Raw genomic sequence first — 922,746 nt, 5'->3', positions numbered from 1 at the left:
ATGATGTTCATCAGGCTGGAATCCTGGCTCGAACAAAGCCGATACGAATGCGGCCGTATGCTCGGGGTCGTGCGCAGAAACGTAGGCTACGGCACTCGCCGTGCGCGTGGAATACTGTTTCGTCTCAGGGGTGTCGAGGAAATTGACCACATGGAATTCAAGGTTGATTTGTCGGGCTTTTTCCATGCGGTTCAGCGTGGGCTCTAGCTGGCGCGCAAGTTTGCCACAGTAGGGGCAAAGGAAGTCCTCATAGACTTCGACAGTCGGTGCTTTCGAATTGTATTGCGCTTTGGGATAAGCTCGTAGGCCACCTTTATCGGTGGCGTTCAGGGGTTTGCTTGACACCTGCTGCAGTTGCTCATACGATTCCTGCAAAGCTTGGGGAGAGCTTTCGTCGACTGCTTTCTTGTGGTTCTTCCACACCGTGACGCTGGTAATAGTGATAATCACCACCACAAGTACCGCAGTGACGGTCAGAATGATGTTGCGTAACCTGCGTTCTTTTTTGTGGTGAGAGTCTGTTGTCGCATCGTTTGATAAAGCCGTTTCGGTTTCTGCGCTCGGCTCGGCGTCGCTCGGTTCTGGATCCTTGACGCTTTCGTTATTCTTCACTGGAATTCTCCCCATTGATCTGAATGATGGAGATACGGATTACTACATAATCCATATATTCATCGAATTCGAAATACGACAAAAGTTTATGCTTACTTTTTTTGCACGTCAAGTAAATACGATTTACTCAAAAGACAAATAAAAGACAATTTATATATATAAAACAGCACTATTACTGGGATAAATAGGAATATATTGGTAGAATTCGTCTTCATAAAATTGTTATATTTATATAATTTTCTGAATTTAAATTTATCATTCTATGGCAAAAACAAGCAACTAAATAAGGCAGGCAGTGATGAAAATCACAAAGTAATGCAGAGCAGTAAGAATACCTTCTTGCCGGAATTTACATCTTGCATCGCACCAGTTATAGCTTCGCCATACTCAGGATTCGGCTGAGGTGTCTGCGCCGATTGTCGGCAACACGTCGGGGTTACCGACGTCAGCTAGTCTCAGCCCTAAGTTAGTGGTGAATCTCTGCACGATTTTGCCGTCGTTGTCACTAGTGTTGAGTGCTGATATCTTGCCGTTGATGAGGATGGTGGGAGGGAAGAAGCCCTTGGTGCCGTTCAATGTCGTAAAGAGCTCTTTCCGTTTTGTGTCATACACTGTCGCCTTGCTGATGAACGACGAATAGGGGGCTTTTACTGCTGCTTCGGCGACATCGTGGCTTACCCCCGCTTTCGTCGCCTGTGCCACGATCTGCTCATTGCTGATGTCTTTGTAGTGAATGGCGTCAGGCTGGAAGCCTTTTTCGTACAAGGCTCCAACGAATGCCGTTACGTGTTTCGGATCGTGTTCGGATACGTAGGCGACGGCGTTTGCGGCTCGCGTGGAATAACGGTTGGTCGAAGGAGTGTCATACAGATTGACGATATGGAACTCCAAATTGATTTGCTGCGCCGCCTGCAGCTTTTCCAAGGTTGGAGTCAGTGCACGGGTCAGGTCTCCACAGTAAGGGCAAAGGAAGTCCTCATAAACCTCTACGGTCGGGGCGTCGGGATTGCGTTCGCTCTGACGGTATGCGGGCAGTCCTCCTGCTTCGGTGGAGTTGGTCGGTTTATCGTCGACCCGTTGCAACTCATCGTAGGCCTGAGCTTCGGTTTCCGGGAGTCCTTGCTTTGATTCCTTGCCTTGATTGACGCCAATGGAAATGCCGATGACCAAAACCAGCACCATGACGATCAGTACCGCGATGCCTCCGATGATCAATTGATTGCGGCCGATGACGCCGCCATTGTGCTTTACGACAGGATTGTTTTCGTGGACGGTTTCGGGAGGTGTAGAAGTGAGGATCGACGGGACCTTTTTCTTTTTTGCCTTGAGCGACCGGGAATGCTTGCCAACAATAGTCATTTCCTGATCACCCAGTTCCTTTCCAAAGCCATTCCGGACGCTGCCCAATTGTCGGTTACATCACTATTCTGAATTTTATCGCCTTGTTCCGATAATCGTGTGTTTGCCCAAGATAAATATATTGCCAAACTCGAAAATATGACCGTTGTGAACGTGTACCAGGCGCAAAAGCGCGATAGATTGTTGCCGGGGATGTATCAAACTCGCATGAAGCCAGTTTGAATCCGGAACCAAGCTCATCCGACCGATAAAAGTATCGGTTCGAGTGTTCAGTCAGCACTTCGGGGCTAAAAATATAGAGGTCCTTAAGTTCTCTAAGCCTTTTTAGGCTCTTCGTTTGCGCCAATGGAAGGCAGAACTTTGTGGTTGCCCACATCCTTTGATTTGATGCCCAGGCTGTGCTCAAAGTCGGCAACCATCGTGTCGTACTTTCTGCCGCTCAAGGACCAGATGCTTCTGTTGACGCGAATCAGAGGGGTGCCGAAACCTCCTTCCGGATGCAGTGCGTAGTCGCACAATTCCGGACGATACAGAGTGGTGTAAGTGCTTGCTTTGTCCATGTACTCGGCGTAAGTGCCTTGCATGGCTTTTGTGGCTACGGTCTTGTCTACTCCGGCTTTGACGGCCTGGCAGATGATCTGGTCATCGCTCACCGGTTTGTAGGCAGTTTCGCTGGGCTGGAAGTCCTTGGCAAAAAGCTCGGAGACGAAGTCCATCAGATGGTCGGGGTCGTTGTCCGCGATATAGGCTGCGGCGCTCGCGGTGCGCAATGAATAATGATCGGTCGATTGGCCGTCGAGAAAAGTCACCGGATGCACCTCGATGTTGACCTGCCGTGCCTTGTTCATTTTCTGCAATGTGGAGTCCAAGGTGCGATTGAGCTCGCCGCAGGAGGGGCATAAGAAGTCCAAATAGATTTCCACGGTCGGCGCGTTGGCGTTGAGCTTGACCTTCTTGCAAGCGTAGAGGCCTGCTTTGTCTGTTGCGTTTTCAGGCTTTTGTGCGACCGCCTGCAGCTGCCTGTAAGCAGCGGAAGTGGTCTGGCTCTTAATTTGCACGGATTTGTTGTGTTCTTTGAAGCCGGTCACGCCGATTATCGCCACCAACGCAACCACGACGAACATCACGATGGCGCCGATCAGCGTCTGTTGTTGGCGTTCTTTCGCTGCTATTGCCGCGGCTTTGGCCTCCGCGGCCGCCTTGGCTTCGCATCTTTGCTCGGCCTGCTTCGAAACGGTCCGTTCCTGTGCCGCCCGTTTCGTTGCGGACTGTCCCTTGCCATGTTTGTGTGACATCGTGCCTAGCTTCCTATGTTGCTTCGTTGCGGATCTGAATCGCCGTAAATTGCGGCGAATATAATCGTAACCTGTCTAAATTATACAAGTGATATTGAAGTTTTCGACATTTCTGTCATACTTTAGGTCGAATGAAGATTTCTTGACAGTATTTGACTGAAATATTTAGACAGAAAGTATGAATATTTCATCCTGCAGAACGATGGCGCGAATGTTGTAAGCCTGTATTCTTAGATTCCAGCAAAGGCTATCAAATCGTGTGCCGCCAGCGTCCTTTGAGAATCGTGACGGTGCTCGTGACCTCTAAATTAAGACAAAAATTAATAAAATATATCGAGACAAAAGCCATTGGTATTTGCGACTGGCAGTCGTGAGGGGGAATGGCTGATTGAAAGAGAATTTCAACATGATGAACAAGAACATGAATGGCCTGGCCGCACTTGCGGCAAGCGTTCCGACCTTACCGTTGCGACCGGTGTCCGTGCCTCCTTCGCCTCCGGCCGAGGGCAAACGACATGTCTTCACTGGGCATGGCATATATGATGGGGAAGCGATGACAGAAAATACTGACGGAATGAACCACCATGCTGTTGCGTCGGCGCCTACGGCCAATGCCGCCGAGGTGACGGCAGGAACCGCTGATTCGGCGGCTGTAAACAGCACTGACCAATCAGTCCGACTGGCTGAATCGAAATCGGCCAAGCCGGCCTCTTCAGGTTTCTGGGGCAAGATTCGTTCCGGGCGCTTGGGGCTGACGACTTTCGACATCAAGATGATTGGTGTGGTGTTGATGGTGGTCGACCACGTCCACCAGATGTTCGCCTCACAAGGCGCACCAAGCTGGCTCGACTGGTTCGGCAGGCCCGTCGCCACCTTGTTCTTCTTCATTAGCGTCGTTGGCTTCTCTCACACGCATAGCAAGAAGGCCTATATGGTGCGGCTTTACGTGTGTATGGCACTCATGGCCGTCATGGATTACGTGCTGCAGCAGACGATTAACTACGACGGTGCCCAGCTGGTCAACAATATCTTCCGAGACCTCTTTATCGGCACGATTTTTATGGCCGCCGTCGACTGCTTCGAGGCCGCCTTTAAGAAGCGCGACAACAAGGCTTCGGCCGGATTCGGTGCCGGCGTGCGTGGCGGAGACGAGCGTACAGGTTCGGCGCATGGAGTCGTCAGTCGCAATTCTGCTGCTGTAGGAGTTGCAGCTAACGGTTCCGTAGCCAGCCAGAACGCAATGCCGGCGAACAGGCATGCCAGCAGCGTCACCCGTGGGTTCCGGGTCAAGAAGACCGTCGAAGGCTTGTTGTTGATGGCTCTGCCGTTCATCCTTTCATTGGCGCTTCTGCCGTTCATGAGCCACGTCAATGGCACCGAAAGCGGCGTGATGCTCTGGACGTTGCGCGCGCTGACCGCTTTGGATCCCGCGATTCTGCTGGCCGAAAACACCGTCATGGTGCTGCTTATCCCGGTCATGTACGCTTTGCGCAATGTCAAGCACAACCTGGTTTGGCAGAGTGTGGCTATCGCCGTGGTCGCGGTTTGCTATGCACTCGTTGGCCAGAGCCAGTGGATAATGATTTTCGCCATCATCCCGATTCTTCTCTACAACGGAGCCAAAGGTCGTGGCGACAAATACTTCTTCTATATCTTCTACCCCGCTCATATCGCCGTGCTCTATGTGCTGGCAAGTCTCATCTAGCGGGCAGAGGATCGAGATTGGTTATATCGTTTGAAGTAATCCAATAAGAGATATTTTTTCTCACCGCTTCTCTAGCAAAACCAGGCGCGTAATCGTGAATCTGCGATTACGCGCCTCGATGATTGAGCGGCCATTTTGATGTGTTCCGCTGACGGTTTGAGTCGTCATATTCGCGACTGAGATGTTACGGAGTGACGGTGTAGCGACATAATCGCGAAAGAAAACTATGGCCTCAATTCTGTAATTACACACCTATGTGATTACAGGACCGTGTGACAGGCTGCTGCTTTCGGTTACAGGTATTTCTGTTGTATCGGAATCGCGTCGCCGTCCGGTCCGATTGCCGGCAAGGTCTTTGGATCGCCGACCTGCTCCCGGTGCAAACCTATGGAATGAATGAATGTTGGCCTCACATCGTCGAGGGTATGAAGCTGACGATACTGCCACATCTTGCCGTTGATGCAGATGGTGGGAGTGGAGAAACGGAACTGGTCCTGCATGGTGACATACAGTTCCTTGCGTCTGGACGTGTACTTCGTGGCTTTGTCGACGTAATCGGTATAGGTGCCTTTCACGGAGTTTTTGGCGATGCTTTCCTTGACTCCGGCCTTGACGGCTTGGTCGATGATCTCCTGATTGCTGACGTCCCGGTTGTTGTCTTTGTTTGGCTGATAGGTTTTATCGAATAGTGCCGTGGAAAAGTCAAAGAGTTTTCCAGGTTGATTCGATGCGACATAGGCGACGGCGCTCGCAGCGCGCGTGGAGTAATGGTTCTTCGTTTTGGAGTCCAGGAAATTGATGGGGTGTAGGTAAAGGTTGATCTGTTTGGCCTCCATCATGTCTTTCATGGACCTGAAAAGGTCTTGTTCCACAATTGCGCAACCGGGGCAGAAGTAATCGACATACAGATCGATCTTGGGTGCTTTCGGGTTGTAGTCGCTGGCTTTGAACGCAGGGAGCCCACCGTCTTTGGTCATGCCTTTCGGTTTCTGCGCCAGTTCCTGCAACTGCTGGTAGTTGCGTTGCTCGCCGTATTTGCCGTTCCAGACGGCGTAACCACCGGCGACGATAATGACGACTGCCAGAAAAGCGGCGAGAATCGAGAAAATGACGGCTACGCGGCGTTGTTGCACCTTTTCATGAATCTCGAGGGCTTTTTCTTTCACCAGGATCGCTGAGGTTTTGAGGTTGCTGCTTACTTGGTTTGCGGACGCTTCGGTATCGTTGTTGTTGTCGTCGTCATCTGCGGAATTGTCGTTCGTCTCGTCAATCGGGAGATTGGACGCTTCGCCGTTTTCTAGAGGTTCTTGGTTCTTTGCAGGTTCGTGAAGGTTCTCATCGGAGTCTGTCAAATTCGTATCTGTCGCTTCAGGCTTTCGACTGTCGTTGACTTGACCATTGCCTGTTGCCATGGCGCACCTCTCTTTGACCTGCTGCATACTGTGATAAGAATCTCATTTAAATCCCTTTAATATTCTACTAGCTTCTCTGTCCAAACACCAATAATCTCAATGTCTGAGTCGCTATTTGGACGTGTTTACGATTAACTGAGTGCGATATTTCAATCGTTTAATATTTTGCGGAGTGTTAAACTTGCTTTATCTTCTGTTTTTTTGGTTGATGGTAATCAGATTCGTGCCCATATGAAAATCCAAGCGGAGTCATGATCTAAGCTTTTAATAGTAAGATGCTTGAAAGAGCCAAGAAAGAAATCTTGATTTTCCTGTCTTTTTGACCAGTAAACTAGTTATTGCATTTTTATAGTGGTACTCTCTGACGTACATAAGCCTAAAATATGACGATGAGGTGATTATATGGCGGCTTGGAATGTCCGATATTTAAAAGCGGCAAAAACAGACATTAAAAAGCTAGGGGAGCCGCGTGGAGAACATGTGCGTAAGGCGATTCGGAAGGTCTCTACCAATCCTCTACCATTTACTGAAGGTGGGTATGGAAAACCTTTAGGGAAGAAAAGGGACATCAATTTAACTGGATTGATGAAAGTGAAATTGAAAAATGACGGGATAAGGATTCTCTATTCTTTAGAAAGAACTGAGAAGTCCATGACCGTTGTCATTGTTGGAGTGCGAGACGATGAAGCGGTTTATCGAGAAGCGGCGAAGCGATTGTAAACCTATGTAATTCGATGTATGATTTAAATCCTTATATGATGTACAATATGGATTACAAATTTAGGAATGAGGATATGATGGGAACTGCAACTCTTTTAAATAATCTTGTTTCTGTCAGTGATTTTAATCATGGCAAGGCAAGTCAGACGTTCAAACGTGTACAAGACGATAATCCGGTCATTGTTTTAAAAAACAACAAGCCTGCGGCTGTTATCGTCAGTCCTGACGATTACCGGCGCTTAACCGAAGCGGAAGAAGATTTCGTACTCTATCAAGAAGCTATGGAAAGATTAAAGAATGATGACGGTACACGGCTGACTGAAGAGGAAGTGTTTGGCAAGGAGCCGGAAGTCGACGACGGCTATGAACCGGAATTTGAATAGAGAGGAGAGCGATTATTTGACTGTTTTAGTTTTAGAAATATATGAAAGTTGGATTTATTAAATTTTTCCAAGCTTTAATTTGACTAAAGTCGTGCTAGACAGATCTTTCAGGATAAAGCTGCTCTTTTAACTTGTTTTTTAGTCTCAAAATGTGTTAGATTTTTCATATGAAAGTCGGTAATGACAGTCTAGAGAAAAGAGAACCGAAACCTTTCCTTCGTTGGGCCGGGGGAAAGCGGTGGTTACTTGATTCTCTTGATGAAATGATGTCAGACTTTACTTTTAAGAAGTATTATGAGCCTTTTCTGGGTGGAGGATCAGTTTTTTTCCATTTAAAACCTAACAGCGCTTTTTTATCAGATCTTAATAATGATTTGATTACAACTTATGTAGCCGTTCGAGACCGCTGTGAGGAAGTAATTAACAAGCTTCTTCAATATAAGATAACTGAAGATGATTATTATGATATCCGTGCTTCTGTACCGAATAACAATATAGAACTTGCTGCCCGTTTTATCTATCTGAATCACACTTCTTATAATGGATTATATCGTGTAAATAAAAAGGGTCAATACAATGTTCCTTATGGAAAGAAAGATACGGTTCATTTTGATGTAGAAGGTATCAGAGCGGCAAATATTGCATTACAGGGAGTTTCATTAAAATCCTGTGATTATCAAGATACGATTAATGAAATCGACAAGGGCGATTTTGTTTTTCTTGATCCTCCTTACACCGTTTCACATAATCATAATGGCTTTATACAATACAATAAAAAGCTTTTTTCTATAGATAATCAGAAAGAGCTAAGAGGGTATATTGAAAAGCTCGATGAGAAAGGTGCTTATTTTCTTCTTACTAACGCCGACCATTATTCTATTCGGGAAATTTTTAATGATATTGGTAATAGAGGACCAATGGAAGTAAAAAGATTTTCTGGCTTAGGCGGGATAGGCTCAGTGCGAGAAACGAAAACTGAATTAGTATTTAGCAATTTGCCTTTATAAAGGAGTAATCAGATATGAGCAATCAGGAATTTTGGGATAACCTTGTAGCTGGTAAGGATCTAAATCGTGTTTGCAGACAACGCTCTAATGATTATCAACTTTTGAAGTATTCAGTTAACGATCGCTCGATGATGGAAACCCAAGGTTGGGATTGGGTTAAGGATTATGGGGATAAAAAGCATTGTCAAATGAAAAAAAGGAAATTAGATTCTGAGATCTTTGAAAATAGAGTCTGGATGATGCTTTATCGTATGGGCTTTCAAAGCTTGAACAGGGATCAAAGCTTTAATATTCAATATGATAAAGGTGAGGGTAATCAGCAGCAAATCGATGTTTTTGCTTTAGACGAGGAGACTGCGTTAGTTGTCGAATGCAAATCCACGACAGAAGAGGGAAAAAGAAGAAACTTCAAAGAAGAAATTCAAAGCTTTAATTCGGTGCAGCCTGGTATCCGAGAAAGCATAAAAGAGCGGTTCGGAACAGTAAAAGTTAAATTTATTTTTGCGACGAATAATTATTTATTAAATAAAGAGGATTTAGAGCGTTTAGATAAAGCGAATATTGCATACTTCGATGAAAAAACAATAGAGGATTATACTAAGTTAGCCAAGCAACTTGGTCCTGCTGCCAAGTATCAGCTTCTTGGAAAATTGTTTGCAGGACGCCGAATACAAAATATGGCATCAACTGTTCCTGCCATACGAGGTAGTATGGGTGGACATACATACTATTCATTTTCTATTGAGCCTGAACGATTATTGCAAATAGGTTATGTACTCCATAGGAATGATGCAAATTCTGAGGCAATGCCTACTTATCAAAGAATGATTAAGAAATCACGGCTCACTCAGTTGCGAAAATTCATTGAGAATAAAGGATACTTTGCAAATTCTATAATAATTAGTCTAGATTCTAAAAGAAGCTTACAGTTTGATTTGAAGGCAGCTGCGAAGGAAACTGATAGCCAAACGTCTTTGGGGATTCTTCACCTACCTCAGTGTTACCGTTCTGCCTATATTATTGATGGACAGCATCGTTTGTATGGATACTCCGGCACCAAGTATGCAAAAACGAATACCATTCCTGTTGTTGCTTTTGAAAATATGAATCAAGAAGAACAGGTAAAGCTTTTCATGGATATCAATGAGAACCAGAAAGCTGTACCGAAGCAACTGAGGAACACTCTTGACGCTGACTTGCTGTATGATTCTCCGAACTATCAAGAAAGGCGTAAAGCTCTTGCGCTACGGATTGCTCTAAAGTTAGGCGATGATAGTGATTCTCCATTGTATGGAAGAATTATTACTGGTGAAGAATCAAATGATTCAAAACGTTGTGTAACGATGGATATGATTCTCAAAGCAATAAAAGAGTCTGGTTTCCTCACAGAATTTAGGGACAATAAACCTAGAGGAAAAGTAGGTCTATTCGATAACGCTGATGGTGATAACTCAGTAGCTTATAATGCATTAACCCCATTCATAAAAGGAGTGCTGAACTTTTTTGCTGAACAACTGCCGGAAGAATGGGAAAGAGGCAAAAGCAATGAAGGGCTACTAGCGATGAATAGTGGCATTTTTGCTTTAATCAGGATTTCTTCTGATGTCTTGAAAATAATTTCTGATAGAGATGGTTCTATGCCGTTATATCAGAAGACTAGCGTTTTACTTGAACGGTGTTCTCCCTATTTCAAATATATAGTCGATTTTTATAACACAATGACACCGCAAAATCGTCAAGAAATAAAGCAGCAATATGGGGGGAATGGGCCAATAAAACATTGGCGCTACTTGCAAAAAGCAATATTTGACAAGTGTCCTCAATTAACGACGGTTGAATATCAGGAGTGGTGGGAGAAAAATTCGAAAGAGTACAATGCGAATTCTCAACAGTATATTTCTGAAATTTCAAAATCAATTACTGGATTAATGCATAAGCAATTAGTTGAGTTGAATGGAAGAGATGATGAATCTATTGTTCCTATTCACGTTAGAGAAAAATATCTTGTCAAAATCGCTAAAAAGAATGAAGCGAGTTCTACTGAAAATGTATCGATTTGGGATTATTTGAATTTGAAAGATTATGCGGAGATTGCCATAAGTGACGGGCATTGGCGTGATACTTATTCAAATTTATTGACTTTGCCTAAACGGGAAAATGAAACGAAGAAGGCAAAGAAAGAAAATGAGGTTCAATGGATGAAACTTTTACAATCAATTTCAGACAAATTGAAAAATCCGGGATACAGTGTTTCGAAAGTGGACTACGAATATATTCAACGTATTCATGAATGGTGTATGCAGAACTATGGTCAAAATAATGCTTAGCACAATCGATTAAAGAGATTTAGGGATATTAATAATTTCTGAATGCTTATGGAAGTAGACTTGAATAAAAGGCTAGATTGATTGAAAGGAAAACAAATGGCAGAAGAAAACAAGCCGGAACCGGAGAGCTTTAAGCTCGATCACACCAAGGTGAAGGCGCCGTATGTGCGCTTTATCGACACCGAGACGGGGGAGAAGGGTGACGTCATCTCCAACTATGACCTGCGCCTGGTGCAGCCCAACGAGAACGCCATCCCGACCGGCGGCCTGCATACCATCGAGCACACCATCGCGGTGCTGCTGCGCGAGCGCATCCCCGGCTACATCGACTGCTCGCCGTTCGGCTGCCGCACCGGCTTCCACCTGCTGACTTGGGGCGAGCACAGCACCGAGGACGTCGCCAAGGCGCTCAAGGAATCGCTCGAGTTCATCGCCTACAAGGCGACCTGGGACGACGTGCCAGCCACGGACATCAAGAGCTGCGGCAACTACCGCGACCACAGCCTGTTCACCGCCAAGGAATGGTGCAAGAAGATCCTCGATGAGGGCATCAGCTCCGACCCGTACGTGCGCAAGGTGGTCTGATTGCGGCGTCAGCTTTGCGAAAGCGGGCTGAAACATGATTGGAAGCGGCATCTGACGATTGGCGTCGATGCCGCTTTTGTATGCCATCGCGTTGTTGAGGTTATAGGCCAAATTTCAATCGCAGACAACGCTGTTGACTTGCGATTCCGTTGTCGATTTTGCATCTTGGCTCTCGGCATCGAATCTTCCATCGTGATAATTGCCTGTGGTGGTGTTAGTTTGGTACGGGAATAAAGTCGCTGGCAGGTAGGCGGCCGCGTGGTTTTTTAAAGCAGAGGTATGAGTATGGCTGAAGGAAAGACGATAGACAACGGGAACAAAACAGCTGCAGCGGAAGGCGTCTTGACCGGTTCCATGCGTGTGCGCCGAGCGAGTGAAGCCGATTTCGAAGCGATCATGGCTATCTTCGAACGGGCCCGTGAACTCATGCGACGCACCGGCAACCCTAACCAGTGGGGCAAGAGTTGGCCTCCCGCCGAACTGATACATGAGGATATTCACGGTGGTCATGGCATGCTGCTGGTCGATTCCGAAGGCGAGGGCGGCAACGAGCGTATACTCGCCTATTTCGCGATGTTCCTTGGGGCAGAGCCGACCTATGCGCACCTGACGGAGGGCGCTTGGCTGGACGATGACGAATACGCCACCATGCACAGGCTGGCCTCGTCCGGTCTCAAAGGACATACCGGGGATGTGTGCATGCGATGGGCGGCCGTGACGTATAAGAACGTGCGATGCGACACCCATCCTGACAATAAGGCGATGCAGCACGTCTTCGAAAAAGCCGGATTCCGGCGTTGCGGGATCATTACGGTCAGCGACATGGGCGATCGCGGCAACACGCGCATCGTCTATCAGCGCCACGACAAGTGATTTGGGCCGGCGGCCAGGTTTGTGCAGGTAATCAGTTGGTATTCCCGCGTGTCCATGTGATTGTTCCGTATCGTCTGTTTGCCTTCATCACTGTGGCGCGCGACAATATGAACTATGACTTTGAACGCACTGCCTGAATGGCCTTTTTCTTCCACACTTGGCAAATCGAACTACACCGCGGCGCTGCGGCGCTACCCGGGCCAGGCCATTGTCGATCTCAAGGCGATGCGAGACAATATGCGGCACCTGGTTGAGGTCGTTGGCGGGCCGAAGTCCGGCACCGCCGTGATGGGTGTAGTGAAGGCCGACGGATATGGGCACGGGCTTATTCCTTCCGCGTTGGCGGCGCTCGCGGGCGGCGCGACGTGGCTTGGAACAGCACAGCCGCGTGAAGCATTGTTGCTACGCATGGCCGGCATCGATTCGAGCCGCTGCCATATTCTCACGTGGATGTACAACGGGCACAACGCTCCGCTCATCGAGCTCATTGCCAGCGATATCGACATTTCAGTGGGTTCGCTCGACGGCATCGACGCCGTGGCAGCCGCCGCACGCAAACTTGGCATGCCGGCACGTGTGCATGTCAAAGTCGACACCGGTTTCGGACGCAACGGCTTCACCGCCGAAGGTTTTCCGGCAGCGCTCGACAAACTCGTACCGCTCGCCAAAGAAGGGGTGCTTGACATCGTGGGGCAGTGGAGCCATTTCTCCGTGGCCGACGCACCTGACGTTCCCGAGTTCGTGGAGGCGACCAACCAGCAGCTCGAGAGTTTCAAACAGTTCACCGCGCGTATGGAGAAGGCCGGCATTCCTCCGCGTATCCGCCATATCGCGAACACCGCCGCCACGCTTTCGCGCCCGGAAACACATTTTGAGCTGACCCGACCGGGCATTGGTCTTTATGGGTACGAAGCTGATCCGGCTATGGGAACGCCGTCAAATTACGATCTGAAGCCTGCGATGACCTTGCAGGCACAGCTGGCCACGGTCAAAGGCGTTGAGGCCGGGCATGGGATTTCGTACGGACGCACGTATATCACCGATGAAGTGACCAGCACCGCGATTGTGCCGTTGGGCTACGCAGACGGTATTCATCGTTCCGCCTCCGGATTCGACGAATCCGGCGCGAAGCATATGAAGAAGCCGGGTGGACCGGTGCGTGTGATGACTTCCGAAGGGCCCCAGCTAATGCGTGTTTCCGGTCGCGTGTGCATGGACCAGTTCATCCTTGATCTGCACGGAGACTCGGAGAAGTTGGATGTGCACGAAGGCGATACCGTAGAACTCTTTGGACCAGGACGCGGCGAGGATTACGCCGAACCGACCGCCGACGATTGGGCGCGTGCCGCCGACACCATTAGCTACGAGATCTTCACATGTCTGCGTACGCGTATTCCACGGCTCTATCTGCATGCTGCCGAAGTGCTTGAGCCTCAGGATATGAGCAAACTCAGCCCTAAGGCGTTGCTGTAAACGTGGTTGTAATGTCATTGCAGTGGCATTGTAGCGACACTGGTATGGTGAGATTGTAGACAATATTTACAGCATCTTATGTTGGGCGGTCGTCACGAATTGTGGCGGCCGCCTTTGTCTACGCTTGATATCCAGTCCGCATGAGGTCAATGGAGACAAGGCGGCATGTCGATTTGCATGAGAGTGCGGCTTGTTGTCGATTGAGCGGCAAAGTGGGTTTTGGATAGCGAAAGTCCAAAATAGCGAAACACCGTCAAACGGATTGAGATTGCGTTTCCGTATCATTAGTTATAGTCTTAATGACTATAAGTGAGAAACAAACGTTTCTATTATTTCCGAGTAATCGAAGAAAGCAGACGAAAAGTTGATGGATCTTCTGGAACGGGCTCGTGGCGCATTGACCGGTCTGGCAATAGGCGACGCGCTGGGAATGCCGACACAGAGCATGTCGCATGCCTCCATCGTCAAAGCTTATGGCGGACCGATACAAGACTTTCGTGATGCGGTTGACGACCAGCCGATTGCTCCTTCGATGAAGGCGGGGTCGGTAACCGATGACACCGATCAGGCTTTCATTCTGGCCCATAGACTGATTGAAGATGGCGGCGATCTCGACGTCATGGCGTATGCGCAGGATTTGCTGGCTTGGGAGCAACGGATGCGGGCGAAGGGATCGCTGGATCTGCTCGGGCCTTCCACCAAGGCCGCTCTGGAAAAGCTTTCGCAGGGCGTATCGCCTGAATTGACAGGTAAATATGGCACCACCAACGGCGGCGCCATGCGGTCAGCACCGGTCGGCATTGCGTTCGCGCCCGGTGAGGCTTTGTGTGCTGCGGCTCGCCGATCCTGCATTGTCACGCACAACACCACACAGGGGATTGAGTCCACCACGTTGATTGCTGCTGTGGTGAGTTTTGGGCTCGAAGGTGGAGATCTTAAAGACAACATGCGTAAAGCGGTTTCTTTGGTGCTTGGGTTGAACCATTTTGGCTCTTGGAGTGCCAAGGCTTCAGTGGTTGCGAGGGTGAAAGCTGTGCTCGGTTACCTTGATTCGGCCTCTGGAAAGGCTGCTTGCTGCGAAGACGATGACTTTGCTGCATTCCTTCGCGATATCGTCGGCACCAGCGTCGAGGCCAACGAATCGGTTCCCGCTGCGTTCGCCATAGCCTATAGATTTGCAGACAAGCCGTTTGAAGCCTTGTGCCTCGCGGCGTCACTGGGAGGGGACACGGACACGATGGCTGCGATGGCCGGGGCGATGCTTGGCGCTGCGTATGGGCCTGACGTGTTCGGCAAGGAACAGGTGCAGAAGGTCGAGAAGCAAAACTCGATCGATGTGGATGGGGTCGCTGCCGGATTGATTGCGCTGAGAAACCGCGGTGAGCAATGAACGTCGTCGACCATTCCACCGTTTTATCGTTTTCGGGTAATGGTTTGCCGACGGATAAGCATTCTTTGCAGGGCTCGGTGATTTCGCTCGGGCAGGCGATAGTGGACGTCTCGATGCAGATCGACGCCATCCCGAACCCCGGTGAGAATCTCTTCGCGGATCATAGCCAGACCGTGGCCGGAGGTTGCGGTTTCAATGTGCTCTACGCGGCTCGGGCGATGGGAGCAAGAGCTTCTCTCGGCTCTGCATTGGGCTCTGGCCCTTGGGCTGATGTCCTCAAAAATGCGCTCTCGCAAAACGACATCGAGCATACGGGTATGAACCTGAAAGGCGAGGACTCCGGTTTCTGTGTGGCGTTGACGGATAAATGCGCCGAACGCACATTCATTTCCACGCGTGGTGCCGAATGCCATGTGCCGAAAGCGGCTTTCGATAAGATTCATCCCAGTGGCAACGACGTGGTTCATCTCAGCGGTTTCACGCTGGTCTCTGATACGGCAGCAGCTTTGTTATCGTTTTTGGGCAGGACTCGGCAACAGCGTTTCACGGCGGTTTTCGACGTTTCGCCTGTCATCGGCGAAGTCGATTCGGCGACGTTGGAGCGGATGGTTGAATATCGGCCGATATGGACGTGCAACGAGAGCGAAGCCGATTTGCTGGCGTGCAGAATGGGAATGGTGAAAGACCATCCCGCGAAAGATTCTTTTGATAAGACGGCGAAAACGTCATCCTCTCAATATCGATTTTCAAGTATATTCGAACGCTACTCGCGACTTGCACAGGCGCTGAATGCACCTCTCGTCGTTCATTGCGGCTCTAAGGGAGCGTGGTTGTGTCTGCCTGGTTTTCCTCCCCAGCTGATTCCCGCTTTTCCGGCTCAGGCTGTGGACACCAACGGTGCCGGCGATTGCCATACGGGAGTGTTGTGCGTGTCGTTGCTGATGGGTGGGAGCTTGCGCGAGGCCGTATCGTTGGCCAATCTTGCGGCCTCAATTTCGGTCGAAAGTAGGGGCGCGGCTACCTGCCCGCCCCTGCTGCGCATTGTATCGGATGTTCACTTCAAAGAAGCGCTTTTGTGTGATGACACACGGTCTTTGCTCGATAGATTGTCCAGCAAAGAACAACAGGAAGGTAAATTATGAGTGATGAAGGGAAAAGTTCGTCGCTGAGCGTCGAGGAACAAGGCATCGACGTCATCGACGAATCCGAACGAAAAGGCAAGCCCTCGAGCCTGTTCTGGCCTTGGTTCGCGGCCAACATCTCGGTGCTTGCCATGTCGTACGGAGCGTGGGCTTTGGGCTTCGGAATTTCGTTCTGGCAGGCGGCGGTGACCACCATTATCGGCGTGGTGGCCTCGTTCCTGCTGGTCGGCATCGTCTCGATCGCGGGCAAACGCGGCAACGCGCCGACCATGGTGATCACCCGCGCCATCTTCGGCGTCAAAGGTGCAAAGGTACCTGCAGCGATGTCGTGGATTGCGACGCTGGGCTGGGAGATTTCTCTGACGGTGACGGCGGTGCTCGCGATGGCCTCCACACTGCAGAAGCTCGGCATGGGCTCTGGGCCTACGGCCAAGATCATCTCCGCTGTCGTGGTCGTGGGGCTTGTGGTGGTGGCCGGCATCTTCGGCTATGACCTCATCATGAAATGCCAGCAGGTCATCACCATCGTCACGGGAATCGTGACCATCGGCTTCTTCATTCTGGGCTGGGACAGCATCGATTTCTCGAAGATCGGCAGCGCTCCTTCCGGCGGTCTGCCGGCGATGCTCGGTTGCTGCCTGTTCGTAATGACTGGTTTCGGCCTGGGCTGGGTCAACGTGGCCGCAGATTATTCGCGCTACCTGCCGCGTAATTCCTCCAATACCGGCATCGTGGCGTGGACCACGTTCGGCGCTTCCATCGCCAACGTCTTGCTGATTATCTATGGGCTGTTGCTTGCCGTCTCAAACGGTTCGCTGTTGAAGCAGGTCGGTCTCGACCCGGTCGGCGCGATGGCCTCGATTCTGCCGACATGGTATCTGGTGCCGTTCACGCTGGTGGCCGTGCTGGGGCTGATGTCCGGGGCAATCATGGACAACTATTCCAACGGTCTTGCCCTGCTTTCCTTCGGTATCAAACTGCCGCGTACCGTGGCCGCCGCCCTTACCGCGGTGCTGACCGTCATCGGCGTCATTTACGTAACCTTCTTCTCCGAGACGTTCATCGGACCGTTCCAAGGATTTCTGATTACGCTTGGCGTGCCAATGGCCGTCTGGGCCGGCATGTTCGTGGCAGACGTGTTGATGCGCAAGCGCGATTACGACGGTGCAGATCTCTATGATCCTGCCGGTCGTTACGGATCATGGAACATCAAGGCACTGGTGATTCTGGTCGTCGGCACGGTGCTTGGCTGGGGTCTCGTCGTCAATTCGTCGGCGAGCTGGCTGAGTTGGCAGGGCTATCTGCTTTCTCTTTTCGGCGGAAAATCCGGTATCTGGGCCCAAGCCAACCTCGGCGTCATCGTGGCGCTGGTGGTCGGCCTACTCGGAACCTTGATTTTCCAACGTGGTGACATCAAGCGACAGGAAGGAATCGACTGATGATTGACGAGAATGAATGGCTGGTGGTTGTGGACCGTCAGAAGGTGTTCGCACAAAGTGATTGGTCGGATTGGGCGTGTGCTGATGGCACTTATTATGCCACCGACGAACCGTTCCAGCGTCTGGCCAAAGCATACGGCGACCGGGTGGCCTATACCCGCTATATCGCTCCCGACAAGCCGCAGGACGCATGGATTGACTATTTCAAAGACTGGCCGCAGTTCCTCGTGCCGTCGGATGACCCGATGTATGACTTCACCGACGAAACGGCGGAACTCGCCAAAGGCCATTCCGTAGTGAGCAAGACGACGTTCGGCAAGTGGGGAACTGAGCTCAAAAACGCGGTTCAGGGCGCCAAGAAGATTGCCGTGTGCGGGGTGGCGACCGACTGCTGTGTTCTCCAGACTGCGTTGGCCGCCGCCGATGACGGTGTCGCCGTCAGGCTGGTTGAGGACGCTTGTGCGGGCAGCACTCCTGAGAATCAGAAGCTGGCCATCGAGACGATGAAGCTGTTCACGCCGCTGATCACAGTGACCGATACCAAGGAATTGCTGGGCTGAGTGCCGGTGTCTGTATTGCTGCGTTTCACACGATCCGAATTTCTTTCATACAAGAATAGGAGATATCCCCTCGTGTCGTAACGATGCATTTCTTGAACAAGAAAAAGCCGCCTGTCATAACAAATGATAGGCGGCTTCCTGCGTTTCGATAATGATTCGTGATGTGTTCTCGCAATCGCTATTGGGCGCCCGTGTGATGTGGGCTATCATCGAATACATAGTGTGGAGTTCGATTGGCGATGTTCGCAGGCTGGCGGGATGGCTTGGTTTTAAGCGGGAGGTACAAGATGGAGACGGCTGATGGTGAGGAAGTGCTTACAGACGAGGGATACGATGCCTTTGACGAGGAGCGTTGGGCTCCCGAACCACCAAAATCCCAGTCCCGCACCGCCTTCCAGCGTGACCGTGCGCGTCTCATTCATTCTTCAGCCCTGCGCAGGCTCGGCGCGAAAAGCCAGATTCTTGTGGCCGGAACCGACGATTTCGCGCGAACCCGGCTGACGCATACGCTTGAGGTCGCCCAGATCGGCCGTCAGATCGGTTCGATGCTCGGCTGTGACCCGGACGTGGTCGATTGTGCCTGCTTGGCTCACGACCTCGGCCATCCGCCCTTTGGTCACAATGGGGAACGGGTGCTGGCCGACATCGCCTCGGGCATCGGCGGTTTCGAGGGCAACGCTCAGACCTTGCGGTTGCTCACGCGGCTGGAACCGAAAATCTTCCATGCGGACGGTCGTTCCGCAGGGGTCAACCTGACGCGTGCCTCGCTCGATGCGGCAGTGAAATATCCGTGGACTCTTGCCGAGGCCTCACAACACCCGAAAGGGGAGCGGAGCCTGAAATTCTGCGTCTATCCGGATGATGTCGACGTGTTCAATTGGCTCAAAATCGGCGCTCCGAAGGATGCCAAGCCGATGGAATGTCAGGTCATGGACCTCTCCGACGACATCGCCTACAGCGTCCACGACGTAGAAGATGCCATCGCCACCGGTGCCTTCAACCCGCTTGCCTTGGCCGATTCCCGCGTTCTTGATGGCATCGTGAAGGTCACCCGTGAATGGTACGGCAAGCAATGGGACGCCGACGAACTGCTCGAAGCATTGCACCGCTTGAAAAAGTGGCATATGTTCCCCTCGCACTTCAACGGGTCGAGAGAGGCGCTCGCGCAGCTGAAGAACATCACCAGCTCGCTGATTGGCCGGTTCGCCAGCTCCGTGGAACAGGCGACGCGTGAAAAGTACGGGCAGGGCCCGCTGACGCGCTACAGCGCCAATGTCGTCATTCCCGACGAGACCAATTATGAAATCGTTGCTCTGAAGGGCATTGCCGTGTACTTCGTTATGGCGCCGCGTGAACGCGAGCCGTTGCACGATCAGGAGCAACAGATCGTCACCGACCTGGTCGACGTGCTGATGGCCGATTCTCCGCGACCCTCCGACGCGTTGGAAACCGTGTTCATCGAGGACTGGAACGAATCCACCAACGACGACGAACGTCTGCGCGTGGCCATCGATCAGGTGGCCAGCCTTACCGACGGTTCCGCGATGACTCTGCATTCCTTGATTTGTTAGCATCGGAAGGCTGGTCTGTCGGGCTGAAAGTTACCGATAGTCAGTCGTTTACAAGCCTAAAATGGCTGAATCGTTTCTCGGTTCTGCCGGAATCAAGAAACCTTGATTTTTATTTCTGCAGGTTCATTTTGATTGTCCCCATGCATAGCGCGCGGTAAGGTGAATAGTTATGGCTGGAATGATTCTCAAAGCGGACGTAGAAAAGGTGCGTGCCACAGCGGACCTTTACGATATCGTGTCGTCGACGGTGACGCTCAAAGCGGCGGGCACCGGTACTTTCATGGGTTTGTGCCCCTTCCACGACGAGAAAACCCCCAGCTTCAGCGTTCGTCCCTCTCTTGGAGTCTGGCATTGCTTCGGTTGTGGACTTGGCGGGGACGTTTTCGCCTACGTCGAGCATCGCGAGAACATCGATTTCCGTGAGGCCGTGGAACTTCTTGCCGACAAATATCACATCGAACTGCATTACGAAAAAAGTGATGGCAGCAGGGAAGAACATCACGGCTCCAAGCGTGCCCGCTTGCTCGAGGCCAACGAGGAGGCGCAACGCTTTTTTGTCTCCCAGATCATGACACCGGAGGCGCTTGCAGCTCGAAAGCTCTTGGGTGGCCGCAACTTCAGCCAGGCCGATTGCCAGCGTTTTGGCTGTGGCTATGCTCCGCAAGGTTGGGATAATCTTGTCCGGCATCTGGCGAGCAAAGGATTCACCCAGCAGGAGATGCTGGACGCCGGCCTCGCACGTCAAGGGCAGCGCGGCATTTATGACTATTTCCGTGGTCGCGCCACATGGCCTATCCGCGATTCCACAGGGCGTACGCTCGGCTTCGGTGCCCGCAAGCTTTATGATGACGACAATATCAATGCCAAGTACATCAACACTCCCGATACACAGCTTTACCGCAAGACACAGGTGCTGTACGGCATCGACCTGGCCAAATCCAGCATCGTAAAGAAACGCCAGGCCGTCATCGTCGAAGGCTATACCGATGTGATGGCCTGCCATCTGGCCGGCATCGACACCGCCGTGGCCACCTGCGGCACGGCGTTCGGGGAGGATCACGCCAAAATCATCCGTCGTCTGATTTCCGACGATTCCTTGGGTGCCGTCCAGCTTGTCGGCCCGTTGAAGGTCGAAGGCCAATCCCTGAGCTCGCGTATCGTTTTCACCTTTGACGGTGATGCTGCAGGGCAGAAGGCTGCCATCCATGCGTTCGGCTTGGATTCCGCATTCCTTTCCCAGACCTTCGTGGCCGTTGCCGACAACAACCTTGATCCTTGCGACCTGCGCATCCAGCAAGGCAACGAGGCGGTTCGCTCGCTGATCGACCATGCCAAGCCACTGTATGATTTCGTCATCGACACCGCTATCAATCGCTTCGACACCTCCTATACCACTGGCCAGATGGGTGCGGTGAAGGCCGTGGCGCCTTTGATTGCCCAGATTCGTGACCGTTCCTTGCTCGACATTTACACGCGCAAGGCGACTCGTCGCATCGGCGTGGACCTCGACATCATGCGCCGTGAAGTCAACAATGCCAGAAGGCGATTGCATGTGCGCGAGGACGATGCATATGCGCCAAAACGCCGAAACGGCAACGGCCCTGATATGTATGGACGAAGCAATGAAAACAGCTATGCTAATCCGGCGGCGCGTAAGGCCTTGCAGCACCGCGATGCTGCCGATCAGGCCTATTTCCGTGTCGATGACGCCGTGTTCATCTGCGAGCAGCAGTTCATGGCTGTGCTCATTCAGGTGCCGCGCGCCATCAACGGCAACGCGTTCGCGCGTCTTACCCTTGCCGATTTCATGACCCCGGTTTTCCGCACGCTGTTCCAGGCGATCGCCGCAGCCGGCGGTCTGCCCGACAACACCACGCCGCAGGGGCTTTGGATGCACAACCTCACCAAGGCCGGCGGGCCGATGCTTGAGCAGGTCATCAACGAGCTGGCCGTCATGCCGCTGCCATTGCCGGGTGGCGACGATAAGAACGGCAATGCCAACGATGCGAATGTCGGAGAAGCAGCCATGAATGGTGCCGATGTGCCCAATCCGGCCGCCGCCCAGCTCCGCGCACCGACCCCGGAGGAGCAACGCTACGCCGCGGAACTGACCGCACGGCTGCTTGATGTAGGCTATATGCGCCGTATCGGTGCCGCCAAGCGCAAGATGGCGCAGATGCCTGACGGTGAAGAGAAAATCAGAATTTTAGGGGAGATCACCAATATGGAGACCGCTCGAAAGGATTTGCAGGCTCAGGTCTACGGCAATGCCGTCGCCTGAGTGCGCTGTCGTCCGCAACGTGACAAGCCGTAACAAATTTCTTCGATTTTTTTTAAAATTTTGGTCGCCTTTGTATCGCACAAAAGAGGCCAATGAAATCTAGGATTTTTTCTTCGTTTTTCCGTACTGTAAATTGGAATGGTCGCTAAAAGCCTGTTTTTTCGTACTTTTCTACTCTGAAATACCCATACAATAGAAGTTAAGAGAACGCATACACGTATTGCTGTGCAGGCTAGGTTCTTGCCGGCATGTGTCTTCGTCGGCCGTCATATCGGCTTTGTGATGGATGGGGAAACTGGATGATTGTGATGTTTGGGTGTGCCATGTGGCAATGGCGTTTTTCGATAGGACTGCATCGATGAGACGCGGTCATGATGTCAGATATTTCCGTCTCCCGATTCGGCTGGTGTATTGATGCGCAAGTGGATCGTCAAGGAACTGAAAAACGACACCATTTTGGTGGTGGCGACGATACTCGCCATCATTTCCTGTTTTATCGTTCCACCGGACCGTCAGTACCTTGGCTACATCCATATGAACACCATTTCACAGCTGGTTTGCCTGATGCTTGTGGTTTGCGGATTCCAGCGCATCGGCGTTTTCCACATCATCGGCACTAAGCTGCTCGAGCACGTGCATACCGAAAGCGCTTTGGTAATCGCGCTAGTTTCTCTAACGTTTTTCTCGGCGATTTTCATTACCAATGACGTCTCTTTGGTGACGTTCATCCCCTTTGCGATTTCCGTTTTGGTGATGGCGAAGATGGAAGACAAGGCCGTCCTGGTGGCCACGCTGATGACCATTGGTGCCAATACCGGCAGTATGTTGACACCTGTCGGCAACGCTCATAACCTTTATCTCAAATCCGTTTCCAAGATGCCGACTTCAGAGTTTCTGACTGTGATGGGGCCGTTCTCGTTGGCTTCCGCAATAATGCTTCTTGTTGTCATCCTCGTCATGTTCCGCCGTCGTAGCAGCCAGGCGGATTTTGCAGGGCTTGGGCACAAGGGCATTGAGCAATCGCTTTTCGCGCCGCAAAGCGACGGGAAGCCGGATGAGATCCGCGTGCTCAACTACGGCGCAGGCTATGGCGGCTGGCGTGCAATCGTTTATGTCGTCTTGTTCCTGATCTGCATTTTCACAGTCAGCGGTTCGATTCCGCTGTGGCTCATGTGCGTTTTGGTGTTCGGCGCGTTCCTGGTCTGCGATCGTCATGCGTTCCTCAAGGTCGACTGGACTTTGCCCCTCACTTTCGTGATGTTCTTCATCTTCATCGGAAATATGCGCCGTGTGCCGGAGTTCTCAAATTTTGTGGCCTCGATTGTCAACCAGCACCCGATGGAAGTCGCCGTCGCCTCCAGCCAGCTCATCAGCAACGTGCCTACTTCCATCCTGCTTTCCGGCTTCTGCAGCCAGTGGCGCGAGCTGATTATCGGCACGAACTTGGGTGGGCTGGGTACGTTGATTGCTTCGATGGCATCACTGATCTCCTACCAGCAGATCGCCCGCAAATATCCTGATAAGAAGAGTCATTATCTTCTTGTATATACTGTGGTCAATGTGCTGTTCTTGGCGGTTTTGCTTGGGTTGGCACTGATCATCAACTGATTCAATACAAATATATTAAGTGTACCGGTCTGGTGGGCTCATTGTCGATAAAATAATTGAGTGATTAATGCCAACGTCAAGGATTCGGAGTTAGGCGAGAGAGTATTTGGTGGCTCGTGAATGTCCGACTTGCTTCAATTTGCCCTCGTTCACGAGTTTTTTCAATACATAAGAAGTCTGACCTTCACTGGTACCAAGGCCGGTTTGGATTTGTTTTCGGCTTAAAGCCGTTCCGCGTTGCGCAATGAACGCCATGGTCATTTCGTCAACGGACTCAATCTTGAATTGCTGCGATTCCGTGCCGACCGGTTTCGATTTGTCATAACTCGGAGTGATTTGTGCGGTGTGGTTGATCGGTGATTCCTGAGAGGTGTTAGTGTATGACTGCCATGATTTTTCACTAGCAAAAATTAATGAAGGCAACGAAGTTGCGCTTAACACGCGGCTTCCGGTAAGAGCTTCGGCAGGAATAGTCGTGAAAAGATGGCCGCCTAACGGGAACGTATAGCGTTTCGCTTTGCCCGACCCATTGTCGGGATTGTTGTTACCATCATTGTGCGTTCTGCTTTCCGGGTCATCGGTACTGTCGTCGGCAAGATGGGGCTCTGGCAGCTCAGAATCCAGTACGGGCTTCGGCAGAATCATCGCCACCGATCCAGGGCCGACACGCAGCTGCGGACTGGCAAGGCTTTGCGAGTAGGCATCGAGGATGCGTTGCACGCCTGTGCCGTAGTTCTCGCTCAAGTGCAGGGCTTCGAACACGTCGGCAAGCCAATAGTTACGTGACTCGCTTACACCGTTGAGCAAATCGTTGACCTCGAAACCGTCGACCAGACCGCCGGGAGAAACGATTTCGATACTGGAGTCGAAAATGCTGATCAGAATAGGCCCGTTCTTGTCGTAATCGCGGTGCAAAACGGCGTTGACCAGCGATTCGCGCAGAGCTGTCTGTGGCCATGCATTTTCGAGGTTGTGCTGGTTCAGAAACATCATCGTGGCGTCAATCTGGTTCAAAACCGAGCCGGAAACGTTTTTTCGTTCTTCTAGATTCGTCTTGGTATCGCCTTCGAATACTGCACATTTGACGAGATAGGGGCATTGGTCGGAAAGCAGTAGTGCCGTATTCGTAGCTTGCTTCTCGACGTCGAAAAGATGTAGCAGCATCCGGTTTTCGTCGCACCATTTGATTCCTGCTGAAGCAAATGCAGGTTTCGCGTATTCAAAGGTCAGGTTCTGATTCGCGCTCACACGATGGTCGAAAGGAAGTGCCGCAGAAAATGGCCCGATGGTCTGTCGGGCTTCATCGTAGTCAGCTGTATGGGGCATTCCCTCGTCCGTATCCATGACTCGAGTTTATCGTCACTTTACGACACGAATAGCAGGTTTCCATTGCAATTCCGCCATATTTCCGCACTTGCGTAGTCGCTGTACCGCATTCTTCGGCCATTCTTCGTATCCCCCAATTGACATGCCGAACATCGGCCATTTCCGACTCGATATAGTCGCGGCCTAGGGGAAAACAATGACTTTCGGCACTGGGCACGACGCCGTGAGATGTGTGAGGATGAAACCATGAGCACACAACGTACTACAATATATCAATCTTCCGTTGATACAGGGTCTCAGCGGACGGACGGATCAGTACCCTCGGTCATGGCCGATGGTCTGTCGATGACGGTCTCGCCGCGCAAAGGCGATTCGGTCACGATTCTGAAGGATGTAGATTTTCGCGCCTATCCCGGCCAGATGACGGCCATCGTCGGTCCGTCCGGATCCGGCAAGTCGACGCTGCTCTATTGCCTGGCCGGTCTCGAGACGTTCACCAAAGGCACGGTCACGCTGCTCGGCACACCGATCAACGGTATGAAACCCACGAAGCTGACCAAGTTTCGTCGCAACCATATGGGGTTCGTTTTCCAGTCCTATAACCTGGTGGCCAGCATGAGCGTGGAGGAGAACCTTGCGTTGCCATTCACGCTGCGCGCCTCCCGTTTCCCTCGCAAGAAGGCGCAGAGCATATTGGACTATTTCGGCTTGGGGCGCCAGCGCAAGGCTAGCGTGACCGAGCTTTCTGGGGGCGAGCAGCAGCGTGTGGCGTTGGCCCGGGTACTCTTGACCAGCCCAGATATCATCTTTGCCGACGAGCCTACAGGTGCACTGGATCAAGTAAACGGACGAAAGGTGATCGAGGTGCTGCGCGATGTGGCGAGAGATCCCAAGAAGACGGTCGTAATGGTGACGCACAGCCCTGAGATCGCCAAGCAGTGCGACCGGATCGTCGAGGTGCGCGATGGCAGAATCGCGCAGGCTGCATGGTCCGATGACCCTCGTAGCGAGGTGAACGCATGAAAGGCATATTGAAGGACTTGAAAGCCGCGCCGCTGGTCTGGGGTGCGGTTGGCTTGGTGCTGGTCATGGGACAGTATACATTGTCGCTCTTCATGGCGTTGCAGGAATCGCTGAAACGAGCCTGCGATGCCGGCTGCACCGGTCCCCGCCGTGACATCGCCGACATGATCGACCTGCCGATGTTCTTTCTGATTGTGATGTTCGTCTTCGTGGTGCTCTGGGTGGTCTCCTCGGCCTTGAAACAGCGTCGACGTCAACTGGCGCTGTTGGTGCTTCAGGGCGCCACGCCGGTCCAGCTGCTGATACGTACGATTGTGGTAGTCGCGGTCTTGTTCGTGCTGGCGAACGTGGTGGCGTTCGTCTTGGTGCCGCCTGTTGCTCGGCGTTTCTATTGGTTCTACTTGCCGATTTTGCAGGACACGGGGAGTTTCCTGCCCTACGTCGGTACGGGCGTGTATTCGGCCTTGGTCAAGGGGGCGGAGTTCGGCGGGGTTACGGTGCTGGTCGGTACGGTGTTCACCATGCGTTCCATGGCGCGGATCAGCCCGATCGAGGCGTTGCGGCAGTCGCAGAATCCGCCGCGTCGCCTTGGTGCCCGCCGTTGGACGTTTGTCGTGCTGCTGCTGGCGGCGGCTGCGATGCTGCTCTCCCTGTCGAGTATGACGCTGAAGCGTGCGAGCCGCGCCGCGATCATGGCGGGCAAGGCCGTTTCCGATTCGACCGGGACCATGCTGCTGCTGACCGTCATTGGCGGCATGTTCCTCATGGTGTTCGCGCTGGCTTTGGCCGCGCCTGCCGTACTGGGACGGTTCACCTCATGGTGGACGTCCATTCCTGTGCCGTCTGCCACCTGGAGGCTGGCCGGGCAGCAGTCGAGTGGCCGTATCGACCGGCAAAGCGGCACGGTGATGCCCTTGGTGATCGGACTGGCCATGACGATGACGGTATCCAGCGCGATATCCACGTCCGCTTCGACCATGGACCATGTCGCGCCGGGAGTCAAAGGGTATGAGGCCGCAGGACTCGACAGGATCCTCGCCATCTTGGCGCCCGCGCTGGTGGTGGCTTTGGCAGGCGTCGTGGCCGGGCTCTGCATTTCGGCCGGCGAACGCAGGATCGACGCCGCGTTGACCTACGTGGCCGGTGCCGAGGTCGGCCAGCTGCGGGTTCTGTCGTTCCTGGACGGCGCGATCATGGCGGCAAGTGCGGTTTTCCTTGCCTTCATCATCACGAATGTGGCGTTGCTTTCCATTGATTCCGGCCTGTTGAAACTGGTGGGTGCTTGCGTGCCGAACCTGCAACTGGCCGGTTGGCTCGGCATCCTCGTCATCGCTGTTGTCGTAGGGGCCGTGGCCACGGGCGTTCAGGGAATGGCCACCCGGTATCAGGACTCCGTGCGCATCATCGCCTCCGCAATCGGGGAATGATGCATGGCTGATGTTCAGGGGATAATCGGAATGTCCCGATTATCCCGTCCGTATCGGGGTGCTAGTCCAGCGTTCCGTTGAGTAGTGCGGTCAGTTCGGTACGGTTGCGGACATTCAGAGCCGAGAAAATGCGGCTGACATGGTTCTTCACGGTTCCGGTCGAGAGGAACAGTTTTGAGGCGATTTCGGAATTGGTCATGCCTTGGGCCACGAACGAGGCGATTTGCTGGTCCCGTGGTGTCAAAATTGAGGTTGATGGATTCTCGGCGTTGCCGTTGTCGTCGGTGTTACCGTCATGATCGGAGTTGTCGGATTGTGCAAGAAGACGGATGACGTGTGCCGTGGCGCTGGCGCCGATGACCTTCCCTCCGGTAGCCGCGGTATGGATGGCGGCGTTCAGCTCGGAAGTGGAGACGTCTTTGAGCAGATAACCCACGGACCCGGCCTTCATTGAGGCGATGAGGTTGTCATCCTCGTCGAAGGCTGTCAAGAGGATGCATTTGATGCCGGGATAATCGGCGTGCAGCCGGGAGATGAGTTCCGTGCCGCTCATCTGCGGCATACGCGCGTCGATGAGCGCGACGTCGATGGAATCGAGCGTGGCTTTGTCCAACGAGAGCACTGCTTTGCCACTGAGTTTCTGTGCCGCGATTTCTACGTCGGGCATGAAGGAGATGAGTTCGGCAAGGCCGGTCAGGATGAGCTCCTGATCATCCACGATCAGCAGGCGAATGCGCTTGTTTGTCCCGGCCATTGATGAAGCGTCCGTCATTTGTGTGCCGTCCTTTCCGCTTCCGCATCGCCTGTCAGCGGAACCGTCAGGGTCACGCTGGCGCCGCCGAGTTCCTGTGATTCGCCGAGGGTGAGTGTTCCGCCCGCTTGCCGGGCGCGTTGACGGAGGGACGCGAGGCCGAAACCGTGCTCGATGTCTTCGGCATCGATGCCAGGTCCGTCATCCTCGACGCTCAGTGTTGTTTCTTCTCCGCCGACGATGATGGTCAGATTGACTTTGGTGGCGTGGGCGTGGCGGACAGCATTGGTCAGCGTCTCCTGCATGGCTCGGAATACCAGGGTTTGCATATCGGCATTGAGTAGGTTTACGCTGCCGATGATGTCGGTGTGCATCGTAAGACCGGCGTCGGCAAAGGAACGGGCCATCGCCTCGATGGAATCGTTGGTGAGTGTCTGGCCCAACGCCGAGGGGTCGAGCGCCCGTGCCATTTGCCGGACTTCGGACAAGGCGTCCTTGACGATGGCGTCGGCTCTGATGATTGGTTTGTTGATGACCGCCCGTTCGTCGTCGGTGAGGTTTTCGACGCTGGCTGAGGCGTTGAGCGCGGATTCATGGGCGTAATGCATGGCGGTGAGCTGTTGGCCGATGGAATCGTGCATCTCACTGGCCATGCTGGCGCGCTCGCGGGAAAGCGTCAGCGACTCGATGGTGTCAACGTCGTGCGCGAGCTGTGCATTGGCCCGTTGGAGCTTCGTTGATTGGGTGGTATAGACCATGAACAGAATGCCGGCGAGCAGTATATACAGTGCCATGACAAGAAAATACATGCTGTGATAGCTGGATAGGTTATTCAACCTAGGTGTCAGCACCCACATCAACGGTGCCGACACCACAATGGCGACGTAGCCGAAAATCGGACCGAAGAGCAGCGAGGCCTCCGCCTCGACGATGTAGGTCAGCAACTGCCCGCCGTGACGCATAAACGGCGACGCCCAGATGCACACGGCGATCAAAGCCAATGCGGCAACACGTTGCCAGACCAGTCTGGGAGCTTTGAGCATGGCAACATAGAGCAAGAGCGCGAGTGCCGGTTGCAGCCACAGCAGCAGGCGACGACCCATATACGCGGAATCGGGGAACTGACAGACGAATCCCAAAGCGAAGATCAGTACCGAATACCTGGGAAACTCGCGTGCCGGTGCGCTCAACATGGTGCGGAAACGAGATGATGCAGACTTGACCGGCAACGAGTGCTGGCTTTGTGTTGCGGCTGTCTTTGCCTTGGTATTGTTGCTCATCCTGGCTCCTGAAGTAATGATTCCAGTCTAACAAAGAGGCTGCCGGTATTCGTGTCTGTTATTCGATTGCAAATCGCAGGGCGAAAACGCTCATTCCGCGTTACTGCTACAATATTTACTTGGTGTTTGGCCCCGTAGCTCAGTTGGATAGAGCAACTGACTTCTAATCTGTAGGTCGCGAGTTCGAATCTCGCCGGGGTCACTTATGCAGGTGCGGCGGTGTCGTGGGTGGCAAAGCGGAAACAGTGAACTATCGGAATAAAGGATTTGGCAATGGCAACGAAACTCAACAAACGACAGATCAAACAGCTCAAGGCGCTGGCAAGCAAGATTTCGCCGATGCTGTGGATAGGCAAGAACGGGGTCACCGACGCCGCGGTCAAGCAAGCCTCGGAGACGCTCGAGTCTCACGAATTGCTCAAAGTCGTGGTACAGGATGGCTGCCCGGTCGATGAGCAGGAGGTTGGCGAGACCTTGGCCGGCCAGATCGGTGCGCAGCTGGTACAGGTCATCGGCCATCGTTTCGTGCTCTACCGGCCTTCGAAGAAGCCAGGAGCCGAGAAGATCGAGCTCGTTCGATAGTCATAAGCCATCAGACTCATGCCTTGTATGCCACCGGTAGTCGCCGGTGGCATTTTTTGAAAAGAATCGTACGTTTCACGTGTCGTTGGCAGTCCAGTTTTTTTCGCAGCTGCCGCGTAGAGTGGGAACCGGGTTTGTCCCCAAGGATACCGGAGGTATCATGGCAACTGAAACGCCACAAGTAGCAGTGATTATGGGTTCGGCAAGCGATTGGGAGACGATGCGTCACGCTTGCGAGACCCTCGACCAGTTCAATGTCTCCTATTCAAAACAAGTCATTTCCGCCCATCGCACGCCTGATCTGATGGCAGATTTTGCGCATAACGCTCGCAGTAACGGCATCAAGGTCATCATCGCAGGGGCCGGGGGAGCCGCGCATCTTCCGGGTATGGTCGCCGCGCAGACCACGTTGCCGGTTATCGGTGTGCCGGTGCAATCCCATGCGCTTTCCGGCATGGATTCCCTGCTCTCCATCGTCCAGATGCCCGGCGGCGTACCGGTGGCGACGATGGCCATCGGCAATTCTGGGGCTACGAACGCCGGTCTTTTGGCCGTGAGCATGCTGAGCGTCAACGACGATACGCTGGCCAAGGCGCTTGAAGAATATCGTGAGCAGTCGAAGAGGAAGGTGGCACAATCCAATGCCGAGCTTGTCTGAGGAAACTAACGGTAAAATCGAAACATTGATGCCAGGGGCGACCATCGGCATCATCGGAGGCGGGCAGCTCGGGCGCATGATGGCGCTTTCCGCGCGCTACCACGGCTTCCGTATCGGTGTGCTCGATCCGACACCGGATTGCCCGGTCGCCCAGGTCGCCGATTTTCAGGTCACCGCCGATTACGACGACAAAAAGACCATCCGCGAGTTGGCGGAACGCAGCGATGTGCTTACTTACGAATTCGAGAATGCAGATGCCGACGCCATCGATGAGGTGCGCGGCAGCGTCGCTGTTCCGCAGGGAACCGATCTGTTGCGTGTCACCCAGGATCGTGTCTTCGAAAAGCAGTTTATTAACGATCACGGTACCGCTACCGCTCCTTGGCGTCAGGTCGACGACCTTACGGGACTCGACAAGGCCATCGAGGAAATCGGATATCCCGCAGTGCTCAAGACCCGTCGCGGCGGCTATGACGGCCACGGGCAGGTGGTGCTGCACGGGCCCGAAGATCTGGCCAAGGTTCATGAGCGCGACGAAAAGCAGGGGACGTTCCCGCCGTCTGTCTTGGAAGGTTTCGTCGATTTCGCTTTCGAGGCCTCGATTCTGATTTCCGGCAACGGCAAGGAATTCGTCACGTTCCCCATCGTTCGCAACGAGCATCGCCACAATATCCTGCATCTGACCATCGCGCCGGCGCAGGTCAGCGACGAAATTGCAGAAGAGGCTAAGGCGCTCGCGCTGCGCTTGGCCAAAGGCTTCGAACTGGCAGGCACGCTTGCCATCGAACTGTTCATCACCAAAGACGGTCGTGTGGTGGTCAACGAGCTCGCCCCGCGCCCGCACAATTCCGGTCATTACACCATCGAGGCCTGCTCCATCGACCAGTTCGACGCCCATATCCGCGGCATCGCAGGCTGGCCCCTTCCGCAGCCAAAACTGTTGAGCCCGGCGGTGATGGCAAACGTGCTGGGCCAGCACGTAGCCCCGACGCGCAAGTTGATTGGCAAGCATCCGGAGTGGTATGTCCATGATTACGGCAAGGCGGAAGTTCGTCAGGACCGTAAGATGGGCCATATCACAGTGCTCACCGATGATACGAAGCGTACGGTCGAGGAGCTTGAGGCTACGGGTTGTTGGAACGATTTGCGGCAGTAAACCGGTATCGTTTCTCTCCCTTTGTCGTGTTATCCGCTTTTGTGCGAAGTACTGTTACGAACTGGTCGTGTTTGCGTTCTGAGAGGGCAAAGGCCTTTTCAAGTCGTACAAATATAGGTAAAATAGTTTTATCTGTGATAGGACTGTCTTGGATATTTCCGTATTCAGACAGTCAAGCGATAGACCTGAATGAAAGAGGCTTGAAACGGTGACGACCTACGATCAACCGGATAAGCGACGTTCCATGAAAAGGATGCTTGGACGCGGCGGCAGGCGCGGCAGCCAGCATACTTGGCAGAAAGACGCCGTGATGAAGGCGCTTGCAGGTTGCGACGATTTCGTTTCCGCGCAGGATCTTTACAGGATCTTAAGCGAGGACGGTCAGGGCATTGGGCTTTCCACCGTTTATCGGCAGCTCAACGCGCTGGCTGATGACGGCAGGGCCGACACCATCCACCTGAACGATCAGCAGATGTTTCGTATCTGTGAGGATGGTGAGCACCATCATCATTTGGTCTGCGAGAACTGTGGTAAGACCGTGGAAATCGAACCACCCGAGCAGTGGGTGCGCAAGGTCGCCGAAGAGCATGGTTTTACGGTCAGTTCGCACACGTTGGAGGTCTTCGGATTGTGTCCTGATTGCCAAAGGCTGGAAGGTGCGGACTGAGATCAAAGAATAGATTTGATTCTTGAGTTTTATATTGCGTTTTTCGATTTTTCAGGAATCGGTTATCGAATAAAAAAGGAGAGTAGCCAGTCGTACTGAGTTGGCTACTCTCCTTTTCGTTTCCTTTGCGGTTACTGGTGCTACTTACTTCTTGTCGTTTTTGTCCGTTGCGGTCATGGATTTTACAATCTCGACGACCTGTTTCGGCTTGAGCTCGGGCACGTAAGCGTTGACCACGGCAATGCCGATTTGTGCGAGCTTGGCAGAATCGGGATAGCAGATATAAATCGGGGCTGGGCTGGGCTGGAACTTCTTCTTGAAGAAGAACAGCGACTTGAAACCATAAGCCGGCTCAAGCACGTCGGCTGCAATCTGCAGGGCATGTTCGATGATTTCGGTGCCGCTGGGGGAGTCGGGTTTTGATTTAGTTTTGTTTGTAGGTTCGGAAGCTGAAGGGGTAGTGGACTTTTCGTTCTTGTCATCCTCAGGGGATGATGCATCTGCTTTGCTCTTTGCCGGTTCGTTGCCTACAACGTTGCCCGCAGTCTCGGATTGGGCCGTGGAAGCTGCCACACCATTGGCTGCGTTGGTGTCGCCGGCCTTAACAGTGTCTTGCTTCTTGTTCCTATCCTTATTCTCAGATTTGTCGGCCTTTGCGGTTTTGTCGTTTCTGCCGCTCTTGTCGCCTTCTACGGCTTTATCGGCAGCGGCAGGAGCTTTCTCCCCCATGCCGGCCAGCGGAGCCGCCGAAAGGCTCATGAACTCCACGGCATTTGCCGGGTCGTTCTCGCCTTGGTCGCGCAGCCGTTCGGCCATGCGGGCGATAAGGAATTCCATGATGCCATTGGGGCTGTCAGTGCGATGACGCATGAAGTCCAGCGTCCAGCCGATGACCCGGCCATCACGATAGGTCGGCAGCCAGCTCGTGACGCCCAAGACAGTGTCTTCGGAATCAACTGCATACAGCAGCGCAACGCGGTCGTCGCGCAGTTCCTCGATGCCACCGAGCGTGAATTTCATTTCAGGCAAGGCCTTGAGCTGTGCCCACTGCTCGGAGATGTCCACGATTTGCTGGTCGATGTTGAAACCTGCCTGGTCGTAAGTCGTGAGCACATCGGTGATGCCGTCGCGTTTGGCCTTGTTGATGGCGGTTCGGATGTCCTGCCATTTCTTGCCGCGTGTCTGCCATTGGCTGGGGTCAAGGACCATTTCGGTACCGACCTGAATGGAGGACCATCCCATGTTTTCGAGTTCCTTGCGTTGGTCGTCATGGACGGCATAGAAGGAAGGCGACCAGCCTTTTGCGGCGCAGAAGGTGCTAAATTCGCGCAGATCGTTCATATATTCGTTCGGATCACCGAAGGGGCCGGTGACGGTCAGAGCGATGCCGTGCAGCACGCGATAAGCAATGGCGGAACGGCCGGTGGAAGAGAACCAGTAGTGGTTGCCTTCCCAAGTGGTCATGAAACTCATGGATTCGCCGCCAAGGGCGATCAACGCTTCGGCCTTCTTGCGGTCGCGCTGATCGGGAGTGACGTTATCTCGGAACCAGAGGATGAAGACGATCAGTACGGTAAGCCAGAAGAGGACCGTCAGGCCTTCGCTGATCAATGTGGAGATTGTGGTCTGGGGGACAATCAGAGCTGTGGACTTGCGTCCGCCGAAACCGGTCGGCAGAAGCCTTCGCAGCATGTCCATGATCAGAAGCTTGACAGTGGGCCGGGGCTTGAAGTCCTGAGGCATGGCCACAGCGAAGCCGATATAGACGCCGCTGGTGATCAGCAGCATGCCGACCATGGCGATAATGCCATTGCGAACACGGGCTGTACCGGTGGAAACGCTGAAGTGAGGCAGTTCTCGAAGCATCAGAATAATCAGCACCAAAGGCGGAAGAGCGGTGGTGATGAAGGCCGGCATAAAGTTGTATTTAGCGGCCATGTTCGGGCTGATCGGTGTGACGGTAAGTGGGAAGACAACATAATAAATCACGGAAAATACGACGGCCGCGCCATTGAGCACGATGCTCACCCAAGCCGCCAATCGGCGTCCATGGTAGAGCCCCCAAGCCACCAAAGCGAGGGCGGCGATGGGCAATAGCATGTGCAACCAGAGACCAGCGATGGCCAGATGCTGACGAGTGGCGACCAAGCGCATGCAGCTGGTTACCGACTGGTTCACGCTGCAGGAGGTCAAAAGTGAGGAATCGCCCCAGATGGAAGAGGTGAAGAGGCCGAAGGTCGTCAATGGGCCGAGGTGTGAGGTGGAGGTCAGGGCCAGCAGGGGGCCAACGGCCAGCACCAGTTGGGCGAACGCAAAAAGTCGACGGATTTCATAATTGCTGCTGTTGGCCCACTGAATGTGGTCCTTGATCGGGCCGTGCATCAACAGGCCGGTGAGCTGGCCGACAATCGCGGCTCCGAGTGTGCAATAGTCGCCAGGGTTGCCGCTGAAAAGCAGGAGTGTTCCGATGACGGTATAGCCGAGAAGGAGGATGCGCCGCCGCCATAGTACGGATTCGTAAGCGCTTTCGGCCATCAATGCCCCGATGATGATGGTCAAGGGGGAGAGTAGTACGGGCAGGCGTTCCATGCTCTGCCAATCGTGCATGGCCATGTCCACCAGAACACAGACCAAAAGACCCAGTGTGGAACCGATAATGGCGCTGAACAGTGCTGCAAACGTTGTTTTCAAAGCCCCAAGCCGGGATTGTGCCACGGCCAGGATGACGACGATGAGCAAGGTGTAGATGATGAGCATCAGGGGGCTGCGAACAAAAACTGCAGAGCGAAGAATCTTCGTCAGCCAAGGGATGATGTCCTGGCTGTGAAGCTGTTGCTGGAATGGGCCGCCCGGTTTTCCGCCGTTGCGCATACGTCCCAAGAGAATTTCGGTGAGGCTTATGTTGCGTCCATAGGCCGGAGCGCGCAGATGACGTATAGCCGAAGAGACCATATCAAAGATGTTGACGACAAGGAACGCTGCGGCGACAAGGATGGCGAAAAGATGTCCACGCATCCAGCTCAGCAGGTCATGGCCGAGTACCGTCCAGCTTGAGGGGCCGCCCTTCCTGCTTTTCTTGTTTTTCGAGTCTTCGTGATTGTGCATGCTCAATGGCTTTCGTTCTTCGCTTCGTTTGACCATCATATATGATTTGATAACAAACCGTGATGGATTTTCTTTTTAAATAACGTTTAATCTTCGAATTGGTTGGTATTGCCTGTCACCACTTCCAGCAGCGGATAGGTATCGATTCCTTTGCCCGTGGCTCCCAGCCCGGTTTCGGTGCCGAAGAGGTCTATTTGTGCGGTCATTCCTGCGTTGACGGTGTGCCAGTCGTGTCCGGTGCCTTTGACGATTACGGTGGTGACCGACATTCCCGCTTTCATGGCCGCCTTGGAGATGGCTTTCTGGTTCTTTTGTGATTTCGAATCGACTTGGCCCGCGGCAGAGAACCATGTCTGCTTTGAAGGTGAGTTGCGTTCGATGATCTTGATCGGGATGTGCTTGTCGAAGGCTTTTTCATCACCGCCGAAATATTTCTTCACCGTGCTCTCGTGAGATCCGGTGGTCGGTTCAATCTCGCCACCCGCGGAGTAAATATGACCGTAAAGATCAGGATGCGCCGGCCCCAGTTGCGTGGCGCATGTACCACCCTGCGAGAATCCACCAATCAGCCATTTGTCAGGCGACTTCTCGACGGGAAGATTGGACTTGATCCAGTTGGTCACGTCGCGGGTCAGGTAGGTTTCCGCGTTGCCTTCAGACGTATCGGCGCACAGGGAATTGTGTGTCAATGAACCGTTCTGGTCCGGGGAAACCGCAATCGGTGCCATTCCATAGTGTTTGGCGGCGTAGGCATCGAGTTTTTGGCCAAGCCCCCCAGCCATGAAGAAGCGGTCCGGGGTGCCGGGCTGCCCTGCCATGACGATCATGACCGGTAATTTGGGCGGGTTCTTTGTCAGGGCTGCCGGTGGAAGATAGACGTTGGCTGTGCGGGCCTTGAAATGAGACTTCGTGGCGGGAATATCGATCGAATGGACTTGCCCTTGTTTGGGCATCGTCGGCAGCTTGCCGTCCTTGCCCAGCTTTTCCCATTTTCCGACGGTGTCGGTGGATTTGTCGGTTGCCTTGCCGACAATGCTGGGGTCCAGTTTGGAGAATTGGTTATGGCCGAACAACGATCCCAAGGTGGTGTATTCGCCGTAGGTGCCATCAACCTTTAGCGCGCAGGTAATCACCGTAAGAACAATGGTGATGATGGCAATGACACGACGGATTTTTCCCGAATCGATACATGCTGCGACGAGCGCTGAGATTACCGCAAGCCCGTAGGTTATGCTCGTCTCCACTATGCTTCCCAGGCTTACGCCGAAAACCATAAAGACATCGGAAAGAAGCCAAACTACGAAATAGCCGACCAAACCTCCGACAACACCCCACCCTAGCTGCCTTAAAAGAGGGTCAAGCCAGCCATCCTTGGATTTCAAGGCAGCGACGATGACCAGACCGATAATGGTTGCCACGAGCAGGGAAATGGGTAACCAGCCCTTGAGCAATTGAATATTGAAAAACCAGTCCATCGTTTCCTCTGTCGCGTAAAAATCTTCCGTCATGATTCTAGACTCATGGCAACGCCAGTAACAATCAGTCGCAGGAATGATTCCAGATTCGTTCGGACTTTCCCAAGAAAGATATAGTATCGTGTCGTTATGATTATTGAAAACGTTGCAAGAAATGATATGGATTTTTTCTGCGGGTTTTCCTTGTGAAAGCCGGAATATGAGGTTTTACGGCCATTCTCCGCCTGTTGCAGTCGAGATTGGCCAAGCATGCGGGAGACGAATACCGCAAGGGAATGTGATTGATTAAAGGAACAGCAGATGGACGAGTCTGAAAAAACGAAATTCGCTGAGAAAAAAAATTCACGTGATATGCACGATGGGTTATCGCCCGAGCAGGAAGTTTCCGAAAACAGGAACGACGGTCACCAAAGCAAGGTGAAGACAAAATCCGGAGGGCTGCATATTCCAGGCTGGGTCTATGTGCTCTTGTTTGTGGTGTTTGACATCATCATGACCCTCATCCTGCAGCAGGGCGTCTCCCAAAACGACACCCGTGTAAAGCTCGCCAGTCCGCTTACCGGCGTGTGGGGCATGATTTCCAAGATGTGGGAGAAAGGCAATTTCGTCCTTGTCCTGAACCTGCTTCTGCTGGGATTCATCTATCTCGCTGTAATCATGTTGTTCAATCGCTTCTGGATTGCGACACCGGTCATGTTCGTTTTGATTATGCTCATTTCGATCATCGAGCATTTCAAAGTGAGCGTTCGCTATGAGACGATTCTGCCTTCCGACCTGAGCTTTGTTTCCAATGGGGATGCCGGGTCGATCATGAGTTTCATTCCGTCTGGTTCCGGTGGGCTCATTACCGGCGTTGTCATTGCGATGGTATTGGTCGTTGCTTTATTTGTAATACTTAATCATCTCGATGTGCGGCATGGGAAAGTGTTCGGTTTCGAAAACCATAAAGCAGCCAACGATGTCAGTAATCATACCGGAAACCATGAAGACACAGATAAAAGCGGTGTCAACGAGAATAATGCTGATAATAGGGAACGTGCCAGCAGAGTAAAAAGCAAAAGTCTTGGTGCCGCCCTACGCATCCTTCTGATTGCCATTCCGTTGCTTTTGGTGACTGGGTTCAGCTATCAGGTCGGGCAGATCAATACTTTCACCAATTCCTTTGCGAAAACGATGGGCTATATTCCTTCGATGTGGGATTCCGTCTACGACGCGCAGCGCAACGGTCCGCTGGTTTCGTTCCTAGGTCAGGCTCATCCGAAAGTCATGGACCAGCCCAGCGACTACAGCGAAGCCACGATGAAACAGGTCGCGAAGCGCTACTCGGCTGAAGCCACCAAAATCAACAAGACACGCACCACTAAGATGAATGATAGCAGCGTGGTTTTCATTCTTTCCGAATCGTATTCGGATCCTTCGCGTGTACCGGGGCTCAAACTCAACCATGATGCTATTCCCAATACCCGCGAAATCAAGGAGCACACGACCGGCGGCTACATGCTTTCCTCCGGCTACGGCGGCGGCACCGCGAACCTCGAATACATGAGCCTCACCGGGATGTCGATGACTAATTTCGACCCGTCGCTCACCAGCCCGTATCAGCAGCTTATTCCCGGAGAAAAGTGGACGCCGACCGTCAACCAGCTGTGGGGGAGCAAGGAGCATTCCGTCGCATTCCACCCCTACGAGCCTTCGATGTACCTGCGAGCCAACAACTATAAGAAGTTCGGTTTCTCGCACTTTTATTCGCTGGAACCGCCCGAGGTCATCGCTCATCGCCAGAAGATCGATTCCTCGCCTTATGTTTCCGACGCTTCGGCTTACCAGAGCGTCTACGAAGCGATGAAAAAGAACTCTTCGAATGAATTCGTCCAGCTGGCCACGATGCAGAACCACATGCCATATCACAATTGGTACAAGGGCAACGATTTCAAGGCCGAATCCACCGATTCGTCGCAGCCACTCGGCGCCGACGAGAACGAGTCGATTAACACCTATGCCAAGGGTGCAAACATCACCGACAAGGCCACCGCCAAGTTCCTGGAGCAGATGGATTCGCTCAACAAGCCAGTCACCGTCGTCTTCTACGGTGACCATCTGCCTGGTATCTACAAGACTGCTTCGGCCGACCAGAAGAACTCGCTGGCGCTGCATACCACCGACTACTTCATCTGGTCGAACAAGGCCACTGGCCGGCAGGGTTACAAGAGCCCGGACGGAACCTATTCCTCACCTAACTTCTTCATCGCACAAGCTGCCGAACAGAACAATGCCAAGGTCACACCGTTCCTCGCCTTCCTCACCCGTCTGCATGGCAAGGTCTCCGCGATGGAACCGCCTGTGGTCAACCAGATTCAGGGTTGGTCGCGCATTCCCGAAGGCCAGCCGATCTACCTCGACCCCAACGGCCATCCGATGGTTGCCAGCGATTTCGACAAGGAGACCAAGCAACTCATGCACGATTACAAGCTCATCCAATATGATGTCACCGCCGGCAAAGGCTATCTCAAAGACGCCGGCTTCATGGGCTGAGCCGTTAAACGGATAGTCCAGTCGACTATCCGTAGGCGAAGTGAGCGCGGAATATCGTGCGAAGGCGAAATCTTTGATTTTGTTCGTTCAAGTCTACCGCTGAGAATATTTATCCCAACCTCCAATTCTCGAACGTCAAAATATGCCATCAATCAACTTTAAGTCGATCATTCCTGGTTCTTGATAGCGTCGAGGGCGGGGATGCGCACGGCCTTGTTCGCCGGGCCGAAACCGAAAATCAGGCCGATGACGGCGCAGAAGACGACGGCCGCCACGTAAAGCCACCAGGGGATGATGGAAAGGTTCGTGGACGCTTCCTGTCCGTCGCCGATCATCATTGGACCGGCAGCGTTTTTGGCGATGACATTGATACCCAGTGAAGCCAGACCGCTGAGCACGCAGCCAATCAACCCGCCGAGTATGCCCAGCGACGCCGCCTCTGCAAGGAACATCAGGCGTATGTCGCGCACGGAGCAGCCCAGCGCCTTCATGATGCCGATTTCTTTCGTGCGTTCGGTCACCGACATGATCATGGTGTTGGCGATGCCGATAGCCGCCACGAGGAACGCTACCGCGCCGATGCTGCCCAGTGCCAATTGCATCAGATTCGATTCCTTTTGCGCCGCCTTGCGTGAGTCTTCGCTGGAGTTGGTGCTGAATCCCTCGGCGTTGAGCGCATACTGCACTTGTTTGACGTTTTCGATGCTGTCGACCTTGACCAACGCGCTCGAAGAGGCGGGTATGGCTTCGCCGCCAGTTGAGTCAAGTGTCTTGCGAAGTTTCTCCAGGTCCTGCAGATCCATCAGGAAGCCAATGTCGGTGGAATTTCCGGCGGCGACGTTGCGTTTCAAAGAGCCTACCGCGTTGAATTTGTAGATTCGGCTTGTCGGTGCGCCGGCGTTGGAGCTCGATGCCGGGGCGGAATCTATGCCGGTTGGTTTTGTGTTTGCGCCGGAGTCCCCGCTGGATGATTTTGACGCCTCATAGCTCATTTTCAGCGGATCGAAGAACGGCTCGTCGTTGGAAGGCTCGCATTTGCCGGTGGCCTCGTTGTATTCGCAGCCCATTTCCGGTGACATGCGCCTTTCCTCGCCCGCCCCACGGAACTTGTCTTTGAACGCATACGCCGTGTACTTGCCCGCCAGCACCTCGCCGCTTCTCAATGGTTCTCGCCCCGCGGTCAGTTGAAAGCCCATGGCCTTGAGCTGCGCCATGTCGATGCCCTCGAAGACGACGTTGCTGTATTCATCGGTGGTGTAGCGGCCCGAGCCTGTGCTGACGTTGACGACTGGCTCCAACTGCACCTGTTGGGTCGCCGCCACGACATGGTCGATATCACGGAAATTACGGACGGTGCTTTTGGTGATTTTCGGCGCGCTGCCGGAGGCGTTGGAAGATGATGAAGACTCTGGATAAGAGTCCGGGTGGTCCTGTGAGCCGCTCGATACCGAGATGAGGGTCATGTCGCCCATGGCTTTGAGCATCTGCTCACTTTGGACGCTCATACCTTGCCCCAGTGAGATCATGATGAGAATGGAGCATGACCCTACGATCACACCGAGCACGGTGAGTACGGTTCGTGATTTGCGGCGTTTGAGATTCTGGCCCGCGAGTCGTACGATATCGCTGGCTTTCATCATTGGTCCTCATCGCGGCTTGAAAGGCTTTGTGCGGATGTTGAAGTCTGTGGCTCCTGCGTATCCGCGGGTTTTAAGATAACGCTATCCGCGTTGGACGATGCCGGAGACGTACCGTTCCCGGCGACAGGCTGTATCACCTGTGTTGGTGTGCCGTTGGTCCCTTGCGTATTTGCCGGTGGCAGAGCGGCGAAGGTGGTATCGGCGGATTCACCGTCCCAATCGTCGTCGTCATCATCGTCATCGGCGAGGGCGGCGAGCCTGGCTTTTTTCTTGCGATGGCGGTGCACCAATATGACGATCAGCGCGATGACGAGCACCAGTACGACGACGCCGATGATGAGGAAGGGCAGCGGGTTGGGTGCATGCTGCTCCTGGGAGGCCATGGCCTCTGGCGGCGGAGCTGGGGCCTCTACCTGCAGACTGACCGGAAACTCCTTGCTCTGCGGTTTGCCGTTGGAATCCTCGTAGGAGACCTTGAGCTTGGCGTCGAGCTTGCCCGTGCGCTCCGGGGTGAAAAGGTAGCCGATGCTGCCGTTGGCTCCGCTAGCCACGTTGCCGAGGTACTGCGTGGGCGTGGCGGCCTTGAACCCTTCGCCCTCCAAGGTGGCTTCGAGGTTCGAGACGTCGCCTTTGCCTTTGTTGACATAGGCCAAGGTGATGGTGGCCTCCTCGCCGCGGTGTGTGGTCTCGGGAATGGTCGGGGCGTTCAACTGCATGCGGTCGGGCTGGCTGAGCGGCACCGATACCTTGATGTCGGCGGAAGCCGAGGAACGCTGGTTGTTCTCGACATATTCATAGGTGAAGTGGATCGAGATCCCCTGAGCGCCGGTCTTGGCGTCGGCCAGCGCCTGCATCGGCACGGTTTCGGTCAGAGAATAGCCGGCCGCAAGGAAGTCGACGTAGAAGGTGTTGGTGCCTCCCGCGATGGTCAGCATGTCGCCTCCGTCGACGGTGACGACCATGTTCTGCACGGCCACCTGGCCCTTGTTCTGGAAGGTAAAGCCGAGATTGAAATTACCTCCGACCGGTATCGAGCCGTCGCCGTAGGTGAAGTTGGTTATGATGATGTTCGGCACGGGCCCGGCCATCGGCTCATTGACAGTGGCACCGCTGTTGTCGCTGCCGGATTTGACTGTGCTCGCTTCCGTCTCGTCGGCATATGCGTAGCGTTGCGGCGCCAGCAGCACCGAGCCAAAGATCAGGCAGATCGTGGTCACGATGGCGAGCAGCACGGAGGCGAGGCGACGGAAGGAACGTGCCGATAGGGGACAAAGGATGGCTTGGCTGCCTCGGTTGCCGCGGGATGGTTGATGCGCCGCGATGGTGGCGGCCGCACCTTGGATATCTGTTGCTGGTCGAGGAGAGGGGATGGTGCGCTTGTTCATGATGACTCCTTTGTCTGGTTGCGTTCTCGCTGAATCCTGTGGTGAATTGCTGTCTGCCTCGCTGTGTTTCCCTGTCGCCGCGCTACGCCGGGTGGCCGGAATTCGAAGTGACGAAGTCGGGGGTGGCGTTGGTGGTGTCGCTGACGATATGGCCGTCGAGCAACGTGACGATACGGTCCGCGTATGCCGCCATATGTTCGTCGTGTGTCACCAGCACCAGCGTCTGGCGATAGTGTCTGGCAAAGGTGCGCATCATCGTCATCACTTCGACCTTGGTTTTGGAATCGAGGTTGCCGGTCGGCTCGTCGGCGAAGACGACCTCGGGATGCGCGATGAAGGCGCGGGCGATGCCCACCCGCTGCTGCTGGCCTCCAGACATCTGCGAGGGGAAATGCTTGAGGCGCTTGCCCAGCCCAACGCGTTTGAGCATCTTGCTCGCCTTGGCTTCGCGTTCGGTCTTGCCGACCCCAGAGAACATCAGCGGCATCGCCACGTTTTCCACGGCGGTCAGATGCGGCAACAGATTGTAGGACTGGAAGACGAAACCGATGTGTTGTTGGCGGAACACAGCCAGTTCGCGCTCGCTCATCGTCGAGATATTGCTGTGCCCGATGCGCACCGAACCTTTCGTCGGTTTCTCCATGCCGGCCATCTGGTTGAGCAACGTCGATTTACCTGAACCGGATTCCCCGAAAATGCAGCAGATCTGCCCGCGCGGAATATTGAGGTTGATGCGTGCCAGGGCAACCACCTTGTCGTCGTCGACCGCGTAGACCTTGCGCAGGTTATGGATGCTGACGAACTCGGGAGGCCTGTGTGGCGGTGGTATGGGTTTGAGGTCGACGCCTGTTCTGTCGTTGCCTGAAGTCTCGAGATTTGTCGCCATTGTCCTGCCCATCTTCATCGACTGCCGATGCAAACATCCGGTATTTCAATAAACTACAGGAATTCCACCAATTTCGCAATCGTCTCTAAGGATGACTCGTTTTGGGAAGTATGGCCTCATCTAAGATGTCGGTACAACCCATGGGCATATAAGTTGCCAAAATAAATGAAATTGGCAAAGTGTTGAAGAGACAACATACTAATAGCTCAATTGGGCAGCGAGGCAAGATGTAAATGAACAGACTTATATCCGCCGCGTAAGTGCAAGAATATCGATGTTTTGCCTTGATGCACTGGTCTGTCAAGTAATTGTTTTCAACAAAATCGAATGATATTTGCTATTCAATGTGCTTTGTGTTGTCTGGAACGACGGCTTCCAAAGCTTTGGCACCGATGTCGTGGCGGTAGAAGAAGCCGGTGGTGTTTAGGACGTCTAGAGTGTCGTAAATCTTGGACTGGGCGGCTTTAAGAGTGGGAGCGACCGTTTCGTAGACCAAAACACGGCCGGAAGAGGAGACCAAACCGGTTGTAGAAGCTGAGTCGGTAGGCTTCTGATTTTTGGAGGGCTTCGGTGTTTTCACGCCGGCATAATAGATATGTGAATCCGGGTCGGTGGGAATAGCCGGAACTGGAGTACCCTTCTTCGGATTGTCTGGGTAGCCGTCGGCAGCGAGCACCACGCCCAGGGCTGTGGCATCCGTACGCCAAGTGAAGGTCGGTTGTTCGTCATTTAAGATCGCGTTGATGCCTTCGCCGAGGTCGCTGGTCAAGAGTGGCAGCACAGCTTCTGTTTCGGGGTCGCCGAAACGGGCGTTGAATTCGATGACCTTCGGGCCTTCCTCGGTGGCGATAAGGCCGGCATAAAGGATACCCGTGAACGGCGTGCCCTCGTCGGCCAAAGCCTGGACTGTGGGGCGAATGATGGTGTCGATAGCGGTTTTGACGGTTTCGTCGCCGATTTGGGGGACGGGGCTATAGGCTCCCATGCCGCCGGTGTTCGGGCCTTTGTCGTCGTCATAGGCGCGTTTGTGGTCCTGCGAAATGGGCATTGGCCAGAATTCGGTGCCGTTGACGAAGCTCATCAGCGAGAATTCCTGGCCTTCAAGGAAGTCTTCGACCACGACTTTGAGATCGTCGTTACCGAAACGACGTTCGATGAAGATGTCTTCTAGGGCACCAAGTGCCGTCTGTTCATCGAGTGCCACAGTCACGCCTTTTCCGGCGGCCAACCCGTCGGCTTTGATAACGATAGGCGCGCCGTGTTCGGCAACATATGCTGCGGCCGCTTCATAGTCGGTGAACGTGCGGTAGGTGGCGGTCGGGATGGCATGACGGGCCATAAGCTGCTTGGCGAAATCCTTGGAACCTTCGACCTGCGCAGCGGCACGGGTTGGCCCGAATGCCTTGAGCCCGACCTCGCGGAAATCATCGACGATGCCATGCATCAGCGGCACTTCGGGGCCGACCAGCGCCCAGTCATAGCTGCTTGATTGCATGAATTCGATCAGCGCCGCGTGATTGGACGGATCAATGTGGGTGGTGCGGATGCCATCGAGCTCCATACCAGGGTTGCCGGGTGCGACGGTGACTTCGTCGACGCACGCGCCCTTGAGCAGAGTGGCGGCGATGGCATGCTCGCGCGCACCCGATCCGATGACCAAAATCTTCATACCCATTTCGTGTCCTTTCCGCGGTTCTTACCTTATTCAATTATGTTGCAAAGTCGTGTTTTACGCTGAGCACTTAGTTGATTTTCGAGATTGACGGTGTCTCACAGATCTATCAATCTGTCTTGCAGATCATTTGAATCGTACGCGTTGCTCATTACTGGGTTCTGAGACAATTGAACCGATGACATGACCGGTTTCGCCGACCGATTCAAGGGCTTCGAGCGCCTGCTTCACGTTCGCGGAATCAACTGCCAAGACCATGCCGATGCCCATGTTGAAGATGTTGAACATTTCTTCGTGATCAATGCTTCCGGCCCGTTCGATGATGTCGAAAATCGGCGGAATGCTCCATGTGCCGATTTTTACGGAAGCGGCAAGGCCGGTAGGAATCATACGAGGAATGTTCTCGATGAACCCGCCGCCGGTGATGTGTGCGACGCCTTTGATAAGCCCCGCTGCGAAAAGCGGCTTGAGCGCCTTGACGTAGATTTTGGTCGGTGTGAGCAAGACGTCGCCCAGCGTAGCATCGCCGAGTTCGTCAAGTTTGGTATCCACGCTATAGCCGGCTTCGTTAAAGAGGGCTTCACGTACCAACGAGAATCCGTTGGAATGCACACCTGAGGATTCCAAGCCGATCAGTGAGTCGCCTTCGCAAATGCTTGAGCCGTCCACAATGGCAGACTTTTCCGCGACACCCACGGCGAATCCGGCCAAATCGTATTCGTCTTTGTCATACATACCAGGCATTTCCGCCGTCTCGCCGCCGATGAGGGCGGATTCCGCTTGAACGCAACCGTCTGCCACGCCGGAAACCACCTGCTCCAGAAGCGCAGGATCATTCTTGCCACACGCGATGTAATCGAGGAAGAAGAGCGGTTGGGCACCTTGAGCGGCGATGTCGTTGACGCACATCGCCACACAGTCGATACCGATGGTGTCGTGTTTATTAGCCATTTTGGCGACCATCAGCTTGGTGCCTACGCCGTCGGTGCCGGAGACCAGCATCGGCTCCTTGTAGCCGAGGCTTGCCAAGTCGAAAAGCCCGCCGAAACCGCCGATGCCGCCGACCACGCCAGGGCGGTTGGTGCGTGCGACATGCGATTTGATGCGTCGGACGACTTCATAGCCAGCCTCGACGCTAACTCCCGCTTGTTCGTATGCTTCAGGCATGTTATGCCCTCCTTGTGGTGGTGCTGGTGTTTTGCTCGTTTTGTTCCGATGCTTGTACGCTGCTGTATTCGTTGTCCACGTATTGACTTTCGTATTTTGCGAAACGTGGCAGACGCTCGCGTTCCTCCGGCTTCAACGAGGCGAGGAATTCGTCTTCGTAATCGTCCAACGCGGTGGGGTAGTCGCCGTTGAAATAGGCGACGCACAGCCCTCCGTAAGGTGCGTCGGCGTTGAGGCCAATGGACTCGATGAGGCCGTCAAGACTTAGGAATTGCAGTGAATCGGCACCGATGTATTTCCGGATTTCCTCGACGCTCATGCGTGCGGCGATCAGCTCGCGGGTGGTGGAGATGTCGATGCCGTAGAAACATGGGTATTTCAGTGGTGGCGAGCTGATGCGCATGTGTACTTCGGCCGCGCCCGCCTCACGCAAAAGCTGAACGATGCGTTTCGAAGTCGTGCCGCGCACGATGGAATCATCGATGACGATGATTCGCTTGCCTTTCACCACGCCGCGTACCGCAGAAAGTTTCATTCTTACGCCCTGCTCGCGTAATTCCTGAGTCGGCTGGATGAACGTACGGGCGATATATTGGTTCTTGATCAGTCCCATCTCGTTGGGCAGGCCGCTGGCTTCGGCGTAGCCGGAAGCTGCGGAAAGCGAGGAGTTCGGCACGCCGATGACCATATCCGCGTCGACCGGCGCTTCACGGGCAAGCCGCGCACCCATGCGTTTGCGTGCGGAATGGACGTTGACGCCGTAGATATTGGAATCCGGTCGAGCGAAATAGATGAATTCCATCGAGCAGATCGCCAGTTGGGTTTTGTCGGTGTATGACATGACGCGATAACCGTTGTCATCCACCACAACGATTTCGCCGGGCTTGATGTCTCGCACCAGTTCGGCGCCCACCGTGTCCAGCGCACAGGTCTCGCTGGCCAGTACATAGGCTCCGTTGCTCATCCGCCCAAGCGAAAGCGGACGGAAACCGTTCGGGTCGAGTGCCCCGATCATTGCGTTTTTGGTCATCAGCAGATAAGCGAATCCGCCGTGAACGATGTTGAGCGCTTCCTTCAACTGCTCGATGAACGTCGGCTTATCCGAGCGGCGAATCAGGTGCATCAGCACTTCGGTGTCCGAATTGGAGTGAAAGATGGCGCCTTCATTTTCCAATTCTGCGCGCAGTGCGATGCAGTTGGTGAGGTTGCCATTGTGGGCCAGCGCGATGTCGCCGTCATGGAACGAGAAAATGAACGGCTGGATGTTGTCGATACCGCTGGAGCCGCTGGTGGCGTAACGGACGTGGCCGATGGCGCGGTCGCCGGTGAGTCGTTCGATTTCGTGTTCGTCGTGGAAGACTTCGGTTAAAAGCCCCAGTCCGCGATGGCCGATCAGCCTGCCGTGGTCGTTGGAGACCATTCCGGCGCCTTCCTGCCCACGGTGCTGAAGGGCGTGCAGACCGAAGTAGGTCAGACGTGCGGCGTCGGGATGTCCCCAAACGCCGAACAGGCCACATTCTTCGTGGATATCTTCAAGTTCGAATGACATCTCAGTCCTTCCTTTCGCCTGTTTGGTCGTCGTTCAGGTTATTTGCGTTCATCGGGTCCTCGAATGTTGGCGCAGCTCCAGTGAAATATCGCACACCGGCTTCGAAAATCGGCTGGAATTCGCGACCAGAAACGTTCAAATAAAGTCCGTCGCCACGGCGTTCGGAATGACCCATCTTGCCGAGCACGCGACCGTCAGGGCTGGTCAGTGCCTCGACGGCAGCCATGGAACCGTTGGGATTATCGGCCAGATCCATGCTCGCGTTGCCGTTTTCATCCACATATTGCGCGGCGATTTGGCCGTCGGCTGCGAGCTGCTCGATTTGTTCCGGAGTAGCGACGAACCGACCTTCGCCGTGCGAAATCGGGATGGTGTAGATATCGCCGACCTTGCTGCCAGCCATCCACGGTGAAAGGTTGCTGGAAACCCGCGTGCGCACCAAGCGGCTTTGATGTCGTCCGATGGTGTTGAAGGTCAGCGTCGGCTGGTTGCCGCTGGGCTTGACGATGTCGCCGTATGGTACAAGGCCGAGCTTGATGAGTGCCTGGAAGCCGTTGCAGATGCCCAGCATCAGGCCGTCGCGGTTGTTTAGCAAATCGCGCACAGCATCGGCCACAGCCGGTGCACGGAAGAATGAGGTGATGAATTTTGCCGATCCGTCGGGTTCGTCGCCGCCGGAGAAACCGCCAGGAATCATGATGATCTGGCTGGCTTTGATTTCCTCGGCTAGTTGGCGTGAGGATTGTGCCACGGCCTCAGGGGAGAGGTTGTTGATAATCAGTGTGTGTGGGTCCGCATCTGCCGTCTCGAACGCTGCCGCAGCGTCGTATTCGCAGTTGTTGCCAGGGAACACCGGAATGAGTACGCGCGGCTTGGCCTTGAGCGGATTGCCCTCATAAAAAGCTTGCTGGCCTTTAGCGAAGCTGAAGGTTTCCGTTTTCGTGTCCTTGGTTTTATCGCTGCGGTAGGGGAATATTTCCTCCATCGTGGATTCCCAGACATCCTGCAATTCGCCAAGATCGACAGTCTCGCCGGCCGCTGCGAATTCGTAGTTGGCAGTGGTTGTACCGATAACTTCAATGCTGATCTGTTCGTTGCTTTCCGGCACGTTGGCACCTTCGGCGAGTTCCACGATAAATGTACCGTACGCAGGTTCGAACAGGGCATCGAGGTTGATGTCGTTGTTCAGTCTGATACCGATTTGATTGCCCAACGCCATCTTCAACAATGTCTCTGCAATGGCACCGTATCCCGGCGTCGAAATCGCGAGAGCCTGATTGGTGGCGGTCATTTCTTCGACCAGTGCCAATGTTGTGAGCAAATCGTCGGGATTGGGAATAAGTCGGTATGCGCTTTTGTCGTCATTCGCATTTTCGGAAGTTGCATTGTACCCATACCGTTGCGGTGCTATACGCACAATACGATGTCCGGAACCCTTGAATTCCGGCGATACCGTGCCGTCTATATTTCCGGTCGACACGGCGAAGGAAATCAGCGTGGGTGGCACATCCAGTTCCTGGCCGTCTTGTTCGAAGCTGCCGCTCATCGAGTCCTTGCCGCCGATGGCACCGACCTTGAGGTCTAGCTGTGCGCTCAGAGCGCCGAGCAATGCCGAGGTTGGCTTGCCCCAACGCTCAGGGTCTTGATGAAGCTTGCCGAAATACTCTTGGAAGCTTAGATAGGCGTTTTCTCTGGTGAAGCCTGTGGCAACGAGTTTGCAGATCGATTCCACCACGGCCAGATAGGCACCGGCGAACTGGTTGCGTTGTGTGATGAACGGGTTGAAGCCCCAAGCCATCGCGCTCGCCGTGTGGGTCAGCCCACCGGGAACGGGAAGTTTTGCGACCATAGCCTGGCTTGGCGTCAACTGTTTGCGTCCACCGAACGGCATCAGTACGGTACCTGCGCCAATGGTGGAATCAAAACGTTCGGCAAGACCCTTGTTGCCAGCGATGTTGATATCGCTTGCCAAAGAGGTCAGGCGTTCGTTCAGATTACCGGATTCCCAGGATTGCGGAACCGTATAATCTTCCGCAGGCAACACATGAACGTTTTGATGTTTCGCGGCTCCGTTCGAGGCAAGGAATTCACGGGACAGGTCGACGATGCGCTCGCCGCGCCAATCCATGACCATGCGAGGCTCCGAGGTGACGGTGGCGATGACCGTGGCTTCGAGGTTCTCCTCGCGTGCGTAACGCAGAAACTCGTCCACGTCTTCGTCTGACACATCAACGGCCATACGCTCCTGCGATTCGGAAATGGCCAGTTCCGTGCCGTCCAAGCCCTCGTATTTCTTCGGAACCTTGTCGAGGTCAATCCGCAAGCCATCGGCGATTTCGCCGGTTGCCACGGAAACGCCACCTGCACCGAAATCGTTACAGCGCTTGATGAGCACGCTCGCATCATGACGACGGAATAGCCGTTGCAGCTTGCGTTCGACGGTCGCGTTGCCTTTCTGCACCTCGGCTCCTGATTCGGTGAGGCTTTCGGTGTCTTGTGCTTTGGAAGCGCCGGTGGCGCCGCCGATGCCGTCGCGTCCGGTGCGTCCGCCCAAAAGGATGATCTTGTCGCCAGGAGTTGGTGTTTCACGGCGTACGTTTTCCGCCGGTGCTGCGCCGACCACGGCTCCGACTTCCATACGTTTGGAGACATATCCGGGATGATAGATTTCATCAACCTGCCCAGTAGCCAGCCCGATTTGGTTGCCGTAGGAGGAATACCCTTGCGCGGCGGTAGTGACGAGTTTGCGTTGCGGCAGCTTGCCTTCCAGCGTTTCTGATACCGGAACGCGTGGGTCACCGGCTCCGGTGACACGCATGGCCTGATAGACGTAGGCACGTCCGCTCAGCGGGTCGCGGATGCAGCCGCCGATGCAAGTGGCCGCTCCGCCGAACGGTTCGATTTCCGTGGGATGGTTGTGTGTTTCGTTCTTGAACAGGAACAGCCAGTTCTCGGACTTGCCATCGACGTCTACTTTGATTTTGACCGTGCAGGCGTTGATTTCCTCAGATTTGTCAAGCCCGGTCAGCTCGCCTTTGGCCTCGAGTTCCTTCGCGCCGATGGTGCCCATATCCATCAAAGTCACAGGCTTATTGGTGCGTCCCAGATCTTCTCGAACCTTGAGATAGCGCTCAAATGCGGCCTTGACCACGCTATCGTCGATATCGACCTGCGTCAGCTCGGTGCCGAAAGTGGTGTGGCGGCAATGGTCGGACCAATAGGTGTCGATGACCTTGATTTCGGTGATGGTCGGTTCGCGGTGTTCACCCCGGAAGTAGGTCTGGCAGCACTTGGCGTCACCGAGATCCATGGCCAGCCCACGTTCGGCGATGAAACGCTGCAATCCAGCATCGTCAAGCTCATTGAATCCGTCGATGATTTCGACTTCGGCCGGAACCTTGACCGCAGTTTCCAACGTTTCGCGCGTGCCCAGACCGGTTTCGTGCGCGTCGACAGGATTGATCACGTAACGTTTGATGGCTTCGACATCTTCGTCGCTAAGTTCGCCATAGAGCGCATAGATTTTTGCCGTCCGTACGTCGGGCCGCGTTCCTTGGCTCAACAGCTGGATGCACTGGCTGGCTGATTCCGCACGCTGGTCAAACTGGCCCGGTAGATACTCCATGGCGAAGACCTGTGCGCTGTCCAACTCCGGCAACTCCCGCGTCGCCGTATCTACAGCAGGTTCGCTGAAAACGGTCGGAATAGCGGCTTCGAAAAGCTCGGAATCCAAGCCCTGGGCATCGTAGCGGTTGATGATGCGAACGCGCTCGAGCCCGGTGAGTCCGAGAACGTCGTGAAGTTCCTTGGCAAGATTGGCGGCTTCGACGTCGAAACCGGATTTCTTTTCTACATATACGCGGAAAACTGTTGAAAGCACTGATGGTCCTTAGCACTGATGGTAAGAAGAGGAAAGTGAATAAATATATGAAAACGAGGAAAATGTGGAACAGTCAAAAACGCTCGTACACCAAGGATAATGGTGTACGAGCGATATGTCATTCGACCTTGACTCCACGGCGATCCGCGAGTTTCATCAAACGTCCGTATATCTCCTCATAGGCGGGGATGATGTCACCCAAGTCTCTGCGGAAGAGGTCCTTGTCGAGATGTTCGACTTGCCCGGACCCGTCCTTCAAATCCCAGAGTCTGCAGGTGTCGGGGGTGATTTCGTCAGCCAGGACGATTTCGCCGTCCTTGTTCTTGCCTTCTTCGATCTTGAAATCGACAAGCTTTACGTCGATGTCGTTGAAGATCTTCGTAAGTTTTTCGTTGATATCGCGGGCTTGACGCGAGACCTCAGCCATTTCCTCGTCGGTCGCCAGTCCTAGGGCCACGATGCCGTCAACGTTGATAAATGGGTCATGGAGGTCGTCGGATTTGAAGCAGAATTCAAGGATTGGGCGTTTGAGTTCAGTGCCTTCCTTGATGCCATAACGTTGGGCGAAGGAGCCGGCCGCGGTGTTGCGCATGATGATTTCTAGCGGGAACATCGTGATCTTCTCGTTCAGCTGCTCGGTATCAGAGACGCGACGAATGAAATCCGTCTTGACGCCCTCGGCCTGTAAAAGCCGGAAAAGCACCGTGGTAATACGGTTGTTAAGGCTTCCCTTTCCTTGAATCTGGGCCTTTTTCGCGCCGTCGCCGGCGGTTGCCTGATTCATATATTCGACCCAAAGAACATCTGGGTCATCCGTTGAATAGAGTTTCTTGGCTTTGCCCTTGTAGAGCATGTCCAGTTTCTCCATTAAATCGCCCTTCCCGTAGAGTAACGAGATTTGATTGAATAGGTGAACTTACAACCAAAATATAACAATCGGTGCTAACAAATTCGAAGTCGGTGAGTAAAAAAGTACGACAATCGGCGTTTCTTTTATCCGAGCAGATTTCAGAATTTCGGCTTTTTCTCAAGCAAAAACGACTTTGTAAACTTTCTGTTACATCTCTTTTTCTGATTGAATATCGTGTCTTCTTGCCGTTTTTAAAAAAATGTATGGCGATACTATTTTAAAGAAGCTGCCACAATTTCTCTTCTTGCCAATTTGTCGGGATGCCCATTGATCGTGCGACATCGACTTGCGGAATATCGGCAGGCACGGCAGAAATGCAGTCTTTCAGCTGCGCAATTGGAGTTGTTTCGTTTTCTTGCTTGAGGAGATACATCAATATGGCAATGCCTGCATACATCTTTTTGGACGATGGTCCGATATGCGTTAATTCCGAAAGTTCTGTATTGATACTCGGAGAGACGGTGAGTGCCCGGTTGTAGATGCGTCCATGATGTGCACAAAGATTTCTTATGAAGTTAAGACAACCAAGCCATGATTTCAACGTTGCTTGGTTAAGCTGGTACTTGGCGGCGATATCGGTTCGCATTGGGTAGGGGAGCAGTTCATATAGTTTTCTGAGTGTGCCGAATTCCATGATTTCTGTAGCGGCCCATATTGGGAGTTGCCCATCATATTCATGCTTAAAGTGTTTGATGAAATCTTCGCGTGAATGAGTGCGACGGTCATTGTATTTGTTGATGAAGCTTCCATATTCGATTGGATCCATGGCGGTGTCAAGCAGCGCCGGTTTTAGGTAAAGGAATGGATCTTTACTCCCCACGTCGTAGGCAAGACGTGCGCGCAGGGAAATTTCGAAACAGGCAATAGCGGAGAAAAGCGTCGTTCTCAGCTCCCTATCGAATTCATAGATTCTTAAAACGTCGTTGAAGCGAGAACCTGACATGAAAAAGCTTGACCGTGAATGATTGCCGGAGTCGATTTTCCGGAACATATACCAGAATCCGCTCAGGCGATAATAACCGATACGGGCAAGGCACTCTCTATTTGCATATGCACCCTGCATACCATGAGTCTCGAGTTTCTTGCATTGTTCATCGATAGATAACCACGGTTTATCGTAACGCGGATGCGTTTCTTGAGATTTTGTCGTCATCGTTGGCTCCAAAACTAAAAATGATGACCGCCCCTGAGCCGTATGCACGGCATCAGGACGGTCTTGTATCTTTGAGTATAATATGTTTGATCTAAGCACGCAAGATGGGAATGTCTTTGATTGAGACGGCAATGCCGTTGTCTGCTTGGGGTATAGAGAATCGGTCTCGTGGTGCAACAACCAGTAATTTCTTGTTATTTGTAAATTGTCGAGTTTCCCTGAACTGGGATGGGTTACATAGTCTTTTGTAAACGATACATTATAAAAGTCTGATGAAGTTGATAAGCGATGGGGCAGTTATGAGCGAGAGTGTCATGGAAGAAAATGAATCTGTATGGTATGGGCAAGATCCAGGCATCACTACTGAGCAATGGATGAAACTACTTCACGATTCTTCCCTCGTTACTGACAATAATCTCATTACTCTAAGATCTCTTTTCGAACACCCCGACGGTCTTTCTTGCGCGCAGCTTGCTGACGAGTACGGTCGCGATTGGCATTTCTATCTCAGCAATGTTTCTACACTAGGCGAAAAAGTAGCGAAAAACATTGGACTTGTGGAACCTAATCGGGCTAAGGGAACCTTCGAATACTGGACTGTACTTTGTCTAACTAAGCCGACGGATGAAGGACAGCATGGATATTATATCTATAAATTACGCCCCGAACTTCGTGCCGCGCTTGAGAAAATGGATCTATCGATGTATCCGTTGCGCGCTTCCGAAGATGACGCCTCGTCTTCGGTACCGACGACATCGGGATCATACAGCGATAAGGATTTTCTTCGTGAGGTGTTCCTTTCGGGTGATGCTCTCAAAGAGCTCAAAGGTCTGTTGCTGCGTAAACGTAATCTGATTCTGCAAGGGGCGCCGGGTACGGGTAAGACTTTTGCTGCCAAGCGTTTGGCTTACACCATTATGGGGCAGAAGGATGATATGCGCATCCAGTCGGTTCAGTTCCATCAAAGTACCAGTTACGATGAGTTCGTTTACGGCTACCGTCCCAATGATGACGGCGTGGGCTTTAGGGCTGTACCTGGGATTTTCACGCAGTTCGTGCAGAAAGCCAAGGTTGATCAGGATAGGCCGTATTTCTTTATCATCGACGAGATCAACCGTGCCAACATCTCGAAGGTGTTCGGCGAGCTGCTCTCTACCATCGAGTTCGACCACCGTAACTCGGATGATGCCGTCGTTCTTCCGATCACCGGGCAGCCGTTCTATGTTCCGAAAAATCTCTATATCATCGGCATGATGAACACGGCGGACCGTGGACTCGCATTGATCGATTATGCGCTGCGCCGTCGTTTCGCGTTCTTCACGATGAAACCGCAGCTCGACAACCCGAATTTCAAAAAGCAGGTTGGAAAACTTGGTGATGCAAGGTTATTGAATCTCATAGAGGCCGTGAGTGCCTTAAACAAGGTGATTGCTGAGGATGACGCTTTAGGCGATGGCTTCTGCATTGGGCATAGCTATTTCTGCGATAATGAAACTGAGGACGATGAAGATTTGGCCGCCTCCATTGTCAAGTTCGAGTTGGTCCCCATGATTGAGGAATATTGGTTTGACAATAAAAAGCAGATTAAGCAACAGTCTGATTTGCTATGGAAAGCTGTTCAATGACCGTGAGCGTCGAAGACAGAGCGGACGACCAAAAGCAGCTGACCGCAGAAAACAATGTGGTCATCAAAAACATCTATTACATGATGGCCTATGCGTTCAAGGCTTTACAACTCAACGATTATCGTCGTTTGACAACTGAAGATTTCGACCATATTGACGATCTATTGGCCGCTATCCTGGCTATTGCGATTGGCACTCAGCGGCGTCGCGGTTTCGAACGCGAATATTTACCGGTTCATGAAAATCTTCATACGGTTCGCGGGCGCATCGACGTGTCTTCGACAGCGCGGTTGCAAATGACCGGGTACAACGGATTGGCGTGCGTCTACGATGAGTTCTCGGAAGATACCTACAAGAACCGTGTGCTCAAGACTACAGCGTTGTTGTTGATAGGGCGTAAGGACGTTAATACGGCGAGGAAAGCCGATCTTAAACGATGCTTGATTGCCATGCGCGATGTAGGCGAGGTGGATATTCATCGCGTCGATTGGGCAAGGTTACGTTTTCACCGCAACAATGCGTCGTATCTGCTTCTGATGAATGTCTGCCAGATGGTCATTGAGCGAGAGCTGTTCAATCAAGATGAGGGTAACCGGTCGTTGCAATATCGGTCGAAGCGGAAACTGAGCCAACTCTACGAGAAATTCGTGCTCGAATACTATCGGGTGCACCATCCAGACATCTCCGCTAGTGCCAAAACCATCAATCGCCAGGCTCAAGGGAATACAGAATTGCTGCCGGGGCTATTGACTGATGTCACTTTGCGCAAAGGTAAGCGGGAACTCATCATCGATGCAAAATGCTACGGACATATTCTTGATGTCTATTACGACAAGCCTATTTACGCGCCAAAACATATCAATCAGATTCAAAGTTATGTGCTGCACGAGGCATTTGGCAACGACAAGTTGGTGGATGGGATGTTGCTCTATGCGAAGGTGGGTAATGAAGGCGACCATGACGAGACTTGGTCAGAGCTTGGGCACCGCTTCTCGGTTCGTACGCTGGATCTCGACCGTGATTTCGCTGCCATAGCTGCCGATCTTGACGACATTGCAGCTAGATGGCTTGAGGAATCTGAAGCAAAGTCTGAGGGTGCTATTCTACTGACGTCACGGTAATACCGAGTGTATCCATCACGATGGTGGCCTTGGAGAGTGCCTTGGCTTCGTCTCTGCCAATAGCCAGCGCGACGGCCATGCGACGGTGACCGTTGACAGCCGGCTTACCGAAGATGCGCAGGTCGGTATCGGGTTGCGACAAAGCCTGCGGAATATTGGAGAAAGTCACTGATCCGTTTCCGGTGACTACTATGGCATGACTGGCTGCTACCTCGCCGTGTTTGAGGACGAGCGCAACGCTTTCCTCGGTTACTGGAATACCGAGAACAGCGCGGGCGTGCAGTGCGAATTCGCTCAAACGCTGGGAGATCATCGTCACCATGCCGGTGTCGTGCGGGCGGGGAGAGACCTCGTTGAAGAGGACTTCGCCGTTTTTCAGAACGAACAGTTCCACACCGAACACGCCCCAGCCGTGTTCATGGTTTTCATGCGCGATATCGACCAGTCCGCCCACGGCTTTGCGGGCGATGGCCTGCGCTTTTTGAAGAATGTCTGAATCGACCTTTGCCGGCTGCCACGACTCACGGTAGTCACCGTCTTCCTGGCGCTGACCGATGGGAGAGCAGACAACGATACCGGCGCTGGAGGAGACGGTGAGCATGGTCAGTTCGTAATCAAGAGGGACGAATGCTTCGACGATAACCCTTGAGATTCCGCCGTCTTTGGCGTCTCTTCGTCCGCTCTGCGCTTCCTGCCAGGCCGATTCAAGGTCGTCATCCGAGCGAAGCACAGATTGCCCGTGTCCGGAAGAGCTCATCACAGGTTTGACCACACATGGATAACCAACGGCTTGCGCTCCTGTTTTGAATTCTTCAAACGAACCGGCGAAACGGTATGGGGTGGTCGGCAAGCCAAGTTTTTCGTGCATCAGGGTTCGTAGAGCTTCGCGGTCCATGCAGATTGCGGCGATTTGCGAGCTGGGCACAACCTGAATGCCGTTTGAGGCCGCTTTTGCCAATTCGGTGGTCGCAATGGCTTCGATCTCGGGGATGATGATGGAAGGTTTAGCCTCGGTAATCAATGCGTCGAAAACGGCAGGGTCAGTCATATCCAACACATGGCTTTCCTGTGCAATCTGCATGGCTGGCGCATGGCTGTAGCTATCAGCAGCGATGACGAAAGCTCCGAGCCTCGTCAATTCGATGGCGATTTCCCGTCCAAGCTCGCCGGAACCCAGCAACAATACGCGAGTTTGGTGAGATTCGGACGGATTGCCAAGTGGATAGTTGACGGATGATGATGCGGTTTCAACGGTCATGATTTCATTGTTGCATACGATGACCCCGAGCGAGGCTCCCATCTGATAAATATTGACGAATTATGGAATTGTCGATATTGGGGTCGTGAGCAATGCCAAAGTTTTTGGCGATTATCGGATAAGCTAAATAAGATAATCGCTATATTGAACGTGTGAAATGTCATAACAGTTTTGTCAACGTCCGTTTCTTGCATTTCGATAGCCGCGAACTACGCAACGGGGTTAGGATTGAACCATGCCAGATTCCTCAAACGCCGCAGGCGGTGCCGACAAGCCACTGACCATCGCTCTGGTGGTCGATTCGGTCGGTAACCGCGGCAACGGCACTTCGAATTCGGCATTGCAGTATGCTCGGGAACTTGAGAATCAGGGTCATCACGTTCGGTTGGTTGGCGTTGGCGCGCCGGATTATTCTGTCGAAGTCCACCATCTGCCGTTCATTTCGTGGCTTGCGGCCAAGCAGCAGATGCAATTCGCGGAACCTGATGACGCGGTGTTCCGACGTGCGTTCGCGGGAGCCGACGTGGTGCATATCTATATGCCGTTCAAATTCGGTAGACACGCTCTGGCCGTTGCACGTTCGATGGGCATTCCCGTCACTGCCGGCTTCCACCTGCAACCAGAAAACGTCACGTATTCCGCCGGTCCATTGCGATATATCCCGGGTATACCGTCGCTGATCTATTATCTCTTCGATTTCTGGCTTTATCGTCATATCGGCCATATCCATACTCCGAGCGAAATGATTGCTCGCCAGTTGCGATCTCACGGTTATCATGCAAGGCTGCATGTTATTTCCAACGGATATTCCGTCAGGTTCCGCCCCAAAGAAACTCAATCGGACAATAAGCAGAGGAACAATAATCACGTCAGTAATAAAGACGACGAACGTAGCGAAAATGTGTTTCACATCATTGCTTCCGGACGGCTTAGCCACGAGAAAGACCATGAAACATTGATCCGTGCGGTGGCGTTAAGCAAGCATGCCAAACAGATCGATCTGACCATCTGTGGCACAGGCCCATTGCAACGTCGTCTGCGTCGGCTGGCCAAACGATTGCTGCCGAAGCCGGCTCATATCGGTTTCCATCCCAACGAAGATATGCCGAATCTATTGCGTCAGGCCGATTTGCTCGTCCATCCCTCCATTGTCGACATCGAATCATTGAGCGTACTTGAAGGCATCGCCTCCGGTTTGGTGCCGGTCATCGCGGATTCCCCACTTTCAGCCGCCAGCCAGTTCGCGCTGACCGATTCCTCGGTTTTCCCGGCCCGCAACGTCAAGGCGCTCGCCCGTCGTATCGACTGGTGGATCGAGCATCCGCAGGAACGTGCCGAATGGGGGCCGAAATACGCGCAGGAGGCACGCGAAAAATACGCGTTGCCGCACTGCGTCCGCCAGTTTGTGGCAATGGAGCGTGAGGCCATCGCGGATGCGGCAACGACAAAGTCGCATCGGCACTAGTGAACGTTACTGCGACTAAAAGCACGTAGAATATTGCTTTTCGTCGCGCTGCTTCAGACAATCATGGAGAAAGATGCATGGTGAGCAGCAATGGCCACCACGCTGGTAGACGTTACAGCAGCGCGATGAGCTGGTCGGTGTGCTCCTGCGTGGTCGCCCAGCTGGTGCAGAAACGCATCACCGAATGCGTGTCGTCGTACTTCTCGAGGAAGTCCATGTTGACCTCGGCGCCCAGACGCTTGATTGTCGGTTGATCCATCACCACGAAGACCTGGTTGGTCGGGCTCTCGTAGGCGAGCTGATAGCCCTTGGCCTTGAGCGCCGTGCGGATCTGCGAGGCCTTCTCGTTGGCATTGCGCGCGATCTTCGTGTAGAGCCCATCGGTGAAGAGCGTGTCGAACTGCAAGCCAAGCAGCCAGCCCTTGGCCAGCAGCGCCCCGTGCTGCTTGATTTGGGTGAGGAAATGCTTTGGCGTGTTGTGCTTGGTGAAGACGACCGCTTCGCCGAACAGAGCTCCGACCTTCGTGCCGCCGATGTAGAAGACGTCAGTGATGCGGGCGATGTCCTCGAGTGTCAGATCGGTGCCCTCGGCGGTCAGTCCGTAGCCAAGGCGAGCGCCGTCGAGGAACAGCGGCATGTCGTATTTGTGGGCGACATCAGCGATGGCCGTAAGCTCCGCCTTGGTATACATCGTGCCGTATTCGCTTGGATGGGAGACGTAGACGCAGCCGGGAAAGACCATGTGCGTGTAGTTGCCGTCCGCGTAGAAGTCCTTGCAATACTGCTCGAGGTCGGCCGCGTCGATCTTGCCCTCGTGGCTCGGCAGTGTGAGCACCTTGTGCCCGGTCGATTCCACGGCACCTGCTTCGTGGACATTGACGTGTCCGTTGGTCGCTGCGACGACACCCGCGTAGGCCGGGGTGATGGTGTCAATAACGGTCTGATTGGTCTGCGTGCCGCCGACGAGGAACCATACGTCGGCGTCTGGGCAGCCGCAGGCCTCACGAATCTTCGCTTTAGCCGATTCGCAGTATTTGTCCGAACCGTAGCCGGGCAGCTGCTCCATATTCGTTTCTTCCATCCGCTTCAGGATTTTGGGATGGGCGCCTTCGCAGTAATCGTTGATGAAATTCAGCATGTTGCTCCTACTTCCGCAGTCAATGAGTATGATTCAACCATAATCCCACCAGTGGTTATGGTTAGGGCAAGGCGTAAGCGGATTCTGCTCTCTGTCTTACGGTTGATACCAAGCAAAAAGGGTATTCTCGCTTCTGCAAGAATACCCTTTTCCGAATGTTTCTGAGTCTCGCCCTCCGTTTGAAGAAGCCTGGGCTCTCGATACCGTCTTATTGTTTATCGGTGTTGGTTGCCGTGTCGATTTCGTTGCCGTTGGTGATGCCGCGCTCGTCGTTCATGGTCGCGAAGTTGAGACCGATGAGGATGCCGCCGCCCACTAGATTGCCGAGAATCGCGACGATAATGACGAGAACGGCCTTCCATGCGTTGATGGCTCCGTGCATGCCGAGGATGAGGAACATCGCCGAATCCGCAACGGAATGTTCGAAGCCGCAGAAGGTGAAGACGAGCACTGCCACCACCATGATGACGCACTTGGTGAAATCGTTGGAAAGCTTGCCGTTATAGACCATCAGCATGGCGATGTTGATGCAGAAGTTGCAGAAGATCGCGCGTACGAAGAGGTCGCCGACCCCGCCCCAGGAGTTGAGATAGGCGAGTTTGGCATTGGCCGCAGTGAGCATGACGTCATAACTCACACCCGAAATGATGGTGGAGAACCGCAAGATGATGGCTACGATAAGCGCGCCGAGGAGATTGCCGAGCAAGCACAGCCCCAACAATTTCAAGGATTGCAGCCAGCCGATGCGCTTGTGGTAGGCTCCGACACTGACCACCATCATGTTGGAGGTCAAAAGCTCGGAATTGGTGTAGTAGATGAGCACGAGCGCCCAGCCGAAGGTGGTGCCCGCCAATACTTTGCCGGCAAGCAGCAGTCCCGGCCCACCTTTTGAACTTGCGCCCATAATCACCCAGAAGGCGGTGAAGAAGACGCCGACCAGAATGCCTGCCATCATCGCGCGCTGGATGTAGCGGCCGGTCATCTTGCCGGTCATTGTCTCTTTGCTGTCAAGCGCATCGAGCACGGTTGAGATAAATGCGCGCCCGGGGAACAGCGGCTTGGTCTCGTCCTCGGTCCCTTCGACTTCGGAAATGGTTGTTTTCAATTCGGATAATTTGCCCATGGTTCTTTCTGTTATTCTCTGCTTGTTGATTCATTTCAGGATAAAAGTTCGTGGTTTTATTATGAGTCGGTTTTGTTGCGTATTTCGCTGGAATCCTACGTTTTGTAATGAAGAACACAATAATTTTGTGACGAAAGCCACAGAGTTCGCGAAAGACTCAGAGCCCCGTGTGTCCATATAGTGACAAGAATTCATAAAAAATAAAAATGATCATTCACTAATGAACGCTTTCTTACCTTCTGTCGCCTCGATTGATAAACGACTATCGATTCTGCGTATATCGTATGGCTTGCGAGTGCTGAATGTAGGTCGTTACACTCGATTGCTAACATCGCTGGATTTAATGCATGCGGCGGATTCGTGAGGTTGTTCCCTGTGTTGGTTGAGGACGAAAGTCTTGAGACCGCAGACGCACGAAAAAGGAAAGAGAGATAGGGCAGGTCATGGTTTTTACCTATTACACTCCCAACGAACTTGTGTTCGGCGTAGGCGCCGAGCAGCAGCTGACGCGTCTTTTGCGTCAATCCCATGCCACCTCCATCATGTTTGTATACAGCGGTGATTACGTCTTCGACCTGGGCATCCATGATCTGGTTACCGATGCTGCGCAGTCGATTGGCGCGCGTCTGGTAGAAAACGGGGACGTTGTGCCCAATCCGCGTATCGGACTTGTCCGCGACCTGATTGACGTCGCACGCAAGGAGAGAGTCGATTTCGTCCTCGCGGCCGGCGGTGCGAGTTCGTTCGATACGGCCAAGGCCGTGGGCGTGGGCGTGCCTTACGACGGCGATGTGTGGGATCTGTTTGACGGCACTGTCGAGCCGAGAGAGACTTTGCCGGTAGGTGTGATTTCAACGATTCCCGGCAGCGGTTCGGAGGTTTCCGATTGCGCCGTCCTCCAGCAAGGCGAGGACAAGGAGGCGTTGGAGACCAGGCTGATCATTCCGAAATTCTCCATCGTGAACCCCGAATATTCGCGCACGGCGCCTTATCGTTATCAGGCCGCGGCGGTGGCCGATCTGGCCGTGGGTTTTCTGGAGCCGTACTTCACGCTGCGCGACCATCTCGAATCGGCCGACAGGATTCTGGAAGGCGGATTCCGTGCCGCTCTGGTCCAGGGCAGGCGTTTCGCGGCCGATCCCGATGACTTGGCCACAAGAACCGAGCTGCACTGGCTTTCGACGCTGATGTTCAACCATTGCTACCTGGCCACAGGTTCAGAAAACGATTGGACGACCCACCGCATCGAGCACGAAATCGGTGGCGAATTCGATGTGATACACGGCGAGGGGATCGCCGCGATCCTGCCTTCGATCATCCGTTACGTAGCGCGCCGCAGTCCGCAGCGTTATGCACAGATGGCGGTTCGAGCACTTGACGCCGACCCCTACGACAACACGGAACAGGAGTGCGCTGGCATTCTGGCGGATACGCTTGAACGCCACTTTAAGATGTTGGGCCTGAAAACCAGCCTGCATGAACTTGGCATACCGAGGGATGCCATCAATACGGTTGCCGAGCGTTTGACGAAGTCCGATACGAAGCATGTCGGTAATTATGTTCCCCTGAGCGAGGCCGACGTGCGTGCCGTGCTCGAACTGGCTTACTGATCACAACGGTAATGCCTGTTTGGCATATTGCCGAACAACAGAGGGAGGAGGGGCCCAATGTCATCAATCATTACAATACGCAATCTGACAAAGAAATATCCCAGTGACGACGGTGAAAAAATCGCGCTCAGCGATGTCGACCTGGATGTCGGCAAAGGTGACATCTACGGCATTATAGGCTTGTCCGGTGCCGGCAAATCGACACTCGTGCGATGTATCAACGGGCTGGAACACTACGATGGTGGTTCGCTCGCAGTCAACGGCCAGGAAGTCGCCGAGTTGAAACCCAAGGACTTGCACGCCTTGAGAAGCGACATCGGCATGATCTTTCAATCTTTCAATCTGATGCCGTCGCGCAGCGTTGCAGCCAATGTCGAACTTGCTTTCCGTGGCAAGGTCGACAAGAAAACCCGTCAGGCTCGCGTTACCGAGCTTTTGGATCTGGTCGGCCTGAGCGAAAAGGCCGATGCCTATCCCAGCGAGCTCTCCGGCGGCCAGCAGCAGCGCGTCGCCATCGCGAGGGCTTTGGTCAATAAGCCCAGCATATTGCTGAGCGACGAGGCGACGAGTGCACTCGATCCGACCACGACCAAATCGATTCTCGCCCTGCTGCGTGCCCTGCACGATACGCTCGGACTGACCGTCGTCGTCATCACCCACCAGATGTCCGTGATCAAGCATATCTGCAACAAGGTCGCCGTCATCGACCATGGCACCATCGTCGAGAAAGGCGATGTGTTCGACATCTTCGCAGCCCCCAAAGCCGCACTGACCAAAGCGTTCGTCGCCACGACCTCGAACCTGGACAAGGTCCACGAGCTGCTTGACGACCATTCGCCGCTCGTCGAACCGCAGCCCGGTCAGGTGCTCCTGCGCATGAACTACATCGCCAAGGAGGTATCCGAGGCCCTGGTCTCCCATATTTCGCGTGAATTCTCAATCGATGTCAACATCATTTTCGCCGATATCGACTTTGTCGAGAACGCCCCGCTCGGCGGGTTGGTGGTCATGCTCAAAGGGGACTCCGACAAGATAACCGCAGCGCTCGCCTATCTCAACGAACGCAATATCGGCATCGAGGTGATCGATCGTGCTTGACATTCTGAATCTTTGGTTTCCGAACGTGATGAGCCGCCTACCCGAATTCTTCGATTCGTTTGTGCAGACGATCATCATGGTCGCAGTGGCGGGCCTGATCTCCTTCGTCCTGGCTATCTTGCTTGGCGTCGTCGTCACCGTGACGAAACCTGGCGGCCTTTATCCCAACCGAGGTGTTTTCAACGTCATCGACAAACTGATCAACCTCTTCCGCTCGATTCCATTCATCATTCTTGCGGCCTCGCTGGTACCGATCACGCGCTTCATCATGGGCACGGCCATCGGTACGAAAGGAGCGTTGTTCCCGCTTGTCGTTGGCATCACCCCGTTCTTCGCCCGGCAGATCCAGTCGGCTTTGGCCGGCATCGATTCGGGTCTGATCGAGGCGGCGCAGGCGATGGGCATGGGGTTGCCCGAGATCATCTGGCGCGTCTACCTGCGCGAGGCGATACCTTCGATCATCCGTGTCAGCGTGATCACCTTGGTCAGCCTGATCGATATGACCGCAGTGGTCGGCGTGGTCGGCGGTGGGGGACTTGGCGATTTCGCGATCCGCTACGGCTACCAGCGATACATGATGGATGTCACCATCGCCACGATCATCGTCCTGGTGCTTCTGGTCGGCCTGGTCGAGCTCATCGGCCGACTGCTCGTCGAGATCACCGAACATTGACGAACGTTTGAACCTGCTTCCAACGACTATTCCAACTTTTTCCCAACATATTGAAATATCGAATATCTGACGGCGACCTGTCCTGCAAAGCGCGGTCCGTCAGCATGAAAATATTCTGAAAGAGGCTTTTATGGCTACCAAGAAACAAACCAGAGCCAAGCATCAGCTTTTCGCACTGCTGGCAGTGATACTTGCGGTGGTGCTGGTGGTTGCCGGTATCAACATCTACCGCAACGCCAAGGCCGGCAAGGAGCAGACCGTCACTGTAGGGCTTGTCGGCAATTCCGACGACGCCGAATGGAAGGACGTACAGGCGCGGCTTGATGAGGAGCACGCCAACATCAAACTCAAATACAAGACCTTCCAGGACGGCATCTACGCCAACCAGGCGCTCGCCAACCACGAACTGGATATCACGGCTTTCCAGCATTATGCGTTCCTGCATCAGGAGGAGAAGGAGAAAGGCTACAAGTTCACCCCGATCGGTGAGACCTACATATCCCCGCTCAACCTCTATTCGCAGAAATACAAAAGCGTCAAGGACTTCAAATCCGGCGACAAAGTGGCCATTCCCAACAACACCACCAATCTTGGCCGCTCGCTCAAAGTCCTCGATTCCGCTGGGCTGATCAAGCTCAAAGACAACACCAAGGCCGATCCGACGACCGACGACATCGCCTCCAATCCCAGCGGCATCGACATCGAGCTGAACGATCCGGCCTCGATCATCAACCTACTGCCCGATTACGCCGGTGGCATCACCAATACGAACTTCATCGTCGACGCCGGAAAAAAGCCCGAAGATGCCATCTATGCGCCCAAACTCAAGCCCGGCGATGCCAGCTTCAAACCATACGTCAACATCATCGTGGCCAACACGAGCGACAAGGATAATAAGACATTCCGCAAGATTGTGGAGGCCTACCATACCCAGACCGTCGCCAAGCAGCTTGTCAAGGACCACAATATCCCGATGTTCAAATACTGAGGCTACACGGATTCCCCGGAGGATTCGTCGTCGGCGGCGAAGCTTCTGAGGGCGAGTCGCCTGAACAATCGATAAACCAACCCAACATGAAATCTGCAATGGAGATAATGAAATGAGTGAATCGAATAAAACCGACACGAATGACCAAGCAACGGGAAAAGCGAGCGTCTCAGGTTCGATAGACCGACTGTTTGCCAACTCAAAACAGGGTTTCGGTCTCTCGTCTGCGCAAGACACGCTTCCCAAGGGCGTTTCCACGCTCCCGGCACTTGCAGCCGATCCTTATGTCCAGCAGTGGGAGATGTGGCACGAGCAGCGGCTGGAGGAGCTCAAGGCGCCGCACGGCTATCTTGCGCCTGCATCCATCACATGGGTCGCCAACGGTTCGACGAAGACGATTGACGGCATCCCGGGCGCATGGCGTGCCGAAAACGATGTGTTGACCTATTATCCGCAATCCAAGGAAACACGATCGCAGGCTGTCGATGACAAAGACGAGGGTGGACCTCTTGCGGTAACCAATGGACGAACGGTGCTCGAAGCTCCGATTTCGTTTGCGCCCAGCGCATTCGGCGAACAGGCGCTCGGGTATCTCAACTACGGCGACAAGCGCATCGAAGTCAATTCCCAGACCGATCTGGTCGACCAGGCCACGCACCGTTTCTGGATTCGTGTCAAAGACCCGCGTACTTTGGCCCGACAGCATTTCGACGACATCGACACGTTCCCTCTCGACCCGAAATGGCGAATTCCGGCCGTTTTCCGCCGGGCCGAACCCGACGAGTTCGACATCCACGATTCAGTGGTGAAAACGGTGCTGCAGTCATACCCGCTGCTCGGTTTCGTTGAATTCCAATACGAAAGTGAGGACTACTCGTTGGTCGTCTCGAACGTTTTCGGCCATGCGAGCATCTTCTTCAAAGATTCGACCAACGGCAAAGAAACCTACGGAATCGGCCGTGTGCTGCGGCTTGACGAGCTGAGCCTCGACGAGCTGGACGTGCTCGATTTCAACTATGCCTACAACTATCCCTGCGCGTTCTCCGCCTACTGCACCTGCCCGATCCCCTCGAAGCGCAATACGCTCCCGTTTGCCGTGACGGCAGGGGAGAAGACCCCGGATGTGGATATCGACTTGTGACATGGCTCACAGAACTGAAGGGGTTGATATGATTTTGCGACGCGCCGGTGACTCAAGGTCTTGAGAATCATGTATAGTTCTTATCTGTTGTGCGGATGTTGATTCGGTTCGTTGAACCGGACGGTTTCCCACTTCGATGGTGGCCATAGCTCAGCAGGTAGAGCATCTGATTGTGGTTCAGAAGGTCGCGCGTTCGAACCGCGTTGGCCACCCCATCATGAAAGCCCCACTCCCGTAAAGGAGTGGGGCTTTCCCTTTCTTTAAGAAGGTCGTCGGTAGCTTCGCGTCTATTCCAAATGTATCCTTGTGTGCAAGTGTAGGGGTTATAGACCAAAACTTTGGTGCCGAGATTATTGCTATGCTGTGGACTCGGGCAAGGCCATGCGGATGTGATGCCGCCGTATCAGCCGAGGAGTCGAGTCCCAATCATCAGGGACCGCTTGATCAGGTCGTGGGGAAGTTGACCAATCGGAATGATGAGTTCTGGTTTTGCCGGAAGGGGCTGCAGGGACTTCTCCATCCAGAGTTTGTCATACCAACGGCCCAACTTGTAGCCGGAAGCGTAGTTGCGGCCTACCGGTTTGAAGCCGAGCGCCGCATGAAATCGCGGGCTGGTCAGCGGCAAATGGGGGTCGACGGTAGCAGTATCGGTGCCGCTGCGCTCGCCACCACCTAAAGTCGATGCACTGTCGGTGGGCAGGTCATGGAGTTGTGGCAGCATCCCGTTGATATCGTCCAGTGAATCGTCGCGGCGGACGGTGATACAAGAGAAGAGTTTGACCACATGCTGGGCACAGAGCAGCGGCTCCAAGGCGGCGTAGAGCGCCGACCCTATATGCCGTCCGCGCATATCGGGGTTCAGATAAATAGAGGTAGCGGCGGACCAGCTGTAGGCCGGACGTTCCCCGAGGGCGTGGGCAAAGATATAGCCAACCACTTTGGAATTGTCCAGTTCTGCCACGATAAAGGGATATTTTTGCGATATCTGCTCGATGCGCCGTGCAAAGTCCTCTTCCGTCGGTATGTCGTACTCGAAGTTGACCGTCGTTTGTTCCACGTAATAGGCATAGAAGCCCACGATGTCGTGCGCATCCTCTACACGTGCCAACCGCAGTGAAATTGAATGGGGTTGGCCGGTTTGTCTGTCTTGCCTTGCCATTTTGGCTTGATTATCGGTGGTGGCTTTGAGTGCCATGTGCTATGCCTCCCCTTGAAATTTGACCCCGGAAAGGAACTGGCGGGTTCGAGCTTGCCGAGGATTGCCGAATATTTGCTCAGCCGACCCCTCTTCGGCAACCACACCCTTATCCATGAAGACGACATGATCGCAGATGCGACGTAGGAAGGTCATTTCATGGGAGGCGATCAGCATGGATTGCCCGCCGTCGGCCAGATTCTTGATTACCTTGAGCACCTCTCCGATGTTTTCCGGGTCGAGCGCGGAGGTCGGCTCGTCGAGCAGCATGAGCTTAGGTCGGAGCACGGCAGCTCGTGCCAAAGCGACACGTTGTGCCTGCCCGCCTGAAAGCTGATCTGGGAAGCTGTTGCGTTTGTCATAGAGACCGACCTTATTGAGGAATTCCAGCGAGATTTCGTGCGCCTTCTGAGCGGTGTAGTGCTTGACATGTGTGAGGGCGAGCTCAATATTCTCTGTCGCGGTTTTGAGTTTGTAGAGGTTGAAGCTCTGAAACACCATGGCCGTCTGCCGGCGCAGCTGCTGAATTTGCTGCTTGCTGGCATGAGTGGTGTCTACGATGTCTCCGTCAAATTCAAGAGTGCCCGAATCAGGCGTCTCCAGGAAATTCGTGCAGCGCAGCAAAGTGGACTTGCCGGCGCCCGAAGATCCGATAAGCCCAATCACCTTACCGTCCGGCACTTCGATGCTCACGCCGCGCAGAACCTCGTTGCTCCCGAAATTTTTGTGTATATTGGAAATTCTGACAACCATGATTCCTATTCCCTAGACTCGTGCTTCTGATAGCGGTGCAATCTCTCGGTTCCTGCGTTTCGCCAGATTGCTCAAACGATTTCTGGCGAGATTGAGAGGAGCTAAGGCCAGACGCAAGAAGGCCGTCTCCCCGATCCGCAGGTCCTCCGTGAGGCCGTTGGAGTCCTGTGCCGGCTGCCACTCCGGTGCGTCGCTATCGGTGATGGTCCGTTCGTTGCGCTTGAGCCGGTGCTCAAGGAGCCGGAAGAGCTCGGAGAAGAAGCCCGAAAGGATCCAATAGCACACGGCCAAGGCGATGTACATCTCTAGGAACCGGTAGGTGCGTGAGGCGGCTAGCTGGCCGGCTGAGGTCATGTCGACCACTGAGACCACGAAAGCCAGTGAAGTGCCTTTGAGCATGCTCACGAATTGCGAGCCTAAGGAGGGTATGGCGACGACAAGAGCCTGCGGGATCACGATTTTGCGATAGGCGGTGAACTTGGAGAGTCCGGTCGACAGAGCCGCTTCCATCTGACCCTTGTCCACACCTTGCAGCGTTGCTCTGAAGGATTCTGCAGAATAGGCTGCAGTGATGTTGGTGAAGGTTACGAGGACGAACAGCATTTTGGGAATGCCGTTGATGTTCACGCCCGTGCCCCAGTAATAGTTCGTATACTGCAGGATGACGGGAATCCCGTAGAAGGAAAGGAAAAGCTGCACCAGTTCGGGCGTTCCACGTGTAAAGGATACGAAGATTCCACAGATCTGGTAAAGCACCGGTGGGCGGTACATCTTGACTAGGGCCAGAAGCAGACCCAGCACCCAGCCGAAGAAGGTGGAGACGACCACGATTTCCATGGTCACGGGCAATCCCGTCAGGATTGCCGGAATATCCGACCAGATGTAGGAAGCGTCAAAAATGTTGGGCATGGGTATGTCTCTTTCTGTCAGTATGGGGCTCCGGTCCATTAGCTAGGTTGTTGAGGCCTTGAACGTTGGCCTAGGCCCAGTCGGCGTTGGATCCGGTCATGTCAAAACCTAGGTAGTGCTTGGAGAGTTCCTGCATCTTGCCGTTCTTGTGCAGTTTGAGCAGGGCGTTGTCGACGGCTTCCGAGAGCTTCTTCCCCTCGTCGGTCTTCGGAAAGAGGAAATAGGTCTCCTGCTGAAGGGACTTGAGGAGCTTTTTCTGGGCGGTGTTCTGTGCGGCGCTGTCCGGAATAGGTATGTATTCGACATTGACGCCCAAATCCGTGGCATAGACCTTCTGGTGGAAGCGGCCGCCGTATCCGAAATCGAACTGCCCCTGACTGATTTGACGCAGACGTGTGGCATGGTCGGCTGGCGTATACTCGATTTTCATGGGGTTGCTCGGGAACATCTTATTGAAGTCCTCGACGAAAACTTGCCAGGCCGAACCGTTCGGGTCAACGGGGACGGTGTACCCGCCGAGGTCGGAGAGCTTGTTGAAGTGGTGGGTTGCGGAGAAGCCGGGCTTGGCAAGCACCGCAGCTTTGTCGCGATAATGCGGATACTTGGAGAAGATGAATTTCTCCGCGCGTTCCGGCGTGTAGTTGAAGAAGTTTGCGCCTATCTGGTACTTGCCGCTGTCGATACCAGCGGTGACACCCTCGAAGTCCATCTTTTCGTACTCGAACCGGTATTCGGGAATGAGTTTGTTGGCTTCCTTGAGCAGTTCGATCTCATATCCCGTCAGTTTGCCGTTCTTGTCGACGGTGATCATGGGGGCTGGCCTGCCGCTGGTGGCGACAATGACGGTCTTGACTGCGTCGCCGGACTGGGCCTGTCCACTGGCGTCGCCGCGCTGGCCGCAAGCCGAACTCAGGGCTACGATGGACGCGGCTACGGCGATAGACGCTGTTATCTTCCGGATCTTCAAGTGTGAAAACATGCTGTTTCCTTATGCTGTTAGTTGTTGTGTGGATGGTATTGCCGGCATTGGGCCCTGTGATGATGATGCAGTGATGGAATTCGGTGGTGCCGTATGCGTTAGGGTTCACTATAGGGGTGTGCGGTATCTTGCAAATCGGCGTGTCTATAGCCGTTAGCTATGAATGGTTATCAGGCCAGAAACCCTATAAATTGCCTGTTGTCTGGCGAGCGTACGCGACAGAACGTGCTGAGAACTCCGCATAAGCAATATCTATACCGTCGTACGCGATTATCGTCCTGATATGCGCTACCTTGGCAAATACTTCAGGGTGTACGACTGTGGTTAGCCGAGATCTGGCTTGTTCGGACGTGCACCATTAATCCATCATCAATCACCTGTAATCGGTCCGTACACGAAAGATATATCATGGAACTGTTTTCACGTCCCGCATCAGTCAGTTATGATGACATCAAAGCCCAGAGCCCCGAAGAATTCCGCAAGGAGTGGAACCAATGGCGTCGTCTGCGTCTTGACTATATGAAAGAGCCCTACGGCTGGCTCTCTTTGACAAGCATTGACTGGCTTGAAGATGGTGAGTCCAAGACGCTCGACGGTTTCCCAGGACAGTGGTTGCAGGAGGGTGACGCTGTGACTTACATTCCTCCTCGGGATACTGCCGTTACCGTCACCAATCGCGACGTGATCCTGAACGAGCCCTTGCGAGTCAATGTGCCGGCAACTGGCGACTTCAATTTGGAGGATTTCTACAGCGGCGGGGTACGCGCCCAGCTCATCAAGCGCATCGGCCTACAACATCAATTTGCTGTTCGTATCCGCGACCCGCATTCTCCCGGTATCGCCCGGCTGCAGAATATTCCCACCTTCGAACCCGATCAGCGCTGGGTCTTCCCGGCCTCCTTCGAACCCGCCGAGCAACATGAGGATTTGAAGGTGGGCGCAGTCGTCGGCGGATTGTCGCATGACGAGACCTCCATTGGGGTGTTGCACGTCGATTTCGACGGCACCAAACGCGACCTGATCGTTTTTGAAGCGCATAACGATGACTCCGGCGCACGTCGACTTGATGAGAAGACGGGCGAATTCGTCTATCTCAATAACCGTGCCAACATCACCGAGGAAGGACATGTGCTCTTCCGTGATGCCACCTCGGGCCATGAGACCTACGGCGGTGCCCGGGTGATTGGCTTCGACAATACCGATTCCGCGTCTGTGAGTTATGTGGACTTCAACCGCTCGATGAACCTGCCTTGCGCCTTCACAGTCTTCTGCACCTGCCCCTTTGCCCCGCTTCAGAATACCTTGCCCTTCCCGATTGAAGCGGGGGAAAAGAAGCCTTCGGTTTTCGGCTCGCTTTCCTAAATTATATTCAATCGGTTATCGGCGTACGGTCTTCTTGCTGATTTGAGTAGACCATGACGTCGTTCGTTCGTCCGCCATGACTTGTGACGTTGGCTGTTCTATGTGGGTGACCTACTGACAGGGCCGATTCCAAAGGCCTTCAGCGGCCCGTAGGATTTCGGAAATGCAAATGTCGTGTGGTGGGGTGGAAATCGCCGGCCAGCAGACTCACTCTGGCGGAATATGGAGGATAAGCCAGTCTCAAGGTATCCGGGAACGTGGGCTTGCTGGTTACCGTTTTTACGTGGCTGAATTCCAGGAATCCGGCTTTGCCATGATAAGAACCCATGCCGGACGCGCCGATTCCGCCGAAGGGAAGACGGCTGGAAAGCAAGTGGCCAAGTGGCAGATTAAAGCCCAGCGCGCCGGAGCAGGTATGCCGTTCGAAAAGCATGCGGGTCTCTTTCGAGCGTGTGAAGACATACAACGCCAAGGGTTTCGGACGTTTGTTGATGAACGTTACGGCTTCGCGAGTATTGTGTACGGCGAGAATCGGCAGAATCGGTCCGAAGATTTCCTCCTGCATCACCGGGTCGTCGGTCCGGACATCGGTGAGAATTGTCGGAGCGATATAGAGGTGCTCACGATCCGTTTCACCGCCGCTGAACGTTTTTCCGTTGGCTGGTAGCAGTTTGGCGAGCCTGTCGAATTGTTTGGTATTGACGATGCGTCCGTAACTTGCGGATTGTGCAGGATTGTCACCAAAGAACTTTCGTGTAAAAGCCGAGATTTTCTGTGCCAACGGTTCGACGAGTTCCGGAGTGGTCAAGACATAATCCGGTGCCACACAAGTCTGACCGGCGTTCGTAAAGCGGCCCCAGGCGATACGTCCGGCCGCGACGCCGAGATTGGCGCTCGCGTCCACAAACACCGGGGATTTGCCGCCAAGCTCGAGTGTGATCGGCGTGAGCTGCTTCGCTGCAGCTTCCATCACAATCGAGCCGACCCTGCCGTTGCCGGTATAGAAAATATGGTCGAAGGACTGTTTCAGCAGTTCGGTGGTTTCCGGCACGGCTCCCTGGACTACGGCAAACGCTCGAGGATCGAGGTATTCGCCTATTAACCGTTGCAGCAGTGCGCTGGTGTTGGGAGAGAGCTCTGAAGGCTTCAGGCACACGCAATTGCCTGCCGCAATGGCATCGACCATCGGCTCAAGGCTCAGCATCAGCGGGTAGTTCCACGGAGAAATCACCAGAACTACACCTTTGGGTTCGGCTATAGTCCAGCTTCTCGCCGGTTGCATCAAGAGTGGCATGGCTACATGGTGTCGTCCACTCCAGCGCTCGATACGCGGTTCGAGAAACTTTATCTCATCAAGTATGAGTTTGATCTCCATGAGCGCGGTTTCGGCCGCCGGTTTGCCCAAGTCGAGGTAGATCGCCTCTTCGAGATCCTTTCGATGGGACGTAATCATGCGTTTCATCCGTCCAAGCTGTTCCCGCCGCCAAGCCAAAGACAGGGTCACGCCGGTTTCAAATACTTTGTGGAGTCCGGCCACGGTGTCCTTCATTTCCATTATTCCTGCCTTTATTCTGCATCCGACGATATGGCTTAACTCTATATCTCCGCTTCGAATGACGCTTGCGACAGTAACCTCAAAAATATCGGTTTTCTGGCCCGGGCGGGTGATACATTCATCGTGTCAGTGCTGTTCAACTTAACTGGAAAGGCATGTTCAATGACCACTAAAGTGACACGCGAATTCATCGATGGGCTGCCCAAAGCCGAGCTTCATCTTCATATTGAGGGCACGCTGGAGCCGGAACTCAAGCTCAAGCTCGCCAAGCGCAATAACGTCGACATCGGACAGACCACCATCGAGGAAGTCCGCAAGACCTACCAATACGACGACTTGGCATCGTTCCTCGCTGTCTATTATCCGGCCATGGACGTTCTTCAGCACGAACAGGACTTCTACGACCTGGCCTTTGACTATCTTCGTCGTGCCGCAGCCAACAATATCCGTCACGTTGAGATTTTCTTCGACCCTCAGGCTCACACCAGCCGTGGCATCGCCTTCGCCACCGTCATCAACGGGCTGCACCGCGCCATCGTCGACGCCCGTGCGTTGAACGTCGACGCGGATCTGGTGATGTGCTTCCTGCGTGACTTCTCCAAGGAATCAGCCCGCAAGACGCTGCTTGAAGCCATGCCGTATAAGGACTGGATTCTTGGTATCGGCCTTGATTCCGACGAGCACAACAATCCGCCGCTCAAGTTTGCCCGCCAATATGAGGACGCCGCAGCCGCCGGACTACACTTGACGGCCCACTGCGACATCGACCAGGTCGGTTCCATCGACCACATCCGTCAGGCCCTCGAAATCATGGGCGTGGAGCGCATCGACCATGGCACCAACATCGTCGAGGACCCGGATCTCGTCGCGTTCGTGGTCAACCATGGCATCGGCATGACCACCTGCCCGCTCTCCAACTCCTTCGTCACCCCTGAAATGAAGGGCACGGAAATCAAGGAGCTACTGGGCAAGGGTGTCAAGGTCTGTGTCAACTCCGACGACCCGGCCTACTTCGGCGGCTACATCAACGACAACTACGCCGCTTTGGCTGATCAGTTCAACCTCACCCGCGACCAGGTCATCCAGATCGCTCGTAACTCCTTCGATATTTCATGGATCAGCGACGAAAAGAAGGCCCTCTATCAGGCCCAGATTGACGACTACATCGCCAACAACTGATTGACGGATTGCACTGGGCTCGCCTTAGTGTTCTAAGTAAACCGCCCGGTACTCCGCGAGATGTCGAAAACATCGCGGAATACCGGCCATTTCACTCGGCCCAGACTGTGTTGTCGCGCGCCGAGTGTTATAATATCAACTTGTGTGTGCCAGTGGCATGCCTTATGTAACAGGCGTGGGCATTGGGATATCCCTTTAGCTCGTTAGATTGCGCGCAGCAATGCGGCGGCAGGAGAGCGAAGGGCCATCGGGCCGGTGGACTGTGGCTGTCTCACTCGATTCGTCGATTGGGGCTGCAGCGAGGCGGCTCCGCAAGAAATAATGATTAACGAATCGGAGAACTGAAGTTGCCTACTATAGAACAACTTGTCCGCAAAGGACGTAAGGCAAAGTCAAAGAAATCCAAGACTTTGGCCTTGAAGGGCAGCCCGCTGCGTCGCGGCGTGTGCACCCGTGTGTATACCACTACACCGAAGAAGCCGAATTCCGCGTTGCGTAAGGTCGCCCGTGTGCGCCTGAGCTCCGGCATCGAAGTAACCGCCTACATTCCGGGCGAGGGCCACAACCTGCAGGAGCACTCCATCGTGCTCGTCCGCGGTGGCCGTGTGAAGGATCTTCCTGGTGTGCGTTACCACATCGTGCGCGGCGCGCTCGATACCCAGGGTGTCAAGGACCGCAAGCAGGGACGCTCCCTGTACGGCGCAAAGAAGGCGAAGTAAGAGATATGTCACGTAAAGGACCATCCAAGAAGCATCAGCTGCTCCCTGATCCGATCTACGGCTCCACCGTGGTCGCTCAGCTCATCAACAAGATCCTGCTCGACGGCAAGAAGTCGATCGCCGAAGACATCGTCTACTCCGCACTTGACATGGTCAAGGAGAAGACCGAACAGGAACCCGTCGCCGTTTTGAAGCGTGCGCTTGACAACATCCGTCCGTCCCTCGAGGTCCGTTCCCGCCGTGTCGGCGGCGCGACCTATCAGGTCCCAGTCGAGGTCAAGCCCAACCGTGCGAACGCCTTGAGCCTTCGCTGGCTGACCGATTTCTCCCGCAAGCGTCGTGAGAAGACCATGGCCGAGCGTCTCGCCAACGAGATTCTCGATGCCTCCAACGGTCTCGGTGCTTCGGTGAAGCGCCGCGAGGACACGCACAAGATGGCAGAGGCCAACAAGGCCTTCGCTCACTATCGCTGGTAATTTTCGACAGACGAGTTAGGGTAAGGAAACATTTATGGCACTTGATGTGCTCAGTGACCTCAATGAGGTCCGCAACATCGGCATCATGGCCCACATTGATGCCGGTAAGACAACGTGTACAGAACGTATTCTGTATTACACCGGTAAGAACTACAAGATCGGCGAGACGCACGAAGGCGCCTCGACCATGGACTTCATGGCCCAGGAAAAGGAACGCGGCATCACCATTCAGTCTGCTGCGACCACCTGCTTCTGGAACCGTCAGACCCATGATCCCGACAAGAAGTTCCAGATCAACATCATCGACACCCCCGGCCACGTGGACTTTACGGCCGAGGTGGAGCGTTCGCTTCGCGTGCTCGATGGCGCCGTTGCCGTCTTCGATGGCAAGGAAGGTGTGGAGCCCCAGAGCGAAACCGTGTGGCGTCAGGCCGACAAGTACGGCGTGCCGCGCATTTGCTTCATCAATAAGATGGATAAGCTCGGCGCTGACTTCTACTACTCCGTCGACACCATCAAGAAGAAGCTCGGAGCCACCCCGCTGGTCGTGCAGTTGCCCATCGGCGCTGAGAACGACTTCGTCGGCATGGTCGACCTGATTCGCATGAAGGCCTACGTCTGGAATGACGTCACCACCGATCTCGGTGCTCACTACGACACCGTCGACATCCCTGATGATCTCAAGGACAAGGCCGAGCAGTATCGTTCGGAGCTTCTCGACCAGGTGGCCGAGTCCGACGACGACTTGATGGAGAAGTACCTCGATTCCGGTGAGATGAGCGACGACGAGATTCGTGCTGGCATCCGCAAGCTCACTATCGAGCGCAAGGCCTATCCGGTTCTCTGCGGTTCCGCCTTCAAGGACAAGGGCATTCAGCCGCTGCTTGACGCAGTGGTCGATTACCTCCCGAGCCCTGAGGACGTTCCCGCCATCGTCGGCTTCAAGCCCGGTGACGAGTCCCAGGAAATCGATCGCAAGCCCACGATGGACGATCCGTTCGCCGCGCTGGTCTTCAAGATTTCGACCCACCCCTTCTATGGCAAACTCGTGTTCGTGCGTGTCTATTCCGGCTCCATCAAGCCTGGCGACACCGTGCTCGATTCCACGAAGGACAAGAAGGAACGCGTCGGAAAGATCTTCCAGATGCACGCCGACAAGGAGAACCCCGTCGACGCCGCAGAAGCCGGCAACATCTACACGCTCGTTGGTCTGAAGAACGTCTCCACCGGCGACACTCTGTGCGCCGATAACGCTCCTATTTCTCTCGAGTCCATGACCTTCCCGGACCCGGTGATCGAGGTCGCTGTGGAGCCGAAGACCAAGGCCGATCAGGAGAAGATGTCGATCGCTCTAGCGAAGCTCGCCGACGAGGATCCGACATTCCAGGTCAAGACCGATGAGGAAAGCGGCCAGACGCTGATTTCCGGCATGGGTGAGCTCCAGCTCGACATCATCGTCGACCGTATGCGCCGCGAGTTCAAGGTGGAGTGCAACGTGGGCAACCCGCAGGTCGCCTATCGCGAGACCATCCGCAAGGCTGTTATGAACCAGGAATACACCCACAAGAAGCAGACGGGTGGTTCCGGCCAGTTCGCAAAGGTCTTGATGAACTTCGAGCCGATTCCTCCGGAGGAGGGCAAGGACTACGAGTTCGTCAACGAGGTCACCGGCGGCCACATCACCAAGGAATTCATTCCTTCGATCGATGCTGGTGTGCAGGAAGCCATGGAGTCCGGCGTGCTCGCCGGGTTCCCGGTGGTCGGCGTCAAGGCGACCGTCACCGACGGCCAGATCCACGATGTCGATTCCTCAGAGCTCGCATTCAAGATCGCCGGTTCCATGGCGTTCAAGACCGCTGCTCCGAAGGCCAAGCCTGTCATCCTCGAGCCGATCATGGCCGTTGAGGTGCGTACGCCCGAGGAGTACATGGGCGACGTGATGGGCGACATCAATTCCCGTCGTGGCAACATCCAGGAGATGAAGGATGCTACCGGCGTCAAGGTCATCGAGGCGAAGGTCCCGCTTAGCGAGATGTTCGGCTACATCGGCGATCTACGTTCCAAGACGCAGGGCCGCGCGATGTTCACCATGCAAATGGATTCGTATGCAGAGGTGCCGAAGGCGGTCTCCGAGGAGATCATCAAGGCCCAGCGCGGCGAATAAAAAATACTTCGCCCAAGGCGTGTCTGTCTCCAGTCGGCGTTAGAATTTTCAAGCGCTGACTGGGTTCGGGCACTTTGTGGCAGGTAACCCAGAAACCCAGTAAACTGTAGCGAGTATCTCGATGCTGAAAAGCTCGGGAATAACTACGAAACGTCCAGGAGGACAAAGTAATGGCAGAAAAGGAAAAGTACGAGCGGACTAAGCCGCACGTTAATATTGGCACCATTGGCCACGTTGATCACGGTAAGACGACCCTGACCGCGGCCATCTCGAAGGTGCTGCACGAAGAGTACCCCGACCTCAACCCGGAGTATGACTTCGATCAGATCGATGCTGCTCCTGAAGAGAAGCAGCGTGGTATCACCATCAACATCGCCCACATCGAGTATCAGACGGCCAAGCGCCACTATGCTCACGTGGATTGCCCCGGCCACGCCGATTTCGTGAAGAACATGATCACCGGCGCCGCTCAGATGGATGGCGCGATCCTCGTGGTCGCCGCCACTGATGGCCCGATGGCTCAGACCCGCGAGCACGTTCTGCTCGCTCGCCAGGTAGGCGTGCCGAAGATTCTCGTTGCGCTCAACAAGTGCGATATGGTCGATGACGAAGAGCTCATCGAACTCGTCGAAGAAGAGGTCCGCGACCTCCTCGAAGAAAACGGCTTCGATCGTGACTGCCCGGTCATCCGCACCTCCGCCTATGGCGCTCTGCATGATGACGCTCCGGATCACGACAAGTGGGTCCAGACCATCAAGGAACTCATGGACGCCGTCGACGATTACATCCCGACCCCTGTCCACGACCTTGACAAGCCGTTCCTGATGCCTATCGAAGATGTCTTCACCATCTCCGGCCGTGGCACCGTGGTGACCGGCCGTGTTGAGCGTGGCCGTATCCCGGTCAACGCCCCGGCAGAGATCGTCGGCCTTCGTCCGACCCAGACCACCACTGTCACCTCCATTGAGACCTTCCACAAGCAGATGGATGAGGCCGAGGCTGGCGACAACACTGGTCTGCTGCTCCGTGGCATCAACCGTGACGACGTCGAGCGCGGCCAGGTTGTGGCCAAGCCCGGCACCGTGACCCCGCACCACAAGTTCGAGGGCGAAGTCTACGTCTTGACGAAGGATGAGGGCGGCCGTCATTCGCCGTTCTTCTCCAACTATCGTCCGCAGTTCTACTTCCGCACCACCGACGTCACCGGCGTCATCACGCTGCCGGAAGGCGTTGAGATGGTTCAGCCTGGCGATCACGCCACCTTCTCCGTCGAGCTGATTCAGCCCGTCGCGATGGAAGAGGGCCTGACCTTCGCAGTTCGTGAAGGCGGCCACACCGTCGGCTCAGGCCGTGTCACCAAGGTGATTGAGTAGTTCTAGAACATAAGTTGTAGATTTACTTACTTATTGTTGTGCCCTGCACCGAAAGGTGTGGGGCACAACTGTATCTATAAGTGAAATTCAGACAACATCCGACTTGTCTGCTGTACACACGCCGTGGCATAATTGCTGAGGCATTTTATGGAATGCAAATCGTTTGAAAAGTAAATGACTAAGGTGACGAGACGTGGCACAAACTAGTAATGACATCAAAAACGGGTCGGTATTGAACCTGGACGGACAGCTCTGGACCGTCACGAAATTCCAGCACGTCAAGCCCGGCAAGGGTCCGGCTTTCGTGCGTACCACCATCAAGAACGTGCTCTCGGGCAAGATCGTCGACAGGACGTTCAACGCCGGCATGAAGATGGACTTCGAAACCGTTGACAACCGTACGCTGCAGTATTCCTATGAAGAAGGCGACAGCTTCGTCTTCATGGACATGACCACCTACGATCAGGTTAACATTCCCAAGGAGCTCGTCGGCGATCAGGCGAAGTACCTGCTTGAGGGCACCGACTGCATCATCAGCTTCCACGACGGCACTCCGCTGAGCGTTGAGCTTCCTGCATCCGTCGTGCTCAAGGTCACGCAGACCGAGCCTGGCGTACAGGGCAACCGTTCAAACGCCGGTACGAAGCCTGCCACCGTCGAAACCGGTGCCGAGATCCAGGTGCCGCTTTTCGTGGGCGAAGGCGAAATGGTTAAGGTCGATACTCGCGACGGTTCCTACCTCGGACGCGAAAACAACTGATTTTCCTTTCCGGCTTGGCGCGACGACGTCACCCAAGTCGGAATACTATATTTGCTAGCGGTAATCCGCGAAGACTTGACTGGGAGGCAACTGGCTAGATGGCACGTTCGACAGCTCGCAAACGGGCGCTGAATACGCTCTACGAAGCGGATGAGAAGGGGCAGGACATTCCGTCGCTGCTCGCCGAACGCATTGCCGAACCAGGGGCCCAGACTCCGTTGCCTGATTACGCCATTCAGATTGTCCACGGTGTGGCCGATGAGCGAGCCGGTATCGACCGGGCGCTTGAAGATCATTCCACGAAGTGGCCTCTGCGCCGGATGGCTGTGGTCGACAGAAACATTCTGCGGATTGCCGCTTGGGAGATTCTCTTCAACGACGATGTGCCCGATCGGGTTGCCATCGACGAGGCATTGGGATTGGCGAAGACCCTTTCCGATGATGATTCGCCGGCGTTTATTCATGGTCTGCTGAGCGCCATTTGCGATGACAAGGACTCGGTTCTTGCCGGCATCAAGGCTGCGCACGAAGCCGAGGCCAAGGAGAAGGCGGAACGTGAAGCCGCGGAGCGTCGACTCAACTCGCCTACCGCTCCTGGTTTCCTCCAATCCCGCGGCATTTCCGGCAAAGGTGATGGTGTGCCGTTTGAGACTGCACCCGAAACCGAACCAGAAGCGGATGGTGCCGAATCTTCTGATGAAGAAAATATCGATTCAATGTCTGTAGACGAGCCGGATACTTCGGCTAATTCTGCCAACTTAACGAGCGAAGATGGAAGCTCAGGAGAAGTATCAACTTTTGGTGATGCAGATTCTGCAGAAACCAAAGTTTCAAGCGATGACCTCAGCGATTCGTCATCACCCAATGACGTACCGATCCAGCCTGATTCGGCTGGTGAGGGACAACCGTTGCCACCAGATGGCGACAATGATTCAACAATTGTGTAATTAGTTCTGACCGCGGTACGGTGGCCGGGCCGCGAATTTGTTTTTCCGGTCCAGTTATTTCCGAGTCCGCACACGGGCCCGGAGCAAGGGGGACTCGTGGTGAGTCAGCAAGCAGCAACAGCCGCACAGTATTCTAAGGATGATGCTGTGCTGTTGTTGGAAGACGGCCAGCTTTATGTAGGCAAGCCTTACGGCAAGCTTGGTTCGACGTTCGGTGAAATTGTTTTCGCGACGGCCATGACCGGTTATCAGGAGACGATAACCGACCCGAGCTACGATCAGCAGATTGTTGTGCAGACCTTCCCGCATATTGGCGACACAGGGGTCAACGACGAGGACCCCGAATCCAAGCGAGTCTGGGTGGCCGGTTACGTTGTGCGTCAACCCAGTCCGAACGTGAGCAATTGGCGGGCGAACGACAGCCTTGATGACGAGCTCCAAGGCGACAATATCGTTGGCATCAGCAATATCGACACCCGTAAACTGGTGCGTCATCTGCGCAGTGCAGGCGTGATGCGCGCCGGTATTTTCTCGGGTGATGCGTTGCTTGATGAAGCGACGGGTGCGTTGCGTCCTGTTGATGCGTTGCTGCAGGAAGTCCTAGCCTCGCCAAAGATGCAGGGAGCTAGGCTTTACGACCATGTGAGCACCAACGAGACCTATACTGTCGAGCCCAGCGGTGATTTCGAAGGCAAAGAACCCCTGTTCACTGTGGCCGCGGTTGATCTTGGTATCAAAGGGATGACACCACATCGCTTGTCCGAGCGCGGTTGTCGTGTGCACGTTGTGCCGTCCACCGTCACCTTCGACGAAATCAAAGCCTTAAATCCCGACGGAGTCTTCTTCTCGAACGGCCCGGGCGACCCGGAAGAAGCCGTCCCCGAAGTCGATCTGCTACGCCAGGTCCTCGATGCCGGATACCCCTTCTTCGGCATCTGCTTTGGCAATCAGCTTTTCGGACGTGCGCTCGGCTTTGACACCTACAAGCTCAAGTTCGGACATCACGGCGTCAACCAGCCGGTCAAGGATATGACCACCGGAAAGGTCGAGATCACCGCCCATAATCACGGGTTCGCGGTCGATGCCCCAATCGGCAAGATACTGGAATCGCCGTATGATAACGGTAAATTCGGCAAGGTCTTTGTTTCCCATATCGACCTGAACGACGATGTGGTTGAAGGCCTGCAATGCGTTGATATTCCTGCCTTCTCGGTGCAATATCACCCTGAAGCCGCCGCAGGTCCGCACGATGCCGCCTATCTCTTCGATCGCTTCGTGGAGCTGATGCGTGCCCACAAGGCTGGGGAGCCGGTCTCATCCGTACTCGCGACACCGACATCACTATCGCAGCCGAATAACAACACCACCGGTCAAACCGCCGCCGCTGACAAGGAGAACAAGTAATGCCGAAACGTCAGGACATCAAATCTGTCATGGTCATTGGCTCCGGCCCCATCGTCATCGGGCAGGCCGCGGAATTCGACTATTCCGGAACCCAGGCCTGCCGCGTGCTACGCGAGGAAGGCATCCGCGTCATCCTCGTCAACTCCAACCCGGCCACCATCATGACCGATCCGGAAATGGCCGATGCCACGTATATCGAGCCAATCGATGTGCCGATTCTCGAGCGAATCATCGCCAAGGAACGCCCAGATGCCCTGCTGCCGACACTCGGTGGCCAGACCGCGTTGAACGCTGCTGAAGCTTTGGGCAAAGCCGGCGTGCTCGACAAATACCACGTCGAACTCATCGGCGCCTCGCTCGCGGCCATCGATCGCGGCGAGGACCGCGAACAGTTCAAAAAGGTCGTGGAATCCGTCGGCGGCGAATCCGCCCGCAGCGACGTGGCCCATACCCTCGAAGAAGTCGATGCCATCGTCGCCAAGCTCGGTTTCCCGGTCGTCGTTCGCCCGAGTTTCACCATGGGCGGCTTGGGTTCCGGCATCGCGCATAACGAGGAGGAACTGCACCGCATTGCCGGTGCGGGCATCCACTATTCGCCTACCAACGAGGTCCTGATCGAAGAGGGCATCGAAGGCTGGAAGGAATACGAGCTCGAGCTCATGCGCGACCGTAACGACAACGTCGTGGTCGTCTGCCCGATCGAAAACGTCGACCCGGTCGGTGTGCACACAGGCGATTCCATAACGGTGGCCCCGACCTTTACTCTGACAGACCGTGAATACCAGCGTATGCGCGACATCGGCATCGCCATCATCCGTGGCGTTGGCGTCGACACCGGCGGCTGCAACATCCAGTTTGCCGTCAATCCGAAAAACGGCCGCATCATCGTCATCGAAATGAACCCGCGTGTCTCCCGTTCATCGGCTCTGGCTTCGAAGGCCACCGGTTTCCCGATTGCCAAAATCGCCACGAAGCTCGCGCTCGGCTATAGCTTGGACGAGATTCGCAACGACATCACCCAGTCCACACCGGCTTGCTTCGAGCCGACCATCGACTACGTGGTCACCAAAGTGCCGCGTTTTACGTTCGAAAAGTTCCCGGGCGCCGACCCGACGTTGACCACTTCGATGAAGTCGGTGGGCGAGGCGATGGCTCTCGGTGGCAACTTCCAGGAGTCGCTGGGCAAGGCCATGCGTTCCATCGATAAGCGCCACATGGGCTTCAGCTGGGACGGCACCAAGCCCGACCAGGCCGAGGTCGACCAGTTGCTTGAAGATATGCGCACGCCTACCGAAAACCGCTACCTTCAGGTGCAGCGCGCTCTGTGGGGCGGTGCCACTCTCGAACAGCTTTACGACGCCACCAAGATCGACCCGTGGTTCCTTAAGCAGTTCGCGTTGATCAACCAGACCGCGATGGAGGTCCGGTTCACGGAAATCCTGTCGCCGAAGCTGTTGAAGAAGGCCAAGCTGGCCGGACTCTCCGATCTGCAGATTGCGCATCTGCGTCACTTGGGCGACGAGGGCGAGAATACGATTCGCGAGCTGCGCCACAACTATGGCCTGCGTCCGGTCTACAAGACCGTCGACACTTGCGCCGCCGAATTTGATGCGGTCACACCGTATTACTATTCCTGCTACGCCGACGAATCCGAACTGAAGCCGCGCGATCGCGAGGCCGTCATCATCCTCGGCTCCGGCCCCAACCGTATCGGCCAAGGCATCGAGTTCGACTACACTTGTGTGCACGCGGTGCAGGAGCTTGGCAAGGACTATGACACCATCATGGTCAACTGCAACCCCGAGACGGTCTCCACCGATTACGACATGTCCGACCGGCTCTACTTCGAACCGCTCACCTTCGAAGATGTGATGGAGATTTACGAAGCCGAAAAGAAGCTCGGCCCCATCAAGGGCGTCATCGTCCAGCTCGGTGGTCAGACCCCGCTTTCGTTGGCCGCACGTCTCAAGGCCGCTGGCGTCCCGATTCTGGGCACTTCGCCTGAGTCCATTGATCTGGCCGAAAATCGCGAGCTGTTCGGCGAAGTACTGCGTCGCGAAAAGCTCAATGCTCCTCGCTACGGCACCGCGCTCAACATTGAAGAGGCACTGGAAGCTGCCCATTCCATCGGCTATCCGGTGCTGGTGCGCCCGAGCTACGTGCTTGGCGGGCGTGGTATGGAAATTGTTTACGACGATGCCCAGCTCGAGAAATATGTCGATCGCGCACTTGACCAGGCCAAGGCCGACTCAGTGGTTTCCGGCCGTCTGCCTTCGCCGCTGCTGATCGACAAGTTCCTTCAGGACGCCATCGAAATCGATGTGGACGCGCTCTACGACGGCAAGGAACTCTACATCGGCGGCATCATGGAGCACGTCGAGGAAGCCGGTGTCCATTCCGGCGACGCGGCCTGCACCCTGCCGCCTTCCACGCTTTCCGATGACCAGATTCAGCGTCTGCGCAAGGCAACACTTGCCATCGCCGAAGGTTGTGGCGTACGCGGCGTGATGAACGTACAGTTCGCCTACATGGCCAACACGCTCTATGTCATCGAGGCCAACCCGCGCGCTTCCCGCACCATTCCCTTCGCCTCCAAGGCGACCGGCGTGGCGCTGGCCAAGGCGGCGGCCCGCATCATGGTGGGGGAGACCATTGCCGATCAACGCAAACGTGGCTTGCTGCTGCCCAAGGGCGACGGCGGCACCATTCGTTCCGGCCAGCAGGTCGCTGTCAAGGAATCCGTCTTGCCGTTCAAGCGTTTCCGCACCGAGGCTGGCCGTTCTGTTGACACGCTGCTCGGGCCTGAGATGCACTCGACAGGTGAGGTCATGGGCTTCGACCGCGATTTCCCGCACGCGTTCGCCAAGTCCCAGCTTGCTGCCTACGAAGGTGGTCTGCCTACGCACGGTAACGTGTTCCTCTCGGTTTCTGACACCGACAAGCGTCAGCTGCCTTTGATTGCCACGCGCTTGCATGAGCTCGGCTTCACCCTGTGCGCCACCGACGGCACTGCTTCCGTGCTGCGCCGCTATGGCATCGAGTCCAAAGTGGTGAGCAAGCTTAATGCCACCGAGGATGAGAAGCGTAAGCTGCGCGAACGCTACGGCGATGACGTCATCGGCAAGAACCCGGTTGAGATGATTGAGGACGGCGAAATCGATATGGTCCTCAACACCCCGAGCACCCGCGGTTCCCGTTCCGACGGTTACGCCATCCGTGCCTCGGCTGTGATTGCCGACGTTCCGCAGTTCACCACCATCACCGAGTTCTCTGCTGTTTTGCTGGCCATCGAAGCGGTCAAGGCCAACGACTACCAGGTGATGAGCATACAGGAGCACGCGAAGCAGCTCTTCGCCTCCGATATGGAGTAATTTAAAAAGAATCCTGAAAGTAATATAATAATGTAATACGATAAAGTGCTCTCGCGCCAAAGGTATCGAGGCGTGAACGGTACCAGTGGACGTGATGTCGACAATTGACTTGGCAATCACATTGAAAACATAGTCAATTGTTGACATCGCTCCGACTGATATTCATTCGATACGGTATTGTAGAATCTGTCCAAAGTGTCGAGTTAAAGGCCTAGAATGCATTACACTATCAAAGATATTGCACGGCAAGCCGGAGTCTCAAAGTCGACTGTCTCTCGCTATATCAGAGGTGAACGGGATAAGATTTCACCATCCACGCAGCGGATTGTATCCAAGGTAATCCAAGAGCTCGATTACCGTCCGAACCAGGTGGCCGTGGGTTTGGCGCGTGGTCAGATGCCGACGGTCGGTGTCATCGTCTCCGACATCAGCAATCCTTTTTCGTCTGTGTTCATGAAAGGCATTTTTGACGCTTGCGAAGAACGCGGTCAGTCCACGGCGTTTGCGATTTCAGACGGCAGCATCAAGCGTGAACGTGACATCATCAAGAATTTCAGGTCATCCAGCGTCGACAGGCTAATCATCCAGACCTGCGGCGACAATGAAAAATTCCTTTCCAAGTTGGATCCGCGCAAAACCGTTTTCATTGACAGGCCGCTCAAAAAAGAAATGTTTTCCACCGTCACTTCCGACAATTACGACAGCACCTTGCACGCTATCCATTATTTACAGGATCAGGGATGCACGCCTATTGCTTTTATTACGCTCGACATCAAATCGGTGACCACTCGTTCCATCCGTTGCGACGCTTATCTCGATGCCGTCGAAGGCCAGCAGGAGCCGATTGTTGTTTCCTTTGACGCGATGGATGAGGCGGAAACAAGACTGACGCAACTTTTCTCTTCCTCCAACCGGCCAAAGGGAATTTTCACCTCCAACGGCGAGGCGCTGAAGATTTTCCTGAAATTCGCAAGGAAGCACGACATAGCCATCGGTCGTGATATCGGTGTGATTTCCTTCGAGGATTGGGATTGGATGGAGTTTCTGAATCCAGCAATCACCGCGGTACGGCAGGACTCGTACACGATGGGCTATGTCTCCGCCAAAACATTGCTGGAAGGCGGAACGCCGATTGGCGGCAAGCCCGAAACCAGGATCATCCAATCGAAGCTGGTGGTCAGGGATTCGACAGATCTTCGGTAGGTTCTTGCCCTCTCCCCAGGTTTTCATCCGAGCGTGTCCATAATGATTTACGCCGTTTTCCGTTATCGGCGTTTTTAGTTGTCGCTACCAAGAACGATGCTTTTCGTGATTCATTTAGGATGCAAAGGAGAATCATTATGGAAAACGGAAATGCGATGGATTATCGCACCGATCCCAAGGTCCGCGAGCGTATTGACAAGGCGATAGCCTACCTCAACACCCATGCTGCACAGCTTTCTGGCAAAGCCGACGAAACGTATTCTTTGGACGGCACCGACGATATTGTCGTGCATCTGCAGAGCTACGATTCCATGGATTACCAGTCGATCAGCTACGAGAGCCACCACGACCACATCGATCTGCACTATCTGCTTTCAGGCCGGGAATATGTGCGTTGGTGGGATACCGGCAGCGTTGAGCCCAACACCGAGTACAACGCGGAAAACGACATCGTTTTCTATCCGCACCCGCAACATCACAATCGAGTGCTGTTGACCCCCGGCCACTATGTTCTCGTTTATCCTGAAGACATGCATGCCCCGCGTGGCAGGGTGGGGGACAACGCCGAACCAGTGCACAAGGTCGTTGTCAAGATTTCGGTGCGCTAAGCGGTTTTTGTACCCGCTTGAATCTGAACCGATCCGTCGGTGGGTTCCAAAAACGAACATGGCGATCGTGGCGTGTTTCATTTGACAGTTCTAATTTTCCATTTACAATTAGTCTTATTAAGTGACTCGAAAAATGATACCGGTGTCATTAGGAGATGTTTCAGATGAACAAAAGAAGCAATATCTTTCTGTTTCCTATGAGACCGGTGTCATCCCTGCAATGACAGGGTTTGAATTCAAAACATATGAACGTAACGGCTATCCGCTAACGAGTATCAAGGAGAACAATAATGACCGAGAAAATTTTAGTGACGGGGATTGTGCCTCGCGAAGGGCTTGACAAGCTGTTTGATCGTTTCGACGTGACGTATTCCGCCGACAAGCCGTTTACCCGCGACTTCGTTCTGGAGCACGGCCACGAATACGACGGCATGATTCTTATGGCCCAGAAGGGCGACCGTGAGCTGATCGACGCTTGCAGCAACCTGAAAGTCATCTCGGTCAACGGCGTCGGCTACGACCACGTCGATGTCAACTACGCCAAGCAAAAAGGCATCGTGGTTTCCAACAGCCCGCGCGAGGTACGCATCCCGACGGCCGAGTTTACCATGACGCTGATGCTCGCTGCGGTAAAGCGCCTGCATTTCTATGACGGAATCGTCCGTCGTGGCGATTGGATTGATCCTTCCGAGCGGAAGTATCAGGGCCGTACTTTGAACGGCCTGACTTTGGGCGTCTTCGGCATGGGCCGCATCGGCAAGAGCGTTGCCAAGCTTGCCCAGGCTTTCGGCATGAAGGTCATCTACAACAACGACCGCCCGTTCGGAGAAGAGTTTGACCGCGAGAACAACTGTGAATATGTCGATTTCGATGAACTCTTGAGGCGCTCCGACGTGGTGACCATCCACGCTCCCGAGCTGCCAAGTACTCATGGTGTCTTCAACGCCGAGGCCTTCGCCAAGATGAAGAATGACGCTTACCTGATCAACGCTGCACGCGGCCCGATCGTGCAGGAGAAGGCGCTGGTCGACGCGCTGGAATCCGGCCAGATCGCCGGTGCTGGACTCGATGTCTTCGAGTTCGAGCCGAAGGTTTCCGAGAAACTGCGCTCGCTGCCCAACGTCGTGCTTTCACCTCACGCGGGCACCGGCACCATCGAGGCGCGCATCGGTCTGGCTGCCGAAGCCACCGACAACCTGATCAGCTTCTTCGACGGCAAGCCGATCAACGTCGTCAACAAGTAAGTTTTCTCAAAGCAAGGAGAGATCATGCGATTTTCCAAGGTTTTCAAAGACGAGCTCGATCATGGTTACGCGATTTTGCGGATGAACGAACTTGGACGCGATTTTGCGCTTATCGCTTCCGAGGAAAATCGCCCCTGCTATGCCTACGACCTCGACGACAATTACCGCCGCATCGTGGTCTGGCCGGATGTCGGTGGCACGATGACCATGGTCCAGCTGCCGGGGACGCTTGATTTCCTTGCCACTCAGCGTTTTTATCCTGGATTCAACTCCAAGACCTGCCGTATCGTGCATGCACATTTCAACGGCAAGGATTGGGACGTCAAGCCGATTGCCGACACGCCGTATATCCACCGTTTCGACATCATTAAGCATGACGGCGGCTTCTGGTTTGTCGGTTGCTCCATTGCCAATTCCAAGAAGTTCACCGATGATTGGTCGGATCCGGGCAAGGTTTTCGTCGGGGACTACGATCCGGTGGCTGACTGTCTGAAAGATGTCCGCGAACTCGACATCCGCATCACCAAGAATCACGGATATCGCCGCGAGACCCCCACGACTTCGCTGATTACCGGTCACGAAGGCATTTTCCGCCTGCATTATCCGCAGGACGACGAGGATTGGCGCATCGAGCGTCTGGCCGAAGAAGAAACCAGCGATATCGCGATGATTGACATCGACGGCGACGGTCATCAGGAATACCTGGCGATTCAAGGATTCCATGGCGATCATCTAAGGCTTTATGACGACCGATTCCGGACATTGGACGCAACCGAGGGCGGGTCGCCGTTCGGACACGCCATCGATAGTGAGATGCTCTTCGGTCGTCCTTACTTCCTCTTTGGCTACCGTGGGGGAGACCAGGAGCTGATGACCATAGAAGCTCCAGACCGCAAGATGCACAAAACCGTCATCGAATCCGGTGTCGGTCCCAGCAATGTTACGGTTTTCCGTAAGGATGGTGAGGATTACTTGCTGAGTGCCAACCGTGAAAGCAATTCCATAGCCATTTACCGCATTACCGATGAGGTGAACTGAAATGGCCGGACGTTATTTTCTTATTCTCGACAATGGCGGAACCAACACCCGTGCGTTGATTTTCGACGAAGAAGGAACCCAGGTAGGAGTTTCAGTTTTCGATACCCCTTGGATTCAAGACATGCCTGAAATGCGTGAGATCGACCTCAAGGGCATGCGTGATTCGTTGTTCGCTGCAATCCGACAGGTTCTTGAGCGGACCGAGGTCTCGCCGAAGGACATAGCCTGCATCACTTGTGTGGGGCATGGCAAGGGACTGTATCTTCTTGACAACAACGGTAAGATCTTCTGCAATGGCATCTTGTCGACCGACGAGCGGGCCAATGATTTGGCACGAAGCTTCGAGACTCGAGTGAAGGAAATCTATCCGATCAGCCACCAGCACGTGATGGCCAGCCAAGCACCGGTGCTGCTGCGCTGGATCAAAGATCACGAGCCGGAGCGCTATGCCAACATCGGCAGCATCCTTTCGGCAAAGGATTTTGTGCGTTACCTGCTGACCGGCGGCATTCATCAGGAGATCGGCGACGCTTCAGGCAACAATCTCATCAATCTCAAAACCCGCGACTACGACGATAGGTTGCTGACCTTCTTCGGTATCTCCGAGGCGGTGCAATGGCGGCCTGACTTGGTGGAATCCGCAGATATCGTGGATACGATAGATGTTCAAGCTGCCAATGAGACCGGTCTCATTGAGGGGACTCCGGTTACCGGAGGGCTCTTCGACATCGATGCCGGAACGTTGGGCTCAGGAGCGCTGGATCACAATCACTATTCCGTGATCGCCGGCACATGGAGCATCAACACCTATCTTTCGCATACCCCGACCGAACGGATGCCCGGCATCATGAACTCCCTGTTCCTCAAGGACAGGGTGCTGGTCGAGGCCTCGAGCCCCACCTCGTCAGGTAATCTGAGCCGGATTCTGCGGTTGCTTTCGCCTACCGGCAAGGATACCGACGAGGATTACGAACGTTTGGAGGCAAATCTCAGGCAAGAGGACGCCGATTTTACCCAGGTGCTTTACACCCCCTTCCTCTACGGCAGCAACAGCGACCCGGATGCCACGGCTTCTTTTGTGGGGTTGGAAAGTACGACCACACGTATGCAACTGGTTCGGGCCGTCTATGAAGGCGTCGTCTTCGCACATCGTCAGCATATCGATCAGCTGCTGTATTCCGACACCACGCGTCCGCAATCCCTGCGCGTCTGCGGGGGAGCGGCCAATTCCCCCTCGTGGATGCAGATGTTCGCCGACATCATCGGGCTGCCGGTTCAAACCGTCAAAGGCCATGAAATCACCGGACTTGGTGGCGCAGTGCTTTCGGCCTATGCCACAGGAGACTATTCCAATCTGCAGCAGGCTGCGAATCGCATGATTCATGTCGATTCATGCTTCGAACCCGATGCGGTACAGCATCGCAAATATGACGAGAAGTACCAGCGATATCAGATTTTGCTGGATGCCTTGAATGGCGTCTGGTCCAAATTACACGCAACCCAAAAGGAAGGAACACGATGAATTCACTGGGCATATACGAGAAGGCCTTGCCTGCCGTCGAGTCCTGGCATAAGACCCTGCAGCTGGTGCATGACCTCGGTTTTAATTTCATCGAGTTTTCGGTCGACGAAAGCGACGAACGCCTGGCCCGCCTGGACTGGACGCGCAAGCAGCGTGAGGATCTGCGAGACGCCGCGTGGGACACCGGTGTGCGTATCCATACGCTGATGCTCAGTGGGCACCGCCGTTTCCCGATGGGTTCTGCGGATCCCAAGGTGCGCGAACACAGCCTTGAGATGCTTTACAAGGCTATAGATTTGGCCTATGACCTCGGTATTCGCAACATTCAGATGGCCGGATACGACGTGTATTACGAACCTAAGACATTGGAGTCACGTGAGTGGTTCGTTGAGAACCTGAAGAAAGGCGTCGAATACGCGGCGACCCGTCAGGTCATGCTCGACATCGAGACCATGGACGACCCCTTCCTCAACTCGCTGCAGAAGATCATCTATCTCAAGACCCAGATTCACAGCCCGTGGCTGCAGGCCTATCCTGATCTAGGCAACCTTTCCGGCTGGCCCGAAAACGATGTTGGCAAGGAGCTCGAAATGGGCATCGATAACATTGTCTCCGTGCATCTGAAGGACAGCAAGCCCGTAAGTGCGACAAGCAAGGGCCAGTTCCGTGACGTGCCGTTTGGTGATGGCTCGGTCGATTTCGAGGGATGCCTGCGCACCCTGCATCGATTGGGATATACCGGTGCGATGACCATTGAAATGTGGACCAACAAGGCCCCAGACCCCATAGCAGAGGTCAAAAAGGCCAAAAGCTTCTTTGATGATATCTTCCGCAAGGTCGGTATCGAGCAGGAGCCAGTCGACTGACTTTTTGAGGAGAAATCCCAGACAGTTACGTTCGGGGAAATCTACGATGAGAAAGAGGAATCTGATGACAGAGCTTGATGATGTAGGGCCTGTCCCAGGGGTTGGAGCCAGACCACCCGATAGTGAGAACACGGCTTCAACCCCACGAAAGAGGGATATGTACAGGCACCGGGCCATCACTGGTTGATGGCGCGAGCCGCAAGGTACCAGTCCATGGGGTGGTAAAGCAACCGCAAGCAATCGATAAAAGCTGTGATGATTGCATAATTGAAGGCGATGAAGCCAACTCCTTCAATACCGAACAACGGTGCAGTGTGTGCACCGGAATGTTTCAAGGAATTCGTCGTACAAATGCCATTGGCTGGCATGAACTGTACCTTGAAAGAAAGTGTGAGCGAAATGCTCCAAACCGTAAATCAAGTCTTCCAGACCTTCGGGGCCAGCGTTGTCGTCCCGATTATGATCTTCATCGTCGCGCTGTGTCTGCGGGTCAAACCCAAAACAGCCATGATGAGCGCGTTCTACGCAGGTGTCGGCCTCACAGGCTTCACCTGGATCATTCAGGCATTTACACCTGTGGTGACCAAGGTCATCAAGCAGATGGTCGACAACACCGGCATCAAGCTGCCCGTGGTCGATATCGGCTGGCAGGCCGGTTCGTTGGCCTCCTTCGGTTCGCCCGTCGGCCTGACGTTCTTCGTGTTCGGCCTGATTGTCGAGCTGTTGCTTTTCGCACTTGGTGTCACCAAGATCTTCATGGCCTCCAATCTGTGGAACAACTTCGGCTTCATGATCTGGGGCACACTGTGCTACTACGTCACCCATAACTTCGCTCTTTCGCTGGGTCTCTCCTTCTTCATGCTCTTCTACGCCCTGCTGCTGGCCGAAGTTCAGGCCGACCGCTGGTCCGATTACTACGGTGTGAAGAACGCCTCGGTCGCCTCATTGCACAACATCGAGCAGGTCGTTCCGGCCATCCTTCTCGACCCGCTGTGGAACCTTCTCGGGTTCAACAAGGTCAAGATGACCCCGCAGTACTTCAAGAAGAAGCTGGGCGTCTTCGGCGAGCCGACCACGTTGGGCATCATCCTGGGTCTCATCATCGGCCTCATCGCCAACATCACCAATCTGGCAAGCCTTAAGGCCTGGGGGCAGATCCTGTCCTTCGCCATCGAGCTCTCTGCCGTGATGACCATCTTCCCGTTGGTCACCAACGTCTTCTCCAAGGCCTTCACTCCGTTGGCCGAAGAGATTGACCAGAATCACAAGAAGAAGGCTGGCGTTGAAGACGACGAGCCCATCGACGAGATCGATGACAAGAAGCGTTGGTTCCTCGGCGTGGACGACGGTGTCGGCTACGGCGAACCCGCGACCATTATCTCCGGCGTCATCCTCATCCCGATCATGGTGCTCATCGCCTTCTTGCTTCCCGGCAACAAGACCCTGCCCATCGTCGACCTCATCTCCCTGCCGTTCATGGTCGAGTCCATCGTGGCCATCACCCGCGGCAACATTCTGAAGGTTATCGCCAACGGCATCGTCTGGTTCAGCCTCGGCCTTTACGCCTCCAGCTGGCTCGGCGACATCTACACCGGTGCGGTCTCGCAGTATGGTGCGGCCATCCCGGCCGGCGTGGTACTGATCACCAGCTTCAACCTCATGGCACGCCCGTTGAACGCGCTTATCTTCGCGGCATTCATCTCGAAGAACCCGTTCATTATTGGCGGCTGCGTGGTTGTGTATCTGATTCTGCTGTTCCTGCTTCGCAAGTATCGTTCTCAGATTTGGCGTTACCTGCGCAAGATGTCCGACAAGAACGCCGGATACGCGGGCAGCGATGAAAAGATAACGTACTGATAATAATAAATAACAAAGGAGTATATCATGAAAAAAATTGACGGACATCTGCATTTGGTGCGTTCGGTCTCCGGTTACAACGGCAAGGGCCGCATGACCCCGCTGGGCGACGGCAAGGCCATCTGGGACAACGGCATGCCCCTGAAGCTCATTCCCGACGGCTGGGGCGACGACGACTTCCTCGCCGAATCGGCGCTGAAGGTCATGGACGAAAACGGCATCAACAAGGCCGTGCTCCTGCAGGGCAGCCTCTACGCCTTCCAGAACTACTACACCTATCAGACGGTCAAGAAGTATCCGGATCGTTTCATCGGCGCCTTCTCGTTCGACCCGTTCAGTGACGAGGCGATGACCTCGGTCAAGCGCCATATCGACGACCTCGGCTTCCGTGCGGTCAAGCTTGAGATCAGTCAAGGAGGTGGCCTGATGGGCTACCATCACGCGTTCCGTCTCGACAATGACCCACAGCTCGGTCTCTTCTTCCACTACATCTCGGATTACCCCGGCTTCGTGGTGACTGTGGACTATGGTGACTACACACAGCTGAGCCACCAGCCCGAAGCCATCGCCAATCTTGCGCAGCGTTACCCGCAGCTTGACTTTGTCGTCTGCCACCTGTCCTTCCCGAGCGCCGACCATCTCAATCGTCTGGAATGCGAGTTGCGTCAGTGGGAGCCGTATCCGAACATTTCTGTCGAGCTTTCCGCGATTCAGGATATCGAGGGCGAGACCGAGTTCCCGTTCCCGCGCTGCCAGAAGGATACCGCTCTGGCCAAGAAGGTGCTTGGCGCTAAGCGCATCTTCTGGGGCACTGATTCGCCGTGGTCCTCCACCTTCAACTCGTACCACAACTTGGCCACTTGGCTCGAGGCTACAGATATCTTCACCGAGTCCGAGCTTGAGGATGTGTTCTACAACAACCCCGAGCGCATCTACTTCAAGCCGCAGAACGTTAAGGCTGTGGCCGAAGCAGTCGACCCGGTCACCGGAGAGTGAACTCCCATGATGTGGTGATTGGATTGCGCGGTCGTGGATAAGTCCGTGAGTGTTGAGCTCAGGCTCCTATGTGCCGTGCAATTCGGTCGGATTTTTTCAAGTTTTGGCCCTGCCGGTTTTGTATGACCGGCAGGGCCAAAACTTATCCGATGCTTGTGCGTATGCAATCAGTCTAGATGTATCGTAATTGGTTGGCATAGACCGATTCGGTGGCTTGGTTAGAATAGAGCGTACATGAGCAAGGAGAAGGCTTTGAGCAGAAACAGCGAGGATAAAAAGATGACGCAGATACATAAAGGTCGGCTGATCGTCTTGACCGGACCTACCGCTGTCGGTAAGGGAACTGTTGAAGCGAATCTGCTGAGCAAACATCCCGAGGTCTGGGTTTCCGTTTCCGCCACCACGCGCGATCCTCGGCCGGGAGAAGTCAACGGAAAAAACTACTGGTTCATGAACGAGGACGAATTTGTCGCCAAAGAGAAGCAGAACTGGTTCCTTGAGACCGCCGTCGTGCATGGCATGGCCCATTACGGCACACCTCTGCAGCCGGTGCTCGACCATTTGGCCAAGAACATTCCCACGATTCTTGAAATCGATCTGCAGGGTGCCCGCCGCGTCAAGCAGCGTGCCGCCGAGCTCAACCTTGAAATCGTCTCGGTCTTCATTGCCCCGCCGAGCTACGACGAGCTGGTGAAACGTCTGATCGGCCGTGGCACGGAGAATGAGGAACAGCGCAAGAAACGTTTGGAGACCGCGAAGGTCGAGCTGGCCGCCGAACCGGAATTCGACGTCAAGATCGTCAACGACACCGTCGATCGCGCCGCCGACGAGCTCTGGGACGTCATCGCCAAGGAATACGGCATCAAAGGAAATTAAAGATTTGCGGTGTTCCGCAAAAGGTGATAACTACAACGATGAACTTGACTTTGGGGTAGTCTCTGTTGGTATCACACGAATTGGTTTCTCCTATTCGCTTGATACATTTGATGTATTCGTTTTAGCAGTGTTGCGGTGATTGAATTCGACATCGACGGTTGAAGGATACTCTTATGAAGGATATCTCTTGGAAAGAGAACGCGATAGTTTTTGTCATCACTCTTGTCACTTATTTTGTGCTGGGGATTTTCTGGTTTGACCATGGGCATTTTTTGGCGGCATTGACTGATCCGAAGCTTTGGTCTCAAGCTATAGGTCTCTCCGCGGTCTTGGTGGTCGTGCATGTTGTCGAAGACATGCACAAGGCGAAAAAGAAGCGTGAGGCAGAACATTCATCTAGCGCGAGCGAAAAATAGTTCTGTTTTTGTTAGTCATGCTAGTGCTTGATGATTTGTGTGTATGATTCCGTATCGGCATTTCCATAACAGTGGCCCTGCCTATGAACGAAGTCATATGCAGGGCCACTTGCGATTAATAAATTGCTAAACTACCAGCGCATCATGCTAGACCGCTGAGCTTGTTAATTAATTCAGGATCGCGGGCCAAGCCGTAAAGCGGGGAGTCCTGTGAACTCCCCGTAGGCGAGGTGAGCAATCGCTAGATTGCGAAGGCTACTTGAGGCCGGAAAGCTGATTTATCAGCTCGGGGTCTCTAGTAGCGCCTTTATCTGCAGAGCGGGCGAAGGCAGCGTAGGCCTTGAGGGCCAACGAGACCTTGCGGTCGCGGTGGGCCACGTAGCCGTCTCCGGCTTCGAGCTCCTTGCGACGCTCTTCGAACTGTTCGTCGGTGAGTTCCACGTCGATGGTGCGGTTCGGGATGTCGATGTCGATCATGTCGCCATCCTTGATCAGCGCGATCGGGCCCTTGTTGGCCGCCTCGGGAGCGACGTGGCCGATGGCCAGGCCTGACGAACCGCCGGAATAGCGGCCGTCGGTGATCAGCGCGACGTCCTTGCCGATGCCTTTTCCTTTGACGAACGAGGTGGGGTAGAGCATTTCCTGCATGCCCGGGCCTCCCTTGGGGCCTTCGTAGCGGATGACCAGCGCCTCGCCCTTCTTGAGCTTGTCGCCCAGGATGACCTCGACGGCCTGTTCCTGGGACTCGACGATGTGGGCCGGTCCGCGGAACTTCCAGATGTTCTCGGGCACGCCAGCGGTCTTGACCACGCAGCCGTCGGGGGCGAGGTTGCCGCGCAGAATCGCGAGACCGCCTTCCTTCACCGCCGGATGGTTGATGTCATGGATGGCACCGTTGACGCGATCGGTGTCGAGCGTGTCGGAGAGCGTCTCATGCGTGAACGGTTCGGGGGACTTGATATGTCCCGGAGCTGCACGATAAAGTTCCTTCGCCTTGGCAAGGCAGGTCGGGCGCATGATGTCCCAATCATCGAGCTTGGCTTCCAGCGTCGGATAATCGACGGAATGCACATCGCGATGCAGTTTGTCTGCTCGGTCGAGCTCTCCGAGGATGCCGCAGATGCCGCCGGCGCGGTGTACGTCGGAGATTTCCCAATCGCCGGAAGGGCTGGCCTTACAGATGCAGGGCACCGTGTGGCTGATGCGCTCGATGTCGTCAAGCGTGAAGTCGACGTCGGCACTCTGGGCTGCGGCGAGGATGTGCAGCACGGTGTTGGTGGAACCGCCCATGGCTACATCCATGGTCATGGCGTTCTCGAAAGCCTTTTTGGTGGCGATATTGCGTGGCAAAACGCTCTCGTCATCTTCGTCATAATAGCGATGCGCGAGGTCGACGATCTTCTTGCCGGCATCGACGAAAAGCTGCTTGCGATAGCCGTGCGAGGCAAGTGTGGTTCCGTTGCCGGGCAAGGCCAGGCCGAGCGCTTCCGTGAGGCAGTTCATGGAGTTGGCGGTGAACATGCCGGCGCAGGAACCGCAGGTGGGGCAGACGGTCTTTTCATAGGCGAGTAGGTCTTCGTCGGAGACGTTGTCATCGGCCGAGGCGTACATCACATCGATGAGGTCGGTGGTGTCGGTTTCGCCGTTGGACAGGGTTGTGGACCCTGCCTCCATGGGTCCACCGGAAACGAAAATCGTAGGGATATTGAGGCGTAGCGCAGCCATCAGCATGCCGGGAGTGATTTTATCGCAGTTGGAGATGCAGATCAGGGCGTCGGCGCAGTGGGCGTTGACGGAGTATTCTACGGCGTCGGCGATCAGGTCACGGCTCGGCAGTGAGTAGAGCATACCGGTGTGGCCCATGGCGATGCCGTCGTCGACAGCGATGGTGTTGAACTCGCGGGGGATGCCGCCGGCCTCTTCAACGGCCTTTGACACGAGACGTCCGACCTTGTTGAGGTGGACATGGCCAGGCACGAACTCGGAGAACGAGTTGGCGATGGCGACGATGGGTTTCTTGCCCAAGTCGTCTCCGGCCACGCCTGCGGCGCGATAGAGTGCTCGGGCACCGGCGAACATGCGGCCGGTCATGATATTATGTGAGCGCATTTGCATGATTCCATATAAGTTCATCTGTCTCATATTTGCCGAATATCGACCAAATGATGAACTTGTTTTAATGTTTTTCTTGCCTTGTTGCATAAAACCACAGTGAAATCGTCGTATCAGCGTATACTATATTAGTTGAGTAGCTTTATTCTTCTTTAGGGAGCAAACAATATGGCATTTGGCACCGAGCCTACACCGAGCGGTCTTGCCGACCCGACAATCGACGAGTTGATGGAGCATTCCGATTACAACAAGTATTCGTTGTCGATTTTCGCCGCGAAGCGTGCCCGTCAGATCAATTCTTATTTCACCCAGTTGAACGAAGGCCTTTTGCAGAACGTGGGTCCGCTGGTGGAATACCAGAACAATGAGAAGCCGCTTTCCATCGCCTTCCGCGAAATCAATGAGGGCCTGTTGGAAGAGACCCTCGGCGAGGACGATCTGAGCGAAGGCAGCCTCGACTAGTCCGTTTTCAACCCTTTTAGCCCGATTCCGTTTGCGGAGTCGGGCTTTTGCGTTCTAAGCTCGAGGTGTCAATCGGTGCATTGAAATAGAGACATAAGGGTAAGCTTACTTCCCGTATGTATACACGTCAGCCGCCTCAAACGGCTCTGGCATGGAAGAAAGAAGTTCACTGTGTCTACAGAAGTGACAAAAGAACGTCGCCTGATTTCCGCGGAATCGGTTACCGAAGGGCATCCCGACAAAGTCTGCGATCAGATTTCCGACGCCATCCTCGACGATATGCTTCGTCAGGATCCCCATTCCCATGTGGCCGTGGAAACATCGGCCGCCATCGGACAATTCCTTATTTTTGGCGAGGTGACTAGTTCCGGGTATTCCGACATCCAGCGCATCGTGCGTAATGTCGTCAAGAATATCGGCTACACCTCTTCCGAGGTCGGTCTTGACGCCGATTCGTGCGGCGTGCTGGTCTCGCTGACCGAGCAGAGCGCGGAAATCAACCAAGGTGTCGATCGTCTCAACCCCGAGCAGGAGACCGAAGTCTCGCGCGAGGAACGCTACGAGGCCCAGGGCGCCGGCGACCAGGGCATCATGTTCGGTTACGCCTGCGACGAGACTGACGTGCTGATGCCGTTGCCGATTTATCTTTCGCATCGTTTGGCCTATCGTCTGGCCCAGGTTCGCAAGGAGAGCATCGTCCCGCATCTGCGCCCGGACGGCAAGACCCAGGTCACCATCGAATACGACGATGACGACCGTCCGGTTCGTGTCGACACGGTGCTCATCTCCACGCAGCACGACCCCGACGTCGACCACGATTGGCTACTGCCGCAACTACGCGAGCATGTCATCGAACCGGTACTCGCCGAAGTCTGCGGTGACAAGATTAAGCATGACGATTACCGCATTCTGGTCAATCCGACCGGTTCGTTCATCTTGGGCGGTCCGGCGGCTGACGCAGGGCTGACCGGCCGTAAGATCATCGTTGACACCTACGGCGGAGCGGCCCACCACGGTGGCGGCGCGTTCTCCGGCAAGGACCCGAGCAAGGTCGACCGTTCCGCGGCCTACGCCACGCGCTGGGTGGCCAAGAACATCGTCGCGGCGGGGCTTGCGCACAAGGTCGAGGTGCAGGTGGCCTATGCCATCGGCGTCGCCGATCCGGTGAGCGTCAACGTCAACACCTTCGGCACCGAGATCGGGGGAGTCACCCGTGAGCAGATCCAGGCCGCGGTGCGCAAGGTCTTCGACCTGCGTCCGGCCGCGATCATCGACGAGCTCGATTTGCTTCGCCCGATCTACCTGAAGACCGCGGCATACGGCCACTTCGGCCGCACCGACCCGGACTTCACCTGGGAGGCCACCGACAAGGTAGACGAGCTCAAGGCGGCCATCGCCAAGCTCTGAGCTCCCGGTAGATTCCGAGACTTTAGCTGTGTCACATGGTTCGACATGTGGCACAGCTTTTTGTTTTCTCCCCAAGGATTCAGGTGTTGGGGTTGGTCGGTGACGTTGGCGTCAGAAAAGTGCGTTTTGGCGCTTGTCGCATGCACATTTTAGACACTGGCGTCAGAAATATGCATGATGCCGTTGCTAAAATGCACATTTCTGACGGTGACAGCGAAAAAGTGCATGGATGGGGTTGATCAGGCTGGCGTGCGGCAGTGCGCGCATTGGATTTCACAACCAGCAAAATCGTTACGGTGTCGTAAGTGAGCAATAGGCTGAATATGATTTTGCATGAAGAAAATGCAACGAAATGCACTTATTTTGGAGGTTGCGCATGGCCGCTATGACCGTAGCCGATATGGTCTCAATGTTCCTCAAGGACAATGGGAAAATCAACATCACCGCATTCGACGGTTCATCATTCGGGCCGCAGGACGCACCGCTCCATATTACGGTGAACAATTCGCGCGCTGTGTATTATATGGTCGACCATCCCAACGATCTTGGCCTCGCACGCGCCTACCTTCAGGGCGACATCGCTTCGCCGGAGCTCATTCCTGGCAATCCTTACGAAGTGTTCAAGGAGCTTATGGCTCTGAAGCCGGATATGAAGAAGCCGAATCCTGCCGACTTGGCGCGTATCGTCGCCGCCGTCTATTCACATGGCATCCGTCACCCCGAAGCGCCGTCCATCGAAGGCCCGAGCCGTTGGCGTCGCCGCACCGAAGGCCTGCTGCCGCACTCCAAGGCCGGCGATTCCGCTACGGTGAGCTATCACTATGACCAGTCCAACGAGTTCTACCGTCTCTTCCTCGGTTCCTCGATGACCTACACCTGCGGCGTGTTCACCTCGCCAGAGGATTCGCTCGAGGACGCCGAGTGGCGCAAGCTCGACCTCGTGCTCGACAAGCTCAACCTGAAGCCCGGCGACAGGCTTCTCGACATCGGCTGTGGCTGGGGCTCCATGGAAATCCGTGCCGCACAACGTGGCATCAAGGTTCTGGGCGTCACCCTGGCCGGCGAGCAGGTCAAGTGGGCACAGGAATGGATCAAGCGCGAAGGTCTCGAAGACCTTGCCGAAGTCCGCCAGATGGATTACCGCGATGTGCCGGAAGGCGACTTTGACGGCATCTGCTCGATCGGCATGATGGAGCACGTCGGTTTCAAACACTATCCCTCTTACTTCAAGGAGATCTTCGACAAGCTCAAGCCCAACGGCCGCCTGTTGAACCACCAGATCACTCGCGTCAACTCCATGACGGGCAAGGCCGCCGGCGAGTTCATCGACCGTTACATTTTCCCCGACGGCCAGCTGGCTTCCCCGGGCGAGATCGAGACCGTCATCCAGGACACCGGCTTCGAAGTCGTCAACCAGGAGAATCTGCGTCAACACTATGCGCTCACCCTGCACAATTGGAACAAGAACCTGGTTGCGGGCTGGGATCGCGCCGTCGAGCTGATGGGCGAGCCCAAGGCGCGCCTGTGGGGCCTCTACATGGCCGGCTGCGCCCTGAACTTCGAGCTCAACAATATCCAGATTCACCAGTTCCTCTGCGTGCGTCCGGACGACGAGAAAATGACCGACACCTATCCGCTGCGTCCGTGGTGGGTCGAGGATGCGACCGTCAAGCCGACCGAGATCTGACTCTGATAGGAATAGAAACGCCACGGTTTTCGCCGTGGCGTTTTGTATTTTCATTTGGCTTGCAAATTTTCAAGTGTCGAAAATTTGCAAGCAACGTTATCATTGAACCATGAGTGAACCGCAGGCCGAACAGCCGGCGCTCGCGGGGCTGGCCCCACGCAAGCGCCGCAAAACGGTCACCCATACCCCAGCCAAAGAAAATCCGATAGCGCAGGTGATATTGGATGTGCAAGCCACTCATTTGGGCCAGACATTCGACTATCTCATTGATGAGAAACTTTCTGAGGCTGCGCAGCCTGGCGTCATGGTACGGGTTCGTTTTGGCGGAAGACGTGTCAACGGCATCGTCTGGAATCGTGTCGAGAAAAGCCATACCGCAGCTTCGGCATTACGTTATATTGAACGAGTCATGACCCCTGACGTGCTGGTGTCGGCCTCGATGCGTCGCGATATCACTGCCATTGCTGAAGCGTACGGCGGCACTCCCGCGAATATTCTGCGTCTTGCCGTTCCGCCAAGGGTTGCAAAAGTCGATAAAGAACAACATCTTGCGATGTCAGGAACATGGGCAGGAAGCCGCGGGCGTGTAAAGCTCGATGAAGAAGAATTCGAGCAAAGCTCACAACGCTTGCGGGCAAGCTATGATGAAGCCGTCGCCTTGCACGATGCGTTGAGTGGCGGGGGATTCGCCTCGTTCGTGGTTGATGCCTTGCCTGGAGTGAATCAATGGGCCCAGGATTTGGCTTATATGGCGAGTTTGTCGCTCAAAAACGGGCGGACGGCCGTTCTGGTATTGCCGACCATGCGTGAGGTCAATGACGTTGCAGCTGCGTTGCGTCAATTCGGTCTCAAACCATTCCGGCAAACCAACGCCACCAACGGTGGCTTCGACGGAGATTTCGCACTGTTGGCGGCCGCTATGGCACCCTCCGAACGCTATCGTTCCTATCTTGCGGCCGCAAGCGGGCAAGTGCGTTGTGTCATTGGTACCAGAGCGGCTATGTATGCACCGGTCGAAGGGGCAGGGTTGTTTGCGATCCTCGAGGATTCTGCTTATCAGAACGCCGACGGCATGATGCCGTATGCGGCCGCCCGCGGGGTTTTGCGTTTGCGTGCCAAGCTTCACGGAGGCACGTTCATAGCCATGGCCAACGCCCGCAGCGCAACCAGCGAGTGGGAAGTGAGCGGGAATTTACGCAATGCTGCTGATAGGCACATCAATGCCGTGAATGCGAAGCCTGATGTCGCGGAAAACGAAAATACCGGTGATGATGCTCATCCAATATCTGAAACCGATACAAATCCGCCAGAACCGGTATTGGAAACGGGTGAGACCTATCCGCTTGACGATGCCAACCATTCTCAAGAAAACGTGAACAGCATAGAGTCTCAACAAATACAGACTCAGGCGCAAACTAATGACGCGATATTCTCCACGGAGCCTACCTGTCGCGTACAAGTCTGCGAGACTCCAGTCAGCGGGTTCAGTATGGCAGTGCATCCGTTGCCGGCTGTTCTCGAGGATCTCTCGCCGTGGGTTCGATGGCTCAACCGCGACGAATTGGCACGTCTGGCCGACCCGTCCATCGGCGCTCGTGTGCCGCATACCGCAGTCCGGGTTCTTTCACAAGCCTTGGAAAACGGCCCGATACTCTTTTCCATTCCGCACGACGGTATCGCCGAGGCCCTAAGTTGCGCGCGTTGCCATCGTCAGGCCCGCTGCCCACGTTGCACCGGCCCGTTGCAGCAAGTGCTTGGGGATGCGCCGCGATGCCGCTGGTGCGGGGCTCCGGCCAGCGATTGGACATGTCCTTATTGCCACGGCAAACGGATGAGTGTTGTGCGTGTCGGCGCTGCCGGAACCGCCTCACAACTGCAGCACTTGTTCCGCGATATCCCGATGGTGCTTTCGAGCCCAAGCCAGCGGGGCGGCATCGTCGAATGGGTGCCGGACCGCCCGCTGATCGTCATCGCCACGCCGGAAGCCGAACCGCGCGTACATACAGAAGATGGTGGCATCGGTCATTATCAGGCCGTGGCCATCCTTGACGCCTGGACCAGCCTCTATGCCCCGGGAGTGGATGCGCGAATCGATGCGCTCACCGCGTGGATGCGCGCCGCTGCGATGTGTGCCTGCCGCAAAGAAGGAGGGCAGGTTCTCCTGATTGGCGAAACCGACCCTGCAATCGCAGAATCGCTGAAGCAATGGGATTCGCGTATCCTCGCCGCCAGAGAGCTTGACGAACGTGCCGAAACCGGACTTACTCCCGTTTTCGCCATGGCTTGCGTATGGGGACGCAGGGACGCGGTGATGGAAACGCTGAATAACATAGGAGCGTTGACCGCAGACTTGAGCTCGGTCAGCACCGAGGAAGGAGATCTTCCGGCAGTGCTCGGACCTGTCCCTATCCCGCAGCCCAAAACGGTGGATGCCCGCGAATTGGAGGCGACGCAGGATCGTGTCAAGGCCGTTGTCCGCGTTTCACAGCGTCAGCGTGCGCTATTGGCCAAGCGTCTGCATGCCGAAGCGGCTCGTCATGTTGCTACGCGAACGCCGGGAGAATTGCGATTCCAGCTCGACCCGAAAGATCTTATCTAGCCTGCAGAGATCGTATTTTCGTTTCGTCGTTGTTCCATGAAAGCATGGGAATAGTCACGATATCAAGTGTTTTCCAAGGAGGAACCATGAAAGGCTGGCCGGGCGAACCGGAAATGGATTACAACGTAATCAAGTCGGAGGATGCGGCGAAAGGTGCCGACGGCAAGCCGATTGAAAACGTGATCTTTGATTTTGGCAATGTGCTGGTGAAATGGGACCCGCAGGCGGTCATGTTGCCGCGATATTCGCGGGAGCTGACCGACAGGTTCCTCGACAACAACGTTTCGGGTTTCTACGATGCCAGCGACGCAATGGATGTCGGCGACTCCTCGGCTGAGGCAGTGACTTGGGTTCGCGGGAAGTATGGCGAGCCATGGGCGACAATGATGGATTATTATTACCGCAACTTCGAAGACTCTCTGATTGGCCCTGTCGAAGGCATGCGCGTTTTGGTCAACGATCTAAAGGCCGCAGGTATCGGCGTGTGGGGGTTGTCGAATTGGGCGACCGAACTATTCCCAACGGCTAAGAAAATGTACCCGATTTTAAGCGATCTGGACGATGCCGTGGTCTCTGGCTATGTGAAGCTGCGCAAGCCGCATCGCGACATTTTCGAATACTCGTTGAAACGTTTCGGCATCCCCGCCGATACTGCCCTGTTCGTCGACGACAAGGCGATGAACATCGTTGGTGCCAACTCTGCGGGTGTGCGCGCTGTGAGATTCAATGACTCCTACAAACTGAGGACATTGCTGAGGCAAGAGGGTATCGATATTCCCGGTATCCAGGGCTGAGGCGCGCACGTTTTGGACTGATAGGATACGAGCAGCGCACTGACCTCATTTTGGCGGTTCTACTGGTTTATGGTATCTGATGATGCTTTTCTACCTTATTGGTTTATGCAGAATTTCGATTATCGATTCTCGATTGGAACAAAGGAACATCTATGTTGAAAGTGTTGTTTGCAGGAACTCCGGATGTGGCGGTTCCCGCGTTGCGCCAGTTGGCCGAAGACAAGGAGCATTTCGAGGTCGTCGCCGTGCTGACCAGGCCTGATGCGCCCCAAGGCCGCGGGCGGAAGCTGACGCCGAGCCCAGTCAAAGAGGCTGCCTTGAACCTTGACATTCCGGTTCTGGAATGTGATCCGAAAGAGCCGTCATTTATCAGCGAACTCAAGGCCACCGGTGCCGAGGCTGGGGCGGTGGTCGCCTACGGAAAAATCCTTAAGGAAGACGTGCTGGGTGCGTTGCCGATGGGCTGGTACAATCTGCATTTCTCATTGTTGCCGCAGTGGCGTGGCGCGGCCCCGGTGCAGCGTTCCGTTTGGCGGGGCGACACGATTACTGGCGCCACTGTCTTCAAACTGACCAAAGGGATGGACACCGGCCCGATTCTGGCGCAATCGACCTGTGAAATCGGCGCACACGACACTTCCGGAGACATCCTTTCCAGACTTGCCGAGGATGGTTCCCATCTCTTGGCCTCGGCACTGACAGCGATGGCCGAGGGACGAATCGTGCTTCAGGAGCAACCGCAAGGTGCTTATGAAGTCGCAAAAAAGATTACGCATGACGATGCGCGCATCCGTTTCGATGTGCCGGTTTTTGCCACCGACCGTCAAATACGGGCCTGCACCCCTGAACCGGGTGCATGGTGCATGCTGCATCCACAAGGTGTGGCAGACGCTTCGAATCCGTCTGCACAGCCCGATACAGGCAGGATTTCTTTGAACGCTGAACGTGATATGGGCGACGCCGAACCGTTCCACGTGTTGAAGGCGCGTCCAGCCGATACCGATGACCCGCAGGTTCCCGTCGACCTTGGACCGGGTATGCTGGCAAGTACCAAAAAGCATGTGTGGATAGGAACCGCCACCGCCCCCCTTGAACTTGAAGAAGTCAAGGCTCAGGGCAAGAAAGCCATGCGGGCCGCTGATTGGGCCCGTGGCGCTCGCCTCTCTGCTGATGCCTATGTAGACTAATACAAGGTACCCGAAAGGTATTGAAACATAATCGGGATGGCACTGAAATCGTGTCGGACGATATGAATTCCTTGCGGAAACAGATTGCTGATTTCATTGTATGTCATATTGTTTTCGTTCATCAAGGCTGCATCGTTTTTGCGAACCAAACACACTGGAATGCCTTTCTATGTGCTATCCCTGTTACTGAGTGCCGCTAAACTGGCAAGGCAGAAGCAAAACGGACACCATATTTAAGGTGGATATGCACAAGGGAGGCATGCTATGAGCAAACTGAACATTGCAGGACAAACTGTGCCGGCAGTCGGCATCGGCACGTGGCACATGGGCAATGATGCGGAAAAGCACGATGAAGAGGTCGCGGCGATTCGAACCGGCATCGAAGCCGGAGCGAGGGCTGTCGACACCGCAGAGGTGTACGGCGACGGAAAATCCGAAACACTGGTGGGCGAGGCGCTCAAGCCGTTCAACCGCGATGATATTTTCCTCATTTCAAAAATAAAACCGGACAATGCCTCCAAGACGGCGATGGAACAGCATCTTGATGCCAGCCTGAAACGGCTCCAGACCGACCATCTCGACCTGTATCTTTACCATTGGCGTGGCTCGATCCCCCTTGAAGAAACTGTCGCCGAACTTGACAGACTCCGCGAAACCGGCAAAATTCGTTCTTGGGGCGTTTCGAACTTCGATATTCCGGACATGCAGGAACTGGTGGCCCTTCCCGCCGGTGGCAATGTCGCTGCAAACGAAGACCTGTACAATATTGAGTCGCGCGGCGTGGAATACGATCTGCTGCCGTGGCAGCGAGAGCGCCATATCCCACTGATCGCCTACAGTCCGGTCGGCGGCCTCGCCAACGATTTGAAGACCAGTATGCTGCAGGATGCCACTGTTCGTCAGGTAGCTGAGCGTCACGGCGTTTCCACCTATGAACTCCTGATTGCCTGGGCAGTGCGGGACGGCAATACATTGGCTATTCCGCAGACCTCGAATCCCGAGCATATGCGTGCCAATATCGCTTCGGCCAGTATCGAACTGACCGACGATGACCTGGCGCAGCTTGACAAACGTTATCCGGCACCGACCCACCGCGTGCCGCTTGATGTGGATTGACTCTAAGCGGGATTGATAAGAAAAGTGGATTTGTGATGAGCAATGGCGAGCAGGACGGCAACGTCCAAGTGTCCGGCAAAAACGGAACAGGCAATTCATCCAAGGTCAACAATGCGGAGAATATCGAAAATGCTGCCGTGAAAGGTGGTTCCGATTCGGATACCGCCAATGGCCAGACCCTCGAAGATTTCGTTCGGGAAAACGACAACCTGCGGGCCAAGAACCATGCGCTGGCCGTAGCCCTGACGCGGGCCGGCAAGGAGTTGCAGAAAGCGAAGTCGCAGCTTGGTCTGATGGCCGCACCTCCACTGAACTTTGCGACCATGGTTCGGGTGGATTCTTGCAGCACCGATGAACAGGGTGTGCAGCATGCCTTGGCCGAAGTGCTTTCCGGCAACCGCCGCTTGATCGTGCCTGTGGCCTCCAATGTGCCCGCCTCTCGTCTGGTCGGCGGCAGAACCGTGCTTTTGAACGAGAATATGGTTCTGGTCGAACAACGGGGGCTCGAGATATCCGGACTGGTTCGCTCTGTCAAGCAGGTGTTGGACGATGCGCGGCTGATGGTTGCCGACGAGTCAGGCAATGTTACGTTGATTGAACGGGCGAGTGCGCTCGCGGATGTCACCATCGAGCCGGGCGCGCGGGTACTGGTTGACGGTATGGCACGTCTGGCGCTGGAAGTGCTGCCGGTCGAGAACGCCACCGATCTGGTGCTGGAGCAAACTCCGGATGCGACTTTCGGCGACATCGGCGGATTGGACTCGCAAATCGAACGCATCAAGGACGCCGTCGAGCTGCCGTTCCTGCACCGCAAGCTTTTCGAACGCTATGACCTGCGTCCGCCGAAGGGTGTACTGCTATACGGGCCTCCCGGCAATGGCAAGACGCTTATCGCCAAGGCCGTCGCCAACGCGTTGTCTGGTGGGAATGCCGAAAACGGAGTGTTCCTTTCGGTGAAGGGTCCGGAACTTCTGAATAAGTACGTGGGGGAATCGGAACGTCTCATCCGCCTGATTTTCAAACGGGCGCGTACCCGCGCAGCCGAAGGCAAACCCGTCATCGTTTTCATCGACGAGATGGATTCGTTGCTGCGTACCCGTGGTTCCGGTGTTTCCAGCGACGTGGAGACGACCATTGTCCCGCAGTTCCTTGCCGAACTTGACGGTGTGGAAAGCCTTGACAATGTCATGGTCATCGGTGCTTCGAACCGTGTCGATATGATCGATCCAGCTGTATTGCGTCCCGGTCGCCTTGATGTCAAAATTCGCATCGACCGGCCGGGCAAAGAGGCTGCGGCGCAGATTGTATCGCATTATCTTACGAGCAATCTGCCGTATGAATCAGGCCAAAATGCCGAAACTCTGACCAGAGTTCTGGTCGACAGTGTCTACGCCGATGGTCCCCAGCGTCATATCTGCGATGTGTGTGACGATCAGGGTCGTTGGTCGAGGGTCATCTTGGCCGATGTGATGTGTGGGGCGATGCTCAAGAACATTGTCGACCGTGTCAAGACCCACGCCGTCAAGGACTCGATTACACTCGGCAGTCCGATGAAAATCGGGGCGGATGCGGTGCTTCGTGCCGTTGATGACGAGTTCGAGGAGACCAGTGATTCCGTCATGGATTCTGATCCGGTCCAGTGGTCGAAGATCAACGGTATCGCCGGCGGCCATGCGGTACGTATCCGACCCGCTGAATAATCTATTATTGAAAAGCAGGCAGTGAGACGATGAGTGTACGCAGGATGATGGGAACCGAGACGGAATATGCGGTTTCGGACCTTGAAGCTGACCGTTATAACCCGGTTCAGCTTTCATTCGATGTGGTCAGCGGTGCCGCGAATCCCGAAACGCAGCATATCCGCTGGGATTACCGGCAAGAAGACCCCTTGAACGATGCTCGCGGCACCCGTCTGCCTCGTGCCGCCGCACGGCCTGATATGCTGACCGACGAGCCACAACGGCAGATTGTCAACGTCATTGCCTCCAACGGTGGTCGCATCTACGTCGACCATGCGCATCCCGAGTATTCGGCACCGGAGACGATGGATCCGTTTGAGGCCGTGTGTTACGACCATGCCGGTGACCGAATTATGTTTCAGGCAGCACAAACAGTCAATGAACGTAAAGGGTCCCATATCGTCCTGCACCGCAACAACGTGGATGGGAAAGGCGCGAGCTGGGGAACGCACGAAAACTATATGATGCTGCGAAAGGTTCCGTTCGACCGTGTGGCTGCGTTGATGACTTTGCATTTTATTTCACGTCAGATATACACGGGTTCGGGCCGTGTCGGCATCGGCGAAAAGAGCGAGGAAGCCGGTTACCAGTTGAGCCAGCGCGCTGATTACGTTCATTCCATCGTCGGCTTGCAGACCACCTTTGACCGTCCGATCGTCAATGCCCGCGACGAATCCCACGTCACCGGCGACTATCGCCGACTGCACGTCATCGTCGGCGATGCCAACCGCATGGACGTGCCACAGGTCCTCAAGCTGGGCACGACCAGCATGGTGCTGTGGTTGCTCGAACGCGCCGATACCGATGATTCCGCATGCGACCTTGACGGCTTGCTTGCGGATTTGCATCTGGTCGATCCGGTGGAGGCGATGCACACGGTCTCACATGATTTGACATTGGCCGCTCATTTGCCGATTGAAAAAGGTGGAGGCACGACTGCCTGGCAAATTCAGGTGCGTCTGCTTTCGGCAGTGTCCGCACAAGGTGCGGCGACATACGGAAGCGACAGCAGAGGAGAACCGTTGTGGCCCGATGAGCCGACCAAACGCATCATGGTGATGTGGCAGCAGGCGTTGATGGATGTGGCTGCGGTGCGTCATGCCAACGATGACAAGAGGCTTAGGATGGCCGACGAAGGTTCGCGCCTAGAATGGCTACTCAAATGGCAATTGCTTGAGCGTCTGCGCCGCAAAACCGATACCGCTTGGTCCAACCCTAAGCTGGCCGCACTGGACCTGAGCTGGGCCGCGTTGGACCCCTCACGCTCGGTGTTCTCGCGTCTGCAATCCCAGACCGAGCGTGTGCCGCTAAGCCCGAACGAAGGTCAAGGCCAAGCTGACGTTGAGGTGCAGCGTGCCGTCTCAAAGCCTCCGGAAGACACCCGTGCCTGGCTGCGTGCCGAAATCATCATGCGTTTCCCGAAGGAGGTAGTCGCCGCGTCTTGGTCGCATCTCACCGTATCGCAAAATAAAGGCGACGAGGACAACCAATCCGCCGACTATACGACGGATTCGGAAGGCAACCGAATGGCCCGCTCGTCCGCCCATCTTTTTTCACTCGACATCTCTGATTCCGCCCGGTGGCCCAAAAGAACCTGTGAGCAGTCGCTCGCCTATTCCGAGTCCCACCACGAGTCCGCCGCACAGACTCTACAACGGCTCGCAAAGCAGGCGAACTTATAGATTTGCAATAAGCTGCTGAAAATCCGCATCGGGCATATAGGCGAACGGATCGATGAGTTCGGCTTCGTGACGGGTTGGAGCTGTCGTTTTCAGATGCGTCCAATCACAGCTGAATGTGGCACCTGCGGCCAAAGCCTGATGGACGAAGCCACCGCGCAATGTCGCCCGAGTGTCTTCTGGTGGATTTTCGATGGCATATTCGACAGCGTCATCGTCTACCAACGTTTCCATCAATCCATGACCAACCAACGATGGATAAATGCTTCCGTTGACAATGTCGTGGTAGTTCATATCGATTTGCCGCGCCCGTGCAGACGAAAGTGAAGGGTTGCGTTCTTTCATTTTGTTCAGAAGCTGGTACTTTGCGACCCAATCGACACGATTGGAAAGTGTTGCAAAATCATTGGCGGACAAGGCATCAAGTGCCTGCTTCCATTCACGCAGGATATCGTCACAGTCGGTGTTCGGCAGAGATTGCTCGATTTCATCGTGATGAGATTCAACAAATCGTGAAACAACATAGAGATACAGGTATTGGATTTCCAAAGCGGTGACAAGGTTTGAATGAATTTCGCCACTCGAAACTGAAGGTTTCAGCCCAAGCTTTTGCTGTTTCGACCGGAATGAGTCAGGATCTTCGACTTTCATTACCGGTTTTCCACAGCTCAGGTCGGCACTCATCGCCTTGTTCGAGCCGCTTGGATCGATAAGAGTACAACATTCGAATCCTGAGGCAGTATCATGTTTCGCCGCGTATTCGACGGCACAAAGCACCAGATGAGTGGTGGCCAGTTTCATCTTGGTTGCCCACTGCGAGCGGTTGGAATCGCCGATGATGACGTGAAGTCTGCGAAATTCGTCCGGGTCGGCATGTGGCTCGTCGCGTGTGTTGACCATCGGTCGGAAACGGGTGGTGGAGGAAGATACCCCTTCGTCGAGGAATGCGGCGCGTTGCGTGATTTCGAATCCGGTTTCCGTCACTCTTCCGGCACCAGTGAAGAGCTGGCGGGTTACCAAAAATGGCAGCAACTGTGCCTTGATGATGGGTAGAGAAACATAACGCCGCACCAGATAGTTCTCATGGCAGCCGAATGCATGGCCGGCCGAGTCCACATTGTCTTTGAACAGGTGGATGGCGGCATGTTCGCCATGCGTCTTGCGCAGCCGTTCCTGCGCGCCGATGGCGAGACGTCGCATAATCTGTTCACCGGCCAGATCCTGCGTCAGCGCTGAGTCTGGGTCGCGTGCCTCAGCCGTGGCATACTCGGGGTGGGAGCCAACGTCAAGATACAGCCGTGAGCCATTCTCCAAGTATGTGTTAGTCGACCTCGAACGTGAAAGTATCGGCGCGAACATCATCATCGCAACCTGACCGGGGTCGCAAGGCTGATTCGCCCCGGTCACCGAGACCCCGTATTCGGTTTCAATGCCGAAAATACGGTGGAACGAATCGTATTCGGGGGAGCGCGACGTGCGATTGCCGGGTCCTTGATTGCTGCTGTCACGCAGCTGCGGCATCACTCGCCGCCTTTCTGCACAAAGCTCGAAACGTAGGTTTCCGCATCGGTTTCCAACGTCGAGGAAATATCGTCAAGTACGGCATCCAAGGCGTCTTCCTGCTCTTGGGATTTGTTGGTCTTTTGGGTTTCGTCTTGGGCTTGCGATTGAGGCTCTTCGCTACGATGCTGCTGTTGTGCAAACTGCTGTGCCATGTCTCTCCTTATACCAGACAACAAAAGCACAATCGTGCTGTGAAAGTTGCCTAAAATTGATGGTTCTTTATTCACTTTAGCGCAAGTGTCATCGAGCACCTCGCCTTGTTCATTGACTGATATTCGCCTCTGCACCTATCGATTCAAGGAAGCGGCACTTGATGTTTTTTGCTCGCTTACTGGAGCGGATAGGCGAGGTTGACGAGGTATGGCTTGAGATCATCGGTAATCGGCCCGTTGGTGGCTACGATATCGTTCTCGCTTCGCCAGTGGATAGGTTTGCCGTTCCAACGGCTCACCTTGCCTTGTGCCTGACGCACCACGACGGTACCGGCCGAGACCGCGGGAATGTCCCAACGATGCAGATGGGGCTCGAAATAGGCGTCATAAGTACCGTCTGCCACTTTGCACAGGTCGAGCGAGACGGGGCCGATGCGTTTGACGTCGGCGGGTTTGCCGGCGATTTTGCTTAGGACATTGAATGCCCGTTCGGATTCCGCGGGGACATGGGACATGCCGAAGCTCACGACGGAACCGGTCAGGCTGCTGGTCGTCGAAGGGAGCACCTTTCCACGTTTCTCTCCGATCGGTGTGCGACGGATGCGGATGGCGCCCTGCCCCTCAGCCGCCAGATAGGTGAGTCCGAGTGCCGGAGCATGAACAACGCCCAGAATCGGCTGTGCAGAACCTTCGTCATTGAATTCGAACAGCGAGACGGTGATAGTCCATTCCGACATATTTCGTCGGAAATTGATAGCCCCGTCGATTGGACCAACACACCAGAAACGGTCGCCTGGTTTGGCATGTTCCGGCCTGTCGCGCCACATGCCGTCATATGGTTCAAGATAGTTGAGACGGTTTTCGATGAAAGCGATGAGCTTCTTGTCGATGGTGCTCCCCAGCTGCCTGAAAGTCGACGGAATTTCGAATTCCGCAAAATCCTGGGGATTAATCTGATCGTGAAGTGCGTGTTTGCCGGCATCCTGTGTCACCTGAGCCACTTTGAGCGCCAATGCCCTTGGATTAGTCGTCATATCTACCTGCCTGTTTTCTTTTTTGCCGTCTATATACTATCCCGTAGGCTTTATAACCTTCAACATGTGAAAAACGCATGAAAAAACCTCCGGTTAAATTTCAATCGGAGGTTTGGAAGATCAAATGACCCTATGATTGTCTCACTTGGAGGCAACGGCCTTCTTAAGGAGGCTGCCAGCGGAGATGCGGACACCGTAGGATGCCGGAATCTTGATCGTTTCACCCGTGCGCGGGTTGCGGCCGGTGCGAGCGGCACGACGAACGCGCTCAGCGGAGAAAAGACCGGTCAGCTTCAGGCCTTCGCCGGACTGCATTGCCTCGACGAACACATCCTGGAAGGCGTTGACGGCCGCTTCGGCCTGAGCCTTGGTCAGGTTGGACTTCTGTGCAATCTTCGAAACGAGATCAGACTTGTTGTATGCCATGAAGAATCCTTCTTGATTAGGGGCTTTCTGTTTGCTGAAAGCCACGTTTCAGTAGTTCATTCTAGCTCAAAGTCTCGCCAAATACCGCGGATTACGGTAGTTTTTTCGTCGATTTGTAAAGATTTGGGGTCTTGCAGAGGTCATTTTTAGTGTATTTCGATGAAAAATCATCCGAATGCACTTCAGGCTGTGATTTTCGGCTCTGCTGCACGTCTCTGTTGACATTTCCAAAATGATGAAAAATCTCCATCTCACAGCGTTCAAAGCAGGTTGCGGTGGTCAAGTCGTTTCATCGCCAGGGCTCCGATGGGGATGCGTAGCCAGTAGAAGCCGACACGATAGAGCAAAGTGGCGCTCAATGCAACTGCCGGCGGCACACCTACGGATGTGAACGCAAAAGTCAATGCCGCTTCCACCGCTCCCAATCCGCCGGGGGTGGGCATCGCGCTGCCGAGCGTATTGGCCAAAAGGAAGACGAAGATGGTCTCCAATGGATTAAACGATGTGCCGAATGCCATCAGCGCTGCCCAGAAACCAAGACCCGTGGCGATATTCAAAATCAGTGCTCCGAAAATACCGATGGCCAGTTTTTGTGGCTGCGTAAGGACCTCAACCAATTGGTGGGCATAGGAACGGAGGATAGGCAGATATTTGTCGACAATCATGCGCCGAATTGGTGTAATAGCCATACACAGGCACAACAAGAGCACTATGGCACCAATGACCACCACTAGTGTGTTGGTCGGCACCATGCCAGAAAGCATGTTTCGTCCGGTAAACAAACCCATGATCAGGAGCAGGACGATTGTGGTCAAACCCTGCACCACCCAAGTCACGGACATGATGGCGGTGGCCGCGGTGTTCTTGTAACCGTTCTTGCGCAGGAACTGAAGGTTGACGAACGCGGGGCCTACACCGGCAGGCATAGAAACCGCAGTGAAACCGGATGCGGCCTGCGAACAGAACAGGTCGAAGGGGTGCCGTTTCCCACTGTCCATGAACGAACCGAGAGTGATTGACGAGCCCACCCATGCAAGCATCGAGAGTAGGAGACAGACCAGTGCCCAAGCGAGATTGGCATGTCGGACCGCATTGATGACCTCGTTGGGCCTCAACTGGGTGAATATAACCGCGACAGCGATGATGAGCAACGTGATGGAGACGAACGATTTGACGTTGAAACGTGCCAGCGTCACCGGTTCGGCGGCTTCGACCTCATCGTGAGGATCGAGCGCATTCACCCCATTGCGCACTTCGCCAAGCAGCTGTTTGGTCCAACTGGGGAGGTTTTTGGTGGCCGAGGGAATGGCGACTTTCTGGATGAAAGGTGCCAGAGAGATCAAAGTCTGTCGATCCCATACCTTCAACGCTGCTTCGATGGCCAGTTGAGGATTGCTCAGCGTGGCGAGCAACACCAGGAGCTGAACCTTGTCCATGGCCAGATTGGTGCTTCCGCTGGCGTAGTCGCCGTTCTGCCATCCTACGATGACGTGCTCGCCATGGATCTCGGCCAGCGTATCAGGTGTAATACGTCGGTGGGTGTAGCCTCTCCTGTTCGCCTTGGCGAGGTAACCCATATAATCGACCATTTCGTTTTCGGTGAGGCTGTCGAGCTCGATTGGGCTTGGGGTATCGTCGACATCCAACACGAGCAGTGAGGATTCTTCACTGTCCATCACCCCGTAGGGAGTAGGTGTCGTTAGACCACATGATTTGAGCCCGAGCAGCATCGAGAAATGGTGATGGATGGCATCGCTTGCGGAACGGTCGCGACGTGTGGCGACGCCGGTGAACCGCAGGCCCTGCCATAGTTGGTTCAGATATCCGGCGGCGTGTGGCAGGGAATCCAGTACGGAGATGATATAGTGCTTGCCCTGTTCGTCTTTTGCGTCATAAATACGTGAGTTTTCGATAAGATCGTCATCAAGCCGAGTTCTGAGGGCTCCGGTTTCGTTGTCGTCTTCACGTCGGTGCAGCTCGATAAGGCGCAGGCCGATGTTGCCCACTGCCTGAACGATTCCCGATCCCCAGAGTCCTTGTGTTCTGGTCCCCATCGCAAAGCGCAATATCAGCCCGATAATGCGTCCCACGGCGAAAGAGACAATAGTGCCGGCGACCGAATGCCACGAGACGATAATGAACACGGTTGCAGTGATAAAGAGCGTATTCCAGCTCCATTTGACCGAAGAGCGGGAACGTTTCGGCCCGGCCACGGTCAGAAACGCGCCGATGCCGGCATAGAAGTCTGGCAGCATCGCCGGCCCTGCGCCCTCACTGGATTGCAGAGCATCTATCAACGCTGGTACTCCCAGATGAGCCAGCACAAAGGAGAGGCCGAGAATGAAGGCGTATCCACAAAACAGCGCCACGACCGAGACTGCGGACTGGAACCATTCCCTGTTGATGAGCAGGTGAATCAGCACACTGATAATGATGGCGAAGCTCAGGAATTGTTGAAGAATGGAAAATGGTAGGTCCATCAACCAAGTGAAGGCCTGTCCGGCGGTTTTGGCGTCGTGTTCGACACCGGCTGTGATGCCGTGCAGATAAGTGGCGAACACGATGACAACGACCGCGAGTATCAGCGCTCCGACAGCATGGAGCAGATCGTTGGCATTGTGTGCTCGCTGGGGAGCGACGTCATCGATGTCAATCCCAGGATGGTGGCTTGGCATCTCTGACGTAGGTGAATCAACAGGTTTGACGGAATCCGGCGTCAGTCCTGAAAAATCTGATGCCGGATCGGTTGCTAATGAAGAAGATCCCTCCGGGACTGATGAAGAGGGCGTTTTGTCACTCATTGCCTGTCAAAACCTACGAGTCGTGCGGCTAGACCTGTGTACGTCTGCGGGGTGAGCTCTTTCAAGCGGGCGGCTGTTGCCTCGTCGAAGTCCAAAGAATCGATGAACGTCTCGATATCGGCTTTGGATATGCTTTTGCCGCGCATCAGTTCCTTGACTTTCTCGTACGGACGTTCCATGCCCTTGCGTCCTGCGAATTCCTGAGCTCGCATGGCAGTCTGTATGGGTTCGCCGAGCACTTCCCAGTTTTCGTCAAGCTCGCGTGCGATGACATCAAAATTGGGATGGATGGACTTGAGCCCGCCGAGCAGATTGTCAAGCGCGAGAAGCGAATAACCGAGTGCTGCGCCGATATTGCGCTGCGTGGTGGAATCCGTGAGGTCGCGTTGCCAGCGGCTTTCGACCAAAGTGCTGGCAAGCGTGTCGAGGAATGAGCAGGAAAGCTCGAGATTCGCCTCGGCGTTCTCGAAACGGATTGGGTTGACCTTGTGCGGCATGGTCGACGATCCGGTCGCGCCTTTTACCGGAACCTGGGCGAAGACACCGCGGGAGATATACATCCAGATGTCCACAGCGAGGTTGTGCAGGATGCGATTGGTGTGGCTGATGGTGCCGTAGAGTTCGGCCTGCCAATCGTGGCTTTCGATCTGGGTGGTCAGTGGGTTCCATGTCAGCCCCATGCGGTTGGTCACGAATTCACGCGAGATGGCGAGCCAGTCGGCATTGGGGCAAGCCACGGTATGAGCGCCGAATGTGCCGGTGGCGCCATTGATCTTGCCCAGGTATTCTTGATTTCCGATATGCTTCAACTGACGATTAAGCCTGTGGACGAAAACCGCCAGTTCCTTGCCCAGCGTCGTAGGTGTGGCTGGCTGGCCGTGGGTCAATGCGAGCATTGGCAGGTCTTTGAACTCTTCGGCCTTGGATGCCAGGAAATCTGTGAGCTCTCGGGCTTTGGGAAGCCAGACTAGGGTTATGGCCTTCTTGACACAACGGGCATTGGCCAGGTTGTTGATGTCTTCTGAGGTGCAGGCGAAATGTACCAAGGTCTTGAGGTTCGGTAGTTGCGTATTGGCCACGAGAACGCTTGATGCACGGTCCAGCTCGTCGTCGATGTAATATTCGACGGCCTTGACGTCATGATGCGTCTTCGCCTCGTAAGCTGCGTGCCGGGCGATGCCTTCTGCCCCGAAAACTTCAGGAATGGAACGCAGATATCTGATTTCAGCGTCCGTAAGCGGTTTAATGCCCTCGAGAACCGGCCTGTTGCCGTTGCCATCGAAGCCATTGGCCAGGAGAATCATCCATTCGATCTCGACGGTGATGCGTTCGCGGTTCAATGCCGGTTCGCTCAGGTATTCGACAAGTGGGACGGTCTGCTTATGATAACGTCCGTCCAGTGAAGTCAACGCGATTGCCGGTAAAATTTGGGTCAGCTGCATAAGCCCTTACCTTAGCGCAACCCGTTGTCTGCAACGACCATCTTCACCACGGTTTGACGTTGGTGCTGTCATCGCTTTTCGTCGGGGTTTTCTTGTCGCCGTTTACTGCTCCGTTGGGCTGATTGGCCTTGAGCGTTTCCTCGACCTGCTTGCGTTGCTCATCGGTCAGCCCTTGGGTGCTGTTGTTGCCGGAATTGGATGATTGTGATCCTTTTTTGTTTCCTTTGCCTTTGGTTGTGTTCCCATCGCCGCTGGTATTGGATATTTTGTGCTCGGTGGAAGTGGTGAGTTTGCTGGAAATGTCGCTGTTGACATTGATGAGTTGCTTCGTGTTTGGGGTCAGAAGTATCCCCATGCGACGGGCCTGTTGGAATTGGGCATTGGCCTGGTCGAGCTGTGCCTTGACCCGTTGTGGATCGGCATTGGGCTTCTTGGAGTATTCGATGCTGGCGTTAAGCGAAGCCGTGGCTTGGTTGTATGTGTCGATGGCCGTCATGTTTGCCAGTAGCGCTCCGGCGATGACAAGGAAGATGACCGCAATCACACCCATGGCGATTCGAACCGGCAATGACACCATGGCCTGGCGTTTCTCATCTTTTATTTGAGAGCTTTCTGAAGGACTTGCCTTACGCTGGTTTTTGTGTTTTTTGGCTGCTTTGGCCAGTGCGGTCGGTGTTGTAAGCGCGGCGGGAGGCGAAGGAGCGGCTTGGATTTCATTCCTGTTCTTCTTCACAGCAGCCTCCTTGAATTCACCAGCCAGCTGCCCATTTCCATGGCTAAAAGAAGGGCCAAGACTATGGAGAAGGGCCAGACCACCGGCATCACGCGTTCACGCTGTTTGGGGGTGTCGACAGTTCTGAAGTGCTTGGATACTGCGGCCACTGAGGACTTGTCGAGTTTGTGTGCGCTATCGAGCACGATGCACTTACCGCTCATTTCATCGGCGATATTCGTCAGGTTTTTCTCATTCATTTTCGAGATTCCGGGCTGACCAGTGGCGGGGTCTTTTACCCAGCCGTGGTCGTTGGTATCGGTTTGATCGCTTGAAGAATCACTGGTCCCTGCGTTGACTTCGGGGATCTGACCGCCTTTTTCACTGCCGACGCCAAGGGTGAAGGCGTCGTCGAGATACTGTCGAAGTGACGAGAAAGTGCGTCGCGGTTTAGCAGAAGTCTGTTCTCCGTCTGATATGTAATACAGAACGATTTTGTCGTGTGGATGCGCGGCGCGCATTTGTTTGAGCGTCACCAGCAACGGGTCGATGGGAGCATCCAGATTGGATCCGGCGGATACCGCGGTCGGTTCCGTCTTGAGCCCTGTGGCCCAGTTCCGGATGGCTCCGATATCGGGTGTCAAGGGTACATCCAACGTCGCGCTTGCGCCGAAATGCACGGCTGCAAAGCTGGAATTGTCGTAGATTCCGGTCAGGTCGTCAATGGCCTTCTTGGCCGCATCCAGTCTTGTCATCGTTTTTGTGCTTCCATATTGCGCATCGTCAACGGCCATCGAGCCGGTCACATCGGTGGCGATAACGACATCGGTGGTGTTCACCGCTCTGCTTGTCGTGCTGGCGATTGTGGAAGGGGTCAACGCCAGAATCGCGATGATGATGCAGATGGCGCAACGACGGACGCAGGCCCACACGGTTTCGTCGCTTTCGCCTTTCCTACGGCGGTGAACCACAACAACAGCAATGGCAAAACCGATCATGATCGCCGCGACGGCAATGCCGACGGGCCATCCAAGAGCAGGGTTGAAGCGTAAGTTCATAAGATTGTCGAGGTTCATCGTTTGAGCCTCCAAGCAAAGCCTATCCAAAGAGCCACCAGAAGCGCCAATGCCAATGTCCACCAGCCGGGGGCATCCACCAAAGCGGCCTTACGGATTTTCTCTTCGTCACGGTTCTTTCGTTTTTCAATCGCCTGCACGAGATTGTCTATCGGTTTGCCCGAATGGACGGAAAAATACGAACCGCCGTGTGAGGTGATGTCACGTTGCATCTCGATGGTTGAAGCGTCGTTCTCGCTGCTTGCAGGGCCTGCATACAATCCATCGACCACGATGCCTGCCTTATGTGTCAGATCCAAGGCCGATCTCAACGTATAGGTAGATTTGCCGGAAAAATTATCGGTTGCCAGCACGATGGACGCTTTCTCGGCCTCGCTTTGAGAACGGCCCGTCTTGCCATACGTGAAGCCGGGTAGCATTGCAGCGCAGCTGACCAAGCCATCACCGATAAGGCTGGTCTGGTCCTTGCGGTTCTGCGTGCCGTCGATTAGATCGGAGAATTCTTGCAGAGTGCGGTCATTGGTCTTGTCAATCTTGTCCTGCGAGGAGATTCGCCCGAGGATGTCACCGGCATATTTGAGCTGGCCGGAGGCCAACTGGTAGTCATCGGTCAAAGGGAAAAGCGTGCGTGAAGTTGAGTTGAAGAGGCTCAGCCCGATGCGTTCGCCCTTGAAATTGGAAATAAGGCGTTGATAGGATGCGAGGACTTCATGATCGTAGGAAAGCATCGACGGGGAAACGTCCAGACACAGGACGATGTCGCGGTTGGAGGCCCTTTCGTCGGCCTCGTCAACGGTGGAAGGTCTTGAGACGGTGGCCAGCGAAACCAGCAGCGAAACGGCCAGAACCGCCACTGCGACCCGTCCCAACACGCGCCACTGCCGGAACAGTTCGCCCACATGTTCGGTATTGAGATCCTCATCGAGGTCGAAGACCGGAATCTGCGGCGTGTCGCTATGATGTCGCGAAGACACGAACAACCATGCTGCAATGAGAACGATTGCGGCAACGAGCCCTATTGCGCCGGCCCAAGGCCAATGCCATTCGAGGTTCATTTCCGCCACCTTTCAATCAGGTTAGAAACCCATTCGGCGGCCTGTTCCACGGTGGTGGCGCGGGCCTGCGCATGGCGCTCCGCGTCGGCGAATTCCGGAGGATATAGGGCGGTGATCGTCGCTCGTAGGAGTTTCATCCCCGGGTCAGACGCCTGGGAGACGGGAAGATGATTGATGTCCGCAAGGGTATATGAGCTCATGTCTTTGTTGGTTTTTACTCCTGCGAAATCACGCGCCACCTGCGCCAGGTCACGCAGAGCGGCGTCTCTGGTCAGTTCGCCCCTCATATGACGTTCTACGATGTTGTTGATGCGTTTACGCCACGCCGTTTTGTCGTTCTGTGTACTATGGGCGCCGTGGACTTTGGCGGAGATCTGTTTTTTGGGCCTTGAAAGCAGCAATATCGCGATGATCAGGATGACGGCGGCCGCGAGAAAAACGATGAAGGCCACAATAAGAGCCGTCGGCATGGCAATCAGGCCTTCGGGTTTGTATTCGGCCAAGTTTGCGCTGTTTGCTTGCAGAAGGTGTATCGATACAATCATGCCATTCCTCCCGCAACGGTGGAGGAGGGCCCGAAGGAAGCGAACGAAGTCTGTTTCAACGTCACACTTACCAAATGAATGAATTGGGAGAACATGTCTTCGCTGGATACCGCACGGATCAGTGTCGTCCCACTTGCTTTAAGGTGTTCTTGCAATTGGGCGGTCAGATACCGCCGATGCGTATCCACGGCATTCGCCGATTGTTCCGAAATCAGGAATGCAGGAATTCGTCGTCCGTTCAGTCCATCCGTGATTTCTCCGAACGGGATTTTTTTGAACGGGTTCAGGGTAGCTACATCGATAAGCATCAGTGGATGCATTGCCGCGATAAGTCGCAAGGAATGAAGATTATCTTGGCTCAAGGCATGTTCGTCCGTGGCGATGACCACCAGCGATCCTTTGTCGTTGAGCGTTCGGGCGTAGGCGAGCAAGGCTTCAAAGTTGCGGGGAGGACGTTGTTCTCCACCAACTCCGTTGTCGATGGCCTGTTCGAATTGAGCCAGCCCGCCTTTGAACGGTTTGCGGATGATGTTTTTGCTATCGCCGAATACCAGTGAGATTCTGTCGTGGCGCCGGGCGCTCAGAGCCGCGAACATGCACATGGCGTTGCTGGCGACCTCTATCGCGCTTTCCCCCGACGACGTGCGACCTTCCATTTCCAGCCCGTTATCGAGTAGCAGATGGACTCGGGACGTCACCAGACGCTCGCGGTCGATGACCATTGGGTGCCCCAGCTTCGCACTGGCCTTCCAATCGATGAGCCTTGCCTCGTCCTCAAAGGTGTAGTCTCTGGTGGACATCGGATCATTGTTTCCACCAAGCCGTGACGAGGAATGTTCGCCTTCGAGCACCCCCAAGGCACGACGTACCGTAGGCAGAGACAGCGTCGAGGAAAGCGTTTCGATTTTCCTGCGCACTTTTCTGGCCTCCGGAGAGGTTTGACGTGGGTCGGAACTCATGGAACAGGCACCGTTTCGACAATGGAATCGATGATTTGATCGGTGTTCAGGCCTTCGGCTTGGGCTTCAAAGGTCAGGAGAATTCGATGACGCATGATTTCGTGAACGAACATCTTGACGTCTTCGGGAATCACATAGTCACGCCCGTTCAAAAGCGCCTGCGCCTGTCCAATACGAACCAGCGAAATGGAGGCGCGGGGGCTTGCACCAAGACGCACTTTGGCCGCAAGGTTCTTGATGGGGTGGCTGCCGGCGCCGCGCGAAGTGGCCACCAGATCGACCGCGTAATTCATGATGGCTTCCGAAACATGCACCCGACGTGCCGCCGCACGCAGGAAGTCGACGTCAGCAATGCTCAGGGCATTTTGTGCCGGGGCAGTAGGGTCGACCACATCGGTTCCGCGTTGGGTGAGCATCGAAAGCATGCGTGTTTCGTCAGCGGCACTCGGATAGGTCATGACGGCTTTCATCATGAAACGGTCCATCTGAGCCTCAGGAAGAGTGAAGGTGCCTTCCTCTTCGATCGGGTTTTCGGTGGCAATGACCATGAACGGCTTGGGCAATGCTATGCGCTTGCCGCCGATGGTCGTGGCGCCTTCGGCCATTGCTTCAAGCATGGCAGATTGTGTTTTGGCGTTGGAACGGTTGATTTCGTCGAGCAGTACGAAGTTGGCATGAATCGGACCGATCTGCGTGGAGAACTGCTGCTTGGAGAAGTCGAAGATCTGTGTGCCTACCAGGTCGGAGGGCATGAGATCCGGCGTGCACTGCACGCGGCGGAACGAGCCAGAGACCGAAGTCGCCAAGGTCTGTGCCGCGGTCGTCTTGGCAAGTCCCGGCACGGATTCGATAAGAATATGGCCACCGGCAATCATGGTGGTGATCAGAGCTTCACGGAGATTCTCCTGTCCGATGAGCGTCTGTGCGAAGCGCATGCGGATACGGTCGGCCAACTGCTTGGCACGGGTACCTTCGCTTACCCCTGTGTTCGGCGCGGAAGGGGCTGGAATGGATGTGGAAGACTGTTGCTCGGCAGGCTGTGAGGAACGTGGATGAGGAGGGAAAATTGGCATGACGCTTCAATTCTAGATTCTAGATTCGGATGTTTATTGCTCTGTCTGAGGCATTGTAGCGGAAGGTAAAGTCGAGCCAGACGTGAGACCCCAATTGATTGGGGTAGTTCCCATCTGTTGCAACGCCGCGTTCGCCCGGGAAAACGGGTGTGACCCGAAGAATCCCCTTGAGGCCGAAAGTGGGCTCGGATGGGGGGACTTGATGATGAAGGCATTGGTCAGCAGCGGTTCGAGACTTTGCGCGTTGCGGCCCCAGAGGATAGCGACCAATGGCCTTGGATTGCCGTTTTCGTCTTTTCGTGCGTTCAGAGCGGTGATGGCGGCATCGGTAATCTTTTCCCAGCCCTTTCCCTGATGGCTGTTTGGCCGGCCAACGCCTACGGTCAGGCAACGGTTCAGCAGCATGACCCCCTGACTGCACCAAGGTGTCAGGTCACCGTTTTGCGGAATCGGAAGGCCGAGGTCGTCGTGCATCTCCTTATAGATGTTTTGCAGGCTTTTTGGTACGGGCCGAACGTCAGGGGCCACGCAGAAGCTCAATCCTACCGGATGGCCCGGGGTGGGGTAAGGGTCCTGCCCGACGATCAGCACCTTGATTGAATCGAAGGGTATAGTGAAAGCTCGTAAAATGTTGCGACTCGCCGGCAGATAACGGCGTCCGGCTCTGTGTTCGGCGCGCAGAAAGTCACCCATACGGTGGATATCCGGTTCCACGTCGGCCAAGGCTTGTGCCCAACCGGCTTCTACGAGCTGTGAAAGTGGTTTGACATGCGTTTCGCTCATGGCACCAACTTTAGGATCGGGCCAGTATGTTTATTTTTTGAGATTTTTCAATAAAGATTAAGTTTTGACGGCGGAGGACGCTATAGTTGGTATCAATTGTTTGTAGTAGGACACACAGAGGAGAATTATGGCGCGCGATGACCGGGGTAATTATGAGTCTTATCAGAAGGACGCGTTCGATAACCCGCCAAAGGGGCCTATAGGCGTTCATCGTGGCAATACTTCATTGCTTTCTCGCTCGATTCCTTACATCATTGTGATTATTGTGGCCATTCTGGCAGGTCTTTTGGTTTGGGGCTTCTATTCGGGCGAGCTGCAAAAAACTTTTACCGGACACAGTCAAAGTCAATCCCAGACCGTAAGTGCGCCTAAGACGAAGAAGAAAGAGGTCGTCAAAGAGGATACGAAGACCAAGTCCGACACCGACACCTCCACCAATCAGCAGCAAGCCACCCCGCAGCCTGTCCAGCAGGTAAATAAGCAGACCGCTGTTCAGGTGATCAACGCGACCCAGACTAGTGGCTATGCCGCCAAGAAGAAGGCGGTGCTCGATCAGGCCGGTTATACCAGCGTGACTGCTGGCAATGCAACGGGATCGCTTCCTGCCTCAACGGTCGTCTGGTATCAGAATGATGCCGACAAGGCCACGGCACAGGATGTCGCGAATACTTTGGGTATTCAGGCTATCGAACAGCACAATGGCATTCCTGAGGCCATTGTCGTGATGCTTCTTAACTGATTTGGCTATTTTCGCGTCAGTCGCTTTTTAAAAGACAATATTTTGATTGATTAACTGTCTTTTCGTGTCTTTATTGTTCATTTTCTCGGCGTGTTGCGTGTTTTTGACTGGGGTTCTGTCTATAGTAAAAGCATGTTGCGTGATGTGGTATTCGGAATCAGCCGAGTACCTCATATTGTTTTCGCGTGACTACTCGGATGAGAGAATGGTTATTATGGCACAAGGTACCGTGAAGTTCTTCAATGCTGGCAAGGGTTACGGATTCATCAGCCCCGATGACGGGAGCGAAGATGTATTCGTCCACTATTCCGCTATTCAAAGTGATGGCTTTAAGAAGCTTGATGATGGCGACAAGGTGGAGTATGAGTTTGAGCAAGGCCCGAAGGGTCTGCAAGCGACGACTGTCACCAAGATCTGATTGCTAGCGAATAGCTACATTTAGTGTAGGGTCCGGTTCACAAGAATCGGGCCCTACGCTTTTTCATGCCAACAGCGCAATTTCATCAATTTTGGCACTCGACGGGTGGGAGTGCTAATCTTGAAATTAGCACTCGAGGCCTGAGAGTGATAATCGGCAGCTGACGGTTGGTTATTCGGCTTCTAGGATTTCGGGTGAGTCAATATAAGTTGTGTAGCCACTTGTGGAGGAAACAATGGCAAAGATGATTGCATATGACGAGGAAGCTCGCCAAGGAATGCTTGCGGGTCTTGATGAACTCGCCAACACTGTTAAAGTCACGCTCGGACCAAAGGGCCGCAACGTCGTGCTCGACAAGAGCTATGGCGCACCGACCATCACCAATGATGGCGTTTCGATCGCCAAGGAAATCGACCTTGAAGATCCTTACGCACGTATCGGTGCCGAACTGGTCAAGGAAGTCGCCAAGAAAACCGATGACGTCGCAGGCGACGGCACAACCACCGCTACCGTGCTCGCGCAGTCGCTCGTGCACGAAGGCCTGAAGAATGTGGTCGCCGGATCGAACCCGGTGGCTCTGCGCCGTGGCATCGAAAAGGCCTCGGACGCCGTGGTGAAGGAACTTGTCTCCGTAGCCAAGGACGTGGAGACCAAGGATCAGATTGCCGCTACCGCAACGATTTCCGCAGGCGATCCTGAGATTGGCGAGAAGATCGCCGAGGCGCTCGACAAAGTTGGCCAGGATGGCGTCGTGACCGTCGAGGACAACAACCGCTTCGGTCTCGATCTTGAGTTCACTGAGGGCATGCGTTTTGACAAGGGCTATATCTCCCCGTACTTCGTCACTAACAATGACGATCAAACCGCAGTGCTCGACAATCCGTACATTCTGCTGACGAGCGGCAAGCTCTCCAGTCAGGAGGATGTTGTCCATATCGCCGAGCTCGTGATGAAGAGCGGCAAGCCGCTGCTGATCATCGCCGAGGATGTCGACGGTGAAGCGCTGCCGACCCTGATTCTGAACAAGATTCGTGGCACCTTCAATTCTTGCGCCGTCAAGGCCCCTGGCTTTGGTGATCGTCGCAAGGCCATGCTGCAGGATATCGCTATCCTCACCGGCGCTCAGGTTGTTTCCGATGATCTGGGTCTGAAGCTCAACTCCATCGATATGTCCGTGCTGGGCCAGGCCAAGAAGGTCATCGTTTCCAAGGACGAAACCACCATCGTTTCTGGTGCCGGCTCCAAGGACGACGTCGAGGCTCGTGTCTCCCAGATTCGCGCCGAAATCGACAACACCGATTCCGACTATGACCGTGAGAAGCTTCAGGAGCGTCTCGCTAAGCTCGCCGGTGGTGTGGCCGTCATCAAGGTCGGCGCTGCCACCGAGGTCGAGGCCAAGGAACGCAAGCACCGCATCGAGGACGCCGTCCGCAACGCGAAGGCTGCTATCGAAGAGGGTCTGCTGCCCGGCGGTGGTGTCGCGCTCGTCCAAGCTGCCAAGAAGGCTGAGGGCTCTGCTGATGTCAAGGCTCTGACCGACGAAGAGGCCACTGGTGCCGCCATCGTCTTCCGTGCCATCGAAGCCCCGATCAAGCAGATCGCCGAGAACTCCGGTATCTCCGGCGATGTCGTGCTGAACAAGGTGCGTGAACTGCCTGAAGGCCAGGGCTTCAATGCCGCGACCAACAAGTATGAGGATCTTCTCGAGGCAGGCGTGGCCGACCCGTTGAAGGTCACTCGCTCCGCCCTCCAGAACGCCGCTTCCATCGCCGGCCTGTTCCTGACCACCGAAGCCGTTGTGGCCAACAAGCCTGAACCGAAGCCGGCTCCTGCCGCAGGCCAGGGCGCCGACATGGGCTACTGATCCGAGTTTGATTCCTAAAGCTTGAAGGCTGTAGGGAGTCGTTAGGATTTTAAAGCGCTGGTATCTCTCTTGAGGTGCCAGCGCTTTTCGTTGTGTTGCTAGCGGACTTGAAGTTCATTGGTGAACCTGTCCGCTAAAGTGGTTCATATGTCAGCCAGCATTTTGCATTTTATGGATACCGCCGAAAGCTCAAAGAGCTTATTGCCTGGGCTTGGCAAGCCTGAACGGCAATCGCGATGCGATTTTCAGCGTTTCCTCAGATCTATTATTTTTGTTATCGCCTCAATGCTTGTGATGTCGATGTTCTTTTCTTTTGCGGGCTCTGCGCAGGCTGCCACCGAATCGATGGGCGAAATTAGTGCTGACGTGACCGATCCTCAAAATCTTCTTGGAGGCAATGTCTCTCACGTCAATGACGAAATAGCTTCTACAAAACAGGAAACAGGAGTCACGGTGCGGCTTTTGTATTTGGCCAATTTCAACGGGGCGAAAGATCCTGATAAATGGGCGGGGAAGAGTCTGCAATCGACCAAGCCTCCCGCTAACACCGTTCTTCTTGCCGTTGCTTCGAATGACGGCAGGCTGGTGGTGGCGGTCTCGAACAATTCCGACAACTGGCTTAAAGACAAGGATCATGTCTCTGAGCTTTCCCAGGCTGCGCTTGGGCCTATTCAAAAGGGAGACAATCCCGATTGGTCTGGTTCCGCGTGCGCGATGATGGATGAAATCAAGGTATTGCACAAGCAGGAGGCTTCGAAAAAGCCGAAGCTCATCATCGGTATTTCCTTCACTGTATTGGTTGTGCTTATCGCCGTAGCTGTGATCATTGTCCTGCGTCGTCGGAAGTCCTCGAAAAAGGGAACACACGAAAATGTGCAAAACAAGGGCAAGATGACAGTCGAAAACACAGAAACGAAGCAAACCAATATTGCCGCTGCCGAACAACCTGCCAAATCCAAATCCAAATCCAAAGGACCGCGTCACAGTAAGAAAAAATAAACATATTGTCGGTCACGCGATTATTCAGCTTGCTCCGATCACAAAATGATATTTTCTTTTTATTTAGTTTTGCGATAAATTATTTAATTTGTGCAGGAACCATTCAGGAAACATACAGACAGGTGAGTAATCCTTAATGTTATGAGCAAACAAATAGAAGCGTCAATCGTGGTGGTGGATGACGAACCATCAATCCGTGATTTGCTGGTCGCATCCCTTCATTTTTCGGGGTTTGAAGTCGCTACTGCGGCCTCTGGAACCGAAGCCATCGACGTCATCGAAAAGACCCAACCTGATCTCATTGTCCTCGATGTGATGCTGCCTGATATCGACGGCTTCACCGTGACCCGTCGCATCCGTCAGGAGGGCATCGAAGCGCCGGTTCTCTTCCTCACTGCCCGCGACGATACCCAAGACAAGATCATGGGACTTACGGTCGGCGGCGACGATTACGTCACCAAGCCATTCAGCCTTGAAGAGGTTGTCGCTCGTATTCGTGCCATCCTGCGCCGCACGCACGAACAGGTGGAGGATGATCCAATCATCCGTGTCGGTGACCTTGAAATCAACGAGGACTCCCATGACGTTTCCCGCGCCGGGCAGACCATCGACCTGAGCCCCACGGAATACAAGCTGTTGCGTTACCTGATGGACAACGAGGGGAGAGTGCTTTCCAAGGCCCAGATTTTGGATCATGTCTGGCAGTATGACTGGGGCGGGGACGCGGCCATCGTAGAATCCTATATTTCCTATCTGCGCAAGAAAGTCGATGGGGTTGTGGTCACCGACCCGGACGGAACGAAGCACAAGGTAGTTCCCTTGATCGAGACCAAACGCGGCATCGGCTACATGATTCGTGAGCCGAAGGATCAGTAAGCTCGATGATGAACGCACAGGTGTCGGCTGAGCCGGAGGAGAATGCAAACGTCGGGGAAAATGGCCCAACGACAAACGACGGTTCCGCAGAGCAGAGCAACACAGAACCCCAAAGTGGCAAACCCGCAAAAGGCAGCAGACCAACCAGGTTTCCTGCTTTTGCCCGCATGCGAAAGCATTGGCTTTCTCGGCTTGATGCAGTTCCGCTTTCCACCAAACTTGTTGCCTGCACCCTGGTGTTGCTTATGGTCGGCACTTTCGGCATCTCGCTGACCATTCGTCAATTGGTCAGCAGCTATCTCGTTCAAAAGACCGACACCCAGTTGCGGGACCAGGCCCAGCTGGTATACAGCAACGTTGACCTGTTGAGCAGCAAGAATGAAAACGAGAACGTCGGGCCGAACGAATATTTTATGCAGCTTCGCGATACGCACAACAACATCGTAAGTACTCCGCTGGTTCCCGTTCTTCGCAACAGCATTGTTTCCGAACCCGTTTTGCCCCCGAATGGTTCCATGGGCAACGTCCAATTCGACAAGCCATTCACGGCATCGGCCAAAGTACGCGAGCTCAGTCCTTCGGTGAAAGCGGATAAACGTGCTTTGCAGGTGGCGCAGGCCCCTTGGCGCGTTCTTGCCTTGGAAGGTCGGGAACGCGGACCGGATGGCACCAGCGTGCTGAAAATGACGGTGTATATTGGCGTTTCGATGGCCGATCAGATTGACATCATCTCTACGTTGACCCAATACTCGATTTTCGTGAGCATCATCATCGTGCTGCTTGGCGCGGTTGTGGCCACACTGATTATCCAGCGTACATTGCTTCCGTTGAAACGTATTGAGAAAACCGCTGCCAAGATCGCTGCCGGCGATCTGAGCCAGCGTGTTCCGACGGCTCCGGAGAACACGGAAGTAGGCTCGCTTGCCGCATCGCTCAACGCCATGCTGGCACGCATCGAATCAAGTTTCCGTGAGCAGCAGGAAACCACGGACAAAATGAAGCAGTTCGTCTCCGACGCAAGTCACGAGCTGCGCACGCCGTTGGCGACGATTCATGGCTATTCCGAGCTTTATCACATGCAACGTGACTTGCCCGGCGCCTTGGAACGTGCCGACGAATCCATCGACCATATCGAGGCTTCGAGCCAACGAATGACGGTGCTTGTCGAGGATTTGCTTTCACTTGCACGGCTCGACGAAGGTCGTGGCATCGACATGACCCAACAGGTCAACCTGAGCCAGCAGTTGAAGGACGCCGTCGACGATCTGCACGCGCTGGACACCGACCGTGCGATTCGGCGAGGAAGGCTCGAACTCAACGCCAAGGACGGCAACAAGCCGGCGCATCTGGTCTTCCGGGAAGGCGAATTCCCGGACGTTACATTGACAGGCGACGGATCTAGGCTGCGTCAGGTCATCACCAACATCGTCGGCAACATTCATCGTTACACGCCATCAGATTCCCCTGTCGAAGTGGGTTTGGCTGTCATGCCCGCCTCTATAAGCCCTGAATCGTTGCAACGGATGCCCTCCAACATCCAATCGTTGGGCTATTTCCTTGAGGCTGTGGAAGTCGGGCAATCCATGCAGATGGGCATGAACTATGCCGTATTCAGCTTCATCGATCATGGGCCCGGGGTTCCCGCGGACCGCCAGTCCCAGATTTTCGAACGGTTCTATACCGCAGACCCATCGCGGGCACGGCAAAAGGGCGGCACGGGACTTGGCATGTCCATCGCCCAGTCGGTGGTCCGTGCCCATCATGGTTTCATCGACGCGACCACAACCAGCAATGGTGGAGGCCTGACCCTGACCGTGATTCTTCCGCTCGGACCGGTAGAGCCCTACGTGCCTTCTGCTTCAACCGAATCAAAAGACAAGAAAAACGACAAAACTGACAAGCCGACAAAACAGGGTAGGCAGTCGAAACAGAACCGGCAGGGAAACCACCAAGGTAAGTGGGCACGTCGCGATAAGAACAAGTCGAACTGATAGTTTCGCGGTTTGCGTAGCCGTTACGATAGACTAGTAACAGACAGAAAAACGGGATAGCAGAACTGTTCCGTAGAAATTTCAGGATGAACGAGGTGTGTCATGCCCAGCGGGAAAGTACGTTGGTTCGATTCTAAGAGGGGTTACGGTTTTATCACCGACGAGGAAGGCAACGATGTGTTCTTGCCTGCGGCCGCATTGCCTGCAGGTACGTCGACCTTGCGCAAGGGAGCCAAAGTCGAGTTCTCGCTCGTCGACGGACGCAAAGGGCCACAGGCTATGGATTTGCATGTTTTGGGACCCGTGCCTTCGGTGGTGCGTGCCACCAGGCCCAAGCCCGATGATATGGCGGCTATTGTCGAGGATTTGATCAAATTGCTTGATCAGGCCGGCAACTCATTGAGACACCATCGTTATCCGAATCCTGGTGAAAGCCGCAAGCTGGCAACGTTGCTGCGGGCTGTTGCCGATGACTTCGATGTTGAGGACTGAAAAGAAAACGGAAAGCGAAATGGCGGAAGACAGTATGGCAGAAACGACGGCGGATACGACTGGCGAAACAAGCGAGCGTTCTGACGAAGAAGCAAAGCTTGATCCCCGTGCCTTGGCAAAATCGGTAGTGCTTGCTGTGGCCGATGAACCGGAAGAGGTTGGGGATTTCGCGCAAAGCATTGATTTGGGCGACAATGTCACTGATTTTCGTTTCGTCTGCCATCGAAAAGGATACGAGGGCTGGCAGTGGGCCGTGACCCTTTATCACGACATCGAGCTCGATTCATGGAGTGTCAACGAATCCACCTTGGTTCCCACGAAGGATTCGCTGTTGGCACCGGCTTGGATTCCTTGGAAAGACAGGCTTGAGGCCGCGGACCTTTCAGTGACGGATTCTTTGGGCACAGACCCTGACGATCCTCGTATGGAAGAAGGGTTCCGCAAAACCGAAGTCGTAGAGCAAGACTCGGCGAGCGTTGCCGAAACAGGCCAATCCGATTCTTCTGTCGTCGAGCAAAGCTCAGATGATGCGGACAGTGAAACCGAGTCGGAAGTATCGGTTTCAACTCAGGTTGATGAGTCAACGACGCCCGACGGTGAAGCAACAGTCAGTGGTGCAGCGAAAGTCGACGCGGATATCGACCCTGAAACGGGGCTGAGCCGCGAACTTGAGGACACGGTCGAGGAATTCGGCCTTTCGCGTCGGCACGTGATGAGTGAACTGGGGCGCTCGCAGACGGCAAAACGTTGGTACGACGGACAGCACGGCCCGAAATCGCTTTCCACCAAAACCGCCGACGGGAACCTCTGCTCGACGTGTGCCTTCTTCATAGGACTCAAGGGTGACCTTGACACCATGTTCGGTGTGTGCGCAAATCGTTGGAGTCCTGATGATGGGCGTGTGGTTTCACTGGACCACGGTTGTGGGGAGCACTCCGAAATCCAGCAGCCTGAGCCTTCGCACTTGTGGGTGCAGTCCAAGCCGGCATTTGATGATCTGCATATCGATATCATTGCCCAGGCTCCGCGTGAAGAACGTAGCCAGGTGGAACTCATCGAATCGATCGATGAGGATGATGACGTTGTTGATACGGAATCGGAGGAATCCGATGAAGTTGATGATACCGATGACGAGACTGCGACCGAAAACGATATCGCCGAACACGCCGTTCCAGGCTCGCTGGATGACGACGATGATGAGAGCGACGAAGAGGATGAGACTGAGGCTATCGGGAAGGGTACGGTCGGCAGCGCCGTCACTGTCGACGCGGCCGTCGAATCCACCATCGATCTGAGCGATGATGACGAAGGGGACGATGTAGCCAACGATGATTCGGAAGATGACGGTTCCGACGATGATTCAACCGATAACGATTCGGATGATGATGCTGCGGGCGCAGATTCCGATGGTTCGTACGATTTGGATAATGCCGATGGCTTTCAGGATAGCGGGAATGCCGCTTCGGAATCTGAAGGAGACTCGATCGCAGAGCAGTCTGCCGGCAACGCCTGATTCAGACTGATAAACAGAGATTTTTAATTATGACTGGATTTTAGCCGTTTTTGTCGTCTTTGTTGCGTTCTCAGCGCAATCGCTGCACGGCATGAAATAAACGTCACTGTAAATCGGTAGAGTTAAATGGATTATCAACAGTGGAAGGACAAGTATGTTCGAACGGTTTACTGACCGTGCCAGGCGCGTAATCGTACTGGCGCAGGAAGAAGCCAAAGCCCTCCAGCACAACTATATCGGCACCGAACATCTGCTGCTCGGCCTGATTCGTGAAGGCGAAGGCATCGCGGCCAAGGCGTTAGCCGCCAAGGGCGTTACTTTGGAAGACACCCGCAAGCAAGTGGAGGAAATGATCGGCAAGGGCAATGCCGCGCCGAATGGCCATATTCCGTTTACTCCTCATGCCAAGCAGGTTTTGGAATTGAGCCTGCGCGAGGCTCTGCAATTGGGACATAGCTATATCGGCACCGAGCACATCCTGCTTGGCCTCATCCGTGAGGGCGAAGGCGTGGGCACCCAGGTGCTCATCAAGATGGATGTCGATTTGGGAGAGCTCCGCAGCTCCACCATCGACCTTATTCGTGGCAATTCCGGCGGTGCCGAGGGCGAAGGCAAGGGTGATTTGGCCAACGCAGGTGGAGTGGAGGATAAGGGTCGCAAGACCGGTTCCGCCATTCTCGACCAGTTCGGTCGTAATCTTACCGCGGAAGCTGCGGAAGGCAAGCTCGACCCGGTCATCGGCCGTGCCAAGGAAATCGAGCGCGTCATGGTCGTGCTTTCCCGTCGCACCAAGAACAATCCGGTGCTGATCGGTGAGCCTGGTGTGGGAAAGACCGCCGTCGTCGAAGGCTTGGCGCAGAAAATTCACGCCGGCGACGTGCCGGAGACCTTGAAGGGCAAGCAGGTATATTCGCTTGATCTCGCCTCCATGGTGGCCGGTTCACGTTATCGCGGCGATTTCGAGGAACGCTTGAAGAAGGTTCTGAAGGAAATCAAGACCCGTGGCGACATCGTGCTCTTCATCGACGAGATTCATACCATCGTCGGTGCAGGTTCTGCTGATGGTGCATTGGGCGCTTCCGATATTTTGAAGCCTATGCTCGCACGTGGTGAGCTCCAGACCATTGGCGCCACCACCACCGACGAGTATCGCAAATACATCGAGAAGGATGCGGCGCTCGAACGTCGTTTCCAGCCCATTCAGGTCGATGAGCCGTCCATCGCGGACACTATCGAGATTCTTAAAGGGCTGCGCAGCCGCTACGAGAACCACCACAAGGTGACCATCACCGACGGTGCGCTTCAGGCCGCGGCAGAGCTTTCCTCGCGTTATATTCAGGATCGCAACCTGCCTGACAAGGCCATCGACCTTATCGACGAGGCGGGTGCGCGTCTGCGCATCAAGCGCCTCACCGCGCCGCCGGAGTTGAAGGAGCTCGATGGCAAGATCGCCAAGATCTCCGACGAGAAGGACAAGGCCATCAAGGGCCAGGACTTCGAAAAGGCCGCGGAATTGCGCGACAAGGAAGACAAGCTGCAGACCGAACGCAAGGAGAAGGAAAAGACCTGGCGCGAGGGTGGTAGCGATGTCAAGATGGTCGTCGACGAAGAAGTGATTGCAGAAGTCGTTTCCTCGACCACTGGCATCCCTGTTTTCAAGCTCACGCAGGCCGAATCCAAGAAGCTCTTGAATATGGAGTCCGAGCTGCACAAGCGCATCATCGGCCAGGACGAGGCAGTTTCCGCGCTTGCCCGTTCGATTCGCCGTACTCGTGTTGGTTTGAAGGATCCGAAGCGTCCTGCTGGTTCGTTTATCTTCGCCGGCCCCACCGGCGTCGGCAAGACCGAGCTGGCCAAGGCGTTGGCGCAGTTCCTCTTCGACGACGAGGATGCCCTGATTCGCGTCGACATGTCCGAATTCTCCGAGAAGTACGCCGCGTCGCGACTCTTCGGCGCACCTCCAGGATACGTCGGATATGAAGAGGGCGGCGAGCTCACCGAGAAGGTGCGTCGCAAGCCGTTCTCTGTGGTGCTCTTCGACGAGATTGAGAAGGCTCACCCCGACATCTTCAACACGCTGCTGCAGGTGCTGGATGACGGTCACCTGACCGATGGTCAGGGCCGCAAGGTGGACTTCAAAAACACCATCATCATCCTCACGACCAACCTTGGCACAAAGGACATTGCCAAGGCAGCCAACACCGGTTTCAGCTCTGGCAACGACCAGGAGTCGAGCTACGAGCGTATGAAGAGCCAGGTGACCAGCGAGCTCAAGCAGCAATTCCGTCCTGAGTTCCTGAACCGTCTGGACGACATCATCGTCTTCCGTCAGCTGACCGAGCCACAGGTGCGTCAGATCGTTGATCTTGATCTTAACCAACTGAACGACCGTCTCTTCGAACGTCACATGACCATTGAGTTGACGGATGCGGCCAAGGATTTGCTTGCACAGAAGGGCTTCGATCCGCTGCTCGGTGCTCGTCCGCTGCGTCGCGTCATCACGCGCGACATCGAGGACGCCGTTTCCGAGAAGATTCTGATGGGCGACCTGAAGAATGGCGAAAAGGTTGAAGTTGACGCCGAAGGCGAAGGCATCCTGGGCGAGTTCACTTTCAAGGGTGTGCCCTTCGAGGATCCAAACGCCAAGCAAGCGGATACCGATGCTGAAGGCAAGCAACCTGAATTGGTAGGGGTCGGTGTGCCGGCTGATACGGCTATCGCTGCATCCACTGATCCGGGTGATTCCTCAGTTGCTCCGTCCTCAGCACCAGCTTCAGCTCCGTCGAAGGATACGCAGTCCAGCACTTCGAGTGATTCATCAGCTGATTCTGGTTCCGATGCACAAGGTACTGATACTCCGACCACTTCAGGTGAGTGATGTTGACCTAGGTGCGCTCTGATGCAACGCGTCCGTTGTATGAAGGCCCGGCTTCTCGTTCAAGGAGCCGGGCCTTCATGTATTCAAACAAGAGATACGTTTCTCGCGGATTTGCTATGTAGCTGCGACGAAAAGCACGAAAACGGTCTAAAATCGTGCTTTGCGTCGCAATGCTTTAGTCTTTTTGGTGCTTTTCTCACGGATTCGGCATATGACCCTGGAGAAAAGCGCGAAATTGTAATAAAGTGCACTTTCGCTATTGCGTGTTAATAAAAGAAACTATGCTTGGATATGTAAAAGTTGTTCCTGCCGATTGAGGATGTTAAAGATGAAAACAGTAGACCAATCAAAGACGATTTCCGTCACCAATGATCGCTATAGGCTCAGATACCATGTGATGACGCCGTTTGGTTGGATGAACGATCCCAATGGTTTCTCGTATTTTAATGGTTATTATCATCTCTTCTACCAGTACAATCCGTACAGCGCCGAATGGGGTCCGATGCACTGGGGCCATTACCGCAGCCGTGATCTGGTGCATTGGGAGCCGTTGCCCATCGCCTTGGTGCCAGGTGACCCGGAAGATGCGAATGGCTGCTATTCCGGTTGTTCGATTGGCAAAGATGGACGTCTTTACCTGATGTATACCGGGCATAATTTGTTACGGCCTGATGATCCGGACCATTACCGTGAGGTGCAGAACATCGCTTATAGCGACGATGGCGTTCACTTCACGAAGTACGAAGGTAATCCGGTGATCGCTATGCCGCCGGAAGACAATACGCAGGACTTCCGTGACCCAAAGATTTGGCAACATGACGGCCATTATTATGTCATCCTTGGTTCCCGTGGCAAGGACGGGCTTGGTCGTGTGCTGGTCTATTGTTCGGACGACTTGTTGCACTGGGAATACCGTGGGCCTATTGCCAAGTCCGAAGGGGAGAAGACGCAGGGCCATATGTGGGAATGCCCCGATTTCTTTGAACTGAATGGCAAAGATGTTCTGCTATTCTCGCCGCAAGGCATTGAACCCACTGAGAAACAATACCTCAATCTTCATCAGACAGGCTATTTCGTAGGTGATATGGATTATGAAGCGAACCGGTTCACGCACGGCGATTTCAGCGAAATCGACCACGGGCATGATTTCTACGCCACGCAGACAACACAGTCGCCTGATGGCCGAAGAATCCTGATCGGTTGGATGGACATGTGGGAATCGGCTATGCCTGAACAGGAAGACGGTTGGGCCGGCGCGTTGACGATACCTCGCGAGCTGACGTTGCGCGATGGGCATGTCTATATGAATCCGGCAAGGGAGCTCAAGGAACTTCGGCAGGCGACCGTTCTCGACGAAAGCACGGAAGTACGTCTTGAGCGGTTGAACCTGCCTGATCCTCAGCATGTCGAGTTGCTGGTTGAGGGTGAACTCGCAAATTGGCAGGGACATCGTTTCGAAGTCATGCTGAAAACCGAATCGGGCCTGCTGATTTCACTTTCGTACGACAAAGACTCGGGGGAGTTGGTTCTGAATCGTCCCGACAAAGGCGATGACGCCAAGCGTTTCGGCACCGTAAAGCGGAGCGATACGCTGAAGCTGCAGATTTTCATCGATACCAGCTCCGTCGAGTTCTTCGTCAACGACGGCGAAACGGTGTTCACCGAGCGCTACTTCACCGAGCAGAAGCCGACCATCGAGCTCAAGGCCGATGACGAGCTGCCGATGCATTTGACTGCCTACACTCTCGGCTGAGTGGTCATAAGTGAAAACTAAGTCCTAAACAATGTGATTGGGTTCTAGCCTCATGGCCTATAATCCGGGTTCAAGAAATGAAGTAACGCGAAAGCCGGTCCCCACGACAACCACAGGCACTCCGACTTTCACTTCCCTTTCCTCCTTGGAGGTGGGCTTAACATCAGAATACGATAGATATGCGTTAAAAGCAGAAAAATAGTGGCAGAATTCTGCTTTTCAACGCATACATCATTGAGAGTGCGTGAAAAAGCAGAAAAATCAACCTGAAAATCTGCTTTTCAACGCACAGCAAAAGGGGACTGCACCAAATTCGATGGTGCAGCCCCCCCTAAGACTCACTGGGTCTACTTCACGGCGTTGAGCCATTGCTCCTTGGTGGCCTTTTCGGACTCGAGCTTGGACTTCTTGGCCGGATCGGACTCGGCGGCGATCTTGGCATCGAGCTCGTCGAGTTGGGCCTTCAACTGGGTCTCGAAGCTGGAGACTCGGGCGTCGGCCTCGGGATCGCTCTTCTGCCAAGCTGCCTGTTCGACGGCCTTGATCTTGTTGTCCACAGCGTCGAGACGGCTTTCGATGCGGTGCATGTCCTCACGAGGCACGTAGCCGATCTGATCCCATTCGTCCTGAATGTTGGCCAGGGCCTGACGAGCCTTCTTGGCAGCCTTTTCGTCGGCGACAGGAACGAGCGCTTCGGCCTTCTTCAACAGCTCTTCTTTCTTGGCAAGGTTGTCCTTCTCGTTGGAGCTCATCTGGTCACGGTCGGCTTGACGCGCGTTGAAGAAGACATCGCAAGCTTCGCGGAAGCGGGCCCACAGTTCGTCGTCCTCCTTGCGGCCGGCGCGGCCGGCGGCCTTCCAGCGGTCCATGAGCTCATTGAACTGGTGCGAGGTGGCGCCCCAGTCGGTCGAGTCCTTGATCTCGTTGGCTTCCTTGATGATCTCTTCCTTCACGCGCTTGGTCTCTTCGCGGGAGGCATCGCGGGCCTGAGCCCACTTGCGGCGGTGCTGGTTGAAGGTGGTGCGAGCGGCGGAGAAGCGCTTCCAGAGCGCGTCGGCAGTTGGTTTGTCGATACGAATGCTGGTACGCTGATGCTCCTGCCATTGCTCGAAGAGCGAACGGAACTTGTCGGCAGTGGAACGCCAATTCGTGTTCTCTCCCAGCGAATTTGCCAGTGCCTCTGCCTTCTCGACAATGGCTGTGCGCTCCTTGATGGCCTTCTCGAGTGCAGCCTTACGAGCCTCGGCGAGTTCGTTCTTCTTGGTTTCACCGGCCTTCTTCAGCTCTTCATACTGCGCCTTGAGGGCTGCGATATCGCCGACAATAGCAGGGCTGGCTGTTTCCTCGCCAAGTGTCTTGATGGATTCGTCGATCTCATGAGGCTTAATGTTCGCTGCCTTAAGGCGCGTGGCGAACAGGTCGAGCTTGGCTTTGAGATCAAGATAGCGACGTGCGTAAAGCGTCAACGCTTCCTCGTTCGTGGCGCCCGGGAATTCGCCGACCTCGCGTTCGGTTTCGCCTTCCTTGACATAAACGGTGCCTTTGTCGTCGACACGGCCGAAGGCTTCGGCGGCCTTCACATCGGCCTCGGAGTATGTATGAGCAGGGGTAGCGACCGGGTGCTTTGCCGGTTTCTTGGCAAAAGCCAAAGGGGAGGGGACATGCGGTTTTGGCGCGGGCTTAGCCGGAGCAGGTGTCGCTGCGCTCGGCGTGTCGCTAGCCTTGGGCGCTTCCGGAGCGGCAGGTGCAGCCGCTTCGTCAACCTTGGTTGCAACGGGTGCACCTGGAGCTTGCGGTGCTTCCGTCTCGACGGGTTTGGACGTGGCGCTGGCCTGTGCGTCCGCGGCAGGCTTCGCTGCCTGTGCGTTGGATTCATTGGTGTTTTGGGGTTCAGTGACTTGTTCGTCGGCCATGGCCAGCTCCTTGAGAGTCTTCGTGTAACAGGTGTCGTGAAAGCCGAGACAAACGCCTCATTTTTCCACAACACCACTTATTATAGGGAGTTATGGCAAAAGGCGCATCAATATCAGGATTTCCGGAATGGCTACCCGAAGAAAGGGTGGTCGAACAGCGTGTCATCGACACGGTTCGCAAGGTTTTTGAACTCAACGGATTCATCGGAATCGAGACCAGAGCAGTAGAGGAAGGCTCGAGTCTCTTGAAAAAGGGAGAGACCAGCAAAGAGATTTATTTGCTTTCTCGTTTGCAGGAGGTCGGCCACGAATCCGACACGCCCATAGAGCGTCGTTTAGGGCTGCATTTCGATTTGACGGTTCCGCTGAGCCGTTATGTGGTCGAGCATTCCGGCCAGCTTACCTTCCCGTTTAAGCGTTGGCAGATTCAGAAAGTCTGGCGTGGCGAGCGTCCGCAGGAAGGCCGCTTCCGTGAGTTCGTCCAGGCCGATATCGATGTCATCGGCAACGGTGAGCTTGAAGACCACTACGAGGTCGAGCTGCCGTTGGTCATGGTGCAGGCACTTGAGGAACTGCGCAAGTTCGGCCTTCCAAAGGCCACCGTACACGCCAACAACCGCAAGCTTTCCGAGGGCTTCTATCGAGGGCTCGGTTTGACTGACGTCGAAGGCGTGTTGCGTGAAATCGACAAGCTCGACAAAATCGGTGGCGACGAAGTGGTGAAGCTTCTGGTCAGCGAATGTGGCGCCGATGAGGCCCAGGCTCATGCTTGCCTCGAGCTGGCGGAACTCACGGCCAAGGACGGTAAGGAACTGCTTGAGAAGTTCGATGAACTGTGCGCTGGTCACGGCATTTCCCAAGATACGGATGCATACAAGCTTGCCCGCGAAGGCCTTGACACGCTGGCGATGATTGTCGATGAAGCGGCCATCACCCGTCCCGGTTCCGTCATCGCGGATTTGAAGATTGCTCGCGGTCTTGATTATTATACCGGTTCAGTCTATGAGACGTTCCTCGACGGTGCCTCGGAGCTTGGTTCCATCTGCTCTGGCGGACGTTACGACAACCTCGCTTCACAAGGCAATAAGAAGTATCCCGGTGTGGGGCTATCTATCGGTCTTTCCCGTTTGGTCTCTTATATGCTGCATACCGCCGGTGCGCATGCTTCCCGTGTTTCCCCAGCAGCCGTTATGGTTGCCGTCTGGAACGAAGACGATCGTCTGGATTGCAACCACATCGCCGCTGCTCTGCGTGCGCGCGGTATCGCCGCCGACGTGGCACCGAAGGCCGCGAAACTCGGTAAGCAGATAAAATACGCCGACAAACTTGGTATTCCCTATGTCTGGTTCCCGGCGGACGCTTCCGGTGACGGCGAAGGCAGTGACCACGACGAGGTGAAGAACATCATCACCGGCGAGCAGGTTCCCGCCGATGCCAAGTCATGGCAACCCGATACGCTGTATGCTCAGCAAACCGTCTCTTTGGACAAGTAAAAGAGCGTGGATTTTCGCGGTTTTCGAGCGGTTAGTAGATAAGGAATAGAGGGAGCATGAGCCAGACGGCTTATAGAACACACCATGCCACTGAAGTGACCGAGGAATTGATTGGTCAGAAAGTAACCCTTGCGGGCTGGGTCGACCGCAGACGTGACCACGGTGGCGTCGCCTTCATCGATTTGCGTGACAGCACTGGCTTGGTGCAGATTGTCATCTATGACGAGGAAATCGCCCGTCCGCTGCGTAGCGAATTCGTCATCCAGGTTGTAGGCGAGGTGCGAGAACGCCCTGACGGCAACGAGAACGAGCATCTTTCCACCGGCAAGGTGGAGGTGGTCGTGGAGAGCCTCAAGGTGCTGGCCAAGTCCGATGCTTTGCCATTCCAGGTTTCCACCGCCCTCGAAAATGAGGCGGAGAACAAGCTGCCCGGTGAGGACATCAGACTCAAGTACCGTTATCTCGATCTTCGTCGTCCTTCCATGCAGCGCAACCTGAAGCTTCGCAGCGACATGACCCGCGCCGCACGTCACGCCCTGGAGGACATGGACTTCACCGAGGTGGAGACCCCGACGTTCATCAAGTCCACACCTGAAGGCGCCCGCGATTTCGTGGTGCCGGCTCGCCTGGTGCCCGGTTCCTGGTACGCGCTACCGCAGTCACCGCAGCTGTTGAAACAACTGTTGATGGTGGGCGGTGTTGAACGCTACTTCCAGCTTGCCCGCTGCTATCGCGACGAGGACTTCCGCGCCGACCGTCAGCCCGAGTTCACCCAGCTCGATATGGAAATGAGCTACGTGGATCAGGAAGACGTAATGGCCATGGCCGAAAAGGTCATCGCCGCCATCTGGAAGACCCAAGGTTATGACATCAAGCTGCCGATTGACCGCATCACCTGGCAGGATGCCATGGACAAGTACGGTTCCGACAAGCCCGACCTGCGCTTCGGCAACCCGATCGTCGAGCTCACTGATTACTTCAAGAACACCCCGTTCCGCGTCTTCCAGGCGCCGTACGTCGGCGCCGTGGTCTTCCCCAACGGGGCCGACACCCCGCGTCGTCAGTTCGACGCATGGCAGGAATGGGCGCGCCAGCGTGGCGCCAAGGGTCTCGCCTATGTGCAGTTCACCGGCGACGGCACCCTCAAGGGCCCGGTGGCCAAGAATCTTTCCGACGAAGAGCGCAACGGTCTTAAAGAGGCCGTGGGTGCCAAGGACGGGGATGCGGTGTTCTTCGCCGCGGGCCCGCGAGAATCCTCTCAGCTCTTGCTCGGCGCGGCCCGCGTCGAGATCGCGCGTCGTGCAGGCTTGCTCGACCCGAAGAAATTCGCGTTCACCTGGGTGGTTGACTTCCCGCTCTTCAAGCGCGCCGACGACCCGGACGACGACGATGTGGCGGTGGGCAACTCCAAGTGGACCTCCATGCACCACCCGTTCACCATGCCGAGCGCCGATTGGATCGACAAGTTCGATAAGGATCCGGAGCACGCGATGAGTGACTCCTACGACATCGTCTGTAATGGCGAGGAGATGGGCGGCGGCTCCGTACGTATCCACCGTAACGATATCCAGGAGCGTGTGCTCGACGTGCTGGGCATCGGCGAAGAGGAAGCCCAGGAGAAGTTCGGCTTCCTGCTCGAAGCGTTCAAGTACGGCGCACCGCCCCACGCAGGCATTGCGCTGGGTTGGGACCGCACGGTCTCGATTCTCGCAGGATGCGACACCATCCGCGACGTCATCGCCTTCCCGAAGGCCGGCGGCGGACGCGATCCGCTCACCGGCGCACCGGCCCCGATTTCGGACGCCCAACGTGCCGAGACCGGCGTCGATTATGATCCGGAAGAGGACGAAAACTGATTTGATTTTGTAATATTCATTACAAATTAATAATCGTTTCAATGTGTCCAGTTCATTTTTGAGCTGGACACATTTGTATGCACAGTCAGATGGAACCAGTGATATTGACAAAAATGTCCAATATTAAACCTGTGATAATAATTGCTGACATGTCTCAATAATTTCGCTGGTAACTCTGTGGTAACACTGTGCAGATATACTGCTTTCATGTCTGAAACAAAAGAAACCACTATGAAAACGCGTGAAGACAACACGCCAGATCACGTGATGGACGAGAGCCATCCGTTGGTCGAGCTCTCCCATGTCGAGAAACATTTTGGCAAGCTCCATGTCTTGAAGGATATCAATCTCAAGGTCAACAAAGGCGAAGTGCTCGTCGTCGTTGGGCCTTCCGGTTCCGGCAAATCTACCATGTGTCGTACCATCAATCGTCTAGAGACCATCGATTCCGGCACCATTCGCATTGACGGCCAGCCGCTGCCGCAGGAAGGCAAGGACCTCGCCAACCTGCGCGCCGAAGTCGGCATGGTTTTCCAACAGTTCAATCTCTTCGCAAACAAGACGATTCTGCAGAACGTCACGCTCGCGCCGGTCAAGGTGCGTCACATGGACAAGAAGGATGCTGATGACCTTGGCATGGATCTTCTGGCTCGCGTCGGCGTTGAGAACCAGGCCAATAAGATGCCCTCGCAGCTTTCCGGCGGTCAACAGCAGCGCGTCGCCATCGCCCGCGCCCTGGCCATGCAGCCCAAGATCATGCTTTTCGACGAGCCCACCAGCGCACTCGATCCGGAAATGGTCAATGAAGTGCTTGATGTCATGATCAAGCTTGCGAGCGAAGGCATGACGATGATTTGCGTGACCCACGAAATGGGCTTCGCCCGCAAGGCGGCCGACCACATCGTATTCATGTCCGATGGCAAGATCCTTGAGAAGGGGACGCCGGACGAGTTCTTCGATCATCCCAAGACCGAGCGCGCCAAGGACTTCCTCTCGAAGATTCTCACTCACTGACTTCCTGCATGCGTGCGCGTGTATATATCGGATTTCTATATAAAATCACCGATAGATAATCATGTCTCACCTTCAACAGCAACAAATGAAGATCAATCGTTAATCCGCTAAAAAGCGAACGGGGAAGTATCGGAAAGCAAAAATCTATGAAACCATCATCCAAATATATTGCGCGCATCTGGCGAAGGGTCCTTGCGGCCTTCTGCGCTCTGGCTTGCGTGTTTACCGTGGCCGCATGCGGCTCGGGCAACGAGGCGGGCAAGATTCGCATCGGCATCAAATTCGACCAGCCCGGTGTCGGCTTCAAGAAATCCGGCACCTACGTTGGTTTCGACGTCGATGTGGCGCGTTACATTGCTCGGAAACTCGGCTATTCCGATGACGAAATCATCTGGAAGGAAGCGCCGAGCAAGCAGCGTGAGGCGATGCTGCAGAATGGTGACGTTGACATGGTCATCGCCAGCTATTCCATCACTGACGAGCGCAAGAAGGCTGTCACGTTCGCCGGCCCGTATTTCGTGGCCGGCCAGGATCTGATGGTACGCAAGGACGACCATGAGATCACGGGGCCCGACAGCCTCAACGGCAAGCGTCTTTGCTCGGTGACCGGTTCCACCTCGGCCGAAGTGGTCAAGAAGAAATTCTCGTCCGAAGTACAGCTGATGGAGCAGCCCGGTTATGCGGAATGTGCGACGGCACTGTTCAGTGGCATCGTGGACGCGGTGACCACGGATGACATCATCCTTGCCGGACTCGCTTCCAATGCACGCGGCAAACTCAGGCTCATCGGCAAGCCGTTCACTCAGGAATATTACGGTGTTGGAGTTAAAAAGGGCGATGTCAAGTTTGCCCGGAAAATCGACAAAGCCATCACACAAATGGAAAACGACGGTTCGTGGAAACGTGCCATCACCGAGAACACTCGTGGGGTCAAATACAAGCCGAATATGAAATACAATCCGCCGAAAGCGGATCTCGGCGAGACGGGAGCGGCGAAATGAATGAATTTCTTCAATTGTTCAGTCAGTACAACGTGCCGGGCGCATTTCTCGTCAATATCGAATTGACACTCTGGTCGGCGCTCTTCTCGTTGATTCTCGGCATTGTCCTGCTGATGATGCGTATCTCACCGATCTCCTCATTGAGAACGGTTGCCAGCGGCTACGTCGAGTTCTTCAAGAACATGCCGTTGACCATCATCATGGTCTTCATGGTGCTCGGAGCCTTCGCTCAGCTCAAGCTGACGTTCTCCGACACCTTCGCCGTCAACTTCTTCTGGCTGGCGGTCACAGGCCTTTCGCTCTACACCGCGGCCTTTGTCTGTGAATCCCTGCGTTCTGGCATCAACACCGTGCCGTTGGGGCAGGCCGAGGCGGCTCGTGCGCTAGGGCTCAACTTCATGCAGTCCGCCACGCAGATCATCCTGCCGCAGGCCTTTCGTGGTTCCGTGGCGCCTCTGGGCAACACGCTGATCGCGTTGCTCAAAAACTCAACGGTTGCCGCGGCCGCATCCGTGGCCACCGAAACGTCAAGCCTGATGAGTGAGATGATCGAGTTCCACGCCAACTCCATCGTCGCCATCTTCCTGATTTTCGCGTTCGGCTACGTCATCCTAATCATTCCTATCGGGGCGCTGACTACAGTGCTCTCGAACAAGCTCGCGGTACGGAGGTGAACGCATGAGCAAGAACAACAACGAATCATCCGTGCTCTTCGATGAGCCGGGGCCGAAAGGCAAACGCAATATTCGCATCGCCAACTGGATCGGCGGCATTATCGTCGCTATCCTTGTCGTCCTCATTCTCATGCGCCTGCACAACCCGCCGGACGGCGAAAACCAGCTGGACTGGGAGCTTTGGAAGCCGGCGCTTGACGGCGAAGCTTGGACGGATTTCTACCTGCCTGGGCTGTGGATGACCATCAAGGCGGCAGTGCTTGCGGTGATCGGTTCAGTGGTCTTCGGGTTGGTCTTCGGTATCGGCAGGTTGTTGCCCAGCAAGATCGTGAAGGCCGTTTCCGGTGTCATCGTGGAGTTTTGCCGCGCGGTGCCGGTGCTGATGTTCATGATCTTCTTCTGGAGGTTGTTCTCCTTCATGGGCATCCAAAGCGCCTCTTATTGGGCCGTCGTGCTTGGTCTGATTCTCTATAACGGCTCCGTTGTCGCAGAACTGGTGCGAAGCGGCGTGGGCAACCTTCCTGGCGGACAACGCGAGGCTTCGTTGGCCTTAGGGCTCACCGCCACGCAGTCGCTGATGCAGATCGAGGTGCCACAGGCCATCTATGCCATGCTTCCAGCCGCAGTCACCCAGCTGGTCGTGGTGTTGAAGGATACTGCGCTCGGCTCGATCATCATGTACACGGACCTTCTGCAAGAGTCCCGTCGTCTCGGCTCGATGTACTTCAACATCCTGCAGACATTGGTGGTCGCCGGCGTGGTCTACTTCATCGTCTGCGCGTTGCTTTCCAAGCTAGCTGAATGGCTTCCGAGCCGTATGCAGGCGCGTACCGCAGCCCCGACCGAGCCTGAGCCAGTCGCGCCGATCGCCATCATGGACGCCTCGAACGTCAACCAGATCGCCGTGGCCAAGGAACTTGGAGAGGACCGCTATGGCGGCGCTCCCAACAAATACCATGTGCATCACGCCGGTTCCAACGCCACCGCTCGTGGCTGGCGTCGTCAACGTTACGAGCAGGGTTACGATGCCACCCAGCCTGACAGCGAAAAGGATCCCGAACATCTCGAGCTCCCTGAGATTCCGCTTCCGGTCGTGCACCCGCATCGCAACACACGTCCGCGCGATGAGGATCAAGACAAGCGGTCTTGACAGAAAAGAGAGCCAGAACGGCGGTCATCGGATTACTCCGGTGACCGCCGACTTTTGTCTTTTGGATTGCCGTTGACGATGAAGATGATATCCCATGTTCGACAATAGTGATGAACGGGGGCTGCCGGCCGTAGTTAGTGGCCTATAGACTTGGGGTTATGACACAGAGTTTAGGGGAATTGGCACCTAGTTGGGATGGCAGCGGGGAAGAGCGACGCAATATCGACGCTGACGAAATTTATGACAGGTTCTTTGAGTGGGTGAAAGATGTCAAAGGCATCGATCCGTGGCCGCACCAGGAAGAGGCGGTCATGGACCTTTTGGCCGGAGATCATGTCATTCTAAGCACACCTACCGGTTCCGGCAAGTCGTTGGTGGCTCTGGGCATGCATTTTGCGGCATTGTGCACGGGACGGCGTTCCTACTACACCGCACCCATCAAAGCGTTGGTCTCCGAGAAGTTCTTCGATCTGGTCGAGGCATTCGGACGCGACAATGTTGGCATGATTACGGGCGATACCAGCATCAATTCGGATGCGCCGATCATCTGTTGTACCGCCGAAATCCTTGCCAACCAGGCATTGCGCGAGGGTGTGAACGCCGACATCGGTTGCGTAGCCATGGACGAATTCCATTACTATGGAGATGCCGACCGCGGCTGGGCCTGGCAAGTGCCGCTGCTGACGTTGCCTAAGACCCAGTTCCTCCTGATGAGCGCGACGCTCGGCAATGTCACTGCCATCGCCGACAAACTTGAGGACATGACCCGCAGGGATGTGGACGTCATTGACGACGCACCGAGGCCGGTACCTTTAAGTTACGAATACACCGACAAACAGCTTGCCGGTACCGTCGAATTGCTTTTCAACCGCAGCGATACCCCCATTTATGTCGTTCATTTTTCGCAGGATGCGGCGCTCGAAACCGCGCAGGCGCTCGCCAGCACAGGTGTGTCAAGCAAAGAACAGCGCAAAGCCATCACCGAAGCCATCAAAGGTACACGCTTCACCACGGCGTTCGGCAAGATTCTGCAACGGCTGTTGCGCACCGGCGTTGGCATCCACCACGCGGGCATGCTGCCGCGCTATCGTCGTTTGGTTGAGCAACTCGCCCAGCAAGGTCTGCTGCCGGTCATCTGCGGCACCGATACGCTCGGCGTCGGCATCAACGTGCCCATTCATTCCGTCGTCTTGACCCAGCTCACCAAATTCGACGGGTTCAAGATGCGCAGGTTGCGTGCCCGTGAGTTCCATCAGATTGCCGGGCGTGCCGGACGTATGGGTTTTGACACCGAAGGGCTAGTGGTGGCCGAAGCTCCCGAGTTCGAGATTGAGAATGCACGGGCCATCGCCAAGGCCAACGGTGACCCGAAGAAGCTCAAGAAGATTAAGCGTAAGAAGCCGCAGGAAGGCTTCGTCACTTGGAATGAGGGCACTTTTGACAAGCTCATCGAAGCTGCGCCCGAAACGCTCGTGCCGCATATGAAGATCAGTCATTCCATGGTTCTCAACGAGGTGGCGCAGGGTGGCGACGCACGGGCCCGGATCGACAAGCTCATCGACGATTCCTCTCAGACTGACGAGCAGAAGGTGCATCTGCATGAGCGTGCCGACGAGATCTTCCAGACCATGTTCGACTCGTCCTTCATTGAGACGGAAGACAATGGCCGTGGCGGCAAGGATTATTTCCTGGCCGTTGATGTGCCAGACAATTTCGCACTCGACCAGCCGCTTTCGCCGTTCCTTTTGGCGGCGTTGGAACTGCTTGACCCACAATCCGACACCTATGCGCTCGACGTCATTTCGATGGTTGAGGCGACGCTCGAAGATCCCAAGCAGGTGCTCAAGGCGCAGCAGCGGCAGGCCAGAGACAAGGCGATGGCCGAGATGAAGGCCGATGGGCTCGACTATGACGAGCGCATCGACAAGTTGCAGGAGGTCACTTGGCCAAAGCCGCTTGAGGAAATGCTCGATGCCGCTTTTGATGAATATCGTCACGACGTGCCATGGGCCAATGATTACGAGTTGAGCCCTAAATCCGTGGTGCGCGACATGGTGGAGACGGCCAGCGATTTCACCGGCTATATCGCCCGTTACAACATCGCACGGAGTGAAGGAACACTGCTGCGCTACCTTTCCGACGCCTATCGTTCGCTGGCACGTACCGTTCCGAAAGAGAAACGCAACGACGAGCTGGAAGATATCATCTCATGGCTGCGCGTGGTCGTACGCTCCGTCGATTCCAGCCTTGTCGACGAATGGGAGAATGCGGGAAGCGATTCGGCCGCTGATGCCGAAAGCGCAGCGCTGACTGCGGCAGCACCGGGTGAGAAAGCCGCCGTGGTGGAGGATAGGCGAGGGCTTATTGTGCTTATCCGCAACGCGATGTTCCGTCGTATCCAGCTCATGGATCAGGATAGGCCCGAGGAGCTAGGCGCGCTCGACAAAGACTGGGGTTATGGTGTGCACGAGTGGGAGAACGCACTGGATGACTATTATGACGAGCATGAATACGTTGGCATCGACCAGAAGGCGCGCAGCGGCGATCTTTTCATTCTGGATGATCGTAACGAGGCCAAGGAGCACACGTGGAAGGTGCGGCAGATCATCGACGATTCCGACGGCGACCACGACTGGGCCATCACCGGTACGGTCGACCTCGATGCCACGCAGGAAAGTGGCGAGGTGGTCTTTGTGGATTATCGTGTCAGTGACGACGGGCTCGACTGATAGGACGTTTGATTCACAATAGTATACGAACAAATGTTCGAATGATGGGATAAGGTAAGGGTATGACTGAAGATTTGTTCAGCGCCGCTGATGTGCCTGAAGACGTGACCCGTCCGCTGGCCGTGCGGATGCGGCCGACGACGCTTGATGAGGTTGTGGGCCAGCAGCAGGTGTTGGGCGAGGGGTCGCCGTTGCGTCGGCTTGCCAGCCCGGCGTCAAAAGGGTCGCTGACCGCTCCGAGCTCAATCATCCTGTTCGGGCCTCCCGGAGTCGGTAAGACCACGTTGGCCTATATCGTGGCTCAGCAATCCGGACGTGATTTCGAGGAGCTTTCCGCTGTTACTTCGGGCGTCAAGGATGTGCGTGCTGTGCTGGAGCGTGCCCACGAACGCTTGGTGACGCAGGGGCGCGAGACGGTGCTGTTCATTGATGAGGTGCACCGGTTTTCCAAATCCCAACAGGATGCACTGCTTCCCAGCGTCGAGAACCGCGACGTCACCTTTATCGGGGCGACCACGGAAAACCCCAGTTTTTCCATCAACAAACCGTTGCTGAGCCGATCAGTCGTCGTCAAGCTCGAATCGCTGGAACCTGACGATCTGAAAACGTTGATCAGCCGCGCATTGGAAAGCGAACACGGGCTCAAAGGAGAAGTCAAAGCCAGTGACGAGGCCGTGGGCGAGATCATCCGTATGGCCGGGGGAGACGGTCGCAAGACACTGACCATTCTCGAAGCTGCAGCGGGTGCGGTCACGGGAGACAAGGGACGCAAGAAAGGCGCTCGCAAGCCAATTATTACCCCCGATATTGTCTCTAAAGTCATGGATTCCGCCACTGTTCGCTACGACAAGGATGGCGATGACCACTATGATGTCGCTTCCGCATTCATCAAATCGATGCGGGGCAGCGACCCGGACGCGGCACTGCATTATCTTGCAAGGATGCTGCGTGCGGGGGAGGACCCACGCTTCATTGCCCGTCGCATCATGATTGCCTCCGCCGAAGAGGTCGGCATGGCGGCCCCGCAGATTCTGGAGCTCACCGTCGCCGCGGCGCAGGCTGTCGCCATGGTCGGCATGCCTGAAGCGCGAATCATCCTCTCCGAGGCTGTCATCGCCGTGGCCACCGCCCCCAAGTCCAACGCCAGCTACAATGCCATCAATCAGGCGCTCGCCGACGTCGACGCGGGCATGATCGGCCAGGTGCCGCTCTGGCTGCGCAACGCTCCGACCAAGCTCATGAAGGATTGGGGCAACAAAGACGGCTATATTTACGCCCACGATGCTCCCGGAGCTGTTGCCACACAACAGTACATGCCTGACGAATTGTTGGGTCACGAATACTATCATCCCAATCATCGCGGTTACGAGCGTGAGGTCGGACCGAGACTGGAGAAGATACGGGCGATTCTTCATGGTGGAGATCCGCAAGACAATGGGAAAGGGCAGCCGGATCAAAAGCGAGAAAATGAAGGTAACAGCGCTGTGGACGATACAGGAGAACAACCGCTACAATAGATATTGCAGTAGATGTCATTCGTTCTATTTTTGACAACGAAGTTGAGCTGGGAAGAATGGACGGGAAGTTGTTGATACTATGAATGCCGAAACGCAAAGAATGAAAAAAATTTTTATTGTGGATGATGATAAAGCTCTGTCGGAAATGCTGTCAATCGTTTTACAGGATAAAGGCTTCGATACCGTGGTTTGCGAGGATGGTCTGCGTGCCGTCGACATGTTTCCGCTCATCAAACCTGACCTTATTCTGTTGGATGTCATGCTGCCGGGGATGAATGGCATCGAAGTCGCGAGAACGCTGGGGTCTCATTCCCGAGTGCCCATTATTATGCTGACAGCAAAAACAGACACACTGGATGTCGTAAATGGTCTTGAAGCAGGAGCCGACGATTATGTCACCAAGCCTTTCAATACCGATGAATTGCTGGCACGTATCAATGCCAGGCTCCGGGGCCTAGATATGCAGAGTCTTTCGCATGGCAGGGGCTCAAAAGGCATGGATGTTTCACCGTCACGATTGAGCTGCGGTTCCATTGTGATTGACAGAGCCAAACATACCGCCACGAAAAACGGTATCGATTTGGGGCTTACGCCAGTGGAATTCGATCTTTGCTTTGTTTTGGCTGCCAATGAGGGCAAAGCCGTCAAACGCGAGGAGTTGCTGAAGATGGTCTGGGGCTATGAGAATTCCGGAGATACCAGATTGGTCAACGTGCATATCCAACGTCTGAGGGCCAAGGTCGAATCTGATGTCGAACAGCCGCATATCATTCAGACAGTTCGCGGCATCGGCTACCGTTTCGTTTCCGACAATGGGCCGGACACCGCGCAGCCCCAGGAAAGCGGTATCAGCAATGGATTGGCATCGTGAAAGCGGTATCGTCGAACGCGACCGGCCATGGTTTCAAGCATTGGTGGGATGTCATTCGTTTCAAGGCATTGCATTCCTTGCAAACGCATACCGTAATTCTTGTTGTAGCGGTCACGCTTGTTGTCGCCGCCGTTTTCTCGATGGTTTCGCTGTACTCGGTGCGTTCCTCGCTCTTCGAACAGGTAAAATCGAATTCGCTCAACGATTTTTCCAATGAGGTCACCCACGTCCGTGGGGCGCTCAATGCCGCGGATATATCCGATGAAGCACAATACCAGCAGCTAGTCAACGAGACTGCATCCTCGATTCAGAACAACAGCACGACGAATCTTCTCGGCGTCTATATTTTCAGACAGACGGTTTCCGGCGATGAAATCACGCCCGTTTCCACAGAGCCGACATACGGTTCCCTGATCAGTAGCGATATACGGGAATCGGTGCTCAATGATGAGGGCGATAACGTTTTCTATAAACCTGTTCGTATTACTGAGGTTGGGGGAAATCGTGAGCCAGGAGCCGTACTGGGCACTAGGCTGCAATTTGGAGCCATGGGCGACCTTGAACTGTTTTCCTTGTACACCTACGGCAATGAGGAAAAATCATTGACCCAGATTCAGAGGAGCCTGCTCGGAATCTGCCTGACATTAAGTGTCTTTCTCGGTGTTTTGGTCTTGCTGGTGCTGCGTCGTATCATCCTTCCGATTACTCATGTCGCCGATGCTGCAGAGACAATGGCAGCAGGTGACCTCGGCGTGCGTGTGCATGTCGACAGAAAAGACGAGATAGGCACGTTACAGCGTTCATTCAACGAATTGGCGGGGTCGTTGAGTCAGAAAATCGATGAATTGGAACAGGCGGAGCTTGCCCAGAAACGCTTCGTTTCGGATGTCAGTCACGAGCTGCGTACACCAGTCACCACCATGCGTATGGCTTCCGATCTGCTGGTGGCAAGGAAAGGGAGCTTCGAGCCTTCCACAAAACGCACCGTGGAATTGCTGTCCGGACAGATAGAGCGTTTCAGAAAGATGCTCAACGATTTGCTGGTCATCTCCCGATATGACGCCGGTGGATCCGCTCTCGATCTGGTCGAAAGCGATATTCGCGAAACCATCAGGTCGGTAGTGGAACAGGTCCGCCCGATCGCAGATGTCAATGCCACCGAGCTTAACGTGAAACTTCCAAGCAGCTTATGTCTGGTAAAAATGGATGTTCGACGCGTGACACGTATCTTAAGGAACCTCTTGCTTGATTCCATTGATTTTTCGCTTGGGAAGCCCGTGGATATACGTCTGGCCTTAAATGATACGGCTGTGGTCGTCAGTATCCGGGACCACGGAACCGGCATGGAAAAAAGTCAACTGGTCCATATCTTCGAGCGTTTTTGGAGAGGCGATCCCTCGCGTTCCCGTACTACTGGCGGGTCCGGCCTGGGTTTGTCGATCGCATTGGCGGATACGAAGGCGCATCATGGCGATATTCACGTCCGTTCCTGCCTCGGCGAGGGAACGTGGTTTTTGGTCATATTGCCTCTCAACCCCGACCAGCCTGCGTTGAAAGAAGAAGAGCTTCCTCTTGATTTCTGCGGCGAACCAGACAGTTTTGCCACCCTCGGCGATTTCGGTATAACATCCACTCGGCAAATAGAAGCGTAGAAGGGGAATCGTCATGTTTGTAAAGCACGTCAAGAGATTCTTCATCATGATGCTGGCCATTGGATTTTCGGTTTTGGGTTCTTCCTGCTCGAATCCTTTGGGATTCCCCGACCAGGGGGCGGTACAGCGTCTCCCTGCCATCGAACAGCGTTCGAAAAGGGTATTCACCGATCCCCATGGTCCCAAAGCCGGCGACCAGCCCGAAGGCATTCTCAGAGGATTCTTCGACGCCATGCCCGCCGGAATCCAGAGTGACGGTTTCCATGTAGCACGTGATTTTCTGACACGCAAGGCGGCATCGACTTGGAACGGTGAGGCGTTGTCATTGGTTATCCAGGGAGAACCGACGTTCATCAAGAAAACCAGCGATATGAAATTCTCGGATGGAGGGCAGGAAGAATGCGATATCAAAGTTCAAATTCACGTCAAGGGAGAAGTTGACAACAGAGGTCAGTACAGTTCGGTGTCGAACGGTTCGATTCAGTCATTGGATTTCTTGCTTATCAACGAAAAGGGGCAATGGCGGATTGAACATGCCCCGGACGTCGTAGTGGTTTCCGATTCTGATTTCGATCAGGTGTTCCGACAGGTGACCTTGTATCGTGCGGATTCGTTCTCCCATATCCTTATCCCTGATGTTCGCTGGTTCGCTTGGAGGGATTGGCGGTCTCTTGCGGTCAAGGAGCTACTGGTCGGTAAGGTGGATTGGTTGGGTGACTCGCTCGCCAATCTCAATGAACGTGAGTTGAAACTTGAGGTCAATGCAGTCTTCGAAGAGAACGACAAGACACATATTGTGTTGAACGACGCTTTTTCCCAGCTTACCCATGAAAACAGGGCCATGCTGGTTCACGAAATGCGTATGACACTTGGAGATGGCGATACCAATTACGATATGGTCGTCACCGCCGCTTCCCAGCAGGATTATTCTCGTGAAGATGCCGATCTCTCAGTCCAGAATACATACGCATCTTCGCCCATGTATTCTTTGAGCGCAGGCAACATTGTCTCCCTGAATTCTTCGGCGCCTTTGCGTGTGGGGCGAGTGGAAGGGTCCGAGGACGCGCGCGGTTTTGTTTTCGGGGCTCTCGGGGGCGCGGTATTGAATTCTGATTCGCGTGTCACTTGCCTCAAATCAAATGGGGCTTCATGCGGTGCGATGTTCGATGGGAACCTGATAGAGACCATTGCCGGCGGAATAAAAAACGAAATCTGGGCCTTGGGGGTTGACGGCAGAAGTGTGTTGATGCAAGAAGGCAATGGTTCGGTTCAACGTTTCACTCTTCCGTGGCTTGGTGACGCAACGATTTCAGCAATAGCGGTTTCCCCTGATGGGTCTAGGCTTGCAATATCCGTTCAATCCGGCCCCATGGCGGGTGTGGTCATGAGTGGTATTGCCCGTAACCAGGCACAGGTCCCGGTGCATCTGAGTGACAATGTCGCCCATATTTCGTCGCGCAGCAGAATTTCGATGTTGACGTTCTACAACGACACGACGTTGATTTATGTGATCGGGGGTTCATCTCAGGAAGATGCACAGGGGTTTCAGCAGATAGGGCCTGGCCCTGAGCATGCCCAGCGTCTTCCGCGTGCGCAGATCAAGTCGATTGCCAGCGGACAGATTTCCAATGGGTTGCGTCTGGTGGCGCTTGATACGCAAGGTGTGGTCCATTCTATTTCCGGGGCTTTGGATGGTTCCTGGGTCATCGCCGATACCCAGGTCACCGTAATATCGCAGCGCTGATTCTTGATTGAATTTTTTTTCATTTCAGAAAGTTATCGAATTGTTATCTTTTTTCGACGCATTGTGAGCGCAAACAATTCATAATGAGAATGTAGTCAAAAAGCATAAAGGTGTTTAAAGCCTTTACTTACTCGAAGAGGAGCTGATATGAAAAATATATGGAAAAAGAGCCTGGCCCTACTGACCGCAACGGCGGCACTGGTCGGCATGGCTGCTTGCGGTTCGTCGAACAATAGCTCGAGCGAATCCAAGAGCGGCAAGAAGACGGTAGGATTTGTGGCTGTCGGCCCGGAAGGCGGCTTCCGTACAGCAAATGAGGAAGACGTCAAGAAGGCGTTCAAGTCGGCTGGATTCGATTTGATTTATTCCCCGACCCAGAACAACGATCAGCAGAAGCAGATTCAGGCGTTCAGCAAGTTCGTCAACGACGGTGTGGATGCCATCGTGCTTTCCGCTACCGAGGACTCCGGCTGGGATGATTCGCTAAAGAAGGCTGCTGAGGCTGAGATTCCGGTCTTCACGGTTGATCGTGATATTGACGTCAAGGATGCCAAGGCCAAGAACGCTGTTGTCTCCCACATTGGTCCGTCCAACGAATGGGCTGGTCAGCAGGCTGCCGAGTTCATGAACAAGGCATTCCCCGATGGAGCCAATGGCTTCATTCTGCAAGGACCTGCAGGCCTCTCCGTGGTCAAGGATCGTGAGACCGGCTGGAGCGCCAAGGCCAACAAGAACATCAACGTGCTCGAGAAGCAGTCCGCAAACTGGTCCACTGATGAAGGCAAGACCGTGACCGCTGGTCTGCTTGACAAGTACAAGGACAAGAATCCGCAGTTCATCTTCGCTGAGAATGACGAGATGGGCCTCGGTGCCGCACAGGCCGTTGACGCTGCAGGGCTCAAGGGCAAGGTCAAGATCGTGACCATCGATGGCACAAAGCCCGGTCTGCAGGCCGTTGTTGCCGGTGACCTCGCCGAGGATATCGAGTACAACCCGATCTTCGGCAAGGAAACTGCCAACGCTGTCAAGGACAAGCTGGCCGGCAAGAAGGTCGAAAAGAACATCGTCATCGATTCGAAGGTGTTCGATCCTGCTGCCGCCAAGCAAGCGCTTGATGCAGGAACTCGTACGTACTGATCGGTTCGTTGAACCGAAATGAAACGGGTGTGGGCGATGTGCCGATGGACGTTTAATCGCCACATCGCCCACACCCGTTTTCTATGTGAATGAAGTTTTAACTTTTTGTAAGGCAAAAACATGACAGACAAAAAACCCATAGTCGTGATGAAAGGCATCACGATTGAATTTCCGGGTGTGAAGGCGCTGGACAATGTTGACCTTAGTCTCTATCCCGGTGAAGTTCACGCTCTGATGGGCGAGAACGGCGCCGGCAAATCGACCATGATCAAGGCGCTTACGGGCGTCTATAAGATCAATGGCGGTTCCATTACGGTAGAGGGCAAGCCACAATTGTTCAAGGGAACGCTCGACGCACAGAACGCCGGAATCGCAACCGTTTACCAGGAGGTGAACCTCTGCACCAATTTGAGCATCGGTGAAAACGTGATGTTGGGTCATGAAGTCCGCGACAAGGTCGGCATGATCAATTGGAAGAAAACGCACGCCAAGGCCGCTGGATACCTAGCCGAGATGGGATTGAGCCATCTTGATACTCACTCGCCGCTAAGCTCGCTTTCCATCGCCATGCAGCAGCTCGTCGCCATCGCCCGCTCGATGGTCATTGATGCCAAGGTGCTGATTCTCGACGAACCGACCTCGTCTCTGGACGCCAACGAAGTCCGGGACCTCTTTGCCATCATTCGAAAGGTCCGTGATTCTGGAGTCGCCATACTCTTCGTTTCCCACTTCCTTGATCAGGTCTATGAGATCAGTGACAAGATGACGGTGCTGCGTAACGGCCAGTTCATCAAAGAGGTCGTCACCAAGGACACGCCTCGTGACGAGCTTATCGGCATGATGATTGGCAAAAGCGCTGAAGAACTCAGCCAGATCGGCACCAAAAAGACGCGTCGTCAGCCGGTGGCTGGCGAACAGCCCATCGTTTCTGTGCACGACTTCGGCAAGAAGGGATCCGTCCATCCCGTGGATATGGATATCTTCAAGGGACAGATTGTCGGCTTCGCGGGGCTCTTGGGCTCCGGACGTACCGAATTGGCGCGTCTGCTCTTCGGAGCGGACAAGGCCGATTCCGGTGAGTTCAAGCTCAACGGTCAGAAACTCACTGTCTCCGACCCGGCGACGGCCCTACGCAACAAGATTGCCTACTCCACAGAGAACCGTCGTGATGAGGGCATCATCGGCGACCTGACGGTCAGGGAAAACATCCTGATCGCTCTCCAAGCCACCCGCGGTATGTTCAAGCCCATCCCCAAGAAGGAAGCGGATGAGGTCGTCAACAAGTACATCAAAGAACTCAACGTCCGTCCTGCCGACCCGAACAGGATGATCAAGAACCTCTCCGGCGGCAACCAGCAGAAAGTGCTGATCGCCCGCTGGCTGGCGACCAATCCTACGTTGCTGATTCTTGATGAGCCTACACGAGGTATCGATATCGGCGCAAAGGCTGAGATTCAGCAGGTCGTCATCGACCTGGCCGCCCAAGGCATCGGTGTCGTCTTTATTTCTTCCGAACTTGATGAAGTGGTGCGTCTTTCCGACGATATCGAAGTCCTTAAGGACCGTTACAAGATCGCTGAAATAGAAAACGACGACAATGTCTCCCAGGAGACCATTGTTCAAACCATTGCGAATACCAACATCAATACTGGAAGGGGGGAGTGATGGCTCAGGAAAAAAGCGTCAATAACGATGACAAGACTTCTGTTGTAAAGAAGCTTATGTCTTCGAACCTTACCTGGTCGGTGGTCGCATTCATTGTACTCATCATCATCTGCACGATATTTGATCATGGGTTCCTGTCACTGAAATGGAACACCAATACTGGAGGTCTTGCAGGCCCGTTGATCACCATGATTCAGGAATCCGCGCGATATCTGATGATTGCAGCCGGCATGACCTTGGTCATCTCCACGGCTGGCATCGACCTTTCCGTGGGTTCGACCATGGCTGTGGCAGGCGCCGTCGCCATGCAGATGCTGATTGGCGGTGCGAACGTCTGGGTTGCCATTCTGTGCGCTCTGCTTGTCGGTCTGCTGATCGGCTGCATCAACGGTGCGCTTATTTCGATTCTCGGTCTGCAGCCGTTCATCACCACACTGATCATGATGCTTGCAGGACGAGGTCTGGCGAAGGTCATCACCTCCGGCCAGAACGCTGATGCGAGCTCGATTCCCGGCATCGCTCCGTTGCGTTGGATCGCCAATGGCTTCATCTTCGGCATTCCGGCCAATTTCATCATTGCGGTCATCATCGTTCTGATTGTTGGTCTCCTCGCTCGTAAGACGGCCATGGGCATGATGATCGAGTCCGTGGGTATCAACCCCGAAGCCAGCCGTATGACCGGCATCAAGCCACGCAAGATCCTCTTCATGGTCTATGCGATTTCCGGTCTGCTCGCTGCAGTTGCTGGCCTGTTCGCCACGGCGTCCGTGATGCGTGTCGATGTGGTCAAGACCGGTCAGGATCTTGAAATGTACGCGATTCTGGCAGTCGTCATCGGCGGCACCTCGCTGCTCGGCGGCAAGTTCTCGTTGCTTGGCTCCGCGTTCGGTGCAATTATCATCGCCATGATTCGCAAGACCATCATCACTTTGGGCATCGATGCGGCGGCTACGCCTGCGTTCTTCGCGGTTGTGGTTATTCTCGTATGCGTCATGCAGGCTCCAAAGGTCCATAACCTCAGTGCCGAAATAAAACGTAAGAGGGCATTGAAGGCACAGTCAAAGGAGGTGGCGGCATGAGCAACGCAACGGCAAATGCTGTAGCTGGTAAGAAGAGCGTGAAAAAATCACGACATCTCGATCCTCAGATGATTCCGACCATCGCCGCTGTGGTGATTTTCATTCTGATGCTGATTATGGGCCAAGTTCTCTTTGGCACCTACATCAGGCTCGGATTCATCTCCTCCCTGTTCATCGATCACTCCTACCTCATCATTCTGGCGGTGGCCATGACCCTGCCGGTACTGACAGGTGGCATCGATTTGAGCGTCGGCGCAATCGTCTCCATCACCTCCGTTGTAGGTGTGAAGATGACTATAGCCGGTGTCCCTGCGCCGCTGGCCATGGTGGTCATGATTGTCATCGGCATGGCCTTCGGTCTTTTGGCCGGAACATTGATCGAAGAGTTCAATATGCAGCCCTTCATCGCGACGTTGTCGACGATGTTCCTGGCCCGTGGCATCTCTTCGATTATCTCGACTGATTCGCTGACGCTTCCGGCGAACAACAACTTTGATTGGATTTCCAACCCGATCAAAATCATTGACAACCCCAAGATCGCGAATGATTTGACCTTCAACATGGGCGTGGTCATCGCCGCTGTGGTTGTGGTGTTTGGTTATATTCTGCTGCACAAGACTCGTACGGGCCGTACAATCTACGCCATCGGCGGTTCTCGTCCATCGGCGGAGCTCATGGGCCTTCCTGTCAAGCGCACGCAGTTCATCATCTACTTCACCTCAGCGACCCTGGCGTCCATTGCCTCCATCGTTTACACGGCGAACATCGGATCGGCCAAGAACACGACCGGCGTGGGCTGGGAACTCGATGCTGTGGCTTCGGTCGTTATCGGCGGCACCATCGTCACCGGCGGCTTCGGCTACGTGCTCGGTTCCGTCATCGGCGCTCTGGTGCGTTCCACCATCGACCCGCTCACCAGCGACTTCGGTGTACCGGCTGAGTGGACCACCATCGTGGTCGGCCTCATGATTCTTGTCTTCGTGGTGCTCCAGCATGTCGTCACCGCGTTCAACAAGAAAGAATGACAAAAGATGAAATCGGAATGATGGTTTTTCGATAAAACGCAAAATGGCAAGACCAGCCTCATGACTGGTACTTGCCATTTTGCGTCTACTAACAGGGCTACCGACCTATGTTCGTTTGTCAAAATAGTCAGTATCTTCAGGATTTCTGTGAGCTGTAAGCTGGTTTAACGTATTTCGTCAATAGTAGTTCCAATATCCGGTCGGTCTGGCATATAATCGGCTCAAAGACAGGATTATCATTATCTTTATTATATTGAAAGAGCATATATCTTTCGATAATAATTATCGATCAACGCTGGGGAGGAAAAATGACGGCAGAAACCGGCAGCAGAAAATTCATCGTCAATTGCATACCTGTTGGCGAAAGGGACAGGCAGCGCTTCATTGAGGCTGCTGGCGATGTGCCTATCGAATTCTGCGGAGACCCTGAAAATTATGGCGATATGAAAGTCAAGGCACAGGTTCCTGAGGAACTGCGTAGTCGTGCCACGGCCGTGCTGGGTAACTTCGATCCGGCGATTGCCCGCCAATTCACCAATCTTGAATGGCTGCAGACCTGGAGTGCAGGAGTCGATGCTTATATCAAGCCTGGCATTTTGCCCGAAGGAGTCACCGTGACGAGCGCCACCGGCGCTTATGGTCAATCGGTTTCTGAGCACATGATTGCGATGATGTGGGCGTTGATGAAGAACTTCACGTTCTACGTCCGCAACCAAGAGGAGCACGAATGGAAGGACGAGGGGACTGTGCTCTCTCCGAACGGGGCGACAGCGCTCGTCATCGGCACCGGTGATATCGGCTCGCATTTCGCTCGTCTTGCCAAAGGTGCCGGAATGCATACCGTCGGCGTGCGTCGTAGCGCCGACAAGCCTGTCGATGGTATCGATGAGATGCACGGATTCGACGAGTTAGACGAGCTCTTGCCGCAGGCTGACGTGGTCGCTCTGTCATTGCCGCGTGCGGCCGATACGCATCACCTCATCGACGCGCGCAGGCTTACTTTGCTCAAGAAAGACGCCATTGTCATCAATGGTGGTCGCGGCGATGCGGTGGATGATGACGCCTTGGCCGAAGCCCTGGGCCGCAAAGCCATTCGCGGTGCCGGCGTCGACGTGTTCGAAACCGAGCCTCTGCCCGCTTCCGATCCGCTTTGGGGCGAGCCGCGTTGCCTGATTACCCCGCATGTCGCCGGCGGCAGTCATTTGGCCAGCAACGACACCCATATCGTTGATATAGCCGTGGCCAATGTACGTCGTTACGTCAACGGTGAGCCGCTTCAGGACAATGCGCATCGGTGATTCCGGCATCTTTGGTTTCGTGAGTTTGCGCTCTGCAAGGAATACAGGTTTCTGTTGTTATAAGCCGACGATTGTGATACATAATATATTGCAATGATTGTGACCCACTGTGTTAAGAGACGATAAAGACTACGAAGAATCCGCCACTGAAATATTTCAGCGGCGGATTCTTTATATTAAATTCGAAGAGACGAATCAGGTCTTGCTTTAATTTTCAGACTTTACTTGTAGGCCTCATCAAGTTGGGCTTCCATATCGTCGAAGCGATCGACCTGCGGGTGGAAGATCGGATGCCCGGCGGCGACCACGAGCAGCGGCTTTTCCAGCGTGCGCAGGTTATCGACTGGATTCTCGTCAAGCACCAGCAAATCGGCGGATTTGCCGACTTCCAGCGAACCGGTGACGTCGCTCAAGCCCAGGATTTCGGCCGTGACCTGCGTGCCGGCGTGGAACGCTTCGGCGGGGGTGAAACCGGCGAAGCTGACGAGCAATGCCATTTCGCGCCAGGTGCCGTACTGCGGCACGAACGGCATGGCGGTATCGGTGCCGACGCCGACCTTGATGCCGGCCTCATGCGCCTGCTTGGCACCGTTGACCATTCCTTCGATTACGGGGACGGAATTTTCCATCTGGATATCGGTCATGTTGAGTGTTTCCTGCGACAGATATTTCATCGGCAGGCCTGCGGAAAGCGTGGGCTCCAAAGCGCTGAAACCACGAAGCGAATTCGGATTGTGAAGGAAGAGCTCGGTCAACTCGTCATCGAGCGTGCAACCATGTTCGATGGTGTCGACGCCAGCCTTTAACGCCCTGCGAACGCCTTCCTCGCTCTGGGCGTGGGCGGCGACGATGATGTCATTGGCGTGTGCGGCCTCGCAAATGGCTCGCATCTGCTCTTCGGTCATCTGCGGTGCGCCGGCCTCGCCGGGCACCTGCGAATCGGTGACACCGCCGGTAGCCGCGATCTTCAACGCATTGACGCCGTGATCGATGCTGTATTCGGCTTCGCTTCGAGCCTCTTCGGGTGTGCTGCTTTCCATGGCGACCAGCGGCGCGCCGTGGCCATCGGGAATCGCCAGCATCGGTCCGGAGGCCATGATGCGGGGACCGACCATCTTTCCGGCGTTGATGCGGTCACGGATGGCGACGACTTCGTAGCCGACGTCGCCGACAGTGCGGATGGTGGTGACTCCGGAGTTCAAGAGCGTCATGATGTTGGATTTGCTTGTTTCATACATGAAGAGCTTGCCCGGAGCCGAATGCATGATTTTCGCGGTCTTGCGCTGGCCTTCGGGCGTGCTGCCCTTGGGGTCGAGCGGCTTGCCTTGCGAGAAGGTGTGGGTGTGGCCATTGATCATGCCGGGAGAGACAAACTTGCCGGTGCCGTCAAGGCGGTGATAGCCCGGAGGCACCACGACCGCGGTGGAAGGTCCTATTTTACGAATTTTGCCCAGCCCGTCCACGACGATGGTGGTGTCGGTCAGGATGCGGCCGTCCTCGTCGCCGGTGGCTACGCTGGCATGTTCGATGGCGAATGGTTCTATCGCGGTGTTACGTGGTGCGTGCATATCGTCTCCTTTGAAAAGCAAAGCATTAAAATTTCAGGCTTTATCCCACTCTATCAGGATTTGGAAAACGACGTCACAAAAAAGATGAATTTGCCGTTTCGTTTCGTTCGGGTTGCCCGGGGTACTATCGCTATCGTTTATAGCCGTATCACGGAAAAAATCCCGGTTTTAAGGCTCAGCAATAGCGCAAGATAGAGTGCGCACAGGATGACGAAGACAACATCTTTGCCGGTTATACGCATCGCATGCCAGTGGGTCCGATGGATACCTTCCTCATAACTTCGTGCGTCGAGCGCGAGGGAAAGGTTGTCCGAATGGCGCAAGGCGCCTGCGAAAATGGGGACGACGATGGCCACCAGCGCCTTGATGCGTTTGGTCGGGGAGCCGGTTTCGATGCTGCCGCCGCGTGCCGCCTGCGCGTCGATGATGTTACGTGCCTCATCGGCCAGCGTGGGCAGGAAGCGCAGCGCCAGGCTCATGACCAGCGCCAGTTCCTGGGTATGGAAACCGAGGCGACGCAATGGGGAAAGCAGCGAGCCGAAGCCGTCGGTCAACGCCGTAGGCGTCGTGGTCTGCAACAGGATGATGCCCAGCAGAATGACAAGCCCGAAACGGCAAGTATAGAGTATCGCCGCCATCACGCCTTCGTCGGTGATTGGGAAGTTCCAGAAGGTCACCAAAGGCTTGCCGGTGCGTACGAAAAGCATGTTGATGACGCCCATCACTAACAGTAAGATCAAAAATCCGCGCATCGAGCGGAAAAGACGTTTCGGGCCCAGTTTCGCTGCGGCAGCAAGAGCGATGACCATCAGCGCGGTCAGACCAAGCTGCGGCAGGGAGCTGACCATGAACGACGTGAACATGAGTATGAGGAACACAACCAGCTTGATACGTGGGTCAAGGCGAGCGATGACGCTTGGCTGTTGGGGGAATTTGGCAGCTTTACCCTTACTTGAAGGTTCAGCGTTCCTTTGTGGTTTGCTGTTGCCTCTGATTGTTCTGTTTTGTGCAGAGATTTCGTTTTGGCTGGGATTATCGGACGTGTCGTTGTTGCTGTTATCGTCTTTTACAGATCCGCCCAGCGTAATGACACGGTCGGCGAGCTGACGCGCCTGACGCGGGGAATGGGTGATCATCACTATCGTGACGCCGTGTGCGTTGAGTGTGCGTACCAGCGCATAAATGCGCTCGCTGGCGGTGGCGTCGAGACCGGCGGTCGGTTCGTCCAGGATGAGGATGCGCGGGTCGCAGGCGATGATGCCGGCGATGGCGGCAAGCCGTTGTTGTCCGCCGGAAAGCGAGAAGGGAGAGCGCTCGGCAAGTTCGCTGATACCCAGCAGTGCCAATGCTCTCTCCACACGCTGGTCGACGACTTGCTGTGGCAAACCTTGGTTGCTTGGCCCGTAAGCCACGTCCTGTCGTACGGTTTCGGCGAAGAGCTGGTGCTCCGGCTGTTGCATCACCAGTCCGACACTGGAACGTAGCGCCTTCTTGTCGCGTCTCGACATGGAGCCCAGATCGACGCCTGCCACCTTGACAGTGCCGCTATCGGGTTTCGATAATGCGGTCATCAGTCTGGTCAGTGTCGACTTGCCGGTTCCGTTGCGTCCCATGATGGCCACGACCTCGCCCTGTTCGATACGCATCGAAAAGTCGTGGAGAGTATCGGCATCCGACTTCGGATATCGGAACGAGACGTGTTCGAAGCTGATGGCCGGTTCGCCAGTGGAACGTTGTGAGTCCCCATTTGCAGTTTCTCGGATTGCTTTGTTTTGGTTCGTGGTTTGATGAGATCGGGAATCATCTGATTGCGCCGACGTTTTTTGAGGTTTTGCGGTTGAAGAATTGTTGGAGGTTATTGTTTTGTGATGATCGGGCTTCTTTTGAACGATATAGTTCGAAATTCCCTGATTCGCTTCGATGATAACGCCGTCGGGTTTCAACATCCCCGTATCATTGGCGTTGGTCACCGAAAGCTTCAACGTGGCCTGTGTCTGTGAAAGTTCGACCAACTTGCCGTTTTCAAGGCTGAGAATACGGTCTGCGGCTTTGAGTTCCTCCGGTCGATGGGTGACATGGACGATGGTGGTGCCGTTCTGCTGGAGATTGTCGAGCACACGCAACACGTCATGCTGCGCTTCAAGGTCGAGCATCGCCGTCGGCTCGTCGAGCACGATTATCTTGGGGTGCATGGCCAGTATCCCGGCGATGGCTATGCGCTGCTGTTGTCCGCCACTCATGCGCGAGGGGTCGTCAAGTAGAAAGTCTTTCATATCCACCGCGTCGAGTGATTCGTCGACGCGTGACGTGATTGTTTGCGAATCCAAGGCAAGGTTTTCGGGGCCGAACGCTACGTCGTCACCTACGACGGTGGTGATGATCTGATCGGTCGGATTCTGAAACACCGCTCCGATATCCCGGCGTGCCTTGCGATAGAGATCGCTGTGTGGTGTCCCTGAAGAGAACACGTCGTAACCGAGCAGGGTTACCGAGCCGTCATCAGGCGCGGCAAGGCCGGCAACCAAGCGTGCCAGCGTGGATTTGCCGGAACCGTTGGGCCCGACCAGGCAGATGCGTTCACCGACTCGGATATCGAGGATGATACCGTTCAATGCCCACGATTTGCCGCCATCGTAGCTGAAACGGATACCACTTAGTTGTGCTGCAAGGCCATTGGTATCGCTGGGGTCGTCGACATTTGCTGCGCTGGTTTCTTGGCTGGAATCCATGTCTTTTTGATGTATGTGGGCTTTGCCGGAAGCTTGGCTGGGAAGGTACGCCGAAGTCAAACCCTCGTTGCTTTGAGGCTCGGAAGGCTTGGCATCGGCGTAGGTATGATCAACCGTAGTCATATTCTACGGATTCCTAACGGTTGAGGAGGTTGGAAATCGGCTTGTAGATAAGGAAGGTGACCACGCCGTGAATTGCGAACTTGATGAGATTGAACGGAAGAAGAATCGGTATCACCATTTTCAGCACCTGGGCGGTGGTCATATGGGCGTAGATCGGGGTGATCAGCAGATTGCCACCGATGGCAGCGATAAGGCCGAAGACGACGCCGACCAAAATGCCGACAAGTGCGCCGACGCGGGTGCGCATGCGTTTGTAGACCATGGCTGCCGGAACGCTCAGGAACACGGAGACCGCGATGGACATGATGGCGCCCCATGGGTTCATGAAGAGGTGGGGAATCCAGCTCAGGACGCTGACTATGAACGCCGCCATCGGGCCGAACGCGAAGCCAGCGACGAGGCAGATGATGCCGGAAAGATCGTATTTCAGCCACGGCACGCCAGGCATGATGGGGAATTCGATGAAGGATGCCGCCATTGCCAACGCCACGAAAAGAGCATAGATGGCGATGCGTTGCGTCGACCAGCGACCCTTGTCGGCCACACCAGTGGAATGTGCGGATTGTGTCTTGTCCCGAGAGTGGGAATCGGACTGATTTTGGGTATCGGAAATATTGCTCATGATGAGCCCCGTTTCTTTCATCCGGACTGTAACCGTTGGCCTCGGAATTTCACCGGATCGACCGCTTTCACGGCTCGCGGGCTTCGGCAATGCTGTCGTTTTGAAACCGACAGTGTCGTTACCGCCAATAAGGAATTTCACCTTCCCTGAAACTTGCTTAACTATCTATACCCGTATGTGTGGCCATCTGTCAAACGTTTTTGCGCAATCCGAAAAGCAGTGATGTCAGGCCGTCGGAATTTCAGATCGGAGCCATCGCCTCAACGGACCTTTACCTCCATCGTGTGCCAGTGCAAGAATAGGGATATGAGCGAAAACGAGAAAACCATGGAAAAAACCGGCAACGAAGTCTTGGGTATCGCCTCTTCGTCGACATCGCCAATCGAAAAGCTTGCCATCGTCGTGGTAACCTACAAGCGGCAGAAGCTTTTGGCAAAGTTGTTTGATTCCATCAAGGCACTGAGCGATGCTCCCTGGCGCGTGGTTGTCGTCGACAACGAGCACAGCGGTGAGACCAAGGCAATGGTCCGGCAATTTTCCGACGCGATCAATACGCATTGGGGCAAAACCGAACCGGATGAAAGCGGCAACACCGAACGCGTGGTCTACGCCCCACAGGAGGGCAATATCGGTGGTTCGGGCGGCTTCTCCAATGGTGTGAAGAAAGCCTACGAGCTCGGAGCCGAATGGTTCTGGGTGATGGACGACGATGTGGCCGTGCTCCCAAACGCCATCCAGCAGCTCGCCAAGTGGACGCCCCGTCACGACGTGATTCAGGGTTCGCGTCTTGATTATGATGGCGGCGATTTCTATTGGCAGTATGATTTCATCGTTCCGCTCGGCATCCCTAACCCCATCGCCCCCGCGGCGTTCGGGCCTTCCTGTTACCGCACGATGGATACGATGTGCTTCGAAGGAGGCCTTTTCCGCCGCAACATCGTCGAACAGATCGGCCTGCCCGACCCACGCTTCTTCATCTATTGGGACGACACGATTTATGGCTACCTTGCCAGCAAAGTGACTGACCCGATCGTGGTCAACGACAAGATCATCCAGCGCACGCGCGATATCGGCAACTGGGACATCGCTGGCCTGCGCCAGCTCAACTCGACCTCCGACATGAACCGCTACCACATCATGCGCAACCGCGGTTATATGGCTCGTTACTTCATGGCGCATGGCGACTATCGTCCGGCGCTGTTCGGTTTGGGAACGGTGCTCACCGCTATCAAAGAAGCCATCCGCCTCCTCGCCGTCGACCGTGAGCATGTCAAGACAGGCATCAAGGCCATCGCCAAAGGTTGGGTCGATTCGCGTAAGCTTTTGCATGATCCGAACTGGCAACCAATGCCGCCCCTGAAATAGCGATAACACAACGATTATGAGCTTGTCGATTCAATTTAATCGTTGATGCAAGAATGTTGGCTATCGAGCGCGGTACAATGTCAACGATTATTTTTTGTTCAGTTACCAAGAGGGGTTAGCGATGATTGAAACAGCACAAGCCTTTGGCGTTGATATCGGCGGTTCGGGCATCAAGGCAGCTCCCGTAGATTTGGAAAAGGGCGAGTTCGCCCTACCTCGTTTGAAGATCCTCACTCCTGAGGTTTCCACGCCAGATGCGGTTGCGGCCATCGTACGTCAGGAACTCGAGCATTTCGAAGTCCCGGCGGGTGCTCCCGTGGGTATCGCTTTCCCCGCGCCCATCAAGCCAGGCAAGCCGCTCGACTTCATGGCGAACCTCGACAAGTCCTGGATTGGTCTCGATGTCACCGAGGTCTTCTCCAAGGCTTGTGGCCGTCCGGTGACGGTCGTCAACGACGCTGATGCCGCGGGGCTGGCCGAGCAACAGTATGGTGCCGCCAAGGGCGAAGACGGATTGGTCATCGCCACCACGCTCGGCACCGGCATTGGCACTGCGCTCATCTATCACGGTGTGTTGCTGCCCAACACCGAGCTCGGCCATATCCAGCTTGAGAAGGGCAAGGGTGATGCCGAAAAGTATGCGGCATCGTCGGTGCGCGACAAGAAGAGCCTCGGTTACAAGAAGTGGGCCAAGCGTCTCACTAAGTATTACGGTCTGCTTGAGAAGTACTTCAGCCCCGACCTCTTCGTGGTCGGCGGTGGCGTGAGCCGTATGGCCGACAAGTTCCTGCCGTATATCGATATCAAGACCCCGATTGTGCAGGCCCAGCTGCGCAACGAGGCGGGCATCGTCGGAGCTGCGTATTACGCGACCACCAAGCTTGTCTGATTGTTGAAGTTTTTACAGGTTCCGTTCGGCTGAAAGGTCGGACGGAACCTTTGTATTGCTTGGATAGTTTGAAGTCTTAAAATCGCTATCCGGAATGGAAGATCATGCGTTTTTCGTCAAGGGTCGGTTCAACCAAGCTCAATCCCATCGCCAGAGCTGAAGCCACCGCACGAAGCCAGGGAATTGCGCTCGATACCGTCAATGACTCCAATCCGACGAAACACGGGCTGGCACCGAGCGAAGTGCGAGGTGTTTATACCGCCGAGCCGCGCGGGCCATTGTCGGTGCGAAAGCAGCTTGCCCGATTCCTGACCAATCGTAATCTGGCCGAGTTGGCAGCGGAGGGGCAAAATTCTTCAGAATCCGTCGATCCTGACCGGCTATACCTGTTGAGTTCCACTTCCGAGGCTTATACCTGGCTCTTCAAGCTCATGTGTGATCCGGGTGACATCGTTCTTGGGCCCAAGCCGGGGTACCCGTTGATCGAGTCCATCGGCGGACTGGAGAACGTGGATACGCTCGAATACCAGCTGCAATTCGATGGGTCGTGGTTCATCGACGTGGCTTGGTTGCGCGAGCTTCTGGAAAGTCCGGAAGGCCACAAGGTACAGGCCATCGTCCTGATCAATCCGAACAATCCGACGGGTTCCTATGTCAAACCCGAGGAACGCGAGGCGTTGGTGAAACTTTGCGGCGAGAACGATGTCGCCATCATCGCCGACGAAGTGTTCTTCGATTACTCCTTGGAACAGTTTGCGGGCAACCGGCGGTTGGCGGGGGAACGCCGCGCGTTGACGTTCGCACTTGACGGTTTTTCCAAGTTGCTCGCCGCTCCTCATGCCAAAGTCGGTTGGATTCAGGTCAGTGGTCCTGAACGGTTGGTGGTCGAGGCGCAACGTCGGCTTGACATCATCGCCGATGACTATCTGCCGTTCAGCGACATCATTGCCGCGCGGATGCCGGAACTGCTGGCTGCGGTTCCCGGACAACTTCATCGCGTGCAAGAACGTACTCGAGCGAATCTTGACCGATTGCATACTTTGCTGAGAGAGGACGAGTCCGGCCTGGTCTCGGTTCTGCGTGCGGAAGGCGGCTGGAACGTGTTGCTGCATTTTCCGTCTGTTATTGACGAGAATGACTTGGTGCTTCGACTGATCCATGATTTCAACTTGACCGGTCAGCCTGGCTATTACTTCGACATGATTGAAAACGGTTATCTCGCGGTTTCCCTACTTCCGGAACCGGACGTTTTCGAGCGCAATATCGAGGCGGTTCTGGCAACGGTATCGCGGGAGCTTGAGATTGTTTAAGAACTCGTCGGATAGAGATATGAAAGCTTGTGATCGTTTAGGCTCTAGATTCGTTGAAAGCTAATGTTCTTCAATTCTCAAACGGCTTACTGGACAATGAACCAAGAGGCGACTGTTTGGAACATCGCCGGATTGGTGCGGCTCAGGGCGTCTTCGCGGCCCGGGACGAAGATAGTGAAGAACGCCACGGCGATGCCCAACAAGACCAGCACCAGCATGACAAGACGCCAGGCGACGCATTCCCAATCGATACCCGGTCGTAGATCAATGGAAGCAGTCTGATGATGGAGACTCAGTCTTTCAAACTGATTACGCTGGTTCGGTTGCGACGATGACTTTGCGTTGCCGCTTGAAGTCTGATTCGATTTTGACTTCAGTGATGGCTGCTTCAGTTTCCGACATGGTCGTGCATCCCCGATAATCGCCCCGGCTACTACAACTGCAACCAACGCCACTAGCCAACCAAAATCGACCATATAGCGCCAACCGATGCCGCCCTTGACAATAGCGACAAGCAGCAGCAGCAAAGCCAGTGGCAAAGCGGTAAACACGGTTCTCAGCAATCCGGAACGGTGAATGCGTCGTCTTACGTTTGGAAGCACCAGCAGGGCGACGAGCGCAAGCGCAGGGCACAGCATAAAAAGCCCTCCCACCAACGGTTCCGCATAGCTCCAGGAAACCACCGGTGTGGGGTTGATGGTCAGGAACGGGAATTCGTGCGTGAAACGCAATGGCAGGAACAGGTAATAGCCGAGCGTCGGCAGCAGATTGGCTGCGGAGTTGCGGTAATGCGTCATGTCGGCGACGGTGATCTGGTAGCGTTCACCGAAATCGACAGGAGAGCCGAACCGAATGGCGTTATAGGCGCACAATGGCAGTATTACAATCAGCGCAGGCAGCAAAACCGCAGTCAGCACACGGATGACAGCTTTGTGTTTTGCCAGTTTTTCCGTGTTCTGTGACTTGGAGAATATCGCGTGAATCTGGGGCCAGAATATCGGAAATGCCAGTAGCGTGACCAAGATGAACGTCGGACGGCATCCGAAATTCGCTGCCAAGCAAAGTGAACCAGCAGCCAGATGTGGCCACGAAAGCGGCTGGGTATCGCCAATCGTAACCATATGCCGACGGGATGGCTTGTCCCGGTTTTCGGCCGCGCCTAACCAGAACCAAAGTCCCATTGTGCTCATGGCGAGGGATGCAGCAAACGGAACCGAATAAAAATTCATACGAAATGCCAGATAGCCGACCTGCGAGCCCAGCAGAAAAATCGTGATGGCCATGGAAACTGCCGCCAACGAAGTCTCGGGATTCACCAATTTCAGCAAGCGAATGATCAGCAGTGAGCTGGACAACACGAAGACGAACAATAGCAACGCCACGGCGACACCTGAAGGGAGCATCAACCCGCCCGGGACGAATAGCGAGGTCAGCAGACGGTATGGGGCGAAAATCAGCAACGCCGGCAAGACTCCGAAATACGAATACCAATGGCCTTTGTAGAAGGAATAGTCCCAGTAAATGGGTGTGACGCCGTGGTTGAGCAATGTTTCTCGGGCTTGCGGATCGTAAGGATTCTGAGCGTTTTCAAGCGCCTTCGGCACCGGCAGATCCATCGAGGCCTGGCCATGGAGCAGGGAATCGGCCATATGGCCGTACTGGTTGAAATCATAAGTGTAATTGCCCGGCTCGTGGAACGCCGACGAACTGGCCGACCAAATCGATTGCGCGATTGACAGTGCGGCAAATGCGCCGACGACAAGCATAAAGCCTGCAAAAACACAGCGTTGCCGGATACTTGTCGTGTCCAGACGCATCCGCCACAGCTTTGAAGACGGCATCCACAGGGCGAGTAGGGCCACGATGATCGCCATTGCCGCTATACGTCCCCAACTGGCATGGAACGGCACGCGGACGTTGGCATGGACGGCAGCGATGTCGACGTGTGTTTCGGCGGGTTCCTCGATCCAGATTTTGACGGTAGTCTGTTTCGGCGCGGTGTTCGTAGCTGGGATGCGGAGATAGCGAGAATTGGGCACGGCGTTCGATACCGAGTGAATCGAGGAAGCGTGCCCGTTGGCATACACACGGATGTGGTAGGCCGTCAACGGTGATTTCGATGTGCCTTTTGGCTTGTTTCCGACATTTTGACTGGTATCTGAGAAGCCCAGAACCTGCGACGGGGAAGCGAAGCGGAAGGTCGATTCGGCCGGATCGACTCGTACATATGGTGAACTTCCGTCACTTTGAGTGGTCAGGAACGCCGAGGTCGGATCGGTGACTATCAGCGTTCCGTCTTTCTGACGCGACAGACCCGAGCCGAGGGTATTCAGCGCCGAAATCGAATCTCGACTGGCACCCAAAGTGCTCCAGAACTGCAGGTTGAATGCAAAACACTCCAGCAGAAGTATGATTGCCGCCGCCAGAAAAGCGAATATGGCAGTTTTATGGCGGGCTGGGAAGCTAGCTGAGGAAGTGTTCACATCTTTATTCTATAAGCTTTATGTCTGGCTGAATTGAAACAATTATCCATATGTCCAATTTCACACAGCATTTGCATGATTTCGCTTCTTCTTCGGGTTTTGGCAGGTTTGTCGAGTCGGCGCGGGGCATCGCACATCGTGTGAATACCATGGTGGGCAGTGGCGTTTCAAGGCACGATATTAATGAGGTGACTTCTACTTCGTCGTCGCAATCGCAGGGCAAAACCTCCGGCAACTCCATGATGCAGGAGCTTTTTGATCATGCCATCCAACTCGGGCCCATGGTCAAACGGCGTATTTTCGAAGACTTTCCCGACGTGCCAGATGGCCTTTCGCTGGGATGGGCGCAGCTGCCTCAGCTGGACGGGCGTTTTTTCGCTCTCGGAGTGTTTCTCAATCCTCATGAATTCTGTCAGGTCGCTTTGGCCGATGGTAAAGGCCGCGTGTTTTTGGGAAACGACCCGCGAATGGATACCCATGATGTCGATCCTGCACTCGTTTTCGGCAAAGAAGGCGATTACTCGCTTTCAAACGATAGCAGGATGCGCGGTGGCAAGGCAGACAAGGCCGATTCCTCGACGGAAACACTTGAAAACAGTATCTTCGAAGCGCAATCGTCCACAAACTCAGACTCGACCGATAAAGGCCGAGGAATCGACGTGGTACAAGGCGGCATTGTTGGCCGCGACATGTTCGGCCAGATGACGTGGCTGGCCTCGTGGCTCAAGCGCGGCAACCGCTATACGTTGGAGCAGATGCGTTACCGTCTGCCCGAAAGCTTGCGCCTCAACTTGGAATACCGGGATGCGATGGCCATCGCCTTCTTCGCCACCTACATGCTTCCGCAGATCGGCGGGCAACTGATCGGTTTCGGTGCCGGCAACATCTTCCGTAGGCTTAATCGCGAAGCCCCGCTTGGGGCCATTCGCCGCAGTGTGCGCGACAGCCTGGAGGCGCGGACGCATGGTTTGCGTGTCTCCGGTCTCGAGGATTATTTCGCTGACCTGATGCGAGAATCGGGGGCATTGAAGCCGTCGGCCGGACTTGAGGCCGTCCACGGTGCCGAACCACTGCATCTCTATACTTCCAGCTATTCCGGGGCGTATTTCTTTACGTGGGATGATTCTCTGAACCTCGCACCCGCCCTTGAAGCTCTGAATATTGAAGGTAATCTCAATCGTTTTGCATCCATCAGTGTTTGGCTGGAGCACAACGCGCACACCGGCGCGCTGCCCATCGAGGACACTGTCACGCGGGCTCAGGCAGCCCAGATCGATCATGCGTTGCTGGAAAATCCGGCGTTGATGGCCTTAAAGCCATTGCCGAAACAAGGCGCGGATCTGGGGGAGGCAAGCTCGGTGTCGCTTTCTCGGATGATCGGGATAGCGGGTCAGACCGCAGACCGTATCGCAGCAGATGCTGCTGGCGAGGATGGTGGTACGTCTTCAACTCAAGTTCCTGCCTCGGCCGGTCGCGGCGAATGGGTCTATCGTCAGGCACTGTCCACTTTGCTGCGTCAGATTCGTGTGCCCTATCGTTTCGACACCGAATTCCGTTCCAATCTGGCTCTTGGCAATGTTGCGGTTGCTTTCACCACTGCTGGGCGCACCATGATGCCCACCAGTCGTTACGATTCGCAGCGTCATACCTGGGTTGCTTTGAGCGAACATGAACGTACAGAGATGAGTGAACGCTACAACTTGCGTATCGGACTCATGATTGCAGCGCTGTGCTTCGGGGCCGATGAGAAAATCGAGAACGTTTCCATTCGCATCGATTCCATGGGCTTGGAAGAAGTGGTCGAACAGCAGGATTCCGCCATTTCCAAGCTGATGGCACAAGCTCTTGGTGCGTTTGAACGCATGCCAAGCGGAGACATGAGACGAGGCAGTTCCAAAGCCGACCCCAAGGACGGCGACATCCACGGTGACCCGTCCCAGGCAGGTGCCGTAGCGGCCGGTCACGATTCGATGCCGTTTGGTTCTTCAACGTCCACGAAGCCTGAAGAAACCGAAGCGAAGAATTCTCCAGAATCTCAGAACAGTGACAATCGGCAGGAGCATTCTGATTCCAACCCCGATACTTCTGGAGTGAATCGGACCAGTGCAGCACAGACTGCGGTGTCACCGCAAACACAGGATAGTCCAGAAGAAAACGATCTATCAGATGGTGCGGGCGATAACAATAGGAACGGCTCGAAGGTGCAGACGGGTGCTATTCCGCAGACTTCCAGCCTCTCCGACGCCCAAACTGCCGATGACGGTGTTGACGGTTCTTCCTCGGATGAAGACCAGATCGATGCCGAATTCGCGGATCTGATGAAAGGCGTCGACCTCGACAGCATTGCCATGTCAGTGCCGCAAGGTGACCAGCAGACCGATATCGCAGACGAAGGTGAAAACGGCGAGGGCGATGCCAATGATCCGCTTGCGGTGTTGCGCAGCGGGCCTACAGCGCACAATATGGCAACCGTGACTTTTACGCGCGAGGAATTCATGCGCATCAGCGCCTCTGACGGGCTGGATCATCCTATCGAGACCTATCGTAAGTTCGGCGCCTCACTCAATATCGTTGGTGCCATGCCTCGCAACGCTAACCCCCAATTCACCTTACGAGACAAGCGTTTCTCTCCTTTGGGCAGTCAGGAAGAGCCCGAACTTGCCGATGTGTCGATCAGCGGAGATGCACAGCATGTGCTTGGCACCGACAACATCACAGGGCTCTCGATTCAACGCGCCGATTTGCTTCAGCGAGCGGTCAGCGATTTCCATAGGATTGCCGAAGACAATACTTTGCCCAGCGTCACCAAGGCCCAACAGGCCATGGCTATTGTCGAAGCCAACGGGGACCCGGAATTGAAGAAGCTTGCTCCAAGTGTGAGCAGCGCCTTGATTGACGGGGTCGATACCCCGGATCTCGATTTTATGGTTGCCAAAAATCTTGATGCCGAACGTGTAAAGGCACGGGATATGCTCTTTTCCGGGCAGGTCGATCAGGCCATTGCAAGCCTCGAAGAAGCCGTCGAGAAAGTGGATGCACTTTATGCCCCGACCGGCGCTCCACGATATTTTAACTCATATGCAGAGCGCGTGGTCTACAATCGTCTTTTCGCCACCAGTGATGAAAACACTGTGCTCATTCCCGACAACCTCTTCTATGCCCACATGGAATTGGCCGATGTGTTGGCCCAGTTGCAGGGTGCGAAAGCCGCCTTGCCGCATTTGAACCAGATGGTTTCCTATGCTCCGGCCTATCCGCTTTCGCATATGCGGCTTGCCGTGCAGCTGGCTCGCGAAGAGGACTGGAATTCCGCCCGCGCCGCCTGCCTCAACGCCTTGCGCGTTTCGCTGGATCGAGACGATGCCGCCTATGCATACTACCGCTTGGCCTATGCGGAATGGATGCTGGGCGACTTCGATGTGGCTGCAGCAAGCTACATCATGAGTGAGCACATTTCCCCGGGAAAGATCGCCTCGTTGGACGGCGAGCTTCAGGAATTACTGGCACGTGCGCAATCCCAGTGTATTCTGGTGCCGGTCTCCTTCGAGTCTGCCCAGCAAGTGCTGGCTTCCCACGACCTACCGGTGTGGCCGCATACCGAAGTCGGTGGCATTGTTCGTGATGCAGCGCGAGTGTGCGTCGATAAGGCGCTGTTCGTGCCAGCCCGGACCCTTTCGGTGGCGGCCGCGAGGATGGACGACAGCGCCGATGACGGCATGGATATGGCACAAGCTCAGTTCCTGCGTTCGCTTAATGCCTAGACTATGCTCTGAGCTTGGTTCGTGTACCAGCTTCTGGGCGTGCTGGCTTCGAGGACGGTGTTTCGCTGGTCGGTGCTGATGGGTTTTGATGCTATCTGCTTTCCCGACATGACCGTACAATCAAGAGAGAATGGTACGAGGTCTGTATTGCAATACTTAATGGGTCTCGTGTATGGATTGGATGGATGACATGGTCAAGTCGACGAAACCGAAAGCGGAACAAGACACAGCGAAGGCAACGTCCCAAGGAGACCAACTGGCTTGGGATTTTGAAGGCAATAAGCCCAAAGTCGGTGACAACATTGGTGCCGCCCAATATGAGCCCGGCTCTCTGGAATGGATTGCTGCATTGCAGCATACCGATGCCGACGCTGCTCGACTCAGTAAACTCGATGTTTCCAAGCTCACCAGCGAGGCTGCGGCGCGACTTTGGGCGCGGGTGGCCGCGTGGGTGGAAAGCGACCAAATAGCTTATTATATCGATTCGGACCCAGTTTCCTCTGATGCTGCTTATGATATATTCCTTCGTTGTTTGCAGACCCTCGAGGACGATTTCCCGGCTTTGGACAACCCTCAATCGCCGACCCACAGAGTCGGTGGTACATTCTCCAACGAATTCCCGGATGTTACGTTGCCTTCGAAGATGCTCAGCTTGGACGATGTGTTTTCCATCGCCGAACTCAAGGAATGGTACGAGGGTGTGCTCAAAGCGTTGGAATGGCCAGAAGGCAAGCCTTTGCCGATGACCTGTGAGGTCAAGATCGACGGTCTGGCCCTTGATCTGCTCTATCGTGACGGCGTTTTGGAACAGGGGCTGACGCGTGGTGACGGCACGACCGGCGAGGACATCACCACCAACGTGCGCACCATCGCATCGATTCCGCAAAATCTTCAAGGAGCGAGCGAGGATATTCCGCGTTTTGTCGAGATTCGCGGTGAAGTGTTCATGCGCTGGGACGATTTCCACGAGCTCAACAAAGTGAACGAAGATGAAGGCAAAGCGCCCTTTGCCAATCCTCGCAACGCGGCTGCAGGCTCGCTTCGTCAGAAGGATCCTCGGATTACGGCATCCCGTCACTTGAGTTTCTACGCGCATGGTTTGGGGCTACTGCAATGGGCGCCCGGCAGTGCCAACGAGGGGCACGACGCCGTCAACGACCAGTCTGAAGCTTACGACCTCTATAAGAAGTGGGGGATTCCGGTCTCTCCACACAACCGCGAGATCACGAGCTTCAATCAGATTCTCGACATGATCGATTATTACGGTGAGCACCGTGGGGACATCGAACACGCTCTCGACGGCATCGTGGTGAAAGTAGATGACCTGGCGTTGCAGCGCAGGCTCGGCGCTACCTCTCGAGCACCTCGCTGGGCCATCGCCTATAAATACCCGCCTGAAGAAGTCAACACCAAGCTGCTCAATATCATCGTGCAGGTTGGACGCACCGGACGTGTCACGCCGGTTGCCGTGCTTCAACCGGTCTATGTCGCCGGTTCCACAGTAGCTGCCGCGACCCTGCACAACCCTTCTGAAGTCAAACACAAGAACGTGATGATCGGCGACACCGTCGTGGTACGCAAGGCCGGTGATGTCATCCCCGAAATCGTCGGACCGGTGCTGGAACGTCGCAAAGGCCACGAAAGCGAGTTGCGTAAGTTCGTCATGCCCGAACACTGCCCGTCCTGCGGTGCCAAATTGGCTCCGGCCAAGGAGGGTGACAAGGATATCCGCTGTCCGAATGTGGAAAGCTGCCCGGCTCAGTTCACGCAGCGTGTCATGAACCTGGCCAGTCGTAAGGCCCTGGATATCGAGCATCTGGGGGAGCAGAGCGCCATCGCCTTGACCAATCCGGAGGAGAACCGGCCGGAAACGGTTGCGACCTATGCGCCAGATCTGCGTGATATCGAAGTCGGGCCTGGCGAGGAACCCGAACCTTACGAACCTGCGGCAGGACTCGAGTTGCCGACCAAGCAGAAGCCCGTGCTTACCAGTGAAGCCGGTGTGTTCAGCCTCAATGCCAATGATTTGAAAGATGTCGAGGTCTGGCGAGAATCCGCCATCATCGAGATCAGCGAGCACGTCGATGAACAAGGTAAAAAGCACAGGCGCCGCAAAAACCGTGGCGGTTCGGGCCTTTGGCATCGAGTTCCGGCGTTCTGGACGGCTCCGATCGATGCGAAAAAAGAGAAGGCTGCGGCGAAAACTCAGGTAACGGATGAGCCGGCTCTTGATGTCGAAGATGCGCAAACCACACCGACGGAAGACCAATCACAATCCGAGACGCAGCTTCAACGCCAGCAGCGCAGCTATCCCGACTACGATGTGCCGGCAGATGCCGTGGTCATCGGTTCAAAACGACGCAAGACGCGCAACGGTATCAGCGAACAGCCGGTCTACGTGCGTCCGGGGGAGAACACCAAGAAGATGCTCGAGGAGATCGACAAGGCCAAGCAGGCCGATCTTTGGCGCGTGCTTGTGGCACTTTCGATTCGTCGTCTCGGTCCACCGACCGCGCGTCTGATTGCCAATCACTTTGGCTCGTTGGATGCCATCGCCGATGCAAGTGTGGACGATTTGGTCGCCATTGACGGAATCGGCCAGGAAATCGCAGAATCTGTGGTCTCATGGTTCTCTCATGCCCGTAAACCAGGGGACTGGCGTGGCAAGATTCTCGAGGCCTGGAAAGCCGCCGGTGTCGGTCAGAGTGTCGAGGAAAATACGTTGCCGCAGACTTTGGCTGGCAAGACTGTGGTCGTCACTGGATCTCTGGAAGGCTATAGCCGCGAATCCGCCAAGGAAGCCATCGTCGAACGTGGCGGCAAAGCGGCCGGTTCGGTCAGCAGGAAAACGGATTACGTCGTCGTCGGGGCGAACGCAGGCTCCAAAGAAGCCAAAGCGGAAGAGCTTGGCGTGCCGATGCTTAACGAAGCGCAGTTCGCGACTTTGCTTGAGACCGGCGAGCCGGGAGACAAAAGCTGAGCATCTCGAAACGTTGGACTTTGGACGATACGTTCTGTTGTCGTGCAATGTACAGCGAAAATACTGGCGTGCCGTGTGCAGAAACGATACAGTGGAATGTGGTCGTTACGGAAGGAAGACACTATGGCGCAGGGCGAGACGATTGAACGGCAGATCGAACAGCAGGTCTACGAGCGCCTGAGTCATGTCATCGATCCTGAATTGGGGCGTTCCGTCACAGATTTGGGCATGATTCCCGCTGTCGATGCCGTCAAATCGAATACAGGTGATAACGATTACGATGTCACTGTTCACGTCGAACTCACAGTTCCTGGCTGCCCGCTTTCCAAGACCATTAGCGAACGTATCAAGCAGGCCGTGCTCACTTACCCTGATGCCAAGCTGACGCCGAAAATCGAAATCGGCGCGATGAGCCGCGAGAAGCTGGAAAAGCTCGTGGGCGAGCTCAAGGCCGAACGCCGCCAGAACCCGTTCAACAAGCCTGGCACCAGAACGCGCATCTTCGCCATTGCCTCTGGCAAAGGCGGTGTGGGCAAATCCTCGGTCACAGCCAATCTTGCCGCGACCTTCTCGGCTTTGGGTTATGACACAGCCGCCATCGACGCGGATATCTACGGATTCTCCCTGCCGTCCCTGTTCGGTGTTCATTCCCGCCCAACCGATTTGAATGGCATGCTGATGCCGGTGGTTGCCTGGGGCGTGAAGATGATCTCCATCGGCATGTTCGCCGGAGCCGACCGAGCGATCCTCTGGCGTGGCCCACGGTTGCAGCGTTCGCTTGAACAGTTCCTTGCCGACGTATGGTGGGGCAGTCCTGACGTACTGTTGCTCGATTTGGCTCCCGGCACCGGAGATATGGCCATTTCCGTGGCCCAGGCATTGCCCAACGCCGAGTTGGTGGTGGTCACCACTCCGCAGCCCAGCGCTTCTGATGTCGCCGTGCGTTCCGGGCTGGTCGCGCTGCAGGTGCCGATGAAGGTGCGCGGTGTAGTGGAGAACATGAGCTATTTCGACCATAAGGGCGAACGTCTGCACATCTTCGGCGAAGGCGGGGGCCAGCGTGTTTCCGACCAACTCACTGAAGCATTGGGCTACAAGGTCCCCCTCCTGACTCAGCTTCCTCTGCAGCCCGAGATCCGCGAAATCGACGATTCTGGCCGTCCGGCTGTCCTCAATCCTGATGGTTCCCTTGCCTCAACCCCGGTTGCCGGTGTATTCAAGGATTTGGCGACACAATTAATGCAATGAAAGCGCAATATTTCGAAATCTATGAAATGCGAATAAATCGATGATGTAGAAAATCATTCAAGTTTAAAGAATTGTCCAATATAGACATTTTCGCCATGCTTATTATTATGAAGGTTTGTGAATTAATTCGACGGCGAGAGAGACTGTGCTATGAGAGATAAAAGAAGAAACGATGTTGGTGACGATTCTGGTGGACAATGGAGTTCAGCAGCATTCCGTAAAGCGATAGTAGCCTTTGATGATGCCCCCGCGCCCCAAGGCGAATCGCCTTTTATCGAAGGTGTGGAGCCACGGCGTGATGTTGCTGTGGTCTCTTACGATCCATCATGGCCGTTGTTGTTTGACCGGTTGCGTGCGACTATCGTTCATGCGCTCGGTTTTCGGGCTTTGGCCATCGAACATATCGGTTCCACTTCAGTGCCGGGGCTTGCGGCAAAACCGGTGATTGACATCGATCTTACCGTTGCCGATTCAGGAGATGAACAAACGTATGCTCCTGCACTCGAGAAGCTGGGATTCCATTTGATAATTCGTGAACCGTGGTGGTACGAGCATCGCATGTTGCGCAGTGATGATCCGGCATGTAACCTGCATGTGTGGTCGGTCGGGTCCCCTGAAGCCATGCGACACCTCATATTTCGTAATTGGCTTCGGCATAATGCCAAGGACCGGAACCTCTATATTTCGGTGAAACGTGAAGCTGCAAATCATACTCATACCAGCATGGTGTCAGATTATAACCAGCGCAAGCAAGATACCATTCGCTCGATTTATGCTCGGGCTTTCGCTGCAGCGGGGTTTATTGATTCGCAAGCATTGCAGTAATCTTCTCGTCGATGTAAATACATTACTCCGCTGTGTCATATCATCGCTACTTCAGCGCATAATGCCTTGGAAAGCATCGTTATAAAGATAAATAAAAAATGAGTAGAGAGTATTCCGTATCTTAAGAAACAAAAAATGCCCTTTTTCTGTGATTTTGAATATCTGTAGAGAACAACGGCAGAACAGCAAAATGCCTGCCACCTCAGTGAAGTGACAGGCATTTTATTGCGGTATAAAAACAAGCTCAGCAGTTGAAGTAGAGCTCGTACTCGAGCGGGGTCGGAGCCAGACGCTGCTGGTCGATCTCGTCGCGCTTCAGGGAGACCCAGGTCTCGAGAAGGTCGGTGGTGAAGACATCGCCGGCGGTCAGGAAGTCGTTGTCTTCCTCGAGGGCGTCCATCGCTTCACCGAGGGAGGCGGGGACATGCTTCATGTTGTCCAGCTCCTCTGGCGGCAGCTCGTAGATGTCCTTGTCAACCGGAGCCGGGGGCTCGATGTGGTTCAACACGCCGTCCATACCTGCCATCAGCTGCGCCGAGAAGGCGAGGAACGGGTTGCAGGAAGGATCGGGGACGCGGAACTCGATGCGCTTGGCCGCAGGAGAGGTGCCGGCGAACGGGATGCGGATGGCGGCCGAACGGTTACGAGCCGAGTAGACGAGGTTGGTCGGGGCTTCGTATCCGGGAACCAGGCGCTTGTAGGAGTTGAGTGACGGGTTGGTGAAGGCTAGTACCGAGGAAGCGTGCTTGATAAGACCGCCGATGTACCAACGGGCGATGTCTGAAAGGCCGCCGTAACCGTTCTCATCGTAGAAGAGCGGCTTACCGTCCTTCCACAGTGACTGATGGCAGTGCATACCGGTGCCGTTGTCGCCTGCGATGGGCTTGGGCATGAAGGTCACGGCCTTGCCGGCCTCGAAAGCGGTCTCGTGCACGACGTACTTGTACTTCTGCAGGTCATCGCCAGCGTGCTGCAAGGTGTTGAAGCGGTAGTTGATCTCCTGCTGGCCGGCGCCTCCGACCTCATGGTGGCTACGCTCGAGGATGAGGCCGACCTTCTGTAGGTTGGCGACCATGTCGTCACGAAGATCCTGGTTGTGGTCCTGCGGAGCCGGCGGGAAGTAGCCGCCTTTGACACGGTTTTTGAAGCCGATGTTGGCCGATCCGTCGGCCTCGACTTCGGCACCGGTGTTCCATGGCGCTTCGACGGAATCGACCTCATAGAAGGAACGCTGCATCGTGTTCTCATAGCGGACGGAATCGAAGAGGAAGAACTCGGCCTCAGGCGCGAAGCAAGCAGTGTCGGCCACGCCGGTCGACTTGATGTAGGCTTCAGCTTTGGCCGCAACCTGACGCGGGTCACGGGAATAGGGTTCCATGGTGATCGGATCGACCACGGAGTGCGAGACGACGAGCGTCTTGTGCTTGCGGAACGGGTCCAGGAAAGCCGTGGAGACATCGGGCACGAGCTTCATATCGGAGTTCTGGATGGCCTGGAACCCACGGATGGACGATCCGTCGAACGGCTCGCCGTCAGTGAACGCATCCTTGAGGAATTCGCTGGCAGGCACAGTAAAGTGCTGTTGTCCACCTAAAAGATCGGTAAAGCGTACGGAAATGTATTCCACACCTTCCGTGTTGATGAGGGCTTCGAGGTCTTCCTTCGTTTCGAGTGCAGTCAATGGACCGCTCCTTTCGTTGTACTAACAATGTCTAAGTGTAAGGTAATGAGTTTCCAGAGGTCGCTCATTGAGTTACGAACATGTTTCGAACAGTGATTTTCAATTGAAATTCATTAAATTATCAGGGAAAAGAGATATAAAAAATCCTCTCGTAATTTGGTCACGAGAGGATGAGGTCAGCGGCCGCGCATGGCTCTGCGGCTGATGTGCTGCGGGCGAGTGGGATCCATGCCCTTGGGAATACCGAGACCACGCTTTTCCTGGAGAGTACGCAGACGGCCATTGAGAGTCTCGAGTTCGTCCTTGGTGAGCACGAAACGACGACGGGGATGAATCTTATTCATAATGGCGAATTTGTGCTCGATAGGCTCATAGCTCTTGCATTTGAGCACCGTCTTTCGCAGGTTCTTGAGTCTGACCTGTCCTTCTTCGGTACCTACGGAAATGCAGAAAACAGGGATATCGCTTCCGCCGGTTACGCCCTTGATGGACTGCTTCTGACGTTCCATCGGCCGTTTCGTGTGATTAGTGCTACCTTCGGCCAGAAGGTAGATGCCGTTATAGCCGGTTCCGCGCCAAATTGCCTCTTTGGTTTTCGGATCGATCCAGACTGGGGTCTGGGGGAAGCTATAGCCGGCTTTGTTGATGTTGCCGAGCACGCTGATGGCGGCGCCTGGCTGCCCTTCGAGTTTGGCATAGCCTACTTTGTCTGCCCGATTGGTCAGGGTCATGGTCAGGAACAGCACACCGAGCATTACGAGCAGAATCATCATGAAAATCCACGTCAGCCAGCCCCAATGGAGCAACAGCCCGGCTACGACGCCGATGATGATCGGCAGCAGGAATGCTCCTGCCAAAAGCCAAGGAAGGGATTTGTCCTCCGCATAGGTGTACTTGTAGATTTGGCGCATCTGATTGATGACTTTTGGGCCTTTTTTCTTGTCTTTCTTCGCCTTTTTCTCTTTGGCCATCGACTTCCTCACTTGTATTTTCGAGCACGAACAAACTAAGTCTTGATTTTAGGGAGTGGTTGCGACGCAAAGCATGTTGATGCGTCTTCATCTTGGTAATACGTAATATATCTGGTTGTTCTATCTGGTGTGTAGCGGTCGTCCATCGGCCTTGAGCAGCGCCTCTCCGAAAGCTTCACTGTAGGTGGGGTGCGGATGGATGAGGCGTGCGGCATTCGAGAGCGGCACGCGATTGCCGACAAGCTCCTCGGCCTCTGCGATCAGATCGCCTGCGTCCGGGGCGAGCATGTGAACACCTAAGATAACGGGCGTATCGGCTTTGTCGGCATGACTTCCAGTAATCACCGACATGGACCCGGTCTCTCCGCTCATAAGTATGCGGGCGTTGCCCATCATCGGGTAGGCGGTCTCTTTGGGGCCGATGACAGTGGGGTCGGCTTTCGCCTGTTCCATTGTTAATCCCACACTCGCGAATTCCGGGGTTGAGAAGACGACCTCGGGAACCGTGGCGTTATCGACCGGTTTTGGGTTGAGACCGGCGATGGATTCGGCGATGACGATACCTTGTTCGAACGCGCGATAGGCGAGTGCTGGGCCTTCCGAGATATCTCCCAATGCCCAGATGTCGGGTTGGCTGGTACGTCCGTAGGCATCGGTTTTTACTAGCCCGTTTTCCACTAGCTCAATGCCGGCATTTCCAAACCAAGCGGCATCGGTATTGGGATCGCGTCCGATGGCGACCAATACCACATCAGCGTTGACTTGATGTGTGGTTTCATCCTTGTCGGTGGAATAACTGACGGTTGCTCCGTGCGTGTTTGCCGATTTTTCAATCTTGGCCACATGGCTATGGGTGACGATACGCACCCCGTCTTTGGTCAGCGCACGGGTCAGTGCCATTGAAGTGCGGCGATGCGTATGTGAGAGGACCCGTTCGTGGCGGATCAGCAGAGTCACATCAACACCTGCTGCGTTCCACATTGACGCGAATTCGACGGCAACGGCTCCGGCTCCGATGATGACCGCGGACTTGGGAAATTGCGGCAGGTTGAGAGCTTGAGTCGAGTCGATTATCGCATCATCGAAAGGATGATTTGGCAATGGCCGTGGACGTGAGCCAGTGGCTACGACAATATTGTCGGCGGTGATTTCGATGGAAGCGTCGTCTCCTTTTGCTTCATTAAGCTTTACTCTTACGCAATGGTTCTTGACAATCGAAGCCTCACCTTTGATAACCGTCACCTTTCTTGCGGCAAGCAACGAAGCAAGGCCATCCGTCATTGCCTTGACGGAACCGTTCTTGAATTCCGTGAGTTTGGCAAAGTCAATGCTCTCGACATGTGCGTTGATACCCATACGTTTGGCTTCGTCGACATTGTGGATTGCCCGCGTTGCGGTGATGAGGGCTTTCGACGGGATGCACCCGCGGTTGAGACAGGTGCCTCCGAGCCGATCCTCCCGATTAATCAGAACGACCGAAAGCCCAAGCTCGCTGGCCCGTAATGCTGTGGCGTATCCGCCGGGCCCGCCGCCGATAATGGCAATGTCAATATGTGTATTCTGCATGATGCTCCAAGTTTTGATTAACTCAATAATAACGGTGAAACGAAGAATGACGAGCGCGGCAACTCTATAAACGAAAAATGCCTTCGCACACATTCTGGGAATGTTGTGAAGGCATTTTTCTTTTAAATCGTAAACGCGGGCTGATTTACTTCGGCCAGTTGCCTCGCTTCTTCGACGATGGCTTTGGAACGCGCCAACGACGAAGCTGAAGGGCTCGACTCCAAGCGTAGGAACCCATGCGTGAGCCTTTGCCGACGGATTTTTCACCGAACTTCTCGATGAGCTTCTTTTTGAGGCCGTGCCACATCACGAAGATGTCGATGACCGCAACGATCAGATATACGTAAGAGAGCATAAGTATCGGGGTATAAAGCGCCGGCCACTTGAAGGCGATGATGATGCCGAAGATCATGACGGCGAAAATGACCGGGATGAAGTATTCGGCAAGATTGAAACGGGCATCGACATAATCTCGGGCGTAGATGTGCGCCGGGTCGCGTTCGAGACGGGGCATATGTGCCACATCGCCGGTACGCATCGCATCGTACTGTTCGTCCTCTTTTTTCTTGATCCGTTCTTTGGCGGCCTTCCGATCGGCCTTACGGTTCTTGGGAACGATGGGATGGAGGTTGCGTTCCTCGGCGACCTTGCGCTTGGGTGTAGGACGGCCTTTGCCTTCCTGTTCCTCAGGTTCTTTCAATGCGGAATCGACGGATTTCTGCGCCGCTTCCTTATCTTTGTCCTTGCTGAAGGGATTCCATGTCATGGTTTGAGACTACGGGCAAGCCTCGACGCGCAAAGACACAGAAATATAGGGGATTGACGCATTTTTCAGCGATTTTTCGCGTTTTTCTCGGGTCTGTGTGATTATCGAGGTGAATGAACACGTTTGACAAGGAGCATGACATGGCTACATTGAGCAAGGAAGAATTGCGTTCGCGCGTCGACGCCGATTTTGATCGCGTTGTCGATCTGTTGAGCAGGAAAGTCGCGCTGAAATCCATTTCGGCCGAGGGCATCACTGGCGAGCACATGCGTCGCTCGGCGCAATTCGTGGCTGATGAGCTCAAAGAACGCGGTGTGGACGCGAAAGTGGTGCAATCCAAGAATCCTGACGGCACTCCGGGAGCGTTCGAAGTCGTAGGTTCCAAGATTGTTGACACCGATGCGCCGACCGTGTTGCTTTACGCGCATCACGACGTGCAGCCGGTTCCGGATCCTTCCGCGTGGAACACCGATCCGTTTGTGGCCACGCAAATCGACGGTCGCCTTTACGGACGTGGCGCGACCGACGACGGCGGTGGCATTGCCATCCATTCCGGTGCGTTGCACGCATTGGGCGACGATCTGAAGGTCAATATCAAGGTCTTCATCGAAGGCGAGGAGGAGATGGGCTCGCCGAGCTTCATTCCCTTCATCGAGGCGCATCAGGACGAATTCGATTCCGACGTCATCATTGTGGCCGATTCCGGCAACTGGAGTGCTGAGATTCCCAGCCTCACCACCAGTTTGCGAGGCAATACCGATTTGGATGTGACAGTCAAGGCGTTGGAGCATCCGGTGCATTCCGGCCAGTTTGGTGGTCCGATTCTCGACACGAATACCTTGTCTTCCATCCTGATTGCCTCAATGTATGACGAAGACGGTTCGCTCAATATTCCGGGACTCGAGGGGGGAGACCCTGTCGGCGGACTCCAGCGTGACCTGGACGAGGCCAGCGTACGGGCCGATTCCTCGGTGGTCGATTCCTATCGTTTCGCCGGCACCGGTTCGTTGGCTTCACGTCTGTGGACCAAGCCCAGCATTTCCGTCATCGGCTTCGACGCGCACCCGGTGGATGGCTCCTTCAACGTCATCGCCAACGAGACCCGCTTCCGCCTGTCCATACGCACCGCGCCGAACCAGCGCCCAGAAGACGCGGCCAAGGCCGTCACCGACTTCCTGAGCTCCCATGCCCCGTTCGGAGCCGAAGTTTCTGTCTCCACGCTCGATACCGGCATGGGTTGGAGCATGGATCCCAATGCGGAAGCCACTCAGGACGCTCTGGAATCGATGCGCGAAGCATTCGGCGTCGATCCCATCAACAAGGGCGAAGGCGGCTCGATCCCGTTCATCCCCGAACTGCAACGCATCTTCCCGAATGCCCAAGTTCTGGTCACCGGCCCCGAAGATCCGAAGGGCAACGCTCACAGCCCCAACGAGTCGGTCGACCTGACAAGCCTCAAAAACAACGTCCTCACTGAGGCCCTGATCCTAGACAAACTCGCGAAGTGATTATTCGCTGGTGAGCTACCTCCCGCAACCTCTGTCAGTTGAATTTCTCTGTGAGAGTGTGGGACGGGGATATGCGATGTTCGGGCGTAAGACACGGCCGAGCGGCCAAGGAGCGTCCCGAACATTGTATATCACCGGCCCACACGGCCCAAGGCTGGGGAATGACAGGGGATTGCTCTAAGATGGCGAATTGACACGGGGGCTGTCTACCGGCGCAATCTGGCAGATGGCTGAGATGAGGAATATCCTCGACCGAATGAACGTGAGTCCGGACAATGCCGGCGCACGGACGTCTCTCTTTTCCCGTGCCTTGTATGCGCGCCGATAAGCGGTGCGCACCTTGGAAAGGCACAAATCATGTCATCATCGAATCAAGCAACCGTCGCAACCAAACCAAACCTTCGTTGGCGCGTCGTCGATATCGCCGTCGCTTCAGTCATCGGTGTCGTCAGTACATTCGTCTACTGGGCTGCCGCCTTGCTATACGGTCCCATCGGCTCGCCTCTGGATGCCCTCATTCCCGGTCTCGGCGGTCTGATGAACGGATTCTGGCTTTTCGCTGGCCCGCTCGCCGCGGTCATCGTGCGTAAGCCCGGCGCCGCAACATACGCTGAAGTCGTTGCAGGTGTGCTCGAAGCGTTGCTCGGCAATTCCTGGGGCGGCATGGAAACGTTTCTGATTGCGCTGGTACAGGGGCTGTGTGCAGAAGTCGTGTTCCTTTGCGTGGCGTATAAAGTCTGGAACCTTCTCACAGTCACGCTTTCCGGCGTAGTCTCCGCCATCGGCTGCTGGGCCTATACCTTCTTTACTCACCTGCAAGGTTTCAATATGATGGGTGCTTATGGACTCTGGTATCTCGTGGCCACCATTATTTCTGGCGGACTGGTGGCCGGAGTACTGATGTGGTACCTCTATATCGCCATCGCCAAAACCGGTGCCATCGACAAGTTCGCTTCAGGCCGTCAGGTTCGTGCATCCTCCAAGTGAGTGGTATCAGGTAGAATTTTGAGGCATTGATGGGGGAACGTATGCAAGGCAAGCAATCGAAGGTAGCCAATAGCCGAAAAGGCGACGATGCACAACAGCATGCCTCGGAAGCTCCTGATATTGGCGATGAAATGGTTTTGCGAAATGCGGAATCATCAATCGGTAACGTTTCCCCCAAAGTGCTGCCTGCCTCGATCCGTTTCGAGCATTGGGGCTATCGCCATGCCTCACGCCGACATTTCGCCGTACGCGGTCTGAATCTTGACATTCGCCCTGGTGAGCACGTGCTCCTTCTTGGCGCCTCGGGCATCGGCAAATCGACGATACTCGAAGGTGCTTCGGGATTGCTTGGCGGTGATGCAGCGGAACCCACGAGCGAGGCCGGGCAGAATGACGCGAGTGAAGTCGTCGCCGTTGAGGATTCCGAAGGCGGGGTCACCGAGGGAGGCGTCTTTGTCGATGACGTCCCGGCCGCTGCAGCCCACGGTCGTGTTGGACTCGTGTTGCAGGATCCTGACGCCCAGACGATTTTTGAAAGGCTTGGCGACAATGTCGCGTTCGGTCCTGAAAATATGGGCGTGCCACGTCCTGAGATTTGGGAGCGCGTGAAACAAAGCCTTGCTGCTGTCGGCCTTGAAGGGTTGCAATTGCACCGTTCTACCATGCACTTGAGCGGCGGGCAGATGCAGCGGCTTGCGTTGGCTGGGGCCTTGGCCATGCAGCCGGGGGCATTGCTTCTTGACGAGCCGACCGCGAATCTTGATCCGGAAGGCGTCGAACAGGTTATCAATGCCGTCACTGATGTATTGCATAATACCAAGGCGACCATGCTCTTGGTCGAGCATCGAGCTGGTCCGTGGATTGAGCTTATTGACAGAGTCATAGTTCTCGGGTTGGAATCGGATGACCAGGTGAAGGCCCGTGTTACTCAGGTCGGCGAGGATGCGGAAATCGACCACAGCGGGTTCAGACGAACCATTGTGGTCGCGGACGGTACACCTGACGAGGTGTTCGGCAATCGTGATCTTGACTTTGCCGCGCTTGGTATCTGGATGCCGGATAAATACCGACGTCCGGAAGACGAAATCCACCGTATTCATACTGATGACGAACCGAACAGCGATCCGGCACTTGGCGATGGCAAGACGCTGCTTTCGACCAAAGACCTGGCCATCGGTCGTAACGGCAAAGCCATAGCCGAGCATATCAACGTGTCGTTCGCCGCCGAGCAGATCACGGCGTTGGTTGGTCGCAATGGTGTCGGCAAATCTACGCTTTCATTGACGTTGGCAGGGCTTCTGCAACCTGTAGCAGGAAACGTTGAAGCCTCTCCAGCACTCTCCCAGGGTACAAGTGGCAATTCGCCGATGGATTGGAAATCGACGGAACTGGCAGCTCGGATTTCCTACGTTTTCCAGAATCCTGAGCATCAGTTCGCGCGCGGTAGCGTTCTTGACGAGGTCATGTTGGGCCCTTTGCGTACCGGCATTCCGGAGGCAGAGGCAAAGGAAAAGGCCATGGCGTTGCTGCGTCGCTTCAGGCTTTCGCAATATGCTTCTGTCAATCCTTATACGCTTTCCGGTGGCGAGAAGCGCCGCCTGACGGTAGCCGCATCACTTGCCGCGGCCCCTCGCGTCATTATTCTTGACGAACCCACGTTCGGGCAGGACAGGCGTACATGGATGCAGATCGTCTCGCTGATTCATTCCCTGCGTGGTGACGGTGTAAGCGTCATCGTGGTCACTCACGACCGAGATTTGGTCACGGCTTTGGGTGCCCGTGTCATCGAGTTGCAGGCGCAAGGCGATGCTGAAGGTGTCCGCTCGATGCATATGACGGATGTCAATCTTACAAGAAGCGATACCGCTATTACGGTGAGCCCGGTCAATGAACGCGACGAAAAGGAACGCCAGTCCAGCCGTTCGCCATTTCTCGCTTCGTTGAACCCGACGTTCAGAATGCTGGGTGGCTTTATTGCCGCGCTTCCCTTGATTTTCAGCCTCGACTGGGTTTCGGCAAGCGTCGCGCTATTGCTTGAGTTCATTTTGCTTGCCTGCATCGGTCTGTCGCCTTGGCGGGTGGTCAAATCTACGTGGCCTGTGTTCATCGGGGCGCCCGGTTCGGCGCTCGCCGTCCTGCTATACGGTAAGGAAGGTGGCCGAGTCTGGTGGCATTGGGCGATGATCACTGTCACCGACCGTTCGGCGATGTTGGCGCTCGCTACTGGCATCCGTATTCTGGCCGTGGGCGTTCCGGCCATTATTGCGGTTCTTGGCGTAGAAACCACAGACTTGGCCGATTCCTTCAGCCAGATTCTTCATCTGCCGGATCGTTTCGTCTACGGCGGACTTGCTGGTATGCGCCTTTTCTCAGTGCTTCGTGACGATTGGGCCGCGCTCACCGCCTCGCGCCGTTCCCGCGGTTTGGGCGATGAAAACAAGGTCAAGGCGTTCTTCCCGCAGACCTTCGCTCTGCTGGTTCTTTCCATTCGCCGTTCCACGACTTTGGCGACCGCCATGGAAGCCCGCGGATTCGGAGGTGACATCCCCAGAACCCATGCCCGTGTCAGTCATGTCAATCCACGAGATTGGGCCTTTGTGATCGTCTGCGCCATCGTTCCGACGGTTTCCTTGATCATCGCCGCTGTAGCCGGCACCTTCACCTTCTTTGGCGGGTGAAAACGACAGCCTGATTGGTGTTGAAGGGACTCCAAACCGTTAGAAGTTGATTGATATCTGATTTCGTATAAACCTCCGCTGGTTGCTCAAGTCAAACTCGCGTGAACTATTCTGCTTGAATCAATGGCAATGACTTCGCGTAAAGTATGAGCTATGCCTTTTAACCAGCACATTATTGATAATCCCAAAGCCGAACGGGTGAAACGTGTCGCGGAACTTGAAAAACCCAAGGGCCGCAAGAAAGCTGGAAAGTTCCTTATCGAAGGGCCGCAATCGGTGCGGGAAATCGTGCGGTGGATGCCTGATGCGGTCGAGGATTGCTATGTACAGATGGACGAGCGGCAGGTAGGGTTGCTTTCGCCAGTGGTCAAGGAAATTTCTCGTGAGGCCTACGAACAGGGACTATATATTCATCAGGTGACCGGCGATGTCATGCATCGTATAAGCACGGATGCGCAGGGTATCGTTGCGGTCGGCAATCTGGAAACCATAGAGAACCGCATGGCTCAAACGTTTGAGCAAGGCACGGCCGGTGACGTTGACGATGCGAAAGTCGTTCATAATGTTGTCACCCGGGGAACAGAGTTATTGACCGGTGCCGAAGTAAGCGAAAATGAGATTAGCGCAAGTTCAGTATCGACTAGAAGCGAGTCGGATTCCTTTCAATCTGGCGATACGGTGGCCGCATTCTGGCAGATACGCGACCCCGGAAACGCGGGAACGGTGATTCGTTCCGCCGATGCCGCCGGATGCCGAGCGGTGATTTTCGTGGACGATTGTGTCGACCGATTCAATCCGAAGGTCATCCGTTCCACGGCTGGTTCTTTGTTCCATCTGCCGGTGGTGACGATGAGTACTGATGAATTCTTTGCATGGACAGAAGAACAGCATCGTGAAGTAATGGCCGCTGACGTCTACGGCACCGAAAGCATTAAGCCGGAATCGCTGATCGACGTAATTGAGCAATATCCGAAGTCCAATAAACATGGCCAAAGTGGAGATTCTTCTCAAACGATTTTGTTCGGCAATGAGGCTCGCGGATTGCCGAATGATGTGCTGGAACGTGTGCAGCGCATCGTCTCGATACCCCTGTATGGCAAAGCCGAATCGCTCAATCTTGCGACCAGCACTTCGGTGATGCTTTTTACGCTTGCCATGGCTCGCGACGCTGCACAACGTCGCTAAAACCGGTTTCCTTATTGCGTGACAGTAAGCTCAAACGGACACGGCGCTATGTCGAGTCATATTGAAACAATGAAAAGGCTGTAAACGCTTGTGATTCATGACTTTTGCGCGTGTAATCCCAACGTTTCAAGGTTTGGAAAAATTGAAGGAAAGGGTACTCGTGGCACAGAGTGCATCATTCGATGCCGGAGCGGTGACCGATGCGGTCTCCGAAGGCATCTCGAAAATTAAGAGTGCCTCCACCATGGAGGAGCTCAAAGCCATCAAGACGGAGTACGCCGGGGCTGAGTCAGCGATGACTCAGGCTAGCCGTGCCATCGGAGGCTTGCCAAAGGACGAGAAGAAGGGTGCCGGCCAGCTTATGGGCAAGCTGCGTGCCGATTTCGGACGTGCCTATGGACTCAAGGAAGCTCAAGTCAAAGCCGCGGAAGAGACGCGTCAACTCGCCTCCGAAACCGTCGACATGACTTTGCCGGTCAACCGCAAACCACTGGGTGCCCGTCACCCGCTGCCCAAACTGATGGAGGACGTTGAAGACCTCTTCATCTCCATGGGTTGGCAGATTTCCGCGGGCCCCGAAGTGGAGACTGAGTGGTACGACTTTGACGCGCTGAACTTCGGCCCCGACCATCCTGCCCGTCAGATGCAGGATACCTTCTACGTCAAGGGCAATCAGGCCAAGGACGCCGCCGGATTCGTGGGTTCCAATATGGTTCTGCGCACGCAGACCTCCTCCGATCAGGTTCGCGCACTGTTGACCCGTGGCGTGCCGCTTTATATCGCTTCGCCTGGTCGCGTGTTCCGTACTGATGAACTCGACGCGACGCATACGCCCGTCTTCCACCAGTGCGAGGCGTTGGCCGTCGACAAGGGCCTGACGATGGGCGATCTCAAGGGTGTACTCGACAAGCTCGCCGTTTCGATGTTTGGTCCAGAGGCCAAGAGTCGCCTTCGCCCGAGCTACTTCCCGTTCACCGAGCCCAGCGCCGAACTGGACCTGTGGTTCCCCGACAAGAAGGGTGGCCCCGGCTGGATCGAATGGGGTGGCTGCGGCATGGTCAATCCGAACGTGCTGCGTTCCGCTGGCCTTGATCCCGACGTCTACACCGGCTTCGCATTCGGCGTGGGCATGGAGCGCACGCTGCTGCTGCGCCACGATATCAACGATATGCACGACCTCGTCGAAGGCGACGTGCGTTTCAGCAAACAGTTTGTGATGGGGGAGTGAACCAATAATGCCAATGGTAGATATTGACTGGCTCAAGGAGCACGTCGAGGTTCCGGCCGGTCTTACATACGAACAGCTTGCCAAGGACCTGGTTCATGTCGGCCTTGAGGAAGAGGAGATCCACTCCTCGCAGGTCACTGGGCCGATTGTGGTCGGCTATGTGGTCGACTGCACGCCCGAGCCGCAGAAGAATGGCAAGACCATCAATTGGTGCCATGTCGACGTCGGAGACAAGTACAACGACACCGACGAGAACGGCAACAAGGTGCCGCGCGGCATCGTCTGCGGCGCGCCGAACATGGCGGCCGGCGAGAAGGTCGTCGTCACGCTTCCTGGCGCGGTGCTTCCCGGCGATTTCAAGATCGAGCCGCGCAAGACCTATGGCCATATCTCCAACGGCATGTGTGCCTCGGAACGTGAGCTGGGCTTGGGTAGCGACCACAGCGGCATCATCCTCCTGAACCATTACGGATTCAGCAAGGAAGAGGTCGACGCGCTGAAACCCGGCGACGACCTGATGCACGTCCTGCATCTTGACCAGCCGGTGCTCGAAATCAACATCACGCCGGATCGCGGCTATACGCTTTCCTATCGTGGGGTGGCTCGTGAATATCATCATTCGACTGGCGCGGCGTACACCGATCCGGCCATTGAGCTCAACGAAAAAGCACCGAAGGGCGTCGAGGCCAGCAAGGCCGATATCCAGGTCGAAATTGAGGACAACAACCCGATTCACGGCGTTCCCGGATGCGACCGCTACTATGCGCGTACCGTGCGTGGTTTTGACCCCGCGAGCCCGACACCCAACTGGATGCGTCGCCGTCTGATTCGCGCCGGCATGCGCTCGATCTCGTTGGCCGTGGATGTCACCAATTACGTGATGATGGATCTGGGCCAGCCGATGCACGCCTACGATCTCGACAAGATCTGCGGGCCGATTGTCGTTCGCCGCGCCAACAAGGGCGAGACTCTCACTACACTCGATGGCAAGAAGCATGATCTGAGTGTCGAGGATCTGCTCATCACCGATTCGCCCGAAGGCAAGCGTGGCTCCCGTATTCTGGGTCTCGCCGGCGTTATGGGTGGTCTTTATGGAGAAGTCACCGCAGACACCAAGAACATCCTTCTTGAGTCCGCACACTTCGACCAGGTGACCATTGCCCGTTCCGCACGTCGTCACAAGACACCCTCCGAGGCTTCAAAGCGCTACGAGCGCGGCGTCGACTACGCGCTGCAGCCAGCTGCCGCACAGATGGCCGCCGACCTGATGGCCAAGTACGGTCGTGGCGAGCCCTCAGACACACCTATCGATGTCGACCACACGCAACCGCGCGAGGCCATCGATTTCAAGTTCACCGAAACCAAGCGCCTCACCGGACTTGACACCTCCGATAAGCGCATCCGCGAGATTCTCGAAGACATCGGCTGCAAGGTCAGCGACGGTAAAGAGGAAGGCCACATCTCCGTGGTTCCTCCGACATGGCGTCCCGATCTCACCATGCCTTGCGACTTGGTTGAGGAAATCGCGCGTCTCGTGGGCTACGACGAGATTCCCGTCACCATGCCTCCCGCCCCTGTTGAGGGTGAAGTCGGGCTGACCCCCGACCAGCAACGTCAGCGTGACGTGGCCAATGAGCTCGCTGAATACGGCTTGGTGGAGACGTTGAGCTATCCGTTCGTTGGCGATGCCGACTTCAAGGCGTTCGGCTACGACCCCGACGAAATCAAGCCGGTAAGCGTCGAAGTCGCCAACCCGTTGGCTGGTGACCGTCCGTATCTTCGTCGTGACGTTCTGCCGACGCTCGCGCAGACCGTGCAGCGCAACCTGCGTCGCGGCCTCGAGAATATCTCGCTCTACGAAATCGGCCATGTTTATCTCTGGGACCCGAACGCTCCCGCAATTCCGGCTTTGCCTGGTGGGCAGCGTCCGAGCGAAGAGCAGCTGAAGGCTCTTGATGCCGGTCTTCCTGAGCAGCCGCTGCATGTCGCCGCGATTCTTACCGGCAAGGCCGTAGAAACCGGCTGGCTCGGTGAAAGCCGCGATGTCGATTACAGCGATGCTGTCGAAGCGATGAACCGCGTCGCTGACCGTCTTGGTGCCAAAGTCCAGATCGTTCAGCCAGAGCCACAGGACGTGCCGATGCAGTGGCATCCGGGTCGTGCCGCCAAAGTCATGGCAGGCGACACGTTTGTCGGCATGGTCGGCGAGCTGCATCCGCATGTCAACGCGGCACTTGGCTTCCCGGAGCATTCCGCGGCCTTCGAGCTGAACCTGACCGCGCTATTCGGCACGCTGAGCGGCAAGCCTGTGCAGGCCAAGCCGATTTCGACCTTCCCTCCGGTCAAGCAGGATCTCGCTTTCACGGTTCCTGACAGTGTCACTGCCGCGCAATTGCAGCAGGCCATCGTCGAGGCCGCAGGCGACAACCTCGAGTCCATCGAGATCTTCGACGTGTTCTCCGGCAACCAGCTCGGCGAGCATCAGAAGTCGCTTGCCTATTCGGTCACATTCCGCTCTCCGGATAAGACGCTGACCAGCGACGACACGGAGGCCATCCGCAAGGCTATTGTCGATAAGGCAGAGACGATTGGTGCGCAATTGCGTGCCTAATGGATTAGTCCTAAGAATTCTTGGGAATTGAACGATATGGAGTCTGCGTGCCGAAAGGTTCGCAGACTCCACGATTATCTACATGATTTTGGAGTGGCATGATGAATGAATCTCAGAACCCGTTCAATGAGAATGGCACGGATAACGGGAATTCGCCGACTCGTGCCAACCCTTCCGCGAGGCAAGCTCCGGAATATTTGTCATCTGGCAATTCGCAGAATCCGCAGGGAGTACAGGGTTCAAGCGCTTCGAATGTGGCCCCTACCTCCAATGGTTCAAAGCAGAATCAGCCGGAGTATGGTCAGGTGAAGGTTCCGGAGTATGGTGCCATGGCCAGCCAATTCTCTCCGGAATACAATCCGTACGTCTACGGCAAGCCCGAGGAGAAACCCAAAACCCAGAATCAGAATCTCAACCAACAAAATCCGCAGATGAATCCTCAGGGTGGCCAACCCAGTCCGCAAATGGGCCGCGGATATGGCAATGGCATGGGTCCGTATCAGGGCAATCAGGAAAATGCTCCTTATTGGGGACCCAACCAGATGCAGGGCGGATACGGCAACAATCCGAACAATCCCTATGGGCAGCCATATAACAATGGGCAGATGGGTGGCCCTGGAACCCCTGGTTATCAGCCGGATATCCGTAACGGGGTTGATATGAACGACCCCGTTCAGAACCCCCTCAAAGGCCATTGGGATTCGATGGCGATTCTTTCCGTCATCCTTCTGTTCCTGCCGATTACATTCCTGCCTGCCATCACCGGCGCGGTTTCGATGTGGCGCACCAAGAAATACCATATGAAGGGCTTTTGGGTGGCAACGGTGTGCATGGTGCTCGGGGTCATAGCAACGCTTTTCGAGCTGTGGCTGTTTTCGAAGGGAATCTCCGTCAATGATCTTTCGCAGCAATTGCTGAATCAATACGGTTCCGGATCAGGTGGTTCGAGTGGTTCAAATGGCGGCGGCTCGGTAAGCGCATAGTTTTCGAACTTTTTGCATATGCGGAAAGACGCTTCGAAGTATTCGTTATTCTAGGATGTTCTTGCTCGAAGGAATTGACAAGAACATCCTTTATATTTTCTGAAATCACGACAGATACCAAGAAAATAACTGATTTTAGAACCGAAACAATAAATAGATACTAAAAAGTGTCCATTATTTGGATGTATAACTATGCATTGTAATGAATATATGTAATCTAGCATCATCTTGAAGAAAGGTGATGGCCATGAGCAAATACACGGTGGCAGTGGCGGGTGCCAGCGGTTATGCCGGGGGAGAGATGCTGCGTATACTCGCCGAGCATCCTGCATTCGAAGTGAGGACGGTGACGGGGGACTCATCAGCAGGAGACAAACTTGGTCATCATATGCCGCACATCCCGAAGTTTAAAGACATGGTCATCGAACCCACAACGCCTGAAGCGCTCAACGGTCATGACATCATCGTTCTGGCTTTGCCTCACGGGGTTTCCGGAGCGTTGGCGGAAAATCTCCATGCCAGTTGCGCGATGGTTGATTTGGGAGCCGACCACAGGCTTGAATCCGACGCAGCTTGGGCGCAATACTATGGCGGCGATTTCCATGAGCCATGGGTTTATGGCATGCCTGAGCTAATCGTCGGAAAGGATTCCGATGGGGGATACCGGCGTCAGCGTGAACAATTGCCTGGTGCCTCATTGATTGCGGGGCCGGGATGCAACGTCACTGCGGTCACCCTTGCCTTCCAACCGGCTTTGGCGCAGGGACTTGTGGAACCCGATGATATTGTGGCCGATCTGGCTGTCGGATACTCGGGGGCCGGAAAAAATCTCAAGCGGACGAACCTGCTGGCGGCAGAGGCGTTTGGTTCCGCCACTCCATATTCGGTGGGCGGCGTTCACCGCCATATTCCCGAGATTGTGCAGAATCTCGAGCATGCGGCCACAGCCTTAACCGATAATGGTCATTCCGATTTGGGATTTCCGGATACATCCGACACGACTATCAACGTTGGTTTCACGCCGATACTAGTGCCGATGGCGCGTGGCATTCTCGCGGTGGTTTCGGCGAAGCTCAGTGACAAAGGCGAGATGATGAGCGAGGAAAGCATCCGCGAGGTTTTCGCCAAAGCCTATCAAGGACAACAATTCATTGAACTGTTGGACGTCGGTGACATGCCGGCTACGGCGAATGTGCTGGGTTCCAATGAGGCACAAGTCCAAGTCGCCGTTGATAAGAATGCCAAGCGCCTCTATGGTTTCGCGGCCATCGATAACCTCAACCGCGGAACGGCAGGGCAGGCGGTGCAATCGCTGAACATTGCGCTCGGACTTCCGGAAGATCAGGGACTGACAACGATAGGAGTGGCGCCATGAGCGTGACATTTGCAAAGGGCTTTTCGGCAGCCGGTGTCAATGCCGATATTTCGTCCAACAAGACGAAAAGCGACCTGGCGTTAGTCGTCAACAATGGGCCGCTTGATGCCGCGGCCGGAGTATTCACCTCGAACCGTTTCTGCGCTGCTCCGGTGCAATGGTCACGTAAGGCCATAGCCGACGGACATATCAAGGCGGTCGTGCTCAATTCCGGAGGTGCCAACGCCTGCACTGGCGAGTCTGGATTGAGGCAGAGCGAGGCTACAGCGGCAAAGGTCGCCGATATTCTTGGTGGTGAGCCCTGCGTTGAAGCCAATGACATTGCGGTGTGTTCGACAGGTTTAATCGGCGAATTGTTGCCTCTGGATAATGTGCTGTCCGGTGTTGACAAGGCTCATGGAGTCTTGAACGATAGCGTTCAAGCCGGTATCGATGCGGCAACGGCTATCATGACCACCGATACCAAACCGAAAACGGTAAAGCTGGAAGGCTCCGGTTACCGCGTGGGCGGCATGGTCAAAGGTTCGGGCATGATCGCGCCTCAGCTGGCCACGATGCTCTGTGTCATTACCACCGATGCTGTGGTCGATTCCTCTCAGTTGCAATCGGCCTTGGTCGACGCCACTGATAAGTCGTTTAACCGCATCGATGTGGACGGTTGCATGTCCACCAATGACACGGTGCTGCTGCTTGCTTCCGGCGCTTCCGGCGTGACGCCAGATCCGCAGGAATTTACGGGGTTGGTTGATGACGCATGTGCGAGCTTGGCACGTCAGATTATCGGTGACGGCGAAGGTTCCAGTCACGATATCAAAGTTACGGTAAGTGGAGCGGAGACCGAGGACGCGGCGTTGGCCTGTGCTCGTGCAGTCGCTGGATCGAATCTTCTCAAATGTGCCATTTACGGCAACGACCCGAATTGGGGACGCATCGTCAGCTCTCTTGGCACGGTTCCGGTGGATGTGGCGGCTTACGATTCGCAGGCTGTCACCGTTGACATCAATGGTGTTCGTGTCTGCGAGCATGGCGGTGCCGGAGTCGACCGTTCACAAGTGAAGATGAATGAACGCCAGGTCGATATCGATATCGACCTCAATAACGGTGAGGAAACCGCGACGGTATGGACTGACGATCTTACCCACGAATATGTGCATATTAATGCCGACTACGAGTCCTGATGTTTTCGAACCCAAGGAATCGTTCAACTTATCTTCAAATATGCAAATAATCTTCAATACAAGTTACGCAACGTATCGAAGATACGAGTGAAGGGCGAACATGGCGACTGGTAAAGCCAAACAATCCAATCAACCGGCGGATTCGGCTGACAACACTATAAAAACCGACGAAAACACGTTCGACGTTCACCACGACCTGAAGGACGAACAAAAGGCCGAGGTGCTGATTGAAGCGTTGCCGTGGCTCGAGGAATTCGCTGGCCAGCGCATCGTCGTGAAATACGGCGGCAATGCCATGGTCGACGAACATCTGAAACGTTGCTTTGCCGAAGACATGGTTTTTCTGAGGCAGGTCGGTATGTACCCGATTGTCGTGCACGGTGGTGGTCCGCAGATTTCAAGTATGCTCAAGGATCTTGGCATTCATTCTGAATTCAAGGCCGGTCTGCGCGTCACCACACCGGAAATCATGAAAGTCGTGCGGATGATTCTTACAGGTTCGGTTTCGCGTGAACTCATCGGACTCATCAATGCTCACGGACCTCATGCCGTGGGGCTTTCCGGCGAGGACGGATCGCTGTTCGGGGCCAAAAGGTATCGTCCGGTCATCGACGGGGTGGAAACCGACATCGGATTGGTGGGCGAGGTCACGGAAGTCAACCCTTCGGCGGTGGAAAGCCTGATTGAGCAGAATCGTATTCCCGTGGTCTCCTCAATTGCCCCGAACGCGGATGATCCCACCCAAGTCTTCAACGTCAACGCCGATTCTGCGGCGGCCGCGCTTGCGGTGGCACTGCACGCCCGCAAGCTCGTCATTCTGACCGATGTGGACGGGCTCTATGCCGATTGGCCCGACAAAAATTCGCTGATCAGTTCCATCGGTGTCGACCGTTTGCGTGAGGTTTTGCCGAAGCTGCAAAGCGGAATGGTGCCCAAGATGCGTGCCTGCGTGCGTGCCTTGGATGGAGGGGTGCCGCGCGCGCATATCATCGACGGCCGTCAGCCGCACTCGATCTTGAACGAGGTATTCACCAGCGCAGGAATCGGCACCATGGTTGTGCCGGGTGACGGTATGAAGTTGCGACGAGAGTAAAAGCACGTTTGATATCGGAACGTAATAACGATATTTATTGACAGATGCAAATATTAAACGGCATCATTATATTAATGTAATGCAAAAAACTTGGAAAGTGCGACAACATGAATAACGACAGTCAATACAAAACAGACGTTGAAAAGGTAAGCAAAGGCACCATCCCCGCAACGACGGCAATCGGCGTCGAAAGCAATCAATGGATCAATACCTACGAGCAGGTGCACACCCACGCATTCGGCACGCCGTTGCGCGTGATGGACCATGGCAAAGGCATGCGCATCTGGGATGTGGACGGCAACGAATACCTCGATTTCCTCGCTGGCATCGCCGTCAATTCGCTGGGCTACGCACACCCAAAATGGGTGAAGGCGGTCAGCGAACAGGCTGGCAAAGTCGCGCATATCAGCAACTATTTCGCTTCGGTTCCACAGGTCAAGCTGGCGCAAAAGCTGCTTCAGGTTTCCGGTGCGCCAGAAGGCTCGCTCGTCTATTTCGCCAATTCCGGGGCCGAAGGCAACGAGGCCGCGATGAAAATGGCCAAACTTTACGGCAAGACTCTGCCGGGAGGCGATCCAGAACACAGCGGCGCCCCGGCCCGAATCCTCGCTCTGACCAAGGGATTTCATGGGCGCACGATGGGCGCTTTGAGCGCCACCTGGAAGCTCTCCATTCGCGAGCCTTACAATCCCTTGCTTCCGGCGGTTCAGTTCGTTGAAGCCGGAAACCTTGAGGCCATGCAGGCCGCGTTCGACCAGACTGGCAAAGACGGTGTCGGTCCTGTGGCCGGAGTGATGCTCGAACTTATTCAGGGAGAGGCCGGCGTACGTCCACTCGACCGGGAATATGTCAAGGGCATTCGTGAACTGTGCGATCAACATCACGCGCTGATGATCATCGACGAAGTGCAGACCGGCATCGGCCGCACCGGCAAATGGTTCGCTTTTCAGCGTGACGATCTTTCCGGCGGTGTCACTCCCGACATCATCACCTTCGCCAAAGGTGTGGCCGGCGGCTTTCCGATGGGCGGCATGATCGCGTTCGGCAAGCCATTGGCTTCCCTTTTCTCTCCAGGACTGCATGGTTCGACCTTCGCCGGTGGCCCTCTGGCGACCACTGCCGGATTGACCACGTTGCAAGTCATCGAAGAAGACGGGCTGGTAGCCAACGCCGAAGCCCGAGGCATACAGCTGCGCGAAGCCGTGATGGCTTGCGGCAACCCGCTGTTCGTTTCCGTACGCGGTCGCGGTCTGCTCAATGCCATCCAGCTGGCACATCCGTGTTCGCACGCCGCGATGAACTGGGCTCTCGATCACGGTCTCATCGTCAACGCGGTGGCTCCAGATGCTCTGCGCCTTGCACCTCCGCTGATTGTCAGTAGCGATGATGTGGACCAGGCGATAGCGATTCTCTCCGAAATCCCGTCCGACTTGTCTAATGACTGAGGGCAAACGGTTCAATATATCGGTGCAATCGGCGCTAAAGCTGTCAGTTTTCAGAGTATCGTCTTTCGCGTTGGGTTAGTCTATGTGCCGCAGGCCAACGTCTGGCAGCATCTATGAGTCACAAAATCGTTTTCATAAATAAATAATTCATAGTATATATACCAATATGCGGATAGATCTTCAATATTTCGGTTTTATGCGGTATATTTTAATAGTCAAATCAGTAAAAGGAGATGGTTATGGCAGATCAGCTTCGGCATATGCTCCGCGATGATGATGTTACCCACGACGAGCAAAAGGAAATCCTGGAACTGGGTATGAAGTTCTGGAAAGACCGCTATTACCACCGTCCTTTCGAAGGACCTCAGGGTGTCGCAGTGATTTTCGACAAGCCCAGTACGCGCACACGTTCCAGTTTTTCCGTGGGCGTCGCCGAGCTTGGCGGTTATCCACTGGTCATCGACAAGTCTGGTTCCCAGCTCGGTCGCGGTGAGCCCGTCGCGGACACCGCCCGCGTGCTTACCCGCATGACCAGCGCCATTGTCTGGCGTACGTTTGGACAGGATCGAGTGGAAACGATGGCGGAATATGCCACTGTTCCCGTAGTCAACGCTCTGACCGACCAGTTCCATCCCTGCCAGATTCTCGCCGATTTTCTCACCATCGCGCAGCATCGCGGGGGAGTCGACGCGCTTGCCGGCCAAACCATCGCCTATCTGGGCGACGCCGCGAACAACATGTCCAACTCCTATCTGCTCGGTGGCGCGACCGCCGGCATGAACGTACGTGTGGCAGGCCCGCAAGGTTTCCTTCCTGACCCGCAGATCGTCGCAGATGCCAAACGAATAGCTGCACAGAACGGCGGTTCGGTTCTGGTGACCACCGACCCGCGCGAAGCCGTGGCCGACGCAGATTGTATTTTCACCGATACATGGGTGTCGATGGGCGAGGAAAACGAGTATGCGGTCCGTTCCAAGCCGTTCTGGAATTATCAGGTAAACGACGAGTTGATGAAACTCGCCAAGCCTGATGCGCTTTTCCAACACTGCCTGCCGGCCTACCGCGGCAAAGAAGTCACCACATCGGTGATCGACGGCCCTCAATCAGTGGTATGGGACGAGGCCGAAAACAGGTTGCACGCCCAGAAAGCCTTGCTGACTTGGCTGATCGGAAAACTTCGAGATGACAAGGATTTGCTTCAATGAACGATACTGAGGATAGCGATATTTCGGCCGATATCAATCACGATTCGGCTGATTCTGCTGGAGTTTCGAAAGGTGCAGGAGAACAGGGCGTGGAGACCAAACTGCAGCATCCTACAAACAGGACGGCTCGTCTGAGTGTCATCCAGGAGATTCTTTCCAATTCAGTGGTTTCTTCGCAGGGGCAGCTTCTTGATCTGCTTGCTGATAGAGGCATCGAGGTTACGCAAGCCACATTGAGCCGCGACCTCGATGAGATGAAAGCAGTGAAGACAAGGCTCAAAACCGGCGAAATGGCCTATACCCTGGGTGTCGAACCCGAATTCGATGACGTCACTGCCGAAAAAATCGACCAGCAGCTTTCCCGTGGTCTTTCGGGATTGATTACCTCGGCTGCGGCTGCGCGTAACTTGGTCATTGTTCACACCCCTTCCGGTGCGGCGCAATACATGGCCAGCGTCATCGACAAGCAACCTATTGACGGTATTCTGGGCACGGTCGCCGGTGACGATACGGTGCTTTTGGTCTGCAATGACGACGAAGCTGCCGTAGGACGGATGCAGTGGCTGCTTGACATCGTTTCGCGAAAGCAAGACGTATCGCGCTAATAACTTGTAATGGAAAATAGCGTTGGTATTCATTTCGGGTTGCCGTCTCGAAGTTCGGACACAGTAGTAATCTGATTGAATATTTATACGAAACCGTGTATATATAATTGTATAAAGCTTTGAAGAAAGGGCTGCCATGAGCGATAAGAACCGCATCGTACTCGCATATTCCGGAGGTCTCGATACTTCCGTGGCTATTCCGTATTTGAAGGAGCGCACTGGCAAAGATGTTGTCGCTGTTTCCCTCGATGTCGGTCAGGGCGGAGAAAGCCTTGAAACCATCCGTCAGCGTGCGTTGGACTGCGGTGCCGTTGAGGCCTACGTGGTCGACGCCCGTGAGGAATTCGCCAAGGAATACTGCATGCTGGCTCTGAAGGCCAATGCCAAGTATGAAGGTGTCTATCCGTTGGTTTCCGCCATTTCTCGACCTTTGATCTCGAAGCATCTCGTGCGTGCCGCCCACCAGTTCGGTGCCGACACCATCTCGCACGGTTGCACCGGCAAGGGCAACGACCAAGTGCGTTTCGAGGTTTCGATTGCCTCGATTGACCCGAATCTGAAAGCCATCAGCCCGATTCGCGATCTTTCGCTGACCCGTGATGTCGAGATCCAGTTCGCCAAGGATCACAAGCTGCCGATCACTCAGACCGAGAAGAGCCCGTATTCCATTGATCAGAACGTATGGGGTCGCGCCATCGAAACCGGCTTTCTCGAGGATCCATGGAACGGCCCGACCAAGGACTGCTACACCTACACCGATGATCCAGCGTTCCCACCGGTCGAAGACGAGGTTGTCATCGAATTCAAACAGGGTGTGCCCGTGAAGATCGACGGCAAGGATGTAACCCCGCTGCAGGCCATCGAAGAGATGAATCGCCGCGCCGGTGCCCAAGGCATCGGCCGTATCGACCTGATTGAAGACCGTTTGGTCGGCATCAAGTCCCGCGAACTCTATGAGGCACCGGGTGCCATCGCATTGATCGCCGCCCACGAGGAACTCGAAAACTGCTGCCTCGAACGCGAGCAGCACCGTATCAAGCGCGACATCGACAAGCGCTGGGCCGAGCTGGTCTACGACGCGCAATGGTTCTCGCCTGCGGTCCGCTCGTTGAACGCCTTCATCGAAGACACGCAGCGCTACGTTTCCGGCGAAATTCGTATGATCATGCACGGCGGACGCGCCGTGGTTACCGGACGTCGCAGCGAAACCTCTCTCTACGACTACAAGCTCGCCACCTACGATTCTGGCGACACTTACGACCAGAACGCCTCCAACGGATTCATCTCGATCTACGGGCTGCCCGACAAGGTGGCCGCTGCCCGCGATGTCAAATTCGGCAATGGCATCGAAGTCCCGGACAACTCCGTCGAATAGTTGCTAGCAGTTTGTTGCTTTTGTAAAACTGCCTAACAATCCTCATGTTTCAGGCAACCTGCTGTGGCGGGAGGGTCTGGGATATGCAATGCTCGGGACACTCTGGGCTGAGCCGTTAAGAACGAAGCCCTGTGGGCTCCGTTTAGGCGAAGTGAGCGCGATGTATCGAGCGCTAAGGCAAAATCTTTGATTTTGCTCAGGCCAAGTCTTTACGGTCGATCATCGCATATCCCAGACCCTCCTTTGACTTATGTAATGAATAGAGTTCGTAAACAACAGTTTTTAACAGTCGGGATTGAGGCCTAGGGATATGCGTTGTTACGGCGTAAGACACGGCCGAGCGGCCAAGGAGCGTCCGGAACAACGTATATCCCTAGACCTCCGCACAATATGGTTTATGCTAACAATTATTACTTGATGAATGAAGGGAATTGCACAATGACGGAGCAGAATAATAAAGGGAATGAGCATTTGGCGCTATGGGGCGGGCGGTTTAAGTCTGGTCCTTCGCCGCAGCTCGCGAGGCTTTCGAAGTCGACGCAGTTTGACTGGCGGCTGGCCGACGACGATATCGCCGGGTCGCGGGCTCATGCACGGGTGCTCGGTAAGGCAGGACTTTTAAGCGACGATGAGTTGAAGCAGATGGAGGATGCGCTCAACAAGTTGCAGAAGCTGGTGGATTCGGGGGAGTTCACACCTGTCGAAGACGACGAGGATGAGGCTACGGCACTGGAGCGCGGGCTGCTCGAAATCGCGGGAGACGAGCTCGGCGGCAAGTTGCGTGCGGGGCGTTCGCGCAACGACCAGATTGCCTGTCTTATCCGTATGTGGCTGCGTCGCCATGCACGTAGCGTTGCCGGTTTGGTTCTTGGTGTGGTTGATGCCTTGATTGGCCAAGCCGAAAAGGCCGGGGAAGCGGTGATGCCAGGTCGTACGCACATGCAGCATGCCCAACCAGTGCTGTTGGCTCATCAATTGATGGCTCACGTCTGGCCGTTGCTGCGTGATATCGAAAGGCTTTACGACTGGGATGCCCGTATGGACGAAAGCCCGTATGGTTCCGGTGCCTTAGCAGGTAATACGCTTGGCCTTGACCCAGAGGCCGTGGCTCATGAGCTTGGCTTCTCGCGCGTAACTGCTAATTCGATTGACGGCACCGCTAGTCGCGACTTGGTGGCCGAATTCTCCTTCATCGCCGCCATGGTTGGCGTCGACCTGAGCCGCCTAAGCGAGGAAATCATTATCTGGAACACGCAGGAATTCGCCTTCGTCCGTCTCGATGACGCCTATTCGACTGGTTCCTCGATTATGCCGCAGAAAAAGAACCCGGACATCGCTGAGCTCACCCGCGGCAAGTCAGGCCGTCTTATCGGCGATCTGACCGGTTTGATGGCGACGCTTAAAGGCCTTCCGACGGCCTATGCCCGAGACCTTCAGGAAGACAAGGAAGCCGTGTTCGACCAGGTCGATACGCTGGAAACGTTGTTGCCAGCGTTTGCTGGCATGGTGCGCACGATGGTCTTCGACCTTGACCGTCTTAAGGCCCAAGCACCGACCGGTTTCGCTCTGGCAACCGATATCGCCGAATGGCTCGTCAAGCAGGGCGTTCCGTTCCGTCATGCCCACGAACTTTCCGGTGCCTGCGTCCAGCTGGCCGAAGGCCGCGGCGTTGAGCTCTGGGACCTGAGCGATGATGATTTCGTCAATGTCTTCAAGAATTTCCTGCCCGCAGACGTCGCGCCGCAAGTCCGCAAGGTTCTTTCGGTGGAAGGTTCCGTCGACCAACGCGACGGCAAGGGCGGCACCGCGCCCGTGCGTGTTCGTGAACAAATCGCCGAAGCCAAGCGGATAGCCGCAAAAGCCCAGATATTCGCGGATTCCGTCAGCGATGGTCCTGCCTACGTAAAACCGGACGTATTGAACTGATTTGACATTTTCGACGCCACTTTGAGTACGATGGAATGCTGAAAGTCTGATGCAAAGAAAGGCGTGAACAGCATGACATTGGGTATCGGAACTCCGGTAGCGACTCTCGAGGCGATTTGGGCGAAGCATACGATTCACCTCTCCGAGGCTCCGGGAGGTGAGCCGTTTGGTGTGAGGAAATTCAAATCGTCGACTGCTGGCAACGCCAAATCTTTGAATATGTGCGCCGTTGGGGATTCCATGGTGGCAGCCTGCGGTACGCAGGACCAACAGGAAGGTCTCATCCCCGACCTCGCGCAAGGATTTGCACAGGAATTCAATCGTGACGTCAGCTGGGAAGCACATGGCAAGCTTGGTGCCACGATGCGCCGAGTCCGATACCGTATGCTTCCCGAGGTGCTGAAAAACGGCAAGAAATTCGATATCCTGATTATTTGCGCTGGATCCAACGACATCATGGCCAATCGCACGCTTGATGAATGGCGCGCCGACCTTTCCGCTGTCCTTGACGAGGCAAAGGCGTTGAGCGAGCATATTGTGGTCCTGAGCCCCGGCCAGATGCAGCATGAGCCGTCGCTTGGCAAGGCTCTGCGTCGTGCGCTTGAACGTGAGATGGACGAGCAGGCTGCGGCGAGCAAGGAAGTCTGCGCCAAGCATCATGCCAGATACGTCGATATGATTCATGAAAACGTGCACGCCGACGCACCCGATTTTTTCTCGCCCGATCATTTCCATCCCAGCGCCAAAGGTTACAGCTGTATGGTCGAGGGCGTCATCGCCAAGCTCGGAACTTCATTCGTACAGGACTTTGCCGCCGAATGAGGTGGTCCGTTCTTCGATGCATTAAACGACGTTATAAATTATCGTAAGATAGTACTTATTTTTTAATAACCAAAACAATAACGGTTGTGAAATAACCCAGCATTGAACGTGATATTCCGGTGTCGCCGTCATCTGCGAAAATAGATTGGTTCAGGAGTCTCTTGACTCTGGTTGTTTTGACACAAAAGAATAGGGGAATACGGTTATGGCTCACGTCACCAATTTCAAGGAAGCGGGATTTGACTCTCTCTTCGATGAATTGAACTGGCGCGGGTTGATTTCACAGTCCACGGACCGCGATCAGCTCGCCAAAGCGTTGAACGGTGGGCCGATTACCTATTATTGCGGTTTCGACCCCACAGCGGCCTCGCTGCATATCGGCAATCTTGTTCAGTTGATCAATATGCGGCATCTGCAGGAAGCGGGCCACCATCCTATCGCGGTGGTCGGCGGCGCGACCGGTCTGATCGGAGATCCGCGTCAAAGCGGTGAACGCACACTCAACCCCAAGGATGTCGTCGAAGGCTGGGCTCGCAGGCTCAAAAAGCAGATCGGCACGATTCTGGTAACCGAAGGTGACAATCCGGTGCGTTTCGTCTCCAACTACGACTGGACCGCCAACATGTCGGTCATCGATTTCCTGCGCGATGTCGGCAAGAACTTCCGCATGGGCACGATGCTCGCCAAAGACACGGTGGCTCGTCGCCTCAAGTCCGACGAGGGCATCTCGTTCACGGAGTTCAGCTATCAGGTTCTGCAGGGCAATGATTTCCTGCATCTTTTCGACGAATACCACTGCACGCTGCAGCTCGGCGGCTCCGACCAGTGGGGCAACCTTACCAGCGGCCTCGACCTGATTCGCAAGGTGCGCGGTGAGAACGTCAACGTGTTCACCAGCCCCATCATCACCGACAGTCAGGGCAAAAAGTTCGGCAAGTCCGAGGGCAACGCCGTCTGGCTTGATCCAACGATGCTGAGCCCTTACAAGTTCTATCAGTTCTGGTATAACCAGCCGGACGGCGAGATGCTGAAGCTTTTGAAGGCGTTCACCTTCCTGCCCAAGGCCGAGATCGAACGTCTCGCCCATGAGGCCGAGGTCAACCCCGGTGCCCGTGAGGCGCAAAAGGCGTTGGCTTGGGAGGTTACGAGCTTCGTGCACGGCGAGAAGACCACGCAGGAAGCCATTGACGCGGCTTCCGCGCTTTTCGGGCGTGGCGGCGACTTGAAGTCCATCAGCTCCGACATGCTGGAATCCTCAATCGACGGTCTCAAGATTGAAAACGAGGAAGGCGAGAAGGTCTTCGCCAAGGCAGTCATCGGCGAACGTGTGGCGCAGGCAGCCGTTTCCGCAGGTCTGTTCAAGTCCATTTCCGAGGCCCGCAAGACCATCAAATCCGGCGGTGTCTACGTCAACAACGTTCGTGTCGAGAATCAGGATCAGGAACTGGCCGGTGACGATTTTCTTGCCGATCGCTTTGCGCTGATTCGTCGTGGCAAGAAGGCCGTTGGAGCCGTCGAACTTGGCTGACAGCAAGCTTTCATCAAGTTTTAATCAAGCCGATTAGAATTTATTATAAGAAAAAATTTAGGATTATTTCGTTCAATCAAATAACGGAATGACCAAACCCAAGCAAAAGGTATAAGCATATGGCAGAAGAACAGCGCGGCAACCGCGACGGCAACTCATACGGTCACGGTTCGTCCCATTCCGGTGGCGGCTATCGTGGCCATGGCGGATTCCGCGGCAACAATCGTGGCGGAGGCTTCCACAAGGGTGGTCACGGCGCCTACCGTGGGCATGATGATGATAGGCGCGGGGGATACCGCGGCAACGGTGGGCACCGCGACTTCCACCGTGACGATCGTCGTGACGGCGAACGCAGTGGCGGATACCGCGGACACGGTGACGGCGACCGTCGTGATTTCCACCGTGATGGAGAACGTGGTGGCTATCGCGGTGATGGAGACCGCAGGGACTTCCATCGAAACGATGACCGTCGTGGTGGCTACCGTTCCGGCGGTTATCGCGGACACGATGACGATAGGCGTGGTGGCTACCATGGCAACGGTGGCGGACACCGTGATTTCCATCGTGACGGTGAACGTGGCGGATATCGCGGCGGTAGCGACCGCAGAGACAACTATCGTGATGGTGACCGCAGGGACTTCCATCGCGATGACAGGCGTGATTTCCACAAAGACGGCGATCGCAGAGACTTCCACAAAGGCGGTTACCGTCACGACGACGATAGGCGTGGAGGATACCGCGGCGGTGATGACCGTAGTAGGGATTTCCATCGCAATGACGATCGCAGGGGCGGTTATCGTTCCGGCGGTTATCGTGGGCATGACGATGACAGGCGTGGAGGATACCGTGGCAATGATCGTCGAGATGGCGACCGTCGTGATTCCCATCGCAATGATGACCGCAGGGGCGGCTATAACTCGCGTGGCAATGATCGCCGTGATTTCCACCGCGATGACAGGAGAGATGGCGACCGCGGCGGATACAGAAGCTACAACAACCATCGCGATGACCGTCGTGACGATCGCCGTGGCGGTTTCCACAACGATGGCCGCGAGCAATACATGCACGATGGCCCGCGCCGCAATTCTGATGGCACGGTTTCGTTCCCGTCTCAGAACCCGTATACCGACCGTCGTCCTGGTGAGCCGCGCATGCCCAAGGGCATGGAATGGTCAATGCTCTCCAAGGACGAGAAGGAACGTCTGAGAGGGCTTTCCAAGGAGCACGCCGAGAACATTGGCCTGCACATCCTTGCAGCCTATTCACTTGAGGAAAGCGATCCGAAGGCCGCGCGCGACCACGCCGAATGGGTGGCTCATCAGGCCTCCCGCATCGATTTCTCCCGCGAAACGCTGGCGTTCATCGCCTACCGCCAGGGCGATTACAAGACTGCGCTGAAGGAATTCCGTACCGCTCATCGTATGAACGGCTACAACGACTATCTGCCGTTCATCGCCGATTGCGAACGTGGACTCGGCAATCCAAAGCGCGCCATTGAAATGGCGATGTCCGACGACGCCAAGGCGCTGACTGGCGAATCGAAGGCTGAAATGTTCCTGGTCTACGCAGGTGCGCTCGGCGATTTGGGACTTTGGGACAAGGCCGTCGACGTGGTCAGCAAGCTGGCGAACACCAAAGGACTGCCCGGAGCCTACAAGATGCGCGCTTTGCAGGCCGAACAGTACTTCCTCGAGGAAAGCGGCCGTGGAGACGAAGCGGCTGACCTTGACACCACCATTGAGCAGCTCGAAAACAAGTATGCCGATGAGGACGAGGACGATGAAGATGCCGATGAGGTCGTCATCGATTACGACCTCGAACGTCTGCCCGATGACATGATGGAAGAGCTTGGCATCACGGAAGACGATGCACAGTATGCCCCCGATCCGTATGAGGATGACGAGGACTATGACCGTGATTCGAATTCCGAGGATTCCGATGACTCTGACTTTGGTGAAGATGGTTCCGATGAAAGCGATTCGAATGATGATTCAGAGGATGAGGAAGGCGAATCCGATGAAGAAGTAGGCGAGGAACTCGACTCAGACGCCGATACTGACGATCAGTCCCAGTCGGCTCTCGACCCGCAAACCCCGGAGGCTAAGGAAAGTGCCGAGGCCACGGCCAAGGAGAACGCCGACAGCATGGAAGTCGTCGACGAATCTGGCGAGCCCGAAGAGTCTACAGATTCAGTTGCCAGTGAAAAAGCTCAAGGCGAAGCCGGAGAAGACGAAGAAGCGGATACCGAAGGTGATGCCGACGACGACGAAAACGAGTTGTCCGCCGAGGAAACCACCGAGGGCGCCGAAGATTCCGTTGATCCGGCCGTTGAACAGGAAGTTGCCGACGAAAAAGACGAAGCCGGTGAAGAGGAGTAGCGTAAACAGTGCTTAAAGCAACACAACAACCTATCGAACAGGCCTACAAGCTGGCATTGCTCGATCTTGACGGTGTGGTCTACCGTGGCAAAAACCCGGTCGATCACGCCAGTGAGTCGATTGCCCAAGCTCAAAAGGCTGGCATGACAGTGGAATACACCACCAACAATTCCTCGCGTTATCAGGAAACCGTGGCCGAGCAGCTTCGTGGCTTCGGCCTTGAGGTCGAGGCTTGGCAAGTCATCACCTCGTCGGTTGTCGCCGCTCGAATGGTCGCACGAGCGGTGCCGAAAGGCGCCAAAGTACTTATGGTCGGTGCTGGACATCTGCGCGAGGAACTGGAGAAGCAGGGCCTTACCGTCGTCGATCGTGTTGAGGACGATCCGGTTGCCGTTGTGCAAGGCTGGTATCCCGAGGTTGCCTGGACTGAGCTTGCCAAGGCCTCTTATGCAGTAGAGCGTGGAGCCAAGTATTTTGTTACGAACCGTGACCTGACGATTCCGCGTGAATTGGGCATCGCCCCCGGTTCAGGTTCGATGATCCAGGCCGTCATCACCGCCACTGGCGTCGAACCGGTTGCGTCTGCAGGCAAGCCTGAGGCCGCAATGTATGACGAAGCGCGTCTTCTGGCTTCGCATGACGGCGCCACGTTGGTCCCCAAAGAGCAATGCCTCGCCATCGGCGACAGGCTTGATACGGATATCGAAGCAGGCAACCGGGGAGGTTACGATTCCTTGGTCGTGCTCACCGGCGTTGCCGACCCCAAGCAGCTGATGCTGGCCGAACCACAACTCCGTCCCACTTATATTGCCCGTGATTTACGCGAATTGCAGGAGATTATGCCGGCTGTGGTCCAGGTTTCGAAAACCGAATGGGAATGTGAAGACGCGTCGGCGCAGCTGATTGGTGATGAAGTCAGTGTGAGTGATTCTGGCGATATCAATGCATTGCGTGCCGCATGCAGTCTCTTGTGGAATCTGGCCGACAATGAGAACGTCGATACCGCAACATTGCAGCTTCCTGATTTCGGTTTGTAGGAGTATTCATGGTTGCTCGATATGCAGATAATCCGCAAACAGACGATGCCGATGACCTTGAAAGCCGGAAGGGAACCTCGTTCGAGAACCTGCGTGCGCATTACACTGAACTTGAAGGCCTTGCCGACATGGATGCTGAACAGAAAATAGAGGTGTTTCAAGACGTCTTGTCAACGCTTCGTGGAGATTTGGACAGCCAGCAACGGGCATGACTACTGAAGAGCATCAGAACATGCGTTTGGATGCGTATATGGCTTCTGCAGGCCTGGCGCACAGCCGTACTCAGGCGCAGCGTCTCATCCGTGCCGGCAAAGTAACTGTCGACGGCGTGCCTGCGGACAAACCTTCGATGTCGGTCGATGGCACTCAAAAGATTTTGGTCGATGCCGGCGATGATTACGTTTCCAGAGGAGCTTACAAGCTGCTTGGTGCTTTTGAACGTTTCAGTGATTTGGGCTTGTCCTCGCCAAAAGGCCGTTATTGCCTGGATATCGGTGCTTCCACCGGCGGATTCTGTGATGTATTGCTCCGCCACGGTGCGTCTCAAATCATCGCGCTTGACGTCGGACATGGCCAGCTTGACCCGCGTATTGCCAACGATTCACGGATTATTGAGATGAGCGGTGTCAACATTCGTGATGTCGAAGCGGAAGATTTGCCGTACCGCCCTTCTCTCATTGTCTCCGATGTATCGTTTATTTCGCTGAGTTATGTGATTCCTGTAATCGTTAAAGTAGCCGCAAGCCCCGCCGATATCGTGCTTCTGGTCAAGCCACAGTTCGAGGTGGGCAAAGGGCATCTGGGCAAAAACGGCGTAGTGGAAGACCCAAGACTGCGTCAAGAAGCGCTTAAAACGGTTTGTGATTGTGCAAACGAAGAAGGTCTTACCGTGGTTGCCACATCCCCTTCGCCGATTCTTGGAACACATGGCAATGAAGAATACCTGCTTTATGCCACCTTGCGTTGAAGTTCTTCGTCTTCTCCCATATTCCAACGACGTTCGATGAGTCTTACAGTGGAGGTCCTGTCGAGCCTCAGATCGTCGTCATATAACACTTTCTCCACATGCGTATGGCTAGAAAGCACAACGTAGTCAGCATCGATTTTCTCACAGATGGTATTGCGAAGTATTACATCCATGGCTTTGATTCGTTGAATGCTGTTGGGGCCAAGATATTCGTTCATCTTGAACCTTTCGAACATGGTTGTCCTTATCGGTGCTATTTCCAGTCTGCCGGTTTCGATATATTCCTTTATGCTGGTATGTCCGGTTATCTTTGCCTTTGACGCAACCAATGATTTGGCTTTAACCGAACCGCTTACTCGAATGGATTCCTTGACAGCGAGTCGTGAATAAGTTTCCATTTCACCGATGAACGCGATGTTGCGAGCGGAAATATGCTGTTGAGTGCAGATGCGGCCGTGTCCGGAAAGGGAATCAAAGACAATTTCACCAGAGGAATTTAACATTCCTCCGTCTATGACTATTCGTCGCCCCCTGCAGGCTGAGGTCTGCAGGATTCCTTTGACCACAAGCGTATCAAACCTTACATTTTCCTGCATGACTGCATTGCCGTGTGTGATGAGGACGTCGTAGTTTCCACCTTTAATATATCCGCCGAATGTGTTGAGGTTCATTCCTCGCCTTCTTCCCGGCAATCCTATAGGGATTCTCTTTGTACAGCTTTCTTTCCGTATTACCGGAAGTCAAAGTGAAAATGAAATCGAATTGACGGAATTCTTTAAAAATTCAAGGTTTCTTGATATTACAAAATATTGAGAATCGATGTTGGGTACCAGTCTGTTGTTTGAAATTTCATCTTGGAATTGACCATTTCAAAGCTTTAACGGTATAGCATCGCTTTTGCCGGATTGCTTTGGAGTAAGCTCGTTTGTAGATACTCTCCGGTTAGGATATGAGAAGGAACTGATTTTTTCAAACAGTTGATGTCGGAAAAGAGGCAAGACGATGGTCGGTAAGCGCCATGCGGTCGTGGTCACACATGCTCGGCTTCGTGAGACCAGTCTTGTGGTGCGTGAAGCGGTCGAGCAGCTCGAACATGCAGGATTTTCCGTTCGTATCGTCGACAGTCTTGATCCACCAAAATTCGGAGAGCCATCGCCCATCGTCAGCAGTGACACCGAAATAGTCGTGGTGCTTGGCGGAGATGGCACGATTCTGGGTGCCGCCGAGCTGGTCCATAATACCGAAGTTCCCATTCTCGGTGTCAATTTGGGCCACGTCGGTTTCCTTGCGGAATTCGAGAGCTTCCAATTAAGCGAGGCTATCGCGCGCGTTGCCGACCGTGACTATTCGATTGACGAGCGCAATCTGGCCAGGGTTTCTGTGACTTCCTCTGACGGCAAAAAGACAGCAAGCGATTGGGCTCTGAACGACATCACCATTCAACAGGCCGACCGTGACCATATGATCGAGCTTTCTGTCGGCGTTGACGGAGTGGAAGCCAGCTCGTTCAGTTGCGATGGCGTGATCATTTCGACCCCGACGGGTTCCACGGCCTACGCTTTTTCTGCCGGAGGCCCGATTATCTGGCCTGATGTCAAAGCGTTGCAACTGATACCGCTTGCCGCGCACGCGCTGTTCACACGTCCGATGGTGATTAGTGAACATTCCCGTTTCACCGTCGATGTGATTGATGATTCCCTGACCGAAGGCTGGATCTGCTGTGACGGCAGAAGGAAAATGAAACTGGAATACGGAACGCGAACCACCGTCCATCTTTCATCGCTCACGGTCAAACTTGCAAGTCTTTCCGGCGTGCCATTCACCAATCGTCTGGTCAGCAAATTCAACCTCCCCAGCGTGAGCCTCCGTCAGCGTTCTCGAATGGAGGAGCGTAAACGCGAGAACATCATAGCCGAAGAAAACAAGGTTAAACCTTCTCGTCATACGGGTAACGGAAAACAAGGTTCATCTGGAAAGGTGAAATCCGATGCTTGAAGAACTTGAAGTGCGCAATCTCGGGCCCATTCGTTCTGCAGTGCTGACACCAGACAAGGGGATGACGGCGATTACCGGCGAAACCGGCGCTGGCAAATCCATGCTGTTGAGTGCCATACAGCTTATTTCCGGAGCCAAGGCAAGCGTTGGACGGGTTTCTGCCGGGGCTGAATCGGCATGGGCTCAAGGTATTTTCGATGTCGACGAGAACGGCAATGCAGCCGGTCTCGCACAGGATGCCGGAGTGTTGGATGCCGATAGCGAGGAAACCGATCCGGATCCCGACGAGATAGGGCGCCGGGAACTTTTCCTTTCCCGTACCGTTCCGGCGTCTGGACGTTCACGCGCTGTGCTATGCGGGCATAGCGTGCCCAGAAGCGTGCTCGGCAACGTGGCTGCAGAACTGGTGACTATACATGGTCAAGCCGATCAGCTGCGTCTTGCCTCGCCTGCCCGTCAACGCGAATTCCTCGACATGGCCGCTGATGACGGTGTGGAGCGTGCCGCGTATCGTCAATCCTGGGAACAGCTTCAGGCGATGGATCAACGACTCAACACTGTCACCAATCAGGAGGCCTCGACCCGTCAACGGGCTGATTATCTTCGAGAGTCCATTGAACAGATCAACAAGGTCGATCCGAAGCCAGGCGAGGATGAGGAACTGAAGGGAAAGCGTTCGAGAGTTGAGAATTCGGCCGAAATCGCCCAAGGTGTGGGTTCGGCACTTTCGGCGTTGGACGCTTCTCAAGTTGATTCGGACAGCGATGCGCAGGGCGCTTCCGATGCCATCACTCATGCGATTCAGGCGTTGCGCACCATTCATGTCGGGGGAGCTTTCGGTGAGGCTGCAGACCGTCTGGAGTCGTTGAACGCTGACCTTTCTGATATCGTCTTTTCACTATCCAATGAAGTCGATAGCGATGAGGATGTCGACGGATTGGACGCCATCAACTCCCGCATTCACGAACTTGACGAGCTGACACGCCGTTGGGGCCCGACGCTCGAGGACGTGATCGCGTGGCGGGATAAGGCTGCGTTCGAGATAGAGGATCTGGATGCGTCTCCTGAAAAAGTCGAAGAGATCAAGGCGCAACGCAAACAAGCTTTTGACGTTGCAATGAAATCGGCTGAGGCGTTGAGCAGGAAGAGGAAGCTCGCCGCTACAGCTTTGGCCAATACGGTGACCAAGGAGCTTGCTGCTTTGGCTATGGCTGGTTCTGGTCTCGAGATTCGCGTGGTACGTCGCAACGTGGCATCAAATAAGCCCACTGGCAAGAACGGTGAGACGCAGACCGCATCGGATACTTGGCCATTGGATGCCAACGGCATTGACGATATAGAATTCCTGTTCACCCCCTTCCCAGGTTCACCACAACTGCCGATGGGTAAAAGTGCGTCCGGCGGTGAGTTAAGCCGACTCATGTTGGCGCTGGAACTGTCCGTGGCCGAAAAGCGGACTTCCGGATCGAGAGACATGACGTTCATCTTCGACGAGGTTGACGCCGGAGTCGGCGGCAAAGCCGCGGTCGAACTTGGCAAACGCTTGTCCAAACTCGCACAGACCTCGCAGGTCATCGTGGTCACGCATTTGGCGCAGGTCGCCTCTTGGGCCGACACCCAGTTCGTGGTCAGCAAGGGCAAGGCAGCAGCCAAAGCCAAGAACGCCGGTCCAAAGGCAACTGTCGAGACGACCGTCAACGAGGTGACCGGTGATGCCCGCATCCATGAGATCGCGAGAATGCTCTCCGGCAGCGAATCCGCCACGTCTCTAACCCACGCCAAAGAGCTTTTGGACGAAAGTAGATTATAAACTGTTCAGGGGCAGTCGTTGTTGCGGCGGGATATACAATGCTCAGGCACCCTCCAGGCCGGTAGGCCAAGCTTTATGCCTGATCATCGCATATCCCGCCACAACAACTTATGTTAACGGGTTTTATCCGCTTCAGGCCGTATCTTTGTGCAAGTGAGTTGAGTAGGACTCTCTTTAACGTGAGTCGGAGGTCAGGATATGTGATGTTCGGGCGTAAGACACGGCCTATGCAAAATCGTAGATTTTGCCTTCGCGCTCGATACATCGCGCTCACCATGCCTACAATGAGTCCACTGGACTCATTGCTTTACGGCATAGCCCGGAGCGTCCCGAACATTATATATCCTGACCTCCGACGGCCCACCTGAAGCAGAAAGAGGATAGATGAAAACGAACGAAGGCAAAGCGGCCATCTTCGATTTGGACGGTACCCTGCTCGATTCCATGGACGTCTGGCATCAGGTCGATGTCGACTTCTTCGCAGAACGTGGGCTGACGTTGACCGATGATTATATGAGTGACGTCTGCGCAATGAAACCGGACGAGGTGGCGCGCTACACCATCGAGCGCTATGGGCTTGACGATACTCCCCTTGAGCTGTCGAGACATTGGGACGAGATGGTGCTCGAGGCTTATGGCACGACGGTTCAGGCCAAGCCGCATGCCGTCGAGTATCTGGATTATCTCAAAGCTAGCGGGGCCAAACTGGCGGTGGCCACGTCGCTATCGCCCAGAGTTCGTGAGGTGGCGATGCGCCACGTTGGCATCGATTCGTATTTTGAGACGTCCGTCAGCGTTGAGGATACCCAAGCCGCCAGTAAGAGCAGCCCCGAGGTCTATCTGCTCGCGGCGTCGCGTCTGGATGTACGGGCGGGACATTGCACCGTGTTCGAGGATTTGCTGACCGCGGTGCGTACGGCGAAGGATGCCGGCATGAATGTCTGGGCTATGGAGGATTCGTATTCAGCAGATGACAGGGCCGATATTGCCAGGATTGCCAATGGTGTCATCAACGACTTCGATGACGCACCCCGACAACTGTTGTAGTCTCGACTTGCACAGTTGAATTTACTGTTATATAGTCTAACTGAACAGTATAACAGTCTTATTAAAAAACATGTGTGCTGTTTGATAAACACAAACAGAAAGGGGCATAGATGAAACTGATCATCTCATCCGTGTCCGGAGAACCGATCTACGAGCAAATCAAACGTCAGATACGCGAGGCCGTGCTGAACGGTGAGCTCAAAGGCGGAGAGGCGCTGCCGAGCCTGCGCAAGCTGGCCAGGGAACTGCGTATCTCCGTGCTCACCGTTACTCGTGCCTACAACGAACTGGCCGATGAGGGCATCGTGGTCAATGTACAGGGCAAGGGTTCGTTTGTCGCCGAGAAAGGCGATGAACGCATGAAGAAGAAGCTCACTGAACAGGTGAGCAACGCCTTACGACAGGTGGGGATAGCTGCGAAAGCCGCTGATATCCCGCTCATTGACCTAGTGGAAATGCTCGAGACTGAATACAAGAAAGCCAAGTAAGTCTTCTGCCAAACCGATGAACATAGAACATGCAGGAGTTTCAAGCACTGCTTGTTGATTGCTGACGTTCATCCGCTGACAAGGATTTGCAATACTTGTATACGAATGTATCGGTTCATCGGCGAACAGGAAAGGAATACGATGATGGCACAGTCATCACCTACGACAATCAGGGAGCAGCACGCTGCTGACGCTCACGTTGGCCAAGAATCCCAGCCGATGGCGCTGAGCGTCACCGACGTCAAGAAACGCTACGGTTCCGGTTTCAGCCTCGGCCCAGTGACGTTCGATCTGCCGATGGGTTACATCATGGGCCTTATCGGCCCCAACGGCGCCGGCAAGTCGACGCTGATCAAGCTCATCCTCAACATGATCGGCCGCGATGCCGGCTCGATCAGCGTGTTGGGGCTCGACAGCATCGCCGACGAGGTGAAGCTCAAGGAACAGCTTGGCGTGGTGTTCGATTCCAGCTATTTCTCAACCTACTGGAGTGTGAACATGGCCGGTCGGGTCATGGCCACAATGTATGACGCTTGGGATCAAGCAGAATTCGAGCATTATGCCCGGGAATTCGGTCTTGAAATGACAAAGTGCGTGAAGGATCTCTCGCGTGGCATGCAGATGAAGCTCATGATTGCGGCGGCGCTCAGCCATGACGCGAAACTGCTGATTCTGGACGAGCCGACCAGCGGTCTCGACGTGCTGGCGCGAGACGAGCTGATGGACATCCTACAAGGCTACGTGGAGGACGGACGCCACAGCGTGTTGTTCAGCACCCACATCACCTCCGACCTCGAGCGGGCCGCTGATTTCATCACCTACATCACACAGGGCCAACTCTATTACACCGGCCCCAAGGACGAGTTCGAGGATTCCTTCCGCATCGTCAAAGGCGGTCTCGACCAGATTGCGGGCATCGGGTCGAATGCGATTGGACTGCGTCGCTTCGGCACCGGTTTCGAGGCGCTGGTCCAGCAGGAGGTCGTCGACAGCATTGTCGGTCAAACCTCTACATTCATCAGCGAACCGGTGTCCATCGACGACATCATCCGTCTGACCAATACGGCCAAGGCGCCAACGTCAACGAACATGAACGGGGAGTGAACGATATCATGGATTCCAAGCAAATCGGCAAAGCCTTCCGCATAGACGTATACAAAGTCCTTGCATGGGGCAACAGGAAAAACATCAAAGGCGTTGGTGGCAGCGTATGGCTGCTGGTGTCTTTGCCGTTGGTGTTCGCGATCATAGCCAAAATAATGGGCGACGAAGCGCTGATGGATCCCATGAGTGGGGCCGTCACTGGGATGCTCGTCTTCGTATCGGCCATGACCGGTATGATGGTTTTCAGCTATGAGGACCAGACGGGAAGCAGAAAACTCAATGGGTTTTTACCTGCCACGCGGGCCAATCAGGTTGTCGGACGATATGTTTTAACGCTGTTTGCCATTGCCGTGGCCGTTGTCTTGCAGGCCGTCTGCGGATTGATCATGTATATGCCGCAACGAATCAATGATGCCGTTGGTCTGACGCTGCTGGTGCTGGTGGTGGCCCCCATCCTTGCCAGTCTGTACCTGCCGATCGGCTATCGCTTCCCCGCGACGAAGGCGACGGGCTATGCGTTCGTCCTGCTGTTCGTCATCGGAGCGCTGATGGCGGTCGTAGCACTCACCGTGCCGGAAGCGGTATTGAATCATGTGATAACCTTCGTCACGAGCGCCAAACTTGGGCCGATCCCGTGGGTGGCCATCATCGGCCTCATCGTGGCGGTGGTAATGTACGTCTTGTCCTGCCGGCTTTCGATGCACATCTACGAGCGCAAGGAGCTGTAAATCATTAGAGAAAGGACTTACAGGGACTGGATAAGTCAACCCCTAAGCCCTTTTCTTCAATTTAATATTTTTAAAGCTGCTGAGAAACATTCCTGACGTAGTCGCTCATCTCGTCAATAGCGATGACGTCGGTGAAGCGTTCGGCGGCGTGCTCCAGACCGCGCAGGTTCTTGGGCGCGGTGGTGTTGGCGGCTTCGGAGAGGCGGTCCATGCAATCGAAATCGGTACCGGCGGTATCGAGGCCGAGCGCCTTGCCGACCACGCGCGGGAACTTGTACGGGCTGGCGGTGCTCAGCAGCACGCGCGGCATGCCCGTTTCGCGAGGGGCCTGCTCCAACACATGGTAGCCGCACGCCGTGTGCGGGTCGATGACGTAATGGTTTGCATTCCAACAGTCGGCGATGGCCTGGCTCACCTGTTCCTCATCGGCCCAGCCGCAGGAGAAGAGCCCACGGATACGTTTCAACAGCGTTTTGGGAATCGTGAACGAGTTATTATTCGCCAAATCGTTCATCAAACTGCGAACAAGCTCGGTGTCGCCTTCGGACATGTAATAGAGCATGCGCTCGAGGTTCGAGGAAACCAGGATGTCCATTGACGGTGAGGTGGTTTGGTAGAACGGGCGCTCGCGGTTGTAAGTGCCGGTGGTCAGAAAATCAAACAGCACATTGTTGCGGTCGCTGGCCACGGTGAGTCTGCCGACCGGCAGCCCGAGCTTCTTGGCATAGTAGCCCGCGAGGATGTCGCCGAAATTGCCGGTGGGCACGATGAACTCGACTTCATTGCCGACCTTGATGGCACCGCGTTCGACCAATTGCGCGTAAGCAGCAAAGTAATAGACGACCTGTGGCACAAGCCGGCCGACGTTGATGGAGTTGGCGGAAGAGAGTGAGACGCCGTTTTCCTCCTCAAGTGTCGTAGCCAAATCCTTGTCACCGAAAATGCGTTTGACGGCGGATTGAGCGTCGTCAAAATTGCCGCGCACCGCGCAGACGTTGACGTTCGAGCCGGACTGAGTGGTCATCTGCAGACGCTGGATTTCGCTGACTTTGCCTTCAGGGTAGAAGACGGTGATGCCGGTGCCGGGGGTATCCGCGAACCCTGCGAGCGCCGCCTTGCCGGTGTCCCCGGAAGTGGCCGTGAGCACCATCACCTTTTCGTTTGCCGACATTGCACCGGTTGCGGTACGGGCCATGAACTGCGGCAGGATTTGCAGTGCTACATCCTTGAAGGCGCTGGTCGGCCCGTTGAACAACTCGAGGACATAGTCGTCACCCAGAGGCTTCAAAGGAGTGATGGCGCTGTCGAGCCACTGAGAGCCGTATGCCGCACGCACGCATTCGTCAAGTTCCGAAGCGGAGAAATCAGGCAGTAATACCCCCAAAACAGTGCGGGCCATGTCCTGATAGGACTTGCCGATCAGTTCGGCGACGTCGACCTGCTGCTTGCCGAGATCATCGGTGACGAACAGTCCGCCGTCGCTTGCGAGCCCTTGACGGATGGCCTGGCGGCTGGTCAGCTTTTTGGAAGAACTTCGGGTGCTATGAAAGGTGGTATTCATCACAGATACCTCATTTGTTGTGGCGGTTACGAAATTTCGCTGGAATACTAGTCTAATGGGAAGTAAGGCCTAATACCGAAGGTGTCCAAATAGATGGATTTGGAATTGTTTGGACGAGGCAAGGCTTACAATCGTTGGCAATAGAACGGTAATTATTCGTCTTGGTAGTGATTTGGAAAATACCGGTTTCGAAAGTGGATAATATAGACTTCAGGGAGTGTTTCATGGCTGCAAGTGATCGGCAAGATTCGACGGTTCTGGATTCAGAGGTGTTCCGGCAGGTCTGCGCCATGGGTGACGCCGCAGCAAAGGCGCAACGGGTGCTCGCCGAAGCCAACACTGAGCAGAAAAACACGTTGCTGAATGCCATCGCTGATGAGCTTGAATCCGGAAGCAAGACCATCGCCGAGGCCAACTCTTTCGATATGAGTGAGGCCAAGCAGTCTGGTATGAGCGCCGGCAAGCTTGACCGTTTGCTCTTCGATGAGGCGCGTGTGAAGGCTGCGGCCGATGGCGTTCGACATGTCGTCACGCTTCCCGATCCGGTCGGCCAGATTGTACGTGGTTCCACGCTGCCCAATGGCCTGCGTCTGAACGAAGTGCGGGTACCGATCGGCGTATTCGGTATGATTTACGAGGCTCGGCCCAATGTCACCGTCGATGTCGCTTCGCTGTGCCTTAAATCCGGAAACGCCGTCTTGTTGCGTGGCGGGCACGAAGCCCAACACACCAACGAGGCAACGCTTGAAATTATTCGCAAAACATTGCGGGAACAAGGCTTTGACCCGGCGTTGGTTGCTTCCGTCGACAAGTTCGGCCGTATGGGCGCCACGGCGATGATGGAGGCACGTGGTCATATCGACGTGCTGGTGCCTCGCGGGGGAGCAGGACTCATTCAGGCTGTCGTGCGCAATTCCAAAGTTCCGGTCATTGAGACTGGGGCTGGCAATGTCCATATCTATGTCGACAAGGCCGCGGATTTCGCCAAAGCCATCCCGATTATCCTCAACGCCAAAACGCAACGGGTCGGTGTGTGTAATGCCGCAGAAAAGCTGATCGTCCACCGCGTCGTGGCCAAGGACTTCCTTCCATTGGCTGCAAAAGCGTTGGCAGACGCGGGGGTGGAACTTCATGCCGACGATGAAGCATACGGAATCATCGGCCAAAGCGGCATCGCTAACCTGAACCTGCTGCATGCCACGCCGGAGGATTGGGATGCCGAATACCTCGCGCTGAAGATGGGGGTCAAGGTTGTCAGTTCATTGGACAAGGCGATCGAGCACATCAACCTTCATTCCACCGGTCATACGGAATGCATCATTTCCGAGGATTACAGCGCCATCGAGCGTTTTACCAAACGCATCGATTCGGCAGTGGTCATGGCCAATGCCTCATCAAGGTTTACGGATGGCGGTATGTTCGGTTTTGGAGCTGAATTGGGCATCTCGACGCAGAAGCTACACGCCCGCGGACCCATGGGCCTGGCCGAGATGACCACCACCAAATGGATTGGCTACGGCACCGGTCAGGTGCGAGCTTGAAAGCAAGCGAAGGACATAATATGAACGACGCTGAACAGAACAAAGGCGAATCTGCCATCGACGGCGAAAACAATGTCCTTGAAGGCAGCATTTCCGCCGATCAGAATCCAGATAACCAGCCGGCGACGGCCACAGCCACAACAGACGGCCAGAATCAGCCGCAAGATGATGCGGCGACGCTGCAGGCCGAGGAACAGCTCGGTGTGAAGGCTGACTACCGGCTGGCCCAAGACCGTGGAATTGATATTGAAAATCCACGTATTGCATTGAAGGTTGCTTCCGAGCGCCTTGCCATCGTCCGTTACGTATTCCTGGTGCAGGTCGAGGATGGCATCGCCACTGCCGATCAGCGTGCCTCACTTGAATACGCGGATGCTGCGCTTGTCGGATGGCCGGAAATGGATGCAGACGATGTGGTCGACCTCGACGAGGACGGCAAGAAGACCGTTGCCGAGCGGCTTGCCTCTATGGAACGTTACATCACGGAGTTCAGCAAGCAGGAGGCCGAAGGCGGCATCGACGCCATGAACGACCTGCTGGTCCGCGCCACGGAATGCGTTGCCTCGGTCCGTCGCCTTTATCAGCCCGATTTTCCGATTCCGACTTTCGCTGAGATTCGCCGCGTCGTCCAGGACGAATATGACGAGGATATGGGCAAGATCGATCCCAGCGAGCATGCCACCGTCGAGGATATCGAAGAACAAACGGAACAGGCTGACGAGAAGCGCGAAGAAAACGAAACCGACAAATCGAACGATCAGAAAAACGGCAAGAACGCTAAGAACAAAGGTGATGGCAAGGCATGAGCGACGCTCCGACCTCCGCTGAATCATTCGTGGCGGGTAACGATAATGGCCTAAGAGTTTCTCAACAAGCGCAAAACCCTGACACCGCGCAAGGCAAGCCCGATGCCGATGTTCTTCAGCTTGCGGAACCGGCACGGAAAATGTCTGGCCTCTCCTCGCAACCGGATCTCAACTCGATTGATGCTTCGAAAACGAAACAGAGGGACCGGCACGACAAAAACGGCCGTCGTCGTATCGGTATCATGGGTGGCACCTTTGATCCCATCCACAACGGCCATTTGGTTGCCGCCAGCGAGGTGGCATGGGTCTATGACCTCGATGAGGTGATTTTCGTACCGACGGGACGGCCGGCTTTCAAGCTCGGTAAGGACGTGACCAACGCCGAAGATCGCTACCTGATGACAGTCATCGCCACTGCGTCAAATCCCAAATTTACCGTCTCGCGTGTCGATATCGACCGTCCCGGCATCACCTACACCATCGATACGTTGCGCGATATCCGGGCTCTCAACCCCGATGCGGAACTCTTCTTTATCACCGGTGCTGACGCCGTCGCGGAAATTCTCAAATGGAAGGAAGCGCGGAATATGTTTGGGCTTGCGCGCTTCGTCGCCGTCACGCGTCCCGGATATACCAGCCCCGAGCACATGCGTGCGCAGGTCGAGGTTGACACTCTGGAGATTCCCGCGTTGGCGATCTCCTCGACTGACGTCCGCCATCGCGTCTCGCTTGGCGAGCCGGTGTGGTATCTTGTCCCCGACGGCGTGGTGCAATACATCGCCAAACACGGTCTCTACGCCCAAACGGAAAACGATTGATAAAAACGGAATCAGCCGTGTCGTTTCCGTCGCGCAGAGAAGCTATTATGGCTTTGGTTCATGCAGACGATAACGTTTGGAGACATGGTGAGCGCAATCCTAGAAGGAAAGCCCAGTAAGAATCTCATTCTCGTCACCGGCAGGGCGCATCCCCAGCTGGCGGCGGACGTCGCTACACAGCTTGGCATCGACGTTTTGAAGACCACAGCATACGATTTCGCGAACGGCGAGATGTATGTGCGCTACACGGAATCGGTGCGTGGTGCGGACGTCTTTGTATTGCAAAGTCACGCTGGTGATGTTAACAAAGCCATCATGGAACAGCTCATCATGATTGATGCGCTGAAGCGTGCTTCCGCTCGTTCCATCACCGCCGTCTGCCCGCTTCTTGGTTATTCCCGCCAGGACAAGAAGCACCTCGGCCGCGAGCCTATTTCCTGTCGTCTTGTTTTTGATTTGCTGCGCACCGCCGGCGCCGACCGCGTCATGAGTGTCGACCTGCACGCCGCGCAATCGCAGGGCTTCTTCGATGGTCCGGTCGACCATCTCATTGCCATGCCAGTGCTCGTCGATTACATCCGTGACCGTTTCGAAGGCAACCTCGACAATGTTGCCGTGGTCTCCCCGGACGCAGGACGTATCCGCGTGGCCGAGCAGTGGGCGCAACGTTTGGGCGGCGGCCCGCTCGCCTTCGTCCACAAGACCCGTGATATCAACCGTCCGAACCATGCCACTTCCAACCGCGTGGTCGGCGATGTGGTCGGTAAGGATTGCGTTTTGGTCGATGACCTGATAGACACCGGCGGCACCATCGTCGGCGCGTGTGATGTGTTGAAGCAGGCCGGCGCCAAGTCCGTCACCGTCGTCGCGACGCACGGCGTGCTTTCTGACCCGGCTGTTGAAAGCCTCAAGAACTCCGGCGCACGTGAGGTCGTGCTTACCGACACCGTGCCAATCGACGACTCCAAGCGTTGGAACGGGCTCACCGTGCTTTCCATCGCGCCTCTGCTCGCCAGTGCAATCAAGGCCGTCTTCGAGGACGGTTCGGTTGCCAAGCTCTTCGACACCTATCCTGAACATCACGGGCAAGGCTTCCTGTTCGCCTGATCCGTCGATGCGGAACTGCAGCTGATTGGCTTGAAGGTTTACCTGCTCTAGTCAATTGGTGAGCGGTCAAGCGTGTCGGGTTGTCAGTAGTTGCCAGCATAATAGAAAATCGGTTCGGTCTTCGGATCGCACTATTCCTCCATGGTGTAAAGGCAGCACACGGGTCTTTGGAACCCTTAGTCTTGGTTCGAATCCAGGTGGAGGAACTTCGTTGAATTCGGCTGACCTTCCGTGTATCGGATGCCAGCCGATTTGCATATTTGAGTGCGTGTTTCGCTTTCGAAACACCGGAATTGGAGTGGATATGGCATTGAGTGCAGCAATCATCCTTGCAGCCGGTGAGGGGACGCGTATGCGTTCGGCCAAGCCGAAGGTGCTCCATGAACTGGCCGGCAAGACCCTCCTTGAGCGTGTCATGGCTTCCGTTTCGGGGCTTGATCCCTCAACACTTGCCGTGGTCGTGCATTATCAGGCCGAGCGTGTGGCCAAGGCCGCACACGACTACAACGAACACGTCCAGATCGTTGAGCAGGACGACATTCCGGGCACCGGTCGCGCCGTACAATGCGCCATGAAGCAGCTTGACGAGGACGGCAAGCTCACTGGCCCTGTGCTCATCGCCGCCAGCGATATGCCGTTGCTCGACACAGCCACTTTGGACGCCCTGCTCGCTTTCCACAAGGCCAGCGGCAACGACGCCACCGTGCTTACCGCCAATCTCGACGACCCGACCGGTTACGGTCGCATCATCCGCGACAGCGACGGCAGCGTGCTGCGCATCGTCGAGCAGAAGGACGCCAACAGCAGCGAACTGGCCGTCCACGAGATCAACACCTCTGTTTACGTTTTCGAGGCGCCAGTGCTCGCGCGTGCGGTGCAAGGGCTGGATTCTCAGAATGCACAGGGCGAGTTCTACCTCACCGATGCCTTGGAAAGCGCCCGAAAGAGCGGCAAGGTCGGTGCTTTGGCCGCAGCTGATGCCCTGAGTGTCGAAGGAGTCAACGACCGTCTGCAGCTCGCCCACCTTTCCCGTAAACACAATTTGCGTATCTGTGAGCATTGGATGCGCGAAGGCGTCACCATTCTCGACCCTGAAACCACATGGATCGAGGATGATGTCGAGTTGGCACAGGACGTCACCGTACTGCCCGGATCCTTCCTGCAAGGTCACAGCACCGTTGCCGAAAACGCCGTCATCGGACCGTATACCACGCTTATCGACGCGCATATCGAGGCCGGAGCCACCGTAGAACGCAGCCGTGTGCAGGAAACCCATATCGGTCCCGACGCCAACATCGGCCCATGGACCTACCTGCGTCCGGGCAACGTGCTCGAGAAGGGTACGAAGGCCGGAGCGTTCGTCGAGATGAAGAAGGCACATATCGGCGCAGGCACCAAGGTGCCTCACTTAAGCTACATGGGTGACGCCGAACTGGGGGAGAACTCCAACGTCGGCGGTGGCACCATTTCCGCCAATTACGACGGCGTGCACAAGAACCGTACCCGCATTGGCTCGAACGTCCACGTCGGCGCCGGCAATCTGTTCGTCGCACCTGTCGAGGTCGGCGACAATGTCACCACCGGGGCCGGTTCCGTCATCCGCCACGCGGTGCCCGACGATTCGATGGTATATTCGGAGAACACACAACACGTTGTAGAGGGCTGGAAGCCCGAATGGGAGCGTTGATTTATGGCAGCTTTGCAATCCACGATTGAGGCCCTGCGTCTGGCAGCGATTGCGGCCGACCGGGTGAAGGCCACCGATATCGTCGCCTTCGACGTCACCGGGCCCATCGCCATCACCGACGCGATGCTCATCGCCACAGCCTCAAGCGAGCGGCAGGTTTTGGCCGTGGCCGAGGAAGTCGAAAAGGAACTCTACACCAAGGGCAGCAAGCTCGAACCGCGCAGCCGAGAAGGCCTTGACGAGGCGCGCTGGGTGCTCTTGGACTACGGCGATTTCGTCATCCATATCATGCATGAGGAAGAGCGCAGCTACTATGATCTCGAGCGGCTCTGGCAGGATTGCCCGGCCATCGATCTCAAGCTACCCAAAACGGATGGTGCGGGTGAATCACCTGAAGACGAGTCTGCCAAGGAGTAGACAGCTACCAAACGCATTCGAAAAAAGTGTCAGCCGATAGCCGAACAGTTGCGGCCTAAAATTTGATAAGACCTTTCCATCAGTGTGCCGAGGAGTTAAACGATGGATTTTAGTACTGTATTCGATCCCGATGTTCATGTCCGTTCATTGACTTTGGTACGTCACGGACGCACCGCTTACAACGCTTCCGGCCGTATCCAGGGTGTCATCGACATTCCTCTTGACGAGGTCGGCAATTGGCAGGTTCATCAGACCGGCCGTGCACTGAAAGAACTTTACGTCGACAGGCAGAAAGACCAGACACGTCATCGTTTGATCGTCGCCTCGGATTTAGGACGGGCCATGGCCACCGCCCACGCCTTCGCCGACCTGATCGGCGAGGAGGTCCACCCGGATCCGCGTTTGCGTGAACGTCACTATGGCGATTGGGAGGGCCAAGCTACCCGCGAAATCATGGAGAAATATCCTGAAGATTTTACTTCCTGGCTTGATGGCGAGGGCGGCGAGCTCAAGTACAACGTCGAACCGGACAAGCATGTAGGCCAACGCGCCACACAAGCCATCGCCGAATGGGCAGGAAAGGCGGAAGCGGATACCGATCTCTATGTCTTCTCGCATGGTGCCTGTATCGCGGATACGGTACGTACCTTGCTCAACGCTGATGAGGATGCCGATGCCAATTCGGCTGTTTTTTCGATGCGCAACGCACACTGGGCACGCCTCATTCCCATTGCCATTGCCGGCAAACCCTTGCGCTGGGCGCTTTCCGATTACAACCACGGGCCGGCCATCGCCGATACGCCCGAATGGGAGCACCCAAAGCTCTGATTTGGTTTTCAGTCGAGATTGCCTTGTTTTCTAGGCATTCAGGCCATTCAGCCCAGTCATACAATACGATGGTGTTTAGTCTTACATATGGATTTATAGGCTAAAATAATAAGGGTATGGCGACGATATGTTTTCGTACTCCGACCGTCAAATACCATTATTCGATGACGGTTGGGTGGATTGAATTTCACAGAAAAAAGGGGAATTATTATGGGTATTTTTGATGACGCCAAGGACGCTGCCAAGCAGGCCGGCGAGAAGCTCGGTAAGGCCGCTAATGAAGTCAAGGACAAGGCTACGGATGTGGTCGACGACACCAAGAAGAAGGCCGACGACGTCAAGGACAAGCTCTCGGACAAGACCGACGAGGCCAAGGCAAAGGGCGAAAGTGCAGTAGCCCAAGGCAAGGAAAAGGCCACTGAGGCCAAGAACGGCGTCAAGCAGCAGGTTCGCGACAATAAGTGAGCACATCCATCTGCTGATGCGGATTGCTTAAGAACGGTGTAAAGCCCGGTGAGAGGCATCCGCAGCAAAATAAAAGCCGCCGACACGTCTAGGCAACGTTTCGGCGGCTTTTGATATTTTTTAAATCCATTGATCGCTTCTATCAAAGAGTCAATGCGCACTCACCGAGATATGTGCGCCGAAATTTGTTTCTCGATGATGGAGCTGCAATGCAATCGGCTGTATGAGGAATTCGGATGAAGCACCCGTTGCCTGCTCTTCTGCTGGTAAAGTTGGGCAGAGAAGGCGCAACAACAAGGGGATCCGCACGAAACGAGGCGTGATATGAACGAAATGAGCCGTAGGATCTGGTGGCAGGTTTATCCTTTGGGCTTTTGTGGAGCACCGGTTCGGCCCCAATCCGACGCCGACAGGAAGAGGGTTCCACGGCTTGACCGTCTTGTTAATTGGCTGGATTATATGAAAGGCATGGGCTGCGATGGCCTGTTGCTCGGCCCGATTTTCGATTCCGATACCCATGGTTACGACACCATCGATTTCTACAAGATCGACCCTAGACTCGGTGACGACGAGACGTTCGACCGTCTGGTGAAAGCCTGTCACGAGCGCGACATCGCGCTGATGCTGGATGGTGTCTTCAATCATGTCGGCCGTGATTTTCCGGAGTTCCAGCATGAGCTCAAAAGAGCGCAGAATGAGATGAAAGCCGGCAAACTGGTCGGGCACGATAGCGATGACATGTTCAGCTTCTCGAAGGCCCAGGACGGAACTTTGGATTATGAAAAATTCGAAGGCCATGCGATTCTTCCGGCCTTCAATCACGAGGCATCTCGCGTCGCAAATTTGGTGACCGACGTGATGACCTATTGGATGAACCGTGGCGTCGATGCCTGGCGATTGGATGCGGCGATGACTGTGCCGACGTCATTCTGGGCTAACGTTCTGCCCCGTGTACGCCACAAGGTTCCCAGCGCATGGTTTATGGGAGAGGCCATCCACGGTGACTATCCACAGTTTGTGAAGGATTCGACCATTGACGCAGTCACCCAATACGAGCTCTGGAAAGCGATCTGGAGCAGCCTCAAGGACGGGAATTTCTTTGAGCTTGATTGGTGCCTCAAACGTCAAGATACGTTCCTTGAAACCTTTACGCCCCAGACGTTCATCGGCAACCACGACGTTACCAGAATCGCCAGCCAGATCAAGGACGAGGGAAAGCTCGCGCTGGCTGCGGTCATTCTTTTCACTGTCGGTGGCACGCCTTCGGTCTATTACGGCGACGAACGGGCAATGACAGGAGAGAAAACCGATGGAGTGGGCGGCGATGACAACGTCCGTCCCGAATATCCGGAAACGCCGGAAGGCCTCTCGCCTGAAGGCGAGTGGATGTATCGGCTTACCGGTGAATTGGCTGCTATAAGAAGTGTGCGGCCGTGGATGATTGACGCAACTACGGAACCGACCTTGCTGGAGAACCGGCATTACGCATACGATGTCAAAGCCCGCGACGGCAGCGCCAAGCTGCATGTCGACATGAACCTTGACGAAACTCCGCACGCTGACATCTATGAGAACAGTAACGCCAAACCTCTGCTTCACGTAGAGCATTCAAATCGTGAAAATCTCAGAAAAGACTGAGTGGCGCAACGTTGGTTACCGGACGAATGCATTGCGGCCCGTCTTCGCCTGGTTGTGGTTCGGCTACCTCGTAATAATCAAGGTTTTCGGATATGGACAGGCTCTCATTATGGATTTCCGAGATGATCTCGGAACCACCAATAGTACGGTCAAGCCATTCTTCGGTCCTGCTTTCTGAAACGAGCAGTGGCATGCGGTTATGGATTTCAGCCAGACCCCCGATGGCCTCGCATGTCATGATGGTCGCTGTCAGAAGCCATGGTGAGAATTCGTTTTGCCGCCACCATGAATATAACCAGGCCATGGCCAGCGTCGAGTTTTCGGACGAATGGAAATAGAAGGGCTTATCGTGTTTAAACTCGAAATACCCTTCGGCCGGGATGATGGCGCGACAACTGTGCATTGAATCTCTGAACGTAGGCTTTTCCCCAGCTGATTCCATACGCGCATTATAGGTGGGGTAGGCGAGTTTAGAGCTCTTGCTCCAAGATGGAATCAGCGACCAGGAGCCACCGCGCAAGTGCCGTTCGTTCCTACTGTCAGCGGCGATGACACCTATTTTCTGTTCGGGCTCGACGCGAAAAGTCCGTGTCGGCAACGTTTGAGCATCAATATCTTCATCATCGATTCCGAATTGGCGGCCAACGGCATTCCAATCAAGGTCGAGTGAAAACCTGCGGCACATATCAGCTCCTTCTCAAGCAAACAAGACAAATCAAGCATACAAAATGAGGGCCTCCGGTTTGGAGACCCTCATCCGATCAATGGCTTAAAGATAGTAATCAAACCATTCTCAGTAAAATTCAGTCCTTGCTGATCGTCTTGCCAGCGTTGGCGCCAGCAGAGAGATCCTGAATCTCGGTGATTTCGAGCACGGGGATGGTGGCGGGCTTCTTGGTGCCGTTCTTCTCAGCGACCTTGACCTGCTCATCGTAAATCGCATCGTCGGAGTGCAAGGTCACATTGCCGCGGAAGCGATAGCCCTTCTTGCTCTCCAGATTGGCGAAGCAGATGACCAGCGGGCTGCCGTCCTCAAGGTTCTTGTAGTGCTGGCCAGCGGTGCGCTCGTGATAGGCGAGGTGGTTGTCGTCGAGCACGAACATCGACATCTTCGGGCCGAGATCGAGCTGGCCTTCTTTGCTGACGGTCGCGATCCACGCGAGGTTGTTGTTGATGAATTCCTTCATTTCCGGGGTAAGCGTAGCCATATGCTGTCCTTTCAATCGAACTGCGTTTCTATACGACTCCAGTTTACGTCTTCAAACCTGTATTCGCTGGCGAAATCGTGTGACATTGCTCACCGCATATATTCCTGTTGATTCTGGGAGTTTCTTTGCGCTGAGCGACGCTTGGTAGACAGCTTTCCACATGTTTTTACTCATAAATAAGCCATTGTGTGATACAGAAATGTAACCAACGCGTGAAATATTCGTTCTGCCATTATTTCGTTGTATTTCTAGGCGTGTCGTGACGACAAAATGACCTAGTTTAGACAGCGACATATGTGGTTCGAATGTCTGTTGACGTTATGTGATCGAGGGGCTGAACCAGTTGCCGGATATGAAGAGAAACATGGCCGGTGCAGGTTCTAAGCATTTCGCTTGAAACGGAACATAAAAGAAGGTCCGACATGGTTGCCGATAAACGCATGAACATGCCGGGTTCGCACAGGAGGGAGAAGGCCATGGCCCATTCTTTTGCAGCCTATCTTTCGCCGAAAGGCACTGTACGCCGCGGTTTCCAAGGTCTTCGTAGTCGTCTCTCCCGCAATTTCCCGCCGAATCTGGCCCGTCTTATGCTGTTGTGCTGTGCCGCGCTCTGGGGCGGCAGCTATCTGGTCGCCAAAGTCGCGATGGCCGCAATAACACCGCAATGGCTGATGGCCATGCGTACCGGCGGCGCGTGCCTCATCATGATGCTGCTGTTCCACAAAAGCATCATTCCCACACTCAACAAATCGATGCTCGTTCCCGCGCTGATCGTCGGTGGCAGCTATTGGGGCACGATGGTTTTGCAGACCAAAGGGCTTTTGACAATCGACCCCGGCCGCAGCGCGTTCCTCACCGCTTCCTACTGCGTACTCACGCCGTTCGCGGCATGGTTTGCCACAAAAAAGAAGCCACATAACATCAACATCATCGCAGGCGTGATTTGCCTGGTTGGTGTCGGCTTTGTTGCGCTCAAACCGGGCAGTTTCCCACTCTCGCTTTCTCTTGGTGACTTCCTCACTCTGATTTGCGCCGTGGTGTTCTCCTTCAATCTCACCTATCTTGGTATTTATTCGAAGAAATTCAATGCCATCGCTGTCACCTTCGTCCAGTTTGCCGTAGCATTCGTGCTTTTCCTGATCGGTGCGCTCTTGACCGAGCCCATGCCGAACGCCTCGTGGCTGGAACCGAAAATCGTTATCAGCTTCCTCTACCTGTTCATCGGCGCCACCACACTGGCACAGATCATGCAGAACATCGGTCTGGCGCACGTTTCCGCACCTTCGGCCTCGGTTGTGATGTGCACGGAAAGCCTGTTTTCCGAGGTGTTTTCCATCCTGTTTTGGGCAACGACGCTGCGATTGACGACCCTGATTGGTTTTGCACTGATTTTCCTTGCCGTGCTGATGTCGATTGTGCGCCGCTCGGTGATCGTCAATCTGTTCCGTCGGGTAGAGGACTGGGCGCACGATCGGGGTAAGAACTGCAGCGTGTCTGCTAAGTGATTTAAATATCAGTGAATTTAAAGAATTACCTGTCTCAGAATTGTAAAGTCGTTAGGACAGCCTCTCGGCAATCTCGATTCGATAAAAATGATAATTAGCAATCAAAACTGCTGGTATTGACTGTAGAGAACCAATCTCGAAGAACAAGAAAACTCAGTGCCACGGCTTCAGCACGTTCGCAGGTATCTTGGAAGCATCGAAGCGATAATGTGCAAGAATCGGCATGTGGCCGGTTTGGTTCAGGTAATCGTTCTCCCTGTCTTTCTGCCCCATGTTGTGAATGAGGTAGGGGATTGATTGGTTATCCCGTCGGTCGGAGACTATGCCGATATGACCGTTGTGCTTTTGGTTGGCAAAGAAGACAAGGTCGCCCTGCTGCCACTGGTCGGTCTGGCTGGTGTCGGTAGTCAGAGTCTGGCCGTATTTCTTTATGAAGACATCGAGCATCGCCGTGCGGCGGAAATCGATATTGGGGTCAAAACTGGACGCTGTATTACGATAATCGGCGGGATGTGCGGCAATGTCGGCGTCCACCATGTCTTTGAGGCTGTATCCGGCGTTTTTGAATGCTCGCCAGATGGTGTCCGTGCAGGCTCCGCGATTGTCGGCCGGATAGCCGCCCTGCACATAGCTGTCGTCATAGGTCGGATGGACTTCCGCGTCCTTGCGTGCGCCGTCAACAATGTCACTGTAATCGTCGATGCCGTCATGGTCGTAATCGACAGGGCTCTTGAGTTTCGGTGCGTCTTTGCCTGGAAGTGTTGGCGAAGTCTGAGAAGTGGAGGTTGCCTTGATTCTCGCAACGCTTGGATCTGCTTTCCTGAACTTGACGAACAAAAAGCTTCCGACGCCCACAAGAGCGGCGATGAGCACAACAACGACCACTATCATCGGCCAATGTCTACGGCTTTTATGCAGTTCAGACACAGAATATTCCGTAGTATGTTGCTTGCGTTGTTCCATGTTGCCCTTTCCACTAACGATTAATCTATCAGAGGAAACGGCGTGTCCATCGACATTTCAACATTTCTTGACACTCCCATCGAGCATTTTCGAGTTGCTATATGAATTAGCTGTAAGCGTTCGGCAAGGTTTTGCGTGGTTTTCAGCTTTTTCGATGTTGTTTCATTATTCTTAAGTATCATGAAGAATTTTTTCAAGGGGATTTCGGTCTCGCAGATTGTAGCCGGTGCGCTTGCTGCGGTCACTTCGTTCCTGTTGTCGGCGAAAATCGGCATTGCCGGTTCAGTGATCGGTGTGGCAGTTGGTTCCATTGTCTCGGCGGTGGCCTCCCAGATTTATCAGAACGTGCTCAGGGAATCCGGCAGGAAATTGCAGGAGAACGCGCCTCAGAATGATGATGCAGAACAGCAAGATGCTGTGGATGCAGGTTCTGGGGATGAAACGCGGGTTATAGGTTCCGATGTTCAGCATCACGGGCAATCGACGAATCCAATCGCGACTCAAGGTGAACCGGTGCTGCGTATGGATGGAACGTCAACAAGTTTGGCGGCTTTGGCGCGAACCGAGAAAACGGAGCAAGCCTCAGTGGATCAAGGCACAACCAAGGTCTTGGCTGCAAACGACAAGGACGGCAAGCATGCCAGCGATAAGAACGCTGCCGAAAACGGCAAGGGCAAGTCAGATGCCACGCAGGTTCTGGCACCTTCGGCTTCAGGCAAGACAAGCGTCATGGCGCCGGTCGGTCAAAAACAACCGGTAAAAGCGCCCTCAGGTTCGGCCAAGGCCCTTAACGGCAAAAAGCTCAAAGGTGGACCAGGGCAGAGCGATGGTCATATTCGCGTGTTCGATTCCTCGAAACAGAAGCGATACAAGCGGTTGGCAATCGTTGTGGCTGTTGTCAGTGCTTTGGTTGCGGTTGGTATTACTGCAGGAATCATTTCACTGGCTACCAAGGGGCAAGGTACCGATGACGTGGTACGCAACATTGTCACTAACTCGGCCACCAAGAACCGCAAGCAGCAGAACGATTCCGGCGATAGCTCAACCGATGGCAACCAGAAGATGGACAGCGGCACCCAGAAGAACAATGGCTCGACCAACCAGAACAATTCCGGTTCCACTTCCGATTCGGGCTCGCAGAACGGGTCGACGTCCAATGGTTCCGGCAGCAGTTCAAGCAATTCGACCAATGGCAATTCTGGCAGCAGCAATTCGGGAACGACCAGCGGTGGTACCAGTTCGGATTCCGGTTCCTCGGGTGGCTCCACCGGATCTTCGAGTGGTACGAGCAATGGCAGCGGTTCTACCGATTCAGGTTCTACAAGTGGTTCGACTTCCGGTGACAGTGGCACCAGCGGCAGTGAATCTGGCTCTACCTCCGGGTCACAACCGGGCAACGGCACGTCAAGCGGGAATTCAGGCGCTTCAAAGTAATCGAGTCTCGCTGAAATAAGAATGACCGCATGAACCCAATATGGCCGGATTGGAAGACCGATATAAGTCGTTCCAATCCGGCTTTTCCGTTAGTTGCATCTGTGTTCAACAGTCGGTGTTTCCCCCATTCTCCATCGATGTTTTTGTATTTTTGAGGTAGCAACCATGTGAAAACTTTGTATTGTCTCGTTTTGATGGCTACAAATAAGCCTTCAGCGACACGCCGGTTTGGTCATCGGGGCAGTTTGTTGTAAAGTATCTAAGGCTTCGCAAGGAGCAATAATTTAAACAAGACCGGGGCTATGGCGCAGCTGGTAGCGCATCTCCATGGCATGGAGGGGGTCGGGAGTTCGAATCTCCCTAGCTCCACGGTTAAGGCTTTTGAGGATTTCCTCAAAAGCCTTTTTCATTTGTACTTGCTCTATCATTGTTGTTGCGGCGTTGATTTTCGAATATGGCTTTGTTTCCGCGTTGCTTCATTGAGCTGGCTCTGCGTTAGGCTTGAAGAAGGTCAGCAGTTAATCCAAGGAGTTGTAATATGAGCGAAGAAGCGTCATTGGCGCAGACAGAAACCAAACAGTATACGTCAACCGAGAAGCCGACCGATCCGAAGCTGCGTCCGACCGGTGAACATACGACAAGCCACACCATGGAATTGAACGGTGAGACGGTTCATTATCAGGCGACCGTCGGCACCATCACCATCGATACCAAAGACGTGAAACCTGCAGCCAGCGATTTCTATGTGGCCTTCGAACTGAGTGATCAAACCGGCAAAACCGACACCACCCGTCCGGTCACCTTCATCTTCAACGGCGGTCCAGGCTCGTCCTCGACGTTTCTGATGATGGGATCGCTGGGTCCGAAGCGCATCGATATTCCCGACGCGGCAACGGTTCCTGCGGCTCCCTACGGTCTCGAAGAAAACCCATACACCATGCTGCCCTATTCCGACATCGTTTTCATCGACGCTCCGGGCGCTGGATTTTCGCAGATCGCCGAAAAAGCCAAGAAGGAGCTTTATTCCGTCGACGGCGACGTCAAAGGCTTCAGCGCGTTCATTCGTGCCTATCTGACCCGCTTCCACCGTTGGAATTCTCCGAAATATGTGTTGGGCGAATCCTATGGCACCACGCGTGGGGCGGCGTTGTCGTATCGTCTCCAGCAGGACGGGGTGGCACTCAACGGTCTCGTCTTGATTTCAAACATCCTTGACTATGCCCATACTTTCGACACTTCCGACCAGTTCTATATCGGCTATTTTCCGACGTTCGCCACGGTCGCCCATTACCATGGCAAGGCCGGTCAGGACGTCGACATTGCAACCCATTTGAATGCGGCCCGAAAATTCGCCAACGAAGAGCTGCGTGCGGCATTGGCGCAAGGTGATGCCATCGACGAGACCACCAAGCGCAGCGTGGCCAAGCGCTATGCCGAGCTGACCGGACTCGACGAGCAATACGTCTACGACTCCGACCTGCGCGTGGTTGACATGCGTTTCCGCAAGGAACTGCTGCGCCACAACAGCGGCGAGGACACGGGTATGATTGTCGGCCGTTATGACGGGCGTAGCAAAGGTTACGACCTTGACCGCACTGCGCAGGAAGAGACCTTCGTCGTTGACGACAGTTTCCTCGACCCCGCCTATTCCAGCGTTGCCAACGTCTATCTACGTGACGAACTCGGCTGGGACGGCACCGAGGAGCGGCGAGGTTTCGCCGATTTCGATTGGAACTCCATGGAGCCGGGCAAAGGCTGGACGTGGTGGCACACGCTGCCGGAAGGTGCCAAGACGTCTTGGGGGCCGCACATCCCGTTCCCTCTAGTAACGCCGGACCTCGCGGCAGCCATCTCGCACGAACCGACGCTGAAAGTCATGATCGGCAACGGCATCTACGACCTGTGCACGCCGTTTAACCAGACCGAGTTTGACATCGACCATATGGAGCTGCCCAAGCAGTTGCGTGGCAACGTGGCCTTCACTTATTACCCGGCAGGACACATGCTCTATACCGCGCCGGAAAGCATCAAGAAATTTGCCGCTGATTTGTCTCGCTTTTATGCCAGCGATGTCGCCGGGCTTGCCGATATCAACGAGCGTAAGGCCTGAACGTCGCAGAAGAGGAGTTTTGCCGTTCTTACGGTTTGCGGGAGCGTCGCAAGAACGGCAAAGCCGATATGTAACGAACGCCGAACGTATAAACGTAAAAAATATACGAAATAAATACTCAATGCTTGAAAATACAGGAATGACCGAGGAGAAGAACAGTGACTGATTGGTGGCAGACTGCTCTATTGTATGGGCCTGCTATATTGTTCGGTCTACTGCTTGTTTTCTCCGTCATCCAGGAACCGAGACGTTTCCGTAACGCTATTTGGCTTGCCTTGTTCGTGCTGAGCCTTTCCAGTGCGCTGATGCTCGATTTCTGGCGCGATTGGGCGTTCATTCCGTTAGTGCTGGTGGCTGTGTTCACGCCGACGATTGTCGTGGGATTTCTGCTGATTAACACCGTTATCGTCGTTCATCATGAAGGGTTTTCGCTTTCCACTATCCTGCCTGCTTTGTTCGCCCTGATTATGATGTTTTGTGTTGCGGTTTATCCGTTGACTTTATATTTCAATGCGCCCCGCTGGGGCAAAGGCGTGGGTGCCCTGATTGCCTTGGAAGGACTATGGTTTTTCTTCACGTTCGCGGCGCTGCTGCTCTATTCCACGATTTATCGAATCCTTCCAAGACGTCGAAAATACGATTACATCATCATTCTTGGAGCAGGGTTGCAAGGTACCAAGCCCACTCCGCTGCTGCGTGGACGGATCGACAAAGCGGTCGACTTGTGGAATCGGCAGGAGCGGCATGGCCTGTTCATAGTTTCAGGCGGCCAAGGTGCCGACGAGGAAATCAGCGAGGCTGAAGCAATGAAACGTTATCTGGTGGAGGAAAGTGGAGTGCCGGCCGACAACATCATCAAAGAGGACCAATCCACGACCACCCTCGAGAATCTGCGCAATTCCAAAGTGATTATGGATAAACGTAGCGGTTTGGACGATTCGATTATGCCTCTGAAGCATGCTTCAGCTGACAATCAAGTGGTGTCTGATAATAATAATCAAGACGCATCTTCCTCTTTGTTGTCATTTAAAGACAAAACCAGTCGCGTCAGGCAAATGAAAAACGGCATGTTGTGCCCCTATCGCGTAGCTGTGGTCACCAGTGATTACCACGTGTTTCGCGCTAGCGAATACGCGCGCGAGATCGGGCTCAAATCCGACGGAATCGGAAGCCATACCAAAAGCTATTACTGGCCGGCGGCCTTCATCCGCGAGTTCATCGCCATCAGCAAGGTGCATTTCTGGCCGTATGCAGCCATTGTCGCATTGTGGGCGGTTTGGATGTTGGTGGCAAGATGAACATTGCGTTCCTCGCATCAGCGTTTCGGCGTTCCTTTCATCGGCGGGGTGCGGCACAATAAAAACAGTGAGATGGCACACATTTGTGTGACAAATGATAGGGGATATCCGGCAAAAGGAGTGGATATGATTGATGAAGTCATTTTGTTGCGGCACGGAAGGACGTCCTACAATGTCGTCCACCGTCTGCAAGGGCAGATTGACGTCCCGCTTGACATTGTTGGCCAATGGCAGGTTGACCAGACCGGCCTTGATCTGGCCAAGCGTTATTACTGGGCAAAGGTCAGCAACGTCGCAGACAATCCAGATTTGCTGCCCCAACCCGGCCTCAAAGCTGCAGAACAGAGTGATATCAGCGAATACCAGAAGGTACCAGCAGCCAAACGGAAGATGAAAGTAATGTCAAGCGATCTTTTCCGCGCTGCACAAACGGCACATGCCTTTGCCGACATCCTCGGCCTTCCGGTGACACTCGACAAGCGTCTGCGCGAACGCAGCTTCGGACAATGGGAAGGCAAGACCCGTCCGGAAATCAGGGCGATAGATGCCGAGGCCTATCGTTCTTGGCGCGCTCATCAGGGTGGTGAGGTCAAGTACGGCGTTGAGTCACGCACTCAGGTTGGTGCCAGGGGAGCCAAGGCAGTGCTGGAGCTGCTTGATGAGAATACACAGGACGACACACCGACCACGCTGATGTTGGTCAGCCACGGTTCGTTTATTGCCGCGACGGTTGAGACATTGCTTGGTATGGATCCTGAAATCGACGAGCTTGGCAATATTCCCAACGCCTATTGGTCCACTCTTAAGCCAAAGCTCCAAACTGACGGAAGCTATGATTGGACGCTTGCGGAATTCAATTGCGGACCTGCCATCTCGACGATTGCCGATTGGTCCAACGGACCTGAAGAACTGCGTTATGAAGGCATGAAATTGATGGAACCGCTGCCTGTCACCGATACGGTCTGAGGAAATCTTACGCGAGTTATACAACGCTAAGCGAAAAGTGCGGCTAAAAGTTCCGGCTGGGGGTTATTCTTGAACTTTGGGTTAACAGCAGGAATCCGGGGCTTTTGTTTGTGCTCGTTGCTATGAAGACAGATATTCCGGTGGCCAGGACGCGCGGTACGAAAGCCAGCGTCTCCTGCGGGAACCGTACAGCGAATGGCGCGAAAGGCGGGTGGCAGACATGTTGAGGATGTTCAATACAATCAACGGGCAGGTCGAACAGATAAACAAGCTGGAAAACGGTTCCTGGATCTGTCTGTCCAACCCTACCGACGTCGAACTCGCCACCGTTTCCTCCCAGACCGGGGTTGATCTCGCTGATTTGCGCGCACCGTTGGATGACGAGGAACGTTCCCGTGTCGATTCCGAAGACGATTACACCATGATCATCGTCGACATCCCCACCGTCGAACAGCGCGACGGACGCGACCACTACGAGACGATTCCTCTGGCTATCATCGTTGCGGCACATACCATCATCACTGTCTGTATGCAGGACACTCCGGTACTCCATCCCTTCATGGAGGGCACCATCCGCGGTTTCAACACGTATATGAAGACACGTTTTGTATTGCAGATTCTTTACCGCAACGCCACTATGTACTTGCGTTATCTGCGTATCATCGACCGTAGTTCCGATAACCTCGAACTCAAGCTTCAGCACTCGATGCAAAACCGTGAGATTTTGCAGCTGCTCGAACTTTCGAAAACCTTGGTCTATTTCACCACCAGCCTCAAATCCAACGAGATCGTGATGGAGAAGCTGAGAGTGACCGAAAAACTCAACTCGCTGACGCACATCAAGCAGTATCCAGAGGACGAGGACCTACTGGACGACGTCATCACCGAAAACAAGCAGGCCATTGAGATGGCCAACATCTACAGCGGGGTTCTTGCCAACATGACCGACGCCTCCGCCTCGATCGTCTCCAACAACCTCAACAACGTGATGAGGATCTTCACCATCATCTCCATCGTTCTGGCGGTTCCGACCTTGATTTTCTCGATGTACGGTATGAACTTCCAGGACGGCATGTTCGGCATGCCGTTCACCAGTTCGCGTTGGGGCTTTTTCATCGTCATCGCCATCTCGCTGGTCATCACCGGGCTTGTGGCGTGGTGGTTGACCAGATCTAAGCTTTTTAAGTAGGTCTTGGATGCGATTGTCAAGATTGAAATCGGCTTCATTGCTTGGTAAAAAAAGCGTGCACCGGCGTTTCAAGTCGTTATTTGCGCTTGCTTGCGGCATTGGACTGCTGTTCTCGGCCTCGGCTTGCGGACCGACGCAAACGCCGCCTTCGGCTAACGTTCCGGAGGGGCCGACCATTGCCATCGCGGTTTCGAACGACGAGCCTGGGCTTGGTCTCGACCATGAAGGCAAATATTCGGGTTTCGATATCGAGGTGGCCCATTACGTAGCCCAGAAGCTCGGCTATGCACACAAGCAGATTGTCTTCAAACCAGTGAACGTTTCCACTGCTATGGCCACTTTGGAGGAATCCAAGGCCGATATGTTCATCTCGGCGCTGCCTGCCGTCACTTCGTCCATTACCGGCCGGCAATTCGGGACGTCGAAGCCCTATCTCACCAATCCGTTGGGGCTTATGGTGCCTACGCGATTGCAACATGATTTCACTGATATATCGTCATTGCAAGGTCAGAATATCTGCACGGTCAAAGGGACTGCTGACGGGGGCAAACTGGCCTCCGCGATTTCTAACGTGAAAATCCAGGAACGTGATACCTATCCCCAATGCCTCACCGCGTTGCTTGTTGGCGAATCGAATGCCATCGCGGCCGATGCCGCCATTCTGCACGGGCTTGCTTCAAGCGTTGTCGAACATGACGTCACTGTTCTGGGCGATGGAAATTCGTCGTCTTCTGCAAGACTGGCCAAAGCGATTGCGCGGGCTTCTGAAGTCCAGCACGCCGTCATGATTCGTCCGTCAGACGGAGAACTGACCAAAAAGATCAACACCATCCTTGATGATATGGTCAAGGACGGTACCTGGCAAAAAGCCGTCGATAGCATGCGTAAAGATATCGGCTACACTCCTGACCCGGCGTTGAACCAGCCAGTCAGAAAGTGACCTGCTAGGCTCACTTGAATCAGTGGAGAACGCACTATTTTGATGCCGATATGACCAACTTGCGGGAAGTGGCTTGCCCGTGTCCAGTTGAGCCACGATAATTCCATATTATGAGCGACAATGAGAAAGGCGCGGATTCGAGCGCCAATATTACTAGTGTTCCGGCTTACCGTTACAACGCCAAGATGGCGCAGGGTATCGAGGAAAAATGGCAGAAAACATGGGATGAGAAGGGTACCTTCTGGGCTGCGAATGTCAAGGGTGATCTGACGGACGGCAAAGGCAAGCACGCCGACGGGCGTACCCCATACTTCGCGATGGATATGTTCCCCTATCCTTCCGGCAAGGGGCTGCACGTCGGCCATCCGCTGGGGTATCTCGCCACGGATGTGGTCAGCCGCTACCACCGCATGAAGGGTGAGAACGTATTGCACGCCATGGGCTACGACGCCTTCGGCCTTCCCGCCGAGCAGTACGCCGTGCAGACAGGCCAACATCCACGCGTCACGACGGAAGCCAATATCGCCAACATGCGCCGTCAGCTGCACCGCATGGGTCTGAGCTTCGACAACCGCCGCACTTTCGCCACCATCGACCCCGGCTACATGCGCTGGACGCAGTGGATTTTCTCGCGTATCTATGACGCCTGGTACGACCCCGATTTCGTCCGTCCCGACGGCGGCAAGGGTTCCGCTCGTCATATCGACACGTTGATTGATCAATTCAAGAGCGGTAAGCGCGCCATTCCCGGTTTCGAGGATTCCGGAAAATCATGGGACCAGCTCACTGAAGCCGAACAGGCCGACGTGCTCAATGATTTCCGTCTCGCGTATATCTCCAAGTCGCCGGTCAACTGGTGTCCAGGCCTAGGCACGGTGCTGGCGAACGAAGAGGTCACCGCCGAAGGCAAGTCCGAACGTGGCAACTTCCCGGTCTTCCAACGCGAGCTGCGCCAATGGTCCATGCGCATCACCGCCTACGGTCACCGCCTGATCGAGGATCTCGACATCATCGACTGGCCGCAGAAGGTCAAACTCATGCAGCGCAACTGGATCGGCGAATCCCACGGCGCTTCCGTCCATTTCAAGGTTGTCACGTCCAACGGCGAGCGCGACATGGAAATCTACACGACCCGTCCCGACACGCTTTTCGGCACCACATTCGCCGTGGTCTCTCCTGAGCATGACCTTTTGGCCGATGCCCCCGCAGCATGGCCGGAAGACACTCCGGAAAGCTGGAAGTGCGGCTATGCCACACCTGCGGAAGGCATAAAGGCGTATCGTCTCGCAGCCGAATCCAAGACCGCGCAGGACCGCGTCGATGAGGGCGGCGAAAAGACGGGCCTCTTCACCGGCCTATACGCCACTAACCCCATCACCGGTGACAAACTTCCGCTGTTCACTGCAGACTATGTGTTGATGGACTATGGCACTGGCGCCATCATGGCTGTGCCCGGCGGTGACCAGCGCGATTACGACTTCGCCAAAAAGTTCGGCCTTCCGGTCATTTATACTGTCAAGCCTCTGCCTGACTCCGGTGAGGATTTGGCCGATTACGAGGGCAAGGCACCGTTCGTCTCACACGATGGCATTGTCATCAATTCTTCGACCGAGCACACACAAGCCAAAGGTGATGCTTTGGATTTGAATGGTCTGCGCGTCAACGACGCCATCGACAAGGTCAACCAGTGGCTCGAATCCGCGGGCGTGGGCAAGGGAACCGTCAGTTACCGCCTGCGCGACTGGCTCTTCTCTCGTCAGCGCTACTGGGGCGAGCCATTCCCGATTGTCTACGGCGAGGACGGCGTACCGCATCTGCTGCCGGACTCCATGCTGCCGATCAATCTGCCCGACGTCCCGGACTACAGCCCCAAGACCTTCGACCCGATGGATGCAGAAAGCAATCCAGAGGCGCCATTGAGCCGCAATGAGGACTGGGTCAAGGTCACGCTCGACCTGGGCGACGGACCAAAGACCTACTATCGCGACACCAACACGATGCCCAACTGGGCCGGTTCCTGCTGGTATTACATGCGCTACCTCGATCCGAACGACACCGAGCATATGGTCGATCCGGACGAATACGAATATTGGATGGGTCCGAACCACAACAAGGAGTCGGGCAAGACCGGCGGCGTCGACCTCTACGTCGGCGGCGTCGAGCACGCGGTGCTGCACCTGCTCTACTCGCGTTTCTGGCACAAGATCCTGTTCGATCTGGGCTACGTCGACACTCCAGAACCGTTCTACAAGCTTTTCAACCAAGGCATGATCCAGGCCTACGCCTACACCGACGACCGCGGTCAATATGTGCCCGCCGCCGAGGTGAAGGAGGGACCGGCCGATGCGTCCGGCGAGCCGACGTTCACCTACAACGGGGAGCACGCCAATCGCGAGTTCGGCAAGATGGGCAAGAGCCTCAAGAACATCATCACGCCCGACGACATGTACGCACGTTATGGTGCCGACACGTTCCGCCTCTATGAGATGAGCATGGGCCCGCTCGACGAGTCCCGTCCTTGGAACGACCGCAACGTCGTGGGCGGCATGCGCTTCCTGCAGCGTCTCTGGCGCAACGTCGTTGACGAGAATACTGGCGAGGTCACCATTTCGGAAGAGGCTCCCGATGCCAAGACGCTGAAGCTGTTGAACAACACCATCGCCGATGTGACCGTCGAGATGGAAAACATGCGTCCCAACACGGCCATTGCCAAGCTCATCGTTCTCAACAATAAACTGACCGGGCTGAAAGCCGTGCCGCGTGCCGCCGTCGAACCGCTGATTCTCATGCTTTCGCCAATCGCCCCGCATATCTGCGAGGAACTCTGGCAAAAGCTCGGACACTCCGATTCCCTGGCGCATGAGCCGTGGCCGAAGGTCGACGAGCGTTACGTCGGCGAGGACACCGTCACTGCCGTGGTGCAGATCAAGGGCAAGGTCCGTGCCAAGCTCGAGGTCAGCCCTTCGATCGACCCCGACGAGCTCAAGGACATGGCTCTGAAAGCTGTCGCTGATCGTCTGGGAGGCAAGGAACCGCGCAAGGTCATCGTCAAGGCCCCGAAGATAGTCTCCATCGTTCCGGCCGAATAGAGGACCATCGTCGGATAGTGTTCGAAACGATATCAGCGAGCCGTTTAATCGATCAATCGAATAAAGACATCAAATAAACTAAAGGACACCGGGTTGAAGCCTGGTGTCCTTTTCCGTTGGTTTTTCATTTTTTGAATTTCATTAATAGGTCGAAATAAAGAATATTGGATGATGCTTAAAATCCGGAAGCTTTCCGAAAAGTTTTAGTTTGGGGTCTACTTTTTATCGTCGTTCGCGCCCAATGACACGTTGTGTATGGATGTGGACGATTCGGCGGTTCAGAGCGCGACACGCCTCAAATGTGGATAACTGCTATCATTCGACCACAGTAGCCGTTTTGGTTCGACTTTTGAGCTCGGTTCAGTCATGCTTGAATGTATGGGTATTCATTTCAATGGCATAACGCACGATGAAAGCCAGTTTTTGACGAAACGGCTATATTCCTCTGCCATGTTACAGGCTGAGCCACCTGAAAATGAACCGCACGGACTCAGGCAGGATCTTGATGAGCATCTGCTGCGAGTCGGTCTGCCGCCGTTACCGCCCATTGATACCTGGCTTATCGAACCGGAAGACAAGTCTGAAAACACGTCAGATAGCAAACTAAAAAAGCAGTCTGAAAGTATTGACCACACTTTAGAGGTTGATGATTTTGATTCTGTCATAGATGGTTCTGTGAGCGAAGCTTTGCAAGCGGATTCGAGTGTTAAATCTGCTGCCAAGCAACAAACCATACCAAGATTAGTGTTCAAACCCACCCAGGCGGTTGTCGTGATTCTGGTGTTGGTGGTGGCGTTGTGCGCGAGCCTGACAATGCTGGTGACGCAGACCATCAACTACAACAAGCAGCAGGCCGAAGCCTCTTCCATCAGTACAACTGCGACACGTGGCGGTTCCACAGTTAAAGGTTCAGGTCCAACACAAGGGAATGCTTTGAAATCCGGTGGAGCTGCCGGTTCTGCATCAACATCAGTTGGAGTTGGAGGGCAAAATACTGGCACGGTTGGGACGTCAACATCAGCAGATCCATCTGCAGAATCCGAATCTTCTGGTGCGCAATCCGGGGCTTCAAACAGCGGCAGTAATCTCATCAATCTCAATACTGCGGACAGTACACAGCTACAACAGATCAAGGGCGTGGGGCCGGTGATGGCGCAAAAAATCATTGACTATCGTACCTCCATCGGCCGTTTCACGAGCGTCGACCAGCTGCTCAAGGTTTCAGGTATCGGTCAGAAGACACTGGAAAAGATACGCGGGCAGGTGACGGTCTGATGAAAACTGTAGATTGTCCTCGAGGCAAAGATTCCACTAACAAGTTCGACAAGGCGAACAACCATGAACAAGGCAGCCGTGACTGGCGGATGCTGCCGGTGGCGCTATGCGTCTGGGTCGCGGCACTTGGCTCGCACGCTATGTTCACTCTGCTCACTGGGCAGCAGAACAACCTGGCTTCGGCCGGCCAAGGTAGAAATAATTCCATCGGCTTTTCGAATATCGAATCTTTGTTTAGTAGGATAACGAATCGGTTGGCTGGCGGTCTCAGCATTGAAACACTCTCGCAAACAGCCGGACTTGTTCTTTTACTTGCAGGATTGATTGTCCTGGTGGTTTCATCTCAACGATGGTTCGGAGAAAAAAGAAAAAACGAGAATCTGGACCAAGTTCCAGCTAACAGCAAACTTTCGGGAATGTTGCATGGTTTTCACGATTATCGGAAGACTTGGGCGGTGGTACTTGTTTCTTCCGCTTTGGCCGCGTTCATCGCTTCAATGAGTGCCGATGTGATGGCTGACCGAGACCCAGCCATGGCGCTCGTGCGGGAAGGCGAAAGCACAGTCGAGGCCAGTGTGCGTCTCGATTCACCGATTACTGCAGCGAGCTCGTGGCAGGCCGATTGCCAGGCGAACGCACATCTGGTCAATATCGGTCATGATGGTATCAGTCAAGCCAGTAAGTCGCGTATCGTCCTCTATGCGAATAAACCGTTATGTGGACGGCTTTCGGACGGGCAGACCATAGAAACTTCGGGCACATTGGAGACTGCCCGCTATGGTATGAGACCAATATGGCTAACCATAAGCGACGACGCGAAAACAAGTTTGTTGGAACGGGCCCCACCGACCAAGCGGTTGGTTGATTCCATGCAACGCTCGTTCTTTTCGGTGACGGAAGGCCTTTCCGATCAAGGGCGTGTGCTGGTTCCTGGACTGACCATCGGGCTATTGGGCCAGGATTTCATGGGTGCGATGACGGACAAGCGCGAACCTATAAACGCAACGTTCGCCACGCTGCTGGAGATGCATTTCAAGGATTCCGGCATCATGCATCTGATGGCTGTCTCCGGAGGGCATTTCGCACTGATCGGCAGCCTCATACGTTCGGGTTGCGCACGGTTCCTACTGCCACGGCAGATGGTTGCCGTGCTCACAGTGCTGGCCTATGTGGCGCTCGCGAGCGCCATGTACCCCTCCGATTCGGTGATGCGGGCTCTGATCATGGGTATCTTTGCCTCGTCCGCGATGTTTGCAGGCAGAAGGTCGCAGGCAATCAGCGCGTTGAGCTGGACGGCCATCCTCGTTCTGCTCGTCAACCCAGCGATGTCCAGAAGTTACGGATTCGCACTTTCTTGCGCCTCAGTGCTGGGCATCGTGCTCTGCGCCGGTCCGATAGCGGAGCGGCTTTCGGCGCTATTGCCGCAATTCTTTGCCGATGGCATGTCGGTGACCATCGCCGCCCAGCTTTTCACCCTACCGATACAGGTGCTTATGAACCCGACGTTGCCCTTGCTTTCCGTACCCGCAAACCTCGTGGTGGCACCGTTCGTGGATTTTTCGACACTTACCGGGCTGGCAGGCTTGGTGTTGTCGTCATGGGCCCCGCATCTGTCGTTTGTGTTTGTGTGGCTTTCCAGTTGTGGTACGTCAGTGATGCAATGGTGTGCGGACACCATCGGCGGTTCGCAAACCGCGACCATGCCATGGGCAGGTGGCGTCGGTGGCGCGCTGATGATTGTGGCATGCGAAATAGGTATGGTCCTTCCGTTCAAAGCATTGTCCAGAATGAGAAGAAAGCGTGATGAGATAAGCCCCGTAGCCGGCAATGATAGTTATCTTAAACAGATACGAAGCAAAGGAACGATATGGCTCAAAGAAACCGAACAAATGTTCGAGAAGCTTGGAAAACCGGATTAGAATTGGAGACACGACGTATGTCCACCTGTGACACCACATTGAATATCATGGATACCGATGGGAGAAGACCTGTACCAGTTACGGTTGCTTTCAAAGAAACGATGAATCGAGGAATGTGATGGCTGCAAAATCAAGGAAACAGCGGACTCGGTTCGTTCTGGTCATTGGCGGTGACGAATTCCTCAACGAGCAGCAGGTACGTGATTGCCGTGATGAGGCCGCAAGGAATGATCCGGAAGCGGAGATCATCGAACTCGACGCAGGTGAGGTGAGCCAATACGACTTCGACGAGGCTGTAAGTCCGTCCCTGTTAAGCACCAGTTCCATCGTAATCATCCGGCATATTCAGAATGCCGAGGACGCTCTGGTCGATACGATGGTGAGCTATTGTGCTTCTACGACCAAGGATCCAACTGCCGAAACGGGCACAGTCATCGCCCAACACGACGGAGGTCAGAAGGGCAAAAAAGTCATCGATCGCCTTGCCAAAGCGGGAGCCGAGAAAAAATCCATTCCTGACCTCAAACGAGCCGATGCCAAACTGAACTTTGTTATCCAATGTTTTGAACGCCGCAAGCGCCGTGTCGATCCAGCCGCGGTTCAGCAGCTGGTGGCCGTGCTGGGGGATAAGACCGGGGAACTCGCAGCCATGTGCGAACAGCTCTGCTTTGATTTCGACGATGATCCAATCGGTCTTGATCTGGTGAATCAATATCTGACCGGCAACGCAGAGGTGACCGGATTCGCTGTTGCCGATGCGGCGCTTGCCTGCAACGATGCCAAAGCCATCATTGACATGAGAGCTGCCGTGGCCCAGGGCACCGACCCTATCGCATTGGTGGGTGCTCTGGCGATGAAACTACGGACGTTGGCCAAAGCTTCGGCGGTGCGTTCCGGCAGCATTTCCCAAGCTGAGGCGAAAACCAACCCTTGGGTGTTGCGTAACGCTACAAGGCAGTTGAGCGGTTGGACGTCCGATGGGCTTTCCAGATGCATCCAGACGCTTGCATGTGCCGACGAACAGAACAAGACCAATGGGGGAGACCCGATGTATGCGCTGGAACGTTCCATTGAACTGATCAGCCGAAAAGGACGTATGAACGTATGAGCGATGAATTATCATATACGGTTGAAGTACCTACCGGTGAAGATATGCAACAGCTTGGCGCGAAAGTAGCTGCTTGCGTTTGTGGCGGTGACGTCTTGTTGCTTTCAGGCCCGTTAGGTGCAGGTAAGACGACGTTTGCGCAAGGTTTCGGAGCGGGGCTTCATATTGACGAACCCATCGTTTCTCCGACTTTTACCATTGCCCGGGAACTTGAGGGCAAATTCACGGACGGAACGCCCGCACATCTGGTCCATGTCGATGCCTACCGGCTTGGCGGCAACGATTTCGCGCCCGGGCAAGACACGGTCGACAGGCTGCTTGATGAGTTGGAATCGCTGGGGCTTGATGAGGAGCTCGAGGACCCGGGCGAGCATACGGTGATTCTGATGGAATGGGGCGAGCAGATGGCTTCTGCGTTCGCCGAAGTTCGTCTCGAAGTCCATATCGACCGTCCAATCGACAAGGCAACGCTTGCAGCCGAAGCAGAAAATCCGAATGCGGAACTGACAAGTGACGGTATGCGCACGGTGACATTCGTTCCCGTCGGAAAACGTTGGAAGGATTTTACCAGCAGATTGAATTCGATGGAATAATCGAAAGCTGGCAAATTCGTTTACTGGTTTTATGGAGATGAGCATCAACGTTTCGCAAGTGTCTCCCCAGGCCTGCTGAGTTTGTCGGTTATGTCAGCGTTGTACAGTAACAACGGCATGAATCTTGATGTCCGGCAATCGAATAATCACCGGCTGGGCAGCGTGAAGTGGTAGGAGCAGCAAATATGACGAACACGTTGGTCATCGACACCTCGTTTGGTTCGACGGTCGGGGTTTTGGACCACGAACCCATTATTGAAACCGATTCGCGCACCCATGTCGAAAAGCTGCAGGTCAATATCGGCAAGGCCGTGGGTCAGGCCGGACTCACGCCGCAGGACCTTGGCCGCATCGTCGTCGGTATTGGGCCGGCTCCGTTCACTGGTCTTCGTGCCGGCGTGGTGGCGGCAAAGGCCATTTCATATGCCACTGGCGCTCAACTGCTTGGCCAGGACATCCTTGAACCGCAGGCTTGGATGATGAAGCTCAAACGTCAGGAAGATTCAAGACTTGCAGGTTGTGATTTCCTCAAGGGAATCGAGGAAACGTCAAACGCTGAATCCCGTCAACATTTGACATTGGCCGTCAATGACGCGCGTCGGCGTCAGCTTTACTTTGCGTTGTATGCCGACGACAAGGAAACTTTGGGCGAGAACGATGTGAGTAAAAAATCCGCCGCTGAAAATGCGAAGTCGTTTGTCGTCCCGATAGTCAATATGGATATCGATTATCCCCAGCATATCGTCGAGCGAATCAATCAGTCCATCCAAAAGCTACTTGTGAAAAATCCTGTACAAAGCGACTATCGCATCGATATCGTCGGTCACGGTGCTTCAAAATATGCGGATGTCTGGCAGGGGTTCGGCGACATGCTCGGTTGTGTCATCGACCACTCTGTATTGGATGCCGGAGCCGCGGGCCTGCAGGTTTTTGCTGGATGTGCGAAGACCAATAATGGTATTGACTTCAACGATTCAAGCACAACCAACGCTAAATTCGAGAACGGCAGAGAAAATGAGATAAGGCCGGTGGAACCGCTTTATCTGCGGCGTCCGGACGTTTCCGTGCCTAATCCGTTGAAGCATGTGCTGAACCATGCCGGAGCCACAAAGGCCTGACGCCAGATGATTGTAGAATTCGGTGAACTTGACCAGCAATGGGCATTGAAGGCTGCAGCCAGGCTTGAAACAGAGCTCTTCGGCGCGCAGGCTTGGGATTTGCAGACGTTGTGTCACGAAGTCACGGACGCTTCCAGAATCTATCTTGCCGATGTTGTCCAAGTTACGAATGCCGGTTGTAATGCTGACATTACTAAAGACAAACATTCAACCGATATAGCTAAAGATAATCAATGTGGTATCTATCAAAAGAAACAGCAACCAGGCGCATTTACGATTATGCGCGGATACGCCGGCATGTGGCACGCCGAAAGTCAAGCTGAAATCACTACTATTGGCGTAGTGAAAAGGTTCCAGCGAAATGGCATTGCCAAAAACCTTCTCGACAGTCTGATCGGATACGCACATCATCATGATGTCCGTCGCATCAAGCTGGAAGTCCGCGTCGACAACGAGCCGGCAAAACATCTTTATCATAGCAGCGGATTCCAGGGAATCGGCCTCTTGCGGCATTATTACCAGCCTGAAGACGTCGATGCCGTTGAAATGGCGTTGGACCTTGAGCCGCATATCATGGGTTTTAGCAGCGAGAAACAGAATATGGAGCGACAGCAATGAGCGAACCGACAGTACTGGGCATCGAATCGACCTGCGACGAGACCGCGGCGGCCATCGTTCGCGGGCGTACGCTCGTCTCCAACGTCGTGGCCTCCTCGATGGAGGAGCACGCACGTTATGGCGGTGTCATCCCTGAAATAGCTTCCCGTGCCCACGCAGAGGCGTTTGTGCCCGTGGTTTCGAAAGCGCTTGCCGATGCGAATATGGAACTCTCCGATGTCGATGCTGTTGCGGTTTCGGCCGGCCCTGGCTTGGCCGGGTGCCTCGCCGTCGGGGTTTCTGGTGCGAAGGCGCTGGCATGGGCTGCAAATAAGCCGATTTACGGCATCAACCATGTCATCGGCCACATTGCCGTCACCCAGCTGCAGTTCGGCCCGTTCCCGAAGGATACGCTGGCCCTCATCGTCTCTGGTGGTCACACGTCGCTATTGCACGTCGAGGATGTCGCCCGTCAAGTGGATGTCGTCGGTACGACGCTTGACGATGCCGCAGGGGAGTGCTTCGACAAGGTTGCGCGCTTGTTGGGCTTCCCCTATCCGGGTGGTCCTCACATCGACAAACACGGCCAGCATGGAGATCCACATGCCATCAAAGTGCCGCAAGGGCTCACCAAGGGTAAGGCCGGCAAAGATCATCCATACGACTTCAGCTTCTCGGGTGTCAAGACGGCTGTTGCCCGCTGGGTCGAGGCTCAGCAGGCGGCGGGCAAGGAGATTCCTGTGGATGATGTCTGCGCTTCGCTCGCCGATTCTGTCGCCACGGTGCTGGCGAACAAGGCCATGCATGGCTGCGAGGAATACGATTCTAAGACCCTAATCGTGGGCGGTGGCTTCTCTGCCAACTCCCAGCTGCGCGCCAAGCTGCTCGAAGTCGGTAAAGAACATGGTGTCGAGGTCCGCATCCCGCAGATCAAGCTGTGCACCGACAACGGCGCGATGGTGGCGATGCTGGGCGTAAATCTGGTCGAAGCCGGCGTACGCCCGTCGTCTCCGGATTTTCCCATCGACTCCGCGATGCCCATCAACGTCATCAGCGTATGAGCCGCTTACCTGAATCGAGACACTCCGCAAATCTCTAGCGACACGCCATTGGGGTTGCGCGATGACGATTCTTGTATAAGATATATTTCTTGTGCGGTGCTTCGAGCCCCGTACGGGACATTCCCGCATAGCTCAGTTGGCAGAGCGTCTGACTGTTAATCAGAATGTCGCTGGTTCAAGCCCAGCTGCGGGAGCGGAATGAAATTCTCGGAATCGTTTGGTTCCGGGAATTTTTCGTAATAAACAATAAACGAATTAATTCGCACATGACATCGAGGTCATGAAAAGCAGAAGAGTTTCTCAACGTCTTCTTGCCAATGCGAAGAATAACGGCGTGTCAATCATGTCAAAGCATCTATGCCCTTTGTTAATGTACTGCCTTGTGACCCGCGCTGGGAATGGTCACGGATTCATAAGAGGCGAAAAAGAGGTTGATGTTGCCACGCACCGGGAATAGCTCAAATGCGGCTGGAATGGATGCCTCTGGTTCTTCCAATTCCTCGGCTTCTGCCCGACTTTTTTCTCTCTTCCGTCCCTCTGATTCTTCTAATACACCCGGAACCTCAAGTCCGTCTGGTTCTTTTCCGGTCTCTGGATCAGATCGCAACAACGCCATCGATGGTCTACGTGCGCTGGCAATCATCGGAGTGGTTGCCTATCACATCCGCCCATCCCTATTGAGCGGCGGATTCCTAGGCGTCACGATTTTTTTTGTGATCTCGGGTTTCCTGATTACCGGCAGCGTCGAAAGACGAATGGCGAGCAAACGGGGTTTTCACTACGCGAGCTATCTTTGGCGCAAAATCAAACGTCTGACCTTCCCATTGCTGTCTCTGATTGCGCTGGTCGTGCCGACTGCCTATTTCCTGTCGCCAGGAATGCTCCCGAAACTGCATCTTGATGCATGGCCCAGCGCGCTTTATATCAGCAACTGGGGCTATATCTTCCGTAAGGTCTCGTATTTCGCCGCTGCGGGGCTTCCATCACCGCTTACACATCTGTGGTTTTTGGCCGTTACGATGCAGTTCTATCTGCTCTGGGTGTCGTTGCTTTGGCTTATGCATCGCCTCAACTTGAGGTTACGTACCAGATTCCTGGTGACCTTGGTGATCGCCGTCGCATCCACCGCCCTGATGGTGACGCTTTATATTCCGGGAGCCGATGTATCCCGTGTCTACTACGGGCTTGACACCCGTTTTTCGGAACTGATGATTGGTGCCTTGCTTGCGTTCATGGTTGAAAGAGTGAAAGCAAAGCGCGATGAACGTAACAAAAGCAATGAAAAAGTTGAAAATGATCAAGTGACGAATAGCGAACCCAGGTCGTCTCAAGTTAATCTTCTCTTGGCATCTGCTGGATTCTGCCTTCTCTTTGCTCTGATCATCCTGTTTTGCATTTCCCAGGGCAACGACGTGATACTCTATCGTGGGGGTTTCCAGGCTGTCGCGTTAATCGCCGCGTTGCTCATCGCCGTTGTTCTCGTTCCGGGCAACCTTTGCCGTTCTCTGCTGGGATCGAGGGTGTTTCGTTATATTGGTTCTCGTTCATTCTCGATTTATCTAGTTCATTACCCACTGCTCGAATTCATGAACCCTGCCATTCGCACACAGCCTCTACGTTGGTGGGAATGGATCGTCCAGTTCCTCATACTTTGGGCGGTCTGCGAAGGTTTTTATCAGATGGCGGAGGCCGTGCGCAAAGCCGTGCCCGAGGGGAAGACGCCATTTCGCGAAATGCGTCTGATCACCAAAATCCTTGCTCTTTTGGGTGTAGTGGCAGTGGTGCTGTGTACGGCCCTTCCTGTCGACTTCAATAGGATTGCCGCACAACGTTCGGATGCCCTGCGCGAAGAATACCTTTCCATCGGGCGCAGCCTTGGCATAGCCACGCCGATCAAACGTGACCTTTTGACGCTGCGTCGCTCGGCGGTGCCCAAGCCTTCACGTAATCTGCCGCCGCGTCTGGTACCGAAAGCCGCAAAAGTGCCGAAAAATCTCAGCACTAAAGGTTGGACATATGACGCCGCGACCGGTTCGTGCAGCGCGAATCCTCTGATTATCAGCGATTCTGTCGAGATGGGTGCACACGATTTCGTCCAGGAGCACATTCCGGCAAGCGTTCAGGACAATATGGTTGGCCGTCATTTCGGCACGGGTGCCGACCTCTATCGCCAGCATCAGACGCAAGGTCAGGCCGGAAGCGTGGTTATCATGGCCCTAGGGACCAACGACAGAATCGCTGACGAACAGCAGGTGGAGGATCTGATAGGGGCGGTAGGTAACGAGCCACTGTATCTCACCACCGTCCGTTCGCCTACAGACTGGCAAGATTCCAACAATCGTATTCTGCGTTCGGTAGTCGCCAAACATAAGAATGTCGGCCTGCTGGACTGGTATTCGTTAAGTAACGCTCATCCCGAATATTTCTACGATGATGGTACACATCTGACCCCGGGCGAGGGGGGTGGCCGCGAGGCTTATGGCATCATGCTGCGTCAAGGTTTGTGCGGTCAGTGATTTCCGGGCACCTGAAGCAACCTTGCAGATGGTCGTTGACCATACCCATCGACTGCATATAGGCATACATGGTCGTCGGGCCGACGAATTTGAAGCCTGCTATTTTCATGGCCTTGCTCATATCGATTGATTCCTGTGTGACGGCAGGAACTTCCTCGCGACTTTTCGGCCTGTTCACGCGAGGGCCGTCGGGGGCAAAACTCCAGATATAATCGGCGAAGGGCATTCCCAAGTCCAGTACGACCTGTGCATTATGAATGGTGGCTTCGATTTTTCTTTTGTTGCGGATAATGGCTTTGTTCTTCATCAGCACGGGTATTTCGTCACTCATCCGGGCGACGCGTTCGATATCGAAATCATGGAAGGCCGAGTCAATGGCCTTGCGTTTGTTGATGATGGTGTTCCACGAAAGCCCGGCCTGCATGGCCTCCAGTGCAAGCCGTTCAAACAAGGCCTGTGAATCATAGCAGGGCGTGCCCCATTCGGTGTCGTGGTAAACAAGCATGTCATGGCTCAGACCCAGATATGATTCAGGCCAGCAACGTTGCAGACCTTCAGGCTTAGCCACAGATCCAGCGGCTGCTTTTTTCATTTCGACATCTGATTGCTTTCTTTCAACAGTCATCCTTCGAGAGTTCCTTTCTTGCAGTTATGTCTTTTATACTCTTGAGCCTCGGCAGTGGTGCATAACTTTTGCGACACGCCCGGACGATGTGGATAACCGGGGTCATTCGACCACAGCACTCGTTTTCAACCCGCTATTTTGCCGATAGGAGGCATAGTGGGAAGAGCGGGAACGATTTGAAACGAAATCATCAATTGAAAGGAGGAACGGTAATGTTGGATGCTAGGGAAAAGCAACGACGTAAACGTGAACGGCTGAGAATCGAAAGAGAACAGCACAGACAAAGAATTGCTGGCTTGGTTTGGGGACTGATCACGATTCTTGCCGTATTCGCTGTATTGTTTGTAGGTTTGTCCGCTGGAAGTCATGAGGCATTGGCCGCAACTAACAAGACGCTTGATGAATCGTTAGATGCGAATCTGGGCCTGGGCGAGGTTTATGAATCCTCGAAGCCGTTTCGCACCTCTTCACTGGGTGTCATTGAGCCGATTGATTCCCCAGACCCTCCGGTTCATAGTGGGAAAGGCTGCAAGGCTGATATGAGATGGCCGGTGCTGCCGCATGTGCTAATCAGACGTTTCAAAGCACCCAAAAATGCTTGGGGACCAGGCCATCGCGGTGTCGATCTCGCGGCAGTCGAAAATACGCCCTTGCTCGCACCAGCGAGCGGTTTCATCAGTTTTTCCGGCGTAGTCGCAGGAAAATCGGTGGTAAGCATCCGTCATAAAGGTCTTACGTTGACTTTCGAACCGGCGCAGACACTTTTGCCCATAGGAACACCGGTAGTCAAAGGGTTACCCATCGGTACGGTCACCGGTGTTTCGGATCACTGCACCGGAATCTGCGTGCATTGGGGAGTGAAGAAAAGCAAAAAGGAATACCGCGATCCGCAGCAACTAGCTGCAAAACGGAAGATAGTCCTGAAGCCGGTTTCGCCATAATCTTTTTCAGTGAATTTGGTCTACTGAGTCATGGCGATGCCCGCTTAGCCATCAATGACTCAAATAATCTTTACAGTAAAGCTTTCGCTGATTTTTGACAAGCTTGGTTGTCATTTAATCACAGATAATACTTACAACGGAGTAGCCAAAGTTGCACGTAATGCCTTATAAAGGCTCGCAGGGCAGCAATCTCGCCTTACAGTCCTGCATCAGCCAGCGAAATATATCCAGGTTCGATAAGCAGATGCTTGAGATTGCTGGCACTGATGGCCATCGGCTTTTCGTGGATCGTGTTCATTTTTGAACCGTTGATCGTTGCAGCCTTCACGTAGGAAAGCTCGGTCACATTTTTTCCGGCTTCGATGGCGGCGGTTGCGCCGGCTATGTCTCGGGAAAGGGTCTCGATGTTTTCCATACCTGTCATCCATTGCTTGCCATTGACCATCTCGGGCATCATGTCGGTATAAGCGCCATAGCCAGTGACTATCGGCCAAGCCATGTCACCGTCGTTGTTGGTTTGTGTTTGCGGGTCGGTTTCCTCAGTACTTTGGCTGCTGCTTTTAGGCTTTGGCGGTGCCTGCTTATCAAGGTTGTGTTTGCCGGTAAGTGTCCCCACTATTCCGGACACCTCGATTTCGGGGTTGATGTCGGCGGCGGTGCCAGTGTATTTGAGACTGGTCAGTTCATCGACCACAGCCGATGAAACGAAATCATTCATTGAGAGAATTCCGTCGACGTGAAGTGGCTTGCCATCTTTGGAAGAACCGGCCAGCCGGCTATTCAGTTCGTTTTTGATTTCCGCTGTTTTGGAGGCTTTGAATGAAACCGATTCCCAATCTTTTTCGGAACTGGTAGAGTTCAATTTCTTTGAAGGGCTGATGGCTCGGCCATCTTTGAAATAGGGCTCCAGAACACTCCATATCCCGGAAAAAGCTTCCTCGGCGAATGCTTCAGTCGTGCTGAGAGCCGAATCGTTATCTTCACCGACAGGAATCATCACCTCAATGGATTTGGGATGCATCTTGGTCGTTTTTTCCAAAGCGAGCTTCGAAACAAGCTGTTCAGCTTGTAACGCACCAATCTGACGTGGAGTTGACATGTTTATAAAAAGGTCCGGAGTGAATCCGGCCAAAGGGTTCGCGAGGATGACAGTGTGCGCTCCTGCCTTCTTTGCTAGTTTCAAGGTTTTTGCCAAACGTTTGCCGGCCGTGATCTCGTCGTTGTCTTTGTCATTTCCATTTTGCGTTTGAGACGATTTACCTGAAGATGCCGTCGACCCCGAATCGCCTGTGTTTGTATTAGCGTTGGCCGCAGTCGTGGGTTTTTCCGTGTCATAAAAAGGTGCGTCGACCGGATTGGTGACGTAATCACCGTATTGCTCGTTGCCTTTGTTTGCAGAGGTGGCCGGTGCGACAATCAGTGTCGTGTGTCGGTTAGTTTGATCGTTGGCGGTGGAAAGCTGGTTGACCACATAGTCTTGCACATCATTGCTTTGCTTGGTGAGGTTGCCGTCAGTCTTGACCTTGATGTTTTTGGATTGGAAGCCTGCATCGGTCAGCGATTTCGTAATCGCCGGGACGAACTTGGCCCATTTGTTCAGAGGCGTGTGAGACGAAACGGAGATACCGTCGGAAGGGGTGAAAATCATGACATTGCTTTTAGCAGCTGCCGAACTTAGAGAAACCTTATCGGTATCGATTGAGGTGGTTTCCGCATCTTGCTGTCCCGTGCCGCAAGCTGCCGACGTCATCGTCAGGACCGCAGCCGTGGCAAGAGCCAGGAAGCGTGCCAAGGAGTGCTTGCCGCGCGTCGTCATGAGTCATCCTTCTTTATTTTTATACGTTTCGAATCAACCAAGACCGATATTAGTCTGGGGGCAATATGAAAGCGTCGCTGCAACTGAATACTTACGATTATTGTGCAACGGCGCTGAATCAAACCTTTTACTAACGGCTAACGAGATTGACTGAGTTCTTTTTTCAGCCCTTCATCCAAAGCGTCCATGAAACCCTCGGTATCAAGCCAAGGCTGATCGGGGCCGATGAGCATGGCCAGATCCTTGGTCATCTTCCCGCTTTCTACGGTATTGATGATGACCTGCTCCAAGGTTTCTGCGAACTTTTCGACTTCAGGAGTTTCATCAAGCTTGGCACGCTGCTTGAGCCCGCCGGTCCATGCATAGATAGAGGCAATGGGGTTGGTCGAAGTCTTCTCGCCTTTGAGCCAGCGACGATAGTGTCGGGTCACCGTGCCATGAGCGGCCTCAGCTTCCACGGTCTTACCGTCAGGCGTCATCAGCACGGAAGTCATCAGTCCCAATGAGCCGAAGCCCTGCGCCACGGAATCGGATTGAACGTCACCATCATAGTTCTTGCAGGCCCAGATATAGCCGCCGTGCCATTTCATCGTGCTGGCCACCATATCATCGATGAGACGGTGTTCGTAGGTGAGTCCCTCGGCCTCGAAACGGTCCTTGTATTCGGTCTCATAGATCTCGGCAAAGATGTCCTTGAATTCGCCGTCGTAAGCCTTGAGGATCGTGTTCTTGGTGGAAAGATACACCGGATAGTGGCGCATGAGTCCGTAGTTGAAGCAAGCTCGGGCAAAGCCGCGGATGGAATCATCAAGATTGTATTGCACTTGGGCCACGCCGGCACCAGGGTAGTCATAGACCACATGCTCGATGGGTTCGCTGCCATCAGCAGGTGTGAAGGTGACGGTGAGGCGTCCCGGCTTGCCGACTTTGAAATCAGTTGCCTTATACTGGTCGCCGAACGCGTGCCTGGCCACAACAATAGGCTTCTTCCAACCAGGAACCAGTCGCGGAATATTAGAGATGACGATGGGCTCGCGGAAGATCGTGCCGCCGAGAATATTACGGATTGTCCCGTTCGGCGACTTCCACATTTTCTTCAAGTTGAATTCCTTGACACGAGCCTCGTCGGGGGTGATAGTCGCGCATTTGACGCCGACATGGTGCTTCTTGATGGCGTTGGCTGCGTCGATGGTCACCTGGTCATCGGTCGCGTCGCGGTTTTCGATGCCGAGGTCGTAGTAGTCAAGATTGATGTCGAGGTAGGGCAGGATAAGGCGATTCTTAATATCCTTCCATATCACCCTCGTCATCTCGTCGCCATCAAGTTCGGCTATCGTCCCTTTGACCTTGATTTTTTCCATGCTTGTCCTTTCTTTGCAAACGAGAATATATTGTCATTATCACGCCGAAATATGTCATTGGTGTTGCTGTGACTGACTGGCGAGACGCTGTTTTCTGTGGGGTCGGGATTCACTTGGCTCGTCACGTATGGGAAGTAATCTTGAAACCATGACTCAGGAAATTGAAATCGGTTTGGGCAAAAAGGGCCGTCTGGCCTATTCCTTGGACGATATCGCCATCGTCCCTTCCCGCAGGACTCGCGATCCGAAGGACGTGTCGACTGCTTGGCAGATTGACGCCTATCAGTTCGATGTTCCGGTGCTTTCGGCTCCGATGGATTCGGTGACCAGCCCCGCGACGGCGATTGCCATGGGCAAACTCGGCGCGCTTGGTGTGCTCGACCTTGAAGGAGTGTGGACTCGTTATGATGACCCGCAGCCACTGCTCGACGAGATCAGCCAGCTTGATGAGAGCAGTGCCACTGCGCGTCTGCAGGAAATCTATGCGGAACCAATCAAGCCGGAATTGATTACCCGCCGTCTGCATGAAATTCGTGATGCCGGCGTCACGGTCGCCGGCGCGCTTTCGCCCCAGCGCACGCAGGAATTCTATTCGACGGTCGTTGATGCAGGTGTTGATCTCTTCGTCATTCGCGGCACCGCAGTTTCCGCCGAGCATGTTTCGCAAAGCCATGAGCCACTGAACCTGAAGAAATTCATCTATGACCTTGACGTTCCGGTCATCGTCGGGGGAGCGGCCAGCTACACCGCCGCCCTTCACCTGATGCGTACCGGTGCCGCAGGCGTTCTCATCGGCTTCGGCGGCGGTGCGGTTTCCGCTACCCGTGCCACCATCGGCGTCCACGCGCCTATGGCAACGGCCATCGCCGATGTGGCAGAAGCTCGTCGTGACTATATGGATGAATCTGGCGGCCGTTACGTCCAGATTATTGCTGACGGCGGCATGGGCACTTCAGGTTCGTTCGTGAAGGCTTTGGCGATGGGCGCCGACGCCGTCATGCTCGGAGCTCCTCTTGCCCGCGCCAACGAGGCTCCTGGCAAGGGCACGCACTGGGGTGCTGAGGCCCGTCATCCTTCACTTCCACGTGGCAGGCGCACCAAAGTAGGTACGGTGGCCCCGTTGGAGCAGATTCTTTTCGGGCCAAGTCATAATGCTGACGGAACGGTGAACTTCATTGGCGCGCTGCGCCGTGCGATGGCTTCCACCGGTTATGTCGACCTCAAGAACTTCCAGCACTGCGACGTTGCGGTCACGCTCTCGCATCTAGGCTGACTAGTTCAACAATCGACTCATATCGTAAACAGGTTACCTGCGTGATCAGGTAGCCTGTTTTGTTTCATCGCCATTCGTTTGTGCGTTTTATCATCATATAAAATTCAAGGTTTTCAAGAAAAATCTGCAATAATCTTGATTTTTATCCTAATAGCCCCTTTCATCTTGACATCGTCGTAGATATCTGTTGCTCTTGAGATAGGCGTAAACCACGAAGAGAAGGCTCAATGATGACAGTACAGACACAGGCACAGACGCAACCGATGATGATAACGCAACGTGCAGGATTGCCAACCTATGACGGGTCTATCCGTATCGAATTGTCGAACCGGCCGGTTCCGTATCATATTTCACGATGCTATCCCGGAGCACTGAGTGAAGCCGAATGCCAGAAGTTCAGTCTCGCCTGCTGCAGATTGGCTTGCATGAGCTTGGATGTTGTTCGCGGACGGACGCCTCCGCAAAGTCTTCAACGTACCCTGAGCGGCCCTTGTATTCAACGTTTGGAAACATTGTCATATCTTTTGGAGAATCATCTGCGCACTCATCAGGAGCTTAAAGCCAAGTTGTGTTATCTTCCCGCCGTGCCGATGCTGGTATACACGACATTGGTCAGTCCAAATACCATAGAGGTGGTGGTAAGCCTCGCAGTCGGAAAATCAACTTATTGGGTCACGCTGGTATTCAGACGCAGCGGTTCACGTTGGATTTGCACCACAGCCGACCTAGGCTGAGTCTGCCGTAAGCGGATATTTGAACATAGTAAAAGCTACGCTATCGTAGCATTGGGGTTACGGTTGCGTATAGTTAGACCTATGTTGCGAGAATTCTATTTGGATCCTGTCACCAAAACTACGGACAAGGACACCATTTATTCCCTGTTGTCCAATAGAGCCGGAAAAGATCCGGACGGAGCCATAGCCGAATGGCTCGATGAAGATACCCAGCAATGGCACACCGTTACAGCCGGTGAAATGCTTGCCCGAGTACGCAAGGTCGCCAAGGGACTTATCGGTCTGGGAACCAAGGCGGGAAGCATGGTTGTCATCTATGCGGCCACCAGCTACGAATGGGGAGTGGTCGATTTCGCCTGCGCCGCCATCGGTGCGGTAAGCGTACCGATTTATGAAACGGATTCACCCAAGCAGGCCAAAGGTATTGTCGACGATGTCGACCCTATCGTCGCTTTTGGCGGGGATGCCGAACACACACAAACACTTGAGGAATTCCGTCGCGACCGTGATGGTCTCAAGTATGTGTTCAACCTGCAGGAAGACGGTCTCGAAGCCGTCTCGGATTTTGGCACTTCGGTGAGCGATGAAAAGCTCGATGAAGCTATTTCACGTGTGCGTGCCGACGACATGTTGACCATCGTGTATACATCTGGATCAACTGGAGCGCCTAAAGGCGTGATGCTCTCGCACCGCAATTTTGTTTCGACCGTTTTCATCGGTTGGGCCGTGCTTGACGATATGCTTTACCAACCGAGCCGACTGCTGCTTTTCCTTCCGTTGGCCCATTGCTTTGCCCGTTACATCCAGTATGTAGCCATCGGCGCCAAAGGCGTCGTCGGCTACACGCCGAGTGCCAAGCATTTGCTGACCGATTTGCGCACGTTCAAGCCGACTTATCTACTCGGTGTCCCTCGTGTGTTTGAAAAGGTCTACAACGCCGCTTCGCAGAAGGCCGGAGCCGGGTTGCAAGGTCGAGTCTTTAACATGGCCTTCGATCATTTCGTGAAGTGGTCCAAGGATCAGCAGGAAGGTCGTGGCCACAGCCTCTCCGAACGCTTGAAGCACAAGTTCTATATGAAGACCGTCGGTGCCTCGGTGCGCAGCGCTTTGGGGCCGAATCTTAAGTACGTGGCCTGCGGTGGCGCTCCGATGAACGCAGATCTTGCGCACTTCTTCAATGGCATGGACGGCATCACCTTCATCCAAGGTTATGGAATGACCGAAACCGCCGCGCCTTGTATCGTCAGCTTCCAGGACTTCAACAAGGTAGGTGCCGTCGGTCGTCCGGGCACAGGCATCGCGGTCAAACTGGCTGATGACGACGAGCTTTTGATTAACGGCGAAGATGTCTTCCTGGGCTACTACAAGCAGCCTGAACTCACGGCAGAAGCCAAGGAACCCGGCGGTTGGGTACATTCCGGCGACATCGCCCAGATTGACGACGACGGTTTTGTCTACATCACAGGCCGTAAGAAGGACATCATCATCACTGCGGGCGGCAAGAACGTGAGTCCGGCTCCGATGGAAGACACCATCGGAACTTGTCCCATCGTCTCCCATGCCGTGGTCATCGGCGATGGCCGACCCTTTATCGCGGCCCTTATCGAGCTCGACCCTGAAATGGTGCGTTCCTGGCTGGCCAACAACGGTATGGATGAAAACATGCCAATGGCAGAGATTTGCAAGAACGATGCCGTCCGTGCTTGCGTCCAGCAATACATCGATCAGGCGAACAGTTCGGTTTCACGCGCGGAATCCGTACGTAAGTTCGTCATTGTGCCTGATCAGTTCACCCAAGAAAACGGGATGCTCACCCCGAGCATGAAGGTCGTTCGCGGTGAGGTTTTGAAGCACTATGCCGACCTCATCAATACGCAGGTCTATACTCCTAAGACGCGAGTTAAGCCGGCCCCGTCGGCCGCTGCAGGATTCATCGACAAGACCGCCGAATCTGTGCGCCAGGCCACCGATGCCATGACGCCTAAGGTTCGTGAGGCCTATGAGCAGGCCAAGCAGAATGTCGGGGCACGTCTTGCAGAACATGAGACGGAGCACGCGGATGACGACCCCTGGAAGGAAGCCCCGAAGTCCGAAAAGCAAGAAAGTGACTCGAAAACCGAAAAATAAGCAGTCGTTGAAAGCATCAAGAGGAGTAGTGTTTTGGCGTTACGAGAAATAAGGGTCGTACCCGATCCGGTGTTGAGAACCCCATGTGAACCGATTCGTGAGATTACCGCCGCCGTTCGTAACATGGTGCAGGATTTGTTGGATACGGTCGACGATCCGGGTCGCGCAGGACTTTCAGCCAACCAGATTGGCATCAGCTTGCGCGCCTTCTCCTACAATATAGACGGCAAACTCGGTTACGTCCTCAACCCGGTCATCGAAGAGACCAGAGGAGAGCAATATGGCGATGAAGGCTGCCTTTCGGTGCCCAAGCTCTGGTACAAGACCAGGCGTGCGGATTATGCCCGTGTTCGCGGTATTGACCTGGACGGCAAGACCATCGTCGTAGAAGGCACCGGCATTATGGGTCGTATGCTTCAGCACGAGACGGATCATCTCGACGGCCATATCTATCTCGACCGTCTGGAGAAGGAAGAACGCCGTGAGGCCATGCGCCGCATGCGTGAAGGCCGCTGAATCAAATAGCTCAATTGAGCCTAGGTTCTGAGATTGTTCGGATGTCGATGAAGTCGGTATCCGAACATTTTTTATCACTCCATTAGCTTGGTAAGTATTTCCCATTTCTAGGTTTCGAAGACAAAACACAGCCGTCATTACGCGGATATCGAATAGTGGCCTTTTATACCAAGTTTGTGCTATTTTAAAGAACAGTGTGTTAATCGGGTTCCGAAGCGGTCACGTTGCCTAGGAATCCAATAAATATTGTCAATCAAACGCACGAATTCGCGCTATGCACGTGACGGACTGTGTCGGTCGATGGCCTCGCTTTCAAAGCGGAACCGTTGCACGCAGGCCCGCATGGCCAGGCAATAACCGACTGAAAGGTAGCATTATCATGGCTCAGATCACTATGAGCGAAATGCTGAAGGCAGGACTGCACTTCGGCCATCAGACCCGTCGCTGGAACCCCAAGATGAAGCAGTACATCTTGATGGAGCGTAACGGGATCCATATCATCAATCTCTTCAAGTCGCTCGACCTGATCGACAAGGCCTACGATTTCATCAAGCAGACCGTCGCCCACAACGGCACCGTTCTCTTCGTCGGAACGAAGAAACAGGCCCAGGAAGCCATCGCTACCCAGGCCACCCGCGTCAACATGCCTTACGTTTCTGAGCGTTGGCTCGGCGGTATGCTCACCAACTTCCAGACCGTCTCCAAGCGAGTCGCGCGCCTGAAGGAGCTGGAAGAGATGGACTTCACCGACGTTCACGGCTCCGGCCTGACCAAGAAGGAACTCCTGCTCCTGCAGCGCGAGAAGAACAAGCTCGAGAAGCAGCTTGGCGGCATCCGCAACATGACCCGCACGCCTTCGGCCATGTTCGTTGTCGACATCAACAAAGAAGCGCTGGCCGTCGAGGAAGCCCACAAGCTGAGCATCCCGGTCGTCGCTATCGTCGACACCAACACCGATCCCGACCTCGTGGATTATCCGATTCCGGCCAACGATGACGCCATCCGCGGCATCGAGCTGCTGACCAGCCTCATGGCCGACGCCGTCGCCGACGGCCTGCTCGAGCGCAGCGGCAAGGCCGAGAAGACCGAAGACAAGTCCGAGCAGCCGATGGCCGCTTGGGAGAAGGACTTGCTCAAGGACAAGGAAGAAAAGCCTGCGGAAACTGCGACGGCCACCGCCGAGACCAGCCCTGCCGAGGCCAAGTCCGAGGAGACTAAGGTCGAAGAGGCCAAGGCCTGACCGACATTGCATACAAAGGCGGTGTCGGAAACTTCCGGGTCTCCGCACCGCCTTTGGGGCATTCAACACATATTCAATAGTTTTTTACAAGGAGATATCAATGGCAGCAGTTACAGCAGCTTTGATCAAGCAAGTGCGCGACGACACCGGAGCCGGCATGATGGACGTCAAAAAGGCGCTCACCGAAGCCGAAGGCGACGTGGCACGCGCCAAGGAAATCATCCGCGCCAAGGGCATCCAGGCCGCGGGCAAGCGTGAAGGCCGTACCGCCCAGGAAGGCACCATCGCCTCCCGTGCGGTCGATACCGCCAATGGCCAGGCCGGCTATGCCGTCGAACTCAATTCCGAAACTGACTTCGTGGCCAAGACCCCGAAATTCGTAGCTTTCGCCGATGGCGTGCTCGATGACGCCATCAAGGCCGGCGCATCCACCGCTGATGAGGTTCTCGCAGCTCCGTCCGCCGATGGCACCGTCAAGGAGAGCGTGGAAGAAGCCGCGGCGCTCTTCGGCGAGCACGTCAAGGTCGGTCAGGTAGCCAAGATCGAAGGCCCGAAGGTCGAGATTTACGCGCACAAGAAGTCCGCGGAGATGCCGCCGAGCATCGTCGCCATTGTCGCCACCGATGAAAAGGGTGCCTCTGTCGCCCACGAGGCGGCGTTGCAGATTTCTGCGATGGGCGCGAAGTGGCTCACCCGCGAGGATGTGCCGGAAGATGTGGTGGCCTCTGAGCGTCGAGTAGCTACCGAGAAGTCCCAGACTGAAGGCAAGCCTGAGAAGATCATTCCCAAGATCGTGGAAGGCCGTATGAACGCCTTCTACAAAGACAACGTGTTGCTCGAGCAGGAATACGTCAAGGACACCTCCAAGTCCGTCGGCGACCTCTTCAAGCAGGCCGGTGGCAAGCTGCTCGCCTTCGCCCGCATTGAGGTCGGCAAGGGCGACGAGAAGTGATTTTCGTTTTCATAGTTTTTTGACATGAAATAAAAATGGGTTGGTGTCTTCGGATATCAACCCACATTTTATATATATAGGCGCTCTTTTTGTAACGCATAACTTATCTGATAAGCCATTTCTTTTATATAAATCTGACGACTGATTACAGAACAAGTCAATGACGACTGTTTCGATAATGAGAATTGGCCGATAAGCAGATCTACAGGCAACTTGCTGTCGTTGTGAACAGATAACCTATTAGTCAGTAATATGCCGCCGTACAAGGATAGAGAGGCCTCTGATGACTAAAGATGGCAAGGAAGATACAGCCAGACGAGTATTGCTGAAACTTTCGGGGGAGGCCTTTGGAGGTGGCCATATCGGCATCGATACAGCGGTTATCCGCCGCATCGCCCAGGAAATTCATACAGCCGTCGAGCAGGGTGTCGAAGTCGCTATCGTTGTCGGTGGCGGAAACTTCTTCCGAGGCGCTGAACTCCAGCAGGCCGGCATCGAGCGCAGCCGCGGTGACTATATGGGTATGCTCGGCACCGTCATGAACTGCCTCGCCTTGCAGGACTTTCTTGAACAGGAAGAACAGGCCACGCGCGTGCAAACCGCCATTACCATGGGCCAAGTCGCTGAACCTTATATTCCCTTGAAGGCCATCCGTCATCTCGAAAAAGGACGTGTGGTGATTTTCGGTGCTGGTGCAGGTATGCCATACTTCTCGACGGATACAGTCTCCATCCAACGTTCCTTGGAAATCCACTGCGATGCGGTTCTCATGGGCAAGAATGGTGTGGACGGTATCTACACTGCAGATCCGCGTAAGGACTCGGGCGCCAAGCGCTTCAAGACTTTGAGCTATCAGCGTGCACTGGTCGACAACCTTGCGGTCATGGATGCCGCTGCGCTTTCCATGGCCCGCGAAAACGACCAGCATATCCGTGTGTTCGGCTTGGAAGAGCCTGGCAATGTCACCAAGGCCCTCATAGGTGAACCGATCGGTACGCTTGTGTCCAATCTGGAATCAGAAATTACCCAATGATAAGTGACCATCATCTTTCCTGAGATGTATCAACCGACCAATAATCAACCAACTGAGAACGTAAAACCAAAGGCTCGTATCACGGGCCGCAAAAGGAGAACAACATGGCAAACCCTGTAGAACAAGCCAAGGAACAAATGAAGAAGTCCGTGGAGGCTACCAAGGAGAACTTCTCCGGCATCCGTACCGGTCGCGCTAACCCAGCACTCTTGAACGGCTTGGTTGTCGACTATTACGGCGCCCCAACACCGATCAAAGCCGTTGCCTCCATTGGCGTGCCCGAACCCCGCACGCTTTCCATCACCCCGTTTGACGGATCGCAGGCCAACGCGGTCGAAAAGGCCATCCGTGACTCCGATCTCGGCGGCAGCACCCGCCGCGACGGCAACGTCATTCACCTGACCATGCCGGAACTGACCGAGGACCGCCGCAAGGAATACGTCAAGCTGGCCAAGGGCAAGGCCGAGGACGGCAAGGTCGCAGTGCGCAATATCCGCCGCAAGGCCAAGGAAACCATCGACAAATCCGTCAAGGATGGCGACATGGGCGAGGATCAAGGCGACCGTCTGCAGAAAGACCTCGACAAAGTCACCAAAGAGACCACTGAAACCATTGACCAGCTCCTCGACGCCAAGGAAAAGGAAATCATGGAGGTCTGATTCGAGGTTTTTACGGGGCTTTCTGCTTTAAATTATTATGTTTTTGAAAACCGCGTGAGAAATCTTATCGGGCAGACATGAAAGAGAATGGCAATGAGCGACAAACAACGGCATGAGGCGGGCGACGAAGTGAGCGCCGCTCTCAACGACATCAACAAGAAGACCGGGCGCAACATGCCCCAGGCCGTTGCAACAGCCGTGTTCCTCATCGCCCTCATCGTCGCCTGCCTTCTCATAAAAATTGACCTCTATATCCTGTTGATCGCCGTTTTCCTGGTGCTGGCTCTGCGCGAACTCCATGTCTCGTTCGCCACTGTTCATTTGTATATTCCGCTGATTGTGCTGTGGCTGTGCTGTGCAGGTACGCTTTTATCCATCTATTACGTGCCAAACCACATATTGGCTGCTGGCGTAGGCATCGCCACTTCCGCTTTGGCAGTGGCTATTGCCGCAAACGTCCGTCATAACGTGGGCAAACGGCTTGCCGGAGCAATCGAGGGCAAGCTTGCTGCCGCGCGGGACATCGAGAAAGCCTCCGATTCTGCGGCTGTCAACAGCAGAACTGGTGAAAGCAGCATCGACAACGTTGCGGTATCAGTATTTCTGGTGCTTTATATCCTCGTATTGGCTTCATGCATCATTCTTCCTGAGACGTTCAACGGCCATCCGGTGGCTCATGCCATCATGCTGATTTTTCTTCCAGCCCTTTCCGATACAGGTGGACTTTTCTTCGGTGCGTTCCTTGGCAAGCACAAGCTTTCACCGCGCATTTCGCCTAAGAAATCCGTCGAGGGCCTCTGCGGTTCGATTCTTTTCGCTATGGTCGGAGCCTTCGTGATTTTCGCGATTACTTATCCCACCCTTTGGATGACGCACTGGTGGGTGCCGATTCTCACCGGAGTGATGGTCGGCGTCATCGGCACTTTCGGCGATTTGTGTGCCTCGATGCTCAAGCGCGACATGGGCTTGAAAGACATGGGCCACCTCTTGAAGGGCCATGGCGGGGTTATCGACCGCGTCGATTCGATTCTGCTATGTGCGCCGTTCTTCACTGTGCTGCTTTGGGCGACGGGTATGTAGGCTTCGCATACTTTAGATTTTTATACGAATTATTTTTATGGATAAGGTTCCATTTTACGGATACTAATAAAAGCATCTGGCTTATTAAATGACAATGATTATGAATGATATTGAAAAAGACGATTCAGGACTTTCCGAATCAGCACGTACTTCTTCTCCCTCTACCGAATCCGTCGAATCCGGCGTAACCGCCGGGGGAGAGAGGGGAGCTTTTCGTGATGTGCTGGCCAAGAACCATGCACGCCGTGGAAAGCCGCCGCTGCATTTCGCTGATATGACCGAAGAACAGCGCATCGAAACGGCAAAAAAGCTCGGCATGCCAAAATTCAGGGTCAAGCAGCTGGGTAACCATTATTTCGAACATTTCAACAGCGACGTCTCTACATTTACTGATTTTCCCGCTGCCAAACGTGAGCAGGCGCAGCAGGCGTTCTTCCCGACGTTGATCACTGAAGTCACCCATCAAGTCGCCGACAACGGCACCACCATCAAAACGTTATGGGAGCTTTTCGATGGTTCACATATCGAATCCGTGCTCATGCGCTATCCGAACCGCGCCACACTGTGCATCTCCAGCCAGGTTGGCTGCGGCATGGGCTGCCCGTTTTGTGCCACAGGTGGGCTTGGCTTGACGCGTAACCTTTCCACAGCCGAAATCCTCGAGCAGGTGCGCATCGCTGCCAAGGCGATGGCCAACGGACAAGTCGCCGGTGGCCCGGGCCGTCTGAGCAACGTCGTGTTCATGGGCGAAGGCGAGCCTATGGGCAATTACAAGTCCGTGCTTTTCGCCGTTCGGCAGATCAGCGCCATGCCACCTCAAGGCTTCGGCATTTCTGCACGCAACATCACTGTTTCCACCGTCGGCGTGGTTCCCGGCATCAAGAAACTGACGAACGAAGGCATTCCGGTGCGTCTTGCCGTTTCGCTTCACGCACCGAACGACACGCTTCGTGATGAACTGGTGCCGATGAACCGGCGTTTCAATTCCGAGCAGGTGCTCGATGTGGCACACGATTATTACTTGGCTAGCCATCGCCGTGTCAGCATCGAATACGCGCTCATGCGTGGCATCAACGATCAGGCCGAGCATGCTCGTCAGCTGGCCCATCGGCTCAACCATTATGGCGACAACTGGGTACACGTCAATCCGATACCCCTCAATCCCATCGAAGGCTCGAAATGGACTGCTTCGAAGCCCGAGGATGAGCAACGCTTCCTTGATATCCTGCACAGTGCCGGTATCACAGCGACCTTACGTGATACCAGAGGTTCCGATATTGACGGAGCCTGTGGCCAGCTGGCGGCGAAAAACACTCGGGCATAGGCGAAGCGCGGTTACGTTTACTAATTCAAATCTTTCCGTATATTGAAGAATTTCCGCTAGACTGCTAATTTGATACGCCTTGTGATTCGCATCAATGGAATCGCTGTTTTGAGATGGTATGTTCTCAATTCCAGATGATGAATTAGTCTTGAATGAGATATTTGACGGTTGAGTAGGAGTGGCTTTATGTCATTGGCAGTACGAGTGATTCCCTGTCTGGACGTGGACGACGGGCGCGTGGTCAAAGGCGTGCATTTCGAGAACCTGCGCGATGCCGGTGACCCGGTCGAACTTGCCGGACGCTATTACGACGAGGGCGCCGATGAGCTGACATTCCTTGATGTCACCGCTTCCAGTAGTCATCGGCAGACCATGATGGATGTGGTCACGCGCACAGCGGGCCAGATTTTTATTCCTCTGACCGTCGGCGGGGGAGTCCGCACGGTCAGTGACGTCGATGCCTTGTTGCGCAGCGGTGCCGATAAGGTCAGTGTCAACACGGCAGCCATCAATAATCCTGAACTCATCAGCCAAGTCGCCGAACGTTTCGGCAACCAAGTTCTGGTGCTTTCCGTGGACGCAAGACGTGAAAAAGGGGAGCAGCACACCAAGTCTGGCTTCGAAGTCACTACGATGGGTGGGCGACACTCCACCGGCATCGACGCTCTGTGGTGGGCGCAGCGGGCCCAAGAACTCGGTGTCGGCGAGATTCTACTGAATTCGATGGATGCTGACGGAACGGGAGATGGCTTTGACATCGAGATGCTTAAGGCCATGCGCAAGGTAGTCAGTATCCCACTGATTGCCAGCGGCGGCGCGGGCAAGCTCGAGGATTTTCCGCCGGCTGTCGAGGCCGGCGCGGATGCGGTACTTGCAGCTTCCGTGTTCCACTATGGCAAGATGACCATCGCCCAAGTCAAGCAGACGATGAAGGAACACGGCATCACAGTGCGAGAGCCAGCGACGGTTCGATAAAACTGACTGAAACATAACATAACTCAATATTCTACGGGTTGCGCTGGGAACTCATCGATAAGAGCGCAATCGTAACCTGTAGCAAAAAGAAACCAAGAAAGACTGAAGAACAAGTTGAACAACGACGATATCACTTACGACAACAGCAAAACGTTGGATCCGCGACTTGCGGCACGCATGAAGCGAGACGATAAAGGCCTTGTGGCGGCGGTCATCCAGCAGTACGACTCCAAGCAGGTACTGATGGTCGGCTACATGAACGACGAAGCGCTGCGTCGCACATTGACCACCGGCCGCGTGACTTTCTGGTCTCGTTCACGTCAGGAATATTGGCGCAAAGGCGACACCTCAGGGCATGTCCAGTATGTTAAAAGCCTCTCGTTCGATTGTGATGGCGACGCGCTGCTCGTTGAAGTCGATCAGGTGGGTGCGGCTTGCCATACGGGGGCACGTTCCTGCTTCGACGAAGGTGGGGAAGTCCCCGTCGTCGTCGGCGAGCGGAAGCCTGAAGACGCTGCCTACGACGTTTGCCGTTGAAATTCTGCAAATCACAGCGGTTATGGCCTCGGGTATGATGGCCGGCAGAGACAATATTGACGAAAGTTGCTTTGAGGGGCCATGATACAAGGATTGACACTGAATATGCTTGCAGGACGTAACCTGGCTTATATTCCATCCCCAACCATTTCAAAGGTTGTCATACCGCAGCTGAAGATCGGCAACTGGTCGATCGGCCCGATTCAGATTCATTTTTATGCGCTGTGTATTCTTACCGGCATTGTACTTGCCGTATGGATCTGTGAAAAGCGATGGAAGAAACTCGGCGGCAATTTCGATCAGGTTCTTGACATCGCATTATGTGCGGTTCCTGCCGGCATCATCGGAGCACGACTCTATCATGTGGTAACCACACCGGAACGGTTCTTTGGGCCAACTGGCGACCCGATGGAAATACTGCGTATCTGGAACGGTGGCCTCGGTATCTGGGGTGGAGTGCTTTTCGGGGCCTTGGCGGCCTGGGCATGGTGCCGTCACAAGCATTATCCGATGGCATTGCTCGCTGACGCAGTGGCTCCGGGACTCCTTGTGGCACAGGCGGTCGGCAGGCTTGGCAATTGGTTCAATCAGGAGCTTTACGGAGCTCCCACAACACTCCCCTGGGGACTGAAACTCAATATGACAGGTTCGGCCATCGGTCACGCCGAGCAGTGCTACGACGGTGAGACCTGCCCGACAGGAACCCTTTTCCAACCCACGTTTCTTTACGAAATGATCTGGAACCTCATCGGTGCGGCTCTCATCATCTGGATCGGCCACAAGACGATGAACAGGCTCAAGGCCGGAAGTCTGTTCACCATTTACGTCATGTGGTACACCGCCGGACGGACCTGGATCGAGGCGTTGCGTATCGATTTCGCACATGAAATCCTCGGTGTGCGCGTCAATGTCTGGGTTTCCATGGTCGTCTTCGTGCTGGGAGTGGTGGCCTTTATCGTCGTTCAACGGTTGGGGAGTTCGACCATAAGCCTTTCCGAGCGTCTTCGCACACTAACGGAAGTCGAGGAACAGGCCGAAGCCGATGCCCAAAAGCAAAAAGACAAGGCCGAAAAGAACTAAGCCAATCAAAAAACGCGATAGCCGAAACCATTATTATGACATCATAAATTCTGTTGTCTAAAAAGGTGGCTAATATTCTCGCAGGCTTTATTACAAGCCGTTTTCAAGTCGTTCGCCCAGCATAGGATATACAGTTATGACCATTCAAATCGCACCAAGCATTCTTTCCGCGGATTTCTGCAATCTTGAACGTGACCTTAAGGCCATCGACCATGCCGATTTGGTTCACGTCGATGTGATGGATCATCATTTCGTTCCGAATCTCACTCTCGGCGAACCTGTCGTCAAGCGCATCTGCGAGGTGACCGATTTGCCTGTCGATGTGCATCTGATGATTGAGGATCCCGACCGCTGGGCTCCCGAATACGCCAAGCTTGGAGCCGCTTCGGTGAGCTTCCATATGGGTGCCGTCCATGCCCCGGTGCGTCTCGCACGTCAGCTCCATGAGATGGGATGCAAGGCCTGCTTCGCTGTGCGTCCTGCGGAACCGGTCGAACCGATTTTCGATATCTTGGAAGAGTTCGACATGATTCTGATCATGACGGTCGAACCCGGATTTGGTGGCCAGAAGTTCCTCGACAATCAGATGGCCAAGGTCCGTCGCCTGCGTGACGAGATCACACGCCGTGGCCTAAACACCCATATCCAGGTCGACGGTGGCGTGAGCCCCAAGACGGCCGACATCGTGGCCAAGGCCGGTGCCGATGTGCTTGTTGCGGGCTCAGCGGTCTATGGGGCCGACGACCGTGCCAAGGCGATTGACGATATCCGTGCCAAGGCAGAAGCCGCATATCAGGCCTGAATAACCACCCGTCACGCTACGCAGTGCGGAAAACAACGGAGAGATAACGATGAAGACATTCGAATCACTGTTCAAAGAACTCAGTGAAAAGGCCGAGACCCGTCCGGCAGGTTCCAAGACAGTCGATGAGCTCGACAAGGGTACACATTTCATTGGTAAGAAAATCAACGAAGAGGCAGGGGAGACCTGGATCGCCGCCGAATACGAAGGCGCGGACCGCACTGCCGAAGAAATGAGCCAGCTCATCTACCATATTCAGGTCATGATGATCAAGCATGGCATCAGCCTTGAAGATCTTTATAAAAACCTTTAAAAGAGAACCGATGGCATTGCATATCGATGAATGGCAATGAAAACAGAGAAGTAAAGGAGGAAAGAAAATGCTGAGAATAGCTGTACCCAACAAAGGCATGCTCTCGGAGTCTGCATGGAGTCTCTTGAAGGAAGCCGGATACCAACTGCGTACCCAACCACGCCAATTGGTGGTCGAAGACCATGACAACCAAGTTGAGCTTTTCTACCTCCGTCCCCTGGATATCGCCATCTATGTCGGGCAAGGAGCCATCGATCTCGGCATTACCGGTCGTGACATGCTGCTGAACACCGAAACGGAAGCCAGTGAGGACATTCCGCTCGGCTTTGGAGCTTCGACCTTCCGCTTTGCAGCGCCCAAGGATTCGCCGATCACCAAGCTTGAAGACGTCAACGGCAAGCGAATCGCAAGTTCGTTCGACAAGCTGGTCGGTGATTATCTTGCGTCCCACGGTCTGCACGCCGATATCACCCATCTTGATGGGGCTGTGGAATCATCGGTTCAACTCGGCGTCGCCGATCTTATCGCCGATGTGGTGTCCACCGGTACCACGCTGCGCAATGCCGGGCTTCGCATCTTCGGCGATCCTATTCTGCATTCGGAAGCCATTCTCATCCGTTCCCCCCGTATCGCCGACAACGACAAACGCCTGCTGATCTTCAAGCGTCGTCTCGAAGGTGTGCTTACCGCCCGACGATATGTCATGATGGACTATGACGTACCTGTCAGCAAAGTCGCAGCTGCCGTGGCGCTTACACCGGGTTTGGAGAGCCCGACGATTTCACCGCTGCGTGACCAGCAGTGGTGTGCTGTTCGAGCCATGGTTGAACGCGAGAAGGTGAACCAAACGATGGATCAACTATACGATGTCGGTGCGCGAGCCATCATCGTCACCGCTTTGCAAGCTTCAAGAATCTGAACCTGACTCATGAAACTTCCAATCAATTCCAACAACCGTTACAGTCCGGACGCGCGTGATATCTACATCACCGTGCCGAACCTCATCAGTCTTCTGCGTATCATATCGATACCTTTTATTTCGTGGTTGACTGCGCAGCACAAGATGGTTGCCGCACTTGTTGTGCTTGCGGTTTCCGCCGCAAGCGACGGTTTGGATGGAATTATCGCCCGTAAATGGAATCAGGTCAGCAAAATAGGTCAGATTCTCGACCCGGTGGCCGACAGACTGCTGATATTTTGCAGTATTCTTGCACTTGGTTTGGCGGGAATCATTCCGTGGTGGATGCTCTTCATAGTAGGTCTGCGTGACCTTATCCTGTTGGTGCTGATTTTCGTTCTGGCCCAGCACGATTACGGGCCTTTGCCCGTGCATTTCGTCGGAAAAGCCGGAACTGCGTTGTTGATGATTTCAATAGCCGCACTGATTTTCGCAGATTTGTGGAATAACACATTCACGCAAATTCTTCATCTCGCTGCTTTGGCGGCAGGGATCTGGGGCATCATCCTTTATTGGTTGGCGGGATATATCTACATTCGCCAAGGTGTTACCTTGCTTCGTCGTGACTCGAGCAAATCGAACAATAAATGATGAAACCGGAACGAACACCTGCGTCCTTTTCCGTTGAAATCGACGAACAACCGAGCAAACGACGCGCGGTGTTCTCCAAAGGCGTTCAAAATGTCGGGTCTTGGCATGTCATCAGCGAAGATGATGCCTTGGCTCTTGCTTCCCGTCATCGCCGCAAGGTCGATGACGATAGTCTTCGGCTTATCGATGATCTGACCAATCGCCCGCTGGATCCTCTGTTTTCCGATGCCAGACTTACCCAGCAGAAACCACATTCGAAATTCTCCATTTGGTTCACCCGTATCATTGTCTTCATCATCTGCATTGCTGTGGGTTTTGTTGGCAGTGTTTTCGTCCGTCAGCTCAATACAGACCCGCGCAAACAGGTACGAGCAAGCCTCATCTCAGAGTTGGAAGCGCAGAACGCCAGTCTCAAGAAAGTCACCACCGAAGTGACCGACTTGCATGCCAAAGTCGTGAAACAATCCGATTCCATGCCGAATGCAGGCCCGGATTCAACACTGACTCAGGACGAAATGGCGAACGGCGCACTGCCGGTCAAAGGGCCTGGAATCGTCTTTACTTTGGCGGATCCGGTGGCATCCGGTGCCACGAACGGAGCTGCTCCTCGGGAAAACAGCACGAGTCATATTCGTGTAGTCACCGATGCGGATCTCCAAAACATCGTCAACCAACTTTGGAAGGCCGGTGCCGAGGCAATTGCCATCAACGGGTACCGTATCGGAGTTTCAACTTCGGTACGTACCGCAGGACAAACAATTCTCATAGGGGTGAATCAGGTGACAAGTCCTTATAAGATAGAAGCGATTGGGAATCCGAAAGACCTGTCGCAGCAAATGAGCAGCAAATCGCAACCGGACCTGTACCGTACGCTGAACGCGGCCGGCATCAATCCGCAGATATCGCGAACCTATTCATTAAAGCTTGCGGCGGCGGAAACCACCAATGTAAGTGAAGCAAAAAGGAGCAAATGATGGCAGCAGTGCTCGGTCTGATCATCGGGGTCATCATCGGCATCTTCGTGAAGCCGGATATCCCCATAGTATTGCAGCCATACCTGCCCATTATGGTGGTGGCGGCTCTCGATGCCTTGCTCGGCGCTGCAAGGGCTTACTTCGAACGTTCCTTCTCCGACAAGGTGTTCGTCATATCCTTCATCTCCAACGTCCTGACCGCCACACTGCTCGTACTGCTAGGCAACCAGCTTGGCGTCGGATCCCAGCTGCAAACCGCCGTCATCGTTGTGCTCGGCATACGAATCTTCTCCAACGTCTCCGCCATCCGCAGGTTCATCTTCAAAGGCTGATTCGTAATGGCAGACAAAAAAACTCATAACATTCTCAACCGCATGCACGTCCAGCATGCCCAGGATCGGGAAAATGACCGTACCGATACCGGCTCCTTCCCCTTGGTTCGTAAAAAGCCGAGAAAAATTGGGGGCGGCATCGCCACCCGGCTTATGACCAGCTTGCTGATCGTCCTGTTATGCGCTCTCCTCGGTTTCGGCTACGCCATCCAGCTCAACAACAAAACGTCCAGCTACGAGACGATGAGCGAAGAGGAGCTTACCAGACTCATCAGCGAGACCAGCACCCAGGTTCAGAACCTGCAACAGCGCAAAACCGAGCTGACCGGCCAGCTCAACTCGTTGAAGGCCGCAGCCAACAAGCAGCAAGAGGCCCAGCGCATCGCCGAGGAGAATGAAGACACCAGCGGCATCCTTTCCGGCCGCCTGCCCGCCGAGGGCAAGGGTGTCATCATCACGATCACCCAAGGCAGCAAGGAACGCATCGACGCTGCCACCATGTTCCAGTTGCTCGAAGAGTTACGCAACGCAGGTGTCGAGGTCATGGCATTGGACAACGTGCGTGTGGTGACTTCGACCTATATCTCAGACACCAAAAAAGGTCTGGAATGCGATGGCCAAATGTTGAAGACACCATACAAGGTCAAGGCCATCGGTGATCCGCAGAACCTGGCGAACGCAGTCAACATTGCAGGGGGAGTCGGTTCCAGATTCAAGGTGAAATTCGGTGCTGACGTCACTGTAACATCCAGCGAAAGTGTAGATATCAGCGAGACACGCGATGTCGGGCCGTATCAGTACGCGAAAACGGTAGAATGAAAATATGACTAATCCGATTCCAAGTGCAGGTGAAACGACCATCATCGGTCTGCCTGCTGTCAATATCCCTGCCACCTCTGCAGGTGACCGTCCGTTGACCCAAGACGATCTGGACACGATTACCAAATTGTCGCCGGGTTCGGCATTGCTGATTTCGACCAGGGGAGCGGTGTCCGGTTCACGCTATCTTCTCGACGAGGACGAAGTGAGTGTCGGACGCGACCCTCATGCCGACATCCTCTTGGACGATTCCACAGTTTCCCGTGCACATGCGGTCTTCCGTCGTAAAGGCAACAGCTTCGAAGTTGCCGACGCGGGAAGTCTGAACGGGACATATGTCAATCGTCAGCGCGTCGACCGCGCAACATTGCATAACGGAGACGAAATCATGATCGGAAAGTTCCGTCTGGTGTTCTTCTCGCCCTCCGCTGTGGTTGCCAGGTAAGGCTTTTGCTCTGAATCGAAACTCGTGAGGAAGAAAGGGAATTGCCATGGATGTCGCAAACAAAGTGACAACGATAGCTAGGGCTTCATCTCGTTCTTCCTCTCTTGGCAAAAACTCCAAAACTCAACGAGCAAGTTCCGCCGACTTGGTGCAGGGGGAGCTGTTCTCCGAATCAACTGATGAGGCAGCCACCCGAGGTTATCGCGGAACCGTTGCTTCCAAGGTCGCCGGCATCACCTACCGTCAGCTTGATTATTGGGCCCGCAAACAGATTGTGGTTCCCTCGATTACGCCTTCCCACGGCTCAGGTTCAAGAAGGCTGTATTCGTTCAAGGATGTCCTGATTCTGGCAGTATCAAAGAAACTGCTGGATACCGGCGTCAACCTGCAGAACGTCACTGCCGCCATCGGTTTCCTTTCGCGTCACCAAACGGCGCAATTGGAGCACATGACCATCATCTGTGATGGCCAGGATGTCAAGGAATGCGAGAATGGCGACGAAGTGCTCAAGCTGATTGATCAGGGAACGGCCGTTTTCGCGGTTTCGGTGGGGAAGTTGTGGCATCAGGTCGAAACACAGCTTGAGCAGGAGAAACACGTCGACATCACGTCTGCCGATTCATCCGTTTCAACGTTGCCGACATTGCCTATCGATGACATTGCAGCTGAACGAATGCGCCAAAAATTGAAAAACCAACGTCTTGAACGGGCTGCGGAACATTGATTTCATATTCGGATATTTATGCTACAAGCTATTAATCATAAATTATTATTCGATATTTAAATATTCGGGTTTTGAACACCTAGACTTTTTCGAAAATATCGATTGGATACCAGCGCAAAGGGTTTGAACACATGGCTGCTATACTTCCTGGATTCTTGTGGGTCTTCGCCCTGTTATGGGCCTTGGGAATCTGCGCTATCTGTCTGGTCAACGGTGCCCTGCGCAAGAAGACCGACCATCGCAAGGTCGAAACCGTTCAATGGTCAGTCATCATCATGCAAATCGTTTCCATGTTTTTATGTTGTGCACCTTATGGCGTATACAAATTGCTTTACACCCAAATCCACGCCACCACCCGCCATGTCTACGCCATGCTGGGCATCCCGTCCGCCGTCGTTCTCGGCATTTTCTTCGTGGCCGAACTGGTCCTGATGTATCTACAAGCCAAGCAAGCCCAACGCAGCATCATTGACGAGGTTCTCACCAAACGTCACCATGTGCAGTTGTAGGGGGTCACGTTATGTTAGCCAAACGAAGTTTGGGTATATAACGTGACGACGTTATGTCAAGATTTCCTCGTGCAGTTGTAGGGGCGTCACGTTATGTAAGCCAAACAAAGTTAGGGTATATAACGTGACGACGTTATGTCAAGATTTCCTCGAAATCTGACATAACGTACATTATCGGATATTCATTAACTTTGGTACTTACGTCCGTTTGTGACAACTATTCTGGAGTTATTTATCCGCTTTACGACAACCAAGGTTCTCTCAGCGCGATTCTAAGAGACGAAACCCACAAATTCCCAAACAAAAATCGGCAACCACCTGAACAATCAAGCAGCCACCGATTCATTCCAAAAATTTAGCGAGCCGATGTAAACTTACTCGTAATCCGGGAACCAACCTTCACGATGCATCTTCAAACGCTTGTCAAGCAGTTCCTTAAGCTCGTCTTCGGTACGACGTTCCATGAGCATGTCCCAATGAGTACGAGTCGGCTTCTTGATTTCGTCGACTTCGTCAGGATCGGCGTCTTCGCGCTTGGCGACCTCACCGCAACGGCATTCCCATTCGGCGGGAACTTCGGCGCCTTCGGCAAACGGAAGGATCGTACGATGGCCTTTCGGGCATACGTACACCACATCAGTTCTTGCTGCAAAATCAACATTTTCATCGGATTCGAGAGACTTGGCTCCGATACTCATACCGCGCAGGCTGCGTTCCGCCATACATTCTCCTTATTAATAGTCTATTTCTAAAGTACAGAACAGTTCGGACGAGTCGATTATTCCCTCGCCACTGTCGTTTTACGCTCAGTCAACTCCTGAATATGCAACGATACCACGGTTGACCAGTTTGTTGGCCTTTCTTGCGTTCTCGGCAAGATGCGGATCATCGGCCTCATAGTAGGCATCAGCGGTTGAAATTTGCTGGAGCACGTCGGAAAGACGCTTGGCGTTACGTACGAAATCGCCGCCGGTGAGCTCGGTGCCGTGCAGAATCTGAGCGAGGTCCTCTCCCCTGGCCCAGTCATACATGACGTCAACTAGTCCGAAATCAAGCGGTTCCAATTCGTCCAGATCCGCGTCCTCGCGCATCATCTCGACATCCGAGAAAACGTCCCGCAGCTGTCGGCAACTCGACGCCACAGGACCGCCTGGACCGCCGGGGTAGCGACGTGGTTCATTGTCTCCTCCCCTGCGAGCCTGATAGACCAATGAAGACAACGTCGCTGCCAGCTCTTCGGGCTCAAGTTCATCAAGGAAACCGTCGGCGATGGCCTCGGACAGCACCAGATCGTATTCGCTGTACAGATGGCGAAGCAACTGCCCGCGCATGGTGAGATGGTAATCGCGAGCATCTTGCACTGGCTGCGATTCAGTCGTTGATGATGAAACTGTCACATGGTTCGAATCTTGCAAATTCGACCCGTCAGTCATATCCGTCGAGAAGGAATCACGACGGTCTGCCTGCACGGAATTCTTACCGGTATTCTCTTCAGTTTCTTTCAAATATCCGAGCGAAGAAAGCACGTTGCAGATCTGGTCGAACTGACGCGCTACCACACCTGTACGTGATTCGTAGCGGCTTCGTGCACGCTGCAATTCTCTTGACTCACGTAGCCAGCGATGTCCCCATTTCAGGTGGTTCTGGAAGTCCGGGCAAGACTTGCAAGGGTGCTCGCTTTCTTCTGTTTTCAGCTCCGCGATGCGTTTGTCGAGATTCCGGAAAGCTTCGCTACGTGCCTTATCGCTCGTAAAGCTTCTCCGTTTGAGATGCCTGCGTTCCTCTTTCTGCAGATATGAAAGTTTCTGACGAATGGTCATGAATTCCTTGAAATCACCGTGCGAACAGGTGAAGGCTTTCTCGTACCCTTCGACTGCCTTTTCAAGCATCTGTATACGAGAAACAAGATCTTCGGCTGACTCATTGGCTTCCCATTGCGCGAACGAATGGTCGAGCGTATCGCGTGCAGTCTCGTAGCTGCTGGAATTGAGCAAGTTAACGGCCATGTTGAAGGTCGGTTTGAAGCTGGAATGCAGCGGATAGACGCGCTTGCTCGAAAGAGACGCGGCGGTGGCCGGCACGAAGCCCTGATGATCAACGATGACAGCATGGCCAATAGTGTCGATACCGCGCCTGCCGGCTCGACCGGTGAGCTGTGTGTATTCGCCAGGCGTAAGTGTCACATGGTCGACGCCGTTGAATTTCTCAAGCTTTTCGATGACCACGCAACGGGCCGGCATGTTAATGCCCAAAGCCAAAGTTTCGGTGGCGAAGACCATCTTGACCAGACCCTCTTCGAAAAGCCGTTCAACGATTTGGCGGAACAGTGCCACCATGCCGGCGTGGTGAGGCGCAAAGCCTTCTTCCAAGGCGTAGCGGAACCGTGCAAAACCGAGGGCTTTGAGATCGGCATGATCAAGTTCGCCTTCCACCATCTCGTCAACGATGGCACGGATGCGCATCACCTCGTCTTTGGTGGTCAGTTCAAGACCGGCGCGAAGACATTGCTCAACGGCCTCGTCACAGCCGTTGCGTGAGAAAATGAAATAGATTCCGGGCAGGAGCCCCATAAAGTTGAGCTCATCGACCACAGCCCATCTGCGTGGTATATAGCGACGTACTTGCCCAGGCCTGCGCCGCTTCTCGACTCCCCTATGACGCCTGTTTCTGCCGCCTCTCCATTCCTCATGGGCTCGCGACGCCGCTTTCCTATCGAGCTGGTCGATGCGGTCGACGAGTTTTTCATTGAGCTTGTCGGTCTGGACACCGTTTTTATTATGACGATACAGGTCGATGAGTTCGGGTTCGTGCTGGTCGTCTGATTGCACCATGACGTGCTGTTCAAGCGGCACGGGGCGTTTCTCGGAAACGACGAGCTTCGTGGCACCACGCACCGACTCGATCCAGGCGCAGAAATCCTCCACGTTGGAAACTGTGGCCGAAAGACCGATGATTTTGACAGACTTGGGCAAATGGACGATGACTTCTTCCCACACCGGTCCACGGAATTTGTCGGCTAGATAATGGACCTCATCGAGAATCACGTAACGCAATGCCCGTAACGTCTCCGAATTTTCGTAGAGCATGTTGCGCAGCACTTCGGTGGTCATCACCACGATGTTGGCTTCGGAATTGATAGACGTGTCACCGGTCAGGAGCCCGACGTTGTCGGCGCCGTATATCTCGACCAAATCATGGTATTTCTGATTGCTCAGGGCTTTGATTGGTGTGGTGTAGAACGCCTTCACGTTCTTTTCCTGGGCCAGATGCATGGCGAAATCAGCCACGATGGTTTTCCCGGCACCCGTAGGAGCTGCGACCAAAACGTTCTTGTCTGCCTCGAGGGCCTCGTTTGCTTCGACTTGGAACGGATCGAGTTCGAAAGGCAGTGTTCTCGCAAATCGTGCGGCTTCGGACCGTTCGTAAGTACTGTGTTTTTTGAATGCCGTATAACGTTGGGAAGGTGACAACGGGTGTTCTCCGGCAGAATCCTGGTCAACTGATGGGTTGAAATCCACGTTGTCCAGTTCGGAATGCTTTTTATGACGGTAATGATGTGAATGACTCATAGGGATGAAACTGTCGATTCGTGAAAGACGGATATGCTTTTAAACGTTGGCAAAATACACGTAAAAGGCAGCAGAACCGTCATCTAATTGACCTTCGATGTATTTCGATTGGTACTTTTTCGAGGCGTGTCGCTTGCAAGGTCTCAGTTTCCGCCATGATTCCATCGAAAGCTTGATTTGACGACTGGGAAACCGCTTGGTTGCTTCCTGCCGGGACGTTTCCTGTGAACGGCACGCGATTGTGCCTCCAAATGCTCCAACGTTCTGCGTGGCGATTATGCCGGGTAATCCGTCTACGTTCCACCTCGGTTTGTGCGAGACTGTAGCGACGCGCAGCGGTTGAAAGAGGCTGAGTGAACAGCGGCTTTTCATGGGTTTCATTCGACGGTGCGGATTTCTGCATCGCATTGAGATAATTCTGAATCTCTTTACCGGTATCGGCGACGCCATGAGCCGCACGAACCGCATGAATGCCGGCATAAACGAGACCAACGGCAAGAGCCGCAAGCATGATTATCGCGACGATAATCCAACCCCACCAAGGCATGTGACTCCCCTTTCCGGTTTTGCGGTTTTGTTCAATATTGAATTATTCTTTTCAATCGGTTATCGGCAATTTCGGATACAAAAACTATTTATCCTGCTGGTTGCTATTGTTCTCAAGGCTGAGTTCACGATGGGCACGAGCCACAATCATCGTAAGAAGCGGTTCCGGTGCGACCGCCGTGATGTGGCGGGCATGCGCGATGGCAAACGCGACAAACCACGAATCCGAAGAAACTGTCAGATGTACTTTTTCTCCGTCGCCACAACGCTCGACCGTCGCTCCTGGAAGCGTCTTGATGAACGGCAGATCAGGCTTGTCTGTGATGAACACCGTAGGAGTGCCGTTGTCGAAACTCCACTTGCGGAGCTCGGCCACAGGAACGTCCGGAATATCGATCTGCGTCGTGGGCTCAACAAGTTCTGCCTTCTCGATGCGGGAAAGACGCAACACCTGCCAGATGCGTGGTTCACCGGTGGCCTTGTTGATGGTCGTATCTTTGGAGACGAATTTCTTCTTGTCTTTCGGAGCGGCCTTGGCCACATCAGTCCAGACAGCTACGTAATACACACCCTCATCCACGAATATCTTGGACGGGGCGACGAGTTTGCGCCGGGTGCGGCCGGTGCCGTCGGTGTATTCCATATCCAGAAGCGAATCCGTGGAAATGGCGCGCTTCACCACGCTGAAACTGCGCGGCTCGACCTCATAACCAGTCAGCGAAAGCCATGGGGTCTCCCCCGGCTTGACATGCTGACGCAGACGGACATACAACGATTCGGCCTGCTCGCGTTGCTCCATGGGAAGCAGAGAAGAATGTGCCAGATAGCTCACGGAAGCCGTCAGCATGCTCAGATATTGCTGCGAGATACCAGCCAGACGCTCAAGACCCAAGGAATTGGTGGCCGAAACGATGCCGTCCGCGTCCAAAAGCGACCAATCGATGTCGAAGAACTGGCTGCCGGCCATCTCGCCATCGTCCGAAACTGTGGTCAGCGTGTTGATGTCCTTGCGGATGACAGCAACGCCTTTTTTCTTTTCGTCTTCGGTCTTGGGCTCGCCGATGAAACGTTCCGCAAGCTCTTCCAAAGAATATTCCTCTCCAAGATGTGCGGAAAGAAACAGCATCAGACGAAGGCGGCGATCAACTTCGCTACCGGTTTGGAACGAAGAACTGCGCTTGGAATGGGATTTGCTGTTTTCCCGATCGGCTTCGCCATTCACCGTCGTCTTGTTGATGGACGGGGTGACAATGGTCTCCCCTATTTCACCTTGGCTTTCATCGGCCAGAGTGAACTGAGTCGCGGCATTGAGTCTGCGGTTCCAAGCATCCACAGCCTCCTGGGGCGAAACCACCGAGGAACCCGGATGTTCAAGCATGAACATGGCCAGGTCATCAGAATCCGTGTAGGCGACGTTCATATGTCCGCCGTCCACATCGATGGTCGCGGCGAAACGTCGTTGATCGACCACCTTCATCAGATTGTCAGGAATCGGCTGGGTGCCAAGTCCTGGGGCAATCGAGTCAAGCCCGAGTCCCGGAGTCGGAGTCTGCGGCACACGCGGTGCGGTGCGTGAAGTGTGCTGTTGTTCCTCGTGTTTCGCCGACGATGAAGAAATCGACATCGAACGTGCCAGATAGTTCGCTGCGGCGAGCACGGGTAGGTCTTCCTGCTTGAAGCGCAGACGTACCCTCGGCTCATCCCCCAGTTGCAGACGATAGGATGCGAAATCCTGTCCCTCAGACTTCGAAGAATATTCCGGTTGACGGGATTCTATGGCAATGCCCATCGCAGCGAGCTTGGCACGATCACGCTGGAATTGTTTGGCGAATGCTGCCTTTGCCGCCTGATCGGCAAGTTCTCCGTACGAATCTGCATATGCTTTGACGCGCTGTGCTATCTGCCGTGAAGTCAACCATTGTGGGAACGCAGATGATAGGACAGCGAGCACATCCAATTCGTGCTTGCCCCACTTGTCGGAAAAACGTCGCCTTCCGTTGCTTCCTTCTGCCATTAGTCCTCACGTATCGTTAATGTTCAAGTAAAAGTGCGTGCCTTTTGACGCGCATCCTTATCTATATTAGATGCTTTTTCCAGTGAATTGCGGATTTTTGCAAATTTAATTCTTTTTCTCACGTTTTTCCGCGTGTTTTGAGCTTTTTGAAGTCAATTCATTGACAGAACACGGAAATGCATCCTACTTCCGCGATATCAATGAAACTATAAGCAACAAAAAGAACGAAATTCAACGTTTTACTGTATTGCAATTTCGTTCTCCCTGTTTAGCGAATCACCAAAGCCATTCGTCAGGTTCGATTCCCTGTGGCCCGACGAATTCCCCATTCGGCACATAGCTCGGCTTGCCCTGATCCTTCAAAACCGCATCGCCGTAGAAGACGACATCGTGTCCAAAAGTCCAGTCTCCATGGATAGTCACCGAATTGGCAGCGGCCAATGAGGGTATAGCATACGGGAAACGGTCGTTGAAGCCCTCGATATTGCGGTAATATTTCGGGTCCAGCGTCACGTCCGGGAAAAGGTAATTGCCGTCTTCCATCTCATAGGAATCGGTCAAATGGAAGCGGTCGGAACGCATAATGAAGAGGTCGTCGGTGGTCTTAACCGGCAGGAAACGCATGCGATCTACCTGCACGCAGATGGCACCGTCAAAAAGACCAATCGCGGCACCCATCGCGGTTTCCAGTTGCACCACTTTCGCGGTGTCAGGATTCGTAGGGTCGACCGTCTTGTAATTGCGGATGATTGGCAGCGGCAAAACCCCGTCATACTGCTTCAGCTTCGTCTTCAACGCGTCGATACGCACCCAAATGCTGTTGGTATTGAAGTACGGATGACGTTCGATATCTTCCGCCGCTTCCTTGTCATCTGGATTGACCTGTGTCATTTCGCGCAGAATCAGACGGCCGGACTCCTTGTCTCGCACGAAATGGCCGCCCTTGCGGTCGGCGTAGGTGCGGTTGGCGACCTCCACCATGAACGGAGCGCCCGTATTTTCGAAATACTGTGCCAGGGTACGCGAGGGACGGGCCCCAAGGTTATCGGAATTGGATATGAAAAGATATTCGAAGCCTTTGCTCTCCAAAATGTCCAGCAGACCAGATTCCCAGATGGTGGAGAACAGGTCGCCGTGCCCCGGTGGGCACCATTCCAATCCTGGATTTTCTGGAAATTCGGCTGGCTTGCCCGTTTCAATGTCGATTTTGGGTTCCTGATGCTGCACGATCTCGAGTGGAACGTCTTTCTGATGGAAAGTCTTACTTTCCGTGAGAGCTTCGATTGTGTCTTTTGAAGTGCGGAACGAGTTCATCATCGTCAGAGGAAGCGGCACGTTGAGACGCTGCCGAGCGGTGGTCACCTGGCCCATGATGATATCGATGAAACGCATGGGCCGAGCCTTGTGCCGGCGGACCGGAAGGAGAGACTTCGCCTTGTCAAGTCCCATCGAGGTGCCAAGCCCGCCGTTCAACTTGAGGAAAGCGGTTTTTGCAAAGGCATGGACAGCCTGATCGTGGTCGATGGTCTTGTACACGTCATGGAAACTCGGAACATTCTGCAGCGGCTCAACCGCATCCTCACGAATCCAGCTGCTGGCATCGTTGTGTTGCCATTCCTCGTAGAGTCTTTTGAATTGTGCAATGGCCACATCGCTCATATGCGCTTCACGCATCTTTTGCGCAGAAGATTCGAAGGCGTCTTCCAAACCGCACCTCTTTCGTAGTCGAATGTTTCATGTCTTCATCGGCAGTGCTCGGGGCTACAACCGATAAGCATAATTTGTGATTTTACTAGCTTTTCTGAAAGCTTGCTGGAAACATACAAAAGGTGGTGTCGAAATGAATCGACACCACCATAAGTGACTGTTATTGATTACTGGCGGATCATCTACTTGCGGTCGAGGCCTGAATTGACCTGCTCAATAGCCTTGAGCGCGCCATTTACATCGGTCTTTCCGGTGTAGACGTTCTGCATCTGCACGCCGATTTCGTCGTTGAGCTCCTGATGACCCGGATAGTTCAACTTTCAATTGTATGGAAAAGACAGGTCCATCTGCAGTTGCAACGAAAAACATTGTCTGGTCATTTACTCCGGGCGATAATCATGGATGACAGCCTCAACATTGTTGCCGTCAGGGTCAAGCAAGAAAGCGGCATAATAGGTTGCATCATATGCTGGTCGCGGTCCTGGGGCACCGTTATCTCGGCCTCCCGCAGCCAACCCTGCACGGTAGAATTTCCCTACTTCGTCTACATTATGAGCGTGGAAGGCCAGATGGCGTGGCGTCGGGGTTCGTCTTTCGGAGCTGCAATGACATACAGGAATCCGTCACCATCGGCAAAACGAACTTTCTCGGTGTCCTCATCTTCCACTTCGTAGCCGAGTGTCGACAGTACGGCCATATAGAAACAGTACGGCCATATAGAATTTGCATGAAACCGCAAAATCAGACACTGGAATCCTCAAATGATCAATCATGTGCATTCCCCAACAATTTTAAAGTATTATATATTTTATCATTTATCGAAAATAATAAATAGAATAATATCTATTAAAAAGTGCAATATGTTGTTTTTGGATGGCCTTCTTTATTTCGTGTCCGTCGAGGATTCGCCAGTGATGACGCGCTTGCTACAATTTAGGTTGAGCGCAAACCCGAAATTCCGTCGTATTCACCCATTGGAATTCAGACGATTTTTGTAGATCGGATGAGATTTGAACCCTGAATTACGGGTTATAGACCGAAAACGACGGAGGTCTGCGATCATCGTGTCTAATCGTGTCTGAAAACGAAAAAGCCTGAAATCCCGATGTCTTCAAAACGTTGGAATTTCAGGATTTTCTCGTCGGGTCGGCGGGATTTGAACCCGCGACCCCTTGACCCCCAGTCAAGTGCGCTACCAAACTGCGCTACGACCCGAATAGTGCAAAGCACCAAGAGATAAGTTTAGCACAAAGTCGACTTTGTCAGTGCCAACGGCGTGGCGCTACTGGTTTCGTCTAAATGGATAAAATAACTTCAAGGCTGAATATCTCTACTTTGTCATTATTGGTATTTCGCAACCTTTAGAATAAATTGATAAGAGTAAAAAAATACGAAAGGTGTAATCATGAGTATGATTTCCTGTCCAGAATGTGGGACTCATATTTCGGATAAGGCTTTTTCATGCCCCTTTTGTGGCTTTTCCGGTAGCAGCAAAGATGTTCCTATCGGGCAACAACAACATGAATCTACCGGATCAATGGAGTCCTCTTTAGTGGAGATTGAGTATTGGGATCCCACTAAAGAAGTCATAAGCCATCGAAAAATTGCAATAGACCAACCTACACTCCACCATATATTCGAGTTCTTCGGTAACTGGGAAAGAATACAAACAATCTTTCCCGCGCTTGCCCAAGTAATTAGGAAAATGGCCTTTGAGGATTCGTCTCTCAATGTTGAAGCAACAGTTCCGGCATATATCAAGAAACTCATAGACGATGGAACACTGCATTTTGCTCGCGATAAAAACAATCAGGTCCTGCCGGTATTGATGGATAAGAACAATACGATACGGAAACAAATTCGTCTTCATCAGGTTGATAAAGATGCCGAATTAATAGGTTCATTACAACATTTGGAGACTCAGGCTGCAATATCGGCAGTTTTAAATGAAATTCAAAACGTAGAGACTGGTATTGAGCAGATTGGCATCGGGTTGCAAAATGACAGACTTGCCAAGGTCGAGAGTACTTGGGAGAAATTCTCAATTGCCCAATCAACGTATGATTCAAGATTGAGGAATCAATTGTTGCTCGAGACCATTTCAACAGCTTCTGAAAGTAAATATGGTTTGATGAGGCAATGCGAAACAGATCTCGAATATATTCGAGAGCATGAACCCGGAAAAGGCCATGCAGCTTGGGAAAAGGATGAGTCCTCAGCAAAGGCACTTGAAATTCTCAATGATCTCATTTCGATTATGAACATGGTACGCGTTCAAGTCGATGGGTTCAACATGTTGGGTGAACAAGACGACAGCATCAGATGTCTCGAATCTTTCAATAGTTTCGTAGTTGATAACGAGCTAGATGAAAGAAATACGTTTGTTAGACTCAACGGAAATCTTGAAACCAAAGATAAAATTTCTCAAACGCTTATTGACGAATTTCCAACAATAGTTAAGCAGATCGTCCAGATAGGGAGAGTAAACAAAGTTGAGCTTAATCCTGCACATTTAAATGAATTACCTTCATCCGAATCACAACCGATACAAGATGAAAAACTCAATGCAAACTCTACAACCGAAAATCACGAAACAGAAGAGAATAATTCACTTGTAAAGGATAAAAACAAAGATGCTAATCAAAAAGAATAAGCATGTCGAACCTAATAGCGGACAAGTATCAGTTAGTAAAACTAATAATTTGAGTCCTGAAGATAGGCAATCTCAGAATGTTCGATATTGTAAAGAATGCGGTTGTGAATTGCCTAACGAAGTTAAAGAAAAATATTGTGCAATTCACGCGAAGAAAAGAAAAGGCAACCGTGACAAAATTGTTGGTGCAGGAGCAGCAGTAGGAGCTGCAGCGGGATTGCATTTATTAAGAAAAAACCTACCAAAAATTGAAAACTTGGTAGGCAAGGTCATACACCTATAATGTAAGTAAACAAAACCTTGAGAATGGAAAAGTCTCAGAACACATATTTTCGAGGCATACATTCCCAAGGTTTTAATTTATTTCTTCTTCGACTTGCGCTCGCGGATATGCACCGAGATCTGAATCGGGGTGCCTTCGAAGCCGAACTCCTCGCGCAGCTGGCGCTCGATGTAGCGGCGGTAACCGTGCTCGAGGAAGCCAGTGGCGAAGATGACGAAGCGCGGAGGGCGCGTCGAGGCCTGCGTCGCGAACAGAATGCGAGGCTGTTTGCCACCGCGCAACGGGTGTGGGTGGGCGGATTGGATGCGACCAAGGAACGAGTTGAGCTTGCCGGTCGGTATGCGCTTGTCCCACGAGTCCAACGCAGTGTTCATCGCCGCAAGCAGACGGTTGGTGTGCCAGCCAGTCTTGGCTGAGAGGTTGACACGTTGCGCCCAGGTGACTTGGTCGAATTCGGTTTGCCATAGACGCTCGAGACGCTGGCGATCGAAATCGTCCATCAAATCCCACTTGTTGAACACCAAGACGATGGCGCGTCCGGCGTCAACGGCCTGGCTCATCACCTTGAGGTCCTGATCGGAAATCGGCTGCGAGGCGTCAAACAGAACAAGCGCAAGCTCTGAACGTTCGATGGCCGCCTGCGTACGAAGCGACGAATAGTATTCGGCTCCGGAAAGCTTGTGCAGACGGCGCTTGATGCCGGCCGTGTCGATGAACAGCCAATCCTCGTCGCCGATGCGAATGATTTCGTCAACCGGGTCGCGTGTGGTGCCAGCCAAATCGTTGACCACGCTACGTTCCTCATGTGCTAGTTCATTGAGTAGTGAGGACTTGCCCACGTTCGGTTTGCCGATCAGGGCAACGCGACGCAGGTTGGTCGGCGTCAGGAATCCGGAGGTCTTCTTTGCTTTTTTCAAGGTATCCACGGCTACGTCGAGCAAGTCGCCCACTCCCCTGCCGTGCATCGCGGAGATGCCGTAAGGTTCGCCCAGGCCGAGCTTCCAGAAATCGGCGGCAAGATATTCGTTGGAGCCGTCGTCGATCTTGTTGACGGCCAACACCACCGGTTTGCCGCTTTCACGCAGCATCTTGACGATGCGTTCGTCAGTAGATGTAATACCAACTTGTCCGTCAACCACCAATACCACAGCGTCAGAAAGGCCAACAGCCACCTGTGCCTGCGAAGCGATGGCGGATTCAATGCCCTCGACGTCGGTTTCCCAACCACCGGTATCGATGAGTTTGAAGTCGGTTCCGGCCCATTCGGCGTCATAGCTCACGCGGTCGCGGGTCACGCCGGGAGTGTCTTCCACGACGGCCGCGCGACGGCCGAGAATACGGTTGACCAGCGTCGATTTGCCGACGTTCGGCCTTCCGACCACGGCAAGCACACCGACGGCCTTCTGCTTGGCCGCAATTTCGCCATCTACCGTCTCTCCGGCAAGCAGCACTTCGTCTTCCTCGTCAAGGTCGTAGCCTTCGAGGTTCGCGGCATACTGCTTGTACGACTGTTCCTCAACGGCCGCATCGACCAGTGAAATGAGCTTGTCAAGTGTCTGCTCAAACGTCAAGTCGGAATTATCGATAGTTGTCACGCCGTCAGCCGCTTCAAGGAAGCTGGTTGCTTTGGAATCGGCCTTGTCACGGGCTATGACATTATCGGCGCCAACGCCCGCACCGGCTGCAGACTGTCCGGTACGCCGCGCCTGACGTACTTCCGGACGCGCAGTGAGCAGCACACGGACTTCGGCATTCGGAGCGACGACAGTGGTGATGTCACGCCCTTCGGCGACGATTCCGGCACCCTTCGAGAAAGAATCGATAGACGCTTCGCGGTTGATATACGCCCGTTGCGCGGCAATTAGCAGATGCCGGACCGGAACGATATTCGAGACTTTCGAAACATGCGATGAAACGTTCGAATCACGAATCGCCTCACTGATGTCCTCGCCGTCCACCAGAACTTTCGGATCATCAGGGTCAACGCCGATATCGAAGTGGTCACCGGTGAACAGGTCCCCCACCATTTCAGTGATGGCCTGCTCGTCAACAACGTCAGCGCCGAGATCGGCGCCCTGCTTGAGGCACCACCAAGCCGCGGCACGGTACATGGCGCCGGTGTCGAGGTAGGCATAGCCGAAATACTTGGCCAACGCCTTGGACGTCGAGGATTTGCCCACACCTGCGGGCCCGTCAATGGCTACTCGAATCACAAGCCAACCTCCTTGGCAAGCGAGCGAACTTCCGTCTGCGAAAGCACACGGTACGAACCCGGCTTCAGATCGCCGAGTTTGATCGGCCCGATCTGCGTACGCACGAGTCTGCGCACCGGGAAGCCCACAGCACCGAAGATACGGCGGACGATACGGTTCTTGCCAGAATGCAGCACCACCTTGACAATGGCCTGGTCGCGCGATGAATCGATGATGGCGCAATTGTCGAGCCGGATCAGCCCGTCGTCCAGGTTAACTCCCTGAGACACGAGTCGCCGGCAGATGTTGCCGCTGATACGCCCGTCAAGCGTGGCGATATACGTCTTTTTGACCTCGTAGCGCGGGTGCATGACGTGCTGGCTCAGCTCGCCGTCATTGGTCATCAGGATGAGGCCTTCGGTTTCGTAATCGAGACGCCCCATGTGGAAAATGCGCTCGTACTTGTCACCGACAATGTCGCGAAGCGTGAAGCGCCCCTTCGGGTCGTCCATGGTCGAAAGCACCTTCTTGGGCTTGTTGAGTGCCAAGGTGATGTGCTTGTTGTTGAGTCGAATCCTCGACCCGTCGACTCGGATCTGTTGGCTCGACGGGTCGACGCGGGTGCCGAGCTCGGTCACCAGTTCCCCATCGACCTCTACCCGACCTTCTGTGATGATTTCCTCACACTTGCGCCTCGAGCCGAAACCGGCCTGCGCCAAGAGCTTCTGAAGTCTAATTCCTTCATCGTAATTATCGTGATGCGCCTTTTCGGCGTGTGAATATGCGTGTGGCATCGTTCTCCCAACGTGGCCTTGCGAAACGGCTTGATTCGCCTTTTCGTCGCGTACTGTACTCGTTGCGTATCGTCTTGAAAAACTTGTTCGAACACAACGTGAGTTATTATACAGTAGTTACTACCCCTTTGCTATTATGAAGAATTGTATGGCGTGAATTCGCCTATATAACAATAAAAGGAATAGTAATGACGGAACAACAAGCACAACATACGGAAAGCAAGACCTCGCCGGCCATTTCCATTTCTGGAATCTGCAGCGAACTCGTCGGCAGCTTCCTTATTTTTCTAGCAATCTATCTGGTATCGGCGCTTAGCCCGTCATTGTACGGTCCCAGCGCGATTCTGATCGCTGCAGCGACCGGTCTCGCCTACGCTGCCATGACCTTCATCTTCGGCAGGTTTTCGGGCGGCCAATTCAATCCGGCAGTGACGTTGGCGGCGATGCTCGTCAACAAGACCGGTATCGTAAACGGTATTTGCTATATCGTGGCCCAGGTCGTCGGCGCCATCGTGGCCGGCGGTGTAGTCAAGTTGGTATTGCCGACCTCGAAAGCCGCTCCGGCCAGGATGTGGTTCGCCAATGCAGTCAACGGCTATGATCAGGGCTCAATTTCTTCCGCCCAGCTTCAGCAGGCCGGTGTGAGTTTCGGTATTCTGTTCGCGGTCATCGTCGAAGTCATTGCCACGATTATCATCGTAGCCGCTTCACTTAGCGCGATTGATGATGATGGCAAGGCCACCAAGAACGCAGCGGCCATCATGGGCGTCGCCTATGCCGTTGGTGTCACCTTCACCTATCCGATTACCGGTGCCTCGCTCAACCCTGCACGCGCCACCGGCATCGCCATTTTCGCCAACAACGCCGGTCTGACGACAAGCCCGCTGAAACAGCTCTGGATTTTCTGGATTTGCCCGATTCTCGCCGCGGCCATCGTCGCCATCGTCGTTATCGTCGCGCAGATGCTTTCCAGCAAGAATTCCAACGATGTCGAAGCCCTCGATGTCACCGCCGATTGGGAGAAGGAAGACAGCAAGTCCGAGGCTGACAACGAGGACGAATCCTCTGATTCCGAAAAGTCCGATGATTTCCAGATGCCGTCTTTGAGCGATGCCGACAATACTTCGGATTCTGCCGATCAAAACAAGACCGATAATAATGAAACCGTCGAAAGTTTTGATATCAAGGACACCGGCACCGACAAAGATTGAAAACTAGGGTCGTTTACATCACAACATCAGCCGGATGCTGAAGTAAACGACCAGCAATCCGATTCCTAAGGCGATGCCGATAAAGGCATCGAAACCGACTGAACGGATTTTCCAAGGGCTGTTGTCTTTGAAAATCAATCTGATAAGTCCCGTAATAATGGCCGTCGCAGCGAATATCACTGTGGCGGCCATTGTGTGTCCGAGACCTGCCAGTGCGGCGGAAATGATGACCAGAACAAGCACTCCCCATTCGAACAGCGGTTTGCCTTCGTTCTTTTCGGAGACATACGGGTGCTTGTGGGACATGGCCATTCCTTTTGCAATAAAATACCGATACGTGAGCTAGTTTAGCCACGTACCGGTATTTTACTTTATAGGACTAACGGGAGCTTGATCTACAACCGCAATTCCGACTCAGTGAAATCAGTGGAAGAAGTGCCGCGTTCCTGTCAGATACATCGTGATGCCACGCTTCTGAGCGGCTTCAATGACTTCCTTATCGCGAATGGAACCGCCAGGCTGCACGATGGCCTTTACTCCGGCGTCAATCAGTGCCTCGGCACCATCGGCGAAGGGGAAGAACGCATCGGAGGCCGCTACCGAGCCTTGAGCGCGGTTCGCGCCATCGGCAAGTGTGTTGGCACGTTCAACGGCCAGATGACAGGAGTCTACGCGGTTGACCTGTCCCATGCCGATACCCACCGTCGCTTGGTCATGCGCCAAAAGAACAGCGTTGGATTTCACACAGCGAATCGCGCGCCAGGCAAACACCAAATCTTTGAGCGTATTCGTATCAGGCGTCTCACCGGATACTAATTTCCAGTTTGCTGGGTCATCACCGGTAGCATCGATCCTGTCGATGGTCTGGACCAAGATGCCGCCGTCGATCTGACGGAACTGCATATCGGTATGAGGCCGTTGCGCCACTTTGAGGATACGCAGATTCTTCTTATGAGCTTTCAACAGTTCCAGTGCCTCCGGTTCATAGTCTGGGGCTACGATGACCTCGGTGAAAATCGGGCGGACGTTCTGCGCCATTTCCAGAGTAACTTTGGAGTTCGCCGCTATCACACCGCCGTAGGCGCTCATCGGATCGCAAGCGTGAGCTTTGAGATGGGCTTCGGCCACGGTTTTGCCAATCGCAAGGCCGCAGGGATTGTTGTGCTTGCAGACGGCGACGGCGATCTGGGGCGCGAAATCCCACACCGCACGCCATGCGGCATCGGCATCGACGTAATTGTTGTAACTCATCGGCTTGCCGCCTAGCTGCTCGGCGTGAGCGAAACCGGTCTGGTCAAGCGCGTCGACATAAAGACTGGCCTGTTGATGAGGGTTTTCGCCATAGCGGAGTCCGTGTGCATAGTCCCAAGTGCGGGTCAGATGAGAAGAGAACAGATTCGTTTCCATATCTTCTTCAGGCTGCTGCACCTCTTCGGTTTTGGCTGCGTTTTGAGCAGTTTGAGTATCTCTAGAATCGTCAACGGCAATGCTCGACGGTTGCGGCCAGTGATTGCCGGTCCACTCGGCTATGGTCGCGTCATAGGCTGCCGTGGTCTCAAACGCCTTGGCAGCGAGCCAACGACGTTCTTCCAACGAAAATCCGTTGCCATCCGCCACACGCTGTGCGGCCAAGGCATAATCAGCAGGATCGGTAATCACAGCCACGCTGGCACTGTTCTTTGCCGCGCCACGAATCATGGAGGGCCCACCGATATCGATTTTTTCGATGATGTCAGCTTCATCTGCCCCTGAACGTACCGTATCAGCGAAAGGATAAAGATTGACAATGACCATGTCGAATGGCTTGATATCAAGAGACTTCAGTTCTTCGGCCTGCGCAGGATTGGTCATATCGGCCAAAATGCCTGCATGAATATGAGGATCGAGCGTTTTGACACGTCCGCCTAGACTTTCGGGGAAACCTGTGACCTTTTGTACTTCAGTTACATTGACACCGAGCTCGGCGAGTCGTTTCGCTGTAGAACCGGTGGAAACGACTTCGGTACCTGCCTCGATGAACGCATGGGCAAGTCCTTCGATACCGGTTTTGTCGAAAACCGACACCAAAACGCGCCGAATACTACGATTGGTTGCTGCCATCTGTTTCTCCCTTTTTGTTGCGGTGTTATTATGGGATCTCGGTCTCTTCTTCCGATGTCGAATCGGAAGCTGCTGATGAGACTGAAGTTTTTGATGAATCGGGAATATCACTGCCGGTATCGGCTTCATCGCCTACAGAATCATTTCCGTTTTCGTTTATTTTCCCTTGGGCTCGAAGATATCCGAAGAATAATCGCATCGCGAAGACCATCGCGACAACCACTACGGAAAAAAGCCATGCAGAAGAAAAACCAAGGGCGCTGGGAAGACATACCACACGAGAAGAAGCGGCCGAATCCACGCCAACGTGCGCCAAACGATGCATTCCCAATGCGCCGGAGGAAAGACCGAAAAGAATGTTCATAAGCAACGCCATCAACGCACTTGTGAGGAAGAATGACAGAATCGGATAGACAAACTGGCCGATAATCCTCCCGATTTTGACCGGCTCGTCCGGTTTGCCGGCGCCAATGGCGAAACAGCGTGGCAGGAAGAGCTCGACAACTCCGATAACGAAACCACAGAGAAGGGGAATCGATATGAGGAAAATCCGCAGCGTATCGTTGGAAACCGCTTGAGGGAATATCGCGAAAACTGGAACGGCAGGAAGTCCAGAAGCGTGGTCGTTCCACAATGAAAACCCGGCAAGATCGCCGATGGAGAATCCTGAACCAAATAACCATGAAATCGCCCATAGGCAAAGGTTCGGCAGCCATGCCAAGGTGCACAATGTCGTCATGATCCGTGAACCGGTCTGCATATCGGCCATATGGAAGACACGTACCATGGCACTTTGATTGGTAATGACCCAGACCATCACCGTGATAAAACCGATGGCCAGGTATCCCAACAGCAATGCAAGTGTATTGGCGAATCCGAGTTTAAAAGCGATGGCCATACGGTCTGAGATGTTGCGACGGACGAATTCGATGCACCGCTTCATCAATTTTGATTTTGGCAGAGCCCCGCAAAGAAATCCTATGCTGAAGACCAACGCGGTTTTGAGCATGACCATCCAAATGGGGTCTTTAAGGGTGACTGCGATGTTCTGAGTAAATACCCACATAATCGCGCCCCAGAGCAAGAGACCGGTCACATAGGCTTTGGGGCTGGTTGACAGCATTTTGGTGAGCCGGGCGATTAACCAGATGAGCAGGAAGGTCAATAGCAGGGGCACAATGCTCAATGTGATGGCTCCCGCATGGAAACCCGCTCCCTGACTGAGGAGCACAATCGCCAAAGTCAGGGAAACAGACTGGCCGGAAAGCGTGCCGCCGCCTTCTTCCATAGAGACGATCAGCAGTGTCAACGCCATGAAAAGCCCAAGACACACCGTGAAAATAACCGATGCGCCGAGGGCTATCACAAGCCCTTTTATCCATGGCCGCTGATTTTTGCTCATGCCTTGGAAGTACCGCCATTCACTATCTTGCGAATCAGCTGCGCCGCTTGGCCAGGAGTCTTCCCCACTGGAATTCCTGCGGCTTCAAGCGCTTCCTTCTTATCCTGAGCGGTGCCTTTTCCTCCGGAGACGATGGCACCGGCATGGCCCATTTGCTTTCCCTCGGGAGCAGTAAATCCGGCGATATAAGCCACTACGGGTTTGGTCATATGTTCCTTGGCCCAAGCCGCCGCGTCCTGTTCGGCGTTGCCACCGATTTCGCCGATCATCATGACGGCTTTGGTGGCTTCGTCAGCCTCAAACTGCTGCAGGGCTTCAACCAGCGTCGTGCCGACTATCGGATCGCCGCCCACACCGACACAGGCTGTGAAACCGATGTCAGAGAGCTCACCCATCAGCTGGTAGGTCAGGGTACCGGATTTGGAAACCAAGCCCAAGGGCCCCGAGGAGACAATGCCATCAGGGATGATGCCGAGGTTGGTGCCTTTATCGGTAGGGTCGTCGGTTTCGGGAAGTTTCAGAAGACCAGGGCAATTGGGCCCGATAATCCGGATGCCTTTGCGCAAGGCCAGTTCGACGCAATATGCCGTGTCGGCCACCGGAATGCCTTCCGTGATGACAACGATGAGGTCGATACCGGCTTCGATGGCTTCCAGCATCGCATCTTTGGCGAAACGAGGAGGCACAAAAATTACACTTGCCTTGGCACCGGTGGCCTCTTTGGCCTCTCCGCAGGTCGCATAGACAGGAATATCGATGTCGTTGTCGGCTTCATCGACATGGAAAGTCACCTTCTGACCGGCTTTGCGGGGATTGACACCACCGACGATATTGGTGCCGGCGTTGAGCATACGTGCAGTATGTGTCATACCTTGATGGCCGGTCATACCCTGAACGATGACAGGTGCATTGTCTTCGATAAACAGTGTCATTTCGTGGCCTCCTTAGCGTGCTTTGCAAGCCTTGCGGCCTCTTGCGCTGCCTCTTCCATCGTGGCACTGACATGGATATTGGGATTATGCGCATCCTCAAGTATCTTAAGACCTTGTGCAGCGGCGTTGCCGTCGAACCGGACGACAATCGGCCTGGAAACGTTCAGTTTCTCAAGAGCTTCCAAGATTCCGTGCGCCACCTCATCACAAGCGGTAATGCCGCCATAGACGTTAACGAACACCGATTCGACCTGTGGATCAGAAAGAACGATGGAAAGGCTGGTGCTCATGACCTCTGCAGAAGCCCCTCCTCCGATATCAAGGAAGTTGGCCGGTTTCACACCGGTGCCCTGTTCCTCACCTGCGCCGGAGATGGCATCCAAAGAGCTCATTACCAAGCCGGCGCCGTTGCCGATGACCCCAACTTCGCCTTTCAAATGCACGTAATGCAATCCGTGTTCTTTGGCACGTTCCTCGAACATATCAGTATGGGTGGTGTCGGCGAAACGCTTCCATCCGTCATGGCGGAATGCGGCGTTGTCGTCGAGAGAAATCTTGGCATCAAGTGCGCACAGCTTCTTTGAGGATTCGTCATCTGGGTCACCGATTTTGGCCAATGGATTGATTTCCACCAAGGTCGCATCGTTATCTTTGAAGCATTTCCACATCTTCAAGAGCACATCCGCAGCCTGATCGACATCCGCATGGTAGAACCCGATTGATTCCGCCATTTTACGGGCTGCATCCATGTCGAAATCCTGCAAAGCGCTGATATGCAGTCGTTTGACGGATTCAGGATGTTCTCTGGCGATTTCCTCGACTTCAGTACCGCCATTGGCCGTTGCCAATACGTCGAAATCGCGTGAAGAACGATCAAGCGAAATAGAAACGTAATACTCATGAAGTACATTCTTGGCTTCAGCCACGAGAACGCCATTGACCTTATGACCACGAATGGTCATCGGCAAAATCTGTTCCGAAGAGAGAATGGCTTCATCCTGGGTTTTTGCGAGCTTTACTCCGCCTGCCTGGCCACGATGTCCGATCCGGACCTGCGCTTTGACAACGCATGGATAACCAATTTCGTCAGCAGCTTCAGCGACCTCATGGGAATTCTGAGCGAAAATCCCTTTCGGCGTGTCAATGCCTTGCTCCGCAAGCAGCTGCCGTGCCTGATACTCATAAAGATCCATAAGAACCCTCTTAACTACTGTATAGAAACTCATTCAATCTGTGTCATTGACGACTGAAGACCATTGTCAGGCCGGCATGGTGACCAAAGAGCTGATTGGCATATCGCCCAAATCGCTACGACCGGTGAGTCCGATGAGCTCCATCACGAAGCTGAAGCCGACAACCTCGCCGCCTGCTTTGGCGATAAGGTCGGCGGCAGCCTTTGCCGTGCCGCCAGTCGCGATCAGATCGTCGACAATCAGTACTTTGTCGCCAGGCTTGATTGCGTCTTTTTCGATTTCGACCTTGGCTTCGCCATATTCGAGCGAATAACTTTCACCTATGGTTTCAGGAGGCAGTTTTCCTGCCTTACGTACGGCCAGAAAACGCTTACCAAGTTTGGCTGCCAGCGGCGGACCAATAAGGAAGCCACGAGCTTCCAGTCCGGCAATGTAGTCAAAGGAATCCACCGGAACAGGCAGGGCCAATTCAAGCGCCTTGAGCATAATCGAGAATCCATGCGCATCCGCAAGCACCGGAATGAAATCACGGAACAGCACGCCCTCTTTCGGGAAACCTGGAATGGTCCGAATGAGCGAAGCCATATATTGTGCGTCCTCTGCACCGACCTTGCCGAGCTCTGTGATGGTGATATCCGATTGTGTCATGAGCACGCCTTACTGCCTAATGGCCATTGATTACTGATTGGTTGAGGGCTGTGCCCCAAAGCATAACCCGATAAACTATTTAAACCAGAAAGCGGTCACTTCTCTTTTCCGCTGTTCTCGTCTTTCTTGGCGTCGTCCGCTGAGGTTTCGTCTGCCTTTTCATTGTTGTTCTCAGACTGTTCCTCGACAGGCGTGTCTTGGTTTTCATCGTCGCTGTCGAAAGGCTTTTGTGCCTGGTTGTCGGACTGAGTCTGCTCATTCGTGCTATCGCTATCTTCCGGAGCGTTGGCTTCATCCTCATCCGTGTTCACAATCGGATTGCCGTCCTCATCCACTTCGTCATCGTCGATGAAGGCAGGACGCTCATACTTCTTGCTGATGGCACGGAACGTAAAGCGCATTTCGGAACCTTCGGAATCAATGACGATCTCTTCGTATTTGGTATCGACAGAGACGACTTTGCCGATGACACCGCCGATGGTCTGCACCAATTCACCGGGCTGTAGCGAAGAGCGGAAATCCTGAACCTTTTGCTGCTGCTGCTTGGACTTGTGGGACTGCCACCACATCAATGCGACCATTGCCACAACGAGAACGATAAGAAAAACTGAATTGCCACCACTCACAGGGAACTCCAATCGGACGAAACGTTAATTACGGACTTGCTGAAGATGCCAAACTCTCTGATATCTACATACCTACCGTACCGGATTTTAGAATAACTTGTTGACATCATCTTTCGGTTCGAGACCCAGATGTTGCCATGCTTTTTGCGTCGCAACCCTCCCTTTTGGAGTACGGACCAGGAATCCCTCACGCACCAGATACGGCTCGCAGACGGTTTCCACCGTTTCAGATTCCTCTCCGACCATTGCAGAAAGATTGTTGAGACCGACAGGCCCTCCGTCAAAGTTCTTGACAATGGCGTTCAAAACAGCCAGATCAAGCCTGTCAAGACCTTCAGAATCAATCTGATACAGTTCAAGTGCAGCCTCAACATCATCGGGGCCTATTTCGTCGAGATCGTGGACGATCGCCCAGTCGCGTACGCGTCGCAGCAGCCGGTTGGCGATACGCGGTGTGCCGCGGCTACGTAGAGAAAGTTGTTGGGCACTGCCCTCGGTCAGGTTGATGCCGAGCACCCCAGCGCTGCGTTCGATAAGCCGCTCCAGCTCCTCGTGAGGATAAAAATCGAGATGGGCAGTGAAGCCGAAACGGGCACGAAGCGGCGAAGGCAACATACCTTCTCGGGTGGTCGCGCCGATGACGGTGAACCGTGGCAATGTCAAAGGAATGGAGGAAGCGCCAGGCCCTTTGCCGACCATAACATCGACGCGGAAATCCTCCATGGCTATATACAACAGCTCTTCGGCGGGACGCGGCAGACGGTGAATCTCGTCAATGAAGAGTACTTCGCCTTCGTCGAGAGAGCTCAGAATCGAAGCCAAATCACCTGCATGCTGAATAGCGGGGCCTGAGGTCACGCGAATGGGAACCTGCAATTCGTTGGCCACAATCATCGCCAACGTGGTTTTGCCGAGACCCGGAGGACCCGCGAGCAGAATGTGATCCGGCGGTACGTCGCGTTTTCTTGCGGCATCGAGAAATAGCTGCAATTGGGCCTTGAGCAATGGCTGGCCAATGAAACCTTCCAGTGCCCGTGGGCGAAGTTCCTCGTCGCTGACCGGTTCGTTGCCGATCGGCTCGGAGGAAATCATGCGCAATGACTGTTCGCCGGCTCCCTTGTTTGATTGTGACCCGTTGGTCTCTGCCATGATGATTTAGCGCCCCCGATCCAAGGATGTCAATGCCAGTTTCAACACTTTGGGGATGTCTGCATTGTCCAGTGGCGTCTTGATATGGTTGTCTTTGCAAACCTTGGTCACGGCATGCGCCGCGTCGTTTTCGCGCCAGCCCAGCGAGACCAGGCCTTCAATGACCTCCATAGTACCGGTGTCGTATTCAGGCTCGGTCGAGGCTCTCCCACTTTCGATCTCATCGAGATTGATGGAGCCACGAAGCTCGAGGATGATTTTCTGCGCACCTTTTTTGCCAAGCCCTGGGGCTTTTGCCAAAGCGGCCGCGTCCCCGTCCATAACGGTTTTCGCGAGCTTGTCTGGAGGAAGCGTTGAAAGCAACGACAACGCGACCCGAGGCCCTATGCCGCTTACTTTTTGCAGTTGAAGGAACATACGTTTCGAAGATTGTGATAAAAATCCATATAACGCGATGGCATCCTGCGAGACGTTCAGAGAAGTGAACACCTTGGCTTCTTGGCCGGAATGCAAAGCGGAAAGCTCGGCGGCCGGCATACGCACCTCGAAGCCGATTCCGTTGACGTCAATCAGGGCAGAGTCATTGCCGACGCCTTCCACCTTGCCGTTAAGCATTCCTATCATTCGTCACTCCCACCGCAAAATCCGTCATTACCAATAAATAAAGCCTGCGTTTACCGCTGGTTCGAAACCAAAAAAGAACTGGCTACCTGTTGGGAACAGAAGGAAACCAGCATCTCTACCATTCGAACATCTGTTCGATAGCTTACATGCCCCTATCGACGCTATGACGTTTCTTGGCATGCTGCTGGGCCTGCGCCCATTGACGCTGGGCAAGGGTCAGATGTTGCTCGCGTTCCCCGCCTTGAAGCGCCCCGGAAGGACGCAACGCGTGGCATATCGCCTGCGCTAAGGCGTCGGCGGCATCAGCCGGCTCAGGAATCCTGTTGAGGTTCAAGATGCGCGCGACCATGCGTTCCACCTGAATCTTTTCGGCGCGCCCGTTTCCAGTTACGGCCATCTTGGCTTCCGTCGGCGTGTGCAGCGCCACAGGGATGCCCCGTTGCGCAGCAGCCAGCATCGCAAGTCCCGCAGCCTGCGCCGTACCGAGAACTGTATTGCGGTTTTCCTGCGCGAACACGCGTTCGATGGAAACCGTATCAGGCGAAAACCGGTCGATTTTCGCCGCAAGCCCGTTGTATATGGCCAGCAGTCGCAGGTCCTGCGAAATATGCGGATCGCTGCGCACCACGTCGACGTGAACAAAAGAAAGCCGGCGCGATGCGTCGGCTTCGATCACACCGACCCCACAGCGTGTAAGCCCAGGGTCGACGCCAAGGATAATCACAGCGGATTACTCCTCTGCATCCAGCTGTTCCATGACCTCATCGGAGGCGGTCCAGTTGCTGTAGATGCTCTGCACGTCATCAAGATCATCGAGGTTGTCGATAAGCTTGGAGACCTTCTGAGCATCCTCAAGACTCAAATCCACCTCGGTCTTGGGAATCATCACCAGATCGGCGGAATCATAGTCGATGCTGGCCTTTTGCAAAGCCTCACGCACAGCGACCATGTCTTCAGGAGCGGTGATAACGACATAGACCTCGTTTTCGTCCCTGACATCCTCGGCACCGGCTTCGGCGGCGATTTCAAAGAGCTTGTCGTAATCAAGCCCGTCGGAAGGAACCACGATCTGGCCCTTGCGCTCGAAGTTGAAACTCACGGAACCAGAGGTAGCCAGCGAACCGTTGCCTTTGGTCAGCGTGGAACGCACTTCGGCGGCCGCACGGTTGCGGTTGTCGGTGAGGCACTCTATGATCAGGCCCACCCCGGCAGGCGCATAGCCTTCGTAAGTGATGCTTTCGTAATTGGCGGCTCCGGCCTCAGCACCGGACCCACGCTTGATGGCGCGCTTGATGTTGTCGGACGGCATCGAAGACTTCTTGGCCTTGACAATGGCGTCATACAGTGTTGGATTGCCGTCGGGATCTCCGCCGCCCAGACGTGCTGCAATTTCAATGTTCTTGATGAGTTTGGCGAACAGCTTGCCGCGCTTCGAATCGATGGCGGCCTTCTTGTTTTTAGTGGTCGCCCACTTGGAATGCCCTGACATATTGCTCCTAGCAGGTATACGAATACGTTAAACGTAACAATTTTAAAGCGGTTTCACGACAATACGCGGGCGTAGACTTCTAAAACCCGGTCGGTCACTTCGGGCCAGTCATAACGTTTGGAGCGTTCGAAGCCCGCCTGTCGCAAGTGTTCGTGACGTTCCGGGTTGTCCAAAAGCGCAATTACCTGTCGGGCGCAATCGTGCCCATCGCCGTTGGTAAACAGTGCAGCATCGTCACCGTCCTGGGCGACGGCTGCGAAAGCGTCAAGATCGCTGGAAGCAACAGCGCAAGAGGCGGCCATGGCCTCGACCAGAACGATGCCAAAACTCTCGCCGCCGGTTTGCGGGGCTACGTATACGTCAAGCGATTTGTAGAACCGAGCCTTCTCCTTGTCACTGATGCGGCCAAGGAATTCGAAACGTTTGGCCAACGTTCCAGTGGGGTCGACCTTAGCAAGAATCTTTATGGCATCCTGCTCCCCTGTGCCGGCGCAAAGAAAACGAGCAGAGGGATAACGTTTGATGATGTCGTTTGCCGCATGGGCGAAGACGGAGAATCCCTTGCGTGTCTCACCCATACGGCCAAGAAAGCCAATGGTCGGCCGTTCCGTTGTTCCTTGCCAGGCCGCCTTCGGTTGGGCTGTCGCAAAGAACCTGCGATTGATGCCGTTGGGAATGATGTCATATTCGATATTGCGCGGACCATAGTGGTTGACTACCTGCTTGGCTGCATCCGAAACGCAGATTCCTGCAGAAAGCGGCGAGAGATACTGCCGCAAATACCCTTGAAAAACACGTAAAGCCAACGGATACGGGTCGAAAGCGGCATGGAATGTGCCGACGAACGGCGGGTGATGGATCATCGTCAGCGGTTTGTGGCTGAGCGACGGCGTTTCGGGCTCGTGCAGATGGACGATGTCGAAATGTCCCTGTTTGACCCAGCGGCGGGTGCGTGGCCCCACGAAACCGAAATAGCTCAAACGAGCCACGGAACCGTTGTATGGAATGGAAAACGAGGAATCGTTGGTGGTCACCCAAAGCGGCATGTCACGCGTTCTACGTCCCGGAGCCAGCACTTCGACATGGTGGCCGCGTTTCAAGAGCTCCTCCGCAAAGTCACGGATGTGGAACTGCACGCCGCCCGGCGTCTCGAACGAATACGGGGAGATGATGCCGACATTCAGTTTTCTGCCATGAAGCGGGTCTGGACGCTCGACGTTTCCATCGTTTTCTACATAGGACATGATTCTTTATTCTGCCATAGATTCAGTATTTCGGCGTTTATTTCTTGCTCAATCATCATAGAGACAATAATCACATTGCGGTTTTATCGGTTACCTTGATTTGTCTGAGCTCTGCCATGACCTCATCGGGTACATCCTTAAGACGTGAGATATCCAAATCCTCAATAAAGATCGGCTGCAGCATATGCCAGTCTTCGGGATGCGCAGAAATGTCATGGCTCCAGACGTCGACCCATGCCTGGCTGATGGCGTGGATAGCCTCTTCACGGGGCAGGCTGCGGAATCGGTCAATATCGACAGGAGCGCTGATATCGACGACGTAGCCATAGCGAATACCGGCCTTTTTTCGGGCCTCGCCATGAAGTTTCTCACGGAACATATTGACCACAAACAATGGCTTGCCCGTATCCAACGCCAACGTCGCCGGCCCTCGAGCCACACGAATGGTGGATCCGAAAGCGTGTACGAATTCTCCATGACGGCTCAAATCCCGGTCTGCGAGTAATGGCACCAGAACGTGTGGCTTGGCCAGCGCGTCCTCCAGCTTTTCGATAAGATGGGGCTGGCCAGTAAGCAGCACGGTGATGTCCATACGCTTGCGAATTTCGATGAACGTGTCGAGTAGTTTCTCGTTTTTAAGCCGTTCGGCAGTGACGGTTACAGGAGCAAGCACGTTAGCCGCGAGGAATCCTTCGTAATCCCAGTTTCCTTGATGGCTGATGGCCATGGGTGCGCTGCCAGGATTGTCATGCACAAGTTCTCTGCATATCGGCAGTCCCTGGCCAATCGGTCTGGCACGAGCAAGAAGTCGTTCGTCCGAATGACCGCCGACCGTCATCGCTTCGGCAAAGTAGGTGAAGTACGAACGCATGCCACGATGGCTGGCTTTGCGCAGATCTTTTTCCGTAACTTTTCCGTCCCGTGATTCAAGAACGTGACGCAGGTTGCGTTCCAGCTGTTTGACTCCCCCGACATGCAACAACCAACACGCATCCGCGGCAAAGAGAAAAAGGCCACGAAGCAACGGTTCAGGGATGACCCTTGGGTGTTTGGCTAGAAATACGAGGAAATTATCGAACATATCGGTGATTGGTCTTTCAAACGTTGAATCGTAGGAGGTTTAAAATGTTGTCGTTTTAGCAGATAGCGTTACTCTAAATTCATTCTGCAAATAAAAGCAAGCGATTGAATGCGGTATGCCAAAGCCTGTCCCGCATGTTCAAACAGAAATGCGAAACAGGCTTGTTAACAATCAGATTGCGCCGTCGGCTTTCATCTGCCGACGCACTTCGAAGATACGCTGGAAAACGGTGATGGTGCCAAGCACCGCCAGAATGACAATGAAAGCCATGAGCCACCGCGGGTCGCCGAAGATACCGCTCAAGAGCATGCCGACAAGAACGATGACCAAGCGGTCACTTCTCGTGGCAATGCCGTTTTTGGCCTCATAACCCACCGATTCAGCGCGGGCACGGGCGTAGGAAGTGACGAACGAGGTCATCATGGCATACATCGAAGCACCGATGCCTACCCAACCAATCACGTCGTCCATGTCGATAGTTCCGGAGGCAATCGACATACCGCCGTGCAACAGAAAATAGAGCACTACCGCAAAAAGCACGGCCCAATCGGCGATACGGTCAAGGGTCGAGTCGAGGAAAGCCCCGAATTTCGTACCGCCGGTGGTCAATGCAGCTACTGAACCGTCCAACGAATCGAATGCCGCGAGAATCGCCATCAATATGGAACCGGGAATGAGCCAGCCGGTGATTCCCGTGGCGATGGCCACGAGAATCGTACCGACGGCTCCGATAATGGTCACTGCGTTCGCCGTAAGGCCCATCGCCACCAACAGCTTGGCTATCGGAGCGATGAGGCGTTTGAACGGTGGTCGTAGTTTTTCGAGCATGCTTACGCTTCCCTCAGCAACTTTCTCTTACTTGGTCGCTTGAGCGAAATCATCGGCGTTGTTGACTTGGGCACGGGACTTGATGACCTTCAGGATATCGGCCTTAGCCTCGTCGACGGGAACGCCGTTAAGCTGGCTGCCGTCGCGGAAGCGGAAGCTGACCGCATTCTTGTTGACATCGTCCTCGCCAGCAATCAGGGTGAAGGGCACCTTGGATTTGGATGCATTACGAATCTTCTTGCCGAAGCGATCGTCGGACGTGTCCATCTCGCAGCGCACCGTTTCCTGAGTCAGGGAGTCGATGAACTTCTGGAGGTGAGGCGCGAATTCGTCGGCAACGGGAATGCCCGTGACCTGAACCGGAGCCAGCCAGACGGGGAATGCGCCAGCATAGTGCTCAAGCAGAATGGCGAAGAAACGTTCAATGGAACCGAACAGTGCACGGTGAATCATCACCGGACGCTGGTGCGTTCCATCCTTGGCGATGTACTCGAGCTTGAAGCGCTCGGGCAGATTGAAGTCAAGCTGGATGGTCGAAATCTGCCAAGTGCGGCCGATGGCGTCACGAGCCTGCACAGAAATCTTCGGACCGTAGAACGCAGCCCCGCCCGGATCCGCCACAAGGTCAAGTCCGGATTCCTCGCCGACCTCACGCAATGTCTCGGTGGCTTCCGTCCAGATTTCGTCGGACCCGACGAACTTGTTCTCGTCCTTGGTGGAAAGCTCAAGGTAGAAGTCGCTCAGACCGAAATCTCGCAGTACCTTCAGCACGAAGTTCAGAATGGACTTGAGCTCGTCCTTCATTTGGTCACGGGTGCAATAGATGTGCGAATCGTCCTGCGTCAAGCCACGCACACGGGTCAGTCCGTGGACCTCGCCGCTCTTCTCATAACGGTAGACGGTTCCGAACTCGAAGAGGCGCAGAGGCAACTCCTTGTAGGAACGCTGACGTGATTTGAAAATCAGGTTGTGCATCGGGCAGTTCATCGGCTTCAGGTAGTAATCGAAGCCTTTCTTGGTGATGTTGCCGTCTTCATCCACCTCTTCGTCAAGGTGCATCGGGGGGAACATGCCGTCCTTATACCACTGCAGGTGGCCGCTGGTCTCGTAGAGACCGCCTTTGGTTATGTGCGGGGTCTGCACGAAGCTGTAACCAGCCTTACGATGCATTTCGCGGGAGTAGTCTTCCATGGCATTGATGATGGCGCCACCCTTCGGATGGAAGACGGGCAGACCGGGTCCGATCTCCTCCGGGAAGGAGAAGAGGTCCATCTCTGCGCCCAGCTTGCGGTGGTCGCGCTTGGCGGCCTCCTCCATACGGGCCTGATAAGCTTTCAGATCCTCCTTGGAAGCCCAAGCCGTACCGTAGATGCGCTGCATTGAAGGATTGTGTTCATCGCCCAGCCAATAGGCGGCGGCGGTACGTTCCAGCTTGAACGCCTTGATATAACGAGTATTAGGCAGGTGGGGGCCTTGGCAAAGGTCCTTCCAAACGATGTTGCCATCACGGTCAAGATTGTCGTACATCGTGATTTCGCCCTGATTCGGCACCTCGGTGCCGACGGTCTCGTCGATGTCTTCCTTCTTCTTGCCGATGAGCTCGAGCTTGTAAGGCTGGTCGGCCTCTTCTTTTCTGGCCTCGTCCTCGCTCACCACGCGGCGACGGAAGGACTGGGAGGACTTGATAATACGCTTCATGCGCTTGTCGATTTCCTTCAGATCATCAGGGGTGAAGGGCTTATCGACGTCGAAATCATAATAGAAGCCATTCTTGATGGCTGGGCCGATGCCGAGCTTGGCATCCGGACGAATCTCCTGAACCGCCTGCGCCATGACATGGGTGGCGGAGTGGCGCATAATGGCCAAGCCGTCCTCGCTGTCCAAGGCAATGGGTTCGACGCTGTCGCCGTCGTGAAGCGGAGTGTAAAGGTCGCGTGGCTTGCCGTTCAAACGGACGGCGATGATGTTCTTGTCTTCGGCGAAAAGATCGGTGCCGGTCTGCGTGGCTTCCACCTCCTTTGCACTTCCGTTGAGTTTGATGGAGATGGTTTGTTCAGCCATGGTATGGTGTCCTTTGCTTTCAGGGTCCGCGTTACTAGGGGCAGGCCTGGACGGTAATTCAACGTCTCTTAGGTTATGTGGCAACACAGACATGGCTGAAATCCGAGAAGATAGCTCCTTCTAATCCTCCTGGAAAACGCCTCAGAGATCTTTGATACGGTCATCCAAATCGTAGATGAACAGCAAGAGAGCAATGACGACGACCATGGCAATTGGAGCCCAAACAAACATATCGATCATTGCATGTATCGCCGACGCGGCCTGATGTGGCGCTCCCCCGACATAACCGCTTTGTGCAAGAACCCATGCGATGGCTGCGGAGGATACTCCCATGGCGATCTTCATAGAGAAACTCGAGGAGCTGAAAACGATGCCGTCCGACCTGACGCCTGTGGTTTTTTCGCCGTATTCGACCACGTCACCGCTCATCGCGTTCAAAGAGGCATTCATCGGCACCATTCCGAACATCCTCAAGATGATCGAAACGAAAAACATCATCGTGTTATACGGATTTACCAGCACCAGAAGGCTTCCCGCCACAACCAGCACCAGACCGGCCAACGAGAGGTTCCGTTTGCCAAACCTGACGATTAACGGACCAGCCAACGGCAGACCGATGATCAACGGAATGACCGTAGCCAAACCGATAACCCCAGTGAGATTGGAATTGCCCAGGACGTAGGTCGAAATATATGCCGCCATACCGTTGGAAATGCCGTTATATATCCACAAGGCGAAATTGAGTCCCAGTGTAACCCACCAGTACTTGTTGCCGGCCAAAGCTCTGAACTGTTTGAGCACCGAAACACGTTGAGATTCCGCGTTCTGGGCAGTCACTTTTTCATGGGTGTTGTGGAATGTGAACCAATATCCGAAAGGAATCATCACTGCGATAACCCCGAAGAAAACACTCCAACCCATGGCTTTGTTGGCAAACATTCCGATAATCGGCATGGCCAGAATATAAACGAGCATCGCGGCGATATTGGCTATCGTCATCCGATAGATATTGAGGCTCGTCTTCTCGTCGCTGTCGGAAGTGAGCAGGGAGGTCAACGAGGCGTAAGAATCGTTGACCGTCGAATAGGCGATATTGACCACCGTATAGATGATCCAGGCATAGATTGCGCCCTGTAGTGAGTTGCCGAACGGGTCGGTAAACAGAAAGAGGAATGCAATCCCATAAAGGATGCCTCCGGCCAGCATCCACGGGCGGGCCTTCCCCCACTTGCTGTCGGTGCGATCGACGAGGATGCCGACCAACAAATCCCAAAAGGCCGCGATAACGCGCACCACCAAGAGCATTGAGGCGATCATCGCCGGAGAGAATTTGACCACATCCGTGTAGAACATGGTCAGGTAGGTGGCCATGGCGATATTGCCGATGGACGTCCAGAAATCGCCCATGCCAAATGCAAATTTTGTCAGAAACGTCAGTTTGTTCGTTTGAGTTCCAGCCGGTACTGTCATTCAACAATCTTTCACAATATTTTGGCGCATCGAATATGCAATGCGCCAGTTTTCCGGAGTTTTCGATTCCGTCGGTACCAATAGCTGTCCGAGTATTGGTACCGACAGTACTTTGCCCAGGAAGCTAGGCTTTGAGAATCCGTACGGCCATATATTGCTTATTGAGATCCACTTTGACCGAGTTCTGGTAAGTTCCCGGAAGCCTGGTGATGCTCATATTCCAGGTATCAATGACGTCGACCTTATAGCTTTTGCCTTCAGGAAGCGGGAATTCGCGATAAAGGGGCCTATACCAGCCGAAATAGACAAGCTGATAATCCGTGCTGCTGCGCAATACAGGAACGTCCCAGTACTGCATCGCCTTCTCCAGAGCTGGATTGGCGGCCATGCCTTCGGGCAGAGGCGAGGAGGTAGGCCACATAGCATCCTGCGCAAGCGATGCGTCCAGCGGAGCCGCATCAAGCGGTGCCTCTTCGAAAATTTTCCTCATAAACGCGATACGCTGCGGAGCCTCGCCGTGAAGCTTGCCGCCGTGCGCCCACCAGATCTGCGGCCCTTTGTCGATGAAGGTCTCGCCGTGGGTCACATAGCCGCCGCGGATGGCGCCTTCCCAGAACCGGCGCATGAGTTCCTGACCAGTGAGATTGCCCCAGCCCCAATAGATGTTACCTTCATACCCGGGTTCGTCGCACACTACGGGCTTGCTAAATTGGGCACGCCATTGCGTGATGTCTTCAGTGGTGCGGGTGGTGTCGATACGTTGAATCGAGCAATGGGTGCACCAAGGTTCGTTGTAATCGTAGACGTGTGTGCAATTATGAACCGAACGCAGGTGGTTGAAGGGATCGTTAGCCATGACCACACGCGCGTAACACCGCCAATCTTCAAGCGACTTCTGAGGCATCAGGTCATACTCGTTGGCAAGCGACCACCAGATGTTCTTGTAGGCGCTGTACCGGCGAGCCATGTAGGCCAGATAGAATTCGTCATCCTCGGTGCTCATCTTGCTGAAGCCCCACTTGGGTTTGTCGTAAGGATGCAACAGAATAACGTCGGCCTCGATACCGAGTTCGTCGAGTTGGGCGATACGGTGATCAAGATTGTTGAAGAAATCCTCATTGAAACGGCGATGGTCGAATCCGGACTCCATGGAACCCTGATAGGCGAAACTGGCTGGATCTGCATGGTTGAAGTCATAGAACTTCGGGAACACACACATCCTGATCTTATTGAATGGGGCCTTGGAAAGTGTCTCCAGGGTCTGTTCCTGAACGTCCTCGCTCTGGTTGATCCATCCATAGCAAGTTGTTCCGTAAGGCTGGTACGGCGTGCCGTCGTCGTAACAGAAACGATACGGCAGTTCAGTTCCGTAGGCCTTGGCTTCCTCGGCGCGGAGCACTTCACTGGCCAGTTGCACCCTTCCATGGTTGTTGGCCGAAGCTTTGTCCACTTCGATGACACCCTTATGGCCTGCTAACGTTGAATCATTGCTTTCGGTCTCGTAACTCCATTCCCCATCGATGGTGGGCATAAAACGTAGCGAATAATGGCCGTCCGAACGGTAGAACCCGTTCACACTCACACATTCCCCACTTTTCTGAGAAACAAACCTTGCACCAAAAGCAACGTCTTCGTAAGGATTGCCGTCCTGCGTTCCTTCCAGATTCAGCTCGAAAAGCTTATATTGTTCAACATGCTCGTTCATGCGCCGCACCTTTCCATTCATGTACGGACACGACGACGTTCCCGCACAAGTCAATGTTGGTAACCAATAAAACATAATATGAATATTAGTTAATAACTAGTAACATAAAACGGGCGGAACTTATTGTCAAACCCACGGCGGGTTTGTCGCAATACCTCGGCAGGATGCCTCTGCTGCTTAACGACAGCCTTCCCATTGAGGCAGTGGGAAGAGATAGTCGGCGTAGCGGTCCCATTCCTTGAGAAAGTCGATGCTCTTCTGATTGGCAAGCCAACGTCCTTCAAGCCCGTACATCGTAGCATTTGCCAGCATATACACGAATTCCCCGTCCACCCCATCGGGGACGGCCCACTCATGCTGACGGAACGTTTCGATCATCCGTTGCGGGCGCTGGGCAAAGTAGGCATACGCAGGATGCTCAGGTGACATCGCTTCGGTGTTGAGCGTCTCGAAGACCTTCACCAACTCTGGCTGCTCGGCATTTTGCTGGACCACACAGCGCAGCGCCTCGGGAATCTTCGGCAGCTCGCCAGCGCGAGGGCCTCCCGGGTTGAACTGATCCATATAGGTCTTCACCGCATCCGCACGATCATAATGGCGCTCGATCACAGCAATGAGTAAGCCACGCTTGTTCTTGACATGATGAATGATCGCGGTCTGGGAAATCCCAATTTCATTGGCCACGTCCTGAATCGACATACCGTAATAGCCTTTGCGCGCAATCACCTTGACGGCCGCATCAACGATCTGCTCGAAGCGTTGCTCGGAACTCATCCTCTTGCGACGATGCGACGTGTCCGGGGCTGCATGCTCATTGATGATGGCGGCAATCTCGGAGCGTTCGGCATCGACCCGTTTTTTCGCTCCGGTAGACGACTGCTGTTTTTTGGCCTTTTGCGGCATGCACAACCCCCTATTTGTTGTTAATAACAAAGTACTTATTTTAGCATGCGAGTTGTCGAGCGAATTCGACACGCCAAGCTTCACTGTATTGACACAAACAAGAATGAGATTATATTTAAGTTACTAGGTAGTAACAAATAACTATCGCTCCGAGACATGGACGTTCTCCGAGAAGATGAACACAAGGAAGGTGTTTATGGAAACCACAGTTATTTCGGCTGAGGAACTTGCCCCTGACACAGGCAAACCTGTCAGCAAATTAAATCTTGGGCGTTTTGGCGCCGGTTTCATATTCTTCTGCGTCGTATTCATGCTGTCCGGCACCATCGGTTCTTCGGTGTTGCTGCCCGCACGTTTCAACACACTGGGAATAGGTAAGGGAGAAACCGTCCTCGGTACGATGAACTCCATCGGCATTATTTTCGCCTTGATCTCCAACGTCATATTCGGCGCACTCTCCGACGCATCGCACAGCCGATTCGGCAAGCGTACGCCATGGATCATCGTAGGAGGACCAGTCGCCGCGGTCGGCTTCTACCTGACCTCCATCTCCACCACGATGGTGGGCATCGTCGCTTCCTGGTCGTTGCTGCAGGTCGGCCTCAACTGCATGCTTGCACCTTGTGTCGCGATTCTTTCAGATCGCGTTCCACAGAAATATCGTGGTACGATGAGCGCTTTCTACGGCGCCGGCCAAATTGTCGGTCAGTCGTTGGGAACCATCATCGGTTCGGCGTTCATCAACGCACCAAAGACCGGATTCCTCATCGGCACCGTATGCTGGATTTTCTGCGGCATCGGCACCGTCATCCTTATTCCGCGCGAACTTCCTTCGAAGAACGACAGCTCCGAAAAGTTCAGCTTCAAACAGGTCGTTATGCAGTTCCGCCCGCCGATTCAGGGAGCTCGGGATTTCTATCTCGCCCTTATCGGCCGTCTGATGCTGATTTTCGGCTACAACATGATCGTCGGCTTCCAGCTTTACGTCTGCATGCGTTATATCGGGCAAAGCGACAAGGCCGCTGCCGCAACGGTTTCCAGCATGGCTGTGATCACCATGGTTATCTCTCTGGCTGTATCTCTGCTTTCCGGCCCGATTTCAGACCGTCTTGGCAAGCGTAAGCTTCCCGTCTTCATTTCGTCGCTGATCATTGCCGTCGGCATTGCGGTGCCGTGGCTCTGGCCCACGAAGACGGCAATGCTAATCTATGCGGGTGTGATGGGACTAGGCTATGGAATCTACATGGCCGTCGATCAGGCTCTGAATGTCGACGTTCTGCCGAATCCTGACGAAGCCGGCAAGGATCTGGGCATCCTGAACCTCGCCAATACTCTCGGACAGGTCATCGCACCTATCGTCGTCTCCTCGGTAGTCTCGCTGACTAATGGGTACTTCTGGGTCTTCCCAGTGGCCATCGTCGCCGTTATGGCCGGTGCCATCGTCATCCTGTTCATCAAGAAAGTGAAGTAATCCTTCAAGTTTCCGATAATCAATGATTGTGCCGTGACCTGCCGATTGACAAGTCACGGCACTATTTTTATATACCAGATAATTCTTGGAAAAAAATGTGAATATACACAAAAAGAACTAAAAGAGCGGACAACGGGACTCGGACCCGCGCTCTCGACCTTGGCAAGGTCGCGCTTTACCAACTAAGCTATGTCCGCACAGACAACAGACAGAAAATATACAGGTACGCCGGTCATCTCGCAAGTCATCGGCGCGTTTCGCGAAAAGCATCCATCTCCTAGGCATCACGCACAACGCAGTTGCAACACGGCGCCGGATAGGTCTCAAGCATCCTTGCCTTGGTGACTGCGTTACTAGGCTAGGCCTGGACGGTAATCAAGATATTTTTCCCTGCGATATCCGTCCATAAGTCCGGACCTGTTTCTTCCAACATGTGAAGCCTTTCTGACCATCCCGGAATGTCCTGCCTAACATACGGAATCAAGTTCAGCGATGGAGAGGATTATGAAAAAGCAAAAGGGTTTGGTTGGACAACACGGGCAAAGAGGATACTGCCTTGACGCGCATGAAGCGGGTTCTCGATCAGCGTTCACCTCGAGTTTTTTCATTAGGGGGTGTGAACGATGAACGTAAAGTCTCCCACAATACCTTCCGATGAGTCGCTGCTGCACGATTTGAATCTGGCCAAACCCTCACCGTTGTTCTATAAGATCGTGGTTCTGGTGGCGGCCGGTATGTTCATCGACAGCATCGACGTCTACATGGGCAGTTCCATCGCAACGTGTCTGCTTTCCCAACACTTCACTGATTCCGGAACGAATGCCACCTTCCTCTCGGCCGGCTTTTTGGGACTGTTGATAGGCTCGCTGGTCTCTGGGGTCATCGGCGACGCGAAGGGGAGAAAGATCTCGTACAGCATCAATCTTCTGGTGTTCGGCCTGTTTACTTTTGCCTGCACGTTCGCCCCGAATATACTGGTGCTGATCATCTGCAGGTTCATTGCCAGCATGGGCCTCGGCGCCGAGCTCGTCACCGGCTTCACGTATATCAATGAATTTGCGCCGGTGCTCAAACGTGGTCACTGGTGCGCTATCGTTGACCTGATCGCCAATTTTGGCGTGCCGGTGGCAATGGCCCTTTCCGCAATGGTGATCTCACATTGGTCTTGGAGACCCTTGTTCGCCATCGACGGCGTTCTGGCGCTGTTAATCTGGTTCTTCAGGAGGGGTTTGCCGGAATCGCCACGCTGGCTGCTCGTGAAGGGGCGCAGGACCGAAGCCGCATGCATCATCAGTCGACTCACGGTCAATGGTTTTTACGACTCCTCTCCTCAACAAGAAAAGGCGCCCCAGCCTTTCACCATACGAGCTTTGTGGAAGAATTTCATCGTCGCCACGGTGGCAGTGACGGCGACCATGGTTTGCTCATACACCTTCACGACATGGATGCCTACCATTCTGTTCAAGCGCGGCTATGACCTGCATCACTCGTTATGGATCAGCGTACTGATTATGCTCGGCGCCCCCTTGGGATGTTTCATCGGTTCGTTCCTTATCGACAGGATCGGTCGGAAACGCCTGATCGTCGCGGCCTTCGGCATAGAAGCGGCTCTGGGCTGCCTGTATTCCATGCAACATGACATCGTTCTCGTTTCGTTGGTCGGATTCGCCTTGGTCGTCATCCTGTACGTGCTCATGGCTTCAGTGACTGCGGTCTATATTCCGGAACTGTTCCCGACACGTGTACGTTTCCGCTTTGTGGGGGTCGCCAATGCCATAGCCAAATTGTGCAACGCGCTCATGCCTTACCTCATCACACTGTTGCTGACCATTGGCAACGAGAAATGGGTCTATTACCTCATCGCCCTCATAGCCGTGCTCACCATGGCTATTGTGGCGTTCTTGGGACCGGAAACCGCCGAAAAGGAATTGCTGTGAGGCTTACATTCCACGAACGATAACACGGAGAATCCACCGACCCCGCCATGCCAGAAAAGTCGATAGCCACAAGACTCTGATGTGATTGTATCTATCGAACTGCGATGGCTTGCCGCAGATTTTTTACAACGAGCGAAGGGAATACCTTCCGGTCCGACGCGAGGCCACCAACATGGTGTTATTACCCATCTCAAGCCACCCATCGTCAGCATCCTGGCGGAATCCGGAGCTTGCGACCAATACCCCCAACCCATGGTTCTGCTCGTCTCTGATATCACGGAAGCGCATGGCCCGGTAGTCATCGCCCTGACCGGTCCAACCATAATCATTGTAAAAGTCTGTAATCACCGGCGAGGTCTTTCCCCCACGACCGGCCTCAACAGCGACCATCTCCTCGGCATCACGCACAATACAGTTGTAACTTGAGGCCGGATATGTCTCACGCATCTTTGCGACAGCATGCAGCACAGCATCGCTGAGCTTCATGCCTTGCCTGGTATATCCTATTATGACCGCAAAAAAGATCGCCGAATCGCTGTGGACGCTGACAGATTTGACGATGTCCCGGTCTACTTCAAAATCAGGATTATCAAGAACATTGACACCGTCCGATCCGACGATATTGCCATTGTGCATGAATTCAATGTCATCAAGCGCGAACGGCTGCTGATTCTCCATGATGCCAGCGATACCTGGGCTGCCCCAACGCAAATGCCACAACGCCGATTGTGTGGGTATGTCGGCTAAAGCGGTGAACATCGGATCAAGATAAGCAGCCACCGTGGTGTGATAAGTTCTGTCCTCCGATAGTTGGGATGTGCCGTCATCCGGGAAGCCTTTCAGCGACAGGCCCCACCCGTCCCTATGGATCTCACTGAGCCTACGAAAATCCGCAGTATCGGTCTCCCCCAGAACATCTTTCAAACTCAATTGAGCTGCATTGACGCAGTATCCAAGCAATCTGCACATGGGTGCCTACTATAATTGCATTGTTCGAAAACCTACTTGCTTAGGGCATAATGGATTGTTTGATTTCCTCAGGTTTTCGATATAAGTCAGGTTCTACATAGATTTCAAAACGATAAAAAGGCAGGGCCTTGCGCACTGCAGATTCGATTTTGTTAATCGTTTCGACGTCGTAGTCATGGTCAAGTTTGGTAGTCTGCACTTTCAGACACAGGAGAATGTCGTCCTCGGCCATATGCATGGCCTGCATGTTGATGAGACGGTCGACGCCAGGAGTTTCCTCAACAGCTTTACGTATGCGAGCAACCATTTCTGGCTCGACAGCCTCGCCAATCAGCAACGAACCCGATTTGAAGCCGAGCGCCACGGCTCCCACAATAAGAATGACGCCGACGCACATACCACCAACCGCATCCCAGATCTCATCGCCGGTGACCAAAGCCATGGCAATGCCTAAACCCGCGAAAACCAAGCCGACCAAGGCAAGCGTGTCCTCCATCATCACCGAAGCGAGTTCCGCGCTCTTGGTTTTGCGCCAGAACGCGAAAAGATTGAGATTGCTGACTTTGAGTGTTTCCATCCGTTCATGGGCTTCGCGTATCGATGTGTGCAACCCGAAGCCTTCAAGGCATGCCGATACGACGATGACCGCCAAAGACGCAAGCAGCTCGATTGATTCTACGCCTCGTGGCATGGAACCGTTAGTGAGCTTGACCAGTTTCTCGAAGCTTTGCGATGACGAGAACCATCCGCCAACGAAGAAGAGCAATGTTGCCACCAGAAACGAGGCGAGATATTTGGCGCGGTAGAGACCGAAAGGATGGTCCTTATCCGATTTCGCAGCAGCCTTGCCTCCAACCATAAGCACGAGCTCGTTGGCGCAATCGGCCACGGAATGGACAGCCTCGCTCATCATGGCCGAAGACCCGGTGAACGCCGCTGCAAGCCCTTTGGCGACCGCCACCCCAACATTCGCCAACAGCGCCGTTTTCACCGAATCACTTGCCATAGCATATCCCCCACCAATTAAAGCCTATGAATCAATACAACGAAGTTTTATCTTTAAAAAATAATAATCCATGACAAGATATTGATACATATGAAAAAGAAACCTACGAGATAGAAAGGAAAGTGGGTGATGCTGGAATCGAACCAGCGACCCCTTCCGTGTGAGGGAAGTGCACTAACCGCCACCGTTGCCCCAAGATTTGGAACAATGCTCCTCCCGTGATGTAGAGACAAAAGTCCAGCTCATTTTTACTGCTTTACAAACAGCTTCGAAATCAATTCACGCGGCGCTAAAAAATCATCGAGCCTCATAGGATTTAGTACACATAGCGTAAATCGAATCCCTATTCTCTGACTTGGCATTATTGTGTCTTATTGGTCAAATCGTCTTTGAAAAAGATCGGAACATTTACGCATAAAACGAGACAAGAGCCATGAGTCTTTACCTGACCAGTCATGGCTCTTGTCGAATCTGACCATTGCCGCGAAGCTCCATTATCTCACCGAGTATGTAGCGACTGCAGCAACACAATTATCTAGCGTATCCCCTTAATCATCAAAACCGAAAAAGCACCAAGTATACTTAGCACGATTCCTACCGGGAACAGTCCCACATAGCCAACAACAAGAACAATGCCGCCACCGATTGCGGGAGCAAGGGTCTGGGGCAAAGTGGCTGCAATATTCACAACGCCCAAATCCTTTGCATTGGTTCCTGTATCCGGCAACACTTGAGTCATCAGCACTTGGTCGACTCCGGAAAATGCCCCAAAGCCCAGACCGCAAATGAACGCCATGGCGATCATCGCCGTTTTGGTCGGAATCAACCAAGGAATAGTCAATCCCAATCCGACGATCAGAGCAGAAGCCAGAACGAAAGGCTTGCGACGCCCAATTTTGTCACTCAACGGGCCAGCAAGCCCGATTGAAGGCACCATCCCGACCAAACTCGCTACACCCAAAACGGGTACTGCAGACACTGCGGCATCCTGGCTCAGCCCAATGTAACCCTGTAACGTATAAAGGTTATAGCCGGTCACGGCAAAATACCCTGCGTACAGAAGCAGCCTTCCTATGAACGCCCATGCAAAATTGGGGTATCGCAGTGGATTAACCCAAAATGTGGCTAGGAAATCCTTGACTTTGAAATCCGGAAGCTTCGCCTGTTTGCTCGAAGCGTCAGGATTGAACACAATGAACAAGACGATGAAAAGCAAGACGAAGCTCGCCAAAGTCGCATAAGCAAGCGAGATATGTTTAGCGAACATCGCGCCCAAGATTTGACCGCCGATGGCCCCGAGCATAGTTGCCATGCCTGTTATTGCCGCAAAGGTGCCTCTCGCCATCACAGGTACACGATCAGGCATGATGGCCGTCAAAGGACCTTGGACGAAATTGAAACTTGCCTGCACGAAAACCCATCCAATGAAAATGACAATCAATGAGTGACCCATCGAAAGCCCCACCAAAGCGACACTGCCAATCAAGGCGCCAATGAGCATCCATGGTGCACGCCTGCCCAGCTTCGAATGCGTTCGGTCGGACACGGCTCCGGCAATTGGCTGCGCAATCATAGCGGCAAAAGCTCCGACTGTGGTGATGATCGCGAGATTGCGCACTTTATTCGCTTCATCAAAGGCTCCGACTTGAAGAGGCAAGAGAACGGAAGGAATCGCACCCCAAAGTATATAAACAGCTAAGTTTGCTGGCAACATCCAAATCATCAAACGAAGCAAACGGCCTTTGATGGGGACATGATCCTGGGTATTCGGATCAGGCATCCCTGGCGCGACAAGCATTGAAGATTCATTTGAATCCGTAACGTTGTCAGATTCCGGATTAGATATGACCGTATTCATGGAAAACTCGATTCTTCAAAAGGATATTTACATTGGGGGTAGTGCTGCGATGCGCTTACGCACACAGTCAGCAGTCTGCATTGAGATCTGACCGGACATCAAGTCAAGCACGGAATCGAGAGGGGCAGATTTAATCATCGCCAACATGGGATTACTTGACAAATCGGGTAGAAGCTCGTCCAGAATGGCGTGGGAATCAGGATCGTCAAGCAGAATCTCCAAAGGAGTCGATTCCAGACTGTACCGGTGTGTCGGCTTTTTAATTGCCGGAGCCGTCGTCGAAGATGGGTCAGGCCTAGAGGCTTTTACCCAGTCCGTCGGAAAACTCAGTCCAAAGCCCACGGGGAAAGTCGGGTTTTCAGTATCATTCGGCACGTCCGGTCGACTGGCGCGAACGGCTTGCATTGATGAGGGGATTTCCATAGGCAGGTGGGCACGCGGACAATCGGCACCAAAAACGATACGCGTATAGGCCTCGTCGCAAGCTCCGAAATTCACTGTCAACGCCGAGCAGATATCCACAAGCGGTGCCAAAATCGCCGGCCTATCAAGATATACATCCACAATCAAAGGAGTCACTGCGGCGATAGCACGCAAATGGGCAAGCTCATCAGCGTGAAACTCCAAAGATCCAGCATGGAAGAATGAATCAATCGATCCCACTCCTCCACGCTCCTCCCAAGGAGCCGAAGTCCGTACAAGGGCGACGTCGGCTTCTTCCGGGGTCGCCACGACGTTCGCCCATCCGGCAAGCGCCGAGATATCCATTCCTTCCACATATACTTTCGGCTGCCCGGACAAAGGCAACTTGACCGGTCCATCATTGACCAGAAGTACCTGCGCCGCGGTTTGTGCGTCAACCCCTTCCTTGCGAGCCTGTACCGAACCGACAATGCGCTGAGCAGCATCCACGTCCACAAATCTGGCATCGTCAAAAAGACCGAGCCTAAACTTCTCGGCAAGCAGTCGCCGAACAGAAATATCCAATCTCTTCTCCTGGACGCGTCCGCTACGCACCAATTTGACAAGTACTCCCGGACGGAACTCTCCACCAAACTGATCAATTCCGGCTTCCAAAGCCTTCACCATTCGGTCCTCGTAGCTGAGATTCTCAACTCCCCAGAATGTACGAGAAAGGATTCCCCAATCGCTGCAAACAATACCATCAAAGCCGAGTTTTTCTCTTAACAGACCAGTGACGATACCCTTGTTGAAGCCGAATCCGACTTCTTCGTAAGAAGTACCCACAGGCATACCGTAATATGGCATGACTTGACCAACCCCGGCAGCGAACATATCGCGGAAAGGCTGTAGATGCTCTTCAAAACGACCACCGGGATAAACCTGCTCACGCCCGTAATCGAAATGAGGATCTTCCCCGTCCAATTGGGCTCCACCACCAGGAAAATGCTTGACCATCGCGGCCACGGATTGATTTCCAAGTTTCTTGCCTTGTAATCCCTTGACATATGCCAGAGCCATTCGTCTTACCAATTCTGGCGTGGAACCGAACGTGCCGGATGCCCTTGCCCAACGGGGATCCGTTGAAAGGTCCACCTGTGGGTGCAAGGCGACGCGTATCCCCACAGCCAGATATTCCTGCCTGACAACTTCTGCATAATGTTGGGTGATATCAGGATCATCTATAGCTCCAAACCCAAGAAATTCAGGCCATTGGGAGAACGAACCAGTCATCACAGCCGTCATTGGATTGTTGCTGAACGAATGACGAGGATCTGACGAAACCGTAAAAGGTATGCCAAGCCCTCGCTCGAGAACCGTCTGCTGCAGTTTGTTATACCATTCGGCAATTTCACGAGCCGATCGAGACTCAAGGATGTTCCCATGCGTGATGCCACGATCAATGAGTTGACTATTGGACGGCGAGTTCATCATTCCCGGTGCATCAAAATCATCATTAAGAGAGACAACAGTTTGAAACATGAGTCCGGCTTTGTCCTCCAATGTCATGCGAGCCAGCAAATCCTCTACTCGTTGGGGTATGGGAAGGCTGGCATTCTGATACGGGAATTGGTTCTTTTGCACGATTTCTCCTTTGATTTTTAGAAATACTTCGTTATATGCCTAAATACAACGATTCCAAATATATACACTAGTGTAGATTTTGTCAATGCAGAATGCTTGAATCAGACTTATGAAGGACACGAACAGCACCTACGACGACGCTATTACCGCACCTGCCGACCTCGTCAAACATGGTTACGCAAAAGGATCGGCTCGCAGGGAACAGATACTGAATACCGCTTCTCGCTTTTTTGCCGAGAAAGGCTATCACAGAGCGACCATCCTCGATATCGCCGCAGCCTGCGATATTTCAAGAGCAGGTTTATTGTATTATTTCCCTACCAAAGAAAAATTGCTGGAAGCCGTTCTGCAAGCTCGGGACAAGGAGGAACGGGCAAGATTCGTTCCATTTGTCAACAATTCTGGCGCCATGGGAGTATTGCAAGGAATGGTCAAACTCGCCGAGCACAATCGACTGATTCCAGGTCTTATAGAATTGTTTGTTCATCTTTCGAGCGAAGCCTCAAATCCGGCACACCCTGCCCATGACTATTTCGTCGCCCGCTACGCGAGAATCCGAAAAGACACCGCGCGTACAATCCGCACTGCCAAAAAAAATAAATATATCCGCTCTAACGTCGATGCAAATGACGCTTCCCTGCGCTTGACAGCACTCATGGACGGATTGCAAACCCAGTGGTTGTTGGATAACGAAATCAATATGGCGACCCCTATACAAAACATGCTTGAAGAATGGATGACTCCACAGGGACGGCAAATTTTCGAAGAAGCATTAGACAAACAAACCTATTAACTTTTGCACAGAGTATAAAGCAAGCAAAAATAAAATAAACAGCATCGTTCGAATCTTTGAAGTGGGTGATGCTGGAATCGAACCAGCGACCCCTTCCGTGTGAGGGAAGTGCGCTAACCGCTGCGCTAATCACCCAATATTCAATTAGTAGCAGAGCTTAACTCGATGAACAAAGCCATCGAACCGCACCCTATATATTAAAACCGGAGTTTCCTCCGGCTTTCGTGGGCGATACAAGATTCGAACTTGTGACCCCTTCCGTGTCAGGGAAGTGCGCTAGCCTCTGCGCCAACCGCCCAGGTTGTTTGGATTCGGAAGTCGAAGACTCCCTCTTCCGAGGTGGGTACGAGAGTCGAACTCGTCTATACGGCTTTGCAGGCCGCTGCCTAACCGATTGGCTAACCCACCGTAAGGTCGTGTACAACTCCTCGGACCTAGAGCGGACAACGGGACTCGGACCCGCGCTCTCGACCTTGGCAAGGTCGCGCTTTACCAACTAAGCTATGTCCGCAAAGCTTTCAATGAATTTATTCGTTGCAAATTCCTTCACCGAAGCACGAGAGATAACTATATATGCTCTCGCCCGATTTGACAAATAGCTGCGTGTCGCCGCGAAATATCAATATTTCTCTCATTATTAGTCATTAGCACATATTTTTATAAAATGCCGGCTTCTACTCCCGTAGATGAAACTCATTCACCGATGGCATAAGCCCTCAAATTTCAAGGTTTCTAACAACTAGATTAGGATTCATGACTACAGATGCGAAAACAACGAAGCCCATCATGGTTTGCGCCTTCGAAGGCTGGAACGATGCCAGCCAAGCGGCCACAAACGTGATCCGCCACCTTGTGGCCAGTTACGAGTCACGGGAAATCAGGCATATTCGCACCGACAGCTATTACGACCTGCAATCCGCACGCCCGATGATCTGTCATGTCAGCGGACAGGCACGCATCATCTGGCCGCAAACCACCTTCTATGAGATTACGGTTGCGCCCGGTATACACGTCTACGCTCAAATCGCTCCCGAACCCAATTATCGCTGGATCGATTATTGCCGCAACTGCCTGCGTATAGCCGACGAACTTGATGTCAGCGAAATCGTGACCTTGGGGTCGATGTTCGCCGATTGCCCGCATACCCGTCCATTGCCTGTCGAGGAATCTGCTCTGCGGCGCGGGGGCTCAAGCATCCGCGGAGGGGCCGTAAAGGACTCTGGGAAAAACGACAAAGACCGCAATCCTTACGACGGACCGGTCGGCATTCCCACAGTGCTCGATATGCTAGCCGATCAGGAAGGCTTCTCCACCAATTCGATGTGGGTCTCTGTGCCTCAATATCTGGCCGGGGACGAATGCCCTCAAGGTACTTTGCAGATGTTGCAGCGGCTTTCGCAGATGCTGGGTGTTGAGCTCAACGTCGGAACGCTGCCGAAACAATCCGTGACATGGAAGGCGCAGGCTGATGTGCTCGCCAATTGCAATGACGATCTAAAGCTTTATATCCATCATTTGGAGGCCAAATACGACCTTGATCAGCAACTTGACAAGTTGGGCAATTCAACAATCTCCCGAGGCGACGAAATAGCCCAGGAAGCCGAGGAATTCCTTTCGCATATCGAAGACTGAACATCAATATCAAGCAAAATATCAAATCATGGCTGTGACCGGCTGAATGAGGGAAGCTACGGCTTCGGCCGCCGCAGGTGAAGCCTGAAGCACGCCGGCAATCAGAAGGATTGCCACAACTACTGCAAGTACGATGCGGTAGACGGCGAAGGCCTTATAAGAGAACGTCGAAACGAATTTCAGGAACGCAATAATAACGAAATAGCCAACAAGGAAGGCGACCACCATTGCGGCCAAGGTCGCGCCCCAGCCCGGAAAATTCGGCTCGCTTTTGTAATCCCCCACTGCTTTGACGGCTTCGAGGATCCCTGATCCAAAGACGGCCGGAATGGCCATGATAAAGCTCACGCGAACCGCATCCTCACGTGTATAACCCATCGCTCGGCCGAAAGTGATGGTACCTCCGGAACGCGAAACACCAGGAATCAGCGCCAACATCTGGCCGACGCCGAAGAGCAGGGCATCTTTCCAATTCATTTCCCTGACAGTCTTGCGTTCGGGGAATTTCGCGTCGACGACCCATAGAAGAATGCCGAAAAGCAAAAGAACCGTGACCGTGATCCACAAGTTGCGCAGTGTCGTCTCAATGGTTTTCTGGAAGAGGATGCCAGCGATGAGGATGGGCATGGTGCCGATGATGATGTACCAGCCGAAGGTGGCATCGCGGTCGCCTTTGCCGAGACGAGACTTCCAATCCTTGCCATGGTGACCAAAAAGGCAACCGAACCAGTGCGAAAGGATGTTGATGATATCGTGACGGAAATAGAGGATGACCGCTAATTCGGTACCAAGCTGGATGATGGCGGTGAACGCCGCTCCCGGATCGGAATGCAGCATCAGTTCGCCGACGATGCGAATATGCGCGCTTGAGGACACCGGAAGATATTCGGTGAGCGCCTGAACCAGCCCTAAAACAATGGCTTGGAAGAAATTCATAATCCCTCTTTATGCGTATCCCCGCAAGAAAACTGTCTTACTCTCGTTCGCTTCGGAACAAATAAGCTGCGGGGGTTCGTGTCTAACCTGTTTAGACTACCCAATATCTCGGAACTCCGTGTGTCATAAGCTCTGATTGTCGCACATCGCTCACACAATTGAAGCGGTAGGCCGATGCCCGCCGAACAGCAAAGTTTACAATATGCATCACAACTGCTTGCAGGATTGCATGATTGCATGATTGCTGTCGAAAGCAAAACGAAGGGTAACATCATGGCAAAATATCGTAAAAGCAGGGCGTTCGCGCCAAAGGGATTCTTCGAATGCGAAGGCAAAGGGCTCAAATGGTTGGGCGAGGCACAATCGCAGGGCGGCCCGCGTGTGGTCGACGTCTATGACTGGGGCGACGGCTGGCTTGATATCGAACGGGTGAACTCCTGCTCCCCTACGCCCAAAGCCGCACACGATTTCGGCGCCGCCTTGGCACATATGCACGACGCTGGAGCCGACTATTTCGGTTCCGCGCCGGCCGGTTACGACGGGACGTGCTATTTCGGGCCGTTGCAGGACCCAGTGCCGATGGATACCGGCAAGTGGACGAATCCTATGGATTACCTCGGCGAAGGACGTCTGCTCCCGATGGTCAAACTCGGTATCAAGCGTGGCGAACTGAACGACAACGATCTCGAGATGACGCAGGAAGTCATCGACGCCTTGCCGGATCTGCTCGGCCCGGCCGCCGAGGACAAGCCGGCCCGCGTGCACGGCGACCTGTGGAGCGGCAATGTGATGTGGACCGACGATTCGGGCCAGACCGAGGCGGTCCTCATCGACCCGGCCGCGCACGGCGGACACCGTGAGGAAGATCTCGCCATGCTCAATCTGTTCGGCATGCCATTCCTCGACGAAATCATCGACGGCTATGAATCTGCGCATCCGCTCAAGAAAGGCTTCCCCGACAGAATCACCATCTGGCAGCTTTATCCAATTGCCGGTCACTGCGTGTTCTTCGGCGGCGGCTACGTCAGCGAATATCGCGCCATGTGCCGTTCACTGCTGTCCTGAAAGCAGCACCCCAAAGCCCCTCAACCAAAAGTACCTTCGTCCAAGACTCTGGGTGAAGGTACTTTTAAAACCTGTTCTCAAACCGCGTACAGAACGCTTCCACAGGTTTTACATCAAACTTTAGTGCAAGGCGTCTTTGATCTTGTCGAAGAAGCCTTTCCTGTTTGTAGCCGGCCTTGAACTTTGGCTCACGTTGGTGGCATCTGCATCATGGCTCTGGGCGAACTGTTCCATCAGCTTGCGTTCCCCGTCATTGAGCTTTGTGGGAATGTGCACACTGAAATGGGCGATGAGGTCACCACGTTCTTCCGGCTTGCGTATCTTGGCGACACCGATGCCCTTGATCGACACCGTCTCCTCAGGCTGGCAGCCTTGCGGGACAGTGATGGTCTGTTTGCCGTCGAAAGTATCAATCTGCATGTCGTGCCCGAGTACGGCCCAGCTCATAGGAATCTGAATCCAGCAATGGAGATCGTCACCTTCGCGAGTGAATTGCTTATCGGCCTTGATACGAATATCAATGTAAAGGTCACCCGCAGCACCGCCTCCTTCGCCGACCTCGCCCTGATTGGCGAGACGCAGGCGAGTGTTGTCTTCGATACCGGCAGGAATGCTGACGCCAACCTCGCGAGAAGTGCGAATGCGGCCGTGGCCTTGGCAAGTCGGGCACGGATGCTCAATGATGGTGCCGTGGCCTTCGCAACGCTCGCACTGTACTGTGGTCATCATCTGGCCGAGCATCGTACGACGGACCTGCTGTTTTGACCCCTGCCCGTTGCAATCTGGGCAGGTTACCGGCTTTTCGCCGTTCGCGGTACCTTGTCCACCACATTTCGGGCACAGCCCAAACGTGTTGATTTTGACATGTGCGGTGCCGCCGAATACCGCCGTTTTAAGATTGATGGAAGTGCTGGAGAGCGCGTCACGGCCAGGCTGTGTACGAGGAATCGGCCCCTGCCCGCCGCCGCCGAAGGCGTTGCCGAAGAACTGACCGAAAATGTCTCCCATATCGCCGAAACCTGCTGAAGCGAATCCCGAACCTGCGTTCGGATCGTTGGGATCAATGCCGGAATCATACATACGGCGCTTGTCGGGATCAGAAAGCACCTCGTAGGCGTTGTTGACTTCCTTGAACTTGTCCTCGAACTGGGGGCCGGCGATGTCCGGATGATATTTACGGCTCATCTTCCGGTAAGCCTTTTTTATTTCCTCGTCGCTTGCGCTGCGTTCTATACCCAAAACTTCGTAATAATCTGTCTCTGCCACTGAAATTCCTCGAATGTATTGCTATTGCCGAATAACGTTTATGTTGCGTTCTGCCAGTTATTGTGCCATAAGCCTTGGAATACTAGGCCGCCTCGTCCCTGGCTATCAGGTCTGTCAGATATCTGGCGACGGCACGCACTGCGGTGATCGTCGTCTCATAATCCATATGGGTTGGGCCGATGGAACCGACGAAAGCAACGGGATGCGAACCTGCTTCCGGAACATCATCCTTGCCTTCGTCATTATCGGTTCTCCCCTCCGTTTCGCTGCTTCCGTACCCCGAAGAGACGACCGAGGCATGGATAAGTCCTGGTGTCCTCGTTTCAGAGCCGATGGCCACACCAACATCCTCGTTCTCCTCGCTCAAATCACTCATCAAACGCATGATGACGACCTGTTCCTCCAACGCGTCGAACAAAGGCGCGAGATCGATATGGGATTGCTTATGAGCGAGCTGTGAGGTTCCTGCCATATACATCTGCCCGGAGCCTTCGTCGTGGGCCATCGATTCCATGGTCTTAGCCAGGCTCTCCCCCAACGAACGCATCGAACTGTATTCGGAAGCTTTGGTGATGGTGCGAATGCGTCGAGCGGCCTGCACCAACGGCATATCCATGCATTGTGCGTTGACTAGTTCTGAGAACCTGTTCAACTCGACTGCATCCGGTAGCTGCCTCAGCGTAAAGGTATGTTGGGCCACCGAACCTGAATCGGTGATGATGACGGCCAACATCGTAACCGCGTTCAACGGGACGATCTCGATATGACGAAGTTTTGACTTTGAAAGTGCCGGGGAAGATACCACCGCAACCTGACCGGTGATATTGGCCAGAAGGCGCGCAGCTCTCTGCAGAGTGTCCGACAGGCTTACGGAACCTGACAAGAACGTAGTGATCCCTCTGCGTTGCGCCTCCGAAAGGGGAACGACAGAGGCCAGACGGTCGACGAAATAGCGGTAGCCGCGTTCGGTCGGAATACGACCAGCCGAGGTATGCGGCTGAATCAGATACCCTTCTTCTTCCAATACCGACATGTCATTGCGAATGGTTGCCGAACTTACCCCCAAGTCGTGCGCCCGCGTCAAAGCCGTCGATCCCACCGGCTCCTGCGAACGAATATAATCCTCGACCACGGCCCTCAGCACCAGCATGCGTCTTGACTGTGTCATCGGTCCTCCTTCCATGGTCATTTCGATACTCAAAGTGATGCTCAATTATTCATAAGTATATCAAAGTATTAGCACTCTTGGCCAGAGAGTGCTAATACTTCCACTCTCAGAAAATTCGACCAGATTGGAAGGGTTTGTTTACGTGAACGCTAACATAACAAAACATACCAAAGATGTTCAAAACCTTACTTTTCGTCGGCTCTTAAAGTTAGCATGAAAGAGCAATGTGAGGGTGCTCTGCAGCGCGGAATAGGCCGCGTTTGCGGCATCCAGAATATTGGAAGGAAAGTATACACCTATGACCGATTTCACTTGGTCGGATTTGGATGAGCGCGCCGTCAAGATGGCGAAGGTGCTCTCCGCGGACGCGGTTGAACGGGCTGGCAGCGGCCACCCAGGCTCCCCCATTTCCCTGGCTCCAATCGCCTATACACTTTATCAGCATTACATCAAGCACGATCCGAACGACCCCCACTGGGACGGTCGCGATCGCTTCATCCTCTCCGGCGGACACGCTTCGCTGACGCAGTACGTTCAGCTTTACTTCTCCGGTTATGGCTTGACCATCGACGATCTCAAGTATTTCCGTGGTGGCGCCGATACGCGCACTCCAGGCCATCCTGAAGTCGGCCTGACCCCCGGACTCGAAATGACCACCGGCCCACTCGGCCAAGGTCTTGCTTCGGCTGTCGGTTTTTCCTACGGCCAGCGTTTCGAACGCGGCCTGCTCGACCCGAATGCCCCCGCAGGAACCTCGCCCTTCGACCACAAGGTCTGGGTTATCTGCGGCGAAGGCGATGTCGAGGAAGGTGTTTCCTCGGAAGCTTCTTCACTCGCCGGCAACGAACGTCTCGGCAATCTCACCGTCATCTTCGATGCCAACCACATCCAGATCGAAGGCGACACCAAGCTCACCTTCTCCGAGGATATCCTCAAGCGTTATGAGGCCTACGGCTGGTACACCGACGAAGTCAGCTTCGTCCAGCCTGACGGTTCCTACAAGGAAGACACCGCAGCCCTCGCCGCTGCGCTCGACAAGGCCGAAAAGGTCACCGACCGCCCGAAGTTCATCAAGGTAGACACCCTGATGGCCTGGCCGACCCCCGGCAAGACCAACGACGAATCCGCGCATGGCTCCAAGCTCGGCCCGGAAGCCGTCGCCGGCCTCAAGAAGGTTCTCGGCTTTGACCCAGATGTTGACTTCCCCGTCGACGAAGAGGCTCTCGCCCACGCTCGTAAGGTTGCCGACCGTGGACTGGAAGCTCACAAGGAATGGGACGAGAAGCTCGCCGCCTGGCGCAAGGCCAACCCCGAGCAGTCCAAGCTTTATGACCGCATCAAGGCACACAAACTGCCCGAAGGCTTCGACGAGGCCATCGACGAACTCGAAAAGAGCTTCGCCGCCGGCGACAAGAACGCCACCCGTAAGTCCTCCGGCCAGGTCATCAACGCCATCGCCAAGGTCATGCCCGAACTGTGGGGCGGCTCTGCCGATCTCGCAGGCTCGAACAAGACCGACATCGACGGCGCAGAGACCTTCGGCCCCAAGGCCGATGAGACCCGCACCTGGCCAGAAGCCAGCAAGTATGGCCGTCAGCTGCACTTCGGCGTACGCGAGTTCGCTATGGGCGCCATCACCAACGGCATCCTGCTTGGCAGCGACACCCGTCCGTTCGGGGGCACTTTCTTCCAGTTCTCGGATTACGAGCGTCCAGCCGTGCGTCTCGCCGCGCTGATGAAGATTCCGAACCTCTATGTCTGGACCCACGATTCCGTGGCTCTTGGCGAAGACGGCCCGACCCACCAGCCGATCGAGCACCTCGCTGCCTTCCGCGCCATGCCTGACATGGAAGTCGTGCGTCCTGCCGACGAGTACGAAACCGCCGAGGCTTACCGCTACTTCTTCGAAAAGAAGAACACCCTGCCGACCGCGATGATCCTCACCCGTCAGGGTGTGCCGACTCTCCCCGAAACCGCCGAAAAGGCGCGTGACGGGGTGCGCAAGGGCGCTTACATCCTCGTCGACACAGACGGTGAGCCCGATGTCATCATCATGGCCACTGGTTCCGAAGTCCAGTGGGCCGTCGAAGGTGCCAAGACCCTCGCCGACAAGGGTGTGAAGGCCCGTGTGGTCTCCATGCCGTCCATGGAATGGTTCGAGGAACAGGACGACGACTATAAGGAAGCCGTGCTTCCGAAGTCCGTTAAGGCCCGCGTCTCCATCGAGGCCGGCGTCGCCCAGCCTTGGTACAAGTACCTCGGCACCTACGGCAAGCCGATCTCCATCGAGCGTTTCGGACTGCAGGGCGACGGTGCACAGAACATGATCGACCTCGGCATCACTGCCGAGCACGTGGTCGAAGCAGCCGAAGCCTCCATCGAAGAGGCTCGTGCCTGAGGTCAGACCTCAACTATATATAAGCGATGCGGTTATTTGCCAGTCTCACGAAACTGTGATAATCGCGAATGATTGCATCGCTTGAAATAACAAAACTTTCCAATACCAATATTGGAATAAGGAGAAAATATGACAGAAGCAACACAGCGCACTAGCGATTCCGGCGTCTCGATCTGGCTCGATGACCTTGATCGCACCCGCATCACCTCCGGCAATCTGCAGGAACTCATCAAGGATAAGAACGTCGTCGGTGTGACCACCAACCCGTCCATCTTCCAGAAGGCTTTGGCTCAGGTCGGCCCGTACGACGAACAGCTCAAGGAACTCGGCAAGATCAACGTCGAGGATGCCGTGCGCGCGCTGACCACCACCGATGTGCGTAACGCCACCGATATCTTCCGCGAAGTCGCTGAGAAGACCGATTACGTTGATGGCCGCGTGTCCATCGAGGTCGATCCTCGCCTGGCTCACGACACCGAGAACACCGAGAAGCAGGCTGAGCTGCTGTGGAAGATGGTCGATCGGCCGAACGCACTGATCAAGATTCCGGCAACCCTCGAAGGTCTGCCGGCCATCACCGCCACGCTCGCCAAGGGCATCTCCGTCAACGTGACGCTGATCTTCTCTCTCGAGCGCTATAACCAGGTCATGGATGCCTTCATTGCCGGCATGGAACAAGCCGCCAAGAACGGTCACGATCTGAGCAAGATGGCTTCCGTCGGCTCGTTCTTCGTATCTCGCGTCGACACCGCCGTGGACAAGCTGCTCGAAGCCAACGGTTCGCCTGAGGCCAAGGCTCTGGAAGGCAAGGCCGCTGTGGCCAATGCCCGCCTCGCCTACAAGATGTGGCAAGACAAGTTCGCCAACGATCCTCGCTGGCCTGCGCTGGCAGCCAAGGGCGCCAAGGCGCAGCGTCCGTTGTGGGCCTCCACCGGCACCAAGAACGCCGCATACTCCGACTGCAAGTATGTTGACGAGCTTGTCGCTCCTGACGTTGTCAACACCATGCCGGAAAAGACGCTCAACGCCCTCGCCGATCACGGTGACGGCAAGCCCAGCATCGAAGGCACCTATGAGGAGAGCCAAGCCGTAATGGACAAGCTCGCCGCTCTCGGCATCAACATCAAGGATGTCACCGATCAGCTCGAAGCCGACGGCGTTGCCAAGTTCATCGCCTCCTGGGATTCGGTCCTCGCCGACACCCAGGCTGGTATCGACCGCGTCAACGGCTGAGGCTAATTCCCTTAACCGGGAGTCGTAATAAATGGAGCTTACGGATATATTTCTTATCCGTGAGCTCCATTTATATTAAATAAACTAATAAGTTATGAATTCAAAAGCTTGGTGGACCACTCAGCGAGGAGGGTCTTGACAGCTTCCGGTTGATCGATGTGGATGTTGTGACCGGCTGGATCTATGACCTTATAAACGGCGTTTGGATAGTGCGGTAGTAGAGCCTTTTGGTCAACGTAGCCGACCACCTGGTCCTCTTTGCCGGTGACGATGAGCGTAGGGCCGGTGTAGGTTCCCAAACGCTGTTCTGGGTCGCCATTGAGCCAGTAGCGCTGGCCCAGCTTAGTGTTGGCATCTCGATTGCAGAGCTTGGTTCCAGGTAGGATATAACGCTGGTAACGCCGCCAGGCGTCGAAGGACTGGTTGACACCCATAGTGACGAAATCGATGACCTTGTCCTGCGGAAGATTGTGGGTCAAGTCGGGATTGGCATTACTAATGACATGCTCGGCCAAATGACGATGCGAAATCACGGGATCGACAACAGTAGCAATCAAGGAAATGCCCGCGACACGTCTTGGTTCACGGGAAAGAGTGTCCCGAACCAACGCGCCACCCATAGAATTGCCAAGCATCGCAAAACGTTGGTTGCCAACTAACACATTGACTGTATCTGTGAACCACTCGGCGAGTTCCGGCAATCCCCCGATGCCCGGTAACGCTGGAGTCTGTCCATAACCCGGCAAATCCATATAAATCCGTTGCGTGCCTTCGGAAAATGCGTCATCAAGCATCATCAGAGAACGATGATCCACGCCCATGCCATGGGCGATGATAATAGGCAGCCCTTCCCCTTTGACAACCGTATATGCTTCAGGCTGCACAGCCATATAACTACTCCCCTTTTACCTACCATTATGTTCAGCAACACTATGGTCTTATCAATCAGTACAGGCATTTTGAATCGTTAGGATATCACTACCAAATTTTTCGTTTCATTCGTTTGCCGAACTAGCACATTCTATTACCTATTTTATCCGTTTCCGATATTTCGCCGAAAGGCATTCATTAACGAATCAGCCAAAACGACTTACAAATGCTTTTCAATCCACTGGGCTACACCGTCATCGTTATTTGACGGGCAGACTTCATCTGCGATGGCCTTGACTTCCAGCTTTGCATTGGCTACTGCCACACCACGACCTGCGTGTTGCAATAGATCCATATCAATCAGGTCATCGCCGAATGCGATGGTATCCGAAAGCGATATGCCAAAGTGCTGGCAGGCCAAGTTCATTGCGTTGCGTTTCGTAGCTTCGGGATTCATCAGCAGCCAAAGAACATCTTCTGAGATTAGCAGAGCCATGTCATCCGGAACCAACGACCTGACCTTTTCACGCTGATCTTCCGTTGGGAACATCATAATCTTTTGTGCCATACCTGATGGCATATCGCTGAAGTCTGTCAGTTGATATTCTTGAGCCGGCCAAACATCCGTCAAATCAAAATTTGTATAGCGAATGTCATTGAATTCGATGCCGATCCTAAGACTCGGAATGTGCTCTAGAAATTCGTGACAAACCTCAATGCAACGCTCAACAGGAACACCGAACCGCAAAATATTGCTATTCCCGGTACTCTGGTCATCACTCAGTTCTTTCAAAGAAGAATGCTCGCAATCCAAATCGACAACACCACCATTATGGTATGCACACGCCGAAGCGCCAATACGTTGGACCAACTCAAAGGCGGTCATTGGCGGCCTGGCCGTCGCCACCATGGCCACATTACCTGCTTTCCGAGCCGCTGCGAAGGCTTTCTCGCTACGTTCAGAAAGCCAGCGGCCCCTGTATTCGTCACCACACAGCGCAGTCAAGTCCAAGTCAACCACGAGCAGCTTGCCACCGCTTGACAGGTCGGTATTCGTCATATTCGTTTTCCCGTTACTACTGTCGAATCGTTTTTAAATACATAACATCGTAAAATACAAAAATGCGTTTCATGAAACCTACCATGAAACGCATATCTAAAACTTCTAAATAATCACTTAATCAAGTTGAACTTCGTCATCAGTCCCAAGGCGATGATGATAGCAACCCAGAGGAGAGCGATGATAATCGTCCAACGGTTCAGGTTCTTTTCTGCCACTCCGGAGGTACCTGCGTTCTGGGTGAGACCACCGCCGAACATATCGGAAAGGCCGCCGCCCTTGCCCTTGTGCATGAGAATCAGCAACGTCAACAGAATGCTGAAGATAACAAGGATGATTTGCAGAACCAGCTTGACGATTGCCATTGTCGACACAGTTGAACCTCCAGTTCGAAACACTAGTTAATAAGTATACCTCAAAGTACGGAAAACGTTCCATTCATTGCCGATAATGCTTCGTTAATTCAACGGGAAGAAGTCACGGTTTTCAGCGTGAGCCTGCAGATCTTGGCAAGTTCGTCCGCGTCGAGCGAAGCACCGCCGATAAGGAATCCGTCGACATCGGGCTGGCTGATGAGCTCTACTGCGTTCTTAGAAGTGACAGAACCTCCATAAAGAATACGAACCATGTCGGAGACTTTGGACCCGAAGGTCTCATGGAGATTGCTACGAATGGCTTTGGCTGCGTCCTGAGCGCTTTCTGGGGTAGCCACGAGGCCCGTGCCGATGGCCCAGACAGGTTCATAGGCAATAATCAGTTTGGCTGCTTCTTCGTCGGAAAGGTCACGGGTGACATCGTGGACCTGGCCTACTGCGAAATCAAGCTCGATGCCCTTGCGACGTTCTTCCATGCTTTCACCGACGCAGAGAATGGGCTGCATGCCGGCCGTCAACACGGCACGAACCTGATCGACGATGTTGGCATCGTCTTCGGGATGGTATTTGCGGCGTTCCGAATGGCCGACGATGACATATTTGCATCCGAGCTGGGCCAGCATATCGGCGTTGACGTCACCGGTAAACGCCCCTTGGTTGGTCACCGAAACGGTCTGCGCACCATAGTTGATCTTGAGTTTGTCGGCTTCGACCAAAACCTGAACGCTGCGAATCGAAGTGAACGTCGGCATCAATGCGACTTCGACACGTTTGTAGTCGAAATGGGCGTCGCGCAGGAGCCACGCAAGTTTTTGCACGAAATACGTGGCTTCGAGATGATCGAAATTCATCTTCCAATTGCCAGCCACCAATGGAATACGTGCAGAGGACATTGCTTTCCTTCCCAACCACGGAATTACGGTTTATCTGCTCAAGCCGCCGCAACGATTCCCCTAATGAGAGTTACGGCAACCCTTTTTGCAAAAAGAATGCGGACATACCAAACGGCATGTCCGCAAACATTCCTGTTAGTAGTGTAGCGCATCTCGGCTACTCACCTTTGAAGTGCCACACCACCAACGGTTTTGAATCGATTACTCAAGCACCTTGAGTCCAGGAAGGGTCTTGCCTTCGAGGAACTCGAGGGAAGCGCCGCCACCGGTGGAGATGTGAGAGAAGCCATCCTCCGGGAAGCCGAGGTTACGCACCGCGGAAGCGGAATCGCCGCCACCGACGATGGTGAAAGCCCCCTTGGCCGTGGCGTCGACCATACCTTGGGCGACAGCCTTCGTACCGGCTTGGAACTGCTCGACCTCAAACACGCCTGCGGGGCCGTTCCAGACTACCGTCTTGGAGTCGACAATCTTGTCGTGGAAGAGCTTCTGGGTCTTCGGGCCGATATCGAGGCCCATCATGTCGGAAGGAATCTTGTCGGCATCGACAACCTGCGGATTGACCGGGGTGTTGCCGTCAGGGAAGCCCTTGTTGACCACAACGTCGACGGGGAGAATGAGCTCCACGCCGTTCTTCTTGGCCTCATCCATGTAACCCTTGACAGTCTCGATCTGATCGGACTCGAGCAGGGAGGTACCGACCTCGTAGCCCTTGGCTGCGAGGAACGTGTAGGCCATGCCGCCGCCGATCAGCAGACGATCGGCCTTCTTCAAGAGGTTCTCGATAACGCCGAGCTTGTCGGAGACCTTCGAGCCGCCGAGCACGACGGTGAACGGACGCTCCGGGTTCTCAGTGGCGCGGGACAGCGCCTTGACTTCCTTCTCGATGAGCTTGCCGGCTGCACTCGGCAGATCGGCGGCCACATCGTAGTCCGAGCCCTGTGCGCGGTGCACAACGCCGAAGCCGTCGGAAACGAAGACGTCGCCCAAAGCGGCGATCTTCTTGGCATAGCCGGCACGCACAGCATCGTCCTTACTGGTCTCTTCGGGGTTGTAACGAACGTTCTGCAGCAGCACAACGTCGCCGTCCTTCATGGCGGCGACCTTGGCCTGTGCGTCCGGGCCGTAGGTGTCGTTGGCCAGCGTCACGTCGACGCCGAGCAGCTCGCCTAGGCGCTTCGCGACAGGTGCCAGCGAAAGCTCAGGAACGACCTTGCCCTTCGGACGGCCGAGGTGGGCCATCAGGATGACCTTTGCACCATCGGCACGCAGTTCCTCGATCGTGGGCAGCGCGGCGCGGATACGGCCGTCATCGGTGATGGTGGTGCCCTTCAGCGGCACATTGAAATCAGCGCGGACAAGAACCTTCTTGCCTTTCAGATCTCCTAAATCCTTGAGTGTCCTCATTGGTATCCTTTCCTTGATAACCGTTATCAGCCGAAAAATCATTTTTCCCGGCCAGGTAAGAGTACAAAGTTGTGACCTATGTCACTTGCAATGGTACCGTCCTCGCCCAACAAGAACGCCATTTTGAGCACACAATAGCCCAGAAAAAACAATTGAATTGTGAGCGCTAACATCACTTATCTTGCAAACAATTTAGTGCTATCTTCGAGCCTTAAAACAGCCAAACTTTGTAATTATTATCACTAGCTAGGCAAGAACTATCGGGGTCGAGAGCGGCTCACTGCTATTCGTCATTCGGGCTATTCTTCTTGTCGCTGCTCCTGCGCGCGCTTGATTTTGGCCGCCAACTGCAGCAAACGACGGATACGACCAGCAATAGCATCCTTCGTGATCGGAGGGTTCGACAGGCGTCCCAGCTCTTCCAGACTGGCATCCGTGTGCTGAAGCCTCAGATCGCCCGCAGCCTTAAGGTTTTCAGGGATATCATCACCAAGGATTTCGAAGGCCTGTTTGACTTTCTGAGTAGCCTCTGCAGCGGCTTTGGCGCTGCGACGCATATTCGCATCGTCGAAATTGGCGAGGCGATTAGCCTTGCCTCGAGCTTCGCCATCCGTACGTTTGCCGGTCCATTCTCGCGCCGAATGCGGGGCCCCCATCAGCATCAGCATGCGTTCGATGGAATCGGAATCACGAAGTGTAATGCGCTCAGAACTGCGGACCTTACGCGCCTGTGCAGAAATGCCAAGCCTGCGGGCCGCACCCTGCAACGCCGTCACCGTCTCGTGCGACGGGCAAATGATTTCAAGATAGCTGGATTTGCCTGGGTCGGAAATCATGCCGCGGGCGAGGAATGCACCACGCCAAGCGGCCTTCACCTGGGCGATATTGCCGCTGATCACCTCTGCCGGAAGACCTTCGACCAGATGCATACGACGATCGAGCAAGCCGGTCTGCAGGGCCAGTGCAGTCGCACCGCGTTCGACCAGCAAATCGTAACGCTGAACGATGCCATTGGGAGTCTGTCTGCTGACCTTGGTTACTTTAGCTTCGCGCTGAAAATAATGTGCGATGGTCTTGCGAAGCCATTCGGTCGCTTCAAGCGAGTCGAACTGTGCACGAATGACAGCTTTGTTGCCGACGGGACGCAGACCTCCCCCAAACCGCATCATCGTCGCAGCTTGCGCCATCTTCGCGGCCGGCAAATCCGTCTCCACGCTTGCCAGCTCACTTTTGACCTCGTTCAGAAGAGCCAAAGCCCAACCTCCTACTTCCCGTTCTTCATGTAAGTGTAATTGGAACATTAAACGGAGTTATCTCACGCAATGCCACGGCTATCTGTGATAGCGAATGACTTGGACAAGAATCCATCGTTTTACATTCACTTGCCTATTTTGTGTTTTTAATTACACAACATCGCCAATCATTGGTTGCGAATGATCGACAACCACGGCCAATCCTATCGTCGCTCATGGCGGTGCAACTCCCTCGCGGATACTGTCACGCTCAGCCCATGGGCACGGAACCGTTGCGCCAGCTCATTGCCGATGGCGACGGAACGGTGCTGCCCGCCAGTGCATCCAACAGCTATTGTGACATAATGCTTATCTTCCTGAGCGTAACCTTTGATGGCTATCATGATGGCCTTCTCATAGGCATCCAGGAATTCCTTCGCGCTTTCGTTGGAAAGGACATAATCGCTTACCGGTTTATCGTTGCCGTTGAGTTCACGAAGGCTCGGCACCCAATACGGATTGGGCAGGAATCTTACGTCAGCGACGAAATCAGCATCAAGCGGAATCCCGTATTTGAAGCCGAAACTGAAGATGTGGACGGAAACAGTTTTCGCACCGCTGCCAAGCAGAGCCTCGTACAGTTTCGTCGAAAGCTGATGGATGCTGAGGCTTGAGGTATCGATGACAGTGTCGGCCCGTTCCTTGAGGTTGGAAAGCAGTTCACGTTCCTCACGAATGCCATCAATGAGGCGATTGCCATGTTGCAGCGGATGAGGACGACGAACCGACTCGTAACGTTGCACAAGCACTTTGTCGCTGGCATCGAGGAAAAGGATGTATGTACGCACGCCCAAATCATCCAAGTGGCTTAAGACAGCGGAAAGATCATCAAAATAACTGCGGGAACGCACGTCGATGACGGCTGCGAGCTTGTGGACCTTGGAACCGGACGAGGTCATCATATCAACCAGCGGAATCAGAAGTTTCGGAGGAAGGTTGTCGACCACATACCAACCCATGTCCTCAACGCAATCTGCGGCATGGGAACGGCCGGCACCGCTCATACCGGTGATGAGCATGACTTCGAATTCCTTGGCGGGACTGGGTTTGTTGTTATCATCTTTTGATGATACTTCGTCTTTCGTATCATTGGAATTGGGTGCAGGGGCCGTCTTTTCGACCTTGTTTCCGGTGCCGTCCGGTCCTTGCGTTTCCGAAATCACAGTGCCTCCTGTAAGGCGCTTCTCATCGCCTGCTCAAAATCTGTCGTTCCTATAATATGCGCCCCTACCGTCATCAGCCTTACCTGGGCTATAGCTTGATAGAGCAACATTTCTTCGCCTCCAATGGCGGCCCCTCCGTTTTTCTGCCAAATCTGCATAAGCTTGGTCGGACGTGGGTCGTAGACCACGTCGAGAAGGGTTTTCCCCGACAAAACGTTCTCGGAACCAGTGAGGGTAGCCGCCAGTTTTTCTGCCGTCTCGTCGGCTCCATGCGCCGGTATGGTGTTGATGACGATATCGGCTTCTGTCAGATATTTGGGAGCTTGAGAAAGCAAAATTTGCGCGTATTGAAGCCTATCTTGCGTATCGGCAAGCTGCCTCATCGGGTCATTGTCATGCTGATGCCGGGCACATACTGTTACTTGAGTTACGGCACCTGTGCCGGGAACTTCGATTTCCGTAAAGGCCGCCAAAGCGGAAAGCGCTGTATTACCATTACCAAGAATGACGGCTTTTGTTCCAAGACTTTGCGGTTTTTCGGTATTCGCCTTGCTAGATATATCGGAAATAATGGCTTGCGTCGACTTTTCTGTTTGAAGCTTCTTGCACCCAGACTTCTCGCGCTCAGAAAGCTGCCAGCAATGAGAAAAGGCTTTTACGATGCCTTCGACATCGGTATTGTAAAGCTTGATATCCGGCTTTGCTGCCGCTTTCGACCAATCGAACACAGCGGTGTTGGCCACAAGAAGCTTCCGAGACCAAGTATCGGATGGAGACCCGTAAGGTTGGATTGTCCGTTTCAACGGCATGGTCAGGCTCAGCCCTGCCCAACTCGAATCCAAGCCTTGAAGAAAACTATCGAGATCGTCTTCGCCGACTTCAGCCCGCGAATAATGCCAATCGTCGAGCCCGAGAGCCTTGTAGGCCGCATTATGCAACACAGGCGAAAGCGAATGAGCTATGGGCTTGCCCAAAACAGCACAGCGATGATGTATCTCGTTGGCCATTGGTTGATGCTCCTTCTGTCAATCTCAAGGATTGTTGTCTACTTGTTAGGTCTGACTTATTTCCCTGACTTGTTTATAGGATGTTTTCCGGTTTTGGATACTCAATTTGTCCGGGATTCGGTCACCGATGAAGCCTCTGCTCCATCGGAATCCTTGTGGAGTGCAGTGTATACAGCTTCGGCTTTGGCTTTCCCGATTCCTTTGACGCCTTCCAAGTCCTTTAGACTGGCCTTGCGGATGCCTTTTACCGAACCGAAAGCGCGCAAAAGCTTTTTCTGGTAGCTTTCGCCGATGCCCGGGATATCGTCGAGGGCGGAGCGCAAGGCGCCTTTGCGTCGAGACTTGCGGTGGTAAGTGATGGCGAAACGGTGGGATTCGTCGCGCACGCGCTGGAGCAGATACATGCCTTCAGACTGGCGTTTGAGGATAAGTGGGTAGTCCTCCCCCGGAATCCAAACCTCTTCGAGCCTTTTGGCCAGGCCGCAAACAGCCACATCGTCGACGCCGCAGTCTTTGAGGGCTTTGGCTGCGATTTCGACCTGTGGTTTACCACCGTCGACCACTATGAGGTTAGGTTTGTATGCAAAGTGACGCGGATGCGTGTCTTGCTGGACAACGGCATCAGCGCTGGTCAAGCCGTTCGCTTCAGACTTTGTATTTTGGTTTGTCGAAAGCTGATTGAGGTTATCATCGGCTGCGGCTAATGGCTGCGGCTCGTTCTGTACTGGTGATTGCAAAGATATATCGGAATCTTTTTTAGTTACTTGCGCGTAAGCGATGTTTACTGATTGAGCCGATTGGCTTTGTGATGTCTCCTTAGCCTGCTCGACGCGTTTCTCATTGTCCATGCTCTCGCCGGTGTCGCCGGCGATGTTGCCGTGGCGGAACCTACGGGTGAGAGTCTCGTACATAGCGCTCAAATCGTCGAGCGCACCTTTGCCGTCCTTACCACGTATGGCAAAACGGCGGTATTCGGACTTCTTGGCTATGGCATCCTCGAAGACGACCATCGAAGCGACCTGATAGATACCGCCAATGGTGTTGGAGATATCGTAGCCTTCGATGCGTAACGGCGATTCATTCAACCCCAGCGCCTTGGCCACATCGTTCATCGCCTGCGTACGGGCGCCGATATCGCTGATACGGCTCATCTTGCTGCGTTGCAACGCCTGCTTGGCATTGCTGTCGGCTCGGTCCATCAGAGCCTTCTTCTCACCACGACTGGGCACACGGATTTTTACTGCAGCACCACGTAAACCGCTGAGCCATTCCTCAAGCTCGTCGCGCCTAGCCGGTTCGATAGGAACCAATACCTCTCTGGGAACCGGCGAAATCGGCGCCAGCAAATCACTCCTGCCTGTCTGCATCCGACGTTCCCGGCGAACACGCGTCGCCTGGGCGCGCGAAAGGCTGTCGGTGGCCGTGATGCTTTGGGTCGCTCCCAATGCATCACGGCGCTCGACGATGTCAATCGCGCTATCGGCGGGCAAAGAGGCTGGAATGGGGGCAGAACTTTTTTCATCTAGATCGCCCGAATCCTTGGCGGCCTCGCCGTCCTGTTCCAGCAATTCCTCACCATTGCTAGGAAGGTTCAACGGGACATTGGCCTGACTCTCAGTCTCCTCCATCATGTCGGAATAGACCTGCGTGATGAGATCGGCGATGAGATCGGCATCGTCGATGTCCTCGACTCGTTTGACGCTCCAGTTACGTTCGCCACGGATGGAACCGGAACGAACGAAGAACGCATGAATAGAGGCTTCCAGCTCATCGGATTCCATGCCGAATACGTCAGCGTCCACGTCAGAGTCGAAGACGACCGCATTCTGCTCGGACATGGTTTTAAGCATGGAGATCTGGTCCCGCAGACGTGCGGCCTTCTCGAATTCCATATCGTCACTGGCCTGTTTCATCTCACGGGTCAGACCTGCAATAAAGGATGTGCCGTAACGACCGGTGAGCACACCGACCAGACGCTCGCACATCCGACGGTGATCCTTTTCACTGATTCTTCCGACACACGGTGCCGAGCATTTTCCGATGGATGCCAGCAAGCAAGGTCGATTGGTCAGTTTGGCACGGTTGAAGACGGTCTTCGTGCAGGTCCGCACCGGAAAAGCCTTGAGCAGCTTATCGAGGCTTTGACGCAAATCCCACGCTTTGACGTATGGTCCGAAATACCGTGTATCTCGGCGCTTACGGTTGCGCGTCACCCATACCCTCGGGTACTTTTCACCCAGAGAAACGGCCAGATAGGGATAGGTCTTGTCATCACGGAATACGACATTGAATCTTGGATCGAATTCCTTGATCCATGTGTATTCGAGGGTGAGCGCCTCGAGCTCGGTGGCGACCACCGTCCATTCAAGGCTTCGAGCGGTGAGCACCATGTTCTGCGTACGCGGGTGCAACTCGCTCAACGGCTGGAAATAGAAGGTGAGACGGTTGCGCAAGTTCTTGGCCTTGCCGACGTAGATGACCCTGCCATCTCCGTCACGCCATTTGTAGACGCCCGGATCAGTGGGAATTTCGCTGGTTTCGGGACGGAACAAGTCGCGGGTGTCCCCCAGCAGACGTTTCGACTTGCCGGCATCCGCCTGAGCCGTCTTGCGCCAGCCTGTGGTCACTTCACCACCGTGTTCCTCTGCCATTACCGCCAATATCCGCCTTTCCGATCCCTTCAGCTACCACCTTCATTGCAACTCAGCTGAGCATAGGGCCTAGATACTTGCCCGTCCAGCTCTTTTCGCATTTGGCCACATGTTCCGGCGTGCCCTGGGTGACGATGGTGCCGCCGCCGTCGCCGCCTTCGGGTCCGAGATCGATGATCCAGTCGGCGCATTTGACCACGTCGAGATTGTGCTCGATGACGATGACCGTGTTGCCTTTGTCAACCAGACCTTGCAGGACCTGCAGCAGCTTGCGCACGTCCTCAAAATGCAGACCAGTGGTCGGTTCGTCGAGGATATAGACCGTACGGCCGGTGGAACGGCGCTGCAATTCGGTGGCGAGCTTGACGCGCTGCGATTCACCGCCGGAAAGCGTGGTGGCGGGCTGGCCAAGACGGATATAGCCCAGACCGACATCAACCAACGTATCGAGGTAACGGGAGATACCCGTGTAAGCTTTGAAGAAGTCGGCCGCTTCGGAAATAGGCATGTTGAGTACGTCTGCAACCGATTTGCCGTTGTATTTCACTTCGAGAGTCTCGCGGTTATAGCGTTTGCCGTGGCATTCCTCGCATTCCACGTAGACATCAGGCAGGAAGTTCATTTCAATCTTGATGGTGCCGTCGCCGTGGCAGGCCTCGCAACGGCCTCCTTTCACATTGAACGAGAAACGACCTGGGCCATAACCGCGAACCTGCGCCTCGGGGGTCTTGGCGAAAAGCTGGCGAATCTTGTCCCACACACCCGTATAGGTGGCAGGATTGCTTCGCGGCGTGCGGCCGATCGGGTTCTGATCGACGTGGATGACCTTGTCACATTGCTCGATGCCCTCGACTCGCGTGTGCTTGCCAGGTACGATTCGTGCGCCGTTTAGCTTGTCAGCCAATGAAGGATAAAGAATCGAATTGATCAACGTCGACTTGCCGGATCCGGAAACGCCGGTGATGCAGGTCATCACACCAAGAGGAATCGAAACGTTGATATTCTTTAGATTGTTCTCTCGTGCCCCGATGACCTTGAGCTGCCGGTTCCTGTCGGTTTTGCGACGCTTCTTGGGCACTTCAATCGTGCGACGGCCAGCGATGTAGTCACCGGTGATGGAACGAGGCGCGTCAACCACGTGCGCTGCGGGACCGGAATAAACGACTTCGCCACCTTTTTCGCCGGCTCCGGGGCCAATGTCGACCAGCCAGTCAGCCTTTTCGATAGTCTCCTCATCATGTTCGACCACAATCAGCGTATTGCCAAGATCTCGCAAGTGGTGCAGCGTTTTGATAAGACGTTCGTTATCGCGCTGGTGCAAACCTATGGACGGCTCGTCAAGCACATACATGACGCCAACAAGGCCGCTGCCAATCTGCGTCGCCAGACGGATGCGCTGTGCTTCGCCGCCGGAAAGCGTTTTGGCGGCACGAGACAACGTCAGGTAGTTCAAACCGACATCGTTCATGAAACCAAGGCGTGCGCGAATCTCTTTTAGCACCTCGCCGGCAATCAGAGCGGCGGAGCCTTCGAGTCTCAGCGACCGAATCCATTTGAGGCTGCGTTCCACGGGCATATCGCACACGTCGGCGATGGACTTACCGTCAACGGTGACCGCCAACACCTCGGGACGCAGACGCTTGCCTTGGCAGGTCTGGCACGGTACCTCGCGCATATAAGACTCGTAATATAATTTCATCTGATCGGAATCAGTCTCGTCGTGGCGACGCATGAGCGTACGCACGACGCCTTCGAAACCGGTGCTGTATTCGCGAAGCCTGCCCCACCGGTTGCGGTAGGAGACCTTGACCTTGAAGTCGTGGCCATACATGATGGCGTGCTGGATATTCTTGGGCAGATCCTTCCATGGGGTATCGAGGCTGAATCCCATCTCCTCGGCCAACCCCTCAAGCACATGGCGGTAGTATTCGCCGGTGCCCTTGGTCATGCCCCAAGGCTCGATGGCGTTCTCGTTGAGCGATTTGTCCGGGTCGGGAATGACCAGTTCAGGGTCAATCTCGAGCTTGTAGCCGATGCCGTCACAATCGGGGCAGGCACCGTAGGGGGCGTTGAAGGAGAACGTTCGTGGTTCGATCTCGTCAAGTTCCAGCTGATGGCCATTCGGGCACGAACGTTTCTCGCTGAACGGTTCACGTCGGTTCGGGTCTTTCTCGTCCAGATCGACGTAATCGATGACCACGATTCCCTTGGCCAGTTTCAAGGCGGTTTCGATGGAATCAGTGAGACGCTGGCGGATGCCATCCTTGATGACCAGACGATCGACCACGACTTCAATGGTGTGCTTCTTCTGCTTGGTGAGCTTGATATCGTCGGAAAGCTGACGCATCTCGCCGTCGATCAGTGCACGCGAGTATCCGTCTCCGCGCAGCAGCTCAAGCAGATCCTCGAACTCTCCCTTGCGCCCGCGAACAACCGGTGCCAGAATCTGGAAGCGGGTCTTTTTCGGCTTCTTCATCAAGGTGTCGACCATCTGCTGCGGCGTCTGGGCGCTGACCACCTCACCGCAGACCGGGCAATGCGGGATTCCGGTACGCGAGAACAGCAGACGCAGATAATCATAAATCTCGGTGATGGTGCCGACCGTGGAACGCGGGTTGCGGTTCGTGGTCTTCTGGTCGATGGAAACGGCCGGGCTCAGACCTTCGATGAAATCGACATCAGGTTTGTCCATTTGTCCCAGAAACTGGCGGGCGTAAGCGCTCAACGACTCAACGTAACGACGCTGCCCTTCGGCAAACAACGTATCGAACGCCAAGGAGGACTTGCCGGAACCAGAAAGTCCGGTGAATACCACCATACGGTTACGCGGAATGGCAAGATCGATGTTCTTCAGGTTGTGCTCGCGAGCGCCCTGAATCGTGATCTTCAAATCGCTGGGAATATGCGAGATATCCGCCACCAGCGAACTGTCTGTCTTACGCAGCGGCGCCTTCGCAATCTCCTGGGACAGGAACGAATCGCTGTCCATCAACTTCTGCGCCACAACGCTTGCCGACGATTCCACAGTTCCCTTGGATTTATGCGCCGCCGATGCTGTTGCCAATGCTTACCTCCGCTTAATACCAAATGCTTCTCTGTAGGATAACCCATCATAGTGGACGGTTCGAACAATTGTTCGATTATCCATCGTGTTGGTCGAATCCAGTACTTACCCTTAAGCATCAACCAACAAATACCGATATCATTTCATAACTTAGTTATTGGCTGAAACCCAAGGTTATGCCACCATTCAATTACGCCCTACACCTTATTGGTTCAACAAAAGCAGACGTGTCGCTATGATGGCATGTTGGTATATTTGGCCGGAATTTCGTGATAGCAACAGGACAGGTAATAAGGTATGGCAATCGAGGCGCAAGGGCTGGAAATTCAGATCGGGGCACGGACACTGCTCAATCCCACTGATTTTCATGTGAGCAAGGGCGACAAGATCGGCCTCGTTGGACGTAATGGCGCCGGCAAGACCACACTGACCCGCGTCATCACCGGAGACCTGCTCCCCACGGCCGGCAAGGTCCGCGTTTCCGGCAAGCTCGGCTATCTGCCACAGGACACGCACGCCGACGACCCTGAACAGAGCGCGCTGGACCGTATGATGAGCGCACGCGATATCGCCAGCATTATCAAGCGCATGCGCAAGGCCGAAAAGGAAATGACCAACGAGAACCCGAAGGTCATGGAAAAAGCTATGGATAAGTACGACAAGGCCATGCAGGCGTTCGACAAGGCCGGCGGCTACGCGGCGCAGTCCGAGGCCATCTCCATGGCAGCCAGCCTCGGTCTCCCCAACGAGACGATGCAACAGCCAATCGGCACGCTTTCCGGCGGTCAGAAGCGTCGTATCGAGCTGGCACGAATCCTGTTCTCCGACGCCGATACGTTGATTCTCGACGAACCGACCAACCATTTGGACGCGGATTCCATCGAATGGCTGCGTGGCTATCTCAAGCGGTTCGAAGGCGGGTTCCTCGTTATCTCCCACTCCACCGAGCTGCTGGACGAAGTGGTGAACAAAGTCTGGCATCTGGACGCGCAGACCGCTCAGATTGACATGTATTCGCTAGGTTGGAAGGCCTACCTAAAGCAGCGCGTGGTCGACGAGGAGCGTCGCCGCCGCGAACGCGAAGTTGCAGAAAAGAAGGCTGCACGTCTGATGAAGCAAGGCATCCGCCTGCACGCCAAGGCCACGAAGGCTGTCGCAGCACAGAACATGATGCGTCGCGCGGAACGGCTGCTTTCAGAAACCAGCGAGGCCGAGCGACAGGAGAAAGTCGCGGACATCCGATTCCCCGAACCGGCGCCCTGCGGCAAAACGCCAATCATGGCCAAGGAAATTTCCAAAGCCTTCGGCTCAAATATTGTCTTCACCGGCATCAACCTGGCCATCGACAAAGGCTCACGTGTGGTCATCCTGGGTTATAACGGCGCGGGCAAAACAACAACTTTGCGCATTCTGGCCGGCGAGGATAAGCCTGACACCGGTGAAGTCATCTACGGCCACGGCTGCAAGATCGGCTACTTCGCCCAGGAGCACGACACGTTGGAGATGGACGCGACTGTGCTCGAGAACCTGCAGCACGTCGCCCCTGACCTTGACGACACCCATGCCCGTTCCATCCTCGGCAGCTTCCTCTTCTCCGGTGATGATGCGTTCAAACCGGCCAAGGTGCTTTCCGGCGGCGAGCAGACAAGGCTTGCGCTGGCGACGTTGGTGACTTCGCGCGCCAATGTGCTGCTACTCGACGAACCGACCAACAACCTCGACCCGGTTTCACGCGACGAGATTCTCAAGGCCATCGCCAAGTACGAGGGTGCTATCATTCTGGTCACCCACGACGAAGGCGCTGTCAAGGCGCTCAACCCCGAGCGCGTGCTGCTGATGCCCGACGGCGACGAAGATTTGTGGAGCGACGACTACCTCGATTTGGTCGCCGAAGAATAATTGCGTGTCAAATCTCCATGTGGCCGCGCTAGGGTAACATCGAGCTAGATATTGATGGACCCAGGAGGTCAGCTATGGACGAAATCACGATGACGGAACTGATGCGTAAATCCTTGCTCCAACGGCGGGCTTACAGCGTTGAGACTGTGCGTAGCATGGAACGTCCGTTGCTTGACCAAGGTGTTCCGCTCATGCGCATGGCCGCCTCCGCCGCGGCAAGGGTGACTGCCGAATTGCTTGAAGAACACGACATCGATATCACGGAAGCGAAAGTGGTGCTGTTGGCCGGAGCCGGAGACAACGGCGGGGATGGCCTCTTCGCGGCCGCTCAATTGGCTCGAGCCGGTGCCCAGGTCACAGCCATCGCTGTCGGTAAATCCCTGCATTTGCAAGGTTTACTGGCCTTCACCCGCAGCGGCGGACGGTTGTTGATCGTCAATCCGGAAGCGGACATCCCCGGGGCTTCGGCAGGTTTCAGCGCAGGCGAAGCTGGAGAACGGTTGCAGGCGGCCATCGAATTGACGCAACAGGCCGACGTGATTCTTGACGCGATGACCGGTATCGGCGTGCACGGAGCGCTGCGGGGGCCTGCCGCAACCATGGCGAATATCCTGTATCCTAGCAATGACGGTAAAACAAAACCGAAAATGCCGAATTCCGTTGCCGGCACTGAACAAGGGCAGAAGCCGCTGGTAGTCGCCATCGATACCCCTTCCGGCGTTGGAGTGGATGACGGTACGTTGCCCGGCAGCTATATCCCGGCCGATGTTACGGTGATGTTCGGCGCGATGAAACCCTGTGCAATGCTGCCTCCCGCAAGTTTCGCCTGCGGCCACACGATTTTGGTCGATTTCGGTTTCGATATCTCGCACGCCTACCCCGTCGTTTCCTCCATTGACGATATTGCCGGCCGCATGATACGGCTGCCAAAATCGTCCGATTCCAAATATTCGCGCGGTGTCGTCGGACTGATTACGGGATCGGCAAAATATCCAGGTGCGGCCGTCCTGAGTTCCGGTGCGGCTGTCCGTTCCAATATCGGTATGGTCCGTTATATGGGTCCGGTGAATGCGTCCGATATGGTATTGCGCAACTCACCGGAAATCGTTCTTGGCAAAGGCCGCGTTGAGGCTTGGGCCGTTGGTTCTGGCGTCCCGGCAGCGGCCGCCGTGAGCGATTCTGATAATGAGAGATCAGGTAAACACAGCCTCTCCGGCTCCGACGGCCAGCGAGAAGCCATTGCGGCGCTGCTCAAACACTATGCATTGCCGGACGAGAATGTTTCCTCGACCAGCGACGAAACCGAGATTCCGGTTCATGATCTCAATAAGGACGAAACCCCATACGCTTCTGAACAGGCCGAAACCACGTGGGGCGATTCCGACTCGAATATCGATTACGAGCGCGAGCCTTGGACCATGCCACCAATCTGCGTTGATGCAGGCGCGCTTGATCTGCTGCCAGAACATGTGCCGACACATGTCATCATCACGCCGCATGCCGGTGAACTTGCGGCGTTGCTGCGCCGCCGCGGCGAAGACGTTGACACGGCAGATATCACCGCCGAACCTTGGCATTGGGCCAAACGGGCACACGCGCTGACCGGTGCGACCGTGTTGCTCAAGGGTGCGGTGACCATCGTTGTCGGAGATGCAAACGTGGTAGGTCTGCCGGCTGGAATTGAACCGGGACCGGCAAATGCGGACGGTTCACACAAGATAGCCACTACCTTCATCTCTGGAAGCGGACCCGCATGGCTGGCAACCGCCGGAGCCGGTGATGTCCTCGCGGGCGTGATGGGCGGAATGCTCGCACAACAGGGCGAAGGACAATTGCAGCACGACCCGAGCCTCGACGTTATGACCGCGGCCAGCGCAAGCTATATCCACGGTTACGCCGCAGGTCTGGCCGCCGAGTCCGACCAGCACGGCTGGGAGCCGCCCGAGATTTTCGATGCCGATGGCACGATCACACCGGAAGGCGAGCCGGGGCATCCGATTGTTGCGACCGACGTTATCGCGGCATTGTCTCAGGCCTTCGAGGAATTGCTGCAAAACTAGGCTTTAGACGCAGCGACAGATATTCCAGACAAAACCGGTGAACACAGTCAAAACAAGAGAGCAAGAATAAGAGAAGAAAGATACCTATGAATACAGCAGAGAGCAATGGCTTTGCCAATGGAAAAAGCGAAATCCACGATGTCATGTTCGATTTCTGCGGAGTGCTGCTGGAGCTGAACTATCGGCCATGTCTCCAAGGCCATTTCCCGCAGAATTTTGTTGATACCTTGTGCGCAGATGAGAGCGATATCTACGGGTTCTTCGCCGCCGAAGCGCGCATGGATGCAGGCGACGACTTCGCCGATGTCATCAAGGATTATCGGAAACAGTACGGCGATGATCTGGCAGAGGCGTTCACCTATTACATCGAGCATTACGACGATGCCTTACCGAAGATGATTGACGGCATGGAAAAGCTACTGACGGATCTGCGCCAGGCCGGCTACGGCGTGTGGGGGCTGACGAATTGGTCGGGCGAAACCTTCCATTTCGCTTTCGAAAAGTTCCCGCAACTCAAGCCGCTGCTGCAAGGCACGGTGGTTTCGGGCGTCGAAAAAATGCACAAGCCCAACTCCGACATCTTCAACCTTGCTTTGAACCGCTTTGGGCTCGACGCCGTACAAACAGTGTTCTTCGACGACACCCAGGCCAATGTGGATGGTGCGAAAGCCGTCGGCATCCAGGGAATACATTTCCTGGATGCTCCCAATGCACGGAAAGAGCTGCAACGTCTCGGCGTAAAAATCTGAACTCGGTTGTGGCTGTTAAACACTTCTGAATGGAAATATCCCCACTGTCGAAAGCACAAACCAACAATGGTGGCAACGAAAGAAAGCTGTCATTACCGGCGTTGGCTGGAGTTTCCCAATCTTGACGACCTTTAGTCATGGCAAAAACAGAACCAAGGATAATTCATATATCAAAAATTGTTATAAGTTAATCTGCTTGATACACACTTTGTTATAAACTTTAGATATGACACTGCTGCAGCTGAAATATATCGTCAAGATCGTGGAGTGCGGCTCGATGAACGAGGCCTCCCACGAGCTGTACGTCTCCCAGCCCGCGCTGAGTTCGTCGGTCAAGGAGCTCGAGCACGAGATGGGCATCGAGATTTTCACCCGCTCCTCTCAGGGCATCGCACTGACCGTAGACGGTGCGGAATTCCTCACTTACGCGCGCCAGGTGCTCGACCAGGCCGAACTGATGGAAGAACGCTACAAGCACGCCAAGCCGCGCAAACAACTCTGTAGCGTTTCCACCCAGCACTACATGTTCGCTGTCGAAGCGTTCGTCGAAATGATTAATTCTATTGAATCCGACGAATACGAATTCACCATCCGCGAGACCCGCACGCGTGACATCATTGACCAGGTCGCGAACATGCTTTCCGAAATCGGCATCCTCTACCTCTCCGATTTCAACAAGGATGTAATCGGCAAGCTGCTACGAAGCAAGCATCTCGAGTTCCACCCGCTTTTCCGAGCCCCGCTGCACGTGTTCATCTCACGTAACAACCCACTTGCGACCAGGAAAAAGATTACGATGGACGACCTCAAGCCATACCCGTTCATCCAGTACGAGCAGGGCGAGGAAGGCAGCTTCTACTTCGCCGAAGAAGCAGTCTGGCCCAAGGACTCCCCTAAGCTCATCACCGTCACCGACCGCGCCACGATCCTGAACTTCATCATTGGCCTCAACGGTTATACGGTGTGCACCGGCATCGACAACGGCGACCTCAACAACGAGAAAATCGTCACCGTTCCGCTAGACACCGACGAGACCATGCTGCTCGGCTGGATCACCAACGAACGCGCCAACCTCTCCAACGCAGCCGAAAGCTACCTCTCCAAGCTCAAGTCCGTCATCGCCAGCCACGGCTACACGCTGATCGAATAAAGGTCATGTCGGCAACCGCTACGTTTTCATACGGTTGCCGACATTGTTCCGTACAGGCCACGACCTCCAGACCTGCACGAAGTCAGTCTTCACTGCCCCTTGATCGGACCACCGACATTCCCGTATTTCTTGCCGGCATAGATACCGTAGACATAACAAGCCAGCACGATAATCAACGTAACCGCCAAGATGGCATATAGATTCATTCGGTCTTGGGTATGCATGGCGAGCCCGAAGACCACCAGAACCACGCCACCGAGAATAAACACAAACCCGCCGAAACGCTGGCAACGCCGCCACGATTCACGGCTTTTGAAGGCTCCCGGCACGCGGATGCCGCTCCATCGGTTCATTTTGGCATTCGGCATGACGTTGCCGATGACGATGAACACCAGGCCGGTCACGACATTGATAACGGCTTCCAACGGTATTTTGGAACCGGTGTGCCCCTTGCTGAAAGCATCTGCGACGATCCAAACGGTCATAGCGCTGAATACCGCGAACATACAGCATCCCCCAATCGCCCACATACGCACCGTCGTCTTTGGACCCATCTCCGAATTCGAATCTTTATGCACGCCACGTTCAAGAGGGATTTCGCCCACCAGCCAGCCGGCACATATCAGCAGAGTCAACAAAGGCAAAATGAGATCCTCATATTTACTGCCCCAACGGTCGAGCTCGCCGCTGGCGTTGTAATGTGCAGGCACGATATTCGGCATATAAGGCAAGGCAAGCAGAACGATAATCAACGGTAACAAGCCAAGCAATACCATCGCAATGTTCCACTTTTTCTCCCCTGCAATCACGGATTTCCAACCGCTCTTTCTTTCTTTTCCAGGCCCATCTTCCGTGTGTTTTTGGACACGGGAGGCGTCGCGCTCCATCGGTTCCGCTATCGATTGCCTTTTGTCAAGATTGTTTCTCATGATTACTCTCCTTGCACTCCAGCCTTACCGTCATCTGGCGTTTCGGCTGACAATCGGTCGGTTACAGAGCCGGTCCCATTGCCTTTCGCCGATTTCACGCCATAGTTCGAAGCCTTGGAAATCGCTTCGTTGCGTTGCAGCTCCTTCAACCAGACAATGGTGTCGTCGAGCACAGTGAGGTTCGGCTCGTACCAGATGGTCGTGCCCTCGCGGCTGTCCGTCACCAGATCGGCCTCGCGCAGCTTCTTGAGATGGTACGAAAGCCTTGACGCCGACAATCCCGTGGCCTGCGCGAGTTCTCCGGCGTTCATCACTCTGCGCCGCAGCAACTGCAGAATCTCGCGCCGCGCCGGGTCCGCGAGCGCCGACAACGTGGTCTGTACACCCATGGTGCCCCTCCTTTTTACACACCCAACATCGTTATATTTCAAATAATATTGAAATATATGATTATCGTACCGCGCTTCTCGATTTATTTCAAATTATATTGAAATAGATGTTTGCAAATTTCGGGACAAACCCACAGACTTCAGACCCATCAATATTGACAACCCTTAATCACCGATGTACAGTTTCTTTTACATAGTAAAGTTTGCTTTACTGCAAAAGCAGTGGTCTAATCCACCAAACAATATCTGCAACGGAGAAATCACATGACTGTCAAGCATCAAACAGACAACGGCGAATTCGGCGATTTGCCGAAGATTGCGCCAGAGAAGCCAACCGCAAACCTACGGTCTTCGCATAACGAGACGAGCTCCTTCGGAGCGAAAACCATTTTCGGCGGTGGCAAAGTGGCGCTTTGGGGTATGAGCATTGGCGCGGGATGCGTCATCGGCATCGCTGTGGCCACAGCCATCGAGCTATTGGCCAGCGGCTCGGTCCACGACCGGACGGAACTGGCCATCGCTGAGGGAATCTGCTCGTTCTTGGTAGCCGCTGGTCTAACATGGATTATTCTGGTGGACAAGAGAACGTTGAAAGGCTACGACCAGCACCAGGAAGAAAGCGTCGAGAACTCCTGGATTCAGCGGTCTGCGGTTTACGGATTCGACGGCATCTTACTCGCCAATACCGTGTTGAGCATGGTACTCACTTTCCGCGACAAACCAATCAGCAGCACGGTGGCTCAATACTGCCTCGGTGGATGTGTTCTGATCGGAATACTTTCCTGGGGCATTGGCTATCTGATACTCTACATCAAGGGCACTCGATGAGGAATCGTCTTACACAACTGCGAACCGAAAAAGGTCTGTCGCAGGCGGCGCTCGCCGAACTTGCCAGCGTAAGCCGTCAGACCATCATCTCCATCGAAAAGGGCCGTTTTGACCCGTCCCTGCCACTGGCGTTCCGCCTGGCCAAGATTTTCAACTGCACCATCGAGGACATCTTTGATCCGGACGAAAAAGTCGACGAAGAATGAGACTACTGTAAATCCGTCGTCCAAATCTGCCGATTTACAGCATGCCACCCCACATGTTTTTGGCATGATCGATTTTGGCTTCTATCTCCCTTAAATCCGCAGCTCTGCGCCTGTCTTCTTCACTGGTCCCGGTCATGCTGTTTGCTTTGTGCTCGAGACTATGCTTCACCCCGAACACAGCGCATAACGCGGCTGCACCGACTAGCACGACGATAACCAGCCACCCCATCACGACTCCTTCGTCTCCGACTTTGTGTTGTCGTCAGTTCGTTTGGCTTTCAACTCTTCTTCGACGCATAGATGACGTTGTCGATGAGATCCTTGTAGTGCTCGGTGATGACCTGGCGCTTGGCCTTGAGGCTTGGGGTGAGCATGCCGTTGGCCTCGGTGAACTCGTCGGGGACGATCTCAAACTTGCGGATGGATTCGGCACGCGAGACCAGCTCGTTGGCCTTGTTGACGGCACGCTCGACCTCGGCGCGGATAATCGGGTTCTCGCTGGCTTCCTTCAGGTCCTTGACTGGTTCGGCGCCCTCGGAAGCGAGCCATGCATTCGTATCCTGCAGGTCGATCGAGATGATCGCGGCGATGAACGGCTTGCGGTCGCCGACCATGACGCATTGGCTGACCACCGGCGAGGTCATGACCGAAGTCTCAACCTCGGCGGGCGAGACGTTCTTGCCGCCGGCGGTGATGATGATGTCCTTCTTGCGGCCGGTCAGGGTTACGAATCCATCGGAATCAAGCGAGCCGAGATCGCCGGTATGAAGCCATCCGTCGACGATCTGTTCGGCGGTGATCTCAGGATGGTTGTGGTAGCCGACGCACACCGCACGGCTCTTGATGCACAGCTCCCCCGTATCGCTCACGCCGACGGTGACGCCTTGCAGCGGGATGCCCACGGTACCGATCTTGTAGCCTTTGGTGGGGTTGACCATCGCGGGCGCGCAGGTTTCGGTCATGCCGTAGCCTTCGAGCAATGGCAGGCCGACGCCGTTGAAGAAGTGCGCGATGGTCGCGTTGAGCGGGGCGCCGCCGGAAACGGCGTATTCGACCCGGCCGCCGAAAATCTGCATGATGGTGGAATAGACCAGCTTGTTATAGACGGCGTGACGCATACGCAAGGCACGCGGAATCGGCTGGCCGGACTGCTGGGCCTTCGACCAGGCGATGGCCGTTTCGGTGGCGTGGGAGAAGATGCGGCCGGCGGCACCGGAGCCGGCCTTCTGCGAGGCGGCGTTGTAGATCTTCTCGAAGATACGCGGGACCGCGAGGATGAACGTCGGTTTAAACGTGCGGAAATCGGCCAGAATGGTCTTGAAATTGCTGGAAAGCCCCAGGGTAACCGTTCCCGCAAAGCAGACCAGCTGCATGAAGCGAGCGAAAACGTGCGCCAGCGGCAGGAAGAGCAGCAGCCTGCGGCCGGGTTTGTTGAGGATGTCGCCCATGGATTGCACGCCGGAAATCGTGATGAACACGAAATTCGAATGGGTCAGTTCGATGCCTTTCGGCGTGCCGGTGGAACCGGATGTGTAGACGATGGTGGCCAGATCGCTGCCTTTGACCGCTTTTTCGCGCTGCCAGAACTCCTCGTCGCTGACACTCTGACCGAACTTCTCGATGGTTTCGATAGCACCTGCAGCGATGACATACACGTCTTTGAGATCAGCACATGAATCGCGCACTGTATCAATCTTGTCGCGCTGTGCATCGTCCTCGGCAAAGGCCATTTTGACGTTGGAATCATTGAAAATCATCTGCACTTGAGCCGGAGAATTGGTCTCGTAAACGGGAACCGTTAGTGCACCGATCGACATGATGGCTACGTCCAGCGCCGTCCATTGCCAGGACGTATGCGCGATAATCGCAACGGAATCCCCCGGTTTGATGCCACGGGCGATCAGACCTTTGGCAAGTCCGATGACCTTGTCACGGAACTGCGTGGCTGTAAACGACTGCCACTTGCCGTCGTTACCCACATACTCGACCAACGACTCATCCGGCGTACGCTTTGCACGGTCATCAAGCAGTGTGAAAACGTTCCGGTCGCTTTCGATCGGACGAACCAACGGCTGTGTGTATTCCTGCTGCATACTGCTCCCTTATTGACGTAATGCTGGTTAGACTCTACTCCGGACTCCAGAAATTGGTGTCAAAAACCACCAATGACCAAATAGGTCAAACTTTTAAGTCACGCCCGAAACTGAGAGAGATATTTTTTGACACATTCTTTGATATCGTCACTGAGCAACGACTGTCGGCGCGAGGCCATCGGCCGGTTCCCCCGACGGCGACACCGTCCTCTTCCTGTCACTAAGAAGAGCGCGTACGACGCCCAGGCATGGCCTCGAAGCCGCTACATGGACATACCCTACCTGGCCCCAGAATCGAAAAGACGAATAAGAATCCTGTAAAGAAGATCAGGACTGCAAACCGAAAGTGCACCCTCAACCGGACGTTATCGTTAACGTCCAGACTGGCCGACTACCTCTTAAGATTTTGATACACCAACAGATATAAAATGCCTCCCCGCAGGATCCGATTCTCTACAAACCGAACCTACCGGAGAGGCATCCCAATCGCCTACACTTAATGCACAAGAACTTTTTTATTGCAAATCTTTGAGGAAGCTCGTTCCGACCCCGGCCCCGTCGACGTTGAAATTATCGAGGATGGTGGCCCCGAAATCGGAAAAGGTCCTGCGGGTCCCGAGGCTGGCGGGATGTTCCATGCTCGGCGAGTAGGCAAGCAGCGGGACGAATTCCCTGGTATGGTCGGTCCCCTTGAAGCAGGGGTCGTTGCCATGGTCGGCGGTGATCATCAGCAGATCGTCGTCCCTCATGTTGGCGATGACCGTGCCCAGACGGTCATCGAGCTCCATGAGAGCGCAACCATCGCCTTCGGGGTTGCGCCGGTGGCCGTACATCGCGTCGAAGTCCACCAGATTCGCAAAACAGAAACCCGTGAAATCCTGTTCCATCACATGGTCGACATGGTCCATGCCATCCATGTTGCTCTGGTTGTGATACCCTTCGTCGATGCCCTGGCCGGAGAAGATATCGTTGATCTTGCCGATGCCGATGGTCCTGACCCCGGCCTCCTGCAGGTAATCCAACACGGTCTTCCCATAGGGCTTCAACGTGAAATCATGACGGTTCGCCGTCCTGGTGAAATGCCCCTTGCCAGAGCCCACATACGGGCGCGCGATGATACGGCCGACCATGTATTCCGGGCCGTTGACAAGGCTGCGGGCGTATTCGCAGATCCGGTACAGCTCCTTGACCGGGATAATGTCCTCATGGGCGGCTATCTGCAACACGGAATCACCCGAGGTATAGACGATCAGATCGCCGGTCTCCATCTGGTGCTCGCCCAGCTCGTCAAGAATCTTCGTACCCGATTCCGGCCGATTCCCGACGATCCCGCGGCCCGCAAACTTCGAGATCCTATCCATCAGCTCATCCGGGAAACCATGGGGGAAGAAACTGAGCTCCCGCCTGACCGGAAGACCCATCATCTCCCAATGCCCGTCCATGCTGTCCTTGCCCACCGACACCTCCCGCATCCTCCCATAACAGCCGATGGGCTGCTCGGCAGCCGGCACGCCCTCGATGGGAACCGGACGCAGGTTCGATATGCCGAGCCTGGCGAAATTCGGCAGCTCCAGCCTCCCGGCGAAATACCTGCCTATACTGCCCAAGGTGTCGGCACCTTCATCACCGAACCGGGCCGCATCAGGAGCCGCACCGGTCCCGATGGAATCCATAACCAAACCGAAAACACGCCTGTACCTCATCGTTCAAGTTCCCTTTCACCCAACGACTTCTCCAACCGCCGACATGACGGTTGATTGCATCCAGCCACAGCACAATATTGCCGAGAAACCTCCAGGCCACCGGCAACATTGTGCTTTCGCTCGTCATTCGACAAGTTGCTTTTACTTGTCACCGTCACCTGACTTCACTTTGTTTTTTACCGGATTAGGAATCAAATTAACAATAACCAATGAAACAATGTAAAGCGCCCCAATGCACAGCAATGCTGCGGTAAAACCGCTCCGATCGATAATGTAGCCAACCAGTATTGGTGAGAGTCCACCAACTGCTCGCCCGGTATTAAAGATCGCATTGTTCGCAAAGCTCCGGATTTCGGTCGGATAGAAACTGCTAATCAATGCACCATAGCCGGCGTTCATACCATTGGCAAAGAAGCCGACAACGGCGCCAACCAACAACATCAGGAAAACATTGTGAACAAACGCATACAATGCCACAGACAATCCAGCCATAATCAAGAAGACCGAGTAAGTTACTTTTGAACCGAATTTGTCAAAGAGCTTGCCAAACGTGAGCATTCCAAGAGACATCCCGATAATGGTTGAAATCATCCACAGAGACGAACCAGAGACGGAAAGGCCTTCCTTCTTCTCTAGCATTGACGGCAGCCAGTTCATCAGTCCGTAGTATCCCGCTACTTGCACAGCTGACATAATCGTCAATCCCAGTGTAATCAGCGCGGTCTTGGGCGTATTCACGAGCAGCCTGATTCGCGGCTGAACATGCTGAGCAACATCGGCTGCATGAGTATCTTGCCAGCTTTTCGTTTCAGGAAGATGACGGCGCACGAAGTATGCCAAGATGACGGGAATGACACCAAATATGAAAGCACCGCGCCAACCTGCAAACGGAGTGACAATCGCCACCAATAATGCGGCGACCAATGTTCCCATTTGTCCGCCAACGGTTATCCAGGCTGACATCTGGCCACGACGTTCTTTGGGGAACGCTTCTGCAACTAATGCCATCCCGATACCATATTCACCGCCTGCGCCAAGTCCCACAATGAATCGCAAGACATAAATCACCGCGATACTTTGCGCAAAGGCCATCAGGAAAGTTCCAATTGCAAAGATGAAGATCGTGTAGGTAAAAACCTTAATACGACCTTTTCTGTCGGCCCAGTAGCCAAATATGACGCCTCCGACCAGCATGCCGATGTTGGTAATCGAAGGTAAAACGCCGCCAGCTGCTGACGAAATATGAAATTCGCGAATGATCGAACTCAAGGCAAAGGACAGCAACAAAATGTCCATTCCTTCAAGTCCAAGTCCCAGCATTGATGAAACTAGCACCTTTTTTTGGTAAGACTTATCTTCTTTCATGTGAAATCTCTCCCCTTTCAACCATTACATAAAATGCAAACGTCTCCGTGTAACCAAAGTTACACGGAGCGATACATCAATTTAAGACTGCGTCTAGGACTGAAATGGCTGACTCGCGATGAATACGGTTGTAGTCTTCCGGTTGTTCCCAACTGTAGGTTGCTCGGCTGAGATGAACTACCAAACAATTGGCAACTGGAATCTGATAAATGGAACCGAGAATGAACAGAACAGCTGATTCCATTTCTGCATTGATGATGCCACGATCCTGCCAGAACTTCATCTTAGCGTCATCAACTTTAACTGGGCTATTCTCGATTTTGGGTTGCCGGTACTGACCGAGGAAATATGTTTCCGTGGTCAGCCCTACGCCTGTATATACCTTGAAGCCCCGTTGTTGTGCTCCTCGATACAACTTACCGACCAGAATCGGATCGGCAACTGCAGGATAATTATCAGGCACATAATCACCCATGAGTCCGGGTGTTCGCGCCATCGCACGATTGATGATGAGATCTCCCGGCTTAATGTCGTCGCGCCAAGAACCACAACCACCGCAACGGATGATTTGCTTTGCACCGTTTTCGATCAATTCGATAATGCAGATTTCGGTTGATCCGGCACCCATTCCCGTTGAACAAATAGAGACATTGTGTCCTTTGTATTTGCCAATGACCAGAACAAACTCGCGAGTATCTTCGATTTTCTGCCTGTCTGCCCAGTCTTTGGAAATTAAATCAACACGACCGGGATCCCCGACAATCAAAGTCACCTCACCTAATTGTCCTTTTTGCAGGTGAGTCAGATGTTCACTGCTCATTGGTATCAGCCTTCTTTACTTTCAATGTCAAAACGATGATGAACGAGATGATATACAGTGCAGAAAGGAAGCCCATAGTGACCATCAAGGTCGAATGGTCAAGCAGGAACCCGATAACGACTGAGGAGAAACCACCTAGCGCTCTTCCAAAATTGAAAATCAGGTTATTGGCAGTCGCCCTGATTCTGGTATCATACAGATTACCAACAATAGCGCCGTAGCCTGCATTCATACCATTGGCAAAGAAGCCGACGACCGCACCGCCAAGCAACAAGGCAATTTGAGTGTCTGCAAAACTATACAGGAATACAGCGAGTGCAGATGCAATCAAGAAGATTGAATAAGCAACTTTGCTGCCGATCCTATCCATGATCTGGCCGAAAACGAACATGCCTAGCGACATACCGATGATCGTGGCGATCATCCAAATGGATGAACCTGAAACTGACAAACCGGACTTCTTCTGCAGGATGGAAGGCAGCCAATTCATCAATCCGAAATATCCAGCAACCTGGACAGTTGCCATGATTGCCAGCTTGACGGTATTGGATGCATTCCCATCACGGAACAAATCGACCAATGTGATCTTATCGGTAGCTTCTTTGGTCGACGTTTCTTTTGCCTTCAGCCATTCCTGTGATTCCGGAACCCTGAAATAGACATAAATACCCAGGAAAATCGGAAGCGCGCCGAAGATGAATACACCGCGCCATCCGGCCAGAGGGACGATGATTGCCGCCGCTACTGCGGCAACGATGCTGCCTATCTGACCCGCAATCGTGACGTAAGAGGTAACTCGTCCACGTTGTTCATTGTTGAAGACATCCGAAACCATTGACATGATGACGCCGTAAACGCCGCCACCGCCAACGCCGACCAGGAATCTCAACAGATAAACGATGGCGATATTGGGAGCAAAGGCCATAAGACCAGTAGCTCCGGCATAGATGAATGTAGTGATCGCATATATCTTCACCCTGCCGTTTCGGTCCGCCAAAGGTCCGAAGAACAACCCACCAACGAGCATGCCGATATTGGTGATGGTTGAAATAAACCCACCAGCCGTGCCACTGATGTGAAAACTGGTTATCATGCTCGCAAGCACAAACGACAATACCATGGTGCTTGCGGATTGAGAAAATAGTCCCCCACTACTTACCCACAACGCACGACGCTGTTCCTTACTGCTTTTAACAGCTTGCTTCTCCATCAGAAACCTCCTAAGGATTCTGTAATGATTCTCTATTCGACAGCATATGCTTGTTGAATGCTCAAATCGACTTGTTTTGACTAGTAGCATTCAACATAAAACAAGCATAACATAGGCAAAAACGATTTATTGTGTGTTAAACTACATAAATAAGCTTGATTTTTTGTTTATTTCACTAAGATGGTGATCTTTATGATTGACTTGAAATTTGTAGTTGAGCACCTGCATCATCGATTAATAGCAATGAATGCTGTTGCATTAGAAGGAAGGCCTGTAAGTTCAATTACCATTATGGACAATCTCAGTGTTCATCAGTGGCTCTGCGGCGGCGAGATGGTTCTGGTTGGTTCACAGACTTTGCCAACGCAAAATGACCAATTACGCAAATTATTGACAGAACTTGAACAAAATCACGCCTGCTGCCTTATCGTCAAATATATCAACGACTCATTTGAACTATCTCCTAATCTGATCAAGTTTTCCGAAGAAATTGGACTGCCAATTTTTCGTTTACCTAAACAAACAATGTATCTCGAGATAACAAACGATGTGAACGCTTTATTATTTAGAGAACGACAAGACAAGCATTTAGAGATGCTTGATCTAACGCATCTATTAAAGACCGACAACCCGCACGAACAAGACTTCGACTATCTTTCCAGCCTCAAAAATATTGACCTGTACAAACACGATGTTCAAGTAATTCAAATAATTTTTCAAGATGCACCACTCACACCTCGTCAACGTGTCCAAGATCTTTATTCGTTAACTGGTCAATTAAATACAATATTTATTACTGCTGTTCGGCAGACAACTTTATCAGCTTATTTCGTCATCGAAACGGCAACGGGTGCTATGGCAATCCTTTTTACAGCTCCGCAACAAAGAAAAAACGAACTGAATATTATTCAACCTTATTACCACTTATTAGCGCAAATTCAAGCTACCAACACAGACTTATACTTTGGAGTCTCAGACATTCAACCTGCTTGTCAAATACAAACTGCCAATCAAGAGGCCAGCTTCAGCATAAAAATGGCAAAATTGTTCAAGCCGCAAAAAAAGCTTGTATTGTTTCACGATGTGGCCTTGTGGTCATTGATCAATAATGCCCAACAATCAACCTCGGCTCAATTAATTCCGATGAGATTAAAAGAAACCCTTCAAAATTCGGAACTTTTCACAACATTGAAAGTCTTTTTTCAAAACAACGAATCTATTAAAAATACCAGCCGTATCCTATGCACGCATCCCAACACCATTCGTTATCGATTAAACGAAATCATGCTTAAAACAGGACTGGATTATCGCAAAACCGATGATAAGTTTTGCCTGTATGTTGCTGTCATTATCAAAATGCTCAATCAATGACTTGGTTGTGCGGACAGAAAATTGGAGACCGAATCGGAGAAACCGGCTTCATGAACGATTTGTTATGTCTCAGCAGATCGCCGATGCCTTTGGAGACGTGGCCGGCACAGCGGCGACGCTTCCTGTGGCGTCTTGTGGTGAAGAGGACCCGGCCACAAGGGGCGGGCTGTAATTTACCGTGAACCAGACACGGTGACCTGCCGGGCCGTCAAATACAGGACCAGGAAGACGCCCGTGATGTTACACGACGACAGAGATTTTTTCCTGACGCGACCCGGAGGGACTCAAGCGCATGGTCCGCAGTCAACGTCTTAAGCTGGATCTGATCTGAAGGCCGCCAGTGAAGCTTAAAAGACCTCACTGACCCGGGATAACCAACAAATCATAGACAAGCTGACATCTACGAACACGCCACAAGATCCTAAACAATGAACCTGCGCCTTGTATAGCCTCTTCAAAAGAATATGTCTGCTCGTCCATTTCAGCCATCGCTCCAAGAGAAGCCGACAATTATGTCTTTGTTGAATCAACGCCTAAATCGTCGGTTCCAATCACGCGCCATACTTAGCTAGGTACTCATTAGCACGGGTCTTGATGTCGTCGTCCAGCAGGGGCTTGCCATCGACCGTGACCATCCGGGAGGCGGCGTCAAAGATTTCGCTGACTTTGACGATGGACACGACCGGGAAGCCGAACTCCTCCTCGATGGCCTTGACGGCAGATATTTCGGAGCCGTTCGCTTTCTCCATGCGGTCAACGGAGATCACGCAGCCTACGATATCGACGTTTGCAACGGACTTGAGTTTCGGAACTGCCTCACGAACGGCGGTGCCGGCGGACATCACGTCATCGACCAACAGCACTTTCATGCCGTCCTTAAGTGGCATGCCAACGAGGATGCCGCCGTCGCCGTGGTCCTTCTTCTCCTTGCGGTCGAAGGTGTAGCCGACTTCCATGCCATGCATACTGGTGAGCGCGATGGATGTCGAGACCGCGAGTGGGATGCCCTTATAGGCCGGGCCGAAAATCGTGGCGATATCACTTGGCAAGGTGCCACCGGCAATGGCAGACGTGATCTTCTCGGCATAGAACGCACCGAACATGGCAATCTTGCGTCCGTCATTAAATACACCCGCGTTAATAAAGTAAGGCGACTGACGACCGGACTTCAGCGTGAAATCCCCGAATTTCAGTGCACCGGACTCAAGAAGGAATTCCGTGAAACGCTCGTCAATCGGGGTCATGGATGAATTACCCGTCTGCTTTGAACTATTTTCATTATTCCTGTTGTCCATAATCAATCTTTCCTTAGTATTGCTTCTTATTATTTTTGGACTTTAACATACTACAGAATCACCACGTCTGGCCCTTGGCCAGTTTCGCTGCAAGTTCAGGACGGGAATCGAGCAGGTCATCCAATTCTCGCGCGACGCGCATGGGAGCGGTTGGGTCGACGAGCGCGGCGGCGCCGACTTCAACGGCGTTGGCGCCAGCGTACAGGTATTCCAACGCCTTCTCCCCCGAATCGATGCCGCCGATGCCGATAATCGGGATATCCGGAATGGCCTGACGCACACGCCAGACAAAGCTTAGGGCAATCGGGAAGATGGCCGGGCCGGAAACACCGCCGGTACGGTTGGCGATAATCGGCTTGCCGGTATTGATGTCGATGCGCATACCGACGAGCGTGTTGATAAGGCTGAGCGCGTCCGCACCAGCGTCGACGGCCGCATGGGCAATCTGGACGATGTCGGTGACATTCGGGGAGAGCTTGACGATCATCGGCTTGTCGGTCAACGTACGTAAGTGCTTGATAAGACGGCTCAGCACCACAGGATCGGTACCAACGCTCATGCCGCCGTGGCTCACGTTGGGGCAGCTGACGTTGATTTCGAGCATATCGGCTTCGGAATCGGCGAGTTTTTCGACGACCTGCGCGTAATCCTCGTCGCTATGGCCGGCAACGTTGGTGATGACCATGGCACCAAGCTTCTTGAGCCGCGGCAGTTCATCGACCAGATAGTGGTCGACTCCAGGATTCTGCAGACCGACGGCGTTGACCATACTGGACGGGCCTTCAGCGGTACGCGGCGAAGGATTTCCCTCCCACGGTACTGGTGAAACGCCCTTGGTGCAGATGGCGCCCATCTGGCTGACGTCGTAATAGTCGCCGCAGGCGTCAAGCTGGAAGGTACCCGAGGCTGTGCCGACCGGATTCTTCCATTCGGTTCCGGCAACAATGGTCTTGTGCCGCCACTCGTGGGGTTCCAGGACGTTCATCTGTTTGCCCTGTTCGGCCGGTTCAGTCTGTTTGATCTGTTCATTCATCGAAGCAGCTCTTTCATTGCTTGTATTCGTCATCGTGTTCACGCCTCCCAGCCAAGTTCTTCGATGGTGAAAACGGGGCCGTCTTTGCAGACTTTGAGCCTTCCACTCGGCGTATCGACCACGCAGGCCACACATGCTCCGTAGCCGCAACCCATACGGGCTTCAAGGCTCAACTGTGCCGGAATGTCACGTTTGCTCGCCCAGGCTGCAACAGCCTTCATCATCGGCGTCGGACCGCAGGAGAGAATCACCGGCGGATGGTCGGCACTGCTCAGTTCATCTTCGATGTCGTTGAGCAAGTCGACGACGTTACCTTCGGCATTGACGATGCTGTGGGTCTTGTCTGCAAACGGCGCCACCAAATCGTCGGCGAAACGTGCGTCACGATATCCGAAAACGGAAGTGACCTGAGTTCCATCGTTGCGTTCACTGAGTTTCTGTGCGGCATACAGCAACGGCGGAACGCCAAGGCCTCCGCCGACCAGTACATAATTCGCAGGTTTCGAGGTATCGAACGGCTTGCCCAACGGCCCAAGAACGTCGATGACATCGCCGGCTTGAAGTAACGAAAACTCTGCCGTTCCAGCTCCCACAATCTGGTAAATCAGCGTCACGTCATCGTCGTCAACTTTGGCCACACCGAACGGGCGAGGCAACGCCATTCTGGCATCTGCAGGATAAAGGTTGACGAACTGTGCCGGCTGCACGGTACAAGCCACATACGGATCACGGATGACCAACTCGTAGATTCCTTCGGACAGTATTGAGGCCCTTATCACCTCGTCGGTTCGCCTTCCGGGCTTTCGTCCGGCCTGGTTTGCCTGCCGTTCGACGGTTCCTGTGGTGACAGTAGGCATAAAAGCGGTTGCGCTCATGTCTCTCCTTCTGAAATTCTGTTGATTGATAAGTTTCAAAGTTACGATTACCGCTGCAGTGCTTTTCTCAAATCGTCACGCATGGCGATGGCTGCGGCCCGCGCGCTGCGACCGACAAGGGCGAGAGCTTCCTCTTTGCTCATATCCTCGCGATACTCCCCCGACTTCTTCCACGAACCGATGATGCCGCGCGACGAGTTGACAATGGCACCACGTCCGTTCTTATCGAACATCTGTGCGGCGTCGGCTGCAGTACCGCCTTGTGCACCGTAGCCAGGAACCAGGAAGAACGTATGGGGCATGCGTTCGCGCAGTTCCCTGCCTTGCTCGGGATGGGTCGCACCGACTACGGCACCAAGCCGTGAATAGCCATACTTGCCGATCAAATCGGCACCCCAGCCTTCCACGAGGTCGGCCACATGCTTGTACAACTTGTCACCATCCGCAAGCTCGAGTTCCTGAATTTCCTTGCTGGAAGGGTTCGAAGTACGCACCAGAGCGAACACGTCTTTGTCAGAGACCTTAGCGGCATCAGTGAACGGGGTGATGCCATCAGTGCCGAAGTAAGGATTGACTGTGATACCGTCCTCCCGCCAAGGCTGGCCGTTGTAATCGTGTTCTCGCGAGTTGATACCGGTCAGATGCTTTGCGTAGGCGGCTGCAGTCGAACCGATATCGCCGCGCTTGATGTCACCGAGCACATACAGCCCTTGCTGCTGCGCATACTCGCAGGTGAAACGGTAGATATCAAAACCGATGGAACCATAGGCCTCATACATGGCAATTTGCGGCTTGACGGCTGGCACGATGTCTTTCACGGAATCGATGATCGCACGATTGAATTCGTAAAAACCTTCAACGATTTGGGCACCGGGCTCAGCTTTTTCCAAAGCGTCGTCGGCAACCTTTTGCTTGGCTTCAGCACCATCTGCATTGTTCAGTGAAGCCAGAAGTCGTTGAGCATCGGGATCATCTACGCCTTTCAAGGAATCGATGAGTTCGTTGAGACCCTTTTCATCGAATTCATTTTCTGAAGTGAAGACCTGCGATGGAACCAGCGCCTGAGTCGGATCCAGTCCAACGATGCTGGGGTTGTCTTTGGCTTCGATGGCCTCAATCAGTCGATCCATTATTTTCCCTCGTTTTCTTCAGTGTTATATTCATAATCATTACAGTTAGCTTAACTGTAATGTACGTCTATATATCAGTTGTATTTTCGTTGGTAAATGGCCGCTTTGTCATGTTATTGACTTTCGGATCTTTGTGGCAGCCGGCTAAATACCAGCTTCGAACCGATGATTGTCGCCATCGACCTGCCGGTCAGCTTCCAGCCGTCGAACGGAGTGTTGCGTCCCTTAGAATGGAATTTAGACGAGTCCACAGTCCATTCGTTATAAGTATCGATCAAAGTCAGATCGACGTTTTCGGGATGTTCGACGTTGCTTAGATCCAGTATTCGTTTCGTTGCGCATTTCGACGAAGTGTTGAGCAGCATTGCCACATCAGTCGGCGTGTGTCCCATCAAGCGTTCGGGAGCCAAGGCCATGAGCTCAATCAATCGTTCATCGCTGATGGCCCCACCTTCGACCAACACCTTGCGGCAAACGCCGTATGCACATTCCAATCCGATAATGCCATTGGGAGCATCGGCCAGACCGGCCGCTTTCTCCGCGGCTGTGTGCGGAGCGTGGTCGGTGGCGATCATATCTACAGTTCCATCCGCAATCGCTGCGACCGTCGCGCGCCTGTCCGCTTCACTTCTCAGCGGCGGGTTCATCTTGGCCATCGCCCCATACTTCAAAATGTCCTCATCACACAGCGCAAGATAGTGCGGTGCCGTCTCACAAGTGATGGGCATTCCTTCGGCTTTGGCCTTACGAACCGCATCGAATGCGCCGGATGTCGAAACGTGCTGGAAATGGACATGGGCACCTGTACGTCTTACGGCTTCGATGTCACGGTTGACTATCGCCAGCTCAGTCTCGGCAGGGATGCCGGCGATACCAAGCTTTCTGCTGACTGCCCCATCATTGATGGAACCGGAATCATGGTGTTCGCAATGTTCCAGCACCGGCAGGCCCGTCGCCTTCGAATCAGCGAGAACCGCATCAAGAATTTCATCGGTAATGGCCGAGCCGTCATCCGTTATGGCACGTAATGGATGTTCCGAAACTGCTTTGTCCGAAGCGTCTTGCGTATCAGAGGGATTATCAGAACGCGATGATTGATCTGCCGAATCCATGAACCGCTCATAATCAGATGGCTGTGTCGGCAGCTTCCCCGCCCGCCCCAGCGAGGCGCATACGGAAAGATCGTAATCAACTGGCAATTTCACATTGTGCAACTGCTCGTAGCGTTGTAGGTAGTCAAGCGTGTTATAAACGCCGACTTCCTTCAGTTCCTTACCGTCTTCAACAGCGTTCTGGACATTGATGTCACGCCCGTCCGCAGCAGGCAAGGTGTTCGGCATAATGAGCACGCGCGTGTACCCACCGGCCGCAGCGGCCTGCGAGCCGGAAACCATCGTCTCTTTGTCGCGTTGACCAGGATCTCGGAAATGCACATGCGGATCGGCAAGACCTGGCGCAACCATCAGTGATGAACCATCAATGTCGCCGGAAACGACGGCACCTGGCTTGACGAGCAAGCGTTGCTCGTCAGTTTCCGGAACGACAAGATCGATGCGCTCGCCGGTGTCCCACACCGCAATGTCATGAATGGTCAGCATGTGCATTCCGTTCTCTCAATAAACCGCTTATTCGTTTATGTTTCATTTTGATTGATTTCATCAATAATCAATCAAAATGTTTCGTTTGTCATGTACCCAAATCCTAAACGACACAAGAGAATATGGACACAAGACGGCATTACTACAATTTCGCTTCTTCATCGCAATAATCGCAGCGATATTCGCGACGTTCGGCGTTGGCCAGATGGAACCGCTGTTCCAGGCCGGTCTCAGAGGTGGTCACGCAACGCGGGTTTTTGCAGGAGATGACGCCGACCAGATGTTCAGGCAACTCCGGCTTGGCCTTTTCTACGATCTGGCCGCCGCGAACGATGTTCACTGTGGCGTGTGGAGCGACGAAGCCAAGGGCGTCCAAATTCAGATCTTCGACGTCCTCGAGCTTGATGATATCCTTGGCTCCCAGTGCATGGCTGGTGGCGTTCATAATCAACGCCAGTTTGGTGGTAGCCGGATCAACCTTCAGATAATGCAACACGGTGAGTGCGGTTCCCGCGTCCACATGGTCGATGATAATGCCGTTGGTGATACTCGTAACTTCCATCAGGCCAGCACCTCCCTTTCACTTAAGCAATAATGCTCGTCATAGCCGGGCAGCTTGTCGCCGAGCACCGAACTTTCCAGCGCCATGCGCATCAGCATGCCACGACGTACCTGTTCAAAGTAGGCGGCGCGCGGATCATCGTCGACTTCCTTGGCGATTTCATTGACACGCGGCAGCGGATGCAGCACAGCCATCGTAGGCTTGGCAAGTTTCATCTTGCCCTCATCGAGGATATAGGTATCGCGCAAACGCAGGTAATCGTCCTCGTTGAAGAAGCGTTCCTGCTGGACACGGGTCATGTAGAGCACATCAAGGTCGCCGATGACGGCGGACAGGTCCTTGGCTTCCACGTAGGAGCAGGTCGGACTTTGATCAATGCAGTCAAGCACATATTGCGGTGTCTTGAGTTCGTCTGGGCTGATAAGCACGAAACGGATATTGCCGAAACGGCACAGCGTGGTTATCAAGGAATGGACCGTGCGGCCGAAAGTAAGATCGCCGCAAAGCCCTACAGTCAGATCGGTGACACGTCCGAAACGCGCCTGAATGGTGGAAAGATCGGCCAAGGTCTGCGTCGGGTGCATATGCCCGCCGTCGCCGGCGTTGATGACCGGCACGTCCGAGGAGTGCGCGGCGACCAGCGCGGCCCCTTCCTTGGGATGACGCATGGCGATCAAGTCGGCATACTGCGAGACGACTTTGACGGTGTCGTGGATGGTCTCGCCCTTCGTGGCGGAGGAAAGCTGGGCACCGGCGAAACCGATGACCTTGCCGCCGAGACGGAGCATCGCCGTCTCGAAGCTCAAACGTGTGCGCGTACTGGGCTCATAAAACAAAGTGGCCAACACCCGGCCATTGCAGGTGTTCGCCACTTCCTTACGATGAGAATCGATGTATTGCGCTTTGTCAAGCAATGTTCGAATCTCTGAAGTCGGTATGTTGTCCAACGTCACCACGCTGGAACCAACCAATGATGATCGCCCGCCCCCATCAGCGGGATTCTTCGTAGGTTTTTGTGTTATCGGCATCGGCTCACCTTTCTTCAACCAAGGTGGCCACTTCGTGTGACCATTGACAAGATACCCGCACGAGGCGACATGAAATCATATCCTAATGTCATGCGAACTTTCGACGGCCCCCTGCCAAAGGCCTTCGACGAGGAGACGGACGAAGTAACGAACCGCAATCAAATATGTCAACGCCAACGTCACACTTCTAATGGTAAGCTCCGGTTGGCATTGACGGTAGGTAATAGATAATAGTATAATTCCGATAAAGCTATCTGAGTCAATGTTTTTGTCATTTAGGCATAGGAAAGAGGTTTGTTTCCTTGGCAACGATTTTAAAAGTTAAGACAATCAAGCTTAAGGAAACTTTAAAAACGACCCAGGTCATGCATTGGTTGCGACAACAAACTGGCCCAGTTTTTGCTTGGGAGGACCCCGCACGTAGGCAACGCCTATTCGCAAGCGGAGTGGCTTTACAACCACCGGTAAGCAGACTAACTTTTGCCGCAGGACGGCAGTGGTTCCAGAATCTGTCCCAACAATTAGTTTTAACCTCATCAAGTAGTTGGCACGATGTTAAAGCAGTGGGGAGTTTCCTATTTGACGAAGCCGATGTACGTACGCAGAATTGGGGTCCCTTAAGTGGCGGCTTACTGTTTGTGCCACACATTTTGGTGCATTATCAAAAGCAGCAATGGCGTTTGACTTTAATTGACGCCGATTCCAGCGCAATTGATCAACTGGGCGAAGAACTCCAAAACGAGCCAGCTTTACCAGCACAGCAAGGGTGCATTGATGACTATCATGAAATCAATCCGCAAGCTTGGACACATAGGGTCCAACAAGCTTTAGATTGTATTCACCAACACCAATTGGCGAAAGTCGTTCTGGCACGGACTGCCCAGGCGCACGTCCGACAAAGCGTGCCCGAAAGCCTGTGGTTGCAATTGCGTCAACAACACCCTCACGTTTATCATATTCTATTGCGCGATCATGATACTAGTTTCATTAGCGCGACACCGGAAAGATTGGTAAGATTTCAGCCACAACGGCTTTTAACGGGTGCGCTGGCTGGGACGACACGACGCACTGGGAATTTGTCAACTGATCAGGCTTTAGCACAGCAATTATTGCATGACTCCAAAAATCTGGCAGAACACAAATTGGTGGTGGATTGGCTTGATCAAAGGTTACGTGCCTTATGTTTAAGGGTCAGCCATGAAGCGCAGCCGCGAATTTTAGCTACAGCTAATTTGCAGCATCTATATACGCCGATTGTGGCGCGCGGCATGTATGACCCGCTGAAAGTGTTGGCCTCCTTACACCCCACACCGGCTTTGGCGGGTACACCGCAACGATTGGCCCAAAAAATTATTCGGCGATTAGAACCCCAAACCCGCGGCTTATACGGAGCGCCTGTAGGTTATTTGAGTTTCGACCAAGAAGGTGAATGGGCGGTTGGTATTCGTAGTGGTTTGTTAACCGGTCAGGAATTAACGTTATGGGGCGGTGCCGGAATTGTATCGGCATCACAACCAGCCGCCGAATTACAGGAAACGACACACAAACTGCAGTCTTTACTGTCGATTTTTCGAATAAAAGATTGAGGAAGCAAAATCATGAGTAATGGATACGCTTACTTAACACGACAATTGCGGCCTCTATTACAGGCCTTTTTGACCGTTGGCGTGCAAAAAGTGGTGCTTTCGCCAGGTTCGCGCTCGACTCCGTTGGCTATTCTATTAGGACAATTAGAAGATCAAGGCAAACTGCAATTGTATGTCGATGTCGATGAGCGTTCAGCGGCTTATTTTGCTCTTGGCCTGTCGAAAACAAGCGGGCAACCGGTATTGCTGGTATGCACATCCGGGACAGCGGCGGCTAATTACTATCCGGCTATTTGTGAAGCGAAAGCCAGCAATGTGCCGTTGATTGTTTTGACAACTGACCGTCCACCCGAATTACAGCAAGTAGGTGCGCCTCAAACATTGACGCAGGATTATATGTACGCACAGCAGGTGAAAGCTTTCTATCGGTTGGTCATGCCCCAAGCTGCAACGACACCCCACGAGATTAAATACAATATCTATAGCGCGCAAAAGGCAGTGTATCAGGCGCTCGCTTATCCGCAAGGACCAGTGCATTTGAATCTACCGCTGCAAAAGCCGCTATTGCCTGATCTGGAAGTTAGCGATGATTCAATGCAAGTGCGGCCGATCTTTACGAAGCCGCAGACTCTGCCTGAACCAGCATTATTACAACTGGTTGAGCAATATTTATCGGGTAAAAAGGGCCTAGTAGTAGTTGGTCCAGCTCTCAATTCAGCTACCGCCAGCCAAGTTATTTGCCAATTTGCGCAATGCTATCACTGGCCTATTTTGGCCGATCCTTTGAGCGGTTTACGCGGACAAAGCCCCGAAATTCTGGCTACTGGGGATTGGATTTGTAAAAATATGACATCTCTACCTGCCAGTTATCATCCCGAAGTGGTGCTGCGCTTGGGAGCCACCCCCGTTTCGGCGGCGTTAAGCTCGTGGCTGGCGCAAGAGCAAATTACGACAGTTTATCTAGATGCCCAGCGAAGTTTTTTGGATCACACCTTGCACACCGATTTGGTTGTCCCTTTTACGCCAACCACCGTTCTACCAAAGTTGCATTTGCAAGAAGCATCTCAGCGCTGGCTTTTACAGTGGCAGCAATTGGATCAAACAATTCAAAAGAACTTACAATCTCATCTATACAAGACACCTACTTTAACGGAACCCAAAGTAGCTTTTGGTCTCGCACAAGCTTTACCACGAGATGCCGCTTTATTCGTCAGCAATTCAATGCCGATTCGTGAAATTGATGATTATTTTTGGCCTGCTGCGCCGGTCAAACTTTGGGCGAATCGGGGCGCCAATGGGATAGATGGGATTAATTCGACGGCGTTGGCCATGGCCACACAACATCAGCCAGCATATTTATACATCGGCGACCTGGCCTTCTTCCATGATCTAACCGGTTTGATGGTGGGGCGTCAGTATCAATTGGATTTGACGATTATTGTCCAGAACAATAACGGCGGCGGCATTTTCTCGTTCCTGCCCCAAGCCCGTGAAACATCCCAATTCGAAAAAGTTTTTGGTACTCCTTTGGATTTAGATATTGCTACCATTGCGCGTTTGTATCAAGCTAAGTACTGTCGAGTAACGACTTTTGATCAATTGACTAGCGCTTTGCACGCTCCCGTCAAGGGTCTGACCATCTTGGAAGTGGTGACGCAACGGGCAACACTGGTTTCCTTTGAACAACAATCGGCACAACAAGTTACGCACGCCATCAAGGACTTGCCGCATGCAAATTAACGTGCATCAGAATTCATATCATGTATTCGTTTACGGATCCGGGCAACCGTATTGGTTGTTCTTACATGGCTTTATGGGTAGCAGCCAAGATTTTGCGCCTATCGCCCGGCACATCAAAGGGACGGCGTTATTGCCTGATTTGTTGGGTCATGGACAAAGCGGCAAGCCTACACAGCCCAAACGTTACGCAATGGCTCGTCAAGCCGCGGATTTAAAAAATATTTTACAACAGTTACAAATTGAGCAGCCGCTGCGGCTTGTGGGTTACTCGATGGGCGGCCGTCTAGCGTTATATTTTTCCTGGCGATATCCACAGTTAGTCAGACAGCTAATACTAGAAAGCAGTACAGCTGGATTGGCAACCGTAGAACAACGCGAAAGACGGCGACAACAAGATCAGGAAAAAGCACATTTTTTGCAAACCAAACCGTTCGCTGAATTTGTGACACATTGGGAGCAGCTGCCTTTATTCGCCTCACAAAAAAACTTGTCGCCACAGCTACAAGAACAAGTACGGCAACGCCGCTTAAGTCAGGAACCACAAGCTTTGGCTGCCAGTTTATTGGGTATGGGAACTGGGGTGATGCCCAATTTGTGGCCGTATCTGGCCCAAATATCTTTGCCGGTCATGTTGATAACGGGACAACAGGATCGCAAATTCCGAGGCATTATGCGACAAATGGCTGCCCAACTACCCCAAGCTCAGTTACATGTCATTGCCCAAGCAGGGCATAATGTACATCTGGAGCAGCCGCAGTCGTATTGTCGACTATTGAAGGAGTTTTTGCCATGCGTCTAACGGGCTTGAAATTATTACCGATTCGCCTCCATCTCAAGCATCCTTTTGTATCCGCCCACGAAACATTAAGCGAACGCCTGGTGACTTTGGTAGCCGTACGTGATGAAGACGGCAATTGGGGTTATGGCGAGCTGGAAGCATTCACCACATTGTTTTACACGAATGAAACGCAAGCTATCGAGCAAATGGTGCTGCAACGGTATTTGTGGCCTGTGGTGCGGAATCAACAATTTACGACACCACCAGACCTATATGCGCATTTACAAGTTTTAAAGGGACATCATTTTGCCAAAGCCGCTTTGGATATGGCGGTTTGGGATCTCTACGCCAAGCAACAACAGCTACCGCTAGCCGCGGTCCTAGCCCGGCAAGTTCATGCTCAGTGGCAGGATTATGTGCCGGTGGGTGTCAGTTTGGGCCTGCAAGACGATGAACCGCTGCTAGCGGCTGTCCAAAAAGCGCAGCAACAAGGCTATAGGCGTATCAAATTAAAAGTTAAAGGCAATGCCGATTTACAGAGGATCGCTCGTTTGCGTCAACGAACGTCGATAAAGTCTTTGACGGTAGACGCCAATCAAAGCTTGCAGTGGACCAAAGATTTAGCGGCAACCATTGATCGCCTGCAGTTGACTTTTATCGAAGATCCGGTGTCGCATCCTACAGCCGAAGGGCCACAGCATATGCACACTCCGATTTGCTTAGACGAGCCGATCACCAGTGTGGACCAAGCCAAGTATGCTTGGCGATTACAATTAGGCCAAATCATGAGTGTCAAACAGGCGGTAATTGGTGGGTTAACACCAGCTTTAGAACTGGTCATGGCGCACCGCCAGTTGGGTTTTGAGATTTGGTGCGGCGGAATGCTGGAGGGAGGCATTGGGCGCGCGGCCAATTTGGCCTTAGCCAGCTTAACTGATTTTGCTTATCCAGGCGACTTAGCAGCAACGGAACGTTATTATCAAAAAGACTATACGACGCCTTTACATGTGACTCAGGGTCTGATGCCGGTATCGCATGGTGTGGGAGTAGGCGTCGATTTGCTGCCCATGTACCAAAAATTATTGGACCAACAAAAAACAATATGCTAATTGAACGATGACGGGGTACGCTGGAAAGCCATATCCAAGTCCCACCGCACTCCGTTTCATTTTTACTCTGCTTGGCAACCAGGTCATGCCTCAAGCTGGTGTTTGACGAAAAGACCTATTCCGAAAAAGAATGTCGTGAGGCCTGCCAGCACAGCCAAAGTCGAGAACCTAACGGCCATAGAAAAGACGCTCGGTGACCTCCCTGCAACGGCGCATCACAGAGGCGACATCGTTCTCGAAATATTGGCCTCGGTTCGCATCGTAGCCCAGGAACGTAGCTACTCCCCCAAGCCCATAGAAATCAGATGGCAATACATCGGCCTGTGAGAGCCTTGCACCCCATAAATAATTGCCGTTGCGTGCGGCAGTCAGCATTTTCCACGCCTTACGCAACGCCTCGGCATCGTCGGCCTTGATATATTCCAGACGTTCGAGCTCATCCAGCGCCGCCAGTGTCGAGTTGACACGAAGACTTTCGTGCTCCCCGGCATGTTCGAGTTGTAACAGCTGCACCGTCCATTCGACGTCGGAAAGCCCGCCGGCACCGAGTTTCAAGTGCTGGTTTCGTTTCACACCGTGCGGCAAGCGTTCTGCCTCCATCCGTGCTTTGAGCTTGCGAATTTCTCCGATTTCCTCATCAGTCAACGACCGGTTCATATAGCGTAGCGGGTTCGCAAGCTGGGTTAGGAAATCCTTGGCCAATTGGGCATCACCAGCAGCATATCGGGCCCTCAGCAACGCCTGGCGTTCCCAAGTGCTGTACCACTTGGTGTAATAGTCGCGACAAGATTCATAGGAACGGATCAACGGGCCATTCTTGCCTTCAGGCCGAAGACCAAAATCGAGATCGATTTTAGGTTCAAGACTGGCCGGGCCTTGCAGGATGTTGCGCAGATCGTTGACCACGTTACGCGCGAAATCAGCAGCCGCTTTCGCTGAATCGTCACCATCTTGGTTACCTGTGGTTTGGATAGGACGATACATCATGATGATATCGGCATCGGAGCAGAAATTGACTTCCCGCCCACCATATCGGCCCATGGCGATGACACTGATGGCCACGGGAGGAGTATCCAACTTCATCTCGGCACACTGATGATCGATTGACCATTGCAAAGCCGCTTCGATGGCGGAGTCGTAGACATCGGTCATGCCGGTCAATCCTGCACCGTCGTCAAATACGTGTGACGTCCATCCGAGCCCGATGCGTTCGATTTCATGGCGTCGCATTGCTCTAATGGAAGTGGCGAAATCGTTCATATTGTCGGCATAACGCGAAACCGCCGCTTGGGCCCGTACATCAAGGCTTTCACGGGTTCGCGGCATCAGCATCTCATCGTCGCCGAGCCACGTCACCGACTCGATGGACTGGTTGAGCGAATCGCCCAGAAGCCTCGAATTGGAGAGGATATGGCACAGCCTGATCAGTGCCTGCGGCGAATCGCGCAGGAAACCGAGATATTGGCTGCCACCACCGAAGCGTTCCTCAAGTTTGCGCCATTGTAGCAAGCCCATATCGGGATTCTGCCCCTGTGCCAGCCATTGCAGAATCGAAGGAAGCAGGATGCGGTTGATCTTGGCTGCTCGGGAAACGCCTTCCGTCAGTGCCCGGACGTGGCGCATCGCCGCGTCAGGATCGGCGAAACCAATGGATTCAAAGCGTTCACGGGTCGCCTCGTCGCTCAGCGTGACCTGATCGTCGTCAAGCTGAGCGTTGATCGGAAGCATCGGACGATAATAGATATCGGCATGGAGACGACGTACCTCGCGGCGTACCTTGTCATACTTATCTATCAACTGATCGGGCAGCAAATCAAACGCTCGAGCCATGCGACGTAATTCCGTATTGTCGTCTATCGCCCGTGGGTCGGCGTTGCGCACGATATCGATTCCGCCTTCGTTGGCCTTGCCCAGATCAGGAAAAAGATGTGTGCGCTTAAGCTCCCACATCTGCGCACGATGCTCAAGAACTCTTTCAAAGCGATAATCCTCATCAAGCTTTGCAGCTTGCGGACGTGCCACATACCCTCCGGCCGAAAGTGCCTGCAAGGCACCCAACGTGGAACGGCCTCGCAGCGATTCGTCGGAACGATCGTGGACCAGCTGCAGCATCTGCACCGTAAATTCAACATCGCGCAGTCCGCCTTTGCCGAGCTTAATCTCGCGGTCACGCAGATCCGGAGCGATATTGTCTTCAACACGCTTGCGCATTTTCTGGCAGTCATAAACGAAGTTATCGTGTTTTGAAGCCGACCAGACCAATGGTCGGGTCAAATCAAGATAAGCTTTGCCTAGTTCCTCATCGCCAGCTACCACCCGCGCTTTCAGCAACGCCTGAAATTCCCAGTTGCTCGCCCACTTCTCGTAATAGACACGACAGGAATCGACCGTGCGCACGAGTGGTCCGTCCTTGCCCTCAGGGCGCAAGGCCGTGTCAATCTGCCAGAGCGGCGGCATGTCCACACCAGGCATCACCGACTGGCAGATTTTTTGCAAAATCATGCCAATCTTCGTACCGATTCGCGTCAGGGCTACACCGTCGATTTTCTCGACGTTGCCTTCTGCGACAAGTGGTTCGACGACATACACCAGATCGCAATCAGAAACATAGTTAAGCTCCTGAGCGCCGAGCTTGCCCATGCCAATAACCGTGAAACCGCAACGCTCACTGCCTTCAACCTGTGTTCTGGCGATATCGAGCGCTGCAGAAATTGCGGCATCAGCAAGGTCAGAAAGTCTTGCGCTGATTTGTGGCTGTATGGCGACCGGGTCGTCCGCCGATGTATCCTCTGCCATGATGGCGGCAAGCTGAAGGTAATAATTCGTGCGCAAAGCTTCCACGGCAGCAGTCATGTTGCCGTTTGGCACATCCCCTTGCCGTGAAGCACCCGTCCTGACGGCCTCGGCCATGTGAGAAATGCGTTCGTCACGCGTAAAGGCAAGGCTGCCACAAGGGTCACAGGCTGCGGCAGACACAAGATTCGGATGTGCCCGCATCAGCGCACCCAAAGCGTTGGAAGCCCCCAACACTCCAATTAGCCGTGAAAGCGCTGTCGAATCGTGGACGAGCTCATCGAGGCCGCTCTTGCGAAAACCCGACGCACCAAGTCCTGTGCTGGTTTCAGGTTGATCACACGCTCCCAATGAGACCTGAACGTTGTACAACGAACCATTTTGATTGCCGGAAACGGCATCGTGCGTTCCGTTTTGCCGTGAAACGAAAATCTCGACAAAATGTTTCAGTGCGATATCCGGGTCGCACGCACGCTGAAGAGCGGCGAGCACGTTCTTGAGATCGATCTCGCCGAACCCGGCATCAGCCAGACATCCAAAAAGATCACGGCTGCCGCTCAAATTCTGCAATCCGGCATGGATGAGCTCGCGATTGCTGATATTGACGTCCATCGAATGTTCCATGGTTCCAATTTACAACAACTTCACGCTTGGAAAACACAGAAACCTTAATCAAGTTGCACGTCCAGCCACAATATGCGTATCCATTGCCACATCGCATAGAATGTGCCAATCCTCAGTCTTACCTTCGATTTCTGAACCATCTACAAACGCAAAAGCAACAGTTGGCAGATTATCGGTTATTCTTTTATATAACAGAAATTTATACGGGAGACACAATGGGAAATATCGACATTGTTGTTGCGGTCATCATAGGCGTCATAGGGTTCGCAATCGGAATCATTTTCGGAGCCATACCTGCGTTCAGCAATAAAATGGATGAAAACCAGAATCGTTGGCAACAATGGTCGGGCGTGTTCGTGCTTCTTGTCTTTTTCCTGTTGATGTACTTCAAGCTCAATATCGCCTCTTGGTCGCTCATCCTCGCAACCATTGCCGGTTTCGCAATTGCCAAGATACCTCCGCTTCACCGGTGGCTTTTGGCAAGATTCCCGATGTTACGACCAAAACAAGAAGAGAAGCAGCAGCCCAGACCTGCCCAATACCATAAACCGAGAAAGAAAAACGGCAAAAAGCGCAAGCATACGCACTGATTCTTCCAGCTTTAGTTTTAAGCTTTTTAGACCTGATACTTCAGATTTGGCATTAGCTGATTACATACAAAATCAGGCTTCTCAGATATAACCGAATCAATGTTCGCGGAAACTGTCGTTTGCTGAAAACTGTCTTATTTCACCCTTATTGAACGACTTGGAACAGCGGTTCGACATTGGCCCAGATTCGGCGGGCCAGCGCAGCACGGTTCATCGTGTAAAGATGGATGCCGTCGACGCCATGCGCCACCAGGTCAGAAATCTGTTCGGAAGCGTAGTTGATGCCGGCCTGCTGCAGGCTGGGCAAATCGTCGCCCCACTTGTCGACGATGCGTTGCACGGCAGGCGGAATCTTGGAACCATTGCGCTTGGTCATGTTGTTGATCGATGCAACACTGCGCAACGGCATGATGCCGGCCTCAATCGGCACGTCGACACCCTTGGAACGCGCGAGATCAAGGAAATGATAGAAATCATCGTTGTCATAGAACAATTGGGTGATCAGATGGTTGACACCGGCATCCACCTTTTTTTTGAGATTGTCAACGTCGTCTTCCAAACAAGGGGATTCGAGATGACATTCCGGGTAGCAGGCGCCCATAATCTGCATATCAGGGTCGTGCTCGCGAATATAGGCGGCCAAGTCACTAGCATGTTCGAAATCCCCGCACGGTTCGTTGCCTTCGACGTAATCGCCCCTGAGCGCCAACACTCCAAAGACGCCGGCCTTGCGGAAGAGCCCCAGAGCTTCATCCACCGTTGCCTTGCTGCTATACAGAGCGGTCAAATGGGCCACGACCGGGATGTGATAGTCATAATTGATGGCATGGGCGATCCTCGCGGTTTTGATGCGATCTGCATGGGTTCCGTGACGATAGGTTACAGAGATGAAGTCGGGGTTTAAACCCTGAAGCCCGTCAAGCGCATCATAGATGGCACCCACCGGCGCGTGCGGCTTGGGCGGGAACACTTCGAGCGAGAAAATCGGCGAATGCATGGCTGTCTCCTGTGACAAATCGTGTGACCGGCATCGTTTGCTTTTGCTCGATGCCGGCCACACGTTGGTAGTAGTTCGATTACTTAGTTACGCGAGGCCTGCGAATCGTTCGCAAGTTCGGCGCGAACGGTCTTGGCGGCTTCGACCATATGCTCAAGGCTCGGCCAGGTCTCCTCGTTGCCGCGGGTCTTGAGGCCGCAGTCGGGATTGATCCATACACGGCTGGGATCGGCCTTCTGCAGGATGGCATGGATGCGATCGACCAATTCCTTGGTGGACGGGATACGAGGCGAATGGATGTCGTAAACACCAGGGCCAACCTCGGTCTCGAAGTGCGCGTCATGAATCGCGTCGAGCACGACCAAGTCGCCACGCGAGGCTTCGAAGGAAATCACGTCGGCATCCATGTTGTCGATGTCCTTGATGATGTCGTTGAATTCGGAGTAGCACATATGAGTGTGAATCTGCGTAGTCGGTTTGACGGCCGAATGCACCAGGCGGAAGGCCGGAATTGCCCAGTCAAGGTACTTCTTGTGCCAGTCGGAGCGGCGCAGCGGCAGCTTCTCGCGCAGCGCGGCTTCGTCGATTTGGATGACCTTGATGCCGGCGGCCTCGAGATCGAGCACCTCGTCGCGGATAGCCAGCGCCAGCTGCTGGGTCTGCAGCTCGTTGCTGATGTCCTCGCGCGGCCAGGACCAGTTCAAAATCGTGACCGGACCGGTGAGCATGCCCTTGACGACGTGCTTGGTGCGGCTTTGCGCATACTTGCTCCAACGTACCGTGATCGGCTCGGCACGCGAGACGTCGCCCCAGACGATCGGAGGCTTGACACAGCGGGTGCCGTAGGACTGCACCCACGCGTTCTTGGTGAAGAGATAACCGTTCAAATGCTGGCCAAAGTATTCGACCATATCATTGCGCTCGAATTCGCCGTGAACCAGCACATCGAGGCCGATCTGCTCCTGATGGGCGATGACCTGATCAATCTGTCCCGCAATGAAATCGTCATAGGTCTTCTGGTCGATTTCCCCCTTGCGGAACTTGGCACGGGTGGAACGCACTTCGCGGGTTTGCGGGAAGGAACCGATGGTGGTGGTCGGCAGTTCCGGTAGGTTCAGTTCCTCGTGCTGCACTTTCCTGCGCTCGGCACGGGCCGGCTGACGCACGAAGTCCTTGTCGGTGAGCGAAGCGAGACGCTGCGCCACGGCCTGATCAGGAGCCACGCGGCTGCCGTCGAAGAGCTCCTGATTGGCGGCCAGCGTCTGCGATTCCTTACGCAACGTGTCATCGGCATCGGTCAGCTCGGCGACATCAACGAGCTCACCGAGCTTCTGGACTGCGAAGGCGAAGTGCTTCAGTACTTCCGGCTTCAGCCCAGTCTCGTCTTCCGTGCTGAACGGCACATGGAGCAGGGAGGATGCTGTGGAAACCGCGACGTTGTTGGTCTTGGTCTTCAACGCATCGAGCAGCCCGAGGCTTTGCGCGTAGTTGTTGCGCCAGATGTTGCGGCCGTTGATCACGCCTGCGAAAATCGTGGTGTTCTTGGCGACATCATACTTTTCGATGGCAGCAAGATTCTCGTCACGCCCTTCAATGAGGTCGAGGCCGACGCCGTCGAACTCGAAGAGGTTCACCGTCTCGTAGATGTCGGCGATGTTGCCGAAGTAAGTGTTGAGCAACACCTTGACGTTCTTGCCGTCGGCACCGGAACGTGCCGGCAAGATGGCGGAATAGAGCGCCTTGAAGAGTTCGGTGTCGCCGTCTTCCTTGTCAAGCACCAAGTAAGGTTCATCGAGCTGCACCCATTGCGCACCGAGTTCGGCGAACTTGCTGATGACTTGTGCGTAGACTCCGGAGACCGCATCAACCAGGCCACGATCAAGTTCCAGTTCTTCGGCCTGCGGGTTGCGGGCCAGCTTGAGGAAAGTGTAAGGACCAATCAGTACCGGCTTAGTAACGATGCCCTGTGCCTTGGCTTCGTTGAATTCGTCGAACGGTTTGGTGGAATTGAGCTTGATTTCAGTGGAAGCATCGATTTCGGGAACCAGATAGTGATAGTTAGTGGTAAACCACTTCTTCATCGGTAATGCGGTAACGTCGCCTTCCGGCCCCTGATAGCCGCGGCCCATGGCGAACAGCGTATCCTCGGCGTTCTTAAAGGAAAGACGGCGGTAACGTTCCGGAATGACATTCAGCAGGATAGCAGTGTCGAGCATCTGGTCGTAATAGCTGAAATCATTGCTGGGGATGAGATTGACGCCCGCGTCGGCCTGCAGCTTCCAATGGTCGGCACGCAACTGCTTGCCCGTAGCGCGTACGTCGTCAAGGCTGGACTTGCCTTTCCAGTAGCCTTCGATAACCTTCTTTAATTCGCGGTCACGCCCGATGCGAGGGAAACCGGAAACCGATGTGAGAGCAGACATAATTCCTCCAGAGATTGACAAACGACTAACGAAATCTTACCAAATAATCCCGTTCAAAGGGCATCAAGCCATTTAAGGTGTCGTTATCAATATTATTTATACGACAATTCCGGTTCCTACAATACGCCTCTCAACCTGTCATAGAACAACGAACCTCTGAAATCGTTCTCCGACATGCCAACAGCCATATGCCAGCCGCACGACACACCCACCTTCACAACCCATTATGGCCGGCTTCCATTCAACGATTCATCATATTTCGCGCAACTGGTCGCCGAGATCGCGCAGAACCTTGCGAAGCTTGCGGTCGCTGATGTCGCGCAGTTCGAGGTCGGCAAGACGGGATTCGCGGTCTTCATCGGTCAGGGAATCAATATCGGTGACGGTGTCTTTGGTGGCACGGTCACGTTTGTGCAGGGCTCCAAAACCAGGAGCCATGGCTCGGGTGACGATGAGGAAACCGGTATGACCGATCATCTGATGGTCCGGACGGACGGCGAGACCTTGTGCCTTCCAGGTACGTTCGAACGTCTCTTGCACCTCCGGTTCCATCCAGCAACCGGCATCGCGCAAGGCCTCACAGAAACGGGACATCTGCGTGGTTGTGGTGATGTAGACGATGAGCACTCCGCCGGGGGCGATGACACAATAGGCTTGTTCAAGCCGATTCCACGGGTCGAGCATGTCGAGGACTATACGATCGAATGGTTGAGAAGAAAATTGAGTCAGGCTAGCTGCCACATCATTAGTCGATTCAGTTAACGAATCTTTATCGCCTACCATATCCGACTGTGTTATCGGATAATCATCGACTACTTTACCAGCAGCAGGTCTATCAGCAGATTCAATGCCGTTCGCAAGTTTTGCAGCAACCGTATCGAAATCACCAGTCAGCAAATCCCACCATTCCGGGCGTTTGCCATAATATAGCGTCGCATTGGCCTCGGCTATTTTGGCGAATTCGGGACGCATCTCGATGGTGGTCAAGTGGCCTTGCTCCCCCACGGCATCAAGCAGATTGAGGCTCATCGCGCCACTGCCGGCACCGGATTCCAAAACGTTCATTCCAGCGCGTATATCGCCAAGCTGAATGACCTGGGCGATGTCTTTCGGATACATGATCTGCGCTCCGCGCGGCATGGAAAGCACATAATCCGCGAGCCTCGGCCGCATGACCGCGTAATCCCAACCGCCGATAGCACGTGCCGCCTTCCATGGCTTGGGCTTGTCATGGCCAGGCGTGCCGCCGCTTATCTGCGCCTCGCGCTTCGAGGTGACGGTAGTGACGACGATGCCTTCACTCGAGCCGATGACATCGTCGTGCAGGATGATGCCGTGGTCGGTCTGGGTGGAACCACCGACAACAAGCTGGTCAGTGATCTTCTTGCCCTTGCGGTCCGTAAACTGGACCTTCTCCCCCGCTTGTAACGCCCCGCGTCTCGGCATACCCGCTCCTTGTCATCCCTCGAAGTCTCAAATCGGCCTGACAAACTTCAGACCAATGTCATCAAACCTTATATTCTCACGTCGCCTCGATGGCTCAATGCAAAACAAAAAGGAATTCAAGCACAAAAATCGCCTGATTTTATGCTTGAATTCCTTTTTTGGCTGTTAAAAGCCGATTCAGCAGTCCACCTTGTAGACCGGTTCCTTGCCTTCGGTGACGCGCTTGACATCGGTCATGCTGTGCATGACCATGTTGCGCACGGAAGTCTGAGTGTAGAAGGCGGAATGCGGGGTGATGATGACGTTGTCCATCGCCGAAAGCTCGCGGTAGAACTGCGGCAGCTGAGACTCGTTGTCGAATCGCTTCATGAAGAGCTCTGTTTCCTCGGCGAACACGTCAATGGCGGCACCGGCAATCTCGTGGTTCTTGAGCGCCGCAATTAGAGCCTGCGTGTCGATAAGCGGGCCGCGCGCCTGGTTGACGATGAACGCCGTATCCTTCATCATTTTGAACTGCTCGGCACCGATCATGCCAACCATGTAGGGCTCAAGCGGGGTGTGCAGCGTCAGGATATCGGCCTCGCGCACCACGGTGTCGAAATCGGTGTATTCAAGGAACGCTTCGTTGGCGGCGTTGGTAATCAGATCGTTGCCGATGACTGTGGCGCCCAAGGCGTGGAAAAGCTCGGCCACGGCGGAACCGATGCGGCCGACACCGATGATGCCAACGGTCTTGTGGTAGATTTCGTCGCTCATTTCCTCTGAAACGCGAACGAAATCGCCCTTGCGCTCATTGCCCAGAATCTGGCCGTAATGACGAAGCAGATACATGACCGAAGCGAGTGTGTTTTCGGCGACCGCACGCGGCGAATAGGCCGGAGTATGGGTGACCAGAATATGGTATTTCCTCACATAATCAAGATTGAGAATATCAAAACCGACCGTACGCAGCGCAATGTGATGAATGTCGTAGTCGACCAGCCTCTTATAGATTTCCTCGTCGGCGACATCGGGAACCTGTTGCAGGCTGACGGCATCATAGCCATGGCCTTTGGCCATGTCGACCGTCTCGAGCGTCAGGTCATCCGGCGTCGTCACCAGCTCGTCCTCCGGATGGTTTCTCATCCATTCGTCGGCATAATCCTGCCCTTCAGGACGAATATTATACAGGAGTGCTTTCATCACTACCCTTTCTTCATTCTTCGGTAATAAATGTTATTAAACTCAGTTATCATCGATGGCGTAGGCCGACCAGCGACCCTGGTCGTGGGTCACTTTGAGCGGCAGGCCGAAGATATGGCTGAGACGCTCGGCGGTAAAGCCGTGCTCGAGGTCACCGGTATAGATAATGGTTCCCGGTTGCGGATCGGCACCAGCGACATTGTCCGCGTGGGCGTCGGTCTCGTTGCCGGCCATGCGACCCATGATGGCAACGTGATCAAAACCTTGCGGAATCTCCTCGAGCCGGTGCGTCACCAGCAGCACCGTGCGGTCTGTGTCGTGCCGACCAATATCGCTCAGCGCTCGCAAAGCCAGCTCGCGGCCACCCAGATCGAGACCGGTCGTCGGCTCGTCAAGAATCAGCAGATCGGGGTCACCCATCAGGGCCCGACAAATCAAGACGCGGGTGCGCTCACCTTCCGAAAGCTTGAACATCTGCTTGCCTTCGAGATATTCGATGCCGAACATGGTCATGTACCCACGAGCTTTGTCGTAATCGGCCTGGGTGAAGTGTTCACGCCAGCGGCCGGTGGTCGAGGTCAACGCTGTCAAAATGACGTCGAGCGGGTCTTCCTCGTTGGGGAACGAACGTGACAATTCCGCGGAACTAAGGCCAATACGATTGCGGTAGGAAAAGACGTTGACTTTGCCGAGGCGGTTGCCAAGGATATCGACGGTTCCCACTGAGGGGAACCCACGGGTCGCCATCATCGCCACGAGGCTGGATTTGCCGATGCCGTTGGGGCCAAAAAGCACCCACTTCTCTCCACTTTTGAGGTCAAGGTTCACGTCGGTCAAAATGACGCGACGGTTCCTACGAAATTCCACATTGGTCAGTTTCAGCGCCGAAACAGCTTCGCCCATTCTTATTCTTGTCCCTTCATCATGGCCATGCGCTCTATTGCGCGATTCTGTTTGTTCTCATAGCCTAATCCGGAACAGCCGAGGAAAATGCCGTCGTTCCATAATGTGACGAAGCCACGCCGCCGGTCAGGTGAGGAAACTAGCCACCAAAAGAATCACGGAAAAGAAATATAGGCAGCAACCCACGACGATTTTGAGAGTGTGCAGGGTTCGTTTTTTACCGAAGACCGCGGAAAGGCAGAGAGCCGTCGCCACAATGAAAATGACGGCAATCAATACGTACAGCACATACTGAAACATGTCGCACCTTTCTTGGTTTGTCTCTGCGTGTTCAACGATTACTTGCAGAATATAATAATTCAAGCACTTCTGCATTCTGCCATATCAAACTTAACATTTTCATGTCATATGACCAAAGCCGACTTGTCAACGCAGAACCTGACGATAGACATCCATGGTTTCGTCGGCGATGCGTTCCCAACTGAATTGGTCGCGGGCACGTCTGAAGCCGGCTTCGCCCATCTCCTTGGCTCGTTGCGGATTTTCCATAAGCCGGTTGATGGCCGCAGCCATATCGTGCACGAAATCCTCAGGATGTATGGGTGTTCCGCTGCCGTCACGTTTCTGTTCTATCGGAACGAGATAACCGGTCACCCCGTCGACCACAACCTCGGGAATTCCGCCTGTGGCACTGGCGACCACCGGCAGACCGCAGGCCATCGCCTCAAGGTTAACGATGCCAAGCGGCTCGTAGATACTCGGACAAATGAAGGCGTTGCAACCATGTTCGAGGGCGTTCAACTCGGAACGTGGCAGCATCGCCTCAATCCAGATAACGTTGCCGCGTTCGGCCTTGAGCTGGGCGAAAGAGGAGCGAACTTCATTGCCTAGTTCCTCGGTATCCGGGGCCCCGGCGCAGAGCACGACCTGAATGTCCTTGTCAATCAGAGGAAGGGCCCGCAACAGATACGGCAGGCCTTTCTGCCGCGTGACACGACCGACAAAGAGCAAGGTGGGCTTGTTTCTGTCGATATGGTAACGCTCAAACACCTTCCAACCCGGGTCATCTGGGCTTGGGGTGGCAAAGTCGGACACAGTGATGCCATTATGAACCACGGCAATTTTCGCGGTATCAATCGAAGGATAGGCCGTATGAATGTCCTGTTTCATGCCTTCTGAGACCGCGATGACACGGTCGGCATGGGTGAAGGCGTCACGTTCGGCCCAAGAACTTAGATTATAACCGCCGCCAAGCTGGTCACGTTTCCACGGACGGAACGGTTCGAGGCTGTGCGCGGTGACGACAAGCGGGATATCGTGCATCTGCTGGGCCAACCGACCAGCCAGACAGGCATACCATGTATGGGCATGCGTGATGTCACCATCGACATCATTGGCCATTTGCAAATCCACCCCGAAGGTCTGCAAAGCCATATTATCTTGTGATAATTCAGCCGGCACATCATAGCCGACCACGTGCAAACTGCCATCTGGCACCAGTGGAACCTCATCAGGCTTTCTGGGCCCATCGAAAGCCCGCACCGTAACCTCGGCACGCTCGGCGAGCACTTTCGACAGTTGTTCGACATGCACGCCTGCACCGCCGTAGATATGCGGCGGATACTCACGGGTCAGCAGATCAATCCTCATATGCGTCAATCAACCTTATGCACCTATCACTTTGAACAACGGCTTACAAACCGAACAACGCCCTTTAAATCGCGGTGCCATTGGAATCAAGGTTCGGATTGTGATGATAATTCCCAGCCGTGAAGAACAGGCTCAGCACACCGACCACAAAAATGATGGAAACGGTCAAAATCAGCCACATTGGATGCTTAGGAACCCACATCAGAATCGCAAAGGCGATGCCCGAAAGAATAATCAAGGTCCAGCTGGCGATTCTGAACCACTGATGCAACGAGTGCGGCGCCTTCATGACCTTCGGATCGCTGTAGTTGGGATCAAGATTCTCTGCCGGTGCCGCCAGCTTCTCGGCCTTGGGCTTCCATTCGGTGCCACCGTTCTCCTCAAGGCGACGGCTGCGTTCCTGCAACGAATATTCATCAATCAAACCACCACGGCCACGATTCTGCGGCTGATTCGGTTGCGGCACTCCTTGACGGTTGCGCTTGGTCTGTGCCCTGCGTTCAGCGCGATTCGGCATCTCGATTCCTTTCAGCGGTGAATTCGTTCTGGTCTAATTTTAGCCCCAACCCTGCCAAGAGATACGCACACGAATTTCTTGCGGCCTACCTCTTAGTTTTCGAGCCCACTTCTCAGAGCCTTGGAAGCACCATCGGCTTTTGTGTGGAGACAATCGGGGCGGGAAGCTCGGTGGTGCCGTTGAGGAAACGGTCGACGGCAGATGCGCAACTGCGGCCTTCGGCAATCGCCCAGACCACAAGACTCTGGCCTCTTCCCGCGTCACCGCACACAAAGACGCCATCCTGACTGGTCTCGAATTGCTTGTTACGAGCCACATTACCGCGTCGGTCGAGCTCGACCGGCAGCTGGCTGAGCAGCGTCGAGGTGTCAGGATGCAGGAAGCCAGTGGAGATCAATACCAGATCGGCGTCGATAATCCGTTCGGTTCCGGGGACATGTTCGCGTTTACCGTCCGCCGTACTTTTCACATCGATGACTTTGACACCTGTGACATGGCCGGATTCATCGGCTACGAATCCGCTCGCCAAGCCGCTGCCATCCAGGGTCACACGATCGGTTTCTGCGACTTCCTCGATGCCAGTGAAACTGACGGTATCGGTCTTGTATTCATAGGTGCCGCCCTCCTCCATCGAGGTGGTGGGCTGGTAGAGACGCGCGTAAGTCGGCCAGGGTTGATTGTCCGGACGGACCTTGGGTTCCTTGGGATTGATCTGCAGGACGGTGATGCTGGTGGCGCCTTGACGAATAGCGGTGCCAAGGCAATCCGAACCGGTATCGCCGCCACCGATAATGACGACTTTCTTGCCGTTGGCGTCGATATCGTTGATTGGCTCCTTGCCTTCGCAACGACGGTTGGCATCAGGCAGGAAGTCCATGGCGAAGTGGATGCCGTCAAGTTCACGGCCGGGTACGCTGACATCACGCGGAACGCCGGAACCAATAGCTACTACCACGGCGTCATAGCGCGAACGCAGCTCGTCCCAACTCACATCCTTGCCGATTTCCATATTCGTGCGGAACACTGTGCCCTCGGCCTCCATCTGCTGGATGCGGCGGTCAATCAGATGCTTGTCGAGTTTGAAGGACGGGATGCCGTAGCGCATCAGCCCGCCGATTTCGTCGTCACGTTCGTAAACGACGACGGTGTGGCCAGCACGGGTCAGCTGCTGGGCGCAGGCGAGACCGGCGGGGCCGGAACCGACGATGGCGATAGTCATGTCGGAAAGACGCTGTGGCGGCATCGGCTTCACGTAGTCAAGTTTCCACGCCTGGTCGATGATGGTCTGCTCGTCGGCTTTGATCATCGTCGGCGGCTGGTGAATGCCCAATACGCACGCCTGTTCACACGGTGCCGGGCAGATCAGTCCAGTGACTTCGGGGAAATTGTTGGTGGAGGAAAGCCGCTGATAGGCTTCTTCCCACTGACCTTGCCGCACCAGATCGTTGAAGTCCGGAATGATGTTGCCAAGCGGGCAACCTGTCATACAGAATGGCGTGCCACAGTCCATGCAACGCGCGGCCTGCTCCTTGGTCCACGGCTGGAAACCGGACTGGGCGTGCACATCCTTCCAATCGTGGATGCGCTCGGCCACTGGACGGTCCTGCGCCTCGTGGCGCGTCTGTACTTTCAGAAATCCTTTGGGATCGCTCATCAGTCCACTCCCTCCATCACATGCTCGTAGACGCTATCCCAGGCTCCGGGAGCGTTGAAATCGACGTTGTCAACGCGGGCCTCGTCCATGGCCGCGCTCATCGCGACGAACTGCTTAGGCACGACATGCGTGAAGCGGGAACGCGCCTGTTCCCAATCGTCGAGCAGGGTCTGCGCGAAGAGCGAACCCGTTTCTTCCGCATGTTTCTTGACCATCTGATGGACGCGCTGGGCTTCGTCGTCGTTCAAGGCTTCGAAGAGCAGGGAACCGGATTTGACGGCTCCCGGATTGACCTTGTTCATATCCAGATCGAGTACGTAGGCGTGGCCTCCGGAGAAACCGGCGCCGAAGTTGCGTCCGGTGGGACCGAGCACCACCACGGTGCCGCCGGTCATATATTCACAGCCGTGGTCACCCACGCCTTCCACCACGAATGTCGCGCCGCCGTTACGAACCGCGAATCGTTCACCGGCACGTCCGGCAACGTACATCTCTCCTGAGGTCGCGCCGAAACCGGTGACATTGCCGGCGATGACGTTGGTGTGCGGATCGAAGCTCAATTCGCCGTCTTCGGGACGGACGATGATGCGTCCGCCGGAAAGGCCCTTGGCTGCATAATCGTTGACCTCGCCGTAGATGCGCAAGGTCTCGCCGCGCGGGATGAACGCGCCAATGGACTGACCGCCGGAACCGCGCAGGGTCATATCGATGGTGTCATCAGGCAGGCCTTTGGCACCGTAACGCTTGGTGATTTCGTAGCCGACCATCGTGCCGACGGTGCGGTTGACGTTGCGGATCGGCAGGTCGAGACGCACCGGCTCGCGGTTGTCGAGCGCAGGCTTGACCAATTCGATGAGTCTGTTGTCCAGTGCCTTGTCAAGCTCGTGGTTCTGCTTAATCGTCTGATGAAGAATCGTACCGGGCGTCGGGCCCGACTGGGCAAGGACGTTCGAAAGATCAACGCCATTGGACTTCCAACGTTCCACGGCTTCGTCCTGATCGAGGCATTCAACGTGGCCGACGGCCTCTTCGAGGCTATGGAAGCCGAGTCGCGCCAGCAGTTCTCGCACCTCACGAGCGATGAACATGAAGAAGTTGACCACGTATTCGGGCTTGCCGGTGTAGCGTGCGCGCAACTCCGGGTCCTGGGTGGCGATGCCTTGCGGGCAGGTGTTCAGGTTGCAGGCGCGCATCATGACGCAACCTTCGGCCATTAGCGCAGTGGTGGCAAAGCCGAATTCCTCGGCACCGAGCAGGGCGGCGATGACCACGTCACGGCCGGTCTTCAGTTCGCCGTCACACTGAACAACGATGCGCGAACGTAGACCGTTCAAAATCAGTGTCTGCTGGGTCTCGGAAAGGCCAATCTCCCAAGGAGTGCCGGCGTGCTTGATGGCGTTCAGCGGAGCCGCACCCGTGCCGCCATCAGAGCCAGAAATCAACACCACGTCGGCATGGCATTTGGCTACGCCTGCCGCAACGGTGCCCACGCCGAATTCGGAGACGAGCTTGACGTGGATGCGGGCCTTGGGATTGGCCATCTTTGCATCGTAGATCAGCTGCTTCAGATCCTCGATGGAGTAGATGTCGTGGTGAGGCGGCGGTGAAATCAGTTCGACGCCAGGCGTGGCGTGACGCACGGTGGCAATCCATGGCGGCACTTTGGCGCCAGGCAGATGCCCACCTTCACCGGGCTTGGCACCCTGGGCAAGCTTGATTTGCAGGTCGGTGGCGTGGACGAGATAATCGCTGGTAACGCCGAACCGCGCGGACGCGATCTGCTTGATGCGGCTGGAACGCAGCGGGTCTTCGATACGGTCGTCGGATTCGCCGCCCTCGCCGGAATTGGAACGGGCTCCGATAGAGTTCATGGCGATAGCAAGCGTTTCGTGTGCTTCCTGCGAGATAGAACCATAGCTCATCGCACCGGTGGAGAACCGCTTGACAATCTCGCTTTCCGGCTCGACTTCCTCAATCGGAATCGGCTTGCGATTGCCGGTGAATTTCATCAGCCCACGCAGCGTCATCAATCTGTTTGACGTGTCGTTGACGTGCTCGGAATATTTCTTGAACAGGCCGTAGTCGCCGCGTTGGGTGGCCTGTTGCAGCAAGAAAACGGATTCTGGGTCATTCAAATGATCTTCGCCGGTTCTCCTCCACTTGTATTGTCCGCCGACGCGCAGCCTACGGTGCGGCGTTGCCGTCCATTGGTTTGGATAGGCAACGCGATGTCGGGTGGCGACTTCCTCGGCGATTTCATCGAGGCCGATGCCGCCGACACGTGAGGTAGTGCCGGTGAAGTACTTGTCGATGACCTCCTGATTAAGGCCGACAGCCTCGAAAAGTTGAGCGCCGCGGTAGCTCATGATAGTGGAGACGCCCATCTTGCTCATGATCTTCAGAACGCCGACGGAAAGAGCCTTGCGAAGGTTCTCCACACCGGTCTTGGCATCGACGTCAAGGAATCCACCTCGCGCCAGATCCTCCACGGATTCGAAGGCGAGGTAAGGATTCACACAAGCGGCGCCATAGGCGATGAGCAAGGCGACGTGATGGATTTCACGGACGTCGCCCGCCTCGACGGCCATGGAGACCTGCGTACGGGTATGCATACGCAACAAGTGATGCTGCACCGCGCTGGTAAGCAGCAACGAAGGAATCGGACCCCATGTATGGTTGGAATCGCGGTCGGAAAGCACGATGAAATTCTTGCCTTCGGCGATGGCCTGATCAACTTCGTCAAAAATCTCTTCAAGACGGGCCTCAAGCGCTTTGCCGCCTCCGGCGACCTGATAAAGACCGTGAACAATGAACGGCTTGTAATACCCGCCGAGCACCTTGGCGCGGTCAAGACGCTTGAGCTGGGCCATCTCGTCGGAATCGATGACCGGGTTCGGGATGACGATCTTCTTGGCGGAAAGCGCCAAGTCCTCCAGCAGATTGGGCTCTGGACCGATGGCCGAGGCCAACGACGTGACGATTTCCTCACGTTCCCAGTCCAGCGGCGGGTTGGTGACCTGTGCGAATTTCTGGGTGAAGTAGTCGAACAGCATGCGGCTATGGTTGGAAAGAACAGGCTGAGGGGTGTCATTGCCCATCGCACCGATAGGCTCCTTGCCGGTGTTGGCCATCGGCCGCAGCAGAATCTTCAAATCCTCCTGCGTATAGCCGAACGCGCGTTGGCGGCGGACGACAGAAACGTTGGAGTGACGGACGTGCTCGCGTGCCGGAAGGTCGCTCAGTCTGACAGCATTGCCTTCAATCCATTCACGGTATGGATGCTGCGTAGCGAGCTGATGCTTGATCTCCTTGTCAGGCACAATGCGCCCTTCAGCGGTATCAATGAGAAACATCTTGCCAGGTTCGAGCCTGCCCTTGGCGACGATATGTTCCTGTTCGGTTTCGGGCAACACACCGGCTTCGCTGGCCAGCACAACGTATCCGTCGTCGGTGATCTGCCAACGTCCGGGACGAAAGCCGTTGCGGTCGAGCTGTGCTCCGACCAACGTACCGTCGGTGAAAATGATGTCGGCTGGACCGTCCCAAGGCTCGATCAGTGAATTGTTATATTCGTAGAACGCACGGACGTCGGCGTCAAACGTATCGTCCTTCTCCCAAGCCGGCGGCAACATCATCAGCACGGCGTGCGGCAGACTGCGCCCGGCGAGATGAAGCAGCTCAAGGCATTCATCGAACGTGCCGGAATCGGAATAACCCGGCGTGGCCACCGGCAGCAACGGTTCGAACTCCCCCAACAACTCGCTGCTGAGCTTGCCTTCACGCGCGGAAAGCCAGTTGCGGTTGCCCTGGATGGTATTGATCTCGCCGTTGTGCGCAATGAGGCGGAACGGCTGGGCCAACGGCCAGCTTGGGAAGGTGTTGGTGGAGAAGCGCGAATGGACGATGGCAATGGTCGTCTTCATCTTGGAATCGTTGAGGTCCGGGAAGAAGTTGGTGAGCTGCATCGTGGTAAGCATGCCCTTGTAGGTAATCGTCCGCGCGGAAAGCGAGGCGAAATAGACCCCGGCCTCGTGCTCGACGCGTTTGCGGACGCGGAACGCCTTGCGGTCAAGCTCCAAGCCGCCCAACGATGCCTGCCCGGCCTGTTGTGGCGAGGACATGACCAACATTTCGAAGGCCGGCATCGAAGCCAACGCCTGCAAGCCCAGCCCGTCCGGGTTGGTCGGCACTGTACGCCACGCAAGGACTTCCAAGCCTTCTTCGGCTACGATATCGGCGATCTGACGCTTCTGCTCGCTTGCAGATGCCAAGTCGCGGTCAAGGAATGCGATACCAACGACATAATGCCCGGCCTGCGGCAAATCAGCCTCGATAACGGAACGCATGAACTCGTCGGGCATGGCCATAAGGATGCCGGCACCATCACCGGTGTTTTCCTCGGCTCCTACCGCCCCACGGTGGTTCAGGTTAACGAGCACTTCGATGGCGTCGTCGACGATCTTGCGTTCCGGGCGCTTGTTCAAGGTGGTAACCATGCCGACACCGCACGCATCATGCTCTGCCGCAGGGTCATACATACCTTGCGCGCGATGAATCGTCAAATCGAGTGGGGTCTTAAGAGTCACCACAATCACCTCTAGCTTCCGATAACCAAATACTCCGTTACGAGTGCTCTCATAGATTAGCGGTATGGGATGTCAGGAATGTATCCATGTCCATTTTCAGGAAAAATCTTCCACATCGTGGACATTGCCGTTTTCTATGACCAATAGATATAAGATCTTCTGCCTAATTATCTGGGTACCAGCCGCAGGTATCGAGCACCTGCTCAATGACGGTATCGTTGAGCAATCGTCCTCTCAGCGTTGGGATAATGCGGTTGTTTTCGTGGATTTCTATCAAACCCGATTGCTCGATTGATTTGAGTTTTTGACGGTCAATGACAAGTCCGGAAGCCTGTTCGATTCTCGGGATATCAAGGCCCTCATGCAGACGCAACCCTAGCATCACCGTTTCTTCAAGGTTTTCCTCATGGGTGATGGCTTCGCTTCCCTGCCACGGCACGTTGCCGGCGTGCATCGCTTCGGCCCACTTGCGTGGGTGGGCGATATCCCAAGCCCGCATACCGAACTGGTTGGTGTCCGATTGACGATTATCCTCAACCTCAAATTGGGCATCGCCACTTTGAATCCCTATATCGATCGGCATCCCAGGCTCTACCGGAATTTGTTTTATATTCGGCTCGTCATGATTGTCTTGCAGAACTTCGGTTTTTCGGAATCCGTCTGCGTCAATATTGCGAGCGCCGTTACTGGCATGTTCTTGCCATGCGCCGACGCTCGACGTGCGGTAGTGCGAATGAGCACCCGGCCCGATGCCCGCCCAGTCTACGTTGCGCCAATAGCCCAAGTTGTGTCGACTCTCATAGCCCGGTCGCGCCCAATTCGAGATCTCATACCATTGCAGACCGGCTTGTTTGAATAGGTCATCGGCGATCTCGTATTTAGCTGCCTCGTCGTCATCATCCGGCTTGGCGATCTGCCCGGCCTTGATCTGCCGACCCATCTTGGTGGTCGGTTCGACAGTCAGTGCGTACGCCGATATATGGTTGACTCCCAGTTCAATGGCCGTCTCGACCGACTCACGCCAATCGTCCATACTCTCGCCGGGTGCCCCATAGATAAGGTCGACGCTGGAACGCAAGCCGACCTTGTTCGCCGCTTTGACTCCGGCGACGACATTGGCCGGCGTGTGCGTACGGTCGAGCGTTTTCAACACATGCGGCACGGCCGATTGCATACCGAACGAAATGCGTGTGAACCCTGCTGCCGCCAACGTTTCCAAATACCGTTCATCCACCGTATCGGGATTGGCTTCGGTGGTGATTTCCGCACCGTCCTCAATACCCCAGATTTCGTGCACCGCGCCCAGCATCTGTCCAAGGTCCTCCGCCGGCAGCAGCGTCGGCGTCCCTCCCCCGAAGAACACCGTCGAAGCCGCCGGCTCGTCGATGCTATGCCGCGCCTGCCACGCCCGTACCAGCCGCATCTCCTCGCAAGCGAGGTTCGCGTAATTGCCACGCGACGCACCAGAGCCCATGTCGACGGCCGTATACGTGTTGAAATCGCAGTACCCGCACCGCCGATAGCAAAACGGCACATGAATATACACTTCGAACATAACGTTTCAGTCTAGCGTGAGGACGATATTGGCTGGATAAAGTGCCCTTGCGTTTCTTGTCAAGAACGATTACTTCCCAAGCAATTGGCGGTGACTACCCGTCTCCACCAGCAGCAGAGTCAGTGTCTCATGTTTGACACGATAAATCAACAACCAGTCTGACTCGATATGCAACTCGCGGAAAACGCTCAGATTCCCTTTCAGCGCATGGTCATGGTATCGACGATGCAAGGTCTCCTTGTCCTCATTGACCAGCACACGCACCACCCGCTCGAGTTTGTCGAGATCATAATGCTTTCTGCCAAGCGCCTTTGCCTGGCGCAGAAATGTCGGCGAGCGCTCAATGCGTTGAAGTGCCACGAATCTCCTCCATCAGGTCGTCCACGCTGTCGAACGAGCGCGTCGGCTCGCTGGCAGCTTTGAACACCCTTTCCTCAAAACCCGATAATTCAGGACGAAAAGGCAACGCTTGGTCGACCACCGTCTGGTGCAGAAACATATTGAGCGCGGTCGACATGTCCAGCCCCAGCTTGGCAAAGACCGAACTCGCTTTCTCCTTGGTCTCGGTATCGGTTCTGAAGTTGACTCTGGTGGACTTCGGCGCACTTGCAGACAAACTCATAATTGCTCCTTACATGTCTATTGTATGTACGATGGTATCACATTAATATCAGTAGCGATATCATCAATCAGGAATCATGCCCACACGAAACCGGCATCGGGGCCGGCGCCGATTTCGAAATGGCATTTGGCGATGCCGAGGTCGGTACGGGTGCAGGGGCCGAATCCCTCTTTGGTCTCCACGGTGCGACCTTCGGATCGCAGGGCGAACGTGAATTTCTGCTGGTTCAGTGAGGTGGGCGCTAGCAACGCGGCCTCGACGCCGGCGCGGAACCAGGTGGGCGTCGCCATGCCATCGGGCACGCGCGCGACCTGGTCGTAGCGCTTGGACTTGTGCTGGTGGCCGTGGCTGACTCCATAACCCATGACGATGGCAAACCTGGGCCGCTCCCCTTGCTCCAATGCGACGTGCCTGCGCAGATGCCGGCCGAACTGCCGCACCCATCCGGTATCCAGTCCTAGCTGTGTGGCGCGCAACAGCACATGCGCGCCGTAATAGCCGCAACGTTCCTCCCAGTCCGACGTACGATCCGAGACGATGGCGACGAGGTTGCGGGCGCCTTTGTAGATGCCGTAGTCGGTGAGGAAACCTTCGAATGCGGCAGGATCGTTGAGCTTCAGCTGCATGCTCAAGTTACCTTCGCGGTTATATTGGTCGATGGTGTTTTGAAGCTCAACGGCAATATCCTGCGGAATCGGCTTGTCGGTATAACGCCGAACGGCATGACGAACCCGAATCACTTCACTCAGTTCCATCATGAACCTTTACTTCACGGCCTTTTCGGCGGCACGAATCTTGTTTTTGGTGTCGATATCCATGGACTTGTTGGCTCCGGCCTCGCCGGTGGATAGCGCGGCGACGAACGCCTCCTGCGGAACCTCGACATGACCGAGCATCTTCATACGCTTCTTGCCGGCCTTCTGCTTCTCGAGCAGCTTGCGCTTACGGGTGATGTCGCCGCCATAGCACTTGGCGAGCACGTCCTTGCGCAGGGCACGAATGGTCTCACGGGCGATGACGCGCGAGCCGATGGCGGCCTGAATCGGAATCTCGAACTGCTGGCGCGGAATGAGCTTGGAGAGCTTCTTGGTCATCATCACGCCGTAGCTGTACGACTTGTCGCGGTGGACGATGGCGCTGAACGCATCGACCTTCTCGCCCTGGATGAGGATATCGACCTTTACAAGGTCCGCGGCCTGTTCGCCGTCCTCGTGGTAGTCGAGGGAGGCGTAGCCTTTGGTGCGGCTTTTGAGCTGGTCGAAGAAGTCGAAGACGATCTCGGCGAGCGGAATGCGGTAGTGCATCTCGACACGCTCCGGGCTCAGATACTCCATCGTGCCCATTTCGCCGCGATGGTCCTGGCACAGGTCCATCACCGAACCGATGAATTCCTTGGGGGTGATAATGTCGGCCGCGACCATCGGTTCGACGATCTGCTTGATCTTGCCGTCCGGGAATTCGCTCGGGTTTTTGACCTCGTGCAGCGTTCCATCCTCTGTGGTGACTTTATAGGTCACGTTCGGAGCGGTGGAAATGAGGTCGAGCCCGAACTCACGGCTCAGACGTTCGACCACAATCTCCATGTGCAGCAGCCCTAGGAAGCCACAGCGGAAGCCGAATCCCAGCGCCACCGACGTTTCCGGCTCGTAAGTCAAGGCCGCATCGTTCAACTTGAGCTTGTCAAGCGCGTCGCGCAGTTCCGGGAATTGGGCGTTGTCAATCGGGAAGATGCCGGCGTAGACCATGGGATGCGGGTCACGGTAGCCTGGCAGTGGCTCGGTGGCAGGACGCAACGCCGAGGTGACGGTGTCACCGACTTTGGATTGGCTGACGTCCTTCGCTCCGGTGATGATGTAGCCGACCTCACCGGCGCCGAGCGCCTTGGTCGGGGTCATGTCCGGGCTGATCACGCCGATCTCGATGGGCTCGTGCGTCATACCGATGCCCATCATATGTACCTTTTCACGGCTTTTGAGCTCGCCGTCGACCATACGGATATAGGTTACGATGCCTCGATAGGTATCGTAGACAGAATCGAATATCAGCGCGCGGGCGGGGGCCTTGGGGTCGCCGTGCGGGGCAGGAATTTCCAGCACGATCTGGTCGAGCAGGTCTTTGATGCCTTCGCCGGTCTTACCGGAGACACGCAGCACATCACTCGGCTTGCAACCCAACAGGTTCGCGATCTCCTCGGCGTGCTTGTCGGGTTCGGCACTGGGCAGGTCGATCTTGTTCAGGACCGGAATGATGGTCAGGTCGTCCTCGATGGCCATATAGAGGTTGGAGAGTGTCTGAGCCTCGATGCCCTGTGTGGCATCGACCAGCAGCACCGCGCCCTCGCATGCGGCCAGCGCACGCGAGACCTCGTAAGTGAAATCGACATGCCCCGGAGTATCGATCATGCCAAGCGTGTATTCCTGCCCGTCGAAGGTCCACGGCACGCGCACGGCCTGTGACTTGATGGTGATGCCACGTTCCTGCTCGATGTCCATGCGGTCGAGGAACCGGTCGTGCATCTCGCGTTGTGGCACGATGCCGGAAAGCTGGAGGATGCGGTCGGCCACCGTGGACTTGCCGTGGTCGATATGCGCGATGATGCAGAAATTACGAATCAGCGATTGATCGGTGAATCCCGGTTTGTTCTTCGCCTCAGTCACTGATGCCACTCCTTCATACCCAAACGTTTCTTGGCGGAACCTCTCCGACTCCGCTTTTTCTTTTGCTACGTCTTATTCTATCGGCCGAGGTAGGCAAAGAGCTACCGGAAATTATTGCCGGGGAACATTATAAAATGCATAAGAAATCAAGCAATGATGAAACACGCAACTTCATTTCCTTCAAATACGCACGAAATATCGGCATAAGGTGTTATCCTAAAGTCTTGTATGTCCTTATAGAAAACGTTGTTTGGAGAAATTGTGGCAAACATTAAGTCGCAGAAGAAGCGCGTGCTGACCAATGAAAAGGCGCACAAGCGCAACGTGTCCGTGAAGTCCAGCCTGAAGACTGCGATTCGCAAGACCCGTGAAGCCATCGAGTCCGGAGACAAGGCAGCAGCCCAGGCTGCTTACCAGATCGCCGGCCAGAAACTCGACAAGGCCGCCAGCGCGGGCGTGGTTCACAAGAACCAGGCCGCCAACCGCAAGTCGAATCTCGCAGTCGCCATCAACAAGATGTGAGCTTTTCGCTTTAGGCATCGACCTTAGGGTCAGTAAAGACTCCTTCGGTTTCCGGGATTTCAATATCCTTTGGAAACCGGAGGAGTTTTGTTATTTGCACCGTCGGCTCCACCGCGTCGAACCCGTGGCTCAGAACGAAATCCTGGTCAGCGCGAAGAAGAGGAACGCCACCAAGGTGAAGATGAACAACGGTGAGCGCCAGCCACGGTAGGTGTGCTTGGGGCTACGGTTGCGGCGGTACCAGGCTATGATCTTGTCCTTGTTCACTACCACCAACACGATGGCGACGAAGAAGAAGACACCATCGAACGTCCACTGCGCCACGGTCTGCATGGGCTCGGCAAGCATGCCGAACAGCCTTCCGACTCCTTCGCAAATCACGAGATTGTAGAAGATGTGCATGCTCATCGACCATGCGACAGAATACTCGCTGGCCATCCAACCGAGCACCAAGCCCAGCAGCACGGCATTGAATCCTTGGCTGATGTCGCCATGGATGAAGCCGAACAGCAACGCTGACGTTACGATGGCGAAAATCCTGCCATAGCGTTCCAGATTCGGCATCACGATGCCACGCATCAGCAGTTCCTCGGTCACAGGCCCGACGAAACCCAACGAAAGCAGACCAAAGATTGAGCTGTTCACCATCTGGTCAATCTCGTCGCCATTGCTATGTTGCGACCATCCCAACAGATCCAGCGCGCCTTGGAAACCTTGGGCGAACAGGTCGCCGACCGCCGCGAAAGCCAGCATCGCGATAAGCAAGCAGAGCCACATCCGCCAGTTCATCGGTTTTCGGGATGAGAGACGTATCGTGAAACGCATTGACCTTGAGCCTTGCGATTTGTCGATATAGAGCTTCCGACACGCCAGTAGTACGACGAGGATGGCGATTGGCTCGCTGACGGTGCCGACCACGGCGTCTGTTTTCTTCTCCGGCATATGGCCAAGCATAGCGAAAACAACACCAATCACCTGCAATACGAGCCACAGCACTACGAAGCCCCAGATGATTGCGGCCTGGTGTCCCACATCGTGCCGTCGCTGCCCGTCTGGGCTCAACGGTTTAGCTTCAACTTGCGGCTGTTGGAATGGCGCAGACGGCTTGGAAGGTCCATCTTGAACATTCAATGCCGTCGCAGCTCTTTCATCAACTTCTCCTTCTGCAGCAACGGCGTTCTCACCACTTTCACCGTCAACGCCATCAACGCCGTCAACATGGCCAGAATCATTTAAACGGTCACCGCCTCCATGACAACCAGAACCATCTACGCCATTATTTCGGTTTATTTTGTTGACGTTATCCATGCCATTCGAAACGTAGGAGTTATTCGGATCTCGCGGAACGTCCGTGACATTCAACCCGTTCAAGCTCCCCATGTCACCTGTCGCCTTCTTCCCTGGCTCGACCATCTTCTCCTCCGCTTCCCGATTTTTTGGAATATATTCAAAATACCATAAACGTATCGAAATTCATAATTTTTTTAATGTTTATCATTAATTTTTTGTTGATTAGTGATATGCTCTTGCTATCAAGCAAGTTTGTAATCGATAAAGGAGCAACGCCATGTATGAAACCAATAAGGTCGACGCCTTCATCATGTGGGCCGCGAAAATCCTCGAATGGTTCAACATCGTCGCATCAGTGGTTCTGCTCGCCGGCGGAATTTTCCTCGGTGCCGGCCAGCCTTGCCCAGATTTTCTCAAAGACACCAAGCTTCCGAATATTTACGGCTTTGCCCTCGATACTACATTCCAAAAAGTCTCGGAACATAAAGTGGCACTTGTGTGGTATACGCTTGAAGGCATTGCCATATTGCTCATCGTGGCATATGCCGCCAAAAACCTCAGCGATGCTTTTAAAACCATCCACCGGCCGGAAAATGGTGAGGAGCCGACGCCTTTTCGGGATTCCATCGTCAAAAACGTACACAGAATCGGCTGGTGTTTTATATCTGTAGCCATCGTGATAGCTTCCGTTGATTTCTGGACTGGTTTTGTGACTGGATATACCGATGGAATGGTAGATACGTATGGAATCGGCACTCATAACGATTATTACAGCGATATCGCCAATTCCACCGATGGCTTTGGATATCTTATCATCGGGATTTTCATTCTGTGCATCACGCGCATTTTGAGATATGGCGAGCAATTGCAACGCGAACATGATCAGCTGATATAAGGAAGCGAATCATGATTTTCAAACAACACTCTGACCGTTCGACATCATACGATGCCACGTCATCTACAGACGACGAAAGCCAATCTGTAAAGGCTACAAACAACACTAGCCAATACGATACCGCTGCTTCCCCATCGGAAAACAAAAGTCCCAGACCATTGACGTATGAGGAAAAAGTACGCCTTGCCCAAGAACAACACACCACTACCGATGCGATTACCCCACCTTCTGAAAACGACAATGGGCCGAAAGAGCCTAAAGGCACTATCGTGCTGGAACTCGACAAGGTGATGGTCGACCGGCATATGTCGCTCAAGGATCTGGCGGACGAGGTTGGCATCTCGAACGTCAATCTCTCGAAGATCAAGAACAACCGTGTGGCAGCCATTCGTTTTACGACACTGGCCGGCATCTGCGAGGCGCTGGACTGCCAGCCCGGCGACATCCTCAAGTACGAGACAAAACAATCGACGCGATAAACGCCCGCTTAAACGACGAAAAGCACGTTTCTGGTCCGTTTTCGTGACTTTCGTCGTTCGCATGGAATTCGAATATCTGGAATTCCAGCGAACGCGATGACAGAATCCGCGGGCAATCAATGATTACAACGGGAAGTGCCTTCGATGTTCTCCGGACGCAGCATCAATGCGGGATCCTCGTGCTGCTGACTGACCACTTGGGCCTCATATAAACCGCGGTAATACGGGCAATCGGACAATAATGTCTCGTGATCGCCCTCTCCGACGATATCGCCGTCACGCAGGACGACGATATGACTGGCGTGGGTGATGGTGGTGAAACGATGGGCGATGAGGATGGTGGTGCGCCGCTGCCCTTCCTCCGTACTATCCGCCCGATCCAGCGAGTCGAAGAAATGCTTCTCGGAAAGGGCGTCCACGGATGCGGTCGGCTCATCCATAATAAGCAATGACGGCCGCCTGAACAAGGCGCGGGCCAGGGCGACACGCTGCCATTGCCCGATAGAAAGTTGGTAACCGCCTTCGAAGTGCCTTCCCAATACAGTATCCAGACCTTCGGGCAGTGACTGCTCCAAACCCTTCATCCCTACTAGATCAAGCGCATGTTCAATGGCGTCATCGTCGTCGATTCGATCCGGATCGCCAAATCCCACATTCTCACGTAAGGGCCGCTCGTAACGTATATAATCCTGGAAAATCGCAGAACACCGCCCGTACAATGACGAACGGGAATATTCACTGATATCCCTGCCGTTAATGAGAATCGACCCGGAAGTGGGCTCATAGACACGTAAAATCAGTTTTGCGATAGTCGATTTACCCGCGCCATTGAGTCCGACAAGAGCCGAACATTGACCGGCGGGAAGATCAAAAGAGACACCATGGAGAATTTCCTTGCCATCCGTGGAACCAGGATAGGCAAATCTTACGTTTCGGAACGAAACGGTCATGGGCGTTCCATCATCGAGTTTCTCGCCGCCGGAGCGAATCACAGCCGGCTGCGTGTCCATGAGATGAACCCAATTGCCGGCGTACAGCAGACTCTGATACATGCTGGAGACCGAAACCAAAATGAGTAATACCGATTGTCCGAATGACCCTGTCGCACTGATATAACCGGCCAGCTGCCCGACGTTACCTGTATGCATAGCCTGAAGCGCGCCCACGGCGACCGCCCCGATATTAGCCAGAGTCGTAAGAATCCCCAAGCCAAGCGCAATCCACAGATAGGTACGCGACATACCGAGATCCTGTTTGAGAAAACCTGCGATAAGCGTCTTATAACGCCCTGACAACAAACCGCCCAGACCAAACAGATGGACTTCCTTGGCCGCATTATCCGATGTCAGAATCGAACGATAATAGTCCGACAGGCGCTTTTCCCCTGCCCGCCGGTAATCGATATTGTACTGTTTGGAACTGGCCATCAAGGTGCCGATGGTACCTGGAATAGGCGCCAGCAGAAGGAAAAAGGCCACCCATTTGTTCCATGAGACCAGTAAGGAGAACACGGATACGATAGTGAGCAACGACTGTAGAAAATCACGTGCGCTATCAAATATAGTAAAGATATGTCCGCCGGTATCCCCTCCGGCCCGCTGTATGCAATCGTTGGTCTGTGCATCCTCGAACTGCTGCGTTTCCAGCGTAGTGAGCTTATCGATGATACTGCAATTGGCGCGGTAGGAGAGTTTTTCTCGAATTGAGTCGGATAGGTATTTAATGACGTTCTCGGCCACGAACATTCCCACTAGGACCACGGCGAAAAGCACCGCCGAATCGACAACCTTCGCAAGCACACCCGTAGCCACGGAATTTACGATCTGTGTTGTGGCCAAAATCTGTAGGGGCGACAGCAGGGCCCGCACCACAGTAAGAATGAGGAGGACAATGACGGATATCGGCGCCACTGCCATCAATAGCCGTAATGACCTTCGCAATGTCGTCAGAGACGGAATGCGAGAACGCCCCTTTGCCGCAGGCTTATCATTCCTTGTACTATCACCAATCTGCACGCTACTCCCCTTCGAGTCGATTCAATGGATGCGGTAAGCCAATTATACGAATCAGCCAATAAACATCTTTTTCGAATTGTCCACCTGACCCATATATGTGATTGGAGTGCAATAGTGATTCACAAACTCTTGCCTAAAAGCCTTCAGACAGTCACGTCTTTGAGCTGAAAGTCTGGTGTCAGGTGCATCTATTTTCCCAACTTGCGCGGACAACAAATGCTTGTAATAAGCTATGCATGATTTTACCCGTTGCCAACAGTGATCATTACTCTGATCATTCTTGATACCGGTATTTAATAATGAGATTGCCTGGACCGAAGAGCAATTGAACTCTATTTCTGCGACCCGTGACTAACTCTCCTCCCCTTACCTCTGACACTCAAGCATAAAAAGATGTAAACTCCACACATCAACAAGTCCCCCACAATGCTTACTAAGCACTGTCGACGCGATTGGTTTTTCTTACGAAACATGTAATCTCAATCGAACATTGGTTGACCAATCAACAATGGTCACAAATTTTACTTGTTGTTGTCACTTTTCTCGTCCTCATCCTCCTTGACAGGCAACGGCAGATACGTACGGTTCCGTCTGATGGCACCTGGCACCTTCCAGTCGAAACGGACAGAGAGCACGCGCAGGATGACGACGAAGGAGACGATAGCGATGTCACCAATGACCTGCACTGTGAAATTGATCGCGTGATGCTCATAGGTTCGCGTAACGAACACCGTCAACACGCTGCCGATCAACGCCGGAACTGCATACCAATGGCTGTCACGGATGACCGATGGGACGTCGTTGATCAGGATGTCACGAATAAGGCCTCCCCCGATGGCCGTAATCAGTCCCATAAACACCGCCGTCATGCCTGACGTGTGGTAAATCAACGCCTTTTGTGTGCCGTTGACCGTGTAGAGACCAAGCGCCAGTGCGTCAAGCGCGACCATGATCCATTTGAGCCGGTCGACTTCCGGATAAATGATGGCGACCGTGATGCTGGCCAACAGCGAAGTAACGACCAGCCCCTTATTGGAAACGCCGACGGACGGGAATATCCCCAGCAGAACGTCACGAATGATGCCCCCGCCGAGGCCGGTGAGCCAGACAGTCATCAGGATGGCGATGAAATCGTACTTTTTCTTGACGGCGCAAAGCCCGCCCAACAAGCCGCAGCAAAAGGTCGCAATATATTCGATGGCCCAGAAAAAGACATTACTTTCCAGCGCCAACTGCATATCGCACATCCTTCGTCAAATTGCATAAAGACCAATAGCAAAGTATACCAAATATCAGCCAAAATACAGAACAAACGACCTGTGCCGTCATCACGATGAATCATGTGCCGACACAAGTCGTTTGCAATACGAAACTTAAAAGTTCCAAATCGGCTCTAAAGCTTGGACTTTAAAGCCTAAACCTTTAAATCGCTCAGCAGACCCTCCACATCCAGTCATGCGGATCTTCGATCTCGCCCATCTGGATACCGAGCAGTTCGTCGCGCAGCTGCAGCGTGAGGTCGCCGGACTTGCCGCCACCCACTTCGACGTCGAACGTCTCGGACTTGAAGCGGCCGATCGGGGTGATGATCGCGGCGGTGCCGCAGGCAAAGACCTCGGTGACCTCGCCGGACTTAATGTCCTCCAGCAGGTCGTCAAGCTTAATCATGGTCTCCACGACATCGCGGCCGTGGTCCTGCGCCAGCTGGATGAGCGAACGGCGGGTGACGCCGGGCAGGATGTTGCCGGTGAGCGACGGGGTCTCCAAATGGCCGTCCTTATGAACGGTGAACATGTTCATGCCGCCGAGCTCCTCAAGATAGGTCTTGGTGGCCGCGTCGACGAAGCAGACCTGCTCGCAGCCGTGGTCGGCACCGCGGTACTCGCCCAGTAGGGACGCCGCATAATTGCCGCCGCACTTGGCAAAGCCGGTGCCGCCGGGGCCGGTACGGAACCACTTGTCTTCCACCCAGATGCTCACCGGCTTGACGCCGCCCGGGAAGTACGGGCCGGAAGGCGAGGCGATGACGCAGTAGTCGACGGTCTGCGGGGCGCGCACGCCGAGGAACGCCTCGGAGGCGAACATATACGGGCGCATGTAGAGCGTATACTCGCGACGGGTCGGCACCCATTCGACGTCACGCTTGACCAACGCGGCGACCGAGCCCAGGAAATCGTCCTTGGAAAGTTCGGGCAAATACAGGCGCTTGGCAGAATTGGCGAAGCGCTCGGCGTTGGCATCCGGACGGAACAGCCAGGTGCTGCCGTCGGCGTGGCGATAGGCCTTGAGACCTTCGAAGCATTCCTGCGCATAATGCAGAACCGAGGCACCCGGATCCATGGCAAGCGGGCCATACGGCTCGACCCGGCGATCGCCCCAGCCGCTGGACTTGTGCCATACCATGTGGACCATGTTGTCGCTGAAAAGCTGGCCGAACGCCGGCTTGTCAATCAGCTTCGCGCGCTCGGCGTCGGTTGCGGGATGTGGGTTGTCAAGAACCTTGAAAGGCTCGGTCAATTGCGACAACGCTTGCGGATCATGATGGGTTTGCTCAGTCATTTGCACTTCTTCTTTGCTTCAGCCGCCTTGCGGCCGGAATGGTAGTTTGCCGTACGCTTGTGGCGCTTTGGTTATGCTGCTACCTTTGCACAGAACCGCACGGGCATGGTGGAATAGTTCACATTCTGAAAAATCTGCCCAAACGATTGAAAATGTTCACCCATGAAAAACCAGAAGACAAAATGACCCATGCAGCCCATATAAACGGACTGCACGGGTCAACATGAAGAGATTTACGGGCCAAAAAATGATCCAAAATCTCAGATATCGCTAACGATATCGGCTAATCACTTCTTGTCAGCGTCAGCAGCTGCGGCATCAGCAGCAGGAGCAGCAGCGTCACCTTCGGCTGCGGCGCCTTCAGTGCTTTCGCCAGCGGCAGCATCCTCAGCAGAAACTGCGGTGGTGGCGGTGGCATCCTCAGGAACCTCAACCGTGACGACGGACTCTTCAGAACTGATGTTGACGAACTCGACGCCTTCGGGCAGGTTGAGATCCTTGGCGAAGACTTTCTCGCCGTCCTGCAGCCCATCGACGTTGACGTCGATACGCTCGGGCAGTTGGTCGACGCTGGCGCGCACACGGAGCTGCTGGATGTCGACGAACGCGACAGCAGCACCCTTCGGAGTACCCACGGCGAAGACCGGGACGTCGACCTCGATCTTCTCGCCGGCTTTGACCTCGTAGAAGTCGATGTGCTCGACAATGCGCTTGACGGGGTTGCGCTGGACGTCCTTGACGACGGCCATCTTGGAATCCTTGCCATACTTGATGGTGAACAGCGCGTTCGTACGGCGCAGAGCCAAGGTGGTCTCACGCATGGGGAGCTTCACGAAAACAGGGTCGTTGCCGCCGGCGTAGATGGTGGCCGGAATCTGCTTAGCCACGCGCATACGACGGGCCACGCCCTTGCCGAACTCATTGCGGACTTCGCCTTCGATGGTAATGGTGTTTGCCATAATCTAATCTCCTTGAGATTTACCTATTATTATGTACTGCGTTGTTTCGGTGCACCGACGCGCCGAAATCACAGCCTCAAAGAGACCCAACATATTCAGCCCAGTCGATAACGGGAATCGCTTCCCCTCGCCAAAGCGCGACAGATATTCAAACCTGCCGAAACAACACTCAATATCATATCAGCCAGTCTGACATGACACCTCACATCGTCGATAATGGCTTAAAGCAATGTCTCCGATAACAAAATCCCGTTCCAACATTCAATGGCGGAACGGGATTTTTATAGTAAGAAACTACCGATACGGCGAATAACACATCACCAAAGACCGATGACCTTCCACCAGCCGACGCCGACGGTCAGGAAGATGACGGTGGTGACCATGGCGCAGATGATGCCCACACGAAGGAATTCGGAGGTCTTGAGATAATCAGCGCCGTAAATCAGGGCGGAGGGTCCGGACGCATAATGCGTCATGGCTCCGATCAGACCGGAAAGGGCACCAAAGGTGAGCACGGCAACGGGAGCAGGAGCGCCTGCCGCGATGGTGACGGTGACGAAGAGCGTGTACAGCGCGACCACCTGGGCCAGTTCGGAGGCGAACAGATAGTGGACCAGCACGTAGCAGATGCCAAGAATGAAGAGGACTGCATACCAAGGCATGCCACCTACCATGTGTGCGATCAGGCCGCCGAGCCAATCGGTGACGCCAAGGGTGCTCAACGGCTTGGCCATGCCGACCAGCACGCCGAAGAAGATCAGCGTGGACCAAGCGGACTTGTCGTTGGCCATGGATTTCCAAGTGATGATTCCCGTGCACAGCAGGATGGTGACGCCAAGGAAGGCGACCGTGGTGGCCGAGATGCCGGTCATCGAACCGGTGGCCCAGAGGATGAGCATCAGCACGAAGGAAAGCGCCATGACCCATTCCTTGGGGCTCAGCGAACCCATCGCTTTGAGTTCCGCTTTGGCATCCGTCTTGGCCGTAGGCACATGCTTGATGGTCGGCGGGAATATCTTGTAGATCAGGGCCGGAATGAGGATCAGGCAGAGCAGACCGGGAATAATGCAGGCGATCGCCCACGTTCCCCAGCCAATCGGATGGTGCATCTGCGCGGCAAGCTGGATCACCACGGGTCCGGCGGCCATGGAAGTGGCGAACATCGCCGAGGTAATAGCGTTGACATTGTTGGCCGTAGCGGAAAGGAACCCACCCAGCTTCTTGCGGGATTCCTCGGACTCGGTGGTCGATCCCTGAACCTCGCTGACCGATTGGATGATCGGGAACAGGATACCGCCCAGACGTGCAGTATTCGAAGGTGTGGCAGGCGCCAGCACCAAATCAGCTGCCGCAAGACCATAGGAGATGCCGAGGGAGGATTTGCCAAGCCATGAGATGAAGACCAGAGCGATGCGACGCCCCAGACCGGTCGAGACGAAGCCCTGTGCAATGAAGAACGCCGCGACGATCAGCCAGATCGAGGCGCTGCCAAGGCCCGAGAACGCCTCTTTCGAGGGATCCATCGCCCCGGTGAGCATGGCCACGGTCAGGCCGATGATGGCGACAGCGGAGGTCGGCAAAGGCTGGAGAATCAGGCCGAGAATCGTACCGACGAACACGCCCAGCATATGCATGCCGCCTGGGTGCACCCCTTGGGGAGGCGGTATGACGAAAATCGCAAGTCCGACAACCACGCAGACGGCGGCCTTGATGATCTTGGTCTTGTTAATGGCGATGGCTCCGGATGACGGAGCCGGGGAATTTGCTGCCATAGCTTCTCCTTAAACTAGTGGACGGTGCCTGATAAATGGGCTTCTTTGCCACTCAGCAGATCGTTTTTCTAGGCTATCCGATAGGCAATGTTGTCCACAAATAACATTTTCTAATATGCTTCAATCCTTGAAATTCCGACGTTTTATACAGATCAACCGTCGTGTATTCAATATTGGAAATATTTATTTGCGGAGCCGCCATCCTCTTGTATAGCGTGAACACGTAAGCACATGCTTCGGTAAAGACGCCGAGGCCTTTAAGAGAATGCGAGCGATGATGACAACGATGAACGCGTTACACGATTCCTTTGTCAACCGTGATCTGGCCTACTCCTACGACGAACGCAAGGAACTAGGCATCGATGGTCTGCTTCCCGCGGCCGTCCAGGACCTCGATCACCAGGAGGCCGTGGTCTATGAACGTTTCCAGTCAAAGACGACCAATCTGGAAAAGCGGATCTATCTGATGAGCGTATGCCGCAGGAACCGTAACCTCTTCTATGTGAGCATGGGTCGTCACCTGACCGAATACATGCCCATCGTCTACGCACCGACCGTGGCCCAGTCCATTCAGCGTTACACCGAGTTCTACACCGGCAGCGATGTGGCCTACATCTCCATCGACCACCCCGACCGCATCAAGGCTGCGCTCAAACAATATGCCGGCGAGCGCGAAATCGACCTTGTCGTGGCCACTGACGGCGAAGGTATCCTTGGTATCGGCGACTGGGGTTCCAACGGGGCGGAAATCCTTACCGGCAAACTCGCCGTCTACACGGCCGCAGCTGGCATCGACCCCTCACGCGTATTGCCAGTGATGATCGACGTCGGCACCGACCGCAAGGAGCTGCTCGACAACCCGAATTACATGGGTAACCGCTTCAGCCGCGTACGTGGACAACGTTACGACGATTTCATCGACGATTTCGTGCATGCAAGCCTCGATCTCTACCCCAACGCCCTCATCCACTGGGAGGACTTCGGACGTTCCACCGCGGCACCAATCCTCGAACGTTATCGCAACAATGTACTGACACTGAACGATGACATCCAAGGTACCGGCGTGACGATGCTGGCTGCACTCATCGCCGCCCGCAACATCGCGAAAACCGACTTCAAGGACACACGCATCCTGGTCTACGGTGCAGGCACCGCCGGTGTGGGCATCGCGGACCAGCTGGTCGAAGACCTCATCGAGCGCGGTGGCATCGACCCGGAGGACGCCAAGCGTCAGGTGGCGCTGGTCGACCGCTTCGGCCTGATCGAGGAAGGCCAGGACGACCTGACCGAAGGTCAGAAGAAGTATGCCCGCAAGCCCGGGGAATTCGCCGGACTCAGCGACCCGACTGACTTGGCAGCCATTGTAGAAGCGTTCAAGCCGACCGTGCTCATCGGCACCTCCACCAATACCGGTGCCTTCACCGAGGACGTGGTGCGCACGATGTCCAAGTACTGCGAGCGCCCGCTGATCTGCCCGATCTCAAACCCGACCGAGCTGATGGAGGCCAAAGCGGTCGATGTGATCAACTGGAGCGACGGCCGTGCGTTCGTCACCACCGGCACGCCTTCCGATCCGGTCGAATACGACGGTGTCATGCATTACGTAGGCCAAGGCAACAATGCGCTGATGTACCCTGGCATCTGCTTCGGCGCCATCGTGGGCAAGGCCAGCCATATCAGCCAGGGCATGCTTCTGGCCGCGGCATATGCCATCTCGGATATGATCGACGTCGACAAGCCGGGTGTGGCCGTTCTGCCACCGGTCAGCAGTCTCACCGAAATCTCACGCCGCGTGGCCTACGCGGTGGCCAGCGAGGCCATCAAGGAAGGTCTCAACCGTGAGCCCGTCGGCGACGTGAACGCGGCGCTGGACGCGGCCACATGGCATCCCGGATATTAAATTTCATCACGAAATATCTGTGATATCCCCCGTTATACCAATTAGGGTAACCGGATAAAAACCGTAGTCAGACAGCGAACGATTCGCTTTGCGACACCTTTTGCAGCGCACAGGTCGAATCGTTCGCTGTCAGCCAATCTTATAAACAATAATAATTTAAACTGGAATATATCAAGGGGGGGATAGAAGGGCGGATCATATGGCTCCTATAGAAAGTATTCGTGATCTCGAATTGTTCCGTCTGGTGTGTGAGCTTGGAAGCTTCACCGACGCGGCCGCCGTGGCCCATGTCTCCCAACCCACCGTCTCACAAGCAGTGAAACGTATGGAAATGCGGATCGGTTCGCCGCTGATTCGCCGCAGCCGTTTCGGCGCGGACGGCGATCTTGTCATCACTGCGGCAGGACGCGTGCTGGTCCAGCGCAGCAAGGCTATTTTCGACCAGATAGACGGTCTCAGCGACGACCTCAAACACCTGAATTCCCCCAGCCGCTATCGCGTCGGTCTGCCTCCCATACTTTCGAAATATCTGTTCGGCAATGATTCATTCGCGACCTTGGGCGATGCCGTGGGTGGCAACGTCGCCATCTCGACGGTGGGCTCACAAGCCATGTTGCAGAAGATCAAACAGCATACTGTCGATTTCGGAATTATCGCCGTCAGCGGGGATGCACCCGATATCCCCGGCATCGATATGGTCAAGGTGGCCAGCTCATCATTCGGTCTGGTGACCTCGCGCAACCGTAAAGGTACCACCCCACGCGTAGACATCGGCACGCTTCAGAGGGATGACGACGATCTCAATTTCGTGACACTCAACCACGAGTATGTCCATGCGCAAGCTTCAGACCAATTATTGAACGAGCTGGACATCCCCATGCCGACTATCGAGGTCTCCGATGTCAACATGATGAAATCTATCATCGCTTCAGACCAAGCCATAGGGTTGATGGCCTCCATAGCAATCGAGGACGAACCGGAATTCAGATTCGTGTCACTTGACGGCGCGCAACTGCCTTCTTTCGACATCTATTCTTTCATGAATCATGCGACCCGTCACGAACAAGGAGCCGAGGCTTTCTCCTCACTGGTCAACCGTCGTTTTGACAAGGAAAAGAACGGGAAAAACTGAAATCGAAATCATACTGGGATTCGCATAGCGATACTTTACAATGGAAGTGAAACAGCTCAACGGCTTGTCGTTCATGTCCAGGGAGGTCCTATGAGTCAGCAATCCACCAGCAAGACACGGCTTATTCAGCTCTTGGCCGGCCTGACGGTCTCTATCGGCACTTTCTATGCACTCGCCGACTATCTTTTCCGCTTTGTTCTCGAACCTGGCTCAAGGCATTCCCTGTTCAGAAGCAATCGACCGGACACAACCTTGGCCGCCCGACAGCCACATCACGACGCCGATGAAGAGGCCGAAGCCGCACGCTGGTTTGAGAATGCGAAACGCCAAGTGACCATCAAGGCGTCCGACGGCACGCAACTGCATGGCTGGATGCTCGATCCAGACTGTGCCAATCCTCCGAGCCATCTCTATGCCATCTGCTGCCACGGATTTTCCGGCGAACCGGCCGAAATGGCGAAATACGCGCATCGCTTCTCCAAACTCGGTTTCACCGTACTCACGCCGGCCAGTCGTTGCCACGAATTGAGCGGCGGTAAATACATCGGCATGGGCGCCTTGGAACGCCACGACCTTTTGCAATGGACAGATACCATCGTGGCCAACGATCGGAAAGCGCAAATCCTGCTCGACGGCAATTCCATGGGAGCCTCAACAGTCATGCTTACTGCAGGCGACCCGAATCTGCCAAAGAACGTTAAGGCCGCTATCGCCGACTGCGGCTATACCAGCCTTGAAGACCAATTCTTGTATAGCGCGAAGTATCTTTACCATGCACCACGACTTTTGGCCCGCCCGGTAATCAATATCATGAGTTCCATCGCACACCGACGCGCCGGATATGATTTCAGCGAGGCCTCTTGCGTTGAGGCATTGCGTCATACATCTATTCCGATGTTGTTCATCCATGGTTCCGCTGATGACTTCGTGAATCCGGCAAGCCTCGACCGCAATTTCCGTGCCTGTGCCAGCCCGATTAAACAAAAACTCATGATTCCCGGTGCCGCACATGCCATGTCCGCCTCGACCGACCCCGAACGTTACTGGAAGACTGTAACGGCGTTCGTAAGGGGAATATTCAAACTCAACAAGCCCAAAGGCGTTTCAGGATATATCGTTTTTAACTGATAGCACAATAGCAAATTTATTGATCAGTTCGAACGACAAAAGCGAGGAGACAAATCCGTAAGCCCGTTTTCCAATAATCTCAATATTTCCCGCCATTTATTTTTATGGATCAAAGACGGCCGGATTGCCTTGCAACATATGGGCTGGCTTACGCTACCGTAAGGTGACGAAACGCCATAAATCCTATAGAATTGGCTTTATTGCTTGAATAATGCCGCTAAAAAGAAGGTCGAGGAGTCCACACGTGTCAGTCATCAATTCACTGAAAAAGGAAACGCTGAAGCTGAGTCAAAAGGCCTTCCACTTGGGAAACGGCTTCGAGCACCCGGTCAATACCGAGGATCCGGAAACCCCGGATTTCAACGATGACCGTCATCTCGCCACCGTCAAGCCCGTTGATTACTCGACATTGCCGCACAGCCACGAATGGGGGCCTGGCTACCCCACGAAGCTTTTCGTAGATGACAAGACCGGTCTTCTGACCGTCACCACTGCAGGCAATCCGCCCATTGATGACGATATGTCGATTTACGATCTCTATGTCGAACGCGCGGAACGCATGGGCGACGACCCGCTTTACACCTTCAAAGTCGATAACAAGTGGGTTACCAAAACCGCCAAAGAGTTCCTCGTCGATGTGCGTAGCGTAGCCAAAGGCCTGATGCATTACGGCATCGACAAAGGCGACGGCGTTTCGTTCATGTCCCACACTTCCTACGAATGGGACGTCGTGGATGCGGCCGTGATGGCTGTCGGCGGCGTGCTCGCCACTATTTATGACACCGATTCCGCCGAGCAGATCCGCAATATCGTCAACAATTCCGATTCCCGCTTGCTGATCGTGGAAACCAACGATATGCGCGAGAAGGCCGACGGCGCCGTCGAGGACTGCCCGACGCTCGAAAAGATCTACACGATCGAGGCCGGTGCGCTTGAGGAACTGCGCGATTACGGCAAGTCAGTCACCGACGAAACCCTTGATGCACGTATCGATTCCATCAAGAAGACCGATCTCTGCTCCATCGTCTACACCTCTGGCTCCACCGCCGCCCCCAAGGGTGTCGAGATGACACACGAGCACTACTGCACCACCGCGTTGAACCTGCGCGACTACATGCCTGATCTGCTCCATCAAAAGGGCAAGTCCGTCCTGCTCTTCCTGCCTCAGGCACACACCTTCGCCCGTGCGGTCAACTACATCGTGGTCGCCAGCGATCTGCGTATCTATATCGCCGGCGGCATCAAGACACTGATCAGCGATCTGCAGGTCGCCAAGCCCGTTGTCACCATCCTCGTGCCTCGTGTGTTGGAGAAGGTCTACAACGCCGCTTCCCAGAAAGCCGGAAATGGCGCGAAGGGCATAGCATTCGCAGCAGCAGTAGTTGCTGCCCAGGAATACGAAAAGGAAATGAGCGAAAACGGCAAGGCCAGCTTCGCCACCCGCGCACGCCGTGCAGCCTTTGATCCCATCGTCTACAAGTCACTGCGCGAAGTGCTCGGCGGACAGGCCGAATGGTTCGTCGCCGGCGGTGCACCGCTCGACCCGGAACTGCTTGCGTTCTTCCGCGGCGCCAATATCCCCGCCTACGAAGGCTACGGTCTGACCGAAACCACTGCCCCCTGCGCTTTCAATCCGAAAGGGACACCGTTCCACGAAGGATCGGTCGGAGTGCCTTACCCCGGCTTCTCGATTCGCTTGGCAGAGGATGGCGAGATTCAGGTCAAAGGAACCTGCGTCTTCCACCGTTACCACAAGAATGACGAAGCCACCGAACTCGCCTTTACTCCCGACGGCTGGTACGCCACCGGCGATCTGGGCCGCATCAGTGACGACGGTTTCCTCTATATCACCGGTCGTAAGAAGGATCTGATCATCACCGCCGGCGGCAAGAACGTTGCCCCTGGCCCGATTGAGGAGATCATTCAGCGTTGCCCGTTCGTCTCCCAGGCTTTAGTACTCGGCGACAAGCGCCCATTCATTTCAGCGCTCATCACTATTGACGAGCCTTCCTTACGCCAGTGGCTCGATGCCGCAGGCCTCGACCCCGATATGCCTTTGGAGGAGGCCTGCAAGAACGCCGTTGTCCGCGCCGAGGTGCAGAAGTGGGTCGATAAAGCCAACGAAGGCGTTTCCCGTGCCGAATCCGTGCGCAAGTTCATCCTTCTGCCCGAGGAATTCAGCCAGGAGAACGGTATGCTTACCGCCTCCATGAAGGTGATTCGCCGAGCGGTTATCAAGCATTACGCCAATCTGCTCAACACACAGATGTATACGAAGAAGAAGTAAGCCGCATTCGCGACACATATGATTAGGCCGGAGTGGTTGGAGTGTTTCCTTCCCATCCGGTCTTTTTACTATCAAGTTCTTTTATGATTTTACTTACGAATGTCAGTGACGTTGTTTTGGCAGAACTTTCAGAACCCCAACCGCTCCAACTGCTTGGGGTCGGACTGCCAGCCTTTGGCGACCTTGACGTGGAGGTCAAGTTTGGACTTCTGGCCTACGATGCGGTTCACGGCGGTGCGCAGGCGCTTCTTGACTTGCACCAGATGTTCGGCTCGGTGACCGATGATGATGGGCTTTTGGGAGTCTCGTTCGACGTAGATGGAGACCATGACGTGCGCCTTACCGTCTTCGGTCTCGGGGTTGTCGGATTCGCCGGGGCGATCGATGGAATCCACGACCACGGCCAACGAATGCGGAAGCTCATCATCCAGCTCCTCGAGGAACGCACCGCGCACCAGCTCGGCGATAGTGTCCTCCGGCTTTTCTTCAGTGATCTGGTCATCTGGGTACATCTGCGGGCCTTCGGGCATGTTGTCGATAAGCACACGTTTGACCTCGGCCACATTGTCATGTTCCAGAGCGCTGACCGGCACCAGATCGGTAAAGTCTGCGAACTGGTTGATTTCCATGAGCTTCGCCATCAATTCCTGGCGGTTGAGCTCATCGATCTTGGTGACGATGGCGATCAGTGGCACCTTCCAGACAAACTTGCCGGTCTTCTCGTCTTTACGAGCGAACTCGCTGCGCAAACGGCTCAGGATGCGCTTGTCCCCCGGCCCGATCTCCTGATCGGCGGGTAGCAGGAATGCAATCTCGTCAACATCGCTCAGCGACTCGTCCACGACGTCATTCAAGCGCTGGCCAAGCAGGGTACGCGGGCGATGGATACCCGGAGTATCGACCAGCACCAGCTGGGCATTATCGGTGGTCAGGATGCCACGGATGGCCTTACGAGTGGTCTCCGGACGTGAGGAAGCGATGGCGACCTGCGTGCCGATGAGTGAATTAATCAGCGTCGACTTTCCGACGTTCGGACGGCCGACCACGGCCACAAAGCCGGAACGGTATGGTTCCTTATTGTCAGACTGTTCTTCGTTATTCTTGCGCTCAGTCATGTTTTTCGTTTTCCTTTACGTCTTGTTTCATGTCTCGTTTGATTTCATTATCGTCATCTTCGTCCTGTTTTTCAGCCATATCAAGCGTCGCAGGTTCGACCACGATGGTGGAGACCTTCTTGCGGCGACCGGCGGAATCGACAGCGGTCAGGCGCAGGCCTCGTGTCACCGCGCTCATGCCGACGATCGGGACCCGACCGAGCAGCTTTGTCAAGAGGCCATAGACGGTGTCCACATCATCCTCGTCGATGTCGACTTCGAATAACTCTTCAAGGTCTGCAATCGGTGTACGGGCGGGCATCTGCCACTTGTGATCGCCAATCTTCTTGGGCTCGGTATGCTGGATACGGTCGTGCTCGTCTTCCAACTCACCGACAATCTGCTCGATGGCGTCCTCGATGGTAACCAGTCCGGCGATACCGCCGTATTCGTCTACCACCACGGCGACATGCTGCCGAGTGCGTTGCATCTCGTGGAACAAATCATCGACCGGTTTGGATTCGGGAACCAGCATCGGTTGACGGCAGATGGACTTGACCTCGCGTTTACGGGCCTCGGGGTTGAATGCAGTGGCACGTACGGCATCCTTCAAATAGGCCATGCCGACCAGATCATCGACGTCGTCACCAATAATCGGGATACGCGAGAAACCGGAACGCGAGCACAGCTGTAGGAAATGCTCAAGCGTGGAATCGGATTCGACACAAATCATATCGGTGCGCGGCACCATGATCTCGCGGGTCAATGTGTCGGAAAGCATCAGCACGTTACGCAGCATTTCCGCTACTTCCGGGTCAAAATCATCGGTTTCGACCAACCTGTCGATGGTCGCACGTCCCTGTTCGCGCTGGATTTTTTCCAGTTCCTCGTCGTCGGAAAGCTCGTCTTCCTTGTCGCGTCTACGCTGTTCCTTACCTTCTCCGGCCTTGGCAAAAGGCGTCAAGACGACGGCCAATGAGATGGTACCGGAAAATCGCATCATCACGTCGAGCGGCTTAGAAGCACCTGCGGAACGTGGACGGAGAAGAACCGATACCACCGCGACGATCAGCGCAAAAATTACCCCCGTAACCAAAGCGACCCAAACCGGCTGGGAAAACAGCATAACGATAATCGCTACCAAAACCCCGTCAAAGACGTTGCAGAAAATGCGGAAGAACGCACAGGAGCCGGCCGTGGCGTAACGATCGACGATAAGCCGCTGTACCTTGTGAACTTTGCGAATCTGCTTGGCCTGCACGAATTTACCAAGGTCTTCATCATCGGTCTGAATCTCGATAATCCGGTTGTTGAGGCTGGCCTTGGTGACGCGCGAGACGGCGGATTCGCTCGATGCCATCATCATCGACAGCCACACAAGTAGTGCTGCCACAATGACGAGCACAACCACGGTAGCGATGGTCAGAGTATCCATATTCTGCGTACTTTCCTAGTTCTTATCACCATTTGACGGTTTGTCATCGTTACGCCCGGAAGCATGGCTTGCATCCCATTGGGCCAGCAAATCGGTAGAATCTGCCGGCAGCACGGCCTGTGGAACCGGCTCGTCGCGGATGGCGAAAAACGTGAGCAAAAGCTGCCGTTGCAAGCCAAACATCTGCCGTTCCTGCTCGGGGTCGACGTGATCATAGCCCAGAAGATGCAAGATACCGTGAATAGCCAAAAGCATCATCTCGTCCATCGTGGAATGACCGGCCGCCGCGGCCTGTTGCGCGGCTACCCACGGGCAGATGACGATATCGCCCAAAACGCCTTCCATGATCTTGCCGTCTTCGCCCGGACGCAACTCATCCATCGGGAAACTCATCACGTCGGTCGGTCCTTCGAGCTGCATCCAACGCATGTGCAACTGGGCAATCGGATCAGGGTCGACAAAAAGGATGGTCAGGTCGGACTGCGTGCTCACCTGCATGCGTTCCATCACCCACAAACCCAGGTCGGAGAAGAGTTTCGGGTCGATCTGCCAGACCGTCTCATTGGTGACTTCGACGCTCAACGGCGTTCCTTTCCGTTTGGTTTATGCCCGGCTTCCTCGGCAGAATGCGCATCGTAGGCCTCTACGATCTTGCCGACCAACTCGTGACGCACCACATCTTTGGCACCGAGGTGGGCGAAACTGATGCCGTCGATACCGCCAAGAATCGATTCGATGGACTTAAGCCCGGAATGTGGTACGGCCAGATCGATCTGGGTGACGTCGCCGGTGATAACCATCTTGGTGTTGAAACCGAGACGTGTCAAAAACATCTTCATCTGTTGCTCGGTGGTGTTCTGTGCTTCGTCGAGGATGACGAACGCATCGTTGAGCGTGCGGCCGCGCATGTAGGCGAGCGGCGCGACCTCGATGGTGCCGTCGGTCATATAACGGTGCATCTGACCGGCACCCAGCATATCGGAAAGCGCGTCGTAGAGCGGTCGCAGATACGGATCAACCTTATCGTTCAACGTGCCTGGCAGATAGCCAAGGCTTTCGCCAGCTTCGACGGCTGGACGCGTAAGAATGATACGACTTACTCTGCCGTCTTCAAACGCCCGGACCGCTTTGGCAACGGCGAGGTAGGTCTTTCCGGTTCCTGCGGGACCGATGGCAAAGGTAATCGTATTGGCATCAATGGCGCGAACATAGAAGACCTGACCAGCGGTTTTTGCACGAACAGGCTCGCCGTTGGCGAACGCGATGACACCCGGAACATGACGGTTGAAGGAAGAACGTTTGTGCTCATCGGCAAACTGATCATCATCCTGGAATGAACGAGCTTGCGAGCGCTGCCTTATGCCGGCACCAGCGAACCCTCGCATATACGAATGTTGCGCATATCCGTGCCCACGACCGCCGTCACCCATCAGCCCAGCCTTCTTGCCGACCTGTCGGGCTTCGAGCATCCGCCGCACGTTCATCGCATCGGCCGGAGCTTTGTAGGCCGCGTCGATGATGTTGTTGAGTACGTCGAAGACCTTGTCGGCCTCGATATCATCACGCTTGTTGTAAGCGGAGATCTCGATGCGATTGCCCCTCACGAACACGTTGACATCAGGGAATGCATGCTGCACCTCGGCAAGCACCTTGTCGCCCGAACCCAGCACTGCCACTGGATCGAGTTCAGTGGGAATGGTGATGACTCGTTTTGCGCTGGCCACCGCTCTCCTACTCTTCCATCGTCTCGCCGGTCAGCACATGCGCATGCACGTGGAAGACCGACTGGCCGGCATCCTCGCCGGTGTTGAAGATGAGACGATAGGCGCCGTGAAATTCCTTATCGGCAATCGACTGGGCAATCTCGACGATATGGGCGAGCTCGGCAGGATCGGACTTGGCCAGTTCGGCCACGTTGGCGCAGTGCTTCTTCGGCACGATCAGCACGTGCACCTTCGCCTTGGGGTTGATGTCTTTGAACGCGTAGGTGGTGTCATCTTCGTACACCTTGGTGCTCGGAATCTCGCCCGCAATGATCTTGCAGAACAGGCAATCGTCGGCCATATATGCTCCTTGCTAAAAGCTTTGGGGACGCGGTTGCGCCCTACTCCCCCATGCTATTAGCCCGCACGGATAATTAAGCTGGCCGATACAGCCACAAACTCAAGCGAATCGTCCCAGCGAACGAGCCAAAAGCGAGAGCGCCACCGGGCCGGCAGTCGAAGCACGCATGATATTGCTCCCGAGTACACAGGACTCAGCCCCGGCATCCGTAAATTGTTCCACTTCGTCATCGCTGATGCCGCCTTCCGGCCCAACCACAACGTAAATTCTGCGAGGCTTACCGTCGTCCAAACAACGCTGCTCAAGCGCGGCGACCTTCTGCTCGATGCCTTCCCAAGTCGAAGTCGCATCCTGGTGCAACACAATCACCAATTCGTGGTGGACGCAAGCACGACGGCATATCGCCACCACCTGCTTGCTGGAGACGCAGTCGTCAAGCGTTGGTTTCCAAGTGCGACGTGATTGTTCGGTAGCCGCGACAAGCGTCTGATCCCATTTACGGTCGGTTCGCCCGGCCTTCCACTTGGAAATCGAACGATTGGCCTGCCACGGCACGACCTCATCCACGCCAATCTGCGTAGCCATATCAATAGCTTGCTCATCGTGCCCGGTTTTCGCGAGCGCTTGCACCAGCGCAAGCCTGGTAATCGGCTGCTCTTCCGTCGTGAATTCCGATACTTTGACCAGCCCGTTCTGCGTATCGGCGACTTCCGCGTCGATACGCAGCCCTTTCCCATCGGAAAGCTGAAGTCTGTCACCGTTCTGCAGGCGCATGGCACCTATCGCGTGCCGTTTGATGGCGGGCGGCAGGGTTATCGTCCACCCAGCATGCAGCTCGTCACGATTGACCGGCACATCGTCGTGCTCGGCGTCGAATATAAAAAGTGGACTTGTCATAGTTCAAGGCTACCGGAACCACGGACGAACGCACTTACATATGAAGAATATCGTCACGCGAATAGTAAACGGCGCCAGCCCGCGGATATTCGCCGGTCAACTCAGGAATAGTGACGAAACGGTACCCTTTCTTGCCAAGTTCTTCAATGATTTTAGGCACAGCCTCAACGGTGTGGGAATGGATATCATGCATCAAAACGATGGCTCCTGGCTCGACCTGCGACATAATCTTGCGTGTCAAAGAGGACGACGTGGCACCATGGGACCAATCGTAAGAATCCACGCCATAAACAGCCACAGCGGCACCTGTCTGCTCGCCGATATACTTGCGACTTTCCTCGTCGACGACTCCATGTGGCGGGCGCACAAAACTAACCGGGAACCCGGTCGCCGAACCGATGACTTTGCCGGTATCACCGATCTGCTGCCGCTCGTGATGGTTCTTCATGATTGCCGGCAGATCCTCGTGACTCCATGTATGGCTTTCCACAGGGAAGCCTGCTTGTGAGACCTCACGTGCGAGCGCCCCGCCATCGGCCTGCACCTTCTGGCCCATCTGGAAAAACGTCGCCTTCGCATTCCCGGATTTGAGATATAGCAGTAGTTGCGGAGTCAATGTCGGGTCAGGCCCGTCATCAAACGTGAGCGCCACACACCGCTGAACATTGCAGTCGACGTCTCGGGCTTTGCTGTGTACGGCCACGGCTTTATCCGCGGCCTCATAAAGCTTTTCTTGGTCCCGTTTGCAAACCGAATACGGAGCGGCTTTCGTCACATCCGAGTTCGCCTGATCGACCGCTTTGCTGAGTCTTGTCAACGTGACGTCATCGATACTGTCTTTCTCGGACTTGGCAAAACCTGTCACTCCAGCGGAAATGGCTTTCAGCTCGTCCTGCGCGACCTTGGAAGCTTCAGCGTCGGTGTCTCGCAAAACGTGCATCGGTTTAAATGCTCTGTTCAGTGCAGCAATCTGCCGTTGCAACGTAGCCGTCCATTCACGTTCACGCTTGGTCTCGGCATTGAGTTTCGGCGTCAACTGTGCGGTTGTGCACGCCATGACCGGATTGACGGCTTCCTCGGCTCTAATTTGATGAAGCTGGCCTCGCGCGGTTTTCAAAGTTCTTTTCGCCGTTTGGAGAGTATGGTCCGATATGGTTTGCGTCTGGGATTCGCTGTTTGTAGCCGCCAATTTGGTCAACGCGTCATTCTGCGCAATGACTTCGTCTAAATGCGCCGACGCAAGCTCATATGAATTTCCCCATTGTACACACTGCCCCATGCCTTTGCGGTAATAGGAGTAGACGGGATTGAACAGAGCCACACCCAAAACAACAACCAACGCGGCCACAAGCACAATGACAAGAAGAACGCGAGTAACACGTTGCTTTCCGCTTTTGTGCATCCGCTGCGTCTTCGCCATCTCGACCTCAACTCTCCATTCCCAACAACAACAGCATCATTCTACATTGTGTTGCACCCTTGCATTGCCGAACGTTTTCGACACACCGACCTGCCAAACGACGTCGGAATGGTGTATAGTTCTATCTGTTGCTTGAACGACACCTGCCCAGGTGGCGGAATGGTAGACGCGCTAGCTTGAGGTGCTAGTTCCTATAATTTTACAGGAGTACGGGTTCAACTCCCGTCCTGGGCACGAAAACTGAAAACTAGAAACCCCTTGGAAATCAAGGGGTTTCAGTGTATCTGGCCACTTTTAGACGGCACGATTGGCAGCATTTTGGCAGCGAAAGGCACAAAAAGGGCACGGCATTTTCAAGAGCTCGATGCCTTCGCTTTGTCAGTGACGACAATGACCATATACTATAAAGCGTAGTTACCAATGAAAAGCGAAACGACCCGACTTTAGACCTTCAATACCGGCAAAGTCACGAGGACAGCAGGAAAGGCGCCATGGCTTCCCACAAATCTTTATTGAAAGTCATCCGCCGATTCATGCCCGTCGTCACGATCATCCTCACCCTTATCGTGGGCGGCACTTCCATCGCGCATATCCCCCCAGGGCACACCTACGACGTCTGGTCGCATACCTACCGTATCTCGGCCGTCATCAATGGAAGCCACACCCATCATGTAGAAGCTCAGAGCGCTTTCCATCACGGTAACGACAACGTTGGCGGCAAAGCAGATTGGGAATGGATCAACTATTCTCTTGAGCATTATGACAATTGGGATCCGGCAGTGGTCATTGCCAATACCATCACCGTCAAGGATTCCCAAGGCGCGGACGTGCCCTTCAACAACACAGCCATCAATAGCGCAGTCACTTATCTTCCCCAACTTGCCGGATTCCTTTTGGGCCGGGCGTTCGGCTTGAGCGCGAACATCACATTTTATTTGGCTGAAATACTCACACTCGTAGCCAATGCGCTGTGCGTCGGCCTTGCTATCTGGTTCCTGCCGAAATGGCGTATCATCATCGGCTTGATTTTGCCGATTGTCAATGTCCATCCCTTCGCGATTTCAGCGGATCCATATATCCAAGCCGTCGCCGCGCTGTTCACCTGCATGCTTTATCGTGCGTCAGTGCGAAAAACATCCACGAAATATCTAGTCGGCCTTTCAGTCGTTGGCGTATTACTTTCGATGGGCAAATTCGTCTATACGCCCCTCACACTATTGCTGCTGCTCATACCCTGGCTTCAGTCGGCGCTTGCGACATCCACGATCCCATCGGAAGCACTCGAGGCCGATTCCGATGAAAACACGGAAAACGAAACCAACAAATCTCATCATCTGTCGGCACGTACTTGGATTCCAATCGTAGGTACCGGCTGCTCGTTTATATGGCTGGCTGTTTGGATGAAGCTGAACGACTGGTACTCGACAACTCCTGGGTTGCTTCCTTATCACGACATGCTCGAGCGAAAACACGATTTGATGACGAAGCCCTCTGTGATGGTTCAAGCGATAAAAAGCATCGCCTATTCGATCATCCACAGTCAGGCGAATTTCGATTTCGTCACCGATACCAAACGCATACGCGTTTTCTGGGCACTGTTGGCCATATTGCTTGTCGTTGTATTGGCTGCCCTATGTGTTCACCGCTTGTCAGCAGCGCAAAAAACATTCTGGCTCCTTGCTTATCTGATTTCGATAGGCATACTTTTACTGACCTATCTGGCTCTTTGGCTGCAATATACACCGAAAGGGTACGTTGGCATACCCGGGATGCAATACCGCTACTTCATGCCGTTGGTTCCCCTGTGGGCCCTCTGTGGTTTGGTTTGTTGCAGTTCGCTTATCGTGGCAATCCAGAAACTTGCGAAACCGGAAACAGTCAGTCAATAAGTTGTATGCTCCTCCCTACGTGCACACTCATGTCCTTTTGCATCGGGCAACAGGCTTGCTGGTAGGGTCGGATAGCAGGAAATGGACAGGAGATACAAGACATGCGGATCATCAATATCGAGTCGGTTAACGACGAACGGGTGGCCGCTTACGTAAGCCTAACCGAAGCGCAGCTGCGCAACCGGCTCGAACCTGAAAAGGGTATTTTCATCGCGGAATCCCCCAAAGTCATCGACCGGGCGTTGGCAGCAGGACGCGAACCGGTTTCGCTGCTGGTCGAGGAACCTTGGCTTGCCGGAATGCAGGATATGTTCGATCGCATCGACAAACGCTGGGGCAAGGACGTCCCGGTTTACGTGGCCTCGCCGGCACAATTGAAAAAACTGACCGGCTATCGCCTTCATCGCGGGGCCTTGGCCGCGATGAGACGCTGGAAACTGCCAACCGTCAGGGAGCTGTGCAAGGATGCTCGGAGGATTGCAGTGATGGAGAATATTGTCGATCATACCAACGTCGGCGCGCTGATGCGTTCGGCGGCTGCATTGGACGTCGATGCCGTATTGGTCACACCTTCTTGCGGCGATCCGCTGTACCGCCGAGCTGCCCGCGTTTCGATGGGGACTGTTTTTCAGGTTCCGTGGACGCGTATCGATGAGGAGACCCTCTCACAACAAGGCGAGGATATCGAATCCGAAAAACACACCAAGGAAGAAGACCGGAAATACTGGCCGGTGCGTGGACTCGAGGAACTGCACAACCTCGGCTTCACCACCGTCGCCATGGCACTGACCGATGATTCCATCAGCCTTGACGAACTGACCAGACGACTCAACAATGCCGAGACCGAGTTTGACCATATCGATAAACTCGCCCTCGTTTTCGGTACGGAAGGCGATGGGCTTTCACACCGCACCATCGCCAACACCGATCTCACCGTCAAAATTCCGATGAGCAACGGCGTAGACAGTCTCAATGTGGCCGCTTCCAGCGCCGTCGCCTTTTACGCGACCAGTCCGAGACGTAATTAGACGTTTGGGGGCTTCTCGGGCGTTTCGCGTCGGCTCAATCCGATACAGTAATTGGTAGAAAAAGGTCGTGTACAAAGATGAGCGCCTCACGGCTTTGGAAGCGACGTGAAAACGATTGAACTTTTATCTGTGCTGGGTCTAAAATCGCAAATGCCCGACAGAAAACGGTAATCAGGGGGTAAGGAATGGCAAAGAGTCCTAAAATACTGGCTATCGTATTGGCAGGCGGAGAAGGTACACGCCTTATGCCGTTGACGCGTGACCGCGCCAAGCCTGCGGTTCCGTTCGGCGGCGTCTACCGTCTTATTGATTTTCCGTTGAGCAACCTGGTCAATTCCGGTTATACGCAAATCGTCGTATTAACGCAATACAAATCACATTCATTGGATCGCCATATCTCAAAGGTCTGGCGTTTTTCGCCGCTGCTCGACGCCTATGTTTCTCCTGTTCCGGCGCAGCAGAGGCTCGGTAAACATTGGTATTTGGGCTCTGCGGATGCGGTCTACCAAACGATTAACATCATCGAAGACGAGCAACCCGATTATGTGGTCATCGTCGGCGCCGACCACGTCTATCGCATGGATTTTGGGCAGATGTTGAAACAGCATATCGAATCGGGAGCCGAGTTCACCGTTGCCGGTATTCGCCAGCCAATCGGAGCCTCCCGTCAATTCGGTGTCATCGACGTTGACCCTGACCATCCGCACATGATCCGCGGCTTCAAAGAGAAGCCCGAGGCCACGGAAGGCATGCCCGGCCATCCAGACCAGATTCTGGCTTCGATGGGCAATTACATCGCCACCACCGACGCGCTTTTCGACGCGCTGGCACACGATGAAAAAGCCGAGGATACCAAGCATGACATGGGCGGTGACATTGCACCCTTCTTCTCCCAACGGCACGAGGCTGGAGTCTATGATTTCAGTGAGAACGAGATTCCTGGAGCCACCGACTACGACCGAGCCTATTGGCGTGATGTGGGCACCATCAAGCAATTTTACGAAGCCCACATGGATTTGATCGAGTACAATCCCCCGTTCAATCTCTACAATCAGGATTGGCCTATCTACACTCTTTCCGGCAATCTGCCGCCCGCCAAGTTCGTGCGTTCAGAGACCAACCGGATCGGGCGGGCCACCGAGTCCATCATCGCCCCAGGTGTCATCGTCTCGGGCGGTGACGTGCAGCATTCGGTGCTTTCGCCGAATGTCCGTATCAATTCATGGTCGCAGGTCGTCGATTCCATCCTCTTCGACGGGGTCATTGTCGGCCGTCGCGCGCGAGTCTGCAAGGCCATCCTCGATAAAAGCGTCATTTTGGAGGAGAACGCGACCGTGGGCATCGATCAAGAGCACGACCGCGCCCGCGGATTCACGGTCAAAGACGGCATCACCATTGTGCCGAAACGCACAATTATCAAAGATTGACCATTCTAACCATGGTTCTAAGCCCAGCATAATGTCCGGTTTCTGACATACACGATTAGATATGCAAGAAAAGGACCATTACAACAGCATCAGTGGGCGGTCTTTAGCATGATAATCAAAATATGCAAGAAACCGGCCACTGAGGAAGACTCAACGGCCGTTTTCTTGCACAATCAAAACAATATATAAGAAAACGGCCGTCAATAAATCATGGTAATGGTGATATTACCTATATCCCGATGAAAGTTACCGCTCTTAGTCACCTAAATAAAACAGCACGAACTTGTATGGCATTCATCAGTACTTCGGCATATTGTCGAAGTTGAAGCCGATGGCTTCCAGCTGTTCACGGCCTTCCGGGCGGATCATGTCAAGTGTCCAACGCGGCTGCCACGTCCAGTCAATACGAAATTCTTCGACCAAACCGGCCAACGTGGAGGCACATTCGTCCTCAAGAAGATCAGTAAGCGGGCAGGCCGGCGTGGTCAATGTCATCGTAATGATGGCACGCCCCTTCTCATCGATTTCGATGCCATAGACCAGACCAAGGTCGATGACATCGATGCCTAGCTCGGGATCGATGACCTGATGCAGCGCCTCACGCACATCCGCGGCCGTGGCCTTGCCGATGTCGTTGAACGAGGTCAGCGGGATGCCAGTCTCTTCGTCCTTGACGGTATTGCCAGCCGGTTCATCGGAAGCATCGGCCTTCGCAGAGGCCTTCTCATCTTGCTTATCGAACTTATCGAGCGAACCCACCGCATGCGGATTGGCGACGGCCGCTTCGGCCTTCTCTTCGCTGCCGAGCGCCTTGGCCGCAGAATCAAGAATCGAGGATTGAGGTGTCGGTACGAGATTGTCGTTGCTGGGCATGTTGCCTCCTGCTGTAATAAACTACAAATCATTATCTCATGTATTCAATGCATCAGCACAAGCGGATAGCATAATCAAGTTACCTATCGGATTATCAAAGTATCAATACCTATGCAGTATGCCTTGGTTTCGGACATTCACCGTTTATTTATCGAATGCGATGATGGTGTCAACCGAGGCGATTCTCTACTTATCCGCCGCCAATGCCTTGGCAAGCGAGTCCTTGAGACCTGCCCAGCCGAGCAGCGCGCATTTGATACGCATCGGATATTTCGAGACGCCTTGAAACACGACGGCATCGCCCAACGCCTCTTCGTCGGCATCATTATCAAGGCCGGCTCCACGAGACTTCATGAGCTTCTGGAACACGCCCTCAAGCTGCATGGCCTCTTCGACCGTCTTGCCGTCAACCAGATCGACCATCATCGACAGACTGGCAGTGGAGATGGAACAGCCGCTACCGTCCCAGACCAAGCGCTCGATCTTATGAGGCTCGGATTCGGAAACCTCGACATGAACAGTCACCTGATCGCCGCAAGTCGGATTGAACTGGTGCGACTCCCCTGGCGTGCAGTATTCGTGGCTGGCACGCACAGTCGTCTCGCCGGTTTCGCTCGCGCTGTTCGGCTCTTTCGTCACATCCGCAGCGAAATGTTCCTTGCCATGCGGATGCTTCGACGCGTCAAGAATGACCTCCTGATACATCTGCTCGAGATCGTCACCACTCACACCAAAATCACTCATTGCTCACACCTCAAAGAACGAACGAACCTTGCCGGCCGTTTCGACTATTTGCTTGGCTTCCTCGACGGTATTGTACACGCCGGTCGAAGCGCGGCTGGAGGCGAACAGACCGAAATGACGGTGGACGGGCTGAGCGCAATGATGGCCGACACGTACCGCGATACCCTGGGCATCAAAGAACTGACCGACATCGTGAGGATGTACGCCTTCGACGTCGAACGATACCGTGCCGATACGGTCCTTGTTCTCCACCGGCCCAAGCACGCGGAAACCGGGGACATCGTTTAATTTCAGGAGCTCGTCGGTAATTGCCTTTTCATGGGCTTCGACGTTCTCCATGCCGATTTTGCGCATCCAATCGGCAGCCACGCCTGCGGCAACGACCTGTGCGACGGGCTGGGTTCCTGCTTCGAAACGGGCCGGCGGCTCCATATATTCGGCAGGCTTGTCCATCCAAGCGAGCTCGACCATCGACCCACCGAAACTGGCCGGCGGCAAGGCTTCCAGCAGCTCACGTTTGCCATAGAGAAATCCGACACCGGTCGGTCCGTACATCTTATGAGCGCTCCAAGCCGCGAAATCGACATCCATCTTGTGGAAGTTAAGTTTGAGATGCGGCACAGACTGGCAGGCATCGAGAATAAAAATGGCACCGACTTCGTGCGCCCGCTTGACGATGGGCTCGATATCGGTGATGGCCCCGGTTACGTTGCTGATATGGGTGATGGCAACGATCTTGGTCCGATCGGTAATGACTTCATCGGCGGTATCGGAACGGATACGCCCATCATCGGTAAGGTCAAACCACTTCAGCGTGGCACCAGTACGATAAGCCAGTTCCTGGAACGGCAGTAAAACGGAATGATGCTCGGCCTTGGAAACGACAATCTCGTCTCCCGGCTTCAAAGCAAAACGCTTGGCCGCATCCCCACCACGTCCCAGTGAGGCATTGCCAAAGGCAGTGGCCAAGAGATTCAGTCCAGCCGTAGCGCCAGCGGTAACGACAATCTCTTCCTGCCCCTCTTCAGCATTGGCACCTACCAGCTTGGCAACCTTGGCACGCGCTTCTTCAAACGCAACAGTACTACGCGCAGCAAGCTCATGCGCCCCACGATGCACCCCTGCATTGATGGTCTCATAAAACTCCGACTCCGCATCAATCACGCACTGCGGCTTCTGCGCAGTCGCCGCCGAATCAAAGTACACCAGCGGATGTCCATGAATCCGCTGATCCAAAATAGGAAACTGATCCCTAATCTTCAAAAAGTCGACCATACTGCCTTCTATCTTTCAAGCTAACACTCTTATCAAGTTCTAACTCAATCCGAATATCGTTTCAAGCGCAGCTTGCAGATTTCGATACTCGATGTATCGAAATCTTCCAAAGCCCTACCCTCACAGCGAATCGGCTGACGCTGCATAAGCTGATTCGGGGAAATATGCGATGTCAGACTGTAAAAACTTGGCCTGAGCGGCCCGGAGCGTGTCGGACATTGTATATTTCCCCGGATCAGCGACCAACCGCTAAAAGCAAGCTAAACAAAATCTTAGCAACACCTAAAGCGGTTAATCAGAGAGAATCAGGCCATAGCCGATTCAGACGCCCCTTCCGGCAGATACTGATCATACCCAGTCTCTTCGAGTTCATCCGCCAGTTCGGGCCCGCCAGTCTTGACAAACCGTCCGCCAGCAAACACATGCACGATATCGGGCTTGATGTACTTGAGGATTCGCGTGTAGTGGGTGATGAGCATGATGCCGAGGCCCGTGTTCTCCTTGGCGCGGTTGACGCCTTCGGAGACGATGCGCAGCGCGTCGACGTCGAGGCCGGAGTCGGTCTCGTCCATGATGGCGAACTTCGGCTTCAAGAGCTCCAGCTGCAGCACTTCGGCGCGCTTCTTCTCACCACCGGAGAACCCTTCGTTGACCGAGCGGGAAGCGAACTTCTTATCCATGCGAAGATTCTTCATGGCGTCCTGCAGTTCCTTGGTCCAGGTGCGGATGGCCGGAGCTTTGCCGTCGACTTCGGTTTTGGCTGTACGCAGGAAGTTGGTCATCGAAACGCCCGGTACTTCGACTGGGTACTGCATGGCGAGGAACAGACCGGCCTTCGCACGTTCGTCAGCAGTCATCTTCAGCAGATCCTTGCCGTCGAGCAGCGCCTCGCCAGAATCGACGAAGTACTTCGGGTGGCCGGCCAGCGTGTAGGCCAGCGTCGACTTACCGGAGCCGTTGGGGCCCATGATGGCGTGCGTCTCGCCGGAGTTGACGGTCAAGGTCGCGCCCTTGAGAATCTGCTTGCGGCCTTCCTTGGTCTCCACCGATGCGTAGAGATCCTTGATTTCCAATGTAGACATTTACTTATCCTCCAATACCGCTTGCATATCGGCGCTTTCGCCGCGCGCGAGCCTACGGTCTATGACATTCATAAGGTGTTCGGCGATGCTGGGCACGCCGATTTGTTCGATCAGGTCGGCGAAGAAACCACGGACCACGAGCTTGCGGGCCTCGGATTCCGTGATGCCTCGCGACTGCAGATAGAAGAGCTCCTCGTCGTCGAAATGGCCGACAGAGCTGGCGTGGCCGGCACCGATGATGTTGCCGTTCTCGATCTCGAGATTCGGCTCGGAATCGGCGATCGGCCCTGGAGTCAGCACCAGGTTGCGGTTGAGCTCGTAGGAGTCGGTGTTCGGTGCCTGCGGCTGGATGAGCGCGTTGCCCACCCAGGTCGAGTGTGCGTCCTTGCCATCAAGCGCACCCTTGTAGACCACGCGGGACTTGCAGTCCGCGTAGTTATGGACCACCATTGTGCGGTGTTCAAGGTGCTGTCCGGCCTCAGCGAAGTAGATGCCGAGCATGTTGAGATTACCTTGTGGACCCCCGAACTCCTGATCCATACGCAGACGCACGATGTCGCCGCCGAGAGTGACCACGGCGTGACGCAGCGAAGCGTTGTCTCCGACATGGATACGCTGGTTGCCCACATGCTTGGAGCCTTTATCCCATTCCTGCACGAAGGTCGTGGAGACGTGAGAATCCTTGCCGGTGATGATTTCGACACCTTCGGCAAGACGGGCCAAGCCATGATGCGTCACAACGATATCGCCGTGCGTGCGATCGGCGACCTTGAGTACGAGATGCAGAGAGTCAAGATCAGTGCCTTGTCCTTCGACATCAACCAATACGGGCTGGTCAAGCTCACCGGAAATGGAGACCACGACAGTTTTGCTGCCAGCGTTCCATTCGACGGCCGAAACGCGGTCGTTGGGCTTCATCACAGTTCCAGATGGCGCTTCACTACGGTCGACGACCGATTCGGTCACCTTGGTACCGTCAATCGACGAGCCGTCCATGTTGGTGACGCTCACCTTGGTCTCGCCGCTGTGGGTGAAGACGTTGAAGAATTCCTCGATACGCTCAAGCGGCGTATAACGCCAGTCCTCTTGCTTGCGCGTCGGCATCTTGAAATCGTCCACCTCAAACGAGCGCGGCTCGTTGTCAGCGCTAGACGGCATGGCTGCCGGCATTGCGTAGGGATCATTAGGATCCGCTACTGGAATGTTTACTTCTTGTTCGGCCATCGATCAGCCCACCGATCCTTCCATTTGCAACTCGACCAGTCTGTTGAGCTCCAACGCGTATTCCATCGGAAGCTCGCGGCTGATTGGCTCGACGAAGCCACGCACAATCATGCCCATGGCTTCCTTCTCCTCGAGTCCGCGGCTCATCAGGTAGAAGAGCTGATCCTCGGAAACCTTAGAGACGGTCGCTTCGTGCGCCATCGTCACGTCGTCCTCGCGGATGTCGACGTGCGGATAGGTGTCGGAACGCGAATAATCGTCGACCAACAGCGTGTCGCAGACCACCGAAGAGCTCGAGCCCTTGGCCCCATCGATCACCTTGACCAGTCCGCGGTAGGCGCAACGTCCACCGCCGCGCGAAATCGACTTGGCAACAATGGTGGAGCTGGTGTGCGGTGCCAGATGAATCATCTTGGCGCCGGTATCCTGGTACTGCCCCTTACCTGCGAAGCTCAGCGACATGGTGGAAGCCTTGGCGTACGGTTCGGCCAGAATGCAGGATGGGTATTTCATGCTCGCCTTGGAGCCGATGTTGCCGTCGACCCACTCCATGGTGCCGCCCTCTTTGACGTAGGCGCGCTGGGTGACGAGGTTGTAGACGTTGTTCGACCAGTTCTGCACGGTCGTATAGCGCACGCGGGCGTTCTTGCCGACGATGATTTCGACATTGGCGGCGTGCAGCGAGTCCGTGGCATAGATCGGGGCCGTGCAGCCTTCGACGTAGTGGACGTAGGAACCTTCCTCGGCGATGATCAGTGTCCGTTCGAACTGGCCCATGTTCGGCGTGTTGATGCGGAAATAGGCCTGCAGCGGAATGTCGACGTGAACGCCCTTGGGAACGTAGACGAACGAGCCGCCGGACCAGGCCGCCGTGTTGAGCGCCGCAAACTTATTGTCATCGTACGGAATGACGGTGGCAAAGTATTTCTTGACCAGATCCGGGTACTCGCGCAACGCGGTGTCCGTATCAGTGAAAATCACGCCTTCCTTCTTCAGGTCGTCCTGGATGGAGTTGTAGATGACCTCGGACTCGTACTGCGCGGCAACGCCGGAGACCAGACGCTTCTTTTCGGCGTCGGGAATGCCCAGCTTGTCGTAGGTCGTACGGATATCCGTGGGCAGGTCTTCCCAGCTCTTGGCCGGCTTGTCGATCGGCTTGACGTAATACTTGAAATCTTCGGCATGGAATTCGGAAAGGTCAACGCCCCACTTGGGCATCGGCTTCTCCACGAATGCGCGATAGCCCTTAAGCCTCATGTCGAGCATCCACTGCGGTTCGCCCTTGTCGGCGGAAATAGCACGAACGACATTCTCGTCAATGCCCTTCTTCGCGGCTTCACCGGCTGCGTCGGAATCGTGCCAGCCATAGTTGTACTCACCGAATTCCTGGATGATCTCGTCATCCTTTTTGATCTTATCCTCGTTGACACGTTCGCGATCAGCCACATACTGGCTCATCTCCGTATCAGACGCGGCGTTTGGTGTTGGTTTTTCTGCCACCGTACGCTGCCTCCTATCATTGACTACACTCAATATAAACCTAACAGAATCGAGGTTTTATTACTAGAGTTGTGCATAAAACAACGCTGACAATGAAAGTGATTTAATTCACAAGTCTGTCCATATTGCATCGCTTTGTACAATTACATGTTTTTGTCTGTATTTTCCTCAGTTTCCTTTTCCCACATATAGCAGAAAACCCCACCGAAGCGGGGTCTTCTTGCGTTCACTTATTGGCAAGCTTGATGACTAATATCACCAAATGATGGTGAGACGGCACCGATAACACTGCCAAATGATTTAGACTCAGTCCTCTTCAGGCTGGCTCTTACGGGCTTCCTGATGGTCGAGCGCGGCCTTCACCAGCCCTTGGAAGAGCGGATGCGGCTTGGTCGGGCGGGATTTGAACTCAGGATGAGCCTGCGTGCCGATGTAGAACGGGTGTACGTCCTGCGGCAATTCGACGAACTCGGTAAGCTCGCCGTCGGGGCTTTCACCGGAAATATCAAGGCCGCCTTCACGCAGGCGATCCTTGTAGGCGACGTTGACCTCGTAACGGTGACGATGGCGCTCAGTGACATTGGTGGTACCGTAGAGCTTTTCGACCAACGAGCCTTCCTTGAGTACGGCCGGATAAGAACCGAGGCGCATAGTGTGGCCCATATCGGAATTGGCAAGGATGTCTTTCTGCTCCTCCATCGTGGCGATAACGGGGTTCTTGCAGCCGGGTTCGAACTCGGAGGAATCCGCGTCCTCGAGCTCCAGCACGTCGCGTGCGTACTCGATGACCATGCACTGCAAACCAAGGCACAGGCCAAGCGCTGGCAGCTTATGCTCGCGGGCGTAGCGCAGCGCGCCGATTTTGCCTTCAATGCCGCGGATGCCGAAACCACCGGGAACGATGATGCCGTCCATATCGCGCAGCTCGGCGTCGGCACCGGCCTCGCTCTCGCAAAGATCGGCTGCCACGAGCTTGACGTTCGCCTTGGCATAGTTGCCAAAGCCGCCAGCCTTTACAGCCTCGATAACGGAAAGGTAGGCATCTGGCAAATCGATGTACTTGCCGACGATAGCGATGTTGACTTCTTCCTTCGGATGGTGCACGCGCTCCAGCAAATCATCCCACTCGGCCCAATCGACGTCGTGGGCCGACATCTCAAGGTAACGGACCACGTAGGAGTCGAGGCCTTCGTTGTGCAGGATCTTCGGCACGTCGTAGATGCTCGGGGCATCCACGCAGTTGACCACACCCTCTTCGTCGACGTCGCACATCAGGGAGATCTTGTCCTTGATGCCCTGGTTGAGCGGGCGATCGCTGCGCAGCACGAGCGCGTCGGGGGTGATGCCGAGCTGACGCAGGGTCATCACGGAATGCTGGGTCGGCTTGGTCTTGAGCTCGTGTGCTGCCGGCAAGTACGGCACCAGCGAAACGTGGACAAACATGCAGTTATGCGGGCCGAGCTCGCGCTTGACCTCGCGCGCGGCCTCGAGGAACGGCTGGGATTCGATGTCGCCGACGGTACCACCGATTTCGGTGATGATCACGTCGACGTCGTCCGCGGCCTGGGCGCGCATACGGCTCTTGATCTCGTTGGTGATATGCGGAATGACCTGGACGCACTGGCCCAAGTACTTGCCGGCACGTTCCTTCTCGAGTACGGACTGATAAATCTGGCCAGTGGTGACGTTCGCTTTCTGGGAGAGGAAGACGTCGAGGAAGCGCTCGTAATGGCCGATGTCCAGATCGGTTTCGGCGCCGTCTTCGGTGACGTAGACCTCACCATGCTGGAACGGGTTCATAGTGCCCGGATCGACGTTGATGTAGGGATCGAGCTTTTGCTGCAATACGCGGAGACCACGGCTGCGAAGAAGACGACCGAGAGAGGATGCTGTCAGGCCCTTACCAAGGGAAGAAACAACGCCACCGGTGACGAAAATATGCTTGGTGACATGTCCATGGGAATTATCATTATTTTCTCTTGCCATGGAACTTCAGCCTATCATTCGCTATTGACTCGGCGTGTTCGTAGGCAGGATCGGAAAAACAGATTCCGCTTCCCGTTTTTCTTTATTATTTTGTAATTTTTACTGAACCTTATTGTGCCAACAGATGGGCAACTGCGTCGAGGGCGAGCTTGTAGCCATAGAAGCCCATACCGGTGATGGTGCCGGTGGCGACTGGACTAATCACGCTATATTTACGGAAAGAATCGCGGGCTGAGGGGTTGGAGATATGAACCTCCATCAATGGCAGACCGGCATCAGTGACCATTTTGGCAGCGTCCGAAAGTCCATAACTGTAATGGGTGAATGCGGCGGGGTTCATCACCACCGGAGTCTGCTCGTCGACGGCCCGGTGCATCCAGCCGATGACCTCGGCTTCGTCGTCGGACTGGCGCACCTCGACTTCGAGGCCCAACGCTTTGCCCCACTCGGCGCAATCCTTGCGCAAAGTTTTGAGGTCCTGATGGCCGTATACATCGGGTTCGCGTACTCCCAGACGCCCGAGATTCGGTCCATTGACGACGATTACCTTGGTCATTTATTTTGTCCTTTTTTATTTAAAAATTATCAATTATTAATATATTGATGAATCAGTTACGGATGCGCTGGAATGCTTCGACAAGAGCATCCATCGGCGGGTCTTCGAGGTGCATCGGATGACCGATACTGTCGAGAATGACGAAACGCAGAGTGTTGCCGCGCGCCTTCTTGTCCTTGTGCATCAATGCGAGCACCGAATCCCAATCACCGCCGTCCCAGGAAATCGGCAGACCGAGCGAAGAAAGGATTGAACGATGCAGATCAACGGATTCCTGATCGAGATGGCCGAGGATATGCGAAAGTTCCGCGGCATAGACGCAACCAACTGCCACCGCATTGCCGTGACGCCAACGGAAGTTCTCGAGCTTTTCGATGGCATGGGCCAGCGTGTGACCGTAGTTGAGGAATTCGCGCAGACCGGCCTCTTTGAGATCGTTGGAAACGTGATAGGCCTTGACGCGAACCGTACGCTCGATGAGTTCAGCGACCACGTCTTCGAGCGGCGAGCCTAGGAAATCGTCACCATTGAAGTTCTTCAGTTCATCGGCGTGCTCCTGCAAAATATCCAAGATTGTGGTGTCACGGATGAACCCGGATTTGGTGACCTCCCCAAGCCCCTCGGTGAAAATATCCTGTGGCAAGGTCTTTAGCGTACGCAAATCGGCGAGCACGCCTGCGGGCGTGTAGAACGAGCCGACGAGATTCTTGCCCTCGTCAGTGTTGATACCGGTTTTGCCTCCGGTCGAGGCGTCGACCATCGCCAGCAGCGAGGTCGGGCAATTGACATAACGGATGCCGCGCATCCAGGTGGCCGCAATGAAACCGGCAAGGTCGGTCGCGGCTCCCCCGCCGAGGCCGACGATGGCGTCCGAACGGGTGAAGCCAATCTCTCCAAGCCTCTTCCAGATGGTTTTGGCAACATCAATGGTCTTGCCCTTTTCCGCGTCGGGAATAACCATGTCATAGACCTCGTAACCGGCCTGACGCAACAAAGCGCGCGCCTGATCGGAATGGCGTTGCACCGGTTGGGTGTGAATCAACGCAACACGAAGTACGTCCGGACCGACCATTTCCGGCAAGCGGTTCAGCGTGCCTTCACCAATACAAACGTCATAGGGTTCGATACCCGAACCGGTGACATGGACAATGCGTTCCTGAATCATATTGCTCAACTTCCTTGCCGCCACCCGCGGCGTCGAACCATGGGTATGCACATGCAGATTGGAGATTTCACGGAAAACGGGGTCGCGCTCTTCATAAAGTTTTAGCCAGCGTTTGTTGGCATCGCCGTTGAGCATCGGTCGGTTGCCACTTCGCGCAGCTCGTTCCATGGCCTCGTTTTTATCGGCTTCCAGATAGACCAGTTTGCCGCCGTCGTCGATATAGTGGGCCAGCGCGTCTCGCGTCGACTGTGTCATAGGCGCGCCGCCACCCAATGCAAGCAGACCATCAAACGACCCGAGCAAGTCAGCAATAACTTCGGCTTCCAGCTTACGGAACGCAGGTTCCCCATATTTTTCGAAATATCGGGGAATCTTCATGCCCGCTTCCTGCTCGATTTCGATATCCGCGTCGACGAAATCAACATCGAGCATCTGCGCCGCCTCACGCCCCACGCGAGTCTTGCCGGCACCGGGCATACCGATGACCACGGCAAGCGGACGATGACCACTCATGATTACTGCACCTTGTCTCTCTGTATTCTACGTTTTCTCTCTATTTTGATAGTTTTTAGTTTCTGCAGAATGTGGCATGCAATCTCGCAGCAAAAACACTCAGCGCATATGCTCCGGCCAAGAATCGAGATAACTCTGTGCGTTGCGACGGGTCTCTTCGACGCTGTCGCCGCCGAATTTCTCAAGCACGAACTTTGCCAGTGTCAGGCGCACCATAGCCTCGGCGACCACAGAAGCGGCGGGAACCGCAGTGGTGTCGGAACGCTGGTTGATGGCCTTGGCCTCTTCGCCGTTGGTAACATCGACGGTGCGCAACGCACGCGGAATCGAGGGAATCGGCTTCATCGCGGCACGCACGCGAATCGGCTGGCCGTCGGACATGCCACCTTCCGTGCCACCGGAACGGTTGGAATAACGCTCGATATGGCCGTTGTCATCCACGAACATTTCGTCATGGGCCTCGGAGCCGAACCGATCGGCCTCGAGGAATCCGTCGCCGACTTCGACGCCCTTGATAGCCTGAATCCCCATCAAGGCACCGGCGAGTGCAGCATCAAGCCTCCGGTCGCTTTCCACGTATGTACCCAATCCTGCGGGCACGCCGTAGGCGATGACTTCCACGACGCCGCCCAGCGTATCGGCACGTGACTTGGCCTCATCAACCTTCGCCATCATGCGTTTCTCGGCATCCTTATCGAGCGTGCGCACCGGAGAAGCATCAAGCGCCTCGACATCGGCAGGCGTCGGCAATGTGCTGGTATCAGCCTTTTCACCGCCCAGAGCAACTACATGAGCAACCGTGCGAATGCCTACTGTCTGTTCAAGGAATTTCGCAGCAACTTCACCCAAAGCCACACGCGAAGCTGTCTCTCGAGCGCTGGAACGTTCAAGCGCGTTGCGGGCATCGTCGAAACCGTACTTGCGCATGCCGGTCAGATCGGCATGGCCGGGACGTGGACGGGTCAGCGGTTCGTTACGACCAGTCGGCGGCAACTCGTGGTCGAGCGGATCGGCGCTCATCACTTCGGTCCACTTCGGCCATTCCGTATTGGCGATTTCGATGGTCACCGGCGAACCCAGCGTCCTGCCGTGACGTACGCCAGTCAGCAGCCGCACTTTGTCCTGCTCGAACTTCATGCGCGCCCCACGGCCATAGCCCAGACGCCTGCGAGCCAGTGCGTCCACGACGTCCTGCGAGCGCACCTCTACGCCGGCCGGAAGCCCTTCAATCATGGCGACCAACGCCTCACCGTGCGACTCCCCTGCCGTCTGCCAACGCAACATATTCACTCCTTGCCGAACCTTGACGAATAGCGACCTTCAAAAAATAAACCTTGAACTTTGCGCTTTTTCGCGCTTTCCATTCGTCAAATAATGGGTTTATGCACTATCTTACCGATATGGCCTACATTGCAGTACTGCCGAGTCTGATTTTCGGACTGGCGCTTGCCGTCGAAGACATCCGCCGTTTTCGAGTGCCCAGAACATGGGTGGCCATAGGAGTGTTGATACAGCTCGCGGTCTTCCTCGCCCTTGCCATCGTCGAACGTAATCCCGCCAAAGCTTTGCTACCGCTTGGATACGCGCTGCTATCGGCCGCCATCCAGTTCCTACTCTCGCGCTTCAAGCCCGGCGCCCTAGGATTCGGAGACGTCACCGCATCGTTTCTGATTGGCCTTGCCGTAGGCTCCTTCGACCTGATGCCCTACCTCTATTGGTGGCTACTCATGGGCGTCCTAGGTCTCCTCTGGATCCACCTCTATCCCAAACTGGCTCATCACTCATCCGCCAACTCTCGTAAAGCCCCGTTCGTCCCCGTAATCACGGCCTCGGCAATTATTGCAATCTTATTGACCACAATATAATGAACTCAATTCAGTTGGCGTTGGGATTTTGGGCCTTGTATTCATTGCGGATTTGGTTGAATTCATCTTGGGTGGTGACGAACTTTGTTTCGCCCGTCTGCAAGTTCGTGGTGACGAAATAGAGCCAATTGCCAGGTGTCGGATTCATCGCGGCCTGGATGGCTTCGTCTCCCGGAGAACTGATTGGCGTAGGCGGCAGACCCTTGTTGATGCGCGTGTTGTAGGGGTCGGATGCGTCGTTGAGCATCGCATCGGTAAGATCACTCGGCTTGACATTCGCCCCGTAGGCAACCGTGGAATCCATACCCAAAGCCATGCCCTGATTAAGCCTATTCATGATGACGCGCACGACTTTGCCGTAGTATTCCGAACGGTTCACTTCAGATTCGGCGATGGAGGCCATATTGAGGATGGTCTCGCGTTCGGTGCCGGTCGGCACTTTCAAATCGTTGAGCCTGGCCACGCGCTTATCGACAATCGACTTTAAAATCGAGGCAGCCGTGCTGCCCTTCTTCTTGACATCGTAGACACCCGGTTCGAACCAGCCTTCGAATTTGCCGCCAGCTTCAGCAGGAAGAATCCCCTGTCCGCCGCCATTGATTATCGCATCGAACTGAGATTTATCGATACCAGAAAGCTGTGCGGCCTGCGCTATTACATCCGAACTTCGCTCCCCTGCTTTCACCTCAAGGAATCCAGTGGCTTTGGTCCTGTCGGAAAGAATCTTCACCGCGTCCACGGATGACATGTGCTTTTTGAGCTCGTACGTGCCCGGATAGAGCGTGCTGTTGTTGGCAGCCACCGTGCTCGCGAACGTATCAGCATTCTTGACCACGCCTGCCTTGACCAGATGCTTCGCTATGGAAGCGACGCTTTCGCCAGTATCGACGGTGAACCACACTTGTCCTGTTCCCGGACCGGAATAATCCGAGGGAACCTCCTGCGCATTGTTATTGACGTGATGGGTCACGGCTCTGATGCCGAAGAAGCCGCCACAACCGACAATAAGCAGAACCACTGCCACAATGGCTGCAATGGTCATCCGCCGACGACGCTGTTGTTGCTTGCGCAGACGCATTTCATGGCGCGATTTCGGCGGCTTTGGCGGCTCAAGCTGAGCGGATTGACCTTCAGGGTTGACCCACTCGGCGTTCGAATCGAAAAGCTCGTTGAAGTCTTCAGGCATGAATTCCCTCTCTGCTTCCGGATTGTCAGTTGCGTCCATCCAAAGCCGACTGAAGGATGACAACCGCCGACTGCTGATCGACCACCGGCCGGTGATTTCTGCTCTGGACGCTGGCTTGGCTCAACTGGTGGTGTGCGCTCACCGTGGTGAGACGCTCGTCCTGAAGTACTATCTCAGGAACATTGTCTATTTTATATTCCTCGCTCTGGACGGCATTTTGCAGCCTTTTGGCAAGATTTGACGCCCAACGCTTGGCTTTTTTAGCACTTTTCCCCGCTTCTCCGCTCAGAAGCAGCGGAAGACCAACGACGACTTTATCGATATCGGTATGCTCATCAATGAAATCCACGACTTCATCCAAGGCGCGGAACGAATCGCCATAAGCCTGGATATTACCTTCCGGGTGCGCAAAGGAGAGCTCAGGGTCACTTAAAGCCAAACCGACCCTGGCGTCTCCCAAATCCACGCCCAGCCATGTCATCGAAGGTTTCAGTCCTTGCGCACGGCCTGACGCAGGGCTTTCAGCGCCTCGTCGATCTTGGAGGCATCGGCTCCTCCGCCTTGGGCGAAGTCCGGCTTGCCGCCGCCACCACCGCCGAGCACCTTCGAGGCCACGCGCACGAGGTCACCGGCCTTGAAGCCAGCCTTGCGTGCATCGTCGTTGGTGGCCACAGCGACCATCGGCTTGCCTTGGTCGTTGACGCCGGAAAGCGCGATAACCGCGGACTTCTTGTCGCCGATCTTGGCACGGATGTCCATGACGGTCTTGCGCAGTGCATCGAACGAGCCGAAATGACCGACATTCGAGGCCACCAGCTCGACCGTGGCATTCGCATCGGCTTCCGCCTGCGCAATCAGAGCCGGAACCGCGGCTTCGAGTTGGGATTCATAAAGCGAGTTCAGACGCTGGTCGGCCTCCTTGACCTTGGATTCAAGGGAAAGCACACGGTCGCGCAGTTCTTCGGGACGCACTTTGAGTTCGTCGGCCAAGCCGGAGACTGTCTTATGCTGCGCATCGTTGAATTCGTAAGCTTTTTTGCCCATAAACGCCTCGATGCGGCGAACACCGGAACCAACCGAAGACTCGGAGGTAATGACGAATTCGCCGATCTTGCCGGTGGCATCGAGGTGAGTGCCGCCGCAAAGTTCGCGGCTCCACGCGTCCTCACCAATGGTCACCACGCGCACACGGTCGCCATATTTTTCACCAAAGAGATGCATGGAACCGAGTTCGAGTGCCTTCTTATAATCCATCTCGACCATGGTGACCGGCAAATCATCGCAAGCGCGTTCGACCACACGAGCTTCGACTTGGTCAATCTGTTCACGCGTCATGGCAGTGGGCCATTGGAAGTCGAAATGCAAGTAGTCAGGGGCGACCAACGAACCGCGCTGGGTCGCCTGCTCGCCGAGCACCTCGCGCAGGGCCTTGTGCAGCATGTGTGTGGCGGTGTGGGAACGTGCCAAACCGCGGCGACGTTCCTCGTCGATGGTGGCGTTGACCTTCTCGCCGACGCTGAGCTTACCTTCAGTCAAACGGCAGCTGTGCACGGTCAGGTCCTTGATGGGCTTCTGCACGTCATCGACCTCGAGCACCGCGCCGTCGTCGGAGATCATCTCACCTTCATCGGCCAGCTGGCCGCCCTGCTCCGCATAGAACGGGGTGCGGTCGAGCACGATTTCGACGTTGGCTGGACCTTCGACGCTGTGTACGCTACCCTTGCCTTCCTCAAAGATGCCAAGGATGGTTGAACGACTGGAATGATCCTTGTAGCCAACGAACTCAACCGGTTTGTCAAGCGTTTTCTTGAAATCGTCATAAACACTGACATCCACATTGTGACGCTTCTTGAGGGCGTCGGCGCGGGCACGCGACTTCTGCTCGTCCATCAGCTCTTGGAAGCCCTTCTTATCGACCTTGACGCCCTGTTCGCCCGCAATCTCAAGCGTGAGCTCAATCGGGAAACCATAGGTGTCGTGCAGGGTAAAGGCGTCCTTTCCGGAGACCTCACCGTTTTCAGACTTCTTGGCCTTCTTGACGGCCGTGTCGAGGATAGTCGTGCCGTTTTCAAGCGTGCGGCGGAACGCATCCTCCTCACCGTAGGCGGCTTCGGAAACGTCGTGGAACGTGTCGTTCAATTCCGGATAGCTGGGTACCATCGCGTCCTTGGAGACTGGGAAAAGCGTAGGCAGCACCGGTTCGTTGACACCAAGCATCTTCATAGAGCGCACAGTACGGCGCAACAGGCGGCGCAGCACATAGCCTCGGCCGACATTGCTGGGGCGCACGCCGTCGCTCATAATCATCAAAGCAGAACGCACATGATCGGCCACGACACGGAAGCGGACATCGGATTCCTGATCCTCGCCGTACTTGTGACCGGAAATCTTCTCGGCAGCTTCGATGACCGGATAGATTTCATCGGTTTCGTAAATGTTCTGCTTGCCTTGCAGCAGGTAGGCCACGCGCTCGAGACCCGCACCGGTGTCGATGTTCTTGTGCTCGAGTTCACCGACGATATGCAGGTCGGTCTTTGATTTGACATTGTCGACGGCGTAATTCTCGAAGACCAGATCCCAGATCTCGATGTAGCGGTTGTCGTCGGCGCTGGGGCCGCCCTCCTTGCCATACTTCGGCCCGCGATCGACGTAAATCTCGGAGCAGGGGCCGCCGGGGCCGGGGCCGCCGGTGGTCCAGAAGTTGTCTTCCATACCGAGGATTTCCATGTGCTCGGGGTCCATGCCCTCGTTGACCCACAGTGAGCGTGCCTCATCGTCGTCAGTATAAGTGGTGACCCACAGCGTCTCGGGGTCGAAGCCCAGGCCGCCCTTGTCCTGCGGCGTGGTCAGCAGTTCCCATGCATAGTGGATGGCCTCGGCCTTGAAATAGTCGCCAAAGGAGAAGTTACCGAGCATCTGGAAGAAGGTGCCGTGGCGGGTCGTCTTGCCGACCTCGTCGATGTCGAGGGTGCGCACGCACTTCTGGTTGGAGGTCACGCGCTTGCTCGGTGGAGTCTGCTCCCCCAGCAGATAAGGAATGAACGGGACCATGCCAGCGATGGTGAACAACGTGGTCGGGTTCGGCGAAATCAATGACGCCGAGGGAAGAACCAAATGACCTTGCTTCTCGAAATAGGTTTGGAACCGGCTGGCGATTTCAGAGGTGCGCATGCTTGCTGCTGCTCCTTGGTTTGTTCGCAACGAAATTGTTGCGATTGTACTTATCGAATCAAACTAAAAATGGAATTATATGGAATCGTTCAACCGATTCCCGCTTGTGACAAAACTTATTATTTACGAGCATTGTTTATCGGATTTTATAGACGATGCCAGGCGTCCAAATCCGCTACGAAAAGGCAACCGCTTATCCAAGCTTGTCGGCATATTGTGAATTGAGCTCCTGCTCGCGTGCAAGACGCGTGGCGTTGAATTCGTCGAAGAGTCCTCGCAAGGAACGTTGCATCACATGGTCCTGATCGGGGCCTAGCACAAACTGACGAGCCTTGTCCGGAGTATTGGCCCGCACATAGGCCTCAGCCTTGGAAACCGCGACCACCCCGATGACCACACCAAGCGATACCCAGAAAATTCGTTTGACCATCGTTACTCCTTGCCGCCTTTCGGCTTCGCTGCAGTGGCTTTGGGCTTAGTGGCATCCCCTGCCGAACCTGCGCCTTTCTGATGCATGAAGCTTTGCGCGGTGGATTTCAAAGCATAGAAGGACGAAGCCAGTTTGATGACCGGCTTGCCCAGGAACGAACCATAAAGATCGGTCAATGCTCCGATGTTGCCGGCAGTCGTGGAAGCAGCCGAGGAAATCTTGTTGACATCCTCAAGCGACTTGTTGACCTGACGTACCGTGGTCACGCCTTCGTCAAGCGCGGGGATGGCGTGATCGCCGGAATCCTTGACGGTCTGCGCGAGCTGGTCGAACAGCTTGCCCAGCCTGATGAGCGGATAGATCAGGAACCCCGCCAGCACAGCGAATGCTATGGCGGCGATAAGCCCTGCGATGTCCCCAATACTCATGTAAGCCTCTTTCCGATACGGTTCCTCGACATTTCAGCCATAATAAAACACAAGGTTACCCAACGCCAACGACGCTGAATGGAAAAAATCATTGATTATAGGCGACTACCGTCACCGCGTTCCCGATTGGTTTGTTGGTGTCGAAATCCAATGTTGTGACGCTTCCGTTGGCCGGACGTTCGGAAAGGTCGTAGCCCGGGCCGGCGAAGCGGTGCATCAGACTCAAGAGTGTGTTGCCGTGGGAGATCTGGAGGACGTCGTCGCCATCCTTGAGACTGGCATTCGCGGCAATCAGCGCAAACCCGCCTTCGACACGCTCCCAGTATTCGTCGTCACTTTCGGCGTCGTGGAAAGGGTCGGCTTCCTTGAGGAAATCTCGGGTGCCTTTGAGTCCATATTTTTCGATGATCTGGTTATAGGTCTTGGCACCGTGCGGAGCGCCGGCGGCCCACCATGCCATATTCATATCCTGACCTTCGAAATAGCCATAGAACTGCTCACGAAAGTGCATATCGGCGACCAGCTTTGGGCGCGTGTGGCCATTCTGCTCGTTGATATCAAGGATTCGGGCTGCGGTCTGCTCGGCACGGGTCGTGTCGGAGCAATAGGCGGCAGCGAAATCGAAATCCTTGAGTTTCGCTCCAGCCTTGCCTGCGTCGGCAATGCCGGAATCGGTCAATGGTGAATTCGACCAACCCTGCAAACGGTTATAGCGATTGAAATAGGTCTGCCCATGGCGGACAAGATGAAGATGCAACAACATGGCTCCATTATCGCACAGCGCCATGTCTCATTATGTGAGTCACGGTTTTGCCATTGGGAGCCTTGCCTTCTATGTTTAGAAGCAGTTTTGAGAATGCAATGAAAGGAGCAGTCGATATGACTTCGACATCACGACTCCCGCTGCATTTTGTTTGGCGTGGCTGGCGTAGCTAACACAATCTGTTAAGTAAACCAGAATTTAATATCGTGCCTTCGCCAAGGCGTCACTTGTCTTTATCGAATTTCCATCGTAGTTCCGTATATCGGGAATTTGAGTATCACTGCGTTTTATTCGGTAATTGTTCGATTTTTGGAAACCGATAACCCTTACACTTGGCGTGGGCCAAAACCAATCGAAAGAGCAACAGGAACGCTATGAGCAACGAAAACCACCAAGCCTCACACGGAAGGGCGCTGACGGCGACCATCATCGTCATCATCCTCATCCTCGTCGGCGGCTTCACCTACCAACTCGGCCGGCGACATGCGCTGGCCGACGACACCGGCACGTCGACCTCGCAACATGCGCTGAAGCGTGTCGGCATCCTCCAATATGTCAGCCACCCCGCATTGAACCAGATTCACAAGGGCGTGGTCGATGAGTTGGAAAAGGAAGGCTTCATCGACGGCAAGAACATCCAGATTATGGACCAGAACGGGCAGGCCGACCAAAGCAAACTCGCCACGATGAGCGAGCAGCTGGTCAACAAAAAGGCCGATGTATTGGTCGGCATCGCCACCCCAGCCGCACAGGCGCTGGCCAACGCAACCAGTACCACCCCGATTGTCCTCGGCGCGGTCACCGACCCCGTCGCAGCAGGGTTGGTTAATGACATGAAGGCTCCCGGCAAGAACATCACCGGCGTCTCCGACCAGCCGCCCGTTGCCTCGGAAATCAAGCTCGGCAAGGAACTGATGCCACAGGCAAAGACGGTGGGTATGCTTTATTCCTCTACCGAAGACAATTCCAAGTCGCAGGTCGATACGGCAACGAAGGCCGCCACGAAACTCGGGTTGCAGGTCAAGAAATTCGCAGTGCCATCCAGTAACGAAATCGCTCAGGCCGTTCAAGTGATGAGCGGACAGGTCGATTTCATCTACATACCGCTGGACAACACCATCGCCAATGCCATGCCAACCGTCACCGAAGAGGCCAACAAACAGAACAAGCCGGTCATTACCTCAGTGGACACCATGGTCACCCAAGGAGGACTCGCCACCATTGGCGTCAACCAATACCAGCTGGGGATCCAAACCGGCAAGATGGCCGCAGACATTCTCAAAGGCAAGAGCAAACCGGCAACCACGCCCGTCTATACCTTCTCCACTGGTGACACCATCATCAACAAGGAGCAGGCGCAGCGCCTCGGCATCAATGTGCCGGAAAAGCTCATGAAAAACGCCAAGCTCGTCACCACTGATGTCGGCAAGAAATAGATGACAGCTTTGCTGCTATCTGTCGATAGAAATAAATATTTTCGATCCCTCTTAAATTTAACCAATTTTTAAAAAGAAGATAAACACCATGTCCGAAAAAGAACATCGTTCACCAAGCACGCTGGTAACCGCTGCAGTTACGGCGGTAGCAGTGGTCGTCGTCGGTGTCGCCATGTATTTCGTAGGTGAGCACAGTGTGAAAAAGACCACTAGCCAAACGGCCGCGACCGCACAGACGCAAACAGTCAAGAAGGTCGGCATCTTACAGACCATGAGTCATCCGGCACTCGACCAGATCCATCAAGGCGTCATCGACGGCCTCAAAAAGGGCGGCTATGTCGAAGGCAAGAACCTCGAAGTCACCAGCATGAACGGCGAAGGCGACCAGAGCAAGCTCGCCACCATGAGCCAGCAGCTCGTCAACAAGAAGCCCGACGCGCTGTGCGGCATCGCCACCGGTGCCACGCAGGCTCTGGCCAACACCACCAAGGACATCCCGATCATGCTCGGAGCGGTCACCGACCCGGTCGCCGCAGGCGTGGTCAAGGACCTCAAACACCCTGGCGGCAACATCACCGGAGTCTCCAACGTCCCACCGCTCAAAGCACAGCTGGAACTCGCCCGCAAACTCCTGCCAAAAGCGAAGTCGGTCGGCTTCCTTTATAACTCCGACGAGGTCAACGCCAAATCACAGGTCGATCACGCCGACGCCATCGCCAAGAAAATGGGGCTTGAGACCAAGCGCTTCGCGGTTCCGACCAGCAATGAGATCGCCCAGACCGTGCAGATCATGAGCGGCCAAGTCGATTTCATCTTCATCCCCAACGACAACGCCATCGCCAACGCGATGCCTACCGTCACGCAAGAGGCCAACAAGAAGCATGAACCCGTCATCGTGGCCGCCGACACCATGGTCAAGCAGGGTGCCGTCGCCACCATCGCCCCCAGTCAGTACGACTTCGGCCTGAAAACCGGCGAAATGATGGCCGACGTGTTGAGCGGCAAATCCAAGACCGCTACCACACCCGTCTACGTGTTCAACGGTGGCGACGTCTACATCAATAAGAAGGAAGCAGACCTCAACGGCATCACCGTCCCCGACTCGGTGATGAAGAATGCGAAGGTCGTCGGCGAGGAAGGCAGCAACAAATGATCATCTCATCAATCGGCCAGGGCATGCTGTGGAGCATGCTCGGCCTCGGCATTTTCATGACCTACCGTATCCTCGGATTCCCCGATATGACTACGGAAGGCTCGTTCCCGCTGGGAGGCGCGGTGTGCGTGGCGGCCATCACCATGGGCGTCAACCCGTTCCTCGCCACCCTGCTCGGAGTCCTGGCCGGCATGTGTGCGGGACTGGTGACCGGTCTTCTCTACACGAAAGGCAAGATTCCCGTGGTTCTCGCCGGCATTCTGGTGATGTCCGCATTGAACTCCGTGATGCTGTTCGTCATGAAATCACCGAACCTTTCTCTGCTGAACCTGCCGAAGATCCAGGACGTCTTCCGTCCGCTGAACCTGCCGGAAAACTACGACACCGTCTTCATTGGGCTTTTGGCCGTGACCATCGTCATTGGCCTGATGTCCCTGTTCTTCAACACCGAATTCGGCCAGGCCTACATCGCCACCGGAGACAACGAATCCATGGCTAAATCGCTCGGCATTCATACTGAACGTATGACAAATGTGGGGCTTATGCTCTCCAACGGACTGATTGCGCTTTCCGGTGCGCTCATCAGCCAGCATGACGGCTACGCCGACGTGAGCAAGGGCGTGGGCACCATCGTCATCGGCCTCTCCTCCATCATCATCGGCGAAGTCCTCTTTGGCGAACTCTCCTTCTTCCAACGCATGCTCGCCACCGTGGTCGGCAGCATCATCTATCAGCTCCTAATTCTGCTGGTCATCCGACTTGGCTTCGACACCACGTATTTGAAGTTCTTCTCTGCCGTCGTGCTCTCGCTGTGCATGCTTATCCCGCAGTTCAAGCGGGCGTTGCACCTGACCACAGGTTTCGAGAAATACTTCAAGAAGGATGACACTGTAGTGTCCAGCGGAAAGGCAAACTCATGAAAGACGAGACCTTGATCAAATCCAACAAAACCGATGCTGCGTTGACCGCCAGTGCGGCCGAGATGCAGGATGTCAGCGACCTGAAGGATATTCGCCTCGCAGTCGAACACTGCTCGGTGAGAGTCGATAACGGGATGAACGATACCAAGGAAATCCTGACCGACGCCAACCTCGCGGTGAAACCAGGAGATTTCATCACCGTGCTCGGCGGCAACGGCGCAGGGAAAAGCACCCTGTTCAACGTCATCGCCGGCGGCATCCACCCCACAACCGGGCGTGTGCTGCTCAACGGTGAAGACGTCACCTCGACCTCGCAAGAGACACACGCGAAGTACATCGCCCGGGTATTCCAAGACCCGAAGATGGGTACGGCACCACGTATGACAGTGGCGGAAAACCTGCTGCTCGCGACTCGACGCGGCCAGCCACGACGCTTCAAGATGCGCGAGATGGCGGCCAACCACGACCGTTTCTACGAGCTCTGCAAAGGCATCGGCAACGGGCTTGAGGAACATCTGAACACCCCTGCCGGCAATCTTTCCGGCGGCCAGCGTCAGGCACTGAGCCTCATCATGGCAACCATCACCAAACCAGACCTGCTGCTGCTCGACGAGCACACCGCGGCCCTCGACCCGAAGACCTCCAAGCAGCTCATGGCCATCACTGCGAGCACCATCAACGACCAACACCTGACTTGCCTGATGATCACCCACCGGCTCGATGACGCCCTCAAATATGGCAACCGCCTCATCGTACTGCAAAAAGGCCAGATCGCGCGCGACCTGAACGCCGAAGAGAAGAAGAAACTGACCATGAGCGACTTGCTTGAGTTCTTCGAAGACGGGTTCTAAACAGCAAAATCCAGCTTCGAACAAAATCGGCCTGCCAAATAACCGTTCATATTGATACCAAATATCAGAACGTCGATTCGGTAGGCCGTTTTTATTCCAGCTTCATTTCTGGCATTCAATATCTATTCAACCAACGGCGAAGCGCTTGAAAATGTTCTGAAAACAACGGTCAATAAACCTTCTTTGTTTGCCATACTGGTTCCATGACACGATTCTTCACCCGCTGGATCATCCTGACCATTGCCGCTGCCACGATGGTGCTGCTCATCCCGAGTATGCAGCCAATCGGTACTCCCCCGATTCTAGGCATTGCCGTATTCGCGCTGTTCCTGGCACTGGTCAATGCCGTCATCCGGCCGATTCTCAACGTAGTCACGCAGGTTTTCGCTCTTCCGCTTTCGATCATGTCGCTGGGGTTGATCTCGATCATCCTGCTCTTGGTCGTCAACTGGCTATGCATGCGGTTGGCTTCGTGGCTGGCGGTGTCGCTATTTGGCGTAGGCGTTTATATTTCGGGCTTCTTCGCCTCGATAATCGGCACCATCATCATGTCGATCGTCTCCGCCATCGTCGATGCCGTTATCGGCGAGTGACCAACTATTCCGACAACGCCAAGGGCCCTGTGAGCTTGAAACTCACCGGGCCCTTGCGGTATGTCCTTTAAAGGAATGGGATTCAGAAATCAGCGAGCGTAGAACTCGACGACGTACTGAATGTTGACCTCGACCGGGATCTCTTTGGTCTCCGGCTTGCGGGTGAGAGTCGCCTTGAGAGAGGCGAGGTTGACGTCCAGGTATCCGGGGACTGCAGGCAGCACATCGCGGTGCACGCCTTCAGCGGCAATCTGGAAGGGAACCATGGTCTGGCTCTTCGGCTTGACCTGGATGGTCTGGCCGGGCTTGACGCGGTAGGACGGACGGTCCACCACGTTGCCGTCGACCATGATGTGACGGTGCACGACATACTGACGTGCCTGGGCGGTCGTGCGGGCGAAGCCTGCGCGGAGCACCAGAGCGTCGAGACGGGTCTCGAGATCGACGAGCATTGCATCACCGGTCTGGCCCTTGGTATGGGTGCCCTTTTCATAAGCTGCACGAAGCTGCTTCTCGGAGACGCCGTACTGGGCGCGCAGACGCTGCTTCTCGCGCAGACGAACCGCGTAATCGGATTCAGTGCGGCGACGCGTGCGGCCATGCTCACCAGGAGCGTACGGACGCTTCTCAAAGATGCGCTGAGCCTTAGGGGTCAGTGCGATGCCGAGGGCACGCGAAAGGCGCACCTGACGGCGAGAACGCTGAATGTTAGTCATTCTGTTGTTCCTTTGTATTCTGTCGTTATCTGAACGGAACGCGATTCTTTTTCAAGAACGCGCTGAGTCGGGCCTCTCCAGTGCTTCAAGGCGCCAAGCGCCAACGATATCCCCGTTTTGCCGAGCATACCGCCGACCCACTGATGGGCTAAGACTCCAGATAATGTCCGCCTTATGGCAGACACAAACTCTTATTTTACCCGCAGGGTACGGACGGAACTCACAATTTCTCGATCGGGGCGACACGGAGCATCAGGCGCTTGACACCGTCGGAGCCGAAATCGACCGTGATGATGGAGTTGCGGCCCTTGTCCTGCGTGTCGACGACGGTGCCTAAGCCGTATTGGTCGTGAGTAATCTTATCGCCGATCGAGAAGTCGGCGATGCTCAGCTTGTTGTCTTTTTTGAGCGACGAGGCCGGCACCGAGCGCGAGGCTGATTTAGGCGTAGTACGGCGAGTGGTCACTTTGCCACCGCGAGTGCGCGAGCCCAAAGAGTACGAGGACGAGCCATAGTCGGAATGAGAGCCATACGACGAGCCGCCTGAAGAACGGGAACCGTAACCGGAACGCGACGAGGAGCTCCGATAGTCCGAACCCGCGCCGTAGAGCGAGTGCGAACGAGAACGCGAGCCATACGACGAACCGCCGGACGAGTGGGAACCATAGCCTGAACGGGAACTGTACGACGAACCGTAGCCGGAACGCCTGGAACCGCGCGAACCGCCATACGACGAGGAACCGGAACCACCGAACGTAGAGCCAGACGAGAAACCGTCGTCATCCTCCCAGCCGCCGAACTCGTCATCGAAATCTCCGTCACCGCCTGAACTCCAGCTGGAACGCATGCGTTCCACACCGGCCTCGCGGCGTTTCCATTCGATTAGCTCGTCGGGAATCTCGTCGAGGAACTGGCTGGGCATCATGTCGTTGGCCTGGCCCCACTGCGAGCGCACGGCCGCGCGGGTGACGTAGAGCCGTTGCTTGGCGCGGGTGATGCCGACATAAGCCAGACGACGCTCTTCCGAAAGCTCCTGCTCGTCCTCCAGCGAGCGCGAATGCGGGAACGTGCCTTGTTCCATGCCGGTCAAAAAGACGACCGGATACTCCAGGCCCTTGGCGGTGTGCAGCGTCATCAGCGTGACTTTGCCGCTGTCCTCCCCTTCGCCGGGAAGCTGATCGGAATCGGCGACCAACGCCGTGGTCTCAAGGAACCCGGACAGCGTGGCATCGGGCGTCTTCTGCTCGAACTCGGCTGCCACGGACTGCAGCTGCGAAAGGTTCTCGACGCGCGACTCGTCCTGCGGATCGGTGGAACGTTGCAGCTCTTCGAGCAGCTTGGACTGGTTGAGCACTTCGGCGACGATCTCGGAAGGCTTGGAATTATGATCTGAGGCAAACTGCATCAGTCCTCGCATCAGATCCTGGAATTCGCCGAGCTTGGTGCGCGTGCGCGTAGGCAGATCGGGAATCTCGTCCATCTGTTCGATGCCGCCCCAGAACGGCATGTCGTGCGCCTCAGCGAAGCTCGCGACCATCGATTCAGCTCGGGCACCAAGGCCGCGCTTGGGCGTGTTCATGATGCGGCGCATGTTTACGGAATCAGCGGGATTGGTAATGGCCTGCAAGTAGGCGATGGCATCCTTGACCTCGCGACGTTCATAGAATTTCGTGCCGCCGACGAGCTGGTAGGGAATGCCAGCATTGATCAGCGCCTCTTCCAGCGCGCGCGACTGGGCGTTGGCGCGATACATGATGGCCATGTCGGAATAGCGATAGCCGTTCTCACTTTTTAGGTTGGCGATTTCGTTGGCGATCCAACCGCCCTCCTGCTGGGCGTTGTCGGCCGCATAGCCGACAATCGGGTCGCCCTTGCCGAGCGATGTCCAGAGTTTCTTGGGCTTGCGTCCAGTGTTCTTGGAAATGACGGCGTTGGCCGCGTCGAGGATGGTCTGCGTAGAACGGTAGTTCTGCTCCAGCATAATCGTGAGGGCGCCCGGAAAATCCTTCTCGAAGTCCTGGATATTGCTGATATCGGCGCCACGGAAGGCGTAGATGGACTGGTCCGAATCGCCGACAACGGTCACCCAAGCCGGGCCTTCACGCCCTGCGGTTGGCTGGTTTCCTGCCATCGAGCCCAGCGCCGGTCGATCGGCGCTGTCGATGCCGGAAAGCTCACGCACCAGCTGGTACTGGGCGTGGTTGGTGTCCTGGTATTCATCGACCAAGATGTAACGGAATTTGTGATGATAGCAATCCGCGACTTCCGGGTGGTCGTGCAGCAGCTCGACCGTGCGCACGATCAGATCATCGAAATCCACGGCGTTCGCCGCGGCCAAGCGATACTGGTATTCCGCGTATATCACGGCATACACCGCATCTGCGTTGTCGGCACGTCCCATCTGATAGCCTTGCTGGCCAGGCTTGTAATCGGGTGCGTAAGTATTGAGCAGTTCTTTCCATCCGACCAGTTTGTTCTTGTAATCGGAAATCTGGCCAAGAATGGCACGAGGCGTATAACGCTTCAGATCGACGTTGAGGCCGGTACCAATGAGCTTAATCAGCCGTTGGCTGTCGGCGGTGTCATAGATGGAGAAGCCGGAATTGAGACCGATGGTTTTGCCGTCGCGTCGCAAAATGCGCACGCAAGCGGAATGGAACGTCGAAATCCACATATGCTCGGCAACTGGACCAATCAAGGCTTCCAAGCGCTCGCGCATTTCGGCAGCGGCCTTGTTGGTGAAGGTGATGGCCAAGATCTGGCTGGGCCAGGCCCCGAATTGGGAAAGAATCCACGCCACTCGACGTGTCAGCACGCGCGTCTTGCCAGAGCCGGCACCTGCCCCAATCAACAGCGCTGGCCCGCGATACTGCACCGCCTTGGCCTGCTGCGGGTTCAAATCACCGACAAGTTCCTCGGAGCTTCGTGCAATCAAATCCGGATCCTGTGCCACACCCATTCCCTTCGAAAGCCGTTTCGCGAGCTCCCTTAATCTGAGCCAGCCCGCCTGCCATAGGACTTCATTTTTATCACACACAGTTGTCATCATGCATTTAAAAATACATTACTAATTCCATCAGTTACATTTGGGCGTGGATAGCTTAATCATGACAAGCAAACAATCATTTGCCGTTGAAAATCAAAAACCTCCACAAACCAGAGTCAGGACCCCTAGCTTCCCTTTTTACGATTTAGTGATATACAAACGTGTAAAAAGGTGTGTACCTCAGCAATCAGCAAAGGCACACACCTGAATCATCAATACCGGAAAAATCTACGATACCGATAGTCGCTATTATTACTTGGAAAGCTCCAGTTCGAGTTGTTCCAACGGCTTCTGCTTGGTCTCTGGCACGAGAACATAGCAGAAGAAGAAAGCGAGGACGGAGAACACAGCCAAGCCGGCAAATGTGACCATGGAGCCATACTTGTCAACAAGAATCGGAAACAGCTGTGCGACAAGGAAAGTGAAAATCCATTGTGAGAAGGTGTTGGCCGACTGTCCCAGACCACGGATACGTGTCGGATACATCTCACCCGGCAGAACGTAGGAGACCGTACCGAAGCTTACGCTCCAGACGATGACATAGGCCAAAAGCAGCGCAATCAGTAGAGGACCATTCGGATGGGCCACGGTAAAGAGCCAAGCGATAAGGCCCAAAAGGATAGCCATACCGACGGAGCCGAACAGAAGAAGCGGACGCCTTCCCACCTTATCAATGATCCATACGGAGAGAAGCGTACCGGCTACCATCGCGACACCAACCAGAACCGTGCTCTGCACCGCCGCGTTGCTTCCGAAGCCGGCGGTCTTGAAGATTTCAGGAGCATAGTAGAAAACTGCGGTGATGCCTGTCAGCTGCATAAAGAAAGGCACTCCAGTGACGATGAGCAAGCGACGACGCATACGGGGAGCGAAAATCTCGGAAATCTTTGGTTTTTCCTCAGAAGCGATGACGACGTTGATACGTTCCATCTCTTCGTCAACAGCCTTTTCATCGGTGAAGATGCGGCCAATGGCCTTGCGAGCATCTTCAGTGCGTCCCTGCTGAATAAGCCAACGCGGGCTTTCAGGAATGAAACGAAGGCAGACGATAAGAATGAGAGCAGGAATGATGCCGATAATGAAGATAGTTCTCCAGCTGTACTGAACATTCCACGCTTCGGCATGCATGCTAATGACAGCCGCGGACACCGAGAAGATGACCAGATTGCCGATGACATTGAAGAGCTGGTTGAAAGAAACCAGACGACCACGAATACGAGCAGGTGAAACCTCACCGATATACAACGGTGCCACCGTCGTCTCCAAACCAATGCCGAAACCGACCATCATACGGGCAACCACGAGGAACACGACATTAGGGGCAATGGCCTCACCTGTAGCACCAATGATGAACAGTGCTGCGACGGCGACCAAGACCTTCTTGCGTCCGAACAAATCGGAAAGACGACCTGCGAAAATCACGCCGATAATGCAGCCTACAGTGATGCAGGAAGTCACCCAACCTGTGCCGGCTGCAGAAAGATGGAATTTGGTCGTCAAAAAACCGATCGAGCTGGAGATACTTCCATTATCAAAACCAAAAAGGAAGCCACCAATCGAAGTGATAAAGGCGATTAATATGACCGAGCCGGTCGCCTCCCCGGTTTTACCTTTTGAAGCAGTGTCTGGCTGCTTTGATGATGTACTCATCATGAACTCCTTTTCTTGATTCTCTTTCACAACGTTTCTATTGTCTTGACAATTTCAGCTATGGCTGCAGCGCCATCAACATCAGTCATGACCTGCATATTCGGAGCAGATTGCTTGTCAGGCACGGTTTCACCCAATGTGTACTGCCCCTTGGTTTCCACCTTCACCGACATCGATTCATATGTGCCTACTTCTGGATCGGCAGCGGCAAGCACGGCCAACGGATCGTAAAGCACACAGCCATCGCCCCAGTCGAACATCGGCTTTTCCATATAAGTCGCGCAAATCTCGGCGAACAAGGCGTTGGCCGGCGACTTGTCCGCTGGGATAGCTTTGATGGCATCGTCACGCAGAATTACACCTGTTTCAGGATTGGTCACGTCAAGGCTGACCATTCTCATCGGGATGCCCGAAGAAAAGACGATATTGGCCGCAATGGGATCAAAATAGATATTGCATTCCGCAACCGGGGTGACATTGCCTTTCCCGTATGTCGGGTTGATACCAAGGCCACCGCCCATAAAAACGATTTCTTTGATTTCATCGGCAATGCTTGGATCGATCAGCAAAGCAGCCGCGACATTGGTCTGAGGGCCAATCGCCACAACCGTCACCTCATGTGGATATTGATGAACGGTTTTGATGATTTGTTCAGGAGCGATTGACGACGAGCCTTTTTCGAGTTCTGGAAGATCAATCTTACCGACCTTTCCACGAGGTCCCTTATAGGCTTCCTGCAATTCCTGAGGCAAGACGCCGCCCAAAGGAAGCGGAATACCCTGGGCCACCGGGATATCGTCTCGACCGGCAGCCTGCAGGACTTTTTTCGCCCCACGCGCGGTCAACCACGGAGGGCAATTGCCGAACGTGCTCGTAACAGCCAGAAGATCCAGTCGCTTATCCGCCAGCGCAAAAAGCAGGGCGATGGGATCGTCGGCATCCGTTCCCGGGATTCCTACGCCCGGATCGGTATCAATGATTATTTTTTTACTTGACATCTTTGTCTCCCTTTCAGTCAATACCATTAGTCACTGTCAAAAACTTTCATTGCCCGTCTAGAGCAAGTTGTTCGAATGCAACCATGGCGCCTCCTAACACCCCATCCATCGGGGCAACTGTGGTATAGGTCAATTCCAAGTCGCTTGCGGGTACAGGCTTCCTGGCCATGACACGAATTTTTTCCTCTAATTTTTGTTTCGGAAAGCCCTTCATCTGAGGGATGCCTCCCCCAACAAGGACACATTGCGGATCCAAGAGATTGATTGCCGTGGCGAAAGCTCGTGCCAAGTATTCCAACCATTCGTCGACGAACGGTTCATCACCATGACGCACGAATACCTCACCGATGGGTTCATCCTCGCCATAGTGTTCTTTAAGCATCTCGACAAGGGCATGGCCCGCAGTCTTGCTTTCAAGACAACCCATATTGCCGCATCCGCAACGAATACCCGTACCGCCGGGAACATGCCCAAGTTCTCCGGCAACACCATGTTTGCCCACCATGATCTTGCCATCGAATGCCAAAGCACAGCCCAAACCTGTACCGATATAGCAACCGACCCAAGCGCCGCACTTGGGCAATTCGAATCGCACACTGTCATATTTGAGCAAGAAATTAACATCTCGGTCAATGAACACAGGCACCTTGAACTGCGACAATCCTTTCACTACGTCTACGTTCTGAAGGCCTTCAATAAATGTGGTCTGAATGATCTTGCGACGATTCTGATCTATCAGGGACGGGAAACCAGCGGATATTGCGGACAGTCGATAGCTCTGGGAGAGATTCCTATCGAGAAAACCGGAAAGGAACGATGCCAGAGGCTTAATCGCGTCTTTGCCATCCAACGTTTTCTGGGTATCGACAACTTCAACAGATAATATTTCCCCAGAACTGTCAATCAGGCCCACTCGCAAGTGAGTACCGCCACAATCAATCCCCAAAACCACAGGCGTTTCCCCATCGGGTGTTTTTCCCATGGGCATTGCCCGCCAATATTTTGCAACCGCCTCCGCCTCGTTCATTTGCGATCCACCTTTTCACCAGTGGCACGCTCGTAGGTATCAAGCATCAGCGACCAAGCCTCATCCACATCCTTGGAAAGATTGAAAAGACCGGCATTGCCGACGATGAAGGTATCCGCACCACTTTCGCGAACTTTCTTATAAGTCCCCTCGAAACAATGCCCATCGATTTGAATCTCGTAGTTCAGCCCTTCGCGTTCGCGGAATTCAACCGCCTGACGTATCTTCGGCAGAACCTCATCGATGAACGACTGACCGGCAAAACCAATGTCGACACTCATGAACGTCAGCAAATCGACGCGAGGCAGCAGAAGCTTGACTTCTTCGAACGGAGTCAGAGGATTGAGTACCAATCCTGTTCTGCAACCGTTTTCCTTTATTCGGTTCATAATTCTGAAAGCATCATTGTGAATGGTCTCTACATGCGGTGAGATGATGTCGACACCCGCATGCGCCAATGGTTCAATCCAGCGCTCGGGCTCATCGGCCATCAGATGCACTTCGGTACGAATCTTTGTATACGGAACGATGGCACTGATCCAATCGGGGCTCAAAGCGAGATTCGGGGCGAAATGCCCATCCATCACATCGAGGTGAAACGAGTCCGCATGTTTGTTCAATGCGCTTATCTGCTCAGCCACATTGGCAAAATCCATACACATCAGCGAGACTGCAAATCGAGGAGCGTTCATGATAGTCCTTTCCATGCTTTTCAATCCAGCTTTGGATTTCCCGGCACAATTGCTTTTCTGTTTAATTCGAGTGTAGAATGTCTATATATGTTCCACAACGACATATATATGTATAATTAGGACATAAATATGACATATATCAATGACGATTCAATTGTGAGAAATCCGACGCTTCCCGAGCTTTCTCTGCCGCAAATTCCGTCGATGACGGTAGCGGGCAGGACACAGATGCTTTCCCTTCTGTGTAGGCTTATTGCATCAGGAAAAGCACAAAGCAAGGCGTCGCTTGGACGTATTACAGGATTTTCAAGATCGACCATAACTTCCGACATCGATTACCTGATGCGAAAAGGAATCATTTCCAACAATGGCGTCATTGAAACCGACCGCGGCCGTCCGGCAAACAAATTGCAGATTTCTCCTTCCTTGGGGATATTGGGAATCGCAGATATTGGAGCAGAACACACCACGCTCGCCATCGCCGATATGAACCTGCATATCATCGGCTATCAAAACCAATTAATCAGCGTTAAGACGCACGCTCCCGACCAACTTCTCAAACAAGTGAGCGAGCAGTTGGAAAAACTTAGGAATGAACTGACCCCAGATCAGAAGTTCAGACATTGCGTCATCGACTTGCCAGGTAGAATAGACGTCAAAACCCATGAACTGTTCAGGCCCCCGATCATGCCTGGATGGGATGTATCAAATCCCGGCAAAACCATGTCCGAACTGATGCATTGTCCTGTTTCCACCGACAATGACGTTAATATCCACGCTCTTGGCGAGACCGCCGCCGTCCCCGCCGACCAAAGACCATTGATTGCTATCAAAGTCGCCACCGGTATCGGGGCCGGAATCGTGGACGTCGAAGGTGAGATATTCCATGGCTTCGATGGATCAGCCGGAGAAATAGGGCACACGTCTTTCGACCCCCGAAACACCAGAAAATGCAAGTGTGGTATGACAGGTTGCTTGGAAACAATTGCATCTTTGCCGGCCATGCTCGAAGAGTTCAACAGAGTCAGCCCAGACAAACAAATTGCGACAGTTGAGGAGTTGATCAAACAACTTCAACAACATGATGAAAACGCACAGAACGTGGTCAGAATGGCCGGGAAAGCCATAGGACAAGCCGTGGCATATCTTTGCAATATACTTAATCCACGACAGGTAATGATATTCGGTCTCATTGCAGAAAACAGCGATGAGCTCATCACACAAATCCGCACGAGCGTTTATAGCCTCACGCGGCCATTGGCGACACGAAATCTGGTCATTCGACGCAGTTGCCTCGGAAGATTGGGAGGAGTTGTGGGATGTATGGTCGAAGGCACGGAAGAAAGCCTTTCCCCAGATTATCTTTTCCGTCAATAATTTTCCGATGTGATTACCAGCCCGATATCTAGTGATTCTGGTCTGTTTGAAAACGTCTTTATAGTCTTGCCTGATAGAACTAATCATGTTTGCCCAACATTTTTGGCGAACGTCACCTCCCGTGATTATGCTCGTAGACCATATATGCGCGTTGCAGGGGCATCGCAGTAACCACTTGCCGACGGAAACGAGAGGATGACATGAAGGAACTTGAAGATAGGATTCGTCGGGACGGAACCGTGAAACCAGGCGAGGTGCTCAAGGTCGATGCCTTCCTTAACCACCAGTGCGACGTGACGTTGTTCGACCATATGGGTGCCGAATGGGCCCGCATCTTCGCCGGCAAGAAAATCGACAAGATCCTGACCATCGAGGCCAGCGGCATTGGCATCGCCTGCATCGCGGCCCAGCACTTCGGCAACTGCCCCGTCGTTTTCGCCAAGAAAACCCAGTCCATCAATCTCGACGGCGACCAGTACACGGCAAAAGTCTATTCCTATACCAAACAGAAGGAATTCCCGGTCATCGTCTCGAAGCGCTTCCTGAACCCCGGCGAGCACGTTTTGCTCATCGACGATTTTCTCGCCAACGGCAAGGCCATGCACGGTCTCATCGACATCTGCAACGAAGCTGGCGTCGTCATCGAAGGCATTGGCATCGCCATCGAAAAAGGCTTCCAGCGCGGTGGCAAGGAACTGCGTGAAGCCGGTTATGAAGTTGCATCGCTAGCCATCGTCAAGGCCATGGATGGCGAAAGCGGAACCGTCGAATTCGCATAGTCTTAAGAAACGCCCTGAACCCGTTCTGCCTACTGGTGAGCATAAACTTTCAGCTGTCAGCACTATCTCAATTTCATCAAGAAAAGAGACCCTTTGAGCACTGATCAGCACGGCACTCACGAAGAGGCCGAACCAGCAAATATCATCCCAAATAATCAAAACGAGTCTGACGGCAAATCGGCCGCGGCTTCATCAACCAAGCAGACAGCAGCAGATAATAACGCTTCAGGGTTTGCCTCCCACCTGCCGTGGAACAAGCAAAACGACAATCCTAGCGCACGGAAATCAAAACAGCCAAAACCCAGTACCGAAGAGGCACTGACCAGCCTCGATGGGCAGATTTCCTTCTGGCGCGGCGTCCCCTTTGGCCTGCAGCACGTCATGGCGATGTTCGTCGCCAATCTCGCCCCGATCTTCCTGGTGACGGCTGCCGCTCACCTGACGCCTGCACAGTCGGCGATGATCATCCAGAATGGCCTGCTGGTAGCCGGCCTCGGCACCTGTCTGCAGCTTTATCCGCTCTGGCGCGTCGGCAGCCGCCTGCCGATGGTTACCGGCATCTCATTCACCTATGTCGCCGCAGCCACCGCCATCGTCGGTAAACAAGGCTACGGTGCTTTGGTCGGAGCCATTATCGTGGGTGGCCTGCTTGAGCTGGTACTGGGCCTGACCGCCACATTCTGGAAGAAATACGTGCCGCCGATCGTCTCCGCCATCGTCGTAACCTCGATCGGTTTCTCCCTGCTTTCCACCGGCGCTTCCTCGTTTGGCGGCGGATCAGGCGCCAAAGACTTCGGCAGCTGGCAGAACCTCACGCTGGGCCTCATCTCGCTGGTCGCCTGCCTCGCCTTCCAGCTGTTGATGAAAGGCACCGTCAAACAGCTTTCCATCCTCTTCGGTCTGGTCGTAGGCTATATCGTCGCCATACCGATGGGCAAGGTTGATTTCTCAGGCTTCCAGCATCTGCAGGTCGTAAGCCTCCCCCATTTCATGCCGTTCGCCCCGACATTCGACATCGGCTCCATCATTTCCTTCGCACTGCTCTATGTCGTTTCCTCCGTCGAGGTTCTGGGTGATACCGCAGCGCTTTCTCAGGTCGGTCTGAATCGTTTGCCCACCGACAAGGAGACTTCGGGAGCCATCGCCGGCGACGGACTGATCTCCACTGTTTCCGGCCTGTTTGGCTGCCTGCCGCTCACGTCGTTTGCCCAGAACATCGGGCTGGTCGCGGTCACCAAAGTGGTCAACCGTAAGGTCATTCTTTCCGGCGGGCTCATCCTCATCCTCGCCAGCTTTGTGCCTGGCGTGGCCCAGCTGTTCAACTCCATGCCGCAGGCGGTGCTCGGCGGCTGCACCATCATGATGTTTGGCAACATCATCCTCTCCGGCTTCCAGATGATCGCCGAAGCTGGCTTCAGTCAGCGCAACACCACCATCGCAGCGCTCTCGCTCACCATCGGCATCGGCTTCACGCAGGTCGGAGGCATCTTCGCCCAGTTCCCGCAGCTCTTCCAGTCGATTTTTGCCACCAACTGCATTGCGGTCTCGTTCGTGGTCGCAGTAATTTTGAACGCCGTGCTTCCCAGTGAGGAACATTTCCTCGTCAACACTCATAGCGGTTCCGGCGAAAACGATACGACGGAAGCCAAAGACTGAAAATAAAACAGCTGCCGCACTTGGGGTATCACATTGCTGCTCTGACACCGCAAAAGCTTCATCCATCAACGGAAAATTCATCTTTCGATGACGGAAATCGTTGACACAAAAGTGGTCTCACCGAAATTTATCTATTCGATAAGACCACTTTTTGCCGTTCACTGGCACAATCGGGAAGCCGACTGATACCGAATCACGCCGAAATGCATTAGGCTACTTGCTAATTCCCATGTATTCGTCGATGATGTCGTTGTAGATGCCGATGAAGTCGAAGTACATCGCCTTGGGCAGACTTTCGTTGACGCAGTGCATCGTGTCGTTGCCCGGTCCGAACATCACGTAGGCGGTGTCCTTGGGGCTATCGAGCAGGAGCACGCTGCCGTCGGTGCCGCCGGAAACGCCGAACATCGGAATTTCGGCGGACTTGCCCTGCTCGTTTAAGTGGCGCTCCCCCACGGACTTGACGATATCGACGAGCTTGGCGCTTTTCGGCCCGATGACGGGAATGATATCCATGCCGACGGTATAGGAGACACTCGCCTTGTGGCTCTTGTTGAACTTCTCGACTTCCTCATCAACAATCGCCAGAATCTCCTTGTTGTCAAATTCGGGGATGACGCGGATGTTGATCTCGGCGTTGGCCGATTCAGGGATGGCGTTGACCTGCTGGCCGCCACGTATGACGTCGATGTTGTATACGGTATCGCCGAGGTCGGGATTGCTTTTATCTGCAGCCGCCGTCTTGATACGCTTGGAAACAGTATCGAGGAACTCAAGCAGGTTCTCCACCGCGTTGATGCCGAGTGCAGGCGTCGAGCTGTGCGCGGCCTTGCCTTTCATCGCGATGTTGAGATTGAGCTCGCCTTTAGTGGCATAGACGATGTTATAACCGGAAGGTTCGCCGACGAGCAGTGCCTCCACGCCTTTCATATAACCCTGCTTTTCGAGCGCCGCAGCACCCGGCATGCCGACTTCCTCACCTGCGGTAGCCAGAAAACGCACGGTGCCGTGCATCTTGTCCTCGTGCTTCTTCAAGTCGAGCATGGCGAAGACCATGGCGGCAAGACCTGCCTTCATATCGGTGACGCCACGGCCATACACCAGATCGCCGTCTTCAGTAAGCTCGAATGGATCGGTCTTCCAGCCTTCCTGCTGAGCCGATACAGTATCCATATGCCCGGTGATGCCGAGAATCGGATCGCCGTGCCCGAGTTCGGCTACCAGGTTGGCGCGGGTCGGATCGTCCTCAAGTGGCAAAACTTTGCACGGCACGTCAGCCTTATCAAAGATTGCTTTGATCTCGTCGGCGACGACCTTCTCGTTGCCGTTTTCGGTATGCAACCCAATGAACTTGCGTAGCAAATCCATGGCTTCTTGTTCGTTCATGATATTCCTCCTCGTTTAATGACAAGCAGACACTGTTCTATTAAATCACCTCTGTTGGCGAGTACCACCAGTAGTGAAAATCTCAGAGAAATTCCGTTCTCGAATAAAACCAACCAACGGAAAGCACACGCATCATATTTCTATTACCGCTGGCTGGGATTATGGTTGTCGGGGTTCGGATCGGCGAAGGCGTTCAGCTTGTCCATATCCGCGCCTTCGATGGTGAAATCGACCTGCGCGTTGGCTTCGATATGCTCGCGACTCGTCGCCTTGGGGAGTGGCAATACACCGTTCTGCAGGCAGAAGCGAATCGCTAGCTGGGCGGTGGAGACCCCGTACTTTTCGGCCATTGTCTTAAGTTCGGGCGAAGAGAGCAACCCTCCGGTGGCCAGCGGCGAATAGGCCTCGATCAGCTGGCCATGGGATTGCGCAAATGTCCTGTTCCTCGGCTCTGTTGCACCAATATAATACTGGATCTGGTTAGCAGCGGGAGTCACGTCCGAATGATCAAGAATGTTTTTGAGGTCATGGTCGTCGAAATTCGATACACCGATGGCTCGGACACGGCCTGAACGATAGATCTTCTCCATCTCGGCCCACACGGCCAGATTCTCATCATCCATGCGCATCGTTCCGGCATGTTCCCAAGGCCATGGTGCGTGAATCAGGTAAAGGTCAAGCGTGTCGAGACCGAGGTTTTTCATCGTCTTCTCGAAATGAGGCAAGACCCCGTCGGCCTGCTTCACTTCTGCCGGCAGCTTCGAGGTCACGAAAATCTCATCACGGTCGATTCCCGATTCTCTGATGGCACGTCCAACGCTGCGTTCGTTGCCGTACACGTAGGCGGTATCGATGTGGCGATAGCCTACGTCCAGTGCCATCCGCACCGAATCGTAGGCCACTTCCCCATCGGGAATCTGCCAAGTGCCGAAACCGATCTTCGGAATCTTCACTCCGTTATTGAGTGTATAGGTATCAGTAAGAATCGTCATTGCTTCTGCCTTTCGGTTGTTTAAGACTGATGATATTCAGTCTAGCCCCTCATAGATATCGCGATGGCGAATCACGACGATGCCGGAAAGGAACATCAGGACGACGACAACAAGGACCAGTACGATAATCGGCGTCCAAGAATGCAGGGCACCATCTAGTGCACCGAGCGCCACCGGACCGACCGCGGCCAGCAGGTAGCCACCGGACTGGGCCATGCCGGAAAGGCGGGCGGTGTCAGCCGCGTTCGAAGTGCGCTTCTGGAAGAAAATCACGCAGATGCTGAACGCCGCAGCCGAGGCCATGCCCATCAGGGCGGAGGCCACCACATTGAGCGGAAGGTTCGCGCCTGGAACGAGAATACCCAGTACACCCAAGGCAAACCCGCCACCTACGATGCCGTTGATAATGGACAGCCCGTGTTTGTGCTCGGCGATCATCGGCACCGTCAGCGTCAAGGGCATGCCGGTGAGCTGGAAGATCGTGGCGAGATTGCCCGCAGCGACAGCGCTGAAACCGGCCTCCTGCCACATCGATGGCAACCATGTGAGCAACGAGTAATAAAGCATCGATTGTAGGCCAAAGTAAGCCAGAATCACCCAAGCCAACGGCGAACGCCACGGTGTTCTGTCGATCATCGGACGGTCGACACTGGCTTCGACGGCATCGTGTGACGAGCCGGAATGGCGCTGGTTGAGCACCGCAATGGCAATCCATACGACAAGCGCGACAGGTCCCACCAGCGCAAACGTCGCCATACTGGACTGGATGCCAATTCTCGAAGCGACGATACCGGAGGTGGCGGTGCCCAGCGAGGCGACGATCACCTGAGCCATGGTGTAAAGCGTGGTCATGCCAGCGATGTTTTGCGGAAAACGGTCCTTGATGACCGCCGGCAGCAAGACGTTGCCGCCCGCGATGCCGATTCCGAGAACGGCCGTCCCAATCATCAGAGCCCAAGAAGAGGGAATGACGCGCAGGTAACTGCCGACGCTCAGAATAATCAGCGAAACGACAAGCACTTTGTCGCTGCCGTGTTTGGCACCGAACTTACCCATCAGAGGCGAGGCGAACGCGAATCCCAACAACGGGATGGTGGTCAGCAACCCCGCCAGTGAAGTCGGCAAGCCGATTTCGGCCTTCAGATCGTTCAGCAGCGGCGGCATCATAGTGATCGGCATACGCAAGTTCGCACCGGCCAGTATCAATCCCAAAACCACCAGCCATGCGCCCCTGCTCATATGCTTGCTCACTTATCAATCCTCCTAAACTGTTCGTTGACTCAATCATGCCTATCATCTCTCACCTTTGCAGGCGAACAAGGCATCGTGACATTATATTTTGGCATCATCTCAATCGAACGACCGGCAACAACCCGGCGGGTTGAAACTATAAGCCGTCAATTTCGCACTATCTACAGTAACCGACCTACCGACGGATTTGTTTTTCTATCGTGCAAGTTCTTTCAATGTGTCGCCGGCAATCCTGTATGTCGTCCAATCGGACATCTGTTCGGCACCCAACGACAGGTAGAAATCGATGCTTGGCTTGTTCCAGTCCAGGCACCACCATTCCAAACGGCCGCATTTGCGCTCGACGGCAATCCTGGCCAGCTCTTTCAATATCGCTTTACCATAGCCGTGTCCCCTGTATTCCGGCGAAACATACAAATCCTCCAGATACAGGCCTGCTCTGCCCAAAAACGTCGAGAAATTATGGAAGAACAGTGCGAAGCCTATCTCCTTGTGGCCAAGACAGGCGAAAATGACCTCCGCCTTCTGCTTGTCGAAAATCCATTCCTCGAGCGTTTCCTCATCGGCGACGACCTCGTCCAGCATTTTCTCGTAATCGGCAAGTTCCTTGATGAATTTCAGAATAAGCGTAACGTCTTTTCGCTGTGCATATCTGAATGTCAATTCGTTGTCCATATTTCATTTTCCTTTCAAAGCGGCAAACTGTCAGATTGATTATCACCGTTCTTGGGTTATTTCGGGTCAGGCTATATCTCACATTGCCGAACACATGAACAGGTTATCGATCCATGCAATCAAATCAATGATATTCCGGATTCCCATCGGTTCAGTCACTTCAGGCAGCCGTGCCGGGCCGAAAGCTTTCACATGGCGCTGGAACGATATGTTTATTGCACAAACCAACAGAATAAACAAAAAGGCGTTGTGCCCGTATTGGCATGCGGGCACAACACCATCCAGGCAAAAAGTCTGCTTGGCTCACTCCCACTCGATGGTGGCCGGCGGCTTGGAGGTGCAGTCCAGCACCACACGGTTGATGCCGCGGCACTCGTTGGTGATGCGCGTGGAAATCGTGGCCAGCACATCGTAGGGCAGGCGGTACCAGTCGGCGGTCATCGCGTCGTCTGAAGAGATAGGACGCAGCACGATCGGCGAGCCGTACGTGCGTTCATCGCCCTGTACACCCACAGAATGGACGTTGGCGAGCAGGACCACCGGGCACTGCCAGATGTCGCGGTCGAGTCCGGCCTTGGTCATTTCCTCGCGGGCGATGGCGTCGGCCTCACGAAGCAGATCAAGACGTTCACGGGTGACTTCACCGATGATACGGATGCCGAGACCCGGTCCTGGGAACGGCTGGCGCCAGACGATATTATCCGGAAGGCCGAGCTTGGTGCCGATCGCACGAACCTCATCTTTGAAAAGACTGCGCAACGGCTCGATGAGCTTGAACTTGACGTCCTTGGGCAGTCCGCCGACGTTGTGATGCGACTTGATATTTGCCGCACCGTCGCCGCCGCCGGATTCAACGACATCCGGATAGAGCGTGCCCTGCACGAGGAATTTGACTTCCTTGCCGCGGGCTCCGGCCTCCTCGAGGACCTGCTTCTGGGCCTTCTCAAAGGTGCGGATAAACTTCTCGCCGATGATCTTGCGCTTGCGTTCCGGCTCGGTGACTCCCTTCAGAGCGGCCAAGAACTCTTCGGAAGCGTCGACTTCAATGAGACGAATGCCCGTGGCCTCGACGAAATCATGGCGGACCTGCTCGGCCTCACCCTTGCGCAGCATGCCGTGGTCGACGAAGACACAGGTGAGCTGGTCGCCGATGGCTTTGTGCACCAAAGTCGCCGCAACGGCGGAATCGACACCGCCGGAAAGCCCGCAGATGACCTCGGCATCACCGACCTCCTCGCGGATTTTCTTGACCTGCGTGTCAATAATATTGTCGGCATCCCAATCACTGGGCAGACCGGCGCATTTGTGAAGGAACGTGGAGAATAGCTCGTTACCAAGCGGAGTGTGCTTGACTTCTGGATGCCACTGCACGCCATAAAGTTTGCGGGACTCGTCCTCCATCGCGGCCACAGGGGCACCTTCGGTATGCGCGAGTACTTTGAAGCCCTTTGGAGCTTTTTCGACGGCGACTCCATGGCTCATCCATGTAGTCTGTTCGTCCGGCGAACCGGCAAGTACGCCTTCGGCATCATCGATCACGGCCTCGGTCTTGCCGTATTCACCGAGCGCTGCCTTATCGACCTTGCCTCCCAGCTCGTTGGCCATAACCTGGAAGCCATAGCAGATGCCCAGCACCGGCACGCCCGCATCGAAGATCTTCTTGTCAATCTTCGGAGCGCCCGGCTCGTAGACTGAGGCGGGGCCACCAGAAAGGATGATGGCCTTTGGATCCTTCGCCAGCATCTCGTCCACCGGCATGGAATGCGGTACTAATTCGGAATAGACATGCGCCTCACGCACGCGCCGCGCGATAAGCTGGGCATATTGTGCACCGAAGTCAACGACAAGCACTGGACCTTTTGCCATGGATTCTCCCTATAGATAATCTCAGTATGAAACAGATATAAAGTAGTGTCCATTCTCGCGGTTCAAGGCGACAAAATCAAGAGTTTCGATGGTGGAAGTGGAACAAACAAAAAACAACATCACAAAAAACAACACGCCGCGTGAATTTTCTGTGAATCGAACATTGCTAAGCCTTGGCGTTACGGAGTTTATGGCTCAATTTCAACGTTTGTAAGTTGTTTTTTTACGTGCGAAAATCTCACAAATTATTTGTAGAATATAACATTATTTCACAAAAATAGCCCAACATCGCACACAGATGCAAAAAAACGTCCAAAAGTCTGAGTCGACACGTAAAGTGAACATCGATTGGGCACGAACCTGAACATCAATATTAACAAAGGTTTGAGCCCGAAGAAAATAATCAATTGCACACAATGTGTACAGGAGTACAGGAGCATAAATGACTAGTCCTGTTATTGGCACCCCGTGGAAGAAGCTCGGCAAGCCGGTTTCTGATGAGGCTCTCGAAGGAGTCGACAAGTATTGGCGTACCGCCAACTATCTTTCCATCGGTCAGATTTATCTGCGTAGCAACCCGTTGATGAAGGAGCCCTTCACCCGCAAGGACGTCAAGTATCGTCTCGTGGGCCACTGGGGCACCACCCCGGGTCTGAACTTCCTGTTCGGCCACATCAACCGTCTTATCGCCGACCACCAGCAGAACACCGTGTTCATCATGGGCCCTGGCCACGGCGGCCCTGCAGGCACCTCGCAGTCGTATCTTGATGGTACGTATACGGAGTATTATCCGGAGGTCACCAGGGACGAGGCGGGGCTGCAGAAATTCTTCCGCCAGTTCTCGTATCCTGGCGGCATCCCGTCGCACTTCGCCCCGGAGACGCCGGGCTCGATCCATGAGGGCGGCGAGCTCGGCTACGCTTTGAGCCACGCGTACGGCGCGATCATGAACAACCCGAGCCTGTTCGTGCCGGCCGTGGTCGGCGACGGCGAGGCCGAGACCGGCCCGCTGGCCACGAGCTGGCAGTCCAACAAGCTCGTCAACCCGCGCACCGACGGCATCGTGCTGCCGATCCTGCACCTCAACGGCTACAAGATCGCCAACCCGTCCATCCTCTCCCGCATCCCCGACGAGGAGCTGCACGAGTTCTTCGCGGGCATGGGCTACGAGCCCTTCGAGTTCGTCGCGGGCTTCGACGACGAGGACCACATGTCCATCCACCGCCGTTTCGCCGGCATGCTCGAGGAGGTCTTCGACAGGATCTGCGACATCAAGGCCAAGGCCCAGACCGACGACATGGACCGCCCCACCTACCCGATGATCATCTTCCGCACCCCCAAGGGCTGGACCTGCCCGAAGTACATCGACGGCAAGAAGACCGAGGGCTCCTGGCGCGCCCACCAGGTCCCGCTGGCCAGCGCCCGCGACACCGAGGCCCACTTCCAGGTCCTCAAGGGCTGGATGGAGTCCTACCGGCCCGAGGAGCTCTTCGACGAGAAGGGCGCCGTGCGCCCCGAGGTCACCGCGTTCATGCCCACCGGCGAGCTGCGCCTGGGCCAGAACCCGAACGCCAACGGCGGCCGCATCCGCGAGGACCTGCGCCTGCCGGCCCTCGACGCCTACGAGGTCAAGGGCGTCAAGGAGTTCGGCCACGGCTGGGGACAGCTCGAGGCCACCCGCCAGCTGGGCAACTACACCCGCGACATCATCAAGATGAACCCGGACTCGTTCCGCATCTTCGGGCCCGACGAGACCGCGTCCAACCGCCTGCAGGCCGCCTACGAGGTCACCGACAAGCAGTGGGACAACGGCTACCTCTCCGAACAGACCGACGAGCACCTGGCCGTGACCGGCCAGGTCATCGAGCAGCTCTCCGAGCACCAGATGGAGGGCTTCCTCGAGGGCTACGTCCTCACCGGCCGCCACGGCATCTGGAGCACCTACGAGTCCTTCGCCCACGTCATCGACTCCATGCTCAACCAGCACGCCAAATGGCTCGAGGCCACCGTCCGCCACATCCCGTGGCGCAAGCCCGTCGCCTCGATCAACATGCTGATCTCCTCGCACGTCTGGCGCCAGGACCACAACGGCTTCTCCCACCAGGACCCGGGCGTGAGCTCCGTGCTGCTCAACAAGGCGTTCAACAACGACCACGTCGTGGCCGAGTACTTCCCCGCCGACGCCAACATGCTGCTCGCCGTCGCCGAGAAGGCCTTCAAATCCACGAACAAGATCAACGCCATCTTCGCCGGCAAGCAGCCCGCCGCCACCTGGCAGACCCTCGACGAGGCCCGCGCCGAACTGGAGAAGGGCGCGGCCGAATGGAAGTGGGCCTCCACCGCCAAGGACAACGACGAGGCCCAGATCGTGCTCGCCTGCGTCGGCGACGTGCCCACCCTCGAGACCATGGCCGCCAGCGAGAAGCTCAAGGAGTTCGGCATCAAATTCAAGGTCGTCAACATCGTCGACACCCTCAAGCTGCAAAGCCCCAAGGACAACGACGAGGCCCTGAGCGACGACGAGTTCACCGAGCTGTTCACCCCGGACAAGCCCGTCCTCCTCGCCTACCACTCCTACGCCCACGACATCCACGCCCTCATCTACGACCGCCCCAACCACGACAGCTTCAACGTCCACGGCTACAAGGAGGAAGGCTCCACCACCACGCCCTACGACATGGTGCGCGTCAACGACATGGACCGCTACGAGCTCACCGCCGAGGTGCTCCGCACCCTCGACCCGGACAAGTACGCCCACGAGATCGACAAGCTCGAACAGTTCCGCACCGACGCCTTCCAGTTCGCCGTCGACGAAGGCTACGACCACCCCGACTACACCGGCTTCGTCTACTCCGACGTCAAAAACCAGGACGCCAAAGCCACCGCCAAAGCCGCCATGAGCACCGGCAGCGACAACGAATGAGCTGATTCTCATTCGACTACGCTTCAAGTAGTCATTTGATAGAAAAGGACATCGGGTTTCGGCCCGGTGCCCTTTTCTATTATTCAATTTCAGTATTGGACAACCAACGTCGGCTACGTCACACCTCCGCCTAAAATGGAAACGATCGATATCGTAGTTGATCGAAAAGATCGTGTGCAACATGCATAAAGGAGTTATCTCGTGACAAACGAAGTCATTTATATCGCCAGCCCAGAAGGCAAGAACGGCCGTAACGTAGTGGCCTACGGCGTGGTGAAAGCCCTTTCCGCCCAAGGAAAGACGGCCGTATTCCGTCCGGTCGCCTGCAAGAAGGAAACGTTCAGCGCCGAACTGCTCAAGGCCTCCAATGCCGGACAGTCCGTCGACCAGGTGCGCGGTGTGTGCCCCAAGTGCGCACGCAAAGACAAAGCCTCGGCACGAGGTGATATCGTCGCCGCTTATAGCGCCGAGCTGGAACGCACCAACCCTGACTCGATGGTGATCGTCGGCAGCGACGGTTCCGCCATCTTCGACCCGGAAGCGTTCACCTTCAATGCCGAAATCGCATCCGACCTCAAGGCCAAGACCTTCCTCGCCATCTGCACCATTCCACGCAACGGCGAACAGGTGAAGGCGAGCGTCGAAACCTGCACGGCTGAAGTCGAACAGGCCGGCGGAAAGGTCGTCGGCGTCTTTGTCACCGGTTGCACCGATGAAAAGGCCACAGACGCCAAGGAAGCCCTGAAGGACTCCCCCGTTCCGGTCTGGACTATCCCTGCCGTTGACTTCCCCTCCGACACTGATTCTGATGCCGCTGATAAGGCCGCCAAGGCCTTTGCCGACAACGCTCCCGCCTCCGAGGTCGTGGCTGCGGCTCGCACATCGTTCGACGCCCCGACCACGCCGTACGCATTCCAGAATGGCCTGCTGGCCAGCGCCAAGGCTCACAAGAAGACCATCGTGCTGCCGGAAGGTTCGGAAGACCGCATCATCAAAGCCGCGGATTACCTGTTGGAGCGCGACATCGTCAATCTGATCATCGTCGGCGACAAGGACGCCATCCTTGCTCGCGGCAAGGAACTCGGTCTCAAGTCGCTCGAGAAGGCCTCCTATCAGCCGATGGACGATGAGAGCGTGCTCGAGCCGATGACCACCAAACTGTGCGAACTGCGCGCCAAGAAGGGCATGACGCCCGAGCAGGCCCGCAAGCAGCTGACCGACCCGAGCTATTTCGGCACCATGCTGGTAGTACTTGGCAAGGCCGATGGCCTGGTCTCCGGCTCGATCAACTCCACAGCCAACACCGTGCGCCCAGCACTGCAAGTCATCAAGACCAAGCCCGGCGCCTCGCTGGTCTCCGGCGCGTTCCTTATGTGCTTCAAAGACCATGTGGCCGTCTTCGCCGACTGCGCCATCAACCTCAACCCGAACGCCGAACAGCTGGCCGACATCGCCATCCAGTCCGCGCAGACCGCCAAGTCCTTTGGTATCGACCCCAAGGTGGGCATGCTCTGCTACTCCACCCTTGGCTCCGGCAAGGGCCCGGACGTCGATCTGGTCGAGGAAGCCACGAAGCTCGTTCACGAGAAGGCCCCAGATCTGCCTGCCGTCGGCTCCATCCAGTTTGATGCCGCCTGGTCGCCCACCGTGGCCGCTACGAAGGCCAAGGGCAACGATGTGGCGGGCCATGTCAACGTGTTCGTTTTCCCGTCGCTTGCCGCCGGCAACATCGCCTATAAGGCCGTGCAGCGCACCTCCGGCGCCATCGCCATCGGCCCGGTGCTCCAAGGCCTCAACAAGCCCGTCAATGACCTCTCACGCGGCGCCTTGGTCGAAGACATCATCAACACGGTGGCGTTGACCGCGGTGGAGGCCCAGCAGTAAACAGCAAAGGACAACGTTTATGAAGCAATCGGGACATGTAAGGCAATCCGCCAATTTTATAAAAGATTGACGATTCTTTGCATGTCCCGATTGTTTTATGACGAGATTATTTTTAGACAAATAAAAGAAACGCTGCACACCGGTTTTGAATTTCACGAACCATTACGATTAAGGCTTTCCATTCCAGTAGCAACCAGGTCGAAACAGGAAAAGAAGGTATGATGCCGGGAAATCAACGAGAAGACATCGGCGCGCGTCACGTCCAAATCCAGCATCTGCTTGCGGAAAACGGACCAACCAAGGTCAAGGATATCGCTGAACAGCTGCATTTTTCGGATGTCACCATCTATCGCGATATCAAGAAGCTCGAAAAGGAAGGCATTCTTCAGCTCGACAACGGCATCGTCGTGCTTTCGCGCTCCTTCGCCAGCGAGATACCGCCTTCTTCACGATACGAAAGCAACCTTGCAGCCAAGGAAATCATCTGTACCAGAGCTTCGGAATTTATTCGTCCGGATTCGACCATCATCCTCGATGACTCCTCGACAGTACTACCTCTGTTGGATTTCATCAAAAAGAAAGCTCCGCTCACCGTCATCACCAATTCCGTCTTCGCCGGGGAACAATTGATGAGCGCCTCAGGTATACGTCTCTATATGACGGGAGGACTTTATTATCCTTGGGCCAACGCTTTTCATGGCCACATGGCGATTCACGCATTGCAATCATTGCAAGCGGACATCTGTTTTATCTCGACGACTTCCGTCACCAGCCGTGGCGCCGCCGATTCCTATGACGCAACCGCCGAACTGAAGTCGGCCATGCTTTCAATATCCGAAACCAAGATTCTTCTGGCGGACAATTCGAAATTCAGCAAACGTGCCCTGTACATCGCAGGAACCCTGTCCGATTTCGATTACATCATCACCGACAAGACGCCCGCAAACATCAAGCCGGAGCAGCTCGCCGAAGCCCATACCCAACTGATCACGGTCGGTCCGGAAGCCAACGCCGAAAACAGCGGGATAGGCACCAAACCGCTATGATTGCACGCGGTCACATGCCATATTCGGTATAAACATATCCATGGAAAAAGGTGGAAGTCCCATAGGGATTCCCACCTTTTACTTTGCATATTCTCGGTTATCAAAGATATCAGTTCTACGTCATGGAAAGTGCACTGTGTCTGATACCGAAGCAACCTGAGTTAACCTACCGATTTTCGGCCTTTTACTCAGCGGCACCGGCCAGCACTTTCGGCGTGGAAGTGCAGTTTAGACCGATACGATCGACACCAAGGTCGATAAGCGCCAAGAAATGCTCACGGGTGCGAATGTGCGCTGAAGCCTTCACCTTGATACGCCCGTCAGCAGCTTTCATGACCTTCTTCATCACTTCCACCGATCCGCCAACCGTAGGGCCTCCAGTATAGAAACCGGTCGAGGTCTTGACGAAATCAGCACCGGAGGCAATCACCGCTTCGGTGGCTTCGACAATCTGCTCATCGGAAAGCGCATCCGTTTCGATAATGACTTTGGAAACCACTCCTGCCTCCCTGCAGGCATCGACGGCACCACGAAGCTCCTCACCGGCCTGCGCCGCATGACCCGAGCGCACCATACCGTAGTTGATGACCAGGTCCAGATCCGTCAGGCCTTCGTGGCGGCAATATTCCTTTGCCAATTGCGTCTTGTCTTCGGCGGTTCCCTGCCCGAAGGGGAAATCGCAGACGACGGACATACCTGTATTGGTGTTCTCCACGATAGGAGACACAAAATCAAGCGATGCCGGATTGACACAGACGGAAGCCACACCGAAACCGACACCGTCTCGCGTGATCTGCTTGATCTCGTCTTCGGTGGCTTCTGGACGGAGAATCGTATGGTCGATATATCTGGCCAGTTCAGCTTTCGTCATCTCTTTCGCAGGTTTGCGTTGTGTTGTTCCTTCAGTCATTTTTTACTCCTTTTGTAACTGAAAAATCTTGACGTATTTCCGCCTTGTGCCCGTTGGACAGGCCTTTGGGAAAATCCGTACTCATGCCGTGACGACGAATTTCGCCACGGATTTCTTCCATGCATTGATCACTGGGCGGGTCGAGCTTGGCAAAGTCGTAGGCTCTTCCCAGCCCTGTGTATTTTGAGGTGCCCAAACGGTGAAATGGCAGCACATCGTAGTATTTCACTCCGGCGTCAGCCAGAAATTCAATCATGTCTTCGACCTGACCGTTTTCCATATTGATGCCCGGTATCAACGGGGACCTCACGCAGAGCCGCTCCGGGTCGTAATGTGCCATCCAACGGATATTGTCCAATGAGGTTTCGTTGGAATGTCCCATGTACTTTCGGTAGGTTTCAGGGTCGGTGGACGTCAGGCTGCAGATGAACAGATCGATGTTGTCGCTCACCTCGACAATCGATTTCAGCGGCACACCAGCAGCTGTTTCGACCGCGGTATGCAGACCGTGCTCTTTGCACAGCCTTGCCGTCTCATCGACGAATCTGGCCTGCACCAACGGCTCCCCGCCAGAGAAGGTGACGCCGCCCTGCCCGCTTCTGCGGTAGAAAGGCATGTCCCGCAAGACCTTTTCAGTGACTTCCTCAGGGCTTTGCATATTGCCTACGATCTTCAAAGCTCCTGTGGGACAGGCCTTCACCCATTCGAGTTGCGACGGACGTATCCGCTCACGGTGCAGCACCAATTTCCCGTCCTGCATCTCGACTTCACCGTTCTGCGCCGCTTGCACGCAAAGGCCGCATTCGATGCATTTCTTCGACGAGAACATCACCTGCCGATACGGCTTGATGCCTTCGGGATTGGCGCACCAGGTGCACGAGTAGGAGCAGCCCTTCAAGAACACCACGGTGCGTATGCCCGGTCCGTCGTGAATCGAGAACCGCTGGATATTGAATACTCGTCCCATGGACGGATGGTCCGTTGTCAATTCTTTTACCTCTCAGACACTTTCGTTGATGGTTCGAGAGATGATCTCGTTCTGGATGTCGCGGTCCAACTCCACGAAGAACGCCGAATATCCGGCTACACGAACTACTAAGCCGCGATAGTTCTCGGGGTGCTTCTGCGCGTCGATGAGCGTCTCTGAAGACAGGACGTTGAGCTGGATATGGACCCCGCCGATATCAAAATAACCGCGAATCAGGTCGACGACCTTCTTTCGATCAGTGGCATTACGAATCAAAGCAGGCACGAACTTGATGTTCAGGCAGACACCGTTGATCGCTTGTGTCTGGTCCCAGCTGGCCACCGACTTCATCTCGGCGGTCGGCCCTTCGACGTCCTCACCCTGCTTGGGCGAGATGCCGCCGTCGGCCAACGGTGTCAACGCATTACGGCCACTGGGAAGCGCACCGACTTGACGGCCAAGCGGCGTGTTCGAAGAAAGGCAGAACAGGCCTGGAATATAGTGGCCGCCGCCCGGGCTCTTGAACCGACGCACGGAATCCGAATACTGCTTGGCCACGAATGCGACCATCTCATCCGCCTCGTCGTTGTCATTTCCGTACTTCGGTACGTTCAGACAACGCTGTTGGATCACCTTGTCGGAGAAGTCAGTCTCAAGAGACTTGACGAGCTCCTCACGGCTCATCTTCGACTCGTCGAACACCAGCTGCTTCATGACCAGCAGGGAATCCGCCACATCCGAAAGACCCACGCCGTTGACGCCTGTGGCATCATAGAGAGCACCGCTATTGGTGCAGTCATGGCCGGATTCAAGACATCCGTCGATCAGGATCGAGGAATAGATGTGCGGCGTCTGGCGCTTGTGAAGCGTCGCCATCGTATTGAGCGAGCAAACCATCAGCGAGACGAAGTAGTCGACCTGCTCGCTGTAGGCCTTCTTAACGTCGTCGAAGGTGTTCATATCGGCGAAATGGCCGGTGTGCGGGCCGAGCTGCTGGCCGGAGACCGGGCATTTTCCGTCGTTGATTGCCAGCTCGAGGCACTTGGCGAGGTTGAAGTAGCAGCTGTTGGTGCGAGCCATGGTATTGCCTTGGCCGGTCGGTTCCACACAACCCACCAACGACCAGTCACGCGCTTCTTCGAGGCTCATGCCGTGTTCGCGCATCAGGGCGGGGATGATCCGTTCGTCATTGAAGAATGGGTCCTTGCCGCCTTCCTTGTGGCCGAGAATCCGAAGGACTCGATTGATGAACTCATCCGGAGTCTTCTTGCTGACACGGATGCCCACGTTCGGCTCGGAATTGAACACGGCCTCTTCTGCATCGAGACACAGATACGACAAGTCGTTGACCGCGTCATTGCCATTCTTGTCGACGCCACCGAGGGTGATGCCGATAGTAGTGGCGAAACCGCCATTGTTGCGTGCCGACGAATAGGACTTGGCCTTGATCAGATCCATGTGCTTGACCCACAGTGCCTGGATGATGGTCGAAATCTCATCTTTGGTGAAGGTTCCGTCCTTGAGATCCTTGACGTAGAAGGGGTACATGTACTGGTCGAAACGTCCGCCGGAAATGGCACCGCCGTTCTGGGCGCAGTAATCGATGAGCAGCGTGAACCAATAGGATTGAGCCGCCTCGAAGAAATTGCGGGCCGGGCGATACGGTACCTGAGCACAATTGCTGGCGATGAGTCTCAGTTCCTTGGCACGTTCTGGGTCATCGGTCTCATTGGCCATGCCGGTCGCCAAGTCCGAGAAGCGCTGCTGGAAGATGCGCACACCGTCCACAACGACCTGAACAGCCATATAGAACGAACGCTTGTCGGAATATTCCAGATCTGTCGGATCGAGCTGCGCAAGTTTCTTTGCCGCAAGACGCTCTGAACCCTCAAAACCTTCGTCGATAATCCGCTTGATATTGGGCTGATAATGTCCGTAACCGGACGAGGCTCTGCTCAGCGGGTCAAAGGGACGATATGGAGAGTCGAGGATATCAGTGATCTGCGAAGGCAGCAGGTTACGAGCAAGCGAACTGGTGGAATAGCCTTCCCACTTCGGGAAAATGTCATCGACCAGATAGTCGATCTCCTCAGGTGCGATCTGGAGGGTATCGACCTGGCGAACCGGCATCTTCTCGAGCTCTTCGCGTGAAAGACTGCCGAATTCCGGATAAATCGGTGCAGAACGGAGTGTGGAACCGTGGTTGCCCACAATTAGTTCGTTGTCGCCGATGAAAATGGTCTTTTTCATCAACAGATCTTTCAACGCATACGCTCGGCGAAGCACTTGCGGCAATCCGACGGTCTTCTCGTAGCTTTCGGTAACGATTCCCGCCCGTTCGACATCGATTCTCGGTTTGACAGAACGTATCTCATCATTGAGAATCTCCGTGCGCTTGGGGGCAAGCAAACCTATCTTGCCTTTGGTTTTCATCATTGTTCTGGTCATAATGACCTCCTTTTTCCATCGTCATATAACCAATGTCGCTATGGCCTCATTGCCTTTTCAGACCGATAAAGCCGTAGCAAGTAAAGATGTTTTACTGTGCGAGTGCAGCCTTCTTGATAGGCTCGTTGTTCTCACCACGGACACCGAGGAGTTTTTCGGTGAAGTGCTTGCTGAACCAATCCACGATGGTGCCGATGAAGAATCCCATGATGATCGTGCCGATACCGAGGATGCCGATACCGAGGTTGAACTTGATCAGGATGCCGGCGATGATAATCGTGATGATATCTTGGCAGGTGCGGAACACGCGATAGCTGATCTTCGGGAAGTGACGGTGCAGGCTGGGGGCGATACCGTCATACGGGCAGGCACCGAGGTTCGGACGAATCTGCAGGGAAACGCCGAGGCAGAAGAAGAACAGGCCGATGACCAGATGAATCGCGAGAATCCACCAAGAGAACGTCGGGTTGTAGAAGTGATGGTAGATCGAAGTGAACGTATCAGTGAAGAATCCTACGAGCGTCATGTTGGTGATCATGCCGAAGCCGAAAATCGAGCGATCGAAAGGAATAACAATCAGTATGAATAGAATCGTGTTCACCAGAGGCACCATCCACGTGTAGGCGATGCCCGTGAGATGGGAAAGTGCCATCAGGAACGCCGCGTACGGGTCAACGCCCACGAAGCCGACGTTGCAGACGCCGATGCCGATGGAGACGATGACGACGCCGACAAGATTGACGAGGATTCTGCGTAACAGGGAATAGGGTTTCAGTGTCCATTGCTCACGATCGGTGACCAGGGTCCACCAATGCATCTGTTTTATGCTTTTCATCTCACTTACTCCTTTCGTCGATCGTCTGGCTTTCATTGCGTTCCTCGACCTCGGCTGGATACGGCATCGCTTCGACGGCTCCGTATCCTTCCACGCACAGCGACGCTGCGGCGTTGGCGAAACGGACCATCTCGTTGAGCTCGTCCTTCTTTAGGTCGCACAGATCGCAATGATGCAGAAGCGTGTAAAGGAACGCGCCCATGAAACAGTCGCCTGCGCCGGTGGTGTCGATCAGGTTGGTGCGGAATCCGTTGATGCTGTGCTCCTCGCCATCCCATGCCCAGGAGGCTCCTCTTGCATCTTCGGTCATGATCAACAGACGCACGCCCTTAGAGTTGACCAAACGGGACACCGCTTCAAGATCACGAGTGCCGAACACGACATCGAAATCTTCGACGGAACCCTTGAGGATTGATATATTGCTCATTTCCTCGTTCAATGCGTCGATCAGTTTCTGTGGGGACTTGTGGACGGTCGGACGATAGTTCATGTCGATGGCCACTGGGATATTGCGTTTCTTGGCTTCGGAAAGCAAAACATGCGCCGTACGACCCAAAGGAGCATCGACGAAACTCACGCCCGCCACATAGAGCATGCGGGTATTGAGAACCTTGTCAAGATCCAATTCATCAGTATTGACATTGAGCGAGGCGCTGCCATCGACGGCAAAACTGAAGCTGCGCTCCCCGTTGAAAAGACTGACGAACACATGGGAAGTGAACAGATCAGGATCGGTGAGCAGCGAACTGCAATCCACACCGTTGCTCTGCAGCTCCCTGCGCAGGAACCTTCCCATGAAATCGTCACCGACCTTGCCAACGAATGAGGTATTCGCACCAAGTCTTGCTGCAGCGACGGCGACATTCGATGCCGTGCCTCCGAGGTTCATCTCATAGCAACGCTGTTTGGAAAAACCACGGCGGAAAATTGGGGTGTAATCAGCATTGATATCACCGAACGATACCAAGTCCTTACGCTCTTCTGGATTATTCTCCATATTTAGCCTCCTTGCCTAACTTCTTTTAATCTCAAATGGGACGGTCCTGAAAGGGACCGCCAGCTATCAAGCTCATCTCCAATTTAAAGTCCGGCAAATGAAATTCCCAACAAGAAAGCTTTCCTTCTTATCGCCTTATTTAAGGTTTTACTCGATATTAAAGGAAAAACATAAGCAATTTTTTTCATACAACGTGTGTATTTTTTCATTCCCTTGAAAAAATAGAGCAACCGAGATTTTTGGCGAAGATCATCGCCGAACAAACTTCGGGATATTGAACTTTCCCGGGTCCAAAACGGACGGAAATCCAGGAGTCTTTGTAACAGCTCGTGAGTAAACTGAAAACTTGGTAGCCGTGGTAACATCCACGGGTCAATTAATCTATATGGAGGATGTAAACAATGGCGAAAACCGTCCTTGTCATCAATGCCGGTTCCAGCTCGATTAAGTATCAGCTGGTGGATTTAGGAAGCGGGGATGCTCTCGCAAGCGGCCTCGTGGAGAAAATCGGTGAACCCATCGATGGCCATTACAAGCACGAATACAAGGGTGAGAAACACGAGCTCGAAGAGCCAATCAAGACCCATGCCGACGGTTTGAAGCGCGTCCTTGGCTTCTTCAAGGAATACGGCCCCGATCTTCAGGAATCCGGCATCGTCGCAGTCGGTCACCGCGTGGTGCAAGGCGGCTCCGTCTTCCCGCAGCCGGCGCTCGTGAACGACAAGACCATTCAGCAGGTCAAGGACCTTGCCGTGCTCGCGCCGCTGCACAACGGCCCTGAGGCCACTGGCGCCGAAGTCATGGAACAGCTTCTGCCCGACGTCCCGCAGATTTTTGTCTTCGATTCCTCCTTCTTCTTCCAGCTTCCGAAGGAAGCCAGCACCTATGCGCTCAACAAGGAAGTCGCCGAGAAGTACAAGATCCGCCGTTATGGCGCCCACGGCACCAGCCACGAGTACATCGGCAGCGTCGTCCCCGGAGTCGTCGGCAAGCCTGCCGAAGGCCTGAAGCAGATTGTGCTGCACATCGGCAATGGCGCTTCCGCCTCCGCTCAGATTTCCGGCCGTCCAATCGACACCTCCATGGGCTTGACCCCGCTCGAAGGCCTGGTGATGGGCGGACGCACCGGTGACATCGACCCGGCTGCCGTCTTCCATCTCATCCGCAACGCCCACATGAATGTGGACGAAATCGATGAACTCTTCAACAAGAAATCCGGCATGACCGGCATGACCGGCTATGGCGACATGCGCGAGGTCGATCGCCTCATCAGCGAAGGCAACGAAGACGCTATTCTCGCCATGGATATCTACATCCACCGCATCGTCGGCTATATCGGCAACTACACCGCTCAAATGGGCGGCGTGGACGTGATTACTTTCACCGCCGGCGTCGGCGAGAACGACAACAACGTGCGTGCCCACGTCTGCGAGCGTCTCGCTCCGTTCGGCGTGAAGCTCGACAAGGCCAAGAACGACGCTCGTTCCAAGGAACCGCGCATCATCTCCACGCCCGACAGCTCGGTGATCATCGCCGTCATCCCCACCAACGAGGAGCTGGCCATCGCTCACAAGGCCGACAAGATCGCGACCGAGGGCAAGGACAGCTACGGCAACGTCTTCAAGAAGTAATATAAGCTTGATTGCATAAGACACAAGATGCATGCCGCCTTGTTGAGCAATCACGTCATATATAACAGTGAGAGGTTGTTTCCCATTGAGTTAACTCTTTAGGAAGCAACCTCTTGCATATCCATACAAATATGTATAACAGATTTTGAGAATTATAGCATTGCACAGTGTGTGCATTGACTCCACCAACACACCAAAATCTGTCAGGAAAAAAGCGGAGGGCATAGGAAACGATACCAATATTCCCTACGTCCTCCGCAATAATGTTATGCACGTTGCTTTGGCAAGTTCAGAGGATACTAAACCGCATTCCGCTCATGCAAAAAGGCTTCGATTTCCTGACTGGTCGGAAGTGAGGCTTGCGCTCCTAATTTTGTGACCGCAAGAGCAGAAGCAGCCGATGAATATACCAAGGCATTGGAAATATCGGAGTCTTTGGCTATCTGGCTGGCAAATGCTCCGATGAACTCGTCACCGGCTGCAGTTGAATCGACTGCGTTGACTTCAAACGCATCTATCTTATCTTCAGCATCCGCGGTCTTATAGAAAGAACCGTGTGAGCCAAGTGTGATGACGACATTGCCGAAGCCCTGCCTCATCAGCTTTTCCGACGCTCGTTCAGCCGATTGCAAAGAATCGACCCGGATGCCGCTCAATGTTTCAGCCTCGTGTTCATTGGGAACAATCCAATTGACCATGGAAGCATGTTTCGCATCAATCCGTTGTGCCGGTGCGGGATTGAGAATGATCGTCTTATCGCGTCGATGAGCGATCTCGATTGCCCGATACACCGTTTCCAGAGGTATTTCAAGCTGCAGAACGATGATATCATTGTCCTCAATCAATGACTCCATATGTTCTATCTCTACCGGGGTGAACAGTGAATTCGCTCCTGGAATAATGACGATGCGATTACGTCCATGGTCATCCAGCTGAGGATTGCCAACGCCAGAAACCGCCTCGTCGGTAAACAAGACCGCATGATGATCGATGCCAGAAGCCTGCAATGAAGCTATCTGTTCTTCACCGAAATCATCTTTCCCGAGTTTTCCCATCATAGTGACCTCAGCGCCGGAACGCGCAGCGGCGACCGCTTGATTCGCTCCTTTCCCTCCAGGGAAACGATTGAATGAAAGACCAGTGACGGTTTCTCCCTCGCGCACGAATTCATGTGAACGGAACACCAAGTCTGTCATGAAACTTCCGATTACCAGAATCTTGCGCATCTAAATCTCCTTGAGGACTCCTTGTTCGACGAGCCTTTTACCAAGTGCACCGCCAGGGTGGTTCAATCCGAAATCTCGCTCGGAGAAGTTGATGAGTCTGGACAACGTCAGTCCTATTGCATCACCGGCCACCAAAGTGGCAGTCGAACTGTTGGATGGAGCAAGATCGAACTTGTCGGCCTCATGGTCGACATGGACCTCAATGGGAATGTCCGAAGCTTTCGCCAGTGTGGATTCACGATTCCCAGTGATTGAGATGATTTTCACGCCCTTGGCCTTAAGCGAAGGAATGACGCGAAGCACTTCATTGGTCTCTCCACTGTTGGAAATGGCAATCACGATATCCTCTTTGGTAACCATCCCCAAATCTCCATGGACGGCTTCGGTCGAATGCATAAAGAATGAGGGAATCCCAAGACTCGCATATGTGGCTGCAAGTTTTGAACCAATGTGGCCGGATTTACCGACGCCGGTAAATATCACTCTTCCTTTGCCGGACAAAATCAATTCGACGGCATCGGTATACGCGCAATCAACATGACTCTCCACGTCCTCTATGGCCTCGACCTCGGAATGAAACACCTCCTCAATCAACGAAACGATTTCCTTTTTCTCAGTCATAAAACTTCCTTCATCATTCATAAATGAATGGCATCTTTTCTGTTCGACACACTCAGGCTTTGTCATATTCGGCTTTGAGTGCATCAAGAGGGACACGAGCCACAACGATTGCACGGCGCTGCCATGTATAGCTGACCAGCAACTCGTCATCATCCGTTCGTATTGCGGTTGGATATGAATATTCATTAATGCCAGAGGTGATAATGCCTCCGTCATTACCGGTATATCCTTCAACCGCATCGGCCGATGTGTGTAATTGCGGCATATGGCTACCTGTCGGGATCATGAGCGACGTCTTGCCGTCCTCAATGGTGTAGCACTGACGCCAAGTCAACCCGCCATCTTTGGTGATGGAAATCGAAAGCGGGCATCGGGCACCCCAAGAATCAGAGACCGGGTTATGCACGATGGCTGCCGTCCGACCATCCTCATCAAGCTTGACGGCGCAGAAGCCGGAGTTATTCTGCGGCAGATCCACTGTCACAGCCTCGCTCCACGTTGAACCGTCATCCTTGGAGACAGTACGGAAAGCCTTGCCTTCTGTCGAACGGCACATAGCCACAAGAGTCGGCATACCGTCATTGCCGGACCGATTTTTCATCTCCCAAAGGGTAGGTTGTATGATTCCCGCTCCTTTGAGCTTCGAGCGGTTCAGCGGAACACGACGAAGCTGCCATGTACGACCGCTATCTCGGCTGATGTCGAAACGACAGTTCCATTGCGGGTTGTCTCCGCCGGATTCTATTGAATTGGGCGCGACCCACGTACCCAAGGAGGTCACCAGAGGCGGGTTCTTGACCGGCCCTCTACCTCCTTGGTCATCATCGGGAACCAGTTCACGTTCAACGCTCCAGGTTTCCCCGTCATCATCCGAAACGCGATACCACGTCTTCCAATATGAGATTTGTGGACCATTTTTTGCAAAAAGCCACAGTCTACGATCGGGACCGTAGGCAAGCACCGGGTTCCACCAGGCCCTACGGTGTCCACGCATCACGACTTTTGGCGCGTCCCAAGGACCTGCGGGTATTCCCCGGCTCATCCAGATAGCATTGTCGACTGCCCCTTCATGGGCGCCGGCAAACCAAGCGACAGTAACGACCCCGCTCTCCGGCGACCGCACCAATGTCGATGCATGGCACTGCCGCCAGAGTTCGGAATTGCCTGAAACCATCCAGCGTTCAGGTAATTTGTTCATTATTTGGCATCCCTCGTCAACGAGTTGAGGTTGTTGTGATAGGTCTCAGGGGTCAGCCACAGCGCAATTGCCGTGATGACCGCAGCGATCATGGTGTAGATGGCTACCAGATACCAGCGTGAACCGTCAGCGCCGGCAAGAGCGGTGGCGATGAACGGGGTGAGTCCACCGGAAAGGATGGACGCGATCTCACGACCCGCAGCAGCCCCGGAATAGCGCCGGTCGGCCGGAAACAGCTCAGCGAAGAACGAAGGCTGCACCGCATTAATTGCATTGTGACCAAGGTTGAGCATGACGATGTAGGCCAAAGTAATCACGATGAACGACTTGGTCTGCAAAGCCATGAAGAACGGGAAGGCCATGATGAACACGATGATGGTGCCGATCAGATAGACAGGCTTACGCCCGATTCTATCGGACAATGCCGCGAAGAGACCATGTGCCGGGAAGGCGAGCACGGACATGATAAGAATCGCCCAATTAAGCTGATCCTTGGGAATGCCCAGATGCCCTGGAGCATATGACAAAGCGAAGGTGCAGAGCAGGAAGTACGGCACCGATTCCGCGAAACGCAAACCGATGATACGCAGCAGGTTACGCCAATCCTCGACGAAGACCTTATAGAGCAATCCGTGTTCTTGCTGTGCCGGAGCAGCAGGAGCAGCGGCCTTTTCGGCATTGGCTTTCTTCTGATCGGCCACGGTCGCATCGAAGTTCTCGGCAGTGAGTGCACGGTTACGGCTTTGCTTCTCAAGTTCGGCCTTGGCCTTGGTATAGACAGGGCTTTCCTCGAGTGAACGACGCATCCACAGGCCCACAAGCATAACGACGGCGGAGAACCAGAACGGAATCCTCCAACCCCAGCTAATCATCTGGTCCTTCGGCAGCGTGTAGACCCACGCAAAGATGAGGGTGATAATGATCTGGGAGGAGAAACCGCCGGTATTCGGCCATGCAGCCCAGAATCCACGGTGTTTTGTCGGTGCGGATTCCAGAACGATAATCATGGAACCGCCCCATTCTCCACCCACGGCGAACCCTTGGATGAGACGAAGAACGATAAGGGCGATTGGAGCCGCAATACCGATGGTCGCCACCGATGGGATGCATCCGATCAGGAAAGTGCCAAGACCCATCACCAAAAGCGTCATAATGAGTGTGGACTTACGGCCTTTCTTATCCCCTCGTTGTCCGAAAATCACACCGCCGAGAGGCCTTGCGATGAAACCGACGGCAAATGTGGCGAACGATGAAAGCGTGGCGACGAATGGGCTCTGATGAGCGAAGAACACTGTCGGGAAGGCAATGGCCGCCGCAGTCCCATATACAAAGTAATCGTAATACTCAAGCGTATTGCCAATAAAACTTGAAAAAACGACTTTCGCCAGATATTTCTTATCAACTGGACTAGAATCTTGTGTTGAAGCAACTGCTTCACCAGTTGTTGTTTTCATGTATTTTCCTTTATCTGTAAACAATGATTGGATCGCCTCCTCCCTGCCTTTTCACTCCAGGGTGGAGGCCTATCACCTTATTTCAGGATAAAACTCTAGATGTTTTCAATACAGCGGCAATTTCCTCCTTCGTTTGCTCATCGGGTTGATCAATAGGAACTCGGCAAATACCAGCTGGAATGCCAAGCACACCCAAGGCATACTTCAGACGGTTGATGCTGGGACCAAGGACCTCTACCAGACGCTCGACTTTCTTCTGCGCCTCATCTATGGTCTTCTGGTCGCCAGAGACGAAGGCCTCACGCAAATCGGCCCATGCGGTCGGTGCCACACCCGAGACACCGGAAACCACTCCTGCTCCCCCGCACTTAAGAACATGAGGAAGATCAGCGTCGTTGCCCGACCACAGCTTCAGCTGGGGTGCGGCATCCCGATATTGTTCGACCCGCTGTGAGGCAAGACCCGAAAGCTTCACACCATCGAGACCGACTTCCTGCAGCTGCGTCAACGTTTCCGGCGTGACATCAGTACATGCGACATCCGGGTAGATATATGCGTTCAGCTCCGTATCGATTGCATCACGCAACGCTTGGTAATATTCCAACACGCCATGCTGCGAAGCGGTGTAGTAATAAGGTGTAATGGCGGCGAATCTCGTCGCGCCGACATCCTTAGCAGCTTGCATATTGTCCAATGCCTGCCTCACCGACGGCGCACCGATGTGGATGATCGTACGTTCGGGACCGAACAATTCAATGGCCCAACGGGAGAGCAAGGCACGCTCATTGCCACTGAGAGCAGGAAACTCAGCCGTCGTCCCTGCCACAAGCACATCGTCCACATACGGTTCCACCCGTTTGAGGAAGGCCTTATTACCCTGCTCATCTAGATTTCCAGAATCGTCAAAGACGGCGATTGCAGCTGTTATTATCTCAGGCCTAGCGCCCATGTATACTCCCTCGTACTAGAATTTGTTGTTAACAGTCTTCTGTTAACAATTGACATGATAACCAAATCTGTTTAATTTTGCAAACGCAACGCGCGGAAAGGTCAGACAAAAATGGAAAAATTTACATATCAAAACACTATGAAAAGAATCGTCGGAGCTTATGCCTTGGAGGGCGAAAACCAGCAGCAACGTCTCGAACTGATTCAAAAAATCATGGGCTTAGGGTTGTGCACGGGGTTGGAAATACCGATCTTCTCAAATCTGTACAAAGAAGACGCATCGTGGCTCTGGAGTGAACTCGGCGCGAACACGTCCAATGTATTCACCATGATCACTGCCACAATGGAGGCAATCGAAGAAAACGAAAACTTCGGTCTCGCTTCCCAAAACGACGAGGGAAGGGACCTCTCGCTCAAGATGCTAGCCTCGGTAAGAGATATTGTGGCGAAACTCAACCGGGAACATAATCAGAGAATTTTCGCAGTCGAAATCCAGAGTGCACCCCAAATGAAGAGTGAACCTGAGACGCGGGAAGCATTCACCGAATCCTTGCTGGAAATCGCCTCTTGGGATTGGTCTGGAGCGGCAATTTGTGTGGAACATTGCGATGCTTTCACCACTCAACATACTCCGGCCAAGGGATTCCTCACCTTGGATGACGAGGTATCAGCGGTTTTGAAAGCACGCGAGGCGCAATCCCGCACGCCGGTCGGCATCACGCTCAATTGGGGAAGAAGCGCCATAGAGCTACGAGATGGCGCTGCTGTAAACGACCATATCTCACATTGTCGAGAAGCGAACGTGCTTTATGGTCTTATGTATTCATCAGCAAGCCCTGTCGCCAACGCATTCGGACCGGCATGGACCGATGCTCATCTTCCGCTTCGTCCAAACACCGATCTAGACCCGGGTGAACCGACGTCTGCTTTAACCTCACAATTGTTGCAAGAAAGCCGGATGTTGGCTGGAGACGAACTGCTTTATGACGGCATTAAAACTTCGATACGCCCGCTTGACTCACCAGTTGAGGCGAAAACCGCTTTGGTGAAGTATGGCCTGAGACAGCTCAACAATGTCTATAAGCTACCTGCATACGAGGCCACGATAACAGATTAAATGGCTTCTCCGTCCAAAGCACGGACCATCCTATTGAGCGAACCTTCAAGATGACGATCGATCAGAGTCTTGACATCCGCGGTTTTGCCGGCTTTCAGCGAATTAAGAATCACCACATGATCATCGAAAGAGGGAGTGAGATCTTCATCCTCGGCATTGGTAACCTGAAGCATCACAGAGAAAATTGGCATCAATGTCGACCAAAAATCGATGACCCTTTCGTTTTTGGAACTTTTGATGAGTTCGTCATGAAAGTCAAGATCCTCTTGAGCGTAACGATTGGTGTCATTTGCTTTGATCGCAGCGTCCATCCTGGTGATGCAATCATCCATTTCCTTCCAAGAAATCGATGAGATGTCGGAGACGATATGCGTCACCGCTATCTCTTCAAAAGCGACACGGACTTCATACATATCACGGACGTCTTTTTCCGAAAGACCACGGACCACACAGCTTTGGCGTTTTTTCTCTATCAAACCTTCATTCATCAACAGCATGAAAGCATCACGTACCGGTCCACGGCTGACGTCATACTGCCGAGCAACTTCCGTCTCGACCAACCGTTCGCCCGCAGGAATAGTCTGGTAAATTATCTTAGACCGCAAATCATCAGCAATTTGTTCGCCCAAAGGCTCCAATCTGACAGCACGGTTTTTCATGGAATCCCTTCTATCAGACTTTCGAATCCAACTAAACATTATTCCTGCACCTTAGCTACTAAGGTATTTAGACACAATTAACTTAGAATATAATGCCTTGCCACGAGGACAACAATATCTTTCAGCAGATGCCAAGAGAATTATAAAAATAAGTTTAGAGTACAGTGCAATCATCGCATAGCGAAAAATCGTTTAGCACTGTAACCTATTGTAATACATCGTGAAGTTCTCACTGAAATTCGAAATTCCTAGTCTTCAACGCTTTTGAGCATCTTGCACCACATACCCGGGAAGTCGGGGATGGTCTTGCGTGTAGTGGCAATGTTGCGGATACGGGTATCCGGCACTGCCAAGCCGATCATCGCAGCGAACGTCGCCATGCGGTGGTCGGCGTAGGTTTCCATAATCTCACCGTGCAGCAGGTTACGCGGCACCGGCGTGATGGACAGCCCGTCGGGCAACTCCTCGGCTCCGGCCCCGATGCGGGTGATTTCGGCGACCAAGGCCGCCAGACGATTCGTCTCGTGGCCACGAAGATGGCCGATACCGACCAACTCGCTGGGGCCTTCGGCCAGGGCAGCCAACGCGGCGATGCTGGGAGCAATCTCCCCTGCCGCCGACATGTCGAATGCCTTGCCCAACCCGCGAATGGGCCCATCCATCGAAACCGTCAATGTCCCGTTTCTCGGTGCGGAAGCTGACTTTTCAGGATTGCGTACGTCCGCCATCACCTCGTCGAAAGGTTGTCCATTCAACGAGACCGTGGCTCCCATTTTCTGCAGGATATCAGGGAGCAGACCGCCTGGCTGAGTCGTGGAGGTCGGCCAGTTCGGTACGCTCACCGCGCCACCGGCGATCATCGCGGCGCCGAGGAACGGGGCGGCATTCGAGAGATCAGGCTCCACCACTACCCCGTCAGGCAGTTGCAAGGAGCGATGAGCCACCTGCCAGTGGCCGATTTCCGGCATTCCGGCATCGCCGCCGGCACCGTTGACATCGGCCATGGTCATACGGATATGCGGCATGCTGGGAAGCTTGGTGCCGGTATGACGCAAATCGAGACCCGACGGCAGACGCGAGCCGATCAGCAACAGGCTGGAAATGAACTGCGAGGATGAAGACGAATCGATGGCCATAGATGAAAGCTGTGAGTCCGAAGAGCCAGAAGAGGAGTTCGAATCCGCATAATCCTGCTCGTTTCCATCGCTTTCCCGGATTTCCTGCGGCGTAATGATGAACGGAAGGAATCCGGGCTTCCCTTCGTATTCGACATACGCTCCCAACTGCTCAAGCCCATCGAGTAGCGGGTGCATTGGTCGCGCGTAAGCCTGCTTGTCACCGTCGAAACGCACCGGGCCGTCGGCAAATAGCGCCAAACCCGGCACGAAGCGCATCACGGTTCCGGCAAGTCCGCAGAATACCGTGACATTGCCGTTGAATCGTCCGGAGGCGGGCGGCGTCACCGTCACACGGGTTTCTTCGTTTTCGTCAAATTCGACACCGACGCCAAGCGTCCGCAACGCACCGGCCATCAGCTCCGTATCACGCGAGCGCAGCATGCCCTCGATCGACACCGGTCTGTGCCCGAGCGCGGCCAGAATCAGATACCGGTTCGACAACGACTTGCTGCCGGGGATGACCACGGTCGCATTTAGTCTGCCTTTGGCGACAGGAGCCGGCCACGGGTCGGGCAGTTCAGGCGACTTGGATTCGGTGGACAATGAGGAAACTACATTCCCATTCGGTTTATTGCTCTCGCTATGAGAAGGTCCGGTCAGGTTGTCGTTCTGGCGATCATCACGGCTGCTGTCAAAGTCTTCAACGCTTGTCATAGTCGCGATTTTAGTGGAACTCCCCTACAGTTGCCTCCAAATATCCAAACGCGGCAAGCAACCTGACCCAAGTGAAAAACCCAATCAACTTCCGACTTTTACGGACAAGCGATACAGCGAAGCAAACCAACTTGACCCAAGTGAAAAATTCAGTCATTCACCGACTGTCCTGACAGGCGTTGCAACGCGTCGAACACATCCACCGCATTGCGTGCATGGTTGAAATCACTGGCATAGTTGTCGAACGTTTCCATGTGTTTGAAATCCGTGTTCTTAATGATTTGGGCGCGAAGTTGCTGGTACTCATGGCCGTGTGGCCCGTTGGCGGCATCGCTCGGCGCCCCTAGAGCCTTCAGTCGAGCGACAATCTTCGAGTTCTTGTTCGCATTCGCCGACATTGTTGCGTACAGGTCATGGGTCTTGTTGTCCTTTGCCTTTTTCAAAGGCTTCAAAGCAGCCGAACAGGCGTCCACGTAACCGGAAAACTGGGTGTAATTGGCATCCAAAGACGGCTGCTCGGGCAGGTTCGCGCAAGACGATTTCGAATTCGAAACCGCAAGTATGGTGGTTGCGTACGCAGTAATCAGCGACTTGTCCTTGCGATAGCTTGACAGATAATCGTTGAATACTTTATCATCCTTTTCCCCGTTGGCGTCCATCTGCTTGGCAAGTTCATCGTTGGCCGTGTCCGCGGCTTTGATGACGGCGCCCAGATCGTCGAGGTCAACGGACTCCAGACTTCCCATGCCTTCGATGTTAAGCGCCTCAACGGTGGAGTCCAGCAGATTCCATTGCCGGGCGACGTTGCCCACAGCCTTCGCCGTCGCCTCCGGATTCCTGGCGTTATCGGCCTTACCTGGCCCTTTCAGGTACGCTTTGCGCGCCGTTGCGCCGGCTGCTGCGGACTTCTTCTGTGCGCTTTCGGTTTTGTGGGCGCGGTCGACACACCATTGAAGATGAAACGCCTTACGTTCAGCGAGCAGGTCACGGCCGTATTGTTCCACGTGCTCCCTGATAGCGAACGACGGATCCGCGTCTGCTTCAAGATCATCCATCCGGTCGACCTGGGCCGTGATATCGTCTGCATCCTCATCAATCGGGACTATCTGCTTGGCGGCCTTAACGCTGGAATCCAAAGTAGCATTCACCGAAGCGATAAGAGTCTTCATCGCAGCATCGTCGGAATCCGAAAGGGGCACCACCGTACTGCGGCACGAGGCCATCATTTTGTCATACTTTACCTTATTCTCATTGCTGGCTGAAATGCTTCCCCAATTCCCACCACAGGTCTTGTACATCGTCGAAATCGCCGGTGCGTGGTTGATGTAATCGCCGAGCAAAGCCTTGTCGGCGGCGTAGGCCTTGGTATAGCGATCGAGTTGCATCTTTACCTCCGCGCTATCCATGCCGTCGAGTCCCGCGAACTTCGCGTTGTCGGCATCAGCATCGGAAACAAGGGAGTTGAGCTTCGTCATGTCCGCTTCGCCGACGTTCTTGCTTCTGATCATGTCTTGCACTTGCTTGTCGATGGCAGAACGGTCGCTGCGGAGTCTGGATACTTGGTTGCTCACCTTGTCAACGGTCGGTCGGCCGGGAGTGGACATGTCCTTCTTGAGCATTTCAATCATTTGCTCGGCACGTTGGGCTCTTCCCCTTATCCCGAAACCGACGGCAGAAGCCAGAACGACCACGATAATCACCACAACGATGACAAGAATCTGAAGCTTGTCGGCCTTTTTATTCATCTCGATGTCTTGCAGGGAAGGCTTGTTGGAATATGTATCTATTGGCGCATTGTCGGGCTCCGTTACCCAACCGGACGTGGATAAAGCGCTGGCGACATCAGCACTCGGCTTCCTACGGCTTGGTGCGGAATCTCCTGCTGCGGTTTGGACAGTCTGACTAGTGCGATTGGTTTCATTGGCTCGATCGGTTTCGGGAGTCCGTTCGGCCCGATCGGTTTCGCCGGTGTGCTCAGCCTCACTACTATCAAATGGAAGCTGCGAGGCTCCTTCATCTATGGGCTGTTGCTGATCATCATTGCGTTTCATGCGATATCAAACCTTATCGTTCAGTCCGTCATCTCTTATCTGAAATCATAGTCGAGCCCTCAATCCAGGAAAATTTGAACACTTCCAGCTGTACGACACGCCGAAGGTTGTTGACCCTGACATATTGTCAGGGCATAGCGTTTCTTTTGCGACCGCAATCCGGCCGCAGACGAGATGACGAAGGAGGACGCAATGAGTGATACCGCTACCGATAAAACGTCATGGGCACAGACCGAAGCCATCGGCCTGACCATCGGCGAAGTGTCGAAGATGTTCCATGTCAGCGTGCGCATGCTCCGACATTGGGAAGACCTTGGTCTGCTCTCACCGGAACGCGATGCCAGCGGTTATCGGTCCTACACGCCCGGTGACCTGAATCGACTCCGTCGTCTGCTCGTCTACAAGGAGCTCGGCGTACCGGCCACACGCATCGGACGATTGCTCGATGCACCTGCGCCACAGGTCGTCAAGGAGCTCAAAGCGGGACGAAACGACCTCGAAAAGAGATTGCATCATCTCCAGAAAATCCTTGACGAGACCGACCGGCTCATCGACATGGCAGAGAAAGGAACGACCATGACCAATACAGATTCCATCGACCAACGGCAAAGCGAGGCCAAAGATCGCTGGGGCGACACCAAACAATGGATGGAATTCGCCGAACAGCAAACCACTACTGACGGGAAAACAAAGATGAGGCAAGAGCAACACATGCGCGAGGTCGAAGCAAAACTGGCCGACGCCAAACGTCGTGGTGTCAAGCCTGGCAGCAACGAGGCCAATGAACTCGCCGAGCAACATCGTGCATCCCTCTACTACTACGAGGTCACCCGATCCATGCAGGTCTGCCTAGGCCGCATGTACGTCGCCGACCCACGCTTCAAAAAGCACTACGATGACATCGAGCCCGGCCTGGCCCAGTGGCTCTGCGAAGTCATCGAAGCCAACGCCGACGCCCAAGGCATCGACCTCGGCAACGTGGCGTGGGAATGACATTCGTCAACAAATTCGGCGGTTCCGCATCGCAACAGAATCCGGAACCACCGATTTGTCTAGAGGCCGAAAGGAACCAGCGTGAGGTGGCGGATGTTACCTTCGTTTTCGATAGCTACGGCGCCAAGCGTGCGGGCGACTTCATCTACGGACTGGGTTGGCGAATCGAGCAGAGCTCGCGTCAACAAGCCTCGGTAGTGCTTGGCCATGTGGGAGATCGTCTTGTTGCGTGAGTCGGCGATGCGGACGTCCCACCATTGGACGTTTGAATCTTCCGGGCCCGACTTGGTGACTCGATAGAGTTCCGAACGCAGATCGACCGTGACATTGTCATTATCGACAACGGTACTTTCCGACATCTGCTGATTGGCATTATCATCTGCCACGGTATCAGCATCCTCTTTTTTGACGATCTCCGATTCGTCGCCAAAACCGGTCTCCGGACTCCAACCCGCGAGCGCCTTGCGCCAGAACGTTTTCAGCGGGCCGATGCCAGGCAGGGAGACATTCATGGAAAGCCGGTAAGAGGGTATCAGGTCCTCGCCTGTCGTCACACCGAACAGACCCGAGAAAATCAACACATCGTCGCCTTGATCCAACTGCGCGGCCTCGTACAGTACACCGGTATAGACCACACGCGCTGCAGCTGTCGGGGCGTTGAGAATATCGCGTTGGGCGATGATTTCACGCATTCCCTTGGCGCCGACCTTCAATATTTTGCCCGCATCCTCGCGTTTCGATGTCTCGATCAAAACGGACAGAACCTTCTCTCTGGCGTCATTGAGTTCGGGAAAGGACAGATGGGCAAGATTGAACTTCGGTCCCTCAGCCGGTGCGGCCTTACCTTCAGATGGCGGTAAAAGAAGATGCATAATTCACCAGTTTATCGGACCAGCAAACCGAAACATCGTGACTGATGAATCAGAAATGTCATAATAGACAAACCTGGTATATCTGTAAATATGCGATTTAAGCCTTCTGAAGACTACACGCAAAATCAGCTAAACCTCAATACCTCAAGCGTTATAAATCGTCTTTTCTTTCGTTCGCTAAGTGAAAATTCGAATTTCGCCTCGTACGCTTCCAAGCAGCTGGAACCATTGAAAAACCGAGCTGTCAAGGGCCTTAACGACAAATGTAGAAAAGCCCACAAAAGAGCGTAGAACCCTTGTTTTAAGCCCAAAGAATTGTTATCTTCTTCCTAACTCTCGTTAAGAAAGGGATTTCAATGACTGCTAATCTCAATACCGCTTCCGGCCAGCCGTGGGCCGACAACACACATTCGCAGACCGCCGGCGTACGCGGCCCGGTGCTCCTGCAGGACTACCAGCTGGTGGAGAAACTCGCACACTTCAACCGCGAACGCATCCCCGAGCGCGTGGTGCACGCCAAGGGCGCTGGAGCTTACGGCACCTTCAAACTCACGAAGGACATGAGCGAGTACACCAAAGCCGACGTATTCAACGGCGTTGGCAAGGAGACTCCGGTCTTTCTGCGCTTCTCGCAGGTGGCCGGCGAGCTCGGCTATCCGGATACCATGCGCGACGTGCGCGGCTTCGCACTGCGTTTCTACACCCAGCAGGGCAACTACGACATCGTCGGCAACAACACGCCGACCTTCTTCATCAATGACCCGCTGAAGTTCCCCGATTTCATCCACTCCCAGAAGCGCGACCCGCGCACCCACCTGCGTAATCAGACCCGTCAGTGGGACTTCTGGTCGCACTCCCCCGAGTCCGTACACCAAGTCACTTACCTGATGGGTGATCGCGGCAACCCGGCCAGCTACCGTACCATGAACGGCTACGGCAGCCACACCTACAAGTGGGTCAACGCCGACGGCACCGCCTTCTGGATCAAGTATCACTTCATGAGCGAGCAGGGCGTGCAGAACATGAGCAATGAGACCGCCGCCAAGGCCGCCAGCGAGGACACTGACTACCTGCTGCACGATCTGTTCGACGCCATCGAATCGAAGAACTACCCGTCGTGGAAGGTCTGCGTGCAGATTCTTCCCTACGAGGAGGGGCTGAATTATAAGCACGACATCTTCGACATCACCAAGGTCGTCTCGCACAAGGACTACCCGCTGGTCGAGATCGGTGAATTCACTCTGAACCGCAATCCCGACAACTACTTCGAGGACATCGAAGAATCCGCGTTCGCCCCGTCCAACTTCGTGCCGGGCATCGAGCCCTCCCCCGACAAGATGCTGCAGGGCCGCCTGTTCGCCTATAAGGACGCTGCGCGCTATCGCCTCGGTGCCAACTACGAGCAGCTCAAGGTCAACCGCCCGGTGGTCGAGACGCACAACTACGAGCGTGACGGTTTTATGTCGAACAACGCGCAAGACGGCGCCGTCGACTATGAGCCGAATAGCTTCGACGGTCCGACGGAAGATAATTCTGCCCGCAACCATGGCGACGAACTTGAAGGCAAGACCGGCAACTATGCCGCCTACGAGCCCGACAACTTCTCCGCCGCCGGCGCGCTCTACAACGTGCTTAGCGAGGACGAAAAGCAACGTCTGGTCGAAACCATCGCCTCCAACCTAGGTCAGGTCGAGGGCGAGCACGCCGAGGAAATCAAGGTCCTCGAGACCCGCCAGTTCTATCAGGCCGACCCCGACTATGGCACCCGCGTGGCCAAAACGCTTGGTCTGAATCTCGACGATATCAAGTGAAAGTGGAATGACGCACAGTTTCTGCGTCTAAACAGCAAAAAGGGAATCCTTCTCGCACGTGTTTGTTCGCACGAGAAGGATTCCCTTTTCATATCTGTGCTACCGGGTCAAAATATTCCGACAAGCCATAAAAGGAAGATATTCAAATTATCATCGAGCCTGGCTCACCAATCGCGACCAAAGCCAGCGGCAACTTACAGATACATGTCTGCGAGATATTTATACGTGTTCTTGCGAGCCTCGAGACTATAGACCGGAACGTGAACCATCAATTCATCGATATGGTAGGCCGCGATCTCCTCGTCAAGGATGTCCTTGACCTGCTGTTTGGTGCCTTTGATCAAGATCCTGTTGTCGTAGGCGTGCTTCAAGCGAGCTTCGTCAGCCTCGGTGTAGACGTACGACTCAGCACGGTCTGGCGAGACCAATGTGGCCTGCGGCTGGCCCAAGGTCAGGTACGACAGTTCGAACGATTTTTCATGACGATGCAGCTCTTCCTCAGTGTCGGTGATCAGCACTCGATAATCCATACTGACAATCGGATGGTCGAAGAAGACACTCGGCTTGAAGGAATCACGATAGGATTGGAATACCGCAGGCGAAATGCCCGGATTGTAACCGAACCATTTCACGAAGCTGTAGCCCAGGCCGAGTTCGGCCGCCTTCATCGCCGATTGACCGCTCGAACCAAGCATCCAGGGCTGAGGGACGTCATCACCGGTATTGGGGGCAGCGAAAACGTTGCGGTATAACGGGCTCGCCTCCGTGGCTCTTCCATCGGTAAGCAGCGCAAGAATGTCATTGATCTTGCCATACATCTGCGGATCACGATCCAGCATCGGTCGCCCTTCGGACAAGGCCATGATTTCCGCAGGGCCGCCGCCCGGAGCACGTCCCAGACCCAAGTCAATCCGTCCCGGTGCAATCGCCTCGAGCGTCTTGAAGGTCTCTGCAATCTTCAACGGGGAATAATGCATGATCATGGTACCGCCTGTTCCAAGGCGCATCGTCTTCGTGGCGGCCGCGTAATAGGCCACCAGCAGTTCAGGCGCAATGCTCGCACTGGCCGGGAAGCCATGATGCTCAGAGAACCAGTAACGGCTATATCCGAGGCTTTCGGCATATTGCACCAGTCCTTTGGTTTTCTGCACGTTCTCTTTCGGCGTCTCGCCGGTGTTGAGCATCAACAAATCATGAACGGCTAATTTCATGGTTGCTCTCCTATCCTTATCCACATTCCGATACTTTTCTGTCGTCGCGCTTCTCGGCGCCCCCTTGCATAACCCATGGCCGAATCGGCCGGATCGCTCCGGAATGTATCGTCAACGCTACAGCAATGCCATTCAGGAAATCAACGATTTCCGCTTTAGCCCGAAAGATTTGCCAACCTCGACTTGGAGAAGATTATTCGAGACCTAATTAATTGAAATAATACATATCAGATTTATTTTTGACTATTCGTTCAAAAATTGTTATAGTGACACGTATGGCAAGACCGAGAAGTTTCGACGAACACAAAGTGCTCGAACGATGTCGCGAAGTTTTCTGTGTGCACGGCTACGACGCCACCTCAATCGACGACCTCGTTGTTGCGACCGGGCTCAAACGCGGGAGCCTTTACCAAGCGTTTGGAAGCAAACGCGGGGTGTTCCTGAAAGTGTTGCAGAGTACGTTGAACGCTACGTTCAGGAACAAATCGGCAAATAAATCTGAATCCAGCGAGGGCGAAGGCGATGACGTTCCCACCAACACCACTTCCCCATTGGCTCAGTCTGAAGCTAGCCGAAAGACGATCCGACCTGAACCGCAATTACCTGCAAATAGCCTTTTTTCAGTTGACGTTCTGACAGTTGTCACCATCGCCTGCCTGGAACTTGCGCCCCATAACGCGAAGGTTCGAGATATCATCGCTCAGTGGCGATCTCTGATTCCGCCCGAGCATGCAGTATTGCTACCACAGGCGCTCGGGGACAATCTGCTTAATCGTGCTGGAATTGCCACAAAGCCGATGACTGATTGAATCAACATTATCCGTAGATATCCGATCAATCGATCTTTTTAAAACCAAGATTATAAAAAAGAAGTATCACTATGTCCGAAATACAAAATAATCAAAAAGGCAGCAACACCGTGACCATCGAAGGAAAGACCCTGAAAGTCGTTCCGAATGGTCTCAACAAACTTTGGTCGTTCAAGGGTAATCTCGAAATTCCGCTGTTTCATGTGGCCGGCGCTACACTCGATCCCGGATTCAACATGTCCGGACGACGCGCGTTCCGCGACCCCGGCTTGGCCACCCCTGGTAAAAAGGCTGGCACGTTCAAGTTCCCCGACGGTGATGTCGAGTTCTGGAACATCGCCCAACCGGAACAGCCACTCGTCATCCAGCTTCATGACGAGGAGTTTGATCGCCTTGTGCTCGGCGTAGCTGACCCTCGCCAAGTTGCAGATGCCATCAACACAGCTATCGAGTAAAAGACCAAACCGAAAAAATCAATCGGCTTTCTGATAAGGTTGTCGTGATTGAGAAGAAACAACCGGAAGAAAGCCGATTATTTATGACTGCCGATGTTGACAACCCGCAGGAGCATGATTCCATAAAGAACGATTCACAGGAAATCGAAGAAAATCGCGAGAATTGGGACGACCGAGCCGAAGTCCATTTCAACGGAGGATACGGGAATATCGACGCATTGATTGGCGGCTCGCCCCTCTCGAATCCCATTGTCAGACGTGATTACGAAGTGCTGAAACCGTACCTGCCGAACCATTCGGTCCGCGGCCAGCGGCTGCTGCATCTGCAATGCCATATCGGCACCGACACCGTCTGCTGGGCGAGACTCGGCGCGAAAGACGTCTGCGGGTTAGATTTCTCCCCTGCCTCGCTGCGTTACGCCCGTCAGATAGCCGAACAGGCCGGAGAGGATATCACCTATGTCGAAGCCGACGCTCGCAAAGCGGCCGAAGCGCTTCCGGGCAGACAGTTCGATGTCATTGTCACCAGCGTCGGAACGGTGACATGGCTGCCGGCATTGGAGGAATGGGCACAATCCATCTCTAAGCTGCTGGCACCGAACGGCGTCTTTATGATTCGCGACAACCATCCGTTGCTGTTTGCGCTCGGCGATGACGGCTTGAGCATCGGCAACAGCTATTTTCCAGGTACCGAGGATTCATACGATACTGAAAACACTTATACGATGGCTCCGCAAACGGAGAATTCCGATTACACGGATTCGGACAAGTCCGCCGGAAATGAAAGCTCGGAAGCGCCGAAAATCACCCATATCCACAACCATAACTGGGCCCACGACTTCGACGAGATCACGCGTGTGCTCATCGACGCAGGCCTGCGCATCGAACGGATCGGCGAATACGACGTTTCCGACTGGCAATCGTTGCCGATGCTCGAATACAACAAACAAGACGAGTCATGGCACATGCCCAAAGGCTACCCGCGCATCCCCCTGACGTTCTCGATTGTGGCGCGAAAGGCCTGAGTTTCGGCTGCTTTGAGGCGAATTCGAGCAGCGTCACCAAGCTATGAGAATTTCACGCTTCGCTCACGATGATAAGGGACTTGATGGCTTCGCGCTGATCCATGGCCTCATAGGGCTGCTGGATATGGTCGAGGTCGAAGCGTTGAGTGAACACGCGACAGGGCTCGATACGACCATCAAGAACGGCGTTGAGCAGGATATTCTTGTCATACGTAGTTACGGATGCGGCACCGCCACGAAGCCCGGTGTTGTTCCAGAAAAGTTTCGTAGTGTCGATCTCTTTGCCATGCGGAACGCCGACGCGACCAACGACAGCTCCTGGACGCACAATTTGAAGCGCCGTCGCGGTGGATTCCTGCGTGCCCACACATTCGAGCACAGAATCTGCCCCGTCACCGTCCGTCATATCCATGACGCGCTTGACAGCATCTTCACCACGCTCGGGCACGATATCGGTCGCACCAAACTGACGCGCGAGACGTTGCCTATCGTCATGCCGGCTCATCGCGATAATGCGTTCGGCACCGCGCAACTTGGCCGAGATCACTCCGCAAAGTCCTACGGCCCCGTCGCCCATGACCACCGCGGTGTCGCCTTCTTTCACCTCGGCACTGGCGGCGGCGTGGTAACCCGTGGCCATAACGTCGGAAAGGGCGAGCAGCGAATTGAGAGTGTCGTCGCAATAGTCGCTGGGCTTGCCGGGAATCTTAATCAAAGCCCAGTCGGCATTGGTGAACCGCAGGTATTCACCTTGGTAGCCGGCATTGCCACCCGACTCCTGATTCATGCAGTTCCCGTCAAAACCAGCACGGCAGGCGGCGCATTTCCCGCAGCCATGCGTGAACGGGACGATAACGAAATCGCCAGGGCACACATGCGTGACCTCGCTGCCAACTTCTTCGACGATACCGATGGCCTCATGACCGGTCAGCGAACCTTTCTCTCGTTTCGAGATGCCGCGAAACCACCACAGATCCGACCCGCAGACGCACGCCCGCAGAATACGGATGACCGCGTCGGTCGGCTTTTTGATGACCGGCATGGGTGCATCGGTGACGGTCACCTTGCCCGGTTCCACAAACATTCCAGCTTTCATTATTACATTCCTTTCGTTCGGTAGACCCTAATCATATGTGAGTCAGGCTTCGAACTATAGCTACATCATTTATTAGATTCGGATACTCCGGATAACTCAGAGCACCTCTCAGCAATGCCGATCAGTTCAGTTTGGCGTATTCTTCAGGGTCGACCGGTTCTAGCCATTCATTCGAAGCGCCCTCTTCAGAAGCCATCACGGCTATGTGAGAGAACGGTTCATTCGGGCTCGCGCCGTGCCAGTGCTTGGTTTCCGGCGGCACCACCACCACGTCGCCAGGGCGCAGCTCACGCACTGGCTCACCCTCGAACTGGCAGTAACCACGGCCGCCCACGGCGATGAGAATCTGAGTGGCCTTGTGGTGGATATGCCAATGGTTCCTGCAACCGGCCTCGAAGGTCACGTTGGCGACCCTGGCCTGGTCCGTGCCACCCAGCGGAGCGTTGTAGCTCTGACCGTCAAAATACTGGGCGTAGGCATCGTTGGGACGGCCCATAGGAAACGGGCTTGGATTCGTGAATGTTGTTGCCATTTTCTTTATCTCTTTTCTGCTGGAATTAATTAAATACGATACGCTTCCTGCTTATTGGTTTTCCGACAAACCAGGTTGCATATCAATCGACGTATAGGTGGTTATCGATAAAACCGGTGGGAAGACTAGCGGCCGCTGAATACGGGGAAATCGCTAGCCTCGCCATAATCCCTGACCTTTGGCATATCTCGGAGCGTCTGCATGTCTTCGGCGTTGATACTGAAATCGACCTCGGCGTTGGCCTTGATATGGGCCTCGGAAGAAGCTTTGGGCAGCGGCAATGTGCCGAGTTCCAAGCAGTAGCGAATCATCAACTGCGGCACGGAGACGCCGTAACGTTCCGCCATCTTGGTGAGCGTCGGGTTGCCCGCCATCTCGCCGTGGGCGATTGGCGAATAGGCCTCGACCAGAATATTGTTCTTCTTGGCGGTGTCGAGCAGGTCGAAACGCGTGTTGCCCACATGCGTGAGCAGCTGGTTGACCGCCGGCTTGATTTCGCAGTGTTGCAGGATGTTATCGAGGTCAACATCCTCGAAATTCGAAACGCCAATGGCACGCACGTTGCCAGCCTTCACGGCTTCCTCCATCGCCCGCCACGCCTCGAGGTTGCCTTCGAAGCAATGGTCGCCCTCATGGAAATGAGCCCAAGGTTCGGGCGCGTAGATGAGCAGCAGATCAATGTAGTCGATGTCGAGGGCTTTAAGCGAGGCTTCAATGGAATCCTTGGCGGACTGGTAGTCCTTGTGTTCGGCCCTCACCTTCGTGCTCACGAACACATCCTCGCGTTTGAGGCCCGAAGCACGAACGCCTTCGCCCACACCACGCTCATTCTCGTAAGCCTGAGCCGTGTCAACGTAGCGATACCCGCACGCGAGCGCCATCTGCACCGCCGATCCGACTTTGTCATCATCAATCAGCCAAGTTCCAAATCCCAGTTTGGGGATCTTCACCCCGTTGTTCAGAGTGTAGTTTTCTTCAAGTACCGTCATCATCGTTCCTTTCGAATCGTATTCATCGTCATATAACGACATCTATCGTCAACTATAAAAACTTCAAGCACTTGAACACCAAATCATGCGTCTAGAAGAAGACACACTCGTTCTCATCAATCCATAAAAGCATGCTTGCTTTGCCGGCATTTCGGTTTAGTCGCGAAAACGCAATGGCCACCGTATTGTTCTCAAACGCGTGAAGTCCAGATAATCGATATTCCTAAACCAACGCTCCACGTATTTCCGATAATTTGATGTAAGCCGAAATAGAAAATTTTCGATAGCTCAATCAAAATGCCGCTTCGCTCGTATTATTTGTCCAAATTCAACCTTGTTCATGCCCCGCCATAGAGAGCTATCCAAGATGGCTGACACTGAACGAATTTATTCGAACGTTCCCTCAACGTTGCCAGTGCCAAGTACTTTTCCGCCCATCTCGGCTTTAAGCCGACGGTAAGAGGTCATCGGCGTAAGCCCAAGCTGTCTATCGAGCGCGTAGACGGTGAATTCGTAACGGTGGCTGGTTCCCTTCGGCGGCTTCGGCCCGCGGTAACGATGCCAGCCGTACGCCATTCCCTGAACCGCATCACCGATTCCAGGCCGCGCTCCCCTGACGATACCTGCCGGCAAAATCTCCATAACCGGCAAATCCCAAATAATCCAATGCGTCATTTCGCCGAACAACGGATGACCCATATCTCGCAGCACAATGGCCAGCGACTTGGCTTCATCCGGGATGCCCGAAAACGTAAATTCAGGAGATATATCGCGGCCCCGCCCTGTGAATTCGATCTTAAACCGGCCATTCTCATCGATCCCACCGCAAGCAATTTCAATCCGCTCCATCGCGATTTCTTCCTTTGCTTTTAACCTTCAATTACTTTATAGGTAGTAGATTATCATTATTATTTATTCAGAAGTAGCATTTCTGTTGAGATGAGCATGATGCTGACGCCAGACCATGAGGACGTGAAAACCGGAAAGAAGCAGACCGCCGTCCGGATGCTGGTGCATCTTCTCGCTTTCATCCTGATATTCCTTTTGCTCTATGTTCCCGCCTTCATGCTGGTCAAGCACGTTCTGCACATCCAGCGCCACGCCAGCGGCGAAAACCGTTGGATGCTGTCCATGTCGGTATCAGCCCCGCTGGAAGTCGCGGCGGTCGTCATCGCCTACCTCATAGTGGTGATGCTGCTCGAAAAGCGTAGGAACCCTTACGAACTAAGGCTCTCACGGTTTCCCGGCCTACTGGTTGGAATGTTCGCGGGCTTCGGCGTCATCGCCCTGTGCATCGGCATCCTCTTCCTTACCGGCAACTACCGCGTCACCGGCTTCAACCCGGACTACTCGCCGTGGATGGATATTTTTGTCATGGGCGTCTGCGGCGGCATCGGCGAGGAAATCGCGTGCCGCGGTATCATCTTCAGACTGCTCGAGGAATGGATCGGGACGTGGGGCGGCGTTCTGGTTTCCGGTCTGTTGTTCGGGCTCATGCACCTGAACAACCTCGGAGCGACGCTGTAGGGAGCACCTGCCCTCGCAATAGAATCTGGAATGCTGTTCGCCGCCATCTACGCGTGGACCAGATCACTGTGGCGGGTCATCGGCTTCCACGCCATGTGGAACGTCGCCGAGGACCCGATATTCGGCTCCGTCGTCTCCGGAACCGGCAAGCAATCGTCATGGCTCATCGCGAGTTGGCAAGGCTCCGCAATCCTGACCGGTGGCTCCTTCGGCTTCGAAGCCAGCATCGTTCCAGTGCTGGTGTGCGGTGTGATTGCGGTGTTTATATTGATGTCTCTGCAGAAACGAGGAAAAATCGTGAAACCTTTGTGGACATGACATAAAAATCTTGAGGTTGACAGTAATTACCATTACAAAATCCAGCTTCGTTGAATTAATCAGATACTGTCCCAATCCGCAATTTGCGGCCTACGCTCCACCTTATATCCATAAAGCAGCCTGTATTATTAACTTTTAGTATCCTAGATCATGTGAATTCCAACTCAGAATTCATGAATTACGTTGTAGTTTATTCCAAACCCCAATAGCTCGTCTTTTCGTGCATAGCTTTCCATTTTTGTGTGTAATCGGTTCCAGGAGTTGTATGCGTTCGGGCTTCAAATAAAGGAAATACTCGAGTATTGCTTGATTCTGAGGAGTGTCGTCAAGCTCAATTTTAAGTTTTTTACTTGGCGTGGTAAGAATTGAATAATCATAAGATCCAGCCATTGGGCCACCGCATGAACGAAGGACTTTGATTATTTCTTTATAACTTAGATTGTTCAGAGAAGACACGAGAAAATCAACAAGAAAAGCATTATTTATTCCTGCCTCATGTAATTCTACTAATCTTTCATACGTATATTCATGTTCACGTAATCTGCGCAAAATATCCGGCGACGGTAAGCCTAAATCTTCATTAGTTGGCATCGAGACAAGATATGCCTGATACAAGTTGTCAAAAGCAACATTCGAAAGAAACAAATCGCCCTGTTCCCAAATTTTCTTTTTTAGTTGCAAGTCAGAAATAGACGAATCTACTAATACATGACAAGCATCATCTTGGCCTAGCACAATTCCGCTATTTGTCTTCTCATCGATATAGGTGCTAAAGCCTTTTGACCTTTTAATAAACTCGGATTTTACTGACCAATCTACATCGCTTGGCAACCTTTGCCACGTTTCTCCGTCATCAGCAATAATACCTGAAACCATAAGTCGCCCATATTCATCAGTTTTATCTAGCGCACTCAAATCAACATCTTCCGGTTTTAAGTAATTTTGCAAAGATAAAGCCCCTTCCCAAGAACTCTTAACCAGTTCAATTTTCCGTGAAAGAGGAAAAGAGGGAATATTGATTATTTGTGCAGCTAGCTTAAGTTGACGATCTTCTGACACGTCGTCTACATTGGTAATCGCATAACAAGCTTTACGATCCTTGAGAAAATCAACAACAGCAGCAATCAAAGGAACGGGGTCTTTGCTGTCAAAAGGCGTATCCAAACCTTTTTCTGGATATTCATTAGCGCACACTTCTATATTCATAAAAGTGGGTTTTACTCTTTTGGTTCTGAACAACGCAGGAGCGAATCTATGCCAAGTCATCTCGTCAAGGCCGTTTCCACCGCTGGACAATTGAGTACCAATGGCTTCTGCGATGACATCCGGACTGCTCTTCTTCAGAATTTCATCCAATGTACTGATTTTATAAGAATCGTCCACGTGAGTCTCAATTATTTTTAGTATATTCAGAAGCTCGGCATCGTTGTTTGTATCTAACGAGTATTCACCATCTTCCAATACGTCGTTCAGATAGGCGTTAAGATTCTCAAGTGTTTTATAACTTATCGAAGTTTCATCGTCATTTTCAATATCATCGTATTTATCCACCAGTTGATTCAACGATGGAATAAAATCTTCATTACCTAACGCTATAAGGAGATTATGCCGATTGTATTCATACAGACCATACTTCACGAATGCTTTCTGTACAGTGTCGAAAAAACCAGATAAATTAACGATTTCACCAAGATCATTACCATTATTCTGCCAAGAAATTACGAATGCTCTTGCTTGGTCTGGGGTCAAATTGTCCGCAGCCTCCGGATGTGCCACTAATGCATCGAATTCATGAATATGATCTTGGAAATATTGTTGGAATACCTCTACTTCTTCCTCAGCATTCTCATTACCATCTAAGCCATAATATGCACCTTCTCCATAAATATTCTCCTCTTCGAAATATCTACGATCGATGCTCAAATTCTTTAATGCGACATCAACGTATTCTTTTCTTCTCTGTTCGTCTGGCTCCTGATCGAACAGAAAGAACAACATTTGCTCGTTGTATGGAGTAAGCGCGTCTATCAACTCTTTTTGGTGTTTGCCTTCTTTAAGATAGGCACAGAGAAAATTAAAAGCTGATTCCGTTACAAAGTTTAAAGAGCCCAATTGCCTTTTAAGTGCAATTAAGTTTCTATCATTTGAACCATCACTTCTTTTATTCATTATAATCTTCTTTATCCGGCAATGAGGCAATATTTTTCTTGTTCTGCTTGTCAAACAAGTAATCAAGAATATCGATGTCGTAAGTCATAGGATCAGCAAAATCAATTTTCCTTAGTTCCATTGATTTCACTGCATCCTTGGCACCCTCTTCACCAAGTCCAAATCGAAATGTCTTGTTCCCTCCCACTTGGTTCAAGTCAATAACATGGTACATAAAGTCTCTTGCCTCAGGAGTTATTCCACTATCGGGAACAGTAAAATACAAAGCATAATCTTGTGCTAAGTAGCCATTCTTAATTAAGTCAGAAATCAATCGACTATTAATTTTAAAATACTTTGAAACACATTCGTCCAATGAACAACCTGTCTTAGTTTTCCATGTATCGTGTGCCATGAAATAGTCAAAGTCAGCAACAGCTAAAATTTCTTGTTGCTTGACTAAACTTTCAATTTGATCTAAAAGTTTGTTTTGCTTGTCCTTTTCCCAAGTAAATATTTTCAGATTCTTATGCAACAATCCATTTAATTGTATTTTAGTTAGAAATAACAAAAAGTTTTGCCGACCATACTGATCAACGGTATCAATTTGTATCTTTGTGTCGTTACCAAGATCTAAAAATTTCTTCCAAAAGTCGGGTACACTTATTGTTTTATCATCGAATGCCTCGCTATGCTCACCAATTGACCATCTAATAAGCAATTGTAGAATTGGACGATTAAAACATTTTTGAATTACATCACATAATTCATCATGCAACTGCTGAGCATATTGGCTGTCACTCTTGTCACCGATTGCCGAATAACGCTTTTGCAAATCATTCACTTTCTGTGACAGCAGCTTCATATTACTATCACGGATTTCACAGTAATCGTTATACAACTTGTCCAATCCACTATTCCGATTTTGTAATTTCACCGCATCCGTAACATACACATTCTTGTAAATCAGAAACCCTAAAAGTTTCGAATAAGACAAACCTGTTTCATTATCGCCAAAAGTGATCTCTTTAAAATGCTTTCCACTAGCGTCAATTCTGCTTCCATCGGTTTTATTAGATAGAAGTTTCTTATGGAAAATACGCTTATAAGCCGAACAAAATTCTTCTGAGTATGAAATATATTCATTATGAATATTAGTCAAAGTTCTTTCATCGGGAATATGTTTACATGCTATTGCAAGTACCTCTTCATCCAACTCAGGCAAATCTTTTTTAAATAAATTCATGGCTATTCGATAAGCGTTCTCATGAGAAATAAAAGGAACAACTGAAATGATTACGTCGAAAAACTTTGCACGTGAGAAAGGCACCGTGCCTTTGGAATCATGTCCAATTTGATCAGGAAATATGTTATCTTTTATTGCGTAGACGAATTGTACTGGCCTGTACCAGTTTCTAAACTCGCCATGCCAATTTTTTGTCATTGCTCCTGCATTTAAAATTAGGTTTAACTCGCGCAAAGAATCAAATATTGCAGAATCACTAAAGCGATCCAAATCTTCAAAGATAACTATTCTTTTGCCGGTACTCTTGAAAAAATAGACTATCTCATCAAGATACCTTTCAAAGTAGGGATCAGATGAATCACTATTATCAAAATTAAGTTCAGCTTCACCAATACGCATACCTTTTAAGCTGAGTCTTCCAATATTCAAATAGAATAGAATCCCTATTCCTATTGAACAAAGCACAACCAACAAAGAACAAAGAAATTCTTCACTCGTAATGGCAAATTTTGACGGATCAAGCTTATTTATTTGATTCACAATCTCGTCAATGACAGGAAAATCTATCCCTAACAGAACATTTTTTAAATTGGAATACCATCCAAAAGCCATAAAAAGAACTGCCCCAACCACACCAGAAAATAGGCTAGCGGCAAACAGTTTAAGCCACGGAACAGATTTAATACCATGAAAACGAGACCGTGGCAACTTTGTTGAATCAACACTATAGAGTAGCTGCTTCACAATTTCTTTTTGCAATATATTATTTAGGGGTTCTGCTTCTTCAAAACGCTCATTCACATTAACCGAAAGAGTTCTCTCTGCATTACTACTTGAAGCTTCATTCATAGAATCAGCATTACCCTGTACACTAGCGTTGGAAGCCAAAAGAGCAAGAGAAACCTTCACTGTTTTAGACCTATGCCGCTCATAGACTTTTTCCAAAATACTGCTTTTCCCTGAACCGAATGGACCCGATAAAGCTATATTATGATTTTTGTAATCTTTAAGTGCATCCTCAAGATGGTTTACATATCTTTTATGATATGCATTTGAATATTTCGGATATAAAGGCTCTAATTTATTCTCGTCATTATTCGAGTTCATGTCTTCATTGCACATACCGATAAGTATATCCGTAAGATATTACCAAACTATGCCATTACAATAAATTATCTACAGTAAGTTTTTAAAACCTTTTTCGAACAACCTCGAACAAAAATCTGAATCAGATTAGACCAAACTCTAAATTTCTCTTGATGGGATAGCGAAAATACTCTTGATTCTGCAAATCTAGTCAAAATACTATATGGAAAACAATTACCGACATAATCAATCACCCTTATTGGATCTGGACTGTAACAACATTGTTCCTTATAAATCTATCTCTTAAAAGTTTGAATCACACAACAATGAATCCTTTGAGCTTCATCATAAAAAAATAAAATTTAATCAGTAGTAATTCTCTATCATCTAGTGACATCAGATTAACGTATCCAAATCTTTATATGTTAACTTAGCAAATCGACGCCGGCACACTAACAATAGAATTGCTTTTCTGATATACAAAAACGATATACATGTAAATTTTGATGCAGATAAAGAATGAAATGAGTATTGACATACCTTTGGACACGATGGCTCCTATCAAGCACGTTCAACCGCGGGCGTACAAGCAAAACTTTCGCGCGAGTCAAGGATGGTCAGCCCGTTACCGTGTTGTGCAATAATGAGCCCATTTATGTCATCGTCGATCGACATGACTACGAGAGAAGCTTCGTCAAGCACAAATCGAGCAGGAAAACGCTGAGGCACGATATCAAGTGGAAGCCAGCGAAGGGCACACTTTCTCAAGCGTTCAGGAAATGAGGAATTTCCTCGATGCTTAAGAATACCCACTCAATACCTGCTTGGGAAAAGACTATCGAACCCTGAAAAAGGAACATCGCGAGATGGGTAAGGTGGGCTGCAGTCGACGCAGTCATGAGCGAAAATCGGACAAAGCTCGATACAGAATACCGTGACCACACACTCAAAGGGAACTGGTTGGGCTACCGAGAGCTGTACATCGAAAGCGATTGCCTTCTCATCTATCGTATCGAGGAATACGGCATCTCATTGGTTCTGACTCGGAAGGACACCCATGACAATTTATTTTTGGCCAAAATCTTGAAAAGATCATAAGACAATACGAAAAGTCGCCACATCATTCCGGCAAGATCGGCAGTTAGCTTGCAAGGTAGCAAAACAAAAACTCGAATAGATTGTCATAATTGGAATAAGAAACATCTCGTAATTGATCCCAACAACGTTTCCGATATCAAAAATCAGAATAACAGAGATTTCAGCAAAAAATGTGTTCTGGTGGTTGCCTGTATCGCATGTTTTCCGCCCTCACACCCTGTCTCATGCACCGGGTTTCATTTCTTTTCTTCCGGTACCTTGATGATTGGTTTGCGGTTGCCCTTGACCGCGAATGGGAGGCCGTTGGCCTGCTCGTAGATGTTGCGGACTAGCTTCTCGATTTCATCCGCATGGCCGGTCGAGAACAGAAACTGGGAGACGGCCTGATCGTAGTGGTTTTTGTTGTCGGTATTCAGTCGCTTCCAATTGATGTTTTTGAAATGCTCCAATAGAGGTCGGGAATCCGGCGGAAGACTAATCCTTCCCTGCTCGATGAGCACCGCAATGATAGGATATCCGGCATAATGTTGCCAGTACGTCGCGTTGTCGTTGGAGGTATACAGTCGCTCGGAAATCATCACCGTATAACGTTTCGTGCGAGCCGATGAAGTAACGATAGCCTTCGACTCCGCTGCGCACAATTCCACGCGACCATCCGCCACTGCGCTTAAAGTTTCGTATATTTTCGCGATTGGAGTTGGGTTTCTGAGAATATCGGGCATATGGGGTCTCCTTCCAATCGTTATAGGTACGTACGAACCAGTTTTCGTGAACCGCCGCAGCCGGATCACGATTTCACCCAGACCGTCACGTAGACATCTCTGAACCTCCAGCCATCATCCCACTGGCCATGACAAAGTGTGTGTTAACACGAAAAGTGAATAGGAATATTCACGATTCTATAAGTTATAGAGATACTGAAGATGAAAGTCATCGTGTCTGAATCGTGTCTAGACACAAAAAACAGCTGAAAGCAAAACACCAAGAAACGTTGAAATTTCAACGATTTCAGTCGGGATGACAGGATTTGAACCTGCGACATCCTGCTCCCAAAGCAGGCGCGCTACCAAACTGCGCTACATCCCGATGTGCCAGCAAAACAAAACACAAGTAATAAGTATAGCGCAACCCCGGCCATGCGACTCGCTAAGATAGGCAGTAGCAAAAACAATAAGCAAATACGAAATTTACAGGGATGGCGAAGTCGGGAAGTTAACCACCAAATACGACTAACGGAATCGTTCGGGAAAACAGATAACAATTATACGGCCAAACGTAACACATATTGGATTAGCATCAACCGGTAGCAAGCTGACAAACCTGCACACGTCCGAAACACGAAGGGTAACGAATAACAATGGGACTGCATCAGCGCACGGAGACCTCGGGGCTCGTCTCCTTCATCATCTGCGCAATCGCGGGGGCGAGCGTCATGGAACTGTGCGTCTCGCTGCTGCCGGCCGCGTGGATGATCAGCCGCCGCCAGTTCGTCATCGCCTCCATCATCATCGCCGCATGCGGTACCATTTCCTTCATTTTCGGCTATGCGCGACGCTCTAGCTCACTGAATACCCACAACCGCTGGATTGAAATTCTGCGCCGCTTGGTCGAAATTCTGGCCCTCGCGACGGTCTACGCCTCCACGCTGTTCCTCACCTCGTTCGCCATCCTCAGCATGGCCAGCAACCTGATGGGCACGATGTTCCTTGAATACATCATTCCCCTGTGTGCTGGCTTTGCAGGCGTCGCCGGGTACGTCACCTTCGTGCAGGCTGAGTTGATGGATGCCAAAACACTGGCCGGACTATTGCCGCTTTTTGTTGTAGCCGGCGTCAGCGTCGCGGGTCTGACCACAGACGATCCGAACTGGTACACCAACAATTTCTCGCAGCTTGGTGACCGCACCACCTTCGCCGCACACATGTTCAACTCGACGCTGATACTCTCCGGCGTCTGCATCATCATCGTCAGCTACTTCGCCATATCCGAACTCGTGACTTCGTACCGCCAGCGCCGCGAATGGCACCAGGAGCAAGGACCGCTGCGTTCCAGCCGTATCAAACACTACAAAGCACGTCTCATCTGCCTGTCGATCATGCTCGCCTTCTCCGGCATCGCTTTCATCGGTATCGGTACGTTCCGCTACACGCCGCATCCCATCCTTCACAACGTCTTCGCCCGCGGCATCGTCGTCGTCATGGGCCTGCTTCTGATTGCGCTTCCCTGGCTTGCACCGCAGCTTTCCATCGCCATCTACTTAGCCGGTTATCTCGCCATCGCGGTGTGCGGAGTAGTGCTCGTGCAATGGATGATGGGCGCCAATACGATGACCAACGTCGAGGCGCTGGCCGGCCTCGTTTTTCTTGGCTGGTTCATCATGTTCTCGCGTCAGATAGCGGCCATCGAGGCCGATCGTATCGCCGAGCAGGTTCTGCATATTGACCAAGAAGAGACTTCGACAGACTTGACCACGGCCAATATCGCCGACACGATTCCTTCTTCAGTCGACAAGAATCGTCGCATGCATTCACGCATTGCGGCTACGCAATAAACGTCACTTCCTTGCTGCCAATTCATCGCGCAAACGTCGAATCTCCTCATGCTGGATGGCGATGGTGGAATCCGCGGCCTGAATACCGATACCGGTCAGCTCTTCCCACGTCACCCACGTGGACTGCACATGTTCATCCTTGTCGAAATGACGCGGCCCTTGCTTCCACGCTGACAGATGAATAACGAAAATATGCGCCAGTTCGTTGGTCATGCCACCAGAGGAATAGAAGTCGCCGACATGTTCGATATGAACGGATTGCTCATCTTTTGGCACAACTCCCGTTTCCTCTCGCAGCTCGCGCAATGCCGAGACTTCGGGCTTTTCTCCGTCTTCCATAAGACCGGCTGGAAAACCGTACGTAAACTTGTTTGGTCCGACACGATATTCGCGTTCCAGCAGATACTTGTCCTGAACTTCATCGTGAACGAGCATCACCACGGCCTGCGGATGGACCAGAATCTGCCGCCGAACCGGCACTTCCGCGCCATCGGTTTTCGCGAGCGCCAGCTTGCGGTCATCAATATGGAAAATGGCCCCACGGTAGACGGTTTCGCTGGAAAGCAACCGGATTGGCGCCTCCATGTCAACGCCGTCGCTCGAGTCCTGCAAACGCTTATTGACTCGCTTGCGGATAGATTCTGTCGTTTCTGTATCCATCATTCTTCCCAACTTCCCCATCAAAACTTTTGACAGACATAAACCTCGACACACGAATATATTAATATCAGCTAATTTTTATTAACGTAGAACAAAAACATATAAGCAAAAGTCAGCCTGGATAAACCCATCCGCATGGTATAACCCAACAGATATCTGATGACTAGTCTCGCCCAAGCACCAATTGCCACGGATCCGTGACGATGCCGACACGTTCCGTCTCAGGCCGGAAACCGGTGGCTTTCTCCACACCGTCCGCAATATCGTCAAGCGCATACCTGAACCACATCGACTCGATGGCCGAATGCGGTGTGTTGATAAGCGCTGGCTTCATGGTGGAATGGTTGAGCGTCGCTTCATACCAGGCCTGCTGCAGCGCGTCCGTGGCCGGATGATGGCGCAGATCGCTGGTCACGTAGACATCGGCGCCGCTTTCCCGCACTTCGTCGAAATCGGAATCCCCCGACCCTGGCAGCACAGCGATTTTTCGGATGTCTGCGTCCAAATCACCCGCAACCTGAATGCCGTAATTCGTTTTCGGCACTTCCGCCGCGACACGTTCGGCAAACGCACGCAATGTCATCGGCTCAGCCAACATACCCACACGTCCCAGCCCAACGGCATGGCCGTTTTCCTCTCCTGCCGGTACCAGTGGCGTCTGGTCTTGCAAACCAAACGCATCGGCCGCAGCCTGGGCGACCCCACGATAGGCGACATCGGCATTGGTGTGCCCGACCCACAGCCCGCAGTGCGCACGATACAGCTTTCCTGCGATGGCTCCATGTACTCCAAGTCCAGAAACCTCGTGTACTGCGCGGAAGAACAGAGGATGATGGCAGATGAGCAAATCGGCACCCATCGCAATCGCCTTGTCGACCACGGCCATGGTCGGGTCGGCGGCGAAGACGATCTTGCAGACGGTATCATTCAAATCCCCGACAATCAGCCCCGGAAAGTCCCAATCCTCGGCATACCTGAGCGGGTATAGCTGCTCCAGCACTCCCACCACCTGCGAAAGTTTCGGCTTTACCTGACCAGTCATATTTCCTCTTTACCTTGTTTTAGCGTTTACGGCAGTTTCGTTCCAAACATATCGACAGCAGGTACAACCATCAGTGCGCAGCGGCTTGCCAGTCAGAGCCGATGCCGATGGAGACGTCCAGCGGCACGGCCAGGTCGACGGCGTGCTCCATGGCGTTGCGCACCAAATCGCTGACCTGCTCGCTCTCCCCCGGCGCGACTTCCAGCACGAGTTCGTCGTGAATCTGCAGAATCACACGGCTTTTGACCCCGGCCTCACGAAGCGCATAATCGGCGCGAATCATGGCAATCTTCATGATGTCGGCAGCTGAACCCTGAATCGGTGCGTTGAGTGCCCCACGTTCGGCGGCGTCTCGCACCTGACGACGCGATGACTTAAGCCCTGGAAAATAACGACGGCGCCCAAACATCGTCTCCGTATAGCCTTTCTCACGAGCAGTGGCGACAAGCGATTCCAGATAGTCGTGTACCTTACCGAAGGTGGCGAAATACTTGGATTTCAGCACATCGGCTTCAGCCGGGCTAATCTTGAGCTGTTGCGAAAGACCGTAAGTGCTGAGCCCATAGGCCAACCCGTAGCTCATCGCCTTGACGTGGCTGCGCTGGTCGGAAGTGATCTCATCCATCGGAATGTCATACACAAGACTGGCCACATACCGATGGAAGTCTGCACCCGACTTGAACGCCTCGATCAGCGATTCGTCGCCGGAGAGGTCGGCCATGATGCGCAGCTCGACCTGCGAATAATCGCAGCTCAACAATGATTCAAAACCCTCGCCCGGCACGAACGCCGAACGGATTTCGCGGCCGGTGGCGTTGCGGTTAGGGATGTTCTGCAGATTCGGATCAACCGAGCTCAGACGTCCGGTAGCCGCAACGGTCTGCTCGAAGGTCGTGTGGATCCTGCCGTCTTTGGAATTAACGGCTTCCAGCAGCGTCTGCGCAATCTGTTTCAACTTATTGGTCTCGCGGTGCCGCAGCAATGCTCCAAGGAAATTACTGGCTTTCTCGTCTTCGGCATATTTGACATACAGGTTCTGCAGCGTCGCCGCGTTAGTAGTATATGAGCCGGACTTGGTCTTTCGCGAAGGCGTGAGACCCATTTCGTCAAACAAGACCGTTTGCAGCTGCTTCGGGCTCTGCAAGTTGAGCTCATGGCCCGCAGCTTCGAACGCGATCTGCTGGGCCTGGTCGGCATCGGCCGTAAACCCGTCGAGCAACTCATGCAAACGTCCCAAATCGACCTTTGCGCCAGCGTCCTCAATGCCGTAAAGCACTTGGGATACCGGCAGCTCAATGGAACGCAACAGACCATATTGCTTACGCTGATCAATCGGCGTCTTGAGGAAGTCTGCAAGCGCCCGCACGATGGCGGTATCCTTCACGGCTTCTTGTTGAGCTTCTTTGGAAGCGTCGCCGTCGTTGCTAGAACCGTCTTCGCCTCCCAAATCAAGCTCGCCTTGAGTCTGTTTGGGCTTGCTGTCCTCAATTTCCAACCCAAGAAAATGTTCGGCGGCCTTTTCAAGCGTTTCGGCATGGAAATCAGGTTGAACCAGATAACCGGCAAGTTTGGTGTCAAACAACGGACGTCGCATCTTCACACCGGCCGAAGCCAGCACGTGCAGGTGCTCCTTGTACCCATGCACCACCATCGAGGTATGGAATCGGTCGATAAGCTGCTGCAGCTCATTACGCATAGCGTCATCGAAGCTGTCACTGTCAAACACGGCGGCCTCATTATCGGCCAACAACGCCACGGCTTCAAGTTTCGCATTTCCCGGCTTGGAACGTCCGGTTGCGTAAAGAACCCACGAATGGTTTACCTGCTTGGAACAGCACTTCTCCCGGTCGACCAGTTCCGGGCCTTTGGCACCGTCGATGATGGCCTGTTCGTCGGTTTTCTCCTCAGCGAGAATGGTTGTCTGACCATGTCCATTTCCTCCGCTACTCTCGCTGGATTCGCCGGAAGAAGCCTTATCGACGTGGGCTTCGGGGAATGCGGAAACGATATGCTTCTCAACCCAGCTCTTGAGTTCCTCAGCGTTGCCGATTCCAGTGACATGCGGCTCTTTGACAATAGGCTCCTTATCGTCGGTATCGGTCGCACTCACCGCAGCGTCCGAATCCGTGTCCCCGGGCATGACTCCACCGTTGAAGGACTTGACGATCTTGTTCTTCGACCGGTTGCTGAATTGGAGTTTGGAAAAGATCTCGTTGACTTTATCCATATCCATGCCGCCAAGCGTGAAGTCGTCGATAGTGGCACCGAGATCGAGGTCGCGCAGGACGGCGTTGACACGCCTGTTAAGCTTGACCTGGTCGATGTTGTCGCGCAGCGCCTGTCCCTTCTTGCCGGGCAGTTCATCGGCGTGTTCGATGATGCCTTTAAGTCCGCCGTACTGGTTGATCCACTTGGCCGCATACCCGTCTCCGACGCCCGGAACGCCGGGGATATTGTCCGCGGTCTCGCCGCGCATGGCCGCAAGATCCGGATATTGCTGCGGAGTGACGTGGTATTTTTCGACGATGGCGTCCGGGGTCATGTGCTTCAAGTCCTTGAAGTGGTGACCCGGGTAGAGCACGGTGATATCGTCGTCAATCAGTTGGAAAGCATCACGGTCGCCAGAAAGCACGAGCGTTCTGTAACCGGCGTCCTCGCCCATCGAGGCCATGGTGCCGATGATGTCATCGCCTTCGTAGCCTTTCTTTTCCACGTACTTGACGCCAAGAGCCTTGAGCAGATCCTGGATGATTGGTAGCTGGCTCAGCAGCTCCTCGGGGGCCGCATCTCGAGTGCCTTTGTATTGCGGTAGCATCTTATTGCGGAACGTGCCGCCGGCCATGTCGAAAGCGACGGCGAGATGATCGGGCTTCTCATTATCGAGCACCTGCGCGAGCATGGTTGAAAATCCCCACACGGCGTTGGTCGGCTGTCCGGTGGAAGTGGAGAAACTTTCGACTGGCAAAGCGAAATAGGCGCGGAAGGCCAAGGAATGGCCGTCAACCACCAAAAGTGTACCGTTCGATTTTTTGCTGCTCGTGGATTTCGTGACATCGTCCGCCGTCGGGATAGTCTCCGTCTTCGCAGCGTCTTTTGTTTTCAAAGTATCATCCGCTTTCTGCTTGCTATCGCTATCGCTCATAAGATCGTCATTCCTTGCAACTTCGTTTCGTAAGCCGTATGGTTTCCACTATACAAATATCGCCTGCCGATTCATAGGCGAATCGACAGGCGAATTCATAAATTTCGTGGTCAGGCTCAGCGCTGCTGAGGTTCCGGCTTCGGATCGCCGTACTTGGCGATGATGGCCATAGCCAGGCGCTTCTTGGGGATACGTTGATCCATGGAAGTCTTCTGAATCCAGCGAAAGGCGCCCTGCTCGGAGAAGTCCGCCTTGTCCATCAGCAGGCCCTTGGCGCGATCTACGAGCTTGCGCTCCTCAAGTGTATCTTCGGCCTTCTTGAGCTTTTCTTCGGCTTCCTTGAGCTGCGATTCGGTCTGTTTGAGTTTGCCTTCATTCGCTTCGACGGTATCAAGCAAATCGTTGATCTCGGCGAAACGCCCCATGGCCACTTCCAGCGCCGGCAGCAGCTTGGATTCCTCATATGGCTTGGTGACGTAGGCCATGGCGCCAGCACCGGTGGCCTGCTTAACCAAATCGGGCTGGGAATAAGCAGTGAGCATGACGACAGGGGCGATATTCTCGTCGCAAATCGTGCCGGCAGCGGTAATACCATCCATGCGTGGCATCTTGACATCCATGCACACCACATCCGGGCGGAATTTACGGGTAAGTTCGATGGCTTCCTCACCATTGGCAGCTTCACCAACGACTTTGTAGCCATTGTCTTCAAGCATGGCTACCAAATCCATACGGTTCACGGATTCGTCCTCGGCCACGACGACGGTGCGCTGACGCGGCTTGTCTTCATCCTCGGCCTTTTCCGTCTTGGTCTCATCAACGACGGACTCAATGTCATCGGTCGCTGCAGCTTTCAGTTCCTCGTCAGTCAGTATCTGATCCATATCATCATCCATTTCTGTATATACTTCCGCACTCGTTGTCTTCGCGCCTTCTCAGTCTCTTACGACAAATGTCGAGTACATAAGGATATTGATACTATGATATATCAATCATTCAAAAGTGATAAACACACTCAACGTGCCCTTGGTGGGACTCGAACCCACACTGCACAGATTTTGAGGCTGTTTCCTCTACCAATTGGGATACAAGGGCTTGTATCTGTCCGCAATGCTCAAATTGCAACCATTTAAAAATAGCATAATCAAGAGACGTAGGAGTGTCGATTTCGTCATCTGCGTGTCTTCTCGCTCGTTCTACACATTGAGCTCCGCAAGTCATGAAACAATCTTTGGCCCTGCAAGTGTTGTTGTCTTGCAGAGCCAAAGATTGTTTTCTAAAAGCAGGCTTTCAGCTAACGGCTATACCGCGCCGGAAGTCTCTTTCGACACTTCAGTCAGCGTCGCAGGCACCCACGGTGTGGACATAGAGCGAGTCGGTGCGACCGGCCTTATGCTCGCCTTGAGCGGAACTCAGCACGACGATCTTGTCTCCGTTGACGACCTTGCCGGCGTCGCGAAGCAGCTTGTCAGTGAAGATCATCAGCTGATGACGGTTCATGTCGTGGTAATCCTCTTTGACGCAGAAGCCTTCGGTGCCCCAGCTCAGAGCCAGCCAGTGATAGGTGTGCTCGTTGTTGGTGATGCCGTAGATCGGGGCAGCCGGACGTTCGCGGGAAACGCGGTGCACCGTGGAACCGGTCTGCGTGTAGGCCACGATGGCCTTGGCATTGATCTTGTCGGCCAGATCGACGGCAGCAGAGGAAACGGCACCGGTGCTCGACATGTCGAGGTTGGAGATGGAAGGAATACGGTCGAAGCCATGTTCGGTGGCGTAGCCGGAGATGCGGGCCATCGTGTTGACGGTCTGTGCCGGATACTTGCCGACGGCGGTCTCGTTGGAGGTCATGGTCGCATCGGCACCGTCGAGGACAGCGTTGGCGCAATCGGAAGCCTCGGCGCGGGACGGAATCGGGGAATTGACCATGGAGCCAAGAACCTCGGTAGCGACGATGACGGGCTTGGCGTATTCGCGGGCCAGCTCGATGCAGCGCTTGGTGACCAGCGGGACCTGCTCGAATGGCATTTCGACGGCCATGTCGCCGCGGGCAACCATGATGCCGTCGAAGGCCTTGACAATATCTTCGAGATTCTCCACAGCCTGCGGCTTCTCGATCTTGGCAACGATTGGGATTCGACGGCCTTCCTCGTCCATGATCTCGTGGGCGCGGTCGATGTCGGTGGCGAAACGCACGAAGGACATGGCGATGATGTCGGCGCCGGTCTGGATGGCCCAACGCAGGTCGGCCTCATCCTTCTCGGTCAGGGCCGGGAGGCTCACGGCCACGCCCGGCAGGTTGATGCCCTTGTGGCTGGAAACCGGTCCTGCTACGACGACCTTGGTGTGTACGTTGTTGCCTTCGACCTTGGTGACCTCGAGACGAACCTTGCCGTCGTCGATGAGGATCGGATCGCCGGGATGGCAATCGCCGGGAAGACCCTTGAAAGTGGTGGAAGTGATGTGCTCGTCACCCTCGACGTCGTCGGTGGTGATGATGAATTCCTGTCCGGCCTTGAGCTGGACCTTGTCTTCGCCCTCGGCGTTCTTCTTGAACCAACCGCAACGAATCTTTGGGCCCTGCAGATCAACCAGAGCGGCGACGTTGCGGCCCGTGGTCTTGGAAGCCTGACGGACGTTGTTGTAGACCTTCAGATGGTCTTCGGTAGTGCCGTGCGAACGATTGAGACGTGCGACATCCATACCGTTCTTGACCAGCTCGGTCAAGTTCTCCAGCGATTCGCTCGCCGGTCCGATGGTGTCTACGATTTTTGCTTTCCTCATGAATACCTGCCTATTCTTTACTGACATGTTGTTTGGCGGGAATCGACCCGCAACATACAACAAGTCTACTAGCATTCACAGGTATCGGTGGCCGTTACGCCGACTTTTATGTGAGCGTTCACATATGCCAATCGGCCATCACTTGCTTGTCTTGGCGGCATCCGCTTTCATCTTAATGACACTGGCCAAGGCCGCCGTGCCGATGGCGACGATAATGACGGCGAGCGATATCCACGTCGGTATCTCCGGCACCTGCGTAATCGGCCGTCCTCCGTTGATGAACGGAAGAGAATTGCCATGCAACGCCTCCATCACCAGCTTGACACCAATGAAGCCAAGCACTACTGCCAAGCCGTAAGGCAGATACTCCAGCTTGTCGAGCAACGCTCCAAGCAGGAAGTAAAGCTGCTGGAGGCCAAGAAGCGCGAAGATGTTGGAAGTGAAGACGATGAACGGGTCTTTGGTAAGTCCGAAAATGGCGGGAATCGAATCGAAAGCGAACATCACGTCGGTGGTGCCGATAGTGAGGAAGACGATGAGCATCGGGGTGAAGAACTTCTTGCCGTCGATGGTGGTGCGTAGCTTTTCGCCATCATAATGGTCCGTGATCTTCACCACTTTACGCAGTGCTCGGATGATGGCGTTTTCGTGGTATTCCTCATCGTCGTCATCGCCGGCCACCAGTTTCACGGCGGTATAGATCAGGAATGCGCCGAATATGAAGAAGACCCATGTGAAGCGTTGGATGACAGCCGCACCGACCAGAATGAAGAGGCCTCGCAAAATCAAGGCGATGGTAATGCCGATGCTCAACACATATTTTTGCAGTTTCTTGGGGACTGCGAAATTCGTCATGATAATGACGAAGACGAAAAGGTTGTCGATGCTGAGCGAATATTCGGTGAGCCAGCCAGAATAGAACTCCAGCGCCGGTTGCGAACCGGATACCCACCAGACCAAACCGCCAAAAATGAGCGCCGCCACGACGAAGAACGCGATGTGCTGCACGCATTCCTTGGTGGAAGGCACATGTGGCCTGCGCCCAATCACGAACAAGTCGACGACGAAGAAAATCGCAAGCACCACGTATGTGGCAATCATAAACGCAAGGGGTGTTTCGGCCATGTTTCCACCCTACGGGAGGGCGATGACCGAATGAACATCGTCCGACAAGACTGAACCCGGCTTTCCGTTTGATAAAGCGGTAATGCTGTAAACGAATGAAACAGAAAGGCATCCTGAAAAAAGATGAAACGAATCTCTTTTTGAGGATGCCTTAATATTACAGACAGCTTCACTCTACAGACGAATGACTATCAGGCGGCCTGCTTGGTAGCCTTCTCCTTCTTCAAGGTGAAGATGTGGAGGAAGATGGCGCAGATGGTGCAGAGTACCACGGCGATCAGAAGCATGATCAAGCCGGCGTTCCAGCCGTAGTGGTCGACGGCGACGCCGAGGAGGCTGGTGCCGCAGGTGGAGCCGAGGACGTAGCTCATGAAGCCACGCAGGCCGACGGTGGAGCCGACGGCGAACGGCGGCACGACCTCCATGGTCTGCACGGAGTCAAGGAACTGCGGGATGTAGACCAGGCAGCCGGCGAGGGCGGCGAACACGGTGACCGCGACGACCGAGGAGCTGGTCCAGTAGCCGATGATGCAGAAGACGATGATCACCAGGGCGATGATGGCCGGCGGCATGCGGTGGCCCTTGAAGAGCTTGTCGGAGATGATGCCGGCGAGCAGCGTCGACGGGATGGCGGCCCACTCGAAGAAGGTGAACGCCACCATCATCTGGCCGTGGCTAAAGCCCTTTGCCTGGGTGAGGAAGATCGGGATCCAGGTGAGGATGCCGAAGCGGATCATGTAGACAAAGGTATCCATGAAGGAAACGAGCCAGGCGCCGGGATTCGTGAAGACATATTTGGTGAGAATCTGCCAGGACGAAAGGTCCTTGTAATCCACGTCGCCCTGCTCTTCCTTGGTCTCCTCAAGAGGCTGAAGGCCCTCTTCCTCAGGACGGCCCTTGATGAGGAACCAGATTACGACCGCAATGATGATTGCGATGATGGCGGGAAAGACGTAGTAGGCAAAACGCCAGCTACCGGTTCCCACGACACCCAGCATAAAGCCAGCCAACGGCGAGACCAGGCCGCCGCCGATATTGTGGGAGCAGTTCCAGATCGAGGTGATGAAACCGCGGTCCTTCTTCTTGAACCATGTAGACAGCGTAATGAACGCAGGCCCGACACCCATGCCTTGGAACAAGCCCAGAAGAATGAGAATGAACGCGGTCGCCCATACATTGACTCCGAAGAACGCCAAACCGATGTTGAGGAGAGCGCAGATGACCAAACCGGTCACCATGAAACGCTTCGGGTTGGCCTTATCAGCCAAAGCGCTCATGAATCCCTTGCCTAAACCATATGAAATCAGTAGACAGCTGGAGAGCATGCCGACCTGACCCTTGGTCAGATGCAGCTGCCCTTGAAGTTCGGGGGTCGAGAGCGTGAAGTTGTTGCGCACGATATAGAACGCGGCATAGCCGACGAAAACGCCCACCAAAGACATCCACTTGTATCTGGCGAACACCGACTCTGCTTTTTCGGCAGGGACCGGGGGTTTATGCTGAATTTTCAGGAAACCTATCATATTTGCTTTTCTCCCTTATATTTCTCATTTTTCAGTCTGTTTGCCGCCCTGCAACAGACGCCATCAGGGATATCACTTGAAGTATCCTTCCTTGGACACAGACAGAAACAGACAATGATAAATTATATTATGACAGAATAATTTATCAAACAAGAAAAATAGGTGTGTCTGCTTTTATTTGCCAAAAAAGAGTTATTTTTGAATACGAATTGTCTAAATTGTATCGTTACAGAATATGCAAGACTTCGCTTTCAGGGATGCACTTTCCGCACGAAAGCACATCCTACGCAAACTGTCGTCACGAATCAGCAAACATACAGCAAAATGACAGGGCGGCTCATCCGCTGAAGTTATTTCTGAGCCTCGGTGATCTGGCGGAGTTCCTTCTTGAGGTCCCGAATTTCGTCGCGCAGACGGGCGGCGAGCTCGAACTGGAGCTGCTCGGCGGCGGTGTGCATCTGGTCACTCATCTGGCGGATCAGGTCGGCCAGATCTTGAGCAGGCAGGCCGGCGTTGATGATGTCGTCGTGGTGCTTCTGCAGGTCGGCCTCGTCGAGGCTGGTCAAGGCGATGCGCTTGTTGGATCCGGCACGCTTCTCGTCGCGGTAGCCGCCGGCCAGCAGCGTTTCCGTGTCCACGTCTTCTTTGGCCAGCATGTCGGTGACGTCGCTGATCTTCTTGACCAGCGGCTTGGGATCGATACCGTGTTCCTTGTTGTAGGCAATCTGCTTTTCGCGGCGGCGGTTGGTCTCGCTTATGGCCGTCTCCATCGCGTCGGTGACCTCGTCGGCGTACATGATCACCGTGCCGGAGACGTTACGAGCGGCACGGCCGATGGTCTGGATGAGCGAACGGTGCGAGCGCAGGAAGCCTTCCTTGTCGGCGTCGAGAATCGCCACCAACGACACCTCAGGTAAATCAAGGCCCTCACGGAGCAAGTTGATGCCGACGATGACGTCGATCTTTCCTTCGCGCAGCTCCCGCAGCAGCTCGACGCGGCGAAGCGTGTCGACATCGGAATGCAGGTATTCCACCTTGATGTCCCGCTCCAAGAGATAGTCGGTGAGGTCCTCAGCCATCTTCTTGGTCAGCGTCGTCACGAGCACACGCTCGTGCTTGGCGACGCGATCCTTGATCTCGCCAAGCAGATCGTCGATCTGACCTTTGACCGGACGTACGATGACCTTCGGGTCAAGCAAACCGGTCGGTCTGATGACCTGTTCCACTACACCGTCGGAAAGTCCGAGCTCATAATCGCCAGGAGTTGCGGAAAGATAGACTGTTTGACCGACACGCTCGAGGAACTCCGGCCATTTCAGTGGCCTGTTGTCCATCGCGGAAGGCAGACGGAACCCATTCTCCACCAACGTGCGCTTGCGGCTGGCGTCGCCTTCGTACATGCCGCCGATCTGAGGGACGGTGACATGCGATTCGTCGATGACCAAGAGGAAATCGTCGGGGAAGAAATCAAGCAGGGTGTGTGGCGGGCTACCCGGCTCACGCTCGTCGAAATGACGCGAATAGTTCTCGATACCTGAGCAGAAGCCGACCTGCTGAATCATCTCGAGGTCGTAGTTGGTGCGCATCTCCAGACGTTGGGCCTCCAGCTCCTTGCCCTGTTTGCGCAGCTCGGCGGTGCGATCGACCAGCTCCTCCTTGATGGTCTTCAGCGCATGTTCGGTGCGCTCGGGGCCGGCGATATAGTGCGAGGCCGGGAAGATGTGAACCTGCGACTCGTGGGCTATCACGTCGCCGGTCAGAGGGTGCAACGTAGAGATGCGGTCGATCTCGTCGCCGAAGAACTCGATGCGGATGGCCAGCTCTTCGTAGACCGGGATGATCTCGACGGTGTCGCCGCGCACGCGGAAGGTGCCGCGGGTGAAGGCGATATCGTTGCGCTTGTATTGCATCGAGACGAACTTGCGCAACAATGAATCACGATTGATCTCCTCCCCCTCATGCAGAAAGAGCATGCGGCCGGCGTATTCCTCCGGGGTTCCCAAACCATAGATGCAGGAGACCGTGGCCACCACCACGCAGTCGTCGCGGGTCAGCAGGTTCGCTGTCGCCGCGTGGCGCAGACGCTCCACGTCATCGTTGACGTTCGAATCCTTTTCGATATAGGTATCGGTCTGGGGAATATAGGCTTCAGGCTGGTAGTAATCGTAGTAAGAGACGAAGTAGCTCACGGCATTGTCCGGCATCAGCTCACGGAACTCCGCACACAGCTGGGCGGCCAAGGTCTTGTTGGGTTCCAAAATAAGCGTGGGACGTTGCAGCTTCTCGATGAGCCAAGCCGTGGTTGCCGTCTTGCCGGTACCAGTGGCACCCATCAGGACCACGTCGTTTTCACCGTTCTCGATGCGTCGAGCAATCTCGTCGATGGCCTCCGGCTGGTCGCCGGACGGCTTGTATGGTGCCTTCACCACAAACGGATGATGCGTACGCTCGATATTGAACCCCATGCCTGTTTCGATTCCTTTCGCCAGCCCAACTCATTCAAAGACAGCCAACAAAGACGCAAGCCTTCGCTCGGTTTCGTTTCGAAAGCTCAACTTAATCATGGCTTCGCGGCCGTATTCCCACAATTAACTTTATGGCGGATTCGGCCTCATTCATCGCCATTGTGCGAACAGCATATCAAGACGGTCGAACATTTGTTCGATTGGTTGTGTGGAGTCGATGACCACATCGGCGATGGCTTCGCGCTGTTTACGGCTGGACTGGTGGCGTATCCTGCCTTCGGCTTGCTCTCGGCTCATTCCACGCGTTTTCATCATCCTTTGGATACGGGTTTCCTCGGGTGCCTCCACAGTAAGGATATGGTCGAATCTGAAGGGAATGGTGTCGATAACCTCAGCCAGCAGAGGCACATCGTGGACAACGACAGGGGTTGAAGAAGATTTTTCCGTGGCAACCTGACGTTCCAAATCCTTGGCACGCCGATAAATCAGTGGATGTTCGATATCGTCGAGCCTCTGTCTGGCGTCGGGTGCCGCACCAGACGAAAAGACGTGTGCAGCCATCCACTTTCGGTTCAACGAACCGTCGGGTTGTGTCGCATCTGGACCGAATTCCCTAACGATTTCATGGATTCCCTCGCTGCCCGGCTCGACAACCTCACGGGCCAGTTGGTCGTAATCAATAAGGTAAGCTCCACGCTCCTTTAGATGTGCAGCCACAGTGCTTTTACCTGCCGCAATGCCCCCGGTTAATCCGATGCGTTTAATCATGGTCAACAATCATACAGGCATACGATTGCAACGAAGCAAACTGCACTACCTGAAACCTTGACTTCCTGAACAATCAAAAATCCTGCATACGATCTCTATAACCCTGCTCTGTCGAGTTTCTCCTCCACGAAACTCTTCGCCTGAACGCACTGCTCGTCAACGTCTACATCATCATTCCACATCTCGATCATCACTCTGCCGGACCAATGCTGCCTTTTCAACTCGGCAAACGCCTTGTCGAAGTCGACAATACCTTTTCCGAACGGCACTTTTCGCGCTTTGCCGGGTAATACATCCTTGGCATGCAGAGCAACAATCCTGCCTTCTGCGGCACGTAAATCGTCAACGACATCACACGAGTTATAAAATGAGTTACCGATATCGGGATATGCCTGCAACCACGGAGAACCAATCTCGTCAAGAACCGCGGTTATCCTGTGCAAATCGGTCAGATCCTGCCCATCCACGTTTTCAATGGCGAGCATAACACCCTTTTTCGCAGCGTAGCGAACGCCTTTGGCAAGATTCCTCATGAAACGTGGACGGCAATATTCGTCATGCGCATCATAAAACGTGTAATACCCCGCTAGCTGAACCACAGAAGCCCCTACCTCTTTGGCAAAGTCAATGGATCTGAAGAGCAGGTCACAGGCCTTGACTTCATGTTCCTTTATCGGTGATCCTAACGAGAAACGACGATGCGCCGACAAGCAGACCCCTCCTATCAGCACATTTTCCCTTTCGGCCGCTCTGCGAATACGACGCACATCTTCGGCATCCGTATAAAGCCGCAACATCCGCTTTTCACTCTCGTCTATTGAAATATCCATGAAATCGAATCCGAATTCTCTGACTTGAGCGAACAATCCATCCCACGACTGATTCGAATCCAAGGCCTTCTCGTATATTCCCAACAGTGTCGATTTCATTATTTCCAGCTTTCAACAATGATTTTCAATAAAATCCAAATATCAAACCGCTTTACAATCCGAACCGACACTCCAGCTTCACCACCATCGGTTCGCTTTGTATCGAACATCCAAAAACCAAAAAAGGTCCACCGTGTGGACGGGGTTCTTTCTTGACCTCGTCCACGCAGCGGACCTCGCCATCAACGCTCCAGTGACGTCAACGGTTTCTTGACCAAGTCGTCGAGCTCTTCTGGAGTAACGGTTACCTGTTCGCCGTAATGGCTGAGAGCCAACCCAGCGACATTGACGCCGTACTTGAGGCAATTCTCCTTGTCGCCGCGTAACCACGCGTGCAGCACGCCTGCAGCCAGCCCATCGCCCGCACCGAGACGATCGAGGATCTCGACCGGCACTGCATCCTCATGCATATGCTTGCCGTCCACCAGGGCGTCAGCACCACGTGCGCCGTCTGACATCACGATGACAGAGGCATTGGAGACTTCGGAAAGCGCTCTGAGTCCAGATTCCTTGTCAGGCACTTTCTTCACAAGCAGGTTCACGTCATCCAACTTGCAGAAGAGGATATCCGAGCGCTCTATGAAGGGACGAATAATCTTACGCGCCTCTTCCACACTCCAAAGCTTGGTACGGTAGTTGACATCAAAAGCCACAGGTACGCCAGCCTGATGGGCCTTGAGACTTGCGGTTTCCAGAATCGTCCTGACAGTAGGAGACAAGGGCAAGCTCAATCCCGAAAGCAACAGCAGACGGGTGTCAAGCAATTGATCCCAATCAATGTCATCCACAGTCATATTGCAGAAAGCGGTGTTGGCACGGTCAAACATGACTTTGGTTGGCATCGGAGGCTTTGCATATTCGGCATAATACGTTCCGATACGAGCGCCCGGAACACGCTTGACATGCGAGAGGTCAACCCCGAATGCGTTGTATTGGAATTCCACACGCCGACCCAAAGAGGAATCAGGCAACGCAGAGAACCATGACGTATTCCATTTCAGGGAACTCAATGAACAGAGGACATTGGCTTCGGTGCCGGCTATCTGGATATTGAACGATTTCGCTCGTTGAATCCTGTGGCCGACGGGGACGGACAGGCGTATACCGCCTTCACCAATAGATGTGACATCATAAGACGTCATTGTCATATGCTCCAATCTTTTTCTTGTTTTGCTACTTCATTACTTCATTGTCATTTTCATTTCTAAAGCGCAGCTCGTAAAGCTTGAGCCGCAGCAAAAGGATCGTCAGCCTTGACGATGGCGCTGCCCACGACCGCGATGTCAAAAGGACAGTCCACAAACCTTTTAAGGCTCGTGGCATTAAGGCCACCTGCCAAAGTTATGCTGACACTGTTGGAGGGAACAAGGTCACGCAATCTGAACAGCTGATTGCGCACCGATTGGTCCTCCTCCGGGGTGCAGGTATCGCGATGCACAATAATCACCTTGACGCCGGCATCGATGAATCCGCGAATGTCATCATCGTTCCAGCCAGGGAACAATTCGACTTCTACTCCCCCGCCGAACCGTGAAGCGGCCTTGCAAGCTCCTCGAATGACATCCAGACCGCTTTCGCCGACAACCGAGACCCTGCTTGCCCCGGCTTCGAAGTACAGGTTCGCAAATTTTTCGCCTGCCCTCGCAATCCGGATATCGGCCAGCAGAGTCTTCCCCGGCAACACCGCACGAAGATCGCGCATGGAATCGACGCCCTTTGCAAGGCACAGCACCGTTCCGTCTTCCACGATGTCGACAGCGGGGGCAGCTTTGACCGCGACTTTCAGCGCTGTGGCAACGTCGGTGACATCCAGAGCTAGCTGCAGAAGCCTTCTGCTCATTCGGGATCCCGCATCTCATAGAAGTGCTGCGGATTTTCATACATGAACCCGTGCACTACCTCTTCGCTAAAGCCCTCATCAATCAGACGCGGCAGGAAAACATCCTTGATGTAGTTGAGCCCAGGACCGAAACCATACACCTTATGGTGTGAGCGCCTGCCCATATCGTTGCAAAGCATCAATTTGTCGGCGTAACCATCGTCGACAAGCTGTCGGAGCAAGTCGACACGCATGGAGTCGGGATAGTACTTCGCCTTTCCAGGGCCATCATAAATCAGGGAGCAACCGGTCTCCAACATTTTGCGGTGGTACCAAAGATCCGGATCACGATCAACATGGGCGACTGCGAACCTTGAGGTGTCGAAGTCCTCCTCTTGGACAATCTTCAAGATCTCAAGCCCCATGGTTCCGATGGTGGTGTGAGCATGGACGGAGACGCCGGTCTTCTTGGCTGCCCGACATGCCGCACGAATAACCTTCTCCTCACCTTTGGTGATATGCAGATAGGCAGTCCCGCACTTGATCCAGCCGGCTTTGATATTCGTGCCGTCCATACCGACCGTGATGTCCTCAACCATTTCATCGACGATACGCTCGATGTCCCAATCACCGAGATCATCCGGCATACCATGCTCTTGGCAAATATAGCCGGTGCAGGCCACGACATTCACACCGGAGGCCTTTGAGGCATAATACATACCCTTGGTGTCACGACCCCACGTCTTTGGCGTGGCCTCGACCAAAGTGCCACCGCCGTCTTTCTTGTATTCCTGCAGCATCTCAACCGCCTTGGAGTAGGAATTCAGCAAGTGGTCTTCTTCGACCTTGGATCCATGACCCTGCGGGTGAGTCAGGAGATGCTCATGCGGCATCGTATAGCCCATGTCCGCAACATCGATATCCCCACATACCGTTTGTACCCGTCCCATTTGTTACTCCTTTGCAACTTTGATTGGTTTAACGCTTGCGCGTATTTCACACTTTACACGTAAATGTGAATATGTCAATTTTATAATGAAATAATTTTCATTTTAAGTGTTAAATACTACAGAGGATGGTATAGTCTCATTGGAAAATAACGTCATCCAGAAGGAAAGCACGAAAAGGTTCAAACCATGAAATCGCCTCGGCTCAATAGGTTATATTCAGCGGCAAAATGGTATTATGAGGATCATCTCAACCAAAATGAAATAGCCCACCGACTTAACGTCTCGAGAACATCCGTTTCTCGTCTGTTGCAAGAAGCCCAGGACAAAGGCATCGTGACCATCACCGTGCATCCTCCTATGATGGAGGAAAGAGACATCAGCGAGGCCATTAAACGCGATTACGACATCAAGGACGTGGTAATCGTACCTGCGATGGACAACGAACTCGACACCGCATCGGCAGTGGGTTATGCAGCCGCGATAAAACTTACCGACATGATGCAATCCGGTTTCTCGTTGACAATGACGTGGGGCCGAATCATCGCGAACATCGTTTCCAAGATTCCGCCGAACGCTCTTGAAAACATACACATCACGACTCTTTCAGGCAGCATCGGAGGAAGCAAGCCCGAGCTTGACGGGCCGGACCTGGCACGACGCATGGCATTGGCCCTTCATGGCAACTACGAATACATCAACGCACCTGCCATTGTGTTGACATCGACGCTTCGCGACCAGTTGCTCTCCACGCAGCAAATCGCACAAGTCCTTAAGAAAGCAGCCCTCTCTGACGTGGCCTTATTCGGGGTGGGAACATTGACCGACCCAAACTCCTCCCTGAACCGGGCAGGCTATATCACCAAGCAAGACCAGCAATTGTATCTGGCCCAAGGAGGGGTGGGCCATATAGCAGCGCGTATCATCGACAAGGATGGTCAAGAGATCTCAGAGTTCAATGACCGGACCGTTTCGCTGCCTTTGGCCGAGATAGCTTCCATTCCCCACCGCATGTGCGTGGTATCGGGAGTTTCAAAAGCACCCGCACTGCAAGCCGCGCTCAAAATGCATTACATGAATTACCTTGTGGTGGACTCCCGTTGCGCCACTTCTTTGCTCTCCTTATCCTAACAATTCCAACCTTTCTAACTATTTAACCCCTTCCTTATCAACGCCATGTAATGCGACCATAATAATCTCTATTATGGATTAATTTCCATTTTAATTTGCACTTATGTTCGTTTTAGGTATAATATGGTTTCGAAATACATATGGAAGGATTTCGCGGCATAGGCTCGCCACGCACCTCTTCCAACCAGCAATTTCAGAAAGGATAATGCTTATGTTGGAGAGTCTCAAGACGACGGTTTGTCAGGCGAACAAAGAGTTGCCAGAAGCCGGACTCGTATCTGGAACATCCGGAAACGTCTCACAGAGAGACCCAGAAAGCGGTCTCATAGCGATCAAGCCCTCAGGCGTCAGTTTCCGAAACCTGAAGCCCTCAGATATCGTCATCGTCGATGACCAAGGCAATGTAATCGAAGGGGACCTCAAACCTTCCGTCGATACCGCAAGCCATTGCGTCATCTATCGGGAGCGTAAGGACGTCAATGGCATCGTGCATACGCACTCGCGGTTTGCAACGGTTTTCGCTATCCAAGGCAGACCGATACCCGTGTTGACGACCTTATCGGCGGACCTGTTCGGAGGTCCGATTCCCGTAACCGGATACGCTGCGATTGGAGGTGAACAAATCGGGCATGAAGTCGTCAAGTACATTGGCTCAGGCAGCGCCGTGCTTTTAAGAAATCACGGGGTATTCACCATAGGAGGCGATGCGGCGCAAGCGGTAAGAGCAGCCACCTATGTTGAGGAAACCGCAGAGGTCTCATATTTTGCGACACTTGCGGGCGACGTACAACCCTTGGACACCCAAGCCATCAATGAAGCGCGGCAATGGTACCTCAAAGACTACGGCCAAAAGCCGGTCTCGTCCGGAGCCTAAATGTCTGAATGTATCCTACAGACACACGACACCTCAAACACATCAAATAAATAAAAACATCTTTAACTACAATGGAGTAGAGATATGAGTACATCTCAAACGCTGGCAGTAAACCAGCAAATTGATAATCACCCAGTCACCGGCCACCAAAAATCCTTGATCGGATTGGCGGTAGTCGGCAATATCGCCGAGTTCTTCGACATGTTCCTGATTGGTTTCGTCATCTCGTTGCTGACCAAGGACCAAGCCTGGCAGCTCACCGGCTTCCAATCAGGAATCGTGCTGGCAGGCGCCGGCGTCGGCACCGTAGTCGGTTCCATCCTTTGGGGAAGGCTTGCCGATCGATTCGGCCGGAAGCACGCTTTTGTCTGGTGCATCATCGTGCTGGTGGTTTTCACGGCAGCTTCCATCTTCACGCCTACCGATGGATGGTTGTTCCTGACCATTATGCGTATCGGCGTCGGTGTCGGTGTAGGTGGCCTGAGTATCACCAGCATTCCCTTCGTCCAGGAATTCGTTCCCGCCAAGCAACGTGGGTTGCTCTCGGGACTCACCGCGGTTTTCATTCCGTTGGGCATTTTCCTTGGCGGGCTTGCTACCCGCACGCTGAGCGGCGCTATTGGATGGCGCGGTCTCATCGCTCTGGGATGCTTCCCTGTAATCCTTCTGATCTGGGCTCATTTCATTCCTGAATCTCCTCGTTTCTTGCAAGGCCGCGGAGAGCTTGACAAGGCTCGCGCCGCGTATGCCTGGGCCATGGAAATTCCTGAAAGCGAAGTAGGTGAACTGCCTGAAATCGAAGAGAACAAGGGTGCTTCCTATTCTTTGATTTTCAAGAAATATCCCAAGGCACTTGCCATTGTCACCATTGGATCTTTCTGCTTCATCGCCGGTTCGTTTACCGTGCAATCTTGGGGACAGACGATTCTCGGCGAGTCCTTCCATTTCGACACCGCGATGGTTTCCAACTTATTCATGCTTGTCAGCCTCGGCGATCTTCTGGGCCGGCTTGGCACTGCGTGGATTTCGGATAAAATCGGTCGTCGTATGACACTATTCGGATGTGGTGTACTCGGTGGTATTGGCTGCCTGGTAGCAGCATTCGCCGCTCACGCCGCTACCGGTAGCAATCTGCAAACGGTCGGAATCGTCTTCTACATCGGCATCTTCATCGTCATGACCTTCGGAGATGGCGCATTCGGCGTGCTCAATCCCTTCGGCGGTGAACAGTTCCCGAACGAAGCTCGCTCCACCGGTCTTGGCCTCGGCTATGGTATCGGCGCAACAGCCAAGATCTTCGGACCGTTTGTGGTCGGCCTGCTCATCGGCGGCGGAACCCCTACGGCCAAAGTCGTATTCCTGCCATTCGTGATTTTCGCAGTGCTGCTCTTCCTCGGAGCCGTCACCTATCTGTTTGCCAATGAAACAGCAGGAAAGAATCTGGAAGAAATCTGATTCCCCTTGCAATAAAATGCGCCTGACTGCGTCCTTAAGGGCCAAATTCAGGCGCATTTTATTGCGAATTATTATCATAACTCAGTTTATGTTGTCAAAAAACAACGAAAATAAGGAGCAAATGGCATGACTAGCCCTGTTATCGGAACACCGTGGAAAAAACTGGACAGACCGATTCCGGATGAGACACTTGAAGGTATCGATAAATACTGGCGAGTAACCAATTATATGAGTATTGGTCAGATTTATCTGCGTAGCAACCCTCTGATGAAGGAGCCCTTCACCCGAAATGATCTGAAGTATCGTCTGGTGGGCCACTGGGGCACTACCCCAGGGGTCAATTTCCTGTTAGGACATATCAATAGGTTGATTGCGGACCATCAGCAGAACACCGTAGTGGTAATCGGACCCGGTCATAGTGGTCCTGGAACCGTCGCTCAGTCGTATCTTGATGGTACGTATACGGAGTATTATCCGGAGGTCACCAGGGACGAGGCGGGGCTGCAGAAATTCTTCCGCCAGTTCTCGTATCCTGGCGGCATCCCGTCGCACTTCGCCCCGGAGACGCCGGGCTCGATCCATGAGGGCGGCGAGCTCGGCTACGCTTTGAGCCACGCGTACGGCGCGATCATGAACAACCCGAGCCTGTTCGTGCCGGCCGTGGTCGGCGACGGCGAGGCCGAGACCGGCCCGCTGGCCACGAGCTGGCAGTCCAACAAGCTCGTCAACCCGCGCACCGACGGCATCGTGCTGCCGATCCTGCACCTCAACGGCTACAAGATCGCCAACCCGTCCATCCTCTCCCGCATCCCCGACGAGGAGCTGCACGAGTTCTTCGCGGGCATGGGCTACGAGCCCTTCGAGTTCGTCGCGGGCTTCGACGACGAGGACCACATGTCCATCCACCGCCGTTTCGCCGGCATGCTCGAGGAGGTCTTCGACAGGATCTGCGACATCAAGGCCAAGGCCCAGACCGACGACATGGACCGCCCCACCTACCCGATGATCATCTTCCGCACCCCCAAGGGCTGGACCTGCCCGAAGTACATCGACGGCAAGAAGACCGAGGGCTCCTGGCGCGCCCACCAGGTCCCGCTGGCCAGCGCCCGCGACACCGAGGCCCACTTCCAGGTCCTCAAGGGCTGGATGGAGTCCTACCGGCCCGAGGAGCTCTTCGACGAGAAGGGCGCCGTGCGCCCCGAGGTCACCGCGTTCATGCCCACCGGCGAGCTGCGCCTGGGCCAGAACCCGAACGCCAACGGCGGCCGCATCCGCGAGGACCTGCGCCTGCCGGCCCTCGACGCCTACGAGGTCAAGGGCGTCAAGGAGTTCGGCCACGGCTGGGGACAGCTCGAGGCCACCCGCCAGCTGGGCAACTACACCCGCGACATCATCAAGATGAACCCGGACTCGTTCCGCATCTTCGGGCCCGACGAGACCGCGTCCAACCGCCTGCAGGCCGCCTACGAGGTCACCGACAAGCAGTGGGACAACGGCTACCTCTCCGAACAGACCGACGAGCACCTGGCCGTGACCGGCCAGGTCATCGAGCAGCTCTCCGAGCACCAGATGGAGGGCTTCCTCGAGGGCTACGTCCTCACCGGCCGCCACGGCATCTGGAGCACCTACGAGTCCTTCGCCCACGTCATCGACTCCATGCTCAACCAGCACGCCAAATGGCTCGAGGCCACCGTCCGCCACATCCCGTGGCGCAAGCCCGTCGCCTCGATCAACATGCTGATCTCCTCGCACGTCTGGCGCCAGGACCACAACGGCTTCTCCCACCAGGACCCGGGCGTGAGCTCCGTGCTGCTCAACAAGGCGTTCAACAACGACCACGTCGTGGCCGAGTACTTCCCCGCCGACGCCAACATGCTGCTCGCCGTCGCCGAGAAGGCCTTCAAATCCACGAACAAGATCAACGCCATCTTCGCCGGCAAGCAGCCCGCCGCCACCTGGCAGACCCTCGACGAGGCCCGCGCCGAACTGGAGAAGGGCGCGGCCGAATGGAAGTGGGCCTCCACCGCCAAGGACAACGACGAGGCCCAGATCGTGCTCGCCTGCGTCGGCGACGTGCCCACCCTCGAGACCATGGCCGCCAGCGAGAAGCTCAAGGAGTTCGGCATCAAATTCAAGGTCGTCAACATCGTCGACACCCTCAAGCTGCAAAGCCCCAAGGACAACGACGAGGCCCTGAGCGACGACGAGTTCACCGAGCTGTTCACCCCGGACAAGCCCGTCCTCCTCGCCTACCACTCCTACGCCCACGACATCCACGCCCTCATCTACGACCGCCCCAACCACGACAGCTTCAACGTCCACGGCTACAAGGAGGAAGGCTCCACCACCACGCCCTACGACATGGTGCGCGTCAACGACATGGACCGCTACGAGCTCACCGCCGAGGTGCTCCGCACCCTCGACCCGGACAAGTACGCCCACGAGATCGACAAGCTCGAACAGTTCCGCACCGACGCCTTCCAGTTCGCCGTCGACGAAGGCTACGACCACCCCGACTACACCGGCTTCGTCTACTCCGACGTCAAAAACCAGGACGCCAAAGCCACCGCCAAAGCCGCCATGAGCACCGGCAGCGACAACGAATAAACCAACCCCATTCGATATTGGGGTTATAAGCCGAATATTCTCGCCTATAACCCCAATCTGGTGAGATGAAAGAATAAAAAAAGAGTACCAGTGCTAACGCTGGTACTCTTTTTAAATTCTCTACTGAAATGTTTGACTTTCAGCAGAGAATCCATTAAAAATCACTGAGGTGCATCTCAGTTCACTTCTTCTCCTTGAGGAGCTCCTCACGAAGAGCGGCGAGCTTGTCGGAACCGGCAAGCGTGCCTTCGGATTCGTTCTCCGAGGAGTACTTGGTGGATTCCTCAGAAGCCTTCTCAGCGTGCTCACCTGCACCCTGGCCGTCCTCGGCAGCGGACTCAGCCGCATTGTCGAGTTCCTTGGCGACGAAGGCCTTATGCTGCTCCCACAAATCGTGAGCGGCCGCATACTGGTTCTCCCACTCCTCGCGCTGCTTCTCGTAGCCGGCGATCCATTCGTTGGTCTGCGGGTCGAAGCCTTCGGGGTACTTGTAGTTGCCATCCTCGTCGTAATCGGCAGGCATGCCATAAAGCGCGGGATCGAAGTCCTCGCTAGCGGGATCGACGGAGTCGTTGGCCTGCTTGAGGGACAGGGAAATACGGCGACGGTCGAGATCGACGTCGATGACCTTGACGAAGATCTCTTCGCCCTGCTTGACGACGGTCTCCGGGTTGTCGACGTGACGGTTGGCGAGCTCGGAAATGTGGACCAGGCCCTCGATGCCGTCTTCGACGGAAACGAACACGCCGAACTGCACGATCTTGGTGACCTTGCCCTTGACGATCTGTCCGGGAACGTGGGTGCGTGCGAAGCGCTGCCACGGATCTTCCTGCGTCGCCTTGAGGGACAGCGAGATACGCTCGCGATCCATGTCGACGTCGAGCACCTCGACGGTGACCTTGTCGCCGACCTTGACGACCTCGGACGGGTGGTCGATGTGCTTCCAGGAAAGCTCGGAAACGTGAATGAGGCCGTCCACCCCGCCGAGATCGACGAACGCGCCGAAGTTGACGATGGAGGAAACGGTGCCTTCACGAATCTGGCCCTTCTTGAGCTGCGCCAGGAAGGTCTCGCGGACCTCGGACTGGGTCTCCTCAAGATACTGACGGCGAGACAGGACCACGTTGTTGCGGTTCTTGTCGAGCTCAAGGATCTTGGCCTTGATCTTCTGGCCGATGTAAGGCGAAAGGTCGCGGACGCGACGCATTTCGACGAGCGAAGCAGGCAGGAAGCCACGCAGGCCGATGTCGACGATCAGGCCGCCCTTGACAGCTTCGATAACGGTGCCTTCGACAACGCCGTCGTCATTCTTGATCTTTTCGATATCGCCCCAGGCGCGCTCATACTGGGCACGCTTCTTGGACAGAATAAGACGTCCTTCCTTGTCTTCCTTGGTGACGACAAGGGCTTCGACGGTGTCGCCGACCTGGACGACTTCGTCGGGATTGACATCTTTCTTGATGGAAAGTTCGCGGGAGGGAATGACACCCTCGGTCTTGTAGCCGATGTCGAGCAGCACTTCGTCGTGATCGACCTTGACGACCGTGCCCGTAACCAAATCACCATCATCAAAATTCTTGATGGTGGAATCGACTGCCTTGATGAAGTCTTCTTCGGTGCCGATATCGTTGATCGCGACCTTGGTGACTTCGTTATTGTTCTCTGCCATTAAAAGTGGTTTCTTTGTTATTAGTTGGATGGATATTACCTATTAAGTTATGTTGGTGGCCTTACGGCCACGCAAGTCATAAGATTACTAGTCGCCCTAGCCAAAGCGTTGCAGACAATCCGGGCGTGTCGCCAATAGCTCAGGCGATTTGTCGCTCGGCCATCTCAACGACGTTAGCCAAGAGCATGGCACGGGTCATCGGCCCCACTCCCCCCGGATTCGGGGTGTAGGCGGACGACAGGGCATGGCAGGTCTTGTCGATATCGCCTCGCACGCGGTAGCGCTCGGCCTCTTCGTCGTAAACGCGGGAGACACCGACATCAACCAACACCGCTCCGGGCTTCACATCCTCAGGCTTTACAAATCCGGCACGGCCGACGGCGGCGACGATGATATCGGCTTGGCGCAGATGCTTCTGAATATCCGTTGTCCCTGTATGACACAGCGTCACGGTGGCATTTACATCTTTCGCAGTGAGCATGAGGCCGATGGTACGCCCGACGGTGATGCCACGGCCAACGACGCAGACGTCCTTGCCCTTGAGGTCAATGCCATAGTGCTTCAGCAATACGATGATGCCGCGCGGCGTGCAAGGTTGCGGAGCCGGGTTCCTGCCGTCGATATGCGTGACCAGCTCGCCCAGATTGGCCGGATGCATGCCATCGGCATCCTTGGCCGGGTCGACGTGGGCGATGACCTCGTTGGTGTCGACGCCTTTCGGCAAGGGCAACTGGACGATGTAGCCAGTGCATTTCGGGTCGGCGTTGAGCCGTTCCACGGCATCGATAATCTCCTGCTGGCTGGCGGTTTCGGGAAGCTCAACGGCAATCGAGGCGATGCCGACTTCGGCGCAATCCTTGTGTTTGCCGGCCACGTATTTGCGCGAGCCGACGTCGTCGCCGACGAGGATGGTGCCTAAGCCTGGCTGAACGCCTTGTGCCTTGAGTGCTTCGACACGCCCTCGCAAATCCTCCTTGATGGCTCCCGCGGCAGCCTTTCCGTCCAACTTGAGAGGAGTCCGTTCCTCGTGTGCCATACCGATTCCTTAATCTGAGTAAGCTATTACGACATTTCATGCAGCCTTGTTGCAGACCGCACACGATAGTTATCGATTCTAAGGGGAAGACGGATCACAAACGCAGAAGTGTCCACCATCAACGCCATATCCATTGCTTATAACTATTTATAAGGAAAGAAAACCAAACGCGATTCGCAATATCAATCATCAAGTACGCCGCGACGAAGATCAAGGGCTTTCAAATCCATCTCGACGTGATCAACAGGTTTCAAAAACCCCGGCCTTCCTACGATCGATAAAAACATACGTTCTATTTGACAATGATTCTCATTTTCAGTATATTACCTTATCGCTATACTTTAACTATCAGCGTTACGCAACAGACGATGCGAACCGGCGACAAACGAATACCAATTTAAGGGGTCAGCATGAAACGTTTCGGATGGCAGGTCAAGGCCACGGCTCTCCTAGGCTCGATATGCATGGTTTTTGGTCTTGCGGCCTGCGGTGGCGGCAATGATTCTCAAGCGCCAAGCAAATCCAACGACAGCTCAAAACAGGCAAGCGGCCCGATCAAAGTGGTCGCTTCGATCAACCAATGGGGATCGTTGGCCAAGGAAATCGGCGGAAATGACATCAAGGTGACCTCAATCGTCAACACCGTCTCCGTCGACGCCCATGATTTCGAGCCGCAGACCGCCGATATGGCCAAAATACAAAGCGCCGAGATTGTGGTCGTCAACGGCGCAGGATACGACAACTGGGCTAGCAAATCTCTTACCAAAGGCACCACCAGCGTCTCGGCAGCTACCGCGGTCGGGGCAAGCACCGGTGACAATCCGCATCTTTGGTTCTCCAAGGATGCGAGAAAGGCCACCGCCACGGAGCTGGAGGACGCCTTCGCCAAGGCAAGACCCGCCAAAGCCAAACAGTTTGAAGCAAGGCTTAAGACATGGAAAGCACGCGAAGCCAAACTCGAAGATTCCATGAAGGCGTTCTCACAAAAGCACAAAGACGCCACTTACGGCGCCACGGAGCCGGTGGCCTACTATCTTATGGACGACCTAGGTTTCAACGATAAGACGCCCAAAGGCTATACACAGGCCGTCAGTTCCGAAGGCGAACCGGCTCCCAGCGACCTACAGAAGTTCCAGCATCTGATTTCAGGCCGCGACGTCAATCTGCTCATCAACAACACGCAGGAAGCCAGCAATACCACCAATCTGCTCACCGGAACGGCGGGACGCACCGAAGTGCCCGTTGTCGATGTCAGCGAGCAGATGCCACAGGACCAGACCACACTCACCGGCTGGATTACTACGCTGATGAAAAGCATCGACAAGGCCATGACAGATTTCAAGGCCAGTGAAGCCGACCATCAGAAAGTCGGAACCGGCGACAACTCGGACAAGTCCTCGCAATCCGGTCAATCCAACGAATCCGGCAATGGCACAAATTCCAATCAGCAGCAGCCCTCAACCTCAGGCAACGCTACGGTGCCTTCCAATGCAGGTCAGACCGACCCAGGCAAGTGAAAGCAACGCAGCAAACAGTCCGCCAGGCTGTCTGCTGCGTTAAAGCGTTTAAGTACAGATGCATGGCACCAACCGATGGCGACAATCAATGGTTGGTGCCATGCATCTGTTTATTACATATCAGACTTCCCCGTCCGACTTTCCTGTTTAAACCGGCTTTCGCTGAGCGGACAATTTCATTCTAATTGAGAATGATTTTCAATTTCAATTATAATAAGTATTCATCAATCGTTAAGTAGTGTTCGAACGCCTGCAAGCGAAAAGAAAGACAACTATGAGCATCGAGACGAAAGCCAAGACGGAACAGGGAGCCGGAACCGAGGGAGACAAGCCTGCTTTGGTCTTCCGCGACACCGGTATCAAACGCGGCGAAAGAATCATTTGGCAGCATGGCAATTTTTCGATTCCCTCAGGTTCCATCACCGCCATCGTCGGCACGAACGGCGCCGGCAAAACCACGATGATGAAGGCGGAACTCGGGCTTCTCCCCCTGTTTGCCGGCAGTCTGACCGTGCTTGGCGAGGCAGCCGGCACGACCAACCATTTGATCGGCTATGTGCCGCAGAACTACGCCAGCGATATCGAATCGAACCTCACCGCAGAGCAATCAGTGTTGCTGGGGCTGACCGGGACGCGATTCGGCATCCATCCCACCACGCGAGCGCAACGGGCACAGGCGCGCGAGGCCATGGTTTTCACCGGCGTCGACGACAAACGCCATTACCGTCTTTCCGAACTTTCGGGAGGCCTGCGCCAACGAGTCGCCATCGCCCAGGCGCTGGTGGGCGGGCCAAAACTGTTGATGCTTGATGAGCCGTTGGCCAACCTTGACCTTGCCGCCCAACGTGAGACGGTGCACGTGTTGGCCAAACTCAACCACGAAATGGGCATGACCATCCAGGTGGTGGCCCACGACCTCAACATGTTGCTGCCGATCCTTGACGGCGCCGTCTATCTCTTGGACGGGCACCCGCACTATGCGAAGATGAACGAGGTCCTGGACGCCGACCTGCTCACCCATCTCTATGGTACGAAGGTGCAAGTGGTCACCACACCTCAGGGCGATATGTTCGTAACTCCAGGCCCCGACGAACCCGACGACGTCACGCCGGACATCCACAAGCCCGACGAAGTGGCCAGTTTCCATCATCATGAAGAAACCTCGACAATCGAAAACATCCATCATGATTCGAACGTCACGCAAGAAAAACCACGATATTTCGAAAAGAAGATTTCCTCCAAACCCGAGAAAGATGCGGGACAAGCGGACAGGAATGAAGGAAACCAGCGGCAGGAGGCAGGGCTATGAGCCATATCCAATTCAGTTTCAACCATGAATGGATGGAAACACTTTCGGTGCCGTTCATGCACAACGCCTTCATCGCCGGGCTTTGCATCGCTCTTGCCGCGGGAGTAATGGGCTACTTCACCATCGCCCGGCATTCGACATTCGCCGCGCACGCGCTGGCACATATCGGTCTGCCGGGAGCCACGGGAGCCGTTTTGCTGGGCCTGCCGGTCTCACTTGGCCTCGGCATCTTCGCGCTTGGCGGGGCGCTGACCATCGGGGCATTGGGCAAAAAGGCCTCACAACGCGAAATCGCGACCGGCACGGTGCTCGCCTTTGCCACCGGCTTGGGCCTCTTTTTCTCGCGCATGTCCAGTTCGGCCTCGCAGCAGATGCAGGCCATTCTTTTCGGGTCGATATTGACTATCACCAACGACCAAGTGCTGGGCTTCGCGATTTTCGACGTGCTGTTGCTCGCGGTGATGGCCATAGTCTATCGCCCGCTGCTCTTCAGCTCATTGGACGAGCAGGTGGCTCAGGCCAAGGGCGTGCCGATCGGTGTGATGAACGTGCTGTTCATGGCCATCATGGCCGGCGTCATCACCATCGCGGTGCCCGCTGTCGGCACGTTGCTCATTTTCGCGCTGGTGGTCACTCCCGCCGCCACGGCGAACATCATGACCAGCACACCGCTGCGTTCGATGACCGTTTCAAGCGTCTTGTGTCTGGTCTCGATTTGGGGCGGATTGGTCATCTCAGCCATGTTCCCCACCCCGCCGAGCTTTGTGATTGTCACCATCTCGACGCTTTTCTGGCTTGTCGCCAAAGGCGTGGAAGCATTGCGTCGCCGTTAAAAAGACGCACTGTATAGTTGAGGGCCATCTCTTCGCATCGAGATGGCCCTCAACTTATTTGGAAAATCAGACATGCGGCTTTATCAGCCGGAATCAAGAAAAAATCACTTCTTTTTCTTGGAACCTTTGGCATCCTTGTTTTCGGCTTCAATCCTTGCCAGCGTCTGGTTCGCCGGTTCTTCAGGAGCCTCGGAATGGTGCTTGGCATCCTCTTCCGTAGGCTCTGCATACCCGAGATTGACGTCAAGCAAGTGCTGGGCCTCGTCCTCTTCGATATGTTCGGAAAGCGCGATTTCGGAAGTAAGGATATTGCGGGCGCGCGTAAGCATGCGCTTCTCGCCTGCGGAAAGACCATGCTCGTCAACGTCGCGCTGGGCCAGGTCGCGCACGACTTCGGCAATCTTGTTGACCTCACCAGTAGCGATCTTCTCGACGTTCAACTTGTAACGCCTTGACCAGTTCATCTTCTCGTTGTCAACAATCGGCGTGCGCAGAATCTCAAAGACCTTGGCGACTTCCTTGCCGTCTACGATATTGCGGATGCCGACCTTCTTGGCATTCTCGACCGGCACCTCGATGACCAGCCCATCGCTGGAAAGTACCGAAAGCTGCAGATAGTCGCGTGTGACGCCTTTTACCGTACGTTTTTCGAAGGCCGTCACCTTCGCCGCACCGTGACGCGGATAAACGACAACATCTCCAACTTTGTAATCCATGGAACCTCCGAGACGCTCAAACGCAATGTGTATAAGTTTTTCACGCGCCGCGGACGTTTACCCTTGCCGCGAACCGACAAAACCGCAGAGAAACGGCTGGAAACCTCGCCTCGCAGCAAATTGGGTGCGCCGGAACCTATAATAGATTATTTGTAGCAATGTTTTTGAAAGGCGGAGGACACATGCTCAACACTTCGGCACATCAGAAGACCCCACGTACCATCTTGGTGGTCGAGGACGAGCCCGATCTCGCCACGGCAATCGCGCAACGCATCACAGCCAACGGTTGGACCGCACGTGTGGCAGGAGATGGAGCGAGTGCCGTACGCGCCGCAAGCCAAATCAAGCCTGATCTGGTCATCATGGACATCATGCTGCCCGTCATGGACGGCATCGAAGCCACCAAACGCATCATCGCCGAACGCCCGGTGCCGGTGCTCATGCTCACCGCCCGCGATTCCGAGGCCGACAAGGTGATGGGACTTTCCGCCGGTGCCGACGACTACATGACCAAGCCGTTCTCCCCGCGTGAACTTATCGCCCGTTGTGAGGCGCTGCTGCGCCGCGTCGAACGCGCCACCCTCATCGCCAAGAACAACGAGAACGAAAAGGTGCTGGACTTTGGAACGCTGGTCATCGACCCGCGTCAGCGCATCGTGACCCAAGACGGCAAACAGGTGCATCTCACCCCTACGGAATTCGACCTTCTTGCCACGCTGGCCCGCAAACCAAAGTCCGTCTTCAAACGCGAGAAGCTCTTGGAAGAGGTCTGGGATTGGCCGGACGCTTCCGGCACCCGTACTGTCGATTCGCACGTCAAGGCCCTTCGCCACAAGCTTGGCAGCGACCTGATTCGCACCGCGCACGGCGTAGGCTACGCCTTCGAGCCTCCCGAGGACGGCAACGCCGCGACGCCGTCCGTCCAGTAGCCAGCAGCAATTCAACAGCCCTACGGGGCTGCTTTTCATATACATTGATTTACAAGGGTTTATAAGAGAATACAGTGACTACAGCGAAGAACAACCGCACACATCAATCCGGCAAGAAAATATTGGACAACGAACGCCCGATAGGCTTGTTCTCATCGTTGAAGGCCGAGCTGAGCGTCATCATCGTTGTGGCAACCGCCATCGCCTTCGTCATGGCTTGGTTCCTCCTGAAAATGGGATTGAGCGGGTGGATCGCCATGCCGCTGACGCTTGTCGTAGCTCTCGGCATCACCTACTTCTTCTCACGCGGCCTGACCGCTCCCCTGCGCCAGATGCGCGACGCGGCCAAGGCGATGGCTGAAGGCGACTACACGGTGCGCGTCAAGGTGGGTACCCGCAGCAACGACGAGGTGGGCCAGCTCGCCCGCTCGTTCAACGAGATGGCCGAGGAGTTGCAGCACGCCGACCGGATGCGGCGCGACATGATCGCCAACGTCTCCCACGAACTGCGCACTCCCGTCTCCGCGCTGCAGGCGATGCTCGAGAACTTGGCCGACGGCGTTGTGGAACCCACTCCCGCCAATCTTGAAGGGATTCTGAACCAGACCCATCGTCTTTCCGACCTCATCGCCTTCCTACTCGACCTTTCACGTATGGAGGCCGGGGCGGCAAGCCTCAATATCGAGCAGTTCAACTTCGCCGACTTCATTGACGAAACGCTGGAACCGCTGGAAATCGCCGATGCCGGCCACGCCCACGACGTCGACGTGCATGTGCCCGATTCGATTGAAATCGAAGGCGATCAGGACAGGCTGCGCCAGCTTTTCACGAACATCATCTCGAACGCTTTCAAACATTCGCCCGACAACACCACGGTGCTGGTCGAAGCCCACGAAGACAAAATCCACGGCACCGTGGTCACCAACGTCGTCAATTTCGGCTCGCAGATTCCTCCCGAGGCGCGTGCCGACATCTTCCGCCGTTTCGTCAAGGGCAAGTCCGGTCCAGGCACCGAATCCGGCGGCACCGGCCTCGGGTTGTCCATCGCACGCTGGGCGGCACAGCTGCACGGCGGCAACGTCAAGGTCGTCGATGACAACCGCGGCACCGATTTCGAAATCACGCTGCCGAAATTCCATATCGTAGACGATGAGCCTGCCGGGGAAACGACCCTCTGATCTTTATAGAATCGTACACTTGTTCTATTTTTATTGTCTCGACTGTTTGACACAATGATATTCGAACAAACGTTCGAATATTTGGAGGTGTGAGATGGCATCGACAGCATCATGCAGACTGGCAGGCAATGATTCGAGGCAGGGTTGCAGGGTCACTCAGATTTTTCGCTCGACACTGGCGCCGACACCAGTCCCCATCGCGCTGGAGGCGGTGCATGCAGGTTTTCCCTCTGTAGCACAAGATTATTTTGCCGGTGATTTCAGCTTTGACGAACACATTATCCGCAATCCAGACACGACTTTTATCATCACGGTCGCCGGGGACTCCATGGAGGGAGCAGGCATCTGGGACGGCGACCTTTTGGTGGTCGACCGCTCGCTTGAGCCACAAGCCGATGACGTGGTAGTGGCCGTTCTCGATGATGAGCTGACCGTCAAACGTCTTGTTATGCGCGGAACGACACCGATTCTGCATCCGGAGAATCCCCATTATCCTGATTTCTCCCCCGAGAACGCCGAAGAACTGGTGATTTGGGGTGTCGTCATCGGCAATTTCCATACACAAAGCCGTTCCAGTCGGTTCGGCTCCGCTTTGCCTGGAATCACTCGTCCTGGCATGTCGGCCACATCCGGATACAAAACCGACGCCATCGAGAGAGCGAACGGAACCACCGGACTTGCGGCACACAGCCGAGGATGGTCCGGCGGCGCCACCATCTACCCCTTCCCACAGCGGCATAACTAACAGGCCGTCATGAGCGAATCGCTTCAGGTACTGGCCGACGCAAACAGTTTCTTCGCCTCCTGTGAACGCGTTTTCGACCCGAGACTTGCCGATAAGCCGGTCGTGGTGCTCTCGAACAATGACGGATGTGTGGTGGCCCGTAGTGCGGAGGCAAAGCAACTGGGCATCAAAGAGGGCACGCCATGGTTCAGCATCCGAGAAGAGGCGGAACAGGCCGGCGTGGTGGCCCGCAGCTCTAACTACGAGCTGTACGCCAGCCTGTCGGCGCGAATGATGTCAGTGATGAGCCGGTTCATGCCAGGTCAGGAAATCTATTCCATCGACGAGTGCTTCCTGAACCCCTCAACGGGCACTGCAGAGACCATGCAGATTTCGAAGGCCATGCGCAAGGCCGTGTTGGAAGGCGTCGGCGTACCGGTGAGCGTAGGCATCGCACCGACGAAAACACTGGCCAAAGTGGCCAACCACTGGGCCAAAAAGCATCCCTCAAGCGGCGGGGTGAGCCTCTTCAGCGACATCGAAGCGCAATATGGCGATGCCGCTCTCGCCTCCATACCGGTGAGCGACGTATGGGGTGTAGGCAGACGACTCACACGCAAATTGCAGGCTTTGGGCATCCTCACTGCGCTCGACCTGCGGAATCAGGACCCGGTGTCTATCAGGCATCGTTTCTCCATCACCTTGGAACGCACCGTGCTGGAACTCAAGGGGATTCCCTGCATCGTCGGTGATGCGAGCGCCAATGACGGCAAACGCAAGTCGGAAATCCTGTGTTCACGCATGTTCTCAAAACCCGTCACCGACATGGCCCAACTGAATCAAGCCCTGAGCGTCTACGCCCAAAAGGCGTGCCGCAGGCTGCGCCGTCAGTCAAGCCTGTGTTCGCACGTCGCCGCATTCTGCGCCACGAGCCCGTTCGGTCCGGAAAACAGCTATCAGTCCTTTCATGCGACGACCACCCTGCGCGACCCGAGCGACGACCCGCTAATCATCGCCAAGGCCGCGTGCGAGGCCATGCGCGGCCGGGCCGACCCGCACGCCCGTTATATTCGTGCCGGGGTGCTCCTGCTAGGGCTGCAGGACGCCAAGGATTTCAGCACTTTACACGGGTTCGAAGCCAGACGGGACGATCACAATCTGGGAGCCGTCATCGACGAGGCCAACAAGAAATTCGGTACGGCTCGTGTCGGCATCGGCTATGGCGGGATGCGCGGAAAAGGACGCGGTGATGAGGATACGTCAGCCTCATGGACGATGAGGCGCGAGATGCTTTCCCCCCGTTGCACGACACGTTGGGACGAGATGGCTGTGGCCCACGCCAATTAGCGAATCCAACCGCCGATACAACCCCGTTATTCGTCCCGATTCGGAGTACAAGCCAACGCAAGACCGATGACATCACAGGCCCCGGCTGCGCGCAACGCGGATATGCACTGCCCCATCGTGGCGCCAGTGGTCACGATATCGTCTACGACGATAAACAACGAGTCGTCACCCCTCAAATCCCCGACAACCTGCACATGCCCTTCAATCCTTCGCGAACGGGATGCGGCACCTGACGCCTGTACGGATTTGCCATATACCCCTTCAAGTTTCAACACTGGTCTGACTTCAGCTGAAAACCCATGGTCATTCAAACGGCGAGCCATCAACCTGGTAAGCGGCAATGTCTGCCATCGACCACGGCGGTGCATGGAAGCTGCCGACGAGGGTGCCGGAACCAAGCTAAGAATCCGGATTCGTCCATAAGACGTCGGCCTTTCAAGTACCTTTAGGGCCAAATCAACGAGCACTGATGCAAAATCGCAGTCACATTCCTCATCGCCGTGGTCTTTCCAATCGAGAATCGCATGGCGCACAGCCCCTTGATACCAAGAACATCCATAGCAGCGGCCGACATCGCCAGGAAGCACTTTGCGATAGACATGCCGAAAAAGCAGCATGCAAGAAGAACAAAGCACCTCATCCGGTTTGTCGCATCCCGCACAGCCACGCGGCAGCAGGAGATCGCGAATGGCAGCAAACCAAAATCGTAATGCATCAAAAAATCGCGAAACTACAGTTCCCATATCTCAAAGCTAGCGGATTCTCCGTTAGAACCGACGCAAAACCGACCACTGTGGTCGAATGCTGTGGGTTATCCACATTCCGGGCGTGTCGCAATAGGATATGCACAATCCCGACAGCGAATCCTGCTGCCTCAGCTACGACAAGGCCGCGATAAGACGGTCGCAGACCTGAAGCGTATCAAGAGGCCCGGCGACGAGAATCGGCTTCGTGCCGATGACAGCTGCGGGATAGTCGTTGCCATCCGGATCCATACGGTCGCCGATAAAAACGACCTGATCGACGTTACATCCCAAAATGCCGCACAACTTACGCACAGCATAGGCCTTGTCGATGCCACGGGCAGAGATGTCAATGCTCGTTGACCCACCGGAACGCACCAGCAGATTGGGCAAATCAACGGCCACCGCTTCTGCAAGCCGGTTTTTCTTGCTGTTGTCAGGGTCCCAATGTTCCTTTTCGTCCAACGGGGCTTCCTGCCCCAAGGCCGAAAACGTAATCTGGCTGCCACGATCCTCGATACGGTGCCCCCAGGCATGTTCCAGCCAAATGCCCTGCTCACGCGCATGACGTTCGATCGAGGCAATGGCGCTTTTGCGGTCGGCCATATCAAGGTCGTTGGAATAGACACACTGCCACTGGCCATCGTTCCAGCGAAAATAACGCGTACCGCTAGTCGGCATGACATGGATGCGGGAGCGGCAGGCATCAGGTTCAAGCACATCGAGCACCTGGCTTTTGACGAGCTCGAAACGGCCACCAGTGATGACGGCCACATCGATGAGGTGAGTCAGAGTGGAAAAGCGCGAGGCCATGTCAGCATGCATGGGTTTCTTTGAACGGGCAAGCGTGTTGTCCAAATCGAAGGCGATCACCTTTACGTTGTCAACAAAATTGGAAAGATCATGGTCGTGCCACATTTCTATCGCCGCATTCGCCCCTGCTGCCATCGATTGCTCCGTTCGTTTCGCGGGTGACCCCACTACCCAATATCCCTTTATGTTACGACTACCAATGCCTATGGCGCACCATAGAATGAAACCATGTTGCGACCACCTTGGCAGGCCCACGTCTATCGGAATCGGCATGGACGGGGTTCGAGAACGCCGATGTTCGGCGTACGTCTACCTCGTTATCGCACACGTAGCGGCATGTTCGACGACATGGTCTCCTCGCAGATCCGACGGCTTCTGACAGCATGGCCGGAGCTTGTGCGCCCGGTGCAATTCGCTGTCGAAGATGTGCCACCATCCACCCCTGCACCTTGGGAGCCCAAACGCAACCCGACATCCCAGAGCTTCAATGCCAATCACGGCATTCCTGCCCGCATTGTGCTTTACCGGATGCCCATGCAGATGCACCATCCCAACAAAACGGAACTCGAATGGGCCATCCGTGACGCCTTGGTCTCAAGACTCGCCGATCTCTATGGCCGCCGGCCCGAGGAAATCGATCCGGACTGGACCGGCACCGAACTCTAGCGCACGATACCGGCGTTGTCGTTGACCCACACCTGCATATTCCGCGGTTCGAGGGCCGAGGAAGCAAGATAGGCGACTGCGGCAAGCTTGTCCCCTGTCACATCCGATTGGGTAAGCCTCATGCCCATGGACACGTTTTTCCCGTTTTTCAACGTGAACATCACGGCATTCTGGTCAACGTCCTTGGCCGCGATACTCATTCCGGCGTACGCCGGAATCGTAATCTCTTTGCTTCCCGCCGGCTTGCCTGAGGCATCATAGCCGCGCAAGGACGCTTTGGTCTCACTATCCGAGGTATTCAGGAACGTAAGCGCTCCCTCGGTATGATCGGGGACCACGACTGCCGTTTGGTCAAAAGTCCCGGTAGGCGACACATAGGCGAAATCGGTTCCGGAATCCGCGTTCTGGGTCACTTTGGCCGTGACATCAATAGGACTTGCCGCACTTGCTTCAAGCCCGTCGACTCCTTCGGGAGCCTTGCCCAAATCGACCGGAACGACTTTACCTGCCTCAAGATGCTGCGTCTTGGCCGGTGTCGCCCCATTGCCGTCAACCCATGAAAGGTTCAGATCCGTATCAAGCTGCGAACGGGCGAAAACGGTTACATCGTCATCGCCAGCAATCCCCGGCAGATAGGCCTTTTTCGAAGCGGCGTTCAGCGGCACCGCGTAATCAGAGCCCTTGGCATTGAGCCCATCCATCTCTACGCTGCGCACGACCGCGGCAATCGGTGTCTCTTTGCTTTTGACCTTGACGAAAAGAGCTTCGTTATTGGGGGCTGCTGCGGACAGTTCCAAGGTCGCCTCGCCATTGGCCCCGATATTGACGATGTTGCCTGTGGAAAGCTGCAGAGGTGTACCGTGCTTGGTGCTGAAGACCTGAACCTGCAACGAGGTGGCTTTCGCCGAGAAATTGGCAACGGACAATTGCTGCGTCGCTCCCGTGGTGGTGGGGCCGAGCAGGAAATCCTGTTCCAGCGATGGCGCGACGCAAGTGGAGGCGGACAGGCCCTTCAAATCGCCGTCAGTGGCCCATGAAGCCACGGATGCGGCGGCACCGGTACCGGATTTTGCCGCCAACAGCCGCGTTTCAAACGCCTGCGAACCCTTATCGACAGAACCGGAATAGGTTTTGACGCTCGCGCTGTCGACGGTGTCGCCACCAGAAAGTTTCTTGTTGTCCGCTTCACTGCCATTGGTGACCGCGCCGACGGTGGCCTCATAGACAGAGCCGAAAGCTGAGTAGCGTGCAGACGAGGTCATATTGCCTTCCGAGGCTTGGAAAGCGCTGTCACCATATTTCTCATTGTCGGAAAGCGCCATGCGCGAAGGGCAGTAATAGGTAAGATCAGTCTGGTTGACTTGCTTCGCGGCGGTGGCATTACCGGCCTTGGCGGAATCGACAAGCCAGCCGGGCAAAGGCAGGAGCACCACCGCGACAATCAAAGCGACCAGTACGATGACGGTAATCACGGCCAGCAGAACGCGTGAAACGACACGTGAACGTGGCACAGCTACGTCTTCCGTCTCAGAACCGGTTTCCGAAACTTGCGTTGGGACGTCGTTCACTGCATTGCCGATATAGTCTGAACGCTCAGGAAACGCCGAAACGGCAGGAGGTGCCGGCGGGGTCGGAACGGCCTGTTGATCAGATGGAACAGTGGGACGACGCTTGTCGCTATCCATGTCGTTGTTCATAGTGTTCTTCCTGTTGCTCATGCCTGCTCCCGCCCGTATCTGCGCGTTCTGGGAAATGCCACCAGAACGTAAATCACCATTACCAATCCCAAGCACCACAGCCAGGTCCTACGCCAAGTGCTGTGTTGGGCGGCATTCTGACCCTTAAGCGACACACCTTGCTTATTTTCGTCCACTTTTGTCAATCGGTAATAGGTTCCGTTTGAAGCGTTCACCAGTGATTGGGCACCATCGCTGGAGTTGATGTTGCTGAACAGACGCAATGTGGCGTCCTGGTCAGAAGCGGATTTGTCGGCGGAAACGTAGATACCGCCAAAACCAAGTTTGGTCAGAGAATTGATGGCATCGTCGTTGCCATTGGAAAGCAATTCGCTGCTTGCCTTGGCAATCAGATCAACCGACAGATCACTGGTGCCGGAAGCAACACTGGCCTTCCATGCAGGAGAGACGTCGACAAGGTCACCGCGACGTGTTCGCATCACAGAAAAATCGATGTGATTGCCGGATACAGCCTGAAGTGCCAAGATTCGATGGCTTTCATTGTTTTGCAGATAGTCTACTGCAACCATGGGCAATCCGGCATCGCTTGCCTCAACCTGGTTGCCTCGTGACATCATGCCGAATGCTCCGGCCAGGCAAACGGAAATTGCCAGTACCACGACGAGCATCGCACGCCCGAATTTGATGGCCACACCTTTAACTTTGCCCTGAGCAGTGTCGGTCTGAAGGTTCTGCTTGTCCTGTTCGCTTTCCGAAATCCTCAAAGGTACGAAACGCTTGACGGCGCCACCGGAAACGATACAGGCACAAGAGAGCAATGCCAAAAGGGTCAGCATGACACCCGGCAGCACGGACGCGGCGAAAGCGTCACTGCCTTCGACAGATACGCAGATACGCGCAGCGGCCATAGCAAGTACGAGCCCAGTAAGAGCTACGAACCACATCATTCTCGAGGCTCGAAGCGCGAACGGCAGCAGCAACGCGACCACGGCCACCACGACGATGACACACAGTGCGGCCAGAATCCCCAAAGATTCCCATCCACGCAGGCTGATGAACAGTCGCGAGCTCATTTCGCCTCCGAACGGAAGGGCGAAAGCACGCGAAATGACCTGCCCGAAGGAGAGCGAGGCCGGTGCTGAATCCGGCAGAGGTTGAAGGACGTCGGCGAAGAGCTGCCTCCAAGCCCCCACATTTGCATAATGGACGCTGTTGACCAGCGTCGGCAGCAAAAGCGCCAATCCGGGCACCGGAATAAGCAGCAACATGAGCCGGTGCGAACGGACGACGAAAAGGAAAAAGACCAGACAGACAATCAGGGGGAATATCAGCTGCGGCTCACAGGCCACGCTCACAGCGAAGCACAATGCCGCACAACCTGCAGCCTGAATGGAAGCATGCGAATGTACCAAGTCCTCGGTGCCATACATCCCCACGGCCCTAAACGTGAACGCAAAGGCCGCCGGCAGGAAGACCATCGTCATCAGCAACGGAATATTGGCATTGCCGAACGCGCCCAGAGCAAAAGCCAAAGCGACCCAGAGCAACCCGACGACCACACGCACCCAGTCGGAACGGGTGAATACACCTGCCAAGGCCCAGAAGGCCAGGGCCATAGCCGGTGCGGCAAGGAAGTACATCAACGAAATGGCAAGGACAGGATGGCCAATCGTAACCACGGAGACCACAAGCCAGACCATGAGCCATGGCGCGGGAGGCGCCGGCACACCGATGCCGATCCCAAACGCCCACGGCGTACTTGCCGCCGAAAGCAATGTCGAAAAACTCGCCCCGCTTGGCAACAACGATGACGAATAAAGGCTGGAACCACCCAAAACCTCACGGAATACGTCCCATTCAAAGGCAACAACCACCACAAAGGCCACAACGGACATCAGAGCGGCAAGACCAAAACGCCGTACAGCGCGCATGCGCAGGTGGCTTTTCGCAAGAGGACTCAAGAGCTCGGTATGCTGCTGGCTATCGAGAGCACGGCTGCGCTTGCGCCATTCCTCAATCTGCTTATGGTCGGCCGTGAGCAGATCCAATGCCGCCGTTCCGGCCCCGTGACGTATCTTCTGCTGACGACGGGCGTGAATCATCTGCGGCAATTCACCCAGAGCGCGCCAAGGCAGGCATAAGATGCACCACGCTCGCCACGGGCTTTTGGCAAGAAGAGCGCCAATGGCATGCAACAGCGCACGGAAAAGATTCAGCACCCACATAAGCGGCCAGACTAGAGTGCGAATATCGGTGTAATAGTATTTTTGCGCGGCGTCGAGAATCGATGACGTGGAATCCAATGGGTTGTCTTCGTCGATGGGCTCGCCTGCACGGCTACGTATGCCTTCGAAACGCGCGCGACGGTGTGCGATATGAGCTTGCGGTACGACAATGACGCGCCCGCCGCCCTCGCAGATGCGACGCGAGAAATCGGCGCTTTCGGCATAGGTGGTGAACCACGGATTGATTTCCCCGGTATCTTTTTTGGTCTGCAAAGGCAGCAAGGCACCGGCCAGCGAAACGGCAAACACATCGGCACGTCCGTCATACTGCTCCTGGTCAGGTTCACCGTCGACCACGAGGCTTTCCAAACGGTGCTTGCCGGCGTAACTGCCGACATCGTGGAGAGCCGAACCAGACCAGTCAAGCTGTTTGGCACCTATCAGCGAAACCGTAGGCGTATTATGCCAAGCTTCGACCAATGCTTCCAGACAACTGTCACCCACAGGCCTGGAATCGTCATGCAAAAGCCAAAGCGCACGGATGGAGGCGGGAAGACTGGCATAACGGAACGCTTTGCCCACGGCATCGGAAAAGGAACGTGCCCCGGCGGCACGCACCAGTTGAATATCCACGCGTTCGGGAGGTTCCGGCATAAGCTGCTGTGCCGCACCATGGCCAAGCTCAGGCAGAGACGAGACGGTGAATCCGGTGCGCATCGGCTGCGCCGTACCACCCGTGCAATCGCCGATGACGATGGTGCGTGGCAGAACTTTCTGACCCAACAACGCATGCAAGGTCGCTGGGAAAAACCGGACATCATGTTCGACGGATACAATCGCGGCGACACTTCGGTCGACTGTCTGCCCGTTTATCCGGGGCCTGGAACCGATTACCTCGGCCACAATTCGTTTGATATCGACACTGCCGTTGGAACTCATGCTCACCAGTGTAGACGATGGCCTCGCTAGCGTCCCATGGCAAAACAATATGGAGAAATTCTGGTTTATATTGACCATTATGTATAGTAAATGCTCATGCCCGACGTGGCTCTACCATCAGATTTTCAGGTAAAATTCAACCTCTAGGCATACAATGCCCTCTAGGAACAGTGAATGACAGTCCCGCAGCGGCCTTCGAGGCTTCGGTTGGCGGGTAGACAGAAAGGCAAGATATGGCTTCACACCGTATCAAAGACCTCAAGATACCTAACCTCGGCGGGTGGCGCACTCCCAAACCCATGCACGGAACCGCCTATTTCGTCCGTCATCGGGTGCGTAGCGCCATCATCATGACCATGGTGGGTATTCTGGTTTTTGTTTCGACTGCGGTAGGTGTCGCTGCCTTCACTTTGGTCAATGCGCCCAAAAGTGTCAAGACTGTTATCCAAGCACACGGCAAAGAGGAAAAACTCGTCGACCCGAACGAAGGCAAACCGATCGAATTCCTGGCTTTGGGGCAGGATACACGAGACGGCGGAGACAATGCCTCTCTCGGCGGAGGTGACGATTCGGGCGAACACAACGCCGACACCACCATGGTGGTGCAGATCAGCGCCGACCGCTCCTATATCAATCTGGTCTCGATCCCCCGCGATTCCCTGGTCAACGCACCCAGCTGCCAGACCACCAAAGGCGTCCTCCCCGCGCAGCGCAACGTCATGTTCAATTCCATTTTCGCCGACGGCTGGAACGAAGGCGGCGATCTCGCCAGCGCCGCAAGCTGCACGATGAACGCGGTCAACGCGTTGACCGGCCTCAAGCTCGAACATTTCATCGTGGTCGATTTCCAAGGACTTCAAGGGATGATCAATGCCATCGGCGGTGTCAACGTCTGCCTGCCGACCGACACGAAAGACGATTACACAGGCCTTGACCTGAAGCGAGGCCTCCAGCATCTCGACGGCACCCAGGCCACGGAATACGCCCGCATGCGCCACGGAACCGGCACCGACGGCAGCGACATCATGCGTGCGGCCCGCCAACAGTATCTGGTCAAGGAGATAATCGCCGAAGCGCTGTCGAAGAACCTTTTGACCAACAGCCAGCAGCTCTACCGCCTGGCCCATGAGGCCTTGAAGTCCCTGAACATTTCCAGCGGTCTTTCCAACGCCACTACGTTGGCAGGGTTGGCCCTAAGCCTGCACAGTATCAAGCAGGATCACATCTACGCGCGCACCATCCCCGTCGTCCCGGCACCAACCGACCCGAATAACCGTGTCGTCTGGGCCGATAACGCCGATGAGACCTGGGCTGCGCTGCGTGAATACAAGCCTTTGACCCAGCAGGACATGTCCACGCAGAACACTTCCGGGCAGAGCCAAGATACAACGGGGCAAAGCCAAAATTCCGACAACTCCAACGGTACGCAGTCCCAGCAACAGCAGCAAGGTACGCCAGATCCGAAGACCGGCCTCATCACCACCTCCGACGGCAGACTTATCGACCCCGTTACCGGAGGAACCGTCGACCCGGACAACGGCATGATCCACGATCCTGTGACCGGCCAGTATATGGGCGTCGCCAATCAGTACCTCAACGCGACCGTATGTGCGGTTCCTGCGCAGAAGTAAGTAAACCCTCCCCTGTTTACACCTTCCCGCGAGTAAAAGTAGTAACTGCTTTTAGCTTTCGGGAGGGTATATGGTCAAGCAGTCAGGTGGATTCGACGCGCAGGGCACCCCACCCAGCTTCATACCCTCCGGGGCACGGAAGCGTCCGGATACGGGCCGTGTACCGGTTCCTTCAAATCCTTCCAATTCGCAGATTCCTCCTGCATTTTCCCCTACAAAGCCACGGAAAAGAGCTGCGAACCGCCAACCCGTTCGGCAGCCGGCTGCACCTGCAGCACCGGCTTCACTTCAGCCGCGGGTACCTCGTCAAAGCACCGGTTCCTCACGTGTTGCTTCTGTGGCACGCTCTTCGTCTTCCCGCAATTCGGGACACGGATATGGCGGTTCCGCAATGCCTCCACAACGTCCGAACCGTTCCCAACCTTCAGATTTTAACGATGTGGTGGCAAAACCGCATAAAAAACACCACTGGATTCTCACTACTCTGCTGGCTGTCATCCTGGTCATCGTTCTGGCGCTTTTCGGCTGCTGGAATTGGGCCAATTCTCAACTCGACAAAACCGATTGGCTCACCGGCAAGGCCGATACCGACGGTACTTCCTGGCTGGTGCTGGGATCTGACGAACGCGATGATTCCGGTATCGGCGGCAGCGCCGACGATACCCCAGGCTTCCGCACCGACACCATGCTTGTGCTGACCAAGCCAAAGCACGGTAGTTCCTCACTCATTTCGATTCCACGCGATTCGCTGGTCAAGGTCGACGGAAACAGCATGAAGCTCAACGCCGTCGCTGAGACGCAGAGCAAGAAAACGCTGCCCGGTGAAGTCGAAGGCATCACCGGGCAGAAAATCGACCATGTCGCCGAAATCAAGTTCAATGGACTGACCAAGGTGGTCGATGCCCTGGGCGGCGTCAAGCTTTGCTATGACAGCACAGTCAAAGACGATTATTCCGGGCTCAACTGGCAGGCCGGCTGCCATGTGGCCGATGGCGGCACGGCACTGGCCTTCTCGCGCATGCGCTACTCCGATCCGAAAGGTGATTTCGGACGCGCCGAACGGCAACGCGAGGTCATCGGAGCCATCATGAGCAAGGCTTCATCGTCCGACACTTTGAAGAATCCGGCAAAGACGCAAAAAGTCGCCAAAGCCGCTCTTTCCTCCATCGAAGTCGACAAACAAACCAACCCGTTGACGCTGGTGTCGATGGCTCTGGCATTCAAGTCCGCCACCGGAAAACAAGGTATAACCGGCTCGCTCTATTGGACCGACCCAGACCACTATGTCGAAGACGTGGGTTCAACCGTTCTTCTGGACGATACGAAGAACCTCGAATTGTTCAGCCAACTCGCCTCAGGCACCCACAAGCCGGGGACGGTCGGCACCTTGGCTGAAACGGTAGCGCAAAATTAATACTATTTTTCTGGCAAAAACCCTTGAAAAAATGTAATTTTCGTGATTATCTAAGTAGTGGAATGCAGTCGAGGACAAATAGGAAGGTCGTTTGCTTCTATGAGTAATGCTTTTGATTGGCGGGCCAAGGCGGCATGTCGCGACAAGGATCCGGAGCTGTTCTTCCCTGTCGGTAACACGGGCGCTGCCTATCAGCAAATCGAAGAGGCCAAAGCCATCTGCCGTACCTGCAAGGTCATCGATGCGTGCCTGAAGTGCGCGCTCGACACCAATCAGGATTATGGCGTCTGGGGAGGTCTTAGCGAAGATGAGCGTCGCGCTCTGAAGCGTCGCGCCATGCGCGCTCGCCGCAGCCAGAACATGCAGATGCAGGTCTGACTTCGTTGCTGGCTGGCGCACCGCCAAAAGGCGCGTCGCCTGTGAATGGGCTTGTTCACAGTTTCTTTATATAACAAGCGTTCCCTACGGTTCTTAGAAATCGTAGGGAACGCTTGTTATATGACTATTCATCAGCACCAGCTGATGAGCCCGTGTCAGTACTCTCCCTCATCGCCTTCCTGCGCCGCACGCAGATTGATGTCGAGGATGACGCGCGTACCGCCGCCGTGACGCTCGTCCCAGCGCACTGTGCCGTTGAAGTCGTTGGTCACGAAAGTGTTGATGATCTGCGTGCCCAGCCCTGAACCGGAGGAACGTGCCATGCCGTTGTCCTCCTCCGCGGCCAGTCCGGAACCGTCGTCTTCGACCACGACGTTCAAATGATTGCCGCTGCGTCCCACGGAAATGGTGATGTTGCCTTCCTTGCGGTCTTCGAAACCGTGCTCCACTGCATTGGTGATGAGCTCAGTCAAAACTAAGGAAAGCGGGGTGGCATCCTGGGCCGGCATCATGCCGAACTTGCCGATGTAGCGGATATGGATGTGCTGGTCGTCCATCGTCGCAAGATCGACGCTCATCTTGAGCAAATTGGAAATCACGGCGTCGTAGTCGACGATCTCGTTGACGGTCTGGCTCAGGCCCTCATGCACCGTGGCGATGGTCTGAATGCGCCGCTGCGCTTCCTTGAGCTCGGTTTTCACCTCCTGCGATTTCGTCTTTCGCGCCTGCAGACGGAGCAATGCAGACACTGTCTGGAGATTGTTCTTTACCCTGTGGTGGATTTCGGAGATGGTGGCATCCTTCGTTTGCAGTTCCTGTTCGCGGCGACGCAGTTCGGTGACATCGCGGCAAAGCACTATGGCTCCGGCGCGACCAGTTTCGTTGTAGAGCGGCAACGAATGCATCGACACCATAGAATTGTTGGCATCGAGCTCACAATCGGCGGCCGCTTTGCCGCTGAGGACCAGCGGCAGGGTCTCGGGTACCGGGTCATTGGGATGGAGCAGTTGCGTTCCTATTTCGCTCAGATAGTGCCCTTCCATTGCGGTGATGGCGCCAAGCCTGCGGAAACAGCTGATGGCATTGGGAGCGGCATACTTGACGATGCCCGTTGGCCCAAGAATGATGAAACCGTCCGAGACCCTGGCATTGTGCTGCTGGCTTATCAGCGCGTCGTGATACGGGAATTGGCCTCGGGGTATCATTTCGAAAAGCATCTTGCCGGCGTTGATGCTTTCGGATTCGTAGCGGCCATTGGATTCGCGGGTCGACATGTTCGTCTCGCGCACTACCACGCCCAGCGTCTTGTTGCCGCAGCGCACCGGCGCATAGACGTTGCACACACTTGATTTGCCGACCTGGTGCAACGTCGTGGTGTGGAGCACGCCTTCCGCACTCATCGCGGTATCGATTTCACCAACAAGGTTCGGTGACACCTCGTCGCCGACGGCATCATCGCTGCGCATCGTCATCACAGTGGAGGGACGGCACTGTTCGGCGACGATGTATTTGCCATCGTCACGCCGAACAACCAGGAGAAGGTCTGCAAAACTCAGGTCGGCGACAACCTGCCAGTCCGCCACCAACAAATGAAGCCATTCACGATCGCCGGCGTCGAAATCGGACTGCGCGGCGAGAATCTCATCAAAATCAGCCATAGTTCAATGATACTATGAGTCGGTTTCGCGGGTGTTGCCGGTCTTAAAGAAATATGTCACTAACTAAGGTTACGATGTCGTAAGTTACGTTCGCGTAAGCAATGTCATTTCTCAAATATTTACGCGACGTATCCGACCGGCGTAGAGACAGTTGAGACCTTGGAGGGACCATGTCCGACAAGTCCGTCAAAAACACTGCAGATGGCACCTTAGCCATCAATCCGTATCAGCATGCCTCCGCTCAAAATGGCAACAGCTCGGCATCGGAGCACGCGAAACAAAGCGGTTTGAATCGCCATAACGCAAATCCTTCCATTTCCGGCAAACCGATCAAAGACCCCAAAACCGTCGAGGCCACTGTCACCAAGGCCCAGCAGCAGGCCATGGAAGCCAAAGCCGACGCCATCCGTACGCAAGCACATAGCAAGGCCGACACCATCCGCCGTAAAGCCGACGGGCGGGCGGCATACGTCATCGCCCGAGGCGAGGTCAAAGCCGCCGAGGCACTAGGCATCACTCCCCCGCCCATGCCCGGTCGCAAGGTCCGTCTCGACGTCCACGGACGTCCGAAACCGCTGCTGAGAGGCTGGATTCACGCCATCGCGGCGCCCCTTGCCCTCGCTGCCGGAATCGTGCTCATCTGCCTCGCCCACGGAGCTGCGCTCAAATGGGCGTGTGCTGTCTTCATGATCTGCTCGATGATCCTGTTTACCAATTCGGCCGCCTATCACTTGGGCGATTGGTCGGCCAAGACTACGGACATCCTGCGACGCATCGACCACATGAACATCTTCCTCTTGATCGCCGGGACCTACACACCGGTCTCGTTCGCTCTGACGCCGAACTGGCGCAACGGGGTAATCGGCGGGATGTGGGCCTGCACGCTCGTGGCACTCCTGATCCATGTCATCTGGATCAATGCCCCACGCTGGCTATATACGGCCGTCTACATCGTCTTCGGTGTCTCCGGCGTGGCCTTCCTCGACCTCTTCTGGTTCTCACCCTATGCAGGTCCTGCAGTGGTCGTTCTGCTCGCGGCGGGCGGTGCCTGCTATATCGCCGGGGCCATCGTCTACGCGCTGCGTAAGCCAGACCCTTGGCCACGCGTCTTCGGGTTCCACGAAATCTTCCACTTGGGCACGGTGGCCGGTTACGCCTGCCATATGGTGGCCATCTACATGGTCATCGTCAACCTGCGGTAATGCCGAAAACGTCTCGTCCTAGAAAAAAATTCTCCGTATAGCCTACAGGTCTTTTAACAACATTTCGCAGCCGATTTTCATATCCCATATCTTGACGACGTAAGCAAAAGGGCCCGAACCCATAATCACACGGATTCAGACCCTTTTCGTATTTGTCATACGTCAGTAAAAACTGGCAGACAAAAGACGTCCTTACTTCATCGGCTTGGAATCAATAATCTTCACCTTGATCTCGCGGCCGTTCGGGGCCTTGTACGAGACCTCATTACCTTTCTTGGCACCCATGATGGCGGCACCAATAGGCGATTCCGGGCTGATGACATCGTAATCGGTGGCCACGGCGATATCGCGTGAGCCGAGCACGTACTTCATTTCCTTGCCCGCAAGTTCGAGTGTGACCAAAGAACCATTGCCGACCTTGCCTGCCGGCGGCGCCTTCAGAATCTTCGTGTTGCGCAATTTCACGATGAGCTCGTTGATGCGTCCCTCGTTCTTGCCCTGCTCCTCACGTGCGGCCTGATAGCCGCCGTTTTCGCTCAAGTCTCCTTCGGCGCGGGCCGTGGCGATGCGCTGGGTGATCTCATCACGATAATCGCCCTGACGGTAGGCCAGCTCCTTCTGAAGCTTGTCATAGGCCTCCTGCGTAAGCAGAATGGTCTTTTCTTCCTCTGCCATGATTCTTCCTTGCCTTTTTATCGGTTTGTTTTAGGTACTGCATTCAGCGGGTACGGCACTGTGCAAAACAAATATGACCGGCACTCAGGCCGGTCAATCGTATTGGATTTCCGTGCCTCAGCGCGTGGAGATGATGTCGATGACAAACACCAGCGTATCATCACCACCGATTCCGGCCTGCGGCATTCCCTGCCTGCCATAGCCGTATTCCGGCGGAATCGAGACCACCAGACGCGAGCCGACGTTGTGTCCGGGAACCGTGCGGTCCCAGCCTTTGATGACCTGGCCGACGCCGATGCCGAAGCTTGCCGGCTGATGACGGTCGAAACTGGAATCGAATGGTTCGTCCTTGCCCCAGACGACCCCGTGGTAGTTCACGGTGACATTGTCGCCGGAACGGACCATCGGGCCGTTGCCTTCGACCAGTTCGACGGCCTTAAGACCGGCGGGTGCAGAAGTGTCAGGGAACTTGATAACCGGATTCGCACCGAACTCGGCATTTACCTCGGGCATATTCGTAGCCATACGTAGGCCTCCTTGTTATTTTACAATGTCATTAGATTAGCACTGCCGCACCCCTAGGCGCTTATTGCGCTTAAAGTGCACAGAATCTGCGAGAGAGGATTGTCCGTTTCCGGGCAGGTGGAAGCCGGGCCCTGTCAGCATTCCACGACGTTGACGGCCAGTCCGCCTTCCGATGTCTCCTTGTACTTCGACATCATGTCGGCACCGGTGTCCTTCATGGTCTTGATGACCTGATCGAGGCTGACCATGTGCTGCCCGTTGCCGAGAAGTGCCATACGCACCGCATTGATCGCGGTGTTGGCAGCCATGGCGTTGCGTTCGATGCAGGGAATCTGGACCAAGCCGGCCACCGGGTCGCAGGTCAGGCCCAGATGGTGTTCCATGGCCACCTCCGCGGCGTTCTCGACCTGCCGTGGCGTGCCCTGCATGACCTCACAGAGCCCGGCCGCCGCCATCGAAGCGGCGGAACCGACCTCGCCCTGGCACCCCACTTCGGCACCGGAAATGGAGGCGTTGCGCTTGAAGAGATAACCGACGGCTCCTGCAGCCAAAAGGAAGCGGATGACGCCTTCCTCATTGGCGGAACCGGCGAAATGCCAATAGTATTCAAGCACCGCCGGAATGATGCCTGCCGATCCGTTGGTCGGCGCGGTGACGATACGGCCGCCGCCGGCGTTTTCCTCGTTGACCGCGAGCGCGAAAAGATCGACCCAAGTGCATTCCGAGGTCTCCAGCACGGCGGCCGGCCGACGTACGTTATGGGAGAGAATATCGGCATTGCCGGAAAGCTCGCGATAAATCTTCGGCGCCCGACGCGGTACGTCAAGGCCTCCGGGCAATGTCTTCTGTGTCGACATGCAGCCGTTTTTGACACAGTCGTCCATGTGATGCCAGACGTTGAGCAACGCTTCTTTGATAGCCTTGGGCGTTCGGGTGGACGTCTCGTTGGCCCATACGATTTCGGAAATGCTTTTGCCTTCACGTTTGCAGATTTCGAGCAGTTCATTGCCGCTAGTGAAAGGATAAGGCGCTTCAGGAGGAAAATCATTGCTGCTGTCCGCACTCGCCTCTTCGGCGAACGTCGTTCCTTTGGGCGCCTTCTCGTGGATACCAATCAACAGATCGTCGGCATGGCCCTGACGCACGAACCCACCCCCGATCGAATACCAGACCTGCTCGTCTATTTTTTGGCCTTTATCATCAAAAGCCTCGAAACGCATGCCGTTGGGATGGGCTGCCAGCATCTTCCATTTTTGGAAGATGACGTCCTTGTTGTAATCGAAGCCGATACTGTGCCTGCCGCCGAGATTGAGCTTCCCCGTATTCTCGCATTCCTCACGGATGTTGAGCAGGTGATCGGTGTTGACCGTGGCCGGCACGTTGCCTTCGAGCCCCGCCATCGTGGCGCGGTCGGTGCCGTGACCAAGGCCCGTCATGGACAATGAACCGTAAAGCGTGCTTTTCACGCGGCTGACACGCCCCAGCAAATCACGGTTTTCCAACGATTCCACAAAATTTGAAGCGGCGATCATCGGGCCGACGGTATGCGAGGAACTAGGACCCACGCCGATTTTGAACATGTCAAGAATAGAAAACATAGATAATATTTTAACGGCATTGCGTGTTGAGCATATTTCTTCTGAGCGGAAATAGGGAAATGCCGCGTTTTGAAGTCGAATCTAAAAGTACTCCCGGTGGGACTCGAACCCACAAGCCAATGGCGGCTGATTTTAAGTCAGCTGCGTCTACCAATTCCGCCACGGGAGCACATCGGCAAATGCCGACAACTTGAAATTATGCCACATCGCCTCTACCGTAAGGAAAGCGTCAGCAAAAAGGGAACGCGGCATATTAACACCTAATGAAACTCAGCCTTTCAGCATTCTCATGCCGTAATCGAGGACAATGCCGTCGAGAAGACCGTGATCGCTGGAAATGAAGGAATCAATCGGCGTGCCATGGTCACGTTGTGCAGCCTCGGAAACCTTTGCAAGCACACGGTTCCAAATCAACGCTCCCCCGCCGACCACGTCGATACGGCCGGGATGGATGGTCTTGTAGGTGGCGCGTTCGGCACGGGTCATGTTGAGGAAGCGGTCGTCAACCTCGAAAATATCCTTATACGATACCCGCACACCGTCGACGGCACGGTGGTCGTATTTCTTCAGGCCCAGCACGAGCGCGGTCATTGTGGTCACCGTTCCCGAAACGCCGATAATAGTGTGGGTTTTGCCGGCAGGTACGTGCTCAAATGCCTCGTCGATATGCCGGTCGATATCCTGGCTTGCTTCGGCGATTTCGGTTTCCATCGGCGGGTCGGTGCGCAAGTGACGTTCCGTCATACGTACCGAACCGATATTCATCGAAAACGCGGACTGCACGCTCGTGGCAGGCGCGGACTTACCGTCGCCGCCCATCACCATTTCGGTGGAGCCTCCGCCAAGGTCGACCACCAGATACGGTGCCTCAAGCCCCTTTCGCGGCACGCTGCCCGTGGCCCCCAGGAAGCTCAGTGCGGCTTCTTCCGTTCCCGGAATCACTTCGGGCCGAACGCCCAGAATCGACTCAATTCCGTCTTCGAATTCCTTGCGGTTCTGGGCATCTCGCGTCGCCGAAGTAGCCACAAAACGCAATCCATCAGCCGGGTGTTCCTTCAAGATTTTTGCAAAATCCCTGGCAGCGGCATACGCACGTTCAAGCGCATCGTCGGCGAAACGATGGGTCTTGTCGACGTCCTGACCGAGCCTGATGACTTGCAGCACTCGGGGCACGACGTCCTCAACGCTCCCGTCGGCAAACACCTTGGAAATTTTGAGACGTATGGAGTTGGTGCCGCAATCGATTCCGGCAACAGTCACAAAATCCTTGGTTTCGTCTCTCATTTCAGCACCATCCACTTTTCGTATCATCTTGTTTTGTTGCTTTAGACATTATCCGTCAGACGCAACATTGCAGGGAATCCTAATCCCGACCGAACACCATGCCATGCCGCGACACGCATGAAACTGCAGGACATCAGTCCAGTTCAACGGTACAACGGCAGACGTTCGGGTCGAACTCGTCGACGATACGTTCCAGCACCATGTCGCCTATGGGGTTTGCTCCCCTGCCCATCACCAACGTCTGCGCCACGAGTGCGTGCAGGCATTTGACGCGTACGGGCATGCCGCCGGCGCTCGTGCCCGCGATATGCTCCTCACTGTCGCCAAGGCGAATCGCTAGCTCATGCCGGAAGGCAAGATAAAGCCGGTGCGCACGCTCGTACTCTGCGCGAATCGTCTCGTCATGCTGAACCAGATCGGTATAGTGCTGCATCGAGCCGTCCGCTTCAACACGCGAAACAGCCTTAGTTGCCTCTGGACTGGTCAAATAGCAGGTTGTGGGGAACGGAGTGCCGTCAGGCAATACGGGCCGCGTCACCACGGCCAGCGGCCTGCCACACACGCAACGAGCCCCCACGGCGACCATACCGCGCGGGAAACGCCCAAGTTGCTTCTTTACCAAGACGACATCGTCATTGCTGGCCTTGTCGTCCATCACGCGGTCCACCAGATTCCTGGCTTGCGCATTGAGGGCGGCTTCGTCAATCTGAATCGAATCCGATACGTTTTCATCGCCCGCAGCAGATTGCTGCTCGACGTTCATTGAGTTAGGATTCAATGATTTCGAGAATTGGGGTTGTTCTTTTTGCACGCTGTTCCTTGTCGGGTATCGTTCTGTCTCGTTTGTATAAAAATTATCAGTATTCGACATATCTATCACATGTCTATATATCTTGTGTTCAAACCCTTATCGAACGTGATGCCAGCATAGATTACGTCGAAATCGTTCATTTCTTGCCGCTACCACTACTCTGAGAACCGGCACTCGCCTTCTGGCCGGCCTTGTTCTGCGGATTTGCAGCATTCTTTTTATCGTTGTTGTTGCCTGACTGATTGGTGTTGCCGTTTGCATTTTGCGTCCCGTCAGCATCAGGGTCGGTATCGGTTTGCCCGCCCACGGCCTTGGGTGTCGTGACCTCACCGGTCTTGCTCTTTTTCAGCGGTTCGTCGGCCTTCTTGAAACCATAGGCAAGTTCGCGGTACCAAGGCAGAGCCGGTTTGTCAGAGCTGACCTCGTTCTGATCGGTGTCGTCTGATTTGGGTTTGACACCGGTGACTGCTTCGGGATGTTCGACGTGGATAGCCTGCTCGCCGGGGAAGACGAACCCAAGCCGATCACGTGCCTGCGCGGTGACATAGGCGTTGTCGTTCCAACGAGAAATATCGTTTTCGAGATTCTGTTTTTGCGCCACCAATGCGGCTTCCTGCCGTTTCAGCCCGTTGAGCTCGGCAAGATTCAAGGCGTAGCTGTGGAATGTGGCGACCAGTTGGATGGCACCCAACGCCACGATGAACAAGGCAATGAAGAACGCCATCGGGCCGGAGCCGCGGCGACGGCTCTGCTTCTTGCCGTTCTCCGTTTTGCTTTTGTTCTTCGTAGTGCCCATAAGACATAAAATACCCGTCACATTCGACTCCTAAGAATGAATGTGACGGGCAAAGCTCACAGCACAACAGCACTGCGGATGGCTTCAACTAGAAGTTACTTGATGTACTTCTTGCAGGCCTTGAAGGCGGAATAGCCGGCGTACTCGGCGGTGGAGCCAAGCTCTTCCTCGATCTCGAGCAGGCGGTTGTACTTCGCGATGCGCTCGCCACGGGCAGGAGCACCGGTCTTGATCTGACGAGTGTTCTTGGCGACGGCAAGGTCGGCGATGGTGGTGTCTGGAGTCTCGCCGGAACGGTGGGAGACCATGGAGGTGAAGCCGTTGGCCGTGGCGAGCTCGATGGCGTCGAGCGTCTCGGTGACGGTGCCGATCTGGTTGAGCTTGACGAGCAGGCTGTTCGCGGCGTGCAGATCGATGCCCTTCTGCAGGCGCTTCGGGTTGGTCACGAGCAGGTCGTCACCGACGAACTGGAGCTTGTCGCCCATCTCGGCGGTGATCTTCTGCCATGCAGGCCAATCTTCTTCGGCGAACGGATCCTCGATGGAGACCAGAGGATACTTGGAGACAAGCTCCTTGTAGTAGTTCAGCATGTAGTCGGCATCGCGGTCGGCGCCGTCGAAGTGATAGGTGTTGGTGTCCTTGTTGTAGAACTCGGAGGACGCCACGTCGAGGCACAGACCGATCTGGCGGCCGGGCTCATAACCGGCGGCCTCGATGGCCTGCATGATGTACTTGAGGGAATCCTCGTTGGTCTTCATCTTCGGAGCGAAGCCGCCTTCGTCGCCAAGACCGGTATCGTGGCCGTCCTTCTTCAGGATGCCCTTGAGGGTGTGATAGACCTCGACACCGGCGCGCAGCGCGTCGCTGTAGGTCTCGAAGCCGTAGGGGGAGATCATGTATTCCTGAATGTCGGTGGCGAAATCAGCGTGCGCACCGCCGTTCATGATGTTCATGTTCGGAACCGGCAGGATGTGGCCGTTGGTGCCGCCGATGTAGCGGTAGAGCGGCAGTTCGGCGGATTCCGCGGCGGCATAGAGGGCCGCGAGCGAAACGCCGAGGATGGCGTTGGCGCCGAGCTTACCCTTGTTGGGGGTGCCGTCGAGCTCGATCATGGTCTCGTCAAGAGCGCGCTGGTCGGTGGCGTCCATGCCGATGACCTTGGGCGCGATGGTCTCATTGACGGCCTTAACCGCTTCGAGAACACCCTTGCCGTTGTAACGGGACTTATCGCCATCGCGACGCTCCCAAGCCTCAGCCTCACCGGTCGAAGCGCCAGAAGGAACCAGGCCGATGCCTTCGGCACCATCAACGGTGTCGAGAACTACCTTGACGGTCGGGTTTCCACGGGAATCGAGAATTTCGCTGGCATATACGCTTTCAATTGCTGCCACAATTACTCCTTAAAGATGGACTTTCACTAACAGTTCCAAGATTAATGTCTTTGATGGACGTAAACCAGCGAAATCGGCTATTTTATGTGAACGTTAACATAGAGTGTGCGCACAAATTTGTCGTACCTTCCGGATTGCCGGCAACCTTTCCGGTCATTGCCCTATTGAGCAATCCACCCCTCGATGTCCAGCTCAAGAGTTCTAATACTCTTTGACATGGGGTGCCCAAGCCAAGTGTTTGAAAAAGCTGGCGTGCAAAACACAAAAGCGAACCGGCCGGGCTGAGATCATACTCATCGAACCTGATGTAGGTAATGCTATCGAAGGGATGTCCGATGCACAACGGTATTGTGCGTCCGAAAAGCCATTCGGCAACTTCATCATCAGCATCTTCAACCTCGTCGGGCATGCGGCATATCGCCGGCATCCTCGATGGCGCTGAAGCCATGTCCTCCAAACAGGGCACAGGCGCGAACCTGCGGCCACGAGGAGGCATAAAGCTGCTGCAGATGATCGGTCCATGGCTTTCCACGGTCGTTTTATGTCTCTGGTGGTTTTTCGCCACCTTGTCTCCCGCCGAATCTCGGCCGCTGCCCTCTCCTATCGAGGTCATCAAGTCGTGCGGCGATCTGAACGCCGAAGGCCTGCTCTTCCCATCGATCGGCATCAGTCTTGCCCGTGTCCTGCTGGGTCTCGGGCTGGGCATCGTCATTGCCGTGCCTGTCGCCGTGATCGCCGGAGCTTCGACCATTGGCTTCGACCTCGTCGACAAACCGGTGCATATGTTGCGTGCCATACCGTTCCCGGCGCTTTCGCCTCTGCTCATCATCATGCTGGGCATCGATGAATCTATGAAGATCGCGCTAATCGCCATCGGCGTGTTCGGGCTGATCTACGTCAATGTGCGCGACGGTATCCGTAATCTTGACCCCAAGCTCATCGAGCTGGCCAAAGCGTATCGGCTGCCCAAGCCCTTGGTACTACGTCGGATTCTTTTCCGGGGAGCCCTTCCGAGTTTTATGACCGGTCTGCGCTTCGCCATCACCGTGGCGTGGATCGCGCTGGTCACCTGTGAGACGGTGAACTCCTCAGTGGGCATCGGCTATATCCTCTCCCGTGCCCAGCAGTTCTCTCGTACCGATCAGATGGTGCTGTGCATCGTACTTTACGCCATCTTCGGGCTGGGAAGCGAAGCCATAGTCGGCTTGCTGCAACATGCGCTTACCCCGTGGAACCACAAGCACTGAATCCGTGAGGCTATCCGCATCGTCACTTGTCCCCGTTCGACTGCCTACGTTCAAAACCGCCAATATTTTGACCTATGAACTCAACATCATTCAAGAAGAAGGAAGTATCATGAAAACAAATCACCTCATCTCGGCCTCATACGCAGAGCAACATAGCACAATACGTCGCATATGCGCAGCGACCTGCACGCTTGCTGCGGTTGTGGCAATGGCAGCTTGCGGAACCTCCTCAGGTACCTCGAATGCATCGGGCTCCGCCAAATCCGAAGGCACCATTCGGATCGCCTATCTTTCAACGGCGAACTACCTGACCACCATACACAACGAACCATTCGTCAGCGAGACGATGAAGCCCTACCAAGCCAAGTTCATGGGACCATTCAACCCGCCAGATACGGCACGTAAAACCATTCTGGCAGGCCGGGCCGAAGCCACCAGTACCGGCACCGGAGCTTTCATCAGCCTTATTGATCAAAAGCAGCCCTGGGTCGCCTTCGCCATCGAATACTATGACGGCGATTCCCAAGGCATCGTGGCCGCCCCGAACTCGAAAGTCACCACCCTCAAAGACCTCTACGGCAAGCGCATCGGTATCGACAAAAAAGGCGCAACCGGCGACTACGTGGTCAATGCCGCGTTCCACCACGCCGGACTCGATCCCAAACAAGTCACCGAAGTCGAACTGAGCCAGACCGATTTCGCCGCGGCATTCACCTCCGGAAAAATCGACGCGCTGGCGACGTACGACCAGAACCTCGCCACAGCCATGGCCACACCCGGCGCCCGGCTCATCACCAACGGAAAACACTATGATTCGAAGAACGTGAGCATACATATGGTCTCCAAGAAATTCGCCGACGCACACCCGCAAATCGTCAAGAAACTCTACCAGACACTGGTCAAGGAATCCGATAAGGCGCAGAAAAACCCGGAATTCATTTATCAGACCTACAAAAAATTCGGTGCATCGGACACCATCATCAAGCAGGTGAGAAAATTCGACATACCGAAAATCCTGCCGGTGGATGCCAAAGGCAAGCAAATGCTTGATGACATCGCACAGCAATACGTCGATTTCGGCTTCATCAAGACCAAGCCGAACCTCGACGCCCATGTGCTCGACTGCACGAAGTGAGCCAGGACATGCCGCAACAAGCTTCACAACAATCCAGCGACCTTCCTCTGCTTGATTTGGAGCACATCGGCCTGTCGTTCGCAGACAGGCCGGTGCTCCGCGACATCAACGCCACAGTAGGCACAGGTGAGTTCGTCTCGCTGATCGGCCGTTCAGGCTGCGGCAAATCGACCTTGCTGCGTATCGTCGCCGGGCTTCTCACCCCACTGTGCGGCAGGATGGAAGCCACGGACTCGTTCGCTCTTGCCTTTCAGGATGCCAGGCTGATACCTTGGATGAGGCTGTGGGACAATGTGACGTTGGGGTTGTCAGGCTCGAAAAACGAACGAAGAGACATCGCACAGAATGCCTTGAAACAAGTACAACTTGACGATCATATCGATTCCTGGCCATCGTCCCTTTCCGGAGGACAGGCACAGCGCGCATCGCTGGCTCGAGTCTTGGTGCGCAATCCGAAACTCCTGCTGCTCGATGAGCCGTTCGGCGCTCTCGATTCACTCACGCGCTTGGACATGCAGAATCTATTGGCCGCATTGTGCGCCAGGCATCAATGGGGCGTGCTGATGGTCACCCATGATATCGCCGAAGCCACGCGCCTCTCCGATCGGGTGCTGGTACTTTCCGATGGTGAGATTTCCGATGACATCCATATCGATCGCCATGACCTGGATAGTGAGGGACGGCCTCAAGACCATACCCAGATTGAGGACGACCTGCGCGGGATGCTATACGGGAAAGCGTGACTTACCGACTGTTTGGCAAACGGTGATTTCGACTCCGATACCTCCGAAATCGCCTATATACCACACAACATTTTTTATCCGTTTTACTGTATTGCCAATGATGCCTGGCCTTAGCGCGAACCTCCGTGCCACGCCAGATCTTCAAGCAGTTGGTCGGTCCAGCCCATTACCTCGGGGCTGGTCATCGGCTTGCCGCCAAGCGTTTCGCCGAAGGGTGCGGGGATGAGCAACGTATGAGTGACCGGACGGTATTGCGAGCCCTTGTAGATACGCGAGAGCCGCATTTGCAACGATTCCGGCGGGTCAATCTTGGCGATGCGCACACGGTTGCCTTGGGTGACGATTTCGCTGATGCCGAGCGCACGAGCCTTGCTGCGAAGTCTGGCGACGTCGAACAGCGTGTCGAATTCCTCCGGCAACGGGCCGTAACGGTCGGTAAGTTCCTCTCGCAGCTCGGTGAGATCATCTTCAGTGCGCGCGCTGGCCAACTTGCGGTAGGCTTCGAGGCGAAGCTTATCCGAATCGATGTAATCGACCGGAATCGAAGCCTCGATGGGTAGGTCGATGGTGACGGCGACGGATTCTCTACGTTCCGGCTCCTTGTATTTCTCGACGGCATCGGAAACCATACGCACGTACAGGTCGAAGCCGACGCCCTCGATATGGCCGCTCTGCTCACCGCCCAGAAGGTTGCCGGTTCCGCGCAGTTCAAGATCCTTCATCGCCACGTCGAAACCGCTTCCGAGCGCCGTGTTCTGCGCGATGGTGGCCAGACGGTCGTGTGACTGCTGGGTCATCGGCTTACTCGGGTCGTAAAGGAAGTAAGCGTATGCACGTTCGCGGCCACGGCCCACACGGCCTCGCAGCTGATGGAGCTGACTTAAGCCGAAACGGTCGGCGTGATCGACAATCAGCGTGTTGGCGTTGGTGATATCAAGACCGGTTTCGATGATCGTGGTGCATACCAGCACGTCGATGTCACGATGCCAGAAGTCCTGGATGATGTTGTCGAGCTGTTTCTCCCCCATCTTGCCGTGGGCGATGCCGATTTTCGCCTCGGGCACCAGATCGTGGATCTTGGCTGCCACCTTGTCGATGTCGTTGACACGGTTATGGACGTAGAAGACCTGACCACCGCGCAAGAGCTCACGACGAATAGCGGCGGTGACCTGAGCATCCTCGTAGGCGCCGACGTAGGTGAGCACCGGCAAACGGTCCTCAGGCGGCGTGGCCAGCGTCGACATCTCGCGGATGCCGGTGACGGCCATTTCCAGCGTTCTTGGGATTGGTGTGGCGGAAAGCGAGAGCACGTCTATGTTGGTACGCAGGGCCTTGAGGGTCTCCTTATGTTCGACGCCGAAACGCTGCTCCTCGTCGATGATCAGAAGGCCCAGATCCTTGAACTTGATTTTCGGATTCAAGAGCTTGTGGGTGCCGATAACGACATCGACCTTGCCGGATTCGAGACCCTTCAGCGTCTCGTCGATCTCCTTTTTGGTCTGGAACCGGCTCATCGCTGCGACATCCACCGGAAAACCCTCGTAGCGTTCGGTGAACGTCTCGTAGTGTTGCTGCACCAGAAGCGTGGTCGGTGCCAGAATGGCCACCTGTTTGCCGTCTTGGACGGCCTTGAACGCAGCACGCACGGCGATTTCCGTCTTACCGAAGCCGACGTCGCCGCAGATCAGGCGATCCATCGGCACGGGCTTTTCCATGTCGGCCTTGACCTCGTCGATGGTGGTGAGCTGATCGGCCGTCTCCTGATACGGGAAGGAATCCTCCAGCTCCTTTTGCCAGGGGGTGTCGGGACTGAACGCGAAGCCCTTGGCCTGCTGCCGAGCGGAGTAGAGCTTGACCAAGTCGTCGGCAATCTCGTGGACATGTTTGCGCGCCTTGGCCTTAGTCTGGGCCCAGTCGGAGCCGCCGAGCTTGTTGAGTTTGGGCTTGTCAGCACCGATGTATTTGGAGACCTGATCGAGCTGGTCGGTGGGGATGAAAAGCTTGTCCGGTGGCGCGTTGCGTTTGGACGGAGCATATTCGATGACCAGGTATTCGCGGGTGGCACGGTTCGCGCCGACACCGGTAGTGCGCTGGCGCATCTCGACAAACCGGCCGATGCCGTGCTGTTCGTGGACGATGTAATCGCCGGCTTTGAGCTCCATCAAGTCAATAGCCTTATGACGGCGACGGTGGGTCTTCTGCTGGGCGACGGCGCTGGTCTTACCGGTCAGGTCACGTTCGGTAAGCAACGCGAATTTAGCGGCGGAATCGATGAAACCATCCATGGCCTGGGAGCGCACGGTATCGAAACGTGTCACACCTGTTTGGCCGAGCGCGCGCTTCAAACGTGACAACGTGCCGTTGGCAGCGGCCGTAATGGTTACCTCAAAACCGTCGTCAATAAGCCCTTCGACGCCTGTCTTGGCACGCTTTTCGTCACCGCGATACTCTTCGGGAACCGACGCATCGAGCTGGACGTGACCAGCCATGGTCTTGTCGATGCCGAAACTGGTGAGCCGCCACACTTCATGGTTGGAAAATTCCAGCGAACGAATCGTCTCGTCGAAATCGAGGAAACTCGCCTGATCGAAGCTGATAGGCGCACCTGCCCCGTGACCGCTGGCGGCCACATGCCAGCTGGCGGCGAGGAATTCGTTGGCTGTTTTGGCGAGGTCGGCGGCGGCGCGGCGCAGCTTTTCAGGGTCGGAAAGCATGATGACCGCATCCTTGGGCAGCATTGTGGCCACCGGTTGCATATCGTCAATCAGCGCAGGAATCAGGGATTCCATGCCTTCCACCGGGATGGAGTCAGCGATGGATTGCAGCATGTCGTCGGCATTGGGTATCCGGCCGATCAACGACTTGGCACGGGCACGCACCTTGTCGGTGAGCTGTAGCTCGCGGCACGGCGTAGCCCAGACAACATCGATGCCATCACCGTAGGTGCGCTGATCGGAGGCGTGAAATTCCTTGATGGTGTCGATTTCATCGCCGAAGAATTCGATACGCACCGGGTGCGGTAGGGTCGGTGGGAACACGTCGACGATTCCGCCACGCACCGCGAATTCGCCGCGGTTGACGACCAGATCGACGCGGGTATAGGCGTTTTCGACCAATCGTGCGGAAACCTCGTCCAGTGGAATCTCCCTGCCGACCTTGAACACCAACGGCTCCACGTCGCCCAAACCGGACACCACCGGCTGAATCAGCGAGCGTACCGGCATGACGAGAATGCGAATCGGGCCGAACATTTCGCTGCCATCTTTCGGATGACAGAGCTTACGGAAGACGGCCATGCGGCTAGCCACGGTGTCGGCACGCGGCGAAAGGCGTTCGTGCGGCAGCGTTTCCCAAGCCTCGAGTTGGCTTACTTCGCCAAGATCTCCCCCGTACCACGAACGGATGGAATTGACGGTCTCCTCGGCCTCACGGCTCGAAGACACGACCATCACCACGGAGGAATATTGTGCACGCGCGGCCGCAATCGCCGGCCTGATACCCTCAGGAGCGCCGACAGTCAGCGCCTGATCGGCCGCACCAACCGGAGCTTCGATCTCACCGGCCAGCAGGTCCCGGAATGCTTCGTCATCGTCAAGACGCGGCAGAAATCGGGCAAGCGAACCGGACATATCATGGGCTTGCGGCTCCTGTTTCGTGTTTTGACCCGATTTTTTCACCGGTTTGGTTGTTGAATTTGATGAAGACGTTTCTGCTTTATCCTTGCTGTTACTGATATTATGTTTCGATACTTTTGCGAAACGGCCTTTCGCTTCAGCGGCCATTGAACCGCTCCTGCGCCTCACTCATGCCCTCGAACATGATAGTTTCCACTGCGTCGGCACCATCCGCGAGGAATTCGGGCAGTTCGTTGCGTTGCTGCGCGGAAAAACCTCCGAGTACCCAGTTGACCGTGTTCTCATGGGCGTGTGGTCCACGAGCAGCGTGACCGGTACCCATGCGGACGCGTGAATACTTGTTGGTTCCCAGAGATTTGTCGATGGAACGGATACCGTTGTGCCCGCCCGCCGAGCCACCGGCCTTGACCTTAATCCGCCCGAAATCGAGGTCCATATCGTCGTGGATGGCAATAATCCGTTTTGGGTCGATGTCGTAATAGGTAGAAATGGACGAAACCGCATCTCCGGAATCGTTCATATAAGTCAACGGCTTGGTAAGGAAGAACTTGAGGCTTCTGCCGCTGAGATTCATCACACCTTTGCCCAAATCAGCCAATCCCTTATGATCGCCGAAAGACACGGACCAGCGTTCCGCCAGCACGTCGGCGACCATGAACCCCATATTGTGGCGGGTGCCCTCGTATTTCTTGCCGGGGTTGCCCAGTCCCGCAATCAGCCAGAATTGTGATGCCATCTCGTGCTACGTTCCTTCTCGTCAGTGATATACAAGCGATATATCAGGTTCATTCATATCAACCACCTCAATCCGGGCATGACAAAATGCACCGAAAATGCGGTTACCTGATATCAATCATACCGATTCCAACCGACGCTTGGCTACGCCTAACGACGAACGCAACGACGGAAGAATGATTATAGCTACATCACAGATCGAGATACCAGTAGGACATGTCGAGATAGCCGTGGCCGTCCCAGCAGGCCTTGGGTAGAAAACCATAGCGGGTAAAACCAAAATGCTTCATCAGGGCGATGGAGCCAGTGTTGCTGGCGAAAATCAGACCGATGGCCTTGCGATTGCCAAGTTCCTTGGCTTTGCCAATGAGCCAGGAGACCATTTCGGTGCCATATCCTTGATACTGCGCGGCGGTGGCGATGTAATAGCTCAACTCGACCACGCCGTCGTAGCCGGCACGAGGATGGAAACGCGACAAGGAACCGAAACCGACTACTTTCCCGTACCGATCTTCCAAGACGACCACAGGAAAATCGCGGCGTGGTTCATGCTCGGCCACCCATTCGCGGCGCTGCTCGAGGGTTCGCGGCTTTAGATCGGCCGTGGATCCGCCAGCGATAACCGCCTCATTGTAGATATCGGTGATTACCTGCAAATCGCTGTCCTCCGCCGCTCGAATCATGGCTACTCCTCGTTTCGCTTCCACGCTTTTTTAATTTCTAAGACTTATTGATTGAATATAGTAACGGCGTTGTATGAACAGCACCGAGATATTGCTGCTCACACAACGCCGTCATAATAGCTTAGCCGGTTTAGCGGCTTATTGTTGGCCTTCCAACTGGAGGGCGCGGTTCAGCTGGTCGTTGAGCTCCTGCTGGGCCTTGCCGTAAGCGGCCCAGTCGCCCTTCTTCATGGCGGCATCAGAGTCCTTCATGGCCTGGCCTGCCTTGCTCAAGGCGTCCTTCAAATCAGGGTTGCTGGCAGTCGCACCGGAAGAACCGGACGTACCTGCAGTGCCGTTCGTTCCATTGGTCTTGCCAGAGGTGTCGCCTTGGGTAGCAGAGTTGTCGGAGGAGGAACCGCTGGTCGCGGCACCGCCCTTGTTTTCGGCATCGCCTGCGGAAGCTCCGGAATCACCGCCGAAGACCTGATCGAGTGCCTCGTCCAAGGTGTCCGCGAAACCGACTTGATCGCCGAAGGCCACGAGGATCTTCTTCAAAAGCGGGAAGCTGGTGGCGCCGCTGGATTTGACATAGACGGGCTCGACGTAGACCAATCCACCACCAAGTGGCAGTGTCAGGAGGTTGCCACGCACCACCTTGGTGGAGCCGGTTCCCAGGAGGTTCAGTTCCTTGGAGACGTCAGCATTCGAGTTGAAATTGTTTTGCGCCTGGCCAGGGCCCGGCACATTGGCGTCCTTCGGCAACTCCTGCAATCGTATCGTGCCGTAATTCGGCCCTATCTTGCCCTTGGTATCCCCCGCGTCGGAATCGACTGAAAGGAAGCCGGTCAAGATCTCACGCGTCGAGCTACCTGCCGGAATGTAGGTGGAAGTCAACGAGAAGAGCGGCCGCTTGGAACCGCCGGTCTTAAGGGTCAGATAATACGGCGGCTGCAGCACATCGTGTTGCTGGGCATCCTGGGCCTCGGTGGGATCGACCGGGGTCTGCCAGAAGTCCTCGCCAGAGAAGAACTGGCCGGGGCTTGTGACGTGGTATTTGGCCAGCAGCTGGCGCTGCACCTTGAAGAGGCTTTCCGGATAACGCAGATGGCTCATCAGCTGGCCGGAGATATCGGAAATTGGGTGGTATTGACCCGGGAAAATCTTCTGCCATGCCTTGATGACCGGATCCTTCGTATCCCAAGTGTAGAGGTCGACCGAACCGTCATAGGCATCGACCGTCGCCTTGACTGAGTTGCGGATGTAGTTGGCGGGCTGCGAATTGAGCCCTTGAACCGTCTTGGAAGTGATGGTGGTCGAATCTTGAGTGGCCACGCCAAGGTCGGTCATCTGTGAATACGGATAGGCATCCGAAGTCGTATAGCCGTCGACAATCCACTTCACACGTCCGTTGACTACCGCCGGATAAACACGTCCATCAAGCGTCAAGTACGGAGCCACCTTGGCCACGCGGTCACGCGGGCTGCGATCGTAAAGAATCTGCGAATCCGAGGTGACACGATCGGAGAAGAAGATCTGGTCGCTGCCGAAGCGGATGGCATAAAGCAAACGGGTCAGCATGTTGTTGACCTTCGGACCACCATTGCCTTCAAACGTGTTGGAGGCGCCGGTGGAGCCCTTCGGGTAATCGAACTCCCAGGGTGCGGTGCCCTGCGGCGAACCGACGATGGAGTACTCCGGTGAATTCGGCGAGAAGTAAATGCGCGGCTCATAATGCTGGGACTTGGTCAGCTTGCCTTGAGTGGGTATGCCGGATTCGAAGAACTCGGGGTTGCCATCAGTGGTCACCTTGTTGCCATAGGCGGCGACGACGCCATAGCCGTGGGTGAAGACGGTGTGGTCGTTGACCCAGTTGCGGTTGTCGTTGCCGTTGACGTTAAGCTCGCGGGCAGCAATCACGGTGTCCTGGCTCTTGCCATCGATATCGTACTTATCGACCGCCAACGAGTCGGCAAACATGTAATACTGCTTGGACTGCTGCAACTGCTTGAACGTCGGAGATATGACTTCCGGATCAAGCAGACGAATCTGCGCGGTGGTCTCCGGGTCGCTTGCGAGCGCGCCGGATTGACCATGAGTGGTGGCGTTGTAGCCGCCAACCTTCACCTTATCGAGGCCATAAGCCTGCTGGGTCGCCTTGATGTTGCGTGCAATATAGGACGATTCCATTTCCTGCTCGTTAGGGCTGACCTTGAAACGCTGCAGGAGCATCGGCCAAAGCATGCCAAGCACGATGGCCACGACCACAACGGCGGCGATGGCAATCATCGGCACGCGCCACGCCTTGACGGCTGCCACCACACGCACATCCGGAGAGGCGGGGCCGTCGAAGGAATGGGAACGCATAAGCCAGATGCCGAGCAAAACGCCAAGAATCGCTGTCAGCGCGGCAAGAATGAACGCCACCGGCACGTTGGCGTGCACAGTGGTGTAATCCGCACCGGTGAAACGGTTACCGCTCTGGGTAAGCGTATTGAAGACGCCGATGACCTGACGAACGGACCAGGCGAGCATATTGAGAATGAACCAGACACTGATCTGACGACGCGCGTATTTGGTCATGGTCATGATGCCGTGGCCATTGACCGGCATCGTGATGCGGATGCCGCCCATGGCGAAGTGGGTAATCACCGAGAACAGGAGGCCGAAGAAGAGCAGCATCCTCAGCGCGGAGAGCATAAGGTTCACACCGGGAAGGATGAAGACGTAGAACCCATTATCAATACCAAACTGTGGGTCAGTGACTCCAAACCGCTGGGCATGGAACATCAAAAGAACCTCGGACCAGTTCGAATTGAACTGGGCGCCGAAAATCAGGCCGACGATCAGCGAGACGATTACCGCCACTTTCCTGGCGGATTTCGAGCTCACTGACTTGCCGACTTCAACAACGTCGCCTCGGACGCGAATCTTGGAACCGTCGGCGGAATCCGGGCGCTTTCGGATGGCCATAGTGGCGGCAAAGTAGCTCACCAGCGCCATGAGCACAGCAAAGGCGACCCACAAGCCGACCTTCGTCCAAAGTTGTGTCCAGACGACCGATTGGAAGCCGAGCTGCCCAAACCACATCAGGTCGGTGACAAAGTGATCAAGACCGAACAGCAACGCCAGAATCAGCGCCACAACGACGACCACACCGATGAAGACCTTCGTCCCATTGGATGTGCCTTTGGGCTGCTTGTTCGGACGACGTGTCAGACGCGGGTTACCACTGCGTGGCGGCCAGAAATCACTTGCGGAGAAATTCGGGCGTTTGTTTCCAGACTGGGCGTCGTCATCGCCGTCGGTATGGATATGCAAAATTGTAGGGTCGTCGTCATCATCGTTCTGGCGATAACGATTGGATCCGTTGCGCGGGTCCGGGAACCCGCCGAAAAAGTCAAAGAAGGACATGTCTCAATCGTAGCGAAAGGTGTCGCCCGTCACAGGCGGATTTCAGGCGAACACGGTCTGTACCAGCACCATATAGAGGACAGTGCTCGCGAAAATCGCCAACAGCGAATTGTGTCGCCAGCGGTATATCAGCACAAGCACCGCGATGGCGATGAGCATGGGTATGCCGTGGTCACCGGAGACGAACGACACGTTTTTGAGCGAATAGACCACCAACATACCGGTCATCGCATATGGCAGCACGTCACCCAGGTAACGGATGAGCCGAGGAGGCGTTTTGGAATCGGGGAACAGCAGGAACACCGTAAAACGTGTGACCATCGTGGCGAAGACAACCACGGCAATGGTGATTACGGACTGCATCGTGCTCATCGTCATCATCGCTTGCCTTCCTTTTCACGGCTATCTGCCATCGTTTGTGCGACAGCACCGTCGTTGGCTTTGCTACCTCCCTCATATATGCCAAGGTTTTCAGTGCAATCACCATCACCAGACGAATCCGACTTGAGTTCCTCCAACCAAGGACGCAAAAACAGGAAAACAATCAGCATGCCCGCTAACGCAGGCAACATGAAATCCTTCGGGCCAAAGGCCAGCAGACAGGCCAGCGACACCACCAGGCCCACCAACGCCGGCATATGCCCGCGCAAAGTGTGCGGTGACGATGACCATTGGTCCAAGAGAATCGAAACGAACATGGCGACCATGGCGAACTCGACGCCTTTGGTGGAAAACGGCAGAATGCCGCCGATCAGCCAACCCAGAGCGGCGCCGCCAACCCAATAGCAGTAGTCAAGTACGGAGACCCAAAGCATGAACCAGCCATGATCGATCGTTTTCGGCACTTTGGCGGATGAATTGATGGCGAACGTCTCGTCGCACATCCAGAAAATAAGCAAAGGTTTCTTCCAGCCCAGTCCGCCGAAGGGACGAAGCATCGCCAGACCATAGAAAAAGTGACGGCTGTTGACCATCAGCGTCATCACAAACGCGGCGAACGGGTTGAAGGCGCTCAAAAGCAGGTCGATGGTGACGAATTCCATCGACCCCGCAAAAATGAATGCCGCCATGCAGACCGGGTAGGCAAGTGAGAATCCCTTGGAAAACATCAACAACCCGTAGGAAAGACCGGTCAGCACGAAACTGGCGCAAATCGGCAGGGTACGCGGAAACGCCTCACGAAATGCCGCCGACACTGTTTTCCCGGACGCCACCGACATCCATCCTCCTCCGTTCCGTTCAGCCGCCGAACTCGTTTACGACAATATCGGCTATATTATAAAAACGATTCGGCACGCTCTCAATACCGGTCACACTGTGAGCATTCCGAACTCTTTGGTGCATGTAAGCCCGCCACATGACGCCCCACCCGCATCCAAGTGCCATCGAATATCAGCCAAGCCAGTCAAATACCAGAACGGACCCATTGCCAAACCTGCAGGCATAACGAAACAGCAACATCGTTCAACAGACAGATACAAGCCTATTGTCCACTCAACCATGCTTGGCGTGACTGGCGCATATAGTGAAACCGAAATCCGCATAGTGGATGCAATTCCATCAGTTGCATCGCACAGAGTTATATTGGAAGTTTTATGGTAGACACCACTGGTAACGCACAATCAGAACAGCCTGTCGAACCGCAACAGGGTACGGCATCCATAAATGCACACGACAGCGACCAAAGCCGAACCGCGACGAAACTCAACGGCCGGCACCGCCTCGTTGTGGCATTCACATTCTTCTCCATGTTCTTCGGGGCCGGAAATCTAATCTTCCCGCCGCTGATGGGCGCACAGGCACAAAGCGCGGCGATTCCGGCCACCATCGGTTTCATCGTCTCGGCAGTGGGCCTGCCGATTCTCGGCGTACTAGCCGTGGCCTCGGCGGGCGGCTTCGAGCACCTCGCCTCGCGCGTCTCCCCCAAGTTCGCCGCAGTACTGGCCTTCGTCATCATCATGGCCATCGGCCCGTGTTTCGCCATACCCCGCACCGCCACGACCTCATATGAAATGGCCATAACTCCGTTCGCCGGAGAAAACAACCGTCTGGCGCTGCTGATCTATTCGCTGGTCTTCTTCACCTTGTCGTTCATCCTGAGCCAGCACCCCGAAAAACTTTCCAAATCGCTCGGCCGTTTCATGGGACCTCTGCTGCTGGTACTTATCGCCGTCATGTTCGTCGCCTGTATCTTCATCAGCCACGCACCGCTCGGCAAACCGTTTGGCGAATATGCACACGGTTCGTTAATCTACGGGTTCATCAATGGCTACCAGACCATGGACCTTCTGGCCGCGTTGTATTTCGGCATTGTTATTTCAGCCAATATTTCTGAGTTCGGCGTCACCGACATCAAAGCGAACCGTCGTGAAACGGGCATTGCCGGAACAGGCGCCGGGATTCTGCTCATTCTCATTTATGCCGCGCTTTCCTTTATCGGTGCAGTAAGCGGTTCCATCAAACCCGCCAACGGCAAGAACGACACAGGGGCCACCGTACTGACCAACCTCACCACCTCGGCGTTCGGCTCCATCGGAACCGCCTTCGTCGGCCTCATCTTCGTGCTCGCCTGCTTCAATGTCTGCACCGGCCTCATTTCGACCTGCGCAACCTATTTCGAAGACATCTTCCCCACTGTTTTCGGCCATCCAGTCAAATATCGAACATGGAGCGTTTTCTTTGCCGTTTTCAGCTTCATCGTCTCGAACGCGGGCCTAAGTGCCATCATCACCGTCTCGTTGCCGGTGCTCGGAGCCCTCTATCCCATTGCCATCGTGCTGGTGCTGCTCAATCTCGTGCAAAAGCCGTTCTCGGCCAAGTTCCCACGCGTCTATTTCTGGACGGTGCTTCTGGTGGCGATCTTCACCATCTTCGACTGCATTATCAAACTGCTCGCCGTTTTCGGGCTTTCGCTAACTTCCGTGAGCAACGCACTGGCTCACTTGCCGCTCTATAGCGCCCAACTGACTTGGCTTATCCCCGCCGCTGCCGGCATTGTCATCGGCGTTATCGACAGTCTGATTCGCCGTAATCACAAGTAACCACGAAACCCTAAGCTTAGGTACATTTGTGGGGTTCCGCCTTTCGACAGGCGGAACCCCACAATCATCAATATTGATTACGTCTCGTAATCAAACTATCAAACTATATTAAATGCGCTTTCGGTTCAGGCTTTCGTGATATGACCGCCGAACTGGTTGCGCATCGCGGTGACGACACGCAGGATGTCATCGGCACCGCCACGCGAGGCCTGACGGGTGTAAAGACCGGCGCTGATGGCCGGGGTCGGCACGCCAAGTTCGGCAGCAGCTTCAATCGTCCATTTCGCCTCGCCGGTCTCGTCTGCTACCGGCGGCATGGCTTTGAGATCCGGATCGTTCTTCATAGCACGGACCAACAGATCGAGCAGCCACGAATCGACGACACTGCCGGCGCGCCAGGAAGCCATGACCTCAGCGGGATCGTTTACATATTCGCTGCGTTCCATCGTCGCGAAACCTTCGCCGAACGCCTGCATCATACCGTATTCGATGCCGTTGTGCACCATCTTGGCGAAATGTCCGCCGCCGACCGGCCCGGCATGGACCAAGCCGTCCTTGCCTTCCGGCTTCAGCGCTTCGAAAATCGGGAGCATCCGCTGATATTCCTCATCGGTGCCGCCAGCCATCAAAGCATAACCACGCTCTTCGCCCCAGACACCGCCGGAAACACCGCAGTCCATGTATTCGATGCCCTTTTTCGCAAGTTTTTCTGCGTTGAGCTTGTCGTCGGTATATCTGCAATTGCCACCGTTGATAATCAAATCACCGGGCTCGAGCAGCTCCATCAGCTCATCGAGCGTGCTGTCGGTAGCTTTGCCGGCGGGCACCATAATCCACACGTTACGCGGCGCATCAAGCTTAGAGACAAGCTCCTTAAGGCTGGAGACGTCACGGCCGGATTCAGGGCTCAGGTCGTAGCCGACGACCTCATGGCCGGCTTCTCGAATCCTTTTGGCCATATTGCCACCCATACGTCCAAGACCAATCATGCCAAGTTGCATTATTTTCTCCCTTATTAAACAATATTGAACGATAAAACTCTATTTATGATTCCGAGAGCTTGGACATTTCTGATACGCACTCAGGCTAAAACGAAAACGCCCGAACCACTATAACCCAAACAATGGCGAAAATCCACCATAATACAACTGAAACAACACGCGACAAAAGACTTCAGCACTGCATCTACGACGATGGCATCATCCCATTCAGTCACACAGCAGGTATCGACACTGAAAAATCCTTATCAGTCAGTACCCATATATTTTTGTGCAGCTTCCAACGCACGTTCCTCGACTTGTTCGGGACTTCCTGAGATATCGATTTCGCACCCCGTCTCATCAGGCTGCAAAGGCTCCAGGTCTGCGAACTGGCTGGGCAGCAAGGAAACAGGCATATAGTGCCCCTTGCGCTGCCTCATTCTCGAACCAATCAAATCTTCGGAACCCACCAAATGGATAAACAACACATCAAGATCCTGGCGTAGCACGTCGCGATAAGCACGTTTCAGAGCGGAACAGGAAACGACGGTGGACACACCTTTCGCGTCCTGATCTCGCATCCACTGATTGATGATCTTGAGCCAGGGCCAACGGTCTTCGTCGTTGAGCGGGATGCCATGGCTCATCTTGTCGACGTTGGCCTTGGGATGGAAATCATCTCCCTCGGCCATCTCGAAACCGAATTTGTCCGCAAGCGCTTGGGCCACAGTGGTCTTTCCACATCCCGAAACGCCCATGACAATGATGTGTGTGCTCACCATGAACCCCCTGTTAGTACTACTTCTACTGTAAAACAAAACGCTGAACAGTCAACAAGATGTCAATATTTGCCACGATATGGCAATGCCGGACGGCAGATTCTTCTGCGCACCCGGCATGTCGCATGTCGCTGAGATTGCTTCATCAAAGAGCAATCTCAGCGATTACCACTCCGTCACTCGGTGCCGTCCTTGGCGATAGCGCCGGTGGCGCGACCGATGGCACGCAGACCGTGGTACATCACCAGCACCGCGACGGTGCCGATGGCGATGCCGTTGAACTTGACCCCGCTGATAGCGAAGCCGAAGTCGGCGATGCCGATGATCATGGTGACCGCGGCGGTCATGTTGTTCAGGGGCTTGCCGAAGTCGACCTGGTTGTCGACCCAGATGCGCACGCCGACCATGCCGATCATGCCGTAGAGCAGCGTGGTCACGCCGCCGAGCACGCCGGAGGGAATCGTGTTGATGACCGCGCCGAACTTCGGGCAGAGGCTCAGGATCAGGGCGAAGGCGGCCGCGCACCAGTAGGCGGCGGTGGAGTAGACGCGGGTGGCGGCCATCACGCCGATGTTCTCGCCGTAGGTGGTGGTGCCGGAGCCGCCGCCGAAGCCGGCGATCGTGGTGCCTAGGCCGTCGGCGAACAGGGCGGTGCCGATCTGGTCGTCATAGTCACGGCCGGTCATCTGGGCGACCGACTTGACGTGGCCGACGTTTTCGGCGATCAGGACCATGACCACCGGGATGAACATGGGCAGCACCGAAAAATCGGCCTGCGGCATATGGAACTGCGGAAAGCCGATCCACGAGGCCTTCGCCACGGCGGCGAAATCGACCTGTCCGCGGAAGCAGGCGTAGGCATAGCCGACCAGGACGCCGAGCAGGATGTTCAGGCGGCCAATCAAGCCCTTGAAAAGCACCGCGATCAAGAGGACCGCGACCAGCGTCACCGCCGCTGTGTCAGGAGCCTTCTGGAAGTTGGACCAGACCGAGGGGGCGAGATTGAAGCCGATGATGGCGACGATGGCGCCGTTAACCACCGGCGGCATGATCAGATCGATCCACTTGGCGCCGGCGAAGTGGACGAGGATGCCGACCAGCGCCAGCAGGATGCCCGTGCACATGATGCCGAAGCCCGCAGCCGGGATGCCGGCACCGAGTCCCTTTTCGGCTTCAACGGCCGTAATAGGGGCTATAAAACCAAAAGAGCTACCCAGATAACTGGGTAGCTTGTTTGTATTGATCAACAGGAACAGCGCGGTGGACATTGCGGTGAAGAACAATGTCGTCGACGGATCGAAATGCGTCAGTATCGGAACGAGGAACGTCGCGCCGAACATCGCGATCACGTGCTGGGCTCCAATGCCCGCCGTTCGGCCCCACGTCATGCGCTCGTCAGGGTCGATCACCTCACCGGGATTCAATGTCTTGCCGTCACCGTGCAGTTTCCAGGTGAACATGTTACTCATCCTTCGCTCTCCTTTTGGGCATACTTTGACCACTAATTGAAAATAGAGGATTTACCGCGCGGCTTTGATTTCGTCGCGCGCCTTGGGATAGTTTAATGCGCCCTTGGACATTCGGCGTGTCGTGTTCGCGTAGTGGACATAGCACATGACTACACACGACAACTGACGTTGTTGGACGGGGATATACAATGCTGAGGCACCCTCTAGGCCGGTAGGCCAAGCTTTATGCCACAGCATCGCATATCCCCGTCCAACAACTCAACCTAGAACATCATGTTCAGAGTATCCTACATCATATATCTCAGCTCAAGAATATTAGTCCGAGCGCACAGATTTAGAGATGAGGGGTGACGGACTGGACCACGTCTACCAGGTCGCCGTTGGAGAGCAGGGGGCGCTGGAACTCGCGCCACGGATCGACCTTGACGACCCAGCGGCCGGTGTCCTTGTCGTAGACCGGGCGGGCGGTCTGCTCGAAGTGGATGCGCTCGTCGGTGCGGCCGGTGTTGGGGTCGCGGCGCGAATAGTGCAGGCAGGTGCAGTTGGTGATCTTCCAGTTGTCGCTGTCGGCGCGGCGCAGGAACTCCTCGTCGGAGAGGTCCTCGAGGGTGAGCATCAACGAGAGCATGAAGTCGCCGTGAGTCACCGCGATGACGGACTGCGCCTCGGCGCGGCGGTTCAACGAAGTCAGCAGGTTGTGGGCGCGGTTCTCGGCCACGTCGGCGATGGATTCGCCGGCCGGCGGGCGCCAGTAGAGCGGGTCGGTTTTCTTGAACATCCAGTTGCGCTCGTAGTTGGTCTTGAAGACCTCCTGCGTCACGGTGCTGATCTCGCCCCAGGAGCGTTCACGCAGCACGCGCGTCTCCTCCCATTTGGCCTTGGGCAGCGCCATCGTCGCCGCGGTCTCGCGGGTGCGCACGTAGGGCGAGACGAGGTAGCGGTCGAAAAGCTGTTGCTGCTCGACCAGCCAGCGTCCGATGCAGTAGGCCTGCTTACGCCCGGTCGCCGTGAGCCTCCACGAGCGGTCGGGCACGGTGACGTTATCCTGCGTAAAGAGCGAATTGTCACCGTGCTCCCCCGCTTTGACGATGACGTTGGCCTCCGATTCCCCGTGTCGGATCACATACAAATCCAATGGCATGCCCATGTGCCTTGCCTCGTTTTCAATATCTTTCCATTGACCTTCATTATTTGCTACAAGTCATTATCGCACAGGAAACGCGGCGGAGGCCAGCAGCGAAACGAGACAAAATCGAATTCAACGTCAAATACCTGGAAGACGGAAACGTCGTTGAGCGTTCCATCGAACGCTCAACGACGCCATGAGATAATGGACGGGCCCTGGATCTCAGAGAAAACACCCCTTCCCGTGTTCCGCAACTTCCCCGAGCACAGAACACAAGAAGGGGCATCCAGCGAACGTTTCAGTCCGCCAAAACCGTTCTCGCCGTAACGACCAGCGAATCAGCCTTCGATGGCGATCTGGTGCTTGGCCTCGACCTTCGGCGCCGGCTGCACCTTGGCGATCTCAAGGCTCAGCGTGCCGTTCTTGTAGTTGGCGTGCACGTCGGATTCCTTGACCTCATCGCCGACGTAGAAGCTGCGCGAGCAGGTGCCGGCGTAACGTTCGCGGCGCAGCCACTTGCCCTCATCGTTCTTCTCGTCATGGCTCTCGTCGCGCTTAGCCGAGACGGTCAAGTAGCCGTCGTGCAGCTCGAGGGCGATGTCGTCCTTGTTGAAGCCGGGCATATCGATGGAGACGTCGTAGGCCTTGTCGGTCTCGCGAACATCGGTCTTCATCATGTTGGCCGAGGAAATCGGGTTGCCCATGCGGTTGCTGGAATCGCCCCAACCGGCGAAGAACGGATCGTCGAACAAATCAGAGAACGCATCATGCATCAAAGCCGGAAACATAGCCATAATCAATACTCCTTGAAGTAGGAGGCAAGTCTCTTTACGTCCGCGGCCGGAGCCAAACCGGCCAGATGACGAGAGGCTCCGGAACCTTGCGGCTCCAAGTCTTTATCGTGTCACTATGTCCAACCGTTATTCCCGCTCCGGCTTCCCGGTTTTAACCTGCAGTGAACAAAACTTGAGCCAGATCGACTCAAGTTTTGAAAATGACTGAATTTCGAGGTTTAAACCTACTACGAGAAGGACACAAACAAAAATGGATGTTCGCCACCTCAGACACCTTGCATATCGGCATTAGCCGGAACAACGGAAACGATGTCCCTACCCTCGGAGTCCATACATCCCCGACAACGAGAAAAAGCGAGAAACACAATGACACCCTCATCACTTCAGAGACAGGAAAACGGGAAACGGATCAATCGCTGATATGACGAAGAATCCATCTCCCGTTCGCTTCATGAAGTCCCGTAATCGACTACTCGCCCTTGTACGGGTAATCGCGACGGCGCTTGGCCCGGAACTCACGCACCCGCTTGATCTTGTTCTGTCGATTGAACTCGATGACCGAAACCCCGTCGTAGTCGTAGGATTCGCCCTCGCGTACCCGCCCTGCGAGCGTCCAGAAAACGGTGATTGACGGCTGCCCTTCACGACCGCGGGCATGGGTGAAATTGGCTATCTTCCACATCGACACGGCCTGGTGCTCCAGCGAATCCTCAATCCAGTGATGAATCTGGTTGCGGTTTTCGTAGATATGCCCGTTGGATTCCTCATAGACGCAATCAGGAGCGAAAATCGCGTCGAGCTTGTCGAAATCGCGGGTCACCCACATGTTGAAGTAGTCGGAAATGGCACGCTCGCGCTTACGTGCCCTCGGTATCGATAACGTCACTGTCGCCATAACCATCATCATACGCTATACAAAGCGCGTTACACGGCCACGATATCGAATTTGTCTCGAAAAATTATGGCTTCACGGTTTTCTGCGGCGACCCGTCGCACAATCACGTATGATTGCTTCATTTATTCAGCAATAGCCAAATACGGCAACGGAATATCACAACCTACGAAAGCCGCTTGCCGAGATAATCCTTCAAAACCACTGCCTGGTTGTTGTGTGGGTCTTTGGCGCCATAGAGCAAGGTGACTTTGGGCTGTTCGTGGCATATCGCGACCAACTTGCCGACCGTTTCCGCGTTTTCGTCTAGCTCTTTGCGGTATTTATCGGCGAACTCGTCGAACTTGGCAGGATCGTGGCCGAACCACTTGCGCAGCTCGGCGCTCGGCCCGATTTCCTTGAGCCACAGATCGAGTTTCGCCTTCACCTTTGAAATGCCGCGCGGCCAAAGCCTGTCGACCAAGACGCGGTAGCCGTCGGCATCTTCGGCCGCCTCATACACCCGTTTCAACGCAATCGTCATATCCCCGCTCCTTTGACTCGTATACCTCAGCCTAGCGCAGATAGGAACGGAACGACAGAGCAAATCGGATATCGGCGAAAAAATCAAGATTCCTAGATACGGCCGTCGCAACCATCGAGGATAAACGTCGACAAGCCGTCAGTTCATCAGGAAATCGAGAACGTTCATGCCGGCGTCGGTTTCGGCGCGATAGAGCTCCGTGAAGCCGCATTGGGTGCAACTGACGGTGATGAACTTCTTGTTCTGCACATTGAAGAGCTTGGCGAATTCCCCGCCCGTCGCCTGGAACTGATCGGAAATGTAGTGTTGGCATCCGCATTTTTCGCATACGTACTGTTTCTGCTGCATTGGAGGGCCTTTCAGTTGGAGACGATGTCTTGGTTACTTATTTAATCACAACACACAGGCATCAATGCAACGCAGCGCCAGCGGATATACATTTTTACCGGCAAAATTCTATCTATTGACGAAATAACAAACAAACCAGAAATACCGGCCAGACGGTTTGCACAAATAGGCTTCAAAGTGTTCTGCTGTATAGCAGCAAAGCCTTGAGACCGACACGCGAGATTCGGACCTCTGCGCTCATTACTCCCTGAATATCTAAAGCGCCTCAAGTGTCCAAAGGCCCATGGACACATAGGCTGACCGTTATCACAAAATCAGAATGCCGATAATTCTGCAACAGCAAGCCGATGACGAGAACCGACAGAAAATCTTGACCGTTTGACCGTTTGACCAGCTTTGGGCCGGACAAACACATGATAAAGAGCCGCACGCCGCAAGGCAGGCAGCTCTTTTATTGATGCAACAGGACGACCAACGGACTCAGACAAGAACCTCGTCGATCGGCTGGTCGCCGTCGTAGAAGGCGATGGTCTTGCGCTTGGCCACATCGGCGCTGAGCACGCGGGCGATGACCGCCGCGACGTTGCCGCGCGAGGTCGCACGTTGCTCGGGCGTGGCCGGCTTGCCGTCGATCATCGTGTGGTCGTTAGTTAGAACGATTTTGTCGGTTTCGGGCTCGAGCGTCAGCACGCCCGGACCCAGAATCGTGTATTCGAGCGAGGAATCAATCAGGTGCGCGTCGGCGTCATGCTTGGCCTGCGCGTACGGCAGGAACGACTCCGGCCAGCCCATCGTCTGCGGGTCACGGTCGGCCGTATCGTAGGAGACCATCACAAAGCGACGCACGCCCGCTTTTTGCGCCGCGTCGATCGCGTTGACCGCGGCCTGATAATCGACGGCGTGGGTGCGAACGGCGTCGCCACCACCGGCACCGGCCGAGAACACGACAGCCACAGCGTCTTCAAACAAGCCAGCAAAGCTGTCGACGTTGGCATGTTCCATATCGAAGACCACCGGATTTGCGCCGGCCTTACGCACATCGTCGGACTGCGCAGGGTTACGGATAACCGCGTCGACCGCGAATCCCGCAGCCTTCAGCTTCGGTTCGGCGAGCAACGCCACCTTGCCATGCCCGCCCAAAATCACCACACGTCGCTGATCAGCCATATCGATTCCTTTCAAAAATCGCAACGTCCATCGTTATTGATGGATCATAACCATCATTATCATGCCATAAAAACACCGTTACGCGCACAGAGCGAATTGTCGGACTCGAGGCTGCGAGATTTATAGTCCGGTTATCTGCTACGAAGCCTGTCAGAACTCGTTATCTTGCTCATTTAACCACCAGTATTCTAACGGTTAAGCCATTTATCCACTAGAAAACTACAGCTTAAGACTTTATAAGACACGGCATCGGTTCTGCGAGTCATTTAGGAAAAAAGAAGAATCACATGGCCGAAATTTTATAAAACCGCCGACACATTTTCTTAAAACACATGGCAGCAACTCCATAGAATAAGATTTCAGGCGGAAACCAACGCTCCATGAGCGTCATATTCGTAAGAATGATTATAAAGATACGACGGAGAGATATCGATAGATCCATCTTGCCACGTCAGTACACCGTCTTCCAACTGAAAATGCTCAAAAACAGCCTCGTCACGCAACGGGGCAAACGCGGGAACATCATCAAACATTTCGCTAAAATCGCAAAGCCGAGTTTTCCCGTTCGAAAACGTAACCACCATGGTATAGTCCCCGGTCGCATGAGCATCGAGGACCTCTAATTCACCACTCGGAGAATCCGCATAAACGATTCCATCATGTACGAACATCAAAATCTCCTTATGACAAAGGCTTTATTTTATTAAAAGGCTTACCGCTTATAGCTTCATTCCATGCAAGGTACAATTCACTCTCATGCAATTCAAGCCACGCGGCCACCAATTTGTATTGTCTTTCCGGCAAAGAACCCGCCAACACTTCACCATCGATGCCGATGGAAGCCTTAAAATCACCATACTTCACATGTACGTGCGGCTTATGATGTTTGCCTTCATCCTGATACACCATCTTGATGATGATTCCGAAAAATCTGCTTACTTCCGGCATTCGATCACCTCTTTTAGTCCTAGTCCTAAATCTCATTGTAGAGGAAATCAGCAACCTTGAAAGAAGTCTTTCTCAATATCATCTATAATCGAAAAGTCACTGTGAACCGCAATCATTCACAATACGATTTCGATTTATCACATCAGTCAGGAGAACAGCTATGACAATTCAGCATATTGCCTCTCCTCTGATGACTACCAAAGGGCTCGCCGGACTGCTGTACCGGATGGGACGCACCTTTGACGGGCTCAATACCTCGCGCATGGCAACCGAAGAGTTTCTGCGCACCGGCAATCCCAACGTCGTCGGTTCGCGCAACGACTATGCACTGCTTTGCGATTTGAAAGACGCCTCCTCGTATGTCATCGAATACGACTATTCGACACGGCCTATGGATCTGGCATGGTTCACCGGCATCAACGCGAAAATGACCCGCACCGCAGCCATGGAGCCTGGCGTTCTAAGAACGGCGGAAAACGTCATCGTCTCCACCCGCCGAGGCACCTATACCCCGCCTGTGCCTTCTGCCGCGGCAATCGAGCAGGAACTACGTCTAGTTTCTGCCGACGACACGGCAAACGAACTCGGCACAGGAAGTAACGCCGCAACGTCAAATTCGGTAAATGTTGCCGCAACGCCCACAGGCAATCCGCAACCTCTCGAACGGGCTTCGCATCTGTTCGCAACACTGGCAAAGATGCAACCGTTCGGCGATGGCAACAAGCGCACCGCCCTACTCGCCGCCAACGGCCTGCTGCTCAAGCTGCATTCATCCGCCGTCCTCGCCGTCCCGGTAGAGCCTCCAGATCGCGATACCTTCAACGACAAACTGAGTGCTTGGTACTTCGATAATGACCCATCTGTTATCGATTGGTTTGCTAATTGGAACCACACGCATTGCACAGAGCAATATTCAAACTCAAAGAATATAGCTTATCCCAATCTATAAAGCCAATTACGGTTATGTACACACAAGCACTTCCGAACAGTTAAAATATGATTAAATCATATTCATTCCATTAAAGCTCTTTTCTCCAATTGAAGCATATTATCCATTGCTTTATATAATTTGCCCTTTGTCTCTTTTGCAAGAGCATCAATCTCAACAGTTTCAAGGATATCGCTCAAGTTGATATCCGACGGAAAATCAACGATTTCGCGCTGTTTATTCTGGTTAGTTATTGACGAATTGCCACTACCTATTCTCTCACGAATATGTTGCATTCTACCAATTGTCGTTTCCTGTTTACCTTTCGGGAAGACCTCAAGCCTCATGCTCGGTTTCAAAAGCGATGAAACTTTATCCGGATAAAGCCAATATGCGTACACCCAGTCATCATTTGTTGCACCAAAGTAATCATTCATCTTTTGAGTATGAAATCCATAGTATGTCATTCGCCCTTTATTCCAGCACCAATGATTACTTATTTGGCCTTTATCTTGTAAATCATCCATAACAGGATCATAGACTTTCTCAATCAAATACTGTTCAACCGCAGATTGATCAGTACATGCTTGACTCACAAAATCAAAAACCTCGGAATAATTACGATACAAGTTATAAGCAAGCTTATTCTGTTCTTCATCGTTCACAATATTCTCCTTCTTTAATAACCTCACATAATCTTCAATAAGAATCTGAGTGCGCCCCTGCGCAGAGTCTCTCAAAGATTCCAACACTTTAGCTACAGACGAATAAGATAATGTCAGCCAAATAGCTGGATTTTGGCACTGATCTTTCGGAATTTCAAAACCTTCAGGTGCTAACAATACGTAAATACGATATTGACGATTACCGTATGTGGATTCAATGTATTGGTGATAATCGTCCAATTGACGATTATGCAATCCAGAATCAACTTTGTTCTCAATACACATCACCATTCTGTCATCAATTGTTTTTGCTAAAATATCAATCCTGTCCTCAGATTCTCTGACAACATTCAACTCCGATAAATCATCAGCAGCCAGAGGAACGAAACTTGCAACGCCGCTCTCTGCAAACTTCTCTGAATTATCTACATAAAGTTGTGCAAGCAGCCGATGAATAAACAAATCACCAAGCCCATGAGGTCCCGATGGATCCATAAGCCATGCAAGAAACGCTGAATGCTTAATCTCCTGACGTCCCATGTCAACGGCGTCGAAGACATTTACTCGGTTGAGTCTCTGATTAAGTTGATCGAAATCCGGATCGGCAAGCAGCTCCATTGCCTTTGATGCTAAAGAATTATTCTCCGACATAATTCATCTTTCTTGATAATCTTTCATAATCTACTCTCAATATATAACACATCAATGCGCTGCCGAACAGTCTCATAAGCTTACCATCGCTGTCGGGTTTCGGAACTTTCGCGTTGTCCTATAACAACTTTGCGATCGACGCAATGACTTTGTACGAAAGGTTCGTTGGAATCAACTCTTCTCTATCGTACAAATGAGCGTTTTTACACAGAACTCCGTCTTTATGCCGTTACATAGCACCAACGCGATTGTTCTACCATAGAAATCGATCTCTGATTTGTTACTACACTCAAATAGCAGATCACTCTATTTGTTGTAAATCATTTGAGGCTGATCATATTAGCAAGTTATGTTGCATTTGCACAACATCCACGTCTCATTACCGATTAAGAAACGTCGTGCCTGTTTCTACTTCGTCAGGCGCAAGAATGTCCCGCTCATCAAAATAAGCGATTGGGTTTTTGGAATCGTTGCGTTTTAACGTTTTCCCGAGCCATGCATCGTATTGGCGCTCCACCGGTTCACCGATGAAGCCCATGCGCATGTCCTCACGCTTGATCAAACCTCGAATCTTTGCCACGCATACCACGACGTTGTCAGGATTGAGAATAACAGCCAAATCACAACGTACCGCCCGGCCCGGCTCAAGTTTCCACCAACTGTTGCCGGCATGCCACACCTCTTCGGGTGACATACCTTCCTGCCAGCCGATAAATTCGCGGTATCCGCCTTCTGGCAGTTCCTCGTGACGAACCGGCTTACGCGGACCAAGCTTCATCGTAATAATCTCGCTCAAAGACACCCGCCTTTTATCAATCTAAACTTGCTTACTAGTTTCCATGATACTAAGCAAGCCGCACCGATCAATATGTACCTCTAAAGAATGACCAACTGCTGCTTAGATAACAAAAGTGGCCCGATACCAGATGATATCGAACCACTTGTAAGGGTTAAGCGTATCACAGTCTCACACGTTGAACTTGAAGTCTACGATGTCACCGTCCTGCATCACGTAGTCGCGGCCCTCCTGGCGGAGCTTGCCTTCCTCCTTGATCTCGTTCATGCTGCCCTTGGCGGCGACAAAATCGTCGTAGGAGACGATGTCGGCCTTGATGAAGCCACGCTCGAAATCACTGTGGATGACGCCGGCGGCCTGCGGGGCGGTCCAGCCCTGATGAATCTGCCAGGCGCGCACTTCCTTGACGCCAGCGGTAAGGAAGGTCTGCAAGCCGAGCACATCGAAGCCCACACGGGCCAGCTGGTCGAGACCGGATTCCTTCAAACCAGCGTCCTCAAGCATCTCACGAGCGTCAGCCTCGTCGAGGTCGGTCAGGTCGGACTCGAATTGTGCGTTCAAGAAAATCGACTGCGCGGGGGCGACGGAATCGGCGAGCTTCTTCTGCAGATCCAAGTCGCCCAGCTCAATGTCGTCGACGTTGAAGACGTAGATGAACGGCTTGGCGGTCATCAGGTGCAGGTCATAGATGTCGGCCTTGTCGATCTTGCCGGCGGAAGCGGCGTGGTCGATGGTCTCGCCTTCCGAAAGAATCGACTGCGCTTTCTTGACCGCGTCCATATATTCCTGTGTGACCTTCTTGCCGCGCAGCTCCTTCTCGAGCTTGGGCAGCGCGTTCTCGATGGTCTGCAGATCGGCGAGCATCAGCTCGGTGTTGATGGTGTCGATGTCGTCGGCCGGATCGACACGGCCGTTGACGTGCACGATGTCGTCGTCCTTGAAGGCGCGCACGACCTCGCAGATCGCGTCGGCCTCGCGGATGTTAGCCAGGAACTTGTTGCCCAGGCCCTCGCCCTCGCTGGCGCCCTTGACGATGCCGGCGATGTCGACGAAGGTGACGGTCGCGGGCACGATCTTCTCGGTGCCCACCAACTTGGCGAGCACGGGCAGACGCTTGTCAGGCAACGGCACGATGCCGGTGTTGGGCTCGATGGTGGCGAAAGGATAGTTCTCCGCAAGCACGTTGTTGCGGGTCAAAGCGTTGAACATGGTGGACTTGCCGACGTTCGGCAGACCGACGATTCCGATAGTTAAAGACATACCTCAAGTCTAGCGCCGAGACGGACGAAAACGACGATCCTATTAGAATGGAATCAACGGTCATTGCGCCCGCAATAGTTGCATCATCGGCGATGAAAGGACACGCATGAGAAAATATGCCGCTTTCAACAGGCACGGACATGGCACAACGCAAAATCGCGACAAAGAAAGCCTCAGCCATGCGACAAACTCCGTATCTGCAGAATCTTCCCCGATGCCACCCGAACCAGAAAGCTTGAAACCACGGCGCCGACGCCAATTTCCCCGCATGATGACACGGATACTGAGCATATGCGTCATTGCGGCCCTCTTTCTTGCAGCGGCTTATGGAACATGGACGCTGATCCTTCACCCCAAGGCGATGCCGCCGAGCAGAACCGCCAAAACCAGCGTCCAGCAATTCGCATACGACAGTTCATCCCTCTTCCTCACCGACCGGAAACTGACCGACGAAAAAGGTAATACGAACTATTCCCCCACCTCGATGTGGACGGCGCTTTCGATGGCCGAGCAGGGATCGGCAGGAACCACCAAAACCGAATTGCAATCCGTCCTTGACAACGGCGCGCAGCCCAATACGGATGACTGCCATTCGCTGATGCTCTCCATCAACGGCAGACGCCATGGCAAATCAAGGATGCAGACCGCCAATTCGATATGGATCCGGAAAGACCATCCGCTCGATAAGGATTACAAAAAATCCATGAGAACCGGCTTTTTCGTCGACATGAAAACGGTCTCAGGCGACGCCTCCAGGCAAATGAGCTCGTGGGTGGACAGGAAGACGCATGGGATTCTCAAGCCCGATTTCGCTTCGAACAACTCCACGCTGACACTCCTCAATACCGTATACGCCAATGGAAAATGGCAGGATCCATTCGATGCGGACAACACTTCCGACCAGCCTTTCCATGGAGTGAGAGGAGACTCAACGGTTCCCATGATGAGTCAGCAAGGGACGATGGAACTGGCCAAAGGCAAAGGATTCAGACGTGTCGACAAAAAATTCGACGACGGATCTACATTGAAAATCGTGCTACCCGACCAAAAGTCAGCGGCGAACGACCTGGCTGGGAAAACCGATTCGCTGCGTGCCATGTTCAACGCGAAAAGCGAAGAGACCAAAGTCGACCTTGAGCTTCCGAAATTCAAAGTGGCCAATACGTTTGATGACACGATACCGATCTTAAAAAAGCTGGGAATCCGTTCGGCATTTGACTCGTCCCATGCGAATTTCTCCAAAATGACAAGCAGCGAGCAGTTCTTCATTCAGCAAGTCATCCAAGGCACCAGCATCGATGTGGGCGAAACCGGCGTCAAAGCCGCCGCATACACCAAAGTCGAGATGCTGAGCAGCGCGCCGAATCCAGGAAGAATTGAATCATTCATCGTCGATCATCCGTTCATGTACGAATACGAAACCCCTGGCGGGGTCCCACTGTTCATCGGCATCGTACGAAACCTGTAGACAGACGACGAGTATAGCAACGGTCCAATTGTTTGACGCCGGCAGATAGTCAACAAGACAACAGCGGCAAATGCTCCAACTGGCAACCCAACCGCGCAAATCGGAACGCTCATCAGCAGTCAGCGTCCTAAAACGCCCAGCAGCTCATCGTATTGGGCAGATTTGTCGCGAAAACCACCTATAGTCACTCTTATCATCAATCACAGAAGAGGTCGCTGAACCCATCAGTAACCGACCAGAGGCACGGCGGTGCCAGCGAGGGCCGATGAAAGGGAGTTCAGCCGAAATTTCCGGTCGTCTCCGCGGCAGGAAGTTGGGTCTGGGTCCAAGAAATCCAGGACTGTCGCGGCCAATGCCGCGGAGCGCTATCGATGAGAATCGTTGTAGGCTTTTTCGCGATGAGGCGTGGCTCGATATCATAGCTCGGCTTCAAGCGACAAATGCACTGGCAGCCATTCACATCTCTGTAGGCTTCTTCCCTACCGGAAGGAAAACAGTATGTCGGCAACAACCGACCATACCGAAAGTGGAGCCAGCACTTCGTTCCAGTCTACGGCGACAGGAGTGAAGGCAGGCAAAGCAGCGCGCCAATCGACCGATCCGAACGTCAAGGTCGCGGCCACGCACCCCATTCCCCCGCTCAGCGGCAAAGGCAAGCCCGGTAAATCCGGCGGCGGCGTGCAACGCAACCTGAAGACCCGCCACGTCTCGATGATCGCGCTCGGCGGCTGCATCGGCACCGGCCTGTTCATGACCTCGGGCTCCACCATCTCCAAGGCCGGCCCCGGCGGCGGACTGGTGGCCTATATCGCCATGGGCATCATGGTCTACTTTTTGATGACCAGCCTCGGCGAGCTGGCGACCAACCAGCCGGTTTCCGGCTCCTTCGCAACCTACAACGCCAAATACGTCGATCCGGCGCTCGGCTTTGCGATGGGCTGGAACTATTGGTTTAACTGGGCCATCACCGTTGCCGTCGATATTTCCACGGCGGCCCTCCTGATTCAGTACTGGCTGCCGAACACCCCAGGCTGGATCTGGAGCCTTATCGTACTGGTGGTCATCTTCCTGATCAACGCTCTGACCGTCTCCGCATTCGGCGAGACCGAATATTGGCTTTCGCTGATCAAGGTCATCACCGTCATCGTCTTCCTCGTGCTTGGCTTCGCCATGATCTTCGGCATCATGTTCCATCCTGCGGTCGGCTTCGGCAACTTCACCTACAAAGACGCCCCGTTCGTCGGAGGCTTCCCCGCCATCCTGAGCGTCTTCCTCATCGCCGGCTTCTCGTTCCAGGGCACGGAGCTCATCGGCGTGACCGCAGGCGAATCGGCCGACCCGGAGCACGCAGTGCCGAAGGCCATCAACAGCGTCTTCTGGCGCATCCTCCTCTTCTATGTCCTTTCGATCTTCGTGATCGCGGCGCTAATCCCCTACACCAGCCCGAATCTGCTTTCGGCGGCCGACGGCAATATCGCGATGTCACCCTTTACGCTGGTCTTCAAACGTGCGGGCCTCGCCTTCGCCGCAAGCCTGATGAACGCCATCGTGCTAACTGCGGTGCTCTCGGCGGCCAACTCGGGCATGTACGCCTCGACCCGCATGCTCTACTCACTGGCCGGCGACGGATACGCTCCGAAGTTCTTCGCTCATACGACGAAGCATGGCATTCCGATGGCCGCCCTTATCGTCACCACCATCATTTCACTGGCCACCTTCGCCGCCTCGATCTTCGGCCAGAAGATCTACATGTGGCTTGTGGCGGCTTCGGGACTCACCGGGTTTATCGCCTGGGTCGGCATCGCGATCAGCCACTTCCGCTTCCGTCGCGCGTTCATCAAGCAGGGCCATCAGCTTTCGGAGCTGAAGTACCACGCCAAGCTCTTCCCGCTCGGCCCGATCATCGCGCTCATCCTGTGCATCGTCGTGATCGGCGGGCAGAACATCGATGCGTTCGTGCATTGGGATTGGCAGCAGATCGGCATCACCTACATCGGCCTGCCGCTGGTCCTGATCCTCTATTTCGGATACAAGATCAAGAACCACACCCATATCATTCCACTGGACGAAGTGGACGTCTCGCCTTCCGACCTTTCAAAGGAACACCAAGAAACAGAGGCTTAAATCCAAAAGCCGCTAGGCATTTCATTCACCTGACAAATAGGGGCATCCGACAAATCGAAATCTCCGATGTCCTATTTGTTTTGCCTGTCAAGCAACGTTTATCGCGAAAATGAAACCAGATCCGAAGTGAATCCTTTACCGATAGCGCAAAACGACAGACCATCAAGCCAACAAAATGAATGTATCAGCACTTCAGCGTTTTGGTATGTCAACATGCGTTCAGTCTTCCGGCGGCACGAACGCCTCGAAGATGAAACGGTCGAAATCGTTGCGGCACCGGTCTAGTTCCCCGGCACTGCGCAAAGTCCAGGCCACCGGCAATGCACCCAGCGCACGCGTCAAGCACATCTGCGGTGAACGGCCACCGGCCCAATGATAAGCCACGAAATCCGGACGCGAAAGCCAGTTGAAACCAAGCTTTCCGGCGATCCAGGGGATGATGCCGCGTTGCAATGAGTGCAGATTCGTCTGCAAATCTGTATTTCGGTCAATCGGGAACGGCGTCGAAACGGCAAGTTGGCCACGGAAGACCTCGGGATGATTCTGACGATACCAACGCATGGCCATCGGATTGAACGACTCCACCACATACGCTCCGTCGTAGTCACGCAGCAGCTTGTCGCCGCTTTTCATCAGCAAACGTTGGCGATCGCCCCACGAATTGCCTTCAAATTTGTATTCGACTATAATCGGCACGCGCCCATCGACGACCTTGAGCACGTCGGAAAACAGCGGGACGTGCTGGTATTGGCTTTGCTGCGGCAACGGCATGATCTTCTCCGCCTCCAACTCGGCTTGCGAAAGAGGCTCGGCCTTGGCATCCCCGTATACGCTCGGGTTCGGGAACAGCGGGATATGACGCAATTGGTCGTATGTCAGATCAGCGACACGTTGAGGACAACCGGCCACACGCAGCAGGTCCGGGTCATGAACCACCACGACCCTGTTGTCGGCAGTAAGTTGCAGGTCAAGTTCGATGCCATATCCGGCTTCGCAGGCGGCAGCAAAAGCGGCAAGCGAGTTTTCGGGGGCGATGGGCCTGTCATCATTTTCCGGCCCCATGCCGTAGCCGGCCTTACGGGCCATACGACGGGCAAGTTCGATATAATCGCCGTCGGTTTCTTGATATTCTTTCGTCAGCCCCGAACCGGCATCGTGTAGGCCTCGATGAGCATAGAAGACATCGGGCATATTCGCTGCGTTCTGCCTCTGACGTTCCTGGCGTGAGCGGGGAGCCAACGCCCAAAGCGTCGTACCGGTTAGCGCCGCCCCGCCAAGTAGTAAGCGGAGTATCGCAGGCGTCAAGCACTCCTTGCCTGTTTTGGGCCGTGACTTGGCAATCTGGCGATTTGTAGTTCGCTTTGACATTATCGTTCTCCTAAAATCAGTATGAGCGCTCACCGAGCATCATGATATATGTCGGGAATACTATATGACAGCCACGGTCATGATATTTAACGACTCGGTTTACAGTCATTAATTCATTTCCACTCATACCAAGGTTTCCGCACATACCTCAAATTTCAGTGACCGGCACAGTGACGAACGTGGATATGCGGCGCGCGACCTCGCACGATAACGGTCCACGCATTTCGAAGTGTGTGAATGAGATGCCCTTCTTTGCGCTCGGCGGCCGCAATGGTGCGGGCGGCACGACCCATCGTGGGGCTGTCGAGATGTGGAATGACTCGGAAATCAACCAGATGCAGCCCGGTCATGTCTTGCAACGAAGGCGCGGCGCCACGTTCGTCCATTTCACCGATGTAGTCAATATCCGGACCGGCAACGACAGCACCGGCGGAAACGCCGACATAGGTCTTGCCTTTAGCGACCTCTTCGACGATAATCTCGGCGGCTTTCGAACGGTTAAGTTCATGAAGCAAAAAGAAACTGTTGCCCCCACCGACCCAAATGATGTTACAAGTCGATAGAATATATCGGATTTCCTCTTTGCTTGCACGTGCCACTTCCAGCTGATGGACCCGGAATCCACTGGCGCGTAGCAATCTTCGGACAAACGGTCGAAGATAACGCGTGATTTCCTGATTATCCGCAGTTGGAATATACGCAATACGCAAACGGGGATGATTGCCGCGCCGTTTTGGCAGCAAACTGCGCAGTGAGCGCAGGGCAGGGAGCATACTTGATGCCAGAAGTACCCTGCCCATACCGCCTCAACCTCAATTCCCGTAGTACGTTACGTTCGCTCGCGCATATACGTCTTTTATCATAATGCCTAAAATCAGTGACACTCCGTCAGAACAATCAGCAATCAAACAGCAAAGGCCGGCAACCCACGCAACTAGGCCGGCCAACACCGGCAATCGCAACAATCCGATTGCCCTTAAACCCACAATTCCGCAAATTGGCCGGTGTCACTAAGGTCTTCAGTCTTGCCAAAATTCTACCAACGATCCCGCTTATTCAGCCGTTTTGGATAGCGTCAACCCCGGAAATCACCGCGCCTCGGAAACCTTGCTTTTCCAACTCGGTGACGCCTTTGATGGTGGTCCCGCCGGGTGAGCAGACGGCGTCCTTCATCGCACCGGGATTGGTGCCGGTGGCCATATAGAGCGCGCCGACGCCTTCCGTCATCTTGGCGGCAAGACGGTAGGCGGTCTCGCGCTTCAAGCCATACTTCACGCCGGCGTCCGCGAGCGCCTCGATATACATCGCGGTGAATGCAGGCGCACAGCCGGCCACGGACGAGCCGATGTCCATCAACGGCGTGTCGACACGCTCGATCAACGCGATCGGCGAGAACAGCGCTTCGAACGTTTCTCGCTGGGAATCGTTCAACGTATTCGCATTTTCGGTGACGAGAACGCCCTGTCCGACTTCAATAGGCGTATTGGGGATGACACACTGAACGTGCGCACCATCGCCGAGCAGCTCCTCAAAGTAATCGAGATTACGGCCTGCGGCAATGGAAACAATGAATTTGTCTTGGGTTTTAAGATCATCCAGCACTTCGGCGAGTGCCGTTTCAATCTGACCGGGCTTGACGGCGACGATGACGATATCGGCGTCAGCGACCGTTTCGGTGGCACTATGGGTGGCTTTGGCACCAATGGCCGACGCCGCAGCCTGCGCCTTGTCGAAATGCCCGGAATTGGCCACAATCTGCGAGCCGTCGATCACTCCCCCGTTGACCAATCCTTTGGCGATGCCTTGGGCCATGTTGCCGAAACCGATGAATCCGACGGTCACGTCTTTTACGTCTGTCATAGTGAAAACCTTTCGATCATGATGTCGTTATTATACGTCGGCAAGCGCCCCTTCTCGCGATGTCAAAATCGGCCGTTCCGAGAGCTTCCCTACCGAAATGGCCGATTATAAGACAAACAATGACTTAGATAACGCAACGGGCAATGCGACGAAGAACATATACCCATAATTGTGATACATCAAGTTTGCGCTTACGGCTCAGAGCCGAACGACAAACGAAAAGTCGATGTCTTTCTCACCGCTGATCGAGTACCGCTCACCCACAGGCGCGCCCCAACTGTCGATACCGCCGACCCCTCGAACGGCTCCGTATATCGTCAGAACCGTACGTCTTGCAGGCGGCAGTTCCTCTTGATGGGTCGCGTTTTCCAGTTCCAAGGGCGTATAGGGCAGGCAGCTGAACGCGAAAGGCTTGCCGTTTGAAGCGAACGTCAGGCTGAACGGCGCAATGGCAGCATCGGCATTGTTGAGTGTCGTCTCACGGGTGACACGGACCCAATCGGTATCCACATGCATTCCACATTCCTGTGGGACCAGATACGGGGTGACGGGCATGCCCTCGACTTCCACGATTCGCTTCTTGCCCGAGCCGAGCCGATCGGGATAGGTCTCGCCCGGCAAGCCGAAGTAGGTAAAACCGGTGGCCGGTGTCGGCATGACCATGCGCAAGCCGAAAGCCGGAAGCTCAGGCAGATTTGCCTTGCCGTGGTAACGGACGTTCACCGTCAGATTCCCTGTAGCGTCGAGCGTATAGCAGACATCGACTTTCGTGGCCGGAACAGTCGGCGTGGTGAACGTATAGCGCAGCGAGGCCTTAGAAGCGCGAAGCTGACCTCCAGTGCTTCCGTCGGCAGGGGTATAGGGAATGGCAACCGCTTTGCCATCTACGTTGAGGCTTGGCAGACCGGCGGCGCTGAACAGATCGGCACCGGCCCACTGCGCGGAGGCACGCGAAAAGCCATTGCCACGGTCATTGTCTGTAGTCGCCCTCCAGAATGCGGGTTGCGGCGCGCTATACAGCCATTCCTTGCCCCCGGTTTTCAGCGATACCAAGCCGCTTCGGTAGTCGAACAGATAATCGCGACCAGAGGTATGCAGACCGATCATCTCTTCATCGATGACAACGCGTATGTTATCTCTCATATCTGCCATACTCCTCGTTTACTTCCTGCATCGCAGGTTTTTCGGTTCCGTCGGCGAACAGCAACCCGTCGCCGGAGAATTGGCATTGTGTGGGACGATCATCGAAGTCTCCGCCATAGCGCATCACCTTGCGACCGGTGATGGTATCGGTGACTTGAAGCGCCTGATCCTTGAAATCCCAGACAAAACCGCCGACATATTGCGGGTAGCGATCGAACAAATCCATGTAATCGCGCAAGCCTCCGACGGAATTGCCCATGCTGTGCATGTATTCGCAAAGGACGAACGGCTTTTTCGGATTGTTCTCAAGATATTTGACGACGTCGGCCGGATAGGAATACATCCTGCTCTCAAAATCGGAGATACGGTCCTCATAGCGACGGACGTGCACGACCCCTTCGTAATGGACCGGCCGTGTCGGATCCGCCTTTTTGTAATACTCATTCATCGCCGCAATGTTTTCTCCGGCATAGGATTCGTTGCCCAACGACCAGAAGAGAATCGAGGGATGATTTTTGAGCGTCTCATACTGCGTTCTGGCTCGGTCGACTACCATCTGGCGCCATTGTGGGAAACTGCCTGGCACATTATATGATCCATCGTCGCCGCCAAGCTTTTCCCAGGTGCCGTGCGATTCCATATTCGTTTCGGCCATGACGTAAATACCGGCTTCGTCGCACATCCGATACCACGGGAGCTGGTCGGGGTAATGACAGGTACGCACGGCATTAATATGGTTCGCCCTGATCGTCGCCATATCAGCATCCATGTCCGCTTGGGTGATGGCACGACCTCTTGTCGCGCTCCATTCGTGGCGGTTGACGCCGAGAATCCGCAGACGTTCGCCGTTGAGCCGAACCACTTTGTCCGCATCGATTTCGATACGCCGGAATCCCACGGCTTGCGGCACGACCTCAACGGTCTCGCCCTTAGCGTTGACTACCGTGAGGGTAAGGCGATACAGATAAGGGTCACCATGCGACCAGAGATGGGGATCCTTCAAGGTATAGGCTGAGAAATTCGTTTGTTCCCGAGCTTCGACTGCTTTTTGAGTCAGGACGTTGCCTTCACGGTCAGCCAGTTCCATGGTGACCTTCGAGCCGCTTTGCAAAGGCGAAAGACGTGCGGAAACGTTGAGAACGCCGGTACGGCCATCGTCTTGTAAGGTCGGTTTGACATCCAGATCATCGACATGCGTTTCAGGGAGGGACAACAGGCTCACCGGGCGGAAAATGCCAAAGAAACGGAAGAAATCCTGGTCTTCGATCCAGCTTGCGGTGCAGTGCCGGAACACCGCCACCGCGATGAGGTTCTCCCCCTCGTGCACGTATGGGCTCAGATCGAAAGCACTGGGTGTGAACGAATCTTCGGCGTACCCCACGAACTGTCCGTTGCACCAGAGGTAGAAAGCTCGTTCCACCCCTTCAAACCGGATATGCAACGGACGAGAGGCCCAGATTCTATCAAGGGTAAACGAATGACGATAAAGTCCGACCGGATTGTCTGGGGCCTCGGAAAAGCTTCCGGCTTGCGGGTCATCGGGCGGAGTCGTATAGGCGGGACGCCTGAAAACCGAGCCCTCCCAAGGGTACGCAGTGTTGGTGTATTCCACCTGCGCGTAGCCGGAAAGTTCGATATGGCCAGGAACATCGATCAGACCAAACCGCTTCTCCGAAGCATCCGGCAAATAGAACCCTTCCGGGATATCTTGGGGATTATCAGCATATAAGAAGCGCCACTGGCCGTCCAAAACACGGACAAGACTTGAGCGGCCCTCACCCGCTTCCTGCCCACTTGCGTAACAAGAATGGTCGGAATGTGCAGGCAATTCATTGACCCTGAAAGTCTGAGGATCGTCAAGCCATGCCAACGATGGTTTCATCTATATCGCACTCCTATATGTGTTTTGAATGTGCTTTGCGGGTCCGTGCGCCACGAAAACCAGGTCTAGAACAGCCCTTCCAAGTCTCCACGGTCAAGGGCCTCATCGTAAAGATGGGCGAAAACCGCACCACCGTGATGGATGCCATCGTGCTGGTATTCGTTGGTGACCCAAGCATGCGAATTGCCGACGCGCGAAAGCGTGTCAAGCTGCATACCGGAGTCAACGTACATGTCGTCGAAATAGACCGCAGCCTGAAGCGGAACCTCGTTGCGCTTGAGCTGGGTGGTGTCGTAGATCTTGCCGAAATGGGTATCGCCCATCATCTCTTCGACGGCCGGCTTGAACGGGCGCAAGGCGCGCTCCTGATCGAACATCCATGGGAACATCGCCTCGCCTGTGAAAAGCAGCGGCCGATGATGGATATCGAATTCCGGATGCTCGTTACGCACCTTCTGGGCAGCCCAGCCGATAGGCTCGTCGAGCTCGCCGTCGGCGTAGATGAACTCCTGCAACGGCCAGTAGAGCGGCGTGGATGATGTGGCTTCCATCACCGACTCGAGGAACTGGTCGGAAAGCGGCGCCCTCCGGTTTTCCGAACCGTCACCCTTGGCAAAAGCGATATCCACCAGCCAGTGCAGACGCTCGGGGCTGGGTTGCATGCCGAAATCGCTGCCCAGGGTCTGCAGGCGCTCGACGGTCAGCGGGTCTCCGTTGGGCAAAGTAATCGGAGATTTCCTTTTAGCCGCGCCAATATGGTCGGCCACAGCACCCACACGTTCGATATCCTGCGGATAGCGATTGTAGTACAGGCGCGTTTTCTCAACCATCCTCGGGAACGTATGTTCATATACTTCACGGGCGTTGGCCGGGACGTGCGGAATGCCGCCCATAGTGAAACTCGCGATTGCCCCTTCGGAATATGAGGAAAGGTAGGCGAGCGTCAGGAACCCGCCATAGCTCTGCCCTAATGTCACCCACTTTTTGCCAGCGAACTCGGTGCGACGCAAATGCTCGAAATCACGGACAATGGAGCCGGCGAGGAAGCATTTGAGGTATTCCGCCTGGGCACGGGCGCCTTCAATACGCTGCATTGCGTTCGAATCGACGCATGAGGACCGTCCGGTACCACGCTGGTCAGGAAGAATGACACGGAAATGCTTGATGGCTTCCGCAATCCAGCCGTCACTCGACGGGTTCAATGGACGCGGGCCGGCGCCGCCGGGACCACCCTGCAGGAAAATCAACAGCGGCAGGTCGTCATGGACGTGTTCGGGAGCAGTGACGACACGATAAAACAGACTCAGGGATTCTCCGGCGAAACCCTTGCCAGGATCGTTGCCCCTCCAGTCCAGCGGTACTTTGATGGAACGATCATCCACAGCCAATCCAGGTACATAATATCTTGCCAGTAAAGTCATGTTTCCCCCTTGATAATTACGGCAATCCATCAGATTAACTGTATAACGAACGCAGTGCAGACTCCGGCCAAACAACCATTATTCGACTAAAAAGTGTCACACGATGGTATATATGTTGATGACATTATACATAACACCAATCCGACAAAATCGACTATCAGCATAAAGACGCGAACGAAAAGCGCCGTTCAACGTTTTCACCGTTTCAAGATGAACGACACCCGAAATTCGAAAGCCAAAAGCCAAACGTCATTCCTAAGCACGATATCAAAGACAACTGCACTGCGATAGTCTTGGAGCCATGAGCAAGTTACGACGGTTCGGCAGATGGCTGACGCACAACCCGGTGGTCGGGAGTGCGTTGCCGGCGCTGGTGGCGCTGCTCTTTGCGTGCATCAGCACCAGCGACAACATAGGCGGGCTAGGGATCAGCTACAGCGCAAGCTGGCAGGTTGCATGGTCGTGTGTACTCATCGTTCCCGTCGTCTTCCGCCGCAGCCACCCGCAGGGTGCGGCACTCGCTTTTGCAATCCTGACCGTCCTGCAGCTGATCATTGGCCCGAGTTACGTGTTCGGCGACCTGCTGGCGGTGGTAATGCTCTATTCGGTCATCGTCTACGGAAACCCTGCACGCAGCAAAGCCTTCATTACGTTGGCATTCGTCATCGGCATCGCCGCGGCGCCGATCATCACCTGGGGCTCGGAGGTCGGGCCGCTGCATAATCCCGGCCACGCCGGAGACACGGCAAGCTCGGTCTATGATTCCTGCCGAGCCGTTTACACTTCCGGATTGAATGGAACCTGCGGAAGGAATCTCGTAGCGACTGCGGTTTTCCTAATCGCCGGCATCGTCACTGCGCTCGCTGCAGCTTGCTTCTTAGGCTATCGTTCGCGCATGCGGCTGGCCACCGCGTCCTTGCTACAGGAACGCAATGAGGCACTGGCAGCCCGTGAGCAAGAGGACCTTGACATCGCCCGCACCGCCGAACGCGCACGCATCGCCCGTGACATGCACGACGTCGTGGCACATACGCTGTCCACAATCATCGTCCAATCCGATGGTGGCAGGTATGCAGGTGCGAAGAATCCTGCCAAGGCGCGGGAAATCATGGAGACCATTAGGCACGAATCAAAGCGCGCGCAGCACGACATGGACGGGTTGCTGAGCACGTTCGGCGGCGCCTCCCATGGCAGTTATGCCGATATCTCTGGACTTATCGCCCAAGCTGATACAACAGCCCATGCAACAAAAGGTAATGTAATACGAATTGTCGGCGGCAAAGTCCAACCGTGCCCAGAACATCTGAGCAGCAAAGCACAATCCGCCCTTTACCACGCAGTACAGGAGGCGCTTACCAATGCACGCAAGTACGCGGGGGACGGCGTTACCATAGAGGTTGCGGAGAACTGGAACGAAAACGGTTTATGTATAACCGTGCGCGACGACGGCAACGGAGCGGCCGCTTCGCTTGACGGACATCGTCCCGGTTATGGAATCACCGGCATGCGCGAGCGTATCGAGGCCGTGGGCGGAAGTGTCACCGCCGGACCTCGAGTCGGTGGCGGTTTTGAGATTGACGTGACATTGCCGCTTGAGGGGACAACGGAAGCGATAGCCAAAACAGAAACATCAGCCAATGACGAACCCGATAATGCGGAATCTGCCGAACACCATGCCAATAATGACGAATCCGCCAATATCAACTTGCCGACTCACACAACCCGCGCAACTCACACAACCCGCGATAACGGGCCTTCCATTCACTTTGCCGAACCTTTTGACAGTTCATCTTCCGACGTTGATGAACGGAACAAAACAAATGACGTGGAGGGATATCGCCATCCCCCGCTCGCAAATCTCTCGAAAACGACAAATCACTCTGCAGCGAAACCGGCAACGCAAGAAGATTCCGCCGAACTTAACTGGGCAGAACGCGTATCGGGCTTTTTCGCACGACACTACTTGTTGGCCGACACTATCATTGCCTCGGTTTTGATGTTTATTATCTTCCCATGGAGCACAGTGACCTTCCGCTATAACGACAGCACACGCACCATGTCGTTCAGCACCGTCGTGCATGCATCCACATTTGCCACAAAAATTACGACCACCATCATCAGCCTTGTGGTGTTTGCCGTCCTGGTGTTTCGCCGCCGTTTCCCGCGATCGAGCGCGGCGGCCATGGCGGTTACGGCAGCTTTCGCGCTATGCTTCGTGCCAGAAATACCGCTGGTCGTGTTCTTCGCGCCGATATCGCTGTACTCCGTGTGCCTCTACGGAAAAGGCCATTCACGTCGTTGGGCGACGCTTGCTGCACTTATCGGTTGCGTGTTGTTCAGTTTGCGGTTCAACGCGTCATTCGCGGGCTATCCGACACTGGTAGATTGGATGATGAACCGACAGCGGCACGCGGGAATCAACACGACACAGGGCGTCTATCCTCGCGATATCGCCGGCCTGCTGTTCCTCTCGCTGGCGATATGCGCCGTGGCGATCGGGGCGGCGCTGTGGGTAAGGGCGAGCGGCACGAATGCGATGGTGCTTCAGGCCCGGCACGAGGCGCTGGAAGCGGAAAGCGCCAAAAAGCAGATCTTGGCGGCCAATAACGAACGCGAGAGGATCGGGGCGCAGATTCGCGGCGAGGTCAGCGAAACTTTGGCCGGTGTCATCGCGAAAGCCGACGCGGGGCTCGCTTTGCTAGACGACGATGCGCCCGCCGGTGTGACCACTTCCCCAGAAGCCATTACTTCGGCCTTCCACGCCATCGGCGAGCAGGGACGTGAGGCGCTTGCCCACATGCGTGAGCTGCTACGCGTTCTGCGTGAAACCGGTGGCAGCGACGACAACCTGGCCACATCCCAGCCGCTGCTGCATCCTGTAGCGGGGACGGAAAGCAAAGCAGAAAGACCTTAATCCATGACCGGCCATCCAATATGGCAGTGCCACAAATGCAAAGCCAGGCTCTCCCTCTACCGTCAGAAAAGTGCACTTTAGCGCTAGTACAGTGCGCTTTTTCAACACCACCGTCTAAAAGATGCAACTTGGCTCGATTAAGTTGCACTTTTCCGACGGTAGCGTCTAAAAAGTGCAGGCTCGCCACGATTCTTTGCCGCCGCGTCTTGCTAACCTTGAACCATGAGTGAAACACAGCCTATACGAGTTCTTATCGCCGACGATCAGGAGCTGGTGAGGGCGGGTTTTGCCATGGTCATCGATTCGCAGGACGATATGGAAGTGGTCGGTCAGGCCGCCAATGGTGCCGAGGCGGTGTCGCTAAGCCTTGACTTGAAGCCGGATGTGGTGCTGATGGACGTGCGTATGCCCGGTACCGACGGCATCGAGGCCACGAAACTGATCATCGACGCGGAACACAAAGCTGGAAATGATACCCCGAAAACCCACGTCATCATCCTGACCACCTTTGATCTCGACGAATACGTGATGAGCGCCATCGACGCCGGCGCCTCCGGGTTTCTTTTGAAAGACACCGAACCAGAGACGCTACTCTCCTCGATTCGCACGGTCTACCAGGGTAATGCCATCATCGCGCCGTCCGCCACCAAGCGGCTCATCGAGAAGATGGTTGACGGTGAGTTGGGTGCTACTCGGGCAGCGGCGAAAAGTTCCGAAAATACTCAAAATACCGGAAATATTACTAATGGCAGTCTTGCTGCTCAACCTTCGCAACAAAACGCCACCGACACTCCACAGACTTATCAAGATCCGGCCGTCGATACGCTGACGGACCGCGAGCGCGAGGTGCTGGTCGAAATCGCGCACGGCCTATCCAATCAGGAAATCGCCGACAAACTGTGCATCAGCCTGCCGACCGTCAAAACCCACGTCGCCCACATCCTGCAGAAGACCTACTCGCGCGACCGTGTGCAGGCCGTCGTCTTCGCCTACGACAACAAGCTGGTCTAAACACTCACGAATATGCAAAGAATCCGTTCACTTTCGTACTGATAAGTGAACGGATTCTTTGTAAATCACCAACTCAATGGGCGATGTCTTTCACCGACTCCTACGCCTCAGCAAGTGCGGCGACCGGCGGGGTCTTTACGGCACGACGGGCCGGGAAGATACTCGAGACCAAGGCGGCAAGCGCGGCAATCAGAAGCACGGCACCGTTGAACTTCCAGTCGAAGAGATAGGCCGTCTTGCCGTAGAGGCTGAAGACCATGTAGGAACCGAGCCAGCCGAAGGCCGTGCCGAGGACGACGCCGGCCACGCCGGAGACCAGCGAAATGAGCAGCGCCTCGCAAGCCAGGGAACGCTTGAGCTGTCCGCGCGTCATGCCGATGGCGCGCAGAGTGGCCGATTCGCGGGTGCGTTCGATCACCGACAGGCTCAGCGTATTGGCCACACCGATCAGCGCGATGAGCACCGCGACGGCAAGCAAAGCGACGAGCAAGGTCATGATCTGGTCGATGCTCCTGTCCCACTGCTGACGCTCGGCGATCGGGCCGGAAAGCATGACCGTACCGGAATCGCCAATGACACTCTGGGCCTTTTCGAAGACATCGACAAGCGAATCGCTATGTTGGCCTGATCCGACGGTGTTCCCGAACTCCATCAGTTGGATATGACCGGTGGCCGGCAAGGAGCCATCGTTGAAATGCGCGATATCGACGAAGGCGACAGCAGCGTAATTTTTGCTGATGGACCGGTAATCGACCTGACGAACGGTGAATGACCGTGCGGCGGAAGAACCAGGATGTTTGGCATCAGTCGAGCCGTTGACATTGGCGCTTTTAGCCGTATTGCCTCCCTGATCTTCGGATTGCGGGGTGAGGGTCACGGTGCCGCCTGCGACATCGAGTTTCGTGCCCGTCGAAGCCGAGGTCTTGGGGATAATTGCGGTATCACCACCGAGTTCGACATTGCCGAGATCGGCGTGCATCACTCGTTGGAGCTGTTGAGTTGAACGGACGCCGACCACCAACATCGGCGTGTTCAAATGACCGGAATCCTTGGCTTGCACCACTGCGGTGGGTGCGTAAAGCGCTTCGGAAACGCCCTTTACCTTCGCAAGCTTGTCGGCCGTTTTCTGGTTGAGCCCCGATCCTTCGGCCACCATATCGACGCTGTAACGGGAATCGAGTGCAGTGTCCAAAGTCGCCTTGCCGCAAGCCGCGCCGGTGGCGATAGTGGAAACAAGAGTGACGCCAATCAATAGGGCCACGCCGGTGGCGGACACACGCCGCGGATTCTTCTGAATATTCGCATCGGCGATCTTGGCAGAGGGCCCAAGGTGAGAAACCAATGCACCGACGCCACGCATGAGTACCGGCATCCAGAATGTTGCAGTGACGGCAAGCCCTATGAAGAGCAGAGCACAGCCACCTACCGCGCCAAGCAGCGCCAACTCGTAGGTCTTGTCGTTGCCATTCGTGACATTGTCATTCATGACTTTCGGCATCCTGCTGGCGCCGAACGTAATCATCACGGCACCAAGAATGAGCATCAACACACCGATTGCGGCGCGGACACGTCCGGCACGTCGTCTGTCGTCAGCAAGTTCCATAGGACGCAACGCTTCCAGCGGCGTCACGGAAGTGGCGGAACGGGCCGAAGTAAGGGAAGCGAGAACGGTCATCACGACGCCGAATATCAGCGGAATCACAAACGCCTGCCACGAAAGAACCAGACGCATCTGTGCCCCATCACCGCCGATGAACTTGGTCGAGCACATCAGCTGCATAAGTCCGATACCTGCCGCGATACCAAGCGCCGATGCGATTAGCCCCAAAAGTGTGGCTTCGAACAGCACCGAACGGTAAAGCTGACCCTTCGTGGCTCCGATGGTACGCAGCAGCGCCAAAGTGCGCCGACGCTGGGCCACCATGACCTGGAAGGTGTTGGCGATGACCAAGGCCGCGACGAGCATGGCGAGAATGCCGAAAGCAGTGAGGAACATGGTCACCGGCGTGGTGCTGGTGGCGGACATGGCTTTCATGGCGTCGTCGCCGATCTTGGCGCGCGAATCGATAGTGTAATAATGTGGCAGGTCCGTTTTGATGGCTTTTACGGCCATGTCCGCCTTTGCCGGATCGATGGAAAGCAGGATGGCGAAAGCCGGAATCTTGCCGAAACTAGGGACACCATTAAGACGGGCCGTAATGTTGTCGGAGACCACGGCCCCGCCGCCGTAGAAGCTGAAAGCACCTCGCGGATCGTCGGTCAAGCCCACGACCTTGACAGAGTGGTTCTGCCCGCCTGACGTTTGTGCTCCTTGCTGTGAAGAGGTTTTTCCGTTGACGCTGATTTGGTCGCCGATGACGACGCCAAGTTTTTGCGCGATACCTCGCGGCAGTGCGATTTCATCGGCCGCACTGGGCTGCCGCCCTTGAGCAATGCTGACCAGTATCAGTTTCGGATCGCTTGACGTGGTGGTCGTTATGCCGGAAACGTGCTTGTCGCGGTGAGAAAATTCGGCCTCAGAACTGATGGAAGCCGTGGCGCCAGTGACACCATCAATCGAGCGGATGTGGTCAAGTTTCAGATCATCCACGGTTTTCATGTCACTGTCGCTGTCGGTGGTCTGCGCCTTCAATTCATCGGCTGGGGCAATGATGTAGTTGGCCTGGCCGAATTGCGCGGTGAGCTGGGTGCGCAAAGAATCGTTCATCGACGAGCCGAACAGGAAGGTCGCGGCTATGAACGCGGTGCCGATGAGGATGGCGATGCCGGCGGGAATGAGCATTTTCCCGCTCTTTTTCATAAGTTTGAGTGTTACTGAGAACATTTTGGTTCCTTTTGCTTTTGATCTGCAAGTCCGTTTGCCGGGTAATTGATGGAGGTCGCTTGTTATGTTTCGATTGCGAATTTTGACTATCGGCTGGATTCATTGTGGCTACGATTGCTACCATGTGACGATTTTCATCATTGCGTCAATATGAGTCCGGCTAAAAACGCAAAAGAAACGATAACGATTCCATCGATTCACCGAACGACTTGCGCGTGCCTGGGCTTGCCGTTCATCAACTGAGCCATCGTGGGTGCCTCGCTCTGGCGGGCGGCGCGTTCGCTTTCCTCCATCAACAGGTCACTCATGTGCTCCGCGGTGGGATGCTCGACGTCAGCGACGATACGGCCGTCGGCGAAGACGAGGGCACGGTCGGCGTAGGAGGCGGCCACCGCGTCGTGGGTGACCATAACCACGGTCTGGCCGAACTCCCGCACGGAACGTTTGAGGAAACCCAGCACCTCGGCGCTGGAAACGGAATCAAGATTGCCGGTCGGTTCGTCGGCGAAGACCACCTGCGGCTTGCTGATCAGCGCACGGGCAATGGCGACGCGCTGCTGCTGACCGCCAGAAAGCTCGTTTGGGCGGTGCTTCAGGCGTTGCGTGAGCCCAAGGGTTTCGACCAGTGTGTTGAACCATTTCCTATCGACCTTGGCACCAGCGAGGGTCAGTGGCATCAGGATGTTCTGCTCAGCGGTGAACATCGGCAGGAGGTTGAAGCTTTGGAAGATGAAGCCGATTTCGTTTCGGCGCAGCATCGTAAGCTGGTTATCGTTCATCTTGGTGATGTCCTGCCCGCCGAGGATGACCTTGCCGCTGGTCACCGAATCGAGGCCGGCGAGCGTGTGCATCATGGTCGATTTGCCAGAGCCCGAAGGACCCATGATGGCGGTGAACTTGCCTTTTTCGAAGCCGACGTTGACATTGCGCAGCGCGTGCACAACGTTCTCGCCCGTGCCGTAATCCTTGACCAAGTCGATGGCTTCGACCGCGAACTGCTTGCGCTGTTGGGGCTGGGCTTGCACGAACTGTTGCGACTGGGGCGGAATAAAGGAAGGTGCCGGAATGTCGGTATTCGGCGCAGAGGCAATATTTGTATTACTATTCGCGTTTGCATCGCTGTTTGCGTTCGCATCACCATTGCCGCCCAAGTTCGGGTTGATGATGCTGAGGAAATCGCTACCTGCACTGTTGCCGTAAACGTTGCCGTGGTTCATGTGGACTCCTTTGTTGAGGTCACTGCTTGTCTGGTACCTCAAAGTCTAAAAGAATCCGCGCGTCTCCCCCATCGTGCGTAGGAATGAATTTCGGCCACAGCCATACTTCATCCCGTATCTTCCATCATCCATAAGGATGATATCCCTATTTGCCACATGGATTATGCAAGAAATGGGCTACTGAGCGGGCCTTAACGACCCAAATCTTGCAAAACCAACAGGAAATGCAAGAAACAGGCCACTGAGCGAATCTCAGCGACACAAATCTTGCAAAACCCGTAGATTATGCAAGAAATGGGCCGCTGAGTGAATCCCAGCGGCCCATTTCTTGCACTATAAGATGTTTTATTTGGCTAAGCCGGAGGCGCGCAGGGCCTCGAAACCACCCTTGAGGTCATCGATGATGTCATCGATGTATTCGGTGCCGATGGACAAGCGGATGGTGCCTTGATGGATGCCCTGGCTTTCCAGCTCCTCGCGGGTCTCCTGGGCGTGGGTGGTGGACGCCGGGTGCACGACGAGACTCTTGACGTCCGCGACGTTGGCCAGCAGGCTGAAGAGATGCAGGTTGTCGATGAAGACGCGCGCCGCGTCCTTGCCGCCCTTGATGTCGAAGGTGAAGATCGAGCCGGCGCCGTTCGGGAAGTACTTCTCGTAGAGCTCATGGTCGACGCGGCCGGGGATCGAGGGGTGCGAGACGGATTCGACCTCGGGAACGGTCTGGAGGTACTCGACCACCTTCAGCGCGTTCTGGACGTGGCGTTCGACGCGCAGCGACAGCGTCTCGGTGCCTTGCAGCAGCAGCCACGCGGCGAACGGGCTGATGCAGGCGCCGGTGTCGCGCAGGAAGATGGCACGGGCGCGGGTAACGAAGGCCGTCTGGCCCAGCGCCTCGTAGAAGTTCATGCCGTGATAGGAGGGGTCCGGCTCCGTCAGTGTCGGGAACTTGCCCGGTACCTCGGCCCAGTTGAACTTGCCGCCTTCGACGATCAGGCCACCGAGCGTCGTGCCGTGTCCGCCGATGAACTTGGTGGCAGACTCCACCACGACGTCCGCACCGTGCTCGAGCGGACGGAAGAGATACGGGGTGGCGAAGGTGTTGTCGACGAAGACCGGCAGGTGATGCTTGTGCGCAATCGCCGAAATGGCCTCGAAATCAGGCAGGTCGGCATTCGGGTTGCCGAAAGTCTCGAAGTAGACGAGCTTGGTGTTCTCCTGAATCGCGTCCTCGAAGTTCTGCGGATCGGCCGGGTCGACGAAGGTGGTAGTGATGCCGTCGCGCGGCAGGGTGTGACGCATCAGGTTGAAGGTGCCGCCATAGATGTGCGACGAGGAGACGATGTGGTCGCCGGTCTGCGTGATGTTGCGCAGCGCCGCTTCCACCGCAGCCGCGCCACTGGCCAGGGCGAGCGCCGCGGTACCGCCTTCGAGCGCAGCCATGCGCCGTTCGAAGACGTCCTCGGTGGAGTTGGTCAGGCGGCCATAGATGTTGCCTGGGTCTTCAAGCGCGAAACGTGCCTCGGCATGATCGAAATCATGGAAGACGTAGCTGGTGGTGGCATAGATCGGCACGGCGCGCGCATCGGTGGCGGGGTCGGCCTCCTCCTGGCCCACGTGCAATTGCAGCGTCTCGAAATGATACTTCTTCGGTGTGGTCTCGTCGGTCATGTCCGGCTCCTTTTTACATTCACCTATACGAATGCCCAATATGGTATTTCCGTTTTGAGCGTAAACCGACAAGACGCATGAGGCAAGCCCGACGCTATCCCGGTAATCTATAACCACTTGAAAACCCTTGAAATTCCGGCGTTTTACGGAACGCATTAATAAAAAAGACCATTCACAATCCTTGATGACTATGTCGTGATCTGCTCCGTCTCAGCCTCAGCTGGAACCGGTACCCAATTCTCATTTTTTCGATGGTCTTGGTGCGCCAAGACCCTCATTTTGGACAGAATTGACAGCAAATCTTCCAATTTCAGGCAACTTGGCGCACCAAGACCCCCGTTTTAGACAGAATTGACAGCAAATCTTCCAATTTCAGACAACTTGGCGCACCAAGAGACCCTGATTCAGACGAATTCGACCACGACACTTGCACAGACAACATATAGAAGATAATGCAAAACAGGAATTTCCTGATTTTTGCTGACAAACTTCCATCCGCTGCGTCACGTTGCGGACAAAACGGGGCGTGTCTGTTGGCAACAAGGCTACAGTCGTTACCAGCGACGCACCGAGCACTCCCGCACGGCGACGGACGCCAATATTATTCATAGACTTTCTGAAAGGTCATGAAATGCAAGAAGATACGACGCTCTATGAGCGCAACCCCAAATATATCCCCCGCGTTGCGGCAGTGCACGACATGTGCGGCTACGGCAAATGCTCGCTGACCGCTGCGATCCCGATTCTTTCGGCATGCGGCTGCGATGTGTGCCCGGTGCCGACAGCACTGTTCAGCGCGCACACCAAGTTTCCGGTCTACACCTTCCACGACACCACCGATATCCTTTCCGGCTATCTTGACGCGTGGCAGAAGGTAAACGTCCAGCTTGACGGCATCTATTCCGGCTTCCTCGGTTCGGCCGAGCAGGTGGACATCATCAAGCGCATGTACCGCGAATATCCGAAGGCGCTGCGGCTGGTCGACCCGGTGATGGGCGACGGCGGGCAGATGTACCCCACCTATTCGCAGGAGATGTGCGACGCGGTCAAGACGCTTGTGGACGGCGCGGACGTGCTGATGCCGAATCTCACCGAGGCGAGCATCCTGACCGGACGCGACTACCCCGGCCAGAACCTGAGCGACGACGAGGCGACCGATTGGGTCGGCGCCTTGCTCGATATGGGTGCGAAGAACGTCGTATTAAAAGGCATCGACCGCGGCGACGGCAAGCTGCGCAACTTCGTGGGCAGCGCTTGTGCCGGGGCTTCTGCGCGTGTCGAGCTCGCTCACGACAAGCTCCCCTACATGATTCATGGCACTGGTGATGCCTTCGCTTCGGCGCTATGCGGTGCAGTGATGGCCGGCAAGACGCTCGGCGAATCGGCTCAGGTCGCAGGCGAATTCGTGCGTCACGCCATGGAGTCCACACGTAACCAGCCCGACTTCGAGCAACGCGGCGTGAGCTTCGAGCTCAACCTTGGCGAGCTGACCGGATTGGTTGGCTGAGCGTTCGTTTCGACGTTAATTGCCGGTTATCGCATTGCCATTTCTATGTGATTCGGAATTCGTAGTGTGCTACCGGCTTCAAATCGATTCATCATCCCTGTATCTTGGTGATCTTTACTGTTTGTTTGTCAGGATATGGGGATGATTCTTACTTGCGTTGTCTACGCCGATACCACATCGTCAGGGAACCTGGATATTGGATTTTATCTAAAACTTTTAGAATTATCGATATTTTCAAATAACTTTTGGTCTTTTTGACGATTCTTCATACTGTGCTCAACCACAATGACGATTCCACATCGGCCTTATCACTCGAACATTTTTCTCGCCGTCCGTCGACGATGACGGCTTCGCAATGAACTCTTGACAATCTCGTGCTGTGGATGGGTTTGTGCACACTTTTGATTTCCCGCACAGGTTTTTCCACCATTGAAGTGACTACAAGTAAAGTTCTCCACCGAGCAGACCGCAGTTTATGCACATACTTCTGAATCTTTCCACCATATTACCCACATTTGTAATGCATAATCATCGGGTTGTCCCGAGAAACGCCGAGAAAATCGGAAAGGGCAATCATTCGACCACAGCACCCGTTTTTTACACGGTAAAAGCTCGAACCATGCAACACTGAAATACATGAACACACAAATCTCAGCAGCACAACAGCGTCGGGCCACTACCTACTTCGGCGGCGGCACCGATGTAGACAACAACACCGCTCTGAACGACACCGATCTCAACAGCACTGCCTCGGAAGGACTGCTGGCAGAACTCGAAGAAGAGCTTGCCATGCCCGACCTTTCTGCGAAACAACTCGGCGAAATCGGCGAGCAATACGCTGCGGCGTGGCTCATCCAGCTCGGGTGGCACGTTCTGGCAAGAAACTGGAGAACCCGGTTCGGCGAACTGGACATCATCATGATGACTCCCGGACATATCGTGGTGTTCGTCGAGGTAAAAACCCGGCGGACACAGCGCTATGGCAGCCCGCAAGAAGCCATCACCCCGCATAAACAGGCCAATCTTCACCACGCTGGGGCGCTCTGGCTTGCCGGTCCCGGTAAATCGATACGACGAAGCGGGATTCGTTTCGATGCCATGTCGATTTTGCTTCAAGGTAACAGGCCAAGTGTTCGGCACATACCGGGGGCATTCTGATGGCCATCGGGACGGCGATGTCGGTGGGATTGGTGGGGCTCAAGGCCAACGCCATCCAGATGCAGGCCTTCATCTCGCCGGGACTGCCGTATTTCTCCATCATCGGTCTGCCGGATACCTCGCTGAGCGAGGCACGCGAACGGGTGAAATCCGCCTGTCAAGCCAGTGGGTTCAGCTGGCCGGAGACACGGGTGACGGTTAACCTTTCCCCCGCTTCCCTGCCCAAACGCGGCTCGTCGCACGACCTAGCCATCGCGGTTTCCGTACTCAGCGCGGCCGGCGTCATTCCCCACGATTGCCTGGCCGACACAGTGGTGCTCGGCGAGCTCAATCTCGACGGCTCGGTGCTGCCGGTCACCGGCGTGCTGCCTATCGCGCTTTACGCCCGCGAACACGGCATCGACCAGATCATCGTCCCCGAGCGCAACATCGAGGAAGCCGAACTCGTCGAGGGGCTCAACGTCATCGGCATCCGCCATTTGGGCGAGCTCATCGAGCTGATGGGCGGTGAAGCGAAATATCATATCAACGAAACCCGGATTCCTGACGACCAAGCCTCAAACGACGACGAAGCCAAACTCGCACCGACGATCGGCGATATGGCTGAAGTCATTGGCCAGGAACGCACGAAATGGGCCCTTCAAGTGGCTGCAGCAGGCGGTCATCATCTCCTGATGACCGGGCCTCCAGGCTCGGGAAAGACCATGCTCGCTTCGCGCATGCCCGGCATCATGTGCCCGTTGAACGAACACGAACAACTCGAGGTTGCCTCGATTCGGTCTTTGTGCGGGACCTTGCCGAATTACGGTATTAGCGACGTGCCGCCGTTCGAAGCGCCACACCACACGGCTTCAACGGCATCGCTGGTCGGCGGAGGTTCTGGCATCGCCACTCCGGGAGCAATCACACGCGCCCACCGAGGGGTGCTTTTCATGGATGAGGCACCGGAATTCTCACCACGTTCGTTGCAGACTTTGCGCGAACCGCTGGAATCAGGCTATGTGGCCCTTTCACGTTCTAAAGGAACAACCTACTATCCCGCCAATTTCCAGTTAATTATGGCGGCCAACCCCTGCCCTTGTGGTTACGGTTATGGCGACGGCTCACGTTGCACCTGCAAAGAGAAGGACCGTATCCGCTATTTTTCAAGGCTTTCGGGCCCGATTCTCGACCGCATCGACATCCAGGTGGAGGTGCCGCCGGTGGAGCACCTGATAACGCGGAATGCACAGCCGCAAATCACCAGCGAGCAGATGAGACTCAAAGTCACCGACGCGCGGCACACTGCTCAAGAGCGTTTCGCCGCCTATCACTGGACCTGCAACGCACAGGCCTCCGGCACATGGTTGCGTGCGAACACCCCGAAAACCGCTCTTACTCTCATCGACGAAGCGCTGGAGAACGAACGGTTGAGCCTGCGTGGAGCGGATCGGGCGTTGCGCCTCGCTTGGACGCTTGCCGACTTGAGCGGCAAAACGACACCGGGCCATGAAGAAATGATGCAAGGTATCGCCTTGCGAACGAAGGAGTCATGATGAGCGGCAGCACTGCCGTTTCCCCCGCAACTCCATCGACATCCCTCGATGAGGACACATTGGCCCGAGCCATTCTCACTTTCTGTATCGACAGCGCCGACGCCCTGCTGTTCGCCACCATCAAAGGGGCCGGCGATGCCGTCACCGCCTTACGGCTCATCGCTGACGAAAAAAGCGGCATTCGCAACCGCAACAAGCTCGACGAAGTCTTCGCCACCGGAACGGCCAAATGGGGCCGAAAGGTCAACGCACGGGGCATGGGCTCATTTCACCACGGGCTGGAACGCTGGCGGGAACGGCTGCATCAGCTGCCTAACAACGACAGAACCGACCTCAAAGACTTTTTCACGGTAAACGGATCGCAGTGGATCATCGGGCCGACCAGTCCCTACTGGCCAAGTCAGCTCGACGATCTTTCCATCAGAAAGGACTGGGCCTCGCCGCTATGTCTCTGGGGCATTGGGAATCCTGTAGCTTTGGCGAGCTGTCCACAACCGTTGGCCGTGGTGGGCTCGCGCGGAGCGGATGATTATGGGCGATACGTAGCCAAAACCATTGCCAAAAAAGCCGCTGAACAAGGGCACTTGGTCATCTCCGGTGGCGCCTTCGGCATCGACGCCGCCGCCCACTGGGGAGCTTTGGACGCCATGAGCAGTCTCGGCGAAAACGAAAGCGGACGAACCTTGGCTGTCTTCGCAGGAGGACTCAACCATATCGGCCCCGAACGCAACGTGCCGTTATTCGACCGCATCAAAGCCAATAATGGCGCACTCATCAGCGAACTGTGCCCGAACACCATCCCTGAAGCCCGGAGGTTCCTCCTTCGCAACCGCATCATCGCCGCTTTGGCTTCGACCGTCGTCGTAGCCCAAGCCCGCAGCCGCTCAGGCGCACTCAACACCGCCAATTGGGCCGCCGAACTGGGCCGCGAAGTCTATGCAGCTCCCGGCAATATCAACATTCCCGGCAACACCGGCTGCAACTGGCTAATCCGCGACCATCGCGCCATCATCCTCACCTCGGTCAATTCCGTCGATGAGATTTGCCATCAAGGACATGCACCAAAAGTAATACATATTCATAAAGCGGAGACGATCTCCGTCAATAACGAAACACAGAAAAACCGAACAGGAAAGCCATCATCCCACCTACCCGCTGGCCGAGGAAAGGAAAGTCATGAATGCATTGATCAACCGCAACGGCAACCTGATGATTCAGATGTCAACCAGACAAGCATCACTGCTTTGCAAGTCCCCTTGCCAAGCGACACCAAGAGTTCGCAGTCTGGCCGAGGAAACGCGACGGCGAGACAAAGCGCGTCCGACCAGCCCATCTCGCAACCGCCAACGCCCAAGACCGAACCCACCATCGTCCAACAAGAGGTGCTGACCGCTATACGCCGTTGCAGGCGGCAAGGCAGCACAGCCACTCATGAAGCCGTTCTGGCGATGCTCAATACGCCACGGCCCACCGGCAAACACCGAACACCCAGACAAAACCCAGCAAATGCTGTGATATCAAAAGCCGAATCGTGGAACATCGGAAAATTGGAAGGCGAACTTGGGGAAATGGAACTGCGAGGCCTAATCACACTGGAATCAGGCACCATCCACATCCTCACCGCTAATAATCACAAAACGGATAGCAGATAAGCAACCAGCTGAAGGAAACAGACAGTATCCGAAATAACAAAACGTAAGGAGACACGCATGCAATTCACACAGACGAACACCCGCGTAGCTTCAACCTCAGCATTGCCACTGGCAACGCTTCATATCAACGATCCAGCCTTCTTCTCCTGCATTCTCATGCTTGGGCGCAGGAGGCAGAAATGACACGCCCTCATCCTCAAGCAACGCCCTCTGGCGGTCAGGACCACCGAACGCGAAGCCGGGGGCCAAGGAGCCGTCCCGGAAAACCACGCGATGACACGGAATCACGCCTGGCTCGGGATTGGAATGCAGCGCATAGCCCACGAACCTCGCATTGCGGGGATTGCCCGCGAGCGCCGCCACCTGGCCGTACGTGGCCACCTTGCCCTCAGGAATTTTCTTGACGACATCGTAGACTCGTGCATTGAATGTTCCGCCCATACCCCCATGGTACGAGCGCCCACCCACAAGGGAAGAGCTCACCTACCTCGTTCCTGCACATGCTCTTGCTGGCCTTGTGCCATAATCGGGGGTATGGGTCCAGAGCAAGTTGAAGACATGTATGATGCGGTGATCATCGGAGCAGGTGCGGCCGGATTGTCGGCGGCATTGGGAATTTTACGAACCGATGCAGTCAAGGAGATGAAGGCTCAAGGCCGCAATCCGAAGCTTTTGGTCATCTCGAAACTGCAGGCACTGCGCTCGCACACCGGCTCCGCTGAAGGCGGCATCGCGGCGAGCCTCGGCAACATCGAGCACGATGACTGGCACTGGCATTATTACGACACCGTCAAAGGCGGCGATTGGCTGGCCGATCAGGACGCGGTCAAAATACTGGCACAATATGCTCCACAGACCGTGGTCAACCTCGAGCGCAGCGGCGTGGCGTTTTCGCGCACCAAGGACGGACATATCGCCCAGCGCAAGTTCGGGGGACACACCAAGGATTACGGCAAGGCTCCAATCAAGCGCGCGGCCTACGCAGCCGACCGTATCGGCCATCAGATTCTTTACGCGCTCTGGCAGCAGTGCATCGGCGAAGGCGTGCAGTTCGCCGAGGAATGGTACGTCACCGACTTGGTCTTGAACGACAGGAAAGACAAGGCCTGTGGCGTAGTAGCGTTTGATACCCATACTGGCACAACGCACGCTATCGCCTCCCGTAACGTCCTCATGGCGACGGGCGGCGCCGGACGTCTGTTCCATACGACTTCAAACTCATGGGATCTGACCGGCGACGGCATGGCGTTGGCGCTGAAAGCCGGTTTGCAGCTTGAGGATTCGGAATTCGTGCAATTCCACCCCACAGGGCTGGCACACACCGGTATTCTGCTTTCCGAGGCCTCACGCGGTGAAGGCGGCATCCTGCGCAATGCCGACGGCGAGGCGTTCATGGCTCGTTACGCTCCGGGACATAAGGATTTGGCGGCACGAGATGTGGTCAGCCGTTCCATCATGACCGAAGTCGACGCCGGCCGCGGTGTGACCGATCCCAAGGACCCGAACGGTCCCAAGGATTGCGTCTGGCTTGACATGACGGGAATCGACAAGGTGCATATGCAGGAAGTACTGCCCCAAGTGGTCGAAACAATCCAAGACTACGCAGGACTCGACCCAAGCAAGGACTGGGTGGCCGTGAAACCCACAGCGCATTACACCATGGGCGGCATCCCCATCACCACCGACGGCGAGGTCTATCGTTGGGAAGACGATGAACGCCATATCGTGCGTGGGCTTTATGCAGCCGGTGAATGTTCCTGCGTCAGCGTTCATGGGGCGAATCGTCTAGGCGGCAACAGTTTGCTCGATGCATGCCTCTTCGGCACACGTGCCGGCGAATCCATCGCACAGAGCATTGTCAACGAAGAAAGCGCTACTTCCAAGACTGACGAACAATCCTCAGACACCGAAAATCAGGATGCCACGCAACTGGCAGCAGAAAAACGCCAACGGTCAGTCAAAACCTTATTGCTGCCATCTGCAGATGACAATTCTGCCACCGAGGCCACTGACAACGATGAAAACGCTTCATCGTTAGTAGACCACGCCGCTGACCAGATCGATTCATCCTCTGCAAAAAACACAACCAGGAACGAACCGAACGCACACACAGACAACCCCTACCAACTGCTGGCCGACCTCGGAACGACCATGGAGCACGCGGTCGCAGTGAGGTGCGACGCCTCCAGCATCGCCAAGGCGCAGCAGACCATCACCGACGAGCTGCTTCCCCGCGCCAAAAACCTGCGAACCCATTCGGATGCCACTGCGTTCAATCAGGAGCTGATGACAATATGGGAGGTCAACAATCTCATCGAACTGGCACAGGCCATGCTTGACGCTTCCGCCGCACGTCACGAATCCCGCGGAGCGTTCGCCCGCACCGATTTCCCGGACCGTGACGACGAACATTTTCTGGTTCACTCCATGGCCGACACTAGTGGCAAAGTGTCTTGGCAGCCGGTTCATATCGTTGACATGCCGCCAAAATCACGCGCATATTAGAATTAACTTGGCAAAATATGGGTCAGCGGCAAGCAGCCGATGCGACAGAATTCCATTTGTGATGGATGAACAATACAACGAATAACAATTCACCACAGATGGATGACACAACAGGCCACAGTTTGTGGCAAACTAGCAAACGAAAGCAGACAACGAAGGCAGCGGCAATGAGCGAAGATGTAATGCATGGCATGAATGCGGTCATACGAATCCAACGATTCACACCGTCACCGGAACGCGAGCATCACCGCCGTCATTCCTCCAGTCCCTTCGGCGGCAAGGCGCGTGGCGGCAGTCCATTCGGATCCTCGCTATCGCGTCGTCGCATCCGCGGCAAGCATTTCACCCAGGATTACACCATCGAAATACTCCCTGGCCAGACCGTGCTCGACTGTCTGCTCAGCATCAAGCGCAATATCGACCCGACACTGGCGTTCAGGTATTCCTGCGGCCACGGTATCTGTGGCTCCGATGCGGTGTCCATCAATGGCACCCCGACGCTGCTGTGCACTGCCAAAATCGAGGATTACGCGAAGCCGAAATCAAATCAAAACGGTAATGGCGATGCTATCGATGACAAGGGGTTTCGAACAACCAAATCTGCAGAAAACGCCGCAAACAACAGCGCTTCAAGCACCGATTCCGGCGATTCCAACAGTTCCGACAATGCCGATGAATCAAACGAATCGCCCATTAATCAGCCAAGCCCATCAGACCTCGGCATCATCGAGATCGCGCCTCTACCTGGATTCCCCGTACTGCGCGACCTCATCGTCGACATCGACCAAATGATGAACCAAATCAAAAAGCTCGAGCCATATTTGAAGGCGGACGACAAGTTAGCCACCACCAAAGATGGCAAAATCGACATGTTCGAATACCTACAAAATCCCGAGGAACTCAAACGCTATGAACTTTTGAGCAATTGCATCTCGTGCGGGGTGTGCGAAGGAAGCTGCCCGGTCTACGCCGGCGGCGAGGCGTTCATCGGCCCGGCAGCGTTGATTGCCCAATCACGCTTTATCAACGATTCACGCGACAACGCCACCAACGAACGGCTCGATGCCATCGCCACCGCCGACGGCATTACGGCCTGCCAATCAGTTCGCGCCTGCAGCCGCGAATGCCCACGGGGCATCGATGTCGGCGAAGAGATGTGGAAGCTGACCGAACGGGTCAAAAACAGGTAAAACCAATCCTGCACCGCCGTTATACCGAAACAAACGATTTCATGATTAAGAGATCAGTTCAGCACGTTTTAATAAGCACAATAATATAAAATATTAAGTTTTATCGTCTTATCACCCCTTCCGTTAGGCTTTGGCGATTGCTAGCCGTATCATGAAAACCAGTAATCGGTGGCCGCTATACGCGACAAAACAGCAGAAGTACAGGGTGGAATCATGAGCAAGACAGCATATACGAGTATGGCCAAGGTTTGGGAAATGGCCGAAAATCACGCACTCAACCTCGAAAGCGACGTGCTTCGCAAGGCACGCGCCGATGCCGAAAAGGCCAAGCTTCCGCAAGGTTCCGCGGCACAGGCCAATCTGTTGCGCTTCATCACCTGCACACTCAACGCCACCTCCATCATCAGCATCGGCACCGGATCGATCGTCGAAGCCTTGCAATTGGTGGCAGGCCTGGGCGGTGCCGGACAGCTGACGGCGGTCGATTCCTCGGCCCGAGGCATCACGATGATCCGCAGCCTTTTCGCCGATATCTCCGATTGCGCGGAAAACCGCACCACACTGCGTGCCGTCAACACCTCCCCGACCGTGTTCCTACCCCGCCTCAACGCCGGCACCTACGACCTCATCGTTGTCTCCGGAGTCGCTTCGAACTATGAACCTTCCTTCGTCGAAGCGGCGAACCTCCTGAAAGTCGGGGGCCGTATCATCTTCACCGACATGTCGGGCCTGGCCTACCCAAGCGATGGCAAGGCAGAAGCCGTGCAGTCCCTGCTTACCAACGTCGAAGACGACGAACGCTTCGAGCAGACGTTGACCCCGACAGGCACCGGCATGCTTATCGCCGTCAAACGCTGAAATTAGCTATTTCGTCATCCCGCCTATTGCCAGCCGCACCGCTTCCTCGGGATCATCGGTGAACTGGACCTTCTTCAAATCCTCTTTTGAAATCAGCCCACGGTCGAACATCGGCCCCTGAACCCAGTCGAACAGGCCCTTCCAATACTGCGTATCGAACAGCACCACCGGCTTGGGAGAGGTTTTGCCGGTCTGTACCAGCGTCAAAATCTCGAACATCTCATCGAGTGTGCCAAACCCGCCTGGGCAGACGATCAGCGCCGAGGAGTATTTAACGAACATCATCTTGCGCACGAAGAAGTAACGGAAGTTCATCCCGAGGTTCACCCATTGGTTGAGTCCTTCCTCATGCGGCAGCTCGATGCCGAGCCCGACCGAGACACCGCCGGCTTCGGCAGCCCCTCGGTTGGCGGCCTCCATGATGCCCGGCCCGCCGCCGGTAATGACGGTAATCCCGTTTTGCGCAGCCATCTCACCCATACGCATGGCCTGACGGTATTCCGGTTCGCTCTCTTTGACCCGAGCCGAGCCGAACACGCACAATGCACGACCCAAGTCCGCGAGCGCATCGAAGCCTTCCACAAATTCCGATTGAATACGAAGCACGCGCCACGGGTCACCATGCCGCCAATCCTTGCCGCCACGGGCTTTTGCAGCGCGTAAAGCCGCATCAGAGCCAGTTTTGCCAGCAACTTGATTAATCGATCCCGCCTTCAAAGCCGTATCGCTTTTATCGGCTCCCACTGCCGCATCGGCACTATCATCATCGTCGCCTGGAAAAGCCAGCAACGCCTGGTCTGGGGTCTGCTCGGGAATCATCGACCCGCGCATCAGCACGGACCCGCTACGATGCGTCTCCCAAGAGCGCACGTCAGCCGTATAATCGGCCGAATTATTAGTATTCCCGGCGCCATCAACCGTACCAATCACGCCGTTGTCGCCATTTTCGCCGTCATCTTTTCCGGCCACCTGCCCACTGTTCGCACCGATAGTGTTGTCGGTTTCGTCCGCCATCATTATGTCCCCTACCTTTATATCCGCTTCTTTCCTCCGCACCTGCAGAACGCAACACAAATACGATTCCGTCCATATGCTATTGTCCTAAGCAGGAGAAGGCTTCAATACTGTCATTGAAGCAGAAAGGGACGCCAAATGAGCGGCAATCAGTCTTTCAATCAGTCAGGTGCGAATCCGCCATATCCCGCTCCCGCCAACAACGCGACTTATAACGCGCCGACGAGTAGCATTCCTCCGCTCCCCACCAACGTTCCCCTCCCCAGCGGTATGCAGCTCCAGCCCAACGGCGGCGCAATGCCGGCGAAACCACACAAAGGCAAAACGACCAAGATTGTTATCATCGCAGCCGTGGTCGTCGTACTGGCGGCCATCGCCGCGGGTGGTTTTTATTATTTCTCCTCGAATTCCCACGATGCCGCGGTTTCGCAGTATGGCAAGGCGGTCAATCATCTTGCGGACACGAAATCGGATTTGAGATCGGCCATCAAACGCGCCAACAGCGATACCGAAGATATCCACAAAGGCCAGGTCAAGAATCCCGATCTGCTTGATGATTATCGGAAAACATTGAAAACATCCCGGAATCTTTCCGACGCCAAGGCCACTAAGACCATTGCGGACACCTCCAGCGCTTCGACCAAGGACCTGAAACAGGCAATTCAATCGCTCAACGACTTGTCAGGCAAGATCAGTGACAGCGCCAACGACATCAGCGATATAGCCAAGAAACTGGTCGATTCCAAAAAAGATGCCGACGACGTACTCAAACCAATCGAACGCGAGGTGAGCGCCGCCGAAAAGCAGAAAAAGGCCAACGACGAAGAAGCCTCAAACAGCGGCATCGACTTGTCGGAAATCAAACGCGGCGATTATTCCAGCCTCGACGGCACCTGGACCAACTCGGGCGGGGCTTGGATGAAAATCTCGAACGGCGAGGTGACCCCTCAAAATCCGGTAGCTGGCAGCAATCCACCATATCAACTCGCCGACTGTCCGGGAACCACTCACGATTATTGCTTCTCCCCTGGCAAATTGCCGTCCTCACATTACCAACTGTTGCAAAGAGGCGCCTTGCAGGATTTCCACGGCGAAGAGGTCAATCAGCAATACAGCATCGTCATCGTGCCAAAAAACGTGTCACTCTACAACGCATCGTATGACTCGAATGATGTAGGCGGCGATCCGACGGATTCATCGCGCGACCGAATCATTCCCTCGGCTGGCCCCGCTATCAATCAGGGCCAGACACCATTCTGCGGCGATTCCGGATGCGCCTATTATCGCAGCGACGGCGGCGAGTCCTCCCAGTCCTCAAAGCGGAAGCTCAAAAGCAAAGTCGATGCAGCCAATCACGACATCGCCAACATGGACGAGGAATGGGAGGAAGAGGCGAAAGCCAACTTCCAATGCCGCGTCGACGTGGTCAACGGGGCACAGAAAAGCTGCCGGTCGACCAGCAACGATGACGAGAACTCGGACGATGCCGACACCAGCGACACCGATACCAGTGCTTATCTCGAGCCCGATACCGACCGCAATCGTCTTTCGCTTTTGACATCCATCAGGCCAAGCAACGTAGAAAACATGGATTCGAATCATCAGCTTGCGAGCGTCACGCGCTGAGAGCTGCAGTTCGTGGATTAATTCTTCTTATTGCGACACTTGTTGTTTGGTGACGCATATAGGTTGAGCTGCCATGTTTAAGATGAATCAGTTAGATTGTTCCGTCAACAACTCGTCAAGGTCTTTGACGAATTGTGCGTTGCCGCCGGCTTCGTGCATGTCATGGCTCATCGCCTTGACACGTTCGGCGGTTTCCTTGCTGGACATGACTTTAGTTGCGGCACCATAAAGCGATTGCGCCGAAATCGATCGCTTATCAAGACTCAGACCCAAGCCAAGTTCCACAAGTCTTGCCGCGACCGTCGGCTGGTCGTCTGCCATGGGTACCGCAACCAATGGCACGCCGTAATACAAAGCTTCATTGACGCTGTTCATGCCACCGTGGGTCAGAAATACCGAAGCCTTGCGCAGCACGGAAAGCTGGTCCACCGATTCGTAGATATGGATATTACCAGGAATCTCGCCCAACTTGCCACGCTCGAAATTATGCCCGACAGACAGGATGACCGTGACGTCTTTGCCGCCGAACGCGCCGACAACAGCACGGTAGAACGGCAGGAACGTATTGAAAATGGTGCCAAGCGAAGCATAGATAATCGGCTTGTCGGCGCTCTGCTCGAGAACTGCCGCCAAATCAGCGCTCGGCTTCTGGTCCTTTCTGCCGTCTAGCGAAGGACCAATGAACCGATACTGATTGCGCGGGAAAGAACCGCCGTCAATCTGGAACGAACGCGAGGTATACGTGTAGGTCAGCGTCGGCGGGTTATCGACCATCTCGCTGATGAAATCCTCAGTCTCCATCAGTCCCCTGCGCCGCGTGCTTGACGACATCAGGCGCAGAAACTTTTTGCTACGCAACACCGAGGTCAGATGGAAGCCCTTGCTCGCGCCGGCGAGCCGGTTGAGAATGTCGCGGTTATAACAGAACGTCGAATAAAGACGGATTGAGGGAAGGCCCAGTTTATCCGCCAATGCCTTGCCGGAAACCAGCAGACCTTCATACAGAAATGCATCGAAATGGGACTCACGACCGACCCGCAATACCGTATTGTCGGCCTTTTCAGGCGCCTGAATCGTCCGTTCAAACTTGCCGGGATTGGCAGAATAGCCGTCGTAGGGAACAAACGTCGCCCCTGACGCTTGCACCTGCTGCTCCCACCTTGGATCACAGATATAGGTGACATCCCAACCGTCAGCCACCAGCGCACGAACCGTGGCCAGCGTCGGATTGATATGCCCCTGATACGGCATGCACGCCATCAGCAGGTTGCCGCGGGTAGGCTGTTTCGGCTCCACTTCCTTGGCTGGTTTTCCCGATGCGCTCATGCGTATTTTCTTTCTCTCATTGAAACGTCCATTGTCAGCAATAACTTCTTCATCGTAGCATTACTGGGTTCAGTAGACATCATGATTCTAAATTAAAAATCCGAAACTTAGACTCGATTAATGCTTTTCTCACTGATTTGTAATACATCATTTCTGCGCAGTGCGTTGAGAGAAACAAAAATCCACAGAACCTTGCGACCCTGCGGATTAATCTGTGCGCACGGCAGGATTCGAACCTGTAACCTGCTGATCCGTAGTCAGCTGCTCTAATCCATTGGGCTACGTGCGCAGTGTCAAGAACCTTGTTTTTGACAACTCATCTAATATAACGTTTCGTCTCGATTCCCGCAAGCCAGGCGTGTCGCGCGGGTATCTGCGCTGGTTGCTTGCAGTAATACATCTACTTATCCGAACGCATGTATCTTGCCACGTCTAGGCGAACGGCCAGAAGAAGCCGACGAAACCACCATCTTCGGCACACCTTCGCCACTGACGGCGGAAGCGTCGACGATGACCTGCTGCACATCATTCATTTCCGGCAGTTGGAACATCGTTTCCTCGAGCGTCTTTTCGATGATAGAACGCAGTCCGCGGGCACCAGTACCTTCCCTGATGGCCTTGGCTGCGATAGCGGCGACGGCCTGGTCGGTGAACGAAAGTTTAACCCCGTCGACGGCAAAAAGCTTGCGATATTGCTTGACCAACGCATTGGCCGGATGCACGAGGATGTCGCGCAAGTCCTGTTCAGTGAGCTCGTCAAGCACACTGACCACCGGCAGACGCCCGATGAACTCCGGCAACAATCCAAAATCACCCAAATCGTCGGCGTCGACCTGCCGCAACAGGTCGGCCTTGCTCTCATCCCGCTCGTCAAAGGTCGCTGTGAAACCGCTCTCACGCGCCCCGAGCCGTTTGCGCACGATGGCGTCGAGACCGACGAACGCACCGCCGCAGATGAAGAGGATGTCACGAGTATCCATTTTGACGGTGTTCTGATCGCGGTGCTTGCGCGTGCCCTCCCCCTCCAGGGGCACCGAGGCGATGGTGCCTTCGAGGATCTTCAGCAACGCCTGCTGCACACCCTCACCGCTTACATCGCGCGTGAGCGAGGCGCTTTCGCCGCTTTTGCGCGCGATCTTGTCGATCTCATCGATATAGACGATGCCGTGTTGGGCGCGATCCACGTCGCCGTCCGCCGCCTGCAGAAGCCGTTGTAGCACGCTTTCCACGTCGTCGCCGATATATCCGGCCTCGGTCAAGGTGGTGGCGTCGACGATGACGAATGGCACGTTCATCACGCGGGCAAGCGTCTGGGCCAGATATGTTTTGCCGACGCCGGTCGGGCCAAGCAAGAGAATATTAGATTTGGCCACTTGCACATCCGCCAGCGAATCGGAGACGGATTTACCGGAACGTTTGACAGGACCCGTCTTGGCACCCTCCGCGACACCAGCCTTCCGCAACGCACCCGATGCGGCGGCGGCCTTGCCCATGCCGGCCCCAGAACCATGAGAACCCTCGCCCATCTCCATGTTGACGCGTTTGTAATGGTTGTAGACGGCTACGGAAAGGGTGCGCTTGGCTTGTGGCTGGCCGACGACATATTGGTCGAGATAGGCATAGATCTCGGAAGGCTTAGGTAGATTCAGCGCATTGATCTTGACGTCCTTGTCGTTGTCGTCGTTGATCAGGTCGACGCATTGGGCGATGCACTCGTCGCAGATCGCCGCACCCTGACCGGTGACGAGCTTGCGCACCTGTCGTTCGCTTTTGCCGCAGAATCCGCAGCGCGGGACGGAGTCGTTATAATCCACCACGTCGCCCATACCTTCTCCTTACCGCGTCAGGCACTTTCAATTGAGCCTTGTGTTACAGCCGTTTGCTCGCCGTCCTTTTCGGCGATGGCATCCGGTTACGACGATACCCCTCACGCGCGAACGCAAGGGGTATCGTCTTTATTTTTACGTAAATCTACACGGCAATCCGCGGCAAACCACTACTTGCGGTTGGCGAGCACTTCGTCGACCATGCCGTATTCCTTGGCCTCCGGTGCCGTCAGGAAGGTATCGACCTCAATGTCCTTGCGGATACGCTCGGCGGACTGGCCGGTGTGCTTGGCCAGCGTGTTCTCGAGCCATTCGCGCATACGCAGCATCTCCTTGGCCTGGATCTCGATCTCGGTGGCCTTGCCGGCCCCTTGGTCGATTGCCGGCTGATGGATCAAGACGCGGGCGTTGGGCAGCATCAGGCGTTTGCCCTTGGTGCCGGCGGCAAGAATCACCGCGGCGGCCGAGGCTGCCTGACCGAGACAGACGGTCTGCACGTCCGGCTTGATGTATTGCATCGTGTCGTAGATGGCCGTCATCGCGGTCATCGAGCCGCCGGGCGAGTTGATGTACATCATCACGTCGCGGTTCGGGTCCTGGCTTTCCAGAACGAGCAGCTGGGCCATGATGTCGTCGGCCGACGTGTCGTCGACCTGCACGCCCATGAAGATGATGCGGTCTTCGAACAGGCGGCTGTAGGCGTCCTGCGTCTTCATGCCGTAGGGCGTCTTCTCGCTGAACTGCGGCATCACGTAACGGCTCTCGGGCCTGAACCCGGCCACACCGCGCGGGCCGGCGAGACGCTCAGCGCGAGCTACAAACTTCGCTTCTTCACTTGCCATATTGTTCACTCCCCTGCCTTCGCCGTACGCATGCTGCCCGGCGTGGTCACGATCTTGTCGAAGAATCCGTAATCCAACGCCTGCTGGGCAGTAAACCAGTGGTCGTACTCGTTGTCGCGGTAGATCTCTTCCAAGGTATGGCCGGTCTGGTCGGCGGTGAGCTGCGACATGGTCTTCTTCATATCCATGATCAGCTCGGCGTTGATGCGTACATCGGTAGCGGTGCCGCCAATGCCGCCAGAAGGCTGATGCATCAAGATTCGCGTGTGCGAAGTAGCGAAACGCTTGCCCTTGGTACCGCTGGAAAGCAGGAACTGGGCCATGGACGCGGCCATGCCGACGGCTACCGTCGCCACGTCGGGCTCGATCAGCTGCATGGTGTCGTAGATGGCCATGCCTGCGGTCACGGAACCGCCGGGCGAGTTGATGTAGAGCCAGATATCCTTCTTCGGGTCCTCGGCCGCGAGCATCAGCATCTGTGCGCAAATGACGTTGGCATTGGAATCCTTGACCTCGTCGCCAAGCCAGATGATGCGTTCCTTGAGCAATCTATTGAAAATCGGATCCGTCATGGTGGGGGCCGAATCCCCCTCATCCATGGACGGCATTGATGTCAGCAATCCTGCCACCGTATCTCCTTGATATTCACGTTTTATTACCGTTAACGATATTACCCGCACTTATACGACACTTCTTCTGGTTTTGCGCTCAGCGCTGGAAACCCGACGTTTCAGGGCATCTAGGAAAGTCTTGGAAACCAAGGCCGAAACCACGACGCCGATGCCAACTGGTATGAAAAACGCTATCGGCGCACGGGTCAGCTCCATCACCAGACACATCGCCATCAGCGGCGCCTGCTGGGAAGCAGCCAACAGTGCGGTGGCCCCCACGAGAGCGCACGCGGTGATCGTGTCATGGGGACTGACCAATACCCATGCAAAACCGAGCAGCGCACCAAGGGTTGCGCCAAGGGAGATACCAGGTTGCAATACGCCACCCGACGCGCCTGCACGGATAGTACCCAGTGTCAATACGGCTTTCGCAACCAACAGAGCCAGTAGAACCGGTATCAGGCTGCCTGCCTTGCCTGCCACGCAGGCAAAAGCGTATTGTGCCACCGAACGCCCATTGCCCATGATCTGCGGCAGCCATATCGCGACGACACCCGTCGCCAAGGCTGCCAACGGCATCATCCAGAGAATGCCGGCACCTTTGGGTTTGTTTCCCTCGGCCCACTGCGAGCCTTTCCTGAACATCGCCCCGGCCATGCCGCAGATTATTCCGGCAAGTACGGCAAAGAGGGACAGGCTCCACGTCGGTACCACGGCCTTGCCCATCGCGGCCATCCCATAGAACGTGTCACGCCCACGAATCATCGAGGCGACATAAGCGGAGACCACGGAAGTGCCCAGAGCTATGCCTACGGTTTCGATACTGACATCGGCCAGAAGAATCTCAATGGCAAAGAACGCGCCTGCAAGAGGAGCGTCATAGACTCCGGCCAGTCCGGCTGCAGCGGCACAGGCCACGACGATCTTCTGGTCCCTCTCGTCTAAATGGACCAAACCAGAGAACCGCTGCCCGAGCATCGCCCCGAACTCGCGCGGCGCGACCTCACGGCCAACCGACGAGCCTGCGCCGACGATGAAAATCTGAAGCAGCACGTGCACCGTGGTCTGCCAAACCGGCATGCGCTCACCCGCCACAGCCTTCTTGACCGACGGCACCTTGGTGGTCTTGGTTCGCAACAGCCACCAGACAACTGCCGCAAAAATCGACCCGCCGACAATCGAAGCGATACGTCGCCATGCCGCCACCTGATAGGGGCTCGGGTCCTGCGGATTCTCGACATACCCCAGCATCAGTCGTTCGACACCGCTCAGCATCAGACCGAGCAACCCGGAGCTCACGCCGACGACGGCGCCGAGCAGGAATATCACGGCAGCAATCACGCCCAATCGCTTCAATCCGCTGTCGTTACCGTTCTTTTGTTCCACCAGTACTTCTGACTTTCCGTAACAATCCATATGGGCACGTTGTGGCGCCTACGACTTTGATATCTGAAACCAATATAATCGCGGCGGAGAAAATGAACACATTAGCATCTCGAATATGGTCGGTTGAGATTATCTCTATCGAAAATCAATCCTATTCCATTCGAGACAGCGCCTCGTACCTCCACAAATCGCATCATCGAAATTCGTTCCCAGCCCAATTCATCATTATGGCCGCTTCTTGGCGCACCAAGATGGCAGAAAAAAGCAGATTGGAGCCGAATTCTTCCATTTTTGGGGCTCTTTGCGCACCAAGAACCCCAAAAATCGTCACTTTAATCACAATTCTTAGGAAAAAAGCCATCTTGGCGCGCCAAGAAGCACATAAAAGCAACATTGGCCGTTATTTAAACGTTGCATCACTGTTGAACGATGAAAAAGGGAGCCGGGACAAAACCCGAACTCCCTTTAGAGTCTTTTTGGAGATTAATCGCTACCGCGATTTCACTCAGCCTTGTCTTGATCGCTAAGTTCGTCAGCGACGGCGGCAGCGGCGGACGCGGCCTCGACGCTTTCGTTCTCTTCGGCATCTTCGACGGCCTCGTCAACGGCTTCATCCTCACCGAGGAACGGGGTCAGGTCAAGATCCTTGCCGTCGCAGGTGAACTTGACGGCGCGCATGCCGGCAAGCAGACCCTTGGAACGACCGACTTCCTGAACGGCGGAGCCAAGCTGGCCGTTCTGGACGATGGCGTTGATGAAAGCGCTCGGATCCATGCCGTACTGCTGGGCGATGGAGGCAAGGAAGTTGGTGACATCGGCCTGGGAGACCTTGACGTCGAGCTGCTCAGCCAAGGTGTCGAGCACAATCTGGTCCTGAAGTTCCTTGTCGGCGGCCTCTTCGGCTTCCTTCTTCTGCTCGTCGGTGGCCTTCTCTGGGTCGGCGGTGACCTGCTTCAAACGCTCTTCGACCATGTCCTTGCGAACGCCTTCGGGCAGCGGAATCTCCACGTCCTTCTTCAGGGCGTCGAGGAACGCGTCACGGGCTTCGTTGGCCTGACGACCTTCACTGTCACGCTCACACTGCTTGCGAATGTCGGCCTTAAGCTCGTCCAAAGTGTCGAACTCGGAGGCTTCCTGAGCAAAGTCGTCGTCAAGCTTCGGCAGCTCTTCGGCCTTTACGGAATTGACCTTGACCTTGATCTGGGCCTTCTCGCCTTCGTGGTCGCCGCTTTCGAGCGTGCCTTCGAAGGTGGTCTCTTCGCCTGCGGACAGGCCGTCAAGCGCTTCGTCGATGCCGTCGAGCAGCTTGCCACTGCCGAGCTCGTAGCTCACGCCTTCCTGGGAATCGACGGACTCGCCGTCAATCTGTGCGTCGAGGTCAATGTTGGCGAAATCGCCCTTCTTGGCGGGACGATCGACGCCCACGAGGGTACCGAAACGCTGACGAAGGTTGTCAAGACGCTTGTCAACGTCCTCATCGGTGACCTCGGTCTTTGCAACCTCAAGGGTCATGCCGTCGAGCTTCGGAAGCTCGATTTCGGGGCGGCGCTCGACGGTGGCGATGAACTTCACCTTGGTGTCGTCCTTCTCGCTGGTCGGCAGTTCCTTGACATCGAGCTCGGGCTGAGCCATCGGGCGAATCTTCTTCTCCTCGAGAGCCTTGGAGTAGAGCTCCGGGACGGCGGCATTGACGGCCTCACCGGCGACGGCACCGAAGCCGACGCGCTGGTCGATGATCTTTCCGGGCACGTGGCCCTTGCGGAAGCCCGGGACGCTAATCTGCTTGGCGATCTCCTTGCGGGCCTGATCAAGATACGGGTCGAACTCTTCCGGGTCGACGGTGACGGTGAGCTTCACCTTGGTGGGCTCGAGATTCCTCACGCTGATTTTCACGCTAGTGCTCCTGACGATAATTCCTACTACTTCTGCCTTTAGGCAACCCTCATATGATAACGCGACTTACGGACTCTGCGATAAGAGCAACCTGCCATTTTCGTGCCCCTTGCTTGCGCAGAAATTCGGGGATATCAAGCTCTGCCGCATTATCCTGCCAGCAAAGGTTGCGGATGATCTGCGGCTTGATGACCACGTCGGGCGGCGTCCTCGTGTCATCGGCAATCTGAGCGATGACAGCACGCACTTTCTTTAGGCGGGCGAAGCGGTCCGGGTGATGGACGGACCAGTATTTCATCGAACGCGGGGCATTGGCACGGGCTTCTTGCGGCGGAGTCGGGGGTTCCGGCCAGTCTTTCGGCTTCAATTTCAAGGCCTGCTGGATGGTATCTTTCCACACACTGGGCTTGATGGAACGTTGGATGGGAGCGTAACGCTCGAACATCTTGTCCTGCTCATTGCCCATGTGAATACGCACGCGCTCGTTCAAGCTACGGATAGCACGGAACTGACGGGCATTGTGCGGCTTCTTCTGAGCGGCCTCAATGATGGCGGCATCGCTTAGAAGCAGCGTCGGGGCAATATCGTGTTCGCGGGCGAGTTGGTCGCGCTTTTCCCACAACGCCTTGGCGACGGCCTGGCCGCGTCTGTCATGGCCGAGCGAAGTGAAATGGGAAATGCGCATCCACGGCACCGGATGGGGCGTTTGCGGGCCTGTGCCTTCGGCGAGCGCATGGCTGAATTCTTCGTTGGCCCATTCCAATTTACCGGCTTTTTTGAGGTCGGCGCGCATTTTCGCTTCGAGTTCGATCAATAGCTCGACATCGAGAGCCGCATAATTGCGCCAATCCCGCGGCAGCGGACGATACGACCAATCGGCTGCGGAATGCTCCTTGGCCAATGTAATACCAAGGTAGTGTTCGGTTACCGCGGCCAGACCGAAACGCTTGAGTCCCAGCAGTCTTGCGGCGATTTCGGTATCGAAAAGATTTCGGACTTTCATACCCAAATCGGTGAAGCCCGGCAGATCTTGCAGTGAATCGTGGATAATCCACGTGGCATCGCCGATGGCGCGGTTGAATTCGTTCCAATCTGCGCCAGCTTTGTTCAATGCTATGGGGTCGAAAAGGACGATGCCGGAACCGGTGCGCTTGAACTGCACCAGCCAATCCTCGTGGCCGTAACGATAACCGGAAGCTCGTTCGGCATCGGCGGCAAGTGAACCATTTCCTGCTGCCAACCTTTCGCAGGCCTCGCGGAATCCGTCGAGCGTATCGGTCACCTCAGGGACGCCTTCACGTGGCTCTTCCTGCAATCGTGGCTCGCTCAAAACCGAACTCCTACTCCGTCCACCGCGGGTTTGCTTGCGGCGCTTTTCATAAAACGCTGGGGCCTATATCCAGTGGACACTGCTATACACTAAATCTGGCGTCCACCATATCGCGAGCCTTGGGCAGCCTGACCTTGATAATTTCAGTTAGAGCGCACCACGTCCATAAAACGAGGGCCGTAGAGATGCAGCTTGTTTTCGCCCACGCCATTGACTGCAAGAAACTGGGCATCGGTGACCGGCTTGATACGGGCCATGTCGCGCAAAGTTTTGTCGGAGAAGACGATATAGGGCGGCTTGCCGATTTCCTGAGCGATGGTGTGGCGCAGCTCGCGGAATTTCTGGAACAACGCCTCATCCTCCTCGCTCGGCTCATAGTCACCGAACGATCCAGAAGCCGAGCCAGACGCGCCCGCGCTATTGGCGGCATCGGCATCGTAGGAGCCAAATGCCCTACCCGAGGAAACCGCCATCGACTTCTTGCGCGCGATCCGCTTGATCTCATAGTGGAAATCAGGGCTGACAGTCTCACCGGCCCGCGCTCCGAACCGTACAATTGGCAGCCTGCCTTCAGAGATGAATAGGTAGCCGTCGGTCGCCATCTGGTTGATGACGTCACGAATCCGAGCGTCCGGGACTTCGTGCAACGCCCCATAACTTGGCACCTGGTCCAGGCGTCGGCTGATGAGATCCTGCGCCTTCGACCCCCGAAGTACCGAGACGATCTTGCCCATGCCGAAACTCTGGTTCAAGTCGTGGACGCAACGGCTGACGGCACGGGCCACAGACGAGACATCGATGGTCTCGAACGTGCTTTCGCAGTTCGCGCAATTGCCGCATTTGTCCGGCGCCGAATCGGCTGCCCCATTCGCGCCCGACTCGGATTCGTCGTTTCCGTTGACGTCTCCGGCGGCATTCACATTGTTCGGATCGGCGAAATAACGGACGATGTAGCGATGCAGACACTCGGTGGTCCGGCAGTAGCCGATCATCGCGTTCAGAAGACGACGATGGTTCTGGCGAACGATTGCCTGCTCCTCCTCGCTCATGCGCTCGTTGTCCGAATCCATGTCCAGAAGCCTGCGGCGGGTGACGATGTCCGATTCATTCCATAGCAGCGTGCAACGTCCAGGTTCACCGTCTCGTCCTGCTCGACCGGCCTCCTGATAGTAGGCCTCGATACTTTCCGGCATATTGTGATGGATAACGTAACGGACGTTCGACTTGTCGATGCCCATGCCGAAGGCATTGGTGGCCACGACCACCGGCACCTTGTCGGTGACGAAATCACGCTGCGCCTTGTCGCGAGCTTCAGCTGACATGCCGCCGTGATAGGCTGCGGCGCCGATACCGTGCCGGTTCAGCTCCTCGGCGAGCGACTCGGTCTCCTTTCGCGTGGCGCAGTAGACGATGCCGGATTCGTCGGGATGGTTGGCCGCGTAATCCGCAATCCACACGTTCTTGCGTTTGGTCGGCATGTTGATGATGTCGAAATACAAGTTCGGCCGGTCAAAGCCGGTCACCGTAACCTTGGGATTTTTAAGCCGCAATAAGCGAACGATATCGCGGCGCACTTTTTCGGTCGCGGTCGCCGTGAACGCCGCAACGGTCGGTCGCACCGGCAAGCTGTCGATGAACTCGCCGATACCCAAATACGACGAGCGGAAATCCTGTCCCCATTGCGAGACACAGTGCGCCTCATCGACCGTAATCAGCGAAATCCTGACCTGCGAGGCGAAGATACGAAACCGCTCGGTTTCCAAGCGTTCGGGAGCGACATAGAGCATTTTCACATCGCCTTTCCGAGCTTGAGCGAAGACCATGGATTGCTCATCGCTTTCCTGAGTGGTGTTGATGAACGCGGCCTTGATGCCCGCATCGTTCAAGGCATCCACCTGATCGCGCATCAACGAGATCAATGGCGAAATGACGATGGTGAGCCCCGGCAACATCGTGGCCGGCACCTGGTAGCAGATGGATTTGCCGGCGCCGGTCGGCATGACTCCCAGCACGTCGTGTCCGGCGAGGATGGCATCGACCAGATCTTCCTGCCCTTCACGGAACGAATCGTAACCGAAATAACGCTTCAGCGCCGCGAGCGCATCGCCTTGGTCGAATTTGCGACTATCCGCAGTTGGTCTGGCCTCAGCCGTACCCGCAGCATCCCCTTGCATATCCTGAAGATGCAGGGCCCATGCCTCGTCCTCCTCGGACGGATCCGCCTCTTGCATCCGCCACTGCGTTTCGTCACCAGCAGGGGCAAAGCGCCCGTCCTCAGCCGGGTAGTCGTCCTCGGTCATACCAACCAATCCATCGTCTTTCTATTCGTCGTTACTTCCAACACAAGGCAATCAGCCGGCAATCCCGTCTTTCAGCTCAACTCCCGCCTGACTCATCGCCTTGCGAGCACTCGCACCTTGGTCCTCGCTCACCGGTTCGGTCATGTCCTCAAACACCGTGACACTATAGCCTAGCTTCTTGGCATCGAGCGCGGTCTCCTTGACACAGTGCGACTCAGCCAGACCGACCACATCGACATGGTCAACACCAGCGTCCTTCAACCCCTGGGCCAGCGTCTTGCCGTCCTTCTGCATCGTGGCAAACTCGGCACGCGTCTGCACACGGTCGGTGTTGTCTTCGATACCTTCGAAACCCGAATATGCCGAGGCGTATTGCCCCTTCTTGAAATGATGCTCGACGCCGAGCGCGGCGATCTGCGGCATCAGCTCGGCATTCGGCGTGCCCGCAACGCCATGCTTCGGCCATGAATCCACAAAATCTGGATGGTCGGAGAAATGCGAACCCGGCTCGATATGCCAGTCCTGCGTAGTGGCGATATAAGCGTACTTGTCGCCTTGCGCTTTCACGTACTCGGCGATGCGCTCGGCCACAGACGCGCCGCCTTCGACCCCGAGTTCCCCGCCTTCGCAGAACGTGGGCTGCACGTCCACAATGATCAATGCCTTACCTGCCATATCGACTCCTGCCGCTACTTGAATCCGAATGTTTTTCGAATTCCAAAACCAACTCTACAAAGATTGCGCCGCACAATCGCCAAGCGCGAACCCACTCAACTCGAGCCTCAGATGTTCAGCCTTCTTCAATCTGCTTCAGCGCGTCCTCGACGCTGACGCACAGATCCGGAAAATGCTTGATCAAATCCTGATCGCCCGTCACCACCATATCGGCATCGGCCTGGCGCGACGCGGCGACAATGAGGTCGTCCTCGTAATCAGGATGCGCAGAACGCAATTTCAGTGCATTTTTGCAAACCTCACCGTCGACAGCGGCGACTTCACAAACCTCCATGATTGATTTCACACTGTTCCAACCAATCTGGGCGACAAGCTGCTGCACGGTAGCCCGCTCAACACCAGCCATGGCGTCCTTAAAATCCCGTTTGGTATTGACTTTCACAACGTAATCGACATCTTTCAACGACAATGACACGCACATGGGATTCAAATTCGAATCGGCGCATGCGTCCATGAGCTTCAACGCTGTAGACTCCCGCAACGAACGATGCATGACGATATCGATAAGAATAGTGGTGTCAAATACAATATTGCGTTTGGTTTCCCTCATCATACTGTCACGCTTTCTGCCACGCTTCCTCGAATATAATCCTCATACCGCTGTTCGTCCGCATAATCATGCAGCTCTTTGGCGGACATCGACTTGAACGGATCATCGCCACGCCCGATAAGTCCCATGTCTTGCAACGTTCGTGGAACTATTCCGCTCATATTGTCGATCTTCTGAAGCTTCTTGCGTTTTTCGAGCTCCCGATCTTCTTTCTCAACAGCCGTGCTCAAATCGGGAATCTCTCCAGAATCTTGAATGAAGTCCCACAGCTCGCGGATCACGGAACTCGGAGTCTTGCCAATACGCTTCAGTATCTCGTCAACTTCGTCTTTCAAGTCGGCATCGATACGAATGTTCATCTGCACCATCGGCATATTCTCTCCCTGCCTCAAGTCAACAACCTCATTTGCTATACAATATATATTTTACTATACAATGCAACAAAGTTCAAGCCAATCAAGAAGAGGTATCTTTGCTTAATTTCAAAGAAATTCGACAATGACAGAACTCTGCTATACTTGATATACGAAACCTTCCCACGGACCTAGCTGGCCTTGCACCGGCAACGAATCTGTGACGGAAATGAGCAACCGCGCCTCATCAAGCTTTCCGTCCGCGGCAAGCAACGCCGCCGTCTGCCGCGGAATCGGAACAGTCCGACTCGAACAGTTCACCGCCACCAACAGCTTCTCGTCGCCCAACGAACGCGTGAAAGCGTAGACATGCTCGTCATGAGCATCGATCAATTTCCAATCGCCGGCGGCGACCACCGCGTCGGTGTGCCGAAGCGCGATGAGCTTCTTATAGAAGGAGTAGACTGAATCCGGATCGTCCACTTCCGTCTCGGCGTTGATGACGTTATGGTTCGGGTTGACCGCAATCCATGGCTCGACCGAAGCACCCGGTGCCGTGAAACCGGCATATTTGCTGCCATCCCACTGCATCGGCGTGCGAGCATTGTCACGACTGCGCTTGGCCAGCACATCCAGCATGTCCTCAGACGAAACCCGATGCTGCTCGTCGACGCGCTCCTTGTAGATATTGAGTGACTGGATATCACGATATTGCTCAAGCCGCGTGAAGTGGGCATTGGTCATCCCCAGTTCCTCACCCTCATAGATATACGGCGTACCGCGATGCATGTGTAGCAAGAGCCCTAGTGCCTTCGCGCTTTTGACCCGCATCGCCTCACTGTCATCGCCCCAACGCGAAAGAGCGCGCGGCTGGTCGTGGTTGTTGAAATACAGGCTCGCCCAACCGGCTTTGTTTACCGCTTTTTGTTCCTTGGCCATGATCTTGCGCAGTCCATCGACCTTGAATGGGACTGGTGACCATGTGTCATAATTCTTGCAGTCGAACAGCACGTGGTTGAACAGGAACATCATATCGAGCTCGCCATTAGCCGGATCGGTAATATAGCCGTCGCGTTTCAGGCGAATCCCGGGCGCCTCCCCCACTGTCATATAGCCTTCACGCCCGTCGAAAACCGCATGGCGCATCTCACGCAGGAATTCGTCAAGTCTCGGCCCGTCGGTGCAGGCCAGGAACGGCGTGGAATAGCCGTGGTTCGCCGGCAAATCGGGAATGTGCCCGCCCGGCTCCCCCGGCAGTTTACCGTTGGAATCGACTCGTTTGGAGATTTCGGCGATGACATCCATGCGGAAGCCGTCGATGCCGCGATCCATCCACCAGTTCATCATCTTGTAGATGGCTTTGCGCACCTCGGGATTCTCCCAATTGAGGTCAGGCTGCTTGGCGGAATACTGATGGAGATAGTATTCGCCCCGTTTCGGATCGTAGGTCCAGGCCGAACCTCCGAAATAGCTGCCCCATTTGTTCGGTTCCGCGCCCGGCGTGCCCGGTTCGTGCCCCTTGCGCGCCGGCCGCCACCAATACCAGTCGGCATGTTCGTCATCCTTGTCGCGGCTGGCCTGGAACCAGGCGTGCTCGTCGGAAGTGTGGTTGACCACGAGGTCCATCACGATCTTGAGCCCCCGTTTGTGGGCTTCGCTCAGCAGCTCGTCCATATCGTCCATCGTGCCGAATCTGGGGTCGATGTTCTGATAATCGGCGATGTCATAGCCGTTGTCGACCTGTGGCGAAACATAGACCGGGCTCAGCCACAGCACGTCCACGCCGAGTCCAGCTAGATAGTCAAGCCGTGAAATAATCCCTTGAATATCACCGAAACCGTCGCCATTGCTGTCTTGGAAACTGCGTGGGTAGATCTGATAGACCACCGCGTTGGCCCACCAAGGATTCGGCGTCGCCCCGTTGGTTCGCACGCTATCTGCAATCCCCATTCGCTGCCCGTCAACCATTTCAAAAACCTCTTTTCGCTGCTGCATCTTCGCACTGCGTATCAAATCTCAATATTCATCATATTCGTGTTGCGAGAATGCGGCACCCGACGTTACGCCGTTTCTCGCACAAATCAACCTTATTTATTGATTGCGCACTACCGTCGAAAGCCTGTTTTCCTTCGACAATTAACACATAAAATCAAGCACCATTACAGCAGACATAACTCACGGCAATATCCATCTGCGCCATCTTTCGTATAGCGATAGTCTCCGTTTCCATAGTTCAGAGGCGGAATTATTCTTGGGGGTATGGAGTATATCGAAACGCAATCCGAACACACCGAACTGCCGTTGGTGGTCATTCCCTCGATGTTCGCGGCCATGTACCAGCCCATTGCCACAAGCATGCGGATGCTGCACAACGTCGCGCGCGTACGGATGTACAAGGATTTCAACATCGAACCCGATACCATTCTCGAACGCTGCAAAGACGCCGATATCGTCGTGGTCATCGGCTTCCACGTCACCGGCAGGTTGCTCGACGAACTCGGCACCCACGTGCGCTGCTTCGTTTTCGGCGGCACCGGCGTCGCCAATTTCATCGATCTCAACCGCACCCGTGAGCTGGGTATCCGCATTTGCAACACCGTCCATTACGGCGACGAAACCGTTGCGGAATATACGTTTGCGTTGATTTTCGAACTTGCGCGCTCGATCGGCGCCATGGACCGCAGCATCCGTGAAGGCAACTGGAGCGGACTCGAAGGCATGTCACTTAAGGAAAAGACGATAGGACTTATCGGTTTCGGCGGTATCGGCCAGACCGTCGCACGCATTGCCGATGGCTTCGGCATGCATACGCTGGTCTGGAACTCCCATGTCAATGCCGCCACAGCGCGTTCCCTACGGGCGACGCCCGTTGACGGCATCGGCGAGCTCATAGCCCATTCGGATATCGTGAGCCTTCATCTGCCGCTAAACGAAGAGACACAGAGGGTCGTGACCGCAGCCGATTTGGACAAGCTCAAGCCAGGCAGCTACTTCATCAACACGGCTCGCGCCGAGCTCATCGAAGAAGGCGCTCTGGTCAACAGGCTCAAGCGTGGCGACATCAAGGCCGCCATCGACGTCTACGACAAGGAACCGCTGCCGGCCGACGACCCGCTGCGTTCGGTTCCTGGCACCATCCTCACTCCGCATGTCGCCTGGCGCGCGGATGACGCCTACCGCGACCTTTCCCGCCAGCTTGCACGTTCGATTCACGCCTTCTGCAACGGCGAGCGCTTTAATGTAGTCGAGTAGTTTCGGGCTTATAGGGAAGCAGCAGCAACCAGCTCGCGGGTGTAGTCGGCCTGCGGGCGGTTGAGCACGTCATCGGTGGCGCCGCTTTCCACCACCTCGCCGTCATGGAGCACAACGATGCGGTCACCGATATGTTGCACCACACCCAAATCGTGCGAAATCATGAGAATGGCCGTCTCCGGTCGAGATTTGCGTATGGCGGCAAACGCCTCAAGAATCTGCAGGCGCGCGGCCACGTCGATGGCACTCATCGGTTCGTCGGCGACGATGAGCTTGGGATCTGTGACCAATGCGCGAGCGATGGCGACGCGCTGTGCCTGCCCGCCAGAAAGGTCTATGGGATAACGATTCAGGAATTCATCGGGGTCAAGGCCGACCAAAGACAAGGACTCACGGACTTTCGCGGCTATATCCAGATTGTCGGTTTTCGAACGCTTCCGCTGAATGTTCAGAGGTTCCGCCACAGACTTCGCTACATTCCAGCGCGGGTCAAGCGAGGTGAACGGGCTCTGGAACACGAGGCTTGATTCCCGCCGCAAAGCTTCGTAACCCGATGATTTGCGTCCCTCAACCCGTTTTCCTTCAAAAGTCACCGTTCCCGAAGTCGGCTGGTCAAGTCCCAGAAGAATCCGCGTCAACGTGGACTTGCCCGACCCGGAACCGCCAATCAAAGCAAGGCACTCCCCTGCGCTCACTTCGACGTCGACATCGTCCAGCGCGGTCTGCCGGTTCTTGCCTTTTCCGAAAACTCGGCTGATTCCTTTGCCTGTCAGCAGCATCTGTTGTTTAGTCATCGCAATCCTGCTTTCGTTGCAATGTCAGCTCTCTGGCCGCACCAACCAGTTTTTTAGTCTGTCTGCTTTGCGGATTATCCAACAAATCAGAAGTATTCCCAGATTCGATAATCCGGCCGTCATCGAGCACATAGCAACGCGTCGTAGCACGGGCAAGTACCGAGAAATCATGAGTGATGAACAGCATCGAGGCACCAGATTTGTCGACCAATGAAACCAACAAATCGACAATTTGACGCTGTGTGATGGAGTCGAGCGCAGTTGTGGGTTCGTCGGCGATAATCAGCCGAGGCGAAGTAATCAAAGCCGTGGCGATGCCAACACGCTGCTGTTGGCCGCCGGAAAGCTCACTAGGATATTTTTTCGCCGTCGTTTCGTCAAGCCCGACCTTTTCGAGCATCCCAGAAACGCGTGCCTGACGATCAGCCTTGTCCAAGTCATAATGAAGTTTCAACGGCAGCTCGACCTGTTTACCGACGGTCAAAACCGGATTCAACGATGACGCTGGATTCTGGAACACCGCACCGACGTAACGCCCGCGCAGACCGGCAAGAACGGTTCCGTCCGCTCCGACAACCTGCGTATCACCAAGCATCACGGAACCGGAAGTTTTCGCAATCATCGGCAGAAGGCCAAGCATCGCCTTGGAAATCATGGACTTTCCGGACCCGGACGAACCGATGAGACCGACCCGTTCGCCATCACCGATATGCAAATCGACATCCTGTACAATCGACTTACCAGCAATGGAAATGCCAAGTTGTTTCACTTCAACGCTCATTGTCACACCTCCCGCAATTCCGGATTCGTCACCGGATCGATGGCATCGCGCAATACGTCGCCGAAAACGTTCAACGCCACCACCACGATGGTGACGATAAGGCCCGGCCAAAGCACAGTCAACGGGTAAATATTGATGAATTTGACCGACGTAGCCAGCGAATGACCCCAGCTCGGTACGCCACTGGGCACGCCGACGCCGAGATAGGTCAGGCCGGATTCGGCAAGCACCGCAGTGCCAGCGGAAAGCGAAAGCTGGACCATGATGGTCGGCATCGCGTTTGGCAGGATATGGTGCAGCATCACCGATGGTCCGGTAGCTCCGTAGGAAAGCGCTGAGCCGACATAGTCGGAATTGGCCGCCAGCAACGCCTGTGGGCGTGCTATACGTGCCAGGTTGAGGCCATAGCCAATGCCACAGGCGATGATGATAACCGCAACGGAAGCTCCCATCGGAACCGCCAGAATCAGGGCGATCAGCACGGTCGGAATGGAAATCAGCGCGTCCACCGCAACCACTGAAACATTCGACAGCGCCGAATTGCGCGAAACCATCGCACTCATCAGCAATATGCCAAGCGCGCCCGCGAAAACCACTGCCAAAATGGCAATAAACAGATTCGTTCGCGCCCCGGCCATCAGCCAGCTGAACACATCCGCTCCGGTTCCATCGGTGCCGAGCCAATGCACAGTAGACGGCTTGGACCAGACATGGTAACCGTCGGTCGCCCACAATGATTGCGGCGTCCAAACCAGCGAAATCAGCGAGACCGCGACCCACAGTGCCAACACAATCAGCGAAAACTTGCCTTCGCCACGCCGCCATATCGAACGTAATACAATAGTAAATTTGCTTGAAGACTTGCTTTTCATCATTGCGCACCTCCCTGCACGGCGTGCTTGAGGCGCGGGTCGAGGAAGCGATGCAGCAGATCGACGAGGAAGCCGATGAAGAGGAAGAAGGCAGCCAACATGAACAGTTCGCTTTGCACCGCAATCAAGTCGCGGTTGCCGAGGTCTGTGACCAAGCCAGCCCCGATGCCAGGCAGCGCGAAGAGATTTTCGATTACCATAACACCGGTGATCATGCCAGCGAACATCAACCCGACCACACTCACCAGCTGAGGCGTCGCCAGTCTCAGCCCAACTTTGAGCGCGGCCTGGCGGCGTGTATAGCCACAAGCCATCGCCTGATCCATATACCCGCTGTTCATCACTTCACCCAGCGCCGAGCGCGTATAGCGCATGAGACTCGCACCATCGATGATGCCGACGGCCAACGCAGGCAGGACCAGCGAGGCCAGAGCCGAACCGAAACTGCCCCAGCCAGCCTCGGGGAACCCTTGCGAAGGCAAGATGCCCAGCAATCCTGTGCCACGCCCGAACAGCAAAATCAGCAGCAGGCCTCCCCACAGCGCCGGGATGGCACCACCGACGATGGCGACGAAATGAAACGCAGAACGAACCGCCGGGCGAGTGGCCAAAGTGGACACTACCCCAAGCGTCAAGCCGATGGCGAGCGCCACGACAAGCCCTAGAACAATAAGCGGGAAGGTGACCGAAGAGCGCATGGCAACGGTCGAGCTAATCGAGCGACCGGTCAGAAGCGAGGTGCCAAAATTGCCGTGCAGCAAACCGCCCAGCCAGCTGAAGTACTGTACAACCAGCGGCCGGTCAAGCCCCATCTGCGAGCGCAACTGGGCCACACGTTCCGAAGGCGCGTTGAGCCCGGCCATCACGCTGGCCACATCGCCGGGCAGAATGCGCAGCGCCGCGAAAATCACCACCGAAATGGCAAGCAGCGCCGCTACAAACAGCAGGAGCCGCCGAATGACGAATCGCATATGTCTTTGCCTCATTCTCATCTATGCATTTGCGTCAATAAGCAGATTTCAACCCAGATTTTCTGCTTACCGACGCGTCCAACGTCACGCCCGCGTCGACAAGCAGATTACGACCTCCATTTTTCTGCTTACCGACGCGACCTCACTTACTACTTAACCGGCGTCAAGTACATCACGCCATACAGCGGCAGCAGTGTCTGGTTCAGGTTGAGCGGGAAACCCTGCACTTCTGCCTTCATCGCCGTAGTGATGCGGTAGTTGAAGAGCCAGTCGGCAGGCGCGTCCTCGCTGACCACACGAGCGGCCTTGGCGAGCAACGCGTCGCGCTGGGAATCGCTGGAAGCAGCCATCGCCTGGTTGTAGTAGTCCTTGACCTTCTGATTGCTGTAGTTGTAGTAGTAACTGTCCTGCGTCCACTGCGAGAAATCATGGCTTTCGTTGTGGTCGACCATGGAGAGGTCGTAATCTTTATTTTTGAGCACATCCTGCAACCACGTAGAGAATTCGACCACATTGACCTTCAAGTCAATGCCGATGGGCTTCAGCTGGCTGCGCAGCTGGTCGCCGAGCTCCGTGCCGTAGGTGTTGGCGTAGGTCAGCCGCAGCTCGAGCGGATGGTCTGGGGTATAGCCGGCCTCCTTCATCAGCGCCTTGGCTTTGTCGACATCGTGCGGATACAGCCCTGTCAGATCTTCATAGCCGGGGTCCAGCGAGGGAATCGGCCCACCCAGCGCCTTGTCGGCCCCGCCGCGCGAGGCGATGAGCTGCTTGTGATCGATGGCGTATCGGATGGCCTGACGCACGCGCACATCCGAGGTCTTGACACCCTTGGAATTCATGGCGAGCACGAATTTGTCGGTGTCATCTCCAGCCGCGACGCGATAGTGAGCGTTATCTTTTTCAAAGGGCTCGGCAAGATTTTCGGTCACGGGTGCCAGCACTTGGACATCCCCGGATTTCAGCGCGTTGACGGCTGCATTGTCATCGCCGAAATAACGCAGCACGATGGTCTGGGTCATGGCCTTATGCTCGCCCCAATAGTTCGGATTGGCTTTCAGCGTAATGGAATCGTTCGGCACGAATTTGGTGACGACATACGGCCCGGAGCCCACCGCCTGCGTCTTCATGTCGTAGTTGGCGTTCTTGTCGAACACCAGTCCTGGCCGGCAGGCGAGCTCCCACAAGAGGTTGGCGTAAGGCGCGGTCAGGTCAAGCTTGACAGTATCGGCGTCCGTGGCCGTCACCGACTTGAAATTCATGAGCGATTCGGAATCATGGTAGTGCTTGGCCACCAGTTCGTTGATGGACCACGCCACGTCGTTGGCGTCAAGTTTGTCTCCGTTGGAGAAGTTCATTCCACGGTTGAGATGGAACGTATAGCTCGTCCCGTCGGCGTTTTTCTCCCAGCTTTTGGCCAGTCCCGGCACAACCTTGTTGTTGGAATCGCGTGCGACGAGTCCTTCGTAGACATTGCCCACAAGCACCTGATCGAGCGCGGAGCCGGACTGGTTGCGGATGTCGAGGTTCGTGGGGGCAAGTTTGAGGCCGACGGTGACGGTTTCAGCTTTATGCATCCTAGCCATGCCGTCACTGACCTTTTGATTGCCGCGAATCACCACGAAAGCGACGATAAGCGCCACTACGACGACTACCGCGACAATCGCCCAGATCCAGCCCTTTTTCTTGCCTTTTCCGGCCTTGCCGCCGTTAACACCGGAAGCATTGCCACCAGAAACGCCTTTGACATGCGCATTGAGCGTCTCGTCAGTGCTGCCAGCATTCGTAGGGCCGTCGGCAGTGTTCGTCGCCATCTCGTTTTCGTCGGTGCCTGTTGATTTGTTGTCGGTTGCGTCGTTTTCGCCGTGCGCACCTGAATTCGTAGGCATACTTTCCTCTTTGATAGATATTATTACATTCGCTAGCCGCCCTCACGGGTCGTCTGCGGTTTCCATCATACGAATACCGATAGATTTACGCCGTTGACAGCGTATGATGGGACGCAAGACGTAAGGCGAACGGCACTCCCACAAAGTGCCGAGAGAGACGCCAATAAATCTTTGGAAGGCGGACAACATGCTACTCGCGATTGACATCGGCAACACGAACATCGAGATCGGCGTGGTGGACGACAGCTCCCCCGCCTTCACCATCACCGACACGTGGCGCATCACCACCAAGACCTTCAGGACCAGCGACGAATACGGCCTGCTGCTGCTCCAGTTCCTTGAGTCCGGCGGATACACCCCGGACGATGTCGATGATGTCATCGTCGCCTCCGTGGTCCCACAGATCATGCATTCCTTCCGTTCCAGCATCGTCAAGTTCCTTGATATCGACCCGATCATCGTCGGCCCCGGCGTCAAATCTGGCCTGTCCATCCGCATGGACGATCCGAAATCGTTGGGCGCGGACTGCCTGGCGGATTGCGTCGGTGCCTATGGCATATACGGCGGGCCCGTTTTGGTGGCAGATTTCGGCACAGCGACCACCTTCAACTATGTTGATGTCAACAAGTCCATCACAGCGGGCCTCATCAGCCCCGGTCTGCAGACCTCCATCAGTTCGCTGGTTTCCGGCACCGCCCAACTGCCCGAAGTCGAAATCACGCGACCGGCCTCGATTCTTGCGAAAGGCACCAAAACGGCCATGCAGGCCGGCCTCTACTACAATTTCCTCGGCGGCATCGAACGGACCGTCGAGCAGTTCCATCGCGAAATAGAAGAGGATTTCAAGGTGGTCGCCACCGGTGGTCTCGGCTCGGTTTTCAAGGACGACACCGAGGACATCGATGTCTACGACCCCGACCTAATCTTCAAGGGCATGGCCATCATCTACCGCCTCAACGTCTGAAGTCTTAGGAGTTTCAGAAGTTTTGTAAGCGGCTTTATTGCAAGGTAAAGCCCTGGTTCGTGCCGTATTCCTTAATGTCTTTTTGCCAGAGCGCAATCCCCTGCATCAGGCTGATTTTGGGGCCGAGGTTCTGCTGAGGCATGGTCAATGGGCTACCGTCGGGATTGGTCTGCCCGGCATTGATCCTCTCCTGAATCTTTTGCATCTGATGGTCCGTAGTCGACCATTTGTAGGATTGGCCCACCGTCGCCTTGAAATCCCCTCGTGCGTAGACTTCGAAGGGAAGGTATTGATAGCCGAGCGACACGTTCTCCGCTGCGTTCGAAAGCACCCTGTTGAATTGCTGGCCGCCGAAATACGGCACATCGATGCCGCGCGAATCGCGGACCGTGGTCTTCGTCAGGAACGCGCGGCTGTTCAAGGTCGCCTTGTCTGCAGGGAACGCGCCGCCATCCACACGCTTGGCGATGCCAGAACGGTCGAGGCAGACGTAACGGATGAAACGCATCGCCGCTTCAGGCTTGCGCGTCAGGTGCAGCACGGCAAGCGCCGAACCGCCATTCTCCGAATTGGTTTGTGTTCCATCCGCCGTCGGCATCTGGGCGACACGCCAAAGCCCCGCACTGCCTGGCACGTCGGAAAGCAGAAGCGACGGCATCCATGCCCCGGTGAACACCGAAGCAACATCGCCGACTTCGAGTGCACTCTTCCATTTGTCCGACCAGGTGCTCAGCTGGGTGTTGATCAGTCCCTCGTCAATCATTTTCTGCCAGAACGCCGTAAAATCCTGGGTTCCTTTGTCGTTGGCAAGATTCACCGTCACGGTCTTGCCGTCACCGGTGGTGTGGAATGGGCGTCCGCCGTTGAGCCAGATCATCGCATTGTAAAAACTTGCGTCGCCGGCATCGGCGGCGATGTAGACTCCTATAGCCTTGAGCTTTTTGGCGGCCTCATAGTAGTCGTTCCATGTGCGAATCTGCGAGGCGTCGACACCAGCCTGGCGGAAAACGTCGTCATTGTAGAAGAACGCCATCGGACCCGAGTCCATCGGCACCCCGTAGACCCGTCCGTTGATATGTACGCTCGACCACGTTCCGGGTGTGTAGTTGTCGCCGTAGCCCTGCGTCTGGTCGGTGATGTCACGCAACTGCCCGCTGACGGCATACTGCGGCAGCGCGAAATACTCAAGCTGCACCACGTCAGGCATATTGTAGCCGTCCTGGATGGCGGAATTGAGGTTGTCGTAGCCGCTGGTGGATTTGATGTCGACGCGGATGTCGGGATTCGCCTTTTCGAAATCCCGGGCCTCGGCCTCCATGCTGGGCTCCCACGACCAAACGGTGATGGCGGTGCGGTTGTCCTGTTGCCCGCAGCCCACCATTGCTGCGAGCAGCAAACAACTGCTTATCGCGGCAAACAACCGCCGAACCCTGCTCATTGCGCCCCTGTCATCAATCCATCACTTTATTTAACGACAAGTCTATCCTTACCTTTCGAAGCCGCCCATGATAAAGACGCAAATTATTTCCAAAACCAGCAAACCCGCATAGCAAATGCTTCGACATAAGCCTCGAGCGTAAGGAACATGCAGGCCAGAAATATGCTTAACTGCCTTGGTCTTAAATCAGAAGGCTGCAAGAAACCACCGTTTTTGAAATTCTTAGTAGCGTTCTGGTTTCAATCTCCTTCATTCCATGTCTTGTTCAACCAATTATTACAACTCACTGTTATCTATCTGAATTTTAAAAATACAGATATTTTTTTCTCACGTATAGAGTGGAGTATTATGAGCATCATCTCGGAAAACAAGGAAAATACATATGGCATTATCATTTGAACATTTGGAAGACACCTTCCCGCTAGCGAATTTTATCGCAGATGCCCTTGGCGAAATAGCCGAAGTTCTGGTACATGATGTTAATGATCCCAAAAAATCAATCATCTTCATCAGGAACGGTAATCTGTCCGGCAGAAAAGTTGGTGACGGAGTTACCGATCAGGCATTGAAACTGATCCAAACCGGCGAATCCAACGTCAGAGACTACGTGTCAGGCTATAAAGGAGCAGCACACAACCAAGAGTTCAGGTCATCGACGTTATTCATAAAAAACAGCAAAGGTGAACTCATAGGCCTGCTCTGCATCAACGTGGACATCACAGGATTTAAAGACACTCTCTCCCTGCTTTCCAAATTGGTCCCCGATTCAAATCTGCATGATATGCTCCCCACTATTGGACATGGCGAAAACCTGCAAGGTGACTGGAGCGAAACCATCCGCAGAATAACCAGAGATACCGTGGCTCAATATGGTGTTTCCCCTACCCGCATGACTTCCAGCGAACGAATCAATATTGTTCGTGATCTCAAGAACAACGGCGTTTTCCTCATGAAAAGCGCGGTCAACGTGGTGGCGCCGGAATTGGGATGTTCCGTCTCGACGTTGTATCGGTATCTGCAAAACGTCAACTAGAGGTGGCTTTACAACTGCCTGCAAAAAGTAAAGCTTCCACGAGGATTTACGCCAGAAAATTTCTTTAGAATCTTGCGTAAACCTTCGTGGAAGCCGGTGCCTTAAAACACGACATTAAGAAGGAACTTAAAATCACGTTGGACGGGCATTTGTTGGCTTTGTGGCAATCCTTGCAATTGCCAGTTACATCGACAACGCCTTTTCCAACGCGTCAAGCCCCTTTTGCATGGTGGCTTTCGGACAGGCGATGTTCATGCGAATAAACAGTCCCTCTTTGATGCCGAAACTTGACGTGGTTTCAGCGCCGATGCCGCACTTGTCAAGCCTATCCATCAAAGTCTTCTCGTCGATTCCCAGATAGCTGACATCCAGCCATGTCAGATAGGTGCCTTCCAATTGCGCAAGATGCGCCTTCGGGAACTTCTCTTCGATGAGCTTCTTCTCCATCTGATAATTGCCCTCGATATACTGCAGGACATTCTCAAGCCACGGAACACCATGCTTATAGGCGGCGGATATCGCGGCAATCACAAAGTTATTGGGAAGATCAGGATAGGTCGTGTAATCCTTCTCATCCTGCATATGCTTCATGATGTCAGGATTCTCGGAAATATAATAGCCGAGCTGCAACCCCGCTACGTTGAAGGTCTTTGAGGCGGATTTCATGGTGATGACCTTGTCAAAGTCCATTTCCTTGGCAATCTTCGCAATCGGGGTGTAATGATACCCGGGCATAATCAAATCGCTATGAATATCGTCAGAGATGATAGTGACATCGTGGGCTTTACAGATTTCGACCATACGCGTCAATTCCTCTCGCGTCCACACCCTTCCCGTCGGGTTGTGAGGATTGCACAGAACGAACATACGAACATGTTCGGCCTCGATCTGCCGCTCAAACTCGTCAAAATCGACTTCATAGCCACGCTCAGTGTAATTGATACGATTGGCAACCAACTTGCGACGCGCACCAACGATCGCCGATTCGAAGAAACCGTAAAGCGGGGTGAAAACGATGATCGCGTCGCCCTCCTCAGACATCGAACGAATGGCCATGGAGATCGCATCAACCACACGAATGACAAACCCAACATTCTCTTCCTGCAATTGCCAATCATTGCGTTCCTTAAGCCAGTCCGTGATCACACTGGTATAGCTTTCAGCAGGCATCGCATATCCATAAATACCGACTTTTGCCTGAGCTACAACAGCATCGATGACTTCCTGAGGAACCTTGAAATCCATGTCCGCGATGGACATAGGAGTAAGGTCAAGATTCTTGTAGTCGAGACCTATACCATCCCATTTGATGCTATAGGTATTCTTTCGATCGATTACCGTATCGAGAGAGTTCATAACTCATATCCTTTCAGTTGATGCTTCATTGCAGTTTCAGTATAACACAAAATTATCAGACTGATAATTTTTTCTGCAAAAAATCGAAATATACTTGTTTTTTAGCGATAAAATGCCGATTTTGCGTTTTTTTAATAATAAGTTATTATTATTTTATTGTCCTCAAAGTAGAACAGGACAGTGGCAAAGATGCTTTGTCGGGAACTAAAAACATCTTGCCCATACAACGAAAGGCATATCATATGACATCGCAAACAACTCCGTATTCACCATGGCGCAAGGCAGGCGACACGTACTATATTTCGGGACAGCTTCCACTGGATCCAGCAACCGGAGAATATCCGGCGAGTATCGAGGATCAGACCTCCAACGCGCTGAACAATTTGGAAGCGACTCTTGCCGATTTCGGTTGCACGCGGTCAGACATTATCAAAACAACGGTATTCCTCAGAGATTTCGCCGATTTCGCTCGATTCAACAAGGTTTATTCCGAATTCTTCGCCACTCCTTATCCAGCCCGTAGTGCTTTCCAAGTGGCAGGGTTGGCCCAAGGCGCGAACATAGAAATAGAAGCCATTGCACAAAAGGAGTCATAATCATGGCAAAGAAGTCAATTCTGAATAAAAAAACAGCAGGTATTTTGATTGGCATATTGTTCCTTGCCATCATTTCCAGGTTCGATTCGATCATTTCTCCATCTGTAGCAGAAATCCAAAGAAGTTTTCCCCACGACGACCCATCGAAAGTCGAATCGGTTGTTTCCATCGGCGCTTCCGCGGCCATGGTTTCTGCCATCATTTTCGGCAAACTGATGGAAAAACTTTCCTTCAAGACCGTAGGAATAACGGGCTGCCTGTTCGTTGCCGTCGGTGGCCTTACTCCGATATTCCTGCATGGCAGCGTCAATCAACTACTGATCTGCGCTATCGTCGCCGGTTTTGGAACGGGCATCATCACGACAATATTGCCCAGCTTGTCTTCCCACTTCTTCCACGGAGAACAGCTTTCCGGACTGATGGGCAAAATCGTCGCAATGCAGGATGGCTCTTCGATGATCATCATGTATCTCGGAGGCTTGCTGGCGATGTCGGGATGGGTGCACAACTACTGGCTCTATGGCATAGCGCTCATCGCCCTTATTTTCGTTGTCATCTTCGTCCCAAGCGATTCAGTCAGTGATGATGTGGAGGATGATGTAGAAGAAACACATCTCAAAGAAGGGGCCAAACAGAGCATCCCGGCAATCGTCGTTTGCGAGATCATGGGCTTCCTGAGCATCTTCCTGGTAGCGGTAATGTATAACAAACTTTCAATCTACGTCAGCACCTATCACCTTGGTGCCTCAGATGCGGCGGGTATGGCTCTCATGTTCAACACGGGCTCGTCTGTGGTTATTGGTCTGCTAATCAATCGAATCCAGAAGCTGCTCAAGAACTTCACCATCCCATTCGCATTCAGCTTGATGGGCATTGGCGCAATCCTCTTCATCTTCACCCGTTTCTTCCCATTGGTCTGCCTCGCGGCGTTCCTCATCGGTTCGGGAAGCGCCATCATCATGACCAGGATGCCCTTCATGCTTTCCAACGTCGCCGACAAGAAGCACTATCCGTTCGTGATGGGCCTGTTCTCCGCAATCACCAGCCTTGGCTTCACCATTTCCACTTGGTTCTTCAAGCTGATTTCCGAGGCCTTCGGACTCGACCCACTGATCGGAACCTTCTGGTGCATGCTTGCTATTTCCGTGGTCATGGTCATTGTACTTATTGTTTTCCAGTTCCAGAAGAGAATCGAATCTCACTATATCTATGAGTGATTCTTTTAAAATAAGAAGACAGTAATTGATATCGCTGCCACAAGTTTCAGAGCAGGTTCTTTGTTACCGCTTTGAAACTTGTGGCAGTTACTTTATCTAAAATCGAAAGTTCGAAGTAAACGACATGGAACGATGGCTGACCGGGTCGATGAAACTCAGGGAACGGGCCACCAGTTGGAGCGGGTTGGAGAAATCGGCATAGTCAGGTTCGATGATTATGGGATACAAATCGTCACCTTTGATTGGCAGACCGAGTGAATTCATATGGACACGCAGCTGGTGGGTTTTGCCGGTCTTCGGATGCAGGATATAACGGCGGTAGCCGCGAGCTGCAATCTCAGCATTCGTGTCGCCCAGCTCAATGACGGTTTCGGCGTTGATCATGCCGGGTATTTCATAAGCCTGCAAACGTCCCCGGTCCTTGACGATATGCGAACGCCTCCTCAACGGGAAGACGGACGGCGGGTCAAGCCGCTCGATAGTGCCGGTCTTCGGCCTGATTATCGGCAACGTCTGTGCAATACATTCGTAGGTCTTCTCGACACGATGCTCCTGAAACAGCATCTGATAGTCCCGTCGCAATTTTGGGTTGCGAACGAACAGAACCACCCCGGCAGTCTGGCGGTCGAGCCGATGGGCCGGCGTGATTTGTGGTTCCCGGAACCGCTCACGCAACCGAACGAGCGCCGTCTGCCGATACCACATCCCGCGAGGTGTAGTCGCCAGGAAATGCGGCTTGTCCACCACGATGATGTTGTTGTCTTCGTAAAGAATCGTCAAATCGAAGGGCACTTCCGGCTCGTCGAGCACGTAACGATGCTTGGGTTGCAAATCTTCTACTCAACCGTCACGGACTTGGCGAGATTGCGGGGCTTGTCGACGTCGTAACCCTTGAGCGTGGCCACATCCAGCGCGAAAAGCTGAAGCGGTACCACGTCGACCAATGGGCTCAAAAGCGTTGGGCATTCGGGACGCCAGAAGACGATATCCGCGTATTTCTCAGCGTCCGGATCGCCAAGCTCAGCCACCGCGATGGTGAACGCACCACGCGCCTTGACCTCTTCAATGGCAGAAATGACCTTGTTATGCAGCACATTGCGGCCACGTGAGGACGGTACGATGACCACAACGGGCTCGCCCTCTTCAACCAGTGCAATGGGCCCATGTTTGAGCTCGCCGGCAGCGAAGCCTTCAGTGAAGGTATAGGCGATTTCCTTAAGTTTAAGAGCACCTTCCAACGCCACCGGGTAGCCGACGTGACGGCCGAGGAAGAGGAACGATTTCGCGTTCAAAAGCTTCTTAGCAGCATCGTTGACGGCTTTGGCATCGTTATCGAGCACCCACTGGATCTTTTCGGGCATGGCCTTGAGCTGGTCCAGAATCTGGTGAATCTCATCGTGATAGAGCGTGTTCTTAACTTGCGCAAAATACAGGCCAAGCAGATAAGCGGCAATGATCTGAGCCACAAACGCCTTGGTGGAGGCAACGGCGATTTCCGGACCAGCATGCGTGTAGAGCACAGCGTCGGATTCGCGCGGAATCGTGGAACCTTGCGTGTTGCAGATGGCCAAGACCTTCGAACCCTGCTCGCGGGCGTGGCGCAGAGCCATCAGCGTGTCCATGGTCTCGCCGGACTGCGAGATGGCGACCACCAGCGTGCGCGGGGTGAGAATCGGGTCGCGATAGCGGAATTCGTGCGCCAGCTCGACCTCGACGGGGATGCGCACCCAATGCTCGATGGCGTATTTGGCCACCATGCCGGCGTAGCTGGCGGTGCCGCAGGCCACGACGATGATCTTGTCGATCTGCTTGAAGGCTTCCGGGTCGATATGCAGTTCGTCAAGTTTGATTTCGCCGTTTTCATTGAAACGGCCAATCAATGTATTACGCACCGCTGCGGGTTCCTCGTGGATCTCCTTGTCCATGAAGGAATCCCAGCCGCCCTTTTCGGACGCGCTGGCATCCCAATCGACCGTGAAACGCTTGGAATCGGTGACCGGATTGCCATCGAAATCGGTGACGGTAACCGTGTCGCCGGAAATGCAGACCGCCTGATCCTGGTCAAGTTCCATGGCCTCTTTGGTATAGGCGACGAATGCGGCCACATCAGAGCCCAGGAAGTTCTCGCCCTCACCGAGGCCCACGACCAACGGGGAATCGTGACGGGCACCGACGACGATATCGGGCTGGCGGACGTCCACGGCCAGAATGGTGAACGCTCCGGAAAGCATGCGGGCCATGCGTCGCAACGCCTCGAACAGGTCAGGCCTGCCGGTCTCCTCGATGATGGTGTTGGCGATTTTGCCCAGCAGTTTCGCAGCCACCTCGGTGTCGGTAGCGGAAAGGAAGGTGTAGCCTTCGGTCTGCAGGTCCATTCTCAGTTTTTCGGCGTTTTCGATGATGCCATTGTGGATGATGGCGATCTTGCCGTCCTGGCTCAAGTGCGGGTGGGCATTGACATCGCTCGGCTCGCCGTTGGTGGCCCAACGGGTATGGCCTATGCCTACAGTCGCGTCTGGCATGGGGCTGCGCTTGAGGTCGTCGGCCAGATTGCTCAGACGACCGGATTTCTTGCGTACGGCGACGGTATTCATCCCCGGGGCCGCCAACGCGACGCCCGCGGAGTCATATCCACGGTATTCGAGGCGCTTGAGCCCCTGCATGCACACTTCCAGCGGTTTTCCGCAAGCTGTTTTGTTTCCAGCAAATCCAACGATTCCACACATAGCAACCCAGTCTACGTGACAACCCCGAAACGCAACACCACCCCCGCGAAAGTTTCACCACTTTAGTGCTTACAGTACGTGGCTCAGGAAATCCTTGAAGCGGGGCTCCTGGGGATGGTCAATGATGTCGGGGCCGCCGTGTTCGACGACCACGCCGCCATCCATGAAGACGACCTGGTCGGCCACTTCACGGGCGAATCCGATCTCATGGGTCACCACGATCATGGTCATGCCGGCGTCGGCCAGCGAGCGCATCACACCGAGCACCTCCCCCACGAGCTCCGGGTCAAGCGCCGAGGTCGGCTCGTCGAAAAGCATGATGTCAGGGTGCATCGCCAGAGCGCGGGCGATGGCCACACGCTGCTGCTGTCCGCCTGAGAGCTGCATCGGGTAATAATCGGCGCGATCGGCCAAGCCGACGCGTTCGAGCTCGGCCATGGCCTCCTGCTTCGCCTTGGCTTTGGGCACCTTGGCGACGTGTACGGGCGCCTCCATCACGTTCTCGATCACTGTACGATGCGGGAAGAGGTTGAAACGTTGGAAGACCATCCCCAGTTTCTCACGCTGCTTGGCGATCTCCTTGTCGTTCAGGGTCTGCAGTTCGTCTTTGCCGCCGTGGTTGACGTGCTTGTAACCGATGAGTTCTCCGTCAACTTCGATGCTGCCGCCGGTCAGGGTCTCAAGCTGGTTGATGAGCCTCAGGAACGTGGATTTTCCGGAACCGGAAGGTCCGAGAATCACAGTCACCGTACCGGGCATCACCGTCATGTCGATGCCTTTGAGCACGTGCAGGCCGCCAAAGGCCTTGTGCACCTGCGTCGCCTTGACCGCGGGTACCGTAGCGCTGCCTGCCGCGGCTTTCACGGCACTGCCGGATTCCTGTTGACCCGCCGTGGCCTGTGTCTGCGTTTTCATTTCGTTCGTCGTCATATCGTTCATCTCCGTGAAGTGCCTCAAGCGTTCAATCCAAGGAAGGTCGTCGCACCTTCGTGGCCTTCGGCCACTTTGGCTGCTGACTTTTCGGCTTTGACATCGCCGCCGTCGGTGACGTTGCCATTGGAACGTTCGTTGAACCCCTTGCCAAAGTACCGTTCGATCCGCGCCTGTACCACCATCAGGATGGAGGTGATGACCAAGTACCAGAAGCATGCCACCATCAACAGCGGAATCGGCTTGTAGATGCGATGGGCGATGGCGTCGGAAGCGAACTGAAGCTCAAGGCTGAACGGCACCGCGGAGACCAACGAGGTGGTTTTGAGCATGCTGATGACCTCGTTGCCGGTGGGCGGCACGATGATGCGCATGGCCTGTGGCAGAATCACACGGCGCATGATCATGGTGCGCGGCATGCCGAGCGCTTCCGCAGCCTCGCTCTGACCGGGGTCCACGGCCTCTAGGCCGGCACGCACGATTTCGGCCAGATACGCGGATTCGTTCAGCGCCAATCCCAGCATCGCCGCCAGGAATCCGGGAGCGATGAGGTTGTTGAGCTGTTCGGTTTTCATCTGCCAGAAATTGATTTTGGTGAAGGGAATACCGAGTGAAAGCGTCGGAATCAAGACCGCAAACAAGCCCCAGAACACCAGCTGCGTATAGATAGGAGTGCCGCGGAAGAACCAGATCCAGAACCAGCTGACCGCGCGCAGCACCGGGTTGACGGACTTGCGCATCACCGCGAGCAGCACGGCCAGCACGATGGCGATGAGCATCGAGGTGACGGTGAGGATGAGCGTCCAGCCGATGCCGTTCAAGACGTGCTCGTTGAACAGGTATTTCCAGACGGTTGGCCATTCGAAGTTGCGGTTGGTGATCATGCCGTGCACCAGCAGCACCGCGAGCAGCGCGACGATGATGCCGGCAATCAACGAACCGGGACGATGCACCGGCCTTGCGTGGATCCGATTGGGGATGTCGAGCCCATCCGATTCATGGTTACGCGTCATAACACACCTTCCTTTAACACCTGGCACGCTCAACAGCACCCGGCGCCTATCCTATTGAGATTCGACCACATACAACCTGCTTGTATATTATACGAAGCTATGCATAATTGCCATTTTATCTCATATACAGAATCCAAAGGGCGAAACCTATCCACTTATATTGCAGGGCGAGGCGAATCGACCGCCAAACACCGACCGGTCGCAGCCGGTCTGTCCCGATATAAGCACCAGCAAACTACACGGCCGGCAGCAATGACCACCAGCCGATACAATCCACCTATCGTCGATCTACCGAAAAGACAAGGTCCGATCGACACCCATACAAACGGGATCGATCGGACCGCTTCAGCTTAAAACCAATGCCGATCAGGCCGCGAAATCGTTGATCTTGGATTCCTTGATGGCACCACTCTCATTGCCCCAGGACTTGAGGATCTTCATATAGGTGCCATCGTCCATAAGCTTCTGAATCGCGGCCTGTACAGCCTTTGCAGTCTGGGTATCACCCGCTTTGAGCACCACGGCCTCGGGAGTCGTGTCGAAGGTCTTGCCCATCAGCTCGAGCTTTTCACCGTTCTGCTTGACCGCATAGCCTGAGACCGGCGAATCGGCACAGAACGCATCGGCCTTGCCAGTAGCGACGTTGGTGGCCACAATCGTCTGGTCCTTCATCGACTGAACGTCGATGGCCTTCTTGCCGGAGGCGGTGCACTGGGCATTGAGCTTCTTGACCGTGGTCTCCTGGACGGTACCGGTCAGCACCGCTACGCTGCTGCCGCAGAGGTTATCGGTCGTCAGCTTCTTCGGGTTGCCCTTCTGAACAACGAAGGAGGAGCCTACGTTGAGGAACGAGACAAATTCGCCGGCACCCTTACGATCCGGAGTGACGGTAAAACCGGAAATGCCGGCGTCGTACTTCGAGCCGATGCCAGGCAGAATCGAATCGAACTCGGCGGTGGTCGCTTCGAACTTCAAACCGAAGATGGCCGAAATGGCCTTGGCCAGGTCCATTTCATAACCGATCGGCGTCTTGCCGTCCTTGTCGAGGAATTCGGCGGGCGCATAATCTGGGGAGACACCGATGGTGAATTTGCCATCCTTCTTGATGGACTCCGGCAGCATGGCGGCGATCTTGTCGTCCTTCTTGACCGAACTGGTGTTGGAGTTGCTGCTCTTCGGCGTTGCGCTCTGATCGCTTTCGTCGGTGGTGCCGCAAGCGGCCACGCTGGCCAGCATCGCAGTGGCACAGATACCGGCTAGAACGACCTTAATCGACTTGGTAATTTTCAGCGACATGTTGAATCCTCTCTGGGGCGGATTCGAACAGTCCGCCTTCTTCGTATAAATGCATAATATACTTACTTGCGTATTTATGCAAAAAATCCGTCTCAATAAATGGACATTCAAGATAAGACGTGTCTCAGCGCACCAACTTGTTCTTGTAACGCATCGCACGCAATGCCTCACGCTTGTCTTCCGCCTCGCGCAAGGACTGGCGCTTGTCGTATTCCTTCTTGCCACGGGCCAAGGCGATTTCGGCTTTCACGCGGCCGTCCTTGAAATAGAGGCTCAGCGGCACGATTGTATAGCCCTTGGCTTCCGTCTGGCGGCTGAGCTTGGCGATCTGCGAAGCGTGCAGGAGCAGTTTGCGCTTACGCTTGGGCGCGTGGTTGTTCCAAGTACCATTCAGATATTCCGGTATATTCGCGCCCTCCAGCCACATCTCGCCATTGCGGTCGATGGAGACAAACGATTCGGCCAGCGAGGCGCGTCCCTCGCGCAAGGACTTTACCTCAGTGCCGGTGAGCACCAGCCCCGCCTCATAATGGTCCTCGATGGTGTAGTTGTGCCGCGCTTTACGGTTCTGCGCGATAAGTTTCGTACCCTGTTCCTTCGCCATTCACTAACCTTTTCCCTTACTCGTATTGTGCACCCCGTATATCAACAATCATTGCTTCGACGACATTCCCGATTGACGATGCCGCCTCATCAATCTATTCAGGTTGTTTGACGAGCACTGTCATGGCCTCTGGGCCGACCAATCAGCCAAGACCGTTGAGCCATATTTACTTCTCTGACAATAACACAAGCGCGCCATCCTTTTGTGAATGGCGCGCCCGCGCTAAACCGGCTTGGAATCTTAAATCGTCAGATCAGCCATGGATGTATTCGTAATTGTAGGCATCATTCAACACCTCGTTGGCCGGGAAGGTCGCAAAACCGGTGCCGCCCTCCGAAATGGCGATGGTGTTGCCCCACACGCCTTCGACGATGGCCACATGCCCATAGTAAGGATCGGCTATCCAATGGCCGCCAACACTCTGGCCCGGATAGAAGACCACGATGGCACCGTATGACGGAGTCCTGTCGACCTGATAGCCGAGACTGCGGGCGGAATTGGCCCACTGGCCACCGTTGCCGAAGTAGGAGCCGACGGGCAAGCCAAGCTGGTGACGACGAAGGTAGGCCCACTCGGTGCACTGACGCGGAGGATAGGCATTGCCGGAGTCACCGGAAGGATGGTTGCCGCCGCCGGATACCGGCGAAGCAGGAGGATTATAGACCGGAGCTGGATTGCTGGGAATATAGCTCGAGTTACCGGCCTGACCGACACCTTGGCTCGCGCTCGGTTGCTGGCTGTTGGCCCATTGCTGGTTCTGTGCGTCAATCTGCGACTGCAGGATGGCGATCTGTGCCGCCTGCTGGGCGGATTGCGTGGTCAACGAGCTCTTCTGCGACTCAAGGCTTTCACGTGCCTGGGCGCCCTGATCTCGCAAAGCCTGCAAATTGGTCTGCTGAGCCTGTGCCGATTCAGCGGCCTGCTGAGCACTGGCGGCCTCGCTATCGGCCTTGTCTTTCAGTGTGGAAATCTGCGTTTCAATTGCGGCAAGACGCTGCTTGCGATTCATCGAAGTACCGAGCGTGTTGGCGTCGGCGTTCGCCGCATTGACCTCGCTGCGGGTGACGGCCGCCGAGGACTGCATTTTGTCGACGAAATCCTTGGTGGTGCTGGACTTGGTAACGACGTTCATCACGTCGGCCGCTTCTGAACCATGGAAATTCTCACGGGCTTGAGCGGCCACACCGGCCTTGGCGTCATCGAAATCTGCACCGGTCTGGGCGATCTTCTTCTCGAGATCAGCTTTGTCTTTCTGGGCGGCCGCAAGCCTGTCAGAGGTCGCCTGGGCTAGGTTCTTGGCCTGGTCCGCGCCTTGTTGCGCGGTCTGTGCCGCAGCCTGGGCGGCAGGAATTTTGTTGGTCGTCAAATCGTTGAGCTGTATGATCTGGTTGGCAAGGTCGCTGTCGACCCCGGCCAACTGGCTCTTCAGGTCGGCCTGACTAGCGGCCGCCTGCTGGTATTCGCTCATGGTGGATGCCTGAGCCTGCGGGACTTTGGCAGTCATGGTCATGGCTGCCGTTGTGCACAACATGGCTGTAGCGATCAGCACACTGAAGGCTGCGGTCATTTGTTTCTGCTTGCGCATGGAATTCACCTTTCCTTTTCGGGCTTTACCATTGTAACGTATCCACCCGAAAGTGCGTGAAAAATTTGCGATACTTTTTCATACATTTTGCAATACACTCGATTAGGCTCTGAGGTATCGACGGAGCGATATGGTCGAGACGATTGCGGAAAGCAGCATCGCACCGATAATCAACGCCGGAGCCATTAGCCACACGGTCGTCTGATTGACGAACGGCATCCATTGCACATTTTGTGCAAGCCAATCGGTGATGAAGAGCTTGACGATGGCGCTCAGCGCCACACAAGACAACAACGAGCCCAGCAGCGAGGCCAACACACCTTCGAGAATGAATGGTAATCGAATCGTCCAGTTTGAGGCGCCCACCAAGCGCATAATCTCGGTCTCGTTTTTCCTTGACGCCGCGCTCATACGTATGGTAATGCTGGTCAGCAATACTGCCACCACAACCATGACGGCAGCCAAGACAAGCGTGACGCCTGTCCCCTTGTTCAATATGGCGAATACCGGATCGAAGATCTGACGCTGATCGGCCACCTCCTCGACGCCTTGGCTACCGGTCAGGGTCTCGGAGACCTCCTGATATTTCGTCGGATCCTTGAGCTTGAGTCTCAGCGAATCCTGCATATCGGCTGCGGTAAGGGTACGGCCCTGATAGATACCGTGGGGATATTGCTTAAGGAACGTGTTCTTATAGAAGTCCTCGCGGCTTTCGTACGAAATCTTAGAAACGACATTGCCAAGTTCCCTGTGAATCTTCTCCTGCAGTTGGAGAATCTCCTGCTGGGTCGGAGCCTTGCCTGCCGAGCAATTGGCGACCTGGCTGGTGCCATCAGGACAAAGCCAGACCACCACTTCGACCTCTTTGTACCAATCCCCCTTGGCCTTGGTGATCTGCGCCTGCATCAGGCCGGAAGCGCCGATAAAGAGGAAGGAAATGAAGGTGACCAGAAGCACGGAAAGAATCATCGAGACATTCTGCTTGAGACTCGTCCATGTTTCAGAAAGGATAAATCGTGCTCTCATTTCCGCTCCTCAGCATTCTTGCCGCCCTTACGGCCCTGTGCGTTCTGAACCTGTTTTCTTTGCTCACCAGTGGCGGCCGCCGACTTCGATTTTGACTTCGACGGTGATTCGGATTTCGCTTGTGACGGCGGAACCGGAGGCGCTGGCAGAGACGGCGCCTTGGCCTTGGTTTTCGCCGTATCGGACTTCGTCTTATCGGCTTTTACTGTCCGCTTGGTTTCAGAAGGCTGACCCGAATCCGACAGCGATTTGTGCGCACCGGTCATCTCCTCGGCACTAAGACCCTTGCCCCACGTCATCGTGGTTTCCGCGGACTGGAATGCCTCACCATACCGTCCCGTTCTGCCGGAGTGCATGGCGCTTGCGAGACGGGCAATGCCTTCGTTTTCGCCGGTTCCGTTGGCAACTGCGTCGGCGACAGCATCCATGGCTTGCGTAGCGACCACGGAACGGTCGTCGATGGGTGAGGAGTCGAGATTCTGCCCAGATGTTGTCGATATGGCATTGACTGGCGTCTGCGGACGCTTGAATTTGTTGGCAGCGGGGTCGATAACCCGTTTCGCTTTGGATTCCACTTCAGCATCCGGGAAGTACCGGGCCGAATCGTAGCTGCCCTTGTTCTCGTCACGCACGATCTTGCCGGCGTGCAGTTCGACGACACGCTTGCGCATGGAGTTGACGATTTCCTCGTTGTGGGTGGCCATGACGACGGTGGTGCCGGTGCGATTGATGGCGTCGAGGACTTCCATGATGCCCAGTGATGTGGTGGGGTCGAGATTGCCGGTGGGCTCGTCGGCCAGAAGAATCTGCGGGTGGTTGACGTAGGCGCGCGCAATGGCCACACGCTGGGCCTCGCCGCCGGAAAGTTCGTGCGGGTAGTTCTTTTCCTTGCCTGTAAGACCAACGGTTTCAAGAACTTTGGGAACCAACGACTTGATGGTCGAACGGCGTGTGCCGATAACCTCAAGCGCAAAGGCGACATTCTGCCAGACGGTTTTGTTATTCAGCAGCTTGTAGTCCTGGAAAATGAAGCCGATGGAACGACGGTACTGCGGAATCTGACGGGGGCTCAAGCGGCGCAAGTCGTTGCCGGCCACGCGGATTTCGCCATCCGTTGCTTCCTCCTCACGCAGCAGAAGACTGAGCAATGTCGTTTTGCCAGAGCCAGAAGCGCCCACCAAAAAGACGAAATCGCCGCGTTCGATGTTGAGGTTGACATGGTCGAGGGCGGGTCTGGTGCCCTTCGGATAGATCTTGGAGACCTTGTCCAATGTAATCAACGCCATAATGCCGTTTCCTTACTGTTTGCCGCTGTGCCCAAGTCTAGAGGCACCAGCATCGCAGATTGTTCTGATTTCGTCGAAATGATTGAAGTCTTTACTTTTTATCTTCGTTTTGCTCGGCTTCAAGCGCGGCCTGACGGCGCTGCTCATGGCGCCAGCGGATGCCGGCGTCAATGAACCCGTTGATGTCACCGTCAAAAACGGCCTGTGTCTGGCTGGTCTCGTAGCCGGTGCGCAGATCCTTAACCATTTGATAAGGATGTAATACATACGAACGCATCTGATCTCCCCAACTCGCCTTGATATCGCCGGCCAGTTCCTTCTTCTTTTTGGCCTCCTCTTCATGACGAAGCACTAAAAGGCGGGACTGGAGGACAGCCATGGCGGCGGCACGGTTCTGTATCTGGCTGCGCTCGTCCTGCATGGTCACCACGATGCCGGTGGGCAAATGGGTGATACGGACCGCGGAATATGTGGTGTTGACGCCCTGACCACCGGGGCCTGAGGAGCAATAGGTATCCACGCGGATATCGGAATCGGGAATATCGATGTGGTCGGTTTCTTCGACCAACGGCACCACCTCGACGGCTGCAAAGCTGGTCTGACGGCGACCTTGGTTATCGAAAGGTGATATACGGACGAGGCGGTGCGTGCCGCCCTCTACGGAAAGACGACCGTAGGCGTAAGGTGCGTCAACTTCGAAAGTGGCGGACTTGATGCCAGCCTCTTCGGCGTAGGACGTGTCCATGACCTTGGCCTTGTAGCCGTTGCGCTCTGCCCAGCGTAGGTACATACGCAGGAGCATTTGCGCGAAATCGGCCGCATCCACGCCGCCCGCGCCGCTTCGGATGGTCACCACCGCGCTACGTTCATCGTATTCGCCGTCAAGCAGGGTCTGGATTTCCATCTCGTCGAGGTCCTTCTGCAGCGCATCGACACCGTTCTGGGCCTCTTTCATCGAATCGACGTCGTCCTCTTCCTGACCCAATTCGTAAAGGGTTTCGGTGTCGTCAAGCCTACTCGAAAGCGAATCGAGCTTCTTAATCAGCCCCTGCTTGTTGGAAAGCCGACTGGTGACCTTTTGTGCGTTCTCGACGTCGTCCCAGAGATTCGGCGCCGATGCCTCTTTCTCCAACTCATCGATTTCGGACTTCAGACGATCGACGTCCAACGCCTTTTCGATCGTCTCGTATTTTTTACGCGCCTCACCCAACGCTTGGGAAAAATCAAATTCTGCCATTACATTCCACCTTATATTTGCTCGCTGAAAACTCTCTGACCGTCGTTATCGTCGCCATACCGCTGTAAAACCATTGAGCGCCAAGCCTGATTCTTTCAACCTTTGCAGCTTTTCCGTCGTGGGCACGCACGTCATCGCTTTCGATGAAGCCGCGCCGCAACATCAGCTTTTCGGTGCCGATGATTTTGCCGCCCTCATGCATGCAAAATCGTCAAAGACCTGCATAGATTGCAGGAATCACCAACGCGAGCAGCATAGCCGCAGCCACGATGATGCAAATCGCCCGCAAGATGTTGCGGCGCCGGCTTTCACGGCGTTCGCGTTCTTTCCTGTAATCACTCACAATCCTTCATTGTATCGAGCCTGCGGGATTTAGTGTCTACTGGCTACAAATCAACATTGCAAGTCAATTAATTGTTCTTGAGCTGCCGGGGGACAAACAAGACATCGTGCGCTAGATTAGATACATATTCATTTCACCAATGCAGCGAAAAGGAGCGAGTATGAGTGACGAACGGACGGCTTGGGGCTGGGGTCTGGCCTCGATTGATGAGGCAGGCAATACGCTGGACGTATGGTATCCAAAGCTTGAGATGGGTGCGGCGCCTGACGAGGCTTCCCGACCGCAGCACGGTTTCGGCGCTTTGGCATATGAACAGGCCGATGCACGCGGTGTACGGCGCGTACCGGTGTTTACTGTTTCTGCTCTTGACTCCCCCATCGTCGACGCGGCCGACGCTTACCTGCGCTTGCACTTGCTGAGCATGTGCATGGTGGAGCCGAACACCATCAACCTTGATGGCATCTTCGCCAAGCTCGCCAATGTGGTGTGGACTAACTACGGACCGTTCGCCGCCGAGAACTTCGCGTTGCGCAAGATGGACGTGATGAACGCCGTGGCAAAATCAGGCGTCGTTGCCGGTGGCATGCCCACTCCCCACGTCGACGTCAACGTGCTCGGTGTCGACAAGTTCCCGCGTATGGTCGACTATGTGGTGCCCGAGGGCGTGCGTATCGGCGATGCGGACCGCGTACGTCTTGGCGCTCACCTGGCGACAGGCACAACCGTAATGCACGCTGGTTTCGTCAACTTCAACGCCGGAACGCTCGGCACCTGCATGATCGAGGGCCGGGTCTCCCAAGGCGTCACCGTCGGCAACGGTTCCGACGTCGGCGGCGGCTCGTCCATCATGGGCACGCTTTCCGGTGGCGGAAAGCTGCGCAACTCAATCGGCGAGCACAGCCTCTTGGGCGCGAACGCGGGCATCGGCATTTCTCTGGGCGACAACTGCGTGGTGGAAGCGGGTCTTTATGTCACCGCCGGCACCAAGATCACCATCCACGACAAGGCCAAAATCGCTGCCGGCGAGCCGCTGGAAGTCGTCAAGGGGTCGGAGCTTTCAGGCAAGGACAATATCCTCTTCATCCGCAATTCGGTGACCGGCGCCATCGAGGCCCGCTACCGCAAGGTTGGCATCGCTCTGAACGAAAAGCTGCACAAGAACTGATTCCCGCATTCGCACAATAGCAATCCTGCACACATCAGTTAATAAATCCCGCGCACGTCGTTGAATGTCGTTGAATAGAGCCGAAAGTGTTCATTTCTGTCATTTCTTAATAAGCATTCAATGACTTGCATGGGATTTTCGTCTCATCGTCGCCTTCCCATCTCAATTCCTGGCATGGAGGCCAATAATCGATGTTTTCGGCCCTCAATGCTACAGAACCGGTATCCACGGAGAACAGAAATCCCGGAATTCCGCCATTCTTCTGCGATGTCTCAAATCCCTGCGCAGCACGGAAACAAATACGGCCACGATATTCCCACCACTGCTGCGTCTTTGCAGCACTGACACATGAAAACGCCCTTATCAGGGGTTCAGTGCTGTGAATCTTCCCTAGCGCTCATTCATCGGTACGTAGTCGCGTTCGGTTTCTCCGGTGTAGACCTGGCGCGGACGGCCGATTTTGGTCTGTGGATCAGTCAGCATCTCGCGGTATTGCGCAATCCAGCCAGGAATGCGGCCGAGCGCGAACAGCGGAGTGAACATCGGGGCATCAAAGCCGATGACCCGGTAAAGCAGCCCAGTATAGAAATCGACATTCGGATAAAGGTGACGGGAAACGAAATAATCGTCGTGCGTGGCGATATCCTCGAGTTCCGTGGCGATATCGAACAGCGCACGTTCGTCCGCAGGCAAGCGATTGTCGACGTCACCTCGTGCCATGAGCTGTTCCAGATAATGCTTAGCGACCACGGCACGCGGATCATAGCATTTGTAGACGCGATGGCCGAAACCGGAAATACGCTTCCCGTCCTTCTTCGCGTTTTCGACGAACTGGCTGACGCTTTCGCCGGAATCGCGAATGACCTCAAGCTGCTTCAATACCGCTTCGTTGGCACCGCCATGCAACGGACCGGAAAGCGCATTAACACCGGCGGCAACTGCCGAATACAGATTCGCGTGGGCGCTGCCGGCGATACGCACTACGGAAGTCGAGCAGTTCTGTTCATGGTCGGCATGAATGATGAGCAGACGACCCAACGCATGGACGGAAAGCTCATCCGATTCGTACGGCTCGTAAGGTACCGCAAAGCACATGCGCAGGAAATCGTCGACATATCCTCGGGCGACATCCGGGTACAGCATGGGCTCATCGCGACGACGCCTATAAATATAGCTGACGATGGTACGGGCCTTGGCCATGATGATACGCGCCGATTCGTCGAGCTGATCGGGGTCACTGATATCAGTGGTGTCCGGATAAAATGCCGCAAGCGCATTGATAGCAGAGGCGAGCACGCTCATCGGTTGGGCGGAACGCGGGAACGAGGCCATGAAGCTGCGGAAGTCCTCTCCCACCATGGTCCGGTGGTTCAGGTCGAGGCAGAACTGATCGTATTCGGCCTTGCTCGGCAACTCGCCATGCTGCAAGAGCCACGCCACTTCAAGGAAATCGGATTGTTCGCACAGCTGCTCAATCGGGTAGCCTCGATAACGCAGGATGGAATTCTGACCGTCGATGAAAGTGATTTTGGATTCGCACTGCGCGGTGGTCAGAAAACCCGGATCAAGGGTGACAAAGCCGTCGTTTTTGAGGCTGGAGACCACAATGCCGTCGGCTCCCTCCGTGGCCTTGACAATGGGCAAATCAAACTTGCTCGCATCCACATTGAGTTTTGCCTCCACCATGGCTTCCACCTTCCTTTGCAACCTTGATCATGGGCCGATCGCTGTTTTCTGTATAAAACAGACAAAACCGAAAGCGTTGCCGCAACCAATCACGGATTGAACACACCTTATTGCATGAATGTAAATTGGCGCAACCAATGTCCACGTTCCGTACATTCATCTCTCAAAAAATTGGGTTATGGAAGTTATGCAGGCTATCAATTATAAAAAATACGAAATTTAAAAACAAAAGTGGCACCCGCGCTCAAGCTACAGATGCCACTTTGATAAAAGCCTATTATCCAGCCAGACCAGAAACTACTCGCGAACGGTCAGGATCTCCGGGCCATTGTCGGTGATGGCGATGGTGTGCTCGCTGTGGGCACCGTTGGAACCGTCGGAACTGCGCAGCGTCCAGCCGTCCTTGGCATCCTGGTAGATCTCGTCGGTGGTCTTCATGAACCACGGTTCGATGGCAATGGTCAGGCCCGGACGAAGCTTGTATCCGTGATGGGCCTTTCCATCATTGGGAACGAAGGGATCGCCGTGCATGACATGGCCGATGCCGTGGCCGCCGAACTCCATGTTGACGGTATAGCCGTGCTCGTGTGCCACGTCGCCGACTGCGGCAGAAACGTCGCCAAGCCGGTTACCGGACTGGGCCGCAGCGATACCGGCCGCGAGCGCCTCCTCGGTGCACTTGATCAGAGCGATATCTTCAGGATTCGGGTCTTTGCCGACCACAAAGCTCACTGCTGAGTCGCCGCACCATCCGTCGACGCTGATGGCCAGGTCAAGGCTCACAAGATCGCCGTCTTTGAGGGCATAATCATAAGGAACACCATGCAGCACGGCATCATTGACCGACGTGCAGATGTAATGCTTGAATGGGCCGGTACCGAAATCAGGGGCGTAATCCACATAGCAGGATTCGGCGCCCTTGCGGCTTTCGATGCGACGACGAACGAGGTCGTCGATCTCCAGCAGATTCGTACCGACCTTTGTGGTTTCCTGCAGCTCTTTTAGGATGCTGCCGACGAAACGGCCGGCGACCTTCATCGAGGCGATTTCCTTTGGCGTTTTCAATTCAATCATGCCTTCACCCTACTTCGCTCGGCCAACAATCTTGGAGCTATCTTTCGATTTGGTTCATAAGGCAAACTGCACCGGAATATTATCGAAATGATTTGTCGTTATCGAATATGAAAACACCCCGACATTCTGAACGAATCTTTAAGAATATCGGGGCACTATCCTCTAACTAGGCTTTATTGTCTGCGGTTCAATACGTTCCGCAGCTCTAACGCCTGCCGAATGTCGCTATTATCAGTTCTTGCCGAAACGGAAAGCGCGAATGATGGCAAGGATACCCATGACCACCATGGAGATTCCGGCGAAAATAACCAGCACGATCACCGAGGCGAACGGGGAGAACAAGACGACGATGCCGGCGAGGATGGAGATGACCGCGTAGAAGATGGCCCATCCGGACTTCGGCAGACGCCAGGTCTCCACCAGCGCCATGATGCCTTCCATAATCCAGCCGATGCCAACCGTGAGCGTGACCAGAATCGTCAGCATTGCGGTCGAGAGAACGGTGTTCTTGAGCATGACCACACCGCCAATCACCAAAAGGAGACCGACTAGGATATCAAGCACGCGCCAGCCGCCAGGCAACCCGTTTTCGACGATGGCGCCGATGACACGGATGACACCAGAAATCACGAAGTAGATGCCCAGCGCGATGGCCACGGCCACCAATGTCTTGCCAGGCCAGATCAGTAATGCAAGGCCAAGCAGCAACGCGACGATTCCGACGACACCGTAGACGATGCGAATGGTTTTCTTCGCTTGGTTCGGAAGCCATTCCTCAGCAAGCTTGAAAGGATTCAAACGCCACCATTCATTGCTGCCCGGCCGGGCCGACTGCGAATTGAAACGGTTGCCACCTGCCGTCGGTCCGCCGCTGTTGGGCCGTTGGCTGTTTGGCCCGTATTGGCCTTGACCGTTTTGATAGGCATAGGGGTTTGTGTAGGGATTGCCGTTGACGTAAGGATTGCCATTTTGGTATTGCCGATTGTATTGGTTGGGATCTGCGGCATACGGGCCATAGCCATTGGGGGCATAGCCGTTGTATGGAGGCTGATTCGGATTCCCACCTTGACCGTTATACACGTATGGATTGGCGTTGGGGCCTCCTTGTGGAGCGCCACCTTGATTACCGGCGTATTGGCCGTAGTTCTGAGGGCCTTGCCCGGTATTCCCAGTATTCCCAGTATTCCCGGTATTGCGCGAAGACGAATTAGCGCTGTCATACTGGTGCTGGTTGCCATTCATGGCATTGGCATGAGAAGCATAAGCCCCATATTCTGGCTGACCTGTCGGCTGGCCATTGGGATTCTCCTGATTGTTTTCGTTGCTGTCATTCACATTCGAACCATTATCATTCGTATTATCGTCTGACATGTCGATTCCCCTTCCATGGTTTCCGTCGCCATCAAAACGTTATAACGGCGTTCACTTCGACCGCTAAATCATTCAACAGAATAAAGCCGGAAGCTATTCCTTCATAATTGAATTTAGCATTCTTAAGGTAAACCCAAGCCCAGATTAGATCGTCTGATTACACCCGAATTTTCCTTTTATTACGCACAACTTCTTGTCAGCGAACGCCGATACAGTAGAGCCATGTCTACACCTTTGATTTCAGGCCTTGATACGACCTCATTCTCCAGCACCATCAGCCCCGGCGATGACCTTTTCCGCTTCGTCAACGGGCCATGGATTGACACCTACGAACTGCCCGACGACCGCTCACGCTACGGCGCTTTCGATAAGCTCGCCGAAGACTCGGAAAGCCAAATTCGCGACATCCTCGAGGACGAGAACTGCCCTGCACACAAGTCACAGAGCCTTTATCGTGCATTCCTCGACACCGACGCCATCGAAGCGGCCGGCATCACTCCTATCAAGGATGCGCTCGAGCGCATCGACAACGCGGCTGACAAAGCAGAGCTCACCAAGGTTTTAGGCGAGCTTTGCACGGTCGGCGGCCCCGATTTCTTCGACTGCGGCGTCTACGGCGACCCTGGCGATCCCGAGCACAACATCCTGCATATCGAACAGGGAGGCATCGGCCTGCCAGACGAAGCTTATTACCGCGAAGACCACTACGCTCCCATCCGTGAGCAGTATGTTCACATGGTCATGAAGCTTCTGATGCTGGCCGATTATGGCGACAGCGTGAAATCCGAGGCGGATGCCAAGCGCTTCCTCGAACTCGAGACCAAAATCGCTTCGAACCACTGGGACAACGTAGCCACACGAGATTCGCAGAAAACCTACAACCCCACTGATTTCGCAGAGCTCACCTCCACTCTCTCACACTTCGACATCGCTTCCTGGCTTGAAGCTTGGCAGGCCTCCTACAATGCGTTGCCTGCCTCAAAGACGCAGCCGTTGGATCTCCAGGCGGCGTTCAACCGCACCATAGTCCACGAGCCGAGCTTCCTTTCCGGCTTCGACAAGTTCTGGGACCAGAGCGAGATTGACGACCTGAAACTCTGGGCGCGCGTGACGATGATCAGCGGTTCGGCAAGCACACTGAGCCAAGACTTTGACAAAACCCAATTCGACTTCTACGGCAAGGTGCTTTCGGGCGCCAAGCAACAGCGCGACCGCTGGAAGCGCGGCGTCTCACTGGTCAACGGCATCTGCGGCGAAGAGGTCGGGCGTGAATACGTTCGTCTCCACTTCCCTGAAAGCTCGAAAAAGCGGATGGAACAGCTGGTCACCAACATCATCGAGGCCTATCGCGTTTCGATATCAGGCAGTGCGTGGCTGGGCAAAGAAACCAAGGCAAAAGCTCTGGAAAAGCTCTCGAAGTTCACTCCGATGATCGGCTACACCAACCACTGGCGCGACTACACCGCACTCGACATCAAGCCTGAAATGAGCCTGATGGAAGACCTTAACGCTGCTGTCGCCTACGAAACAGGATTCCAGTTCTCCAAGGTCGGCCAGGTCGTTGACCGAGAAGAATGGCTGATGAACCCACAAACGGTCAACGCCTATTACGAGCCTTCCATGAACGTCATCGTCTTCCCAGCTGCCATCCTCCAGCCCCCGTTCTTCAACCCGGATGCAGACGATGCCGCCAATTATGGCGGTATCGGCGCGGTCATCGGACACGAAATCGGGCACGGCTTCGACGACCAGGGCAGCCAGTACGACGGCGACGGCAAGCTCAACGACTGGTGGACCGCCGAGGACAAGGCTAACTTCGAAAAGCTCACCACGGCACTGATCAACCAATACAATGTATTTATCCCCTCCCAGCTTCAGGAAAAATACGCTGATGACCTGAGTCAGGCCCCCCACGTCAACGGAGCATTGACCATCGGCGAGAACATCGGCGATCTGAGCGGCGTCAACATCAGCCTGAAGGCCTACGCCTTCGCACTGGACAAAGCCGCGGGCCGCACAATCGACGGTTCGCCGGAAGCGGTCACAGCATCACTAGCGAGCGCCCCCGAAATCGACGGATACACCGGATTGCAGCGTTTCTTCCTGAGCTACGCCTCCATCTGGCGCACCGCACAACGTGAGGAATTGACCGAGCAGTATCTGCAGATCGATCCGCATTCCCCCGCCGAATTCCGTACCAACGGCATCGTACGCAACGTTGACCTCTACTATCAGGCCTTCGACGTAAAGCCCGAAAATAAGCTGTGGCTAGCACCCAAACAGCGCGTATCCATCTGGTAAATCTAAAATCTCCAGAGCCAGACAAGGTAGACAACGAGACCTTCCTGGCGGCGGATGGCAAACGGCCGGAATGGTATCAAAATGTTCCGGCCGTTTGCCATCCCAAAAGCCCTCTTCCTTGTCCAGTCAACGAAGCGATCATGCACAATCTGCATCGCTCGCTTTGTAAAGCGACCGTCATTGCAATTATCCGGACATTGCTTCTCGTCAAGCCGGCCAATAATAAGTCATTGCCAAGTGCACGATTGCAAAGAAATCAACCGACCGATGACACCAAACGATCGGCAGTTTCATGCCCTTCGAACACCTCACTGGCATCCCAAGATTCGTCCTCGGTTTCATCTTCTGAAGACTGACCATCATGCTGAGGGTGATTGACCGTCGGCCCACTGACTGTTTGCGTGTTCTCACCGTCACCAGAAGCACGATTCTGATCTCCTGTGGGAACCTGGGCTTGCAATTCGCCACTTTCAGCCGCTGTACCCTCAGCTTGCTCCTGCTCCGCATTAAACGGGTCATGCCCATTGCCCTGCTTTTTTGTGCCCGGCTTGACGCGCTGAAAAACGGAAATGCCAAAACTGAGGTCATGACCTACGCTGGTCGCTTCCATCACCATTCTGCTATGTTTGGTGCCGTCACGAGTCCATTCTTCGGTTGCCAAGTTGCCCGTGGCGATGACCGGATCGCCTTTCTTGAGACTGGAAAGCACATTCTCTGCCAACTGGCGGAAAACCTTGACGCTGATCCATGTCGTCGGTCTGTCTCTCCATTCATTGACCGCAGGATTGAAATATCGCGTCGTGCAACCGATTCTGAACGACGCGGCGGCTGGCCCTCCCTCCTTACCGAAACTTTGAGGGTTTGCGCCCATGAATCCTGAAACCGTCACCGTGCCTTGCTGTGCCATCGACTCTGCTCCCTTGAAAAACAATAACATCTGCATATTTGTGGTCTGCGGGACACATCGGCCGGTAACGGAAGCCAAACACGTTTGCGAATGAACCCCGGTGCTGAAAACGGCTCTATACGTATCCCGCGGTTGTTCCAGTATGCCGTCGGGAACCATTGATTTTCAAGCTAAACCGGGTACTGTGGTCGAACGCTCGGGGCCTCGGCGTGTTGTGGACGCAATGTGGATGAACGAGGCGATATCCACCGCAAAATCCGAAATGTGCATAACAAAATACACAATTGCCTAGTAAAAGTAGCACAATGCCAAAAAGTCTGAGAATCTCAACAAAATAGAATAGGATAAACAGAATAAACGAATTACACAAAGGTTATAGAAGCAACAGATACAAGGCCGGTAAAGCCAAAACCGGCAGGTAAATAGCCGTGGCGCCGCGCAACAATCGTCACACAGCGCCACAAACTGATTAGGACAGAACATCAATTACACGGCCTCCATGCCATCCGGATTACATCACCGCACGAATCCCGATCTGCATTGACTCACCGAACGACACCAACGAAGGCCATGCAATTCACTCACTCATAGTCATAGAAACCATGACCGGCGATCTTGCCCGTCCGGCCCTTGTCGATGTAATCCTCCTTCAGACGGCGAGCGAACTCCTTCTTGACGGGGTCGGTGGCATCCTTGTTGAGGTTGTATGGGGTCATCATACCGACGGTATCGAAAATCTGGAACGGGCCCGAAGGAGCGCCGGTGCCGATACGCCAGGTCTTGTCGATGTCCTCGAACGAAGCCACGCCACGAACCCACAGATCGCTGGCGGCGTCCAGAAGCGGAACCAGCAGCGAATTGAGCAGATAGCCGGGCTGCTCCTTCCTGATACGAATCGGAACCATGCCGATTTCCTCGGCAAACTGCGCAACCTCCTCGAAGACCTTAGGATCGGTCTTCGGCTGCACCATCACCTCGCCTGTGTTGTACTTCCAGACCTCGTTGGCGAAATGCAGGCACAGGAACTTCTCCGGACGGTCGGTGAAAGGCGCGATCTTGCTCGGAGGCAAGGTCGAGGAATTGGTGCAGAAGATCGTCTTGGCCGGCGCGTTTTCGCTGACCTTCTTCCACGTATCCTGCTTGATGTCAAGACGCTCGGGAACGGCTTCGATGACGATATCGGCGTCCTTGAGCGCATCCTTCATATCGGCGGTCGTACGAATACGCGACACCGCCGCGTCAAGCTTCTCCTCCGTAGCATCCTTGACATCACGCCTGTAGGATTCCTTGAGCTGTTCCCAACGGGCCGGCAACTTCGCCAGGATCTCGTCGCTGATATCGTAGGCGACGACATTCTTACCACTGTATGCCGATTGGAAAATAATCTGGGAGCCAAGAGTACCTGTACCCAATACCGTTAGATTCTGCATCATTGCCTTCTTTCGTTCTTTGTTTCACAAAACTTCATCATTCTGTGATACATATTGAAACGTCGGTTACTCAATTTATCAAATAATTACGTTTCATTTTTAATTACTATTCAATAATACCTAAATGATTTGTAAAAACGATCTAAGCAAGCTAAAAAATTAGTGATTTATTAGACAATAGTATTAACTATTGGCTTTCCGAAACAACATTCAGGAGCAAAAAGAGCTGGGACGAAACGGCGAAGATACAAACGATTCCAAACATGGAAAACGCCGTACATCGGTTGATATACGGCGCTGGTGATCAAATATCAGTCAAATTCAATGGATGCGCTTAGCACTTCCTGACGGGGAACGGCAATATACCTGTTCCCGAAAAACGAAGCGGGAACGCATCCATTCAGTGTTCACTCGTAGTCATAGAAACCGTGACCGGTGGACTTGCCGAGCTTGCCTTTGTCGATGTAGTCCTTCTTGATGCGTTCCGCGAACTCGCGCTGCACCGGATCCTTGCTGTCCTTAGAAAGATTGTACGGGGTCATCATGCCGACGGTGTCGTAAATCTGGAACGGGCCGGCCGGAGCACCGGTGGCGATGCGCCAAGTCTTGTCAATGTCCTCGGCCGAGGCAACACCACGCACCCACAGATCGGCTGCGGCGTTCAGCAACGGAACCAACAGCGAGTTGAGCAGGTAACCGGGTTGTTCCTTCATCACACGAATCGGGACCATGCCGATTTCCTCGGCGAACTGCGCGACCGCTTCAAAGACCTTCGGATCGGTCTTCGGCTGCGCCATGACCTCGCCGGTGTTGAACTTCCATATCTCGTTCGCAAAATGCAGGCTCATGAACTTGTCGGGACGATCGACGAACGGCGCCATCTTGCTTGGCAGAAGCGTCGAGGAATTGGTGCAGAAGATCGTCTTGGCCGGCGCATACTGGCTGACCTTCTCCCAAGTGTTCTGCTTGATATCGAGACGCTCAGGAATGGCCTCGATGATGATGTCCGCGTCCTTGACCGCGTCCTTCAAGTCAGCGGTGGGGCGAATGCGCGAGACAGCGGCGTCAAGCTTTTCGTCGGTGGCGTCGGCAATGTCGTGCTTGTACTGCTTCTTCAGATACTCCCAACGCTTCGGGAGCCCTGCCAAAATCTCGTCGCTGATATCGTAGGCAACGACATCTTTGCCCTTATATGCCGATTGAAAAATAATCTGGGAACCAAGGACGCCAGTGCCCAAAACCGTAAGATTCTGCATTTATTTTCTTCTTTCGTTATCGCCGATGCGGTTGCCATGTAACGGGCTCACAAAGGCTTGCATATGCCGGAACGACATCGTTTCTGCAATGGAATTCCGAACCTGTACGCTTTCAATTTTACTGAAAATGTCGCTAATATCACATTAAATTCACAGTTTGGACTATCATTTGTCTAATTTTGTAGATTTCCGATATATTTATTTAATTTATAAATATTGAAATGAAAATGTGGCCGTCTCCCCCAACAGGGAAACAGCCACATTCACTTCGTAGTTATGTACGACTTCAGAGCATTGCCTGGTATCTTTCGACCAAAGTATCGGCGGCTTTACCTGCCGGAACCTTCACTGCATTCTCGCCATTGCGATCGCGAACTTCGATGGTTCCGTCGTTCAAGAAATCTCGTCCGACCACGGCGACCAGCGGTACGCCGAGCAACTCGGCGTCCTTGAACTTGACACCGGGCGAAACCTTCTTGCGGTCGTCATAGATGACTTCGAGACCCTTGGCCTCCAGCTCTTCGACCAGCTTCTCGGCTCCACCGAACGCCTCGTCCTTCTTGCCGGTGGCCACAACGTGCACGGCTGCCGGAGCGATGTTGACCGGCCAGGCCAGGCCCTTTTCATCGTGGTGGGTTTCGGCGATACATGCCATGACGCGCGAGACGCCGATGCCATAGCTGCCCATCCACACCGGCACGGCCTTGCCGTTCTGGTTGAGAACCTTGAGGCCCAACGCCTCGGAATACTTGAGACCAAGCTGGAAGACCTGGCCGATCTCCACGCCGCGTTCGAAGCTCAGAGGGCCGGAGCCGTCCGGGCTCATGTCGCCGTCGCGAACCTCGGTGGCCTCCACGGTGCCATCGGCCTTGAAATCGCGGCCGTAGACCATGTCGAAGGCGTCCACGCCGTCCTTGTCGCCACCGGTGACCCACGAGGAGCCCTCGGCGATATGCGCGTCGACCAGGTAACGCACCGGGCCCTTGATCTCGGAACCCTCGACGCGGGCCTGCGGGCCGAGCACGTTCGGGCCGATATAGCCCTTGACCAGTTCCGAATGTGCCTTGAGGTCAGCCTCGTTGGCCTCCTCGATCTCGGCGGGGGCGAACTGCGCCTCCAACCTCTTCATATCGACCTGGCGGTCGCCGGGCAGCGCCACGACGACGACTTCGCGCCAAGGCTTGCGATGCTCTTCGTTCTCGTCATCGGGTTCGCCCGGATGCTTGACCGCAATGACCACGTTCTTGAGCATATCGGTGGCAGCCCATTGGCGGCCATCCTCGCGCGGGTAGAGCTTGTTGCATTGCGCGACCATCTCGTCGACGCTGCCCGCCGCAGGCAGATCCTTCAAGCTCATCGCTGGGGTCTTGGAGCAGTCCACGGCCGGCACTTCGGGAGTCGTCAGCGCTTCGACGTTCCAAGCCTTGCCGCTCGGGGCCTTGGCAAACGTATCCTCACCGATGGGCATCGGGGAAAGGAACTCCTGCGACTCGAAACCGCCCATGGGCCCGGAGACCGCGTGGACCATGATGTAGCCGAGATCGAGGCGCTGGAAGATACGCTCGTAAGCGTCGCGCTCCTCGACGTAGGCCTTCTTCAACCCGTCCTCGTCGATGGTGAAGGAATAGCCGTCCTCCATGATGAACTCGCGGCCGCGCACCAGCCCTGCGCGCGGACGGAACTCGTCGCGGTACTTGGTCTGGATCTGATAGAGGGTGACCGGCAGGTCCTTATAAGAAGAATACATGTCCTTCACCAGCAGGGTGAACATTTCCTCATGGGTCGGGGCCAGCAGATAATCGGCTTCGTGACGGTCCTTCAAGCGGAAGATGTTCTCGCCGTATTCCTCCCAGCGGTGCGTGGCCTCATAGGGCTCCTTGGGTAGCAGTGCCGGGAAATGGACTTCCTGACCGCCGATGCCGTCGACCTCCTCGCGGACCACAGCCTCGATTTTATTGAGAACTTTCAGACCAAGCGGCAGCCAGGTCCAGATGCCGGGCGCGGCCTTGCGGATATAGCCGGCTCGTTGGAGCAAACGCGCCGAATCAACGTCGGCGTCGGCGGGGTCCTCGCGCAGCGTGCGCAGGAACATGGTGGACATACGAAGTGCTTTTGTCATAGTCCCTAAATTATTCGCGCGAGCCGACATTGACGGCGTTTGCCGGAAATCTGTGAATGGTGTCTGAAACACATTACATAGCGATTAACCGTCATTATCGAAGCCACTGCATCCCTATTGCCGACGCATTCTTTGAACACCAACAATCAGAAATCAAAAATGGCCTAGAACAACTCGTCCTGGGCGAATTCATCGGTGTCGCCGGCTAGTTGGCCGGAAGCCCGTTTGGTGAAGGCATCGCCGCCTTCTTCGGCAAGCCGGGCACAGGCGACCTTGGAATTGTCGCGCAGCTTGCCGTCGAGCAAGACGGCATCGGGCGAGACCAGGAATGCGCGTTCGCTGATGTCATCAAGATAAAGCCCGTCGAGATTCTCCACACGTGAAAGCGCCACATAACCCATGCCCGGCGCGAAAGTGCGGCGCAGGTTCATCACGGCGCGGTCAAGCGTCATACCCTGCGATTTGTGGATGGTAATGGCCCAGGCGCAGCGCAGCGGCACCTGTTTGACGCTGGCCAGTAAGGTTTCGCCGTCCATCATGTCCCACGAAGCCTGCTTCATGGTTACCGTATTACCGTTTTCGAACGCTACAATCGGCCAGCCACCCTTGGCCTCGGAAACAAAGCCTTCGACCTTGCCGATGGAGCCGTTGACATACTGGTGATCGGCATCGTTGCGCAACGCCATCACGGCTGCCCCGGTTTTGAGCTCGAGCTTTTCAGGGGCGAGCATGTTTTTCTTGAGCCGTTTGACCAAGTCCGCAGGTCCCGCAGATTCGGCAACATAGTCATGCGTTTCGTCGTGAATCTGCGAAAGCCGCAGGTCGTTCAAGGTGTCGGCCTGCTTGTTGACCGGGAAGAGATGAACGGCCACTTCCCCAGGCGCGGGCGACTTGCCCAAGCGACCGGCGAGTACGTCATGATCTTCTTGTGTCACATCTCCTTCACGGATATCGGTAAGCACGGTAAGTAGTTGGCCGTCGTCCTGACGGTGCTGCTCCGTGAGGTAGCAAACCACGGGGTTGAGCTCGTCCCAAACCAGCGATTCGGTAACAAAACCATCGGCATCCTTGCCGGCATCGACATAGCGCTGGCGTGACATCAGAAATTCCGGACTTGGTGCCATATCGTCGCGGCGGAATGATTTCTTGACTGGTGGCAATTGGAAGAAGTCACCAGAGAGTACGACCTGCAACCCGCCAAACGGCTCGGGGCTATGCCGCAACGCTCGGCAGACATCATCAACCATGTCGAAGAGCCATGCCGGCAACATCGAAACCTCATCAATGACAAGGATATCGGCGGCTTCGATCTTGCGCTTGCGACGCGAACGAATCCGTTTCAGCAGCGCCGGTGTCATAACCTGAGAAATGCCGATGCCGCTCCAGGAGTGGATGGTCTGGCCGTTGATATGGGTCGCGGCGATGCCGGTGGAAGCCGTGACGGCGACTGAAGCACCGTGAGCACGCGCAGCGCGGATAAACTCGTTCAAAACGTAGGTCTTACCTGAACCTGGAGCACCGGTGATGAACGCGTTCGCCCCCGCGTCAAGAATCGTCAGCGCCTCCGCCTGCTTCATACCGTTCCTACTTTCCTCATCATGCTATCGTCATGTCATCAACCCGCATTGCGTTGAAAAGCAGAAAATCAAGCCCTCAAATCTGCTTTTTGACGCAAGTCCACATTCAAATGCGTTGAAAAGCAGATTATCACGGTGGTTTTTCTGCTTTTCAACGCAATCCTGGTTTCTACTTGTTGAGCAGACTCGTGGCTTCGATGTCGGCCTCAATCTTCTTGGCCTGCGCCTCGTCCGGGCCGGGAGCCGGGGCCATGAAGGCCTCGCGGTAGTAGCGCAGCTCGTCGAGCGACTCGATGATGTCGGCGAGCGCACGGTGGCCGCCGTTCTTGGGCGGACGATTCATGTAGACCGCCGGATACCAGCGACGCGCGAGCTCCTTGATGGTGCTCACATCGATGCTGCGATAATGCAGATGGCTCATGAAGTTGGGCATAAAGTGGTCGAGGAACTTCTTGTCGCTGCCGATGGTGTTGCCGGCGAGCAGCGGCTTGACCCCATCGGGCGTGAAGCGTGCGACGTACTCGGTGACCTTCTTCTCGGCATCGGCGAGGCTCAGGCCATGTTCCCACTCCTTGATGAGGCCGGAACGGGTATGCATGGCACGTACGAAGTCGCCCATGTGGTCGACGGCCTTCTGCGACGGCTTGATGACGTAATCCACGCCTTCATCGAGCACCTTGAGATTGAAATCGGTGGGAACCACGGAGACCTCGACCAGCTCGTCGCCGCCGAAGATATCGAGGCCGGTCATCTCACAGTCGATCCAAATCAGGCGGGAATCCTCCGCCAAATACGTCTCGTCATCCTGAGCATTCACCATAATATTGACCCTTTCGCTGCAACCAACAGAACTCTACACACTATCTCACGCGCGTGACGGACCAGAATAAATGTCACAGACATCCAATTGACGTGGTGGGGTGGAGATATACAATGTCCGACACGCTCCGGGCCGCTCAGGCCAAGTCTTTATGGTCTGACATCGCATATCTCCACCCCACCACTCAACCTAACTGATGGTTTTCTTTAGTCATTCAAACCATGTCAAATACCCATCGAATGAAGCTGGAATCGAGAAAACTCAGTCGTTGTGGAAACCACTGTAGTTCGGGGCCTCCGTGGTCATCACGATGTCGTGCGGATGCGATTCGCGCAAGCCGGCTGTGGTGATGCGGATGAAGCGGCCCCTTTCGGCCATTTCCTTGATGTTGTGAGCACCGATATAGAACATCGACTGGTGCAGACCGCCGATCATCTGGTAAAGCACCGCGTTGAGCGAGCCGCGATAGGGCACTTCTCCTTCGACGCCTTCGGGGATAACCTTGTCGTTGCTGGTGACGTCGGCCTGGAAGTAACGGTCCTTGGAGTAGGACTTCTTGCCGCGCGGGGCCATAGCTCCGAGCGAACCCATGCCGCGGTAGAGCTTGTACTGCTTGCCGTGCAGGAAGACCTTCTCGCCCGGAGTCTCGTCGCAGCCGGCGAGCGCGCCGCCAAGCATGACAGTGGAGGCACCGGCCACCAACGCCTTGGCGATGTCGCCGGAATAGTGGATGCCGCCGTCGGCAATGCAGGGAACGCCGGCAGCCCGGCAGACCTGAGCCGCGTCATAGACGGCCGTGAGCTGCGGGACACCGATACCGGCGACCACACGCGTGGTGCAGATAGAGCCTGGGCCAACGCCGACCTTGACAGCATCGACGCCGGCATCAATCATGGCCTGTGCGCCTGAAGCTGTTGCCACGTTGCCACCGATGATCTGCACACCGTTGAAGGCGCGGTCCGACTTCAAGCGCTTGATCATGTCAAGGGCAAGGTGAGCCTCGCCATTGGCGGTATCGACCACCAGCGCGTCAACGCCGGCCTCCATCAGCGCCGAGGCACGCTGCCAAGCATCGCCTAGGAAGCCGATACCGGCGGCCACGCGCAGACGACCCTGATCGTCCTTCGTGGCATCGGGATACTGCTCGGTCTTCACGAAATCCTTGACGGTGATAAGTCCGGCGAGCTTGCCGTCATCGTCGACCAGCGGCAGCTTTTCGACCTTGTGCTTGGCAAGCAGGTCGTGCGCGTCTTCACGTGAGATGTTGGCCGGGCCGGTGATGAGCCCATCCTTGGTCATGACATCCTTGACCTTAAGCTTGTCATAATCTTCCGAGGAGATGAAACGCATGTCACGGTTGGTGATGATGCCGAGCAGCTTGTTGTCGCTGTCGACGACGGGCAGGCCCGAAATATGGAAACGGCCACACAGCTTGTCGAGATCGGCAAGGGTGGCCTCGGGGTTAACCGTGAGCGGGTCGGTAATCATGCCCGATTCACTGCGCTTGACGATATCGACCTGCGAGGCCTGGTCGTCAATGGAAAGGTTGCGGTGCAGCACACCAATGCCGCCGTTTCGTGCCATGGCGATGGCCATGTCGGATTCGGTGACGGTGTCCATGGCTGCCGAAATCATTGGCACTTTCATGGTTATTTCACGGGTCAGATGCGTGGTGGTGTCGACGTGAGAAGGAATGACATCGGTCTCGTTAGGCAGAAGCAACACATCATCATAGGCCAATCCCATCTTTGCAAAAATGGGAGGCAGCGGATTGTAGGATGACTGGATATCAGATTGAGAATTTAAAGCCATAGCACAACTATATGGGCGCGGGGTGACGAATGTAACCGTTTGTTGCACTTACGAGTTCTTACGGGGATGTCGCGCGTTGCGCACGTCCGGATCCTCCTCTTTTTGCAGTTCCAGCCACCGTCGCATCAGGTAAGGGGACATCGTACATATCGTCAGAATGACGGCCGCGATAATCATGCCAAGGGCCACATATTGCCATTTGAAGAACAGAATCATGATCGAGCCAAAGGAGATCAGCGCCGCCCAGCCCCATAGAATCAATACAGCTCCCTGCACGCTGTGACCGATACGCAGCATGCGATGATGCAGATGCATGCGGTCCGGGTGCATCGGCGACTGGCCTTTGCTCAGTCGACGAACGATGGCCAGGCACATGTCGAGCACTGGCAAGAACAACACCAGAATCGGCAGCAAAATCGGCATAAAAGCAGGCAGGTAGAGGCTGGTATGCACGGAAGCCGGGTCAAGATGGCCGGTCATGATAATCGACGCGCAGGTAATCATATAACCGAGCAACATTGAACCGGAGTCCCCCATAAAGAGTTTCGCGGGATGCCAGTTATGAAGCAAAAAGCCCACACAAATACCCACCAAGGCGACATCGAGCAGCGTTGCCATCGAAGCGTAGCTCGGCGTGGAACGGGCTATCACGTAGGAATAGACCGCGAACGCGATGCCACCAATCGCGACAATGCCAGAGGCCAATCCGTCGAGACCGTCAACGAAATTGACAGCGTTAATCGACGCGACGATCAGAAAAGCCGTAATGGCCATGGAAATACTTGGCGAGGCCGTCACCAACGAACCGAACGGCAGGAAGATAATCTGCACGCCTCCCCACGCCACGAACACGGAAATCAAGAGCTGCCCGGCAAGTTTGAGCATCCAATCCAAATCCCACAAATCATCGGCCACACCCAACAGGCAAATCAGAACCGCACCGACCAGCACGACCCACGCCTGATACGAACCGACAAAAAGGCCTGATATGAAAGGCATCTTGCTGGCAAACACAATCGCGACGATAAGCCCTATCAACATCGCCAAACCGCCCATACGCGGGGTTGGCACCGTGTGTACGTCGCGTGCGCGGACTTCGCCCACCGCGCCGATTTCAATGGCGAGATGACGGATCAAGGGGGTGACCAGCCACGTGGCCCCTCCCGCAATCGCGGCAATGAACAGGTAGACTCTCACGCGTCCAGGCTCCCATCTCCGGAGTTCATCAAAGCGCCACGAACCTGCGCTGCGCTGATGACACCTTCGCGCACAATCGAAATGCCGTCACGCTCGTTTGGGTCGGCGGCGACCACTGTGCTCGCAACATGGCTTACCGTAGGCCCTCCGTCAAGATAAAGGTCAACGTCGTTGCCAAGTGCCGCAACGGCTTCCTGAACCGTTTGCGGACTTTCTCCCCCGCTACGGTTCGCGCTCGAACAGGCCAAAGGCCCCGTGGCACGCAAGGTCTTGAGACAAGCCTCCGAATCCGGCACACGTACCGCCTGGGTTTTGCTCCCGTTCAATTCCTCACGCAACGTGACCAATTCCGAACCCGTTTGGGCCACGGCAATCGGCGAAAAAGGACCGGGCAGAAAAGCATTGGCAAGCCGATCCAGCGGAACCGGAAGATATAATCCAAGCCCGTCCAGTTCATTTATCGACGACAGCAGAATCTGCAGCGCCTTGTTTCGCGGGCGACGTTTCGCCTCAAAAATGCGACTTACGGCCTCGTCGCTAAAAGGACTTGCAGCAACACCATAAACCGTGTCGGTCGGCAATACCACAAGCCCGCCGTCTTTGACAATCCTGGCGGCCAAAGCCAAAGATTCGTCATCGATTGCACGCACTTCACTCATATTGCCTCCAACACAAAAGTATGCCTTAATTGCACCATTGCGCCGCGACTTCAAAGGACAGCATCACACTTCGGTACTTATAATCCGATATGATCGAAACGTACATTGGAGCTTACAACCCAAACCGATACGGACAAAGGAACCACGATGACGTCCATACCACCAGTCGAACTGCGAACCCCTCGCAAATCGGAACGCGAAGAGATGCTCGCCGGCAAACTGCACAATGCCGCAGATCCTGAGCTCGACCGTCTACGCAACAAGGCCGCCGAACTGTGCGAGCGCTTCAACAACACACCGCGCAACGACAGAAAGACGCGCGAGGCCATCCTTGACGAGCTGTTGCCTAACCGTAGCGAAGGCGTCGAAATCGTCGGCAACATCGCGTTCGACTACGGCATCCATACCACAATCGGCAAAAGGGTATTCATCAATTTCAACTTCACCGTACTTGATACGAATTACGTCACCATCGGCGATGACGTGCTTTTCGGACCGAACGTCTCGCTGCTCCCTGCTATGCATCCATTACGCTGGCAGGATCGTAACCTGCGGTTCACCCCGGGAGGCGAAGGTTATGATTATGAGTATTCCAAACCGATAACCATCGGCAAAAACTGCTGGTTCGGCGGCAATGTGACCGTGCTTGGCGGAGTGAACATCGGCGAAGGCTCGGTCATTGGAGCCGGTGCCGTAGTCACCCACGATATCCCGGCAAACAGCGTGGCCGTAGGCAATCCGGCACGGGTCATCCGCACCATTACCGACGAGGACGCGGCGGCGAATCAAGATTACTCGAAATAAACCGTCTGCAAGGTCGTATACGACACCTTGATGTCTGCGTGGTCTTGCTTTTGAGACATATTTCAGTATTCTCTGCGAAAAAACGGCATGGATAATTGATGCGTTTTCGGTTTCGTCCAATGAAGAAAATATTGTTTTTATTCTTTGACGGCAAAGAGATAACGCGGTCGGCCGGTGAGGTCATCGCCGGTACGCGCCGTGCGGAAACCGTGGGTTCTGGCGAAATCGGTCAGCAATCGAGCCTGTGAAATGTCGTGCTCCATCACCAATGCTCCGCCGCTGCGCAGGAGCTTCACCGCGCGCAGGATGATGCGTTCTGGGGTATAGGTCCCGTCCGCTGAACCGCCATAGAGTGCCGTTTTCGGATCATAGTCGCGCACTTCGGGTTGTTCGGGAACCTGGGCAAGCGGCACATAAGGCGGGTTAGTGACCACCGCGTCAATGGTCCCGTCCAATTGCGAAAGCGTCATGGCGTTCGCCGCGTCGGCGTGGAAAAGATGGTAATTGTAGCCGGCCAGTGAATGATCTTTGAAAACCTTCTGCTCATTGCGCTTCGTCCATTCCAGCGCCTCCAGGGAAAGTTCCACGGCCCAGACCTCGCTACCGGGCACTTCGGTGACGAGCGACAGGCCGATTGCTCCGCTTCCGGCGCATAGATCGACCAAGCGGCTTGGTTTGATGTTCTCGTGCGTCAGCCAATCGATGGCCGCCTGCACCACGGTTTCGGTTTCCGGACGCGGAATGAAAACGCCCGGTCCGACCTGAAGATCCAGATAGCGGAACGGCGCATGACCGACGATATATTGCAACGGTTCGCGCTGCTTGCGTCTGGCGATCATCACGGCAAAACGGCGAATCGCCGCGTCATCGGCATCGCTGAGCTCATCGGCTTCGTTATTTTCTGAAGTATCGTCAGCATTGGTAGAAGACTCGTTGGATTTTGCGGTTTTCGAGCCCTGTTGTGACACACTTTGGGAATCGCTTTCGTCATCAATGCGTTGAATGTCAACATCATCAGTCGCGTCGTTATTGACAGTGCTATGCAACGGTGTATCCAACAATATGGATTTCTCGACATCGCTGGGTGTTACCCCAAACGCTTCGGCAAGCAGCAATTTCGCATCGTTTCGCGGTGTCTCGACGCCAGCAGCCTTGAGCCAATCCGTCGCCTGCTGCAACATTTCGGATGTCGAAGAAACCACGTTTTCCCCCATTGACCACTCCTCTTGCTTCAAAGCCAGTTCAGTCGGTTTTGGCGAGACGTGCGGCCTCGTCGGCCTGTATGTCGCTGTCGATGACGGCCTGTAGGTCGCCATCGAGCACCTGGTCAAGATTGTAGGCCTTGTAATTGGTGCGATGGTCGACGATACGGTTTTCTGGGAAATTGTAAGTACGGATACGTTCGGAACGATCGAGGGAACGCACCTGCGAATGGCGCATATCCGCAGCTTCCTCGGCTTCCTTTTCGTGTTTCATCGCAAGCAAACGCGATTTCAAGACGCGCAACGCCGCAGCCCTGTTTTGAATCTGTGACTTCTCGTCCTGCATGCTCACCACGATGCCGGTGGGGATGTGGGTCATACGCACCGCGGAATAGGTGGTGTTGACCGACTGCCCGCCGGGGCCAGAGCTCATGAAGATATCAATCTTGAGGTCTTTCGGGTCGATTTCGATCTCGTCGTCGTCCTCGTCGGCTTCAGGGAAGACGATGACCCCAGCTGCTGAAGTCTGGATGCGCCCCTGCGATTCGGTGACAGGGATACGCTGCACGCGGTGCACGCCGCCCTCGTATTTGAGGCTCGCCCACACCCCATCTTCGGGTGCCGGGTTGCCTTTGGCACGGATGGCGACCTGCACATCCTTCACGCCGCCGAGCTCGGTGATGTTCTCGCTTTGGATAGTGGTGGTCCAGCCGCGTTTTTCGGCGTAACGGGTATACATACGCAGCAGATCGCCCGCAAACAAAGCGGCTTCTTCCCCACCAGTGCCGGCTTTGATTTCCATAATCGTGTCACGCACGTCGTCGGGGTCACGCGGAATCAGCGCACTGCGCAGCTTTTCTTCGGCAGGCGGCACCAACGCCTCGAGCCGCTTGGCTTCCTCGGCAAAGTCGGCGTCCTCACCGGCCATTTCCTTGGCGGCCTTGGCATCATCGCGAGCGTGCTGCCAAGCGCGATAGGCCTCGACGATGCTGCCAAGTTGAGCATGGCGACGTCCCAGCTTGCGAATCGCCTTCGGGTCGGAGGCGACCTCGGGCTGGCTCATCTGCCGCTCGATGTCCTGATACTCCTCCAACGCGCTTTGTGCCGCGGGAAATTGCTGGTCTGCCATGCAAAAGTCCTTTTATAATATGTTGACATTTTAACGATAAAAATATCGAAATTAGGTATGAAAAACGCCAGCCCGGATTCGGGTCCGCAGACCCGAACCAGCGAGGCTGGCGAATAAAGAATGCTACTTGGTCTTCTTGCCGTAGCGCTTCTCGAAGCGGGCGACACGGCCGCCGGTATCGAGAATCTTCTGCTTGCCCGTGTAGAACGGGTGGCAGTTCGCGCACACATCAACCGTCATGTGATCGCCCTTGGCGGTGCTGCGCGTGACGAAAGTATTGCCGCAAGAGCAGGTAACCTGCACTGCGTGATAATCGGGATGAATACCCTGCTTCATAATGTCTCCTAAGGAATTCAGGTGACCCGGGTCGCCTAACCCCACTGGTCAGACGTGAACCGGAACTTTGATATTCTATCAGCGAGCGTTGACTTGCCTCTCTTTCAACCAGACCAAATGGCCGGTATCTCAAGAGCGGCTTGAACCAATCACACGCTCAGATATCACAACAAACCACGACACCTAATCATCCCGACTTCATCTTTCAGCTTATTGGCCGCGTCTTTCCGCACGACGTAAATTCAACATAGGACCATCAAAATCTTTTGATACTTTGATGCTATCGACAATGAAGCAAGGAAGCCGGCAAATAGTGGGGCCGCTCGGGCTTGAACCGAGGACCGACGGATTATGAGTCCGATGCTCTAACCGACTGAGCTACAGCCCCACGTTGGCAAAAGCCAACTTCTATACTTTATCAAACGCTCTGACCAGAGACACCACACGGAAACGTCAGATTTTTATTTCCTGCCTCTCACCGCACGACCGGAAGCGAAACGATCCAGCGCGCCTGTTTTGGCGATGGCAAGGTAAAGGAACCAGCTCATCACGCCGGCAATGAGTATGCCTCCGATGATTTCGCAGGTCATGTGCGTGAGGCCGCGCGGACTGACCAGCGCAACGCCTTGCAAACGCGTAAACAAAACGTAAAAACCGTATTCCACTGCTGTCAAAGCTCCGGAAGCCACAGTGAGGCTCAAATTGAACTTCCGATAGCGGAAAATCGCAAACGGTACTTCTGCGAACAATCCTTGCAGGAACGCCGAAAGAAAAACGAAGGTAAAGGAATACTGGTTGCCGAACAGCGTTTCGGTCAGGCTGCCGATGATATCGACGTAAATCGCGGCACCGGGTTTGCGAATGATGAGCAACGCCAGGGGTCCGGAGAAATACCAAAACGCGTGAAACAGGCTGGTGATGCCGGGAAGGATGGCGCGAAGCAGCGGGGCGATCCAGGCATAGGCGAAATTGAAGCCCCAAAAGACGAGGCCACAGGCCACACCGAGCGCTGCACCGATGGCGATATCCGCGGCGCGCCAACGCAAACGCGAAACCCTGGCTACTGGGGAATGCGAAGAAGAAACAGATCCGTGGATTTGCCCTGGAGTCTTGTTCTGATTACTTGCATCAGAAGGCGAATGTTGAAGAGATTCATTTGTTGATGATGGTTGGATCGTTTCGGGGGCAGCTTTAGCCACGGTTGTTCCTTGCAATAAACTGTGCACAGCGTTTTGGCTACGGCGCCCCTTGACCTGCACAGTTCGGGCGGAGACGCCAACCGCCACTCTATCAGGATGGGACTCGGCGGCACACCCCAGCGCTATCGACGCTGGTTATGGCCTACGCCAAAACGTTGACTCCGTTAGGAAATCCTTGAAAAATCAAACATCCGAGTGTGCAAAACGCTTTTATTAAAATACGACAGAAGAGCAGTAACGTCACGAATTGATGAATGCCAATGGATTGTCTATAAACCTGCGTAATCCGACTTCCGCAGCACCCAGAAGCGCCGGGCGCGTATTGACATCCGGCAGCAGCACTCGTGGTTGGACTTCCGGATAACTCAATATCTGCAACTCAAGCTCATGAGAAATCCTACGGGTCAGGCCTTTACCGAACTTATCCCAAAGACCGCCCAAAACAACAGTATCGATATCCAAAATATTGATGGCGGAAGCGAGCACCGACGTCAAAGCTCTTATCGCACGGTCCACAGCCGCCACAGTGCGGTCGTCGTGCGCCTTGTACTTTGCAAGCAGTTCGTCCACTGCTTCCATCCTCGTAGAAACCCCAGCATCGGCAACACCGGAAGCTTCGACCAACGCCTTGCGTCCGGCGTACATCTCCAGGCATCCACAACGCCCGCAGGTGCACTGCGGCCCATCAAGAGCCACGGAGACATGTCCAAGTTCACCGGCGAACCCAGAGTCACCATGAGCAACCTGCCCGTGCCGTACTACGGCACCACCAATGCCGATATCCGTGGAGATATAGATGAACGAATCGCTCGGGTGAATCACGCTTTTCGTATTTCGTGGCGTGGCATACCCAGGTATCTGTGCCAATGCGGCCAGATTCGCTTCATTGTCGGCGAGGGCATCCAGCCTTCTGACCACGTTGAAGCGAGAAAGCTCCAGCTTTTTCCAGCCAAGATTTTTTGCTGACAACAGCACCATATCGTCGGTGACCAGGCCGGGAAGGGCAAGAACCGTGCCGACGACACTCAAGCCTTTTTCGCCGAGCTCGCGTTCGCCAACGCTTACAAGTTTGTCGAGCAAGGTAAACACTTCATCGGGGTCGCTAAATTCCATGGAGCGACTCACCCAACGCTCGGAAACAACAGAACCGTCAAGCGCGAGCACGGTGTATCCATAGCCATCAGTGTTAATTTGCAGTCCTATCGAGCAAAAGCGTTGCCCGGAGATATTCAATGGAGTGCTGGGTCTGCCATAGGTCGTACCGGCGGAAACTGGTTTCCCTTCCTCCAAAGCGTTCGAGGAGACAAGCATGGGTACCAGAAGCGACATCGTGGCCTTTGTCAGCCCTGTGGCTTTCGCAAGTTTGGCACGGCTCATCGGCTTGGACGACTGAAGTAGGGTTGTAAGCACTACTGAAAGATTGTGATTGCGCAAATCATCCTGATTAATACTTTTCAGCGCCATAACCCCTCTTTTCAAAGACACATTTACTTTATCAGTTGGGACGAAACAAGAGGCAGAGGGAGAAAACACACGACATAATTGAAATAATCTATTGATTTAACTAACATGAATAGACAATGGCCAATATACTGATTTCAGACACGGCAGTATAGGCACGTAGCAGTGTTCGGAGTATTTCGAAAGGCGAAGCATAATGGCAAGGCAACAATCAGGGAAGGGTTCCGCTCATCCGACATTGGTGGCGGGAATCGACACTTCCACGCAATCGACCAAAGTGCGCGTCACCGACGCAGCCACCGGCGAGCTCGTGCGCTTCGGGCAGGCGAAACACCCCGACGGCACCAGCGTCGACCCGGAATACTGGTGGCAGGCTTTTCTTGACGCCTCCAAACAGGCCGGCGGTCTTGACGACGTTTCGGCCCTGTCCGTCGGAGGGCAGCAGCACGGAATGGTGCTCCTCGACAAACGCGGAAGGGTGATTCGCGACGCACTGCTTTGGAACGACACCCGTTCGGCACCGCAGGCCGAAAACCTCATCACGCGGCTTGGAGCACCGGAACGCAACGGCGAGAATGAGCCGGAAGACGTGAGGGCCCGTGGCATTGAACGTTGGGTGAAGGCCGTGGGTTCGTCGCCTGTCGCCTCATACACATTGACCAAACTGGCTTGGGTTGCTGAAAACGAACCGGAGAACGCCTCAAAAATCGCGGCAATCTGCCTGCCGCACGATTGGCTGAGCTGGCGCATCGCAGGCTTCGGCCCGGTGGAAGTTGGCGAGGACGCGCGTCTGGACGCCCTCTTTACCGACCGTTCCGACGCTTCAGGCACCATCTACTTCGATTCCGCCAGCAACACTTACCGTTATGACCTGATCGAGATGGTTCTCGGCCGTCGTGATGTCATCCTACCGAAAGTGCTCGGGCCCCGCGACAGCGCACCGGTCAAGGCCGCGTCTACCGTCGCCGGCGCATCCATCGACGGCGGATGCCTCATCGGGCCCGGCGGCGGTGACAACGCCATGGCCTCCCTGGGCCTGGGCATGTCGGTGGGTGATGTGAGCGTATCGCTCGGTACATCGGGCGTGGCCGCGGCCATCGCCGAAAACCCGGTATACGACCTGAGTGGTGCCGTTTCTGGCTTCGCCGATTGCACCGGGCACTATCTGCCCTTGGCCTGTACCATCAACGGCTCACGCATTCTTGACGCCGGCTGCGCGGCACTTGGTGTGGATTACGACGAACTTGGACGGCTCGCCCTTGCTGCCAAACCAAGCGCGGGGGGCCTCACCCTGGTCCCCTATTTCGATGGCGAGCGCACCCCGAACCGCCCAGATGCCAATGCGATGCTGAGCGGCATGACACTGGCCAACACCACCAAGCAAAACCTCGCACGCGCTTTCGTCGAAGGCCTGCTTTGCTCGCAACGCGACTGCTTGGAAATCATCAAGAGACTTGGCGGCAGCGTCAACCGTATCCTTTTGATCGGCGGCGGCGCGAAGTCTGAGGCCGTGCGCACCCTTGCGCCTGCGATTTTCGGCATGCCTGTCAACCGGCCGGCCACCGACGAATACGTCGCCATCGGCGCTGCTCGTCAGGCCGCGTGGGTATTAAGCAAAAATCCCAATCCCCCACAATGGAGCCTCAAGGTCGACGGCACCGAAACTGCCGACCCTACCCCACATGTCTATGAGACCTATGTGAAGGCACGCGGCTGAATCATATTAAACGAGTCAATTCACACACAAAGATAGCGTGCAGGAAAATCAGTATCAAACCGATTTTCCAGCACGCTATTCAATAATTTCTGACAACTTCTAACAGCCAATATTCAAGAAGTCGAGATCACATCCCGGCCGGATGAGCGGACTTCATCACCATCTTCTCCGTGGAGAAGGCGAGGATGCCGGCACGGCCCAGCTCATTGCCATAGCCGGAGAGCTTCACGCCGCCGAACGGCAGTTCAGGCAACGTGGTGGTCGGGTTGTTGACATAGACAGAGCCGGTGTCGATCTGCGCGGCGACACGGACACCGCGGTCCGGGTCGCTGGTGAAGACGCTGCCGCCGAGTCCGTAAGAGTTGTCGTTGGCGAGGTCGATGGCTTCCTGCTCGCTATGGACCCTGAACACCATGGCGACCGGGCCGAACATCTCATCGTCGTAGACAGGGTTGTCGCGCGTGACGTTGGAGAGAATGGCCGGACGGAAGAACTGGCCCTCGGAATCGATTTCAGGATACTGATACTCAAGCTTCGCCCCTGCCTTGAGGGCCGCATCGAATTGACTTTGCAACTTCTCCTTGGCATGCTTGGTGCACATAGGCGCGAACGTCGTCGACGGATCGAGCGGATCGCCGGGCTTGACCTTGCTGAAGCTGTCGATCAACGAAGACAGGAACTGGTCGTAGACATTGTCCATGACGATGAAACGCTTCGACGAGATGCAGACCTGGCCGGAATTCTGCAGCCTTGCGCCGCAGGAAACCGCGTTGACTTCGTCCATATTCGCGTCGTCAAGCACGATGAAGGCGTCCATACCACCCAACTCCATCGAGCTCGGCTTCAGCGACTGGGCAGCCGCCATGGCAACGGATTTCCCGCCGCGGGCGGAACCGGTGAGCGCCGCACCCTGCACGCGCGGATCCTCGATCGCCTTCGTCACCTGATCATAGGTGAGGAACAGATTGGTCAGGCAGCCCTTTGCCGCCCCGCCTTCCTCTACCATTTCGCAGAAGCGTTTGGCCGAGGTCGGGGTATTCGACGCATGCTTCAGAATCATCGTATTGCCAATCATGTAATTCGGCGCAAAGACACGCATGATCTGGTAATACGGGAAGTTCCAAGGCTCAACCATCATGATGACGCCGCGCGGCTGATGCAGGACCTCGGCCTCGCCCGGGAACCTCGTTTCAAGCTTGTCCGGCTTGAGCAGCTCCTCGGCCTGGTCGGCATACCAATCGGCGATCATCGCGCACAGCTCCACCTCGCCCGCGGACTCGGCGACAAGCTTGCCCATATCAATCGTGCAGATCTTCGCCAGCTCTTCACTATGCTTGCGGAATGTGGCCGCAATGTTGTGCAGAATCTTCGAACGCTCCGCAAGCGACTGCTTCTTGCCGTTCTGGAAAGCGGTTTCCGCCTGAGCCAGAGTGGCTTCCAGTTCGTCATCGGTGGCGAACGGATATTCCTTTACCAGCTCGTTGGTATACGGATTTATTGTCTGATAGGTCATAGCTACCTCCTCGTAGTGCGTTAACTATCAATTATCAGTATATCTAAGAATTATCTAATTATGGATAAAAGCATAAAAATTGCGCAGAATGAAATGGCTGAGTTCGCGTCACATCTGCAACACAACACAACACGACATTGCAATCACGACGCAAACCAGCTCGACAGCGTCACGTTTGCAACGCACCATTGCAAATACGACGCGAACCGGGCCATATCATATCGACGAATATGAAGAAGCCGGCCCGGAAATACCGGAACCGGCTTCTTTCAATCAAGAACCAATTGAATTACAAACTATCTTGTCAGTAGTGATCTTCCAAGCACATCGATCACAGATCCTGCGCGGCGAAGAGCGCGCCGGGGGCGTTGGCCTTGTCGAAGTGGTCGGCGGTGACCAAGAGCTTGTCGTTGGTGAACGCCATCTGGCCCAGACGAGACATCTCGCGGCCATAGCCGGAGAGCTTCACGCCGCCGAACGGGATGTCAGGCAGCGAGGCGAGCGGGGTGTTGACGAACATCATGCCCGTGTAGACCTTCGCGGCCACTTCGGCACCATGGTCCTTGTCGCCGCAGAAGAGCATGCCGCCCAGCCCGTAGGGATTGTCGTTGGCGAGCGCCACAGCCTCTTCTTCGCTGTGGACCTTGTAGATTGCCGCCACTGGGCCGAACATCTCGGTCTTGTAACCCGGGTTGTCCGGGGTGATGTCGGTAAGGACGGCCGGACGGAAGAACTGGCCCTTCGAATCGATCTGTGGGAACTGGTAAGCGATCTTCGCGCCCGCAGCCACGGCTTCGTCGAACTGGTTCTGCAGCTTCTCCTTGGCACGCTTCGAGTTCATCGGGGCGATGGTGGTCGCCGGATCCATCGGGTCGCCTGGAGTAACCTTGGAGAACGCCTCAACCATATCGTCGACGAAGCGGTCGTAGACGTTGTCCATGACGATGAAGCGCTTGGCCGAGGTGCAGACCTGACCGGCGTTGTAGAGGCGGACGCGCCACGCGATGTCGGCGAGAGCGTCCATATCAGCGTCACCCAGAACGATGAACGGATCCATACCGCCCAGCTCCATGGTGCTCTTCTTCAGCGCCTTGCCTGCGGCACCCGCGACGGCGACGCCGCCACGCTCGGAACCGGTGAGCGCCGCGCCCTGGACGCGCGGGTCCTCAATCGCCTTGGTGACCTGATCGTAGGTCAGGAACATGTTGGTCAGCGCACCCTTGGGGGCTCCGGCCTCCTCGACGACCTCGCAGAAACGCTTTGCCGAGGTCGGGGTGTTGGAAGCGTGCTTCAGAATCATCGTGTTGCCCAGCATGAAGTTCGGCGCGAATACGCGCATGATCTGATAGTACGGGAAGTTCCAAGGCTCCACCATCACCACGACGCCGACGGGCTGGTGCAGCACCCGCGCGTCTCCGGCGACGATGCTGTCGAGCTTGTCTGGCTTCAAGAGATCCTCGCTGTGATCGGCGAACCAGTCGGCGATTACGGCACACAGCTCGACCTCACCCGCCGACTCACTGACCAGCTTGCCCATGTCGACCGTGCAGATCTCGGAGAGTTCGTCGGACTTCTCGCGGAAGAGCGCTGCGACCTTGTGCAGAATCTTGGCGCGCTCGGCGATCGGCTGACTCAACATGTCGTGGAAGGTCTTGTCGGCCAGTGTGATCGTGTCCTGCAATTCCTCATCGGTTGCGAACGGATATTCCTTTACCAATTCGTTGGTATATGGATTGACGGTTTGATAAACCATAGCTACCTCCTTGTAGGTTCAATCCATCTTACTACAAAGGTACATTCAGAGAAAGTCCCCAGCGTAAATCGAATGCAAAACGCAGATAATAATCATCCAGCGAAATGCCCGAAGTCTTCCACATACAAGCCATCACAAACAAATTATCGGCCTGTCATCCACAGACAACAGACCGATAACGGAACGGAAAAATATCGGAGTTTCAGGCCGAAACCTCGAAGCTCGGCGAAGTCACCAATCCAAACCTTCGCTAGGCTCATCGACGGGCTCATGCCGTACGCCGGAAAGCATCAACGCACCCAACTCCGTGGCGGCACGCTTTTCACGGTTTTCCAGTTCTGGAGTATCGAAATCCTCTTTGGTGGCCATCAGGCTCGTGGCCGTCGGCACAGCGCGGAAGAACGCGAACAAGCCACGCATCACGACGTCAGGCACCAAGGCATGGCGGTTCGAGCCACCAGTGGCAGCCAAAACCATCGGCATGTTGGTGATGGCATCGCGCGGGACAAGATCCCAGAACGCCTTGAACAGCCCAGAATACGAAGCCTTATAAATCGGCGAGGCAACGATAAGGCCGTCTGCTGCCGAAACCGCGGATACGGCTTCCTTAAGACGGTTGCTGGACTCAAAAGCCACCGAAGCCTTCGCAATGTCCTCGGAAATCTCTTTGAGATTGACCATTTCAACAGCAACAACCTTGCCACGGGCCTCAAGATACGCCTCAGCCTTGTTGGTGATCTCCTTGGCAAGCCGGCGCGTGCTGGAAGGTTCCGAAATGCCGGCATTGACCACCGTCAAGCGGTACTGCTTCACCCCGGCCTCAGCCTTGGCGGCCAGTGCCACAATATCTGTCGTCTCCTCAGGACTCACAGTTTTCCTCCCTACACCTGACAACTTCAATTTTTCTTCTTTGCTTCAAACCCTGCAAACGCACCGCGAAGGCACGCCACCGGCAATTCAAGTACCCGATAACTACTTGCTAACGTACCACGTTCATACGTCCAAAGCGAGGCCAAAACATCACGTAACACAAAGGAAAACGTGATTGTGTTCACATTATGCCGTCACATGCAAATTATATCGCAACAAAGCATCAGACACTTGATAGAAGCTCCATGTTGAATACCGGATATCCGCAATCCACCATGCATATACGTGATTGCCAGCATCCGGTTGCGGGCATACGGTTTCGAATACCCGGTTGTGAATTCCCGGTTTCGTCTCGACGCCTGAACGCCGGCAGCGTGACGAAACGATACGCTGAAATTAGCCTTACTTGTTGGCCTCAACGTGCTTGGCGAAAGCCTCGGCAAAGCCCCGCAGGAAGTCTTCGGAGCCCTCGACGACCTTGCCGTTCTCATCCAGGCCGGTGATGGCGTTGAAGTACAGTTCGGGCTGGCCCATAAGCTTCATGTCGAGGAAGAGGACGACGTTGCGCAGGGCCTGCTGGGCCTGGGTCGCGCCGAGGGCACCCATTGAGGCGCCGGCGATGGCGGCGGGCTTGCCGGCGAAGGAGCTCTTGCCCCACGGACGGGATGCCCAGTCGATGGCGTTCTTGATGACGCCGGAGAAGCTGCGGTTGTATTCCGGGGTGACGAACAGCACGCCGTCGGCGGCTTCGACGGTCTGCTTCATCTCGACTACCTTGGCTGGCATATTGCCGTCGAGGTCCTGGTTGTAAAGCGGCAGGTCCATGTCGATGTAGTCGAACTCGACGCTTTCTGGCGACAGGCGCTCGATGTTCTTGGCGAGGTTCTTATTGTAGGAATCCTTGCGCAGCGATCCGACGAAAACAGCGATCTTGGTCATGATATTGACTCCTTGAGTAGTGTATTTTTGCCAGTCGATTGTTCATATCGAAAAGCGAACTTGTAGTGGCCATACTAAACAAGACCTGCTGTTGTGTCATATTTTGCTGCGAGGCAAGCGGGAATAAATCGGCGGTTTAGGATTTGTCTAATTATTACATTCGCTATCACTCGGTCGTCTTTCCTATAAATCCAATATTCGCAATGTTTCTCGGCTCTTCAAAACCAATCTGTAGACTTAAGATATTTAGTGGAATATATCGAAAACGGAGGGAAATTGAGTGCCGATTTGACCATCATCAGCCCGCTTTCCTGGGTTCAGGAGGCCTTCAAGGAGTATTTCGGCAAAGCTCACATGAGTGATAACTCACATTCGAATGTTGCTTTTGACTACGGTTTCGAGCCGGCTTGTGATCTTGAGGAAGATTCCGCTGTCTGGATTACCCCCGATTTGCTGATTGCCAACAATGTCTGGCGAGAACGAAATAGCCTTCCGGCCCTGCGTTTTACAGCGCCTGCTGCCGATTGGCTTGCCACTTTGCCCGAGGAATTGAGAGGGCGAACCGTCATCACTGTTCCGGTTTCCAACATTCGCGCGTGGGCCGAATTGCCGGAAGGACTAAGCGAACGTCCATGGTCGCAACTGAGCCGCGGACGGGTACCCGAATTCAGAGCCGCGCGGCGAGGCCTTAGCGAATTGCAACAGGACCTCGGCGATGCCCCCGCCGATTCGTTGATTACCATCAATACCCATATCGACGGGATAAAAGAGGAATGGTGTGTCATTATCAATCACGGCAAGGCTGTGGCTTCCAGCGGATACTGCGTTCATCGTTCGGCAGACGAGGAGAGCCACGATATTCTCACCGTATTCGACGAGGCGCGATTCCACGATTCCTACCGTACAATCGCCGAATCGGCTGCAACGCAGGCTGCTCAGGTGAGCCATCTTGATAATGCCAGTATCATCGTGGGATTTCGAGAAACTGACGGCGACATGGGAAACGCAACGTCTTCAACTACGAAAACAGGAAATTGCCACTCCGCGATTTCAGCGGCAATCCCCCAACTTTTGATTATCGAGGCGGATCCTGTTTGGTGTACCACGCCTTATACATTTGAAACAGCACAGGGAATCAAGGCCTTTCTGAACGCTATATCGGATTGTCGAATTATCGAAAACAACGATGGCACGTTCAAAAACCGAAACGGGCAGCGTGCCCCCAAAGCCGATATTTATACTCCCGATCCATGGATGATTCGCCATGCCGAGCACCGTTACGACCGATTCTGAATAAACAATTCCGTATTCCATATCTATCGACAGTTTCGATTAATAATCGTAAAGCCTTGTCTCAAATGTCGCTCCACGAGCGTCGCAATAACTAAGAACAGAAATGGATGACGCTTGTTTTTGCATAACAAAAGAACAAGCTACTAAAAGACACGGCAAATCCGGTCAAACTGGCGTAACGACTATTGTTGAGAATAGAGAGACTCGGCAATGCCGAAGACGAACTGACGAAAGAGAACGAAACGATGAAGTCCAATCCCCGACACAACGCACAGCATGCAGTCAACGCTTCAGGCAACGCTTCAGCTTCGAGCGCGTCGCCAATACTGCGACTGCTTGGGGCAGGCGTGATTGTGCTGGCCGTCCTTGTGGCCGTGGGCGCGGCCCTGTTCTTCGGCATGAGGCAACACAACGCTGCGAACGTTGCCAGCGATAATACTGTTTCAAATGTCGCCGTCAACAAGAAAACCACGCCTAAGCCGGTTGTGACGCATCACGGCAACTCTCCCGACTGCCCGGACGACGACTGCATCGCCCTGTTCGTCAACGGCGATCTGCTCTTCCACGAGGGACTGTGGGAGCACTTCCAGAACAATCCGAGCGCGACAGACGGCACGGCCTTCAACTTCGACCCGCTCTTCGCGAATATGAAGCCGTATATCCAGCGTTCCGACATTTCGGTCTGCGAGTTCGAGACGCCTATCGCGCCTCGCGGCGGCCCGTATTCCGCCTATCCGATCTTCAATATCCCGCCGGAGGTCGCGGACGCTGCGGCGCATGTGGGCTATAACGCGTGCACGCACGGCACGAACCACTCCTGGGACCAGGGCAGCGCCGGCATCGCGCGGCTTTGGGACACGCTGGCCGCCGATGGCATCGCGCAGACCGGGTCATACAAGACCGAAGAGGATTCGAAGAAGCCGCTGGTCATCAACTCCCCCACCGGAGGCGGCAAGCTGGGGCTGATCACCGGAACGGTCTCCCTCAACGGGATGACCGCCGACCAGGATTGGCAGGTCGACCGGCTGCGCGAATCCGGCGATCCCAATCATGACTCGGACATCCAGAAAGCCGTCGCCAAGGCCAAGGCGGCACGCCAGCAGGGCGCGGACGTGGTGGCAATCGCTATGCATTCGGTGCAGGAGTACCTGACGAAGGCCGATTCCTGGCAGGTCTCGGAAGCACACGAACTGGCGGATACCGGCGCATTCGACGTCATCTACGGGGCCGGATGCCACTGCGCACAACCGATCGAAAAGTATCACAATACGTGGATCGTCTACGGGCTCGGCAACGCGGTGACCGTCACCTCCTACATCCCCGGCAACGAGGTCAACAACCAAGGTGTGAGCGCGCGCATCCAGTTCGCGGGCAAGCGCGGCAAGCCCGGCACATGGCGGGTCAACCGGATCGACTGGGTGCCGACCGCGAATATGCAGCAAGGGCAATACCGATGGTGTCCGATCTCCAACGACCACCCCGACGGCTTCTGTTGGAGCCCGGAGACCGACACGCAGCAGGAGCAACGCATCAATAACATCATCTATTCGCTGGGCGCCGACAACAATGTCGTGCACGAGTGGCGGCTGACTGACGAACAACAGCAGCAACCTCAGCTACAATCACAGCCGCAGCAGAAACAACAACAGAAGAAGTAGGAACCGCGACTGCAAGCAGTACTTGAGAAGGCTACAATCTCGACTGCAAACTGAGATAAGCGGACTTCGACTACAAGCTCAGTAGGTGCTGCACCATAGGCAACCTCGATAACAAAAAAGCCGCAGAAAACTGATTCGTCCAGCTTTCTGCGGCTTTTACTTATATTCGTTTATTTACACTTTTAGAAGACTCGCGTGCCTAGACGCTCACGCCAGCGAAGCGCCCAGCTCCTTGATGCGCTCGATATGCTTGGACGCAGCTGCGCGGGCCTCAGGCGAATTGTCGCCCATCTCGAGGTTGTCGACGTAGACCAACTCGGCGTCGTCCACCCCGCAATAATGGTGGAACATGTAGTAGATGACCTGCTGACGTATCGCGAAATCGATGCCGCTGTCGCGATACCACTTCTCCGAACTGCCGGTAAGCATGATGACGCGGAACTTCTTGTCGGCGATGGCGGACTTGCTGCCGTCGGGGTTGTAGCCGAAGTGACGGCAGAGCACGCGCTCGGTGAAACCCTTCATCATCGCGGGCATCGAGCACCAGTAGACCGGGAAGACCAGCGCAATCACGTCGGCGTCGAGGATCTTCTTTTGAAGGGCGGCCGCATCATCGGGCATCGGAGCCTCGTTCAGGTACTGCTTGCGGTCGGCCATGCGGTAGGTCGGGTCAAAGCCGATGGCGTGCAGATCGACGAACTCGGTGGACGCACCTTTTCCGGCGGCTCCTTCGAGAAACGCTTTGCCGATGGTTTGCGTCAGTGATGCCGGTTCCGGATTCGCCGTAAATGCTAAGAATTTGGTCATGGTTATATTGTACGGAACCTGCCTGATTACGCAGACTTACGTTTCCGATATGCGGGGATGGCAATACAATAAAAATCGACACGTCAAACCGAATAATCCATACGGAACAATGTTGTCCGGCCAGCATGAGGAGAGAGCAATGGATGCTTTGCAACTGGCTAAGAAGCTGAATATGCCCGAGGAAGACATACGAGAATTAGCCAAGGCCAGAAACTCCTCACCAGCGATTTCCAAGGCGCTTCTGCATTCGCTGGCCTCCGACGATTTAGCGACATCTGTCGACACGTGGCACCGACTGCAGAAACTGGTGACCCCAGACGAGCAGGGCTTCCGTATGCTTGACGCCATGCTGGAATGCGCGGCGACGGAAAGCCTCGAAAAATATCGGCAGAGAGGCATTCCCGAAAATATTTTCTTTGACACCATGGGCTGCTTCAACCGCTTCACGCGCGAGCACAAGGCCAGCTACGGAACGTACGGATTCGACCGTGACTTCTGGACGTATCGCCAGCTCAGTCTGAAGCTGTTTCGTCTGGGCATGCTGGAATTCGAATATGTCGAAGGCGAGAACATGCCTGAATATGTGAGGAATGCCAGGAATGCTGACACTGCAAATGATGACGCTGACGAGGCCAAAATCAAAGCCATCAATATCCATATTCCTTCGGACGCGAATATTCGCGACCAATACTGCGACGATTCCTTCCGGCAGATTCGGGCGTTCACCGCACAGCACTTCCCCGATTGGAACCACGCGACGTTCGTATGCAGTTCGTGGCTGCTGAGCCCCACATTGAACAAACTGCTGGCGCCGACCTCGCATATCATCCGTTTCCAGAACCGATTCCGAATCGTCGACACGGACCCGGACGCGCCGGATTGGCGCGAATGGGTGTTCCAACGCTGCCCGGCCGACATCGCTGACCTGCCTCAACGCACGTCTCTGCAGCGCAACATGAAACGCTATCTGCTGCAAGGTGGCAAAGTCGGAATCGGTATTGGCGTGATCGCTGATCCTGCTCGATAAACGCAGAAGCCGCCGGTAATAGCAACCGGCGGCTTCTGCGAACTGGACACTGCCCAGCTTAATCAGTCATCAACTCTAGCAGAGTTTAGAGTTATAAATCAACTCATCACTCGTAGACGGCGACGAGGCGACCACGGACATCTCCATCTTCCAGCTGCTGCAACCCCTCAGGGATCTTGGAAGCCGGGATGGTGGTGGTCACAGGGTTGAGTTCGCCATTGGCCATGAGCTTGTAGACGCCTTCAATGTCTTCCTTGGTGCCGCCGTTGGAGCCGCGCAGGGTGCACTCGTTGATGATGAGCGACTTGGTGTTGATGTTGCTTTCCAGCTTGCCCATGCCCACGAGTACAACAGTGCCGTCGCGCTTGATGACGTCAACCGCATCGGCAGTGGTGTCGCCAAAGCCCGCGAAATCGATGATCTTGTCGAACTGAATGTCCTTGAACTCCTTGATGGACTTCTTGACGTCGACGGCGCCGAGCTCCTTGGCCATCGGCCAGATGGATTCCTTGACCTCTGCCACATAGACGTTGGCTCCGAGCAGATGGGCGACGCGAGCGCCGATCTGGCCCAATCCGCCGACGCCGATGATGCCGACGTTCTCGCCCTTCTTGACTTCGCCTTGCACAACCACCGCATGATACGAGGTCATGCCAGCATCGGTCGCGGCAGCACCCTTGACGAAATCAATCGAATCCGGGATACGTACCAGCGCCTCAGCGCCAATGGCGATCTTCGGGCCGAACCCGCCGTCGAAAGCAAACCCGGGCGTACCGGCGGAAGTCGTCGGGCACAATGCAACTCTATCTCCGACCTTGAAGCCTTTGACGTCACTGCCGACCTCGGTGATGACACCGGCGTTCTCATGGCCAAGCGCGAAAGGTACCGGCTTGCACAGCGACATCCAGCCCGGGTCGCGAATGCAGCCGACATCGGTGTGGCACAGCCCCGCGGCCTTGACATCGATGACGACTCCATCGGCCGCGGCGTGCGGCTCCGGCACCTCCTCCAGCTTCAACGGCTTATTTGTGCCATAAAACATCCATGACTTCATTATCGACCCTTTCTCTGGTCTTTCATTTCCCAGTGTAAGCAGGAACAGAAACCGCAAAATGCCGAAATTGCCGTAATCGTTGTGAGCGTTAACAGTATCAGGATGGGATGTTGGGACTCTAAATTTTTTTCATGTTTACCCCAAAAAAGAAACCGTATGCGAAGTCTTGCCTTCGACGTCTCCACACGGTTTAATCCCAATCATTACCGCTGGTAAATCTCACTCGTAAACGGCGACGAGACGGCCACGGACGTCGCCGGCCTGGAGCTTCTTCAAGCCCTCGGGAATCTCATCGAAGGAAATCTTGGTGGTGACCGGGTCGAGGTCACCGGACTCCATAAGCCTGTAGACGCCGGCGATGTCGTCCTTCGTGCCGCCGTTGGAGCCGAGCAGGTTGACCTGGCTCATGATCAGCGCCTTGGTGTTGATGGTGCTTTCCAGCCGGCCCATGCCCACGAGCACGACGGTGCCGTGCGTCTCGCATGCCTTGCACGCCTGGACATAGTAGTGCCAAAGCCTGCAAAATCAATGACTAAAACACAATCGATGCCCTCATCAGAAAAGGCAGAGACTAAAATAGAAATATTTTAACCTTCAATCATAATCTTGACAAGTTCTTCAGTAGGCTCGCGTATCTCTGCTTTCAGCATTTACGACAAGTTACTTAAATGTAAATCTCCGTATATTTCGTCAAATAGTTTTAGAAGCTTCACTCACCCTGCAAAAGTGTGACCAAATTCTTGTAATAATGTCCTAAAATCAAAATTTGAATTAATTCTTGATTTTCAGTATAAATCCAATAGACTAAAAAATATGGATTTAGATTTATTTCACTGGTTTGCCGCTTATTGGATTGGATCTTCATCAACGACCCTATGTATTTTTATAGTCGCAGGTGCCAGTTTACTCATATATAACAGAAATCACTCAGGGGCAATCAAAGCTCTACTCTGGCCCTCTATCCCTGAAGATACAACACATAAAAAAATAAAGTCTATTTCAAACGTAATTTTAGATTTAATTCTGCTCCTTTGCTTTTTCTTACTCGAAACAACTGTAAATTATATTGTTTTTAATGGTTTTCACTATATCTTTGAGTATGGTTTCATTTTTGCGTCTATTTATTTAATTACGATTGTAAGCGTATTGCTGATGTATATTCTCTGCCTTACCGGCGGAAGACAGAGAAAAGTAGTTGCACTTTTTCACATGTTATCTATCTTCTTAACTTTCGTATTATGTGCAACGATGTCGATACCTGTGAAGGGAAAACCAAAAGATAGTTTCGATAAGACACTGCAGATTAATTTTGGAAATAATTGGGAGAATTTTAATATTATTTATTTATTTATTACTCTTCTTGAATTGCTTGTTTCTCTATATGCATTTTATGATTTTATCTTCCCTTCAAAAAATAACACACAAGAATTTTGGTTTTTCAACACTTGGCCTTTTGCTGTAGTCAATATTTTCTTCAACCTATGTGTAATTGACTATTGTTTACATCCGAGAGACACATTACAAAGTCAAATGACAATATTGTTTACTTTTCTAACGGTCACTTATCTTATTCAAATATGTAAGGACCGAATATTTGAAAATGATAATGTCAGGATAGTGTCCGGTAGTTTGCGCAAATTGGGTTTTGGGATTTGATAGGGGGGGGGCGTGGCCCCTTGTCTGTGTACGATTTTTAATCGCCAGATCAATAGTCACTGACTGTAAAGCTGGCGGGAACCATCCCCGCCAGCAGAATCATACAGGTCGACGAGTCCAAGTTCGAGGCCGAGCTCGACAGGCTCGTCTCCTCGAAGGTCGAGGAGATCCTGAACACGATGCTCAATGCCGAGGGCAACTAGGTGGCCGGTGCCGCCCGATACGAGCGCAGGGAAGGCCGGAAGACCTATCGCGCCGGGCATTATGATCGGAGGCTGACGGTGAAGGCCGGCAGCATGAGCGTGAAGGTGCCGAAGCTCAAGGGCGCCATGTTCGAGTCCGCGGTCCTCCAACACTACCGGACGCGCGAGTCGAGCGTCAAGGAGGCGCTCATGAGCATGTACTTCAACTGCATGTCGACCCGTCAGGTCGATGACATCAGCCAAGCGCTCTGGGGCGACCGCATGCCGCCCCAGACTCTCTCGGACGATCTGAAGAGGGTCTACAAGGGCATCGACTCATGGCGGAACAGGCCGCTGGAACGGGACGTCCCGTACGTGTTCATGGACGGCATCTGGCCGAAACGGAGCTGGGCCGTGAAGCCGAAGAACTCCAGCGCGCTCGTCGCCATCGGCGTCGGCGACTACGGCCGGCGCGAGGTCATAGGCATAGCCGAGGGCATGAAGGAGGACACGGCCAGCTGGGAGTCGTTCATCCGCACGATGATCGGCCGCGGCCTTTCCGGCGTGCGCCTGGCGGTCGGCGACCGCAACCCCGGGGCTGTGCGTGCCGTGGGCGAGCTGCTGCCCCGGGGCCCGCTACCAGCGGTGCATGGTCCACTTCCAGCGCAACGTCCTTGCCAAGGTGCCCCGTCGGAAACGCAAGACGGCGGCCGAGCTCAAGGCCGTGTTCGCCATGGAGGACCGCGACAAGACGTTGTCCAAGGCCGAATCGGTCGCCGTCGAACTCGATTGGATGAAGCTCGGGGAGGCGGCCTCCTGCTTGTGCGAGGGCATCGGCGAGGCGACGACCTACCAGCTGCCGGAATTCCCGATGGAGCATTGGAGGCTGATCCGCACCAACAACATGATCGAACGCCTCAACCTCGAGATACGCCGCAGGACAAGGATCGTCGGCCAGTTCCCCGACGGCCGCAGCGCCCTCATACTCGTCACCGCACGAATCAGGCACGTCACCCAGAAATGGCCCAAACGCCGCTACCAGGACATGTCACTGCTCGAACCGATAATAAAAGACACGGTTGAAACACCGCGCCAAGGTAATCAAGGCTGAAAACCAAAAGTGCGCAACAAACCGGACGTTATCATACTTCATTTGTCGCAAAGTAAAGACGATGCTTATAAGAAGCATCAATCTGCTTATCGACTTATACCTAAAAACAGGCCACCTTAAAACAACAAAGCTTGTAATCAAGACAAATCTTAGGATTGACGTAAATATTCTGGCAATAATTCATCTATTTCAGAATTTTTATAGTCGGAGCCAGAACCTTTTTGAAGCGCTTTTCTAGCTTTATCATTGGCATGGTCAGTGATTCTAGGAGCTTCTGCACAAAGGCGGTGATAATCATTAAAAATGCCGTTAAGCTCTTTCTCTAAATCAGGTAACTCAATAGTTTCATGTTTCACATTATATAACAGACTAAAACTTCTATCACGAAGCCTTAAAAAGGCTTCGGCCGACTTTCTTTCCTTAATGATCAATTGATTATAATCAATACTTTTCGTATATAAACTCGAGAATAGAGCTATCGCCGTAGTCAACAAAGAACAAACTCGAATCCAAGTTGCTTGGTTTAAAAAGGTGCTAAAGATACCACAACCCGTCAAAGCAGTAGCTCCAATAGATAAACAATTAAAAAATTTATAATGAAAAACATATATATCAGTTTGCTTTTCATGGATTTTATGCTGCCAAATCAAACGAGCACACAGTACACGTAATGGACCTTCACCGAGTTCGTCATCCGCGACGTTTAGCATCATAGTAAGTCCTTTGAATGTTTGAAACCTCGTTACAGCTTAGATCAGAGATTCAATTATCTACCCTGTTAATCTACTATATCCAAGCGTCTATCTACCATAGACATTTTAGTTGTCTATTCAAACGTCACTCATACACAGCAACAAGACAATCGTGGATGTCGCCGGCCTACAACCTCTTCAAATCTTTGGGAATTTCGCTGAACGAAATCTTGGAGGTGACCAGGTCGAGCTTGCCGAACGCCATGAGCTCGTAGACGCCGGCGATGGCGCCCAGGTTCTTGGCCACTGGCCATGCGGACTCTCTGACCTCGGCGACGTAGAGGGTGGCACCAAGCAGATAAGTGACGCAAGCGCTGATCGCAATCTTCTCATCATAACCACCGTCGAAACCGCCACAAGGAGAACCATCCGAAGCAGTGAGCAGATTGCGACTCGGTCGCCGACCTTGAAACCATCGATACCTTCACTGACCTCGCTGATGACACCTGCGTCCTCATGGCCGAGCGCGAACGGCACGGTATGTACATCCCTCTGAATGAAGAACACACAATCAATTATGTCTATCCCCAAAGTTAGCTATAATCTCTTCATCAGTTTTCGAGTCGGTTAAATCAGTGGAATAACAAAAACTAATCGTTGGATCCTCATTCAATTTATCAAACAAAATCGGTCGTAAAAGCTTAGTTTTCTCTCCGTTAAAATGAGTTCTATGACGTTGTTCACCATTACTCCCTTTCCCATTTCTCTGAGCTTTATAACAATATATTGCATTCGGGTCTTCACGATCCGAAATGCTGAGAGAATGCACCATTGCGTTCTTTTGCTCTTCTGTTTTCTTACCTATTTCTATCGGAATATAGCCTCCGAGTAATGTTGCAAATTGTGCTAAAATTTCTCCTAGATTTTCTGAATATTCTATCCCAAAAAATTCTCGTATTTTTTTTGCATCAATCATGAGTCCTTGAATATTAGCTGGAGTTTCAAGAGAGTCAGTAATATCATCAGATTTGCAAAACTCCAATTTAAGTAAAGCATATTTGGGTTTTCTCTCATCCTTTTCATACAATTTTACAAGGACAATATATTTTTCTTTTTTATATCGGAAATCAAATGCATCAATAGACCAGTTCTTGCTTTCCATTTGCGCTTTAAGAGGCTTCAAATTTCCTAATGGATTATTCATTTTAATCTCCTTTGACATTTTACTTCATAAGCCATAACAAATATTTTATATTATAATCAAAAATACTCTTTTGTGCAAATCAAATTACAGACTCTCGAGGTCTCTTAATAGTTTTTATGCACAAATTATTCAATCACAATCAAAAAAATTTTTAGATAAGAAGATTGCGTTGCAATGCTTGGACCGCAGCAACGCAAGTAGACGATCCTAAACTCAGTACCGAAACCATCCCCATCTTTTAAGAAAAGGAACAAATAAGCTATAACTTACTTGAAGATTTACTGTGGAACTAGTGAAATAAGCAAACCTACAGAAATGTATACCGCCTGTCGAACCGACGTTTCTAGTGCTGAATGAAACGACTTTAGAAATCACTGCTCACACCCAACTATCATATTAAATTCAACAAGCTAACTTACAATTAGTTAAAAATAAACGACAGTTAAAAATAAATATTCACAAACGAAGAAATGAGAATCTTAATTATTCTGTTATCTAATTCATAGCGATACACTATCCTAATCGTGCAAACTATGCTCGTACCGCTGAAATGAAGTAACATTTTATCCATTCATAATGAAAAGTCTTCTTAATGTGCTAGAATAGGCAAAACGTCTAGCTAAGAGTAGTTAAGTTCTGAATGCAATTTCGGACGAAGGAATGTAAGGCAAGGACGGGGCCGGATTGTTTGTGACCGACTCTTCCAAGTCTTCGGAGTCGGTCACAAACAATCCGGCCCCGTCGTAGACGTTTCTCTGTAAGGAGCCAAGGCGATGCGGAAAGAGAAAAGGGTTCTTAATCCAAATATCTATCCCGATTCTGTAGTTGAGAATCTTTCCGCACACCTCGACCCCGGTAACGACGGTATGAAAAAGCCCTCATTCGAACATTCTTTTGTTTTTATCTGTGGCAAACAAATTTTAGATAAAAACGGCAATCGTGTTCCACGTTCCGAACAATCAAATACGAACCGTTATAACATTGCTGACTTTATAACAAGGCAAAATTCAAAAATTAATATAGTTTTTTCAGAAGATTTTTATAATGAAAAACAAAATTTAGATTTACTTACTTTTGAAGAGTTTCTTGCCGAGGTATGCGATCTCATAATTCTTCCAGTTGAAAGTGCAGGCACTATTTGTGAACTTGGTGCTTTCTCGCACAGTTCAGAGGAATTAAATAAGAAACTGGTCATCTTGGTTGAAAAGGAATATGAGAACAATAAATCTTTTATCGTTCAAGGACCTATCGAAAAATCAAGAAATGCTGGTGCATCAATTCTATACGCACCTGTAAAGGATGATGATACCTCAATATTGAGTTTGAATGTACAAACTACACTCAAGTATAGATTAAGTACACTGCTCAAAAATCGGAAACTAAATAATCCAAAGTCCAATCCGACCCAGGCTCGATTGGATTCATTTGTACATGAAATCATGGATTTACTATTAATAGCGTCACCTATTAGCCTTTCAGACTTAATGATGCTTTATCGCGAAGTAAAAGGGTACAAGAAGGATATAGGTTTAATTATGGATAATGAAAATGGGGCGGGTAAAAGAATTAAAATAAAACATATTTTAGCTTTTTTAGAGTCTGCAAATCTCGCAAGCAAAAAAACATTAACCGTTCCGACAAGTAAAAATCATTCCAGAAAAATCGACTATTACTATTCCACTGAGATTCTAGACAAGAATCAGCTTTTTCTTTTTAATCGGACAATTAGTACTTATAACGCATTACAGCAACAACGTGTCAATATCCTTGAAAGAAAATACCGTTTTAAAGATGAAAGTGTGATGGGAAATGCCTGATTCCTTAGTCAACTCTATTTCCGAAGATTTAAAGATTTCTATTGATTTGGTACAATCGACCGTTATAAACGCAGACACTTTATATCGGTCTTATAAAATCCCTAAAAAGACTGGTGGCTATAGAATCATTCGAGAACCCAGTGAAACCCTAAAGCTACTTCAATATTGGGCCGTAAAAAAGTTTTTTTATTTCTTCCCTATTTCAAAATACGCGATGGCATATGAATCTGGGAACTCTACCATAAAAACTGCACAAGCTCATATAAAAGCCTCGCATCTTTTTCATACAGATATAAGAAATTTTTTCCCTTCAATTACCGATAATTCATTTAATGCACTTCTTAATCAACATATCTCAGAAATTAAAGCTAAAGGGCTTTTATACCCAGACCTGGAAGCCACGCTAGACAAAATACTGTTCAGAAATCATAAAGCTTGTATGGGAGCACCATCATCTCCTCACTTATCTAATGCAATCATGTATGACTTTGATAATGAAGTTGGTAATTACTGCGAAAATTCGAAACTTATATACACCAGATATTCTGATGACATTTACATTTCGTCCTCTAAGTTCATCAAACCACAAGTTCAGAGCGACATTTTTTCTTATATTGAAGAACATGATTTTATACCAAATTATAGAAAAACACATTTTTACTCAGGCAAATCACATATTAAAGTAACTGGCATTACAATTCAAAGACATAATCGTCTAACAACTGGCACTAGATGGAAGAAAAAGATTAAAAAAGCCTTATATACTTATATAAAAAATGGAGAGGGAGAGCCTGATGAAATATTAGGCTATTTAACTTATCTTAAAAATATCGAACCAGATTATTATCAACGGCTGATTAGAAAGTATTCAACTTATCTACCCGTAAAGAGCATTCTTCAACTCTTGAAGGAACAGAAAAATGCTACTCAGGAAATAGAATAATCTCTGTATCCGACCTTGATTCCCCTGCTTCTTCTATAATGCGAAATCTATTTTTATTAAAGCTCAATCTACAGCAGCGTTTGGATACACCGGCGTCAGACTCTTGTAGCGGTTGTAGAACGCAGTCAAGGAATCGACCACATCCTGACGCTGCTCGGCGTAGGGATTGTCCTTGGCGAAACGGGAGATTGGCTTCATGATGCGGCGGATTGCTGTGCCTTCATCAGTCACTCTGCCAGAAATGAAAGCTTCTGACATGAATGCCTTGGTTTCATCTGGTTTCAGATTGTGGCTCGAAATTATTGCATCGAGTTCATGCTCCATGGAATCGGCAACGAAGGTCTTCCACTGGCCTGAAATCACTTCATGTCGTTCCTCAGTGGTGAGCGACTTAAGAAGAATGATCGGGTCTTGGTCGCCAAAGCCGACCAGTTGAAGGAACGCATCGATAAGATCAGCCTTGTCTCGCAATTCCGGCGAAGATGCCACAGAGCTACGAATCGTATCGGCTATTTGCTTATCCTCAATGTTCTCACCGTGATATTGCTCGACCAACATGAGGATATAGTCGATGTTGACTTCAACTTGTTTTACAAGCTCCATCTCAAAGACCAAATCGTCGCAGATGCTGACACGTTCTCCTTGGTCACGTCGCTTGTATTTATCGGCAAGGTCCAGATAATGGCTCTGATAATCCTGTAGTTCGCGATCATGACCTTTCAAAGGGTCATCGTCAGCGAATTGATCAAAGCAAGTAAGAATATTCCGAAGCCTGAGCAGAGCACCAAACGTTTTGATGAAATCCTTTTCCGCCTTCTCCCCTAATCCAGAGAAATCACCATCCAACGGAAAATCATCGCGCAAGTGTGCCAAAGCTTCGCTATATTTCGTGAAATAATCCTCATATGGCTTAAGCAAAACAATGCCGGCCGCATTAGGATCGCCGAAAAGCCCAAGCGCCTCGTCCACCTCATCCGACAAATCACGGAAGCAAACGATATTGCCGAAAGTCTTGACTGAATTAAGAATACGATTGGTTCGGCTAAACGCTTGAATCAATCCATGAAGCCTGAGATTCTTATCGACCCACAACGTATTGAGTGTCTTGGCGTCAAATCCAGTAAGGAACATGTCAACGACGATGAGCAAATCCAAATCCCGGTTTTTCATACGCCGAGAAACATCCTTGTAATATCTGTCAAATCCCTTACCATCAGTACCGAAATTGCTCTTGAACATCTTGTTGTAATCAGCGATGGCCGCGTCAAGAAAATCTCGATCAGCCGGTTTCATGCCAGCAATGTCCATCTGTTCTTCGGTCAGTATGCCCTGGGCATCGTCTTCCTCACCATTCGGAGCATAGGTAAAGATAGTTGCCACCTTAAGATTCAGCTCAGGATAGTCAGGAAGTAACGATTGAATCTCGGTATAGTATGCCTTAGCTGATGAGATGGAGTCGCAAGCCAAAATCGAGTTGAACCCCATGTGGTAAGCATCTTTGTATTGATAGGCCGAATCTCTCTTGGTTTTCTGAGCATAGTGGTCAAGTATATATTGAGAAATAAGCCGGATACGCTTCGGATTTTGCCAAGCTGTATTGGTATCAATGCCTTCGACTTGTTCATCAGGACGACCGTTCTTATGACTAAACGTCTTGACATAATCCACTTTAAACGGCAAAACGTTGCCATCGTCAATCGCGTTGACAACAGTATATTTATGCAAGCAGTCACCGAATGCTTGCTGAGTCGTCTTCAGTTCGGGGTCTCCGCCAGATTGTGCGTTCTTTGCAAAAATAGGCGTCCCCGTAAACCCGAACAGATGGTAATTCTTAAATGCCGAAGTTATAGCCTTATGCATCTTACCGAATTGAGACCGATGGCATTCATCGAATATGAAAACAACATGCTCAGCAAATAACGGGTTGCCCTTCTGCGCATGCGAAAGATAGACGGCTAATTTCTGGATAGTGGTAACACAGATACGCTTGTCAGGATCGTTCGATTCAAGGTTTTCCGTTAATGCCGCAGTATTCGTTGAACCGTTCACAGCTCCGGGTTGGAATTTATTGTATTCCTTCATTGTCTGATAATCGAGATCCTTACGATCCACGACAAACAGTACCTTGTTGATTCCCTCCATCTGGGAAGCGAGAATAGCGGTCTTGAATGAGGTAAGCGTCTTGCCTGAACCAGTGGTGTGCCAAATATAGCCACCTGCCGCACTGGTCCCAAGACGTTTCTTACTAATCTCAGAAATCAGGATTCGGTTGAGGATACGTTCGGTTGCGCATATCTGATATGGACGCATGACTAGAAGATTGTCGTCGACATCAAGCACGCAATAATGCGTCAATATCATCAGCAGCGTACCACGAGAAAGGAACGAAGCAGTAAAGGGCACAAGGTCCATAATTCGATGATTTTTGGCATCAGTCCACCAGCTTGTGAACTGATAGGAAGCACTGGTCTTTTTGCCTCGTTCATCGTGGGTTTTCTGCCAACGCGTTGTGTTGGAGTAGTACTTGGTCAGAGAACCATTCGAAATAATGAAAAGCTGAACATATTCAAAAAGTCCTGATTGAGACCAGAAGCTTTCCCGTTGGTAACGTTCGATTTGGTTGAACGCCTGCCGGAGATCAACTCCACGCCGTTTGAGTTCAATATGGACAAGCGGTAGTCCATTGACAAGAATGGTGACGTCATAACGATTCTTGTGGGTGCCTTCATTGGCTTCATATTGGTTGAGTACCTGCAGCTGATTGTGATGAATATGATTACGGTCAAGAAGCATGACATTATGAAGGACACCATCACTGGTCGTAAAATCAATCACCGGCGAATGCTGGATGATACGAGTCTTCTCAACGATGCCATCGGAAGCGTTTGCGATTTTCGTTTGGAAAAAAGTTTCCCAATCCGCATCGATAAATACAAAACCATTAAGATTTTCAATCTGATGACGCAGATTAAGAACCATCTCATCTTGGGTATGGACCAAAATTCGCTGATATCCCTGAGCACACAACTGCTTGATAAGCTGAGCCTCCAGCTCCGCCTCAGACTGGTAGGCAGCAGAATTGCTCGGAACGCTCGGAGCTTCAGTACAGACTGTTTCCTCCGGCCCTTCCAGCAGGATGGAATATGTCTTGTCCAAATGTTCCGTTGCAGAGGTTATCTGGTCATCAACGATCATGCCTCAGTCTTCTTTCTTGGAAAATCAAGTAACTTATCCCGATAATACTCGTACTGTTGATGCCTGGCCTGAATCTCAGCAGGTAAACCATCGGTTAGCGACGTCGTTAATGCGCTGAATTGATCAAGAACATTTGCAATATGTCTTTGTTGCTCAATTGAAGGAACCTGGATTTTAATTTTCTTTAAATTCGAAACTGCTAAACCTGGCTGAGCGCCTTGCGATTTGTATTGATTTAAATTAGCAGCAGTTAGCATATGAAATGCATAGGCAGGAAGTATGTGCTCATTACACGTAGTTACAACAGCATGTTCAGTTGCATAAAACTTACCAGACACCCTGCAAATATTACCGCATAATGCCCCTTGCCGCCCAATAAGAACTTTCTCACCTTGATTATTGAACTCGGAAACGTAACCTCGTATACCATTCCCTCCATAACACGGATATGGATTCTCTTGTGATTGAACGTCTTTTATTTCAGAACCAGCTATATGTTTCCCGGCTTTCATAAAAACTACTTCACCTAGTTCTAGCAACGAAGTATCTTCTGCGAAATCAATAAGACGATTACGATAATAATCATATTGTGTTTTGCGCAACTCAAGCTCCAACTCAAGCTCCAACTCAAGCTTAGTAAATGAATCCAGAATTCGCACAATTTCCTGCTGAATTTCCAACGGTGGTATAGCAACTGGAAAGTCACGAAAAGCAGTCATAGAAACCGACGCAAAACCGCCATTATTCGTATGTTCCAGACAGTATTTATCAAGCAAATCTGCATAGTAAAGAAAGAATTTCATATCCAATTTATTGACAAATTCAGCCTTTCTTGTCAGACAGGTAAAACGCTGATTACAAAGGAATGGAACAGTAACTAAAGCATGCTCACCAATTGTTGCAGACGTTGCTACAATCAACGAATCAGCCGCGAAAGGCTCTCCACCTTTCACTGCTGAGTGAGACACCTTTTGAATTGAATCAGACAAAATATGTCCATTTGCACGAATATCTTCCATTCGGAACCAATTAACAGAACCATCCGTCCAATATTCAGAATTCTTTTTCGAAGGTGTATATCCATTCCTCGTTTCAAATACATCAGCTAAAGCTCTATACTCAACCCCATCAGGACAAAGCTGCTCAAGTATCTCGTCAATTTTACTCATTGTCGCTATTCCTTTTCCTGAATGAATCAAGATAGTCTCCCCTACTGCAGAAAGCCCAATCCCACTCTTCTCCTACTAATGCGGCTCTATTGAAAAGTCGTAATTGTTTCCTATTAAGTGACTTCTTTTCAAAGGTATGTTTATCATCATCAACTATGAGGACAGCCAATCTGGAGCTGAGAGGAAAATAAAGCAAACCATATGAACGTCCAGAATCTCTTACTCCCTCAAAATGGGGCTCAGATATTCCAATAAATGGCTGATCGACCGCCGTTGTTAAAAACTGGAAACTACAATTTCTTAGATACTCGGCATATTCTATTAGAGGATACTTATTACCCTTTTCTATACCTGCTTTTGACGGAGATACTAACTCTGATAATCCGAGAACTTGCGATGCCATTTCCGGCGTCAAATGAATTTTCTCAGACCAATCCGAGCCCATCGTTTCCGAATATAACTGTTCCAGTGCATCAGATGTTCCAAGTTGAGACTGTTCTAAAACAGGCACGAGATTCTTAGCATTTTCAAGCATTTTTTTGACGCTTTTTGGGTTTCTCACATAAAGCGCAGCAATAAAAATAGATATCGAATCGCAAATATCTTCTAATTCTGCATCTGTCCAAGTCTTCCGAACTGATGCTTCTAAGAGTGCCTCAATTATCACTCGAAAACGTCCAGAGAAAGAACCTTCAAACTGAGATAGCAGGTTTTCAACCCCATTTGGAAACAAATTATCCTTTCCGTCTTCCGCTTCTGGAACTTTTACCTCATATAAATTTCGTTCAACAGCCACATTTTCAACCCTTTGACCAGACAAACGAATTACTCCAGAAGCGGTTCTCCGTAAAACATCAAATTTCCCATCTTTTCTACTTGTAAAGCCCGACAAGAAAAATCGTGGAACGTAGTGTTGTCTTTTAGTTTCAGCCTTACCTATCGGGGAAGGAGCCACTTTTCCTGCTGCAGTCATCTCAACTCTCCAGATCAGCAACAATCGCATCGATTTGCTGTCGCAACTCATTTTCGCGGCTTACGATACCTTTGATGCGCTGATTAAGCTCGTTGATGTCAACTTTCTCTTTGGTGTCTTTCTTCTCAATCCAAGTGCCAACAGAAAGATTGTAATGATTGGTTTCAGAGCCAATCTCGTCGATACTTACCAGCTTGGAGAAATACTCTTTCTCGGTTCGGTCAACTACCGTCGAAGCAATTTTGTCGATATTCTCTGGCATCAGCTTGTTCTTGTTACCGACATGCCCAAATTGTTCAGATGCATCGACGAACAATACCTTGTCATCGGTTTTTGACTTGCTCAGCACCAGAATACAGGTGGCAATAGAGACGCCAAAGAAAAGATTGACAGGTAGCTGGATAACAGCACTGACAAAATTTCCTTGAACCAAATACTGCCTGATCTTTTCTTCAGCCCCACCTCGGTAGAGCACACCAGGAAACTCAACTATCGCCGCGGTACCATCTGTCGACAACCACGAAAACATATGCATGGTGAACGCCAAATCTGCATATCCCTTCGGCGCCAGCACGCCAGCAGGAGAAAATCGCGGATCATTGATGAGCGTGGGGTCGCTGTCACCTTTCCAATGCGTCGAATAAGGCGGATTGGAAACAATGGCATCGAATGGTTGATCATCCCAGTGTTTTGGATTGATAAGTGTATCGCCTTGTGCAATATCGAAGCGATCGAAATTAATATGGTGCAGAAACATATTGATTCGGGCAAGGTTGTACGTGGTCGGGTTCTTTTCCTGGCCGAAGAAGCCCTGACGAACGTTCTCTTGACCAAGGATTTTTGCGAAGCGTAACAACAACGAGCCTGATCCACAAGCTGGATCGTAGACTTTGTTAACGTAGGTTCGATGCCCTATCACGATGCGGGCAAGCAACTCGGCGACTTCCTGAGGTGTAAAGTATTCGCCACCCGATTTGCCGGCATTGCTGGCATACATATTCATCAGATATTCGTATGCGTCACCAAACAAATCGATATCGGCATCTCGAATGTTCCCGAAATCAAGATCACGAATGCCGGTGATTATGCCAGCAAGCCTTGCGTTACGTTCAGAAAGGTTGGCACCTAACTTGGTACTGGTAACATCGACATCATCGAACAAACCTTTGAAGTCATCTTCCGAAGCCGTGCCAACACTGGACCGCTCGATATCAGCAAAAATATTCTTAACCGTTATATTGAGTTTGTCGTCTTTCTCGGGATTTTTAGCAACGTTCTGGAATAGCTGGGAAGGCAACATAAAGAAGCCCTTCTCCTTCGTCACATCCTCACGCGCTATTTCAGCTTCTTCGTCGCTTAAATCAGCGTATGAGAAGGTTTTATTACCGGTTTCATGTTCACCTTTATCGATATATTCGGCAAGATCTTCGGAGATAAACCGGTAGAACAAGAAGCAGAAGATATATGCTTTGAAATCCCAACTATCGACGGCGTTGCGCTCTTTCTCAGCAATATTCCAAATCGCCTTATGCAACTCGTCGCGTTGATTCTTGCTATCTTCCGCTGCCATTAATGTTAACCTCCACAAAGCCGATAAACGGCACACTTGACCCAACTAGATTCTATTTACTTAGTGTACTGTAAATGAGACAACTTAGAACCAACGCATCAGAATCCTATTTGCCATATTTCAAAGACAATAAATTCGTGAAGAAAACCATAACTCTATATTTTTAAATCCCATCCAAACAGATAGGTTGCAAAGCCGAATACCATAAGCAGTGCCTTAGATGCATTAACTCTGGAAAATTGTTTTTTTGGCATGCTATGAGCAATAGCGTGTCTCGAAAAATCAACAGGAATTGTCTCTCCAGGATAATAACGAATAAAAGCCGCAGGAACTGCTCCTAGAGCAACTTCGCCACGGATACTCTGACCTTGTAGGGCCATTTTGTCTTCAAATTTCACATGATTCTTTTGATTTCTCAAATCTTGTTGCAGCTGCTCATCATCCAAATCATTGGTAAAAGATTCTGTTAAGTCAGCAAGTAAAGCCTCACCGGCAGCTAGGTGGCCTTCTTCAATAACCTCTAATGATTCTTCAAGATAATCGCTATATTCTTTTTGCCGCTTCGTGCAGCGATGCTCTTGCAATATTTGACGGCAATTCTCAATAATCGATTCCAGCGCAACATCAAGAATTTCCAATCTATCCTCTGGAGATTTAGCTGTAAGAAGCTTATCAATCAGAACCGTACTAGCCACATAAAAAAGTGAAATACCCTCTTCATGTTCAATATGTAAAATATCAACTAATGTAAACTCAGCTGATACATTCTTTAAATTCTCCGGGTACCAGTACCGAGGCTGCCACTTTTGCAAGGCCTGAAACGACTCAATAATCGGTTTAAGCGAGTTCGAGAAATCTTGAATTCCTGGCAAAGCACCAAAGTCAGAAAAACTCTTTGCTAATTCGGAAGCAGCTTTACCCAATTGAGAAACTTGCGAACTGCCTATAAGTTTCAAACTCTGGTCCAACCCGGCAACATACTGACTAGCATCGAACTGTTTAAAGATTGCGGGATCGATTACCGGCAGTGTCAAGTTGGTTAAAACAGACATACTAGAAATCAGCTCACCTATAGCCTTCTGCGCACCAACAGCTTGAGATATCGTTGTAGCGTTCATAACTGAATTAATTTGAGAAACGTATCCTGCAAAACGCTTGCTATTTTGTTGCGCCCAAGAATTCGCAATTCCAGATATCGTCTGGTTCATCTGCTTCATAATCGGCGATTGTTTCCATATATCACCAGACATTCCGTTAATGACTCCGGCTAAGGTATTACCTTGTCTGTCACCGTTGTGATCTTCTTCTCTCACTATCCCGCTACTTCCTTAGTTCCTCGATGACTTCCGGCATGTCGGTCCACGGCGCGTAATCCTGCTCGGAGTTCACCGTCAATTGCTGCCGTTGATATCGGTTGCTATTATGGCGAGACGCATTTGTCAGCGCCTGGACCGTCTTCCCCTCAATCGCAGAAAACTCAATATATTTGTTTCTGGGCCCCTTGGTGATTCCAAGCTGGCTGGCATATCGCTCCACATCCTTGGTCAACTTATAGCTTTCGGGACACCGCTGGATATGATCAATAAGCCAAACCTCAAAGCATGGGTTAGAAATGATGAGTCTCATACCGTTTGCCTTGCATATCCTTTCAGCTTCGGCATGGTCATGAAAATGGTCGACATCGACCACAACCCACACTTTCTTATACGCTTCGGCATCATCGCCGACTTCAGCTTCCTCATCCTTCTTTAGCTGAGCAGCATATTTCGCTACCGCAGAGGGACTATAGACTTTGGGCTTATACCTGATGTCCACATTGAATTCCTGCGCGCAATGCTCGAAATATTGCCGCTCGGTCACCTCACCGCCACAAACGACCAGATAACGATCGCGACGAAGCCGATGATGTCGCCTATGCACGCTGCGTCCGTGAGCAGGTGCTGAACGCTTCTTACTCATTGACCATCACCAGCTTCTAGTCGTTGGCTATTCGTTTGGCCATCACCCACATCAAACGAATCATCGTCTGACTCTTGTTCATTGATAATTTGTGCAAATACCGAATGGAACCCGGGCGTGGGTACTGCTCCGTATACTCCATTCATATAGTTCTTACTGATATTTTCACCTTTTCGCAGTTTCATATCAGTTACGGGGTAAATCTCTGAGGCTCCATCAATATCCTTTTCCACAAACCAAATCTGATCAGGTTCAAGGAGACGATCACCGCTAAAAGATCCCGCACTCAGCAACGAGATATCATGCGTAGTGAAAATTAATTGAGATCCATGAGGATTAGTCTCGGGGTCAGCGAACAGCGACACTAACTGACGAACCAACAATGGATGCAAACTGGTGTCAATCTCGTCAATCAAAGTTACCGTCTGATGAGAGAGTTGTCTTAAAGCAAGGGAGAAGAACGACAACGCACCAAGCGTACCTTGCGATTCCTGAGCCTCATTGAATTGCTTGGGGACCCCATGCTCACCGGTATGCTGGAAACGGAACTGAACCTGTTGCTGGGATTGCTGGGCACTTTGGGCGAACATGGCGTCCAATTTCTCATCATCAGCACCAAGCTGATCATGCAGCTGTCGCTTTAGTTGCGCAATGACTTGATCGTTCAATCCCAGGCTTGCCGGCACCACGTCCATTGTCCCAATGCCGAAATCAGCATAATGCAGCAACTTTGCCAGATTTTTCGAGAATCTTGTCTGCTTTGAGAATTCCTGGGCGATACGCGGCTTTTCCTGTGGGAAAGCCAACGCCTCGCAATACACGATATCTCGCGCAAGAAAATCAAATGCCGGTTGGGTGGACTCCACGCCAGCAGCAGCGGCAGCGGAAAGAATCAACGCATTGGCTCTGCGCTTCAGGGTTTCCTCCAAAAGACCTTTGGCACCAAATCTGGGACCAAAGACAGGCTTCTGTCCATCTTCACGGGCGAATAGCAAGGCCGGACGAGTGGAAAGCCGATCGCCAAGACGCCGGTAAACCGTCAATGACTCTTCAATAATCCGTTCCGAATCGAAGGTGAAGTAATAGCGATATTTCTGCCTGTCAGAGGCTATGAACTCGGCCAGAAATTCAGACGGTTTCATGTCTATACCAGCCGCATTATCCGTCAGAGCAAACGCGTCTCTAATAATCCCCGACGAGTTCACCCCTTGGCTATAGCTATTACGTACCATATTCGTCATCGTGGCAAGCGCTTTGAGAAAATTGGATTTGCCAGAAGCATTGGAACCATAGACGGCAGTGACTGTTGAAGTCGAATTATTCTTCGCGCTACGAGACATCGAGAACGCCTGCTCATCCCGGAAACTGCGGAAATTCGAGAACGAAAAATCTATCAGCATCGATACCTCACCTTATTTTGACATTTTAGCTATTTCATTTACTCAGCATAACATGAAATTACTTCATTTAGCAATTTTGTGTCAAAAAATGCAATTTCAATCGATATTTTGCTTTTTAAGTGGCATTATCCCAACAGCTGCAGCAGGTCGTCCTTGGTGAGGTTCGAGATGCCGGCGGAGGTGCCGGTGCCGGCATTGTCGACGAAACGATGGGCCAGGTCGCTCTTGGACTGCTGCATCTTGAGAATGCGCTCCTCGATGGTGTCTTTGGCTACGATCTGGTAGACGTTGACGTCCTGGGTCTGGCCGATGCGGTGGGCACGGTCGGTGGCCTGCTCCTGCGCGGCGGCGTTCCACCACGGGTCGGCGTGAACGACCACACAAGCGCCCGTCAAGTTCAGGCCCGTGTTGCCGGCCTTCAGGGAAATCAGGAAGACCGGGGTGTCGTCGGCGTTGAACTGGTCGACCAGCTCGAGGCGCTTGCGCTTGGGGGTGGCGCCGGTGATGACGTTGTAGGCCACGTGGTTCTTGCGCAGGCGCTCGGCGATCAGGTCAAGGAAGCTGGTGAACTGCGAGAAAATCAGCATCTTGCGGCCGGCGTCCTGGCAGCTGGAAACTAGCTCCTCGATGGCATCGAGCTTCGCCGAACTGACCTTGCGCGGCTTAGTTGACGTTCCGGCTTTCGAAGCATCCGAAGCGTTATACCCTGCTGAACCGTCATTCCCCACAATCGCGTTCGCCGAGGCGTCGGCGGTCTCGCTGAGCTCATCTATCGACTCATCGTCGGCACGCTCGGTCTCGCGGCTGGGCATGCCCCAGACGTGCGCGTCCTTCTTGACGACGTTGCTGCCGACATTGCTGAACAGCAGTCGCGGGTCGCAGCAGGCCTGGCGCAGACGAGTGAGCTGGGCCAGAATCTGAATCTTGCCGGTCTTGTATTCGATGTCGCGCTGTTTGTTCAAAGTGGCGCGCAGCTGCTGCTCGAGCGCGGCATAGAGCTTGCGCTGCTCCCCTTCAAGCTGGACGGTGATGACATTTTCGATCTTGTCAGGCAAGTCCTTCAAGACCTGCGACTTCAGGCGCCGAAGGATGAACGGACCGACGAACGCCTGCAACTTGCGCTGCGCATTCTCGTCGCCGGAAAGAATCGGCATCTCGAAACGGTCGCGGAAGTGTTTGTATGTACCCAGCATGCCTGGCATCAGGAAGTCGAAGATGCTCCACAGTTCAGAAAGTCGATTCTCGATTGGTGTGCCGGTCAGCGCGAAACGATGACGCGCGTTGACGGTCCGTACAGCGCGGGCGGATTTGGTGGCGTGGTTCTTGATATACTGCGCCTCGTCAAGTGTCATACAATAACATTCGAGGCCGTCGTAATCGTCGATATCGCGGCGCAGCAGATCGTACGAAGTAATCAATACGTCCGGCGCGACCCACTTTACGGTCTCATCGTCATCGATCGGTTGTGGACTACTGGCACTTTGCCAGCCGTCAGTTTCATTCTGACTACTAGATGTAGTCTCAATGCCGACTTTGTCGCCCTCATACCACGCTTTGGTGTTCTTCAACGTCGCACGGCGGGCGGCCTTGGAGCCGGCAAGCACCTGCACCTTGAGCTCAGGGGCGAATTTGGCGCATTCGGCGGCCCAGTTATAGACCAGTGACGCCGGACAGACAATCAGATTCGGCCCGATATTGCGCTGCTCATTTCGCCGCGAAACCAAATACGAAAGCATCTGTACGGTCTTGCCCAGGCCCATCTCGTCGGCCAGAATGCCGCCGAAACCCTTGTCGGCCACGGCGTTGAGCCAGCGGAATCCCTCGACCTGATACGGCCGCAACACATGCGCGAGCGACTCCGGCACTTTGTAGGTCTTCGGATCGATGACGCGCAAATCGTTCAGATAGCTACGGAATTCGTCGCTTTTGTCTTCGTCCTCCGCTTCGTTGTCAAGGTAATAGGCCTCGTAGGCGGGCACGGAAACGGTCCCGGAGTCCAAATCAACCGGTTTCAAGCCCAGGTCGCTGCTAACCTCGTCAAGCTTGCTGGTGTCGACGTCGGCCATATTGACGAAGGCGCCATTACGCAGGCGATGGAACTTGCGACGCTTGCGATAGCTGTTCAGGAGCGCTGGCACTTCGGACGGGTCGATCTCGTCGGCGATCGGCGAGATCTCCACCAGACCGGATTTGATGGACAGGCCAATCTTGAACACGGGGTGCGGCGAGGAGGTGAGCCCGTCGAAACTCGGCGTGGAGAACACCTCGCCCAGCCCGCGCAAAACGGGCAGTCCTTCGTTCAGCAGCTTGTAGATCGCCTTGTCGTTGTCCTCGGCGATGCGGGCTATCGGGCCATCGGGCATCGGGAAATACTGCCGCACAGCCTCCACGGCCAAGCGCTCGGTTTCGCGGTCACGGGCGACCGGTTCGTTCGGTCCGATGCCGGAGAAGACATGGAAACGCTCGTCACCATAGCGCGCCTGCACGTCGCAGGTGATGCCCTTGCGATCGCGGTCGAGATACGTCTCGATATGGCAGGGCACGCGCCGCATCTTAATGAGTTCAGGCGGCAGCTTGACGGCGATGCCGTGGTGAGAAGTGCCACGCGATGTCGCTGGCGTGAGGTCATCGGTTACCGTGGAATTCGTGCCAGAGGTCCCGTCTGCCGCGTTCTGCGGTGCTCCGTCTGAAGCCGTTTTACCGGTATCACTTTGTGATAGGTCATCCGAATTAGTTCCGCCGGATACGGAATTATTGTCGGATTGGCTATTCTCGTCGGCGTTACCAGCATTGTTCGCATCTTCAGAATTACCACCGCTACTGTTTTTGCCGGTTCCATCGCCACTATCCGAAGGAACCGGGTCGAGCGCAGGCAGCACGGTACGTGAAAACTCTTCGATGTCGTCGCCGCTTAAGTACAGATCGCCGCGTTCATCTCCGGCGCAAAGCACCCCGAGCAGGTTGCGGTTCGTGGTCATTGCGCTGGAACAGCGATGAATCTCAGGGGTATCCAAACCGAACGCATGGTTCGAAGCCGGCGATCCGACGACCACAAACGATGAGCCTCGTCCGATAATGAATTTCTGGATATTCAAAGAATGTCGGATAACATAACCGGATTTTTGCGACGATTTATTATCATTTTGTCGGGTAGATTTATGGTGCGGTTGCTCTGAATTATCATCCCGGTCGTCATCATCCTCGGCACGGACAACCTCAAGACCTAAATCAGGATCACCGTCAACCACGCGGACCGGGATTGCCGATGCAAAATTGCCATGAAGCGGCACATAATCCAATGTCGCATCCGCGTCTACGAACAAATCCAAAAGCTCGGCCGTTTCGTCATCGGAAAGCCGCATTTCCTGAGCTTCTGCCTTGCTCTGATAGAACTCGTAATCACCGGAAACGCTTTTCCGAATCTCGATAGCGCGGCCGAGAATAGCCAAAATCGAGCGCGAACGTTCGCCGAACGAATCGCGGGAATGCACGAACGCGAGCTTTTTGCCATAGGTGACGAATTCGCGGCGTTGTACGGTCTCGACCAACGCGCGAACGTCCTTGACGACGTAGGAAATACCTTTGGACGGCACCGCGATATGCAGGCGCAGATACCAGTCCCGCCCCGAATTTTCGAGCATCGGACGCAGCACGACCGAACCGATGGGCATGTGACGGCTCAGCGCCACTCCGCTGCCAATATCGCCCGAAGCGCGGCTGCTGACTTCCTTGAGCAGATCCAACTGACGATTCTTGGCCTGCTCCTCGAGCGCAGAATCCTCCTGCTGCATGAACGAGCGCAACGCACGCGACGTGCGACGGACGATCTTGCGTTGGCGAGCGCCGAGCCCCGCTCCACCCCGCGAGCCCGAAGCAGCTACCCCGTTTCCCAACTCTTCGAACTTCTGCGGCGTGTCATTGTATTGCATAATTAGTGCAATGACATGCTTGCAGACGGCGCCAAACCGTCCAAACGCCGGACAGGTGCAGTCCGAATCGATGATTTCGCCATGGTTCTCATCAATCCGAGCGCTCACCGCGTAATCGTCCGCGAATTCGTCGGCGGGCTCCACTGAAGCGGCCAGCAATGTACCGTCCTCGCCGGGGGTGCAGGTCAGATTGTGCATGCGTCCGCTGGAAATGACCTCGTAGGCGCGATAGAAAGCCTTGCCACCGCGTTGCCGCAGGACCTTTTCGGGCACAGCCGGTTCGTTGGCGCCGAAGGTCACGCCTCCGTCAGGGTCAGCGATCCCGCCGAATGTATCGTCGACGGAACCTGAACCAAGCCCGAATCCCCCTGAGCTACCGGTTCTCGACCCGTACACCGACGCATGCCAATCCAAATCGCGTTCCCCTTTTCGCCGCCTGCCGCAGCCGATTCAATGCCAAACTATCGCTAGCTTCGATACCGTCAAATATCATTCATCAAATATGACGCGTCCGATATCGTCAAATATCAAAGACCGCAAACTTCTATCTTACCCCTTTTCAAAATCCAGTGAAATGCTGTTTCGTTGAAAAGGAACGCAGCAAGCGAACATAAAGGCAAAGCAGAAACCAAGACAAAAGACATCGGGAAACCGCAGGAAAGCGGCGGGAAACGCAACCTTTCAGCCTTAGCCGAACGTTGTATATCATTTTGCAAAAGTTTATGAGACACTATCAGCAACGCATGAATAATCGGAACAGTAGGAAACGGATACGGAGGAGACATGGCGAACACAGACAACGCAAAAACCCAGACCGCTTATTTCGCGGGCGGATGCTTCTGGGGCGTCGAACGATATTTCCAAGGCGTCGACGGCGTGACCAGCACGCAGGTCGGGTACGCGCAGTCGAATAAGGCGAACCCGACCTATGAAGAGGTCTGCAGCGGAGCGACGGATGCGGCGGAAACGGTGCGCGTCGACTATGACCCGTCTTGCGTGACCTTGCGGACGCTGACGCTGCTGTTCCTAGACGTCATCGATCCGTTCTCCGTGGACCGGCAGGGCAACGATACCGGACGGCAGTACCGCAGCGCGATGTTATGCCTCGACGAGGTGCAGAAAGCTATATACGAGAAGGCCTTGCAGGAGCTTGCCACCCGTGAAGGGCGCGAACCCGCGGTGATCGTCGAGCCGCTGCGCAACTTCTACCCCGCCGAAACCTACCATCAGGATTACCTCGATAAGAACCCGGGCGGATACTGCCATATCCCGGTCTCCAAACTTCTCAACGTCGGTAAGCGGCAGCGCTATATCGAGCGCGTCTGGGATCTCGACCCGGAGCAGTATGCGGTGACGCAGGAGGCCGCTACCGAGCGCCCGTTCACAAACAAATACGACCAGAATTTCGAGCCAGGCATTTACGTGGACGTCGTCAGCGGAGAGCCGCTGTTCCTTTCCACCGACAAGTTCGACGCGGGCTGCGGTTGGCCGTCATTCTCCAAGCCGATTGATCCGTCTGCCTTGACCGAGCACCGCGACACCAAGTTGCCCGGACGGCCGCGCATCGAGATTCGCACCGCCGACTCGCAGATTCACTTGGGACACGTCTTCGATGACGGGCCGCAGGACCGCGGTGGGCTGCGCTACTGCATGAACTCGGCCTCGCTGCGCTTCGTGCCGCGCGACCAGATGGAGGCGCAAGGGTACGGCAAGTATGTGAAGTTGCTTGACGACGCGCAGTGAGCGAAGACTGGGAACGGACCCGGAACCGGAACGAAAAATAATCAAGGTCTAAAAAATCTCGACCTGTGTATGGCGGTGTGGATAAGAAAATAGTTATCCACACCGCTTTTTGATATCAAAAACGGCTTCATTGCAATGGTTTCGAACATTCGACCACAGCACCCGTTCCAGCTTGCATCGAAGCGTATAGCACCAATAGACTTGATTATCAGAAGAAACCGATACGGCTATTGGAAGGCTATTATGAATGCATTGACTATACAACATACGGCTTCTCGTCCTATACTGAAGATACCTAAGCAAACAATACGAAACTTCAAAGAGGACGACATGGCAAAATTGACGATGAACATCGATCCGGAACTCAAAGATGACGCTGCTGCACTGTTCGAAGACATGGGACTCAACATGACCACGGCCATCACCATGTTCCTCAAGCAAAGCGTACGCGACGGCATGCTCCCCTTCCAACCATCCTCCTACCCCACCGGGTTCAAGGTCGGCTATCCGAAGCACCAGATGGACCACAAGAAGATGATCGAAGAGGCGGAAGCCGATAGAGCATCGGTAAAACTGCCATCGTATGCTGGAAGACTTACTCCCGACGACATCAAAGAGGAGCTGTCACGCCGTGAAAAATAAGATATTCATAGACACAAATTTCCTGCTTGACATCATGATTACCGATCGGCCCAATTCAGGAGCGGCATTTTCTTTCTTTAAAAGTATCGACGGTCATCACGAACCCCATGTCGCAGTTTGTGCAGGAAGTCTTAAAGATGCTTACTACATTTCACGGCATGACTTGTCGGAAACGAAACGACGCAATTGGATACGCCGTTTCACCGATGCATTCGAAATTCTCCCGATCGACAAAGCCGTTTGCAAGATCGCCGTTGATTCCGACGAACCTGACTTCGAAGACGGCATCATTCGCGCATGCGCAGAACGGTGGAGAGCAGATTGCATTGTCTCTCGCGACGCCAAGGCATTTCTGAATGCTTCCATACCGAAAATTGGCACTGACGAATTCATTAGCAACTTGGAGACGAAACCGTACAGGTCCTAATACGGAGGCTAGGGTCAAAGGCTAAGAACAATGCAAGGCAAAACAATCAAAGTTCTGCCTTATCACTTGCCAGATGCTTGGCGAGGTAACGGCCGGTGATGCTTGCCGGATTGACAGCGATTTCGTCAGGTGTGCCGGTGGCAACGACCGTGCCGCCTTCCTCACCACCGCCCGGGCCCATGTCGATGACGTAGTCGGCGTTGGCGATCATGTCGAGGTCGTGCTCGATGAAGACAACCGTTGCCCCACCTTTGATCAACCGTTGCAGTACGTCGATCAACGTGCGTACGTCAAGCGGGTGCAGGCCGGTCGTTGGCTCGTCGAGGACGAACAACGACGTGCTCTGCTTTTTGCCGAGTTCGTTGGAAAGCTTGAGGCGCTGCGCCTCGCCGCCAGAGAGGTTCGGGGTGTCCTCGCCTAACGTGAGGTAGCCAAGACCAAGGTCGTGAAGCGTCTCGAGGGCCTTGTGGATACGCCTAAGTAGAGCTGAGGTGATCATATCGCCGGAATCAGCGGCACTTACCGATTCGTCGACAGCTGAGGCTCCAGACCAAGCTGCCAGCCGTTTTTGATCGGAGGAACCATGTAAAGACGAACTAGAAACCGAAGCAGAATTCGAGCCGGAATCGTCATCAAGTGCGAATACATCAAGAGCATCATCCACTTCCAAATCCAGAACATCGGGAAGTGTGAGCCCTTGCGGATGGGTCGGCGTTGCAAGCCGCACATCGTTGACTTCGGGACGATACCGACGACCTTCGCAGGTCGGGCAGGTGATGGTGACATCAGGAAGGAACTGGATATCGAGGCTGATCTGACCGGTACCGTCACATTGCGGGCAACGTAACGAACCCGTGTTATACGAAAATGCCGAGACCTTGAGCTTACGTTTCTTGGCTGATGCGGTCGTTGCGAAGGCCTTGCGCAGCATGTCCATGATGCCTGTATAAGTGGCGACCGTCGAGCGCACATTGATCCCGATAGGAGTGGAATCGACCAAACGCACACGCGTGATGCCTGCAGCATCGAGAGACCGGACATGGGACGGCAACGACGTGTGATTCTCCTGAGCCTGCAATGCGGGAATCAGCGATTCCAAGACCATCGTGGTCTTGCCTGAACCGGAAACGCCGGTAACGGCGGTCATCCGTCCGCGCGGAATAGAAACGTCGAGCGGATGGACAGTATGGATGGCCTCAGTCTGCATGGAAATCCAACCGGTTTTTGAAACCTGTGGTAAAGCAAGACGCTTACGAACCACCACTGGTTGCGAGCCGTCCAGGAAACCGGCGATACGCGACTTCGGGTTACGCAATATTTCGGCCGGCGAACCTTGTGCGAGAATCCTTCCGCCTCGGCTACCCGCGCCAGGGCCCATCTCGATAAAGTAATCGGCGGCATTGAGCACGTGGACGTCATGGTCGACGAACACCACGGAATTCCCGGAAGCCAGCAGGTCGCGCATCACGCCGATAAGTCCCTCGATATTCGCCGGATGCAATCCGGTAGAAGGCTCATCAAGTACATAGAGCACACCCGTAGTCTCGTTGCGCACCGCACGCGAAAGCTGGGCGCGCTGCCGCTCGCCGGTGGAAAGCGTCGAGCTGGCGCGGTCAAGCGTTAAGTAACCCAATCCAAGCTGGATGAGCCTGCGACCCATATCCTCCAAAGTTTCTACCAAGCTATCGGCCATCTGCCGCATATCCTGCGGCAACGAATCCGGAACCGCCTTGGCCCATTCTAGAATCTTGCGCAACGGCCAGGAAGTGACTTCGGCCAGATTGTATTTGCCGATTTTCGGGGCACGCGCAGCAGCGTTGAGCCGCGATCCACCGCAATCCGGGCAGACGCGCTCGACCAGAAACTTCGAGACCTTGGCCATGCGCTTTTCATCGCTGGCGCGGTCGAGTTCCTTGGTCACGGTCAGGCGTGCGTTGCGGAACGTAAAATCAATATGGTGCACACCCTTGATTGAAGTGAGCGTGATGGGCTTTTTCTCCTCCGGCCCATTGAAGACGATGTCACGTTCTTTGTCGGTAAGGTCTTTGAACGGCACATGGGTACGAACACCGAATTCGCGCACGATATCGGGCTGAACATTGAACCCAAAGGTACGCCATGGCACCACTGCACCCTCATCGATGGTGAGGTTTTCGTCGGGAACCAAGGCGGCGTCGTTGACCTCGTGGATGGTTCCGGTCCCTTGACATTTCGGGCACGCACCGGTGGAATTGAACGCCATCTGCTCCGCGCTAGGAGGTTCAACAAGCGCACCGCAAACCGCGCAATGAATCGGAATCTCAGCGGCGACATCGAGTGTCGGTTTCTGATAATGACCATTCGGGCAGCGGTGCGAAGCCAGACGTGAAAACATCAGTCTCAGCACATTTAACGTCTCGGTAGAAGTGCCAAAAGTAGAACGCATACCACCGACGCCCGGGCGTTGTCGCAACGCCAAAGCCGGTGGAATGAACCGTACCGAATCGACCTGCGGCTTCTCCGCCTGCGTCATCCGGCGACGGGTATATGTCGAAAGTGCGTCCAGATAACGACGCGAACCTTCCGCGTAAAGCACGCCCAGCGCGAGCGACGATTTGCCGGAACCGGAGACCCCGGCGATGCCGACGAGCTCGTTCAATGGAATCGATACGTCGATATCCTGCAGGTTGTGGACTCGGGCGCCCCGCACCTCGATGGCCTGCGGAACCGAAGAACCCTTGACATCGTTCCCGCTGCGATTTTCCACATTCTTGTCCCCATTTATCGCGTTCATCATATATATTCCATTCCCGCCGTCGTTCACTATGCCAACTCTATTCGCCGCACCTACTTTGTTTTATATCGGAGCATAATCGGCCATCCATCCTTGCGATTCCTAACGTCGAAAAAGTGCACCTGGTACGACGAAACCTGCACTTTCCCGACGCTACCGTTCGAAAAGTGCACTTTAGAAACCGCTGGTTGCACTTTTCTGACGCCAGCGTCGCAGAAATGCACTTTGTATGATGCTACATGCACTTTTCTGACGGTACCGTAGAAAAAGTACACTTGAGAAGCCGAACACTTCTCCCCAGCAATGCAAAAGGTGCCACGGAAATCCATGACACCTTTCATCAAGCAAACTACGACTGGCTGGTAACAAGCGCCAAGCCGCCGTTTACCTCATTTCAGCGAGACCGGCGGAACGGAGTGGAGTTACGTTTACCGTGCGAGCGGTGAAAACCGTCGGCCTTGCGCGAGTGCTGACCGCGGTTGCCGAAGCGGCCCTCGTCGCGCCCACGACTGCCGGAACGACCTTCGTAGCCTTCGCCACGACCGCGTCCACGCCCGCCTGACTTGCCATAGCCGCTATGACGGTTCGACTTGCGTGAGCCGTAGGAATCCTCGTAGCCGCCGCGAGCGCCGGAACGGTCGCCTTCATAGCGACGATTCTTGCCTTTGCCGCCACGGTTGCCGCGATCATCGAAATCGGAATGATGCCGTTTGCCGCTGCCCTTGCGATAGTCATCGTCATAGAAATCGCGCGAACGGCGATCATCACGATGACCGCGTGAGGAACGGCCGTCAATCGGGCCTTGACCGTCATCGTAGCGCGGGTTGCGATTCTTATGCCCGTCACGGCGACCACCGCGGGAACGTGAATCGCTGAAGTCCCGGGAATCGCTGAATCCACCGTTAGGGCCGCCACGACCGCCTGCGTCTTCGAACGAATCATCACGGCCACGCTTGTTGAACGAACGACCGGAATCGCCATGCCGATTATTACGGTCACGACGTCCGCCGCGGTCTTTACGGCCGTATCCGCCACGACCTCCGCGACCCTCGTTGCGTCCGCCGCGACCGGTACGTCCGGCCCTGCGGTTGACCACCGGCACCGTCAGCGTCCAGCCTTCGACCAGCGGGGCGTGCTCCCCCACCAGTTCCTCGAGTTCAGGAGCGCCCGGAACGACCTGCTGACTTTTGGCTTTGATACCGGCGCGATGCAACATCTGACGAGCGTCACGGCGCTGCTGGGGCAATACCAAAGTAACCACGTCTCCGGATTCGCCGGCACGCGCGGTACGCCCGGAACGGTGCAGGAAGGACTTGGGATCCTCTGGCGGTTCGGTCTGCACGACCATCGCCACATCGCTGACGTCGATGCCGCGCGCAGCCACGTCGGTGGCCACCAGCACGTTGGCATCCCCGGAAGTGAACGCGGCCAGATGCCGGTCACGCTGGTTCTGCGAAAGGTTGCCCTGCAAGTCGACGGCGGGAATGCCTTCTTTGACCAGCTTGTCGGCCATCTTCTTGGCCTGGTACTTGGTGCGGGTGAAAAGAATGCGCTTGCCCTTGCCGCTGGCAAGCTCACGGATGACCTCGTATTTGTTGCCCTGCGAAACCTCGAAGACGTGATGGGTCATGGTATCGACCTGCGCGTCGGCAGGTGCGATTTCGTGAATCTTCGGGTCATGCAGGAACTGCTTCACGACCTTATCAACACCATGGTCGAGCGTCGCCGAGAACAGCATGCGCTGGCCGTTCGGATCGATCTGCTCAAGTAGACGTTGTACAGACGGAAGGAAACCCATATCCGCCATTTCGTCGGCTTCGTCGAGCACCGCAACCTCAACGTCTTCAATGGAAAGCGCGCCTTGGCGCAGCAGGTCCTCAAGACGCCCGGGACAGGCGACGATGATTTCGGCACCGGCCTTGAGTTCGGAAATCTGGCGACTGTATTTGACCCCGCCGTAAATGGTGGCGGTCTGCATATCGTAGGCGGCGGCGAGTGGAGCCACGACCTCGTTGATCTGGTTGACCAGCTCGCGCGTGGGCGCAAGAATCATGCCGTGCGGATGAGGCAGCATCGCACGCTTCTGCGCCTTGCGATCGCCGCGGTCCATGCGCTCGAAATCGCGCATCGCAGCTTCGCCTTGCCCTTGTTCGGTGAGACGGGCAACGAGCGGGATAGCGAATGCCAGCGTTTTGCCGCTTCCGGTCTCACCACGGCCAAGCACATCACGCCCAGCCAAAGAGTCACCAAGAGTGTCGGCCTGAATCGGGAAGGCGACAGTCTTGCCATCGCGAGCCAGCACGCTTACCAACGGGCCAGGCACACCGAGTTCGGCGAAACTGCGTTCAGGTTGGTCGCCGGTTTTGGCATAGGCAGCAGCACTTTCGGCCGCTTCTTCGGCCTGTTTCGATTTGGATTTGGTTGAGTTATAAGAATCAGGATTATTCATTTCCGAGCCTGCATAGTCTCCGCCCCTAAAATCGGCAGAGTTGTCTGAATTATTTTTATGAGTACGACGCTTCGGCACAATAGCCTTTCAAAAGATTGAAGCCGACCTGTCGCTCATATGCGGACCCCGGCTTCTCAATGGACAATTCACTATATCAGACGTGCCCCACAAAGCCGGAAAACAGTTCAGTTGGATTCGACGATGGCCTCACTCGGTGGAGTCTGCTTCTTGTGGCGCGGGCTTGGCTGCTTGACCGGCGGCACATCCGTGTAGGGATGGCCCATGCTGGCTGTCGAAGTATAGAAGCTTTTGGTCGTCCCGTTCGGGTTGACGTTCGGGAACGGCGAACTCGGAGCGCTTTGACCACCATCGGCGTGTCCGGTTTCGCCGCGACGGTAACGATCCATCATCTGCTTCTGCAGGTCGGTGGCACTCGGCGGCGTCCACGAAAGGGCGTTGGCTCCGGCCTCGATGGTCTCACGAATGGATTGTGCGGAGCCGCCGGAACTGGCAATAACGGGAATTTCGGGGTAACGGTCTTTGACATGCGCCACCACTTCGGCGGTGTTCTTGCCCGCTGCGACGTTGATGATCTTGGCACCGGCCTCTATCTTGCGCTGCACCATATCATCCCATTGCACGATGGTCGCCATGACGGGAACATGTACCGTCATCGCGACCTCGCGCACGATTTCGACCTCACTTGGAGCGTTCAAGACGACGCCGGCAACACCCTGCATTTCGGCGAACACCGCCAATTCGAGCACGCGCGTACCGGTGGTGGTCCCTCCCCCGACGCCCACAAAAACCGGAGCCTGAGCCACGGAAAGAACGGCCTGGTTGATGACCGGCTGGCCCGTGAACGGGTAGACGGCAAGGATGGCATCGGCATTGGTATTATGTATTACAGCAGCGTCGGTGGTATACGCGAACGAACGCAACCGCCGACCCTGCAACAAGAGTCCTGAGGATTGTTCGATTTCGGCCGGCACCCGGGCATCGGCCGAGCTCAGCGGGTTTTCAATAGGTAACGCTTCTGGCAGATTCGCCTGGAAGTTGGTCATTCCCTGTTCCATCGTGCCGCTCCCTTCACGGGTTTTCAGTACTTCTCAATCCGCCAATTGCGGCCGTCATGTCTAATACAGCATAATCGTATGACGTCACAACATACAGGTTGAAACGAGCACATTACCAGACCCAACATATCACCGCCACCATTTGTTCCCTGCTGGACGTCATTTCTTGACAAAACGCACAAAACCGATATTTAAACCGAGCGTGAAGATTGTTTGAAACGTCTACTCGATATGCCAAAATTGGCTTGAATCCGCGGGTAAGGCAAACCTTGCGGAATGTTTGAAACGCAATGAGACAAAGCACACATCAGAACGAAGGAACGAATACTTGGCTGAGTTTATTTTTCAGATGATCAATGCTCGCAAGGCGTATGGCGACCGTGTGATTCTTGACGACGTGACCCTGAGCTTTTTGCCGGGCGCGAAAATCGGCGTTGTCGGCCCCAACGGCATGGGCAAGTCGACCCTGCTCAAGATCATGGCCGGGCAGGAAACCGTCTCCAACGGCGAAGCGAAACTGACCCCCGGTTATTCCGTAGGCATCCTGCAGCAGGAACCGCCGCTGGATGAGGACAAAACCGTTGGCGAGAACATAAAGGCCGCTTTCGGCGATATCACCAAGAAGGTTGACCGATTCAACGAAATCGGCGAGGAAATGGCCAATCCAGACGCCGATTACGACGCACTGATGGCCGAGATGGGCAAACTGCAGGAAGAGATTGACGCAGCCAACGGCTGGGACATCGACTCCCAGCTCGAACAGGCGATGGACGCGCTGCAGTGCCCCGACCCGGACACCCCGGTGAAGGTCTGCTCAGGCGGCGAGCGGCGTCGCGTGGCACTGTGCAAGCTGCTGCTTGAGGCACCCGACCTGCTGCTGCTGGACGAGCCGACCAACCACCTGGATGCCGAATCCATTCTCTGGCTCGAGCAATTCCTGCACTCCTACAAGGGTGCCGTCATCGCCGTGACCCATGACCGCTACTTCATGGACAACGTGGCCGAGTGGATCTGCGAGGTCGACCGCGGCCATCTCTACCCTTACAAGGGCAACTATTCCACGTATCTGGAGACCAAAGAAAAGCGCATGGAAATCCAGGGCGCCAAGGACGCCAAGCTCGCTCGTCGCCTGAAGAACGAAATCGCGTGGGTCAAGAGCTCGCCCAAGGCACGTCAGGCCAAGAACAAGGCCAGGCTCGAACGTTACGACGAGATGGAGAACGAGGCGCGCAATTCCAAGAAGCTGGACTTCTCCGAGATCGTCATCCCGCCGGGGCCGCGTCTGGGCTCTCAGGTCCTCGAGGCCGAGCATATCCACAAGGCCTTCGGCGATCGCGTGCTGATCGACGACCTGAGCTTCACCCTGCCGCGCAACGGCATCGTGGGCATCATCGGCCCCAACGGCGTCGGCAAATCCACCCTGTTCAAAACCATCGTCGGCAAGGAACCGCTCACCAGCGGCAAGCTGACCATCGGCGAAACCGTCAAGATTTCGTACGTCGACCAGAACCGTGAGGGCCTCGACCCGAACAAGAACCTCTGGGAAGCTGTCTCCGACGGCAACGACTTCATCGAGGTCGCCGGCGTCGAAGTGCCGACCCGCGCCTACGTAGCCAGCTTCGGCTTCAAAGGCAGCGACCAGCAGAAGATGACCGGCATGCTTTCCGGCGGCGAACGCAACCGTCTGAACCTTGCTCTGACCCTCAAGCAGGGCGGCAACCTGCTGCTGCTTGATGAGCCAACCAACGATTTGGACGTCGAAACGCTGGAATCGCTCGAGAACGCGCTCATCGAGTTCCCAGGCTGCGCCGTGGTCATCTCCCACGACCGCTGGTTCCTCGACCGCATTGCCACGCATATCCTCGCGTGGGAGGGCGACGACGACAACCCGGCCAAATGGCACTGGTTCGAAGGCAACTTCCAGGCGTATCAGGAAGACAAGGTCAAGCGTCTGGGCGAGGAGGCCTCCCGCCCCCACCGCATCCACCGCAAACTGACGAGATAATAGATAACCTATGATGATGTCCCAATTATTACGATTGGGACATCATCGTATATAGGCTGAATTCGACAGGTTCAGATACTGGCGTAATTCGCGCGGAAAGTTGGGCGGCGCGGATAGACTCGCATAAGCGTTAATTCGACAGAATCGAGGAGTGACATGGCGGAAGTCAAGGCAAGCGACCCAGCGCAGCAAGCGGTTGAGGCGCTCAAGCTGAAAGCCGGAGAAAAAGAGGACGGGCGCACCGTCTTCCACGACGCCACGAATCTCTACTATCCCACCGAACGCATCTACGGCGGTCAGATGACCGCACAGGCCATCGTCGCCGCGGCCGACACTGCGGATGACGACAAGGTCGCCAATTCCATTCACGCCACGTTCATCAAGGTTGGCAAGCTCGACGAGGAAACCCGCTATGAGGTCGAATCGCTGCGCGACGGCCGTTCCTTCTCCACACGCCGTGTGGACGCCAAGCAAGGTGACCAATTGCTTTTCACCGCGACAGTGAGCCTGCAGAAGGCTGGCCAGGCCGGAGTGGAATTCAATGATGATATGCCTAGGAACCTGCCGGATCCTGAAACGCTGACCAGCGCGAAAGACCTCATGGAGCCTTATGCCGACAAGTCCGGGTTCGCGAAATACTATTCGTCGCAGTCGCCGTTCGACATCCGTCACATCGGCTCAACCGTCATGCTCGAGCCTGATAAAGAAAGCGCTGACAAGGATTCCGGCAAGCAGATGGTATGGATGCGTATGGCCAGCCCTGTCACGGCTTCGCAGAACGTCCATCGCGCGTTGCTGGCGTTGGAATGCGACCAGGTGATGATGGAGCCGGACCTGCGTCGCGCAGGCCTGAGCATCTCCACGCCCGGCATTTTCTACGCTTCGATCGACCATTCCATGTGGTGGTATGACAATATCGATATGAACGAATGGCACCTTTACGTACAGGATGCTCCCGTAGCCGGTCACGGCCGCGCGCTTGGTATTGCCAAGGTCTATTCGGCTGACGGCAGGCTGTTGGCCGCGATGACCCAGGAAGCGACCATCCGCGTGCCTGAAAAGAAAGACGAGAGCAAGGAATAAATCCCGCCGACCGGCAAGACCGGTAATCCGATAATTCGGCGGACGGATCGGCCCAAGCCAAAGCAATCGGCCAATCCAGACGATAAAACGAATAAATGCTGCCGGCACGACCAATCTAATCGCGCCGGCAGCAGCAGTATGAGATAACCGAAAAACTCTAGCCGTGAGGCTGGGTCTCGGGCGGAATCACGGACTCGTAATGTTCGCCGTTGAGATCCTTGACCCACGCGTCATGCGCCTGCTTCAGCAGTTCGGGATCGGTCAATGCGTCGTAGATCGTAAGCGCGAGAATCTTGCAGGAATTGATCAGACCCTTGTGTGCGACCGAAGACTTTCCGTTGGCGACCCATTCCCAGGTGTGCGGCGAGCAACCCTGCGGTTCGCAGGCATAGGCGAACTGCGCGGTGGGCGCGCACCAGCTGACGTCGCCGACATCGGTGGAGCCGATGCCCTTGGTGCTGGTGGTGTAGACGATAGGGCTGATTTCGGGGCAGACGCCAGCCTCGGAAATCCGCTTGATCTCCTCATCGGACTTTTCGGGGAACGCGGCCTTGTTGCGGGCGATCACATTCTGTTTGATGCTCGGCGCGTTGTTGCTGGTCAAAGCTCTTTCGAACTTTTCCTCCTCATCGGTCAGATGCAGGGGGCCGACGAGCCGAAGATTCTTGTCCATCATCTCGGTGAGCGGATGGTTGGGCAGGTAGTCGGCGCATGCGGAATCGAAATCGATCGACATTTCGGTACCGGTCATTAACGCGGCGCCTTTGGCGATATTGACCACACGTTCGTAGATGTCCTTGGCCTGGCTCAGCTTCGGCGCGCGGACGAAGAAATAGAGCTTGGCGGTGGGATGGACCACATTGGCGGATTCGCCGCCGGAATCGAGGTATGCGTAATGGATGCGGGCTTCCTCGATGACATGCTCGCGCAGGAACTGGACACCGACCGTCATCAACGTGGCGGCGTCGAGCGCATCGCGGCCCTGCTCAGGAGCCGAGGAAGCGTGGGCGGCTATGCCCTTGAACGAGAAGTTCGCCTGCATCACCGCCAACGTCGCGCAGGCCACCATGCCGCCGACATCCTGCGGATGCCAGGTGAACACGGCATCCAGCCCGTCGAAGACACCTGCACGGGCCAGGAACGCCTTGCCGTAACCGCTTTCCTCGGCCGGGCAGCCGAAAAGCTTGATGGTTCCAGGCATGCCTTTTTCTTCCATGAACGTCTTGATGGCCACGGCCGCACCCACGGCGCCCATGCCGAGCAGGTTGTGCCCGCACGCCTGACCGGGGCCGCCATCGACCACAGGCTTGCGCTTGGGGTTGCCGGCTTCCTGGCTGGAATTGCCCAAGGCGTCATACTCACCGGTGATGCCGATTTCCGGCTTGCCCGATCCGTAAGTGGCGATATAGGCATAATCCATGCCGCCAACGCCCTTCTGAATCTTGAAGCCTTCCTTTTCCAGCAGCTGATAGTGCTGTTCCACGGACTTCGGAACCGTAAATCGGGTTTCCGGGGTCTCCCATATATGGTCGGACGCCGCGATGAACTCGTCTTTCTTTTCGTCGACGATGTCCATGATGCGTTGCTTGTCAGTGTCAACCATGACATTTCCTTTCTACTCATTACCACAAATCATCATTGAATATCAGTATCCACTCCTTAAAGCGCAGATACCGGGAATCGATGCCCCGCTTATCTCAAATCGGAACTCGGTGCACGATTGTCAAACCGGAAATCGACATACGATCCTCAATGGCGAAAACCGAGATTTCCGCTATCCGATTGCAATGTCTCAGTCTTTCTTCTGCTCCGGGACCTTCACGAACATCACTGTAATCGCCACGCAGACCGCTACGCCTGCGAGGAACAGGAAGGCCGGCACGAATGAGCCTCCCATCGCCTTGACAAGATAGCCGATGGCCATTGGAGCCACGAACCCTCCAAGTGTGCCGCCGGTGTTGACGATGCCGATGACGGAGCCGATCACGCGCGCGTCCATGATCTTATGGGGCCAGGTGAAGATGCTCGTGAACACCAAAGCGCAGATCATGCTCAGAAGAATGAGCATGATGATGGAAACCACAAGATTCTTCGAGAGCACGAATGCCACAATCAGCACGGCCACAAGAAGAGCCGCAACGACGGTCGCCTGACGTTCCTTATGCAGGAAGAACTTGGAAAGCAGCGTACCCGAGAAAATCGTGGCCACGGTGGTGAAGACAGCATTGAAGGCCAGAATGTAGCCCATCTTGCTCACAGACATGCCGTACGTCTTGGTGATGTAGGAAGGCAGCCAGGAGATATTGCCGTAGGAAATGACGTTGATCAGGAACATGGCGATGAACAGCACGATCACGTTGCGGTTTTTGATGACCTGGGTGAATTTCGGCTTCTCTTCCGGCTCTGCGATAGCAACTTGTGCAGGCTGCTCAGCCTGCACAACTTCTTCAGCCGCGTCAGCTTCCTGAGCTTCGGTTGAACCCTCTTTCTTGCCGTCCGTAACGAATATCCATATCAGCAGGAAAGCTACGAGGTAAAGGCTGCCCAATACGGCATAGGCGACCCGCCAGTTGCGGCCCACCAATTGAGCTCCCAACGTGAAGGCGAGGATGGCTCCGATACCGTTTGTCGACAGAATCAGCGACTGGACGAAGGTACGCTTTTTGCGCGGGAAGTTCTCGGCTATCGCCTTCGAGCAGCTTGGCGGGTAGCCGCCGTGTCCGAGGCCGGCACCGAAACGGATGACGATAAACAGCGCAAGACCGCTGACGACCCCGAAAAGGTAGGAGAATACGGCTATGACCACCATGGAGGCCATCAGCACTCGCTTGGCACCGAACTTGTCGGCCAGCCAACCGCAGGGAACCTGCATAATCGAGTATGCCAGGAAGAACATCGACATGATGAGCCCGGTCTGGCCGGTATCCAAATGGAACTGCGACGAAATCGGGATGATCGCGGTCGAGATCATGTTCTTGTCCATGTAGATCACGGAATAACCCGTCATCAATGCCGCGACGAGCATGACGCCGCCGGTCTTTGAACCCGCTTCCAGCTTTTGAGCGCGAGTTGGCTCCATTCCATTATTTCCTGCCATATGCCCTACTTTTGAGAGTAAATCTAACAGCTCTGACATAAGACATAGTACTGCCGGAAAAAAGGAAGCAACCGAAAACGTTCGAATTATCGGACAATAATTATTACTTGGAAATATCCCTTTTGTTCATGGAACTTCCGGCGGCGAACTTGCGCTGACGTTCACGGCGCTGAGCAGCCTTGATTTTCGGGTTTTCTGGGCCTTCACTCGGCGGCAGCTGGCAGAGCCATTCGCCGATGATGCCAACAATCATGTCAGCGATGCAGATGACGGTCGTTATAGCACATTGGATAATCACGTTTTGAAAATACGGAATACCCCAGTGCGAGAGGGTCAGCAACACCTGCGCAAGATACCAACCAGCGAGGCCCGCGCCAGCGATACCCAATGCTTTGCACAAAACCAGCGTATAAACAGCTTTCGTGGGGTCAATCCAACTTTTACGCCTCGTCGGGTCGGTAATGGCATACTGATGCACCTGCAAAGCCAAAATCAAAACCACCGCTCCGAGAAGCACCAGAACGAACGTCACAAACCATGGGGCACCGATCAGCGAAAGGCCTGTCATCTCATCGGATTTGACCAGTATGGTGCCGAGCAACAAGCCGATCAGCGTCGCAATTACGTAATACCACCAAGGGGTCCGTCGTGCACTCATTGCGTCTCCCCCAGTATCCAGCGGTCATCCACCTTGCCGACCCGCGCGGCATCGGGTGCCATCGCGAGCAGGAAAGAGACCGGATCACCGTCGAGTCTTGCATCGGGGTCCATATCGAGCCACGGTGCGAGGATTTCAGCTTGTTTTTTGGCCGTCGACAACGGCAATTCGATAGCATAGGCAATATCGTCAGCTGCGTTTTCGGCGGCATCGTCAACAGCATCCTCAGCGCTGTTGTCAGTCACGTTTTGAGCCGTGTCTTCCAGGCTGATGTTTTCGCCTTCCACGTCAACCAAGCGCAACGTGACGGCCCCTTCATGCGAGGCCGACAGGGAATCAAGCAACGCTACAATCGCCTGCGGTTTCAACTTCGTGGTCAGTTGGATGACGGCAGCGCTGGCATCGGAACTGTCGATGCCCATAACGTGATAAAGCGGTGAGATGCCTTCGACCTGATTGCCCGGCACCGCATCCAACGAGACGATGACGGAGCGAAAACGCTTGGCAGCATCACTGGTTTTGCTCCGCATGGCGATGATGGCACGGCGTGGAACGGCATAGACGTCATCGGCATTGTCCTGCTGCTGCGCTTGCTGCCTATCCGCCTCGTCTCGACGCTGCTGCTCGGCTATCGTCGCACCGGCCAGGGAAGCCTTCGTAGGAATGGCACCTCCAGTCGCGCCTGACATGGCATTATCGTTTCCGTCGGCAAAATCGCCGGTACCAAGCGTCACCGGGACATCGGCAAACGTCAGTACCGTTATGGCATTGCCACCCGTACTTTCGTCATTGGCTTTTTGGCGACTACCGGCAGCATCCTCAAGTTTCAGCGTGACTTCGGCATGTACCTTGCCGCCTGCGATGGCTTGCAGCACTCTCTGCCATGCTTCAGTGCCGGCGGTGACATCTTCGCTCGTCGTCTCGTCGAACGAGAGCGAAAGCCGCGCCTGAACGCCAAGGGGCGTGCCATCAGCTGTCACGCCCCTCGACTCTTGCGAATCATCAATCAATGGATTCGACATATCTGACTCACTCGGATTCTTCCGGCTTCATGCCGACCGAACGCTTGAGCGATTCGGGAATCGGCACCGGCGGAATATCGGAATCCGGCCGAGACGCGTCGGAAAGCCACAACTTGCGTTCCGGAGCCATCTTCAAGTTGGCGAAGATGAGCTTCAGCTCCTTCTCGTTCAAGGTTTCTTTGACGAGCAGCTGACGCACGAGCTCATCGAGCACGTCACGGTTGTCGGTGATGATCTGCCACGCCTCGGTGTGCGCGTTCTCGAGCATGCTGTGAACCTCTTCGTCGATGACGTCCTGCGTACGCTCGGAGTAGTCATGGATGAAGTTGTTGGCGGAATCCTCGCCGTGCTCGGAATCTCCCCACTTGACGGCGCCGAGCTTGGAGGATAGGCCGAATTCGATCACCATCTTGCGGGCGATCTGCGTCGCCTTTTCAATGTCGTTGGAAGCGCCCGTGGTCGGATCATGGAAGACGACTTCCTCGGCGGTACGTCCGCCCATCGCGTAGGCCATCTGGTCAAGCAACTCGTTACGGGACTGGGAATAGCGGTCCTGCGTCGGCATAACGGCGGTGTAGCCCAAGGCACGGCCTCGCGGAAGAATCGTCACTTTGGTCACCGGATCGGTGTTGTGCAGGGCAGCGGCCACCAGTGCGTGGCCTCCCTCGTGGTAGGCGGTGTTGCGCATCTCGTCGAGAGCCATGCCGCGCGACTGGCGCTTGGGGCCAGCCTGCACGCGGTCGATGGCTTCGTCAATGGCGCGGTTATCGATCAACTGGGATCCCACACGGGCGCACAGCAACGCGGCCTCGTTCAGCACATTGGCGAGATCTGCACCGGTGAAACCGGGCGTGCGCACGGCCACGGTGTGCAGATCGACGTCTGGGACGAACGGCTTACCTTTGGCGTGGACCTTGAGGATTTGCTCACGGCCTTCCAGATCAGGGGCCTCAACGGCCACCTGACGGTCGAAACGGCCAGGACGGAGCAACGCTTCATCAAGCACATCTGGACGGTTGGTGGCGGCGATGATGATGAGGTTGGTGTCGTTGTCGAAACCGTCCATTTCGACGAGCAGCTGGTTCAAGGTCTGCTCGCGCTCGTCGTGCCCTCCGCTCATGCCGGAGCCACGCTTGCGGCCGACGGCATCGATTTCATCGATGAAGATGATGGCCGGTGCGTTCTTCTTGGCCTCGTCGAAGAGGTCACGGACACGCGAAGCGCCGAGACCGACGAACATCTCTACGAAGTCGGAACCAGCCATGGAGTAGAACGGTACACCGGCCTCGCCTGCGACGGCTCGAGCAAGCAGCGTCTTACCTGTTCCAGGAGGGCCGTAGAGCAGCACGCCGCGCGGGATGCGAGCGCCCAACGCCTTGTACTTCGAAGGATCTTTGAGGAAGTCCTTGATCTCCTCGACTTCGGCCACGGCTGCTTCCTCGCCGGCCACGTCGGAGAATTTGGTGGTCGGGGTCTGCCCGTCGAGCAACTTTCCGTTGTCCTTCTTGCCACCCATGCCGAGCATGCCGTTCATTCCACCGCTCATCCGGCTGAAAAGCCACCAGCAAAGCACCAGAAGTATTACAAATGGCAACAGCGTCGAAATCAGATACGCCATCATGGAGTCGGACTGCATGTCCGCAGTCCAGCCGTTCTTTGGATCGGCCTTCTTGACGGCTTTCAGTACTTCAGGGCCTTCGGCCTGGGTGTAATAGAACTGGACATCACGGCCGTAATCGTGGTTGGCTTTCGTGTTCGGGTCGATCTTGTTGAAGTTCTGGTCAAGCTTCAGCTTAACCATCTGCTTGTTGTCGATGACTTGGATTCGGTTGGTGTTTCCCTGCGCGATGAGCTCCATACCATCTTTGGTATCGATGGTTTGGGTTCCGTTCGAATTGAAAAGCTCGAAGCCTGCGAACACCAGCAGCACCAATACGACGATCCAAAGCACCGGCGACTGCCAGAACGGCCGCTTTTCGTTTGGATTATGGTCGCCTTTGTTGTTGTTGCGACGGTTGTTGTTCTTGTTGCCGTTTCCATTATTGGAATTGTTGCCCCGATTGAAGGGGTTGAACGGATTGTTGTTCTGGTTATTGTTGTTTGGCCCGTTCGGGTTGCCCATCGGCCCCATGGGATTACGAGGATTCTGAGGATAGCTCATGCTGCTTCTCCTTGATAGACTGACGGCTTCAAAACTGCGATGGAATCAAGATTGCGAAAATGCTCTTTGTAGTCAAGGCCAAACCCGACAACGAATTCGTCGGGGACTTCATAACCCTTGTATTTCAGCGGTACTTCGACTTCACGACGGGAGGGTTTCTCCAGCAGCGCAAACACCTCGACGCTGGCCGCTCCACGTCCCTTGAGCTCACGAACAAGCCAGTCGAGCGTAAAGCCGGAATCGATGATGTCTTCGACGATCAAAACGTTGCGGCCCTTAACGTCGCAGGAAAGATCCTGTCGAACACTAATCTTCCCGCTGCTTTCAAGCCCTTCCCCATAGCTGGACAAGCTCATAAAATCCATCTGCACGTTAATGCTCAACGCCTGCGAAAACGCGGCCAGCGTGTTGACAGCACCTTTGAGCACAGCAACAAGCAGCAAATCCTTGCCTGCGTAATCCTTGCTTACCTGCGCTGCCACATCTTTGATTTTGCGTTCAATCTGTGCTTTTGACACCAATTCATGGTCGATCTGATCTTGTACATCCGCAATTTGCATATCACCCATTTTTACACACGCGAATGACGTGTTTCTGCCTATTGACTGAATATCCGCTGGGAAGCGAAAGCGCACCCTGGCCATGCCAATCGGTTACCAGCGCTTCGATGGACAAAACATGAGTGGAGGCAAACGATATATCAAGCTCGGCAAGCGCTCGGGCAATGGCTCGACGGCGAATCGCCGGATGGGCTTGCGCAAGCGGTTTGACACGTATGCTGGCCGCGGCACCGTCACTGCTGAAGCCAACAGCCTGACGGTACAGATCGTCAGCTGCCGCATCAAGGAAATCCTTGTCTTCACGTGCAACAAGTGCAGCTTGTGACAGATGTTCCGGAACATCTCCGCCGAAAAAGTCCGAAAGATAAGGCATGAGGGTATGCCGCACTCGGGAACGAAGCGGATAGTTTTGCGGCAACGGCTGGTCGGGCGGCACGGAATCGCCGTTGGTCGGATCGTCCCACCAGGCCATATTCAGTTCCCGGCAAATCGTTGTGGTCTGGCAACGGGTGAGGCCGAGGAACGGACGGACGAAGCGGATGCCGTCACGAACGAAGTCAGGCGGCATGCCCGCCAGCGCGTCGATACCGGCCGAACGGGTCAGCACATCCATCAAAACCGTTTCCGCCTGGTCATCGCGGGTATGCGCCAGCAGGACAGCCGCGGCACCGATGTGACGCGCGGTTTCGACGATGGCAACATATCGTGCCTGCCGTGCCGCGTCTTCGGTGCTCCGGCCACTTTCAGAACCTTCGACATTGATGGTACGTACGATGACGGGGTTCAGACCCAAGCTTTCGCAACGTGCCGCCGCATCTTGCGAGACTTTGCCGGAACCTGCCTGAAGCTGATGATCGACGATGACCGCCCCGCAGTGAATGCCCAGCATGCCGCAGACGGTATGGCTCACGGCCGCGAGCGCCAACGAATCCCTTCCTCCGGAACATGCCACCAAAACCGTGGGTGCATTCGCTTCGGGAACATGCTCGCCATGTTCGGCAAAATTGTCGCTTTGCCGCGAAATCCCCACAGTGGCAAGGGCGCTGCGAACGTCCCCGATAGCCTTTTTCATCGTCGCCGAATATGCCATAATCGCTCTCACAGACCCGCTAGCGCCGAAATGAAGCCGTCGACTGCGTTTTTGGCGGCCATATAGTCCTGCGGATTGTTGACGACGACCGCAAAGGCGAGCACCCCACCGTTCTTGCGCGAGACATTGCCGGCCATTGAAGTCACCTGATCCAAGGAACCGGATTTCACTCGCAACAGCCCTGCCGCGCTCGGATCGGCCAGACGGTTTCTGGCAGTGCCCACAAGCCCTGGAATGGATAATCCCTCAGCCGCGGCTGCACCCGGACCAACTTTGAGATTGCGACTCTGTACTTCGGCCAAGGTCTTGACCTCAAGCGAGGATCCTTCCGACAGGCCTGAGCAATCGGCCATGTGAAGATTCGTCGTGTCGACGCCGAGTTTGTCAAGTCTCGACTTGACTGCCTGGGTCGCTCCTTCCGGGCTGTCAGAAGCACCGGTTTTCAGGGCCAAAAGCCTGCCGAACTCCTCGATCAGGGTGTTGTCGGAATGACGCATTGTGAAGGCCATGACTTCGGCCAATGTAGCGGAAGTGACGGTCGCGATGGGTTTGGCGTCACTTTTGGGCTTTTCGCTGGTAACGTCTCCGTCCACCCCGATACCGCGCTGCGTGAGCAGGGAGGCGAAGACTGCTGCCGCGTCGTGCGCCGGCGTCGTGGACATTTCCGGATACTCGCTGTAAAGGTCGGGGTCGTGTTCCAGACCATTCCACTGCCGCCCCCCATCCACGGCCATCGAGGAGATGCCATTGTAATTGGTGTTGCCCGGATTGTTGGAGGCGATAGAAGCCGGGTAGCGCACGGAGCCAAACAACGTATCGTCGTATTTGAGGCGAATCCGGCTGACATTCTTGTTCTTCAACTGCGTTACGGCCTGGTCGGCGAGGGTGGAAAGGCCCGCCCTGCCGTTGATATGGTTGGGGTCGCTCGCACCTTCCCCAAGCAGCATATCCCCGTCCGATTTGAGCGTCAGGCTTGCCTCCTGCGTCTTGCTGGCTGCGGTGCCGGAGGGCACAGGGTCAAGCAGGGCCACGGTATGGAAGCTCGAGCCCATATCAAGCGTTGAGGAAACGGCCAATGCCGTCAGGGTCTTCATGGTCGACGCAGGTTCACGAGGTGTATCAAGATTATGGGAATCGACAATCTTGCCGTCGGCATCGGCTATGGCAACGGAAAAATCAGTACCCAAACCGGGCGTCGTGCTAAAGGCGTTAATCGCGGCATCCGCCGCGTTTTTGTCAATTGGCTTGTTCAAATCAGCAGAACCCGCGACGGACTTGGCAGCACGGACGGAACCGGATAACGCGGATGCCGTTTTTCCTGCGGGAAGTACCGTAAGAGGCCCCGGCATCACACCATTGATGTCGGCGACGAAATAACCGGCTGCGGCAAGCAGAGTCGCCACGACAGAGGCAACGATGCGCCAGGCACGGTTACGCGCCACATGCGTCGCCACGCGTGCGTGCGTACCGTGGCCAGAATGAAATGGTTTCGCTGTATCCACAACCTCTCCCCTATGTTACGCAGGCCAAGCCTAACCTTTGCAGGCAACTAGCCTTTGTGCTCGATTGGCTTCCACTGGGCCTTCGAGAAGATTGCCTGGAAGGAGATCGGTATGTAACTGGCCATATAGATGGGGAAGCTTAGGACGTAAGCCAAAAGCTCCTTGTTGGAGGCGCCAATCTGGCCGCGTTCCGCAAAAACCGTGAGAGCCGCGAGGAACATCATTCCCAACAGACCGATTGCACCGCCAACCACCCAGCTGGCCAACGAATTGATTTGGCTGGACCATGAGACGAAGCCAAAAGCGGCGAAAAGCAGACCAAACACCACACGTAATACACCAAGTACGGTAAACGGGCAAATCAGCATGGTGAAATCGACAGCAGAGAAATCGCGCTCGCGTACAGCCCTCTTAATCAGCTGCGGGCCGTAGTAACGGAAGACCTGCAGGAACCCTTTGCTCCAACGAAGTCTCTGCCGCCAGCTTTGACCGAAGGAATCGGGTTGCTCGTCGTAGAGGATGGCCGTACCGCAGTAGCCGATGCGGTCGCCATGCAAGACGGAATCCATCGTGAATTCGAGATCTTCGGTCAACAGGTGGAATTTCCAGCCGTTGTTGCGCTGCATCACCTCGCGCGAGAACATGAAGCCGGTGCCGCCCACATGGCAGCTGGAACCGAAAAGCATGCGCGAGTTGTTGAGGAAACGGGATTCGCGGATGAACCAGAGCGCCGAACCCGATGAGACCCAGTTGTCAGAGAGGTTGGTGGAGTTGCGGTAGCTGGTCAAAATCTTGAAGCCGGACTGGAAGGCCTTGTTCATTTCCTCGATATAGTGCTTGTCGAGCCGGTTGTCGGCATCGAAAACGAAGAAGGCGTCGTAGTCGTTGGCCACACCTTTGTCGATCATCGCGTCGAGCAGGTAGGTCAGCGCATAGCCTTTGCCAACCTGCTGCAAATTGTGACGTTCCACGACGTTGCATCCCATACCGCGTACCACCTCGGCGGTCTTGTCGGTGCAGTTGTCTGCCACCAACCAGATGTCGACAAGCTTGGAGGGATAGGTCTGCGCACGGATCGAATCGATGAGATTCGGCACGACGGTTTCCTCGTTGCGCGCCGAAATCAACACGGCATAGCGTTTGTCCATCGGAGCTTCGGGAAATGTAATACGGTGATGAAATAATGAAGCTACGATGCAGACCGCTTGGTAGCCGAGGCTCGCGGCACCCAGAATGAACATCAGGATGTCCAGGATATTCAGCAATACCATTTCAGCGCCACCTGACCCTCGGGTTATCCGTTTCTTCGTCCTTCACTTTCCTATTGACCATTTTACCTTGGGTAGCGTCCTTGGTTTTAGAGCCTGATTCCTTTACTTTTAAGGTATCAGCAGAGTCCTTGGCCTTGCCTTGCCGCAGTTCCTGCGTATCGAGGTCATCACTATCGTCCTCCCCGGTGCCCTTGAGCGTCTTGCGCGCCGGCTTTTCAGAATCGGAAAGCACCCCTTTGGGAATGGCGATGGTCTCGGATTCGTCGAGGTCATGGCTCGTGGATTTCCCATTCGATTCACTTGACATACGGTAGAACTCATCACGCAGATTGCGCCACTCGTCATCCGCGGGAACTCTTGCGCTTGAACCTTTCGCGGCACGAGGCATATGCTCGGCGACCGGCTGAACGACATGCTCGTTGAACGCTTCGGCGCCGGCGACGACCTTGGATTTCTTGACCGGTACCGGGTCGCTCATCAACGGCGACTCCACCAGCTCGTAGCGCTTGGTATACACCTTGAACAGGGCCTGCAGGCTGGCGGTGATAGGCAGGGCGAGGAAGGCGCCGAGCGCGCCGAACACCGCTCCCAAGACCAGCACCGAAAGGAAGGCGATGGCCGGGTTCAGATCCATGGTGCGCTGCGAGACCTTCGGCGAGATGATCAGATTCTCGATCTGCTGGTAGATGACGATGAAGACGACCACGGCCACCCCGTAGACGAACCCACGCGAGGACCAGGCGAAGATGACCGGCAACGCACCACCGATATAGGTGCCGATGGTCGGCACGAACTGCGAGACGATGCCGCAGAAAAGGGCCAGCGGCAGCCAGTTGGGCACCTTGATGATCATCAGGAATATCGAGGTGAAGAAGGCGTTGAACGCCGCGAGGATCGTACGAGAGAACAGGAAACCGGATATCTGGTCCTGCACGATGGTCCAGGCCAGTAGGAAGCGGCGCTGGGTGACGGGACCGAGCCACTGGCAAAGACTTCTGCGCATCTTCGGACCGGCGGCCGAAACATAGTACGTAACCATAACGATGGTCAGAATATTGATCAGGGCGCTCAAGAGCCCCATGGTGGTGCTTAACGCCTGACCGGCGAAATTGGTGACCCATGAAGTCTGCACGTTCTTGGCGATTTCGGTCCCGAGATTCGACATCTCCGGAAGCTTGAAGTCGGTGTATTGGGCCACAAGATTGCGCGCCTGTTCGTAAAGGTCGGGAATCCCCTTGATCATGGAAATCATCTGTTGGACAAACATGTTGCCGAACAGTCCCAGCAAGGCAAGCACGATGACAATCAGACCGACTAGAGTGGCTGCCGCGGCCGCCCCACGTTTCCATCCATGACGTACCAGACGGACGACCAGCGGCTCCATGGCGAGTGCGACGAAAATAGAGATGACGACATCAAGGACGATGAAGGAGACCTTGCTCCACGACCTGAAGATGAAGATGCAGACGAACACGGCTATTGCGGTATAAAGCAGGGCACGACCCCACCAATCCGGCGGCCTGCGGGAATCACCCTTCTGCGGGAAAACCGAGGCGAAATCTATCTTTTGGCTTTCGCTGTCACCAGTTTCATGTCCACGTTTCTTCATGATTTCCAATCCTACCCCGCCCCATGTGTAGACGACTTGGAATATCCTCGTATAACATGGTCAAAGTTTCCATCGTGATACCCGCGTACAACGAGCAGGAGCGCATCGTCAGCTGTCTGGCGAATGCCGTCTGCCAGTCTGTTGCACCTTATGAGGTCATCATTGTCGACAACAGGTCGAACGACCGGACCTGTGAATTGGTCGAACAATTCATTGCCAGCCACGCTGATTCACATGTGAAATTAGTCCATCAGAATAACGAGCAAGGACTTATCCCCACACGCAATTACGGATTCTCAGTGGCCACGGGAGACGTATACGGACGTATCGATGCCGACTGCATGCTCAAACCGGATTGGGTCGAGGTCGTCACCAACATCTTCGAGCGCGACCTGAGTGCCATGGGCGCCACAGGCCCGGCGGTCTATTACGATATGCCTGCCAAACACCTCGGGCTGGAAGGCGACAACAAGGTTCGCCAAGTCACCTATCGGGCGGACAACGACAAGGTGCTGCTCTTCGGCTCAAACATGGCGGTGCGCGCCAGCGCATGGGAGAAAATCAAGGACAAGGTCTGCCGCGACAAGCCGGACATCATGCATGAAGACATCGATATCTCCCTGCATCTGCTCGATCAGGGGCTTAAAACCGTCTATAGCGAAAAGATGATCACGGGGGTCTCGGCCCGCCGCATGGACACCTCGTTCTCCTCGTTCCGCAAGTATATGCAGCGCTTCCAGAACACCTTCGACGCCCACCCGAACCACACGAGAGCGCACGATACCGAACGCACGCTTTACGTCCTTTACCCGGCCTTGCGGGCCTTTTACCCGGTCTATCAGAAATATCTGAATCGCAAAAACATCAACCCTGCCCAACGCATTTGGAGCAAAGAACAGCATCAGATCCACAACCACTGATTGTGAACGCTAACATTTATTAGGTGAAATTAGGCAGAATACGGAATATAGTGACTTATGTCATATTATCGATCGCTTATAGGAAAGGTTCATCATGACAAAAGTTGCAATGATAACAGGCGGAGCACAAGGTATCGGCGAGGCAATCGCCAAGCGGCTGGCCAGTGATGGCTTCGCTGTGGCGGTCGCCGATCTCAACGAGAACAAGGCCCAGGAAGTGGCCGATGACATCGAAAAGGCAGGTGGCAAGGCCATCGCCGTCAGCCTCGACGTTTCTGACCAGAAGGCATTCAGCGACGCCGTTGACAACGTTGCTGAAAAGCTTGGCAGCTTTGATGTGATCGTCAACAATGCGGGTCTCGGCCCCACCACCCCGATTGAGAGCATCACCCCCGAGATGTTCGACAAGGTCGTCCACGTCAACGTGGCCGGCACCATCTGGGGCATCCAGGCCGCGGTGCGCAAGTTCCGCGAGAACAAGACCAAGGGCAAGATCATCAACGCCACCAGCCAGGCCGGCGTGGTCGGCAACCCGAACCTGATGCTCTACTCCTCTACCAAGTTCGCCATCCGCGGCATCACCCAGGTCGCCGCGCGCGACCTCGCCGCCGAGGGCATCACCGCCAACGCCTACGCGCCTGGCATCGTGAAGACCCCGATGATGATGGATATCGCCCACAACGTCGGCAAGAACGCCGGCAAGAGCGACGAGTGGGGCATGTCCACCTTCTCCAAGGACATCGCGCTCGGCCGCCTTTCCGAGCCCGAGGATGTGGCCGCGGCCGTTTCCTTCCTCGCCGGACCGGATTCCGACTATGTCACCGGCCAGACGCTCATCGTCGACGGCGGCATGCAGTTCCAGTGAGTCTGATTTCGCTTAACTGAACAGACGATGTGGGTGCCCGAAACATTCGTGGCACCCACATTTTTGTTACGGTCGTTCTGTCGCGGGCATTTTGCATTCTGGAATGATTGCAAATCCACACGATTCTCGGTTAAGTGCTACAATGTATAACCTATTCGGCGAAAAATTAGCAAAGACGACGAGATACGCCTAAGGGACCATCATAGTTATTACCATGGTAGTGAATTGTCCGGATGAGGCCAATGACGCGACTCTACGCAATAAACCGCGGTCTATCGACGATATAAAGGGAGAAGAGCGAAACCTATGGAAGTGCAACTGACGACGTGGGGCTGGCAGGCCCTTTATCTTTTCGAGGCATTGGTTCTCTCGAGTCTTATAGGACTCGAACGTCAGGCTAGACACAAGGACGCCGGCACACGCACGCACGCCCTCGTGGGCGTCGGATCGGCGCTGTTTGTAGTCATCAGCAAGTACGGCTTCATCGATATGCTCACGGCCTCCCCCAACATCAGGGTAGACGCGGCACGCGTGGCCGCGCAAATCGTCTCCGGCATCGGCTTCATCGGTGCAGGCGTCGTCTTCACCCAACGCAACCACGTGAGGGGACTGACCACCGCAGCCTCCATCTGGATGACCGCGGCAATTGGTTCGGCCTGCGGTGCGGGGCTTTTCGTTCCTGCACTGGTTTGCACCATCCTCTATTTCCTTGCCGTGACGCTGCTGCCTTTCCTCACCAGACTTATCGCCCCCGGAATTGGCAGTGACGACATGCTGCGTTTACGCTATACGGACGGGCATGGCATCCTACGTTCAATCCTTTCGGTCTGCGCCCAGCATGGAGTTTCCGTCGAAGGCTTTTCGACCAGAAAATCCAAAGACCAAGATGGCGAGGACCCAAGCACTCGAGGCCATATCGTTTCCGCCGACCTTGAAGTACGTGGACGCGATAGCAAAGAGCTTATCGGCGACCTGAGCGATATCGACGGAGTGATTTCTGTCACAAGAATTAATAATAACGATTGACATAACGCAAATCTACGACATCCGGTATGACTGGCCCGAAAGCTTTAGCTGTTCAATACCATTTAATATCGGCCATCATGCTATATTAGGTACGTTCGTCAGATTAATAGACATTTTCGAGAGGTCGGGTACGCATGCCAAATCAGCAGGAACTCCTGTTGCGCGATGATCTGAAGCGCGTGGTGCAAACGATGCACTCTGAAGAGGACAACGTGACCCCATATCGCGAGGATTACCGCCACCTGCTTGACAACCACGGCAAAATGATTCGCGCCTCACTGGTCCTGCTCTTCTCATACGTTGTCCAAGACGACAATCCCCACCATGTCAGCGACAAAGTCATCACCGGCGCGGCTGCCATCGAGATGCTGCACCTGGCCACTCTGGTCCATGATGACGTGCTCGACAACGCGTCCGTACGACGCAACGAACCGACCATCCAGACCGTGCGTGGCAACAAAGCCGCCATCTATCTGGGCGATTTGATTCTTTCGCGCTATATGGAAATCATCGCGACCATCGCCCCCGACACGGCGTTCATCGCCGAACAGGCCCATACCGTCAATGAGATCGTTTCCGGTGACTTGTTGCAGGAATCGGCGCGTCACGACATCAACACTTCCAAGGAATACTACGAACGCGCCATCACCGGCAAGACCGCAGCGCTCTTCCGCCTTGCGGCCATCACCGGCATCAAACTGACCACAGACTCCCCCTCACAGCAATCGCTTGAACAGGCGGCAAAATTCGGAGAGCATTTGGGCATCGCCTTCCAGATTCTCGATGATATAGGCGATTTTGACGTCGCCCACGACTCCGGCAAGCCGAAACTTGAAGACATCCGAGACGGCATTTACACGCTGCCCGTAATTCTGGCCGTCAAAGATGACCCTGCGTTTGCAGATATCGTCAAACTCGACGACCCACTGAAGGTGCTTGACTATTTCAACGCACATCCGCAGTACATCAAAGAATCCAAAGGCGAGGCGCTGAAACATCTGGAAGCGGCGAAGGCTATGATTGCCGACAGCAAGTACCCAGCAATCAGGCCAAGCACGGTCAAGGCTCTGGTCGACGTCATCGACAAATTCATCAAGACGCTTTGAGGCTCTGATATTTTGACATCTTGATGTTCTGATGTTCTGACGTTCTGACGTTCTGATGTTCTGATGTTCTGACGTTTTTCTGCTTCGACCCTTTAAATCCAAAACATTTCAAGCAATATCGATATCGAATGATTAATAGCGAAATAATTGACGGGCGGATGCCCGACTAAAGTCATCCGCCCGTCAATTCATTGTATTTCATGTCCCGGCTTCTCATTTTACTTTCAGCGAGCCGTTTCCAGCTCACCGACATCAAGACGATAGAGCTCGCGGAAACGCTCGTTGGTACGGTAGAGAGCGGCGGGAGCGCCCTGCATGGCGATCTTGCCATTGTCAAGGAAGATGACCTGATCGGATTGCTCGAGGCCCTGCAGATGATGGGTGACCCAGAGCATGGTGCGGTCGCCGGCGGCGGAGAATATCTTCGACATCAGCTCCCGTTCAGTGATCGGGTCGAGGCCGATGGTCGGCTCGTCCAACAAAATCATCGGGGTGTCCTTCAGCACAATACGAGCCAAGGCTATGCGCTGACGTTGGCCTCCGGAGAAGCGCTGACCCGCCTCGTCGACGGATGTGTCAATCCCGTCGGGAAGCGCCCGCACGGCATCATCAAGCTGCACGGCCTTGAGCGCCGCCCATACGTCGTCATCGGTCGCATCCGGAGCCCCAAGACGCACATTCTCGGCGATGGTTGAGTTGAAGAGGAACGCCTGCTGGTTCAAGTAGCCGAAGATGCGGGCACGCTCGTCCTGCAGCGCCGCCACAGGGATGCCGTTGATGGTGATGCTGCCTTGTTGTGGGACCAAATCGCCCAGCAGCAGCTGGAGGATCGTGGTCTTGCCCTCACCGCTGGGGCCGAGCAACGCGACCTTTTCTCCCGCCTTGATATGCAGGGTGAAGTCGTCGAGCAGCGTCGGTTGGCCGGGGCCGTAGGCGAACGTGACATGGTCGAAATCAATGCTTTCAATCGAACCGTCAAGCTTTTGCTGCTCAACCGGCACCTGCTGGCGTGCCTCGACGCGATTGGTCAGATTGTTCAAGTGCTCTAGCGAATCGCTATACAGCGGTATTTCGGCGGTGGCCTGAGCCACGTTGATGAAGCAATCGACCAGTGGGAAGACGGCAAGCACAATGGAGGCTGACCAATCGGCGATGGACTTGGAGCCCGTCATGGTCAAGCCCGCCCCGACCATCAGGCCGATGGCAATGACGCCGAAGACGACCTGGATGGCAAAGTTGCGCCAGCGTTCGAAAGTCTTCTGCTGGTCTTTGCTCTCCTGGATACGCCGGTACTCGTCGGCTCCGATGGAGACGAAGTCCTTGTCTTTGTGGGTAATGACCCAGTCACTCAGGCCGAGATAGCTTTCGGTGACCTTCGTGTATTCCTGCGCCTGCTGTTGCTTTTCCAGCGCGAAATGGCCGGTGGAGAAACTCAGCGAGACCAAAGGGATAAGAATCAACACCAACGCCAGCATCAGGAAGAGCAGCAACGAGGAGACCCACGAGAATACCCCCATGGCGATGGTGACGATGATCCAAAGGATATAAGCCACTACGGTGGGGAAAATGGTGCGCAGGTAGAAGTTCTCGAGGTGGTCGAGATCGTCGGCCAGGAGGCTCAGCACGCTGCCCGTACGTTCGTGCTCGTTGAGGAAGGCGGCGTCCTTGGAGAGGGTGCGGTAAAGCTGCACGCGCAACTTGGAGATGACATGGAGCACCCAGTCGTGGCTTTTGAGCTGTTCGACGTATTTGAACACTGGGCGGCCGATGCCGAAAGCACGCGTCAGGACGATCGGAACGTAGACCATGAGAATGTTATAGGGCATACGTGCCGAACGATTGATAAGGTATCCAGCGGTGAACATCAGAGCGGCAGCGCACACGAAGGTCATGGATCCGAGGAAGAAGATCATCGCAAGCTTGCGCTTGTTTTCCTTGAGATACGGCCAGAACCAGTGGTCATTGTCCCAAATTTTGAGGTAATCACGCAGTCTTGTCTTGCCGCCCTTCGTCGAGGCGGAAGCTACGGCCGCTGCTGTTTCACCGGTATTGTTCATGGTATTACCATTCGTGCTGCTGGGCTTGGAGGTCTTCATGGTTGCCGCTGCCTGTGTATCAGTCGAGGTATTGGTCAATCTGGTTACCTCCCATCTCGTCGATGAGGTGATCCAGCGGACCGCCTGCACCGATCAATTCCTTGGGTGTGCCGGATTCGACTATCTTGCCTTCGTCGAGGACAAGCACCTGGTCGACGTTCGCCAGCCAGTGAAGACGGTGTGTGGCGAGGACGACCAGATGATTTTCCATAATTGGCAATAGCGTCTTCTTCAAATCATATTCGGTTTCGATATCAAGGTGTGCAGTGGGCTCGTCAAAAAGCAACACTTCGCGCGACTTGTCGAGAAGGACTCTGGCAAGCGCGATACGCTGGGCCTGGCCGCCACTGATGCCGCGGTTGCCCTCCCCTATCTGGGTGTCAAGCCCATCGGCGAGTTCCGTGAGCCACTCGTCCAGACCAGCTTCGTGCGCGGCCGCCTTGACGTCTTCGAGGCTGGCGTCATTGACATAGAAACGAATATTGTCGGCAATGGAACCGCTAAATATATAGGGAGTCTGCGGAATGTAACTGATATGGCGTTGCCATGCCTCGACGTTGAAACTATCGAGTTTGTGGCCGTCAAGTTCAATGGAACCGGCGTGCGGGATGTTGAAGCCTGCGAGCAGATTGACCAGTGTCGATTTGCCGGCACCTGATTTACCGATGACAGCGATTTTGCCGTAACCATTGAAATCCATCGAAACATGATGCAAAGCGTCCGGCTGCGTGGCAACCTGTTGTTTGACGACTTTGCCTTCAGCGTCAGCCTCATCAGGTTCGGCACCTTTTTTGCCACGTCGGCGATGCCCCTTGGCTTTCGAACCAGACTTCGCAACGGTCTTGGAATCCGATTCGGAATTGTCGGAATTATCGGGCTTGGTATCGTCTTCTCCCTCGCGTTGCTGTTCGACGGCGTTCATGGCAACGCTATGACTCGCCACAGTCTGACTCTCGTCATCACCTTGAGGTCTACTGCCCTCAGGATAGGCGAAGTCGACATCCTCCAACTTGAGCTCGCTGTCGGCCTTCCAGCCGTCCCACTCCGTCTCGGTGTCCTGCGGAGTCTCGGGACTATCAATGAAGCTCATGATGTCGTGCAGGGCGTTCTTGCCGTCGAGGGTGGCGTGATAGTTGTCGCCGAACTGGCGCACCGGCAGGAAGTAATCAGGGGCCATGATCAGCGCGAACATGGCCGGGAACAGTGGCATGGTGCCGTTGACCAAACGCAGGCCCAGAAAAACGGCCATGATGGCGATACCAAGCGTGGTGAACCAATCCAATGCGAAGGTCGAGGTCATCGCGACCTTGAGCACGTCGATGGTGCGTTTGCGGAAGCGTTCGCTGACGCTGTAGATCTCGCCTTCGTATTCCTTATCGACGCCGAGCATCTTCAGGGTCGGCAGGCCGAGGATGCTGTCGACGAATTTGGTATTGAGAATATTGAATTGGGCATATTGTTTGTTGGAACGGTCGCGGGCGGCGAGTCCAAGGATGACCATGAAGAAAATGATAAGAGGATACATCAGCAACAGCACCAGGCCACTCACCCAGTCTTGCCACCAAACTGCTATGAGGATGACCAACGAAATGAGCATCATGTCGGTCATCTTCGGCAGGAGGATCTCGATATAACTTTTGACCTGATCAAGACCGTCAATGAGCATCGTCACCGTCGAACCGGTGCCGCGTGAGGCCAACGCCTGCGGACCAAGTCTGAAAATCTTGTGTTGTAGCTGCGGGCGAATCTGCCCGGCCACATATTTTCCGTATTTGCTGGAAATACGTTGCTTGGCCACATCGCATAAGTGACGCACGGCATAGAAAGCGAGGAACTCCAGAGAGGGGCCTATAAGCGTGGAAACCGCGTGAAGCTTCCATATCTCCACCAGTCCCCGCGCCAAGCCGTGGGCCTGGCCGACGATGGACAACGCCTGCACCAACGAGAGCAAGGCCAAAAGCCCCATACGCTGTCGTACCCCGTCGAACCTGAATAGACTTTTATCGATCACGACCAGTCCCAACTACTAACGGATATTTTTAAGACAAAGAAAGCCCGATACTCACCCGCATCAATGAACATTATTGCACATTCATCGCTGCGAGATAAGAGTATCGGGCATTGATCTAACTTTCAATCGAAAGAGCGAACATCAGTCCGTCACTTGGCCAAAGCCGCCTTGATGGCTTCTGGCGAGTTGTCCGTGAGCAAACGCTTGCGCTGGATGAAATAAGACCAGCTGAAGTAGATCAGAACAATCGGCAGCAGGCAGCAAAGCACGATGGTCATAATTTCCAACGTGTACTGCGAAGACGAGGCGGTGGACACAGCCAGGCTCTTGGACGGATCAGTCGCGATCATCACGTTCGGGAAAAGCCCGTTGAAGATGAAGGCGATGATGCCGGCGAGAGTGATGCCCGAAGCGAGGAAGGCGAAGCCTCCGCGCTTCTTGTAGGCTGCAACATGACCACAGATCGTCGCGGCCAGAATGACCACGGTGATCAGCAGTGTGGACTTGGTGCGACGCTGATAGAAATCAGTGAAGATGAACGCCAAAATGACGAAGATCACGAGTGCCGGGTAGGCGATCCAGTAGGTCTTCTTGGAGGTGTTAAGCATCCTCTCGGACGTCGCTTCGTCGAGCTTCAGGCTCAGGAAGTGCAGACCGTGCAGGAAGCTGAAGAACACCACAGCCACGCCACCGACGATGGAGAGCAGGTTGACCACGTCGAAGAAACCGGCGTGAACGTTGCCCTGAGCATCCATCGGAACGCCCTGAATGACGCTGGTGAGCATCATGCCCAGGCCGAACGGCGCGATGACGCTGCCGGCGAAGTTGGCCCACTGCCACACGTTGCGCTCACGATCGGTGATGGCATGTGCGGCGAACTCGAATGAGACGCCACGCAGAATCAGGCCGACCAACACGATGAAGAGCAGCAGGTAATAACCGGAGAAGAGGCTTGCATACCACAGTGGGAAGGAGGCGAACATAGCGCCACCGCCGGTGATGAGCCAGACCTCGTTGCCGTCCCAGTGCGGGCCGACCGCACGCATGTACAGCGCACGCTCATCGCCGTTATGGGCCAGCACGCGGGTGGCCATGCCGACACCGAAATCAATGCCGTCAAGGAAAAGGAAGATGGCGAATACCAAAGCAATCACAAAGAACCACAGCAATTGCAAGAAATTGTTGCCATCGATCAATGGCTTAGCTAGAAATTCAATCATGCCAACGCCACCTTTCTATTGGCCGCATGAGCACCAACATGTGCACCTGCGGTAGCCGTTTGTGCAGAACCTTCAACATCTGGCTCCGGCCCCTGATGAAGCACACGGCGGGAGTAGAAGATCATCACGCCGCCCATGAGGCAGAAGAGCAGGAAGTAGACGATATTGGTGATTAGCAAGCTCGTCACGGTAGCTGTCGGCGAGACAGCGTCGGCGATGGTCTGCAGGCCATAGACGATCCACGGATAGCGACCGAGCTCGGTGATGAGCCAGCCACCGGTGGTGCCGATGAACGGCAGATAGGTGCAGACGCCCAGGACCCAAAGCTTCCAGCGGCTGTCCGCTAAGGTGTTCTTGGAGGCGCGGGTGAACCAAAGCACGCAGATGGCGAGAATCAACACGGCGAAACCGACGGCGGCCATGAAGCGGAAGCTCCAGAACAGCACATTGGCAGGCACGTAGTAGTTCGAAATCTCAGGATGCTCGAGGCCGTTCTTGATGATCTTGCCACGCTCACCGAGGAACTGCTGGTTCAAGGTGTTCATACCCTGAATGGTTCCGCCGTAGAGCTTGTGGAACGCAAGCAGGGAGAGCATGCCGGGGATCTCGAGACCAGCGGCCGTGTGGCTGCCTTCGTTCATGAAGCCGACGACCATCCAAGGCGCCGGGCTCTTGAGATCCTCATAAATGCCTTCAGTGGCGGCGAACTTCATAGGCTGATCCTTGATGACCTCGAGGGTCTGCAGATCGCCGGTGATGATGACGAGAATCGAACCGATCAACGCGATGATGGCACCGACGCGAATCGAACGGGTGAAGAAGGCACGGTCAGCGTTCTTGTGCATGAAGCCGAAGGCGCTCATGCCGACCACAACCATACCGCCGAGCATCAACGCGCCGGTAGCGACATGCGGGAACTGACGCCAAAGCTGGGGGTTGCCGATGACAGCAGCGAAATTCGTCATCTCTGCATGCCCAGTCTTCTTGTTGATGCCGAAGCCCACAGGGTTCTGCATGAAGCTGTTGGCCGCGAGAATCCAAATGGCGGAAACTGTGGAGCCCAACCAGGTCAGCCAGATGAAAATAACATGCACACCCGGCTTGAAGCGGTTCCAAGTGAACATCCAGACACCGATGAATGTGGACTCCATGAAGAACGCCAGCAGAGCCTCAATGGCCAGCGGCGCTCCGAAGATGTCGCCCATGAAACGCGAATAGTTCGACCAGTTCATACCGAATTGGAATTCCTGGATGATGCCGGTCACTACGCCAACTGCAAAGCTCAGGAGGAAAATCTTTCCCCAGAACTGCGCCATGCGCTTATAGACGTATTTCCTCTTCGCTACGTATAACGTTTCCATTACGGCTACAGTAAATGCCAAACCGATAGATAACGGCACGAAGAAGAAATGGAAGACCGTCGTCATCGCGAACTGGAATCGCGATAACCCTAAAACAGTCATTTTAATCCTTTCTTCCCAACTATTCCCTACTTATAAAAGCACGGAATCAATCACTTTCTAGCATAGTACGAATATTGGCCAACTCCAAGACAGCACGGTCTGCAATGAGCTTTTTGGCAATACTTGCAATCCATCCCTTCAGGTTCCAGTGGCCAAACATGTCAATCGATGCAATTCCTGAAGTGGGTCCAAGGGAGCACACAGTACCGAGAGCCTTGAAAACGAATTTCTTTGTAGGCTGACCATTCATCAGCGCCACAAGGTTCTCCGCAACGCAATCGGCCTGGGCGATGGAGATTTGAGCAGTGGTAGGGAAAAGGCGGCCATTGTCCGGATTAGGTACGCCGGAGACATCGCCGATGAGGAATTGGTCAGGATGGCCATTGACACGCAAATCATCCTCCACAACCACACGATTACGCTTCTGGTCGTAACCGGAGTCCGCGATGACATGGCTGCCGTGCACACCAGTCGTCCAGATAATGGTGTTCGCGGGGAACTCTTTATCGTTGCTCATGACGGCATTCGTTTTTACTTCGGTGATTGGTGTGGAGACGTGGAAGGTCACACCTTTCTTCTCGAGGTACTTGACCCCCCACTGGGCCAGATCTTGGTTGAACATACCAAGAATCTTCGGGCCAGCTTCGATGCAGTCGATCTTGACCTTATTGCGCGGGAACCCGTATTCCTTGGCAAGCTTGGGCATGCGGTGAACAATCTCACCCAGATATTCGATGCTTGTGAAACCCGCGCCGCACACGATGATGCGCAGGTCGTTGGGATCATGGCTGGTCTTGTACCGCTTCAACGTATCTTCAAGATGTTTGCGCGCCGCAAGCGCCGTATTGATGTCGATGATTGGCCAGCCATTCTCCTCGGCACCCTGAATGCCGAATGTCTCGGACTCGAAACCAAGCGCGTTGACCAGATAATCGTATTGAAGCGGAGCATTGTTCTTGAGCTCGACGCTTTTGGCGTCCTGATCGATGCGAATAACTTCATCGAGAATTACCTGAACGTTTTTCTTATCGGCGAATGTCTGCGCTACGTCAAAGGTAATATCTGCAGGTTCCTTGGTCCCCGCGGCCACTTCGTGCAGCTGGGTTGTCATATAATGGTAGGGATTCTTGTTGACGAGTACGATTTGGGCATCTATACCCGAACCATACAATTTCTTAACGGTACGTATACCGGCATAACCTGCACCTAAAACAACGATTCTCTTCATTTCCGATCACTTTTCCTTATAGCTTAATCACAAATAATGGGCCACGAGTATGAGCGCCATCACTGCCAACACTTTCCAACAATATATGACAAGCTGAACAAAAAAGGATTAAAATTGGAGCATCATTTCTCAAAAATCGGAAAAACGATTTTTTTATGGGATAAATCACGTCGCAGTCATTCTTTTGCACCACAAAAGCGTTCTGAAACGTCGTTTTCGCGACAAAAAAATCAAGCTTTGTCGCTATGAATGGCATCAAATTATTTATCTATAATTATTAATAATTTGAAAAAAGAGGGCGTATTCGAAAGATTGGCACCTCCGAATACACCCTTAGGACTTTTCCGTGACTTTGCACCAAACAGCAAGGGCCAGTTACGCCTTCATGATGCCCGAAACATCCGTCAGTTCGGTGACGGAACGATCGGCGACGGCCTTCTTGGCAACGGACGCCTTCGCGCCCTTGAGCTTCCAATGGCCGCCCATATCGACCTCGGCGATGCCGGTCTTGGGGCCGAGCGAGCACAGCGTGCCAAGGGACTTGTAGACGAACTTCTTCGGCTCCTTGCCCGCGATACGCGCCACGATGTTATCGGCGGCCGTATCGGCTTGGGCAATGGAGATCTGGGCGGTGGTCGGATAGAGACGCCCGTTGTCCGGGTTAGGGACGGCGGAGACGTCGCCGACCAGGAACTCCTCCGGATGGCCTTTGACCGACAGATCGTCCTCTACGACCACGCGGTTGCGCTTCTGGTCGTAGCCGGAATCGGCGATGACGTGGCTGCCGCGCACGCCGGTCGTCCAGATGATGGTGTTGGCCGGGAAGGCGGTGTCGTTGCTCATCACGGCATCCGGCTTGACCTCGGTGATCGGGGTGCCGGCGTGGAAGGTGACGCCGTGGTCCTCGAGATACTTGACACCCCAATCCGCCAGCTTCGGGTCGAACATCGGCAGAATCTTCGGCGTCGCCTCGATGCAGTCGATCTTGACTTTATCAATCGGGAAATCGTATTCCTTGGCCAGCTCAGGCAGACGATAGACCAGTTCGCCCAAATACTCGATGGACGTGAAGCCGGCGCCGCAGACCACGATATGCAGGTCGTTTTCGTCGTGGCTGGTCTTGTAGTTCTTCAGGGTGTCCTCAAGATGCTTGCGAGCCGCGACGGCTGTATCGATATCGATCAAAGGCCAGCCGTTTTCGTCTGCGCCCTTGATGCCGAATGTCTCGGATTCAAAGCCCAGAGCATTGACCAAGTAATCGTAGGAAAGCGGGTTGGAATTCTTCAGCTCGACCTTTTTTTCGTCCTGATCGACCTTGGTGACCTCATCGATGATCACCTTGACCTTGGGATCAACGGCCTTGCGCACGTCAAACGAAATCTGGTCCGGTTCCTTGGTACCTGCGGCGACCTCGTGCAGTTCGGTGGACTGATAGTGATACGGATTCTTGTTGACCAGAATGATGTCGGCGTCGACGTTGGACTTGGCAAGTTGCTTCGCTGTACGCATTCCGCCGTAACCTGCGCCAAGAATAACGATTGCAGTCATCGTAAACCCCCTTCGTTGGGAATTGTATAAGAATGAATATCTATTCATTTCATATTCATTCTTTTATATTAATTACAGTATTAAGATATCTATCCATAATAATAAAAACGATTAAATTTGCAGAATTAGATACATTTCTGCACGATTCGACTACCCAATATGACATATTTCACAAAAATATACTGCAAGAAAGATGCTGAAGCGAACGATTGCCGTAACTAGATAAAACAATCGACTTTGTTTGTTAACAGTAACTTATAGGAAAGCAGGGAATCTTGTTTTGAACTCTAGAAAAGTACCCCCCAAGAGAGTCGAACTCTTGTTGTCAGATTGAAAGTCTGGTGTCCTAACCGTTAGACGAGGGGGGCTAACAACCTATTCATATTAAAATACGAACTCGACTCGAGCAAGTCTCGGCGTGTTGGCAGCAGCCGCAATAATGGTAATACTCAGCCGCTTTCCTTTCAGACAGCCTGATACGTGAAGTCGTGAATCACGCGACCTGCGGACAAACCCTTTTTCTCAAAATTAGTCAGTACTCTGCCTTTATAGCGTTCCGATTCCTTGAAATCGGAATGGGGCAACGACGCAGCTTTGTCCGCCGTTCCTTTGCCCACATGTTCGGTAGGCAATGAAACGATGAGGGTGCCAGCATTGGCGAAATCGGTGCGCCCGTCCATGACTTCGTGGACATGCAGAGCGTAATCCTCGATATCGGTGGCGAGCCTCCACAAGCCGCCTTCATCCAACGCCTTACGTACATCTGCCGCCAGCGCCGGTTGAACGATACGACGCTTGTGATGGCGCATTTTAGGCCACGTGTCGGGGAAGAACGTCCAGACTTCGTCGGCCACACCCGGCTCACAGGCTTTGAAGAGCTCAGGAGCGTTGATCTGGGCGATTCGCAGATTGGTGAGGCCAAGCTTGCCAGCACGCAGCATGGTATGGGCGACCCCTGGGTCATAGACCTCAACGGCAAGGAAATTGGTCTCGCAATGTTCTCCGGCAGCGGCGATGATGTTCTCGCCTTGGCCGGTCCCTATTTCGATAACCAGCGGATGATCGTTGCCCCACGCTTCGCGCACGTAATCACGGTCGAATACAAATCCTGGCTTCAAATCAAGCAAACCATCCCCTGCGTTGATGTCAAGCAGGAAATCCGGCGAATACTGCTGCCACGCCCGCTTGAGCCGGTCGTCAAGGCGTCCTGTTCGCCGCACGTATGAAAGCACATGATGGATTCTTTTGTCGTTTTCCTGCACAAACACAAGTTTAACGGAAGGCAAACCCGGAAACTTCAACTTCGCGCGTAGACTGTTGGCTATGAGCGACAACGATTTCAACAACGCAAACCCCAACCAGAATGCCCAAAACGGCCAGACCGCGAACGGCACGCAGGGCTCCGGCAGCACCTCTCCACAATATGGAGATTCGCAGTATGGGCAAGCGAACCAGAATCCTTTCTATTCCCAAACTGGGTCATGGCAACAGACCACAAGTGGAACGCAAGATCCCGGATACTCTGGACCCGGCTACCAGCAAACGCAACCGGGACAAGCCTTCTACCAATACGCCAACAGCACTAATCCAGTTCAGCAGCCCAACTACCAGCCATACAGCCAAGAGCCGCCTATGTGCCCGCAAGGCTACTATTCCCCAACCCCGTACCAGAAGTGGAACACCCTGTGCATCATCGGTTTCATACTTTCCTTCTTTATGCCAATCATCGGGTTGGCGCTTTCCGTGGTCGCGCTGATCCAAATCAATCACAGCGGTGAAAAAAGCAAAGGAATGTCAATTGCCGGAATAGTCATCGGCGGAGTGTCTACGGCGCTGGGCGTCATTCTCACCATTGTGCTTCTTTCGGCATTCGGCTACGCAATCAATCATTCAGATTCCGATTATCAGGACTGCCACGGCTCGGACTGCAGTTCCAGCCCCTATGATGACGATCCGGACGACGAAGACAACGAGGATACCAGCTACGCCTATTACCTCTACGATTCTGTACAAGGCAACACCGCCAGCAACATGGATGCTTTGCCTGGTATTAGCTTAAAGGAATATGCGGGAAACCGCGCCTAGTATCATTGACCAAGCATCGTTTTAAGCCAACAGGTCGGTAGCCGACTTCCTTTTAGGAAACCTTGTAGGTTTACAATGATTTTGAATTACAAATAGCTACCAATGCCATATAAATCATTGTCATTATAGGCGACACGCTGAAACGGCTCTGGGGTTGCGTTCGGCCTGAATCTGAGTAATATTAACACTCGGCTGCTTGATGAAAGCAAGCCACGGCTCCGTAGCTCAGTTGGTTAGAGCGCCGCCCTGTCACGGCGGAGGTCACCAGTTCAAGTCTGGCCGGAGTCGCTCGAATGGTCCTAAGCCCGGTTCGCCGGGTTTTTGATTTATTCATGGCTCTGTAGCTCAGTTGGTAGAGCGAACGACTGAAAATCGTTAGGTCAGCGGATCGATGCCGCTCGGAGCCACCATTAAGGTCTCGAAACCAAGTAATTTTAACGGTTTCGAGGCTTTTTCATTTCTCGGTAGCGAGCTGCCCCCACACAGACCCAGCATTTACCCCAGCGGATTCGGGTCACAGAATAGAAACACTAAGGTCTCGGTACAAATCACTTCATGCCGAGACCTTAAGCTTTCAACCCCTTAAACTCAGAGCTGTTTGGCGACCCAATCGACGATATAGGGGGCGACGCCGTCGATCTGGTCGATGGCGATGTCAAAATCTTTCGGGCCTCCGTACCACGGATCGACCAGGTCGATGTCGCTTTCGTGCCCTGGCGCGGGCTTGGGCAGGTTCGGATCGAAGCTGCGGTAAAGATGCACCTCCGACTTCTTGTCGGTTGGGAGCAGTCGCAACAATCCCCTTTCGTGCGATGCGGTCATCGGCAGGAACAGGTCGCTTTCGTCGATCTCCTCCGGCGTGATGCGATGTGCGAAATGATGCTTGGGAATCTCATAGCCACGCTGACGCAGCACGCGCACCGCACGCGGGTCGATGGGATGGCTGTGCTCCTCGTCGCTGACGCCGCTGGACATCACGCGCACCTTGTCTCCCAGTCCACGCTCCTCAAAATTGGCACGCAGGATGATCTCGGCCATCGGGGAACGACAGATGTTGCCGGTGCAGACGGTCATGACGGTGTAAGGATGTTTTGACATAGCTGAAGTATCTTTCCTCTATAAAACAGATGATATCGATACTGCCATCTTAACGAAGAGGCCGTAATTGGCCGAACCCAGCAGGCCGAATACCGATATCAGCCCAACTTAACAAATGACGCAGATACAACCGCGAAAGCAGCAGTATCTGCGTCTAAATTCAAAAAATCTCGCTAATTCTTGTGATAGGTGACAAACCGATAGGCTTCGACGGCACCTTCTGGCTTGCCGGGAGTCATCCATGGCCCGTCACTCTGCAAGCTCCAGGCCCCGGCACGCACCAATTCGTCCATATCGGGCGCGTAGGTGTCCGCATCGAAGCGGCCACGAATATAGGTGACATACGCTTTGTTGGCGAACGGCATGATGGAACGGAACAGCTGTGCTCCCCCAATCACCCAGATTTCGCTGCGGTCCAAGCCATCGTCGGGAATGGCTTCCTGCCGTGCGAAATCGAGCGCCGCGTCAATATCATTGGCCGTGGTCGCCCCGGCAGCACGCCAATTCGGATCGTGAGAAACGACGATATTGTCACGATTGGGCAAAGGACGGTATTTTGGGTTGAGCGAATCCCACGTCTTGCGTCCCATAATGACCGGATGCGAAACCGTCAGTTCCTTGAAATGCTTCATGTCCTCGGCAAGATGCCACGGTATTCCGCCTTCGAACCCCATTGCATCAGGACGGCCCTGCATGTCTTGCGCACATGCCCAGATGAGATTCACCGAAAAGGTCTTGACGACATCGTCTCCCCAGTCCTCGGTGACTTTTTGCCCGGCGAGTCCGGGCTTGGGTTCGTGATAGCCACTACGGCTACTGTCATGCTCCATTTCATCTACTCCTTGAATTAGGCAATATTACCAGTCTAACCAACGGTTGAGACGCGATTTCGCGCCGATTGAAACCACGCCTCAACCCAAGAATCCCGGTGTCCCGTTTCAGACCGCGACCGGCGCCTTAATAGCCGGATGGTGCTGGTAATTGACGATCTTGAAGTCCTCATACTGGTAATCGAAAATAGAATCGGCCTTTCGAATCTCGATTTGCGGGTACGGGTAAGGGTCTCGAGAAAGTTGAGTCAAGACCTGCTCGATGTGGTTGTCGTAGACATGGCAGTCGCCTCCAGCCCAGACGAACTCCCCCGGCTCGAGACCGGTCTGCTGCGCCATCATCAATGTGAGCAGCGAATACGACGCGATGTTGAAGGGCACTCCCAAGAACATATCGCAAGAACGCTGATAAAGCTGGCAGGAAAGCTTGCCGTCGGCCACATAGAATTGGAACAGCGCATGGCATGGCGGCAACGCCATTTCCTCGACCTCGGCAGGATTCCAGGCTGTGACGATCATACGGCGAGAATCGGGATGCGTTTTGATAAGATTCAGCACATTGGAAATCTGGTCGATGGTGCGGTTGGGGTTATCCTTGGTCGGTGCCGGCCAGCTGCGCCACTGAACGCCATAAACCGGGCCTAAATCGCCGTTCTCGTCGGCCCACTCATCCCAGATGTGCACGTTGTGTTCCTGCAACCAACGCACGTTGCTCGATCCCTTGAGAAACCACAGCAGTTCGTAGGCGATACCCTTGAAATAAACCGTCTTGGTGGTCAGCAGCGGGAAACCCTTGGAAAGATCGAATCGCATCTGACGACCGAACAGGGAAATCGTGCCCGTGCCGGTGCGATCGGTCTTGAGTGTGCCTTCGGTCAGGATGTCGCGCACCAGATCCTCATAAGGCATAGGAATGTCGGTATTGGGACGTGCGGGAATCTTATGACGAATTTCTTCAAGTTGTTCTTGGGTCAGCATAGCTATCAATTCTAGCAACCTCAGTGATTTCTTCATATAGGGAAATACCGTAAAACTCAATCTTCTTCTACACGGCACAAAACGATAAGGATCGAATCCCAGTATCCATTAAATCTTCGAGCTGCTTTCCACGGTATTCATGGCTGCTCTTCGCTCACCCACCACATAATGTGCGGATTTCGGCGGTCTTGGTGGCACCAAGTGAGGCAAAATTGATAAAATTCTTCCTCATTTTTTAAAAAAAGGGGGTACTTGGTGCACCAAGACCGCCAAAAAATACAGAATTACCATCAATTTGGAGATAAAACGAGGACTTGGCGCACCAAGTGGGGTCAAAAACACCAATTTGAAGGCACGTTTTCTAGAATCAGAGGATACGGACCACAATATTTCATTCGTTCGGCGGGACTCTGAGATAGATTGGTGGGGACATGCCTTGGATTTCCACAAGGCAGAACGCAAGGAGGTACGCAATGGCAAAGAAACTGTGGGTGGAGCGCAACAAGGACGGTTCCTGGGACGCATTCAGCGACGAGGGCGCACACTTGAAGTTCGGGCATGGCAAGGGCCAGTTCAACCCCGGCGACCTGATGAAGGTGGCGCTGGCGGCCTGCGGTGCGCTTTCCAGCCAGATGACCATCGAGAATTCGCTAGGTGAAGGCAAAGGCGCGAAGATCACCGTCGACGGCGATTACGACCGCGAGGCCGACGGCTATACCGCCTTCCGGGAGCAGGTAGTCGTTGACGCCCAAAGCGCTGGCATTCACGGTGAAGATGTTGAGAAGCTCAAGGACCGTGTCGAAAAGCACATTGAGAAATCCTGCACCGTAATGCATACCTATGAGCGTGCCACGCCGGTGAGTATGGAAGTCAAGGTGCTTACCAAGTAAACCTCATTGTCCAGAGTCACCTTCGAGAAGGTCAAGAAGTGCTCTAGACACGACAAAAGGGTGGTGCCGATATCCGTTATGGATAATCGGCACCACCCTTTTATGTTTTCACTGATATATCGATCGGTCGATTCAGCAATCAGCTCTTGTGCTGTGGATCGATGGAGGATTCAATCGCCTCGGCGGCCGAACTGTCGGCGAGCTTGACGGAGACTTGCTCGACACCTTCGATGCCTTCGATAGTGCCGTCGGAGCGGGACTTTTCTGCTTCGACGTACTTGCGTGGAACAACAAAAACGGGGCCGGCAGCATGCTGGATAAGGCCTTGGCTGGTGGAACCGACCAGAAGACCGGTAAACCCGCCTTTGCCGCGGGATCCGACCACCACGATGTCGTGGTCGTAACTGGCCTTCGTCAGAGCACTGACAGCGGATTCAGGAACGATGGTCTTGGTGATCTTAAGCTCCGGATGAGCCTTACGCACAGGGGCAATCTGGGTTTCGAGATCTTCCATATAGGAATCGTAAACGCCGTCCTCGTCGCTCACGCCTTGCAGGCCTGCCACCGCGTCGATGACATCGAGTTCCGCGCCACGGTCGGCGGAAAGATCGGCTGCGATTTGCAAAGCCTTCAATCCCCACGCGCTGGCGTCGATGCCGACTGCCACGCGTTTGATGGTGTTGTTCAAATGCATGGTCTTGCCGTCGTCATCAGTGTACGGAACGACGATAATCGGGCAATAAGCATATGCAGGAAGCGACGAGCTGGTGGTTCCGAGCAGCCGTTCGGCCAAGCCACCCTTGCCGCGGTTGCCGATGACAATGAGATTGTAATTGCGGGAAAGCTCGACGAAGACCGAAGAAGGATCGCCGGTGACGATCAGCGTCTGCGCCTCGACACCCTGCTCGTCGGCAATGGCCTTGGCCTTGGAAAGAATCTCCTGTGCGTCGATATGGGCCGCGTTGTCGTCGCCCATGGAAGTGTAGGTGGAATCGAACGAAACCGCCGCATAGCTCGGCAGCGAATAAGCGCAGACAATCTGCAACGTCAACCCCGCGTGCTTGGCATAGTTAGCCGCCCACCAGGTTGCCTTGTAGCTGGCTTGCGAACCATCTACCCCTACCAGAATAGCCTTGTCGTTTACCATGACTACCTCCTTGACATACGTGACACCGCTCATAACGGTTCTACTTAAAGAATACCAGCCTTGCAGGAGAGGCACGAATTATGCGCATATAAAGAAACGCGTTCCGAAAGGAACGCGTTTCTTTATATCGAACTTTTATAAAGTCATTGCAAAGCTACAGAATCCTACGAATCGAATAACCGCCGCTGAAGACGACGGACACCGAATCATACTGTGTTCCGTTAAGCTGAGCGTTGACCACCTGACCATTGCCAATATAAATGGCTGCATGACCGGCATTGGCAATAATATCGCCCGGCATCGCTTGGCTGAGGTCAGCAACAGGCCTACCAGCAGTTGCCTGAGCACCAGACGTGCGGGGCAACGCTATGCCCAGCTGGGCGTACACATACTGGACGAACCCGGAGCAATCCCAACCTGCCGGAGAGGTACCGCCGCTTACATAGGGAACTTTGCCGATAAACTGATTGGCAAAAGCGAGCAGGCTGGAAACCGACTGGCCATTGGGAGGCGTGACTGTGAAATTCTGCGGCGTTGCCGACAGCGAATCCCTGGCGGCGGAACGAGAAGCAGCTGCAGCGTCAGCAGCCCGCTGCTGTGCCGCAGCGGCGTCCTTCTCGGCCTGAGATTGCGTCTGAGGCACATCAAGAGACTCGATGCCTCCCCAATTCGACTTGGTGTCGACATCAGTGGAGGTGGATTCCTTCAATAGGTCTTTGCGAACAGTGTTGACCTTGCGGAACGAACGTGAGGAAGTAACCGGGTTGTTGTCCTCGTTGGCAGCAAAGGCGGTGGGAGAGAATGCGATAACGGCTGAGGCGCTCAAGGCGAGCGCAGCCAAGGATGCACAGATCTTCGAAGCTTTCATCATGTACACCAGATTACCATAAAGCCGTAACATAATCCGTTCGAGACAGCTTGTCGAAACGATAACTGAGTCTGAACGCTGTACTTGTTTTATCGTCTAATCCCTTGAATACTGCACAAAATAAGGGAACAAGATTTTCACTCTCACAAGAGACAACCTTCACAAATTTCTGTGAGGTAGAACTATAAGAAAATCAAAATCCTCAGTAATGAATAATCTGATGGGCAGCAACCTGATCGGCCGTGTAGGTTTTCGAGTAGGTCTTGCCCTGTAAGGAAGCGCCACACTCCGAAGTGACAACGGACCCATCGGGGTTAATCTGCTCGATGATGGCCACATGACCACAGACCGGATCCGAGCCATCCTGACCGCCAGCGAACACCATGATGTCGCCGACGTGACGCGCTGTATGATCGACCCAATAGCCCAAGGAACGAGCGGTGTCGGCCCATTGGGCACCGTTACCCATCTGGGAACCTGCGGGAAGCCCCAGCTGATGCCTACGCACGTAGACCCACCACGTGCACTGACTGAACTCGTAGTTATTGCCGAAATCCCCCGTGGCGTGATTGGGATTGAAGCCTGCAGGCAGCACCTTGTAATCCTGATCCATCAGATTTGCGATCTGCGGATTATCGGCAATCGACTTCGACATCGCGGAAACATCGAGCGAAGTATTGGAATCGCCCAAGCTCCAGGTGCCCTGTGCTCCATTGGACTGCAGCGGAACACGGTCTTCGGAACGCGATGCCGCATTGATCGGCTTCATCGTGGAAGTGGTAGTAGCTTCTCCGCTTGCGTTCAAGCTAGGTTTACTCGGGTTCCCTGCCATCGCAGCGGTGGCGGCGGCACCGACAAGAGCCGCCAAAGAAGCGGAGACGACTGCGGCATGATGCCGGTTTTCGGATTCCCGAGCCAGACGAATAGAACGACGAGTTTCAGGCACGATTTCGTTGAGCTTATCCGCAACTTCTGGGCTCAAGCCAACCATGGCACCATTAGTGGCAACAGCCTGCGCCTGCCGCACCGCCTTGAGCGAATGCGACCCCTTTGCAGGAGAGAAGAGGGATGAAACGGCAACAGACCGCTTCGTGCCTCTCCGTGCCTTGTGCGCACCGTGAACCATGAATCAACTCCTTGCGGACAACGTTTATGTAGAAAATACCTTGACTAGCTTTACCGGTACAACACCGTATCAATAAGACACCGTAAAGCGCATCTCCTACTTCTTGATTTCTGCTACAAGAATACTTCAAGCCCTGATTTTTCCAGTGCACAATTTAACTTCATTTTTCTAAAAACCGCAGAATCAAATCGGTTTGTCGGCGTGTCACATTTTCTTCACAATAAAGACAACACGAAACTGGTGGAATCCCAGCAAAGACCAGCAAGCACAAAATACGGCAATCCCCTGCTAACCCATTGCAAAATCGTTGAAATGTCGAGCCTTGCACCAGCTCACACCTGTGTGGAAGCCATGATGAAGGTGCCAACTTCGCTATCCGAATCCAACTGCACCCGGCCGTCAGCGGCAGGGACGAAAACGGCCTCACCCTGATGCAAAACCCTTGATTCACGGGAACTGACAACCTTTATCGACCCTTCGATACACACCACGACCCTGGGACCAAAATGCCGGTTGGACAGCGAGACCTTCGTCATGAGCCTGCCATAGCGACTCGAGAGCCGTTCCATCATCGGCCAGGGACGCTGTTGCGTACCGACCCTGCCATAACTCAACATGAATTCATCAATTTTCGGCCGGTAAATGACCCTGTTGCCGAACATCCCGCCCCAATCAGTCATCCAACTGACGCTCGGGTCAATGGGCGAAGACGAGTCGCAATCGAGGCTTTGCAGGAAGTCGGGAATGTCTTTGTGCTTCACAGTCATACCGGCACGTAATACATTATCTGAATTGGTCATAATCTCGACGCCAGTGCCATGAATATAGGCATGCGGGGTGCCTGCAGGAATGAATACGGATTCGCCTTCCTGCAAGGCAACGGGGTTCATCATCAGCAATGCCAGCACGCTCGGGTCACCCGGGAACGCCTTTTCGGCGGCGAGGGCGTAACGGAACGCCATTTGCGAGCGCTCGTCGGATACTTCACTAGCCGCATTCGCCAAAGCCAGTTGCAAATCGTTGACAGGACCAGCGGTTACCGCCGTATGGAACGCACGGAAAACCCGTTTGTGTGAAGGCTGCCAAACCGCAGAGGCTATGGGCATGAGTGCATCGGCTTCGGCGAAATCACCGTTTTCCTGATCTTCGAGTTGCTGAGGAATATTGAACATCCCATGCATGCCGTGGATGACATGCATGTCATGATGCGATTGCGGCGTCAGCGCCTCGACCATGCGTCGGGCAAGCGGGTGGTCCACCAAGGTGAGATTGGAAAGCATGAATGTCGGCGTGGCAAATCCGACAGACGCCTCAAAAGGCTCCAATGCGACGACCATCTCGTTTTTTGCTACTGCGTCCTTGAAGGAGCGCTCGGGAGCGTTCATCGGCACGTGCTGTGCGTTCTCGGCGTTGAAGCCCGCGCGCGCTTGGAAATCGACGGGATGGACCTGCAAAGAAAGCGGGATACGAGCGGAAATCACTTTCAAAAGATATGGAAGGACGGGTCCGAATTTATCGGAACAGCGGACACCCAGCATGGCCTCGGGATCGGCATGGATAAGGTCGGTCAACCCTATGGAGACAAGGTGCTCCGAGGACTTTTCGATGCCATGGAAATGCGGATTTCGTAACCGTGCCAGCGCCTTGTGCTGCTTGTGCCGATTATCTTGCGATAACTCTTCCAAGGCTTTTTGCACATCCAACTCCACCCGCGAAGGCCATTGGGCATGACCGCTGAACCACATCTCGGCAAGCGGGCCATCAATGGTTTTCCTCGGAGCCGAAAGCTGCGAGCACGGCTCTCGGTCTTCAGCTGCCGTTGGACGAGGCTGACCTATATATACCTGATCATTCTCGCTTTTGACCGGCGAGAGTGGTCCTTGCGCGTCCAATTGGGAGGCGAACATCGTCTGCAAACGGGTATAGGACCCCCAGGCATACCGCTTGGCGACCGGGTAAATCGAATACACTTGCAAAAGCTCCTTGTAGTTAACGCTTCCTCTATGCTCTCATAGCTCTCATACCGATTCACAAAGAGAATCAGCGTATAGCCAACTTAAGGTTAGCCCCCGATACTAAAATCAGACATATGAAGTTTGCCCCGATCATCAACCCTGATGCCTGTAAGCCAGCCCCGAAGCCTGTCCAGGTGGATTTGCGCAAAACGTTCATGATTATTACCAGCTGGTGGCTTATCGCGCTTGCGGTTAGTGCCATTTTATTTGCTTGCGGATTCCACGTCCTTGAAGCGATTATCCTGTGCTCGTCGGGCGTCCTCATTGGTGTGCTGATGCTGATTTGGGAGCATTTCGACCGCTGGGATTATCGCAGACTCGGTGCCAACTAACGCATAACCGGCGTATCCAACCACTACGAAAGAAGCTCATATGCGCGTCATCTACAACGAAGAACTCAAGGCGGTCGCCGACGATCTGGAGCGCATGTCCAACGGCGTTTGCGCCGCGATTCACGGGGCTGGAAAAGCCTTGATGGACAAAGACATGGACGCTGCCAAATCCGTGATTGACGGCGATATTGCTATCGACGCGCTGGAAAAGCAGATTCTCGACCAGTGCGTCAAGCTGTTGGCCCAGCAAAGCCCCGTGGCCACTGACCTGCGCGTGGTCGTCGCCACATTACGACTGGCCTCCACCATCGAGCGCATGGGCGATTTGGCCCAGCATATCGCACAAACAGCGTACCGGGCCTACCCCGCCTCGGCGCTGCCGGAAAATGAGAAGACGCGTCATATTTTTGAAAGCATGCGCGCTTTGCTTGACATCACCGCCGACAGATTGCCGGAAATGCTCGCCGACCGCGACACGACGCTGGCCCAGCAGATCATCGCCGATGACAACAAACTCGACGAACTACACCAGGAAAGCTTCGAACTGGTACTCGACGACTCATGGGAAGGCACGAAGCAGCAGCTCATCGACGTGGTACTGACCGCGCGCTTCATGGAACGTCTCGGTGACCATGCCGTTTCCACCGCGCGCCAAGTGGTCTATATCGTTTCCGGCTTCGATCCAAGCAAGGAGCCTCGCGACCTCGACGAGGACTGAAATTCCCGCAATTTATTGATAAAACAGTTAAAGGCGAACCGCAATATCGATGCGGTTCGCCTTTTAATTATCGAAAGTAAAGTCGAAACTTACTTCTTGGCCTGGCCTTGTGCAGCCACGGCAGCAGCGCCGGCGGCAGCGGCTTCAGGGTCGAGGTACTCGCCACGAGGCTTGATCGGCTTCATGTTCTCATCCAGCTCGTAAACCAGCGGGATGGCCGTAGGAATGTTGACCTTGGAGATTTCCTCTTCCGAAAGGCCGTCAAGCATCTTGACGATGGCACGCAGCGAGTTGCCGTGCGCGGCGATCAGAACGGTCTTGCCGCTCTTGAGCTCGGGGACGATTTCGGATTCCCAGTACGGCGTCACACGGGCAACGACGTTGGCCAGAGCCTCGGTCTCGGGGACCGGATCACCGGCGTAACGCGGGTCGCTGTTCTGCGAGAACTTGTCGCTCGGATCGATCTCTGGCGGCGGGGTGCCGTAGGAACGACGCCAAATCATGAACTTCTCGTCGCCGTACTTCTCGCGGATCTCGGACTTGTTCTTGCCTTGCAGGGCGCCATAGTGACGCTCGTTGAGCCTCCAGCTGCGCTTGACAGGAATCCAGAGGCGATCAGCCTCGTCCAGGGCGTAGTTGGCGGTGTTGATCGCGCGACGCAGCAACGAAGTGAAGACGATGTCGGGAAGGACATTCTTCTCTTTGAGAAGCTGGCCACCGTGCTTGGCTTCTTCGACGCCCTGCTCAGTAAGCGGAACGTCCACCCAACCGGTGAATTGGTTTGTTTTATTCCATGCGCTCTGGCCGTGCCGGAGCAATACTAATCTATAAGACATAGTTCAATGGTAGGCGATGAATGGGACGGTATGGCGGCAAAATCGTTAACGTTCACAGTATCGTCTGCCACACACGCTCAAACCCCCTATGAACCTATTGCCGCTCCGAAGCCATACCGATGGCTCTTAGAGCGTCAGAGCGATCTCCACAATGATAAAGACAATCGAAAACAGAAGAATCGTCATGCTGCACATAGGCAGGGCCTTGACGAAGTTACCGCCGTTGACACTACGTACCAATCCCGTCGCCGCCTTGATGCACACCATCGCGAAGATAACGGCCAAAACCGCAAGAATAACGCCGCCGACACTGAATTGGCGGAACAGCATCACCAGAGGAACAAAAGCGCCAACTACTGTAATCACCAGCGGCACCAGGTAGGTAACGAACAGGACGGTCTGCGCGTTCTTCCGGCCGAGACGCACGCCAAGGGTCATCTTGCCGCTGATCTTGTCCTCATCGACGTCACGCAGATTGTTGACCATAAGGATGGCGCAGGAGAACAGGCCGCAAAGCACTGCTCCCAGAACTCCTTCGGCGTTGACACGGCCGGTAAGCACATATTGTGTGCCAAGCACCGCCACCAGGCCGAAGAAAATGAAGACACCGACCTCGCCGAAACCGGCATAACCGTAGGGATGTTTGCCTCCGACATAGAACCAGCCGGCGAGCAGGCACAGAACGCCAAGGACGATAAGCCACCAGTGGCCAGTGACAATGGTGATGGCCAGACCTGACACGCAGGCGATGAAGGCGTTGACACCGGCAGCGGCGAGCACCTGACCGGGCTTGACGCGCTCGGAAACGGTGAGACGTTGGGGTTTGGCGGTCTTGACTTCCGCGTCGCCGCGGCCCTCGTCGGTGCCACGAATGCCATCCGAATAATCATTGGCGAAGTTGGCAGCAATCTGAATGAAAAGCGCAACCACCACGCAAAGAAGTGCAAGCAGAACGAACTTTCCCCAATCGATGCCGGCGGACAGGGAGCTCAAACCGGTAGGCTCAGCCACACAAGCTTGAACCTCTTTCTTACCAGTGGAACATCCAGCAGGCTGAGATTTCAACAGACGATACCCCGCGGCGATACCGACCAAAACAGGTGCGATGGATGCCGGCAATGTCTTTGGGCGCAGCCCGTTGACCCACAAATCCAGATTCTTCATCTTGTCTAAACTCCAATCTTCAAGTTTTCTGCTATTCCCTCAACGCAATGCGCAAACATTCCCCGTTACCGCCTGCGCCGCCTTCCTTCTCACCTCGAACCGGCAAATCCTCACGTTTGTTCCGATTCCGGCAGATCGGGTGTCTAAAAAATGGCCCACCCGCATAAAACAGATGAGGCCATTATAATAATGCATTACGATAATTGATGATTAGTTGAGCGGCTTGACCAGCGGGAAGGTGATGGTCTCGCGGATGGTGGCGCCGGTCAGCGCAATCAGCAGACGATCGATGCCCATGCCCATGCCGCCGGTCGGAGGCATACCGACGCCAAGGGCCTCGAGGAAGTCCTCGTCGATATCCATCGCCTCGACATCGCCGGCGAGCGCGTCCTTGGCCTGATCGACCAAGCGCTGACGCTGCACCACCGGGTCGTTGAGCTCGGAATAGCCGGTCGCCAGTTCGAAGCCGCGCACGTAAAGGTCCCACTTCTCCACCACGCCGGGCTTGGAGCGGTGGGCCTTCACGAGCGGGCTGGTCTCCACCGGGAAGTCACGCACGAAGGTCGGCACCGTCGCGCCGAGATCGGCCTCGTAGAAGTGCTCCCAAAGATGCTCGACCAGCTTGCCGTGGTTTTCGACCTCGTCGCGCTCCACACCGAGCTTGTCGGCAATGGCACCGAGGTGGTCAACGGAGGTTTCCGGCGTAATCTCCTCGCCGAGCGACTCGGACAGCGAGTCGTACATGGAAATCTGCTTCCATTCGCCACCGAAGTCGTATTCACTACCGTCGAGAAGCGTCACCTTGGTGGAACCAAATGCGTCGATGGCCGACTGCTGGATGAGCTTCTTCGTCAGGGCTGCGATGGTGTCGTAGTTGCCATAAGCCTGATAGGCCTCAAGCATGGTGAACTCCGGGGCGTGTGTGCCGTCGACACCCTCGTTGCGGAAGTCACGGTTAATCTCGAAAACACGCTCGATGCCGCCGACGAGGCAGCGCTTGAGGAACAGTTCCGGCGCGATGCGCAGGTAGAGGTCGATATCGAAGGCATTCATGTGGGTGGTGAACGGACGGGCCGCCGCTCCCCCATGGACGGTCTGCAGCATCGGGGTCTCGACCTCGAGGAAGTCGTCCTGGGCGAAGGTATTGCGCAGCGAGGAGACGACCTTGGAGCGCTTGCGAACCATGTCGCGGATCTTCTCGTCGGCGATCATACCAATATACGGCTTGCGCGTGCGGGTGTCCTCGGTCAGCTCCTTGTGCAGGGCCGGCAGAGGCTGCAACGCTTTGGCTGCGATCTTCCACTCGCTGGCGAAGACGGAGAGCTCACCGGTCTTGGAGGCGATCACGCGCCCCTTGAGGTAGAGGTGGTCGCCCAAATCGACGAACTGCTTGAATGCCTTCAGCGAGTCCGCTCCGATCTCCTTCTTGGAGATCATGCCCTGGATCTTGGTGCCGTCGCCAGCGGAAAGCTGCACGAAGCAGAGGCCGCCGCCGTTGCGCAGGAAGAGCACACGTCCGGCGATCGAGACCACATCCTGTGTCTCCTGCCCGGCCTTGAGCTTGCCGTCGTACTTGGCGCGGACGGCAGGGATGGTATCGCTCGGGCGGACGACGACCGGGTATGGGTTGACGCCATCCTTCAACATCTGGGCACGCTTGGCCACGCGCATCTGCACCTGCTCAGGCTGGCCTTCCGGGCCGAATTCCTTGTTGGTCGGGTCGATGGATTCGTCGAAGGACTTGCCTTCGTTGATGTTTTCGGCGATGGCCTCGTCCTGCTTGAGGCGCAGCTCCGCACGCTCGACAGTGGACATTACCGGGGTCTCGGCCTCTTTTTCATTCCGGTTTTCACCGGTTTCATTCGTTTCGCTCATAATCTCCGAGTGTACCGAGCAGCCGATACACGCCATGATTCTGCGGTTCAACGACCAATAAATATGTATGCCGACACGCATACTAGACTCGTCGACGGGGTCGTTGTATCATGATTGCTGTTGTTCATCGGGCTGTAGCGCAGCTTGGTAGCGCGCTTCGTTCGGGACGAAGAGGCCGCGAGTTCAAATCTCGCCAGCCCGACCAACTGGAAACCCCTTGATTTTCAAGGGGTTTCGTCATGTCTAAGACGCACGGGATACGTCGTTTCACCTTATTGCTATGAGACTACGAGAAGAGGACCCCCGAGCACTATTCACGTTTGTTTTGCTGTGTCTGTTTCTATAAGACATTATCGGTATGACGCAGCATCTTGGAAATTACGGAGCACATTTACAAGGAGTCAAGTTGAAGAGAAGCCTGCTCGCACTGGCCTGCGGTGCGTTCACATACGGGGCCGCAGAATTCGTGATGATGGGCATCCTGCCCCAAGCGGCACGGGACATGCACGTAAGCATCCCCACGGCGGGCAACTTTATCTCGGCCTATGCCATCGGTGTGTGCGTCGGCACGTTGATGCTGATTTTCGGCCGTAAGATGGGGCCGAAAAAACTCATTCTGATTTTCATGGCCATCGCTTTCGTCGGCGACCTGTTCAGCTCGTTCGCCCCGAACGCCACCCTGCTCGTCATCGGCCGCTTCATCTCCGGACTCCCCCACGGCGCGTTCTTCGGAACTTCGGCGCTCGTGGCCAAAACGCTCGCCGACCCGGGTAAGGAAGCCAAGGCGGTGAGCCTCACCATCACCGGTCAGACTGTGGCTAATATGCTTGGTGTACCTGCCGGAACGTTCATCGCCGAGTATGTTTCCTGGCGCCTTGCCTTCCTTATCCTTGCAGGCATCGCAGCCCTGACCATGCTACTGGTGGCGGTGTGGGTGCCTCATATCGAACCGGTCAAGGACACCGGTATTCTCGGTCAGTTCAAATTCCTGAGAAAGCCGGGGCCGTGGGTTATTTTGCTTGCGGTCTTCACCGGCAATACCGGCATCTTCAGCTGGTGGAGCTACGTTTCGCCGTGGCTGCAGAAAGTCGGCGGCTATGCTTCCGGCACTGTTCCGTTCTTGATGATGCTTGCCGGTTTCGCAATGGTAATCGGCGGACTAGCTGGCGGGCACTTGACCGACCACTGGCGCAGTGCAGGAACGGCAGGACTCGGCCAATGCCTCAGCGTTATCGGCATGGTTCTGGTGTTCTTCGTACCTGGCAACAAAATCGACACCGCCATCTTCACCTTCATCATCGCTTTCGCGATGTTCTTCGTCTCTACTCCCCAACAGCTGCTGATGGCCGAAGCCGGTGAAGGCGGCGGCGAACTGATCGGCGGTGCCGCGGTACAGGTCGCGTTCAATTTCGGCAATGCGGTCGGTTCCATGGTCGGCGGCGGCATGCTCACCGTGTCACATATGAACTACCATTTCATCGCTTTGGGCGGCATCCCCTTCGCGCTGGCGGCCACCATCCTGCTTGCCGTCTATTCATTGCATTACGAAACCGACACCGACGCCTACGAACGCTTGCAGCCGATTGACGTGTGAGAACCCGTAGTCTGGATTCGTCTGCAGGAACGCTTAGACATACCCGACGCAATTACTTCATACGCAGGATTCGACTCATACGTTTCGATAGAAATCAGTACTTGGAATCAGCTGAGACGACTTCGGTGGATTCTTGAGATCCACGGCCTGAGCACATGAACCCAATCACCATGGGGGTAATCAGCACCAGCTGGAAGACGAATCTTGTAGGTGACGGACGCCCTGGCCGCGACAGGCTTTCGGCACAGACATAGAGACTCGCGGCAGTCAACAACCAAGGCATGCATTTGAGCAGCAGGCTCCGTCCAGATGATACGGCACGGGTCATGAAGCTTGCAGCAAGACCATCACTTTGACCGTAAACATCAATACGTTGGGATTCGCTTGCCTTGTTATCGGCGTGGACCAACCCGTCCGTTCGGCCATCCGAATGGTCACCAGCGCTATCCTCGTTCCTAACCAACGCAAAAATTTTGCGCCGTTGTTCTTTCCTGCGTCTCCATAAGTAATACAATACGAATCCCGGCAAAACCGTCGTCCACAATGCCATAAAGAACGGAATATTGATACCTGGCATATCGACGACGGTACGGTAAAGCTGCTTCACCGTCTCGCTGGCCTCTGTGGGCGGGGTGTGCGGCTGGAGCACGCCGTAGGTATAGGCGGCGGTGTCGGAAGTGGTCATCGGCAGCATCACCACGGAAACCGGCTTGGGAATCGGCTGGTCCTTGACGCTGAAGGCATCGAAGGTCATCCAACCCGCCTCAAGGCAGAAGAAACCCTGTAGATACGAATCGGGATGGCGCAGACCGACGTCGAGCCAAGCCTTGGCGAGGCGTGAAACCGGGACCTTGCCCTTCACCGTCCAGCCGATGGCCGGTACCGCAAGCCACGGGTCGTAGTTCTGGCTGATTTCGTCCCATGAATATTCAAGGTAGTTGTCGACCGCATCGCGATCCTCATCGCTGATATCGTCGGGATGGTCATGCGCGGACCGTGCCATCATCTGAATCGGCAAGGCAAGCGCGGCTTCCGGCGTACCTGGCACCACGTTGATATGTTGGAAAACGAATTTCGGTATCGCCATGTCCACAATGACGAATAGCACCACCGCAAGCGCCACGGCAGCCGCCTTGAGTTTCGCAGCAAACCTGCCAACGACCAGCGCCAACAGGCAGAGCACGATGATATAGAGCCCGAGTTTGCGGGTCAGCGCCACGAGCAGTCCGTCCAGCACAAACGCGACGACGAACCACGGGTTGCGCAAGAGGTCGAGTTTGGTATCGACCAATTTGCAATACATTACTACCCATGGAATGAAGAACATCGCGTTGGTCGTGTCTTTGGCGATTGACATGACGCACATCGGCACCACCGGGAAGAAGCAGAAGAACGCGGCGAAACCATGAAGCATCTTGCGGTTGAGACTGGTTCGGCCGAGATACGCCAGCATCCACGCGACGCCGAAGGCGAATCCTACGGCCTGCAAAAGCGCGTATATATACATGCCGATGTTGTAATTATCGAACAGCGCCTTGCCAAGCGCCGCGAACCAGCCGTAAAGGTAGGTGTCGAGGAAGGGGTGATGGTCCCAGATCTTGCCGGCGTTCATCCCGTAAAGCGGCATGCCATAATATTCCGCGATCTGGTCGCCGGTATCGAAATGGATGACGCCCGGAAACAGCAGAATGATATACGGCAGCCAGCAGCACAGCAATATCGAGGCATCGGCGGCGATGGCGGACGGACGCTCGACGTAGCGGAAACGGAAGTAACGGCGAACGGCCACGAAACGCTTATGAGGCTTGGCGGCAGAGGCGATAACCGCAGTGCCCTTTTCCGGCGAAATCACGGAATCGTTATTGCCTACGCCATTATTCGAAATATTCTTTGAAGATATTTCGTTTTTGGCGGCGCTTATCTTGCCCGAACGCTCGAATGCATGGGTTCTCGCAAATTCCACACCTCGGTATGCGACCATATATAACAAAGCGAACAGCACCGCGTAGCAGACCGTCTGCAGATAAAGATAGACGTGATCGAAGGGAACCCAGCCGAATTGGGCAGCCTGGCTCGAGCAGGCGACCATGAATCCGAGCACGGCGGGAATCAGCAAGCCGACTTTCGACGGCTGCAGGAAGTTGACGAACTTCGACCAAATCCCCATGTTGACCGATTCAGCTGGAATTGACGCACTTTGACGATTGACGACATCTTCAGAGTTGCCGCCGCGCGAATCGGCTCCGAGATTGGCGGATACCCCTGAAACCATCAACTCATCGCCGGAACGCTCAATTCCCCTATCCTTCACCGCTGCTCTCCTGCCACTTGCCAGCCATAACCGCAACAAACCTGTTCCTTTTATCTATGGTCAGTCTAGCGTGCCGGTACGTCGAAAATACGCAAGTTTTTCCGATACGAGCTTTATGGGAAAAATACTATCCTGTGACATAGCTCACACCGAAATGAGGGCTACGAATATCATATCTGGCAATAGACTTGAAACAGGTACGACGAAGGAGCAGTCATGGACGACAACACGCAGGGTAAGACGCCTGAGGAACTTTTGCGAGCTTTCAGCGAAGAGCATTCTTCGATTTCGGGAGAATCCGATGATGCCAGCGACCCGAACAATGCCGCCGCACCGACGCCCAACGCCACGTTTGACACCGACCAATTTTTGAAAGGGCTCGATGCTTTGTTCGACGCACACGAGGCGAAGGACAAGGCCGAACCGTACCTCAAACAGGCCATGGTTGATGCGGAAAACGCCGGGGATGACGCGGGGCTTCTGACCGTGTTGAACGAGACCATGGGATTCTACCGTTCACACGGGCGGCACGAGGACAATCAATGGGTCATCCAGCGTGCGCTGGAACTTGGGCTAAAGATGGGCATCGAGGGTACCGAGGCTTGGACGACCACGCTCATCAACGCGGCAACCGGGATGCGCGCGGCCAAGCAGTACGACCAGGCTGAGGATTTGTACAAGCAGGCGCTGGCGTCGGCACAAAAGACACTGGCACCCACCGACCGCCGAATGGCGGCATTGCACAACAACATTTCCATGTTGTATAGCGAGACCGGGAAATTGAAAGCGGCGCAGCAGGAACTCGAGAAGGCGCTTTCCATCCTCGAAGCTTCAAGCACTGATCCTGAAACCGATATCGACGTGGCCTCTACACATACCAATCTGGCACTGGTTCTGCTGCAGCGGGCAACAGAAGCGGCGCAAAACGGGAAGAATGGACAGAGCGGCCAGGGCGAACAAGCCCGAAACTCCAAGGATTCCGATTCTTCCGAAACCGCCGATTCGCTGCTTGAGCAAGCGATGAAGCACTCTTCCAAAACGCTGGAAATCTACAAGAACGGACACCTTGAACACAGCGCACACTTTGCTTCGGCGTTGGCCGGGTACGCACAGACCTGCTTCGCGGCTGGAATGTTTGACAAGGCCATCGACTCCTATCGTCAGGCGCTCAAAGTCATCGAAGAATGCTACGGCGTTGATACCGATTATTACCGGATCACCGCAGGAAATCTGGCGCAGGTCGAGGAAACCGCACGGGAGGCGCGGGAAGCAGCGAGGAATGTAAACGAATCAATCTCTGAAGAAACACAACACGAAACGTTCCCAGACGAAAACACTGCAAAGACGGGCTCCGCACCTTTGGCCGCAACCAAACCGTCCATCTCGGGACTCAAGCTCGCACGTGCCTATTGGGAGCAGTGTGGCAAGCCGATGATCGCGCAGAAATACCCGGAATATCAGGGGCGCATTGCCGCAGGACTGGTCGGGCACGGCTCGGAATGCTATGGATTCGACGACCAGTATTCGCAGGACCACGATTTCGGGCCCGGTTTCTGCCTGTGGCTCACCGACGAGGATTACGACGCGATTGGCGAACAGTTGCAGGCCGACTACGAGACGCTGCCGCAGGAATTCATGGGCTTCGGACCACGCGAATCCACGGCACGCGCGCAGGGCGGCTCACGGCGTACCGGCGTCTTCCGCATCGGCGATTTCTTCGCCGGCATCACGGGCTATCCGGCTGCGCCCAGCGAAAGCAAGCCACACGAATGGCTGCTGCTCGACGAGCCGACGCTGGCCGCCGCGACCAACGGCGAGATCTTCGCCGATCCGCTCGGTGCCGTCTCCAAAACGCGGCAGGGCTTCAAGATGATGCCCGACGACGTGCGGCTTTCGCTGATTTCGCGCCGGCTCGGCATGATCGCGCAAGCCGGGCAGTACAACCTCCCCCGCATGCTCAAGCGCGGTGACGGCGCGGCGGCATGGCTTTCCATCCGCGAGTTCACAACGAACGTCTGCTCGTTCGTCTTCCTTCTGAATGAGCCGATCCGCGCCGGATATATGCCGTATTACAAGTGGCAGTTCGCCGCGTTACGACGGCTTTCCGAGCGGATGTCGACCGTCCTGCCGGACGTCTGCGAGCAACTCGAAACCATCCTGCGCCTTTCCTCGGCGGCCTGCTTCGGCGGTGTCGGATTCGGCGAGGGCGGCAAGGGTTCGGCTCCAGCACAAGAGCAGGTACAGAGCACCGTCGAACACATCTGTAGCGAAATCGTCGCGGAACTCAAGAACGAGGGACTCACCAACAGCGACGAGGAGTTCCTGGAATGGCAGCGACCGTACGTCGAGGCGCATATCGGCAGCGACAATCCGGTGCTGCATAGTCTGTAAACCCATAAACGCGCTGAACGCAATACCTTGTAAAGCCACTAGAGTTGATGGCAGCACATCAACGAATAAGTCAACAACGATATGTGAGACGGGCATACCGAAGAAAAGAGCAACCATGACTGAAAACGCAACGAGGCAAGAGGCGCAGGAAAACGTTTCTGCGGAAGACCAAGCCCGAATCGAACTGATGGAACGTGTGGTGAAACACGAATGGGACCAGTTCCAGAAGACCGACAACGAAGGTGGGCGCGCGGCCTGCCAAGGCAATTGGCCGACCTTCCACCAGATGCGTCTCAGCCAGTTCGCCACCTGGCCCGTACCGCTGCTCGAAAGCTACGCCGACGACCTTGATGAGGCGGACAAGATAGGCCGCAATCTCATCACTGAGAAATACGGGCGCATGATGATCTCGACCTGGCCGGAGGAATACCACACCAATATCGAGCCGTATATTCCTGCACGTTCCGCCGAACGCAAGGCGGCTCAGGAGAAGGTCATCGCGCAGCAGGTGGCTTGGGCCGACGATTTCCGCGGCCGCTACCCCAAGCTCGGCCGCGAGATGCGCGTGCTGCGCACGGCCGAAGACACCCACGAAAACACGTCGTTCGAGACCTACCTGCGCGGTGAGCTCGGCACCTATTCCGACAAGACGTTTGGGCTGTACCAGGACTTCATCGCCAGTCTCGCCGCAGCCAAGCGCAACTTGACCGAAGAGACCATCCGCAACACCGTGCTGCTCGGCGGATTCAAGTCGCTCGACGATGCCGAGGCGTTGCAATAGTGAATCAATACACATCTCTGTACGTTCTGTGATTTTTATAACGATGATAGCAAAACGTCGATGCCAAATTGCGCCAATATAGCACTGAACTCGTTGAACACGAAATTTCTTATTCTGTGCTGCTGGCGACGGTCATCCAAAGACAGACTTGCGCGGAAACAAGCCATTTCTTGATATTCGCCAGCCCAATCCCACAGCAGGGAAGCACAAAAAGTCAGCCTATTCGTCTTCCCTGCTACACATCACAGCACTATCACGCAATTTCTCGGAAATTCTCATTCCGTGCTACCAAGCGTAAAGATAACTGAAAAATATCGAGAATGAGATAGAGTGGCACGCATGCGATTGCTGAAACGATTCCTTCCCTCCTTGGCCGTCTTTGCCGCCCTTATCGCCGTTTTGACGGCACTGGGCACCGCAATGACAACCCCATGGAGCGCGAAACCGCTGACACAGCATATCAAGGTGGCTTCGGCAAATTCCGCTATACGAGCCCGTGACACCGTAGTAGCGAACGCATCGGCAGAAGATACCGGCAACGCCCATAATACTGATATCCAAGCTGGGAAAACTGGCGAAACCGACCACCATGCCAATACCAAAAATGTACTCAAAACCGTCCAAGAAGGTACCTATCAGGTAAAGACTACCAACCTTCACATCAAACTTGCCCCGAACGTCACCATCAACGCCATTCTGCGCTCCCCGATCGGCGCTCCGGGCCGACGCCCGGCGGTCCTGTTCATCCACGGGGCTGGTACCGGCAAAGCCAGCGAGGTCTATGGCGACATCGCTTCGGCCATGAGCTCGGCGGGCATCGTCACGCTCGTGCCCGACAAGCGGCTTGATACTTACACCACGTTCCACCGCGATTATTACGCGATGGCCGAAGACTATATGACCTCGCTGAAAGATCTGCGAGCGCAACCAGATGTCAATTCCGCGCAAGCCGGCATCTACGCGGAATCCGAAGGCACGTGGATTGCCGAAGCGATGGCGCACCGTCACCCCGGCGCAATTCCTTTTATGATGTTGACCTCACCCCCGGCGGTTTCCGGGCGCCGGCAGATGGCCATGGCTGCCAATACCTACGTCGACTATATCGGTGCGCCCAAAGGCCTCAACCGCGATGTCGACAAGTTCATCAGTCTCGATTTCGCCCCGCTTGGGCTGCAATATGCCGATTTTCCGGCCGAACGATATTTGAAAGACCTCACCATGCCTCTGTTGATCAGCTTCGGCACGGACGATCTTTCCATGCCTATTGAGCAGGGCGCGACCGATATCGTCGACGCCACTCGTGCGGCCGGCAATCGCAACGTGCTCGTGCGCTACTACCATGCCAACCACCAGATGCGCGTCGGCGCGCATACCTCCGTGCCCGGTCTGCCGCTCGATACGCACTATACACACGACCTCGAAGACTGGACGAACGCCATTGCTGCTGGAACCAAAGCGGGTGATTGGGTCACGCCGCAAACCGCCGGAAACCAGCCGCACCAACGGTTCGGCGTCCCCGCCGTCGTCAAACCCGGGATTATCGGGTCGTTGAGCACGATATTGGTGCTGTTGGCAGCGATTGTGCTGTGTGTGTTAATGGCAGGAATCGTCGGTATCTGTATTGCAATCGGTCATGCAAGGAAACGCTCCAAGCAAGGTTTCTTAAATTCGGATAGCAAAAATGTCGTGGGCCAATCTTCGACAAAAACAACAAGAGTTCGACTCTCTTGGGGGGACACTGATCATAGCCGGTTCCCACATCGCCTCACAACAGCGTTGACCTTGAACAGCTGTTGCGCGGTGCTGGGCATCGCGATGTTCTTCGTTTACGTCATCATCGCGGCGAAGTCGGCACTGACGCTCACTTCGCGAGGTACGCTGCTCACTTGGGGCTGGACGTTGATGCAAGTCATCGCGCTAATCAACATCGCGTTGCTCACTCGGCTGATTATGGAACTTTGGCGTTCGCGCGGCAGCAGGAATCCGAGAAGCGAACAACCCCAAGGCTTCTGGACTCCCGCACACTTCGTCGTCGCAGCACTATGCGTCATCGCAGCGGTAACGTCACTGGTGACAATGGCGTTCTTCGGGCTTTATGCCATATAACTCATATTTACAAAATCGCCGAAAACCGGAGCAGCAATGATTACCCGCGTTCTTATTGCTTATTAGCCGAATGTGATATCAAATCATAAAATGCCGGCGCAACGTCCTCCCTCGCCGCACCGGCATTGTCGATATATCGACAGTGATTCACAACAGTTTATCGCCGCCTTCTGGCCCTCCACTTTGCCGCACCTTGGTGAATCAGCGATGCCAAGCCGAGCAGCACCGCCAGCGCAATCAGCAACCCGCCCAGTGCAACGATGCCGATGGCGATCAGCGAGCGCACATCGACGCCCCCGGGTATCGGCGCGAAGACCATCGGAAACGCCGAGCCGGCAATCAGCATCAGCGCTCCCAGGAACAGCGGCAGCAGGCTGAACACAATGGTCGCCTTGCTGGGCCCGGCGGGCGGCTGCGGCTTCGGCATCTGCTGCGGCACATCGCGCGGCACACGCACGTAGGCGCCGGATGGAGCGGAGCTACCATCCGCGAAGTTCGACGGCGGCGCATATCCGTTCTGTCGTGGCATCTGAGCCGTAGCATCATCGGATTGCGTTCCGGCTTCTGTCCATGTTTTCGTTCCGGTCTCGCTGCCAGCCCCGGTTTCGTCTACGGTTTCAGTTTCCGCTTCCGTCGACGCATCATTTGCAGGATTATCCCTGTTTGTGTGATTATCATCTTCAGCTTCAGCCATATCGAGACTATTGACCGAAGCCGGGATGGCCTCTGTCACGTCATTATCAGCCCTCTGATTCGGCATGACTTCTGTATCGGCGGCAGCAGCGTCAGCGCTGGCATTCTGGGCAGGCATAGCGACAGTCTCAGTAATATCGTTCTCGGTTGCAGAATCCGTCATATCGTTCTCCTCGTTCGCATTCGATTCGCCGGTCATCGTCATCGTCTCCACGCTCCTTCGGTCTTGCCTTTGGCAAATTGCGCATAGCTCGGCACCGTGCTTTCGGCGGGATACTGCACCGTGACGCGCCCCTCGACGATATAGGGAGCATCGATGATGAGTTCCGGCCCGTTCTTCGGCATTTTCTTGTTGAGGGCGAACCATTGGTAGTCCTGATCGTTGCCATAGCCGCTGCCGTAACCGATGCGCTGATAGCTCATGCCACCGATGCCGACCTGCATATTGCGGCCGATGGCAACATAGCCGCTACCCAACGACCTTGTGCCGATTTCGCTTCCTGCATATACTCCGTTGATGATGATTTCGCCGTCATCCGTATCGACACCGAGCACACTGCCATCGACTTTTGCGTCGGATTCATGGCTGAGCTCGTAGGAGCAGCCGGCGGGCAGAGTGACGAAAACCGTCGTCTGTCTGTCGGTCAGGCGAATGGTCCCGGTCGGGCAACCGGACTGAACGGTGCTGCCGTCTCTCAGCGTGACCTCGTGCTTGCCGTGCGTTTTGGCGTAATCGCTGAAGTCGATGTTCACCGCATCGTCGTCAAGCCGGTGGCCTTTAATCGCAGTCCCTTCCGCAAGTTTTTTAAACTGCCGGTCATTACTGGCATCGATGGCTTTGAAACCACTGACATCAATCTGGTGATAGCCCTGGCTTTGCTGCTCCGAACCGGTCAGCACCGCGGAATATCCGATATCGCCGATAAGAAAGACCACCGCCACGAACGCGGCGATCCAGACCATCGGGTGCAACCCTCCGGCCCGACGCCCGGCCAAGCCGAGTATGGCGGTGAGTACGCCGAGCGCTATCAGCACCCCACCGATCCAGAACGTCCCGTATTGGAAAATCGTGCCCATATAGCCGCCATTGCTGAAGCATTGTATTGCAACCAACGCGCCCGACAGCAGAATGCCGCCCAGCGCAAGCAAAACGACCACAAAACCGGCCGGCTTACGTCGCACGTGCCTCGGCCCCCACGTTTTCGTGGCATTCTGGACGATGCTATCCCGATAGGATTTCACCGACTCGGCCATATACGTGGGTGGGGCGGCATAGGCCTGCGACGAGCCGTTGGCAAAAGGCAAAGTCGGCTGGCGCAAGGAACCACCATCATCACCATCGCCTCGCAAATCATCCGGATTCACACTTGAATCGTTCTGATACGTATTGGCATCAGCAGCATCGTCAAAGCGGTCGCCCGACTTCATACCTTCTGGTTCGCGAAACGTCGCCTCGTTGGTTCCTTGGGATTGGGCCTGCGCGTTGCTCTGGCTTTCGTCGGTAGGCTGTGGTGCATATGGGGAGGGCTGCGTATTCGCATTAAAAGTCTGGTTTACGTTGCCGGATGAGCTATAGGGCATCGGCCCCGGCTGACGATATTGGTCTTGCCATGGCTGCTCCCATTGGCCTCGATAATGATCTTGATACTGGCCTTGATATTGCGTTTCCCGCCCGTTATTGACAAACGTCGCCCCGCGCTGACGCTGCGCTTTGTTGGCAAGACTGTTGATCATGATCAACAGCACCGCTACGGCAATGAGGGCGAGCAGCACACCGACCCCAGGCGAGACGACCGCAATCAGGATGAAGATGATCGGGCCAAGCAGTGACCATTGCCAATGACCGTACACCAGTTCCTCGCCGGAAATCCTGCCATCCCGACAATCCGGCAACAGCACCCACGCCGCCGCGTAGAAGGCCGCACCGAAGCCGAAGACCAACGTGGAAGCAGCCACTACGGCACGCACGAAAACGGGGCTCAGCCCATACCGCACCGCAATGCCGTCGCATACCCCGGCGATCCAGCGGTTGTTACCGCGCATCAGGCCGCTGCCACGAATCCACGCGAAGAAACGGTCGATCTTGTCGTGCCGAGGAGGCACAGGATTGCTCATATTGTTCGGCTGTTGGTAGCCGTTGCCGTACATGTTGTTGCTCATGGTTCTATTACAACATTCCGAAACGCTCAAAAGGGTCAGGGAACACCCTGATTTAACCCTGATTTTTGCCAAAAGATACCCTGAACCTTGCAAAATCATGCACAATGGAAGTATGAAGCCATCGAACCCAACGCAGTCTCCCGGATCGAGCGCACCCCACCGCCAGCCAAATTCATGGCATCGTTACGCTCCAGTGGGCGGATTCCCCGTGACCCCGAAACAGCGCCTGCCCCTGCTCCGACCGAAAAAGAAACGCATCTTCTGCGGAGTATGCCGGGGGCTGAGCCTGCATCTGGGCGTGCCGGTGGTCTGGATTCGCCTCGCGTTCATCGCGGCGACGTTCCTGTTCGGTGCCGGTATCGTGGCCTATATCTTCCTGTGGGCGTTCGTTCCCGCTGGAGACCCGCTTACCGCCGAGCGCGAACAGCGCGAAGCAGCGTGGAAGAACGAACATGCGCCATTGTCATACGGGAACGTAGACCATACAGCAAACGGACAAAACGAAGCTTTCGACGGTTTCAGCACACCCAATGCGACCGATACTGCCGATATCTTACAACAGACAGCACAACGTTTCTCATCGTCTTCCCAATCACCATCAGCCGTATCCAATGCCGACAGCGTCGAAAGCGACGAATCGGGCAACGGCCCGGAAAACCTCGCCCAAGCGTTCAAGAACGCTTCAAAACCCTCAATTATCGCGCTTGTCGGAATCGTGTTGATCGCGTTGGCCGTAATACTAGAAAACAGCCCGCTGCCAAGTGACCTCACTTTCGGCATCTTCATGGCCCTTTGCGGCATCGGCGTGGCCTGGATCCGTTTCAACGCCGAGGACGGGCAGATACGCTATCTTCTTATCGGCGTGGCACTGATGGCTCTGGGCTATTTCGTTTGCGCCGATTCCGAGACATTCAGCCATCACCTGCCATTTTCCGCTGCAATCGCCGGAGTAGCGCTGCTTGTAGGAGTCGCACTGGCCATCATCCCGCTGGCCAACCGGTTCATCCACGAACTGAGCCACGAGCACGCACTGAAGGAACGCGAGGAGGAACGCGCCGACATGACCGCCCACCTGCACGACGGCGTGCTACAGACGCTCGCCCTCATCCAGCTGCACAGCGATGAGCCCAAAACCGTCTTCACTTTGGCACGCAAGCAGGAGCGCGAGCTGCGCCGGTGGCTCTATCAGGAACGCATTCCCTCCGACCGTTCGGTGAGCTCGGGCCTGAAAGAGATCGCAGCGCATATCGAGGACGAATTCGGCGAACCAATCGACGTGGTGAGCGTCGGCGACACCCGTCCCAGCGCCCAGACCGACGCCTTGCTCAACGCCAGCGAACAGGCGATGCTGAACGCCGTGCAGCATGGCGGGGAACCGATTTCGGTCTATTGCGAGGTCGGGGCGGAACAGGCCGAGGTCTTCGTACGCGACCATGGCGACGGGTTCGATCAGGACGCCATCCCCCCGGACAGGCTCGGCATCCGCCAATCCATCATCGGCCGCATCGAACGGCGCGGCGGCAACGTCAAGATCGTCTCCCGGCCGAACTGGGGCACGGAAGTTCACATGACCATGCCGATTCCGAAGGAAAACGGCAGCGCTGATGACACAATGGCGGAAGCAGCGCAAACGAAAACAGTCAAACAATGATCCGCAAAATTCGAAAATCGTTCATCTTCATAAACTGATGAAGCATGGAATACAGATGAATGAACGTAATTGGCAGCAGCGCCAAATAGAATTGATGACAACGAGGAAAGCATGAACGGCAACAATTCAAATCAGACTACGAGCGGCAGGAGCAAAGCGGACGGCGCCAACGCGCAACACGACAACGAATCGGGCACCAGACATCACTCTATTCGTGTGGCCGTGGTTGACGATCACGAGATGTTTCGCGCCGGCGTCATTGCAACGCTGAGCCCACATTTCACCATCGTTGGGCAGGCACCTGATGTGGAAGGTTCGGTGGCAATGATTGCCGACACCAAGCCGGACGTAGTATTGCTAGACGTCCACGTTCCCGGCGGCGAGGGCGGCGGCGGCGCGGAAATTCTGCTCAAATCGCACCCGCTCTCCCCCGATTCGGCGTTCCTCGCGCTTTCCGTCTCCGATTCACCGAAGGATGTCGGCGCGGTCATCCGCGCGGGCGCACGCGGATACGTCACCAAAACCATCAGCGGCGGCGACCTGATCTCCTCGATCATCCAGGTTCACGAAGGATATGCCGTTTTCTCACCGAAACTGGCCGGTTTCGTGCTCTCGACCTTCCAAGGGGCAGGTGCCGCAGAGCACGATGATGAACTCGACAAGCTCTCCCACCGTGAGCAGGAAGTCATGCGCCTCATCGCACGCGGCTACACCTACAAGGAGATTGCGGCGGAACTGTTCATCTCGATCAAGACGGTCGAAACCCACGTCAGCGCCGTGCTGAAAAAGCTCCAGCTCTCCAACCGCACCGAACTCACCCGCTGGGCCGCCGACCGTCGGATCGTGTGAGTCGTTTCGCGACACGCATTACATCAATGACTTCGCGGATTTGCCTTTGCCGACAACTTGTTTCCCGCATTTTCCAAAATAAAAGACCAGTCCATCCAACAAATATTTGATCGGATTAGACACCTCGGTTAGCTTCCATAAACCATAATCCCTGCAGACCGTTCGTCTTTCAATGGTCGATTCCGCATCTGTGCGGACGCTACCGAACACCGTCGAGAGCCATCGGCGACAATGTCAGGCCAATCTCAGAACAATTCGCTTCGTAGACTATCAGCATCGCTGAAAGCCATTGCCCGGAAACCCAGATTATTCAGATTGCCGACAATTCTCGCATCTTCATTGACAAACAGCGTTGTCGCTGAGTCGAGACCGAAATGCTCGACGGCGCGCCGGACCAGAACCGGATCAGGCAAACGCAACTGCTGCTCGGATGAAACCATGAAATCGCGCAATACGGCAAGTTCGCCAAAACGCCGCTGGGCCAAGCGAAGATGCTTTCTCGTTGTGTTCGCCAATCCCCATAGCCCGATTCCGGCGCCGTCAAGATCGAACAGCAACCCGGACATCCCCGGCTGCATACAGACAAATCCGTCCTCTTCGTGGTCCAAGTACATCTTGAGCACCCAAGCGATGGCCGGGCCATGGTGCGATTCGTAGGAAGCAAGCACCCGCTCCTCGCTCCATCCGCTTTCCAGCATCGCCAAGTAGAACTCCATGCCCCACTCGTCGCGCGGGTCGTACATCATGTCGGCGATGCCTTTGGGGTATTGCCCAGTGATCGGCCGTCGTCCATCCCACTGGACGAGCACCCCGTCGAGCCCCAGCACCACGTCCGTCGCTCTCTTCTCTGGCATCGATCCGCACATGCACACCATCCTAATATCCGGCGACGAATGGGCATGACGATCACACCAAATATATTACTTCCAGACTTGCTTGGCGCGGTTGAACGCGGACCAGGCCTTGGGCCAGCCGACGTAGAAGGCCAGATGCGTGATTTCGGCGGCTATCTCATCGGCGGTGATGCCATTGGCCTTGCCCATGTTCAGATGTGCATCGAGCTGCTCGGTCGCACCCATCGCAATGATCGCCGCGATGGTGATCATCGAACGGTCGTGCGCCGAAAGGCTATCCTCGTCGGCCCACACCTCACCAAAAAGCACGTCGTCGTTGAAATGCGCGAATTGCGGGGCAAAGTCGCCCAACTGATCATGTCCCGCCGTCTGTTTGATTGCCATTTCCAAGCCCTCTCTGCGTTGATCACCGCCGCTGTTGCGACGTTCAATTTCACTGTATTGACTTCAAGCGCTCGAAGTCAATACGAGGAGAGGCATGAGTGAGACTTGACCGCGCAAAAGGTAAAGACACTCAACCATTGGGCATCGGCCAAATAAGCCAATACAAAGAGGAAATGTCCTTCGAAATGAATCCGGATAACATTGATATAACGACGATTTCTACCGACAGGGAACAATACATTAATATTCCGCCGTTAGTTTCAATCACATTTACAGCACGTCTTCGTGGCTGCCGGTCTGGTGAGGATAAACGTCAACGTATTGTTGACGATTTGATAGACGAGCAGTTAATCGCTTTCAACGTACAACTCACGGAACGCCTTGAAGTTGCCTTTCAAGGCATGATCGCGATATCTCGTCCTCAGCACGTTTGTATCCAGCGTTTACAAAGCGTCCAACGCACGGTTCAGTTTCGCTATGTCATAATGCTTGCGTTTAAGCCTACGCATGACACGCAGAAACGAGGGTTCATAGGATACGTCAAAGAACATCAAACATGGTCGATGATTTCCTCCATCTCATTCGTGATCTCCACATGAACCGGCTCTTCCCGAGCGGCTTTCAACACCGAGCTTTCAAACGGTGAAATCGAAGTCGGACGGAACGGCAGCCCTCCATCCTTCACAAACTGAGCGAGAAAAAGATTGACCGCCGTGCCCAAATCGATGCCCAATGAATCGAACAGCTTCTCCACCTGCTCCTTAAGTGTCTTCTTGGTGCTGATTTGAATGCGCGTACGTGCTGCAGATGTGCTCATAATAATCTCTTTATGAGTTGGATCTACTCTTCATTGAGTCATTTCGCAAAAATTGTTATCGCTAGGTTATTCCGATGGAAGCTTCAACTCAATTTGCCAGTACGTTTTGGCTACATGTCTTCCATTTTTGGGCCATGTGCCGGTATTCGAATCGAATCGGATGCCGGCACACGTCAGCGATAAACACTCAGTTCGATGAGGTTGGCATCCGGGTCACGGATATAGATGCTACGTATCGGACCTCTCGCGCCGGTGCGATTCACAGGCCCCAGCACTATCGACACACGCCGCTGGCGCAACTCACGAACAATCTGCGTCAAATCCCCCTCAACCAGCAGGCACAGATCAGCGCTGCCCGGGGTCGGCACACCGGCCTTGGGATCAATCTCATGGCCGACCTCATGAAGATTAATCTTATGGGAGCCAAACAGCAACGCCGTCCGCCCCGAGTCAAATGTCCGCTCCCGCATACCCAGCACCGTCGTGTAGAACTCCACCGTTCGGGGAATACTTGCCACGGTCAGTACGAAATGATCGATGTCCTTAATTCTCATGGCAAACCTCCTAGCCAATACCCACAATGGTACGGCACTATCAATCGTATTGATCCGATGCCGGCCCAATGGTTGGCTTCCTCAATTCATTTTCCGACGATAATCGCCACGATAGATTCCCTCAGATAGTTCCACGCTATGCCGTTTCCTTGAACCGGGCATGATACCCCACCCTTATTGTGAATGCTGCTCCACACAGCGCAGTGGTTGCGGCACACGAATCAGATGAGTTCGTGCGACCGGCGAAAGCGTGACATTTCGCTGGTCGTTTCATAGCATCCAGCAAAACAAATGGGTTCCGGATAAATCTAGTATCCAGAACCCATTTTGCGACGCGGACAGAGCGAGATTCGAACTCGCGGAGGATTGCTCCTCAACGGTTTTCAAGACCGTCTCTTTCGACCGCTCAGACATCTGTCCATGTTGCGATTAGCGGCTTGCACCGCAAACGCAACGTATGAAATTATAACAGCCGCCCGCCGACACTCACACGCCGACGTAACCGCTGCTCCATTCACCGCCAAAACAAAAGCGCCGCACTTCTACCATGCATCCGCATTGGGCAGAACCGCGACGCTTTCAACGTACAGCTACAGCGCTCATGCCTCCCACTTGGTAGGCTCGATGACCTCGCGGCCGCCCATGTAGGGACGCATGGCCTTCGGAATCTCGATGGAGCCGTCCTTCTGCTGGTGGTTCTCGAGGATGGCGACGAGCCAGCGGGTGGTCGCCAGCGTGCCATTCAACGTGGAGACTGGACGGGTGGAGCCGTCCTCGGTGCGCTCGCGGATGTTCAGGCGACGGGCCTGATACTCGGTGCAGTTCGAGGTGGACGTGAGCTCGCGGTAGCGATCCTGCGTCGGCACCCAAGCCTCGTTGTCGAACTTGCGCGCGGCTGAGGAACCGAGGTCGCCGGCGGCGGTGTCGATGGTGCGGTAAGGCACCTCGACCTTGGCCAGCATCTGCTCCTCCATGCCGAGCAGCTGCTTGTGCATCTCGCGGGAATCTTCCTGCTTGCAGTAGACGAACATCTCCACTTTGTCAAACTGGTGGACGCGGATGATGCCGGAAGTGTCCTTGCCTGCGGCACCGGCCTCGCGGCGGTAGCAGCTCGACCAGCCCGTGTACTTCAAAGGGCCATCGGAAAGGTCGAGGATCTCGTTCTCGTGCATACCGGCAAGCGGTACTTCGGAAGTGCCGACGAGATACTGGTCGTCAGGTTCGCGCAGACGATAGATTTCATCGGCGTGTGAATTGAGGAAGCCGGTTCCCGCCATGACCTCGGGACGCACCAGCGTCGGGGTGATAGCAAGTGTGAAGCCGTTCTCCTCGGCCTGATCGACGGCCATGGTGAGCATGGCAATCTGCATGCGGGCAACGGCGCCACGCAGGAAGTAGAAGCGCGAACCGGAGACCTTGACGCCACGACGCATATCGATGCCGGCCACGCCGACGCCCAGCGTCAGGTGATCCTTAGGCTCGAAGCCCTCGGCCTTGAAGTCGCGCGGCGTGCCGACCTTCTTGACTACGACGTAATCGTCCTCGCCGCCTTCGGGCGCTTCGGGCTCGACGATGTTGGAGAACTGCCACATGGCCTTCGTATAGGCCTCGGCGGCATCGTCGGAAGTCTTCTTGTATTCGGCGACCTTATTGGCCAGATCCTTGGTCTGCGCAATCAGCGCGGCCTTCTGATCGGCCGGAGCAGCGGCGACCTTCTTACCCATCGCCTTTTGGCTGGCACGCGCTTCCTCGTACGATTTGAGTGCGGCGCGGCGGGTTTCGTCCTGTTTCAGGACCTCATCGACGAGCTCGACGGATTCGCCGCGCTTGCGCTGGGATTCGCGCACGACGTCGGGATGTTCACGAATAAATTGGATATCTAGCATGATTTCAAGCCTACTTGTGTAAAGGGACACCTACTGCGGGTTTGTAGCCCGTCTGTAGGTGTCGTATTGGTGTCGTTATTCAGGGATTGTTGCCATCGGTTACCGCCACACGTTTCTCCCAATTCCGACAACGGTTACGGCTACCCGGTGGCTACACTCAGAACAACAGCTCACATGAACAGTTCGACGATGTTGTAGAAGATGGCGCTGACCGCGACCAGGCCGACGACCACGATGAACACGTTGCTGATCTTGTGGGAGTACTTCTTGAGTGCCGGCGCCTTGTGGACGCCATACATCGGCAGGAGCAGTAGCACGAAAGCGATTAGCGGGCCGGCCATGGTCTCAATCATGCCGATGGCGGAGGGATTGGCCCAAGCCACAAACCAGCAGGCGAAGAACATCAGGACACTGACGATGACGTTGAGCTTCTTGCGTTCGACCACCACGCCTTTGGTGTGTGCGACCTTGCGGATGATGCCGCCAAGCCCTTCCTCAACACCGAGGTAATGGCCGAGGAACGCCTTGAAAATGCAGACAAACGCGGTGATGGAGGCAATCCAGGAGATGGCCGGGGTATTCAAGATGTTGGCGAGATAGCTCAGGATGGAAACGTTTTCCGCTTTGGCCTTTACCAAATCGCCGGGGGTCAGCGCAAGGTCGCTGCTTAAGACGAAGAAGAGCACGACGGTGACCATCATGGGTTCGCCGACTTTGAGGATCTTGCCGATCTTGTCGTCAGAATACTTGCCGTACCGCCTGCGAACGTTGACGGAGAAGGAGGAGATAATGGCGGAATGATCGAACGTGAGGACGATGACCGGAACTAGCAACCACAAATCCAGCGCGAGCGTACCGAAATCAAACGCACCGGAGGCATTCTTAGGAAAGCTGGTGAGCATGGACGGGTTCCAGCGCGGGATGAGGTAGAGCGCGAAAATCACCAGCACGGCGATGACCGGCCAGGTCAGCCAGGTCATCACGCGGGTCACGGCGCGGGTTCCGCAGGTCATGATGAGAATCAGCACAGCAATGAGCACGAGGGAAAGCAGCCAACGAGGCGGCGCTGGCATGTGCAGCTGATTGACAATGAAGCTTTGGGCGGTATTGGTGATGGAGACTGAGTACATCAGCAGAATGACCAAAACCTCAACGAAGTAGATAATCGTGAAAACCATGCCGAAACCGAAGCCGAAATGCTGCTCAACCACGTCGGTGATGTCGTCATCGGGGTTACGAGCCGAAAGCACGAACCGGCACATCGCCCGGTGCGCGAAATAGGCCAGCGGATAGGCCACAAGCAGCATGAGCACGATGCCGATGATGCCCGCACCACCAGCGTCGATCGGCAGAAACAGTACGCCTGCGCCGATGGCAGTGCCGAAAAGGCTCAGCATCCAACGCACGTCCTGACCGTGCCATTTCAGCGCAAAGGCCCTGTCGGTCTTATAATCTTTGGTTTTCTGTGCCTCGACCGTAGCGGCGGCTTGCGCATCGCCTGCCCGCCGCTTTGCCGGACGATCTTCTTCGTTTGTCATGACAATCCACTTTCCCCTCATGTTTTTGGATTTTTAAAATCCGCTTCTAATGGGACACTGCCCAATACGAAGCAAAACATCACACGTTACCAGGCAGATTATGCCGTTGCGATAATGCAATATTTGAATGTTTACAAAACTGAATAAATCAATCCGAAATACCGCTGCAGACGACAGTCGACGACGAATGCGATCGACGGGTCGAAGCGAAAATGCTGACATTTGAGACAATCAAAGAGCGGCACGCGGCATTGGCCGTGGTGCCTACTTCATTCCCCATGTCGAACATGGTTCACAGTATATTGAAGCCAGTCCGCCCCCGATAATTCGGTGACAAATAGTGAGACGGCATTGTTTCGTTTTTGTTTCCTTACCCATTTTACCCCGCGTTTTCGCGGCCTGAACTAATGCTTTGCCGTTATCTGTAAAAGTAAAAACGATCATCAGGAATCGCCGAAATCGAAAAGTGAACCACAACAAACCAACGTGTAGGGTTCGTTCATCTTTTTTTCAACTTCGGGCGCAACGTCACTGTATCGCGCCACAATAGAGCCATGTCTCGAACAGTGCTTTTCGTCGTTCTCGCCGTGGTTACGGTATGTGTTCTCGCCGTTGCCGCCGCGCTGGGACGGCGCGCCTGGAGGCGGTGGCGTAGGGTGCAGAGACTCAACCAGCGTGACGACGACCAGGTTCGTTACGCCTTCATTATCAATCCTTCCAAACCCCAGGCCACGCGCGCACGCCTGCATATCGAGGAATTCTGCAAAGACCGCGACATCACTGATATCGAATTTATCGAAACGACGCTTCAACGCGACGGACGCGTTTGTGCGCTTGAGGCGCTGAGACACGGAGCCGACGTTCTAGTGGCGGTGGGCGGAGACGGCACCGTGCGGACTGTTGCCAGCGCCATAAGCGGCACCGGGCACACCTTAGGCATCATCCCCATCGGAACCGGCAACCTTTTCGCCCGCAACATGGGCATCCCCGTCGATGACATCAATGCGGCACTGGCCATCGCGACCTCACACGGCGAACGCATGGTCGACATGGGACGCATGGCGCTGCTCGACCGTCCCGACGATGACCATGCCCACGCCTTCCTTATCATCGCCGGCATCGGTTTCGACGCCGATATGATCAACGACACCGATCCGGAATTGAAGAAAAACATCAGCTGGCTCGCCTATTTCTCCGGCGGCATGAAGCATCTGTTCGCGCCGAAATACCGCGGGGCCGTCACCATTACCAGCGCAGACGGAAGCTCTCACACGGTCGGCGAGCTGCATTTCCGTACGTTCATGGCCGGCAATTGCGGCCAGATTCCCGTGTTTTCGCTGATGCCGGACGCCTCGTTCGACGACGGACTGCTCGATTTCGAAATCATCGATACTTCAGGCGGCATTCTCGGATGGATGAACCTTTTCGGCGACGTGATGCACCAGACCATCACCGGACGCGCGCAGCAAAGCCCGCTTTCCACCAATTCCACTATGGACCAGATCCAGGGCGTCAAAGCCGAAATCCAACTCGAAAAGCCTGCGCTGGCTCAGGTCGACGGTGATATGCTCGGTTCGACCAGCCATATCCGTTTCAGTGTCGAGCCCAAGTCTCTGCGCGTGCGCGTTCCGGCCAAGGCCGAGCTGGAGCAGATCTAGGAACTACAACTACTCTTCGACTGTTTTCGCAGCCATCTCACGGTTATTCCCCGGTCATCCCCCGATTACTTCGCAATCGCTTCGGCCACTTCCCCGCCCACTTCACGCCTACTTCGCGTAACCGGTCAACTCCAGCTTCTTGGAGACGTACTCGCCGATGTACACGCCGCTGGTGCCGTCGTAACCCTGCTTTTTGACCTCGTCCTCGAGCCAATCCTTGTCGTGGCCGATGGCCTCCAACACGTCCGTGTCGACCTGCCCGTCGACGATCAACGGCAGGCGCAGCGTCTCGTCGCCGTAGCAGATGACGGTCAACTGGCCGTTCTGCTCGAAGTATGCTTTCAATACTTTAGAGACCTCATAGACTCCCTGCGAGCGCAGCTTGAGCATCAGGTCGCTGGCCGAAACGCCCTTGCGCATGCAGGTGGCGACATCGACCTTGCCGTGCGAGATGAGCATGACAGGGCTGCCGTCGATGAGTTTCTTGATTGGCCGGCTGTTCTCCTTGCCGAACTTGATGAGCATGCACAGGAGCATCCACGTGATCAGCACGAAGATGAACTGAAGCACGGTGATCTGCTCGTTGTAGATCACGCCGCCGATGATGGCGCCGAGCACGTAGTTCTGGATCTGATCCATGGCGCTGGTGGGTGCGAGGTTGGACTTGCCGAAAAGGTTGATGTGGACGATCAGGAAGGCGATGCCCACGACGAGTTTGACAATGAGTGTGGTACTGATGAGCATGGCGATTCCTTACTTTTCTTCTTTGACGTCGGCGAGCATGTGGGTTTCGGTGAGTTTGTAGGCGGTGTAGTCCGTGTTGAGGTTGACCGTATAGTATTTGTCACCGATTTTGACGATGACGTCCTGGTTCAGATATTTCGAATTGACCAGCACGTCGTTTTCGGAAACGTGCCGCTCCTTGGCGACGTGTTGGACAAAGCTGACCATCTGCTCGCTTTTTGCGCTGGCCGTCTCGCTTTGCTGGAACTGTGTATAGCCGCTGCCAAGCACGAGTACCACCAGAAGCAGCGCTATGATGCCCAGGTCCCGGTATTTCGTTTTGAGCCGGTGCCGCAGATAGAGCACGAAGAACGCGACCAGCGCCACGCATAGCGCGATGATGATGACGAACCGGACGACCTGGTTGATGCCGTGCTGGTTCTGCAGGTAATTGATACCGTAAAATGTCATGGAAATGCCTCAAACGTAGGTTGACAGGTTATTTCTCCCGTTTCATCGTAAGGGCGTCGCAATACGTAGGTCGGCTTTGGCGCTGATAGAAGAATTTATATGACATTTTCCAACCGGCTGACCGCTATAGGCACCAAATCGTCCAACAATGACTCGCTCGTTTCGCTTCGCATTTCCAGCCATCAACTCACTATCGTGTTTCAGCGCGTCTCAGCTGCTGCGGCCCAGAACTGTACAAAAAGTGCACTTTAGCCCCCGTTAAACGCACTTTTTTGACGGCACCGTGAGAAAAATGCATATTGGACTTTTCCAAATGCACTTTTTTGACGCTAGCGTTAAGAAAGTGCATATTGACGCATGTAAAATGCACTTTTTATACATCAGATATCTCAGTTCGCACAATCGCCTTGTGCGATTGGTTGTGACAGCGCACAAATTTCGCGCTTCCGCCGCGCGACTGTGGCACAATGGAAGCATGGTTGCAAATAATGCGGGCAAACCCGCCACACAAGCCGACCTCATTGACGTCGATGAGGTCATCGGAAAATACTATGACGCCATCCCCGACCCCACCGACCCGGCGCAGCGCGTCTCGTTCGGCACCTCCGGCCACCGCGGCTCGTCGCTGAAGACCTCGTTCAACGAGGCGCATATCGTCGCGATCAGCCAGGCCATCGCCGAATACCGCAAGAAAGCGGGCGTGACCGGGCCGCTCTATCTCGGCCGCGACACCCACGCCCTGTCGGCCCCAGCGATGAAGACGGCCATCGAGGTGCTCGTCGCCAACGGCGTCACCGTGCGCATCGACTCACGCGACGACTTCGTGCCTACCCCAGTCATCTCGCATGCCATCCTCACCCACAACCGCGCCGCCGACGGATCGCAACGCTTCGAAGGCAAGGGCCTGGCCGACGGCATCGTGGTGACCCCCTCGCACAACCCGCCCACCGATGGTGGTTTCAAGTACGACCCGGTCACCGGCGGTCCGGCCCCGGCCGAAGCGACTGAAGCCATCGCCAACCGCGCCAACGAGCTGCTGGGCCACTTCCGCGACGTCAAGCGAGTGCCGTACGACGAGGCCATCAAGTCCCCGCTGGTCGAACGCTTCGACTACCGCGACCACTACGTCAGCGACCTCGGCGACGTCATCGACTTCGACGCCATCCGCTCCTCCGGCGTGCGCCTGGGAATCGACCCACTGGGCGGCGCGAGCGTCAACTATTGGCCGCTCATCAACGAAAAGTATAGTCTCAACATCGGCGTGGTGCGCCCCGAGGTCGACCCGACCTGGCGGTTCATGACCATCGACCACGACGGCAAGATCCGCATGGACCCCAGCTCGCAGTATGCGATGAAGGGGCTGGTCGACGAGCTGAACGCCGGGGCATGGAGCAAGTACGACCTCGTGGGCGGCACCGACCCGGACGCCGACCGTCATGGCATCGTCTGCCCCGACTGGGGCGTGATGAACCCGAACCACTACCTCGCCGTATGCATCGCCTACCTCTTCGGCGGCGCGCGCCCCGGCTGGCCCGAGGGTACCGGCGTCGGCAAGACGCTGGTCTCGTCCTCGCTGATCGACCGCGTGGCCGCCTCCATCGGCGCGCCACTGGTAGAGGTGCCGGTCGGATTCAAGTGGTTCGTGGACCCGCTCTTCACCGGCAAAGTCGCGTTCGGCGGCGAGGAGAGCAGTGGCATGAGCTTCCTGCGCCGCGACGGCCACGTGTGGACCACCGACAAGGACGGCATCATCCCCGACCTCTTGGCCGCCGAGATCACCGCCAAGACCGGCAAGAATCCAGCGCAGCTGCACCAGGAGCAGGTCGAGCGATTCGGCGAAAGCTGGTACAAGCGCGTCGATACGCCGACCACGCTCGAGCAAAAGCAGAAGTTCGCTGACCTCACCCCCGAATCCGTCAGCGCCACTACGCTGGCCGGCGAGAACATCACCGCCAAGCTCACGCGCGCGCCCGGCAACGACGCTCCGATCGGCGGCATCAAGGTGACCACCAAGAACAACTGGTTCGCCGCTCGCCCCTCCGGCACCGAGAACATCTACAAGATCTACGCCGAGTCGTTCGTCTCCCCCGAGGCTCTCGACCAAGTCCTCGCCGAGGCCACCGACGTGGTCGACAAGGCGTTGGACGATTAACCAATAGCACAAAGGTCGGTCGATAGGAACATTGAAACAGCGCAATCAAGCGGTTTCAAAAATCCTACCGACCGACCTTTGTGTTTTCGCCGCCGGCACGTAACCTTGGAAACATGACTATTACGGTTTCTACGGACGGCAGCGCACTGGGCAACCCCAACGGGCCGATGGGATGGGCTTGGGCTGACCACGCTGCGAACGCGGCACGGACCGACGGCCACCAGCACGACGGCGACAGCGACGCGGGCGGCGCCACCAACGGCACCAACCAGATCGGTGAGCTCTGCGCGGTGCTCGAGGCATTGCGGGCGCACCGTGGCGCTGAACCGCTGACCATCGAAACCGACTCGCAGTACGCCATCAATTGCTCGACCACCTGGGTCAAAGGGTGGAAGAAGAACGGGTGGAAGAACTCACAGAAGAAGCCCGTAAAGAACGCGCCGCTAATCAAGGCCATCGACGCGGAAATCGCCGCCCGGCCCGGCCCGGTCAAGTTCGTGTGGGTCAAGGGGCACAACGGCAATCCCGGCAACGAGAAGGTCGACGACCTCGCCCATACCTACTCCGGCGACGCGCGCAGCGGGGTCAAGGACGGCTACCTGCCGCTGGAAGGCTGGCAGTCGCTGCTCGCCTCAGCCTATGCCAAGGGCGTGGATATCCCCGCCGACGCACGCATGCTTATCGACGGCAAAATCACCGAGGAACAGTATCATCTCGGGCGCGGTACGCAGTCAGGCGGCGGACTTGATGGCGGAAACGAGGACGATTCCGATGAAAGCGGCAGCCAGAGCACAGAGAATGGAAACACAACCGGCCAGACTGACGTTTCGACTTCCCACAAACCGACGCTCGCCGAACGACTTGCTCAGCCCGAAGGCGTGCCCGAGTACGATTTCAGCGGGCGCAAGCCGATAGTCGCGCATCATCGAGCGGCCGAGAATGACGAAACGGCGGATGAAAACGCCCGTCAAAACGAAGACGAAGACGAAGAAAAGCCGGATACGATCGGCCGAACCGTACGTTCTCATCCGAATTTCAGCGATTCGCCTGTAGGAGACGACGTCACCATTCCTGCTGACCGGAGCGAGGCCGCTACCGAAACCGAGTTGCCGGTTGCAGGTGAGACGAGCGAATCCGGTAAACCTGACGAAGCGGACAAATCCGCAAAAGCCGGCGAGGCCGAACGCTCAGCTGAAACGAATGCATCTTCAGTATCCGAGAACACCGATACCAACGGCACTGGCGGCGACGATAAAGCCAACAATAACGACGTCACCAATAATCACGATGACGCCGACAATCACGATGACACCGATGACAGATTGAACGGTATGAGTGCCGACACCGACAACGGCCACAAATCCGACGATACCGACACAGACGACGAAGGCAATATCGACACCACCACCGATGAAAACGATGATGACGACGCCGATACTGATGACGACACGAACGCCGATGCTGGTGTTAGTGCGGGCGCTAACGCCAATAACGATACCGTTGATATCGTCACCAACGACGATGCCGCCGCGGCCGAAAACGATGAGAGCAGCGACACATCCCGCGCCATCGGTTCCAGCCCGAAGCCAGAAACGAATCCGGAACCTCGATATATCCACAACGGGCTGAGTGTGAACGGCACGTTGCGCTTTTCGCCAGCGCCGCAAACCAGCCCGACATACAACGGCCGTCCACGGCACATCCGCGGCATTATCGCCATCGACGGATATGTGGCCGGTGACGGCACCATTGTGCTGAATAATGTCCCGTTCCTCATTGCCAACGAGAATCACAAAAAGTGACAGAAACAAACAAAACATGAACACAAATAAAAGTATCGGAACACCGATACTATGGACAGTGACGCTCGTCACTATATGACCGAGCTGGCCTGTTAAAAGGAGTACCAATGGATAAGGAACAACAAGACGCACTGAAAAAGGCTGCCGGTATCGAAGGAGCCAAATTCATCAAGGACGGTATGATCGCGGGCCTCGGCACCGGTTCGACCGTGCGCTTCCTGGTCGACGAACTCGGCCGTCGCACACAGGAGGAAGGTCTCAAGTTCACGGGCGTGACCACTTCCCGTCGTACCGCCAAGCAGGCCGAAGGCTACGGCATTAAGATTGTCGACATCGACGATGTGGATCACATCGATCTGACCATCGACGGCGCCGACGAAGTGGACAAGAACTTCAATGGCATCAAGGGCGGCGGTGCAGCCCTGCTTTGGGAGAAGATCGTCAACGAGAACTCCAACTACAACATCTGGATCGTCGACGAATCCAAGGTAGTCGACACTATCGGCAAGTTCCCGCTGCCAGTCGAGGTCATTCCCTTCGGTGCCGCCCATGTCATCAAGAAGTTCGAAGCTAAGGGATACAAGCCAGTCCTGCGCAAGAACGCCGACGGCACTGACGTACGCACCGACGAGAACAACTACGTCGTCGACCTGCACTTGGAGCGCATCGACCACCCGCAGGATCTCGCCGAAGACCTCATCAATACGGTCGGTGTGGTAGAGCACGGCCTCTTCCTCAACCGCGTGGACAAGGTCATCGTGGGCAACCCGAACGGCCCGCGAATTCTGACAGTCTCGGAGAACTGAGTCCGATAGTCGAAATCGCATAGTAAAAGCCGGTGTGCAACCTTTCATTAGTGAGTTGCACACCGGTTTTTACATAACAATCACCGGGCTTTATTCAAGCTCTTACCCGCTTATTAAAGCGCTTCGACGGCCTTGCGAGTGGCGTCGTAATCGGGCTCGGTGCCGATTTCTGAAACCTGCTGCGTGTAGGCGACCTTACCGTCGCGATCAACCACCACGACAGCGCGCGAAAGCAAGCCACGCATGCCGCCGTCGGCGATGGTCACGCCGTAGTCCTCGCCGAACGAGGAACGGAACGCGGAACCAGTCACGACGTTCTTGATCCCCTCTGCACCGCAGAAACGACCCTGCGCGAATGGGAGGTCCTTGGAAACGCAGACCACGACGGTGTCTTCGAGCTCGTCGGCCATCTGGTTGAACTTACGCACCGACATCGAGCAAACGTCTGTGTCGATGGACGGGAAGATGTTGATGACAACCTTTTTGCCTGCGAACTTGGACGAGTCGAAATCGTTCAGGTCGCCGTCAGCGAGGGTGAAAGCCGGGGCCTTTGAGCCAACGGCCGGGAGATTTCCTACAGTATTGGTGGCCACGCCACCTAAAGTTATTTGTGCCATATTTTCATCGTTTCACGAAAACGGCCGGCTTGCCAGTCTTTTACGCGACATGATAGCAATATCACGCGCTTTGCCACATATCCCACTTTTCCTGCTGATTCGCCTATCGACGTTGTAGTATCCGCAGCGCTTCGACTTTGCCGGCCGTTGGATGCCCGAGCCATCCACAAAACAAAAAGGCCCGAAGCCGAACGACCCCGAACCTTTTATGAAAAGCTTTATATCACTACTTGCGCTGATGACGAGTCTTACGCAGCAGTTTGCGGTGCTTCTTCTTGCTCATCCGCTTGCGGCGCTTCTTGATGACAGAACCCATCTGAAGCCTCCAATCCTTGACTGTAAGTTTGCAACTTGACTTATCTTACTCGCTCTTGCCGACTTAAAACGCCATATCCCAATTTTTGACAATCACACGCTAATCGAACAACGAACCTGCCGATTCCGTCAATTTCGCCAATTGATAGCTGCCGTTCCAGAATATCGAACTATAGCGGGAACTTCGAATAGAACCGCTGGATCGAATCCTTGGGGCCCGTGGCTTGGAAGACTACGGTATCATTCTGCCAAACGGCCGTAGCAGTCTTATTTTTGCCGCCGCTGGCCTTCACCACGTATTTGCCCGTGGCATTGCCGGAAACCTTGACATCGCCACTTGCTACATCCGTGCCTTTCAGCGCTCCGGTCAGCGTGCCGTATTGGGTTTTAGCGCCGTCAGCGCTGGACCATTGCGCAACAACCAAAGTGACGTCCTTGGCCGCATTGCCCGTCGAATAAGTGAGCGTATACTCCTCCAGCGGCGAGGCGGAAGTCCAATTGGCGCTCGGTGCGGACTCAGTACGAGCGAAATTGAGAACAGCGTCGGGCATCGCCTTCAAAAGCGGCGTGGCATCTTGCGGCAATTCCTTGGCCTTGATACTCGGCGTGGTGGGCTCCGGTTTGGCCGATGTCGTCTGCTGCTGCTTCTGCTCTTCACTGGCTGACTTGTTCATCGCCCAGCCCGGCCAAACAAACGCGGAAAGCAAGGCGAAAACGATGACCACAGCGGCCGCGACAACGACAGCAATCAATTTGCCATGAGAAGAAGATTTTTGTTCACTCGACATAGCCGTCATTATTTCACATCGGGCTGACGCTGAAGCCATTGGGAAATCAATAATAATTTCATCTTCACGACGCAACCCAAGCCGTTAATATCATCCAATTCCCGCGTTTTCGCATTCTTGGTGCACCAAGAGGGGCAAAAATCAAAGAATTGATATGAATTCTGTAATTTTTGGGGTACTTGGCGCACCAAGAGGGCTAAAAAATGAGGAATCGGCACTCAATTACGTCAATTCCGCGGACTTGGTGCACCAAGATATCGATTATTTTGTAATATACCGGTTTTAGGACTCTCATCTTCGATTGGTGAAGGAATCGTTTACGGGGAATGTACTGTATTCATGATTTCCTGTCGACCGACTTGCCCTTGTCGGAGAAATTGGCTAGCGTCGGCATCATGGCTAAGAATGCGACACAGTACGTCTGCTCGGAGTGCGGTTGGAACGGTGTGAAATGGTACGGGCGCTGCCCCGAGTGCGGAGCGTGGGGCACCATTGAGGAATTCCACGAGGCACGACCCACCGCCGCGTCTCGCACTGCCGCACCCGGACGCACCTCGCGCACACAGGCCAGTTCCGCGGTCATCGCCGGCAGTGCCGCGGCCAAGCCAATCACTGAAATCTCCACCGAAGGGGTGAAGCGAATCCCCACCGGCTTCGGCGAATTCGACAGAGTGCTGGGTGGCGGCATCGTACCAGGTTCGGTCGTGCTGGTCGCCGGCGAACCGGGCATCGGCAAATCGACGTTGCTCTTGGAAACCGCCGGTAACGTAGCGCGCGACAATCCCAAGAAATCCGTTCTCTATATTTCCGGCGAGGAATCGCAGGCACAGGTGCGCATGCGGGCTTCCCGCATCAACGCGCTCGAAGACAACCTGCTTCTGGCTGCCACCACCGACTTGGCCACGGTGCTCGGGCTGATCGAGCAGGAGAAGCCGAGCCTCGCCATCGTGGATTCGGCGCAGACCATCGTCTCACAGGACGTCGATGGCATCTCCGGTGGCTCCACGCAGGTGCGTGAGGTGGCCAGCGCCCTGATCGACACCGCCAAAACGCTTGACATCCCGGTCATGCTGGTCGGCCACGTCACCAAGGACGGATCGATCGCCGGTCCGCGCACGCTCGAGCACCTGGTCGACGTGGTCTGCCAGTTCGAGGGCGATCGCGTCACCGCGCTGCGCATGCTGCATGCCGCCAAGAACCGTTTCGGCCCGACCGACGAGGTGGGCTGTTTCGACATGAGCGGCGAGGGTATCGAAGAGGTCACTGACCCCTCCGGCCTGTTCCTTTCGACCGAAGACGCGCCGGTCGAAGGCACCTGCGTCACCTTCACGCTCGACGGCCACCGCAGCCTGCCGATCGAGGTGCAGGCGTTGGTCACCAAATCCGTCTTGCCGACCCCGCGCCGCAACACCAACGGCATCGACGCGAACCGTCTGGCCATGCTTTCGGCGGTGCTGTACCGCCACGGGCGCGTGAATCTCCTGGCCAATGACCTCTACGTTTCCACCATCGCCGGCGGTCTGGCGAAAGAACCAGCCTGCGATCTCGCCATCGTCGCCGCATTGGCGAGCGCCGCCACCAGCAAACCCATCGACCGCACCACCTGCGCGATGGGCGAGATTTCACTCACCGGCCAAGTACGCCCCGTTCCCCAGCTCAGTCACCGCCTCAATGAGGCGGCGCGCCTAGGCTTCACCCGCGCCGTGGTGCCCACCCATCGCGGCAAGCGTCGTCTCAAGGCTGTCAAGGGCTTAGAAATCGTAGAAGTCTCGTCTCTGCGCGATGCGCTGGATGCGTTGGGCGTTTCCAAAGGAAGATAATGCTTTAACCGTCATCAAAACCATGAAATCGCCGACGTCAGAGTCGCGACGCCGAGGAGGATGACGACCATGCCGACGAACGTCCCCACAAGCACCGAGACACCCCACGGCGAGATGCCTTTACGGGAACGGTGCTTGTGCGGTAACAAGCGAACAAAGGATAAATGTAAAGAACGGCGAACCCGGCGAGGTGTCGGCATGGCCTCATTCACACTTGCCCATGAATTCATATTCCATATCGAATCCGTATCGGCATCTAGAGGCTCATCCGAATGCGCATCCGTAACGGTTGCCGCAGTTTTCGGTATGCCATGCTGCGTCACCAACGGCGCTTCGAGGGTTTGTATCATCTTCGTTCTCCTTTAAGCCTTACCTCAGGCCGGCATCGTCGTCACCGCCCCGTTCACGTTTCCACCCTACGGGCAGAAATCGGAAAACCGTATCGGGGAACACCCTGAAACATCCCTGATTTTTCAACCTTGAAAATCCTGAGTATGGACGATTCCAATCACGAAAAAACACAAACAATCAGTTAGATTCCTCTTAATAACGTATTGCCAAACCTCACCAACTAAAACATTGCATCAAAGAATCTCGTCTGCAGCCGGTCCCCAAGGAATTGATAAAATAAACTCCGACATAAGCCATAACGTCGGTAAAAGCCGGCTCTTTGTTTCCGAGAACATTCATTATTGGAGGGGATACAACGATGAGCGTTGCATTTCAGGATATGAGCAAGTACGCGCAGTACGTCGTGAAGGCGCTGGGTCTTGAGGCGCATCCGGAGGGCGGCTGGTACCGTCAGACCTGGCTGAGCCGCAAGGCCGTCGAAGCCGGTCAGGATGCCGCCCGACACGATACTTCGGAGTCGACCGACGCGGCCTCGGGCAAGCGTCCGTTGGCCTCGCTGATCTACTTCCTGCTACCGGAGGGCGACGCGAGCGCCTGGCACAAGGTGGACGCCGACGAAATCTGGCTCTGGCACGGGCCTGCCACCGTCGGCCTTGAGCTCGGTGGGTACGGCGACGCGCCAGAGGCCGACGAGTCGAAACGCACGCTCATCACGCTGGGACAGGACATCGCCGGCATCAATCCGGCGCGGACCGGTCTCAGCGCGCAACCTGGCCGCACGACCGACGCTTCTCCTGCCGCCGTCGAGCCGGTCGGCCAGCACGCCATCCCCGAAGGCTGCTGGCAGCGCACCATCCCCGGCAAGGGCGACGCGCTAGTCTCCTGCGTGGTGAGCCCCGGCTTTACCTTCGACGGCTTCACACTGGAATGACCGGCAGAAGAAGACATACAAAATAATCGGTTTTTAAACAACATCAACAGGCACTTGAAACACCATCATGCTGATAGCAAGTCACGAATAATCAATCGCGGCAAGATTGATCAATTCTTCAACGCCAGTCGTGCCGCGACCCTCTCAACGGATACCAACCATCAGCACTTCACGAAAAGACTCTCGATAAAATACGACAATAATACAATAAACCAATAATAAAAAATACGAAAACTCTTTTTCTTCTAATTTATCCTTCTGCGATTTTAATTATCGATTATGATACAGTTGTATTGCGTGTGAATTTTATCACATTGACAATGCCGTGTTCTTACATTCACATACGCACTTCGAAGGAAAGGAAAAGGGACGGAACAATGGGGAAGCGACAAGCCCACACTATCGTACGTATTTCAGTTGCGCTGTTCGCTGCTGCAGCTACTATCATGGCCCCGCAGCTGGCAAGCGCCGCAGCACCAATCGAGGGAGATGTGCCTCCATCGGCCGTGGTGAAAGCGACGGATAGGCAGCATGAAGACGGCAACAAGGCCACCAACGACAGCAATACAGCAACAACCGGCACCAAAGGCGCAGCCAACTCCGATAACACAGCCGCCCAGACGGCCAATGACGGAAACATCGCCTCCTCTGACAGGAACCCCTCACAGAAAAGCACATCTTCAACCAAACCTTCTGTACCTTCGCAGTCCGCGCCAAAGCTCTCTACGCCCAACACGGGGATAACGCCGAAAACCGCAACGCTCAATTCGCCCAAGCCTGCGCCGACGCAGGGTGCTCGCTCATCCATCGGCCCCCAAAGCGATTGCACCGACAACTCGCAGCACGACTGGGGCGACAACGCCTATTGGCAGATCGACTCCTCCTGCACCCTCCATTTCGGCACGAAGAATCCCGGCCAAGGCAAGGGGACAATCGAAAACGGCTTCGGCACCAATACATGGGATCGAAGCAAGGTCATCAAGATCCTAATAGACTCTCCGGTAAAGGCTCCAGTGGATTCATCGTACTTGTTCGCCTACTATACTGCAGTGACTTCCATCGATCTGACCAATCTTGACACCAGCGGTGTCACCAATATGAGTCATTTATTTTACTATGAACATAATAACGATAACTCATCCGGCGATAATGAATTAACCAGTCTCAACCTCGGCAACGACTTCGACACCAGCAACGTCACCAACATGGCGTACATGTTCGTTCTTTTCAACGTTGCAAACATAGATCTGGGCAACAAATTCGACACCAGCAACGTCACCAACATGGCCCACATGTTCAACGACTTGGGAGGATGGCGCGAAGACGGCGTAGAGACAAACCTTGACCTGGGCGACAAATTCGACACCAGCAAGGTCACCAATATGGAGTACATGTTCTGCAACATAACAAATGCTTCCAGCCTTGACCTGGGCAGCAAGTTCGACACCAGCAAAGTCGAGCACATGTCCGGCATGTTTTCTTACAACCCGAATCTTGTCACTCTGAACCTCCATGACAAATTCGACACCGGTGGTATCCTTTTCCCTCAGTACGATCAATACTACATATTTGGTGGAGATACGGCATTACGCAAGATTTATTTGGGGACCAAGACCAAATTGGATTTCAGTTCCTCACGGCTTTTTGATTATGATGTAGAAAGCGGGAGCAAAGCATGGATGAGCGAGGACCATTCATGGCATGCCACGTTTGTAACCCCTTATGACGAGGGAACACAAGCCATAACCATGGGTCCGCCCACAACACCGATGTGGTACGGGTTAGTAGCCACCCAATTCGATGGCAACGGAGCCACATCAGGCGATGTACCCGAGTCGATGCTGTCGGGCGAATCGTTCGAAGTTCCCACAACAAGCGATCTGAAGAAAACAGGGTATGTCTTCAACGGATGGGCGGAAACGGCAGAAAAAGGAAATAACGGCGAAGCCAAATATCCATTAGGTAGTTCGTTTACCACCCCGATGGAAGGCGACACCGTCACGTTATACGCTTCATGGAGGAAAATCGCCGTTCCGACCATCGATACCATCACTGCACCAAAATCGGAAAATGGTGAACCAGCTACCGGCAATGTGACAGTGACAGGTACCACGCCGGAAGCCGTAGCAGGCGACACCGTAACGGTGTCCGTAACCGGTTCATCCGACTCCAAGACGGTTGCGGTCGGCACCGACGCCCAGCACTCGTGGACTGCTGAACTACCGGTCTCATACTTCTCGCTGGATACTTCAGGTTCCGGCGCAAACTACTCGTTCAGCGCTGTACTGAATACCGCTGAAGGACCTTCCAGCACCGTCACCAAGACCCAAGACATCGATATGATCGCTCCAGCGGCAACCGGCCTAACTTCCGAATCAAAGAAGGTGACCGGCAAGATGATGACGGCAGAGAGCGGACTTAGCGGTATCACCCCTACAGCCGAGAGCGGCGATACAGTGACCGTCACTTGGCTCGATAAGGACGATGCAGCGATTGCCGCCGTCCCTGCGGACACCGCCACCAGCGGTTCGGACGGGACCTTTACCTTCGACTGGCCAAGTGACCGCAACGCCGTCAAAGCCAGCGTGCAGGCCAAGGATGCAACCGGCAACACCAGCGCTGTCAGCACTGTCAATCTCAACCGGCCAGTCACACCGACGATTGACGCACCTCATGCACCGAAGATGGTTGGCGGGAAGACACCCACCGACCCGGTGACCATCAGTGGCGATACCTCTGGTGCAACATCAGGTGACAGCGTAGATGTACGTCTCCTCCCCGAAGGAAAGAATGCCGACGACGCCGAAGCCGGTCAGGGAACCGCCGCGACAAGTGACGCAAGCAAGCTTGACGCTTCCGCCAACAAGTGGACGGCCAAGTTCCCGGTTTCCGCGTTCGGCGACGACAAGACCGGCACCGGTGCGAAATACACGTTCTGTGCGCGGCTGCACACCTCACTCAACGGAAACTCGGCCTATACTTGTGCCCAGTATCCTGTCGACATCACCGCTCCTGTTGCGACGGAACTCGCTTTCACAGCACCTTCTGGCAGCACGAAGGGCACGGTGAGCGGAAAGGTACTTTCCTCTGCTGACCAATCGGCACAACAAAACCGTACAGTCGAAACCGGAGTGACACTGACGTTCACTTGGCTCGATGCCAAGGGGCAACCGTTCAGCGCTAAAGACACCGAGACTCGCAGCGGTGCGCCGCTAACCACGACTGCCACCAGCGAGGCTGACGGCACATTCAGCGTTCAATGGCCGCAAGGCGTCACGAAAGGCGATCAGGTCACCGTCACTGCGGCCGATACCGTCGGCAATACCAGCGCTCCGTTACCCCTGACCCTCGGCCAAGCCGATACGCCCGGTAACGACAACAACGGCGACACAAGCGGCGGTAACACTGATCATCACGACGACAACGACAATCTACCCGGCAATGACTCCAAGAAGGATTCGAATTCCGGCAAACCCGATGCCAAGGACACTCAGAACGCTGCCTCGGACAAGACTAACCGCAAGCTCTCTGCTACCGGCGCCGCCACTGGCACCGTACTGCTCGCCGCCATAGTGACCGTCTTGTTCGGCGTTGCACTCGACATCGCCCGCAAAGCCGAACACCGAGCACAGCATGCCAAGCAATAAATGAACGCGTAATGGCCGAACTTCGATAAAACCGGAATAGGGCCTGCCATTACGTTTTACATCAAGGGGAGGTTCCCGCTTTAATCTGCGGAAACCTCCCCTTTTGCATATTTCCTATTTCACAAATTCAATATCCTGCAGCCATATCCAATCAAACGTCATATAAAATGCAGAACCAAACGACCCCGTCGCGGCGACTACCTGACGCATCGTTCACAAGGAACAGCCATGCCCGATTATTCAACCTGATGAACTTAGATATGAATATTTTCGGAACACGCCCAACATGCTGTTCAACGAATCAAGACAATACAACCAATTCTGGTATCACTTCGCTCCCGTGATCGCCAACGTCTGGTCGGCGTAGTCCTTCAAAGCGGCCTTGAGCTCGGCGGTGCTGTCGAACTTGACCTGGCCGCGCAGGAACTGTGTGAATTCCACGCGTACCTCGTGGTCATAAAGTTCCAGCCAATCGTCGGTGACGCAGTAGGGCTCGATGACGCGCTCGTTGATGCCGGTCTCGTCGCTATACGTCGGCTTGGTGCCAATGGAAATCGCGGCAGGCCAGCGCCATGGAGATCCCGGAGCCATGCGCATCTCATCCGAGGGAGATGCGAGATTAGCTACATCGACACTATTTGACACATTACTTTTCTCGGTATTTTTCGCTCTGTTTCCGGCATCGGCGTTGTTCGCACCGTTGGCACCATTTCCGCCGTCATCAATCGGTCCCAAGTCAACCAGCCAACCGGCGTACACACCGTCGACCGGCACATAGCCTTCGACCACCTGCGCCAGGTTCGCGGTCGGGAAGCCAATCTCGCGACCACGCTGCTCGCCGTGCACCACCGCGCCTTCGACGGCCTGATCATGTCCCAAAATCTCGGCGGCGGCCTTCACACAACCCTGCGAAAGCAGGTAGCGCACGTTGGTCGAGCTCCAGACCCGTACCTTGCGGCAGTTGTTCTGCTTGCTCCATGCGCGCAGTTCTGTTTTATTCATGACTTCCCGCGGGTCCTGCGGCTCACCGATGCCTTCCGGCATCCTCGGCTCGAAATGCGAGGGAACCCACGTGTAGCCGGGCCCCAGATCGTCGACAACGTCGAGCTCGAAGACTCGCGTGGCCTCGCAAAGCTCCTGGATGGCCTTGATATCGCCCTTGCGCCCCGCACCCAAAGCCGCATCCTGGCCGAGAACGAGCGTACGCATGCCCAGCTTACCGACCATCTGGCCCAGGAAGAAACGAAACGATTTGGCCGCGAACGCCATCGTATAGTGCAGCACCAGCACACGGTCGACGCCGAGCTTTTCCATAATCCGTGCGCGCTGTTCGACGGAACTCAGTGCTTGTGTGTCCACGAAATCATTCGGGAGGTCCATGCCGTCGTGCTCGTCGGCATAAGTGTGCGCGAGCGCCGGCCGCGGGTCGAGAATCATCACGACAGCCAGCGAATCGCTCTGCTTCGCCAGCTCCACGACGCGACGAACCACGGCCTGATGCCCCTTGTGCATGCCGTCGAACACGCCGATGGTCATCACCGCGCGCTTGCGTGAGTTGAGGATAGGCCAATCCACCAATCCGTTAGCGTCGGGTGTCAACCTGGTAATCTTCATCAAAATCCTTTGTCTCGTTTGCCGCTAGCCATTTTATCAGCCAAGCCGCCCGCGCGAAAGCCCCCTATTCTTGAGGCTTTATGAGAGGCAGTAACGTACCTTGTATCACGTTCCGCCAAACGTATGTTTTCTAGCAACGTTATATCAAACGTTTCATTCATCGAGAGTAGCTTTTAAGCATGATAGTCAGGAGAAGAGGAATAAATTTATACCAATCAGCACGAAATAAGAGAATCGTCGTCTCGGCGATATGCCACTTTGCGCCTTACATATTGCGTAATGGCCAGAACCGCGGCACACGCCAGCGCCAGCCGCAGGTACGACCACGGACTCTTGCTGCTGCCCGTCATCGGCAGGGAGGTCAATGTCTCCTCCATCGACAGCGTGATAGGTTCGCTCGTATTCCCGCTGCTGTCGGAAACCGTAATACGAACTTTGCGGGCCCCAGTAACACCTGACGGCTGGTTGATGGAGAACTTTCCGCCGTCAGCCGTGGATGCTGTCGAAGACTGATGGGGTACACTACTTTCGGTCCAAGTGATGACCGCGCCCATTGAATCGAGCCATTCGACGGTCACCGTGTCACCGTCCTCCACGACGCCGACCGGTTGATCGGAACTGTTCACCACGCCAGCAACGTTGCCGTCCCTCGCTTTCGCGCCATCGACCACATGCGGAGCCACGACGTCCACGTTCGCGCCTTTTGTATTCGACCAAACGCTGGTCTCGCCCGAGCTAGCGACGACCTTCGCCTTGGCACTGATTTGCAACCCCTTGCCCACGCCGTCGGCATCTGCGATCGCCGCTAGGTCGGTGAAGTTGGCCGACCAACCATTGCCGGATGTGTCACGAATTGCGTCGGTGTCGGCCTCATGCGTCGTTCCGTCCGTGCCCGTCCACGTCCAGTGCGCAACGAACTTATCGTCCGTGGCAAGCGGCCCGCCATTGGCAGTATCAATCGAACCGACAGCGTGAACGCTGGTGCCGCCGCCAGTCAGCGTGTGCGGCCAGGTAACGGTATCGAGGGTTGGGATAGGCGCCTTCTGCCACACCGCATACAGTTTCGTTTCCACCAAGTCATCAAACGGAACCTGTTGCCCCGGAGTATATTGCGCCGCAGCCGCCGTCGGGCTCCGATTCCAACCGAGCAGACGATATCCTTCACGCGAGAAGCCGGTGGCTTTAGGCATAGTGACGGTGGTCGACTTGAACCCATCCGGGAACGTCGCCGAAACCGAGGCAGGCGCAGTGGCTCCATCGGCTACGTTTCCGCCGTTGAGGTCGTAAAGCACAGTTGCCACAGTTCCGGGGACACCATACCACTGTTTGGTAGGTGTTGGCCCTAAATCATATCTATTACCACAGGTATGCTGCGATGCGTTCCATGTTCGATCTTCTGAAATCCAATTGCTCCTTACGGGCGTGTCACCTCCCCAGAACTGCCCCGCTGACCCTGTGGGATAACAACCTCGCATCCATTGATTTGCGCCCAATCGCATGAGATTCGCCAGAGAGTTGTTCATAAAATAACCATGACCATTACCTTCTGAAGACCACCCCACATTAAGGATTCTGGTGAAGTCCCAACTAGACAAATCGAGAGAAGTCAACGAATTATAGTAAATCATCCGCCACATGCCACTAACGTTGCTAACATTTATATGCTCAAGACCGTTGATGGAGACCATGGAATTCATATTGGCAAACATGCCATACAAGTTTGTCAATCCTGTCGTGTTCGTCCAACTCTCAATGGTAAAACGGACGATCTGTGGGCGGTATGGCTGCCACGGCAATGTATCATAAGATTGGTTTGCGTCAACATATGCAGACTTCACAACGAAATGGCAGTCGGCGGTCAAGTCCCATTTCATCGTGTTGTTGCCGTTGCCGTTCCACAACTGATTGGTTTTAGGTGTGCAGCTGCCGCTCTGCGCTGCGGGTGTTAACGGCTCCTCATCAACCTGTGAAGCGGAGTCCCCTTGCTTGCCCGCGGTATCTGACTTGTTAATAGAAGCATCGGATGTCTGGGAGCCATTCTGCTCGATATCAAACGAGTTATGCGGCTGATTGGCAGATTCCGGCTGGTTGGAGGGAGTATTGCTATCGCTGGTTTGGGAGGTTTCGGAATCAGCAGGTGCACCCGAGGGAGTTCCCACTGTCACAGAAGAGACTGCGGAAGCCCCCGCCCCAGCGGAAGTTGACGTGTCATTACGCCCACTTTGTGTATTACCTTCTAAACCCTGAAGCGCTGGCTGAGGGGCGAGATTTTCGCTTTGATTGATTGGCGATGTACTGGACTCAACAGGAGAATCTCTCACAGCGGAAGTTGACATCTCGCCTGTCACAGGTGAGGCATTAGCAGTCGAGGGACACAGGACAGAAAGCGCGATAACCGCACATGCGAGCACCATCCCCCTGCCAAACCGCATAATGTCTCCTATACCGATAATTTCAAACCGTTAAAACCAGACAACGCTTTGTATTATACGGTATCTCGGATACATCGCCAATCGCAACACCTAACACTTTCGACTGCATTAGGTTCACTGCAGAGTAAACCAATATCAAAACCGGTCACTACTGCCTCTCTGGAAAAACCAATGCCGACTTGACCTCGTGGGCGTTGGCCGTCTCCAGAATTGCCACGACATCGCCGATTTCGGGAACGTAAGCGGCTGCAAACTGAATGGGCGATGCAGACCTCGCAGTGGACGTGACTACATCGCCGGACACTTTGGCTGTATCACCGTTTGCTTCCACGATTTCAGGAGCTTTACCAACAGCTTGAGTCAAGTTCATCTTCAGACGACGGCCGTAACGAAGCTCAGCGGCATCGTGTTGCGTAATCGGAAGCACCGGCATCGTGCGTTGCGCGGCCTCCAACATCGTCAGAGAGCGACGTTTCAGCTCGTCGGCATCGACGTCCAGCACGGCTCTGTTCAGGGTTAGCGTTATGCCCTCACGATTAGTGAACGTGTGTGGTTCGGGGTGTGCCGTGACCACACGGTCTGCCAATTGTGGATCTGTCAGATCAAACTTGCCGACCCGCGTGCGGCGCAATCTCGTCAAGTAGCCACCAACGCCCAAAAGCTCGCCCAAATCGCGCCCAAGAGAACGGATATACGTGCCCGTTGAACAACTGATGCGTACGTCTACGTCAACGATCGGAGCCACTGACGCTGTCATCTCATTTTCGTTATTCACAGCCTCAACATTGTGAGCGCTCAACACAGTAAACTCACTGATGGTGACTGGACGTGCGTCAAGTTCCACTTCTTTGCCTTGTCGAGCCAATTCGTAGGCGTGACGGCCATTGACACGGACTGCGGAATAGGAACTCGGCACCTGCTCGATTTCACCGGTCAGATGTTCCTTGATGGTTTGCTCAATCTGCCGGAGCGTCAACGCACGCACGTTGCCCATACCACTATGTTGACCACTGCCTAAATATTGGGACGAGCCATCCGCCAGCCGTACCGAAGCAACCGTCGTGATGTCGCCTTCCAAATCGTCGGTGGTGCTCGTCTGGCCGAGGCGGATCGTGGCTTCGTAGGTCTTCGTATGGTCGACGATGTAGTTGAGCAGGCGTGTGCCGTGGCCGAAACCGATGACCAAGACTCCCGAAGCCTGAGGATCGAGCGTGCCCGCATGACCGACGCGACGCATATGCAATGCCCCGCGCACGGCCGCCACCACGTCGTGGCTGGTCACGCCGAGCGGCTTGTCAACGACCACCAACCCGGAGAATTCTGGCTGTTTACTCTTCTTCGACACCATCATCCTCAAAATCGGCGGCGGTCTTCTTCTTGCGCGGCTCGACATACGGATTTTCATCCCCGGCATACTTTGCCGTCTCGCGGGCCTTGTCGATTTCCTCATCGCGCTTGCGTGCGGTGACCAGAATGTCCTCGATCTCGTGCGCCTCGCTCGGCACCTCGTCGTAGATGAATTGCAGCTGCGGGGTCAGCCGCAGCCCGGACTTGGCGCCGACCAACGAACGGAGCCTTCCTGTGGCCTGCTTTAGCGCCTGCTCGGCACGCTTGCGCTCCCCTTCGGCCTTGCCCTCCTGGCCGAGCTGGGTCCAGTAGACGCGTGCGATCTGCAAATCGCCGGTAACGCGCACGTCGGTGATGGTGACACCGTTGAGGCGCTTGTCATGCAAAGTGCGTTCCATCGACGAGGCGATGACGCGCTGGATCAATGCCGCGATACGCGCGGCCCGTGGATTGGTTCCTGCCATAACGTTTCCTTGGTTTTTCAGGCACGACGCCGTTGGCGGTGCCACTAACGAAATATGAATCTATCTTTAAACATAGCGCGGTCGCCCGCCGCGCACAACCAACGGCGCAACGGGCGACTAACGCTCAAAATCGGTTTAGTCTGAACGAATCTCAGACCATCCTATTCACTTTTTCTTCGAATCAGCCTTGGGCTCTGGAGCCTTAAGGTCATTCTTACCATCGTCGGACTTGTCGTCCTTCTTCGACGGCTGGCCATCCTTACGCTCGATCTCGCGCATCTCGAAGGTCTCGATGATGTCACCTTCCTGGATGTCGTTGAAGGAGCCCAGGTTGATACCGGCCTCGTAGCCTTCCTTGACGGACTGCACGTCGTCCTTGAAACGACGCAGCGAGGTGATCTCCAGATCGTTGACCGTGGTGACGCCGTTGCGCAGGATACGCGCCTTGGTGCCACGCTTGACCTCGCCGTCCTGGACCATGACGCCGGCGATGTTGCCGAACTTGGAGGAACGGAAGATCTGGCGAATCTCGGAATGGGAGGTGGTGACCTCTTCGTACTCCGGCTTGAGCATGCCCTTAAGGGACGCCTCGATGTCTTCAATTGCCTTGTAAATGATGGAGTAGTACTTGATCTCCACGCCCTCGCGCTCGGCGAGATCGGCGACCTGACGGTTCGGACGGACGTTGAAGCCGATAATAACGGCCTTGTCCACGCTTGCCAGGTTGACATCGTTCTGGGTGATCGCGCCGACACCGCGGTGGATGACCTGGATGCCGACTTCGTCGGAAACGTCGATCTTCATCAAGGAATCTTCCAGCGCCTCGACGGAACCGGAGGAATCGCCCTTGATGACGATGTTGAGCATGTCGACCTCGGACTTGGCGAACTGCTCCTTAAGGCTTTCCAGAGAGACGACCTTGCGGCGCTTGGCCAGCTGGGCCGCGCGTTCGGAGGCCTGACGCTTCTCGGCGATCTGACGGGCGGTGCGGTCGTCGGGGGCGACCAGGAAGAGGTCGCCTGCGCTCGGCACGCTGGTGAGGCCCAGCACCTGAACAGGTGTGGAAGGTTCTGCGGCCTTCATCGGCTTGCCGTCCTCGTTGAGCATCGCACGCACGCGGCCATATGAAGTACCGGCCACGATGGCATCGCCCACATGGAGCGTACCCTGCTGCACCAGTACGGTCGCCACGGCACCGCGGCCCTTGTCGAGCCTTGCCTCGACGGTCGCGCCACGCGCGTCCATGTCGGGGTTGGCCTTCAAATCAAGTTCCGCGTCAGCGGTAAGAAGAATCGCCTCGAGTAGCTTGTCGACGTTGGTGCCTTGCTTCGCAGAGATATCGACGAACATGGTATCGCCGCCGTATTCCTCGGGGACCAGGCCGAATTCAGTCAACTGGCCGCGCACCTTTTCGGGGTTCGCTCCGGGAACATCGATCTTGTTGACAGCCACGACAATCGGCACCTTGGCCGCCTGCGCGTGGTTGATGGCCTCAACCGTCTGCGGCATCACGCCATCATCGGCCGCGACAACGAGCACCGCGATATCGGTGAGCTCGGCACCGCGGGCACGCATGGCAGTGAACGCCTCGTGGCCAGGGGTATCGAGGAAGGTGATCTTGCGGGGCTTGTCTTCGAGATTGACGGTGACCTGATAGGCGCCGATGCGCTGTGTGATGCCGCCGGCCTCACGCGCGGAGACGTTGGTCTTGCGGATGGTGTCGAGCAGGCGGGTCTTGCCGTGATCGACATGGCCCATAACGGTGACCACCGGCGGACGCGGCTTCAGGTTCTTGTCATCCTGCAGCTCTTCTTCATCCAGATCGATGTCGAACTGCTGGAGGATTTCCTTGTCTTCCTCTTCAGCGGAAACAATCTTGATGTTCCAGCCGATTTCCTCACCGAGAATCTGGAAGGTCGCTTCATCGAGGGACTGGGTGGCCGTAACCATCTCGCCCAAGTGGAACATAACCGTCACCAGCGCGGCGGGATTGACGTTGATCTTCTCGGCGAGGTCGGCCAACGTTGCGCCTTGACGCAGCTTGATGGTCTTGCCATTGCCAGTCGGGATGCGAACGCCGCCGATGGTAGGAGCTTTGATCTCCTCGTAATCACGACGTTTCGCGAGCCTGTTCTTACGAGCCCTCGAGGACTTGCCACCCTGACGCCCGAATGCGCCTGCAGTGCCGCCGCGACCGCGACCGCCACCACGGGACGGACCGCCACCTTGATAGCCGCCACCACCGGCACCGCCGCCGAAGCGGTTGCCGCCGCGACCTTGGGATTCGCCTTGGCCTTGACCGGGACGATTGTGACCCCACTGCCCTGGCCTTGCGCCCTGCTCGGAACGTCCATTGCGGAAGCCTCCGCGGCCGCCGTTGCGTCCTCCGCCATTACGTCCACCACGGCTGTTGTTGACCGTGGGACGCGCCATCGGATGCGGACGCGGGATGCCGCTAGGCATGGGCACATGCATGCCCTGCTTGCGGCTGAAGGGGTTATTGCCCGGTCGAGGCCCGGAACCGGAATGTCCAGTATGAGGAGCGGGCTGTGCGCCGCCATTACCTGGACGCGGTGAACCGTTGTGCGAATTGTTGGCACCCGGCCTCATACCTCCGTTGTTGCCACCGAAATGCTGATTGTTGCGAGACCCTGGCATGCCGCCCTGACGACGTCCGTGGTCGCGACCACCGTGCTCGTTGTGGCCGCGGCTGCCTTCGTATTCATGGTTCCCGCCTTCATGGCGCGAACCGTGCGTCTGCTCGCCGCGCGAGGACTCATGATGAGAACCGAAGCCAGGCTTGGCAGAGAAACGCGGGCGAGACTGTTCTCCCGGCTTCGCGGCACTTGTGTCTCGGCGCTGATGGCTATTGCTCGGTTTGGCGCTGTGCGCGGAAGACTTGGGCTTTGCCGGAGCGTTGCCGGCCCCGGAATCATTATTTTGAGGGAACGCGGCCCGCAATTTGCGGACGACCGGCGCTTCCACTGTGGAGGATGCAGATTTGACGAACTCCCCCATGTCCTTCAGCTTCTGAAGGACGGCTTTACTATCTACGCCAAACTCTTTAGCGAGTTCATATACGCGCTGTTTTGCCACTCAGTTTTCTCCTACTATTGTGACCGCGCGTACATGCACGGTCAATGTATTGTTACGGCGAGCTTACCCAGACTCATCGTGCGACCATGATTGTGTTACCTCGTCTCCGCCGATATGCGGACACACTGCGTGCCCGCACTCGGATTGCTGATTTCCAGCATACTCGTGATGCTGGATTGCAGACTATTGTTCGTTTCCTGCCGTTTTGCCCTCTTCGGCCGCCTTTGCCGCGGCCTGAGCCAGAGCTGCAGTATGGGCCTCGCTGGACTCGATACCGATCTTCCAACCGGTGAGTTTGGCGGCTAGACGGGCGTTCTGGCCTTCCTTGCCGATGGCGAGCGAAAGCTGGTCGTCGTGGATGTAGGCGATGGCCGTCTTGTTCTTCTCACTGACGATGTCGACACCGGTGGCGACGGCCGGCGAAAGCGCCGAACCGACGAACTTGGCCGGGTCCTTCGACCAGTCGACGATATCGATCTTTTCAGGTCCGAGATTTTCCATCACCGCACGCACGCGAGCGCCGCCGGGGCCGATCAGAGCACCCTTGGGGTTGACGCCTTCGGTGTTGGCACGAACGGCGATCTTCGTACGGGCGCCTGCCTCACGGGCGATGGCCATGATCGAGACCGCGCCGCTGACCAGCTCGGGCACCTCACGCTCGAAAAGCTTGCGCACCAGCTCAGGGTGCGAACGCGACACGACGATTTCGGGACCCTTCAGGCCACGGCCGACGGTGACGACATAGACGCGCAGACGGTCGCCGTGACGATAATGCTCGCCCGGCACCTGCTCGCGCTTGGGAAGAATCGCCTCGACATCACCCACGGCGACATGCACATTGGCCGGATCCTTCGTGTCCTGCTGGATGACGCCGGTGATGAGCTTGCCCTTCTGGCCGGCGAAGGCGCCGAGCACACGCTCGTCCTCCGCATCACGGAAGAGCTGACGAATCACCTGGCGGGCCGTCGAAGCCGCCAGACGACCGAAATCGTGCGGCGTATCATCGTATTCCTCACCGAGTTCCGGACGCGGGTGCGGGTCCTCCTCGGTGGGTTCCACAGGCTTTTCGTCCCGCGCCCAGATGGTGAAGGTACCGGCGCGATCGTCAAGTTCGACGCGGGCGTGCTTTGCCGCATGTGGTGTTTTGCTATAAGCCAATAGCAACGCTTCAGAAAGTGCGTTGTCAAGTGTTTCAGAATCGATTCCCTGCCCCGCCGCGAGCTGATGAATACCTGTCAGGTCCAGTTCCATGGTCGCAAGACCTCCTATATGAAATTATCTACCGAGCTCTTCAAGCCCTATTAAGTCATAATCATTCAGTATTCTAGTGTTTTATGCAGACACGTCGTGTTTTTTCCTCTTTGCGCAATTTCCTAAGTCGGCGTGTCCTTCCGGGGGTTGCCATCACGGCTTTTATCGTGCCTTTGGCAGCCTGCAACTCGCCGAGACTCGAGTCTCCTATCGAGACGGCCGGGCCCTGCAAAACTGCCTATACCAATGCAGTTTTGGCCAACTCTCATACCACTGCAGGCAATCCCTTCATCGACCGGTATCTGTCCGCCGGCAACGCCGTCGCAGCTTGGCAAGAAGCCGCTACGCTCTGCTCTTCGCAATTCAGCGTATACACGATGAAAAGCGCGCAAATGGAATGGCTGCAGGAAAGTCTCTCTTCAATTGTGGGTGCGAATCCAACCCATGCCGACGCGGCGCTGGCCAATCTCGACGATATCGTCGCTTTGAACGTAAGCAACGACACCCTCGGCTCGCTGGCTTTGGCGGAAGACCGGGCGGGTTTTGCCATCGAATTTCTTGCGGCGAATGACATCGACAATGCCACTTTGCAATTGAGCGACAATCACAAAGCCGTCGCCTCACGCCTTATCTCGTTGGAAACACGGGATGCTGGCGCGACCGACACCCCCAACGACCCGCGTGAGAAGGTCTACGACGTGGCCAATCTTCTCGCTCATCCCGACGTCATTACCGACCCAAGCACCGGTTTGCAGGCTTCCACCGTTGCTGTCACGGAAATGGATTGCGCTCGCGAATCGTTGACCGCACTTTCGCAAACGTTGCCAGTATCGAAAACCGATGATTCTTCTGGCGGCACTGGCAGCACTTCGAAAAGCTCAAGAAACGAAAGCAGCAGCAAAACGCTGGCCGTACTTACCGACCTGGTTTCTTCGCGCATCTATTTGGCACTATCGCTGGGCTATCCAGCTTTCGACACTGCTCTGTACGAGTAAGCATCTTGCTCGAAGCCGGACGTAGATATAAAAATGCCTCCAAAACCGAAGTTTCAGAGGCTTAACGCGGATAAGGCGAGATTCGAACTCGCGGAGGATTTCTCCTCACACGCTTTCGAGGCGTGCTCCTTAGACCGCTCGGACACTTATCCATCGCTGCGCAAAACGCAACTTTTCTAGTATAAGACAACCCACCAACCACTGCAACCGGGCGTGGCGCAATTAATCAAGCGTGCGGCGGGCACGGATAGCTTGAGCCCGTTCTGCCAGTTCGTCATCCGGCGGATAGGCGACGTGTTCCAGCGTGAGACCGCAGGCGGCTATCGGGCCGGTCGATCCCTCACGCACTGGATTGGCCATCTTCTGCGCGAACCAATCCAGCGACTTGCGATGCCGACCGACCTGCACGCACGCGTTGACCAGCGAACGCACCATGTTGTGCGCGAAAGCATCGGCCACGATGGTGAAACAAACCAAACCTGATTCGAGCGACGGAACGGTGTAGGTTTGGGCTTCTTCAGACTTGTGCTCGGAAGCATCGCCACGCGGGAAGATCACACACTGCTTATCACCCATCGACACTGCGGCGTTGTCACTTTGGGCACTGTTTAGATTTTCATTGCTGTCAGTATTGTTATCGACACTGGAATCCGTACCTTTGCACTTATCGTACGTTTTCTCGTTTGCCTTGGTAGCATGTTCAGATTCGTCTCGATAAGAACCGATAGCATTGCCGTATATTCCCATCACGGGTATACGTCGCCATAGAGCTTGCTTGACCTCGCGGATCGTAGTACCACCTGGATTCGGGGTGGCGAAGGAACCAAAATCGTGCAAGCCGATGGTCATGGCCGCAGCCTCGTTCATTGCTGGAATGTCAAGCGTATCCTCAAGATTCCAGACGAAGCCGCGCAATCTCGGATCGGCAGGTCTTGCTCCGTCGGCAATCCGGTAGACGTACGTACGTTCCGATGCCGAGAAGCGCGCGTCGAAACCAGCGGGGGCGACACCGACATTATGCAAAGAAATATCATCCGGTAAATCATGAACCAGACGACGACGCAGCGCTTCGACAGGCGACACTTCCATGTGCCCGACGCAACGCTCAAGCGCCTGCTCCCCCACGTCCAAATGGCAGACCTGATGAGCGGCATGCACGCCGGTATCGGTACGCCCAGCGACGACCAGCCGCAACGGTTCGTCAGCATCTTCAGCCGGCACGCGCAAAACCGTGTGCAGCGCGTCTTCCACGACCCCCTGCACGGTACGAAGGCCGGGCTGCTTCGCCCAGCCATGGAAACCGCCGCCGTCATATGCCAAGTCAATTCGTAATCTCATCGTTGCCAGTATACGTGCCATACCGGCGTAACTTGCGGAATCGAAGATGCGAGGAAAATCAAGAAAACGGAGGGGGAATCGTGAGTTTGCTCGCATGTTCGATTGAACATGCGATGATAATCAAGGGAAACTGTCCAAAACCTTGATTTTCCTCGCAAGTCCGAGACGAGCAACCACAATGAATAGCGCACAAATACGCAAGAAGGCCGGAGACTTGCATCTCCGACCTTCTCGTAAAAGAACTCAGCGAATCCTAACGACTCACTTCTCTTCCTTGTCAGCCTTCTTGGCCGCAGGCTTCTTGGCCTTCGCAGCCTTCTTGGCTTCCTCGTCAACGTCCTTGGCTTCCGTCTTCTTGACCTCGGCCTTGTCGGCGGCGACATCGGCGTTGACCTCAGTCTCCTTGGCTTCGGCTTCGTCAATAGCCTTGTCGGTCTTAGTCTTGGCGGTCTCGGCGGTATCCTTCTGGACCTTGGCTTCGGCCTCTTCGACCTGAGCCTTGTCCTCGGCAACCGCGGCTGAAGCTTCGGCTTCCTTCACGACGGATTCCTTGGCGCTTACCGGTTCGGTGATGAGCTCGATAATGGCTCGCGGCGCGTTGTTGCCCTTGGACGGGGCAATCTTGACGATGCGGGTGTAGCCACCCTCACGCTGCTGCATCTGCTCGGCGATCTCGGTAAAGAGCTTGTGCACGATGGACTTGTTGCGGATGACGCGCATCACGCGACGACGGCTGGCCAGATCCCCGCGCTTGGCGAAGGTAATCAGGCGCTCGGCCACCGGGCGAAGGCGCTTGGCCTTCGGCAACGTGGTGACGATGCGGCCGTGCTCGAACAGGCTGGTCGCCATGTTCGCAAGCATCAGACGCTCATGAGCCGGGCTTGAAGCCAGGTGCGGCCCTTTTCTAGGTGTAGGCATTATTACTCCTTAACGCTCCGGTTTTACGCCGTTCAGGTGGGCATACGCCCGAACATCCGAACGGCACCGAAGCTTAAAATGAAGTTGGCGCTATGTACTCTTACTCGTCTTCGGGCGAGAAGAAGGTGCCACCTTCAAGGTTGTTGGTATCGAAGCCCAGCGGGGAGGCCTTCAACGAGAGACCCATGCTTTCGAGCTTCTCCTTGACCTCATCGATCGACTTCATACCGAAATTACGGATGTCGAGCAGATCCTGCTCGGTGTGGGACACCAATTCACCGACGGTGTGAATACCTTCGCGCTTCAGGCAGTTGTAGCTGCGCTGGGTGAGATTGAGTTCCTCGATCGGAATCGACATCTCCGGGTTGACTTCTTCTTCAACCGGAGCCGGGCCGACCTCGACGCCTTCCGCTTGCGTGTTGAGTTCGCGGCACAGGCCAAAGAGCTCAACCAAAGTGGAACCGGCGGATGCGACGGCATCGCGCGGCGAAATCGCCGGCTTGGTCTCCACATCGAGGATTAGCTTATCGAAGTCCGTGCGCTGTTCGACACGGGTGGCCTCGACCTTGTAGCTCACCTTGAGCACCGGGGAGTATATGGAATCGACCGGGATGCGGCCAATCTCATCGTTGTCCTGCTTGTTCATCTGCGCGGGGACATAGCCACGGCCACGTTCGACAGTGAACTCAATCTCGAGTTCGCCGTCTTCGGCGAGAGTGGCGATATGCATGTCCGGGTTGGCGATGGTGACGCCGGCCGGAGGGGTGATGTCCCCCGCGGTGGCCTCGCCCTTGCCGCTTTTACGCAGATACATGACAACCGGTTCGTCATATTCGCTGGTGAGTACGATTCCCTTGATGTTGAGCAGGATTTCAGTGACATCTTCCTCGACGCCGGGCAGAGTGGTGAACTCGTGCAGGGCACCGGAAATACGCACCGAAGTGACTGCGGCTCCGGGAATGGAGCTCAACAGAGTACGACGCAACGAATTACCGAGCGTATAGCCGAATCCCGGCTCGAGCGGCTCGATAACGAAACGAGAACGCTGCGGATTCAGTGATTCCTCAGTAAGTTGCGGACGCTGTGCAATAAGCACTGTGTTATCCTTTCAGCTTCTGATCGGTGGTGCACTCACTGGTCATAAGCGGGTTGGACGGATGGTTAAATGAAGTGCTTCAGACGCGGCGGCGCTTCGGAGGGCGCACACCGTTATGGGCCTGCGGGGTGACATCGGTGATGGAACCGACCTCAAGGCCTGCGGACTGCAGGGAGCGGATTGCGGTTTCACGACCGCTGCCCGGGCCCTTGACGTAGACGTCAACCTTCTTGACGCCGTGCTCCTGCGCCTTGCGGGCGGCCGACTCAGCGGCCATGCCTGCGGCGTAAGGAGTGGACTTACGTGAGCCCTTGAAACCGACATCGCCACCGGAAGCCCAGGCCACGACTGCGCCCGAGGGATCCGTGATGGAGATGATGGTGTTATTGAAAGTGGACTTGATGTGCGCTTGGCCGACCGGTACCGACTTGCGGTCACGGCGACGGGGCTTGCGCGCGGCTTGCTTTGCAGCTGCCATTGATCCTCGTTTCCTAATTACGAATGATTCCTACGTCACGAAGAGCCTGGAACGTACGCAACAAACTTGCGACGCCCCGTCCCTCTTCATAACTGCTCGAGGCCTTACTTAACGGCCTTCTTCTTTCCAGCGACGGTACGCTTCGGGCCCTTGCGGGTACGGGCGTTGGTCTTGGTGCGCTGACCACGCACGGGCAGACCATGACGATGGCGCTGGCCCTGATAGCAGTTGATCTGAATCTTGCGACGAATATCCGCATCGACTTCACGACGCAGATCGCCTTCAATCTTGTAGTTGGCCTCAAGATAGTCACGCAGCGTAATAAGCTGCTCGTCGCTCAGATCCTTGACGCGGGTATCCGGATTGACTCCGGTTGCGGCAAGCGTTTCCTTCGCGCGAGTACGACCGACACCAAAGATATAGGTGAGGGCGATCTCGATGCGCTTCTCATTGGGGATGTCGACTCCGGCAAGACGTGCCATTGCGATTCCTTCTATGTTCCGTAGGTTTGTACCAAGTCATCCGGTCTCCCGGCTCGGGCCTACGTACCCGGGGTTCAGCGATTTGCGCTGCGACTCAATACCTTTTATCTGGTCGGAGGTTTTCCGCTCAGCCTTGACGCTGCTTGTGGCGCGGGTTGGAGCAGATCACCATGACGCGACCGTGACGACGGATCACGCGGCAATTCTCGCAGATCCTCTTCACACTAGGGCTGACCTTCATGGTTTTCCTTTTCTGTACCTTTACTTATAACGGTACGTAATACGGCCGCGGTTCAGGTCGTAAGGGCTCATTTCCAAGACCACACGATCCTGCGGGAGAATGCGGATATAATTCTTGCGCATCTTGCCCGAAATGGTGGCCAGCACGATGTGCTTGTTTTCAAGTTCGACGCGAAACATCGCGTTCGGCAGTGCTTCCACTACCTGACCTTCAACTTCAATCACACCGTCTTTAGCCATGAGCCTCATTCCGTTCTTTGGCTGATATTACATTAATGGCGCATCCGAAAACACACCAACTTCTTACTATAACAAAAGGAGGGACCAAATGCGACACGGCGTGTTGCATTCAATCCCTTCTTGTGGTAAAGCGACACTTCTGCATCTGTTAACCAGTACTTCGTTCGCCTACCGTTTTAAAATCAAGCCATCGCTCTTTTCGTCTCTCGTCACTTACATACGACGAGAAGCGATCTAAGCGATTACAACATCAGTCCAAGGCATCGAAAATAGTCTTGGAGATGTCTTCGATATCGCCTTCGCCGTCGATCGGGACGAGGCAGCCACGGGACTTGTATGTGTCGAGCAACGGAGCGGTCTCTTCGTCATAGGTCTTGAGACGCTGGGCGATGGCTTCGGCATTGTCGTCCGCACGGCCTTCTTCGGCGGCGCGCTTGGCGATGCGCTTCATCAGAATGTCGCGGTCGGCATCGAGTGCCACCACCTTATCGAGCGGGGTGCCGAGCTCTTCGAGCATCTTGTCTAGTGCTTCGACCTGGGCCGCGTTACGCGGATAGCCGTCAAGGATCCAGCCGTTTTTGGCGTCATCCATGGCAAGGCGATCCTTGACAATCTTGTTGGTCAGTTCGTCGGGAACTAGCTGGCCCTTGTCGGTGTAGCTCTTGGCTTCCTGGCCCAACGGGGTATTGTTCTTCATGTTGTAACGGAAGATGTCACCGGTGGAGATGTGCGGGATGCCGTAGTGCTCGGCGATCAGCTTGGCCTGAGTTCCCTTGCCCACTCCTTGCGGGCCCATAATCAAAAGACGCATATCACATCCACTTTCTTGATTGTGTAGTTAGCAAATGATGCCCATCCGCTTCTTTAAAAACAGATGAGCATCATTCATTATTTTTCTAAACTTGTTGTCAACGACTTAACCGAATATCTCACTCGGACTTGTCGTCCGTATCGGTGTCGTCCTTGGAGGTTTTCTCGTCGTCCGACGAATCAGCGGAATCGGTATTCTCGACTTCCTTGACCTCAGTATTATCAGCGGCTGAAGTATCCGTGGCCTTCTCGGTCTTTTCGGACTCTTTCTCACTGACTTCGGTTTCGTTGTCATTACTGACTGTTTCAGTGCTTTCGACGACCTTCGTAGAGGTCTTCTTGGACGTCTTGACGTCCTCGCCCTCGATGTGATCGGTGTCTTCAAGCAGGAAGCCGGTATATTGGAACTGCTCGGTCTGGGCCTTCGCCTGACGCAAGGTGTCGAGGCCGACGCCCGCGATAATCAGGATGGTCGTGCCGCCGAACGGAAGCTTGTTGTTGAGTTTCAGCATCATGATAAGCATGGTCGGAATCAACGCGACGAAAAGCAGGTAGATGGCACCGACCGTGTTGAGCCTGTTCATCACATAGCTCAGGTAACGGCTAGTGGCGCTGCCGGCACGGATACCAGGGATGAAGCCGCCATACTGCTTCATGTTGTCTGCCGTCTCGTCTGGGTCGAAGGTAATCGACGTGTAGAAGAAGCAGAAGAACACGATCATCACGGCGTAAAGCGCGATGTACCAGATGGAAGTCGTGTTGGCCAGGTTGGTGTTAATCCACTTGACCCACTTCTGGTCGGACTTGCCGAACTGTGCAATCAAAGTCGGGATCGCGAGAATCGAAGACGCAAAGATCGGCGGGATAACGCCGGACATATTAATCTTCAACGGAAGGTAGGTGGAAGAGCCGCCGTACATCTTGCGGCCGATCATACGACGCGTGTACTGCACCGGGATACGGCGCTGCGCAAGCTCGACGAAATCGACGAAGATGAGAATGACGATGAGGACCGCGACAACGATGCCAAAGTACTCCCAGTTGCCATCCTTGCCGTTGCTGCCCCAACCGATCTGCCAGAGCTGGGGAAGGAAGCCAGAGCAGATGGACATGAAGATTAAGACGGACATACCTTGGCCGATGCCCTTGTCGGTAATCAATTCGGCCATCCACATGATGAGGCCGGTACCGCCGGTCATGATCATGACCATCACTGCAAGATTCCATACGGAACCGTCAGGAACGACCTGTCCACACTGGTAATTGAACAGCGCACCGGAACGGGCAGTGACCAGAATAGTGGTGGACTGCAGAATCGCCAGGCCGATGGTGAGATAACGCGTGTACTGCGTCAGCTTGGTCTCGCCGGACTGGCCTTCCTTATGCAGCGCCTCGAAACGAGGAATGACCACGCGCAGCAGCTGGATGACGATGGACGCCGTGATGTACGGCATCACGCCCAACGCAAAGATGGAAAGCTGCAGCATAGCGCCGCCGGAGAAGAGGTTGACCAACCCCACGAAGTTCTCTTGGGCCGTCTTCATGGTGCCGACACACTGCTGGACCACCTTGTAGTCCACTCCCGGGGTCGGTATGAACGAACCGATGCGGTAGATGACAATGATGCCGAGCACGAAGAGGATCTTATGGCGAAGTTCCTTCGTCTTCAGGGCCTGGATTAACGTCCTCACCTGGATTTCCTTCCCTATTCGGCACACCTGATGTACCGATGCAAACACACTAAACGATAATCTTAGCGTCAAGCGTCTACCAAACAACAACTATAACGTGGCAAAATTCATCGATTATTGCTTGTTATATGATTTTGCCGCGATGACACAGCCAATAAAATGGTCCTCCCCGCTATTGCAAGGAGGACCAAATAACGTGTATTTCAAGGCTTAGCCCTGAAGCACAGAGACTTTCCGAACTACTCTTCGGAAATGGAGCCGCCTGCAGCCTCGATCTTGGCCTTAGCGGACTTAGAAGCCTTCACGCCTTTGAGCGTGAACGCGACCTTGGTCTCACCGTCGCCCAGGACCTTGACAGGGTATCCAGCGCGAACCGCACCGGCCTTGACCAAGTCCTCGACCGTGACCTCTCCGCCCTTCGGGAACAGCTCGGAGAGTGCGGAGACGTTGACGACCTGGAACTCCTTCTTGAAGGGGCTCTTGAAGCCGCGAAGCTTCGGCAGGCGCATGTACAGAGGCAGCTGGCCACCTTCGAAGCCAGGACGAACCTGATAACGCTTCAATGTGCCCTTGGCACCACGTCCCGAGGTCTTACCCTTGGAACCTTCACCGCGGCCTACGCGGATACGGTTCTTTTTGGAACCCGGCGCAGGACGCAGATCATGCATCTGCAAAATCGTGTTTTCTTCTTGTTCTGCCATATCAGGCCTCCTCAACCGTGACCAAGTGGCGAACCGCATTGATCAGACCGCGGGTTGCAGGAGTGTCCTCACGGACAACCGTCTGACCGATCTTGTGCAGACCGAGCGTGCGAACAGTGTCGCGCTGGGCAGGCTTGCGGTTGACCAGACCTTTAGTAAGTGTGATCTTCAGATCTGCCATTACTCTTCACCATCCTTGGCTTGTTCGGCTTCGGCCTTGGCGTCCTCACGGGCCTTGCGGGCCTCAGCGATGCCTTCGGCACGAGCGCGAAGCAGGGTGTCAGGAGCGACTTCCTCAACGGTCAAGCCACGGCGTGCCGCGATCTCTTCCGGCTCCTCGAGCTGCTTCAGGGCATCCACAGTGGCGCGAACCACGTTGACCGCGGTGGCGCTGCCCATGGATTTGGTGAGAATATCGGAGATGCCAGCGCACTCCATAACGGCGCGGACAGCACCGCCGGCGATTACACCGGTACCGGGAGCGGCAGGACGAAGCAGGACGGTACCTGCGGCGTCATGGCCGACGACCGGGTGGGTCACAGTGCCGCGAACTCGCGGAACAGTGAACATGTGCTTCTTGGCGTCAAGCTGACCTTTGGCGATGGCGGCAGGAACCTCACGGGACTTGCCATAGCCAACACCAACGGTGCCGTTGCCGTCTCCGACCACGACGAGAGCGGCGAAGCTCATGCTACGGCCACCCTTACGGGTCTTGGAAACACGGTTGATGGTCACGACGCGATCGAGCAGCTCGTCGCCACGATTTTCCTCGCGACGGCCACGGCGTTCACCGCGGCGCTCTCCTCGACGGCCTTCGCCACGTCCGCCACGGCGTGAACCGCGACGGTCATCGTTGCGCTGACCCTGCTTGTTGTCGTTGGACGCCTGCGTGTTCTGATTTTCTTCAGTCACTTGGGTTTCCTTTTCGTTGTCGCTCACAGTGCAAGACCTCCCTGACGGGCGCCTTCAGCTACGGCTGCGACGCGACCATGATACTTATTGCCGCCACGGTCGAAGACGACGGAATCGATACCCGCGTCCTTGGCCTTCTTGGCAATCAGCTCGCCGACCTTCTGTGCGGCTTCGGTCTTGGTGCCCTTGAACCCATCGAAATCGTGGGTGATGGTGGACTCGCTGACCAAAGTGATGCCCTTGGTGTCGTCGACAATCTGAGCAACCATGTGACGGTTCGAACGAGTGACGACCAGACGAGGACGCTCAGCGGTGCCGCGCAGATGCTTGCGCAGACGTGCGTGACGACGAAGCCTTGCGACTTTCTTGCCTTTACCGAAAATCTTGACTGTCATATCACTTACCAGCCTTTCCAGCCTTGCGCAGGATGTGTTCGTCAGAGTACTTGATGCCCTTGCCCTTATAGGGTTCCGGCTTGCGAAGCGCACGGATATTGGCCGCGGCCTGACCGACCGCCTGCTTGTCAATACCCTTGACGACCACCTGGTTGGCGTTCGGCAGCTCGAAGGTGATGCCTTCGGGAGGGTTGACGGTGATGGTGTGCGAATAGCCGAGCGAGAACTCAATGCCCTTGCCCTTCATCTGCGCACGGTAACCGGTACCAACGATGTCCAGCGTCTTGCTGAACCCGTTGTGCACGCCCTCAACCATCGAAGCGACGATGGAACGGGCCAGACCGTGATCTGCACGAGTCTGCAGCTGGTCATCGACCGGGTCGAAGTAAATGGTGTTGTCTTCGACGCGAGCGGTGATGCCGTCGGGAATAGTGTAGGAATCAGAACCCTTGGCGCCTTTGACGCTGAAGTTCTGTCCGTCGATCTTTACTTCCACGCCTGCCGGAATGGTGACGGGGAGCTTACCAATATGTGATGCCATGTTTAGCTCTCCTTCCTCACCATACGAAGGCGACGATTTCGCCGCCGATGCCCCGGTCGAGGCAATCTTTCTGGGTCAACAATCCTGCACTGGTCGAAATGATCGCGACACCCATGCCACCGAGTGGCATCGGCAGTGCGTCTGACTTTGCATAGCGACGCAGGCCGGGCTTCGAGATGCGCTTGATGCCCTGAATGGCACGCTCGCCATTGGGACCATACTTCAGCGTGATCTCAAGGTTCTGGCCGACGCGAGCATCCGTAGCGGTGAAGTCCTTGATATAGCCTTCGCGCTTAAGAATCTCGGCGATCGCCGCCTTGAATTTCGAATACGGCATCGAAACGGTCTCATGTTTCGCCGCACTCGCATTACGCAGACGCGTGAGCATATCTGCGATTGGATCTGTCATTGTCATGTGGGCTAACGCCCTTTCTCGCCGTGGTTTCCTCCGCCGGAACAGGTATTGATAACCTGTCCCGGCCGAGGACCTTCAGCGTCGATGTTTACCAACTGGACTTCGTAACTCCGGGCAGCTCGCCACGATGAGCCTTCTCACGAAGGCAGATGCGGCACAGGCCGAACTTGCGATATACGGAGTGGGGACGGCCGCAAACCTGGCAGCGCGTATAGCCGCGCACCTTGAACTTTGGTTTGGCAGCAGCCTTGTTTCTAAGAGCGGTTTTTGCCATTTCAGTTCTCCTTGAAGGGGAAGCCAAGGTGCTTGAGCAATACCCGAGCTTCCTTGTCGTCCTTGGTGCTGGTCACCACGGTGATGTCCATACCACGCTGATAATCGATCGCATCCGGATCGATTTCGTGGAACATGGATTGCTCAGTGAGACCGAAGTTGTAGTTGCCTTGGCCATCGAATTGCTTGTCGCTGATGCCGCGGAAATCGCGGATACGCGGCAGAGCCAGAACGAGCAGCCTGTCGAGGAACTCCCACATGCGGTCGCCGCGAAGCGTCACGTATGCACCAATAGCCTGACCTTCACGCAGATGGAACTGCGCGACGGACTTCTTGGCCTTGGTGATCTTCGGCTTCTGACCGGTAATCGCGGTGAGGTCGCTGACAGCGCCCTCGATGAGCTTGGAGTCGCGGGCCGCAGCGCCGACGCCCATGGAGACGACGACTTTCTGGACCTTGGCGACCTGCATCGGGTTGGAATACTTGAATTCCTTCTCGAGCTCAGGCACGATCTTGTCGATGTACTGCTGCTTCAGGCGCGGTGTTGCCGGCGCTTCGACTGTTGTATCGCTCATGCCAGCTCCTTTCCTGATTTCTTGGCGATGCGGGTACGCACGGTCTTGACCTTGCCGTCTTGGGCCTTGGTCGTGACCTTGACACCAACGCGGGTCGGCTCCTTGGTCTCCGGGTCGATGACCATCACATTGGAGCGATGAATCGGCGCCTCGACGGAGACGATGCCGGACTGCTGGCCCTGCTGGGTTGCGCGCACGTGCTTCTTGACGATCTGCACACCCTCGACGATCAGACGGTCGTTGGCGAGCACCTTGGTGACTTTGCCTTCCTTGCCGCGATCCTTGCCGCGAATGACCTTGACCTGGTCGCCGGTCTTGATCTTGGCTACCATCTCAGATCACCTCCGGGGCGAGGGACACGATCTTCATGAAGCGCTTGTCGCGCAGTTCACGTCCGACCGGTCCGAAGATACGAGTGCCCTTGGGTTCATGGCCGGAGCCAAGAATAACCGCAGCGTTCTCGTCGAACTTGATGTATGAGCCGTCTTTGCGACGATGCTCTTTTACCGTACGGACGACGACGGCCTTGACCACATCGCCCTTCTTGACCGACCCGCCAGGGATCGCGTCCTTGACGGAGGCGACGATCACGTCGCCGATGCCGGCATAGCGTCGCTTCGATCCGCCGAGCACTCGGATGGCCAAGATCTCCTTGGCACCCGTGTTGTCGGCGACATGAAGCCGCGTTTCCTGCTGAATCATTGATTCTCCTTAGCCGCGCTGGTTCTCCCCTGCCACCCGTGAAGGTGAGCAGCGGAGCCTTGCCGAACTTATTACTTGGCGCGCTCGACGATGGAGTCGAGACGCCAACGCTTGGTCTTGCTCAAAGGCCGGGTTTCCATGATACGCACGAAGTCGCCGTTGTGGGCGTCATTGTGCTCGTCATGAACCTTGACCTTACGAGTAGAACGAACGACCTTGCCGTACAGGGGGTGGGTCGAACGCTGCTCGAGCTCGACGGTGATGGTCTTGTCCATTGCGTCGGACACGACGTAACCGCTACGAGTCTTGCGGAAGTTGCGCTCTTGCTTTTCAGCCATGCTTACTTCTCCTCAGTCTTCGTGTCGCCCGACTCAGGCTCCTGGCTGATGCCGAGTTCACGTTCACGCAGGACGGTGTACATCCTGGCGATGTCGTGCTTGACGGCCTTGAGCCTAGCGGAGTTGTCAAGCTGGCCGGTGGCGTTCTGGAAGCGCAGGTTGAAGAGCTCTTCCTTGGACTTCTTGAGGAAGCCCTCGATCTCGCCATTGGTCTTCTCGTTGAGATTCTTGATGGTGTAGTCTTCAGTTCCGACTGACATCAGATGTCACCGCCTTCACGTGCGATAATGCGGCACTTCATCGGCAGCTTGTCGATGGCTCGGCGAAGGGCTTCCTTCGCGGTTGCCTCATCGACACCGCCGATTTCGAACATCACGCGTCCGGGATGCACATTGGCGATCCAGGACTCCGGGGTGCCCTTGCCGGAACCCATTCGGCTTCCGAGCGCGTGCTTGGTCAAAGGACGATCAGGGAAGATCGTGATCCACACACGACCGCCACGCTTGATGTAGCGGGTCATGGCGATACGAGCAGCCTCGATCTGACGGTTGGAGATATAGGCAGGGGCCAAAGCCTGAATGCCATAATCACCGAACGCGATCTCATTGCCGCCCTTGGACATGCCGCGACGCTTCGGACGCTGCTGTTTACGGTACTTAGTCCTCTTTGGGATAAGCATATCTGCTCACTCCTTTGCTTCCGAGGCGGCAGGTGCTGCGGCTGCTGCGGGTTCTGCTGCCGGAGCTGCCGCGGCCTGTGGGGCCTTGGCTTCTGGCTTGGAACCACGAGCACCGGAAGGACGTCCACCACGACGTGGGCGACGATCGCCGCCACGGCGTCCACGGTTGTTGTCCTGCTGGGCCTGCTGCTCATCGAACTGACGTTCGGTCATGTCGCCCTTGTAGATCCAGACCTTCACGCCGATACGGCCATAGGTCGTACGGGCTTCGAAGAAACCGTAATCAATGAGAGCGCGAAGGGTCTGCAGCGGAACGCGACCCTCACGATAGAACTCGGAACGGCTCATCTCGGCGCCTCCAAGGCGGCCGGAGAGCTTGATTCGGATACCCTTGGCGCCTGCGCGCATCGCGTCTTGCTGAGCCTTGCGCATGGCACGACGGAACGTGACACGGTTGGTCAGCTGCTCGGCGATGGACTGAGCGACAAGCTGGGCGTCCAGAGCGGCGTTCTTGACTTCGAAGATGTTGAGCTGAACCTGCTTGCCCGTAATCTTCTCGAGCTTGGCGCGAACACGTTCGGCCTCTGCTCCACGACGGCCGATGACAATGCCCGGGCGAGCGGTGTGTATATCCACACGCACGCGGTCACGGGTACGCTCGATGATGATGCGGGACACGCCTGCACGCTCGAGGTCCTTGTTCATGGCCTTGCGAATCTTGTCGTCCTCGAGGACGAAGTCGCTGTAACGCTCACCAGGCTTGTTGGAATCGGAGAACCACTTTGAACGGTGGTCTTCAGTGATACCCAGGCGGTAGCCTAACGGATTGATCTTCTGACCCATCTTTAGCGGGCTCCTTCCTTGCTGGCGACAACGACGGTGATGTGGCTGGTGCGCTTGTTGATGCGTCCGGCGCGGCCCTGTGCACGAGCACGGAAACGCTTGAGCGTCACGCCTTCGTCCACATAAGTCTCTTTCACATACATGTCGTTCTCACGGAACGCCTCGCCGGCCTTGTCGGCCTTGACGCGTGCGTTCGCGGTGGCGCTCTGCAGTACCTTGAGCACTGGCTCAGAGGCGTCCTGCGGGGCGAATTTCAGGATGGTGACGGCTTCGCTCACTTTTTTGCCTCGGATGAGGTCGACCATGCGGCGAGCCTTGCGCGGCGTCACACGGACGTGACGTGCGATTGCTTTAGCTTCCATAATCTTTCTCTTCCTTTAGCGGCGAGCTTTTTTGTCGTCATGAACGTGACCACGGAAAGTCTTCGTCGGTGCGAATTCACCCAGCTTGTGGCCAACCATGGACTCGGTCACGAAGACCGGGACATGCTTGCGACCATCATGCACAGCGAAAGTGTGACCGATGAAATCTGGAGTGATCATCGAACGGCGCGACCATGTCTTGATGACGTTCTTCGTGCCCTTCTCGTTCTGTTCGTCGACTTTCTTCTGTAAATGGGCGTCGACGAAGGGGCCCTTCTTGATGCTACGTGACATCTATTCGACGCTCCTTACTTACGGTTCTTGCCATTGGGACGACGACGAACAATCATCTTGTTCGAAGCCTTCTTCGGACGGCGAGTACGAACTTCGCCCTTGCCCCACGGCGACACTGGCGGCTTACCACCGCGAGTGGTACCACCATGCGGGTGGTCGACCGGGTTCATGGACTCACCACGGGTAATCGGGCGCTTGCCCATCCAGCGGGCGCGACCGGCCTTGCCGAGCTGTATGTTGGCGTGATCGGAGTTGCCGACCTCACCGACGGTTGCGCGGCAGCGTGCGTCGACGTTGCGGATTTCTCCGGACGGCATACGCAGCTGGGCGTAAGCACCGTCCTTGGCGACAAGCTGAACGCCTGCACCAGCGGAGCGCGCGATCTTGGCGCCGCCCAAAGGACGGAGCTCAATGGCGTGGACAATCGTACCGGTGGGGATATTGCGCAACGGCAGATTGTTGCCGGGCTTGATATCGGCGTGTTCGCCGGTCTCGATGACGTCACCTTGCTTGATGCCCTTCGGAGCTACGATGTAGCGCTTCTCGCCATCTGCATAATGCAGGAGGGCGATACGGGCGGAGCGGTTCGGATCATATTCGATCTCAGCAACCTTAGCGGGAACGCCGTCCTTGTCCCAACGCTTGAAATCGATGAGACGATACTGACGCTTGTGGCCGCCGCCGCGATGGCGTGAAGTCACACGGCCGTATGAGTTACGACCGCCAGTGCTGTTGAGTTTGCGTACCAACGACTTCTCAGGCGTGGAGCGCGTGAGGTCGGAGAAATCCGACACAGATGCGCCACGACGGCCCGGAGTCGTCGGCTTATAAACGCGGATAGCCATAATTAGTTCTTCCTTTGACTTTTTCGGCTATTGCTTCAGTTACCGAAGATGTCGATCGACTGGCCCTCGGCGACCGTGACGATCGCGCGCTTTTGATTGGCACGCTGACCGAAACCGGTGCGGGTACGCTGGCGTTTGCCGGCGCGATTGAGGGTGTTGACGTTCGTCACCTTGACATTGAAGATTTCTTCGATGGCCTGCTTGATCTGAACCTTGTTGGCATCAGGAGCGACCACGAAAGTGTACTGACCACGGTCACCGGCGGCATAGCTCTTTTCGGAGACTACCGGCTTGATGATGACATCATGGGCGGGATTGTGAATAGCTACCATATCGTTCAGGCCTCCTTGGGCTCAGTCTTGGCGGCGACGAAGGCATCGAAGCCATCACGACTGAAGACAACATACTGAGCGGTAACCACATCGTAGGTGTTGAGCTGATCTGCGAAGAGCACATGCACCGTCGGGATGTTGCGAACGGAAAGCCACTCGTTGACGTTGTCGCGTGAAAGCACGACAGTGGTGAACTCGTTCTGGCTTACCGGAGTGAGCGCGGCGATGGCGGCCTTGGTGGACGGAGTGTCCTTGATGCCAAAGTCGACGACGGCGACGCGTCCGGCGTTCGCACGGTTAGAAAGCACATAGCGCAGTGCGCCGGCCTTCATCTTCTTGGGAGTGCGCTGGGAATAATCGCGCGGCATTGGGCCGTGAGCGATACCACCGTGAACCCACTGAGGAGCGCGAATCGAGCCCTGACGAGCGCGACCGGTGCCCTTCTGCTTCCACGGCTTCTTACCACCGCCGGAAACGTCGCCACGGCTCTTGACCGCGTGCGTGCCCTGACGAGCAGCAGCGAGCTGAGCGATGACAACCTGATGAATCAGCGGAACGTGAGCCTCGACCTCTTCATTGGAGATGCCGAAAATCTCGACCGGCGCCTCAACGGTGCCAGCAGACTTGCCCTTGGCGTCGGTGACATTGAGTGTTACTTTTGCCATGATTTATCAGGCTCCCTTCACAGCCGAACGAAGCAGGACGATGCCACCCTTGGGCCCTGGAAGAGCGCCCTTGATGGCGATGACGCCGTTCTCCTTATCGGAGGAGACGACCTCAAGGTTCTGCACGGTGGAAGTGACATGGCCCATACGACCGGCCATACGCTTGCCCTTCAAAATACGGCTCGGCGTAGCGCATGCACCGACAGAGCCGGGGCGACGCTCGTTCTTGTGAGAGCCGTGAGTACGACGATAGGACTTGAAGCCCCAACGCTTGATGGTTCCGGCGAAGCCCTTGCCCTTGGTCGTACCGGTGACGTCCACTTCGGAGCCGTCAGCGAACAAGTCGGCGGTCAGTTCCTGACCGGGCTTGAACTCGTCGACGTTGTCCGTGCGGACCTCGACCAGATGACGACGCGGGGTAACGCCCGCCTTCGCGAAATGACCAGCCATGGGCTTGGTCACCTTAGTGGGATCAATCTGGCCGTAGCCGAGCTGAACGGCCTTGTAGCCGTCGCTCTCTTCGGTCTTGACGCAGGTGACCACGTTGGTGGACACATCTACGAGCGTCACGGGAACGAAGAAACCTTGCTCGTCCCAAACCTGCGACATACCAAGCTTGCGGCCCAGCAGTGCAGAACGATTTGCTTTCTGCAACGACATGCTTCTCCCCTCCTTTAGAGCTTGATCTCGATATTGACATCCGCAGGCAAATCGATATGCATCAATGAATCCACGGCCTTAGGGGTCGGGTCCACGATGTCGATGAGGCGCTTATGAGTGCGCATCTCGAATTGCTCGCGAGAATCCTTGTATTTATGAGGAGAACGAATTACCACAAAGACGTTCTTCTCAGTAGGCAGAGGAACCGGGCCCACCACAGTGGCACCCGCGTTCGTGACCGTCTCGACGATTTTCTTCGCCGATTGGTCGATGACCTCATGGTCATAGGACTTAAGCCTGATGCGGATTTTCTGTCCCGCCATTGCCGTCCGCCCTTTCTAGCGATTGTTGACATTACCAACCCGTTTTAAGGACACCGGCGCGTACGACCCCCGGGAAATCCCGTGGCCTTAACCACATCAGTGTGCAGCACTACAGCGCCTTCGAGAGGACGGCACCGGACTGCACTCGCTCTTTTTCTTACAATTTGCGAGCCCAAAACAGGCAACTGTTCTATTAAAGCATTCGGGGGCTACTAGGAAAATTCGGGCGTGTCGTTGGCATTACTTGGATTTGCGGCACTTTGCATATTACTTTCGTGTAATTTCCATTTTATCGAAACAATCCAGATTCCTTAAAATCACCCATTAAAATATTTTCCACTTTTTGACAATAAACCATACAAAAAACGTTGAATGCACCATACATATATATATTGATGATGCCTACCGTTATAAAAACGGCAAGCATCATCAATTTTTATTTTAAGCTGTCAGCTCTCGACTATTTTCACTTCGGTGACGGAAGTCGTGGCTTCACGCTCGAGGCGACGGGCGTGCCCCTCGGCCTGAGAGACGCCATAGTAGGCGCCGATGGCGATATCCTTCATATCCTCAATCTGTGGGATACGCGGGTTCGCGGGAGTGCACTGGTCCTCGTAGGCGCGCATGCCGATCTGGTCGAGAATGCTCCAGAAATAGGTCTCGTCGACACCGCACTGCTGGAAGCTGGAATCCATGTGAAGCTTGTTGTCGCGGTAATCCTCAACCGCGAGCGCAAGGTTCTCTACACCTTCCTCAGGGCTCTTACCCGGGTCGACGCCGAGCACGCGAGCGAATTCCTGATAGCGTTCGGGCGCAACATACTTGCTGTACTTCGGCCAGCTCGTGGGCTCCTGCGGAATAGAGCCGTTGTAGCGGATGACGTAGGGCAGCAGAATCGCGTTGGTGTGGCCGTGAGCCACGTCGCAAAGCGCGCCGATGGTGTGGGCCATGCCGTGGCACATCCCCAGAAACGCGGAGCCGAAGGCCATGCCGGCCATGGTGGCTGCGTTGTGCATCTTCTCTTGCGCCAGCTTCTTCGCCTCTCCTGGCTGAGCACGAACCGAGGTCTCGAGATTGTCCCAAATGAGCTTGGCGGCGTGCAGGGCCATGCCGTCGGTGAAATCGTTGGAATATACGGAAACGTATGACTCCATGCAATGCGTCAACGCGTCGAAGCCGGTATTGCTGGCCAGCGTTGGCGGCTGGGTGCGCGCGAGAACCGGGTCGACGATGGCTACGGACGGGGTCAGCGCGTAATCGGTGATCGGGTACTTATAGCCGGTCTTGTGGTCGGTGATCACGGCGAACGGCGTGACCTCGGAACCGGTGCCGGAAGACGTCGGGATGCACACCAGCTTGGCCTTGCTTCCCAGCGGCGGGATGCGGAAAGCGCGCTTGCGAATGTCGAAGAACTTTTCACGCACGTCGTCGAAGGAGATTTCCGGGTGTTCGTAGAGGAGCCACATAATCTTGGCCGCGTCCATCGGCGAGCCACCACCCACCGCGATGATGGTATCGGGGCGGAACTCGTCTCGCATCATCGCAGCGCCACGCTCTACGGTCTCGACAGACGGTTCCGGCTCGATGTAATCGATGGTACGGAACGTGACGGGCTCGGGGCGGCTGCGCAGTTGGTCGATGACCTTGTCGACGATGCCAAGCTGCTCCATGACCTTGTCACAGACGATGACCACGCGGCGAATATTGTACATGTCGCGCAGATAACGGATGGCGTTCGGCTCGAAATAGGTCTTTGGCGGAACTTTGAACCATTGCATATTGTTGTTCCTTCGAGCGATGCGCTTGATATTCAAAAGATTGACGGCCTGGACGTTTCCGGAAACGGAGTTGCCGCCGTATGAGCCGCAGCCGAGCGTCAAGGACGGGGCGATGGCGTTGTATATGTCGCCGATGCCGCCAAGCCCGGAAGGCTGGTTCCAGATGATACGGCAGGCGTGCATGCGCAAGCCGTAGCGTTTCACGAGGTCTTCATTATCAGAATGGATGACGGCAGTGTGGCCGGCGCCAAACTTGAGCATGCCTTCGCACATCGTGAAGCCCTGCTCTTCGGTTTCGAAACGCAGCATGGCGTGGACGGGGCAGAGCTTTTCGAGGGTCAGCGGCTCCTGCTCCCCCACTTCCTTGCATTCGGCAACGATGATAGTGGTGTCGTCAGGGACAGTGAAGCCAGCCTCGCGGGCGATATATTGCGGGGACTTGCCCGGAACCACGGAGTTGAGCTTCGGCTTGCCGCCGGAATAGGCGGTGCAGCCGAACATGTACTGCTCAAGTTTGGCCTTTTCATCGGCGTTGACGAAGTAGGCCTTGCGGCGCTTCAATTCGTCAGCCAGAGGTACGTAGACGTCGGTGTGGGCGATGATGGCCTGCTCCGTGGCACAGATCATGCCGTAATCGAAGTGCTTGGAAAGCACCAGATCGTTGGCCACGCGCTTGACGTCGACATTGGCATCGACGTACGCGGGAGCATTGCCGGCACCCACGCCAAGCGCGGGCTTGCCGGAGGAATATGCAGCCTTGACCATGCCGGGGCCGCCCGTGGCGAGAATCGTGGCGACACCAGGGTGTGTCATCAACGCACCCGTGGCCTGCGTAGAGGGGTGTTCGATCCACTGGATGCAGTCTTTGGGGGCACCGGCGGCTACGGCGGCGTCACGCACGATGCGTGCGGCTTCGGCCGAGCACTTTTGGGCAAACGGATGGAAGCCGAAGATAATAGGGCAACGGGTTTTGAGCGCGATCAGCGACTTGAAAATCGTGGTAGAGGTCGGGTTGGTGACCGGCGTGACGCCGGCGACAACGCCGACTGGCTCCGCCACCTCGTCAATGCCCATCACGTCATCCTCGCGAATAATGCCGACTGTCTTCTGACCGGCGAGATAATGGGTGACATGCTCGCAAGCGAAAATGTTCTTGGTGGCCTTGTCTTCCACCAATCCACGGCCCGTCTCACGCACGGCCATGTCGGCCAGCACCAAATGCTTGTTGAGCGCGGCGACCGACGCTTTGGCAACGATGCGGTCAATCTGCTCCTGGTCGAGTTCCTCGAATTCGTTCAGCGCCTCGAGGCCACGGGCGACCAGCTGGTCCACCTCTCGATTGAAGTCCGGCTTTTCGTTCGTTTCAGTCTTCGTTTCAGTTTTCGTTGAAGTTTTCGTAGCGGGTGAAGTCCCGGCGTTTTTAGGTTGTACAGTCATGACTCCCCTTTCTTTTCGCAGTCATGCTCATGTCACACACTGCTTCTGCAATGTGAGTCAAGTCACAATATATTGGGGAAACACTACGTTTTTCGTTTTGTCTTAGATTGAAGCTTTACCTCATATATAATGTTCGGTTTTGTGCGATACCGATTTCAAACGTGCGCATATTCTGTTCGCAATTACCAAAAACATGTTCAAACGAACAAAACAGAACATTTGCTCTTTTCAAAAGCAGCATTCCGTTAACGTTCACAAGCTTGCAAATCAGCCAAAAAATTTTACTCTATTCTATGAGCAGATACGAGAAAACGGCGGCAACCACGGATGAACGAATCAATCGTGATTGCCGCCGCAACGTTTAGCGAAGCACGTACGCCTTTGAATGTATCGGTAGTGCCGCTTCAGCGAATTAAGTATTACAAACGGCAACAATGCCGCTCGCTACCCGCCTCACCGGCCAAACGCCCAGCTATATCAGAGAATCTGGCAGAACTCGATGGTCTCGCGGTTCGGGCCGTAGACGTTGAAGTAACGAATGCCGTTATCCCAGAATGTGGGGATGCACTGGATTTCCTTGTCCTTCAAGTCAAGTCCGATCGCCTTGGCATTTTCGAACGCAGCCTCGATGTCCGGGGTATCGAAGGCCCAGTGGTTGATGGCGCCGTCCTTCATCGCCACGGGGTCGCCTTCCCAGGTCTCGATGGTCAGGTGGCCGTAACGCAGGAACGCACAACGGTTCTCGCCATTCGGATAGACACCCACGAGCTCGAAACCAAGTTTCTTGGTGTAGAACTCGATGGTCTCGTCCAGATCTTTGGCAGGCATGCCGGAATGTTGCAAATCCGTGGTGAAATCGGACATCGGTTTCATGATGAACTCCCTTGTTGATAGTTTTCGTAGTTTTTTCAGTACTCCATGACGAATATAATTAGTCACCTTGACGAGAGGTCGCCAAAGTTTCAGCGCTGGAAACCGATATGCAAAATCCCTCCGCAGCCGATTGACTGGGAGGGATTTTACAAACAGCTTTGAAAGCGAAATCAACGCTTCGAGAACTGAGGCGCACGACGTGCCTTGTGCAGACCTGCCTTCTTGCGCTCCACGACGCGGGCGTCGCGGGTGAGGAAGCCGGCCTTCTTCAGCGCGGCGCGGTTGGCGTCGCGGTCGATGGCGTTCAGTGCGCGGGCCACGCCGAGGCGGATGGCGCCGGCCTGACCGGTGGTGCCGCCGCCCTCGACGAGGACGATGACATCGAACTTGTTCTCAAGCTTCAACAGAACGATCGGGGAGTTGACCTCACGCTGCTGCAGACGGGAGGGGAAGAACTCCTCCAGGGTGCGGCCGTTGATGGTCCACTTGCCGGAACCGGGAACCAAGCGCACGCGGGCGATGGCTTCCTTGCGGCGGCCCGTGCCATAGCCCGGGGCAATCGTGGAAGCACCGGTGCCAGCACCGGCGTTGGTTTCAGTAGTAAATGAAGTAAGTTCCTCTTCGGTCTCTTGAACCGCGGAGTTATTGGTATTTTCAGCCATGATTCGTTATCTCCTCTCGGTTCACTTGGCCTGCTGCGAAACCGCAGCGATCTCAACCGGCTGGGGCTTCTGCGGGGTGTGCGGGTGATCGGGACCAGCGAAGACGTGGAGACGATCGAGTTCGACCTTGGACAGGCGGTTCTTCGGCATCATGCCCTTGACCGCTTCGCGGACGATGCGCTCAGGGTTGCGCTTGAGCAAATCGGCGTAGCTGTCGGCGCGAAGGCCGCCAGGACGACCGGAGTGCGCATAGAGCACCTTGTCCATCTTCTTGCCAGTCAACGCAATCTTTTCGGCGTTGATGATGATCACGTGATCGCCCAAATCGGCGTTCGGAGCGAAGGTCGGCTTGTTCTTGCCGCGCAGCAAAAGCGCTGCTCTGGTTGCAAGCTTGCCCAGCACCACGTCGGTGGCGTCAATGATGTACCAGTCGTGAGTCAGATCAGCTGGCTTCGGTGTGAAAGTTTTCACGAGTGTACCTTTTCTTTATATTGTGTTCCCGGCCAAATCGGCAAAACCTTGCGATGATACCTTTCCGACCGCTTTATCCGTGGGCTCCCTGAAAGTCCTAGTGCGAGTGGGAAAGCGCTTTGAAGGACCCCTCTAGGGAAACACAACAACTCACCATTGTACCTACTCCCCTGACTAATCGCAACACGACGAACCACCCGTCGCCTAAAACCTCAGACCAGTCCGAGCACCACCATCAGTTTCTTATCGATGTCGCGCATCGTCTTGCCCTCGAGAACGCCGACTTTGCGCCCCAAAACCTTGCGCTCCACTGACAAGATCTTATCGGTCATCGCAAAGCTCACTTTGTTGAGCCCATTGCCAGAGCTAGGTTCGATGCGCACCCGTGTCGCGATATCGCCGGCATCATAGGAAGTCAGCAGACACATCACAACCGATTGAAAATCCGGAACCTCGTCGTTCTGGATGATAATGACCGGCCTCGGTTTGCTCGCGTAGCCGTCGGTGAGCACCGTCCAGATCTCACCGCGTCTCACTGAGCAACCTCCCCGCCATCTTGGAAGCGAAGTCCGTGGCTTCCTGCTCGGTGGCGAAGGGCTCGGGCGCTTGGCTCTTGAGCCGAACATCGTAGGGGAAGCCTTGGTTGTCGTTGAACGCGGCGACGAACATACGCAGGGCGTCGGCAGCCGTGGTACCGAGCTTTTGAGCAGTGCGCTTGAACAAAGCGGCCTGCTGGTCGTCCACCCTTGTTGCAAGTTGAGTGGTCATATCACGTTCTCCTAGATATAAATTAGTAGCTATATATAACGTTCCGATATCTTTTAGCTACATTATATAACAATTTGCACCACTCTCTATTCCATTCCATAAGCAAAATTACCTGAGGCATACATCACAAGGGACCAAACAACACGTCTTGAAGCTTTTGGAGAAAGGCGCTAATTCAGAACACACAGACAATGAATCGTCTGGAATGATAGCCAAAGCCTCTCCTATCTCTGTAAACGAAAATGTTGGCCAAGAGTCCTACCGAATGTAAAAGAGCCGCCCAAAGGCGGCTCAATCTCATGAGGCCGGCGCCAGCACATGACGCTTAAACTTAAGTTCGGAACCTCAGATATACAGTGCATCTCTGCCTGTAATTATTACGCCTAACAGCACAACCGACAATGAAGGGATACGTGTCGCAAATAGCATAACACAGCTAAACCGGCATTATGGTTACTCTATACATGGCATACATGGCATACCTGGCTGACTGCAGACAGCAGACAGCTGACGAAGAATAATCTTCTGCTATCAACAGCTTCAATACAGACTATCGGAACAAACAAAGCAATGTCGAAATCAGCGCTGCAAGGCGAGGCGACGACGGCGAGCGCCGACCACGAATGCGGCTATTCCAGCGACGAGGGCGGGAAGCAGGATGCGGTGCCACCATTCGGTCGGGGCGTTACCGCCAGTCAGGGGCAGTGCGGTGACCACGGGCATAGTGGTATCGAACGTTACTGCGGATGAGACGTTGGGGACTCCGCTGCCTACTGATGTTGGTTCATCAGTAGCCGGGACGTCCTTGGCCTGCATCTGCGAGTTGCCTTTTAGCAGGACGCCGCTCGGTATTGGCAACGTGAACGTGCCGTCGCCGGAACCTGAAGTCGGGCAGGTTGCGCCGTTGATGCTGGCAGTGCCGGAATCGCAGGTCAGCGTGGTAGAAGAGGAAGACGAGCCGGTCGGCCAAGTCACCGTCACCGAGAAGTTGGTTTCCTTGACGCGATTGGGTTGTTTGGAGGTGTCGCCGGAACTGAAAACGGTGCCCGACACCGTGCGGGTCTGCTTGTTGAAGGCTGCTCCTTCAACTGCGGGAGCAACCAGATCGGCCTGTTTGCCTGCCGAGAACGCATAATCGGAATTGCCGTCCGAAGCTGTCACCAGCCGTGCCCGGAACACATACGACATGCCTTGGCCTACATCGTCGGCATCGGACAGCACGGATATCGGGAACGCGGCCGACCAATTGCATGCGGTTGAAGAGCATGAAGTCGTATCCAACGTTACGTCGTTTGCTGCGGCGGGTGTGCCGACGCTCGGATTCGTTGAGCTGGGATTGCCCTTCGGCATCAGCGCGACTTCGATCTTGTCGCCGGCTTGCAAAGCCCGGATTCCGCCACCCTGCGGAACAGTGCCGGAGACTTTCACCTTGCCAGTTTCCCCGCCGCTCATCCATGGAAACAGCAAATCATTGGAGACAGTGGGCGACGGAACCCATACCGCATACCATGTCATATTATCCGATGTCGGCAAGTCAGCGCCATTCGGATTCCAAGTCGCGCCAATCGCATAATCCGGAAACGTTGCATTGGCATTGCGGCTCCATCCAGCAAGTCGATATCCCGTCCTTGTCAAACCGCCAGTCGGAAACTTCATATCCGGCCAGCCCACATTCTCTGCGCCAGACGCCGACCCTGTTCCACCATTGGCGTTGAACGAGACATTATAAGGACGTCCATACCACACAGGACCAGTCGAAAGAGGCGAGCTACCTATGCCAACATCATACGGTTTTCTATCAGTCCAAGAACCGCGACTTGTCCATTGTTTGTCAGGCCAACTTGTGTCAGGCCTTCGATCGCTATCCCCGACTTTTCCACCCCACTGAAATGCGATTGGTCTAATTTGTGTATTCTTGGAAAGTTTCAGAAAACGTAAAGACGTACCCATATCATAAAACATGCCTGTATACTCAACATCTTGAGTTACATTCGATAAATTCCAACTTGCCAAATCAAGAGAAACGAGTGAATGGCAATTACGGAAAGTAACATAAACACTTGTAACTTTTGACGTATCCCAAGTATTCAAACCATCTATTTGTTCTAGAGCGAAATCTTCTTGGAAAAGAGCTTGCAAACTAGTGTATTGCAAATACTCTAATTTAAGATTACTGAGACTCGCCGAACGTAAATTTGGATTGTTATAGAAAAGGCCAAAGATATCCAAGGCATGTACCGGAGAAGATACTATAACTTTGGTCCAAGATGTGTCAGACGACCAAGGGATTTGGTGTACGTCCCTGACATAATTCGGTATAGTTCCACTTTCCAACTCAAGAACGCAATTGTTGCCATCGTCGCTAAGGTGAATATTATAAAGTAACGTTCCACCTGTGCCCGACCATGGCGTATGAGCAGGAACCGTGTTGCACGTAACACCTTGCGGCGAAACCACCGTCTTAGTTTGTGACGGATCGGATTGAGAACCTACCTGAGCGGAATCGTCCGAGAGTGAGAAATCAGGCTGTTTGGCAAGCCCTCCCTCGATTGAATTTCCGTCGGCGGAAGACGCCGAGCTCGAATGGGGTGAAGCAGGAACAGAAGAAGAAGTCGAAGCAGATTGCCCTTGAGTCGAAGAACCTTGACCTGTCGCGGATTGTGAAGCACTGGATGCGGTTGACGAATTCCCAGCTGCACTTGCAGATTCTGTCGTGTCCCGCTTCTGCGCCGAAGATCCAGAAGCAGGAGGCGTGTTCGAAGTTTCGGCACTGGATTGTGGAACAGAAGATATAGTAGGGCTTTCGGCAGCAAACGCAGCGGGCTGGGCGATGCCGAACGATACGGCCAGTGCGACGAACCCTGTCAGCAGCTTGCCAGTCATCCTGTGCATACCCATACAAGACTCCCTTGCTAATATCGCGATTACAACAACAAACAACTCTGTAAGCAGTGATCAACCGATACGATACCGCGCACTTATCTGTTAAATATACACAACGGCGGTCACAATTTTGCGTTACATAAAAAATATGGCGTAGGGATAATTCTATTGGCCGAGACGACCTGCGGCGGCATGCTGGACGTCGGTCGAGGAGTCTTGCACGAGCCGGGCCAGCGTGGGCTGCCCGCAGTTCGGGTTAAGGGCGACGGCGCGACGGACCATCGACGAAAGAATCGCTGGAGCATCCGGCTCGAATTCGACGCCAAGTTTGCTCAGGAAATCAAGCGTATCCGGCGTGGTTTCGGGGTTTTGAGCGCCTTCGAGACGCATCTTCCATGAAGTTTGCGGGTTACGCAGCGCGGCCTCGCGCACCTCGCTCACCTTGTCTTTGGTAAGCCTGCCGACCAGCCAGTTCTTGTCAGCGGTATTGGAGGCAACGGCTTTGCGGACTTCATCGTTCTCATCCTCGGAAAGCTTCACCAGAATATTTGGGAACGGCATGGTCCGGGCCAGGAAAATGCGGTCTTCGAGCGGGGTGTGCTGGTTGCCGGCTACCGCCTCGAGCAATGCTGTGGAGCGGGAAAATGCCGCCTGATCGGACTTCGGGGGCAACGGCTTGCGGGCTGCGGCGCTCAACTCGGCCGAATCATCGGTATGCCGAAGTTCCTCATAGGTGTCGGTCAGCGGCTCGAAGTCGGAGTCGGCATTCTGCGCGTTTGCGTCATTCGATTCCGTGGATTCGGCGTTCTCTGGCGCATTGCCCTGCTCTTGGTTCGTTTCATCCTGTTCCGTTTCGCTCATGGTTCCAGCTTAACGCGAGCCTCAGAATCTCTCGAGACGCGCACGGGCATTGAACGCCTCGCGAACCCGCGCCTCGAAATCCTCGGCGTTTGCAGCCGGAACGGCGAAATGCATGGTGATGCGATCGGTGAATTCCTTGGACTCTTCCTTGCCGCCAACTTGCTCGAGTAACTGCTCGAAACGGCCCAGCCACGGGTATTCCAAGATGATGCAATAATGCTGCATCGGCACGATCCGCTCGATATCAGCGGCCTTCACCGCCATCGAAGCGGCCGTGGAATAGGCGCGGATCAGACCGCCGGAACCTAGAAGAATACCGCCGAAATAACGTGTGACCGTGACGACGCAATCGGTGAGCTTGCCCATGCGAATCACGTCAAGTATCGGCTTGCCCGCAGTACCGCTCGGTTCGCCGTCATCGCTCATGCGCTCCTTGGTCGCCCCAAGAGCGGCGCCGAAAATCGCTGCGAAGGCGACGTGACGGGCCTTCGGGTTCTGGTCTCGCACGGATTGCACGAACACGAGCGCCTCGTCCAACGTGTTGATATGGCAGGCGTCACCGATGAACTCGGACTTCTTCTCGATGAACGAATCGTGCGCGGGCGCCGTTGCGGCATTTGCAATCGTGGAAAATCCATCGATCATATCGTTTTGCTCACTGCCCATCGACGCTCCCCTGGTTCCTCGATAACCTTATCGATAGTCCACTCTACTTTTGGCTACAGGCACAATATCCTAATTTTCTCGATTACCATACTTTCGAACAACGAAAACGGCAGATTTGCGCCATTTGTGTGATTTGGCACACACTATAAGAAAGTGCTAAATTGTGAAAATTTCTACTACGGCATGTCAATCCTTGAAATTCGGACCGAGCCGCAGATTTTGTCTGCTAGACTGCCGGTTAAGGAGCAAGGGACAAGGGCGTACCTGCGCTCCCCATACGGGTTATCCGGACAACGAACGCACAATCGATTGTCATCGTATACGGCCACTATACTTCACGTTATGCAAATCACTACCGAACGACTCATTCTCCGCCCTTGGAAACACGGCGACCGGCACGAGGCCGAATCGCTGTTCCGCTACGCCTCCGACCCGGAAATCGGGATTCGCTGCGGGTGGATGCCGCACCGCAGCGTCGAGGAGAGCATGGACACCCTCGATAACGTCTTCACCGGCGACGAGAACTATGCCATCACGTTGCGGGAGGCTGACAATAACGGCCAAGCACAACAAGCCAACAGTAGCTCGCGGAACAGTAATGACAACGAAGAACATCGCGATGACCACGGCGAATCACATACCAACGTCACGACCAGCCAGATTGTCGAGCACACAGCAGATGCCAAGCCTGGCGACGACAGCCCAATCGGGGCCATCGAGCTCAAGAAGGCCGAACCAGGCGACCATGCCGGCGAATTCGTGCGCGAAGCCATTGACGCACATACCTTATTTAAGGGTGTGGATCCGGCGCCACTGGAACGCGCGCTTGCCCATTACGATGGCGATCGGGTGCTCGGTTACTGGGTCGGCCGTCCGTTCTGGGGACAAGGGCTGATGACCGAAGCACTACGGGCGATGCTCCGGCACGCGTTCGTTGATCTTGGCTGCAACGCCGTGTGGGGCGGGCACTACGCCGAAAACCCCGCTTCCGGCAAGGTGATGGAGCACTGCGGCATGCGCGCGATATGCCGTAAGGACAACGATTACTTCCCGCTTATCGACGAACATCATGATGCGATTTTGCGGGTGATTACCAAGGATGAGTGGATTAAACGCGACAAAAACCGTAAGGCTTAGTGCTTTCACTAGTTCGAGGGGCCTCGCACTGGCATCAAAACCGGAGCGGGGCACTTTTTGCGTTTCAGGTACCGGCTAAAACCTCGACATCACTATGAATAATCCGGCGTCATTTTGATGTAAATTTGATGTACTCTCGACAGCACTAAGCTTCATAGCAAGTCATTGCGAGTTCATTCTAGGTTCACTTTGTAATTATTTGGGGTGATTTAGCGTGATTTACAGCGAAGTCGGCAACCATGCCAAACGCCCTGAAACGCAAGTCGGGAGTAAGCCTTAGCTTACTCCCGACTGGTCTTTATTTATACCTCTGAAAGCGGAGCCGGAGAGATTCGAACTCTCGAACCGCTTGCGCAGTTAACACCTTAGCAGGGTGCCCCTATCGGCCACTCAGGCACAGCTCCGAGCTGCGAACGCATTCGCGAGCGCAACGTTTCATTACTATAACAGCATCCGGCGACGCACGCCACTCGGAATCTCACCCGTGTCTTCGTCGCTTTTATTTTTATTCGGCTTCTAGCTCGAGAGAACAACAAACACAATCGACAGCATGGCCGAAACGTATACGGTAGAGTATTCCTGCTTTCTACATCGTTTCCGGATCAGGGCTGCGATGGCCGGAGAATGTGATGACGACAGCGACAATGACCAATGCGACACCAGCCATATCGCCCAACGTCGGGATTTCACCGATGACCAAGCCGACCAGCAGTGCCATAACCGGGTTGATGGCCTGGATGACGGAATAACGCGCGGAACTAACGCGGCGCATGATTATCTGGTCGATGATATACGGCAGGAACGAGGCGAAAACGGCGACTACCAGCATCACGCCGAGCAGCTTCAACTCGCCGAATTGCCCGCGGGCCCACGTTGCACTCGGCTTGGGGCTGGCGACACCTTTGATCGCTGGGACCGCAAGGAAAACGGACTGTACCAGCCAACCGATCAGTATGCTCACGCTTAGGGAATCGAGCGGATTCGCGCGCCGGGCCACCATACGGCCGAAGACGATATAGCAGCCCCACATCGCCCCGTCGATAAGGATGGCGACCAGGCCGATCAGAAAATGCGGATATTTAGTCGGGTTCGAGAACGAGACGCCGGCCAGCAGCACCACACCGCACGCCGCGAGTACGATGCCGACACGTTCACGCCAGCTATGGCCGGTGATGACGGCGACGCCGAGCGGGCCGACGAACTCGATCGAGACGGCGATGCCCATATCCATGTTGCTCATGCCCAAATAAAACAGCGTGTTCATCAGCATCACGGAAATGCCCGCGAGCGCGACGATCCACCAATCGCGGGAACCGTGCGGCAAACCGGCACGTTTCGTCTTCGCAAACGGCCGACGACAGATGAGCATAAGAATGGCTACGAAACCGACGCGATACCAAGCGGCCAGCAGCGGATCAAGCTGGGTGAACGCCAACTTGGCGACCGAAGTGGCCAGATAGATCATCAGCCCTTCACCCATGATGATGAGAACCACCGGAATGCGATTGAACACGGCGTCCAAGCGCGAACCTGACAATTGGGCGGGCAATGAGCGTGATTGTTCGGATTGGTTCGGATGATTGTGCTGCTTGGACTGATCGGGCTGATCAGCCTGGTTGTGAGGAGAGTACGAAGACGACGACATAATCATCTAAATTACACCAACCTGCCCAATAGTTGAAAAGTGATTTTAAAGTGTGACGCGCTAGAAATTTCGGCGGTACCCGTGCGCTAACGGTAAGCCAATCCCATCTGCCAATACCAATTTCACAACCGGCAAGAACGATGCAAGCCCGGAATTACAATGGGGGCATGAGCACAGCACCAAGGAACGCCGCCGCGAAACGCGACTGGGGTCACGACGAGACCGGTTGCACAGTGCTGCATATCGACATGGACGCTTTCTACGCGTCGCTGGAAATAGCGCGAAATCCTGAACTGCGCGGACGACCCGTCATTATCGGCTGGCCGGGACCGCGAAGCGTGGTGTCCGCAGCCAATTACGAGGCGCGCAAATACGGCGTCAACTCGGCGATGCCGATGGTGCGCGCAAAGCAACTTTGCCCGGGCGGTGCGTACGTGCGCGTCGATATGCCTTATTATCGCGAAATGTCAAAGAAAATCTTCGACAGCGTGTTCCGGCAGGTCACCGACCAGATCGAACAGGTCTCCGTCGACGAAGGCTATATGGACGTTTCAAGCGCGCTGCTGCGCTGGAAGTCGCCCAGCATCATCGGGGCTTGGATTCGGGCGCAGGTGGCGGCGCAATTTGACATCACCTGCTCGGTGGGTATCGCGGCCAACAAACTGGTCGCGAAAATGGCTTCTACCAACGCCAAACCGGACGGCATGCTGCTCATCCCGAAAGCTCGGCATGCTGAATTCGTGCAGATGATGCCGTTACGCGGGATTCCCGGCATCGGGCCATCGCTGGAGAAACGGCTCAACGAGTGGGGCGTCAAAACCGTCGCCGACCTCGCCGATATGGACGAGACGGCGCTGCTGCAGGCGACACGTTCGAAAATTACCGCGCACAACCTCTATCTCGCCGCTCGCGGACAGGATGAGCGGCCTATCGTCACGCACGCACCGGAGAAGTCTATCGGCGCAGAAATTACGTTCGAACAGGACACACGCGACGCCTCGAAGGTGCGGGAACTGCTGCACCATTGCAGCAACGAGGTCACGCATACATTGCGTAAGAAGGGCTTGGTGGCACGAACGGTGAACGTCAAGCTGCGGTTCGCCGACATGAGCTACTCGACCAAGGCGCACACGCTTGAGCGGCCCATCGACACTGCGGCGGCGATGTACCCCGAATCCGTGGCGCTGCTCAAAGCCATGCTGAAGATGCCCGCCGACGCACCTGATGACGCTCCCCTGCCGCGCGAGGTTCGACTCGCAGGTGTTAGCGCCAGCTCGCTGAGTGACAAAGGCTCCACCCCAGTGCAGCTGACCATCGAGGACATGCTCGGCAGCGGTGCAGACGGCGGTACCGACAGTGGCAGCCAGAATGGTAATACTTTCGGCAGCAACAAGGACAGTGATAGCAACGGGAATGGCAACGCTACATGTGTGAGCAACGATAACAGTGTCGGCAACGACAATGACCACATCAGCAGCGGCAACGGCGACGAACATGCCGAGAAAGACAGTAATCGGCGTAACGACAGCGCTCACGCCGACAACAGTAGGAATACCGACAATATCGGTGATCTCAAACGCAGCAGCAGAAATCGCATCCGCAGCGCCGAAACCGTGCTCGACGCCGTTCGTGATCGTTACGGGACCGGCGCGGCCAGCCTGGGCCTCGAACACGGCGATTGGAAAGCCAAGCAGATCGCCAATAACAGCAAGCCTGAACCATAGCACTTTACTGTATCCACGACTTCCATCACCTTCGCAACTTCATTTCCTTTTGCTCGGAATGACAGCACCTGCGTTGAAAAGCAGAAAAACGAGGGAGTAAATCTGCTTTTTAACGCAAGCCATCCGTACAGTTGCGTTGAAAAGCAGATTTAGGAGGCACGATTTCTGCTTTCTAACGCATCTTGTTGCGCCACTACGTTGAAAAGCAGATTTAAAGGGTTGGTTTTCTGCTTTCTAACGCCATTTAGCATCACGCCGCCATTGCCACCAACGATATGCAGCTTTCCGTTTATCCCCGGAGTTAACCACATCCGGCCTGTTACCCACACAAGTTATCCACGAAACGCCCGGAAAAAGCAAGAAAGCCGATCATTCGACCACACAATCGGTTTTAGCTTTTCTATTTGGGCCAAACACTTTATCGTGGAAATCATGAAAATCAATCCTCGAATCAACGCGCAATTAAGCGACGCCGAAAAACACCGCCGCTGTCTCCATACGTGTGATCATCGAGATCAGCAAATACTCAGACTACTCGCCAAATCAGGCGAGGTCACCCGTACATGGCAAGGTCTGTATGCACGTAGCCAACGTTGGCAACAGTTAACCCGCAACGAACAATATTTCTGGATAATCAACGGCTTGCACCATTGGCACCCCGCTTGGGAATTCGCAGGAATCAGTGCAATCAGTGCCTATGGCATCGAACATCCTTATTGGCTTCATGATGACGGCAAAGTTTTCCTCTCCTCCAACAGAACGCTGGGTTCAAACCGAAACGAACATGTCAAATACATCCGATCCGCTTATACACGCACTGACAACGCAACTAAATCCTCAATCATCCCTGTGGCAGAGGCACTATACAGCTGCGCAAGACGATATCAATTCCATGAGGCATTGCCCATGTTCGATTCCGCATTGAGAAAAAGGCTGACCAACAAGTCAATCATGATGACGATGGCGGAGACTTCACACTCGATACAACGAAAACTACGGCAGCTGCTGGATTATGCCGACCCACTAAGCGAAAACGGCGGAGAATCACTATGCCGTGCCATCATGATCGAAGAAGGGTTCGGGAAGCCCCTTTTACAGCAGGAATTCCAAATCAAAAACGCCGCCGGCACCTGCCGTAAGTATCGTGTCGATATGGCTTACCAGCTATCGGGCCAAAAACTGATAGCCATAGAATTTGACGGCATGGGAAAATATGTCGATCCTCAAATGACAAACCATCAAAGCGTTCGCAGAGTCGTGCATGAAGAAAAAGAACGCGAGATTGATCTACTTACCAAAACTCCAATCACCAAAATCGTGCGTCTTGATTTCACAGAAGCAACGCAGCGCAAGACATTGGTGGCCAAGCTTATCGATGCCGGAGTGCCGCGAATACATCCATTCACGAATCAGCGATCTCACTGAAAAGCTCTGTTGCGTTAAAAAGCAGATTCTCAGTGCATATTCTCTGCTTTTTAACGCAACATATTGTGCAATCGCGTCAGAAAGCAGATTTTAGAGGTGTGTTTTCTGCTTTTCAACGCATACTTCCAATTACCAGCGTTGAAAAGCAGATTCAGGAGGTATTTTTCTGCTTTTCAACGCGAGTCAAATGAGACTCAGCGCCGCAGACGAGCTGCTGCTTCGGCTATGGCGGAGTCGGGGGCGGTGGCGGAAAAGCGCAGGTGCGTCGGGTCGCCGTAGAACTCGCCGGGGCTGGCGATGATGCCCAGATGCGCCAGATCGTCCATGTCTTGCCAGCAGTCGCCGGACTTCGCGCGCACCCAGACATAGAGCGCACCTTGCGGCATGTGCGCGTCGTAACCCGCGGCACGCAGTCCGCCGACCAGCTGGCGCAGGCGCTTGGAATAGCGGGCATGCTGGGCGCGGACCGCATCAGTATCGTGCAGCGCGGCAGCCATCGCAGCCTGAACCGGGCCGGCAATGATCTCGCCGATCTGCTTGCGGTAGACGGTCATCGGACGGACAAGCTCGGGGTCGCCGGCGATGAGCGCGGTGCGATAACCGGCCATATTGGACTGTTTGCTCAGCGAATAGAGCACGAGGATGCCCTCGGCACTGCCATCGCAGACGTCCGGCTGCAGCATGCAGGGCGCGGGGCTTGGCTCATACCCACCAGTCTGATGCATTGACGGTAACAAGCCATCCATTTGACCGTCTACATCACCACTCACAGCCGTATCGAGACACTGATCTTCAGCATCGTTCTCGCCGTCGGCCCACGTGAGCAGGCCATAGCATTCGTCGGAAAGCACCACGGCGCCGATCTCGCGGGCGGCCTTGACGATGCCGTGCAATTTTTCGGCCGAAAGCACCTCACCGGTGGGATTACTCGGCGAATTGACCCAGACGGCTTTGATGCCGGGGACGGAACGCCACGAGTCTACATCGGCGATATCAGCCGCTTTGTAGGTCTTGGCACCGGCCAGTTGGGTACCGATATCGTAGGTCGGGTAGGAAACGGCGGGCTGCACGATGACATCGCCCGGACCGAAATGCAGCAGCGAGGCCATCAGCGCGACGGCTTCCTTTGATCCGACGGTGGGCACGAAATCGGCGTCGACCGCCTTGAAATCGACACCACGGTTCGCTCGGAACCACTCCGAAACAGACTTGCGCAACGTCTCGGTTCCCGCAACGGTCGGGTAACCATGGGCATTGGGGGCGTCGGCACTATCAACAAGGGCTTGCTGTACACTTGCCGGCACCGGATCGACTGGAGAGCCAACGGAAAGGTCAATCATGCCGCCATCGGCCTGAGCCGCAATCTTCTTGTAAGGCGCGACTCGATTCCAATCGTAGGGAGAATCAAACCTGTAAAAACCCATTGCCGTCGCCTTTCGCGTTGCCTTGTTCAGAGAAAAGTCTACTTGCGATGATACCGGCAGCGACGCCAAACGACATGCAAAATATCACATGGAAAACCAATACTTCTGCATCTTTCAACAGCTGACAAACGACTGATTGAGTATCAAGACAGATACAACAACGAAACGGCATAAAGAAATCAAAACGAAACGTTTTCATAAGCGGTCTTAACACATTTTTGGAATCAGCAAGCAGGAAATTAGAGGGGTATAGGCCAAATTAGAATTCTCCCATATTCGATAAACAGCACTCAGATCTTCTTAAAATGCACGCTGGAATCAGCCAGAACCGTATCCGAATCAGCGATCGTTAAACCTCTACGCGAGAACGGGGCTCAGTAGACCGGGATACAGAAAAGATGCAAAGCTGTCGATATAGGTACAACAAAACCGTCGAACTTCATAGAAAGGTGAAGTTTGACGGTCTAGAAAGAAAGTGTCAGTCCTGATTCTGCGGAGGAAGCGCGGCGATACGAGCTTCGTCTTTGCCGGACGGACCGGCGGCCTGGGCACCGCCCAAATCGCCGATATCGTTGAAGTAAGTGACCGCAGCATCCTTGTACCAAGCCCATTCCTCAGGCACGTCGTCCTCGTAGAAGATCGCCTCGGTCGGGCACACAGGCTCGCACGCGCCGCAGTCCACGCATTCGTTGGGATTGATGTAGAGCGTACGGTCGCCCTCGTAGATGCAGTCGACGGGGCATTCGTCCACGCACGCCTTGTCCTTGACATCGATGCAGGGCTGAGCAATCACATAAGCCATCGAGGAGGCCTCCTTACAACCTAAAGTAGTATCAGCCTACGTTTAAGCAACGACGGAGTGAAACTTCAGGATATCGCGACATCAGGCTCTTCGGCTTTCGGCGTTTTCCTCCACAACGCCGGCAAGATCCAGATCCTCTTCAGCCTTTTCGACGTCGACATCGAGTTCTCCGGTGCCTAGACGCGAATGACGATATGAATACCCGAAATAGATGCAGAAGCCAATCAACAGCCAGACCACGAAACGAATCCAGGTCAAGACCGTGAGGTTGAGCATCAGCCAGAGGTTCGCGACGGCAATGAGAATCGGCACCCATGGGTTGCCGGGAATCTTGAAGGAACGTGGCAGGTCCGGGCGCTTCTTGCGCATAATCGGAATCGAAATCGCAACCAAGGTGAAGGCCGAAAGCGTGCCGATATTGACCATGTCTGCCAGTATGGAAACGTCGAACGTGGACGACACAATGGCGAAGAGCACGCCGACGGCAATCTGCAGTTTGGCAGGGGTGCCGTGCTTGCCGACCTTGGAGAGACCACGCGGCAGCAAGCCGTCACGGCTCATCGCAAAGATGACGCGGGTCAGCCCGAGCAGCAGCACCATGACCACCGTGGTCAGGCCAATGACGATGGCGAAAGAAATGATCTTGGCAGCCCAAGTCGCGCCCGCCAGCTCGAAACCGGTGGCCAGCGACGGGTCCTTGGCCTTCGCGAGATCCTTGTAAGAGACCATGCCGGTGGTGACGATGGCGACGAGCATGTACATGACGATGACCATCAACATGCCGATGCCGATACCCAGCGGCACGTTGCGCTTCGGGTTCTTGGCTTCCTCGCTCGCGGTAGCCACTACGTCAAAGCCCAAGAAGGAGAAGAAGACGAGAGCCGCACCGGAAATGATGCCGGAAACGCCATAAACGGTGGGTTGCTGTCCGGTCACCCATTGCAGAAGCGGCTGGGTCATGACACCGCCGGATGACGGCCCCAGTACTTTGCTGGCAGGTTCACTCGGCGGGATAAACGGCGTATAGTTTGACATTTTGATATAGAAGAAACCGACGATGACCACAAAGACGACGATGCCGATCTTCAAAATGGTGAACGCACCGTCGACGCGTGCACCGATCTTCGTGCCAAGCACCAGAAGAACCGTGAAGAACGTAATGACGATCAGTGGCGCCCAATCGAACTTGAACTTGCCAAAATCAATCTCCGTGCTGGCGTGAAAACCCATGAGTCGCAGAAAATCGTTGAGGTAGACGCTCCAATATTTGGACACGACCGAGCCGGCGAACAGCATCTCGAGGATGAGGTCCCAGCCGATGATCCACGCGACGATTTCCCCGACCGTTGTATAAGTGAACGTATAGGCCGAACCAGCTGCGGGAATCATCGATGCGAACTCCGCGTAACACATCACCGCTGCCGCGCAGATGACGCCGGCAATCAGGAAGCTGAGGATTGCTGCAGGACCGGCGTGAAAGGCGGCCGCCTGAGCACCGATGGAAAAAATGCCCGCGCCGACAGCGACGGCCACGCCCATGATTGCGAGATCCCACGCGCCAAGACTGCGGACCAGCTTACGATCGCCGGTGGCAGTCTCCGCAAGTGCCTGCTCAACCGACTTGGTTCTGAACAGTTCCATTTTCTTTTCCTTCCAGGAACCTAAGTATGAGATTCGTCCGTTTCTCGTCCGTTTCCCGTCTCTTTTCGTCTAATCGGTATCGTTGACTTTCATCCGTCTTGAAGTGGAACGGACGAATCTATGTCAAAGTCAACAATCCGACGAATACAGACCACAGATAAGCGTTACGTAAGACCTATGTAAGAGTGTTACCTAAAACTTACGTAAGCCTTACCTAAGGTTTACGCCCTACGGGTCTCGGTATTTTCCTCCGTCAAACCGGCCAAATCAAGGTTTTCTTCGGCGTTCTGCGCGTCCGCCTTTTCCACCTTTTCTTTTTCCTCCATGGCCTCTTTGACATCAGCATCAAGCTCGCCGGTGCCGAGGCGCGAATGGCGATAGGAATAGCCAAAGTAGATGCAGAAGCCAATCAGGAGCCAGACGACGAAACGAATCCAGGTCAAGACCGAAAGATTCAACATCAACCAGAAATTGGCGACGGCAATCAGAATCGGAATCCATGGATTGCCGGGAATCTTGAACGAACGATGCAGGTCGGGACGCTTCTTGCGCATGATCGGTACGGAAATCGCGACCAGCGTGAACGCCGAAAGCGTGCCGATATTGATCATATCGGAGAGGACGTTGATGTTGAAGCAGGAGGCAACGAACGCCACCACAACGCTGGCGGCAATCTGCAGCTTGGCTGGCGTGCCGCGCTTGCCGACCTTGGAGAGGCCTCGCGGCAACAAGCCATCACGACTCATTGCGAAGACCACACGGGTCAGTGAAAGCAGCATCACCATGACGACGGTGGTGAGGCCCAGCACAATGGCGAAGGAGATGATCTTGGCGGCCCAAGTCGCGCCGACCAGCTCGAAGCCGGTAGCCAGCGACGGGTTCTTGGCTTTGGCAAGGTCTTTGTAGGAGACCATGCCGGTGGTGACGACAGTGACCAGGACATACATGATGATGACGAGAACCATACCGAGGCCGAGGCCGAGCGGCACGTTGCGGGCGGGGTTCTTGGTCTCCTCGCTCACTGTGGCGACCGCATCAAAACCGATGAACGCAAAGAAGACCAAAGCCGCGCCGGAAATGATGCCGGAAATGCCGTAAATCGTGGGTTGCTGGCCGATGATCCATTGGAAAAGCGGCTGGGTCATAATGCCGTCGGATGCGGCTCCCGGCACTGAATTGGCCGGCTGGGACGGCGGGATGAACGGAATATAGTTGGAAGGCTTGATATAGAAGAAGCCGACGATGACAACGAAGACGACGATGCCGATCTTCAACAGCGTGAACGCGCCGTCAACGCGAGCGCCGATCTTGGTGCCCAACACCAGCAGAACGGTGAAGAACGCGACGACAATCAACGGGGCCCAATCGAAGGTGAACCAGCCAAAGTTGATCTCGGTGCTGGAATTGAAACCCATGAGGTGCAGGAAGTCGTTCAAGTAGACGCTCCAGTATTTGGCGATTACCGAACTGGCCATGAGCATCTCAAGAATCAGGTCCCAGCCGATGACCCACGCCATCAACTCGCCGACCGTGGTGTAAGTGAACGTATAGGCGGAACCGGCGGCAGGAATCATCGAGGCGAACTCCGCATAGCACATCACTGCCGCAGCGCAAATGATGCCGGCAATCAGAAAGCTGATAATGGCGGCCGGGCCCGCATGGAAGGCGATGGCTTGAGCTCCGACGGAGAAGATGCCCGCGCCGACCGCGACGGCCACGCCCATGACGGCGAGGTCCCAGGCCCCAAGATTTCGTATCAGCTTGCGATCGCCTGTCGTGGTTTCGGCAAGCGTCTGCTCCACCGATTTCGTTCTGAACAGATTCATTGGACTTTCGACCCTTCATACTTCCCGGCCTTACAAAAAGACCTACCTCACCATAGGAATATGACGTGACGAGAGTGTTACCAGAACCATATTTCGGACGGTTTATTCGATGAAAATGAGACAGTTATCGAGTACGATTCCCAGAATAAATACAGTGCGATAGTTTTTATTATTTATACATATTCCTTGGCACTGCAAATTGTCTAGCGACGTGCAGAATTCCAACGACTCAGTTTCAGCGCAAATCCATGCCTACGACCACCGGTTCGGGCACCAAACGGATGCCGAACTTGCCTTCAACGCCATTTTGGATGGTGCGCGCAAGCTCCGCGACATCGTTGGCCTTTGCACCTCCGCGATTGGTCAATGCGAGCGTATGCAGGGTCGAAAGACCGGCCTTGGCCTCTTTGCTCACCTTGTAGCCCTTGTGGAAACCGGCGTGGTCGATAAGCCATGCCGCAGATGTTTTGATGCCGGGTTCACCGCTCGGTAACGTCGCATCGAAACGAGGGGCATCGATCGGCAATGCCGCCGCTTGCCTGCGGTTGAGTATCGGATTCATAAAGAAACTGCCACAACTATGGCGATCGAAGTCGGGCTTGATATCAGAAATATCATTCTGAGCGATGTTGCGCTCATCCTTGCAATCGCACATCCACGGCGAATCATATCTCGAGGAATCCTCGAGCATGCCTTTGGAGGCGCGGACTTTCAGCACCGTGTTGCGAATGGCCGAAATCGGCATCCGCTCCCCCACTTCCACTCCGAGCGCTTTGGCCAACTGACCGAATGCCACCTCGCCGGTTTCGTTGCGTTGCAGGCTAAAAGTTACGGAAAGCACCACATAACGCGGTGTCGGGAAATACTTGTCGCCAGGGGTCGCCGGGGCGCTATACATACTGGATTTGAGGGCCGAGCTGCGATATCCGAAATGCATATCGCCGTGTTCAAGCTCGCAAATACTGTCACTTTCACGGTCGAAAACGCGAACCGAAGACACGGACGAGGCGACTTCCTGACCGTAGGCGCCGATATTCTGCACCACCGACGCGCCCACAGTCCCGGGCACTCCCGATAGGCCTTCCACTCCGGAGAAGCCAGAGGAAACACAATACGCCACGAAATCGTCCCAGTTCACACCAGCCTCGGCCACTATTTCGACTGTATCAGAATCTTCGCCGGCACCGGCCTCGGCCACATTGCCGTTGGCATCAGCGCTCTTGCCGGTGCCCATATTGATATCCGCGCCGGTTTTGGTTTCATTATTACTATTACCGTTCATTACCGAAATGCCGTGCCGCTTATCGCGTACAACGACACCGTGAAAAGGCTTATCGGAAACCAGCAGATTTGACCCACCACCGATGACCAAAAGCGGAAGACCTGCAGCATCGGCATCTCGCACGACGGCCACGAATTCCTTTTCGCTCTGCGGTTCGACAAACCGATCGACAACTCCGCCTACACCGATGGTGGTGAGTTTCGCCAATGTTGGTGTCGTATTTGGCGAATCTGGCTGTGCTGTCATGACGTTGTCACCTGTTCTTTTTCTTGTGGTTACCGCCGATACTTTTGCTATACGCTCGCCAGGGAATTTTCCTGCCCGAGTATGAAAAAAGCCCGACCGCAGTCAGGCTTCCTCAACGCTGAAACTCAACGAGTCTCGCGATGCACAGTTTCCTTGCCGCAACGAGGGCAGAACTTCTTGAGTTCGAGACGATCCGGGGTATTGCGACGGTTCTTGGTCGTAATGTAGTTACGCTCCTTGCACACCGTGCATGCCAGCGTGATGCCCGGACGGACTGCGGCGCTTTTGCTTGCCATTGGTTCACCTTCTGCGTGTTGTTCCTTACCGACTTCTGTCGGTAGTTTGTAGCGGGAAAGAGACTCGAACTCTTGACCTTACGATTATGAGTCGTACGCTCTAGCCAGCTGAGCTATCCCGCCAGAGAGCCTCGGGTGAGAATCGGACTCACGACCTCTTCCTTACCAAGGAAGTGCTCTACCACTGAGCTATCGAGGCGTGGCGGATAGTGGATTCGAACCACTGAAGCTATCAGCGGCTGATTTACAGTCAGCTCCCTTTGACCGCTTGGGAAATCCGCCAATTACTCACTCCGTGACTTTGAGAGCCTCGAAGCAGGCAACTTGACTATAATGGCACGGACCGCAGACGGATGCAAGCCCGCGACACGCCTAGTGTGTCGGAAAACAATGCCGACAGACCAACGAAACGTTGGAATGACGGCATTGTTGACACGAATTTTATATCGGGATGATTTTTAAGCTTTTGCTGCCTTGCCTTCAGAAGTTTTGCCTTCAGACGATACGGTCAGGCGATGCCATCATCCTTCAGGCCTTGGCAGACTTCGATGACCTTGTCGTTGGCCTCAGTCTCGCCGACGGAGATGCGAATGCCCTCGCCGTCGAAAACGCGGGTGGAAAGGCCGGCCGCAGTGAAACGCGCGGCGGCCTCTCCGGTCTTGTCACCAAGCGGCAGCCAGTAGAAGTTCGCGTAAGGCTCCGGGAAGTCCCATCCCTGAGCGCGTAGCGCCTTGACGATACGGCCACGTTCAACGACGAGCGCCTGCACGCGCTTCATCAGCTCATCCTTGGCATCGAGCGAGGCGAGTGCGGCGATCTGCGCGGATTGCGTGACGCCGAACGGCAGCGACATCTTGCGCATGCCGGTGATGACGTCAGGCTGGGCGATGCCGTAACCGATACGCAGACCGGCCAGACCATAAGCCTTGGAGAAGGTGTGCGCCACGACGATGTTCGGATACTCGCGGTAAAGCTTCATGCCCACGCTGGTGTCCGGCGCAGTGTTGAAGTGGATGTAGGCCTCGTCAAAGAGCACGATGACGTCGCTCGGCACGGCTTCCATCAGACGGCGAGCATCCTTGTCGCTCACCGACGAGGAGGTCGGATTGTTGGGGTTGTTGACGATAATCATGCGGGTCTTGTCGTTGATCGCGGCAATCATCGCGTCGATGTCATGGCCGCCGTCGAGACGGTTTGGAATCTGAACGCTGGTTGCGCCCGCACCGGAAACGATGATCGGATACGCCTCAAAACTGCGCCACGGGTAAATCACCTCGTCGCCGGGGCCTGCGAGCAGGCCGGTGAGCTGGGTGATGACCTCGGTGGAGCCGCAACCAAGCACAATCTCGTCTTGACCGACTTCGTAATCCTTGGCGAGGCGTTCGATGACCTGCCAGCCGCCCATATCCGGGTAGCGGTTGATGCGGTCGAGCGCGTGGTCTTCGATGGCCTTCTGCACACTTGGCAGCGGCGGATACGGATTCTCATTGCTGGAGATCTTGAAGGATTTCTGGCCCGCGACTGTGGGGGCCGGTTTGCCCTGCTTGTAGGGAGGGATGGTATCAACGATGGCACGATGTTTGAAAGTCATAACCGCATTGTAAGTCGTAACGAGAGATATTGCACATTTAAAGGTTCATTTTTAAGACGAAATAAAACAAAAATGCGCCCCAGCCGTTGGATGGCTGGAACGCATTCGGATAAAACCTGGCGATTACGGCAATCAGTTCAGGATTGCAAGCACGTCGCGAGCGCCGACGATAAGGTAATCCTCACCGTTGTAATGTACTTCGGTGCCGCCGTACTTGGAATAGAGAACCTTGTCGCCGACCTTGACATCCATCGGGATGCGGTTGCCATTGTCGTCACGACGACCCGGACCGACGGCCAAGACTTCGCCCTGCTGCGGCTTTTCCTTGGCGTTGTCCGGAATGTAAAGGCCGGATGACGTCTGCGTCTCCGCTTCGGCTTGCTTCACAATAATCTTGTCTTCCAACGGTGTAAGTGAGATCGACACTGTGGACCTCCTCTTTCTTATAAGTGAGAGTTGCATTTCCTCGCGCGAGGACACCGCTTTCAGAGGCTGACGATCACTTTCGGCACCGTCCCTTTGCGCTTACCTGTCTATCGTAGCGCGAAAATTAGCACTCTGCCAACCCGAGTGCTAACGCTCTGAGTGAAACCTTCACAATTGAAGGAAATATTGCTGAATTTGCAACGAATATCCGCTCAAACAAACACACAACTCAACACAAATGAAGAATGAACCAGATATGTGTTCGGAACTCGATTCAGACCTAATCGGACTCGTCCGCCTCAGACGTGCCTGCGCTCGAGAATCTTTTCCAACCCGGTTCCCAGAGAATCTGACGACACCGCCGGGGCTTCCGTGTCCGCAGAGACTTCCGAAGCGTGGAACTTCTCGGGATCACTGGTATAGGTCGCTTTCTTACCCGTTGCCTTGGCATTGCGCTCAACGGCCGTCATCCGCGCACGTTTGGCGGCGGCACGGGCACGCTTGCGGTTCTTCTTTGAAATCAGCACACCTGCGGAGCCTTCTGCCAGACCAGACTTGGCTTCAGTTTCAGTGGCATTGGAGACCGAAGAACTTGAATCTTCTCGGCTTTTCTCGGCAACTTGCTTAGCCGCTTTTTCGTTCTGCTTTGAGGATTCTGACGAAGTGGCTTCGACATTCTTTGTGTCGGCCTTCGCCTTGGCGACCTGACGGGTGGACTTGATCTCAAGGCTCTTCGGCTCTTCGCTTTTGACCTCCACACCATTGCGTGGAGCACCCAACGAGAACGAAATGAGGTCTTGATTCGGAGCCAGATCGACCACATCCAAAGCCTGCGCCGGATGAACCTGCTTCAGCTCATTGGTGGCGTCGTTTGGCTCAACCTGTTGCCTCTTTGCAGACGAATTCACCTTGCTGGAGGTATCAGCCGCAACTGGGCGACGATTATTTGAAGGCTTAGCGGCATTCTTCTTAGCCCTTGTGGAAGGAACACTTGCCCGCGGATTCGACTTACGTGCGGAAGCTGATTGCGATTCAGCTTGCGATTGAGCCTGAGACTTAGCCCGCTGAGCCGAAGAACGGTTTGCTAGATTCCCGGACTTGGCACCAGTGTTCGCTGCCGTAACGGTTTGCTTGGAAACAGGATTGGAGTCCCTGCTCTTCTTGGATTGGGACGTGGACTTTTGGAGATCAGTCTGAACTTGAGCCTGAGCACGACGATTTTCGATACGTTCTTTTTCAGCGCGGGACTGCTTCATGGCCTTTTGGATTTCCCGCTCAGTCATCAGACCAGTGGGCGGCTCATCGCCGGAAACAGGTGTTGCGGAATGCTTCACGGCAACTTGAGCATTCGCTCCGGCAGACTGGCCAGTAGACGAGGCCGAAATATTGTGCTGAGCCTTATGGGCCTTGGCTTGCGCCGCACGTTTCATCTTAAGGTCATGTTCCCAGGCTCTGGCATGGTTGGCCGTGCGCACGCCCAAGGTAACCACAATGGCAAGCAAGGCCGCGGGAATCAAGGCGAACAACGGGCTGAATTTCAAGAGGAACGCAATGGCGAACACAACAACGGTGACAGCCAGCAACGCGGCGGAAATAATGGCACGCCTACGTGCCGCCTCGCGACGAAGTTTGCGGATATGCGCGACTTTGGCACGCTCTTTCATGGCTTTCGTGGGTCGTGCAACCGATGCCCCCGATGGACTCGCGACAATATCTTTTCGCTCTGGTTGCATGACAATCCCTTTCGCCGAAGGCTGCCGTTCATCACTGAAACGAGTACCACTATCGGCATCCACCAGATGCAACGACGGCGAGTACTTGTCCTCGCGATGCTCGACCACCCTTTTCATGCTATCCGCAGTACGCCGCGGCAGCCAGCCAAGTATCAGAATAACGAGAATGACCAGTACAACAACACCGCTCACCCACGCATAATCCATAACCTCAAGAATAGAGAGAGTTAGTGACTTTTTACATTCATGTAATTCGCGCGTGTCATACGAGCAGACGTCGCGTAAAACCTCGCGGCGCGTCTTCGGCCAGCAAGCTATAGACATCGTGGTCACGCCACTGATTATGAATGTACATGCTTTTGAGCCGCAGACCCTCGTGATGGGCCTGCAGCTTCTCCGCCACCCTACGGGAAGGATGGTTTTCCGGCAACATCGAGATTTCCAAACGATGCAGCCGAGGACCTGTCGGGTTGAACATCGCCCAATCCGCCAGCATCGCCACCGCCAACGGAGCGACACCGTGGCCGGCGTGACCTTGATCGACCCAGTAGCCGATATTGCCGCTGCGCATCGATCCATAGCAAATCGCGCCCACCGAAATCTGGCCGATAATCGCCATCTGATATTCAATGACAAAAAGCACACCACTCCCCGACGCTTCGTCAGAGCGCTGCCGTTGCAGCCACGTGTTGAATGTCAGGCCAGGACCATGCATCGGATCATTGGAATCCCAAGGCGCAAGCCATGCCGCATTGCGCGCTCTGGTTTCGCCCCATCCTGCTTCATCCTCGGAGACCATCGGACGCAGACGAATCTGAATGGCGCCAACGGGCGGCAACAACTCGGCCGGCATGGCAATGGCGTTAGGGTTGGGGGCAAGCGCGTTGCGTAGCGAACGAAAGACTGACACACGTTTATAGTACGCTTGCCCCTAAGCTGCGGGATTGGTACAAACTTACTGTTCAGGAAAGAAAAAAGCCTTGTCTGGCCCTCAGACGGTTCCAGAAAAACTGCACCTAATGAACACGGATACGGGTCCATAGGCCTACTATGAAAACATGAACGATAACACGGGAAACATTGTTGTTTTGAAACAGGGCATGCGGCATGAGGCCATTGCTAAACGAAAAGAAGTGCACGAAAGCGAGCGGGCAGAAGCTGGCAAACGACTGGGAAAACTTGCCATATCACTGTTGGATGATTCGCTAACCATTGATGCGAAGCCCGGAGACACTGTTGCCGCTTACGTTTCGATGGGGACGGAAGTGCCGACGCTGGAGCTGTTGGATGAACTAGCCGGGCGTCGGCTGCGCGTGCTGGTCCCACGGCTCGGCAAAGGACGCGACATCGGATGGAGCGAATATTACGGCGAATCCGGGCTGCGCGAGATGCCGCACACCGCAACGGGCGGGCTGAGACCGGCGGAACCGGAAGGCAAAGTCCTGGGGCCGAACGCTATCGCTCACGCAAGCATCGTGTTCATACCGGCTTTCGCCATCGACCTCGATGGTATCCGGCTGGGGCGTGGCGGCGGCTGGTATGACCAAGTTTTGAGGCTTTGCAGGCCCGACGCGCTGAAAATCGGGGTTTGCTGGGACTGGGAATTCATCGATGATCACGGCGTAGTGCCTCGCGAAAGTCACGATATGGCAGTCGATGCGATAATGACGCCGGAACGTCTTATAACGCTCAAGTAACGAACGAATAGCTCCTTTATCCACCGTCTGAAATCGATATTTTCTATCGTCTCGATTTCAACGAACGGAATGTCAAGCTCCCAAACTTCACCGGAAACGAAAGAGCGTCAGGGCTGGGACTAGGATATGAACAGTTGACTTGTTGAGTGTTTATTTCCTGGAGGGACCGTTGCCTACTTATCATTACCGTTGCAAGAACTGTGGATACGATTTCACCGAGCAGCAGTCATTCTCCGACGACCCCATTACCGTCTGCCCGAAATGCGGCAAAGAGCAGGTGCGCAAGGTCTATTCCGCGGTTCCCATTGAGTTCAAGGGACATGGCTTCTATCGCACCGATAAGGGTGGCTCGTCGTCTTCGTCGAAGAAATAATTGCGGATTGATTGAATTTTGAAAAGCCGGTAACTTGTTTTGACGCAAGTGCCGGCTTTCGTGTTTTTGTTTATACGATTTATAGGTTTATAGATTTCTGTACTTTAAAATGGTGCAATAGTGCATCGTTACGTTGGTATTCTTGCATTTTGACGTCGATACAACGAGAAAAAGGTATTTCTGGATTTCTGCCACACCAATACAGACACTTCATCGGATATCAAAACATTGTAAAAATCAGCAAAATAGGATTTTTGGATGTGGATAAGTCGTTTTTCTCTCCACTGCAACACGCCTCAAATGTTGATAAGCCCTATCATTCGACCACAGTACCCGTTTTTGCCTCGGTAATTTTGCCTTTTGGCCCATCATGGAATCATGAACCTTTTTCATCACGCAGACAAGCAAAGCCTGAGTCTGAAGAAACCGACGCTCAGGCAACGACGCACCATGCGACAGACGCGCACCATACTTGCGGCAGTATGCGCCGGCATGGCCGTTTTCTTTGCGTTGCAGTCGATTTCCAGCAGCATCGCCACCAAATCCGCGGTCGTGACGACCCATGCCATCAAACGGGGCCAGACCATCCGAGCAGATGATCTCAAAACAGTACGAGTCGCGGATAGTCCCGCGCTGGCGAATGTGTTCAGCGCCAACGATGATGTGAAAGGACTGGTCGCGCAAGTGGACATCGAGATGGGTAGCGTCATCGCTCGGCCCATGGCTCGGGCCTCGCCGGTGATCGGGCACGGATTGACCGCCATTGATGTCAAAGTCAGCGGGTCTCTAAGTGGCCTGGTTCCCGGAGACAAGATCTCGCTTGTCGGTAGCGCCGGATGCAGCGCTGTGCCAAATTCGCCGGCTCGAAACCCATCCGCAAACCAACAGCCGGGAGACGATTCAGCGGCTGCAAGTCCGGCCGGTACCAACGATTCGGAAGAGGGAGACACACCAAGAGAACAGCCTGAAACTGATCAGAACGGAACCAGCAGCAACAGCTACCCAAATGACGCTGCCGGGGTCACGTCAAATGAAGCGACGCCTGCACAATCCGATGGACAGACCTGTACGTTGGTAAGACTTGCGATGGTCACCGGCAAACCGCACCACGACGATGGCGGCAACGTCACCGCTCAACTTGCCATGCCACCGCAAGATGCCGCACGCATCATGGCAGTGCAGGAACGCATGCCCATCATGGCTGCCAAGCTCTAGCAAGCCACGCGATTGCAGAAACAACCGATTCTAAGGCGATAACAGTAAAGGATGACGGCATACTGCACCATCATCCTTTACCGATAAACTGACGAATTCTACTTGTTTCGCTCGCTGAAAATACCCCAATGCGGAGGCAGTTCACGCAGGATGCGGCTGTCGTCGTCATGCTGCTTGCTGCCCTTCGGACGGCGGTCTTCCGGGTCGAGTTCGACGCCATCGACGTCGAAGCGCTCGTTGCCCTTACGCACCACACGTTTGTGGGTACGTGAGGAACGGCGATTCGGGTCGTAGGCCAAAGCCATCAGCGAACCTCTTGGTAGAGGTCACTGATACGGCTGACAATCCGGTCAACTTCCTTGTCTGGATTGACGAACGCGGCCACGCTCCAGACCGTCATCACCGACCAGCCCAGCGTTGCCAGCTCCTGCATCAGCACACGGTGACGCTTGCGAGTGGACTGAATGCCCATGAACTGGGCGTCATCGGTCATCACTGCCAACGAGAACGGCTTGTCTTTCAAGCCGACGACCAAAGGAATGGAGGCACCGCCATCGAAACCGTAATTGGCGGCCACCTTGAGCCCACGAGCACGAATACGATCGGCAAGGTCATTGAACAGTACGTTGTCGCTTTTAAGCGACACCGAAGGACGCACCACTTCTTTGCCGAGGCCTTCTGCCCATTTGAGCATGACCTTCAACAGCTTCGGACCCGGCTGATGAAGACGGTCATCCTCCATGTCCGCAGAACCGAAGGCCGAAACGATGTCTACGTTGCGGTCGGCCAAAGCAAGAGCGTCAAGCAGCTTGCCGTCGCCGCCGTCGCCTTCCACGGCACCGAACTGCTGAAGCAGGCGACCGTGCGAGGTCTTGGCGAAGCACAGGGAAAGGATAACGTCAGTGGCTCGAACACCGGCGACCTCATCGAGATCGACCAGACGCACATGACGAAGGAAGCGGCCCATGGCCTCATCCTTCAACGAAAGCGACTTCAATTCGGCACCAAGCCTCGTGCGGAAGACCGGGGTCAAGGTGACCACCGCCAGCAGATAGCCGGTCGGCACCACGGTGAAAGCGGCGGCACGTTGCTTGATAATGGCGATGACTTCGTCAATCTCCTGCTGGCTGCTTTCCACCAATCCTGTGGCAAGCACTGGTACACCGTTGGCTTCGACCCGGTGGAAACGCACCCTGCCCTGCAGCGATTCAGTGGCCACGTCCCTTCGGGCGCTGCCATAACCTTGTGCGGAAAGGAAGAGCGAGAGACGCGGGTCACGGCATACTGGACGCGAATCGATGGTAACCTTTGGCAACAAATCGGTCAAGGCCTTCAACGACTCGGACGTGATGGTGGACCGGTGGGCAATGACCACAACGCGCCTAGCTCTGCTCAAAACACTCAGCAACTCAAGCGACGGAATATGCGAGGCGGCATCGATGATGGCCACATCGGCCAGAGGCTCGGGGTTGCTCAATACGGCAAGTGTGAACGGAGTTGCCATGATGACGGGTTTCGCAGCCGCGAGAATCTGAGGATACTCACGGATGACATGGTTCAGCGGCACATGCGCATTGCTGGCGAGCAATGTGTGCAGCTGGTTGGCCTCCTGCGTGTGCGAGAAGAGCATATCGCAGAGGTGACGCATGGCTTCCTGCTCAAGCATCGGCCCCACGGAATTGACATGGTCGATATCGACCTGCACGAAGCGATCGGCCGCGGATTGCAGGGCAGAACCGTCTTGGTTGGAGATAATAGCCGAAGAACGGACGATGTCTTCAAAGACCGTAGTCCACCAGGAAAGCTGAAGTTCCCCTTCCACCGAGTCCACACCCACGCGGCGAGTCCGCATGTCTTCAATCAACGGGTCAAGCCCGACGGAATGGAATTCACGTTCGAGGCCGGCACGCCCGGGCAAGGTATCCAGCGCCTTGCGGTCGGAATAGAGCGCCTTGAGCCTGGCTTCAAGCCTTGCCAAATCAACGCTTTGCAAGTCGCCGCCTTCAATCGTGGTGGCGAGCACGGCATCAAGTGCCGTGATGTCGCGCATCAAGGCTTCCTGCGTTTCCACTATCGTGTCAAGTTTGGGCGGGAGCACTGGCCATCCGCCGTGAGGCACGATCTCATGCCATTGCTGGGATTGCTTGTCGACAACCTGCAAAGCATCGTGCAGGTCCTCTACCTGGGAGCCGGCCCGAAGCAGGCTCTTAGCTTCCTTAACATGACGCCGACGCTCCCAGAAGCCCATATTTGTTCCCTCGGCCTTGCGCTGCGCCTTGGGTTTGCTGGCTTCAATCATCCCGTCGATGTCACGCTCGAAAATCTCGGGCTGGAAGACGTCGAGGACACGACGCAGGTTCTTCAGCACGGTGACCTGACGGCCCCACTCCTGCACTGTCGACGGCACTGGGAAGCCACAAGTCTCAGCGACAGACGCCACCTGATCTCGGGTTGCGGGCAGAAGGCGCTGGAGGAGATTCTCCACCTTCTGATAGGCGTTGACCGCCTCATCCTGCGTGAACAAGGAGGCACCATACCACGGCGTGGTCTGTGGACCGACAGTGAATTCCCCGTATTCGCCGGCCTTGCGAAGCTTCTTGATCCAATCTTCCATATGAGGGGCGATGGCCCTTGCAGATTCATTGGAAAGCCGAACATGCGTGGACGGATGGGTCGGCATGGCGGAAATGCTGGCAAGGTTCTGAATGGTCTGATAGGCGGAGACGCCCCATTCCTTGCTCACCCCATGCAAATCGCCGAGGTAACGGGTCAGACGCGAGCGCACTCCGACGAGTTCATCGGAAACCTGATCGAAACGCGCTACGGCGGCACCGGGCTGGAAACCGACGGCCGCAATCAGTTCCTGATCGATCTGCTGAGCCGCCTTGGAATCGGCCATATCGACCACCCGGCTGCCCATATGGCAGGCATCCATTTTCTGCGTGAAACGCTTCTTTTGCCCTGCCACTCCTGGCACGTAGAGCACGGTTCTCCCGGCGGAGACGCAACGGGAAGCGATAGCCGCGGCAATCTGTGCCGTATCGTTGCCGGAAGCGTCATCCAAAAACAGCGAATGGCCCTGCGCCGCCATATTTGCCGCATATCGCACGACGTTATCGACGTCCCCGGCCTCGTGTTCGCTGTGGGGGTCGGCATCGAAGGGGCTGAAACTCGGAAGCTTTGCATCCTTCAAAGCGCTGATGGCGTCTTTATTGCCAGCCAACGCATCGAGAGCCACGTTGCCACTCGGCTTTCTTGCCAGGGAGTCGATGATACGACGGCTTTCAGCGAGCATCTTGGTGGCCGGATCCATGAAGCAACCGAGTATGATATTGCGTTCGATGTCGAAATCGGCAATCGTCGGCTTGACCTGATCGGTGATGGAGGTGAACACGGAAGACGTGTCCGGAGTGCCGCTGGCATAATTCCGACCGTCAAAAAGAGCGGTCTCGTCGATGTCGATGTGCTGGTCGTGCATGGCAGTAGTGAACGCGGGATTGAGGCTCACGTGACCGGTGAAACGAATCACGGCATCGGTCTCGCGGCCATCAGGCTTGCGATGCACTTCGACCGGGTAAAGCAGGACCGGAACCGAATTGCCTTTCCACGTGGCCACACCGACCACCAAAGAGAGCTCGGCAACTCCGGCAGACCTGGTTTTCACGGCCTTGTCGTCGAGGACGCGCTCGAGCCTGCGGCCGGCAGCGCGCAACATGCCAGCATCACGGAACATGGAGTCGAGGGTGGTATGCCCGCTGGCGAAAAGCTGCGCGATTCCGGAAGGATGCGCGTGGGTCAGATCGAGCTGAGCGGTGAGTTGTCCGACGTCTTCCAGAGGCGAAGGAACCAGCCCACTACGATAGCTGTCATACCAGTTGCGCATCCGTTGGATGCCTTCCATTATCTGGTTCGTCTCGCTCATTGTTTACGTCCCTCCCCGACCTCTTTACGATATTCGATATACCCTGAATTTTGTGAAAGCGCAGCATCGATGTCGTTGTTGCCGACCGCCGAAAGCCATGCATACAAATCACCGTACAACGAAGGATTCATCGCTAGGAACGGCAGAAGTTCAGGATGCTTCGCCATTTCGAACTGGAGCGAGAAATCGGCGGTCGTTTTGGCCTCCTGCGAGCTCATACCCTCCACTTCGACTTGCGGCTGCGGCTGGTCAAATTCGCCATTCGACACCTTTTCAAAAACCGAACCGGGTTCGAAGCTCGGCTTGAAGTTCTGCGCCGTATCAAACGTGCCGGCATTGTTGATCGGGGCTTGCGAGGGCGTACTCGCCTCGTCCCGAACCGGAGGCATGAACTTGCTGCGTTCCTTAAAGGCTTCGTCTTCGCTTTCCCCGCTTTGCGAATCAGTGAAATTCAAACCGGAACGAGCACCACCCACGTCGTTTGCCTGCCGGGGATTTTCATCCATCGGCACGAATACGGCGGCATCCTGATCGGCCGAAGCCTGCCCGGAATCAGAGAGTCCGTTTGAAGCATTGTTTGCCCGAGACTGAGATTGGTCTACGGAAACGTAACCGGTGACACCAACGCCAGCATTTTCGCTGGGACTGACGTTGAGGCTGCCCTGCGGCTGCATCGCCGCCGACGATCCGACAGATTGTTGTGCACGAGAAGTTTCCACTGGATTCTGGCCTGCATTGCGCCGTGAAGGCAACGACACTTGCTGCCTCTGTGGGCCAGGTTGAGACGACCCGTTCTCGACAAGGTCGGGGGTAGCGTCGGTTATCGAAGGATCTGAGGCAGCGTTCACTGACGGTTTCGAAGTCCCGTTACTGGAAACGGCAGGTCGAGCAGCGGCGGTCGCGGCCTGACCGTCAGCTTCAGCCTTGTCTTCGGACTCGGTCTCCATGGCATCCTTGAACAGATCACGTGCCTTGGCGTCCTCGCTCTGTGCAGCTGGCGCCATCACGTTCAATGAAAACTGGTCGATGGTATGCTCGATTTGTGTGTTTTCAGGCTTTTGACTGGGATGCTCCTCGATTGAAGACGGGGCTTCATTGGCACTATTGCCTGCGTCGGCACTTGCATCGTTCGCCGATCGCTCGTCTAAGCCCTGAGGATTGCCATTGCCGTCGATCCCAACGGAAGATGCGGTCCCAATACGGCTGGCCACATCCGCTGCGCTGAAAGCCGTGGTCGGCTCCCCGGCTCGTAGGTTCAGAATATCATCGACGGACATATCGTTGAGGTCTGGCTCGACATCAGCACTTTCCCCGCCGCTCGCGGCATAGTCGAACAGGTCGGTAATTCGGTTGGCGTTATCGGGACTTTCATCGACATCCACCCGCACGAAATCAACAGGAACATCGCCGAATTGCAATCTCATCGGCGAATCCGGAAAGATGAAATCCTGATTCGGTGTCAGCGGGCGCAGACCTTTTTCTTCAACGATGTACGAACCGTTAGTGGAATTCAAATCGGTGACCGAAGCCCCGCCATTGGCCGCCACGGTAAATACCGCGTGACGCTTTGACATCGAACGCGTGTCGTCGTCGATTTCCAAACGGCGATGCCCATCATCGGCAAGCGGGCGCAAAGGCCTGCGGCCGATCTCAACGTTTTCGCCGGGGCCGACGTCGACTTTTGTGGAGCCATTGACCTTGATGACCCAATGTTTCGTCGTTCGCGGATCAGACACCTTGCGGCCTCCCATATACATCATGTTCATGCTAATGCCATTCTGCCATGTTCCTTTTGAATGCAACAGAAAAACGACAGACATTGACAACACTCACGCATGAGCCTGCCCTCACCTTTTGCCTAAAGGACACGCCCTAGATACTACGATAGCCGACAAAATGAACAAACCCTGCGAGCGGAGATTCCGCACACAGGGTTTGAAACAATTTTCGGGGATTCGCACGGCTTCCAGCTTAAGAAAGCCGCAGCCGCTAAACCCTCAAAGAAGGAAAGAACTACTTGAGTTCGACGGTGCCGCCGGCCTCTTCGATCTCAGACTTGGCCTTCTCGGCGTCATCCTTCTTGGCCTTCTCGAGGATGGTGGTAGGAGCGCCATCGACGAGCGCCTTGGCGTCAGCCAGGCCCTTGCCGGTAATGTTCTTGACGGCCTTGATGACCTGAATCTTCTTGTCGCCGAAGGAGGAGAGAACGACGTCGAACTCGGTCTTCTCTTCAGCGCCATCGCCTGCACCAGCGGCAGGAGCAGCAGCAACAGCAACGGCCGGGGCGGAAGCCTCGACGTCGAACTCGTCCTCGAACTTCTTGACGAAGTCGGAGAGTTCAACCAGGGTCATTTCCTTGAACGCATCGAGGAGCTCATCGCTTGAGAGCTTAGCCATAATGGCTTCCTTTCAATCATGGCAACGGATATTTTATTTGGTTCCGTCACCTAAATTCTTAAATATTTTTAATTATTCACTACTAAACTGCCTGAAATTACGCGGCCAAAGCCACGCGGAAATCAAGCGGCCTTTTCCTGCTTCTCACGCAGGGCGTCGAACGTACGCACGGCCTTGGTAGGCAGAGCAACGAACGTGCGAGCGGCCTTGGACATGGTGCCCTTGAGATCGCCTGCCATCCTGGAGAGCAGAGTTTCGCGAGATTCGAGGCTCGCGAGTTTCATGAAGCCTTCGACGTCGTACATGGTTCCGTCTGCGAAACCACCCTTGATGACGAGGGCCTTGTTTTTCTTGGCGAAGTCACGCAGGACCTTCGCAGCCTCGACGTAATCACCCTTCACAAAGGTGATTGCGGAGGGGCCGGAGAGTGCTTCATCGAAGCCCTCGTACCCAGCCTCTTTGGCGGCGATGCGAGCGAGCGTGTTCTTAGCCACTGAGTAGGAAGTATCGCGGCCTAGCTTTTCGCGCAGATCGGAAATCTGCGGAACGGTAAGCCCGCGGTACTCGGTGAGGTAGACCGCGTCGGCGTCACGGAATTGCTCCGTGAGCTCCTCGATCACCTTTGCCTTATCGGGCCTTTTCATGGCGTTCCTTCCTGAGTCGACCATTGATCGGGAAATCGGAACGCTTTGGCGTTTATGGGCAATTTGTTGCGTTGCTGCGAATTTGCAACCCTACAAAAAATGCCCTGCACATAGGCAGAGCACCATACCGGCCGCTTTTGCGACCCACCTCTTTCGAGGCTTATGACATTCAACCTATGCTGGCTTGGCGAACCAAACTTCGAGAGGCTTGCACCTCTAACCAACAGTCTGTGGTTTACAGATGAACAGTATACGGATGCCGCCCGACCAAGCGACACGCCACAGCCGAACCACGAAGAATCGCGATTAATTGGATAAGTAGAAAAATGAACCCAAAAATCTGCTTATCGACGCGATGGACAATAAAGCCGCGTCAACAAGCAGATTCTAGAAGCAGTTTTATTGCTTATTGACGCAATCAATGATGAGACCGCGTCAACAAGCAGATATTAAGTGGTTCGTTATTCTGGCAATCAGAGGACGGCTTGCAGAGCGAAGTCGAGGATGAAGAGGGCGGTGACGATCCACATCACCGGATGGACCTCCTTCGCCTTGCCCTTGCAGACCTTGACGAGGCAGTACATGATGAAGCCCGCGGCAATGCCGTAGGAAATCGAGTAGGAAAGCGCCATGAACACCGAGGCAAAGAGAGCCGGAATGGCTTCGCCGAGGTCGCCCCACTCCACTTCCTTCAGGCTGGAAGCCATCATGCAGCCGACCACGACCAGCACGCCGGCGGTCGCAGCGGACGGAATCGCGGAGACCAGCGGCGAAAGGAACATCGAGATGATGAAGCAGACGGCGACAGTGACGCTGGTCAGGCCAGTGCGGCCACCCGCGGCGATGCCGGCCGAGGACTCGACGTAAGTGGTGACGTTGGAGGTGCCGAAGAGTCCACCGACAGAAGTGGCGATGGAGTCGGCGAAGAGGGTCTTGTCCATCTTAGAGCTGAAGCCGTGGCCGTTGACCATGTTCTTGATATCGGCGTCGGAGAAGATGCCGGTCTTGCGGCCTGTGCCCACGAGCGTGCCGATGGTGTCGAACATATCGGACATCGAGAAGGCGAAGATGGTGACGATGACCAGCGGCAGACGGCCGAGATTACCGAATAGCGAAGGGAAGCCTTTCGGGCTGAAAATCGCAAGGAAGGTGGTGGGGAGCTGAGAGAAGGTCTGGCTGATGGACATCGAGTTGCTCATGTTCGTGATGCCGAACGGGATACCGATGATGGCGGCGGCAATAATGGAAATCAACAGACCGCCGCGAACGTTGAGCAGCGTGAGCACAATGGCGATAGCCAGGCCGATAAGGAAGACCCAGAGCTCGGGATTGTTGAGAGTGGAAAGACCCGGGGTGGCATGAATCGGACCACCTTTGGCCGCGGCCTTCGGGTCGCCCGGAGTAAACGAAATGAAGCCGACGTTCAACATGCCGACGTACATCACAAAGAGGCCGATGCCGCCGCCGATGGCGTGCTGCAGAGATTCGGGGATGCAGGCGATGATGAGCTTACGGATAGAGGTGACCGTGACCAGAATGTTGATCAGGCCGCATAGGAATGTCATACACAGCGTTTCTTGCCAGGTGAAACCGAGGCCGGCGCAAACGGTGTAGGCGAAGAACGCGTTCAGGCCCATGCTCGCGGACTGCGCGTAGGGGACGTTGGCGAAAAGCCCCATGACCAACGTACCGGCGACGGAGGCGATGATGGTGGCGAGGAACACCGCGCCCCACGGCATGCCGGTGGTGCTCAGAACTTGCGGATTGACCACGATGATATAGCTCATCGCGAAGAAGGTAGTGATGCCCGCTGTGATTTCAGTAGATACTTTGGTGTGATTTTCTTTGAGATGGAAGAACCTGTCCATCGTTCTCTCTTCCTTGGTTTGAGCATCGCCAAGTCAGATTGCAGAAAAGGGGCGGTCGGCACTTACCGCGTTCCAACACGACAAGACCGACGAACTTCACTCGCTGCTGATGAATGAATCGACGATACGGAGGTTGCTGCGACTCGCCCGCGTTTCCACGGACACCATGAATATAACACCGAACCTACCCATGGCATTTTCTAGTGTGTTTGGTAGCTTTTGCACTAAAAATCATCGAACTATCAACGCCAATGCCGTCTGTGCTCATTTTAAAAAAGCTCGGTACGTAAAGCGAGGCGAGCGCTCGTTTTATGACGGACGCCCACCTTCAATGAAAAAAACTGTACAATTTTCTTCCGGTTTCAGAGAACCAAAGCGACGGCATCCCAATCGCGTAAACCGCTTATGCGAAGGCATCCGTCGCAATATTGCACCTTGACATCGTCACGCATAAACGACTTGCCCGGTTCGTCGCCTGAAAGACAGATCAAAGCGGTTGCAGAAGAAGAATCGACAGGTAGAGACACAATGCCCTTCATATCGTCCTGATTGAAATGCGCAAATGTATGGAGCACGACAAGGGTCTTGCCTTGTGCCTTGCCACATCCCCGACGCACGATGGCCTGCCATCCGCTTGGGTTACGATAGCTGGAAATTGGGGTACCGTAAAATGCACTCACTCCATCGTCAATGACGTCGGACGCCGTCTTATACAGCGCAATCGCCTTTTCGACAATACCCCACTGCGCCGCGTTGAGACTTCCCATATCCCCGGAGAGGCAAAGCCGCCCCAAAAAACCGGAAACCAGACGATAGCGCTCTTGCGCTTCGGTTTGTTCCGCACGCATTACAGCCCATATCTGGGATTGGCGCGGCTCGATAATCCTATGCATATTCCCCGCTATTACAGGAATCTCGTCACACTCATGGGCATCGGAGAAACTCGCCATGGCTCCGATTTCCATAAAGCTATGAACCAGCCGGTGGCCACCCGACGAACAGACTTCGATGGTGACATCGGGCAATTCCTTGCGAATGCGACGGAAGAAAGACTGAGAGGCCTGCACCACATCGAACAGCCCGTCGCCCAGAGAACGACCGTTTTGCCCGGAGGTTTGGCACCCGATACCGATGGTCTCGTTGTAATCGACCTTTATGTAATCGAAATCGTTGTCGCGAAGAAAATCAATGACCCGCGTATGCAGGTATTCCTGAACCTCGGGGTTACGCATATCCCAGAATCGGCGATTCTCAGAAGTTATAGGAAGATCATCGCGTTTCAGCAACCATTCGGTTTTGTTGAAGCAATCGGGTTCCTGACGGCCCACGACCTCAAATTCAAACCAAATCCCGGCTTTCATGCCCGCCCGATGAATCGCATCGACGACATAACGAATCCCATGCGGGAAGGATTTCGAGCTGACCTGCCACTTGCCGAACCTCGAGCTGTCGTGGAACGGTTGGCTGTCGAACCATCCGGCATCCATGACCAGATAGGTGACGCCCTTGCCTTTCAGCTCCTCGATTTGAGCAAGCACGCTCTTTTCGGTGGGCAATCCCCAAGTTGTGCAGAACTCGTTGAATACGACCGGCAGACCACCTTCCGCCGTCCAGCATTCGGAAGAAGGAAGCTCCAACCGTTCGCGGACATGGCGGGCAAGGGCTTGGGAGGCTTCGTCCACCCCACCTTTGACCACACAAAGCACGGCCGGGGGCGCGCAGAACGTCTCACCCGGGTTCACCGTATGGGTCCAATGGCCGAATTCACGATCCGCTATTCCGCCCGAAATGGACAACCCGTTATCCTTACGATATGCCTCGATCTGCCAACTCGAAGCATGGGTCGTCGCAGCAGCCCAAGTCACCGACGTTGCCTTGTCTTCCACCGCGATAAAAGGAACCCATCCGCGCACGGGGAATGAACCCACACAACCGAACCGCACGGAATTGGCGACATGCTCCTGCCAATCCGGTTCCAGTTGCAGTTCTTCGGTGCTACGCGATTCGAGACGCCCCTCTGCGCTCCACGTACTACGCATGCGATGGATGGTCAACTCCCCCGTGGCCATACCATTGGTGAAAGGGGTCAACGACCCGAGCGTAAAGCTGGAAAGCATCTCGAAAGTGACGGGTTTGTCTGAAATGTTCGTTACTTCGGTTTGCACTTCAATCGCGTGGCTTTGCGTGCCGAAAACTAATCGGTGTGTGTATTCAAGGCCACGTTCATCACGGAATTTTGTAACCACACTGTCGGCGCCGATTTTGGTTTTCCCGACCTGCTGACCGGTAAAATGCATCGCATATGTTGTCGGCGCACCACGCATCGTCCGGCCTTGTGCATACCCACCCGGATAGTCATCACCTATGATCTTCGCCTGGATCAACGGCTCCGGCATACAATCGTCGCGGACTACCTGCTCCTGCATCCCTTCCGGGACCAACAGGAAATCAACTATCCCACTACTCGTATTCTGTCGATATAGCGCTGTCATACCGCAGTGAGTGGTGCTACTGATGGTTTTCATGGTCATGGATATACTGCTTTCATGTTTGCAAATCGCTTGCCATCGGCATAAGCGTTGCGGAATACTGTCAACGAGATTGCGCAGGAGGCGCCGCTGTTGACTCACGTATAATCAATTGTTCGGCGGTGTCGCCGACGTAATGGGCGGTCTTCAACTCAGTGTCGAGATTTCCGGCGATCTGGTCAAGGATCAGGTCGGTGGCGAATATTCCTATATGCTCGAAATCCTGCCGCCATGTGGTCAGCGAAGGAATCGAGAGACTGGCTATGGGATTGTTGTCGAAACCGGCGACGCTGACATCTTGCGGAACCCTTTTGCCAACCGAATAAAGCCCCCGAATGACACCCAAGGCAATTTCGTCGTTTCCGGCGAATACGGCGGTGACATCGTCACGCTGGCCAAGTTTACGGCCAACCTCAACGGCGTCCAAAGGATCCCAACTGGTGCGATACAACGGCGGAACGACAGCACCGGCCTCTTCCAAGGCACGGCGCCATCCCGACTGACGAGTCTGGGATTCGTCCTCTTCAGGCACGGCGACATGGAACACGGTTTTGTGACCGAGGGAAAGCAGATGCTGGGTGATCCGATACCCGCCATGGTCATCATAAGTGAACAATTGGCACTGGCCCTCAATCCGGTTGCCGCCTATCAGCACAAGTGGGACATCCTTCTTCACCTCACGTAACACCATCTCGCTGCCCGTGTCATAACGGGGCTGGTCGATGATGACACCACAAGGATTGACACTCAGAGTGGATTTAATGGTTTGGCGCATCTTTCCAGGTTCCTGATGCTTGTCGAGCAGCACCACATCCACCACGGCACCCGCCTTGGAAGCGGCCGCCTCGATACCCTGGATGCAGCCCGTAACCCCATAGAGCAGTTTCGAACCGGTGAACAGCGCTATCGTTTTCGAACGATTCGCCGCCAATCCACGCGCCAGCAGCGAGGGATGGTAATCGAGCATCTCGATCGCCTGGGCGATACGATGCTTTTTCTCATCCCTCAAATGAGCTGCATTGTTGAGATATCTTGAAACAGAGGAAACCGAGACACCCGCCAATTTGGCTACATCATTAATCGACGGAGTTTTCTTCGCATTTTCGTGCGAGACCTCGTTCATGATTTTCTCCTATGCGTTTCAAAGCCATCGTCACACCAGCATCGGTGTTCAACTCGTCGAATAGCCCGCCAAAGCAGCGGGCCGTTAACGACCCTTTTCAACCTAGTCTTTTATTTCACCGCGCCACCAGTGATTCCGCTGATAATCTTACGCTGAGCCAACGCGAAGATGATAAGCAACGGCAGACTCATAAGGATGATATAAGCGAAAATCAAATGCCAATTGTTGAGGTAAAGACCGGCACTGGCGACGTTGTAGAGATTGAGCGGCAACGTATCCATCTTCCCTGACAAAATGAACAACGCGTAGAACACATCATTCCAGATGTAAAGGATCAACAGAATCGTGGCCGTGGCGATAGTGGGGCTCAACAGGGGCAGAATCAGCGAGAAGAAAATCCTCGCAGGTTTTGCGCCATCGACTCGCATCGATTCCTCCAACGACGGCGGGATAGTACGTATGAAGCCGGTGACGAAGAAAATCACGGTGGACAGATAAATTCCCACATAGACGCAAATCATGCCGACTGCCGTTCCAGACAAGCCGATCATCTTCAGCAGCATCATGACAGTGACGACTGCGGGAGGCAGAATCAGGCCGGAGATGCCAAGCGCATACAGGAATGCAACCGGCTTGGTGGCCCGCCTTGCCAGAATCCATGATGCCATCGAACCAAAGAGAATAGCAATGAGCACCGCAGGAAGGGTTATGATGACGGAACCGAAGAACGCAGGAATCATCCTTCCGTCATGGATGACCGTTGCGAAATTCTGGAAGAGCATCCACTTATGCGGCAACGACATATTCAGTTCCAGGGCTTCGGCCTGCGTTTTGCCAGCCGTGACGATGAGCAACCAGAAAGGGACCGCCAGAAGCACGAGCATGATGGCGATGACCAGAAGGTCGTGTCCGACACGGTGCCATTTTGGCCCGGCCGGCTTGGTGGAGGCCTTTGGCTTCTTCGGTTCGCTGTTCTGTGCACTAAATGATGTACTACTCATCAGAACACATTCCTTTCCCTACGACGCAGCAGATAAATGACGGGCAGCGCGATAATGGCGACAAGGATGAACAAAATCATGCTCATCGTGGTCGATTGTGAATAAAGGCCTTGCCCGAAGGTCCTCCACACGAAGATATTGAGAATCTCGGTGGATCCGCCCGGCCCGCCTTTGGTCATGGCCTGAACCATATCAAAGCCGTTGAGCGATCCAAGCAACGAAGTCGCCACGTTGAAGGTGAAAGCGGGGGCCAGCAGAGGGAATTTGATCTTCCAGAACAACTGACTGCCATTCGCGCCATCGATACGGGCCGCCTCGATGACATCGGAATCGATGGTTTTCAATCCGGCCAGGAAGATAAGCATGGCGAGACCCATCCATTTCCAGCCCTGGATCGCAGAAACCACCACAATCGTCCAAGTTGTATTACCTAACAGCCCGGTTGTCACATGATGGCCGAGGATGAGGCTCAGCATCTGGTCAAGGGCGCCGTCGGTTTTAAGGACGGCCTGCCAGATATAACCGACAGCGAGCGCCGACATAATCACCGGAATGAAGAACATGACACGGGCGAAACGGTTAAGCCGCGTGTCCTCTTCAAGGAGCACGGCCAGCAACAGGCCGAAAACGTTCTGGAAAATCGCTATGCACACCGCGTAAATCAGCGTGATACGGATATCGCGCATCAGGGTGCCGTCTTTGAAAAGCGTTACGAAATTATCCACGCCATTGAAATTGATCGTGTTCTTGAACGCCGACCAATCGGTGAAGGCATAAATGAAGTTCATCACGGTTGGCACAATGAAGAATATGGCCAACATCACGCCAGCTGGAATAAGGAAGCTGAGCGGGTAGTTTTGTTTCATCAGGGTCTTACGAGAACCCATGATTGCTCCTTTCGACATGATTCAGATGTCTATGACAGATCGCCAAAAGCTGTACCAAAGAAACCGGGAATCTCGTCTCTTTCGCCTAAGAACAAGCACATGGCGTTACGCGCGCAGAACATCGGACGCGCCTAGACGAAGATTCCCGATTTTCAATGGTGACTAAGCAATCAGAACCCCTTGGCTCCTTGAGCTTTGGCAATCTGGGCAAACTGATTTTGCGTGCTTTCCGCCACCTTCTCGGGCGTAGAGGTGCCGTTGATCATATTGGCCAAATTGATGTAGAGGTCAGGGTTGGCGATGGCTGCCGACTGCATCGAAGGAGCGGAATCACCGATGGAATCCGCTGCGTCAAGCAGGGCCTGCGGCACACCTTCCGGAGACTTGACCGTCTTTAGAGCCGAGACGAGCTTGCGATTGTTGACAAAGTCCTTATAGCCCTTAGACATCCAGAAGGCAAGGAACTGACGGGCAGCGGCTTCGCGCTTCTTGTCACCGGTCTTGAAAGCCACCACAGAGCTTGAGGCTCCTGGAGACAGCGAGGAGATATTGCCTTCGCTGGAAATCGGGAAGAATCCAAGGCTCTCGTCAATCGCCTTCTTGTCGTTGCCGGCAAGCGCCGCAGCGACATTGAACTGGGCGTTGTTACCGATGACCATACCGGTCTTACCCTTCCACAAAGCTGCAGCCTGATCGTCCAGGGTCGCCGAACCGGCGTTGGAATTGTAATACCCCTCGTCGATGAGCTTCTTGTAGTTGTTGATGGCGTTCATGATAGTGGGATCGGTGAATTTCTCCTTGCCGGTGTTCACACGCTCCCACAGGCCCTTCTTGGCCGCTTCAGCCAGCTGCACCTGCACAGCCCACTGGGTGCCCCACTGGGATCCACCCATCTCGAAGAACGGAGAATCCGCGGCATGGGTGTCCTTGATCTTCTGCGCATCGGAGACAAGCTCGTTCCAACCCTTTGGATTCGCGGTGATTCCGGCCTTCTTGAAGACGTTCTTGTTGTACCAAACGCCCATAACGTTAACCGGCGAAATCAGCGTGGCATAACGATGGCCTTTGGTCTGGCCCAGATCGGCAACTCCTGGAATGTAGTTCTTCACCCATGGCGCATGATCCAATTGCTGGAGCTTGCCCGTGGAAACGAAGCCGGCGAGCATGGAATTCGTCGGCTCCCACGTCGCCAGATCAGGCATGTCGCCAGTGGTGATCTTGGTCTGCACGTTATTTTCGTAGCTGTCAGGAATGATCTGCAGATCGATTTTCGCCCCGGTCGCCTTCTCAAAGTCGGAAATGGCCTTGACCGGAACCTTGCTATCGGACTGGCCAACCCAGAACGTCAATTTGACTCCGTCAAGTTTTGTGGTCACATCAGGCCAATATCCGGCCGCGGACGTATCCGTATCGGCACTATTATTTCCACCAGCTGCAGGATTTCCGCAGCCTGAAAGAGACAAGCCTGCGACAAGAGTCACCGCCAAAGCGGCACTCACCATCATGCGTTTTCTCATTTGATCTCCTTTGGTCTTATTTGCGTCTCAAACAGGTGCTTTCTATGGCCCACCGATTGATGACACTTGTATAATAACATTTTTTGAAAGCGCTACCAAATTGTCAGAAACGCCGTCATTTTCCTTATTTTTCAATATAAATGAAGGTTTCAATAATTATTTTTTTCGAATTTTGATAGCGGTACCAAACGAGTATTGAAGGAAATCATCTTATTTTTCGAGCCTGTATAGCAACGCAAAAGGGCCTGCCTGTTCCGATTCGTCAATAATGCACCGAGTCGTACACATTCGCAGTTATGCGAAAACCAGTTATCCACAGACACGCCGGGAGGCCGATCATTCGACCACAACACCTTAAAACGGCGCGGTAAAAATCCGAAATCCGATAATGTACCGGTATGAGTCACAGAAAGCCATCGATTGCAACCGCCGAAGCCTCGCAATTGCGCCAAAATGCTCTGTCAAGATGCGGCCAAGTATCGAAAGCGATGGGGAGAGGACTCTTGTTCGGAATGACTACCTCGCTTGAGCTTCAAGGAATATCGCTGCCCAAACATTGCGACCTTGATACCAACGCATTACACACAACCGCAAGCTGTCAAAATTTGCGAATTCAGAGCAAACTTGTTAAGCACCATGTCTGGAAGATGCTCAAACCCGCATATCAGGTAAAAATATCCAGGCATATCTTCGCGTTGGATCTCATTAATACGTGGGCGCAACTCAGTCCACATGTGCAACTGACAGATCTCATTGTACTCGCAGAATCAATTATCCGTACACAAGCACATGATGACATCACGCAGATGAACCTTATCTACCATCGGTTCGTTTCGTTCATTGAGACATCGCCGCGCTTCACCGGCAAATGCGCATGCAGACAGGCTTTGAGATTCATACTGCCAGGTGTCTATTCACCTCGAGAAACCGAAAGCAGACTCGCATTGCTTACACACGGGTTGCCATGCCCTGAAGTCAATTTCATCGTACCTGGATTCAGATTTGCATCCGGCGCACCTATGACGCTCGATATGGCTTGGCCTCAGTGGCATGTCGGCGTGGAATACGACGGAGACCAACATCGTTACGACAAACAACAATGGCATAGCGACCGAGAAAAAAGAGACAAATTACGGGCAAACGGATGGAGTATTGTCGTTATCTCGGCTGGTGACATCGATGACGCTGATGCCCGAGCACGTTTTGCATTGCAAACCGGAAGACAATTAGCCTCCCGTGGCGCAGCATTCAACTTTTTCATCATTGCGAAGCCGCTTGAACGAATCAGATCGGCCAAACCAATAGATGCACAGCCCGTTTGAATCTCAATCATCATGGAGCTGAATCTTAATATATAAATTCAACCCAATGAGCATAAAGTTTTAAAACTAATTAGATGATTATCTCCCTTTCCATGCTGTGATTTCCCTTGGGTTAGCCGATAAAACGGCAGAACCACGTAGTAAATTATTCAATTCAACAGCACAGAGATACATAATGCAGCCGATTTTCCTTCAGTGCTGCATGTTTACAGAACTGATTCATAGAAAATCCATTTCAAACGTTCAGTGCTGCAATAAACGAGCTTGGACCAGCACAGAACAGAAATTCAATAGGGAAAGGAGTTGCATGAGGCAAAATTATTGAATTACAGCACGGAACAAAAAATTTGCATGAATGGATACTTACTTGCTGCATATTCAAGTATTTCAAAAAGCAGAATGGCGGAATACCAAGGAAAAATATTCATCCGGATAGCATCAAACGTCACCCAACCAAGATTCCTCTTTCAGTGCTGCGCATAAGTCCAATTCCACAACAGCGAACACGGAACGAGCCCTCGACTTCGCCGCAATGACCGAACAAAGCGAAACGCGCCCACCCCAACCAGTGAGAAAAACACCAAATCAGTCTCCGAATGGCGCTTTTCTCCGCAGTTGAGCCGGACGGCAGTGGAAAAGCACCTTTTCGGGTAGTTTTTGGTGCTTTTCGCACTGGTTGGGCGTGCAAGAAGGAAACTCAGCCGAAACGACCGGAGATGTAGCGCTCGGCCTCCTCGTTTTGCGGGTTGTTGAACATCGTGGTGGTGTCGGCGAAATACTCGAGATGGCCGGGCTTGCCGACGGCCTTCAAGTTGAAGAAGGCGGTGTAATCGGCCACGCGGGCTGCCTGCTGCATGTTGTGGGTGACGATGACGATGGTGTAGTCGCGCTTGAGCTCGTTGATGAGATCCTCGACGGCAAGCGTGGAAATCGGGTCGAGCGCAGAACAGGGCTCGTCCATCAGGAGCACCTGCGGGTGGACGGCGACGGCGCGGGCGATGCACAGGCGTTGCTGCTGGCCGCCGGAAAGCCCGATGCCCGGCTTGTCAAGCCTGTCCTTGACCTCGTTCCACAGGTTCGCGCCCCGCAAGGCCCACTCCACCAGATTGTCGGCGTCAGTTTTGGAAATATGTCGATTGTTCAGACGAATACCGGCAAGGACGTTCTCGCGGATGGACATCGTCGGGAACGGGTTGGCCTTTTGGAAGACCATGCCGACGTCGCGGCGCACGGCCACCGGATCGACCCCCTTGCCATAGAGGTCGCGGCCGTCGAGCAGCACCTTGCCTTCGACCCGCGCTCCCGGCGTGATCTCGTGCATGCGGTCGAGCGTGCGTAGGACGGTGGATTTGCCGCAGCCGGACGGCCCGATGAAGGCGGTGACCTTGTTGGCCTGAATGTTGAGGTTGACATCCTGAACGGCCAGAAAATCGCCGTAGTAGACGTTGAGATGTTCGACATCGATGTGTTGCCCCATGATGACTCGCTTTCATTGTTGATATCTATATCGGAATCCGTGTCACCTTATGTATCGCGCGTTTTCAGACGCTACCGTCCCAAAAGTGCACTTTACCGAATCCAGAATGCACTTTTCGCACGCCAGCGTCAGAAAAGTGCACCTGGGGACAGCTAATATGCACTTTTTGCACATTACCGTCAGAAAAGTGCACCGCAAGGCCAATAGACCGCAATAGGCGATGAATCGCGCGCTGTAGTCTTTCATCGAGACGCTTCCACGCTGAAGAGGCGCTGCACCAAGCGGCCGATGAGATTCAGGACCAATACGATGGCAATGAGCACCAGCGCTGCCGCCCACGAACGTTCGGACGGGATCGACGCGACGCAGCCCGTGCCGGCGTTCGGCGGACAGGTGACGGACATCTTGCTGTATTCCTGATAGACGAAGACAGGCAGCGTGGTCATTTGGCCGCTGAAAAGATTCCAGTTGGTGGTGACAATGAAACCGGCAGTCATCAGAAGCGGCGCGGTTTCGCCGATCACACGGGCAATCGCGAGGATGACGCCGGAGACGATGCCGGGTAGTGCGGTGCGCAAGACGACTTTGACGATGGTTCTGGATTTGGTGACGCCAAGCGCGTACGAGGCCTCGCGCAGGTCGTCGGGAACAATGCGCAGCATCTCAACGCTGGAATTGACAACCGTCGGAATCATCAGAATCGAAAGCGCCACTGAACCTTCAAAACCGTTGGAGACGCCAGGGCCCATCAAGATGGCAAACAACGAAAAGGCAAACAGGCCGGCGACAATCGAAGGAATACCACTCATCACGTTGACCAGCAGCGAGATGGCTTTGGCGAATTTGCTGCCACGCGCGTATTCGGTCAGATAGATTGCGCACATCAAGCCGACCGGCACGGAAATCAGCATTGCACCGAGCGTGACTTCCAACGTGCCGATGATGGCGTGCTCGATGCCTCCGTGGCCGCCGGATGGCGTTGGCATACCGCCGATGACGCCGGACATATTGAAAGCAAGGAAGTTCAGATTAAGCCGCTTGACACCGCGAGCGATAGTGGTCCAAAGCAGAGAAATCAGCGGAATCATCGCAACGACGAACGCGAGACCGATCACACCGGCCATAATCCGGCTCTTCCACTCGCGCTGCTTGAGCAGCGCCTCCGAGGGCTTGAATCTCGAGAAATCGGGAGTAGGACGGGCGGTTTTCATAGCTTCGGCAGAGGTGTCTACGGTTGTAACTTCGGTATTCGGGACTGTTGTTCCTTGTGCATCCACGACAAATCCAAGCGCAGAATTCCGCGAAATATTTGATGTCAATTTGTTTTTATCGTTTTCGTTTTTATCGCCTTTCAAGCTCATTGTGCGCCTCCCTTCCTCGTGATTCGTCGGGCGAGGAGATTGACCACGAACGTGATAACGAAGAGAACCAAGCCTGTGGCAATCAGCGCGGAGACGCCGAGCGAATCGGCCTCGGGATATTGAGCAGCGATGTTGGCGGCGATGGTCTGGCTTTTCGAGGCCTGCAGCCAGTGCCACGAATAGGTCATGCCCGGCGAAAGTACCATCATGACAGCCATCGTCTCCCCCAACGCACGCCCAAGCGCGAGCATCGAGGCCGAAACCATGCCGGACTTGGCAAATGGCAACGCAGTCAGCTTGATCATCTCCCATTTGGTAGCACCCAACGCGAGCGCCGCCTCTTGGTTCAACCTCGGGGTCGCCGCAAAAATGTCACGGGTCATCGAGGTAATAATCGGCATGATCATGATGGCCAAGATTACCGCTGCACTGGCGACGGTGCGCGGCGGATTGGCGGCGGGACCAGCGAAGAGCGGAATCCAGCCCAGATGGACGCTGACCCAGTTCCAGAAGGGATATGTCGCCGGCACCAGCACCAGCGCGCCCCATAGGCCGTAAATAACCGAGGGAATCGCAGCAAGCAAATCAACGACATAATTGAGCACGGTCTGAATGCGTTTGCGGGCATAAAAAGTGATGAACAGGGCCACACCGACGGCGACAAAAAAGGCGATTGCCAGCGCAAGCGTCGCAATCACCACAGTACCGAAAACCAAAGGCCCAACATATTGCCAGAAACCATGCGCTTTGCCTCCACTCAGGGAGGCGAAAACCGCGGAAGTCTTGGCCTGCGGACCAGCGAAAATCGGCCAGGCACGCAGGAGCAGGAAGAGCACCACTGCACCGAGAGACACCAAAATCAAGGCCCCGCAACCGACGGCCACCGCGTGGAAAATCTTGTCCTGGCTGTGTTTGGATGGTTTGGCATTGCTAAAATCAAGGTCGTCTCGGCGACCGTCTGGACCACCACCAACCGGAGCACCCAAAGTCGCGCTGACCTGGCCCGCAACCGCAGGCACCACCTGCCCCACGCCGCTAGTTTCAGATATATTCGCCATGCTTTTCCTTACTCGAAGTTTGAAGCGAGCCGAATCGGCTTTGCAATCCTGCAACCAACCGGTTTCCGGGAAAAGTGAATCGGTGGGTCGGATTGTTTCGTCTACAAGTACCAAACTATTTTCCCTGTATCGCACCAACGGATTTCAAGGCCTTCTGCGTCAACGCTCCCCCAAGCGCCGCCGAACCCGTATTATCCGCCGCGACTTTCTGGCCGCTGTCGCTTAGGACATAGCCCAGCCAATCGCGCACGAAAGCTCCGGTTTTCGGATCCTTATAGGCCGGGCACGCCACAGCATATGAGGAAGAGACAATCGGATAGTCGCCCGCGACACTGGTGGCATAGTCGACGTTCACCACCACGCGCTTGCTGCCCTTGGGCATTGGACGCAACGGCGAGGCGTTCACGGTTTTCGCGGCAGCGTCAGCGGCGGGCTCGACATAATCGGCACCGACCTTGACCGAAGCGGTTCCGAAATTGCCGGCCTTGGCAAGGTCCGCGTAACCGATGGTGCCGTCGGCCTGCCCGATGCTGCTGACCACGCCGTCGGTGCCTTTCGCCGCTTGCCCGACATCGTTGGGCCAGTTCTCCTGCGGCTCGTAGCTCCAATCGTTCGGCGCTGCGGCTTTCAAATACGAAGTGAAATTGTTGGTCGTGCCGGACTTGTCGGAACGATGGACCACGGTAATTGGGGTCGCGGGCAGATTCACCTTCGGGTTTTCGGCTTTGATGGCCTCGTCGTTCCATTCGGTGATTTTCCCGTCGAAAATACGAGCGATGACCGTGGCATCCATGTTAAGGTGCTTGCCTTGCCCGGAAACGCCTCTGAGATTAAACATGACGGCGATCGGGGAAACGTAGACAGGAACGTCAAAGGCGGTGCCGGATTTGCAGATGGCTTTGGACTGCTCGATCTGCTGGTCGTTCAGCGGCGCATCGGTTCCCGCCCAAGCGGTGGCGCCGGTCAGAAACGTGCTGACGCCTGCGCCGGAACCGGAAGGATTATAGGCAATTTTCGAGTTACGGTTTTTGTTTTGATACGTCGCAATCCAAGCCTCTACTGCCCCCTGCTGCGAGGAGGCGCCGGCGCCATGGAATTCGCCGGAAATCCCGGAATTCTTGCCTTTAGTGGCTCCGGTTGTATCGGCAGGGGTATTGTCACCGCAAGCCGAAAGTGCCGCTATCATCGCAAACGAGGAAACAACAGCGATGAGGCGCTTACACGTGGTGCTGTGCATGATGTTACTCACGGTTTCATTATGACAGATGGTCTGCCGCCGGCTATTAGACAATTGCTCGATGCTTGGTTGGGCTTTCGGCTTTGGTCGCCGACCGATCGAGAATTGGGCCTCCGACCTCGCTTTGAAATCAGAACCGACCTTTTCGCTTTTTTGTAGGGATTTATTGACCCGTAAATATTGGCATTATATTATTTTTATCGTATTACATAACGGCCAAATCGTTAAGCCTCAGCCGACCAACCATCCGGCAAACCACCGACCTTTTCTTGCGGGTATTCTTCGAAAACAGGAAATCCGAGCCTTTGCTTTTCTCATTGGGCGAACAAGGCTTGGAATGGTTAACGAGCGTTACAGCCGAGTGACGATGTCGACGGCGAGACGCGCGGCAGTATCGGCGTATTCCGAGATGTCGAATTCCTTGAACTGCTCGTAATCGGTATCGGCCTCGTCGGAAAGCGCACGAATCACCAATACAGGCACGTCGTTGCGGGCGGCGACGTGGGCCACGGCCGCACCTTCCATCTCCACCGCATCAGCGTGCGTGTTTTCGGCCACGACGGCGGCCTGCTCCGGCGTACCAATGAAATGGTTACCTGAAGCGATGACACCGGTCATATGGTGGACGCCCATCTCATCGAGCGCCGCGCTGGCCACGTCGAGCAGGTGCTGGTCGCTGTGGAATTCCTCGGTTTCGGGCTTCCACTGGGCGATCAGGGCCATATCGGAATCGAGATAACGCAGGGTGCCGCCAAGCACGACGTCGTCGATATGCATCGACTTGTTGAGCGAACCGGCAATACCGGAGAAAATCACGGCATCGGGATGGTAGTTGTCGACGAGGCACTGCGTGGTCGCGGCCGCATTGACCAGGCCCATACCGCCGACCGTTGCGGCGACGGTAATCTCTTCACCCGACTTGGAGGTGAGCCTGCCGACGTTGATATCGAGGCTTGCGGTCTTGTTGTGCTTGACGTCGTTCAAGGACTTGGCGATCAGCGCAACTTCCTCTTCCATGGCTCCGATAATGGCAACGGTCTTCATAGTTCCTCGTTTCTTTGACAGCTTTTAGGGTTCCAGATTATACGAGCCACTGGTCCTGCTCGTGCGCAAAAGCAGCGAAACCGACAATCGCATGAATCTACGTTCAGTGCTGCAGTGGCATAGCAGGGAAACCGTTATGGCAGAATCCTTCCGTTCTGTGCTGCATTATGAGAAAGTCAGATTCCAACAATGTTGGAATACCAACAGTTTCCCTACATAGAAAAGTAATACACGCAGCAGGGAGCGCCATAATTACGGCAATCACACTTCCGTGCTACTTGCACGGACCAGCAGCCGAAAAGTCAGCCGACGTATACGCGACGTAGAAGAAATACGAGTGATCTGAATACGATTTCACGCACCGCGACGAACGTCGACGGCATTGGCGAGCTCGTGCAAAAGCCGTTCCGTTTCGGGCCAGGCGATGCACTTGTCGGTGATCGACTTGCCATATTCGAGCTGCGAAAGCGGGGCCGCAGGCTGGTTACCACCGAGAATGTTGCTTTCCATCATGAGCCCGGTGATATCGGGTTCGCCGGTGGCGATGCGCCCGGCCAGCTCACGCGCGACCTCGGCCTGGCGAATCTCGTTCTTGCCGGAATTGCCGTGTGAGCAGTCGATGATGAGGCCGTGGCAGGCAGCGGAACCTTCCGGCATTTCGCCGCGGATGGAATGCATGGCCTCTTGAACCGAAGCGGTATCGTAATTGGGACCATGCGAGGAGCCACGCAGCACGACGTGGCAATCAGGATTGCCAAGCGTTTCGACGGCGCTGGCCCGGCCGAGATGGTCGATGCCGAAGAACGTATGCTGCTGGGTGGCCGTATAGCACCCGTCGATGGCGGCTTTGACCGAACCGTCCGTCGCGTTCTTGAAACCGATGGGCATCGAAAGCCCGCTTGCCAGCTGGCGATGGATCTGCGACTCGGTGTTGCGAGCGCCGATGACACCCCAGCTCACCGCGTCGGAAATGTATTGCGGACTGGTCGGCTCCAGGAATTCCGTCGCCGCGGCCACCCCCTCGCCCAAGACACCGAGCAGAATTTTGCGGGCGAGCAGCAACCCTTTCTTGATGTTGTGGCTGCCGTCGAGATCCGGGTCGTTGATCAAACCCTTCCAGCCCACGGTTGTGCGCGGCTTCTCAAAGTAGACTCGCATGACGATCAGCAGTCGATCGCCAAGCTCTTCCTTCATTTTGGCTAGGCGATGAGCGTAATCAAGGGCGGCCTGGGGATCGTGAATGGAGCAAGGACCGGCGATAACCAGCAAACGGTCGTCTTTGCCATAAAGACAATCACGGATCTCGTTGCGGGAGTTGACGACAAGGTCTGTCTCTTTGTCGCTCAGCGGCATGCTCGAAAGCACTCCAGCCGGGGTCGGCAGCGGTTCCAGCTCGAAAACGCGGCGGTTGACGATGCGGTTGACGCCGGCCTCATCTTCCCAACGTTTGATGCCACTCACCTTCAGCGGATTCTCGCCGTTTTTCAGCGCCTTGTCGAAAGCGGCACGGTTTTTGGCGTCGTCGACGTTTTGATCGGGCAAACCTGCAGCGATATCGCTTTCAAGATCGCCATTGGGCTTTTTTTCTGCGTTCCCCATCCCCAAGTCCTTCTCTATAGTCGTTTCCGATATTTACCAACCCTTGTCAACACACCAATCATAGCGCCAGCAAGGCATACCGGTTCACGGCAAAGCTACCCGTTACGATGCGACGAAAAGCATGCTTTTCCGTGCTTTTCGTCGCAATCACATTTTCACTGCGACCAAAAGAACGAAAATAAGCCACAAAAATAGGCCACAAAACGTGCTTTTGGTCGTATTGACAGTTCTTGCCGCGCTCAGCGGTCGAGCTTGCGACGGGAGGTAACGGCATCGGCCAACGTGTGCAGGAGCTCGTTCGTGCGGTCCCAAGAGATGCAGGAGTCGGTAATCGAGCGACCGTAGACCAGCTGATCGAGCGGCGCGGGCGACTGGTGACCGCCACGGATGTTGCTTTCCATCATCACACCGAAGATGCCGGGCTCGCCTTTGGCCAGACGCGCGGCAATCTCCTCAATCACCTCGGCCTCACGCACCTCGTCCTTGCCGCAGTTGCCGTGCGCGGCGTCGATGACCAAGCCGTGCTCGCTGGGTCCGGTGACCTTCGACTGCTTCAGCGTTTCCAACGCTTCAGCGACGGACTTTGCATCGTAGTTGGGGCCTTCATTGGAGCCACGCAGAACGATGTGACAGTCCGGATTGCCCTTGGTTTCCGCCGAAATCACACGGCCGTCAAGGTTGATCGAGAGGAAATGGTGCTCGTTGGCCACGGCGTAGCAGGAATCGGCGGCGACCTTCACCGAGCCGTCGGTCGAGTTCTTGAAACCGATTGGCATCGACATGCCGCTTGCCAGCTCGCGGTGCACCTGGCTTTCGGTATTGCGCGCGCCGATGGCACCCCAGCTGACCATATCGCAGAGATATTGCGGAGAAATCGGGTCGAGCCATTCGGTGGCGGCGGGCAGGCCCTGCTCCAATACGTCGGAAAGTACCTTGCGAGCCAGATGCATGCCTTTGCGGATATTGAATTCGCCGTCGAGATCCGGGTCGTTGATCAGGCCCTTCCAACCAACGGTGGTACGCGGCTTTTCAAAATACACACGCATGACAATCATCAGGCGATCTTTAAGCTCAACGTTTACCTCGGCCAGGCGCTGTGCGTAATCCTTCGCCGCCTTCGGGTCGTGAATCGAGCAAGGACCGACGATGACAAGCAGACGGTCGTCACGACCGTGCAGGATATCGCGGATTTCCTTACGCGATTTTAGGACCAGATCGCTCATCGGCTTAGTGAGCGGTGTTTCCTTCAGAAACGCACGCGGAGCCGGAATTGGGTCGAGCTGGCGGATGTTGACATCCACGGTTTCGGGGTAGACGGCTTCCTCGCTAAATCGACGTTCGTCCTCAGAACTACCAGGCCCTCGCATAATCGCCATCATTCCCTCCTTACTTGATGTGAATATCATTGTTGCACGCTCAAAGCGCTACAGGTTGCTCATTATAATCGATTGAAGAGTGCAATACTGCCACTTGTCCAGACAATATAAAGTGTGGCCTCGTTTTTACAACGAGACCACGGGCACTTGCACGAAAAGTCCACAGGACTTTTCTCATGCGAGAGCGCCCAATTTAATCCATGACCTAAAAACCAACTCTTTTAGCTCTAAGTGGTTTCCTGAGGCCGGAAGCTTCCGGCCTCAGGCGCGTGTTAGCTGCAAACATTCCATACTTATTTTGAAAGAAAACGCGACTCAACTTGAGCTCAACTCTTTACCTGTGGCCAGAAGAGTCTGGCCACAGGCGCGTGTTGGCCGAAAATAGCCCACCGGGCTATTTTCTTCAGGCCAATGCGCCCTAAATAGTCAGCAATCATATCTGACTCAACACAAGGGCCAACTGGTTTCCTGAAACCGGCAGGTGCCGGTTTCAGGCGCGTGTTAGCTGCAAACAGCCCACAGGGCTGTTTGCCTCAAGCTAACGCGCCCATTGGATCCCAAGCTGGGAGCATGGTGGCGGGCTCATTGAGCGCGGCCAGGTATTCAGCGGGAAGCATCGACTTCGGGACGGCGACCTCGTAGACGTACTCGGTGAACCAGTCGTCGGCCATGGTGAAGTAGCCCTTGTCGGCGACCTTGCAGCCCCACGAATTCTCGACGCGCCAGCGGTTGGTGGTCTTGCCGTCATCGGCCACGTCGACGCCGACAAACGCCATCGCGTGGTTCATTGCGGAATCGCCATAACGCACGCGCTGCTCCTTGTCCATGTCGAAATCAACGTCGTAGACTTTGTCGTATTCATAGAGGTCAGTGGCCCATGCGCCGTTGTCGCGATCCATCATAGGGTGGCAGTCCGCGCCAAACCATGCCGGCATCCCAAACTCGGAAAGGATGCGACGCACGCAATCCTTCATAAACTGGTTCGGGACGTTCAAGTACTCGGTCGCGTCGCCGCCGACGACGTTGCCCAGGTGCTCGATGCCGATCTTCTTGCCCTTGGCGTGCTCGGCGCGCGGGTCATCCACGAGGCAGACATAGTCCTCGAGGTGCGCCGGCCCGACGTACTTCTTCCAGAACTCGACAGGCGTGGTCTCGCCGTCGCGGTGGAAGTTGCCGTCCTTATCGGTCCACTCCCAATCGAAGCTCTTCGGCGGCTCGCCCAGGTGAATGGTAAGCATGCGGTGGCCGGCCTCGACAGTCTCGTCGACCACGCGATCGATTGCGGATGGGTCGGCATACATATGCGCCACAGCGGTGTGCAGCAGGCGGCGCAGCTGCGTGTTCATCTCGCTGGTATTGGTCGAAGAAGCGGTCTCCGGGAAGAAATCTTTCGGCACAGCGCCGTACTTCTTGTAAACGTTCATCGCCATCGTCCACTGGCCGCCGTCACCCATCACGTCGGCAAGCAGGTGCTGCATGAGCTGGGAATCAGCGGGTTCGCCGGCGCGAACCAGATCCGCCACGTCACGCAGGAAATAGTTAATACGCTCAAGCTTATCGTAATACATTGCGTAGTTCTGCGAGAACTCGAACTTATCCAAGTTGAGATTCTTCTTGGCCACGAAACGCGCTACGTTTAGCGAGCTGAACAGCCAGCAACGCCCGGAACGATTCTGGTTGGTGACCTCGCCGTTATCGACGGTCACCGAGAAGCGGCGCTGAAGCCTGCGGGCGCGGTCATAATTGTGCGCCACCGGGTTGATTCCGGAAGTGGTGACAGCGTTCATCGCCAGCGTATTGACGGGCTTGGCCTCGAAATCGTCCCGTAGCTGCCCCAGGCGGTCGGCGCTCAACGGCTTCATGTCATTCATCAGATAATACTCCTTTGATTGGTTTAATTTCCACCATATTCCATGCGCTGTATCTGACACGCAGGCCGGAATCGACGGCAACAGAAAGCGACGAAATCAGTTGATGCCCTGAACATCACTGGCTACCCATATATATGGCTATACGGTAGAAAATACGCAAGTGCGCCATGGCAAAGTTGCCACAGCGCACTTGGCGATTGTTCAAATCAAAACGAATCTACTGCTGAGTATGCGATCCGCCTGCAGGCTCACCGCCTTCAGGAAAAACGACATTATTATAATTGACGCGATTCTGGTTGTTGGCCGCGAATTTCGCATTGGCCGGCACCGCACCATTCCCGGCATTGTTCTGCGCGGCGGGAGCAGCGTCACCGACTGCCGCATTCTTTTTTTCGGCGTTATCCACCAAATGGGAAAGCTCCTGCGCACCGCTCTTGGCAGCGTCGCCTTGCTGAGGTTGGGAGCCATTTTGCGCCTGGCGCTTGGCACCTCCGTCAGTCTGACGAGCGACTTGCGGCGTCGTCCTGACCGCGCCACCGTTGGGCTCATACGATGCCGGCATCTGCGGCTGTGCGTGAGGAGCCTGATGCGGGGCACCTGCAGCATTCCCGCTTGCGGCCTCAAAATCACCGCTCTTTTCGTCTTTCTGCTTGTCCTCTTGCGCGGCATCGTCCAAATCGTTGGCCACGGCATTGACCACGGGAACATTGACCCCAGCCTGCTTGTCATCGGCAAAACCAAAACCGGAGAACGCATTGGTGAACATCGAGCGCAGCTCGGTGACACGTTGGGTGATGGTTGATTCACGCTCCTGAAGATCCTTGATACGCTCCTGAAGACCATCAAGCTCGCCTTGGGCGGCCTTGCGACGCTCCTCGACACGGGCCTCGGCGTCCTTCTTGGCCTTGGCCACAATCTCTTCGGCCTTCTGGTCGGCTTCCCGACGCTTGGAGACCGTATAGCTATCGGCCTCGTCACGCAGATCCTTCGCCTTGGAAACCAGGCTGTCGGCTTCCTTCTTTGCGGCGACGCGGCTTTCCTCCAGTTGCTTCAGCAAATCGTTGACCTTGCCAGTGGCCTCTTCCTGCTGCTTGGAGATGTCGGCACGAATCTGCTCGACCTCGGCGTTTACCTGGCTTAAGGTTTTGGTGCGCTTGACTTCAGCGTCATCAGTGATGCCCTGCGCCTTCGCCTTCGCGTCATCGGTGATCTCGGTGGCCTTGCGCTGGGCCTCGGTGGTCATACGAGAAACCTGCTCACGCACGTTGGCAAGCTTCTTGTTCGCTTCGCCCAGAGCGGTCTCGATCTGGTCGCTGGCATCACTCTTGAGCTTGGCGACTTCGTCGTTCGCGGCCTTGCGCTGCTCGGCGACCTGCTGGGTGGCCTTGGCCTTGAGCTCGGCGATTTCGCGGTCCTGTTTCGCCTTTTCACTGGCAAGACGCTTGTTATGCTCTTCGCGCGAATTGGTCAGCTCGATTTCGATGGTGTCACGCTGTTCGGTAACCTTCTTCGCGGTTTCCTCGCGAAGTCTGGTAGCATCCTGCTTGGCGGAAGTCGTGATTGATTCGGACTCGGTCTGTGCCTTGGCCAGGATGGTGGCCGCCTTCGAATTGGCCTCGTCGGTGATGTGTTGCGCATCGAGCTTGGTGTTGTTGATCAGGGTTTCCGCCTGATGCTGGGCAGCAGAGCGAGTGCTTGCGGCATCCTGCTTGGCGCGGTTGACAAGCTCCGCGCTGGTCTGCTCGGCGCTGGCAAGCATCTGCTGGGCGTTGGCTCCCAAAGAAGCGAACGAATTGCCCTGTGATGCCTTCTTTGCGTTCTTCTTTTCCTCTTCCAGCTGCGCGCGCAATTGCAGAATCGTCTGGTCGCTGGAATTGACCTGCGCACGCATGCGATCGAGCGTCTGCTGCAACGAAGCGAGCTCCTGATCCACCTGCTCCTTGTTATACCCGCGCAATTCTGTCGTGAAGCGGTCATCCGCCATAGTGATTCCTTTCGCCTTGCGACATCTGTCGCAGTTTCTGAAAGCCGATAAATTCTATTGGCTTATTCTAATGTGTTTTGAGAAGATTTACGCGCAAATCCGGCTAATCCACACAGACACCACGCGATTCGGGGTGTTTTATTGATAACGATTGCCACAAAGGACATATACGAAGCTCCACAATCCTCTGAATAACTTCAGGCAATGAGGATGTTGGACGACGTCGGTTCGAGGAAGTAACGAGCGGTCTGTCGCACCACCACACGGCATGCCTCCACCTGTTGGTTGAGCGTCAGGCCATGCTGCGGGTGAGGTTCCTCGTTGATAATCGGCAGACTGACGAATCCGGAAAGCACCTTGTGCTGGCCCGCCGTCCATTTCATCAGATTATAGAAGAGTGAATTGCAGACGAACGTTCCGGCGTCCGAGCTTAAGGCCGAAGGTATCTCTTCTGAAGCAAAATCTTCGAGAATGGAGCGAAGTGGCAAACGCGTCCAGAATGCGGCAGGCCCGTTGGAAGCGATGGGTTTACGCGACGCTTCATCAACAGGCTCCACCGGTACTCCCGTCATTTCGCCCAAAATCGTCGTGCGGGCAGTGTCGATGATGTTGTTGGCACAACGTTCCAGAAGAATTCCGCGGGCCGCAGCTTTAAGCCCCGTGGCAATGACGATATCGGGATGCGTGGCCTCCAGCGTTTCCTTGAGCAGAGGCCAGCACTCGTCGACGCTTATCGGCAGATCGACGGCGTTTATCGATATATCCACATCCTTTAAGAGGTCGTCGCTCTCGAGGCCGGAGGCGTCGCCGGGCCAGTCGTCCGCGAGCGCGTGCGGCACCACGTGCGAAGGGTTGTTTTTGATGCCTTCGTACGGGTCGAAACCGGAGATGACAACGTTCAAGTGTTCCATGGTTTCCAGTCTAGCGCGGAGTGTGGCGTGGGTTAATTTATAGGGATTTCTATCTGTTTATAATTCTGACATCAAGAGATTTCGGATATCACGCGAGGGCTCATTCTACAAAGATTTTTATTCGAGTACGATGAGCACGAGCAAGCGGCCTTCGTGCGCTTTGTGCGCAAGGTTTGCGCGACGATGTGAGTAGAAAAGCGGGTTTTCGAGCGTGCACAGGCTGTGACGCACTTGGCCGATACGCTCGGCAATCTCGGGGCTGCCCTCGCCGTCGACGGCGCACAAGGCGGCAAGTTCCGCGTCCTGATCGAGGTATTGCGTGGCGGCGCCGACACGTGGGGTCGAGCTGATGACGTTGTCCGCCGGGATGCCGGCCTTGGCGAGCTCCTGCAGCGCGGCCTTGGCGATGTCGATGCCGGGGCCGCCGAAACGTGTCAGCATGAAAGTCCCCGGGAATTGCGCGTCGAATTCATCGGCGATCTGGTCGCCAACCTCGTAACAGTCGCCGCAGATGCAAGGGCCGAGCGTGGCCACGATACGATTCGGCTTCGCGCCCTTGGCCACCATCAGATCGACCGCGGCGCCGATGACGCCACGTTGCAAGCCTTTGCGTCCACAATGTGCGGCACCGATGACACCGGCCTGTGGGTCGGCCAGCAACACGGGCAAGCAGTCGGCGGCGAACATGCCTAGAGCCACACCGGTTTTCGAAGTGACCTCGGCATCCGCTTCGAGCTTTGGATAGGCGGCTGGCTGGTTCGCTCCACCTCGCGTTTCGTTTGGAGAAGGTTCGTTATCCTGAGCTATATCGGGGTTCAGAATTTCGGTGCGGGTTTCGGTTGTCTCGATTTCGGCCCCGTTATCGGTGTCGATTTCCTCGATATCCTGTTCCACTACGATTTCATTGCCATTGCCGGCATTCCCACTGCCATCATCATTGCGGTCACCGGAATCAATAATCGTGCCGGACCGATCGCAACCGTACGGCGCGTTCGTTTCAAAGAATGTATCGACATCGACGGCCTTGCCCGAATGAACCTGCGCCACCAATGAAAGCGGAGCTCCGACGGCCCCGACCAACGCCACGCGGTTCGCTTCAACCGCTGCAGGGCTGTCTCCGGATTTACCTCCAAGGTTCAAGTTTCCCCAATCGCCGGTGCTCACTCCCCCGAGCCGCGTGGTATAGACGACCTTGACGCCGGGTGCCAGGTCGATAGGAATCGTAACGGGAATGGGGTTGCCGGCTTTATCGATGGGCGAGATGGCGTTGCTGTCGAGGATGGCATCGTCGTACTGGCCGTTTTCGGCGGTTTGGTTCTTGGAATCGCTCATGGTCCCAACTCTACCGAGTGCCTGAGTCGTTTCATCTTGCCGACAGCTCAAACATGTATGGAATAGCATCGTCCTGCCCCTACCCATTCAAGCGCCTCGAACTCGAGAAACACCAAATTCCGCATTTTTCCTACCCCTTGGCGCACCAAGAAGGGCGAAAATCGATGAATTGAGGGGCAATCTACGAAAAATCAAGGACTTGGAGCGCCAAGAGGTCCAAAATTGAGAGAATTGACCCGCAATCTGCGAAAAACACCCTTCTTGGCGCACCAAGAAGGGCGAAAATGCACGATTTATCATGCGGATATCGCATGAAACATGTTGTGATGTATTTCGACCCTCGAGAAGCCGTCTGACGAATCAAGCCGTCCATCCGTCAGAGGAGAAAATAAGAAGTCACTCGGCCTTGAGCGTGCGTTGCTTGGCGTGCGAACGAATCATCGAGTTTTCAGGCACCGCGAACGGCAACGGCATCGAGAAGATGTGCGCAGGATTGTTGATTTCCTCGACGGACTGCCCGTCTGAGTCTTCCATTCCGCCTTCAGCGACGGTGTAGTCAACGGGTTCGCGCCCAGGAATCAGGAATTCAATCAGTTGACCGGGCTCGATTTTGTTGCGGCTCATCAGTGTGAGTCGTTGCGTTGCCTCGTCGTAGCCAATGACCTCGCCGACCACGAGCCAGTCGCGGAAATAACCGCCGCGGTCAGTATTCTGCCTGGCCTTGTGCTCCGGATAATAGAAACCGGTGGAATAATCGCGGTGCGAGACCTTATAGGGTTCGTCCTTGAGCCATTGCGGCAATTCGACGTGCCTCGGTTCACCGTAACCTTGCGCTTTCGTGGCCTCAAAGCCAACCAAAGCCGGCACGGTCGCGGAAATCGTCGTCTTCGCTGCTGCCGCTGCTCCGGCGCTTTGCACGCCGTGGAAACCGATGGAACCAGTGGATTCGAGCTGGCCGACGGCCTTAGTAACGCGTACGACGTCGGAGCGACGCACCATGTCGTGGAAAGGCTTGAGCTTGTTGCCATCCACATCCTCAAAACCGCGTTGCACCATATATTCATTGACGGCGCACTTGTAGGCATTCGCCATCGACGCAACGTAATACGCACTTTTCGCGCGACCCTCGATCTTGAGGCTGGTGGCACCGGCATCGATCATGTCGTCCAGATGGTCGAGCATGCACATGTCCTGCGAGTTGAAGAGGAACGTGCCTTCGTCGCTTTCCTCGACCGGGAAGAATTGGCCGGGACGCTTCTCCTCGACGACGTGGTATTTCCAGCGGCAGGGCTGCGAGCATTCGCCGTGGTTGGCATCGCGCCCGTTCATATAGTTGGAGATCAAGCAGCGGCCGGAGAACGCCATGCACATCGAGCCGTGCACGAAGCATTCGATGTCCATGTCCTCGGGAACGTTGGCGCGGATGTCACGCACGGCCTGCAGGTCGAGTTCGCGGGCGAGCACGACACGGCGAGCGCCCAGTTCGTAGAGCGCGTTGGCGGCCAGATAGTTGGTGACGCCAGCCTGAGTGGAGACGTGCAGTTCCAGCTGCGGGGCTATGGAATGGGCGGCCATCATCACGCCGATGTCGGTGACGATCAGCGCGTCGATGCCGGTCTGGGCGAGATGGGCGATGTAGGTTTTGATATCCTCGACCTCATTGTTGTGCGGCAAAACGTTGCAGGTCACGTAAACGCGGGCACCCCGTTCATGGGCATATTCTGCGCCGGCCTTGAGGTCGTCCATCGAAAGATTCTTCGGGGCCGATCGCATGCCAAATTCCTTGCCGCCACAGTAAACGGCATCCGCGCCGAAATCGATTGCCGTTTTGAGGCTGCGCAAGTTGCCCGCCGGAGCCAGCACTTCCGGTTTGCGCCGATGGACTATTTTCGTCTGAATCGGTTTGTTTTCCTTGTTTTCAACCATTACGTTACCTTTATTACCCTCGTACTCACCCAACTGCACCGTTCCAGTCTAGACTCTGATACGCGCAGCCTGTTACCTCGAACAACACATGTCTCACACCACGCCTTCAGGTGCTATGACCTCAAGGCTTCATGCAACAACACCTAGCACCGAATGCAAAAACTAGAATAAAAAGACTTCCCTGCTCCTACAATTTCATTAAACGTAGTACATAATATCTAAATCGTTGCGGTTATTGACCTCTTGATTTGCCAATTGTTGCCAGAACAGCACGGAACATTATTCACAACTAAAAGTTGCATTTCGTGCTGTTCTACGTTTGAGGCTGAAGATCAAGCCAAATTATTGAGGACCGTTTTCATGCCGGCACCAATCGACGACGACCTGCGACTTTCAGGCGTTGAGCTTGGCGAGTTCTTCGGCACTCAGCCTGAGATCACCGGCCTTGAGGCTGTCGAGAATTGTTTCGGGGCGATGGGCACCGGGGATGACAAAGACATGCTTGCCAAGACTCAGCTCCCAAGCGAGCACAACCTGCTGGTGGCTCACCCCATGAGCGCGGCCAACCTCACGGAACGGGTCGTACTTGGTCTCATCCTTGGCCTTGCGGTAGCCCCCGAGAGGACTCCAACAGACGAACGCCAGCCCCAGCTTCTCACAGTAATCCAAGGTATCCTGCGTGGAACGGTAGGTCGGCGAGAACTGGTTCTGCACCGCGATGAGCTTGTCGCCCAGAATGCCGCGGGCGATGTCGATCTGCTCGACGGAAGCATTCGAGATGCCAGCCTCCTTGGCCACACCTTCGTCCAAAAGCTGCTTGATGGCCTCGATGGATTCGTTATACGGCACCGACGGGTCAGGGCGGTGGAAATAGAGCAGGTCGATGGTGTCGACGCCGAGCGCGAGTGCCGACTGCTTGCCTGCCTCGATCAGGTGCTCGGGCTGTCCGTTGACGCCCCAATTCGGGGTTGTGTTGTCGTCGGCGAAGTTACGGAAGTGGCCGATCTTGGTGGCCACGGTGACTTCGTCTTTAGGCCCATCCCAGCTTTCCATGGCGCGACGAACCAGCTTTTCGCCTGTCTGCTCCTCTCCACCGGAGCAGTAATAGG

742 protein-coding genes, 27 tRNA genes, 9 pseudogenes and 4 riboswitches (2 of these 782 running past the window's edge) are annotated in these 922,746 nt (G+C 54.7%); of the genes and pseudogenes, 316 read left to right on the top strand and 462 right to left on the bottom strand.

Annotated elements, in window-relative coordinates:
• From OZX70_RS05855 to OZX70_RS05845, 3 genes are all read right to left on the bottom strand, one after another.
• Positions 1-612, bottom strand: partial view of a thioredoxin domain-containing protein gene (locus tag OZX70_RS05855; protein ID WP_277179832.1) — the 5' portion only. The gene continues 348 nt to the left of window position 1, outside the view; 612 of the gene's 960 nt are visible here — the first part of the coding sequence; the start codon lies at positions 610-612; its stop codon lies off the left edge, out of view.
• 387 nt (positions 613-999) lie between these two features.
• Positions 1,000-1,971: a thioredoxin domain-containing protein gene (locus tag OZX70_RS05850; protein ID WP_277179830.1), complete on the bottom strand. Its 972-nt coding sequence runs from the start codon at positions 1,969-1,971 to the stop codon at positions 1,000-1,002.
• 314 nt (positions 1,972-2,285) lie between these two features.
• Complete coding sequence (locus tag OZX70_RS05845) at positions 2,286-3,266, bottom strand: thioredoxin domain-containing protein (protein WP_277179828.1); 981 nt, start codon at positions 3,264-3,266, stop codon at positions 2,286-2,288.
• Between the two features lie 406 nt (positions 3,267-3,672).
• Between OZX70_RS05845 and OZX70_RS05840 the strand changes: the two genes are divergently transcribed.
• Positions 3,673-4,971, top strand: a complete 1,299-nt coding sequence (locus tag OZX70_RS05840) for a TraX family protein (protein ID WP_277179826.1) — start codon at positions 3,673-3,675, stop codon at positions 4,969-4,971.
• 293 nt (positions 4,972-5,264) lie between these two features.
• Here OZX70_RS05840 and OZX70_RS05835 read toward each other — a convergent pair whose 3' ends face one another.
• Complete coding sequence (locus OZX70_RS05835) at positions 5,265-6,383, bottom strand: thioredoxin domain-containing protein (protein ID WP_277179823.1); 1,119 nt, start codon at positions 6,381-6,383, stop codon at positions 5,265-5,267.
• A 402-nt stretch (positions 6,384-6,785) separates the two neighbouring features.
• On the opposite strand from OZX70_RS05835, the gene OZX70_RS05830 reads away from it, so the two are divergent.
• From OZX70_RS05830 to OZX70_RS05765, 14 genes are all read left to right on the top strand, one after another.
• Complete coding sequence (locus tag OZX70_RS05830; RefSeq protein ID WP_277179821.1) at positions 6,786-7,103, top strand: type II toxin-antitoxin system RelE/ParE family toxin; 318 nt, start codon at positions 6,786-6,788, stop codon at positions 7,101-7,103.
• Positions 7,104-7,177: 74 nt separating this feature from the next.
• Positions 7,178-7,486 (top strand): type II toxin-antitoxin system Phd/YefM family antitoxin, encoded by a 309-nt coding sequence (locus tag OZX70_RS05825; RefSeq protein ID WP_277179818.1) that lies wholly within the window; start codon positions 7,178-7,180, stop codon positions 7,484-7,486.
• A gap of 167 nt (positions 7,487-7,653) precedes the next feature.
• Positions 7,654-8,493, top strand: a complete 840-nt coding sequence (locus OZX70_RS05820; RefSeq protein ID WP_277179816.1) for a Dam family site-specific DNA-(adenine-N6)-methyltransferase — start codon at positions 7,654-7,656, stop codon at positions 8,491-8,493.
• Between the two features lie 14 nt (positions 8,494-8,507).
• Positions 8,508-10,820: a DGQHR domain-containing protein gene (locus OZX70_RS05815; RefSeq protein ID WP_277179814.1), complete on the top strand. Its 2,313-nt coding sequence runs from the start codon at positions 8,508-8,510 to the stop codon at positions 10,818-10,820.
• Positions 10,821-10,916: 96 nt separating this feature from the next.
• Positions 10,917-11,405: an S-ribosylhomocysteine lyase gene (locus OZX70_RS05810; RefSeq protein ID WP_277150614.1), complete on the top strand. Its 489-nt coding sequence runs from the start codon at positions 10,917-10,919 to the stop codon at positions 11,403-11,405.
• A 285-nt stretch (positions 11,406-11,690) separates the two neighbouring features.
• Entirely contained in the window at positions 11,691-12,278 is a 588-nt protein-coding gene (locus tag OZX70_RS05805) for a GNAT family protein (protein WP_277179811.1), read from the top strand.
• Between the two features lie 114 nt (positions 12,279-12,392).
• Positions 12,393-13,751, top strand: a complete 1,359-nt coding sequence (gene alr, locus OZX70_RS05800) for an alanine racemase (protein WP_277179809.1) — start codon at positions 12,393-12,395, stop codon at positions 13,749-13,751.
• Positions 13,752-14,118: 367 nt separating this feature from the next.
• Positions 14,119-15,141, top strand: coding sequence for an ADP-ribosylglycohydrolase family protein (locus OZX70_RS05795; RefSeq protein WP_277179807.1), 1,023 nt, complete (start codon positions 14,119-14,121; stop codon positions 15,139-15,141).
• Positions 15,138-16,283 carry a PfkB family carbohydrate kinase gene (locus tag OZX70_RS05790; RefSeq protein WP_277179805.1) on the top strand — a complete coding sequence of 382 codons (1,146 nt, stop codon included), beginning with the start codon at positions 15,138-15,140 and terminating at the stop codon, positions 16,281-16,283. Before OZX70_RS05795 ends, OZX70_RS05790 begins: the two co-directional genes overlap by 4 nt.
• Positions 16,280-17,722, top strand: coding sequence for a cytosine permease (locus OZX70_RS05785; protein ID WP_277179802.1), 1,443 nt, complete (start codon positions 16,280-16,282; stop codon positions 17,720-17,722). The genes OZX70_RS05790 and OZX70_RS05785 overlap by 4 nt, the downstream gene beginning before the upstream one ends.
• Entirely contained in the window at positions 17,722-18,282 is a 561-nt protein-coding gene (locus OZX70_RS05780; protein ID WP_277179800.1) for a cysteine hydrolase, read from the top strand. The genes OZX70_RS05785 and OZX70_RS05780 overlap by 1 nt, the downstream gene beginning before the upstream one ends.
• A 287-nt stretch (positions 18,283-18,569) precedes the next feature.
• Positions 18,570-19,853 carry a deoxyguanosinetriphosphate triphosphohydrolase gene (locus OZX70_RS05775; protein WP_277179798.1) on the top strand — a complete coding sequence of 428 codons (1,284 nt, stop codon included), beginning with the start codon at positions 18,570-18,572 and terminating at the stop codon, positions 19,851-19,853.
• Positions 19,854-20,022: 169 nt separating this feature from the next.
• Complete coding sequence (gene dnaG / locus OZX70_RS05770) at positions 20,023-22,134, top strand: DNA primase (protein WP_277179796.1); 2,112 nt, start codon at positions 20,023-20,025, stop codon at positions 22,132-22,134.
• Between the two features lie 414 nt (positions 22,135-22,548).
• The gene (locus tag OZX70_RS05765) at positions 22,549-23,742 is read left to right on the top strand and encodes an SLC13 family permease (RefSeq protein WP_277179794.1); all 1,194 of its coding nucleotides are present in this window, start codon (positions 22,549-22,551) and stop codon (positions 23,740-23,742) included.
• 90 nt (positions 23,743-23,832) lie between these two features.
• Here OZX70_RS05765 and OZX70_RS05760 read toward each other — a convergent pair whose 3' ends face one another.
• Complete coding sequence (locus OZX70_RS05760) at positions 23,833-25,086, bottom strand: ATP-binding protein (RefSeq protein WP_277179792.1); 1,254 nt, start codon at positions 25,084-25,086, stop codon at positions 23,833-23,835.
• 228 nt (positions 25,087-25,314) lie between these two features.
• Here OZX70_RS05760 and OZX70_RS05755 point away from each other — a divergent pair, with 228 nt between their 5' ends.
• Positions 25,315-26,091: an ABC transporter ATP-binding protein gene (locus OZX70_RS05755; protein WP_277179790.1), complete on the top strand. Its 777-nt coding sequence runs from the start codon at positions 25,315-25,317 to the stop codon at positions 26,089-26,091.
• Positions 26,088-27,518, top strand: coding sequence for a hypothetical protein (locus tag OZX70_RS05750; protein ID WP_277179788.1), 1,431 nt, complete (start codon positions 26,088-26,090; stop codon positions 27,516-27,518). Before OZX70_RS05755 ends, OZX70_RS05750 begins: the two co-directional genes overlap by 4 nt.
• Before the next feature lie 61 nt (positions 27,519-27,579).
• Here OZX70_RS05750 and OZX70_RS05745 read toward each other — a convergent pair whose 3' ends face one another.
• Complete coding sequence (locus tag OZX70_RS05745; RefSeq protein ID WP_277179785.1) at positions 27,580-28,290, bottom strand: response regulator transcription factor; 711 nt, start codon at positions 28,288-28,290, stop codon at positions 27,580-27,582.
• Positions 28,287-29,549, bottom strand: coding sequence for a sensor histidine kinase (locus tag OZX70_RS05740; protein ID WP_277179783.1), 1,263 nt, complete (start codon positions 29,547-29,549; stop codon positions 28,287-28,289). The genes OZX70_RS05745 and OZX70_RS05740 overlap by 4 nt, the downstream gene beginning before the upstream one ends.
• A 128-nt stretch (positions 29,550-29,677) precedes the next feature.
• On the opposite strand from OZX70_RS05740, the gene OZX70_RS05735 reads away from it, so the two are divergent.
• The 5 genes from OZX70_RS05735 to OZX70_RS05715 all read left to right on the top strand — a co-directional run bounded on the left by OZX70_RS05735 (position 29,678) and on the right by OZX70_RS05715 (position 32,612).
• A tRNA-Arg gene (locus OZX70_RS05735) sits at positions 29,678-29,751 on the top strand.
• A gap of 71 nt (positions 29,752-29,822) precedes the next feature.
• Positions 29,823-30,131: a ribosome assembly RNA-binding protein YhbY gene (gene yhbY, locus OZX70_RS05730; RefSeq protein ID WP_277179781.1), complete on the top strand. Its 309-nt coding sequence runs from the start codon at positions 29,823-29,825 to the stop codon at positions 30,129-30,131.
• Between the two features lie 160 nt (positions 30,132-30,291).
• Positions 30,292-30,789: a 5-(carboxyamino)imidazole ribonucleotide mutase gene (gene purE / locus OZX70_RS05725; protein ID WP_277179778.1), complete on the top strand. Its 498-nt coding sequence runs from the start codon at positions 30,292-30,294 to the stop codon at positions 30,787-30,789.
• Positions 30,773-31,945 carry a 5-(carboxyamino)imidazole ribonucleotide synthase gene (gene purK / locus OZX70_RS05720; RefSeq protein WP_277179776.1) on the top strand — a complete coding sequence of 391 codons (1,173 nt, stop codon included), beginning with the start codon at positions 30,773-30,775 and terminating at the stop codon, positions 31,943-31,945. The genes purE and purK overlap by 17 nt, the downstream gene beginning before the upstream one ends.
• 253 nt (positions 31,946-32,198) lie before the next feature.
• Positions 32,199-32,612 (top strand): transcriptional repressor, encoded by a 414-nt coding sequence (locus OZX70_RS05715; RefSeq protein ID WP_277182128.1) that lies wholly within the window; start codon positions 32,199-32,201, stop codon positions 32,610-32,612.
• A gap of 144 nt (positions 32,613-32,756) precedes the next feature.
• On the opposite strand, the gene OZX70_RS05710 is transcribed toward OZX70_RS05715, so the two are convergent.
• Positions 32,757-35,717 carry a phosphatidylglycerol lysyltransferase domain-containing protein gene (locus tag OZX70_RS05710; RefSeq protein WP_277182127.1) on the bottom strand — a complete coding sequence of 987 codons (2,961 nt, stop codon included), beginning with the start codon at positions 35,715-35,717 and terminating at the stop codon, positions 32,757-32,759.
• An 86-nt stretch (positions 35,718-35,803) separates the two neighbouring features.
• On the bottom strand, positions 35,804-37,225 hold the full coding sequence (locus OZX70_RS05705) for an alpha/beta hydrolase-fold protein (protein ID WP_277179774.1): 1,422 nt from the start codon (positions 37,223-37,225) through the stop codon (positions 35,804-35,806).
• A 267-nt stretch (positions 37,226-37,492) separates the two neighbouring features.
• Here OZX70_RS05705 and OZX70_RS05700 point away from each other — a divergent pair, with 267 nt between their 5' ends.
• A complete protein-coding gene (locus tag OZX70_RS05700; RefSeq protein ID WP_277179772.1) occupies positions 37,493-39,724 on the top strand; it encodes an LTA synthase family protein in 2,232 nt (743 codons plus the stop codon).
• A 167-nt stretch (positions 39,725-39,891) separates the two neighbouring features.
• On the opposite strand, the gene OZX70_RS05695 is transcribed toward OZX70_RS05700, so the two are convergent.
• The 9 genes and pseudogenes from OZX70_RS05695 to OZX70_RS05655 form a co-directional block, all read right to left on the bottom strand.
• A complete protein-coding gene (locus OZX70_RS05695; RefSeq protein ID WP_277179770.1) occupies positions 39,892-41,364 on the bottom strand; it encodes an ABC transporter permease in 1,473 nt (490 codons plus the stop codon).
• Positions 41,361-42,749, bottom strand: coding sequence for an ABC transporter permease (locus tag OZX70_RS05690; RefSeq protein WP_277179768.1), 1,389 nt, complete (start codon positions 42,747-42,749; stop codon positions 41,361-41,363). The genes OZX70_RS05695 and OZX70_RS05690 overlap by 4 nt, the downstream gene beginning before the upstream one ends.
• An 82-nt stretch (positions 42,750-42,831) precedes the next feature.
• The gene (locus tag OZX70_RS05685; RefSeq protein ID WP_277182126.1) at positions 42,832-43,542 is read right to left on the bottom strand and encodes an ABC transporter ATP-binding protein; all 711 of its coding nucleotides are present in this window, start codon (positions 43,540-43,542) and stop codon (positions 42,832-42,834) included.
• Between the two features lie 430 nt (positions 43,543-43,972).
• The gene (purD, locus tag OZX70_RS05680) at positions 43,973-45,310 is read right to left on the bottom strand and encodes a phosphoribosylamine--glycine ligase (RefSeq protein ID WP_277179766.1); all 1,338 of its coding nucleotides are present in this window, start codon (positions 45,308-45,310) and stop codon (positions 43,973-43,975) included.
• A gap of 123 nt (positions 45,311-45,433) precedes the next feature.
• Positions 45,434-46,474: a phosphoribosylformylglycinamidine cyclo-ligase gene (gene purM, locus OZX70_RS05675; RefSeq protein ID WP_277179764.1), complete on the bottom strand. Its 1,041-nt coding sequence runs from the start codon at positions 46,472-46,474 to the stop codon at positions 45,434-45,436.
• A 1-nt stretch (position 46,475) separates the two neighbouring features.
• The gene (gene purF, locus OZX70_RS05670) at positions 46,476-48,023 is read right to left on the bottom strand and encodes an amidophosphoribosyltransferase (protein ID WP_277179762.1); all 1,548 of its coding nucleotides are present in this window, start codon (positions 48,021-48,023) and stop codon (positions 46,476-46,478) included.
• Positions 48,024-48,102: 79 nt separating this feature from the next.
• Positions 48,103-51,903, bottom strand: a pseudogene (locus tag OZX70_RS05665) (phosphoribosylformylglycinamidine synthase); the annotation flags it as partial.
• A gap of 118 nt (positions 51,904-52,021) precedes the next feature.
• Positions 52,022-52,771, bottom strand: coding sequence for a phosphoribosylaminoimidazolesuccinocarboxamide synthase (gene purC, locus OZX70_RS05660; protein ID WP_277179760.1), 750 nt, complete (start codon positions 52,769-52,771; stop codon positions 52,022-52,024).
• A gap of 259 nt (positions 52,772-53,030) precedes the next feature.
• The gene (locus OZX70_RS05655) at positions 53,031-53,966 is read right to left on the bottom strand and encodes an Abi family protein (protein ID WP_277179758.1); all 936 of its coding nucleotides are present in this window, start codon (positions 53,964-53,966) and stop codon (positions 53,031-53,033) included.
• A gap of 299 nt (positions 53,967-54,265) precedes the next feature.
• Between OZX70_RS05655 and OZX70_RS05650 the strand changes: the two genes are divergently transcribed.
• Together OZX70_RS05650 and OZX70_RS05645 are read left to right on the top strand one after the other, a co-directional pair.
• Positions 54,266-55,591, top strand: coding sequence for an AAA family ATPase (locus tag OZX70_RS05650; protein ID WP_277179756.1), 1,326 nt, complete (start codon positions 54,266-54,268; stop codon positions 55,589-55,591).
• Positions 55,588-56,712 carry a hypothetical protein gene (locus tag OZX70_RS05645; RefSeq protein WP_277179754.1) on the top strand — a complete coding sequence of 375 codons (1,125 nt, stop codon included), beginning with the start codon at positions 55,588-55,590 and terminating at the stop codon, positions 56,710-56,712. The genes OZX70_RS05650 and OZX70_RS05645 overlap by 4 nt, the downstream gene beginning before the upstream one ends.
• Here OZX70_RS05645 and purT read toward each other — a convergent pair.
• The gene (purT, locus tag OZX70_RS05640) at positions 56,690-57,970 is read right to left on the bottom strand and encodes a formate-dependent phosphoribosylglycinamide formyltransferase (protein WP_277179752.1); all 1,281 of its coding nucleotides are present in this window, start codon (positions 57,968-57,970) and stop codon (positions 56,690-56,692) included. The genes OZX70_RS05645 and purT overlap by 23 nt on opposite strands.
• Positions 57,971-58,205: 235 nt before the next feature.
• Here purT and OZX70_RS05635 point away from each other — a divergent pair, with 235 nt between their 5' ends.
• Positions 58,206-59,435: a glycosyltransferase gene (locus OZX70_RS05635; protein ID WP_277179750.1), complete on the top strand. Its 1,230-nt coding sequence runs from the start codon at positions 58,206-58,208 to the stop codon at positions 59,433-59,435.
• Positions 59,436-59,547: 112 nt separating this feature from the next.
• On the opposite strand, the gene OZX70_RS05630 is transcribed toward OZX70_RS05635, so the two are convergent.
• Both OZX70_RS05630 and OZX70_RS05625 read right to left on the bottom strand, forming a co-directional pair.
• Positions 59,548-60,573 (bottom strand): aminotransferase class I/II-fold pyridoxal phosphate-dependent enzyme, encoded by a 1,026-nt coding sequence (locus OZX70_RS05630; RefSeq protein WP_277179747.1) that lies wholly within the window; start codon positions 60,571-60,573, stop codon positions 59,548-59,550.
• A gap of 208 nt (positions 60,574-60,781) precedes the next feature.
• Positions 60,782-61,696, bottom strand: a complete 915-nt coding sequence (locus OZX70_RS05625) for a formate/nitrite transporter family protein (RefSeq protein ID WP_277179745.1) — start codon at positions 61,694-61,696, stop codon at positions 60,782-60,784.
• 443 nt (positions 61,697-62,139) lie between these two features.
• Here OZX70_RS05625 and OZX70_RS05620 point away from each other — a divergent pair, with 443 nt between their 5' ends.
• The 6 genes from OZX70_RS05620 to OZX70_RS05595 all read left to right on the top strand — a co-directional run bounded on the left by OZX70_RS05620 (position 62,140) and on the right by OZX70_RS05595 (position 67,421).
• The gene (locus OZX70_RS05620; RefSeq protein WP_277179743.1) at positions 62,140-63,306 is read left to right on the top strand and encodes an iron-containing alcohol dehydrogenase; all 1,167 of its coding nucleotides are present in this window, start codon (positions 62,140-62,142) and stop codon (positions 63,304-63,306) included.
• A 57-nt stretch (positions 63,307-63,363) separates the two neighbouring features.
• Complete coding sequence (locus OZX70_RS05615; protein WP_277179741.1) at positions 63,364-64,404, top strand: ATP-binding cassette domain-containing protein; 1,041 nt, start codon at positions 63,364-63,366, stop codon at positions 64,402-64,404.
• The gene (locus OZX70_RS05610) at positions 64,397-65,077 is read left to right on the top strand and encodes a methionine ABC transporter permease (protein WP_277179739.1); all 681 of its coding nucleotides are present in this window, start codon (positions 64,397-64,399) and stop codon (positions 65,075-65,077) included. The genes OZX70_RS05615 and OZX70_RS05610 overlap by 8 nt, the downstream gene beginning before the upstream one ends.
• A gap of 130 nt (positions 65,078-65,207) precedes the next feature.
• Positions 65,208-66,065 (top strand): MetQ/NlpA family ABC transporter substrate-binding protein, encoded by an 858-nt coding sequence (locus OZX70_RS05605; RefSeq protein ID WP_277179737.1) that lies wholly within the window; start codon positions 65,208-65,210, stop codon positions 66,063-66,065.
• Between the two features lie 112 nt (positions 66,066-66,177).
• The gene (locus tag OZX70_RS05600; protein WP_277179735.1) at positions 66,178-67,206 is read left to right on the top strand and encodes a DUF1684 domain-containing protein; all 1,029 of its coding nucleotides are present in this window, start codon (positions 66,178-66,180) and stop codon (positions 67,204-67,206) included.
• Positions 67,207-67,345: 139 nt separating this feature from the next.
• A tRNA-His gene (locus OZX70_RS05595) sits at positions 67,346-67,421 on the top strand.
• Positions 67,422-67,609: 188 nt separating this feature from the next.
• Here OZX70_RS05595 and OZX70_RS05590 read toward each other — a convergent pair.
• From OZX70_RS05590 to OZX70_RS05575, 4 genes are all read right to left on the bottom strand, one after another.
• On the bottom strand, positions 67,610-68,401 hold the full coding sequence (locus OZX70_RS05590; RefSeq protein ID WP_277179733.1) for a GNAT family N-acetyltransferase: 792 nt from the start codon (positions 68,399-68,401) through the stop codon (positions 67,610-67,612).
• 3 nt (positions 68,402-68,404) lie between these two features.
• Positions 68,405-69,154, bottom strand: a complete 750-nt coding sequence (locus OZX70_RS05585; RefSeq protein ID WP_277179731.1) for an amino acid ABC transporter ATP-binding protein — start codon at positions 69,152-69,154, stop codon at positions 68,405-68,407.
• Between the two features lie 12 nt (positions 69,155-69,166).
• Positions 69,167-70,063, bottom strand: a complete 897-nt coding sequence (locus OZX70_RS05580) for an amino acid ABC transporter permease (RefSeq protein WP_277179729.1) — start codon at positions 70,061-70,063, stop codon at positions 69,167-69,169.
• Positions 70,064-70,133: 70 nt separating this feature from the next.
• Positions 70,134-71,042: a transporter substrate-binding domain-containing protein gene (locus OZX70_RS05575; protein ID WP_277179727.1), complete on the bottom strand. Its 909-nt coding sequence runs from the start codon at positions 71,040-71,042 to the stop codon at positions 70,134-70,136.
• A 408-nt stretch (positions 71,043-71,450) separates the two neighbouring features.
• On the opposite strand from OZX70_RS05575, the gene OZX70_RS05570 reads away from it, so the two are divergent.
• Complete coding sequence (locus OZX70_RS05570; protein ID WP_277179725.1) at positions 71,451-72,404, top strand: DUF1684 domain-containing protein; 954 nt, start codon at positions 71,451-71,453, stop codon at positions 72,402-72,404.
• A gap of 139 nt (positions 72,405-72,543) precedes the next feature.
• Here OZX70_RS05570 and OZX70_RS05565 read toward each other — a convergent pair whose 3' ends face one another.
• On the bottom strand, positions 72,544-73,953 hold the full coding sequence (locus OZX70_RS05565) for an aldehyde dehydrogenase family protein (protein WP_277182125.1): 1,410 nt from the start codon (positions 73,951-73,953) through the stop codon (positions 72,544-72,546).
• A gap of 168 nt (positions 73,954-74,121) precedes the next feature.
• Between OZX70_RS05565 and OZX70_RS05560 the strand changes: the two genes are divergently transcribed.
• From OZX70_RS05560 to OZX70_RS05490, 15 genes and pseudogenes are all read left to right on the top strand, one after another.
• A complete protein-coding gene (locus tag OZX70_RS05560; RefSeq protein WP_277179723.1) occupies positions 74,122-75,138 on the top strand; it encodes an adenosine deaminase in 1,017 nt (338 codons plus the stop codon).
• Positions 75,139-75,485: 347 nt separating this feature from the next.
• Entirely contained in the window at positions 75,486-75,857 is a 372-nt protein-coding gene (gene rpsL, locus OZX70_RS05555; protein ID WP_277141808.1) for a 30S ribosomal protein S12, read from the top strand.
• 5 nt (positions 75,858-75,862) lie between these two features.
• Positions 75,863-76,333: a 30S ribosomal protein S7 gene (rpsG, locus tag OZX70_RS05550; RefSeq protein ID WP_277147056.1), complete on the top strand. Its 471-nt coding sequence runs from the start codon at positions 75,863-75,865 to the stop codon at positions 76,331-76,333.
• A 34-nt stretch (positions 76,334-76,367) separates the two neighbouring features.
• Positions 76,368-78,497 (top strand): elongation factor G, encoded by a 2,130-nt coding sequence (fusA, locus tag OZX70_RS05545; RefSeq protein WP_277179721.1) that lies wholly within the window; start codon positions 76,368-76,370, stop codon positions 78,495-78,497.
• Positions 78,498-78,667: 170 nt separating this feature from the next.
• The gene (gene tuf / locus OZX70_RS05540) at positions 78,668-79,870 is read left to right on the top strand and encodes an elongation factor Tu (protein WP_277150714.1); all 1,203 of its coding nucleotides are present in this window, start codon (positions 78,668-78,670) and stop codon (positions 79,868-79,870) included.
• A gap of 193 nt (positions 79,871-80,063) precedes the next feature.
• Positions 80,064-80,630, top strand: a complete 567-nt coding sequence (gene efp, locus OZX70_RS05535; RefSeq protein ID WP_277179719.1) for an elongation factor P — start codon at positions 80,064-80,066, stop codon at positions 80,628-80,630.
• 98 nt (positions 80,631-80,728) lie between these two features.
• A pseudogene (nusB, locus tag OZX70_RS05530) lies at positions 80,729-81,196 on the top strand (transcription antitermination factor NusB); the annotation flags it as partial.
• Positions 81,197-81,676: 480 nt separating this feature from the next.
• Positions 81,677-82,981: a glutamine-hydrolyzing carbamoyl-phosphate synthase small subunit gene (gene carA / locus OZX70_RS05525; protein ID WP_277182124.1), complete on the top strand. Its 1,305-nt coding sequence runs from the start codon at positions 81,677-81,679 to the stop codon at positions 82,979-82,981.
• A complete protein-coding gene (gene carB, locus OZX70_RS05520; RefSeq protein WP_277179717.1) occupies positions 82,981-86,352 on the top strand; it encodes a carbamoyl-phosphate synthase large subunit in 3,372 nt (1,123 codons plus the stop codon). Before carA ends, carB begins: the two co-directional genes overlap by 1 nt.
• 216 nt (positions 86,353-86,568) lie before the next feature.
• Positions 86,569-87,555: a LacI family DNA-binding transcriptional regulator gene (locus OZX70_RS05515; protein ID WP_277179715.1), complete on the top strand. Its 987-nt coding sequence runs from the start codon at positions 86,569-86,571 to the stop codon at positions 87,553-87,555.
• A gap of 137 nt (positions 87,556-87,692) precedes the next feature.
• Positions 87,693-88,163 carry a YhcH/YjgK/YiaL family protein gene (locus OZX70_RS05510; protein WP_277179713.1) on the top strand — a complete coding sequence of 157 codons (471 nt, stop codon included), beginning with the start codon at positions 87,693-87,695 and terminating at the stop codon, positions 88,161-88,163.
• Between the two features lie 290 nt (positions 88,164-88,453).
• Complete coding sequence (locus tag OZX70_RS05505) at positions 88,454-89,407, top strand: NAD(P)-dependent oxidoreductase (RefSeq protein ID WP_277179711.1); 954 nt, start codon at positions 88,454-88,456, stop codon at positions 89,405-89,407.
• Positions 89,408-89,431: 24 nt separating this feature from the next.
• Positions 89,432-90,445 (top strand): hypothetical protein, encoded by a 1,014-nt coding sequence (locus tag OZX70_RS05500; RefSeq protein ID WP_277179709.1) that lies wholly within the window; start codon positions 89,432-89,434, stop codon positions 90,443-90,445.
• A gap of 1 nt (position 90,446) precedes the next feature.
• Entirely contained in the window at positions 90,447-91,967 is a 1,521-nt protein-coding gene (locus tag OZX70_RS05495) for an FGGY-family carbohydrate kinase (protein WP_277179707.1), read from the top strand.
• Positions 91,964-92,833: an L-ribulose-5-phosphate 3-epimerase gene (locus OZX70_RS05490; RefSeq protein WP_277179705.1), complete on the top strand. Its 870-nt coding sequence runs from the start codon at positions 91,964-91,966 to the stop codon at positions 92,831-92,833. Before OZX70_RS05495 ends, OZX70_RS05490 begins: the two co-directional genes overlap by 4 nt.
• A 176-nt stretch (positions 92,834-93,009) precedes the next feature.
• Here OZX70_RS05490 and OZX70_RS05485 read toward each other — a convergent pair whose 3' ends face one another.
• Positions 93,010-93,201 (bottom strand): hypothetical protein, encoded by a 192-nt coding sequence (locus OZX70_RS05485; RefSeq protein WP_277179703.1) that lies wholly within the window; start codon positions 93,199-93,201, stop codon positions 93,010-93,012.
• A gap of 31 nt (positions 93,202-93,232) precedes the next feature.
• On the opposite strand from OZX70_RS05485, the gene OZX70_RS05480 reads away from it, so the two are divergent.
• The 4 genes from OZX70_RS05480 (at position 93,233) to OZX70_RS05465 (ending at position 96,978) form a co-directional block, all read left to right on the top strand.
• A complete protein-coding gene (locus OZX70_RS05480; protein WP_277182123.1) occupies positions 93,233-94,690 on the top strand; it encodes a PTS transporter subunit IIC in 1,458 nt (485 codons plus the stop codon).
• Positions 94,691-94,717: 27 nt separating this feature from the next.
• Positions 94,718-95,686, top strand: a complete 969-nt coding sequence (locus tag OZX70_RS05475; protein ID WP_277179701.1) for an amidohydrolase family protein — start codon at positions 94,718-94,720, stop codon at positions 95,684-95,686.
• A gap of 279 nt (positions 95,687-95,965) precedes the next feature.
• Positions 95,966-96,562 carry a guanylate kinase gene (gmk, locus tag OZX70_RS05470; protein ID WP_277182122.1) on the top strand — a complete coding sequence of 199 codons (597 nt, stop codon included), beginning with the start codon at positions 95,966-95,968 and terminating at the stop codon, positions 96,560-96,562.
• A gap of 173 nt (positions 96,563-96,735) precedes the next feature.
• The gene (locus OZX70_RS05465; RefSeq protein ID WP_277179699.1) at positions 96,736-96,978 is read left to right on the top strand and encodes a hypothetical protein; all 243 of its coding nucleotides are present in this window, start codon (positions 96,736-96,738) and stop codon (positions 96,976-96,978) included.
• A 255-nt stretch (positions 96,979-97,233) separates the two neighbouring features.
• Here OZX70_RS05465 and ilvD read toward each other — a convergent pair whose 3' ends face one another.
• On the bottom strand, positions 97,234-99,096 hold the full coding sequence (gene ilvD, locus OZX70_RS05460; RefSeq protein WP_277182120.1) for a dihydroxy-acid dehydratase: 1,863 nt from the start codon (positions 99,094-99,096) through the stop codon (positions 97,234-97,236).
• 162 nt (positions 99,097-99,258) lie between these two features.
• On the opposite strand from ilvD, the gene rpoZ reads away from it, so the two are divergent.
• The 9 genes from rpoZ (at position 99,259) to dop (ending at position 111,763) form a co-directional block, all read left to right on the top strand.
• On the top strand, positions 99,259-99,552 hold the full coding sequence (gene rpoZ, locus OZX70_RS05455) for a DNA-directed RNA polymerase subunit omega (protein ID WP_277179696.1): 294 nt from the start codon (positions 99,259-99,261) through the stop codon (positions 99,550-99,552).
• A 183-nt stretch (positions 99,553-99,735) separates the two neighbouring features.
• Complete coding sequence (metK, locus tag OZX70_RS05450; RefSeq protein ID WP_277182119.1) at positions 99,736-100,959, top strand: methionine adenosyltransferase; 1,224 nt, start codon at positions 99,736-99,738, stop codon at positions 100,957-100,959.
• A gap of 376 nt (positions 100,960-101,335) precedes the next feature.
• Positions 101,336-102,646 carry a class I SAM-dependent methyltransferase gene (locus OZX70_RS05445; RefSeq protein ID WP_277179694.1) on the top strand — a complete coding sequence of 437 codons (1,311 nt, stop codon included), beginning with the start codon at positions 101,336-101,338 and terminating at the stop codon, positions 102,644-102,646.
• 109 nt (positions 102,647-102,755) lie between these two features.
• Complete coding sequence (locus tag OZX70_RS05440) at positions 102,756-105,245, top strand: primosomal protein N' (RefSeq protein WP_277179692.1); 2,490 nt, start codon at positions 102,756-102,758, stop codon at positions 105,243-105,245.
• 86 nt (positions 105,246-105,331) lie between these two features.
• The gene (locus OZX70_RS05435; RefSeq protein ID WP_277179690.1) at positions 105,332-106,039 is read left to right on the top strand and encodes an HAD family phosphatase; all 708 of its coding nucleotides are present in this window, start codon (positions 105,332-105,334) and stop codon (positions 106,037-106,039) included.
• 152 nt (positions 106,040-106,191) lie between these two features.
• Positions 106,192-107,226 carry a methionyl-tRNA formyltransferase gene (fmt, locus tag OZX70_RS05430; protein WP_277179688.1) on the top strand — a complete coding sequence of 345 codons (1,035 nt, stop codon included), beginning with the start codon at positions 106,192-106,194 and terminating at the stop codon, positions 107,224-107,226.
• Between the two features lie 264 nt (positions 107,227-107,490).
• Complete coding sequence (locus OZX70_RS05425; protein WP_277179686.1) at positions 107,491-108,342, top strand: aldo/keto reductase; 852 nt, start codon at positions 107,491-107,493, stop codon at positions 108,340-108,342.
• Positions 108,343-108,377: 35 nt separating this feature from the next.
• The gene (gene arc / locus OZX70_RS05420) at positions 108,378-110,042 is read left to right on the top strand and encodes a proteasome ATPase (protein WP_277182118.1); all 1,665 of its coding nucleotides are present in this window, start codon (positions 108,378-108,380) and stop codon (positions 110,040-110,042) included.
• 29 nt (positions 110,043-110,071) lie between these two features.
• Positions 110,072-111,763, top strand: coding sequence for a depupylase/deamidase Dop (gene dop / locus OZX70_RS05415; RefSeq protein ID WP_277179684.1), 1,692 nt, complete (start codon positions 110,072-110,074; stop codon positions 111,761-111,763).
• Here dop and OZX70_RS05410 read toward each other — a convergent pair.
• From OZX70_RS05410 to OZX70_RS05350, 13 genes are all read right to left on the bottom strand, one after another.
• Positions 111,758-113,281: a proteasome accessory factor PafA2 family protein gene (locus OZX70_RS05410; protein WP_277179682.1), complete on the bottom strand. Its 1,524-nt coding sequence runs from the start codon at positions 113,279-113,281 to the stop codon at positions 111,758-111,760. The genes dop and OZX70_RS05410 overlap by 6 nt on opposite strands.
• Positions 113,281-113,475 (bottom strand): ubiquitin-like protein Pup, encoded by a 195-nt coding sequence (locus tag OZX70_RS05405; protein ID WP_277179679.1) that lies wholly within the window; start codon positions 113,473-113,475, stop codon positions 113,281-113,283. The genes OZX70_RS05410 and OZX70_RS05405 overlap by 1 nt, the downstream gene beginning before the upstream one ends.
• 176 nt (positions 113,476-113,651) lie before the next feature.
• Positions 113,652-114,509, bottom strand: coding sequence for an inositol monophosphatase family protein (locus OZX70_RS05400; RefSeq protein ID WP_277179677.1), 858 nt, complete (start codon positions 114,507-114,509; stop codon positions 113,652-113,654).
• 141 nt (positions 114,510-114,650) lie between these two features.
• The gene (locus tag OZX70_RS05395; protein ID WP_033521170.1) at positions 114,651-114,935 is read right to left on the bottom strand and encodes an HU family DNA-binding protein; all 285 of its coding nucleotides are present in this window, start codon (positions 114,933-114,935) and stop codon (positions 114,651-114,653) included.
• A gap of 260 nt (positions 114,936-115,195) precedes the next feature.
• Positions 115,196-117,736, bottom strand: a complete 2,541-nt coding sequence (locus OZX70_RS05390; RefSeq protein ID WP_277179675.1) for a lysylphosphatidylglycerol synthase transmembrane domain-containing protein — start codon at positions 117,734-117,736, stop codon at positions 115,196-115,198.
• Positions 117,733-119,178, bottom strand: coding sequence for an adenylosuccinate lyase (purB, locus tag OZX70_RS05385; protein ID WP_277179672.1), 1,446 nt, complete (start codon positions 119,176-119,178; stop codon positions 117,733-117,735). The genes OZX70_RS05390 and purB overlap by 4 nt, the downstream gene beginning before the upstream one ends.
• Positions 119,179-119,221: 43 nt before the next feature.
• A complete protein-coding gene (locus OZX70_RS05380; protein WP_277179670.1) occupies positions 119,222-119,911 on the bottom strand; it encodes a DUF6466 family protein in 690 nt (229 codons plus the stop codon).
• On the bottom strand, positions 119,908-120,966 hold the full coding sequence (locus OZX70_RS05375; protein WP_277179668.1) for a vWA domain-containing protein: 1,059 nt from the start codon (positions 120,964-120,966) through the stop codon (positions 119,908-119,910). The genes OZX70_RS05380 and OZX70_RS05375 overlap by 4 nt, the downstream gene beginning before the upstream one ends.
• Complete coding sequence (locus tag OZX70_RS05370) at positions 120,963-122,021, bottom strand: VWA domain-containing protein (RefSeq protein WP_277179667.1); 1,059 nt, start codon at positions 122,019-122,021, stop codon at positions 120,963-120,965. The genes OZX70_RS05375 and OZX70_RS05370 overlap by 4 nt, the downstream gene beginning before the upstream one ends.
• Positions 122,018-122,524 (bottom strand): hypothetical protein, encoded by a 507-nt coding sequence (locus OZX70_RS05365; RefSeq protein ID WP_277179665.1) that lies wholly within the window; start codon positions 122,522-122,524, stop codon positions 122,018-122,020. The genes OZX70_RS05370 and OZX70_RS05365 overlap by 4 nt, the downstream gene beginning before the upstream one ends.
• Positions 122,525-122,562: 38 nt before the next feature.
• Complete coding sequence (locus OZX70_RS05360; protein WP_277179663.1) at positions 122,563-123,525, bottom strand: DUF58 domain-containing protein; 963 nt, start codon at positions 123,523-123,525, stop codon at positions 122,563-122,565.
• On the bottom strand, positions 123,522-124,598 hold the full coding sequence (locus tag OZX70_RS05355) for a MoxR family ATPase (protein ID WP_277179662.1): 1,077 nt from the start codon (positions 124,596-124,598) through the stop codon (positions 123,522-123,524). The genes OZX70_RS05360 and OZX70_RS05355 overlap by 4 nt, the downstream gene beginning before the upstream one ends.
• 33 nt (positions 124,599-124,631) lie before the next feature.
• Complete coding sequence (locus OZX70_RS05350; RefSeq protein WP_277179659.1) at positions 124,632-125,381, bottom strand: uracil-DNA glycosylase; 750 nt, start codon at positions 125,379-125,381, stop codon at positions 124,632-124,634.
• A 127-nt stretch (positions 125,382-125,508) separates the two neighbouring features.
• On the opposite strand from OZX70_RS05350, the gene OZX70_RS05345 reads away from it, so the two are divergent.
• The 10 genes from OZX70_RS05345 to OZX70_RS05300 all read left to right on the top strand — a co-directional run bounded on the left by OZX70_RS05345 (position 125,509) and on the right by OZX70_RS05300 (position 138,904).
• A complete protein-coding gene (locus OZX70_RS05345; RefSeq protein ID WP_277179657.1) occupies positions 125,509-126,120 on the top strand; it encodes a LytR C-terminal domain-containing protein in 612 nt (203 codons plus the stop codon).
• A gap of 214 nt (positions 126,121-126,334) precedes the next feature.
• Positions 126,335-126,538, top strand: a complete 204-nt coding sequence (locus OZX70_RS05340; RefSeq protein WP_277179654.1) for a cold-shock protein — start codon at positions 126,335-126,337, stop codon at positions 126,536-126,538.
• 235 nt (positions 126,539-126,773) lie between these two features.
• Entirely contained in the window at positions 126,774-128,402 is a 1,629-nt protein-coding gene (groL, locus tag OZX70_RS05335) for a chaperonin GroEL (RefSeq protein ID WP_277179652.1), read from the top strand.
• Between the two features lie 147 nt (positions 128,403-128,549).
• Entirely contained in the window at positions 128,550-129,401 is an 852-nt protein-coding gene (locus OZX70_RS05330) for a TPM domain-containing protein (RefSeq protein WP_277179650.1), read from the top strand.
• Between the two features lie 141 nt (positions 129,402-129,542).
• Positions 129,543-130,277, top strand: coding sequence for a response regulator transcription factor (locus OZX70_RS05325; RefSeq protein ID WP_277179647.1), 735 nt, complete (start codon positions 129,543-129,545; stop codon positions 130,275-130,277).
• Positions 130,278-130,444: 167 nt separating this feature from the next.
• Positions 130,445-132,268, top strand: coding sequence for a HAMP domain-containing sensor histidine kinase (locus OZX70_RS05320; protein ID WP_277182117.1), 1,824 nt, complete (start codon positions 130,445-130,447; stop codon positions 132,266-132,268).
• Between the two features lie 102 nt (positions 132,269-132,370).
• Entirely contained in the window at positions 132,371-132,760 is a 390-nt protein-coding gene (locus OZX70_RS05315) for a cold-shock protein (RefSeq protein WP_277179645.1), read from the top strand.
• A gap of 34 nt (positions 132,761-132,794) precedes the next feature.
• Positions 132,795-134,273, top strand: coding sequence for a DUF3027 domain-containing protein (locus OZX70_RS05310; protein ID WP_277179643.1), 1,479 nt, complete (start codon positions 132,795-132,797; stop codon positions 134,271-134,273).
• Between the two features lie 154 nt (positions 134,274-134,427).
• Entirely contained in the window at positions 134,428-137,151 is a 2,724-nt protein-coding gene (locus tag OZX70_RS05305) for an ATP-dependent Clp protease ATP-binding subunit (protein ID WP_277179641.1), read from the top strand.
• A gap of 328 nt (positions 137,152-137,479) precedes the next feature.
• Positions 137,480-138,904, top strand: coding sequence for a sucrose-6-phosphate hydrolase (locus OZX70_RS05300; protein ID WP_277179639.1), 1,425 nt, complete (start codon positions 137,480-137,482; stop codon positions 138,902-138,904).
• Positions 138,905-139,251: 347 nt separating this feature from the next.
• Here OZX70_RS05300 and OZX70_RS05295 read toward each other — a convergent pair whose 3' ends face one another.
• Complete coding sequence (locus tag OZX70_RS05295) at positions 139,252-140,817, bottom strand: DUF349 domain-containing protein (RefSeq protein WP_277179637.1); 1,566 nt, start codon at positions 140,815-140,817, stop codon at positions 139,252-139,254.
• Positions 140,818-140,909: 92 nt separating this feature from the next.
• On the opposite strand from OZX70_RS05295, the gene hisS reads away from it, so the two are divergent.
• From hisS to OZX70_RS05215, 16 genes are all read left to right on the top strand, one after another.
• On the top strand, positions 140,910-142,310 hold the full coding sequence (gene hisS, locus OZX70_RS05290) for a histidine--tRNA ligase (RefSeq protein ID WP_277179635.1): 1,401 nt from the start codon (positions 140,910-140,912) through the stop codon (positions 142,308-142,310).
• 56 nt (positions 142,311-142,366) lie between these two features.
• Positions 142,367-144,166 (top strand): aspartate--tRNA ligase, encoded by a 1,800-nt coding sequence (gene aspS, locus OZX70_RS05285; protein ID WP_277179633.1) that lies wholly within the window; start codon positions 142,367-142,369, stop codon positions 144,164-144,166.
• Positions 144,167-144,397: 231 nt separating this feature from the next.
• Positions 144,398-145,180 (top strand): amino acid ABC transporter ATP-binding protein, encoded by a 783-nt coding sequence (locus OZX70_RS05280; RefSeq protein WP_277179632.1) that lies wholly within the window; start codon positions 144,398-144,400, stop codon positions 145,178-145,180.
• A gap of 146 nt (positions 145,181-145,326) precedes the next feature.
• Entirely contained in the window at positions 145,327-146,181 is an 855-nt protein-coding gene (locus tag OZX70_RS05275; protein WP_277179629.1) for a glutamate ABC transporter substrate-binding protein, read from the top strand.
• Positions 146,178-146,855, top strand: a complete 678-nt coding sequence (locus OZX70_RS05270) for an ABC transporter permease subunit (RefSeq protein WP_277179627.1) — start codon at positions 146,178-146,180, stop codon at positions 146,853-146,855. The genes OZX70_RS05275 and OZX70_RS05270 overlap by 4 nt, the downstream gene beginning before the upstream one ends.
• Positions 146,856-146,859: 4 nt before the next feature.
• Positions 146,860-148,005 (top strand): amino acid ABC transporter permease, encoded by a 1,146-nt coding sequence (locus tag OZX70_RS05265; RefSeq protein WP_277179625.1) that lies wholly within the window; start codon positions 146,860-146,862, stop codon positions 148,003-148,005.
• Between the two features lie 158 nt (positions 148,006-148,163).
• Positions 148,164-150,734 carry a DEAD/DEAH box helicase gene (locus OZX70_RS05260; protein ID WP_277179623.1) on the top strand — a complete coding sequence of 857 codons (2,571 nt, stop codon included), beginning with the start codon at positions 148,164-148,166 and terminating at the stop codon, positions 150,732-150,734.
• A 62-nt stretch (positions 150,735-150,796) separates the two neighbouring features.
• Positions 150,797-152,251, top strand: coding sequence for a replication-associated recombination protein A (locus tag OZX70_RS05255; protein ID WP_277179621.1), 1,455 nt, complete (start codon positions 150,797-150,799; stop codon positions 152,249-152,251).
• A gap of 100 nt (positions 152,252-152,351) precedes the next feature.
• The gene (gene mtrA, locus OZX70_RS05250; RefSeq protein ID WP_348519442.1) at positions 152,352-153,122 is read left to right on the top strand and encodes an MtrAB system response regulator MtrA; all 771 of its coding nucleotides are present in this window, start codon (positions 152,352-152,354) and stop codon (positions 153,120-153,122) included.
• Positions 153,119-154,774 (top strand): MtrAB system histidine kinase MtrB, encoded by a 1,656-nt coding sequence (mtrB, locus tag OZX70_RS05245; protein WP_277179617.1) that lies wholly within the window; start codon positions 153,119-153,121, stop codon positions 154,772-154,774. The genes mtrA and mtrB overlap by 4 nt, the downstream gene beginning before the upstream one ends.
• Before the next feature lie 13 nt (positions 154,775-154,787).
• Positions 154,788-156,518: an LpqB family beta-propeller domain-containing protein gene (locus tag OZX70_RS05240; RefSeq protein ID WP_277179615.1), complete on the top strand. Its 1,731-nt coding sequence runs from the start codon at positions 154,788-154,790 to the stop codon at positions 156,516-156,518.
• Between the two features lie 147 nt (positions 156,519-156,665).
• Complete coding sequence (locus tag OZX70_RS05235) at positions 156,666-157,655, top strand: substrate-binding domain-containing protein (RefSeq protein WP_277179613.1); 990 nt, start codon at positions 156,666-156,668, stop codon at positions 157,653-157,655.
• 120 nt (positions 157,656-157,775) lie between these two features.
• The gene (locus OZX70_RS05230; RefSeq protein WP_277179611.1) at positions 157,776-159,320 is read left to right on the top strand and encodes a sugar ABC transporter ATP-binding protein; all 1,545 of its coding nucleotides are present in this window, start codon (positions 157,776-157,778) and stop codon (positions 159,318-159,320) included.
• On the top strand, positions 159,320-160,399 hold the full coding sequence (locus OZX70_RS05225; protein WP_277179609.1) for an ABC transporter permease: 1,080 nt from the start codon (positions 159,320-159,322) through the stop codon (positions 160,397-160,399). The genes OZX70_RS05230 and OZX70_RS05225 overlap by 1 nt, the downstream gene beginning before the upstream one ends.
• Positions 160,396-161,424 carry a sugar ABC transporter permease gene (locus tag OZX70_RS05220; RefSeq protein WP_277179607.1) on the top strand — a complete coding sequence of 343 codons (1,029 nt, stop codon included), beginning with the start codon at positions 160,396-160,398 and terminating at the stop codon, positions 161,422-161,424. Before OZX70_RS05225 ends, OZX70_RS05220 begins: the two co-directional genes overlap by 4 nt.
• A 308-nt stretch (positions 161,425-161,732) precedes the next feature.
• Positions 161,733-162,722 (top strand): D-2-hydroxyacid dehydrogenase, encoded by a 990-nt coding sequence (locus OZX70_RS05215; RefSeq protein ID WP_277179605.1) that lies wholly within the window; start codon positions 161,733-161,735, stop codon positions 162,720-162,722.
• Between the two features lie 221 nt (positions 162,723-162,943).
• Here the strand turns inward: OZX70_RS05215 and OZX70_RS05210 are convergent, their stop codons facing one another.
• The 3 genes from OZX70_RS05210 to OZX70_RS05200 form a co-directional block, all read right to left on the bottom strand.
• On the bottom strand, positions 162,944-164,290 hold the full coding sequence (locus tag OZX70_RS05210; RefSeq protein WP_277179603.1) for an amidohydrolase family protein: 1,347 nt from the start codon (positions 164,288-164,290) through the stop codon (positions 162,944-162,946).
• 137 nt (positions 164,291-164,427) lie between these two features.
• The gene (locus OZX70_RS05205; protein ID WP_277182116.1) at positions 164,428-167,019 is read right to left on the bottom strand and encodes an energy-coupling factor transporter ATPase; all 2,592 of its coding nucleotides are present in this window, start codon (positions 167,017-167,019) and stop codon (positions 164,428-164,430) included.
• Positions 167,020-167,155: 136 nt separating this feature from the next.
• The gene (locus OZX70_RS05200; protein WP_277179601.1) at positions 167,156-167,785 is read right to left on the bottom strand and encodes an ECF transporter S component; all 630 of its coding nucleotides are present in this window, start codon (positions 167,783-167,785) and stop codon (positions 167,156-167,158) included.
• Positions 167,770-167,922, bottom strand: a riboswitch (FMN riboswitch). Its footprint overlaps the gene before it by 16 nt.
• Before the next feature lie 169 nt (positions 167,923-168,091).
• Here OZX70_RS05200 and OZX70_RS05195 point away from each other — a divergent pair.
• The 3 genes from OZX70_RS05195 (at position 168,092) to OZX70_RS05185 (ending at position 171,328) form a co-directional block, all read left to right on the top strand.
• The gene (locus OZX70_RS05195) at positions 168,092-169,129 is read left to right on the top strand and encodes a glycosyltransferase family 2 protein (protein ID WP_277182114.1); all 1,038 of its coding nucleotides are present in this window, start codon (positions 168,092-168,094) and stop codon (positions 169,127-169,129) included.
• Between the two features lie 121 nt (positions 169,130-169,250).
• Positions 169,251-170,018, top strand: coding sequence for a polyphosphate--glucose phosphotransferase (gene ppgK, locus OZX70_RS05190; RefSeq protein WP_277179599.1), 768 nt, complete (start codon positions 169,251-169,253; stop codon positions 170,016-170,018).
• A 104-nt stretch (positions 170,019-170,122) separates the two neighbouring features.
• On the top strand, positions 170,123-171,328 hold the full coding sequence (locus tag OZX70_RS05185; RefSeq protein ID WP_277179597.1) for a pyridoxal phosphate-dependent aminotransferase: 1,206 nt from the start codon (positions 170,123-170,125) through the stop codon (positions 171,326-171,328).
• Between the two features lie 86 nt (positions 171,329-171,414).
• On the opposite strand, the gene OZX70_RS05180 is transcribed toward OZX70_RS05185, so the two are convergent.
• On the bottom strand, positions 171,415-173,811 hold the full coding sequence (locus tag OZX70_RS05180; protein ID WP_277179595.1) for a glycosyltransferase: 2,397 nt from the start codon (positions 173,809-173,811) through the stop codon (positions 171,415-171,417).
• A gap of 50 nt (positions 173,812-173,861) precedes the next feature.
• Between OZX70_RS05180 and OZX70_RS05175 the strand changes: the two genes are divergently transcribed.
• From OZX70_RS05175 to OZX70_RS05160, 4 genes are all read left to right on the top strand, one after another.
• A complete protein-coding gene (locus tag OZX70_RS05175; RefSeq protein ID WP_277179593.1) occupies positions 173,862-177,572 on the top strand; it encodes a tetratricopeptide repeat protein in 3,711 nt (1,236 codons plus the stop codon).
• Positions 177,573-177,762: 190 nt separating this feature from the next.
• The gene (gene ligA, locus OZX70_RS05170) at positions 177,763-180,552 is read left to right on the top strand and encodes an NAD-dependent DNA ligase LigA (RefSeq protein WP_277182113.1); all 2,790 of its coding nucleotides are present in this window, start codon (positions 177,763-177,765) and stop codon (positions 180,550-180,552) included.
• A 123-nt stretch (positions 180,553-180,675) separates the two neighbouring features.
• A complete protein-coding gene (locus OZX70_RS05165; protein ID WP_277179591.1) occupies positions 180,676-181,800 on the top strand; it encodes an Mrp/NBP35 family ATP-binding protein in 1,125 nt (374 codons plus the stop codon).
• 150 nt (positions 181,801-181,950) lie between these two features.
• Positions 181,951-182,625 carry a GrpB family protein gene (locus OZX70_RS05160; protein WP_277179589.1) on the top strand — a complete coding sequence of 225 codons (675 nt, stop codon included), beginning with the start codon at positions 181,951-181,953 and terminating at the stop codon, positions 182,623-182,625.
• Positions 182,626-182,869: 244 nt separating this feature from the next.
• On the opposite strand, the gene glnA is transcribed toward OZX70_RS05160, so the two are convergent.
• From glnA to OZX70_RS05140, 4 genes are all read right to left on the bottom strand, one after another.
• Positions 182,870-184,306 (bottom strand): type I glutamate--ammonia ligase, encoded by a 1,437-nt coding sequence (gene glnA, locus OZX70_RS05155; RefSeq protein WP_277179587.1) that lies wholly within the window; start codon positions 184,304-184,306, stop codon positions 182,870-182,872.
• A gap of 176 nt (positions 184,307-184,482) precedes the next feature.
• Positions 184,483-185,277 (bottom strand): DUF4191 domain-containing protein, encoded by a 795-nt coding sequence (locus OZX70_RS05150; protein ID WP_277179585.1) that lies wholly within the window; start codon positions 185,275-185,277, stop codon positions 184,483-184,485.
• A gap of 120 nt (positions 185,278-185,397) precedes the next feature.
• Positions 185,398-186,843 (bottom strand): dihydrolipoyl dehydrogenase, encoded by a 1,446-nt coding sequence (lpdA, locus tag OZX70_RS05145; RefSeq protein ID WP_277179583.1) that lies wholly within the window; start codon positions 186,841-186,843, stop codon positions 185,398-185,400.
• Positions 186,844-186,988: 145 nt separating this feature from the next.
• Positions 186,989-187,609 (bottom strand): DUF3043 domain-containing protein, encoded by a 621-nt coding sequence (locus tag OZX70_RS05140; protein ID WP_277179581.1) that lies wholly within the window; start codon positions 187,607-187,609, stop codon positions 186,989-186,991.
• Between the two features lie 140 nt (positions 187,610-187,749).
• Here OZX70_RS05140 and OZX70_RS05135 point away from each other — a divergent pair, with 140 nt between their 5' ends.
• From OZX70_RS05135 to OZX70_RS05035, 21 genes are all read left to right on the top strand, one after another.
• Positions 187,750-189,117, top strand: a complete 1,368-nt coding sequence (locus tag OZX70_RS05135; protein WP_277179579.1) for a dipeptidase — start codon at positions 187,750-187,752, stop codon at positions 189,115-189,117.
• A gap of 185 nt (positions 189,118-189,302) precedes the next feature.
• Positions 189,303-189,425, top strand: a riboswitch (TPP riboswitch).
• 49 nt (positions 189,426-189,474) lie between these two features.
• A complete protein-coding gene (locus OZX70_RS05130) occupies positions 189,475-190,104 on the top strand; it encodes an ECF transporter S component (RefSeq protein ID WP_277179576.1) in 630 nt (209 codons plus the stop codon).
• Between the two features lie 131 nt (positions 190,105-190,235).
• Complete coding sequence (locus OZX70_RS05125) at positions 190,236-192,782, top strand: ATP-binding cassette domain-containing protein (RefSeq protein WP_277182112.1); 2,547 nt, start codon at positions 190,236-190,238, stop codon at positions 192,780-192,782.
• Positions 192,783-192,935: 153 nt separating this feature from the next.
• Complete coding sequence (locus tag OZX70_RS05120; protein WP_277179574.1) at positions 192,936-193,967, top strand: RNA methyltransferase; 1,032 nt, start codon at positions 192,936-192,938, stop codon at positions 193,965-193,967.
• 160 nt (positions 193,968-194,127) lie between these two features.
• Entirely contained in the window at positions 194,128-195,195 is a 1,068-nt protein-coding gene (pheS, locus tag OZX70_RS05115) for a phenylalanine--tRNA ligase subunit alpha (protein WP_277179572.1), read from the top strand.
• Positions 195,196-195,202: 7 nt separating this feature from the next.
• Positions 195,203-197,806, top strand: coding sequence for a phenylalanine--tRNA ligase subunit beta (pheT, locus tag OZX70_RS05110; protein ID WP_277179570.1), 2,604 nt, complete (start codon positions 195,203-195,205; stop codon positions 197,804-197,806).
• A 98-nt stretch (positions 197,807-197,904) separates the two neighbouring features.
• A complete protein-coding gene (locus OZX70_RS05105) occupies positions 197,905-198,789 on the top strand; it encodes a hypothetical protein (protein ID WP_277179568.1) in 885 nt (294 codons plus the stop codon).
• A 247-nt stretch (positions 198,790-199,036) separates the two neighbouring features.
• A complete protein-coding gene (gene argC / locus OZX70_RS05100) occupies positions 199,037-200,164 on the top strand; it encodes an N-acetyl-gamma-glutamyl-phosphate reductase (RefSeq protein ID WP_277179565.1) in 1,128 nt (375 codons plus the stop codon).
• A complete protein-coding gene (gene argJ / locus OZX70_RS05095; RefSeq protein ID WP_277179563.1) occupies positions 200,161-201,342 on the top strand; it encodes a bifunctional glutamate N-acetyltransferase/amino-acid acetyltransferase ArgJ in 1,182 nt (393 codons plus the stop codon). The genes argC and argJ overlap by 4 nt, the downstream gene beginning before the upstream one ends.
• A gap of 100 nt (positions 201,343-201,442) precedes the next feature.
• Positions 201,443-202,435, top strand: coding sequence for an acetylglutamate kinase (gene argB, locus OZX70_RS05090; protein ID WP_277179561.1), 993 nt, complete (start codon positions 201,443-201,445; stop codon positions 202,433-202,435).
• 107 nt (positions 202,436-202,542) lie between these two features.
• Positions 202,543-203,880, top strand: coding sequence for an acetylornithine transaminase (locus OZX70_RS05085; RefSeq protein WP_277179558.1), 1,338 nt, complete (start codon positions 202,543-202,545; stop codon positions 203,878-203,880).
• Between the two features lie 239 nt (positions 203,881-204,119).
• Positions 204,120-205,085 carry an ornithine carbamoyltransferase gene (argF, locus tag OZX70_RS05080; RefSeq protein WP_277179556.1) on the top strand — a complete coding sequence of 322 codons (966 nt, stop codon included), beginning with the start codon at positions 204,120-204,122 and terminating at the stop codon, positions 205,083-205,085.
• Entirely contained in the window at positions 205,082-205,690 is a 609-nt protein-coding gene (gene argR, locus OZX70_RS05075) for an arginine repressor (RefSeq protein ID WP_277179553.1), read from the top strand. The genes argF and argR overlap by 4 nt, the downstream gene beginning before the upstream one ends.
• Positions 205,691-205,826: 136 nt before the next feature.
• Positions 205,827-207,065, top strand: a complete 1,239-nt coding sequence (locus OZX70_RS05070) for an argininosuccinate synthase (protein ID WP_277179551.1) — start codon at positions 205,827-205,829, stop codon at positions 207,063-207,065.
• 438 nt (positions 207,066-207,503) lie between these two features.
• Entirely contained in the window at positions 207,504-208,991 is a 1,488-nt protein-coding gene (gene argH, locus OZX70_RS05065; protein ID WP_277179549.1) for an argininosuccinate lyase, read from the top strand.
• A gap of 72 nt (positions 208,992-209,063) precedes the next feature.
• Positions 209,064-209,813, top strand: a complete 750-nt coding sequence (locus OZX70_RS05060; RefSeq protein ID WP_277179547.1) for a GDSL-type esterase/lipase family protein — start codon at positions 209,064-209,066, stop codon at positions 209,811-209,813.
• A 205-nt stretch (positions 209,814-210,018) separates the two neighbouring features.
• The gene (tyrS, locus tag OZX70_RS05055) at positions 210,019-211,341 is read left to right on the top strand and encodes a tyrosine--tRNA ligase (RefSeq protein WP_277179545.1); all 1,323 of its coding nucleotides are present in this window, start codon (positions 210,019-210,021) and stop codon (positions 211,339-211,341) included.
• Between the two features lie 119 nt (positions 211,342-211,460).
• A complete protein-coding gene (locus OZX70_RS05050; protein WP_277179543.1) occupies positions 211,461-213,719 on the top strand; it encodes a helicase in 2,259 nt (752 codons plus the stop codon).
• An 8-nt stretch (positions 213,720-213,727) separates the two neighbouring features.
• Entirely contained in the window at positions 213,728-214,756 is a 1,029-nt protein-coding gene (locus OZX70_RS05045; RefSeq protein WP_277179541.1) for an HAD-IIA family hydrolase, read from the top strand.
• A gap of 8 nt (positions 214,757-214,764) precedes the next feature.
• A complete protein-coding gene (locus OZX70_RS05040; protein ID WP_277179539.1) occupies positions 214,765-214,968 on the top strand; it encodes a hypothetical protein in 204 nt (67 codons plus the stop codon).
• The gene (locus OZX70_RS05035) at positions 214,965-215,723 is read left to right on the top strand and encodes a TlyA family RNA methyltransferase (protein WP_277179537.1); all 759 of its coding nucleotides are present in this window, start codon (positions 214,965-214,967) and stop codon (positions 215,721-215,723) included. The genes OZX70_RS05040 and OZX70_RS05035 overlap by 4 nt, the downstream gene beginning before the upstream one ends.
• Here OZX70_RS05035 and OZX70_RS05030 read toward each other — a convergent pair.
• On the bottom strand, positions 215,705-216,394 hold the full coding sequence (locus OZX70_RS05030; protein ID WP_277179535.1) for a hypothetical protein: 690 nt from the start codon (positions 216,392-216,394) through the stop codon (positions 215,705-215,707). The two genes, OZX70_RS05035 and OZX70_RS05030, sit on opposite strands and share 19 nt — an antisense overlap.
• Positions 216,395-216,725: 331 nt before the next feature.
• Here OZX70_RS05030 and OZX70_RS05025 point away from each other — a divergent pair, with 331 nt between their 5' ends.
• From OZX70_RS05025 to OZX70_RS05000, 6 genes are all read left to right on the top strand, one after another.
• A complete protein-coding gene (locus OZX70_RS05025) occupies positions 216,726-217,718 on the top strand; it encodes an NAD kinase (protein ID WP_277179533.1) in 993 nt (330 codons plus the stop codon).
• Complete coding sequence (gene recN, locus OZX70_RS05020) at positions 217,711-219,528, top strand: DNA repair protein RecN (protein ID WP_277179531.1); 1,818 nt, start codon at positions 217,711-217,713, stop codon at positions 219,526-219,528. Before OZX70_RS05025 ends, recN begins: the two co-directional genes overlap by 8 nt.
• A gap of 384 nt (positions 219,529-219,912) precedes the next feature.
• Positions 219,913-220,575: an HAD family phosphatase gene (locus tag OZX70_RS05015; RefSeq protein ID WP_277179530.1), complete on the top strand. Its 663-nt coding sequence runs from the start codon at positions 219,913-219,915 to the stop codon at positions 220,573-220,575.
• A 110-nt stretch (positions 220,576-220,685) separates the two neighbouring features.
• Positions 220,686-221,063 (top strand): GntR family transcriptional regulator, encoded by a 378-nt coding sequence (locus tag OZX70_RS05010; protein ID WP_277179527.1) that lies wholly within the window; start codon positions 220,686-220,688, stop codon positions 221,061-221,063.
• A 219-nt stretch (positions 221,064-221,282) separates the two neighbouring features.
• A complete protein-coding gene (locus OZX70_RS05005; protein WP_277182111.1) occupies positions 221,283-222,167 on the top strand; it encodes an ABC transporter ATP-binding protein in 885 nt (294 codons plus the stop codon).
• Positions 222,168-222,175: 8 nt separating this feature from the next.
• Positions 222,176-222,895: an ABC-2 transporter permease gene (locus OZX70_RS05000; RefSeq protein WP_277179525.1), complete on the top strand. Its 720-nt coding sequence runs from the start codon at positions 222,176-222,178 to the stop codon at positions 222,893-222,895.
• 70 nt (positions 222,896-222,965) lie between these two features.
• Here the strand turns inward: OZX70_RS05000 and thrC are convergent, their stop codons facing one another.
• Positions 222,966-224,456, bottom strand: a complete 1,491-nt coding sequence (gene thrC, locus OZX70_RS04995; RefSeq protein ID WP_277179523.1) for a threonine synthase — start codon at positions 224,454-224,456, stop codon at positions 222,966-222,968.
• Positions 224,457-224,680: 224 nt separating this feature from the next.
• Between thrC and OZX70_RS04990 the strand changes: the two genes are divergently transcribed.
• The 10 genes from OZX70_RS04990 to OZX70_RS04945 all read left to right on the top strand — a co-directional run bounded on the left by OZX70_RS04990 (position 224,681) and on the right by OZX70_RS04945 (position 233,763).
• The gene (locus tag OZX70_RS04990; RefSeq protein ID WP_277179521.1) at positions 224,681-225,997 is read left to right on the top strand and encodes a glutamate-5-semialdehyde dehydrogenase; all 1,317 of its coding nucleotides are present in this window, start codon (positions 224,681-224,683) and stop codon (positions 225,995-225,997) included.
• A gap of 203 nt (positions 225,998-226,200) precedes the next feature.
• Entirely contained in the window at positions 226,201-226,803 is a 603-nt protein-coding gene (locus OZX70_RS04985; RefSeq protein ID WP_277182110.1) for a phosphoribosylglycinamide synthetase, read from the top strand.
• Positions 226,804-226,943: 140 nt separating this feature from the next.
• Positions 226,944-227,621: a nicotinate-nucleotide adenylyltransferase gene (gene nadD / locus OZX70_RS04980; protein WP_277182109.1), complete on the top strand. Its 678-nt coding sequence runs from the start codon at positions 226,944-226,946 to the stop codon at positions 227,619-227,621.
• Positions 227,622-227,705: 84 nt separating this feature from the next.
• A complete protein-coding gene (locus OZX70_RS04975; protein WP_277179519.1) occupies positions 227,706-228,728 on the top strand; it encodes a ribose-phosphate diphosphokinase in 1,023 nt (340 codons plus the stop codon).
• Between the two features lie 135 nt (positions 228,729-228,863).
• Positions 228,864-228,934, top strand: a tRNA-Gln gene (locus OZX70_RS04970).
• A 98-nt stretch (positions 228,935-229,032) separates the two neighbouring features.
• Entirely contained in the window at positions 229,033-230,415 is a 1,383-nt protein-coding gene (gene glmU, locus OZX70_RS04965; protein WP_277179517.1) for a bifunctional UDP-N-acetylglucosamine diphosphorylase/glucosamine-1-phosphate N-acetyltransferase GlmU, read from the top strand.
• Positions 230,416-230,418: 3 nt separating this feature from the next.
• Positions 230,419-230,832, top strand: a complete 414-nt coding sequence (gene rsfS, locus OZX70_RS04960) for a ribosome silencing factor (RefSeq protein ID WP_277179515.1) — start codon at positions 230,419-230,421, stop codon at positions 230,830-230,832.
• Between the two features lie 102 nt (positions 230,833-230,934).
• Entirely contained in the window at positions 230,935-231,660 is a 726-nt protein-coding gene (locus OZX70_RS04955; RefSeq protein ID WP_277179513.1) for a histidine phosphatase family protein, read from the top strand.
• Positions 231,661-231,870: 210 nt separating this feature from the next.
• Entirely contained in the window at positions 231,871-232,125 is a 255-nt protein-coding gene (locus tag OZX70_RS04950; protein ID WP_277179511.1) for a hypothetical protein, read from the top strand.
• 324 nt (positions 232,126-232,449) lie between these two features.
• Positions 232,450-233,763, top strand: a complete 1,314-nt coding sequence (locus OZX70_RS04945) for an alpha-amylase family protein (protein WP_277179509.1) — start codon at positions 232,450-232,452, stop codon at positions 233,761-233,763.
• On the opposite strand, the gene OZX70_RS04940 is transcribed toward OZX70_RS04945, so the two are convergent.
• Both OZX70_RS04940 and OZX70_RS04935 read right to left on the bottom strand, forming a co-directional pair.
• Positions 233,750-234,448, bottom strand: coding sequence for an SOS response-associated peptidase (locus tag OZX70_RS04940; RefSeq protein WP_277179507.1), 699 nt, complete (start codon positions 234,446-234,448; stop codon positions 233,750-233,752). The two genes, OZX70_RS04945 and OZX70_RS04940, sit on opposite strands and share 14 nt — an antisense overlap.
• A 118-nt stretch (positions 234,449-234,566) precedes the next feature.
• Positions 234,567-234,971, bottom strand: coding sequence for a pyridoxamine 5'-phosphate oxidase family protein (locus OZX70_RS04935; protein ID WP_277157597.1), 405 nt, complete (start codon positions 234,969-234,971; stop codon positions 234,567-234,569).
• Positions 234,972-235,558: 587 nt separating this feature from the next.
• Here OZX70_RS04935 and OZX70_RS04930 point away from each other — a divergent pair.
• Positions 235,559-236,476 (top strand): DMT family transporter, encoded by a 918-nt coding sequence (locus tag OZX70_RS04930; RefSeq protein ID WP_348519441.1) that lies wholly within the window; start codon positions 235,559-235,561, stop codon positions 236,474-236,476.
• 153 nt (positions 236,477-236,629) lie between these two features.
• On the opposite strand, the gene OZX70_RS04925 is transcribed toward OZX70_RS04930, so the two are convergent.
• On the bottom strand, positions 236,630-237,403 hold the full coding sequence (locus tag OZX70_RS04925; protein WP_277179503.1) for a DUF1287 domain-containing protein: 774 nt from the start codon (positions 237,401-237,403) through the stop codon (positions 236,630-236,632).
• Positions 237,404-237,619: 216 nt separating this feature from the next.
• Between OZX70_RS04925 and OZX70_RS04920 the strand changes: the two genes are divergently transcribed.
• The 17 genes from OZX70_RS04920 (at position 237,620) to OZX70_RS04840 (ending at position 258,652) form a co-directional block, all read left to right on the top strand.
• The gene (locus OZX70_RS04920) at positions 237,620-238,873 is read left to right on the top strand and encodes a hypothetical protein (RefSeq protein ID WP_277179501.1); all 1,254 of its coding nucleotides are present in this window, start codon (positions 237,620-237,622) and stop codon (positions 238,871-238,873) included.
• A 296-nt stretch (positions 238,874-239,169) separates the two neighbouring features.
• Positions 239,170-239,242: transfer RNA gene (locus tag OZX70_RS04915), tRNA-Ala, on the top strand.
• A gap of 169 nt (positions 239,243-239,411) precedes the next feature.
• The gene (locus OZX70_RS04910) at positions 239,412-240,983 is read left to right on the top strand and encodes a carboxypeptidase (protein WP_277179499.1); all 1,572 of its coding nucleotides are present in this window, start codon (positions 239,412-239,414) and stop codon (positions 240,981-240,983) included.
• A gap of 158 nt (positions 240,984-241,141) precedes the next feature.
• Positions 241,142-242,281 carry a YdcF family protein gene (locus OZX70_RS04905; protein WP_277179496.1) on the top strand — a complete coding sequence of 380 codons (1,140 nt, stop codon included), beginning with the start codon at positions 241,142-241,144 and terminating at the stop codon, positions 242,279-242,281.
• Positions 242,282-242,407: 126 nt separating this feature from the next.
• Positions 242,408-243,247, top strand: coding sequence for a histidine phosphatase family protein (locus OZX70_RS04900; RefSeq protein WP_277179494.1), 840 nt, complete (start codon positions 242,408-242,410; stop codon positions 243,245-243,247).
• 220 nt (positions 243,248-243,467) lie between these two features.
• Positions 243,468-244,436 (top strand): magnesium transporter CorA family protein, encoded by a 969-nt coding sequence (locus OZX70_RS04895; RefSeq protein ID WP_277182108.1) that lies wholly within the window; start codon positions 243,468-243,470, stop codon positions 244,434-244,436.
• Positions 244,437-244,443: 7 nt separating this feature from the next.
• Positions 244,444-245,376, top strand: a complete 933-nt coding sequence (locus OZX70_RS04890) for a transporter substrate-binding domain-containing protein (RefSeq protein WP_277179492.1) — start codon at positions 244,444-244,446, stop codon at positions 245,374-245,376.
• Between the two features lie 110 nt (positions 245,377-245,486).
• Positions 245,487-248,465 (top strand): leucine--tRNA ligase, encoded by a 2,979-nt coding sequence (gene leuS, locus OZX70_RS04885; RefSeq protein WP_277179490.1) that lies wholly within the window; start codon positions 245,487-245,489, stop codon positions 248,463-248,465.
• 378 nt (positions 248,466-248,843) lie between these two features.
• Positions 248,844-249,740, top strand: a complete 897-nt coding sequence (locus tag OZX70_RS04880) for a helix-hairpin-helix domain-containing protein (protein ID WP_277179488.1) — start codon at positions 248,844-248,846, stop codon at positions 249,738-249,740.
• Complete coding sequence (locus OZX70_RS04875; protein ID WP_277179486.1) at positions 249,740-251,659, top strand: ComEC/Rec2 family competence protein; 1,920 nt, start codon at positions 249,740-249,742, stop codon at positions 251,657-251,659. Before OZX70_RS04880 ends, OZX70_RS04875 begins: the two co-directional genes overlap by 1 nt.
• 118 nt (positions 251,660-251,777) lie before the next feature.
• Positions 251,778-252,767: a DNA polymerase III subunit delta gene (gene holA, locus OZX70_RS04870; RefSeq protein WP_277179484.1), complete on the top strand. Its 990-nt coding sequence runs from the start codon at positions 251,778-251,780 to the stop codon at positions 252,765-252,767.
• A complete protein-coding gene (tsaE, locus tag OZX70_RS04865; protein WP_277179481.1) occupies positions 252,764-253,360 on the top strand; it encodes a tRNA (adenosine(37)-N6)-threonylcarbamoyltransferase complex ATPase subunit type 1 TsaE in 597 nt (198 codons plus the stop codon). The genes holA and tsaE overlap by 4 nt, the downstream gene beginning before the upstream one ends.
• A 185-nt stretch (positions 253,361-253,545) precedes the next feature.
• Entirely contained in the window at positions 253,546-254,478 is a 933-nt protein-coding gene (tsaB, locus tag OZX70_RS04860) for a tRNA (adenosine(37)-N6)-threonylcarbamoyltransferase complex dimerization subunit type 1 TsaB (RefSeq protein WP_277179479.1), read from the top strand.
• A gap of 6 nt (positions 254,479-254,484) precedes the next feature.
• Positions 254,485-255,096 carry a GNAT family N-acetyltransferase gene (locus OZX70_RS04855; protein WP_277179477.1) on the top strand — a complete coding sequence of 204 codons (612 nt, stop codon included), beginning with the start codon at positions 254,485-254,487 and terminating at the stop codon, positions 255,094-255,096.
• Positions 255,093-256,136, top strand: a complete 1,044-nt coding sequence (gene tsaD, locus OZX70_RS04850) for a tRNA (adenosine(37)-N6)-threonylcarbamoyltransferase complex transferase subunit TsaD (RefSeq protein ID WP_277179475.1) — start codon at positions 255,093-255,095, stop codon at positions 256,134-256,136. The genes OZX70_RS04855 and tsaD overlap by 4 nt, the downstream gene beginning before the upstream one ends.
• Positions 256,137-256,257: 121 nt before the next feature.
• Positions 256,258-256,330, top strand: a tRNA-Asn gene (locus OZX70_RS04845).
• Positions 256,331-256,609: 279 nt separating this feature from the next.
• Positions 256,610-258,652 carry an acyltransferase family protein gene (locus tag OZX70_RS04840; RefSeq protein WP_277179473.1) on the top strand — a complete coding sequence of 681 codons (2,043 nt, stop codon included), beginning with the start codon at positions 256,610-256,612 and terminating at the stop codon, positions 258,650-258,652.
• Here OZX70_RS04840 and OZX70_RS04835 read toward each other — a convergent pair.
• The gene (locus tag OZX70_RS04835; protein ID WP_277179471.1) at positions 258,621-259,277 is read right to left on the bottom strand and encodes a DNA-3-methyladenine glycosylase I; all 657 of its coding nucleotides are present in this window, start codon (positions 259,275-259,277) and stop codon (positions 258,621-258,623) included. The two genes, OZX70_RS04840 and OZX70_RS04835, sit on opposite strands and share 32 nt — an antisense overlap.
• 212 nt (positions 259,278-259,489) lie before the next feature.
• Here OZX70_RS04835 and OZX70_RS04830 point away from each other — a divergent pair, with 212 nt between their 5' ends.
• Positions 259,490-260,218: a peptidoglycan DD-metalloendopeptidase family protein gene (locus OZX70_RS04830; RefSeq protein ID WP_277179469.1), complete on the top strand. Its 729-nt coding sequence runs from the start codon at positions 259,490-259,492 to the stop codon at positions 260,216-260,218.
• A gap of 196 nt (positions 260,219-260,414) precedes the next feature.
• Here the strand turns inward: OZX70_RS04830 and OZX70_RS04825 are convergent, their stop codons facing one another.
• Both OZX70_RS04825 and OZX70_RS04820 read right to left on the bottom strand, forming a co-directional pair.
• A complete protein-coding gene (locus OZX70_RS04825) occupies positions 260,415-262,034 on the bottom strand; it encodes a hypothetical protein (RefSeq protein ID WP_277179467.1) in 1,620 nt (539 codons plus the stop codon).
• Positions 262,035-262,171: 137 nt separating this feature from the next.
• Positions 262,172-263,395 (bottom strand): NADP-dependent isocitrate dehydrogenase, encoded by a 1,224-nt coding sequence (locus tag OZX70_RS04820; RefSeq protein ID WP_277179465.1) that lies wholly within the window; start codon positions 263,393-263,395, stop codon positions 262,172-262,174.
• Between the two features lie 148 nt (positions 263,396-263,543).
• Here OZX70_RS04820 and OZX70_RS04815 point away from each other — a divergent pair, with 148 nt between their 5' ends.
• From OZX70_RS04815 to OZX70_RS04705, 23 genes are all read left to right on the top strand, one after another.
• The gene (locus OZX70_RS04815) at positions 263,544-264,668 is read left to right on the top strand and encodes a GuaB3 family IMP dehydrogenase-related protein (protein WP_277179463.1); all 1,125 of its coding nucleotides are present in this window, start codon (positions 263,544-263,546) and stop codon (positions 264,666-264,668) included.
• 227 nt (positions 264,669-264,895) lie between these two features.
• Positions 264,896-265,402 (top strand): Rv3235 family protein, encoded by a 507-nt coding sequence (locus OZX70_RS04810; protein ID WP_277179461.1) that lies wholly within the window; start codon positions 264,896-264,898, stop codon positions 265,400-265,402.
• Between the two features lie 81 nt (positions 265,403-265,483).
• Complete coding sequence (locus OZX70_RS04805; protein ID WP_277179459.1) at positions 265,484-267,529, top strand: AMP-dependent synthetase/ligase; 2,046 nt, start codon at positions 265,484-265,486, stop codon at positions 267,527-267,529.
• Positions 267,530-267,562: 33 nt separating this feature from the next.
• A complete protein-coding gene (gene def / locus OZX70_RS04800; protein WP_277179457.1) occupies positions 267,563-268,045 on the top strand; it encodes a peptide deformylase in 483 nt (160 codons plus the stop codon).
• Positions 268,046-268,424: 379 nt separating this feature from the next.
• Positions 268,425-269,285 carry a 30S ribosomal protein S2 gene (gene rpsB / locus OZX70_RS04795; protein WP_277179455.1) on the top strand — a complete coding sequence of 287 codons (861 nt, stop codon included), beginning with the start codon at positions 268,425-268,427 and terminating at the stop codon, positions 269,283-269,285.
• Between the two features lie 100 nt (positions 269,286-269,385).
• Complete coding sequence (gene tsf, locus OZX70_RS04790; RefSeq protein WP_277179453.1) at positions 269,386-270,237, top strand: translation elongation factor Ts; 852 nt, start codon at positions 269,386-269,388, stop codon at positions 270,235-270,237.
• Positions 270,238-270,520: 283 nt separating this feature from the next.
• A complete protein-coding gene (gene pyrH / locus OZX70_RS04785) occupies positions 270,521-271,270 on the top strand; it encodes a UMP kinase (RefSeq protein ID WP_277179449.1) in 750 nt (249 codons plus the stop codon).
• A 104-nt stretch (positions 271,271-271,374) separates the two neighbouring features.
• Entirely contained in the window at positions 271,375-271,929 is a 555-nt protein-coding gene (gene frr, locus OZX70_RS04780; RefSeq protein WP_277179447.1) for a ribosome recycling factor, read from the top strand.
• Positions 271,930-272,016: 87 nt separating this feature from the next.
• Complete coding sequence (locus tag OZX70_RS04775; RefSeq protein ID WP_277179445.1) at positions 272,017-273,009, top strand: phosphatidate cytidylyltransferase; 993 nt, start codon at positions 272,017-272,019, stop codon at positions 273,007-273,009.
• 100 nt (positions 273,010-273,109) lie between these two features.
• A complete protein-coding gene (rlmN, locus tag OZX70_RS04770; RefSeq protein WP_277179442.1) occupies positions 273,110-274,333 on the top strand; it encodes a 23S rRNA (adenine(2503)-C(2))-methyltransferase RlmN in 1,224 nt (407 codons plus the stop codon).
• A 186-nt stretch (positions 274,334-274,519) separates the two neighbouring features.
• Complete coding sequence (gene hisF / locus OZX70_RS04765; protein WP_277179440.1) at positions 274,520-275,308, top strand: imidazole glycerol phosphate synthase subunit HisF; 789 nt, start codon at positions 274,520-274,522, stop codon at positions 275,306-275,308.
• A gap of 114 nt (positions 275,309-275,422) precedes the next feature.
• A complete protein-coding gene (gene hisI, locus OZX70_RS04760; protein WP_277179438.1) occupies positions 275,423-275,845 on the top strand; it encodes a phosphoribosyl-AMP cyclohydrolase in 423 nt (140 codons plus the stop codon).
• 105 nt (positions 275,846-275,950) lie between these two features.
• Entirely contained in the window at positions 275,951-276,925 is a 975-nt protein-coding gene (gene lgt, locus OZX70_RS04755; protein ID WP_277179436.1) for a prolipoprotein diacylglyceryl transferase, read from the top strand.
• A gap of 136 nt (positions 276,926-277,061) precedes the next feature.
• Complete coding sequence (rpe, locus tag OZX70_RS04750; protein WP_277179434.1) at positions 277,062-277,727, top strand: ribulose-phosphate 3-epimerase; 666 nt, start codon at positions 277,062-277,064, stop codon at positions 277,725-277,727.
• A gap of 49 nt (positions 277,728-277,776) precedes the next feature.
• Entirely contained in the window at positions 277,777-278,040 is a 264-nt protein-coding gene (locus OZX70_RS04745; RefSeq protein ID WP_277179431.1) for a phosphoribosyl-ATP diphosphatase, read from the top strand.
• Positions 278,041-278,107: 67 nt separating this feature from the next.
• Entirely contained in the window at positions 278,108-278,959 is an 852-nt protein-coding gene (hisG, locus tag OZX70_RS04740; protein WP_277179429.1) for an ATP phosphoribosyltransferase, read from the top strand.
• Between the two features lie 9 nt (positions 278,960-278,968).
• Positions 278,969-279,589: a CDP-alcohol phosphatidyltransferase family protein gene (locus tag OZX70_RS04735; protein WP_277179426.1), complete on the top strand. Its 621-nt coding sequence runs from the start codon at positions 278,969-278,971 to the stop codon at positions 279,587-279,589.
• Positions 279,586-280,563 (top strand): DUF881 domain-containing protein, encoded by a 978-nt coding sequence (locus OZX70_RS04730; protein WP_277179423.1) that lies wholly within the window; start codon positions 279,586-279,588, stop codon positions 280,561-280,563. Before OZX70_RS04735 ends, OZX70_RS04730 begins: the two co-directional genes overlap by 4 nt.
• Complete coding sequence (locus tag OZX70_RS04725) at positions 280,563-280,895, top strand: small basic family protein (RefSeq protein WP_277144945.1); 333 nt, start codon at positions 280,563-280,565, stop codon at positions 280,893-280,895. The genes OZX70_RS04730 and OZX70_RS04725 overlap by 1 nt, the downstream gene beginning before the upstream one ends.
• Before the next feature lie 6 nt (positions 280,896-280,901).
• Positions 280,902-281,714, top strand: coding sequence for a DUF881 domain-containing protein (locus OZX70_RS04720; RefSeq protein ID WP_277179420.1), 813 nt, complete (start codon positions 280,902-280,904; stop codon positions 281,712-281,714).
• Positions 281,715-281,718: 4 nt separating this feature from the next.
• Complete coding sequence (locus OZX70_RS04715; RefSeq protein WP_277179417.1) at positions 281,719-282,159, top strand: FHA domain-containing protein; 441 nt, start codon at positions 281,719-281,721, stop codon at positions 282,157-282,159.
• Between the two features lie 46 nt (positions 282,160-282,205).
• A complete protein-coding gene (locus OZX70_RS04710) occupies positions 282,206-282,883 on the top strand; it encodes a MerR family transcriptional regulator (protein ID WP_277179415.1) in 678 nt (225 codons plus the stop codon).
• A 131-nt stretch (positions 282,884-283,014) separates the two neighbouring features.
• On the top strand, positions 283,015-283,392 hold the full coding sequence (locus tag OZX70_RS04705) for a hypothetical protein (protein ID WP_277179409.1): 378 nt from the start codon (positions 283,015-283,017) through the stop codon (positions 283,390-283,392).
• Between the two features lie 374 nt (positions 283,393-283,766).
• Here the strand turns inward: OZX70_RS04705 and OZX70_RS04700 are convergent, their stop codons facing one another.
• The 8 genes from OZX70_RS04700 to OZX70_RS04665 form a co-directional block, all read right to left on the bottom strand.
• Positions 283,767-284,114 (bottom strand): RNA polymerase-binding protein RbpA, encoded by a 348-nt coding sequence (locus OZX70_RS04700; RefSeq protein WP_277179406.1) that lies wholly within the window; start codon positions 284,112-284,114, stop codon positions 283,767-283,769.
• 84 nt (positions 284,115-284,198) lie between these two features.
• Positions 284,199-286,961: a DEAD/DEAH box helicase gene (locus OZX70_RS04695; protein ID WP_277179404.1), complete on the bottom strand. Its 2,763-nt coding sequence runs from the start codon at positions 286,959-286,961 to the stop codon at positions 284,199-284,201.
• Between the two features lie 79 nt (positions 286,962-287,040).
• Entirely contained in the window at positions 287,041-287,508 is a 468-nt protein-coding gene (locus tag OZX70_RS04690) for a hypothetical protein (RefSeq protein ID WP_277179401.1), read from the bottom strand.
• Between the two features lie 84 nt (positions 287,509-287,592).
• Positions 287,593-289,521 carry a WYL domain-containing protein gene (locus OZX70_RS04685; RefSeq protein ID WP_277179399.1) on the bottom strand — a complete coding sequence of 643 codons (1,929 nt, stop codon included), beginning with the start codon at positions 289,519-289,521 and terminating at the stop codon, positions 287,593-287,595.
• Positions 289,522-289,797: 276 nt separating this feature from the next.
• Positions 289,798-291,195 carry a UTP--glucose-1-phosphate uridylyltransferase gene (locus OZX70_RS04680; protein WP_277182107.1) on the bottom strand — a complete coding sequence of 466 codons (1,398 nt, stop codon included), beginning with the start codon at positions 291,193-291,195 and terminating at the stop codon, positions 289,798-289,800.
• 215 nt (positions 291,196-291,410) lie between these two features.
• Positions 291,411-291,545: a hypothetical protein gene (locus tag OZX70_RS04675; RefSeq protein ID WP_277179397.1), complete on the bottom strand. Its 135-nt coding sequence runs from the start codon at positions 291,543-291,545 to the stop codon at positions 291,411-291,413.
• A 63-nt stretch (positions 291,546-291,608) separates the two neighbouring features.
• Positions 291,609-291,848, bottom strand: a complete 240-nt coding sequence (locus OZX70_RS04670) for a VOC family protein (protein WP_348519440.1) — start codon at positions 291,846-291,848, stop codon at positions 291,609-291,611.
• A 521-nt stretch (positions 291,849-292,369) separates the two neighbouring features.
• Positions 292,370-292,443 (bottom strand) — tRNA-Pro (locus tag OZX70_RS04665).
• Positions 292,444-292,633: 190 nt separating this feature from the next.
• On the opposite strand from OZX70_RS04665, the gene OZX70_RS04660 reads away from it, so the two are divergent.
• Together OZX70_RS04660 and OZX70_RS04655 are read left to right on the top strand one after the other, a co-directional pair.
• Positions 292,634-293,881, top strand: a complete 1,248-nt coding sequence (locus OZX70_RS04660; protein WP_277179395.1) for a zinc ribbon domain-containing protein — start codon at positions 292,634-292,636, stop codon at positions 293,879-293,881.
• The gene (locus tag OZX70_RS04655; protein WP_277179393.1) at positions 293,862-294,164 is read left to right on the top strand and encodes a hypothetical protein; all 303 of its coding nucleotides are present in this window, start codon (positions 293,862-293,864) and stop codon (positions 294,162-294,164) included. Before OZX70_RS04660 ends, OZX70_RS04655 begins: the two co-directional genes overlap by 20 nt.
• A gap of 77 nt (positions 294,165-294,241) precedes the next feature.
• On the opposite strand, the gene der is transcribed toward OZX70_RS04655, so the two are convergent.
• A complete protein-coding gene (der, locus tag OZX70_RS04650; RefSeq protein WP_277179390.1) occupies positions 294,242-296,377 on the bottom strand; it encodes a bifunctional cytidylate kinase/GTPase Der in 2,136 nt (711 codons plus the stop codon).
• On the bottom strand, positions 296,374-297,150 hold the full coding sequence (locus tag OZX70_RS04645) for a pseudouridine synthase (protein WP_277179388.1): 777 nt from the start codon (positions 297,148-297,150) through the stop codon (positions 296,374-296,376). The genes der and OZX70_RS04645 overlap by 4 nt, the downstream gene beginning before the upstream one ends.
• A gap of 188 nt (positions 297,151-297,338) precedes the next feature.
• On the opposite strand from OZX70_RS04645, the gene OZX70_RS04640 reads away from it, so the two are divergent.
• The gene (locus OZX70_RS04640) at positions 297,339-298,361 is read left to right on the top strand and encodes an aquaporin (protein ID WP_277179385.1); all 1,023 of its coding nucleotides are present in this window, start codon (positions 297,339-297,341) and stop codon (positions 298,359-298,361) included.
• 18 nt (positions 298,362-298,379) lie between these two features.
• Here the strand turns inward: OZX70_RS04640 and OZX70_RS04635 are convergent, their stop codons facing one another.
• The 18 genes from OZX70_RS04635 to OZX70_RS04550 all read right to left on the bottom strand — a co-directional run bounded on the left by OZX70_RS04635 (position 298,380) and on the right by OZX70_RS04550 (position 317,816).
• Positions 298,380-298,667, bottom strand: coding sequence for a DUF3017 domain-containing protein (locus OZX70_RS04635; protein ID WP_277179382.1), 288 nt, complete (start codon positions 298,665-298,667; stop codon positions 298,380-298,382).
• A gap of 117 nt (positions 298,668-298,784) precedes the next feature.
• The gene (gene purH / locus OZX70_RS04630; protein ID WP_277179379.1) at positions 298,785-300,461 is read right to left on the bottom strand and encodes a bifunctional phosphoribosylaminoimidazolecarboxamide formyltransferase/IMP cyclohydrolase; all 1,677 of its coding nucleotides are present in this window, start codon (positions 300,459-300,461) and stop codon (positions 298,785-298,787) included.
• Positions 300,462-300,489: 28 nt separating this feature from the next.
• A complete protein-coding gene (locus tag OZX70_RS04625) occupies positions 300,490-301,863 on the bottom strand; it encodes a DUF6350 family protein (protein ID WP_277179375.1) in 1,374 nt (457 codons plus the stop codon).
• Positions 301,860-302,795 carry a succinate--CoA ligase subunit alpha gene (gene sucD / locus OZX70_RS04620; protein WP_277179373.1) on the bottom strand — a complete coding sequence of 312 codons (936 nt, stop codon included), beginning with the start codon at positions 302,793-302,795 and terminating at the stop codon, positions 301,860-301,862. The genes OZX70_RS04625 and sucD overlap by 4 nt, the downstream gene beginning before the upstream one ends.
• Positions 302,792-303,988 carry an ADP-forming succinate--CoA ligase subunit beta gene (gene sucC, locus OZX70_RS04615; RefSeq protein ID WP_277179370.1) on the bottom strand — a complete coding sequence of 399 codons (1,197 nt, stop codon included), beginning with the start codon at positions 303,986-303,988 and terminating at the stop codon, positions 302,792-302,794. The genes sucD and sucC overlap by 4 nt, the downstream gene beginning before the upstream one ends.
• A gap of 66 nt (positions 303,989-304,054) precedes the next feature.
• Positions 304,055-304,636 (bottom strand): adenine phosphoribosyltransferase, encoded by a 582-nt coding sequence (locus OZX70_RS04610; RefSeq protein ID WP_277179368.1) that lies wholly within the window; start codon positions 304,634-304,636, stop codon positions 304,055-304,057.
• A gap of 95 nt (positions 304,637-304,731) precedes the next feature.
• Positions 304,732-305,262 (bottom strand): preprotein translocase subunit YajC, encoded by a 531-nt coding sequence (locus OZX70_RS04605; RefSeq protein ID WP_277179365.1) that lies wholly within the window; start codon positions 305,260-305,262, stop codon positions 304,732-304,734.
• 87 nt (positions 305,263-305,349) lie between these two features.
• The gene (gene ruvB, locus OZX70_RS04600) at positions 305,350-306,411 is read right to left on the bottom strand and encodes a Holliday junction branch migration DNA helicase RuvB (protein WP_277182051.1); all 1,062 of its coding nucleotides are present in this window, start codon (positions 306,409-306,411) and stop codon (positions 305,350-305,352) included.
• 6 nt (positions 306,412-306,417) lie between these two features.
• On the bottom strand, positions 306,418-307,035 hold the full coding sequence (gene ruvA, locus OZX70_RS04595; protein ID WP_277182050.1) for a Holliday junction branch migration protein RuvA: 618 nt from the start codon (positions 307,033-307,035) through the stop codon (positions 306,418-306,420).
• Positions 307,036-307,177: 142 nt separating this feature from the next.
• Entirely contained in the window at positions 307,178-307,759 is a 582-nt protein-coding gene (gene ruvC, locus OZX70_RS04590) for a crossover junction endodeoxyribonuclease RuvC (protein WP_277182049.1), read from the bottom strand.
• Between the two features lie 6 nt (positions 307,760-307,765).
• A complete protein-coding gene (locus OZX70_RS04585) occupies positions 307,766-308,524 on the bottom strand; it encodes a YebC/PmpR family DNA-binding transcriptional regulator (protein ID WP_277182048.1) in 759 nt (252 codons plus the stop codon).
• A gap of 53 nt (positions 308,525-308,577) precedes the next feature.
• Positions 308,578-309,768 carry a glycosyltransferase family 4 protein gene (locus tag OZX70_RS04580; RefSeq protein ID WP_277182047.1) on the bottom strand — a complete coding sequence of 397 codons (1,191 nt, stop codon included), beginning with the start codon at positions 309,766-309,768 and terminating at the stop codon, positions 308,578-308,580.
• A 70-nt stretch (positions 309,769-309,838) separates the two neighbouring features.
• On the bottom strand, positions 309,839-310,849 hold the full coding sequence (locus tag OZX70_RS04575; RefSeq protein WP_277182046.1) for a phosphatidylinositol mannoside acyltransferase: 1,011 nt from the start codon (positions 310,847-310,849) through the stop codon (positions 309,839-309,841).
• 171 nt (positions 310,850-311,020) lie between these two features.
• Positions 311,021-311,677 carry a phosphatidylinositol phosphate synthase gene (gene pgsA, locus OZX70_RS04570; RefSeq protein WP_277182045.1) on the bottom strand — a complete coding sequence of 219 codons (657 nt, stop codon included), beginning with the start codon at positions 311,675-311,677 and terminating at the stop codon, positions 311,021-311,023.
• A gap of 27 nt (positions 311,678-311,704) precedes the next feature.
• Positions 311,705-313,738, bottom strand: a complete 2,034-nt coding sequence (gene thrS / locus OZX70_RS04565; RefSeq protein WP_277182044.1) for a threonine--tRNA ligase — start codon at positions 313,736-313,738, stop codon at positions 311,705-311,707.
• A gap of 141 nt (positions 313,739-313,879) precedes the next feature.
• Positions 313,880-315,208 carry an MFS transporter gene (locus OZX70_RS04560; RefSeq protein WP_277182043.1) on the bottom strand — a complete coding sequence of 443 codons (1,329 nt, stop codon included), beginning with the start codon at positions 315,206-315,208 and terminating at the stop codon, positions 313,880-313,882.
• Positions 315,209-315,332: 124 nt separating this feature from the next.
• Positions 315,333-316,913, bottom strand: coding sequence for a DUF5605 domain-containing protein (locus OZX70_RS04555; RefSeq protein WP_277182042.1), 1,581 nt, complete (start codon positions 316,911-316,913; stop codon positions 315,333-315,335).
• 177 nt (positions 316,914-317,090) lie between these two features.
• Positions 317,091-317,816 (bottom strand): TetR/AcrR family transcriptional regulator, encoded by a 726-nt coding sequence (locus OZX70_RS04550; RefSeq protein ID WP_277182041.1) that lies wholly within the window; start codon positions 317,814-317,816, stop codon positions 317,091-317,093.
• Positions 317,817-318,012: 196 nt separating this feature from the next.
• Between OZX70_RS04550 and OZX70_RS04545 the strand changes: the two genes are divergently transcribed.
• Positions 318,013-319,287 carry an MFS transporter gene (locus tag OZX70_RS04545; RefSeq protein WP_277182040.1) on the top strand — a complete coding sequence of 425 codons (1,275 nt, stop codon included), beginning with the start codon at positions 318,013-318,015 and terminating at the stop codon, positions 319,285-319,287.
• 124 nt (positions 319,288-319,411) lie between these two features.
• On the opposite strand, the gene OZX70_RS04540 is transcribed toward OZX70_RS04545, so the two are convergent.
• Positions 319,412-319,484: transfer RNA gene (locus OZX70_RS04540), tRNA-Gly, on the bottom strand.
• 426 nt (positions 319,485-319,910) lie between these two features.
• Here OZX70_RS04540 and OZX70_RS04535 point away from each other — a divergent pair.
• On the top strand, positions 319,911-321,224 hold the full coding sequence (locus OZX70_RS04535; protein WP_277182039.1) for an MFS transporter: 1,314 nt from the start codon (positions 319,911-319,913) through the stop codon (positions 321,222-321,224).
• Positions 321,225-321,347: 123 nt separating this feature from the next.
• Here OZX70_RS04535 and OZX70_RS04530 read toward each other — a convergent pair whose 3' ends face one another.
• From OZX70_RS04530 to OZX70_RS04515, 4 genes are all read right to left on the bottom strand, one after another.
• A complete protein-coding gene (locus OZX70_RS04530; RefSeq protein WP_277182038.1) occupies positions 321,348-322,154 on the bottom strand; it encodes a class II glutamine amidotransferase in 807 nt (268 codons plus the stop codon).
• A gap of 79 nt (positions 322,155-322,233) precedes the next feature.
• Complete coding sequence (locus tag OZX70_RS04525) at positions 322,234-323,199, bottom strand: cation diffusion facilitator family transporter (protein WP_277182037.1); 966 nt, start codon at positions 323,197-323,199, stop codon at positions 322,234-322,236.
• A gap of 535 nt (positions 323,200-323,734) precedes the next feature.
• On the bottom strand, positions 323,735-325,057 hold the full coding sequence (locus OZX70_RS04520; protein WP_277182036.1) for an MFS transporter: 1,323 nt from the start codon (positions 325,055-325,057) through the stop codon (positions 323,735-323,737).
• A gap of 27 nt (positions 325,058-325,084) precedes the next feature.
• The gene (locus tag OZX70_RS04515; RefSeq protein WP_277182035.1) at positions 325,085-327,103 is read right to left on the bottom strand and encodes a glycoside hydrolase family 3 N-terminal domain-containing protein; all 2,019 of its coding nucleotides are present in this window, start codon (positions 327,101-327,103) and stop codon (positions 325,085-325,087) included.
• A gap of 109 nt (positions 327,104-327,212) precedes the next feature.
• Here OZX70_RS04515 and OZX70_RS04510 point away from each other — a divergent pair, with 109 nt between their 5' ends.
• Positions 327,213-327,896: a TetR/AcrR family transcriptional regulator gene (locus tag OZX70_RS04510; RefSeq protein WP_277182034.1), complete on the top strand. Its 684-nt coding sequence runs from the start codon at positions 327,213-327,215 to the stop codon at positions 327,894-327,896.
• A 62-nt stretch (positions 327,897-327,958) separates the two neighbouring features.
• Here OZX70_RS04510 and OZX70_RS04505 read toward each other — a convergent pair.
• The 4 genes from OZX70_RS04505 to OZX70_RS04490 all read right to left on the bottom strand — a co-directional run bounded on the left by OZX70_RS04505 (position 327,959) and on the right by OZX70_RS04490 (position 328,407).
• Positions 327,959-328,031 (bottom strand) — tRNA-Val (locus OZX70_RS04505).
• A gap of 90 nt (positions 328,032-328,121) precedes the next feature.
• Positions 328,122-328,194, bottom strand: a tRNA-Val gene (locus tag OZX70_RS04500).
• A 39-nt stretch (positions 328,195-328,233) separates the two neighbouring features.
• Positions 328,234-328,304 (bottom strand) — tRNA-Cys (locus OZX70_RS04495).
• Positions 328,305-328,334: 30 nt separating this feature from the next.
• Positions 328,335-328,407: transfer RNA gene (locus tag OZX70_RS04490), tRNA-Gly, on the bottom strand.
• Positions 328,408-328,649: 242 nt separating this feature from the next.
• Between OZX70_RS04490 and OZX70_RS04485 the strand changes: the two genes are divergently transcribed.
• Positions 328,650-329,528, top strand: a complete 879-nt coding sequence (locus tag OZX70_RS04485; RefSeq protein ID WP_277182033.1) for a PAC2 family protein — start codon at positions 328,650-328,652, stop codon at positions 329,526-329,528.
• A 21-nt stretch (positions 329,529-329,549) separates the two neighbouring features.
• Here OZX70_RS04485 and uppP read toward each other — a convergent pair whose 3' ends face one another.
• Positions 329,550-330,464 (bottom strand): undecaprenyl-diphosphatase UppP, encoded by a 915-nt coding sequence (uppP, locus tag OZX70_RS04480; protein ID WP_277182032.1) that lies wholly within the window; start codon positions 330,462-330,464, stop codon positions 329,550-329,552.
• 273 nt (positions 330,465-330,737) lie between these two features.
• Here uppP and OZX70_RS04475 point away from each other — a divergent pair, with 273 nt between their 5' ends.
• Positions 330,738-331,529 carry a fructosamine kinase family protein gene (locus tag OZX70_RS04475; RefSeq protein ID WP_277182031.1) on the top strand — a complete coding sequence of 264 codons (792 nt, stop codon included), beginning with the start codon at positions 330,738-330,740 and terminating at the stop codon, positions 331,527-331,529.
• Positions 331,530-331,649: 120 nt separating this feature from the next.
• Here OZX70_RS04475 and dnaJ read toward each other — a convergent pair whose 3' ends face one another.
• Together dnaJ and hrcA are read right to left on the bottom strand one after the other, a co-directional pair.
• Positions 331,650-332,795 (bottom strand): molecular chaperone DnaJ, encoded by a 1,146-nt coding sequence (gene dnaJ, locus OZX70_RS04470; protein WP_277182030.1) that lies wholly within the window; start codon positions 332,793-332,795, stop codon positions 331,650-331,652.
• Between the two features lie 82 nt (positions 332,796-332,877).
• Positions 332,878-333,963, bottom strand: coding sequence for a heat-inducible transcriptional repressor HrcA (hrcA, locus tag OZX70_RS04465; RefSeq protein WP_277182029.1), 1,086 nt, complete (start codon positions 333,961-333,963; stop codon positions 332,878-332,880).
• 298 nt (positions 333,964-334,261) lie between these two features.
• Between hrcA and tkt the strand changes: the two genes are divergently transcribed.
• Complete coding sequence (gene tkt / locus OZX70_RS04460) at positions 334,262-336,361, top strand: transketolase (RefSeq protein ID WP_277182028.1); 2,100 nt, start codon at positions 334,262-334,264, stop codon at positions 336,359-336,361.
• A gap of 129 nt (positions 336,362-336,490) precedes the next feature.
• Positions 336,491-337,594 (top strand): transaldolase, encoded by a 1,104-nt coding sequence (tal, locus tag OZX70_RS04455; RefSeq protein ID WP_277182027.1) that lies wholly within the window; start codon positions 336,491-336,493, stop codon positions 337,592-337,594.
• Positions 337,595-337,686: 92 nt separating this feature from the next.
• Here tal and OZX70_RS04450 read toward each other — a convergent pair whose 3' ends face one another.
• The 10 genes from OZX70_RS04450 to uvrA all read right to left on the bottom strand — a co-directional run bounded on the left by OZX70_RS04450 (position 337,687) and on the right by uvrA (position 351,300).
• Positions 337,687-338,484, bottom strand: a complete 798-nt coding sequence (locus OZX70_RS04450) for an alpha/beta fold hydrolase (RefSeq protein WP_277182025.1) — start codon at positions 338,482-338,484, stop codon at positions 337,687-337,689.
• A 200-nt stretch (positions 338,485-338,684) separates the two neighbouring features.
• On the bottom strand, positions 338,685-339,524 hold the full coding sequence (locus OZX70_RS04445) for an HAD hydrolase family protein (protein WP_277182024.1): 840 nt from the start codon (positions 339,522-339,524) through the stop codon (positions 338,685-338,687).
• A 113-nt stretch (positions 339,525-339,637) separates the two neighbouring features.
• Positions 339,638-339,889, bottom strand: coding sequence for a preprotein translocase subunit SecG (gene secG / locus OZX70_RS04440; protein WP_277159235.1), 252 nt, complete (start codon positions 339,887-339,889; stop codon positions 339,638-339,640).
• A gap of 98 nt (positions 339,890-339,987) precedes the next feature.
• A complete protein-coding gene (tpiA, locus tag OZX70_RS04435) occupies positions 339,988-340,791 on the bottom strand; it encodes a triose-phosphate isomerase (protein ID WP_277182023.1) in 804 nt (267 codons plus the stop codon).
• A 201-nt stretch (positions 340,792-340,992) separates the two neighbouring features.
• On the bottom strand, positions 340,993-342,198 hold the full coding sequence (locus tag OZX70_RS04430; RefSeq protein WP_277182022.1) for a phosphoglycerate kinase: 1,206 nt from the start codon (positions 342,196-342,198) through the stop codon (positions 340,993-340,995).
• A gap of 299 nt (positions 342,199-342,497) precedes the next feature.
• Positions 342,498-343,451 carry a DNA-binding protein WhiA gene (whiA, locus tag OZX70_RS04425; protein WP_277182020.1) on the bottom strand — a complete coding sequence of 318 codons (954 nt, stop codon included), beginning with the start codon at positions 343,449-343,451 and terminating at the stop codon, positions 342,498-342,500.
• Positions 343,452-343,654: 203 nt separating this feature from the next.
• The gene (rapZ, locus tag OZX70_RS04420) at positions 343,655-344,650 is read right to left on the bottom strand and encodes an RNase adapter RapZ (RefSeq protein WP_277182105.1); all 996 of its coding nucleotides are present in this window, start codon (positions 344,648-344,650) and stop codon (positions 343,655-343,657) included.
• Positions 344,650-345,660 (bottom strand): shikimate dehydrogenase, encoded by a 1,011-nt coding sequence (locus tag OZX70_RS04415; RefSeq protein ID WP_277182019.1) that lies wholly within the window; start codon positions 345,658-345,660, stop codon positions 344,650-344,652. Before OZX70_RS04415 ends, rapZ begins: the two co-directional genes overlap by 1 nt.
• A 101-nt stretch (positions 345,661-345,761) precedes the next feature.
• A complete protein-coding gene (uvrC, locus tag OZX70_RS04410; protein ID WP_348519439.1) occupies positions 345,762-348,287 on the bottom strand; it encodes an excinuclease ABC subunit UvrC in 2,526 nt (841 codons plus the stop codon).
• Between the two features lie 76 nt (positions 348,288-348,363).
• A complete protein-coding gene (gene uvrA, locus OZX70_RS04405) occupies positions 348,364-351,300 on the bottom strand; it encodes an excinuclease ABC subunit UvrA (RefSeq protein ID WP_277182104.1) in 2,937 nt (978 codons plus the stop codon).
• 372 nt (positions 351,301-351,672) lie between these two features.
• On the opposite strand from uvrA, the gene OZX70_RS04400 reads away from it, so the two are divergent.
• From OZX70_RS04400 to OZX70_RS04385, 4 genes are all read left to right on the top strand, one after another.
• Positions 351,673-353,274 carry an ABC-F family ATP-binding cassette domain-containing protein gene (locus tag OZX70_RS04400; RefSeq protein WP_277182017.1) on the top strand — a complete coding sequence of 534 codons (1,602 nt, stop codon included), beginning with the start codon at positions 351,673-351,675 and terminating at the stop codon, positions 353,272-353,274.
• A gap of 74 nt (positions 353,275-353,348) precedes the next feature.
• Positions 353,349-355,334 carry a bifunctional ADP-dependent NAD(P)H-hydrate dehydratase/NAD(P)H-hydrate epimerase gene (locus OZX70_RS04395; RefSeq protein WP_277182016.1) on the top strand — a complete coding sequence of 662 codons (1,986 nt, stop codon included), beginning with the start codon at positions 353,349-353,351 and terminating at the stop codon, positions 355,332-355,334.
• A gap of 86 nt (positions 355,335-355,420) precedes the next feature.
• Positions 355,421-356,083 (top strand): HAD family phosphatase, encoded by a 663-nt coding sequence (locus OZX70_RS04390; protein WP_277182015.1) that lies wholly within the window; start codon positions 355,421-355,423, stop codon positions 356,081-356,083.
• Positions 356,084-356,309: 226 nt separating this feature from the next.
• Positions 356,310-357,233, top strand: a complete 924-nt coding sequence (locus OZX70_RS04385; protein ID WP_277182014.1) for a LysR family transcriptional regulator — start codon at positions 356,310-356,312, stop codon at positions 357,231-357,233.
• An 89-nt stretch (positions 357,234-357,322) separates the two neighbouring features.
• Here OZX70_RS04385 and OZX70_RS04380 read toward each other — a convergent pair whose 3' ends face one another.
• A complete protein-coding gene (locus OZX70_RS04380; RefSeq protein WP_277182013.1) occupies positions 357,323-358,162 on the bottom strand; it encodes an SdpI family protein in 840 nt (279 codons plus the stop codon).
• Positions 358,163-358,164: 2 nt separating this feature from the next.
• A complete protein-coding gene (locus tag OZX70_RS04375) occupies positions 358,165-358,551 on the bottom strand; it encodes a metalloregulator ArsR/SmtB family transcription factor (RefSeq protein WP_277182012.1) in 387 nt (128 codons plus the stop codon).
• Positions 358,552-358,815: 264 nt separating this feature from the next.
• Here OZX70_RS04375 and OZX70_RS04370 point away from each other — a divergent pair, with 264 nt between their 5' ends.
• Complete coding sequence (locus tag OZX70_RS04370) at positions 358,816-359,379, top strand: hypothetical protein (protein ID WP_277182011.1); 564 nt, start codon at positions 358,816-358,818, stop codon at positions 359,377-359,379.
• Positions 359,376-359,585 carry a helix-turn-helix transcriptional regulator gene (locus OZX70_RS04365; RefSeq protein ID WP_277182010.1) on the top strand — a complete coding sequence of 70 codons (210 nt, stop codon included), beginning with the start codon at positions 359,376-359,378 and terminating at the stop codon, positions 359,583-359,585. Before OZX70_RS04370 ends, OZX70_RS04365 begins: the two co-directional genes overlap by 4 nt.
• Before the next feature lie 34 nt (positions 359,586-359,619).
• Here the strand turns inward: OZX70_RS04365 and OZX70_RS04360 are convergent, their stop codons facing one another.
• The 6 genes from OZX70_RS04360 to OZX70_RS04335 all read right to left on the bottom strand — a co-directional run bounded on the left by OZX70_RS04360 (position 359,620) and on the right by OZX70_RS04335 (position 366,776).
• Positions 359,620-359,814 (bottom strand): hypothetical protein, encoded by a 195-nt coding sequence (locus OZX70_RS04360; RefSeq protein ID WP_277182009.1) that lies wholly within the window; start codon positions 359,812-359,814, stop codon positions 359,620-359,622.
• 49 nt (positions 359,815-359,863) lie between these two features.
• Positions 359,864-361,678 carry an AMP-dependent synthetase/ligase gene (locus OZX70_RS04355; RefSeq protein ID WP_277182008.1) on the bottom strand — a complete coding sequence of 605 codons (1,815 nt, stop codon included), beginning with the start codon at positions 361,676-361,678 and terminating at the stop codon, positions 359,864-359,866.
• Positions 361,679-362,193: 515 nt separating this feature from the next.
• Positions 362,194-363,381, bottom strand: coding sequence for a phosphopentomutase (locus tag OZX70_RS04350; RefSeq protein ID WP_277182006.1), 1,188 nt, complete (start codon positions 363,379-363,381; stop codon positions 362,194-362,196).
• Between the two features lie 141 nt (positions 363,382-363,522).
• Positions 363,523-364,746, bottom strand: coding sequence for an MFS transporter (locus tag OZX70_RS04345; protein ID WP_277182005.1), 1,224 nt, complete (start codon positions 364,744-364,746; stop codon positions 363,523-363,525).
• Between the two features lie 76 nt (positions 364,747-364,822).
• A complete protein-coding gene (locus OZX70_RS04340; RefSeq protein ID WP_277182004.1) occupies positions 364,823-365,566 on the bottom strand; it encodes a nucleoside phosphorylase in 744 nt (247 codons plus the stop codon).
• Positions 365,556-366,776, bottom strand: a complete 1,221-nt coding sequence (locus OZX70_RS04335; RefSeq protein ID WP_277182003.1) for an MFS transporter — start codon at positions 366,774-366,776, stop codon at positions 365,556-365,558. Before OZX70_RS04335 ends, OZX70_RS04340 begins: the two co-directional genes overlap by 11 nt.
• A 192-nt stretch (positions 366,777-366,968) precedes the next feature.
• Here OZX70_RS04335 and OZX70_RS04330 point away from each other — a divergent pair, with 192 nt between their 5' ends.
• On the top strand, positions 366,969-368,147 hold the full coding sequence (locus OZX70_RS04330) for a PucR family transcriptional regulator (protein ID WP_277182002.1): 1,179 nt from the start codon (positions 366,969-366,971) through the stop codon (positions 368,145-368,147).
• Between the two features lie 551 nt (positions 368,148-368,698).
• Here OZX70_RS04330 and pyrE read toward each other — a convergent pair.
• The 7 genes from pyrE to pyrB form a co-directional block, all read right to left on the bottom strand.
• Positions 368,699-369,391: an orotate phosphoribosyltransferase gene (pyrE, locus tag OZX70_RS04325; protein WP_277182103.1), complete on the bottom strand. Its 693-nt coding sequence runs from the start codon at positions 369,389-369,391 to the stop codon at positions 368,699-368,701.
• A gap of 109 nt (positions 369,392-369,500) precedes the next feature.
• The gene (locus OZX70_RS04320; protein WP_277182102.1) at positions 369,501-370,427 is read right to left on the bottom strand and encodes a dihydroorotate dehydrogenase; all 927 of its coding nucleotides are present in this window, start codon (positions 370,425-370,427) and stop codon (positions 369,501-369,503) included.
• A gap of 86 nt (positions 370,428-370,513) precedes the next feature.
• Positions 370,514-371,350, bottom strand: coding sequence for a dihydroorotate dehydrogenase electron transfer subunit (locus tag OZX70_RS04315; protein WP_277182001.1), 837 nt, complete (start codon positions 371,348-371,350; stop codon positions 370,514-370,516).
• Positions 371,351-371,397: 47 nt separating this feature from the next.
• Entirely contained in the window at positions 371,398-372,480 is a 1,083-nt protein-coding gene (gene pyrF / locus OZX70_RS04310) for an orotidine-5'-phosphate decarboxylase (RefSeq protein WP_277182000.1), read from the bottom strand.
• A gap of 113 nt (positions 372,481-372,593) precedes the next feature.
• The gene (locus OZX70_RS04305) at positions 372,594-374,078 is read right to left on the bottom strand and encodes a dihydroorotase (protein WP_277181999.1); all 1,485 of its coding nucleotides are present in this window, start codon (positions 374,076-374,078) and stop codon (positions 372,594-372,596) included.
• A gap of 142 nt (positions 374,079-374,220) precedes the next feature.
• Positions 374,221-374,640 carry an aspartate carbamoyltransferase regulatory subunit gene (locus OZX70_RS04300; RefSeq protein ID WP_277181997.1) on the bottom strand — a complete coding sequence of 140 codons (420 nt, stop codon included), beginning with the start codon at positions 374,638-374,640 and terminating at the stop codon, positions 374,221-374,223.
• Positions 374,640-375,611 (bottom strand): aspartate carbamoyltransferase, encoded by a 972-nt coding sequence (gene pyrB, locus OZX70_RS04295; RefSeq protein WP_277182101.1) that lies wholly within the window; start codon positions 375,609-375,611, stop codon positions 374,640-374,642. Before pyrB ends, OZX70_RS04300 begins: the two co-directional genes overlap by 1 nt.
• Before the next feature lie 359 nt (positions 375,612-375,970).
• Between pyrB and OZX70_RS04290 the strand changes: the two genes are divergently transcribed.
• Genes OZX70_RS04290 through menC form a run of 4 tightly spaced genes read left to right on the top strand, consistent with a single transcriptional unit; the run spans position 375,971 to position 380,881 of the window.
• On the top strand, positions 375,971-377,254 hold the full coding sequence (locus OZX70_RS04290) for an isochorismate synthase (RefSeq protein ID WP_277181996.1): 1,284 nt from the start codon (positions 375,971-375,973) through the stop codon (positions 377,252-377,254).
• Between the two features lie 12 nt (positions 377,255-377,266).
• Positions 377,267-378,994 (top strand): 2-succinyl-5-enolpyruvyl-6-hydroxy-3-cyclohexene-1-carboxylic-acid synthase, encoded by a 1,728-nt coding sequence (gene menD, locus OZX70_RS04285; RefSeq protein WP_277181995.1) that lies wholly within the window; start codon positions 377,267-377,269, stop codon positions 378,992-378,994.
• Positions 378,984-379,793, top strand: coding sequence for a 2-succinyl-6-hydroxy-2,4-cyclohexadiene-1-carboxylate synthase (gene menH, locus OZX70_RS04280; RefSeq protein ID WP_277181994.1), 810 nt, complete (start codon positions 378,984-378,986; stop codon positions 379,791-379,793). Before menD ends, menH begins: the two co-directional genes overlap by 11 nt.
• Positions 379,784-380,881 (top strand): o-succinylbenzoate synthase, encoded by a 1,098-nt coding sequence (gene menC, locus OZX70_RS04275; RefSeq protein ID WP_277181993.1) that lies wholly within the window; start codon positions 379,784-379,786, stop codon positions 380,879-380,881. The genes menH and menC overlap by 10 nt, the downstream gene beginning before the upstream one ends.
• A gap of 168 nt (positions 380,882-381,049) precedes the next feature.
• Here the strand turns inward: menC and OZX70_RS04270 are convergent, their stop codons facing one another.
• Positions 381,050-384,286 carry a bifunctional [glutamine synthetase] adenylyltransferase/[glutamine synthetase]-adenylyl-L-tyrosine phosphorylase gene (locus OZX70_RS04270; protein ID WP_277181992.1) on the bottom strand — a complete coding sequence of 1,079 codons (3,237 nt, stop codon included), beginning with the start codon at positions 384,284-384,286 and terminating at the stop codon, positions 381,050-381,052.
• A 227-nt stretch (positions 384,287-384,513) separates the two neighbouring features.
• On the opposite strand from OZX70_RS04270, the gene OZX70_RS04265 reads away from it, so the two are divergent.
• Entirely contained in the window at positions 384,514-384,888 is a 375-nt protein-coding gene (locus OZX70_RS04265) for a hypothetical protein (protein WP_277181991.1), read from the top strand.
• A 145-nt stretch (positions 384,889-385,033) separates the two neighbouring features.
• Here OZX70_RS04265 and metF read toward each other — a convergent pair whose 3' ends face one another.
• From metF to lepA, 14 genes are all read right to left on the bottom strand, one after another.
• A complete protein-coding gene (gene metF / locus OZX70_RS04260) occupies positions 385,034-385,885 on the bottom strand; it encodes a methylenetetrahydrofolate reductase [NAD(P)H] (protein ID WP_277181990.1) in 852 nt (283 codons plus the stop codon).
• 83 nt (positions 385,886-385,968) lie between these two features.
• Entirely contained in the window at positions 385,969-388,308 is a 2,340-nt protein-coding gene (gene metE / locus OZX70_RS04255; RefSeq protein ID WP_277181989.1) for a 5-methyltetrahydropteroyltriglutamate--homocysteine S-methyltransferase, read from the bottom strand.
• Between the two features lie 252 nt (positions 388,309-388,560).
• Positions 388,561-389,754 (bottom strand): tRNA (adenine-N1)-methyltransferase, encoded by a 1,194-nt coding sequence (locus OZX70_RS04250; RefSeq protein ID WP_277181988.1) that lies wholly within the window; start codon positions 389,752-389,754, stop codon positions 388,561-388,563.
• Positions 389,755-389,931: 177 nt separating this feature from the next.
• A complete protein-coding gene (locus tag OZX70_RS04245; RefSeq protein WP_277182100.1) occupies positions 389,932-390,936 on the bottom strand; it encodes an NAD(P)-dependent oxidoreductase in 1,005 nt (334 codons plus the stop codon).
• 42 nt (positions 390,937-390,978) lie between these two features.
• Positions 390,979-391,839: an ATP-binding cassette domain-containing protein gene (locus OZX70_RS04240; protein ID WP_277181987.1), complete on the bottom strand. Its 861-nt coding sequence runs from the start codon at positions 391,837-391,839 to the stop codon at positions 390,979-390,981.
• Positions 391,840-392,265: 426 nt separating this feature from the next.
• Positions 392,266-393,489, bottom strand: a complete 1,224-nt coding sequence (glgA, locus tag OZX70_RS04235) for a glycogen synthase (protein WP_277181985.1) — start codon at positions 393,487-393,489, stop codon at positions 392,266-392,268.
• A 64-nt stretch (positions 393,490-393,553) separates the two neighbouring features.
• On the bottom strand, positions 393,554-394,006 hold the full coding sequence (locus OZX70_RS04230; protein WP_277181984.1) for a Yip1 family protein: 453 nt from the start codon (positions 394,004-394,006) through the stop codon (positions 393,554-393,556).
• Between the two features lie 112 nt (positions 394,007-394,118).
• Positions 394,119-395,660, bottom strand: a complete 1,542-nt coding sequence (locus OZX70_RS04225; protein ID WP_277181983.1) for a glutamate synthase subunit beta — start codon at positions 395,658-395,660, stop codon at positions 394,119-394,121.
• Positions 395,660-400,246, bottom strand: a complete 4,587-nt coding sequence (gltB, locus tag OZX70_RS04220; protein WP_277181982.1) for a glutamate synthase large subunit — start codon at positions 400,244-400,246, stop codon at positions 395,660-395,662. The genes OZX70_RS04225 and gltB overlap by 1 nt, the downstream gene beginning before the upstream one ends.
• Before the next feature lie 163 nt (positions 400,247-400,409).
• Positions 400,410-401,801 (bottom strand): radical SAM family heme chaperone HemW, encoded by a 1,392-nt coding sequence (gene hemW / locus OZX70_RS04215; RefSeq protein WP_277181981.1) that lies wholly within the window; start codon positions 401,799-401,801, stop codon positions 400,410-400,412.
• Between the two features lie 69 nt (positions 401,802-401,870).
• Positions 401,871-402,161, bottom strand: coding sequence for a type II toxin-antitoxin system YafQ family toxin (locus tag OZX70_RS04210; RefSeq protein WP_277181980.1), 291 nt, complete (start codon positions 402,159-402,161; stop codon positions 401,871-401,873).
• Positions 402,142-402,423: a type II toxin-antitoxin system RelB/DinJ family antitoxin gene (locus OZX70_RS04205; RefSeq protein WP_277159529.1), complete on the bottom strand. Its 282-nt coding sequence runs from the start codon at positions 402,421-402,423 to the stop codon at positions 402,142-402,144. Before OZX70_RS04205 ends, OZX70_RS04210 begins: the two co-directional genes overlap by 20 nt.
• Before the next feature lie 74 nt (positions 402,424-402,497).
• Positions 402,498-403,181, bottom strand: a complete 684-nt coding sequence (locus OZX70_RS04200; RefSeq protein ID WP_277181978.1) for a nitroreductase family protein — start codon at positions 403,179-403,181, stop codon at positions 402,498-402,500.
• Positions 403,182-403,187: 6 nt separating this feature from the next.
• Positions 403,188-405,080: a translation elongation factor 4 gene (gene lepA, locus OZX70_RS04195; protein ID WP_277181976.1), complete on the bottom strand. Its 1,893-nt coding sequence runs from the start codon at positions 405,078-405,080 to the stop codon at positions 403,188-403,190.
• Between the two features lie 261 nt (positions 405,081-405,341).
• On the opposite strand from lepA, the gene rpsT reads away from it, so the two are divergent.
• A complete protein-coding gene (rpsT, locus tag OZX70_RS04190) occupies positions 405,342-405,602 on the top strand; it encodes a 30S ribosomal protein S20 (RefSeq protein ID WP_277144664.1) in 261 nt (86 codons plus the stop codon).
• A gap of 129 nt (positions 405,603-405,731) precedes the next feature.
• Here the strand turns inward: rpsT and OZX70_RS04185 are convergent, their stop codons facing one another.
• Complete coding sequence (locus tag OZX70_RS04185; RefSeq protein WP_277181975.1) at positions 405,732-407,015, bottom strand: type II CAAX endopeptidase family protein; 1,284 nt, start codon at positions 407,013-407,015, stop codon at positions 405,732-405,734.
• 154 nt (positions 407,016-407,169) lie between these two features.
• On the opposite strand from OZX70_RS04185, the gene OZX70_RS04180 reads away from it, so the two are divergent.
• Entirely contained in the window at positions 407,170-407,787 is a 618-nt protein-coding gene (locus OZX70_RS04180; protein WP_277181974.1) for a DUF2975 domain-containing protein, read from the top strand.
• Positions 407,788-408,077: 290 nt separating this feature from the next.
• Positions 408,078-408,266 carry a helix-turn-helix transcriptional regulator gene (locus OZX70_RS08990; protein ID WP_348519438.1) on the top strand — a complete coding sequence of 63 codons (189 nt, stop codon included), beginning with the start codon at positions 408,078-408,080 and terminating at the stop codon, positions 408,264-408,266.
• Positions 408,267-408,382: 116 nt separating this feature from the next.
• Here OZX70_RS08990 and OZX70_RS04170 read toward each other — a convergent pair whose 3' ends face one another.
• The 5 genes from OZX70_RS04170 to OZX70_RS04150 all read right to left on the bottom strand — a co-directional run bounded on the left by OZX70_RS04170 (position 408,383) and on the right by OZX70_RS04150 (position 415,571).
• Complete coding sequence (locus tag OZX70_RS04170; protein WP_277181972.1) at positions 408,383-410,281, bottom strand: ABC transporter ATP-binding protein; 1,899 nt, start codon at positions 410,279-410,281, stop codon at positions 408,383-408,385.
• A 521-nt stretch (positions 410,282-410,802) separates the two neighbouring features.
• Positions 410,803-411,519: a TRIC cation channel family protein gene (locus OZX70_RS04165; protein ID WP_277181971.1), complete on the bottom strand. Its 717-nt coding sequence runs from the start codon at positions 411,517-411,519 to the stop codon at positions 410,803-410,805.
• A gap of 193 nt (positions 411,520-411,712) precedes the next feature.
• Positions 411,713-412,840, bottom strand: a complete 1,128-nt coding sequence (locus tag OZX70_RS04160) for a branched-chain amino acid aminotransferase (RefSeq protein ID WP_277181970.1) — start codon at positions 412,838-412,840, stop codon at positions 411,713-411,715.
• Between the two features lie 287 nt (positions 412,841-413,127).
• Positions 413,128-413,799, bottom strand: coding sequence for a 50S ribosomal protein L25/general stress protein Ctc (locus tag OZX70_RS04155; protein WP_277181969.1), 672 nt, complete (start codon positions 413,797-413,799; stop codon positions 413,128-413,130).
• Between the two features lie 317 nt (positions 413,800-414,116).
• On the bottom strand, positions 414,117-415,571 hold the full coding sequence (locus tag OZX70_RS04150; RefSeq protein WP_277181968.1) for a DASS family sodium-coupled anion symporter: 1,455 nt from the start codon (positions 415,569-415,571) through the stop codon (positions 414,117-414,119).
• Positions 415,572-415,836: 265 nt separating this feature from the next.
• Here OZX70_RS04150 and OZX70_RS04145 point away from each other — a divergent pair, with 265 nt between their 5' ends.
• The 4 genes from OZX70_RS04145 to OZX70_RS04130 all read left to right on the top strand — a co-directional run bounded on the left by OZX70_RS04145 (position 415,837) and on the right by OZX70_RS04130 (position 422,018).
• Entirely contained in the window at positions 415,837-417,471 is a 1,635-nt protein-coding gene (locus OZX70_RS04145) for an NAD-dependent malic enzyme (RefSeq protein ID WP_277181967.1), read from the top strand.
• A 199-nt stretch (positions 417,472-417,670) separates the two neighbouring features.
• Complete coding sequence (locus OZX70_RS04140; RefSeq protein WP_277181966.1) at positions 417,671-418,603, top strand: LysR family transcriptional regulator; 933 nt, start codon at positions 417,671-417,673, stop codon at positions 418,601-418,603.
• Positions 418,604-418,693: 90 nt separating this feature from the next.
• The gene (locus OZX70_RS04135; RefSeq protein ID WP_277181965.1) at positions 418,694-419,731 is read left to right on the top strand and encodes an alpha/beta hydrolase; all 1,038 of its coding nucleotides are present in this window, start codon (positions 418,694-418,696) and stop codon (positions 419,729-419,731) included.
• 244 nt (positions 419,732-419,975) lie between these two features.
• On the top strand, positions 419,976-422,018 hold the full coding sequence (locus OZX70_RS04130; RefSeq protein WP_277181964.1) for an AMP-dependent synthetase/ligase: 2,043 nt from the start codon (positions 419,976-419,978) through the stop codon (positions 422,016-422,018).
• Positions 422,019-422,146: 128 nt separating this feature from the next.
• On the opposite strand, the gene era is transcribed toward OZX70_RS04130, so the two are convergent.
• From era to OZX70_RS04095, 7 genes are all read right to left on the bottom strand, one after another.
• Positions 422,147-423,133: a GTPase Era gene (gene era / locus OZX70_RS04125; RefSeq protein WP_277181962.1), complete on the bottom strand. Its 987-nt coding sequence runs from the start codon at positions 423,131-423,133 to the stop codon at positions 422,147-422,149.
• Positions 423,126-424,547 carry a hemolysin family protein gene (locus tag OZX70_RS04120; RefSeq protein WP_277181961.1) on the bottom strand — a complete coding sequence of 474 codons (1,422 nt, stop codon included), beginning with the start codon at positions 424,545-424,547 and terminating at the stop codon, positions 423,126-423,128. Before OZX70_RS04120 ends, era begins: the two co-directional genes overlap by 8 nt.
• 15 nt (positions 424,548-424,562) lie before the next feature.
• A complete protein-coding gene (gene ybeY, locus OZX70_RS04115; RefSeq protein ID WP_277181960.1) occupies positions 424,563-425,129 on the bottom strand; it encodes an rRNA maturation RNase YbeY in 567 nt (188 codons plus the stop codon).
• Complete coding sequence (locus OZX70_RS04110; protein WP_277181959.1) at positions 425,126-426,271, bottom strand: PhoH family protein; 1,146 nt, start codon at positions 426,269-426,271, stop codon at positions 425,126-425,128. The genes ybeY and OZX70_RS04110 overlap by 4 nt, the downstream gene beginning before the upstream one ends.
• A gap of 7 nt (positions 426,272-426,278) precedes the next feature.
• Positions 426,279-426,611 carry a histidine triad nucleotide-binding protein gene (locus OZX70_RS04105; RefSeq protein ID WP_277159163.1) on the bottom strand — a complete coding sequence of 111 codons (333 nt, stop codon included), beginning with the start codon at positions 426,609-426,611 and terminating at the stop codon, positions 426,279-426,281.
• A 99-nt stretch (positions 426,612-426,710) separates the two neighbouring features.
• Entirely contained in the window at positions 426,711-427,508 is a 798-nt protein-coding gene (locus OZX70_RS04100) for a 16S rRNA (uracil(1498)-N(3))-methyltransferase (RefSeq protein ID WP_277181958.1), read from the bottom strand.
• 34 nt (positions 427,509-427,542) lie between these two features.
• A complete protein-coding gene (locus tag OZX70_RS04095; protein WP_277181957.1) occupies positions 427,543-428,928 on the bottom strand; it encodes a polysaccharide deacetylase family protein in 1,386 nt (461 codons plus the stop codon).
• 145 nt (positions 428,929-429,073) lie between these two features.
• Between OZX70_RS04095 and OZX70_RS04090 the strand changes: the two genes are divergently transcribed.
• From OZX70_RS04090 to glgC, 4 genes are all read left to right on the top strand, one after another.
• Positions 429,074-429,162, top strand: a tRNA-Leu gene (locus tag OZX70_RS04090).
• 257 nt (positions 429,163-429,419) lie between these two features.
• Positions 429,420-430,817 carry a DUF2142 domain-containing protein gene (locus tag OZX70_RS04085; protein ID WP_348519437.1) on the top strand — a complete coding sequence of 466 codons (1,398 nt, stop codon included), beginning with the start codon at positions 429,420-429,422 and terminating at the stop codon, positions 430,815-430,817.
• Positions 430,818-430,918: 101 nt separating this feature from the next.
• Positions 430,919-431,845, top strand: coding sequence for an RNA methyltransferase (locus OZX70_RS04080; RefSeq protein WP_277181956.1), 927 nt, complete (start codon positions 430,919-430,921; stop codon positions 431,843-431,845).
• Positions 431,846-432,030: 185 nt separating this feature from the next.
• Positions 432,031-433,272 carry a glucose-1-phosphate adenylyltransferase gene (gene glgC, locus OZX70_RS04075; RefSeq protein ID WP_277181955.1) on the top strand — a complete coding sequence of 414 codons (1,242 nt, stop codon included), beginning with the start codon at positions 432,031-432,033 and terminating at the stop codon, positions 433,270-433,272.
• 297 nt (positions 433,273-433,569) lie between these two features.
• On the opposite strand, the gene OZX70_RS04070 is transcribed toward glgC, so the two are convergent.
• The 10 genes from OZX70_RS04070 to aroC all read right to left on the bottom strand — a co-directional run bounded on the left by OZX70_RS04070 (position 433,570) and on the right by aroC (position 445,474).
• Entirely contained in the window at positions 433,570-434,145 is a 576-nt protein-coding gene (locus tag OZX70_RS04070; RefSeq protein WP_277181954.1) for a metal-sulfur cluster assembly factor, read from the bottom strand.
• Between the two features lie 186 nt (positions 434,146-434,331).
• Complete coding sequence (gene sufU, locus OZX70_RS04065) at positions 434,332-434,889, bottom strand: Fe-S cluster assembly sulfur transfer protein SufU (RefSeq protein WP_277181953.1); 558 nt, start codon at positions 434,887-434,889, stop codon at positions 434,332-434,334.
• Positions 434,890-434,892: 3 nt separating this feature from the next.
• Positions 434,893-436,164: a SufS family cysteine desulfurase gene (locus OZX70_RS04060; RefSeq protein WP_277181952.1), complete on the bottom strand. Its 1,272-nt coding sequence runs from the start codon at positions 436,162-436,164 to the stop codon at positions 434,893-434,895.
• Positions 436,165-436,469: 305 nt separating this feature from the next.
• Entirely contained in the window at positions 436,470-437,246 is a 777-nt protein-coding gene (gene sufC, locus OZX70_RS04055) for a Fe-S cluster assembly ATPase SufC (RefSeq protein WP_277181951.1), read from the bottom strand.
• On the bottom strand, positions 437,247-438,470 hold the full coding sequence (gene sufD / locus OZX70_RS04050; protein WP_277181950.1) for a Fe-S cluster assembly protein SufD: 1,224 nt from the start codon (positions 438,468-438,470) through the stop codon (positions 437,247-437,249).
• 3 nt (positions 438,471-438,473) lie between these two features.
• Positions 438,474-439,928: a Fe-S cluster assembly protein SufB gene (gene sufB, locus OZX70_RS04045; RefSeq protein WP_277182098.1), complete on the bottom strand. Its 1,455-nt coding sequence runs from the start codon at positions 439,926-439,928 to the stop codon at positions 438,474-438,476.
• A 348-nt stretch (positions 439,929-440,276) separates the two neighbouring features.
• Complete coding sequence (locus tag OZX70_RS04040) at positions 440,277-441,956, bottom strand: CTP synthase (RefSeq protein WP_277181949.1); 1,680 nt, start codon at positions 441,954-441,956, stop codon at positions 440,277-440,279.
• Positions 441,957-442,065: 109 nt separating this feature from the next.
• Entirely contained in the window at positions 442,066-442,512 is a 447-nt protein-coding gene (locus OZX70_RS04035; protein ID WP_277181948.1) for a type II 3-dehydroquinate dehydratase, read from the bottom strand.
• A gap of 52 nt (positions 442,513-442,564) precedes the next feature.
• Complete coding sequence (locus OZX70_RS04030; RefSeq protein WP_277181947.1) at positions 442,565-444,190, bottom strand: bifunctional shikimate kinase/3-dehydroquinate synthase; 1,626 nt, start codon at positions 444,188-444,190, stop codon at positions 442,565-442,567.
• Between the two features lie 99 nt (positions 444,191-444,289).
• Complete coding sequence (gene aroC, locus OZX70_RS04025; RefSeq protein ID WP_277181946.1) at positions 444,290-445,474, bottom strand: chorismate synthase; 1,185 nt, start codon at positions 445,472-445,474, stop codon at positions 444,290-444,292.
• A gap of 98 nt (positions 445,475-445,572) precedes the next feature.
• Between aroC and OZX70_RS04020 the strand changes: the two genes are divergently transcribed.
• A complete protein-coding gene (locus OZX70_RS04020) occupies positions 445,573-446,055 on the top strand; it encodes a prepilin peptidase (RefSeq protein ID WP_277181945.1) in 483 nt (160 codons plus the stop codon).
• Positions 446,056-446,065: 10 nt separating this feature from the next.
• Here OZX70_RS04020 and mltG read toward each other — a convergent pair whose 3' ends face one another.
• The 6 genes from mltG to OZX70_RS03990 all read right to left on the bottom strand — a co-directional run bounded on the left by mltG (position 446,066) and on the right by OZX70_RS03990 (position 452,033).
• Entirely contained in the window at positions 446,066-447,241 is a 1,176-nt protein-coding gene (gene mltG, locus OZX70_RS04015; protein ID WP_277181944.1) for an endolytic transglycosylase MltG, read from the bottom strand.
• Positions 447,242-447,266: 25 nt separating this feature from the next.
• Entirely contained in the window at positions 447,267-447,722 is a 456-nt protein-coding gene (gene ruvX / locus OZX70_RS04010) for a Holliday junction resolvase RuvX (protein WP_277181943.1), read from the bottom strand.
• Between the two features lie 8 nt (positions 447,723-447,730).
• Positions 447,731-450,412 carry an alanine--tRNA ligase gene (alaS, locus tag OZX70_RS04005; RefSeq protein WP_277181942.1) on the bottom strand — a complete coding sequence of 894 codons (2,682 nt, stop codon included), beginning with the start codon at positions 450,410-450,412 and terminating at the stop codon, positions 447,731-447,733.
• Between the two features lie 193 nt (positions 450,413-450,605).
• Positions 450,606-450,842 (bottom strand): hypothetical protein, encoded by a 237-nt coding sequence (locus OZX70_RS04000; protein WP_277181941.1) that lies wholly within the window; start codon positions 450,840-450,842, stop codon positions 450,606-450,608.
• Positions 450,843-450,844: 2 nt separating this feature from the next.
• Positions 450,845-451,270 (bottom strand): DUF948 domain-containing protein, encoded by a 426-nt coding sequence (locus OZX70_RS03995; protein ID WP_277181940.1) that lies wholly within the window; start codon positions 451,268-451,270, stop codon positions 450,845-450,847.
• Positions 451,271-451,358: 88 nt separating this feature from the next.
• Positions 451,359-452,033: a histidine phosphatase family protein gene (locus tag OZX70_RS03990; RefSeq protein ID WP_277182097.1), complete on the bottom strand. Its 675-nt coding sequence runs from the start codon at positions 452,031-452,033 to the stop codon at positions 451,359-451,361.
• Positions 452,034-452,407: 374 nt separating this feature from the next.
• Between OZX70_RS03990 and trpX (OZX70_RS03985) the strand changes: the two genes are divergently transcribed.
• The 5 genes from trpX (OZX70_RS03985) to OZX70_RS03965 all read left to right on the top strand — a co-directional run bounded on the left by trpX (OZX70_RS03985) (position 452,408) and on the right by OZX70_RS03965 (position 456,986).
• Positions 452,408-453,469, top strand: a complete 1,062-nt coding sequence (trpX, locus tag OZX70_RS03985; RefSeq protein WP_277181939.1) for a tryptophan ABC transporter substrate-binding protein — start codon at positions 452,408-452,410, stop codon at positions 453,467-453,469.
• An 88-nt stretch (positions 453,470-453,557) separates the two neighbouring features.
• Entirely contained in the window at positions 453,558-454,622 is a 1,065-nt protein-coding gene (gene trpX / locus OZX70_RS03980) for a tryptophan ABC transporter substrate-binding protein (protein ID WP_277181938.1), read from the top strand.
• Entirely contained in the window at positions 454,619-455,542 is a 924-nt protein-coding gene (locus OZX70_RS03975; protein WP_277181937.1) for an ABC transporter permease, read from the top strand. The genes trpX (OZX70_RS03980) and OZX70_RS03975 overlap by 4 nt, the downstream gene beginning before the upstream one ends.
• Positions 455,539-456,393, top strand: coding sequence for an ATP-binding cassette domain-containing protein (locus OZX70_RS03970; protein ID WP_277181936.1), 855 nt, complete (start codon positions 455,539-455,541; stop codon positions 456,391-456,393). Before OZX70_RS03975 ends, OZX70_RS03970 begins: the two co-directional genes overlap by 4 nt.
• Positions 456,394-456,596: 203 nt before the next feature.
• Positions 456,597-456,986 (top strand): phage holin family protein, encoded by a 390-nt coding sequence (locus OZX70_RS03965; RefSeq protein ID WP_277181935.1) that lies wholly within the window; start codon positions 456,597-456,599, stop codon positions 456,984-456,986.
• 89 nt (positions 456,987-457,075) lie between these two features.
• On the opposite strand, the gene rpsD is transcribed toward OZX70_RS03965, so the two are convergent.
• The 6 genes from rpsD to alsE all read right to left on the bottom strand — a co-directional run bounded on the left by rpsD (position 457,076) and on the right by alsE (position 465,115).
• A complete protein-coding gene (gene rpsD / locus OZX70_RS03960; protein WP_277144570.1) occupies positions 457,076-457,702 on the bottom strand; it encodes a 30S ribosomal protein S4 in 627 nt (208 codons plus the stop codon).
• A gap of 220 nt (positions 457,703-457,922) precedes the next feature.
• Positions 457,923-460,655, bottom strand: a complete 2,733-nt coding sequence (locus OZX70_RS03955; protein WP_277181934.1) for a UvrD-helicase domain-containing protein — start codon at positions 460,653-460,655, stop codon at positions 457,923-457,925.
• A gap of 345 nt (positions 460,656-461,000) precedes the next feature.
• Complete coding sequence (locus tag OZX70_RS03950; RefSeq protein ID WP_277181933.1) at positions 461,001-462,401, bottom strand: sugar porter family MFS transporter; 1,401 nt, start codon at positions 462,399-462,401, stop codon at positions 461,001-461,003.
• Positions 462,402-462,424: 23 nt separating this feature from the next.
• The gene (locus tag OZX70_RS03945; protein ID WP_277181932.1) at positions 462,425-463,423 is read right to left on the bottom strand and encodes a nucleoside hydrolase; all 999 of its coding nucleotides are present in this window, start codon (positions 463,421-463,423) and stop codon (positions 462,425-462,427) included.
• A gap of 19 nt (positions 463,424-463,442) precedes the next feature.
• The gene (gene alsK / locus OZX70_RS03940) at positions 463,443-464,423 is read right to left on the bottom strand and encodes an allose kinase (RefSeq protein WP_277181930.1); all 981 of its coding nucleotides are present in this window, start codon (positions 464,421-464,423) and stop codon (positions 463,443-463,445) included.
• Positions 464,420-465,115 carry a D-allulose 6-phosphate 3-epimerase gene (alsE, locus tag OZX70_RS03935; protein ID WP_277181929.1) on the bottom strand — a complete coding sequence of 232 codons (696 nt, stop codon included), beginning with the start codon at positions 465,113-465,115 and terminating at the stop codon, positions 464,420-464,422. Before alsE ends, alsK begins: the two co-directional genes overlap by 4 nt.
• Positions 465,116-465,244: 129 nt before the next feature.
• On the opposite strand from alsE, the gene OZX70_RS03930 reads away from it, so the two are divergent.
• The 3 genes from OZX70_RS03930 to OZX70_RS03920 all read left to right on the top strand — a co-directional run bounded on the left by OZX70_RS03930 (position 465,245) and on the right by OZX70_RS03920 (position 468,927).
• Entirely contained in the window at positions 465,245-466,492 is a 1,248-nt protein-coding gene (locus OZX70_RS03930) for an ROK family protein (RefSeq protein WP_277181928.1), read from the top strand.
• A gap of 200 nt (positions 466,493-466,692) precedes the next feature.
• Positions 466,693-467,271: a xanthine phosphoribosyltransferase gene (locus OZX70_RS03925; RefSeq protein WP_277181926.1), complete on the top strand. Its 579-nt coding sequence runs from the start codon at positions 466,693-466,695 to the stop codon at positions 467,269-467,271.
• A gap of 318 nt (positions 467,272-467,589) precedes the next feature.
• Positions 467,590-468,927, top strand: coding sequence for a nucleobase:cation symporter-2 family protein (locus OZX70_RS03920; protein ID WP_277182096.1), 1,338 nt, complete (start codon positions 467,590-467,592; stop codon positions 468,925-468,927).
• 213 nt (positions 468,928-469,140) lie between these two features.
• On the opposite strand, the gene OZX70_RS03915 is transcribed toward OZX70_RS03920, so the two are convergent.
• The 5 genes from OZX70_RS03915 to guaA form a co-directional block, all read right to left on the bottom strand.
• Positions 469,141-470,313 (bottom strand): ArgE/DapE family deacylase, encoded by a 1,173-nt coding sequence (locus OZX70_RS03915; protein WP_277181924.1) that lies wholly within the window; start codon positions 470,311-470,313, stop codon positions 469,141-469,143.
• Positions 470,314-470,456: 143 nt separating this feature from the next.
• Positions 470,457-471,305, bottom strand: coding sequence for an aldo/keto reductase (locus OZX70_RS03910; RefSeq protein ID WP_277181922.1), 849 nt, complete (start codon positions 471,303-471,305; stop codon positions 470,457-470,459).
• A gap of 36 nt (positions 471,306-471,341) precedes the next feature.
• Entirely contained in the window at positions 471,342-472,556 is a 1,215-nt protein-coding gene (locus OZX70_RS03905) for an MFS transporter (RefSeq protein ID WP_277181921.1), read from the bottom strand.
• A 195-nt stretch (positions 472,557-472,751) separates the two neighbouring features.
• On the bottom strand, positions 472,752-473,231 hold the full coding sequence (locus tag OZX70_RS03900) for a GNAT family N-acetyltransferase (RefSeq protein ID WP_277181920.1): 480 nt from the start codon (positions 473,229-473,231) through the stop codon (positions 472,752-472,754).
• A gap of 303 nt (positions 473,232-473,534) precedes the next feature.
• Positions 473,535-475,097, bottom strand: coding sequence for a glutamine-hydrolyzing GMP synthase (gene guaA, locus OZX70_RS03895; RefSeq protein WP_277181919.1), 1,563 nt, complete (start codon positions 475,095-475,097; stop codon positions 473,535-473,537).
• Between the two features lie 88 nt (positions 475,098-475,185).
• Between guaA and OZX70_RS03890 the strand changes: the two genes are divergently transcribed.
• From OZX70_RS03890 to OZX70_RS03875, 4 genes are all read left to right on the top strand, one after another.
• Positions 475,186-475,311 (top strand): hypothetical protein, encoded by a 126-nt coding sequence (locus OZX70_RS03890; protein WP_277181918.1) that lies wholly within the window; start codon positions 475,186-475,188, stop codon positions 475,309-475,311.
• Positions 475,312-475,539: 228 nt separating this feature from the next.
• Positions 475,540-478,020: a phosphoketolase gene (locus tag OZX70_RS03885; RefSeq protein ID WP_277181917.1), complete on the top strand. Its 2,481-nt coding sequence runs from the start codon at positions 475,540-475,542 to the stop codon at positions 478,018-478,020.
• Between the two features lie 201 nt (positions 478,021-478,221).
• Positions 478,222-479,904: a phosphate acetyltransferase gene (gene pta, locus OZX70_RS03880; RefSeq protein WP_277181916.1), complete on the top strand. Its 1,683-nt coding sequence runs from the start codon at positions 478,222-478,224 to the stop codon at positions 479,902-479,904.
• 218 nt (positions 479,905-480,122) lie between these two features.
• On the top strand, positions 480,123-480,950 hold the full coding sequence (locus OZX70_RS03875) for a DeoR/GlpR family DNA-binding transcription regulator (RefSeq protein WP_277181915.1): 828 nt from the start codon (positions 480,123-480,125) through the stop codon (positions 480,948-480,950).
• 184 nt (positions 480,951-481,134) lie between these two features.
• Here the strand turns inward: OZX70_RS03875 and deoC are convergent, their stop codons facing one another.
• From deoC to OZX70_RS03850, 5 genes are all read right to left on the bottom strand, one after another.
• Positions 481,135-481,860, bottom strand: coding sequence for a deoxyribose-phosphate aldolase (gene deoC / locus OZX70_RS03870; protein WP_277181914.1), 726 nt, complete (start codon positions 481,858-481,860; stop codon positions 481,135-481,137).
• Positions 481,853-482,827 (bottom strand): glycyl-radical enzyme activating protein, encoded by a 975-nt coding sequence (locus OZX70_RS03865; RefSeq protein ID WP_277181913.1) that lies wholly within the window; start codon positions 482,825-482,827, stop codon positions 481,853-481,855. Before OZX70_RS03865 ends, deoC begins: the two co-directional genes overlap by 8 nt.
• Before the next feature lie 33 nt (positions 482,828-482,860).
• The gene (locus OZX70_RS03860; protein WP_277181912.1) at positions 482,861-485,275 is read right to left on the bottom strand and encodes a pyruvate formate lyase family protein; all 2,415 of its coding nucleotides are present in this window, start codon (positions 485,273-485,275) and stop codon (positions 482,861-482,863) included.
• Between the two features lie 91 nt (positions 485,276-485,366).
• Positions 485,367-486,110 carry a hypothetical protein gene (locus tag OZX70_RS03855; RefSeq protein WP_277181911.1) on the bottom strand — a complete coding sequence of 248 codons (744 nt, stop codon included), beginning with the start codon at positions 486,108-486,110 and terminating at the stop codon, positions 485,367-485,369.
• 1 nt (position 486,111) lies between these two features.
• Positions 486,112-487,107, bottom strand: a complete 996-nt coding sequence (locus tag OZX70_RS03850; RefSeq protein WP_277181910.1) for a carbohydrate kinase — start codon at positions 487,105-487,107, stop codon at positions 486,112-486,114.
• Between the two features lie 401 nt (positions 487,108-487,508).
• Here OZX70_RS03850 and OZX70_RS03845 point away from each other — a divergent pair, with 401 nt between their 5' ends.
• Entirely contained in the window at positions 487,509-488,738 is a 1,230-nt protein-coding gene (locus tag OZX70_RS03845) for an acetate kinase (protein ID WP_277181909.1), read from the top strand.
• A gap of 299 nt (positions 488,739-489,037) precedes the next feature.
• Here the strand turns inward: OZX70_RS03845 and rbsK are convergent, their stop codons facing one another.
• The 5 genes from rbsK to OZX70_RS03820 form a co-directional block, all read right to left on the bottom strand.
• The gene (gene rbsK, locus OZX70_RS03840) at positions 489,038-489,964 is read right to left on the bottom strand and encodes a ribokinase (protein ID WP_277181908.1); all 927 of its coding nucleotides are present in this window, start codon (positions 489,962-489,964) and stop codon (positions 489,038-489,040) included.
• Positions 489,965-490,585, bottom strand: coding sequence for an SIS domain-containing protein (locus tag OZX70_RS03835; RefSeq protein ID WP_277181907.1), 621 nt, complete (start codon positions 490,583-490,585; stop codon positions 489,965-489,967).
• A gap of 52 nt (positions 490,586-490,637) precedes the next feature.
• Positions 490,638-491,783: a sialidase family protein gene (locus tag OZX70_RS03830; protein WP_277181906.1), complete on the bottom strand. Its 1,146-nt coding sequence runs from the start codon at positions 491,781-491,783 to the stop codon at positions 490,638-490,640.
• Positions 491,783-493,237, bottom strand: coding sequence for an MFS transporter (locus OZX70_RS03825; RefSeq protein ID WP_277181905.1), 1,455 nt, complete (start codon positions 493,235-493,237; stop codon positions 491,783-491,785). The genes OZX70_RS03830 and OZX70_RS03825 overlap by 1 nt, the downstream gene beginning before the upstream one ends.
• Before the next feature lie 82 nt (positions 493,238-493,319).
• Positions 493,320-494,186, bottom strand: coding sequence for a dihydrodipicolinate synthase family protein (locus OZX70_RS03820; protein WP_277181904.1), 867 nt, complete (start codon positions 494,184-494,186; stop codon positions 493,320-493,322).
• 111 nt (positions 494,187-494,297) lie between these two features.
• Here OZX70_RS03820 and OZX70_RS03815 point away from each other — a divergent pair, with 111 nt between their 5' ends.
• Positions 494,298-495,302 carry a DUF4862 family protein gene (locus tag OZX70_RS03815; RefSeq protein ID WP_277181903.1) on the top strand — a complete coding sequence of 335 codons (1,005 nt, stop codon included), beginning with the start codon at positions 494,298-494,300 and terminating at the stop codon, positions 495,300-495,302.
• Here OZX70_RS03815 and OZX70_RS03810 read toward each other — a convergent pair.
• The 3 genes from OZX70_RS03810 to OZX70_RS03800 form a co-directional block, all read right to left on the bottom strand.
• Positions 495,299-495,961, bottom strand: coding sequence for a GntR family transcriptional regulator (locus OZX70_RS03810; protein ID WP_277181902.1), 663 nt, complete (start codon positions 495,959-495,961; stop codon positions 495,299-495,301). The two genes, OZX70_RS03815 and OZX70_RS03810, sit on opposite strands and share 4 nt — an antisense overlap.
• Before the next feature lie 248 nt (positions 495,962-496,209).
• Positions 496,210-497,793, bottom strand: a complete 1,584-nt coding sequence (gene aroA / locus OZX70_RS03805) for a 3-phosphoshikimate 1-carboxyvinyltransferase (RefSeq protein ID WP_277181900.1) — start codon at positions 497,791-497,793, stop codon at positions 496,210-496,212.
• Between the two features lie 149 nt (positions 497,794-497,942).
• Positions 497,943-499,844, bottom strand: a complete 1,902-nt coding sequence (locus tag OZX70_RS03800) for a hypothetical protein (protein ID WP_277181899.1) — start codon at positions 499,842-499,844, stop codon at positions 497,943-497,945.
• 192 nt (positions 499,845-500,036) lie between these two features.
• On the opposite strand from OZX70_RS03800, the gene OZX70_RS03795 reads away from it, so the two are divergent.
• Positions 500,037-500,837 carry a MerR family transcriptional regulator gene (locus tag OZX70_RS03795; RefSeq protein WP_277181898.1) on the top strand — a complete coding sequence of 267 codons (801 nt, stop codon included), beginning with the start codon at positions 500,037-500,039 and terminating at the stop codon, positions 500,835-500,837.
• Between the two features lie 59 nt (positions 500,838-500,896).
• Here OZX70_RS03795 and yaaA read toward each other — a convergent pair whose 3' ends face one another.
• The gene (yaaA, locus tag OZX70_RS03790; RefSeq protein ID WP_277181897.1) at positions 500,897-501,709 is read right to left on the bottom strand and encodes a peroxide stress protein YaaA; all 813 of its coding nucleotides are present in this window, start codon (positions 501,707-501,709) and stop codon (positions 500,897-500,899) included.
• 356 nt (positions 501,710-502,065) lie between these two features.
• On the opposite strand from yaaA, the gene OZX70_RS03785 reads away from it, so the two are divergent.
• Positions 502,066-503,520 carry a catalase gene (locus OZX70_RS03785; RefSeq protein WP_277181896.1) on the top strand — a complete coding sequence of 485 codons (1,455 nt, stop codon included), beginning with the start codon at positions 502,066-502,068 and terminating at the stop codon, positions 503,518-503,520.
• 194 nt (positions 503,521-503,714) lie between these two features.
• On the opposite strand, the gene OZX70_RS03780 is transcribed toward OZX70_RS03785, so the two are convergent.
• Positions 503,715-504,731 (bottom strand): MsnO8 family LLM class oxidoreductase, encoded by a 1,017-nt coding sequence (locus OZX70_RS03780; protein WP_277181895.1) that lies wholly within the window; start codon positions 504,729-504,731, stop codon positions 503,715-503,717.
• A gap of 275 nt (positions 504,732-505,006) precedes the next feature.
• On the opposite strand from OZX70_RS03780, the gene OZX70_RS03775 reads away from it, so the two are divergent.
• The 3 genes from OZX70_RS03775 to OZX70_RS03765 all read left to right on the top strand — a co-directional run bounded on the left by OZX70_RS03775 (position 505,007) and on the right by OZX70_RS03765 (position 507,020).
• Positions 505,007-505,540: a helix-turn-helix domain-containing protein gene (locus OZX70_RS03775; protein ID WP_277181894.1), complete on the top strand. Its 534-nt coding sequence runs from the start codon at positions 505,007-505,009 to the stop codon at positions 505,538-505,540.
• A gap of 71 nt (positions 505,541-505,611) precedes the next feature.
• Positions 505,612-505,995, top strand: coding sequence for a hypothetical protein (locus tag OZX70_RS03770; protein ID WP_277181892.1), 384 nt, complete (start codon positions 505,612-505,614; stop codon positions 505,993-505,995).
• Positions 505,996-506,078: 83 nt separating this feature from the next.
• The gene (locus OZX70_RS03765; RefSeq protein WP_277181891.1) at positions 506,079-507,020 is read left to right on the top strand and encodes a methyltransferase; all 942 of its coding nucleotides are present in this window, start codon (positions 506,079-506,081) and stop codon (positions 507,018-507,020) included.
• A 52-nt stretch (positions 507,021-507,072) separates the two neighbouring features.
• Here OZX70_RS03765 and OZX70_RS03760 read toward each other — a convergent pair whose 3' ends face one another.
• From OZX70_RS03760 to OZX70_RS03745, 4 genes are all read right to left on the bottom strand, one after another.
• A complete protein-coding gene (locus OZX70_RS03760; RefSeq protein WP_277181890.1) occupies positions 507,073-508,116 on the bottom strand; it encodes a zinc-dependent alcohol dehydrogenase family protein in 1,044 nt (347 codons plus the stop codon).
• A 121-nt stretch (positions 508,117-508,237) separates the two neighbouring features.
• The gene (locus tag OZX70_RS03755) at positions 508,238-508,648 is read right to left on the bottom strand and encodes a cupin domain-containing protein (protein ID WP_277181889.1); all 411 of its coding nucleotides are present in this window, start codon (positions 508,646-508,648) and stop codon (positions 508,238-508,240) included.
• Positions 508,649-508,773: 125 nt separating this feature from the next.
• Positions 508,774-509,640: an aldo/keto reductase gene (locus tag OZX70_RS03750; protein WP_277181887.1), complete on the bottom strand. Its 867-nt coding sequence runs from the start codon at positions 509,638-509,640 to the stop codon at positions 508,774-508,776.
• A 384-nt stretch (positions 509,641-510,024) separates the two neighbouring features.
• Positions 510,025-510,486: a YbhB/YbcL family Raf kinase inhibitor-like protein gene (locus OZX70_RS03745; RefSeq protein WP_277181886.1), complete on the bottom strand. Its 462-nt coding sequence runs from the start codon at positions 510,484-510,486 to the stop codon at positions 510,025-510,027.
• A 90-nt stretch (positions 510,487-510,576) separates the two neighbouring features.
• Here OZX70_RS03745 and OZX70_RS08985 point away from each other — a divergent pair.
• A pseudogene (locus OZX70_RS08985) lies at positions 510,577-511,482 on the top strand (CPBP family intramembrane glutamic endopeptidase).
• Positions 511,483-511,653: 171 nt separating this feature from the next.
• Here the strand turns inward: OZX70_RS08985 and OZX70_RS03730 are convergent.
• The 4 genes from OZX70_RS03730 to OZX70_RS03715 form a co-directional block, all read right to left on the bottom strand.
• A complete protein-coding gene (locus OZX70_RS03730; RefSeq protein ID WP_277181883.1) occupies positions 511,654-513,651 on the bottom strand; it encodes a hypothetical protein in 1,998 nt (665 codons plus the stop codon).
• On the bottom strand, positions 513,644-515,983 hold the full coding sequence (locus OZX70_RS03725) for a hypothetical protein (protein ID WP_277181882.1): 2,340 nt from the start codon (positions 515,981-515,983) through the stop codon (positions 513,644-513,646). Before OZX70_RS03725 ends, OZX70_RS03730 begins: the two co-directional genes overlap by 8 nt.
• A gap of 1,313 nt (positions 515,984-517,296) precedes the next feature.
• On the bottom strand, positions 517,297-517,782 hold the full coding sequence (locus OZX70_RS03720; protein WP_277181881.1) for a hypothetical protein: 486 nt from the start codon (positions 517,780-517,782) through the stop codon (positions 517,297-517,299).
• Between the two features lie 290 nt (positions 517,783-518,072).
• A tRNA-Pro gene (locus tag OZX70_RS03715) sits at positions 518,073-518,146 on the bottom strand.
• A 271-nt stretch (positions 518,147-518,417) separates the two neighbouring features.
• Between OZX70_RS03715 and OZX70_RS03710 the strand changes: the two genes are divergently transcribed.
• A complete protein-coding gene (locus OZX70_RS03710) occupies positions 518,418-519,611 on the top strand; it encodes an ABC transporter permease (RefSeq protein WP_277181880.1) in 1,194 nt (397 codons plus the stop codon).
• Between the two features lie 3 nt (positions 519,612-519,614).
• Here OZX70_RS03710 and OZX70_RS03705 read toward each other — a convergent pair whose 3' ends face one another.
• The 14 genes from OZX70_RS03705 to OZX70_RS03640 form a co-directional block, all read right to left on the bottom strand.
• Complete coding sequence (locus tag OZX70_RS03705; protein ID WP_277182095.1) at positions 519,615-520,271, bottom strand: NUDIX hydrolase; 657 nt, start codon at positions 520,269-520,271, stop codon at positions 519,615-519,617.
• Positions 520,272-520,434: 163 nt separating this feature from the next.
• Positions 520,435-521,313 carry a Nif3-like dinuclear metal center hexameric protein gene (locus tag OZX70_RS03700; RefSeq protein ID WP_277181879.1) on the bottom strand — a complete coding sequence of 293 codons (879 nt, stop codon included), beginning with the start codon at positions 521,311-521,313 and terminating at the stop codon, positions 520,435-520,437.
• A 70-nt stretch (positions 521,314-521,383) separates the two neighbouring features.
• Positions 521,384-524,455 carry a DNA polymerase I gene (gene polA, locus OZX70_RS03695; protein WP_277181878.1) on the bottom strand — a complete coding sequence of 1,024 codons (3,072 nt, stop codon included), beginning with the start codon at positions 524,453-524,455 and terminating at the stop codon, positions 521,384-521,386.
• A 116-nt stretch (positions 524,456-524,571) separates the two neighbouring features.
• Positions 524,572-525,351 carry a response regulator gene (locus OZX70_RS03690; RefSeq protein WP_277181877.1) on the bottom strand — a complete coding sequence of 260 codons (780 nt, stop codon included), beginning with the start codon at positions 525,349-525,351 and terminating at the stop codon, positions 524,572-524,574.
• 125 nt (positions 525,352-525,476) lie between these two features.
• Positions 525,477-525,550: transfer RNA gene (locus OZX70_RS03685), tRNA-Leu, on the bottom strand.
• A 237-nt stretch (positions 525,551-525,787) separates the two neighbouring features.
• A complete protein-coding gene (gene pyk, locus OZX70_RS03680) occupies positions 525,788-527,236 on the bottom strand; it encodes a pyruvate kinase (RefSeq protein ID WP_277181876.1) in 1,449 nt (482 codons plus the stop codon).
• Positions 527,237-527,374: 138 nt separating this feature from the next.
• The gene (locus OZX70_RS03675) at positions 527,375-528,361 is read right to left on the bottom strand and encodes a TerC family protein (protein WP_277181875.1); all 987 of its coding nucleotides are present in this window, start codon (positions 528,359-528,361) and stop codon (positions 527,375-527,377) included.
• 191 nt (positions 528,362-528,552) lie between these two features.
• Complete coding sequence (locus OZX70_RS03670; protein ID WP_277181874.1) at positions 528,553-529,824, bottom strand: MFS transporter; 1,272 nt, start codon at positions 529,822-529,824, stop codon at positions 528,553-528,555.
• Positions 529,825-530,234: 410 nt separating this feature from the next.
• Positions 530,235-532,349, bottom strand: coding sequence for an excinuclease ABC subunit UvrB (gene uvrB / locus OZX70_RS03665; RefSeq protein WP_277181873.1), 2,115 nt, complete (start codon positions 532,347-532,349; stop codon positions 530,235-530,237).
• A gap of 150 nt (positions 532,350-532,499) precedes the next feature.
• On the bottom strand, positions 532,500-533,117 hold the full coding sequence (gene coaE, locus OZX70_RS03660) for a dephospho-CoA kinase (protein ID WP_277181872.1): 618 nt from the start codon (positions 533,115-533,117) through the stop codon (positions 532,500-532,502).
• A gap of 95 nt (positions 533,118-533,212) precedes the next feature.
• Positions 533,213-534,046, bottom strand: coding sequence for an L-ribulose-5-phosphate 3-epimerase (locus tag OZX70_RS03655; protein ID WP_277181871.1), 834 nt, complete (start codon positions 534,044-534,046; stop codon positions 533,213-533,215).
• Between the two features lie 182 nt (positions 534,047-534,228).
• The gene (locus tag OZX70_RS03650) at positions 534,229-535,194 is read right to left on the bottom strand and encodes a sugar kinase (RefSeq protein WP_277181870.1); all 966 of its coding nucleotides are present in this window, start codon (positions 535,192-535,194) and stop codon (positions 534,229-534,231) included.
• A 56-nt stretch (positions 535,195-535,250) separates the two neighbouring features.
• Positions 535,251-535,886 carry an orotidine 5'-phosphate decarboxylase / HUMPS family protein gene (locus OZX70_RS03645; protein WP_277181869.1) on the bottom strand — a complete coding sequence of 212 codons (636 nt, stop codon included), beginning with the start codon at positions 535,884-535,886 and terminating at the stop codon, positions 535,251-535,253.
• Positions 535,883-536,815 carry a hypothetical protein gene (locus OZX70_RS03640; RefSeq protein WP_277181868.1) on the bottom strand — a complete coding sequence of 311 codons (933 nt, stop codon included), beginning with the start codon at positions 536,813-536,815 and terminating at the stop codon, positions 535,883-535,885. The genes OZX70_RS03645 and OZX70_RS03640 overlap by 4 nt, the downstream gene beginning before the upstream one ends.
• Before the next feature lie 357 nt (positions 536,816-537,172).
• Here OZX70_RS03640 and OZX70_RS03635 point away from each other — a divergent pair, with 357 nt between their 5' ends.
• From OZX70_RS03635 to OZX70_RS03620, 4 genes are all read left to right on the top strand, one after another.
• The gene (locus OZX70_RS03635) at positions 537,173-537,943 is read left to right on the top strand and encodes a sugar-binding domain-containing protein (RefSeq protein ID WP_277181867.1); all 771 of its coding nucleotides are present in this window, start codon (positions 537,173-537,175) and stop codon (positions 537,941-537,943) included.
• Between the two features lie 211 nt (positions 537,944-538,154).
• On the top strand, positions 538,155-538,817 hold the full coding sequence (locus OZX70_RS03630; RefSeq protein WP_277181866.1) for an L-ribulose-5-phosphate 4-epimerase: 663 nt from the start codon (positions 538,155-538,157) through the stop codon (positions 538,815-538,817).
• Positions 538,818-538,901: 84 nt separating this feature from the next.
• Positions 538,902-540,272 (top strand): MFS transporter, encoded by a 1,371-nt coding sequence (locus OZX70_RS03625; RefSeq protein ID WP_277181865.1) that lies wholly within the window; start codon positions 538,902-538,904, stop codon positions 540,270-540,272.
• Between the two features lie 126 nt (positions 540,273-540,398).
• The gene (locus OZX70_RS03620; protein ID WP_277181864.1) at positions 540,399-542,879 is read left to right on the top strand and encodes a phosphoketolase; all 2,481 of its coding nucleotides are present in this window, start codon (positions 540,399-540,401) and stop codon (positions 542,877-542,879) included.
• 181 nt (positions 542,880-543,060) lie between these two features.
• Here OZX70_RS03620 and rpsA read toward each other — a convergent pair whose 3' ends face one another.
• Entirely contained in the window at positions 543,061-544,548 is a 1,488-nt protein-coding gene (rpsA, locus tag OZX70_RS03615; protein ID WP_277181863.1) for a 30S ribosomal protein S1, read from the bottom strand.
• Between the two features lie 139 nt (positions 544,549-544,687).
• The gene (locus OZX70_RS03610; protein WP_277181862.1) at positions 544,688-545,584 is read right to left on the bottom strand and encodes a bifunctional methylenetetrahydrofolate dehydrogenase/methenyltetrahydrofolate cyclohydrolase; all 897 of its coding nucleotides are present in this window, start codon (positions 545,582-545,584) and stop codon (positions 544,688-544,690) included.
• Between the two features lie 410 nt (positions 545,585-545,994).
• On the opposite strand from OZX70_RS03610, the gene OZX70_RS03605 reads away from it, so the two are divergent.
• The 3 genes from OZX70_RS03605 to OZX70_RS03595 all read left to right on the top strand — a co-directional run bounded on the left by OZX70_RS03605 (position 545,995) and on the right by OZX70_RS03595 (position 549,243).
• Complete coding sequence (locus OZX70_RS03605; RefSeq protein ID WP_277181861.1) at positions 545,995-547,101, top strand: zinc ABC transporter substrate-binding protein; 1,107 nt, start codon at positions 545,995-545,997, stop codon at positions 547,099-547,101.
• Between the two features lie 274 nt (positions 547,102-547,375).
• A complete protein-coding gene (locus OZX70_RS03600) occupies positions 547,376-548,410 on the top strand; it encodes an ABC transporter ATP-binding protein (RefSeq protein ID WP_277181860.1) in 1,035 nt (344 codons plus the stop codon).
• Complete coding sequence (locus tag OZX70_RS03595) at positions 548,407-549,243, top strand: metal ABC transporter permease (protein ID WP_277181859.1); 837 nt, start codon at positions 548,407-548,409, stop codon at positions 549,241-549,243. Before OZX70_RS03600 ends, OZX70_RS03595 begins: the two co-directional genes overlap by 4 nt.
• A 104-nt stretch (positions 549,244-549,347) precedes the next feature.
• Here the strand turns inward: OZX70_RS03595 and OZX70_RS03590 are convergent, their stop codons facing one another.
• Complete coding sequence (locus OZX70_RS03590; RefSeq protein WP_277181858.1) at positions 549,348-549,959, bottom strand: CarD family transcriptional regulator; 612 nt, start codon at positions 549,957-549,959, stop codon at positions 549,348-549,350.
• A 182-nt stretch (positions 549,960-550,141) separates the two neighbouring features.
• Between OZX70_RS03590 and OZX70_RS03585 the strand changes: the two genes are divergently transcribed.
• From OZX70_RS03585 to OZX70_RS03570, 4 genes are all read left to right on the top strand, one after another.
• Positions 550,142-550,888 (top strand): response regulator transcription factor, encoded by a 747-nt coding sequence (locus OZX70_RS03585; RefSeq protein WP_277181857.1) that lies wholly within the window; start codon positions 550,142-550,144, stop codon positions 550,886-550,888.
• Between the two features lie 122 nt (positions 550,889-551,010).
• Complete coding sequence (locus OZX70_RS03580) at positions 551,011-552,066, top strand: HAMP domain-containing sensor histidine kinase (protein WP_277182094.1); 1,056 nt, start codon at positions 551,011-551,013, stop codon at positions 552,064-552,066.
• A gap of 94 nt (positions 552,067-552,160) precedes the next feature.
• A complete protein-coding gene (locus tag OZX70_RS03575; RefSeq protein ID WP_277181855.1) occupies positions 552,161-552,811 on the top strand; it encodes a S24 family peptidase in 651 nt (216 codons plus the stop codon).
• Positions 552,812-552,820: 9 nt separating this feature from the next.
• Positions 552,821-554,137, top strand: a complete 1,317-nt coding sequence (locus OZX70_RS03570) for a Y-family DNA polymerase (RefSeq protein ID WP_277181854.1) — start codon at positions 552,821-552,823, stop codon at positions 554,135-554,137.
• A gap of 26 nt (positions 554,138-554,163) precedes the next feature.
• On the opposite strand, the gene OZX70_RS03565 is transcribed toward OZX70_RS03570, so the two are convergent.
• Positions 554,164-554,880 carry a phosphoribosyltransferase family protein gene (locus tag OZX70_RS03565; protein ID WP_277181853.1) on the bottom strand — a complete coding sequence of 239 codons (717 nt, stop codon included), beginning with the start codon at positions 554,878-554,880 and terminating at the stop codon, positions 554,164-554,166.
• Positions 554,881-555,015: 135 nt separating this feature from the next.
• Positions 555,016-555,798, bottom strand: coding sequence for an HAD-IIB family hydrolase (locus tag OZX70_RS03560; protein ID WP_277182092.1), 783 nt, complete (start codon positions 555,796-555,798; stop codon positions 555,016-555,018).
• Between the two features lie 123 nt (positions 555,799-555,921).
• Here OZX70_RS03560 and OZX70_RS03555 point away from each other — a divergent pair, with 123 nt between their 5' ends.
• Positions 555,922-556,359, top strand: a complete 438-nt coding sequence (locus tag OZX70_RS03555) for a metallopeptidase family protein (protein ID WP_277181852.1) — start codon at positions 555,922-555,924, stop codon at positions 556,357-556,359.
• On the opposite strand, the gene OZX70_RS03550 is transcribed toward OZX70_RS03555, so the two are convergent.
• Positions 556,356-558,077, bottom strand: a complete 1,722-nt coding sequence (locus tag OZX70_RS03550) for a DUF5719 family protein (protein ID WP_277181851.1) — start codon at positions 558,075-558,077, stop codon at positions 556,356-556,358. The two genes, OZX70_RS03555 and OZX70_RS03550, sit on opposite strands and share 4 nt — an antisense overlap.
• The gene (locus OZX70_RS03545) at positions 558,074-561,220 is read right to left on the bottom strand and encodes a glycosyltransferase family 2 protein (protein WP_277181850.1); all 3,147 of its coding nucleotides are present in this window, start codon (positions 561,218-561,220) and stop codon (positions 558,074-558,076) included. The genes OZX70_RS03550 and OZX70_RS03545 overlap by 4 nt, the downstream gene beginning before the upstream one ends.
• Before the next feature lie 233 nt (positions 561,221-561,453).
• On the opposite strand from OZX70_RS03545, the gene OZX70_RS03540 reads away from it, so the two are divergent.
• The 3 genes from OZX70_RS03540 to OZX70_RS03530 all read left to right on the top strand — a co-directional run bounded on the left by OZX70_RS03540 (position 561,454) and on the right by OZX70_RS03530 (position 564,643).
• Complete coding sequence (locus OZX70_RS03540; RefSeq protein WP_277181849.1) at positions 561,454-562,851, top strand: LCP family protein; 1,398 nt, start codon at positions 561,454-561,456, stop codon at positions 562,849-562,851.
• A gap of 70 nt (positions 562,852-562,921) precedes the next feature.
• The gene (locus tag OZX70_RS03535) at positions 562,922-564,265 is read left to right on the top strand and encodes an LCP family protein (RefSeq protein ID WP_277181847.1); all 1,344 of its coding nucleotides are present in this window, start codon (positions 562,922-562,924) and stop codon (positions 564,263-564,265) included.
• Between the two features lie 99 nt (positions 564,266-564,364).
• The gene (locus OZX70_RS03530) at positions 564,365-564,643 is read left to right on the top strand and encodes a WhiB family transcriptional regulator (protein WP_277144447.1); all 279 of its coding nucleotides are present in this window, start codon (positions 564,365-564,367) and stop codon (positions 564,641-564,643) included.
• 155 nt (positions 564,644-564,798) lie between these two features.
• Here the strand turns inward: OZX70_RS03530 and OZX70_RS03525 are convergent, their stop codons facing one another.
• On the bottom strand, positions 564,799-566,301 hold the full coding sequence (locus OZX70_RS03525; RefSeq protein ID WP_277181846.1) for a PAS domain-containing sensor histidine kinase: 1,503 nt from the start codon (positions 566,299-566,301) through the stop codon (positions 564,799-564,801).
• Between the two features lie 383 nt (positions 566,302-566,684).
• Here OZX70_RS03525 and OZX70_RS03520 point away from each other — a divergent pair, with 383 nt between their 5' ends.
• Entirely contained in the window at positions 566,685-567,503 is an 819-nt protein-coding gene (locus OZX70_RS03520) for a hemolysin III family protein (RefSeq protein WP_277182091.1), read from the top strand.
• 192 nt (positions 567,504-567,695) lie between these two features.
• Here OZX70_RS03520 and greA read toward each other — a convergent pair whose 3' ends face one another.
• The 8 genes from greA to eno form a co-directional block, all read right to left on the bottom strand.
• Positions 567,696-568,178, bottom strand: coding sequence for a transcription elongation factor GreA (gene greA / locus OZX70_RS03515; protein ID WP_277181845.1), 483 nt, complete (start codon positions 568,176-568,178; stop codon positions 567,696-567,698).
• Positions 568,179-568,295: 117 nt separating this feature from the next.
• Complete coding sequence (locus tag OZX70_RS03510; RefSeq protein WP_277181844.1) at positions 568,296-568,703, bottom strand: FKBP-type peptidyl-prolyl cis-trans isomerase; 408 nt, start codon at positions 568,701-568,703, stop codon at positions 568,296-568,298.
• Positions 568,704-568,837: 134 nt separating this feature from the next.
• Positions 568,838-570,301 (bottom strand): L-serine ammonia-lyase, encoded by a 1,464-nt coding sequence (locus OZX70_RS03505; protein ID WP_277181842.1) that lies wholly within the window; start codon positions 570,299-570,301, stop codon positions 568,838-568,840.
• Positions 570,302-570,389: 88 nt separating this feature from the next.
• Positions 570,390-570,470 (bottom strand) — tRNA-Leu (locus tag OZX70_RS03500).
• A gap of 101 nt (positions 570,471-570,571) precedes the next feature.
• The gene (locus OZX70_RS03495) at positions 570,572-571,585 is read right to left on the bottom strand and encodes a Ppx/GppA family phosphatase (RefSeq protein ID WP_277181841.1); all 1,014 of its coding nucleotides are present in this window, start codon (positions 571,583-571,585) and stop codon (positions 570,572-570,574) included.
• Between the two features lie 133 nt (positions 571,586-571,718).
• Positions 571,719-572,240: a DUF501 domain-containing protein gene (locus tag OZX70_RS03490; RefSeq protein WP_277182090.1), complete on the bottom strand. Its 522-nt coding sequence runs from the start codon at positions 572,238-572,240 to the stop codon at positions 571,719-571,721.
• Positions 572,241-572,532: 292 nt separating this feature from the next.
• Complete coding sequence (locus OZX70_RS03485; RefSeq protein WP_277182089.1) at positions 572,533-573,192, bottom strand: septum formation initiator family protein; 660 nt, start codon at positions 573,190-573,192, stop codon at positions 572,533-572,535.
• A gap of 95 nt (positions 573,193-573,287) precedes the next feature.
• On the bottom strand, positions 573,288-574,583 hold the full coding sequence (gene eno, locus OZX70_RS03480) for a phosphopyruvate hydratase (protein WP_277181840.1): 1,296 nt from the start codon (positions 574,581-574,583) through the stop codon (positions 573,288-573,290).
• A gap of 207 nt (positions 574,584-574,790) precedes the next feature.
• A riboswitch (TPP riboswitch) is annotated at positions 574,791-574,929 on the top strand.
• Between the two features lie 163 nt (positions 574,930-575,092).
• Here eno and OZX70_RS03475 point away from each other — a divergent pair.
• From OZX70_RS03475 to OZX70_RS03465, 3 genes are all read left to right on the top strand, one after another.
• Positions 575,093-575,830 carry an ABC transporter permease gene (locus tag OZX70_RS03475; protein ID WP_277182088.1) on the top strand — a complete coding sequence of 246 codons (738 nt, stop codon included), beginning with the start codon at positions 575,093-575,095 and terminating at the stop codon, positions 575,828-575,830.
• A 109-nt stretch (positions 575,831-575,939) separates the two neighbouring features.
• Positions 575,940-576,965 carry an NrtA/SsuA/CpmA family ABC transporter substrate-binding protein gene (locus OZX70_RS03470; protein WP_277181839.1) on the top strand — a complete coding sequence of 342 codons (1,026 nt, stop codon included), beginning with the start codon at positions 575,940-575,942 and terminating at the stop codon, positions 576,963-576,965.
• Between the two features lie 8 nt (positions 576,966-576,973).
• The gene (locus tag OZX70_RS03465) at positions 576,974-577,708 is read left to right on the top strand and encodes an ABC transporter ATP-binding protein (protein WP_277181838.1); all 735 of its coding nucleotides are present in this window, start codon (positions 576,974-576,976) and stop codon (positions 577,706-577,708) included.
• Positions 577,709-577,818: 110 nt separating this feature from the next.
• On the opposite strand, the gene mfd is transcribed toward OZX70_RS03465, so the two are convergent.
• The 6 genes from mfd to OZX70_RS03435 form a co-directional block, all read right to left on the bottom strand.
• Positions 577,819-581,337, bottom strand: a complete 3,519-nt coding sequence (gene mfd / locus OZX70_RS03460; RefSeq protein WP_277182087.1) for a transcription-repair coupling factor — start codon at positions 581,335-581,337, stop codon at positions 577,819-577,821.
• 142 nt (positions 581,338-581,479) lie between these two features.
• Positions 581,480-582,079: an aminoacyl-tRNA hydrolase gene (pth, locus tag OZX70_RS03455; RefSeq protein WP_277181837.1), complete on the bottom strand. Its 600-nt coding sequence runs from the start codon at positions 582,077-582,079 to the stop codon at positions 581,480-581,482.
• A gap of 190 nt (positions 582,080-582,269) precedes the next feature.
• Entirely contained in the window at positions 582,270-582,761 is a 492-nt protein-coding gene (locus OZX70_RS03450; RefSeq protein WP_277181835.1) for a GNAT family N-acetyltransferase, read from the bottom strand.
• Positions 582,762-582,899: 138 nt separating this feature from the next.
• Positions 582,900-586,154, bottom strand: coding sequence for a UPF0182 family protein (locus tag OZX70_RS03445; protein WP_277181834.1), 3,255 nt, complete (start codon positions 586,152-586,154; stop codon positions 582,900-582,902).
• 42 nt (positions 586,155-586,196) lie between these two features.
• The gene (locus OZX70_RS03440) at positions 586,197-586,532 is read right to left on the bottom strand and encodes an AzlD domain-containing protein (protein WP_277182086.1); all 336 of its coding nucleotides are present in this window, start codon (positions 586,530-586,532) and stop codon (positions 586,197-586,199) included.
• On the bottom strand, positions 586,532-587,374 hold the full coding sequence (locus OZX70_RS03435; RefSeq protein ID WP_277181833.1) for an AzlC family ABC transporter permease: 843 nt from the start codon (positions 587,372-587,374) through the stop codon (positions 586,532-586,534). Before OZX70_RS03435 ends, OZX70_RS03440 begins: the two co-directional genes overlap by 1 nt.
• Before the next feature lie 375 nt (positions 587,375-587,749).
• Here OZX70_RS03435 and brnQ point away from each other — a divergent pair, with 375 nt between their 5' ends.
• Positions 587,750-589,195 (top strand): branched-chain amino acid transport system II carrier protein, encoded by a 1,446-nt coding sequence (gene brnQ / locus OZX70_RS03430; protein ID WP_277181832.1) that lies wholly within the window; start codon positions 587,750-587,752, stop codon positions 589,193-589,195.
• A gap of 125 nt (positions 589,196-589,320) precedes the next feature.
• Here the strand turns inward: brnQ and gnd are convergent, their stop codons facing one another.
• The 11 genes from gnd to OZX70_RS03375 all read right to left on the bottom strand — a co-directional run bounded on the left by gnd (position 589,321) and on the right by OZX70_RS03375 (position 598,221).
• Positions 589,321-590,196, bottom strand: a complete 876-nt coding sequence (gene gnd, locus OZX70_RS03425) for a phosphogluconate dehydrogenase (NAD(+)-dependent, decarboxylating) (protein WP_277181831.1) — start codon at positions 590,194-590,196, stop codon at positions 589,321-589,323.
• 245 nt (positions 590,197-590,441) lie between these two features.
• Positions 590,442-590,954: a gluconokinase gene (locus OZX70_RS03420; RefSeq protein ID WP_277182085.1), complete on the bottom strand. Its 513-nt coding sequence runs from the start codon at positions 590,952-590,954 to the stop codon at positions 590,442-590,444.
• Between the two features lie 176 nt (positions 590,955-591,130).
• On the bottom strand, positions 591,131-592,423 hold the full coding sequence (locus OZX70_RS03415; RefSeq protein ID WP_277181830.1) for a solute carrier family 23 protein: 1,293 nt from the start codon (positions 592,421-592,423) through the stop codon (positions 591,131-591,133).
• A gap of 334 nt (positions 592,424-592,757) precedes the next feature.
• A complete protein-coding gene (locus OZX70_RS03410; RefSeq protein WP_277159622.1) occupies positions 592,758-593,570 on the bottom strand; it encodes a histidine phosphatase family protein in 813 nt (270 codons plus the stop codon).
• A gap of 317 nt (positions 593,571-593,887) precedes the next feature.
• Complete coding sequence (locus tag OZX70_RS03405; RefSeq protein ID WP_277146557.1) at positions 593,888-594,343, bottom strand: Hsp20/alpha crystallin family protein; 456 nt, start codon at positions 594,341-594,343, stop codon at positions 593,888-593,890.
• Between the two features lie 469 nt (positions 594,344-594,812).
• Entirely contained in the window at positions 594,813-595,238 is a 426-nt protein-coding gene (locus OZX70_RS03400; protein WP_277181829.1) for a nuclear transport factor 2 family protein, read from the bottom strand.
• Positions 595,239-595,401: 163 nt separating this feature from the next.
• On the bottom strand, positions 595,402-595,758 hold the full coding sequence (locus OZX70_RS03395; RefSeq protein ID WP_277146555.1) for a DUF488 domain-containing protein: 357 nt from the start codon (positions 595,756-595,758) through the stop codon (positions 595,402-595,404).
• Between the two features lie 138 nt (positions 595,759-595,896).
• Positions 595,897-596,106, bottom strand: coding sequence for a zinc ribbon domain-containing protein (locus tag OZX70_RS03390; protein WP_277146554.1), 210 nt, complete (start codon positions 596,104-596,106; stop codon positions 595,897-595,899).
• A 480-nt stretch (positions 596,107-596,586) separates the two neighbouring features.
• The gene (locus tag OZX70_RS03385; protein WP_277181828.1) at positions 596,587-597,273 is read right to left on the bottom strand and encodes an SDR family oxidoreductase; all 687 of its coding nucleotides are present in this window, start codon (positions 597,271-597,273) and stop codon (positions 596,587-596,589) included.
• 359 nt (positions 597,274-597,632) lie between these two features.
• Positions 597,633-597,944, bottom strand: a complete 312-nt coding sequence (locus tag OZX70_RS03380; protein ID WP_277146552.1) for a DUF2442 domain-containing protein — start codon at positions 597,942-597,944, stop codon at positions 597,633-597,635.
• Positions 597,945-597,954: 10 nt separating this feature from the next.
• Positions 597,955-598,221, bottom strand: coding sequence for a DUF4160 domain-containing protein (locus OZX70_RS03375; protein ID WP_277146551.1), 267 nt, complete (start codon positions 598,219-598,221; stop codon positions 597,955-597,957).
• A gap of 160 nt (positions 598,222-598,381) precedes the next feature.
• Between OZX70_RS03375 and OZX70_RS03370 the strand changes: the two genes are divergently transcribed.
• Positions 598,382-599,170, top strand: a complete 789-nt coding sequence (locus tag OZX70_RS03370; RefSeq protein WP_277181827.1) for a Fic family protein — start codon at positions 598,382-598,384, stop codon at positions 599,168-599,170.
• 62 nt (positions 599,171-599,232) lie between these two features.
• Here OZX70_RS03370 and OZX70_RS03365 read toward each other — a convergent pair whose 3' ends face one another.
• From OZX70_RS03365 to ychF, 3 genes are all read right to left on the bottom strand, one after another.
• Positions 599,233-600,465, bottom strand: coding sequence for a PD-(D/E)XK nuclease family protein (locus OZX70_RS03365; protein WP_277146549.1), 1,233 nt, complete (start codon positions 600,463-600,465; stop codon positions 599,233-599,235).
• 379 nt (positions 600,466-600,844) lie between these two features.
• Entirely contained in the window at positions 600,845-601,261 is a 417-nt protein-coding gene (locus tag OZX70_RS03360) for a protein-(glutamine-N5) methyltransferase (RefSeq protein ID WP_277181826.1), read from the bottom strand.
• Between the two features lie 171 nt (positions 601,262-601,432).
• Positions 601,433-602,521, bottom strand: coding sequence for a redox-regulated ATPase YchF (gene ychF, locus OZX70_RS03355; RefSeq protein WP_277181825.1), 1,089 nt, complete (start codon positions 602,519-602,521; stop codon positions 601,433-601,435).
• Between the two features lie 268 nt (positions 602,522-602,789).
• Here ychF and OZX70_RS03350 point away from each other — a divergent pair, with 268 nt between their 5' ends.
• Positions 602,790-603,989, top strand: a complete 1,200-nt coding sequence (locus OZX70_RS03350) for a serpin family protein (RefSeq protein WP_277181824.1) — start codon at positions 602,790-602,792, stop codon at positions 603,987-603,989.
• A gap of 198 nt (positions 603,990-604,187) precedes the next feature.
• Positions 604,188-604,365, top strand: a riboswitch (Lysine riboswitch).
• 122 nt (positions 604,366-604,487) lie between these two features.
• Positions 604,488-606,113 carry an amino acid permease gene (locus tag OZX70_RS03345; protein ID WP_277181823.1) on the top strand — a complete coding sequence of 542 codons (1,626 nt, stop codon included), beginning with the start codon at positions 604,488-604,490 and terminating at the stop codon, positions 606,111-606,113.
• A gap of 219 nt (positions 606,114-606,332) precedes the next feature.
• On the opposite strand, the gene OZX70_RS03340 is transcribed toward OZX70_RS03345, so the two are convergent.
• The 6 genes from OZX70_RS03340 to OZX70_RS03315 form a co-directional block, all read right to left on the bottom strand.
• Positions 606,333-607,481, bottom strand: a complete 1,149-nt coding sequence (locus OZX70_RS03340) for a glycerophosphodiester phosphodiesterase family protein (protein ID WP_277181822.1) — start codon at positions 607,479-607,481, stop codon at positions 606,333-606,335.
• 155 nt (positions 607,482-607,636) lie between these two features.
• Complete coding sequence (locus OZX70_RS03335; protein ID WP_277181820.1) at positions 607,637-608,281, bottom strand: Type 1 glutamine amidotransferase-like domain-containing protein; 645 nt, start codon at positions 608,279-608,281, stop codon at positions 607,637-607,639.
• Positions 608,282-608,537: 256 nt separating this feature from the next.
• Positions 608,538-609,341 (bottom strand): pyrroline-5-carboxylate reductase, encoded by an 804-nt coding sequence (gene proC, locus OZX70_RS03330; RefSeq protein ID WP_277181819.1) that lies wholly within the window; start codon positions 609,339-609,341, stop codon positions 608,538-608,540.
• A gap of 198 nt (positions 609,342-609,539) precedes the next feature.
• Entirely contained in the window at positions 609,540-610,484 is a 945-nt protein-coding gene (locus OZX70_RS03325) for a beta-galactosidase small subunit (RefSeq protein WP_277181818.1), read from the bottom strand.
• On the bottom strand, positions 610,474-612,366 hold the full coding sequence (locus OZX70_RS03320) for a glycoside hydrolase family 2 TIM barrel-domain containing protein (RefSeq protein WP_277181817.1): 1,893 nt from the start codon (positions 612,364-612,366) through the stop codon (positions 610,474-610,476). Before OZX70_RS03320 ends, OZX70_RS03325 begins: the two co-directional genes overlap by 11 nt.
• A gap of 65 nt (positions 612,367-612,431) precedes the next feature.
• On the bottom strand, positions 612,432-613,787 hold the full coding sequence (locus OZX70_RS03315) for an alpha/beta fold hydrolase (protein ID WP_277181816.1): 1,356 nt from the start codon (positions 613,785-613,787) through the stop codon (positions 612,432-612,434).
• Positions 613,788-614,088: 301 nt separating this feature from the next.
• Here OZX70_RS03315 and OZX70_RS03310 point away from each other — a divergent pair, with 301 nt between their 5' ends.
• Entirely contained in the window at positions 614,089-616,701 is a 2,613-nt protein-coding gene (locus OZX70_RS03310; protein ID WP_277181815.1) for a histidine kinase, read from the top strand.
• Positions 616,702-616,923: 222 nt separating this feature from the next.
• The gene (locus OZX70_RS03305; protein WP_277181814.1) at positions 616,924-617,712 is read left to right on the top strand and encodes a response regulator transcription factor; all 789 of its coding nucleotides are present in this window, start codon (positions 616,924-616,926) and stop codon (positions 617,710-617,712) included.
• A gap of 100 nt (positions 617,713-617,812) precedes the next feature.
• Here the strand turns inward: OZX70_RS03305 and OZX70_RS03300 are convergent, their stop codons facing one another.
• The 3 genes from OZX70_RS03300 to OZX70_RS03290 form a co-directional block, all read right to left on the bottom strand.
• A complete protein-coding gene (locus tag OZX70_RS03300; RefSeq protein ID WP_277181813.1) occupies positions 617,813-620,536 on the bottom strand; it encodes an FtsX-like permease family protein in 2,724 nt (907 codons plus the stop codon).
• 197 nt (positions 620,537-620,733) lie between these two features.
• Positions 620,734-621,753 carry an ABC transporter ATP-binding protein gene (locus tag OZX70_RS03295; protein ID WP_277181812.1) on the bottom strand — a complete coding sequence of 340 codons (1,020 nt, stop codon included), beginning with the start codon at positions 621,751-621,753 and terminating at the stop codon, positions 620,734-620,736.
• A gap of 345 nt (positions 621,754-622,098) precedes the next feature.
• Entirely contained in the window at positions 622,099-623,421 is a 1,323-nt protein-coding gene (locus OZX70_RS03290; protein WP_277181811.1) for an O-acetylhomoserine aminocarboxypropyltransferase/cysteine synthase family protein, read from the bottom strand.
• Positions 623,422-624,052: 631 nt separating this feature from the next.
• On the opposite strand from OZX70_RS03290, the gene OZX70_RS03285 reads away from it, so the two are divergent.
• From OZX70_RS03285 to OZX70_RS03270, 4 genes are all read left to right on the top strand, one after another.
• Positions 624,053-624,928, top strand: coding sequence for a pyridoxamine kinase (locus OZX70_RS03285; protein ID WP_277181810.1), 876 nt, complete (start codon positions 624,053-624,055; stop codon positions 624,926-624,928).
• Between the two features lie 636 nt (positions 624,929-625,564).
• Positions 625,565-626,086: a YraN family protein gene (locus tag OZX70_RS03280; protein WP_277181809.1), complete on the top strand. Its 522-nt coding sequence runs from the start codon at positions 625,565-625,567 to the stop codon at positions 626,084-626,086.
• Positions 626,086-627,621, top strand: coding sequence for a YifB family Mg chelatase-like AAA ATPase (locus tag OZX70_RS03275; protein ID WP_277181808.1), 1,536 nt, complete (start codon positions 626,086-626,088; stop codon positions 627,619-627,621). The genes OZX70_RS03280 and OZX70_RS03275 overlap by 1 nt, the downstream gene beginning before the upstream one ends.
• Positions 627,618-629,273, top strand: a complete 1,656-nt coding sequence (locus OZX70_RS03270) for a DNA-processing protein DprA (RefSeq protein ID WP_277181807.1) — start codon at positions 627,618-627,620, stop codon at positions 629,271-629,273. The genes OZX70_RS03275 and OZX70_RS03270 overlap by 4 nt, the downstream gene beginning before the upstream one ends.
• Positions 629,274-629,369: 96 nt before the next feature.
• Here the strand turns inward: OZX70_RS03270 and OZX70_RS03265 are convergent, their stop codons facing one another.
• Entirely contained in the window at positions 629,370-629,714 is a 345-nt protein-coding gene (locus tag OZX70_RS03265) for an MGMT family protein (RefSeq protein WP_277181806.1), read from the bottom strand.
• Positions 629,715-629,807: 93 nt separating this feature from the next.
• Between OZX70_RS03265 and OZX70_RS03260 the strand changes: the two genes are divergently transcribed.
• The 3 genes from OZX70_RS03260 (at position 629,808) to OZX70_RS03250 (ending at position 633,826) form a co-directional block, all read left to right on the top strand.
• On the top strand, positions 629,808-631,778 hold the full coding sequence (locus tag OZX70_RS03260; RefSeq protein WP_277181805.1) for an FAD-binding protein: 1,971 nt from the start codon (positions 629,808-629,810) through the stop codon (positions 631,776-631,778).
• 167 nt (positions 631,779-631,945) lie between these two features.
• Positions 631,946-632,968 (top strand): 2Fe-2S iron-sulfur cluster-binding protein, encoded by a 1,023-nt coding sequence (locus OZX70_RS03255; protein ID WP_277181804.1) that lies wholly within the window; start codon positions 631,946-631,948, stop codon positions 632,966-632,968.
• Positions 632,969-633,181: 213 nt separating this feature from the next.
• Complete coding sequence (locus tag OZX70_RS03250) at positions 633,182-633,826, top strand: methyltransferase (protein WP_277181803.1); 645 nt, start codon at positions 633,182-633,184, stop codon at positions 633,824-633,826.
• 6 nt (positions 633,827-633,832) lie between these two features.
• Here the strand turns inward: OZX70_RS03250 and OZX70_RS03245 are convergent, their stop codons facing one another.
• Positions 633,833-634,843, bottom strand: a complete 1,011-nt coding sequence (locus OZX70_RS03245; protein ID WP_348519436.1) for a TIGR00730 family Rossman fold protein — start codon at positions 634,841-634,843, stop codon at positions 633,833-633,835.
• Positions 634,844-634,978: 135 nt separating this feature from the next.
• Between OZX70_RS03245 and OZX70_RS03240 the strand changes: the two genes are divergently transcribed.
• Positions 634,979-636,466 carry a DUF6287 domain-containing protein gene (locus OZX70_RS03240; RefSeq protein WP_277181802.1) on the top strand — a complete coding sequence of 496 codons (1,488 nt, stop codon included), beginning with the start codon at positions 634,979-634,981 and terminating at the stop codon, positions 636,464-636,466.
• An 87-nt stretch (positions 636,467-636,553) separates the two neighbouring features.
• Here the strand turns inward: OZX70_RS03240 and OZX70_RS03235 are convergent, their stop codons facing one another.
• The 6 genes from OZX70_RS03235 to OZX70_RS03210 all read right to left on the bottom strand — a co-directional run bounded on the left by OZX70_RS03235 (position 636,554) and on the right by OZX70_RS03210 (position 642,457).
• The gene (locus OZX70_RS03235; RefSeq protein ID WP_277181801.1) at positions 636,554-637,792 is read right to left on the bottom strand and encodes a macrolide family glycosyltransferase; all 1,239 of its coding nucleotides are present in this window, start codon (positions 637,790-637,792) and stop codon (positions 636,554-636,556) included.
• Between the two features lie 215 nt (positions 637,793-638,007).
• Positions 638,008-638,081: transfer RNA gene (locus OZX70_RS03230), tRNA-Arg, on the bottom strand.
• A gap of 115 nt (positions 638,082-638,196) precedes the next feature.
• On the bottom strand, positions 638,197-639,618 hold the full coding sequence (clpX, locus tag OZX70_RS03225; RefSeq protein ID WP_277181800.1) for an ATP-dependent Clp protease ATP-binding subunit ClpX: 1,422 nt from the start codon (positions 639,616-639,618) through the stop codon (positions 638,197-638,199).
• A 170-nt stretch (positions 639,619-639,788) separates the two neighbouring features.
• Entirely contained in the window at positions 639,789-640,460 is a 672-nt protein-coding gene (locus OZX70_RS03220; RefSeq protein ID WP_277146508.1) for an ATP-dependent Clp protease proteolytic subunit, read from the bottom strand.
• Between the two features lie 5 nt (positions 640,461-640,465).
• Positions 640,466-641,089: an ATP-dependent Clp protease proteolytic subunit gene (locus OZX70_RS03215; RefSeq protein WP_277181799.1), complete on the bottom strand. Its 624-nt coding sequence runs from the start codon at positions 641,087-641,089 to the stop codon at positions 640,466-640,468.
• A gap of 51 nt (positions 641,090-641,140) precedes the next feature.
• Positions 641,141-642,457, bottom strand: coding sequence for a chloride channel protein (locus OZX70_RS03210; protein ID WP_277181798.1), 1,317 nt, complete (start codon positions 642,455-642,457; stop codon positions 641,141-641,143).
• Between the two features lie 251 nt (positions 642,458-642,708).
• On the opposite strand from OZX70_RS03210, the gene OZX70_RS03205 reads away from it, so the two are divergent.
• Positions 642,709-642,984, top strand: a complete 276-nt coding sequence (locus OZX70_RS03205; RefSeq protein ID WP_277181796.1) for a hypothetical protein — start codon at positions 642,709-642,711, stop codon at positions 642,982-642,984.
• On the opposite strand, the gene tig is transcribed toward OZX70_RS03205, so the two are convergent.
• From tig to OZX70_RS03170, 7 genes are all read right to left on the bottom strand, one after another.
• Positions 642,959-644,350, bottom strand: coding sequence for a trigger factor (gene tig, locus OZX70_RS03200; RefSeq protein WP_277181795.1), 1,392 nt, complete (start codon positions 644,348-644,350; stop codon positions 642,959-642,961). The two genes, OZX70_RS03205 and tig, sit on opposite strands and share 26 nt — an antisense overlap.
• A gap of 49 nt (positions 644,351-644,399) precedes the next feature.
• Positions 644,400-645,680 carry an HRDC domain-containing protein gene (locus OZX70_RS03195; RefSeq protein ID WP_277181794.1) on the bottom strand — a complete coding sequence of 427 codons (1,281 nt, stop codon included), beginning with the start codon at positions 645,678-645,680 and terminating at the stop codon, positions 644,400-644,402.
• 143 nt (positions 645,681-645,823) lie between these two features.
• Positions 645,824-647,980, bottom strand: coding sequence for a RecQ family ATP-dependent DNA helicase (locus tag OZX70_RS03190; RefSeq protein WP_277181793.1), 2,157 nt, complete (start codon positions 647,978-647,980; stop codon positions 645,824-645,826).
• Positions 647,981-648,031: 51 nt separating this feature from the next.
• The gene (locus tag OZX70_RS03185; protein ID WP_277181792.1) at positions 648,032-648,655 is read right to left on the bottom strand and encodes an isochorismatase family protein; all 624 of its coding nucleotides are present in this window, start codon (positions 648,653-648,655) and stop codon (positions 648,032-648,034) included.
• Between the two features lie 115 nt (positions 648,656-648,770).
• Positions 648,771-649,268: a PIN domain-containing protein gene (locus OZX70_RS03180; RefSeq protein ID WP_277181791.1), complete on the bottom strand. Its 498-nt coding sequence runs from the start codon at positions 649,266-649,268 to the stop codon at positions 648,771-648,773.
• Positions 649,265-649,639 (bottom strand): type II toxin-antitoxin system RelB/DinJ family antitoxin, encoded by a 375-nt coding sequence (locus OZX70_RS03175; protein WP_277181790.1) that lies wholly within the window; start codon positions 649,637-649,639, stop codon positions 649,265-649,267. The genes OZX70_RS03180 and OZX70_RS03175 overlap by 4 nt, the downstream gene beginning before the upstream one ends.
• 138 nt (positions 649,640-649,777) lie before the next feature.
• Positions 649,778-651,586: an alpha-glucosidase gene (locus OZX70_RS03170; protein ID WP_277181789.1), complete on the bottom strand. Its 1,809-nt coding sequence runs from the start codon at positions 651,584-651,586 to the stop codon at positions 649,778-649,780.
• Positions 651,587-651,877: 291 nt separating this feature from the next.
• On the opposite strand from OZX70_RS03170, the gene OZX70_RS03165 reads away from it, so the two are divergent.
• The gene (locus OZX70_RS03165; RefSeq protein ID WP_277181788.1) at positions 651,878-652,870 is read left to right on the top strand and encodes an NAD(P)-dependent oxidoreductase; all 993 of its coding nucleotides are present in this window, start codon (positions 651,878-651,880) and stop codon (positions 652,868-652,870) included.
• Positions 652,871-652,878: 8 nt separating this feature from the next.
• Here the strand turns inward: OZX70_RS03165 and OZX70_RS03160 are convergent, their stop codons facing one another.
• The 5 genes from OZX70_RS03160 to OZX70_RS03140 all read right to left on the bottom strand — a co-directional run bounded on the left by OZX70_RS03160 (position 652,879) and on the right by OZX70_RS03140 (position 658,174).
• The gene (locus OZX70_RS03160; RefSeq protein ID WP_277181787.1) at positions 652,879-653,664 is read right to left on the bottom strand and encodes a dipeptide/oligopeptide/nickel ABC transporter ATP-binding protein; all 786 of its coding nucleotides are present in this window, start codon (positions 653,662-653,664) and stop codon (positions 652,879-652,881) included.
• Entirely contained in the window at positions 653,657-654,445 is a 789-nt protein-coding gene (locus OZX70_RS03155) for an ABC transporter ATP-binding protein (RefSeq protein WP_277181786.1), read from the bottom strand. Before OZX70_RS03155 ends, OZX70_RS03160 begins: the two co-directional genes overlap by 8 nt.
• A gap of 2 nt (positions 654,446-654,447) precedes the next feature.
• Positions 654,448-655,320 carry an ABC transporter permease gene (locus OZX70_RS03150; RefSeq protein ID WP_277181785.1) on the bottom strand — a complete coding sequence of 291 codons (873 nt, stop codon included), beginning with the start codon at positions 655,318-655,320 and terminating at the stop codon, positions 654,448-654,450.
• Entirely contained in the window at positions 655,317-656,288 is a 972-nt protein-coding gene (locus tag OZX70_RS03145; protein WP_277181784.1) for an ABC transporter permease, read from the bottom strand. The genes OZX70_RS03150 and OZX70_RS03145 overlap by 4 nt, the downstream gene beginning before the upstream one ends.
• A 149-nt stretch (positions 656,289-656,437) precedes the next feature.
• Positions 656,438-658,174: an ABC transporter substrate-binding protein gene (locus OZX70_RS03140; protein WP_277181783.1), complete on the bottom strand. Its 1,737-nt coding sequence runs from the start codon at positions 658,172-658,174 to the stop codon at positions 656,438-656,440.
• 187 nt (positions 658,175-658,361) lie between these two features.
• Here OZX70_RS03140 and OZX70_RS03135 point away from each other — a divergent pair, with 187 nt between their 5' ends.
• Complete coding sequence (locus OZX70_RS03135; RefSeq protein ID WP_277181782.1) at positions 658,362-659,138, top strand: type III pantothenate kinase; 777 nt, start codon at positions 658,362-658,364, stop codon at positions 659,136-659,138.
• A gap of 34 nt (positions 659,139-659,172) precedes the next feature.
• Here the strand turns inward: OZX70_RS03135 and OZX70_RS03130 are convergent, their stop codons facing one another.
• On the bottom strand, positions 659,173-660,519 hold the full coding sequence (locus OZX70_RS03130; RefSeq protein ID WP_277182083.1) for a sugar ABC transporter substrate-binding protein: 1,347 nt from the start codon (positions 660,517-660,519) through the stop codon (positions 659,173-659,175).
• 439 nt (positions 660,520-660,958) lie between these two features.
• Between OZX70_RS03130 and OZX70_RS03125 the strand changes: the two genes are divergently transcribed.
• On the top strand, positions 660,959-661,609 hold the full coding sequence (locus tag OZX70_RS03125; protein WP_277181781.1) for a PAS domain-containing protein: 651 nt from the start codon (positions 660,959-660,961) through the stop codon (positions 661,607-661,609).
• 183 nt (positions 661,610-661,792) lie between these two features.
• Here the strand turns inward: OZX70_RS03125 and OZX70_RS03120 are convergent, their stop codons facing one another.
• On the bottom strand, positions 661,793-662,965 hold the full coding sequence (locus tag OZX70_RS03120; protein ID WP_277181780.1) for a PatB family C-S lyase: 1,173 nt from the start codon (positions 662,963-662,965) through the stop codon (positions 661,793-661,795).
• 242 nt (positions 662,966-663,207) lie between these two features.
• Here OZX70_RS03120 and OZX70_RS03115 point away from each other — a divergent pair, with 242 nt between their 5' ends.
• Complete coding sequence (locus tag OZX70_RS03115) at positions 663,208-663,561, top strand: RidA family protein (RefSeq protein WP_277181779.1); 354 nt, start codon at positions 663,208-663,210, stop codon at positions 663,559-663,561.
• A 2-nt stretch (positions 663,562-663,563) separates the two neighbouring features.
• A complete protein-coding gene (locus OZX70_RS03110) occupies positions 663,564-664,778 on the top strand; it encodes an MFS transporter (protein WP_277181778.1) in 1,215 nt (404 codons plus the stop codon).
• 96 nt (positions 664,779-664,874) lie between these two features.
• Here OZX70_RS03110 and OZX70_RS03105 read toward each other — a convergent pair whose 3' ends face one another.
• The 12 genes from OZX70_RS03105 to OZX70_RS03050 all read right to left on the bottom strand — a co-directional run bounded on the left by OZX70_RS03105 (position 664,875) and on the right by OZX70_RS03050 (position 676,824).
• Entirely contained in the window at positions 664,875-665,609 is a 735-nt protein-coding gene (locus OZX70_RS03105) for a pseudouridine synthase (RefSeq protein WP_277181777.1), read from the bottom strand.
• 5 nt (positions 665,610-665,614) lie between these two features.
• The gene (gene glmS, locus OZX70_RS03100; protein ID WP_277181776.1) at positions 665,615-667,504 is read right to left on the bottom strand and encodes a glutamine--fructose-6-phosphate transaminase (isomerizing); all 1,890 of its coding nucleotides are present in this window, start codon (positions 667,502-667,504) and stop codon (positions 665,615-665,617) included.
• Positions 667,505-667,573: 69 nt separating this feature from the next.
• Positions 667,574-668,443 carry an amino acid ABC transporter ATP-binding protein gene (locus OZX70_RS03095; protein ID WP_277181775.1) on the bottom strand — a complete coding sequence of 290 codons (870 nt, stop codon included), beginning with the start codon at positions 668,441-668,443 and terminating at the stop codon, positions 667,574-667,576.
• A gap of 14 nt (positions 668,444-668,457) precedes the next feature.
• The gene (locus OZX70_RS03090) at positions 668,458-669,447 is read right to left on the bottom strand and encodes an amino acid ABC transporter permease (RefSeq protein ID WP_277181774.1); all 990 of its coding nucleotides are present in this window, start codon (positions 669,445-669,447) and stop codon (positions 668,458-668,460) included.
• A 366-nt stretch (positions 669,448-669,813) separates the two neighbouring features.
• Positions 669,814-670,743 carry an ABC transporter substrate-binding protein gene (locus tag OZX70_RS03085; RefSeq protein ID WP_277181773.1) on the bottom strand — a complete coding sequence of 310 codons (930 nt, stop codon included), beginning with the start codon at positions 670,741-670,743 and terminating at the stop codon, positions 669,814-669,816.
• A 124-nt stretch (positions 670,744-670,867) separates the two neighbouring features.
• Positions 670,868-671,347 (bottom strand): SsrA-binding protein SmpB, encoded by a 480-nt coding sequence (smpB, locus tag OZX70_RS03080; RefSeq protein WP_277158969.1) that lies wholly within the window; start codon positions 671,345-671,347, stop codon positions 670,868-670,870.
• A 253-nt stretch (positions 671,348-671,600) separates the two neighbouring features.
• Positions 671,601-672,932, bottom strand: coding sequence for a CHAP domain-containing protein (locus OZX70_RS03075; RefSeq protein ID WP_277181772.1), 1,332 nt, complete (start codon positions 672,930-672,932; stop codon positions 671,601-671,603).
• 102 nt (positions 672,933-673,034) lie between these two features.
• Positions 673,035-673,958 (bottom strand): permease-like cell division protein FtsX, encoded by a 924-nt coding sequence (gene ftsX / locus OZX70_RS03070; RefSeq protein ID WP_277181771.1) that lies wholly within the window; start codon positions 673,956-673,958, stop codon positions 673,035-673,037.
• Positions 673,955-675,244, bottom strand: coding sequence for a cell division ATP-binding protein FtsE (ftsE, locus tag OZX70_RS03065; protein WP_277181770.1), 1,290 nt, complete (start codon positions 675,242-675,244; stop codon positions 673,955-673,957). Before ftsE ends, ftsX begins: the two co-directional genes overlap by 4 nt.
• Before the next feature lie 91 nt (positions 675,245-675,335).
• Complete coding sequence (prfB, locus tag OZX70_RS03060; protein ID WP_277181769.1) at positions 675,336-676,481, bottom strand: peptide chain release factor 2; 1,146 nt, start codon at positions 676,479-676,481, stop codon at positions 675,336-675,338.
• Positions 676,468-676,683 carry a hypothetical protein gene (locus OZX70_RS03055; RefSeq protein WP_277181768.1) on the bottom strand — a complete coding sequence of 72 codons (216 nt, stop codon included), beginning with the start codon at positions 676,681-676,683 and terminating at the stop codon, positions 676,468-676,470. Before OZX70_RS03055 ends, prfB begins: the two co-directional genes overlap by 14 nt.
• A 9-nt stretch (positions 676,684-676,692) precedes the next feature.
• Positions 676,693-676,824, bottom strand: coding sequence for a hypothetical protein (locus OZX70_RS03050; RefSeq protein ID WP_277181767.1), 132 nt, complete (start codon positions 676,822-676,824; stop codon positions 676,693-676,695).
• Between the two features lie 160 nt (positions 676,825-676,984).
• Here OZX70_RS03050 and dapD point away from each other — a divergent pair, with 160 nt between their 5' ends.
• Complete coding sequence (gene dapD / locus OZX70_RS03045) at positions 676,985-677,989, top strand: 2,3,4,5-tetrahydropyridine-2,6-dicarboxylate N-succinyltransferase (protein ID WP_277181766.1); 1,005 nt, start codon at positions 676,985-676,987, stop codon at positions 677,987-677,989.
• A gap of 390 nt (positions 677,990-678,379) precedes the next feature.
• Here dapD and OZX70_RS03040 read toward each other — a convergent pair whose 3' ends face one another.
• The 3 genes from OZX70_RS03040 to OZX70_RS03030 form a co-directional block, all read right to left on the bottom strand.
• Positions 678,380-679,675 carry a citrate synthase gene (locus tag OZX70_RS03040; RefSeq protein WP_277181764.1) on the bottom strand — a complete coding sequence of 432 codons (1,296 nt, stop codon included), beginning with the start codon at positions 679,673-679,675 and terminating at the stop codon, positions 678,380-678,382.
• 297 nt (positions 679,676-679,972) lie between these two features.
• Entirely contained in the window at positions 679,973-680,749 is a 777-nt protein-coding gene (map, locus tag OZX70_RS03035) for a type I methionyl aminopeptidase (RefSeq protein ID WP_277144142.1), read from the bottom strand.
• Positions 680,750-680,980: 231 nt separating this feature from the next.
• Positions 680,981-682,120: a DUF308 domain-containing protein gene (locus OZX70_RS03030; RefSeq protein ID WP_277181763.1), complete on the bottom strand. Its 1,140-nt coding sequence runs from the start codon at positions 682,118-682,120 to the stop codon at positions 680,981-680,983.
• Between the two features lie 222 nt (positions 682,121-682,342).
• On the opposite strand from OZX70_RS03030, the gene OZX70_RS03025 reads away from it, so the two are divergent.
• Positions 682,343-684,421 carry a M13-type metalloendopeptidase gene (locus OZX70_RS03025; protein ID WP_277181762.1) on the top strand — a complete coding sequence of 693 codons (2,079 nt, stop codon included), beginning with the start codon at positions 682,343-682,345 and terminating at the stop codon, positions 684,419-684,421.
• A gap of 256 nt (positions 684,422-684,677) precedes the next feature.
• Here the strand turns inward: OZX70_RS03025 and OZX70_RS03020 are convergent, their stop codons facing one another.
• From OZX70_RS03020 to OZX70_RS02980, 9 genes are all read right to left on the bottom strand, one after another.
• Positions 684,678-685,328: a single-stranded DNA-binding protein gene (locus OZX70_RS03020; protein ID WP_277181761.1), complete on the bottom strand. Its 651-nt coding sequence runs from the start codon at positions 685,326-685,328 to the stop codon at positions 684,678-684,680.
• Positions 685,329-685,909: 581 nt separating this feature from the next.
• Positions 685,910-686,761, bottom strand: a complete 852-nt coding sequence (locus tag OZX70_RS03015; protein ID WP_277181760.1) for a 3-hydroxyacyl-CoA dehydrogenase — start codon at positions 686,759-686,761, stop codon at positions 685,910-685,912.
• Between the two features lie 404 nt (positions 686,762-687,165).
• Entirely contained in the window at positions 687,166-688,014 is an 849-nt protein-coding gene (locus OZX70_RS03010; RefSeq protein WP_277181759.1) for a 3-hydroxyacyl-CoA dehydrogenase, read from the bottom strand.
• A gap of 286 nt (positions 688,015-688,300) precedes the next feature.
• Positions 688,301-690,115, bottom strand: coding sequence for a proline--tRNA ligase (locus OZX70_RS03005; protein WP_277182082.1), 1,815 nt, complete (start codon positions 690,113-690,115; stop codon positions 688,301-688,303).
• A gap of 182 nt (positions 690,116-690,297) precedes the next feature.
• Complete coding sequence (locus tag OZX70_RS03000; RefSeq protein WP_277181758.1) at positions 690,298-691,710, bottom strand: PIF1 family DEAD/DEAH box helicase; 1,413 nt, start codon at positions 691,708-691,710, stop codon at positions 690,298-690,300.
• A 169-nt stretch (positions 691,711-691,879) separates the two neighbouring features.
• Positions 691,880-692,530: an oligoribonuclease gene (gene orn, locus OZX70_RS02995; RefSeq protein WP_277181757.1), complete on the bottom strand. Its 651-nt coding sequence runs from the start codon at positions 692,528-692,530 to the stop codon at positions 691,880-691,882.
• A gap of 261 nt (positions 692,531-692,791) precedes the next feature.
• Entirely contained in the window at positions 692,792-694,342 is a 1,551-nt protein-coding gene (guaB, locus tag OZX70_RS02990) for an IMP dehydrogenase (protein WP_277181756.1), read from the bottom strand.
• A 48-nt stretch (positions 694,343-694,390) separates the two neighbouring features.
• Positions 694,391-695,539, bottom strand: a complete 1,149-nt coding sequence (locus OZX70_RS02985; RefSeq protein WP_277181755.1) for an MraY family glycosyltransferase — start codon at positions 695,537-695,539, stop codon at positions 694,391-694,393.
• Positions 695,536-696,198, bottom strand: coding sequence for an L-threonylcarbamoyladenylate synthase (locus OZX70_RS02980; protein ID WP_277181754.1), 663 nt, complete (start codon positions 696,196-696,198; stop codon positions 695,536-695,538). The genes OZX70_RS02985 and OZX70_RS02980 overlap by 4 nt, the downstream gene beginning before the upstream one ends.
• A 147-nt stretch (positions 696,199-696,345) precedes the next feature.
• Here OZX70_RS02980 and OZX70_RS02975 point away from each other — a divergent pair, with 147 nt between their 5' ends.
• A complete protein-coding gene (locus OZX70_RS02975; RefSeq protein WP_277181753.1) occupies positions 696,346-697,002 on the top strand; it encodes a sugar O-acetyltransferase in 657 nt (218 codons plus the stop codon).
• A gap of 137 nt (positions 697,003-697,139) precedes the next feature.
• Here the strand turns inward: OZX70_RS02975 and prmC are convergent, their stop codons facing one another.
• The 6 genes from prmC to OZX70_RS02945 all read right to left on the bottom strand — a co-directional run bounded on the left by prmC (position 697,140) and on the right by OZX70_RS02945 (position 702,332).
• Positions 697,140-698,216, bottom strand: a complete 1,077-nt coding sequence (gene prmC, locus OZX70_RS02970) for a peptide chain release factor N(5)-glutamine methyltransferase (protein WP_277181752.1) — start codon at positions 698,214-698,216, stop codon at positions 697,140-697,142.
• Positions 698,217-698,244: 28 nt separating this feature from the next.
• Positions 698,245-699,333, bottom strand: a complete 1,089-nt coding sequence (gene prfA, locus OZX70_RS02965; protein WP_277181751.1) for a peptide chain release factor 1 — start codon at positions 699,331-699,333, stop codon at positions 698,245-698,247.
• 123 nt (positions 699,334-699,456) lie between these two features.
• Positions 699,457-699,669 (bottom strand): 50S ribosomal protein L31, encoded by a 213-nt coding sequence (gene rpmE, locus OZX70_RS02960; RefSeq protein WP_277146457.1) that lies wholly within the window; start codon positions 699,667-699,669, stop codon positions 699,457-699,459.
• Positions 699,670-699,983: 314 nt separating this feature from the next.
• Positions 699,984-700,057 (bottom strand) — tRNA-Ile (locus OZX70_RS02955).
• A 73-nt stretch (positions 700,058-700,130) separates the two neighbouring features.
• A complete protein-coding gene (locus tag OZX70_RS02950; protein ID WP_277182081.1) occupies positions 700,131-700,766 on the bottom strand; it encodes an ECF transporter S component in 636 nt (211 codons plus the stop codon).
• Between the two features lie 342 nt (positions 700,767-701,108).
• Positions 701,109-702,332: an ROK family protein gene (locus OZX70_RS02945; protein ID WP_277181750.1), complete on the bottom strand. Its 1,224-nt coding sequence runs from the start codon at positions 702,330-702,332 to the stop codon at positions 701,109-701,111.
• Between the two features lie 193 nt (positions 702,333-702,525).
• On the opposite strand from OZX70_RS02945, the gene OZX70_RS02940 reads away from it, so the two are divergent.
• Positions 702,526-704,046, top strand: coding sequence for an FGGY family carbohydrate kinase (locus OZX70_RS02940; protein ID WP_277181749.1), 1,521 nt, complete (start codon positions 702,526-702,528; stop codon positions 704,044-704,046).
• 127 nt (positions 704,047-704,173) lie between these two features.
• On the opposite strand, the gene OZX70_RS02935 is transcribed toward OZX70_RS02940, so the two are convergent.
• From OZX70_RS02935 to OZX70_RS02920, 4 genes are all read right to left on the bottom strand, one after another.
• Positions 704,174-705,559: an NAD-dependent succinate-semialdehyde dehydrogenase gene (locus OZX70_RS02935; protein WP_277181748.1), complete on the bottom strand. Its 1,386-nt coding sequence runs from the start codon at positions 705,557-705,559 to the stop codon at positions 704,174-704,176.
• A gap of 331 nt (positions 705,560-705,890) precedes the next feature.
• Complete coding sequence (locus tag OZX70_RS02930; RefSeq protein ID WP_277181747.1) at positions 705,891-707,312, bottom strand: NAD-dependent succinate-semialdehyde dehydrogenase; 1,422 nt, start codon at positions 707,310-707,312, stop codon at positions 705,891-705,893.
• 231 nt (positions 707,313-707,543) lie between these two features.
• On the bottom strand, positions 707,544-708,182 hold the full coding sequence (locus tag OZX70_RS02925) for a CE1759 family FMN reductase (protein ID WP_277181746.1): 639 nt from the start codon (positions 708,180-708,182) through the stop codon (positions 707,544-707,546).
• Positions 708,183-708,584: 402 nt separating this feature from the next.
• Positions 708,585-709,121: an NAD(P)H-dependent oxidoreductase gene (locus tag OZX70_RS02920; RefSeq protein WP_277181745.1), complete on the bottom strand. Its 537-nt coding sequence runs from the start codon at positions 709,119-709,121 to the stop codon at positions 708,585-708,587.
• Positions 709,122-709,397: 276 nt separating this feature from the next.
• Here OZX70_RS02920 and OZX70_RS02915 point away from each other — a divergent pair, with 276 nt between their 5' ends.
• Positions 709,398-710,414 (top strand): hypothetical protein, encoded by a 1,017-nt coding sequence (locus tag OZX70_RS02915; RefSeq protein WP_277181744.1) that lies wholly within the window; start codon positions 709,398-709,400, stop codon positions 710,412-710,414.
• A gap of 398 nt (positions 710,415-710,812) precedes the next feature.
• Positions 710,813-712,072, top strand: coding sequence for a CapA family protein (locus OZX70_RS02910; protein WP_277182080.1), 1,260 nt, complete (start codon positions 710,813-710,815; stop codon positions 712,070-712,072).
• A 207-nt stretch (positions 712,073-712,279) separates the two neighbouring features.
• Here the strand turns inward: OZX70_RS02910 and OZX70_RS02905 are convergent, their stop codons facing one another.
• Positions 712,280-712,879: an NAD(P)H-dependent oxidoreductase gene (locus tag OZX70_RS02905; protein ID WP_277181743.1), complete on the bottom strand. Its 600-nt coding sequence runs from the start codon at positions 712,877-712,879 to the stop codon at positions 712,280-712,282.
• 139 nt (positions 712,880-713,018) lie between these two features.
• On the opposite strand from OZX70_RS02905, the gene OZX70_RS02900 reads away from it, so the two are divergent.
• Complete coding sequence (locus OZX70_RS02900; RefSeq protein ID WP_277181742.1) at positions 713,019-713,906, top strand: acyltransferase domain-containing protein; 888 nt, start codon at positions 713,019-713,021, stop codon at positions 713,904-713,906.
• A gap of 106 nt (positions 713,907-714,012) precedes the next feature.
• On the opposite strand, the gene OZX70_RS02895 is transcribed toward OZX70_RS02900, so the two are convergent.
• Positions 714,013-714,960, bottom strand: a complete 948-nt coding sequence (locus tag OZX70_RS02895; RefSeq protein ID WP_277181741.1) for a zinc-binding dehydrogenase — start codon at positions 714,958-714,960, stop codon at positions 714,013-714,015.
• 219 nt (positions 714,961-715,179) lie between these two features.
• Positions 715,180-715,422 carry a hypothetical protein gene (locus tag OZX70_RS02890; protein WP_277181740.1) on the bottom strand — a complete coding sequence of 81 codons (243 nt, stop codon included), beginning with the start codon at positions 715,420-715,422 and terminating at the stop codon, positions 715,180-715,182.
• Between the two features lie 351 nt (positions 715,423-715,773).
• On the opposite strand from OZX70_RS02890, the gene OZX70_RS02885 reads away from it, so the two are divergent.
• Positions 715,774-716,616, top strand: a complete 843-nt coding sequence (locus tag OZX70_RS02885; RefSeq protein WP_277181739.1) for a hypothetical protein — start codon at positions 715,774-715,776, stop codon at positions 716,614-716,616.
• Between the two features lie 83 nt (positions 716,617-716,699).
• Positions 716,700-717,909 (top strand): annotated as a pseudogene (locus OZX70_RS02880) (IS256 family transposase).
• Between the two features lie 149 nt (positions 717,910-718,058).
• On the opposite strand, the gene OZX70_RS02875 reads toward OZX70_RS02880, so the two are convergent.
• The 3 genes and pseudogenes from OZX70_RS02875 to OZX70_RS02865 form a co-directional block, all read right to left on the bottom strand.
• A complete protein-coding gene (locus OZX70_RS02875; protein ID WP_277181737.1) occupies positions 718,059-718,622 on the bottom strand; it encodes an SLATT domain-containing protein in 564 nt (187 codons plus the stop codon).
• A gap of 471 nt (positions 718,623-719,093) precedes the next feature.
• Positions 719,094-719,138 (bottom strand): annotated as a pseudogene (locus tag OZX70_RS02870) (hypothetical protein); the annotation flags it as partial.
• A gap of 34 nt (positions 719,139-719,172) precedes the next feature.
• Complete coding sequence (locus OZX70_RS02865; RefSeq protein ID WP_277181736.1) at positions 719,173-719,805, bottom strand: DUF6037 family protein; 633 nt, start codon at positions 719,803-719,805, stop codon at positions 719,173-719,175.
• A 773-nt stretch (positions 719,806-720,578) separates the two neighbouring features.
• On the opposite strand from OZX70_RS02865, the gene OZX70_RS02860 reads away from it, so the two are divergent.
• Both OZX70_RS02860 and OZX70_RS02855 read left to right on the top strand, forming a co-directional pair.
• Complete coding sequence (locus tag OZX70_RS02860) at positions 720,579-721,622, top strand: retron St85 family effector protein (RefSeq protein WP_277181735.1); 1,044 nt, start codon at positions 720,579-720,581, stop codon at positions 721,620-721,622.
• On the top strand, positions 721,615-722,565 hold the full coding sequence (locus OZX70_RS02855; protein WP_277181734.1) for a retron St85 family RNA-directed DNA polymerase: 951 nt from the start codon (positions 721,615-721,617) through the stop codon (positions 722,563-722,565). The genes OZX70_RS02860 and OZX70_RS02855 overlap by 8 nt, the downstream gene beginning before the upstream one ends.
• Positions 722,566-722,628: 63 nt before the next feature.
• On the opposite strand, the gene OZX70_RS02850 is transcribed toward OZX70_RS02855, so the two are convergent.
• The 8 genes from OZX70_RS02850 to OZX70_RS02815 all read right to left on the bottom strand — a co-directional run bounded on the left by OZX70_RS02850 (position 722,629) and on the right by OZX70_RS02815 (position 737,174).
• Positions 722,629-725,760, bottom strand: coding sequence for a type I restriction endonuclease subunit R (locus OZX70_RS02850; protein WP_277181733.1), 3,132 nt, complete (start codon positions 725,758-725,760; stop codon positions 722,629-722,631).
• Positions 725,757-726,929: a restriction endonuclease subunit S gene (locus OZX70_RS02845; protein WP_277181732.1), complete on the bottom strand. Its 1,173-nt coding sequence runs from the start codon at positions 726,927-726,929 to the stop codon at positions 725,757-725,759. Before OZX70_RS02845 ends, OZX70_RS02850 begins: the two co-directional genes overlap by 4 nt.
• Complete coding sequence (locus tag OZX70_RS02840; RefSeq protein ID WP_277181731.1) at positions 726,922-727,902, bottom strand: DUF4238 domain-containing protein; 981 nt, start codon at positions 727,900-727,902, stop codon at positions 726,922-726,924. Before OZX70_RS02840 ends, OZX70_RS02845 begins: the two co-directional genes overlap by 8 nt.
• A 1-nt stretch (position 727,903) precedes the next feature.
• Entirely contained in the window at positions 727,904-729,472 is a 1,569-nt protein-coding gene (locus tag OZX70_RS02835; protein ID WP_277181730.1) for a type I restriction-modification system subunit M, read from the bottom strand.
• A gap of 155 nt (positions 729,473-729,627) precedes the next feature.
• Positions 729,628-730,785, bottom strand: a complete 1,158-nt coding sequence (locus OZX70_RS02830; protein ID WP_277181729.1) for a hypothetical protein — start codon at positions 730,783-730,785, stop codon at positions 729,628-729,630.
• 7 nt (positions 730,786-730,792) lie between these two features.
• Entirely contained in the window at positions 730,793-731,431 is a 639-nt protein-coding gene (locus OZX70_RS02825) for an RloB family protein (protein WP_277181727.1), read from the bottom strand.
• Complete coding sequence (locus OZX70_RS02820; protein WP_277181726.1) at positions 731,428-732,831, bottom strand: ATP-binding protein; 1,404 nt, start codon at positions 732,829-732,831, stop codon at positions 731,428-731,430. The genes OZX70_RS02825 and OZX70_RS02820 overlap by 4 nt, the downstream gene beginning before the upstream one ends.
• Before the next feature lie 125 nt (positions 732,832-732,956).
• A complete protein-coding gene (locus OZX70_RS02815; RefSeq protein ID WP_277181725.1) occupies positions 732,957-737,174 on the bottom strand; it encodes a DEAD/DEAH box helicase in 4,218 nt (1,405 codons plus the stop codon).
• A 369-nt stretch (positions 737,175-737,543) separates the two neighbouring features.
• Between OZX70_RS02815 and msrA the strand changes: the two genes are divergently transcribed.
• The 3 genes from msrA (at position 737,544) to OZX70_RS02800 (ending at position 739,572) form a co-directional block, all read left to right on the top strand.
• Positions 737,544-738,503 carry a peptide-methionine (S)-S-oxide reductase MsrA gene (gene msrA, locus OZX70_RS02810; protein ID WP_277181724.1) on the top strand — a complete coding sequence of 320 codons (960 nt, stop codon included), beginning with the start codon at positions 737,544-737,546 and terminating at the stop codon, positions 738,501-738,503.
• A gap of 330 nt (positions 738,504-738,833) precedes the next feature.
• The gene (locus tag OZX70_RS02805) at positions 738,834-739,145 is read left to right on the top strand and encodes a type II toxin-antitoxin system RelB/DinJ family antitoxin (protein WP_277181722.1); all 312 of its coding nucleotides are present in this window, start codon (positions 738,834-738,836) and stop codon (positions 739,143-739,145) included.
• Positions 739,135-739,572 carry a PIN domain-containing protein gene (locus OZX70_RS02800; protein ID WP_277181721.1) on the top strand — a complete coding sequence of 146 codons (438 nt, stop codon included), beginning with the start codon at positions 739,135-739,137 and terminating at the stop codon, positions 739,570-739,572. Before OZX70_RS02805 ends, OZX70_RS02800 begins: the two co-directional genes overlap by 11 nt.
• A gap of 46 nt (positions 739,573-739,618) precedes the next feature.
• On the opposite strand, the gene OZX70_RS02795 is transcribed toward OZX70_RS02800, so the two are convergent.
• The 3 genes from OZX70_RS02795 to OZX70_RS02785 all read right to left on the bottom strand — a co-directional run bounded on the left by OZX70_RS02795 (position 739,619) and on the right by OZX70_RS02785 (position 745,870).
• Complete coding sequence (locus OZX70_RS02795) at positions 739,619-742,345, bottom strand: excinuclease ABC subunit UvrA (RefSeq protein WP_277182079.1); 2,727 nt, start codon at positions 742,343-742,345, stop codon at positions 739,619-739,621.
• 394 nt (positions 742,346-742,739) lie between these two features.
• The gene (locus tag OZX70_RS02790) at positions 742,740-744,794 is read right to left on the bottom strand and encodes a DEAD/DEAH box helicase (RefSeq protein ID WP_277181720.1); all 2,055 of its coding nucleotides are present in this window, start codon (positions 744,792-744,794) and stop codon (positions 742,740-742,742) included.
• A 185-nt stretch (positions 744,795-744,979) separates the two neighbouring features.
• Complete coding sequence (locus tag OZX70_RS02785) at positions 744,980-745,870, bottom strand: dioxygenase (RefSeq protein ID WP_277181719.1); 891 nt, start codon at positions 745,868-745,870, stop codon at positions 744,980-744,982.
• Between the two features lie 328 nt (positions 745,871-746,198).
• Between OZX70_RS02785 and ettA the strand changes: the two genes are divergently transcribed.
• Together ettA and OZX70_RS02775 are read left to right on the top strand one after the other, a co-directional pair.
• Complete coding sequence (gene ettA / locus OZX70_RS02780; protein WP_277181718.1) at positions 746,199-747,875, top strand: energy-dependent translational throttle protein EttA; 1,677 nt, start codon at positions 746,199-746,201, stop codon at positions 747,873-747,875.
• A gap of 156 nt (positions 747,876-748,031) precedes the next feature.
• Entirely contained in the window at positions 748,032-748,958 is a 927-nt protein-coding gene (locus OZX70_RS02775) for an acyl-CoA thioesterase domain-containing protein (RefSeq protein WP_277181717.1), read from the top strand.
• Between the two features lie 157 nt (positions 748,959-749,115).
• Here OZX70_RS02775 and OZX70_RS02770 read toward each other — a convergent pair whose 3' ends face one another.
• The 10 genes from OZX70_RS02770 to OZX70_RS02725 form a co-directional block, all read right to left on the bottom strand.
• The gene (locus tag OZX70_RS02770) at positions 749,116-750,561 is read right to left on the bottom strand and encodes an amidohydrolase (protein ID WP_277181716.1); all 1,446 of its coding nucleotides are present in this window, start codon (positions 750,559-750,561) and stop codon (positions 749,116-749,118) included.
• Between the two features lie 189 nt (positions 750,562-750,750).
• Complete coding sequence (locus tag OZX70_RS02765) at positions 750,751-752,055, bottom strand: MFS transporter (protein ID WP_277181715.1); 1,305 nt, start codon at positions 752,053-752,055, stop codon at positions 750,751-750,753.
• A gap of 103 nt (positions 752,056-752,158) precedes the next feature.
• Positions 752,159-752,713 (bottom strand): DUF3180 domain-containing protein, encoded by a 555-nt coding sequence (locus OZX70_RS02760; RefSeq protein WP_277181714.1) that lies wholly within the window; start codon positions 752,711-752,713, stop codon positions 752,159-752,161.
• On the bottom strand, positions 752,710-753,735 hold the full coding sequence (locus OZX70_RS02755; protein WP_277181713.1) for a hypothetical protein: 1,026 nt from the start codon (positions 753,733-753,735) through the stop codon (positions 752,710-752,712). Before OZX70_RS02755 ends, OZX70_RS02760 begins: the two co-directional genes overlap by 4 nt.
• A gap of 7 nt (positions 753,736-753,742) precedes the next feature.
• Positions 753,743-755,896, bottom strand: coding sequence for an ATP-dependent zinc metalloprotease FtsH (gene ftsH / locus OZX70_RS02750; RefSeq protein ID WP_277181712.1), 2,154 nt, complete (start codon positions 755,894-755,896; stop codon positions 753,743-753,745).
• Positions 755,893-756,456 (bottom strand): hypoxanthine phosphoribosyltransferase, encoded by a 564-nt coding sequence (gene hpt, locus OZX70_RS02745; protein ID WP_277181711.1) that lies wholly within the window; start codon positions 756,454-756,456, stop codon positions 755,893-755,895. The genes ftsH and hpt overlap by 4 nt, the downstream gene beginning before the upstream one ends.
• Position 756,457: 1 nt before the next feature.
• Positions 756,458-757,546, bottom strand: a complete 1,089-nt coding sequence (tilS, locus tag OZX70_RS02740) for a tRNA lysidine(34) synthetase TilS (protein WP_277181710.1) — start codon at positions 757,544-757,546, stop codon at positions 756,458-756,460.
• A gap of 8 nt (positions 757,547-757,554) precedes the next feature.
• Positions 757,555-759,048 carry a D-alanyl-D-alanine carboxypeptidase gene (locus OZX70_RS02735; protein ID WP_277181709.1) on the bottom strand — a complete coding sequence of 498 codons (1,494 nt, stop codon included), beginning with the start codon at positions 759,046-759,048 and terminating at the stop codon, positions 757,555-757,557.
• Positions 759,049-759,095: 47 nt separating this feature from the next.
• Positions 759,096-760,319 (bottom strand): glycosyltransferase family 2 protein, encoded by a 1,224-nt coding sequence (locus OZX70_RS02730; protein WP_277181708.1) that lies wholly within the window; start codon positions 760,317-760,319, stop codon positions 759,096-759,098.
• 1 nt (position 760,320) lies between these two features.
• Positions 760,321-761,928, bottom strand: a complete 1,608-nt coding sequence (locus OZX70_RS02725) for an AI-2E family transporter (protein WP_277181707.1) — start codon at positions 761,926-761,928, stop codon at positions 760,321-760,323.
• Positions 761,929-761,984: 56 nt separating this feature from the next.
• Here OZX70_RS02725 and OZX70_RS02720 point away from each other — a divergent pair, with 56 nt between their 5' ends.
• The 4 genes from OZX70_RS02720 (at position 761,985) to OZX70_RS02705 (ending at position 765,845) form a co-directional block, all read left to right on the top strand.
• The gene (locus OZX70_RS02720) at positions 761,985-762,848 is read left to right on the top strand and encodes a glycosyltransferase family A protein (RefSeq protein ID WP_277181706.1); all 864 of its coding nucleotides are present in this window, start codon (positions 761,985-761,987) and stop codon (positions 762,846-762,848) included.
• 94 nt (positions 762,849-762,942) lie between these two features.
• A complete protein-coding gene (locus OZX70_RS02715; RefSeq protein ID WP_277181705.1) occupies positions 762,943-763,713 on the top strand; it encodes a (S)-acetoin forming diacetyl reductase in 771 nt (256 codons plus the stop codon).
• Positions 763,714-764,019: 306 nt separating this feature from the next.
• Positions 764,020-764,739, top strand: coding sequence for an MgtC/SapB family protein (locus OZX70_RS02710; RefSeq protein WP_277181704.1), 720 nt, complete (start codon positions 764,020-764,022; stop codon positions 764,737-764,739).
• Between the two features lie 134 nt (positions 764,740-764,873).
• Positions 764,874-765,845 (top strand): polyprenyl synthetase family protein, encoded by a 972-nt coding sequence (locus OZX70_RS02705; RefSeq protein WP_277181703.1) that lies wholly within the window; start codon positions 764,874-764,876, stop codon positions 765,843-765,845.
• A 224-nt stretch (positions 765,846-766,069) separates the two neighbouring features.
• On the opposite strand, the gene cydC is transcribed toward OZX70_RS02705, so the two are convergent.
• The 8 genes and pseudogenes from cydC to trmB all read right to left on the bottom strand — a co-directional run.
• A complete protein-coding gene (cydC, locus tag OZX70_RS02700) occupies positions 766,070-767,941 on the bottom strand; it encodes a thiol reductant ABC exporter subunit CydC (RefSeq protein ID WP_277181702.1) in 1,872 nt (623 codons plus the stop codon).
• Positions 767,942-767,960: 19 nt separating this feature from the next.
• Positions 767,961-769,952 (bottom strand): ABC transporter ATP-binding protein/permease, encoded by a 1,992-nt coding sequence (locus OZX70_RS02695; protein ID WP_277181701.1) that lies wholly within the window; start codon positions 769,950-769,952, stop codon positions 767,961-767,963.
• A 149-nt stretch (positions 769,953-770,101) separates the two neighbouring features.
• Positions 770,102-771,172, bottom strand: a complete 1,071-nt coding sequence (gene cydB, locus OZX70_RS02690; RefSeq protein WP_277181700.1) for a cytochrome d ubiquinol oxidase subunit II — start codon at positions 771,170-771,172, stop codon at positions 770,102-770,104.
• Entirely contained in the window at positions 771,169-772,635 is a 1,467-nt protein-coding gene (locus tag OZX70_RS02685) for a cytochrome ubiquinol oxidase subunit I (RefSeq protein WP_277181699.1), read from the bottom strand. Before OZX70_RS02685 ends, cydB begins: the two co-directional genes overlap by 4 nt.
• A 46-nt stretch (positions 772,636-772,681) precedes the next feature.
• Positions 772,682-773,863 carry an NAD(P)/FAD-dependent oxidoreductase gene (locus tag OZX70_RS02680; protein WP_277181698.1) on the bottom strand — a complete coding sequence of 394 codons (1,182 nt, stop codon included), beginning with the start codon at positions 773,861-773,863 and terminating at the stop codon, positions 772,682-772,684.
• Positions 773,864-774,238: 375 nt separating this feature from the next.
• Positions 774,239-775,411: an NAD(P)/FAD-dependent oxidoreductase gene (locus tag OZX70_RS02675; RefSeq protein WP_277181697.1), complete on the bottom strand. Its 1,173-nt coding sequence runs from the start codon at positions 775,409-775,411 to the stop codon at positions 774,239-774,241.
• A gap of 296 nt (positions 775,412-775,707) precedes the next feature.
• Positions 775,708-775,779, bottom strand: a tRNA-Glu gene (locus OZX70_RS02670).
• A 96-nt stretch (positions 775,780-775,875) separates the two neighbouring features.
• Positions 775,876-776,652, bottom strand: a pseudogene (gene trmB / locus OZX70_RS02665) (tRNA (guanosine(46)-N7)-methyltransferase TrmB); the annotation flags it as partial.
• Positions 776,653-776,734: 82 nt separating this feature from the next.
• Between trmB and OZX70_RS02660 the strand changes: the two are divergent.
• The 3 genes from OZX70_RS02660 to OZX70_RS02650 all read left to right on the top strand — a co-directional run bounded on the left by OZX70_RS02660 (position 776,735) and on the right by OZX70_RS02650 (position 777,906).
• On the top strand, positions 776,735-777,496 hold the full coding sequence (locus tag OZX70_RS02660; RefSeq protein ID WP_277181696.1) for a DUF4190 domain-containing protein: 762 nt from the start codon (positions 776,735-776,737) through the stop codon (positions 777,494-777,496).
• Between the two features lie 214 nt (positions 777,497-777,710).
• Positions 777,711-777,784 (top strand) — tRNA-Asp (locus OZX70_RS02655).
• 46 nt (positions 777,785-777,830) lie between these two features.
• Positions 777,831-777,906: transfer RNA gene (locus OZX70_RS02650), tRNA-Phe, on the top strand.
• 178 nt (positions 777,907-778,084) lie between these two features.
• Here the strand turns inward: OZX70_RS02650 and OZX70_RS02645 are convergent.
• From OZX70_RS02645 to OZX70_RS02635, 3 genes are all read right to left on the bottom strand, one after another.
• Complete coding sequence (locus OZX70_RS02645) at positions 778,085-778,594, bottom strand: low molecular weight protein-tyrosine-phosphatase (RefSeq protein WP_277181695.1); 510 nt, start codon at positions 778,592-778,594, stop codon at positions 778,085-778,087.
• A gap of 173 nt (positions 778,595-778,767) precedes the next feature.
• Complete coding sequence (locus OZX70_RS02640; RefSeq protein WP_277181694.1) at positions 778,768-779,424, bottom strand: dihydrofolate reductase; 657 nt, start codon at positions 779,422-779,424, stop codon at positions 778,768-778,770.
• A gap of 108 nt (positions 779,425-779,532) precedes the next feature.
• Positions 779,533-780,402, bottom strand: coding sequence for a thymidylate synthase (locus tag OZX70_RS02635; RefSeq protein ID WP_277181693.1), 870 nt, complete (start codon positions 780,400-780,402; stop codon positions 779,533-779,535).
• A 473-nt stretch (positions 780,403-780,875) separates the two neighbouring features.
• Between OZX70_RS02635 and OZX70_RS02630 the strand changes: the two genes are divergently transcribed.
• Complete coding sequence (locus tag OZX70_RS02630) at positions 780,876-781,292, top strand: OsmC family protein (RefSeq protein ID WP_277181692.1); 417 nt, start codon at positions 780,876-780,878, stop codon at positions 781,290-781,292.
• Positions 781,293-781,431: 139 nt separating this feature from the next.
• On the opposite strand, the gene OZX70_RS02625 is transcribed toward OZX70_RS02630, so the two are convergent.
• The 4 genes from OZX70_RS02625 to manA all read right to left on the bottom strand — a co-directional run bounded on the left by OZX70_RS02625 (position 781,432) and on the right by manA (position 786,403).
• Complete coding sequence (locus OZX70_RS02625; protein WP_277182078.1) at positions 781,432-782,439, bottom strand: universal stress protein; 1,008 nt, start codon at positions 782,437-782,439, stop codon at positions 781,432-781,434.
• 154 nt (positions 782,440-782,593) lie between these two features.
• Complete coding sequence (locus OZX70_RS02620) at positions 782,594-783,310, bottom strand: C40 family peptidase (protein ID WP_277181691.1); 717 nt, start codon at positions 783,308-783,310, stop codon at positions 782,594-782,596.
• Positions 783,311-783,509: 199 nt separating this feature from the next.
• A complete protein-coding gene (locus OZX70_RS02615; RefSeq protein WP_277181690.1) occupies positions 783,510-784,433 on the bottom strand; it encodes a CHAP domain-containing protein in 924 nt (307 codons plus the stop codon).
• Positions 784,434-784,765: 332 nt separating this feature from the next.
• Complete coding sequence (manA, locus tag OZX70_RS02610) at positions 784,766-786,403, bottom strand: mannose-6-phosphate isomerase, class I (RefSeq protein ID WP_277181689.1); 1,638 nt, start codon at positions 786,401-786,403, stop codon at positions 784,766-784,768.
• 119 nt (positions 786,404-786,522) lie between these two features.
• Between manA and OZX70_RS02605 the strand changes: the two genes are divergently transcribed.
• Both OZX70_RS02605 and phoU read left to right on the top strand, forming a co-directional pair.
• Entirely contained in the window at positions 786,523-786,780 is a 258-nt protein-coding gene (locus tag OZX70_RS02605; protein ID WP_277181688.1) for a hypothetical protein, read from the top strand.
• Between the two features lie 40 nt (positions 786,781-786,820).
• Positions 786,821-787,498 carry a phosphate signaling complex protein PhoU gene (phoU, locus tag OZX70_RS02600; RefSeq protein ID WP_277181687.1) on the top strand — a complete coding sequence of 226 codons (678 nt, stop codon included), beginning with the start codon at positions 786,821-786,823 and terminating at the stop codon, positions 787,496-787,498.
• A gap of 89 nt (positions 787,499-787,587) precedes the next feature.
• On the opposite strand, the gene OZX70_RS02595 is transcribed toward phoU, so the two are convergent.
• The 3 genes from OZX70_RS02595 to lysS form a co-directional block, all read right to left on the bottom strand.
• A complete protein-coding gene (locus tag OZX70_RS02595; protein ID WP_277181686.1) occupies positions 787,588-788,334 on the bottom strand; it encodes a phosphoglyceromutase in 747 nt (248 codons plus the stop codon).
• A 126-nt stretch (positions 788,335-788,460) separates the two neighbouring features.
• The gene (gene menA / locus OZX70_RS02590) at positions 788,461-789,498 is read right to left on the bottom strand and encodes a 1,4-dihydroxy-2-naphthoate octaprenyltransferase (protein WP_277181685.1); all 1,038 of its coding nucleotides are present in this window, start codon (positions 789,496-789,498) and stop codon (positions 788,461-788,463) included.
• A gap of 210 nt (positions 789,499-789,708) precedes the next feature.
• A complete protein-coding gene (gene lysS, locus OZX70_RS02585; protein WP_277181684.1) occupies positions 789,709-791,373 on the bottom strand; it encodes a lysine--tRNA ligase in 1,665 nt (554 codons plus the stop codon).
• Between the two features lie 128 nt (positions 791,374-791,501).
• Here lysS and OZX70_RS02580 point away from each other — a divergent pair.
• Positions 791,502-791,578: transfer RNA gene (locus OZX70_RS02580), tRNA-Pro, on the top strand.
• 201 nt (positions 791,579-791,779) lie between these two features.
• Positions 791,780-792,967 (top strand): MFS transporter, encoded by a 1,188-nt coding sequence (locus OZX70_RS02575; RefSeq protein WP_277181683.1) that lies wholly within the window; start codon positions 791,780-791,782, stop codon positions 792,965-792,967.
• 94 nt (positions 792,968-793,061) lie between these two features.
• Here OZX70_RS02575 and OZX70_RS02570 read toward each other — a convergent pair whose 3' ends face one another.
• The gene (locus OZX70_RS02570; RefSeq protein ID WP_277181682.1) at positions 793,062-795,278 is read right to left on the bottom strand and encodes a DUF6020 family protein; all 2,217 of its coding nucleotides are present in this window, start codon (positions 795,276-795,278) and stop codon (positions 793,062-793,064) included.
• Between the two features lie 216 nt (positions 795,279-795,494).
• Between OZX70_RS02570 and OZX70_RS02565 the strand changes: the two genes are divergently transcribed.
• From OZX70_RS02565 to OZX70_RS02555, 3 genes are all read left to right on the top strand, one after another.
• Positions 795,495-797,669, top strand: a complete 2,175-nt coding sequence (locus OZX70_RS02565) for a DUF4037 domain-containing protein (RefSeq protein ID WP_277181681.1) — start codon at positions 795,495-795,497, stop codon at positions 797,667-797,669.
• A gap of 187 nt (positions 797,670-797,856) precedes the next feature.
• Entirely contained in the window at positions 797,857-798,450 is a 594-nt protein-coding gene (locus OZX70_RS02560; protein ID WP_277182077.1) for a DUF4125 family protein, read from the top strand.
• 339 nt (positions 798,451-798,789) lie between these two features.
• Complete coding sequence (locus OZX70_RS02555; RefSeq protein WP_277181680.1) at positions 798,790-800,556, top strand: acyl-CoA thioester hydrolase/BAAT C-terminal domain-containing protein; 1,767 nt, start codon at positions 798,790-798,792, stop codon at positions 800,554-800,556.
• A 157-nt stretch (positions 800,557-800,713) separates the two neighbouring features.
• Here the strand turns inward: OZX70_RS02555 and OZX70_RS02550 are convergent, their stop codons facing one another.
• On the bottom strand, positions 800,714-801,454 hold the full coding sequence (locus OZX70_RS02550; RefSeq protein ID WP_277181679.1) for a hypothetical protein: 741 nt from the start codon (positions 801,452-801,454) through the stop codon (positions 800,714-800,716).
• The gene (locus tag OZX70_RS02545; RefSeq protein ID WP_277181678.1) at positions 801,451-803,409 is read right to left on the bottom strand and encodes a PspC domain-containing protein; all 1,959 of its coding nucleotides are present in this window, start codon (positions 803,407-803,409) and stop codon (positions 801,451-801,453) included. Before OZX70_RS02545 ends, OZX70_RS02550 begins: the two co-directional genes overlap by 4 nt.
• A 112-nt stretch (positions 803,410-803,521) precedes the next feature.
• Between OZX70_RS02545 and OZX70_RS02540 the strand changes: the two genes are divergently transcribed.
• Positions 803,522-805,060, top strand: a complete 1,539-nt coding sequence (locus OZX70_RS02540) for an ATP-binding protein (protein WP_277181677.1) — start codon at positions 803,522-803,524, stop codon at positions 805,058-805,060.
• Between the two features lie 111 nt (positions 805,061-805,171).
• Positions 805,172-805,909, top strand: a complete 738-nt coding sequence (locus OZX70_RS02535) for a response regulator transcription factor (protein ID WP_277181676.1) — start codon at positions 805,172-805,174, stop codon at positions 805,907-805,909.
• 245 nt (positions 805,910-806,154) lie between these two features.
• Here the strand turns inward: OZX70_RS02535 and OZX70_RS02530 are convergent, their stop codons facing one another.
• Positions 806,155-806,763 (bottom strand): hypothetical protein, encoded by a 609-nt coding sequence (locus OZX70_RS02530; RefSeq protein ID WP_277181675.1) that lies wholly within the window; start codon positions 806,761-806,763, stop codon positions 806,155-806,157.
• Positions 806,764-806,829: 66 nt separating this feature from the next.
• A complete protein-coding gene (locus OZX70_RS02525; RefSeq protein ID WP_277181674.1) occupies positions 806,830-807,147 on the bottom strand; it encodes a carboxymuconolactone decarboxylase family protein in 318 nt (105 codons plus the stop codon).
• Between the two features lie 98 nt (positions 807,148-807,245).
• Between OZX70_RS02525 and OZX70_RS02520 the strand changes: the two genes are divergently transcribed.
• A complete protein-coding gene (locus tag OZX70_RS02520; protein ID WP_277181673.1) occupies positions 807,246-807,746 on the top strand; it encodes a hypothetical protein in 501 nt (166 codons plus the stop codon).
• Here the strand turns inward: OZX70_RS02520 and OZX70_RS02515 are convergent.
• The 5 genes from OZX70_RS02515 to OZX70_RS02495 form a co-directional block, all read right to left on the bottom strand.
• Positions 807,698-807,964: a type II toxin-antitoxin system RelB/DinJ family antitoxin gene (locus tag OZX70_RS02515; RefSeq protein ID WP_277181672.1), complete on the bottom strand. Its 267-nt coding sequence runs from the start codon at positions 807,962-807,964 to the stop codon at positions 807,698-807,700. The genes OZX70_RS02520 and OZX70_RS02515 overlap by 49 nt on opposite strands.
• Before the next feature lie 173 nt (positions 807,965-808,137).
• A complete protein-coding gene (locus OZX70_RS02510; protein ID WP_277181671.1) occupies positions 808,138-808,518 on the bottom strand; it encodes a VOC family protein in 381 nt (126 codons plus the stop codon).
• Between the two features lie 335 nt (positions 808,519-808,853).
• Positions 808,854-808,938 (bottom strand) — tRNA-Ser (locus OZX70_RS02505).
• 179 nt (positions 808,939-809,117) lie between these two features.
• Entirely contained in the window at positions 809,118-810,404 is a 1,287-nt protein-coding gene (gene serS, locus OZX70_RS02500) for a serine--tRNA ligase (protein WP_277181670.1), read from the bottom strand.
• Positions 810,405-810,574: 170 nt separating this feature from the next.
• The gene (locus tag OZX70_RS02495; RefSeq protein ID WP_277181669.1) at positions 810,575-811,942 is read right to left on the bottom strand and encodes an aromatic amino acid transport family protein; all 1,368 of its coding nucleotides are present in this window, start codon (positions 811,940-811,942) and stop codon (positions 810,575-810,577) included.
• Positions 811,943-812,496: 554 nt separating this feature from the next.
• On the opposite strand from OZX70_RS02495, the gene OZX70_RS02490 reads away from it, so the two are divergent.
• Complete coding sequence (locus tag OZX70_RS02490) at positions 812,497-813,600, top strand: diacylglycerol kinase family protein (protein WP_277181668.1); 1,104 nt, start codon at positions 812,497-812,499, stop codon at positions 813,598-813,600.
• A gap of 108 nt (positions 813,601-813,708) precedes the next feature.
• Here OZX70_RS02490 and OZX70_RS02485 read toward each other — a convergent pair whose 3' ends face one another.
• Together OZX70_RS02485 and OZX70_RS02480 are read right to left on the bottom strand one after the other, a co-directional pair.
• Entirely contained in the window at positions 813,709-814,344 is a 636-nt protein-coding gene (locus tag OZX70_RS02485; RefSeq protein WP_277181667.1) for a DUF421 domain-containing protein, read from the bottom strand.
• A gap of 9 nt (positions 814,345-814,353) precedes the next feature.
• Complete coding sequence (locus OZX70_RS02480) at positions 814,354-814,794, bottom strand: DUF3290 domain-containing protein (protein ID WP_277181666.1); 441 nt, start codon at positions 814,792-814,794, stop codon at positions 814,354-814,356.
• A gap of 475 nt (positions 814,795-815,269) precedes the next feature.
• Here OZX70_RS02480 and pgm point away from each other — a divergent pair, with 475 nt between their 5' ends.
• From pgm to rpiA, 3 genes and pseudogenes are all read left to right on the top strand, one after another.
• Positions 815,270-816,946: a phosphoglucomutase (alpha-D-glucose-1,6-bisphosphate-dependent) gene (pgm, locus tag OZX70_RS02475; protein WP_277181665.1), complete on the top strand. Its 1,677-nt coding sequence runs from the start codon at positions 815,270-815,272 to the stop codon at positions 816,944-816,946.
• 113 nt (positions 816,947-817,059) lie between these two features.
• Positions 817,060-817,668: pseudogene (locus OZX70_RS02470) on the top strand (ribonuclease H); the annotation flags it as partial.
• 1,187 nt (positions 817,669-818,855) lie between these two features.
• Positions 818,856-819,554, top strand: a complete 699-nt coding sequence (gene rpiA, locus OZX70_RS02465) for a ribose-5-phosphate isomerase RpiA (protein ID WP_277181664.1) — start codon at positions 818,856-818,858, stop codon at positions 819,552-819,554.
• A gap of 113 nt (positions 819,555-819,667) precedes the next feature.
• Here rpiA and tpx read toward each other — a convergent pair whose 3' ends face one another.
• From tpx to OZX70_RS02450, 3 genes are all read right to left on the bottom strand, one after another.
• Positions 819,668-820,171, bottom strand: coding sequence for a thiol peroxidase (gene tpx / locus OZX70_RS02460; protein WP_277181663.1), 504 nt, complete (start codon positions 820,169-820,171; stop codon positions 819,668-819,670).
• Between the two features lie 226 nt (positions 820,172-820,397).
• Positions 820,398-820,487 carry an AURKAIP1/COX24 domain-containing protein gene (locus OZX70_RS02455; RefSeq protein ID WP_004268639.1) on the bottom strand — a complete coding sequence of 30 codons (90 nt, stop codon included), beginning with the start codon at positions 820,485-820,487 and terminating at the stop codon, positions 820,398-820,400.
• A 169-nt stretch (positions 820,488-820,656) separates the two neighbouring features.
• Positions 820,657-821,274, bottom strand: a complete 618-nt coding sequence (locus OZX70_RS02450; RefSeq protein ID WP_277181662.1) for a hypothetical protein — start codon at positions 821,272-821,274, stop codon at positions 820,657-820,659.
• A 395-nt stretch (positions 821,275-821,669) separates the two neighbouring features.
• Between OZX70_RS02450 and radA the strand changes: the two genes are divergently transcribed.
• The gene (gene radA / locus OZX70_RS02445) at positions 821,670-823,094 is read left to right on the top strand and encodes a DNA repair protein RadA (protein ID WP_277181661.1); all 1,425 of its coding nucleotides are present in this window, start codon (positions 821,670-821,672) and stop codon (positions 823,092-823,094) included.
• Between the two features lie 14 nt (positions 823,095-823,108).
• On the opposite strand, the gene OZX70_RS02440 is transcribed toward radA, so the two are convergent.
• The gene (locus tag OZX70_RS02440) at positions 823,109-823,444 is read right to left on the bottom strand and encodes a hypothetical protein (protein ID WP_277181660.1); all 336 of its coding nucleotides are present in this window, start codon (positions 823,442-823,444) and stop codon (positions 823,109-823,111) included.
• A gap of 359 nt (positions 823,445-823,803) precedes the next feature.
• Between OZX70_RS02440 and OZX70_RS02435 the strand changes: the two genes are divergently transcribed.
• Positions 823,804-824,376, top strand: a complete 573-nt coding sequence (locus OZX70_RS02435; protein WP_277182076.1) for a cupin domain-containing protein — start codon at positions 823,804-823,806, stop codon at positions 824,374-824,376.
• A 377-nt stretch (positions 824,377-824,753) separates the two neighbouring features.
• A complete protein-coding gene (locus tag OZX70_RS02430; RefSeq protein ID WP_277181659.1) occupies positions 824,754-828,023 on the top strand; it encodes a BspA family leucine-rich repeat surface protein in 3,270 nt (1,089 codons plus the stop codon).
• Positions 828,024-828,350: 327 nt separating this feature from the next.
• Here OZX70_RS02430 and OZX70_RS02425 read toward each other — a convergent pair whose 3' ends face one another.
• The 6 genes and pseudogenes from OZX70_RS02425 to nusA form a co-directional block, all read right to left on the bottom strand.
• Positions 828,351-829,637 (bottom strand): riboflavin kinase, encoded by a 1,287-nt coding sequence (locus OZX70_RS02425; RefSeq protein WP_277181658.1) that lies wholly within the window; start codon positions 829,635-829,637, stop codon positions 828,351-828,353.
• Positions 829,638-829,852: 215 nt separating this feature from the next.
• Positions 829,853-832,069, bottom strand: coding sequence for an InlB B-repeat-containing protein (locus OZX70_RS02420; RefSeq protein WP_277181657.1), 2,217 nt, complete (start codon positions 832,067-832,069; stop codon positions 829,853-829,855).
• A gap of 148 nt (positions 832,070-832,217) precedes the next feature.
• Positions 832,218-833,414, bottom strand: a complete 1,197-nt coding sequence (locus tag OZX70_RS02415) for a tRNA pseudouridine(55) synthase TruB (protein WP_277181656.1) — start codon at positions 833,412-833,414, stop codon at positions 832,218-832,220.
• Positions 833,398-833,880, bottom strand: coding sequence for a 30S ribosome-binding factor RbfA (gene rbfA, locus OZX70_RS02410; RefSeq protein WP_277181655.1), 483 nt, complete (start codon positions 833,878-833,880; stop codon positions 833,398-833,400). The genes OZX70_RS02415 and rbfA overlap by 17 nt, the downstream gene beginning before the upstream one ends.
• A gap of 258 nt (positions 833,881-834,138) precedes the next feature.
• Positions 834,139-836,976, bottom strand: a pseudogene (gene infB, locus OZX70_RS02405) (translation initiation factor IF-2); the annotation flags it as partial.
• 183 nt (positions 836,977-837,159) lie between these two features.
• Positions 837,160-838,227 (bottom strand): transcription termination factor NusA, encoded by a 1,068-nt coding sequence (gene nusA, locus OZX70_RS02400; RefSeq protein WP_277146318.1) that lies wholly within the window; start codon positions 838,225-838,227, stop codon positions 837,160-837,162.
• Between the two features lie 254 nt (positions 838,228-838,481).
• Here nusA and OZX70_RS02395 point away from each other — a divergent pair, with 254 nt between their 5' ends.
• Positions 838,482-839,222, top strand: coding sequence for a hypothetical protein (locus OZX70_RS02395; RefSeq protein WP_277181654.1), 741 nt, complete (start codon positions 838,482-838,484; stop codon positions 839,220-839,222).
• A 67-nt stretch (positions 839,223-839,289) separates the two neighbouring features.
• Here the strand turns inward: OZX70_RS02395 and OZX70_RS02390 are convergent.
• The 40 genes and pseudogenes from OZX70_RS02390 to OZX70_RS02195 form a co-directional block, all read right to left on the bottom strand.
• Positions 839,290-839,374, bottom strand: a tRNA-Ser gene (locus tag OZX70_RS02390).
• A 70-nt stretch (positions 839,375-839,444) separates the two neighbouring features.
• The gene (locus tag OZX70_RS02385) at positions 839,445-840,560 is read right to left on the bottom strand and encodes a tRNA pseudouridine synthase A (RefSeq protein WP_277181653.1); all 1,116 of its coding nucleotides are present in this window, start codon (positions 840,558-840,560) and stop codon (positions 839,445-839,447) included.
• A gap of 261 nt (positions 840,561-840,821) precedes the next feature.
• Positions 840,822-841,478 carry a 50S ribosomal protein L17 gene (gene rplQ, locus OZX70_RS02380; RefSeq protein WP_277181652.1) on the bottom strand — a complete coding sequence of 219 codons (657 nt, stop codon included), beginning with the start codon at positions 841,476-841,478 and terminating at the stop codon, positions 840,822-840,824.
• Between the two features lie 100 nt (positions 841,479-841,578).
• The gene (locus tag OZX70_RS02375; protein WP_277181651.1) at positions 841,579-842,574 is read right to left on the bottom strand and encodes a DNA-directed RNA polymerase subunit alpha; all 996 of its coding nucleotides are present in this window, start codon (positions 842,572-842,574) and stop codon (positions 841,579-841,581) included.
• Positions 842,575-842,653: 79 nt separating this feature from the next.
• The gene (gene rpsK, locus OZX70_RS02370; RefSeq protein ID WP_277146299.1) at positions 842,654-843,052 is read right to left on the bottom strand and encodes a 30S ribosomal protein S11; all 399 of its coding nucleotides are present in this window, start codon (positions 843,050-843,052) and stop codon (positions 842,654-842,656) included.
• 104 nt (positions 843,053-843,156) lie between these two features.
• Entirely contained in the window at positions 843,157-843,534 is a 378-nt protein-coding gene (gene rpsM / locus OZX70_RS02365; protein WP_277143870.1) for a 30S ribosomal protein S13, read from the bottom strand.
• A gap of 127 nt (positions 843,535-843,661) precedes the next feature.
• The gene (gene rpmJ / locus OZX70_RS02360) at positions 843,662-843,775 is read right to left on the bottom strand and encodes a 50S ribosomal protein L36 (protein WP_043164480.1); all 114 of its coding nucleotides are present in this window, start codon (positions 843,773-843,775) and stop codon (positions 843,662-843,664) included.
• Positions 843,776-843,795: 20 nt separating this feature from the next.
• Positions 843,796-844,014, bottom strand: coding sequence for a translation initiation factor IF-1 (gene infA, locus OZX70_RS02355; RefSeq protein WP_003808114.1), 219 nt, complete (start codon positions 844,012-844,014; stop codon positions 843,796-843,798).
• 250 nt (positions 844,015-844,264) lie between these two features.
• Positions 844,265-844,825 carry an adenylate kinase gene (locus tag OZX70_RS02350; RefSeq protein WP_277181650.1) on the bottom strand — a complete coding sequence of 187 codons (561 nt, stop codon included), beginning with the start codon at positions 844,823-844,825 and terminating at the stop codon, positions 844,265-844,267.
• Between the two features lie 358 nt (positions 844,826-845,183).
• Positions 845,184-846,515: pseudogene (gene secY / locus OZX70_RS02345) on the bottom strand (preprotein translocase subunit SecY); the annotation flags it as partial.
• Between the two features lie 239 nt (positions 846,516-846,754).
• On the bottom strand, positions 846,755-847,216 hold the full coding sequence (gene rplO / locus OZX70_RS02340; protein WP_277181649.1) for a 50S ribosomal protein L15: 462 nt from the start codon (positions 847,214-847,216) through the stop codon (positions 846,755-846,757).
• Between the two features lies 1 nt (position 847,217).
• The gene (gene rpmD / locus OZX70_RS02335; RefSeq protein WP_277146295.1) at positions 847,218-847,397 is read right to left on the bottom strand and encodes a 50S ribosomal protein L30; all 180 of its coding nucleotides are present in this window, start codon (positions 847,395-847,397) and stop codon (positions 847,218-847,220) included.
• Positions 847,397-848,155, bottom strand: a complete 759-nt coding sequence (gene rpsE / locus OZX70_RS02330; RefSeq protein WP_277181648.1) for a 30S ribosomal protein S5 — start codon at positions 848,153-848,155, stop codon at positions 847,397-847,399. The genes rpmD and rpsE overlap by 1 nt, the downstream gene beginning before the upstream one ends.
• A complete protein-coding gene (gene rplR, locus OZX70_RS02325) occupies positions 848,152-848,523 on the bottom strand; it encodes a 50S ribosomal protein L18 (RefSeq protein ID WP_277181647.1) in 372 nt (123 codons plus the stop codon). Before rplR ends, rpsE begins: the two co-directional genes overlap by 4 nt.
• Position 848,524: 1 nt before the next feature.
• Positions 848,525-849,064 carry a 50S ribosomal protein L6 gene (gene rplF / locus OZX70_RS02320; protein ID WP_277181646.1) on the bottom strand — a complete coding sequence of 180 codons (540 nt, stop codon included), beginning with the start codon at positions 849,062-849,064 and terminating at the stop codon, positions 848,525-848,527.
• A 16-nt stretch (positions 849,065-849,080) separates the two neighbouring features.
• Positions 849,081-849,479: a 30S ribosomal protein S8 gene (rpsH, locus tag OZX70_RS02315; RefSeq protein ID WP_277148871.1), complete on the bottom strand. Its 399-nt coding sequence runs from the start codon at positions 849,477-849,479 to the stop codon at positions 849,081-849,083.
• An 88-nt stretch (positions 849,480-849,567) separates the two neighbouring features.
• Entirely contained in the window at positions 849,568-849,753 is a 186-nt protein-coding gene (locus OZX70_RS02310) for a type Z 30S ribosomal protein S14 (protein ID WP_091847705.1), read from the bottom strand.
• Between the two features lies 1 nt (position 849,754).
• A complete protein-coding gene (gene rplE / locus OZX70_RS02305) occupies positions 849,755-850,327 on the bottom strand; it encodes a 50S ribosomal protein L5 (protein ID WP_277181645.1) in 573 nt (190 codons plus the stop codon).
• Positions 850,324-850,659: a 50S ribosomal protein L24 gene (gene rplX / locus OZX70_RS02300; RefSeq protein ID WP_277143846.1), complete on the bottom strand. Its 336-nt coding sequence runs from the start codon at positions 850,657-850,659 to the stop codon at positions 850,324-850,326. The genes rplE and rplX overlap by 4 nt, the downstream gene beginning before the upstream one ends.
• A 1-nt stretch (position 850,660) precedes the next feature.
• Positions 850,661-851,029, bottom strand: coding sequence for a 50S ribosomal protein L14 (gene rplN, locus OZX70_RS02295; RefSeq protein WP_091847708.1), 369 nt, complete (start codon positions 851,027-851,029; stop codon positions 850,661-850,663).
• 71 nt (positions 851,030-851,100) lie between these two features.
• Entirely contained in the window at positions 851,101-851,367 is a 267-nt protein-coding gene (rpsQ, locus tag OZX70_RS02290; protein WP_277143842.1) for a 30S ribosomal protein S17, read from the bottom strand.
• A 2-nt stretch (positions 851,368-851,369) separates the two neighbouring features.
• The gene (gene rpmC / locus OZX70_RS02285; RefSeq protein ID WP_277158818.1) at positions 851,370-851,627 is read right to left on the bottom strand and encodes a 50S ribosomal protein L29; all 258 of its coding nucleotides are present in this window, start codon (positions 851,625-851,627) and stop codon (positions 851,370-851,372) included.
• Entirely contained in the window at positions 851,627-852,046 is a 420-nt protein-coding gene (gene rplP / locus OZX70_RS02280; RefSeq protein ID WP_277143838.1) for a 50S ribosomal protein L16, read from the bottom strand. Before rplP ends, rpmC begins: the two co-directional genes overlap by 1 nt.
• 6 nt (positions 852,047-852,052) lie before the next feature.
• Complete coding sequence (gene rpsC / locus OZX70_RS02275) at positions 852,053-852,889, bottom strand: 30S ribosomal protein S3 (RefSeq protein ID WP_277181644.1); 837 nt, start codon at positions 852,887-852,889, stop codon at positions 852,053-852,055.
• A gap of 2 nt (positions 852,890-852,891) precedes the next feature.
• Positions 852,892-853,251: a 50S ribosomal protein L22 gene (gene rplV, locus OZX70_RS02270; protein ID WP_277181643.1), complete on the bottom strand. Its 360-nt coding sequence runs from the start codon at positions 853,249-853,251 to the stop codon at positions 852,892-852,894.
• 15 nt (positions 853,252-853,266) lie between these two features.
• The gene (gene rpsS, locus OZX70_RS02265) at positions 853,267-853,545 is read right to left on the bottom strand and encodes a 30S ribosomal protein S19 (RefSeq protein ID WP_091847714.1); all 279 of its coding nucleotides are present in this window, start codon (positions 853,543-853,545) and stop codon (positions 853,267-853,269) included.
• A 14-nt stretch (positions 853,546-853,559) separates the two neighbouring features.
• Positions 853,560-854,390, bottom strand: coding sequence for a 50S ribosomal protein L2 (gene rplB / locus OZX70_RS02260; protein ID WP_277181642.1), 831 nt, complete (start codon positions 854,388-854,390; stop codon positions 853,560-853,562).
• Between the two features lie 35 nt (positions 854,391-854,425).
• Positions 854,426-854,722, bottom strand: coding sequence for a 50S ribosomal protein L23 (gene rplW, locus OZX70_RS02255; protein WP_277181641.1), 297 nt, complete (start codon positions 854,720-854,722; stop codon positions 854,426-854,428).
• 5 nt (positions 854,723-854,727) lie between these two features.
• On the bottom strand, positions 854,728-855,387 hold the full coding sequence (rplD, locus tag OZX70_RS02250; protein ID WP_277181640.1) for a 50S ribosomal protein L4: 660 nt from the start codon (positions 855,385-855,387) through the stop codon (positions 854,728-854,730).
• Between the two features lie 6 nt (positions 855,388-855,393).
• Positions 855,394-856,047 (bottom strand): 50S ribosomal protein L3, encoded by a 654-nt coding sequence (rplC, locus tag OZX70_RS02245; RefSeq protein ID WP_277181639.1) that lies wholly within the window; start codon positions 856,045-856,047, stop codon positions 855,394-855,396.
• 14 nt (positions 856,048-856,061) lie between these two features.
• Positions 856,062-856,370 (bottom strand): 30S ribosomal protein S10, encoded by a 309-nt coding sequence (gene rpsJ / locus OZX70_RS02240; RefSeq protein ID WP_277143821.1) that lies wholly within the window; start codon positions 856,368-856,370, stop codon positions 856,062-856,064.
• Between the two features lie 449 nt (positions 856,371-856,819).
• Entirely contained in the window at positions 856,820-859,585 is a 2,766-nt protein-coding gene (adhE, locus tag OZX70_RS02235; protein ID WP_277181638.1) for a bifunctional acetaldehyde-CoA/alcohol dehydrogenase, read from the bottom strand.
• Positions 859,586-860,062: 477 nt separating this feature from the next.
• Entirely contained in the window at positions 860,063-860,461 is a 399-nt protein-coding gene (locus OZX70_RS02230; RefSeq protein WP_277182075.1) for a VOC family protein, read from the bottom strand.
• A 167-nt stretch (positions 860,462-860,628) separates the two neighbouring features.
• Positions 860,629-861,120, bottom strand: coding sequence for a 30S ribosomal protein S9 (gene rpsI / locus OZX70_RS02225; protein ID WP_277148890.1), 492 nt, complete (start codon positions 861,118-861,120; stop codon positions 860,629-860,631).
• Positions 861,121-861,141: 21 nt separating this feature from the next.
• Positions 861,142-861,591, bottom strand: coding sequence for a 50S ribosomal protein L13 (gene rplM, locus OZX70_RS02220; RefSeq protein ID WP_277143808.1), 450 nt, complete (start codon positions 861,589-861,591; stop codon positions 861,142-861,144).
• Positions 861,592-861,803: 212 nt separating this feature from the next.
• The gene (locus OZX70_RS02215; protein ID WP_277181637.1) at positions 861,804-862,127 is read right to left on the bottom strand and encodes a type II toxin-antitoxin system PemK/MazF family toxin; all 324 of its coding nucleotides are present in this window, start codon (positions 862,125-862,127) and stop codon (positions 861,804-861,806) included.
• Complete coding sequence (locus tag OZX70_RS02210) at positions 862,114-862,359, bottom strand: type II toxin-antitoxin system RelB/DinJ family antitoxin (RefSeq protein WP_277181636.1); 246 nt, start codon at positions 862,357-862,359, stop codon at positions 862,114-862,116. The genes OZX70_RS02215 and OZX70_RS02210 overlap by 14 nt, the downstream gene beginning before the upstream one ends.
• 579 nt (positions 862,360-862,938) lie before the next feature.
• Complete coding sequence (locus tag OZX70_RS02205; protein ID WP_277181635.1) at positions 862,939-863,892, bottom strand: hypothetical protein; 954 nt, start codon at positions 863,890-863,892, stop codon at positions 862,939-862,941.
• 1,515 nt (positions 863,893-865,407) lie between these two features.
• Entirely contained in the window at positions 865,408-866,103 is a 696-nt protein-coding gene (locus OZX70_RS02200; protein ID WP_277181634.1) for an AbrB family transcriptional regulator, read from the bottom strand.
• Between the two features lie 21 nt (positions 866,104-866,124).
• The gene (locus tag OZX70_RS02195; protein WP_277182074.1) at positions 866,125-866,748 is read right to left on the bottom strand and encodes a YigZ family protein; all 624 of its coding nucleotides are present in this window, start codon (positions 866,746-866,748) and stop codon (positions 866,125-866,127) included.
• 363 nt (positions 866,749-867,111) lie between these two features.
• On the opposite strand from OZX70_RS02195, the gene OZX70_RS02190 reads away from it, so the two are divergent.
• Complete coding sequence (locus tag OZX70_RS02190) at positions 867,112-867,906, top strand: GNAT family N-acetyltransferase (RefSeq protein ID WP_277181633.1); 795 nt, start codon at positions 867,112-867,114, stop codon at positions 867,904-867,906.
• A 317-nt stretch (positions 867,907-868,223) separates the two neighbouring features.
• On the opposite strand, the gene OZX70_RS02185 is transcribed toward OZX70_RS02190, so the two are convergent.
• A tRNA-Ser gene (locus OZX70_RS02185) sits at positions 868,224-868,310 on the bottom strand.
• Positions 868,311-868,492: 182 nt separating this feature from the next.
• Positions 868,493-869,386, bottom strand: a complete 894-nt coding sequence (locus OZX70_RS02180) for an EamA family transporter (protein WP_277182073.1) — start codon at positions 869,384-869,386, stop codon at positions 868,493-868,495.
• A 332-nt stretch (positions 869,387-869,718) separates the two neighbouring features.
• On the opposite strand from OZX70_RS02180, the gene dinB reads away from it, so the two are divergent.
• Positions 869,719-871,275 (top strand): DNA polymerase IV, encoded by a 1,557-nt coding sequence (gene dinB / locus OZX70_RS02175; RefSeq protein WP_277181632.1) that lies wholly within the window; start codon positions 869,719-869,721, stop codon positions 871,273-871,275.
• Positions 871,276-871,707: 432 nt separating this feature from the next.
• A complete protein-coding gene (locus OZX70_RS02170) occupies positions 871,708-872,700 on the top strand; it encodes a hypothetical protein (protein ID WP_277181631.1) in 993 nt (330 codons plus the stop codon).
• A 194-nt stretch (positions 872,701-872,894) separates the two neighbouring features.
• Here OZX70_RS02170 and dapC read toward each other — a convergent pair whose 3' ends face one another.
• From dapC to OZX70_RS02105, 13 genes are all read right to left on the bottom strand, one after another.
• Complete coding sequence (dapC, locus tag OZX70_RS02165) at positions 872,895-874,124, bottom strand: succinyldiaminopimelate transaminase (RefSeq protein ID WP_277181630.1); 1,230 nt, start codon at positions 874,122-874,124, stop codon at positions 872,895-872,897.
• A gap of 478 nt (positions 874,125-874,602) precedes the next feature.
• Positions 874,603-874,926 carry a ferredoxin gene (fdxA, locus tag OZX70_RS02160; protein WP_277152953.1) on the bottom strand — a complete coding sequence of 108 codons (324 nt, stop codon included), beginning with the start codon at positions 874,924-874,926 and terminating at the stop codon, positions 874,603-874,605.
• 81 nt (positions 874,927-875,007) lie between these two features.
• Positions 875,008-876,567: an amino acid permease gene (locus OZX70_RS02155; protein WP_277181629.1), complete on the bottom strand. Its 1,560-nt coding sequence runs from the start codon at positions 876,565-876,567 to the stop codon at positions 875,008-875,010.
• A gap of 221 nt (positions 876,568-876,788) precedes the next feature.
• The gene (locus OZX70_RS02150; protein WP_277181628.1) at positions 876,789-878,393 is read right to left on the bottom strand and encodes an amino acid permease; all 1,605 of its coding nucleotides are present in this window, start codon (positions 878,391-878,393) and stop codon (positions 876,789-876,791) included.
• 235 nt (positions 878,394-878,628) lie between these two features.
• Positions 878,629-879,921, bottom strand: a complete 1,293-nt coding sequence (locus OZX70_RS02145; RefSeq protein ID WP_277181627.1) for an FAD-binding protein — start codon at positions 879,919-879,921, stop codon at positions 878,629-878,631.
• A gap of 125 nt (positions 879,922-880,046) precedes the next feature.
• Positions 880,047-880,217, bottom strand: a complete 171-nt coding sequence (rpmG, locus tag OZX70_RS02140; protein ID WP_277143788.1) for a 50S ribosomal protein L33 — start codon at positions 880,215-880,217, stop codon at positions 880,047-880,049.
• A 49-nt stretch (positions 880,218-880,266) separates the two neighbouring features.
• Positions 880,267-880,340 (bottom strand) — tRNA-Met (locus OZX70_RS02135).
• Positions 880,341-880,344: 4 nt separating this feature from the next.
• Positions 880,345-880,416 (bottom strand) — tRNA-Thr (locus tag OZX70_RS02130).
• A 1-nt stretch (position 880,417) separates the two neighbouring features.
• Positions 880,418-880,499, bottom strand: a tRNA-Tyr gene (locus OZX70_RS02125).
• Positions 880,500-880,725: 226 nt separating this feature from the next.
• Positions 880,726-881,808 (bottom strand): histidinol-phosphate transaminase, encoded by a 1,083-nt coding sequence (locus tag OZX70_RS02120; RefSeq protein WP_277181626.1) that lies wholly within the window; start codon positions 881,806-881,808, stop codon positions 880,726-880,728.
• 132 nt (positions 881,809-881,940) lie between these two features.
• Positions 881,941-882,234, bottom strand: coding sequence for a co-chaperone GroES (gene groES, locus OZX70_RS02115; protein WP_277181625.1), 294 nt, complete (start codon positions 882,232-882,234; stop codon positions 881,941-881,943).
• A 299-nt stretch (positions 882,235-882,533) separates the two neighbouring features.
• Positions 882,534-884,159: a hypothetical protein gene (locus OZX70_RS02110; protein ID WP_277181624.1), complete on the bottom strand. Its 1,626-nt coding sequence runs from the start codon at positions 884,157-884,159 to the stop codon at positions 882,534-882,536.
• Between the two features lie 70 nt (positions 884,160-884,229).
• Positions 884,230-884,820, bottom strand: a complete 591-nt coding sequence (locus OZX70_RS02105) for a GNAT family protein (protein WP_277182072.1) — start codon at positions 884,818-884,820, stop codon at positions 884,230-884,232.
• 205 nt (positions 884,821-885,025) lie between these two features.
• Here OZX70_RS02105 and OZX70_RS02100 point away from each other — a divergent pair, with 205 nt between their 5' ends.
• From OZX70_RS02100 to OZX70_RS02090, 3 genes are all read left to right on the top strand, one after another.
• Positions 885,026-885,664, top strand: coding sequence for a 5-formyltetrahydrofolate cyclo-ligase (locus OZX70_RS02100; RefSeq protein ID WP_277181623.1), 639 nt, complete (start codon positions 885,026-885,028; stop codon positions 885,662-885,664).
• A gap of 169 nt (positions 885,665-885,833) precedes the next feature.
• Positions 885,834-886,037 (top strand): FmdB family zinc ribbon protein, encoded by a 204-nt coding sequence (locus OZX70_RS02095; protein WP_277143778.1) that lies wholly within the window; start codon positions 885,834-885,836, stop codon positions 886,035-886,037.
• 378 nt (positions 886,038-886,415) lie between these two features.
• On the top strand, positions 886,416-887,252 hold the full coding sequence (locus OZX70_RS02090) for an SAF domain-containing protein (RefSeq protein ID WP_277181622.1): 837 nt from the start codon (positions 886,416-886,418) through the stop codon (positions 887,250-887,252).
• Positions 887,253-887,350: 98 nt separating this feature from the next.
• Here the strand turns inward: OZX70_RS02090 and OZX70_RS02085 are convergent, their stop codons facing one another.
• From OZX70_RS02085 to OZX70_RS02035, 11 genes are all read right to left on the bottom strand, one after another.
• On the bottom strand, positions 887,351-887,557 hold the full coding sequence (locus OZX70_RS02085) for a hypothetical protein (RefSeq protein WP_277181621.1): 207 nt from the start codon (positions 887,555-887,557) through the stop codon (positions 887,351-887,353).
• Positions 887,557-891,174 carry a helicase gene (locus OZX70_RS02080; RefSeq protein ID WP_277181620.1) on the bottom strand — a complete coding sequence of 1,206 codons (3,618 nt, stop codon included), beginning with the start codon at positions 891,172-891,174 and terminating at the stop codon, positions 887,557-887,559. The genes OZX70_RS02085 and OZX70_RS02080 overlap by 1 nt, the downstream gene beginning before the upstream one ends.
• A complete protein-coding gene (locus OZX70_RS02075) occupies positions 891,171-892,940 on the bottom strand; it encodes an FHA domain-containing protein (RefSeq protein ID WP_277181619.1) in 1,770 nt (589 codons plus the stop codon). The genes OZX70_RS02080 and OZX70_RS02075 overlap by 4 nt, the downstream gene beginning before the upstream one ends.
• Positions 892,941-893,187: 247 nt before the next feature.
• Positions 893,188-893,571 (bottom strand): 50S ribosomal protein L7/L12, encoded by a 384-nt coding sequence (gene rplL / locus OZX70_RS02070; protein ID WP_277146254.1) that lies wholly within the window; start codon positions 893,569-893,571, stop codon positions 893,188-893,190.
• Between the two features lie 122 nt (positions 893,572-893,693).
• The gene (gene rplJ, locus OZX70_RS02065) at positions 893,694-894,215 is read right to left on the bottom strand and encodes a 50S ribosomal protein L10 (RefSeq protein WP_277181618.1); all 522 of its coding nucleotides are present in this window, start codon (positions 894,213-894,215) and stop codon (positions 893,694-893,696) included.
• 473 nt (positions 894,216-894,688) lie between these two features.
• Complete coding sequence (locus OZX70_RS02060) at positions 894,689-896,083, bottom strand: NCS2 family permease (RefSeq protein ID WP_277181617.1); 1,395 nt, start codon at positions 896,081-896,083, stop codon at positions 894,689-894,691.
• A gap of 362 nt (positions 896,084-896,445) precedes the next feature.
• Complete coding sequence (locus OZX70_RS02055; protein WP_277181616.1) at positions 896,446-898,614, bottom strand: alpha-galactosidase; 2,169 nt, start codon at positions 898,612-898,614, stop codon at positions 896,446-896,448.
• A gap of 61 nt (positions 898,615-898,675) precedes the next feature.
• A complete protein-coding gene (locus OZX70_RS02050; RefSeq protein WP_277181615.1) occupies positions 898,676-899,734 on the bottom strand; it encodes a LacI family DNA-binding transcriptional regulator in 1,059 nt (352 codons plus the stop codon).
• Positions 899,735-899,844: 110 nt separating this feature from the next.
• Positions 899,845-900,735, bottom strand: a complete 891-nt coding sequence (locus OZX70_RS02045) for a carbohydrate ABC transporter permease (protein ID WP_277181614.1) — start codon at positions 900,733-900,735, stop codon at positions 899,845-899,847.
• Positions 900,735-901,622 (bottom strand): sugar ABC transporter permease, encoded by an 888-nt coding sequence (locus tag OZX70_RS02040; protein WP_277181613.1) that lies wholly within the window; start codon positions 901,620-901,622, stop codon positions 900,735-900,737. The genes OZX70_RS02045 and OZX70_RS02040 overlap by 1 nt, the downstream gene beginning before the upstream one ends.
• Positions 901,623-901,792: 170 nt before the next feature.
• Positions 901,793-903,139 carry an ABC transporter substrate-binding protein gene (locus OZX70_RS02035; protein WP_277181612.1) on the bottom strand — a complete coding sequence of 449 codons (1,347 nt, stop codon included), beginning with the start codon at positions 903,137-903,139 and terminating at the stop codon, positions 901,793-901,795.
• A gap of 398 nt (positions 903,140-903,537) precedes the next feature.
• Between OZX70_RS02035 and OZX70_RS02030 the strand changes: the two genes are divergently transcribed.
• Positions 903,538-904,461, top strand: a complete 924-nt coding sequence (locus OZX70_RS02030; RefSeq protein WP_277181611.1) for a hypothetical protein — start codon at positions 903,538-903,540, stop codon at positions 904,459-904,461.
• A gap of 697 nt (positions 904,462-905,158) precedes the next feature.
• Here the strand turns inward: OZX70_RS02030 and pstB are convergent.
• The 13 genes from pstB to OZX70_RS01965 form a co-directional block, all read right to left on the bottom strand.
• On the bottom strand, positions 905,159-905,938 hold the full coding sequence (pstB, locus tag OZX70_RS02025; protein WP_277181610.1) for a phosphate ABC transporter ATP-binding protein PstB: 780 nt from the start codon (positions 905,936-905,938) through the stop codon (positions 905,159-905,161).
• A gap of 242 nt (positions 905,939-906,180) precedes the next feature.
• Positions 906,181-907,149, bottom strand: a complete 969-nt coding sequence (gene pstA / locus OZX70_RS02020) for a phosphate ABC transporter permease PstA (RefSeq protein WP_277182071.1) — start codon at positions 907,147-907,149, stop codon at positions 906,181-906,183.
• Positions 907,150-907,295: 146 nt separating this feature from the next.
• On the bottom strand, positions 907,296-908,357 hold the full coding sequence (gene pstC / locus OZX70_RS02015; protein WP_277181609.1) for a phosphate ABC transporter permease subunit PstC: 1,062 nt from the start codon (positions 908,355-908,357) through the stop codon (positions 907,296-907,298).
• A gap of 115 nt (positions 908,358-908,472) precedes the next feature.
• Entirely contained in the window at positions 908,473-909,594 is a 1,122-nt protein-coding gene (gene pstS, locus OZX70_RS02010) for a phosphate ABC transporter substrate-binding protein PstS (protein WP_277182070.1), read from the bottom strand.
• Between the two features lie 351 nt (positions 909,595-909,945).
• Positions 909,946-910,638, bottom strand: a complete 693-nt coding sequence (gene mtnN / locus OZX70_RS02005; protein WP_277181608.1) for a 5'-methylthioadenosine/S-adenosylhomocysteine nucleosidase — start codon at positions 910,636-910,638, stop codon at positions 909,946-909,948.
• 354 nt (positions 910,639-910,992) lie between these two features.
• A complete protein-coding gene (locus OZX70_RS02000; RefSeq protein WP_277181607.1) occupies positions 910,993-912,237 on the bottom strand; it encodes a 3-deoxy-7-phosphoheptulonate synthase in 1,245 nt (414 codons plus the stop codon).
• Between the two features lie 239 nt (positions 912,238-912,476).
• A complete protein-coding gene (locus tag OZX70_RS01995; protein WP_277182068.1) occupies positions 912,477-913,613 on the bottom strand; it encodes a 3-deoxy-7-phosphoheptulonate synthase in 1,137 nt (378 codons plus the stop codon).
• A 533-nt stretch (positions 913,614-914,146) separates the two neighbouring features.
• Positions 914,147-915,484, bottom strand: a complete 1,338-nt coding sequence (locus OZX70_RS01990) for a C1 family peptidase (RefSeq protein WP_277181606.1) — start codon at positions 915,482-915,484, stop codon at positions 914,147-914,149.
• Positions 915,485-915,701: 217 nt separating this feature from the next.
• Positions 915,702-917,468 (bottom strand): cell division protein, encoded by a 1,767-nt coding sequence (locus tag OZX70_RS01985; protein WP_277181605.1) that lies wholly within the window; start codon positions 917,466-917,468, stop codon positions 915,702-915,704.
• 197 nt (positions 917,469-917,665) lie between these two features.
• Positions 917,666-918,379 carry a pyroglutamyl-peptidase I gene (locus tag OZX70_RS01980; RefSeq protein ID WP_277181604.1) on the bottom strand — a complete coding sequence of 238 codons (714 nt, stop codon included), beginning with the start codon at positions 918,377-918,379 and terminating at the stop codon, positions 917,666-917,668.
• Positions 918,380-918,496: 117 nt separating this feature from the next.
• A complete protein-coding gene (locus OZX70_RS01975) occupies positions 918,497-919,711 on the bottom strand; it encodes a polyphenol oxidase family protein (protein WP_277181603.1) in 1,215 nt (404 codons plus the stop codon).
• A gap of 396 nt (positions 919,712-920,107) precedes the next feature.
• The gene (locus tag OZX70_RS01970) at positions 920,108-921,637 is read right to left on the bottom strand and encodes a U32 family peptidase (protein WP_277181602.1); all 1,530 of its coding nucleotides are present in this window, start codon (positions 921,635-921,637) and stop codon (positions 920,108-920,110) included.
• 393 nt (positions 921,638-922,030) lie between these two features.
• A protein-coding gene (locus OZX70_RS01965) for an aldo/keto reductase (RefSeq protein WP_277181601.1) crosses the window boundary here: on the bottom strand, positions 922,031-922,746 show its 3' portion. The gene runs 157 nt beyond the window's last position; only the last 716 of its 873 coding nucleotides appear in the window; its start codon lies off the right edge, out of view; it ends in the stop codon at positions 922,031-922,033.

The organism is Bifidobacterium sp. ESL0732 (assembly GCF_029395535.1).
Taxonomy (GTDB): domain Bacteria; phylum Actinomycetota; class Actinomycetes; order Actinomycetales; family Bifidobacteriaceae; genus Bifidobacterium.
This window is presented reverse-complemented; position numbering and strand designations above follow the sequence as displayed.

Coding starts and splice junctions, on each gene's coding strand:
- trpX (WP_277181939.1), top strand. CDS start 452,408: ATGAGCAACGAAAACCACCAAGCCTCACACGGAAGGGCGCTGACGGCG.
- OZX70_RS03280 (WP_277181809.1), top strand. CDS start 625,565: ATGAACACACAAATCTCAGCAGCACAACAGCGTCGGGCCACTACCTAC.
- OZX70_RS03435 (WP_277181833.1), bottom strand. CDS start 587,374: ATGTCGGTGGCGTCCGGGAAAACAGTGTCGGCGGCATTTCGTGAGGCG.
- rbsK (WP_277181908.1), bottom strand. CDS start 489,964: ATGCGCAAGATTCTGGTAATCGGAAGTTTCATGACAGACTTGGTGTTC.
- OZX70_RS05300 (WP_277179639.1), top strand. CDS start 137,480: ATGAAAACAGTAGACCAATCAAAGACGATTTCCGTCACCAATGATCGC.
- OZX70_RS05280 (WP_277179632.1), top strand. CDS start 144,398: ATGAAAACGCGTGAAGACAACACGCCAGATCACGTGATGGACGAGAGC.
- OZX70_RS05500 (WP_277179709.1), top strand. CDS start 89,432: ATGCGATTTTCCAAGGTTTTCAAAGACGAGCTCGATCATGGTTACGCG.
- OZX70_RS02000 (WP_277181607.1), bottom strand. CDS start 912,237: ATGGGGAACGCAGAAAAAAAGCCCAATGGCGATCTTGAAAGCGATATC.
- thrC (WP_277179523.1), bottom strand. CDS start 224,456: ATGAATACCACCTTTCATAGCACCCGAAGTTCTTCCAAAAAGCTGACC.
- OZX70_RS03585 (WP_277181857.1), top strand. CDS start 550,142: ATGCTCAACACTTCGGCACATCAGAAGACCCCACGTACCATCTTGGTG.
- OZX70_RS05605 (WP_277179737.1), top strand. CDS start 65,208: ATGGCTACCAAGAAACAAACCAGAGCCAAGCATCAGCTTTTCGCACTG.
- OZX70_RS05030 (WP_277179535.1), bottom strand. CDS start 216,394: ATGAACCTCAACACATTCGGCGGATATATTAAAGGTGGAAACTACGAC.
- OZX70_RS03560 (WP_277182092.1), bottom strand. CDS start 555,798: ATGTGGCACGACCATGATCTTTCCAATTTTGTTGACAACGTAAAGGTG.
- OZX70_RS04315 (WP_277182001.1), bottom strand. CDS start 371,350: ATGAGCGCAACCGCTTTTATGCCTACTGTCACCACAGGAACCGTCGAA.
- deoC (WP_277181914.1), bottom strand. CDS start 481,860: ATGACTGAAGGAACAACACAACGCAAACCTGCGAAAGAGATGACGAAA.
- carB (WP_277179717.1), top strand. CDS start 82,981: ATGCCGAAACGTCAGGACATCAAATCTGTCATGGTCATTGGCTCCGGC.
- fdxA (WP_277152953.1), bottom strand. CDS start 874,926: ATGGCTTATGTGATTGCTCAGCCCTGCATCGATGTCAAGGACAAGGCG.
- OZX70_RS03190 (WP_277181793.1), bottom strand. CDS start 647,980: ATGACCGAGGACGACTACCCGGCTGAGGACGGGCGCTTTGCCCCTGCT.
- OZX70_RS04330 (WP_277182002.1), top strand. CDS start 366,969: ATGATTGACTTGAAATTTGTAGTTGAGCACCTGCATCATCGATTAATA.
- OZX70_RS03965 (WP_277181935.1), top strand. CDS start 456,597: ATGACACGATTCTTCACCCGCTGGATCATCCTGACCATTGCCGCTGCC.
- OZX70_RS03540 (WP_277181849.1), top strand. CDS start 561,454: ATGGCTTCACACCGTATCAAAGACCTCAAGATACCTAACCTCGGCGGG.
- pgm (WP_277181665.1), top strand. CDS start 815,270: ATGGTTGCAAATAATGCGGGCAAACCCGCCACACAAGCCGACCTCATT.
- OZX70_RS04225 (WP_277181983.1), bottom strand. CDS start 395,660: ATGAGCGATCCCAAAGGATTTCTGAAAGTACAGACGCGCCACGAGGCG.
- pstC (WP_277181609.1), bottom strand. CDS start 908,357: ATGGCGAATATATCTGAAACTAGCGGCGTGGGGCAGGTGGTGCCTGCG.
- OZX70_RS02900 (WP_277181742.1), top strand. CDS start 713,019: ATGGATGCTTTGCAACTGGCTAAGAAGCTGAATATGCCCGAGGAAGAC.
- fusA (WP_277179721.1), top strand. CDS start 76,368: ATGGCACTTGATGTGCTCAGTGACCTCAATGAGGTCCGCAACATCGGC.
- OZX70_RS03475 (WP_277182088.1), top strand. CDS start 575,093: ATGATCGGTCCATGGCTTTCCACGGTCGTTTTATGTCTCTGGTGGTTT.
- OZX70_RS04345 (WP_277182005.1), bottom strand. CDS start 364,746: ATGAAAGAAGATAAGTCTTACCAAAAAAAGGTGCTAGTTTCATCAATG.
- OZX70_RS05270 (WP_277179627.1), top strand. CDS start 146,178: ATGAATGAATTTCTTCAATTGTTCAGTCAGTACAACGTGCCGGGCGCA.
- ftsX (WP_277181771.1), bottom strand. CDS start 673,958: ATGAGAGCACGATTTATCCTTTCTGAAACATGGACGAGTCTCAAGCAG.
- OZX70_RS05135 (WP_277179579.1), top strand. CDS start 187,750: ATGGCTACATTGAGCAAGGAAGAATTGCGTTCGCGCGTCGACGCCGAT.
- OZX70_RS04395 (WP_277182016.1), top strand. CDS start 353,349: ATGGACGAAATCACGATGACGGAACTGATGCGTAAATCCTTGCTCCAA.
- OZX70_RS04070 (WP_277181954.1), bottom strand. CDS start 434,145: ATGCCCAGCAACGACAATCTCGTACCGACACCTCAATCCTCGATTCTT.
- uvrB (WP_277181873.1), bottom strand. CDS start 532,349: ATGGGGTTCAATATCGAGCGTACGCATCATCCGTTTGTGGTGAAGGCA.
- OZX70_RS02195 (WP_277182074.1), bottom strand. CDS start 866,748: ATGATCGATGGATTTTCCACGATTGCAAATGCCGCAACGGCGCCCGCG.
- OZX70_RS02150 (WP_277181628.1), bottom strand. CDS start 878,393: ATGAATCTGTTCAGAACGAAATCGGTGGAGCAGACGCTTGCCGAAACC.
- tuf (WP_277150714.1), top strand. CDS start 78,668: ATGGCAGAAAAGGAAAAGTACGAGCGGACTAAGCCGCACGTTAATATT.
- OZX70_RS05820 (WP_277179816.1), top strand. CDS start 7,654: ATGAAAGTCGGTAATGACAGTCTAGAGAAAAGAGAACCGAAACCTTTC.
- OZX70_RS02200 (WP_277181634.1), bottom strand. CDS start 866,103: ATGAGCGAAACGGAACAGGATGAAACGAACCAAGAGCAGGGCAATGCG.
- OZX70_RS04485 (WP_277182033.1), top strand. CDS start 328,650: ATGACTACAGATGCGAAAACAACGAAGCCCATCATGGTTTGCGCCTTC.
- pyrE (WP_277182103.1), bottom strand. CDS start 369,391: ATGACCCCGATTGACGAGCGTTTCACGGAATTCCTTCTTGAGTCCGGT.
- OZX70_RS02845 (WP_277181732.1), bottom strand. CDS start 726,929: ATGAGTAAAATTGACGAGATACTTGAGCAGCTTTGTCCTGATGGGGTT.
- tsaD (WP_277179475.1), top strand. CDS start 255,093: ATGAGCGAACCGACAGTACTGGGCATCGAATCGACCTGCGACGAGACC.
- OZX70_RS05810 (WP_277150614.1), top strand. CDS start 10,917: ATGGCAGAAGAAAACAAGCCGGAACCGGAGAGCTTTAAGCTCGATCAC.
- OZX70_RS04250 (WP_277181988.1), bottom strand. CDS start 389,754: ATGCCGAGACGCGGGGCGTTACAAGCGGGGGAGAAGGTCCAGTTTACG.
- OZX70_RS03390 (WP_277146554.1), bottom strand. CDS start 596,106: ATGCAGCAGAAACAGTACGTATGCGAAAAATGCGGATGCCAACACTAC.
- OZX70_RS02840 (WP_277181731.1), bottom strand. CDS start 727,902: ATGACTGCAGCAGGAAAAGTGGCTCCTTCCCCGATAGGTAAGGCTGAA.
- OZX70_RS04690 (WP_277179401.1), bottom strand. CDS start 287,508: ATGCCTTGGTGGGGTTGGATTATCGTCGCGATAATCATGCTTGCGGCT.
- OZX70_RS03550 (WP_277181851.1), bottom strand. CDS start 558,077: ATGAGCAACAGGAAGAACACTATGAACAACGACATGGATAGCGACAAG.
- OZX70_RS02940 (WP_277181749.1), top strand. CDS start 702,526: ATGGCAAGGCAACAATCAGGGAAGGGTTCCGCTCATCCGACATTGGTG.
- rpsB (WP_277179455.1), top strand. CDS start 268,425: ATGGCTCAGATCACTATGAGCGAAATGCTGAAGGCAGGACTGCACTTC.
- OZX70_RS05615 (WP_277179741.1), top strand. CDS start 63,364: ATGTCATCAATCATTACAATACGCAATCTGACAAAGAAATATCCCAGT.
- OZX70_RS04100 (WP_277181958.1), bottom strand. CDS start 427,508: ATGACAAGTCCACTTTTTATATTCGACGCCGAGCACGACGATGTGCCG.
- OZX70_RS02425 (WP_277181658.1), bottom strand. CDS start 829,637: ATGAAGATTACCAGGTTGACACCCGACGCTAACGGATTGGTGGATTGG.
- OZX70_RS03305 (WP_277181814.1), top strand. CDS start 616,924: ATGAGTGAAACACAGCCTATACGAGTTCTTATCGCCGACGATCAGGAG.
- rplF (WP_277181646.1), bottom strand. CDS start 849,064: ATGGCATCACATATTGGTAAGCTCCCCGTCACCATTCCGGCAGGCGTG.
- OZX70_RS02755 (WP_277181713.1), bottom strand. CDS start 753,735: ATGTCGAATCCATTGATTGATGATTCGCAAGAGTCGAGGGGCGTGACA.
- OZX70_RS04775 (WP_277179445.1), top strand. CDS start 272,017: ATGGCAATGAGCGACAAACAACGGCATGAGGCGGGCGACGAAGTGAGC.
- OZX70_RS03220 (WP_277146508.1), bottom strand. CDS start 640,460: ATGGCAAGTGAAGAAGCGAAGTTTGTAGCTCGCGCTGAGCGTCTCGCC.
- msrA (WP_277181724.1), top strand. CDS start 737,544: ATGGCGAACACAGACAACGCAAAAACCCAGACCGCTTATTTCGCGGGC.
- aroC (WP_277181946.1), bottom strand. CDS start 445,474: ATGTTGCGTTGGCAGACGGCAGGGGAGTCGCACGGTGAGGCGTTGGTC.
- OZX70_RS05070 (WP_277179551.1), top strand. CDS start 205,827: ATGAGCGATAAGAACCGCATCGTACTCGCATATTCCGGAGGTCTCGAT.
- mfd (WP_277182087.1), bottom strand. CDS start 581,337: ATGTCCGGTTCGCTTGCCCGATTTCTGCCGCGTCTTGACGATGACGAA.
- OZX70_RS05620 (WP_277179743.1), top strand. CDS start 62,140: ATGGTTTTTACCTATTACACTCCCAACGAACTTGTGTTCGGCGTAGGC.
- OZX70_RS04610 (WP_277179368.1), bottom strand. CDS start 304,636: ATGACACAATCGGATATCACCATCACAGAGCTCGGCAAGGTCGGTGCA.
- OZX70_RS02905 (WP_277181743.1), bottom strand. CDS start 712,879: ATGACCAAATTCTTAGCATTTACGGCGAATCCGGAACCGGCATCACTG.
- OZX70_RS03995 (WP_277181940.1), bottom strand. CDS start 451,270: ATGAGTATTGGGGACATCGCAGGGCTTATCGCCGCCATAGCATTCGCT.
- OZX70_RS02765 (WP_277181715.1), bottom strand. CDS start 752,055: ATGGCAGGAAATAATGGAATGGAGCCAACTCGCGCTCAAAAGCTGGAA.
- fmt (WP_277179688.1), top strand. CDS start 106,192: ATGTTGAAAGTGTTGTTTGCAGGAACTCCGGATGTGGCGGTTCCCGCG.
- nadD (WP_277182109.1), top strand. CDS start 226,944: ATGTCTGGCCTCTCCTCGCAACCGGATCTCAACTCGATTGATGCTTCG.
- OZX70_RS05215 (WP_277179605.1), top strand. CDS start 161,733: ATGACGGCAGAAACCGGCAGCAGAAAATTCATCGTCAATTGCATACCT.
- rplW (WP_277181641.1), bottom strand. CDS start 854,722: ATGGTAGCTATTCACAATCCCGCCCATGATGTCATCATCAAGCCGGTA.
- tsaB (WP_277179479.1), top strand. CDS start 253,546: ATGACGAACACGTTGGTCATCGACACCTCGTTTGGTTCGACGGTCGGG.
- OZX70_RS02210 (WP_277181636.1), bottom strand. CDS start 862,359: ATGACCACTCAACTTGCAACAAGGGTGGACGACCAGCAGGCCGCTTTG.
- OZX70_RS05635 (WP_277179750.1), top strand. CDS start 58,206: ATGCCAGATTCCTCAAACGCCGCAGGCGGTGCCGACAAGCCACTGACC.
- OZX70_RS05785 (WP_277179802.1), top strand. CDS start 16,280: ATGAGTGATGAAGGGAAAAGTTCGTCGCTGAGCGTCGAGGAACAAGGC.
- OZX70_RS05495 (WP_277179707.1), top strand. CDS start 90,447: ATGGCCGGACGTTATTTTCTTATTCTCGACAATGGCGGAACCAACACC.
- OZX70_RS03675 (WP_277181875.1), bottom strand. CDS start 528,361: ATGGCCGAAACACCCCTTGCGTTTATGATTGCCACATACGTGGTGCTT.
- OZX70_RS03055 (WP_277181768.1), bottom strand. CDS start 676,683: ATGCATGAGGGCGGCAAAATCATCGGCACCGAAAAGCTGATGTTGCGG.
- menA (WP_277181685.1), bottom strand. CDS start 789,498: ATGAAGAATCTGGATTTGTGGGTCAACGGGCTGCGCCCAAAGACATTG.
- OZX70_RS05755 (WP_277179790.1), top strand. CDS start 25,315: ATGAGCACACAACGTACTACAATATATCAATCTTCCGTTGATACAGGG.
- OZX70_RS02530 (WP_277181675.1), bottom strand. CDS start 806,763: ATGCCAGAGAAGAGAGCGACGGACGTGGTGCTGGGGCTCGACGGGGTG.
- OZX70_RS04695 (WP_277179404.1), bottom strand. CDS start 286,961: ATGAGTCATTCACATCATTACCGTCATAAAAAGCATTCCGAACTGGAC.
- OZX70_RS05560 (WP_277179723.1), top strand. CDS start 74,122: ATGACCACTAAAGTGACACGCGAATTCATCGATGGGCTGCCCAAAGCC.
- OZX70_RS02180 (WP_277182073.1), bottom strand. CDS start 869,386: ATGGGTGAAGGGCTGATGATCTATCTGGCCACTTCGGTCGCCAAGTTG.
- rpmE (WP_277146457.1), bottom strand. CDS start 699,669: ATGAAGCAGGGTATTCATCCCGATTATCACGCAGTGCAGGTTACCTGC.
- uppP (WP_277182032.1), bottom strand. CDS start 330,464: ATGAATTTCTTCCAAGCCATTGTTTTAGGGCTGGTTCAGGCGCTCACC.
- OZX70_RS03700 (WP_277181879.1), bottom strand. CDS start 521,313: ATGACTGGTCAGGTAAAGCCGAAACTTTCGCAGGTGGTGGGAGTGCTG.
- rplR (WP_277181647.1), bottom strand. CDS start 848,523: ATGACAGTCAAGATTTTCGGTAAAGGCAAGAAAGTCGCAAGGCTTCGT.
- argH (WP_277179549.1), top strand. CDS start 207,504: ATGACGGAGCAGAATAATAAAGGGAATGAGCATTTGGCGCTATGGGGC.
- OZX70_RS05350 (WP_277179659.1), bottom strand. CDS start 125,381: ATGAGCGAAACGCATGTCAAACCACTTTCACAGCTCGTAGAAGCCGGT.
- OZX70_RS05485 (WP_277179703.1), bottom strand. CDS start 93,201: ATGCCAGCCAATGGCATTTGTACGACGAATTCCTTGAAACATTCCGGT.
- OZX70_RS03085 (WP_277181773.1), bottom strand. CDS start 670,743: ATGTCGCTGAAAATTACCAAGTCGATTAAGGTCGTTCTAGCCGGTATC.
- rpsM (WP_277143870.1), bottom strand. CDS start 843,534: ATGGCACGTCTTGCCGGAGTCGACATCCCCAATGAGAAGCGCATCGAG.
- tyrS (WP_277179545.1), top strand. CDS start 210,019: ATGGCTCACGTCACCAATTTCAAGGAAGCGGGATTTGACTCTCTCTTC.
- OZX70_RS05130 (WP_277179576.1), top strand. CDS start 189,475: ATGTCATCATCGAATCAAGCAACCGTCGCAACCAAACCAAACCTTCGT.
- OZX70_RS02630 (WP_277181692.1), top strand. CDS start 780,876: ATGGCAAAGAAACTGTGGGTGGAGCGCAACAAGGACGGTTCCTGGGAC.
- polA (WP_277181878.1), bottom strand. CDS start 524,455: ATGAGCGATAGCGATAGCAAGCAGAAAGCGGATGATACTTTGAAAACA.
- purD (WP_277179766.1), bottom strand. CDS start 45,310: ATGGGTATGAAGATTTTGGTCATCGGATCGGGTGCGCGCGAGCATGCC.
- OZX70_RS02455 (WP_004268639.1), bottom strand. CDS start 820,487: ATGGGTTCTGTCATCAAGAAGCGCCGCAAGCGGATGAGCAAGAAGAAG.
- OZX70_RS02485 (WP_277181667.1), bottom strand. CDS start 814,344: ATGCTCATCAGTACCACACTCATTGTCAAACTCGTCGTGGGCATCGCC.
- OZX70_RS04140 (WP_277181966.1), top strand. CDS start 417,671: ATGGCTCCTATAGAAAGTATTCGTGATCTCGAATTGTTCCGTCTGGTG.
- OZX70_RS03495 (WP_277181841.1), bottom strand. CDS start 571,585: ATGAGAGACGAAACCAAGGATTTTGTGACTGTTGCCGGAATCGATTGC.
- OZX70_RS04335 (WP_277182003.1), bottom strand. CDS start 366,776: ATGGAGAAGCAAGCTGTTAAAAGCAGTAAGGAACAGCGTCGTGCGTTG.
- OZX70_RS05625 (WP_277179745.1), bottom strand. CDS start 61,696: ATGGGCAAATTATCCGAATTGAAAACAACCATTTCCGAAGTCGAAGGG.
- dapC (WP_277181630.1), bottom strand. CDS start 874,124: ATGGGTTTTTACAGGTTTGATTCTCCCTACGATTGGAATCGAGTCGCG.
- OZX70_RS03910 (WP_277181922.1), bottom strand. CDS start 471,305: ATGACGATTCTTACTGATACCTATACACTCAATAACGGAGTGAAGATT.
- OZX70_RS03150 (WP_277181785.1), bottom strand. CDS start 655,320: ATGATGAAAAGCAAGTCTTCAAGCAAATTTACTATTGTATTACGTTCG.
- OZX70_RS05230 (WP_277179611.1), top strand. CDS start 157,776: ATGACAGACAAAAAACCCATAGTCGTGATGAAAGGCATCACGATTGAA.
- OZX70_RS05835 (WP_277179823.1), bottom strand. CDS start 6,383: ATGGCAACAGGCAATGGTCAAGTCAACGACAGTCGAAAGCCTGAAGCG.
- OZX70_RS04080 (WP_277181956.1), top strand. CDS start 430,919: ATGCGGATCATCAATATCGAGTCGGTTAACGACGAACGGGTGGCCGCT.
- OZX70_RS02190 (WP_277181633.1), top strand. CDS start 867,112: ATGCAAATCACTACCGAACGACTCATTCTCCGCCCTTGGAAACACGGC.
- OZX70_RS02820 (WP_277181726.1), bottom strand. CDS start 732,831: ATGCTGATAGATTTTTCGTTCTCGAATTTCCGCAGTTTCCGGGATGAG.
- OZX70_RS02635 (WP_277181693.1), bottom strand. CDS start 780,402: ATGCTGACCCAAGAACAACTTGAAGAAATTCGTCATAAGATTCCCGCA.
- OZX70_RS05585 (WP_277179731.1), bottom strand. CDS start 69,154: ATGGTTGTCAGAATTTCCAATATACACAAAAATTTCGGGAGCAACGAG.
- OZX70_RS04380 (WP_277182013.1), bottom strand. CDS start 358,162: ATGAGAAACAATCTTGACAAAAGGCAATCGATAGCGGAACCGATGGAG.
- OZX70_RS03855 (WP_277181911.1), bottom strand. CDS start 486,110: ATGAAAAGCATAAAACAGATGCATTGGTGGACCCTGGTCACCGATCGT.
- purH (WP_277179379.1), bottom strand. CDS start 300,461: ATGGCAGCAACCAATCGTAGTATTCGGCGCGTTTTGGTGTCGGTTTTC.
- groL (WP_277179652.1), top strand. CDS start 126,774: ATGGCAAAGATGATTGCATATGACGAGGAAGCTCGCCAAGGAATGCTT.
- OZX70_RS03325 (WP_277181818.1), bottom strand. CDS start 610,484: ATGAGAGATAACATACGCGTTGTCATCGATGAAGAGATGATCGGTCTG.
- OZX70_RS05775 (WP_277179798.1), top strand. CDS start 18,570: ATGGAGACGGCTGATGGTGAGGAAGTGCTTACAGACGAGGGATACGAT.
- OZX70_RS05410 (WP_277179682.1), bottom strand. CDS start 113,281: ATGCCGCAGCTGCGTGACAGCAGCAATCAAGGACCCGGCAATCGCACG.
- OZX70_RS03865 (WP_277181913.1), bottom strand. CDS start 482,827: ATGGGACGAGTATTCAATATCCAGCGGTTCTCGATTCACGACGGACCG.
- OZX70_RS01975 (WP_277181603.1), bottom strand. CDS start 919,711: ATGAGCGATTCCAAGAACCAAACCGCCGAAAACGGCCAGTACGACGAT.
- OZX70_RS02050 (WP_277181615.1), bottom strand. CDS start 899,734: ATGAACGAGGTCTCGCACGAAAATGCGAAGAAAACTCCGTCGATTAAT.
- cydC (WP_277181702.1), bottom strand. CDS start 767,941: ATGAAGACCTCCAAGCCCAGCAGCACGAATGGTAATACCATGAACAAT.
- OZX70_RS03630 (WP_277181866.1), top strand. CDS start 538,155: ATGTTGGAGAGTCTCAAGACGACGGTTTGTCAGGCGAACAAAGAGTTG.
- OZX70_RS05165 (WP_277179591.1), top strand. CDS start 180,676: ATGGCGCAGGGCGAGACGATTGAACGGCAGATCGAACAGCAGGTCTAC.
- OZX70_RS05690 (WP_277179768.1), bottom strand. CDS start 42,749: ATGAACAAGCGCACCATCCCCTCTCCTCGACCAGCAACAGATATCCAA.
- argJ (WP_277179563.1), top strand. CDS start 200,161: ATGAGCGTGACATTTGCAAAGGGCTTTTCGGCAGCCGGTGTCAATGCC.
- OZX70_RS05655 (WP_277179758.1), bottom strand. CDS start 53,966: ATGACGACAAAATCTCAAGAAACGCATCCGCGTTACGATAAACCGTGG.
- OZX70_RS05795 (WP_277179807.1), top strand. CDS start 14,119: ATGGATCTTCTGGAACGGGCTCGTGGCGCATTGACCGGTCTGGCAATA.
- OZX70_RS05425 (WP_277179686.1), top strand. CDS start 107,491: ATGAGCAAACTGAACATTGCAGGACAAACTGTGCCGGCAGTCGGCATC.
- OZX70_RS02510 (WP_277181671.1), bottom strand. CDS start 808,518: ATGAGAATTAAGGACATCGATCATTTCGTACTGACCGTGGCAAGTATT.
- OZX70_RS03295 (WP_277181812.1), bottom strand. CDS start 621,753: ATGAACCACGGCAACGTTTACGGCAACAGTGCAGGTAGCGATTTCCTC.
- OZX70_RS02080 (WP_277181620.1), bottom strand. CDS start 891,174: ATGAGCGAGACGAACCAGATAATGGAAGGCATCCAACGGATGCGCAAC.
- phoU (WP_277181687.1), top strand. CDS start 786,821: ATGCGCGTCATCTACAACGAAGAACTCAAGGCGGTCGCCGACGATCTG.
- OZX70_RS04510 (WP_277182034.1), top strand. CDS start 327,213: ATGAAGGACACGAACAGCACCTACGACGACGCTATTACCGCACCTGCC.
- OZX70_RS03555 (WP_277181852.1), top strand. CDS start 555,922: ATGTTGCGACCACCTTGGCAGGCCCACGTCTATCGGAATCGGCATGGA.
- OZX70_RS03595 (WP_277181859.1), top strand. CDS start 548,407: ATGAGCCATATCCAATTCAGTTTCAACCATGAATGGATGGAAACACTT.
- OZX70_RS03075 (WP_277181772.1), bottom strand. CDS start 672,932: ATGCGCAAGCAGAAACAAATGACCGCAGCCTTCAGTGTGCTGATCGCT.
- OZX70_RS04715 (WP_277179417.1), top strand. CDS start 281,719: ATGACTAATCCGATTCCAAGTGCAGGTGAAACGACCATCATCGGTCTG.
- purB (WP_277179672.1), bottom strand. CDS start 119,178: ATGCAGCTGACCCAAATTTTACCGGCAATCGCGTTGACTTCACTGGAC.
- OZX70_RS02035 (WP_277181612.1), bottom strand. CDS start 903,139: ATGAGAAAACGCATGATGGTGAGTGCCGCTTTGGCGGTGACTCTTGTC.
- OZX70_RS05085 (WP_277179558.1), top strand. CDS start 202,543: ATGAATAACGACAGTCAATACAAAACAGACGTTGAAAAGGTAAGCAAA.
- OZX70_RS04900 (WP_277179494.1), top strand. CDS start 242,408: ATGATTGATGAAGTCATTTTGTTGCGGCACGGAAGGACGTCCTACAAT.
- OZX70_RS03725 (WP_277181882.1), bottom strand. CDS start 515,983: ATGAACTCGAATAATGACGAGAATAAATTAGAGCCTTTATATCCGAAA.
- guaA (WP_277181919.1), bottom strand. CDS start 475,097: ATGGCAAAAGGTCCAGTGCTTGTCGTTGACTTCGGTGCACAATATGCC.
- argC (WP_277179565.1), top strand. CDS start 199,037: ATGAGCAAATACACGGTGGCAGTGGCGGGTGCCAGCGGTTATGCCGGG.
- OZX70_RS05400 (WP_277179677.1), bottom strand. CDS start 114,509: ATGACGACTAATCCAAGGGCATTGGCGCTCAAAGTGGCTCAGGTGACA.
- OZX70_RS04535 (WP_277182039.1), top strand. CDS start 319,911: ATGAACGTAAAGTCTCCCACAATACCTTCCGATGAGTCGCTGCTGCAC.
- OZX70_RS03900 (WP_277181920.1), bottom strand. CDS start 473,231: ATGGACAACGAATTGACATTCAGATATGCACAGCGAAAAGACGTTACG.
- rpmC (WP_277158818.1), bottom strand. CDS start 851,627: ATGTCAGTCGGAACTGAAGACTACACCATCAAGAATCTCAACGAGAAG.
- OZX70_RS02885 (WP_277181739.1), top strand. CDS start 715,774: ATGGATTTAGATTTATTTCACTGGTTTGCCGCTTATTGGATTGGATCT.
- sucD (WP_277179373.1), bottom strand. CDS start 302,795: ATGACACTGTTTATCGAAGACAATGCACCTGTCATCGTTCAGGGTATG.
- OZX70_RS05060 (WP_277179547.1), top strand. CDS start 209,064: ATGACATTGGGTATCGGAACTCCGGTAGCGACTCTCGAGGCGATTTGG.
- OZX70_RS03860 (WP_277181912.1), bottom strand. CDS start 485,275: ATGACCAGAACAATGATGAAAACCAAAGGCAAGATAGGTTTGCTTGCC.
- OZX70_RS03180 (WP_277181791.1), bottom strand. CDS start 649,268: ATGATGAGGGAAACCAAACGCAATATTGTATTTGACACCACTATTCTT.
- OZX70_RS05260 (WP_277179623.1), top strand. CDS start 148,164: ATGACACAGAGTTTAGGGGAATTGGCACCTAGTTGGGATGGCAGCGGG.
- OZX70_RS02835 (WP_277181730.1), bottom strand. CDS start 729,472: ATGGCAGCGGAAGATAGCAAGAATCAACGCGACGAGTTGCATAAGGCG.
- OZX70_RS03655 (WP_277181871.1), bottom strand. CDS start 534,046: ATGAAATCGACACTGTTGGGAATATACGAGAAGGCCTTGGATTCGAAT.
- OZX70_RS03310 (WP_277181815.1), top strand. CDS start 614,089: ATGAGCAAGTTACGACGGTTCGGCAGATGGCTGACGCACAACCCGGTG.
- OZX70_RS02825 (WP_277181727.1), bottom strand. CDS start 731,431: ATGAGTAAGAAGCGTTCAGCACCTGCTCACGGACGCAGCGTGCATAGG.
- OZX70_RS02945 (WP_277181750.1), bottom strand. CDS start 702,332: ATGGCGCTGAAAAGTATTAATCAGGATGATTTGCGCAATCACAATCTT.
- OZX70_RS04635 (WP_277179382.1), bottom strand. CDS start 298,667: ATGTCCCACAAGCACCCGTATGTCTCCGAAAAGAACGAAGGCAAACCG.
- OZX70_RS05340 (WP_277179654.1), top strand. CDS start 126,335: ATGGCACAAGGTACCGTGAAGTTCTTCAATGCTGGCAAGGGTTACGGA.
- mltG (WP_277181944.1), bottom strand. CDS start 447,241: ATGCCTGAAGACTTCAACGAGCTTTTCGATTCGAACGCCGAGTGGGTC.
- OZX70_RS05240 (WP_277179615.1), top strand. CDS start 154,788: ATGTTTGTAAAGCACGTCAAGAGATTCTTCATCATGATGCTGGCCATT.
- lgt (WP_277179436.1), top strand. CDS start 275,951: ATGCTTGCAGGACGTAACCTGGCTTATATTCCATCCCCAACCATTTCA.
- menC (WP_277181993.1), top strand. CDS start 379,784: ATGCGTCTAACGGGCTTGAAATTATTACCGATTCGCCTCCATCTCAAG.
- glmU (WP_277179517.1), top strand. CDS start 229,033: ATGGCATTGAGTGCAGCAATCATCCTTGCAGCCGGTGAGGGGACGCGT.
- OZX70_RS05645 (WP_277179754.1), top strand. CDS start 55,588: ATGACCGTGAGCGTCGAAGACAGAGCGGACGACCAAAAGCAGCTGACC.
- OZX70_RS08990 (WP_348519438.1), top strand. CDS start 408,078: ATGGTCGACCGGCATATGTCGCTCAAGGATCTGGCGGACGAGGTTGGC.
- OZX70_RS05120 (WP_277179574.1), top strand. CDS start 192,936: ATGCCTTTTAACCAGCACATTATTGATAATCCCAAAGCCGAACGGGTG.
- OZX70_RS04875 (WP_277179486.1), top strand. CDS start 249,740: ATGAAAACTGTAGATTGTCCTCGAGGCAAAGATTCCACTAACAAGTTC.
- alsK (WP_277181930.1), bottom strand. CDS start 464,423: ATGAACGAGGCGGAGGCGGTTGCAAAATATTGGCGGGCAATGCCCATG.
- OZX70_RS04430 (WP_277182022.1), bottom strand. CDS start 342,198: ATGAGGACACTCAAGGATTTAGGAGATCTGAAAGGCAAGAAGGTTCTT.
- OZX70_RS02910 (WP_277182080.1), top strand. CDS start 710,813: ATGAGGCAACACAACGCTGCGAACGTTGCCAGCGATAATACTGTTTCA.
- OZX70_RS04245 (WP_277182100.1), bottom strand. CDS start 390,936: ATGAAAGCACTCCTGTATAATATTCGTCCTGAAGGGCAGGATTATGCC.
- OZX70_RS03755 (WP_277181889.1), bottom strand. CDS start 508,648: ATGGCAACAACATTCACGAATCCAAGCCCGTTTCCTATGGGCCGTCCC.
- OZX70_RS03705 (WP_277182095.1), bottom strand. CDS start 520,271: ATGGATACAGAAACGACAGAATCTATCCGCAAGCGAGTCAATAAGCGT.
- OZX70_RS03760 (WP_277181890.1), bottom strand. CDS start 508,116: ATGAAAGCTGGAATGTTTGTGGAACCGGGCAAGGTGACCGTCACCGAT.
- purT (WP_277179752.1), bottom strand. CDS start 57,970: ATGACCGTTGAAACCGCATCATCATCCGTCAACTATCCACTTGGCAAT.
- lpdA (WP_277179583.1), bottom strand. CDS start 186,843: ATGCAGAATACACATATTGACATTGCCATTATCGGCGGCGGGCCCGGC.
- OZX70_RS05105 (WP_277179568.1), top strand. CDS start 197,905: ATGATGAATGAATCTCAGAACCCGTTCAATGAGAATGGCACGGATAAC.
- OZX70_RS04120 (WP_277181961.1), bottom strand. CDS start 424,547: ATGGATACTCTGACCATCGCTACCGTGGTTGTGCTCGTCATTGTGGCA.
- OZX70_RS05185 (WP_277179597.1), top strand. CDS start 170,123: ATGCGTTTTTCGTCAAGGGTCGGTTCAACCAAGCTCAATCCCATCGCC.
- guaB (WP_277181756.1), bottom strand. CDS start 694,342: ATGGCTTTAAATTCTCAATCTGATATCCAGTCATCCTACAATCCGCTG.
- OZX70_RS02595 (WP_277181686.1), bottom strand. CDS start 788,334: ATGTCTTATAGATTAGTATTGCTCCGGCACGGCCAGAGCGCATGGAAT.
- OZX70_RS04575 (WP_277182046.1), bottom strand. CDS start 310,849: ATGTTCGATAATTTCCTCGTATTTCTAGCCAAACACCCAAGGGTCATC.
- OZX70_RS05355 (WP_277179662.1), bottom strand. CDS start 124,598: ATGCCAATTTTCCCTCCTCATCCACGTTCCTCACAGCCTGCCGAGCAA.
- rpsJ (WP_277143821.1), bottom strand. CDS start 856,370: ATGGCGGGACAGAAAATCCGCATCAGGCTTAAGTCCTATGACCATGAG.
- prmC (WP_277181752.1), bottom strand. CDS start 698,216: ATGGGGGAAAACGTGGTTTCTTCGACATCCGAAATGTTGCAGCAGGCG.
- OZX70_RS05175 (WP_277179593.1), top strand. CDS start 173,862: ATGTCCAATTTCACACAGCATTTGCATGATTTCGCTTCTTCTTCGGGT.
- OZX70_RS04135 (WP_277181965.1), top strand. CDS start 418,694: ATGAGTCAGCAATCCACCAGCAAGACACGGCTTATTCAGCTCTTGGCC.
- OZX70_RS02770 (WP_277181716.1), bottom strand. CDS start 750,561: ATGGTTGACACTGACAAGCAACGCATCATGGACATCGTCGACGAAAAG.
- OZX70_RS03010 (WP_277181759.1), bottom strand. CDS start 688,014: ATGCAGAATCTTACGGTTTTGGGCACTGGCGTCCTTGGTTCCCAGATT.
- OZX70_RS04400 (WP_277182017.1), top strand. CDS start 351,673: ATGGCAATCGAGGCGCAAGGGCTGGAAATTCAGATCGGGGCACGGACA.
- OZX70_RS05580 (WP_277179729.1), bottom strand. CDS start 70,063: ATGCCCAACATTTTTGACGCTTCCTACATCTGGTCGGATATTCCGGCA.
- OZX70_RS04685 (WP_277179399.1), bottom strand. CDS start 289,521: ATGGCAGAAGGAAGCAACGGAAGGCGACGTTTTTCCGACAAGTGGGGC.
- OZX70_RS02705 (WP_277181703.1), top strand. CDS start 764,874: ATGCCAAATCAGCAGGAACTCCTGTTGCGCGATGATCTGAAGCGCGTG.
- OZX70_RS04810 (WP_277179461.1), top strand. CDS start 264,896: ATGATGACAGTACAGACACAGGCACAGACGCAACCGATGATGATAACG.
- OZX70_RS03240 (WP_277181802.1), top strand. CDS start 634,979: ATGAGCGGCAATCAGTCTTTCAATCAGTCAGGTGCGAATCCGCCATAT.
- mtrA (WP_348519442.1), top strand. CDS start 152,352: ATGAAAAAAATTTTTATTGTGGATGATGATAAAGCTCTGTCGGAAATG.
- OZX70_RS02850 (WP_277181733.1), bottom strand. CDS start 725,760: ATGATCGTTGATGACCAGATAACCTCTGCAACGGAACATTTGGACAAG.
- OZX70_RS04205 (WP_277159529.1), bottom strand. CDS start 402,423: ATGAGTTTGTCTGCAAGTGCGCCGAAGTCCACCAGAGTCAACTTCAGA.
- OZX70_RS03640 (WP_277181868.1), bottom strand. CDS start 536,815: ATGGGACGGGTACAAACGGTATGTGGGGATATCGATGTTGCGGACATG.
- OZX70_RS02435 (WP_277182076.1), top strand. CDS start 823,804: ATGAGCGTTGCATTTCAGGATATGAGCAAGTACGCGCAGTACGTCGTG.
- prfA (WP_277181751.1), bottom strand. CDS start 699,333: ATGGCAGACCAGCAATTTCCCGCGGCACAAAGCGCGTTGGAGGAGTAT.
- OZX70_RS03395 (WP_277146555.1), bottom strand. CDS start 595,758: ATGACGATTGCGTTGAAACGGGTGTATGAGGCGGCCGAAGATGCCGAC.
- OZX70_RS04805 (WP_277179459.1), top strand. CDS start 265,484: ATGTTGCGAGAATTCTATTTGGATCCTGTCACCAAAACTACGGACAAG.
- OZX70_RS04680 (WP_277182107.1), bottom strand. CDS start 291,195: ATGCGTGAAGCGCATATGAGCGATGTGGCCATTGCACAATTCAAAAGA.
- OZX70_RS05125 (WP_277182112.1), top strand. CDS start 190,236: ATGGTTTTGCGAAATGCGGAATCATCAATCGGTAACGTTTCCCCCAAA.
- OZX70_RS03590 (WP_277181858.1), bottom strand. CDS start 549,959: ATGGATTACAAAGTTGGAGATGTTGTCGTTTATCCGCGTCACGGTGCG.
- OZX70_RS02555 (WP_277181680.1), top strand. CDS start 798,790: ATGCGATTGCTGAAACGATTCCTTCCCTCCTTGGCCGTCTTTGCCGCC.
- OZX70_RS04450 (WP_277182025.1), bottom strand. CDS start 338,484: ATGGCTGTGCAGCCTGAAGCATATACGGTTGTCAAAGGGGAAGGGCTG.
- OZX70_RS02760 (WP_277181714.1), bottom strand. CDS start 752,713: ATGAGTGCACGACGGACCCCTTGGTGGTATTACGTAATTGCGACGCTG.
- thrS (WP_277182044.1), bottom strand. CDS start 313,738: ATGGCTGAACAAACCATCTCCATCAAACTCAACGGAAGTGCAAAGGAG.
- pstA (WP_277182071.1), bottom strand. CDS start 907,149: ATGAAAACCGCCCGTCCTACTCCCGATTTCTCGAGATTCAAGCCCTCG.
- OZX70_RS02855 (WP_277181734.1), top strand. CDS start 721,615: ATGCCTGATTCCTTAGTCAACTCTATTTCCGAAGATTTAAAGATTTCT.
- OZX70_RS05395 (WP_033521170.1), bottom strand. CDS start 114,935: ATGGCATACAACAAGTCTGATCTCGTTTCGAAGATTGCACAGAAGTCC.
- OZX70_RS02040 (WP_277181613.1), bottom strand. CDS start 901,622: ATGGGTTCTCGTAAGACCCTGATGAAACAAAACTACCCGCTCAGCTTC.
- OZX70_RS04415 (WP_277182019.1), bottom strand. CDS start 345,660: ATGGCCAACGAGATACATCATCGCTGTGCTGTTTTGGGCAAGCCCATA.
- rpsS (WP_091847714.1), bottom strand. CDS start 853,545: ATGTCACGTAGCATCAAGAAGGGCCCCTTCGTCGACGCCCATTTACAG.
- OZX70_RS02550 (WP_277181679.1), bottom strand. CDS start 801,454: ATGACGATGACCGGCGAATCGAATGCGAACGAGGAGAACGATATGACG.
- OZX70_RS05475 (WP_277179701.1), top strand. CDS start 94,718: ATGAAAAAAATTGACGGACATCTGCATTTGGTGCGTTCGGTCTCCGGT.
- OZX70_RS03440 (WP_277182086.1), bottom strand. CDS start 586,532: ATGACGATGAGCACGATGCAGTCCGTAATCACCATTGCCGTGGTTGTC.
- OZX70_RS03015 (WP_277181760.1), bottom strand. CDS start 686,761: ATGATGCAGAATCTAACGGTATTGGGTACAGGTACTCTTGGCTCCCAG.
- OZX70_RS04525 (WP_277182037.1), bottom strand. CDS start 323,199: ATGGCAAGTGATTCGGTGAAAACGGCGCTGTTGGCGAATGTTGGGGTG.
- OZX70_RS03575 (WP_277181855.1), top strand. CDS start 552,161: ATGGCATCGACAGCATCATGCAGACTGGCAGGCAATGATTCGAGGCAG.
- era (WP_277181962.1), bottom strand. CDS start 423,133: ATGACTGAGCGCAAGAATAACGAAGAACAGTCTGACAATAAGGAACCA.
- alr (WP_277179809.1), top strand. CDS start 12,393: ATGACTTTGAACGCACTGCCTGAATGGCCTTTTTCTTCCACACTTGGC.
- tilS (WP_277181710.1), bottom strand. CDS start 757,546: ATGGCATATTCGGCGACGATGAAAAAGGCTATCGGGGACGTTCGCAGC.
- OZX70_RS05745 (WP_277179785.1), bottom strand. CDS start 28,290: ATGACGGACGCTTCATCAATGGCCGGGACAAACAAGCGCATTCGCCTG.
- OZX70_RS03040 (WP_277181764.1), bottom strand. CDS start 679,675: ATGGTGGAGGCAAAACTCAATGTGGATGCGAGCAAGTTTGATTTGCCC.
- OZX70_RS04830 (WP_277179469.1), top strand. CDS start 259,490: ATGTTGGATGCTAGGGAAAAGCAACGACGTAAACGTGAACGGCTGAGA.
- OZX70_RS05200 (WP_277179601.1), bottom strand. CDS start 167,785: ATGAAAGAAACGGGGCTCATCATGAGCAATATTTCCGATACCCAAAAT.
- OZX70_RS03625 (WP_277181865.1), top strand. CDS start 538,902: ATGAGTACATCTCAAACGCTGGCAGTAAACCAGCAAATTGATAATCAC.
- rpmD (WP_277146295.1), bottom strand. CDS start 847,397: ATGGCAGATCTGAAGATCACACTTACTAAAGGTCTGGTCAACCGCAAG.
- OZX70_RS03530 (WP_277144447.1), top strand. CDS start 564,365: ATGAGTAATGCTTTTGATTGGCGGGCCAAGGCGGCATGTCGCGACAAG.
- pyrF (WP_277182000.1), bottom strand. CDS start 372,480: ATGGATCGACTGATTGAGGCCATCGAAGCCAAAGACAACCCCAGCATC.
- OZX70_RS03030 (WP_277181763.1), bottom strand. CDS start 682,120: ATGTCAGACGATAATACGAATGATAATGGTTCGAATGTGAATGACAGC.
- OZX70_RS03385 (WP_277181828.1), bottom strand. CDS start 597,273: ATGGCTGATCAGCGACGTGTGGTGATTTTGGGCGGGCATGGCAAGGTG.
- OZX70_RS05000 (WP_277179525.1), top strand. CDS start 222,176: ATGGATTCCAAGCAAATCGGCAAAGCCTTCCGCATAGACGTATACAAA.
- OZX70_RS04355 (WP_277182008.1), bottom strand. CDS start 361,678: ATGCAGCAGGAATACACACAGCCGTTGGTTCGTCCGATCGAAAGCGAC.
- OZX70_RS03160 (WP_277181787.1), bottom strand. CDS start 653,664: ATGACTAAACAACAGATGCTGCTGACAGGCAAAGGAATCAGCCGAGTT.
- OZX70_RS04060 (WP_277181952.1), bottom strand. CDS start 436,164: ATGGTCGACTTTTTGAAGATTAGGGATCAGTTTCCTATTTTGGATCAG.
- OZX70_RS03885 (WP_277181917.1), top strand. CDS start 475,540: ATGACTAGTCCTGTTATTGGCACCCCGTGGAAGAAGCTCGGCAAGCCG.
- OZX70_RS03835 (WP_277181907.1), bottom strand. CDS start 490,585: ATGACTGAGAAAAAGGAAATCGTTTCGTTGATTGAGGAGGTGTTTCAT.
- hisF (WP_277179440.1), top strand. CDS start 274,520: ATGTCATTGGCAGTACGAGTGATTCCCTGTCTGGACGTGGACGACGGG.
- OZX70_RS04365 (WP_277182010.1), top strand. CDS start 359,376: ATGAGGAATCGTCTTACACAACTGCGAACCGAAAAAGGTCTGTCGCAG.
- serS (WP_277181670.1), bottom strand. CDS start 810,404: ATGCTAGATATCCAATTTATTCGTGAACATCCCGACGTCGTGCGCGAA.
- OZX70_RS02090 (WP_277181622.1), top strand. CDS start 886,416: ATGAACCTTTTTCATCACGCAGACAAGCAAAGCCTGAGTCTGAAGAAA.
- rplN (WP_091847708.1), bottom strand. CDS start 851,029: ATGATTCAGCAGGAAACGCGGCTTCATGTCGCCGACAACACGGGTGCC.
- OZX70_RS05570 (WP_277179725.1), top strand. CDS start 71,451: ATGGAACTGTTTTCACGTCCCGCATCAGTCAGTTATGATGACATCAAA.
- OZX70_RS04035 (WP_277181948.1), bottom strand. CDS start 442,512: ATGACCAAGGTAATCGTCGTCAATGGACCGAATCTCGGGCGTCTGGGA.
- rplX (WP_277143846.1), bottom strand. CDS start 850,659: ATGGTAGCCAAGATCAAGACCGGCGACCAGGTCAAGGTCATTCGCGGC.
- OZX70_RS04955 (WP_277179513.1), top strand. CDS start 230,935: ATGGATTTTAGTACTGTATTCGATCCCGATGTTCATGTCCGTTCATTG.
- OZX70_RS05325 (WP_277179647.1), top strand. CDS start 129,543: ATGAGCAAACAAATAGAAGCGTCAATCGTGGTGGTGGATGACGAACCA.
- radA (WP_277181661.1), top strand. CDS start 821,670: ATGGCTAAGAATGCGACACAGTACGTCTGCTCGGAGTGCGGTTGGAAC.
- OZX70_RS04520 (WP_277182036.1), bottom strand. CDS start 325,057: ATGAATACGGTCATATCTAATCCGGAATCTGACAACGTTACGGATTCA.
- OZX70_RS02865 (WP_277181736.1), bottom strand. CDS start 719,805: ATGAATAATCCATTAGGAAATTTGAAGCCTCTTAAAGCGCAAATGGAA.
- OZX70_RS02515 (WP_277181672.1), bottom strand. CDS start 807,964: ATGAGCACATCTGCAGCACGTACGCGCATTCAAATCAGCACCAAGAAG.
- OZX70_RS03765 (WP_277181891.1), top strand. CDS start 506,079: ATGACTGCCGATGTTGACAACCCGCAGGAGCATGATTCCATAAAGAAC.
- OZX70_RS04265 (WP_277181991.1), top strand. CDS start 384,514: ATGGGAAATATCGACATTGTTGTTGCGGTCATCATAGGCGTCATAGGG.
- OZX70_RS05015 (WP_277179530.1), top strand. CDS start 219,913: ATGAAAACGAACGAAGGCAAAGCGGCCATCTTCGATTTGGACGGTACC.
- OZX70_RS04730 (WP_277179423.1), top strand. CDS start 279,586: ATGATGAAACCGGAACGAACACCTGCGTCCTTTTCCGTTGAAATCGAC.
- OZX70_RS04975 (WP_277179519.1), top strand. CDS start 227,706: ATGGTGAGCGCAATCCTAGAAGGAAAGCCCAGTAAGAATCTCATTCTC.
- OZX70_RS03945 (WP_277181932.1), bottom strand. CDS start 463,423: ATGGTATTGACTGAAAGGGAGACAAAGATGTCAAGTAAAAAAATAATC.
- OZX70_RS04180 (WP_277181974.1), top strand. CDS start 407,170: ATGTATGAAACCAATAAGGTCGACGCCTTCATCATGTGGGCCGCGAAA.
- OZX70_RS02675 (WP_277181697.1), bottom strand. CDS start 775,411: ATGACTGCAATCGTTATTCTTGGCGCAGGTTACGGCGGAATGCGTACA.
- OZX70_RS05150 (WP_277179585.1), bottom strand. CDS start 185,277: ATGGCCAAAGAGAAAAAGGCGAAGAAAGACAAGAAAAAAGGCCCAAAA.
- OZX70_RS02060 (WP_277181617.1), bottom strand. CDS start 896,083: ATGGACAGGTTCTTCCATCTCAAAGAAAATCACACCAAAGTATCTACT.
- OZX70_RS05480 (WP_277182123.1), top strand. CDS start 93,233: ATGCTCCAAACCGTAAATCAAGTCTTCCAGACCTTCGGGGCCAGCGTT.
- OZX70_RS03525 (WP_277181846.1), bottom strand. CDS start 566,301: ATGGCTGATTTTGATGAGATTCTCGCCGCGCAGTCCGATTTCGACGCC.
- OZX70_RS03250 (WP_277181803.1), top strand. CDS start 633,182: ATGAGCAAGACAGCATATACGAGTATGGCCAAGGTTTGGGAAATGGCC.
- tpiA (WP_277182023.1), bottom strand. CDS start 340,791: ATGTCCTCTGCACGTATTCCATTGGTGGCTGGCAATTGGAAGATGAAT.
- OZX70_RS04660 (WP_277179395.1), top strand. CDS start 292,634: ATGAGTATGATTTCCTGTCCAGAATGTGGGACTCATATTTCGGATAAG.
- OZX70_RS03335 (WP_277181820.1), bottom strand. CDS start 608,281: ATGGGCAGGGTACTTCTGGCATCAAGTATGCTCCCTGCCCTGCGCTCA.
- OZX70_RS03730 (WP_277181883.1), bottom strand. CDS start 513,651: ATGAATAAAAGAAGTGATGGTTCAAATGATAGAAACTTAATTGCACTT.
- OZX70_RS02790 (WP_277181720.1), bottom strand. CDS start 744,794: ATGAATAATCCTGATTCTTATAACTCAACCAAATCCAAATCGAAACAG.
- glmS (WP_277181776.1), bottom strand. CDS start 667,504: ATGTGTGGAATCGTTGGATTTGCTGGAAACAAAACAGCTTGCGGAAAA.
- OZX70_RS03340 (WP_277181822.1), bottom strand. CDS start 607,481: ATGTCAAAGCGAACTACAAATCGCCAGATTGCCAAGTCACGGCCCAAA.
- OZX70_RS02795 (WP_277182079.1), bottom strand. CDS start 742,345: ATGAACGCGATAAATGGGGACAAGAATGTGGAAAATCGCAGCGGGAAC.
- OZX70_RS02725 (WP_277181707.1), bottom strand. CDS start 761,928: ATGAAGAAACGTGGACATGAAACTGGTGACAGCGAAAGCCAAAAGATA.
- rpsA (WP_277181863.1), bottom strand. CDS start 544,548: ATGGCAGAGAACAATAACGAAGTCACCAAGGTCGCGATCAACGATATC.
- OZX70_RS05840 (WP_277179826.1), top strand. CDS start 3,673: ATGATGAACAAGAACATGAATGGCCTGGCCGCACTTGCGGCAAGCGTT.
- OZX70_RS03345 (WP_277181823.1), top strand. CDS start 604,488: ATGTCGGCAACAACCGACCATACCGAAAGTGGAGCCAGCACTTCGTTC.
- OZX70_RS01985 (WP_277181605.1), bottom strand. CDS start 917,468: ATGGCGGATGACCGCTTCACGACAGAATTGCGCGGGTATAACAAGGAG.
- OZX70_RS04000 (WP_277181941.1), bottom strand. CDS start 450,842: ATGGTCAAACGAATTTTCTGGGTATCGCTTGGTGTGGTCATCGGGGTG.
- OZX70_RS02560 (WP_277182077.1), top strand. CDS start 797,857: ATGGAACGTGTGGTGAAACACGAATGGGACCAGTTCCAGAAGACCGAC.
- OZX70_RS02535 (WP_277181676.1), top strand. CDS start 805,172: ATGAACGGCAACAATTCAAATCAGACTACGAGCGGCAGGAGCAAAGCG.
- OZX70_RS05590 (WP_277179733.1), bottom strand. CDS start 68,401: ATGGCACTCAAAGCCACCACCGATAATCAAGCCAAAATGGCAAGGCAA.
- OZX70_RS05465 (WP_277179699.1), top strand. CDS start 96,736: ATGAAGGATATCTCTTGGAAAGAGAACGCGATAGTTTTTGTCATCACT.
- OZX70_RS03090 (WP_277181774.1), bottom strand. CDS start 669,447: ATGACGCGTAACCATGAATCGGATGGGCTCGACATCCCCAATCGGATC.
- OZX70_RS03570 (WP_277181854.1), top strand. CDS start 552,821: ATGAGCGAATCGCTTCAGGTACTGGCCGACGCAAACAGTTTCTTCGCC.
- OZX70_RS05600 (WP_277179735.1), top strand. CDS start 66,178: ATGAGTGAATCGAATAAAACCGACACGAATGACCAAGCAACGGGAAAA.
- holA (WP_277179484.1), top strand. CDS start 251,778: ATGGCTGCAAAATCAAGGAAACAGCGGACTCGGTTCGTTCTGGTCATT.
- OZX70_RS05825 (WP_277179818.1), top strand. CDS start 7,178: ATGATGGGAACTGCAACTCTTTTAAATAATCTTGTTTCTGTCAGTGAT.
- tsaE (WP_277179481.1), top strand. CDS start 252,764: ATGAGCGATGAATTATCATATACGGTTGAAGTACCTACCGGTGAAGAT.
- trpX (WP_277181938.1), top strand. CDS start 453,558: ATGTCCGAAAAAGAACATCGTTCACCAAGCACGCTGGTAACCGCTGCA.
- OZX70_RS03990 (WP_277182097.1), bottom strand. CDS start 452,033: ATGTTGTTGCATCTTCATCTTGTCCGCCATGGGCAGACCTATTTCAAT.
- OZX70_RS03350 (WP_277181824.1), top strand. CDS start 602,790: ATGATGACACGGATACTGAGCATATGCGTCATTGCGGCCCTCTTTCTT.
- OZX70_RS03770 (WP_277181892.1), top strand. CDS start 505,612: ATGTCCGAAATACAAAATAATCAAAAAGGCAGCAACACCGTGACCATC.
- OZX70_RS04545 (WP_277182040.1), top strand. CDS start 318,013: ATGGAAACCACAGTTATTTCGGCTGAGGAACTTGCCCCTGACACAGGC.
- hrcA (WP_277182029.1), bottom strand. CDS start 333,963: ATGACACAGTCAAGACGCATGCTGGTGCTGAGGGCCGTGGTCGAGGAT.
- OZX70_RS02100 (WP_277181623.1), top strand. CDS start 885,026: ATGAACGATAACACGGGAAACATTGTTGTTTTGAAACAGGGCATGCGG.
- OZX70_RS04030 (WP_277181947.1), bottom strand. CDS start 444,190: ATGAGTGGTCATCGTCCGCTTGCCGTGGTCATCGGTATGCCCGGTGCC.
- OZX70_RS04185 (WP_277181975.1), bottom strand. CDS start 407,015: ATGGTCGAGCCAGGGAAGAAGGCGACAGGTGACATGGGGAGCTTGAAC.
- OZX70_RS03710 (WP_277181880.1), top strand. CDS start 518,418: ATGGGACTGCATCAGCGCACGGAGACCTCGGGGCTCGTCTCCTTCATC.
- OZX70_RS04815 (WP_277179463.1), top strand. CDS start 263,544: ATGACTCAGGAAATTGAAATCGGTTTGGGCAAAAAGGGCCGTCTGGCC.
- OZX70_RS03380 (WP_277146552.1), bottom strand. CDS start 597,944: ATGTTCGTACATGATGGAATCGTTTATGCGGATTCTCCGAGTGGTGAA.
- rpsG (WP_277147056.1), top strand. CDS start 75,863: ATGTCACGTAAAGGACCATCCAAGAAGCATCAGCTGCTCCCTGATCCG.
- proC (WP_277181819.1), bottom strand. CDS start 609,341: ATGACAGACGTAAAAGACGTGACCGTCGGATTCATCGGTTTCGGCAAC.
- prfB (WP_277181769.1), bottom strand. CDS start 676,481: ATGGCAGAATTTGATTTTTCCCAAGCGTTGGGTGAGGCGCGTAAAAAA.
- OZX70_RS05700 (WP_277179772.1), top strand. CDS start 37,493: ATGGACGAGTCTGAAAAAACGAAATTCGCTGAGAAAAAAAATTCACGT.
- OZX70_RS05805 (WP_277179811.1), top strand. CDS start 11,691: ATGGCTGAAGGAAAGACGATAGACAACGGGAACAAAACAGCTGCAGCG.
- metF (WP_277181990.1), bottom strand. CDS start 385,885: ATGCATTCGCCGATTTTCTCGCTCGAAGTGTTCCCGCCCAAGCCGCAC.
- OZX70_RS05220 (WP_277179607.1), top strand. CDS start 160,396: ATGAGCAACGCAACGGCAAATGCTGTAGCTGGTAAGAAGAGCGTGAAA.
- lysS (WP_277181684.1), bottom strand. CDS start 791,373: ATGAGCGAAACGAATGAAACCGGTGAAAACCGGAATGAAAAAGAGGCC.
- OZX70_RS05780 (WP_277179800.1), top strand. CDS start 17,722: ATGATTGACGAGAATGAATGGCTGGTGGTTGTGGACCGTCAGAAGGTG.
- sufU (WP_277181953.1), bottom strand. CDS start 434,889: ATGAGTGATTTTGGTGTGAGTGGTGACGATCTCGAGCAGATGTATCAG.
- OZX70_RS04385 (WP_277182014.1), top strand. CDS start 356,310: ATGACACTGCTGCAGCTGAAATATATCGTCAAGATCGTGGAGTGCGGC.
- OZX70_RS05575 (WP_277179727.1), bottom strand. CDS start 71,042: ATGTTTTCACACTTGAAGATCCGGAAGATAACAGCGTCTATCGCCGTA.
- OZX70_RS04270 (WP_277181992.1), bottom strand. CDS start 384,286: ATGGACGTCAATATCAGCAATCGCGAGCTCATCCATGCCGGATTGCAG.
- brnQ (WP_277181832.1), top strand. CDS start 587,750: ATGGTAGACACCACTGGTAACGCACAATCAGAACAGCCTGTCGAACCG.
- OZX70_RS04200 (WP_277181978.1), bottom strand. CDS start 403,181: ATGATGGAACTGAGTGAAGTGATTCGGGTTCGTCATGCCGTTCGGCGT.
- OZX70_RS04895 (WP_277182108.1), top strand. CDS start 243,468: ATGTTGAGGATGTTCAATACAATCAACGGGCAGGTCGAACAGATAAAC.
- purC (WP_277179760.1), bottom strand. CDS start 52,771: ATGGAGAAACTGGACATGCTCTACAAGGGCAAAGCCAAGAAACTCTAT.
- OZX70_RS05235 (WP_277179613.1), top strand. CDS start 156,666: ATGAAAAATATATGGAAAAAGAGCCTGGCCCTACTGACCGCAACGGCG.
- OZX70_RS04085 (WP_348519437.1), top strand. CDS start 429,420: ATGGCTTCCCACAAATCTTTATTGAAAGTCATCCGCCGATTCATGCCC.
- OZX70_RS02310 (WP_091847705.1), bottom strand. CDS start 849,753: ATGGCAAAAACCGCTCTTAGAAACAAGGCTGCTGCCAAACCAAAGTTC.
- rpsC (WP_277181644.1), bottom strand. CDS start 852,889: ATGGGTCAGAAGATCAATCCGTTAGGCTACCGCCTGGGTATCACTGAA.
- ftsH (WP_277181712.1), bottom strand. CDS start 755,896: ATGAGCTATCCTCAGAATCCTCGTAATCCCATGGGGCCGATGGGCAAC.
- OZX70_RS02030 (WP_277181611.1), top strand. CDS start 903,538: ATGAGTCACAGAAAGCCATCGATTGCAACCGCCGAAGCCTCGCAATTG.
- OZX70_RS05630 (WP_277179747.1), bottom strand. CDS start 60,573: ATGCTGAATTTCATCAACGATTACTGCGAAGGCGCCCATCCCAAAATC.
- OZX70_RS05790 (WP_277179805.1), top strand. CDS start 15,138: ATGAACGTCGTCGACCATTCCACCGTTTTATCGTTTTCGGGTAATGGT.
- aspS (WP_277179633.1), top strand. CDS start 142,367: ATGAGCCAGACGGCTTATAGAACACACCATGCCACTGAAGTGACCGAG.
- rplV (WP_277181643.1), bottom strand. CDS start 853,251: ATGGAAGCTAAAGCAATCGCACGTCACGTCCGTGTGACGCCGCGCAAG.
- OZX70_RS03845 (WP_277181909.1), top strand. CDS start 487,509: ATGGCGAAAACCGTCCTTGTCATCAATGCCGGTTCCAGCTCGATTAAG.
- OZX70_RS01995 (WP_277182068.1), bottom strand. CDS start 913,613: ATGGCGATTATGCGAGGGCCTGGTAGTTCTGAGGACGAACGTCGATTT.
- OZX70_RS05160 (WP_277179589.1), top strand. CDS start 181,951: ATGAGAGATAAAAGAAGAAACGATGTTGGTGACGATTCTGGTGGACAA.
- OZX70_RS05440 (WP_277179692.1), top strand. CDS start 102,756: ATGAGTGAACCGCAGGCCGAACAGCCGGCGCTCGCGGGGCTGGCCCCA.
- OZX70_RS05505 (WP_277179711.1), top strand. CDS start 88,454: ATGACCGAGAAAATTTTAGTGACGGGGATTGTGCCTCGCGAAGGGCTT.
- OZX70_RS03600 (WP_277181860.1), top strand. CDS start 547,376: ATGAGCATCGAGACGAAAGCCAAGACGGAACAGGGAGCCGGAACCGAG.
- rpsH (WP_277148871.1), bottom strand. CDS start 849,479: ATGACAATGACAGATCCAATCGCAGATATGCTCACGCGTCTGCGTAAT.
- OZX70_RS05405 (WP_277179679.1), bottom strand. CDS start 113,475: ATGGCACAGCAGTTTGCACAACAGCAGCATCGTAGCGAAGAGCCTCAA.
- ftsE (WP_277181770.1), bottom strand. CDS start 675,244: ATGGCGTTGATTACATTGGACAAGGTCTCCAAGATCTATCCGAAGGGC.
- greA (WP_277181845.1), bottom strand. CDS start 568,178: ATGGCAGAGGAAGAAAAGACCATTCTGCTTACGCAGGAGGCCTATGAC.
- rpoZ (WP_277179696.1), top strand. CDS start 99,259: ATGGCATTTGGCACCGAGCCTACACCGAGCGGTCTTGCCGACCCGACA.
- OZX70_RS02540 (WP_277181677.1), top strand. CDS start 803,522: ATGAAGCCATCGAACCCAACGCAGTCTCCCGGATCGAGCGCACCCCAC.
- OZX70_RS05845 (WP_277179828.1), bottom strand. CDS start 3,266: ATGTCACACAAACATGGCAAGGGACAGTCCGCAACGAAACGGGCGGCA.
- OZX70_RS03255 (WP_277181804.1), top strand. CDS start 631,946: ATGAGCGAAGATGTAATGCATGGCATGAATGCGGTCATACGAATCCAA.
- OZX70_RS02525 (WP_277181674.1), bottom strand. CDS start 807,147: ATGGCAATCAAACAGACGGCGGGACATGATCAGTTGGGCGACTTTGCC.
- OZX70_RS02075 (WP_277181619.1), bottom strand. CDS start 892,940: ATGAACATGATGTATATGGGAGGCCGCAAGGTGTCTGATCCGCGAACG.
- OZX70_RS04230 (WP_277181984.1), bottom strand. CDS start 394,006: ATGCCGAATCGCGCTGAACGCAGGGCACAGACCAAGCGCAACCGTCAA.
- OZX70_RS03315 (WP_277181816.1), bottom strand. CDS start 613,787: ATGACTTTACTGGCAAGATATTATGTACCTGGATTGGCTGTGGATGAT.
- tkt (WP_277182028.1), top strand. CDS start 334,262: ATGACCGATTTCACTTGGTCGGATTTGGATGAGCGCGCCGTCAAGATG.
- OZX70_RS02385 (WP_277181653.1), bottom strand. CDS start 840,560: ATGAGATTACGAATTGACTTGGCATATGACGGCGGCGGTTTCCATGGC.
- OZX70_RS02120 (WP_277181626.1), bottom strand. CDS start 881,808: ATGACTTTCAAACATCGTGCCATCGTTGATACCATCCCTCCCTACAAG.
- OZX70_RS03785 (WP_277181896.1), top strand. CDS start 502,066: ATGACTGCTAATCTCAATACCGCTTCCGGCCAGCCGTGGGCCGACAAC.
- gnd (WP_277181831.1), bottom strand. CDS start 590,196: ATGCAACTTGGCATGATTGGTCTTGGACGTATGGGTGGCAATATGGCC.
- OZX70_RS03165 (WP_277181788.1), top strand. CDS start 651,878: ATGGAGTATATCGAAACGCAATCCGAACACACCGAACTGCCGTTGGTG.
- hisS (WP_277179635.1), top strand. CDS start 140,910: ATGGCAAAAGGCGCATCAATATCAGGATTTCCGGAATGGCTACCCGAA.
- OZX70_RS03535 (WP_277181847.1), top strand. CDS start 562,922: ATGGTCAAGCAGTCAGGTGGATTCGACGCGCAGGGCACCCCACCCAGC.
- OZX70_RS04350 (WP_277182006.1), bottom strand. CDS start 363,381: ATGAGGTACAGGCGTGTTTTCGGTTTGGTTATGGATTCCATCGGGACC.
- argB (WP_277179561.1), top strand. CDS start 201,443: ATGGCGACTGGTAAAGCCAAACAATCCAATCAACCGGCGGATTCGGCT.
- OZX70_RS04835 (WP_277179471.1), bottom strand. CDS start 259,277: ATGACTGTTGAAAGAAAGCAATCAGATGTCGAAATGAAAAAAGCAGCC.
- OZX70_RS04725 (WP_277144945.1), top strand. CDS start 280,563: ATGGCAGCAGTGCTCGGTCTGATCATCGGGGTCATCATCGGCATCTTC.
- OZX70_RS05435 (WP_277179690.1), top strand. CDS start 105,332: ATGAAAGGCTGGCCGGGCGAACCGGAAATGGATTACAACGTAATCAAG.
- purM (WP_277179764.1), bottom strand. CDS start 46,474: ATGCCTGAAGCATACGAACAAGCGGGAGTTAGCGTCGAGGCTGGCTAT.
- OZX70_RS05025 (WP_277179533.1), top strand. CDS start 216,726: ATGGTCGGTAAGCGCCATGCGGTCGTGGTCACACATGCTCGGCTTCGT.
- OZX70_RS05320 (WP_277182117.1), top strand. CDS start 130,445: ATGCGAAAGCATTGGCTTTCTCGGCTTGATGCAGTTCCGCTTTCCACC.
- OZX70_RS03405 (WP_277146557.1), bottom strand. CDS start 594,343: ATGGCTATGTTTCCGGCTTTGATGCATGATGCGTTCTCTGATTTGTTC.
- OZX70_RS02430 (WP_277181659.1), top strand. CDS start 824,754: ATGGGGAAGCGACAAGCCCACACTATCGTACGTATTTCAGTTGCGCTG.
- OZX70_RS02490 (WP_277181668.1), top strand. CDS start 812,497: ATGTCTCGAACAGTGCTTTTCGTCGTTCTCGCCGTGGTTACGGTATGT.
- yaaA (WP_277181897.1), bottom strand. CDS start 501,709: ATGCATCTTCTTTTACCGCCATCTGAAGGTAAGGCCGCACCGGCTGAG.
- nusA (WP_277146318.1), bottom strand. CDS start 838,227: ATGGAACTGGACCTGACAGGTATTCATCAGCTCGCGGCGGGGCAGGGA.
- OZX70_RS04370 (WP_277182011.1), top strand. CDS start 358,816: ATGACTGTCAAGCATCAAACAGACAACGGCGAATTCGGCGATTTGCCG.
- OZX70_RS05760 (WP_277179792.1), bottom strand. CDS start 25,086: ATGGATACGGACGAGGGAATGCCCCATACAGCTGACTACGATGAAGCC.
- OZX70_RS05010 (WP_277179527.1), top strand. CDS start 220,686: ATGAAACTGATCATCTCATCCGTGTCCGGAGAACCGATCTACGAGCAA.
- hemW (WP_277181981.1), bottom strand. CDS start 401,801: ATGTTCGAAGTGTATATTCATGTGCCGTTTTGCTATCGGCGGTGCGGG.
- OZX70_RS03875 (WP_277181915.1), top strand. CDS start 480,123: ATGATGCCGGGAAATCAACGAGAAGACATCGGCGCGCGTCACGTCCAA.
- rpmG (WP_277143788.1), bottom strand. CDS start 880,217: ATGGCAAGCAAAAGCGCCGCAGTCCGTCCGGGCATCACGCTGGCATGC.
- rplB (WP_277181642.1), bottom strand. CDS start 854,390: ATGGCTATCCGCGTTTATAAGCCGACGACTCCGGGCCGTCGTGGCGCA.
- OZX70_RS02685 (WP_277181699.1), bottom strand. CDS start 772,635: ATGACTGTTTTAGGGTTATCGCGATTCCAGTTCGCGATGACGACGGTC.
- OZX70_RS05370 (WP_277179667.1), bottom strand. CDS start 122,021: ATGAACCTCGAATGGCATTGGCCTTGGGCCGGCGCAATAGGGCTCGTT.
- OZX70_RS04935 (WP_277157597.1), bottom strand. CDS start 234,971: ATGGCTACGCTTACCCCGGAAATGAAGGAATTCATCAACAACAACCTC.
- OZX70_RS05815 (WP_277179814.1), top strand. CDS start 8,508: ATGAGCAATCAGGAATTTTGGGATAACCTTGTAGCTGGTAAGGATCTA.
- recN (WP_277179531.1), top strand. CDS start 217,711: ATGCTTGAAGAACTTGAAGTGCGCAATCTCGGGCCCATTCGTTCTGCA.
- OZX70_RS04745 (WP_277179431.1), top strand. CDS start 277,777: ATGAAGACATTCGAATCACTGTTCAAAGAACTCAGTGAAAAGGCCGAG.
- OZX70_RS01980 (WP_277181604.1), bottom strand. CDS start 918,379: ATGGAACACTTGAACGTTGTCATCTCCGGTTTCGACCCGTACGAAGGC.
- OZX70_RS04550 (WP_277182041.1), bottom strand. CDS start 317,816: ATGCCGCAAAAGGCCAAAAAACAGCAGTCGTCTACCGGAGCGAAAAAA.
- OZX70_RS04375 (WP_277182012.1), bottom strand. CDS start 358,551: ATGGGTGTACAGACCACGTTGTCGGCGCTCGCGGACCCGGCGCGGCGC.
- OZX70_RS04855 (WP_277179477.1), top strand. CDS start 254,485: ATGATTGTAGAATTCGGTGAACTTGACCAGCAATGGGCATTGAAGGCT.
- argF (WP_277179556.1), top strand. CDS start 204,120: ATGGCAGATCAGCTTCGGCATATGCTCCGCGATGATGATGTTACCCAC.
- OZX70_RS03260 (WP_277181805.1), top strand. CDS start 629,808: ATGGGTCCAGAGCAAGTTGAAGACATGTATGATGCGGTGATCATCGGA.
- OZX70_RS04475 (WP_277182031.1), top strand. CDS start 330,738: ATGGCAAAATATCGTAAAAGCAGGGCGTTCGCGCCAAAGGGATTCTTC.
- OZX70_RS02920 (WP_277181745.1), bottom strand. CDS start 709,121: ATGACCAAGATCGCTGTTTTCGTCGGATCGCTGCGCAAGGATTCCTAC.
- OZX70_RS03565 (WP_277181853.1), bottom strand. CDS start 554,880: ATGGGAACTGTAGTTTCGCGATTTTTTGATGCATTACGATTTTGGTTT.
- rpiA (WP_277181664.1), top strand. CDS start 818,856: ATGGATAAGGAACAACAAGACGCACTGAAAAAGGCTGCCGGTATCGAA.
- mtnN (WP_277181608.1), bottom strand. CDS start 910,638: ATGAAGACCGTTGCCATTATCGGAGCCATGGAAGAGGAAGTTGCGCTG.
- OZX70_RS05295 (WP_277179637.1), bottom strand. CDS start 140,817: ATGGCCGACGAACAAGTCACTGAACCCCAAAACACCAATGAATCCAAC.
- OZX70_RS05830 (WP_277179821.1), top strand. CDS start 6,786: ATGGCGGCTTGGAATGTCCGATATTTAAAAGCGGCAAAAACAGACATT.
- OZX70_RS03830 (WP_277181906.1), bottom strand. CDS start 491,783: ATGAACAAATTACCTGAACGCTGGATGGTTTCAGGCAATTCCGAACTC.
- OZX70_RS03135 (WP_277181782.1), top strand. CDS start 658,362: ATGCTACTCGCGATTGACATCGGCAACACGAACATCGAGATCGGCGTG.
- OZX70_RS03825 (WP_277181905.1), bottom strand. CDS start 493,237: ATGAAAACAACAACTGGTGAAGCAGTTGCTTCAACACAAGATTCTAGT.
- OZX70_RS02440 (WP_277181660.1), bottom strand. CDS start 823,444: ATGATACAAACCCTCGAAGCGCCGTTGGTGACGCAGCATGGCATACCG.
- gmk (WP_277182122.1), top strand. CDS start 95,966: ATGACGCAGATACATAAAGGTCGGCTGATCGTCTTGACCGGACCTACC.
- OZX70_RS02930 (WP_277181747.1), bottom strand. CDS start 707,312: ATGGTTTATCAAACCGTCAATCCATATACCAACGAATTGGTAAAGGAA.
- OZX70_RS03780 (WP_277181895.1), bottom strand. CDS start 504,731: ATGAAATTAGCCGTTCATGATTTGTTGATGCTCAACACCGGCGAGACG.
- OZX70_RS04240 (WP_277181987.1), bottom strand. CDS start 391,839: ATGGGCGAAGCTGTTTCGGCGCTGAAACTGACCAATGTGGAATTTCGT.
- OZX70_RS03235 (WP_277181801.1), bottom strand. CDS start 637,792: ATGAGCGCATCGGGAAAACCAGCCAAGGAAGTGGAGCCGAAACAGCCT.
- OZX70_RS05650 (WP_277179756.1), top strand. CDS start 54,266: ATGAGCGAGAGTGTCATGGAAGAAAATGAATCTGTATGGTATGGGCAA.
- OZX70_RS04155 (WP_277181969.1), bottom strand. CDS start 413,799: ATGGCAAACACCATTACCATCGAAGGCGAAGTCCGCAATGAGTTCGGC.
- OZX70_RS04640 (WP_277179385.1), top strand. CDS start 297,339: ATGACGGAACAACAAGCACAACATACGGAAAGCAAGACCTCGCCGGCC.
- rpsD (WP_277144570.1), bottom strand. CDS start 457,702: ATGACTAACATTCAGCGTTCTCGCCGTCAGGTGCGCCTTTCGCGTGCC.
- OZX70_RS04735 (WP_277179426.1), top strand. CDS start 278,969: ATGAAACTTCCAATCAATTCCAACAACCGTTACAGTCCGGACGCGCGT.
- OZX70_RS03370 (WP_277181827.1), top strand. CDS start 598,382: ATGACAATTCAGCATATTGCCTCTCCTCTGATGACTACCAAAGGGCTC.
- OZX70_RS02860 (WP_277181735.1), top strand. CDS start 720,579: ATGCGGAAAGAGAAAAGGGTTCTTAATCCAAATATCTATCCCGATTCT.
- OZX70_RS03795 (WP_277181898.1), top strand. CDS start 500,037: ATGAGTGATACCGCTACCGATAAAACGTCATGGGCACAGACCGAAGCC.
- OZX70_RS03300 (WP_277181813.1), bottom strand. CDS start 620,536: ATGTTCTCAGTAACACTCAAACTTATGAAAAAGAGCGGGAAAATGCTC.
- OZX70_RS05375 (WP_277179668.1), bottom strand. CDS start 120,966: ATGAACCTCGACAATCTTATGAACTTACGCTTCAACCCTGCTCTTGGA.
- OZX70_RS05205 (WP_277182116.1), bottom strand. CDS start 167,019: ATGGATTCCAGCCAAGAAACCAGCGCAGCAAATGTCGACGACCCCAGC.
- OZX70_RS04105 (WP_277159163.1), bottom strand. CDS start 426,611: ATGGCCGACGATTGCCTGTTCTGCAAGATCATTGCGGGCGAGATTCCG.
- rbfA (WP_277181655.1), bottom strand. CDS start 833,880: ATGGCAGGAACCAATCCACGGGCCGCGCGTATCGCGGCATTGATCCAG.
- tpx (WP_277181663.1), bottom strand. CDS start 820,171: ATGGCACAAATAACTTTAGGTGGCGTGGCCACCAATACTGTAGGAAAT.
- OZX70_RS05275 (WP_277179629.1), top strand. CDS start 145,327: ATGAAACCATCATCCAAATATATTGCGCGCATCTGGCGAAGGGTCCTT.
- smpB (WP_277158969.1), bottom strand. CDS start 671,347: ATGGCGAAGGAACAGGGTACGAAACTTATCGCGCAGAACCGTAAAGCG.
- OZX70_RS03470 (WP_277181839.1), top strand. CDS start 575,940: ATGAAAACAAATCACCTCATCTCGGCCTCATACGCAGAGCAACATAGC.
- ppgK (WP_277179599.1), top strand. CDS start 169,251: ATGATTGAAACAGCACAAGCCTTTGGCGTTGATATCGGCGGTTCGGGC.
- OZX70_RS03950 (WP_277181933.1), bottom strand. CDS start 462,401: ATGATGAGTACATCATCAAAGCAGCCAGACACTGCTTCAAAAGGTAAA.
- rplJ (WP_277181618.1), bottom strand. CDS start 894,215: ATGAAAAGGCCCGATAAGGCAAAGGTGATCGAGGAGCTCACGGAGCAA.
- OZX70_RS03170 (WP_277181789.1), bottom strand. CDS start 651,586: ATGGTTGACGGGCAGCGAATGGGGATTGCAGATAGCGTGCGAACCAAC.
- OZX70_RS05210 (WP_277179603.1), bottom strand. CDS start 164,290: ATGCACGCACCACGTAACACCGCGATAGAACCATTCGCCATCGAACAT.
- purE (WP_277179778.1), top strand. CDS start 30,292: ATGGCAACTGAAACGCCACAAGTAGCAGTGATTATGGGTTCGGCAAGC.
- OZX70_RS05140 (WP_277179581.1), bottom strand. CDS start 187,609: ATGACATGGAATCCCTTCAGCAAGGACAAAGATAAGGAAGCGGCGCAG.
- adhE (WP_277181638.1), bottom strand. CDS start 859,585: ATGACTGTACAACCTAAAAACGCCGGGACTTCACCCGCTACGAAAACT.
- OZX70_RS05040 (WP_277179539.1), top strand. CDS start 214,765: ATGGTTGCTCGATATGCAGATAATCCGCAAACAGACGATGCCGATGAC.
- OZX70_RS02875 (WP_277181737.1), bottom strand. CDS start 718,622: ATGATGCTAAACGTCGCGGATGACGAACTCGGTGAAGGTCCATTACGT.
- OZX70_RS04705 (WP_277179409.1), top strand. CDS start 283,015: ATGGCTGCTATACTTCCTGGATTCTTGTGGGTCTTCGCCCTGTTATGG.
- argR (WP_277179553.1), top strand. CDS start 205,082: ATGAACGATACTGAGGATAGCGATATTTCGGCCGATATCAATCACGAT.
- rpsQ (WP_277143842.1), bottom strand. CDS start 851,367: ATGGCTGAAAAGCAAGAGCGCAACTTCCGCAAGACTCGTAGCGGTTAC.
- OZX70_RS02450 (WP_277181662.1), bottom strand. CDS start 821,274: ATGTCGAGTGAACAAAAATCTTCTTCTCATGGCAAATTGATTGCTGTC.
- OZX70_RS02055 (WP_277181616.1), bottom strand. CDS start 898,614: ATGACCATGAAAACCATCAGTAGCACCACTCACTGCGGTATGACAGCG.
- OZX70_RS03620 (WP_277181864.1), top strand. CDS start 540,399: ATGACTAGCCCTGTTATCGGAACACCGTGGAAAAAACTGGACAGACCG.
- ruvA (WP_277182050.1), bottom strand. CDS start 307,035: ATGATAGGAATGCTTAACGGCAAGGTGGAAGGCGTCGGCAATGACTCT.
- infA (WP_003808114.1), bottom strand. CDS start 844,014: ATGGCTAAAGACGGTGTGATTGAAGTTGAAGGTCAGGTAGTGGAAGCA.
- OZX70_RS05515 (WP_277179715.1), top strand. CDS start 86,569: ATGCATTACACTATCAAAGATATTGCACGGCAAGCCGGAGTCTCAAAG.
- OZX70_RS05740 (WP_277179783.1), bottom strand. CDS start 29,549: ATGAGCAACAATACCAAGGCAAAGACAGCCGCAACACAAAGCCAGCAC.
- OZX70_RS03145 (WP_277181784.1), bottom strand. CDS start 656,288: ATGCGATTCGTCATTCGGCGGCTCCTGCTGTTTGTAGCGGCGCTGCTT.
- OZX70_RS04880 (WP_277179488.1), top strand. CDS start 248,844: ATGGGTATTCATTTCAATGGCATAACGCACGATGAAAGCCAGTTTTTG.
- OZX70_RS05445 (WP_277179694.1), top strand. CDS start 101,336: ATGGCCGCTATGACCGTAGCCGATATGGTCTCAATGTTCCTCAAGGAC.
- OZX70_RS04820 (WP_277179465.1), bottom strand. CDS start 263,395: ATGGAAAAAATCAAGGTCAAAGGGACGATAGCCGAACTTGATGGCGAC.
- rplC (WP_277181639.1), bottom strand. CDS start 856,047: ATGTCGTTGCAGAAAGCAAATCGTTCTGCACTGCTGGGCCGCAAGCTT.
- OZX70_RS04940 (WP_277179507.1), bottom strand. CDS start 234,448: ATGTGCCGCAGGTTTTCACTCGACCTTGATTGGAATGCCGTTGGCCGC.
- OZX70_RS02085 (WP_277181621.1), bottom strand. CDS start 887,557: ATGGCTTTGGCCTACGACCCGAATCGCCGTTCCTCACGTACCCACAAA.
- dapD (WP_277181766.1), top strand. CDS start 676,985: ATGAGTGACGAACGGACGGCTTGGGGCTGGGGTCTGGCCTCGATTGAT.
- OZX70_RS03720 (WP_277181881.1), bottom strand. CDS start 517,782: ATGCCCGATATTCTCAGAAACCCAACTCCAATCGCGAAAATATACGAA.
- OZX70_RS03810 (WP_277181902.1), bottom strand. CDS start 495,961: ATGAAAAACCGTGCTGTCAGATTGGAGCCTTTGGGCGAACAAATTGCT.
- alaS (WP_277181942.1), bottom strand. CDS start 450,412: ATGCGCACCTCTGAAATCGCCAGCCGGTTCCAAACCTATTTCGAGAAG.
- OZX70_RS02805 (WP_277181722.1), top strand. CDS start 738,834: ATGGCAAAATTGACGATGAACATCGATCCGGAACTCAAAGATGACGCT.
- OZX70_RS05765 (WP_277179794.1), top strand. CDS start 22,549: ATGCGCAAGTGGATCGTCAAGGAACTGAAAAACGACACCATTTTGGTG.
- OZX70_RS03125 (WP_277181781.1), top strand. CDS start 660,959: ATGGCATTATCATTTGAACATTTGGAAGACACCTTCCCGCTAGCGAAT.
- OZX70_RS04890 (WP_277179492.1), top strand. CDS start 244,444: ATGCGATTGTCAAGATTGAAATCGGCTTCATTGCTTGGTAAAAAAAGC.
- OZX70_RS02495 (WP_277181669.1), bottom strand. CDS start 811,942: ATGACAAACGAAGAAGATCGTCCGGCAAAGCGGCGGGCAGGCGATGCG.
- OZX70_RS02640 (WP_277181694.1), bottom strand. CDS start 779,424: ATGGAGCATGACAGTAGCCGTAGTGGCTATCACGAACCCAAGCCCGGA.
- OZX70_RS03285 (WP_277181810.1), top strand. CDS start 624,053: ATGCAAGAAGATACGACGCTCTATGAGCGCAACCCCAAATATATCCCC.
- OZX70_RS03115 (WP_277181779.1), top strand. CDS start 663,208: ATGACATCGCAAACAACTCCGTATTCACCATGGCGCAAGGCAGGCGAC.
- OZX70_RS03185 (WP_277181792.1), bottom strand. CDS start 648,655: ATGGCAGGTAAGGCATTGATCATTGTGGACGTGCAGCCCACGTTCTGC.
- OZX70_RS04560 (WP_277182043.1), bottom strand. CDS start 315,208: ATGACAGTACCGGCTGGAACTCAAACGAACAAACTGACGTTTCTGACA.
- OZX70_RS03445 (WP_277181834.1), bottom strand. CDS start 586,154: ATGTCCTTCTTTGACTTTTTCGGCGGGTTCCCGGACCCGCGCAACGGA.
- map (WP_277144142.1), bottom strand. CDS start 680,749: ATGATTGAATTGAAAACGCCAAAGGAAATCGCCTCGATGAAGGTCGCC.
- rplQ (WP_277181652.1), bottom strand. CDS start 841,478: ATGCCTACACCTAGAAAAGGGCCGCACCTGGCTTCAAGCCCGGCTCAT.
- OZX70_RS03610 (WP_277181862.1), bottom strand. CDS start 545,584: ATGGCACACGAGGAACGGACTCCTCTCAAGTTGGACGGAAAGGCTGCC.
- ychF (WP_277181825.1), bottom strand. CDS start 602,521: ATGTCTTTAACTATCGGAATCGTCGGTCTGCCGAACGTCGGCAAGTCC.
- yhbY (WP_277179781.1), top strand. CDS start 29,823: ATGGCAACGAAACTCAACAAACGACAGATCAAACAGCTCAAGGCGCTG.
- OZX70_RS03520 (WP_277182091.1), top strand. CDS start 566,685: ATGGAAGCCAAAGCCGACGCCATCCGTACGCAAGCACATAGCAAGGCC.
- OZX70_RS03890 (WP_277181918.1), top strand. CDS start 475,186: ATGGTGGAAGTGGAACAAACAAAAAACAACATCACAAAAAACAACACG.
- OZX70_RS03775 (WP_277181894.1), top strand. CDS start 505,007: ATGGCAAGACCGAGAAGTTTCGACGAACACAAAGTGCTCGAACGATGT.
- OZX70_RS03450 (WP_277181835.1), bottom strand. CDS start 582,761: ATGATTCGAGCGGCGGAGGACAGCGATTTGCAGGTAATCACCGATATC.
- menH (WP_277181994.1), top strand. CDS start 378,984: ATGCAAATTAACGTGCATCAGAATTCATATCATGTATTCGTTTACGGA.
- OZX70_RS05005 (WP_277182111.1), top strand. CDS start 221,283: ATGGCGCTGAGCGTCACCGACGTCAAGAAACGCTACGGTTCCGGTTTC.
- sufD (WP_277181950.1), bottom strand. CDS start 438,470: ATGGCCGAACAAGAAGTAAACATTCCAGTAGCGGATCCTAATGATCCC.
- OZX70_RS04930 (WP_348519441.1), top strand. CDS start 235,559: ATGCTGTTGTGCTGTGCCGCGCTCTGGGGCGGCAGCTATCTGGTCGCC.
- rpe (WP_277179434.1), top strand. CDS start 277,062: ATGACCATTCAAATCGCACCAAGCATTCTTTCCGCGGATTTCTGCAAT.
- OZX70_RS05490 (WP_277179705.1), top strand. CDS start 91,964: ATGAATTCACTGGGCATATACGAGAAGGCCTTGCCTGCCGTCGAGTCC.
- rpsI (WP_277148890.1), bottom strand. CDS start 861,120: ATGGCTGAAAATACCAATAACTCCGCGGTTCAAGAGACCGAAGAGGAA.
- pstB (WP_277181610.1), bottom strand. CDS start 905,938: ATGGGGCAACACATCGATGTCGAACATCTCAACGTCTACTACGGCGAT.
- sucC (WP_277179370.1), bottom strand. CDS start 303,988: ATGGATCTTTATGAGTATCAGGCACGGCAGCTGCTTGCGGAGCAAGGC.
- OZX70_RS05710 (WP_277182127.1), bottom strand. CDS start 35,717: ATGCACAATCACGAAGACTCGAAAAACAAGAAAAGCAGGAAGGGCGGC.
- OZX70_RS03415 (WP_277181830.1), bottom strand. CDS start 592,423: ATGAGTAACATGTTCACCTGGAAACTGCACGGTGACGGCAAGACATTG.
- pheT (WP_277179570.1), top strand. CDS start 195,203: ATGCCAATGGTAGATATTGACTGGCTCAAGGAGCACGTCGAGGTTCCG.
- leuS (WP_277179490.1), top strand. CDS start 245,487: ATGAGCGACAATGAGAAAGGCGCGGATTCGAGCGCCAATATTACTAGT.
- OZX70_RS02785 (WP_277181719.1), bottom strand. CDS start 745,870: ATGGAACAGGGAATGACCAACTTCCAGGCGAATCTGCCAGAAGCGTTA.
- OZX70_RS03650 (WP_277181870.1), bottom strand. CDS start 535,194: ATGACAATGACGTCTTATGATGTCACATCTATTGGTGAAGGCGGTATA.
- OZX70_RS03465 (WP_277181838.1), top strand. CDS start 576,974: ATGCCGCAACAAGCTTCACAACAATCCAGCGACCTTCCTCTGCTTGAT.
- OZX70_RS02730 (WP_277181708.1), bottom strand. CDS start 760,319: ATGGTATTGCTGAATATCCTGGACATCCTGATGTTCATTCTGGGTGCC.
- OZX70_RS04040 (WP_277181949.1), bottom strand. CDS start 441,956: ATGGCAAGAGAAAATAATGATAATTCCCATGGACATGTCACCAAGCAT.
- OZX70_RS03400 (WP_277181829.1), bottom strand. CDS start 595,238: ATGGCGACAGTGACGTTATCGATACCGAGGGCACGTAAGCGCGAGCGT.
- OZX70_RS04445 (WP_277182024.1), bottom strand. CDS start 339,524: ATGACGAATACCGACCTGTCAAGCGGTGGCAAGCTGCTCGTGGTTGAC.
- OZX70_RS04145 (WP_277181967.1), top strand. CDS start 415,837: ATGCGAGCGATGATGACAACGATGAACGCGTTACACGATTCCTTTGTC.
- OZX70_RS02170 (WP_277181631.1), top strand. CDS start 871,708: ATGAAAATCAATCCTCGAATCAACGCGCAATTAAGCGACGCCGAAAAA.
- OZX70_RS05390 (WP_277179675.1), bottom strand. CDS start 117,736: ATGAGTGACAAAACGCCCTCTTCATCAGTCCCGGAGGGATCTTCTTCA.
- OZX70_RS04580 (WP_277182047.1), bottom strand. CDS start 309,768: ATGTCCTATGTAGAAAACGATGGAAACGTCGAGCGTCCAGACCCGCTT.
- OZX70_RS02615 (WP_277181690.1), bottom strand. CDS start 784,433: ATGGTTCACGGTGCGCACAAGGCACGGAGAGGCACGAAGCGGTCTGTT.
- OZX70_RS03745 (WP_277181886.1), bottom strand. CDS start 510,486: ATGGAGCGGATTGAAATTGCTTGCGGTGGGATCGATGAGAATGGCCGG.
- OZX70_RS04020 (WP_277181945.1), top strand. CDS start 445,573: ATGCACTATCTTACCGATATGGCCTACATTGCAGTACTGCCGAGTCTG.
- OZX70_RS03140 (WP_277181783.1), bottom strand. CDS start 658,174: ATGCCTACGAATTCAGGTGCGCACGGCGAAAACGACGCAACCGACAAC.
- OZX70_RS04625 (WP_277179375.1), bottom strand. CDS start 301,863: ATGAGCAAAAATCAGCGGCCATGGATAAAAGGGCTTGTGATAGCCCTC.
- OZX70_RS02680 (WP_277181698.1), bottom strand. CDS start 773,863: ATGAAGAGAATCGTTGTTTTAGGTGCAGGTTATGCCGGTATACGTACC.
- OZX70_RS03605 (WP_277181861.1), top strand. CDS start 545,995: ATGAAACGTTTCGGATGGCAGGTCAAGGCCACGGCTCTCCTAGGCTCG.
- OZX70_RS01970 (WP_277181602.1), bottom strand. CDS start 921,637: ATGGTTGAAAACAAGGAAAACAAACCGATTCAGACGAAAATAGTCCAT.
- OZX70_RS04700 (WP_277179406.1), bottom strand. CDS start 284,114: ATGGCGGAACGCAGCCTGCGCGGTATGAGTATCGGAGCCAAGTCTCTC.
- dop (WP_277179684.1), top strand. CDS start 110,072: ATGAGTGTACGCAGGATGATGGGAACCGAGACGGAATATGCGGTTTCG.
- OZX70_RS02720 (WP_277181706.1), top strand. CDS start 761,985: ATGGTCAAAGTTTCCATCGTGATACCCGCGTACAACGAGCAGGAGCGC.
- ruvX (WP_277181943.1), bottom strand. CDS start 447,722: ATGACATGGCTGGGCGTGGATTTGGGAGACGCCAGGGTCGGTTTGGCT.
- OZX70_RS05050 (WP_277179543.1), top strand. CDS start 211,461: ATGGCAGAAGAACAGCGCGGCAACCGCGACGGCAACTCATACGGTCAC.
- pth (WP_277181837.1), bottom strand. CDS start 582,079: ATGGCATCACAATTCTGGCTGATTGCGGGACTGGGCAACCCCGGCAAG.
- sufB (WP_277182098.1), bottom strand. CDS start 439,928: ATGAGCCAGTATGTGGCTGATCGCGAACGTGTCAACGAGGATAAGATC.
- OZX70_RS02145 (WP_277181627.1), bottom strand. CDS start 879,921: ATGACAGCACAGCCAGATTCGCCAAATACGACACCAACATTGGCGAAA.
- OZX70_RS02980 (WP_277181754.1), bottom strand. CDS start 696,198: ATGAGTGAAGTGCGTGCAATCGATGACGAATCTTTGGCTTTGGCCGCC.
- pgsA (WP_277182045.1), bottom strand. CDS start 311,677: ATGCTCGAAAAACTACGACCACCGTTCAAACGCCTCATCGCTCCGATA.
- cydB (WP_277181700.1), bottom strand. CDS start 771,172: ATGATTGAATTTCTAGCTAAGCCATTGATCGATGGCAACAATTTCTTG.
- OZX70_RS02710 (WP_277181704.1), top strand. CDS start 764,020: ATGGAAGTGCAACTGACGACGTGGGGCTGGCAGGCCCTTTATCTTTTC.
- OZX70_RS05510 (WP_277179713.1), top strand. CDS start 87,693: ATGGAAAACGGAAATGCGATGGATTATCGCACCGATCCCAAGGTCCGC.
- rplP (WP_277143838.1), bottom strand. CDS start 852,046: ATGCTTATCCCAAAGAGGACTAAGTACCGTAAACAGCAGCGTCCGAAG.
- secG (WP_277159235.1), bottom strand. CDS start 339,889: ATGGCAATCGTCAAGCTGGTTCTGCAAATCATCCTTGTTATCTTCAGC.
- ruvB (WP_277182051.1), bottom strand. CDS start 306,411: ATGGCAGAGACCAACGGGTCACAATCAAACAAGGGAGCCGGCGAACAG.
- OZX70_RS03545 (WP_277181850.1), bottom strand. CDS start 561,220: ATGAGTTCCAACGGCAGTGTCGATATCAAACGAATTGTGGCCGAGGTA.
- OZX70_RS03265 (WP_277181806.1), bottom strand. CDS start 629,714: ATGGGCGGAACATTCAATGCACGAGTCTACGATGTCGTCAAGAAAATT.
- OZX70_RS05850 (WP_277179830.1), bottom strand. CDS start 1,971: ATGACTATTGTTGGCAAGCATTCCCGGTCGCTCAAGGCAAAAAAGAAA.
- OZX70_RS04950 (WP_277179511.1), top strand. CDS start 231,871: ATGGGTATTTTTGATGACGCCAAGGACGCTGCCAAGCAGGCCGGCGAG.
- OZX70_RS03270 (WP_277181807.1), top strand. CDS start 627,618: ATGATGAGCGGCAGCACTGCCGTTTCCCCCGCAACTCCATCGACATCC.
- rplO (WP_277181649.1), bottom strand. CDS start 847,216: ATGGCAGAACAAGAAGAAAACACGATTTTGCAGATGCATGATCTGCGT.
- OZX70_RS03155 (WP_277181786.1), bottom strand. CDS start 654,445: ATGAGCGTTGAAGTGAAACAACTTGGCATTTCCATTGCTGGTAAGTCG.
- OZX70_RS04340 (WP_277182004.1), bottom strand. CDS start 365,566: ATGAGCAGTGAACATCTGACTCACCTGCAAAAAGGACAATTAGGTGAG.
- OZX70_RS03490 (WP_277182090.1), bottom strand. CDS start 572,240: ATGGACGACAAGGCCAGCAATGACGATGTCGTCTTGGTAAAGAAGCAA.
- OZX70_RS03925 (WP_277181926.1), top strand. CDS start 466,693: ATGAAGGAACTTGAAGATAGGATTCGTCGGGACGGAACCGTGAAACCA.
- metE (WP_277181989.1), bottom strand. CDS start 388,308: ATGTCTGCTCTCACATCGGTTTCCGGTTTCCCTCGCATCGGGCGTGAC.
- alsE (WP_277181929.1), bottom strand. CDS start 465,115: ATGAACGCTCCTCGATTTGCAGTCTCGCTGATGTGTATGGATTTTGCC.
- OZX70_RS04655 (WP_277179393.1), top strand. CDS start 293,862: ATGCTAATCAAAAAGAATAAGCATGTCGAACCTAATAGCGGACAAGTA.
- OZX70_RS03410 (WP_277159622.1), bottom strand. CDS start 593,570: ATGGGCATGCCATTGGATTTGTATGTGATCCGACACGGGGAATCGGAG.
- OZX70_RS02660 (WP_277181696.1), top strand. CDS start 776,735: ATGAGCGACAACGATTTCAACAACGCAAACCCCAACCAGAATGCCCAA.
- OZX70_RS02350 (WP_277181650.1), bottom strand. CDS start 844,825: ATGCGTCTTTTGATTATGGGCCCGCAAGGAGTGGGCAAGGGAACTCAG.
- OZX70_RS05345 (WP_277179657.1), top strand. CDS start 125,509: ATGGCGCGCGATGACCGGGGTAATTATGAGTCTTATCAGAAGGACGCG.
- OZX70_RS03120 (WP_277181780.1), bottom strand. CDS start 662,965: ATGAACTCTCTCGATACGGTAATCGATCGAAAGAATACCTATAGCATC.
- OZX70_RS04305 (WP_277181999.1), bottom strand. CDS start 374,078: ATGCTGACCATTCATGACATTGCGGTGTGGGACACCGGCGAGCGCATC.
- OZX70_RS05315 (WP_277179645.1), top strand. CDS start 132,371: ATGCCCAGCGGGAAAGTACGTTGGTTCGATTCTAAGAGGGGTTACGGT.
- rplL (WP_277146254.1), bottom strand. CDS start 893,571: ATGGCTAAGCTCTCAAGCGATGAGCTCCTCGATGCGTTCAAGGAAATG.
- OZX70_RS05035 (WP_277179537.1), top strand. CDS start 214,965: ATGACTACTGAAGAGCATCAGAACATGCGTTTGGATGCGTATATGGCT.
- OZX70_RS05695 (WP_277179770.1), bottom strand. CDS start 41,364: ATGATGAAAGCCAGCGATATCGTACGACTCGCGGGCCAGAATCTCAAA.
- pyrH (WP_277179449.1), top strand. CDS start 270,521: ATGACTAAAGATGGCAAGGAAGATACAGCCAGACGAGTATTGCTGAAA.
- OZX70_RS03095 (WP_277181775.1), bottom strand. CDS start 668,443: ATGAACGATATGACGACGAACGAAATGAAAACGCAGACACAGGCCACG.
- OZX70_RS03930 (WP_277181928.1), top strand. CDS start 465,245: ATGACATATATCAATGACGATTCAATTGTGAGAAATCCGACGCTTCCC.
- OZX70_RS03175 (WP_277181790.1), bottom strand. CDS start 649,639: ATGCCGATGGTGCAGATGAACATTCGTATCGATGCCGACTTGAAAGAC.
- OZX70_RS02975 (WP_277181753.1), top strand. CDS start 696,346: ATGACGTCCATACCACCAGTCGAACTGCGAACCCCTCGCAAATCGGAA.
- OZX70_RS04645 (WP_277179388.1), bottom strand. CDS start 297,150: ATGCCACACGCATATTCACACGCCGAAAAGGCGCATCACGATAATTAC.
- OZX70_RS05195 (WP_277182114.1), top strand. CDS start 168,092: ATGGAAAAAACCGGCAACGAAGTCTTGGGTATCGCCTCTTCGTCGACA.
- rlmN (WP_277179442.1), top strand. CDS start 273,110: ATGAATGATATTGAAAAAGACGATTCAGGACTTTCCGAATCAGCACGT.
- menD (WP_277181995.1), top strand. CDS start 377,267: ATGAGTAATGGATACGCTTACTTAACACGACAATTGCGGCCTCTATTA.
- OZX70_RS04095 (WP_277181957.1), bottom strand. CDS start 428,928: ATGGCGAAGACGCAGCGGATGCACAAAAGCGGAAAGCAACGTGTTACT.
- OZX70_RS02645 (WP_277181695.1), bottom strand. CDS start 778,594: ATGTCAAAACATCCTTACACCGTCATGACCGTCTGCACCGGCAACATC.
- OZX70_RS05265 (WP_277179625.1), top strand. CDS start 146,860: ATGAGCAAGAACAACAACGAATCATCCGTGCTCTTCGATGAGCCGGGG.
- OZX70_RS03485 (WP_277182089.1), bottom strand. CDS start 573,192: ATGGGCACTACGAAGAACAAAAGCAAAACGGAGAACGGCAAGAAGCAG.
- OZX70_RS02935 (WP_277181748.1), bottom strand. CDS start 705,559: ATGACCTATCAGACAATAAATCCGTATACCAACGAGCTGGTAAAGGAA.
- OZX70_RS03020 (WP_277181761.1), bottom strand. CDS start 685,328: ATGGCACAGCAAGGCACGGTGACGGTTTCAGGATTCATGGGCGCAAAC.
- OZX70_RS03645 (WP_277181869.1), bottom strand. CDS start 535,886: ATGAGCAGAAGGCTTCTGCAGCTAGCTCTGGATGTCACCGACGTTGCC.
- OZX70_RS05705 (WP_277179774.1), bottom strand. CDS start 37,225: ATGACGGAAGATTTTTACGCGACAGAGGAAACGATGGACTGGTTTTTC.
- OZX70_RS03025 (WP_277181762.1), top strand. CDS start 682,343: ATGTCTACACCTTTGATTTCAGGCCTTGATACGACCTCATTCTCCAGC.
- arc (WP_277182118.1), top strand. CDS start 108,378: ATGAGCAATGGCGAGCAGGACGGCAACGTCCAAGTGTCCGGCAAAAAC.
- OZX70_RS04945 (WP_277179509.1), top strand. CDS start 232,450: ATGAACGAAATGAGCCGTAGGATCTGGTGGCAGGTTTATCCTTTGGGC.
- rplE (WP_277181645.1), bottom strand. CDS start 850,327: ATGAGCGATACAACAGTCGAAGCGCCGGCAACACCGCGCCTGAAGCAG.
- OZX70_RS04150 (WP_277181968.1), bottom strand. CDS start 415,571: ATGGCAGCAAATTCCCCGGCTCCGTCATCCGGAGCCATCGCCATTAAC.
- OZX70_RS05255 (WP_277179621.1), top strand. CDS start 150,797: ATGACTGAAGATTTGTTCAGCGCCGCTGATGTGCCTGAAGACGTGACC.
- OZX70_RS02155 (WP_277181629.1), bottom strand. CDS start 876,567: ATGGAACTGTTCAGAACCAAGTCGGTTGAGCAGGCACTTGCGGAGACT.
- rpsK (WP_277146299.1), bottom strand. CDS start 843,052: ATGGCAGCTGCAAAGCAAGCCGCGCGCAAGCCCCGTCGCCGTGACCGC.
- OZX70_RS03850 (WP_277181910.1), bottom strand. CDS start 487,107: ATGGAGAATAATCCAGAAGAGCGTAAGGACTTGGTATCGTTCGGTGAT.
- OZX70_RS04300 (WP_277181997.1), bottom strand. CDS start 374,640: ATGGAAGTTACGAGTATCACCAACGGCATTATCATCGACCATGTGGAC.
- OZX70_RS04825 (WP_277179467.1), bottom strand. CDS start 262,034: ATGACGACGCGCGGCAAGCACTCCTTGGCACGCTTCCTGGCTCTTGCC.
- tsf (WP_277179453.1), top strand. CDS start 269,386: ATGGCAGCAGTTACAGCAGCTTTGATCAAGCAAGTGCGCGACGACACC.
- OZX70_RS03005 (WP_277182082.1), bottom strand. CDS start 690,115: ATGTCCACCATGTTCCTGCGCACGCTGCGCGAGGACCCCGCCGACGCC.
- ligA (WP_277182113.1), top strand. CDS start 177,763: ATGGTCAAGTCGACGAAACCGAAAGCGGAACAAGACACAGCGAAGGCA.
- OZX70_RS04710 (WP_277179415.1), top strand. CDS start 282,206: ATGGATGTCGCAAACAAAGTGACAACGATAGCTAGGGCTTCATCTCGT.
- OZX70_RS04555 (WP_277182042.1), bottom strand. CDS start 316,913: ATGAACGAGCATGTTGAACAATATAAGCTTTTCGAGCTGAATCTGGAA.
- OZX70_RS02565 (WP_277181681.1), top strand. CDS start 795,495: ATGGACGACAACACGCAGGGTAAGACGCCTGAGGAACTTTTGCGAGCT.
- OZX70_RS03110 (WP_277181778.1), top strand. CDS start 663,564: ATGGCAAAGAAGTCAATTCTGAATAAAAAAACAGCAGGTATTTTGATT.
- uvrA (WP_277182104.1), bottom strand. CDS start 351,300: ATGGACAGCGATTCGTTCCTGTCCCAGGAGATTGCGAAGGCGCCGCTG.
- OZX70_RS03365 (WP_277146549.1), bottom strand. CDS start 600,465: ATGTCGGAGAATAATTCTTTAGCATCAAAGGCAATGGAGCTGCTTGCC.
- OZX70_RS03800 (WP_277181899.1), bottom strand. CDS start 499,844: ATGAAACGCAATGATGATCAGCAACAGCCCATAGATGAAGGAGCCTCG.
- glgC (WP_277181955.1), top strand. CDS start 432,031: ATGGCAAAGAGTCCTAAAATACTGGCTATCGTATTGGCAGGCGGAGAA.
- purF (WP_277179762.1), bottom strand. CDS start 48,023: ATGTCATTCGAACTTGAAGATATCCACGAAGAATGTGGCCTGTTCGGC.
- hisG (WP_277179429.1), top strand. CDS start 278,108: ATGCTGAGAATAGCTGTACCCAACAAAGGCATGCTCTCGGAGTCTGCA.
- orn (WP_277181757.1), bottom strand. CDS start 692,530: ATGGTGAATGCTCAGGATGACGAGACGTATTTGGCGGAGGATTCCCGC.
- glgA (WP_277181985.1), bottom strand. CDS start 393,489: ATGAGGATTGATCTGCTGACCCGTGAGTATCCGCCGCATATCTACGGC.
- OZX70_RS02895 (WP_277181741.1), bottom strand. CDS start 714,960: ATGAAGTCATGGATGTTTTATGGCACAAATAAGCCGTTGAAGCTGGAG.
- OZX70_RS03205 (WP_277181796.1), top strand. CDS start 642,709: ATGGCAGAAAAAAGCAGATTGGAGCCGAATTCTTCCATTTTTGGGGCT.
- OZX70_RS02775 (WP_277181717.1), top strand. CDS start 748,032: ATGGCGGAAGTCAAGGCAAGCGACCCAGCGCAGCAAGCGGTTGAGGCG.
- pyk (WP_277181876.1), bottom strand. CDS start 527,236: ATGAGGAAAGCAAAAATCGTAGACACCATCGGACCGGCGAGCGAATCG.
- OZX70_RS03750 (WP_277181887.1), bottom strand. CDS start 509,640: ATGATGACGGTACTTGAAGAAAACTACACTCTGAACAACGGGGTGAAG.
- sufC (WP_277181951.1), bottom strand. CDS start 437,246: ATGTCTACATTGGAAATCAAGGATCTCTACGCATCGGTGGAGACCAAG.
- OZX70_RS04720 (WP_277179420.1), top strand. CDS start 280,902: ATGGCAGACAAAAAAACTCATAACATTCTCAACCGCATGCACGTCCAG.
- OZX70_RS03510 (WP_277181844.1), bottom strand. CDS start 568,703: ATGGCTACGAATATGCCCGAGGTAAATGCCGAGTTCGGTGCGAATCCG.
- OZX70_RS05565 (WP_277182125.1), bottom strand. CDS start 73,953: ATGAAGGACACCGTGGCCGGACTCCACAAAGTATTTGAAACCGGCGTG.
- OZX70_RS04165 (WP_277181971.1), bottom strand. CDS start 411,519: ATGCAGTTGGCGCTGGAAAGTAATGTCTTTTTCTGGGCCATCGAATAT.
- OZX70_RS04840 (WP_277179473.1), top strand. CDS start 256,610: ATGGATGCCTCTGGTTCTTCCAATTCCTCGGCTTCTGCCCGACTTTTT.
- OZX70_RS05360 (WP_277179663.1), bottom strand. CDS start 123,525: ATGAGTTCCGACCCACGTCAAACCTCTCCGGAGGCCAGAAAAGTGCGC.
- OZX70_RS04390 (WP_277182015.1), top strand. CDS start 355,421: ATGAATACAGCAGAGAGCAATGGCTTTGCCAATGGAAAAAGCGAAATC.
- OZX70_RS01990 (WP_277181606.1), bottom strand. CDS start 915,484: ATGAATGACATGAAGCCGTTGAGCGCCGACCGCCTGGGGCAGCTACGG.
- OZX70_RS02625 (WP_277182078.1), bottom strand. CDS start 782,439: ATGGTAAACGACAAGGCTATTCTGGTAGGGGTAGATGGTTCGCAAGCC.
- OZX70_RS02105 (WP_277182072.1), bottom strand. CDS start 884,820: ATGCCGGCCGAGTTGTTGCCGCCCGTTGGCGCCATTCAGATTCGTCTG.
- frr (WP_277179447.1), top strand. CDS start 271,375: ATGGCAAACCCTGTAGAACAAGCCAAGGAACAAATGAAGAAGTCCGTG.
- dnaG (WP_277179796.1), top strand. CDS start 20,023: ATGGCTGGAATGATTCTCAAAGCGGACGTAGAAAAGGTGCGTGCCACA.
- OZX70_RS05225 (WP_277179609.1), top strand. CDS start 159,320: ATGGCTCAGGAAAAAAGCGTCAATAACGATGACAAGACTTCTGTTGTA.
- OZX70_RS05310 (WP_277179643.1), top strand. CDS start 132,795: ATGGCAGAAACGACGGCGGATACGACTGGCGAAACAAGCGAGCGTTCT.
- OZX70_RS02545 (WP_277181678.1), bottom strand. CDS start 803,409: ATGAGCAACAACATGTACGGCAACGGCTACCAACAGCCGAACAATATG.
- OZX70_RS04920 (WP_277179501.1), top strand. CDS start 237,620: ATGAAGAATTTTTTCAAGGGGATTTCGGTCTCGCAGATTGTAGCCGGT.
- pstS (WP_277182070.1), bottom strand. CDS start 909,594: ATGCACAGCACCACGTGTAAGCGCCTCATCGCTGTTGTTTCCTCGTTT.
- OZX70_RS03275 (WP_277181808.1), top strand. CDS start 626,086: ATGGCCATCGGGACGGCGATGTCGGTGGGATTGGTGGGGCTCAAGGCC.
- OZX70_RS02480 (WP_277181666.1), bottom strand. CDS start 814,794: ATGACATTTTACGGTATCAATTACCTGCAGAACCAGCACGGCATCAAC.
- OZX70_RS03820 (WP_277181904.1), bottom strand. CDS start 494,186: ATGGGCGCTAGGCCTGAGATAATAACAGCTGCAATCGCCGTCTTTGAC.
- OZX70_RS03290 (WP_277181811.1), bottom strand. CDS start 623,421: ATGACCGACGAGACCACACCGAAGAAGTATCATTTCGAGACGCTGCAA.
- OZX70_RS03915 (WP_277181924.1), bottom strand. CDS start 470,313: ATGAACGAACAAGAAGCCATGGATTTGCTACGCAAGTTCATTGGGTTG.
- OZX70_RS03970 (WP_277181936.1), top strand. CDS start 455,539: ATGAAAGACGAGACCTTGATCAAATCCAACAAAACCGATGCTGCGTTG.
- OZX70_RS04320 (WP_277182102.1), bottom strand. CDS start 370,427: ATGAACGTCCTGGAACCCCACGAGTGGCGGCACAAGACCATTGTTGCC.
- OZX70_RS05715 (WP_277182128.1), top strand. CDS start 32,199: ATGCTTGGACGCGGCGGCAGGCGCGGCAGCCAGCATACTTGGCAGAAA.
- OZX70_RS02620 (WP_277181691.1), bottom strand. CDS start 783,310: ATGATGAAAGCTTCGAAGATCTGTGCATCCTTGGCTGCGCTCGCCTTG.
- OZX70_RS04585 (WP_277182048.1), bottom strand. CDS start 308,524: ATGTCAGGGCATTCCAAGTGGGCGACCACTAAAAACAAGAAGGCCGCC.
- OZX70_RS04990 (WP_277179521.1), top strand. CDS start 224,681: ATGGCTGCAAGTGATCGGCAAGATTCGACGGTTCTGGATTCAGAGGTG.
- OZX70_RS02605 (WP_277181688.1), top strand. CDS start 786,523: ATGAAGTTTGCCCCGATCATCAACCCTGATGCCTGTAAGCCAGCCCCG.
- OZX70_RS05330 (WP_277179650.1), top strand. CDS start 128,550: ATGTCAGCCAGCATTTTGCATTTTATGGATACCGCCGAAAGCTCAAAG.
- OZX70_RS04160 (WP_277181970.1), bottom strand. CDS start 412,840: ATGACTGAGCAAACCCATCATGATCCGCAAGCGTTGTCGCAATTGACC.
- OZX70_RS03975 (WP_277181937.1), top strand. CDS start 454,619: ATGATCATCTCATCAATCGGCCAGGGCATGCTGTGGAGCATGCTCGGC.
- OZX70_RS03815 (WP_277181903.1), top strand. CDS start 494,298: ATGGAAAAATTTACATATCAAAACACTATGAAAAGAATCGTCGGAGCT.
- purK (WP_277179776.1), top strand. CDS start 30,773: ATGCCGAGCTTGTCTGAGGAAACTAACGGTAAAATCGAAACATTGATG.
- rplD (WP_277181640.1), bottom strand. CDS start 855,387: ATGGCAAAAGTAACACTCAATGTCACCGACGCCAAGGGCAAGTCTGCT.
- aroA (WP_277181900.1), bottom strand. CDS start 497,793: ATGACAAGCGTTGAAGACTTTGACAGCAGCCGTGATGATCGCCAGAAC.
- coaE (WP_277181872.1), bottom strand. CDS start 533,117: ATGATTAAACGCATCGGATTAACCGGGGGCATTGCGGCAGGTAAAAGC.
- OZX70_RS03690 (WP_277181877.1), bottom strand. CDS start 525,351: ATGGATGATGATATGGATCAGATACTGACTGACGAGGAACTGAAAGCT.
- OZX70_RS04910 (WP_277179499.1), top strand. CDS start 239,412: ATGAGCGAAGAAGCGTCATTGGCGCAGACAGAAACCAAACAGTATACG.
- rsfS (WP_277179515.1), top strand. CDS start 230,419: ATGGCAGCTTTGCAATCCACGATTGAGGCCCTGCGTCTGGCAGCGATT.
- OZX70_RS02045 (WP_277181614.1), bottom strand. CDS start 900,735: ATGAGTAGTACATCATTTAGTGCACAGAACAGCGAACCGAAGAAGCCA.
- OZX70_RS03245 (WP_348519436.1), bottom strand. CDS start 634,843: ATGATGGCGGACGAAACCGACAACACTATCGGTGCGAACAGTGGGCAG.
- OZX70_RS02715 (WP_277181705.1), top strand. CDS start 762,943: ATGACAAAAGTTGCAATGATAACAGGCGGAGCACAAGGTATCGGCGAG.
- OZX70_RS03505 (WP_277181842.1), bottom strand. CDS start 570,301: ATGTTTTCTATTCTTGACATGTTCAAAATCGGCGTGGGTCCTAGTTCC.
- OZX70_RS03635 (WP_277181867.1), top strand. CDS start 537,173: ATGATGGAGGAAAGAGACATCAGCGAGGCCATTAAACGCGATTACGAC.
- OZX70_RS03130 (WP_277182083.1), bottom strand. CDS start 660,519: ATGGTGGGCTGCGGGCAACAGGACAACCGCACCGCCATCACCGTTTGG.
- hpt (WP_277181711.1), bottom strand. CDS start 756,456: ATGCAAATTGCGGATGTACAAGATCAGATCGACCATGAATTGGTGTCA.
- OZX70_RS05750 (WP_277179788.1), top strand. CDS start 26,088: ATGAAAGGCATATTGAAGGACTTGAAAGCCGCGCCGCTGGTCTGGGGT.
- rpmJ (WP_043164480.1), bottom strand. CDS start 843,775: ATGAAGGTCAGCCCTAGTGTGAAGAGGATCTGCGAGAATTGCCGCGTG.
- OZX70_RS03000 (WP_277181758.1), bottom strand. CDS start 691,710: ATGAAGCAGGCGGAGGCGCTGACGATTCTTGACGCGGGGGCGAACGCG.
- tal (WP_277182027.1), top strand. CDS start 336,491: ATGACAGAAGCAACACAGCGCACTAGCGATTCCGGCGTCTCGATCTGG.
- OZX70_RS04360 (WP_277182009.1), bottom strand. CDS start 359,814: ATGGGGTGGCTGGTTATCGTCGTGCTAGTCGGTGCAGCCGCGTTATGC.
- dinB (WP_277181632.1), top strand. CDS start 869,719: ATGAGCACAGCACCAAGGAACGCCGCCGCGAAACGCGACTGGGGTCAC.
- clpX (WP_277181800.1), bottom strand. CDS start 639,618: ATGGGCGACGTGGTGGATTATAACGACTCCGTCCCGCGCTGCGGATTC.
- OZX70_RS05305 (WP_277179641.1), top strand. CDS start 134,428: ATGTTCGAACGGTTTACTGACCGTGCCAGGCGCGTAATCGTACTGGCG.
- OZX70_RS03375 (WP_277146551.1), bottom strand. CDS start 598,221: ATGCCGGAAGTAAGCAGATTTTTCGGAATCATCATCAAGATGGTGTAT.
- OZX70_RS03320 (WP_277181817.1), bottom strand. CDS start 612,366: ATGAAACCATCGTTGGCATGGCTTGACGATCCTCAGACTTTCAGGGTC.
- OZX70_RS02420 (WP_277181657.1), bottom strand. CDS start 832,069: ATGCGGTTTGGCAGGGGGATGGTGCTCGCATGTGCGGTTATCGCGCTT.